This window comes from Paraburkholderia sp. SIMBA_053, assembly GCF_046534895.1.
Taxonomy (GTDB): domain Bacteria; phylum Pseudomonadota; class Gammaproteobacteria; order Burkholderiales; family Burkholderiaceae; genus Paraburkholderia; species Paraburkholderia caledonica.
Genome location: NZ_JAWRXU010000002.1, coordinates 576716 through 1245773 on the forward strand (window position 1 = coordinate 576716; position 669058 = coordinate 1245773).

Sequence of the window (669058 nt, forward strand, 5' to 3'; positions counted from 1 at the left end):
GCTTCCTGCCATGCCCCGCGCATTGCGCGTAAACCCACTCGCCATTTGCGAAGCGCAAGCGCCAGTCCGCCGCGCTCGAATGCCAGCGACAATGCACGCAGGAACCCCGGGTCCGCGCGATCGCCGATTAGCGTCGAATAAGCGACGAACGCCCATCGGCCAGGCGGCGTCAGGTGTTCGCACATGATGAGTCGGAGATTGAACGACGCGTTATAAAAGGCCGCGTCGTTAAATGTGAAGCGCTGATCTTCGTCGCCGCGTTGAGCGGGAAAATGTTCGACGAGCAGCGCCGGGTCGTAGACGAGCTTCCAGCCGCGCCGCCGCACGTCGAGGCTGAAGCCCATTTCGCAATGAACCTGCGCGCCGCTGCCCCGCAAGCGCGCGTCGAAGCGCAGTGTGCCGATCGCCTCGCGGCGAAACGCCATGTTCACGCCTTTGAGCACATGAACTTCGCGCGCCTGGCCGTGGCCGATGTGATGATTGCCGATCGTGCGGCCATACCATCGCACGATGCCCACGCACGGCTTCTGCCCCTGCAGGATGCCGTTGCGTTCATGCACGATGTCTCGCCCGCCGAGACCGCCCAGGCCCGGATCGCCCTGGAATGCGCGGGCGATTCGCGCGACCCAGTCGGAATGCGGAGCGGCGTCGTCGTCGGTAAAGCACAGCACGTCGCCACATGCGCTTTCGATGCCGAGGTTGTAGGCGGCCACCACACCCGGCTTATGCACGAGCACGACATAGCGGCGCGGATCGGGCCGGTTGGCTTCGCGTGTGCGGAGCCAGTCGAGCGTCGCATGGTCGTCGTGACGAGCGATGACGATCACCTCGTCGGGGCGGCGCTCCTGTGCGTCGAGCGCCGCGAGGCACCGCGCCAGATCGGCGGTGCGTCGATACGTCGGCACGATCACGGAGACTTTCACGAGCGGTTCACGTAGCGGCATGATCAGAATGCATTGCGGCCGACAAAGCCCTTGAAGATCGTGATGAAGACGATCTTCATGTCGAACCAGAACGACCAGTTGTGGATATAGAAGAGGTCGAACTTCACGCGCGCTTCCATCTTTTCCACTTTGCGTGTTGCGCCGCGATAGCCGTTCACCTGCGCCCAACCCGTGATGCCGGGCTTGATACGGTAGCGGTACATGTAGCCGTACACCTGGTCCTTGTAGAGATCGTCGTGCTCGATTGCGTGCGGACGCGGGCCGACCACCGACATCTGGCCGAGCAGCACGTTCAGGAACTGCGGCAGCTCGTCGAGGCTCGTGCGGCGCATGAAGCTGCCGAGCTTCGTCACTCGCGCGTCGTTGCGGAAGGCCTGGGTGAGCTCGCCATGCGCCTCCTGATGCACGGTCATCGAACGGAACTTGTAGATCGAGAACGTCTGGCCGTCTGCGCCCTTTCGGGTCTGGCGGAAGAACACCGGTCCTCGCGAAGTGAGCTTGATACCGACGGCAAGCACCAGGAAAACCGGCGCTAGCGCGATCAGCGCGGCCGCCGCGAAGAGGCGGTCGAAAATCAGCTTCGGCCACATCTGCGGCGGCGAGAACGGCGGCGCTCCGAGGTTCAGCGTGGGCAAGCCCACGACGTCGACGAGCGAGTGGTTGAAAAGCGAGAGGCTGCGTACATCGGGAATAAAGCGCAGATTCACGAAGTCGTTCCTGAACATGCGCTGGAAACGATAGATCATGCGTTCTTCTGATAAGGGTAATGCGAGCCACACTTCGTTCACGTTTTCGTCCCGCACTTTCGCGGCAAATGCGTTCAGGTCGGTCAGTACCGGCAGACGGTTCAGACGCGCGCCGTAACCGCCGGACGCTTCGATGCCCGCATGAATGCTGGTGTGAATGCTGCTGTCGAATACACAGACCGGCTTGAAGCCCGCTTGCGGCGCATGTTCCAGATGGGCGAGCAACGTGCGCGCAAACCCGGGGGCGCCGACGATTGCAACCGTGCGGAAATTCATGCCGCGGCGCCGTACACTGCGCAACGCCACGTGCACCCCGCATTTGGTCGCGATGATCAGCACGCCCGAAATCAGCGTCGAATAGGCGAGCCACAAACGCGACACTTCATCCATGCGATGCAGCGTGAACGCAAGCAGCAATGCACCGGCGACGACGGCGAGCCATGCAGCCGCGACTCTTGCGAGCATCGACATCAAAGGCTTGCCGCGCCATGTTTCGTACACGCCGAAGCCGGGAAACATCAGCAGCACCAGCACGCAGTTGAACGCGATCAGCAGGCGTTCTGTATCCGGCAATGCGGCGAGCGTCGAAAACCGCATCCAATGGGCGAGCAGGCCTCCCGCGATCACGAAGATTGCGTCGAGGCATCGCGCAGTATTCCTGAACATTATTGACTCTGCGAGGTAGTCGAACGGTGCGGTGTTTTATTCGACAGTCTCAGCCTGGCGCAGGCGCGGCAGAAGGCGGTCGAACTCGCGCTTGACGAGTCCGTAGCATTCGCACGCACGCGCTTCGAGTCCCTTGCGGTCGAGCACCTTGATATGCCCGCGGCTATGATGGATCAGGCCTTCGTCATGCAGCTTGCCGGCCGCTTCGGTGATGCCCTCGCGGCGCACGCCGAGCATGTCGGCGATCAACTGCTGCGTGACCGTCAGATCGTTCGACGCGACACGGTCTACTTCGATGAGAAGCCACCTGCACAGTTGCTTGTTCAATGCGTGATGACGGTTGCAGGCTGCCGTTTGCGCGACTTGCGTGAGAAGAGCGTGCATGTAGAGCAACATCAGCCGGCGCAGGAAATCGGAGCGTGCGAATTGCTGCTTCAGAGCTTGAGCGCTCATCCGGTATGCGAAGCCCGCGCATTGAACCTGCACGCGATTCGGCATGGTCTCGCCGCCCGTGAGCACCGGCACACCCGTCATGCCTTCGCGGCCGACGGCGGCGATTTCCACCGAGCTGCCGTCTTCCATTGTCGACAGCATCGAAATAATTGCGGTAGTGGGGAAGTACACATGGTGAATACGTTGGCCCGAATCGCAGAGCAGTTGCTCAGTGCGTAGATGAACCAGTTCGAGGTGCGGAGCAAGTGCTTGCCATTCGTGTGACGGCAATGCGCCGAGCAAATGGTTTCCATGCAGATCTGATTGAAGTGTCAACATGATCGGTCCTCGCGTGAAGGCGCGCGTGTTCGCGTCTTCCTGTTTTTGATCCGATTCCCGCATCCTTTTATAAGTCCGCTGCATTGCGCGCAGCGGAGGATGAATGGAACCGGCCCCGTATTTGCCTGATGCGCGACGCCGTTTTCGTTGCTCCCCAGCGGCGTCGCGGTGTCGCGTTCTTCTATTAGCGAGGACTGTGCCAACCATGGGGAAAAGCCTGACTGGTGCGACGCAGCGAGGACGTCAGTGTGGGTTGGCCCACCCAGATGCGGCTTTTTGTTTCAATTCTGTACATCGGTCATCCTGGAAGCCGGCGTCGTGAGCGCTGTTTTAATATGAGCCAAGTGCTTGATCCTATTGGATTCGCGCCCACAGGCAGGGGTATCGCGCAGCAATCGCCGGGGTGAACCGGGCCTTTCCAGGCACCGCTTCACGCGATGTCCGCGATGTGCCGGAATTGATTCAGATGTGTTCAACGCTTTGCGTTCGCTGGCGTACGGTTCGTCATTTGTGGTTTAGGGAGTCGCAAAAAAAACGACAGTGATGGGCCGCAGCAGACAAATGTATTCGCGCAGCGCGAGGTTTTACGCGGCTTGCGAAGGGATGAGCGGTAGAAGATACGTTTACCCGTAGAAGGCGGGGCTCGCCGCATTCAGTGCGAGCACTTCACCGGCGGGTGCCGCATTTGTTGCATCCGCTTTAAAGGCGACGTTCGATGCGCACGCAACCACTGCGCTTTGCGATGCGTTCGGCGCGAGCGGAATGAGCGGCACGATGCGAGGGCGGTTCGGCGCAAGATGAAACCAGTCGTGCGCGGCGCGGTATTTCGCGTCATTGATATGAACGAAGCGCGCGAAACGCTGTGCTTCTATTACCAGCTGCCAGCCGTCGCCTGCGCGCTCGACTTCGACGGTCAAGCCGAGTTCGTGACGCTCGCCAATGCGCCGCTCGGGTAAATGAAACGCTTCGGACAGAATCTTCCCGCTCGCCGCATCACGCAACGTCGCGATCGTGACGTCGTGCGCGCGCGGGCCGAAGCGGTAGGCATGCGTCAGATCAAAGAACTGATCGAGACACGCGGCGGCGGAGATGCCGGCGGTGGAACGCGGCGCGAGTTGCACCGCGCGGCTCGCCTGTGCAACTTTCACGCGGCCGTCGCGCAGACAGACGAGTTCGAGTTGCGCTGACAACGTTTGCGCGCGCTCATTGATCAGGTGGATATCGAGGCCGTTGAGGCCTTCGTCGGTGAGCAGCACCTGTATGGGTTGGAGCGTGTGAGCGAGGCCGTGTAAAGCGCTTTTAGGCCGTCCCGTGGCGTCGATCAGCCCCCAGCCCGCGCCCGGCCGCAAATCCTGAAGCTGCCAGACGAGTCCGCCGCCGCAGTCCGATCCGTTCCTGCGCCACTCGGTGAACACCTCGGCCATCAAGTCGGCCACCACTGCCCGCGACGCGTCCAGATAGCGCTGCGGGTCTTCGTATCTCAGACGCGCCGGCTCGACGCCATAAAGCGTCTGAAGATAGTGGTCGCGGACGTCGTCGAAATCCCATCCTGCGCCGGGATCGCGCGGCACTGCGGCTTTCCAGCGCGGATCGTGCGGATGGATCGTACCGAGCGCTTCATTCAAGGTGGCGTCGTCCGGCACGTTGGCAAAAGCCAGACATTCGGCAGCGAACCGCACGTGTGAGCGGCGCGCATCGTCGAGCGGCCGCTGGTACGCGCCCACGCCATAGTAGTGAGTGATGCCCTCATTAGTACAAAACGGCCACACGCCGATCGACGGCGAGTTGCTCACATAAGGCACGTCCGGCCGCTCACGAGCGGCGATAGCGGGCAATAGCTCGTCGAACACTGGTTGCACGCGCATCGAAGGCGGCAGCCCGAACATCGCGGCCTGCTGATCGGCCTCGCTGCCGCCGCACAACACCGCGAGCGACGCAAAGCGGCGCGTGCGGGCGAGAAACTGCGAGGCCTCGCATTCGATCGACGCGCGGAAAGCCGCGTCGTTCGGGTAGTCAAAATTCGCCAATGCGAAGTCCTGCCAGACGAGCACGCCATATTCGTCGGCGAGGGTATAGAAGAGGTCGGACTCGTAGACCATCGTGCCGCCCACGCGCAGCATATTCATGCCTGCGTCGCGGGCTAGTTCGAACGCGTGCCGGAGTTGCGCTTCGCTGCCGGCTAGCGTCGCAAGGTCGGCGCTCGTCCAGCACGCGCCACGGCAAAACACCGGCACGTCGTTGATATGCAGCGCGAAGCCCGTACCGTCAGCGCCGCGGTCCACGGCGATCTCGCGAAAGCCGATCGAGCCGAGCGGCAGCGGAATGTCCCCGCTGTCATCGAGGTGCAATAGAAGTGGATATAAAGTGGGCGCCCCGTGCGTGTGAGGCCACCAGCGTTCGACGCACGGCACCCGCACGCTGCCGGTCAGTGTGAAGGCGTCGCGCCATTGCAGCGACGAAACGTGGCCGCCGCAGCCGAGCGAAGCGTGGCACGCCGCGCGATCGTGCGGATGAACGAAACGTAGCGTTAGCGAAACAATACCGTCGTCGCCGTCAATCCGGCTCGAGACTTCGAAGCGGTCCACCGCGTTCCGTGCATCGCTCAGCATCTCGACCGGCCGCCACGGTCCAACCGCGTGTACAGAAGGGCACCAGCCCGGCATATGGCCAAGCAGCGTCGTGCGGACGTTGCGCAACGTGGGCGGCGAGACGAGCCGCGGCCGCCATCTTGCGCGCGAGCGTTTTGCCGCCAACGCTGGCGCTAAAGAGCGAAAGCATATGTCGAGTGTCGCGCTGCCGTTCAGTTCGACGTCGAGCTCGTGTGCGACGAACATCGAATCGGAGTCGAGGCGTCTGATGCCGTCGAGCCAGACTTCCGCGATGGTTGCGAGTCCATGCAGACGCAAGCGCCGTTTGCCCGTGCCGTTCAGCGTCACGCGATACCAGTGATCGTCGAAAGCGAGGGGTTCGGGATGCGCCACGTCGAAGAGACCCGCGGCTCGGCGCGCGCTCGCCACCGTGCCGGGAACTTGCGCCGCCAGCCAGCCGTGGTCCGGCAGATCCCCCGGCGACTCGCATGCTCCCGCCGGTGTACTGATGCATTGCCAGCCGGTGTCCAGTCGCTGCGGCCAGATATCGTCGGGCGCGACGGCGGTTAAGCCGCCTGTGTCATCGGATTCGGGCACCGGGTCGGTCGTCAGTGCATCCACGGCGGGTTCCTGATGAGTCCCCGGGGCTCGGGGCACATGCGTCACGACACGAGAGCGGCGAGCGGCGGCAGTGTCTGTTCGTAGGCGCTTTCGAGGACGTCGAAGCAGTCGTCGCACGCGTCGCGGCGTCCGCGCGCGATCGCTCGCACGAGCCGGAACTGCATGACCATCGACTCCGACGCGATACGTTGCGCGGCGGCGGGAATCGTCGCGGGAATCTCGAAGCCTTGCTCCGAGAGCCACAGCAGGTACTTCGAGAGAAACTCGAAGTTTGCACCGAGCTGCCGCATCAGATTGAACGAGTACGGATGAAAGAATGCTTCGCCGCGCGCCATCAGCGTATCGAGGTGGCCCGGGAATGCGGCACGCCATTCGGAGATCGGATTCGTCAAAGGCCGCCGGCTTAGATGCGCGCACAACAGTTCCGCCGACGCTTCCGCGAGCGCCGTGCCCTCCAGCGCGGGCCGCGCCTGCTTCGCGAATTCGACGTAGGGAAACAGCAGGTCGGGCTGCTGTGCGAATTGCGCCAGCTTGCGGAATACGCCGTCGTAGTCCTCGCCATCCAGCATGTGATAGCCGGTGTTGTGGAAATAGCCGAGACGGCGTGCGTCCGGGTCGATGAAGTCGATGCCTACCGTGGTCTTCGGATGCTCACGACGATACGACGTAGCCCGCGTGTTCGGCAGATAAAAGCCGTCTACTTCGACGAGCACGGTGTGGCCGCGCTGAGTCTGCGCGAGCACGCGTGCTTCGAGCGAGTCGTAGATCGCGAGCTCCTGCACCTGGGTGCCGTAGAGTCGCTCCAGGTCTTCGAGAGGAAACTTGAAGAACGTGAACTGATCGCCTTCGAAGTCCTGCGTGACGGTGAAGCCAAACGCCGCGCGCGGATCGAGACCGAAGCCGTGCAGCAATTCGATCCACAGATCCACATAGCAGTTGGTTTCCTGCCAGACGCGCTCGCCCTGATGCCATGCATGCGGCTCGTGCTGGCGCGCACGCGCTGCTTGCGCGTGGAGTGCGGCTGCTTGCGATGAAGCGTGCGCAGCGTCAGCAGTCGATGCGCGTTGCCGAGGCAACTGCGATGTAGAGAATGCGTTTCCCGGCAAGCGCCTCTGCGATGGACTCATGCGCCGTCTCCGGTGGCCGGTGCCGCAGCCAACGCCTGCATCTTTGCCATGCCGTGCGCGACGTGTGTTGCAGTGTCGCCCCATAGCAAAGCGCGCACGTCGTCGGGCCATGCTTTCACGTCCAGCCCGTGATGACGGAACAGCGCGAGCGTGATGCGCTCCATGCCGAAGCCGACGCAGCCGGTATGCGCGAGCGTGCCGTCTTCGCAGGCGATTTTCCAGATCTTGCCGAAGTGGTCCATGTGATAGTTGAACGACAGACACGCGGTTTTGCTGTCCGGGTTCGCTACAGGAATCAGCAGTTCGAACTTGAGCGCCTGGGCACGCTGACTATCGGCGACGATCTTCCCGCCGCGCCCGAAAAACGGGTCGTTGGCGAGGTCCACTTCGACGGGCAATTGCAACAGGGAGACGAGCAGCGAGCCGCGTTCAATCCACATCTGGCGGAATGCCATTACCTCATGCGCGTTGCCGAGCCGCACATATTCGCGCTGACGGAACATCTGCATGCGGCCGGGATCGAGAGAAGGCTCGTGACGGAAGCAATACGAGAGCACGTCGACGGTGCGTCCGCCCGCAGGCAGCGGGCCGCGCCGCGCCAGTACCGGATAGATCGGATAACAGGCGGCCGGCGTGAGCACCACGCGCGTGGGCTTTTGCTGCGCCATCCATTCGTCGCTGCGATTGTCGTCGCTCTCGCTCATTGCGTGATCGAGCGCCTGCAACAGGCGCCGGTGTCCCATGTCGTTGCCGCAAAACGAGTGGATCGTGCCGGCGAGGTCGGGGAAATTCTTCAGATACTCGCTGTCCTCGAAGTCTGTCCGGCGCATGGCGGGTGGAAAGCGCAATACTTCGGCATCCTGATCGGCTCCAAGATGCGTGATAGCCACATTCAGCCGATCGACGACATCCTCGAAAATCTGGCTGCGGCCATACAGTCCATTTTCACCGGTGTCGATCAACAGGCCCGCGGCCAGCAACTCGTCGCGAAAGGTGGGCGCAATGTGTTCGTCGCCATTCGTGGCGGTAGCGAGAGCAGCGGTATCGGTCATCGTATTCATCAGGCTCTCCCCGGCGCGGCAGGGCGCTGCGCGAGCAGCAGGCTCGCGGTGTTCTGCGCGATGCGGTCGTTATTGATCATGAGCGGTGCGGAGTAGAGATCGCGCAAATGGCGTCCCACGCTGTACGGCGTGCCGTTCTTGTATCCGGCCATGCCGCAGATCATCATCACTTCGTGCACGACGTCCAGTGCAATCGTCGAAATGCTGGTCTTCAGCGTGTTCATGTCAGACGCAAAGCCAAGCATCGCCGCGAGCGGCGCATCGGCTTGCGATTCATGAAGACGTGCGGCGTGCGCAGCACGCGCCGCGTCGAGTGCTACGGAAAGACGCGCCTGCATCATCTGCAGCAATCCGACAGCATGCGCGAGGCGCACGCCGGCTGGCGAATTCACGCCCGGCTTCGAACGAGCCTGTGCCCTGTAGAAGGCCTTCGCGCGATTCACTGCGTCGGCGGCCACACCCGTCCATACCGATGCCCACAGCGTGTGCGAGACCGGCAGCATGGTCTGGTCGGCGATCTCGGCGAAGGGCGTCGGCAGGATCTGCGCGGCAAGACCGGTGGCGACCAGTCTGAAGCCTTCGCTGCAGGTGCCGCGCATCCCCATCGAATCCCAGGCGCCGCGTTTTTCGAGCAGCGTTTGTTCGCGTAACGCGACGATCAGCACCTGGTCCGAGGCGGCCGACTCAGCCGTGCGGCGCGCGGTGACCAGAATGGCGTCGGCATGCGCGCCATATGAAATCGTCGGGGCGAGTTTTTCTATCGAAAAGCGCTCGCTGTCTGCCTCGACCGAGCAGGCGCTCGTGCGCATATTGCCGCCGATCGTTTCCTCAGACGTGGCCGATGCGAAAAGCCATTGCTGCTCGCAAAGTTGCGCGAGCAACTGCCGGTGCCATGGCGACTCGCTGCCGTGCTCGTCGATACAGGCGACCTGGATCTGATGCATCGCATAGATCATCGCGGTGGACGCGCAGCCCTGGGCAAGCGTTTCGCAGATTGCGCCGACGTCCGCAAGCGAGAGGCCCGCGCCGCCGTATGCCGCCGGCACCATCGCTGAAAGCAGGCGCTCGCGCTTGAGTGCCGCGAACGCTTCGGTGGGAAAGCGGGCCTCGCTGTCGACGGCGTCGGCGAACTGCGCGGCGACTGCCGCACAGCGTTGCGCCGCAGCGCGCCAGGCGGGTTCGGGCTCGATCGCCGTCAGAGCCGCGGGCGTGGTCGCGGCCGCCGAAGCAGCCGGATCCAGCAGTGGGGTGTTCATGCTGCTTTCGCCTGTTGCAGTTCGGTAACGGCGGCGGCCATCGAATCGATGCTCGAAAACAGCCGGCGCGTGAGCATGCGGTCTGGAATCTCGACGTCGAATTCATCCTCGATTGCGAGCATCAGGTGCACGGTCGCGAGGGAGGAGAGGCCTGCGGCATAGAGATCGGCATCGTCCGCGAGGCTCTCCGGCGATACGTCGAGGCGAGCGGATTCGGAAAGGATGCGTCGCAATGCGGTTTTCATGGTGGTGTACCCCTCAGTTGTGCAGCGGTCTCTTCGCGTTCGCCGACGTAGACGAATGCATGCGGCCGATTGTTTTATTCGCGACGTGAGGCGCGATCCGGTGCCTCGTATTTAAGAATCGCCAACCCGCAGCGTCAGTGCGATGCCGCACGGAAACGCATGTATCGCGGCCTTAACGTGTAGCCATCAGACGGGCTGGCGTGTCGAACGTGGCCCAGGCGGGCGGCGTGCGGCGCCGGTCCGTTAAACATAAAAGAATCCGCTGGGGAACGTGATGAACTGGAAAACGCTGGAATTCGAGCAGCTTTCGGCACGCGAGCTGTACCTGATTCTGCGGGCGCGCAGCGCGGTGTTCGTCGTCGAACAATCGCATGTCTACCTCGATGCCGATGGCCGCGACGAGGAATCGCTGCATGTGTTCGCCGTGGAGGACATGGGTCGCCCCATGCCGATTCTCGCCTACGCTCGCGTGCGGCCCGGCGACGCTGAAGACCCCGAGATCACGATCGACAAGGTTTTGACGAGCCCCCTGCGGCGCGGCGACGGTACCGCCGAAATGCTGGTGGAGCGGGTACTGCAGGCCATTGCCGAGCGTTGGCCGGGACACGCCGCGCGTGTAAGCGCGCCGCTCGGCTTGCGCGAGTTCTACGAGCAATTCGGCTTTCGCAAGACGGAAGGTCCATACCTCGAACATGGCGTGCCTTTCATCGGCCTCACGCGGCACATGCGCGCCTCGCAGCCGCTCGCTGTGTTGCGGCGGCGCGAGCGCGATCGTGCTGCGCTCGTCAACACGTTCGAGATGCTGTAATGGAGCGGTTGCTGATCACGCCGTCGAGCGCGCGGCTCGCGCTGCGCACGCCGGCTGACGACAGGCAAGGCGCAACGACGAGAAGCGAACGAGGAGCGGCGAGAGCCACTCGCACACGCCGCGCGTCGCGGACATTGCGGCACCCGCTGCGTTGGCCGTTGCTGCTGTTCGGCGCGACGCTGGGCCTCATCCTGCTGCATCAGGGCAGAGTCGTTGAGCTGTTCTTTCCAGTTGGTGCCTTTGGCGTTGCGCTGTTGCTGTACCGGCGCTCGCCGGCTCACTACCTCGGCTTCGTCTGCTGGCTTTTCTTTCTCACGCCGGAAGTGAGGCGTCTCGCGGACTTCGTGAGCGGAGCGTTCAATCAGCAAAGCCCGATCATGGTCGCACCGTTGCTGGCGGTGGCGCTCATGGGATTCACGCTCATCAAGCACGTCTCTGCGTTCGGGCAGCGCCGGGCCGCACCGCTTCTGTTGATCGTGATCGCGCTTCTGTACGCGTACGTGGTGGGCTTTGTGCAAGCAGGTCCTGCCGCAGCAACCTTTACGCTGATCAACTGGCTCTATCCAGTGATGGTCGCGTTTTATATGACCGTGACGTGGCGCCATTATCCGGACTACCACCGGGTCCTGCTGAAAACGTTCGTTTTCGGCGGACTCCTGATGAGTCTCTACGGATTGCTTGAATTCATTTCGCCGATGCCGTGGGATGCCTTCTGGCTGATCGCCTCGAAGATGGAATCCGAGGGACAGCCGGTGCCGTTCGGCATGCGCATCAGCAGCACGATGAATTCTTGCGGCCCGTTCGCGGTCACGCTCATGACTATCCTGCTGATGTCGCTCGCAGCGCGCGGAAAAGCGCGCATTGTGCTCGGCTGTGTCGGCATTCCCGCGCTGCTGCTCACCAGCGCGCGCAGTACATGGGGCGGCTTTGCAATCGCGCTCGTCTATTCATTTGCCATGCTCGACGGCAAGAGCCGGATGCGCTTGCTCGCCGGTGTATTCGGCCTTGCCGTGATGGCCGCGCCGCTAATGATGATCGACCAGGTGGCCGAGCCCGTGATGCGGCGCATCAGCACCATCCAGGACATCGGCGAGGACAACAGCTACCAGGCGCGCGCGGAGTTCTACAAAACGTTTCTTTCGTCGGCACTCACCGATATCGCAGGCCAAGGCCTCGGCGCGACGGGGCAGGGCACCAAGCTGTCCGACGACAAGTCAGCCTCCGCGATAGCCGACTTCGACAGCGGCCTGATGGAAGTGCCCTTCGTGATGGGTTGGCCAGGCACGCTGCTGTACGCGACAGGCGTGATCATGTTGCTGTGGCGCGCGTACCGCGCGAGCCGATCGCATCCGACCGATCTTCTCGCTATCTCCGGCGTAGGTGTGGCCGTCGCCATTTTCTCGATGATGATTTTCATCAACACGCTTACCTCCGTATCCGGGATGTTTTTCTTTCTCGGCGTGACCTTGCCGGTGATTTCGTTGCGCTATGCGCGAGAGCGGCACGCCACAAATAACGCGACGGTTTCGCGGACCTGATAATTCAAATGAAGGACAACGGGATGCGAATTCTCATCGTTACCCATGTCGTGCGCAAGAACGATGGACAAGGGCGCGTGAACTACGAGATCGTGCAGGCGGCGCTGGCCGCTGGACATTCCGTAACGCTGCTTGCCGCGGAAGCGGCTGCGGAACTGGTTGCGCATCCGCGCGTGCGTTTTGTGCGCGTTGCGAAGAGCCGCCTGCCGACCCGGCTGGTGCAGTATCAAATGTTCGCTTTGCGCTGCGGTGCATGGATTCGCGCTCACCGCAATGAGTTCGACGTGGTTCATGTCAACGGCTTCATTGCATGGGCCCGCTCCGACGTCAACGCGGCGCACTTCGTGCACGACGGCTGGTATCGCTGCGGCTTCTACCCGTTTCGTCTGCTGCACAGTTTCTATCACGCGTATCAGGTTATCTACACCAGGCTCAACGTCGCATGCGAGAAATGGGCGTTTCGCCATACCGAGGTCATCGTGCCGGTCTCGCAGAAGGTGGCGGGCGAGGTGCGGGCGTTGGGTGTCGGCGCGGCGCGCATGCAGGTGATTCATAACGGCGTGGATGTCGACGAGTTCCGGCCCGGCGCATGCAAACGCGCGCGTTTCGGCTTGCCGCAAGCACCGTTCATGCTGTTGTTCGCGGGCGATCTGCGCATGTCGCGCAAGAACCTCGACACCGTGCTGCATGCACTGATCCATACGTCCGCCGACGTGCATCTCGCGGTCGCGGGCATCCTGCACAACAGCCCGTATCCGGCGCTGGTCGAATCGCTCGGACTGAGCGCACGCGTGCACTTCACCGACATGGTGATGGACATGCCCGCGCTGATGCGCTCGGTCGATGCGTTCGTATTTCCTTCGCGCTACGAACCAATGGGACTGGTATTGCTGGAGGCGTTGTCCGCGGGATTGCCGGTCATCACGGTGCGCACTGCCGGAGGCGCCGAAGTGATCGAGCCGGGCAGCGGCGTCGTGCTCGACGATCCTGACGACGCGGCGGCGCTCGGCGCGGCCATTATGCGTGTGGCGAGCGATACGGACTACGCGCGAAGCCTCGGCACGCGTGCGAGAGAGGTGGCGAAAAGCCTGAGCTGGCAGGCCATGGCCGAGCGCTATCTGACAGTCTACGAGCAGGTGCATGCACGCCGCGCGGCACAACCGTTGCCGCCCGCATGCGCGACTGAGCCGGTGAAACTATGAGCGCGGTTCCGATCGATTCGCTGCAAATCGGCATGCACTGGTTCGACGAACGGCCAGGCGGTCTTGATCGTATGTTTCAGGCGCTGGTGGATACGCTTCCCGCTCAAGGGGTGAACGTGCGCGGCATGGTGGCGGGCAGCGCTGACGTGATCGAGGCTTCCGGTGGCCGCGTTCAATCGTTCGCGGGCGCGCAGGCGCAACTCGGCGCGCGGTTGCTGGGCTCCCGCAAATATTCGCGCGTGTTGCGGGCCGCGCGTATGCCTGACATCGTCGCGACGCATTTCGCTCTTTATGCAGCGCCGACAGCGGGCGTGTTTCGCAACGTGCCCAAGGTCGTTCATTTTCATGGACCGTGGGCGGCGGAGTCATATCCGGGGGGCGGGGGCGGGCTATCGCGCGCGTTGCGTGTCGCGCTTGAACGCTTCGTTTATCGCGGCGCGACACGTCATATCGTGCTGTCGCGGGCATTCGGCCGTCTGCTTCACGAAACTTATGGCGTGAATGAGGACAGCATCCGCATCGTGCCGGGCTGCGTCGACGTCGCGCATTTCGACACTGGCATGACGAAGCTCGAAGCGCGTCGGCAACTCGGCCTCGCAGCGGACCGGCCTCTTATTTTCTGCATGCGTCGTCTGGTGTCGCGCATGGGGCTAGAAGATCTGATCGACGCAATGGCGATTGTGAAGCCGCTGCTACCAGACGTATTGCTGACTATTGCGGGCAAGGGACCGCTTGCGTCGCAGTTGCAGGCTCGGATCGTCGCGCGCGGCCTCGAGGGCAACGTGACGCTTGCCGGCTTCGTTCCCGACGAGACCGTGCCGCTGTGGTATCGCGCGGCAGACCTCTCGGTGGTGCCGACCGTATCGCTGGAAGGCTTCGGCCTGACGACGATCGAATCGCTTGCTGCCGGCACGCCGGTTCTGGTGACGCCGGTAGGCGGCCTGCCTGAAGCCGTGGCGCCGTTGTCGCGCGATCTGGTGCTGCCGTCCGGCGGTTTTAAGGCGATCGGAGAAGGCATGGCCGATGCATTGCTCGGCCGGCTCAAGTTGCCGGACGAAGAGGCGTGCCGCAAGTATGCGCGTGAGAACTTCGACAGGCCGGTGGTAGCCGCGCAGGTCGCGCAAATCTATCGCGAAGCGATCGACGTGTTCTGACGCCGGAAAACATGCGACGCCTCACACGCAAAACATTCGAGCGGCTAGTGTGCGCGGGCGCGCTCGCGCTCCCGCTGGTCGTGCTGCTTGCGGCGGGCGAATCGGAGCACGGCGCGGGCGGTGCCCGGTTGCCGGGCGGTGGGGTCTCTGCGGGCCAACTGGAAGCTCCGCCTGCGACTGCAAAGATGTTGACCGAAGCCACCGATGCTGCGGCCAGCATCCCCCCAGGCAGCGCACAAGCGACCGGTGCGAATCATTCGCCATCCTACATAACATCATGGATCGGCAATACATGGGGCTACGGAGATCAGCGCTGGATGCAGATCGACATCCAGGCGATCGCCGTCACGCCGCAAGGCGACGTCTTCACCAATGCACCATGGGACGAGGCCGGTGGCGAACTCGGTCAGTATCGCAATGGCGAGCTGCTCCGCCACGGTGGCGAGACGCATGGCTGGGGAATGATGGGTGGCGACGCGATTGCTGCGAACGACGAGTATGTGTACGTCGCACAAGCCATGGTCAGCCTCGGCAACGAAACCGCGAAGCACAGACCGTCGCCACGCGAGGGGGAAGTGTGGACCGGTATCTCGCGCCGCAGCCGCGCGGACATTCGCGAGGGCGTACCGTTCGCCGGGCAGGTGAAGTTCCCCGCCGGCAGCCGCCTCGCGTTCCTGCTGATCGCCACTTATTCCGCAAAGGCCGACTACGCGATTCGTGGTTTGGCGGCGGACGACACGCGGCTCTTTGTCTCGAACGCGCTGGAGAATCGGGTGCAGGTGTTCGACGCGCAGACCATGCAGGCAATCGGCGCATTCCCGGTGCGTGAGCCGGGCCGCCTCGCGCTCGCGCCCGACGGTTCGTTATGGGTCTTGGAGAACAGCCGCACAGACGGCGCGCAACGCGTGGTGCACCATGCGCGCAATGGGGCAGTCATCGGCGAATTGCCGTTGCCTGAAGACGTCGTGCCGGCGGATCTGACCGTCGACGCACGCGGACGCCTGTTGATCGCGGACAACGGCGTGCGCCAGCAGATCCTGATCTATACCGGCGACGCGAGCGCACGGACCAGTACGTCGGCGGGCAACATGCAGCAAGGAACGGCCATGAAATTGACGGCCAGCTTCGGGGAAAAAGGCGGTATCTACGCGGGGCGCGCGGGCGCGCCCGGGCCCGGACGCTTCAACGGTCTGACTGGCGTGGGCGTGGATCGCGCGGGCAACATTTATGTGTCGATGAACGGTGCCGGTCCGCGCTCCTACGGCACCGGGCCGAGCACCTACGACGGCGCGTTGCTCGAAAGCTATACGCCCGATGGACAGCAGCGCTTCAGCTTGCAAGGGCTGCTGTTCGTCGACGGCGCGCAGTTCGTCGACGGCAATCCGCCGTCCGTGTACAGCGGCAGCAAGCGCTTCACGCTGGACCTCACGCGCGCGCCTGGCAACGAGTGGTCGTATGCGGGTTATACCGCCGACCGTTTCCGCTACCCATACGATCCGTACTTTCATCTGTACCTCGGCGGCCAGCGGGGTATGCCTATGGTGCGGGACATCGACGGGCACCGGCTGCTGTACACCACTGACATGTATTCGTCGTATCTGCGCATCTATCGTTTCGCCGAAGATCGCGAGACGGCGATTCCGTCGGGGCTGTTCGCGCAATCGCACATAGACGGTCCGTGGCCGCGTAATCAGCCGGCGCGCGGCGAGTGGATCTGGCGCGACATGACAGGCGCGGGTGACTTCTCCCATGCCGCATTCGATCAGAGCAGCAACGGCGCCGATGCGCCCGCGATGCGAGGCTGGTGGGTGGATAGTCGTGGCGACGTCTGGCAGGGCACCGAGGCGGCCGGCATTCGCTGCTTCCCGCTGCAAGGATTCGACCGCGTCGGCAATCCAATTTACCGTTACGCGGCGATGCGGCAATACCCAGTGCCCGCGCCGTTTTACCGCGTTGCTCGGCTTAACTACTTTCCCGAAGACGACACACTGTTTGTCTCCGGCTCGACGCGCGAGCGGCCGTTTATTCAGGACAACTGGAACAGTGCCGGTTCACAGCTTGCCCGCTACGACCACTGGAAAACCGGCAAGCCGGTACTGCGCTATCTGATAGACCTGCCGGACCGCGGTCCGCCCGAATGGCTGTCGATCAACGGCTTTGCGGTGGCGGGCGACTACATCTTCGCCGTCGAAACGCGCAGTGCGACCGTGCGGATTTATGACCGCGCAAGCGGGCGCGAAGCCGGCCGTCTGACACCGGGCAAGGAAGTCGGCACGGCGAGCGGCTGGGCCGACGTGCCGATGCCTGTCACCGCGCATCGTCTCGCGTCGGGCGAATACCTCGTATTCGTCGAAGAAGACGCACACGGCAAGGCATTGATGTACCGGTTCACGCCGTCAACGGCCGCGCTCGCGGCTGCTCATCGCAACTCTATCGACGTTGCAGGAAAATCATGAAAATCATCCATCTCGCCAATCACGCGCTGAATGTGGGCAACGGCATCGTCAATGTGATGGTCGATCTCGCGTGCATGCAGGCGCGCGCCGGACACGACGTGACGGTGGCCTCGGGCGGCGGCGGATTTGAGGAACTGCTCGCGCGGCACGGCGTGCGTCATGTGCTGTTGCCGCAATCGCCGCGACCTTTGCGTGTGCCGGCGATGGTCGCGCGCTTCAACAGGCTGGTATCGCAGATCGACCCTGACGTCGTGCATGCACACATGATGACGGGCGCGCTGATCGCGCGCTTCGGCGTGCCTCGGCGACGCTTCGTGCTGGTAACAACGGTGCACAACGAATTTCAGAAGAGTGCGACGATGATGCGTGTCGGCGACCGCGTTGTCGCTGTCAGCGAAGCGGTGTCCGCCGCGATGGAACGGCGCGGTATTCCGAAGTCGCGCCTGAGCGTCGTGCGTAATGGCGCGCTCGGCACGCCGCGGCTCGCGGACGCGATCGCGCCGCGCTTACCTTTACTGACTCATCCGTGCATCGTGACGCTGGCCGGCATGTATGAACGCAAGGGTATCCGCGACCTGTTGCACGCGTTTGCGGCGGTGCGTGAGCGCGTGCCCGGCGCGATGCTGTATCTGGTGGGCGAAGGCCCCGACCGCGCCGCGATGGAGCAACTGGCCTCGCAACTCGGCGTCGCGCGGCATGCGCGTTTCGAAGGTTTCATTGCCGATCCGCGGGCTTATCTCGCGCAGGCCGATGTGTTCGTGCTTGCCTCGCACAACGAACCGGCGGGCCTCGTGCTATGCGAGGCGCGCGAGCAGGGATGCGCAATCGTCGCGACGCGCGTGGGCGGCATTCCGGAGATGCTCGACGGCGGCGAGGCGGGTGTGCTCGTGCCGCCGCATGATCCCGCTACGCTGGCAAACGCGCTCGAGCGGCTTCTCACCGATCCGGCGAGGCGCGCCGAACTGGCCGCACGCGCGGTGCGGGATCTTGAGAAGTTCAGCGTGCAGTGCGTGAGCGACGGCTATCTGGCGATCTACGAACGCACGCTTGCGAGTTGCCAGCCGCGCCGCTTCGCCACCATTGCCACGCGCGATATCGACGCCGCTCGCGTCGGCATGGCGGAACGTGTGAGCCACTCGGCGCCGCTGTAAGCGCGGCGTTGCGCTCACGGCGGGCATTTTTCACCGGGTCTGCGTGATTTCGTCAGCGCAACGGCCACGAATGATCCGTGGCCAGCGCGATATGTCGTGAAGATGTGATCCGACTTCAGCTTGCCGATAAGGTCAGCCTGGTCCAGAGCTTGTACACGAGGCCGCGCAATTCGCTGGAGCCATGCAGCGACAAAGCCAGATTTGCGCACACCAGCACAAGCGCGGCGGCAATCAGTGAGGACGGCTCGCTGATCGACTCGGCGAGCGCGAGTGCTACGAGCAGAAACGCGAGATGCACCACCATATTCCGCACGATGGAGCCCACGTGCAGCCGGGCGAAGTGAAGCAGCACGCCGTAGTCGAACAGCGCCTTTGACACCACCACGACCGCCGCGCCCATGATGCCGAACCAGTGGATGCCACACCACAGCGCGCCGGCGAACACAGGCAGTTGCGCCCAGCTCACGCCCGCGATAGCGGCGGGACTGGTCTGCGCCTGGATGAGTATGCCGAGAATGCCGGCCTGCCCGCCGAGCCATACGGCGAGTATCAGCACGCACGCGACGGGCGCCGCAGCGGCCACCGTCGGCCCGAGCCACACCACAAGGAAGGGCTTGAGCGCAAACATTGCGACGATCAGGCAAGGCGTGAATGCGCCGTTCAGCAATGCAAGCGCGCTATGCGCGATCGCGTCCGCGTCGGCGCGCGACACGGCGGATAAGCGCGGGAACAGCGTGCGCACCATCGCGACGGGCAGCAGGTTCAGACGCGTGATCAGGTTCTGCGGCGTCGCATAGTAAGTCACGAAGCTCGCGCCGAGCAGCGCGCCGACCAGCACGCGGTCGAGTGTCGACGCGATCATGCCGGCGCCGGAAAAGAGCAGCATCCAACGGCCATAACGGAACAGTTCGGCCATCACGCGCCATTGCGGCATGCGCACGCGTCGAATGCCGATCGCACGAAACGCCGCGGCACCCAGCATCAAACCGGCGAAGAGCCGTGCGAGAACTGCGGCGGGAATGACCACGGCAAGCGAGGGCGAGAAGCAGAAGATCGCCGCGAGCGGCAACAACTGGAAGAGCGCGGTGCCTAGCGTCTGATTAACGTTGAAGCTCGCGAAGCGTTCGACTCCGTTGATCGCGCCCGCGAACACCCATGACACATTGGCAATGGGGACGGCCACCGCAATCCACGGCAAGCTCGCCATCACCTCGCGCTGGAACGTCGGCTCGATCTTCACACCATGCGTGATATAGACGACCGTGCCCACATAAATGATGAGCCCGCCCACGATGCCGGTGCCGAGGTTCATGAACCACGCGCTCCAGAAAATGCGTTCGAGGGAGTCGTCGTTAGCGGCGCGCGCTTTGGAGATCTGATTTTCGGTGGCGAGGCTCGTGCCGAGATCCAGTACGCTGAAGTAGCCGATCAGCGTCCACACCAGATTGATGACGCCATAGCGTTCCACGCCCATCAGATGAATATAGGCGGGCACCGTGACGAGGGAAATGAACGTCGGAGCGATCGCTCCTGCAAAGTTGATGACGATGTTCCTGACGATACTTCTTTCCATGGTGCGCTGTCCGCGGGAATGTCGTGCAATGGTGCGGTTAGTACGGGGCGTTGTCGGTGCGCAGCCGCACCCACGAGCGCGTCCCGCACGAGGGCGTCGGCTTGTCGCTGGGTTAGATACTGCGCTTGTGCGCCGCTTGCGTGTGTGGCTGGGCGTACAGATGAGCGCTCTGCGTCGCGGTTAAATCAGCTTCGACCGCATACGGCCGGTGAACGGGCATCGCGAGGACAGCGTGAAGGAACCGAAAGAATTGAACCCGCGGCTCATCTCGATCTGCATACCGACCTGCAATCGACCGGGTCTGCTCGAAGAAGCCATTGAAAGTTGTGAAGCGCAGACATACGGCGAGTTCGAAATCGTGATCGGCGACGATTCGAGTGACGAGCGCACGGCGCAGATGGTCAAGCGTTGCCGGGCGCGCGCGAGGCATCCGATCCGCTACGAACGCAACCGCCCGAGGCTTGGGCAGGCATCCAATGTGAACCGGCTCTTCGCTCGCGCGCGCGGCGCGCGGCTCGTGTTGCTGCACGACGACGATCTGCTTGAACCGCATGCGCTGAGTATGCTCGATGCGTGCTGGCGCACCGATCCGCAATTGACCGCCGCATTCGGCAAACAGCGCGTAATCGCCGACGACGGCACGCCACGGCCCGAAGCCACCGCGCGGCTCAATCGCGACTACCGCCGCGTTCCTGAGCGTGCGGGGCGGCTCGCCGTGCCCGCGCTTGCCGGCATCGATCAGATGTTCCCGAACAACGGCTATCTGGTGGATACGCTGGCCGCCCGACGTGTCGGTTATCGGCTCGCGGCGCAAGTGGGCGAAGCGTGCGATTTCGATTTCGGTTTGCGCCTGTGCGTGGAGGCGGCAGCCGTTTGCTTCGTCGACGAGTTCGTTTCCATTTCGCGCGAGACGGCCTTGTCGATCTCGACGCATGCGTTGCCCGCGATGCACGCGTTCGCGCAGTTGTGCGCGAGCGATGTGCCCGCCGCCGCACATGCCGCGCGCGACGATGCGCTGCGGCGCGTCGCACCGCGCGCCGCTTCCGCGTATGCGCGCGCCGGTGACGCACGCGCCGCGTGGCGCGTGCTGCTGTCGAAGCATTACGCATTGCGCGACCGGCTGCGCGCGCGCTTTTTGTACCACTTGCTGCTTGCCACACGCTCGACGCTTGGCGCACGCATGCCGCCTGGCGGTTGAGTCGGCAGGCTGGCAACACGACGCGTGTGGGGATGCGAATTGGCGGGGTTAGTGTGGCAGAAGCAATGCAGCCCGAGGCAATGTGGCAGGGCGTACAGAGGCGAGGGGCGGGCTTTGCTGTAATGCCCAAAAGAAGACTTGTGAGGAGCGTAGCGTGAGGCCAGTAGTCTTCGATGGCCAGTTCGGCTGGTTGCATCCCGCAGCCGGGCCGCATGGCGTGGTGCTCTGCTACCCATTCGGCTACGACGCGCTTTGCACCTACCGCGGCATGCGCCGGCTCGCCGAGCGCCTCGCAATGCGCGGCGTCCCGGTGCTGCGCTTCGACTATCCGGGCACGGGCGACTCCGCGGGCGATGCAAGCGAGCCGGGCCTCTGGCGCGCGTGGATCGACAGCATCAGGAAGGCCGTGGCGTTGCTGCGGCAATCGACGGGCATCGAGCACGTGAGCGTATGCGGCTTGCGGCTTGGCGGCACACTCGCCGCGCTTGCCGCTCAGGAACTGGGCGACGTCGACGGTCTCGTGCTGCTCTCGCCCGTGCTGTCCGGCAAAAATTATCAGCGTGAGTTGCGTGCCGGATATCGTCAATGGCTGTCGATGCCCGCGGCAATGGATTGCACACCCGAGCCGGACACCGACGAGTTCGTCGAGGCGTACGGCTTTCGGCTCTATCGCGAAACCATCGAAAGCTTGCGTGCGGTCGATCTGCGGCGCGATGCGCCGTCACCAGCGAGGCGGGTGCTGGTGCTCGATTCGCTGGACGCGACACGCGTCGATGCGCTGGTCAGGCATTATCGGGAGCAGGGAGTCGAGGTCGAGCGTCAGGGCTTCGACGAATACAGCAAGTTCATGATGGAAGCGCTCGACAGCGAGATACCGCACGCGGCGTTCGAGTCGATTGAGAACTGGTTGGTGGGAGACTCCACACGCAGCCCTGCAGCGGTGTCGGGCGTGAGTGCATATGCAGGCGATGTCGAAGGCCACATCGTCGAAGCCGGCGTGACCGAAACGCCGGTGTCGATCGACAACGGCAGACTGTTCGGCATCTACTGTGTGCCTCATTCTCATGCAGCGACGAGCGGCGGCGCAAGCGCCCCCGCGGTGCTGATCGTCAACACGGGCGCAGTGTCCAGAATCGGCAACGCGCGGCTCGGCGTGCGTTTTGCGCGGCGTCTCGCACGGCAAGGTATTGCCTCGCTTCGCGTCGATCTCGGCGGACTCGGCGACAGTCAACCTTCGCTCGATGCGGTCACGCTCGACGCGCTCTACGCGCAGAACGGGGCTGACGATGCCGCCTGCGCCGCGCGCTGGCTCACGGCGCGTGGCCACCGCGGTGCCGTGCTGCTTGGCATCTGCGCGGGCGCCTACGTCGGTCTCCATGCTGCATCGCGCGAGCCCGCGGTGACGGGCGCGATGCTCGTCAATCTGCAGAAATTCACGTGGCGCAACATCTGCGATGAAAACGGCAAGCCGACCGTTCGAGTCGCGGCGATCGGTTCGACGCGCAGCTATTTTCGTTCGATGTGCGAGCCGCGCAAATGGCTGCGCGTCGTTAAAGGGCAGACGGGCGGCTGGCCCGTTGCGCGCGAACTGGCGACCCGTGTTGCGGCGCTTTTACGCGCGACGCTGGCCGATCGGATCGAGCGAATCACCGGACTGCAGCTTGGCGCGAACGAGGAGCGTCGTCCGTTTGCGGCGCTCAATGCGCGCGGCGTCGAGACGCGCCTTCTTTATGGCGTGCTGGACGAAGGCGTTGAAGAACTCGAGAAATACTTCGGAGTGCGTGGCATCAGGTTGCAGCGATTGAACCGCGTTCGCGTGGTTTTTTGCGAGCGCACCGACCACGCCATTCTGTCCGCGAGTGCGCAGGAAAACGTGATGTCGCATTTCGAAGACTTCTATCGCAGCCAGTTCGGTGAGCAGTCTGCTGCCGCCAGGCTCGAAGCCGGCGAAACTGTCGCGAAGCATTGCAGCGGGCCCCGTACGCGCGCGGCGCAATGGCTCGTCAAGCATGCGCGTGCATTTCGCCTAACCGGAGAAGCGTGATGAAACCCGTGGGACAGCGTGCCACGCGCCTCGGCGTTGACGGCGCGCTGTCCCGATCTGCTCGCCAGTGCGCCGTCTGGCAAGCCGACCTTCATCACTTTTTGCGGCGCACTCCGATACGCTGGAGGAGTGCCGTGAATACACAATCCGACCTCGACCGCATCAATCGCGTGGCGTGGAATTCGCGCGACGCGGCGCGCGTTTTCGCCGCGGGCAAAACCTTCTCCGACGCCGGCGAGGAGGCCGCGTTCCAGTGGCTCGCGCCGCGCTGCGCGGCAACGCCGTTGCTCGACATCGGCATTGGCACCGGGCGCACCATTGCGTTGATGCTGGCAATCTCGAACGACTACACCGGCATCGACTACACGCCAAAGCTGCTGGACATTTCGAGGTCGCGCTATCCCGGCCGCGACTTGCGCCATATGGACGCGCGCGACATGTCGGAGCTGCCGTCGAATCATTATGGGCTGGCTGCGTTTAGCTGGAACGGTATCGACTGCGTGGACTACGACGGTCGCGTGAAGATCCTCGAAGAAATGAATCGCGTGGTGCGGCCGGGCGGTTATGTGCTGTTCTCGTCGCACAATCGCGGCGGCCCCGGTTATCGCGAGAACATCTGGCAACTGCTGCCGCAGTTCACCTCCAATCCGCTCAAACTCGGCTGGCGCACGCTGCGTTCACTTCGCCGCTTCCAGCTCGGCACGTTGAACTACGTGCGTAACGGCAAGCTGAACCACGACTACGGCGGTTACTCAGTCAAGACAGCGGCGGCTCACAACTTCGGCATTGTGATTGTCTACACGACGCTTCGCGAACAGCGCCGGCAACTCGCGCAGGTGGGCTTGCAATGCGATGCGGTGTTCGGCAGTTGCGATGGCAGGCGCATTCCGGACGACGTAGAGGACAGCGACGCCTGGTGGTTTCACTTCATCGCGCACAAGCCGCTCGGCGCATATCGCTTCGATCAGGAGAGCGGCCATGCACGCCGACGCACTTCGGCTTGACGAGCCGCGCGCAGCAGACGCGGACTTCGACGAGCGCGGCTTCCGGCATGCGCTCGGGCGCTTCGCGACCGGCGTCGTCGTGATCTCGACCGGCAGTGGCGAACGTCTGCACGCGATGACTGCGAACGCCTTCATGTCGGGTTCGCTCAGGCCGCCTTTGATCGTGGTGTCGGTCGGGCAGAGCGCGCGTATGCACGAGCGCCTGATGGGCTGCGCGGTGTTCGGTGTAAGCGTGTTGTCGGACGCCCAGGAGGCGCACAGCCGGCACTTCGCGGGCGAGCCGCAGAGCCGGCTTGCGCCGTGCTTTACCGGCGTCGACGGACTTGCGGACGTGGTGCTTCTCGAACATGCGGCAGCCCGCTTCGCAGCGCGCGTGGTGGACCGGCATCCGTGCGGCGACCACACGTTGTTCGTCGGCGAGGTGTTGGTGTTTTCGCTTGGCGAAGACGCTCCGCTCGTTTTCTTCGGCGGTCGCTATGGATCGGTTGCCGGTTCGCGCCTTGCGACACCGGCACCGACGCATGCATTGCCCGCATCCGCGCACTGCGAACACGTTGAACCGGGTCCACCGTATGCAAAAAGCCATGACTGATTCGAGACCATTTAGGTTCAGACAATTTATCGTTCAACGTGCGTCGTCGCACGATGCAAAGTCGAGGCCGCAGGCATGCTTGAAACGCAAGCTTGTGGCCCTTTGGCACGTAGCGCGTTACATAGAAGAAACAATTCTTCAGAGGGATAACCCTGTCAGGAAGTGTCCCAACTGGCGTAACCGTTGTGAAGCTAGCAACGTATCGTGGATGAACACCACGTGACGATAAAACACACAAAGAACGTCGGTTTATCAACAGGCTACGCGGGGGCGAACACCGCTTCGGGGAGAGGGTCATGGAACAGGGAAACAAAGATCGATCACTGGTCAGCAAGGTGATGGACGGGCTCGTTACGGGCATCGTCGAGGAGAAGTACGGCGCGATACTGCCGCCGCAAGACGTGCTGTCGAAAGAGTTCGACGTGAGCCGCACGGTCATGCGTGAGGCGCTGTCGATGCTGCTCGCGCGCGACATGCTCGATGTGCGGCCGAAGATCGGCACGCGCATCCGGCCGATGAGCGACTGGCGCATGATCGACGAAGACGTCGTGAACTGGCGTTTTCGCGCGAAGCCCGATCCGCTGTTTCTGCGCGACGTGATCGAGTTTCGCATTCTGATCGAGCCGCGGGCGTCGGCGCAGGCCGCGGCGCGCGGCAGCGCGGCCGACATCGCTGCGGTGCGCGACGCGTTCGAGGCGTTTCGCGTGATCCGTCCGGCCGAACCGGGGTATCAGGAAGCCGACGAACTCTTTCATACGCGCATCGTCGTCGCGAGCGGGAATCAGTTCTTCAAGCAGATGGCGGCGATCATTCGCGGCGCACTGGCGACGGGCAACCCGATCGTGAACGAGAGAGAAGGGATGTGGGAAGGCGCAGTGAATTCGCACCGGCGCGTGGTCGAAGCGATAGAACGGCGTGATCCGAAAGAAGCCGAGCTCGCGTCGATGGCGATGATCGACTTCACGACCGAAGAGATCGCGGGCACCTTCGCCGCAGCGCCGCCGGTCCCGCCCGCGCATGGCGGAAACGCGGGATAACGCCGAGCCGACGTGTGGCTTCTGGCGCTGCTGCGCGCGTTGCCGCAGCGGCGCGCCGATTGGCTGACGGTCAGGCGTGCAGCGTCACCGGCGCGTTGTGTTTCCCTTAGGTCGACTCACTTGCGGGCGGCATGCGCGACAATGGCGCCTTGCTCTTAACCGCAGGGACGCCAGGTGATCGTGACAAACGCTGTAATCAACGCGGGCACACATGCCCCGGCAAACGCCGCCACTGACGCCACTAACGCCACCACGCAAGCCACCACCGACGCAACACAAGCCATTCCATCGGACGGCATGGTCCGTTGGGGAATCGTCGGTACGGGCCGCATTGCGCGCCGGTTCGCTCAAGGGCTCGCTTATGTGCATAACGCGCGTGTCACAGCGTTGTGGTCGCGCCGTGCCGCGCCGGCGCAGGCTTTCGCCGACGAATTCGGCGGCCGGTTCTGCGCGAGCTTCGATGCGCTGCTCGCCAGCGAGATCGACGCGCTCTATATCGCCACCGTTCAGGATAGTCACGCTGATTACGCCATCGCGGCACTGCAAGCGGGCCTGCACGTACTGTGCGAAAAGCCCGCCGCGATCAACAGGCCGCAACTCGAGCGCATTCAGGACGCCGCGCGTCGCGAGAAACGCCTCTTCATGGAAGCGATGAAGCCGCCGTTCTATCCGTTGTACAGAAAGTTGCAGGCGCATCTAAAAGACGATCCGATTGGCGAAGTCGGGCTCGTGCGGGCCGGCTGTTCAGTGCCGGGCGTGCCCGACGATCACCCTTCGCTGTCGTTCGAGCATGCGGGCGGCGCGCTGCTCGATATCGGCATCTACGAGATGTTTCTCGCCGTCGACTGGCTGGGCGCGCCGCTCGACGTGCAAACGCTCGGGCGCCTCGGTTCGACCGGCGTCGATACATTTGCGAGCCTGAACAGCCAGCATGAGCGCGGCATCGCGCAACTCTTCTGCGGCCTCGATCTGCACGGCAAGGGCGACGCGTTGCTGATGGCGAAGAGCGGGCACGTGACGATTCACGAACCGTGGTGGAACCCGTCGCGCGCGACTATCCGCTACGCCGACGGTCGCGTGATCGAGCTCGACGAGCCGTTCGAAGGCGGCGGTCTGAACTACGAGACCGCGCATTTCTGCGAGCTGATCCGGGCGGGACAGATCGAGAGTCCGGTAATGCCGCACAGCAAGTCGTTGCAGATGATCGCAATGGCCGATGCGGCGCGTGCAGCCTTAGGGCTCAGATTTGCGGGCGAATGACGCCGGCTGCGCGCTCAGTGCTCAGTGCCTTGAGGGCAACGCGAGCCGCCGTTCATACCAGCGCTGCAGCAGTTCGAGTATCTGGCATAGCACCCAGTAGACTGCCGCCGCCGCAAGGTAGAGCGGCAATGGCTGATACGTCGATGCGATGATTTCCTGTGCGCTACGCAGCAGTTCGGTCACCGTAATCACGGAGACCAACGAAGTATCCTTGATCAGGCTGATCAAGCTGTTCGACAGGCTCGGCACCGCAATGCGCAGGGCTTGCGGCGCGATCACATAGCGCAGCGTCTGGCGCCGCGAGAGTCCGAGACTGTAGGCGGCGAGCCATTGCCCCTGGTGAATGCCGAGGATTGCGCCGCGCATGCTTTCCGACAGATACGCGGCCACGTTTGCCGACAGCGCGATCACGCCGGCCGGCGTCGGGTCCAGCGAAATGCCGAAGCTCGGCAAGCCATAATAGATCACGAAGATCTGCACGAGGAGCGGCGTGCCGCGCATCACGCTCACGTAAATGCGTGCGATCCAGTTCAATGTGCGGCTGTGGCTCACGCCCATCAACGCAAGCATGGCGCCGGCGATAAGTCCGAAGAACATCGACAGAACTGCGAACTTGACCGTGAGGACAGCGCCCTGCGCGAGCACAGGAAGCGATTGAACGAGCAGGGAAGTGGTGGACATGAGCGGTGCTCGGTTTGGCGCGCGAGACGCACATCGCCCGGGCGGGGCGCGTGCTGCAACAGTGCGAAGGGCGGCATTCCGGAGAAGCCGCCCTTCGTTTCATGCAGAGCCGGTTACTTGATCGGCTTGCTCACGTCGATGCCGAACCACTTGTCCGAGATCTTCGCGAACGTGCCGTCCGCTTCGAGCTGCGTCATTGCGTCGTCGATTGCTTTGGCGAACTTCGGATTGTTCTTTTTGAACGGGATGCCCGACGGGTTGCCCGCGCCGACATTCGCGCCGGTGCGCAGCGGCAACTGCGAATTCTTCAACAGATACGCGAGCATCAGACGGTCGTTGAGCGCCGCGTCGAGACGGCCCGCCGCCAGATCGCGCAGATATTCGGGCGCGCCCGGGTACGTTTTCACGTCGATGCCCGGCACCGACTTCGCCATGTCCATGTAGTTCGTACCAAGGCCGACGCCGAGCTTCTTGCCCTTCAGATCGTCGAGCGACTTGAACTGACGCGTGTCGTCCTTACGCTGGATCAGCTGCGCGGCCGAGTACGTATATGCGGGCGAGAAATCGAGCGCCTGCTTGCGCGCATCCGTAATCCCGACCTGGTTGACGATCACGTCGAACTTGCCGGCCTGAAGACCCGCAATGATGCCGCTCCATTCGGTCGTGACGAATTCCGGCTTCACGCCGAGCTTCGTCGCCACTGCTTTGGCGATGTCGACGTCATAGCCGACCAGTTCGCCCGACGGCGCTTTTGAATTGAACGGAGGGAAGGTGCCTTCGAGGCCGATGCGCAGCGTGCCGCGTTGCTTGACCTGATCCAGCAGGTCGTCGGCATGGGCCGTGACCGCGGTGAACGAAGCGCCGATCAGAGCGGCGACGAAAATTTTCTTCAACAACCCGAGTTGCATTGTGTTCCTTTTTGTTCGTATGTCGTTTTAGCGGACGAAAGCTTAACAAAGCAGACTGTCGAACGCTAAATATCGTTTGTTCATGCCTGTATTACCCGGCCGCCGCACGCGTGGGTTCGCGTGCCTGCGTTCGCGTGCCTTGGGTCAGCGAAGCGCCTGCACGCATTCGGCGACGAGCGCCGGTCCCCGATAGATGAAGCCGGTATAAAGCTGAACGAGCGAGGCGCCGGCGGCGAGTTTCGCGCGCGCATCGTCGCCGGAAAAGATCCCGCCCACGCCGATGATCGGCACTGCCTCACCGACTTCGGCGCGCAGCTTGCGGATCACTTCGTTCGACGCGTCGAACACCGGCTTGCCCGACAGGCCGCCGGCTTCGTCGCCGTATTGCATGCCTGCGACGGCGGTGCGCGAGAGCGTGGTGTTGGTCGCGATCACGCCTTCGAAGCGGTGGCGCAACAACGTGTCCGCGATGGACTTGATCTGCTCGTCGTCGAGATCGGGAGCGATCTTCAACGCGAGCGGCACCAGCTTGCCGTGCATGTCGGCGAGACGCTGCTGCTTGTCCTTGAGCGCCGCGAGCAGCGCGTCGAGTTCGCCCGCGCCTTGCAACTGGCGCAGGTTCTTCGTATTAGGCGACGAAATGTTGACCGTCACGTAGCTCGCGAACGGATAGACGCGTTCGAGGCAATACAGGTAGTCTTCGGCGGCGCGTTCGATCGGTGTGTCGGCGTTCTTGCCGATGTTCAGTCCGAGAATGCCGCGATAGCGCGCGGCCTGCACGTTTTTCACGAACTGGTCGACGCCCGCGTTGTTAAAGCCCATGCGGTTGATCACGGCATTCGCCTCGGGCAGACGGAACATGCGCGGCCGCGGATTGCCGGGCTGCGCGCGCGGCGTGACCGTGCCCACTTCGATGAAGCCGAAGCCGAGCGCGGCGAGCCCGTCGATCGACGCACCGTCCTTGTCGAGCCCTGCTGCAAGCCCCACGGGATTGCGGAACGTCAGCCCCATCACCGTGCGCGGCGCGTCCGGCACGCGCGCGGCGAGCGCGCCGGCGAGGCCGGTGCGGCCCGCGGCGCCGAGCACACGCAAGGTCAGGTGATGAGCGTCTTCCGCGTCCATGCGAAAGAGTTGGGCGCGTATGAGCGGATAGAGGGAACTGAACACAGGACGGAGCCGGGCGGCCAAAAAATGGGAACCCGCTATTTTACCGGCTTTGCGGTGTCAATGAGATAAGGCGGGGCAGGCGTCGCGCTCGTTGCTTGTGTCCGCAGCTAAGCCGCAGCTAAGCCGCAGCTAAGTTGGCACCTAAGTTGGCAGCTAAGTCCGCACCTAAGGCAGCAGCGGCCCGCGTTTGCCCCTCGACGCTGCGTCGGCCTGCGGGAGATCTGCGCCTTCGGGATCGAGCACCCGCCATACGCCGTCAACCAGACCTTCGAGCGGCCGGAAGTTGGCCTTGTAGGCCATCTTCGGACTCTCGCGAATCCAGTACCCAAGGTACACATACGGCAACTTCAGGCTGCGCGCCTGCTCGATCTGCCAGTAGATGTTGTACGTGCCGAAGCTCGTATGCGGCAGTCCCGGCTCGAAGAACGTGTACACGGACGAGAGCCCGTCGCCGAGAATGTCGATCATGCTGATCATGCGCAGAAGACCAGGCGATTCGGGATTGTCCGGCAGCGGTTCCCGGAATTCGACGAGTCGCGAGTTGATCCGGCTTTGCAGCAGAAACTGTTCGTACTGGTCGCGGCTGTCGCGGTCCATGCCGCCGCCCGCATGTCGCGCCGACTGATAGCGCATATAGAGCGCGTAGTGTTCCTCGTCGTAGTGAAGCGGCGCGACGGTGGCGATCATGCCGCCATGCTTTTTCCAGACGCGCCGCTGCGTGCGGTTCGGCTCGAATCTGTCGACCGGCACGCGCACCGGCACGCATGCGCGGCAACCGTCGCAATAGGGCCGATAGGTAAACACGCCCGAACGCCGGAAGCCGGCCTTGACGAGGTCCGTGTAGACGTCCGAGTTGATCAGGTGACTGGGCGTCGCGACTTGCGAGCGCGCGATACGCCCGTCGAGATAACTGCAGGGATAGGGCGCCGTTGCATAAAATTGCAGCGCCGAAAGCGGAGAAAGAGGCAGCTCGTTAGGATGAGTCACGTTGGCAGCTCTCGAAGCATCTCTGATAATGCAAACCCGGCGTGCGTTGCAACTTGTCTTGCAGATCTCTTGCAAAGCGTGTTGCAGTTCAATGCGCAACTCGCGGTGCGGCTCATGGTGCAGCACGTGATCCGCGCGTTTCGTTGAACGGATCCGGATTCGGCCTGATTCTTCCTACGCCGCTCGCGCGAGCACATCGAGCAACACGGTCTTGTCGAAGCGCCAGGGAATGCGCGGTGCGTCGACAGACGCGCGAACATGAGCGATGAATGCCTTGCGCGCTATCTCGCGACCGCCGAGCGACGCCAGATGCGACGTGTTCTGCTGGCAGTCTATCATTTCTATTTCGTGACGGCGCAAGTGCCCGACGAGCGCGGCCAGCGCCATTTTCGAGGCGTCCGTGACGTTGGCGAACATGGATTCGCCGAAGAACATCTTGCCGAACGAGACGCCGTACAAGCCGCCCACGCGCTCGCCTTCGAACCATGTCTCGATGCTGTGCGCGTCGCCCACGCGATGCAGCGACGAATAGGCTTCGACCACGTCCGCAGTTATCCAGGTGCCGCGCTGGCCACGCCGCGGCGCCTCCGCGCAGGCGCGCATCACGGCAGCGAAATCCTGGTCGACGCGGATTTCCCACGCGTCGTCGCGCAGCACGCGCTTGAGCGTTTTACGCAGCGACGGCGATATCTTGAACTCGGCCGGACGCAGGACCATGCGGGGGTCGGGGCTCCACCACAACACGGGCTGGCCGTCCGAATACCACGGGAAGATGCCGTGACGGTACGCGTCGATCAGGCGCGACGGCAGCAGATCGCCGCTTGCGGCAAGCAGGCCCGGAGCGCCGCTTGCCGCGCCGAGCGCGCGCTCGACGGGCGGAAACGGATCGTCGGGTCCGAGCCAGGGAACCATGCGTGACGCTCAGCCTTCGCGCAGCGAGCGGAAGATGTCGCCCGTATGCAGGCCGAAGCTGCCGGCCGCGCGGTCGGCGAAAAAGAAGCGCAGCGTTTGTCCGACGGTGGGAAATGCAATCTCGTCCCACGGAATGTCGCTTTCTTCGAAGAGCTTGACTTCGAGACTCTCCTCGCCCGCGGCAATGTCCAGATCGAGCAGGCGCGCCATGTAGAAAAGATGCACCTGATGCACATGCGGCACGTTCAGCAGCGAGAAGAGGTTCTGTACCTCCACGCGCGCGCCGGCTTCTTCGAGCGTTTCCCGCGAAGCGGCTTCCGCCGTTGTCTCGCCCATTTCCATGAAGCCTGCAGGCAGCGTCCAGTAGCCGTAGCGCGGTTCGATCGCGCGGCGGCATAGCAGCACCTTGTCGTCCCATACCGGAACGGTGCCGACGACGTTGCGCGGATTCTGATAGTGCACCGTGCCGCAACTGCCGCATACGAAGCGCTCGCGGTTGTCGCCCGGCGGAATGCTCAGGCTGACGCCGTGGCCGCAGACAGAACAGAATTTCATAGGAAGGGCACGAGAAAGAGTGCTAGGAGTTTATCACTGGGGCGGCGTTTTACCGTGCGCAGAGATGGTGACGCGTGATGAGGGCGGCGCCGGCGAGCGGGCGGAGTGAGGAGGTGTGCGTGCGCTTATGCGCAGCGTATTCGTGTGCGTGATCATGCAGATCATGGGGCATCCACCGGGCATCGACCCATGCCAGAAATATCGACGCGAAAAAACGGCCGTACAAAACAAAAAAGGCCTGCCGGTTTGGCAAGCCTTCAATGTTGCTTTCGACGTTCCAGCTTTTGGTTGCGGGGGTAGGATTTGAACCTACGACCTTCGGGTTATGAGCCCGACGAGCTGCCAGACTGCTCCACCCCGCGTCCGTCGAAGAAAAGATTATAGACCAGATCACAGGACGATGCAATAGTCGAGGCGCTAGTCGTTTAGCAGGTGCCTTCCCGCTTGCGAATCCCTGCAATCGCTCGCACTCATCGTGAGCCTTCAGCGAAACGTCGCGCGATGCGTGGGCGGCGTCGCTTCGCGCCAGGCCGCTGCAAGACGCTGCGCTAGAATCGGAATTTCCCGGCGCGCCGTCATGTCATTTGCGCGAAACTCACGACGAATGAGACTCACGACGAATCCACACCGAGTCGGTCGCGAATGCACGACGGCGAGCCCGCACTCACACTTGCTCCTGGAACTTCATGGACATCGCTCACGACCTGCAGATCATTGCCGCTCAGGAACACGCGCTCGTGTTCCCCCAATTCGATGCTGACCGCGCATGGCAAATCGGCGCCTATCTGCATGAAGTCGCGAAAGCGCGCGGCATTCCTGCCGCCATCGACGTGCGCACGTTCGGTCAGCCTCTGTTCTTCAGCCTGCTCGACGGCGCGACGCCGGACAACGTCGATTGGGCGCGCCGCAAGGGCAACACGGTCGCGCATTTCCGGCGCAGCTCGTATGCGATCGGCCTGAAAATGCAGCAGGCCGGCAGCACGCTCGCGGACAAGCACGGTCTGCCCGCCACCGAATATGCATCGCACGGCGGCGCGTTTCCGTTGACGGTCGCGGGCGCGGGCGTGATCGGTTCGGTCACGGTGTCCGGCTTGCCCCAGCGTGCCGATCATGAGTTCGTAGTGGAAGCCCTTTGCGCGCACCTCGGTCACGACTACAGCAAGCTCGCGCTTGCAAAGGTCTGAGCCGATGCGGCTGCCGCCTTATGCATTGCTTGGTATCGCGATCGTGGCCGAGGTGATTGCCACTTCCGCCATGCGAGCGTCGGACGGTTTCTCGCGGCTCGTGCCGTCGGCGGTAGTGGTACTCGGCTACGGAGTCGCCTTCTACTGCCTGTCGCTAACGCTCAGGAGCATTCCTGTCGGCATTGTCTACGCCGTGTGGTCGGGCGCGGGCATCGTGCTGATTACGCTCGTCGCGCTGCTGCTGTATGGGCAGGTGCCCGACGTGCCGGCCGTCATCGGGCTCGGGCTGATCATTGCCGGCGTCACCGTGCTGAACATGTTCTCGAAGATGCAGGCACATTGAAGCGCAAGCCCGAGCCACCGCGAAGGCTCTGGCTGGATCCGTTGTACATGCGATCGAGCTTTGCCGGGGCTTGCCGGTGACGTCGGCTCCTGTCGGCGCCTACTTGCAGCGCACGATCATCGAGCGGTTCTTGACGTTGGCCGACACGACGTTCGTCACGCTGCCGCCCGCGGTCCCGCCTTCGTCGTTGTCTTTCGACACGATGTCATAGCCGGTCGCGCCGCACGCCTTGCCCGCCTGTACATAGCACGAGGCCCAGCTCGAACCGGCGTCGGCGCCGCTGCAATTGACCGCGAAGCCGGTCTGGCCGTTCGGCAGATTGATGAGTGACGTCGTGTTCGACGACGCACACCCCGCCAGGCCCGCGCCCAGCGCAACTGCCACTGGGAATGCAAGAAGAAGGGACGTGTGGCGCAGCAGAGCCCCCGCGTTGCCGCGCGGCGAATGACTTCGGCCCGGCCGTTGCGTCATGAAATGCATCGTGATTGTTTCCTTTGATCGGTTGGCTTGCCGCGCGCAGGCGCAAGCTCAGGGCGTTTCGACAGTAATGCCCGCCGCGCTGACGAGACGGCGGCTTTCGGCGCCGCTTTCAGTGGCCGCGTCTTCCCAGATGCTGATGGCTTTTGCGATGTCGATATCATGGCTTTCGGCATACGCAAACCATTTGTTCGCCGCATCCGGCTCGGGCAGTTCGTGATCGTGCAGAAAATATTTTCCCATATTGCGCTCGCTGAACTCGAAATGAAGGCACTGCAACAGCACGGAACGTGCCGTAAAGTCGGTTCGACCAGGACGGGTTCGACAAGTGCAACCGTGAAAACGTGCAGAACTTATTCGATCGCCGCGCGCCTTACCTGATCTATCGCAACGAGGAGAACGAACATGGCTGAACGGGTCAGCGGCCCTTACCGCGGCTACTACATCAGTGCCGCCGCGCGCCTGGTGCCGGCGTCCAGCGACCAGGGCACCGACAGCACCGACGGCACCTACGTGGGCTCGGTCAGCCTGGCCCAGCTTGGTCCGGACGATGCACACCGGATCGAGACACTACTGGATCTCGGCGATCAGCAACGGTTCGGCAGCGAAGAAGAGGCGCTCGCGTACGTTGAACAGGCCGCGCGCAATTACGTCGACCGTCTGCTGGGCGGCCAGTCATGACCGGCGAACGTCTGCTTCGAGGTAGGTCATGAGGGCGCCTGACGAGCAAGCCCGCGCGCGAACTCATGCCGACGCATCTCGCGATTCCGGCGCCTCGGCGGGGTGGACCGCGGTCCGGCCGCGCGAGTACCATATTCAGGTCGTCCGGGGCCGGCCGGTTCTCGCGGGCTCCGGTTGTGTGCCGGATACTTCTGATGAGGCGACCATGGAAATCAGGTTTCCCGAGGGCGCGCCAGCCTACCGCGATTCCAATCTGACCGTTGTCTTTCCCGCGCTGGTGGACGGTGAGCCCGTACCGTGCGCAATCTCTGTCGAGGCGCTCGAAGATCACTTCGGCGCACATTCCGAAGACCTGGAAGGCTGGATGCGCGCATTCGACGCCGGACGCCCGCGCATAGAAGCCGTGGCGCGCGAGCACTTGCAGATCAGTAACGGCACGCCTGTGCTGCTCAAGAGCGGGCACTTTCCGCCTGGGGACGCGGCTCGCTAGGCTGAGCAGAACCGAGCGCGGCGGCCATGCACTGGCGGATGCCTTCTTCGTAAGACGTCTTCGCGATCGGACCGATCAGCTTCGTCAACGCAGAGTCGTCGAGCACGATCGGTTCGGTCATCAGGTAATTCATCTCGACCAGCTCACGCATCAGTGGATTGAAGAGGCCGAGCACGCGCAGCATCGTCTTTCCGGCCACCATCAGCCTCGGCTGGCGGCCTGCCAGTGCATAAGCCTGTCGTGCCACTTCCCGCTGCGTAATGGTGCCCGCGCCGGCAAGGTGCCACCAGCGCCCATACGCTTCGGGCGTGCGCGTAAGCGTCTCGACCACGGCTCCGATATCCGGCAGATAAATGAATTCGTGCGGCACATCTACGGGACCGATCATCTGCGCGCGCTTTCCATTTGCGGCAGCTTCGAATACGCCGTTGAGCAGACTGCGCTCGATGCCCGGGCCGTAGAAATCCGGTAGCCGCAGAACCAGCGTCGACAGTCCGTTCTTTCCGTGCGCCTGCAACACCAGATTTTCCTGGGCGAGCCGCATTTTTCCTTTGAACGTGTGCGGCTCGCGAGGATGGTCCTCAGCGATCGGATTGCTGCCCGCACGACCGTAGGGATAGACGGTGCCGATCAGAATGAAGCGTTCCACGCCCGCTGCCGTGATGCCTGCGAGCGTTTTCTGCATTAGCGGCGGGTGCTCGGCGAAGCGGTCGTAGGGCACGCCGACCAGATACACGACGCTCTGCAGCCCCTCTGCCGCGGCGCTGATAGAAGCCGGATCGTCCGGATTCCACGTGACGATCTCCGCGTGCGGATCGTGGCCGAAAGCGGCGACCAGCGCTTCCCGCGACCTGCCGACGACGCGGTAGTCGCGGCCTGCCGCGCCGAGCGATGCCGCGATGATCCGGCCGGCGGCGCCGGCAGCTCCGAACAGGCCGACCTTTCCTTCGTTGTGCATGACGGTACCTTCCAGGTGACGCGGCGCGCCTCGATGCACGCCAGCTGTTGATTGGTCAATGTTTTGTGAACAGTGTTCAGTGAACGGTGTTCAGTTTAATTTGACTTTTCAGTTTGTCAACTGGAAAATGCCTCGCATGGGAATCGCTGAAAGAAAGAACCGGGAGAAGCAGGCGTTGCGGGAACGCATCCTTGCAGCCGCACGACATATCGTGATGCGTGAAGGCTTTGCCGCGCTCTCAATGCGGAAGATCGCCGAAGCGATCGAGTATTCGCCCGCCGCGCTGTATTTGCACTTCGCGAGCCGCGACGAGATCGCCCGGGCGCTGTGCGAGGAAGGCTATGCGCAGTTGCTGCAGACCTTCGAGCCGCTCGCGGGCATTGCCGACCCGGCTGAACGGCTCAAGGGAATGGGGCGGGCTTATGTTGCCTTTGGCGTCGCTCATCGGGAAACGTACCGGTTGATCTTCATGGAAGATCCGAGCTATACCGGCGCGGCGCTCGGTGCGAAGGCTGCCGCAGCGGTGTCCGGCCCGTCGAAGTCCGACCCGTCAATTGGGAGCGAGGCGCAAACGCGGGCTCAGTCGGAACAGCCCGGCACGGAAGACGATCCGGGCGCCGCGGCCTTGCAATTCATGATTTCCGCACTCGACGAGCTGAAAGCGGCGGGGCGCCTTGCTGCATCGGTGGATCCGAGGGTCTGGGCCGACGCTTTCTGGGCGACGTTGCATGGCATCGTCGCGCTTCATCTGACGTGCCCGGTTTTTCCGTCGGCGCCACTCGACACCGTTGTGGGAATCGCAATGGACACCTGGCTTGGGGCGGGCGGTGTCGCTGCGGATGCAGATCCAGTTGGCATCGCAAGCTCGAACGCTAACGGGGCGGTCTCGCGCAGGAAGAGGGCTGATGCAGCGGGCGCGCAAAGTTCGTCGCAGGACAATGCGCAAGTCAACGGTCAAGGAGAGGCGCAAGCAGAGGCGCAATCCGGGGCGCAAAGCGGCGTGGGCGCAGAACCCGCGGCTACCCGGCGTCGCGCAACGAAGAAGGCGCGTTAGGCAACGAGTCACCGCCTACCTTGGCGGCGTTCCCACCCCAAGTCGCGCAAGGCTGCGCCTTGCACCCCAAATCGACCCCGAGTCGCGGGCCGTGATAACGTTGGGTTTCCACGTCTCTGCGCCGCCGTGCGTCGTCTTTCATGTCTCTTTCCGCCTTGCCCGAAGCTAGCGACGAAGTCGCGACTTACGTAGCCAACTGCATCGGTTTCATCGAGCTTGAAAGGCCGAAGGCGCTGAACGCGCTGTCGCTCGGCATGATCCGAGCGATCCACGCCGCGCTCGACGACTGGCGCGAAAATCCCGATGTGCTTGCGGTCGTCGTGCGCAGCCAGCATCCTCGCGCGTTCTGCGCGGGCGGCGATATCCGCTTCCTCTACGAGTCGGCGAAGCGTGGCGAACACGAAGCGCGCGACGCGTTTTTCATCGAGGAATACCGGCTCAATCACGCAATCTTCACTTACCCGAAGCCGTACATCGCGTTGACGAACGGTGTGGTGATGGGCGGCGGCATGGGCATCTCGCAGGGCGCGCATCGGACCGGCGGCCTGCGCGTCGTTACGCAGTCGACAAAAATGGCGATGCCGGAAACGCGCATCGGCCTTTTCCCCGATGTCGGCGCTAGCTGGTTTCTCGCGCGCACGCCCGGCGCGATCGGCCGCTATCTCGCGGTGACCGGCGAAGCGATAGGCGCTGCCGACGCGTTGTACGCCGGCCTCGCCGATCTCTATATCGACGATGCCGCGCTGCCCGCGCTCATCGACATCTTGCGCAGCGAACTGTTCGAGCGCGGCGCGGACGTCGTTGCGTGCGTCGAGCGGGAAAGCCGCGCTTATCAGGTCGCGCCGCAGCCGGAGCAGTCGCCGCTTGCCCGCGCGCGGCGGTTGATCGACCGGCATTTTGCGCTTCCCGACGTGCCGCGCATTCTCGCCTCGCTTCAGCAGAAGTGCGATCGCGACACCGCCGATTGGGCCGAGCAGACCATTGCCGTGTTGCGGGAGCGCTCACCGCTTTCCATGGCCGTTTCGCTGGAGGTGGTGACGCGCGCGGAAGGCTCGATGGCCGAAGTGCTGCGCGGCGATCTCGATCTCACGCGTTCGAGTTTCCTGCAAGGCGACGCGGTGGAAGGGATTCGCGCGCGCATTATCGACAAGGACAACGCGCCGCACTGGCGCTTCGCGCGCATTGAGGACGTGAGCGCCGCCGATGTCGCGAAAATGTTCGAAAGCCCGTGGCCGGCCAACGAACATCCGTTGCGGGATCTGCACGGTTAAGGCGCGGGCGGACGCGACGAACCGCCCAGACCGACTCAATCCACCTCTTCGCTGGCCATGAAGGCGCGCATGAAGACGAGCGCGCCCCAGCCCCACATTGCGTTCGCGGCGAAGCCCATGGCGAGGCGCGGCAGCATGTTGCCGCTTGGCCAGATGCCGCGCAGCGGATCCACGACGAACACGCTTGCCGCCGTCAATACGATGCCGCCGAACACGAACGCGGGCAGCCACGGCGCGCGTCGCTCGGGAGCCACGCGCAGGAGCCACGCCATGAGTACGGCCCAGAACGCGCTCCAGATTGCGTTAGCAATGAACTCGGGCAGGCCGAGCGGTAGAAACGGGGCAGTCGAAAAACCGCTTTTGTCGATAACACCGGCTGCATTCAGCAGCGCCAGCGTCGATTCATGGAAGAACAGAGAAGCCAGAAAACCGGCGACGAACGGCAGGATGAGTTTTTGCATGCATTGCACCGCCAGGGCACAGGCGCGTGGTTCGCGTTGCCCGCACCGGATTATTGGAAACGTGCGCCATTATAGCCAGCGGTGACGGCTTTTCCGGTTGCGCGAAGCGTCGCGTTCGTATGCTTTAGCGTCGGGCTAATCACGGAAGTGGAAAACCTAAGCTCAAAAAAATCGTTCAAAAGCCGCGCTCCGCTCCATAGACTCTTTCTCCATGTAGACGGCGCTTGCCGCCGTCGCCCTTAGCGTCGATACCGCATCTTCCGTTCTTTAGCGATGCATCGCCCGGCTCATCTCCGATGACCGGCTGTATGCGCGCGGCCCGCGCCTGCGCCGGCGTGTGGTTTCGCCTTGGCGTTTCCCGCGCGGCATGCACAGTCTTTATTCAATCCAGTTTTGAATTCGCAGGGAGCAGTAAATGAATGTGTTCTGGTTCATTCCGACTCATGGCGACAGCCGCTATCTCGGTACGTCGCAAGGCGCGCGTGCAGCCGATTACGACTACTTCCAGCAGATCGCTGTCGCCGCCGATACGCTCGGCTACGAGGGCGTGCTGCTGCCGACCGGCCGTTCGTGCGAGGACGCATGGGTCGTTGCATCGAGCCTCATCGCCGCGACGAAGCGCCTGAAGTTTCTCGTCGCGATCCGGCCGGGCATTTCGTCGCCGGGACTTGCGGCACGCATGGCGGCCACGTTCGACCGTCTGTCGAACGGGCGCCTGCTGATCAATGTGGTGACGGGGGGCGACGCGGCCGAGCTAGAGGGCGATGGTGTGTTCGTCGATCACGACACGCGCTACGAGATCACCGATGAATTCCTGCACATCTGGCGCAAGCTGCTGACGGCGGCGCATACGAACGACGCAATCGATTTCGACGGCAAGCATCTGAAGTCGAAGGGCGGCAAGGCCTTGTATCCGCCGGTGCAGAAGCCGCATCCGCCGCTGTGGTTCGGCGGTTCGTCGCCGGCCGCGCACGACATGGCGGGCGAGCACATCGACACCTATCTGACGTGGGGCGAGCCGCCCGCCGCGGTTGCAAGGAAGATCGCCGATATTCGCGCCCGCGCCGCGGCGCACGGCCGCACGATCCGGTTCGGCATTCGCCTGCACGTGATCGTGCGCGAGACCGAAGAAGAAGCATGGGCCGCCGCCGACAAGCTGATCAGCAAGCTGGACGACGAAACCATCGCGCGTGCGCAAGCATCGTTTTCGAAGATGGATTCCGAAGGCCAGCGCCGCATGGCCGCGCTGCACGGCGGCAAACGGGGCGGGCGCGCCGAACTCGAGGTCTATCCGAATCTGTGGGCCGGCGTGGGTCTCGTGCGAGGCGGCGCGGGCACCGCGCTCGTCGGCAACCCGGAGCAAGTGGCGGCGCGCATGAAGGAGTACGCGGACCTCGGTATCGAGACGTTCATCCTGTCCGGCTATCCGCATCTCGAAGAGTCGTATCGCTTCGCCGAACTCGTGTTCCCGCTGCTGCCGAACCGGCAGAGCAAGACTTCGGACGGGCCGTTGTCGGGACCCTTCGGCGAGATCGTCGGCAACAACTATTTGCCGAAGGCGGCGAGCGCGAGCTGAGCGTCGCCCGCATCGGTACGGCATCTTCGACACGCAATGAGGGAAGTAACCATGGCTCAATCCACTGTAAGTGCGGATCGGGACGAGAGCGCGCGCGGCGGCGCCGGTTTCGGTTCCGCGCTGGCGTCCGTTTTCGGGTCGTTACGGCAAGTCGGCGCGTCGCTCGCGCCGTGGGTCGCCCCGCTTCTGATTCTCCTCGCATGGGAAACCGCCGCGCGCAGCGGCGTGCTGTCGACGCGCGTTCTGCCCGAACCGCTCGCCGTCGTGAAGGCCGCGTGGTCGCTGATCCAGTCGGGCGAGATGTGGGCGGACGTGAAGGTCAGCACGTGGCGCGCGGTGTCTGGATTCGCGATCGGCGGTGGGATCGGTCTCGTGCTCGGACTCGCGACGGGCCTCTTCAAGCCGGTCGAAATCGCACTCGATTCGACCGTGCAGATGATCCGCAATATCCCGGCGCTCGCGATGATCCCGCTTGTGATCCTGTGGTTCGGCATCGAGGAGCAGGCGAAGGTCTTTCTCGTAGCGCTGGGTGTGTTTTTCCCCGTCTACGTGAACACGTTTCACGGCATCCGTTCGGTCGATTCCAATCTCATCGAGATGGCGCGCAGCTACGGCGTGAAGGGTTTCGCGCTTTATCGCCATGTGATCCTGCCCGGCGCCTTGCCGTCGATTCTCGTCGGCGTGCGCTTCGCGTTCGGGCTGATGTGGGTGACGCTGATCGTTGCGGAGACGATTTCCGCGCAGTCGGGCATCGGTTACATGACGATGAATGCGCGCGAATTTTTACAAACCGATGTCGTCGTGGTCGGCATTCTGCTGTACGCGGCGCTCGGCAAGGTCGCCGACGTGCTGGCAAAAAGCCTGGAGCGCGTGTCGCTGCGTTGGCATCCGGCTTATCAACGGGGAGGCAAGGCATGAGCGCAACGACATTTTCATCGTCGTTCGGCGGCATCGCGGGCAGCGATCTCGAAGCGGAACTGGCGCAGGCGCGCATCGCCGATCGCGACGCCGGCCTGGCCGCGGACTCGCAGCAACGCGACACAGCCCACGGCTATGTGCGGGACGCGAGTGCGGCGGGCGAACCAAACGGTCCACGTCGCGAGAACAACGCGGCCGACTATTCGGTCCGGTTGCGCGGCGTCGGCAAGCAGTATGGCGAGCGCAAGGTGCTGACGGACTTCGACCTGTCGATCGAGCGCGGCAGTTTCGTCGCGATTGTCGGCCGTAGCGGTTGTGGGAAATCGACGTTGCTGCGTCTCGTCGCCGGTCTGGAGAAGACCACGGCGGGCGTGCTCGAAAAGCGTGCCGAAGACGGCCGGCCGCTCGACACTCGCATCATGTTTCAGGACGCACGCCTGTTGCCGTGGAAGAGCGTGTTGCAGAACGTGATGCTCGGACTGCCCCGCAGCGCGCGGGAAGACGCGCGTGCGGTGCTGGCCGAAGTTGGATTGCTGGAGCGAGCCGGCGACTGGCCCGCTCAGCTGTCCGGCGGTCAGCGTCAGCGTGTCGCGTTGGCGCGGGCGCTCGTGCATCGTCCGCAACTGCTGCTTCTGGACGAGCCGCTCGGCGCGCTCGATGCACTGACGCGCATCGAAATGCATTCGCTGATCGAGCGCCTGTGGCGCGAGCACAAGTTCACCGCCTTGCTCGTCACGCACGACGTGCACGAGGCCGTCGCGTTAGGCGACCGCATCCTTTTGATCGAAGAAGGGCGCATCGCGCTGGATCAGCCGGTGCCGCTCGCGCGCCCGCGAGCGCGTGCGTCGGCGGGCTTCGCGGCGCTCGAAGAACATGTGCTGCAGCGCGTTCTGAAAAATGCACCAAACGACGACGCATTGTCCGGACAGCCCGAAGACGCACGCGGCACGCGTAGCCAGGGCCGCTTCCGGCGGCCTACAGACGTCCGCTGGGCTGTCTGACATTCCTCGACTGACCGTTTTTAATCGCTTCCCTGGAGTCACTCGCAATGAGCATTTCCGCAATCAACGTACGCAATCAGTTCAGAGGCAAGGTCAAGGAAATCATCCGTGGACCGGTTGTGTCCGAAGTCGATGTCGACACGCCGTTTGGCATCGTGACTTCTGTGATCACCACGCGCTCGATCGACGAACTCGACCTGCAGGTCGGCTCGGAAGTCGTCGCGCTCGTCAAGTCGACGGAGGTCTCGATCGCGCGCCTGTAAGCGCCGCGCTATTTCGCGTTCGCACCGCTCGCGGGCGGCTCGTGCATCATCTTGTCGTTGGTCGGCTTGCGCGGACGCTTGATCGGCATGTTGTCCGGGTTGCTCGATCCGGTCGAGCCGGAGGCCGCCTCGGGCGGCTTCGCCATCGACGACGCGGCGTCGCCCGGCGCCGCCGGCTGCTTTGCCGGCGCAGCGGAGCCTTTGGAAGCCGTTGATCCGGCTTGCGCCGCTTCGGCCGCTTTGGCCGCGTTGGCCGTTGCTGCCCACGGCGCCGTTTCGCCTACACACATCGCTGCCAGTGCGGCGACTGCGGACAGAGCTGTCAGAGTGTTTCGCTTCATCTCCTTCTCCTTGTGCGTGCTTCGCGGCCGGTCGGATTGCGTGAGTTCGGGATAGACCCGGCTTGCCGGCGAAAATTCACGCGCAAAGCCATTCGGCCATGACGATGCACCCAATGCGACTGCATTCGCTCTCGAAACTTGCTAGGATGAATTTAGCCATTTCGACGGAGGCAGCCATGTCGAAGTCATTGAGTCCCGAAGCGATCGAAGCGTTGCGCCGCTTGAACGAGGTCGGCGTGGGTCAGCCGCCGCCGCGATTCCCACAGACCGTAACCGCTGAACTGCTGGCTTGCGGGCTCGTCACCGAGGCAAGCGGGGACGAAGTCGAAATCACCTGTAACGGCAGGCAGTACCTTTCAGGCGATTGCGATTGAGCATGAATGCCGGCGATTACGCGATGCGGCGTCAGCGCATGTGACGGCGTTCGCGCAGCGCAACTATCGCGTTGACGCGGCGCGCACGCGGGCGCTGCGAACGTCGGGAAGCACGGCAGACGTGGAGGTGAAAATGGAGCCGAAGGGGCTCGACATGGGAGATTACCAGGAGCGCTATCAGGACTACGACATCGAAGTCGCGGTCGAACAGGTGCTCACGGGCGTCAAGGCGCATTTCCGGGTGCTGCGGGGAAGCGCAGTGGTGGTCGACTGGCGGCTGGTGCATATCGACAGCCTGTGGCCCACCGAGCACGCCGCGGCCGAAGCAGGTTTTCGGGCCGCGCGCGAAGTCATCGACGCAGGTGTTGCGGGTTGAGGCCGCCTGAGCCCGTAAACGGAAGAGGGCGCCGTCATCGGAACCCGATGCTCGGCGCCCTCTGTGCTTGCCGCTAAGCGCAGCAAGCTCGGCAGCGAATGCTTAGTGGCCGAAGAAAACCGACTGCGGACCCGATGCCGGTTCACGCGTGCCCGATTGCGACGACGCGTTGTTCACGCCACCGTAAGCGTTCGATTCGGCGTTAGCGCGTTCAGCCGCGACGGTCTGCGCGTTCTGGCCTTGTTGCGAAGCCGGTGCGCCGACCGACGGACGATAGAACGGTGCCGGGCCGTAGCCGCTTGCAAAAGCCGGTGCAGCGATCGAGGCGGAAACGGCAACGAGAAGGGCGGCGATAAATTTGGTCTTCATGATGTACCTCCAATGATGTTCGACTTTCGGAATGGCGTCGCAGGAGCCGGGGCTGTGTGCAACGTCGATGGAGGCAGTGTATACCCCTACTATCGAGAATTTGTGCCGATAATTTGAAATTACTGTTCTTGCTGGTGAAATAATCGGGCGATCGTAGAGCGGGCGGGGCTCAGCGACGGTCTGGCCCCGATCGCCAAGCGGTAGATGCGAGTTAAAGACCTGATCGGGAAGGGGTTTTACATGGTGGTCGGCCATGCGGCGGCCGGTCAATCGCCCGCGTTGCGCTAAAATTGCGGTTTCGATTCAAGCCTTTGGCCGCCCCATGTCTTCAGCTAGTACTGCCAGTCCGCGCCGGGTCAGTGTCGCACCCATGATGGATTGGACCGATCGTCACTGCCGGTCGCTTCATCGCATCATCTCGCGTCACACGTGGCTCTACACGGAAATGGTGACGACAGGCGCCCTGCTGCACGGCGATGTGCCGCGCCATCTTGCTTTCACACCCGACGAAGCGCCCGTCGCATTGCAACTCGGCGGGAGCGAACCTGACGATCTCGCGCGCTCGGCGAAGCTCGGCGAGCAATGGGGCTATGACGAAATCAATCTGAATTGCGGCTGCCCATCGGAGCGTGTGCAGCGCGGCGCGTTCGGCGCGTGTCTGATGAACGAGCCGCAACTGGTGGCCGACTGCGTGAAGGCCATGCGCGACGTCGTCTCCGTGCCTGTCACGGTCAAGCATCGAATCGGCGTGGATGCCGTCGAGGATTACGGCTTCGTACGCGACTTCGTCGGCACCATCGCAGATGCCGGCTGCAACGTCTTTATCGTTCATGCGCGCAACGCGATTCTCAAAGGGCTGAGCCCGAAAGAGAACCGCGAGATCCCTCCGCTCAAATATGACTACGCGTATCAATTGAAGCGCGACTTTCCGCAACTGGAGATCATCATCAACGGTGGGATCAAGACGCTCGACGAAGTGCAGACACATCTTGCACACGTCGACGGCGTGATGCTCGGGCGGGAGGCATACCACAATCCGTATATGCTGGCCGATGTGGACGCGCGCTTCTACGGGTCCACCGAAGCGCCGCTCACGCGCGAGCAGGTCGAGGCGAAACTCATCGAATATTGCGCAGCCGAGATGGCCCGCGGCACTTACCTTGGTGCGATCACTCGTCACGCACTCGGTCTCTATCGAGGCGAATCAGGTGCGCGCGGCTGGCGCCGCGTGCTCTCTGATAGCAAGCGCCTCGCTGCGCGCGACCTCGCTATCTTCAACGAGGCGAGACAGCATCTGCGTGAGCCAGCCGAAATTTTTGAATAAAGGACTAGGCAAACGCGGAACGTGTTCGTATAATCTCGTTTCTTCGTTGGCGAGTCAGGTTTTCCGGCAAGTCAAAGCAGATCTCAGTGGTGGCTGTAGCTCAGTTGGTAGAGTCCAGGATTGTGATTCCTGTTGTCGTGGGTTCGAGCCCCATCAGCCACCCCAAAGAATTTCGGCAGTAAAGATTGAAGTTGATTGCAAACGGCGTTGTGAGAAATCACACGCCGTTTTTGTTTTGGGTTCGCGCTTTTCTCGTCAATGGCTGCGTCCGCCATGCCCGCCGCCGCTCCACGAACTGCCGCCGTGGGATCCGCCATAGCCCCCATATCCGCCGCCGTGGCCGCCATGCCAGCCGCCGTGACCGCCGTGCCAACCGCTGCCCCAGTGTCCGCCGCCGCCGTGGTAGTAGCAGCACGGTCCGCCCCAGCCGCCCCAGATGCCGACCGTGCCGTACACCGGCGCGTAGGGTGTGCCATATCCGTAGCCATAAGCGGGGTAATAGGGTTGGGCGTAGGCGTAGTCATAGCCGGGCGCGACTGCGCATCCGCTGACGCCCGCGACCACGGCCAGCAATGCCATCGATGCAAAGAGTCTGCTCACAATCGCCTCCCGTCCTCACATAAAGGATCAGAAAGGTCGCGAGCCTGAGAGTTCAGCCGCATTTGTGTCTGCGCATTACGCTCGCACCGAGTGCCTGCGCAACGCGCATCCCTGTGCCGCACCGGTACTCCAAGGCGCGTGCTGCATGCCGCGATCGAAAGCGCGTCGGCGCATCCATTGCGCGGTAACACCTGGTTAATCTTCTGCAACAGAACAGGCCGCCGCTGCTCTTATCATGCGATGCAGTTGATCGGAAGAACGCTTCAGCGCTTGCGCAATGGTTCGATCAGCGACGACAAACCGTTGTGATCGATCTCGTGCATCAGCGCGAGCAGCCGTCCAATCTCGCCCGGCGGAAAGCCCTGGCTCGCGAACCAGTTGAGGTAATGGCCGGGCAGGTCGGCTATCAGACGGCCCTTGTACTTGCCGTAGGGCATCACACGCGTGACCAGCAGTTCGAGGTGTTCGGGATTCATCGTGATGCACCGGCGCAAGGAATGTTGGGCGACGCGTGCTTGCACTGCACGCCTGCACGGCATTCTAGCCGTGCTGCAGGCATCGCGCGGGCATGGTAACTTGAGCGGTTTATGTTCATATAACTAACAAGGAAAGCTTCCATGGAATACCGCAGACTCGGCGATTCGGATGTACAGGTCAGCCTGATCGGACTCGGCACCATGACGTGGGGCGAGCAGAACACAGAGCAGGACGCGCACGCTCAGATCGACTACGCGCTCGATCATGGCGTCAACCTGATCGATACCGCAGAGATGTATCCGGTGCCGCCGCGCGCCGAGACACAAGGCTCGACCGAGCGATTTATCGGCACGTGGCTCGCGAAGCATCGCAGCGCGCGCGAGAAAATTGTGCTCGCTACGAAGATCGCGGGCCCCGCGCGCCAGCCGCATAACCCGCGACATATCCGCGGCGAGACCAACCAGTTCGACCGTAAAAACCTCACTGAGGCGCTGAACGACAGCCTGAAGCGCCTGCAAACGGACTACGTCGATCTGTACCAGCTGCACTGGCCAGATCGCAATACGATGACGTTTGGCCGTCCGGCCTATCCGTGGGTCGACGACGAATACACCGTGCCTATCGACGAAACGCTTTCCGTGCTCGCCGACTTCGTCAAGGCGGGCAAGGTGCGCCATGTGGGCGTATCGAACGAAACGCCGTGGGGCGTCGCGCAGTTCCTGCGCGCGTCGGAAAAGCTCGGCTTGCCGCGTATCGTCAGCATCCAGAACCCGTACAGTCTCCTCAACCGAACTTACGAGGCGGGGCTCTCCGAGTACGCGCACCGCGACAACATCGGCCTGCTCGCGTATTCGCCGCTTGCCTTCGGCTGGCTGTCCGGCAAGTACGAAGGCGGCGCGCGGCCGGCTGGCGCACGCATATCGCTCTTCGAGCGCTTCCAGCGCTACAGCAAGCCCCAGGCGATCCAGGCCACCACGCGTTACGTCGAACTGGCAAAGCGCCATCACATGTCGCCGGCCCAGTTGGCGCTTGCCTTCGTCAATAGCCGGCCGTTCGTCACGAGCAATCTGATTGGCGCGACCTCGCTCGATCAGTTGAAGGAGAACATTGCGAGCGTCGACGTAAAGCTGTCTCAGGACGTGCTCGATGAAATCGACGCACTGCATCAGCTGCAGCCGAATCCGGCGCCTTGAGTTCGCTGGGACATGCAACGAAAGGCAAATGTCCCTCCCTGTCGGCAAATCACGACCTAAACTGTGGTGAGCAGGACGGGCTTCTGCCTTCGTGTCGTGCTTCTGCACGTGGCGCGGCGCGCACGAATGGTAGGATGCAGCCCGGAAAATCGGCAGCGGCGGCGGGTTTTCAGCCGCACTGTTCACACTCGGCGATAGCACTCAGGACATCGAATGGCGCAACAAAAAACAAACCCAAAACTCGAGCAGGCGCTGACGCGCGGGGACCTTGCGATCCGTCAGGCGAATTCGGCGCGGGCCACCGCGCTGCTGCGCGCGCTAGCGAAAATGATCGTTGATGCTTCGGCGACGATCGGCGTCGAAGCATTCACACTGATTCCGGACGGCGACAAGATTTACGATCCGGCCGACGGTCTCTGGCCGCAAGAACTGCAGATTTCGCTCGACGGTCCGGTCGAGGACGCCGATCCGGACGAGATCCGCACCGTGCGGCTGATTGCCGACGATCCGGGCACGATGTTCCGGGTGGAATGGCAGCGTGCAGATGGCAAGATCGGCCGTCACGAAGGCGGCCCGTTTGCAACAGTCGCGTTCATCTCGGACGTCGACATTCCCTGGACCGACGAAGAGGACTGAGCTCGCGTCCGTGCAGCAAATTCATTCGTGGGCGCTGACCTATCGGGTCAGCCGCCCTCGAATTGTCCGCGCCTCTCTGGACGCCGGGCACGAGTTACTTCATCATCCGACGCCGAAACAGCACGGCGGCGACGATAAACCCTCCTACCGCATAACCCGCCAGCACGGCCGCGTGCCACAGGGCGTTGTCGAGCGGGCGCCCAAGCATCGCGGGTCGTATCAGATCGACCGCGTGCGCGAGCGGCAGGACCTCGGCCGCACCACGCGCGGCGGCAGGCAACTGCGAGATCGGGAAGAACACGCCGGAGAGCAACAGCATCGGCGTCAACACCAGCGTTTGATAAAACATGAAAAAGTCGTACGACGGCGCGAGCGCGGTCACGACCATCGCGACACTTGCGAACGCGAGGCCGGTCAGCACGATCACGGGCAACGCGAGCAGCACTGACGGAAAACTGGCGTAGCCGAGCGCGACCGCCACCAGCATGATCGCGGCACCCGACAACACCGACTTGCTGGCCGCCCAGATCACTTCACCAAGCACGATATCGCCGAGCGTCAACGGCGTGTGCATGATTGCTTCCCACGTGCGTTGCACGTGCATGCGCGAGAAGCCCGAATACATCGACTCGAAGCTCGCGGACATCATGACGCTCGACGCAACGGTGCCCGCTGCTAGGAAGGCGATATACGACACGCCGTCGACGCGGCCGACCATCAGCCCGAGACCGAAGCCGAGGCCGAACAGATAGATCATTGGGTCGGCGAGATTGCCGAACATGGAGGCGAGCGCAAGCTTCTTCCACACAAGGTAATTGCGGCGCCAGACCGCAATCCAGTTGACCGCGTTCGCGGGCAACGCGGCGAAAGGGGCCTGCATGGGAGGCGTGGCTTCGTTGCTTCGATAAGTGCGTGCATCCATTGCGTGTCTCGTGCAGTGTCGATGGAATTCAGTCCTGCATCTCGCGGCCGGTGAGACGCAGGAACACATCCTCGAGATTCGCCGGGCGGTGCAGATAGCGCAGGTCCGCTCGCTGCTTCAGTCGCGCATGCACTGGCCCGGCGTCGTTCACATAACAGAAGAGCGTCTCACCGCTGATCTCGGTTCGCTGTGCGAGCGGCGCAAGCTCATCGCGTAATGCGAACGGATCGGGGCCGAAAATCTCGATGACGTCGCAGCCGATTTCCGACTCGATCAGCTCCCTTGGCGCGCCTTCCGCAATCTTGCGTCCTTCTTCGATCACGCACAGCCGGTCGCATAGCCGCTCGGCTTCTTCCATGAAGTGCGTGGTCAATAAAATCGTCTTGCCACGTGCGAGCAGCGAGCGCAGTCGCTCCCAGATGAGATGCCGTGCCTGCGGTCGAGGCCGGTAGTCGGCTCGTCCATGATCAGCACATCGGGATCGTTGACGAGCGCCCGCGCGAGCGTGAGGCGCCGCTTCATGCCGCCCGACAGTTCGCTCACGCGCGCGTCGGCCTTGCTCTCCAGCCGCGCGAATTCCAGCAGCGACGGCACCATCGCGCGGCATTGCGCGGCGCTCAGGCCGAAGTAGCGGCCGAACACCAGCAGGTTCTCGCGGACGGTAAAGTCGGGATCGAGGTTATCGAACTGCGGCACCACGCCCACGCGCGCCCGCGCGATGCGCGCCCTGCCAGGAATCGGCTCGCCGCACAGGCGGATCGAGCCGGCGTCCGGCGTGGCAATGCCGAGCAGCATGCGCAATGTGGTGGTCTTGCCCGCGCCGTTTGGTCCGAGCAGGCCGAAACACTCTCCGACGTCGACATGAAACGACAGTCCGTCGACAACTTTCTTTTCGCCGTAACTTTTTTCAACCTGCTGGAATTCGATAGCGGTGTCGGGCATGGATAGGGATCGAGGCTCAGGCAAAAGAGGCGAATCGACGGGAAGGCTGCTCATTCTAGGTCATCAGCCGGGAAATGGCGGTTTAAGGAGCGCCCCGCGCTGTGGGTTCTTGCACTGCCGCAAAGGCGTCGCCGGCGTTGTCCTCACCGAGTGTGCCTCCTATGCACAAGGCCGGGGCGTGCAGCAATCGCACTTAGCGTTTTCCATCCCTTGCAAGCTGAATTGCGGCGCACCATGATTGATTCAGACCGCGCTTTTGCGGAAAGGGGAAGAACGATGGCGAGCTACCAGAAAATCCTGCTGTGCTACGACGGCTCGCGTGAAGGCCGCAAGGCTTTGCGTTGCGGCGCCGACCTTGCGCTGGATCTGAAGGCGCAAACGCATCTGCTTTCGGTGGTGGACATGCGCTCGAGCATTGCGCAAAGCGCGGGCCTGCTGACGGACGTCGCGTGCGGCAGCTTCGAAAAGACCGCGCGGGACATCCTGCAAGAGGGCGTGGACTGGCTGACCGAGCGCGGCGTCAACGCGCAGGGTCACTTTGCGTTCGGCCATCCGATCGACGAGATCGCCAATCTTGCCAACGAGTTGCACGTCGACCTGGTGGTGGTGGGCCACCGTTGCCGCACGGGCTTGTCCCGATGGTGGATGGGTGCTGGCAATACACCGCTGCTCGACCGGGTGTCATGCAGCATTCTGGTCGCGTGCTCTTCAGCGCATGAGCAGCAGCAGGAAGCGGCCTGACGATGCGGTTCGGGTGCACGGCCACCCGCGCCAGGCGTGCAGCCTTCGTGCGGGTGGGTGCTGGTGAGCTTTGGTCGGGATGAACGCGGAGGACGGAGTAGCGGGCGGCGCGTGCATTACGAGTGCATTGCGTCAAATCGGCCGCGTGCGCGTTCGATCTGACAAGCCGCGCCTGGCGCTCACTCGTTCAGATTGACCGCCGCCAGCTTCCACGTGAAAAGACCCTCGCGCATGAAGATGGCGGAGTAACGCGCGTCCCCCGCACCGTGCTGGTATGTGACGGCGAACTCGTTGATGCCGCGATAGCCGGCTGTGGTTTGCGGCGGTTGCGGCGGGGTGGCCCTACTAACCGCGTTGCCGTTCGGATCACCCGTAGCGCCGCCGGGCGTGCGGCTGTCCGCACCGGACGATCCGGGGGCGGGCGCATTGGCAGCGGGCGGATTGCCGGTGACTGGCGCGGCGTTGGGCCGCTCACCCGGCTCGCCGCGCGGCGGCATGCCGTTCAACAGCGCAGCCACGCCGTCGGGTGTTGCATACGCGTCGACGAGCGGGCCGATCAACGCGACGCCAATCATCGCGCCGATCGCAGCCAACGGATTACCGTTTCCATGTGAGTCAAGCCGCCGCGTCAGCAAGCCGGTGACTTGCTGCTTCAGGCTCTCGCGCAACGCAGGAAAATCGACATACCGATTCACCGTCTGCGCGTCACGCGCGTCGGCGGCGCGTTTGAGGTTATTGAGCGCGATATACGGGGAGGCATAAGCGAAGCCCAACGCCGCGATCAGCGCGATCACGATCAACGTGACGGTAAGCGTGACTGCAAGCGGACGGGCGCTGCGCTTCCTAGGTGTTGAAACTGCCATCGAGCGGAAATCTCCATCAGGTGTGATCTAACGTGGACCGCAACCGCGCTGAAACGATCCGTGCGCTGCCACAAACCATGTGAGCGACGCGCCCCACACCTCACAACTCATCAAGACTCGAACACCGCACCGTGGACGTTGGTTTCCTCGGCGATGCAACGGTCAATCATGCGGCACACCGCGTCTACAGTGCCGACCATGATGAGCCGCGACGGCCCGTGGTACACGCGCACCGGCGCACGGCGCTCCGGCTCGGCAGTATTGAGCCCCGAGTTCAGCGACACGCGGGCGAATGCCGGCAATGACGACGGCAATGAAGACGGCAACGCGGCCTGCCGGTCGCACCCACGAGCGGGAGAGTCGAACAGCGACGCGGTAGCGGCCGTGGACGCTTCGATCAGTGAGCAAGGTACCAGCTTGCGCAGATGGCGCAGACGGCCGAACTGGCGAAACGGCAACAGGCGGGCAAGGCGTTCCATGAGTCTCTCCGGGCGATTCAACATGAGTACTGCTTTGGTCGGTGAGCAGGCGAGCGGTTGGCTAATGACGCACTGAGCTTGTCGCTCATTAAGCCAAACCCGTGCTATCAGAATTCGCCCGGGCGGATCAGCCCGACAGCGATGCCTTCCAGCGCGAAATCCGCGCTGCCTGTCTCAACGAAGATGTTCTCGTAATCGGGGTTCTCGGCAATCAACTCGATACCGTTCGCGCGGCGCTTCAGGCGCTTGACCGTGACGTCGTCGCCAAGCCGCGCAATGATGATCTGGCCGTCTTTGGCCTCGCTTCTTTTCTGCACCGCAAGCAGATCGCCGTCGAAGATACCCGCGTCGCGCATGGACAGCCCGCGCACCTTGAGCAGGTAGTCGGGCTTGCTCGAGAAGAGCGCCGGGTCGCACGCATAGTGTTGGGCGATATGTTCCTGCGCGAGGATCGGGCTACCGGCGGCAACCCGGCCGATAAGCGGCAGCGACAGCTGCATGATGCTGGCGTGCGGCAATGTGAACTGATGCGGCGCCTCGTCCGGGCCAGCAAGCAGGCGAATGCCGCGCGACGCGCCGGCCGCGAGTTCGATCACGCCCTTGCGTGCAAGCGCCCGCAGATGCTCTTCAGCCGAATTGGCCGAGCTGAAGCCCAGTTCGGCGGCAATTTCCGCACGTGTGGGCGGAAAACCGGTGCGTTCTATGGCCCGGCGGATCAGATCGAAAACCTGCTGCTGTCGTGCGGTGAGTTTGGTCATGGCGCCACTGTATGGATGAACAGGTGCCTGTATTTTTATACAGTATCCGGCGCAATTCAAGCTTTACTTTAAGTTTGCGGCTCGACCCCTCGCTGGAGCGTCGTAAATCGACGTCAAGACATCCGTTTTCATGCCGCAACGCCTTATCTGGCTGTCATTACCACTTTTGCGTATTAAAAAATGAATAAACATTATTTTTAATGATGAAAGCCCCTGGATAGACTGGCCTCCAGTCGCTCATGTGCACGTGACCCGACGCAAAACAACACACGCTGTTTCAGCGCACCAACACGCGGAGAACTTGGCATGAACAATCACGAAGCGGGCCGGGCAGGCAGGAGCCGAAAACTTATCGCAGCGCTCGCGTTCGGCGCGGCAGCCGCGCTCGGCGTCCTTGGCGCGGCAGGCCAGGCGCAAGCCGCCGACACGACGCTGCTCAATGTGTCCTACGACCCTACTCGCGAGCTTTACCAGGACGTGAATCAGGCTTTCGCCAAAGAATGGAAGGCGAAGACCGGCGAGACCGTCACCTTCAAGCAGTCGCACGGCGGCTCGGGTGCTCAGGCGCGCTCGGTGCTCGACGGCTTGCAGGCCGACGTCGTGACGCTCGCGCTCGCTTATGACATCGACGCGATCGCGAACAAGGGTTTGATCGATAAAGGCTGGCAGAAGCGCTTGCCCGACAACGCGTCGCCGTACACGTCGACGATTGTGTTTCTGGTGCGCAAGGGCAATCCCAAGCACATCAAGGATTGGGACGATCTGACCAAACCCGGCGTGTCGATCGTGACGCCGAATCCGAAGACCTCGGGCGGCGCGCGCTGGAATTATCTCGCGGCATGGGCGTATGCAGCGCATCAGCCGGGTGGCAATGACCAGAAGGCCAAGGAGTTTGTCGGCAAGCTGTACAAGAATGCCGGCGTGCTCGATTCCGGAGCGCGCGGCGCGACCACCAGCTTCGTGCAACGCGGCATCGGCGACGTGCTGATTGCGTGGGAAAACGAGGCGTTCCTCTCGCTGAAGGAATTCGGTCCGGACAAGTTCGAAATCGTCGTGCCGTCCGTGAGCATTCTGGCCGAGCCGCCGGTGGCGGTGGTGGATAAGGTCGTCGACAAGCATGGCACGCGCAAGCTGGCCGAAGCGTATCTGAACTTCCTGTACAGCGAGCAGGGCCAGGAAATCGCCGCGAAGAACTTCTACCGTCCGCGTTCGAACAAGGTTCCGGCCGAACTGACCTCGAAGTTTCCGAAGCTGAAGCTGTACACGGTCGACGATTCGTTCGGCGGCTGGGCCAACGCGCAGAAGACGCACTTTGCCGACGGGGGCGTATTCGATTCGATCTACCAGCCTCAGTAACACAGCCCAGGTCCGCGCCGCGGCAGGCGCGAACCGAGGCAACGCGACGCGCCACGGCGCGTCACTTTCCGGAGCGCGCCGCTGGCGCGCTTTTGGCCGATCAGGACCAGGCGGCCGGCAACACGAGCATCAACCGAAAGAGTATCGAGCATGACCACGTTGACCTTCCGTAAACCAAGCGCCTTGCCCGGTTTCGGCCTGACACTCGGCATCACGGTGGCTTATCTGAGCCTCGTGGTGCTGATTCCGCTCGCGGCGACTTTTCTGAAGACCGCCACCCTCGACTGGAGTCAGTTCGTGCGCGCCGTCAGCTCGCCGCGCGTGCTGGCCTCGTACCGGCTGACGTTCTTCTCCGCGCTCGGCGGCGCACTGATCAACGCGGTGTTCGGCTTTCTGGTCGCATGGGTGCTCGTGCGGTACAGGTTTCCGTTCAAGCGCATCGTCGACGCCGTGGTCGATCTGCCGTTCGCACTGCCCACGTCGGTGGCCGGCATTTCGCTCGCGGCCGTGTACGCGGGCAACGGCTGGATTGGACAGTTCCTGGAGCCGCTCGGTCTGAAGGTCGCATTTACGCCGGTGGGCGTGCTCGTCGCGCTGACCTTTATCGGTTTGCCGTTCGTCGTGCGCACGGTGCAGCCGGTGCTCGAAGAGTTCGAGCGCGAGCAGGAAGAGGCTGCCGCTTGCCTCGGCGCATCGCGCTGGCTGACGTTTCGCCGCGTGGTGTTGCCGGCCGTGTTGCCGGCACTGCTGACGGGCTTCGCGCTCGCGTTCGCGCGCGCACTGGGCGAATACGGCTCGGTCATTTTCATTGCAGGCAATGTGCCGATGAAGTCGGAAATCACATCGCTGCTGATCATCACGAAGCTCGAGCAGTATGACTACGCCGGCGCGACGGCGCTTGCCGTCGTGATGCTCGTCGTCTCGTTCCTGATGCTGCTTTTCATCAATACGCTGCAGTGGTATCTGCAGCGCCGCACGAGCCGCGGCAACGCGGGGCCTGCACCCGGCGCCGCGAGCGTTGCAAGCATTGGCGGAGGTGCGCAATGAGCCGCCATTCAGCAGGTCACGTCGATAACGCCGACGGCGTCAAGGCGCACGCCGTGGCTCCGCGCGCGCCACTGAACATTGCGCGCCGGCCCGATCCAGTCACGGAACCGCCGCTTGTCCGCTGGATTCTGACCGGCATTGCGCTGCTGTTTCTCGGGCTCTTTCTCGTCGTGCCGCTCGTCGCCGTGTTTTATCAGGCGTTGAACAAGGGGCTTGGCTTTTATCTGGAGTCGCTCGCCGATCCGGATGCGCTGGCGGCCATCAAGCTGACGGCTATCACAGCGGGAATCGCCGTGCCTCTCAATCTGGTGTTCGGCCTCGCGGCTTCGTGGTGCATCGCGAAGTTCGAGTTTCGCGGCAAGGCGCTCCTCACCACGTTGATCGATCTGCCGTTCTCGGTCTCGCCAGTGATCTCGGGTCTTATCTACGTGTTGATGTTCGGCGCGCAAGGATGGTTCGGTCCGTGGCTGCAAGCGCATAACGTGCAGATCATCTTCGCCGTGCCCGGCATTGTGCTCGCGACAATCTTCGTGACGTTCCCGTTCGTCGCGCGCGAACTGATCCCGCTGATGCAGGCGCAAGGCAACGACGAAGAGGAAGCCGCGCATGTGCTCGGCGCGTCCGGCTGGCAGATATTTCGCCGCGTCACGCTGCCCAATGTGAAATGGGGCCTGCTGTATGGCGTGATTCTGTGCAACGCCCGCGCGATGGGCGAGTTCGGCGCGGTGTCGGTCGTATCGGGCCATATTCGCGGCCAGACGGACACCATGCCGCTGCACGTCGAAATTCTCTACAACGAATACAACTTCTCGGCGGCGTTCGCCGTGGCGTCGGTGCTGGCCTTGCTCGCACTCGTGACGCTCGCATTGAAACTGCTCGCCGAGCGTCATATGTCGGCGGAACTGTCGGACGCCCGCGACGTGCCGGCGCACGCCGGACCCGTCACGCTGCCGTCCGCTTTGCCGTCGACCGCGCAGTCGCTGAACATGCAATCTTCGCAGCAACACCCGCTCAAGCAAGGAGAGCTGTAATGGGTATCACCGTACGTAACCTGCAGAAGCGCTTCGGCGATTTCGTCGCGCTCGATAACGTCTCGCTCGATTTTCCGCCGGGCGAACTGGTTGCGCTGCTCGGGCCCTCGGGGTGCGGCAAGACCACGTTGCTGCGCGTGATCGCGGGCCTTGAATACGCGGACGGCGGGCAGGTCGTCCTGCAGGGCCAGGACGTCGCGACTGTCGGCGCGCGTGAGCGCGAAGTGGGTTTCGTGTTCCAGCACTACGCGCTGTTCCGTCATATGACGGTGTTCGAGAACGTGGCGTTCGGGCTGCGAGTGAAGCCGAGGAAGGAGCGTCCGTCGGAAGCGGTGATTCGCGAGAAGGTGCATGAGTTGCTCAAGCTCGTGCAACTCGACTGGCTCGCGCAGCGCTATCCGTCGGAATTGTCGGGCGGGCAGCGACAGCGTATCGCGCTCGCTCGCGCGCTTGCCGTCGAGCCGAAAGTGCTGCTGCTCGACGAACCGTTCGGCGCGCTCGATGCGAAGGTTCGCAAGGAATTGCGCAGCTGGCTGCGGCGTCTGCACGACGATCTGCATATCTCGACGATTTTCGTCACGCACGATCAGGAAGAGGCGCTCGAAGTGGCGGACCGTATCGTCGTGCTCAATCGTGGACACGTGGAGCAGGTCGGCAGTCCGCAGGACGTGTACGACCATCCGCAAACGTCGTTTGTGTATGAGTTTCTCGGCGCGGCGAACCGCCTGCACGGCAACGTCGACGCGAGCGGATTCGTGGTGGACGGCGCGGCGTTGCCGGTCGCCATCAGCACCGACTTCAGCGGTCCGGCTTTCGCTTATGTACGTCCGCACGATTTGCAGTTGTATCCGCAGTCGGCGGGGCACCGCGAGGGTATCGTCGTCGATGTGCGGCGCGTCGTGACACTGGGCGGCTCCGTGCGGGTCGAACTCGCGGGCCGCGAGGGCAATCTGCTCGAAGCCGAACTCGATCGGGAAGCATGGCGCGAGCTGCGTCTCTCGATCGGCGACGGCGTGACGGCGGTGCCGCGCGCGCTGCGGGTCTTCCCGGCGCAATGAGCGCATGACCGATGCGACTCCACGCGAATGAACTGAATAACTCGAACAACTCAACTCTCGCTGAACCGGACACTTCAAGATGAACTTCCAGCAATTGCGCTTCGTGCGCGAGGCCGTGCGTCAGAACATGAACCTGACCGAAGTGGCGAACGTGCTCTACACGTCGCAGTCGGGCGTGTCGAAACAGATCAAGGATCTCGAGGACGAACTCGGCGTCGACATTTTCATTCGACGCGGAAAGCGGCTCACGGGTCTCACGGAGCCGGGCAAGGCGGTGCATCAACTGATCGAGCGGATGCTGCTGGACGCGGAGAATTTGCGCCGCGTCGCGCGTCAGTACGCGGACCAGGACAGTGGCCATCTGGTGGTCGCGACCACGCACACGCAGGCACGCTACGCGCTGCCGAAGGTGATCCGTCAATTCACCGAGGTTTTTCCGAAGGTGCATCTGGCGCTGCGCCAGGGCAGTCCGCAACAGATCGCGCAGATGATCATCAACGGCGAGGCGGACATCGGCATCTCGACGGAAGCGCTCGACCGTTTCCCCGACATCGTCACGTTTCCATGCTATTCGTGGCATCACGTCGTGGTCGTGCCGAAGGATCATCCGCTCGTCGGCCGCCCCAATCTGACGCTGGACGAAATCGCCGAATTCCCGATCGTCACGTATGACCAGGACTTCACGGGCCGCTCGCATATCGACCAGGCGTTCGCGAAAGCGGGGGCGCTGCCCGACGTGGTGCTGACCGCGATCGACGCCGACGTGATCAAGACGTATGTGGAGCTCGGCATGGGTATCGGCGTGGTCGCGGCAATGGCCTACGACCCGAAACGCGACAGCGAACTGGTCGCGCTCGACACGCAGCACCTGTTCGAGGCGAGCACGACGCGGGTCGGCTTGCGCAAGGGCGCGTTTTTGCGTGCATATGCCTACCGGTTGATCGAGATGTTCGCACCGCAACTGACCGAGGCGGAAATCGCCGCGCAGTTGCGCGAGGCAGTGTGAAGCGCTGACGGGGAAAGCGGCCTTGGCCGCTGCAAAGGCGCGCGACGGCGGCGCGTCATCGCTTACAATCGCCGCCATGAACGCACAGACTTCTTCTTCCTCTCCTGGCGCCGCCGCGTTGCTGCCGCGCATCGCCGTGCTCGCCACCGGCGGCACGATTGCCGGCGCGGCCGCGGACGCTACCAATACGTCTGGCTATCAGGCCGGCGTGGTCGGCGTCGAGCAATTGCTGGCCGTGGTGCCGGCGTTGTCGACGGTAGCCCGCATCGCGCCGGAGCAGATTGCGAGCGTCGACAGCAAGGACATGGCCATGCCGCTATGGACCGCGCTCGCGCAACGCATCAACGCGCTGCTTGCTGACGACGACATCGACGGCGTGGTGGTCACGCATGGCACCGATACACTCGAAGAAACCGCGTATCTGCTGCATCTGACGGTCAAGTCCGACAAACCGGTGGTGCTGACAGCGGCAATGCGCCCCGCGTCCGCGCTGTCCGCCGATGGACCGCTCAATCTGCTGAACGCCGTGACCGTCGCGGCAAATGCCGGCGCGCGCGGACAGGGCGTTCTCGTTGCATTCAACAACAAGATTCACAGTGCGCGTGACGTGGTCAAGACGAGCACCTATGCCGTCGATGCATTCCAGTCGCCCGAAGTCGGTGCGCTTGGCTGGGTGCAGGACGGGCGCGTCGAATTTCAGCGCAGCGTCGTACGTCCGCATACGTTGTCCACTGAATTCGTGATCGGTGCGAACTGGCCGCATGTGGAAATCGTCGCGAGCTATGCCGGCGTGTCCCGCATTGCCGTCGATGCGCTCGTGACAGCCGGCGTGCGCGGCATCGTCGTTGCGGGCACGGGCAATGGTTCGATTCACGCGTCGCTGACGCAGGCTCTGGCCGATGCCGCTTCGCAGGGCGTCGCGGTAGTGCGTTCGTCGCGCGTGGGCTCAGGGCATGTAATGCGCAACGGCGCGGCCGCCGACGATGCACTCGGCTTTGTCAGCGCCGGCTCGCTCAATCCGTACAAGGCGCGTGTGCTGCTGATGGTGGCATTGGCCGCTGGCGGCGCCGGACCAGTCGCTTTGCAAAAAGCGTTCGATACGTATTGACGCCTCGCGGCGTTCAACGGAAGTTGTCAAAGAAAAACGCGGCGCTCGAGTAATGACTTCGAGCGCCGCGTTGCGTTTTATCGCAGTGTTTTTGCCCGCCCGAGGCGGGCATTTGCAATCAGCTATTAAGCAGCCGGAATCACCAGCACCTGGCCGGGATAGATCTTGTCCGGACTTTTCAGCATCGGCGTATTGGCCTGGAAGATCAAGTCGTTTTTAGCTCCGCTGCCGTAGTACTTCTCCGCGATCTTCCACAGGTTGTCGCCCGGCACCACCGTGTGGAACTGCGTAGGCGCCGCGGCGGGGGCGGTCACGCTCAACTGGTCGTCGACCTTGTCGACGTTCTGCACATTGCCGGCTGCCACGAGGATCTTGTCCTTGGTCGGCTGGTCGGCGGCTTCCCCCGATACGGTGACCGTATGGCTCGTGCCGTCGTACGTCACCTGCAGATTCGTTGCGTTCAGACCCTGGCTGCGGATGTAAGTGGCGATCGCGTCGCCTGCGGTCTTGTTCAGCGCGGCGAGGTCCGGTGCGGCGGGCGCGGATTCGGCCTTGGCCGTCGTGGACGCGGCGCTGAACAATTTTTCGCCGGCTTCCTTGATGAAACTGAGAATACCCATCGATCACACTCCTCATGTTGGTACGCGAGCATGCTTTGCGTACGAGTTAAGCACTCGTTGCGATGCTGAGCACGCCGCACAACGCGAACGCGTGATCAGGCAGCAGGCGCGCCCGGATGCATGCAACGACTCACGAGTGTAGGAGATAGCGGGTGACGGAGTGTCAAGAAAGGTAAGGAAGTGGCCACGAAGTTGCAAGCAAATGCAAACGTGCGTGCATCACGGCGCCGCATGAGGGCGCGCTACGCCATTGAGTGGCGGAGAAAACCTGAGAATGAATCCGACAGCCGGACACCCGACGACGACGTCTGACCGACCAAGGCTTCCCCGGCGCCGCCGGGTGCCGCTGCGGACCCCACTTTGCCGCTCTCAGCCCAGAGCGGCACGATTTGCCCGTTCCGCCGCGATGCCGCGCGACGAACCGGGCGCCCCACTTGCGATTGCCGTAGCGTTGACGAGGCAACATCCGCGGCAACCGGTATTACCTGGCTATTTACGCATCTCCATGCATCCGGCCACTGCTATTGCTGATTCGCAAGCCGCGAAGAAACGCTGCAAGTTCAAGCTGCTTTCGCTTCGCTATCCGGCGCTTGTGCGACTTCGTAATTCGCCATGATTTCGAGCGCGCGAACCATCGCCGAGTGATCCCATGCCTTGCCGCCGTTCGCCGCGCAGATGCTGAACAGTTGCTGCGCGCTCGCGGTGTGCGGCAGCGCAATGCCGAGCTTGCGCGCGCCGTCGAGTGCGAGGTTTAGATCCTTCTGATGCAGTTCGATCCGGAAGCCCGGATTGAAAGTGCGCTTCGTCATGCGCTCGCCGTGCACTTCGAGAATGCGCGACGAAGCGAAGCCGCCCATCAACGCCTTGCGCACACGTTCCGGATCGGCGCCGGAGCGCGATGCGAACAGCAGTGCTTCGGCCACTGCCTCGATGTTCAGCGCCACGATGATCTGGTTCGCGACCTTGCACGTCTGACCCGCGCCGTTGTCGCCGATCAGCGAGATATTCTTGCCCATCAGTTCGAAGAGCGGCTTTGCCTGCGCAAAGGCTTTCTCCGGGCCGCCGACCATGATCGTGAGCGTTGCCTCGCGTGCACCGACTTCGCCGCCGGACACCGGCGCATCGAGATAATCGACGCCGAGCGCATTGATCTTCTTCGCGAACGCCTGAGTATCGAGCGGCGAGATCGAGCTCATGTCGATCACGAGCTTGCCTGCCGTGAGGCCGGCGGCGACGCCGTCGTCGGCGAAAAGAACGTTGGCCACGTCAGGCGTGTCGGGCACCATGATGATCACGATGTCGGCGGCTTGCGCGACAGCGGTCGAGTCGGACACCACGTTCGTGCTCTTGCCCAGATCTTCGGGCACTGGGTACGCGCCGTTCACGAACAGCGTGTGACCGCCCTTGAGGAGGTTGCGCGCCATATGCGCGCCCATGATGCCGAGCCCGATGAAACCGATCTTTGCCATGTGTCTGAATCTCCAGTGTTTCCAGTGTTGTTAGCGGTCCCTTGGCGGGACTTCTTTCGAGGCGTGACGCGCCCGGTCTGCACGACGCGGTGTTCAGCGCATCGTTCAGGCGGCGACGTGCGCGGCGCCGCGCCTTTGCCCGGCCACGCTCTGCACCCAGCACAAGCCGGCAGTGGTGTTCGTGCGCGGCTTGTATTCGCAACCGACGTAGCCGTCGTAGCCAATCGAGTCGAGCAGGTCGAACAGGAACGGGTAGTTGATTTCGCCAGTGCCGGGTTCGTTGCGCCCCGGATTGTCGGCAAGCTGGATATGCGCGATTTGCGGCAGATTCTTTTTGATCGTTGCCGCGAGTTCGCCTTCCATCCGTTGCATGTGATAGATGTCGTATTGGAGGAACAGGTTGTCCGACCCTACGGCGCGAATCACGTCGAGGCCTTCGCTTGAGCGATTCAACGCGAAGCCCGGAATGTCGTAGGAGTTGCACGGCTCGACTAGCAGTCTGATACCGGCCTTCTTCAATTCACCGGCTGCAAAACGCAGGTTATCGACGATGGTCGCGCGTGCCTTGTCGGCATCGACGCCCGCCGTCGGAATACCGACGAGGCAATTCAGTTGCGGCACCTTCAGCGCGCTCGCGTATTCGATCGCACGGCCCACGCCTTCCTGGAACTCGGTTACGCGATCGGGCAGGCAGGCAATGCCGCGCTCGCCGGCTTCCCAGTTGCCCGCGGGCAGGTTGTGCAACACGAGCTTCAACCGGTTCTGCTGAAGACGCTCGCTCAACTCGGCGATCCGATACGGATACGGAAACAGGAATTCGACGGCGTTAAAGCCCGCGTCGGCTGCGGCCGCGAAGCGGTCGAGGAACGGAACTTCGTTGAAAAGCATCGTGAGATTCGCTGCGAATTTGGGCATGGTGCTCAGGTCTCTCTGGTCGGTCGTTGAAAAACTTCATAGCGCGATTGCAGTGCAGTCGTGCAATCGCGCCCCCGCGATTTCGGCCGTCAGGTTCAGTCGAGAATGCTGATCGCAGTCGGCGCGTCTTCGCGCGTCACGGCGAGTTCCTCGAACTCGTTGATCGCGTCGATCTCCGTGCCCATCGAGATGTTGGTCACGCGTTCGAGAATCACTTCGACGACCACCGGCACGTTGAACTCGGAGAGCATCGACTGCGCTTTTTGCAGCGCCGGTTTGAGTTCCTCCGGCTTGAACACGCGAATCGCCTTGCAGCCGAGGCCTTCGGCCACCGCGACGTGATCCACGCCATAGCCGTTGGTCTCCGGCGAATTGATGTTCTCGAAGCCGAGCTGCACGCAGAAGTCCATGTCGAATGCGCGCTGCGCCTGGCGGATCAGGCCGAGGTACGAGTTGTTCACGACCACATGCACGTACGGCAGCTTGAATTGCGCGCCGGCCGCGAGTTCTTCGATCATGAACTGGAAGTCGTAGTCGCCCGAGAGCGCGACGATCGGCCGTTGCGGGTCTGCTGCGCGCACGCCGAGCGCAGCCGGAATCGTCCAGCCGAGCGGGCCGGCCTGGCCGCAGTTGATCCAGTTGCGTGCCTTGTAGACATGCAGAAACTGTGCGCCGGCGATCTGCGAAAGGCCGATCGTGCTCACGTAGCACGTGTCGCGGCCAAACACCTGGTTCATCTCTTCGTAGACGCGCTGCGGCTTCATCGGCACGTTGTCGAAGTGAGTTTTGCGATGCATGGTCTGCTTGCGCTGCTGGCAATCGGCGACCCATGCGCTGCGATCCTTCAGCTTGCCTGCGGCTTTCCATTCGCTCGCGACTTCGACGAACAGTTCGAGCGCGGCCTTCGCGTCCGACACGATGCCGAGGTCCGGACCGAACACGCGGCCGATTTGCGTCGGCTCGATGTCCACGTGCACGAACTTGCGGCCCTTCGTATAAACGTCGATGCTGCCCGTGTGACGGTTCGCCCAGCGGTTGCCGATGCCGAGCACGAAGTCGGACGCAAGCATCGTCGCGTTGCCGTAACGGTGCGAGGTTTGCAGGCCGACCATGCCGGCCATCAGCGGATGGTCGTCGGGAATCGCGCCCCACGACATCAGCGTCGGGATCACCGGCACGCCGACGGTTTCGGCGAAGCGCACGAGCAGATCTTCAGCGGCTGCGTTCAGCACGCCGCCGCCTGACACGATCAGCGGCTTCTCGGAATCGTTGAGCAAGGTGAGGGCGGCTTCGATCTGCTTGCGCGTTGCCTTTGGCTTGTAGACCGGCAGCGGTTCGTACGTGTCAATGTCGAATTCGATTTCGGCGAGCTGCACGTCAATGGGCAAGTCGACCAGCACAGGTCCCGGACGGCCCGAGCGCATCAGATGGAAAGCCTGCTGGAACACGCGCGGCACGAGCGCCGGCTCGCGCACGGTCACGGCCCACTTGGTGACCGGCTTCGCAATCGATTCGATGTCGACCGCCTGGAAGTCTTCTTTGTACAGGCGCGCGCGGGGCGCTTGTCCGGTGATAGCCAGAATAGGGATCGAGTCGGCCTGAGCGGAGTACAAACCGGTGATCATGTCGGTGCCGGCAGGCCCCGACGTGCCGATGCACACGCCGATATTGCCGGGCTGCGCGCGGGTATAGCCTTCGGCCATGTGCGAAGCGCCCTCTACGTGACGCGCGAGCACGTGGCTGATGTTGCCCGCGCGACGCATGGCCGAGTAAAACGGGTTGATCGCTGCGCCCGGCACGCCGAACGCGGTGTCGATACCTTCTTTTTCGAGCACCAGCACGGCGGCGTCGACGGCTCTCATCTTGGCCATGAATGTCTCCTCAATGTATGGAAATTGGCGAATAAGGCTCTTGAACGCACTTTAGGCTTGACCTAAAGGTTTGATAAGATCAGTCCGCGTCGCTTATTTCGAAACAAAAAGTATGGAATGCGGGCACACGCAGCGTGCGTCCGCAAGGAGACCGCCATGGATCGATTCAAGCAGATTGAAACCTTCGTGCGCGTCGCCGACGCGGGTAGCCTTGCGGCCGCGGCTCTGGAGGAGGGCGTGTCGCCGGTGATCCTCGGGCGGCGCATCGACGCGCTCGAAAAGCGCCTCGGCGTGAAGCTGATGTATCGCTCGACGCGGCGGCTCGTCGTCAGCGAAGACGGCGCGGCCTTTCTCGAACGTTGCCGCGGACTGTTGACCGAATGGGACCAGGCCGAGAACGAACTGAGCGCCGGGCGGCGCGCGGTGAACGGGCATCTGATCGTGTCGGCGCCGGCCGCGTTTGGCCGCAAGCATGTCGCGCCGCTCGCGCCGGCGTTTGTCGTCGACAAGCCGGAATTGCAGGTGTCGTTCAACTTGACCGATCGCGTCGTGGATCTGGTGCGGGAGGGTTATGACCTGTCGATACGCATCGGCGGTGCGGTGGATCCGAACTTCGTGGCGGTGAAACTCGCGTCGAACCGGCGCGTGGTGTGCGGCACGCCGGATTACTTTCGCCAGCACGGCAAGCCCAAAACGCTCGAAGACCTGCCGCGGCACAACTGTCTCGCATTCAATCTGCAGGGCGGCCAGAACCGTGGCTGGTATTTTCGCCGCAACGGCAAGCTCGTCACGGTGCGGGTAGGCGGCACGCTCGATTGCAACGACGGCGAACTATTGCACCGCTGGGTATCCGAAGGGCTCGGACTCGGCTGGCGATCGACGTGGGAAATCCAGCAACAGCTCGCGCGCGGTGAACTGGAAACGGTGCTCGACGAATTCGCGCTGCCCGATTACGACATTCTGGCGGTCTACCCGCAGCAGCGCTATGTGCCGGCCAAGGTCCGCTATTTCATCGATTATCTGAAAGAGATCTACGCAAGCGAGGATTATTGGAACCGGCCGGGGTATTAGCGCGCTTTAGCGCTGACGCTCGACCACGCCACGCCACGCATGCGCGAGCGGTGCGCTCGGGGACGCTGCGGCGCGGTGTCGGGCATGGCCGAGGCTTGGAGCGGCCTCTGTAGGCGCGGGCCGCGAAGCTGCGTGAGGGAGCAGCGCCGGCAGCTGCCCGCAGCGCATGAAGGCTAAATTTGAACGGCGTTGGTTCATGCGCCGCGTTCAGGTCGGGTGCTAAATCGTTGAAAACACGCCTCAATCGAAGCTCGGGACGGTGCAATGTCTTGCAGTCCGTCCCCAATCGGGCTACAATCTTCGGCTTCTCACTTGCCACACCGGTTCGACGCCCGGGTGGCTTCTATCCAAAAGTCAGCACAAGGAGTGTGTATGCGTCATTATGAAATCGTCTTTATCGTGCATCCCGATCAGAGCGAGCAGGTGCCCGCCATGATCGAGCGTTACAAGAGCACGATCACGTCGCACGGTGGCCAGATCCACCGTATCGAAGATTGGGGCCGTCGCCAACTGGCCTACATGATCGAGAAACTCGCGAAGGCTCACTACGTCTGCATGAACATCGAATGCGACCAGACCACGCTCGACGAGCTGGAACACGCGTTCAAGTTCAACGACGCCGTTCTGCGTCACCTCATCGTCAAGATGAAGAAAGCCGAAACCGGCCCTTCGCCGATGATGAAGGAAGTGCAGCGCGAAGAAGCCAAGAAGTCGGCTGCTACGCAACCGTCCGAAGCGCAGGCTTAAGACACACTATTTAAGCTACCAGATCAAGCGTCGCCCTTGCCAAAGGCTTCATGAACCGGCTGCAGCTCACAGCCAGCGTCGTCGAACGCGAACCGGTGCGGTACACCCCCGCCGGCGTTCCGATTGCCAGCTGCACGTTGCACCACCGCACGGAAGTCGTCGAAGCCGGTATTGCCCGGCAAGTCGAACTGACCATGCAGGCGGTAGCCGCAGGCGAGGCGAGCGGTAAGCTGGAAAGCTGTCCGATGGGCGTGGAAACGCTCTTCACAGGCTTCTTGGCAAAAAAGCACCGCAACGCAAGAACTCTGGTATTTCACATCACAGCATTGCAGGACATTGGAAAGGACTGAACATGCCCCGCCCGACTGGTAAGAAATTCGACAAGCGTCGTCAGCAACAAAATCCGCTCTTCAAGCGTAAGAAGTTTTGCCGTTTCACGGCTGCTGGCGTCGAATACATCGACTACAAAGACATCGAAACGCTGAAAGACTTCATCGGCGAAAACGGCAAGATCACGCCGGCGCGTCTCACGGGTACGAAGTCGCACTATCAACGCCAGCTGGACACGGCAATCAAGCGCGCACGTTTCCTCGCGCTCGTGCCGTACACCGACCAGCACAAGGCCTAACCCGACGACGCGATAAGGAGCATCCGAATGCAAATCATTCTTCTGGAAAAAGTCGTCAATCTGGGCAACCTGGGCGATATCGTGAAGGTCAAGGACGGTTACGCACGTAACTTCCTGATCCCGAACAAGCAGGCTCGCCGTGCAACGAAGGAAGCGCTGGCCGAATTCGAAGTCCGCCGCGCTGAACTCGAAAAGACCGCCGCTGAAAAGCTGGCTGCTGCTCAAGCTCAAGGCGAAAAGCTGGCCGGTTCGACGGTTCAGATCGGCCAGAAGGCCGGTGTGGACGGCCGTCTGTTTGGCTCGGTGACGAACGCCGACATCGCCGAAGCACTGGGCAAGCAAGGCTTCGCGGTTGAAAAGGCGCAGGTTCGCCTGCCGGAAGGCCCGCTGAAGACGGTGGGCGACCACCCGATTCAGGTTTCGCTGCACACCGACGTGGTTGTCGACGTGACGGTGTCGGTACTCGGCGAGCACGTTTAAGAGCGCGTCTGAATCTACCGCATCAAGCATCAGATAGTGTTGGCCAGGTTGTTGCTGGCTGAGGGCAGGGGCCGGGCAACCGGCCCCTGCCTTTTTTGTGCCCGTTATTTTTTGCTCGTTCCGCTGGCCGCGGTCGCCTGATTTCCACGATAATTCCTCTCCATGAACGCACCGTCCAAAGATCCCCAACTCGAGTCGCTGAAAGTCCCGCCGCATTCGATCGAGGCCGAGCAATCGGTGCTGGGCGGTTTGCTGTTGGACAACGCCGCATGGGACCGGATTGCCGATTTCCTGTCGCAAAGCGATTTCTATCGCTACGATCACCGCATCATCTACGAGCACATCGGCAAGCTCATCGCGGCGACGCGTCCGGCCGACGTCATTACCGTTTACGAAGCGCTCGGAACATCGGGCAAGGCGGAAGAGGTTGGTGGCCTCGCGTATCTGAACGCACTCGCGCAGAACACGCCGAGCGCGGCGAATATCCGGCGCTATGCGGAAATCGTGCGTGACCGCGCGGTACTGCGTCGGCTGGTTTCCGTCGCCGACGAAATCTCGGCTGACGCTTTCAATCCGCAAGGCAAGGAAGTCCGGCAATTGCTGGACGAGGCGGAATCGAAGGTGTTTTCGATCGCGGAAGACGGCGCGCGTGGCACGCAGGGCTTTCTTGAAATCGGGCCGCTGCTGACTCAGGTCGTCGAGCGGATCGACACCCTGTATCACACGGCGAATCCGAGCGACGTGACGGGCACGCCTACCGGTTTTGTCGACCTCGACCGCATGACTTCGGGCATGCACGGCGGCGAGCTGATCATTGTTGCGGGACGTCCGTCGATGGGTAAAACGGCGTTTTCAATGAACATCGGCGAGTACGTCGCGGTCGAATACGGCTTGCCGGTCGCTGTGTTCTCAATGGAAATGCCGGGCTCTCAGCTCACCATGCGTATGCTCGGCTCGGTCGGCCGCCTCGATCAGCACCGCATGCGGACCGGCCGCTTGACCGACGAGGATTGGCCGAAGCTCACGCACGCCGTGCAAAAAATGAGCGAGGCGCAGATTTTCATCGACGAAACCGGCGGTCTGAATCCGATGGAATTGCGCTCGCGCGCGCGGCGTCTGTCGCGCCAGTGCGGAAAGCTCGGGCTCATTATCATCGACTACCTGCAGTTGATGAGCGGATCGTCGTCGGGTGAAAACCGCGCCACCGAAATCTCGGAAATCTCGCGATCGCTCAAGAGCCTCGCGAAAGAACTGGACGTGCCGGTCATCGCTTTGTCGCAGCTCAATCGCGGTCTGGAGCAACGTCCGAACAAGCGGCCGATCATGTCGGATCTGCGGGAATCGGGCGCTATCGAGCAGGACGCCGACGTGATCCTGTTCATCTACCGCGACGAAGTGTATAACCCCGACAGCCAGGATAAAGGCACGGCCGAAATCATTATCGGCAAGCAGCGGAATGGCCCGATCGGACCGGTTCGGCTCACGTTCCACGGCCAATACACGAAGTTCGACAACTTTGCGGGCGCACAAAATTTCTACGGCGATTAACCGGAAATAGCGGCGGCGCGAACGGAAAATCGCGCAAACGCAATAGGCGCTGTTGTAACCGCGCTTTGCAAAGTGCTACATCGGGCCCGCAACGGTACAATATGGCGGTTTTATGTCAGCCATTAAGTGACCAATTTTCGGGATCCCAATGTTCGGTCGATTCATGCCCACCGAGGGCAAGTTCTTTGATATTTTCAATGCGCACGCACAGTGCATCGTCTCGGCGAGCCGCGAACTCGAGCTCCTGATCGACAACCTGCAAGACGCCGAAACTCATAAGCAAAACGTGCAGAAAGCCGAGAAGGCTGCAGACAAACTCACGCACGAAACCATCGACCTGCTGCACAAGACCTTCATCACGCCGCTCGACCGCGATGAGATCCATAAGCTCATCACCACGATGGACGACATCCTCGATCTGATGGAGGACGTCGCCACCGCTATTTCCCTTTACGACGTCCAGTCGGTCACCTCCGAGGCGAGCCAGCTTGCGCATATCTGCACGGCGACTTCCGAGCGGGTGCAATTCGCCGTCAGCCTGTTGTCCGACATGAAGCAGGCAAGTCAGATTCTGAAAGCGTGCGAGGACATCGACCGGCTGGAGTCCGAGGCCGACCGGGTGTTGCGCTCGGCCATGTCCAAGCTGTTCCGCGAAGAAGACAACGTCAAAACCCTGATCAAGCTCAAAGCCATTTACGAATTGCTTGAAACGATCACGGACAAGTGTGAAGACGTAGCAAACATCATCGAAGGCATCGTGCTGGAAAACGCATAATGCAATCGATACAACTCGCTATCTGGGTCGTGGCCGGCCTGGTCGCTGTCGCGCTCATTTTCGACTTCATGAACGGCTTTCACGACGCGGCCAACTCGATCGCCACCGTCGTCTCGACAGGCGTTCTGAAGCCGCAGCAGGCAGTGGCTTTCGCCGCCGCGTTCAACGTCGTCGCATATTTCGTGTTTCACCTCAAAGTGGCCGCAACTGTCGGCAAAGGCACGATAGACCCCGGCATCGTCGATCATTACGTGATTTTCGGCGCCCTGGTGGGTGCGATCGGCTGGAACGTGATCACGTGGCACTACGGCATTCCGTCGAGTTCCTCGCACGCACTGATCGGCGGCCTCGTCGGCTCGGCGCTTGCCAAGTCTGGCTGGGGTTCGCTCAACTTCGACGGATTGCTCAAGACGGTGGCGTTCATTTTCATTTCGCCGCTGCTCGGGTTTGTGCTCGGTTCGTTTTTTATGCTGGCTGTGTCGTGGATTTATTTCCGTACGCCGCCAAGCAAGGTCGACCGGCGTTTCCGGCGTCTGCAACTCGTGTCGGCGGGTCTGTACAGCCTTGGCCACGGCGGCAACGACGCGCAGAAAACCATCGGCATTATCTGGATGCTGCTGATCGCAACCGGCTACGCGTCGTCGATCGCAGAGGCGCCACCGCTGTGGGTGATCGGCGGCTGCTATCTGTCGATGGGGGTTGGCACGCTGTTCGGCGGCTGGCGAATCGTCCGTACCATGGGTCAGAAAATTACCAAGCTCAAACCCGTAGGCGGTTTTTGTGCCGAATCGGGCGGGGCGATCACGTTGTTCACCGCGTCCTGGCTCGGTATTCCGGTATCCACCACGCACACGATCACCGGTGCGATCGTCGGCGTGGGCGCGACCCAGAAGCTGAGCGCAGTTCGCTGGGGCGTGGCCGGCAACATCGTCTGGGCATGGATTCTGACGATTCCGGCGTCAGCGGCGCTCGCCGCCGCCGCCTGGTGGTTCGGCCACCACTTCCTGTAACTGGCAGGCTGCGGGGCGGACGGCAGGGCCGTTCGCTCCGCAGCCGCAGCGCCGTGGTACAGGCTCGACGCACGGCGCGCGTTGCTCAGATTAGCGGCGCGCTGCCTCCATCCATCGGGACGATCGCGCCCGTCACATAGCTCGCGCGGCGGCTCGCCAGAAACAGCGCGACATCTGCAATCTCCTCCGGTTTTGCGTAGCGCCCGAGCGGCACTCGGGCCTGCCCACGCGCGAGCGCTTCGGCGCTTTGAATGCCTTGTTGCGTTGCTTCGAGCTTGACTGCTTCTTCGACGCGCTCAGTGAGCGTTGCTCCCGGATTGATCGCGTTGATGCGAATGCCGTAGCGCGCGTAGTAGTGGGCGAGGCCGACCGTGGCCAGCATCAGGGCGGCGTTGGCGGCGCCGCCGGCGATATGGATATCGCTCGCAATCTTCCCGCCCATGCCGATGATGTTGACGATCGTGCCCGGTTCTCCGCGATCGCCGCTTTTCGCGCGCTCGGCCATGCGGCGCAGCACTTCCTGCTGCGGGTAGATGTAAGGGAAATACTTCGCTTCCATCGTGGCGCGAAACGCGTCTGCATCGAGCGTTTCGGGGTCGTAGCGACGCGCCGCGCCGGCGCTGTTGACGAGCACGTCGATCGGGCCGACGGCCGTGCTCACTTCCTCGACGATGTCGGCGGCGCTATGCGGCTCATGCAGATCGGCGCGCGTGCGATGCACGTGCAAGCCTTCCTGCTTGAGCTGTTCGTAAGCGCGCGCCAGATTGGCGGGATCACGCGAAACGATTGCCACCTTCGCATCTTCCAGCGCGAAAGCCCGGGCGCACGCAAAGCCGATTCCCTTGCTGCCGCCCGTGATCAGCACCACTTTGTCTTTCAGCCCGAGATCCATTGTCGCCACCCGTTCGGAAGAATACCGATGACGATAGCAGATCGGCGCCCAACGTGTGCTGGCCGAGCCGCGACTGCGGACGGCGCTTGCGCGCGCGGAAATCGCACGAATCTGATTGCCGTGGTGTTGGTGTGAAAACTTCAGACGGCTTTGGCTCGCCATCTTATGTAAGAGAATGTCCGCGCGCCTGGCACACGCGACTTGTTCGCCGATCGCAACTATTAATTCAGGATAACGAATTATGAGAAGCCGATTGGGGCATCATTTGACTAGCTGCGCTGTCCGGGTTGCTGGTCTTTATCACGAGCTACGACAAAGGCTATCTCGGCTTCCCCGAAGGCATTGCCAGATTGCTTTCGAGGGTCGGCGATCGGTCGTATGCGATCTATCTGGCCAATGGGCCAGTCGTTGCATTGGGGCTTCGCTTGTCGCCCTTCAACGGAATGGACCGCACTAACATCGCAGACTCGTTGTTGCGTACGGGCGGTTTTTTAACTTGCACGCTGGTCATGGCCGAACTGACCTACCGCCTGATCGAAGTGCCGGCCCGTCTACATGGTCGCAAGCTTGTACAGGCCTACTGCTCGGCGATGTCTGCCCGTGGTTGCTAAGAACCGGCCCCAGCCGGCAACGCGGCCAGCGAAGCCGGAAGCGGTTGATACGCCATCTGCACACCGCGTTTTAAAACGTCGTCAACAACATCTCAAAGGAATCCTGAAGTGAGTTTAGACTGCTCATCGGCTTCCGTCATCGTCGCGGGTGACGTCATGCTGGATCGCTACTGGTTTGGAGACAGCACGCGTATTTCGCCGGAAGCACCCGTGCCGGTAGTTCACATTCAGCGCACGCGAGACGTGGCGGGCGGCGCGGCGAACGTCGCCGTCAACGCGGTGAACCTCGGTGTTCAGACAACGCTGTTGTCGGTCGTGGGCGACGATCACGATGGGCGTGCCTTGCAGTCTTTGCTGGAATCTCGCAACGTTCACTGCGCGTTCGTCCGCGATCCGGCGCTGCAAACCACCGTGAAGCTTCGCGTCATTTCACGCAACCAGCAAATCGTGCGCGCTGACTTCGAACAGCGCCCGGACCACGAGTTGTTGTTTCCGCTAGTGGCCCAGTTCCGGGAGAAGCTGAAGACCTGCAAGACCGTCGTGTTCTCGGATTACGGCAAAGGCGGCCTCGCGCACCTACGCATGATGATGGGCGACGCGCGGGCGGCGAACGCGTGCATTCTGGTCGATCCAAAGGGACCGGACTACTCGATATACCGCGGCGCGAGCGTCGTTACGCCGAACCGAGATGAATTCGCGCAGGCCGCGGGAAAGTGGAATGGCGAGTCGGACTTCGAGCGGCGCGCCTTCAAACTGCGCGACGATCTGGAACTGGGCGCGTTGCTCGTTACGCGATCCGAGGAGGGCATGAGCCTCGTTGTCGGCAGCCGGCATGTTCGCATTCCCGCACAGGCGCGCGAGGTCTACGACGTATCCGGCGCGGGTGACACAGTAATTGCCACCATGGCCGCCGCGCTGGCTGCCGGCCAAGACATGGAAAGTGCAGCGCGCCTCGCTAACGCGGCCGCCGGTGTCGTCGTCGGGAAAATCGGCACCGCGCCCATCACACTCGAAGAGCTCAATCGGCATGTCTGAGCACATTGTCGTGACCGGTGCTGCTGGCGGTGAAGAGAATGCGGCCACTTTGTGACCCCTCGTAACGCCAAGGGCCCAACGCCATTTCAGCCGTGCGCATGCGTGACGGCGCACGGTCAGATAGGTCGGCTAGCTAGAAATTTCCGTTGGCAAACCGGGCGATCGGATCGTCGTTCGTTTGCGATGGGGCCGCGACGCCTCGTGAGGCCGTCGAGGCTCGCATGATCTGTACGCTGCCGTTATCGCCCGGTGTGCGTTCTGCCGCGTCTGCCTGCCGCGCCTGGCGTGCCTGACGAGCTGCGACTGAAGAGGGCGGTGGCGGCTCGAACGCATCGGCGGCTGCGTCGATCGCATCGGCTCCTCGCGCGGTGGCCGTTTGGGAAACGGGCGGGGAACCTGCAGCGGCTGGCCGTTGAGCCTGTGCGCTCGCGCCGCCGTCATACCCACTGGCCTGAGCAGACATAGCAGGCGTCGGCGACTTTGCGCCCGCTGCGCGCGCCTGAACCTGCGCCGCGCTCATAGCAGGCGGTGGTGGTTCGAAGGGATCGGCTTGCGGCGAACGCGTTGCCGCCGTTGCCGCAAGGGCCGGCTCGGCCGCCGCGGTCGATGGCGATGTCGATGGCGCGCGCGGCTCGGCGCCAGCGCGAGCCGTTACCTGGGAGGCCGACGAACCGGTCGCATAGACGGGAACTGCTCGAGTCGCAGCCAACGGTGCGTTCGCCGCCGGCGCTTCGCCGCTGCGATCTGCCGTGCTCGCCGCCTGTGTTACCGCACGCTCCGTCTGCGGCGCCGCCGCCTGGTAGCTAGGCGCGTCGAACGGCACCGGCTTCGCGGCCGGTCCGGCCACCCGGCGAATGCCGTCGAAGCGCTTTGCCCAATAAGGATTGGTCAGATAATCGAGCCGCACAGTGCCGCCCGTCGACGGCGCGTTGACAAAGCGCAGCTTGCCCACATAAATGCCCACGTGCGAGTGCGCGCGACCGGTCGTGTTGAAAAAAATCAGATCGCCGGGCGCGATCTCGTCCGGTTCGACCGATTCGCCGCGTCCGCTCATATCGGCGGTCGTGCGGGGCAAATTCACCGACGCCGCGCGCGACACCACATAGCGAACCAGGCCGCTGCAATCAAAGCCGCTATCCGGCGTGTTGCCGCCCCAACGGTAGGGCACGCCGACAAGGCTCATTGCCTGAATAGAAATTTCCTCGCGGCCAATGCTGTGGTCGACGAAGTTGGGGAAACCCGGTGGCGGCGCGCGGTACGCCCCGTTTGTGACGTTAACGGCGCCTGACGAACCGCGCGACGACGTCTTCTGCGGCGCGCCGGCACAGGCGGCGAGCAACAACACGGTCAGCAGCGAGAACGCAAGTCGGCGCATGAAAGAGTAAAGCGGTAAACGCTCGTTTAATGACGGACGATGTCCGGATGGTAGCCGGTGAAATGCGGAAGCGGCAAGAAGTCTTGACAAATTACTTGAAGTTCGTGCGCTAAGTGTTGCTGACCAAAGACGCCGCGGCAATAAAAAAGCCGCGTCCGGAATGTTCCGGGCGCGGCTCCGAGGTACAGCCAGCTAATTGATTCTTAAAGGATTTCGGACGCGTAATCGGCGAGGCGCGAGCGTTCGCCGCGGGCGAGCGTCACATGACCGCTGTGCGCCCAACCCTTGAAACGGTCGACCACATACGTCAACCCCGAACTGCCTTCCGTCAGATAAGGCGTGTCGATCTGCGCGATATTGCCGAGGCAGATGATCTTTGTGCCGGGACCCGCGCGGGTGACTAGCGTTTTCATCTGCTTGGGGGTCAGGTTCTGCGCCTCGTCGATGATCAAGTACTTGTCGACGAACGTCCGTCCGCGCATGAAGTTCATGCTCTTGATCTTCAGGCGCGAGCGGATCAGTTCCTGAGTCGCGGCGCGGCCCCATTCGCCGGCTGCGTCGTCGGTTTTCTGCAGCACTTCGAGGTTGTCGTCGAAGGCGCCCATCCACGGCTGCATTTTTTCCTCTTCCGTGCCGGGTAGAAAGCCGATGTCTTCGCCGACCGGCACCGTGGCGCGCGTCACGATGATCTCGTTATAGCGCTTGTCGTCCAGCACCTGTGCGAGACCCGCCGCGAGCGCAACGAGTGTCTTGCCGGTGCCGGCCTGGCCGAGCAGCGTCACGAAGTCGATCTCGGGGTTCATCAACAGATTTAGCGCGAAGTTCTGCTCGCGGTTGCGCGCCGTAATGCCCCACACGTTGTTTTTGTGATGGCCATAGTCGCGCAGCGTTTGCAGCAACGCTGTTTTGCCGTTCAACTCGCGCACCAGCGCGTGGAACGCCGGCTCGCCGTTCTGCGGCTCGAGATAAACGAATTCGTTGACGAGCATCGACGGGCACAGCGGACCGGTCACACGGTAATACGTGGTGCCCGTCTTGGTGTCCTGCCAGCTTTCCATGCCCTTCGCGTGCTTGGTCCAGAAATCCTGCGGCAGCGCGCGGATGCCCGAATACAGCAGGTCGCTGTCTTCGAGCACCTGGTCATTGAAGTAATCTTCGGCGGGCAGGCCGAGCGCATGCGCCTTGATGCGCATGTTGATGTCTTTCGACACCAGCACGACCTGGCGATCCATCCGGTCGCGCTGCAACGCACGCACGACACCGAGAATCTGGTTATCGGCTTTGCCTTCCGGCAGACCTTCAACCGGTTCGATCGCGGTCAGCTTGGTCTGGAAATACAGACGCCCGGACGCCTCGCGGCTGCCCAGACGCGCGAGCGAAATGCCGTCAGACATGTTGCCCGCGTTAGCGACCAGTGCGTCCAGCGTGCGGCTCACCTGACGAGCGTTGCGCGCGACTTCCGACATGCCTTTCTTATGGTTGTCGAGTTCTTCCAACGTCATCATCGGCAGATAGACGTCGTGTTCCTCGAAACGGAACAGGCAGCTGGGGTCGTGCATCAGCACGTTCGTGTCCAGCACGAAAAGCTTCTGGACTTCGACCGGCTCGGCGGCGGTGCCGCGTTTTTTACTCGTGCCGCGCGCGGTAGGCGCGGCGGCCGGCGTGCTCGCCGTGGGCTGCTTCGCGCTCGGCGTGCGTGCGACGGCCGGCTGCGGCTCGGCGGCGGGTTCGGCTTGCGGACGGGCAGCGGGAACCGGTTGCAGCAGCGCGGCGGTTTGCCTCGTCTTGCGCCCGGAGCCCGACGCGCCGCGTGCCTGGACGGCCTCGTCGGCTGCGGTCCCCGTTACGGCCGCCGACGATGCCGGCACCGGTCGCAACGTGGTCGCGGCATTGGCAGCGTGCGCCATGGGTGTGGCGACGTTCGCGCGGCCGTAATCGGCCGGCTCCGCGGATTCGCCTTCGGCCTGTTTCTTCGAAGCGGAGCGCGCCGGTGCGGCGGCTTTGGCTTTGTATTCGTCAGGCGGCAGGAGATTGCCGAGCTTGCTGGGGGGGGTAGGCAAAGGCATGGTTTCCCTCGAAATAATCGGGTCACATATCGTGCGCCGCCTGTCGCATTCTGCCCGTGCCGATGTTGCGCACGCAGTTTGCGCCCGGAGGCGCGCATTCGGTCTAGAGATGCCGGTTCGCCTGGTCTTCGATCGGCTCCTTAACGATGAGCGCGCGGCCGAGTGAACGAACGGCTGCGCGCAATAAAAAAGCCGCCGCCCCGGCGTACGGGGCAAGCGGCTCGCCTACGGTGTTCGCATTGCGCCTGACGACTCCGACGGACCCGATGAATCCGGCAAAGCAGCCGTCGAATGTGGCGCAGCGACGAAAATTTTGGGGTGGACACGCACTCATTGCAACCCAATATAACGCGCCTCAAAGCGCTTGTACAGCCTCCAGAATCTCGTCGACATGCCCGGGCACTTTCACGCCGCGCCACTCCGTGCGCAGCACGCCGTCACTATCGATGAGAAACGTGGAGCGCTCGATTCCCCGTACTTCTTTGCCATACATTTTCTTCATTTTGATGACGTTGAAGAGCGCGCACAGCTTTTCTTCCGGGTCCGAGATCAGCGGGAAGGGCAATTCGAGCTTTGCCTTGAAGTTGTCATGCGAGCGCAGGCTGTCGCGCGACACGCCGATGATTTCCGCGCCGGCCTTCTTGAACTTCGGATAGAGATCGCGGAACTGCAGACCTTCGGTCGTGCAGCCGGGTGTGTTGTCCTTCGGATAGAAATACAGCACCACCTTCTTGCCCCGCAGTTTGGACAGCGTGATCTCGCCTCCGGTGGCGGGAGCGGTGAAGTCGGGGATGGGTTGGTCGACTGCGATGGACACGAGGTTCTCCGGTTGTTATAGGCGGCGGCGCGGTGTGAATCCGACAAGGCGGCGTCGGCCTGGCATCGAGTTGGGGGAAGGGGCTACCGGTGCGCGCATGTTCTGGCGTGGCGGTTGTCGTCAGGACGGGCTGCCGGACAGCAACTCAACGGCTGCGTGAAGTCAGCATGCCGGGCGGCCAGTCACGGCTGGACGATCAGCTCGCCGGAGCGCCCTGGAATTTCGCCCCACGTAACAGGGTACGATGGCAGCGCGCCGCGGTCCAGCGTGGCGTAGTAATCGCCCATGGTCGCAAAGGTGTGGCCTTGTGCACGCCAGCCTTCCAGCAACTGTTCGAAGATCGGCGCGAGCTTCTGGCCCTCGAGTTCCGCGTGCAGCGTGAACACCTGATCGTGCGGATTATTTTCTGTGTGCTTCAGCATGAAGGCCGCGACGTTGTGTTCGTCCACGCCGTCCACGCCGAGTACTTCGTCCAGCGTTGGCAGCGTGGTCGGCATCTGCACATGCGCGAGCGTTCTTCCGTCGACCACAGGGAAATACGGCGAATGGCCTCGGCCGTCGGACGCGTAGTGCATGCCCCACGCGTCGATCTGCTCGAACGCATGGCCGTTCATCTGCCATCCGGCCGCGCCGTGCGTGACGGGCGGCGCACCGAAGATTTCGATGAAACGGTCGCGGCTTTTCTGCATTTGCGCCGACGTCCACGCGCGATCTTTCGAGCGCACGTTGTCCTGCCAGTACACGTGATCCCAGGTATGAATGCCGCACTCGAAACCGGCTTCGTGGATCGCCCGCATTTCCGCCGACGCCTTGGCTCCAATGTCCGGCCCCGGCAGCAGCACGCCGTACATCAACTGCTTGAGCCCGTAGTGCTCGACCACCGACGTGCGCGACACCTTCTGCAAAAAGCCCGGCCGCAGCACACGGCGCATCGCCCAACCCGTGTGATCGGGGCCGAGGCTGAAGAGGAAAGTAGCGCGCGCCTTGAAGCGGTCGAAAATACGCGCGAGATTCGGCACGCCTTCGCGTGTGCCGCGCAGCGTGTCGACGTCGATCTTCAGGACGATTCGGGCCAAGGATCAGCCCTTACTGCTGTTCGACGAGCGCGCGTGCTTCGCCGACGTGGCCGCGATACGCTTCGAAAATCTTGCGCAGCGCTTCGTCGAAGGTGGACTTCGGCGCCCAGCCGAGTTCCTGCATCGTATTGTCGATCTTCGGCACGCGATTCTGTACGTCCTGATAGCCGGCGCCGTAATACGCGCCCGACGACGTTTCGACCAGCTGGACTTTTTTCGCGGTGTCTGCGTATTCCGGGAATTCCGCGGCGAGCGTCAGCATCTTGTGCGCGAGTTCACGCACCGAGAAGTTATTGGTCGGGTTGCCGATGTTGTAGATCTTGCCCGTTGCGACGCCGTCCTTGTTCTCGATGATCTTCATCAGCGCGCCGATGCCGTCGTCGATATCCGTGAACGCGCGCTTTTGTGCGCCGCCGTCGACGAGGCTGATGTTCTCGCCCCGCACGATGTGGCCGAGGAACTGCGTGACCACGCGCGAGCTGCCTTCCTTCGGCGTGTAGATCGAGTCGAGGCCCGGGCCGATCCAGTTGAACGGACGGAACAGCGTGAAGTTCAAACCCTCCATGCCGTAGCCCCAGATCACGCGGTCCATCAACTGCTTCGAGCACGCGTAGATCCAGCGCGGCTTGTTGATCGGACCGTACGACAGTTGCGATTCTTCCGGATCGAATTGCTCGTCCGTGCACATGCCGTAGACCTCGGAGGTCGACGGAAATACCAGATGCTTGCCGTACTTGACCGCCGAACGCACGATCGGCAGGTTCGCTTCGAAGTCGAGTTCGAACACGCGCAGCGGCTGCTTCACGTAGGTAGCCGGCGTGGCGATCGCGACCAGCGGCAGAATCACATCACACTTCTTGACGTGATATTCGACCCACTCCTTGTTGATCGTGATGTCGCCTTCGAAGAAGTGCATCCGCTCATGATTGATGAGATCGCCCAGACGTTCGGTCTGCATGTCCATTCCGAAGACTTCCCAATCGGTCGTTTCGAGAATGCGTTTGGACAGGTGATGGCCGATGAAGCCGTTCACACCCAGGATCAGGACTTTCTTCATAAATGTCGGGGAGTTTGAATGAGCTGGGCGAATGTGGCCGGGGTGACGACGGTTTCAGTGCCGTCGTGCTGATGCCGCAATTCGTGGATGGCGATTGCGCGACCGTCGCCGCATATCGCGAAAACGCCATTATCGCCTACGTGCAGGCCCGGCGGCAAATCCGGGCGAAGCGCGCCCGGCGCCGCAAGCCGCGCGCGCGCGACGACGAAACGCCGGCCGTCGATGTCGGTGAACGCGCCGGGATAGGGCGGCGCGACTGCGCGGATCAGGTTGTAGACCTGCTGAGCCGGCTGTGTCCAGTCGATGCGGCCGTCCTCCGGCTTGCGCCCGCCGTAGTAGCTGCCGTGCGAAAGATCGTTCGGCAGATGCGGCGCTTCGCCGGCGAGCAACGCGGGCAGGACGCGCCACAGCGTCTGTTCCGCGGCCACCGTGACTTTGTCGAACACTTGCGCCGCGGTGTCGTCGGGCAGAATCGGCACCGGCGTTTGCGCGATGATCGCGCCCGCGTCAGGCTTCGCGGCCATTTCGTGCAGCGTCGCGCCGGTTTCGGTTTCACCGTGCAGCACCGCCCAGTTGGTGGGCACGCGGCCGCGGTACTTCGGCAATAGCGAGCCATGCATGTTGTAGGCCCCGCGCGCGGCGAGCGCGAGCAGATCGACCGGCAGCATGTGGCGGTAGTAGAACGAGAAGATGAAGTCGGGATGTGCCGCGCTGACGGCCGCTCGCAATTCGGGACTCTTCGGGTCTGCCGGCGTGACCACAGGAATGCCGTGCTCGGCCGCGACCGTCGCCACGCTGCCGAACCAGATGTTTTCGGTAGGGCTGTCTTCGTGTGTGACGACGAGCGCCACGTCCACGCCGCGCGCGAGCAGTACTTGCAGGCAGCGCACGCCCACGTTGTGATACGCGAATACGACGGCGCGCGGTTTCATCGGTTCGGGCCCTCGCCTTGATGGTCGGCGAGCGGCGCCGGTTGAATCGCCTGCACGACGGTTTGACGCGGCATTTCAACCACGGCCGCGCCGTCGCGCTGTTCGAGAATGGTCTGCACCAGATAGCGCGGACGCGCGCGCACCTGTTGATAGATCCGGCCGATATATTCGCCGAGCAGCCCGAGCGCGAAGATGATCACGCCGAGCAGGAAGAACGTAATGGCGAAGAGCGTGAACACACCCTGAACTTCCGCCCCGATGATGAAGCGCCGTATCAGCAGCAGCACGAACAATGCCGCGGAGCCGAGCGACAGGATCACGCCGATGAACGACAGCCACTGCAGCGGCACGACCGAGAAGCCGGTCACGAGGTCGAAATTCAGGCGGATCAGCGAATAGAGCGAGTACTTCGATTCGCCGGCAAAGCGCTCCTCGTGCGCGACTTCGATCTCGACGGGATTCTGCGCGAAGGTGTACGCGAGCGCCGGAATGAACGTGTTGATTTCGCCGCAGCGATTGATCGTGTCGATGATGTGGCGGCTGTACGCGCGCAGCATGCAGCCCTGATCGGTCATCTTGATGCGCGTGATGCGCTCGCGCAGCCGGTTCATCACGCGCGAAGCCTTGCGGCGCCACAAGCTGTCCTGACGTTGCAGACGAATCGTGCCGACGTAGTCGAAGCCTTCGCGCATCTTGTTGACCAGCTTGCCGATTTCTTCCGGCGGGTTTTGCAGGTCGGCGTCGAGCGTAATGACGATCTCGCCGCGCGACTGTTCGAAGCCCGCGAGAATCGCCATGTGCTGCCCGTAGTTGCCGTTCAGCAGGATGACGCGGGTCGTGTCGGGGCGCGCGCGGAACTGCTCGGCGAGCAGCGCGGCGGATTTGTCGCGGCTGCCGTCGTTGATGAAGATCACTTCATAAGACGTGCCGAGCGCGTCGAGCGCCGGATAGAGCCGCGCGAATAGCGCCGCAAGTCCGGCTTCCTCGTTGTACACCGGAATGATGATCGACACTTCCGGTGCGACGGCGCGTTGTTCCGTATAAATCATTTCCGCTTATTTTCCGTATTGTTCGCAAATTTCGTTGACCGCGCGGCACACGCGCTCTACGTCGCCTTCGTTCATCAGTGTGAAGAGCGGCAACGTGACGTTCGTCGCGCCGAAACGCTCGGCGTTCGGGAACATGCCTTCCTTGAAGCCGCGGGCGCGGTACAGCGAGAACAGATGAATGGCCGGATAGTGCACGCCCGAACCGATACCGCGTTCCTTCAACTGGCCCATGAAACCGGCGCGGTCGATCGACAGCTTCTCCAGCGGCAATGTGATCTGGAACATGTGCCAGTTACTGTTCTCGAAGTCGGCGAACGGCAGTCCAACGCCCAGCTTCAGTGCCGCGCCGCCCTCGAAGCCGGCGAAATATGCGCGCGCCAGTTTCCTGCGTTGCGCGAGAAAGCGTTCGAGGTGCGGCAACTGACCGAGGCCCACGCGCGCGGCGACGTCCGTCAGATTGTATTTGCCGCCGAGCACGTCGCAGTCCATGCCGTCGAAGCCCGTGCGCGTGATGCCCTGCAGCCGGTATTTCTGTGCGAGGACGGCTTCGTCCTCGTCGTTCAGTACCAGTGCGCCGCCTTCGATCGACGTGAGATTCTTGTTCGCGTGGAAGCTGAACGAGACCATGTCGCCGATCGCGCCGATGCGCTTGCCGTTCCAAGTCGAGCCGAACGCCTGCGCGGCGTCTTCCACCACACGCAGTTTGTGCTCGCGCGCAATCGCGTACAGGCGGTCCATGTCGACGGGCAGCCCTGACAGATAAACCGGAATCAACGCCTTGGTGCGCGGCGTGATCGCCTTCTCGAGTTTGTCGAGGTCGATGTTGCGCGTGACCGGGTCGATGTCGGCGAACACCGGCGTCGCGCCGACTTCGTAGATGACGTTGCTGGTCGACACCCACGAGGCGGGCGTCGTGATCACTTCGTCGCCTTCGCCCACACCGGCAATGCGCAGTCCGATCTCGAGCGTCGCCGTACCGGAGTTGAACGTGCGCACGGGACGGCCGCCGCAGAATTCAGAGAGCGCCGCTTCGAACTTCTGGTTCTGCGGGCCGGTGGTGATCCAGCCCGAGCGCAGAACGTCGGCCACACCGCGGATCGTTTCTTCATCGATCTCCGGCTTGACGAACGGCAGGAACGGCAGAGGCGGAACGGTTGACTGGGTCATGAATACTTCGCTCGATCGAAAGGGCCGCGGCCTGAAGGGGCGCGGTGAACACACACTACGCGCAAATCCGGGCCAAGGCTAAAAAGGGTGCAAACCGCGGAGCATACCGCGATCAACCTTACGTTTTGCTTAGCCGGTGCGGATGCCGGCTTACGCTATCTTTGCGGCAGCTTTGCTGCGCCTGGTTCGTGGCCGCGCTAGCTGCGCGCGACTATCACCACGCCCACCAGAATGACGCCGATGCCGACCAGTTTCTGCACCGACAGCACCTCGCCGAACAGATACCACGCGGCGAAAGCGTTCACGACATAGCCGAGCGACAGCATCGGATAGGCAATCGACACATCCACGCGCGACAGCCCGACGATCCAGACGGCCAGGCTAATCACATAGCAGGCCACACCGCCGATGATCGGCGGCTGCGTCGCAATGCGAAAGGCGATCGGCACGATGTTCGCACGGGTGAATTCGAAGTGTCCAACCGCATTCGTTCCGGCTTTGAGCAGCAACTGCGCACCGGCGTTCAACGCGACGCCGGCGAGAATGCAAAAGAGGGAAATGGGGTTCATCGATCGTTCAGGTCCTGATATGGGGTCACTGCTGGGTTTTTTCCACGGGCGCGGCCACCGCGCCCGCAGCGAGCGGCTTCATTACGACGACGCGGCGCGAGTCCTGCGCAACGACCTGCATCGGCAGGCCTTCTTTCAGGAGCCGCTCGTAAGTGGAGGGCGGAATCAGTGCCAGTGCGTAGCGGTCGGCCTTCCAGCGCTCGACCCACGCCTCGACCGACGGCAGCCATTTCTGCGGTTCCACCGACACGCCGAACGCGAGTTCGTCGGGATGCTCGACCATCGTCATCGTATGGCCGATGTAGAACGGCAGCGTGTGGTCGAGCACGCCGACCGAGTAGAACGGCGTGTCCGCCGGCAACTTCGCCATCTGCGCCTTGATCGCGGGCGCGAGCGGCGCACCGGAACTGAGGCGGCCGAACACGTCGTGACCGATGCCGGCGATCGTGCCGAGCAACAGCCACGCCGCGCCAAAACTCGCGATCGTGCCGAGGCTACCGGCGCGGCTGCGGCGATTGAACCACAGTGCGGCGAGCGTCAGCACGAACGCAACGGCAAGCGCGGCCAGTACCCACGTGCGGTACTGCGCGTACAGTTCGGGAGGATTGCGCTGGCTGCCGAAGCGCGGCAGAAAGAGCGCGGCGAACGCGGCCACTACGAGAAATAGTGCATAGCCGGTGAGATGGCGGCGCCACTGGTCCCGCGTGACGAGCGGCAGGTACATTCCGATCAGCAGCGCGATGGGCGGCGCGATCGGCAGCGTGTACGAGAGCAGCTTGGAATGCGACGCGCTGAAGAAGAGGAAGATGAAGCCGGTCCAGACCAGCATCATCGTGACCGGCGCAAAGCCATTCGGCTGGCGCGGCAGGCGCCACGCGTGACGCACACTCTGCGGCACCACCGAGAGCCAGGGCAGGAAGCCGACGATCAGCACCGGCACGAAATAGTAGAACGGCCCCGGACGGTTCTGTTCGGGCGTCAGGTACCGCTTGAACTGCTGAACGATGAAAAAGAAGTTGAGGAACTCGGGATTGCGCTGCTGCACCAGCACGAACCACGGCGTGACGATCGCGAAGAAGACGATGAGGCCGCCGATCAGATGCAGGCGCTTCCACACCGCCCAGTCGCGCGCGACCAGCGTGTAGATCACCAGCACGGCGCCCGGCAGAATGACGCCGACCAGGCCCTTCGACAATACGGCGAGCGCCATCGAACCCCAGCACAGCCACATCCAGCCGCGCACACGGGCGGTCTCGAGATTCGGGCGCTGAGCGAGCAGCAATGCGCACAGCGTGAGTTCCATCCAGAACGACAGGCCCATGTCGAGCGTGTTGAAGTGGCCCATCAGGTTCCAGTAGGGCGACGTCGCTAGCACCAGCGCTGCGAACACGCCGGTCGCCGCATTGAACACGCGCGCGCCCGTGAAGCCGATCAGCAGCACGCCGGCAAATCCAGTGAGCGCCGTGTAGAGCCGCGCCTGCCATTCGCCGATGCCGAACCACGCGAACGTGAGCGCGTTCGCCCACGTTTGCAGCGGCGGCTTCTCGAAGTACTTGTAGCCGTTGTAACGCGGCGTGATCCAGTCGCCGGTCACGAACATTTCCCGCGCCATTTCGGCGTAGCGGCCTTCATCGCTCGGCAGCAGATGGCGCCACCCGAGCGGCACGAACCAGATCACGGCAAGGGCAAGCACCAGCAGCAGAATCGCGGTGCGGTTGAGCGGTAGCCTCGACGGCGTATCGTTCATCGATTTAAACCTTTCTGGCGACGCCGCATGGGCGGCGCTGCGTTGTTATTCGGAATGGGCGGCAGGCCCGGACTTCGCGGCCTGCTGCTGTGCTGCTGTGCCTTGGCTCGCGCCAGGTCTTATGGCCGCTCCGTGCCGGCGCATTTCGCGCGCCGCTGCGTGCGCCGTACGGCACCGGTGCCCTACGAACAGGCGTTGGCCGCTGCCTCGGTGAGCTGAGCGGCTCGCGCAGCGGCGGCAGCGGGGCCAAAATCGCTGATGTCCAGACCGCCGGCTTCGCGTAGATGGCGCGCAGTGTACGTGATCGTCCGTGACCCGGCGAGGGCGGGGGTGCTGCAATTCGCGTGAAATGCTCTCCCAGCGCGGTTGGAGCAGCGCTGTCGCCAGCAATGCCGCCGGCACTCCGGGCCACGACAGCAACGCTAGCTCAACGCATCCGCCCAAGTCGCGCCGCTGCGGTCGACCCAGAGCCGCCGACGCAGCAGATACGGCGTCGGCGCACCAATTGCCAGGCCCGCTAGCCTTCGATTAGCAGCGCGGCCGCGACCTTGCGGCCCTCGGCCATCAAGATGTTGTACGTGCGGCAGGCGGCCTTGAAGTCCATCGTTTCGACGCCGATGCGTTTGGCGGTAAGCGCGGCAGTCAGGCGCGGGTGCGGAAACCGCAGCCGCTCGCCGCTGCCGAAGATCACCACTTCGGGCGCCGGTTCGACCAGCATCGAGAAAAGCTCGGGGCTCAGTTCCTCGAAGGACGAGACAGGCCAGGGGATGACAGGCGCTTCCGGAAGCACGAGGATGCTGCCGGAATGACGCACCAGATTGATTTCGACATAGCCGTCGCCGTAACCGGTCACGGTATTGAGGGCGCCGCTGGAATCCTGATGTAATTTCAAATTCGTTTTCCGAAGTCGTCGCGAGACATCATGCGTGTTGGCGGCCTGGTCGCGGCAAGCACGAGCAGGGCGGTCAGACGCGGTGGGACACGAAAGGGCCGAAAAAGCTCCCGTTGCGGTTCCGTCACGGTTCGTTGTGGTCCCGTTACGGTTGGTGCATTGCGGAAGTCGGCCAAAATCCGCTAAATTATAACTTTTTGTGCGACGCGAGTCGCATCGACTGGACGGCGAAAGCCGTCCCATTGGTGGCACCTTGTGGCCACCCCTTGTGTAGCAAGCGAAACCGGGTGCTTGTCTGGCTTGGAATCGTAGCCTTAGACGCGTTGGAGTCTTCGGACTCTTGTGCGCAATTGCATTGACCTGATTACCGTCAGGTTCCGCCCAGTTAGCGGCTTCAACTCCGCTAACAAAGCGGATTGGAGTATGTGATTTCAGGGTAGGTCGAGCGCAAGCTCGGTTTGTCATTGTTCAACCACACAGGGTAACCCCCTGTGCGGTAGGGAACCTGCTGTGCGACCAGCAGTAGCCTAGGAGGACATGCGTCACTGGTAACGGTGGGGTGTGAAGCTTCTCTGACAATGTAGCCCCCGGCGGTTTCGGGCGGATGAATGCCGTGAGGTGGTCATCCGGAGACTCCTAGCAGCAATGGGGTCAAGGAGCTAGGCTGGCTGATAAGGTTAATGTAAGTGAACTGCTGATAAACCTCGTTAATAATGCAGTGCCAAAGCTGCTGGTAGGCACTAACCAAAAGGTGCGCGGTCGGTCAATCCGCTAGAAGGTCGGATTGCGTCGTCGTTGGACCGTCGGGGAATAGGCAGAACCTACGTCAGTCGTGTGACATACCGGGAACGCGGTAAGCCCGTATCGTTGCCAGCGCGGTTTGGCTGGCAGGTGGACCGCAAGGAACGCTGTTGACGGTGCGGGTATGGGAGGACGGAAAAAGCGAATGCCGGGCTGTAATGGCCCGGATAGGGGTTGAGACATCATCCCACGCGAAAGCGGGCAGACTTCCGTCTGGTCTACCGTCGCAAGATGGCTGACAGACCTTGGTACTTTGGTAGACACGGACGCTCGCGTCCGTGCGTAGTACATGGATGACGTATGGGCGCATGCGCCCATACTTGTTCAACTGTTGTTCCCCAGCGGGGTGTATCTACCCCGCTGGGGAAGATGCGCCTTCTGCTGTGGGAATGATCAACCCAAGGTAGGAGAGCAGCATGAAAGTATCCGTCCGGAAGGATGGATCTGCGCTTTCCCACGTGCCTGACCACTGGTACGCCGTAGATTGGCGTCGGGTCGAACGGAACGTGAGAGGGATGCAGATACGAATTGCGAAGGCGACGCGGGAAAGTGACTGGCGCAGGGTGAAAGCCCTGCAACGGATGCTGACCCGCACGTTGTCCGCAAAGCTGTACGCGGTACGACGTGTTACGCAGAACCAGGGTGCGCGAACGGCCGGAGTCGATCGCGAGCTATGGGACTCGCCTGAGAGCCGATGGGCAGCTGTCGGCAGGTTGAAGCGGCGTGGGTACAAGCCTCTGCCATTACGGAGGGTCTTTATCCCCAAGGCCAATGGAAAGGAGCGCCCTCTGGGCATTCCGACCATGCGGGACAGGGCGATGCAGGCCCTGTATCTGCTGGCACTGGAGCCGGTGTCGGAATCGACGAGCGATCCGAACTCATATGGGTTCAGACTCAACCGTTCGACGGCCGATGCCATGTCGCAGATCTTCGTCGCCACGTCCCAGAAGGGCTCTGCCCGATGGGTGCTGGAAGCCGATATCAAAGGCTGCTTTGACTGGATCAATCACGACTGGCTGGCTGCCAATGTCCCAATGGACAGAGGCATTCTGCTGAAGTGGTTGAAGGCTGGCCTGATTTATAAAGGTCAGTTGCAGGCGACGGAGGCCGGTACGCCGCAGGGGGGCATCATTTCCCCGACGCTGGCCAACGTGACGCTGAATGGGTTGGAACGTGAACTGGTTGCGCATCTCGGTGCGAAATTCGGGATCGCGAAGGCCAAGAAGCTGAAAGTGAATGTGGTGCGGTACGCGGATGATTTTGTGATCACCGGCGACTCGAAAGAGATGCTGGAGAGCGAGGTCAAGCCTTGGGTGGAAGCATTCCTTGCTGTTCGGGGACTGCGACTGTCGGAGGAGAAAACGCGGATCACCCACATTGATGACGGCTTCGATTTCCTTGGGTGGAATTTCCGGAAGTACTCGGGAAAACTGCTCATCAAGCCGAGCAAGAAAAACGCGCAAGCGTTCTATCGCAAGGTGTCGGAAACGATCAGCGGCAACAAGACGGTGAGGCAGGAGGATCTGATCCGGCTGCTGAACCCGATGCTACGGGGCTGGGCGCAGTATCACAGTCCCGTCGTGGCCAAGCAGGCGTACAACCGCATGGAGTATCTGGTTTTCCGGAGACTCTGGTGGTGGTCGAAGAGGCGACACCCGCAGAAGAACGCCAGATGGGTGGGACAGAAGTACTTCCACTCCGTTGGTGAACGACAGTGGGTCTTTGCCGCTCCCGTGGTTTGGAAAGACGGTAGCAAGGGACTGTTTGAGCTGCACCAGATCAACGGTACGGTTATCAAACGGCACAAGAAGGTCAAAGGGGACTACCATCCCTTTGATCCGACGTGGGAGCAGTATGGCGAGCAGTTGCGTCAGGAACGCATGTGGGAATCGGTGCGTTACCGGAAGCAATGGGCGACGCTATATATGTCGCAGAGCGGGTTGTGTGCGCACTGTGGCTGTGCCCTGACGGAGGACACCGGCTGGCATGACCATCATCTTGAATATCGGATGCATGGCGGGTCGGACGCGCTGTCTAACCGGGTATTGCTTCACCCGCACTGCCACCAGCAAGTGCACGCTGGTAAACTTGTAGTAACGAAGCCGGTCCCGTCGTAGACGGAGCATTGTTTGTAGGCTCGAGCTGTATGCGGTGAAAGCCGCACGTACAGTTCCAAGGGGGCCCTTTTTCCGAGAGGAAAGGGGGCTACCCTACAGCCGCCCAGCGGCGCCTCTCGCCAAGCGCCGCCACAAGCCGCGCTGACGATCCGGGGCGGGTCTATCGGCCACGCGCCCTGGTTTTGCCCGCTTTTCGTCCGCTTTTGTTCCGCTTTTGTTCCGCTTTAGCTTGCGCTTTGGCCTGCTCTAGCCCGCTTTAGCCGGTCTCGCTGGTGCATCGGCGCAATCCGCCGCAAAGAGCTCCGAGCAGACTCTGCACCAAACCTCGGGAAGTGGCCGCGCAGGGCGGCCCGACCCGCGCCGGCCGTGCCCGTTCGCCCGAAGCTGCAGATCCAAGGCTCCAAGCCAATTAACCAGGATGAAGTGCCCGCCGTGAAACCGATTCTCAAATCCAACAAGTTGTTGAATGTCTGCTACGACATTCGCGGGCCCGTCCTCGAACACGCGAAGCGGCTCGAAGAAGAAGGCCACCGCATCATCAAGCTGAACATCGGCAATCTGGCGCCGTTCGGTTTTGAGGCGCCCGACGAAATCATTCAGGACATGATCCTGAATCTGCCGGGCTCGTCTGGTTACTCCGACTCCAAAGGTGTGTTCGCCGCGCGCAAGGCGATCATGCATTACACGCAGCAAAAGGGCGTACACGGCGTCGAGCTGGATGACATCTACATTGGCAACGGCGCCTCCGAACTCATCGTGATGGCGTTGCAGGGGCTCCTGAACGACGGCGACGAGGTGCTGCTGCCCGCGCCCGACTATCCGCTGTGGACGGCCGGCGTGAGCCTCGCGGGCGGCACGCCGGTGCACTACATCTGCGACGAAGGCAACCGCTGGATGCCCGACCTCGACGACATCCGCGCGAAAATCACGCCGAACACGCGCGCGCTCGTCGTCATCAACCCGAACAATCCGACCGGTGCGCTGTACTCCGACGAACTGCTGCTCGGCCTGATCGAGATAGCGCGTCAGCACGGCCTCGTGATCTTCGCCGACGAGGTGTACGACAAGATCGTCTACGACGGCAAGACGCATACGTCGATGGCGGCGCTCTCGGAAGACGTGCTGACGGTCACGTTCAACAGCCTGTCGAAGAGCTACCGCTCCTGCGGCTACCGCGCGGGCTGGATGTTCATTTCTGGCCTGACCGGCGAGAACCGCCGCAGCGCTAAAGACTATTTCGAAGGACTCGGCATTCTCGCGTCCATGCGCCTGTGCCCGAACGTGCCCGGCCAGTACGCGATCCAGACCGCACTCGGCGGCTATCAGAGCATCAACGACCTGATCGTGCCGAGCGGGCGCCTCTACAAACAGCGCGAGCTCGCGTACGACATGCTCACGTCGATCCCGGGCGTGAGCTGCGTGAAGCCGGAAGCGGCGCTCTACATGTTCCCGCGCCTCGACCCCAAGGTTTATCCGATCCAGAACGACCAGCAGTTCATCCTCGACCTGTTGCTGGAAGAGCGCGTGCTGCTGGTGCAGGGCACAGGTTTCAACTGGAAAACGCCGGATCATTTCCGCGTCGTGTTCCTGCCGAATGTCGACGACCTCGCGGATTCCATCAACCGGATCGCGCGTTTTCTGGACGGTTATCGCAAACGTCACACGGCCTAGCGCACAATAGGCGACTCGCGCTTCGGCGGCGCATTGCATCCGGCACCCGTTTCCTCGTGAGAAAACGCCGGGCCGCCCGGGCTTTCTCACCCCCTCGGGGCCTGGCGCGAAGCGCCGGGGCTGGGGCCACTTTTTAAACATTTACTCGAAAACACGCTGCATGGAACCGATCAAAGTTGGACTGCTGGGCTTCGGCACGGTAGGCAGCGGCACCTTCACGGTACTGCGCCGCAATCAGGAAGAAATCAAACGCCGGGCCGGCCGGGGCATCGAGGTGGCGCGCATTGCAGTGCGCAATCCGGCGAAGGCGACCGCGGCGCTGGGCGCTGACGCGGCGAGCGTGGCGCTCACCGACGACTTCAACGCGGTGGTCGACGATCCTTCGATCGACATCGTCGCGGAAATGATCGGCGGCACGGGCGTGGCGCGCGACCTGGTTTTGCGCGCAATCAAGAATCGCAAGCACGTGGTCACGGCCAACAAGGCGTTGCTGGCGGTGCACGGCACGGAAATCTTCGAAGCGGCGCGCGCCAATGGCGTGATGGTCGCGTTCGAGGCGGCGGTGGCGGGCGGCATCCCGATCATCAAGGCGCTGCGCGAAGGGCTCACGGCCAATCGCATCCAGTACATCGCGGGCATCATCAACGGCACGACGAACTACATTCTTTCGGAAATGCGCGACCGCGGGCTCGACTTCGCGACCGCGCTGAAGGCCGCGCAGGAACTGGGTTACGCCGAAGCCGATCCGACCTTCGACATCGAAGGCGTGGACGCCGCGCACAAGGCCACGATCATGAGCGCGATCGCGTTCGGCGTGCCGGTGCAGTTCGACCGCGCGTATGTGGAGGGCATCAGCAAGCTCGCCGCAATCGACATCAAATATGCCGAGGAACTCGGCTATCGCATCAAGCTGCTCGGCATCGCGCGGCGCACCGACAAGGGCATCGAATTGCGCGTGCACCCCACGCTGATTCCGGAAAAGCGCCTGCTCGCCAATGTGGAAGGCGCGATGAACGCGGTCGTCGTGCACGGCGACGCAGTCGGCACCACGCTTTACTACGGCAAGGGCGCAGGTGCGGAGCCGACGGCGTCCGCCGTGGTCGCGGATCTGGTCGACGTGACGCGCCTGCATACGGCCGACCCGGAGCATCGCGTGCCGCATCTGGCTTTCCAGCCGGATCGCCTGTCGAGCACGCCGATTCTGCCAATCGACGAAGTGACGAGCGGCTACTACCTGCGTTTGCGGGTCGCGGACGTGACGGGCGTGCTGGCCGACATCACGCGCATTCTGGCCGACACCGGCATTTCGATCGACGCGCTGCTGCAAAAGGAATCGGAGCACGTCGATGCAAACGGCAAGGGCGAGACCGACATCATTTTGATCACGCACGAAACGGTTGAAAAAAATGTCAATGCGGCGATCAGCTCGATCGAAGCGTTGCAGACCGTTGTCTCGCAAGTCACGAAGCTGCGCATGGAAGCGCTGAACTAGGCCGAACTATGAACTACCTCTCCACGCGCGGCGCCGGAGCCGGCGAGCGCCACACTTTTTCCGACATTTTGCTCGGCGGTCTCGCAAAAGACGGCGGGCTGTATCTGCCGGCCGAATACCCGCGCGTCAGCGCCGACGAACTCGCGCGTTGGCGCACGCTGCCGTATGCGGACCTCGCCTTCGAAATATTGTCGAAGTTCAGCGACGACATTCCGGCTGAAGACCTGCGCGCGTTGACCCGGAAGACGTACACGGCGCAAACGTACTGCAACGTGCGCGACGACGAAGGCGCGGAACAGATCACGCCGCTCAAAACACTCGGCGTCGAGAACGGCGCGCCGCTGTCGCTGCTGGAGCTGTCGAACGGTCCCACGCTTGCGTTCAAAGACATGGCGATGCAGTTGATCGGCAACCTGTTCGAATATGCGCTCGCGAAACACGGCGAAACGCTGAACATTCTCGGCGCGACTTCGGGCGACACAGGCAGCGCCGCCGAATACGCGATGCGCGGCAAGCAGGGCATTCGCGTGTTCATGCTGTCGCCGCACAAGAAGATGAGCGCGTTCCAGACCGCGCAGATGTACAGCCTGCAAGACCCGAACATTTTCAACCTCGCGGTCGAAGGTGTGTTCGACGATTGCCAGGACATCGTCAAAGCCGTTTCGAACGACCACGCGTTCAAGGCGAAGTACAAGATCGGCACGGTCAATTCGATCAACTGGGCGCGCGTCGTTGCGCAAGTCGTTTATTACTTCAAGGGCTATTTCGCCGCGACCAAGAGCAACGACGAGCGCGTGTCGTTCACGGTGCCGTCGGGCAATTTCGGCAACGTGTGCGCAGGCCACATCGCGCGGATGATGGGTCTGCCGATCGAAAAACTCGTGGTCGCCACGAACGAGAACGACGTGCTCGACGAATTTTTCCGCACCGGCATCTACCGCGTGCGCAAGGCCGCGGAGACGTATCACACGAGCAGCCCGAGCATGGACATTTCGAAGGCGTCGAACTTCGAGCGTTTCGTGTTCGATCTGCTCGGCCGCGATCCGGCGCGAGTGCTGCAATTGTTCCGCGATGTCGAGGAAAAGGGCGGTTTCGACCTCGCGGCGAGCGGCGACTTCGCTCGTGTGAAGGAGTTCGGCTTCGTATCGGGCCGCAGCAGCCACGACGACCGCGTTGAAGCGATTCGCGACGTCTTCCAGCGCTATGACACGATGATCGACACGCATACGGCAGACGGCCTGAAGGTGGCGCGCGAACATCTGCAACCCGGCGTGCCGATGATCGTGCTGGAGACGGCGCAGCCGATCAAGTTTGGCGAAACGATTCGCGAAGCGTTGTTGCGCGAGCCCGAGCGTCCGGCCGCGTTCACGGGGCTGGAGTCGCTGCCGCAGCGTTTTGAAGTGCTGCCCGCCGACGCACAGCGCGTGAAGGACTTCATCGTGGCGAACACCGGCGCGTAATTGCGACTGGCGCGCGGGCCAGCGGCCCGCGTGACATGCCGCGCCGATAGTGCGGAAGTCGAGCCGGCGGTCGGGTCGCGTTGGACGCGGCGCGCTTGCCGCACCCGCTGCGGCGAGCGCCTCAGAACTCTGCGGCGCGCTGCGAAACCCTCCGATAAGAGCGGGCGTGACAAGGCTCAGCCTTCGGCCGCTACAATGTTCTTTTAACCCGCGGCTTCGAACCCAGATGTCCACACCCACGCCCCGCGCTCCGATGCTCGCCACCGCCGACGCATTGGCGACCCTGCTCAGCGCTGCGAGCCCGGTCATCGGCAGCGAATTCATTCCGACGCTCGAAGCATCAGGCCGCGTGCTCGCGGCGGATGTCGTCTCGCCGCTCGACGTGCCGCCAATGAACACCAGTTCAATGGATGGCTACGCGATCCACGCCGCCGACGTGACGACGCACGGCAATCGCCGTCTGCCGGTGTCGCAACGCATCCCGGCCGGCCATGCGCCCGAGCCGCTGAGGCCCGGTACGGCAGCCCGCATTTTCACCGGCGCGACCGTGCCGCCGGGTGCCGACGCCGTCGTGATGCAGGAGCAAGCGGAAGCCGACGGCGACGAGGTCACCATTTTGCACAGCCCCCGGCCCGGCGAATGGATCACCGCGCAAGGCGCCGACATTCAAAGCGGTTCGGTCATCCTGCCGGCCGGCACGCGGCTCACGCCGCAGGCGTTGGGGCTTGCCGCGTCGGTCGGTTGTGCTGAACTGGAAGTTCGCCGCCGGGTGCGGGTTGCCGTTTTCTTCACCGGAGACGAGTTGACCATGCCCGGAGAGCCGCTGAAGCCCGGCGCGATTTACAACTCGAATCGCTTTACGCTGCGTGGACTGCTCGAGAAGCTCGGCTGCGAGGTGAGCGACTTTGGCATCGTCGCCGACCGTCTCGATGCGACGCGCGACCTGCTGCGTAAAGCCGCGTACGCGCACGATCTCATCCTGACGTGCGGGGGCGTGTCCGTCGGCGAGGAAGATCACGTGAAGCCGGCCGTCGAGGCGGAAGGACGCCTCGCGATGTGGCAGATCGCGATGAAACCCGGCAAGCCGCTCGCGTTCGGCGCCGTGCGTCGCGGTGAGACCAGCGGCGGGGCCAGCGCTAATCACGCATCTGATGCGGGGCATGCCGCTGCGTCGGCCGAAACGTTTTTCATTGGTCTGCCCGGCAACCCTGTGTCGAGCTTCGTGACCTTTCTGTTGTTCGTGCGTCCGTTCATTTTGCGGCTCGCGGGCGTGCAGGCCGTCGCACCGCGCGCGCTGTCGCTGCGCGCGGACTTCACGCAGAACAAGGCCGATCGCCGCAACGAATTTCTGCGTGCGCGCATCAACAACGCCGGCGGGCTCGATCTGTTTCCGAACCAGAGCTCGGCCGTGCTGACGTCGACGGTATGGGGCGACGGTCTGATCGACAATCCGCCCAATCATGCGATCAGCGCCGGCGAAACCGTGCGTTTCATTCCTTTTTCCGAATTGCTGAATTGAGGCCGGCAACGCCGGCGGCATCCCATGAAGATTCAACTGCGATATTTTGCGAGCGTGCGTGAAGCGCTCGATCTGGCTGACGAAACCGTTGACGTGCCCGAAAGCGTCGCGACCGTCGGCGACGTGCGCGCCTGGCTGCGTGTGCGTGGCGGCATCTGGGCCGACACGCTCGCCGAAGGCCGCGCGCTGCGCATGGCCTGCAATCACGTCATGACGAACGCCGGCACGCGAATCACCGAGGGTTGCGAGGTCGCGTTTTTTCCACCCGTCACTGGCGGTTGAACCGCGAGGAGCCCGCCATGCCCGTACGTGTCCAGACCGAAGATTTCGACCTCAGCGCCGAAGTTGCCGCGCTGCGCGCTCGCAATCCGAAGATAGGCGCCGTGGCATGCTTTGTTGGCACCGTGCGCGATCTGAACGAGGGCAGCGCCGTCGAGGCAATGGAGCTCGAGCACTATCCGGGCATGACTGAGAAGTCGCTCGAGGCAATCGTGGAAAGCGCACGCCTGCGCTGGCCCGGCATCGAGGTGCTGATCGTGCATCGCGTGGGCAAACTTTATCCGCTCGACCAGATCGTGCTGGTGGCGACCACGGCCGCGCATCGCGGGGATGCATTTGCGTCGTGTGAGTTCGTGATGGACTATCTGAAAACTCAGGCGCCGTTCTGGAAGAAGGAGAAGACAGAAGCGGGCGAGCGCTGGGTCGACGCCCGCGTGACCGACGATACAGCGCTCGCGCGATGGGGCATCGAATCCGGGAACGGCTCTCTGGAGTAGGCGTTTGCTGCGCTCGTCGCATCAGCGGCGGGTTGCGAGACAGCCTGATGAGGCGTGCCGCTCGCGCCCGTCAATCACCGTCACGCGTCGCCAGTCGTCACTCGTCGCGCGTCCGCCCGATAATGCGCGTCGGAAACGGCTCCCCAGCGGGCCGCTCGGGGAGCTGCGGCTCAACGTCGCGGGGAGAGCGCTTTGGCGCCACGCGTTCGAGCAACGCCTGTTGTTCCGCCGGAATCTTGTAGTCCCAACCGAAACGGCTCAATTGCAAACTCTGCGCGATGCGCAGCGCCGGTTCCATGAAGCGGACGGCGGCGGCCGGCTCATAACGCGACTCGACAGTATCGAGGAACAGATACAGCCAGCGGCTGAAATGCTGCGGCTCGATCCCTTCGAGCGGCTGATGTGCCTGCTGCACATTGCCGCGGTACTGCTTTGCGCCCAGCACGAGACTCGCCCAGAACGTGCACATTTTCGGTAGATGATCGTCCCAGCGGTCGGCCAGCTTCGCATCGAAAACCGGCCCGAGCAGCGGATCTGCGCGTACCCGATCGTAGAAACCGTACACAAGCTCGCGGATATTGGCTTCGTCAGGCTCGGCGGCGCGCTCGACAACCGGCGCGGCGGGAAAAGAAGGCTTCATGCAAGTTCCGGAAGTGTGCGACGATTGGCTCGTCGCTTGCCCCAGCGCGCCGCGCACCGGCACGAACCGCCGGAAATAGGGCGCGTTCCGCCGAAGTGGACTGAAAAAAGCGCGCTTTTCCTGCGAATGGGCGCGGCGGGAAACGTTACCATGGGCGCGAACGCCCAACTTTTACTCAAGCAGCATAATAAATATCAGCCATGTGCATCTTATGGCGAAGCTGCGGCCTCCGGCAACCCTTGCATCGACGCGGTTATCCCACGGATCGCGGCTTGCGCTCATTGTGATACTGCACCTATGAGACTGACCGACTACACCGACTATTCGCTGCGCGTCCTGTTATACCTCGCGGTTCGAGGCGAGGGCTTATCGACCATTCAGGACATATCGCAGGCGTACGGCATCTCCAAGAATCACCTGATGAAAGTGGTGCAGCAGCTGAGCGAACTCGGCTGGGTGGAAACCGTGCGGGGCCGCAACGGCGGCTTGCGGCTTGCCGGGCGAACCCGTTCGCTGACGGTCGGCGAGGTCGTGCGCGCAACGGAAAGCGACTTCGCGCTGGTGGCCTGCCTGCCGGATCAGAACGGCGAACGCCGACCGTGCGTCATTACGCCCCAGTGCCGGCTGCGCGGCGCGCTCGAAGCGGCGCGTCATGCTTTTCTCGCAGAACTCGATCGCCATACGATCGACGAAGTGGCGGGTCCCCAAGGTCCGCTTGCGGCGCTGCTCGGCATACGCACCGTCATTCCGGTCCTACCGTTAACGCCTGTTACGACGGCGAGCGACAAGCCGGTGTCCATTTCCTGAGCGCGGCGGTGACATACAGCCGCGCATTTTCTTCGCGGGAGATGTTAAAAACTCCGTCGCGACGTTAAAAAAGCGCTTGAAACCTGAATAAAACGCCTCATTTTGGTGGTAATCGAAATTGGAGGTCTCGCATGAGAATCGACAAACTCACCACTAAATTCCAGGAAGCGCTGGCTGACGCGCAGAGTCTCGCGGTCGGCCATGACAATCAATACATCGAACCCGTTCATGTTCTCGCGGCGTTGGTCGCGCAGCAGGACGGCTCTGCGCGCTCGCTGCTTTCACGCGCCGGCGTGCATGTTCAGGCGTTGCAAACCGCGCTCGACGACGCCATCACGCGTTTGCCGCAGGTGCAAGGCACGGACGGCAACGTGCAGATCGGCCGCGAACTCACGGGTCTGCTGAATCAGGCCGACAAGGAAGCGCAAAAGCTCAACGACACGTTCATCGCAAGTGAAATGTTCCTGCTTGCGATCGCGGACGACAAGGGCGAAGCCGGCCGCCTCGCGCGCCAGCATGGCTTGTCGCGCAAGTCGCTCGAAAGCGCGATTGCCGCGGTGCGTGGCGGCTCGCAAGTGCATAGCCAGGATGCCGAAAGCCAGCGCGAGGCGCTGAAGAAGTACACGGTCGACCTGACCGAGCGCGCGCGTGCCGGCAAGCTCGACCCCGTGATCGGCCGTGACGACGAAATCCGCCGTTCCATTCAGATTCTGCAACGCCGCACGAAGAACAATCCGGTGCTGATCGGCGAGCCGGGCGTGGGTAAGACGGCGATCGTCGAAGGGCTCGCGCAGCGGATCGTCAACGGCGAAGTGCCCGAAACGCTCAAGGGCAAGCGCGTGCTGTCGCTCGACATGGCTGCGTTGCTGGCGGGCGCGAAATATCGCGGCGAATTCGAAGAGCGCCTGAAGGCGGTGCTGAACGACATCGCGAAAGACGAAGGGCAAACCATCGTATTTATCGACGAAATTCACACGATGGTCGGCGCGGGCAAGGCCGAAGGCGCGATGGACGCGGGCAACATGCTGAAGCCGGCGCTCTCGCGCGGCGAACTGCATTGCGTCGGCGCGACCACGCTCGACGAATATCGCAAGTACATCGAAAAGGATGCTGCGCTCGAACGCCGCTTCCAGAAGGTGCTGGTCGACGAGCCGACGGTCGAAGCCACGATCGCAATTCTGCGCGGCTTGCAGGAGAAGTACGAACTGCACCACGGCGTGGACATCACCGACCCGGCGATTGTCGCGGCGGCGGAACTGTCGCATCGCTACATCACCGATCGTTTCCTGCCGGACAAGGCAATCGACCTGATCGACGAAGCGGCGTCGAAGATCAAGATGGAAATCGACTCGAAGCCCGAAGAGATGGACCGGCTCGACCGTCGCTTGATCCAGCTGAAGATCGAACGCGAAGCCGTCAAGAAAGAGAAGGACGAAGCGTCGCAAAAGCGTCTGCAACTGATCGAGGAAGAAATCGAACGGCTCGACCGCGAATATTCGGACCTCGAAGAAATCTGGACTGCGGAGAAGGCAGCAGTGCAGGGCAGCGCACAACTGAAGGAAGAGATCGACAAGACGCGTGCGGAAATCACGCGCTTGCAGCGCGAAGGCAAGCTGGAAAAGGTCGCGGAATTGCAATACGGCAAACTGCCGGGCCTCGAGGCGCAGTTGAAGGAAGTCACGCAGGCGGAAGCGAAGGAGCAGAACAATCCGACGCGTCCGCGTCTGTTGCGCACGCAGGTCGGTGCAGAGGAAATCGCGGAAGTCGTGTCGCGCTCTACCGGCATTCCGGTTTCGCGGATGATGCAAGGCGAGCGTGAAAAGCTGCTGCAGATCGAAGACAAGCTGCATGAGCGCGTAATCGGTCAGGACGAGGCGATCAGCGCGGTGGCCGATGCGATCCGCCGCTCGCGCGCGGGTCTGTCGGATCCGAACCGTCCGTACGGTTCGTTCCTGTTCCTCGGACCGACCGGCGTAGGTAAGACCGAGTTGTGCAAGGCGCTGGCGGCGTTCCTGTTCGATTCGGAAGATCACTTGATCCGCATCGACATGAGCGAATTCATGGAGAAGCACAGCGTCGCGCGTTTGATCGGCGCGCCGCCCGGATATGTGGGCTACGAAGAGGGCGGTTATCTGACGGAAGCCGTGCGCCGCAAGCCGTATAGCGTGATTCTGCTCGACGAAATCGAGAAAGCGCATCCGGATGTGTTCAACGTGCTGCTGCAGGTGCTCGACGACGGCCGCATGACCGATGGCCAGGGCCGTACCGTGGACTTCAAGAACACGGTGATCGTGATGACGTCGAACCTCGGTTCGCAGGTGATTCAGGCAATGGTCGGCGAACCGCAGGAAGCCGTGAAGGACGCGGTGTGGGAAGAGGTGAAGCTGCACTTCCGCCCCGAGTTCCTGAACCGTATCGACGACGTCGTGGTGTTCCATGCGCTCGATCGCTCGAACGTGCAGTCCATCGCGCGAATCCAGTTGCAGCGTCTGCACGAGCGGCTCGCCAAGCTCGACATGCAACTTGTGGTGTCGGACGAGGCGTTGGAGCATGTCGGCAAGGTCGGCTACGATCCGCTGTTCGGCGCGCGGCCGTTGAAGCGCGCAATCCAGCAGGAGATCGAGAACCCGGTCGCCAAGCTGATTCTGGCCGGCAAGTTCGGTCCGAAGGACGTCATTCCGGTTGAACTGGAAGACGGCAACCTGGTGTTCGAGCGAGTCGTGCACTAATCGATGTCGTGTGCTGACGCGTCGTATCAATGCGGCGCGTTGGCCCACGCATTGATCACGCATTGATTTGATTTGACGCCCTACGCAGGGCGACGTGTCACGCACTAGCTTCGCACATGACAAAGCGGCAACGAAGTCACCTTCGTTGCCGCTTTTTTTTGCCTGCTCAATGGGCAGGCAAGGCAGTGCTTGCGTCGATCAGCGCGCTTATGCAGTGCCTTTCGCAATGCCCTGTACGCAGTCCCTTTACGCGTTGCCCTTGCCGAACAGCGCGGACAGGCCGCCGAGCGCGCCAAGCACGGTGGTCGCGTTCAGCTTGCCTTCGGCCGGCACTTCGCCGTCTGGCGTTGCCGCGTTGACGACGTGGGGCAGAATCTGCGAAAGCAGACCGGTGACCTGATCCGGTTGCACGCCGGCTTTGGCGGCAAGTCCGGTGACGGCTTCGGATCCGAGCACGCTGTGCAAAGCGTCGGCTGCAATCGGCTGGTTCTCGCCGTTGCTGACCCACGACGATACGACGTCGCCGAGGCCCTTCTCCTGGAAGCGCTGGATCAGGCCGTTCAGGCCGCCCGGCTGGCTATTGACGAATTCGAGTGCGGCGGCGATCAGCGCTTGCTGGCCGCCGCCTTCGGGCGTTTTGCCAACCAGGGAACCGAGGGTGTCGAGTAGGCTCATGACGGTCTCTCTTGAATGCCGACACGTCGATGACGGGTCGGCGGGTGACGCGCCGCGCGGCTGCGCGGCGTCGGGGGAAGGCAGGCGCATTGCCGGCAGCGCGGCATGCTCGTCACACGCGGATCGCGCGGATTGCGCCGAAACTTCGCTGCTGGCGCTCTGCCTTGCTGGCTTAGTCAGTCTCTGATCAGATTTTTGCGCGCAGGTTCTTTAAGCGCCGCCCGAAGCCGCCGCTGCCGACGCGGCTTTGCTCTTCTTCGCTTTCTTCTTCGACGCCTTTGCGCCAGATGCGTCGGCAGGCGCGCTGGCTGCAGCAGCGGGGGCTGCGGGTGCAGTGGCAGTGGGCGGCGGCGCGGATGCCGCGGCCGCGTCCGAGGCTGCGGCCTTGGCCTTTTTCTTCGACGACTTCGAAGCTTTTGCGCCTGAAGCGTCGGCCGGGGCAGCCGGAGTTGCGGTCGTTGCAGTAGTGGCTGCGGTTGCCGCGGTGTTGGCCGCAGGCGCGGTCTTCGTCGCCGTGGACTTTGCCGCGGGTTTCGCGCCCGTTGGCGGCGTAGAGGAGCCGTTGATCGTCAGGCCCGCCGCTTCCAGATTCACCACCGATTTGCTGCCAATGCCTTTGACGCGCGTGGCCAGATCGTCGGCGTCCTTGAACGGCCCGTTCTTCGTGCGTTCTTCGATGATCGCTTTCGCATGCACGGGCCCAATGCCCTTGACCGATTCGAGTGCGGCCTGATCGGCGGAATTCACTTCGACAGCGGACGCGAATCCCGCCGACAGCGACAACATCAAGGCAACGCACAGCATCACGAGCTTTTTCAGCATGGCAAGCACTCCATTGAGGGCAAAAGTTAGCCGGGAACGGACGACGCAATGTGTCAGCAGGCGCTGCGCTTAAGCATAGGACAAACGCGCACGCTTATTGGCGACCGCCGACGATTTATACCGGCCGATCAACGGCAAGTAAATCGTCGTGAACAATCTTTAAACCTTTTGCCTCGCAAGAAGGCGGTTGTGAGCCGGATTGCTCGCATCGAACCGCGATTGAACCGCGATTGAACCGCATTGCATCGCCGGCTGAGTTCCGAGGTTACGTGAGAATGACAGCGCGACGCACTTGACTTAGAGTGCACTCGAAGTCCTAACCTGAGTCCTGTCATGTCAAACACGTCGAACGCACTCACCATCGGGCAGGTCGCCGACACCATCGGCGTCTCCACGCATACGCTGCGCTATTACGAGCAGGCCGGGCTGATTCGCGCGGTTGGCCGCACGCAGGCGGGGCATCGCCTGTATTCGCCGGCCGATCTCGACTGGCTGCGGTTTTTAATGCGCCTCAAAGCCACCGGCATGCCGATCGCCGGCATGCAGGCCTTCGCGGCGCTGCGTGCCGAGGGTCAGCAGACGTTCGGTGCGCGCCGCGACCTTTTGGTGGCGCATCGCGATGCGGTTCTGACGCGGATTGCCGACTTGCAGGCCAACCTTGGCGCAATCGTCGACAAGATCGCGTATTACGAAGGCGAAGCGGCTGGCCAGACGTCCGCAGCGGAGAGTCAGGCACGACGGATCGACGACACGTCATCGTTCCCACACTCGGAAAAGGAAAAGGACTCACCATGGACTACGCGCAAAACGAGCGTTACACGCAAGGCTGGAACAAACTGAGGGAAATCGACGGTTCTGCCGGCGAGCAGGTGATCGCCGCGCTTGCGCCGATTGCGCCGGACTTCGGGCGTCTGTTGATCGAATTTGGTTTCGGCGATATCTACAGCCGTCCGCAACTCGATCTGCGCGCGCGGGAGATTGCCACCATCGCGTCGCTTGCGACGCTCGGCTGTGCGCAACCGCAGCTGAAGGTGCATATCGAGGCGGCGCTGAACGTCGGCTGCACGCGCGAGGAAATCGTCGAGGTGTTCATGCAGATGGCCTTGTATGCCGGGTTCCCGGCGGCATTGAACGCGCTGTTCGCCGCGCGCGAGGTTTTCGAGCGCCACGATCAGGGATTGCAAGAGGTGCGGCCGGAGCGGGCAGAGAACCTGACGCATGCGGGGTGAGCATGCGGAGCTGGGCAGAGGAGCGACGCGTGCCGCTAAAGCGCGCGGTTAGCGCAGACAGGAATTGATCGGGTTGATTGCGGGTGGCTGTGGGGAGCAAGTGGCGATGCCGCCAACGTCGCCCTCAATCAGCCGCTTCGGATCGCAGCACCGCGCCCGCGCGCACATGCCGTTTGCTGACCACGCGCCAGTAAAGCAGCAAGCCGATGCCCGCGATCGCGAGACTCGCCGTATTCGCGACCCAGAAGCCGCGCGCCCCCGTCAGCCAGGGCGGGATCGCGCCGGTCACATTGAAGCCCAGCAGATAACCGCCGCCGAGACCCACGCCCCACAGCGCGACCGCGTAGATTGCGGTCGGCACGACGGCGACCTTGTACGCGCGCAGCACGAACGCGGTGGTGATCTGCAGCGCGTCGAACAGGTGATAGCAGACGACGATCAGCACGAGCGGCAGCGCCGCCGCCACGACTTGCGCGTTCGGCGTATAGCCTTTGATCACGTAGGGTCTCAGCACGAGCAGCACTGCGCCGTAACAGCAGGCGAGGGCGACCGCCATCATGATTCCGTGGCGCGACAACGTGCGCGCGGCCTCCGGGCGGTGCGCGCCGAGCGCCTGAGCCACCAGCGTCGACGAAGCAATGCCGATCGACAGCGGCGTCATATACAACACCGCGCCGATGTTGCCGGCAATCTGGTGCCCGGCGAGCGTCGTCGTGCCGAAGCGCGCAATGAAGAGCGCCATGAAGGTGTACGACGTGACTTCGATCAGATACGACAGTCCCATCGGAATGCCCAGCCGCAGCTGCGCGGCCTGGCGCCGCCAGACGGGCCAGCAGAAGCGCTTGAAGATCGCGAACGGCGTGAAGACGTCGACACGGGTGAGCAGCACCATGCCGACGAGCGCGAGCCCCCAGTTGATCAAGGTGCTGGCAAGCGCGCAACCGGGGCCGCCGAGTGCCGGCACGCCGAGGCCACCGAAAATGAACCACGTATTGAGCGGCACCTTGAGCAACAGCGCGCCGATCTGCAGGATCATCACGAGTCGCGGCTTGCCCACTGCATTGCTGATCGAACCGTAGACGCGAAACACGAGGCCGGCAGGCAGGCCAAATGCGAGTATCCGCAGATACGACACCGTGCGCTCGTGCAGCGCATCGGGCACGCGCGCGAGATGCAGCAGATGGCCGGGGAAGAACAAAATCAGGAAGCCGATGACCGTGAGCGCCAGTGCGAGCCACAGCGATTGCCGGACTTCCTCGCCGATCTCCTGGTAGCGGCGTGCGCCGAACAGTTGCGCGGTGATCGGTTGCAGCGCGGTGAGAATACCGGTCAAGCCGATGTAGACGGAGATGTAAATCGACGAGCCGAGGCCTAGCGCCGCGAGATCGACAGCCGAGTAACGGCCGACCATGGCCGTGTCGATCACGCCGAAAGCGATGATGGCCAGTTGACCGATCAGCACCGGCCACGCGAGCCCGGCGATTTTCCGTACGTCGGCAAGCATGGTCAGCCAGGCTTCTTGTGCCAGTTGCGCCGTTTCACGACCGGCGGCTTCGGACGGTCGATACGCACATACAAGCGGAAGCGTTCGTCGCGGTCGGCCACGCGGCGGCCTTCCCACACCAGCTTCCACATGAAGTCGGACATCGCGCTAGGCTCGCCGAAGTCTTGCGTGTCCTGGCGCAGAATGACGTCGCAATCCTGATTGAACGAGAAGTGCATGTCGCCGAAATACGCGAACGTCGCAATTTGCGCATTGCCGAGGCGCACCGGCGATATGCAGGTGTAGTCCTCAGGCAAGTGACTCGCAATCTGTTCGGCGACGTCCTTGTAAGTCCGGCTGTAGTTGACGACCGGCAACCACAAGGTCATCAGCAGCACCCACATGAGCGTCGTGCCGGCGCTCGAGAGCACGACGCTGCGCCATAGCACCTTCGGATGGCGCGCGAGACGCCATTGCACGAGCACGAACCAGCAAATCGTCACCGCGACCGCGCAGACGAACGACAGTATTTTGAACTGCGGCGCAAAGCCCGGCGCGAGACGCGCGAGGTTGCGCGCGAGCGGATGCGGGAAGCCGGTCAGCCCGGCCACGTACACGAGCCAGACGAAGCTGCCGAGGATCGTGAAACTGAGCAATGCAAACCAGTCGATTGCGTTGATGGCGCCGCGTTTGAGCGTGGGCAGCGCGAAGGTGGCCAGCACTGCGAGCGCGGGCAGCAGCAACATATAAAGCCGGTTCGACTGATGGCTTTGCAACACGACGAGCACGAGCAGCGGTCCGATCACCGAAAGCGGAATCGCGACGTGCGGCGCGCGGCGCAAGCCCGACCAGCTGAACCATGCCCAGAGCGCGAGAGGCCATGCGGGCCAAGTGAAGAGCGGCAGGTTTTTCAGCGCGTAAGCCGCGACCGAGCCGGGCGGGCCGGCGAACGAACTCAGGCTGACGTGCACCCACTGGTTCAGATACCAGACGGCGTCGACGGGAAAAGCCCAGAGCGCGGCGATCGGCCACGCGACCGAGAGCGCCAGCGCGATCGGCAGACCTGCGAGCAGCAGCCAGCGCGAGCGCGTCTCGCGGACGATCAACGTCATGGCGAGCGTGCCCAGCAGAAGCGCGCCGACCAGCACGGGGCTGCTCGCGAGCGTGACGAAGCCGATCGCCAGGCCCCAGATCGCCGCGCCCTGAATCGGCTTGTCGATCATTCGCACGAGCCCGTAGACGAGCATTGCGATACACACGAACTGCACCAACTGCGGCGTCGTTTCGTGGCCGCGCTCGGCGAGGCCGAAGCAGGCGAGCAGGATCAGCAGGGCGCCGTCGGCGAGCGTGCGACCGTAGTCGCGGGGTTCCGGCTCACCGCCAAACGCGTACTTGAACGGCTGGACTTCGGCGCGCCGGCCGAGCAGGTAGGCGGCGTACCAGACAAAAGCGCAGCCCGCGCAAAAGAGCAAGCCGGTAACGACACGGGACGCATTGCTCGCGTCCACCCACGGCGCGAACACGCGGATCGCACTGGCGCCGAGCCAGTAGCCAAGCGGGCCGTCTTCGGTCAGGTACTTGCCGACCAGATTCGGCAGGAGCCAGTCATGCGCACTGCCGTTCGCCATGGTCCACATCACGCCGAAGCCGGCTGCGTCCTCGTTCTTCCACGGATCGCGGCCGAACAGGCCGAACGACGCGTAGACGATACAGATGGTCAACAGCAGCCAGCGCGGGAGCGCACTGGTCGCGGAAGCAGTGAGGCGAACGACAGGTCTCATGCGGTTTGGGATATTTAATAAGCGAAAGCCGCCACTGGACGGCCGGTCCGGCTGGCATGGCCTTATTGGAGCATCCGGCATTGTAGTCGGGAGCCAGTGTGCGCGTCACGGCCGGTAATGGGCTGCAACCGGGGGGCTGCAACCGGGGGGCTGCAACGGCGGGGCTGCAACGGCGTCGAGCGTGCCGTTACACCGAGCCGGCTGTCCACGTGTACGGCGGCTCGAACGTTGGCCACGTCGGCACCGGTTTTCCAGTTGCGCGCAGGCGACAAAAAAGGGCAGCTCGCGCTGCCCTTCTTTTGCTGCTTCGCTGCCGGACGAAAGTGGCCGAAGCGGCCTGATTTGCCCAGCCAGCCAAAGCGGCGGGTATTACTTCGCTGCTGCCTTGCCGGTAGCGCGCGAACCGAACTTCTTGTTGAACTTCTCGACGCGGCCTGCCGTGTCCATGATCTTTTGCTGACCGGTGTAGAACGGATGCGATTCCGACGACACTTCGATCTTGGCGAGCGGGTAGGTCTGGCCGTTGAATTCGGCGGTTTCACGCGTCTGGATGGTCGAGCGCGTCACAAACTTGAAGTCGTTCGACATGTCGATGAACAGGACTTCGCGGTAATTCGGGTGAATGCCTTCTTTCATGATCTTTCCTTTAATCTGGCGGTAGCCAACCCGCGTGCGGCCGCTTATGCGCGGACTGCATCTAGGCGCGAGCCACTTGCCTGTGGTCGAAAAACGGCGATTATGCCAGAAAATCAGTCGCTTGACGAATTCCGTCAGGTGTTTTGCCCGTATTTCGCCTATTGCGGCGACGCGAACGTCAGGCCGACTCGCGCCGGGTCCTGACGATAATATCGGGCGAGAAGCCGATACAGCTCCGGATACTCCGCTTCGAAAGCTTGGGGCTTGACGAACAGCGCCTCGCTGCACACCGCGAAAAATTCCGACGGATGATCCGCGGCGTAAGGATCGATCAGTGATTCCCGCTCGAAGCGCGTCCAGCGGCGTTGCGGCACGGCGTCGACGCGGGCGCAGAACTGATCGTAGGCGGCGTCGAACACGTCCGCCCAGGCTTGCGAGTCGAGTGGCGCGTGCCAGCGGCGCACGAGCGGCGGATGGCCGTCCGCTTCGCCGTTCAGCATGTCGATCTTGTGCGCGAACTCGTGAATCACCACGTTATATGCGTCCGTGCCGTCCGTCATCTGCGCATCTTCCCACGACAGGACGACGGGGCCGCCTTCCCACGCTTCGCCGCTCGCGTCGTGCTCGACCTCGTGAACGACGCCGTCTTCGTCCTCGACCGTCTTGCGGATCACGAATTCGCCCGGATACACGATCACGCCGACCCATCCGCGATAAAGATCGAGGCTCAGATTCAGCACCGGCAGGCACGCCTGGGCCGCAATGGCGACGGTCATTGCGTCGGTCAACTCGAGCTCATGCGCGGTCGAGAACTCCTTTTGTGCGATGAAAAGGCTGCTCATCTCGCGCAGGCGCGCGCGATCCGGGGCATCCAGATGCGCGAGGAACGGCAAACCGTCGAGCGTGGCCTGCCACAGGGCATCGCCGATTGCGTAGTCGCGCAGCGCGCGCTCGCGCCGGCGGGCGCCGAGCCATTGAGTGAGTTTCGAAAGCATGGGCCGATGAAACCGTTAGTCGATCTGTTTTTGCCACGCGGCAAAAATACCGCCGCAAATCGCGATGCCGATCAGAAAGTAAAAACCGTCGAGCGAGGTCAGAAAGCTGGCCTGCCGCACCACCGACCGGCTGATCTCCACGAGCGCAAGCGAATGCGCGTCCGACGGCGAACGGCCCGCGGCGGACAACGTGCGCGTGAGCGTGGCAAGCGAGTCCTGAAACAATGGATTGTACGGATTCACGAACTCCGCGAGTCGCGCCTGATGTATCGCCTGCCGATGCTGCTCGACGATGATCACCGACGCGGTGGCGAAGGAGATCGTGAGTTGCCGCACGATGTTCTTCAACCGGTAACCGTGCGTGAATTCCTCTATCGCGAAGATCCTGAAGGTCAGATTCGCGACCGGCAGCACGATGAACAGCAACAGCAGGCCGCGCAACAGGAGCGGTCCCAACAGCGCCGGTTCGCCGACGGACGGCGACATGCGGGTCATCCACGCGGCCGTGAGCGCCGCGATGCCGAAGCCCGGCACGATGATCCACTTCTTGCGCGTCAGAAGTTTTGCGAAGCGCAGGTAGATGAAGAGCGCGCTCGCTGAAATCAGCGACGTGACGCCGACGAGTTGCCCGGCGTTCTCGATAGGGTAGCCGAGACCGCTCTCCAGCAAACGCGAAATCAGATAGCTAAACGCCGTCGACAGATAGTAATAGAACATGTACAGCACGAGACCGACCTGGAACACCTTCTCGCGCAACGCGTGCAGGCGCATGAGTGGCGCAGGGTGATGCCATTGGTGATACGCGAACCAGCCAAGCGCGACGATGCCGGCGAGTGTGAGCAGGACCAGACCGGGCGACGCGCTGAACAACTGGAAGCGCACCTGCTGCATGACGATTTGCAGTGCGCCTTGCGCAAAGGCAAACACGATGTACGGCCAGAAGTGTGCTGAACCGCGCTCCTCGGGCAGACGGTTGCCCGCGTCGGGCAGTGCTAGCACGGCGAGAACCATGAAGAGCATGCCGACGGGCGCGGTGCAGGCGAAGAGTGCACGCCAGCCGAAGTACGAAACCAGCTGGCCGCCGATCAACGACGCGAGCGCGCTGCTCAGGACGATCAGGATCAGGAACGCCCGGGTTGCAGCGGGGCGTTGTTGGGGCGTGAAACTCATCTGGATCAGAATGCGGCATGTGCCCATCATCGGGCCGATGAAGTAGCCCTGAAAGCCGCGCGCGAACGCAAGTTCAACCGACGATTCGCACAGCGCGGCCGCTACGGAACCCACCGCGTAGAAGAGCATGCAACCGGCGACATAGCGGCGGTATCCGAAGCGCTCGACCCACCATTCCTGCTGAAGGATGCCCAGCACTGCAGCCACCGCGTAAGCGCTCGAAGCCCACACGAGTTCGTCCGGCGACGCGTTCACGCCGCCGGCGATATAACTCGCGAAAAACGAAAAAATCGAGTTGTCGAAATAGTCGAGACCCGTGACGACCGCCAGCACCCAGGGGAATACATCGCCACGCAGTTTCTCCACGCCGGGCCACCAGGTGCGAGGCCACGCTGTGCTCATGACCGCTTGCGCGCTGTCGAGGCGCGCGGTTTGTTCCCGGGCTTCGCAGCGGGTCTTGCGCCGGCTTCCTTGCGTTTGACGGTCTTAGGCGCTTGAGGGTCTTCACGGCCTTTGGCAGTCTTCGAAGCTTTCGCGCCTTTCGCCAGCGCGTTGCGGCGCTGTTCGAGCAGGGCGTCCGCATTCTCGCCCGCTAGACGGCGCTTCAGATAATCGAGGTCCGGACTCAATTCGTCGCGCAGCTTCTGCGCTTCCTTGAGCTCCCGGCGCATGGCTTGAATGCGTGCGTCGAGTGCGTCCACCTGTCCAGCGATCGCGTCGTGAATCTGCTGCAGCGATTCGGTTGAAAAACGGTGTCCGCCCGCGACCGGTTCGAGCGGCCGCTTGAGCATTTCAGTAATGCCGTGCAGCGAGAAGCCCAAGGAACGCAAACGCAGAATGCGCCCGAACCGCTGTAAGTCGTTGTCGTCGTAAAGACGGTAGCGGCCTTCGCTGCGAGCGGGCGATACAAGCCCCCGCTCTTCGTAATATTTCAACGTGCGAGGCGTGACGCCGAGGCGCTCGGCCGCGTCACGGACGGTAAGCAGGGCGGGTGAGTCGTTCGACATGAGCATGGCCTGACAGAAAAGCGTCGTCAGATTTTACTCCAACGTGTACGTTCACGTACAGGTTGGAATGTGGGACTGAATTGCTGGAGTCGAAGCCGCGCTATTGCAGATCTGCTGGGCGAAAAAAAACCGCTCGTCGGTGACGAGCGGTTTTCTCATACAGTGTACGTGCGCAGCTTTTCTTAGCTGCCGCCGCCACGGCGCATCATGTCGAAGAACTCGGAGTTGCTCTTCGTCTGGCGAATCTTGTCGAGCAGGAATTCCATGGACTCGACTTCGTCCATGTCGTGAATGAACTTGCGCAACACCCAGATTTTTTGCAGCACTTCGGGCTTGATCAGCAATTCTTCGCGACGCGTGCCGGACTTGTTCAGATTGATCGACGGATACACGCGCTTTTCTGCAAGACGGCGCTCAAGGTGCACTTCCATGTTGCCGGTGCCCTTGAATTCTTCGTAAATCACATCGTCCATGCGGCTGCCGGTTTCGATCAGCGCCGTGCCGATGATGGTGAGCGAGCCGCCTTCCTCGATATTTCGCGCCGCGCCGAAGAAGCGCTTCGGGCGTTGCAATGCGTTGGCATCGACACCGCCCGTCAGCACCTTGCCCGAAGCCGGCACGACCGTGTTGTACGCACGCGCAAGACGCGTGATCGAGTCGAGCAGAATGACCACGTCGTTCTTCATTTCGACGAGGCGCTTGGCTTTTTCGATCACCATTTCGGCGACCTGCACGTGACGCGCCGCGGGTTCGTCGAACGTGGAGGCGATCACTTCGCCGGCCACCGAACGCTGCATTTCCGTCACTTCTTCAGGACGCTCGTCGATCAGCAGCACGAACAGTACGACGTCGGGATGGTTCTGCTTGATGGCGTGCGCGATGTGCTGAAGCATCACGGTCTTGCCGGACTTGGGCGACGCAACCAGCAAGCCGCGCTGGCCTTTGCCGATCGGCGCGATCATGTCGATGATGCGGCCGGTGACGTTCTCTTCACCGCGCATTTCACGTTCGAGCAGCAGCACCTTGTTCGGGTGCAGCGGCGTCAGATTTTCGAACATGATCTTGTGCTTCGAGGCTTCCGGCGGTTGGCCGTTGACCTTGTCGACCTTCACCAGCGCGAAATAGCGCTCGCCGTCTTTCGGCGTACGCACTTCGCCTTCGATCGTGTCGCCCGTATGCAGGTTGAAGCGGCGAATTTGCGACGGGCTGATGTAAATGTCATCCGTGCTGGCGAGATAGGACGTTTCCGGCGACCGCAGGAAGCCGAAGCCGTCCGGCAGCACTTCAAGCGTGCCGTCGCCGAAGATCGTGTCGCCCGTTTTGGCTCGTTTTTTTAGAATGGCGAACATCAATTCCTGCTTGCGCAGGCGGTTCGCACTTTCGATCTCGAGGCCATTGGCCATCTCGATCAATTCGGACACGTGCAGAGTCTTAAGCTCGGATAAATGCATACGGAGAACCCGCAGGAGAAGGTGCGACGAAATGGAATCTGGGAGGAGAAGTGAGCGGAACCGCTCAAGGACCTACACGTCTTTTCGACGTTTTGCGGATTCTAGCATAGCACACGCCAGTTTCCGCCAGTGGGGCGCTGCGGCATCTTTCTTGTAGGAAACGTTGCCGCCCCACAACAGGGTAGACGAGGCGCGCGCGGGTCCGGTAGACCTCGCGGCGCGCCTGCGCGACCGTTTTACAGGTTGCCGTCGAGGAACGCGGTGAGCTGCGACTTCGACAATGCGCCGACTTTCTGTGCGGCGACAGCGCCGTTCTTGAACAGGATCAGCGTGGGGATGCCGCGCACGCCGAACTTGACCGGCGTCGACTGATGTTCGTCGACGTTGATCTTCGCGATTTGCAGGCGATCGGCGTAATCCTTGGCGACTTCGTCGAGGATCGGCGCGATCATCTTGCACGGACCGCACCATTCAGCCCAGAAGTCGAGCAGCACGGGTTTATCGGATTTCACGACGTCCTGTTCGAACGATGCGTCGCTAATATGCTTGATTTGTTCGCTCATTGTATGAATACCTCTATCGGTTCGAGGCCCGCCTGAATTGCTCGCCACGATACGTCAAAACCTAGGGAAACTTCCGTTCGCTTAGCCGCACTCCGAACCTCACCACCTGCGCGCGAAAAGTCGGAGACCGGTCGGCGTGGGCGGAAGGCTCGCGCTTGCGGGTCATCCGTACGGCAGTTTAGCTTAATTCGCTATGCGTTGCCGGGGGCGATAGTACTCATCAGGGGCAGTGGGGCCGAGAGCTGCCGATGAAGTGCCACCGTGTTTCATCAACTACGACGTAGCCTATGTGGAGGTCCGGCGATCAAACTCAAGTACGCGGCGCAAACGCGGCACAAGCCGTGTGGCGAGACGGGAACGGCGGCGATCCGGTGCGCGCTTTGCGCTTCGATCGTCGCTTTGATCGCCGCTTTGATCGTATTAACAGTCGCGCGAAGAGCCAGGCAGTGATAGAATGTTTCGTGACGGGCCTCCTCGCATGGAGGGATGGTCAACCTGGTCAGGTCGGGAACGAAGCAGCCACAGCCGTTTTCCACCAGTGCCGAGGGTCAGGCTCGTCACCTTCCTCTTTCTGTTCGTTCTGTTTTTCTCCCCTTGCGCTCGCTTTGATCGCATCTGTTCCAGATGCCGGTTGCCTATGTGCTGTTGTTCGCGCTGCACGGGTGCCCATTCGCTCTGCGGCTTCAGCCATACGGCTGTGCACGTTGCCCGAACGATGTGCAACGGCGCTCCGCGATGCCGCCAATATATTTTTCTATCGCTCCATTAGCCGCTTTCAATCGCGCGGTTCAATCTTGCGGCCGCGCGCGTTGGCGCCGGGTCGCGAATCGGTTTTGCACGGCATTGTTACTGATACAATTTCCCGATGACCTATCAAGTTCTCGCACGCAAATGGCGGCCGAAAGATTTCGCGTCGCTCGTCGGACAGGAGCACGTGGTGCGCGCGCTCACGCACGCGCTCGACGGCGGCCGTCTGCATCACGCGTATCTTTTTACCGGCACGCGTGGCGTCGGCAAGACGACGCTGTCGCGCATCTTCGCCAAAGCGCTGAACTGCGAAACGGGCGTGACTTCCACGCCGTGCGGAGTCTGCCGGGCCTGCCGTGAAATCGACGAAGGGCGCTTTGTCGATTATGTCGAGATGGACGCGGCAAGTAATCGCGGCGTCGACGAAATGGCGGCCTTGCTGGAGCGCGCGGTGTACGCGCCGGTCGATGCGCGTTTCAAGGTCTATATGATCGACGAAGTGCACATGCTCACGAACCACGCCTTCAACGCAATGTTGAAGACGCTGGAAGAGCCGCCGCCGCACGTCAAGTTCATTCTCGCCACCACCGATCCGCAGAAAATTCCGGTCACGGTGCTGTCGCGTTGTCTGCAATTCAATCTGAAGCAGATGCCCGCCGGCCACATCGTCTCGCACCTCGAACACATTCTGGGCGAAGAAAAAGTGCCGTACGAGGCCCAGGCGTTGCGCCTGCTCGCGCGTGCCGCCGACGGTTCTATGCGCGACGCGCTCTCGCTGACCGACCAGGCTATCGCGTATTCGGCTAATCAGGTGAATGAAGAGGCCGTGCGCGGCATGCTCGGCGCGCTCGATCAAAGCTACCTGATCCGGCTGCTCGATGCGCTCGCCGAAGGCGACGGCGCGGCTGTGCTGTCGGTTGCCGACGAAATGGCGCTGCGCAGTCTGTCGTTCTCGACCGCGTTACAGGATCTCGCGAGCCTGTTGCATCGCATCGCGTGGGCGCAGTTCGCACCGTCGTCGGTACTGGACGAGTGGCCGGAGGCGGGCGACCTGCGCCGCTTTGCCGAGACGCTCAGCGCCGAACAGGTGCAGCTGTTCTATCAGATTGCGACGATCGGCCGGAGCGAGCTCGGTCTCGCGCCCGACGAATACGCCGGTTTCACGATGACTCTGCTGCGCGTGCTTGCGTTCGAACCTGCTCCAACGGGCGGCGGCGGAGCTGCTGGACCTGGCCGGCAGGCTGGTCAGACAGGCGCGAGCGGAGGGAAGCGGACGGGGACGCCTGCGGTAACGGCGGCGGGTTTGTCGGCGGCTGATGCTGCGTCGCCTGTACGGCTGGCGGCGGTCCCGCGCGGCGCGGTTTCCCCGGCTGAGCCGGTTCGTGAGCCGGGACGCGTTGCTGGTGCTGCCGGAGATGCGCCTGCAAGCGCCGGTCAGAGGCAGGACATTACGGCAAGCGCACAAGCTGTAACGGCCTCCAGCGACGTCGCTCAACACGCGGCTCAAGACTCGGCGCCGATCCAGAACAAAGCCAATACTCCTCCGACGCCTGCCCGCGTCGATGTGCCCGCGCCGGTCGCGGGAACGTCCGCCGCTTTGGAAAGTACGACAGCGCGTGCGTTGGCTCCGTGGGACGATGAGCCGGCTTTGTCTGCCGCGAACCAGGCGACGGACCCGGGTGCTGTCGACACAGCGTCCGCATCCGCCTCAGTGCCCGCCGAACCTGCACCGACGCCCGCAGCAGCGAATACGCCTGCTGCGCTCGCATCGGAATCCACGTCGGCGGAAACAGCGTCTTCGGAAAGCACACCGCCCGCCACGCTCAGCGCACCGGCTGCCGCCGCCTTCGCGCGCGCGAGCGAAGCCGCGTCCTCGGCGGATTCGAATGAAGCGGCCCAACTCGCGCCCGCGACGCTGCCCGACGCACCGCCGCGCCGTGCGGGCGGCGCGAGCGCCGCACTCGACGTTCTGCGCAGCGCTGGCCTGAAGGTGTCGTCCGACCGTGGTCGCGCGAATGCCGCGTCGACCCCGAAGCCTGCGGCGTCGGCCAACGCGAGTGCGGCCGCGACGAAGCCAACCGCGCCGCGCGTGGTGGTTCCCGTGCCGACGCCCGGCGCGCCGCGTGGCGTGGCACAGCCGGAGTCCGCATCGGGCGCGCGCGCGTCAGCAGTTGCGGCGCCGGCACAACCGGCGGCGCGCAAAGCGTCGCAGCCGAACGGCTCGGCGGTTCCTCCGTGGGACGACATGCCGCCTGACGACTATGTGCCGCTGTCGGCATCGGATGACGGCTACTATGGGCCGCCCGACGACAATTACATGCCCGTGTTCGACAGCGGCCCTGACGACGTCCGCGTGAGCGCGCCGGCGTCCGCGCCGACGCCGGTCGTCGATAAGCGTCCGCTGCCTCCCGCTGTGCCGCTCGATCCGCTGGGGTTCAAAGGCGACTGGCCTGCGCTCGCCGTCGACCTCCCGCTCAAGGGCATCTCGTATCAGCTCGCGTTCAACAGCGAACTGATGGCACTCGAAGGCAATACCCTGAAACTGAACGTGCCCGTGCCGCAGTACGCGGAGGCTTCGCAGGTTGCGAAACTGAAGAGCGCGCTCGTCGAAAAGCTGGGCCAGCATGTCGACGTGCAGGTCGAGGTCGGCCCGGCGCGCCGCACGGCAGCCGCTCACGACGCCGCCATGCGGGCCCAACGTCAGCAGGAAGCGGAGCGCGAAATCGGCGCCGATCCGTTCGTGCAGTCGCTGATCCGCGAGTTCGGCGCGAGCATCGTGCCGGGCTCGATCCGCCCGATTAGTTCGAGTACTTCGATTAGTCCGGACGCCGGCCCGAACGGCGCGTCCTCGGTTCACTGATTCGCTGCGCGATCACGCCGGAAACACACTGGGGCGCGCGCGATTTTAGAATTTCACGCTATCAAGAAGGAGCATTTCCATGATGAAAGGTCAACTCGCCGGGCTGATGAAGCAAGCCCAGCAGATGCAGGAAAACATGAAGAAGATGCAGGAGCAGCTCGCTCAGATCGAAGTCGAGGGGCAGTCGGGCGCCGGTCTCGTGAAGATCACGATGACCTGCAAGAACGACGTGCGCCGCGTGTCGATCGACCCGAGCCTGCTGGCTGACGACAAGGACATGCTGGAAGACCTCGTCGCCGCTGCGTTCAACGACGCCGTGCGCAAGGCCGAAGCCACCGCTCAGGAAAAAATGGGCGGCATGACCTCGGGCCTGCCGCTGCCGCCGGGCTTCAAGCTGCCGTTCTAAAAGCGACGTTGCAAGACGGAGCGGGCTCGAACGGTGAGCTAACGCCGCGTGTGAGAGACGCGCGTCGCGTTTGACGGCTGCGCGCTGCAATCACCGGCTTCGCATCCGATGAGCCGGCCGTTGCGGGCCGCGCGGGCGCGCCCCCTGGGGGCCGCCTGGACTTAGCGCCGGCCATGATACTCAACCCGCTTGCGCGATCCATCCGCAGGCGGGCGCAAAGCCTGACAGCATCTGAAGAACCGCAACACGCCGAACCGCACTACAAACCCATCTGCCCTGGCAAACCCACCTCGACGCCGATTCGCATGAAACAACCTTCCGCCTTGTCGGCGCTCGTCGAAGCGCTGCGCGCGCTGCCCGGAGTCGGGCCAAAGTCCGCGCAACGCATGGCGTATCACCTGATGCAGCACGATCGCGACGGCGCGGAAAAGCTGGGCCGCGCGTTGCTGTTCGCGACCGAGCATCTGCAGCACTGCGAGAAGTGCAACACCTTCACCGAAGCGCAAATCTGCGAAGTATGCCTGGACCCGGAGCGCGATCCAACGCTGCTGTGCGTCGTCGAAACGCCTGCCGACCAGATCATGCTCGAACAGACCATGACGTATCGTGGTCTGTACTTCGTGCTGATGGGCCGTCTGAGTCCGCTCGACGGTATCGGGCCGAAGGAGATACATTTCGACCGACTGGTCAGGCGAGCGTCTGACGGCGTCGTGAAAGAAGTCGTGCTGGCAACCAATTTCACTAACGAAGGCGAGGCGACCGCGCATTACCTCGGGCAGACGCTCAAGGCGCGCGGCCTGTCCGTCACGCGCCTTGCGCGCGGCGTGCCGGTAGGCGGCGAACTGGAATACGTCGACGCCGGCACGATTGCCCGCGCGATGCTCGATCGCCGCTCGATGTAGCGACACCGCGCTGCAATCGCGCGAGCGGCGTCGCCGCCACAAAAACAGAACAGAACGAAGGAGACTATGAGCGCAACTCCCGAATCAGGCGCCAACGAGGCGAAAGAGGCGCCGCAAAGCCAACCCGGACCGCTTGCCGGCGTGAAGGTGCTGGAACTCGGCACGCTGATCGCGGGGCCGTTTGCCGCCCGCTTTCTCGGCGAGTTCGGCGCGGACGTGATCAAGATCGAAGACCCCAAGGGCGGCGATCCGCTGCGCAAATGGCGCAAGCTCTATCCGGAAGTCGGCGGCACGTCGTTGTGGTGGGCCGTGCAGGCGCGCAACAAGAAATCCGTCACGATCAATCTGAAGGCCGAGGAGGGCAAGGAGATCGTGCGGCGTCTCGCGCGCGAAGCGGATATCGTCGTCGAAAATTTTCGGCCTGGCCTGCTCGAGAAACTCGGGCTCGGTTATGACGTGCTGTCGGCGGAAAACCCCGGGCTCGTGATGGTGCGCCTGTCCGGCTACGGTCAGAGCGGACCGTATCGCGACCGGCCCGGCTTCGGCGCGATCGCGGAGTCGATGGGCGGCTTGCGGCACATCACCGGCTATCCGGATTTGCCGCCGCCGCGCATCGGCATCTCGATCGGCGATTCGATCGCGGCGCTGCACGGTGTGATCGGCGCGCTGATGGCGCTGCATCACAAGCAGGTGAACGGCGGCAAGGGGCAGGTCGTCGACGTCGCGCTGTACGAGGCCGTCTTCAACATGATGGAAAGCGTCGTGCCCGAATACGGCGTCTACGGCATGGTGCGCGAGCGCACCGGCGCGTCGCTGCCTGGCATCGTGCCGTCAAATACTTATCCTTGCCGCGACGGCAGCATCGTGATCGGCGGCAATAGCGATCCGATCTTCAGGCGCCTGATGATCGCGATCGAACGCGAAGACCTCGCGAACGATCCCGCTCTCGCGCATAACGACGGCCGCGTGCCGCGCACGCAGGAAATCGACGCTGCAATTGCTGCGTGGCTCGCCACACGCACCATCGACGAAGCGCTCGCGGTGCTCAACGCAGCAGACGTGCCGGTGGGCCGCATCTATAGCGTGGCTGACATGTTCACCGATCCGCAGTACATGGCGCGCCAGATGATCCAGCGCTTCAAGTGGCAGGACGGCCGCGAGATCACGCTGCCGGCGGTCACGCCGAAGCTCTCGGAGACGCCTGGCGAGACGCGCTGGCTCGGCCCCGAACTGGGTGAACATACCGATGAAGTCCTGCAATCGCTAGGTTATGATGCAGACCACATCGCAAGGTTGCACGCGCAACAAATCGTGTGAACCACGCGTGTGAACCACGCGTGTGAGCCACGCCCGCTGCAGCCGAATAAATAAAATCGCAAGACCAGATTTTGCAAGAGCCTTGGAGACAACGAACATGCATCGCAGAAGCTTCCTCGCCGGTACCGCCGCACTTGCCGGCGCCACGCTGACGGCCACGCCGCTCGCTTTCGCACAGAGCAAACTGGAAACCACGAAAGTGGCCATTGCTGTCGGCGGAAAAAACCTCTTCTACTATTTGCCGCTCACGATCGCCGAGCGCCGCAATTACTTCAAGGACGAAGGACTCGACGTCGAGATTTCCGACTTCGCCGGCGGCTCGCAAGCGTTGAAGGCGGCGGTGGGCGGCAGCGCGGATGTCGTCTCCGGCGCGTTCGAACACACGTTGCTGCTGCAGGCGCAGAAGCAGTCGTTTCGCGAGTTCGTATTGCAGGGACGCGCGCCGCAGATCGTGCTCGCGGTGTCGAAGAAGACCATGCCGAACTACAAGTCGATCGCCGATCTGAAGGGCAAGAAAATCGGCGTGACGGCGCCGGGATCGTCAACTTCGATCATGGCGAGCTTCGTGTTGGCCAAGGGCGGGTTGACCGCGAAAGACGTTGCGTTCATCGGCGTCGGCGCAGGCGCCGGCGCAATCGCGGCGCTGCAGTCCGGGCAGATCGACGCGCTCGCCAATCTCGACCCCGTCATGACGAAACTCGAACGTACCGGCGAAATTCGCGTCGTCTCGGATACGCGCACGCTCGCGGACACGCGCAGCGTGTTCGGTGGCGACATGCCGGCAGGGTGCCTGTACGCATCGCAGAGTTTCATCACGAAGAATCCGAACACCACACAGGCGCTGACCAACGCGATGGTGCGCGCGCTCAAGTGGCTGCAGACCGCGACCGGCACCGAACTCATCAACACGGTGCCCGAAGGGTATCTGCTCGGAGATCGCGCGGTCTATCTGGACGCATGGCAGCACGTGAAGGAAGCGATGTCGCCCGATGGCCTGATGCCCGCAGATGGCCCTGCGACGGCGCTCAAGACCTTGCAGGCGTTCGATCCGGCGGTGCAGGGCAAGCCGATCGACGTATCGAAGACGTGGACGAACGACTTCGTCAAGAAAGCGCTGACTACGGTGAAGGCCTAAGGTCGTTCTCCTCGCACTAAGTCACGTCACGTCACGCCACGCCTCGCTCGGCGCGTGACGTCCCATTCCGAACCGATCCACGAACAGAGTCGAACGATGACCGTTGCAGCCCTGGCGCTCGAAAACATCACTTGCACGTTCGCTGCGCGCGACAACCGCGCGCAACGCTACACGGCGGTCAAGGACACCACGTTGAGAATCGCGCCAGGCGAGTTCGTCTCGGTGGTGGGCCCGACCGGCTGCGGTAAATCCACGTTGCTGAACGTCGGCGCCGGTTTGCTTGGGCCGTCGTCGGGCTCGGTCAGCGTATTCGGCGAGCCGTTGAAGGGCATCAACCGGCGCGCGGGTTACATGTTTCAGGCCGATGCATTGATGCCGTGGCGCTCTGCTATCGACAACGTGCTCGCGGGCCTCGCATTTCACGGCGTGCCGCAAGCCGAGGCGCGCGAGAAGGCCGACGAATGGCTCAAGCGCGTGGGCCTCGGCGGCTTCGGCGACCGTTATCCGCACCAGTTGTCGGGCGGCATGCGAAAGCGCGTGGCGATGGCGCAGACGCTGATTCTCGAGCCGGGCATCATCCTGATGGACGAACCGTTTTCGGCGCTCGATATCCAGACGCGTCAGCTGATGGAAAACGAGTTGCTCGAGCTGTGGGCGGCCAAACGCAAGGCAGTGCTCTTCATCACGCACGATCTCGACGAGGCGATCGCGATGTCCGACCGCGTGGTCGTTCTGTCGGCGGGGCCGGGCACGCATCCCATCGGCGAATTCACGATCGACTTGCCGCGTCCGCGCGACGTCGCGGAAATCCGCTCGCATCCGCGCTTCGTCGAATTGCATGCGCAAATCTGGAGCGTGCTGCGCGACGAGGTGCTCAAGGGCTATCAGCAACAACTGAGCGCCGTCTAATGACCGTTGGCGCGCGTCACGTTTTACGTCTATCAATCGTCTAAGGCAAACCGAGTCATGTGGAAGACGTTGCGCCCTAACCGGGCGAATCTGGTGATCTGGCAATGGCTGCTGCTTGTGCTGTGCTTCGTGCTCTGGTACGTGCTGACGAGCCCGACGCTCTTGCCGGCGTTTTATTTCGACGACCCGAACAAGGCAGCGTTCTTCTTCGGCGAACCGCAAAAAGTGCTGCTGCGAATCTGGGAGTGGTTCACGACCGGTGAGATTTATCTGCACCTGTGGATCACGCTGCTCGAGACCGTGCTCGCGTTTGCGTTCGGCACGGCGCTCGGTCTTGGTGTCGGTTTGTGGCTTGCGCTGTCGCCGCTCGCGAGCGCGCTATTCGATCCGTATATCAAGGCCGCGAACTCGATGCCGCGCGTGATTCTCGCGCCGATCTTCGGCGTGTGGTTCGGTCTCGGCATCTGGTCGAAGGTCGCGTTGGGCGTCACGTTGGTGTTCTTTATCGTGTTCTTCAACGTGTATCAAGGCGTGAAGGAAGTGAGCCCGGTCGTGCTCGCCAACGCGCGCATGCTAGGTGCGAACGGCAAGCAGCTGCTGCGTTTCGTCTATTTGCCGAGCGCGATGAGCTGGGTGTTTTCGAGCTTGCATACGTCGGTGGGCCTGGCGTTCGTCGGCTCGGTGGTGGGCGAGTATCTCGGCTCGGCGCGCGGCGTCGGCTACCTGATTCTGCAAGCCGAAGGCACCTTCGACATCAACACGGTGTTTGCCGGCATCCTGGTGTTGACCGCGTTCGCGCTGGTGCTCGACGCGATCGTCGGCGTCGGGGAAAGGCATCTGATGAAGTGGCAGCCGAAAACCGGCGATACCGAAAAGCTCTAGCAATCGCGAGCGCCGCAGAAAAGAAAAACAGCGTGTGAGCCGAAGAGCCACACGCTGTTTTATTTTGCGGAACGCCCAGTGATCTGCTGCGGGGCCGCAGCCCTACCGTAGCCACAGGGCGCCGACAGTCATGGCGTAATCACCACCTTGCCGATCACCCGGCGCTCGGCCATATCGCGCAGCGCGCGCCCTGTTTCTTCGAGCGGGTAGCGCGCCGACACGTAAGGTTTGAGCTTGCCTTCGCCTATCCAGCCGACCATCTGTTCGAACGCGGCATGATTGCGCTCGGGCTCGCGCTTCGCGAAATCTCCCCAGAACACGCCGACCACGCTTGCGCCTTTGAGCAACGTCAGATTGAGCGGCAGCTTTGGAATTTCGCCGTTCGCAAAACCCACCACCAGATAGCGCCCGCGCCAACCGATGCTGCGAAACGCCGGCTCCGTATACACGCCGCCGACCGGGTCGTAGATCACGTCTGGACCGCGGCCGTCGGTGAGTGCTTTGATGCGCTCGCGCAAGTCTTCGGTGCTGTAGTTGATCGTCGCGTCCGCCCCATGCTTTTTGCATATGCTCAGCTTTTCGTCGCTTGAAGCGGCCGCGATCACGCGAGCGCCGAGCGCCTTGCCGATTTCGACAGCCGCGAGGCCGACACCGCCTGCCGCGCCTAGCACGAGCATTGTCTCGCCAGCTTGCAACGCGGCGCGATCCACGACCGCATGGTGCGACGTACCATACGCCAGCGTGAAGGCCGCAGCGAGTTCGAAGTCGACGCCGTCCGCAAGCGGAACGCATGCCGACGCGCTCGCGACGGCATGCTCCGCGAAGCCGCCCGAACCGGTGAACGCGACCACGCGCGAGCCCGGCGTGAACTGCGTGACGCCCGCGCCGACCGCGCGCACGATTCCCGCGACCTCGGAGCCGGGTGTGAAGGGCAGCGGCGGTTTGAACTGATACTTGTTCTCGATGATCAGCACATCGGGAAAGTTGACGGAGGCGGCCTTCACGTCGATCACGACCTGCCCGGCCTCGGGAAAAAGCTCCGGCAGGTTCTCTACGGTGAGGCTTTCGGGCGGCCCATATTGATTGCAGCGAATCGCGCGCATCGTGTCTCCATTCGGTCGGGGTTCACAGTCGCTTCGAGTGTAAAGCATCCGTACGACCGTACGTTTATCCCCGTTGGCGGAGCGCGCAGGTCGCGTTGCTGCAAGCCTCGTGCGCCTTATCGCGAGCCCGGCGTCTGCGCTTTGCGTGGTGCGCGCAACACCCCGGTCTGTCGTTCGCGCGCCTTCTTTCCTCGGTTACAATCGCCGCATGCGAATTCTACTCAGCAACGACGACGGTTATCTGGCGCCCGGCCTTGCCGCGCTTTACGAAGCGCTCAAGCCGCTCGCGGACGTCACCGTGATGGCACCCGAACAGAACTGCAGCGGCGCGTCCAATTCTCTGACGTTGTCGCGGCCGCTTTCGGTGCTGCGCTCGGCCAATGGTTTCTACTACGTGAACGGCACGCCTACCGACTCCGTGCACATCGCGCTGACGGGCATGTTCGACCACACGCCCGATCTCGTCGTGTCGGGTATCAACAACGGTCAGAACATGGGCGAAGACACGCTCTATTCGGGCACCGTCGCGGCCGCTACGGAAGGCATCATGTTCGGGGTGCCGGCCATCGCCTTCTCGCTGGTCGACAAGGACTGGGTGCATCTCGAAGACGCGGTGCGCGTCGCCGCAGAGATCGTCGCGCACTATCTTGCACATCCGCTGCCGGGGCATCCGCTTCTGAACGTCAATATTCCGAACCTGCCGTACGAGCAATTGCGCAGCTGGCATATCACGCGCCTTGGCAAGCGGCACCCGTCCCAGCCGGTGATCCGCCAGACTAATCCGCGCGGCGAGCCGATCTACTGGATCGGACCGTCGGGCAGCGCCCGCGATGCTAGCGAAGGGACCGATTTCCACGCAGTCGCCAACGGTCATGTGTCGATCACGCCGCTGCAACTGGATCTGACCCACACGCAGATGTTGCCGGCGGCGCGCGACTGGGCGCGCGCGGGTAGCGGCGCTTCATGACGAGCGAGCGCGCGAAGCGCTTCCCGCTCGGTCTCGAAGATCTAGTGCGCGAGCCGCGCCGGCCGGAAGGCCGTCCGGGCGAGGTACGCGCCGCAGCACTTGCCGCGAGCGCGGCGCTTAATGCGCGTCAGCAGCCCGCCAGGAATCTGCAGCCCGGTGTAGCGGGCAAACCGCAGTCGAAGCAAGGTCGAGTGCAGGCGCCGGTCCCGGCAAAGTCGCCGGTCGGTGCGCAGGCGAGGCCACAAGTCATGACGCCGCCTAAGCCGCTTGCCGCGCCCGCGCCTGCAGCGAAAACGCCGGCGAGGCCCGTCGTGCAAAGTGCGACCGTGCGGCCGTCGTCATCGGGCAGAAGCGCTGCGCCGGCACCGGCGCCCACGCGAGCGCCAGCCAAACCCACTGCGCAATTGGCGTCGTCGGCAAAATCCGCAAGCCGGCCGGCAGAGCGCAGCGCTGCGCCGAACGTCGCTTTGAACGGGGCCATGGCGTTGACCTCGGAACGGGTTCGCGAACGCATGGTCGAACGCCTGCGTGCGAACGGCGTTACCGATCAGCGCGTGTTGAACGCGATGTCGGTCGTGCCGCGCCACATGTTCGTCGACCCGGGTCTCGCGGTTCAGGCCTACGAAGATGCGGCGCTGCCGATCGGGCATCACCAGACTATCTCGAAGCCGTCGGTGGTCGCGCGAATGATCGAACTCGCGGCGGCGGGCCGCACGCTGACCAACGTGCTCGAAATCGGCACGGGTTGCGGTTATCAGGCGGCGGTGCTGAGCCAGGTCGCGCGCGAGGTGTATTCGATCGAACGGATCAAGCCGTTGTCCGAGCGCGCGAAGACAAACTTGCGTCCGCTGCGAATTCCGAACATCCGGCTGCACTATGGCGACGGGCGTTTGGGTCTGCCGTCGGCGGCGCCGTTCGACGCCATTCTGATCGCCGCCGCGGGCCTCGACGTACCGCAAGCATTACTTGAACAACTCGCGATCGGCGGCCGTCTGATCGCGCCGGTCGGCTCGCAGGAAGGTCAGAGCCAGGTACTGACGCTCGTCGAGCGTCTCGGACCGGCGCAGTGGCGCGAGTCGCGGCTTGATCGCGTTTTCTTTGTACCCTTAAAATCCGGAGTGATTTGACACCGATGAGTATGTTGCGCGCGATGCAAAGAACCAGTCTGAATATCCCTATGTCCGTAACCCAGCGCAGCGTGTGCGTGCTCGCCTTGTCCCTGTTGATGACAGCCTGTGCATCCCGGCTCGATCAGGCGCCGGTCGTCGACCGCTCCGGCGGCAATGTGCTCAGCACGCAGGCTGCGCAGCAGCCGCCGGTGCCGCTCGGGCCGCCGCCGCCGGGCTACTACCGCGTGAAGCCTGGCGACACGCTGTATCGGATCGCACTCGAGAACGGCCAGAACTACCGTGACATTTCCGCGTGGAACAATCTCACGAACCCGAATCAGATCGAGGTGGATCAACTGCTGCGCGTCGTGCCGCCGGGCGCGAATACCGCCGCGTTGACGCCGGGCGTGACGACCGCGCCCATCGGCAGCACCGGCGCAGTGCAGGGCGCGCCGCTGAACGGCACGTCGCCGTCCGCAGGTGGTGCGGCCGGCGTCGCCGCGCCGCCGATCTACGGTACGACTGCGAACAACGCTGCGCTGACGCCGCCGTCCAGTACAGGTGCGGCAGGTGCGGCGAGCGATTCGAGCGCCGGCGCATCCGGCAACGTGAACTTCGCGTGGCCGGTGCGTGGCCCGTTGCTCGGTACATTTAACGATTCGACAAACAAAGGTGTCAACATTGGCGGCGCGGCGGGCGATGCAGTAAAGGCCTCCGCCGACGGCCGCGTGGTTTATGCCGGAAATGGGCTGCGTGGTTACGGCAATCTCATTATCATCAAGCATGATGCAACTTATCTCACCGCATATGCACACAACCGCTCTTTGATGGTAAAAGAGGGGGACGCGGTAACGAAAGGGCAGAAAATCGCCGAGATGGGTAACAGCGATTCAGACCGCGTCATGTTGCATTTCGAAGTTCGCCGACAGGGTAAACCTGTCGACCCACTGAAGTATTTGCCGCCGCAATAAGCGATACGACCATGCCGAAATCGAAGCGCCGCCTGCCGCAAGCCGAATCTGAAACGATCAGCGATGCCACGTCCGCTTCGGTGGACGAAAGCGGCGCTTCCGAAGCGGAAGAAGAGACTGTTGAAGAACGCGAACTCGACGAGCGTCAAAGCGCGGAAGAAGGCGGCGACGCGCGCGAAGGCGCGGCCGAGGTCGTGCCCGACGCCGACGACTTCCGCGCGCTGCTGCAGGCCGAGCTAACGGCCGACACGATCCAGCATTATCTGAACCGCATCAGCGTTAAGCCGCTCCTCACCGTCGAAGAGGAGCAGAAGTACTCCCGTCTTGCGAAGGCGGGCGAGTTCGAAGCACGGCAGGTAATGATCGAGCGCAATCTGCGGCTTGTCGTCAGCATCGCTAAGGGTTATCTGAACCGCGGCGTGCCGCTGCTCGATCTGATCGAAGAGGGCAACCTCGGCCTGATGCATGCGATCGAAAAATTCGATCCCACGCGCGGCTTCCGGTTTTCTACTTACGCGACGTGGTGGATCCGACAGAGCATCGAGCGCGCGATCATGAACCAGGCGCGCACCGTGCGCTTGCCGGTGCACGTGATTCGCGAGCTCAATCAGGTGCTGCGTGCAAAGCGCCATCTGGAAAAAAATTCGATGAATTCGGGCGAAGCAGCCGAGCGCCGCGACGCCAGCATCGACGACATTGCATATCTGACTGGTAAGACCACTGACGAAGTCACTGACATTCTCGCGCTGAACGAGCACACGGCGTCGCTAGACGCACCGCTCGATCTCGATCCCGCCAGCAGCCTGCTCGATCTGTTGTCCGATGACCAGAGCCAGTCGCCGGACGCGGAAGTCCAGCATCGCGAACTGGAAACGCTCACGCGCGCGTGGCTTGCACGCTTGTCGGACAAGCACCGTCATGTGATCGAACGCCGGTTCGGCCTGAACCACATCGAGCCCGCCACGCTCGAAGAACTCGCCGACGAAATGGGCCTCACGCGCGAGCGTGTGCGCCAGATTCAGCAAGAAGCGCTCGTGCGCTTGAAGCGCTTTTTCGCCTCCAACGGCGTTCGGAAAGACGCCGTTCTCTAACCAGATGACACCGATTCTTGTTTTCGACATCGAGACAATTCCCGATGTCGCCGGCATCCGCCGCCTCGAAGATTTGCCCGCCACAATGAGCGACGCCGAAGTCGCCGAGCATGCGTTCGCTGCCCGCCGCGACAAGACGGGCAGCGATTTTCTGCCGCATCATCTGCAACGGATCGCCGCAATTTCCTGCGTGTTCCGCGACAACAACGGTTTTCGCGTGCGCTCGCTCGGCACGCTGGAAGACAGCGAAGCGGCGCTCGTGCAGTCGTTTTATCGCGTGATCGAGAAGTACACGCCGCAGCTCGTGTCGTGGAACGGCGGGGGCTTCGACTTGCCGGTGTTGAACTATCGCGCGCTCGTCAACGGGATACCCGCCTACCGGTTCTGGGATCTCGGCGAGGACGACCGCGAGTTCAAGTGGAACAACTACATCAGCCGTTATCATGCGCGCCACACCGATCTGATGGACGTGCTCGCGATGTACCAGGCGCGCGCCAACGCGCCGCTCGACGCGCTGGCGAAAATGTGCGGCTTTCCCGGCAAGATGGGTATGGACGGCAGCCAGGTGTGGCATGCGTATCAGGAAGGGCGGATTGAGGAAATCCGTAATTACTGCGAGACCGACGTCGTCAATACGTATCTGCTCTATTGCCGCTTTCAGCTCATTCGAGGCGCATTTTCCGCCGCGGAATACGCCGACGAGATCAATCTGGTCAAGAACGCACTGGCGCTCGAAACGGCGCCACAATGGGCGGAGTATCTTGCAGCGTTCGATCAGTAGCGCTGCAGGCGGTGCCGGCGATGCGCGTGGGGTGAGGGCGTCGCCCGGCGCTTCGTCTACAATCTCGCCTTTCCCCAAAGTTTGCCAGGAAGTAGCAGGTGTCCCGAACTGCCCCCCACCGTCGCTCGCCGAAGCGCCCGTCGAAATATCATAAGACGCCCGCTCCGGCGCCAGCGCTCGTCATTACCGGCAATGAACCGGTCATTGAAATCGTTTCGCTCGATATGGAAGCCCGCGGCGTTGGCCGCATTGAGAGCGAGGACGGCACGCCCGGCAAGGTGGTCTTCGTCGAAGGCGCGCTGCCCGGTGAGCGCGTGAGCTACTCGACACATCGCAGCAAGCCTAAATTCGAGCAGGCCGAAGTCGTCCAGGTATTCCGCGAAAGCGTGATGCGGACCAAGCCGAAGTGTGTGTACTTCGACATTTGCGGCGGCTGCTCGATGCAGCATCTGGATATTCGCGCGCAAGTCGCGGTCAAGCAGCGCGTGCTCGAGGACAACCTTCAGCATCTGGCGAAGCTGCGTCCCGAAACGGTGTTCAGGCCGATTCACGGACCGGCTTGGGGCTACCGCTACCGCGCGCGTCTCGCGGTGCGTTTTCTGCCGGAAAAAGGCGGCATGCGCATCGGCTTTCACGAGAAGAAGAGCAGCTACATCGCGGATATGAAAACGTGCGAGGTTCTGCCGCCGCATGTATCGGCCATGCTGATGCCGCTGCGCTTCATGGTGCGCAAGCTGTCCATTTACGATCGCATGCCGCAGCTCGAACTGGCGGTCGGGTCGTCGGTGACGGCGCTCGTCGTGCGCAACCTGGAGCCGTTGACTTCTGCCGACGAGCAGGTGCTGCGCGAATTCGCCGACGAGCACAAGGTCCAGTTCTGGATTCAGCCGGGCGGGCCCGACACCGTCACGCCTCTCTATCCGCTCGATGTGCAGCTCGACTACGCGCTGCCGGAATACGACATCCGGATGCCGTTCAAGCCGACTGACTTCACGCAGGTCAATCACGCGATCAACCGCGTGCTCGTGAGCCGCGCGCTACGCCTGCTGGCGCCGGCGCGCACCGACCGCGTGCTCGACCTGTTCTGCGGGATCGGCAACTTCACGCTGCCACTCGCGCGTGTCGCGAAGGAAGTAGTGGGTATCGAAGGCAGCGAAGTGCTGACCTCGCGCGCGCTCGCCAACGCGGAGCTGAACGGCGTGGCGGCGCACACGTCGTTCGCGTGCCGCAATCTTTTCGAAGTTACCGCCGACGACATTCGTGCGCTCGGCCACTTCGACAAGTTCCTGATCGACCCGCCGCGCGAAGGTGCGCTCGCGGTCGCGAAAGCTTTGGCGGAGATTGCTCAGAGCGGCGAAGGGCCGCTGCCGCAGCGTATTGTCTACGTGTCCTGCAACCCGTCGACGCTTGCGCGCGACTCCGGTCTGCTCGTGCATGAGGCGGGCTACCGGCTGGTGGGTGCGGGCGTCGTCAACATGTTCCCGCACACGTCGCATGTGGAGTCGATTGCGTTGTTCGAGCGCGATTGACGAAGCGCGAACGCATGAACGCATCAGCGAACGCATAGACCGACGCTTGGACCCACCGCACAAAGCAAAACGCCACGACCTGGGTCGTGGCGTTTTTCACTTGCAGCCGATGTTTCAGCGTGCCGCGCGGCTTAGAACTGCCACCACGACTTTTCCTTACCCGGCCTTGCATGGCCCGTGATGTACGGGCTGTCGGGGAAGGTGCCGGCCAGGACGCGCTTCGTGTCGTCGGCCAGTTGCGGCTGGTTCAGCTTCTCGTACGACAGCATCATGATGTGCAGTGCGTCTTCGATAGCCGGTGCGTTCTTGTATTCCTTCAACGCGAGTTGCGCGCGGTTGATCGCAGCCACATAGGCGCCGCGACGGTAGTAGTAGTCTGCCGCGTGGACTTCGTGAGACGCGAGCGCGTTCACGATGTAGCGCATGCGCTGTGCGGCGTCGGGCGCGTATTTGCTGTTCGGATAACGGTCGACAACGACCTTGAACGCGTCGTACGACTCACGCAGCGACTTCGGATCGCGCTCGCTCATGTCCTGACCGGAGAAACGGCCGAAGAGACCGAGGTCGTCGTTGAAGTGGATCATGCCCTTCAGGTAGTACGCATACGCGATGTCCGGGTGATCGGGGTGCAGCTGGATGAAGCGGTCGATAGCCTGGTCGGCGGCCGCGGCTTCATTGTCTTTCCAGTTGCAATACGCGACGTTGATCTGCGCCTGCTGTGCGAAGTGGCCGAACGGGTCGCGGCCTTCGAGCATTTCGAAGTATTTCGCGCACTTGCCGAAATCGCCGCCGCTCAAGGCGTCGTTCGCCTCCGTATATAATTTGTTGTTGTTCCACGTTGCCGTTTCGTCGGTCTTCTCCGGCAGGCCGTGGCAAGCCGCAACAACCGCGACGGCTGCGGCACACGCAATGTATCCGGCCACTTTCCGGGCCGCGTTCTTCATGGCCTTCAAATTGATCGCCGCTTTAGTGATGGTGTTCAAGGCTCGCATTTTCCAGTCTAGCTTTACGTCCAGGTGACCCAGACTCAATGACCCGCTCAAATACTCCAGGCGCTGCAACCGGTGCCGGGAATAGCAACGAAGATTATAACGTAAGCGCCGACCCCTCCGACGCGTTGGGCGCCGATTCGCTCGACGACGATCTCGGCGTCGACGCGCTCGGCGAGGCCCGTGCGGCGAGCACGATACCCACCGTGGCGAACCGTGTCACCGACGAAACCCCGCGCCATGTCGTGGTGCCGGACGAACTGGCGGGCGAGCGCCTCGACAAGGTGCTCGCGCGCGTGTTCCCCGAGTTTTCGCGCAACCGCCTTCAAAGCTGGATCGAGGCGGAGCGCGTGCGCATCGACGGCAAGCCCGCGAAAATCCGCCAGCCGGTTCCGCTCGGCGCGACGATCGAACTCGTGCCGGATCTGCTGCCCGAACAGCTCGCGTTCACGCCCGAACCGGTGCCGCTGGAAATCGTCTACGAAGACGACACGCTCGTGGTCATCAACAAACCGGCCGGCATGGTCGTGCATCCCGCGGCCGGCAACTGGAGCGGCACGATGCTGAACGGTCTGCTGTACCGTTACGGAGACGCGGCGGCGGGCTTGCCGCGCGCGGGCATCGTGCATCGGCTGGACAAGGAAACGTCAGGGCTGATGGTGGTTGCGCGCACGCTCGAAGCGCAGACCGACCTCGTGCGCCAGTTGCAGGCGCGCACGGTGAAGCGCCGCTATCTCGCGCTCGTGTGGGGCAACATGCCCGAAGAAGGCACGATCGACGCGCCGATCGGCCGCGATCCGCGCGAGCGTACCCGCATGGCAGTGGTTACGGGCGCATCGGGCAAACCGGCGCGCACGCATTTCCGGCGCGTCGATACGGCGATCTGGCAGCGTCAGCCGGTCACCGCGATCCATTGCGATCTGGAAACCGGCCGTACGCATCAGATCCGCGTGCACTGCGCGCACATCGGCCACCCGCTGCTCGGCGATCCTGTCTACGGCCGCGCCCGCGGCAAGCGTTCTGTTACGCCGCTGCCGGGCGAGTTCGCGCGTCAGGCGCTGCATGCATGGCGCCTTGGTCTGATTCATCCGAAAACCGGCCGCACGATGCAATGGCGCGCCGACGTGCCCGAGGACATCGCGGCGCTGTCGGCGGCGCTCGGTCTCGGCCGCGACGATGCGGGCGATTTCGACGAGACGTACTATGAGGAAGACGGCTACGAAGCGTCGCTTGGCGAGGAGATGGACGACCTCGATGAGCACGATGAAGACGACGCAGCCGCGGACCATTCAGAGCAAGACGAGGACGATCGCGCATGACGAGCCTGCCGCAACTGAGCTTTGCCGATGTCGTGCAACCCGCCTGGAACGTGGCGCCGCGCGTGCGTGCGCTCGTCACCACGCGCGACGGCGGCGTGAGCGAGCCGCCGTTCGGGCGTTGGCGCGACGGCGCGGACCAGCCCGGCGGCCTCAATCTCGGGATGAAATCCGGTGACGATCCGGCGGCCGTCGCCGCCAATCGCGCGCGGCTCCTGGAACTAGCTGGCTTGAATGAGGCAGCGTGGCTCGATCAGGTTCACGGAGCGCGCATCGTGCGTGCAGAAGACGCGCTTAGCGAAGCGCGCGCGAGCGGTGCGCCGGCGCAGGCTGACGCGAGCGTTACCGATCGTGCGGGCATCGCGTGCGTCGTGATGATCGCCGACTGCATGCCGGTGCTGTTGTGCGACGAAGCGGGGCGCGCAGTCGGCGCGGCGCATGCGGGATGGCGCGGACTCGCGGCAGGCATCGTGGAGCAAACGGCGCAGCGCGTCGCGGACCTCGCCGGCGTGCAAGCGGGCAAGTTGCACGCGTACCTCGGACCGTGCATTGGACCGGAGTCGTTCGAAGTAGGTGCGGACGTGCGTGACGCCTTCATGAACGGCACGGACAAAAGCGGGCGCGAGGCCACGTCGAGTGCTTTCGTCGAACATCCTCGAAACGCCGGCAAATACCTTGCGGACCTTCCTGCGCTGGCGCGCTTGCGTTTGCAGCGGCTCGGCGTGACGCGCATTGCCGGCGGCGATCTGTGCACGGTCACGCAACGTGAACGGTTCTATTCGTATCGTCGCGATCGGGAGACCGGCCGGATGGCCGCCTTGATCTGGCTCGACGATCAGGCACAAACACTCGGTGACTGACGTTCAGCGACTGACCCGCTGTGTGATCCCGGGCCTAACGATATGACGACTAACGTGCGGCCTCGGCACACGGCAACCGTTCGCACGCGTCGCACGCCGCGCTATCCATGAGCATACGTTTGACCGTTTCCCATAGTGGGAACTACGCTTTTTGCTGCGCTGCCGGAACCTGATCGAGTCGATAAACCAGCCGCGATTCAGCGCTGTGCTGCGCTTAATAAATGTGATTAAAGCGCCGTAGAACGCGAGCTTTTTTGCAGATCAGCCATGCGTTTGACATATGGCCGAAAATCACGTCAGGCGATACAGGGAAAACGATAATTAAAAAACTATCGCACTGCGGCAAAATCGGGAACAAGCATTGACATGCCTTGCGATGGGGAGCAAGAATGTTTCTCACAGCTCCTCGTACATGGGACAGGGCGTGACGAGGGCGCGAGCGATCGCCCACGTGCGCATGAACCTGCCTCTCAACCGTCCGCAAGGACTTACCGGTCAAAAGCAGGTATGGCAGCTTCTCATTCCTCAGCTTCCCCCAGCACCGACTCCTCGAAGGAGCAAACGCAGCAGGCCGACACGAGCGGAGCTACACCGGCCGCGGGCATGCAGCAATTTTTCGACGCCTGGTTAAATGCGTGGCGCGCGCTCGGCGCGGCGCCCGGTGGCAACGTCACGCCGTTCGCCATGCCGCAGGTTCCTCCAGCGCAAGGCGCGACACCCTGGAGCTTGCCGCAAATGCCGTCGTTTTCAGGAGCATTTCCTGGAACATTCCCAGCGTCGTTTCCAGGACTCGGGTCTTTCCCCGGCTTCCCAGGCATGCCTGACTTCAGCAAGCTGGCAGCGGGTGCGATGCCAGCCATGCCGTCGCTGGCAGGCTTAAATATGCCAGCCGCGGCGATTCCCCCCGAGCGTCTGCAGAAATTGCAAGCCGACTACACGCGCGAAGCAATGGTCCTGCTTCAGCAGGCGAGCGGCAACGGCGCGGCACCGAAGGCGCCCGAACTCAAGGACCGCCGCTTCAGTTCGGACGCATGGAGTTCCACGCCGGCCTTCGCATTCACCGCTGCCTGGTATCTGCTGAACGCGCGCTATCTGCAGGAAATGGTCGACGCGCTGGAAGCCGAACCGAAAGTGCGCGAGCGCATCCGCTTCGCAGTTCAGCAATGGACGGCCGCCGCATCGCCGAGCAACTTCCTCGCGTTGAATCCCGAGGCGCAAAAAACCTTGCTGGAAAGCCATGGCGAGAGCTTGCGTCAAGGCGTGATGAATCTGCTTACGGACATGCAGCGCGGCAAGATTTCGCAAACAGACGAATCGCGCTTCGTGGTCGGCGAAAATCTCGCGACCACCGAAGGCTCGGTCGTTTTCGAAAACGAGCTGATGCAGCTGATTCAGTACAAGCCGCGCACGGCGACCGTACGCGAGCGTCCGTTGCTGATCGTGCCGCCTTGCATCAACAAGTACTACATTCTCGATCTTCAGCCGGAAAACTCGCTGGTCGCGCACGTGCTCGATTCGGGACATCAGGTGTTTCTGATTTCCTGGCGTAACGCGGATGCGTCGATCGCCCATAAAACGTGGGACGACTACGTCGGTGAAGGCGTTCTCACGGCTCTGGAAACGGTGAGCCGGATCAGCGGGCGCGAGCAGATCAACACGCTCGGCTTCTGCGTGGGCGGCACGCTGCTCGCCACGGCGCTCGCGGTGGCCGCGGCGCGCGGCGAACATCCGGCTGCGTCGATGACGCTGCTCACCGCGATGCTCGACTTCTCCGATACGGGCGTTCTCGATATCTTCGTCGACGAAGCGCATGTGCAGATGCGCGAGCAGACCATCGGCGGCAAGAACGGTACGCCGCCGGGACTGATGCGCGGGGTCGAATTCGCCAACGCGTTTTCGTTCCTGCGGCCGAACGACCTCGTGTGGAACTACGTGGTCGACAATTATCTGAAGGGACGCACGCCGGTGCCGTTCGACCTGCTGTACTGGAACAGCGACTCGACAAGCCTGCCGGGCCCCATGTATGTCTGGTATCTGCGCAATACGTACCTCGAAAACCGTCTGCGCGAGCCAGGCGCGCTGACTACTTGCGGCGAGCCGGTGGACCTGTCGAAGGTCGACGTGCCCACCTTCATCTACGGTTCGCGCGAAGACCATATCGTGCCGTGGCAAACGGCTTATGCGTCGGTGCCGCTCCTCACCGGTCCGTTGAAGTTCGTACTCGGCGCGTCGGGTCATATCGCCGGCGTGATCAATCCGCCCGCGAAAAAGAAACGCAGTTACTGGACGCTCGACGGTGAAACCGCGGAATTGCCGGAAACGCCTGACGAATGGCTCGGCGCGGCGAAGGAAGTACCCGGCAGCTGGTGGCCCGAGTGGACCACATGGCTCGATCAGTACGGCGGCAAGAAGGTGAAGCCGCGCGCGGCGGCGGGATCGCAGGAGTTCCCGGTAATCGAGCCGGCACCGGGGCGGTACGTGCGGCAGCGCGAGTGAGGCGCTGCGGCGTGTGGTTCGACCGGACGCAGGCAACGGGACGAGTGAGCGTTTTTGACGAGCAACAAGATTTTTAACGTGACGGGCTGCGGCGTAATCAGCCGATGTGCCCGGAGGATATCGAAATGACTGATGTTGTGATCGTATCGGCCGCCCGTACGGCAGTAGGCAAATTCGGTGGGTCGCTGGCGAAGATCGCGGCGCCCGAACTCGGCGCGACGGTGATCCGCGCGGTGCTGGAACGCGCGGGCATGAAGCCCGAGCAGGTGAGTGAAGTGATCCTGGGTCAGGTGCTGACGGCGGGCTCGGGGCAGAATCCGGCGCGCCAGTCGCTGATCAAGGCCGGTCTGCCTGCGGCAGTGCCGGGCATGACGATCAACAAGGTCTGCGGTTCGGGCCTGAAAGCGGTCATGCTAGCCGCCAACGCGATCATTGCGGGCGACGCGGACATCGTGATCGCCGGCGGTCAGGAAAACATGAGCGCCGCACCGCACGTGCTGCCTGGCTCGCGCGACGGTTTCCGTATGGGCGACGCAAAGCTGATCGACTCGATGATCGTCGACGGCCTGTGGGACGTGTACAACCAGTACCACATGGGCGTAACGGCTGAAAACGTCGCGAAGGAATTCGACATCACGCGCGAACAGCAGGACGCGTTTGCGGCGTTGTCGCAGAACAAGGCCGAAGCCGCGCAGAAGTCGGGCCGTTTCAACGACGAAATCGTGCCGGTCGAAATCCCGCAGCGCAAGGGCGACCCGGTGCGTTTCGCCACCGACGAGTTCGTGCGCCACGGTGTGACGGCTGAATCGCTTGCAGGGCTCAAGCCGGCTTTCTCGAAAGAAGGCACGGTCACGGCGGCCAACGCGTCAGGTCTGAACGACGGCGCGGCGGCGGTGCTCGTGATGTCCGCGAAGAAAGCGGAAGCGCTCGGCCTCACGCCGCTTGCGCGCATCAAGGCGTACGCAAACGCGGGTGTCGATCCGAAGGTCATGGGCATGGGCCCGGTACCGGCTTCGCGCCGCTGCCTCGAGCGGGCAGGCTGGAGCGTGAACGATCTCGACCTGATGGAAATCAACGAAGCGTTCGCCGCTCAGGCGCTCGCGGTACATAAGCAGATGGGCTGGGACACGTCGAAGATCAACGTGAACGGCGGGGCGATTGCGATCGGCCACCCGATCGGTGCGTCCGGCTGCCGGATTCTCGTCACGCTGCTGTATGAAATGCAGAAGCGCGATGCGAAGAAGGGTCTCGCTTCGCTGTGTATCGGCGGCGGCATGGGCGTCGCACTGGCGCTCGAGCGGGTTTGAACGAGCGCGCGCCCCGCCTGCGCGCGAGGCGCCAGGAGGTGCCGGATCAGGTGTTCAGGCGCGCCGCACGCGGCGCGCGAGCGCAGTAGCGGCCTCACAGCCGTTCGCGAGAGGGCGGCGCGATCAAGCATCAGGCGAGGGCAGAGGTAGCCGGTCGGAACAGCCGGTCGGCGCCTCGAAAACGATAATGGAGTCAAGGTCATGACACAGCGAATTGCGTATGTAACGGGCGGCATGGGCGGCATCGGCACGAGCATCTGCCAGCGGCTGCACAAGGAAGGCTACAAGGTCATCGCGGGCTGCGGTCCGAATTCGCCGCGCCGCGTGAAGTGGCTCGAAGAGCAGAAGGCGCTGGGCTTCGATTTCGTCGCGTCCGAAGGGAACGTCGGCGATTGGGAGTCGACCAAAGCCGCGTTCGACAAGGTCAAGGCCGAAGTCGGCGAGATCGACGTGCTGGTGAACAATGCGGGCATCACCCGCGACGTGGTGTTTCGCAAGATGACCCACGAAGACTGGACCGCGGTGATCGATACCAACCTGACGAGTCTCTTCAATGTCACCAAGCAGGTAATCGACGGTATGGTGGAGCGCGGCTGGGGCCGCATCATCAACATTTCGTCGGTGAATGGGCAGAAGGGGCAGTTCGGCCAGACCAACTACTCGACCGCGAAGGCCGGCATTCACGGCTTCACGATGTCGCTCGCGCAGGAAGTGGCCACCAAGGGCGTGACGGTCAACACCGTGTCGCCGGGCTACATCGGCACGGACATGGTCAAGTCGATCCGCCCCGACGTGCTGGAAAAGATCGTTGCGACGATTCCGGTGCGCCGCCTCGGACAGCCGGACGAAATCGGCTCGATCGTGGCGTGGCTCGCGTCGGAAGAATCGGGTTTTTCGACGGGCGCGGATTTTTCGCTGAACGGCGGTTTGCATATGGGCTGAGTTACAGGCGCGCCGCTCACAAGGCAGCGCGCTCTGGCTCGGATGGTTCCGGCGGCGTCCCGGTTGCGCAAATGCCCGATTGCGCAGCCGGCACGCCGTCCGCGCTCTACTTGCGCTCAAAGGCGTTACATGACTACTACTACAAAGAAAGCAGCCGAACGACTGATCAAGAAATATCCGAATCGTCGGCTGTACGATACCGAGACAAGCACGTACATCACGCTGACGGACGTCAAGCAACTCGTGCTGGACCAGGAGGATTTCAAGGTCATCGATGCCAAGAGCAACGAAGACCTGACGCGTGCGATCCTGCTGCAGATCATCCTCGAGGAGGAGAGCGGCGGCTTGCCGATGTTCTCGTCGTCGATGCTGTCGCAGATCATCCGTTTCTACGGCCACGCGATGCAGGGCATGATGGGCACTTATCTGGAAAAGAACATCCAGGCTTTCATCGACATTCAGGCAAAGCTCGCCGACCAGTCGAAGAACCTGTATGAAGGCAAGGCGATGAACCCCGAGGTGTGGTCGCAGTTCATGAACATGCAGGCGCCGATGATGCAAGGCATGATGACGAGCTACATCGAGCAGTCGAAGAACATGTTCGTGCAGATGCAGGAGCAGATGCAGAACCAGGCGAAGTCCATGTTCGCCACATTCCCGTTCACGCCGGGCGGCGCGGTCAACGTGCCGGGCGGCGCCAATACCGCGGCGCCCGCTAGCCCGCAGGCCAATCCCGAACCGGAAAAGAAGTAGCCGTCCGAGCCCGCCAGGCGCGGCGTCTAGCCGTGCAGCGCGTAGCGGCGCGGACTTGCGGCATGGCTGGTGCGGCGCGCGGCAGGCTGAGCGACGCGAGCGCGGTACAATAGCGGGTTGCGTGCGCGGGACGCTCGTTCTCAGGATCTGGGCGTTGTGAACGACCCGTTCTCCCGTCCTCGCCGCGCTGTCCCGATCGTCCCCATTGTCGCCACGTCACCGCTATACGCCGGATTCACCTATGCCGCAGACCATTTCCTCCACCTCGCCGACGCCTTCCAGTCCGAAGGTCGGCTTCGTCAGCCTCGGCTGCCCGAAAGCTCTCGTCGACTCCGAGCAGATCATCACGCAGCTGCGCGCCGAAGGCTATGAGATTTCGGGCACGTATGACGGTGCGGACCTCGTGGTCGTCAATACCTGCGGCTTCATCGACGAAGCGGTGCAGGAAAGCCTCGACGCGATCGGCGAAGCACTCAATGAAAACGGCAAGGTGATCGTCACCGGCTGCCTTGGCGCGAAGAAGAGCGCGAGCGGCTCGGGGCTCATCGAAGAAGTGCATCCGAAGGTGCTGGCCGTCACCGGTCCGCACGCGTTGGGCGAAGTGATGCAGCATGTGCACACGCATCTGCCGAAGCCGCACGATCCGTTCGTCGATCTCGTGCCGGCCGCTGGCGTGAAGCTCACGCCGCGTCACTACGCGTATCTGAAAATTTCCGAAGGCTGCAATCACCGCTGCACGTTCTGCATCATCCCTTCCATGCGCGGCGATCTCGTATCGCGCCCGGTCGCGGACGTCATGCTCGAAGCGGAAAATCTGTTCAAGTCCGGCGTGAAGGAACTGCTCGTTATTTCGCAGGACACGAGCGCTTACGGCGTCGACGTCAAATATCGCACGGGCTTCTGGAACGGCAAGCCGATCAAGACGCGCATGACCGACCTGGTCGGCGCGCTCGGCGAACTGGCCGCCCAATACGGTGCGTGGGTGCGCCTGCACTACGTGTATCCGTACCCGAGCGTGGACGAGGTCATCCCGATGATGGCGGCAGGTCCGTACAAGGGTCACGTTTTGCCGTATCTCGACGTGCCGTTCCAGCACGCGCATCCTGAAGTGTTGAAGCGCATGAAGCGCCCGGCCAACGCCGAGAAAGTAATGGAGCGCGTGAAGGCGTGGCGCGAAATGTGCCCGGATCTGACGATCCGCAGCACGTTTATCGCCGGCTTTCCGGGCGAGACCGAAGAACAGTTTCAGACGCTGCTCGACTTCATCCGCGAGGCCGAACTGGATCGTGTCGGCTGCTTCGCCTACTCGCCGGTTGAAGGCGCTACGGCGAACGAGCTCGACGGCGCGTTGCCCGATGAAGTGCGCGAGGAGCGCCGTGCGCGTTTCATGGAAGTGGCCGAAGAGGTGTCAGCGAAACGCATCGCCAGGAAGGTCGGCAAGACGCTGAAAGTGCTGGTCGACGAGATCAATGCCGACGGCGGTATTGGCCGCACCGCGGCAGATGCGCCGGAGATCGACGGCGTGGTCTATATCGCGCCTGCCGTGAAGGCGTCGAAGCGTTACAAGGTCGGCGATTTCGTGTCGGTGAAAATCACTGGCGCGGACGGCCACGACCTGTGGGGCGAGGTCTGAACGATGTCGGTGAACACGTCGGCTAAACCGGAAATCCTCGCGCTCGGCGAGGCGATGATCGAGTTCAACCAGTCGGCGAAAGACGAGCCGAACTATCTGCAGGGCTTCGGCGGCGACACGTCGAACTTCTGCGTCGCGGCGGCGCGGCAAGGCGCGCGTACCGGCTTCGTGTCCGCGGTCGGCGCCGATCATTTCGGACGCCTGCTGATCGATCTGTGGGAGCGCGAGCAAGTGGATACCGCGCTCGTACGCGTCGACCCGAATGCGTCCACTGGCGTTTATTTCGTCTCGCACGGCCCGGACGGCCACGCGTTCGACTATCTGCGCGCAGGTTCCGCTGCGAGCCGTTATGCGCCGCGCGACCTGCCGCTCGACGCAATCGCCGCTGCCAAAGTCATTCACCTGTCGGGTATCAGTCTCGCGATCAGCCTGAGCGCGTGCGACGCGGCGCTCGAAGCCATTACGCATGCGCGCGCCAATGGCGTGCAGGTAAGTTTCGACACGAATTTGCGCCTGAAGCTGTGGCCGTTGAACCGGGCCCGGGCGGTGATGCTCGAAGCCATTCGCCAGACCGACATCTGCCTGCCAAGCTGGGACGATGTCACCGAACTCACCGGTTTGACCGGTCGCGACGAGATCGTCGATTTCCTTCTGTCGCACGGCCCGCGCGTGGTTGCGCTGAAGCTGGGCAAGGAAGGTTCATACATCGCGACGCCCGACGAGCGGCGCGTCGTGCCGGGTCACGTTGTCAATGCGGTCGATGCAACCGGCGCGGGCGACTGCTTCGGCGGCGCGTTCATCGCACGGCTGGTAGAAGGCGACGATCCGTTTGAAGCGGCGCGTTATGCGAACGTCGCCGCGGCGCTATCCACGCAAGGCTACGGCGCTGTCGCGCCGATTCCTTCGCGGGCGGCGGTCGAACGGATTCTCGCGGGCTGAGCGTCGCGCGTTACGTGTCACATTACGCGCCAAACTACGCGTCACATTACGAGCCGCATCAAGCGTCGCAATATGCGCCGCAATACGGGACGAGCCAAAGCGAACCATCTTGAGAGACTAAACGAGGAGCGAGCAATGCAACGGGACGTAGTGGTGGTGAGCGGTGTGCGTACGGCAATCGGCGGTTTCGGCGGCAGTCTGAAAGACTTCCCGCCCACCGACCTCGGCGCGCGCGTCGTGCGCGAAGCCCTCGCGCGCGCAAACGTGTCCGGCGACGAAGTCGGCCACGTGGTATTCGGCAACGTCGTGCATACGGAACCGAAAGACATGTATCTGGCCCGCGTGGCCGCCATCAACGGTGGCGTCGCGCAGCACACGCCCGCGCTGACCGTGAACCGTCTGTGCGGCTCGGGCTTGCAGGCGATCGTGTCGGCCGCGCAAAGCGTGCTGCTCGGCGACGCGGACATCGCGATCGGCGGCGGCGCGGAGAACATGAGCCGCGCACCTTACTCGATGCCCGCTGCGCGCTTCGGTCAACGCATGGGTGACGCCCGCCTCGTCGACATGATGGTCGGCGCCCTGAACGATCCGTTCCAGTCCATTCACATGGGCGTGACCGCCGAGAACGTTGCTCGCAAATACGACATTTCGCGCGAAGCGCAGGACGCGCTCGCGCTCGAATCGCATCGCCGCGCAGCCAACGCGATCACGAGCGGTTACTTCAAGGAACAGATCCTGCCGATCACGATTCCGTCGAAGAAAGGCGACACTGTGTTCGATACCGACGAACACGCGCGCATGAACGCATCGGCGGAAGATTTTTCCAAGCTCAAGCCCGTGTTTGCGAAAGAAAACGGCACGGTCACGGCGGGCAACGCTTCGGGCATCAACGACGCGGCCGCTGCGGTCGTTCTGATGGAGCGCAGCGTTGCCGAGCAGCGCGGCATCAAGCCGTTGGCGCGGCTCGTTTCGTACGCGCATGCGGGCGTCGATCCCGCCTATATGGGCATCGGTCCCGTGCCCGCGAGCCGCAAGGCGCTCGAGCGTGCCGGGCTGACGGTTGCGGACCTCGACGTGATCGAGGCCAATGAAGCGTTCGCCGCGCAAGCCTGCGCGGTCAGCAAGGAACTGGGCTTCGATCCGACCAAGGTCAACCCGAATGGTTCGGGTATTTCGCTCGGTCATCCGATTGGCGCCACCGGCGCGTTGATCACCGTGAAGGCGTTGTACGAACTGCAACGCGTTGGCGGCCGCTACGCGCTCGTCACGATGTGCATCGGCGGCGGGCAGGGCATCGCCGCGATCTTCGAACGGATCTGAGTCGCCTGAAGCGCAGCAGGCAGTAGCCAAGGTAATTGAGGAAAGAACGGATGCAGGAATCGAAACCGGTTAAAGGCGCGATGCGTCGGCGCGGCTGGACCGCTATGAGCGTTGCCACATTGCTGTCCGTGAGCGTGGTGGTGTTGTCACCGGAAACGGCGCGAGCGCAAAGCGATGCGGTAAAGGAACTCGCCGCGCCCCCGCCGATCCAGTTGCCGCTCAAGCCGAGCCCTGAGTTCGCCAGATTTCCGCGCTATAGCGGCATGCTCGGCTCCCGCCAGATCGTGCTGCGCCTTGGTCCGAAGACGGACGATCCGTCCGGCGTTCATGGCGAGTATCAGTTCACGGACACCGGTGAAGTGATTCTGATCGCCGGCGACCGCGATGGCGACACGCTCGAAGTCGAGGAATCGAACGACGGCACGCACATTACCGGCAACTGGGTCGGCAAGTTCGCGGCGGACGGTTCCGTGGCGGGCGACCGGATGAACGTGGACGATTCGAACCCCCAGCCGTTCGATCTCAAGCCGCTGGCAGCCGGGCAAGCGGTGCCGGCAGCGGCCGCTGCTCCGAAAGACGGCAAAACCGCTGCGGGCGGCGCGGCTTCCGCGACTCGCTCCGATGCGGCGGCGCCCGCAGCCGCGGCTCCGCCGGCAGCGCCAACGGGTGCGGGCCGGCCGGTAGGCGGCGTCAGCAACCTGCAAACCGGCGAGTGATTCTGCGCCCGGCGCTCTTCGCGGGTTCGCGGCACCCACGCCCGGCGCGGCGAAATTCCGCCGACTCGTCTACTCTTGCGTGAGCGGCGCGGCGTTCGCCGCTTTTCGCATCGTCTTTCTTCATTGAACTCACCATGACCCAATCCAAACTCAAACGGTCTTTGCAGACTCGCATCGTGCATGCAGAGGACAAGCTCACGCCGGGCTTCGAGTCTTTCTCCATGCCGGTCACGCGCGCGTCGACCGTCGTTTTCCCGGACCTCGCGACCATGCGCGCGCTCGACTGGAAAAACGACGCCCAATGGCGCTATGGCCTGCACGCAACGCCCACGTCGCTCGCTCTGGCACAGCGCCTTGCCACGATCGAGGGCGGCAATCACGCGCTGTTGCAGCCTTCGGGACTGTCGTCTATTTCGAACGTGTACTTCGGGCTCGTCAAAGCGGGTGACGACGTGCTGATTCCCGACAACGTCTACTCGCCGAACCGCGATCACGGCGACTGGCTCGCACGCGACTTCGGCGTGACCGTTCGTTATTACGATCCGATGATCGGTGCGGGCATTGCCGAGCTGATCCAGCCGAACACGCGCCTCATCTGGCTGGAAGCACCCGGTTCCGTGACGATGGAAGTGGCCGACGTGCCTGCCATCACCGCGGCCGCCCGCGCCCGCAACGTGGTGACGGCAATCGACAACACCTGGTCCGCCGGGCTCGGTTTCCGTCCGTTCGATCACGGCGTCGACATCTCGGTGCAGGCGCTCACGAAGTATCAGTCGGGTGGCGGCGACGTGCTGATGGGCGCCACCATTACCGTCGATCGCGAACTGCATCTGAAGCTCAAGGCGGCGCGCATGCGCATGGGCATCGGCGTGTCGTCGGATGACTGCTCGTTGATCCTGCGCAGCTTGCCGACGATGCAGGTGCGTTTCCAGCAGCACGACCGCTCGGCGCTCGCGCTCGCACAGTGGCTGAAGACGCGGCCGGAGATCGCCGCGGTGTTGCATCCGGCGATTGAAGACTGTCCGGGGCACGAGTTCTTCAAGCGCGACTTCACGGGAGCTGGCGGACTATTTTCCGTCGTGTTCGACGGGCGGTATAGCGCCGCGCAGATCGACACTTTCTGCGAGTCGCTGGAGCTGTTTGCCATCGGCTGGAGTTGGGGCGGCGCGCATAGCCTCGTGATGCCGTACGACATTGCGTCGATGCGCACCGAAGGCGAGTGGCCGCATCGCGGCACGCTGGTGCGGTTCTACATCGGCCTCGAGGAAGAAGCCGATTTGCGCGCGGATATCGAGCAGTGTCTCGCGGCACTCGCGTGAACTGACGCTGCGTCGGCGCAGTGAGATGAGCCCATCGCGACGCATTCGCGGTGGGTTTTTTTATTGTGCTGCGCTCAGCGAGTCGCAGCCATCGGGCACAACGAAGAGGCAACGAAGACGCAACGAAGGCGCAACCACGCCCGCGTCGCAGCAGACTTCAAAACAACCGCAACAACCCGTCCAGTCCTACATAGTTGAACGCCACGCTGGCGGCTTCACGTACGACCGGCTTCGCGCGGAACGCAACAGAAAGTCCCGCTTCGGCCATCATCTTGAGATCGTTGGAGCCATCGCCCATTGCGATTGCGCGCGACGGCTCGATGCCGAGCTGCGCGCACGTCTCGCGCAGCGTGCGCGCCTTCACATCGGCATTGACGATCTCGCCGATCACTTTGCCCGTCAGCTTGCCGTCCACGATGTCGAGCGTATTGGCGCGCGTGAAGTCGAGGCCGAGCCGTGCCTTCAGCTTCTCGGTGAAGAAATTGAATCCGCCGGAAACGAGGAGCGTTTTCAGTCCGGCTTCTTTTGCGCCTGCCAGCATCTGCTCGGCGCCGGGCGAAAGCTGCAGGCGTTCTTCATAAACGCGTTCGAGCGCGCTTGCGTCGAGTCCCTTGAGAAGCGCGACGCGGCGCGTCAGGCTTTCGTTGAAGTCTTTGATCTCGCCGCGCATCGAGGCCTCGGTGATCGCGGCGACTTCCGCTTTCAGACCGCAGAAGTCCGCGATTTCGTCGATACATTCGATCGTGATCAGCGTCGAATCCATGTCCATCGCGACGAGGCCGAAGTCGCGCAACTGACGGCCCGCTTCGACAAACGCGTAATCTAGCCGATGCGTGCCGCAATACACGTCCAGGTCCGGACGCTGCGCAATATCGGCGTCGGAGATGCGGATAGCGTTTGCGTCGACGACGGTGGCGTGCGAGCCGCGCGAGAGCGCAACGAGCGTTTTGTGATGATCGGTGGAAATCGGCGCGGGGCTTTGAATGACGAGGTTCATGAACGACGCATTGACGAGAAAAAGGCGAGCGCGGGGCTCGCAGGAAATCCGCTTATTGTAACGGCTCGACGGAATGCGCCGTCGTGGATGCCAAAACGCGGGTTAGCGGCAATGCAATCGCCGCGCGCCTCGTTCATACTGACGAGTCAAACGATGCGCCACGCTCACTGCATCCACGCCTTCGAGTCGACGCGAGAGCGCCTTCAACGAGAAAGGCTTTGAGGACCGCTCGCTCGCAAGGCACCGCCAGAACACATTAAAAGCGCGGAGCACGGTCATTGCAATGCAGGAGCAACAACGCACACTATACGGAGACAACGCATGCCCACGGCGACCGCCGGCGACACAGCCATCCTCGCGCGCGACTTCGACTTGCGCCATCTGAGCCCCGAGTTCTACGCGAATCCATATCCGGCCTACAGCGCATTACGCACGCATGAGCCAGTGAAGCGCATGCCGGATGGCTCGCTTTTCCTGACGCGCTTTCGCGACGTGCAGGCCGTATATCGCGACCCGAAGACCTTCAGTTCGGACAAGACCGTCGAATTCAAGCCCAAGTACGGCGACTCGCCGCTCTACACGCATCACACCACGAGCCTCGTGTTCAACGATCCGCCGCGCCATACGCGCGTGCGCAAGCTGATCGCCGGCGCGCTGACCGCGCGCGCGATAGCGGCAATGGAACCCGGTCTGGTGCGTCTCGTCGACGGGCTGCTCGATGCCGCGGCTGAACGCGGGCGCATCGATCTGATCGGCGAATTCGCTTCGGCGATTCCGGTGGAGATCATCGGCAACCTGCTCGACGTGCCGCATGCGGAACGCGAGCCGTTGCGCGACTGGTCGCTCGCTATTCTCGGCGCGCTCGAACCTTCGCTCACCAACGAGCAGTTCGAGCGGGGCAATCGCGCGGTGACCGAGTTCGTCGACTACCTGCGCGATCTGGTCGCGCGGCGCCGGCGCGAACCGGGCGATCCTCAACACGATGTCCTCACGCGCCTCATTCAAGGCGAGCGCGGCGAAAGCGGCGACGGCGAACAATTGTCGGAAGAAGAGTTGCTGCAGAACTGCATCTTCATTCTGAACGCCGGCCATGAAACGACCACGAACCTGATCGGCAACGGGCTTGTCACGCTGACTGAATGGCCCCATCAGCGTGCCGCGCTGCTGGAAGATCCGTCGTTGATCGAATCGGCCGTCGAAGAATGTTTGCGCTTCGAGAGCTCCAACCAGCTCGGCAACCGCATGGCGACCAGCGACACGGAGATCGGCGGCCTGCCGGTAGCTCGCGGCACGCCGATCACGCTGTGCATCGGCGCCGCCAATCGCGATCCGGAGCAGTTTGCGGAGCCCGACCGCTTCGATATCCGCCGCGCGCCCAACCGCCACCTCGCATTCGGCTTCGGCATCCATCAGTGCGCGGGTCTGTCGCTCGCGCGGCTCGAGGCGCGCATTGCCATTGGTCGTTTCGTCCAGCGGTTTCCTGCTTATCGACTGGACGGCGAGCCGACGCGCGGCGGGCGCGTGCGGTTTCGCGGTTTCGCTTCGGTACCGCTGCTTTGCCGATAGAGAGGTGAGGGCGGCAATGCACGGGACTCCGTAGTTTTTGCCGCCAACATGCAAGACTTACAGCGCAGTGTGTGCGCAGGCCAACGGCCTTGCGCCGCGCGTCGTTAAAAAACCGTGGCACGCTTGGTGCTTCTCCATGGGTCTTAGGCCCAGGGGAGCGCACGATGGCACATATGATCTGGAAAGGCGCGATCAGCTTCGGCCTTGTCCACGTACCGGTGCAGTTGTATCCGGCTACGAAGTCGGAGAAGGTCGGCTTCAACCTGCTCGACAAGCGCACGATCGATCCGGTCGGCTATAAGCAGATCAACAAGCGCACCGGCAAGGACGTGACGCGCGATAACATCGTGCGCGGCTTCGAATACGAGAAGGACAAGTACGTGGTGCTGACGGATGACGAGATTCGCGCCGCGAATCCCGAATCCACACAGACGGTGGATATCCTCGCTTTCGTCGACGCACCCGACATCTCGTTTCTCTACCTCGACACACCGTACTTTCTGACGCCCGACCGCAAAGGCGAAAAGGTCTATGCGTTGTTACGCGAGGCGATGAAATCGTCGGGCAAGGTCGGCGTGGCAAGTGTCGTCTTGCATAACAAGCAGCATCTTGCCGCACTGATTCCGGTCGGCCCGGTGCTCGCCCTGAACACGCTGCGCTGGGCAGAGGAAGTCCGCGACTTCGACGAATTCAAACTGCCGGCCGAAGGCACCAAGGCGGCAGGCGTCAGCGCGCGCGAACTCGACATGGCGCAGAAGCTGATCGACGACATGAGCGATACCTGGGACCCGTCGAAGTACCACGACACGTTCCGCGACGACATCATGGCGCTCGTCGACCGGAAGGTCCGCGAGGGCAAGACCGAGGAAATCACCGATATCGAAGCGCCGCGCGAGTCGCGTCAATCGGCCGACATTCTGGACTTGTCCGACCTGCTCAAGCGCAGCCTCGGGCGCGGTAAGAGCAAGCCTGCTTCGGGCACGCGCAAGCGCGCTGCCGCCGACGAGACTGCCGACGAAGACAGCGATTCGCAAGAGGACAGCGGCTCGACGGCATCGCGCAAAAAGCCACGCACGACGCGCTCCACGCGCGCGCCTCGATCGGGTGGAAGCGGCACTAGCAGCGGCAGTGGAGGCGGCCGGGCCACAGCCAAGTCGACTACGACCGCGCGCAAGCGCCGCGCGGCGGCATGATGGAGCGGCGGGCGCAACAGGGCAGAGATAGCGGTGCGAACCGCGGCATGAACCCGCTCGCGCGCCGATCCGACGGCTCGGTTCGCTCGGTTGGCTGCGTTGACTCGGTTCAGGCGCCGCACGCCATCGCCACCTCGACCCCGATGGAGTTCGCGCGATGAACGACCGACTCGACCTCTACAACCGCAAGCGCCGTTTCGACGAAACGCCCGAGCCCGCCGGCGACAAGGCGATCAAAAAGCGCGTCGGGCGCAATGCGGCGCGGCCAGGACCGGACGAAGGCCTGTCGTACGTGATTCAGGAGCACCACGCGCGGCGCCTGCATTACGACTTCCGTCTCGAATTGAACGGCGCACTGCTTTCGTGGGCGGTGCCGAAAGGGCCGAGTCTGGATCCGTCGGTCAAGCGTCTCGCCGTTCATGTCGAAGATCATCCGGTCGAGTACGGTTCGTTCGAAGGCGAAATTCCGCAGGGCAATTACGGCGCAGGCACGGTGATCGTCTGGGATCGCGGCACGTGGGAGCCGGTCGGCGGCGCGGCCGAGGCGGCGCGTGCTTATCGGGCCGGCAAGCTCAAGTTCCATCTGCACGGCGAAAAGCTGCACGGCGGCTGGACGCTCGTGCGCAGCCACATGCGCGGCAACGCCGACAAGGAGCAATGGCTGCTCATCAAGGAACGCGACGACGAGGCGCGTCCCGAGAGCGAATACGATGTTCTCGCAGAACAGCCGGGCAGTGTGCTTGGCGCCGCGCCGGCCTCCAATGGCAAAGGCGGCAAGCAGACGAGCAAGCCAAAAGACAAGCAGGTTGCTGCGAAGCGAACGGCAGCGGCCCCCGTCCGCGGCGATCCGAAGCGTCCGGACATCGTGGCGACGCGCAGCAGCGAGTCGCTGCGCGAACTCGCTGCTGCGCCGGCAATAGAAGGTGCGGTGGCAGCGAAACTGCCCGCGACGCTCAAGCCACAGTTGGCGACGCTCGTCGACGCTACGCCGCCCGGGGACGACTGGTCGTACGAAATCAAGTTCGACGGGTATCGCGTGCTCGCTCGCATCGACGCGAGCGGGAAGGGCCGCGACGTGCAGGTGTTCACACGCGCGGGCAACGACTGGACCGCCAAGTTCGGCAAGCAGGTGAAGGCGTTCGAACGACTCGGGGTGGAAAGCGCGTGGCTCGACGGTGAAGCCGTGGTGCTCGACGAGAACGGCGTGCCCAACTTTCAGGCGTTGCAAAACGCGTTCGATTCGAACCGGCCGCAAGACATCGTCGTCTATCTGTTCGACGTGCCGTTTCTGAACGGCTACGACTTGCGCGGCGTGCCGCTGCAGCAAAGACGCGCGATTCTGCGCGCGCTGCTCGAAACGGTCGACGACAGCGTGCTGCGCTTTTCAAACGACTTCGAGTTTAGCGCCGACGATCTGCTGAAAAGCGCGTGCGATATGGCGCTCGAAGGGATCATCGGTAAGCGGCGCGACAGCGGCTATAGCTCTGGCCGCTCGGCCAACTGGATCAAGCTCAAGTGCCGCCGACGCCAGGAGTTCGTGATCGGCGGCTATTCGGAACCGTCGGGCAGCCGCGCGGCGTTCGGCGCACTGCTTCTCGGCGTGTACGACAGCAAGGGCAAGTTGCAATATGCGGGGCGCGTCGGCACCGGTTTCGACGCCGCGTTGCTGCGCTCGGTGAAGAAAGAACTCGACGCACACGAGACGAAACGCATGCCGTTCGCGAGTCCGCCGCGCGAGCGCAGTCGCACGCCGGTGCATTGGGTCGAGCCCGTGCTCGTCGCCGAATGCAATTTCGCCGAATGGACGAGCGACGGTATCGTGCGCCAGGCGTCGTTCGTCAGTTTGCGCAGCGACAAGCCGGCGCGCCAGATCGTCAAGGAAGCACCACGCAAGGGGGACGACGTGCAACAACAAACGGATATCGAGGCCCAATCCGACACGATGCCAAAGAAACGTTCAGGACGGCGCGCGGCGGCTGAAGCGGATGACGACGTGCCGACTTCAGGCGCGAATAAAAAGCGCTCTGCCGGCAAAGCGGCGGCGGGAGAAGCAACGGACAACGACACGGAAGAGGGCGTAAAAGCCACCGCGAAGGCGTCGGCTAAAACGACCACTAAAATGACCGCTAAAACTGCTGGCGAAGCAACGACAATCACGCCGGCCGCAAAGACAGCGAGCAAAGCAGCTGCCAAAACCGCCACAATGAAAGACGAAGCCGCGGACACTAAACCCGCCGCATCGCGATCCAAAAAATCCGCGTCACCCGCCGAAGTCGCCGGCGTTCGCGTATCGCACCCGGACCGCGTGATCGACAAGAGCACCGGCGCGCGCAAGATCGACCTCGTGCAGTACTACGAATCGGTCGCGCGATGGATGTTGCCGCATCTGGCGGACCGGCCCGTGTCGCTCGTGCGCGCACCCGAAGACATTGGCGGTGAACTGTTTTTCCAGAAGCACAGCCAGAAGCTGTCGATCCCGAACATCACGCAGCACCCCGGGCTCGACCCCGGTCATCCTCCGCTCATCACCGTGGAGAGTGTGAAGGCGCTAGTCGGCGCCGCGCAAATGGGCACCATCGAATTTCACACGTGGAATGGCGTGGCATCGAACATTGAAAAGCCGGACCGCGTCGTGTTCGACCTGGATCCGGATCCGTCGCTGGGATGGGACCGGATGATCGAGGCGGCTCAACTGACGCGCTCGCTACTGGACGAACTCGGCCTCACGTCTTTTTGCAAGACGAGCGGCGGCAAGGGCTTCCATGTCGTGGTGCCGCTGTCGAAACACGCGGGTTGGGACGAGGTGAAAGAGTTTTCGCAGGCGGTCGCTCAGCACATGGCGAGCACGCTGCCCAAATATTTCAGCGCGAAAATGGGCGCGCAGAATCGCAAGCAGAAAATTTTCGTCGACTATTTGCGCAATAACCGCGGCTCGAGCACGGTCGCCGCGTTTTCCGCGCGGGCGCGGCCGGGGCTAGGCGTTTCGGTGCCGCTCGCCTGGGACGAGGTCGCGTCGACCACTGGCGGCGATCAGTGGAATATCGGGAACCTGCATGAGCGTCTTGCAAATCTGAAGAGCGACCCGTGGGCCGACTACTCGAAGACTCGCCAGCGCATCACCGCGGCAATGAGAAAACGCCTGAACGGAACGTAGCCGGCGCGTTCGCGTCGGCTGTAATAGTGAACACATAAGGAGCGGGCTATGAAGAGCACACCGCAATCGTCGGACGGCGGCAAGCAGGCCGATCCGCATGCCGAGAAGCATCCGGAGTCATTGGAAGACGCAGCCGCGCCGTTGCCGCATGAGAACGACCAGAGCGCCGGCTCGCAGCACGACGAAGAGCCACGGCGTGTCGGCAAGCAGGCGCATAGCGACGTCGAACGTGGGCTGCAGGACACGGATCGCCGCGGTGGCGGCGAGTATCAGGAAAAGACCCAGAACGACGCGCAGGCCGACGTGAACACCGATGGGAAATCGTCAGGTAACGCAGCCGGCAAGGCTGGCTCGTGAGGCATTGCAAGCTGACTTCCGGCTGCTGACGGAAGTCGGCTTGGCGCTAGCTGCAGATCTTCTATCTGTGAGTTGTGCCGAACCGAGGCTAACGGACGCATGGTTCACGACGACCTCGCGAACCTGCTGTCCTTGTCACAGTACGCGATGACACCGAGATCGGCGATGCCGCATGTCACCAATCTCACTCCGGCTCGACGTCCCAGAAAGGTGGATCGCCGAAATGCGCGGCAAGAAAGTCGATGAACGCGAGCGTCTTCGGCGGTACGAAAGCGCGGCTCGGATACACAGCCCAGATCGCCACCTTCTCGGCGAGCGGGTAGTTTTCGAGCACGCTCACCAGTTCGCCGGTGCGCAAAAACGGCGCGACGTCCCATGTCGATTTGAGCGCGATGCCGAAACCCGCGAGGAGCGCGTCGCGGATCACTTCGCCGTTATCGGTGACCATGCGCCCGCTCACGCGCACGTCGAGCGTTCCCGCCGGCGTTTCGAATGCCCAGTCGCGTTGATCCGACAGAATCATGCACTCGTGCTGTACGAGATCCGATGGATGATGTGGTGTGCCGCGCTGCGCCAGGTAGGACGGGGCCGCACACAACACACGCCGGTTGACCGCGAGGCGGCGCGCGACCAGCGAAGAATCTTTGAGCACGCCGATACGGATAGCCACGTCGATACCCGCATCGACGAGATCGACAAGCTGATCGGTCAGCCGCAAATCGACGCTCACGCCCGGATAACGCCGCAGAAACTCGGTGATAACGGGCGACACGTGCTGCCGCCCGAACGACGACGGCATCGACACGCGCAGGCGGCCTTGCGGTTCCGCTTGCCCTCGGCCCACCGAAGCGCGTGCTGCGGCGGCCGCGTCGAGCAGCGCTTCGGCGCGCGCCATGAAGACTTCGCCGTCCTGCGTGAGACTGATGCGGCGTGTGGTTCGATGCAGCAGCCGGGCGCCGAGCAGCTTTTCCAGTTGCGCGATCCGCGAGCTTGCCACCGCCGCAGACAGGCCGAACTCGCGTCCCGCCGCCGACACGTTTGCCAGCAGCGCGGCGCGCACGAATAGTGCGACGTCGAGCAAGTCCAGCCGATCGCGTTCGCTGCCAGCCAGCCGCGAATCGCGAAGAGTAGATGCCGGAACGTCCATTATTTGGAAAATCAAAAAGATGTTTCAGCGATTATGCCGCTTTTATCGAAGTAAGAGGCGGCTTACGATCATGTCCATGGATCGGCGGTCTCTGTGAAACGGCGCGGGCAGCATCAAAACCCGCGCGGACCTCACCGGTTCTTCAACCTCATCCGAACACACACGGGAGCACTTATGAAAGCCGTTGGCCTTTACCGCTATTTGCCCATCGACCAGGACGAAGCCTTGATCGACGTGGATATCCCCAAACCCGAAGCGACGGGTCGCGATCTGCTCGTGAAAGTCGAGGCGATCTCGGTCAATCCGGTCGACGCCAAGGTGCGCGCGCCGAAAGATACCGTCGAAAAGGCGCCGCGCGTGCTCGGCTGGGACGCCGCAGGCACGGTCGTCGCAGCGGGGCCGGACGTGACGCTGTTCAAGGTCGGCGATCCGGTGTTCTATGCGGGCAGCATCACGCGACCGGGCGCGAACAGCGAGTTTCATCTCGTTGACGAGCGGATCGTCGGACGCAAGCCCGCGTCGCTCGATTTCACGCATGCGGCCGCGTTGCCGCTGACGGCCATCACCGCATGGGAAGCGCTGTTCGATCGCCTCGGCGTCTCACCGCAAGGCGCGCACGAGGGGCGCACGGTGCTAATTTTCGGCGGCGCGGGCGGCGTCGGCTCAATTGGCATCCAGCTGGCCAAACAGCTTGCAAAGCTGACAGTGATCGCGACCGCGTCGCGTCCCGAGTCGGCGAAGTGGGCGACCGAGCTGGGCGCGGATCATGTGGTCGATCACTTCGGCGACATGCCCGCTCAATTGAAGAAACTCGGCATTGAACAAGTCGACTACGTGCTGATGTTCAACGACACGGACAAGAACTTTCCGATCGCGGCCGAGCTCATCAAGCCGCAGGGCGGCATCTGCACGATCGTCGAAAATAGCAAGCCGGTGCCCGTCGAGTTGCTGAAGGCGAAGAGCGCCGCGTTTCACTGGGAGTTCATGTTCACGCGTTCGATGTTCGGCACGCCCGACATGATCGAACAGCACAAGCTGCTGACCGAAGTGGCGCGTCTCGTCGATGCCGGCACGTTGCGCACGACCGTCGGGCAACACCTCGGCGCGATCAATGCGGCGAACCTTCGGCGCGCGCATGCTCTGCTCGAAGAAGGGCGCGCGATTGGCAAGCTGGTCCTGACCGGCTTCTGATAAAACGCGTCCACGCAAGCGGGGTAACACCCGATGCTCAGGGAGCGCGCGCGGCATCGCTTGGCGGTAGACTGGTGACGCATCATGCTAAAACGGTTGCGTGTCTCGCGTCTGCTGCCGGCTTCCGCGCGCTTTACCTGGACCATGCGGGGGCAGCGCACTGACGGGGGCATGCAGCGGCACAACAACGAGGTGACAGTATGAGCTCCAGCTTCAAACTCTCCGCCGTTCCAGTTGTCGCTTCTCTCGCTTGCGTGCTTTCTTGCGGCGTACTCGCGCCTGCGGCTCGGGCGGCCACGCCGATTACGGTGACGTCGCAATCCGCCCTCGACGGTCCGATTCGCTACACGGTGCGCGTCACCTCCAAACAATTCGGCAACTCGCAGGAAACGCGCGCCATTCGTTCCGGTCAATCGGACGACTTCACGTGGAAGACGGTGCCACCCGGCGGCGCAATTCCTGCGGCGGATGCGTGTCCAAACTACGCGTCGCTACCGCTCGACTCAAATGGCGCGATGATTCGCCAGACGCAGATCCGCCTCGCGCCGGTCGTCGCCGACGACGGCACGGCGACCGTGCAATTGAGTTTCCAGGCGCACAAGCCCGATGGCGTGAAGACCGTCACGGCCAATGGAAAATCGCTCAAGTGTCCGAACGATGTCAGCATGAGCCAGGTGCTCCGTTTCACGATGCCGGTGAACGGCAGCACGAAGACGCTGACGCTCAGCGACGGCACGACTGTCGCGATCAGCGCGAAACGCTGACGGTGGTGGAGCGTTTTATGGCAGAAGCTGGTCCGAACCGTTCAACGCCGTACGCCGGCCCGTTCGACCAGCCGCGCCGACAGAAACCGGTGCTCCGCTGAAAAGAGGCGCCGATAGGTGAGCAGCACCGCGCCTACCGTGCCGAGCGCCGACGATGCCGCGATCAGAAACATGATCACGATCTGATAACGCACTGCCTGCAACGGCGACTGGCCGGCCAGCACCTGGCCGGTCATCATGCCGGGCAGGCTGACTACGCCGACCACGGCCATCTGGTTGAGCGTCGGCATCATACCCGCGCGCACCGCCTGACGAGCAGGCGCTTGCGCCGCTTCCCAGCGCGTCGCACCAAGCGCTAACGCCATTTCGACGCGATCTCGCCGGGCGGTCAGCTCCTCGGTCATTCGTTCGATGCCAAGCGAGACGCCGGTGAGCGTATTGCCGAGGATCATGCCGAGAATCGGAATCGCATATTGCGGTTCGTACCAAGGGTGAATGCGGATCACGACGAAGAGCCCGACCGCTGCCACCAGCCACGAACTGACCCAGATCGACAGCACACTGTCCGCGCGCTGTCCCGCGTAGGTGCGGCTGCCGCGCTGCGCTCCGGCAAAGCCGGCGATGAGCGTCATCACGGTCATCAACGGCAGCACCACGAACCAGTGGTCGTAGCGAAACACCCAACCCAGCACATAGCCGATCGCGAGCAACTGCACGACGGTGCGCACGGCGGCCCACGCGAGCTTGCGTTCGAGATCGAGCTTGAGTGCCACCGACACCGCGCCGTTCACGACGATCAGCAACGCGGCAATCGCGACGTCCCAAAGACTCAGGTTTTGCAATGTCATCGGCTGGACGCTCCTTGCTCGGACGTGACGGCGGGCTCGTCGAGGACGCCCGCATGCATTGTCAGATGACGCTCGCTCATGCGAGCAGCTTGTGCCGGGTCGTGCGAGACCCAGATTGAAGCGTGCGCGCGGCGATCTGCGTCGAACCATGCACGCACGAGCCCTTCGATTGCGTGCGACGACTCAGGGTCCAGTGACGCAGTCGGTTCGTCGAGCAGGAGCACTTCGGGCGCGAGTTGCAGCACGCGAATCAGCGCGGTGATTTGCGCTTCGCCGCCTGACAGTTCGCTTGCGCGTTTGCCGAGAAAATCGCCCGCTCGGCCAGCCTGCGCGGCCAGATCGGCCGCCTTTTCGCGGTCGAAGCGGGTATCGCGATACGTGCGCAGTTCGAACGGGTACCGCAGATTGTCTTCCACTGTGCCGTCGAGCAGCGCGGGCCGCTGCCGGATATAGGCGACGCTGCGCCGGTAACGCGGAATCGCGGCTCGCGCGACGGAGGCGCCATGCCAGACGATCCGTCCGGCGTCGAGCGGATCGAGCAGCGCGAGTGCTCGCAGGAACACGCTCTTGCCTGAGCCCGACGCGCCTGAGATGGCGACGCGGTCGCCGGCATGCAGCGCGAACGTGGTGGACTGGAGCAAGGTCTGGCCGCGCGATGCATCGCGCCGGACGATGCCGTCGGCGAAAACGAAGGGGACATCGGTCATGAAAGCAAGTGGTGCGTAGAGGGCGGGGTGCGCGATGCAGCATCATAAAGTGGACTGAGGCCTGCGGCGAGCCGCCGAGCCTCTGAGCCCCAAGCCGCCAAGCCTCAACGTGCGCACAAAGCGGGCACAAGATCTGCTGCGCGATCGACAACCAACAAGAAACCATGGAGCCTTTTGATGGCACGGTCGAGCACAATGGGAAGACGGATCGGCAAAATCGTCGCATGGATAGTCGCGATCATTGTCATCCTCGTGGTTGCGCTCACCGTTTTTATTCTCACGTTCGACTGGAACCGCGCGCGGCCGTATGTCAATGACAAGGTCACGCAGGCGATCGGTCGGCAGTTCACCATCAATGGGGATCTGAAAGTAGGTTTCCGGCACCCGGCCGGCGAAATCGGCTGGAAAAGCTGGGTGCCTTGGCCGCGCTTCTCGGCGGCCAACATCACGATAGCGAACCCCGACTGGGCGAAGCGCCCGCAGTTCGCGACGCTCGACGAAATCGACTTCCAGGTGAAGGTCCTGCCGCTCATCGCGCACAACATCGTGATTCCGGCGATCAACCTCGTGAATCCTTCGGTCGATCTCGAACGCATGAACGATGGCCGCAACAACTGGACGTTCCAGCTGCCGTCGTCGAAAACGCCGTCGCAGTGGAAGCTGCAGTTGCACGACATCGTGTTCGCGAAAGGCAATATCGCGCTCTCTGACGAGCAGAAGAAGGTCGACGTGCAGATGGTCGTCGATACGCTCGGCCAGCCAATTCCGATCGGCGAGGCGATGAAGCAGCAGGAGGAGGCGTCGCGCAAGGCATCGGCGGAAGCGGTCGGCAAAGAGGGCGCGAAAAAACTGAGCGCCCAGGCTGATGCGCAGGCGGCGTCGGCGGCCTCGGCCGCTTCCGCAGCGGCGGCTTCAGGTGCTTCTGCAACGGACATCCACGCATCCGGCACGACGGCGGCGACAGGCGCCGCGGGCGGGCTCACCGCGGGCGGTTCGAAGGGCGCAAGCGGCGCGGCGTCCACGGCGGTCGCAGCTGGATCCGGCGCGAGCGGTGCACAAGTGCCGGCGGCATCGAACGCAAGCGGCGCAAGCGCTGACAGCACGAACGCCGCGCGGGGCGCGCAGCGCGAGGTGCCGCCGTATGCAATCGGCTGGACCTTGAAAGGCACCTACAACAAGACCCCGGTCTCGGGCAGCGGCAAAGTGGGCGGTGTGCTGGCGCTCCAGGACGCCAACCGGCCGTTCCCCGTTCAGGCCGATGTAAAGGCAGGCGATCTGCATGTCGGCCTCGTGGGTACCATCACGGACCCGGCGCATCTTTCGGCCGTCGATATGCGCCTGTGGGTGCAGGGCAGCAGCATGGCCAAACTGTATTCGCTGACAGGCGTGACGCTGCCCGACACACCACCCTACGCAACGGAAGGGCGCCTCGTCGGTCAGTTCAAGAACACCGGCAACGTCTTCAAGTATGAAAACTTTACAGGCCGCGTAGGCGGCAGCGACCTGAACGGCTCGCTGACCTATACGGCGCGCCGGCCGCGACCGCTGTTGCAGGGCGAACTGGTGTCGCACCTGCTGCAGTTCTCCGATCTCGCGCCGGTGATCGGCGCGGACTCCAACGCGAGCAAGGCCAAGCGCGGGGATGCGGCCAGGCAGCCGTCCGATAAGGTCCTGCCGGTCGAGGAATTCCGCACCGACCGCTGGAAGGCGATCGACGCCGACGTGAAGTTCACCGGCCGGCGCATCGTCAAGAACGCCGATCTGCCGATTACAGATCTCTACACGCACGTCGTGATGACAGACGGCGTGCTGTCGCTCGAGCCGTTGAAGTTTGGCGTAGCCGGCGGCACGCTCGCTTCCAACATTCATCTGGACGGCAGCAGCGCGCCGCTGAAGGGACGCTTCGCGACCTCCGCGCGACATCTCAAGTTAAAGCAGCTGTTCCCGAACTTCAAGACGATGCAAAACGCGCTGGGCGAGATCAATGGCGACGCCGCGCTGACCGCGACGGGCAACTCGCCCGCGGCGCTCGCGGCCACTTCGAACGGCGAAGTGAAGGCGCTCGTCACCGAAGGCACGGTGAGCCGCTTGCTGATGGAAGCCGCGGGCCTGAACGTCGCGAACGTCGTGTATGAAAAGCTGTTCGGCAATCGGGACGTGAAGATCAACTGTGCCGCCGCGGACTTTGTCGCGACCAACGGCGTGCTCGATTCGCGCGTGTTCGCACTCGATACCGACGACGCCGTGATCGACATCGACGGCAACGTCAATCTGCGCGACGAAACCATGGACCTCGGCGTGCATCCGCATACGAAGGGCTTCCGCGTGTTCTCGTTGCGCTCGCCGCTGTATGCGAAGGGCACGTTCAAGGACCCGCACGTCGGTGTGAACGTGGGCGCGCTGGCGTTGCGGGGCGGTGCGGCTGTAGGCCTCGGCCTCATCAATCCATTCGCCGCGCTGCTGCCCTTGCTGGCGCCGAGCAACAACAAGCCGTTGCCGTGCACTCAACTGCTGTCGCAAGTCCGGCAGGCACCGACGGCGCCGCCGCCGGGCACGAAACAGAAGCCCAAGCCCGCGATTTCGCTCGAAGGGGTGCCGGTCAACAAGCGTTCATCGTCCGCGGCGTCGGATGCTTCCGCAGCTTCGGCCCCCGCGCCGACCGGACGCAAGCCCGCGACGGTTTCGCCCGCGAGCGCAGCCGAGTACAAGGGAAGCTGATGCACTTCCTTCTACCTGCGGGCTGGTTCGACTGGACCCTTGGCGGCGGCTTTTCGTTCGTTTTTCTATGGCTGATCAGCGTGCCGTCTACATAGCCCGGCGAGCGCAGGGTCAGCGTAAGCGCAATGATGTAGCACGGGCGTGACGAGTTCGCGGGAGCGAAGCTCGTCGCGCAAACATACTGTGACCACAGCGTGACGGAAGCATGAGCGAAGCATGAGCGCGGCGTGGTCACGGTATGACCACGCCGTGCAAGAGAGGGTGGGAGGTTCCGCCTAGCGCAACGACCGTGGCGTTGCATCGCCCGCCGCATCTTGCCGGCGAACTCCGCGACGCGCACCGACGCGTGTCGCGCCAAACTCGGTCAGGATCTTGCCGCGAGCGCGGCTCGCAAATACCAGGAATCCGAAGCCGTCCGCTTCATACCAGTAACCACCGTTCTCGAGACCGTCGAGCGGCTGTTCCAGTGCATTCGTGATGGATTCGATGCAGCGCCGCCGCAATTCCGCCGCGGCCGGGTAAGGAGGGTGTGCGCCGCGCACGCTGCATAGAAGGACGTCGAGACCGGGCAACACATGTGCATAAAGAACCGGCTCGTCTTGCGCGCGAGCGCGCGCAATTTTGGTGTCGAGTTGACCGAAGGGCTTGAAATGCCGTAGTACCGCGAGGAACGACTCATCGCCGTCCACCTTCGCGCGTCTACGCTTTTTCGGGAAGGACATAAAAATTCGCCTGAAAAAGAATTGCAAGAAACGCAGCGTCCTCATGCGACAACTCCCGGCTTCGCGCGCCGCACGTCGATCTTTTATAGCATACGACAAGGCCGGATTCACGATGATTCGACGACTCCGCCGCCTCACCGACTCCCGCACGAATCATGCCGAACCGCCTCGCCGCGCGCCTTCGCATTCCAGCACATCTGACTCCATCATAGACGCACGACGCGCCGAAAAAACATCTTGCACCAATAAAAAAGTCATTTTTATGTGAGCGCGGGCATCTTGCGCTCACGTTGAAATATTGCCGATTCACGTCGATAATGGCCCGTCTGGCTGGCGGGTTCCCGCAAGCTGCCGTTGCGTGAACGACCTTCGGGCGAACATGAAATTATTCACCAAGGGCCTGCTGCTGATCGCAGTGCCCAGCCTGGTGGAGCTGGCGCTTCTTGGCGTCGTCTTCGATACTCAGGAGCAGACAGCCCAAGCCGCGCAATGGGTCACCAATAGCAAGCAGATTCTTTACCAGTCATCGGCAATTGTTGATCCGCTGCTGCGCGAGGCGGCTCGGGTTCGTACCGGCATTGTGATCGGCGATCCGTCGTTGCTCGAGCGGCATACGGTGTGGATCGACGTGAGCGACCGTCTGTCGAAGCTCGACGCCCTGGTTGCCGATACGCCGCAGCAGGTCGAGCGGGTTCATAAGATGAAGCGCGCAATCGACGCATATCGCGCGCAGACCGTAATGATTTCGCAGGCGTTGCGTGACGGGCGCAATCTGCAATCGCTCGCTGCGCTCGAGAGTGGTGCGTTGCCGCAGCCAGTCGTCGCATTTCGCGACGAACTCGCGGCCTTTGGCGAAGAAGCTTCGCGTCTGGATGCTGAGCGCTCGGCGGCTCTGGTGCGGCGTCGCGAGCATCAGCAATATGCGCTGATCGCCGCAGTGATCGGCTCCATGCTGATCTGGGCCGGTACCGCAGTCGTGTTTGCGCGCAGCATCGGGCGGCGCCTCGAAGTGCTGACCGATAACGCGGAGCGCCTTGGCAACGGGCGGCCGCTTGCCGCGCGCCTGTCCGGTAACGACGAAATCGCGGCGCTCGACGCCGTGCTGCATCAGACCGGCGCGCGACTGCGCGAGGCGGAGGCCGAACAGGCGTCGCTTAAGAAGCGTCTTGAAGCGCGTGCGCAGGAACTGGCTGGCGTCAATGAGGAACTGCGCCAGGAGACGCAAGACAACGAAATGTTTATCTACAGCGTATCGCATGACTTGCGCTCGCCGCTCGTGAACCTGCAAGGTTTTTCGAAGGAGTTGCAGGTCTCGTGCGATGAGCTGGACAGCATCGTCGTCGAAGGGCTGCTGCCGGCAGCGGAACAAAAACGTATGGCGCATATTCTCGACGGCGATGTGCGCGAATCCTTGCAATACTTGCGTAGTGCGGTCACGCGGGCTGCGGCGATCATCGAAGCGCTGTTGCGAATTTCGCGTGCCGGCCGGCTCGAATATCAATGGCAACGGGTCAGCGTCGCGCGCGTGGTGGCGCGCGTCGCCGAGAGCTTGCAACGCGCCATCGAGGAGCGCGGTGCGGTTGTTACCGTGCGCGATCTGCCGCCGGCATGGGGCGACCCGGCCGCGATCGAACAGATCTTCAGCAATCTGATTGGCAACGCGTTGAATTATCTGGACCCCGCGCGCAACGGACGCATTGAGATCGGTGCGCTCGAACCGGAGCCCGTCGACGAAAACGGGCCGCGCGCGATTCGCATGCGCACGTACTATGTGCGCGACAACGGCCTGGGCATTCCGGCCGCTTATATGTCGAAGGTGTTTCGAGCATTTCAACGTCTGCATGGCGATGTAGCGAACGGCGACGGAGTCGGTCTGGCGGTCGTGCGGCGCACCGTGGAGCGGCATGGCGGGCGCGTGTGGGTGGAGTCCGCCCAAGGCGCCGGATCGACGTTTTTCGTGGTGTTGCCGGAGCAGCCCGCGCGGCCATGAACTGCGCCGGGCGCAGTGCGAACAGTTGCACTGACCTGCATGAACCGGCTGGAACCGACAGAATGGAGGGCATATGAGTCACGGGGAGACGGTCAGCATCATTCTGATCGAAGACGACGACGGCCATGCCACGCTCGTCGAGCGCAATCTGCGCCGTGCCGGCATTTCGAACGGCTTCGTGCGCTTTCGCGACGGTCAGCAGGCGCTCGATTATTTTTTCGGCACAGATGCGGCCGACGGCGCCGCTGCAGCGGGCGGTAGCGTCGCAAGCCGTCATGCCAATGCCGAAGATCTGAGGAATTCCGTCGTACTGCTGGACCTGAAGATGCCGCGCGTCGATGGCTTCGAGGTGTTGCGGCGTCTGAAGGAGTCGCCGCACACGGCGCCCGTGCCCGTGATCGTGCTCACCACCACAGACGACCCCCGCGAAATCGCGCGATGCTATGAACTCGGCTGCAATGTCTACATTACGAAACCGGTCGAGTACGATGCGTTTATTGAAGCGGTACGTCGCCTCGGCTTCTTCCTGCAGGTGGTCAAGCTGCCGTCCGGGCATCGCTTCACTGCGTCATCATGACGTGACAGCAATGCCACATACTCTCCAGACCTACTGACCGCGACTCGCGCATGACTGAAGAAGTGTCCCCGCCGCCCGCAGCATGCATTCTCGTCGTCGATGACGACGAGGGCATCTTGCGGCTTGCGCGCAAGTCGCTCGAACGCGCCGGCTGCCGGGTTGCGGTCTGCGCAAGCGTCGAGGCGGCTCGTGAGCGGCTCGCGGACGGCGGACTGGATCTGCTTGTGCTCGACTATCAACTGAGCGGGCCGCAAACCGGCCTCGACTTTTTCCGCCGGTTGCGCGCGGAAGGCGTGCGGATTCCCGCCATCCTCGTGACAGGTTTTACAGACGAGTCGCGCGTAATCGAGGCGTTGCGCGCCGGCGTGTCCGACGTAGTGCCCAAGTCGGGCGATTACCTCGATTACCTGCCCGAAGCAGTGGAGCGCGTTCTGTCGCAAGTGCGCTTGCAGCGTGCGTCGGAAGAAGCATTGCTGCTGCGTGATCGCGAGCAGCATTACCGCAACCTGTCGGAGACGCTGCCGCACCTCGTGCTCACCTGCAATGCGTCCGGCGACTGCGATTTTCTGTCGAAGCAGTGGTACGACTACACCGGCCTTGGCGAGAACAGTTCGCATGGGTTGGCCTGGCTCGACGCCGTGCATCCGGACGATCGCGAAGAAGTTCGCCGCAGCTGGCTAAAAGCGGTGGCGAGCAATGCGGGCACTTATCGGCACGAACTGCGCATACGCCGCCACGACGGCGAGTATCGCTGGTTCGATGCGCGCATGGTCGCGACGCGCAACGCTGAAGGCAACTTCAGCAAATGGTTCGGCAGTTGCACAGATGTTCATTCGGAACGCGAAGCCATGCAGGAGCGTGAACGGCTTCTCGCTTCTGAACAGGCGGCGCGGCAGACCGCCGAAGAAGCGAATCGCGCGAAAGACCGCTTCCTCGCGATGCTCTCGCACGAGTTGCGCACACCGCTCACACCTGTGCTGGCCGGTGCAAGCGTGCTCGAGATGATTCCCGACCTGCCGGATCAGGCGCGCTCGAGCGTGCGCATGATCCGTCGCAATGTCGAACTGGAGGCGCGTCTGATCGACGATCTGCTCGACCTTACGCGCGTGGCCAACGGCAAGCTGCGCCTGTCGCTCGAAACGGTCGACGTGCACGAGGTGATAGACAGCGTGCTGGAGCTTTTCCGCAGCGAGATCCAGGTCAAGCAGCAGGACGTGCATGTGCACAAGGACGCGAAGCATCACTACGTGCTTGCCGATCGCGCGCGCCTGCAGCAGATGCTATGGAACCTGATTCGCAACGCCGCGAAGTTCACGCCTGACGGTGGACACATCTACGTGCGCACGCGCGATGAGCGCATGCATGTGCAGATCTGCGTCGAAGACACGGGCATCGGCATCGAGCCGGAACAGATCGGCAAACTGTTCAACGCGTTCGAGCAGGGCGATCAGAACATGACGCGGCAGTTCGGCGGGCTAGGTCTCGGCCTCGCAATCACGAAGGCGCTAACGGACGTGCATGGCGGCACGGTCACGGCCCAAAGCCCTGGGCCGCACTGCGGCGCGACGTTCACGATTACACTGCCGACCGCGGCGGCGCCCGCGCAAAGGTTGCAGGCGGTATTGCCCGAACATGTGCATCCCGCCGGCGTGCTGAACATTCTGCTCATCGAGGATCACGTGGATACGGCCGAGGTCATGGCGCAACTGATTCGCACACTTGGCCACGACGTCACGACGGTGGGCCGTGTGGACGACGCACTGGCCGCCACGCAGTTGCAGGAATTCGATCTGGTTATCAGCGACGTCGGTTTGCCCGACGGCACTGGCCTCGACTTCATCATGGCGTATCGCGAGCATTGGGATGCGCCCGCGGTTGCGCTGACCGGTTTTGGCACTGACGAAGATGTACGCCGCTGCCTTGCCGCTGGTTTCACCTCGCATTTGACGAAGCCGGTCAATTTCGCGCAGCTTGAAGCGATGATCGAGAGCGCGATCAATCTGAAGGCACGAAAGCAGGCGTAAGGTGCGACGCGAATTGCGAAGTCGCGAAATCGCAGAACAACTGCTGTGAGCGGGTATAAAAGCAAAGGCCTGTTGCGAGTGCATCGCAACAGGCCTTTTTACTGGGTGAATATTGCGAGGGCGCTTCGCCTCACCGCCGTCCTAGCGCGGCGAGTTCTTCAGCGAGTCGCGGATCTCACGCAACAGCAGCACGTCTTCGGGCGGCGGCGGCGGTTCGGACGGCGCGGCATCGGCCGGCTTGCGCAGATTGTTGATGAACTTCACCATCAGGAAAATGATGAACGCGAGAATGACGAAGTTAATGGCCACGGTAATGAACGAGCCGTAACCGAAGACCGCAACGCCCGCCGTCTGCAAGTCTTTATACGACTCGGGACTGCCTTTGAAGCTCGCGGGAATGTCGCCGAGTCGAATGAATTTGTTCGAAAAGTCGAGGCCGCCCGTAGCGACGCCGACCACCGGCATGATCAGGTCTTTCACAACTGAATTGACGATGGTGGAGAACGCGCCGCCGATGATGACACCCACCGCGAGATCCATCACGTTGCCTTTAAGGGCAAATTCCTTGAATTCCTTGATCATGCTCATAGGGTTTCCTCCTGGATATCGATGACCAAATCATACCAATCTCAGACAGATAGGCCAGCCCTTCGGCCTGGAAAACCCAAAAAGGCGAGGGCAGTTTCTTACGTCGGAAACTGTGACATGCCCTGGCGAGCGCGTTCGATATGCGCAGAAAAAGTGACCGGGTCCGTGTTCGTGCCGCACAGCAGGACGCCCACGCGTTTGCCTTGCAGCTTCTCGCGAAGCGGTCCCAGCAACGCTGCCGTCGCAGCGGCGCAGGCGGGTTCGACGGCGAGCTTCAGTTGTCCGAACAACGTGAGCATGGCCGCGCAGAGTTGGTCGTCTGAAACCGTCACGAGTTCGTCGATATGGCGACGGCACAACTCATAGCTGTATTCCTCGGTATGCGGCGCCATCAATGAATCCGCAATGCCGTGCATGTGGCCCATCTTGACCGTGTGATTGGCAGCGAAGCTTTTTCCCATTGCATCGGCGCCTTCGGGCTCGACACCGAACACGTGCACGCCCGGATTCGCGAGCCGCATGGCCGTGGCCACTCCGGCCGCGAGACCGCCGCCGCCGATCGGCACGATCACGGCTTCGAGGTCGGGCGTTTGCGTGCTCCATTCATAGCCGAGCGTGGCGGAGCCGAGCACCGTGCGATAACCGTTGAACGGGTGCACGAAGTAGCGGCCTTCTTCGGCCTCGATGCGGCGCACGAGTTCGAAAGCTTCCGCAAGATCTTCGGCGAACACGATTTCCGCGCGATATTGCCGGCACAGAGCGACGCGCGCCGGATTCGCCGCGCGAAACAGCACCACCTTTGCGCTGATGCCAAGCCGCATGGCCGCATACGCGACGGCCACGGCATGGTTGCCGCCCGACACGCACGTGACGCCCGCGCTGCGTTGTGCTTCGTCGAGGGCAAGCAGGTTCGTGAATGCGCCACGCGCCTTGAAGCTGCCGCCCGCTTGCAGCAGTTCGAACTTGAAGTTCACCACCGTGCCTTCGAGCGACGCGAAGTCGAGCCTGTCGAACACCGGCGTTCGAGCCACCCACGGCGTCAGCGCGAAGTGCTGCGCGGCGATGTCGTCGAGGGTGGGGATCGGCTCGCCGTCGATCGTGTGGTCGGTGTGCTGCGGCGTGGCGGTTGACATGGGCGTGGGCGAGATTGGCTAGAAGCGGGCGATGGTGAAAGTATGGTTTCTCGTTGCTCAGGCGGCGGTTTCAGTGCGCGTGCGCTTCGACGGACATGCTGTGAATGAACTTGTGCAAGAAGCGTTCACACTGCACGAGTTGATCCAGAGCGACGAATTCATTCGCCTTGTGCGCCTGCTGAATGTCGCCGGGCCCGCACACGATGCTCGGAATACCCGCTAGCGAAAAGAGCCCGGCTTCCGTGCCGTAAGCCACCTTGCGCTTGTCCTGGTCCGCTGTCAGCGCACGCACGAGTTGCGTGATGGCTGCCTGCTCCGACGAATCGAGTCCGGGTGCCGCGGCGATCTTCGTAATCTCGATTGCCGCCAATGGATGCTCGCGCAACATTTTCGGCAACAGTGTTTCGCGTGCGTACTGGTCGATACGCGCGAAGATCGGCTCGGGATCGAGCGTGGGCAGATTGCGGAATTCGAACTGGAACTTGCACTCGGCCGGCACTGTATTGATTGCGTTGCCGCCGACAATCGTGCTGGTTTGCGCGGTGGTGAACGGCACGTCGTACAGTTCGTCGAACGGGCCTTGCTCGCGGAACTGATCCGCCATGTCGCGGATATAACAGATGAGTCGCGCCGCGTATTCGATCGCATTCAAGCCCTTCGGCGTAAGCGACGAGTGCGCCGCCTGGCCGCGCACGCAGCACTGGTAGGCGTTGATGCCCTTGTGCGCCACGATGGGCCGCATGCTCGTCGGCTCGCCCACGATACAGCCGTCCGGCTTCACGCCGCGTTTCATCAGGTCGGCGATCAGGAGCGGCGCGCCAGCACAGCCCACTTCTTCGTCGAATGAAAGCGCGAAGTGAATCGGCTTGGCGAGCTTCGTGCGCTGCATGTCGGGCACGAGCGCAAGCGCGGCGCCGATAAAGCCCTTCATGTCGCAAGTGCCGCGGCCATAAAGCTTGTCACCACGAATTTCCGGCTTGAACGGATCGCTGTCCCATTGCTGACCGTCGACGGGCACCACGTCGGTATGGCCCGACAACACCACGCCGCCATTCGTTTCGCCGTCGTGGGCAGGGATCGTGGCGAACAGGTTGGCCCATTTGCCGCTGGCGTCGTGCGTGAGCGTGCCTTCAATGCCCAGCGCGCGCAATTCGTCGCGCACGGTTTCGATCAGACCGAGATTCGGATTGCGGCTTACCGTGTCCATCGACACGAGACGGGTGACCCAGGGAAGCGAGACAGGCGTAGTGCCAGAGGCGGAATCGGACGAAGCAGTTGCGGATGTTTGCGAGGACTGCGCTGAATCAGCGACATGAGACATGACAAGACTCCGGCATTTGAGTCTTTCGATCATACCCAAAAAAAGCCGCCCCGTATGCTGCGGCGCGCGTTTTGCGCGCCGCAGCATTGCGGGAAAACGCTGGACATACCGCGTTTTTCTAATGGGCCGCGGCCGCCGCTGCGGTGCCCCGGCTTGGCGATCCCAACGCCCGCAACGTTTCCTTGACGGTAGCCACCCGCACAGCAAAATCGGGACTTCGTGTTTCGATACGCAGCTTGTCCTGGCCCGCCAGTTTGATGTGCTTGTGCTTCTGCACCATCTCGATGATACGCATCGCGTCGATTGGCGGATTCGGAATGAATTGCAGACCGATCACTGCTTCGCCCGCGTCGATCTTCGAGATGCCCAACGGCTTTGCCGCCAGTCTCAGACGATGCGTCTCCACGAGCGCATGCGCTTGCGGCGGCAACTTGCCGAAGCGATCGATCAGTTCTTCCTGAATGCCGTCGATCGCATCGCTGTGCTCGCAATTCGCGAGGCGCTTGTACAGCGACAGACGCTCCTGCACGTCGCCGCAATAGTCGGCGGGAAGAATCGCCGGCGCGTGCAGGTTGATCTCTGTCGTGGCGGCGAGCGGCGCGGTGAGGTCGGGCTCCTTGCCGTCCTTGAGCGCCTTCACTGCGTCGTTGAGCATGTCGGTGTAAAGCTGAAAGCCGATCTCGTGAATCTCACCCGACTGCTTGTCGCCGAGGACTTCGCCCGTGCCGCGAATCTCCAGATCGTGCATGGCCAGATAGAAGCCCGAGCCGAGTTCTTCCATCTGCTGGATCGCTTCCAGACGGCGTTGCGCCTGCTTGGTCAACCCTTGCGGATCGTGCACGAGCAGATACGCGTACGCCTGGTGATGCGAGCGTCCCACGCGTCCGCGCAGTTGATGCAATTGCGCGAGGCCGAACTTGTCCGAGCGATGAATCAGGATCGTGTTCGCGCTCGGCACGTCGATGCCGGTTTCGATAATCGTCGTGCACAGCAACACGTTCGCGCGTTGCGCGACGAAGTCACGCATCACGCGTTCGAGTTCGCGCTCATGCATCTGCCCGTGTGCGACCGCAATGCGTGCCTCGGGTACGAGCGCTTCGAGCATTTGCCGGCGATTCTCGATCGTCTCGACCTCGTTGTGCAGGAAGTACACCTGGCCGCCGCGTTTCAGTTCGCGCAACATCGCTTCGCGAATCACGCTTTCTTCCTCGCGACGCACGAACGTTTTGATCGCCAGACGCTTTTGCGGCGCGGTCGCGATAACAGAAAAGTCGCGCAGGCCTTCGAGCGCCATGCCGAGCGTACGCGGGATCGGCGTGGCGGTGAGCGTGAGAACATCCACTTCCGCGCGCAATGCCTTGAGCGCCTCTTTCTGCCGCACGCCGAAGCGATGTTCTTCGTCGATGATCACGAGTCCAAGCCGCTTGAACTGCACGTCCGACGACAGCAGCTTGTGTGTGCCGATCACAATGTCGACGCTGCCTTCGTTGATCTGCTGGATCGCCGCGTTGACTTCCTTGGTCGACTTGAAGCGCGACAGTTCGGCGATTCGCACGGGCCAGTCGGAGAAGCGGTCCGAGAAGGTCTGCGTGTGCTGTTCGGCGAGCAGCGTAGTGGGCGAGAGCAGCGCGACCTGCTTGCCGCCCATGACAGCAATGAACGCCGCGCGCAGCGCGACTTCGGTCTTGCCGAAGCCCACGTCGCCACAAACGAGGCGGTCCATTGGCTTGCCGCTCGTCATGTCGCCGATCACGGCTGCGATCGCCGCGGCCTGGTCGGGCGTTTCCTCGAAGCCGAAGCTCTCGGCGAACTTCACGTAGTCTTTCGGTTCGAGCGCGAACGCGTGGCCCGAACGCGCGGCGCGGCGCGCGTACAGATTGAGCAGTTCCGCGGCGGTGTCGCGAATCTGCTGCGCGGCCTTGCGTTTGGCCTTTTCCCATTGACCCGAGCCGAGCGAATGCAACGGCGCGCTTTCGGGATCGGCACCGCTGTAGCGCGAAATCACATGCAACTGCGCGACCGGCACGTAGAGCTTGCTGTCGCCCGCGTATTCAAGATGCAGAAACTCGGTCTCGCCTTCGCCGAGGTCCATGGTGACGAGGCCCATATAACGGCCTATGCCGTGCTGCGAATGCACGACCGGATCGCCGACCTTGAGCTCCGACAGGTCGCGCACCATCGAATCGACGTTGCTCGCCTGTTCCTGGCGGCGGCGACCGGCGCGCCGCGCGAGCGGCCCATAAAGCTCGGTTTCGGTGATGATCGCGATGCCGTCAACGGGGACCGCAAAGCCGTTCGCGAGCGGCGCGACGCCCAGCGAAAAAGGCGCGTCGCCCGTCAGCCAGTCCTGGAAGCTGTCGCTCGACGCGGGCTTCAGATGGTTGTCCGCGAGCAGTTGCAACAGCGTTTCGCGCCGACCCGCCGATTCGGCAGCGAACAGGACGCGGTTCGGCGTGGTGTCGAGGTAGGTGCGCAACGCCGATACGGGATCTTCCGCGTGACGGTCGATGGCGAGATTCGGCAGTGGCGTGGACCAGCCTCCGCCCGCGTTGGCCGGCAGCACGAGCCGCGCGAACGGTTTCGCGAGCGTGAAGAAGTCTTCGTCCGTCAGGAACAGGCGCTGCGGCTCCAGAATGGGCCGGTCGCGGTCGTGCGACAGGAAGTTGTAGCGCTGCTTGGTGTCGTTGCCAAAGCGCCGGATCGCCGCGTCCAGATCGCCGATGAACGCCAGCTGTGCGCCTTGCGGCAAATAGTGGAACAGCGTGGCGGTGTCGTCGAAGAAAAGCGGCAAATAATATTCGATGCCCGCCGACGGCACGCCGTTACCGATGTCCTTATAGATCGACGCGCGGCTCGGATCGCCTTCGAAGGTCTCGCGCCAGCGGCTGCGAAACGCGGTGCGCGCGGCTTCGTCGAACGGAAACTCGCGGCCAGGCAGCAGACGCACGTCTTTCACCGGATACAGGCTGCGCTGCGTGTCGGGGTCGAACGCACGGATCGAGTCGACCTGGTCGTCGAACAGGTCGATCCGGTACGGCAACGGCGAACCCATTGGATAAAGGTCGAGCAGCGAGCCGCGCACGCAGTACTCGCCCGGGCGCACGACCTGGCTCACGTGTTCGTAGCCGGCCAGTGTCAGTTGGGCTTTCAGCTTCGCCTCGTCGAGCCGCTCGCCCTGCGAGAACGAAAACGTGTAGGCCGCGAGAAACGACGCCGGCGGCATCCGGTACAACGCCGTGGTGGCGGGCACGAGCAGGATGTCGCAACGGCCTTCGCCGAGATCGTGCAGCGTGGCAAGGCGCTCGGAAACGAGATCCTGGTGCGGCGAAAAGGTGTCGTAAGGCAGCGTTTCCCAGTCGGGCAACAGACGCACGCGCGCCTGCGGCGCGAAAAAGCCGATTTCCTGCGACAGGCGCTGCGCGTCCACGGCGCTTTCGCACACTACGGCGAGCAGCGGCACCTTCTCACGGTAGGCGAGATGGTAGCGGGCGATCAGCAGCGCGTCGGACGAGCCGTGCGTGCCGTCGAAGGCGAAACGCTGGCCGGCTTTGACGAGCGCGACGGGCGGGGCGTACTGCGATGATGCGGCGATGTCTGGCATAGAAGAGAAAAGGCGGCCTCGGGCTCACACGGACGGCCAAGTTTACGCGTGTCGGGGCGTGGATGCGAAGGACCTATTATAAAATCCGTCCTTTACTTTGACCTCGCGGCATCCGCACTCGTGACTTCCCGTCTATTTGCCCTGATTCCGTGCGCAGGCACCGGCAGCCGTTCCGGCGCCGCGATGCCCAAACAATATCGCACTGTGGCCGGCCGCGACATGTTGCATTATTCGCTCGCCGCGTTCGACGCCTGCAGTGAGTTCGCACAAACGCTCGTCGTGATCGCGCCTGACGACCAGCACTTCGACGCGCGCCGCTTCGGCGGCTTGCGTTTTGCCGTGCGCCGGTGCGGCGGGGCGTCGCGCCAGGCGTCGGTGCTCAACGGCCTGCATGCGCTCACCGAATTCAACGCGCGCGACGACGACTGGGTGCTCGTGCACGACGCGGCGCGGCCGGGCATCACGCCTCACCTGATCCGCACGCTGACGGGCGTGCTCAGGGACGATGCGGTAGGCGGCATCATGGCGTTGCCGGTTGCGGACACGTTAAAGCGCATCGACAAGGCATCGGCGGACGGACGCATTGCGCGCACCGAATCGCGCGACGGCCTGTGGCAGGCGCAAACGCCGCAGATGTTCCGCATCGGCATGTTGCGCGAAGCGATCTTGCGCGCGCAGGCCGACGGCCACGATCTGACCGACGAAGCGAGCGCAATCGAATGGGCCGGGCATGCGCCGAAGCTGGTGCAAGGCAGCTTGCGAAACTTCAAGGTGACGTATCCAGAAGACTTCGATCTCGCCGAGGCTATTTTGCTGCGCACTTCGGCATCGTGATGAGTGATTTCATTTTTAGTGAACGGACTTGAGGACTTGACGCAGATGGATTTCAGAATTGGGCAAGGGTATGACGTGCATGCGCTGGTGCCGGGGCGTCCGTTGATTATTGGCGGCGTGACGATTCCGTACGAGCGCGGCTTGCTCGGCCATTCGGATGCTGATGTGCTGTTGCACGCGATCACCGACGCTCTATTCGGCGCCGCCGCGATGGGCGATATCGGCCGTCACTTCTCCGATACGGATGCGAAGTTCGCCGGCGCCGACAGCCGCGTTTTGCTGCGCGAATGCGTGGCTCGCGTGAAGGCAGCGGGCTTCGCGATTGCGAACGTGGACAGCAGCGTGGTGGCGCAGGCGCCCAAGCTCGCACCGCATATCGAAGGCATGCGCGCGAACATTGCCGCTGACCTCGGCCTGCCGGCGGACAAGGTCAATGTGAAAGCCAAGACCAATGAGAAGCTTGGCTATCTCGGGCGAGGCGAGGGCATAGAAGCACAAGCCGTGGTGTTGCTGATCAAGGGTTGATGCACCCGTTGGCATTGACGCATCAGGTGGCGCGCGCGGCGGCTAAGCGCGCCGCTGCGCCGCTGTGTCGCTGCCCACGGTCAAGGCGAGGCAAACCCGCAAGCCGCTAGCTTATTCAGCGGCAATGCACTGCGCAGCCGCATTGACCACTGCCGCGATGCGACCCACGTCGCGTAACTGCGTCGCGCTCATGCCTTCGGCGATCAACGTATCGAAGTGCGACTTCACGCAGAAGTGACACTTGCCGATGATCGAAGCGGCCAGCGCATACATCTCGAAGCGCCGCTTGTCCACGCCGCCATGCGACGCATAGGCGTTCATGCGTAACTGCGCCGGTTGCGATTTCAGATCCGCGTTCTCCGCCATCTCGACATACGGATACCAGACGTTGTTCATGCCCATCAACGCGGCGGCCGTCAGCGCGCCGTTCGTCTCTTCAGGAGACAGCACGCCCGCGTTGCGAATTGCGTTGACGATTACGTTGCTCTTGGCGGCGAAAGCGGCGGCCAGCGCGACGCCGACCGCGTCGTTGCCTTCGAGCGACGAACGCGCAATCGTGCCGTCCAGGTTCAGGCGGATGTCTTTCGCGTAGTCGGGTATGAGCGCCTTAATGGAAGACAAGAATTCCATTGTCATCTCCTATCGGGTTGTCGATAAAAAAGCCCGCGGCTTTTTCAAGCGTGGCGGGCTCGGGCCGGCACGGCTTACAGCGTTGCGCCGCCGACTGCGCGGTTGCACGGACAGAGTTCGTCCGTCTGCAAGCCGTCGAGAATACGCAGCACTTCTTCGGGATTACGGCCGACGTTCAGGTTGTTGACCGAGACGTGCTGGATCGTGTTGTCCGGATCGACGATGAACGTTGCACGCAGCGCCACGCCCGCTTCCTTGTCGCGCACGCCGAGCTGGTCGATCAACTCGCCCTTCACGTCGCCGAACGAATAATGGTTCAGCTTGCTCAGGTCCTTATGCTCGCGGCGCCACGCGAGCTTCACGAATTCATTGTCGACGCTGCCGCCTAGCAGCACGGCGTCGCGCTCTTCGAAGTCTTTCGCCAGCTTGCCGAACTCGACGATTTCCGTGGGGCACACGAACGTGAAATCCTTCGGGTAGAAGTAGATGATTTTCCACTTGCCCGGGAACGACTGCTCCGTGATTTCTTCGAACGCCGAGGCGCCGTTTTCCTCGTGATTGTTGAAGCCAGGCTTGGCAGCGGTGACGGTGAACGCTTCGAGTTTGTCGCCAACGGTTTTCATGCGAGTGCTCCTTCGTGTGTTGGAAAAAAAGCATGCTGAGGCTACCAGCGCGTCATCACGAGCGCGTGACAGGCTTTTCACTATAGCTCTATTGAACTATCGCCTCAATAGTTTTTTTCTAACGACCCGGATAGTTATTATTCAACGGAGCGGGCATTGAGAGTGCGTGGGTCGAGCGCGGCCGACGCGCGCTGTGACGCGGGCGTCGGCGGCAACACTGTCACGCGCCCTTGGCGAGGGGAAACTCGATGGTGACTTCCAGACCCGGGCCGGGCGTGCGATTACGCAACCGCAGCGCGCCCCGATAACGGCCGACGAGCCGCTGCACGATCGCCATGCCGAGACCCGTGCCGTTCGCCTGAGTGCGCGCCGAATTCACGCGATAGAAGGGACGTGTGACGAGCGCCAGTTGATCTTCCGGAATGCCGGGGCCTTCGTCCACCACCGACAGTTCCACGCGTGAGTGCGACACACGCGTTTCCAGAATCACGTGCGGGATGCCGTCGCCATCGCTCAAACCATACTTGCGCGCGTTCTCCAGCAGATTGCCGACGACGCGCCGCATATCCGTTTCGTCGGCTTCGATCACCGCCGACGGCGCGAGCCGCGTGATCAGCCGCATGCTGTCCTCGCTTTGCATGCGAGCCGCGAGTTCGCTCGCGATCACGGACAGATCGACGGGTTCCGGCACGCGTTGCACCGGGCGCGCGTAGTCGAGAAAGCGGCCGATGATCATGTCCATCTGCTCGATGTCGTCGACCATTGCGTCTTTCGTGCTTTGGTCCGACGGACTCATTTCCGTTTCGAGCCGCAGCCGCGCGAGCGGCGTGCGCAGGTCGTGGGAAATGCCGGCGAGCATCAGCGCGCGGTCGGCTTCGAGCTGTTCGAGATCCTGAACCATCTGGTTAAAACTGCGATTGGTTTCAGCGGCCACGCCCATGCCGCGCTCGGGCAGCGGTTCAGGCGACTGCCCCGAGCCGACCTTGCGCGCGGCCATCGCGAGACGGGCGAACGGGCGATTCACGAGACTCGTGATGAAGGCTGCGCCGAAGAGCGACAGCGCCAGCGCGAACACGCCCCAGCCAGCCCATTGCAGGCCGGTCGCATTGTCGAGCTGATCGCGGTCGAGCGCGACCCAGTAATCGTCGTCGTCGATCTTGAAGCTGATCCAGACGCCGGGAATGTCGTTGACGCTCTGCGCGATCACGGTGTCGTCGCCGAGCCGACCGCGAATGTCGTGTTCGATCAGCCGGTTCAGCGACTCGTCGGGCTGGAGCTTGTACTTGTCGGTTGTTTCGCGCGGGTACACGCGCACCCCTTCATTGCTTTCCAGATCTTGCAGCAATGCGCGCCGCAGATCGGGATCGGAATAGAGGAGTGCGGTGCGCGTGAGCTTCACGATCGCGACGAGCTGTAACGCCACGCGCTGCGCGCGCGGCTCGCGTTCGATCACCCGGAAGCTCTGGAACCACGCGGCGAGACTCACTGCGATCAACAGCGCGATCAACAGAAAGGTCCGCCAGAAAAGGCCGCCGAACGCGAGCGTCAGGAGGCGCCGGTCGATCCGCATGGGCCCTTCTTCTTATCTGAAAACAAAAGCAGGAGGCGTGAACAAACTCAGGCTGCGCCGTCGGGAATGAACACGTAACCCAGACCCCAAACGGTCTGGATGAAGCGCGGGCTGCCCGGGTCGGGTTCAATCAGCTTGCGCAGACGGGAAATCTGCACGTCGAGGCTGCGGTCGAACACTTCATACTCGCGGCCGCGAGCCAGTTCCATCAGCTTTTCGCGCGACAGCGGCTGGCGCGGATGACGCGCGAACACCTTGAGCACGGAGAACTCGCCCGTGGTCAGCGGAATTTCCTGGCCGGCCTTGGTGAGCGTGCGGGTGGCGAGATTCAGCGCGAACTCGCCGAACTCGAAGACTTCGGTGGTTTCCGACGGCGCGCCCGGCAGTTCGGACGGCGACTGACGGCGCAACACCGCGTGGATTCGCGCGACGAGTTCGCGCGGATTGAAGGGCTTCGGCAGATAGTCGTCCGCACCCATTTCAAGGCCGACGATACGGTCGACGTCTTCGCCCTTGGCCGTCAACATGATGATCGGCGTACGGTCGTTGCTGCCGCGCAGGCGCCGGCAGATGGAAAGGCCGTCCTCGCCCGGCAGCATGAGGTCGAGCACCAGCAGATCGAACCGCTCACGCACCCAGAGCTTGTTCATGGATGGCGCGTTCTCGGCTACGTACACGTTGAAGCCTTGCTCGCCGAGGTAACGGCGCAGCAGATCACGCAGTCGCGGATCGTCGTCGACGACGAGGATTTTCGAAGGGTTTTTAGTTTCCATGGTCGGCATCTTAGCGCGATTAGAAAGTGGTGCGCGTTCGCATCATTTATCGAGTTACAGTCAGTTACAAAATTTACCCGCACTGTGGCACGACGTAAAGCGGTGGCAGTTAGACTCCTTTACTGAATGCGGCTGTTCGGTGGATACTTCACTCGACTAAAACCCACGCGCCCGGCTCGTTACCGGGTTTGTCATACGCATTTGAGGTAGCCGGTTGCCGCGCCACGAAGGGAACAACATGAAGGGAGGGGTCTGGCCGAATGTGCGCCTGAGCGTGATTGCACTGGCGGTTGCCGGTTCACTCGCAGGCACATTGGGACCGACGCTCGCCCACGCCCAGCCTTCGGCCGACAGAGCTGCGAGCGAGCGCGCGTCCAGGGCAGGCAACTCAAAGGCAAGCCGTCACAGTTCCATCGTTGAGCGCCCTGCATCAGACGCCATGTTGCGTACCGCAGTTCCCCCCGATCTCGATCAACGTCGGCGTGACGGACATATGACGCCAGACGAACGTCGTTTGTTGAGACAGCATATCGAAGACGCTGTACGCGAGCTTTACAAACGGTAAACGCTTGGCTTGGGTTGAGGGCGCGGGTTGTTCTCGATCTCGCGTTGCCTGATGTGCCGCTTTATGTGAGCTTGGTCGTTGTCGTTGTCGTTGCCGCTGTCCTGATTCTTTTGCGCTTTCGTTCTGCGCTTTCCGCGCGCTTCTCGTTTGTTTCCCGGTTTCTATCAGGCACTTCGCGTTTTGCCCGCTGCGTTCACATGTTATGTGACTAGCAGGCGCAGGCAGCCCTCGTTCATTCTTGTCATTGATCGTGCTCATTGCACGCAAGATGCGTCACGGCAGCAACGGGCGTAGGCTTCGTACACGCATAGATCTCGACCGCAAAGCGCATAGCTTCGCATTGCCGGCCGGCCCAGCTTATCGCCTGAAAAACCGAGCCCGCAACGCAAGAAGTCACCGACGCGAGTACGACATGAAACGACGCAGCTTTCTCTCGATGAGCGCCGCCGCCAGCGCGACTCTCTGGCTGCCTCGTGCGGTTCGCGCGCAGCCCGCCGCGTATAGCGCAAGTGAGCTGCCCGCGCTGCGTCCCGGATACGGCAACCTGCTGATCCTCGTCGAGTTGAAGGGCGGCAACGACGGCCTGAACACCGTCATCCCATTTGCCGATCCTGCGTACTACCGGCTTCGCAAGAAGATCGGGATCAAGCGCGAGCAGGTTATCCAACTGGATGGCCGCACGGCCTTGCATCCGTCACTGGAACCATTGATGCCGCTTTGGCACAGCCGGCAACTGGCGATTGTCCAGGGCGTCGGCTACGCGCAGCCCAATCTCTCGCATTTCCGCTCGGTGGAGATATGGGACACCGCTTCCCACGCCGATGAATATCTGCGCGACGGATGGCTCACTCGCGCATTCAGAAGCGCCCCGTTGCCAGCGGAGTTCGCTGCAGACGGCGTGGTCATTGGCAATGCTGAAATGGGACCGCTCGCGAATGGCGCTCGTGCGCGGGCTCTTCTAACTCCAATCCAAGGTCCTGGCACCGCAAAAGCCATGACATACGATGGCGCGAGGCCGAAGCCAATGCCACGCGCGCCGCAGCTGACGACGGGTTTTCCTTGCAGCGCGTTCGGCGCGTCGATTGAAGTTGCAATGCGCATGCTCCAAGCCGACGACATGCCGCGCGCGGCAGCGGGCAAACCTCGCGGCGTCGCGGCGATTCGCCTGACGCTAAACGGCTTCGACACGCATCGCAACCAGCCGTACAGACACCGCACGTTGTTGAAGCAGCTTGCCGAAGGCCTGACAGCGATGAGATCGGCGCTGATCGAACTGGGCCGTTGGAACGACACGCTTGTCATGACTTATAGCGAGTTCGGGCGGCATCCACGAGAAAATGACAGCAACGGTACCGATCACGGCTCGTCGGCGCCGCATTTCATGATGGGCGGACGTGTGCTCGGGGGCTTGCACGGTGCACCGCCGGAGCTTGGACGGCTCGATGGCCATGGCAACTTGCCGGTCGTCGTCGACTTCCGCCGGCTCTACGCCACCGTGCTTGCGAAATGGTGGGGGCTCGACGCCGCGGCGATTCTGCGGCAGCAGTTTGCGCCGCTGCCTTTGCTGCGCGTTTGACGGCCGGCGCGCTCCGCGCCGAACCGGACGCAGGACGACGCTCCGCGTAAATGGCGCGCGGCGGCGCTTACTTTGCGCGCCAGGCGATCCACAGCTTGCGGATCGGCGTCAGCGCGATCCGTTGATGCAACACGTGGTAGCCGTCGCGCTCGATCTCATCGAGCAGCGCGGACGCGAGCGCGCCCTGCGCGAGCAACGTGCGCTGCGAACGGCGGTCGTTGGCCGGGACGGCGGCGAGCGCCGTTCGCACGGCATCGCGAGCGCGCTTCGTCTGAAAGCGCATGAGCTCGGTGAATGCGTCGCTATATTTTCGATTGATCAGGTCCGCGGCTGTCACATTGAAGCGCTGCATTTCGTCAATAGGGATGTAGATGCGGCCGTGACGCGCATCGTTGCCCGTTTCGACCACGAACTGTGCGAGCAGCAGCGCTTCGCCTAACGGCGCGGACCAATCCGGCGCTTGTGAACCGTCGGCAGACGCCTTGGTCCTCGCGCTGCGCGCCACTAACGAGGCAAAGGTCCCGCCGACCGCCTGCACATAGCGCCGCAAATTCGGATAGTCGAGATAGCGCGCCTGGTCGAGATCCATCTCAAAGCCGCTCAGCAGCGCCTGCAGCGCCGGGTATTCGGTCTTCACGTCGGGCAGCGAGGCCGCGAGCGCCTTCGAAACAGGGTGCGTGGGCGTGCCCGCAGCAAGCGCGGCCAGTTCGTTCTGCCACCAGGCAAGCTTGGTGCGGCCAATGGCCGGATCGCTGACTTCCTTGACCGTTTCCTCGAACTCGCGGCGCAGTGCGAACAGGGCGGTCAAGCGCGGCTGACTGGCCGCGGGAGCTTGCCGAAGCGCGTAGTAAGTGCTCGATCCTGGCGGCGCCGCTTTTTGCTGGCAATATTCGTCGAAATTCACGGATTGGAATGTGGGGAAGGGCAGGCGAAGAGGGCACGGCAAGCGCGCACGAAGCCGAAAATTGTAGCATCGGCAGCGTAAGGACAGATGCGCGGCAGTTGCAGACAAGCGCGAATCAATGCGTTAGAATCTCGCGCTTACGCTTTTGGGCGTGCACCTTTGGGTGGCGCGCAAAGCATGCAGGACATCGGGCAAGACGCACAACGCTTGTCCGGCTGCGAGGGTGGCGAAATTGGTAGACGCACCAGGTTTAGGTCCTGACGCCCGCAAGGGTGTAGGGGTTCGAGTCCCCTCCCTCGCACCACTTTTCTGTAGCGCAAAACCCCGTCAAGTCGTTGGACTGGCGGGGTTTTTCGTTTTCAGGCCGCTTGTTCGCGTGCGCTCAGGCGACCGGCGTTTCCGGCGGCGCCTGGGTGCCCGGCAGGTCGGCTTGCGCGGCGCCTTCGAGAAAGCGTCGAGTCGATTCGAACGCCTGCAGCATCTGATCGGGCCAAGGCGTTTGCAGCATCACCGCCTGATGGTTTTCAAATGCCGACGACAACAGCTTCGCCAGTTCCGGCGAGCGCAGATGACGCAGCAACACACTGACTGCGATGGCCGTCGCCTGGCTCGCGCCGGCCGTCTGGAGTTCCGACGCGGTGAGCGCCGCGATCTGTTTGTTGAGATCCACTAAAACTTTCCTGATTAGATTGAACGATCGACTTGCACGCTGTGCGGGTCGTTGAGCGAATGCCTCTATAACCGGCGCGGCGTCAGATCCCGAATTTTGACACGATTGGTACATTGCGGCGAAGACCGCGTCGCTCGATAGGCGTTGCTGCCGACTTTGATTGCCGGGTAACTACGTCGATTTATCTGAGCTTTTGAATCCGATGATGGCCGCTGAAAGGGGCAAACGTCGGACGCAACGTGTACTCGCATTCGTCGCCTGTGCAATATCGTTGCGCCGGCTACTCGTACTGGGCGCGGTGGAATCCTCGTGTTTCGACTGCCCGGTGTTCGCGACATTGTTCCTATGGTTCAATGCCTTGCTGCTGCGTACATTGCGTCATTATTTCGACGCGGCGTACGATAATGCCGCGGTGTTCGCGTCGATTGCGTCGCAGCAGGTGTTTCTGGTCGGCCGGAGCGCGTTCGTCTTCGCGGGTTTGCGGCTCACGAGGCGTGACAGCATCCTGCAGTTGCGTGCGATTGTTTCTACGCCGCTAGTGCTCGTGCCGTTGCTTTGAACGTTTTACGCAAATCTGACGCAGGACGGCGGGTCGTGGGCGAGTTCGCCGTTGCTCGATGCTCGCTCGAATCTTGTGCAGGCGCTCGTCTTCGCGCTGGCCGCGCTGTGGCTCGTACGGATTCGTCGTCCCGGCGTGCCGCCTTGCGACTGTCGGTTGCTTTGCAAGTGTTGACCCGGGCAACCGGCTTGGCTGCTTGAACGCGACGCCGTTGCGCACGCTGCATCATTTGACGGTGGTGCTATACGAGCTCGTCGGCATGTCGCAGTCGATACTCGTGCGGGCGTCTGTTTCGGTATTCTGGGCGCTATGCGAACTTGCGGCGATGACTTGGGCCACCGGCGCACAAGCCGTGTCGTCTGGTTCATTGGCGGCGCATTGCTCGCCGCAACCGTCGTCAAACTGTTCCTGTTCGACCTGTCGCACGTGACCGGTGTCGGGCGGATCGTATCGTGTTCGTATCGTTTATCGGCGTCGGCGTGATGTTGCTGCTGATCGGCTACTTCTCGTCGTTGCCGCCCACGCGAGTGGTCGGGGAAACTGAACAATGAAGCATTTTCTGAAGGTGACGGCCTGGTGTGTCGCGATCGGATCCGCGTGGGCCGCGGCGCCCGCCTGCGCTGAAGATTTCGCGCGGCACTTTGCGCTGCAGCTCGAAGAGGGCGCCGCCTATTACAGCGTCACGCTGCCGGCCGCCGTCTATAGCGCCAGTCAGCGCAACGATCTCGGTGACGTGCGCGTATTCAACGGCGAGGGCGAGCTCGTGCCGTATTCGCTCGAGGGACCGCGCGAGCCGGCACGCACGCCGCCGACTTTGCGCCCGGCACGATGGTTTCCGTTGCGTCCGGTGCCGGCGGGCCACACCGGTGCGCCGCTCGGTGTGACGATCGCGGCCGACGGTTCGCTGCACGCCACCGCAGCGCCGCCGGGTCGCGCTCAGCACGACACGGATCTGATCGACGCGGGAGAGGCCTCGCGCGAGGGCCGCGTGAGCGCGCTGGTGATTCGTCTTCGTAACGATAACTATCAGGGGCGGGTGTCGGTTGAATCGAGCGACGACTTGCGGAACTGGCAGCCCGCCGGCGACGCGCAATTGCTCAAGGTCAGCTACAACGGCAGCACGCTAAGCCAGGACCGCGTAGAGCTGAGCGGTGCGCGCGCGCGTTATCTGCGCTTGCATTGGCTCGACGGCGCGCCGTATCTCGAATCGATGAATGTGGAAGTGCAGGCGACCGGCTCGGGTGGCGCGCAACTCGCGGACAAGCAGCGCGAATGGCGCGAGAACATCGTGGCGCAGGCGGGACCCAAGGCCGGCGAATATTTTTTCTCGACTGGCGGACCGTATCCCATCGACCGTTTGCGCCTTCATTTGCCGCAGCCGAATACGGTGGCGCCTGCCGTCGTCTATTCACGCAGCGCACTCGGCGCGGCGTGGCACGAGGTGTCGAGTGCGACGCTCTTCCGTTTGCATAACGGCGATGTCGAACAGAACAGTCCTTCGCTGCAACTCGCGCCCGACACGGACCGTCACTGGCGTGTGGTCGTCGATACGCGCAACGGCGGGCTTGGAAACGGAGCGTTGAGCATCGCAGCGGGTTGGCGCCCCGCGACGCTGACTTTTGCCGCGCATGGCGCGGCGCCTTTTACGCTCGGTGTGGGCAATGCCGCGGCCGTATCGACGGCCGTTGGGCGCGACGAGCTGTTAAATGGAGCTTCGTCGGCGGTGGCCACGGCGCGCGTCGGCGAACCTCTGGTGCTCGAGCAGAATGCGAATGCCCCGTCGTCGGCGAGTGCCGATGCACGCCGCCGCTACATGCTGTGGGCCGCTCTGGTTCTTGCCGTCGGAGCACTTGCGGCCATAGCCTGGCGCCTTGCTCGTAGCGTATCGTCCAGGATGCCGGCGGGTGATGCCTCGGCGGCCGTGCCGGGAGCTGCGGCGAGTGGTTTCGCGAGTACACCAGCCGCTTCGACGGACACTGCACAAGCGGCCAGCGCTCCTGCTCAGAATGCGGCCAATTCAATGACAGGCGGTGTGACGGGCACGACGCAAGGCGAGCATCAACGTGATGGCGGCGCCTGAATCGCACGCTTCCCAATAGTCTGCGACGCGCGGGTCACGGCTGGGTTGGAAGGGCGGGACGTCCACGCACTCATGGTGTGGTTGGCAAACACGAGCGTGTCGAAGTCATGGTTCGTTATGCACCAAGGAGTGCGTGCAACTCATTGGTCAGTTCGAAGCGCGAAGCGTAGGCAACTCATGCGTCGCTTTGAATAGCGCAGTGTGCGCAAACGACTCACGGCTCATTCCATGCGCGCGGGGTAACGGCGTTTAAAGCCGCCGCGTGCGATACGTCTGCGCGGCGCAAATCGCGCAGTGCTGGCCGCCGCTTTTTATTCGTGGCTCACGTGTCAGGCGCAGTCATCGTTTCGATGACTTTATCGAGCGCTTCGCCAAGAGCGAGCTTCTGTTTCTCGTCAAGGCAGTTGAACAGATCGCCGTTCCATTTGCGCGCGATCGGCATGACCCTGCGATACAACGCGCGGCCCTCGGGCGTGAGCGACACGAGCACGACGCGGCCGTCTTCCACACTCGCTTCGCGTTTGACGATCCCCTGTCTGATCAAAGCCTCGGCGGCGCGACTTGCCTGACTCTTGTCGAGATTGGCATGCCTCGCGAGTTCCATGATCGAGAACGGTCCAAACGATCCCACCGACGCGATCACGCGAGCCTCCGGTAGCGTCACGCCGAGCTTGTCCTGGTAACGCTCGCTGATACCACGCTCCGCGAGCTTGTTGAGTACATGCAGACGATATGTGAGGAGCTGTTCCAAGCCGGCTTTGGCGGAGTCCTTCATGGTCTTCCCGTGATGAGTGACGCGGTTGTGGCGCTGTGATTGTTGCCGCAACCATGCCGCCGGGTCAACGCGCGCCGTACTTCAAACGCGTCAGTTGTTCGGCCTCATCCGCCAGGAGACGTGCAGCGTCGCGAATCGCGAATTCAAGCGTGATTGGTCCAGGGGCCGGCGAGAAGCAACCACTGAAATATTCGGCTAGACGCGGCAGTGCTGCAGAGTCCACGGCGCCTGATAGCAGCGTGGCCGGCACACCAGCAGCCTGCGCATGACGGCATGCGATGAAGGGCGCCTTGCCGTGCAGCGTTTGCACGTCGGAGCGTCCTTCGCCGGTGATCAACCAGTTCGCACCTTGCAGTGCCGCGTCGAGGCCGATCTGCCGCGCGACGGTTTCCGCGCCTGGCTCGAACTGCGCGCCGAGCATGTGCAACGCAAAGCCGAGTCCACCTGCGGCGCCCGCGCCGGGAAGGTCGCGAGCCGTGCGCCCGAGCGCAGCTTCCAGCAGATCGGCGAAGCGGGCGAGGGCCGCGTCGATCGTGGCGACCTGCTCCGGGGCGACGCCTTTTTGCGGGCCGAAGACTGCAGTCGCCCCGTGCTCACCTGTCAATGGATTGTCCACATCGGACATGCCGATGAACTGTGTCTGCTCAAGCCGCGCGTCGAGTTGTGAAACGTCGACCCGTGCAACGCGCGCCAGTTGCTCAGGCGTCGGCTCCAGCTCCCGATCTTGAGCGTCGAATAGTTTCAGGCCGAGGCCTGCCAGCAGACCCGCGCCGCCGTCATTGGTGCTGCTGCCGCCAAGTGCGACGAAAAACCGCCGCACTCCTGCGTCGAGCAGCGCGCTGATTGCTTCGCCCATCCCACGCGTATTGCGCGCCTGAACCGGTACGCCCATACCAACCGAGTCCGTGATGCCGACGATCTCCGCCGTTTCCACGATTGCGCTGCCGTCGGCGAGGACGCCTGTCAGTGCTTCGCGCACCGGGCCCGCCGCGCCGCGCACGGTCAGCTTGCGGCGCTCGCCGCCGCTTGTCAGCATTGCGTCGAGCGTGCCTTCGCCGCCGTCTGCCATCGGACAAATGCGTACCTCGGCGTCCGGGCGCGCGCGCTGCACGCCCGACGCGATCGCCTGCGCGACCTGTTCGGCACCAAGCGAGCCTTTGAACGAATCCGGGGCAATGACGACGACAGGCGAGGACGGCGAATTGGGCATGGTGTCTCTGAATGGTTGGAGTAGTACCGTGGTATCGGGCGGGAAAGCCGCTGGCGACGCGGGCTCTTCAGCGCATGCAGCGCAGCCCCGCAGCGCGTTCGCTAGCTTAGCAGCATGGTCGCTTCGACTGAATATGCCGAACGGCATAGCCGGCATCGTCATGCGTCGTGAGGTGTGTTGCAGCAGTGCGGGCTCGTCGGGCGGGCAGCTTCTTGAGAGAAGCGCAAAACCGCTAAAAAAAGCGCCCGAAACGGCTCTGGATGCCGATAAAAATAGGCGCAACCGTCGAATCCCGGTTAGCCGCGCAAATAGTTTGCTAAAATATTCGGCTCTTTGGACTCAACCGTGCTGCCGGTGGCCTGCAAGCCCGCGGCGCAGGCGCGCAAATGCGGCACGGAGAAGATAACTGAATTCGCTCGAATAATTTTAGGACGATTGAAGCCATGGCTAACGTTGTTGAAAACCTCGGCAAGCTCGAACGCCGCGTAACGATTTCCCTGCCGAAGGACGCCGTGCAGAAGGAAGTGGATTCGCGTATCCGTCAACTCGCGAAGAACGTGCGCATGCCGGGTTTCCGCCCGGGCAAGGTGCCGCTCAAGATGGTGACGCAACAGTATTCGGGCCAGGTGGAAGCTGAAGTGCTGAGCGACAAGGTCGGCAAGGAATTCTTCGACATCAGCCGCGCCGAAAACCTGCGCGTAGCAGGCCAGCCGAGCTTCGCGCCGAAGGCCGACGCTACCGAAGGCGATTACGCCTTCGACGCGACCTTCGAGGTCTATCCGGAAGTGAAGTTGGGCGACGTCGCCACGGCTGAAATCGAGCGCACCACGACGACGATCAGCGAAGCGGAAATCGACCGGACGCTCGAAATCCTGCGCAAGCAGCGCGTGCATTTCCACGCTCGCGGCGAAGCCGGCGAGCATGGCGACGGCGGCGGTGACACGGCGGCCAAGGAAGGCGATCGCGTGTCGGTCGACTTCGTCGGCAAGATCGATGGTGAAGTATTCCAGGGCGGCAGCGCCGAAGACTTCGCATTCGTGCTGGGCGAAGGCCGCATGTTGCCTGAATTCGAAAAGGCAGCTACGGGCCTGAAGGTCGGCGAAACGAAGGAATTCGATCTGGCGTTCCCGGCCGATTATCACGGCAAGGACGTAGCCGGCAAGACGGCGCAATTCACGATCACCATGAAGAAGATCGAGTGGCCGCACCTGCCGGAAATCGACGCGGAATTCGCGAAGTCGCTCGGCATTGAAGACGGCGACCTGACCAAGATGCGCGCCGAGATCAAAGACAATCTGGAGCGTGAAGCGAAGCGCCGCACGCAAGCCATCGTCAAGAATCAGGTCATGGACGCGCTGCTGAAGATTTCGGAACTCGACGTGCCGAACGCACTGATCGAGCAGGACCAGGAGCGTCTCGTCGCAATGGCGCGTCAGGATCTGGAGCAGCGCGGCGTGCCGAACGCTAAAGATGCGCCGATTCCTGCCGCTATGTTTAAGGAACAGGCCGAGCGCCGCGTCAAGCTGGGTCTCGTGCTGGCAGAGCTGGTGAAGGCTAACGACCTGCAGGCAAAGCCGGAGCAGATCCGCGCGGAAGTCGACGAATTCGCGAAAAGCTACGAAGACCCGAAGGAAGTCGTCCGCTGGTATTATTCGAACCAGCAACGTCTTGCTGAAATGGAAGCGTACGTCGTTGAAGCGAACGTCGTCGAATTCGTGCTGAGCAAGGCCAAGGTGACGGACAAGGAAGTGAGCTTCGAAGAACTGGCAAGCGCAACGGCGCAAGCGTAAGCGTCGCTGCAACGGCGTGCCGGCTGTCGGAGCGACGGCCCGCACGCCGTTTTTTTGTGCTGTTTTTGTGCGGTTTGTGTGCACTTGAATACGAGCTGGTCGACCACACCTGTCTAGCATCAAATATTTAGAATATTTCCAGACAAGGATCCATTGCATGACCTTTCGCGCCCAAATGCTGGACACGTTGACCTCCCAGTCGTCCCGGGATCTCGAAGCGCAGGCGCTCGGACTGGTGCCGATCGTCGTGGAAACGAGCGGCCGGGGCGAGCGCTCGTATGACATCTACTCGCGTCTGCTGAAGGAACGCATTGTGTTCCTGGTGGGCGAGGTGAACGACCAGACGGCCAACCTTGTGGTCGCGCAAATGCTGTTTCTGGAAAGCGAGAATCCCGACAAGGACATCTATTTCTATATCAACAGCCCGGGCGGCTCGGTGTCGGCCGGCATGGCGATTTACGATACGATGCAATTCATCAAGCCGGACGTTTCCACGCTGTGCATGGGACTGGCGGCGAGCATGGGCGCGTTCCTGCTTGCAGCAGGCGCAAAGGGCAAGCGCTTCGCGCTGCCGAATTCGCGCGTGATGATCCACCAGCCGCTGGGCGGCGCCCGCGGTCAGGCGTCGGACATCGAAATTCAGGCGCGCGAAATTCTGTACCTGAAGGAGCGACTCAATCATCTGCTGGCGCACCACACTGGCCAACCCGTCGAGCGCATTGCACGCGACACCGACCGTGACAATTTCATGTCCGGCGACGACGCGCAAGCCTACGGTCTGGTCGATCAGGTAGCCCATAAACGTCCTTGATCGTGTGGCATTTGCGCTAAATCGGGGCAAATCCCGCGTCCGATCGGTTGTGAAATAATTAAGACTCGTCCGAGCGCCTGCGGCAAACGCCGTCACATTGCTCAACCCGGCCGCGCCCAACTGCGAGGCTGGGGCAAACGGCGTATCATGTAATCGAGTGTCCGGAGGCTCACACATCTATGGCGGACAAGAAAGGTTCTAACAGCGAAAAGCTGTTGTATTGCTCGTTTTGCGGCAAGAGCCAGCATGAGGTTAAAAAACTGATTGCCGGCCCGTCGGTGTTCATCTGTGATGAATGTATCGACCTGTGCAACGAAATCATTCGCGATGAAGCAGCAGGCGCGGGCATCGAGGCGGGCTTGTCCAAGTCCGATCTGCCGAGTCCGCAGGAAATCCGTGAAATCCTTGACCAATATGTGATTGGTCAGGAACGCGCGAAGAAAATCCTCGCGGTTGCTGTGTACAACCACTACAAGCGCCTGAAGCATCTCGACAAGAAAGACGAGATCGAGCTGTCCAAGAGCAACATCCTGCTGATCGGCCCGACCGGTTCGGGCAAGACCTTGCTCGCGCAAACGCTCGCGCGGCTTCTGAACGTTCCCTTTGTCATTGCAGACGCAACTACGCTGACTGAGGCGGGTTACGTGGGCGAAGATGTCGAGAACATCATTCAGAAACTGCTGCAGAACTGCAACTACGAAGTCGACAAGGCCCAGCGCGGCATTGTCTATATCGACGAAATCGACAAGATCAGCCGGAAGTCGGACAACCCGTCCATCACCCGCGACGTGTCGGGCGAGGGCGTGCAGCAGGCGCTGCTCAAGCTGGTTGAAGGCACGATGGCGTCGGTGCCCCCGCAAGGAGGCCGCAAGCATCCGAATCAGGACTTCATTCAGGTCGACACCACGAACATTCTGTTCATCTGCGGTGGCGCGTTCGACGGCCTCGAAAAAGTCATCGTCGATCGTACTGAAAAGACCGGCATCGGCTTTGGCGCAAGCGTGAAGAGCAAGCAGGACCGCGACGCCGGCGAAGTGCTGCGTGAAGTGGAACCGGAAGATCTGATCAAGTTCGGTCTGATCCCGGAACTGATCGGCCGTCTGCCTGTGGTGGCCACGCTCGGCAAGCTCGACGAAGCCGCGCTGATGAAAATTCTCGTCGAACCGAAGAACGCGCTCGTGAAGCAGTACCACAAGCTGTTCAACATGGAACGCGTCGAGCTCGAAATTCGCCCGGCTGCGCTGCAGGCCGTGGCGCGTAAGGCGATTCGTCGCAAGACGGGTGCGCGCGGGCTGCGCTCCATCCTGGAACAGGCGTTGCTTGACGTGATGTACGACCTGCCGCAAATGAAAGGCGTGAGCAAGGTCATCATCGACGACAATGTGATTGACGGCGACGGCAAACCCTTACTGATCTACGAAGACGCGCCTAAAGTCGCGGGTTCGAACTGATCGGCTTCGGGTACTGCAAAAAGCCGTTCATGGCGACGTGAACGGCTTTTTCGTTTATCGTGTGGTCAGAATGGTTGTTTTTCACAATGGAGTCACTGAACCTTCGGAGTCACTGAACTTTTCCCACACGCGGAGGCCTTGCAATAGTTTCTGCTGGCCTCACCTATCGAACGAACTGATTCCACTCATGGGGAAATGAAATGTCAGGAACCCAACTCCTCCCGCAGGAACGCATTACGCTCCCGCTGCTCCCGCTGCGCGACGTAGTCGTTTTCCCGCACATGGTGATTCCGCTCTTCGTAGGCCGCCCGAAGTCGATCAAGGCTCTCGAAGCAGCGATGGAAGGCGGCAAGCACATCATGCTCGTCGCCCAGAAAACGGCTGCTAAAGATGAGCCGACCGAAAAGGACATGTACGAAGTAGGGTGTATCGCCAACATCCTCCAAATGCTGAAGCTGCCGGATGGCACCGTCAAGGTGCTCGTCGAGGGCTTGCAGCGCGCGAAAACGCTTTCCATCGAAGAACAGGAAACGCAGTTCTCGTGCGAAGTCATGCCGCTCGAACCCGACCACGCCGACAGCGCTGAAACCGAAGCGCTGCGCCGCGCGATCGTGTCGCAGTTCGATCAGTATGTGAAGCTGAACAAGAAGATCCCGCCTGAGATCCTGACGTCGCTGTCGGGGATCGACGAAGCAGGTCGTCTGGCCGACACGATCGCGGCGCATCTGCCGCTCAAGCTCGACCAGAAGCAGCACATCCTGGAAATGTTCCCGGTTATCGAGCGACTCGAGCATCTGCTCGCGCAACTCGAAGCCGAGATCGACATCCTGCAGGTTGAAAAGCGTATCCGTGGGCGTGTGAAACGCCAGATGGAGAAGAGCCAGCGCGAGTACTACCTGAACGAGCAGGTCAAGGCGATCCAGAAGGAACTCGGCGAAGGCGAAGAAGGTGCGGATCTCGAAGAACTCGAGAAGCGCATCACGGCTGCCCGCATGCCGAAGGAAGCCAAGAAGAAGGCCGACGCCGAGCTGAAGAAGCTCAAGCTGATGTCGCCGATGTCGGCCGAAGCGACGGTCGTGCGCAACTATATCGATACGCTGATCGGCTTGCCGTGGCGCAAGAAGAGCAAGGTCAACAACGACCTCTCGAATGCGGAACGCGTGCTCGACGAAGACCACTTCGGTCTCGAGAAAGTGAAGGAACGCATTCTCGAGTATCTCGCGGTCCAGCAACGTGTCGACAAGGTGAAAGCGCCGATTCTGTGCCTCGTTGGGCCTCCGGGTGTCGGTAAGACGTCGCTGGGCCAGTCGATCGCTCGCGCAACGAACCGCAAGTTCGTGCGTATGGCGCTCGGTGGCGTACGTGACGAGGCCGAGATTCGCGGTCACCGTCGTACGTATATCGGTTCCATGCCGGGCAAGATTCTGCAAAGCCTGACCAAGGTCGGCGTGCGCAATCCGCTCTTCCTGCTCGACGAAGTCGACAAGATGGGTCAGGATTTCCGCGGCGATCCGTCGTCGGCGCTGCTCGAAGTGCTCGATCCGGAACAGAACCATACGTTCGCCGATCACTACGTCGAAGTGGACTTCGATCTGTCGGACGTGATGTTCGTGGCGACGTCGAACTCGCTGAACATTCCGCCGCCGCTGCTCGACCGGATGGAAGTGATCCGTCTGTCGGGTTACACCGAAGACGAAAAGGTCAGCATCGCGCAACGTTATCTTTTGCCGAAGCAGAAGAAGAACAACGGCCTCAAGGATAGCGAGGTCGATGTGACGGAAACCGCGATCCGCGACATCATTCGTTACTACACGCGTGAAGCGGGCGTACGTTCGCTCGAGCGTGAAGTGTCGAAGATCTGCCGCAAGGTCGTGAAGATGCTTCTGCTGAAGAAGGCGGAAGGCGCGGTGAAGGTCGACGGCAGCAACCTAGATACGTTCCTCGGCGTGCGCAAGTACGACTTCGGTCTGGCCGCCAAGGAAAATCAGGTGGGCCAGGTCACGGGCCTCGCGTGGACGGAAGTGGGCGGCGATCTGCTGACCATCGAAGCCGCCGTGATGCCGGGTAAGGGCAATGTGATCCGCACCGGTTCGCTGGGCGACGTGATGAAGGAATCCGTCGAAGCAGCGCGCTCGGTGGTCCGCTCGCGGTCGCGTCGTCTTGGCGTCAAGGACGAAGCGTTCGAGAAGCAGGACATTCACATCCACGTGCCTGAAGGCGCAACGCCGAAAGACGGTCCTTCGGCTGGTATCGCGATGACGACTGCGCTGGTGTCGGTGCTGACCGGTATTCCGGTGCGGGCTGACGTCGCGATGACAGGCGAAATCACGTTGCGTGGCGAAGTGCTGCCGATCGGCGGTCTGAAAGAGAAGCTGCTGGCGGCGCATCGCGGCGGCATCAAGCTGGTGCTGATCCCGGAAGAAAACGTCAAGGACTTGACGGAGATTCCGGACAACGTGAAGAACGCGATCGAAATCGTGCCGGTCCGCTGGATCGACAAGGTGCTCGAACTTGCGCTCGAACGTGTGCCGTCGCCGTTGCCGGAAGAAGAGCCGAAGCCTGCCTCGCCCGTCGCGGCTGAGCCGGGCAAAGACTCCGGCGCTACGGATGTCGTGAAGCACTAAGCTTTCAGCAAGATACTTGCTGTGCAAGAAAGAACCCGCGGCCTGAACGGCCGCGGGTTTTTTATTGCCGCACGCTTCGGAAGACACCTGCAACAACGCGCCTCGTGACCGCGGAAAAATCTATGTGAACAGCGGACGCAGTACTCGTTGCGTGCGCATCTAATACACCCGTGATCGACATTTACGTCGCGTGACAAAGAGATCATCGGAATACGCCAAAATCAGGCTCAATCCCGGTTGACACGTGGGTTTCGGCCAATTCTAATGACTCGGCCCGGCATTACCGCCGGCTAGACGATGTCAGGCGCTGCAGAGCGCCGTTTCGGTTCTAAAAACATTCTCGGGGGTAGGGATGAACAAGACGGAATTGATCGATCACATTGCGCAGCAAGCGGAGATTTCGAAGGCTGCGGCCGGACGCGCGCTCGACGCAGTGATCGGTGGTGTGAAAGGTACGTTGAAGAAAGGCGGTTCGGTGACGCTGGTTGGTTTCGGCACGTTTGCCGTCGGCAAGCGCACGGCGCGCACAGGGCGCAATCCGCGCACCGGCGATGCCATCAAAATCAAGGCTGCCAAGGTGCCGAAATTTAGGCCTGGCAAAGCGCTAAAGGATGCGCTAAACTAATGGGCTTGCTGCTTGAGGAATTGCAGGTTCGTCAGAAAGAAGGGCGGCGAATCTGAATTAACGGTTGCTCGGTTCGATGGTTGTTCAATCGGGCGCGGGACTGACCATTCAGGCAGTAATAGCGGAAGCACAAGAATCATGAAGCCGGGTGCTTAGCTCAGTTGGTAGAGCGGCGCCCTTACAAGGCGTAGGTCGGGAGTTCGAGCCTCTCAGCACCCACCAGTTTCTGATTCTCTTAAAGTGTTTCTGAGTAGTGACGCAGTGAAAGCGCAGTATAAGGAGTGGTAGTTCAGTCGGTTAGAATACCGGCCTGTCACGCCGGGGGTCGCGGGTTCGAGTCCCGTCCACTCCGCCAGTATCCTCGAAAGGCGAACTCCGGTTCGCCTTTTTTATTGCCCGCTGTTGTAAGATCGGGCGTTCTGTTTTTGGCACTCACGCATGCTCGATTTTTTCCGCAATCACAAACGCCTGATGATGTTTATGCTCATCCTCGTCATTGTGCCGGGGCTGGGTTTTGTGGGTATTCAGGGCTTTCGCGGCTTCTTTGACGAAAGTGCAAACGTCGCAAGCGTCAACGGTCACAAGATCACGCGCGCAGAATACGATAATGCGATGCGTCAACAGCTTGACCGCGCCCGTCAGATGCTCGGGGCGCAATTCGACATGAAGGCGTTCGATACGCCACAACGCCGCAGCGAGATGCTCGACGGCCTGATTGAACAACGCGTGCTCGCCGATGAAACCCAGCGCCTGCACCTGACCGCATCCGACGACGCCGTGCGCCGCACGCTGCTCAACGATCCGGTGATCTCGTCGCTGAAGAACCCAGACGGCTCGATCGACGTCGACCGGTATAAGCAACTGCTTGCCATGCAGGGCATGACGCCCGACCAGTACGACGAGCGCGTACGTTACAGCATCGCTACTCAACAGTTGCCCGCCAGCATTCAGGGCAGCGCGTTCACGTCTAAAACGCTCGCTCAGCATCTGACCGAACTCGCCGAGCAGCAGCGTGAAGTGCAGGGCATTGCCTTCCACCCGCGCGACTATGCGGCGAAGGTGCAGCCCACCGACGCGCAATTGCAGGCCTACTACGACGCACATCATAACGAATTCGCCACGCCGGCCACGGCGACCATTCAGTATCTGGTGATGTCGCCGGCCACGCTTGCCGCGTCGGTGCAGCCGAGCGACGCCGACCTGAAGAAGTATTACGACGACAACATCGCGCACTACCGCACCGAAGGTCAGGTACGCGCCAGCCACATTCTGATCACCGCGCCGAAAGACGCGAGCGCGGCCGACAAGGCCAAGGCGAAGCAGAAGGCTGAAGAGTTGCTCGCACAGATCAAGGCGCATCCTGAACAATTCGCTCAGATCGCGCAACAGAACTCGCAGGATCCCGGCTCGGCGTCAAAGGGCGGCGATCTCGGTTACTTCGGGCGCGGCATGATCGCAGGCGGTCAGGCGTTCGACGACGCCGTCTTCGCTCTGAAGAAGGACGAGGTCAGCGGCATCGTGCAAACGGACTTCGGCTATCACATTGTCAAGGTCACCGACGTGAAGCCGGCAGTGACCAAGCCTTTTGACGAAGTGAAAGACCAGATCTCAAGAGACCTGAAAACGCAGCTGGCGAGCAAGGCATTCAGTGACGACTCCGAAGGTTTCACGTCGATCGTCTATGAGAAGGCGAAGAGCCTGCAGCCTGCCGCCGACAAGTACAAGCTGCAGTTGCAGACGGCCACGGTCACTCCGCAGCCCGATCCGAAGCTGCCGCCCGACAGTCCGCTGAACAACGCGAAGTTCCTCGCCGCCGTTTTCGCGAACGACGCAGCCGTGGCGCGCAACAACACGCAGGCAATCGACGTGGGCTCAAACACGCTGATCGCGGCACGCGTTACCGACTATAAGGCTGCAGCTGTGCCGGCGCTCGACGCGATCAAGGACCTGGTGCGTCAGAAGGTCATTGCGGCTCAGTCGAACGAAGCCGCGCACAAAGACGGCATCGCGAAGCTTGCGGAGTTCGAGAAGTCGAAGGCGACCACGGGTTTCTCGTCGCCGTTGAAAGTGTCGCGCAACGACGCGCAAGGCGTGCCTCCCGCTGCGCTCAGCGCAATCTACAAGGCCGATGCGCAAAAACTGCCGGCATACGTGGGCGTTGATCTCGGTGACGACGGTTATGCCATCTATCGTGTGAACTCCGTCGTCGCTGGCACGCCGGTGGAACCGCAGCGTCTGGCCGCGGCGCAGCAGCAGATCGCGCAGGTAGAGTCGCAGTCCGAAGTAGAGGCCTACGTTCAGGCGTTGCGTGCCCGGTCGAAAGTAAAACTGTACGGCTCGCTCGAGAGCAGCAACGCGCAGGCAAGCGACGAGTAAGCTTTCCAGCAAACGCTCGTTTGCGCGTCGGTGTTCGCGGCGCGCCTTGCGTGCACCTCTCGGCTCGCAGCGAATCCACACAAGCCGCGCTGAACGCGCGAACACAAAAAAGCCCCGCAAATGCGGGGCTTTTTCATTTTTGAATCTGATTCGATCTGTCATTCGGCGAATTCGAAGTTCACCGAACGATTGCGTCGATCAGAGGGTGATCATGGTCAGAGGCATGAACTGATGGCGCTGGTGGCGTCGCTGCCCGCTGCTCCGTTCGCGCGGAAGCCGACCCACGAGCCCTTGCCGGAGTACGAAGGACGCACCACAGCGGCCGCGCCGTTGGGCGGCTGCTGGCCCGGCACATACACGTCTACAGCCTGATCGTTGGCCAAGGTGTCTTGCGACACGACTTGTTGCTGGGAGCCGTCTGCCCATTTTTGCGCGATGCAGGTCGCAACGGCCTTCGGCGGTTGCTGGCTTTGTCCGACGGACTGGACGCCAGCCGGCGGTTGAGCAGCGCAGGCGGAAATTGCCACGGTCAAAGCGATTAACGGTAAGTATTTCACGTTATCTCCTCATAAGTCGCTCGGTATCGAGCCGGGTCCACGGGATTGCGCAAGCATGAGATCAAGCTCGCGGATCCGTGTTCCGCGTAGTTCCGGAAACAAGCCGACAGCAGCCTTTCAGTGCGACGAACTTGTACGAAGGAGTGGCTTGACAGCGGGCCACACGTTGTTGAGTAGCACTGGCTGTGCCTGCTGCGTCGGATGAATCTGATCTGCCTGGAACATATCGGGCTTATCGGCAATGCCGGCGAGCAGGAAAGGCACTAGCGGCACATTCAGTTGCTTGGCGAGCTGGCCGTATAGGCCATGGAACTTTTGCGTATAGTCCGGGCCGTAGTTAGGCGGTACGTACATGCCCACGAGCACGACCTTCGCGTGAGCCTGCTGAGCCTGCTCGATGATCGTGCGCAGGTTATCTTCAGTTGTTGAAAGCGGCACGCCACGCAGCGCATCGTTGGCACCCAGTTCGACAATCACGATACTGGGCTTCAGACGTTGCATCAGCGCAGGCAAGCGGGCTCGCCCGCCGCTCGTCGTGTCGCCGCTAATGCTTGCATTGGCGACGCTATAATCGATTCGCTCCTGGGTGAGTCGCTGGCGCATCAACGCGACCCAGCCAGTGTCGCGGGGCAGGCCGTATTCGGCGGAGATGCTATCGCCAAGTACGACGATCACCGGTTTAGCCGCTTCGGGCGCATTGGCTGCGCGAACCGCGAAGGTCGTCGAAAAAAGGGCGGCCGCCACTATGACCGAGCCCCTGGCCACCGAGCTCGTTGCCGAAGTCAGTGCATTCGCGCGAAGCTTCATGGCGCGCACTTTCAACCTACGCTTCACTATGCTAAACAAAACTGATCCAGTCATTGAAGTGCGGGGTTTGTGCAAGAAGGTTAAGGATGCGACGGGCGAACTGACCATTCTCGACAACATCGATCTGGCTATCGAAGCAGGCAGCAGTGTCGCGATAGTCGGCGCGTCCGGGTCGGGCAAGTCTACGCTGCTTGGACTGCTCGCAGGATTGGACAGCGCAAGTTCGGGCTCGGTTCGGCTACTCGGCCGCGAGCTCACCACATTGAACGAAGACGAGCGCGCAGCATTGCGCAGCGGCTCCGTCGGGTTCGTGTTCCAGTCGTTCCAGTTAATGCCGCATCTGACGGCGCTCGAAAACGTCACGTTGCCGCTCGAATTGCAAGGCGGCATCGGTACACGTGAAGCCGCACTGCGCGCACGCGGGCTGCTCGAACAGGTTGGGCTCGGCCAGCGCACCAGTCATTATCCGAAGCTGCTGTCGGGCGGCGAGCAGCAACGCGTCGCACTGGCGCGCGCGTTCGTGACGCATCCGGCCATTCTCTTCGCCGATGAACCGACGGGCAGTCTCGACGCTGCGACCGGCCACGCAGTGATCGATCTGATGTTCCAGATGAACCGCGCGAACGGTGCAACGCTGATTCTCGTCACGCACGACGTGGAACTCGCGCGCCGCTGCGATACGACGGTAACGATAGAAGCGGGGCGTCTCGCCTGACGCACAGGCTCGGTCAGGATTAGACATACACCGACGCAAAAAAGCGGGCCACAAGTGGCCCGCCCCTGCACTTCGCCCTGTCCTTCGCCCTGTACTTCACTCAGCGCCAAACGCTGCACGCCGCCGGTTATACCGCCAACCGGCGTTCAAGTGTCAACGCTTCAAAGCGGCGCGCGCCCTTGCGATCAACGCGGAGGTCGACGAATCGTGCTTCTTTTCGTCGACGCTTGCGGCCGTCAGATCGGCCTCGACCACCTTGCCGAGAATCTTGCCTAGCTCGACGCCCCATTGATCGAACGGATTGATGTTCCATACCGACGCCTGTACGAGAACCTTGTGCTCGTACAGCGCGATGAGCGCGCCGAGTGAACGCGCAGTGAGTGCTTCGACCAGCAGCGTGGTGGTCGGCCGGTTGCCCGGAAACACGAGGTGCGGCGCCAGTTCCGGCTTGTCGGGACCGGCGACCTTTTTCGCTTCTTCGAGCGTGCGGCCGAGCATCAATGCTTCGCTTTGCGCGAAGCAGTTGGCGAGCAGCTTCGGATGATGGCTCACGAGCGGATGCTCTGGCGTCAGCACCGCAATGAAGTCGATCGGGACGATGGTCGGACCTTGATGCAGCATCTGGAAAAACGCATGCTGACCGTTCGTACCCGGCTCGCCCCACGTTACCGCGGAGGTCGGATAGTCGACCATTGCGCCGTCGAGACGCGCCGATTTGCCGTTGCTTTCCATTTCCAGCTGTTGCAGATACGACGGCAGGAAGTGCAGCGCCTCCGAGTACGGCGCGACGAGATAGCTCTGCGAGCCGAAGAAGTTGCGATACCAGATGCCGATCATGCCCAGCAGCACCGGCAGATTTTTTTCGAGCGGCGCGGTGCGGAAATGCTCGTCCATTTCGTTTGCGCCCGCCAGCAGCTCGCCGAACTGCTGCGGCCCGACCGCGATCATGATCGACAGACCGACCGCCGACCACAGCGAATATCGGCCGCCTACCCAGTCCCACATCTCGAACACGTTCTCTTTCGCGATGCCGAACTTGACGACTTCCGAAGGATTCGCCGACACACCGACGAAGTGCTTCGCCAGCGCATTTTCCGGGCAGCCCTTTTCCGTGAACCAGTCACGCAGCGAACGCGCGTTGGTCATGGTTTCGAGCGTCGTGAACGTCTTCGAAACGATGATGGCGAGCGTCTCTTCGGGGTCGATCTGCTGCATCACGTTATAGAGATCGGCACCGTCGACATTCGACACGAAGTGCGTGGTGATTTCCGGCGTGGCCAGATGATGCAGCGCGTGCACGACCATCTTCGGCCCGAGGTCCGAGCCGCCGATGCCGATGTTCACCACGTGGCGAATGCGCTTGCCCGTGTAGCCGGTCCAGGCGCCGCTCCGCACCTGATCGGCGAATGCGGCCATTTTCGCGCGTTCGGCCTGCACCTGCTGATGGAACGGCGCGTTGGGGTTGCTCGCTCGCAGCGCGGTGTGCAACGCGGCACGGCCTTCAGTGGGATTGACGACTTCGCCCGCGAACATCGCGTCGCGACGTTTTTCGACGCCGGCTTCGCGCGCGAGTTGCACGAGCAGCTTCAGGGTTTCGTCGGTGATGCGGTTCTTCGAGAAGTCGGCGGCGATGCCGCCGCCCGCGAACGCAAAGCGCTCGGCACGGGTCGGCGCGGGATCGTTCCCGGGAGCGAACCAGTCGCGCAGATGTGCATCGCGGATCTGCTCGTAGTGCGTTTGCAGAGAGGACCAGGAGGGGAGCGAATTCTGGGTCATAGCGTCCGTCTAACCAAGGGGCACAAAGAAAGGCGCGCGCGAGGCGCCGCCGAGGATGATGCAACGATGCTGTTAGAGCGAGGCAGCACGAAGGCAGCACGACCGCGTTCGCGGTGAGTCTTGAGCGCCCGCGCAGTCATGAACGCCGGTTGATTCCGCCGCGTTTTGCGAGTGGCTCGCTACGAACCGCCACGCCGTCAGGCAGTATGCGCGCAGCAAGCGCGCTCAGTTCGCGTGCGGTCCGAACGCGGCCGCGGGTTCGACCGGTCAGCGCAGTTGCTCACGCACTCCTCACTCGATTACTCAGTATAACGGCGTTGCGTGACAGGCGGCAGCGCTTTGACACAAGCCGCGCCGGAAGCCAGCGACCCGATTCACCCACGATTCACCCACGATTCGCCCAATATCGCGCCATATCGCTCGATACCCTACATCACGATTGCGCCGATGGATAAAACATGCGGTTCAACAAGGTGCGCACCATCGGCGCAAGTTCGCCAGCCGTGAGGCCGGCGGGACCGTGGCCTTGCGCGCTCAGCGTGTCGGCGGCGAGGCCGTGCAGGTAGACGCCGGCTAACGCCGCCTCGTAGCCCGGCAAGTGCTGCGCGAGCAAAGCGCCGATCATGCCGCCGAGAACGTCGCCGGTGCCGCCTGTCGCGAGCGCGGCATTTCCGGTCGGGTTGATCGTGAGACGGCCGTCGGGGGCCGCGATGACCGTGCCGGTGCCCTTGAGCACCACCACACTGGCAAAGCGCGCGGCGAGAGCGCGCGCCGCGGCGAGGCGGTCGCGCTGCACGCGGACCACCTCGGTGCCAAGAAGGCGCGCGGCTTCGAGCGGGTGCGGCGTGAGCACGCAGGGATCGCCCTGCACGCCTCGCGCGGTAACGGCCACGGCCAACGTGGAGTCTTTCGAAATCAGATTGAGCGCGTCAGCGTCCAGGAGCTTCGGCACATCGAGTTGCAGCACATCGTGCAACACCCGCGTGGCGCGCTCGCCGTGGCCCATGCCGCAGCCGAGCGCCAGCGCATCCATCTTGTCGAGCGGCAAATCGTCGACGGCATGCAACATCAGTTCGGGATGCGGCGGGTCGTAGGGCGGGGCGCCGGCGCCGAGCAGCGCGACGTGGACCTTGCCCGCGCCGGTGTAGAGCGCCGCGCGCGACGCGAGAATCGGTGCGCCGCACATGCCCGTGTCGCCGCCAACCACGGCGAGGCTGCCGAACGTGCCCTTGTTGGTCGCGAAATCGCGCGGCGGCAGGAACGAGCCAAAGAGTTCGGGCGCGTTCAGTTGCACCGCCGTGCGCGCGCTGCAATCGACGCCGATCGGCGCGACCGTCACCGAGCCGGCGAGATCGCGGCCTTGCGCCGTGAAAAGTCCCGGCTTGCCGGCGATGAAGGTAACTGTGTGGGTTGCGCGCACGGCTGCGTTGCCGTCGCCGTCATCGACGATCGTGCCGGTGTCGCTGTTGAGGCCGCTCGGCACGTCGAGCGCCAGCACGCCGCCTGTGTGCGGCCGGCTTTGGGCGCGTTGCGACAGGTGCCGCGCGGTCGCGGCGAACACGCCTTCCAGTGGCCGCGCGAGGCCAATGCCGAACATGCCGTCGACGAGCCACGTGTAGCCGTCGAGCGAGGCGGGCGGCATGGTGGCAATTGCGACGCCGGATGCGCGTGCCGTCGCGAGCGCCCAGCGGGCGTCGTCCGGTTTCACTTCCACCGGCATGCACAATTCGACGGCGATACCGGCCTTGTGCAGCTCCGCCGCCAGAATCAGCGCGTCGCCGCCATTGTTGCCGGGGCCGGCTATCAGCCAAACGCGCTGCCTGGATTTTTCGACCGACGTGTCGCGTGTAATCTGTTCGAGCAGGAAGCTGGCTGCCGCCTTGCCGGCGCGGTCCATCAGCGTGTGCTGCGGCAGCGAAGCGGCGGCTTGCGATTCCGCGATCCGCAGGTCGGTCAGCGTCAGCAGCGGGAGGGCGCGGTTATGCGGGCGAATCAGCGTCGGCGGCGTGAGGTCGGCTTCTGTCATGGCGAGGCGGGCGGTCACCCTTGTGCAGGGTGCGAAAGCGTCTGGAATCGCTATGGTAGTGCCTATGTGCGCGCGATGCGTCGATTCCGGCGCACCCGCGGTTACCTGAACCGGTCCGCCCGCAGCGCGGCGAGCGTTTCGTCGGGCAGATCCGACGCCTGGCCCGCGACCAGATCGGCGATCAGCTTGCCCGCTCCGCACGCGAGGCCCCACCCCGCGGGCCCGTGGCCCACATTGACGAAAAGCCGTGGATGCAGCGCATTGCCGACCACCGGCAAGCCGTCGGGCGACAGCAGCTTGATGCCTTCCCACGGCAAGGCCGCGGAGATACGCGCCGCGCCGGGAATCCAGTCGTGTGTCGCCTGGCCCAGCAGTGCCAGCGCTTCTTTCGTCAGTGCTTCGCCGAGCGGCTTGTCGATCAGATTGGCGCCTTGCAGGACCGCACCGCCCGCGATGCGCAAGCGGTGATTCATCCGGCTGATCCCGATGCGCTTGATCGCGTCGACGATAGCGACATGCGGCGCACATTCCTCATGCGCGATGGGCGCGACGAGTGTATGCACGCGCAGCGGATGCAGGGGCAAGGCGAGGCCGAGGCGCTCCAGCAGCGCGAGGCTGCCGTAACCGCCGGCGACCACGATCGTGTCCGCGTGGATCACATCGACTTCGCGTGACCCGGACGCCGCGCCCGGCCGAGGCGCGAGCTCGACTGCGGCGCGCTGGCCGTCGAGGCGGATCGCCGACACCTCGCAGCCGAGCATGAATTGCACGCCGCCCTGGGTGTCGAGTGTCTGCTTGATGAGCTTGGTGAAAAGCGGGCAATTGGCGGTTCGCTCGTGCTCGAACAGAACGCCGCCCGCGAATTCCGGTTCGGTGCGCACCGAATGCTCGTATGCCGCACATTCCGCAGGGCTCAGCACGTGATGCGGCACTTCGTAGAGCGCCAGCAGCCCGAGCGCGGGCTGCAATTGCTGCCACTCCTGAGCGGAACGGACCAGATGCAGCAGACCGCTCGCCTGTTCGAATTCGAAGCCGAAGCGCGCTTCCATGTCGGCCATCGCCTCGCGCGACAGTTCGACAAGCGGACGCAACAGCCGGTACTGGCGGCCGAACTCGTCCGGCTCCTGCAATTCGGCAAGCTTCTTCACGAACTGGCGCGCCGGCCCGTTGAATCCGGGCTTGCTGATCACGCCGTTTTTCGCATTCTGCCGGTTCGCCATGAAAGTCGGGCCGAACCAGACGTCGAGCGGCGTTGGCAGGACCGTGCCGCCATGCCCATAGGTCGCGCCCTGCGCGACGGTGGCGTGGCGTTCGACGACGCATACCCGGTGGCCCGCGGCGCGTAGCTGATAAGCGGTGGCGACGCCCGCGATCCCGCCGCCAATGACGATGACATCCATTGTTCTGATTCGATTTGCCGGGCGGGGGCCGTTGTGCGGGCCCCGCTAGGCGTGACATGCGGCGCGGCCGGACAAGACGCGAAGACTATGACTCCGGATCCGATCCGGGCAGGACTCGCGACATACTGCCGGCGGCAAGGCCAGAACCTTGCTCGCACCGATCTGATGAAAGGGCGAATGATAGCAGTCAACGCCCGCGCATGGTCATGCGCGCTGCTGCGCAGGCGTCGGCCGAGACACCCGCGCAGCGTATTCCGGGGCCATGGCGCGGCCCGCTGGATGGCCGTTCCCGGGGTATAATCCCGGACTTCCTTTCCGCCTCATGTCGCCATCACGCGCGACTCTTCGGCATCATTGAGCGACGCAACGTCAAGTCCATGGCCCACTTCTCGTGTTTCCCCGGCGCTTCGGCCCTTTCCGATTTCCGTCAAACCCGCCTGCTCGAAACGCTTACGCGCATCGACCCGAATATCACGGGCGTGCGCGGGCAATATCTGCACTTCGTCAACGCACAGACCCCGCTTTCCGCTGAAGACAACGCGAAGATCGAGGCGCTGATGCACTACGGTCATCCGCTCGAAGAAACCAGAGAGCGCGGCGCGGCCGAAACGTTTCTGGTGGTGCCGCGCTTCGGTACGGTGTCGCCGTGGGCCAGCAAGGCAACGGATATCGCGCACCTGTGCGGGCTCACGCAGGTGCGCCGGATCGAGCGCGGCGTCGAGTACACGGTCACGCTGAAAAGCGGCCTGCTGGGCGGCAAGAAGGCGCTTTCCGACGAAGCGCGCGAAGCCGTCGCCGCCGCGTTGCACGACCGCATGACCGAGAGCGTCGCGCCGTCGCGCGACCATGCGCTGCATCTGTTCGACGAACTGCCGGCCAAGCCGCTGCAAACCGTCGACGTGCTGGGCCAAAGCCGGCGCGCGCTGGAAGCAGCGAACACGGAACTGGGCCTCGCGCTCGCCGACGACGAGATCGACTACCTCGTCGACGCATTCACGAAACTCGGCCGCAATCCGACAGACGTCGAACTGATGATGTTCGCGCAGGCCAACAGCGAGCACTGCCGTCACAAGATTTTCAACGCGGAATGGACCATCGACGGCGAGAAGCAGGACATCTCGCTCTTCAACATGATCCGCAATACCGAGAAGCTCAATCCGCAAGGCACGATCGTCGCTTATTCGGACAACTCGGCGATCATGGCGGGCGGCATGGCGGAGCGCTGGTTTCCGCGCACGCCTGAGGAGCTTGGTGAGAACGAACTGCCCGAGCACTATCGCCGCAGCGTCGAGCTCACGCACACGTTGATGAAGGTCGAGACGCACAATCACCCAACCGCGATCTCGCCGTTCCCTGGCGCCGCGACGGGCGCGGGCGGTGAAATTCGCGACGAAGGCGCGACCGGCCGCGGCGCGCGGCCGAAGGCCGGTCTCGCGGGCTTCACGGTGTCGAACCTCGAATTGCCCGACGGCGTCGAAGCCTGGGAAAATGCACGCGATGTCGCCGTGCCGCTCGCGCATCGCAATCCGGCCGACAAGCTTGAGGCGTACGGCCGCCCGGACCGCATCGCTTCGCCGCTGCAAATCATGATCGACGGCCCGCTCGGCGGCGCCGCATTCAACAACGAATTTGGCCGGCCGAATCTCGGCGGCTATTTCCGCGCCTACGAGCAGAACGTGGCGGGTCTCGTGCGCGGGTATCACAAGCCGATCATGATCGCGGGCGGCATCGGCAATATTTCGGATCAGCACACGCACAAGCACGACCTGCCGGAAGGGTCGCTCCTGATTCAGATCGGCGGCCCGGGCATGCGCATCGGCATGGGCGGCGGCGCAGCAAGCTCGATGGCGACTGGCACGAATACCGCCGAACTCGATTTCGACTCCGTGCAGCGCGGCAACCCGGAGATCGAGCGGCGCGCGCAGGAAGTCATCAATGCGTGCTGGCAACTGGGCGACAAAAACCCGATCCTGAGCATTCACGACGTGGGCGCGGGCGGCCTGTCGAACGCGTTTCCGGAAGTGGTCGACGGCGCAGGCAAGGGCGCGATTTTCAATCTGCGCAAAATTCAACTCGAGGAAAGCGGCCTGTCGCCGCGCGAGATCTGGTCGAACGAAGCGCAGGAGCGCTACGTGCTCGCCATTGCGCCCGCCGATCTGCCGGCTTTCCAGGCCATGTGCGAGCGCGAACGCTGTCCGTTCGCCGTGATCGGCACGGCAACGGCCGAACGTCAGCTGAAGCTGATCGATCCCGAACTGAAGGACGAGAACGCGCATCAACCGGTCGACATGCCAATGGAAGTGCTGCTCGGCAAGGCGCCGCGCATGCATCGCGACGTTACGCGCGTCGAGCCGAAGGTCCAGCCGGTGGATGTGACCGGCCTCGCGCTCCCAGAAGTCGCGGTAAGCGTTCTGCGCCATCCCACGGTCGCGAGCAAGTCGTTCCTCATCACGATCGGCGACCGCTCGGTGGGCGGCACCACGGCGCGCGACCAGATGGTCGGCCCGTGGCAGGTTCCGGTCGCGGACGTCGCGATCACGACCATGGACTACGCGGGCTTTCGCGGCGAAGCGATGACAATGGCCGAGCGCACGCCGCTCGCCGTCATCAACGCGCCCGCGTCGGGCCGCATGGCGGTCGGCGAGGCGATCACGAACATCGCAGCGGCGCCTATTGCGTCGCTCGACAAGCTCAAGCTGTCGGCGAACTGGATGGCTGCATGCGGCGCGCCGGGCGAAGACGCGGCGCTCTACGAGACGGTCAAGGCGATCGGTATGGAACTGTGCCCGGCACTCGGCATCAGCATTCCGGTCGGCAAGGATTCGCTGTCCATGCGCACCAAGTGGGAAGACCGCGGCGTCGCTAAAGAAGTCGTCGCACCGGTTTCGCTCATCATCTCGGCATTCGCGCCGGTCGAAGACGTGCGCCGTCATCTCACGCCGCAACTGCGTCGCGCAAGCGGTTCGGACGGCGTAGGCGACTCCGTGCTGATCGCAATCGACCTCGGCCGCGGCAAGCATCGTCTGGGCGGCAGTATTCTCGCGCAGGTCACGCAGCAGATCGGCGATACAGTGCCTGACGTGGACGATCCGGAAGACCTGAAGCGCTTCTTCAACGCAATCCAGTCGCTGAACCAGAACGGCAAGCTGCTCGCTTACCACGACCGCTCCGACGGCGGCCTGTGGGCGACCGTCTGTGAAATGGCGTTCGCGGGTCACGTCGGCGTGTCGTTGAATGTAGACATGCTCGTGCTCGATCCGCATCACGAGTCGGATTACGGCGACGCGAAAGACTGGGCAAAGCAGACGAGCGGCCGCCGCGAAGACCGCACGATCCGCGCGCTCTTCACCGAAGAACTCGGCGCCGTGATTCAGGTGCGCGCGGCCGACCGCGACGCGGTGCTGGCAGCGTTGCGCGAGCATGGCCTGTCAGCGTGCTCGCATGTGATCGGCAAGATCAACGATCGCGATACCATCGAAATCTATCGCGACGCGAAGAAGGTCTATGAAGCGGCGCGTGTCGAGCTGCATCGCACGTGGAGCGAAGTGAGTTGGCGCATTTCGCGTTTGCGCGACAACCCTGCTTGCGCCGACGCGGAATACGACGCGCTGCTCGACGCCGCTGATCCGGGCATCACCCCTGTGCTGACGTTCGACCCTACAGACGACGTGGCCGCGCCGTACGTCGGCAAGAGCGCGCGTCCGCGCGTGGCGATTCTGCGCGAGCAGGGCGTGAACTCACACCTTGAAACGGCCTATGCGTTCGACCGCGCCGGTTTCGACGCGCACGACGTGCACATGAGCGACCTGCTTGCGGGCCGCGCCGATCTGGCGGACTTCGCCGGCGCGGTGGCGTGCGGCGGGTTCTCGTACGGCGACACGCTCGGCGCCGGCGAAGGCTGGGCGAAGGCGATCCGCTTCAACTCGCAACTGGCCGATATGTTCGCGGCGTTTTTTGGCCGGACCGACACGTTTGCGCTTGGCATCTGCAACGGCTGCCAGATGATGAGCAGTCTCGCGTCGATGATTCCCGGTGCCGAAGCATGGCCGAAGTTCACGCGCAACAAGTCAGAGAAATTCGAGGCGCGTTTTTCGCTCGTGCAGGTCGAGGCGTCGCCGTCGATCTTCTTCGCCGGTATGGAAGGTTCGCGCATTCCGGTCGCGGTTGCGCACGGCGAGGGCTATGCGGACTTCTCGCAGCAAGGCGATGCGTCGAAGGTCGCCGTGGCAATGCGTTACGTCGATCACCGTGGTCAGGCGACCGAGCAGTATCCGTTCAATCCGAACGGTTCGCCGAACGGCATCACGTCCGTTACTACGCCCGACGGCCGCTTCACCGTTGTGATGCCGCACACGGAGCGCGTGCATCGCGCGGTGCAAATGAGCTGGCATCCGGAAAGCTGGGGCGAGGGCGCCACGGACGCAAGCCCGTGGATGCGCGTCTTTCAGAACGCACGTCGCTGGCTGGGATAATGAGGTAGCGAGGTAGTGAGTGCGCGTACTCGCGGCGCGCACTCAGCGAAATCGCACAGTCGAGTGGCGGCTAAGCCCGCCGAAGCGCGGCACAAAAAAGCCCCGTTCAGTCATCAACTGAACGGGGCTTTTTCAAACCAGATCGAAGATTGCGAACTAACGCTTACTGAATCTTCGCGTTCTTACGCAGACCTTCTTCGAATGCCTGCAGTTTTTCTTGCTGGATCTGCTGCACGATCTGCGGGCGCACCTGCTCGAGCGGCGGCGGCGTGATGCTGCGCACGTCGTCAACGCGAATGATGTGCCAGCCGAATTGCGTATGCACCGGCGTGTCCGACATCTGGCCCTTCTGCAAATGCGTGGCCGCTTCCGCGAATTCCGGCACGTAAGCCTTCGGGTCAGACCAGTCCAGGTCGCCGCCGTTCTTGCCCGATCCCGGGTCCTTCGAGAACTGCTTGGCCAGATCCTCGAAGCTCGCGCCACCCTTGATTTTCGCGATCAGGTCCTTCGCCTGCTGCTCGTTGTCCACGAGAATGTGATGCAGGTGATATTCCTTGCCGCCTGCGTCTTTGATCAGTGCGTTGTAGCGAGCGGTGACTTCCGCGTCGCTCGGCGTGTTCTTCTTCACGAAGTCTTCGATCAGTGCGCGCAGCACGACGGTTTGCTGAGCGACAGCAATTTGCGCCTTGATGTCCGGACGATTCGGCAGGCCGCGGCGCAGCGCTTCCTGCATCAGGATTTCGCGGTTCACGAGTTCTTCACGCACGGCCATTTGGAGTTGCGGCGTGTTTTGCTGGCCTTGATGAACCAGTTGGTCGATCAGTGCGTCGGCGCGTGCTTTCGGAATCGGCGTGCCGTTCACCACGGCGATGTTCTGTGCGAATGCAGGTGCGGCCGCAAACGCAGCCAGCAATACCCAAAGACGGGTTTTCTTCAAGGTCATCGGAAGTTTCCTAGCGGGGCAACAAAGCGAATTCTTCGGGCGTGTAAGCCGTGATTGCAAGGGCATGAATGCCGCGCTGCATGGCATCGGCCAGCGCATCATACACCATGCGATGCCGCGCCACGCGGGGCTTGCCGGCGAATGCGGCAGCCACGATCGTGACACTGAAATGACCGCCGGCGGCAGCGCCGGCGTGGCCGGCGTGCTGCGCGCTGTCGTCGGTGATCTGGATCGATGCGATGGGCGCGAGCGCGGCGGTAAGGCGCGCTTCGATCAGCGCGGCACGCTCGGCAGTGGTGGCGTGCATGAACATATCGCTCATGTCATTCCTCCTTCATGTATTTGGACAGCCACAAGCTCTGTCCGACGATAAACACCACCAGACAGCCTGTCGCGCCGAACAGTTTGAAATTGACCCACTGGTCGGTCGTGTAGTTGTACGCGACGAACAGGTTGAGCAGTCCGAGCAGCACGAAGAAGATCGCCCAGATCACGCTCAGCTTGCCCCAGATTGCATGCGGCAGCGTGATCTGCTTACCCATCATCGCTTCGATCAGGTTCTTGTTGAACGCGAGTTGCGACACGATCAGCACGACGGAGAAGGCCCAGTACAGCACAGTCGGCTTCCACTTGATGAAGGTGTCGTTGTGCAGAACGAGCGTCGCGCCGCCGAACACGGTGACGACGCCGAGGCTCACCCACAGCATCGGGTCCACCTTGCGGTGCCGGAAGGCCACCCACGCGATCTGCACCAGCGTGGCAACGATCGCCACTGCGGTCGCCGTGAAGATGCCCCACACCTTGAAGGCGACGAAGAACAGGATGATCGGGAACAGATCGAACAGGAATTTCATTTATCTGACGGGAACTCGGAGAGTGGGTCGGAGGAGCGAGTGCGCGGCGTCATGCACGAGGCACCCCGCGGCATGCAGCACACAACCAGGCGCGGCGCCGGAGGAGGCGAACTGATTTCCGTCGCGGCCCACGCGAAACCGGGCTGCCAGCGTGACGCGATGCCCCGCGCCAGGCGCCCGGTTCGCATTCCGATGCCGCAGGTAGCTGCCGGTTGCGTCTACCTGCGGTTCGGGGCGGACTGTGCCATCCATGCCTGCTTGTGGCCCAGGCCTGGCGGCTCACAGTTGCTTCGGCACATTACCGCGTCGGCGTACGCCAGAGCACTCGTCGACAGCAACCGCAATTCGCCAGCACAGGCACAGAGAGCGCCAAACCCGGACGCTGCGTTACTTGGGGTCGAATTGTAACGCAGCCGAATTGATGCAGTAGCGCAGACCCGTTGGCGCCGGTCCGTCTTCGAACACGTGGCCGAGATGCGCGCCGCAATTCTTGCATTGAACCTCGATGCGCAGCATGCCGTGCGACCGGTCGGTTTTTTCGGCAATCACTTCACCGTTGATCGGTTTGAAGTAGCTCGGCCAGCCGCAGCCGGCGTCGAACTTCGTATCCGATTCGAACAGCGGTGTGCCGCAACAGACGCAGTCATAAATGCCGCGTTCCCAATGATCGTGATAACGGCCGGTGAACGGGCGCTCGGTGGCCGCGTGGCGCGTCACCTGATATTCGATGTCGGAAAGCTGCTTGCGCCACTCGGTGTCGTCTTTCTGCACCGCCGGGGTGTCGTGCTTGAGGTCGTCGGGATTGTTCATATCGGTTCCTGTCTCGGGCTTGTAATGAGAGCGGCTTGCAGCTTGCGGGTCATGACGAGCAACTGACTTCCAGCGAGCTTGCCCAGTCGGGCGGCAACCCCGCATACGCTTCGTGCTCGGGCTGTTCGTCGAACGGACGACGCAGCACCGCGGCCAGACGCTCAAGTTCGGAAAAATCCTTCTCTTTCGCGTGGCGGATCGCCGTTTCCGCCAGATGATTGCGAAGAATGAATTTGGGGTTCACACGGTTCATTGCAATGGCGCGCGCGGCGTCGTCGCGTGTTTCATGGGACAGGCGCGCGCGATACTCGTTCGCCCAGGCATCGAACGCAGCGCGGTCGAGGAACAGATCGCGCACCGGCGCATCGCCGCTCGCGTCGTGTTTCGACATACGGGCGAGGTTGCGGAAAGTCAGCGTGAAATCCGCCCGGTTCGCATGCATCACGTCGAACAGGCGGTTGACCAGTTGCGCGTCGCCGTCGTGCACGGTTTCGAGCCCGAGCTTTGACGCCATGCGCCGCTCGAGCGCCGGGCCGAAACGCTCCTTGAAACCGCCGAGCACGCGTTGTGCGTCTTCGATGGCTTTGTCGTTGCGCGCGCTTTGCTCGTAGCGTTCGCCGAGCAGCGGCAGCAGTCCTTGCGCAAGGCAAAAGAGATTCCAGTACGCGATCTGCGGTTGCATCCGGTACGCATAACGACCTTGCGAGTCGGAGTGATTGCAGATGTAGCCCGCGTCGAAGCCGTCCATGAAGCCGAACGGACCATAGTCGATGGTCAGGCCCAGGATCGACATGTTGTCCGTGTTCATCACGCCGTGGCAGAAGCCGACGGCCTGCCATTCGACCATCAGATCCGCCGTGGACAACACGGCCTCGTTCAGCAACGCGAGATACGGATCGTCGGCTTCGCGGCAATGCGGATAGAAGCGCTCGATCACATGATCCGCGAGCGCGCGCAGCGCGTCGGTGCGATCGTTCGAGTAGAAGTGCTCGAAGTGGCCGAAGCGCACGAAGCTCGGCGCAACGCGCGTGACAACGGCGGCGGTTTCGATCTCCTCGCGCCGCACCGGCTGGTCTGAGCCGATCACGCACAGCGCGCGCGTGGTCGGAATGCCAAGGTGATGCATGGCTTCTGAGCAGAGAAATTCGCGAATCGACGAGCGCAGCACCGCGCGACCGTCGCCCATGCGCGAATACGGCGTGCGCCCGGCGCCTTTTAATTGCAGCTCGAACCGCTGACCCGCATGTTCGACTTCGCCCAGTCCGAGCGCGCGGCCGTCGCCGAGCTGTCCCGCCCACACGCCGAACTGATGCCCCGAGTACACCGACGCATACGGGAGCGCCTCGGCCGGCCATTCGCGGGTGCTATTGCCGGAAAACAGCTCGGCGAACGCAGGATCTTTTTCGAGGCCCGGCTCTAACCCGAGCAGCGCGGCGGTGTCGGCGGAAAAACCGACCAGGTACGGCGCGCTCAGCGGCGTGGCTGGCAAGCGCGTGAGAAACGTGCTGCCAAGCCGCGCAAACGCGCTTTCGGTGGGGTTGGTAAGAAGTTCGGAAAGTGCCGCCAGAGGCCCGGACAGGCCTGCAATGCTTGGGGAAAACGACATGTTGAGCGCCTCACTATTAACCGATATTGTAAGTCCGCACCCGCGGCGCTGCTGGCGGCCCGGCATTTGGCCCGTGTATGGCTTCGCGTATGGCCCACGTATGCCCGATACGAACATTCCAGTGGTGGCGGATGCGTGACTCGCCTGTCGCTTGCTTCAGCAATTTCACTGCCGCGCCGGTTTCTCCCGAACGGCGCTTCAATGTCCAAACCCTGAAAAGAAAAAGGCCAGGAGACGACCCTTTATGACGATGCCGCTACTTGGCCAGATGATGGATGTGCCCCTCACCGTGCCCTCGCTGCTCGCTCACGCGGCGCGGCATTTCGGCAGTACCGAGATCGTGTCGCGGCGTATTGAAGGCGACATTCATCGCTACACCTATCGTGATTGCGAACGGCGCGCAAAGCAGCTCGCGCAGGCCTTGATCGCGCTCGGGGTTCATTCCGGTGAGCGGGTCGCGACACTGGCATGGAACGGCTACCGGCATCTCGAAACCTATTACGGCACGACCGGATTCGGCGCCGTGTGCCACACGATCAACCCGCGCCTTTTTCCCGATCAGATTGCGTACATCATCAATCATGCCGGCGATGCCTGCGTGCTGTTCGACACGACCTTTGCGCCGCTAGTCGACGGCCTCGCGCCGCAATGCCCGAAAGTACGAGGCTGGATCGCTCTCGCCGACGAAGCACATTTGCCTGCGATGGAAACGCCCGTGCTGAGTTACGAAACGCTCGTGAACGCACAGGACGGCAATTTCGAATGGCCGCCAATCGACGAGCGTCAGGCGTCGTATCTCTGCTATACGTCAGGTACCACGGGCAACCCGAAAGGCGCCCTGTACTCGCATCGATCGACGGTGCTGCATGCGTTCGGCGCATCGCTGCCCGACGCAATGAGCCTGTCTGCGCGCGATTCTGTGCTGCCCGTCGTCCCTATGTTCCATGTCAACGCCTGGGGCATCCCGCACGCCGCGCCGCTCACCGGCGCAAAGCTCGTGTTTCCAGGCAAGGACCTAGACGGCAAGTCGCTGTTCGAACTGATGGAGCGCGAGCGCGTCACTTATTCGGCTGGCGTGCCGACCGTCTGGCTCGGCCTGTTGAACTATCTGCGCGAAGCCGGCGTGCGCTTTTCGTCGCTCGAGCGCACGGTGATCGGCGGCTCCGCGTGTCCGCCCGCAATGCTGCGCACTTTCGAGGACGACTACGGCATACAGGTCATTCACGCATGGGGCATGACTGAGATGTCGCCGCTCGGCACGTTGGCGAAGCTCACGTGGGAGCAATCGCAGCGGCCCCTGGCTGAGCAGCGCAAACTGCTTGAGAAGCAGGGGCATGCGCTTTACGGCGTCGATATGAAGATCGTCGGCGAGGACGGTACGGAGTTGCCGTGGGACGGCGTCGCGTTTGGCGATCTGTATGTGCGTGGGCCTTGGGTGATCGACCGGTATTTCCGCAAGGACGACTCGCCGCTCGTGGACGGCTGGTTTCCGACCGGCGACGTCGCGACTATCGACCGTGACGGCTTTTTGCAGATCACGGACCGCTCGAAGGACGTCATCAAGTCGGGCGGCGAGTGGATCAGTTCGATCGACGTCGAGAACGTCGCGATTGCGCATCCGGCGGTCGCGGAGGCGGCGTGCATCGCATGCGCTCATCCGAAATGGACGGAGCGTCCGCTGCTGGCCGTGGTCAAACGCGCGGGTTTCGACGTGACCCGCGAAGAACTGCTCGCGTTCTACAACGGCAAGGTCGCCAAATGGTGGATCCCAGACGACGTGGTGTTCGTCGACGAACTGCCGCACACGGCCACCGGCAAATTGCAAAAGCTGAAGCTGCGCGAAATCTTCCGCGATCACGTGCTGCCGTCGGCGCTGGAAGCCCAGATGTTCGAGGGAGACTGCCCGCTCGCCAGGGGAAACCCCGGCTGACGATAAATTGAACGAGCGTGCTTTTTTGTGTATTCTGCCTGCTGACACCGGAACGGCCGACCTGAACGTGAGACGAAGGTTGGAGCACTGAAGCCAGACACCAGTCGTCTGGTGGACCCGGACGGGCGGCGCGCGCTGCGCCGCCTCATCTCAAGGATGCGATGCATCGCACGGAGGCAGGCAGATGGCAGTGGACTACACAACCCATGACGGCGTGGCCGTCATCACGCTGAACAATCCTCCCGTCAACGGCCTCGGCCTGTCGACCCGGGCGGGGATCGTCGAGGGCATCGAGCGCACGCAGAACGATGCGACCATCAAGGCCATTGTGCTGACGGGCGCGGGCAAAGCCTTCTCGGGCGGCGCCGACATCACCGAATTCAATACGCCGAAAGCCACCCAGGAGCCGACGCTCGCCACCGTCATCAAGACCGTTGAAGGCAGCGCAAAACCGGTTGTGGCGGCGATTCACAGCGTCGCGATGGGCGGCGGGCTCGAACTCGCGCTAGGCGCGCACTACCGGATCGCCGCGCCCGGCGCGCAGATCGCGTTGCCCGAAGTCAAGCTCGGCATCTTGCCGGGCGCGGGAGGCACTCAGCGTCTGCCGCGTGCGATCGGCCTCGAAACTGCGCTCAACATGATCGTTTCCGGCGCGCCTGTCATGTCGCAGGACCTCGCCCGATCGGGTCTATTCGACGAACTCGTGGACGGCGATCTCGCCGAAGCGGCGCTCGCGTTCGCGCGCAAGGTCGGCGCAAAAGAAGGCCCGCATCCGAAAGTGCGCGAGCGCAAGATCGAGCATCCGAATGCCGAAGGCTTTATCCAGTTCGCGCGCAATAGTGTCGCAACCGTCGCGAAGAATTTCCCCGCGCCGCTCAAATGTATCGACGCCGTTGAAGCCGGCGTGAAAAACGGCTTCGACAAAGGCCTCGCGGTCGAGCGCGAATGCTTCGTCGCGCTCGTGCAAACGCCCGAGAGCCGTGCGCTGCGTCACGCGTTCTTCGGCGAGCGCGCCGCGAGCAAGATTCCCGACGTGCCTGCCGATACGCCAGTGCGCGAGATCCGCCAGGTCGCGGTGATCGGCGCGGGCACGATGGGCGGCGGCATCGCGATGAACTTCATCAGCGCCGGCATTCCCGTCACGCTGCTCGAAACGAAACAGGAGGCGCTTGACCGCGGCCTCGCCACAATCCGCAAGAACTACGAAGCAACGGTGAAGAAGGGCAAGCTCAAGCCCGAAGCGCTCGAAGAGCGGATGGCGCTGATCACGCCCACGCTTTCGTACGACGACCTGAAGAGCGCGGACCTGATCGTCGAAGCGGTGTTCGAAGAACTCGGCGTCAAGGAGCAGGTGTTCAAGCGTCTCGACGAAGTGGCGAAGTCCGGCGCGATCCTGGCGTCGAACACGTCGACGCTCGACGTGGACAAGATCGCCGCGTTAACGAGGCGGCCGCAAGACGTGGTCGGCATGCACTTCTTCAGCCCGGCCAACGTCATGAAGCTGCTCGAGGTGGTGCGCGGCAAGCAAACCGCGAAAGACGTGCTCGCCACCGTCATGAAGCTTGCGAAGAAGATCAAGAAGACGGCGGTGGTGTCGGGCGTGTGCGACGGCTTCATCGGCAACCGGATGATCGAGCAGTACATCCGCCAGGCGCTGTTCATGCTCGAAGAGGGCGCGCTGCCCGCGCAAGTCGATCGCGCCATTGAAAAGTTCGGCTTCGCAATGGGACCGTTCCGCATGAGCGATCTGGCCGGCAATGACATCGGCTGGGCGATCCGCAAGCGCCGCTATGAAGAACATCCGGAGATGCATTATTCGAAGATCGCCGACCGTCTGTGCGAGACGGGGCGCTTCGGCCAGAAAACCGGCGGTGGCTGGTACGACTACAAGGCGGGCGACCGCACCGCGCATCCGTCGAAACTGGTCGACGACATGATCGTTGCTTACTCGAACGAAACGAACACGCAGCGCCGCAAGATCGGCGACGACGAGATCGTCGAGCGTCTCGTATTCGCGCTCGTGAATGAAGGCGCGAAGATTCTCGAAGAAGGGATTGCATCGAAGCCGTCGGACATCGACATGGTGTATCTGACCGGCTATGGCTTCCCGCTGTATCGCGGCGGCCCGATGCTGTACGCGGACACCGTCGGCCTCTACAACGTCGAGCGCGCAATTCGCCGCTACGCATCGCAGCCGAATGGCGACGCGTGGCAACTGGCGCCCAGCATCGCCGAACTTGCGGCTCAAGGCCGGGGCTTTAACGGCTGACGCCGCACACGGCACACGCCGCTCATATCGAACGACAGCGGTGGCGCGCGTTATTGCGGCGCGGCGGCGATATCGCCCGCACGGAAAGCACGCGCCACCCTCGCCATCTATACGCAGGAGACTCGCATGACTGACGCCGTAATCGTATCGACCGCCCGCACGGGGCTCGCCAAATCATGGCGCGGCGGTTTCAACATGACGCATGGCGCGACGCTCGGCGGGCACGTAACGCACGCCGCCGTCGAACGGGCGAAGCTGGACCCGGCGCGTGTGGAGGACGTGATCATGGGTTGCGCCAATCCTGAAGGCGCGACGGGCATGAACATCGCGCGGCAGATCGCGCTGCGCGCCGGCTTGCCGGTCAGCGTGCCGGGCATGACGGTGAACCGTTTCTGTTCGTCGGGATTGCAAACCATCGCGCTGGCCGCGCAACGCGTTATAGCCGGCGAGGGCGACGTGTTCGTCGCGGGCGGCGTCGAATCGATCTCGTGCGTGCAAAACGAGATGAACCAGCACATGTTGACCGACGGTTGGCTCAGCAAGAACAAGCCGGAAATCTACTGGTCGATGTTGCAGACCGCCGAGAATGTCGCGAAACGCTATTCGATTTCGAAAGAGCGTCAGGACGAGTACGGCGTGCGCTCGCAGCAGCGCGCCGCAACGGCGCTGGAAGCCGGCAAGTTCAAGGACGAGATCGTGCCGTTGACGGTGCTCGCGGGCGTCGCCGACAAAGCGACCGGCCGGTTGTACACGAAAGAAGTGACGGTCAGCGGCGACGAGGGCATTCGCGCGGACACGACGCTCGAAGGCGTATCGAAGATCCGCACCGCGCTGCCGGGCGGCGTCATCACGGCGGGCAACGCGAGCCAGTTCTCAGACGGTGCGTCCGCTTGCGTGGTGATGAACGCGAAAGTCGCGGAGCGCGAAGGGTTGCAACCGCTCGGCATTTTCCGGGGTTTCGCGGTGGCAGGCTGCGAACCGGACGAGATGGGCATCGGCCCTGTTTTCGCCGTGCCGAAGCTGCTCAAGCAAGCGGGGCTGAAAGTCGAGGACATCGACCTGTGGGAATTGAACGAAGCGTTTGCGGTGCAGGTGCTGTATTGCGCCGACAAGCTCGGCATTCCGCATGACCGTCTGAATGTCAACGGTGGCGCGATTGCGGTCGGCCATCCGTACGGCGTGTCGGGCGCGCGGCTCACCGGGCATGCGCTGATCGAAGGCAAGCGGCGCGGCGCGAAGCTCGTCGTGGTGACGATGTGTATCGGCGGCGGGCAGGGCGCGGCGGGGCTGTTCGAAGTCGCTTGACGGCGTGGTCAGCAGAGCGCGTGGTCAGGGCAGAGCCATGCCCGTCGAGGGCAGGCTCAACGCGCCCTGATCGACGAAGCGCGTCGTGCCGGTCAGGCCGCCGGCGAGCTTGCCTCGCATGATGTACGGAATCTGGCCCGACGGCGCGGTGCTGCCCTGCATCACCCCGGCGAACGCGAACGCCTGGCGAACGGCGGAAAACGCGGGCACCGTCAACGGCACATTGACAATGGTTTCGCCGAAGCGCGGCACGGTGCCGCTCTGGTCGCTGACGCCGCTCGCGAACGGCTTGCCGTTCAGTTCCAGATCGAGCGACACGCCATTGAAGCTGATCGCCGAATCGTTCGGATTTTGCACGCGCAGTTTGACGTTGAAACGCATCTCGAAGCCTTGGCTGTCCATCGGTTCGATGCCGGCGACGCTCACGCGCAACGGATCGCCGAAGAATCCGGCGCAGCCGCTCATCGTAAGCGCGAAGACAGCGCATAACGCGGTCATGCGGCACAAACGCGCGCTGAACAGCATGCGGACGAAGGACATGGCCGGGACCTCGAAGAGCGGATGGGGTCATGCATTGTAGCTGGCGAACTCCGGCGCGCGGGCGCTTCTGATGCGGCTTCTCGAGAGGGTCAATCAGGTACCGCTCGTGTTTAGTCTTATCTTCGTCTCATGCTTCGTCTTAAGCAGCGCGCCGCAGCGTCGCTTTCAGGAATGCGGCTAACCAGAGCAGGGTTCGACCTGTCGAGCTGCTGCCTCTGTTTTCAGCAAGCGACGGTTGCACCACGAAGGCAGCGGCCCGCGCATCCGCGGCACTAATCGATATCATGCCGTGTTGCTGCACGACGAAGCACTGGCCCTCGTGCAAGGTGACGGACGTCATTGAAACGGCATCGCCGAGCCACGCAAGCGAATGATCGCGAAACGCCAGTTGCAGATCGCCCTCAACGGCAACGACGCTGCTTCTTGCGCGCACGTCCTGCAGAGCGACTTGACCGACAGTGAGGCGGGACAGATCGGCGTTGGGGCGAGTTGACATGACCGTTTCCTTAAGACCGTTTGCATGCCATCCAGCATATCGAGCGGGTGCCCTTGAAAACAGCCGCAGTTATCGGCAATCTGAACCGCTACAAGACGGCGGTTTGGCGCGCTGTATCGGTCGAAATGCAAGGAACGTGTATCTGTCGCGGCGCCGCCGCAGTGCGCACCATCGGTTGATGAGCCGATCCACCTACATGCAAACGGACACCCCCATGGATACCGTCATGCAGTCCGAGCAGTCCGAGCGCGCGGACCTCGCGCTTAAGGACGTTTTGCCGGCGAGCGAGCCGCTTTATCGTCAACTGGCCGGCCACTACCGTCGCGCAATCCGCAACGGCGTGCTGCGTCCCGGCGAGCGCATGCCGTCGATGCGCGCATTCATGCAGCGCCACGGCGTAAGTCTCGCGACGGCGACCGAGAGCTACCGCGTGCTCGAACGCGAAGCGCTAATCGAGGCGCGGCCGCGCGCCGGCTACTTCGTGCGCGCTTCGCAACGCGCTGCGTTGCCGGCGGCGTCGGAGCCCGATCTCGCGGCCCTGCCGCAGGCCGCTCAGTTCGTCGGTATTCACTCGGCGATCTCGGCGATCGTTTCGCAATATCAGCGCTATCCGGACGCATTCAATCTCGGCGGCGCAACCGCTTCGGCTGACCTTTATCCGACTGACGCGTTGCAAAAAGCCGCGCTGCGCGCGTTGCGCCGACGGCCCACATTGCTGACCGCGGTCGGACCGGACCAGGGCGACCCGGCGTTACGCGCGATCATTGCGCGCCGCGCGCTCGAAGCGGGCATTCAGATCGGCGCGGACGACATCATCATGACGCACGGCGGCATCGAGGCCGTCAATCTCGCGTTGCGAGCGGTCACGCAACCGGGCGACACCGTTGCCGTCGAGTCGCCCTGTTTCTTCGGCTTGCTCCAGGCGCTGGAAAGCCTCGGGCTGCGCGCACTCGAAATTCCAGCGAGCCCGACGAGCGGGCTTGCCATCGAGGCGCTCGAATTTGCGTTGCAAACGCATCCCGACATCAAGGCCGTGGTCGTCGTGCCGAATTTGCAGAATCCGCTTGGTAGCGTGATGCCCGATCCGCACAAGGCAAGGCTGGTCGAACTGTGCGCGCGAGCCCGCGTCGCGCTGATCGAAGACGACCCGTATCGCGAGCTTGTCGATAGCGCGCAGCCGCTGCGCTCGCTGAAGGCGTGGGACACCGACGGCACCGTGATCCACTGCACGTCGTTCAACAAGACCCTCGCGCCCGGCATGCGGATCGGCTGGATCAACGGCGGGCGCTGGCATCCGCGTATCGGCATGCTGAAGTTTGCGCAGTCGCGTCACAACGAACAACTGTCGCAAGTCGTGCTTGCCGAGTTTCTCGAAACGAACGCGTATGAACGGCATTTGCGGCGTTTGCGCGATCGCTTGAGGCTGCAGCGGGAGCGGATGTCGGCGGCAATCGGCGCCTCCTTTCCCGATGGAACGCGTTTTACGCCACCCGCTGGCGGTATGTTCTTCTGGATCGAGTTGCCGCACGCCGTGTCGTCGGCCGCGTTGTTCGATGCCGCTTTGAAGCAACGCATCCGCGTGATGCCGGGCACTGTGTTTTCGAACGCGGGCCGCTTCGATCGGTTCATCAGGCTCAGTTGTCCGAGCACGGACCTCGAACTCGCGGATGAAGCCGTGCTCAAGCTCGGCCGGCTTGCGACAGCGATGGCCGCTCGGGCGGCGACACAAGCGGCGTGAGCGCACCGCGCCCGTTGAATACGGTGAGGCCGCTTAGCCTGCTTAACCCGCTTAGCCCGCTTAGCCCGTCGAGCCGAAGTGTCGCTCGACACCGCGCTGTGCCATAGCGGGTATCATTTCCTCTCCTTTGGCGCGGTGCTCCGTCGCGTGCATGCTGCTGTTTGCACATCATTGCGAGTTGCACCGCCCTCATGTCAAGACAAGTCAACTGAAGCCGCAATGTCCGAATCATCTTCATCCACCGCGACGGGCGCGTCGCTGCCTGAGAGTCCCTTTGTCGACCGGCTCGGCGCTGAGTTGGTGTCGGCGGCGGACGGCGTCAGTGAAGTGACGCTGCCTTTGCTGCCCGAGCATATGAACACGTGGGACGTCGCGCACGGCGGCGTAACCATGACGCTCGCCGACGTTGCGCTCGCGATGGCCGCGCGCAGCCTCGCGGGCGACGGTGTCGGCGTGGTCACGGTCGAAATGAAGGTCAACTTCATGCAGCCCGGCCGCGGTGAGTTGCGCGCGACAGGCCGCGTGCTGCACCGCTCCACGACGATGGCCTATTGCGAAGGCGAGATCCGCGATAGCGAAGGGCACTTCGTCGCCAAGGCGCTCGGCACGTTCAAATACATGCGCCGCCTTGCCGTGGGCCGCGACGTGACGCGTCAACGCTTGCGCAGCGACCCATCGGCGAAACCCGGTCCTAGCGACGGCTGAGCACATGCGGCGTTTCGCTCCGCATTGTCCACGCGCAGGCCGGGTGCACGGCTCGCTGCAACCGTAGCGATATGCACCCGGCAACCTGTAGCCGATCTTCATAATCAGCAGAAGCAGCAAATCAAGGAGACGATGTCATGCCACAGATCAACCGTCAGCTCGTGCTGGCTTCGCGGCCGCAAGGCGCAGTGACGCCCGAGAACTTCCGCCTCGTCGAAACGCCCCTTGCACCGCTCGCCGATGGCGAAGTGCGCGTGCGTAATCACTATCTGTCGCTCGACCCGTACATGCGCGGTCGCATGAACGACAGCAAGTCGTATGCGCCGCCTCAACCGCTCGACGAAGTGATGATCGGCGGCACGGTCGGCGAGGTGGTCGAATCGAAGAATGAGAAGTTCGCGGTCGGCGACAAGGTCGTCGCAATGTTTGGATGGCAGGAGTACGGCACGTCGAACGGGGCGGGCATTCAGAAAGTCGACGACACGCATGTGCCGCTGTCCGCTTATCTCGGACCGGTCGGCATGCCGGGTGTAACGGCGTGGTACGGACTGAACCGGATCATCGCGCCGAAGGCCGGCGAGACGGTCGTGGTCAGCGCGGCGAGCGGAGCAGTGGGCAGCGTGGTCGGACAGCTGGCGAAAGAAGCCGGCGCGCGCGCAGTGGGTATCGCGGGCGGTCCGCAGAAGTGCCGCTACGTGGTGGAGACGCTCGGCTTCGACGCGTGCATCGACTACAAGGCGGGCAACCTCTATCAGGACCTGAAGGCGGCGACGCCGGACGGCGTCGATGGTTGCTTCGAGAACGTCGGCGGCGAAGTGCTCGACGCGACGCTCGCACGCATGAACCCGTTCGGCCAGATCGCCCTCTGCGGATACATTGCGGGCTACGACGGTCAGCCGGTGCCGCTCAAGCACCCGTCGCTGATATTGACGCAGCGTCTGCTCGTGCAGGGCTTTATTGTCAGCGAGCATATGGACGTCTGGCCCGAAGCGCTCAAGCAGCTTGGCACGCTGGTCGCGCAGAAAAAGCTGCACTATCGCGAGAGCATCGCGCAAGGGCTCGATGCGGCGCCCGAAGCGTTCATCGGCTTGCTGAAAGGCAAGAATTTCGGCAAGCAACTTGTGCGGTTGATCTGATGTGAGGGCATGGCGGCGGCCGGCGGTTGGAAGCGTATGGAGCCGCACTTGCACCCGCACTTGCAGCCGCGTTTGCAGCACACAAGGGAGTCCACGGATGTTCGAATTTGCAGGCAAGGTCGCGGTCATCACCGGCGCGGCCAGCGGCTTCGGCCTCGCGTTTGCGCAGAAAGGCGCGGCGCTCGGCATGAAGCTCGTGCTGGCCGACCTGAATCCCGACGCGCTCGCGCAGGCCGTCGATACATTGCGCGCGGCGGGGGCCGACGCGATCGGCGTGCCGACCGACGTGTCGAGCGCAACGCAGGTCGAGGCGCTCGCGCAAGCCGCGCTCGATGCGTTCGGCAAGGCGCATCTGTTGTTCAACAACGCCGGCGTGGGCTCGGGCGGCTTGCTGTGGGAGAGTTCCGCCAACGACTGGTCGTGGGTATTCGGAGTCAACGTAATGGGCGTCGCGCACGGCGTGCGTGCGTTTGCGCCGATCATGCTGGCGCAGAACGAGCCAGCGCATATCGTCAACACCGCATCCGTCGCGGGGCTGCTGTCGCCGCCCGCGATGGGCGTCTACAACGCGTCCAAACACGCGGTCGTGTCGCTCACCGAGACGCTGTATCACGACCTGCAGATTGCGCAGTCCGGGCGTGAGGCGAGCCGCCGCGTCGGCTGTTCGCTGCTGTGCCCTGCGTTCGTGCCCACGGGCATCGCCGATGCCGAACGCTCGCGGCCCGCCGAACTTCGCAACGAGAGCCGCCCGACGCGCTCGCAGATCGCCGCGGGCAAGCAACTGCAGCGCGCGGTGCAATCGGGCAAGCTCAGTGCCGCCGATGTCGCCGGCATCACGTTCGAGGCTATCGCCGAGCGCCGTTTCTATATCATCACGCACCCGGCCATCATGGCGACGGTGAGACTGCGTCACGAGGACATCGAGCAGTTGCGCGATCCCACCGACCCGATGTCGCTGAAGCCCGAAGTCAGGCAGGCGGATTCCGACTAGCGCCGTTCCGCCGTTCGGTGGGCGCAGTGTCGCGTGCGCCTTTTCAACCTGCGGCGCGTATGCGCCATCTAACGTTACCTGCGTCACATGCCGCTGAACCCGAAGATCGAGCAGGTGCTCGACATGATCGCGCGCGCAAAGCGTCCGAAGCTCCATGAGATGACCGCGCAAGCGGCGCGCGCGTCGTATGAGAAGAGTGCGCCGATTCTCGAGATTGCGAGCGCGCCGATGTTTGCCGTCGAAGACCTGCGCGTACCGACGCGCGACGGCGCAACGATTCGCGCGCGTCTTTATCAGGCCGTCGAGCCGAGCTGGGCCGAGCCGGCTCCTGCGTTGATCTACTATCACGGCGGCGGCTTCACGGTCGGCAGCGTCGATACGCACGATGCGCTGTGCCGCATGTTTGCGCGCGACGGAAAATGCACGGTGCTGTCGGTCGATTACCGGCTCGCGCCCGAACACAAGTTTCCGACCGCCGTCAACGACGCTTTCGACGCGCTCGTCTGGCTGCATGCGCACGCCGCGGAATTCGGCATCGACGCCGGGCGGCTTGCGGTAGGCGGCGACAGCGCGGGCGGCACGCTCGCCACGGTTTGCGCGGTGCTCGCGCGCGACGCCGGCATCGCGCTTTCACTGCAGTTGCTGATCTATCCCGGCACGACCGGCTATCAGGAGACCGATTCGCACTCGCGACTTGCCGACGGCTTCCTGCTGTCGGGCGAGACGATCCAATGGTTTTTCGATCAGTACGTACGCGAGGCGAGCGATCGCGACGACTGGCGTTTTGCGCCGCTCGACGGCACACGCGGCGCACCCGAGTTCGGCGGACTCGCGCCCGCCTGGATCGCGACTGCCGAATACGATCCGTTGAGTGACGAAGGCGATGCCTACGCGAAGAAGCTGCGCGACCATGGCAACGAAGTCACGCTCAGGCGCTATCCGGGCATGATCCACGAGTTCTTCAAGATGGGCGGCTTCGTGCCCGATGTTGCGCATGCGCACGCGGAGGCCGCGGCGGCATTGCGCAGGGCATTCGGCGAGTAATGATTACGCGAGATTACGCGATTTGCGGCTCGACGTTGAATGCGAAGCTGCGCTCGAAGTCACCCGGGCGCACGATCCGGTGTGAGCCGTTGTCGTCGCTTCGCTCGGCCACCGCAACGCTGATCATCTCCGCGTTCGCAACTACCCGTAACGCCGTCGTGCCGCGCGTGCCGTACTCCGGCGTTTCGATGAATGCCGCCGACAGCGCCCGCTCGCGTTCGAGCGGAATGCCGGTGGCAGGCAGCTCATCGTCGGGGGCGACGCGCGGGTCGCGCATCAGGTCGATCAGGCGCTCGAGCGGCGGCATCGAGTTGCGCGTGAGGAGCGCGCTCAATTCGGCCCGCTTTCTGACGAGCTTCGGCCACGGGGTGTCGAGCACCGCGTTCGAGATGCCGTGTGTGCCGGGCGTAAGCAGCGCGGGGGCAGCGTTGGAGCGATTGCAATACCAGGCGAGTTCGCGACGCGTCCAGTCGCCGACCAGCAGGTTGAAGCCGTTGTACATGTCGCCGGTCTTCGCCACGCGTTGCAGATAGGCCAGCGGCGTTTCGTGCAGGCCGCCGTTCTCACCGCCGTTCTCCATGCCGTTCCCACCGGCGCTGCCCGAAGCCAGCCAGTCGCTGACGAGCGTTCCGCGGGTCGGCGCATCGGCGCGCATCTCGTGCGGCGCGCGGTAGTTGGTCAGCGCAGCAAAACGGCCGTCGCGCGACATGCCGAGCCACGTTCCGCCGCCGAGCAAGTCGCGGCCGGCCAGCACGCCAGGCGCGTCGCTCCACCAGGCGATCGGCTCGGCTGTGCGCCGGAAGAACTCGTCGCGATTCGCGGCAAGCGTGAAGATCGGGCCGTCGACCGCATCGGGTCGCCAGTCGAAGACAATCAGGCACATCGGGGGCGTCTCCCAATTGGGGACTTCTGGAATGGCATGGCAGGCAGAAGTTCAGACGAGGGCGCAGCGAGAAAGCGGCGCGTTTTCGTCGAACAGCGCCGCGTCGCATCTTCAAGCGCGGTTAAACCTCGGTGGGCAGGCCGTACGGAAGCGCGAGGAACTGCAGCGCCGGGCCTTGCGCCTCGCCTAGATGCACCGAGCCGCTTTCGAGCGCCGCCAGCTTGATCTCGACCAGCAGATCGACGCCGCCGTCGTGCGCCGATGCCGCGTTCACCACCATGCCGCACGGCTGGCCTGGATCGTCGGAGTGAAAGAGTTCGGCGCCGGCCTTCGCGATTTCGAGGTCGCTCGCCACGTTGGCGAGCGACGTGCGCCGCTTGATCGTGCCGCGATACTGGCTGCGCGCCACCACTTCCTGACCGGGATAACAGCCCTTGCGGAAATTGACCGCGCCGAGCACGTCGAAATTGACCATTTGAGGCACGAATTGCTCGACCACAGGCTGCGTGATGCGCGGCTCGCCTGCGCGAATGTCGAGCCAGTCCCAGACTGCGGGCGAAACCTGCTTCAACTTCTCGCGAAGCGGCGGCAAGTGCGCTTCGACTTGCGCCTTCGGGCCGATCCACAGATAGCGCAAACGCTCGAACGCATCGGGCACGCGAATCAGTGAGCCGGCCGCGCCGTCCACCTTCACATGAACGCCGTCGGGCAGCGCGTCGAACACGCCGGACAGCGCCTTGCGGACATCGCCCGCGAGGCCGATCACGGCAAGTTCGTTGCTTGCATCCACGAGCTTCGCCTTGGCGCGCAAAACGAACATGGACAGCCGCTTTTGCACCGCCGCCTGCACGTCTTTCGAGACGAGCAGACGGATCGTGTCGCCGCTACGCCACGTCAGAAACGACGCCAGCAACCGTCCCTTCGCCGAGCAATAACCCGCGAGACGCGCGTTCGCGGCGTCCAGGTGCTGCGTGTCGTTGGTCAACTGCCCGTGCAGGAAGCTCGCGGCGTCGTCGCCGGTGGCGTCGATCACGCCGAACTGCGTGAGCGCCATGTACGCGCCATGTTCGAGCACTGCGGCGAACTCATCGGCGGACGGACGCGGCAGCACCGGCAGCGCCGTGGTGGAATGCCCCGAGGGCGCGCCGCCGGCGGTGCCAGCAACAGCGCCGGGAGCAGCGCCTGAAGCAGTAGCTGAAGGTGTGCCTGAAGGTGTGCCTGAAGCGGTAGCGAGCGGTGTGTTCATGGATTCCTGGAACAGTCAATTCTGACTTTAGCTAAGGCAAACAAGTATTATATGCAGTCCAACCCAGTCACGTTTTCATGTCCCTCTTCAAGAAATGTTTCGTCGCCGGCTCGATTATCGTCGTGCTGGCCGCAGCCGCGATTGCTGGCGGATACCACTGGGCCAATAGCCCGCTTGAGCTGAACCCCGCGCAACTCGACGTCACCGTCAAACCGCACAGCAGTCTGCGCAGCGTCACGCTGCAGCTGAACCGCTGCGGCGTGCCCGTCGAGCCTGAACTGTTCATCGTCATGACGCGGCTGCTCGGTCTTCAGAGCGAACTCAAGTCGGGCAACTATGAGTTCAAGACCGGCATCACGCCATACGAAGTGCTGCAAAAGATCGCTCGCGGCGACGTCAACGAATACGTTGCGACCGTCATCGAAGGGTGGACGTTCAGGCGCATGCGCCAGGAACTGGACGCCAATCCGGCGCTCAAGCACGACAGCGCCGGAATGAACGACGCGCAGCTGATGAGCGCGATCGGCGCGCCGGAGGCGTCGATCGGCAACGGCGAAGGGCTGTTTTTCCCGGACACCTACCTGTTCGACAAGAACACGAGCGATCTCGACGTGTACCGCCGCGCCTACCGGCTGATGCGCGCGCGCCTCGACGAAGCGTGGGTCGCGCGCTCGCCGGATCTGCCGTACAAGACACCGTATGATGCGCTGATCATGGCGTCCATCATCGAGAAGGAAACCGGCAAGAAATCCGACCGGGCAATGGTCGCCGCCGTCTTCGCGAACCGTCTGCGCGTGGGCATGCCGTTGCAAACCGATCCGACCGTGATTTACGGTATGGGCGAGAGCTATAACGGCCACATCCGCAAAAAGGACCTGCAGACTGACACTCCCTACAATACCTATACGCGGATGGGCCTGCCGCCGACACCTATCTCGCTGCCGGGCGTGGCCTCGCTGCAGGCGGCGATGAACCCTGCGCAAACCAGCGCGTTGTACTTCGTCTCGCGCGGCGACGGCAGCAGCATCTTTTCCGACACCCTCGGCGATCACAACAAGGCCGTGGACAAATACATTCGAGGGCAATAATGGCGCGCGGCAAATTCATTACGTTCGAGGGCATAGATGGCGCCGGCAAAACGACGCATCTGGCCTGGTTCCGCGAGCGGCTGGAACAGAAGGTGGCGGCCAGCGGCCGCGCAGTCGTCATGACCCGCGAGCCGGGCGGCACGCCGCTTGGCGAGCAGATCCGCGAGATCGTGCTGCATCAGAAGATGGACCTTGAAACCGAGGCGCTGCTGATGTTCGCGCTGCGCCGCCAGCATCTGGCCGAAGTGATCGAACCGGCGCTCGCGCGTGGCGACTGGGTGCTCTCCGACCGCTTCACCGACGCCACCTTTGCCTATCAGGGCGGCGGCCGCGGGTTGCCGCGCGACAAGCTCGAAACGCTGGAGCGCTGGGTTCAAGGCGGCTTCCAGCCCGATCTCACGGTGCTGTTCGACCTCGCGCCCGAAATCGCGAACGAGAGGCGCAGCGCGGCGCGCGATCCGGATCGTTTCGAGAGCGAATCGACCGCATTCTTCGACCGCACCCGAGCCGAATATCTGCGGCGCGCGGAAGAAGCGCCTTATCGATTCGCTATCATTGACTCTTCGCAAAGCATTGCGCGGATCCAGAAACAGCTTGATGAACTTCTGGCAAGTCTTTGATCCTAAAAGAATATAAGCAATTTTTATTATTAACGAAGACCTCATGCAATACATCACAATTCGCGTCCAACTGACTGATTAGAAAGAGAAAAGATGATTTATCCGTGGCAAGCCGATGACTGGAACCGCCTGCAGCAATTGCGCGACCACTGGCCGCACGCCTTGCTGCTGCACGGACAGGCGGGCATCGGCAAGCTGCGCTTCGCGCAGCATCTCGCGCAAGGTCTGCTGTGCGAGGACCAGCGGGACAACGGCGAACCGTGCGGCGCATGCGTCGCGTGCAACTGGTTCACGCAAGGCAACCATCCCGATTACCGTATCGTCGTGCCCGAGGCGCTGGCCGCCGAAGCCGGCATCGGCAACGGCGCGGACGAGAAAGCCGAAAAAGCCGATGGTGACGAAGGCAAGAAAACGCGCGCACCGAGCAAGGAAATCAAGATCGAGCAGATTCGCGGCTTGCTCGACTTCGTCGGCGTGGGTTCGCACCGCGGCGGCGCCCGCGTGGTCGTGCTGGCTCCGGCGGAGGCGCTCAACATCGCGGCGGCCAATGCGCTGCTGAAAACACTCGAAGAGCCGCCTGCGGGGGTCGTCTTCCTGATGGTGTCCGCGCGGATCGACCGGCTTTTGCCCACCATCATCAGCCGTTGCCGCCAATGGCCGATGAGTCTGCCCGCGCCCCAGGCCGCGACCCAGTGGCTCGCCGCGCAAGGCGTGGCGGAGGCGCCGGCGCTGCTCGCCGAAGCGGGCGGCGCGCCGCTGACAGCACTCGCGCTCGCTAGCGACGAAAACCGCACGTTGCGCGACTGGACGCTCAAGCAACTGGCCGCCGGCCCGGAGTGCGACGCCTTCGCATGCGGCGAGGCGCTGCAAAAGCTGCCTGTGCCGCTCGTGCTCGGCTGGCTGCAGCGCTGGATGTACGATCTGCTCGCGCAGCGCACTGCGGGCGCGCCGCGCTATTTTCCGCAGGCGTCGGCGGCGTTGACGCGCTGTGCGTCGCAAGCCGACGCGAGCGCGTTCTCCCGCTTCATGCGCGCCGTAACGCGCCAGCGCGCGGTCGAAAATCATCCGCTGAACGCGCGGCTCGTGTTTGAGGAACTGTTTCTCGGTTACCGCGAGCTTTTTGCATGACGCGAGTCGGCGTTCCCCACGCGCGGCGAGCGTCGTTTCCACCCGATAGCGCTTTACCCGTTAGCCGGTTCTTCAATTCAATCTGAAAGCACCATGAACCTGTCTTACCGCGATGCCACGCTCGACGATCTGCCTGCCATCGTCGCCATTTACAACTCGACGGTGGCCTCGCGTCAGGTGACCGCCGATCTCGAACCGGTCAGCGTAGAAAGCCGCGTTGCATGGTTTCACGCGCATGGGCCGCAGAAACGCCCGCTATGGGTTGTAGAAGACGCCGAACAGCCGCACCGTGTGATCGCCTGGCTGAGCTTTTCGGATTTTTATGGCCGTCCCGCCTATCAGCGTACCGCCGAAGTCAGCATCTACCTCGACGAGCGCGCGCGCGGCAAGGGCCTCGGCAAGCAGTTGCTGGCAGCCTCGCTGGCGGCGGCGCCGGCGCTCGGCATCGACACCGTGCTGGGATTCATCTTCGGTCACAATGAGGCGAGCCTGCGTCTGTTCCGCGGCTTCGGTTTCGACACATGGGGCTCGCTGCCGCGCGTGGCCGTGCTGGACGGCGTGGAGCGCGATCTGGTGATCCTCGGCAAGCGCCTCGACGCGCAAGGCGCGGCAGCCTGACGGAGTTGGGCCACGCTTTGGGCCACGCTTAGGGCCATTCCTCGGGCCATTCATTTGCAGGACATGATCATGTTTGTCGATTCGCACTGTCACATCAATTTCGAAGGACTCGCCGACCGCCTGCCGCAGGTGCTCGAGAATATGCGAAGCCACTCGGTCACGCACGCACTGTGCGTGTCGGTGGACCTGGAAACGCTGCCGTCCGTGCTGGATATCGCGAGCCGGCATGAGAACGTGTACGCGTCGGTGGGCGTGCATCCGGATCACGAGGACATGCGCGAGCCGAGCGTCGCGGAACTGGTGGAGCTGGCCGGGCATCCGAAAGTGATCGCAATTGGCGAGACGGGGCTCGACTACTACCGCCTGGAAGGCCGCTCGATCGCCGATATGGAATGGCAGCGCGAGCGTTTTCGCACGCATATCCGCGCCGCGCATGCCACGGGCAAGCCGCTCATCATCCATACGCGGTCTTCGTCGGAAGACACGTTACGCATCATGGCCGAGGAGCGCGCGAGCGAGCCGGGCGGCGTGATGCATTGCTTCACGGAGCCGTGGGCCGTGGCCGAACAGGCGCTGGCGCAGAACTTCTACATCTCGCTGTCGGGCATCGTCACGTTCAAGAGCGCGACGGATGTGCAGGACGTCGCGCGCCGCGTGCCTCTGGAGCGCCTGCTGATCGAAACGGATTCGCCTTACCTCGCGCCGGTGCCGTATCGCGGCAAGCCTAATGAACCTGCGTACGTCAGCTATGTCGGACGTTTCATCGCGCAGCAGCGCGGCATGACGGACGAGGCGCTCGCGGCCGCAACCACGCAGAATTTCTTCCGTCTATTCAAGCTTTCCGCGCCGATCGGTGCACTGTGAAAGTGGATAAATATCAAGAGGATAGGGGCCAACCCTAAAGTAAAATATGATCAACAGTTCCCGTTTCTCCGACGCACGGCAAGCCGCCCAAACGGCCCGCGCCGCATACACGTCGGCGCGCCGCAGCTTCTCGCGCGCCGCGCTGGCCGCCACGGTGGCGTGCGCCGCGCTGAGTTCGCTGATCGCGGCACCGGCCCAGGCCGCGCCGATCGATTCGCTGATCAAATCAGTCAAATTCGACGACGTCGACGGCGTCAAGAAACTGCTCGGCAAGGGCATGGATCCGAACAGCGTCGATAACCAGGGCATGCCGCTCCTGGTGCTGGCCGCGCGCGAGAAGTCCGACAAAGTCGGCGCCGCGCTGCTCGCAAATCCCAAAACCAACGTCGAGATCGAAGACAAAGCCGGTGAAAACGCCATGATGATGGCCGCGCTGAACGGCGACATCGACTTCGTCAAACAGTTGATCGCGAAGGACGCCGAAGTGAACAAGAAGGGCTGGGCGCCGCTGCACTACGCGGCGGCAAACGGCCACGACGACATCGTGAAGCTGCTGCTCGACCATTCCGCCTACGTGGACGCAGGGTCCCCGAACGGCACCACGCCGCTCATGATGGCGGCGCGCGGCGGCCATGTGTCGACGGTGAAACTGCTGCTCGACAACGGCGCGGACCTGACGGTCAAGAACCAGATCGGACTCACCGCACTGGATTTCGCGAAGACCTATAAGGAGCCGGACGTGGTCGAAGGTCTGACCGCGCGTTTGCAGCAGATGCAGCAAAAATAGAGCGCGCGGCGCGCCGGCATGCGCCGGTGCGCACCGCCCATTGCCTGGAGATCGCGGCTGCCGGCCTGCTGCCGCATCGCAAAACAGTGCAGAATGACGACTTTGTTGCGGCGCGTTCGCGCGCCGTCCGGATGCGGCAACAGACCGCCTGATAAACGACCCTGGAAAGGAACACCATGCTGCGGGCTTTGATTTTCGCCAGCGCGTTTGCCGTACCGTTATCGGCAGCCGCGTTTACGGGGGGCGACCTCAACAAACTGTGCACGAAGACCGACGTCGCGTCGCGCAGTGCGTGCGCCGCATACATCGAAGGCGCCGCCGACGGCATCTTCAACACCATCGACGCGATTGGCGGCACGACGGGACCGCGTGTCGGGCAATATTTCTGCTTGCCTCAGGACGCGCGCTCGGCGCAGTTGACAGACGCCGTACGCAAGTACATCGCGGAAAATCCGATTGTCGCGGGCTACAACGCGAGCACGGCAATCTCGCTGGGACTCGGCAAGGCATTTCCTTGCAAAAGCGGAAGTTAGTGTGAGTTCAAAGGACGCGTAGCGTACGACGCACACGTTCTCTCACGAGTCGGACGCCACGCTGCACATGCGCGGCCGGCTCGACAAGCGGAGCGCATTTTTCGATTAGCGCGTCCGCCTCGAAGGCGCTTTACGGTGTTTTTCAGTGCTTTTCACGAGCGCGTCCGGCGGGTTCGTCCCGCGGCGCGTGTCACATTGTGCCGTCGCCGCGTTTCATGGCCGCCGGCCTGTCCCCATCCAATCGAAAAGGAGGTTGTCCTTCATGCCTTTTCTAGACGAACTCAACCACCTTGACCGTATCGCCGAAGCGCCGCTGCATACGTGGCTGGGCGCGTTCATGATCTCGGTGGTCGTCGTGCTGATCGGCATCGGCATGCACCGCGTGGGCGCACGTATCGTGACCCGAATCGCGCGGCCTTATCCGCTCACCAGTGTCGTGCTTCGCTATATCGACAAGCCTTCGCTGTTCGCGCTCACCATTCTCGCGCTGGAAGCCGTATGGTGGGAGGCGCCCGACACGCTCACGTTCATATCGCCGTTGCGCGACGCCGCCGCGATCGCGCTGATCGGCGCGTTGACCTGGCTGTCGGTGCGCTCGGCGGCGGCCATCGGCGAGGCAATCATTCAGGCCCATCCGCTCGATACCGCCGACAATCTGCAAGCGCGGCGCATCCACACGCAGGCGAGAGTGCTGGCCCGCTCCGTGATGCTCGTGATCGTGATCGTCGGCGTGGGCGGCGCCTTGATGACGTTCCCGAATGTCCGGCAGATCGGCGCGAGCCTTCTTGCATCGGCGGGCGTGGCAGGTCTGGTTGCCGGTATTGCCGCGCGGCCGGTGCTCGGCAATCTGATCGCCGGCTTGCAGATTGCGCTGTCACAACCCATCCGGCTCGACGACGTCGTCGTCATTCAGGGCGAATGGGGGCGCATCGAGGAAATTACCGGCACATACGTGTCGGTGCGCCTGTGGGACCAGCGGCGGCTCATCGTGCCGCTGCAATGGTTCATCGAAAATCCGTTTTCGAACTGGACACGCAGCAGTTCGCAAATCATCGGCACGGTGTTTCTCTACGTCGATTACCGGATGCCGCTCGCGCCGCTGCGCGAGGAGCTTGCGCGCATTGTCGCGGCGGCGCCTGAGTGGGACGGGCGCGTCCAGGTTCTGCAAGTCACCGAGGGCACCGAACGCTCGATGCAATTGCGTGCGCTCGTCAGTTCGCTCGATTCGGGCCTCAACTGGGACTTGCGCTGCCGCGTGCGCGAGGGGCTCCTCGACTTCATCCAGAAGCACTATCCGCAGTATCTGCCGCGCGCGCGTGCGGAAGTGTCGGCGGAACTCGAAAACGGCAAGGGCGAGCCGCTCGACTGGGTGCCGCGCGGCGCTCGCACGCCTGCCGGCAGCACGGCGGCGCATACTGAGGCGGACCCGGTGGCGAGCCGGCCCGCTCAGGCGACCGGCGCCGCAACGCCGTCGCACAAGGTCAAAGAGATGGCCTAGGGGCCACCGCTGTCCGCGTGAGGCTTCTTCGCGCGGACCAACGCCCACGGCGATGCAACCGATCGATCGCTAAAGGGTCGAACCGTCCACTTACACATAAACTCGGCGCGGCATGGCGTGCACCATGCGAAAGTTTGTCGAGGCGCTCGCTGCGTGACGAGCGCCGGCTGCACCCTGGCAGATGCCGCGCGCAACAAGGAGGACTAGCAACATGGGCCGACTGATCGTCGTGTCGAATCGCGTCGCAACGCCGACGGAAACCAAAGGATCGGCTGGCGGCCTCGCCGTCGGCGTGTTCGGCGCGCTGAAGGACGCCGGAGGCGTGTGGTTCGGCTGGAGCGGCGACGTGGTCAGCGAGACCGTCGCCAACGCCGGGCCGACGCTCGAACAGGACGGCGCGGTCACCTTCGCAACGGTGGGTCTTACGCGCAAGGACTACGACCAGTACTACCGCGGCTTCTCGAATGCGACGCTGTGGCCGGTGTTCCACTACCGCAACGATCTCGCGCGCTACGAGCGCGAGGAGTATGCCGGTTACCGGCGCGTCAACGCGTGGCTCGCGCACAAGCTGATCAAGCTGCTCGAGCCAGACGACGTGATCTGGATTCACGACTATCACCTGATTCCGTTCGCCGAAGCGCTGCGCAGCGAAGGCATCACGAACCGCATTGGCTTCTTCCTGCACATTCCGTTTCCCGCGCCGCAGATTCTGCTCAACATTCCGCCGCACGAGGAGCTGGTCAAATCGCTGTCGTGCTACGACTTGCTGGGCTTCCAGACGGCGACCGACCAGGAAGCGTTCCACGATTACGTCACTCGCCACGCGCGCGGCTCGGTGTCGAGCGACGGTCTCGTCGAAGCGTTCGGCCGCAAACTGCGTACGGGCGTCTACCGCATCGGCGTGTTTCCAGACGAGATTGCCGAGCAGGCAAAGCGCTACGAGAGCCGTCAACACGTGCTCGATCTGAAGCAGAGTCTCGAAGGCCGCAAGCTGATCATGAGCGTCGACCGGCTCGATTATTCGAAGGGGCTCGTCGAGCGCTTTCGCGCATTCGAGCATCTGCTGGAGCGTTCGCCCGAATGGCGCGGTAACGTCACGCTCGTGCAGATTGCGCCGCCCACGCGTTCGGACGTCGCTACGTACCAGAAGATCCGTCAGGATCTGGAGTACGAAGCAGGGCGCATCAACGGGCGCTATTCTGGTCTCGACTACACGCCGATCCGCTATCTGAACCAGCAATACGACCGCTGGAAACTCATGTCGCTGTTCCGCGAGTCGCAGATCGGTTTCGTCACGCCGTTGCACGACGGCATGAATCTCGTCGCGAAGGAATATGTCGCCGCGCAGAACCCCGACGATCCGGGCGTACTCGTGCTGTCCATTTTCGCGGGCGCCGCGGCCGAACTGACAGGCGCGCTGCTCGTGAATCCGCACGATGCCATAGGCATGTGCGAGGCGTTGCAGCGCGCGCTGCAAATGCCGCTCGACGCGCGTCAGCGGCGTCACGAGATCAACATGGCGGCGCTGCGCAAGAACGATCTTGGCGTGTGGCGCGACAGTTTCCTGCGCGACCTGCGCAGCGTGCCGCTGCAGAAGCCCGCCATGGGCGGCGGGCATAAGTAGTGAGCGGTCCGAAACGGCATGTCGTGCGCGCATGCGGGCGCGGCACGCCAGGGCGCTTGGCGCCTGCAGCCTGCAGGGGGTCTTATGCACGGATGGCCGCGTGCTGAGCGCGCTCGCCATCGCCGGTTACCGGTCGCTGCGCGAGTTGATCGTGCCGCTTGGGCGGCTCAACGTCATCACAGGTGCCAACGGCAGCGGTAAGTCGAGCGTCTATCGTTCGCTGCGCCTGCTTGCCGAAACGGCGCGCGGCGGCGTGATCACGTCGCTCGCGCGCGAAGGCGGTTTGCCGTCCACCTTATGGGCCGGCCCGGAGCGTTTTTCCCGGGGCATGCTGAGCGGCGAATTCGAGGTTCAAGGCACGACCCGCAACGCACCGGTCAGTCTGCGTCTCGGCTTCGCGGGCGACACGTTCAGCTATGCGATCGACCTCGGCTTGCCGCAGCCGGGTATCAGCAGGTTCGTGCTCGATCCCGTCATCAAGCGCGAGTGCATCTGGAGCGGGCCGGTGCTTCGGCCCTCGGCGTTGCTGGTGGATCGACAAGGAGCGGCGCTGCGCACGCGCGATGAAAACGGCGACTGGCAAACGGTCCCGCAACCCGTCGCGAGCTTTGACAGCATGATGACGGAGTTCGCCGACCCACGATGCGCGCCGGAGATGATCGCGGTGCGCGAACAGATCCGCTCGTGGCGCTTCTATGACCATTTCCGCACGGATGTCGACGCGCCCGCGCGCATGCCGCAAATCGGCACGCACACGCCGGTGCTCTCCGACGACGGCGCGGATCTCGCCGCGGCTTTGCAGACCATTCGCGAGATCGGCGACCCCGCTGCACTCGACGCCGCCATCGACGATGCGTTTCCCGGCTCACGGCTCGACGTCGCCACACAGGACGGCCGCTTCGAAGTGCTGATGCAGCAGCATGGTTTGCTGCGTCCGCTAAAAGGTGCGGAACTGTCTGACGGGACCCTGCGTTATCTATTGCTGGTCGCCGCCCTGTTGACGCCGCGTCCGCCCGCGCTACTGGTATTGAACGAGCCCGAAACGAGTTTGCATCCGGACCTGTTGCCGGCGCTTGCACGGCTGATCACGCGGGTGGCCGCGCACTCACAGGTGCTTGTCGTGTCGCACGCGGCGCGGCTTATCGCGTCACTCGAACGCGAAGACGCGAGCGAGTCGATCGTGCTGGAGAAGCATTTCGGTGCAACGCGTCTCGCCGACGCCGAAGAGCGCGACATACCGGCGTGGAAATGGCCGTCGCGCTGACACCGACGCGTGCGTGCGGCTCCAATATTTCGATGGTCCTTGCGATGTAAGCTGAATGTAACAGCGCCCAAAAAATGCAATACCGGGCGCTTTTTAGCGCCTGCCAGGGAATAATGCTTCGATGCCTGTGGCGCGCGCGCCGGCCTCAGCGCCATTAATCGAAAGACGGAAGACCTGCCTGCCACCCCGGCGCCTATCGACGCCGGATAAACCTGGCCGGGCCGGGCCGGGCAGCGCCAGGCCGTGCCAGGCTGTGCACAAGCCAGCGCCGCAAGCCGTCAGTTCACGGAGACAACTATGAAGATTGCGCAGATCGCCCCCTTGACCGAATCGGTGCCGCCGAAGCTGTACGGCGGCACGGAGCGCGTCGTGTCGTACATCACCGAGGCGCTCGTGGAGCTCGGCCATGACGTGACGCTGTTCGCAAGTGGCGACTCGGTGACGAGCGCGAAGCTGGAGGCCGTGTGGCCGCGCGCGCTGCGCCTCGATCCCGGCATCCGCGATCGCGTGGCGCCGCACATGCTGCTAATGGAACTGGTGCGCCGCCAGGCCGAAGAGTTCGATGTCCTGCATTTTCACCTCGACTATTACTCGTTCTCGGTGTTCAAGCGGCAGGAGACGCCGTTTGTGACGACCATGCACGGCCGGCTCGATCTGCCCGAACAACAGCCGGTGTTCGATACGTTCAACACTGCACCGGTCATTTCGATTTCCAATGCGCAGCGCCATCCGCTGCCGCAAGCGCGCTGGCTGACCACGGTGTATCACGGCTTGCCGGAGAAGCTATATACGCCGCAGCCGGTCGAGCAGAAGTACCTCGCGTTCCTCGGCCGTATCTCGCCCGAAAAGCGCGTCGACACGGCGATTCGCATTGCGGGGCGCTGTGGCATGCAGATCCGCATCGCGGCAAAAGTCGACACCGCGGATCGCGAATATTTCGAGCGCGATATCCGGCCGCTACTGGACTTGCCGCACGTCGAGTTCATCGGTGAGATCGCAGATCATCAGAAGGCCGAATTCCTGTCCGGCGCACATGCACTGCTGTTTCCGATCGATTGGCCGGAGCCGTTCGGCCTCGTCATGATCGAGGCCATGGCTTGCGGTACGCCGGTCGTCGCGTTCAATCGCGGCTCGGTGCCGGAGGTGCTCGAAGACGGCTTGACCGGCTTTATCGTGGAAGATGAGATCGGCGCGGTGGCGGCGGTCAACCGGCTGCACAAGATGCCGCGTGCCGGCGTGCGTCAACGCTTCGAGGAGCGCTTCACGTCGCACCGGATGGCGCAGCAATATGTGGACGCGTATCAGTCGGTGATTCGCGCGCAAAAGCGCTCGCGCTTCAAGGTTGTGGATAGCTCGGGGCGTTGATTTCCGCGAGCGGTTCATGCGGGCGGTTCTGGAGGTCTGGCCACCGGATTGACATGTGCACTTGCTCGTTGCCAAAGCTCATGCCGACTGCTCCGCGCACCGTTTCCAGAACCTTAAGTTGAACGGATAAAAGTTGGACAGGCCGGCCTCCGCGAACGGAGCCGGCCTGTCGTCAAGTTTCCGCGCACTGCGACACATCGCGCGGCTCACACTGTGCAATCCCCGTGTCCATCCCGGACACCGTTGCGGGAATCAGGCGGACAGCACGCGCAACCCGCATACGTCCGGGCGGTTATCGCGATGCGACGACGTGATGCGAGGCCGCTGGTCCGCCGTCATATTCCTTAGATCTTCAGGCGCGAAACCTTCGTGCCCTGCAGCGACAGATCGCCCATCAAGCCAGTGTTGGTCAGCACGAATACTTGCACCGGCGCCGTTGCAGTGGTGGTGTCGATTACGCCGTTGGCGCCCATCTTGATGAGCGCGACCGAAGCGTCGCCGCCCACCGACCAGCCGTCGGCATTGCGGAATTTGTCGAGCGCGTCCTGCGTCATGAACAGGAAGATGATGGCCTTCGACTGTGCGCCGGCCTGCAAGCCGAACGAGCCGGAAACCGTGCTGTAGTAGCCCACCGTGCTGCCGCCCACGCGCAGCGAGCCTTCGCCGTACTGCCCGCCGACGATGAAGCCAGCCTGTAGCACCGACGGGAACACGAGCACGCCGCGCGCCTTCGAGACGAGTTCGTGTGAACCCTTCACGGTCGTGTACAGGCGCGACAAGGTGCCGTCGACGCTGGCGTCGATCGACTGACGTTTGGACGCGTCGGTGGACGGTGTGTCGTGGCCGCCGGTGTTGGTGGTACAACCGGCAAGTGCAAGGCCTCCGAAAGCGAGCGCAGCGGTAGTCTTCAACATGAAGTGTCGTCTTTGCATCGTTTTTCTCCGTATGGTTCCTTGGCGCAGCCGCGGAAGTTACGCGGCTGTCTTCTGAGTTATATCACACGGCAAGCTAAAAGGCGCCCTCGCACGCGTAGGCGAAAAGCCTTATGTGACGGGGCTTTGCGGGAGATTGCAAGAGACACGCTGTAAATCTGACCGGCTCGTGCGACGAGGCTCGCCACGCGCAGAAAGCGTGATCGAACGGGGTCACGGCGTCGCGGATTCGCTCGTGGGTTGACGACCGGCGGCCGCATAGAACCCTAAGCAGATGCCCATTTTTACCGATTCGGATGCGCTGCAATTTGCGCCGTCATCGAACGAAAAGTGTTGTCCCGGCGCCGCACACTCGCGGCTTCGGCGCACGCTATCCGCCGTGGTTCGCCTGGCTCTTGACCGTGGGCGGCCGCCTGAGTGCGCGCCGCACCCCGCCGATCAGCACACCCACGGCAAGCAGCGTGAGCGCAGGCACGATCCAGTAACCGACGAATGCATGCCAGAGGTAAGCCATCAAGGTAGAGCGGCGCACGCTGTATTCGTTGCGGGCGTCCTGCTGGCGCGGCGCGTTGGCGGCCAGCACGTCGGCCGGGCAACCGGCGGCTTGCGCCTCGTCGGGCTTGCCGTGGCAGCGGGCGGGGGCGCCGGCGGCGCGCTGTGCGTCGGTGAAATTCCAGGTGGTCAGCGCGCGATCGAGATCGACGGCGTTATAGGCCATCTCCTCGCGAATTTCGCTGACTGCAACGATCGCCACGGGCACGGCCCAAAACACGATGACGACCAGCCACCGCCTCAACCAGCGGTTTTTATGCTTCGATACCATCCTTGCCTCCAATCGATGCTTTTCGGCATCAACGACAAGATGGCGGCCCGTATGGATATTGTGTGGGGTGGGCCGTCTCCGCAGCCATCATAGAAGAAAAACGGCGCGTTCGGGCGGCGGCACGGAGAAGGGCGGGGAAAGCGGGTGACGGAAAAACGCAGACAGCATAATGCGACGATCGAGCGCCGCGAGGTACGCGGCGCACGCGGCGCTTTCCGGCGATGTCCGGACTCAGTTGGCCGGCGCGGAAGACAGGCAGCTCTTCATGAACGCTTTGCGTTCGTCGCCCTTCTTGCCGGTGGCTTGCACGTTGCACGCCTTCATCTTGTCCTGCTGGCTCATCGGTGCGGCGGCCGGCTTCGCGGAAAGGCAGGTTTTCATGAACGCCTTGCGCTCGTCGCCTTTCTTGTCGGCGGCCTGCTTGTTACAGTCCGCCATCTTGGTTTGCTGGCTGTTCTCTGCAAACGCGGGCGAAGCGAGGACGGCGCCGAGTACCAATGCAGCGATTGTGGATTGGAATTTCATGTGACACTCCCATCGGTGTAGAAACGTTTTTGGTCTTCATGCACGCGGGCGTCTACGCATCCGGCCCTCGGCAGGTCCATTATGGCAAATGCTGTCTGCATCAACGGCCAAAACCGCGTTTGCGTTGACAGGCGCACCCGCGTGTTTTCCCTGATGTAGCGGCGCTTGCGGCATTCGCGGCATTCAAAAGGCCCAATTGCGGACAGGCCATTATGTTATGCATTGCAGATTAATTGACGAATGCAGCCGGGCCGTAAATCGCCATGTTGCCGCTGCGAGTGGCGGAATAAAAAAATTCGCGCTGAATTGTTCTTTTTGCTGCGCCCGCACACGAATAGCAATTGGTAAGGAAATCCGGACCGAAATTCCGAAATCTATCTGCCGCGGCGGTGTGCATGGGGCGCCGATGCTGTCGCGTCAGACAAACCAGAGGAGCATGCCATGCACTATCTGCTGACCTATGACCTTGTGCCCGACTATCTCGAACAGCGCGGCGCGCACCGCGAGCGGCATCTGAAACTTGCTTGGGCTGCTGCGGAGCGCGGCGAACTGCTGCTTGCCGGCGCATTGAACGACCCCGTGGACACCGCCGTGCTGCTTTTCACCGGCGAGTCGCCCGCAGCCGCCGAGGCCTTTGCCAAGGCGGATCCGTACGTGCAAGCGGGCCTTGTGAAACGCTGGCGCGTGCGCGAGTGGACGACCGTGGTCGGCGAGGGCGCAGCCACTCCAGTCCGCTAATTGAACGCGCCGACGAACCCGCGGGCGAGGTGCCTCGCCCGCGCTGTTGCCACGAGGCGCGAAGGCCTTTCTTGCCACATCGATGTCATCAAGCGTCGGCACCTTGAGCTCGATGCGCCCGCAACCAACTGACGCAGCCAGCCACGTCAAAATTTCGAAAAATCTGGAGTGCCGTCGTGACTGCGAAATCGCATAAGTTTATTCGCGGCTTTTTCGAATTCTCAGGCTCGCTACAGAAAAACCGGTGCTATCGCAGCAAGCATTTCCGTTACGACTTGACGTGAAAAGACGGAATGCGCAAGAGAAGTTTGTTTCTATCCGTAACACTTGTCGCAACGATATTCACGCAAACCCTGGTGGTGGTATGCTTCGTGCACAATTCTCCCATGCACGAGTGAGACCACGTTCTGTGCTTCGCAATAGGGACAAACCGCACTAACACAGGGCGGTATTGATCACCAGACAGAACGTACAAAACATATTTGTGCAACCGAGGGCTACACACGGATCGTGAAAGTTGAATCCGTGGTCAGCCCAAAGCCGCGGCCCGGCCAGGCTGCGTGGAGAAAATCCATGTTTTTCGATGAGCTAAGCAATGACGAATGGGCGCTGCTCTCAGCGCTTGTCTCAGATGAGCCGGCCGTCCGTCTGAACCGACGCGGGCGGCCTCGTGCCGATCCACGTGTCGTGGCGAATGCAGTGTTGTGGATCCTCACCACCGGTGAGCCGTGGTCGAAGCTGCCGGGACGGTATCCGTCGGGTCCTACTTGCCGGCGCCGTTTTGAAGAATGGCAGTTGAACGGCACGCTGCTCGAGATGGTTCGGCTCCTGTCCAGGACCGGACGCACGTTCGCGTACGTGCCTCAACCTGCGCCGCTGGTTGCCGCAAAGCCTGCGGGCAAGCCGGCCGCGCAGGTCGCGGAAACCTCGAGATCGCGCGACGACGCTCCGCGCGGTGTGACGTGGAAGAGCCCCGAGTCCTGGCAGGCGCCCGGCACGAGCGGCAACGGCGCGAATGCGCTGCACGCGGCGCTTCCGTCTCACGCGCGCGACTGGCGTTGCGCCGATCCGTTTGCGGACATCACACGTCAGCTGGCGGGTATTGACAATGTCGCGCCAACCGAACAGTCCGCACCGCATACGCCGTACGCACCGCCGGCAGTAACACGCGCACCGGCCTTTCCGACGCCTTCGGTCGCCTATGCGCCGCGCCCTGCGCTGCGCGTGGACCTCGGCGCGATAGGCGAAGCCGGTGCAGTCGGCGCCGCCATGCAGGGTCTGGATTCGGCAATCGCGTCGGCGCGAAAAATGCCCGCAGCGGCGTTGCAGCGCAGCCCGCTGCCGGCAAGTCTCGCACCGCGGGGCCGGCAAGTTGCCGAGCGGCATGGCTATCTGATCTACGTTGCCGCCGAGCGTGTGCCTAACGATATGTATCGCGCATGGGCGGAGATCATGATGGACGGCAGGCGCGTCGAGCGTTCCGGTCTCGTCGGTCCGCGTTTCGCCAACCCCCAGGCCGCCGAGCAGTATGCGTTCGAGTGGGCGGCGCAGTGGGTCGATCGCGAGTGCCGCACGCTGGCCGCAGCGCAAGCCGCGCCCCAGGCCCGCGCGCCGCAACAGCATGCAACGCCAATGCAAACGCACAAGCCAGGTTATGCGCCGAATGGACCGGCCACTCATGCGCCGTATGCCGGGACGCCGGCGCGTCCGTTGCCCGGGCTGCGTCATGTGCCGGAGCCGGTCGCCGCGCATCATGGCGCGCCGTTGCATGGTCCTCTGAATGCATTTCGCGGACCGCTGCGGCGTTATGCGAGCGAACCGTCCGCCGTGACCGCGTCAGGCACGGCGAACATCGCAAGTGCGGTGAATGCCGCCGATACGGCAGCACATGTGGTCAACGAACGCGAAGCAGCAGAGCGTTATCCGTCATACACAGAACTCATCTCCCACGCGGGATGAGCACGCAGTACCCCGCGGCTGTCGGAGCAACCGCCGCAGGTTTCCGCTTCATTCGCTGTGATTCAAGGCAGTGCCTGCAAGTGACTTCGCGTACGTGATTCAGTACTTTACTGGCGTCCGTATGTGTCGTCGAAGCGCACGATATCGTCTTCGCCGAGATACGAACCGGATTGCACCTCGATCATTTCGAGCGGCATCTTGCCGGGATTCTCAAGACGGTGCGTGACACCTAGCGGGATATAAGCCGATTCGTTTTCGGAGACGATAAAGCGCTCTTCACCTCGCGTGACGAGCGCGGTGCCGCGCACGACAATCCAATGTTCGGCGCGGTGATGATGCATTTGCAGCGAGAGGCGAGCGCCCGGCTTCACGACGATACGCTTGACCTGGAAGCGCTCGCCGGAGTCGACGGAATCGTAGTTGCCCCACGGGCGATGCACCTTGCGATGGTTGGCCGCTTCCAGGCCGCCCTCGCTGCGAATACGCGCCACGATCTTCTTGACGTCCTGCACACGCGATTTATCCGCGACGAGAATGGCGTCGGCCGTTTCGACTACGACCAGATCCTGCGTGCCCACGCAGGCAATCAGGCGTCCTTCCGAATGGGCAAACGTGGAAGATGAGCCTTCGAACATCACGCGCCCGCGGCCGACATTCTGCTCGGCGTCTTTCTCGGAGATCTCCCAGATCGCGTCCCATGAGCCCACGTCCGACCAGCCCGCATTCAAAGGCATGACAACGCCCGCGGCTGCGGTCTGATCGTTGCCGAGTTGCTCCATCACTGCATAGTCGATCGAGTTGGACGGCGACGCGCTGAACGCATCGCGCTGCAGCCGGAAGAAATCGCCATCTGATTTGCCGCCCGCATAAGCCGCGTCGCATGCTTCGTAAATGGCGGGCTGAAAGTGGCGGATCGCCTTCAGCCAGGTCGACGCTCGCATGATGAAAATGCCGCTGTTCCACCAGTATTCACGCGATTCGACGTAGCGCTGCGCAAGTTCGAGATGCGGCTTTTCGACAAAGCGGTCGAGCTTGTGCGCCGCGATCGGAGCGTTTGCGTCGGCGGCATCCCGCGCGGCATCTTGAGCGGCATTGTCTGCCCTCGTTTCATCAGGATTGCCAGGCGTAGCGACAGGCGCGCCTATGCGGATATAGCCATAGCCCGTTTCCGCGCGGGTCGGCACGATGCCCATCGTGACGATGTTGCCCGCAGCCGCGTGCTGCACACCGGCGGCGACCGCTGCATGAAATCCGTCGAGGTCGGTGACCGCATGATCCGCGGGCATCACGACCATGATGCCGTCCTCGTCCTGCGCGGCGATTGAAAGCGCGGCCACGGTCAATGCAGGTGCCGTATCGCGGCCCACGGGTTCGAGTATCAGCCTGCTTGGTTTGCCGCTCGTGCGCAGTTGCTCGGCGGTCGTGAAGCGCTGTTCCTCGTTGGCCACCACGACGAGTTGGCCGGTCAGCGGATAACCGGCCTCGAGGCCGTCGAGACGGCGCGTGGTGGATTGCAGCAGCGAATCATCGCCGAGCAGGCCGATCAACTGTTTCGGGTGCTGTTCGCGCGACATCGGCCACAACCTCGTGCCGGAGCCGCCCGCCAGAATCACGGGATGGACCTTCAGTTTGACGTGCGTGGACGTCGCTTGCGTGGACCGGGTGTCGGCGGACGTGGCCGTAACCGGAGCTGTCATGATGGACTCCTCGGGGGCTGGGTGAATGCATCGAGTTTTATCACGAAGGACGAAATCAATAAAAGCGCGTTAAATGAAAACTATATAAACGAGGCTATAAATTCGACGTCTCGTGAACAAAGAATGTCACCGCCGCGGTTCCAAAAATAAAAATTAAGCGCAAAAAACTGACGACGTATTTTTTTAACGCTGATGGATGAGCAGGACCATCTATCGTGCCGGCAGGGGCACGAAGAAAAACTCCCGCTGAAGAACGCCTGAAAAGGCGCATGGGCGCCTCAAAACACCGTGATAACGCATCTTTTCCGGTAAAAAGTGCCGAATAAATTGCACCAAAAATGCAGGGAATTTCGACCGATACATTTTGAGATTTTTGCAGCCTTGCGAAGCGAATTTTAATAACGCTTTATCTATACCTACAGAAGGACATTCACTCATTCCGAGACACGTTTTTCGCTGCGGCCGCGTATCCGGTTTAGCTATGCGGGAAACGGAATTGCAATTGGCACCGCTTCAACTGGTTTCGCGTCGGGCAATTTTCCGCCAACGCGATGACCGGCGTTGGGCGTGCTCTTGCCGAAATGACCAGACCGCGTATTTCGAACCCTTTCGAACCCACCAGCCGACTAACCGACGGGATGGCACTTGACTGACGAACTGAGGGGCAGCACATGCTGAGCGTTCTATCGAGAATCATCGACATCGCGATGGTTGCGCTCGGCGCCGCGATCGCGGCGGCCGTGCACAACGGGAAAGTGGTGTGGCTGGACGATATGCAAAGCGTGTCGCTCGCTTTCGATGTCCTGCTCGTCGTGGTGTTCTTTCCGGCGCTCGGCATCTATCAGTCATGGCGCGGCAAGCCGCTGTACGACCTGCTGTGCCGCGTCGCGGGCGGCTGGGCGATGGTGGAAGTCACCGGCGTGCTCATCAGTTTCACGCTGCATCGCGCGGACAGTCTGTCGCGGCTGTGGCTCGTGTATTGGGCGGTCGCCACCATCGTGCTGCTGATCGTCACGAAGGTAATCGTCTATTCGATTCTGCGCGGACTGCGCCGCGAAGGTTTCAACCAGCGCGCGGTGGCGATCGTGGGCGGCGCGCCGTATGGGCGCTTCCTGATCCAGCAGATGCGCAGCCGTCCGGACGCGGGCTTTAGCCCCGTCGTCGTGTTCGACGAAGACGTCACCGTGAACCCGTACGAAGACCCGGATACGTCCGACGCGATCGAAGGCGTGCCCGTCGAGCGGGACTATCAGCGCATGATCGAGCTCGTCCGGCAGCGCGCGATTCGCGAGTTGTGGCTCGCACTGCCGATCTCGAAGGAGAAGGAGATCCATCGCTTCGTGATGGATCTGCGCAACGACTTCGTGAATATCCGCTTCATTCCCGATGTGCGCAGCCTGACTCTATTCAATCAGCCGATGGTCGAGTTGCTCGGCGTGCCGGCGATCAACCTGGCGGCGTCGCCGATCACCGATTTGCGCGTGCTGCCCAAGCGCGTCTTCGACCGGCTCTTTGCGCTCGCCGCCTTGACCGCGCTCGCTCCGGTGATGCTCGTGATCGCGGCGATGGTCAAGCTCAGTTCGCCGGGCCCCGTGTTCTTCCGCCAGAAGCGTAAGGGCATCGACGGACACGAGTTCGAGATTTACAAATTCCGTTCGATGAAAGTGCACAAGGAAGAGGCCGGCAGGATCACTCAGGCGACGCGACGCGATCCGCGTATCACCGCGGTGGGTGCGTTCCTGCGCCGCACGAGCCTCGACGAACTGCCGCAGTTCATTAACGTGCTGCGCGGCGAGATGTCGGTGGTCGGGCCGCGTCCGCACGCGCTCGAACACGACGACATCTACAAGGATCTGGTGAAGGGTTACATGCACCGCTACCGGATCAAGCCGGGCATCACCGGCTGGGCACAGATCAACGGCTATCGCGGCGAAACCGACCGCATCGAAAAGATGATGGGCCGCGTCAAGCTCGATCTCTACTACATGCAGCACTGGACCTTCTGGCTCGACATCAAGATCGTCGTGCTGACGCTGTGGAAGGGCTTTGTCGGCAACAACGCATATTGAACCAACTCCAATTTCCTGCGAGGTAATACATGAACCTGACGATCATCGGTAGTGGCTACGTAGGCCTCGTAACGGGCGCATGTCTGGCCGACATCGGCCACGACGTCTTCTGTCTCGACGTCGATCAGCGCAAGATCGACGTGCTCAACAACGGCGGCGTGCCGATCCATGAACCGGGTCTGCAGGAGATCATCGCGCGTAATCGCAAGGCGGGCCGCCTCACGTTCTCGACCGATGTCGAAGCGGCGGTCGCGCACGGCGACATCCAGTTCATCGCGGTCGGCACGCCGTCCGACGAAGACGGCTCCGCCGATCTGCAATACGTACTCGCCGCCGCGCGCAATATCGGCCGCCATATGACCGGCTTCAAGGTGATCGTCGACAAGTCGACGGTGCCGGTCGGCACGGCGTCGCGCGTGCGCGAAGCGATCGCGCAAGAGCTCGAGACGCGTGGACTGAGCCACATGTTCTCGGTCGTATCGAACCCCGAGTTTCTGAAGGAAGGCGCGGCGGTCGAAGACTTCACGCGGCCCGACCGCATCGTGCTGGGTTGCGATGAGGACGTGCCCGGCGAGAAGGCGCGCGAACTGATGAAGCGCCTCTATGCGCCGTTCAACCGTAACCGCGAACGCACGCTCTACATGGACGTGCGCTCGGCGGAATTCACCAAATACGCGGCGAATGCAATGCTCGCCACGCGGATCTCGTACATGAACGAACTCGCGAATCTGGCCGATCGTGTGGGCGCCGATATCGAGGCCGTGCGTCGCGGCATCGGCTCCGACCCGCGCATCGGTTACGACTTCCTGTATGCCGGCTGCGGCTACGGCGGCTCCTGCTTTCCGAAAGACGTGCAGGCGTTGATCCGCACGGCCGCCGACCACGACGCCAACCTGCGCATTCTCGAAGCGGTGGAAGCCGTCAACGATACGCAGAAGAAGGTGCTTGCGCAGAAGATCGTCGCGCGCCTCGGCGAGGACCTGTCGGACCGCACGTTCGCCGTGTGGGGTCTCGCGTTCAAGCCCAATACCGACGACATGCGCGAAGCGCCCAGCCGTCCGCTGATCGCCGAGCTGCTGCGCCGCGGCGCGCGCGTGAAAGCGTATGACCCGGTCGCAATCGACGAATCGAAGCGCGTATTCGCGCTCGATCTGAAGGACGTGCCGCAGCAGCACGCACGCCTTCATTTCGCCAACGAAGAGATGGAAGCTGCCGACGGCGCCGACGCGCTCGTGATTCTCACCGAGTGGAAGGTCTTCAAGAGCCCGGACTTCGACGCGCTGAAAACGATCCTGAAGACGCCGCTCATTTTCGACGGCCGCAACCTGTATGAACCGGACACGCTACTCGAACTCGGCATCGAGTATCACGCAATTGGCCGTCAGCATGCGTTGCGCAATGCGCCTGCGAGAGTCGGCGCAAACGGCCTGCCGCTCACGCCGGCGGACGCGCTCGCGGCAGCGGAGGCGGGCCACTAGGCCGGCTTGCATCCCGCTCGCTGCTGCATCGCCGCGCATCTTCACGGAGCCCCGACATGTTCGCCAACGTTCTGATCGTCTGTCACGCCAACGTGTGCCGTTCGCCCGCCGCCGAAATGCTGTTCAAGGCACGGCAGGCCGCGCGCTCGCATGCGTCGGCTCGGGCGATCGCGTTTCATTCGGCGGGCGTGCGGGCGATGAACGGTCACGGCATGGACCCGGTCATGCGGCGGCTGCTCGCCGAGCGCGGCGTTGCGTCCGACGCGCACTATTCGCGTCGTCTTGACCGGCAGCTCGTGCGGTCCGCCGACCTCGTGCTCGTGAGCGAGCGCGCGCAGGCAAGCGAAGTCGAAGCCCTCGATCCGGCTTCGCGCGGCAAGGTCTTCCCGCTCGGCAAGTGGGAAGACATGCCCGACGTCGCCGATCCGCACGGCGGCGAGGAATCCGCTTACAGGGAGAGTCTCGTGCTCATCGAACACCTGGTCATGGGATGGCTGAAAAAAATATGCTGATGAAAACACACGCTACACAAGCTGCACACGCTACACGCGCATTCGCGAACCGCAACGCTAACTTTAAAGCTAACTTTAAAGCGAACTTCAAAGCCAGGTTCGCCGCCACGCTTCTGCTGACGTCCTTTTTGTCGGCCTGCGCCACCGCACCGGGCAATTATCTCGACACGTCGCGTCTGAAAGACGACGGCCAGCACGAGAGCCAGCCCGCGGAAACCTATCCGGTCCATGTGATCGACGCTACCGTCGTCGCCGCGCAAGCGCAGGCCGAAGCCAGCATGCCGCCGCGCCCGCTGCCCACGTCGACCTTCAGCGATCCGTCGCAATACGTCTACCGGCTTTCGCCGCAGGACATTCTCGGCATCACCGTGTGGGATCACCCTGAACTGACCACGCCGCAGGGCAGCACGCTGTCGGCGGGCGGCACCAGCACGCAGACCATCGCCGGCGCGTTGCAGCAGCCGTACACGGCCGCGCTGCCGGGCCAGGCCGATCCGTACGGCCAGACCATCGCCGCCGACGGCACCATCTATTTCCCGTTCGTCGGCCGCATCCGGGCTGCGGGCAAAACCGTCGGCGAACTGCGCGATCAGCTCGCGACCGGACTCGTGCGCTATATCCGCAATCCACAGGTCGACGTGCGCGTGCTGTCGTACCGCGGCCAGAAAGTGCAGGTCACGGGCGAGGTGAAGACGCCGGGCCCGCTCGCGGTGAGCGACGTGCCGCTCACGCTGGTCGATGCGCTGACGCGCTCGGGCGGCACGACTGCCGACGCCGATATCCAGCGCGTGCGCCTCACGCGTAACAGCAAGCTTTATGTACTCGACGCGAACCGCATGCTGGATGCGGGCGACACCACGCAGAACGTGATGCTGCAAAACGGCGACGTGATCAACGTGCCGGACCGCAGCAACAGCCGCATCTTCGTGATGGGCGAGGTGAAGACGCCGATCCAGTTGCCGATGCTCAAGGGCCGTCTGACGATTGCCGACGCGCTCACGCAAGCGGGCGGCATTCTCGACACGGACGCCAATCCGCGCCAGATCTTCGTGATGCGCGGCATGCGCGAGCATCCGACCACACCGGACGTGTACCGCCTCGATATGACGCAGCCCGACGCGATCATGCTGTCCGCGCAGTTCCAGTTGCAGCCGATGGACGTCGTATATGTGGGCACCGCCGCATCGACCACGTTCAACCGTGTGTTGCAGCAGGTGTTGCCGAGCGTGCAGACGCTGTTCTACCTGAAGCAGCTCACACGCTAGGCGCGTGAGTCGCCAGGGGTCCCGCGCCGCGCCATCGTCCGGTGGCTGCGGCGCGGGACTGGGGCAAAGGCGGCTAGCACCCGCGATACAACAGATAAGCCAACGCCGAAGCAGATGCACGCAAGCAACCGCGACAGCAACCGCAGAAGCAACCGATACGGGATCGAATCGTGAGCAATCAAATCTCTCCACACATGACCGGGCCGCTCAGGACCGAAGAAGAGGACGTCGTTCTCGGGCAACTGGTGCAAGTGATCCTCGACGACATCTGGTGGCTGATCGCAATCGCCGCGGCGGTCGTCGCGATTGCCGGTGCGTACTGTGTGCTCGCCAAGCCGATTTATTCGGCCGATGCGCACGTACGCGTCGAGCAGGCCGACAACACGTCGCAGGCGCTCACGCAGACGCAGACCGGGGCCGCGATCACGAGCGGCTCGACCTCGCTGCCGACGGACGCCGAGATCGAAATCATCAAGAGCCGCGGCGTCGTCGGTCCTGTGGTCGAGCAGATGAAGCTGAACTTCAGCGTCACGCCGAAGACGCTGCCGCTTCTCGGCAGCATTGCCGCGCGCATGGCGACGCCAGGGCAGCCGGCGCGGCCATGGCTCGGCCTGTCGTCGTATGCGTGGGGCGGTGAAGTGGCCGACATCGATTCGATCGACGTGCTGCCCGCACTCGAAGGTCAGAAGCTCACCATGAAGGCGCTCGGCGGTGACCGTTATGAACTGCATGCGGAAAACGGCGCGCTCTTGCTGCGCGGACAAGTCGGGCAGCAGGCGCAGGGCGGCGGCGTGACCATGCTGGTGAACAAGCTGGTCGCGCGTCCGGGTGAGGAATTCACCGTGGTCCGCGCGAACGATCTCGACGCGATCAGCGCGTTCCAGTCCGCAATCAGCGTGCAGGAGCAGGGCAAGCAAACCGGCGTGATCCAGATTTCGCTGGAGGACAAGAACCCCGAGCATGCCGCGCTCGTCGCCAATGCGCTCGCGCAGTCATATGTGCGCCAGCATGTTTCCAACAAGCAGGCCGACGCGAGCAAGATGCTCGACTTCCTGAAGAGCGAGGAGCCGCGCCTGAAGTCGGACCTGGAGCGCGCCGAAGCCGCGTTGACCGCGTATCAGCGCCAGTCCGGCTCGATCAATGCGAGCGAAGAAGCGAAGGTGTATCTCGAAGGCAGCGTGCAGTACGAGCAGCAGATCGCCGGCTTGCGTCTGCAGATGGCGCAGCTCATCGAGCGTTACGGCGACGACCATCCGATGCTCAAGGCGGCGCGCGAGCAAATGGCCGAGTTGCAGGCGCAGCGCGCGAAATACGCTGACCGCTTTCGCGATCTGCCGGCTACCGAAGTGAAAGCCGTGCAGTTGCAACGCGACGCGAAGGTGGCGGAAGACATCTACGTGCTGCTGCTCAATCGCGTGCAGGAGCTGTCGGTGCAGAAGGCCGGCACGGGCGGCAACGTGCATATCGTCGACGCCGCGCTGCGCCCCGGCGCGCCGGTCAAGCCGAAGAAGGCGCTGATCCTGTCGGCGGCGACGATCCTCGGGCTGATCGCGGGCACCGGCTTCGTGTTCCTGCGCCGCAATATGTTCAAGGGCATCGACGACCCGGAGCACATCGAGCGCGCGTTCCATCTGCCGGTGTTCGGGCTCGTGCCGATGAGCGCCGAGCAGACGCTGCTCGAAAACGGCTTTCAGCGCGGCGGCGAACGCCTGCGCTCGGTGCTCGCCAATGCGCGGCCGAAGGACGTCACAGTCGAGAGCTTGCGCAGCCTGCGCACGTCGATGCAGTTCACGATGATGGACGCGAAGAACCGCATCGTCATGCTCACGGGCCCGATGGCCGGCGTCGGCAAGAGCTTCCTCACGGTCAACCTGGCGGTGCTGCTCGCGCATTCGGGCAAGCGCGTGCTGATGATCGACGGCGACATGCGCCGCGGCGTCCTCGAACGATTCCTGGGCGGCACGCAGGACAACGGGCTGTCGGAGCTGCTGAGCGGCCAGATCTCGCTGGAGGAAGCGATCCGCGCGTCGGAGATCGAGAACCTGAGCTTCATTTCGTGCGGGCGCCGTCCGCCCAATCCGTCCGAGCTGCTGATGTCGCCGCGTCTGCCGCAATACCTCGACGGTCTTGCGAAACGCTACGACGTGATCCTGGTCGACACGCCGCCGGTGCTCGCGGTGACCGACGCGTCGATCATTGGCGCGTATGCCGGTTCGACCTTCTTCGTGATGCGTTCGGGCATGCACAGCGAGGGCGAGATCACCGACGCGTTGAAGCGTCTGCGGGCAGCGGGCGTGCACGTGCAGGGCGGCATCTTCAACGGCATGCCGGCGCGGGCTCGCGGCGGCTACGACCGCAGCTATGCGGCCGTCCAGGAATATCTGAGCACCTGATCGGGCAGGAGTACACCGACGATGAATCACACAGGACATCGCAACAAGGACATCGCAATGAAAGTGACGGTACTGGTTCCGACTTACCGCCGCCCGGCCGACCTCGCGCGCTGCCTCGCGGCGCTGCAACGGCAGTCGCGCGCGCCCGATGAAGTCGTGGTGGTGGCGCGCGCCGACGACGAGGCGACCCATATGTGTCTGCGCGATCCGGCGGTCACCGGCATGCTGCCGGTCTCAGTCGCGCTCGTCGAAGCACCCGGCCAGGTCGCGGCGCTCAATCGCGGACTCGACGCGGCCAACGGCGACGTAATCGCGATTACCGACGACGACGCCGCGCCTCATCCCGACTGGGTGCAGCGCATTGCAGCCGCATTCGAAAGCGACGCCCGGCTCGGCGCGCTCGGCGGGCGCGACTGGGTGCACGAAAAAGGCCGCGTGCTGGACGGCGAGCGGCCACTGGTCGGCAAGGTCACGGTGCACGGCAAGATCATCGGCAACCATCACCTCGGCGTGGGCAGCGCGCGCGAAGTGGACATTCTGAAGGGCGCCAACATGAGCTACCGGCGCGACGCGGTGCGCAACATCCGCTTCGACGCACGGCTGCGCGGCGCGGGCGCGCAGGTTCACAACGACATGGCGTTCAGCCTCGCGGTAAAGAACGCCGGCTGGAAGCTGATGTACGACCCGCGCGTCGCGGTCGATCATTTCCCCGCCGAACGTTTCGACGACGACCGCCGCGACGCGCAAACCATGGCCGCGTTGCGCAATGCCGCGTTCAATTTCCATCTGATCCTGCGCGACCAGTTGCCGCCGTTGCGCCGCGAAACCGCGTGGTGGTGGTGGACGCTCGTCGGCACACGCGTCTATCCGGGTCTCACGCATGCGGCGCTCGCGCTCGTGTCGAAACAGGCGCGCCTGAAGCTGTCGCGCTGGCGCGCGGTGCGTACCGGCGCGCACGAAGCCCGGCGCGCTCTGTCGCGCACCGCCTGAGCGGGGCGGCCAATGCAACGGGCGCGAGCAGCACGCAGCGCCTCACACGCTGCAGCATCGGCAAAGGGAGTGTCTGCATGAGTACGAAGGTCCACGTTCATCTGTTTTACGGCGCCGATCCGCGTTTCTATCGACCGGGCGACAACATCGGTTGCCTGTACGGCTATCACCACGCCGAATCGGACGCGTTCGCGCTGACCTATTCACAGGACGCTCGCGAAGGAAAGCCGATGCGGCTCATTCGACGCGCGCTGAAGGCAGTGCTTGGTTTCGACTTCATCCATACGTGGCGCAATCGCGCGGAAATGTTGCGCTCCGATGTGATCTGGACGCACACCGAACAGGAATGGCTGTCAGCCGCGTTGATGCTCCTTCTGAGCGGCCGCAAGGCCGGCGCGGACTCATCGCCGCTTCTGCTCGCGCAAAGCGTGTGGCTGCTGGACAAATGGCCTTCGTACGGAATCGTGCGTAAGTGGCTGTATCGCAAGCTGATGACGCGCGCCGATCAGCTGACCACGCTCGCGAGTGAAAACGCGGCGTTGTGCAAGCGCTATTTCAATCGCGACGCGAAGCCGCTTCTCTACGGTCTGAACACGCGCGACTTTCCGGTTAAAGCGCCGACCGAATGGAAGCCGCATTCGCCGATCCGCATTGCCGCGATCGGCAACGACCGCGACCGCGACTGGGACACGCTCATCGGGGCATTCGGCAACGACGCGCGCTACACGGTGAAGCTCGCCACGCGCCGCCGCATTCCCGCGTCGCTGCGCGCGCCGAACGTGGAAATCGCGCTGTTCTCGGGCATCCGGAAACAGCACGAACTGTATGACTGGGCCGATGTGATCGTCGTGCCGTTGCGGCCGAACACGCACGCGTCGGGTATTACCGTGATGCTGGAGGCGGCGGCGGTCGGCAAGCCGATGGTCGTGACCGACGTCGGCGCCTTGCAGGATTATTTCCCGGCCGGCGAGGCCGCGTACATTCCGCCATTCAATCCGTCTGCGTTGCGCGATGCGGTTGACCGGCTCGCCGCCGCGCCCGTGGAAGCATTGCGCCAGGCGCAGGCAGCGGCTGCCGGCCTGCTGTCGCGGGATCTGACCACGCAGCACTACGCGATGCAGCATGTGCGGATCACGCAGGAAATGCTGCGCGCTCGCGGCGCCGCGGCACGCGGCCGCGCGGCGCCTTCTGCCGACGCGGACAAGGCGGTGGGTGCTCATGGTCAACGCAGCACGGCGCAAGAATCGCGCGGGGGCCTCTAAGCGATGTCGACGCTTCCGCGAGCCGACCTTTCGCCCACACCCGGCATGCCAGGCAGCGTAGGTGCGTCGCGCACCGCGTCGCGCAAACGTCGCGAGTGGCTGCCCGCAGCCATGCTGTGGCTCGTCACGGCCGTACTGATCGTCGCGCGGCAGGGGACGGTGCTCACGCTCGCGTTTCCCGTCCTCGCAATCGCGACGGGCCTGTGGCTCTACTTCAAGAGCCCGGCGCGCTATATCGGCTTCATGTGGTGGTTATGGTTCCTGAGCCCTGAAGTGCGCCGCCTCGCCGACTGGTCCAAAGGCTCGTTCACGCCGACGAGCCTGATCCAGGTCGCGCCGCTCGCCGTCACGATGATCAGCGCGTTGTCGCTCGTACGCTACTACAGGCTGCTTGGACAACGGCGCGGACTTCCGGTGCTGCTGATTCTGCTCGGACTCGTCTACGCCTATCTTGTCGGCGTAGTGTCGAGCGGCCCGCTCGCGGCCACCTACGACCTCGCGAACTGGCTGTATCCGATTCTGATCGGCTTTCACATCATGGCGAACACGCGCCAGTATCCGCAGTACCGCGACACCATCGTGAACACGTTCATCTGGGGCATGCTCGTGATGGGCGGCTACGGGCTGATCCAGTTTTTCATCATGCCGCAGTGGGACGCCCTGTGGATGCTCGGCTCGCAGATGAACTCGCAAGGCGACCCTGTGCCGATGGGCGTGCGCGTCTTCAGCACGATGAATTCGTCAGGGCCGTTCGCGTTCGCAATGATGGGCGCGATGGTGTACGTGATGGCGGCCACGCATCGCGTGCGCTGGGTCGCCGCGGCGCTCGGTTTCTTTTCGTTCGCGTTGAGCCTCGTGCGGTCCACATGGGGCGGCTGGATCATCGCGCTGCTGATCCAGCTGATCAAGTCCAACAACAAGGTGCGGGTGCGCATCGTCGCGAGCGCGGTGTTGCTAGCGGGACTGTGCGTGCCGCTCCTCGCCGTCGGTCCGGTGGCCGAGCGGATGCAGGCGCGCTTGTCCACCATCGTCAATCTGAACGACGACCAGAGCTACGCGGCCCGCAACGAGTTCTATGCGACCTTTGCGAAAACCGCCTTTACCGATGTCTCCGGCGAAGGCATGGGCGCGACCGGCACCTCGACCAAGCTCTCGAACGACGGCGGCCAGCTCGGTCAGTACGGCAACTTCGACAGCGGCGTGATGAACATCCCGTTCGTGCTCGGCTGGCCCGGCACGCTGCTTTACATGTCCGGCATCGTGTGGCTATTGACGCGCGCCGTGCTTGCGTCGTTCAGGCTGCGCAACGACAAGTACGTGTCCGCATGTCTGAGCCTGTGCCTCGCGACTTTCGCGATGCTGGTGTTCACCAATTCGCTGGTCGGCACTGGCGGGCTGCTGCTTTTCATGAGCGTTTTTTCGATTCTTTCCGCGGTGCATTACGAAAAAATCAACCGCGCCGGTACGTTATTCCGCACGCAACTTTTCCACGGAGGCACTGATTGAGAGTCGCCATTGTCACGCACGTTGTGCGCCATAACGACGGCCAGGGGCGCGTCAACCACGAGATCGCGCGCGCGGCGCTCGACGAGAATATCGGCGTCACGCTGATTGCCTCGCACGTCGCGCCCGATCTGCTCGTTCATCCGAATGTCCGCTGGGTGCCGATGAAAATCGGCCGCTGGTGGCCGACCAATCTGCTGCGCCAGCAGGTGTTCGCGTTCAAGAGTGCGATGTGGCTGCGCTCCCATCGCCGCGAATACGACGTGCTCCATGTGAACGGCTTCATCACGTGGATGCCCGCCGACGTCAACACGTCGCACTTCGTGCATAGCGGGTGGCTCGGCAGCAAGTACTACCCGTTCGGTCTGACGAAGGGCGCGTGGTCCGCGTATCAGTCGGTATATACGCGCTGCAATGCGTTGCTCGAGCGCTGGGCCTACCGGCGCTCGAAGGTCATTACGGCGGTCTCGCAAAAGGTCGCCGATGAAATCCGCGCGATCGGCCTCACGCCGGATAACCGTGTGGACGTGATCTACAACGGCGTCGATACGCAAGGCTTCGCTGCGGCCACCGGCGATCGCGCGAAATTCGGCTTGCCGCAAGACGCATTCTTGCTGCTGTTCGTCGGCGATCTGCGTACGCCGCGCAAGAACCTCGGCACGGTGCTGGCTGCGCTCAAGCATTTGCCCGAACACGTGCATATCGCAGTCGCCGGTTTTCTGCCGGGCAGTCCGTATCCGGACGAGGCAAAGGCGCTCGGCATCGCGCATCGCGTGCACTTTCTCGGGCTCGTCAAAGAGATGCCGGTGTTGATGCATTCGGTCGATGCGTTCGTGTTTCCGTCGCGTTACGAAGCCATGAGCCTGTCGCTGCTCGAGGCGATGGCGGCCGGGTTGCCGGTCGTGACCGCGCGCACCGCGGGCGGCGCTGAAATCATCACGCCGGAATGCGGGATCGTGCTCGACGATCCGGACGATCCGAAGGCGCTCGCAGGGGCGGTCGCACGCCTCGCCGTCGATGACGACGCGCGTCGCAAGATGGGCGTCGCCGCCAACGAACTCGCGACCGGTTTCGGCTGGGCGCGCATGGCCGCGCAATATATCGCGCTGTATCGGCAGATCGAGGGGCAGCAGAAGAATCGCCGGCGCAAGGAGGCCGAGGCGGCGGTGGTCGCGAAGACCGACGCGCTCACGCTGAACACGCTGGCCGGACCCAAGCGCGTCGAATGACGCTACGCGCTAGCGTTCAACACTACTCACCGGATACAAAAAAGCTCAAAAGGCAACGACAATGACGACAAGCTCAATCAAATCGCTGCAGATCGGCATGCACTGGTTCCCGGAGCGCGCGGGCGGCCTCGACCGCATGTATTACTCGCTGGTCGGCGCGCTGCCGGGCGCGGGCGTCGCGGTGCGCGGCGTCGTAGCAGGCTCGCCGAAGGTTGCCGCCGACACCGGCGGTGCGATCAACGGTTTCGGCTCCGCCGGCCAGTCGCTGCCTTTGCGGCTGATGGCCGCGCGTCGCGCGCTGCGCCAGGAAATCAGTACCTCGCGTCCCGACGTGATCTCGTCGCACTTCGCGCTTTATACGTTTCCGGGCCTCGACGTGACGCGCGGCATTCCGCAGGTCTCGCATTTTCAGGGACCGTGGGCCGACGAAAGCCATGTTGAAGGCGCGGATTCGCTCGGTCAGCGCGCGAAGCGTTATCTCGAACAATCGGTCTATACGCGCTCGTCGCGCCTCATCGTGTTGTCCGAGGCGTTCGGCAAGATTCTGACTTCGCGTTATCGCATCTCGCCGGAGCGTGTGCGCGTGGTGCCGGGTTGCGTCGACGTCGAACAGTTCAATCTGCCCATCACACCTGCAGAGGCGCGTCTGAAACTGCAATTGCCGCAGGACAGACCGATCGTGCTCGCGGTGCGGCGTCTCGTGCGGCGCATGGGTCTCGAAGATCTGATCGATGCGATCAGGCTGCTCAAGCCGAGCCACCCCGATGTGCTGCTTCTGATTGCAGGCAAGGGGCGTCTCGCGGACGAATTGCAAGCGCGCATCGACGAGGCCGGCTTGCAGGACAACGTGAAGCTTCTCGGCTTCGTGCCGGATCAGCATCTGGCGGCGCTTTATCGCGCGGCGAATATCAGCGTGGTGCCGACAGTCGCGCTCGAAGGCTTCGGCCTCATCACGGTCGAATCGCTCGCGTCGGGCACGCCGGTGCTGGTTACGCCGGTTGGCGGCTTGCCCGAGGCGGTTGCGGGGCTGTCGCCCGATCTGGTGCTGCCGGAGACCGGCGCAAAGGCGATTGCGGCGGGACTTGCCGGCGCGCTAAGCGGCTCGCTGAAGTTGCCCGATGCCGATGCGTGCCGGCGCTATGCGCGTGAAAACTTCGATAACTCGGTGATCGCGAAACGGGTGGCGTCGGTGTACAGCGAGGCTATTGCTTCGGGTGGAGTGCATTGATCGGGCATTGAATTTTGCGGGACGAAATAAAGAAGGCGCCCGCTCCTGTAGAAGAGAGCCGGCGCCTTTTTCATATGCATGCTTTTGTGCTGCCGCCACTGCATCACCCCAATGCGGGCGTGCGGGGCGGTTGCTGAGGGTCGCTGATTAAAACGTCTCGTGTTGCTGATTGCGCCCAATGTCCGCATGAACCATCATGTGGCACAGTTGTTCGAGCGTGGTCTGCGCCTGCCAGCCGAGTTTCTCGCGCGCCTTGTCCGCGCAGCCGATCAGCAGATCGACTTCAGCCGGCCGGTAGAACTTCGGATTCACGCGCACGAGCGTCTTGCCAGTCGCCACGTCGATGCCCGTTTCGCGCTCTTCCTTGCCTGACCACTCGATCTGATAATCCGCTGCGGCGAACGCCATGCGCACGAAGTCGCGAACCGTTTCGGTGCGGCCGGTAGCGAGCACGAAGGTGTCCGGCTCGTCGGCTTGCAGCATGCGCCACATGCCTTCCACGTATTCGAGCGCGAAACCCCAGTCGCGTTTCGCGCCGAGGTTGCCGAGTTCCAGCACATCCTGTTTGCCGAGCTTGATCTTTGCGACCGTGTCGGTGATCTTGCGCGTCACGAATTCGCGGCCACGCAGCGGCGATTCGTGATTGAACAGAATGCCGCTGCTCGCAAAAAGACCATACGACTCGCGATAGTTGATCGTCGACCAATGCGCGAACAGTTTCGCGACGCCATAGGGGCTGCGCGGATAGAAGGGCGTGTCCTCGCGTTGCGGCACCGCCTGCACGAGCCCGAACATTTCCGATGTCGATGCCTGGTAGTAGCGCATCTTCGGGTTGAGAATGCGGATGCCTTCGAGCAGATTCAGCGCGCCGATGCCGGTTACCTCGGCGGTCGTCACCGGCTGGTCGAACGATACGCCCACGAAACTCTGCGCGGCGAGGTTATACAACTCGTCGGCCTGCGCGCCTTCGAGCAGACGCAACGTCGAGCCGAGGTCGGTCAGATCGTGTTCGACGAGACGCAGATTCGGATGGTCGAGCACGCCCAACTCGCGCATGCGCCAGAAATTCACGGAACTCGTGCGCCGATAGGTGCCGGTGACCTGATAGCCCTTGTCGAGCAACAATCGGGTCAGGTAGGCGCCGTCTTGTCCCGACACACCGGTGATGATCGCTTTGCGTGGTTGGCTCATAGCTTGCCTTCAATATTGGTAAAAGAAAAAAGAGCACCTCAGAGCGTGCCATTGAGAAGCCGCCGCACCAGCGGTTCGACGACCTGAAAATCCTGCTCGGCCTTGAGCCTGTACAAGCCCGGCTTCGGATGCGCGCCGTCGGACATCAACGTCTTCCAGTCCGGCAGACTGCTGATGTACGCGAACTGATCGACGAGCGGCACATGCTGTTCGTCGGCTACGCGGCGCGTCATCGCGACCATCGAGGCGAGCCGCGCGTTGAGCCGGTTATCGGGCATCGGATTCGATGTCTCCAGCACCGGCTCCTTGCCGAGCGCGCGAGCGGTTTTGACGAGCGCGGTTTGCGCCGTGTAGAACTGCTCGGGCGTCTGGTTCTGCATCACTTCGTTGATGCCGTAGTTGATCAACACGATTCGCGCGGGTGACGCCGCGAGCCGCTCGCGCCATGGCAAACCGGCGGTCGGCCCGGCGCGCCGATTACCCGTGCCGTCGAGCAATTGCATGGCCATCGTGCCGCCCACGCCGTAGTTGGCTACGCGCACGCGGTCGCCGTGATGCGTCTGCAATTCGTCCTGCAGATAAGCCACGGCGTTCTGCGCTTGCGGCGCGCAATGGCCTTCGCTGCATGAAATACCGAGCGTCGTGGAATCGCCGTATGCGTCGATCACGACCTGCGTGTGCGCTTGCATCCGCTCCACTTGAGTGGCTTGAGCACTCGCGCCTGGCGAACACAGAGACAGTGCCGCAAGCGACGCGCATATCGCGGCGGCCCGAAGCCATGGCGGGCATCTCATGCGCGGCTTTGCGGTACTTGCGGCGCAGCGCTCGCCACGCCCGCACTGGTGCCCGCCGTCGCATGCACGTTGCCCCGGGAACCAAAGATCAGGCGCTTCTCAAATCCGAACCAGGTGAGACTTGCATATGCAATTGTGATAACGAGCGCGAGCGCGGCGGTCACATAGCGGTTCATCTGCAGCGGCCAGAGCGCATACAGCACGCTCAGATGAATCAGATAGATCGTGTAGCTGATCGTGCCGATATACACGAGCACCGGATTGCACAGCAGCCGTTTGACGATGCCCTTGCTTTGCAGGGCGATGACCACGACGGATGTGCAAAGCACCAACGAAATGCTGTAGAGCCCCGCATTGGACAGCGGTGTATTCGCCGCGCGAAAACGCGGAAAGTGCAGATGCAGCCAGGCGAGCGCGGCGAGGGCAGCGATCACGCCCAGCACCGCAACGCCCTTGAACGGCTCGAGTGCATGACGATCGCGCCGCACGGCGACGGCGAGCAGCGCGCCGGCCGCGAGCAGATCCATGCGAAAGGGCGTCAGGTAATAGATTGGCCAGAACGAATCGAACCATGGCGTGGCCACTGCGCGAAGCACTGGCACGAGCAGGACCAGCGCGGCGGCCACCCACGCGAGCGCACGCTCGGGGACGAACAGAATCACGAACGGCCAGACGATATAAAACTGCTCTTCGACGGCAAGCGACCACAACACATTCAGGCTGTCGTGTCCGCTCTGATTCAGCGCATCGCCAATGTTCGTTGCGAAGAATGCGTACCACTGCCAGTGCTGCGCCCAGCCGAAGCCGAACAGGATCGAGGAGACCGCCATCAGCAGCAGATACGGCGGCAGAATGCGCCGCGCACGGCGTGCGTAGAAGTAGCCGAAGTACGACTGCTCACGTGCCTTGCGTTCGAGCAGGATGCCGGTAATCAGAAAGCCGCTCAGTACAAAGAACAGATCGACGCCCATCCACAGCGGCGCTTTCAACGCGTGCTGCGCGAACACCGCGAGCACGGCGATCGCGCGCAAGCCGTCGAGCTGCACGATGCGGCGTGAATGGGAAGGCGCTGTGGGCAGTGCGCTAACAGTCATGAACCGTCCATGGTGTGGAAGCCGAAGAGCCGCAAGGATCCGCGAGGAGCCGCGAGCCGGGGCAGATATCCAGTCGCGCCCGCTGCGGCCGCGACGTCAGTGCATTTGATTCTAGGCAAAAGAAAATCGTGAAAAAACGCGAATGAAATGGATAAATGAACCAGATTGAAACAGGTTGTTTCGTTATGCATTTGCGCGACGTTTCCATGCTTGTGTCGCGCTCATGACGTCGGGTGAAAATCGCGTGATGAAGTGACCGTCCGCACTGCCCTGTTAGGCGAAAAGAGGAACAAAAGACGAACAGCAGCGGTGCGCGCATGCCTCATTCGCACGCTGCACGGACATATTTTCTCTTAATCCATTTTTAAAATGATTTCTTTCGCATCGTTTTAAAGTGTCGAATATTTTTGAATTATTTTCGATTTTCGTCGCGGAGTTTTTTACGCGTAATGTGAGCCTTGCGCATTGGGCGTCCTGGGACTGCGCGTGCGCCGCGCACCGCGTTAGTTCGATGTGGCGTACTGCAGCGTGGCGCGGCCTGCATCTTCGAAGCGGAAGAGCGCGTGCGTGTGCTGACGCCGCTCGCGACAGCAAGCTTCGCGCTGCGCCTTCATCTTTCACTGAGTCGTCTATGTGCCGATAGCCGCGCGCGTTCATGAATGGCGCTTGCCATCACTCCTGCAACGCTGTTGCCAATGGCGCTCGCGTTAGCACGCTCGCATGGTCGCGTACCCGGATCACAGTTCTGTCAAAGCATCGGTTTGCATCGACTGGAGGACATACCTTGCCCCGTTTCACGTTCAAAAGCTGGCTCGCGGTATTTGCGTGCGCTGTCGGACTGGCTGCTGCATCGGCCACTTCGACGGTTCGCGCGGAAACTGCGTTGAACGCGAAGACGTCATGGATCGGCAACACGTTTGGTTTCGGTGACGGCACGTGGGCACAGATCAACATCACGGCGATCGCGGTCGCGCCCAACGGCAAGGTCTATACGAATGCGCCATGGGACGAAAGCGGCGCAGAAGCGAGCGTCTACCAGAACGGCAAAATGCTCGGCTTCGCGGGCGGAACGCATGGGTGGGGTAACAGCGGCGGCAACGCGATCGCGATCAACCGCAAGTACGCCTTTGTTGCTATTGCGGTCGGCAACGAAAAAGGCCGGCTGGTCGAACAGGGCGTGTGGCCGGTAAAAGGCAAGCAGTGGTTCGGCATCTCGCGCCGGCTGATTGCCGATCCAAAGCGTGTCGCGCCGTTTCAGCCCGCGGCGAAAGCCGCTGATCCGCATGCACAACTCGCGGCCGGCTTTCTGATGATGAACGAAGTGCCGACGGGCACGAGCGCCGAGATCGGCGGACTCGCGGCTAGCGACACTACGCTCTATGCGGCCAACACGGCGCGAGACCGCATCGAGGTGTACGACGCCGAGTCGATGCAGCAGAAGGCCACGTGGAGCGTGCACGAACCCGGCCGGATCGCGCTCGCGCCGGACGGCACGCTATGGGCGCTGAGCGGTACGCGCAACGATCGTGCGCCGCATGTCGAGCATTACACGCCGGGCGGCAAGCGAATCGACGAGACGTTCGAACTGCCCGCCGATACGCTCGCCGTCGATATCGCCGTCGATGCGAAAGGCCGCATTCTGATCGCCGACAACGGTCCGCGACAGCAGGTGCTGTTCTTCAGCAAGAGCAATGGCCAATACGCGCAGTCGGGCTCCCTGGGCGAGCGCGGCGGAATTTTTAGTGGCGTCGCGGGAAGACCGGGTCCCCGACGTTTCAACGGACTAACAGGCGTAGGCGTGGATGCAAGCGGAAACGTCTATGTATCGACCAACGGCATCGGCCCGCGTTATGAGCCGATCGGCGCGGGCCTCGGCGCGACCCTCGAAAGCTACGCGTCTGACGGCAAGCAGAACTGGCTCGTGCAGGGACTGCTTTTCGTCGATGGCGCATGGGTCGATCCGTCGCGACCAGACAGCGTGTACACGGGCAACAAGCGTTTCGAACTCGATTTGTCGAAGCCTGCGGGGCAAGACTGGAAATATGTCGGATTCCTGTCTAACCGCTTCAGATACCCGGACGATCCGGTCTTTCACACCGATCAATATCCGGGCCTGCCGATTGCCCGCAAGCTGAAGGGCCACACCTTTCTATACCTGACCGACATGTATGCGGACCATCTGAAGATCTATCGCTTCGATCCGCAACGCGATGGCGAAACGGCGATTCCGTCCGGCTTTGTCGCGGGCCGCGAGCGCGCGGTCGCCAAGGTACCGAACGCGCCGCCGGGCGGCGACTGGATCTGGCGCGACGCGAACGGCGACGGCAAATTCAATAGCGACGAATTCGCCCCGAACACGAGCGGCACGAAGCTCGCGGGCGGTTGGGGCTGGTGGGTGGATAGCGCGGGCGACATCTGGCGAACGCGTGACACCAAGGGCATTTATCGCTTTCGCTTCGGCGGCCTGGATGCGAAGGGCAACCCCGTCTATTCGTATTCGGACCTCACGCAGTACCCGGTGCCGCAACCGTTCACGGAATTGCATCGCGCGATTTACGAGCCCGACACCGACACGATGTACGTGAGCGGCTATACGCCCGACACGCCGGTCGATCGCGGCTTCTGGAAGGAAGTGGGCCGCGTGCTGGTGCGCTACGACAAATGGTCGAGCGGCAAGCCGGTGCAGCGCTATTCCATCGCGCTGCCGTGGCAGACACAGAGCAAGCCCATCGCGACGATCATCGGCCTCACGGTCGAGGGGCAATACATCTTCGGCGTGGAACCGGTGGGCGCGGTGCATGTGTGGGACAAGGACAGCGGCCGTGAACTCGGCGTAATCCGGCCCGGCCCCGAAGTGGGCCGGGCGTCCGGCTGGGTCGACGTACCCAACGGCATCAGCGCGGCGAAGCGAGCCGACGGCGAGTACCTCGTATTCGTCGAGGAAGACGCACGCGGCAAGGTGCTGATGTACCGCTGGAAACCTTGACGACGCGTCGGCAACACCACGCATGACGAAAAAAACAGGCAATCGTAGTCGAACCCAGGGCATCCGATGGACAAAGGCATTCTCAAGAACGTAGCGATCAATTTCTTCGGACTCGTGCTGCCGACTTTCGTCTCGCTCGTCACCGTGCCGTCGTATATCAGGCTGCTCGGCGTCGAGCGCTACGGCGTAATCAGCCTCGTGTGGACGCTGATCGGCTACTTCGGGATTCTCGATCTGGGCATGAGCATGGCCGCGCAGAATCACATTTCGAAGGCGCGCGCGTCGGGCAACAAGGACGAAAGCGCGCGCGTGTTCTGGAGTGCGACGTGGCTCAATCTCGCGACGGGCGTGATCGGCGGGTTGATCATCTATTTCGGTGCGTTCCTCTACACCGCGTATTTCACGAAGGTGTCGCCGGAACTGCAGCACGAGGTGTATATGGCGCTACCGTGGCTCGCGGTGGCGATTCCGATTGCGAACGTGTCGTGGGTGTTCGCCGGTGCGATCAACGGCGCCGAACGCTTCGGCATCTACAACACGAATCAGACCATTGGCACGTTCCTGTTTCAGTTGCTGCCGCTCGGCGCGGCGCTCTGGCTCGGTGCGAGCTTGCAGAACGTACTGGCCGCCGCCGTGTTTGCACGCATTCTCGCCGCGATTCTGCTCGGCCGGTCTGCGCTAAAAGTGCTTGAAATACGCAGTATTCTGCCGCCGCAGCTTGGTGTGGCAAAGGGGCTTTTCAACTTCGGCGGCTGGATGCTGATTGCGAGCGTCACCAACATGATCGCCGAATCGCTCGACCGCGTGATGCTCGGCACGAGCCTCGGTGCGCGCTTCGTCACGTATTACACGGTGCCGCAAAACCTCGTGACGCGCTTGAACATCGTGCCCACCGCCATGGTGCGCACGCTCTTTCCACGGCTTTCCGCGGTGGGCCGCGCGGACGCCGACACCATCACGCAGCAGTCGCTCGAGTTTCTCAACGGCGTGTTCACGCCGGTCGCATTGATCGCGATGCTCGTGCTCGAACCGTTCCTGCACCTTTGGGTCGGCAATGAAATTGCAAGCGTTGCGGCGCCCGTGGGACGCATCATGATCGTTGCGGTGTGGCTCGTGGGCCAGGCGAACGTGACGCGCATCCTGATCCAGTCGCAGGTTAATCCGGCCACGGCCGCGCGCGTCGGTCTGTTCGAATTGCCCTTGTTTGCAGGGGCTTTGTGGTTCGGCATCACGCATTTCGGATTGACCGGCGCGGCGATCGCGGTGGCGGGCCGCGCGCTGTTCGATTACGCGGTGCTGTTGCGGCTTTCGGCGATCCGTGCGCGGCAAATCGCGCTCGACATGCTTGCTCATCTCGCTTTCCTGCTGGCCAGCCTCTGGCTTTCCAGCTTCCTGCCGGGCCTCGCCATGGCGATCGTCGCCGGCCTGTCGATGGTGGGCGCGAACATCGCCTGGTCCATCACGATGACCCCCGCCTTGCGCGATCTAGCGCGTTCACTGCTGTTGCGACTGAATCCGAGGAAAAGCGCATGAACCACGAAGTCCTTGAAGAAGCCGTGCTGCAAGCTCCGACGCGCAGTGCGCTGGCCGAACTGACCACCGTTCCTGCGGCTGACGCGCCGCCGCGGCGTGCCGCATTGCGCGGCGACAAAGCCGTGCGGGTGGCGATCGTGCACGACTGGCTCGTTACGTATGCGGGTGCGGAGAAGGTGCTCGAGCAGATCGTGGCGTGCTTTCCGGACGCGGACCTGTTCAGCCTCGTCGACTTTCTCGACGACCGCAGCTTTTTGCGCGGCAAGCCGGTGACCACATCGTTCATTCAGAAGCTCCCGCTCGCGCGCAGCAAGTACCGCACGTATCTGCCGTTGATGCCGCTCGCGATCGAGCAACTCGATGTATCCGCCTACGACGTGGTGATATCGAGCAGCCACGCGGTGGCCAAGGGCATTCTCACCGGTCCGGATCAGGTGCATATCAGCTACGTGCATTCGCCGATCCGCTATGCGTGGGACTTGCAGCACCAGTACCTGCAGCAGTCGAAATTGACGAGCGGGCCGAAGTCGGCAATGGCGCGCCTCATTTTGCATTACATCCGCAACTGGGACATCCGCACGTCGAACTCGGTGGACGGCTTTATTGCGAACTCCGATTTCATCGCGCGGCGCATTAAAAAGGTTTATCAGCGCGATGCGCAGGTGATCTTTCCGCCTGTCGACGTCGAAGCGTTCACGCTGTGCACGCAGAAGGAAGACTTCTATCTGACTGCCTCGCGGATGGTGCCGTACAAGAAAATCGACCTGATTGTCGAGGCGTTTGCGCGCATGCCCGAGAGAAAACTCGTCGTCATCGGCGACGGTCCCGACATGCAGAAGATCCGCGCGAAGGCGGGGCCCAATGTCGAGATCATGGGTTACCAGCCGTTCAAAGTGCTGAAGGACCGGATGAGCCGCGCCAAGGCTTTCGTCTTTGCTGCCGAGGAAGACTTCGGCATTTCGGTGGTCGAGGCGCAGGCGTGCGGGACGCCTGTCATCGCGTATGGCAAGGGCGGTGCGCTCGAAACGGTGCGTGATCTGTCGGAGCCGCGCCCGACCGGCATGTTCTTCGACGAGCAGAGCGCGGAGTCGATCATCGCCGCGGTCGAGCGTTTCGATGGGCACGTGAAGCGTTTTTCGCCAACCGATTGCCGCGCGAATGCCGAGCGTTTTTCCGCAGCCAACTTCCGCGAACGCTTTTTCGCCCACGTGCGGGCTTCCGTGCCCGCGCTGCGCAACGCGACGCTGCCACCGTACGTGCCGTACAACGCGGAGCCGGCCGCGAACGCGCCGCATATTCTCGCTGTGGATCAAAGCGGCGTGCTAGGCGGCGCCGAGTTGTCGCTGCTCGAAATCGTCAAGGCGCTGCGCTCGCGCATGCAAGTGGTGCTGTTCGACGACGGCCCATTCCGTACCGCGCTCGATAAAGTGGGCGCCAGTGTCGAGGTGCTCGATGCGGGCGCGCTGCGCAACGTGCGCAAGCAGGGCGGCTCGTTGCCGAAGGGGCAGGCACTGATGGGCCTGATGTCGCTCGTTCGCGCGACGGCCAAACGCGCGCGCAGCGCGCAGGTGATCTATGCGAACACGCAGCGCGCGATGGTGATCGGCGCGGTCGCCGGCAAGCTCGCGAGGCGGCCGGTGGTCTGGCATCTGCGCGACATCGTAAGTCCGGAGCATTTCGGGTCCAAACAGCTCGCGATCATCAAATGGTGCGCACGCCTCGGCCTCACGCATGTGATCGCCAATTCGGCGGCGTCGGCGCGCGCATTCGCCGACCTCACGCATTTCGACGACAAACGCATCGACGTGGTGTTCAACGGCATTTCGGCGGGACCCTTCGACGCATTGCGCAACGTGCCGCAAGCCACGCTGCGCGAGAAGCTGAACCTGCCGAAAGATGCCTTCCTGGTGGGTTCGTTCAGCCGCCTTGCACGCTGGAAAGGGCAGCATGTACTGCTCCAGGCGCTGGTGCTCAATCCGCACATGCACGCGGTGCTGGTTGGTGCGGCGCTATTCGGCGAAGATCAGTACGAGATCGAATTGCGCGCGTTCGTCGCTGCGCACGATCTTGGCGGTCGCGTGCATTTTCTCGGCTTTCAGCACGATATTCCTGCCTGCATGTGCGCGGTGGATGCGGTGGTGCACACGTCCATCACGCCCGAGCCGTTCGGCCGGGTGATCGTAGAGGGCATGCTCGCGCAACGGCCGGTCGTGGCCGCGCGTGCGGGCGGGGTACTTGAAATTATCGACGACTACGAGAACGGCGTGCTGTGCACACCGGGCGATGCTCATGCATTGGCCGACGTGCTGGCAGAACTGCGCTCGAACGACGAACTGCGCGACAAGCTCGTCAAAAACGGCTACATGACGGCGCTGAACCGCTTTGGTACGTCCAGCTATGTCGAAAGTGTGGAGCGGATCCTGAGGCGTGTGGCACAGCCGGGCAAGGCTGCCGGCGCATGATCTGCACGAGCAGCACGATCTGCATGAAGCACGAAGGCGGTAAAGGGCGTGGCTTGATGAATCGCGCCCGAGACCGCCGCCGTGCGACAGACATCCAGGCCAGAGGCACTGTCGGGAACATCTGCTGAAGGAACGATTGACGCGGGGTAGGCAGGGACTTGGCCGGTTCCTGTCATTTGGCGCAACGGGGCGAACGTCACTGACATTCGCCCCGCTTTTTTTACGACTTCACGAACGCGCCTTTAGCGGACTTCGGCTTGAAACTGGCGGACCAGTTCATCGCCGGTAATTCGACGAGCCGGTAGAACACGTATGCGGCCGGCACGGCGACCAGCATATAGCCGAACGACGGCCAGATCGACGTCTGCAACGAAGAGCGGAAGAGGACCGACGAAAGCAGCACGAAGATCGGCAGATGAATCAGATACAACGAAAAGCTGAAGTCGCCAAAGCGCGACAGAAGCCGCAAGCCCCAACCGTCGCGCTGGTTGGCGTTGCCGCGCTCCAGAGCCTTGTAAAGATAGAACGCGAAGCCGATTGCCCAGAGCTGGAACGCGCCGAATTGACCGTAGTGAAATGCGGCGCAACCAAGCGCTATGAATGCAGCGGCGAGCGCATAGAGCCACCGCGGCGAACCAGTCTGCGCGGAGGTGCGGGCTTTCGCGTCGGCAATCCATGCGCCGAGGGTCCACGAAAACCAGTACGACGTGAAGAACTGGATGTCATGCCGTTCCAGCACATACGCAGAAACGACGTTGACTAGGGCGACGATCGCGAGCACGGAGGTCATGCCGATGCGTCGACGCAGCGCGAACAGCAACGGATAGATCGCGTAGAACTGCACTTCCAGCGAAAGAGTCCACAGCGCGCCGTTCGATCCATACGTCTTGCCGGCCACGCCTTGCAACGAGAACAGATTGACGAGAAACGCCTGTACGCCGATCTCGCGAATCTTGTGACTAACAGGCGGCAATTGAAGACTGAACCAGTCGAGCGCGAGCGTCAGCAGCAACGCGGCGAGCAGCACCGGATAGATGCGCGTAAAGCGGCGCACCCAGAAATTGCCTGCGTCGAGCCGGTAAGCCGGGTTGTTGGCAAGGCGTAAGGCGCCGCTGCGGTGAATGCAGTAGCCGCTGATTACGAAAAAGATCGGCACGCCTGCCGATCCCCATGCAATAGGGAAAGTCAGATAAGCCGCAATTGTTTTCAAACTCAACGAATGCCCGGCATTCTGATGAAATGCCTGCATGCCGACCCATTCGATCTGACGGCAATGGAAATACGCGACGAGCAGCGCGGCAAAGCCTCGCATTGCGTCGATCACATGTTCTTTGCCGGCACTGTCGGCACGTGCGTCGCTTTGCACGCGCGGTGCGGCAGCCTTCACAGGTGGAGAGAGGGGCAGGGATGAGCCGGCGGCATCCAGTGCTGGGTCGCTCATGCGCGGTCCTTTTATTTGAAGTCATGCAATGCGGATCCGCGCGCGACTTCCGCACGCGGTGCATCACATGCTAGTTCACCGCGTCTATAAAAAAATGAATAAAAAATGACAGACAATTTCTATTTGAGCGGCCTTTGTGACTAAATGTAATTGCGCATAAGCAGACACGGACGATCAATTATTTATCGATTTTGTCGTGCTAATTTACAGCACGGATTCTCCTGATGAGAGGTGAAGTCATGAACCTGCATTTGCTTGCCGGCATTGCCGTGCTACTGATCCTCGTCGCCGCTTCAGCTTATCGCGAGGCGCTGCGCAATGAGCCGATCCGCCGTTTCCGCATCAGTCCGGGCAAGCTGCCGCAACTCGACGAAAACGAGGAAGCACGCCGGTAAATGCCAGCGCGCCTGCTAACGGAGTCCGCGCAGGGTCCTCTGGCGTGAGTAATTTTTTCGGAATCGTCCGCAGATAATTCGGTTTCCGAAAGTAAATGTTTCCTGTGCCCGTGACAAATGGCGCAAATAGTTGTGAGTCGGGCGCATTAAGCATTATTTGTGAAATTCACGCGTGATCTAGCGCAGATTTTTTGTTAGCCTTTCTGGCGACGTCGAGGGCCCAAGCGGCCCGCGAACACCAATTTCTAACCGATCTGGGAATGCCTACCATGCTGAAAGTCACTAAAGCCGTGTTTCCCGTAGCGGGCCTCGGGACACGATTCCTGCCGGCTACCAAGGCAAGTCCAAAGGAAATGCTGCCTATCGTCGACAAGCCGCTGATTCAGTACGCGGTTGAAGAAGCGATTGCCGCCGGTATCACCGAAATGATCTTCGTGACGGGGCGCAGCAAGCGCGCGATTGAAGATCATTTCGACAAGTCGTATGAGATCGAAGCCGAACTCGAGGCACGCAACAAGCAGAAGCTGCTCGACCTCGTGCGCAGCATCAAACCCGCCAACGTCGACTGCTTTTATGTGCGCCAGGCCGAAGCACTCGGCCTGGGCCACGCGGTCTTGTGCGCCGAAAAGCTGGTGGGCGAAAGCCCGTTCGCGGTCATTCTCGCCGACGACCTGCTGCACAGCTCGAAGCCCGTCATGAGCCAGCTTGTCGATACGTTCAATCACTATCACAGTTCGGTGATCGGCGTCGAAACCATCGCGCGCGAAGACAGCCGCTCGTACGGTGTCGTGGACGGCCGCGAGTGGGAAGACAACGTGATCAAGCTCTCGGGTATCGTGGAAAAGCCGGCGCCGGACAATGCGCCGTCGAACCTCGGCGTGGTGGGCCGCTACGTGCTGATGCCGACCATCTTCAAGCATATTCGCGCGCTCAAGCCGGGTGCCGGCGGTGAACTGCAATTGACCGATGCAGTGCAGTCGCTGCTCACCGAGGAGCAGGTGCTCGCATACCGCTACTTCGGCACGCGTTTCGATTGCGGCAGCAAGCTCGGCTATCTGAAGGCGACGGTGGAGTTCGCGCTGCGCCATCCGGAGGTGAAAGAGGAATTCGAAGCGTATCTGCACGCATACATGCGCGCAAATGGACAGGCGAACCCGGAAAGCCTGGAGCCTCAGTACACGGCCGAAGCGGCTTGATCCAGGCCGGGACATCCTGATCGCGCGATTCGTGTAATTCGCGTGATCGGTGTCATCGGCGCATTAGCGCGAGGTTGCATCAGGTATCACGTCGAAGCATCACGCAGAAGCGCGCGAAACATCGCGCGCATTGAAAACGGGCGCCCCGAATCACGCGGGCGCCCGTCCTTTTTGCCGCGCTCGAATCTGAAACCTCTTCGAGCCGCGGCACGATATCAAGCTCAGCCGTTCTTCACTTGCAGACGGAACTTGTGCAGCAACGGTTCCGTGTAGCCGCTCGGCTGCTGGCGTCCTTCGAATACCAGTGCTTGCGCGGCCTTGAACGCGATGGTGTCGAACGAGGGCGCCATGGGCCTGTAATTCGGATCGCCGGCGTTCTGCTGATCGACCACTTGCGCCATGCGTTTAAACGTCTCCTCGATCTGTTCGCGCGTCACCACGCCGTGATACAGCCAGTTCGCAATGTGCTGGCTCGAGATACGCAGCGTCGCGCGGTCTTCCATCAGGCCGATGTTGTGAATATCGGGCACCTTCGAACAGCCCACGCCCTGATCGATCCAGCGCACCACGTAGCCCAGAATGCCTTGCGCGTTGTTGTCGAGCTCAGCGCGGATTTCGTCGGCGCTCCAGCTGGCCGTTTCGACGACGGGAATCGTCAGCAGGCCGTCCAGCAGTTCGTCGCGGACGCTCGCATAGTCGGTGCGCTCCAGCTGCTGCTGGACCGCCTGCACGTCGATCTGATGATAGTGCAGCGCATGCAGCGTTGCCGCGGTCGGCGAGGGCACCCATGCGGTGTTCGCGCCGGCCTTGGGATGCGCGATCTTCTGTTCGAGCATCGCGTGCATCAGATCGGGCATGGCCCACATGCCCTTGCCGATCTGCGAGCGGCCGCGCAGGCCCGCGTGCAAACCGACGAGCACGTTGCTACGTTCGTATGCGGCGATCCATGCGCTCGACTTCATGTCGCCCTTGCGCATCATCGGGCCGGCTTCCATTGCGCTGTGCATTTCGTCGCCGGTACGGTCGAGAAAGCCCGTGTTGATGAACGCCACGCGTTCCGACGCCTGGGCGATACACGCGAGCAGATTCACGCTCGTGCGGCGCTCCTCGTCCATGATCCCCATCTTGATCGTGTTACGCGGCAGCTTCAGCAAATCTTCGACGCGCGCGAACAGTTCGCTCGCAAACGCGACTTCGGCGGGGCCGTGCATTTTCGGCTTCACGATATAGATCGATCCGGTGCGCGAATTCAACTTGTGTTTGCGGTCGTGCAGCGCGCACAGCGTCGTCATCACGGCGTCGAGTATGCCTTCGGGAATCTCGGCGCCGTCCTTCGTCAACACAGCCGGATTGGTCATCAAATGACCGACGTTGCGGATGAACAGCAGCGAGCGGCCATGCAGTACGACGGGCGCCGTGCCGTTCGCGGCGACGTACACGCGGTCGTCATTCAGCCGGCGTGTGAACGTCTTGCCGTTCTTCGTGACCTCTTCGGTCAGATCGCCGTTCATCAGGCCGAGCCAGTTGCGATAGAGCTGAACCTTGTCATCTGCATCGACGGCCGCAACGGAGTCTTCGCAGTCGATGATCGTGCTCACCGCCGCTTCGACCACCACGTCCTTCACATGCGCGGCGTCGGTCTTGCCGATCGAGTCGTTCGCGTCGATCTGAATCTCGAAGTGCAGCCCGTTATGTTTGAGCAGCACTGCCGACGGCGCGCTTGCGTCGCCCTGATAGCCGACGAATTGCGCGGGCGTTTTGAGTTCGCTCGTTCCGTTCTTCAGCGCGATGACCAGCTTGCCGCCTTCCACGCTGTAGCGAGTCGCCTCGGCATGCGAGCCGTTCGCGAGCGGCGCGGCTTCGTCGAGAAACTTGCGGGCATAGGCGATCACCGCAGCGCCGCGCACCGGGTTGAAGGTTTTCTGTCTGTCGGCGCCGTTGGTCTCGGGAATCGCGTCAGTGCCGTAGAGTGCGTCGTAGAGGCTGCCCCAGCGCGCGTTCGCCGCATTCAGCGCATAGCGCTGATTCGACAGAGGCACCACGAGTTGCGGGCCCGCCTGTTCGGCGATTTCGGTGTCGACCTGGTCGGTCGTCGCTTTCACGCTCGCAGGCGCCGGCACGATATAGCCGATGCCTTCGAGAAACGCACGATAGGCTCGTAAGTCGCGCACCGGCCCGGGATTGGCGCGATGCCAGTTGTCCAGTTCCGTTTGCAGGCGGTCGCGCTCGGCGAGCAGCGCATGGTTTTTAGGCGCCAACTCGTGCACGAGTGCGTCGAAACCTGACCAGAATGCGGCGCTGTCAATTCCGGTGCCGGGCAGGGCTTCGGTTTCGACGAACTGGTCGAGATTGGCGGCGACCTGCAATCCGCCGCGCGGGTTCATCTGAGTCATCGACTGCTCCATCTGTCTGAGTGGGGCCGACGTGGGGACATCGGCCCGCGTTGGGGCTACTGCTGGGACGATCCTGCTTTCGGATTGTTGCGCTTCAGAGGAAAGGCCATCACGGCGGCATTCGTGACGGCGCTGGCGTGAACGATGGGCGAAGCCATCGCCGTGCCTGACTCAGACGCCAAGCGCCTGAATGCCGGCCTTGGCGATCTGCGCATCCTGGTCGGACTTCACGCCCGATACGCCGACCGCGCCGACCACCTGGCCTTCGACGATCACCGGCACGCCGCCTTCGAGTGTGCCGAGCAGCGGCGCGCTGAGAAACGCGGTGCGGCCATTGTTGATCATGTCCTCGTACACCTTGGTTTCGCGCCGTCCAATCGCCGCAGTGCGGGCTTTTTCAGTCGCGATATACGAGCTCGAGGGTGCACTGCCGTCGAGGCGCAGCATGCCGAGCGGGTGGCCGCCGTCGTCGACCACGACGATTGCGACGGCCCACTTGTTTTTCTCGGCTTCCGCGCGTGCGGCTTCGAGGATCCGGGTCGTTTCGGCTACGGTCAACACGGGTTTGCTCAGCATAATCAATTTCCTCTCTCGTTCATTGTAGGGTGCGACGTGCAGGGACCGTGAAAGGCGATCGTTTGCGGCGGGTCCCTCGCGAATCAGCTTGATTGGGGATTCTACGTCCAAGCGCGATGCGAAGAAACGCCATCGTTCAGCGGCGCCATTGGCGGCGTCTTCGGGGATCGTCTGTCATTACCGGCGTCGAGCGGCGCATCGGCAGAGCGCCATGCGGGATTACCCGACGCAAAACGGCCCAATTCCGACGCACGGCAGCGCCGTTGCAACACGGTCACAGTGCCGAACCGATCTACAATCGTGCGTTGATTCAGGAGTTGCCATAAAAAACGAGCGAGTGCGTGATCCGGCGCTCGCGAATCCAACGTCCACGCCCCACATCATGCCGACCATTAGCGAGCTCTTTGTCTATCCGATCAAATCCTGCGCGGGCATCGCGCTAAACGAAGCGCGGGTGTTGTCCACAGGTCTCGAATACGATCGCGGCTGGATGGCCGTCGATTCGAATGGCGCAATGCTCACGCAGCGCGCGTATCCACGCATGGCGCTGATCAGGGTCGAGATCGCCGCGCAGGACCTGGTGATTCGCGCGCCCGGCATGAGCGAATTGCGTACGCCGCTCGACGCCGCGCGACTCGGTACGGCGGCCAGCGTCGAGACCACCGTATGGCGCGACGCAGCCTATGGACTCGACACTGGCGACGAATGCGCAAAGTGGTTCTCCGAATTTCTCGGCATGCCGGTGCGGCTGTTGCGCTCCGATCCCGAGCGCGAGCGCATTGTCGATCCGGCTTATACGGAGAGTGTGGGTCGCGCTACCACGCATTTCGCCGACGGCTTCCCGGTTCTCGTGATCGGCCAGGCGTCGCTCGACGACCTGAACACGCGCCTCAATGCGAAGGGCGCGCCGTCCATTCCGATCGATCGATTTCGTCCAAACGTGGTGTTAAGCGGGCTCGATGCTTACGAGGAAGACTATCTGGAAACGCTGAGGGTGGACGACGCGAATTCGGATAGCGCGGAAGGCGTCGAACTGCGCCTCGTCAAACTGTGTGCACGCTGCCCGATGCCGACCATCGATCAGGCAAAGGGTGAGCGCGATCCCAACTGGCCGAACGAACCGACCGACACGATGAGCGTTTATCGTGCAAACCCGCAGCGAAACGGCGCGGTCACGTTCGGCAACAACGCGTTAGTGACGAGCGGGGCGGGCGCGTGGCTGCGCGTCGGCCAGGCAGTCGAAGCAGAGTTGAGCTTTGGCGACTAGTGAGTCGTGCGACCGCTTGCATCACATTCACGCGGCGCGAGCATGCGCCGCGTCACCGTGCGATGACGCATGTTGCGCCCACTCCGTCTCCATACTTTCACCGATCGCGTTGCCGATCAGAATCACTGCAGGGCTGCCGAAGCCCGCGTCTGTGGCGTCGGCCGCGAGGCGATCGAGGCGCGTCAGCAAGCGCCGCTCATTAGCGCCGCCAGCCCATTGAACGACCGCAGCCGGCGTCTCGGCAGGCAGGCTCGCGAGCAACGCGCTGGCGAGGCTGCCAATACGCCGCATCCCCATATAGATCGCGAGCGTCGTTCGCGTTGCCGCCAGCGCGGCCCAATCCGGTTCGCCGTGATCTTCCGTGTGCGCGGTAACGAACGTGACGCCGTGACAATGACGGCGATGCGTGAGCGAAATGCCGAGCCCCGCCGCGGCAGCGAATCCCGACGAGATGCCATTGACGATCTCAACGGGAATCCCCGCGTCGCGCAAGGTCGCGAGCTCTTCACCGGCGCGGCCGAATAGCAGCGCTTCGCCGCCTTTCACGCGGACCACGTGCAGCCCCTTTTGCGCGTAGCGCCGCATCAGGCGCTCGATAAATGCTTGTGGTGTCGAACGGCAGCCACCGCGCTTGCCGACCCGGATCACGCGCGCTTGCGGAGCGAGCGTGACGATCTCGGGATTCGCCAGGTCGTCGAGCAGGACGACGTCTGCAGCGGCGAGGGCTTTCGCGGCTCGCATGGTGAGCAGATCCAGTTCTCCCGGACCCGCGCTCAATAACGTGACCTTGCCGGAGTTCGTGTTCATCGTGATGTCCTTAGCTTCTCTCTGTGGCCGGCGGGTAGGGTTCCGCCGGCGCCAAACAAAAAACGGCGTCCGCCCGTGATGATCACGAGGGGACGCCGTTGTCCGATGCTGCTGATTTGCCGCTCTTCGATTCGCAATCTGGCGAGGCACTGCGTTGTGTCTGCCAGGTGATGCCGTAAATGTGCGCCGGCTGCGTCGCCGGAGCGGCATTCATACGCCCAATGCCGATGCAAGGAGCAGGCCAACATGCGAAGGCGCGACGCTGGCGGCAAGCATTCGGTCGAGTCGAAGCTTCGGCGATGCGCGTTAAAACACGTCGCAGACGGCCTGCCACCCGCTGACTCTAAGAGCGCGACGCCGTCACGGCGCTCCTCGTGCGGCGCTCTTCCGCACCCCCCACGCGCCCGCTTTTGGCACGCCCAAAGTGCTGCGTCGCACCATCGCTGTGCTGGCCTGCATCGAAATGCGTCGCGGGCGCGGTTCGCCGACGACCCGCGCAATGCTGCGCGAAGCCCCGTGCGGCGGAGCGCACGCGCACATCGCATGCGATTGGCACAGCCCTTGCATTTAGTCCCGCCATCGGATCAACGTGGATCCGCCGCGAGCGCCACACGAGGCACTTGCCGCAGTACCAGGTCAGGACAACGGCGTCCCCCGAATTCAGTCATCGACTGGGTTCGCGGGACGCCGTTTTTATTTCCGGCGCCGCATTGCCGATGACGGCATGGCGGCGACCGATGCCCAGCACATTGAGGAAGCCGCGGTCATGAAAATCATCGTTATCGGTCACGGGATGGTCGGTCACAAACTGGTCGAGTGTCTGGCGCAAGACGCCGCGCACGGCCTCGACATCACGGTGCTGTGCGAAGAATCGCGTCCGGCGTATGACCGCGTGCACCTCTCCGAATTCTTCTCCGGCAAGACTGCGGACGATCTTTCGCTCGTGGAACCGGGCTTCTTCGAACGCCAGAACGTGTTGCTCAAGCTCAACGCGAAGGCTGTCTCGATCGACCGCGCCGCGCGCACCGTGACTGTTTCCACTGGCGAGACGTTGCCGTACGACAAGCTCGTGTTCGCGACCGGCTCCTATCCGTTCGTGCCGCCGGTGCAGGGACGCGAGCGCAGCGATTGCTTCGTCTATCGAACCATCGACGATCTGGAGGCGATGCAGGAATGCGGCGCGCGCTCGAAGACCGGCACGGTGGTCGGCGGCGGACTGCTGGGCCTCGAATGCGCAAAGGCGCTGCGCGACATGGGCCTGCAGACACATGTGGTCGAATTCGCGCCGCGCCTGATGGCGGTTCAGGTCGATGAAGGCGGCGGCCGCGTGCTGCGCACGAAGATCGAAGAACTCGGCGTGACGGTGCACACGCAGAAGAACACTACGGCGATCGTCGACGGCGAAGCGGGCACGCACCGCATGCAATTCGCGGACGGCACGTATCTCGACACTGACATGATCGTGTTCTCCGCAGGCATTCGTCCGCGCGACGACCTTGCGCGCGACAGCGGCCTGACGCTCGGTGCGCGCGGCGGCATCGTGATCGACGACGCATGCCGCACGAGCGATCCGCACATCTATGCAATCGGCGAGTGCGCGCTGTGGAACGGCCAGTTGTTCGGCCTCGTCGCGCCCGGCTACGACATGGCGCGCACGGTCGCGAGGCAACTGCTGGGCGAGCCCGCCGAATTCGTGGGCGCCGACATGAGCACCAAACTCAAACTGATGGGCGTGGACGTCGCGAGCATCGGCGATGCGCATGGCAATACGCCGGGCAGCCGCGCGTATCAGTTCAGCGACGAACGCAAGCAGATCTACAAGAAGCTCGTGGTCTCGGAATGCGGCAAGTATCTGCTGGGCGGCGTAATGGTCGGCGATGCAACCGAGTACGGCACGCTGCTGCAGATGATGCTCAACCGCATCGAGCTACCCGAGTCGCCCGAATTTCTGATCCTGCCGCAAAGCGACGGCAAGGCGAAGCCGGGACTCGGCGTCGACGCGCTGCCGGACGCCGCGCAGATCTGCTCGTGCAACAACGTGTCGAAAGGCGACCTGTGCGCCGCCGTTTGCGCGGGCGCGACCGACATCGGCGCGCTCAAATGCGCGACTAGTGCGGGCACTTCCTGCGGCGGTTGCGTGCCGCTCGTCACGCAGGTGATGAAGGCCGAGATGAAGAAGCAGGGCCTCGCGGTGAACAACCATGTGTGCGAGCACTTCGCGTATTCGCGCCAGGAGCTGTATCACATCGTGCGCGTGGAAGGCGTTCGCAGCTTCGGCGAACTGCTCGCGAAACATGGCCATGGTCTCGGCTGCGATATCTGCAAGCCGGTGGTCGCCAGCATTCTTGCGTCGTGCTGGAACGAATTCGTGTTGAAGAAAGAGCACGCGTCGTTGCAGGACACGAACGACTACTACCTCGCCAACATTCAGCGCGACGGCACATATTCGGTCGTGCCGCGCATGGCGGGCGGCGAAGTCACGCCCGACGGTCTGATCGCCGTTGCGCAGGTTGCGAAGAAATACGGCCTCTATACGAAGATCACCGGCGGCCAGCGCGTCGACCTGTTCGGTGCGCGCGTCGAGCAACTGCCGTTCATCTGGGAAGAGCTTATCGCGGCGGGCTTCGAGTCGGGCCATGCGTACGGCAAATCGCTGCGCACCGTGAAGTCGTGCGTCGGCTCGACATGGTGCCGCTATGGCGTGGGCGATTCGGTGGGCCTCGCAGTCGAACTCGAGAACCGCTATAAGGGCCTGCGCACGCCGCACAAGATCAAGTTCGGCGTCTCGGGCTGCACACGCGAGTGCGCGGAAGCGCAGGGCAAGGACGTCGGCATCATCGCGACGGACAAGGGCTGGAACCTGTACGTGTGCGGCAACGGCGGCATGAAGCCGCGTCACGCGGAACTGCTTGCCTCCGACCTCGACCGCGAAACGCTCGTGCGCTACATCGACCGCTTTCTGATGTTCTACGTGCGCACCGCCGACCGTCTGCAACGCACCAGCGTGTGGCGCGAGAACCTCGAAGGCGGCCTCCAGTATCTGATCAACGTGGTTGTCGACGACCACCTGGGCGTGGCCGAAGAACTCGAAGCGGACATGCAGCACGTGATCGACACCTACGAATGCGAGTGGAAGAAGGCGGTGACCGATCCCGAAACGCGCAAGCGCTTCCGTCATTTCGTCAATAGCGACGAGTCCGACAGCACAGTGCGCTTCGTCGAGGAACGCGGGCAGATCCGCCCGGCGACACACGATGAACGTCAATCGAAGCTTGCCGCCATTCCGGTCGTAGTGGAAACCGTTTGATTCATTGGCGACATGGCTCGCGTACTCGCTGGCGCGTATCAGATTCAAGCTTCAAGGAGCACGTAGTTCTGCATCGAAAAGCAGGCCCGCATGGCATGGACGTTGCATGAATAGTGCGGGTTTCAACATAGTGATCATTCCGGTGCGTGGCGAAGCATGCAGTGAGCCGGATGGTCGAAAATCAGTTTAGTGAGGATGTCTGATGAAAAACGTGATGAGCTCCCTTAAGAGTGGAGACTGGCGCGCGCTGGTAGCGTGTTTCCTCTATTTCGATACCGGCTTCACGGTCTGGGTTCTGTATGGCCCGCTCGCGCCGTTCATCAGCAAGAGCATTGCGATGACTCCGGCGCAGCAAGGCTTGCTCGTCGCGGTGCCTGTGCTGTCGGCGGCGATCTTGCGCGTGACGCTCGGCAACCTCTATCAGTCGGCGCATGGCAAGCGCATTGCGTTGCTCGGCGTGCTGCTGTCGGCGGTGCCGACCATCGTGTTGCCGTTGCTGCCGTCCGTTCCGTCGTACACGCTGCTGCTGGTGCTGGGCGTGTTCCTCGGCGTCGGCGGTGCGAGCTTCGCTGTTGCATTGCCGATGGCAGGCAGCAACTATCCGCCGAAGGTACAGGGTCTCGTGCTGGGACTCGCCGCCGCGGGCAACATCGGCGCGGTGCTCGACGGTTTCCTGTTCCCGCAACTCGCGACTCACTACGGCTGGCAGACTGCAACGGGCGGTGCGTTGCCTCTGCTCGCTATCGCAGGCATCACGCTGTATTTCTGGGCAAACGACTCCGGTGTGAAAACGGGCAGCGTGCTGCGCGCATTCGGCAGCTTCGTGGTGACGCTTGTCGGCCTGATCGTGCTCGTGCTGCTGGTCGAAGCGGGCATCTTCGGTTCGGGCAAAACGGGTGTGCTGCTGTTGCCGGTGATCGGCGCGCTGCTTGCCATTGCGGTGCTGCCCAAGCGCTATCGTGCGGTGCTGGCGGAGCGCGACACGTGGGTCATCATGCTCGTCTATAGCATCACGTTCGGGGGTTTCGTGGGCATGTCCTCGTATGTGTCGCTGCTGCTCACCAATCTCTATCAACTGTCGAAGATCGACGCGGGTCTTTTCATGGCGCTTCTCGCCGCGACCGGTGCGCTCGTGCGTCCGCTTGGCGGCCTGATCGCCGACAAGGTCTCCGGCGTGCGCGCACTGACCGTGCTGCTCGCCATCATCTCGGTGTGCGACTTCGTGTTTGCCGCGGTCATGCCGACGCTCGCGGGCGGCATTGCGCTGCTGCTGTGCCTGTATCTGGCCTTTGGCCTCGGCAATGGCGCGACGTTCCAGCTCGTGCCGCATCGCTGGGCCGGCCGCACCGGCCTGATGTCGGGCATCGTCGGCGCGGCGGGCGGCATCGGCGGTTTCTATCTGCCGGTCGTGATGGGCATGGCGAAGGAAAGCACCGGCTCGTATCAGATGGGCTTTGCCACTTTCGGCGCGCTGGCCGCGTGTGCGTTTGTCGCAATCGTCGCGCTGCGCCGGCCGTGGATGGCGTGGTCGATGCAATCGGGTGTGATGCACGCTCATGCAACCGAGTAACGCAACTGGCTGACGGAAAGCAGTCACTCAGCGCATCAACGGGCGCATCAACGGGGCGTCGGCGTGCAAGCTACAGCGCGCCGACGCGACCCGCCGATCTGGATCTTCCGAAGTAGATATGCTCACAACGATAGAACGGCTCCCGCCGCAAGTGGACGTGTCCAGCGAAGTGTTGAGTTCGTTGATCAACATGGCAGGACGTCAACGGATGCTTTCGCAGCGCATCGTCTTCAAGGCGATGCTCGCGCTGCGTCGTAGCGACGGCGCGCTCGCCATCGCACAGGAGACGTTGCGCACCTTCGCGGACAGTCATGCCCCACTGGTGCAAGGCCGCGATGGTCTGCCGGGACTCTTTTCGCCCGCTCTGCGCGAGGCTTTTCATGGGAGCGGCAACGGTAGCAGCAGCGGACACGTGGAGAAGAGGATCACGAACTTCATCGCCCTGGCGCACGCGGCGCTCGACGCCATAGCGCGCGAGGCTTCGAACGCCGAAAGTGCTCTAGAAGTCCTGATCGCGTCGGCGGACCCATTGCTCGGCGACTTACATGGCGTCACGGCGGTCTACGAACAGGAAAGCCGCCGTATTGCGCGTGCCCAGAAGAATGAGCAACAGCAGTTGATCGATCGCATCAAGTCGATCGCGAAAGAAGCGCATATCGTGTCCTTCAACGGTCAGATCGTGGCCAGCCGCACGAACGTGACCGGTCGCGAGTTCGCGGTCGTGGCCGGTGTCATGACTTCGATCACGAAGGAACTCGAGGCAGTGGTCAGCGCATTCGTGAAGAAAGTCTCGGGCGCCTGATACGTCATGCGTGCTACGTAGTTCGCGCAACGCGCAGCGCTTCAACACTGATCGCTGATCTCGGCCCACCTGCCCACGCGTGCTCATCCCGGCTATGCTTGGCGTTTTCTCAAACGTCGGGGCAATTACATGAACAGTGGATGGCAGGCCGTGTGGGCAACGGCCAAGGCAGAATTCTCAGATCTCGGGGATCCAGCCGATGTAACGCAGGTGCTGATGCGTCTCGGGCTCGCGTTGATACTGGGCGGCGTGCTCGGTTTCGAGCGGGAAATGTCGCAGCGCGACGCCGGTATGCGAACGCACATGATGGTGGCGGTGGGCGCGGCCCTGTTCGTCGTCGTGCCGCTGCAAGCCGGCTTCTCACAAGACAACATGAGCCGCGTGCTGCAGGGACTCGTGTCCGGCATCGGCTTTCTCGGCGCGGGCGCCATCATGAAGCTCAGTGCGCAGCGCGAGGTGCGCGGCCTGACGACGGCGGCAAGCCTTTGGCTCAGCGCCGGTGTCGGTGTGGCCGCGGGCCTCGGACGCGAGGCCACGGCGATCCTCAGCGTGGTGATTGCGTTGCTGATCCTGTCGAGCGCACGCCTTGTGAAAGGCAACATGCCCGACAGCAAATAGCGAGACCGTGCGTTAGAACTTGTGCCTCAGCGCAACGCGCACGGCGACCTGCGTGCCCGTCGACGAAGGCGCCTGCACACCGGGAATAAACGCATTGTCGAGAATCGAATGGGTCGAGTTTCCCGTGACCTTCTGGTACTCGCCCTGCACATAGACGTCTGTGCGTTTGGACACGTTGTAGTCCGCCATCAGTCCGACCGAGTGGATTTTCGGCTTCACGCTGCCTGACGATGCATCGTAGTTCTCGATCGTGTACACGTACTGAGCACCGACGAAAAATGCGGGCGTGAACTGATATTTGCCGTTCACTTCGAAGTTCTGATACTTGAGCGTGTTCAATTCGACGCCCGGCGCGGCGAGCGGAATGCCGATATAGCCGTTGCCGGTCGGGCTCTTGTACGTGGAGTTCGTATAAGCGAAGCCGACGGTAGCCGGGCCGAACGTGTAGTTAATGCCGCCGCCGAAAACGCGCATGCGTGCGGCGATGAAGCTCGCGTCGTTCGCGGTGATCGCGCCAGTTGCTCCCATGCCGGGATTGTTCGCCTGCAAATAGGCCGCCGCGATCAGCAGACCGCCGGTTGCATACTGGGCGCCAAAGCTGTACGCGCGGTTATTGGCGAAGTTGGTGTCGTTGCTGAAGCTGTAGACGCCCCCGAACTGCAGGCCCTCTATTTCGGGGCTCGTGTACTTCACGCTGTTGCCGAGCCGGAACGAGTTGTCGGTGTTGTCGTTGTCGTACGGATGCGCGAACAGGTAGCCGGCCCAGTTTCCGTTAGCCGTGGTCTGCGCGAGGTAGTCCACCACCGAATCGTACTGGCGGCCGAACGTGAGCGTGCCGAAGCGGCTGTCGCTCAATCCCACGTATGCCTGCCGGCCGAACATGCGGCCACCCTGGCCGAGCCGCCCGGAGTTCACGTCGAAGCCGTTTTCCAGCTGAAACACGGCTTTCATGCCGCCGCCCAGATCCTCGGAACCCTTCAGGCCCCAACGGCTGCCCTGCGCGTAGCCGCTTGCCATTTCCCACACTGCGCCATGTCCGGCGTTGTTCGTGTAGTCGAGGCCTTCGTCGAGCACGCCATAGAGCGTCACGCTGCTTTGTGCGAACGCGCACGGAGCGGCCAGTGACGCAAGGGCTGCGAGCGCACTGAGGGTAGCGGTGGCGGACAAGGTCTTTTTTATCATCGAGAGCTCCAGACGTTGGTAATGAGCGGCGTGTGGCCGAGGCTCGGCGCGGCCGCTGCTTTTTGGCGAAGCCCGGATTCTGTAATTCGTGAACCGGTTCTCGAATGAGGCACATCCCTGGATAAACGTGATTTTTTCGAATGTTTGTCCCGCGAATTATTCGCTTGTGGCCGGTCCTGACCCAGACAAAAATTCCGTCCATGCACTTTCGCATGTAGCCGGATACGACTGGCCATGCGCTTCCAGCACAGCAAGAAGAAGGAGACAAACATGCGACTCGACCGGAACTTTGCCAATGGCCGTTTCCTCGAACCCGCCGCCGGTTCTGCCGATCACGAATTGATCGCCGTCTACAACCCCGCCACCGAAGCGCTGATTGCGCACGTCACGGCCGCGAGCCACGCCGACGTCATTGCAGCAGTCGACGCCGCGGCGGTCGCCCAGAAGGCGTGGCGCAAGCTGCCTTCCGCGGAGCGGGGCGCGTATCTGCATAAGCTCGCCGACGCGTTGACCGAATGCGCGCCGGACATTGGCGCCGCGCTTGCGCTGGAGTCGGGCAAGAGCGTCGCCGACGCAACCAGCGAAGCCGTCTACGCCGGCCAGATCACGCGTTACCACGCAGAGTGGGCGCGCCGCATCGAAGGCGAGGTGATTCCAAGCGATTCGCCCGATGAAAACCTCGTGCTGCATCGGGAGCCCATCGGCGTGGTCGCGTGCCTGATTCCGTTCAACTATCCGGTCTATACGTTCATGCGTAAGGTGGCGCCTGCGCTGATCGCCGGCAACACGGTGGTTGTTCGCCCGAGCAACAACACGCCGACCTCCGCATTCGAAATCGCGAAGGCAGTCGAGAAGGCCGGCCTGCCCGCGGGCGTCGTCAATATCCTGGCCATGAACCATGCGACTGCCGAGGCGCTTTGCACGCATCCCAGGATCGGCATGATCACGCTGACGGGCAGCGTCGGCGCGGGTCGCAAGGTGCTCGAGTACTGCAAGGAGAACATCGCCAAGCCATCGCTCGAACTGGGCGGCAAGACGCCCGCCATCATCGAGGCCGATGCCGATCTCGAAAGAGCCGCGCGTGAACTGGTCGCCTCGAAGACCACGCATTGCGGACAGCTTTGCACGGCGATCGAACGTGTCTACGTGCACGAAAGCGTGCACGACCGCTTCGTCGCGCTGCTCAAGCGCCACATGAGCGCGGTCGAATTCGGCGACCGCAGCGAGCAGCCTTCGCTGATGGGTCCGCTCGTCAATGAAGCGTCGCGTCAGTCGATCCACGCGATGGTCGAGCGGGCGATTGCAGCGGGCGCCACGCTGGAAACGGGCGGCAAGCTGCCTGCGTCGGCCGAGGGCAAAGGCTTTTTCTATCCGGCCACGCTGCTGTCGAACTGCCGTCAGGACATGGAGATCGTGCAGGAAGAGACGTTCGGTCCGGTCATGCCGGTCGTCAAATACCGGACGCTCGACGAAGCGCTCGACATGGCCAACGATCACCAGTTCGGCTTGTCGTCAGTGCTCTATACGGAGAACTACCGCAACGCGATGAAAGTCGCCAACGGTATCGAGGCCGGCGAACTCTATGTGAACCGCACGCCGGCCGATCCGTATCAGGGCTTCCATGCGGGCTGGAAACGCTCGGGGCTCGGCGGCGACGACGGCAAGCACGGCATGCTCGAATTTACGCAGACCCGTCTCGTCGTCATGAAGTACTAAGGCCGAACCGGCGCGCGCCGCGCCGTGCATAGCAGTCCGCAAGGCACGGCGTGCGTTTGCCTTGCTTCGTCCAGAGACAGCGAAGCGCTGCCTCTCATAACAAAACATATTGGAGACGCACAGGCCGTTCAGTCGGCGCTGTGCCTGTCAGGAGGCTCACGTGTCATCTCAACCCGTTCAATCGTCTTCGACCCCGGCTGCGCTCGCATTAGGCGAGATGGAAGCCGGCATGAAAGCCGACGCGCAAGCCGCGCTGCAACAAACAAAGGGGCGCCGCTATACGCAGCTGATGTTGCTGGTGCTCGCCGCCGGCGCGATCTATCCGATTCTGTATCTGCGGCAGGTCTATCAGCCGACCATGCTGGAAGTGTTCCATATCACCGATAGCCAGCTCGGCTATCTGTACTCGTCGCTCGGTACCATCTTCTTGCTGAGCTATCTGCCGAGCGGCTGGCTCGCGGATCGCATCGCGCCACGCATGCTGATCTGTTTCTCGCTGATCGCAACGGGTGCGCTAGGGCTGTGGTATTCGAGCGCGCCGTCGTTCCCCATGCTGATGTTGATCTTCGGCGGCTGGGGCCTGTCGACCGGCCTCACGTTCTGGGCGGCAGTCATCAAGCGCGTCACGATGATTGCCGGTACGAACGAGCAAGGCCGCTTCTTCGGTCTGCTCGACGGCGGGCGCGGTCTCATCGAAGCGATGCTCGCCACGATCGCGATCACGCTGTTCGCGTGGGCGACGCAGACGAAAGGAGAGACGGCTGCAGCCGGCTTCCGGATGGTCGTCTACCTGTACGCGTTCCTGTGCATCGCGCTCGGCGTCGTGCTCGTGCTCGTGAAGGATCCGCAAGGCGAGCAGGGCGCCCGCGCCGACGCCGCGAATCGCGCAGCGCGTCAGCGCAGCAACGTGCTCGCCGATCTCGCAACGCTCGCGAAAATTCCCGAACTGTGGCTCGTCGCAGCCATTGTGTTCTGCGGCTACCAGGTGTTCTGGGCAACCTACAGCTTTTCTGCCTATCTGCACGAAGGCGATATCGGACTCACGGTCGTAATGGCCGGCACGATCACCACCCTGAAATTGTGGATGCGGCCCATCGGCGGCATTGGCGGCGGCTTTCTCGGCGACCGTTACTCGAAGGTGTCCGTGCTGGTTATCGCGCTCTTCCTCGCTGCGCTGTCGCTCGTCGGACTGATGGCCGCACCGCGTATTTCGAGCCATGTGCTGCTCGTCTTTCTCGTGCTGTTCATCGGCATTCTGACCTACGCGATTCGCGGGCTTTACTGGTCGCTGCTGGATCGCTGCAACATTCCGGTTTCCACGATGGGCCTTGCAATCGGCCTCATCTCCGTACTTGGCTATTCGCCCGATGTGTTTCTGCCGCTCATCAACGGTTATCTGACGCAGACGTTCCCGGGCGTATTCGGCTATCAGCTGTACTTCGGTTATGTGGCCGCGATGGCGGCGCTCGGCGGTTTCGCCGGACTCGCGCTAAGAAACATGCTCAACAGGAAAGAGGTTGCGTAAATGAAAGTTGTCTCGCTCGAAACGCATGTCGTTGCCGTACCGCCGCCGCACGTCGGCGGCATGTACTGGATCTTTGTCAAACTGAAGACCGATTGCGGCATTGAAGGCGTCGGAGAAATCTATTCGGCCACGTTCCATCCGAAAGCAATGACGCATATCGTGGACGATGTCTTTTCCCGCTACCTGCTCGATCACGATCCGCATCATGTCGAGCGGTTCTGGCGCGAAGCGTATTCGAGCGGTTTCACGCAACGTCCCGACCTGACGATGATGGGCGTGGTGAGCGGCCTCGAAATGGCGTGCTGGGACATCATCGGCAAGGCTGCCGGCAAGCCGGTGTACGAGTTGCTCGGCGGCATGGTCAATCCGCGCCTGCGTTCGTACACATACCTGTACCCGAAGAACAGCCGCGGCGAATACGATTACGACGATCCCGACCTCGCCGCCGAATGCGCCGCCGAGAACGTGAAGCGCGGCTTCACGGCGGTGAAGTTCGATCCGGCGGGGCCGTACACGGCTTACTCGGGGCATCAACTGTCCATGGAAGTGCTCGACCGTTGCGAGACGTTCTGCCGCCGCGTGCGTGAAGCGGTGGGCAGCAAGGCCGATCTGCTATTCGGCACGCATGGGCAGATGGTGCCTTCGTCGGCGATCCGGCTTGCGAAGCGCCTCGAAAAATACGATCCGCTCTGGTTCGAAGAGCCGGTGCCGCCGGGTCAGGAAGACGCGATGGCGCAAGTCGCGCGGCACACGAGCATTCCAGTCGCAGCGGGCGAGCGCCTTACTACGAAATACGAGTTCTTCAAGCTGCTGCAAGCGGGTGCTGCGTCTATTCTGCAATTGAACGTGGCGCGCGTGGGCGGCCTGCTCGAAGCGAAAAAGGTTGCTGCACTGGCCGAGGTGTACTACGCGCAGATCGCGCCGCATTTGTACAACGGTCCGATTGGCGCGGCGGCGAGCATTCAGCTGGCCGCATGCACGCCGAACTTCCTGATTCAGGAAAGCATCGGCACATGGGACGGTTTTCACGCGGCCGTGCTGAAGAAGCCGCTTCGGTGGGAAGACGGCTACATCATTCCGTCGCGCGAGCCTGGCCTCGGCGTCGAACTGAACATGGAAGTGGTCGCGCAGCACACGCCATATACGGGCGAGCGTCTGCACCTGCAAATGGCCGCGCAACCCGTCGACGTGAAAGATCTCGCGCCGGCCAAGGGCTGAACGCCGCGCGGCCTTCTACAAGCATTCAATGGATTGAGCGCCACTCTGGCGATATAGCATGAACTACGACTACATCATCGTCGGCGCCGGGTCGGCGGGCTGCATTCTCGCCAATCGCCTGTCGGCGTCGGGCGAATACTCGGTGCTGCTGCTGGAGGCGGGCGGCAAGGACAGCTCGTTCTGGTTCAAGGTTCCGGTGGGTTTCACGAAGACGTATTACAACGAAACCTACAACTGGATGTACTACAGCGAGCCGGAAAAGGAACTCGACAATCGGCCTATCTATTGTCCGCGCGGCAAGGTGCAGGGCGGCTCCGGTTCGATCAACGCGATGATCTACGTGCGCGGCCAGTCGCACGATTTCGACGATTGGGCGGCAGCCGGAAATCCAGGCTGGGCATTTCGCGATGTCCTGCCGTATTTTCGCAAGCTCGAATCGCATCCGCTCGGCGACACGGAATATCACGGCGCTGACGGCCCGATCCGCATTTCGCCGATGAAAGACGCCGTGCATCCGATCTGTCATGTGTTCCTGAAGGGCTGCGATCAGGCAGGCTACCGGCGCAGCGGCGACTTCAACGGCGCACAGTTTGAAGGTGCCGGTATTTACGATGTCAACACACGCAACGGCCAACGCTCGTCGAGCAGTTTCGAGTATCTGCATCCGGCGCTCGCGCGCAAGAATCTCACGGTCGAACACAACGTGTTGGCCAATCGCGTTCTGTTCGAGGGTAAGCACCGCGCTATTGGCGTGAGCGTCACGCAGAACGGCGTCGCCCGGCGTTTCATGGCGAAGCGCGAGGTGATTCTCGCTGCCGGCGCTGTCGATTCGCCAAAGCTGCTGCAACTGTCCGGCCTCGGCGATAGCGCACTGCTCGCGAAACACGGCATTACGACGATCAAGGAATTGCCCGCGGTTGGCCAGAATCTGCAGGACCACCTGTGCGTTAGCTTCTATTACCGCGCGAACGTGAAGACGCTGAACGACGAACTGCGGCCGCTGATCGGCAAGCTGAAGCTCGGGTTGCAGTATCTGCTCACGCGCAAGGGACCGCTTGCGATGAGCGTGAATCAGTCGGGCGGTTTCTTCAGAGGCAGCGAGCGCGAGGCCCAGCCTAACCTGCAGCTTTACTTCAATCCGCTGTCGTACCGCATTCCGAAGAGCAACAAGGCGAATCTGGAACCGGAACCGTATTCGGGTTTCCTGCTTGCATTCAATCCTTGCCGGCCGACGAGCCGCGGCTCGATCGAAATCGCGTCGAACCGTCCGGAAGACGCCGCGAAAATCCGCCTGAACGCGCTGACTACGCAAAAGGATATCGACGAGGTGATTCAGGGCTGCGAGCTCGTGCGCAAGGTGATGGCATCGCCCGCGTTAAAGGAAATTACGGTCGAGGAAATCTCGCCTGGGCCGCAGGTGGCGAGCCGCGAAAGCTTCCTGCAGTACTTTCGCGAGCAGTCCGGCTCGATCTATCATTTGTGCGGCTCTTGCGCGATGGGCAATGATCCGCGCACGTCCGTGGTGGATGCGCGTTTGCGCGTGCATGGCGTTGCCGGATTGCGCGTGGTCGACGCGTCGGTCTTTCCGAACATCACTTCCGGCAACATCAATGCGCCCACAATGATGGTCGCGGAGAAGGGCGCCGACATGATTCTCGAGGACGCGGCCGCGCGCGCCGCGCACGAGCCTCATGTGGCGGAGTTCGCCACCGCCGCATGATGCTCGTTGGCACCTTCAGAAGGTGCTGCAAACGCCGCGCCGGTCAGTCGATCGGCGCGGCTTTTTCATATCCGCAATGTCGACGCCGTCGCCACCATCCACGGCGCGGCTGTCACGATACGTCGCCCAACGGCACCGCCTCGGACGATTCGAAAGCCCGTTCACCCAGCCAGATCTCCTGCTGCAGCCAGTTGCGAAACAGTGTGACGTGCGGCAGTTCGTCCTGCCCGGCACGGGTGACGAGCCAGTACGACTGGTGGCCGTCGACGTGCACGTTCAACACTTGCACCAGCCGGCCTTCGGCGAGTTCGCGCGCGATCATGTTGCGGTCTGCAATCGTCACGCCGAGCCCGTCGATGGCCGCCCGAATCGCGTGGTCGAGCAGATCGAATTCATAACCGCCGCGCGTATCCACGTTCTCGATTCCGGCGGCCTTCAGCCAGTGTTGCCAGGTCAGGTAACGCTGATCCGCGCTGGCGAGCACATGCAGCAGCGTGAACTCGTTGAGGTCGATAGCGGCGCGGCCGGCCTGCCGCGCGAGCAGTGCCGGCGCGCAGACAGCGACATGCCGTTCGTTCATCAACAGACGATTGTCGAAACCTTCCCACTCGCCGTTGCCGAAGCGGATTGCGCAGTCGAGCACGCCTGACTCCGCGAGTTTGTCGTCGAGGCGCGTGGACAGGCTCAATTCGAGGTGCGGGTGCGCGTCGCGCAGACGGCCGAGGCGCGGCATCAGCCAGCGGCTCGTGAAGGTGGGCGGCGCGTTGATGCGCAGGCGGTTGCGATGCGTTTTCTCCTGCAGGCTGCGTACGGTGAGTTCGATACGATCGAACGACTGCTGCAGCGCTTGCAACAGCACGCGGCCGGCGGCCGAAAGCTCGAGATGGTGATGATGGCGTTGCAGCAACGTCTCGCCGATCTGCGCCTCCAGTTGGCGCACTTGCCGGCTCACCGCGCTTTGCGTGACGTTCAACAATTCTGCGGCGCGTGTGAAGCTGCCCGTGCGGCCAGCCACTTCAAAGGCTTTGAGCGCATTCAGCGCGGGCATTTTGCGTTTCAAGGTGTTCGACCGGAGAAGAAGGCGCGCGAGTGCGCGCTATGCCCGGCATTCTAGCGTTTGGGTGCGCGAAGCGATGCACGCCGCATGAGGGTTTTGAGCCGGTTTCCGTTTTCTCTGCTTCCCGGCTGAGCGCGGAGCCCGGCCGGTGCGCGGAGGATTCGTCCAACCGTTGTGGTCGAATCGTTAAGCGGTCACGTCAACCCGGGTTTTACTGGAAAAGTTAATCCGCCGTCCGCCGGTCCGCCAGCGCCTTCTCGCAGTCCGCGAGAACCTGCCGTACGAGCCGGGCTTGCGGGTCGAGTTCGTCGGTGTCCAGGATTTCTTCGACGGCGTCGCGCGCCCAGTCGGTGTCGACAAAGCGCGCGTGGCGTCGCGCAATCTCCAGCGCGGTCGCCGACAACTTCGCAATGGAAAGCCAGTCGGCCTCGCGCGCGCGCCGGTCGAGCCATTTGTGGGCGGCCTGTACGTGGAACGCCGCGTCGGGCCAGTCCTCGTTGAGGTAATAAGCGCCGAGGCTGCCGCATGTGAGCCAGCACAACAGCTCCAGGCGGTCTCGCGGACTCAGATGGTGGCGTACATCACTCATGGCGACGCTCGCTGCGGTAAAGTGCTTTCCGGGGGAGGCGGCGTGCGGCCGTCCTCCGCATTTATTAACAATATCACGCAGAATTCACCAGCGGCAATTCCCGGGCGTACCCTGGCGCACGCTGCACGGCGCCGCCGGCGCTGCACGAGCAGCGGAAAATCCCGCGACGCGCTAACGTAGCCTTTTTTCCCGACTACCGCATCCGACGTCCTATGCTGCAAATCCTCGGCAAGACTTCATCCATCAACGTGCGCAAGGTGCTGTGGACCTGCGCCGAACTCGACCTCGCGTTCGAGCAGGAAGACTGGGGCGCGGGATTTCGCCCGACCAGCGACCCGCAGTTTCTCGCGCTCAATCCGAACGCAATGGTTCCCGTCATCAAGGACGGCGACTTCGTACTGTGGGAATCCAACTCGATCATCCGCTACCTCGCCGGCCGCTACCGGGATCGCGGCGAGTCGCTCTATCCGGCCGACCCGTGCGAGCGCGCGCGATGCGACCAGTGGATCGACTGGCAGGCGAGCGAACTGAACCGCTCGTGGAGTTACGCGTTCCTCGCGCTCGTGCGGCAGTCGCCCGCGCATCGCGACGCGCAGCAGATCGAGTCGTCGCGGGCGAACTGGGCGAAGCACATGGCGATCGTCGAAGGCAGTTGCAGCGAACCGGCGCATTCATCGCGGGCAATGCGTTCTCGCTCGCGGACATTCCGATCGCGCTGTCGATCAACCGTTGGCTCGAAACGCCGATTCAGCACGACGACCTACCCGCCGTCGCCGCTTATATGACGCGCCTCGCGGAACGAGACGGTTATCGCGAATACTGCCGCAACGGCACGCCGTAGACGCGCTCGCGAGCAGAGAAGAGGAACAGAAGAAGAAAAGAGGAAGAAGACCAACCGGACAAACGACGCGGGGCCACAACGGCCCCGCAACACAAACACAGACGCAGACACGGTCGCTACCGCGACCGCTCAAACCTGCACGAGTCGCGGAATCTGCACGTCCGGATTGACGTCGGCCTCGTAGTCGACACCTGCGATCTCGAATCCGAAAAGACGCAGAAAATCCGTCTTGTAGCCGCTGAAATCGGTAAGTTCGTAGATGTTGTCGTTCGTGACCTTGTCCCACAGCGCCTGAACCTCGTTTTGCACGTCGGAGGCCAGTTCCTTGTAGTCCGCGCGCAAGCGTCCTTCGTCGTCGATGTGCGGCGCCGAACCGTACAGACTCTCCTTGTAGAGGCCGTAGACCTGCTCGATGCAGCCCTCGTGCGTGCCTTTTGCCTTCATCACCTTGAAGAGCAGCGACAGGTAGAGCGGCATCATTGGAATCGCGGAACTCGCTTGCGTGACGACCGCCTTCAGCACCGAGACGCGCGCGTCGCCGCCTTTGGCCGAGAGCTTCTCGCGAATGCCGAGCACTTTCTGGTCGAGGTCTTTCTTGGCCGCGCCAATCGAGCCGTTCCAGTAGATGTCGTGCGTGATTTTTTCGCCGAGGTAGGTGAACGCGGTCGTCTTCGCGCCGTCTGCGAGCACGCCGGCTTCCAGCAGCGCGTCGATCCACATTTGCCAGTCTTCGCCGCCCATGACCGCGACCGTGTGGTCGATTTCGGTTTGCGTGGCGGGTTCGAGCACGGTTTCCTTGATGACTTCCTTGTCCGTGTCGATGCCGCGCAGCTTGACCGCCTTGCCGACCGGCTTCAACGTCGAGTTGAACACTTCGCCTGTTTTCGGATGCGTGCGCTTGGGCGCGGCGAGGCTGTACACGACGAGATCGACCTGGCCGAGATCGCGCTTGATCACCTCGATCGTGCGTGCCTTTACTTCGTCCGAAAATGCGTCGCCGTTGATGCTCGTTGCGTACAGGCCTTCTGCGGTCGCGAATTTCTCGAATGCCGCGCTGTTGTACCAGCCGGCTGTGCCCGCCTTGGTTTCGCTGCCGCCGCGCTCGAAGAACACGCCGAGCGTGTCCGCGCCGCTGCCGAACGCCGCGGTGATGCGCGCGGCAAGTCCGTAGCCGGTCGATGCGCCGATCACGAGGACCTTTTTGGGACCGTTGGCGATGGGACCGCGTGCCTTGACGTATTCGATCTGTTCCTTGACGTTGGCCTCGCAGCCCGTCGGATGGGTGGTGACGCAGATGAATCCACGCACGCGCGGTTTGATGATCATGAAGCACCTCTTGTCGGAATTGGCGACATTATAGTGGCCCGCGCGGCTCCTGGCGTGGCGCGCGGGATCGGTCACGGGGGGCGCCGGGCGGGCCGCCATGCAAGCCGGAAATCGGACGGCTTCGCACATCTTGGTAGGATTCAGCCTTTTCGAGCAGACGGTAACCGGTGTGAAGCGTTTTATTTCCCTGATTCTGGAGACCCTCGAACGAGGTCTGACCCGCGCGAACCCGCTCGTGACCGGGGCGTTGCGGCACCTGCGCCATCCGACCCGCCGCGGCGTGCTGAGGGCCTGCGCGGCGCTTCCGCTGTTGTTCGTGCTGTATGTGCTGCTGCTGATTCCGTTCACGCCGGGCATCGGCGATATTCGCAAGGCCAAGATCGAGCAGCCCGCGCGCATTCTCTCGGCCGACGGCAAGCTGCTCGCCGAGTTCAAGCCGTCCAACCGCGAGTGGGTCAAGCTCAAGGACATCTCGCCGAATGTGGTCAATGCGCTGATCGCCACCGAAGATCATCGCTTCTATGAGCATTTCGGGCTGGACTGGCGGCGCACCGCATCGGCTGCGCTGCATACGTTTTCCGGCGACCGGCAGGGCGGCTCGACGATCACGCAGCAACTCGCGCGCAATCTTTATCCGGACGAAATCGGCCGTGCGCCGACGCTAAACCGCAAGCTGAAGGAGGCGATCACCGCCTTCAAGATCGAGGCGCTCTACACGAAGGACGAGATCCTCGAAACGTACCTCAACACGGTGCCGTTTCTCTACAACGCGTACGGCATCGAGATGGCGGCGCGCACGTATTTCGACAAGTCGGCGTCGGACCTGAACGTGCTCGAAAGCTCGACGCTCGCGGGCATGCTGAAGGGCAACAGCTACTACAACCCGGTGCTCAACCCGGAGCGCGCATTGCAGCGGCGCAATACCGTGCTCGCGCAGATGGTGAAGTTCGGCAAGCTCACGCCCGCCGCGTTCGAGACGCTCAGAAAACGCCCGCTGCGCATCGACTTCGAGCGGCAGACCGAGCCGCCGGGACCCGCGCCGCACTTTGCGCAGCAACTGCGCAAGTGGCTCGCGGCGTGGGCGGACCGCAACGACTACAACATTTATTCTGACGGCCTCGTGGTGCGCACCACGATCGATTCGCGCCTGCAGACCATGGCCACCCAGGCGGTGATCCTGCAGGGCAACCAGTTGCAAGGCATCGCCAATGCGGCGTGGGGCAGCCGCGCCGGTTGTTCGAACGGCAAGGAACTGCTCGCAACCTTCCTGCGCGAAACGCCGGACTTTCGGGCCGCGAAAGACATGGGCCTGACCGACGACGATGCGCTCAAGCGCGTGTCGTCCGACCGCAACCTTGTGCAATCGCTCTGCGAATCCAAGACCCGCGTGCAGGCGGATTTTCTCGCGATGGACCCGCGCAACGGCCAGATCAGGGCGTGGGTCGGCAGCCGCGACTTCAGTCAGGATCCGTTCGACCACGTGCAGCAGGCGCGCCGTCAGCCTGGCTCGACGTTCAAGCCGTTTGTCTACGCGGCCGCCTTCGAGGCGGGTGCGAAGCCGACCGACACGCTCGTCGATCAGCCGGTCGAAATACAGCTCGCGGGCGGAGAAGTCTGGCGTCCGAGCGACGAAGACGAGCCGAGCGAGCGGGCAATCACGCTGCGCGACGGGCTCGCCTATTCGCGCAACCGCATCACCGCGCAACTGATGCAAACGGTCGGCCCGAACAAGGTCGCGCGGCTCGCCCGCGCCATGGGCGTGCGCGACAGCCCGCTCGACGCCGTGCCGTCGCTCGCGCTCGGCACGAGCCCCGTCACGCTGAAGGAGATGGTGTCGGCGTACGGAACGATTGCCAACCTCGGCGGATACGTGGAGCCGGTGATGGTCACGCGCATCGAGGACCGCAACGGCGAAGTGCTCGCCGACTTCGCGCCGGTGCAGCCGCAACAGGAACTGCCTGCGGACGCCGCCCGCACGCTCGTCGACGTGATGCGCGACGTCGTGAACCGCGGCACGGGGTCGGCGATACGCGGACGCTTCGGCGTGCGCGGCGACGTAGCCGGCAAGACCGGCACGACGCAGGGCAACGCAGACGGCTGGTTCATCCTGATTCATCCGCAACTCGTGGCCGGCGCGTGGGTCGGTTTCAACGACAGCCGCGTGACGTTGCGCAGCGACTACTGGGGACAGGGCGCGCATAGCGCGTTGCCGATCGTCGGCGACTTCTTCCAGCGCGCGCAGCGCTCGAAGCTGGTCGACACACGCGTGAGGTTCGCCACCGAGCAGCAGCCGGGCTGGTTCGCCGAGCGTTCCGAGCGGCTGCGGGAATGGTTCCAGCATCTCTTTCCGTCGTCGACGGTGAAGTCTCAGACGGCGGTGACCGCTCGCAACACGACGCGACGTGCGCCTGTGGCGACGGCTTCGCCGGGGGCGGCGACTGAAGGTGTGAGCGCCGAGGCTGCCGCCAGTGCAGCAGCGGGCGCCAGCGCGGAATCGCGGGCGTTACCGCCGCTTCTTTCCACGCCCGGCGACGCCACGGCTTCCGGTTCATCAGCGACTTCGGTGTTCGGCAGCGAGCCCGTCCACGGCGACGCGCAGGGCGCCGGCGCCGCGGCGTTGGCGCCTACGCCCACGCCGGACGACGTCGTGCCGCCCGACGCGGTGGGCGCCGGAAGTCAATCTGGCGCGGCGAACGGCTCGCCTTGAGCGCGACCAGGCTAGGGACGACCCGGCGCCGTGTCGCCGCGTCCCGTTAGCTAGTATTCCGCGACTGGGGGCCCCGCGGACGCGTCGCGTCGCGCGGTGCCCGCCGACGCTTCCAGCGCCGGGTCGTGATGCAGCAGCAAAGCGGCCGCCGCCCCGACGAGGCCCGCGCCTGCGAGGCAGAGCAGTCCCGCTCCGAAACCGCCGGTGCTGTCCTTGATCCAGCCCATCGCGTAAGGTCCGAAGAATCCGGCTAGGTTGCCGAGCGAATTGATCGCCGCGATGCCGCCGGCAGCCGCGGCGCCCGACAGGAACGCAGCCGGTAAAGTCCAGATAACCGGCAGACAGCCGAAGATACCGAAGCCCGCAATCGACAGCGCAATCATTTTCTGCACGGGATTGTCGAGCCCGGCCGACGCCGCGATGCCGAGCGCCGCGACCGTCAGCGCGATCGCCACATGGCGTTTGCGTTCCAGCTTGCGGTCCGAATGACGTCCCCAGTAAACCATGCTGATGACGCCGACGATATACGGCAGCGACGTCACAAAGCCCGTCTGCAAGTTAGTCAGACCGAAGGCCTTGACGATCTGCGGCAGAAAAAAGCTCAAGCCGTAATTCGTTGCATTGGCGCCGAAATAGATGAGCGCGATGGCGAGTACGCGCCGGTTCAGAAGCGCTTCTTTCACACTAAACGCATGCACGGCTTCGCGATGCTCGCGTTCCTGCTTCTGACGTGCGACCAGCCAGTCGCGCTCATCGGCGGCTAGCCAGGTTGCGTCGGCCGGTTTGTCGGTCAGGTAGAACCACACCGCGAACGCCAGAATCAAAGCGGGCAGGGCTTCGATCAGATAAACCCATTGCCAGCCGGCGAGACCGGCGAAGCCATCCATGGTAAGCAGGGCGCCCGAGATCGGTCCGCCGATCACCGTCGACAGCGGAATCGCCGCCATGAAATAGCCGACCACGCGGCCTCGATACGCGGCGGGAAACCACAATGTGAGCAGGAAGATGACGCCTGGGAAGAATCCCGCTTCGGCCACGCCGAGCAGAATGCGCAAGCCGTAGAACACATGAGCCGCGGACAACCCGGTGTATTGCGCGATATGTGGGATATACGCCATCGCACCGGCAAGCAAACCCCACGTGAACATGATTCTCGCGATCCAGCGGCGCGCGCCGAATTTTTCGAGCAGAAGATTGGACGGCACTTCGAAGAAGAAGTACGCAATAAAGAAAATCCCCGCGCCGAAGCCGAATGCACTTGCGGAAAGACCGAGCGCCTTGTTCATCTGGAGCGCGGCGAAGCCGACATTGACGCGGTCCAGATAGGCGATGAAATAGCAGACGATCAGGAACGGCACGAGCCGAACCGTCACACGTTTCATGGTACGTGCTTCGAGTTCCATCGATGTCTCCTCCAGTTCATTGTCCGGATGGTTTGAAGATTTCGTTAAAGACTAATCGCTCGGCCGCGATTCGGGAAGCGCTTTAAACAGTTCCAGCGCGCCAATGCGTCGATGCTGCGCCTGCACAGATTGTTCAGGTGAGGGCAACAGTGTTTTCGAGCCGTGAGGCTGATCTCGCACGCGTATTTCCGGATAATTGCGGCTGCGATACAACCCACCGACCGCGCCGTAACGACTCCATGCGCGGTCATGAAACGATCAGACAATCCAGGTGCATCATGTTGAACAAGCTTCGCGATTGGTCTCGCGTCGCCATTGCGGCGCTCGCGACAGGAGGCGCGCTTGCCGGCTGCGCGTCCTCGACGCACGTCGTCGCAACCGATAAACCCGGCACCTACACAGTCGCGGCAAGCGCGACGGGCGGACGCATGGCATGGGCGCGCGCGCACGGCGAGGCACTGAACGAGGCGCGCGAGTATTGCGAGCGGCGCGGCATGCAGAGCAGCATCAATGTGGAAACGGTGAGCGGGGTGGAGATGCTGACGACGCATGGGTCGTCGGTCAACTTCGAATGTCATCCGAAGTTCTAGTACAGAGACCACGCGTTATTCGCCACAGCTACAGCGCCTGTGCCGTTATTTTGTGTCGAAGGTCGCGAGCGTAGTGTCTGTGATGTGCGCCACGACGATTGCGAGGCGCCGGGCGGGTTCTGCGTCGCGCATGTTTGCATTGCCGCGCAATACGGCTTGCAGTGCAGACGAGTAGCAGAAAGTGTTCGCTAGCGCACAGACCGGCCCCGTAGTGCTTGTTCAACTTGGCTTGTTTTGTCCGATACGGTCTGCCTGAACTGGCGACGGTGCGTCCTTCTGCGGACGCAGCATTAGATCGGTCACAGGTTATCTCCGCGTCGCCCTCGGACTTGCCGGGAAGAGTCAGCGCGCACGCAACTTCTTCCTGCTCCTGAAGGAAGAGGTGCCGCCATGAGGTCGCTCACTGGTGCTGTCCTCGCGCTGACGCTGACGCTCGCCGGATGCGCCTCCGATCACACATCCTCGAATAATGCGTCGTCGGCGCAGCCCGGCAGTTGCAAGGTCGCGACGGAGGCCGAGATCGCGTCGTTATTCGACCGATGGAATCAATCTCTGCAGACCGGCGATCCGCACAAGGTGGTCGCCAACTACGCGCCGCGGTCCATTCTTCTTGCAACGGTATCCAGCAAGCCGCGCCTGACGGTTGCGGACAAGGAGGACTATTTCCAGCACTTCCTCCAGGATCGTCCCTCCGGAAAAATCGACATGCGTTTCGTCGACTCAGGCTGCAATTCGGCTGTCGACGCGGGGCTTTACACGTTCACGTTCGCGAGAACCGGTGTCGTTGTGAAGGCGCGTTATACGTACACCTATCGTTGGGACGGCACCCAATGGCTGATTACCAGTCATCACTCGTCGGCGATGCCGGACAAGGAGTGAGATGGGTGTGGCTCGTGCCTCCAGCCGCCAATAGACGTTGCCAGCAGCGCCCAGCTTACTGGCCAATCGTTTCGCGTCTACGACACCGGCAATCTTCGCTGCCCGCTTGCTTTCCATCTCTGATGGCGTGAGCGCGGCGTCCTGCGGGAAATCCCGACGTTTCGGCGCCACCATCATTGCATACAATGTGTCAACGCAAGCCGATCCAAGGAACAAAATGGCTCACCACGAAGCATCATTGCATACAATTCCGCCTGAGCCGCCTCGTTCTGCGGACGACGTCTACACCGCAATCAAGGACGCAGTGACCAGCGGCCAATACGGCCCGGGTCAATATCTGCGTGAGGAACAGCTTGCGAAGAGCCTCGGCGTGAGTCGCACGCCGGTACGCGAGGCCTTGCGGCGTCTCGACGCGGATGGGTGGGTGGAAACGCGTCCGAATTACGGCGTTCGCGTGAAGATGTGGACGCTGCACGACGCCCGCGAGATCTTCGAGGCGCGTCTTCTGGTCGAGCCCTATCTCGCGGGGCGCGCGTCCTTATCCATCGGTGCTTCCGACATAGAGCGCCTCCGAACGCTAGCGGATGCGATGCTCGCAATTACGCAGCAGCCATCGACGCCCGAATCCAGCGAAGCCTGGTTCACGGCGAACAGCGAGTTCCACGCAATCATCACAGCCGCCGGGAACAACGCGCGCCTCGACCGCTCGCTCAGGTCGATGAAGGAAACGCCGCTCATCAAGTGGACGTTTGGCACCTATAGCGACGAAGATCGCGTCCGCAGCGCACGCCAGCATTTCGAAATCGTTCGCGCGCTCGAGCAGCGCAACGCCGCGTGGACGGAAGCCGCCATGCGCTGCCACATTCTCGCCGCTGAAAGTGCGGTGCTCGACCGTCGCGAGGGGGAGCGCCCCACGTCCTGAACCCGCGCGCCAGGAGCAGCAAGGCACCAGCATCACGAGCAGTCATTCAATAGTCGCGACGACGACAATACTGGAGACGAGACATGCCGAGCACCCATAGATATACCTTGAGCACCGCAAGCGCTGGTGCACGCCTCGATCGGCTGCCGATCTCGCGCTTCCACACGCGCGTGCTGTGGCTGATCGGCGCGGGCATGTTCCTGGATTCGTTCGACATTTATCTTGCCGGCGGCGTGCTCGGCGCGCTCGCCAAAACCGGCTGGTCGACGATGCATCTGAACGCGGCGTTCCTGTCTTCGACGTTCATCGGCATGCTGATCGGCGCGTTCACCGCCGGTGTGCTCGGAGACGCGAAAGGCCGCAAATTCACGTACCAGTTCAATCTCGCAGTGTTCGGCCTCGCGTCGCTCGCGGGCGCGTTTGCGCCGAATATGACGTGGCTGATCGTGTGCCGCTTCTTCATGGGACTGGGCCTCGGCGCGGAGATCGTCGTCGGTTATGGATCGGTCGGCGAATTCATGCCGCCTGCCGTGCGTGGCAAGTGGTCCGCGTATCTGTCGCTCATCACGAACTCCGCACTGTTCTTTTCAACGTTTCTCGGGTATCTGATCATCCCGTCGATCGGCTGGCGCGCAATGTTCGCAATCGTCGGGGTCGGCGCGATGATCGTGTGGGTGCTTCGCAAGAAGATGCCCGAGTCACCGCGCTGGCTCGAATCGAAAGGCCGTTACGCCGAAGCCGAAGCGATCCTGCGCGAAGCAGAAGAGGAGTCGGCGCGCAATGGGACGCTGCCGCCCGTCGTCGATGCGCCGCGCACCGTCACGAGGAAAACCACGCTGCTCGAACTCTTTGGGCCGGCGCAAATTCGCCGCACGTTCCTTTCCATCGTGGTGCAGGTTGCCGTCAACATGGTGATCTACGGCTTTATCGTGTGGGTGCCGACGTTTCTGATGAAACAGGGGCTCGGCATGGCATCGTCGCTCGGCTATACCGCACTGATGGCGCTCGGCGGACCGGCAGGGGCGCTGCTGGGCGTACTGCTCGCCGACAGGATCGGACGCAGGAAAGGGCTCATCGCGGTGTCGGTGCTCACGGCAGTTATCGGCTGGTTATACGGGCATTCGACCGGCATCGAAATGGCGACGCTGCTCGGCTTTCTGCTCTTCACGCTCACGTACCTGATGGTCGCGCTCGGTATTGCGACATACATCCCGGAACTCTTCGCCACGGAGAATCGCATGCGCGCAAACGGCATCGCGGGTTGCGCCGGGCGCATCACGGGCATCTGCGCGCCGCAACTCGTCGTCATGATGTATGCGGCGGGCGGCGTGAAGGACGTGCTGACGATGATCATCGGCACGCTGGTCGTGTTGGCGGTCGTCCTTGCAGCGTTCGGTATCGAGACGAATCGACGCTCGCTCGAGGACATTGCGCCTTCGATCGACACGAACGATCCGCTGCCGGCCTCATCGCTTTCACAATGAATCGCAACGTTCAAATTTCCACTTCCTTCGTTAAACAGGACACGTATGAGCGTCACACAGCAAAGCAGGCGTCAAGCGTTGAAAGCGCGGTTTGCACGCAAGGAGATTGTCACTGCGCCTGGCATCTTCGACATGATCTCCGCGAAGATGGCCGACTCGATGGGCTTCGACTGCCTCTATATGACGGGCTTCGGCACAGTAGCGTCGTACCTCGGTCTGCCGGATGCGGGGCTCGCCACGTACACGGACATGGTCAATCGCGTCGCGGCGTTCTGCGGCGGCACGAACACGCCGATGATCTGCGACGGCGACACCGGTTATGGCGGATTGCTAAACGTCGCGCATACCGTGCGGGGTTATGAGCACGCGGGGGCGGCAGGCATACAGCTGGAGGATCAGGAATTCCCGAAGAAGTGCGGCCATACGCCGGGACGGCGGGTGATCCCGGTCGAGGACATGGTGCGCAAGATTCAGGTCGCCGTGGAGAGCCGCAGCGATAGCAATTTCCAGATCGTCGCGCGCACTGATGCGCGGACGTCGCTCGGTCTCGATGAAGCGCTGCGTCGTGGCGAGGCGTATGCGAAGGCCGGTGCAGATGTGCTGTTCATCGAATCGCCGGAGAGTATTGAGGAACTCGAAACGATCGGGCGCACGTTCGATATGCCGTTGCTCGCGAATGTGGTTGAAGGTGGGCGGACGCCGCAGCTTGCGCCCTCTGAGTTGCAAAAGCTCGGCTTTTCTCTGGCCATCTATCCAGCTTCGGGTTTCTTATCCGTTGCGAAGGCGCTCAGAGATGTCTATGGGCAGATTCTTGCGCACCGGAGCACGGAAGCCGCCACTGACTCGATGTATCCGTTTTCCGATATGTGCGAGTTGATGGGGTTCCCCGAGGTGTGGGCGTTCGATCGCGCGCACGCGGACTAGAAGAGCGACGCGGCTTAACGTTTGGTTGCGCTTTTCTGGGTCTAAGCTGCGAGAGCTACCTCAGCGGTTACCTTAACATCGCATGTTCCGATCTGAACGGACCGAAACTGCAAGTCGCGGTGCAGCAGGTTCTGCCATAAGGCCAAAGACCTATTGGCCCGATACATTCTGTGGGCTAACTTTTAGGAAGCGATCGACCAACGACCTGGCAGTTGTGCAACAGGAGCAAGCTCATGGAATTTGTCCTGTTACTCGCAATCTTTTTGACGTCGAGTGGATTTCTGATTGCCGCTCCCCGTACATCGGATCCTCCCGCGGCTGCCTTAGCCGTCCCGCCGTCTGCTCAAGGGGCCTGCGAAGGCTGCGGCCTCACATTCCAAGCACCTTCCCAATCCGCCGGGACGGTAGTTCTATCTACCGCGCGCGCTTCTGAGGCAGTGCGGTCGCAGTGACACGAGAATGACGCCCGCAGTCGCGCCGCCACCGTGAAGCCGTGGCGGCAAAATGCCAGCGGCGCAGGGTGGCATCGTCAGCGCGCAGAAAGTTGCCGCTCTGAAAAACCCGTCCAGGCTTTCTGCTCGCAGCCATTCGTGCACATGCGCGGGGTCAGCCCTCCCAGCCACCGCCCAACACCTTGTATAACGTCACGAGATTGGACTGCCGCGAGAGAATATCGGTGGCGAGTTGCTGCTGCGCAGTGTAGAGCGTGCGCTGCGCGTCGAGGAAGGTGAGGAAGCTGTCCGTGCCCGTCTTGTAGCGTGCCTCTGCAAGCGTGTAGTAGTTCTGCGCCGAAGCGACGTACTCGCGGTCCGCCTTGATTTGATCCACATAAGTGGCCCGCGCCGTCAGCGCATTCGACACCTCTTTGAACGCCGTCTGGATCGCGCTTTCGTAGTCCGCGACCTCGATCTGCTTTTCGATTCTGGCGACATCGAGCGATGCCTTGTTGCTGCCGTAATCGAAGATTGGCACCGATACGCTCGGCGCGAACGCCCACGCGCCGGTGCCCGCCTTGAACAGATTCGACAGCGTCGAACTCGACGTACCTGCGGTCGCCGTCAGTTCGATCTTCGGGAAAAACGCTGCGCGCGCCGCACCGATGTTTGCGTTCGCCGCCTTCAACGCATGCTCTGCCTGCACGATGTCCGGCCGACGGGTGAGCAGCAGCGACGGAACGCCTGCACCGATGTCTGCGAACATGGACTCGTCGTCGAACTTGCGCGCGGGAGGCAGGTTGTCGGGAATCGGCGCGCCGAGCACGGCCGAGAGGTTGTTGCGGTCTTGCGCGACAGCGCGCCGGTACGACGCGAGATTCGCCTTTGCGCTCGCCAGCGAGTTCTGCGCCTGCTGCACGTCGAGCAGCGATGCATTGCCGAGTTCCTGCACGCGCCTCGTGACATCGTAGGTGGCCTGATCCGACTTCACGGTGTCTTCTGTCAATTGCAGCAGGCGCTCGTCAGCGAGCAATGTCAGATAGTCGGTCGCCACCGTCGCGATCAAGCTGATTTGCGTGCTTTGCCGCGATGCATCTGTTGCGAGATAGTTTTCCAGCGCCTGGCGCTTCAGGCTGCGCAGGCGCCCAAAGAAGTCGATTTCCCACGACGTCGTGCCGACGCTGACATCGCTCGAACTTGCAATGGCGCCTTGCGTGCGCTCGCGAGTCATGTTGCCGCTTGCCGTAATGGACGGCGCAAGGGCAGCGCGCGTGATCCGGTATTGGGCTTCGTACTCCGCCACGTTCAGCGCCGCGACGCGCAGATCGCGATTGTTGGCGAGCGCGATTTCGATCAATCGTTGCAGACGCTCGTCGCGAAAGAAGCTGCGCCATGCGGTGTCGACGGCGAGCGGTGCCGTGCTCGGCGTCGCTGCAGAGGCTGCCAGGGACCCGCTCGCGCCCGCATCGGCTGCGGCTTTCGCTGCGGTCGTGCTCTCATATGCGTCGCCTTCCGGATAGGCTGCCGGAATAGGCGCGGCGGGCCGAACATAGTGCGGATCGAGCGTGCAGCCCGTCAGCAGCGCGACCACGCATGCAACCGCGCACGCACCGACTTTGAGTTTAATCATTCAACACCTTCCTGTTGCTGGGCGTCGCCGTGTTCGCCGAACAGGCGGCGCACGACCACAAAGAACACCGGCACGAAAAAGATCGCGAGAACCGTGGCGGCGATCATGCCGCCCATCACACCGGTGCCGATCGCATGCCGGCTCGCCGACCCGGCGCCCGTGCTGATGACAAGCGGCAACACGCCGAACACGAAGGCGAGCGACGTCATCAGAATCGGACGCAGACGCAAACGCGCGGCTTCGATGGTCGCCTCGATCAGGCTGCGACCTTGCGCTTGCAGGTCTTTCGCGAATTCGACGATCAGGATCGCGTTTTTCGTGGAGAGCCCGATCGTCGCGAGAAGACCGACCTTGAAATAGATGTCGTCCGACAGGCCGCGAATATGCGCGCCGAGCACCGCGCCCAGCACGCCGAGCGGCACCACGAGAATCACCGCAATCGGAATGGACCAGCTCTCATATAAGCCCGCAAGACAGAGGAACACGACGATCAACGAAATCGCATACAGGTAGATGGCCTGCGAACCGGCCATGCGCTCCTGATATGACTGACCCGTCCAGTCAATGCCATAGCCCGCCGGCAGTTTTTTCACGAGCGCATCCACGGCCGTCATCGCCTCCCCGGTGCTGGCATTCGCGCCGGTCTGAGCCGTCATTTCCATTGCAAGCGTGCGGTTGAAGCGTTCGATCTGCGGCGGCCCGAACGTCCACTTGCCCGTCGCAAATGCGGAGAACGGCACCATCTGGCCGTCGTAGCCGCTGGTCGTGCTGGTGCTTGTGGTGCTGCTTGCGGAACTGCTGCTGGATGTGCTGCTCGTACCCGATTTCACATACCAGCGTCCCACGTCGGACGGCATCATCCTGTACGGCGCATCGGCCTGCACATACACCTTCTGGATGCGCCCGGTATCGACATAGTTGTTCACGTACGACGAGCCGAACGCCGTCTGCAGCGTGTCGTTGACATCGGCGATGGAAAGCCCGAGCGCGCTCGCCTTTTCACGGTCGATGTCGACATGGAACTGCGGGGTGTCTTCCAGACCGCCTGGCCGCATCCCGGACAACGCGCTGTCTTTGGCCGCGAGTGCCATCAATTGCTGGCGCGCGGCCATCAGCTTGTCGTGGCCCTGGCCCGCACGGTCCTCCAGTTCGAAGTCGAGGCCGCTCTGCGTGCCGAGCTCCTGAATAGCCGGCGGATTGACCGCAAAAACCTGCGCTTCGTGCGACGCTGCGAAGTGCATGTTCGCGCGCTGGATCACCGCAGCCGCCGACCCGTTGCTGCCGCGCCGCGCGCTCCAGTCCTTCAACTTGACGAAGGCGAGCGCATTGTTCTGTCCCGAGCCGTTGAAACTGAAGCCCGTCAGCGTGATGAGCTGGTCCACTTCCGGCTGGCTGCGATAGTAAGCCTCGACCTTCTTCACCACTTCGAGCGTCTGCGAGGCGGGCGTGCCGACCGGTGCGGAGACCGACGTGATGATGGTTCCCTGGTCTTCGTCAGGCAGATACGACGACGGCAGCTTCATGAACAGCAGCGCGACCACCCCCGCGATCAACGCGTAGATCACCATGTAGCGCATCGGCTTGCCGATTACGTGCGCGACCGCCGAATCGTAGCGGTCCGTGCCGCGCGAGAGCACGCGGTTGAACCACCCGAGCAAGCCGCGCTTCGCGTGATGCTCGACGTCGGAGCGCTTGAGCAGCGTCGCGCACAGTGCGGGCGTGAGTGTCAACGCAAGAAACACGGAGAGCAGCATCGCCGCAACGATCGTGATCGAGAACTGCCGGTAAATCGCGCCCGTCGTTCCGGAGAAGAACGCCATTGGAATGAACACGGCGATCAGCACGGTCGTGATGCCGATCAGCGCGCCGGTGATCTGCTCCATTGCACGGCGCGTGGCCTCGATCGGCGAGAGGCCTTCTTCCGCGATCAGACGCTCGACGTTTTCCACCACCACGATCGCGTCGTCCACCAGCAAACCGATTGCCAGCACCATTCCGAACATGGACAACACGTTGATCGAGAAGCCCACCGCCGACATGACGCCGAATGTGCCGAGCAACGCGACGGGCACCACGATCGTCGGTATCAGTGTGGCGCGCAGATTCTGCAGGAACACGTACATCACGACGAAGACAAGCAGCACCGCTTCGATCAGCGTCTTGACCACTTCTTCAATCGAGATGCGCACGAACGGCGTGGTGTCGTACGGGTAGTCGACGACGACATTGCGCGGCAGTTGCGGACTCAGTTCGTTGAGCTTCGCGCGCACGGCCTTGGCCACGCTCATGGCGTTCGCGCCGCTTGCTAGCTTGACCGCGAGCGATGCGGCAGGCTTGCCGTTCAGACGCGAGTCGGTGCTGTAGTCGTCGGCCCCGACCTCGATCCGCGCGACGTCCTTCAACATTACTTTCGAACCGTCGCTATTCACGCGCAGAAGGATCGCGCCGAATTGCTCAGGCGTGGTCAGCAGGCTCGACGCGGAAATCGTCGCGTTCAATGCCTGCGTTTTAGTCGACGGCGAGCCGCCGATCTGGCCGACGGAAAGCTGCACGTTCTGATTCGTGATTGCGGTGGTGACGTCGCTGGTGGCGAGGCCGACTGCCTGCAGTTTCACCGGATCGAGCCAGATGCGCATGGCGTGTTGCGCGCCGAAGAGCGTGACGTCGCCGACGCCGTCGATCTGCGTGAGCGGGTCTTCGATCTGCGTCGCGATGACGTTGCCGAGGTCGATGGAGCTCATGCTGTTGTCGCTCGACGAGAGCGACACGATCATCAGGAACGAGTTGGCCGCCTTCGCGACCTGAACGCCTTGCTCCTGGACGGTCTCGGGCAGCGACGAGGTCGCTTGCTCGACCTTGTTCTGCACCTGGACCTGCGCGATGTCCGCGTTGGTGCCTTGCTGGAACGTCAACGTGATGCGCGCCTGGCCGACCGAACTGCTCGTCGACGACATATAGAGCAGATGGTCGATGCCGCTCAGTTTCTGCTCGATCACCTGCGTTACGGTCGTCGCGACGGTCTCGGCGGACGCACCCGGATACGTCGCCGTGATCTGCACGGAAGCCGGCGCAACGCTCGGATATTGCTCGACCGGTAGGGTCTCGATGGAAGCGCCGCCAATCATCATGATGACAATGGCGATGACCCACGCGAGGATCGGTCGGTTGATAAAGAAACCTGCCATGAGATTCTCGCTTTAGCTGTGGGCGGCGGACGCGGCGGCTGCGTTGCCCGCGGTGGCGGGCGCGCCGGGCGTCGCCGGCATCTCGACCGGCGTCTCGACCGGCATCTCGACCGGCTTCACGACCGCGCCGGTGCGCGCCTGCTGCGAGCCGCTCACGATTACGCGGTCGCCTGCCTTCAGGCCGTTCGTGACGATCCAGTCCGAGCCCGACGCGGTATCCGCGGTAACGGGCGTTTGCGCGACCTTGTTGTCCGCGCCGACCGTGAGCACGCTCGCCGAGCCGTCGGACGCACGCGAGACCGCGATTTGCGGGACTGTGATCGCCTGGTGGTTCACGCCTTCCTCGAGCCGCGCACGCACGAACATGCCGGGCAGCAGCACGCCGTCCGGGTTCGGAAACACGCAGCGCAGCGTGACGGAGCCGGTCGTAGCGTCGACGGTGATGTCGGAGAACAGAAGCTTGCCCGCGCGCGCATAGGTGCTGCCGTCTTCCATCACGAGATGGACCACGGCGCCGTCGGCGCCCGACGGCTGCAACTGGCCGCTCGCGAATTCCTTCTGCAAGCGCAGCCAGTCGGCGGAAGAACGCGTGACGTCGAGATACATCTCGCTCGTCGCCTGCACGGTGGCGAGCGCGGTGGTTTGTTCCGCGGTGACGAGCGCGCCTTCGGTCACATTCGATTTGCCGATGCGCCCCGAGATGGGCGCGACGACCTTGGTGTAGCCAAGGTTGATCGCGGCGGTTTTCAATGCGGCGCGGTCTGCAAGCACGTCGGCCCTGGCCTCTTCGAGCGCGGCCACGGCGTCGTCGTAGTCCTGACGGCTCACGCCCTGGATCTTCGATAGCTCGGCGTAGCGCGTGGCTTTGGTTTGCGCGGCGTTGGCGGTCGCGACGGCTTTTGCCAGCGTGCCGATCGCCTGATCGTAGGTGGCCTGATAGCTGGTTGCGTCGATCTGATAAAGCACTGCTCCGGCCGCGACCTGCGAACCCTCGGTGAACAGGCGCTTTCTGATGATGCCTTCGACCTGCGGCCTCACTTCGGCGACACGAATGGCCGAGAGCCGGCCCGACAGTTCGGTGTTCGAGACAACGGTATGCGGCTTGATGGTTTCGACACCGACCTCGGGTGTCGTTTGCGGCGGACCGTGCGGCGCGTTGTCGCCGCAAGCCGCCAGCATCAGCGTCGCGGCGGCAACCGTCGCGGCAAGAAGCGCGAAGCGGGGTGCGCGCACCGCCGATGCATACGGGTGGAACAATGTTGGCATGCTCTGGGCATCCTTCGGCTGAATTCGACAAAGGACCGTCTGGCATGCGTCGCCGGTTCGATAGGAGCCACGCAACGCCGCACCAGCGGCAAGGGATGGCCCAGAGAGTAATGAGAGGCGTCTTACGGTGGCTTAGGCATGCATTACGAGCTGTAACGCAACGCGCACAAACGCTCGCTTGATTGGGGATGGCCGCCAAATGGCGAGCAGCGCAGTAATAGACTGTAAGCTTGCAGAAGAATCCGAAACCGCCGGCGTTGCGCGATTCGCTATATTTCGCTACGACGGGCGAGCGCGCTGCGCTGTCCGCCAACGTAATCATCGATCAGGGCCCAGCCATGTCAGACACGCCCATCCAGGTGTTACTGGTCGACGACGACGCCGACCTTCGCGACCTGCTGCGAACCTTCTTTCAGCAACGCGGCATTGAAATCTCGGTATTGCACGACGCCAATCAACTGGCGCGGCGGCTGGAGCGCGAACGGCCGTCCATCGTCGTGCTCGATCTGATGATGCCGGGCGTGGACGGTCTCAGCGCGTTGCGGCAGCTACGCGCGAGCGGCGACACGATCCCCGTGATCATGCTGACGGCGCGCGCGGAGGGCGTAGACCGGGTGATCGGTCTCGAGCTTGGCGCCGACGATTATCTCGGCAAGCCCTTCATGCCGCAGGAATTGCTCGCGCGCATTCATGCGGTGCTGCGGCGGCACGCACAACCGGCAGCGCCGGCCACCACGCCGGTGGAGAAGCGCGAAGCGCTGCGCTTCGGCAGCTTTCGCCTCGACTTTGCGAGCCGTACGCTGTTTCGCAAGGACGAGCCGCTCAAGCTGACCGGCAGCGAATATGCGTTGCTTGAAGTGCTCGCACAGCATCCAATGGAAACGCTGTCGCGATCGAAACTCGTCGACCTGTTGCATGGCCCGCACTCGGCAGTGACCGAGCGCGGTATCGACGTGCCGGTGTGGCGGCTGCGCCGCCTGCTCGAAGACGACCCCGCCAACCCAAGACGCATCCAGACCGTACGTGGCATCGGCTATATGTTCGTGCCCGGCAGCAGCGACGATGAAAAATCCCTTTAATACGCTGTTCGGCCAGCTCGCGTTGATGACGGTCGGTCTGATCGTCATTGTCCATCTCACCTCGCTCGTGCTCGTGGACCGTGATCGCGGCCAGATCGATACGGGGCACGCGCAGCGCGCGCTGCTGCTCGCCGTTCAGTCGCAGCGCGACGGCGCGGTTACCGCTTCGCAGGTCTCGGCGGCGCTCGGCGTGTCGGTCATCAACGCAGACGATGCGATTCAGTATGGCTGCCCCGCACCTTGCCAGGACACGACAGGCCCGTTCCAGAACGCGTTGCGCGCGAAGCTGCCGCCAGGCAGCGCAGTGGTCGCGGACCCGGAAAGCGGCAATGTCTGGGTGCGCTATGCCGGCAACGCAGGCTGGCTCAAACTCGAGAGCTCGATGCTGCCCGCGCGCCGTTTTATCAGCGCGTCCGCGATGATGCTGGTGTTCGCTGTGATCCTTGCGCTGATCGGTGCATGGTATTTGCAACGGCCGTTGCATCGCCTCGCGATTGCGGCGCGTGAGTTTCGGCTTGGGCATCGCGCGCCGGTGGTGCCGGCGAGCGGTCCGCGCGAAGTGAAGGGACTCATCGACGATTTCAACCAGATGGTGCATGAGCTTGCACGGGCCGAACAGGAGAGGGCGGTGATGCTGGCGGGCGTCGCGCATGATTTGCGTGCGCCCATCACGCGGATGCAGGTGCGCGCGGATCTGCTGCCGGACGAAGCAAACCGCAGCGGCTTTCTGCGCGACGCGGAGTCGTTGTCGCGCATCGTCACGCAGTTTCTCGATTTCGCGCGCGAGAGCGCGGACAGGTCACCGCCCACGAGCGTGGACGCGCATTGCCGCCGCCATTACGGCGACAGTCTCGAAGACGACGCCCTGGTGCGTCTCGACCTGCAGGCGGGCGACGGCTTTGGCTTGCCGCTCGTCGATCTCGACCGGATACTCACTAATCTGATCGAGAACGCGCTGACGTATGGCGAACCACCGGTCGAGATCTCGACGTCGCGGCACAATGGACACTACACGCTGACGGTTCGCGATCACGGCGGCGGCATTCCGGGCGGGCAACTGGAGCGCGCATTGCAACCGTTCGTACGACTGGACGAAGCCCGCAGCGGCGACGCACATTGCGGCCTCGGTCTCGCGATCGTGCGGCGACTCGTGCGATACAACGGCGGCGTTTTTCATGCGGACAATGCAGCCGACGGCGGGTTCGTCGTGTCGATGACTTTCCCCGCCTGACGCAAAAAGGGCGGTCATGCTTCTGACCGTCCTTCTTCGACTCACACTGTGCGCCGGTTCGCGTCAGCCCTGTGCGACATGTCCCGGGACCACGATTGCGCCATGCGGACCGTCGCCATGGCCGCCGCCGGGGCCACCGCCACCGGGACCGCCGCCGCCACCCGGAGGCGGCCCCCACCAGCATCCGCTCAGGGTTGCGCTCAGGGCGGCCAGCGCCGCGATTGCCAACAGCTTCTTCATACTTCCTCCTTCAATGGATCTACGGTCACGCGGCGCTGCGGCCTGCAAGCGGAACTGCGACGCCGCGTGTCAGTGGGGAAGTTACCAATCCACGAAAGATCATGTTTTACGGAGCCGTTACAACCCGCGCCTGAAAGACGCCGCTTCGTATGGCGCGCGTGGAGGTCAAAATGCACGTTGCATGGGGCATGCATGGCGTTTTCAGTGCAGCGGAGAAGGGCGTTCGCGCGTTCACGTTTTGTTTGGATATGGAAGCTGGTGTAAGGAGATTTTTGGCGCAAGCCAGCAGACCGCCGTAAGGGCCACCGACCGTCCTACTTGACGCCAATATCGCTAACCTCTACGGTTTGCCCCAATACACGTAATGGCAAACGCGGCCGCGTTAGATCGTCTGCCAGCGCGATATCGCCGCGCCGGACGTCTGCGTTTGAGCGTCTGGCGGGTGAAGCTCGAAATCGCGATGCATTGCGTCGGATGGTCTGCTTTCTGGGGTAGAGGGTTAGAAGCACGCGGCCCGTGGTCGACACGGCCGCGGCGTCACAACAACGGAGTGGATATGACAGGACATGCTTGGGATCGGGTGCCAATCGACGCCCAGAGTATCGAGGCACCGCTTTCGCAGGCCGCGATCTTTCTTGTGGTCGGCGTGAACGAGGGGGCCGACGCCCTCGCCAAGGTTCGCGATTTGCTCGGTGGGATCGACGACCTCGTGAAATCCGTGGGATTTCGCGACCTCTCCGCCCGGCTGTCCTGCATCGTCGGGATCGGTAGCGAGCTGTGGGATCGCATGGGTGCGCCCATGAAGCCTCGCGAACTGAAGCCGTTCGCCGCGATTGAAGGCACGCGGCACAAGGCGCCGGCTACGCCGGGCGATCTCCTCTTTCACATTCGTGCCGAACGGCCAGATTTCTGCTTTGAGTTCGAGCGAATCCTGCTCCGAACCCTCGGGTCGGCGGTGACGATGATCGACGAGGTTTCGGGTTTCAGATACTTCGATGCTCGTGACCTGCTTGGCTTCGTGGACGGCACTGCCAACCCGGTCGGACACGAGATCGGTCAGTCCGCGCTTGTCGGCGACGAAGATTCCGACTTTGTTGGTGGCAGCTATGTCGTGGTGCAGAAATATCTGCACGATCTTGCGGCTTGGGGCGAAACCTCGACCGACTTGCAGGAGAAAATCCTCGGCCGAACCAAGATCGACAATATCGAACTCGATGACGACGATGCCCCGCGCAAGTCGCACAAGACGCTGGCTACCATCGTCGATGAGGATGGCAACGAGCACGATATCTTGCGCGACAACATGCCTTTCGGTCGCGCCGGCCACGGCGAGTTTTGCACCTACTTCATCGGATACACCCGGCATTTGTGGGTGATCGAGAAGATGCTGCAGCGGATGTTCGTTGGCGAACCGGCGGGCGCATATGACAGGCTTCTGGACTTCTCCACGGCACATACCGGTACGACCTTCTTTGCTCCCTCCCGATCGAGGTTGGCCACGCTGGCAGGCGGAAGTTCATCTTAGCCGCCTGCCTCGAACGAAGCGTCTCTCGAGTAGCAGGATCTGGGGTTGCGGTGAACGGGCACCGAGCAGGTGCGGCCCTGTACCGCAATTTTTGTGCTCCACAAGGATGCGCGTGGCTCGCTCACGAAGCGCCAACTTCTGATCGAGCCCGGACATTATTGCGGAGGGGGGCGGGCGGATCGACTTCAGAAAGGGCGCGGGGTCCGTGGAATTTGTGTGACGGAAGAGCGTTGGCGCACGTTTGTGATTCAAGTGCCGCGATACAGTCCGGTGACTCGCGATGATTCGAGCCGCCGCGAAGCAACGGCGCGAAGTCCACTTGTCCAACTCATACCGTCGATCACAATGGCCTTTGTCCAAGTCTGCAGAGGGGACGTCCAGCTGGGTGCACCCATCAGATTTCCGATTTACACGGCTAACGGCAGATTGCTCCTGAACCGGGGCTGCTGCATCAGTTCCGAGGCGCAGCTCGAGCGCCTTTTCGATGTCGGCGCATATCGCGACGACAGCGGGCCGGGGGCACGAAACGGGAGCGGGTCCGCGCGCAGCATACTGATTTCGAGCGCGAACCATCGTCCAGCGCCGAGCGCCGCTACTGCAATCACCGTGGACTTTCCCGCGCTGACCCAGGCACTCGATTGCTTGCAGCTCACAGTGGAGGGCGCGGACAAACGTTCGGTGCAAACTGCGTATGTCGGCACCGTCAAGGGGAGTGCGCTGATCGTCACAGCGCCAAAGGATGATGAGCTGCTGCAACCTGGGGTCGTCGTCCAGGCAAAAATGATATTCGGGCGAGACGTGTACACGTTCGGCACACGGGTGACCGCACGGCACGCGGCTCCCTCCGATCTCGTCGTGCTCGCGCATCCGGAGAAGGTGGTCAAACACAGGGTGAGGCGCCATCGACGCGTCGAGACCAGGGTGGCCGCCCGCGTCATTCGCAACGATGCCGTCGCCGCGGGATACGATGCGACTGTCGTCAACGTCAGCATCGATGGTCTTCAATTGTCATTGCGCGATACCGCACTGATGCCCGGGGAGCACTTCAAGCTCGCATTGCGTTTACCGACAGATGGCAAGACGCACGCTGTGCTATGGAATTGCGTCGCCAGAAACGTCAGGCGCAAAAAGGACGGCGTGCTGGTCGGTGCAGAGTTCGGCGCGCGCACCGACGAAGCCAAGGTCCTGCTCAAGGACTTCATCTTCGAGATGGCCACGGGAACCGCATTCTAAGCGCGGCGTTCGTCGATAGACAGGCTCGGACCGTGGCGGCGCAACAGGATGATCGAGATTCTCGGGCTCTGTCGCAATAGCGCGGTCCGCCATGATGTGCGGTGTGTCCGGTGGTACGTAGCTTATCCGTTGAGTCTGCGCCATCTTGAACAGATGCAGGGTCCTCGCGGACCGCATCGGTCGGACGCTGATCAATTCTACGACCTCGCAATATAAGACCTACAGCACGCAGCCGAGGCGCCCCCTGTCGACGTGGGGCCGCGCCAGATCCTCAGGAGCGTAGGCGAGCCTACGCGTTTCATCGCGAGAAGTCTCAGCAAGCACTGACGGTAGCTACTAGCGCTAGCGACTGCGTTGGAGCGGCTCGCGCGCGGTGTCCGCAACGTCGCTGCGCGTTCCGAACAACATGTCGCAGATGGGAAACGTGAGATTGAAGTTTTGCGTCGCCATCAGTTCCGGATCGTGATACGTCACGTGAAGCCGGCGCACGGTGTTGACGAACGGCATACGGTCGAGCAAGGGGCTATCGGTGACATGCGAAAGCGTGTGCAGGCCTTCGTACATTAGATAATACGAAGCCATGGTAAGCAGCGCGATGTACCCAGCATTGCGCGAGAACACATAGCCGATTAGAAGCGCAAACGGCACGGCGGCAAGCACGAACGCCACAGGTGCGAACGGCGGAAAGAGCAGCGCGCGCCAGTGCCTCTGCCCCTTGTACTCGAGCGTGACGTGCGTGAAGAACCGATGATGAACGGCACAGTGCCGCTTGTAGATCATGCTGAAATATTTGGTGGGCCGATGCAGTACGTAACGATGTGCAGCCCACTCGGCCCAGTTGCCGAACAGGAAAAGCGGAACGACGGCGAGCCATTCAGAAAACGTCGGCGCATGCAATTGCGCGATACAGTACGCAATCACGCCGCCCGTGAACAACAGCGTGAAGCCCAGGTGCATCTCACCCCTGTACCACGCCGGTGTAGCCGCGACATATTCGTCGCGAAACCGGTATGAGCGCGTGCGAACGTCTTCGTCGTATTTCATCCATGTCTCCTTCCAGGTGTGGCTGCTGATCCGACCTCGGGCGCAGCCTGGTGTGTGAACACAAACATAGCGAGATCGACCTATAACATCTAATACTGTTTTTTGATGCCTTGGATCATCGACGCTGATATCCGTGTTATCCCGGCTGACAGCGTTTAGTTAGCACGATGGAACGCCTGCAGCAATGGGGAGGGATTTCGTGATTTGAGTGGGATTCCTCATCAATCGAGTGTTTTTGGCGTCAACAACCGAAGTATCGTGCTGCGCCTTCTTAGTCGTTCCGCGCGGAGCGTTCGTGTTCCGGTGGAAAAGCCGCGCTAGCAAAATTGACGGACGCCATTAGCGCTCCAACGGACACCATTAGCGGAAATTACGAACTTCAACAAATGGCGCCGGAACAGGGTAGGGGTGCGGGTTGCCACGGATGGTCAGGCATAACGCCGCGCAGCGCCGCAGCGCGACGAAAGGAATCGAATGCTCGACGGACGATGTCGCGCAAGACGCTTGTCGACTGTCATCGGCCATCCGGCCCGATGCGAGCGCTACGGCACGTTGGTTGCAAACTGGAACGGCCATTCGCGCACCCGCCTCGACCGGTTGAAACCCGCCTCGGACCATTTTTTAATTCGGCTATTCGCGCGTTCACCATTGAAAGTGCAATTTTGCAATTATCGTTACCAGGTTCAAAATCAAGTCGCCTCACGAGGAACAGGCGACTCCCATGACAGACGATCCCAATCTCGATCCTGATTCCGATCCTGACAAGCTGAAAGGCCCCGGCGGCATGACGTTGCGGCAGATCCACGAGCAGGTGCAGAAGAGCGTTGAGCGCGACCGCGAAGCGCAGGCTGCGCACCGCTCATCCGCTCCGCCGCAGGGCCGGTGGCAGCGGTGGGTGCGCTATGTATGGGGCCGCAGCGGACGTCGCTAGCCACGGTTTAATAAGGGATGCGCCGATCGCCGGCAGGCTTCTCAGGAATGGAGCCGTGTCGCCAAGCAGCGCCATTGAGCTCCTGCCAACCCGAAATTTGAACGTCCGTAGCTTGGCAATGTTGCAGCCCCCTGGTCGTCAACCCATGCGGTTGGCCGCGATTGCCCGTTCGGGAGCAAGCGTAATAGCGGGCCTGGCCAGCCGCTGCGGGTGGGTGACCGACTCTTCACGAGCCGTTGCGGTCAGCCGATGCATCCGATAGCGGACATTCAAAAGGATGATTACTTCAGCGCGCAATGCCAGTTGCCCGCGTAGTCTCGCTCTACAGTTTCCTGTGACTGGAAAGTGAATGTGAGACCCTGGACGATTTCATCGGGACACTCGCGTTCCTGGAAAACCGCCTTGAATTCCTTCAGGAGCGCATCGTTTCCGTTAAGCAAGTCGCGCTCCGCATCTGTTCTTGTTTTGACCAGGAACCACGGCCGGGGTAGCTCAGGGACGAGCACCGTAACGGCGCAATCTGCTACGTATCGCCGAGCAAGCGAGCACATTTCAGCTTCGGCATATATCGCTATAAGGCGAAAACTGGCTGTCATTTGATATTTGGCTTTGTCGGTAAGCGATGGCTGCTCGGCGTATTCCACATCGATGCTCCAAAGTCGCCGTTCCCGCGGCGATTTGACCACCTCCGCCGATCGACAGAAACTGGCCAACTGGCGCCCGATGCGATCAACTGAAGCCGTTTGGGGAGCGTGCCTCTCGTCACCGAAGCACTCAGCCATTTGCGCTCGATTCGAGCAGCGGATTGACTATCTTCAGGACGTCTGCAACGCCTACAACTCTTGAACCCTCTGCTACTTCAACGCGTCGACCCGGCCAAAACGTGGGTGGGTATGCCTCGGGCGATAAAAGCCAAACCTCCGCCTCACATTGCTGCCCCGTGCAGACGCCCGTGGCGCCACGAATTCGTGATGTGCAGATGACCAGTGGTCAGTGCGCACCTTGTAGACCGGACGATAGCCTGAAATGACCTCCTTCAACGAACCGTCTGATTGGTGTTCTGTTAGGGAGAAGTTCACAATCAAGTCGGGCGGACGAGGCGGTCGGGACATTAACTGATTCGCGGTAGCGGGCGTGTTGAAACGGCGATTGTCATCGATTTAGCTCCCCGCGTCGAATGTCCCCTCCTGGCCGCTCCAGGCCTTCAGTGACATCCTTCAGCAGTTCTCCGTCGAACCAGACATCCTCATAGTCCGGCGCAAGCAATACACGCCACCCGGGTGGTAGTGCCAAGTAAGGGACGATGTTCGGACACCGCTCGACCAGGTGGGCGACATGAAGCGACTGATAGAAGTCAGCGTCGGTTGAGTACTCGCCACCGTAAACATACCAACCGCTGGTACCGTTTTCCGGCGACAGTCGAACTGCGTGAAGCGGCAAATTTTCAAGGGAACCAAGCGAAATCCCTACCTTCTGGCTCGCCTCGGGCGGCATGTATTCTGCGCCGAATCGCTGGCATATGTTTTTTTGGTAGTCAGACATGGTCGGCGTAGGTCAACTTTGACGGGCCGTCAAACCACGAATTGTCGTCAATCTACGCCCTCGTGTCGAACGACCGCTGTTGGCCGATTGGGTGAGGTCATCAACGTCCGCTTTGCGGTGCTCCAGTCCGGGATACCCTGATTCGGCGGACTGACCGGTTTCGATAGGATCGTATGACCGGAGTGGGTCTGTTAGAGCCGTAACACCTGTCAGGCAATACCGCCGTCGCGTCAGCGGTTAGCCGCAGGCATGGCATAAATTAGGAGTTTTGCAACACTGTGCGGGTCGATGAAAGCCAGAGCCGGAAATCAGCGGTCCATCAAGTTCCAGCAGCTGCGGCCGTAAGCACGTTTACGAAATAAACCTTTGCGAGGGGAAAGTGAGCGTCTCTATTATTTCGACAAATGCGACAGCGGCGACCGCGACCAGCACCGATCCAAATTCGATTGCACTGAACCAGAAACAGGCCACGTCAAGCGATGGAACAGCGGCAGCACCGCTAACGGTGACTGCCCTTGACTCCTCGGTTATTTCAGCTCGCCTGGCGAAATATATGGATGCGATCGGCGCACCGTTGAAGATGGGTAGTGACGCGCGAGACATCGCAAACGCCCTGGTTTCCACGATGCAATCAGTGTTGTCACAGCGCCCGGACCTCGCTAATGCACATTTCGACTTCCAGTCGAGTAACGGTTCGATCCAGGTCGTATCGAAGAGCCTTAGCGCAGATGATAAAAGCTGGGTTCAGGGGAAACTGAACAGCAACGCGGACCTTGTCCAAGCCGTTAGGGCATTCCACGATGATGCTGTCGCCGGCTATGCATCTTGGGCAGACGCGGATGGTTCGCCCCTTACGCAGGCACAGTTAGACGACGTAAGCAAAGAGGCAGACGGCCTGGTTGGCTTCCTGGACCTTTTTAAGAGTTTGGGCAGCGACGCTCAACAGTATCAAATGAAGGACGGTATCTACACAACATCTGACGGCTCACCGATCAATCTGGCCCAGGACCCGACTACCGCTGCAGGATTTCTTGCGTTTAATAAAAGTGCTCAGGCTTCGGCGAACGGGACCTTTAGCTTCACCTCAAACTCCGGCCACGTCCTGTACGGCGCGCAGTTAAATATTTTTGCGATGAACAGCCCCGCTATACCGCATTTTTTCCCGCCGTCCGAAACGAAGACCCTTGGTTTCAACGAGACGGCCTAGCGTTGGCGACCTCACCTTATCGGCCACTTTTAGTCATTCGCGAGGACAGCGTCAACGGCGGCTGTCAGAGTCACAGCGGACGCTTGCTCATCGCCGTGCAGACGTCAGACCTGGCGCGAGGCAAACGCTCTACCCGCAGCTGCACGATACGGCTGTTCACGATACCGTCCGCGTGTCGTGGGTTGCAAGACTTCCCCGACGTTCACCCGCGTGACAGCGTAGGGCGCTTCATACGGATCAGCTCGGTCACCTCATGCCGATCGTCCGCGGATGAAATCGGAACAGTCAGCCATTTCCCGTCAGGGTAGGCGCGGGCTTCATCGTAGAGCTTCACCAACCGTGGGCTCCACGAATAACGCCGCGCCTCGAATTTCTCCCGTTCAGCTCGTCCCAGGACAACCAGAACCGACAACAGCCCGTATGCCGGCAACAGAGTGCAGAGCGCCTTGGTCTTTCTGTATCGCAGTGACCAACCGCGTTTCTTGCCACCATACAACCAGTCTGGCGCAAAAACACCGGGATAGGAGGCCTCGATCCAGGTCCGCAGTTCGACCCAATGCTCGAACGCCTCTGGCCCCATCCAGTCGCGGATAGTGCGCTCGTCGGGCTGTGAAGATTTGTCGGCGATTCTTTCGCCGATCTCAGCGGACTCTTTCACGTTTGCTTTCCTCTTCATCTTCATGGGTGGGATGCTTCTCGCGGTGTCGGCAATCGCGTTATTGAAAGTTCATCCACGTCACGACTTGTGAGCGTTAGCCCGCGAGGCCTGGATGGACGCCACAAGGAGAGAAAGCGATGCAGCCAGTAGAACGACATCTTTAAGAAGGAACTGCCCAGGCAAGGCTGAAATGGCCGGAAACCCACCCGCTGTCGCTTCTGCCACGCCTGGCGTGCTCAGGAAGAAGGTGAGCGTGATGAAATAGGTCGCGGCCGACATGGCTGCACCCAACGCCGAGAAAATGGGCAGGAAGGCCCCGATAGTCAGCGCTGCTGCAGTCGACAGTTCGAGTACGCCGATAACGTCGCTTGCCCCTCGAACTCCGAATACGGAGTGCAACCAGCTCATGATCGGGCTGTGGGTGATGAATGGAGCGATGCCGTTGGCTTCGTAGGCGGTGAATTTCATTGCACCGAACCAAAGAAAGACGATGACAAGCGCCCATCTGAGCAGAGCCAGACTGGAGAGCGATCCTGCGCTTCTCTCGGCGATTTGAAAACGGAGCTGATCTGTGCGAATAGACATTTTGGGTTTCCAATTCAGGTTGTGGGTCGGTCATTAACAGCATTCACTTTAGGCTTGCCCGATGCCGGTTTCGAGACTGCGATCGCTCTATAAAATGCTCAAAACGATCAAATAAACGCGCGGCTGCTTGATGTGTCGCAGGAGTCCTGAGAACCTCTCCGCATGGAAATTTTCAGGTGAACAGTTTTCGGTACTGAACGAAACCCGAGCGATCGCCGACGCTTTCGTAAAGCCGCATGGCGGCAGCGTTGGTCTGGTGTGTCAGCCAGTGCACACGCGCTGCCCCGCGGCGTTTCGCGTCCGCATAAACATGCTCGATCAGTGCGCGGCCGATGCCGCCGCCACGCGCATCGGCCGCCACAAACAGGTCTTGCAGATAACAGTAGCTGGCTGTTGTCCAGGTGGATCGATGGTAGATCGAATGCGCCAGTCCGAACGCGTGTTCGCCCATCATGGCGAGCGCCGCATGCATCGGCTCCATCGGGTCCACGAAACGCGCCCATGTTTCGAGTGTCACCGACTCGGGGATATCCACTTCGTAAAATCGCTGATAGGCTTTCCACAGAGGAAGCCAAATATCAAAGTCGTTCTTTTCAATGGCTTTGATCTGAACCGATAGCATAGATTTCTCCTGGCTTGGGACGAGTACTTCTGCCTATTCGCCGATGCGTTCCACACCATACTTTTGATAGTAAGTGTTCCTGATTTCATCCTGACTTCGAGCAGGCTCGGCGAATACATGCGCCGGTGACAGCAGCGGAGTGATCGAAATGGTTTCGATCCTGACGACGTGATCAACGGGATACTCGAGGCCGTTGGTCGCGCGGACCCAGTCCGCGATCATCGAGTGCCCGTCATCGCCTGGCGGCAGGATCGACGCATGACCTTTGAATCGATAACCGCGCCTCTCAAAGATGTCGATTACGTTGATCTCCACGGCGGGATTGCGCTTCAGGTTTCGTATCGTCGAAGGGGAGGCGATATCGGCGAAGTACAGAACACCGTTCCTGACCGTCAACGATGCCTTCGGCGAAAGATTCGGCGTTCCGTCCTCGTTGACTGTCGCGACGAATGACAATATCGCCCGCTTGATGATCGCCTCTGCGTCGGCGTTGATTTCGATCACGGATATCCTCGCTTGAAAAGAATTTGAGCGGCTTTATGCTTGCGCTACGCAAAACGTTTCAACGGCCTTGCTTCAGGCCGCAGTCACTGCCAACCCGCGCTGCACCGCCGGACGCGCAAGACCGCGCTCGAACCAGCGCCCGACATGCGAGAAGCGGTCGAAGCCGACAAGCTCACGCGCTTCATAAAAGCCGATCAGGTTGCGCACCCAGCCGAGCAATGAAATATCGGCGATGCTGTAGTCAGCGCCCATTACCCAGTCGCGACCCGCGAGCCGTTCGTCGAGAACAGTCAGCAGCCGCGCTGATTCGGCGACATAGCGGTCGCGCGGGCGCTTGTCCTCATACGCTTTGCCGGCGAATTTGTTGAAGAAGCCAACCTGGCCGAACATTGGCCCGACACCGCTCATCTGCCACATCAGCCACTGGATGGTCTCGAAGCGAGTAACGGGATCGGTGGAGAGGAGTTGTCCGGTCTTCTCGGCGAGATAGATCAGGATCGCTCCCGATTCGAACAATGCGAGCGGCCGTCCACCGGGACCGTCCGGGTCGAAGATCGCCGGAATCTTCCCATTCGGATTGAGGGCGAGAAAGGCCGGATCATGGTGCTCGTTTGCCATGATGTCGATGCGGTGCGCCTCATACGCAAGACCCGCTTCCTCCAGCATGATGCCGACCTTCACGCCATTGGGCGTCGGTAACGAAAAGAGCTGGAGCCGATCAGGGTGCCGCGCCGGCCAGCGCGCGAAAATCGGATGATCGAGTGTCATGCCTGTTCTCCTGAGTAAGCGAGCGGGGCGGAGCCGGGGTATGACCGGCTCTTCCGCCTCGTTTCCCTATTCCCTCGCAGATGAGGGAACAAAGTTCAGATCGAGCCGGCCGGCGTGACCGGGGGAAAGTCCTTCTCGGGATCGAACACGTTATTGAAAAAGTTCGTCAGCGAGTACATGGCCACCAGCGCGACAATCTCCATCACGTTTGCATCCGTGTAGCCGGCATCGCGGACCGCTTTCAGATCGGCGTCGCTGACTTGCCCGCGGGTCTCGATGACCTTGCGCGCAAACACAACCGCGGCGTCGCGCTTCGGGTCGGCAGCATGTCCCTTGCGGGCGAGAATGATTTCATCGGCCGGCAGCTTCGCCATATGCTCGGCGGTAAAGCTGTGCACCGTCAGGCAGTAGTTGCAGCCGTTCACTTCCGAGACAATGAGGCCGATGCTGTCACGGGTCTTCACGTCGAGTGCTTTGCTCAGCGAACCGAGCAGCGTGGCCCATGCGTTGAAGGCGATCGGGCTTTGCGCGAAGCTCGCCATCATGTTCGGCGTGAAGCCGATATTTTTGGTGAACGCATCGAGCGTCGGCTTCGAATCGGCCGGCACCTGACTCGGCGTTAGAGTAGTAGTCCTTGCCATCGTAGTCATCCTTAATTTACTGGTCTTACAGATTGAGAACGGTCATTGGGAGACCATCCGTTGGTTTGCTTCGCTCCCAGGCTATGGGTCGAAGCGGGTTTGCCCTTTAAGCAGCAGACGCCTTGTGCTTGTCCTTCACTTCACACCAGGTCCAGCACCTCGGCCACGGGACGGCGCGGCTTCTGCGCCCAGTTTCCGGCTCGCTCCACGCCTACGGACAACAGAAGAACCGGTACTTCGTCCGCGGCCAGTCCGAACTCGCGGTGTACGGCTTCGTCATCGAAACCGATCATCGGCGTTGAACCCAGGCCCATCGAGCGGGCCGCATAGATCATTGCCGCCGCGCCGAAAGTTGCGGTGCGCACGGCCTCGTCACGACGGCGCTGCGGGTGCGCCATATACAGATTGCGTGCGGGGATTTCCCACTCTGGCACCATGGTTGCGGGCATGACGCCCGCTTCGACCAACGGTGCGAGACGCTCCGGTATCACACTCGTTTCGACCAGTTGGCCGCAAACGATGAAAGTGACGGCTGCATCTCTGACCGCGGGCTGGTTCCACGCAATCGGGCTTAGTCGCGCCTTGGCTTCGGGCGTGCGTACCGCGATAAAGCGCCAGTTCTGCAAGTGGAACGATGTCGGCGCACTCGTGCCGATTCGCACGAGCTCGCGGATCTGTTCGTCGCTCAAGGTCGCGGCTGGATCGTAGTACTTGGCCGCGCTGCGGCTCAGAATGCATTCGATAACGGGGTTGGTCATGGTGATTTCGCTTTTCATAAGGATTCCTGTGTGTAGAGGGGTGGATTCAGGCGTACGATTGCTTCGGCTCCTTGCGGAGCACATGTCACTCAAATTGGGAAATCAGATACCGGCTGGCCCAAGTCGAGATCATTGCGGCCGCATAATCCGCGTCGGCCCGGCGCGTCAGCAGGTGGTCGGCGTCGTCCAGCGAAATAAAGCTCTTCGGGTGCTTCGCAGCCGCAAAAATGCGCGCGGCGTTCTCGATGCCCACCGTTGAATCCAGTGGCGAATGCAGCACCAGCAATGGAGTGCGCAACCCGGCGATCCGCGACTCGAGGTTGTGACACGCGAGGTCATCGACGAAACTTTTGCGCACGACGAACGGCCTGCCAGCCAGCAATACTTCCGCTTCGCCGTGCGTCTCGATCAGGACGGCTGCGCCGCCGAGGCTATGGCCGACCAGAATCGATGGCGGCTTGCCGTCTCTGGTCATCGCGTTGCCGGCCGCTACCAGATCGTCTACGTCCGCGGCGAAAGTCGTGTCGGCAAAGTTTCCGCCGCTGTTGCCCAATCCGGCAAAGTCGAAGCGCAACACGCCAATGCCGTGAGCGGCGAGTGCCCGTGCGACGCGACTGGCGGCGAGGCTGTCCTTGCCGCACGTAAAGCAGTGGGCGAGGATCGCCCAGCCACGCGACTGGCCGTCCGGCAATTCCAGTCTGCCGGCGAGCCGGTAGCCGTGCGGTCCGTCGAATTCAAAGGCTTGTGCGCTCATAAGTCGGTCTCTCTCGTATCAGCGTGCGTTGCGTCGATGAGGTGTCAGGCGGTTAGGAGCCTCCACTTTAGGCCTCGTCGACGCGGCTTTCGAGATTGGATTTGCTCAATAAAGTATCCAAAAGGATCAAGTCGACGAGACGACCCGAACCTCTGGTGCCTCCTTCGACCCGCACACCGAAAGCGAAGCGATGTTTCGCGGCCGGCACTGGGACCGCTATTGGCCGTTGCGCGCGAGACGCCGCCATTGCCCCGGCGTCATGCCCATCCTCTCGGTGAACACGCGCCGGAACGACGACACCGATTGATATCCGACCGACTCGGCCACGGCCTCGGTGGTCATCATTGGTTTCTTCAACTCGTTGGCAGCGAGGCTCATCCGGATATCGGTCAACAGATCCACGGCCGAGCATCCGAGCGTGTCCTGGAAGTGCCGCATGAAGGTGGCGCGCGACATGCTGCATAAGTCGGCTAGCTCAGGCAGGTTCCAGGGCCGCGCGGGATCGGCGAACATGGCTGAGATGGCGGGCGCGAGTCGTGGATTGCCGGCCAGTGCCAACAGGCCTGCCGGGGCTTCCTCGGATTCGCTCGCCTCGCGCAACACCAGCGTGAAGAGCGCCGAGGAGAGGGCATTGACGATCGCGTATCCACCGACCTTGTCGCCCGTGGACTCCTCGCGCATCATCCCCACGAAACTGGCCAGGTGGTTTGGAGCAGTCCCCGCATCCTTTTCACCCCGACCTTTCATAGTCCGGACTACTACATTCGTAGGCAGGTAATTGCGAATCAGCCGATCATGAGGCGGTCCGATGAGAAATCGCCCGCATAGCATGTCCAGGCGCTCGCCCTGGCCGTCGTTCTCGCTGAACGTCAATCCGGCGGAATCACGGCGTTCGCATGTAGGCCCGGGTGCATGTCCGCTGCCGTCGTGCAGCACGTGCGCCGACCCGTGAGGCAGCAGCACGACATCGCCGGCTACCAGTTCCCGCGCCGTGTCTGTCTCGGGGTCCTCGATGATGGCCCGGCCCTTGAGCACGACGTGATAGGGAACTTCATGCGCACTGGACCGCGGCCAGGCCACGCGCCACGGCGCGCCATACGCGCAACGGACTTCCAGCCGACCGGTGATGGTGATCATTTGCAGCAGGTGGCTCAGCCAATCGACTTGGGACATAGGGCTCCGTTAGGCCTCGGCATGGAAAAGGGCGGTTCAGTGGCCAGCGCTTTGCCCGCCGTCGACGTGCAGGATCTCTCCAGTAATGAACGGTGCCGAATCGAGAAAGACCACGGCGTCGGCGATATCGCGTGTTTCACCCAGGCGTCCGATGGGATTGAACGCTCGCAGCGCTTCATGGATTTCAGGCGCGTGCATCGGCGTGTCCATGTTTCCAGGCGCGACGGCATTCACGCGGATTCCCTTCTTCGCGTATTCGATCGCCAGCGACTTCGTGGCCGCGTTGATGCCGCCCTTCGTCAGCGCCGCGAGGACCGAGTAGACCCCGCTGATTGCGACCTGATCGATGCTGGCCGTGATACTCACCACATGACCACTCGAATGCTTTTCCATCTCGGCGATCGCAAGCTGCGTGATGTGATAGAAGCCCGCCATGTTCACGTTCATCACGGCCGCATAGTCTTCCGCGGTGTGTTCGGTAAAAGGCTTGCCGATGTAGATGCCGGCGTTGTTCACCAGCGTGTCGATCCTGCCAAATCGTGCGACGCCCTCGGCGATGAGACGTCGCGCGGTTGCGGGGTCGCCGATGTCGCCGGCTACTGTAAGCAGGTTCGCGTCGTCCGACGGCCCGATCGAGCGTGAGGTAGCAACGACCGCACAATCGAGTTCGCGAAATGCCCGAACGATAGCGGCACCCATCCCGCGCGAGGCGCCGGTAACGACAACAACCTTTCTCGATGTGCTCATACGTGTGCTCATACTTTAGTACTTTTAAAAGGATGGTTTCTCGGGGAATCCCGCTACCGCTGAAGCGAGGATCATGCGATGGCGATTGAGTGGCACTTGTGATCGATAGACACGCGGACGAAAGATCGAATCGCCGCGGCGTATCGGCTTACCGGACAGCACGCAAACGGCGTCCCCACGCGCGACGCAGATGCCCCAGACCTGAGCCGCGCAATGACCCGAACAAGGATCGCTCCAGCATACGCTGATCGTTGTCGACGACAGCTTTTCCACGATTGAGACGCGCAAGGACGAACGTTCCTGATAAGTTACCGGCTCGACGCTTGTTCAGGCGAGGCTCTGCACGAGGCTGACCATCGCCGGTTCGATCGTCGCGACGAGCGAGCGGCGAAGCTCCTTTGCGCGAGCCTCATCGATAAAGGCCGTGCCTTGCAAAGGCAGGTAATGGACTGTATTTAGACCGATGCAGCCGAGTACGGCGGTGAGGTAGGGTGTGAGGAAATCCGGCTGATTAGCTCGCTCACCAGCAAACACGCCACCCGAAGCGATCGCGACGAATACGGGACGGTCCTGAAGCATTCCGACCTTACCAGCTGGTATCGACTTCATCGTGCGGCCGACACGGAGTATCTGATCGATCCACGCCTTCAGAACGGACGGCACCGTGAAGTTGTTCATCGGCGTGCCGATGACAACGACATCGGAATGCTCCACTTCCTGAATGAGCTGCTCGGCGAAAAGTAGCACGTCGGCGGAACGCCCTGCTGCAGCCAGCGACGCGGGCGTCGCGAGCGCGGCGGCATAGTCGGCGCCGGCGTGAGGTATCGGTTCATGTCCCAGATCGCGGCGGCTAATACGGACGTCGGGGAGTATCGCGAGGAGCTTGTCGACGACTGCCGACGATAGCTGTCGACTGTGCGACTCGCGTCGCGGACTGCAATCGATGTGCAGAATATTCATGCGGGTTTCTCCGGCAGCTTCGGAAAGGCAATAGCGGAATCGAGCGTGTGTGCCGCCGCGTGCGCCCCACACATCACCGGCGGTCCTACTAATCACTAGACGAGCGTCAGCACATCGGCCACGGGACGGCGCGGCTTCTGGGCCCAGTTTCCCGGACGTTCCGCGCCTATCGACAACAACATGACCGGCACTTCGTCCTCGGTGAGTCCGAACTCGCGGTGCACGGCTTCGGCATCGAAACCGATCATCGGCGTGGAACCCAGGCCCAGTGAGCGACCCGCATAGATCATCGCGGACGCGCCGAACGTGGCCGTGCGCACGGCCTCGTCGCGCCGGCGCTGCGGGTGCGCCATGTACAGGTCGCGTGCCGGGTTTTCCCATTCCGGCACCATCGCAGCGGGCATGACACCCGCTTCCACTAGCGGAGCCAGGCGCTCGGGTATGACGCTAGTATCAACAAGTTGGCCGCATACGATGAACGTAACCGCCGCATCCCTGATCGGGGGCTGGTTCCAGGCGATAGGGCTTAGCCGGGCCTTGGCCTCGGGCGTGCGTACAGCGATGAAGCGCCAATTCTGCAAGTGGAACGATGTCGGCGCGGAGGTGCCGATTCGCACCAGTTTGCGGATCTGGTCGTCGCTCAACGTCGCGGCAGTGTCGTAGTACTTTGAGGCGCTGCGGCTCAGGATACATTCGATGACTGCGTTGGTCATGGTTAATCCTATGAGTGAAGGAATAGTTCGAAGTACGAATGGTTGACCATTCGAATTGGTCGGTCGATCATGGCGTGGTATCTCCCTGTTGGGCTCACATTTCTACCTGCTATGGTGGGAACATTCTGTACCATCGACGGTACGAATAGAAGAACCAAGACTTACCAATTTCGTGTGTACCAAGAACATGCATCCAGACCTTCAGATTCAGCTCGACCGGACAGCGAAGCTGTCCCTGGCAGAACAGATTCGTGCGAGCATTGGCAGGACCATAGAGGCCGGGCTGCTCCCACCCGGCACGCGGCTGCCCTCTTGGCAGGACCTGGCGGCGCAGCTTGGGGTGGCTCGCGGTACGGTTCAAGCGGCATATGAACGGTTATGCGACGCCCAGATGATCGAAACATTCGGGGCGGGCGGCAGCCGCGTCGCTCCACGGCCCCGCGCGGTGACGGCCCGGGCGCAAGCGCCGCAGCTCGGCGCCTTTATGAGGGCCTACGAGGAGATGAATGCCGGGCCGGCGATCTTCCAGCTCGGCATTCCCGCCTTTGAGGGTTTGCCGGAACAGCTTTTTGCACGCGCGCGTTCTTCCAATCTGCTGAAGACCGGATGCTTGTCGTCACTGCTTTATCCCGATCCGAGGGGGGAATTCGAACTGCGCAGGGAGATCGCGGGCTATCTCTCCATCGCCAGAAACGTCCACTGCCATCCGGAGCAGATCTTTATCACTTCCGGATACAGTTCCGGCTTAGGCCTTGCACTGCGGGTGTTAGGTTTGGAAGGCAGGAAGGTCTGGATGGAAGAGCCCGGTTTCATGGTCACCCGCAAAGGCCTGGAGCTCGCGCGCTTGAATATGGTGCCGGTACCGGTGGACGCAGAAGGCCTCAACGTAGGCTATGGCATCGAGAACGCTGCGGACGCCGCGTTAGCTGTTGTGACGCCTGGTCAACAAGCACCACTGGGCTCGACGCTGTCGCTGAGGCGACGGCTTCAGTTGCTCGAATGGGCAGCCTCGCGCCACGCCTGGATCATCGAGGACGACTACCTCAGCGAGCTGCAACTGCAAGGGAGGCCGGCACCTGCGCTGGCGTCGCTGGATGAGGGCAAACGGGTCGTTCACATCGGTTCGTTCAGCAAGACGATTAGCCCGGGGCTGCGGCTTGGATTTGTCGTCGCGCCAAACGAATTGGCCAACGCATTCGCCGAAGTTGCCGCAACGCTCGCCCCGGCACCATCGCCGGTCGTTCAACTCGCCACAGCTCAATTCATGCGTGACGGCCACTATGTCCGACGCGTGCGCCGGCTTAAGCGTCTATATTCCGCCCAGCGCGACGCGCTATGTGAGCAGTTGCGAATGCGCGACGCGCAGTGGGTCAATGCCGGCCTGGCAGTACTTCTCCGACTCCCCGACGGCGCACCCGACGTGCGGATCGTTCGGGAAGCGATGGCCGTTGGCATGGCGCCATCGCCGCTGTCCGTGTGGTTCGCGACTCCGTCGTGGACCTTACCCGGCCTTTTGCTCGGGGTTGCGACGGCGCCTCAGCAGCATCTCGCCACGTCCTGTCAGCGACTCTTCGAGATCATTGACCGATATCGCTCGTGAGACGTGCACCTCGGCGCGCCAGGCTAGCTCGCTGGCATCGACCACAAAGTCTTTCTTACAATGTCGCTTCTCGGGAATATCGTCCATCTCCAGGGCGGGGTCCGCTATCCGGTGGAGTCAGGACGTTCCACTGTGGCGTTGAATGACCGCTTCGGGTCGATCAGAGCCGTCGTCTTCGGGCTCAGTTGGGTCGAGTGGGGAAGGGGTGACGACGATTTCGCGTACTGATCCAGTCCCGCAGCAACGTGTTCCGCTCAATGTTCCACCTGCCAGCGCAGCACCGGATGCGTGGCGCCAGCCGGCATCACCCACGCGCCATCGCTGCCGAAGTTCCAGCCCACGAAGCTCTTGGGGTCACTCATCTGCGCAGTGGTCAGCCCGTTCGACGTGGGTAGATTGCCACCATTTTCCGTCTGCGGTGTCGATTCGGTGTTCCAGTACACGTCGCTGCCAAGTCCAGTGCAAGATACGCAGACGGTGCCTCGCCGGGTTGCATAGACTGCGCCTGTTGCGAACGCTTCCGATATCGTTCCACTGTTGTTATGTACAAGCCCTCCGGAACTGCCGCGCGACGCAACCGCGTACACGGTGCCGGTAGCATACGACTGCAATATCGTCCCCTGATTGTCATAGACCAGACCGCCACCGCCGCTGCCGTGCTCGACCCTTGCACTGCTGCCGGAACGGCCGATCATTCCATAGTTGGTGCCAACGAGGCCGCCCATATCCGTCGTCGAAAAATTAGACTGCGGGCCGATGTAGCCCGACGTGAACGTATTCATGATTGTGCCGTGATTGCCCATCGCAAGAATGCCGGCGAACCCTCCGGAGCGCAGTGCAAAACCCGCTGACGCATTGAGGAGATTGACGTCCCTAACGACCGCGTTCGCGGCAATATCGCTCATGAACGAGATGTCAGGTTTCAGATACGACACGCTATGCCACATGCCGTCAAACTGTCCTGTGAAAGAAGTGTTGCTCGCGTAGCCGAGCGTCTTGAACGCATAACCCGTCGCGTCGATGTCGTGGCCGAGCGCGTAGTTGCCGCTCATATCGCTCTCGATGTTCTGCAGATCCTGCACCGTATTGACCAGCTTGTAGCCTGTGATTTGCGTAACGAGCCCACTGTAATCAGGCGCGACCCACGCGCAATTTGCGAGTAACGTGCCGGGCGTGTAACTGCCGTTCATGTCATACAGCGCGCTAACCGTGCCGGTGCTCTGCGACCAGTCAATGGTGCCGTTGTTCGTGATGCTGCCGCCGTTGTTCACGCTCGCTGCGTCCGCGCGCAGTGTCAGCGCGCCGCTGCCCTGGTTGCTCAACGTGACGCCCGGGCTCACCGTCAGGCTATGTGCCGCGTTCAGCGAGAGCGATGTGCCGCCCGTCCATTGAATGCTTTGATCTGCGATGAGGTCGCCGCTCTGGCCGTTGGCGCCGGTCGTCGTCAGTGAAATGGATGTGCCGTCGTTGAGGCTTCGCGTGAAAGAACGCGACGCGCCGTTGTCGAACGTGTACGCGGGCAGGGTGACGTTCCACTGACCCGCGACCACTTTCGCAAAGTCGCCCCAGAACGTGAAGAGACCCGTGTCCATATCGACGGTGCCCCCTTTGCCGTCGGCGTTTTTCGCGGCGATGTTGCCCGCGAGAATCACCTGTCCTTTCGGACCCGCGACGAGCCACACGTGACCGTCACGCACCGCGGTGCCGGTCGCGCGTAGCACGTCGGCGTTGCCGGCCAACGCATAGATATTGCCGTCGACGGCCTGCAAGTTCACCTGCGCCGCTTCAATCGCGCCCGTGTTGACGATCGCGCCACCGCTCGCGGTCTGCACGAACATCTGCTGCGAGCTGGACGAGTCCTGCAACAGTACCTTGTTGCCCACCGCGATCTCGGCGGTGCCGTTCGGCGCGCTGATGTTGCCGTAGTTGTCGACTTCGCTCGCGGCGATCAGCAGTACGTCGCCGTTCGTCGAGCCGATGTTGCCGAGGTTCACCACGCGTTGCGTCGACTGGCCGGAAAACGTCAGCGGGCCGCCGGCCATGAACGACGCGTTGTCGGTGTCGAGTGTGGAGGCAACGAAGCGACCGCCCGTCGTGACCACGCCTTGCGGTCCGACCACTATGCCTTGCGGATTGATCAGGTAGACGCTGCCGGTTGCGTTCAGCTTGCCGAGGATCATCGACGGCGTGCCGCCTGTCACGCGATTGAGCGTCGCGCCGTTGCCGTTGTTGATGTTGAGGGTGTTGTTCCGGCCAATCGAAAAGCGGTTCCAGTCGATCACTCCGCGCGTTGAGCCCGGCTGGGTGACAGTGAGCGTATCGCCGGACGTGGCAATGGAGCCGTTGCCGCTCACATAGGCGCCGCCTTGCGGCAGGATGCCAGCCGCGACCACCGGCGCGGCGCACGAGAGACCCAGAAGGGAGGCGATGACAGACACAGCATGTAGCCTGCGCGCACAGTGGGGCGCACGCATTGACAATGTATTGGGCGACATCGCTTCCTTTCCTTTAGAAGGATTGGCATGCCACTCGGCCCGGCGGTCTGTTCAGGGCGTGGCCTCAAAAGCATAGACATAAGTGGACCACTTAACTAACAACAAACTTTCAGCATTTCGCGACGGCATTCACTTCTTTTGCGCCGTCGCGGTGGGCTTCAGGGATCGGTGAGGTTGACCGATGCACGGTGCATCGCGGCGTAGCCAACAGCGTGTCGTAACGTCTGGCGCTGGTCGGCCCTGCAACAGACGGAAGCCGATCAATGCATCAGCCGACCACGCCAGGCCGCACAGCAGCGAACTGAGGGTGAACGAAATTGTTGTGACGCAGCAATTTTGCGCCTATGCTCAAGCGGAAAACGGTAAGACATTTTTCGTCGATCCGGTTTCCGTCGGCGGACGCGCACATGACGGAATCAAGGGATGCGCACGGCTTAACGCTTCACGTATTTGAACAAGGCGGCGGTTGGCACTGGGCGCTCACCGTAGAGCGAACGCTGGGAGCGGGGAAAAGGGCAATCGCTTTTTGCGGGCCAGCGTTCCACTCGGAGGCAGAAGGCGTCGAGTGGTGTCGATCCAGTGCTGTCAGTGATGTCCAAAAAGGGACAGCCGGGGTAGCTACATAAATGGCAGTTTGAATACTGGATAACATCAACGACGAGATGAGGAGGCACTTTGGAAGTCTGCGATATATGCGCCAACATTGACGGCCGCCCCGTCGATGTTCAACGGCAAGACAGCCTCACATTGATAGGCATTGCTGAGTGTAACGGTACGCTCGCTCTCGAGCACTATCGGTGCACCAAGTGCCATGCTGTCATCGCCAGACGATTCACGGGCGACTCCAATGAACGAATCTGGAGCGTCATCGAAGCCGCACATTAAGTAATTGATGCAGCCATCGGAACTCGACGGACTGCCTCTCGCTGACGGCAAAGTGCATGCACCCCACGTCGGTCGTCGCTGAGCGACATTCGTCAACTGGTTCGGGTCGCCGCATAGACATGACTGGAGAGGCTCGTCAGCGCGGATCAGCGCAATCGGCGCTCCAGTCGAAAGTGTTAGCGATGGTGTGGTGGGTCTTTTCAGACGTCGGGAGCTCCACGGGGTAGTCGAACGGTGAAAATCGTTTCCGATTCGTCAGACCGTGCGGCCACATCGCCGCCGTGAGCCTGGGCGATTTCTCTTGCAATGTAGAGGCCCAGACCGAGGCTGTCCTCTGAGTCCGGCCGCGTTTCAGCGCCCGGACCGCGCTCAAGAGGTTCGAACACGCGACATAGGAAGGTCGGCGGTATGGCCGGTCCGCGGCATCAGCAGCGAAACACGACATCTCATATTGCCGCTACATCCATTCCGTTGATAATTTATATTATGTCAAATCTCACGGAGCTTCTGTGTGTATGTAAAGGTGGCGAAGGCGTCCGCTGACGCCTTCGCGGTTCGCCGCAGGAACGGTCGGCGCGCGACGCGACCTTCAGAACCCTGCGGCCAGCCCATCGCGACGGCTGTCGCTTGCAGCGACATAGCCGCGCTCAGGCTCGTTGCGATCGAGCTTCCAGATGAACTGGCCCGAACCGAAATCCATATACGGATCATCGATCGACTTGATCGTGTGGCCCAGGCCTTCAAGCGCGCGTGAGGTCTGCGGATCGAGCGTCGATTCGATATCTATGGAGAAATCGCGGTTGACCTTCCAGCGCGGCGCATCGCATGCCGCCTGCGGCTGCTGGCTGTAATCGAGCATGCGCACCACGGTTTGCAGGTGCCCTTGCGGCTGCATGTCGCCGCCCATCACGCCGAAGCTCATGACCGCTTCCTGCTTGCCGTCCACCTGCTGCGTGAGGAACGCCGGGATGATCGTGTGGAACGGCCGCTTGCCGCCCTCGACCACATTCGGCGACTTCGGGTCCATCGAGAAACCGCAGCCACGGTTTTGCAGCGAAATGCCCATCTCAGGCACGACGCAGCCCGAGCCGAAGCCCATATAGTTCGACTGGATGAAGCTGACCATCATGCCGCGCTCGTCGGCCGTCGACAGGTAAATCGTGCCGCCCGCCTTCGGCATGCCGAAGCCGAAGTGCGTCGCGCGCTTCGGATCGATCAGCTTCGCACGCGATTTCAGATAGGCGTCGTCGAGCATTTGCGCAGGCGTCACTTCCATCGAGCGCGGATCGGCGACGTAGCGGTACACATCCGCGAACGCGAGCTTCATCGCTTCGATCTGCAGATGCTGCGATTCGATGCCGTCGAGCTTCAGCGCGGCCACGTCGAACTGTTCGAGAATGCCGAGCGCGATCAGCGCGGCGATGCCCTGCCCGTTCGGCGGAATCTCGTGCACCGTGTAGCCGCGATAGTTCTTGCCGATCGGATCGACCCAATCGGGCTGGTAGTTGCGCAGATCGTCGAGCGTCATTGCCGCGCCGCATTCGCGGGAAAACGCCGCGATGCGTTCGGCAATTTCACCTTCGTAGAAGGCGCGCGGCCCGTGTTCGGCCAGCATGCGCAAGGTCTTGGCGTGGCCCGGCATCTTCACCAGTTCGCTGACTTCGGGCGCGCGGCCCCGCGGCATGAACGTATCGGCGTAGCCCGGCTGGTTCTTCAGTTCGGGCACGGCGGCCGCCCACTTGCGCGCGACGACGTTTGCCACGGCATGGCCGCGCTCGGCGATCTCGATGGCGGGCTCCATCAGATCGGCGAACGGCAGCGAGCCAAACTTCCGATGCAGCGCTTCCCAGCCCGCGATCGCGCCCGGCACCGTCACCGTGTCCCAGCCCCGCACGGGCTGCGCGGCGACGCCGTTGTTTTCGCCGTATTTGCGCCTGAAATAGTCGACGTTCCACGCAGCGGGCGCGACGCCCGACGCGTTCAACCCGTGCAGCTTGCTGCCGTCCCACACGAGCGCGAACGCGTCGCTGCCGAGTCCATTCGACACCGGCTCGACGACGGTGATCGCCGCTGCTGCCGCGATGGCCGCGTCGACGGCATTGCCGCCTTTCCACAGCATGCGCAGCCCGGCCTGCGCGGCGAGTGGCTGCGACGTCGACACGATGTTGCGCGCGAACACGGGCATGCGCAGCGTCGGATAAGGGTTCTGCCAGTTGAAGCTTGTCATGTTGTCACTCTGGTGGTTTTGCTGGTTCGACCGCGCGCCATCGAAAGCCGTAGCGCGCGAAAAACATCACGATTCGCGCGGATCGAGCGCGTCGCGCAGGCCGTCGCCGAGCAGGTTGAAGCCAAGCACGGCCAGGAAAATCGCGACGCCGGGAAAGATCGACATCCACGGCGCCTGGCTCACGAAGTCTTTTGCCGTGTTAAGCATCGAGCCCCACGACGGCGCGGGAGGCAATTGTCCGAGCCCGAGAAACGACAGGCTCGCTTCGGCGATGATCGCGCTCGCCACCGTCAGGCTCGCCTGCACGATGATGGGCGGCAGCACGTTCGGCAGAATGTAACGCAGCATGATCCGCGCGTGATCGAGGCCGATCGCGCGCGCGCCTTCCACGTATTCTTCGGCCTTCACGCTGATGGCCTGGCCGCGCGTGAGGCGAATGAAGCGCGGCATCGCCGAAATGCCGATCGCGGCCATCGCGTTCGTCAGGCTCGGGCCGAGAAACGCGCTCAACGCGATCGCGAGAATCAGGAACGGGATCGACAGCAGCGCATCGGCGATGCGTGAGATCACGCCGTCGACGAACCTGCCGAAGTAACCGGCGATCAACCCCAGCGGCACGCCGAGCACGACGGCAATGCCGACCGACACGACGCCCGCCAGCAACGACGCACGCGCGCCGTACAGCAGGCGGCTCAGCACGTCACGGCCGAGTTCGTCAGTGCCGAACCAGTGCGCTGCCGACGGCGCCTGGCGCACGGTCATGAAGCTCGCCTGCACGGGGTCGTAGTGCGTGAGCCACGGCGCGAACAGCGCCATGATCACGATCAGCGCCACCAGAAACGCACCGAACACGGCCGCGCGATTGCGCATGAAGCGCGTGAGCCCCCGGCGTTTGCGACGCGGCAACGCGGCGGCCGCCGGCGCGGATCGGGCATCGATTGAAGTAGCCATCAACTGCGCCTCAGTCGGGGATTGAGCAGGATATAGAGCACATCCGCGCACAGGTTCACGACGATGAACGCGACCGCCGTGACGAGCACGACGCCTTGCACGACGGGGTAATCGCGATTGAACACCGCATCGACGACGAGCTTGCCGAAGCCGGGAATCGTGAACACCTGCTCCGTCAGCACGGCGCCCGCGAGCAGTTCGCCGAACAGCAGCGCGAGCACGGTGACGATGGGAATCAGCGCATTGCGGAACGCGTGCTTGACGACCACGGCGCCGCGCAGCAAGCCTTTCGCGCGCGCCGTGCGAATGTAGTCGGTGCGCAAGACGCCGAGCATTGCGCTGCGCGTATGGCGCATCAGTTGCGCGCCGAGCGCGGCGCCCAGCACGAACGCGGGCATCAGCATCGTCTTGATGCTGAGCCAGAAGTCCTCGCCCGGTGACACATAACCCGACGACGGCAAAAGATGCCAGCGCACCGACACGATGAATATCAGCATGATGCCGAGCCAGAAATTCGGTATCGACATGCCCGACAGCGCGAAGATGTTTGCCGCGTAGTCGAGCGGCCCTCCCCTGCTCGCCGCCGAAATCACGCCCGCCGGAATGCCGATGCCAATGGCGAGAATCATCGCCATCACCGCGAGCTGGATCGTGACGGGCAGCTTTTGCGCGATCAACGCGCGCACGGGCACGTCAGTGCGCAAAGACGAACCGAGATCGCCGTGCGCGACATCGCGCATCCATAGCGCGTACTGCGTCGGCACGGACTGATCGAGGTGATACTTGACCCGCAGCGTCGCGATCAGCTGCGGGTCCTGATCCTCGCCCGCCATCGCGCGGACCGGGTCACCCGGCAGCAGCTTCTGCAAGCCGAAAATCAGCATCGACACCAGGATCAGGGTCGGCACGGCCACGAGCAGGCGATTCGCAATGATCGGCAGCATGACGATCAGCCCTTGATCGACACGCCGCGCAGGCGCACCAGACCGTCGGCGTAAGGCGTGAAGCCCTGCACTTTCTTCGACAGCACGAACGGCCAGGGCTGCGCGTAGATGTAGACGATGGGATCGTCGTCGGCGAGGATCTTACCCGCGGCGTCGTAGTCGGACTTGCGCTCTGCCTGGGTCTGCCTGGTGCGCGCCGAATCGAGCAGCGAATCGACCTGCTGGTTGCAGTAGTGCGCGTAGTTCAGGTTGCCCGCGCAGGTGTTGAACTGATGCAGGTTGCCGTCGGGATCGAGGCGCCCCGACCAGCCCGTGTACATCGCTTCGAAGTCGCCGGTGTGGCCTGCGTTCAGTTCCGTCGCGTAGTCGCTCGGACGCAGCTTCAGCGTGATGCCCGTTTCGCTGAGCATGGCCTGCAGCATCTGCGTGATCTGGCTCGCGACCGTGTTGTTCGGATACGCGAATTCAATGGTCGGATGCTCCTGGCCCGCCGCTTTCAGCAGCGCCTTCGCCTTCGCGACGTCGCGCTTCGAGGTCGGCAGCGACGCGTTGTAGTACGGGCTCGATTTCGGAATGCCCTGGTTCGCGGGCGTGAAGATGCCCGCACCGATCACCTGGTCGATCGCATCGCGGTCGATCGACAGCTCGAACGCCTGCCGCACGCGCTTGTCCTTCAGCGGACCGTTGCCGCGCGGGCCGTTGTTGATGTTGAACGTCACGTAGTAGAAGCCGAGACCCGTCACCGGCTTGAACTGCAGGTTCGCATCGCTCTTGACGGCGGCGACGTCGGACGGCGCGAGACGCTCCAGCATATCCAGCGAGCCCGAGCGCAGATTCGCGAGACGCACGGTGCTGTCGGGAATCGGCTGGAACACCACGCGCTGGACGGGATACTTGTCCGCGTCCCAGTAACCGGCGAACTTCTCGAGCACCACGCGATCGTTCTGCACGCGCTGCACGAACTTGTACGGCCCCGAGCACACGGGATGCGACGCGACGCCTGCCGCGTCGCTCAGCGTTTTCGGCGCGAGCATCATGCCCGCGCGGTCCGACAGCGTGGCGAGCAGCGCGGCGTCCGGCTGCTTCAGCACGATTTTCACGGTGCTGTCGTCGATCACATCCACATGATCGACCGACGACAATTCGCTCTTGCGGTTGCTGGTCGGCAGCGTGCGGTAGCGGTCGAGGTTCGCCTTCACGGCGGCGGCGTTGAACGGCTCGTCGTCCTGGAACTTGACCCCCTGGCGCAGCTTGAACGTCAGCGATTTTCCGTCGTCGCCCGTGGTCCACGACGTGGCGAGCATCGGCACGATCTTCAGATCGGGCGCGACATCGACGAGCGAATTGCACAGCGACGCGAACACGATCCGGTCGACAAACTGCACGCTGCGCGCCGGGTCGAGCGAGCCGATATCGTCCTGCAGGCCGATGCGGATGGTGGTCTGCGCCATCGCGGCGGAAGCGCTCAATGCGAGCGCGGCGGCAATCAACATTCTTCGCATGCGTCGTGTCCTTGTTGCGGTTCGGGTTGCCATAGGTGATCGTTAGCGGTTCGCTTCGGCGCTCGGTGCGGCCTGCGTCTGATTCTGCTTCTCGCGATAGATCGCCAGGCGCTCGTTGAGCTTCGCGCTGACGCTCGCGAGGAGCGGCGTGCCGCCGCCCGCGTTCTGCACGTCGCGCCAGAAATGACACGCGACCTGCCGTCCGCCCGGCAGCGTTTCGGACAGCGGGCGCTCCTGCACGCAGCGCGGTTTCGCGTGCGGGCAACGCGTATGAAAGCGGCAGCCGGGCGGCGGCGCCGTCGGGCTGGGCAGATCGCCTTGCAGCGCGGGCTTCGTGCGGCGCTCGTGTGGACTGCTGGCGGGAATCGCGCGCAGCAGCGCCTGCGTGTACGGATGCAGCGGCGCGTCGAACAGTTCGTCGACCTGCGCCAGTTCGACGATTTCACCCAGATACATCACCGCGACGCGGTCGCTCATGTGACGGATCACGGCGAGATCGTGCGCGACCATGAGCAGCGTGAGCCCGAGTTCGGCCTTCAGCGATTCGAGAAGGTTGATCACCTGCGCCTGCACGGAGACATCGAGCGCCGACACGGGCTCGTCGCCGACGATCAATTTCGGCTCGCCCGCCAGTGCCCGCGCGATACCGATGCGCTGCCGCTGGCCGCCGGAGAACTCATGCGGATAGCGCTGCGCATACGCCGGCTGCAGGCCGACTTTGGTCAGCAGTTGCGCGACGCGTTCGCGGCGCTCGCTGCCGCTGCTCGCGAGACCATGAAACGCAACCGGCTCGCCGATGATCTGCCCGACCGTCATGCCCGGATTCAGCGACGCGAACGGGTCCTGAAAGATGATCTGCATGTCGCGGCGCAAGCGGCGCAGCTTCGCGCCCTGCCAATGCGTGATGTCCTCGCCCTGATACAGCACGCGTCCTTGCGTCGCGTCGATCAAACGCAGCAGCATGCGCCCGAGCGTCGACTTGCCGCAGCCCGATTCGCCGACGATCGCGAACGTCTCGCCCGTGTGCACGGCGAACGAGACTTCGTTGACGGCATGAACCGTGGGCGTGCGCGTGAACATCTGCCGCTCGCCGCCGAAGCGTTTGGTGAGCGCGCTGGCTTCGATGATGGGCGTCGCGATGTGTGACGCGGGGTGCGACGCGGGGTGTGACGCGGGGTGTGACAGATTCGCGGGCCTCATGTCAGCTCCGTTTGCTGCGCGGGCTTCACGAGCTGCTCGACAGGCGCGAGCCAGCAGGCGACGCGATGCTCGCCTTCGAGCGTTCGCTCGGGCGGTGCGGCGTCGATGCAACGCTGTTCGGCAAACGGACAGCGCGGCGCAAAGCGGCAGCCGCGCGGCATCTGCTCGGGCGTCGGCACGGAGCCGCGTATCGTGACGAGCGACCCTTCTCGCTTGCCGACGGACGGAATCGCGCCCATCAGCCCGATCGTGTATGGATGCTGCGGATCGTCGAACAGATCGGACACCGTGCCGTACTCGATGATCTTGCCCGCATACATCACCGCCACGTGATCCGCCACTTCGGCGACCACGCCGAGATCGTGCGTAATCAGCAGCATCGCCGTGCCCGTCTCTTTCTGCAGATTGCGCACGAGCGCCAGAACCTGCGCCTGAATGGTCACGTCGAGCGCGGTAGTGGGTTCGTCGGCGATCAACAGGCGCGGGCTGTTCGCGAGCGCCATCGCAATCATCACGCGCTGGCGCATGCCGCCCGACAGCTGATGCGCGAACGCATCGAGCCGCGTTTCGGGCGCGGGAATATGAACGAGCCGCAGCATCTTGAGCGCCTCTTCGCGCGCCGCTGCGCGGCTGACGCCGCGATGCCGCCGGATGCTCTCGCCGATCTGCTCGCCGACCGTGTAGGCGGGATTCAGCGAGGTCATGGGCTCCTGAAAGATCATCGACATGCGGTTGCCGCGAATGTCGGCGAGTTCGCGCTCAGACAGCCCGAACAGATCCACGCCCTCGAAATGCGCCGTGCCCGCGACGCGACGTGCGGGCGGGCTGGCGAGCAGCCCCATCAGCGCGAGCGACGTCACGCTCTTGCCGCAGCCGGACTCGCCGACCACGCACAGCGTCTCGCCCGCGTGGACGAGAAAGGACACCCGGTCGACGACGTTCGGCGCGTCGGGCAAATTCGAAAAATTCAGCGAGAAGCCTTGTACATCGAGAACCGGCCGGCGTTCTGCTGCGGTCATGCCTGTTTACTCCGCATTGCGTGGCTCGTCCTTCCAGATCGCTATGAAATCGATTATCTGGCTGCCAACGTACAAAAAATATTAAACTTTCTTTTCGACACTTAAGTTTTTCTCATGGATCGAACGAATGCCGACGCTACGCATGCTGAAGACTTTCAGGGCCGTTGCCCGCACCGGCTCGTTCTCGACGGCTGCCGAAAAGGTCGCGCTGACGCAGGCGGCCGTTAGCCTGCAGATGCGCGGGCTGGAGGAAGCGCTGGGCCGCCAGTTGTTCGACCGCCGCGGGCGACAGATCACGCTGACACAGCACGGGATGACTATCTGGCCGAAGGTCGAGCAGATCCTCGACCTGCTCGCCGACCTCGAAGCGAAGCCCACCGACGCGATGGAAGGCCCCGTCACGATCGGCGCGGTGGTGTCGGTGATCGGCGCGCTGTCGCTCGCCGTCGCGCGGCTGAAGGCGACGCACCCGCGGCTCGACGTGCGGTTGCTGTCGGCGCGCTCGGACGAACTGGCGGGCATGGTCGAAGCGGGCGACGTGGACGTCGCGGCCGTGGTCGCGCGCGCGGACGAGACGCTGCCCGACACGCTCAAATGGACCACGCTCTACACCGAACCGATGGTGCTGGTAGTGAACCGCGACATCGCCGATAACGACCCGCAGCGCATCTTGCGCGCGCACGGCTTTCTGCGCTTCGACCGGCGCGTGCGCACGGGGCAGGTGGTCGAGCAGGCGCTGGAGAAAGCGGGCTTGATGGTCAACGAGTATCTCGAACTGAATTCGATCGAGACGATTGCCGCGCTGGTGCGCGAGAAAGTAGGCGTCGCGGTGCTGCCGCTGCTGATACGCGGCAACTGGCTGAACGACCCGCTGCTGCGCGTGATCCCGATTTCGAGCCCGCCGACGCTGCGCACGGTCGGCATGGTGCAGCGAGCTTCGGATGACAGAAAAGCGCTGATGCGCGAAATCGTCGATACGTTGCAGGCGATGCCGCGCGATCGTTCGTGATGCGGTTGTTGTCGGGCCGTTGTTTCGATGCCATCAGCTGACGCGGGGGCGTTGTCACGTTCGCGGGCTGGTCAGATCCCGTAGGCTGAGCTTGTAGCGCAGGTACCAGCGAACGTCTCGAGACTCTTCAGCCTGGTCATCGCGGGTCATCCGTCCGTTTTGCTCCGACAACTTTGACCGATTCGCCGACCCTATTTGCACCGGAGCCTCGCTCAGCTGGGTCTGTCACCCTTGATCGCGTCCCATCTGCCGGCTCAATAACCGCGGGTACGATCGACGATATTCGCGAGCGGTTCCCCGCGCAGGAAGCGCGCGAAATTGTCAAACCAGAGTTCGAGCACCCGCAGGTTGTAATCGGGCGCGTCGCACGAAATGTGCGGCGTGACGATGAGTCCCGGCACGTCCCACGCCACATGGTCAGCCGGTAACGGTTCGGGATCGAATACGTCGAGCAGCGCGCCGCCGCACCCTCCGGAACGCAATCGCTCGAACAACGCCGCATGGTCGATCAGCGCCGCGCGCGAAAGGTTGACGACGCCCGCACCGGGCCGCATGCGCGCGAGGCGCGCGGCGGAAAGCAACTCGCGTGTCTCCGGCGTGAGCGGCGCCGTCATAACGACGAAGTCGGCCTGAGGCAGCCAGTCGTCGAGTGCGGAGATCGTTGCGAGTACATCGACTGCTTCCACCGCCTGCGCCGGTGCCGCGCCACTCCGGTTCAGTGCAATGACTCGCAAGCCGAGCGCGCGCGCCGCGCGGCTCGCTGCCCTGCCCAGATCGCCGAAGCCGATTATCAGCGCCGTCTTGCCTCGAATGGATGAGGTCAGCCGGGCGTCCCAGCGATGCTCCCGCTGCGCCTGCAACACGGCCGGCATTTGCGCATTCAGCATCAGCAACGCCATTTGCGTGTATTCGGCCGCCTTGTCGCTATGAATGCCGCTACTGTTCGTCAGGACCAGGTCGCGGCGCAGACGATCGAGCGGCATCAACTGATCGACGCCGGCACCTGTCGTGTGAATCCAGCGCAGACGTGGCGCGTCGTTCACCACCTCATGCGGGAATCTCGACGCCAGCAGGAAGTCGACTCCGTCGAGCGGACGCGCGAACCGCTCGCCGTCCCAGCCGAACGTCACGTCGATTTGCTGTGCGAGATCGGGATGCCGCGCGCAGGCGACCTGCCACACGGCTTCGTGAAGATGAAAGGCTGACGACTGACGCCGCTGGCTTTCGAGGTGCAGCCGGTAACGGCGGGCAGGTTCGGTCATCCGGGCAGCATCCTTACAGAGGGAGCGCAACGAGCGTGTCGTAGCGGCACGAATCCGTGACGACCGTGCGCTCACGCAGCAACGCGCGGCCGCCCTCGACAACGATCTGATCGATATAACGTCCGACGCTGAACACAACCATGCCGCCTTCATAGCCGGTTCGCACGACCATGTAGCTGGTTTCGCAACCGATCAGCCCTTCTTCGACGCTGACGACTTCGGTCGGTCCAAGTACATGACGGTAGACATGTGGCTCGAACACATTAACCGACTGGATCGAACTGACGCGATCCAGCAGCATGCCGCGCGTGTTGCAGAACCAGATGCCGAAATCGCGGCCCGCTTCGAAATCGGTGCGCGTGAGAATGCGGTAAGTACAATCTTCGGTGAAGAACTCCGGCCAGCGGTCGAGATCGCCATTGTCGATCGAACTGCAATAGTGGGCCATCAGGCGCGCGATACTCGCGCCCGTCTGGGTGCCGACCTCCAGGTCAGGGTAGCGCGTCGTGCTAGACATCCATCAGTTCTCTATAGAATTTCCAGAAACCGCGTACCGAGGTTTCGGTCGCCCGGGTCGCCATCGGGCCTGTGCCCTTGCCGCCCATCTCGATCACGGCAGCGTCGTCAAGATCGCCGCGAATACCCTTTTCGACGAACGCGCCAATCGTGCCGTCTTCCATCGACACAAAACCCGCGGGCCCGACGAGATTGCTCTGCTTGCGCCGGATGAGCGTCCGCTCCGGCGTGTCTTCCTCGAAGCCGAGCACGGTCCAGATCAGTTCGCATCGATCGACGCCGAGCGGAACCACCTGCCGCACGCCGATGGAATTCATGATCTGATGCAGCACGAAGCCCGGAAAAATGCTCTGGATCGCATTGGTGATCTGATCGGGATACTCCATCCACTGATCGATCAACGAAGGATCCTTCAGGCCGAAATCGTCGCGCATTGCACGAATCACGCCGGAGTCGTATGCCTGATCGCCAATGTCGGTATAGCGCTTCGTAAAGGTGATGTGATGCCGGCTATCTTCATCCTGCAACGTACCGCCTTCCGCGGACAGCCGGTTGATTTTGAAGGTCGAGAAAAACGCATGCAGCAGGCTCGGGTGATAGTTGTCGCGGCTATTCTCGACGTAGAGCTTCCAGTTGTTGTGCATCACCTGACTATAGCGGCCAAGTATCTTTACCCGCCCATATAGCGTGCGCTCCATGTGCCGCACCATTGTCGGTCCGAGATAGTCCTTCAATGCAGGGGCTTTTTCGGAAAACGAACCGAACACGAGACCGCGGATGCTCTCCACGCGCAGCTTCGTCAGACGGAACTTCGACTTGTCGAAATCCTCGGGCATACCGCCTTTGCCTTGCACGCCCTTCTCGAATGCGACGCTCGTCAGTTCGCCGTCGAAGTTGTAAACCCAGTTGTGATAAGGGCAAACGAAGTTCGGACGCTTGCGGTGCCCTTGCGCTTCGTAGCAAAGCACCGAGCCCTTGTGCACGCACTTGTTCACGAGCGCACCAATGATGCCGTCCTGCTGGCGCACGACAATTACCGACGTATGGCCGACCTTGGTCGTGATGTAATCACCCGCGTCTGGAATCTCGATGTCGAGGCAGAGGAAACTCCATGTGGGCCCGCGAAACACGGCCTCCTGTTCGCGCTCGTAGGTTGCCGCGTCGGAGAACACACGTAGCGGCACACGTGTAATGCCCTCTTCCGGCCAGCGGATCCGGCTAGTGGGAAATCCAATGGTCGCGACCGCACCGTCGCACTTTTCCGTCATATTGCTGCTCCGTTGATGAAGGCCCGTACACCACGGCGGCGGCTGCGGCCATTGGCCGACTCCCGATATCCGCTCATTTGACTGCTTCCGAGTCGAGATAGGGCTTCTGATAGAAGAGATCCGCGGGAAGCTCGCCCTTCAGCGTGCCGGCGGCCCTGAAAACTTCGAATGTGCGTTTCAGTGTGTCGATGTCGCCCGATTTGAACGAGACCGTATTCATCGTCGTCCAGTGGTCGCCGTAAAAACGCGCGCCCTCGTCGCTCATGTTGCCGGCCTTCTTGAGTATCGCCACGACAGCGTCGGGATTGGTCGCGCCGAAGGCCAGCGCCTCGCGCATCGCCGCGAGCACCTTCGCAGCATCAGCCGGGTTGTCCTTGAGCCACTCGCTGCGCATCACGGCGACACCGATATAGGGCGGTGTGCTCGCTTTCGTCATCTGTTTCCATTGATCGGACAAAGTCGTGATGACGCGGACTTTCTGCGCACTGTCCGGCACCTGCGCCACCGTGGTGGGACGCATGACGGCGGCGTCGACGTTCTTCTGAACGAGGAACTGCGCAAGACGCGGCTCGTCGCCCGCAACCAGGCGATAGTCGGCAAGCTTGAGCCCGTAATTGCCGTCGAGCACGGCGGTGCCGACGCCAGTGGTCGCACTGCCGATGGGCGACATGCCGACTTTCTTGCCGCGCAGTTCACCCGCGGAGCGGATCGGCGAATCCGCGAGCACGACGATTTCCGCATCGACAATCTGCGTAGCGGCCACCATCCTGACCGGCACACCCTGCTGGCTCAGGCTGAATGCTCCCGCGAGGCTGGTGCCGAATGCCAGGTCGATCGCGTTCGAAGCCAGCGCGGTAGTCGGTCCGTTCACGTCCGGAAAATGGAGGAACTGCACCTGCAGTCCCTGTTTCTCGAAGAACTTTTGCGCTTCGAGCACGGCACCGAAACCAAGACTGGTGCCGCTGGTCCAGTAGCCCACGCGCAGCGGCGCCGCATACGCACTGGTAAGGCACGCGCCGGCTATTACGAGTGCGCATGCTGCCTTTAGAACGGAACGAAATGATTTCATGGTGCTTTGCCTGAAGTAGCAACGCAGCCGGTATCCCCAGCGTCGTCTTTGAAGGATTACTAAATGTCCTTATCAAAACATAAAGTACGGTGCAACCATTCATCGAGAGATTCCGCCTGAAGCAAAGGCGGAATCCTCCGTATTACTTGCCGATCGCTACCAGCGGCGCGTGCTCGAAGTCCTGCTTCATGCTGCGTAGCACACGCTCCATCGTCATGTCGCGAAACTTTTCGATGTGCCGGCGCGTAATGCGCGCGCCCGCCTTGCCGTCGCCTGCCGACAGTACCTCGACCAGTTGGCGGTGATCGTCGGCGATTTCCGGGCTGTCGTCTTCGTCGCTGAAACCGAGCGCCACCAGCCGCGCCATTTCGTCGAACAGCACCGAGATGCTGCGCACCAGACGGTCGTTGCCCGATGCCATTGCGATCACCAGATGAAACTCCCGGTTCGCATCGAGGAAAAACCCGATCCGATTACCGTGATTCTTCGACGCCGTATTGCCGCGCGCGGCGCGATCGATCCGCATCAACGCCTTTGCGTCCACCTTGCCGGCCGCGAGCCGCGCCGCCTCGGGTTCGAGAATGAGCCGCAGCGCGAACACCTCCTCGACATCCTTCAGCGTGACCGGCACGACGACGTAGCCGTGTCGCGGCACCGAACGCACCAGCCCTTCGTGCGTGAGACGCGCAAGTGCCAGCCGGCACGTCGACTTGCCGACGCCATATTGCTCCATCAGCGCAGCCTCGGTCAGCATGCTGCCAGGTTTCAGCGAGCAGGACAGTATCGCCTGCCGCATGGCCAGATAAGTCGACTCTCCCAGCAACTTGCCCTCGGCCGCGGCGTTGCCCCCAGAAACTAATTTCCCTACCATGTTGCCCCCGTGCGCTCTATCCAGGAATGGCTGCGTATTATGCTTACGTCATTCTGTAGGCACCTCACCAACCTCAAATCATTCTAGGAGATGCATATAGGGAAGTAAACTGAACACAAAAAAAGCACACCCTGTCGCACCATCTATCAGCCAGCAGTGCCGCTCCACCGGCGTACGGTTCGTGATTCGATATCGAACAGGTCAAGCACGCGCCCGAGCGTATGATCGACCATCTGCTCGAGCGTTTCCGGCCGCGCGTAGAACGCCGGCACTGGCGGATAGACAATCGCGCCGGCGTCCGTGACGGCAGCGAGACTGCGAATATGACCCGCATGCAACGGCGTTTCGCGCACCATCAGCACAAGACGGCGACGTTCCTTGAGCATCACGTCCGCCGCTCGCGAAAGCAGCGAACTGGTGCATCCAGTGGCAACTTCCGAGAGCGTCTTGATCGAACAGGGCGCAACGACCATGCCGTCGACGCGAAACGAGCCGCTCGAAATCGCCGCGCCGATGTCAGTGTTCGGGTAGTTGACGTCCGCGAGCGCCTGAAGATCGGCAAGCCGCATCTGCGTCTCCTGCGCCAGCGTCACCTGCGCCGAACGGCTGACCACCAGGTGCGACTCCACCTCCAGGTCGCGTAACAGCCGAAGCAGCCGCACACCGTAAATGACGCCCGACGCGCCGCTGATACCGACCACGAGGCGTCGCCGCGCTGCGGATGTGGATTTCATGCGATCCCTCCTCTATCGAGCGCAAACGAGCATGGCCGGCGTGCATGCGTCATCATGGCTTCTGACCCGTGATGATCTTCTTTGCCGCCTCGTACGGTCCGGTAACGAATACGTCGCTGGGAAGCGTTCCTTTAATCGCACCGCTAGCCGCGAAAATCTGCTGCTCGCGCTTGAGCGTGTCGATATCAATCGGTTCGAAGGAAATGCTATTCAGTTCGGCCCAATGCGCCGCATAAATTCGCGCATCGTCTGCGGGCAGATTCGCGACTTTTTGCAGGATCGCCGCGACCTGGTTCGGATGCGCGTTGCCCCACACGATTGCATTGTGAATCGCGACGATCAGCCTGGCGACGGATTGCGGGTCGCGCTGGATCAACTCCGTGCGTGCCGCGGCCACGCCCAGATACGGCATCGCATTGGATTTCGTCAGTTTGTGCCATTCGTCCACCAGCGTGCCGAGACGCCGGGTCTTCACTTCCGTCAACTGCGCGACCGTAACGGAGCGCAGCGCTGCGGCGTCGACCTGGTGCTGCATGAGAAACTGCGCAAGGCGTGCCTCGTTGCCGGGCACCAGCGAATATTCGCTGGCATTGAAGCCATAATTTGCTTTCAACACCGCGGCCGTCATCAACGAAACCGAACTACCCGACGGCGACATGCCGATTTTCTTCCCACGCAATTGCGCGATCGACTCGATCCGCGAGTCGGCGGGCGTGACGAATGTGACATCGGCAGGCGCTGTCGCACCGAAAATCCTGATCGGCACGCCGCTTGCCGCGATGCTGAACGCGCTAGCGCCGGGCACGCTGAAGCTTATGTCGATCACATTGGCGGCGAGCCCGCTCGCAGGTGCGTTGACCTCGGCGAAGTGCACGAAATGCGCGTCGTCGATACCGGCCTTCTTCAGGAAATCGCCCGTTTCCAGTACGGCGCCGAGGCCGAGGCTCACGCCGCTCGTCCAGTAACCGATGCGCAGCGGCGCGGCCTGCGCAGAAAGTGCGAGCAGGAACATCACGGCGGCAAACAGCACACGCTTTGCAAGCAGGTAGGGTTGCATCAGATCAGCTCATTAATGGAGTGAAGGGAACGCTTGCGGCTCATGCAGCGCACCGAACGACATCGCGGCAATCAGCGCCGCGTCGGCTGCACGGCGTCGAAGCGCGAACCGCGCACGCAAAGCTTCCCTTCCGCCGTTTTCCACAACTGCTTGCGTTCATGCAGTTCGCCGAGCGCGCGGGCCAGCGTGCGGAAGTCGTATTTCGACAGCCGTTCGGCGAGTTCGGTGTAGTAAAGCGGCGCGGCGCCGAGGAGTGCGAGGGCTTCGGTTGCGGCGTCTTCCAGTTGTTCCGGCTCCGACACATGCACGGAGTCGGCCTTCCCGTCCACGTAGTCCGCGATCTTCGCCGTATCCGCATAAGCATATGAAATACGTTCGTAGCGTTCGTGCGGAATGCCTTCCGAGATCGTTGCATCCACGCCGACCTTGGCACCTGTCGGCACCATGCCCGGCGGCATGACCGGCAAGCTCGGGTCCAGCGGCTTTGCGCGCGCGCCAGGGATGACGATCAGATCGCGGTCGCCCTGCACGCGCGTCGCGATGGCCCATTCGACCTCCTCGCCGTTGAACACGTCGATGTCGTCGTCAACGACCACCACGTGCTTCAGATCCATCACCGAAAGCGCCGCCAGCAGCGCGTTCTTGCCCTCACCCGCCTGCTTCCTGATCGAAATGACGGCGTGCCAGAACGCGCGGCCGCCCAACGTCACGTTGATGTCCTTTACCTGCACGCCGGCCGTGCGCAGCGCGCTACGAATGGCCTGATAGCGCGTCGGCGCCGCGAGCCACGTGTTCTCCCAAGGCATGTGCAACGAGTAATACATTGCATCGCGCCGATGCATGATCGCCTTGATGCGTACGTCAGGGTTCCAGTGCAGGCCGCCCATCAATGCGGTGAACTCCCCGAAGCGGCCTTCCGGCTGGGTCCATCCCGTCGGCAGAATTTCCGCTTCGATGACGATCTCCGAATCGGCGATGTACGGCAAGTCGACCGTTTCACACGGGGCCAATTCGACCGCTGCGCCGCGGATGCCGCCGGCGATCGCCATTTCGTCGACGCCGATCGGTGCGCGATAGCCGGCGCCCATGATTTCCATCGGGTGGTTGCCGATCGAAATGGAGATCGGGCACGGACGTCCCTGTTCATAGGCACGCTGTGCGAACATCCGCATATTGTTCGGCGTCACGATGTCGATACCGCTCAGTGCCTTTTCCTTGACCATGAAGCGGTAAATGCCGCTGTTCAGGCCGTACTCCGGATCGCGCGAGATCACGATACCCGCGGTAATCATCGGCCCGCCGTCGAAGATCGACGACATGGGCACAGGCAGGCGGAACAGATCGACATCGTCGCCCTTGTAGATCACTTCTTTCGTGGCCGAGGTGGCGACATATTTGGGCGCAATCGGGTTCTGGATGCCATGCGCCAGCATCTTCTCGATGTCGGAGTAGTTGTCGCAACCCATCGCCATCATCGCGCGTTCCTGCGTGCGGATAATGCCCGACAGCAGAGGCATATCGTAGCCGATCACGTTATGAAACAGCAGCGCCTTGTCGCTCTGGTCGACCAGCGTTCCCACATGGCGGATATCAACAGGCTGCCGGATATCTACCAGTTGCTGTGCCGCGCGCAGCCGTTCCAGGAACTCGCGAAAATTCTCGTTCATACTGAACTCCATGATGTTGAATGTCGTGTCGCTTTCACTTACGCGGTTTCGCTATCCTGTAGCGACGCAAGCGCTGTGGCTTTCAATACTGCGCGATCGATCTTGTTTGTGGACGCAAGCGGCAACGTGTCCACGAACCATACGCGCCGTGGGTGCTGATAAGCGGGGGCGTGCGTCAACGCGAACTGTTTGGCTTCCTCTTCGGTAAGCGACGCGCCTGCGCGCCGCACCACGAATGCCACCGGCTTGGTTCCCTTGATGTCGTCAGCGACCGGCACCACGCATGCCTGGACGATATCCGGGTGCGTCTCGAGCATCTGCTCGACTTCACCGGGAAAAATGTTCTCGCCGCCGGACACGAACATGTCGTCCGCACGGCCGACGAACGCATAAAAACCCTGGTCGTCGCGGTGAAATATGTCGCCCGTTATATAAAAGCCATCTGCTGTCACCGGCAGAGGCAGGTCCGGCCGGTTGTGGTAACCGAGCATGACGGCGGGGCTTTTGACGGCCAGCACGCCGGTTGCCACACCTGTCGGCGATGCGTCGAGCAACTTGACGCTGACTTCCGAACGCGGATATCCGACCGACAGCAACGGCGGTTCGATCCCTTGCGGATGTGGTCCGAACACGATCGGCCCGCCCTCGGTCGTGCCATAGACGTTAGTGAGCTTCGCATTCGGCAGTACCTCGCCGATCTGCGCAAGCAGACTTTCGCTGACGGGCGCCGAGCCCATCCGGATGAAGCGCACCGATGAGAGATCCGTGCGCGCGAGCAACTCCTTTTCGCGCAGCATCATCGCAATCATCGGCGGCACTGAGGTGAGCCACGTGACTCGATAGCGCTCGATCGCCGTGATGTACATGCGCGCGGTGAATTGCGGAAGCAGTATGACCGTGCCGTGCCCGTACAACGACATCAGCACGAGCGTCAGCGCGTTCATGTGATACATCGGCGCCGCCACCAGAAAGCGATGCGCCGCCGGCGGCTGCGCACGCGCTCGCGTACGCGCCACCCACAGATGGCTGCCGTGCGACAGCATCACGCCCTTCGGCTTGCCGGTCGAGCCGGACGTATAGAGAAACATCGCCGGCATATCGGGCGTGGGCACGAAAGTCTCGAACGGGCCAGGTTCGACGAACGAAGCGAAACTTTCCTCGCCCGTCGAATCGAATACGACTGTTGGCAGATCGTCCGGGCAGTCGGCAAGTCGCGCGGCGTCGCAAAACACCAGACGTGCACCACTATCGCGAATCACAAAAGTGGAGAGCGCGGGTGGAAATCTGAAGTTGACGGGCACAGCGACCATTCCCGCGCGCATGATGCCGAGCAGCGCCGCGACATATTCGGCGCGATTCGCCGCAAGAATGGCAACGCGCTCGCCGACTTTCAGACCGCGCCGTACCAGTGCATGCGCGACGCCGTCAGCCAGCGCGTCCAGTTTCCCGTAGGTCATGCGCGTGTCGTGCCACGCGCAACCTGTTTCGTCCGGCTCCCCAAGCGCGATCACTGCAAGCTTGCACGGATCGCCGTCGGCGTCGATCAGATCGCCGAGATTCTCAGGCGTGGGCATGTTCAACTGCTCCGATAAATTCAATGACAGTATTGAGTTCGCCTAACAGCACGACAACGGACGACGCGCCGCTCTGCGCATGGACCGGCGCCATCAGCCGCAGGACGCTCTCGTCGACGTGGGACGTGAGCGCGTCCAGACGTGCGCGCATCGCCGCAAGGTCGCTTACCTCGACGACGACCACGCCAAAATAGCTGTCGCGCCCTGCTGCGTGACATACGAGGTCGCCATAGCGCGTGCGATATGCCGCGCCATCGATAAAGTCCAGATCGAAATCACGCAACGCAATGCGCGACTGGTGGAAGGACGGCGATGTGAGAACCGACTCGCCGGCAATCAGCGCATAGCGGCGCGCTTCGAGTTGCGGGTCGTCACTCACGATCACGCATTCCTTCAGGCGTTGCGCGCCGTTCGGATGCTTCGTCCATTCGGCACGGAAGACCCATTCCGGCGTGAGGTGCTCGCAGAAATAGACGCGCCCGGCGGACAGTTCTTCGGCTGCGAGCCGGGTTGTCCGGAAACGGGCGATCTGCTCGACGCCTTCTATGTCTACGGGCCGCGTGAACGACTGCGGTTCACTGGCACGCACGCCGGCGTCGATCAATCGCGCATAGGTTTCCTGCGCGTCGTCCGTCTTGAATACGAGACCGTCTATACCCAGACGGCTTTCGAGAATCTCGCGCCGCAACGTGGTGGCGCCGGGCGGCAGGCCGACCAGTTCGAGATAATGTCCATCGAACATCATCAGGTGATTGACCGAGCCAAGCGAGTGATAGCCGCGCGGGGTCAACGCGAAGCCAAGCGCTTCGAAACACGACGCCGCGGCGTCGGTTTCGAACATCGCGTTCACGACGACATGGTCGAGCGTCGATGTCGCCGTGTTCATCATGCCTTCGGCGCGGGTGCGGGCGCGGTCGAATAGACGCCCCGGCCGCTTGCGAGCAGCGCGCCGGACTGGTCATAAATATGCGCCTCCGCAACCGAAATCGCGCTACCGAACTTCACCACCTTACCGCGCGCGATGAGATCGCCGGGCATCGCCGCGCGGTGATAGTCGACGCGCAGATCGATCGTCGGTACGCCGCGGCCCGTTTTCGACACCAGCGCCCAGTCGGCCGTGAGGTCGACCAGCGCGGCAAGAATGCCGCCGTGCGTGTACCGGCGTTCGGGGTTCACGACCCACTCTTCGCGCCACGTCGCGGCGATTTCGATCGAGCCGTCGCCGACTTCGAGCACGCGCAGACCGAGCCACTGGTGGTAAGGACCACGCGTAAGCATTGTCTGAACCTGCTCCGCGGTAAGTTGCTGGTTATCAGCCATTCGAGTCTCCATGCTTTTATGGGGTAACGACGATCTTGCCGAGCACTTCCCGATCGCGAATCATGCGTAGGCCTTCGGCTGCCTGTTCGAGCGGCAACACCTTGTCGATCTGCACGGCAATCTTCTTCGTACGGATCAATTCCATCAGCGCCGCGAGGTTGTCGTCATAGAAACTGTTTGAACCGATCACGCGAATCTCGAAGCTCCAGATGTAGCGAAGGTCTTCCTTGGGATCGTGGCCCGCAGTCGCACCGCAGACGAGCAGGCTGCCGCCGCGTTTGATGCATTTGAGCGACGGCACCCACGTATCGCCGCCGGTGAAATTGATCACGACGTCCGCACCGCCTTCATAGCTGCGGCGTTGCGGCTTGCCGTACTTCTCGATGACCCACTTCGAGAAATCGGTGTCGCGATAGTTGATGACGTGATCGGCGCCCATCGCCTTGAGCCGTTCAGCCTTGTCCGCACTGCCGGCGGCCGCGATCACTTCGGCGCCGAGCATTTTGGCAAGCGTCACGCAGCCGGTTCCAACGCCGCCGCTCGCCCCCAGAATGACTACACGATCACCCGGCTTGATGGTCTTGTGCGTAACGAGCATCCGGTGCGCCGTACCATAGGCGACCGGCAGCGACGCCGCTTCTTCGAACGTCACGCCTTCGGGCATTGCGATCAGCTGGTCTGCGCTGACGAGACAGTATTGCGCCATGCCGCCGTCGAGCATTTCGCCCATCAGGCCTTTCTTCTTGTTGAGCGGATTGACGAGTACCCGCGCGCCGACCGACCAGTTTTCGACGTTGCCGCCGACCTCCGTGATCTCCCCCGCCATATCCAGACCGATGACCACAGGCAGCGGCACCTTGATGCCCGGCATACCCTTCACCGTGAAGACGTCGTGATAATTGAAGGAGGACGCGCGCACACGGATGACCACGTGACCCGGCACCGCCTTCGGTATCGGCATCTCGCCGACATGGAGTTTGTCGACGTCACCGTGTTCAGAGAGAATCAAAGCCTTCATCGTACTGCTCATATGTACTCCTATTTATAGAATGCAAACGCGCTGCTTCTTCGTAAATGTTCGACTATTTCAGCCACTTCGGCTCGCGGCGCGGCAGCAGTGCACCGCGAGCCCGTTCCCTATGCCCGCTTCTTCCAGCGGAACAGGTGGTTTTCAAGCGGCTTGAGAACGCCGTACTCGAGCACCACCATCAGCACGACCATAGTGAGTGTCCATGCGAACACCTGATCGGTTTGAACAAGATCCGCCGCCTGACGCAGCCGGTAGCCGACGCCGTTCGAAGACCCAATCGTCTCCGCCACCAGCGACACCCGCCAGCCGAAACCGAACGCGAGGCGCGCACCGGAGAAGAAATACGGCAGCACGGTGGGCAGATAAATCTTGGTCATCACCTTGCTGCGCGACATCTGAAAGCTGCGGGCAAGCTCGACGTATTCGGCGTTGACGCTTTGCGCGCCCTGCCACACGTTCGTGAGAATCAGCGGCATCGCTTCCATGAACACGACGAAGATGGTCGTACCATTCGAGATGCCGAACCAGATCAACGCGAAGATGGCCCAGATCGCGGCGGATACCGTGTTGACGACCGACAGCACCGGCTCGCAGAAACTGCCGAGGCGCCGGTTCGCACCAAGCAGGATGCCGAGCGGCGTGCCCACTAGCGCGGCCAGAAGGAAGCCCGCGACGACGCGGTACAGCGTAATGCCGAGATCTTCGGCAAAGGTACCGGTGGCGATCAGGTCAAGCAGCGCATTCCAGGTTTTCCCCGGACCGGGCAGAATGAAGGCCGGCACGCGTTGCGCCGCCACCCACCACAGGATCAGGAAAATGGCGAGCAGCGAAAGACGCTGACCGGCGACTCTTGCGAAACGCGTCAGTCGGCCGAACCGTGCGGGAAAAACAGAACTGGCGGTCGAAACAGAAGACATCGCAACGTCCTTAAATGAGGGCGCGCACGCGGCGCACCGTTTCCGCGACTTCGGCGGCGAGCGGGTCACGCGGTCGCGGCAGGTCGATCATCAGCGCATCGCGCACGCGTCCCGGCCGTGGACGCAGGACAACCACCTTATCCGCGAGCACGATGGCTTCTTCCACGTCGTGTGTGACGAATACGACGGTCATCTTCAGCTGCTCGCGGATTCGCAGCAGTTCCGCGTGCATCTGCGAGCGCATCTGCGGGTCGAGCTTGGAAAACGGTTCGTCCATCAACAGGATGTACGGCTTCACCACCAGGCTGCGCGCAAGCGCCACCCGGCTGCGCATGCCGCCCGAGAGTTCGTGCGGGTAGGCGTGCTCGAATCCTTCAAGGCCGGTCATCTTCAGCGCAGCCAGCGCGCGTTCGCGCCGCCGTTCCGCGTTGAGCGAACCCGCTTCGAGACCGAATTCCGTGTTCGCCACGATCGTGCGCCAGGGCAGCAGGCGGTCCTCCTGGAACATGTAGCTGACGACGCGGGTATCGTGAGTCGGCTCGTCGGCCACTCCGTCGATCCGCACGTCGCCCTGATCCGCCTGTGCCAATCCTGCGATGATGTTGAGCAACGTGCTCTTGCCGCATCCGGACGCGCCGACGATCGCCAGTACCGAACCCGAAGGCGCGGTCAGACTGATGTCTTCGAGCACCGCCAGCTTGCCGTAGTGCTTCGAAACATGCTCCACTTCCACCGCGTTGCGTACCGTGGTTGCCTTCTCGAACATGGCTTGAGTAGTCACAGCGTTCATCGTGCGCCTCGCAGTGGGACGATCGGTGCACCTGCATGCGTGTCGCGCAGGCTCGCCATTACCTTTTCCATCGTCATGTCGCGGAACGTCGCCACATGCCGGTGCGCGATCTGCTCGGCGCGCTTGCAGTCGCCGCTCGCGAGGGCGCTGATCATCGCGGTGTGGTCATGGCGGATCTCCGGCTTGGTGTTCTGCACGCCGAAGCCGAGCGACACGAGTCGCGCCATATCGTTGAGCAGGCCACCCAGCATGCGAACCAGCCGGCTGTTGCCCGAACATTCGGCGATCGCCATGTGGAAAGCCGCATTCGCGTCCATGAAGATGCCAATCCGGCTGCCGATGCCAAGCGACGTATCGTCGTTGCGGCACGCGCGCTCCAGCCGGTTCAACAGGTCGATATCCGCCTTGCCCGCAGCGAGGCGCGCCGATAGCGGCTCAAGCTCAAGGCGAAGCGCAAACACTTCTTCCACATCCTTCAACGTAATCGGCGTTACCACGTAGCCCTGACGCGGCACGATGCGCACAAAGCCTTCCTGCGCGAGACGCTGCAGCGCCACCCTGCAGGTTGCCTTGCCGATGCCGTAGCGTGCGGTTAGTGCGCTTTCCGTCAGCGTGGCGGCCGGTTCGATTACGCAGGACAGAATGTCCTGACGGATCGCCGAACACGCCCGCTCACTGAGCAGCTTTGCTTCGTTCGAACAGTCGATCAATTCCACCGTCGGAGCTGCAGGATCTTCCACGACACCTCTCCTTCGTCTCGTAGGCTGCTCACAAGGACCCGCGTGGGCAGGTGATGAGTTAACTTAGAACAGCCATTAAAAAAATGCACGTAAAAAAAACGGGACTTCTGAGCTGTTCAGCGATATGTCACGGCGCTCCCGGTCCTCTCCCGCACGACATATCTGCATGGCGTTCGCTGCGCCTTCGTGCCGTCAGAACGAATGCAGTATGCCGAGCTGCGCGCCAGTCACGCCTTCTCCTCGCGTCGGCGTATTCGGCGTGATGGGCCCGTTGGCGATCAGCGCATAGGTCGCGCCGTGGCGGTTCACGAGCCGTTCAAACGTTCCATAGACCAGCGTCCGCTTGCTGAAACTGTAGAACGCGCCAACGCTCACTTCTCCCGCGTTGTTATCCTGGCCTGAACTATCCTTCGCGTAGCCGACGCCGGCCGCGAGCCGTAGCGCCGGTGTGACGTTGTAGGTCGCCGATAGCGAATAGACGCTGTGATATTTGCCTTGGACATTGGTTGAAATATTCGAGCCGAGGTTGTTGCCGCGGTAATAGCCGAAGTAGCCCGTCACACTGCCGAACTGATAACTGCCGCCGGCGAACGTCGTCTTCGTATTCACTGTTCCGTTCGCGCCATTCTGTTCCGCGTGGCTGACGCCGAGATAAAGCGGGCCACGCTGATAATCGATCGATCCCACGTAGGCATTCAACGCGTCATGCGGCGACGTCTGACCACCCAGGCTCGCACCCGCGGAGAACGTGAATCCTGCGATGTTCGGCGACCAGTACGTCATCATGTTGTCGTAGCGAAACACGAACGTCGACGCGTTGTGAAGAAACGAGCCATACGTACCGCCGGAGAATGCGTCGAACTTGCTGTGCATCAGCAGCAGCACCGAGTTCTGACGGCCGAAACGGAATTCACCATATGGCGTGCCGAGACCCACCCACGCACTGCGGCTGAAAGCGAGCGTGGAATCCGTCGCCGCGCCGGAGTTCGTGAGAATGCCGTTCTCGAGATCGAAGGTTGCACGCAGGCCGCCGCCGAGATCTTCGCTTCCTCTGATCCCTACGCGGCTTGCCGACAGACCGCCGCTCTGCATCGCGGTCTGCGCGCCCTTGCCGCCTGCGTTCGTATAACCCAGGTACGTATCGAGAATGCCGTACAGCGTGACCTCGGCCCGGGCCGGCGTCACTGTCACGGTGCCGAGTGCAACGAGTGCTGCAGAACAAGCCAAAGCCATCTTGCGCATTTCAGATTCCCGTTTCGGTGAATGGTTTATGTCGGATTACTAAGAATGTCGGTGTGAACCGCTTTGTCGATTTATTTCCTCAACGAAGTGTGCAACAAATATTTCTGTGAGGTGCTCACGAACAATCAGTAAGCGTTCGACGGTTGACTTTAGATCGACAAAAAAGAGAAGCGCAACAAATATTTCTGGGCATCTCAAGCGGGAGGTGCTTACGCGCGGGTCTCGCATTTGCCTTCGAGAGTCCGCTTTTTTTTGCCCGGTGTCGGGAGCCCAATGCCACCAACGAATTGAACTCGCGACACAAAGTTCGTCGAAGCCTCAGGTGTTCTGGTCTATTTGACAACGTGCAGAACGCAGAAGAAGCGGGACTGGCATGGTCGCGCGCCTGAATTGACAGCCACGAATAGGACGCGCGATCGAAGCCTGTTCAGCCGACGAGCCGACGATAAGCGCTGAGATGCCGGACGAGGCCTTGCTTGTCGCCACGAATCTCGCTCAGCCGTGCGAGGTTGAAATGAGCATCGGCATGCGTCGGGTCGAGTTCTATGCAACGCTGATAAGCCGCTTCGGCAGCATCGTAGCGTTTAAGCTCTTCGAGTACGACCGCGCGATTGAAGTGCAGCAACGCGTCCTCGGGAAAGTGCTCAAGCGCATCTTCAAAAATGGACAATGCTTCATCGCAGCGCGTCTCTGCCTCGCATAGCAATACGCCCAGGTTGGTGTATGCGTCGTAGTGCGGTGATGGCGAGAGCTCAAGCACTTTCCGGTAGGCCTGCTCTGCACCGACAGCGTCGGTCTCGGTCAGCTGTTCGGCCAGTGCGAACCATTCCTCCGCCTGTTCTTCACGGCTTTCCTGGTTTCGTGGCACCGAGTCGAGAAACGCCACGTCCCCCCGGATAGGCGCGACCTCGAAGTCGAGCAGATGCTGGCCCGAATCAGCGTCCCACTGCGCCTGTCCCGACCTCACGGCCACGGTCTCACCGACAGACGTGATTCGAATCCCGGACAAGGGAAGCTCGTCAGGAAGTTCGGCTTTCAGCTTGGCAAGCGCCCTCAGAATTTTTCGTGCGGAGACTTTGGCAGATTGCAGCTGGAACGCAGTGCGCAGCAGCACAACGTCCTGGAAGGAGAATCGAAGCTCGTTGCGTCGGCCACGCGACGGGTGGACAAATCCGGCGTCAATTAGCCCGGAAAGGACCCGACGCGACACGCCCAGCAGCGATTGAAGGCTGCGCAACGAGTAGTCGTTAGACTGGTTCCGTCTTGTCACTTGCGTGCCCGGACCTTTGCTGGTGGCGCCTCTTTGACGTCCGGTTTCGGTGTCGCGCGCTTGACAGGCCGGCGCGGTTTGGCGGCGAGTACCTCGACCTCAGCGGGCGGAGTCTTTTTCGTGGCCGGCGTCTTTGGCGCCGCTGTCTTCACAGGTGCCTCACGCTTATCCTTATTGGCGCTGAGACTGGCGCGAAGCGCTTCCATCAGGTCAATCACCTGACCGCCCGACTCTTCGGCCGGTGCCTCAGGCGAAACAATCTGTTTGCCTGCTATCTTCCGGTCAATGGCTTCCAGTATCCGCTTCTTCTCTTCGTCTTCGTAAGCCGTCGGGTCATAGGCGTCCTCTGACACCTGGTCGATGATTTGCAGCGCAAGTTTGAGCTCGGTATCGCTGACAGTCACCTGTTCGATATGCAGATCGCTCAGCGCGCGCACCTCATCGGCGAACAGCAGCTGCTGGAATACCATGCCGTCTTCGGCAGGCCGTATCTGAACAATTCGGGTCTTGCCCTTGTACGACCATTTTGCCAGCGCGCAGCGTCCGCTTTTTCGCATCGCAAGCTGAAGCAGGCTGTACGGTTTGCCACCGCGTTTGTCAGGCGCGATGAAGTACGCCTTGTCGTAGTACAAGGGGTCCACTGACTTCTCAGGAACGAACGACACAATCTCCACGACGTGACTCGCGCCTTCTTCCAGCGCTTTCAGTTCTTCCGGAGCGAAGACGACGAACTGCCCCTTCTCGAACTCGTATCCCTTCTTCATGTCCGCTCGCGCCACCACGGCGCCCGTGGCCTCAGAGATGTACTGCTGCTTTACGCGGCCGCCCTCCGGCGTCAGAAGATTGAAGCCCACACCCGCGGCGCTATCCGTCGCCGAATACAGTTTCACCGGAATGGACACAAGACCGAAGGACAGTGTCAGCGATGCGATGGAACGAGCCGCCATGTGAGCCTCCTGTGAGCGGACGCGGTAATTTATCGGCGCTGCAATGATTCAAAGTCCGCAGGACCGATTGCACGCGACAGAGCAGGTCTTGTGCCGGTGAGTGACAGGTCCGCATTGGGAGACCGCCTCACGGGCACGTCAGCGCCCTGCCGCGCATGAACGAATCTCTCGCCTGTAGCCCCTATTCCTGCCAGCGCCAGCCGTTTTGCATCCCAGGCAATTCATCGCAGGCGCTTTATCGCCGACGCCAGCGACTGTCTCGCCGACCAGTAAGCTTCCCAAGGGTCTCGCGTCTGAAAGCTAAGATACTCCCTCGCCGTTTGCACCGTCCACTGTGCACCGCTTTTAAGGTCGGACAGTTGTTCCCATGACACGGGCATCGAAACGCCCATTCCTGGCCGCGCCCGCGCGGAGAAGGCAGCGGCAGTGGTTTGCGCCTTGCCATTGCGCAGGTAATCGACAAAGATTTTGCCGATTCGGTTGGCTGCCCCTGATGTTGCTGAGAAGCGGTCAGGAATCGTTTTTGCCAGATGTCTGACGAACGCCTGCGAGAACGACTTGACGGATTTGTAGTCGAGTCTGGGCGCGAGCGGAACGACGACGTGCAGCCCTTTACCGCCGCTCGTCTTCAACCACGCCTGCAGGTCAAGCTCCTCAAGCAACGCCCGCGTAAGAAGCGCGGCCTCCTGAACCTGCTTCCACTTCACTCCCTCACCAGGGTCGAGGTCGAAGATGACCCTGTCCGGTGTATCAATGTGCTGGGTCGTTGAATTCCACGTGTGAAATTCAACGACATTCATCTGCGCTGCCGACAGGAGCGCGTCTGCCGTATCGACCGTGAGCACGGGCGGATGATTCATCCACAGATTGCGGTCGTGCGCCTTTAGTCCGGGCATAGCGGTCTTTTCCGCGTGCTTCTGGAAAAACATCTGACCGGCTATACCCGCCGGCGCGCGAACCATTGCAATCGGCCGGTCTACAAGGTGCGGCAGCATCCACTCGGCGACGCTTTCGTAGTACCTGACGAGTTCGAGTTTGCTGACGCCACTCGCAAGGTCAACGACCCGCTCGGGATGCGTGACCTTTACCTGCGAGACAGGAGCAGGCTTCAGCGGTTCGCCGGTTTCACGCACTACGCGGTGCGCGGGCTTATCGACACGCAAGCCCTTGAAGGAAGCCTGCCGGACAACGCCTTCGCCTGTCCACTCCGCAAACTCGACTTCGGCAACCAGCTCTGGATGTACCCAACGTTCAGCGCCGGCGGCACGCCTGGACCAGCGGCCTGGCTTTGATACGGCGACGTCGAACGGGCTCGTCTCCCGTTCCAGAGGAAGCAGTCGCTGCCAGAGGTCCCGGCCTGTTCGAGCGTTCCAGCCAGTGCCCACGCTACCCGCGTCGTGAAGCTTTTTGCCTGCGTAGTAGCCAAGCAGCAAACTGCCGACTTCGCCCTCCTTACCGCCCCTGGCGGTGAAGCCACACACAACGAACTCCTGCCTCAATCGGCATTTCGCTTTCAGCCAGGTTTCGGTCCGTCCGGACTCATATCGGGCGTCGCGACGCTTCAGCATCAAGCCCTCGAGTCCGAGTCCCGCTGCGGCTTCAAACATCTGCACGATTGGTGCGTCAAAATCCTGGCTGAAGCGGATACGGTCGCTATCCTTCTCAAGAAGCTGTGCCAGTCGCGCGCGCCTCGCCCATAACGGGACGCCCATCAGGTCATTGCCGTCACAGTACGGCAGGTCGAACAGGAAATAGACGATTTCGTCATTCCCTGCGCCATCTATCGCAGTCTGTAAAGCGCCGAAATCCGGCAGCCCGTCCCTGAGTACGACTATCTCCCCGTCCAGCCATCCACTGGAGAGGGGGAGCTTCGCGACTTCAGTCGCCAGCGTCGCGAGTTTCTTCGTCCAGTCGTGGCCGCCGCTTGTGAATAACCGTACCCGCCCCTTGTCGACCCGGGCGAGCATCCGGTAACCATCCAGCTTGGATTCGATTATCCAGTCGCCGGTTGCAGGTAGCGACGAGGCCAGGGTCGCGCGCTGCGGTTCGAGTTTTGCGGGTAGCGGCGCGCGAACTGCGGCCGACAGGTCTATCGCCGGCGGAGTGACCGGCGCGGGCCGGGATACTTTTGGCTCACGCTCTTCGATGAGGCCTAGCGGTTTTGTCGTGACGCTGTCGGGCAGCGCCTTAATGACGTCATACTCAGCTAACGGTTGAGCCCACTCGTCGCGCTTCTTGAACAGCATCCACTGGTCCTGGCTGTCCTCCGGCTTGGATATGCGCACAAGCTCCCATAAGCCGGCCAGCTTTTCGCCATGGAGGCGGAAGACCAGCTTGCCGGCCTTCATTGCCTTTCGAGGGTCCCCGACAGGCTCCCACGTCCCACGGTCCCACACAATCACCGTACCGGCTCCGTACTGCCTGGGCGGGATTGTCCCTTCGAATGTTGCATATTCGACCGGATGGTCCTCCACGTGGACGGCCATTCTCTTCTCTTTCGGGTCGTAGCACGGCCCCTTGGGTACCGCCCAGGATAGCAGCACACCGTCAAGCTCGAGACGGAAGTCATAGTGAAGGCGGCTAGCCCAATGCTTCTGCACGACGAAGCTTGGACGCGCTGGCTGGCGCGTTGCCCGCTTCGCAGGCGCCGGTTCGGGCGTATGCCCGAAGTCTCGCATCTTCCTGTAACGGCTTAGGGCCGGAGATTGCGAACCGCGTGCTGTAGCCATTGAGCAGTGTAATCAGGAGCCGCGTTATGGACGATGCCCGACTACCCTGTCGGGCGCACACTGCATCTCGCGCGGGGATGTACCCGACGCGAAAGCCCGCGACTGACCGCATGTTCGACGTCGGGTTGCCAGGGTGAGCGCAGCAAACTTCGAGCTTCTTAGACGCCTGAGATTTTCACTATTTCGCCCGGCTTGTAGGAATTGTCGCCTGCCATCGTGAATGCTTATGTGATGGTAGAGACACTACGCACAGCAAACGACGTTCCGAGCTCCTTGCCACTGGATGTCGCAACGCATGGCAGACGTCATTGCGCGAAAACCTGTATGGATGTACAGTGTCGGGCGGGTATTTCGTGACGGCGAACCGCCAAGTTTTCCGGAGCAATGAAGCAGTCGTTGGGGTGTGGACCAAGCGGCGAGCCTTTCCATGCTGGAAATTGCGACGTTTGAGGCGAAGGGTTAGTCGGCGCTGGGCGAGCTCGCGTCGTTGGGCCAGTGAGTCCGCTGCCTTCGAATGCTTGGGGCGCGTTAGCGAAACCATTCTGGAGGCCACTAGGCAAGGGGGAAAGCGTGCGAAGACTTGGACTTGCGTTGTTGACGGCGGCGCTCGCGCCGACTGCTTTCGGAGCCGGCACATATTCGGAAGTCTGGAATCCGCCGGAGGCGCGCGGGACTGCGCCACATAGGGCGACTGCCCTGCACAAGCTCGCCGTGCGGCGGCACGTGGCTTTGCATCCGAAGAAGGTGAATTCAAGGACCACATCGGCGCCTGCATCAAAGCTCGTCGCGAAACAGGGCAATGTGCAAAGGACTTTGCCTAAAGACGCACCGGACATGTCTGAAATTCCGCGGCAGGTCACACCGGAAGGCAACGTCCTTCGCGTGAGAGGCCACGCACTATCCGCTCGCGTCGTCCGCTAATGCAGTCGCAGAGCTACCACGGGTATCAAGTGTGGGGACACTCAATCGTCGAGCTCGAGGGCCAGTTGCAGACGGAACGTTATGCGGCGAGCGGAACCATCACCCTTCGCGGCAAGCTTGTCCATGCTTCAGGTGTCCTTGGCCACTTTGACAGTGAGGTGGACGCTGAGCTCGCAGGGTTGGATTGGGCTCGCGCATGGGTCGATGCTCATAGCTAGAGCCATCGACTGTGCAGCAAGACAGCCCGCAATACTGCCATCGCGGGGTTGCCGTTGAATATGTGAACCTCTGGTGGGACAACAACCTGAAGGTAACCTACCTCTTCCAGCACCACATACGACCGCAGCGAGAATCACCGTCTTCGTTGCCCCGCAAAGCCATCGCTCGTTCTTCTAACGTGCGCGAAGTCGACGGCGCGCCTCACGCCGACTTACCCTTCGACGTGCGCGCGCAGGATTGGACCAAGGTTGTCCTCTACCACCAGACTTCGCGCACTGCGCGGCGATCCGGGTGCTGTAACCATCGCTCCCGAACAGCAGTTCGCGACTCGTTAAGCACTCTCGTGTAACGGATGGTCACCTTCGACGCATTTTTCTGCAGACGCTACAGCTATCGCAGCCAATAGCGTTACGATTTTTTTGATCGGCGTGCCCGCCGGAAAGCAGGCCGCCACTCCGGAGCGTCGAAGGACCAGTTGACTCGCCTGGTCGATGATCCCGCCCACCACGATGGGTATCCGCAGACCGCGTACAGTCAGTTGATCACGCAAGGCGGTAATCAGATCGTTTTGTGCGCCCGCGAGAGAGGACACGCCGATAACGTCAACCCGCTCGCCTTCAGCCAATTGGACGGTATCGGAAGGTGATGCGAACATCGATCCCGTGGAAACCGCGAAGCCCGCATCGCTTAATGCCGCTGCGATAATGCGCGCTCCCCGGTCATGTCCGTCTTGTCCCAGCTTTGCAATCAACACACGTGGCGCACGGCCCAGGCGCTTCGTTGCGTCGGCCACCGCGCGGCATGTGTCCTGCCAGTCCTTGTCGCTTTCGAGGTTTGCGCCGTAGTGGTCACGCAGTAGCGGCAAGCCGATTTGATATCTGGGCCATACGGCTTCCAGTGCCTGCGTGCACTCGCCGACGGTGGCACGCGCTCGCATGCATGCCACCGTCAGTTCAAGAAGATTTCCGTCTCTGCCCCGGGCGGCCCGCGTCAGCGCATCCAGCGTGTTGCGTACTCTCGTTGGATCACGCCTCGCCTTGATGTGAGCAAGCCTTTGCGTTTGCAGCACGCGCACCCGCCGGCCATCGACAGTCTGTAGCTCTCCAAGGTCTTCATCGCATCCCGTCATGAAATCGTTGACGCCCACAACCGTGCGTTTTCCCGACTCGATTTCCGCCTGTGTATTCAGAGCCGATCTGTGGATCTGGTCCCGAACCCACCCCGATTCGACGACATCAACCACGCCACCACGGCGTTCGATTTCTGCCATCACCGTTAGCGCCTTTTGACAGATCTCCGCCGTAAGGTTCTCCATCATGTACGAACCGGCCCACGGATCGACGACATCGCATACGCCGGTTTCGTGCTGCAGCACCAGTTGTGTGTCGCGAGCGAGCCTCGACGCTTCTGCACGGGGAAGCGAAAGCGCTTCGTCGTAGCCGTTAGTGTGCAGCGATTGCGTTCCGCCGAACACGGCAGCCAACGCCTCGACTGTCGTGCGCACGACGTTGTTCATCGGTTTATGCGCCGTTAGCGACCATCCCGATGTCTGACAGTGCATCCGCAGTGCACGCGCCCTATCCGACGTTGCGCCGCTTGCCGAGGCAATATCCGCCCACAGAATTCGTGCCGCTCTCAGCTTCGCGATTTCGACGTAGAAGTCCATACCGACGCCGAAGAAGAAGCTCATCCGTTGACAGACATCATCGGCCTGCATCCCGCGACCTGCGAGGGCCGTTATGTACTTGCGCGCATTCGCCATGGTCAGCGCAAGTTCAAGCACAGGGTCCGCACCTGCTTCCTGAAAGTGATATCCCGACACCGAAAGTGCATTGAATCGCGGCACGTTTTTGCCGAGATACTCGACAACGTCGGCGGCGATGCGCAATGAAGGCTCAGGTGCGAAGATGCTCGTGTTCCGCACCATAAACTCTTTCAGGATGTCGTTCTGAGTCGTTCCCCTCAGTTGCGAGGCGCCAACGCCGCTTTCCTCTGCCGCGACGATGAAAGCAGCCAGCACAGGAAGGACCGCCCCGTTCATTGTCATCGATACAGATACGCGGTCGAGTGCAATGTCTTCGAAGAGGCGAGTCATGTCCTCCACTGTATCGATTGCGACACCCGTCATGCCGACGTCCGCGCTCACAGCCGGGTCGTCTGAATCGTAGCCGCGCTGGGTCGGCAGATCAAAGGCGACCGAGAGCCCCTGTGCGCCTTCCGCCAGCGCGGTGCGAAACGCGAGGTTCGTATCGGAGGCCTGCGCGTACCCCGCGTATTGGCGTATCGTCCACGGTTTTTGCGTATACATCGACGCGAATGGACCGCGCACGAACGGCGCCTCGCCGGGCATGCTGTCGATATGCGCGATGCCTTCAATATCCGCGCGCGTATAGACGCGCTTGAGCTTCACGCGATCTGACCGACGGCGCCGTTGCGTGTTCATCGATGCCTCCAGCGTTTTTCCGTCGTGACGTCGGCGATCTTCGCGCCGTCGCTGCTGCGCCGCACGTCCGTCCAGTGCCGGATGCCCTGCCCGTCTTCCGCCTGTCCGACCATATGCACGGTCAACGTATCGCCCACGTCGAGGTTGCCGTAATAGAACAGCGAACGGCTCGAGACGACAGGCGGCTCGCCGAAGCGCCCCCATTGCCACTCGGCGCGATCGATAAAGGCCTGAAAGCTCGCGAAGTACAGGAAGTCAGCGCCGTTGAAATCGCTATTCGGGCACGGGAAGAACTCGATCGGCTCGCGCGTGGCAGGCCCGAGGCCGGGAACTGCGTCACGGTCGTCTGCTCGAAGTCGTTTGCCAATCTGCGTCATGTCCAATGCCTCTTCGGGCATCGGCACGATTTCACCCGCCAGTGAAGCAAGTGCCGCCCGCGCCGCCGAACGATTGGTGCGCGCCTCGCCTCGTGTAACGAACGCAGAGGACATCCCGATCTCCGCGACTGTCAGTTCGTCGCGAACGACATGGTGCGTACTGAAATGGCGCACAGGCCCTGTTCTGCAAAGCGTGCTGCGGATCTCGAACGTATCGTTTTCGGCAATCGAATCGAGACCGCTGGTCTGCAAGCGGATCGCCGTAAAGGCTGCATAAGAGCGGCCGCCGTTGTCGTCGCAGAAGTCGGGCTGCGCGCGGCCCGCGTGAGCGGCGAGCGCTTCCCAATGTCGATGGCCGCACTCCTTAAGCAACCAGTTCTCCGACAGTCCCGTGTAGCTCAGTTGCGGCATGCCCGCCCGGTAAGGTTGGATCATGCTCACGCCGCGAGGCTCGTCGACGCCTGGTCGAGCGCCACCCGGATCGCGCCGACGACATGCCCGGCATCGCGTGCGATGCCGGAGAAGCGCCCCGATCCCCATGTATGCAGCCACGGCAGTCCGATGAAATACAAGCCCGCTTGGGGCGTGATGCCGCGATTGTGTGCAGGATATCCACGTCCATTGAACACGGGCGCATCGATCCAGCTGAAATCGGGCGTAAAGCCAATGCACCAGATGATCGACGTAATGCCGCTCTGCGCGAGATCCAGCGACGTGCGCTCGCCTTCCGGGCGCCATACCGGTTCATAGGGAGCGCCAGGTGGAGCGTCGATACCCTGCTTGTCGATGAACGCGTCGATGCTCGCGTTGATACGATTGTAAGTGTCGTCGGCGCTATCAAGATTGCCCCTCAGGTTCGGTGCGAAATGCAGGCAGCCGTCGCGGAGATCGTCGAGCCTGCCGTACAGTTCCATACCTTCAAGCGCGAAGCGTCGCAGATCGATGTCTCTCCCGCCATCGCGGCCCGTCACATAATGGTTCGTGTTGTCGCGCACGCCTTCACGCAGCGGATGCTGGTCGACGGGCATGTCGTAGTAGCGCATGTCCGCGAGCCAGTCCACCACGTCGCGGCCACGATAGAAACGCGCGCAACGCGGTGCTTCCCCAACCGCGAGAAACACCTTGCGGCCCGCCAGATGCAGGTCTTCGGCGATCTGCGCACCCGATTGCCCCGAACCCACCACGAGCACGGCGCCTTCCGGCAACGCCTGCGGATTGCGGTAATGCGACGACTGCAGTTGCACGATGCCGGCGGGCAGGCGCTCCGCCATGCGCGGCACGATGGGCGTGTGATAGCCACCCGACGCAACGACGACCTGATCGGCCGTGAAGTCGCCGTTCGACGTCGACACGAAGTAGCCGCCCGACGGCAGGCGCCGGACCTTGCGGACTTCCGTGTGTTCGAGCACGGGTGCATCGACCATCGCAATGAAACCGTCCAGATAAGCGATGATCTCGTCCTTCTTCATGAAGCCGTGCGGATCGTCGCCGCGATACGGATGGCCCGGCAGCGCGCATTGCCAGTTCGGCGTGACGAGGCAGAATGCATCCCAGCGCTGCGAGCGCCACGTATGCGTGACCGTATGCTTTTCGATCACAAGATGATCGATGCCGGCCTCTTTGAGGTAGTAGCTGATCGACAAACCAGCTTGCCCGCCGCCCACCACGATCACCGTGTGGTGCGGGACATCGGTAAGCGCATCGGATGCGACAATGTTTGCGTTCGACATGATTCGTTCCTGCGTTCGGGATTCAAATTAGTTCGACGACCTTGACTTCCGCGTGCGGGTCGGTGGCAAAGCGCTGCGCAAGTTCTTCGATCTGCGCGAGCTGATCCATCGCCGCCGAGCATGCGAAGCCGTACTTCTCGCGTACGCGTTCGGAGCCGATATGCAACGCCTCGCGCGCCCGTTCGACAAAATCGCCCAGCGCATAGCGTTGACCGGCGACGAAGAACTCGCCGACCACCGTCGAAGGCGAATAACAGTTGGCCTCGCTGCCGTCCGGCCACTGGACCTTGAAGTGCATGACTGGCATCACATATCCTTTGAGTGAGAGATTCACGCACCGAGCGGCTGCATGATGCGCTGCACGTGATTCGCGTACAGCGCGATATGACGACGCGCGCTTTCGCGCCAGCTAAAGCGCGCGAGAAGTTCGGGCACCGCGCGTTCGAAGTCGACGCCGCCGCGTTCGTGCAACGCGCGGCGCAGCGCGTCGCCGATACTTGTCGCGTCATCGGGTCGCGCCCAGCAGCAGACGCGTTCGTCGAGATAGCCGGTGAACGGTTCGATCTGCGAGACGACGACGGGCGTGCCCGCTGCCAGCGCTTCGAGCACGACCAGCCCGAAACCTTCGCGTAAAGACATCATCGATACGACGTCCGCGCGTTGCAACAGCGCCGGAATCGCTGCGTCTTCGAGCGGGCCTGTGACTACGATTGGCTCATGTTTGCCGATACGAAGCCCTACCTGCGCCGCACGCGCGATAAAGAGCTGCGTGTAGGTATCGTGATCGAGCAGGCTCGCGCCGCCTGCGAGCACAAGCTGCGCTTCGGCATGCGTTTGCCGGAGCAACGCGAACGCTTCCAGCAGTTGCAATGTGTTCTTTCGTTCTTCGATGCCGCCTACCGCTAGCACCATCGGTTTGCCGCTCAGGCCGAACTCAGTGCAAACATCCGTGCTGCCGACGTCACGAAAGCGCGCTACGTCCACGCCGTTATTGACCGTTGATGCCGTCACGCCAAACTCGTCGCGCATCTTGCGCGTCCACGTGTCACTGACGCACAGGACCGTGTCGGCATCCGCATAGGCACGTTGTTGCCACGCACTCAGGCGCGGATTAGCGAATGCGTCGAGGTGATGAACCGTGCGCACGAAGCCGCGAATCGAGCCCGCTTCGCGCAAGTCCGCGAGCGCATTGCCGCCGATGCCGTCCTGTGCATGCAGTACGTCAAAGCCCGATGCGCCCTCTTCGAGCAACGCTGCTTTCAACGCGTCGATCCGCGTCTGTACCATCATCACCGTATCGTTGCCGTGCGCAGCGGCTGGCGCGAGTACCACACGGCAAGGCGATGCGCGGAACATCGGCGCCCCGCCCACGGACGGCGCGAAGATCGTGACGTCCTGCCCGGCTTCATGCAGCGCCCGCCCAAGTTCAAGCGTATGTACCACGCCGCCGCGAGGATTCACGGAATGCGTGAACAGCGCAATGCGCATTGCCGTGCCGTTCATTTCGGCTCTCCCACCGGCGCGCCGATGAATGCGCTCTCCCTGAAGTTCCACAGCAACGCCGAATCACCTTGCTGCGTGAGCACCACTTCACGCGACGCATCCACGCTCCCGATCGTCGCGCATGCAAGGCCGCGTTGCGCAAAGCAAGCGTGCACCTCATCCACATGTTCATCGCGCACAGAGAGCAGAAAGCCGTAGCTCGGAAATGCGCTCAGCCAGCGCTCGAAATCCACGCCGTCTGGACGCGGGATCGCATCGAGATCGATACGCGCGCCAACACCCGAGCATTCCAGCAGCATCAGCGATGTGCCGAGTGCGCCCGCCATGCTGATATCTTTCGCCGCCTCGCAGAGGCCGCGTTCAGCAAGCTGCGGCAGCAGTTCGAGATCATCGCGCAGGCGCTCAGCTGGTGCGCCCACGGAAGCGTTCCAGAACGGATACGGATCTTCGAAACGGCCGCGCAGATCGACGGCCATCACGAGGCTGTCGCCCGGCCGCGCATTGAAGCTCGACAGCAATGCGCGCGCACGGCCGAGTATCGATACCGCCAGCTGCGGCTCCGCACTACGCGTATTGCTATGCCCGCCAACGACAGGCACACCATACGCGCTCGATGCCGCCGCCATGCCCGCCAGAATCTGTTCCGCCGATTCGAGCCCATCGCTCCACAACGCATCGACGACGGCAAGCGGACGGCCGCCCATCGCATACACGTCGCTGATATTGACCATCACGCTGCTGTAGCCCGCGAACCACGGCATCGTCTCGACGAAATCGCTGACAAGGCCTTCGATCGCCAACAGCAGATAGCCATCACCGTCGGCGATGGCCGCGCAATCGTCGCCGACTGCAACGGCTTGCGCGAGATCACGTGTGCCGTTCGGAAGACGCGACGCCAGCGACGCCACTACGCCTGCGATATCCGTCTTATGGCGAAAGCCACGGCTTTCACGCAGACGTTCAACGAGCCCGTGCAAACTCATGAGCGGCCTCGCGATGACGTGACGAAGCCACTTTCCGGCGAAAAACACGGTGGATAGTGCGTGAGGTCCGCTTGCATCAGATGATGCGACCGCCCAAACAACGTTTCTTCCGCAACCGTCTGCCAGTGCAACCGCCTGAACAACGGCACATTCTGGCTCTGCACGTGCGCGAAAAACGTATCGCATCCCAGTGCGTGGGCGCTGCTCACAGCGAGACGAATCAGCGTCGAGCCGAGCTTGCCATGCGAACGGAACGCCGCATGCACCGCGAGACGCGAACCAAGCCACGTGCGCGGCTGCGTTTCGTGAATCCGCACCGTGCCGACCACCTGTTCCGGCACGCCGGCAATGCAGCTCAGCGCAACCAGCAGCTTCGCATCACGGTCGATCTCGTCGCGATCGTCGCCGACGAAAATGCCTTGTTCGACGCAGAACACCGCGCGCCGCAACGCATACGCTTCCTTGCTCTCCCACGGCAGCGTCGCCCATTTCACGCGGTACTCGGCAGGCGTGAAGGCGAGCGGCAGTGCATCGAGTTCGTCGAATGTCTCGCAGAACATGATCAATCCTCGTACGATGCCAGCGACGAACACGCGCCGCATTTACCGCAACCGGCCTTGATATCGGCGGAACGCATCTGCGCGTCGCGCAGCATTGCGCCGAGCGGCGCCAGGATCGACTTCATGAATTCAGGCGAAGGCGCGGGATGATCTTCGAGCGGCGTGCCGCTGATAGGCACGAACGGCACGACGAACGGATACACGCCGATATCGATCAGTTCGCGCGAGATCGACAGGATCGCTTCGGGTGTATCGCCGAGACCCGCGAGAATGTACGTGCTGACCTGCCCCGTACCGAACACGGCAACGGCTGCCTTGAACGCTTCCAGATAGCGCGAGATCGGCACACTGGCTTTCCCCGGCATCACGCGCGCGCGCACTTCCGGCGTCACTAGTTCGAGATGCATGCCGAGCGTGTCGATACCGCTCGCTTTCATACGCTCGAACCATGCGTCATCGTCAGGCGGTTCGCACTGCGCCTGGATCGGCAGATCGACGGCAGCCTTGATCGCGAATGCGCTTTCGCACAGAATCTGTGCGCCGCGGTCGGACGTGGGCGGCGTGCCGGTAGTGAGCACCATATGCTTGACGCCGTCGAGAAGCACCGCAGCGCGCGCCACTTCCGCAAGCTGCTCCGGCGTCTTGCGCGCAATCGTGCGGCCCGCTGCAAGCGACTGGCCGATCGCGCAGAACTTGCAGGTCTTCTTGCGGCTCTCGTAACGGATGCAGGTTTGCAGCACGGTGGTTGCGAGCACATCGGTGCCGTGCAGCGTCGCGATGTGCGAGTACGGCACGCCGTCGAGCGTTTGCAGTTGCGTGAAGCGCGGCGCTTTCGGAAAGCTGATGCTGGCGATCGGAATCGTACCGCGCATCAACGCGCTCGCGCCCGCTTCATCCGGCGCGCCCGCGACGAACGGCGAATTCCACGCGGAACTGGTGTGCACGGGCACCATGATCGTGACACCATCCACGGTCACGGCCTTGTGGTCGGACGGGCCCGCGCCACCACGACGGCTCGCCGCACCCGCATTCGGATCGACGAGGCGCAGCCCCGCCGATTGCAACTCCGTGCGCAGCTCCATCATCTGACGCTGCGTACGCGGCTCAGCCGGCGACAGGTTCATGCTGGCATTCATCCTGACCTCCACTCGTGATTTCAGGCGCGGCGTCCGCGCGTTCGAACGACGTCGCCATCGGCGCGACAGGCATCGCCGGGCGATCGTTGATGGCAAGACTCAGCAGTTCGGGCCGCGCATAATGGCCGACGGAATCCATCATGCGTTTGCGCTTCGTGATCAGCGACATGTCGAGATCCGCGACGACCATGCCCTCGCCTTCGCGCAGCGGCTCGGCGAGATGCTGGCCTTCTGGCGACACGATGGCCGTCATGCAGCCGCCGCGCAGCGCCTTTTGAAGCTTCGGGTCCGTGGTGACGGATTCGACCTGCGCTTCGCTCAGCCAACCCGTCGAATTGACGACGAAGCAGCCCGATTCGAGCGCGTGATGACGGATCGTGACCTCGATCTGCTCGGCGAAAATCGGACCGACCAGCGAGCCCGGGAACTGGCTGCAATGGATCTCTTCGTGCTGCGTCATCAGCGCATAGCGCGCGAGCGGGTTGTAGTGCTCCCAGCACGCAAGCGCGCCGACTCGCGCGATGCCCGTATGCGCGACTTTCAGCCCCGCTGCATCGCCTTGCCCCCAGATCATCCGTTCATGAAACGTCGGCGTGATCTTGCGGCGCTTCAGCACGAGCCTCCCGTCGACGTCGAACACGAGCTGCGTGTTGTACAGGCTGCCGTGATCGCGCTCGTTCACGCCGAGCACGACCACCATCGAATGACGGCGCGCGCGCTCGCTCACGGCTTTCGTGACGGGACCGGGCACGACCACGGCCTGCTCGTAGAGCCGCATATGCTCGGCGCCCGACGCGACAGGCGGACGCACGAACGAAAAGTACGGGTAGTACGGCACAAAAGTCTCGGGAAAGACGATCAGTTGCACGCCTTTCGCCGCGGCTTCGTCGATCGCGGTACAAACCCGCTCGAGCGTGCCGCCGGGACGCTCGAAGTCGGGCGCAATCTGCACCGCCGCTGCACGGATGATTCGCTGCTCGGACATGATCGGCACCCGGCTCGCTCAGACAGTCCACGTATGGATGATCAGCGCGTTCTCCTTGCGATGGAGAAGCTGCAGGTCCAGCACGTCGAGCGGGTTGATCGGGCGAATGCCTTCGATCAGCGAAGCCTCGCCGTGACCGTACAGCGCCTGCAACGCGAAGCGGCATGCGTACACCTTGCCGCCTTCTTCCATGAACTTGACGAGCTGCTTGTTGAAGTTCAGATGACCGGGGAACGCTTCGTCGCCGAGTGTCGGGAAGCCGCGTTGCAGACCGAGCGTGACGCCAGGACCGTACAGCAGCACGGACGTATCGAAGCCCTTACGCTGCAGACGCGTTGCCTGCAGCAGATTCACGAAGCCGATCGAGCCTTCGAATGCGACGGTATGAAAAGTGACGAGCGCTTTCTCGCCGGGTTCGGCCTTGACGTCAGGAAAGACTTTTTCTTCGTAGTCAACGAGGTAGTCGCCCTTCTGATGCAGAGGTTTGTTGACGGCAGGCATATCGCTCTCCAATAAGTCGCGTAATTGATCGGATTGCTCAACCGGAAATATCCCGATTGGCGAAGCACTTAACGCAACGGATATGCCAATTTCCGGCCCGGTTCATGCGATCAACTTCCAATCAATCAAACCGCGACTGTTCGAGCGATCCGAAAAAATCTTTGCTAGCCTTGTCCGGCAGGGGTTTTGGGTATCGGCGACAGATGCGCATGCATCGGTTTCGCACAACGACGCAGCGCCTTTTGCGTGCGGATGGTGCGCGATACCCCGCAAGCGTGCATTCATCCAATCAATGCGATCAAGTTTCTGATTGAATGAAAACCGATATTTTTTTGCGCGATTCACGTGGTACTTTGAATAAGACATTCACGCTCACGCATACGCTTTCGCACCGGGAATACAGCATGGACAGTCTCACGCATCATTGGCTCAAGCGGCTCACTGAAAGCCGCAAACCGGCATATCTCGTGATACCGGATCTGATCGAAGAAGATCTGGCGAGCGGCCGTTTGCGTCCTCGCGACCGTTTGCCCGGTCTACGTGATCTGGCAGGTGCATTGCAGTTGAATTACACGACCGTCGCGCGCGCCTATGCGGAAGCACGCAAGCGCGGCCTGCTCGATGCACGCGCGGGCAGCGGCACGTTCGTGCGCGGACGCACGCAGACTTTGCCGCTCGCGGGCGGCAGCAGCGTCGAGATGTCGATGAACATGCCGCCCGAGCCGCCCGAGCTTGCGGCACGGCTGCGTGAATCGTCCGCGCATCTGCTCGCCCACACCGATCCTTACCGGCTGCTGCGCTATCAGGATTTTGGCGGCACGGCCGACGATCGCGCGGCTGGACGTGCGTGGTTGAAAGAGCGTCTGCCCGAATGCGAAGACGATATGGTGCTGGTGTGCCCCGGCATCCATAGCGCACTCGTGGCGCTGGTATCGCAACTCGCGCGGCCCGGCGAAACGATATGTCTCGACACGCTTGCGTATCCCGGCATCAAGGCGATCGCATCGCAACTCGGCGTACGTTTGCAACCACTGCCGCGCGATGAAGAAGGACCGTTGCCGCATGCATTCGAAGCGCTGTGCAAGACCGGAAAGCCCGGTGCGTTCTACTGCAATCCCACCTTGCAGAATCCGAGCACGCTGACGCTTTCCACGCAGCGGCGTGAAGCGCTCGCCGATGTCGCGTTGCGCTACAGCGTTCCCATCATCGAAGACGACGCATACGGCTGGCTGCCGGCGAACAGGCCGGTTGCGCTGGCATCACTTGCGCCGGAACTGACGTGGTATGTGACGGGGTTTTCGAAGACGTTCGGCGCAGGGCTACGCGTTGCGTATCTGCGCGCGCCGACAGCGAGGCAGACGCAGCGCGTCGCGGGCGCGTTGCGCGCGACGACCGTCATGCCGAGTCCTTTCACGGTGCTGCTGGCGACGCAATGGGTCAACGACGGCACCGCGCACGAGATGCTTGACGCGATCCGCAAGGAAGCGAACGTGCGTCAGACCATTGCCTCACAGGAACTGGCCGACTGGCATTACGAAGCGCAGTCGGATGGCTTTCATTTGTGGTTGCCGATTCCGCCGCAGTGTGACTGGAGTGCGTCGGAGCTTGCGCTGCAATTGCGCAATCAGGGCGTCGGGGCGGTGGCGGGGGCGGCTTTTTCGACGGACGGCAATCCGCCGAATACGATCCGCGTGTGTCTGGGTGGCCCGCAAGATCGCGAGGGTTGTCGACAGGCACTGCAGGTCACGGCAGAGATGCTACATCACCCGCATCGTCTACGCAGTCCTTTGATGTAAGCCGCTGCGCCGCTGCCTCAAGCTGGTTAACCCAGACAAAAGCCCGAAGCAGATAGCGGCCCTGCCCTTGCGTGCCGCGAACGGCCAGTACGCATGCATAAGTCTGCCTCTCTCGAAGGGCGAGCCGCCAAAGAGACTGGTCGGCTTTCAAAAGGTCTCATTGCGGCGGCGCTTCCGGACCGGTCGAATACTTCGGACGACGGACGACAAGCGGGCCACATGTGCGTCCCGTCAGTTATCACGCAGGGATTATCCGCTGCGCTTTCAGGCGGCCAAACAGATCGAAGAACGCCTCATCGGTCGCCTGAAAGTCCAGGAAACCGGCCTTGCGGCTCTTCGACATATCGGTAAGCACTTCCATCGGACGGCCGAGGTCGGCGTCCGAATGCCACCACGATGCAAGCCTGTCGATGTCGGCCTCCACGAGATCGAAGCGCGCGGCAATCTGCCTCCATTGTGTGCCCGCGTCGCGCATGCGGCTTTCTAGAGGGCGCACTTCTCCGTCAAACGCGACCGCCTCGACGCCAAAATAGTCTGCGATACGGGACCACATCCATTTCCAGCGGAAGACATCGCCGTTGACGATATTGAAATCCTGATTGCGACCCGCTTCCGACGTCGAGGCCCATTCGAGATGCCGGGCGAGAAGACGCGCATCGGTCATGTCGGTCAGGCTGTTCCATTGCGTCGCCGAGCCAGGGAAAACAAAAGGCAGTCCCGCTTGCTTGCAAAGCGTCGCATAGACTGCGAGCGTCGTGCCCATGTTCATCGCGTTGCCAACCGCGAATCCGATGATCGTGTGCGGCCGATGAACGCTCCATGTGAAACCCTGACGCTGTGCCGCGGCGAATACGCGGTCTTCCTGCTCGTAGTAAAAGTTGTCGACGTTCTGGCGGCCTTGCTCTTCGCGAAACGGTGTCTGCGGAACGGCGCCCGTCGCATAAGCCTCGAAGGGGCCGAGATAGTGCTTGAGTCCGGTCACCAAGGCAACATGCTCGAGTTTCGACGGCCCGGCTTCGAGCGCATCGAGTACGTTGCTGACCATGGCGCCGTTCACACGGATGTTCTCGAGCTCGGTCGCCTGCCTCGCCCAGGCGGTGAAGAACACGTGAGTTACGTCGAGCGAGTGAAGCGCGGCCCGCACCGACTCCGCCGATGCCAGGTCGGCAATGATCGGCTGAACTGCTGGCGACACTTGCGTGCGGCCGCGAGATAGCCCGTAGACTCCCCAGCCGGCCTCGATCAGCCGATCGGCCAGATTGCTGCCTGCGATGCCGCTGGCCCCGATGATAAGAGCGCGATTTTTCATGAAATGAACGTTATTCGTTGAGATATCTGGGACACGACTGCCCTGCTTCGTGCTTTTGCAGCCGCGTGCGTGAAACGGTGTATCCGTCGGCTATTCAAGCCGGACTTTACGGAGGACCAAACGACGCCATGGTCGGGCGGACGCCTTCGAACGCCATCTGCAATACCTGCCTGATGCCACTTTGGGAAAGTGCGCGGGGATTGAAATACGGCGAGCGCATGGCGATTTCCGCGGCACGGTCGAGATCGCGCTCCTGAATGCCGAGCTCGGCAAGCGAACGGGGCGTTCCCAAGGCCCGGCCGAGATCAAAGAGCGCAGCCACTGGATCGCTCATATCGAGTGCCCGGCGCAGGCGCTGAGCGGCATCGGGCGCCGACGGCAGGTTGAACGCCATGGCGTAGGGCAGGACCACGGCATGCGTCTCCGCGTGCGGCAAATTGAAGGTGCCGCCAAGCGTATGGCACAGCTTGTGATGCAAGGCCATGCCCACATTGCCCAGCACAGTGCCGCAAAGCCATGCACCGTATTGCGTGATTTCTCGAGCAGCCAGATCGTCGGGACGTTCGCATGCCGATACCAGGCCTCGCGCAAGACTGCGCACGCCCTCTTCCGCGAACATCGACATGACCGGATTGATGTCCTGCGCGTACAAGCCCTCAGCCGCATGGGCGATGGCGTTCAGTCCGCTGGTGGCGGTCAGCCCCACCGGCAAGCTCAGCGTGAGCGTGGCGTCATAGATCACCGTGCGCGGCAAAACGCGGTGACTCTTGCCGGTCTTCTTTTCGCTGCTCGCGGTCAGCCCGTAGATGGGAGTGACCTCGGAGCCCGCGTAAGTCGTGGGGATCGCGACGATCGGCAAGCTCGTCTCCAGCGCGATTGCCTTCGCCAAGCCCAGTGTGGAGCCGCCTCCTGCCGCGACCAGTCCATCGGCTCCGGCATCGCGAGCCACCTCGACACCGGCTTCGGCGGTTTCGACCGGCACGTGCATGACTGCCCGATCGAATATCGCATGGCAGCGTCCTCCGCCCAGCTCGCGCACGCGCTCGGCCAGCGCGCATTGCTCCGGCGTCGAAAGCACGAGCGCGCGCCGGATGCCGAGTTCGTCGAGTTCGTCACTGAGCCGCGCGAGCGAGCCCGCGCCGAAAACAATGCGGGTCGCGCGGGTGGAATAGATGAATGGCGTCGCGATGCTCGGTGTCATGATGAACGGTTCAGGACAAAGTCAAAAGCGAGCGTGCTGAACGGCGACTGCATGCGCGTGCCGTCGGGCGCCACGCCCTCTTCATGGTGAATCCAGTCTGCAATTAGCGACGAGCGCACGCCGAACACGGCGTCGGAATCGAGGTAGCGGTCACCATCGCGAAACACATGGGTCACGAGCCGCTCATAGCCGGGCGCGGTGATCATGAAGTGCAGATGAGCGGGCCGCCACGGGTGGCGCCCAAGCGCGGCCAGGAGCTTGCCTACGGGTCCGTCGTGCGGAATCGGATAAGGCTCTGCCACGATCGAGCGAAAGTGATAGGAACCATCGGGCAAGCTGTGCAGCACTGCCCGCGCCCGGTGCGTATCGCCTTCGTACTGAACATCGTAGAAGCCAGCCGAATCTGCCTGCCAGACCTCGATCCGCGCATTCGGCACAGCTTCGCCCTCGAGCCCCATGATGCGGCCTGAGACGAAGCATGGCTCGCCGCCGGCACCGTTGGCAATGTCGTCGCCATTGCGATGCACTGGCGCTCCGCCGACGAAAAACGGCCCAAAGACCGTGGCCTCGGTGCATCCGACGGGCTTCCTGTTCGCCATCGCAGTGACGAGCATCGAGAGTCCGAGCGTGTCGGAAAGCAGAATGAACTCCTGACGATTGCCGTCCGTGATATGACCGACCTCAGTCAGGAAGCGGATACCCGCTTCCCACTCCTCTTCGGTCAGCTGCACCTCGCGTGCGAAATCATGAAGATGCCGGACGAGACTCGTCATAACCGCCCTCAGACGGACATTGGACGCCCCTTCGTGGCGCTTGAGTACCGCATCAGTGATGGTGTTTTCGTCGAGATTACGCATGGCGATTTATCGGTTGTGAAGCATGGATCAGCGGTTGTCGACGCGCTTGAGAAACGGGCGGATGTCGACGCTCTTCCAGATGCCGGCCTCGTTGAACGGATCGTTCGTATTAAAGCGGACAACCTGGCCGATGTCGTCGGCTTCATAGAGGAAGAAGCTGCCGATCATCGTCTCCTCGTCCGCCGCAAGCAGCGGGCCGGACATCACCATTTTGACCGGCGCCGTCGCGAGATAGGCTTTGTGGGCGTCGTAGTGGGACAGGCGGCGTTCGACCATGCCGTCATGGTCAAGGCAATAAACGGTGTAATGCATATGCGACTCCTGATAGTTGTGATGCGAGCGGCGCTCAATTGTGCAAGCCGGAGCTCAATTCAACCGCGCGCACGATCGAGAAGAAATCGAGTTCCGCGCCGTCCGCGTCCACATACTCGGCGAACTGCTTGCGCACCAGGGCGGCGGCCGCCATTGGCACGCCTGCGGCTTCGCCGGCATCCACCACCAGCGACATGTCCTTGAGCATCTGCCGCGCTGAAAACGCCGGCTTGAAATCGCGCTGCTTGAGCGGATCGAGCTTGTACTTGATGAGCGGCGAAGCCGCGACGCTATCGCCGATCACGGTCAGCATCTCGGTCCAGTCGAGGCCACCCTTCTTGCCGAGCGTGAGTGCTTCCGCGAGCAGCACCGCCGTCGACCCCACCAGATGATTGATGGCAAGCTTCAGATAGCGCGCCTGCTGGTCTTCACCAACGTAATACTGGCGTGCCGAGATCGCTTCGAATACACCGCGCGCCGCGTCGAACGCATCCTTGGGGCCCGACGCGAACACGGTGAGCTGGGCCTTCTCCGCGAGGACGGTGCTGCCCGAGACCGGCGCCGCGATATAGCCGATACCCCGCTCTTTCGCAGCGTCGCGAACGGCTGCAGATGCTGCCGGCGACACTGTGCTCATGTCGACATACACGGCGCCCGCCGGCAGGTTCGCGAACACACCTTGCGACCCGAGCGCGACCTTCAACAGAACCGCGTCATCGGGGATGATGGAAAAGACGAGTTGCGCCGATGCCGCGAGCGCCGCGATATCGGGCGCCGGCCTCACGCCGTGCGTAGCGAGTTCGCCGAGGCGTCCCGGATCGACGTCGTACACGACCACGTCGTAACCCGCTTTGAGCAGGTTGAGGACAATGGGTGTGCCCATCTTGCCGAGGCCAATCCAGCCTATCGAAGGCTTTTTCACCTTGTTTTGATCAGTCATTCGTGCGTGCTCGCTTGTCAGGTCGTCTGCGGGTTGATCAGGATCTTCATCTTGTCGCCACCTTTGTCGCTCAGGGCGTCGAAGCCCTTGGCCACGACGTCGTCCGCGTCGATCAGGTCGTGAATGAGTTTCTCCACCGGGAATTTTCCGTTCGCGATCATGCCGATGATGCGCGGCCAGATGGTGACCGGATAACACCACGTGCCCTCTATGTGAATGTCCTTGAGCGACCACTTCATCGGATCGACGGTGGCGGTCCCCACGTGCAAGCCGGCCTGAACGACTGCACCTGCTGATCGCACGGCGTCGACGCATGCGTTCAGTGCATGCTGGTTGCCCGAACATTCGATCGCCACGTCTACTCCCACGCCTTCGGTCAGATCGCGAATCCTCTCCGGCAACTCGCCCTCCGTGGGATCGAAGATCTGCGTGGTCACGCCGAACTCGGACATCTTTGCGGCACGGGCGGGGTTCGGTTCGCTCACGAAGATCTGGCTGGCGCCGGCCGCATGGCACGCGAGCGCCGCCAGCACGCCGATCGGCCCCGCGCCCGTGATCAGGACAGACGAGCCGACCGTCACGCCGCCGCGATCCACTGCATAGAGGGCGACCGCCGCGGGCTCGATCAGGGCGCCCTGCTTGTCGCTGACGTTATCCGGCAGCCTGTTCGCGTGATAGTCATTGAGAACGGTATATTCCGCCATGCCCCCACCGTCCCAGCTCAAGCCGACGCACCCCATCTTCGTGCAAAGGTGACGCATGCCCCGCACGCAGTAATAGCACTGCCCGCAAGATGCCAGCGGCATGACCGATATGCGGTCGCCCGGCCGCACGTTCTTCACGTCCCGCCCCACTTCGAGCACTTCGGCGCTGAACTCGTGGCCGAGCACTTGCGGCGCCTTGGCCCCCGTCAGCGGATGCGGCTCGGTCGGGACGACGATCGGACCCGCCTGGTATTCATGCAGGTCGGTACCGCAGATGCCGCACCACATCGGTTTAACGATCATCTGATCTGCGCCGATGCCGCTCGGGTCCGGCACGTTCTCCACGCGAATGTCGTGTGCACAATGAAACCTGACTGCTCTCATGCCTGCTCCTCCTCTGCTGGACGCTCGCCCGCGCTAGCGTCGTTCCTGAAATCCGGTCTGCTAGCGGCGCCGCCGGGTCACATAGCAGGCCGATGCGCCGATGATGATCACGCCCTTGACGATGGTCTGCGCCTGAACCGGCATGCCGATCAGCAACACGATGTTGAATACGATGATGAGAATCGCGGCGCCCATCAGTCCGCCCGGCAAGGTACCGCGCCCGCCTGACAGCGCGACGCCGCCCATGACCGCCGCAACGATCGAATCGAGTTCAAAGCCTTTGCCGACCCAGTTGTCGACGATGCCGACAAAGCCCGACAGGATGAGCCCCGCCAGTCCAGCCAACAGCGAACTGAGTACATAGCAGACGATGCGCACGAGATCCGGTCGTACGCCCACCAGACGCGCCGATTCCGAATTGCCGCCCACCATGAAGACGCGCCGCCCGAACGTGGACCGATGCAGCAACACGCCGAACAACGTGGCGCACGCGGCCAGGATCAGTATGTTGACCGGCAGTCCCGCGGCAAAGCCGGTACCCATCTCGTGAAAAACGGGCGGGACGTTGCCTGAGGGCGCGCCTTGTGTGTAGGCGAAGCGAAGACCTTCGAGTACGACGGCCGTAGCGAACGTCGCGAGAAACGGCGAGACCTGCCGTTTCGTGACAAGTAGTCCGTTCAAGAGGCCGGAGCACATGCACATGCCGACGGTCGCGCCGAAGATCGCGGGCGCCGATGCGTTCGTGCCGTCGAAGCCCGTAGCTATGACTGCAGCCGTCGCCATCACGGAAGCGACGGAGAGATCGAGCCCGCCTACGAGGATCACGAACACCTGCCCAATGACGACGATGCCAAGCGGCGCGAACTGCATCAGCATGTTCACGACATTGTCGCGCCGCAGGAAGGTAGGCGAAAACACACCGGAGGCAATGACCAGGACCGCGAAGAAGACATAGATGCCGTAGCGGCGCGCTGTATCTATCGAGAGATAGCGTGCAAGCGACGGACGTTTGGAGAGAACAGAACTCATGCTGTCACCCGTTTGCGCTGCGCATTGACCGACACCGCGATGATGACGGCTAACCCCTGGACAATCAGTTGGTACTGCGACGCGATCCCGGCGAAGTTGATCAGGTTGTTGAGAAGGCTCAGCAGGTAGACGGCGATCAGCGTGCCGATCACGCCACCCCGGCCGCCGGTCAGCACGGTGCCGCCCACCACCACGGGCGTGATCGACGCCAGCGTGTAGTTCACGCCGAGATAGGGCTGTCCGGAACCGAATTGCGCAGCCAGATAGATACCAGTCACGCCCGCGCAGATTGCGGAGAAGACGTAGACGAACAGGATTACGCGCGCCTTGGGAACGCCAGTGAGGCTGGCCGCATGTTCGTCGTCGCCGACCATGTAGATGTAGTGTCCGAGGCGGGTGTGGCGCATGAAAAACGACAGCGCAAAGTAAAGCAGTACTACGATCGTCGCCGTCACCGGTATGTTCAGGAAGCGGCCGTAGGCAATCGAATCGAAGCCGTCCGGAACATTGCCTGCCGGCCCGAGCGAGTAGTACAGAATCGCGCCCTGCAAAACGGCGCCCATGCCGAGCGTCACGATCAGCGGATGGACCTTGAGCCGCAGCACGAGGGCGCCATTAATCAGGCCGACTACTGCTGAAAGCAGCAGCACGACAACGATGGCGCTCGTCCATCCGCCATGAGGGTTGTCCGCGAGGCCGGACGTGAGAGTCGCGCTCGCGCTGATGAGCGAACCTACCGAGAGGTCGATGCCGCCGGTCAGGATAGCCAGCGTCTGCCCGAGGGCCACAAGGGCGAGTCCCGTGGCTTGCTGATGAACATTCAGCAGGTTGCCGACGGTCGCGAAGCGGTCGCTGGCATAGGCGCCTGCGATCAGGAGCAAAACCAGCAGACAGAACCCTGCCAACGGAGCGGCGTTATGCGCCACGTGGCGCCGCATGCCGGTTGCCCTGCCGCCGGTTCGATCAATAAGCGTGCTCATGCGCGTCTCCTGTGGTTTGTGACGTTTCGGTCGTGGCAAGGCGCATGATGTCGTGCTCGGTCATCTGTTCGCCGCTCACTTCGCCGTTGATACGGCCTTCCCGCATGACCAGCACGCGATCCGACATGCCGATCACCTCCTGCAACTCCGAACTGATCATCAGGATTCCAAGACCTCTCGAGGTCAATTCGCGCATGACGCGGTAGATCTCGGCTTTCGCACCGACATCGACGCCACGGGTCGGCTCGTCGAGAATGAGCACGCGCTTGCACACGCGCACCCAGCGGCTTATCAGCACCTTCTGCTGGTTCCCTCCGGAGAGCGTGGCGACGCCGCCGGCGGGATGGGCGCCTGCAATCCTGTATTCGTTGATCGCTGCCTGTGCCGCTGCGCGCTCCAGCGCCGGGCGCATCAGGCCAAAGCGCGACACCTGCGCAAGGGTGGTGGCCGTGACGTTCTGCGCGACATCGAGCAGCATGAGCAGCCCCTGGGACTTGCGATCCTCGGTGACAAAACCCAGCCCGAGCCGGATGGCGGTTCGCGGCGTCATGCGGGTGCGCCGGGTACCGCCTATGTCGACGGTGCCGCGATGCGCTCTCAGCGCACCGAAGATTCCTGCGGCGAGTTCCGTGCGGCCCGATCCCACCATGCCCGCGATGCCCACGATCTCGCCGGCACGCACGGTAAGCGACGCGTCGACTACGCGATTGCCCACGCACAGACCGTTCACCTCCAGCACGTTCGGAACGCCGGGCGCGAGGATCGGCTTGTCCGGATAGATGTCCTTCATCTCGCGGCCCACCATCAGACGTACCAGTTGATCGCGCGTGGTGTTCGCGACACTTTGCGTCGCGACCTTGCGGCCGTCCTTCATCACGGTCACCCGATCGCACAGCTCGAATATCTCGTCGAGCCGATGCGAGATATAGACGATCGCGACGCCCTTTGCCCGCAGCGCCCGCACGCGCGCAAACAGCAATTGCACTTCCTTGCCCGCGATGACCGCAGTGGGCTCGTCGAGGATCAACACGCGCGTCTCGCCAGCCATGGCCTTGGCGATCTCGACCATCTGCTGATCGGCGACGGAGAGGTTGCCGACGCGCTCGCGGGAATCGAGCCGCACGCCCAGTTCGCCCAGCAACGCCTGTGCATCCCGATTCATCCGGCCATGATCGAGTAGCCCGATCCGCGTGCGCGGCTCGGCGCCCGCGAAAATGTTCTCCGCGACCGTAGATTGCGGAAACAGCACCAGCTCCTGATGGATGACATGGATGCCATGGCGTTTCGCGTCTGCGGCCGATTTCCATTGCAACGGCTGGCCGGCGAAACGTAGCTCGCCCGAATCCGGCGCATAGACGCCGGCCATGATCTTGGTGAGCGTCGATTTACCCGCGCCGTTCTCGCCCACCAGCGCATGAATCTCACCGGCGCGCACACCGAGCGACACCTGATCGAGGCTTTTCACGCCGGGGAATTCCTTCGTGATCCGAATCACCTCTAGCAGATCCCCGGCGCTGATGTCAGCGTGCCCGTTCATTTCTCACCCGGCAGCTTGACCTTGAAGGTCGCCGGGTTGTAACCCGGGCCCATTCCGCCGTCGATGATTACATCGGGCGGCCCCTTGCTGTCGACGATCTGATCGATGTACTGGTCCGGGTGCGGCACCGACGCCGTCTCGTCCCCGCGCGTCAGCGCAATCTGCGGACTGATCTCGTAGATCTTAGGCACGGTCTGACCGCCGAGGACCTTGAGCGCAACCTCGATGGAAGTGCGGCCCATGGTCGGCGGATAGCCGATCTCCAGCATTGGAATCTTGTACTTCAACGCAAGCTGCAGCGGACCGTTGAGGTCCGCCGTGGTATGAGGCGGGATTTCGCCGGCCTTGAAGCCCGCGGCGATGAACGCGTCGATGGACCCGGCGACGGGCAAGCCATGAGCGCACCAGACCGCGTTGATGGTATGCCCGTACTTGGCGATCATCGCCTGCATCTGCTGCTTGGCCTTGACAGGGCTCCAGTCCGAGTAGACCGTATCGAGCACCTTGATGTCGGGATACTGCGAGAACACCTGCCTGGCCGCGGCCTCGCGGTCGGCACTGACGCTCGAACCCGCCTGTCCTGCAAGCATGACGACGTTGCCCTTGCCGTGCAGCTTCTCGACGATCCATTGGGCCCACACGCGCCCCATCATGGCATCCGAGCCCGTCACGAAGGAGACAAAGTTATCCGAAGAGATCCGGCGGTCGACCATCACGACGGGAATGCCCTGCTTCATCGCGCGCGAGACGACAGGATCGAGCGCCCTCTGGGTGTTCGCGCTGACGATCAGCAAGTCGACGCCGCGCGATATCAGGTCCTGGATGTCGGCGGCCTGCTTCGCGTCGTCCATGTTGCCGTTAGTGACGATGAGCTGCTTGATGACATCGGCGTGCTCCGCCGCCGCCTTCATCAGCGAGTGCTGCATGACTACGCGCCAACTGTCGCCAAGCCCCGCGTTGGCGAAGCCGATCACGTAGGGCGGCTTCTTTTTGAATTTAGCGGTATCGGAGAAAGGGATCTGAACGGCGGGGTTGAAAAGGAAGGTTCGCGCGGCTCCTGCGTAGTCGGCGCGCGCGCTCATGGACGGAATCATCAACGCGGCAGCGAGAGCAAGCCCGGTTGCGCGGATCAGGCGAAACGAAAGATGCATTTATGTCTCCGTGAATGTTTTTGTCGTCCTGCCGGTCGTTCATGCACGGGCCTTTCATCTTCATTCGGATCACGACATATAATCGTTTCACCGAACACCGGATGGTGAACGCCAGCGACGGGCTCAGAGTGACACGGTTCGTTTCGCTAAACTAGCAACTGCTATTACTAGTAATGGCAGTAACAGGAATAGGAAAACTCAAGGAGACGAATCGGTGGAAAAGCAGCAGCGGTTAAATGAACTGGCCGATTTCTTGCGCACTCGCCGAGCTCGTCTGCGTCCGGAAGACATCGATTTCCCATCCGGACCACGCCGGAAGACCCCTGGGCTTCGTCGTGAAGAGGTTGCGGAGAAGGCGGGCATCAGCGTCACGTGGTACGCTTGGCTCGAACAGGGCCGCGAAGTCAACGTGTCGTTTCGAACCGTGGAGAGCATAGCTAATGCATTGAAACTCTCTCCGCACGAACGGACACACCTCTTTGAACTTGCGAACCATTACACGCCGCCCGGGCCTTATCCAATCGCGCAAAACGTGACTGACACCGTGCGCCGGATGCTGAAGCAATTAGGCAACATGCCGGCTTATGTGGTCGACGGCAACTGGAACTATGTCACGTGGAACGAGGCCGCAACTAAAGTGTTCACCGACTTCAGAAACCTGCCGGCAGGCCGTTGCAATCTCCTGTGGTTCACGTTTCATGCGGAAGGTGCCCGAAAGCTGTTCCGAGAGTGGGACGCCTATGCGAAATGCGTTCTCGCACAGTTCCGCGGAGACTACATTCTCCGTCCCTCCGGCGAAGTATTCCTTCGAGATCTCGTTGAGGAACTGAACGACACCGACTCGGAGTTTTGCAAATGGTGGGCGGAGCACGACGTGCTCAAGCGCAGCGACTGGCGAAAGGTGATCGAGCATCCCGTTGCGGGCGTACTCGAGCTGGATGCACTGTCGCTCGAGGTGCCCGATGCTCCGGGTACTCGCATCATGGTGTACACCCCCGCACCCTCCACGGATACCGCGGAACGCATTGAGGCGCTGATGAAGAGCACACGCTCAGCTACGAAATCCTTCGAGGCAGCAACGGTCCTGGAAACCTTCCGCAAGCCGGTCGCGCCGCCGCGGAAAAAAACGTCCTATTGAACGATTGGACGCGGCCAGACATCTCGAAGCCCGTCCTGCACTCATTCAAGGCACGGCTCGAATACCGCACCCCCAGCCCTAGAAGTTGTGCTTTTGCGCAAATATACGTTCGGCGTGATCGCGGTTTCCACGATAAGCGCCGACAGGCCGTCATGCCAAGGACGGACCCGAAACTCTTCGCTCGAGTTGGCACTACCCTTCAAATCTCCACCTGCGCTCCCAGTTCGATGACCCGATTGGGCGGAATCTTGAAGTAATCAGCCGCGTCGCGAGCGTTGCGAGACATCGCGGAATACAAGGCCTCCCGCCATAGCGCCATGCCGGCTTTCGGCGTGGCGAGGACTGTCTGGCGAGCGATAAAGAAGGAGGTTTGCATCGGGTCAATCGAGAGCCCAGCATGCCGACCTTCTTGCAAAGCGCGCGGTATGTCGCGCTCATCCGAGAACCCATAGTAGACGTTCACTTGATAGCAGTTGTGTCCATGCGGGACCACCTTGATGCGTTCCCTATCCGGTACTCTGGGGATGTCGGTGGCGTACACAGTCAGGAATATCGTTCGTTCATGCAGCACCTGGTTATGCAGTAGGTTATGCAACAGCGCATGGGGTACGCCGTCACCTTCTGCACGGAAGAAGACGGCTGTACCAGGTACGCGCAGTGGTGGATTGATGAAGAGCGACTGGAGGAAGTCGTCGAGAGGGATGAGTTGGCGTTGGAGGCTTTGGAATACCAGTTCGCGCCCCCTTCGCCACGTCAGCATGAGCATGACCATCAGCGCACTGATTGTTAGCGTAAACCAGCCGCCGCTAATGATTTTCAAACTCGTGGAAGAGAACAAAGCGACGTCAATCGTCAAGAAGAATCCGGTTGCTGCGACCGACAGCAACAGCGGAAACTTCCAGCCGAAACGAACAACGAAGAATGTCAGCAGCGTCGTCGTCAACATCGTAGCGGTCGCAGCAATGCCATAGGCCGAAGCCAGATTGGAAGACGAGCCGAATCCCACAACGGCCAATATGACAGCCGTGAGCTGAAGCCAATTGACGAGTGGGATGTAGATTTGCCCCTTGTGACTTTCAGAGGTCTGGCGGATGCGCATCCGGGGCAGGAAGCCCAGTGCAATAGCTTGCTGGGTCACTGAAAATGCACCAGAGATTGTCGCCTGCGATGCGATAACGGTCGCCATCGTCGAGAGCACTACGAGCGGATAGACGCTCCAGGGGCCAAGCTGCAGAAAGAAAGGATTCGAAACCGCTGCCGGATTCGATAACAACAAGGCGCCTTGCCCGAGGTAATTGAGTGCCAGCGCGGGAGCGACGATAGAGAACCAGGCCAGGCGAACTGTCTTCTTGCCAAAGTGGCCCATATCGGCATACAGCGCTTCCGCACCAGTGAGCGCCAGGACAACCGCACCGAGGGCGACGAAGGCCAACCACCCGTTGTGGATGAGAAAGCCGAGGGCGTGGAGCGGATTAAAGGCAATCAGAATGAACGGGTTCTTGGCGATATTAGCAACGCCCATCGCAGCAAGCGTAATGAACCAGACCAGCACAATCGGGCCGAACCATTTTCCGATACCGGCTGTGCCCCTGCGCTGCAACAAGTACAGTGCAACCAGAACGGCCAATGTCACAGGGATAACATACGGCTTAAGAGCAGGTGCGGCCACTTCCAACCCTTCAATGGCCGACAGGACTGAAATGGCTGGCGTAATTACACCGTCGCCGAAAAACAGCCCTGCGCCGACCATGCCAAGCAGCATCACCGGGTAGTACCAACGGGATTTCTGAGTGACCGACGATAGCGCTAACGCGGTCATCGCCATAATGCCGCCCTCCCCTCGGTTGTCCGCCCGCAAAACAAGAGTTACGTACTTGAGCGAAATTACGATTATTAGGCCCCACAAAATCAGCGAGACCACCCCCAGCACATTGACGGGGACAGGCGAAAGACCGTGATGTTTCGCGAATACCTCCTTCATTGTGTAGAGCGGACTGGTTCCAATATCGCCGTACACAATTCCGATGGCAGCCAGCGTCAGCGCAGCCATGCTATTTTTATTGGAGTCTGTAGTCACGACGCCGCCTCATTGTTGAGCCTCAAAGCATGTAACTGCGGAGCGAACTGCTGCTCCAGCCCACTACAACTTCTGCAACCGTCGCATCGCATCCGCCCTCCGCTTACGTTCCAGCAGTTTCCCGCTACGGCGCTGCCCACCTTTTGATAGTGATTATAGGCGGGTGCCATTCTTGCCCGCTCCGGCTATTTGGCGGCAGCGCGTTTTTCCAGCACACGCTGTCCGTTGGAGATGCATGCACATCGCGCAACGGTTTTGCGTCGCAATGACAAGTGGCGACGGGCGACACTTCTATCACTGCGGAGCAGTCCCGACCCGCTCAACCGAAGTTGCTCGGGCAGAGACGAATTTCGCGCGGACCGAATCTCCGATTTTCAGACCGTCAATAGAACAATCTGGGGCAACGTCGAATTCCTCAGTTAGGGTCGGGCCGCGCAATGTGACCAACCGTTTCTTCCGGTCGATTTTCAGTACTGTCGCCAGCAACTCCACGCTCTGGGTTGAACTGGCTTCGCCATCCTGTGTTGGCTGCACAACCTCGGTTTCGATTCGCTCGCGGATGCCACTGGATGCGGACTTGGTGAGGTGCATCAGAATTGCGTTTCTATATGCGATTTTCACCGTGTCCCCCACGTCAAATTCTTTTAATTCTGTGACGTCCGGGCTGACTTCTATCACTGCCATTTCGCCGCGCGTGTCGCGCAAGGTCACACTGTTGTGTGACAGGTCTATACCCGTGATGCGTGCCTGAATATGTCGTAGCACTCCCGCACCGGCTGGTTGGTTTGACCTCTGGATGCTCGCGTCCTGGGAAAAGGCCGGCTGGAATAGCATCGGGCCGGCCAGGATAACCGCAGCGACCACGCCGAGGCGGGGAACCCGCGTGCTGTATTGACTCATGTCTCCCTCCTTCCCGGGTTTTCCATGCCGGAGCTTGCACTGCTTGGCTGAGTCGGTTCGCCCTCTCGGCGCGTGGCATTCGCGATGCCGGCCCCGAAAGGCTCGGAAACGAGCCAGCGGTGTCTTCACGCGGCCATACGATACCCGTAGTACGGCCGGTCCCTGTCATCAAGTATCGCGTACATTGCCTCGAGGTCCTTTGGGTCGGGGTTGAGCCATGCATCTATGTTTTCCGGCTTGATAGGGCCAGGAACGGTCGTTCGACACTGGCTCGAAGATATCGTAGACAATTCGTGAAGTCGTCCCCTTGCTAGCAACTGCCCATCACGATGAAGTTTAGACCTCGGCAAGAGCACACATTGAGCACATGCTTCGTGGAGTCTCGAAGTCGTCTGAACGGGCGCCCGGGTTTATCCCACGACGCACGCAATAGGTGAACGTAAGGTAGCCGGAGGCACTCCATGCAGGAAGAGAAAATAATTGAAGCCCTGAATGCGCACTGGCAAGCGTCAGCGGCCGGCGATCTCGACGCAGAACACGATATTTACGATGACGATGCCATCTGTGACTATCCCCAGTCAGGTGAACGAATCCTCGGACGAATGAATTTGCAGGCACTGCGGAGTCATCATCCAGGCAAGCCAGCAGGTTTCGATGTCAGGCGAATTCAAGGAGAAGGTAATCTATGGATCACGGAATACTCCATCACCTATGACGGGCGGCCGGCTTACACGGTAAGCATTATGGAGTTCCGCAAGGGGAAGGTCATTCACGAGACCCAGTACTTTTCCGATCCCTTTGAAGCGCCGGGTTGGCGGAGTCAATGGGTTCAGCAGATCCCGTGACAATGCATTACGGCGAGATAAGCACAATCGCTTAATGGTCGCCTCGCTGGAATTTGGCTTCCTTGAATTCGCAGTTCAGCGAATCATTGCGGAGACGTCGGAGAGCAAGGCGGCGATAAGGCTCTGCAAAACGGTTGGAAAGCGTGTTGAATCAGAACGCGTCAATGATCGACGCTTCAAGGGCCACGAGTGCACCACGACAGTATTGGCCATCTCGCGGAACGAGTGGGGGCCAATCGGGCTCTGCTCAAACCGTACAGGGCGTACTTTGTCGCCAATCTGAGTGGCCGCTGTGGGGGGATTGTGAGTGTCGCCTCCGGGTCGCGTTGCCTTTTGCTCGGCCGTGATGTCGGGTGTCGTCCCGGATGCGCGTACGCGTTACGCGCCCCCGTACAATGAGGCGTATGCAACCGTCGACAGATCGCATTTTGCGCGGTCCCATATCGCCATGAGTCACGACATTGAACACGCTCTCGCCGCCGCCCAAAAGAGCCTCATGGCCGGTCAACTCGACGATGCCGCAAGTCTGCTGCACGGTATTCTCGCAAGCGTCCCCGACCACAGTGAAGCGCTTTCGGGCCTCGGTTACATCGCCGCCGAACAAGGCGATCATGCACGCGCTGCAGAGTTTCTGATACAGGCATCGGCGCACATGTCCGTGTCGTTTGAACAACTGAATTTCGCCGCGCGGGTGTGTCAGTTGGCGCAACGTCACGACGATGCAATAGCGCTGTTCGAGCGCTGCCTGGCCCGGTTTCCAGACCATGCCGCTTCATTGCATGGCGTCGCAATGGAGCTGATACAGCTTGGCGAATTGCAGCGTGCACTCGAAATCCTGGTGCATCTGTGCAAAATCCAGCCGCAGTCAGCCGAAGCGCATTACAACCGGGGCTCGCTGCTCGGTAAGTTGGAGCGCTATGAGGACGAACTGGATGCTTACCGGCAGGCGATCGCGCTCAAGCCGCGTTTCGTGCGCGCATACGTCAATCTCGGTGTCGCATTGCGAGATCTGCGACGCTTCGATGAGGCGTTGCTTCAATTCAAGAAGGCCCTTTCGATCGATCCGAACGACGTCGGTGCCCGCACCAATCGGGCTCAGACGAATTTGCTGCTCGGCGAATTCGAACACGGCTGGCGCGAATACGAATGGCGTTGGCGCGATGGCACCGGTAGCCACGGCTTTCCGCAGAGCACTCTGTGGACCGGCGGCCAACCGATACGTGACAGGACAATACTCGTTCATCACGAGCAGGGGTTTGGCGACACGCTGCAATTTGTGCGCTTCGTGGATCGGCTCAGTGCGGCTGGAGCTCGCGTCGTGTTGCGCGTTCAGGATGCACTGCTGCCGCTTCTGAAGAATTATCGGGGCGCGGCCGAAGTCATCGGCGAGACGGGAGAAGTGCCCCATTTCGATTATCACATTCCGACCCTGAGTCTGCCGTTTGCGCTCAAGGTTCGCGCACCCGATCTCGCGGTGACCGGTCCATATGTTCACGCAGACGACGCGCTTGTCCGTCAATGGGACGATCTGTTTACCGCCTCTGCTCGACGGCGGAAGGTTGGGATCGTATGGTCGGGAAGCCGGACACATGTGAATGACCACAACCGGTCTATATCGCTCGAACAACTGACGCCGTTATTCGATGCCGACGCGGACTTCTTCGCGTTGCAACATGATGTACGTGACAGTGATCGGACGTGCCTCGCGCAGCTTGAGCAGCGCGCGCTGCTGCGCGATGTTTCCGCGCAGCTTACTACGTTCGCTGAGACGGCTGCGCTGATCGCTCGCCTCGACCTCGTGATCAGCGTCGACACGGCCGTAGCGCATCTGGCGGGGGCGCTCGGAAAGCCCGTATGGATTGCTGTGCCGTTCATGCCGGACTGGAGATGGCAACTCGACAGAAGTGATAGTCCATGGTACGCACAGGCGCACTTGTTTCGACAAACGACACGAGGCGACTGGACTGGCGTAGTGGCTGCGCTTCGCGCAGAACTCGACGCTTGGCGGGGCCCGTGAACGGCGCCCTGCGAACAGCGAGCGCCCATTCATGTGCTCGCGGCGAGCCCCATCTGTATTCGATCTCTTTAAAATCGTTTGCGTCTGATTGAAGAGCGTCCGTCAGAAAAAGGGTTGGGTTTTCACCTACCTTTATAAAACCGTACAACGTCTCTCTGTGAGGAATGCGTTCCTTCACAGTGCGTCCATGCCTCATGATTGGGCGCCGTTGCCCCTGTATCGCCCTCTCGGACAGGCTTGCAACAACCCGAGGCACGCCAGTCCCGGCAACGAATCTCTGGCATGGATATCGCTTAAAGCGTTGCAGAGTATAAGCGGCTAGCGTCGGTGTATCTTGACCGGCGTGGGGCATTGCTCTTGGGGCGCATCGCGCGCCTACGTCGACCAGCCTCGACGTTCGAACGGAATCGTCCGGATTCCGTCGACAGGAAGCGTTGCGTGAATCGCCCCGAATCTTCCTCGATCGTCATCCGGCACGCCGAGCGCATTGCGCCCGACACGTTCTTACGTCCGCATGGTCTTCCTACGTTCCAACAGGGGAGCCCTTTTCATGCGTGTATTGAATCGCATCTTGAGCAGCATCGTTCTAGCCGCGAGTATCTGTTCGACGACATCGGCGCGCGCCGACGATCACATCACCATCCTGACAAGCTGGTATGCGCAGGCCGAGCACGGCGGCTTCTATCAGGCGCAGGCCACGGGCCTCTACAAGAAAGCCGGGCTCGACGTCACGATCAGGATGGGCGGCCCGCAGGTCAACGGTATGCAGTTGCTCGTCGGCGGCCAGGCTGATTTCATTCTCGGCTACGACTTCCAGGTGCTGTCGAGCGTCGAGGCGGGGATTCCGGTGACGACGGTCGCCGCCTCGTTCCAGTTCGACCCGCAAGGCATGCTCACGCACGACGACGTGAAGAGCCTCGCGGACCTCAAAGGCAAGACGATCCTCGTCGCGGGCTCGGGCCGCACGTCGTGGTGGCCCTGGCTCAAGGAGAAGTATGGCTATAGCGACGGTCAGACGCGTCCCTATACGTTCAACATCCAGCCGTTCTTCGCCGATGCGAACGTCGCGATGCAGGCGTATCCGTCATCCGAGACGTTCCAGGCCGAACGCGCGAACGTGAAAACGCACTTTTTCCTTTTTGCCGACGCCGGCTATCCGCCCTACAACACCACCATCGTCGGCATGAAGAAGACTCTTGCCGGGAAGCCCGATGTGGTCGCGCGCTTCGTGAAGGCGTCGATGGAAGGCTGGAAAAGCTATCTCGCCGATCCGGCGCCGGGCAACGCGCTCATCAAGAAGGACAATCCCGAGATGACCGATGCGCAGCTCGCGTTCGGCGTGGCGCAACTGAAGAAGCTGAAGCTCGTGACGGGCGGAGACGCCTCGACGCTCGGCATCGGCGCGATGACCGACACGCGCTGGAAGCAGACCTACGACTACATGGTCGGCGCGAAGCTGCTCAAAGCGAGCACCGACTATAAGAGCGCCTATACGCTGCAGTACATCCAGAACGCGAAGGTCATGCCCTGAGCGGCTTCACGGAATCAAGGAGTCCGATCATGCTGGTTACACGTCAGAAAGTTTTGCGCCGCTTCTGGTACGCGGTCATGCCGATCTCGCAACTCGACGCAGGTCCGCAGCCGTTCACGCTGCTTGACGAACCGATCGTCCTGTGGAAAGGCGCGGGCGGCAAGCCGCATGCGCTGCGCGACCGCTGTTGCCATCGCACGGCGAAGCTCTCGAAGGGATTCGTCGATGCCGATGGCAACATCGCCTGCGGCTATCACGGCTGGACCTACGACTGCAGCGGCAAGTGCGTACGCATTCCGCAAAACGCGGGCGGCGAGATTCCGTCGCGCGCGATCGTGCAGTCGTATCGCTGCGAGGAGCGCTACGGTTACGCGTGGGTTGCGCTCGACGATCCGCTGCAGCCTATTCCCGAATTTGCCGAGGAAACCGCACCGGGCTACCGGCGCATCCTGCAGTTCTACGAACAGTGGAATACGAGCCCGCTGCGCATGATGGAGAATTCGTTCGACAATTCGCACTTCAGCTTCGTGCACAAGTCGAACTTCGGTCTCTTCGACAATCCGAAGCCATCGAAGTACGAGTTCCGTCCGAACGAATGGGGCTTTGAGGCCGAGACGCGCGTGCCGATCCGTAACCCGCAAGCGAGCTTCCGCATCACGGGCACCACCGACGACATCACCGAGCGCCATCTGATGAACCGATGGTACTTGCCGTTCGCGCGGCGCTTCGGCTGCATGTATCCGGCAAGCGGTGTGCATCACATCATCTACAACTGCGCAACGCCGATCGACGACCGGACGATGATGCTCGTGCAATGGCTCTATCGCAACGACACCGAAGAGCAATGCTCGACCCAGGAGCTGATCGACTGGGACCGGCCGATCACCGATGAAGACCGCGAGATTCTCGAAGCCACCGACTACGACGCGTGCATCGACGTGCGCCGCCAGCAGGAATGCCACATGGCATCCGATCAGCCCGGACTGCTGATGCGCCGCATGCTGCTCGAGCTGCTCGAAAAGCACGGCGAGCGCGAAGTGTTCCGCATCGATACAGAGGAGGCATGAGGCCATGAGCGATGACAGCAAAGACACGGCCCTCGCCGTCCAGCGTGTCGACAAGGTCTATCCGAACGGCACGATCGCACTGGACGATGTACGCCTCACCATCGGCGCGGGAGAATTCGTCTCGCTGCTCGGACCGTCGGGTTGTGGCAAGAGCACGCTGCTCAAGATGTTCGCGGGCATCGAGACGCCCACGCACGGTCACATGCGGTGGTGGGGCCAGCCGTTCAGCGTCGTCGGATCGGTCGGACGGCGCATGTCGATGGTGTTCCAGGAAGCCACGCTGATGCCCTGGGCGTCGATTGCCGACAACGTGCGCCTGCCGCTCGACCTCGCGCACGTACCGCGACGCGAAGCCGACGCGCGTGTCGCCACGGCGCTCGCGAACGTCGGTCTTGGCGGCTTCGGCACAGCGCGTCCGCGCGAGCTGTCGGGCGGGATGCAGATGCGTGCGTCGCTGGCACGGGCGCTCGTCACGGAACCCGACCTGCTGCTGCTCGACGAGCCATTCGGGGCGCTCGACGAATTCACGCGCAACAAGCTCGATGCCGATCTTCGCGCGCTCTGGAGGAAGCGCGGCATGACCGTGGTGTTCGTCACGCACAGCGTCTACGAGGCGGTGTATCTGTCGGGACGCGTGGTTGTGATGCAGGCGCGTCCAGGGCGCATCATCGCCGACGTGCCGATCGGCGGGCCGGCCGAACGCGACGAAGCGTATCGCGTGTCGGCACCCTTCATACAACATTGCAAGACGCTGTCGGACCTGATCACCGACGCGCATCTGGCATCGAGTGAAGACAGGCAGGTCGATACCGAAGGAGCGCAATCATGAGTAGTCAGACGCTTGCAACGAAGCCTGCGATGCAGCCGACAGCCGCGCGCCGGCGTAGCCCGCCGCTGTTACAGCGGCCCGGCGTAGCGAAGGCGATGGCGCCCTGTGTCGTCGGCATATTGATGCTGCTGGTCTGGGAAGGCTGGTGCGCGCTCTTCAAAGTGCCGGTGTATCTCGTGCCCGCGCCGCATGACATCGCGCTGCAATTGGTCGCCGATGGCCCGATGCTCGTCATGAGTCTTCTCGCGACGCTCAAGATCACGCTGCTCGCCTTCGCACTCGCAACAATCCTGGGCGTGGCGGTCGCATTGCTCTTCGCGCAGAGTCCGCTGATAGAGGCGAGCTTATTCCCTTATGCAATCTTGCTGCAGGTCACGCCAGTCGTCGCGATTGCGCCGCTCATCATCATCTGGGTGAAGGACACGACGTTCGCGCTCGTGATCTGCGCGACGCTCGTCGCGTTGTTCCCCATCATCTCGAACACCGCACTCGGCTTGCGCAGCGTCAACCCGGGCCTTGTCAGCCTGTTTCGCATCAATCGCGCGACACGCTGGCAGACGCTTGTGCGTCTGCGCATCCCGAGCGCGCTGCCGTATTTCTTCGGCGGCTTGCGGATTTCGAGCGGACTTTCGCTGATCGGTGCGGTCGTCGCGGAGTTCGTCGCGGGAACCGGCGGCAGCGGTTCGGGTCTGGCTTATCAGATTCTGCAGGCGGGATTCCAGTTGAACATTCCGCGCCTTTTTGCGGCGCTCTTTCTGATCACGCTCACGGGCGTGGTGCTGTTCGGCATCACCGTGTGGGCCGCGCGCATCGGCTTGCGCGGCTGGCACGAAAGCGAACTCTGAGACCATCGATATGAGCATACTGATTCGCAATGCAGCGGCCATCGTGACCGGCGGCAACGGCAGCGCCGAAGAACCCGCGCGCGCGGACGGACCGGACATCCGCATCGAAGGCGAGGCGATCGCAGCGATTGGCAGGCTCGCGCCGCGCGAGGGCGAGACGATCGTCGATGCCTCCGATTGCGTGGTCTATCCGGCGTGGGTCAACACGCATCATCATCTTTTCCAGTCGCTGCTCAAGGGCGATCCTGCGGGACTCAACGCCTCCCTCACACCGTGGCTCGCCGCGACGCCGTATCGCTTTCGCGTACTCTTCGATGAGAAGCGCTTCCGCCTCGCTGCCCGCATCGGGTTGATCGAACTGATGCGCTCGGGTTGCACGACGGTCGCGGACCACAACTACCTGTACTACCCGGGCATGCCGTTCGACAGTTCGGCGATCCTCTTCGACGAAGCGGACAAGCTCGGCCTGCGCTTCGTGCTGCTGCGCGGCGGCGCGACGCGCACGCGCCAGCTCGAAGCCGAGTTGCCGACCGCGCTTCGGCCCGAGTCGCTCGATGCCTATCTCGCCGATATCGAGCGGCTGGCGTCGACTTATCACGATGCCTCACCGCGCGCGATGCGTCGTGTCGCGATGGCGCCGACCACCGTGTTCTATTCGATTTCGCCGCACGAGATGCGCGAGACGGCCAGCGTCGCGCGCAGGCTCGGCTTGAGGATGCACAGTCACCTATCGGAGACGGTTGGCTATCAGGACAGCGCGAAGGCGATGCATGGCGCGACGCCGGTCGAGTTCTGCGGCGAATACGACTGGCTCGGCGACGACGTCTGGTTCGCGCATCTCGTCAAGCTCGACGCACACGAGATCGCGCTGCTCGCCGAGACTGGGACCGGGGTCGCGCATTGTCCGCAATCGAACGGGCGGCTCGGCAGCGGCATCGCGCCGGTGCGCCAGATGGCGGACGCGGGCGTGCGAGTGTCGATCGGCGTCGATGGCGCGGCGTCCAACGAAGCCGCCGACATGATCTCCGAGGTCCACATGGCGTGGCTCGCGCAGCGCGCGCGGCGCGGCATGGCGGCGCAACCTGTCTATCGGGGCGGCACGTTCGAAGGCGGCGCCGACGCTGCTTCGGTGGAAGAAGTCGTGCACTGGGGGACGGCGGGTGGCGCGCGCGTGCTTGGACTCGAAGGCGTCGGGCGGATCGCGCCGGGCTACTCCGCCGATATCGCCGTGTACCGGCTCGACGATCCCCGCTACTTCGGTCTGCACGATCCAGCGATCGGACCGGTGGTGTCGGGCGGACGGCCGACGGTCGCGGCACTATTCTCGGCGGGGCGCTGCGTGGTGAAGGACGATGCCGTGGCGAATGTCGATCTCGGCGAGCTGCGACGGCAAGCGCTGGCCGAGGTCAGCGGGATACTGGCAGAAGTGGCGTAACGGCGGCTTTGCCCGCTGGTGCATCTCCGGTGGCGCAGTCAGGCCTGCTACGGCGGCCCTCGACTGACATACTGCCTAAAGGAACAATTTTGCGCGCCAACTGCGGTGGGAAAATTGTTCCTGAATGCGCCCGAGCCCACGGCCCCCCCTCAGCGCAAACAATCCCCAACGCCAACACGACACGCGCGCATGCCGCAGAAATATTTCGAAGTTTGGCACCAACTCCGCTCAAGCACCCAGAAACCAGGCCGACAACCATCATAACGGCCCGCTCTGTGGCCGTTGCGCTCAACAAAACATTACGGTTCAGATTCAGATACTGCTCAGAGGTCATTTGTGAAGCTTACGAGTTCGATCGCCTTCAAGTTCAGCGCTGTGGCCGGTGCTGCACTCGCGGTTGCGGTTCTTCTTCTCACCACGGTCGGCGCGCGCAATGTGCGGCAGCAGGCTGTCGACCAGTTCGAGCGATCCAGCCATGAGCGCATTCTTCAGGCCGATGAATCGCTCGACACCAATTTCCGCGAGGTCGAGCAAAACATCAGCTACCTGGTGCAGACAACGCAACTAAGAGCGGCTGACGAGAGCATCACCGATTATCTGAGCCACGGCGGGCAGATGACGCCGGATGCTAACGGCGAAACTGAAAAAACCATTTTCGCCCTGCTCAAGCAGTTCGGCGACAGTCACCCGAACATGCGATACCTCGATATCGGTACGCGCTGGGGCGGCTACGTCCAGTGGCCAATCGAGAGCATGAATGGCGATCACTACGATCCTCGCGTGAGGCCGTGGTATCAGTTAGCGTTGACGGCGCCCGATCGCGTCGTGCGCCCTGCTCCCTATCTGAGCGCAGCGGGTTCGGGCGGTGCGATCATTTCGTTTGCTCGTGTCGTGAAAGACAGCAAGGGAGAAATCCTCGGCGTGCTCGAGGGCGACATCTCGCTTGCTGACTTCGCTCGACTGACCAGCGGTATCAAGTTCGGCAAGACGGGTTACCTGCTCGTCGCGGACAACAACGGAAAGATCCTGATCGACCCCAGGGCCAAGGAACACGAGTTCAAGGATCTGAAAAGCCTTGGCGGCGGCTACGCGCAACTGGCCGCGTCGTCCGATGGGCTGACCACTGTGCAGATGGACGGCGTTTCATACGAATCCTTCGTCTATACGTCGCCGAAGAACGGCTGGAAATACTTCGCCCTGGTGCCAGGGCCGGAAATGATGGCGGCCGCCAACAAGCTGACTTTGACGCTGATCGCGACGGGTCTTCTCGTGCTGGCCGCAGGACTTGGCATGACGATCCTGCTCGGGCGGAAGATGACCGGTCCGATCCGCAGCCTCGCCAGCTCGATGCATGAGATCGCGGCCGGCGACGGTGACCTGACCCGGCGGCTGCCGCTCGATAGCGAAGATGAAGTTGGACTTCTCGCGCGTCAGTTCAATGCGTTTGTCGCGAAGCTCCACGGCGTGATGCAGAAGTTCGTGAGCAGCAGCGGCCATCTCGAACTCGCGGCGGGCGAAGTATCGTCAGGCAATCTGGACCTGTCATCGCGGACTGAGCAGCAGGCGGCTTCGCTGCAGCAGACGGCTGCGAGTATGGAGGAGCTTGCCGGAACGGTACGCGGTACGGCCGAACAGGCGAAGAGCGCCAATAGCGTGGCGAGCGGCGCAGTAGAGACAGCGCATCGCGGGAATGAAGCGGTTTTGAAGGCCGCGAACACGATGAACGCCGCGGTCGAGCAATCCAGCAAGATTGTAGGGATCGTCGGCATGATAGAAGGCATCGCATTCCAGACGAACATCCTCGCTTTGAACGCAGCGGTTGAGTCCGCCCGTGCGGGCGAAAGCGGACGCGGCTTTGCCGTCGTCGCCGCCGAAGTTCGCAACCTTGCCCAACGCTCAACGACCGCAGCCAAAGAGATCAAGGGACTGCTGGAGTCATCGGTCGTGAATGTCGAGGCGGGTGCCGAACAGGTCAACCTCGCCGGAAAGACCATTGCCGAGTTGGCCACCGCTATTTCGCATGTCGCGACGATCACGGGCGAGATTGCCACGTCGGCTCGCGAACAGAGCCGCGCGATCGATGAAGTGAATCAGGCAGTCGCCTTGATGGACCAATCGACCCAGCAGAATGCCGCACTTGTCGAGGAAATAGCCGCGGCTTCGGATTCGCTCAAGTCGCAGGGCCACGAGCTCAATTCCACCGTCCGCTTTTTCAAGCTGTAGGGCTGGCGGCACTGCCTCGACCTATCGGTCCGGGCTTCTATCGTATCGACGAAGGGTGACGTGCAAGCGCTGTCACCTCGATCGACATGTACGGAAATAGCGGTAGGCCAGAAAGAATCTCGTGTAGCTCGTCGTGCGAGTCGACGTCGAAGATACTGTAGTTCGCATACTGTCCGACGACCCGGTGCAATTGCTGCCATTTCCCCTGTCGCTGTAATTCTTGCGAATATTCCTTTTCGCGGGCCTTGATCTCATTGGCCTGAACGACCGGCATATCTTGCGGCAGGTGTACATCCATTCTTGCGAGATACAGCATGTTCTCCTCCTTGCGCGACGCCCTTCTCCATTGCTGGCGATTGCGTCATAAAGAATGTGGAACGGCCCGGTGTGCTCAGGCCTGTTTATCACGGCGGTAAAAAGCGAGCTTTTCTTCATCGATCTGAAGTCCGAGCCCCGGCCCTTCAGGAAGATGCAAGTCGAAGTCGTGATACCGGGGGCGAGCCGTCACCACGTCATCCTTTAGCAGGAGTGGCCCAAAAAGCTCAGTACCCCATGACAATTGCGGAAGTGCACTGAATCCGTGCGCGGAAGCAATCGAGCCGATGCTGCCTTCGAGCATGGTGCCGCCGTATAGCGCCACGCCGGCGGCGTCGGCGACGGCAGCGGTCCGCATCATCGCGTAGATACCGCCGGACTTCGCAATCTTCAGCGCGAAAACGTCAGCGCACGAGCCACGTACAAGATCGAGAGCGTCTTCGGGACCTGTAACGCCCTCGTCCGCCATGATCGGCACGATGAAGCGAGCAGCGAGGCGGGCAAGCGCGCCGCGTTGCTCGCGCGGCGTGGGTTGCTCGATAAGGTCGATGCCGGCCGCTTCCAGCGCGGCAATTCCCAGCGCAGCATCGATTTCGTTCCATGCCTGATTCACGTCCACGGTGATTCTTGCGCGGTCCCCGAGGGCGGCCTTGATTTTGGACACGTGCGCTACGTCGTCGCGAACGCTACGCCGTCCAATCTTCAGCTTGAACGTATCGTGCCGACGTTCGGCAAGAAGCATTTCGGCTTCTTCGATGTCGCGATGGGTATCGCCGCTCGCGAGCGTCCAAAGCACCGGAAGCGTCTTGCGAACAGATCCGCCTAGCAGTGCCGACAGCGGCACACCAAGACGTTTGCCCTGTGCGTCCAGCAGCGCCGTTTCAATGCCGGACTTGGCGAACCGGTTGCCGCGGGCCGCCTTGTTCAGCTTGAGCATGACGCCGTTGATGTTCGTCGCGTCTTGTCCCACCAACACTGGCGCCAGATATGTGTCGATGGTCAGTTTGATGCCTTCGGGACTTTCTTCGCCGTAAGAGAGACCGCCGATAGTGGTCGCCTCCCCTATGCCCTCGATGTCGTCGCTCGCGCGAAGGCGGATGATGACCATGGTTTGTTGCTGCATCGTCGCCATGGAGAGCTGATGCGCGCGAATGGTTGGAAGGTCAACCAGAATCGCTTCGACAGAGGTGATTTGGGGATTCATACCTGGGATGACGAGGTGGATGGGTTGCAGAAGTATTGCGCGCGCAATCTTCCCCTGTCCAAGACCATCGACGTCTAGTGCCATACCCGCGAGGTATGACAGGCTTACCGACCCCCGTCCGTGCGGGCGACGGATGCCACCTGCTCTTCCTCGTACAGCCGATAAATCAGATCGAGCATCTCGCTGATGTCGCGCGACTCGTCCATCGCACGCACACTCATGATGATTGGCGACACCAGAGTCGGGTCGTCCAGTTCCTTGTAGCTCACGTCGTCGCGCTTCAAACCATAGACGCTGCTCGGGACAATGGAAATCCCCTCGCCTGCGGCGACTAGCCCCAACGCAATCTGTATTTCGCGGACTTCATAGATCTTTCGGGGCTTCAATCCGCGATCCTGGAAAGCAGCGAGGACCTGGTCCGCGTAGCTCGGACGGGGCGTTTTCGGGTAGATGATGAGCGTTTCGTTTACGAGGTCGCGCAAGGCCGACACAGGCCTGGAAATCGAAAGCGGGTGGCCGAGAGGGAACGCGACAATCATCTTCTCTTCTCGCAGAACCACTCGCCTTATGTTCGGATCTTCTAGCCGGATGCGGCCAAAGCCGATGTCGATGCGGCCGTCCTTGAGCGCCCTGATCTGGTCGGTAGTCGACATTTCGTGAAGGCTGAGTTCGACGGTCGGGTTTTCGTCGCGAAAGCGACGGATTATTTTTGGCAGCAACCCGTAGAGCGTGGATGCGACAAAGCCGACGGACATGCTGCGCTCGATGTTGCCGACTCTGCGCGTCATCGATTCGAGTTCTGAAGTCTGTGCCAGCAATTGCACCGCGTGGCCGTAAAAGAACTTACCTGTCTCCGTCAGTTTCAGCGGGCGCGAGTTTCTTTCGAAGAGTTGCACGCCCAACGTCTCTTCCAGTTGCTGTATCTGCCGACTGAGCGGGGGCTGGGCGATGTGAAGCCGTTGCGCGGCACGCGTGAAGTTCCGCTCCTCGGCAACCGCCACGAAGTACCGGAGGTGTCGTAGCTCCATTTAATACCTCTCAGATATAGCCCGATACTAAATCGGTGTTGGACCGGTCGGTTTGGCCTCAACTATCCTGCATTCATACCGAGTTTCACAACCCGATTATACCTTCTGAGCATACTTGAACTGCGCAGAAACAAGGGTTAACCCCATCGAAAAATAGAGAGTCAGGAGCAGACAATGAACGCCAAAGTGTTTGAAACGAACGAAGTGCAGAACCTTCTCGCGGCCGCCGCCAACCTTGGTCGCGAGGACGGCAATGCCCGCGCCAAGGAGATCACCCATCGCCTGTTGAGCGACCTGTTCAAGGCTATCGACGACCTCGACATGACCCCCGATGAAATCTGGGCGGGCGTGACCTACTTCAATAAGCTCGGACAAGACGGCGAAGCGGCGCTTCTGGCTGCAGGTCTTGGGCTGGAAAAGTATCTCGACATTCGCATGGATGCGCAGGACCTCGAGGCAGACATCCATGGCGGCACGCCGCGAACCATTGAAGGACCGTTGTATGTCGCCGGCGCGCCGGTTCGCGACGGTGTGTCGAAAATCGATATCAATCCCGACGAAGACGCCGGCCCGCTCATCATTCATGGCACCGTGACCGGACCTGATCGCAAGCCCGTGGCGGGCGCGGTGGTCGAGTGCTGGCATGCCAACTCGAAGGGCTTCTATTCGCACTTCGACCCGACCGGTGCACAAAGCGAGTTCAACCTTCGCGGCGCAGTGCGAACCGGTGCCGACGGTAAATACGAATTCCGCACACTCATGCCGGTTGGCTACGGCTGCCCGCCGCACGGCGCGACCCAGCAACTGCTGAACATGCTTGCTCGACACGGTAATCGTCCGGCGCATGTGCACTTCTTCGTCACCAGCGATAAAACACGCAAGCTGACGACGCAAATCAACATCGAAGGCGACCCGCTGATCTGGGACGACTTCGCCTATGCGACCCGCGAGGAACTCGTACCTCACGTGGTCGAGAAGACCGGCGGCACTGCGTTGGGTCTCAAGGCGGATGCGTACAAAGAGATCCAGTTCGACATTGCGCTGAGCCCATTGATCGAGGGTAAGGACACTCAGTTGGTCAATCGCCCGAGGGCGTCAGCCGCGGTTTAACCGCTCGACACGGCGGCTTTCTGACCGACTCGCCGCCTGATTCTCCACATAAATCACTGAACCGATGCAAGGGCTCCGCCATGGAGCCCGCATAGGGAGAGCAAACATGTCTGCAATTATCGACAAGGCGTTGAAGCTGGAAGACCTGCTGAGTAACGCAGTGCAAGACGACAAAGAAAACGGTGTTTTCCGCTGCCGCCGTGACATCTTCACCAACGCCGATTTGTACGAACTCGAGATGAAGCACATCTTCGAGAGCAACTGGGTTTATCTCGCACACGAAAGCCAGATTCCTGATAACAACGACTACTACACCACGTCGATTGGTCGTCAGCCGATCGTCATTACCCGTGACAAGGCCGGCGAATTGCACGCGGTCATCAATGCTTGCGCGCACAAAGGTGCAATGCTGTGTCGCCGCAAGCACGGCAACAAGAGCAGTTTCACCTGCCCTTTTCACGGTTGGACTTTCTCGAATGCGGGGAAGCTTCTGAAAGTGAAGGATGAGAAGACCACCGAATATCCAGTGCAATTCAACAAGCAAGGTTCTCACGACCTGAAGAAGGTTGCGCGCTTCGAGAGCTATCGCGGCTTTCTGTTCGGCAGTCTTAATTCCGACGTGATGCCGCTTGAGGATTACCTCGGCGAGACGAAGGTCATCATCGATCAGATCGTTGCGCAAGCACCCGACGGCCTGGAGGTGTTGCGCGGAAACTCCTCGTATATCTACGACGGCAACTGGAAGATGCAGATGGAAAACGGTTGCGACGGTTATCACGTCAGCACCGTCCACTGGAACTATGCCGCGACGATGGGCCGGCGCAAAGAAGAAGGCACCAAGGCAGTGGATGCGAACAGTTGGAGCAAGTCGATTGCCGGCGTGTACGGCTTCGAGCATGGTCATATCCTGCTGTGGACGAATACGATGAACCCGGAAGTGAGACCGGTTTATCGGCACCGCGACGAAATCACGGCGCGTGTGGGCGAAGACAAGGGCAAATTCGTCATCAACCAGACTCGCAATCTGTGCCTTTATCCCAATGTCTTTCTGATGGATCAGTTCAGCACGCAGATTCGTGTGGTTCGTCCGATTAGCGTAGACCGGACCGAAGTCAGCATCTTCTGTTTCGCCCCCAAGGGCGAGAGTGCCGAAGACCGCGCGACCCGCATTCGCCAATACGAAGATTTCTTCAACGTATCTGGCATGGGGACCAGCGACGACCTCGAAGAATTTCGCGCGTGCCAATCCGGTTACGCCGGTTCAACGACGATGTGGAACGACCTCTCGCGCGGTGCTCCGCTGTGGATTCACGGACCCGACGAAAACGCCAAAAGCATGGGCTTGAATCCGCTCATCTCCGGAGAGCGGAGCGAAGACGAGGGCCTCTTTGTCGTTCAGCACGAGTACTGGCTGCAGGTCATGCGCGAAGCGTTGCGAAAAGAACGGGCGGAGGCGACGGTATGAGCTTCGACTATCAAAAAGTATGTCGCGCGCTCTATCAGGAAGCCCGTTTCCTGGATGACCGTCAATGGGATGAGTGGCTCGCCTGCTACACCGAGGACGTCACTTACTGGATGCCGGCGTGGGACGACGATGACAGGCTGACAGAAGACCCGCAGACGCAGATTTCGTTGATGTACTACCCGGATCGCGGCGGCCTCGAAGACCGAGTGTTCCGCATCAAGACCGAACGTAGCGGTGCTTCGATGCCGGAACCGCGCACGAGCCATAACGTGACCAATGTGGAAGTGCTGGCTGAACGTGATAACGAGGTGGACCTTCGGTACAACTTCAACACGCTCATTCATCGCTACAGGATTACCGACCAGTTCTTCGGCACGATGTACGTCACCTTGCGCAAGGTCGACGACCGCCTGCTGATTGCCAGCAAGAAGATTGCACTGAAGAACGACTATATCCGACAGGTACTCGACGTCTATCACGTTTGATGCGACCGGTCGAATAGAGACAAGGAAGTAGGAGACAACATGTCCAGCTACAACATTGCACTGAACTTCGAAGACGGAGTAACCCGCTTCGTCGAATGCAAGGCCGGCGAGAAAGTTCTCGACGCCGCCTTTCGCGCCAGAATCAACTTGCCGATGGACTGTTCTGACGGCGTATGCGGTACCTGCAAATGCCGGGCGGAGAGTGGCCGCTACGATATGGGCGACGACTATATAGAAGACGCGTTGACCGACGACGAGAAGCAAAGCGGTCTCGTCCTCACATGTCAGATGGTTCCGGAAAGCGATTGTGTCATTGCCGTCCCCGCGTCGTCGACGGCCTGCAAGACTGAGCAGAGCAAGTTCGCCGCGACGGTCACAAAGGTCGAAAAGCACAACGACGCAGCCGTCGTGCTTGAGATGGATGTTGACGGCGCTCCGCCCGTTTTTCTTGCCGGTCAGTACGTCAACATCGATATACCCGGCAGCGGCCAGCATCGCTCCTACTCGTTCTCCTCGTTGCCCGGCGAATCGAAAATCTGCTTTTTGATCAAGAAGATTTCCGGCGGCGTCATGAGCACATGGCTCGAATCGGCCCAGCCGGGCAACAAGGTTCAGTTGACTGGACCGATGGGCACCTTCTATTTGCGTGTAGTCGAACGGCCCTTGTTGTTCCTCGCCGGAGGTACTGGGCTGGCCCCATTCCTGTCGATGCTGGAAGTGTTGGCCCGCGTGAACTCCCAGCAGAAGGTGCACCTCATCTACGGTGTGACGCGAGACCTCGACCTGGTTCTGGTCGAAGACATTCAGGCATACACGTTGAGGCTTCCGAATTTCACGTTCAGCACCGTTGTGGCCGCAACCGAATCCGTGCACCCGCGCAAGGGCTGGGTGACACAGCACATGCCCGCAGAATGTTTGAACGACGGAGATGTCGACGTGTACCTGTGCGGCCCGCCGCCGATGGTGGACGCCGTACGCCAATACTTCGACGAAAACGGCGTAGAGCCAGCCAGCTTTCACTACGAAAAATTTACCCCCAACGCTGCCCCGGTGGACGCATGAACGCGCAACGGTTCGAAGGCAAGGTAGTGGTGGTCACGGGAGCGGCGCAGGGAATCGGGCGTGGCGTTGCTCTGCGTGCAGCATCGGAGGGTGCGCAAGTACTGCTTGTGGACCGCGCTGAGTTTGTTCACGATGTCGCCGCCGAGGCGATCGGCGCCGAGACAGCCGGCTTCGTCGCCGACCTCGAGACATACGAAGGTGCGGCTTCGGCAATGGCTTTTGCCGCGCAAAAGTTCGGCCGGATCGACATCCTGGTGAATGGTGTCGGCGGCGCCATTCGCATGCGGCCTTTCGCGGAGTTCGAACCGGCCCAGATTGATGCTGAAATCCGCCGTTCCCTGATGCCAACCCTCTACGCGTGCCACGCTGTTCTGCCTCAGATGCTAACGCAAGGCCGTGGAACGATCGTCAACGTCTCATCGAATGCAACGCGAGGCATTCGCCGCGTTCCCTACTCGGCTGCCAAGGGCGGCGTCAATGCCCTCACGCAGTCGCTCGCGATGGAATACGGCGAATGCAACATCCGCGTGGTTGCTGCCGCACCTGGCGGGACAGAGGCCCCTCCGCGACGCGTGCCTCGCAACGAAGCCGGAGATAACGAAGCGGAGAGGACCTGGATGAACGAAGCCGTGAAGCAGGTGGCCGAGTCCACCTTCTTCAAGCGCTATGGAACGCTTGAAGAACAGGTCGCGCCGATTCTCTTTCTTGCATCCGACGAAGCTGGCTACATCACGGGCGCCGTGTTGCCGGTTGCCGGCGGCGACAACGGCTAGCGCCAACTCAGTCTGGAGACGCAGCAATGAAGGAACGCAAAGCCGTTGTGCCCGCCGGAATGGAGGCGGTGTACGAAAGAATCCGCTACGCCCCCGCGGTCAAGGTCGGGAACACCATATACGTGTCCGGACAGGTGGGTCGCGATGAGAAGATGCAACTCGTCGAAGGTCGCGAAGCGCAGACAGTTCAAGCGTTCGAGAACCTGAAGAAAGTACTCGAGGCTGCAGGCGCTTCGCTGAGCGACGTGGTGGATCTCACCACGTTTCACACCGATATGCGCGACTTACCTTTATTCCTGGAGATACGCGACCGCTATCTCACGACGCATCCAATGCCCGCATGGACGGCCGTCGGCGCGCACATGCTCGGGGGCACGGCCGGCTATATCGTCGAAATCAAGGCCGTCGCCGTCCTGCCCGATTAACCGTGGAGAGACCAACTTCAGAGGAGACCGAGGGGCAGGGTCTGGTGAAAGTGGCCGGCGAGCAACGTGCCATGTTGCCGCAATACTGGCTGGTCGAGCGGACGACGCGGCAGGATTGGGGACTGTGTTCGAGCAAAACATCTGCATTCGATGTCGACACCACCGCACCCACGCTTTTCCAATTCCACTTCGCGGCAGCAAAGCGTGAATGATGCGAAATACCCAATACGCAACAGTCCTTCTTTTCAGTGACGAATTTGCGGGCCGCCTCGGGAAAGCACCGAGCGCGTTTTTTCAGAAATGGTTTGACGGCGTTATTGGCTCGTATATCCTGACTTATAGGCGGTCGCCGTTCGCGCGTCGCGAGACACTCGCTTGTGTTTTGCGATGCAGCGAAATCGCTTCACGGTGGTTCTAGGCGATCATCCCAACGTCCTGTTTCTTTAAACGCCCCGTGCGGATGAGCAGGCCGTTCAATACTTTCAACGTTGCCAGTCGAGTGTAATCGTGAGAGTCCGTGGCCCTTTGGTGAAATGGAACCGCAGCCAGGCGAGTTGTCCTCGCGCTGACGGCGCCATCGCCGACGGCAGCAGCGGCAGCCTTGCGTTCCGCCGCTTCGTCTCCGTCTTCACAATCCTTTCGCGTCGTTCAGTTCGACGTCACAACTCTATCTCCGCCCGCGCCTTCATTGCCGTGCGTACGGACGAAGTCGCCTCGCTGTTGCCCTAGCGCCTCCCTCTTTTTCGCCGTTGGATTCGTTCGTCTGCGTGGGCGCGTTTGCTCAAACCGCGCGTTTGCGCATATGCGGTGCTCAATGCCGTCCATGTGTTTTGCACGTGTCGGCCCGGATATGCACCGCACCGGCCCCTATCGAACGGCAAACCTGATCGTCACGCGCGGCGCGTTTCGTTGACGACGACCGACTGCCCTACTCCGGCGGCTTGACGCATAGCGTCCGGCTGAGGACTGGTGCCGCGCCGACATTCACGGTGCGCACGCTGCGTTTCGCATCTGCTGCGTCACGCGGTTGAATACACACGTCAATTCGTTATGCGAAATAAACCGTTGATTGGCATTACCGCCGATAGAACGACGACAGGACATCATCCTTCGCATGTGGTTGGTGAGAAATACATCGCGGCAATCGTCGACGGGTCGCAGGCGCTCGCATTGCTGGTGCCTGCGCTGGGCGAGCGTCAGTCCACGGAAGATGTACTGGCCGCTGTCGACGGTCTGTTTTTCACCGGCAGTTATTCGAATCTTGAGCCGCACCGTTACGGCGGCAAGCCTTGTGCGCCTGACACGCTGCGCGATGCAGCCCGCGATGCGACGACGTTGCCGCTGATGCGCGCCGCGATTGCGACGGACGTGCCAGTGCTCGCCGTATGCCGTGGCTTGCAGGAAATGAACGTGGTGTTCGGCGGGACGTTGCATCAAAGCGTTCATGCGGTCGCGGGCTTTAGCGACCATCGCGAGAACAAGGAGGATCGCCTCGACCTGCAATACGCGCCGTCTCACACGGTCTTGCTGACGCATGGTGGCTTGTTGCAGCGTCTCGCGGACGGTGCAAACGAAGTGCGCGTGAACTCGTTGCATGACCAGGGTATCGAGCAGCTGGGCATGGGTCTCGTGGTCGAAGCCACTGCGCCGGACGGACTGATCGAAGCGGTGAGCGTGAGCGGTGCACGCGCTTTCGCGCTGGGCGTTCAGTGGCACCCGGAGTGGAAGCATGCGAGCGACCTCCTCTCCACTGCGATCTTTCGTGCGTTCGGCAATGCGTGCCGCGAACGCATGCGTGCCAAACGAGAGAACTGGCTATGAAACTCAGCTTGCCGACGCCAGGCAGGCTTGCGCGATAGCGCAACACACAGAGAGAAAATCATGCATGACATCGACGAATTTCTAAAGAAGAATCACGTCACTGAAATCGAAGCGATCATTCCGGATATGGCGGGCATTGCTCGCGGCAAGATCATTCCGCGCAGCAAGTTCGAGTCAGGCGAATCCATGCGCTTGCCGCAGGCCGTGATGATCCAGACCGTCACCGGAGACTATCCGGACGGCGGCACGCTCACGGGCGTCACCGACCCCGACATGGTATGCGTGCCTGACTCCAGCACGATACGAATGATTCCATGGGCCGTCGATCCGACCGCTCAGGTGATTCACGATTGCGTTCACTTCGACGGCACGCCTGTCGCCATCTCGCCCCGCCGCGTGCTGCGCCGTGTGCTCGAACTGTACAAGGCGAAGGGCTGGAAGCCGGTCATTGCACCCGAGCTGGAGTTCTATCTGGTCGATATGAACAAGGACCCCGACCTGCCGCTGCAGCCGCCCATTGGCCGCACCGGGCGCGCCGAGACCGGACGTCAGGCGTACTCGATAGAAGCGGTCAACGAATTCGACCCGCTTTTCGAAGACATCTACGAGTATTGCGACGTTCAGGAACTGGAAGTCGACACGCTGATTCATGAGGTGGGCGCCGCGCAGATGGAGATCAACTTCATGCATGGCGACCCGCTCAAACTCGCGGACAGTGTGTTCCTCTTCAAGCGCACGGTGCGCGAAGCGGCATTGCGGCACAAGATGTACGCCACTTTCATGGCCAAGCCGATGGAAGGCGAACCTGGCTCGGCCATGCATATGCATCAAAGCCTCGTCGACGGGGAAACCGGCCACAATCTTTTTACCGGCGCCGACGGCAAGCCCACGTCGCTTTTCACCAGCTACATAGCGGGCTTGCAAAAATACACGCCCGCGTTGATGCCGATCTTTGCCCCATACATCAATTCATATCGGCGTCTCTCGCGCTTCATGGCCGCGCCGATAAACGTCGCCTGGGGCTACGACAATCGCACGGTGGGCTTTCGCATTCCGCATTCGGGGCCGGCTGCGCGCCGCATTGAAAACCGGATTCCCGGCGTGGACTGCAACCCGTACCTCGCAATAGCGGCGACGCTTGCGGCCGGTTATCTCGGCATGACACAAAAGCTCGACGCTACCGAGCCGCTGCTGAGCGACGGATATGAGTTGCCCTACCAGCTACCGCGCAACCTCGAAGAAGGCCTGACATTAATGGGCGCCTGCGAGCCCATTGCCGAGGTACTCGGCGACAAGTTCGTGCAGGCGTACCTTGCGCTAAAAGAGACCGAATACGAAGCGTTCTTTCGCGTGATCAGTTCATGGGAACGCCGGCATCTGCTATTGCACGTGTGAATCAAACGCGAGCCCGAACCCGAGCCCGAACGCAAACGCAGACGCAAACGCAAACGCAGACGTGAGAAAAACCGGAGGCAGTATGAGCTACAGAACAGAAGAAATCGCCTACGTGCAACCTGCCGAACCTGCCGCAGACGCACGCACCGCGCAGCAACGCACCACCGCGGAGTACCGTGCGCTGGATGCCGCGCACCACATTCATCCGTTCTCCGACATGGGTGCGCTCAATCGCAGCGGCAGCCGCGTGATCGTGAAAGCCCACGGCGTGTACTTGTGGGATTCGGAGGGTAACAAGATCATCGACGGCATGGCGGGCCTGTGGTGCGTTAATGTCGGTTATGGCCGCAAGGAACTGGCCAATGCGGCGTACAGGCAAATGGAAGAACTGCCCTACTACAACACGTTCTTCAAAACCACTCACCCGCCGGTAATCGAGTTGTCGGCGTTGCTCGCGGAACTCGCGCCGGAGCCGTTCAATCACTTCTTCTACTGCAATAGTGGGTCGGAAGCCAACGATACGGTGCTGCGTATCGTTCATCGATATTGGGCGACGCAGGGCAAGCACTCGAAAAAGGTCGTGATTTCGCGCAGGAACGGCTACCACGGCTCGACGATCGCAGGCGGTACGCTTGGCGGCATGGGCTACATGCACGAGCAGATGCCGTCGAAAGTCGAGAACATCGTGCATATCGATCAACCTTATTTTTTCGGCGAAGCAAATAGCAGTCAGACACCGGAAGAGTTCGCGCTTGCCCGGGCGCAACAACTCGAAATGAAGATCCTTGAAATAGGCGCGCACAACGTGGCTGCATTTATCGGCGAGCCTTTCCAGGGGGCGGGCGGCGTCATCTTGCCGGCGTCGACATACTGGCCGGAAATTGAGCGCATCTGCCGCAAGTACGACGTCCTGCTAGTCGCGGACGAAGTGATTGGTGGTTTTGGCCGTACCGGCGAATGGTTCGCTCATCAACATTTCGGTTTCCAGCCCGATCTGATCACAATGGCGAAAGGGCTGACGAGCGGTTATGTACCGATGGGCGCGGTCGGCCTGAACGACCGCATTGCCAAAGCGATTATCGAGAACGGCGAGTTCAATCATGGGCTGACATCCTCGGGCCATCCGGTGGCCGCCGCCGTTGCGGTAGCAAATCTCAAACTGCTGCGCGACGAAAAAATTGTCGAGCGCGTCAAAACCGATACGGGACCCTACTTCCAGAAGAAACTGCGCGACACCTTCGCGCGCCATCCGATTGTCGGTGAGATTGCCGGTGCCGGACTGGTGGCGGGATTGCAGCTTGCGGAAGAGCCCGCATCGCGCAAACGCTTTGCTAATGGCGGTGATGTGGGCGGCGTTTGCCGGGACTTCTGCTTCAACGGCAATCTGATCATGCGCGCGAGTGGGGACCGTATGCTGCTGTCGCCGCCTCTCGTCATCAGCAAACAGGAGATCGACGAGCTTGTTTCGAAGGCGAAGAACGCGATCGACGCGACTGCAACGCAACTCGGCGTCTCTTGACACGAGTCTTACCTGTATGCAACTGGAGGCAACCCGCGCCGCGATTAACAGCAACATGAAGCATCGGTTTTTCCGAACCATAACTTCGCTATTAACAGGTTTATCCGGCTTGAGTATTACTGCAGACTGGGTTCACTTCAACACGACATCGCCTTCAAAGGACCCCATCATGCGAACCTATCCGCGTAACAGCCCCCAGGCAGCAGCACGTATCGTCGCGCTGGCCCTCACTTCGGACGGCCACGTATGCAGTTCGGAAGAACGCGTGCTGGAAAAGCTGGACATCGCGGGCGAACTCGGTCTCGCGCCGGCCCAGTTCGCCCACATCGTGCAGACGCTCTGCGAGGACCGCTCGATTGCGCAGATATCGTCCGCGCCTCCAATGGGCCGCCTGGACGCGGCCATGCTGACAACGCTCATCGACGAAATCGACGATCCCGTCTTGCGCCGTAAGATCATTCGTCTATGTGTTGCGGTAACGGTCGCGGACGACTATCTCGCCGATGGCGAAATTGCGCTGCTCGCTGCGGTCTTCAACGCTTGGGGACACGACCTGAAACCGGCCGTGGGCCGCGCGGGGCTTAAGTGGTCCGCGTCGCGCGCTTATGGACGCGCAGTGGCCACCACCTGAGAAGCCAGCGCATGATGCTGGCCGCGGCGCGAGCGGATGGCGTGGATCTCATCGATCACTCCGTCCGCGCGGCCGAGCCAGCGCAGGCCGCGCAGTAGCGACAAATCTTCCGCACCCAGTTCAGCGAGCGGAAATACGCCTAGGCCGCGCGCGGCGAACACCGCCATCAGCGCGCTGTCCTCGAATTCGCCGACGACGCGCGGCCGGATGCCCTGAGAGTCAAACCAGCGGTCTAGCCGCCCACGCAATGCGCCGTGGTGCGTCGGCAGGAGCACTGGCAAGTCGGCCAGGCACTGCGGAAACCCAGCGCGCGCCGATTTGCGCGCGATATCAGCCGGACCGTACCAGTCCACCGGCGAACCGGCGAGCCGCTGGCTCACCACACGCAGATCAGAATTATGCGGCGCCGGTTGACATGCGAGCACGAGATCGAGCCGGTGCAGTGCGAGTTCGGATAACAACTGCGCGTGCTCCCCTTCATGACACAAGAGCCGGAGCGACGGCGTGCCGAGCACCGGAGCGAGCAGCGCGTGCGCCGCCAGCTTCGAAATACCGTCGGACAGACCGACCGCCAACCGGGCGACGCCCTCGCCGCCCGCCTCGCGCATGTCATCGAGCAACGCCTCACCGAGCTGAAAGATCTGCTCGGCGCGACTAAACGCGCTCTCGCCGGCTTCTGTCATCACGACGCCTCGGCCAGCGGGCTTGAGCAACTGGCGCCCGATGGACTTCTCGAGTTCACGCACCTGCGCGCTGATGGTCTGAACGGCCATATCGAGCCGCTCTGCCGCGCGCGCAAAGCCGCCCTCTTTCACGACGATCCAGAAATAGTACAAGTGACGGTAGTTGAGCATGTAGGTGGTCCGCGACGATGAACTTCTGAAAAACCGATCTATCGCTCAGATTAACACTGGTTTATCCGATCACCGAGTGCGGCGATCATGATCGTTATTCCACCGTCATCCATTCATATGCGGACGTACACCATGGACACCCTGCTCACACTCGCTGCCGACCCTGCCGCGTGGGTTGCGCTCCTCACGCTGGTCGTGATGGAGATCGTGCTCGGCATCGACAACCTCATCTTCATTTCGATCCTCAGCAACAAGCTGCCCGAGGCGCAGCGCGCACGCACGCAGCGCCTTGGCATCATGCTCGCGCTAGGGCTGCGACTCGGGCTACTCGGTACGGTTGCCTGGATCGCGCAGTTGACCGCGCCCGCCATTACCCTGCTCGGCCACGCGTTCTCGTGGCGCGATCTTATTCTGCTCGGCGGCGGTCTCTTTCTCGTGTGGAAGGCAACGCGTGAAATGCACCACCACGTGGTTCACGCGGAAGAGGAACGCAGCAGCGCGGGCAGCACTGTCCAGTTGACCGTCGCTGGCGCAATCGGCCAGATTCTGGTGCTAGATATCGTGTTTTCGGTAGACAGCATCATCACGGCTGTCGGCATGACCGAGCATTTGCCGATCATGTTTCTAGCGGTCATTAGCGCCGTTATGGCGATGCTGTTCGCTGCTCGTCCGCTGTCGCAGTTTATCGAGCGCAATCCGACCATTGTGACGCTCGCATTGAGCTTCCTGCTCGTAATCGGCATGACGCTGATTGCTGAGGGCTTTGGAACGCATGTGCCGAAGGCCTACATCTATGTGGCGATGGCGTTCTCCGCGTTCGTCGAGGCGGTGAACATGCTGGTGCGCCGCGCGAAAACCAGGCGCGCAATCGGTACCGTTGAATAACCGGACCGGCGTTTTCCCGCCCGATCAAGTAGCGTGTCCGATCGGGCACCCGGCGTCTTTGTACTTGTACTATAAGGAGCGACACCATGAAATGCCCTGCTTGCAAGACAACTGATCTGCTCATGACCGAGCGTCGCTCGATCGAGGTCGACTATTGCCCCAACTGCCGCGGCGTGTGGCTGGATCGCGGCGAGCTCGACAAGCTGATCGCGCAAGACACCGCGGAGACCGGCCTGCGCAGTGGGGCGAGCGCAAGCCGCCATGACCACCGGGAGCATGACCGCGCTTACGACAGTGACCGCCGGTACGACGATCATCGCTCGGGTTATCGAACGCAAAAGAAGAAGCGTTCGATTTTCGACGTGTTCGATTTCGACTAAGCGTTCACCAGGTTCTTGCGAGCATGGCTCCGACGTAGTGGCCGCGTAGGCGGCGTGCGGCCACTACCCGCGCTCCTATTTCGCCTTCCCCTCGGCGCCGTCCCCACGCCCCGCGGCAATCGGCTCGATCACGCTGAAGAGCAGCAGCAGGCATAACAGCGCGGTGCCGACCATGTAGAGAAACACGCTCGTCCAGCTGTACTTGTCGAGCAGAATACCGACGACCAGCGGCGCGCATGCGCCGCCAATCTGGCCCACGCAGTTCACGATACCGAAGGCTGCCGGATACGTGGACTTCGTCGCGAGTCCCATCGGATACGCGGAATAGCCTGCGAAGCCGATGCCGAGCATCAGGCCCGCCAGTATCAGCGCGACGCCGAGATACGCGACGCTGTCGGGCGCGTCGATTAGCAGAAGCATCATCAGCATGGTGCCAAGCGCGCCGAGCATCATCATCGGCTTGCGGCGGCCGCCCAGCACACGGTCGGAGATCACGCCGCCCAGCATGTTGCCGGCCACCGCACCAATGAATGGCGCCGATGCGAGGAAGCCCATTTTTACAGACGCAAAACCCTTGACGGTCACGAGATACGTCGGCATCCACGACATGAAGATGTTGCTGATCCCGATCATGCAACCGTAGCCGATCGCGACGCCCAGGATATTCCATGAACCGAACACCTGCCGGATCGTCTCGAGTTGAGCAACACGCCTTGTACGATTGAACGCATCCAGATACGGAATATGCGCGACCTCGTTGCGCCGCGATGCGTGCGCGCCGTGGGCCTGGCGCGGCGTATCGTCGGCGATGTAGCGTTGTTCGGCCTCGGAACAGAAACGGTTCTCGCTCGGCGAGTTCGTCACCGTGAACATCCAGACTATGGCGAGCAGAATGCCAGGCACCGCGAATACATAGAAGATTTCTCGCCATCCCCACAACTGGATCACGACGATGCAAACCGACGGCACGATCAGCGGACCGAGCTTCGACGCCGCAATCCAGAGTCCCGTCGCCGTGCCCTTCTCTTTTGCGGGGAACCAGCGGTTGATCACGTTCGTGCAGCCGATACCCAGCGGGCCTTCCGATAGACCCAGACCCACGCGGTATGCCTGCAACAGGAACACCGACGACGTAGTGCCCATGAGGCCGGTAAACACCGACGTAAGTATCATGAAGATCGAAAACAGAAAGCCGGTGGTCTTTTCGCTGAGCCGTTTATAAAGCAGCCCGACCGGTATCTGCACGAATCCGTACGCAAAAGAAAAGAGACTCACGATCAGTCCGGCCTGCGTATTCGTAATGCCGTATTCCTTCTTCAGGTACGGCAATGCAATGCCGAAATTGGCGCGATCGGCGCAGGCAATGGCCCAGATGCAGAAGATCAGCCCCATCACGATCCAACGGTGGCCGGTACGCTTCTCCCCGACCGGCTGCGCTTTCGCGCCCGCGACGACACCCTCCGCATTGTTCATACCGGTCCCCTCGCGATGTTGCGCGGGAAAGTGGGCGTAAAAGCAATGGGCGCGATACGGCGGCACGTTTTCACGTTTGTCTCCAATGTGCTTGAAACTTATTTCCCTTCCCTGCTGGGAAGTGGGTGAAGGAACGCTCCTTCTGACGGTTTTGATTCTGGCCGCCGTGCCATACGCCGTCCAATCTTTTCTCGCTATTGATTGATGCCGGAATTGAATCGATAGCGCTCGCCCTTCACGTGTCGATCCGTGGATCAACTGATAGCGTTTTGGGATTGGACGCGGCGAATGAAAAAGCCCATCATCCGCCGACATTGCGACTGGATGCGTGCGCCGGATACGGCGTCGCGACGACCGCCAACTACAACAAAGGAGCGCACGGAATGAAACCGAACATTCTGCAACTGAACCCGATTCTGATTCCCGCGATCAACGACACGCTCGCCTCGCTCTACACCGTGCATCGCCTCTTCGAACAGAGCGATAAGGACGCGTATATCCGCGAGCACGGGCAGTCGATTAGAGGCGTGATCACCGGCGGGCATACCGGCATCGCAAACGACATGATTCAACGGTTGCCCGCGTTGGAGGTGATTGCGGTGAACGGCGTGGGCACCGATGCGGTGGACCTCGAATTCGCGCGTTCGCGTGGCATTCCGGTCACGGCAACGTTCGGCGCCTTGACCGAAGATGTCGCCGACCTCGCCATCGGTTTGATGCTCGCGGTGTGCCGCGAGATCTGCGCGGGCAACGAGTTTGTCAAATCGGGCAACTGGCAGAAGAATCCGCATCCGGGCGCATTGCCGTTGTCGCACCGTCTGAGCGGAAAACGAGTAGGCATCGTCGGGATGGGTAAAGTCGGTCGCGCAATTGCACAACGCGCTGCTGCGTTCAATTGCCCCGTCACGTACACCGACTTGCGACGCATGGACGATGTCGCGTATCCGTTCGTTACCGACTTGCTGTCGCTCGCGCGCGGCTGCGATTTTCTGGTGCTGGCGGCCGCCGCCGACAAGGCGCAAGGCATCGTGAATGCTGCGGTACTCGACGCGTTGGGCAAGCACGGTTACCTGATCAACGTGGCGCGCGGCAAGCTGGTGGTCGAAAGCGATCTGGTCGACGCGTTGCGTGGCGGCGTGATCGCGGGCGCGGGTCTCGACGTGTTCGTCGACGAACCGAATGTGCCGTCCGCGCTCTTCGAGATGGACCGCGTCGTGCTGCAGGCGCATCGTGCAAGCGCCACGGTCGAATCGCGCACGGCGATGGGTGAAATGGTGCTCGCAAGTCTCGCGCAGGCACTCGCCGGGCAACGTCCCGAGGGCAGCCTCACGACCTGAAGCGGCGGCTGTTCTGCCATGCCCGGATCGAGTGAGAGCGCGCGCACCTATAATGACCGTCGACTTCCCCATTCATGTCGATACAAGAATGCTCGATCTCGGACAAGTGCGTTGCTTCGTTGCGGCGGCAACAGAACTGAACTTCAGGCGTGCGGCTGCGCTGCTGAACATGACGCAGCCGCCGCTCAGCAGACAGATCCAGTTACTCGAAGACAACCTGGGCGTCATGCTCTTCGAACGCATTGGCCGCACGGTCAAGCTGACGACGGAAGGCCGCGTCTTTCTCGCGGACGCCACGCGTCTGCTCAATCTCGCCGAGCAGGCGGAAAGCACGGTACGGCGCGCGAGCAAGGGCAAAACCGGGCGCGTGCGTCTTGGCTTCACCGGCGCGGCAGGTTATGAACTGATTCCCGAATTGCTGGTAGCGGCAGCTGACGTGCTGCCCGAAATCGACGTGGTATTGCTCGAACTGGTCTCGGCCGCGCAGATCGAAGCCTTTGCCGCGAACACGATCGATCTCGGCTTTCTCCGGCCTTTGCCATCCAGGCAGAAGCTCGAGTTCCTTCTCGTCGACGAAGAGCCGTTGATCGTCGCGCTGCCGAAGCGGCACATGTTGTGTCAATTCGAGCAGATTGCATTGAGGCAACTCGACGAGCAGCCGTTCATCATGCATTCGCCCACGCAAGGGAAGTACTTTCACGACCGCATCATGGGGATGCTCGCGACCGAAGGCGTGAATCTGAACATTGCGCAGTACATCGATCAGACGCCCACCATTCTGTCGCTCGTGCGCGCGGGGCTAGGCGTTGCGATTTTGCCCGCGTCGGCGCAGCGGTTCCATTACGACAATGTGGAATTCCGGTTCATTGCGCAGCATTCGATCCAGGCGGAGATGAGCATGGCCTGGCGAGCGGATCAGGACAATCCGGCCGTCATTGCTTTCCGGCTAATGGCGGCGGAGTACTTTGCGCGGAAGGCGCGAGGCTGATTTTCCGGTCCGGCATCCGCGCCTCCCAACGCATCACACGAAACGCAAAGACATCCGTCAATAAGCAAACTTCCGATAGTGCTCGGCACCCGGTGCGGTGTCCAGTTCCTCGACCCGCGGCATGTATCGCAACAACCGTTTGCCCCGCGCGCTCAACTGGTCGTAGACAGCCGCAGGTACGTCGATATGCACTTCGGGCCGAAAGTACCAGCTTCTGCTGTAGCCGATCACCACCATAGGACGCGGCACGTCGGTTTTGTTCGGTGTGCCGCGATGCAGCGCCCGCACGTCGCGGATCATTACATCGCCCAGCTTCATTGGAATCGCCTGCAATGGCACACGCCCTTCGCGCCATGCCTGCAACGCCTCCTCCGAGCGCATACGATGCGTGCCGAGCGTGGTTTCGAACGGACCGTTTTCCAGCGTGACATCGCATAACGGGAAGTTCACTGCCAGCTGGAACGAAGGCGTTTCGGGCTCGCCGTCGAACAACGCCGGCGTGTCGCGGTGCACGTCCTGATAGGCGGAGCCGTTGAGCGGCGTGTCGGTGGCGAGCTGGCACATGACAGGATCGTCGCCCGCCACGCGCTCGACTATCGCGAGCACGTCCGCATCGCAAAAGATGGTTTCGTCGGCAAACACGCCGGTAAACGGCAGCGTGATGTAGTGCCGGTTTTCGCCGCGCACGGCCGTCGCTTTCGATGCAAGCCGCTCGTCGAGCAACGGTTTGAAAGCCTCGGCCCATGCGCGAAGCTTTTCCGCCGGAAAATGGTTTCTCAATACGACCATTCCGTCGCGTTCGAACGCCGCGGCAAACTCGTCAAGCTGATCCTCTGAATAGCGTCCCACATTTGTCTCCGTGATTTTTTGTACGGACTTCAAATGTACCGCGTCGTCGACGCGCTGTCTTGAGCGTTGGAAAAATCGCACGGGGCGACATGAAACGCAACGACGAGGCCGTCGCGAGCGCAATGAAATCCAGTATGCTGGGCGCTTCAGCCGTCCGGCCCAGATGGATTTCACTCTTCGCCATGAACCTTTCCTTTGAAGTTCTCCAGGTACTCGACGCCGTCGATCGAACCGGCACGTTCGCGAGCGCTGCCGAAACGTTGCATAAGGTGCCTTCGTCGCTAACCTATCTCGTGCAGAAGCTCGAACTGGATCTTGGCGTCAAGCTGTTCGACCGCAGCGGCCGGCGCGCCACCCTCACGCATGCGGGACGCGTGGTCGTCGAGGAAGGCCGCCGGCTTCTCGCGGCGGCGGAAGACCTGGAATCCAAGGCGAAGCGCATTGAGCAAGGCTGGGAGTCCGATGTGTACGTGGCCGTCGACGAAATCATTCCGTTCGCGCTGCTGTGGGATCACGTCGACGAGTTTTACGGGCTGAAGCTCGACACTCGCCTGCATCTGTCCAAAGAAGTACTGGGCGGTTCCTGGGATGCGCTGCTCACACGCCGTGCCGATCTGATTGTCGGCGCCGCGGGCGATCCGCCGGCAATCCCGAATCTCATCGCAAAGCCTATCGGCTCGCTGCGGCACGTGTTCGTGGTGGCGCCGCAGCACCCGCTTGCGTCGTTGCCCGGGCCGCTTACGCTCGATGTTGTCGCACGGCATCGCGCGGTTGCGATCGGCGATACGTCGCGCGATCTCGCACCGCGCACCATTGCGCTTGCAGTCAATCAGGAAGTGCTGACCGTGCCCACGCTCGAAACGAAGCTCGCTGCGCAATTGCGCGGGCTCGCTGCGGGCACGATTCCCGAGTGCCTCGCGATCGACGCGCTCAGGCGCGGTGAACTCGTCCAGAAAGAAGTGCTCGGCATGCGTGACGTCACGCACTTTTATCTGGCGTGGCGCGACGACGAGACGGGTAAGGCACTGCGCTGGTGGGTCGATCGGCTGGACCAGCCGGATCTGATCGACAAAGCCGTGCAACAGCAGATGCAGCAGACGCAAGTGAACGCGTGACATGGCGAAAGCCATGCCACGCAGTGCGATCCAACCGCTCGGCGCAGGCTAGCGGCCTTCGCTGACTTTCTGCCGCGTACGCTTCGGCAGACGCGAGTTCAAATGCGGGCTCAGATGCGGATTGAGATGCGGATTGAGGTGCGGATTGAGATGCGGATCCAGACGCAGGTCCACATCGCCCTGCCTGTCCACGCGCGGCAACACGACCTGGGACGCAACTCTCGCGGCATCGAGCAGTTGTTGCGCGGCCGCGAAGTCCTCGAGATCGCGCCCCTGGCTTAGCCTCGCACACGCGGATTCGACGAGACGCACCGCATCGGCGGCGCGCCCTTGCGCCCACCACAACTGGCCGAGACTCGTCGCGGCGCGCAATTGCAACGAGCGGCAACCTTGCGCGAGCGATTCCTCCATCGCGGCGGTCAGGCACGCCTCGGCATCCGTGACGACATCGCCACCGGGCGGCGAGCCCGCCGCGCCGAGCAAAAGCAGCTCGCCGTACGCGCGCCGCAGTTCGACCACATACCAGTGATCGCCGCTTTCGTCGCACTGCGCCAAGGCTCGCGTCACCGCTGCGATTGCCTCGTCGCGTCGCCCGGCGCGCCCCAATGCAAGACCGTACCGCGCGACGAGCATCGCGCGTTGAGCACCGTACTCGAGTGAGTCGAGTTCGTCCAAGGCGGCGCGAAACGCATTCAGCCGCTCGGGGCTCACGTCGTCGAGCGAGCGCAGATACTCGTCGAAAGCGCGGGCGCATGCCTGCGATACACCGAGACCCGTACGAGCCGACACATCGCGCAGCAATGCAATTGCGTCTGCCGCGCGCTCGCGTTTGCCCGACAGCAGCGCAAGCGGGATCTCCGCTTCGACCAGCACGTAGCAGGTGACGATAGCCTGGTCTTGCGCGCACGCGCTCGCGACACAGGCTTCGGCCAGATCGAGCGCCTCGTCACGCGAGCCCTGAAACCACAGCAGACGCGCAAGCGTGGCGCGTCCCACCACGCCCTGATCGATCGACTGCCCGAGTGGCAAGCCGTGCTGGAGCGTGTCGGTGTGCTGGAGAAACCGTTCGAGTGACGCGCGCGCCTGTTGCTGGTCGCCCGCGTAGTGCGACGCGATGCCGAGGAGGCGCGAAGCAAGAATGTCGTTGCTTGCGTCGCCCGTCTGCGCCGCGAGTGAAGCGAATCGATGCGCGAACGCAAGCGCATTTCGCGCCGCGCCAGAAGACTGGCTCGCGTTCCACATACCCCACAACGCGCGCGCTTCGAATGCGTGGTCACCGAGCGCGATGGCCAGCGCCAGCACCTCGGCCCAGATCGCGAGCGTTTCGCGGTTCGGTCCATTCACGTAGACGAGCGCCGCACCGAGCGCGGCGAGCAGTTGCATGCGAACTCGCAGATGCCGCGTGGAGCCCGATCCGCCATGGGTTCGCGCAACGCTGTCGAGTGCGCGCCGCGCCCACGCGCAGCATTCGTCGACAAGCGACAGTTCGTACAGCAGCGCGACCACTTTGACCGCGAGTTTCTCTGCGAGCGCATCGTCGCCCTTCGATGAAAGCGCCCAGCCGAGCGCCGCGCGCAGATCGTCGAGCCATTCACGCATACGCGAATGCCAGCGGTCGGCGTCGGCCTCCTCGGAGCGTGCTTCGGCCGACATGTAGCGCTCCAGCAAGCCGGTGAAATAGCGCGCGTGATTGAGCGTGACGGCGCGCCGCTCGCCGTTGTCGTCGAGCTTTTGCAGTGCGTACGCGCGAGTGGTTTCGAGCAGCCGGTAGCTCGCCCGGCCGCGTTCCACGTTGGCGACGACCAGCGATTTTTCGACGAGGCCCGACAGCGCCGCAATCACCTCCTGCTCGCGCAAGCCGATGTCCGTCACGACGCTGATGGCCGCGTCCATCGAAAAGCTGTTGACGAAAATGCCGAGCCTGCGCAGCGTTGCGCGTTCCGCGTCGTCGAGCAGCCCGTGGCTCCAGTCGAGCGTGGCCTTCAACGTCTGATGCCGGGGCAGCGCCGTACGATTGCCGCCCGTGAGCATATTGAAGCGATCGTCGAGATGATCCGCGAGCGTTTCTATGCCGAGTATCGCCGCGCGGGCCGCCGCCAGTTCGATTGCGAGCGGTATGCCGTCAAGCCGGCGGCACACTGTGCCGGTCAGCTGGATGCTTCGCTCGTCGGACGACAAGCGCGCGTCCATTGCTCGGGCGCGCGACATGAATAGCTGCACGGCGCTGCACTGAAGCACGTGCTCACCTTGATCGTCGTGCGAAGGAACGTCGAGCGAGGCGACCCAATACAAATGCTCTTCGGTGACGCGCAGCGGCTCACGGCTCGTTGCGAGAACACGCACGCCAGGGCCTGCATTGAGCAGCGCCTCGGCGAGTTCCGCAGCGGGGCCGAGCACATGCTCGCAGTTATCGAGCACGCACAGCACGCGCCGTTCGCCCCATTCGCGGCTGACCCGCGTAAGCGTGAGCGGCCCGCTCGCCTTGCTCACGCCCACGCTCGCAGCGAACATCGCGAGTACGCTGTTTGCGTCCGACGTGGACGCCAGCGAGACCAGATAGACGCCGTCCGGGTATTGGTCGAGCAGAACTCGCGCGACTTCGACCGCGAGGCGTGTCTTGCCGATGCCGCCCGCGCCGAGAAGCGTGACATGCCGCGCCGACGCGAGCGTGCACGCGACGTCGCGCAGCGCCCCGTCGCGGCCGATCAGCGGCGAAAAACTCGCGGGTAGATTGTGTGGCACCTGACCGGCGGAACGAACCTGCCGGTCATCGGCTACTCGGGAATCGGGTTGATTGACGCCGTTGGCGGGCGGCAGCGGCGACTGCCTTGCGACGAGCCTGTAGCCCCTGCCCGACACGGTCTGGATGAGTCCGCGGCTTTCGCCGAGCACCTTGCGCAGCGCGGACATATGAACCTGAAGATTGTTCTCTTCAACGATGGTGTCGGGCCACACCTCTTTCAACATGTCGTTCTTCGACACGAGTTCGCCCTTCGCGGCGATCAGCACGGCCAGCATGTCGAATGCGCGGCTGCCGATGCGCACGGGTTGTCCGTCGAGAAGCAGTTCCCGACTGGCAAGGTCCACTTGAAGAGGTCCGATGCGAATCATGAGGCGGTATCCAGGACGCAACCGGTGGAGAAGCTGCCGGGCAACAGCGGCCCGGCGATGAGTCCCCGAAGTCTAGACCAACCGCAACTTCGCATGCGCGGAAAAAACTGAAGCTATCGTTCAAAATTTTTGTATTGAACCAGCGGATGCTGCAGGTCGACGACCGACGCCAGAATCATCGCGGCCGCGTTGACCGGGACTGCGCTGCGCACCCTCGGTTTGTAGATCAGATCGTTACGGCGGATCGTCGCTCCGCTCACCGCACAGCGTCCCTTTAGTCTCGCGCGGCAACTGATCCATACCTGGTCCGCGTAACGGCATAGCGTGGCGTCCTGCCAGAGGACCGCGATCGACGTCTCGGACAGACGCTCGATCACCTCGACCTGCCGGTGCAGCGACGGTTCATTGGCAGCCTCGCGCGTCAGCGGCGGTGCAAGATAGGCTTCGCCTTCCGCTTCGCCGCAATAGCCGGCAAGGAGCCGCTTGATCACGTGACTCCATACCGGCGCAAGGCTCTCCTCCTGCGTGGCCGCGTGATCGTCGTGCGCCAAGCGGCAAGCGTCATGATGCACGTCCGCTTCGTGCCTCGCTGCAGTCTTGCATTGCCTGGCCGGGGATTCGATGTGCATCGTGATTCTCCTCGAAAGTTGGCGCAGCGCTCATAACAGAAGTGGCTGGCAGCGTCGCCCGGCCACGTTGCGTCACTGAGCCGGCGCCGCTTCGTAATTGACCGGCACCCAGTCGTACGTGTTGCCGTTCTGCCTGATGTGCCCGAGGCCCGGAAAGGCGATATGCGCGGCGCCGATCAGATAGCGCTCGCTCGCAGCGAGTTCGAGCGCGCTGCGTCGCGAACGTTGGGCCGCGGCGGCATCGGTGTCGTATTCGACCGATGCCATCGGGTTCTGCAACTGGATCGCCGCCACATGCACGATGTCGCCCCACACGAGCAGGCGATGCGCGCCGCTTTGCACCAGATAGCCGGTGTGGCCGGGCGTGTGTCCATCGAGCGCGACGGCGCGAATGCCTGGGTCGAGCTCGACATCGCCCTGAAAAGGTTTGAAGCGGCCCGCCGCGATATACGGGGCGACGCTCGCACTGGCCGCGTCGAAGAAAGTGCTGAGAAAGGCCGGGGCTTTGGACTTGCTGGCCGGGTTCAACCAGTAGTCGGCTTCGGTCTGACTCACGCGCACGACGGCATGCGGAAAGGCCATCGCGCCGCTCGTCGCGATGCCTCCCACATGGTCCTTGTGCAGATGCGTCAGCAGCACCTCGTCGATCTGCTCGGGCCGATAGCCGGCCGCCCGCAGATTGGCGAGCAGCTTGCCGCAACAATCGCCATACAGCACGCCCGCGCCGGAGTCGACGAGAATCAGCTTCGAGCCTGTGTTGATCAGGAACGCGTTGATCGAGCCTTGCACCGGCGCCTGCAGGAAATCGCGATCCAGGTCGCGCGCGATCTCCGCCTTCGGAACATCTTGGATCACGGTATCGATTGGAAACGGATGCGTGCCGTCAAGCAGCGCCGTCACTTCGAAGCCGCCGAGCATGATCCGGTAAAAGCCCGGGCCCTGAGTCCTGACCTGAGGCGCGGCGCCATACGCCACGCCGCTCCACAGGCTCGTGACGACGCTCAATAGCAGCACGCAGCAGGCCGCCGCATGCAGGGTTGCGCTACGTTGAATCGACTTCATCGTCTGCTCCGTCAGGGGTTGGCCGCGAGCTTCGTGGACTGGCTCAGGTACGCATGAATCTGGGCGACGACGGCCGCGCCGTCGCCGACCGCGGCGGCGACACGTTTCGCGGAATCCGAGCGCACGTCGCCGACCGCGAACATGCCCGGCACGCTGGTTTCGAGCGGATAGTGCGCACTGGCCGCCGACGCGCCCTGCCCGCTTCTCGCCATGCCGGTCAGGAGAAAGCCGCGATTGTCTAGCTCGACGCCGCTTGCGGCGAGCCAATCTGTTTTGGGCTCCGCGCCGATAAAGAGAAAGAGATGCCGCGAAGCCAGGACTTCCTCTCCGCCGCTCGTTTCGTGACGCACGCGTAGATGCGTGAGCCCTGCTTCATCGCCTTCGAGCCCGCGCAGCGTGCAGCCCGTACACAACGACACATTCGGCAGCGAGCCGATGCGGTCGATCAGATACTTCGACATGCTCGTGTTGAGGTCCTGGCCGCGAATCAGCATGCGAATGCTGCGCGCGAAGTTCGCGAGAAACACCACGGCCTGGCCCGCCGAGTTGCCGCCTCCCATCAGCACGATGTCCTGGCCTTTGACGAGCTTCGCTTCGATGGTCGACGCCCAGTAATACGTGCCGCGCCCCTCGAAACGTTCGAAGCCCGGCACGGTCGGCTTGCGGTATGCGGCACCGCTCGCCACTACGACCGTGCGCGCGCTGATGCGCTGGCCGTCGACGAGCGTCAGCACGAACATCCCGTCTTGCCGCGTTACTTCGGTGACCTTGCCTGGAATCGCGAGGTGCGCGCCGAACTTCAGCGCCTGCTGGAACGCGCGCGCGGCGAGCGCCTGCCCGGAGATGCCGGTCGGAAAGCCCAGATAGTTTTCGATGCGCGAACTCGCGCCGGCCTGGCCGCCTGGCGCGCGCTGATCGAACACGGCCACCGAGAGCCCCTCGGTAGCTGCATAGACCGACGCCGCCAGTCCGGCCGGACCCGCGCCGACGATCGCGACGTCGTACCTGTGCGACTGCTCGAAGGTCGGCACGAGTCCGAGGCACGACGCGAGTTGCGCCTCGTCCGGCGCGCGCAGCACATGCCCGTTCGGGCAGAACACGAGCGGAAAGTCGCCGGGCCCGGTCGTCATGCCGCCGAGCAGGGTCACGGCTTCGGGATCGGAACGCGCGTCGATCACCGTCGCCGGATACGCATTGCGCCGCAGGAAGCCTTGCAATCCCACGAGGCGTGCGTCGTCGCCATTACCGACGATAATCGGCCCGAGCCCCTGCTCGATCAGTCCGAGCCGGCGCAGAATCAGCGCGCGCATGATGTGCTCGCCGAGTTGCGCATCGGCGACGATCAGCGCTCGCAGACGCTCGGGCTCGATCACGAGCGTCTCGACATCGGTCAGCGCGAGGCCGTCGATCAGCGCGGGCTTGCCGGAAAGCTGCGCCATCTCCGCCATGAAATGGCCGTCGTCGTGCTCGGTCACGAGCGTCGAGCGGCCGAAGCTGTCGCGCGAAAAGATCCGCACGCGGCCATGCAGCAACACGAAAAGCCCCAGCGCGACCTGCCCGGTCTCGAAGATCAGATCGCCTGCCTTGAAGTTCATCGGCCGCGCGAAGCGGCGCAGGCTTTGAATTTCCGCAGGCGACAGACGCGGGAACATCTGATGTTGCCGGTATTCGAGCGACGAATACGGGAACTCCAGCTCGGACGGTTGCGCCACATCGGGCGATAAACCGGAAGTGCTCATAACGATGACCTTTGTTTTCGTGACGGCCTCAATCGATCCGATATCGGCCGCTACCTACCTACCCGCTACCACCCGAACTTCAGTTCCGCGCCGATGTAGTCGGCGTTGCGCGCGCCGAGTTCGCGCAGCGACGGTCCCACCTGGAAATGCACGGCTTCGAGCGCCGCCGCGAGATTCGCGGTGACTGCCCAGTCGGCGCGCAACTGGGTATAGAAACCGGTCCAGCGCGAGCCGTGTCCCGCCGTGCCCGGCACGACCGCCGAGCCTTGCTGATAGACAGCGTCGGCGGTGGTCTCACGCCATTGCAGACCAACGCCGGCGAGCAGCGAGAGCTTGCTCGTCGGCTTGACGATCAGCGACGGCTTCACGTGAATCAGGTTCGTATAGCCGGTGTAACCCGCAAGCGCGAAGTAGTAGCCGTTCGGAAAGAGCGGATTGAAGGTGCCGACGCGGTCATCGCCAGGATGGGTGTCGCCGGAAGCCGCATCCACCTGAATACCGACGCGCGGTGTCCATGGCGTCGACGCGAACGTATACCCCGCGAGCGAGCCGACTGCCCACGCGCCGATCGTTTTCGCGCCGACATGCCCCGACTGATACATCGTCTCAATGTCCCAGTCGACGTGGTTCAGCGTGCCGGAATAGCGTGCATCGAATACATCGCGGTGTTCGTCGCCGGTCGCGTCGAGAAAACGCGCGTTGCTGCGGTTGTAGCGCGAGTAATACGCGGATACGTCGCCGGGACCGACCGCTTTGCGCTCGACGCGCACACCGCTGAACGTCAGATGCCGGTTCGACACGTCGTCGAAATCGCTGTTGTCGCGGTATTGCACCGGCTGCGTCGCATACGCGATCCAACGCCAGAGACCCGTCTCGTAGTCGGCCCAGATCGCGTCGAAGGCCTGGCGCACATTCGGGCCGTCGCGCACGGAGATGAAGCGCTGCAAGTCGAACGCCATCTCCTGACGGCCGAGCCGGAACTTCACGACGCCCGGGCCGAGCGGCTCGACGATAGCGACAAAAGCCTGGCGCAAGTCGAGCGGATTCTTGTCGACCGTTGTGACATTGTCCTTGCCGTACGGACGGGCGTCCTCGAACTGGGTGAAGATCTGCACGTGAGGACCGAGGTGCACGTCCGCATGCACTTCGAGGCGTTGCAGCAGATATGTATCGTCGTGCCCCGCGCCGAGACCGAAGAGCGGCGCGTCGTTCATTTCGAGCCGCTCGCGCAGCACGACGCCGAGCGACACGTACGCGTCGGGATTGCCGAACAGCGGAATGTACTTGAGCGAGTCGAACGGGCGCTTGGGTACGCAAGGATTTGCGAGCGCCGACCAATTTTCCTGCCAGCGGTTGAACATCACCGTGGGGCGCGCGCACGAGGTGCTTGCCGCCGGAGCGCTCACGGCCGCGGTGTCGTCGGCGCTGCCGAGCGCGGTGTCGGCTGCCATTGCCGGCAGTGACACTGTGAGGCCCGCCGTGAGCCCCACAGTCAGCCCTGCAGCGGTGAGCCGTGCGCTGAGGCTGGCCTTGAGGCTCGCTGCGGGCCGCTTGCCGAGCAGCCAAGCACCCAGCGCAGCGCCCCGCCCAAGCCGCGCTCGCGCGGCTCGCTCTGACGAACGCGGCCGACGCGGCCCCACTGTCAGCAGCGCTCTGATTGCGCGCGCTTTATCGGCCATCGTGCACTTCGGCGATATATCCGCCCGGGAATTCGAGCACTGCCGTCTTGCCCGTTGCGCTGTTATACGGCGCATAAACCACCTTCGCGCCAGCCGCCTGCGCGCGCTGCAGCGTCTGTGCAAGATCGTCGACACCATAGCCGGTCGTCTCGCGGCCAAACGGGAACGGCAGCTTGCCGTCGGTGACGAAGACCACCATGCGGCCAAAGCCCGAGGCGATGCGAATCTCGCGGATCGTTTCGCCGGGGCGGCCGATCACGCCGGCGTCGGCGCGCGGGTTGTCCGAGACGATCTTGCCGTGCGAAAAGTGCAGCCAGCGGCGCACGAAGTTGTTCGCCTCGTAGCGCGACACATACACGCGGTTATCCGGCACGCTCTGCAGCGGCGCATAGTTCGGCGCCTTCGTGTGCCAGTAGAGTTGCATTGTCAGACCGCCCGGCCACTGGATGATCGCGTCCTTGCCGATGGGGTCGTCGAAGCTGTCCACGAGCACATCCGCGCCCGCCGCGCGTGCGGCCTTCACCGCCTGATCGATGTTCGTAACCAGATAACCCGTGCGCTCATTGCCGAACGGATACGGAACCGGCGTTTCGAAGCCGAACACCGACAGCATGCCGACCGGCGTCTGTACATATTGCGACGCGGTCTTGCTGGGCGTCGGCGTGACGGTGAACACCGCGCGTGGCGACGCCTTGCCGCCGAACGTCGCGATAAAGCTGTTGACGAACGCGTCCAGATCCGCTGACGCAACATACACGTGCGTCGTGTCGTATTGCGGACCGACCGACACATCCGGCTGGCGCGCGGTGAGCGCGGTGTTGGCGGTCGCGACTTCGGGCGGGCCGGCATCGGCGTGAGCGGAGGTGAGCGGCGCGAGGCCGATGAGCAACGCGGCGGAAACGGCCGCGAGAGGACGAAAACGCTGAAGCAAATGGATCATGTGATCTACCTGATGATGTTGGAAGAATTCGAGTGCAATCCGGATCCGGCGGATACGGGTTGCACCTGGGAGCGGGCCAGCGGTTGAGCCAAGGCTTTGAGTCATGGCTTCAGATCAGAACCTGCGCCTCGACCTGCAATCAACCGCCCTGTTTCGTGGCGCCGGGTGCGCCCGGCTTTTGCGCGGAACTGTCAGGCATCGGCGCGGCAACCGGCAATGTCGACGAAGGCGATGCTGCCTCTACGGCCGCGCTCTGTGGAAAGAGCTGTGCCTTCACCACAGGTATCGCGTGTTCGCCGAGCACCATGCCGAGCAGGCCGGCGAGCGCGATCAGCGGCGGCGCCGGCGACTGCACCTTGAGCAGCCAGTAGAGAAGTCCGACGCCGAAGCCGACTCCCAGTGAAATGATGTAGCCCATGCCAATCTCCTATCGAGGCCGGGTCAGTTCGGCCATTCCGAACCGAGCACCAGCCCGCAAAAATTCAGACGCCGGTAATTCGGATCCCATCGGTCGAGCACGTCGGCGTTGACCGTGCCGAACGTCGTTTGCGGACGATGTTCCATGCCGCGCGCGTATTCCTCGAGAATCCGCTTCTTGAAACCCACTTCGCGCGGACACGCCTGCACGATTTCGTCACGCTCGTCGACGGCGTATTCGTCGTAGCGCGCACCGCGCACGTCCATCTGCACGCCCGCGGCGAGCAACGCGACGAGCGGCGCGAGATGCTCGGGAATGCCCGGCGTCGTGTGCAATGCAATCGCCATCCATACTTCGTCGATCGCGCTTGCCGCCGCCCGATGCTCGCGCATGAAATCGCGCGCGGCGTTCGCGCTATCCACTTCGTAGCGGCACGACGAACGCCGATGCGCGCTATTCAGGCCCACGTTGTGAAACATCGCGCCCACATAAAGCAGTTCCATGTCGAAAACCATGTTCTCGCGATAGCCAGTCAGCGCACCGAACAGAAACGCCCGCTGCGCGTGATGGAACATCAACGCAGACTCGGTCGCGCGAATCCGTTCGGTTGCCCCACGGGCCATCGCACTGTCGGGCATGTCGATGCCCGCAATGGTTTTCCTCATGTCACCTCCTCCATATGCCGATCGCCGGCGATCTGCGCGGGCCTCGTCGCCAGAGGGCCCTCGTTTGCGCACGATGCAGCGCATGGCGGCTCGGAACGGGCCGCCTTGCGATCCCATTCAGCGTACCGATTGCCGTCGATAAAAGCCTTGGCGCGACCTTAAAAAGCCTTAAGCGAAAGCTGAATTCGAATGGCCGCCGCCTCACAGTGCAAGCTCGTGAAAGCGCCGCACGCCATCGCGGATCCATTGCAGCAGCCCGCCGCTGCCCTCATCAGCGGTGGCCGATGTCGCAAGCAGCATCTTTTCGCTTTCGTGATGGACCGAGAGCAACCGGCACATTTCCCGCGCGACTTCGGGGCGCCGCGCGAGGATCGGAGTAAGCGCGCTTTTGTCGAGCCGGAACACCGTGGCGCGTGTGACCGCGCGCACGACTACCCCGGTTCTCACGCCGGCGAGTATTCCCGACTGGCCAACCGAGTCGCCTGGCGCGAGCCTGCGCAATTCGACCTCGCCGCCGTCTTTCTGCACGACGGCCTTGGCAACGCCGCGCGCGAGAATGTGCAGCTCATGCCCGCCTTCGTCGGCGGCGGTATAGATCGTGTCGTCGACATCGAACTCGTGCAGCGTCAGTTGACCGGCGAGCTCGGCGATCTCCGCGTCGTCGAGCGTCTGGAAGATCAGGACGTTGTGCAACAGCCGCTGCTTTTCGTCCGTGGGCTCACCCATGGGCTCCGCTACCGACAATGGCCGCAACACCACGCCGCGCGACAGCAGATGCCGGTGCGCGAGGTCATACAGGTCGTTGCGCACGCCGATCTTCTTGTTCCATGCGTCGACGTAGCAGACGATCTCGTACTCGATCGCGTCGTTGGTGGCGCGCTTCACGCTCACGAGCGGCTTCGGCTCGGCGAGCACCTCGGGCGAACTGGCGGCGGCGTGCATCAGCGCCTGCAGGACGGTCGCCGGACGAATCGACGGTTTCACCGGCAGCAGCACGCTTACGCCATGCGTATCCATCGGCTGGTTCGCATTGACGATGTTCGTGCGTGCCGCCACGCTGTTCGGGATCACGACGATGTTGCCCTGCCCGTTCAACAGGCTTGTCGCGCGCCAGTTGCTTTCCACCACCTTGCCTTCCACTTCGCCGATGGTGATCCAGTCGCCTATGCGGAACGGCTGCGTCGCGTTGAGCACCACCCCGGAAAACACATCGTTCAGCGTGCTCTGGATCGCGAGACCCAGCACCACCGCAACCGCTCCCGAAGTCGCGAGCAGCCCGCGCACCGGCAACTGCAACACGAACGCGATCGCGCCGACCGTGGCGGCCAGAAACACGAGAGCACCGAGCACGTCCTGAAACAGACGCTCCTTGTGCCAGGTCTCGGGCAGCACCATTCGATCGAGCACGACGGTCACGAGCCGCGCTCCCTGCAGCCACCAGATCACTTCGAGAATCTGCGCGAGCAGATGGCGCACGGGCTCCGCGCCCCACGGCGCCTCGCGCAGCGGATTCATGCCGTGCGTGAAGAGCACATAGCTCGACAGGCCAAACATGATCACGCGCAACGCGAGCCGCGCGTTCGCGTTGCGGCGGCCCATGAAGCGCCAAGCGAGGAAGTCGAGAACCAGAATACCGAGCCCATAGAGCACGCCATCGGTCAGAGTCGGCATAGTGATTCCCGCTTACGGCAAGGCACGATGAAGATCAGGCAAGTAGAGCAGCGCGCCGCGCGTCAGAACGCGAAGCAGCTGCAGCCGAGCGCACCCCAGAAGCCATTCGAATCGCTGACGGGCACGTTCTTGCGCCATGCCCAGCCATGCGCATGTGCATGCACGCCGCACAGATTCACGCAGCCGTCCACGCAGGCGACGGCGGTCGGCTTATAGCGGCTATAGCCGCCGAACTCCGCCACCGGCGACCACGATGGGCTCACTGGCAGATCGGGCGGTGCGAGCGGCGCGAACTCGTCGGCCGCATAGACGACCTTGCCGCCCACCACCGTCATTACCGATTCGAGGTATTTGATGCTGGTTTCCTCGACGCTGAAGTAGTCGTCGCTCAGCACGGCGAAGTCGGCGAAGTGGCCCGGCATGAGCGCGCCCTTGCGGTCGTCTTCATTCGAGAACCAGGCGCTGCCGACCGTATAGCGGCGCAGCGCTTCCATGCGATCGAGCTTGTTCGCGCTCGAATACATTGCCGTGCCGCCAACCGTCTTGCCCGACACCATCCAGTACAGCGAGACGAACGGATTGAAACTGGCGACGCGCGTGGCGTCCGTGCCCGCGCCGACCGGCAGACCCGCGTCGAGCATCTGGCGGATCGGCGGCGTGTGCTTGACTGCCTCTTCGCCGTATTGCTGGATGAAGTACTCGCCCTGATACGCCATCCGGTGCTGGATCGCGATGCCGCCGCCGAGCGCGCGCACCCGCTCGATGTTCTTCTGCGTGATGGTCTCGCAATGGTCGAAGAACCAGCGCAGGCCGTCGAACGGAATGTCCGCGTTCACGCGCTCGAACACGTTGAGAAAGCGCTCGATCGACTCGTTGTAAGTGGCATGCAGACGGAACGGCCAGCGGTTCGCGACGAGCAACCGGACCACGGCCTCGAGTTCGGCTTCGAGCGTGTCGGGCAGATCGGGCCGCGGTTCCAGGAAGTCTTCGAAGTCCGCGGCGGAAAAGACGAGCATCTCGCCCGCGCCGTTCACGCGCAGGAAGTCGTCGCCTTCGCCGGGCTTCGTCATCTTCACCCACTTCGCGAAGTCTTCGATTTCCTTCTTCGCGTTCTGCGTGAAAAGGTTATAGGCGATTCGCACGGTCAACTCATTGTGCTTCGCCATTTCCATGATGACCGCGTAGTCGTCCGGATAAGCCTGGTAGCCGCCGCCCGCGTCGATTGCGCTAGTCACGCCGAGCCGGTTCAACTCGCGCATGAAGTGACGCGTCGAATTGCGCTGGTCTTCCAGCGCGAGCTTCGGGCCTTTGGCGAGCGTCGCGTAAAGCAGACCGGCGTTGGGCCGCGCGATCAGCATGCCGGTCGGATTGCCGCGCTTGTCGCGCTGGATCTCGCCGCCCGGCGGATTGGGCGTGTCTTTCGTATAGCCGACCGCACGCAGCGCCGCCGCATTCAGAAGCGCGCTGTCGTACAGATGCAGGATGAAGACCGGTGTATCCGGCGCGATCGCGTTGATCTCTTCGAGCGTCGGGCCGCGCCGCTCGGCGAACTGGAATTCGTTCCACCCGCCCACCACGCGAACCCACTGCGGCGCGGGCGTGCGGGCCACCTGCTTGCGCAACATGTCGAGCGCGTCCGCGAGCGACGGCACGCCGTCCCAGCGCAACTCCATGTTGAAGTTCAGACCGCCGCGAATGATGTGCAGATGCGAGTCGTTCAGACCCGGAATGACCGTGCGGCCTTTCAGGTCGACATGGCGAGTGGCGTCGTTCACGTGACGCATCACGGCATCGCGCGAGCCAGCGGCGATAACGCGGCCATTCGCGACGGCGAGCGAATCGGCGAACGAGCGCTTCTCGTCCTGCGTCGCGATCTTGCCGTTGAAGAAGACGACCTCGGCCGGGGTGAATCCGGGTGACAGGTCTTTGGACATGGCGGGCTCCGTGAGAGAAAGGACAGGCAGGCTGATGAGACGTGCCGCGCTCGCCTGGATGGCGAGTCGAACTGGGAGGCAGTCTATCGACGGCGCTTTGCCAGGTCCTTGTCGAAGCCCTTAATAGTTCTTAATGCAAGTTCTTAATGCTGGTTGGTGAGCTGGTTCCTGCTGCCGGTTCTCAAAACGGTTCCTGTCGCGTCCGCGAAAACAATCGCGGCGAGTGGCGCATGCGCCTCAGAAGTTTTCATTATTTTTGCAGGACTTTATGCACGTGCTCTTCCTACACTGGCTGTGCGCTCAATGGGCATATGAACGGGCACGCTCGCAGCGCCACTCACCACCCTCGATCAAGGACTCGCCATGAAAGACCTAAAGCAGGCAGCGGCGCATCGCGCGGCATCGCTCAGGACGCCGACCCGCCTTACCGAAGACGCGACTCGTGACATCGCCGCCGCATTGACCACCCTGCTCGCCGATGTATTCGCGCTGTATCTGAAGACAAAGAACTTTCACTGGCATATGTCCGGGCCGTACTTCCGCGACTATCACCTGCTGCTCGACGACCAGGCGAACCAGATCTACGCGACGACCGATCCGATCGCGGAGCGCGCCCGCAAGATCGGCGGCAAAACGCTGCGCTCGGCCGGCCACATCACGAAGCTGCAACGTATCGCCGATAACGACGCCGACTTCGTCACGCCCGGCGACATGCTCGCGGAACTGCGCGAGGACAACCTGGCGCTCGCCGGCTATATGCGCGAAACGCATTCGTTGTGCGATGAATACGGCGACGTCGCGACTGCGAGCCTGCTCGAAAACTGGATCGACGAAGCGGAGCAGCGCGTGTGGTTCCTGTTCGAGTCGGGACGCCACGACTGATAGCGCACTGGCCTCTCCAGCGCGCGCCACTGGCGGCACACGTTCAGTCACCCGCCTTAACAACAATTAAGCAATCTGAAAGTACGGGGAATATTCGCGCCCGTAGGATTCGCAACTCTGCGATGCCGCGTCACGTTGCGCCGGCACGCACATCACAACGTCACAGGCACGGAGAAAAAATTTGGCCAACTCATCCGCAATTCCATCGGCGAACCGCCGCCAGCTGCTCGCAGCAGGCGCAGGTGCGGCCGTTGCCGCTATCGCAGCGCCGGGCGTCGCGCTAGCGGCAACGGCCGGCGGCAGCAGCCATGCGGGCAATTCTTCTCACTCAAAGCACGGAGAGCGACACACCATGAACACGGTCACGACCAGGGACGGCACGCGCATTTTCTTCAAGGACTGGGGTTCGGGTAAGCCGGTCGTCTTTTCGCACGGCTGGCCGCTCGATGCGGACGCATGGGACGCGCAGATGCTGTTCCTCGTGCAGAAAGGCTACCGTGTGATCGCTCATGACCGCCGTGGCCATGGCCGCTCAGACCAGCCGTCGCACGGCAACGACATGGACACCTACGCGGACGATCTGGCCGCCGTGATCGAGGCGCTCGACCTGAAGGAAGCCACGCTCGTCGGCCATTCGACGGGCGGTGGCGAGGTCGCTCACTACATTGGCCGCCACGGCACGTCGCGCGTTGCCAAGGCCGTGCTGATCGGCGCCGTGCCGCCGATCATGGTCAAGACGGAAGCCAATCCGAACGGCTTGCCGATGTCCGTGTTCGACGGCATTCGCGCGAACGTGGCGGCGAACCGCTCGCAGTTCTACAAGGACCTGGCGGTGCCGTTCTACGGCTTCAATCGTCCGAACGCGAAAATTTCGCAAGGCACGATCGACGAATTCTGGCGCGAAGGCATGCTCGGCTCGATCAAAGGCCAGTATGAGTGCATCAAGCAGTTCTCCGAGGTCGACTACACCGCGGACCTGAAGAAGATCGACGTGCCCACGCTGATCCTTCACGGCGACGACGACCAGATCGTGCCAATCGACGACTCGGCCCGTCTGTCGGCCAAGCTCGTGAAGAATGCGACGCTGAAGGTCTATGCCGGCGCACCGCACGGCATGTGCACGACGCAAGCGGACAAGGTCAACGCCGATCTGCTCGAATTCCTGCAGAGCTAAACCTGGCGGGCGCGCCGCGTTCCAGCGGCGCCGCCCCTGCTTTTCCCTTCGCGTCTGCATTCTTTTGACGCAGATTGCCGCCGCGCGAAGCGCCGATGCGATCGGCTCCGAATTGCGAGGCCGATTAATAGAAGCGTCACGAATACATGAATGCCGCGACGCGAAACCTCCGAGCGAAAATCCGTTACGGCAATATGTCGATCACAAAAATAAATCGCGTTGCTTTTTGAGCGTCGATCATTTGTGATAAGCAGCAAAGCTCCGAAGGCCGGGGCTCACGTAATTCTTATGATGTTTGGTGCTTATTATTTGAGCGCACATTATTTTATCGACGTTTCCCAACCTCGGGAAAACCCGGCATAATGACAAATAACTTACAAATGATAAGTTTTGAGTAACGACTAACGGCAGTTGAGGCGCTGCGACGACCCGAGGTGACGAACATGTTCAACGATATTCATGCATCCGCCGCCACGGCCGCACGTCCTAAAGACTCCCTCGGGTGTCTGTCGAGTCAGCTGCGCGAGGACCTCGAACTCGACACCGGCGAGTTCAAGTTTTACCGCAAATGCACGTTGGGCAGCGACACGAGTCCCGTCACAATGGACGGCTCGGGCCGTGGTTTTCTGATTGGCGTATCGCTGCAAACAGGACACCGCCGGCGCATCTATTCGCAACATCGCTGGGTCACGCACGAGTTCGAGCGCGACTGCGTCTACGTCCGCGATTTCGCCGACGACTACCGCGCCGAACTGCTTGGCGGCTTCGACTTCGTACTGATCGAACTGTCGCGCAATTTTGTCAGCGACGCCTGCCACGAGCGCGGCGGCAGCGGCCTTGCGCGCATCGCAACGGTTGCGGGCCGCAAAGACCCGGTGCTCGGACATCTCGCGCAGGTGCTCGCGCTCACGCTCGATGCGCAAAGCGAAGCAAGTCCGCTTTTCATCGAACAACTCGGCGTGACCATCGGCACGCATCTGCTTGATCGCTACGGCGAGGCCTCGCGTCGGTCGAACCGCAACAACCGGGGCCTGTCCGCGTTGCAGGAAGCCCGCGCAAAAGAGATGCTGCTCGCCAGATCTCAGGGCAATGTGTCTATTGAAGAGATCGCGAGTGCGTGCAATCTGTCGCGCAGTTACTTCATTCAAGCATTTCGCGAGACCACGCAGCGCACGCCGCATCAATGGTTGCTGGAGCGGCGTATCGACCAGGCTCGCGAGCTTCTCAAGCACTCGAACCATTCGCTTTCGGAGATCGGCATGGCTTGCGGCTTTTCCGATCAGAGTCATTTCACGCGCACGTTCTCGCAGCTCGTCGGCATGCCGCCAGGACATTGGCGTCGTGAGGCTTGCCGATAGACGGTCAGCGATTTCGACACCACCCATTTTTCACGGTGCGCAGCCCATGCAAATGGACTTTCGTACAAAGCATCGCACTAACCGACAAGACTCGCACGATTTGATACGGTAACTTCCGTCTTGTCGTACTGCAGGTTCTTCTCACCAAGCACGTTGTCCCGGAAGTTGAAAACGACATGATTGAACTAGGCCGCTTTCAAATCGATCTGGAACTGCGCACCTTATGGCGTGACGGCGAACGTGTGCCGCTCGGCTCGCGCGCCTTCGAGATTCTCGCAATGGTCGTCAAGGCCGGCGGACGCCTCGTCACGAAAGACGAGTTGATGGACGCCGTATGGCCGGATACCATCGTCGAAGAAAATAATATTCAGGTGCATTTGTCTGCACTGCGCAAGATTCTCGGCGCGGACCGCGATCTGATTCTGACCGTGCCTGGCCGCGGCTATCAACTCGTGCAACGGCATCGAGCCGCCAGCACCGCGACGCCGCCAATGCCTTTGCCCGCCGGGCGCCCTCTTCCGCCTCCGCGCATGCCACTCGTCGGGCGCGACACGGCCATCGCTCAAATCCGCTCGATGCTCGAACACACGCGCGTGCTGACGCTAGCCGGCGCCGGCGGCATCGGCAAGACGAGCCTCGCTATTGAAGCAGCCCGTCATGCCGCCGCAGATTTCGCGGAGCCCGTGTGGTTCGTTGAACTGGCCACGCTCGGCACGCGCGACGAAGTGCTGGCCGCCACCGCGCAAGGCTGCGGGTTGCCCGTCGAACACGGGACGCCGGGCCTCGCGCAAATCGCCTTGGTGCTGGCAGACCAGCGCCGTCTGCTCGTGCTCGATAACGCCGAACACGTGGTCGAGCACGTCGCTGAAATGGTCGAGGCATTGGTCGCTGCCAACGCGAATTTGCGAGTGCTCGTAACGAGCCGCGAGCCGTTGCGCATCATGGCCGAAGCGATTCTGCGGGTCGAGCCGCTCGACGTCCCGCAGCCTGGCTGCCTTGACGCGCAGATTCTGCAGCAATCCGCTGTCAGCCTGTTTTTGCTGCGCGCCAACTCGCTGCAGCGCGAAGTCGCCGCGGATAGCGCGGAGCTGCGGCTCGTCGGCGAAATATGCCGGCGTCTGGACGGCATTCCGCTTGCGCTCGAACTGGCGGCGGCGCGCGTGGTGACGCTCGGCGTGGTTGGTGTGCATCAACGGCTCGACGACCGCATGGCGATACTCGCGGGCGGCTATCGTACGGCGTTGCCGCGCCACCAGACCTTGCGCGCGACGTTCGACTGGAGCTTTGCGCTGCTCGATTCGGATTCGCAAGCGCTTTTCAGACGAACCGCGGTATTCGGCGGCGTCTTCAGCTTTGAAGCAATGTGCGCGGTCGCATGCGACGCGTCGCTGACGGTGGCCGATGCGATCAGCGCGATCAGCGAACTGCTTGCCAAGTCGCTCGTGAATGTTGAGTTCGACGGCCCCGTGGCGCGCTACCGTCTGCTGGAATCGACGCGTGCGTATGCGCTCGAAAAGCTGCAGGCCGAAGGCGAGCGGCAGGACATGGCCTTGCGCCACGCGCGCTATCTGTCGCAATGTTTCATGGCACACACGGCGCAAACGGTGGGTGGCAACGCGGATAGCGCCGCGGTCCTCAGGCACACGTTCGACGACGCACGCACCGCGGACGACTGGGCGTTTTCCGCCGACGGCGATGTGCACCTGGGCATCGAACTCGCATCGAATCTCACGGGTGCGCTGCTCGACAATGGAATGATCGCGGAATGCTGTGAGCGCGCAAGCCGCGCGGTCGATGCATTGGACACGCTGCCCGCCGGCAGCGTCGATGCGCTCGGCGAGATGCGCGTACGCGCGGCGTTGGCTTCCGCGCTGCCGCACGTGCGCGGCGCTGTGTCGACGTCTGAGCAGTTGTGGCGCAATGTTCTCAAGCTCGCGACCGAACACGGTGACGCAGCATTTCAGGCACGCTCGCTCTGGGGCTTGTGGACCACCATGATTTCGAGCGGCAACATCCACGAGTCGATGCAGTTCGCGAAGCGCTTGCGGCAGCTCGCGCACGCTCGCGCGAACCCGTGGCAGGAAACGCTGGCCGATCAGATTGTCGCGATTTCGCTGCATTGCCTCGGCCGACATGCCGAGGCGAAAGCAGAACTGCTGCGCACGCGCGACCGCTTTGCAGAACTCGAATACAGCGGGCAGCGCGACAACACGATCGCCGTCCATCCGCTTGTCTACTGCAACGGGACGCTCGCGCGCATTGCGTGGCTCGAAGGACATTGTGGCGAGGCGATGAAGCTCGTCGATACGCTCGTCGGCCTCGTGCGCCCCGACATCATGGAGCCGTTGCTCACGCACACGCTCGGCGCCTCGGCTGCGCCGCTCGCGCTGATGTGCGGCGACCTCAAGCGCGGCGCGGTATATCTGGAGATCATGCGCTCGCAGGCGGCGCTGCATGGCCTCGATGTCTGGCGCGACTACTGCAACTGTCTGTGCGCGTATCGCGACATTCTCGGCGGCGACCAGCAGCGCGGCATCGCGCTGCTGGAAACTTCGCTCAATGCGCTCATCGAGCGTGGTTTCCGGCGCCTCATCACGCTCTTCATCAGCGCCTATGCCGAGGCGCTCGTGGCCGCCGGACGTATCGACGAAGCGTCGCGCCGGCTCACCGATACGCTGCAGTTTTGCGAGGCCAACGGCGAGATGGTGTTCGCGCCCGAACTGTGGCGCGTGCTCGGAGTCGCCGCGCACGCGCAGCGCAAGCTCGCCGACGCCGAATCGTGCTTCGTCAAGGCGATCGACATGGCGCGTTCACAGGGCGCAAGAATGTGGGAACTGCGCGCGTCGCTGGCACTGGCCGGCTTACGGCAGGAAGACGGTCGCGCTCCCGAAGCACTGCAGATGCTCGAACGCATGGCGCTGTATTTCGATGCACCGTCGAACGCAACCGACGTGCAGCGACTGTTCGATACGCTCGCAACGATGCGCGGCACGAAACACAAGAATACTGCGCCAGTGGTCGCGGTGAATTCCGCGCCGACCGATTCGCCCAGGCGAGGCGCGCGCAAGACGGGCGGGAGCCTTGCACGCGTGGACTAGCCGATGCGTGGCAGATGCCGGTTTATTACGGTATCCGTAACATCTGCCATTACGCCGCGCCATCCTTTTGAGCCGAGGTTTCGGGCTTCAAATCGTCGGGCGCGGATGCGTCGGCCGCCGCAGCATCGCGCTTCGTGGTCAGCACGGCGGGCATCGACGGATTCTCCGGCTGCGTATAGCGTTCCTGCACTGCAGCCTTGATTCGTGCGAGGCTCCCGGCTGCATCGAGCGAAGTGTCCTGCTCGATCTGCCGCGCCTGCGCCGCGAGATCCGGGTCGCCGATTTCCTTTTCGAACCACCGCGAATAGTCGCCCTGCTCGCGGTGATACTGCCAGGTGGCGGCGTCGACGCCCTCCGCGATCTCCACGAACAGCACCAGGTTATGCGCGCGCAGATTCAATGCACGTTCGGGCCCGCGAAAATAGAAACTGCGCTCGGGAATCAACAGCCCTTCCGCGTATTTTCGCCGATGCCTGAGCCGGTGCTTCGTGCCCGGTTCCAGCCGGATCACACCTTCGGGCGCCGGCTCGGTGAGACGCCATAGCAACGCCTCGCCGGGTTGCAGCTGCGTTTGCCCCAGCATGTCGTCGACGTTCGGCACAGTGCGATCCGTCGCCTTTGCGAGTTCCTGCACGGCCTTGGCCGCGCTCGGACCCATTGCGAGCATCAGATTCACCTGGCGCAGGAACGCGCCGTCGAGTTGCTGCGGAGACACCGTGATCGCAAGCGCGGTCTCAAGCGTCTGCGGAATGGTCTGGCTGGCCCCTGCCCATCCAGCGGGAAACAGATGATGCGCCTCGTCGAACACGAGCCAATGCGGCCGCCCGGTTCGCACGCGCAACTGCTGCACTTCGAGCAGTAACGACGCGCAGAACGCGGGCCGCTCGGGCAGCGGCACGCGCAGCAGATTGACGGCCACCGCAGCGCGCGGAGGACGCAGCAGCAACTGCACGACTTCCTCGATCAGCGGGGCGGTGTGCGCATCGCCGACCACGATCGTGTCTTCGTCGTTCTGGTAGTCGCCTTCCGGATCGATGATGCACAACTGCTGGTGCATGCCCGCCAACCGTTCGAGCAGCCCCGCGCAGGCCGTCGACTTGCCGCACCCCGATTCACCGGCGAGCAGCGCTACCGTGCCATGCGCCGCGCAATACTGGTCGGCCGGCTCGCCGCCGTCGCGCGCATGTCCAACAAGGACGCGACTGCGCGGCGTCATGCTCGCCCGTTCACGCAAGTCGTCCTTTACCAGCGCGTCGACCAGTTCGGCGACACCCGCGCCCGCCGCCTGGCTCGTGACCATATCGGCGCGCTCCTTCAGGGCCGGCAGAGCATTGGCAACCGCCACCGAAAAACCGCACGCGTCGAGCAGCGCATGATCGTTCTCGGCGTCGCCTACTCCCGTCACATTGAACGCCGACAGCGCCAGTTCGCTTAACGCCTCCTGCAAGCCGCTTGCTTTCGATATGTCCGGCGAGACGATCATGACCGCCTCGCCGTTGAAGATGATCTGCAAGCCGAGCCCCAGGTCCCGAATCGCGGCGAGCGCGATCTGCTCGGCGGGCTTCATCGTCGCAATGAGCGTTTCGCTGACGCTGAAATGATGCAGGCCGCGACGCCTCAGTTCATCGACGAAAACGGGCGGCGGTGGCGGCGCCAGGAGCCGCCGTGTACCCGTCGACGGCGTATACAACACACCGCCGTTTTCCGCGACCACCCGCGAGAACATGTCGAGCCGCGGGCAGACGGCGAGCAGGTCGTCCATCTCCCTGCCGCTCACGAGGATCGCCTGGCGGCCCGAGGCGCGCAGGCGCTCGAGCGCGTCCCACGTTGCGTCGGCGACGCGTCCGTCGGGTGCGAGGGTGTTGTCGTAGTCGGTCGCAATGGCAAGAAATCGCATGAAAGACGCTCCGTAGTCCTGTTTCGCTGTTTCGCTGTTTCGTTCCGGCTTGCTTCAGTCGTTCTGCCCGGATTGCGCGCCGCGAGTGCCGCGCAGCATCGCTTCGTAAATGCGCGAGTACTGATCGACCATCCGCTCGACGGTGAAGCGGCGCTCGAATGCCGCCCGGCATGCAGCGCGGTCGATCGTGTCGATCTCCGCGAGCGCGGCCACTGCTTCGTCGACGGAATCGACGAGGAAACCGGTCACGCCGTGTTCGACTATTTCCGGCGCGGCGCCGTTGTTGAACGCGATCACGGGCGTGCCGCAGGCGAGCGCTTCGATCATCACGAGGCCGAATGGCTCGGGCCAGTCGATGGGGAACAGTAACGCGCGTGCCTGCCCGAGAAAGTCGTTTTTGCGCGCGTCGTCGACTTCCCCGCAGTACTCGACGTGCGGCAACTCGAAGAGGCTCGCAATCTCCTGCTCGAAATACTCGCGGTCATCGTGGGCGATTTTGGCGGCGATGCGTAACGGCAGGCCCGCGCGCCGCGCGATTTCTATTGCGCGGTCGGGCCGCTTGGCCGGCGAGATGCGACCGAGAAACGCCACGTAATCGCCTGGCTCTTCATGAAAGCGCAGCAGATCGGCGGGCAAGCCATGATGGACGGTCGCGCGCCAGTCGAGCCATGGAAGCGGCGCGCGCTGGGCCTCGGAAATCGACACCACCGGCATGTCGGCGAACTGGTGGTATAGCGCGCTCAAGCCGGGTACGTCGAGTCGCCAGTGCAAGGTGGTTAGCGACGCGCATCCCAATCGCCGCGCGAATGGAAAGCTCGTGTAGTCGGTGTGAAAATGGACGAGGTCGAAGTCATCCGCGCGCCGTACCACTTCCTCGAGCATCGCGAAGTGAAACGCCTGCGCGTCGGCCGTATCTTCAATCAGGCGAATCGCACAATCGCTGCCCGAGACGAGTCGTGCCCGGGTGCGGGAATCGCCGGTTGCAAACAGCGTGACGTCGTGGCCCAGGGAGACAAGGCCGTCCACTAGCCATGCCACCACCCTTTCCACGCCGCCATAAGCGACGGGCGGCACCCGCTCGTACAACGGTGACACCTGGGCGATGCGCATGCGTTGCTCCGCTCGACGAACCGATGCGTAGCGCGCCGCATCGCGCATGCCCGGCAATGTCGCGTGTGAGCCGCCGCGATTGTCGTCGTTGGAAGATCGTCGTCGTTGGAAAAATGTACCGGTCGACGATGAAATTTAAACGTTGTGGCGGGTTACGGGCAGCTAGGCGATCGGGCCGCTGTAGCCGTCGGCGGGCGACGCGGGCTCCACTCGCTCGACATGCTCGTCGATCCAGTCCGTCGCCCGTTCGCGCGCGAACTCGATCGCCTCATGCTCGTCGACGAAATCGCGATGAAACTCCATATCGTGCGTATCGTCGCTCGAACTCACGGCGCCTTCCGTCACTTCGATCCTCGCCTGCGCGACAATCGCGCCGTCGTCGACGCCTGCCGTGACGTGAACGATGCAGCCTCCATATTCAAAGTCCATGATGTCTTCTCCCGCGTGTAGTGGTTGTGCCGCGCTAGCCGCGCTTCGCGCTGCCGTTGCCGCGCGTCTTCGCGGAGGTGGAGGGCTGCGCGGTGTCCAATGCTTCCGCGCTCTCGTCGTCGATTGCTTCCGCCGCGCGTCGGCCCTTGCCCGACTGTTCCGCCGCAACCGGCGGCTCGGCGTCGCCCGCGTCGCCTTCCGCTTCGATCTGTGCCTGCGCGCGCAGCCAGTAATCGTCGGGCCGTCCTTCGGGCGAGCCGTCGCTCTCCCACAACTCATACGCGCGCTTGCGAATTCGGTCCTCTACTGTCGGTTCGACCGGTAAGCCTGACATTGCAATCTCCATACGGGTTGTGAGTCGCGGTTGTGAGTCGGGGTTGTGAGTCGGGGTTGTGAGTCCACCCACGCGCGCCACGCGGCGGCCGCGCCCGTGACGCAGCAAAGCACGTTCCCATGTGTTAAACGGTGAGGTTCGACGCCGCGAGTCGCAGATGCTCGCAAGCACTTGCCAGGATTCACACCGACTCGCGCGCTTGCGCGCTCGCCGTAGCACCGGCCAGTTGTTATAATTCTTTCAGCAGTTCTGATTCAAATATAACGCCGCTCACACTGCCCACGCGCCAGGATTCCCATGCCGAAACCCGATCGTCTTCGCGCTCTCGCCGATGCCTTGACGAGGCAAAACGTGATGCGTCTGCGCGACGCCGCGGCTTTGCTGGGCGTGTCCGAAATGACGGTGCGCCGCGACATCGCGGCCAACTCGGATCGCTTCACGTATCTCGGCGGCTACATCGTCAGCGCGACCGACGTGCCGAACAACGCCGGCTATTCGCTCGAACAGGAAAAGGACCACTTCGCGCAGGCCAAGGCGGAGGCGTCGTCAATCGCCGCGGGGCTTATCGGCAACAACGAAACGCTTTTTATCGACTGCGGCACGACGCTCACCACGCTCGCGCGGCTCATTCCGCCCGAGCGGCATGTCACAGTGGTGTGCTATTCGTTGAACGTGGCCGAGATTTTGCGGCGCAAACCGAATGTGCGGATGATCCTGCTAGGCGGCGTGTACGTGCCTTCGTCGGATTCGTTTGCGGGCGAGGAAAGCCTGGAGATGCTGCGCCGCATGGGCATCAACAAGGCGTTTATTTCAGCAGGCGGAGTGGACCCCGCGCGCGGCGTGACCTGCTGGAATTTTCACGAAGTCGCGTTGAAGCAGGCCGCAATGGCGAGCGCTGTCGAACGGCACCTGGTGGTGGACATGAGCAAGTTCGGCGTCGTCAAGGCCGTGCGGTTCTCGCAGGTGGACGACTTCGATTCGATCATCACCGAGCGCGGCCAGGAGCACCGCAAGCGCAGATAGCGCACACGTTACGTCTCGTTATGCGTCCGCTGCGTTCTCATTTACAGCGCTGCGCTTCGATACATGAGAAGCGCAGCGCGTGTCCAGCCAAAAAGACGCTCAGCGCTTGCGTTGCAGCGCGAAAAGCGTTCCGGCAAGCAGAATAAACGCGCCGATAATCACCTTTTGCCAGGTGCTCGGTACGCCGACGAGAATCAGCACGCTCTTGATGAGCGTGACCAGCACCACACCTAGCAGCGTTCCCACCACCGTACCCGTGCCGCCCGTAATGCGGGCGCCGCCGAGAATGACTGCGGCGATCACGTCGAGTTCGGAGCCCACCAGATCGAACGGATTCGCGAGGCGGTTGTTCGACACGTGCAGAATGCCCGCGATGCCCGCGAGCATGCCTGTATAACCGAACACGAACAGATGGATCGCGCGCAGGTTGTAGCCGAGCCGCTCAGCAATCGCGAGCGAGCCGCCCATCGCATAGACGGCGCGGCCCATCATCGTGCGATTCAGCAGCCACCATGTGACGACCGCGGCCGCGACCAGCGCGAGGACCGACACGGGCAGCACTGCGCGCAAGCCGTCCGCGGTGTGATAGAAAAATAGCGGAATGCGTCCGAATCGATCCATGCTGTGCGGAATGTTCATGAAGAACGTCGTGCCGATGAACGTCAGCAAAAGCCCGCGATACAGATATTGCGTGCCGATCGTGACGATCAGCGAAGGCGCTTTCAGCCGATGCACGAGCAGTCCGTTCACCATGCCGAGCACGACGCCGCCGAGCGCGCCCGTGACGAGGATCAGTGCGAACGGCGCGTCCGGCCACCAGGCGAACACGGCTTTCGTGATGCCGTACATGGTCAGTGCGGCGATCGCGGTGAACGACACGTCGATGCCGCCAGATGCGAGCACGACGAGCGTGCCGAGCGCGAACAGCGACATCGTGGTCGCCGAATGCAGCAGGTCGAACAGCGTTGCGAACTGGAAAAATCGTGGATTGATTGCGCCGACGATCAGGCACGTCACCACGATCAGCGCAACGGTAAACCACTCGGGGTTGCGCGCGAGCCGCGTGCGCAACCCTGGCGCTTCGACGCTCGGCGCGATTTCGACGACGGTGGGAGTGGTCATGGTCTGCTTCATTGGCGATGCGCTGGGCGGGTCGGTGCGCGGATCGGTGCGCGGATCGATGCGCGACGGGATGCGCGAGTTCATGGCGGTTGACGTCCTCTATGCCGCTTCGGAAAGCAGCGCGTGATACAGATCGGCTTCGCTTAGTTCGTCGGCGCGATATTCTGCGGCCACACGGCCCTTCTTCATCATCAGAATGCGGTCGCAGTTCTGAAGTAGTTCGGGCAAGTCGTCGCTGATCAGAATGATGCCTATACCGCGGTGCGACAGCCGCTGCATGATCCGGTAAATGATGTCCTTGGAGCCCACGTCCACGCCCACAGTCGGTCCATGGAGAATCAGCACGCGCGGGTCGATGGCGAGCCAGCGGCCGATCAGCACGCGTTGCTGGTTGCCGCCCGATAGTGACTGCACCGGTTTGTCGACGCCAGGCGTTGCGATCTGCAACTCCTTCACGGTCTGTTCGGCGAGTGCTTGAGCGCGCGTGCGGTCGATCTGGCCGAAGCGGTCGCGCAGGCTCGAAATCATCGCGGTGATCACGTTGTCGCGAATCGGCTTGTCGAGAAAAAGGCCCTCGTTCAAGCGGTCTTCGGGCACATAGCCGATGCGATGGCGCTTCGCGTCGGAAGGCGTGCGCAGCGCGATCTGCTGCCCGTCGAGCAGCACGTCGCCCGATTGCGCCGGTGCGACGCCCGCCAGCGCGCGCGCAAGCTCGTTGCGCCCGGAATCGAGCAGCCCGGTCACGCCGAGAATCTCGCCGCCGTGCAGCTTGAACGAGACGTCGCTGAACTGCCCCGCGCGCGTGAAGCCGCGCACGTCGAGCACGATGTCCTGCGCATGCGCGCTCTCGCGGTAACGTTCATTCGACAGATGGCGGCCCGTCATCAGTTCGCTGATCTGCGCCTTGGTGAACTCGGCAATGGGCCCTTGCGCCATTTTCTGCCCGTCGCGCAGCACGATCACTTCGCCGCCGATCGCGTAGCACTCGTCGAGCTTGTGACTGACGAACAGCACCGTCACGCCTTGCGCGCGGAGGTTCGCGAGCACTGCAATCAGATTGTCGACTTCTTTTTGCGTGAGCGACGTAGTGGGCTCGTCCATGATGACGAACTTCGCCTCGCTCGCAATCGCGCGGGCAATGGCGACTAGCTGGCGCGTCGCAAGCGGCAATTGCTCGATCAGCGTCGATTGAAACTCGCTGTTGCCGGGCAGGCCCACGGCTTCGAGCGCGCGTGCGGCGGTGGCGGCGAGTACGCGGCGATCGAAGGTACGCGCGAGCCGTCCTTCGTGTGTCGCAAGCTCCGACGTGAGCGCGACGTTTTCGGCGACGCTCATGTTGGGCAGCAGCGAGAGATCCTGATATACGGTTTCGATGCCGGCGGCGAGCGCTTCGAGCGCGGACAGCCGCGCGTGCGGCACGCCTTCGATAACCAGTTGGCCCTCGTCCGGCGGTTGCGCGCCGGAAATGATCTTGATCAGCGTGCTCTTGCCGCAGCCGTTTTCGCCGAGCAGGTGATAGATCTGCCCGCGCTGGAAAGAGAGACTCACGCCACGCAATGCATGTACGCCGGTAAAGCGCTTATGCACGCCGACCACTTCCAGGAAAGGTTGCGACAACGGCGCGGAAGATACGTCTTGTTGATTCATGATGATCGGTCGCGGTGCCGGGGCGCGCCCACCGGACGCGCCCCGAAGTGAACAACGGAATCAGAACGGATACTGCTTGTAGTTCGACTTGTCGACATTCACCCAGCCCTGGCCGCGCACGATGATGCCCTTGCCCGGACCCTTCGCGACCGTCACCTTCGTGTAGCCGGGAATGCCGAGATCCGCGCCGTTCTCCACGGTCTTGCCGTCCACCAGCATCTTCGCGACCTTGTTCATCGCAATGCCGGCGAGCTTCGGATCCCAGAACGCAATGCCGTTGATCGCGCCGCTTTCGAGGAACTTGCCGGCCTCGGTCGGCAGACCCGTACCGTACACGCAGATCTTGCCCTGCATGCCCGCTTCTTCGACCGCACGGCCAATGCCGATCACATCCAGCGACGACGACCCCTGGAAGCCCTTCAGGTCCGGATGCTTGCGCAGTACTTCTTTTGCGACTTCATAGGCGCGCTCGCCGTCGTTGTTCGTTTCGAGTTTCGGCTCGACCAGATTCATCTTCGCGTATTTGGCCTTTGCGTTGCCGATGCCGCCGTCGGCCCATTGGACCTGCGAGCGGCTACCGAGCGAGCCGACCAGCACGGCCCACTTGCCCTCGTTGTGCATGCACGAAGCAAGGCGTTCATTCAGACCGGCGCCATAAGCGGTGTTGTCGAAGGCCTCGATGTCGACCATCGTGTTCTTCGCGTTGTCCGCTTCATGCGTGACCACCTTGATGCCGCGATCCATCGCCTTCTTCAGCGCCGGTTCGAGCGTCGGCGGATCGTAGGGGACGACGGCGATCGCGTTCACTTTCTTCGCGATCAGGTCTTCGATGATCTTCAGTTGCTGTGCCGCGTCCGCCCGGCCTGGGCCCGTCTGATACGCGGTCACGCCGGGGTTGTCCTTCGCGAACTCCTTGACGCCTTCGTCCATCCGGTTGAACCAGTTGATACCCGTCACCTTGACGACCGTGACAATCGTCTCGTTGGTCGCGGCCTGCGCCGCGGCGATCACGCCCACCGTAAGAGCGGCTGCTGCGAGCGCGGCGCCCAGTCGAGTCAATTTCATGCAAAGTCTCCTTTATCGTTCGATGTCGCCCGTGCTGGCCGTGTCAGCCGTCGCGAACAGGCAGGGCAACCTGTCCGCCTTTACCGAAAACCCGCTATGCGCTACCGCCTCTGCGTCGCGCCCGCACTGCCGGAAGCCGGGGTCTTCGCGGGCTGGGTGGAGCCTCCTCCACCGCCCAGACCGAAGATCGCCCGCACGCGTTCACCGCCGGCGAACGCCAGCGACAGCAGCAGCAAGAAGCCCCAGGCGCAGTCGCCGAAAAACTGCGACACGCCCAGCAGATTGAAGAGGCTCGACAGAAACTGCAGCACCGTCGCCGCGAAGAACACGCAGATAATGCGGCCATGGCCGCCTGCCGGATTCACGCCGCCCATCACCGCAATCAGGATGGCGATCAGCAGATACGAGTTGCCGTAATCCCACTTCGCGCTGGACGTATGCGTCGCGCTGATCAGGCCGGCGAGCGAAGCCAGCACGCCGCACATCGCGTAAGTGGTGATCAGCATGCGCGCGCGCGGAATGCCCGCGTAGAACGCGGCCTTCGGATTCGTGCCCATCAGATAGAGTCGCAAGCCGAATGGACTGCGCTTGAGCAGCCACCCGAGAACGATCACTCCGGCAAGAAAGATGCAGAACGCAATCGGCACCTGCAACACTGTGCCGTTGCCGATGTCCGACAAGGGCTCGACATAATCGACATGCACCGACGCGCCGTTGCTGATCACAACCGCAAAGCCGGTGAATAGCAATTGCGTGCCGAGCGTGCAAAGAATCGGCGTGAGTCTGAGGCGCGCGATCACCACGCCGTTGAGCAGGCCGCCCAGCAACCCCATCATGAGCACGATCGCGCAGAAGAGCGACGTGTACAGCACCGGCGAATCGTCACCGTTGACGAGGCGCGGCACGAGCATCGCAGCGACCATGCCCGACAGGTTCGCGAGCCCGACACCGGACAGGTCGATGCCGCCGTTGCCCGACACCATCGAGAGCATGATGCCGAGCGCGAGCAAGCCGAGTTCCGGCAGTTGCCCGCCCATCGACTGAAGGTTGTCGATGTCGACGAACTGGCCGCGCGAGAGCCACGTCGCGACCAGCACGACGAGCACGTTGACGATCAGCAGAAAATTCAGTTGCCGGTCGGCGAACAGTTTTCCCGCAGCAAACGAAGACTTCATGGCGCTGACGATCTCCCTGACACTGCACGAATGATTACGAAGCCTGCGCTGCCTGAGCCGACTCGCTCAATACACGGTTCACTTCGGCGAGCGTCGGCATTGAAGGCGCCGTGCCCGCGCGCGTGACGGATATGCCCGCGAGCGCGCAGCCGAAACGCATGGCGGAAATCGCATCCTCGCCGCGCGCGATAGCGGCCGCAAAGCCGCCTGTGAAGCCGTCGCCCGCGCCGGCGGTTTCGACCACCGCACCGCACCGGAACGCAGGCAACCATATCGATTGGGTTGCATCATGCAGCAACGCGCCGCCCTCGCCGAGCGTCACGATCACGGTGCCGACGCCTTTCGCGAGCAACACGTCGGCTGCACGCCGCGCATCGTCGACGTTCGCGATCGGCACGCCCGTCAGCGCGGCGGCTTCGGTTTCGTTCGGCGTGATGTAGTCGCACAACGGGAAGATGTCGTCGTCGAGCGGCAATGCAGGCGCAGGATTGAAGACGGTCGTGACGCCATGCTTGCGTGCCACTTCCAGGCCGCGCCGCGCGGCCGCCAGCGGCTGTTCGAGTTGCGTGACGAAGACGCGCGAGCCCGCTATATCGGCTTCGATGGCATCGACGTCGGCCGCGCTCAGCGTCCCCGCCGCGCCCGCAGCAACGATAATGGCGTTCATGCCGGTGGTGTCGTCGACGAAAATATGCGCGGCGCCCGTGGAGACGCCTTCGACCACCGAGGCGCGCGCCGTAATGCCTTCGCGCGCCCATGTTGCTTGTGCAATGGAGCCGAATGCGTCGTTGCCGATGCGCGTGCAGAACACGACCTCCGCGCCCGCGCGTGCCGCGGCGACTGCCTGGTTCGAGCCCTTGCCGCCTGGCCCCATCGCAAATGCGGAGCCCGCAATAGTCTCGCCGACGAGCGGCATGCGCGCCGCACGAAACGTCAGATCGGTCACGTAGATGCCGAGAATGACGACACGTCCGCTCTGTTGTGGCTGCGAGCTCATGAACGCAGCCCTCCTTGCAGGGTGTTCATCGCAGCGCGATGCGGCGCGTGCCGCACCATCTCGTTCTTCAACAGCAGGTAATGAGTGTTCAGCACGTTGTCTCCTCCATTTTCTGGTTGGCGTGCATTGGCTGCGCGGTCAGTCTCCGTACGGTATCCAGATGTTCTTCACCTGCACGGCCTGACGCAGAAACGGCAGGCCTTCGCTTGCACGGTCGAACCAGTCGAACTGGCGGCCGTAGTCGGTGAAGGTGCGCTTCAGGTTGCCGACCGACTCACGCTCGATCAGCGTCGCATCCGCCGCGCTGCCGAAGCACCATACCGCGTCCACGTCGTCGTGCCGGGCGAGCGCCGGCAGCAGCGCTTCCCGTTTGCCCGTGACGATGTTCACTACGCCGCCGGGCACGTCGGACGTCTCGACCACCTGATAAAAGTCCGTCACCGCGAGCGGACACGCCTCGCCCGGCAGCACCACCATGCGATTGCCCATTGCCAGCGCCGGCGCCGCGAGCGAAACGAAAGCAAGCAACGGCGCCTCGTCCGGACATGCGATGCCGATCACGCCGAGCGGCTCGTACATGGCCAGCGCAACACCTCGCAGCGGCGGCGTATGCACTGCGCCATCGAACTTGTCGGCCCACGCCGCGTACGTGAACAGACGCGTGACCGAGGCTTCCACCTCCGCGTGCGCCGCGGCATCCGTCGCGCCGTTTCGCACCGTCAGTTGATGCGCGAATTCGTCTGCCCGCACCGCCAGATTCTCCGCAAGATAGAACAGCACCTGCGCACGGTTATGCGTGCTCGCCTGCGACCACTTTTGCGCCGCGCGCGCCGCTTGCACCGCGTTGCGAATGTCCTTGCGGTTGCCCTCGCCCACTTCGCCAACCCGCGTTCCATCGGGCGCATGAACCGGCAACGAATAGCCGCTGTCCGGACGCACCTGCTTGCCGCCAATAAAGAGCTTGGCCGTGCGGTCGATCAACGCAAGGTTCGAAACCTGACGATCGTCGCTCGCATTCGTCGCCGCGCTAACCGGCTGGCGCTTCGGAAGATTGAGCCACGCACGCGGTTTCAGATATTCGTGAATGCCCTCACGTCCGCCCTCGCGGCCATAGCCCGATTCGCGATACCCGCCAAAACCGACGGCCGCGTCGAACAGGTTCGTCGCGTTGACCCAGACGACGCCCGCCGCAAGCCGCGGCGCGACGTCGAGCGCGCGGCCGATCGTTTCGCTCCACACGCTGGCGGCGAGCCCATAGCGTGAATTGTTCGCGAGCGCGATCGCTTCGTCGGGCGTGCGAAAGCTCATCGTGACGAGCACGGGACCGAAGATCTCTTCCTGTGCAAGAGTGGATGCGGGCGCAACGTTAGTGACGAGCGTTGGCGGATAAAAGCAGCCGTTGGCGGGCAACGCGGTATCCGCTGCCTGCCAGATCGCGCAGCCTTCGCGCCGCCCGGTTTCGACGAGCGAGTGAATCCGCTCCAGTTGCACCGGATCGACGATCGCGCCGATGTCGATGCTCTTGTCGAGCGACGGACCCACACGCAGTGTCTCCATGCGGCGCTTGAGCTTTGCGATGAAGCGTGCCTCGATGCCTTCCTGTACCAGCAGCCGCGAGCCCGCGCAGCACACTTGCCCCTGGTTGAACCAGATGGCGTCGACCACGCCTTCGACCGCACCGTCGAGGTCGGCGTCGTCGAATACGATGAATGGCGATTTGCCGCCGAGTTCGAGCGTCAGCGATTTGCCCGAGCCCGCCGTGACCGAGCGGATCAGCTTGCCAACCTCAGTCGAACCGGTGAACGCAATCTTGTCGACTTGCGGATGCTCGACTAACGCTGCGCCCGTCGACCCGTCGCCGGTGACGACGTTCAGCACGCCTGCCGGCAGGCCGGCCTGATGCGCGAGTTCGGCGAACAGGAGCGCGGTCAGCGGCGTGTATTCAGCCGGCTTCAACACGACGCAATTGCCCGTTGCAATAGCGGGTGCGATCTTCCATGCGAGCATCAGCAGCGGAAAATTCCACGGCACGATCTGGCCGATCACGCCAAGCGGCGCATGATCCGCGAACTCGCTGTCCTGCAACTGCGCCCAACCCGCGTGATGCAAAAAGTGACGCGCGACGAGCGGCACGTCGAGGTCGCGCGTCTCGCGTATCGGCTTGCCGTTATCGAGCGCTTCGAGCACCGCAAAGAGCCGGCTATGCCGCTGCACCATGCGAGCGAGCGCATACAGATGCCGGGCTCGCCCCTTGCCGCCGAGCGCCAGCCAGCCCGGCTGCGCCGCGCGCGCGGCGGCTACTGCGGCGTCGATATCGGCCGCGTCGCCTTGCGCAATATCGGCGAGTCGCTCGCCGCTTGCGGGCGCATGAGAGACGAACTGCGCGCCGCTCGCCGGCGCATGCCACGCGCCGCCGATGAAATGCCCGAAACGCGCTTCATGTTGCGCGAGCCATTGGCGCGCGGGCTGATCGTCCTCGGGTGCGGGACCGTAATCCATCGAAGAAAAATACTCCGCTACGCTCATGGTGGTCTGCTTCAGGCTACTGGGTGACGGTTGAAAGCGGAATAACGGCCGCTCACGTGATGTTCGAGCTGCCGCTCGATGTCGGCAAGCAGGCTCGACGCGCCGATGCGAAAGAGCTCCGGCTCGAGCCAGGCGCGGCCGAGTTCTTCCTTCATCAGAATCTGATAGGACAGCACCGACTTCGCGCTCGACACGCCGCCTGCCGGCTTGAAGCCGATCGGCACGCCGGTGCGCTCGTGATATTCGCGGATCATGCGCACCATGACGAGTGACACGTCGAGCGTCGCATTCACGCCTTCCTTGCCAGTGGATGTCTTGATGAAGTCGGCGCCGGCCATCATGCAGACCATCGACGCGCGCGCGATGTTCGACAGCGTGCGAATGTCGCCGGTCGCGAGAATGGCTTTCAGATGCGCGGGACCGCAGGCCGCGCGGAATTCGCGAACTTCGTCGTAAAGCGCCTGCCAGTTGCCGGTGAGAACATATTCACGCGTGACGACGATGTCGATCTCGGCCGCGCCGTCCGCAACCGAGGCCTCGATCTCCTTCAGCTTCAGCGGATGCGGAATCAGTCCGGCCGGAAAGCCGGTCGACACCGCCGCGACAGGAATGCCGCTGCCCTTGAGCGCATCCACGGCCGCGCCGACAAAGCGGTGATAGACGCACACAGCGCCCGTCGTGATGCGCTGCGGCGTCATGCCGAGCGCTTCGAGAAGGTCGGCACGAACGGGCTGGCGTGCTTTCGCACAGAGGCGCCGCACGCGGCCTTCGGTGTCGTCGCCGCTGAGTGTCGTGAGATCGATGCAGGTGACGGCTTTGAGCAGCCAGGCGGCCTGCGCGTCTTTCTTGACGGTGCGGCGAGTCGCGAGTGTCGCCGTGCGGCGCTCGACCGCCGACTGGTTGATGCGCAGACCGTCGAGCCATGACGCGTCGAACGGCATGCCCGGGTTGCGTACCGGATGAACGAGCGGCCCGCCGCGCAATGCGACGACCGAAGACGACGACGAGAAAGAAGGATCAGGCATGAGGCGTCCGGAATTTTGGTGCACGGCACAACGAGGCGCCGGCGAATGACTCGTGTATATGCTACCTCGCATGACAGGATTATCACAAGCGTTACGCGTCGATCATCACATTTTAACGATCTAACGGGGTGTGACGCCGTAAATGTTATTGACGCACCAAATCCATGATGCGAAGATCACAACACACCTAGGGCGCATCGCGGCAGACACAAATAGAATTTCGTTGCGCCGACGAAGGAGACAAGCCAGATGAGTGAACCGGTCGCGCTCGCTTCATCGCCCCGCACGCCATTGATCCGCGTGGCCGGCGTCACCAAGCGGTTTGGCGGCGTACAGGCACTGCGCCGCGTCGATCTCGAAGTCCTGCCCGGAGAAGTCCACGCGCTGCTGGGCGAAAACGGAGCGGGCAAATCCACGCTGATCAAGATACTCAGCGGCGTCCATGCGTACGACGAAGGCGTCATTGAAATTGCCGGGGAGCAGGTCGTGTTCGACTCGCCCGCGCAGTCGCGTGAGGCTGGAGTGGCAGTCGTCTATCAGGACCTGAGCCTCGTTGAATCGCTGTCGGTCGGCGCAAATCTCATGCTCGGGCGCGAACCTCGCACCCGCCTCGGCTTCGTCAAAAATCGCCAGTTGATGGCGACGGTCAGCGCGTTTCTCACGTCACACGGCATTCCGCTCGATCCGCGCACACCGGTCGGCGCCCTGCCCTTTGCGTACCGGCAGATGACCGAAATCTGCAAAGCCCTGATGGGCGACGTGCGCGTGCTGATTCTTGATGAACCCACTTCGGCGCTGAGCGGCGGTGAGGAACAGATTCTCTTCGACGCGATTCGCACGGTCACGGCGCGCGGTGTGGGCGTGATCTATGTCACACATCGGCTGAATGAAGTGTTCCGTATCGCGCAGCGTGTCACGGTGTTTCGCGACGGCGCAAATGCCGGCATGTTCCCGGTCGCGGAAACCGACATGAAACGCCTCGTGGCGGCAATCGTCGGGCCGAAGCATGCCGCTTTGCAGGCAAAGGCAAACGCCGTTGAAGGCACCGGTGGGCCGGCCGGCACGGCAACTTCTCTACCAGCTTCAGCGGCGGCCAGTGCTTCGACTACACCGGCGCTGAACATGTCCTGCGTCTGTAACGACCGTCTGCAAGACGTCGATCTGAACGTCGAACAAGGCGAGATACACGGCCTCGCGGGGCTGATCGGCAGCGGACGCACCGAGATTCTGGAAACGATCTTCGGGCTTCGCGCGATCGGGAGCGGCACCATCGCGATCGACGGTAAAGCGTGTTCCCAACTGAAGCCCGCCGAGGCGATCAGGCTCGGCGTTGCCCTTGTGCCCGAGGACCGCCATCTTGAAGGGCTGGTTCTCGATCATTCGATCGAACGCAATCTCACGTTGCCGCGCCTGCCGCAGTTTTCGCGCTGGGGCTGGTTGCGCAGCCAGGCCGCGGTATCGCAGGCAAAGACCGCGATGCAGGCGTTCTCCGTCAAGGCGCCCGGTGCTTCGACGCCCGTCAGGCTCCTGTCGGGCGGCAATCAGCAGAAAGTGGTCTTCGCCAAATGGAACCATCCGCGGCCGAGGCTCCTTCTGCTGGACGAACCGACGGTCGGTGTCGACGTCGGCGCGAGAGAGGAAATCTACGACGTGATTCATCAGGCGGCGCGCGACGGCACGGGCGTACTCGTCGTGTCCTCGGATCTGGATGAACTACTGCGCTTGTGCGACCGCATTTCGATCGTCGCAGACGGCCGCATCGTCAAGACCGTCGCGCGCGCTTCGCTCGCGAACGCCGAGGCGCTGCATCACCTGCTGCAACTTTCCCGCTCATCCACCGAGTCTCGCGAAGGGACTCCCCACGGGGCTCACGCAACATGAACGACTCCGCTTCGCCGTTGACGGCTGAACGGCAGGCCGCTTCGGCGCCGCGCAGCCGCGCGCGACGCATCGCGCAACTGCTGCTGCAAGGCGATCGGCCGTACGCGCTCTATATCGCATTCGCCGTGCTGCTGGTGGTGTTCAGTTTCGCGTCGCCGTGGTTTCTCTCGATCGACAACTTCCTGAACATCGGCCGGCAGACCGCGCTGGTGTCGATCATCGCCATCGGCATGACGTTCGTGATCATCGCGCGGCAGATCGACTTGTCGGTCGGGTCGTCGCTCGCGTTATCCGGCATGTCCGCCGCGCTCGCGATGGCGTACATCGGCGATCACTGGTTGATCGGTGCGGTGGCCGGCATCGGCACGGGCGCGCTCGTCGGCGCGATCAACGGACTCGTGACCACGCGCCTGAACATTCCGTCCTTTCTCGTGACGCTGGGTTCGTTGAGCGCCGCACGCGGACTTGCACTGCTCGTCACGACCACGAAGCCGGTCATCATCACCAACGACTCGTTCATCGCGATCTTCGGCGAAGGCGATATCGCGGGCGTGCCGGTGCCCATCATCTGGACGGTACTCGCGGTCATCGCAGGCATTCTGCTGCTGCATTACAGCGTGTTTGGCCGCCAGGTCTATGCGGCAGGCGGCAATCCGACGGCCGCGCGCTACTCGGGCATCGACATCCGCCGCGTGACGACCCTCGCGTTCATTCTCACAGGCGTTCTGGCAGGACTCGCGGCGCTGGTGTTGTCCGCGCGCTCGCATGCGGCGCGGCCCGACGTGGTGCAAGGACTCGAGCTCGACGTGATCGCCTCCGTCACGCTCGGCGGATGCAGCCTGTTCGGCGGACGCGGTTTCGTGCTCGGCACGCTGCTCGGCAGTCTCATCATCGGCACGCTGAACAACGGACTCGTGCTGCTGGGCGTGAGTTCGTCGCTACAGCTTGTCATCAAGGGAATCATCATCGTTGCAGCAGTCGCATTTACGAAGAAGTGACGAGGCACGCCGATCACTCGTGAAACGCGGACCCCGGCGCGAACCGCGCGTGAGGTTGCCCGACCGGCAGGAGACTTAACCCCGACTCAATACAGACGTAAAGACCAACGGAGGAGAACATGAAACATTGTCATGGCTCGACAAGCCGGGCGGCACGTGGCGTGAGTTCGTCAGTGGCGGCCGTCGTGACTGTGAGCGCCGCACTGGCCGCCGCACTGGCTTGCGCCAGCGCCGGCGCGCAATGCGTGAGCAGTCTTCAAGCGGGATCGATCGGACCGAAGTCGATTGTCGGCCAGGGACCGAACGGCGAGAAAGCCGCTTCGGTCGACGCCGTCCAGCTCACCGCCGCCGAGGCGGCCAAAGTGAAAGCGGGCAAATTCAAGGTCGGCATTTCGATGCAGACGATGAACCTCGACTGGTCGCAACTGCAGGTGCAAGGCATTACCGACACGCTGAAAAAGTACGACGTCGACGTGATCGGCACTGCGTCGGCCGAGTATCAGGTCGACAAGCAGATTGCGGATATCGAGAACACGATCCAGCGTCATCCCGACGGCATCATCTCGATTCCGGTCGACGGCACCGCGACCGCTGCGACGTACAAGAAGGTCTCCGCAGCCGGCATCAAGCTCGTGTTCATGGACAACGTGCCGACCGGGCTCAAGCATCCTGAGCAATACGCGTCGATGATTTCCGCCGACAGCGAAGGCAACGGCCAGATCGCGGCCAAAGTGCTCGCCTCGTGCGTGCCGCAGGGCGCGACCATCGGGCTCGTCAATTTCGGCGTCGACTACTTCAGCACGAAGGAGCGCACGAAGGCAGTCAACGAGTGGATGAAGAAGAACCGCCCGGACATCAAGATCAAGCAGGTCGACTTCACGGACCCGTCGAAGGTCGGCCAGATTGCGGGCGACTTTTTGACCGGAAATCCGGACGTCAAGGGGCTCTTCGCCGTGTGGGATCAACCGGCGCTCGACACACTGACTTCGATGCGCGCGCAAGGCGTGAACATTCCCGTTACCACCGTCGATCTGGGTCTTCAGTCGGCAATCGAGATCGCCAAGGGCGGACCGCTGAAGGCGACCGGCTCGCAGCGTCCGTACGATCAGGGCGTGGCCGAAGCCATGGCGATGATGAAAGCGCTGATCGGACAGACGCCGCCCGCATGGATCGGCGTGCAGTCTTTGCCGGTGGTTCAATCGACGGTGCTCGAAGCCTACAAGACGGTCTTCAAGAAAGACCCGCCGCCGCAACTCGCGGACGCGTGCAAGAAGGCCAAGCCGGCTTGCGGATGAACTGCGGTCAGCGCGCCACGTGATCGTCCGCAAGGTTGGGCGATCAGGTGACGCAGCATGCGGATCGGGTCGTGCCTGCACCGCTGCAGGCATAGCCTGGCTGATCGATTCCACGGAACATCAATGCCGCCACGACCCATGCGGCAATTCCACATCTCGCCGGGCGGCCGCGAGGCCCGCGACCATGCCCGCCCGGTCGTGCGCGATGCAGTACACCGGTTTGGCGCGCTCGAAGCGCCAGCTGTCCGCGAGCGGGCCTGCATCGACGGGATCGAAGCCGAACTGATCGACCAGTTCGCTCACCACGTGCCGCGCTTGCTGATCGTCGGCGGCTAGCGGCAACGCGCGGCGGTTCGGCGTGCCGGGCGCCGTGCCGGCCGTTTCGAGATCTTTCGCGAGAATCGCATTGAACGCCTTCACGACTCTCGCGCCGGGCAACGCGGCGGCGAGCATCTGGCTCGTCGTCGTCACACCGTTTTGCAGTGCTTCGATCGGACCGTCGCGGTCCGGATAGTGATTGCAGGTGTCGATCACGATCTTGCCGTCGAGTGCCGCAACCGGCAGATGACCGATCTGGCCGAACGGCACGGACACCACGACGACGTCGCCGAACTTCGCCGCCTCCTGTGCGGTGCCCGTCGCGCAGCCGAGCGCCGCGGCCGTGCTGATCAAGGTGTTCGGATCGCGCGAGTTGGCGATCATCACTTCGTGGCCGTGACGCTGTGCGACGGTCGCCAGCGCGCGGCCGAGAAAGCCCGCGCCGAGAATGCCTATCTTCATGTTCCACACTCCATGCATGTCTGAGAATCGCTCCGGTGAACACCCGCTCATCGGTGACAGGCACTATGATTCAAAACTCATGCGTGATAAATGCGCAAATAATGACGAGTGTCGAAATCAACAGTGGGGAGTGTGCATGGATCGGCTCACCAGCATGGCTGTGTTCGTCAAAACCGCCGAGAGCGGCTCGTTCGCGGCAGCCGCGCTCGCGTTCGGCATCTCGTCGCAGATGGCCGGCAAGCATGTCGGCATGCTCGAAGAGCGCGTCGGCGCGCGACTGCTGAATCGCACGACGCGCCGTCAGAGTCTCACCGAGATTGGCCAGATTTTTTACGAACGCTGTAAGGCGCTGCTCGCGGATGCGCAAGCGGCGGAGTCGGTCGCGCAGGAATTGTCGGCCTCGCCGCGCGGACGCCTGCGGATCACCGCGCCTGTCACGTTCGGCGCCTGCTGCCTCGCCCCGATGATCACCCGTTACCTGGAAGCGCATCCCGACGTGCGGGTGGAGTTGACGCTGACCGACCGCTTCGTCGATCTGATCGACGAGGCGTATGAGGCCGCGATCCGGCTCGGCACGCTGTCCGATTCGACGCTGATCGCGCGGCCGTTGATGCCGTACCGGCTGGTCGCGTGCGCATCGCCGGCTTATCTCGCGAAGCGTGGTGAGCCCGTGACGCCCGAGGCGCTCGCCGCGCACGAGTGTCTCGCATTCGCCTTCACGAGCATGCCGGCCGCCACTGAATGGCGTTTTATCGACGATGCCGGGCGTGAGCACGTCGTGCCGGTTGCAGGCCGCTTCGAGGCCAACGACGTGAAAGCGCTGGTCGCGGCCGCGCTCAACGGCGCGGGGATCATGCTCGCGCCCGAAGTTGCCGTGCGGGACGACCTTGCGGCGGGCCGTCTGGTGCGCCTTCTGAACGGCTATGAAGCGCACCCGCGGCCCATGCACGTGGTGTTTCCGGCGAGCCGCGTGACGCCGAAGCTGCGCACGTTCATCGACCAGGTGGTTGCGGAGTTTGGGCCTCCTGCCGCTTGAGAACCCGAAGCGTGCGGAGAACCCACCGAGGCGCAATGGGCTCTAACGGTGGCCTCTCACCGGGCCTCATATCGAATCCCGGGAACCCAAGTCTGCACGTCGCCTTGCAAATACCCGCTAAACGGGCCTTCAGTGCAGGCGCCATGCGGCACCCCAACGCGCCCCGGAAAGCCGCCAATCTCGCTGCATTGCCCGCGAGAATCCCCGGCTTTGCCCGCGTTGGGCGCCGCACAAGGCAAAATACGGGTTTTGCGCGCGCAAAGCGCGGCGAGACGGGAAGCCATTGCGCACCGGCCGCCGCCGCGCGGCGCGCCTTCCAGACATCGCGCGACGACGGCCATGCCGGCACGTCGCGTGTGGCGCACTCGGGACAGCTCGTCCTTTAACAGAGCATCTCAGGAGCATTTATGACCGATTCGAACCCGTCCTTCCTCGGCAGGATTTCACTGGCCGTCAGCGCGTTTTTCCGCATTCTCGGCGACGGCGAATTCGCCGCCGGCGTGCTGCGCGTGCGTGATGGCGACACGGCTGCCCCGACACGGGCGCAGGCGAGCGCGCCCGCTGCGCAGCCGGCGCCGTCGCTGAAGGAAGCCAACCCCGACGCTGCGCTGCAACTGCTCGGCCTGCTGCAACGCGACGCCCGTTTCATCGACTTCGTCGAGGAAGACATCAAGCGTTTCAGCGACGCCGATATCGGCGCCGCCGCACGCCTCGTCCACGAAGGTTGCCGCGCGACGCTGCGCGAGCACTTTACGATCCGCCCGGTGCGCGACGAAGCCGAAGGCAGCCGCGTCACGCTTCAGGAAGGTTTCGACGCAAGCGCGATTCGCCTGACCGGCAACGTCGTCGGCAAGGCGCCGTTTAGCGGCAACATCAGCCATCGCGGCTGGCGCGTCGAAGAAGTGCGTCTGCCGAAGCTCGCGGAAAGCCACAACGCGAAGGTGATCGCGCCGGCCGAGGTGGAGCTATGAGCGGCGCACGCTACTCCATCGGCATCGACCTGGGCACGACGCACTGCGCACTCTCGTATGTGGACACGAGCGCAAGCGACGGCGAGAAGACCGCGCTGACGGTGCTGCCCATTGCCCAGCTGACCGGGCCCGGCGCGATTGCCGACCTCGATCTGTTGCCCTCGTTTCTGTATCTGCCGCACCCGGATGAACTGGCTCCCGGCGACCTGCACCTGCCGTGGACCGGCGAGCGCCAGTTCGCCGTCGGCGAATTCGCGCGCAGCCGCGGCGCGGCCACGCCGATCCGGCTCGTGTCGAGCGCGAAAAGCTGGCTGTGCCACCCAGGCGTCGATCGCCGCGCGGCGATCCTGCCCAACGATGCGCCGCCCGAAGTCGCACGCGTGTCGCCGCTCGAGAGCTCGGTGCGGTATCTGACGCATTTGCGCGAAGCCTGGGACCATCTGCACCCCGACGCGCCGTTTCGCGAGCAGGACATCACGGTCACGATTCCCGCATCGTTCGACCCGGCCGCGCGCGAATTGACCGCCGAAGCCGCCGAGGCCGCCGGCTACGGCCGCATGACGCTGCTCGAGGAACCGCAGGCCGCGCTGTATAGCTGGATTCAGAAGAGCGGCGGCCAGTGGCGCAAGCAGGTCAAGGTCGGCGACATTATTCTGGTGGTCGATGTGGGCGGTGGCACCACCGACCTGTCGCTGATCGCGGTCATCGAGCGCGACGGCAATCTCGAACTGCATCGCGTGGCGGTCGGCGAACACATTCTGCTGGGCGGCGACAACATGGACCTCGCGCTTGCGCACGTGGTCGCCCGCAAACTCGCAACTCAGGGCACTCAGGCCGACGCGTGGCAGTTGCGCGCCCTCACCTATGCATGCCGCTCGGCCAAGGAAACGCTGCTGAGCGATCCGGCTGCGGACACGGTGCCGCTCGTCGTGCCGAGCCGCGGCTCGAAGCTGATCGGCGGATCGATCCGCACCGAGCTCACGCGCGCGGAGTTGACGCAGACCATTCTCGACGGCTTTTTCCCGCAGGTGGACAGCGGCGCCCGGCCGGTGAGCCGCGCCCGAGCCGGTCTCACGCAACTCGGTTTGCCGTATGCGCAGGACGCGGGCATCACGCGGCACCTGGCCGCGTTCCTCGCCCGCCAGGTCGGCGCGCTCGCGGAACTCCAGGGTCTGGGCGAGACGGCATCGCACGACGCCGCGCAAAGCGCGAGCTTCCTGCATCCCACGGCGGTGCTGTTCAACGGCGGCGTGTTCAAGTCGGCGCTGCTCGTCGAACGCATCATGGGCACGCTCAACGGCTGGCTCGCGGCTGAGGGCGCTGCGGCTGCGCGACTCCTCGAAGGCGCCGATCTCGATCTGGCCGTTGCGCGGGGCGCGGCCTACTACGGCTACGTGCGACGCGGTCAGGGCGTGCGGATTCGCGGCGGCACGGCGCGGGCTTACTACATCGCAATCGAGTCGGCGATGCCAGCCGTGCCAGGACTGGAGCCGCCGATCCAGGCGCTGTGCGTCGCCCCCTTCGGCATGGAGGAAGGGACCGACGCCGAACTGCCCGCGCAGGAGTTCGGGCTCGTCGTCGGCGAGCCGGTGCACTTCCGGTTCTTCGGGTCGTCGGTGCGTCGTCAGGATCAGGTTGGAACGCTGCTCGACTTCTGGGGTCCCGACGAGTTGCAGGAACTCGAGGAGATCCAGGCCACGCTGCCCGCCGCGGGCCGCACAGCCGGTGAAGTGGTGCCGGTCAAGCTGCACGCGCGCGTGACGGAAGCCGGCACGCTCGAACTCGAAGCCGTGCCGCGCGGCACCGACGAGCGCTGGAAAGTCGAGTTCGACGTGCGCGGCAACGCGAATGCATGAGTGAGATGAAGCGGTACAGCGTCGGCATCGATCTCGGCACGAGCAACACGGTGCTGGCTTATGCAGAAGCCGGATCCGACGAGATTCGCGTGTTCGAGATCGAACAGCTTGTGAGTCCCGGCGAAGTCGCCGCGCGTCCGCTGCTGCCGTCGGTCCGGTATCACCCCGCGCAAGGCGAGTTGAGCGCGGGCGATCTGCAATTGCCGTGGAGCGACGGCGAATCGGCTTCGTCGCGAGATGCGGATGGGCGCGCGGGTCGAAGCGCAAGTCAACACGCGAACAACACCGGCAAGCTGCCGAGCGATGGCGACCACGCGCAGCGCGTCGTAATCGGCCGGCTCGCGCGGCTGCTCGGCGCTCAGGTTCCGGGGCGGCTCGTCACGAGCGCGAAAAGCTGGCTGTCGCATGCATCGGTCGACCGCGTTGCGCCAATCCTGCCTTGGGGCGCCGCCGACGACGTCCACAAGGTCTCGCCGGTCGAAGCCAGCGCGAGCTATCTGGCGCACGTGCGCGCGGCGTGGAATCAACGCTTTCCCGACGCGCCGCTCGAACGCCAGGACGTGGTGCTCACGGTTCCGGCCTCGTTCGACGAAGGCGCCCGCGCGCTGACCGTAGAGGCGGCGCGCATGGCCGGCCTGCCTTCGCTGCGCCTGCTCGAAGAACCGCAAGCGGCGTTTTACGACTGGCTGTTCCATCATCGTGAACGGCTCGGGGCAGAACTCGCGCATACGCGGCTCGTGTTGATCTGCGACGTGGGCGGCGGCACCACCGATCTCACGCTGATCGAAGTCGGCATGGTGGACGGCGAACCGCAACTCACGCGCATTGGCGTGGGCAACCATCTGATGCTCGGCGGCGACAACATGGACCTCGCGCTCGCGCATCTGGTCGAAGCGCGCCTCGCGGGCGGCGGCGAGCGCACACGTTTGTCGGCAGCGAGTCTCTCGCAACTCGTCGAGCGTTGCCGCGGTGCTAAAGAGCTACTACTGGGACCGCAAGCGCCCGACACGGCGTCCATCACGCTGCTCGGCGCGGGCTCGAAGCTTGTCGGCGGCGCGCGCACGGCTCAGATCACGCGCGATGAAGTGGAGCGCGTGATCGTCGACGGATTCTTTCCGGTGGTTGGGTCGCACGAGCGGCCGGGTCGGCCACGCGGCGCGATCGTCGAGTTCGGTTTGCCCTATGCGACCGATGCGGCCGTCACGCGCCATATCGCCGCTTTTCTGAGCCGCTTCGAGGCTCAGTCGCGCAAGGCTTTGGGGCGGGTTCAGAACGATGCAGGCGCCGGCCCCGCTGCCGCCTCACAGGGTGTCTCGGACGTCGAACCCGCATCCATTGCCAGCGGGCCGCCGCCACTCCCAGTGCCCGACACCCTGCTGCTGAACGGCGGAGTGTTCCGTGCGCACGCATTGACGCAGCGCCTCGCGACCACGCTGGGCACGTGGCGCGGCGAGCCGCTTAACGTGCTGCATAACGACAATCCCGATGTCGCCGTCGCGCGCGGCGCGGTCGCCTATAGCCTTGCGCGGGCGGGCGGCGCGCCCAAAATCGGCGGCGGCTCGCCGCGCAGCTACTTCCTCGTACTCGACGAACCCGCCGGCGCCAAGCCGGATTCGCAGCCTGCGCAACGCGGTATCTGTCTGCTGCCGCGCGGCACCGAAGAAGGCCACGAAATCCTGATCGCCGAGCGAACGTTCGCGCTGCGCCTCGGGCATCCGGTGCGCTTTCACCTCGTGTCGTCGAGTGCGGACACTGTCTATGCGCCCGGCGAGCTGGCCGATCTCTCAGGCGCCGACTTCGTCCGCTTGCCGCCCATCGCGACCATCGTGCCGCCGCGCGGCGCCGGCAGCGCGCGCGAGACCGCCGTGCGGATCGCCACGTCGCTCACCGAGGTCGGCACGCTCGAAGTTCACTGCATCGACCGCGACAATCCCGCCGAGCGCTGGCTGCTCGAATTCCAGCTGCGCCGCGAAGACGCGCAGGTGAATCTCTCCGACGATCCCGCGCAGGCACGGCATCCACGGCTTGACGAAGCTATCGAGCAGATCGACCGCTGCTTCGGTTCACGCTCGCAAAACGTCGACAAAAAGGAAGTGAAGCGCTTGCGCTCGCAACTCGAACAGTTGCTGGGCCCGCGGGAAAGCTGGAACAGCGCGCTGCTGCGTGAACTGTTCGGTGCCCTTTGGGAACGCGCGCGCAGGCGCCGCCGCTCGGCGGATCACGAGCGGCTGTGGCTCAATCTGGCCGGCTACTGCGTACGCCCGGGCTTTGGCTATCCACTCGACGAATGGTGCGTCGAGCAACTGTGGTCGTTATTCGACGACGGCATTCAGTACGTCCAGGAAAGCCAGGTGTGGTCCGAATGGTGGACGCTCTGGCGCCGCGCCGCGGGCGGCCTCGACGAAGGCGCGCAACTGCGCGTGCTGGATGCGATGCACTATCTGCAAACGGCCGCGCAATCGCGTCACAAGCTGCCGTTCGACGTGTCGAAAACAGGCACCGCCGATATGCTTCGCCTGAGCGCGTCGCTCGAACGCATTCCCGTCGCGCGCAAGATCGAACTCGGCGAATCGGTGCTCGCGCGTTTGCAGAAGCCTTCGGAGAATCATCAAGGCTGGTGGGCGGTCGGGCGCATCGGCGCGCGCCGGCCGTTCTATGGCAGCGCGCACAGCGTCGTGCCGGCCGACGTCGCGAGTCAGTGGCTCGATACGATTCTCGCGCTCGACTGGAAAAAGGTGGACCCGGCCGCCTTTGCCGCGGTCCAGATTGCGCGCATGACGGGCGACCGTTCGCGCGATCTGCCGGATGAGATGCGCCACGCCGTGCTGCGCAGACTCGAGGCGGCGAGCGCGCCGCGCGCGTGGATCACAATGGTCAGTGAAAACGTCGAACTGGATAACGCCGACGAAGGCCGCGTGTTCGGCGAGTCGTTGCCGGCGGGACTGAAACTGATCTCGAACTAACGGCGCTCAGGGCCGCTCGCCTCGCGCGAGCCGCGCGTCGATCTCGTGAACGACCGGCATCAGATCCGCGACGCTGTCGATCACATAATGCGCGCCCGCAGCGCGCAATCTTTCGACCGCCGCGTCCCGGCGCCGCGCAAAGTCAGCGGGCGCGAGCGCCTTCACATCGTCTTCGGCCATCCCGAACGCGTTGCCGCTCACGGCCACGCCAACGGCCCACGTGCCGCCGTTGATTCCTTCCTCGATGCCGACCTCGGTATCGTCGACCTTGATCGCCTCTTTCGCGCGCCACACGCCGAGTTCCGGCAGCGTCTTGTAGATCATGTAAGGTGACGGTCGCCCTTCCGGCGTGTCGCCCGTGCAGACGATGCTGTCCGGCGAAAAGCCCTGCGCCGCCGCGCCCGGCACGATTTCCGCCATGATCTCGCGCGTGTAGCCGGTCGTCGTGCCGATGCGGATGTCGTCGCGGCGCAATGCGCTCGCCACTTCGGCAACGCCCGGAATCACCGAGCTATAGCTCGCGGCCACCGCAATGTTTTTCGGCACGAAGACGTTGTAGACCGCGTCGATATCCTCTTCGCGAGGCGCATGCCCATACTTGTCCGCCCATGCCCGCGAGACGCGTGGCAGCGCCATCAGCGCCGCGATGTGCGGCCGCTTGGCCATGCCCATCGGTCCGCGCGCTTCGTCGATCGTGATCGATACGCCGAACTGCTCGAACGTTTCGACGAACGCGCCCATCGGCGCAAGCGAACCATAGTCGACCACCGTGCCGGCCCAGTCGAAGATCACTGCTTTAACGTGTTTCATTGACTTCCGTTTCGTATTGCCGCGTTGGTGGGACTACGTTGCGGCCAGGTTATGGTCAGGTCGCTGCAGGTTGTTCAGGCGGCTTCGGCGAGCACCTTGCGCTCTTCGAGCGCAGCCGCGGGCGGCGCGGCGTGATTGACGCCCATCGTTCGCAGAGAACTTGCGCACGCTCTTACAACGCGGCGCATCACATGCTCGTCGACCTGCCCGATACAGCCGATGCGAAAGCTCTCCACCACCGTCAGCTTGCCCGGATAGATGATGAAACCCTGCTGCTTCATCAATTCATAAAACCGCTCGAAGCTGAACGAAGGATGCGCCGGCGAGAAAAACGTCACGATGATCGGCGAGCGCCAGCGCGCGTTCAGAAGCGGCTCGAAGCCGAGTTCGTGCATGCCCGCGACCAGCACGTCGCGATTGTTCGCATAGCGCGCGAGACGCGCCGGCTGCCCGCCTTCGAGTTCATGTAGACGCAGCGCCTCGATAAACGCGGCCACCGTATGAGTCGGCGGTGTGAAGCGCCACTGGCCCGTGCGGTTCATCACGTCCCACTGATCGTGCACGTCGAGCGCGAGCGAATGACTGCGTCCGCGCGCATCCTCTAGCGCGCTCTTGCGCGCGATCACGAAACCGAAGCCCGGCACGCCCTCGATACACTTGTTCGCCGACGACACAAACGCCTCGCAGGCAATGTTGCGCACGTCGAGCGGCACGGCGCCGAATGCGCTCATCGAGTCGATCAGCAGCTTGCGGCCTTTGGCCGCCGTGACCGCGGCGATTTCCTCGATTGGATTGAGAATGCCCGAGCTCGTTTCGCAGTGCACAGCGACGACATGCGTAATGCTCGCGTCCGCGTCGAGCATGCGTTCGACTTCCGCGGCGCGCGGCGGCAAATAATCGCCCTTGTCGAGCACCGTGTGCGCGCGGCCGAGGTAGCGCAGCGTGGTCGCAATGCGCTTGCCGTACGCGCCGTTGGCCAGCACGAGTGCATGGCCGTCGCGCGGAACCAGGCTGCCCAGCATGGCTTCGACGCAATAACTGCCGCTGCCTTGCAACGGTACGCAATCGTATTCGCCGGCTTCGTCGCCGGCGATGTCGAGCAGCCGGCCGCGCAGGTGAGCGGTCATCGCGCGGAAATCGCCGTCCCACGAGCCCCAGTCGCGCAGCATTGCCTGCTTCGTCGACAAAGCGGTGGTCAACGGGCCTGGCGTCAGCAGATACGGTTCACCCTGTGACGGTTGGTCCATCGCGGGGTTGCCCCGTGACGGCGCGCCTGTGGCGCCTGTTTGCGCTTTCGCCGGGGAACTGCCAGTCGCGCTTTCCATGCCGGAACTCCAGTCTTGCTGGTTTGGATAGCGCCTACAGTACCGAAACGCCATGCATCGGTAAAATCGATATAATCGATGCCCATATCGCAAATACTTATACCTAGCCCATTCCAATGCCACGGAGGCTTACGTGCAATACGCGCAACTGCGGGCGTTTCATGCGGTGGCCGAACACGGCGGATTTTCACGGGCGGCACAGGCGCTGTCGCTTTCGCAACCGGCGGTGTCGGATCACGTGCGCAGACTGGAGCAGGATTACGGCGTGAAACTGTTCGAGCGCGGACCGCGCGGTGTCGAAACCACCGAACTCGGGCTGCGCCTCTTCAGCGTGACGCGGCATATGCTCAGTTGCGAGCGCGACGCGCGACAATTGCTCGAATCGGCCGGCGGGCTGGAGTCAGGTTCGCTGTCGCTTGCGGCAGACGCACCGGATCTCGCAGTCGCGCTAATCAGCGCGTTTCGCAAGCTGCATCCGGGCATTGTGGTGACGCTGTCCATCGCCAACGCGGCGGACTGCATGCAGCGAGTGCTGTCGAGCGCGGTGGACGCGGCCATTACCGCCGCGCCGCAGGTGCACAGCCGGCTCGAATCGCGCGTGCTGCGGCGCGATCCGCTGGTAGCCATGGTGCCGGTGCGCTATTCGGTCGCGAAAAAACGCAAGCTGAGCTATCGCGAACTCGTGCAGCAGCCGATGATCTTTCGCGAGCCGCAATCGGTCACGCAGCAACTGCTGGAGATCGAACTGGTGCGCGAGTCGCTGCAAGTGGAGCCGGTCATGTACGTGGACGGCCGCGAGGCGCTCGAAGAAGCGGTGGCCCAGGGCATGGGCGTCGGCGTGATTGCCCGGGCGGAATTCAACCAGTCGCGGCGTATCCGGATGATCCCGCTCGACGATTGCCAGGTGCGGATGATCGAATCGCTCACGCGGCTCGCGGAGCGGCCGGGGTCGAATCTGCTCGATGCGTTGTTTGCTGTGCAGTTGCCGGGCATCGAAGCAATGACTGTGTGACAGCGGCAAGCGGCGTTTTATTAGCGGCGCTTCATTAGCGACGTTTTCAGCGACCTTCTGCGCCGCTTTCCTTCGTGCTGCTTCTATTCAATCTATACGACGCATTCGAATCGGTGTCCGAATCAACGGCGCGCGCCACGTTAAAGCGCGCGCTGTTTTTCTTAACGTGATCCGCCGCTTGCGATCAGGCTTTCGCCGGTGAGCCAGCGTGCTTCGTCGGAGGCGAGGAACGCGACGACCTCGGCGATGTCGTCCGGCTGACCGATGCGGCCGAGCGGCGTCGTGCTCACCGCCCACGTTTCCAGGTCGGAACCGATGAAGCCCGCGCTATGCGTGCCTTCGGTCGCAACCATGCCCGGATTCACCGAGTTCACGCGAATCTTGCGCGGCCCGAGTTCTTTCGCAAGCACGCCGGTGATGCCGTCCACCGCGCCCTTCGTCGCCGTATAAACAGCGCTTCCCGGCGGCGTGATGCGGCTCACAACCGAACTCACGTTGACGATGCTGCCGCCTTCGCCCAGATGCTTGACCGCTGCCTGCGTGACCAGCAGCAGACCCAGAACGTTCACATTGAAGTGCTTATGGAAATGCTCTTCGGTGATCTCTTCGATCGTCGAGAACCCGTACACGCCGGAGTTGTTGACGAGAATATCGAGGCGGCCATACGTCTCCACCGCTGCGTCGACAATGCCTTTCGCATCCGCGGCTTTCGACACGTCGCCTGCCACCGCTACCGCTTTGCCGCCAGCGGCGGTGATGGCGGCGACCACGTCGTCGGCGCCGGCCTTGCTCGACGCGTAGTTCACCACCACCGACGCGCCGTGCGCGGCCAGACTCTTTGCGATCGCCGCGCCAATACCTTTCGATGCACCCGTTACAACTGCAACCTTGCCTGCGAGCTTGCTCATGATCGTATGTCCTTGAGTTGGAGTAGCGCCTGAGTGCTGCCGCGACGATTCGCGGCATTCACGCTGTTTCAGCAGAACTGCTGCGGCGCTGGCACTGGTCACAATGTAAGCAAGGCGACCATGGGGATAAAGCGGCTCGCGGCGAAAAGATACGTCGGGACAGCCGAACAATCGCCGAACAAACGCCGAGCAATCGCCGAACGAACGCCGAACGAACGGCAAGCGGACTGTAAGGGGATGGTTTGCCGGCCTGACGGCGCGGCTTCAGCGTTTGCGCCCGAGCACGATATGCATGGCGATGCTCAACAGCACCGCTAACGCACCCAGAGTATCCAATGCCGCAGACAACACGATCGTCTCCTTGCTAGCGTAGTCACTGCTTGAGGAACGATTGGCTACCTGACCGATTAAAGGACTTTTGCGGAAATTCGGCAACTGTCGCACCGCGTCGTCAATAGAGCAAACTGCCGACGACAACCCTGCCTGCTGCGGTGGACAATGCCCTATCCCGGCAATCGCACGAAACGCCTATGAAAGCGCAGCGTCCGCATCGTCCTCCGCAGTTCCCTCGCGATGCTCCGCACGCCGAGTGGCGCGACCACACGCTGCCTTATATCGTCGTGGCGGCGGTGATCCTGCTCATGGTTTCGCTGATCGTGTGGATCGTCGACCCCGCTCCGCCGAAGACGATCACGCTGAGCGCCGGCCCGCACGACAGTTCGTTTGTCATCGCCGCCGATCAATATAAAAAGATCCTCGCGCAAAACGGCGTGACGCTGAAGGTGCTCGAGTCCGACGGCTCCGTGCAGAACCTGAAGCGCCTGCTCGACCCGAAGCAGCACGTCGACCTCGCGCTCGTCCAGGGCGGCGTGGCGGACGGGCTCGATACGTCGTCGCTGATGTCGCTTGGCAGTGTCTTCTATGTCCCCGTGGTCGTGTTTTATCGCGGCACGGGCGTGACGCAGCTGTCCCAACTCGAAGGCAAACGCATCGCGGTGGGCCGCGAAGGCAGCGGCACGCGGCTGCTCGCGCTCAAACTGCTCGATGCAAACGGCATCGAACCCGGCGGCGACACAACGCTCATGCCGAGCGACGGTCTGCAAGCGGCCACGCAACTCGTCAAGGGCGAGGTGGACGCGGCTATCCTGAGCGGCGATTCCGCCACGCGCGGGCTGATGCTGCGCCTGCTTCGCGTGCCGGGCATTTCGGTGCTGAATTTCGACGAAGCCAGCGCCTACACGCGGCTCTTTCCGTATCTGGATCAGATCGATCTGCCGCCAGGCGTGCTCGATCTGCGGCACAAAATCCCGCCTGAGACGGTGCATCTGATCAGCCCGACGGTCGAGCTGGTGGCGCGGACCGATCTGCATCCGGCAATCTCCGATCTGCTGATCGAAGCGGCGCAGGAAGTGCACGGCATGCCGGGCCTGTTACAGCGTGCGGGCCAATTCCCAAGCCCGATCGCGCATGAGTATCAGATCAGCGAAGACGCGCAACGCTACTACCGCACGGGCAAGAGCTTTCTGTACCGGACGCTGCCGTTCTGGCTCGCGAGCATCGGCGACCGCACGCTCGTGTTGCTGTTGCCGGTGGCCGTATTGCTGTTTCCCGCGATGCGGCTGATCCCGGCGCTCTATGCGTGGCGAGTGCGTTCGCGCATCTACCGCTATTACGGTTCGCTGATTGCGATCGAGCGCGGCGCGCTCGCGCAGACAACCGACGAGGAGCGCAAGCGGCTCTTCGCTGAACTAGACCAGATCGAGGAATCGCTGAATCGGCTGCGCATGCCGTTAGCGTATGCGGACGCATTCTATGTACTGCGCGAACACGTCGGATTCGTGCGCGCGAGACTTGCGGCTGCGGCGCACTGAGTAAGTGGCCACGGTGATAAGCGGCCACCGTGCGATTTCAGGTGGCCGCTTCTACATCATTCAGGCTTCAGGTCGGCCGGAGTGGTCTCCGACCCGTTGGCGGATTGCGCAGCAACTTTGTCGTCACGCGACGCATCCGGAGAACCGGGTTGCGCATTCTCCTGGTCGCCTGGCTGTGAAGCTTCGAGTGAAGCGTCCTTCGGAGCGTCCTCAGCGGCTTCCTGAACCGGCGCGGCAGCATCGACGGGACCTGCGGCAGGCGTTTCTTTCTGCGAATCGGCCGACGCAGCCGCCGCCTTCGCGCTCTTCGCAGCGCGATGGGCCTGCAAACGTTGCGCGCCCGCTGCTTCCTGCGCCGTGACCTTGCCGGCCTCCGCGCCCGTTAGATCCACGCGGGCCGCGCCTTCGACCAGCGACTTCCAGTAGCGGCTGCCACGGCACCAGGTCTTGATCGCGTCGCGCAGTTCAGCTTCGCTCAGCGACAGGTCCTTCGCGTGCACCACGAGGTCTTCGAAGATGCCGACCTTCAGCGGTAGCTTCGGCGCCGGGTTCTTCGGGAACGCATTGGGGAAACGCTTTTGCAGACGCCCGATGGACTTCACCACCGGATCGACCGGTTTGGCGTCTGCCGCTGGCGCCGCTGCGGGCCTTGCCGCGCCGGCGCCAGCGCCGGGACCGCCGCCACGGCGCTGATGCGACGGCTTGCCGCCAGGCCGCCGGTCCGCCTTCGCGCCCGGCGCTGTGCCGGAGTTCGCGGAGTGCGCCGCATTGGAAGGCTTGGCGGGCTTCGCACCAGGCTTGCCGTCATTCCTGGCATCGCGCCGTGCGTCGGACCTGCCCTCGGCCTTTGCGCCGGACCGGGCCTCGGCCTTTGCGGCAGGCGCAGACTGGGCGCGTGCCGCGGCCAGTTGCTTCTTCAGTTCAGCAAGTTGTTCGAAACCCATAGCGCACAACCAATCGAGAAAGACGAGATTGTAGCAGCGCTCGGTAAGACCTTCGTGACGGCGTTGCAACGCTGTCCGGGCCGCCGCCGCGAGCTTTGCACCGGCTTGCGATTACACTCGACATTTCAGGCATATTTTTCCGGCTGGCACTCGCGCTTCATGGACCTCAGGCAAATCCAGTACTTCATCGCACTTTTCGAGGACGGCTCGGTCACGCGGGCAGCCAAGCGGCTCAATATCGTGCAGCCGGCGCTCAGCATGCAGATTTCGAAGCTGGAAGCCGAGCTGCATCAGAAGCTGTTCGAACGCGGGCCGCACGGCATGACGCCGACCGACGCCGCCCGCCAGATGTATCGCCTCTACACGCCGATCATGCGCGACATCGAGCGCGCGCGTGAGCAGTTGAGCCGGCGCGATGCGATCGTCACTGGCCGCGTCGCGCTCGGCATGGTGTCGTCGGAGGCGGAAAGCGTGCTGCCGGAGTCCCTCGCAAGATTCAACGCGATGTTCCCGCAAGTCGAGGTATCGGTCGCGGACGGCTTCAGCGCGCAACTGATCGACGCGGTCGAAGCGGGTCGGCTCGACGCAGCCGTCATCAACAAGCCGCGCGGACGCCTGACACTCGACGTCGTGCCGCTGCTCGACGAAGAGATGGTGCTCGTGACGAGCGCCGCGCTCGGTCCGCAGCTGCCGCCGACACTCGAGCTTGCCGCGCTCGCCGACGTGGAACTGGTGCTGCCCACACGGCGCAACGGCTTGCGCGGCGTGCTCGACGCCGCGCTCCTCGCAGCCAATGTGGTAATCAAGCCGAAGTTCGAGATCGACCTGCTGAACACGATCGTGCAGTTCGTCGAACAAAGCAGCGTGGCGACGATCCTGCCGCGCGTCGTCGTGCAGCGCAAAGTCGATCAAGGGGTGCTGTGCGTGCGTGCAATCACTTCGCCGCCCATCGTGCGGCACATTATCCTCGTGAGTCATCCGAAGCGCCCGCTCGGCCCGGCCGCGCTGGCGCTCATTGACATCATCACCGAAGAGATCCGCCGGGTGACGACCGGCACGGCGCTCGCCTGAGCGCCGTGGTCTTCGCAGCAAACGAAACGCTAACGTGCTGCCGGTGCTTCATACCGGTTCGCGAACCGCACCCTGATCGAGCTTGCCGAGCGTTTCCGGCACGATGAACGCGCCGATCAGAAAGATCACGCTGATCGCGCCGACAAAGATCGCGAGCGTCAATGGCAACTGGCTCGCATCTTTTGCGACGAGCGAGACCGCCGTCGGCATCATCCCGCCGATAGCGAAGCCGATATTCCACGACAATCCGGTTCCGGTCGCGCGAATCGCGGTGGGAAAGCGCTCGTTCAGGAAGATCAGAATCGGCGCGTAACCGGCACTGCCGAGCGCGCTGAGAATCACCGCATAGACGCCGACCATCGTGATGCTGGATGCGCCCGGCAACAGCAGGAACAGCGCGGGCAACGCGAAGAGACGAATCAGCCCGAGCCACACGAACGCTGTCTTGCGGCCGATAAACGTGCTCAGGTGTCCAGCGGCGACCGATGCGATCACCACCGCTACGCTGCACAGCATCAGGATCGCCGCGGCGGCGCCGTTCGGCGCGTGGGTCACCACTTTCAGGAAAGTCGGCAGATAACCCGACGTGAGGTAATAACCGCTGCCGCCGCCTACCGTCAGCAGCAGATTGACCAAGAGGATCGAGCGGTAGTCGCGCGAAAACAGCGTGCGCACCGGCGAGCGCACCACTTCGACTGGCGCCTTCACCGCCGACGTGGAGGCAGCCGCGGCCTTCGCTGCTTTTTCGGCCGCGAGCTTTTTCCACAGCGGCGATTCTTCGAGGCTGCTGAACACGAACAACCCGAGCACCGAACTGACGATGCCGGTGAAGAACATGCAGCGCCAGCCCCAGACTTCAAAGAGTTGGCCGGGAAACAGCGTGGACATCGCGAGATACGTGAGCGACGCGAGCAACGCGCCGAGCCCTGCTCCGCCACCGCCGATCAGTCCCGATACCGCGCCGCGATATTTCGGTGCGACGGATTCGGTGCCGATCGTATGAGTCGACGCCACCACGCCGCCCACGAACACGCCCTGCACGAGACGCAGCACGAGAAAGATGATCGGCGCAGCGAGACCGACCTGCGCGACGGTCGGCAGTGCGCCGAATGCCGCAGTGGAAAGGCCTACGCCGACCACGGCGATGATCATCGCACCCTTGCGTCCGTGGCGGTCCGCATACGAGCCGAACCAGGCCGAACCGAGCGGGCGCATCAGCAACGTCACCGCAAACGACGCGTAAACCGCGGCGAGCGACAGCATCGCGTGATCGGATGGAAAGAACAGCCGCCCGACCACTGGCGCGACGAACAGCAACACGAACAGGTCGAATAGATCCAGTGCCCAACCGAGGCACGAGGCGAATACTGCACCCATCACTTGCCGCTGATCTATCGCGGGCAAGGCGGCGCTATTTTGCGCTGCTAAGGACATCGTCATCTCCTTGACTGTCTGCGGACGTCTCTCGATCGTCCGCGATTTGGCGCACGTTCTTTCGCGTGCTTGGGTGGTGTTAAGAAACCTTGAGGAATGCGTGGCGATAATCGGCGCGGCTCGCAATGTCCGCATGCCCGGGAAGGCGCCGCGCGAGTATTGCGTCGGCGATCTTCTCAGCCATCATGATGGTCGGGATGTTGGTATTCGCAGACGGCAGTCGCGGCATCAACGACGCGTCCACGACCCGCAAGCCCTGTGCGCCGCGCACGCTGCCCGCCGTATCGGTGACGGCCGCCGGATCGCTGGCGTCGCCCATGCGGCAGGTGCCGCTCGCATGCCAGACACCGAACACGTTCGCGCGAATGAAATCCTCGAGCGCGGCCTGATCGGCGAGCAGATCCCCGAGCCGCTGACCACGCGTGAAGAAGCGTTCGATCAACATGCGCCGCAGCGGCGCGGGGCCGTCGAGCAGACGGCCGAGCAGCGACGTCAGCAGCGCATTGCCCGCGCCGACGCGGCTCAGCGCTTTTACCCGTGCGGAAAACGCAGCGGGAAAGAAGTCGCGGGAGTTCTCTCCGAGCCCCGAGGCCGCGACGATTTTCGCGAGCGTCCGCACGCCACAGGCAAGCCGCGCGATATCGCGCGGGTCGTCGAGCAGATTCAGATCGACGCGCGGCGGCGCTGCGGGATCGGCGCTAACGAGTTGCACGCGGCCACGCGAGTGGGGTCGGTTGCACCAGAGAAAGAAGAGGCCTAGCCGGTTGCCAAGTTCATGCCAGGCGGCGCGGGTCGCACTCGACAGATACAGGTCCGACGCTTCGCCGCCCGCAATGCCCGAACTCAGACGTGCGGCCATCATGCTCGCGCGTCGCCGCGACAACGGCATGCGCAATTGCGGCGCGAGAAAATGGCAGAACGTGAGCGACGGATGATCCTGCAGATTACGTCCCACGCCCGGCAGATCGATGACACAGTCGATGCCGAGTGCATTCAGCTCCTCCTTGGGGCCGATGCCTGCGTGCATCAGCATCGCGGGCGACTGCAGCGCACCCGCGCACAACACGACTTCGTTCGCGTTGAAACGAACGCGCTCGCCGTTGCGTGCGAGCGCGACCACGCCGCGCGCCACGCGCCCTTCCATCACGATGCGCTCCACTCGCAGATCGGCATGGATATGCAGATTGGAGCGCTTGCGCGTGGACTCGTCTAGATACGCGATTGCCGTGGACACACGGCGGTCATCGAAATTCGAGAATGCGGCGGGAAAAAAGCCGTCGCCGAATTCGGTATTCTGATCGTGCAGCGGCGCGACACCGTTCTTGCGCAAGCCGGTGGCGAACGCGTTGCAAAAAGGCGGCCAGTCGGCGGGCATGATGCGCCTGATCGGCACGGGTCCTTCTTTGCCGTGCAACTCGCCGTCCGGGAAATCGACGTCGCGTTCGAGCTTGCGAAAATACGGCAACACGTCTTGCCAGCCCCAGCCGCTCGCGCCGTTCGCCGCCCACGCGTCGTAGTCACGCGGCAAACCGCGATTGGCCGACTGCACATTGATGCTGGAGCCGCCGCCCATGACGCGGCCCTGTTCATAGACTCGCGGCGCCGAATCGCGCGTGGCTCGCGCCGTCAATTCAGGCCAGATGTACGTGTCGCCGCAAAACACCGGCAGTGGATAACTGTCGAGAATCTCCGGGGGCACGCGGCCCGGCGGCGTGTCCGCACCGGCTTCGATCAGCGCGACGCGCAGCGACGGCACCGCGGAGAGGCGCTGCGCGAGCACGCACCCCGCTGATCCGCCACCGACAATCACGTAATCGAAGTATTCCATCTGCGTGTCTCCTGAATCGTTTTATGTGCTACGGCACCGCGGTTGTTCAACTGCCGCGAAACACCGGCTTGCGCTTGCCATGGAACGCCTCGACGCCTTCGCGGAAATCGTCGGACGTGCGCAAGCGGCTATAACAATGTCCTTCGAGTTCGATTGCGATGGACAGCGGCGCGTCCTCGGTATCGTTGAGCAGTTTCTTCGCGGTTCGCTGCGCGAGCGGCGAGAACGCACGCAGTTCGTCGACGAGCGCATCGGTGGCCGCTTCGAGTTGCGCGTCGGCCACGCACTCGACCGCGATGCCCCACTCGTATGCCTGCTTGCCCGGAATGCGGCGCGAACGCATCACGATGTCCTTGGTGCGGCCTATGCCGACCATTTGCTGCAAGCGCGCCGATCCGCCGGAGCCGGGAATCTGTCCGAGCTTCTGTTCAGGCAGCGCATAGAAAGTGGTGTCGGTCGCAATCCGGAAGTCGCAGGCGAGCGACAATTCGAAGCCCACGCCGAAGCAGAAGCCACGATTGGCGGCAATCACCGGCTTCGAGCAGCGCGCCGGCGCCGCGATATTCCAGGCAAGCTTCGACACGTGTTCCGGGGACGCTTCCAGGAAGCCCTTGATATCGCCGCCGCTCGAAAAATGCTCGCCCTTCGCGCGCACCACGATCACGCGAACGCGCTCGTCTTCGTCGAGTGCCTCGAAGGCTGCGCGCAACTGATCCCGCGCATGCATCGAAATCACGTTGAACGGCGGCCGGTGCAGAACGATGTCGGCGCGCTCGCGTTCGGGGTCGATCTCGATCGAAAAGCCGTCGAGGTCTTGCAGCAGGCTCTGGCCGCTGTGGGTAAGCTCGGTCATGAGAATCACTCCTTGTTGATTTCGGTTTGCTTCTGAATGGTTTCGTTGCCGCGCTGGCGATCGCTCTCGCCGTTGCTCTCGTCTGTCAGGTATTCGCCCGCGGACAGCTTGCGGCGCAAAATCTTGCCGACCGGCGACTTCGGTATGTCGTCCACGAACACGTATTCGCGCGGGCGCTTGAAGTTGACGAGGTCCGACGTGCGGCAATACGCATCGAGCGTTTCGGCGTCGACGTATTCACGCCGTTTGATGAAGGCCACCACGCGCTGGCCCCAGCGTTCGTCCTTCACGCCGGCCACCGCAACGTCGTCCACGGCCGGATGCAGCGAGAGCACCGACTCGATATCGACCGGGGAAATGTTCTCGCCGCCGCTGATGATCATGTCGTCGACGCGGCCGGACACATACAGATCGCCGTCGCAGTCGATATAGCCTGTGTCGCCCGTGAAGTACCAGCCGTCGCGCAACGATTTCGCGTTCGCGTCCGGCCGGTTCCAGTAGCCTTCAAACGCTTCGTCGCCCAGCAGGTCGACGATGATCTGGCCTTCTTCGCCGACGTCCGCGAAATCGTCGGGCGTACCGGCCTCGAGCTTCACGACCCGCAGACGTGTGTTGATGCCCGCGCGCCCCGCGCTGCCCGGTTTTTTCGTCGCGTCCTGGTCGATACTGAATGTGTAGACCTCGGACGAGCCATAGTGATTGACGAACAGTTGCGGTTCGAACGCCGCCGAGAGCCGTTTGAGCAAGCCATCGTTCATCGGCGCGCCGGCGAAGCCGAGCTTCGTCACCGTGGACGTATCCGTCGACGCGAACGCAGGGTCGCCAAGCAGATCGTGATACAGCGTCGGCACGAGATAGAGGCACGTGACCTTCTGACGCGCGATAGCCTCGAGCGCGAAACCCGCATTCCAGCGACGCGCGCAAACGAACGTGCCGTCCACGAGTGCCATGGCGAGAAGCGAGCGAACGCCCATCGTGTGATAAAGCGGCATCACGCCGAGCGTGCATTCGCCATGACGGTAGAGGTTTTGCGCCACATGCGCGAGCGCTGCCGCGCGTTCCTGCCGATGACGCCGCGGCACCCCCTTCGCCTTGCCCGTCGTACCCGACGTATAGAGGATCAGCGAATAATCGTCCGCGACGGCATGTGCATCCGCGTCGGAGTTCGCGCGGCCGGCAACCTTTGTGAGCAGGCTGTCGAAGCCCGCGCTGCGCCCGGGCGCAACGTCGAGTCCGATACGCGGCACCTGTTGCGCTGCAGGACTTTGCATCACCGCCTCGGCCGACACCGGCTCGTAGACGATTGCCTTCGCGCCCGCGTCGCTCACGCAGTAATCGAGCTCCTCGGGTTTTGCCCGCCAGTTCAACGGCACGATCACAATGCCCGCAAACTGACACGCCCAGTGCAGCGTCGCCATTTCCCAGCGGTTTTGCAGCACTACAAGCAAGCGGTCGCCGTGCGCGAGGCCAAGTCCGCGCAGACCGTCGGCCACATCGACGATGATGTCGTGCCACTGCGCATACGTGAGCGAAAGCTCGCCGTCCACGAGTGCCAACGCGTTCGGACTGCGCTCGACGCTTTGCAAAAATGTACGCCCGAGATCAAGCATGGCTCGCCTCCAGCGCGTCGCCCGTCACGTTGCGTTGCCGACGGCGCGCGGCCACATCGAGCACGGCCGCGACGATCGGCGTATAGCCGGTACAGCGGCACAAGTGGCCGGACAGCATGTCACGCACCTGCGCTTCGCTCGGATCGGGCACGCGCTGCAGATAGTCGGCGCACGACATCAGGATGCCCGCCGTGCAAAACCCGCATTGCAATGCGTGATGGCGTTGAAACGCTTCCTGCAGATCGCCGAGCACCATGTCTGGCGCAAGACCTTCGACAGTGTCGATGCGCTGCCCTTGCGCCTGCACGGCCAGCATCAGACAGGACCGCGCGGCAACGCCGCCTACGTGAACGGTGCACGCACCGCAGACGCCGTGCTCGCAGCCTACGTGCGTGCCAGTCGCCCCCAGTTCGTGGCGAATGAAGTCGGACAGCAGATCGCGCGGCTCGCAATACGCGCTCCGTTCCCGGCCGTTGAACGTCAGCGTCACGCACTGCCGTTCGTCTCGCCGCACGACTTGCGGCAGGCCGTCTGCCATTTTTCCATTGGATGTGTTGCTCACTTTGCCTCCTCTATCACGCGCCATCCGAGTTGCCGGACCAGATGCCGGCGATAGCTCGCACTGATATGCGCGTTGTCCTGCGCGCCCAGCTTCCAGCTCAAATCGTTCAACGCCCCGCGCAAATCGTCGCCGGACAGACGCGGCCATTGCTCGACCACTGGCCGGTCCGCCACGCCGCCCACGGCGAGACGGATGGCATCGTCGGTGACCACTGCGGCGCACGCGACAATCGCGAAATCGCCATGACGTGCCGAGAATTCCGCGAAGCCATAACGCTCGCCTTCGCGCTTTAGCGGAAACCGCACCGCTTCGACGAGTTCGTCGGGCTCGCGCGCAGTCATCAACATGCCCTGAAAAAACGCGTCCGCCGAAAGCACGCGTGGCTTCTTTTTCGAGCGCAGCATCACGTCGCCGCCGAGCGCGCTCAGCACGAGCGGCAGTTCGGCACTCGGGTCCGCATGCGCGATCGAGCCGCACACGGTGCCGCGATTGCGAATCTGAAAGTGCGAGATGTGCGGAAAGGCCATTGCGAGCAACGGCACTTCATCGCGTAGCGACGCGCGCCATTCGACGCTGCCTTGCGTCGCCGCCGCGCCCACCGTCAAAGAACCGGCCTTGCGGTCGACGCGCACCGAGTCCAGTTCGCCGGTGCGCGAAATGTCGATCAGCATGCGCGGTTGCGCGAGCCGCATGTTCAGCACGGCCATCAGCGATTGGCCGCCCGCGAGCACGCGTGCGTCTTCGCCGTGTTGCGCCAGTGCGTCGAGCGCATGTTGCGCGTTCATTGCGCGCAGGTAATCGAACGGCGCGGGTTTCATCGTTGTCTCCTGAAGCGGGCCAACAAGCGCGACAGCCACGAACCGCCGCCCTCACCAGAACTGTGGGCAGACGCGTCGAGCGGCTTGCCCGCGGCCTGGCGTCCCAGCGATTCGAACAGTTGACGCAACACAACTTTCGCCGCGCCTTCCAGCATGCGCGCGCCGACCGCCGCGACCTTGCCCGAGACCTGCGCCTCGTAGTCGTACGAAAGACGCGTGCCGGTCGCGATAGGCGTCAGTTCGACAAGACCGCTGCCGCGTGCGCTGCCAAGCGACGAAATGCCCGCGCCCGCGAGGCGCAAACGGTGCGGTGCGTCGATCTCCGACAAACCGATCTTTGCCTCGAACCGCGCCTTGATCATGCCGACACCCACCGTCACGTCCGCGCGATACTGGTTCGGACCTTCGGTTTCGAGTGCGTGACAGCCGGGAATCACCTTCGCGAGCGCGTTCGGATCGAGCAGCACGGCAAACACGGCTTCGGGCGTCGCGGGCAGATCCACACTGCCTTGCGCGGTCAGCGCCTTGCCGCTGCCGGACATCGCCGGGTTCTTCGGCGCGGGCGCTTCGCGCAACTCAGGGCGCGAGGGTTCGGGGTCGTCGATGCCGATCAGCGCCATGACTTTCGAAGGCGTAAGCGGCAAACGGATGTCGTCGACGCCGAGCGCATCGGCCACCGCATTCGCGATGCATGGCGGCGTGCTCATGTTGTTTCCCTCGCCGAGTCCCTTCGCTCCGAGCGGCGTGAACGGCGACGGTGTTTCCAGATGCACGATCACCGGATCGGGCACTTCGCACGCGGTCGGCATCAGATAGTCGGCAAGCGTGCCCGACTGGAAGCTGCCGTCCGCGCCATAACGGAACTCTTCCATCAGCGCCGCGCCGAGTCCTTGCGCGAACGCGCCGCGAATCTGGCCGTCGGCGAGCGCGGGATTGAGCAACGTGCCAGCGTCGTGTGCGGTCACATAACGGTCGATGCGCACGCGGCCCGTTGCGCGATCCACTTCGACCCCGCACATGTCGAACGCAAAACCATAGGCTGCCGACGTATTGACGCGATCGTTCTCATCGGGCGCCGCCATGTTCGGCGGATTCCAGAACACCGTCTCGCGCAATCCGGGCTCTTCGCCCTCGGGCAGCAACGCGGGCGCCCAATGCGGCGCATTCGCGGCGACCCGGCCAAACGGCTGTGCACGATCCTCCGCGCCTTGCGCGAAGATGCGGCCGCCCTCGAAGCGGACATCTTGCGGCGCACAGTTCAGTTGCTTCGACACGATGCGCGCGATCTTGTCGCGCACACGCATGGCCGCGAGATGCACAGTGCCCGCGACCGCGCCGGCAAAGCGGCTCGAATAATTGCCCGCGGCGACCGACCACGCGTCCTTGTGCGTATCGAATTCGACGTTGACGGCCACCTCGTGCGGTGCAATGCCGAGCACATTGGCCACCACCTGCGCGCATACCGTCATGTGGCCCTGGCCCGCAGGCGTCGATGCGATTGTCACGACGACGCCCCCGAGGAGATCCACGCTGACCGTCGCGCTGGCAATCGCGCCGCTTTTTGGACCGGCCTTGCGACGCGCTTCAGCGGGCATCACGGTCGTGATGTAGCCCATGTTCGAGATCGACGGCTCGACGATCGCCGAGAAGCCGATGCCGTACAGGCGCCCTTCGCTACGTGCGGCCTCGCGGCGGGCACGCAGTTCGTCGTAGCCGCCTTCGTCGAGTGCACGGCGCAACGCTTCCTGATAGTTGCCGGAATCGAGCAGCGCGCCTGCCGCAGCGCGATAGGGGAACGCATCGGCGCGCACGAAGTTGCGGCGATACACGTCGAGCACATCGAGCCCGAGTTCGACGGCGATCCGCTGCATGAGCCGTTCGAGCGCGAAATACACCTGCGGTCCGCCAAACCCTCGCACGAGTCCGGTGGGCGTCTTGCTGGTCAGCACGACGCGGTTGCGCACGAGCAGATTGTCGATCGCGTAGGCGCCGGTGAGACACCCATGCATGCGATAGAAGGTGGCGGGCTCCGGCGCACGCACATATGCGCCGCAGTCTTCGAGTTGATCGTAGGACAGCGCGATGATGCGCCCGTCGTTTTCGACCGCCGCTTCGAGGGTGGAAAGGCGCGCCGTGGCGGACGTCGCCGCACTCAAATGCTCGAGCCGATCCTCGACCCATTTGACCGGCGCGCCGGCCTTGCGCGACGCGAGGCACATCAGCACCACATACGGAAACACCGCCTGCTTCACGCCGAAGCTTCCGCCCGAATCGCGCGGCGCCTTGTGACGCAGACGATTCGCCGGCACGTTCAAGGCCATCGCCATGACCGCGTGCAGCGAGAACGGGCCCATAAAATTCGACGTGACGTCATAGCCTTCGTCGCCAGCAAGATACTCGGCAATCACCACGCCGCATTCGATCGGCGCACACGTATTGCGCGGATAATGCGCGACCAGTTTCACGCGATGCGGTGCCTTTTCGAACGCCGCCTCCGGCTCGCCGTAGCGGAAATGCCGGTCGCTGATCACGTTGCTGCCCACCTTCTCGTGCAGCACCGCGGAGTTATCCTCGACAGCTTTCTCGATCGACGTAACAGGTTCCAGCGTCGCGTATTCGACCTTGATGAGATCGAGTGCGTCTTCAGCGAGAGCGCGCGTTTCGGCCAGCACGACCGCCACCGGTTCGCCGACATACCGTACGCGGTCCATTGCGAGCGCCCACTGCTCCATTGGCGATTTGACGCCGACCACGAACGGGCGCGACCATGCGCGCAGATCGTCACGCGTGAGAATCGCGCGCACGCCTTGCAGTTGTGCCGCCGCTTGCGTATCGATTGCAAGCAGTTCCGCATGCGCGTGCGGCGAGCGCAAGACCGCCGCGTGCAGCGTGCCGGGACGCACGCCGATGTCGTCGCCATAGCGGCCCCGGCCCGTGAGAATCGCGGGATCTTCGAGACGCTGCATCGGACGCCCTACGTGACGCAGTACGCCTTGCGCGGCGTCGGCCTCGCGGTCCTGTGTGGCCGCATCGGCGGTACTTACCAGATCGCGCTGGTTCATTGCTCGCCTCCCGCTTGCCGTTGCGCGAATTCGTCGGCGAGGCCGCTCCAGCGTTGGGCGATCTCGCCGTGCTCGATACCGAACAGATCGAGAATGCGCCCGACGGTGTGATCGACTACGTCTTCGATTGTTTTTGGATGCGCGTAAAACGCGGGCACCGGCGGCATCACGATCGCGCCCATCTCGGTCGCGTGAGTCATATTGCGAAGATGCGCGAGATTCAACGGCGTTTCGCGCGCGACCATGACGAGGCGGCGACGCTCCTTGAGCATCACGTCGGCGGCGCGCGTCAGCAGGTTGTCGGCGAAACCGTTCGCCACGGCGGCGAGCGTTTTCATCGAGCACGGTGCGATCACCATGCCGGCCGTGATGAACGATCCGCTCGCCACCGCCGCGCCGATATCGCGCACGTTGTAGACCACGTCGGCCAGACTATCGAGGTCGCCACGGGTCATGCCGAGTTCTTGTGCAGCCGTGACCGCGCCCGATGCCGACACGATCAGATGCGTTTCGTGTGTGCCGAGACGGCGCAATGCAGCAAGCAGGCGCGCGCCGATCAGCGCGCCGCTAGCGCCTGAAATGCCGACGACGATGCGCTGCGTCCGAGCCGCGCGCAGATCGTGCCGGTTAGTGTCGAGCGTCGCTTCAGACATGACCGTCACCGAGATAAGCGTCGAACGCGGCGTTATCCGCCGCGACGAGTGCGTTCAGATCCACTGTGTCCTCACCGGGAATCCGCACGCGCGTGAACACGTGCGACGCATAGGCAACAGGACGCGTCGCGTCGAGTCCCATCTTCGCGCTGATGCCCTGCAGATACGCCGGTGCGTCCTCGGGCTGGCCGACGGTAGTCGACGGATCGAGTGGCGAGCCTTGCGCGCCTTCGATCACGACGAGGTCTCGATCCGCCTGGAAGCGCGTGGCGATTGCCCATTCGATTTCGGCGGGATCGTGCACGTCCACGTCTGTATCGACCACGACCACCTGCTTGATGTCGTAATGCGCGCCGAATGCGCACAGAATCACGTTCTTCGCCTCGCCCTCACGCTTCTTCTCGAACTGCACCCACAGGTGATAACGGCACACTCCGCCTACCGACAGGTGCACGTCCTTCACGTTCGGATGGCTGCGTTGCAGATGCGCGAGCAGCGTCGCCTCGCGTGGAATTGCGCCGAGCAGCAAATGCTCCATCTCGGCGGGCACGATCGTATGAAAGATGGGGTCCGTGCGATGCGTAACGGCGGTGACCTCGATCACCTCGCGCGCTTCCTGTGCGCTGTAGTACTTCGGGAACTCGCCGAACGGCCCTTCCATCTCGCGCACGTTCGGCAAGATGCGGCCCTCGATCACGATTTCAGCGAAAGCCGGCACATGTACTCCGTTGCTCACGCATTTTGCGACCGGCAGCGGTGCGCCATGCAACGCGCCTGCGATCTCCAGTTCGTCGGAGTCGATTGGAGAAATAGCTTGCGACGCGAGCATCGTGAGCGGATCGACGCCTATCGCAACCGCCACGTCGAGCGCGTCGCCGGCCGCTTCTGCCGCTTTCTGGAATGCGTGAAGATGACGCGGCAACAGCAGAATCGCCATGCGGTCCGCAGCGTGCACCTGAATCCGGTTGATCGACACGTTCTGCACGCCAGTACGGGGATTGCGCGCAATCACGAGGCCGGCGGTAATGTACGGGCCGTTGTCGTGTTCGCTATGTGTAGGAATCGGCAATAGCGCGTGAAGATCGATATTCTTCGTATGTACGACCTGTTGGCACGGCGCTTCGTCGCGCCGCACGAGTCGCGATGCGAGCGGATGCTCCGCAGCATCGCTAAAGCGCGCGAGCAATTGACTTTCGTCCACCCCGAGCGCTTCCGCGATCCATGCGCGCCGGGACATGAAGCCGCTCACCACCGGCACGCGATGACCGCCTGGTCGCGTGAAAAATGCCGCCTGCGTGCCGTCCAGGCGCTTGGCAATCGCCGCCAGTTCGTGTTTCAGCGCGACGGCCTGGTCGATCGTCGCGAGGCGTCCGCTGCACGCGAGATGCGCGAGCCAGTCGCGCAAAGCAAGGGCTCCGCCTTTGCGGGCCCAGCTCGGGTCTAAGGTTTCGTGCGGGGCGGCATCACGTGTATTCATCTGCGTCTCCATCGATGACTGGCTTCATGCCCCGCTTGAATTCCGCTTCATGCCGGAATGGAGCGCCAGTTGATGATGAAAGCGTAACGAGATCCGCGTATAACTTCTAATATGGAATATTGATGCTTCGAATCATTCCCGATGATATGAGTGTTAGCACCAATGACAGCAGTTTGTAGGCGGGTTATCAATCAACCATCCGTATGCAAGGGCATATGCACGAGTCTGTTCACCCTTGTTGATGGCGTGCCGTCCGGTCCGCTGCGCGTGTTCTGATAAGCCGCGCCCCGCTCATTAGGTTTGCTGATGTTTTACTCATATCAACATGGACCTCCGGCAAATCCAATATTTCATCGCGCTGTTCGAGGACGGCTCCGTCACCCGCGCCGCTAAACGGCTGAATATCGTGCAGCCCGCGCTCAGCATGCAAATCGGCAAACTCGAAGAGGAACTGCATCAACAACTGTTCGAGCGCAACGCGCATGGCATGGCGCCGACCGCGGCCGGGCGGCTGATGTATCGCCTCTTTCTGCCGATCATGCGCGACCTCGCGCATGCACGTCAGCAACTCGTACAGCGCGACGAAGTGGTGACCGGGCATGTGTCGATCGGGCTGATTGCGTCGGTGACCGAGAGCGTGCTCGCCGATGCGTTGTCGCGCTTTCATGCGCGCTATCCGCATGTCGAAGTAACGGTGGCAGACGGCTACAGCGCGACGTTCATCGACTGGGTGGCGGGTGGTCAGCTCGACGCGGCGCTCATCAACAAACCGCGCGCGCGTCTCTCGCTCGACGCACAGCCGCTGCTCGATGAAGAGATGGTGCTCGTGACGAGCGCCGCGAACGGCCCCGAGTTGCCTCACGCGATCGAACTCGCACAGCTTCCCGAACTGGAACTCGTGCTGCCGACGAAGCGCCACGGCCTGCGCGGCGTGCTAGATACGGCCGCCCAGCACGAGGACGTGCTGCTCGCACCGCGCTTCGAAATCGACGTGTTGAGCACGATCGTGAAGCTCGTAGAGAGTACGCGCTTTGCGACTATCCTGCCGCGCATCGCGGTGCAGCGCGCGGTGAGTCAGGGCAGTCTGCGCGCGTATCCGATTCTCGCGCCGCGCATCGTGCGGCACATTGTGTGCGTAACGCATCCGCGGCGGCCCTTGAATGCGGCGGCGGATGCGCTCGTGTCGGTAATCGCCGATGAGTTGCGCAAGGTGTCGAGCGCGTCGGAGATGGAGGCCTCGATCGAATAACCACGCGAGGCGCGAACCTTCAATTATTCGGACACATCGGCGAAGCCGCCAAGCCTTGCGCCAAGGGCCCGAATGGCGCGGGCGACGTCCGGTGAAAGCAGTGCCTGCAGTTCGTCGGCGTGGCGGTAATCGCGCATGCCGTCGGTCAATGCTCGCTCGCCCGCAATGGCAGGATGGCAGTATATTTCTGCGACGCCGCCATTTAACGAAGCGAGCGCCGTGAGCCACGCGGCCTCGTCCATGCGGCCGCTGCCGGCGATGCCGACGACATAGTCGTTGTGAAAGATGCCTGCACGGTCGAGCCGCGCTTTGACCAGCGCGATCCACGGCCTGAGCCACAGCGGCGCATTCGACTCGAACGGCAAACGCATCGCCTTCATGCCGAATTCCCGGCCAATCTCGAGGATCAAGCCAAGCACGGTCGGATGCAAATGAAAATGCTTGTGCGTGTTCACGTGATCGAGCGCGAGTCCGGTCCTGGCAAACGCCTGGAACTGCGCGCGAATTTCGCGCGCCAACTGCTCGCGTACATGCGGCAGAAAGAAGAACCGCACGCCGTCGCGAACCATGTTGTCGCCGAAGCGGCCATGCTTATCGAGCAATGCCCCAATGCAGGTGCGCGGCAATACAGCGTCGCCGTCGGCGAGAACGAGATGAAGGCCCACGCGCAAGTCCGGCATTGCGTGCGCGCGCTCGACTGCATCGTTTGCGGCGGGCGCACCGATCATGAGGCTGGCGGCGGTGAGCACGCCGTGTCGGTGCGCCTGTTCGACGGCCAGATTCACACGAGAATGCAAGCCGAAGTCGTCGGCGGTGACGATCAACGCTCGGGGCCTTTCGGTGCACGGCTCGAATGCTTGCGGTCCGGAAGCATGCGGCTTTAATGCTTGCGGCTTTAATGCTTGCGGCTGTGGTACATCCACCTCAGCGGCCATCGGATGCCTCCATCACGTCCATCGAGCGCAATGGCCTCGTGCGCGCGGTCGAACGGGAGCTTCCGACCCGAACGCGCGTGCCACGCCACGTGACATGTGAACCGAAAGCAGCAGCAAGCCATTGAAACAGCAGCAACGTATCGCGCAACGGCAGAAGCGGAAGATCGCGCCAGAACGCACGCCCGAGCGAGTCCGCTGTTTCACCGGGAAATGGGCACCGCAATGCGATTTCATGGCGCGCGGCGCGCAGATGCAGCATCAAACGCGCGGCCACTCCCGCCATTGTGGCGGCCGCGCCGACGAGCGCGCTCCAGCCAGGCGCGCCACCGTTCGCGCCGATCCCGAACCCAGCGCTCAGACACGCGCCGGCGACGAGCCAGGGAGTCGGAAAAGTGATGAACAGAAAAGCGAAACCGAGCGGATTCACCGAACGTATCGTGCGCAACCAGCGCGTCTCGCGTTGCCATAGTTCTGCAAACGTGGGTTCGGTCACATCGGTGGCCACCATCACGCGCGAGAGCACCGTTTGCAAGCCCAGCGCGCGCACGTGTTCGGCTAGCCAGTAGTCGTCGGCAAGACAGTTCTTAAGGGCCTCGAAACCGCCGATCCGTTCGAGCGTGGCGCGTCGCAACGCAAGCGTGGCGCCGAAACCGAAGCGCCGCGAACCCGCCATGTGCGCAACGCGTACCGATGGCGCAAACCATTCGTTGACGAATAGCGCGCCCACGCGCGGCCAGAAACCGCCTACACCTTGCGCGGCATAAAGACAGGTGAGAACGCCGATGCGTGGGTCAGCAAGCGGCGCTGCCACGCTCTCCAGATAATCGTCCCGCACGGCGATGTCGCTATCGGCAATCACGATCACGTCGTGACGCGCGCGCTCGACCATGTTCATCAGATTGCTGACTTTCAGGTTGCTGCCATGCACGCGCGTGTCGATCGCAAGCTCGATGTCGAGCAACGGATACGCAGCCTGCAAACGACGCGCGACGGCAATCGCGGGGTCGTCGGGAGAACACACGCCAAGAACAAGCTGAAAATTCGTGTAACGCTGCTCGCAAAACGTCCGCAGGTTCTCATAGAGGCGCGGCTCGGCGCCGCACAGCGGCTTGAGCACACTCACGCCCGCATGCGGCAACGGATCGGTTCGGCACGAGGCGCGCGCGCCGAACTTCGCACCGTGCACGAGGCTTCTCGGATCGACTGCGGGAGCGGCCGGCGAAAGGTCGTCGCGGTCCAACGCGGCGCGGCCACGAACGGTAGAGAATGGCATTGCGACCGTCGCAACCAGCGTATACAGCGACGCCGCGATGCAAACGGCGAACAGAATCCATTCGCCTGCAGTGAATGCGTGCGCAACCATTGGCGGATTCCGTCAGTGTCCGCGCAAGACGAACGGTGTCCCGGTAAGGCGAAGATGCAAGATGACGAGCCAAAGCCGCGGACAATCCGGGGCGATGGCGACTGGCCTCGCGTAGAGGCCCGCAACGTTCGCGTAGCGATCTGCAACGGCAAGGTGGAATGCGGCTTGGGCAACCTGGCGGGCCACGATCACGCCGCCCGCGACCATGGCGAGCGCGGCGAACCGGAAAGCCGCGGAGACAAACAGATGTTGCGCGCCCGGCAGCGCCGCTACCGTCACACAGGCGAGCACGTCGGCTGCGAGAGCCGTGAGCGAGGCCACCATGAGATGGGCTCGCAGCATATCGACGGTAGCTGGCTTCATGGCTTCGTATCGTGGCCTGATGAACGCATCGTGCGGCTTCTCGCAAGCCAGCAGCGCCCACTCTTCGACGCAATCGTCCGCAAGAAGAATAACGGTCACCATGGCGAGGCATCTGCCGTGAATTCCGTCGATGTACTTACGATTTCGTTTCGGTATTCCGACAACAGAGGGCAATGCAGCGTGCTCATGTCAGATGTTCATTTGGCGAATTCATGTTGCCAATACAACGGTAAGCCGTTGATGAGCGATGGTATCGATTCAAGCTGAAGGAAACCTTAAGCAAAACGCGGTATAACGCTGCTAGCGGACCGCATGGCTGACGCTGGAAGCTGCAGCCACTGGGTTCATTCGCCGGGTTCATTCGATGCGTACCGTCCCACCATAAAAACATCTACGGAATTTCTGCCCTATGCGTGTACTTCTCGTTGAAGACGACGATCTGATCGGCTGCGGGATCGAAGCAGGTTTGCGTCAAGCAGGTTTCACTGTCGACTGGGCGCGAGACGGCCACAAGGCCAGTCTCGCGCTCGACACCACGAGCTATGCGCTCGTCGTGCTCGATCTCGGCCTGCCGCGCGTGTCTGGCATGGACCTGCTCAGACGGCTGCGTGACGCCGGCAATGACGTGCCGGTGCTCGTGCTGACCGCGCGCGGCACGGTGGTGGACCGCGTGGGCGGTCTCGAAGCAGGCGCGGACGATTATCTCGGCAAGCCCTTCGACCTCACCGAACTCATCGCGCGTTGCCGTGCGCTGCTGCGACGCGCGCAGGGCCGCAGTGTCGAGCTGATCCGCTATCGGGAGCTCACGGTGAACCCCGCGTCGCAAACTGTGGAGGTGGCCGGCAAACGCGTATCGCTTACGTCGCGCGAATGGGCGATCCTGATCCAGTTGCTGACGAATCAGGGCATCCCGCAATCGCGCTCGCGTCTCGAAGAAAGCCTGTATGGATGGCAGGAGGAGATTGAAAGCAATGCGATCGAGGTACACGTGTCGAATCTGCGCAAGAAGCTGGGCGCAAACCTCATACGAACCGTGCGCAATATTGGCTACGTGGTGGAGAAACAGTAGATGAGCGCATCCATTCGCCGGCGGCTCATGCTGCTCGTGCTCGCCAGCATCGGGCTCGTCTGGGCGATCGCTCTCGCGTCCAGCTATCGCCAGGCCACACGCGAAGTCGCAGAGTGGGAGGAAGCCCGGCTCGCGGAAGTCGCACAGATGCTCGCATTGCTCGACCAGTCGAATCTCGCCACGCTCGCCAATGCGCACATCGACGTGCGCGAGGAAGAACGAGGCGGAGAGACAAGTGCGAACGACACCGACGACGACGATTCGCTGCCGCGCGACGCACTGTTCCAGGTGCGCGCGCGCAATGGCGACGTGATTGCCGGCAGCCCGCCCTTGCGCGCGCTCAATGCGTGGGATTTGCCGGTACCGCCTGTCACCGGCGTGCAGGACGTCGTGCTCGGTGGCCAGACATACCACTCGTTCACGCTGCGGGACACGCCGCTCGGGCACACGGTGCGCGTATTCGAACAGGCCAACACCCGCAGCGATCTGGTGAGCGGCGTCGCAAGCCGCATTGCGCGCCCTGCCTTGATCGCGTTGCCGGTGCTCGCACTGCTCGTGTGGTGGAGCATCGGCTGGAGTCTCGCGCCGCTGCGTATGCTCTCCGATGCGATCCGTTCGCGGGACATCAATCGCCTCGAGCCTGTCGATATCGGCCATGTGCCAATCGAGGTGCGGCCGCTCGTCGACGCGATCAATCTGCTGCTCTCGCGCCTGTTGCATTCGCTCGAACGGGAACGCGCGTTCACTGCCGACGCTGCACATGAACTCAAAACGCCGCTCGCCGCGATCAAGGTTCAGGCACAAGTCGCGCTGGCCGAACCGGACCCCGCACGTCAGCGGCTCGCCATGGAGCGCGTCGTGCAAGGCGTGGATCGAAGCGCTCGGCTCGCCGAACAATTGCTGTTGCTCGCGCGCCTAGACATGCAGGAGAAAATGGCAACGGCACCGCTCGCGCCTGGCGCCGTCGCGAAGAGCGCATTGCTGGCGAACGCGGGCAATGCGCAGCAGAAAAACATTCGCGTGACGCTGAACTGCGACATGCGCGCGGAGATCAATGCGGAGCCCGTGCTGATCGGCATTCTCTTCGACAATCTGCTGGATAACGCGATCAAATACGGGAGCGACGGCGGCACGATCGAGATCGCGGTGCGGCGTGAGAAACAGCAGGTTCTGGCGCCACTGAAGGAGCCGCTGAAAGAGCCGCTGCAAGAACCAGCGAAAGAGCCGGCGAGAGAGCCGCTATCCGAACGCATTCTAGTGAGCGTGCGCGACGACGGCCCAGGCGTTGCGCCAGCAGATCTGGCGCGTCTCACGGACCGCTTCTTCCGCGCAACCGGCAACCAGGCGACCGGCAGCGGCCTCGGCCTGTCGATTGTCGCGCGCATCGCGCAACACTTCGGCGCCACCGTGCGATTCGGCACTGGGCTCGACGGCCGCGGGCTTGCCGTCGACGTATCGTTCCCCGCTTACACGGCGGCCTCTGTCAGACCTCTGAAGCCAGCCGGCTAGCGGCGGTTCGTGTCCCCCGCGACGCTGCCTTCGGCGAGGGGTGCCTGCTGCCGGCTGTGAACGGCGCCGCCGCGCTCGCGACGATGCTCTGCCCGGTTCGCCCGCAGCGTCGAAGTGTGCGCGCGATCGCGTTTTGACGTCTCGGCAAACTGCCAGGCGATCAACCCCGGCACGAAGATCAGCAGATCGCGAATCCGGCGTGCGCCCGCAAGCGCCAGACAGGTCGACGGATCGAGACCCAACGCGCCGCCGATCAGGACGAAGCCGCCCTCCTGCACGCCGAGACCGCCCGGCACGAAGAACGCTGCGCTGCTGATTGCCTGGATCAACGACTCGATTACCACGGCTTCGACAAGCGTCACTTGCGCGCCGAGAAAATACAGCGCGAGCCAGATTTCGAGCGACGTCAAAAAGCACTGCAGCGGCTGCCAGAAAAACAGGTAACGCAGCACTACGCCGCGGCGTCGCCAGATCAGCTTGATTGCCCGATCGATCTGCGCCGACTGCCCCACGAGTGCGGCGAGCTTGCCGCTCGTCATGTGATTGAGCGCGCGCGTCATGCGCTCGAACGGACTGGCGTGCTGCACGAGCGCGAACAACACGAGCAGCGGCGTCAGCACGACCACACCCCACGCGAGTTGCCCGGCGAACCGCAGCGTGTCGGAATGGGCATGTACGAAAAGAAAGCCGATGCCGACCATCGTAAAGAGCAACTGGCTGATCACGGTCAGCTGCATGTCGACGATGATGCTCCCCACCGCCGTCGACGGCCGCACGCCCCAACGCCTGAGCATGCGAAAAGACACCACTTCTCCGCCGATGCGCGCGACCGGCAGCATGCTATTGACGGATTCGCGCACCCACACGAGGTGCAACATGTTCGCAATGTGCGGCCGGTTTGCGCCACGAATCAGCGAACGCCAGTCGCAGGCATTGGCGAGCATCGGCAGTACGTGCGCGAGCGCCGCGAGCACGAGACCCGCGCCGGCCGCCCGCAATGCGCCGAGCACCGCACCCGGGTTGTCCTGCCAGACGAGCCACAGCGACGCGATGAGCCCCGCGAGCGCGGCGACGCGGCCTAAATGCTTCATCATGCGACGACCTCGCGCATGCAAGGGACTCGCCGCTCATCGTTCGATTCGGAAGACCTGCGCGTCATTGCTGCCCTAACCTCCTCTACTTCCGCCGTCTGTTCGCGGCTCATTGTGATTCAGCGCGACTCGTCCCGCGCGGGCGACAGCAGGCCGTCACCGTCCACCTCGAAGCTGAAGCCCCGCCAGATCACGCGCGAAGAGCCGAAGCTCGCCACGAAAATCGCAAACAACACGATATCCCATATCGGCAGCAGCCACAGCCCGCCATGCGCCTGCTGCAATGCGCGGTCGGTGCAAAGCTTCAATGCGAAGCGCGCAAACAGCGCGAGCGCCACGATCCCCCAACTCCATGAAGCGCCACCCGAGAACACCACCGCGAGCACTGCGAACGCGAGCGGATGCATCAACGCGGAGCCGAGATGGCCGAGCGGATCGACGCTGCGGATCGTCCGGCTCCAGCGCAACTCGTGCGAGACGAGTTGCGCCGCGCTCGCCTCCACGCAGGCATGCGAGATGGTGAACGGCGGAATCGCCACTTTTTCGCCAATTGCGCGTACCGCTTCGCCAATGGCGTGGTCTTCCGCGAGATGACGTGCAAACGGCAGCATGCCGCCGATGTTGTCGAGCGTGGCGCGCCGCATCGCAATCGTCTGTCCAAAGCAGGGTCGCGCAAGGCCGAGCGCGATGCCGGTGACGACTCCTGGCAAAAACTGGTAGTGCGTCGCGGCGGCCGACAGGCGCGGCCAGAAGCCGGGCTCGGGCTCGCCGCGATACGCGCACGTCACCAGTCCAACGCCGGGTTTCTCCAGTTCACCGACGATGTGACGCAGATAGTCGGGCCCGACGCCGACATCGCTATCGGCAAACACAAGCACGTCGTGCCGCGCGTGCGGCAGCATATTGACGATGTTGCTGATCTTGCGATTCGGGCCGTACAGGCCGCTGTCGGAAATGACCGTGATGTCGGCCTGTGGATACAGGCGTTGCAATTCGTGGACGGCCTGCAATGCCGGGTCCGCCGGGTCGTGCACGCCGAAAACGAACTGCACGGCGCCGCCGTAGTTCTGCTCGCAGAAACTCGACAGATTGCGCAGCAGCGCACCTTCGCTGCCGTGCAGCGGCTTCACGACCGTTATATCCGGGAAGCTGCCGGGTTCGGCCACCGCACGCGCAAAAAACCGCCCGATCAGCACGCTCGCCACGAGCGTGTAGCCGACGCCGGAAACCGCGCACGCGGCGCATGCATAAGCAATCGCGGCCGCGATCCAATGCGCGGCGTTCACGCCTCGTGTGCGCGCAGGAATCGGAAGAACTCGACGCCTTCGCGCAAGCGCCGTTTCATCATGTCCCAACTGGTCAGCATTTCGCGCACGATTTCCCAGATTTTCGACGGACGGAAATAGAAGCGCTTGTAGAAGTTTTCGAGCTGGTGATAAATCTCTTCGCGCGACAGATGCGGATAGCCGATAGCGGCGAGCTGAACGCCTTCTTTGCTGACGAGGTTGATCACCTTGTTCTGTTCGAGCCAGCCGTTTTCAACCGCCTGCTCATAAAGGCGAGTACCTGGATACGGCGCGGCAAGCGACACCTGGATGGTGTGCGGATTGATCTGCTTCGCGTATTCGATCGTCTTCTGGATGGTCTCCTGAGTCTCGCCGGGCAAACCCAGAATGAACGTGCCGTGAATCTTGATGCCGAGCTTGCGGCAGTCGTCGCTGAAGCGCCGCGCGATGTCGGTACGCAGACCCTTCTTGATGTTGAGCAGAATCTGATCGTCGCCGGATTCGTAGCCGACGAGCAGCAGCCGAAGGCCGTTTTCCTTCATGATCTTGAGCGTGGCGTACGGCACGTTCGCTTTCGCGTTACACGACCATGTCACGCCGAGCTTGCCGAGACCACGAGCAATCTCCTCGACGCGCGGCTTGAAGTCGGTGAAGGTGTCGTCGTCGAACATGATCTCTTTTACTTCGGGCATGTTGTCGCGAATCCACTTCACTTCTTCAAGCACGTTCTCGACCGAGCGCGTGCGATAGCGATGCCCGCCCACTGTCTGCGGCCACAGGCAGAACGTGCATTTCGAGCGGCAGCCGCGCCCCGTGTAGATCGACACGTACGGGTGCTTCAGATAGCCGATGAAGTAGTTGTCGATCGTCAGATCGCGTTTGTAGACGGGTGCGACGAACGGCAACTCGTCCATGTTCTCGAGGATCGGGCGCGCTGCATTGTGCTCGATCGAGCCGTCCCGCGCGCGATAGCTGAGGCCGAGAATCTCCGCGAATGGCTTGCCCGCGGCAATGTCCGCGCAGGTGAAGTCGAATTCCTCGCGGCAGACGAAGTCGATCGCCTCGCTCGCCGTGAGCGAGTTGTGCGGATCTACGGCGACCTTTGCGCCCACCATGCCGATCAGCAGCGACGGCTTACGCTTTTTCAGGTCTTCTGCGAAAAGCGCGTCGGTCGGGAAAGACGGCGTGCTGGTGTGAATGATCACCAGATCGTATTGCTGCGCAATGTGAAGCGTGGCGTCGACTGACAACCCATCGGCGGGTGCGTCGAGCACGCGACTGCCGGGAACCAGTGCCGCCGGTTGCGCAAGCCACGTCGGATACCAGAACGAGCGGACTTCACGCTTTGCCTGATAACGCGAACCGGCGCCACCATCGAAGCCGTCATATGACGGCGCCTGCAAGAACAGAGTTTTCATGGATGCTCCAGCAACCTTGAACAGGCGCTTTCTGTTTTCTGTCGAACAACTGTCGGAGGGGCGCTCGCCGCGGGCGAGCAGAGACATGTATTCGCGCAGATGCTACGGAGCAAAGCTGAAGGAAACCTTAAGCAGAATGACGCGAGCGGACGTTGTCGCGCTCGCATGAACAGGAGGTTTCGGCATGCTTACTAATGACCTGCGAACTACCGGAAACGAAAGCCGGGTCAACGCGCGAGGTGTCGTGCCCAATCGAGCCAGCCAAGATTGAGCGCGGCGTTCACGGCGACGCCGAGGGCCGACGCAATGGCCGCGATCATCGTCCAGAATGCGGAGCGCCGTGCGGCCGTTGCGGAGGTATGCGCGGCATTGGCGGCGTCGCGCGACGCGCTGGCCGCCACCTGCGCCACATGGGACGAGGACTCCATTTGCGCGAGCGACTTCAGGGCGAAGCCGCGCTCGTCATTGGCCCGCGCCTGTTCCTTTTCAAACAGATAGCGATGACAAAACGGTGTGAGCGGTGCCTCCGGATTTTGCGCAGCGAAGAACTTCGCATACGCTTCGCCGCCGTTGGCGTCGATTTCCTGATAAGCGGATTGTCTGTCCACACGAACCTCGCCTGCGCGCGGCGCCGATCGACGTGCCGGCCATGCGCCGGGCGCGCAGGCCGGCCGCCGCCGCTTCGCTATCGTCTCGCGTGCTGGGCTTGACTCTAGATGGGCTTGATATCCGCTGCCTGCTTGCCCTTGGGCCCCTGCTTCACTTCGAAGCTGACCTTCTGGTTTTCCTGCAACGACTTGAAGCCCTCCGAGCGAATCTCGGAGAAATGGGCAAACAGGTCTTCACCTCCGTCGTCGGGTGTGATGAAGCCGAAGCCCTTCGCGTCGTTGAACCACTTCACTGTACCGGTAGGCATGTCGATTCCTCATGTGCATCTGGTTGACTAAACTGGCAATTCTCGGGCGGGGACTGCCGCTCGACTGTACGCCTGTTTGCGCGGTGTCGCAGCGGCTGCGCTTGCTCCACGAACCTTCCCCCTTGTCAGGCAGCGAAGTTCCATGGTCCCCGAAACATGCTGAGCAAGAGGCGTGCCTCGCCCGTTCGAATGCGCCCGCCGCCGGTGCGTTTGGAAACAATCAGCTAAGATGTTCATTATCGGCAGTCCATTCTCGGCAGCGCGGGTTCGGCTCATTCTCCGAACGCCGCGCAGCCTGTCGTTTTCCCATTTACAGGAACCAGCATGGCAATTTCGAGCTATACCGATACCCGACTTCTGATCAACGGCGAATGGTGCGATGCCGCCAGCGGCAAGACGATCGACGTCGTGAACCCCGCCACCGGCCAGGTGATCGGCAAGGTGGCGCACGCAGGCATCGCCGACCTCGATCGCGCGCTGGAAGCGGCGCAACGCGGCTTCGAAGCATGGCGCAAGGTGCCTGCTCATGAGCGCGCCGCAGTGATGCGTAAGGCAGCCGCGCTCGTGCGCGAGCGCGCGTCGGACATTGGCCGTCTCATGACGCAGGAACAGGGCAAGCCGTTCGCCGAAGCGAAAATCGAAGTGCTCGCCGCGGCGGACATCATCGAGTGGTTCGCCGACGAAGGCCGCCGCCTTTATGGCCGCGTCGTGCCCTCGCGCAATCTCGCCGCGCAGCAACTCGTATTGAAGGAGCCGATCGGTCCGGTCGCCGCCTTTACGCCGTGGAACTTCCCGGTCAACCAGATCGTGCGCAAGCTGAGCGCGGCGCTCGCGAGCGGCTGTTCGTTCCTCGTGAAGGCGCCGGAGGAAACCCCTGCGTCGCCGGCTGGCCTGCTGCAGGCTTTCGTCGAAGCAGGCGTGCCGGCGGGCACGGTGGGTCTGGTGTTCGGCGATCCCGCCGAAATCTCGAGCTACCTGATTCCGCATCCGGTCATCCGCAAAGTCACGTTCACCGGCTCCACGCCGGTCGGCAAGCAACTGGCCTCGCTGGCCGGCGCGCACATGAAGCGCGCCACGATGGAACTGGGCGGTCACGCGCCGGTGATCGTCGCTGAAGACGCCGATGTGGCGCTTGCCGTCAAGGCAGCGGGCGGCGCGAAGTTCCGCAATGCGGGCCAGGTCTGCATCTCGCCCACCCGCTTTCTCGTGCACAACAGCATTCGCGAAGAGTTCGCCGCGGCGCTCGTCAAGCACGCCGAAAGCCTCAAGCTCGGCGACGGTCTCGCGGAAGGCACGACGCTCGGCCCGCTCGCCAATGCACGCCGTCTGACGGCCATGAGCAAGGTGCTCGACGACGCGCGCAAGACCGGTGCGAAGATCGAGACAGGTGGCGAGCGCGTCGGCTCCGAAGGCAACTTCTTCGCGCCGACCGTGCTGACCAACGTGTCGCTCGAAGCCGATGTGTTCAACAACGAGCCGTTTGGCCCGATCGCGGCCATCCGCGGTTTCGACAAACTCGAAGAAGCGATCGCGGAAGCCAACCGTCTGCCGTTCGGCCTCGCCGGTTACGCGTTCACGAAGTCGTTCAGCAACGTGCATTTGCTGTCGCAGCAGCTCGAAGTCGGCATGCTGTGGATCAACCAGCCCGCCACGCCCACGCCGGAAATGCCGTTTGGCGGCGTCAAGGATTCGGGCTACGGCTCCGAAGGTGGTCCGGAAGCAATGGAAGCGTATTTGGTCACGAAGTCCGTGACGGTGATGTCGTCCTAAGGCATCTGGTCGGGCAAGCTGCGCCCGAGCGTTGCTAGACGTACAGGGTCCGCGAGGTTACGCTCGCGGACTTTTTTATTTCCATTGCTGATCGATGCAGCGGCAGACGCATCGGCTCGACACTCGGCGGCCAATACACAGGCGAAATATCTGCTGCTGCGGCACGCAGTCGAAGCGATGTAAAGCGCGCGCATGCACCGCGCTTTACATCATGCCCGTCAGCGCCCCTCACACATGCATATCGCTCTCCTTCAGCGGCGGCGCAGCCGGCGCCAGCAACTCTTCGCGCAGCGTGTCGCGCGCGTGATGCCTGCGCACCCATAGCGCGGTCAGCATCGGCACCAGAATCGCGGTGACGAGGCATGCGGTCGCAACCATTGCGGTCGCGGCCGGCACGAGCGGCTTGAAACTCGGAATCATCTCGCCGATGATCGCCGGGTTCGCCACTGCCGCGCCCGCCGTCGACGACGCCGCGAGTCCCGCCGCGCCATTGCCGCCCGCGATCCAGCGGTCCGCGAGAATCAGCGGAATGCCCGTCACGACGATCACCGCGAGACCCAGCAACACGCCTGCCATGCCGCTCTTCGCAATCACGTTGAGGTCGATGCCGTTGCCGAGCGCAAAGCCGAAAAACGGAATCAGCGGATGCACGCAGCGGCCGAAGAACTCGCGCAGGTCGCTGTCGATATTGCCGAGCGCAAAGCCGATCAGAAACGGCAGCACCGCGCCGACGAAGAGCCGCGGCTCGAAGAAAGCGACACCCGTCGCGCCCAGAATGATCATGCTCACGAGCGGCCCCGACTCGACCGACATCAGCACGAACGCGCCCGCTTCCTCTTTCGTACCGTATTGCTGCATCACGGCCGCGTAGAGACCGCCGTTGGTCATATCCATCGACGTGGTGATGGCCAGCACGGAAAGCCCGGCAAAGAGCCCTCCTTTGATTCCGTCGATAGGAATGAAATGCGACGCCACGAGCGTCGCGATCCACGCGACCACCATCTTGGTGACGAGCAGCGTGCCCGACTTGCGCAGCACGGTGCCGGTGGCCCGCAAGTCGATCGTCGCACCCATGCAGAAGAACCACACCGCGAGAATCGGCACGGTGCCGGCGATCAATCCGTTGGTGAACGACCCGAAATATTTGCCCGCGCCCGGCGCGAATGTATGAACGCAGGCGCCAAGCAGCAGCGGTACCAGCATCAGCCCGCCAGGAATACGGTCGATGGCTTTCTTGAGCTTCATTGTCTCCTCCGTGGACTTCGCGTCCAGTTTTCGGGTGAATCAGGATAAGAACCGGTCTTGCGCCGACTGCTCCCTTTCGGCGCACTATAGCATCGCGAAAGGAACGTCGTTCCGATTATTTCGATGGCGAAGGTAATCGTTTACCCGCCTCTATGACAGTTAGTCCAGTAGACCAGCCAGCGAGTCACTGAAATTTGTGGACCACTGTTCCGAAATCGCGAATAACGCGCTACAGTCGATGCCACACACGTCGCCCGCGCAGCAATGCGCGAGGTCGAACCAATCATCGGAGACAGATCGTGGAAGCGAGCATGCAAGTGAGGCAGGCCATAAACAGCGAATACGCCAGGACGCTGGATACCGCCGGATTGCGCAAGGAGTTCCTCGTGGACCAGGTGTTCGAGCGCGACGCGCTGCGGCTCACGTATAGCCACATCGACCGGATCATCGTGGGCGGCGCATGGCCAGTCGCGCGAGCGGTCGAAGTGCCCGGTTCGCTCGGCAAGTCGATCGGCGTCAACTATCTGCTGGAGCGGCGCGAGCTCGGCGCGATCAACATTGGCGGCGATGGCTGGGTCGATGTGGACGGCACGCGCTACACCGTGCGCAATGAGGAAGCGATCTACGTCGGGCGCGGCGCGCAGTCGGTTGCATTCGGCAGCAGCGACGCGTCGCTGCCGGCCAGGTTCTACCTGAACTGCGCGCCCGCCCACGAATCGCACCCGACCCGCACAATCTCGCTTGGTGAGGCGTCGCCGCAAACGCTCGGCGACGCAGCCACGAGCAACCGCCGCACGATCTACAAGTTCATCGTGCCGGAGGTGCTGCCCACGTGCCAGCTTTCGATGGGCATGACCAAGCTCGAACCCGGCAGTTTGTGGAATACGATGCCCTGCCATACGCACGAGCGGCGCATGGAGGTGTACTTCTATTTCAATGTCGCCGACGACGCCGCCGTCTTTCACATGATGGGCGAACCGAATGAGACGCGGCACATCGTCGTTCATAACGAACAGGCTGTGATCTCGCCGAGCTGGTCGATTCACTCGGGCGTCGGCACGCAGGCTTACACGTTCATCTGGGGCATGGTCGGCGAGAATCAGGTATTCAGCGACATGGACCACATCGCTGTGCGCGATCTGCGTTGAGCATGTGCTTCGCGCGTACCGGCCACGGCGGCGATCGAAACCTTCGCATATGCAACACACGACATGGGCTCTGACATTGTGACTATCCCGGCAATCAACCGCTCTGCGGCAAATCCGTTCGACCTCGGCGGCAAGGTGGCCATCGTCACCGGAAGCAACACCGGCCTCGGCGCCGGCATGGCGCTCGCGCTTGCCCAGGCGGGCTGCGATATCGTCGGCGTATCGCGGGCCGATGCGGGCGACACGCCGGCGCGTGTCGAAGCGACCGGCCGAAGATTCGCGGACGTGCGCGCCGATCTGTCGTCCACCGCGCCGGTCGAGGACATCGTGCGTGCTGCCATTGAAGCGTTCGGACGCATCGACGTCCTCGTCAACAACGCGGGCATAATTCGCCGCCAGGACGCGCTCGATTTCACCGAGGACGATTGGGACGCGGTTATAGACCTCAACCTGAAAAGCCTCTTCTTTCTCGCCCAGGCCGCCGCCCGGCAGTTCGTCAAACAACAAAGCGGCGGCAAGATCATCAACATCGCGTCGATGCTGTCGTTCCAGGGCGGCATACGCGTCGCGTCCTACACGGCGTCCAAAAGCGGCGTGCTCGGTCTTACGCGTCTTCTCGCAAACGAATGGGCCGCAAAGCGCATCAACGTGAACGCAATCGCGCCGGGCTACATGGCGACGGCGAACACGGCAGCGTTGCGCGAAGACGCGCAGCGCAACGATGAAATCCTGAGCCGCATCCCGGCCGGACGCTGGGGCGCGCCGGACGATCTCGCCGGACCGGTGGTGTTCCTCGCATCGTCCGCGTCGGACTACGTGCACGGGCATACACTGGCAGTAGACGGCGGATGGCTCGCGCGCTGACTCCGCAAAAAGCGCGCGAGACGGTATGCTCCTGGCGTTCGTCAACACGCAGTACAGAAAAGAGTTCGATCAGGGAATCACGGAAATGGCAGCAACCGGCAAACAGCGCAAGGGCGACCCCGCAGCCCTCGCGCACGACGTAGAGAGCGTCGAGTGCGGCAACGACAAAGGCGAATCGGCTTCGTCCATTGGCCGCGTGTTCGCACTTCTCGCCGCGATCGGCGACAGCGGACAGATCGGCATCAGCGAGTTGTCGCAACGTCTCGGCATGTCGAAGACCACCGTGCACCGCGTGGTTCAGACGCTGAAGGCACTCGGCTACGTCACGCAGGAAGTCGAGACCGAGCGCTATCGCCTGACCATCCGGCTATTCGAGCTGGGCGCGAAGGCGCTCGAAAGCGTGGATCTGGTGCGCGAAGCCGATGTGGAAATGCGCCGCATCGGCGCGGTGACTCGCGAGGCGGTGCACCTGGGCGCATTCGACGAAGACGCGATCATCTACATCCACAAGATCGACGCCGACTACGGACTGCGCATGCAGTCGCGCATCGGCAGGCGCAATCCGTTGCATAGCACGGCAATCGGCAAAGTGCTGCTCGCATGGATGGACCCCGCCGACGCGCGTGACGTGCTTTCTCACGTCGAATTCCGTAAGTCGACACAGAAGACGTTGTCGTCGGCCGAGGCCGTGCTGAGCATTCTGCCGCGCGTTCGCGAGCAAGGCTACGGCGAGGACAACGAAGAACAGGAGGAAGGCTTGCAATGTCTCGCGGTGCCTGTCTTCGACCGTTTCGGCCGAGTGATCGCGGGACTGTCCGTTTCGTTTCCGACGATGCGCTGCGGCGCCGATACCAAGTCGCACTACGTCGCGCTGCTGAAGCAATCGGGCCAGGCGATTTCGGCGCGGCTCGGCTATCGTGAGGAGGCCGCGCCCGAGCACGCGGCCGTGCAGCCCGGCTAAGCGGATGCGGATGCGAGTGCAGCGCGCGGCTGCACTCGCAGATGAAATCGAGCACGTTGCGCAACGACGCGGGCTCGAACTTGCATGCTGCGGGAAGTCTGCTGATGGCTGTTCGGCGGGAACCTGTTGCTCATGTGCTTATCAAGCACGAGGCGGCAATCGCCACGCGCGGTCGCGGTCGCGTTGCGCAAAATGGTCGGCATGTCGGCACACCGCGCCACATCAATAACGTTAAGGCTGCGCCGATACGCAGGCGCATGTGTCGCTCAAGGCAGCATTCGCTGCAAAACCAGATCCTTGAGAACGAAGCGATGATAAAGCGCGCCGGCGACATGCAAACCGATCAGGGCCAGCAACGCCCACGCAAGATAACCGTGTATGTCGCCCATTTCATGACCGACGCTCGAGCCCACAGGCGAAATCGACGGATAAGGCAGCAGACCGGCGAGCTTTACCGACCAGCCACGCGACGACGCATTCGCCCATCCCAGCACGGGCACGATGACGAGCGCAAGGTACAGCAGACCATGCGTGACATGCGAAACGGTGCGAAGCAATGGCGACACAGGTGCGGGCCCAGGCCGATGCGTGAGTCGCCAGACGATTCTCAGAACCACGGCCGCGACCAGGGTCGCACCCACTCCCAGGTGCCACGCGATTAGTCCATCGGGCCGGGTGCCCTTGTGAATATCAGGCATGGTCCAGCCGATTATGAATTGCGCCGTAATTAGCACGACCACGAGCCAGTGAAGGAACTTGGCGACGCCATCATAGCCGGTCGCATAAAGGTGCGAACGGGTATCGACAGATTGCATGCGCATGAGAGGGGCCGTTTTGAAAGCGTCGTGGGGAGCCGCGTTTCGCGGCCGCATGGGAGCCAGTATGCTACGGCGCGAATCTTAAGAAAAGCTGATGTCGCGCCGCGCGCCATTTCCGCTCAGGCGTGAACGACGCCAAGGCTCGACACGAAACGCCAGTCTGCAACCGAATGTATCCGCGGGGCATACGCGCGGTTCCACGTCATGATGGCCGCTTGCCGGTGTCGGCGGCAGCGAAGCTTCAACGCGCCGCAACTGGTTGAATCCGCAATCACCCGGCGTTTTCGCAACACGCTCAACGGCTTGCCTGTCGCGCGCACCACATCGCAGTTCATTTCAACGCTCTTGCTCGCCCTCGCCTGCCCACGTGCCGTGCATTGCTTTCGCGCAATGTTATCGACACGTCCTGTTACACACGAACACAACGGTAATTCCGCCTCTCAGTAGAGTTCGGATCAACAGGAAAAGGAGCAACTCTCATGAAACGAATTTTCGCGCTGGCCATTCTGGCGGTAACGCTCGGCACTGCACTGAGCGGTTGCATCGTGGTCCCGGACGGCGGCGGTTATCACGACCATTACCGTTACCACGATCGTTACTGATCGCGGCACACACGGACCGTCCACGCTCAATCATAAAAACGCGGGAACCCCCACATGAATCGAACACAAAACCGTTTGCTGTCCATTGCAATCGTCGCGGGTCTTGGTATCGGCGCGTCTACCGCCGCGCTTGCTCACGTCGACGTCGGCGTGAACATCGGCGTGCCCGGTGTCGCGTATGCGCCCGAGCCGGTCTATGCGCCGCCTCCGCCGCCCGTCTACGCGCCGGCGCCACCGGTCGTGGTCGTGAGCCCGGGCTGGTATGGCGAGCGTTACTACGACGGCCACCGCTACTGGGAGCGACGCGAGTGGGAAGAACGTCATCGCGAACGTGAATGGCGTGACGCGCGCGGTCCGCACGGCGACTGGCGTGGGCACGGCCACGGCCATGGTGAGTGGCACGGCCACGGCGGCGATGATTGACGCTTGCTGCGCGGCGTTATGGTCGATAAACATCGCGCCGCGCGGCATCGTTTTGCGCGTCAGCACTTTGCAGGAGCGACAGCTTGCTACGCACTGATCTACGGCGAGTCACCGCGCAGGTAGACGGCATGCTCGTCTGCGCGGAATACAGCGAGCAGACCGGCCAATTGTGTTTGCGCCAGGACGGCACACTCGTTCGCGAATGGTTCCCACCGCACTCGTGGACCGCGATTGCGTCGGTGGCGGGCGCGCGGCATTGGGGCACGCGTCCCACCGACGACGACCTGCTCGCGTTGCTACGCAACGAGATGACCCTGTTGCGCACACCGCAAGGAAATGCGTCGCAGAAGTAAAAAAGCGCGCAACACTCGATGCGTTGCGCGCTTCCCGACCGGCGTCTCACCGGTCATGTTTCTACCACTTGCGTTGCGGGCCTTGTTTCAAAACCTTTTCCGCAACCGCTTTTCAGCCGCTTACCGCGCGTTGTACACCGGCGGCGAGTACGAACTGAACGTAACGTCACCGCCGCGGCCCGCTTGCCAGGTGCCGTGGCTGCCCGAACCATAGCCGCTGTTATCGGCTCGCGCGAAGCCCTGCTGACCTGCGGCCTCGGTTTGCACAGCCTGCGTGTCCTGCGTCGCAGCTTGCGCAGACGGCTGCGCGAACGTAGCGATCGGTGCGCCAAGCACCGCAGCAATTGCAACAGCCTGAATGAGTGATTTCATTTTGACCACCTCCGGTCATGTCTTCTGCGTATGCTGCAAACGGGATTTGCCTGCAGCGATGAAGGCAGTGTAGGCGCGCGGCGACACAGGATAAATCCGTTAATCCTGAATTCAGTGTTGCGGTTGCGCCGACAATCGGAAGCGGTCGAGTCGAGTTCAGTCCTGCGGCACGGCCACGCCGACGTAATTCTCTGCCATGACGGTAGCCGCCGAGCGAGAAGTCGTCACGTATTCGAGTTCCGCCACCTGAAGCTGGCGCTCGAACGCCGACGCGCCTTCAATACGGTGCATCATGCTCGTCATCCAGTACGAGAAATGCTCCGCACGCCAGATGCGCTTGAGCGCTGTTTCGCTATAGCCGTCGAGCAGGTCGGTGCGGTTCTCGACATAGAACGCGTCCAATGCTTTCGCGAGGAGACGCACATCGGCGACGGCAAGGTTCATCCCTTTCGCGCCGGTTGGCGGCACGATATGCGCGGCGTCGCCCGCGAGAAAGAGCCGGCCATGCTGCATCGTTGCCGACACGAAGCTGCGCATGCCGACAATGTTCTTCTGGAAGATCTTGCCGTCCACCACGTGCTGGCCGTCGTGCGAGTCCACCCGGGCGTGCAGTTCCGCCCAGATGCGATCGTCCGACCAGTTGTCGACGGAGTCCTTCGGGTCGCACTGAAAATACATACGCTGAACGTTGGCCGAGCGCGTGCTGATCAATGCGAAGCCGCGGTCGTGGCGCGCGTAAATGAGTTCGTCCGACGACGGCGGCCCTTCACACAGGATACCGAACCATCCAAACGGGTACACGCGTTCGAAGTCGCGTCGCAATGCCTGCGGAATTGCCGCGCGCGACACGCCCTGCGATCCGTCGCAACCGATCACGAAGTCGCATTGCAACTCGAACGCTTCGCCTTCGTGACGATAGCGGATCGACGGCTTGTCGGTATCGATGCCGTGCAGCGACGTGTCCGTTACGCCGAAGCGCAACGCCCCGCCCGCGGCGACGCGCGCCGCGACGAGATCCTTGATCACCTCGTGCTGAGCGTAGACGGTGATCGAATGACCGGTCAGTCCGGTGAGATCGATCCGCCGACGCTTGCCCTCGAACGCCAGTTCGAAGCCATGGTGCAGCGTGCCTTCCGCCTTCATGCGCTCGCCGACGCCGGCTTGGCTGAGAAGATCCATCGTGCCCTGCTCGAGCACGCCGGCACGAATCGTCGATTCGATTTGCTCTCGCGTGCGCGTCTCGAGCACGACCGATTCGATTCCGCGCAAGTGAAGAAGATGTGAAAGAAGCAGGCCCGCGGGCCCGGCGCCGATGATGCCAACCTGGGTGCGCATGATGTGTCTCCTGAGTGCAAGTTTGATTTGCGCCCAGTTTGACGATCGGCCCTGCTATCGCGCAACGCGATATGCGAGATACCCTCTATCCATTTTTGCGATAAGGCATTTGCGGTTCAACCGCTACTGAATAGCGCAAATACCGCGCGACGCCCTACTGACGCCGCTCGCGGCGCGGTCATTCGCCGTGCGGTCCGAGCCCGCACTGAACGGGCATTCAAGGTAAACCCCGAGCGCTTTCAGTCGCAGAGTTCAGGCAAGAAACAGCCGATACACCGGATTGTGCGTCTCTTCCCAATACGGATAACCGAGCGTGGCGAGGAAGCGCTCGAACTCCGCGTTGTCCGTCTGCGGCACCTGAATGCCGACGAGAATCGAGCTATAGTCCGCGCCCTGATTACGATAGTGGAAAAGGCTGATATTCCAGTCAGGCGCCATCGACGAAAGAAACTTCATCAGCGCGCCCGGCCGTTCGGGAAACTCGAAGCAAAACAGGCGTTCGTCGTGCGCGAGCGGCGAGCGGCCGCCGACCATGTAACGAATGTGCTGCTTCGAGAGTTCATCGAACGTCAGATCGACGGTGGCAAAGTTGTGCGCCTCAAACGCGTCTGCAATCTGCGCCGATTCGCTGCGGTTCCTGATCTGCACGCCCACGAAAATGTGCGCGGACTCCGCCTGCGCAATCCGGTAGTTGAATTCCGTGACGCTGCGCGTGCCCACCAGTTCGCAAAAGCGCCTGAAGCTGCCGCGCTCTTCGGGAATCGTCACCGCGAACACCGCCTCGCGCGCCTCGCCCACTTCCGCGCGCTCGGCCACGAAACGCATGCGGTCAAAGTTCATGTTCGCGCCCGACGTAATCGCGATCAGCGTCTGGTTCTCGATGCCTTCGCGCTCCGCATACTGTTTGGCGCCCGCCACAGCGAGCGAGCCCGCCGGTTCGAGCACGCTGCGGGTGTCCTGAAAGACGTCCTTGATCGCGGCGCACAGCGCGTCGGTGTTCACGAGCAGCACGTCGTCGAGATATTCGCTGCACAGGCGGAACGTTTCTTCGCCGACGAGCTTGACCGCGGTGCCGTCGGAGAACAGGCCGACCTCGTTTAGCGTGACGCGCTCGCCGGCTTTCAGCGATGCGGCCATCGCGCACGAGTCGTCGGTCTGCACGCCGATCACCTTGATCTCGGGACGCACCGATTTGACATACGCCGCGACACCCGCCGCGAGTCCGCCGCCGCCGATCGGCACGAAGATCGCGTGAATCGGGCCCTGATGCTGGCTCAGGATTTCCATGGCAACCGTGCCTTGCCCGGCGATCACATACGGATCGTCGAACGGATGCACGAAGGTCAGCCCGCGCTCTTCCTGCAGTTGCACCGCGTGGCCGTAGGCGTCGCTATACGACTCGCCGAACTGCACGACTTCGACGGTCGGGCCGCCATGCGCGCGCACCGCGTCGACCTTGACCTGCGGCGTGGTGACCGGCACCACGATGATCGCCTTCACGCCCATGCGCGCGGCAGAGAGCGCCACGCCCTGCGCATGATTGCCCGCTGACGCGGTAATCACGCCGCGCGTGAGCGCCTCGGCGGGAATGTGCGCCATCTTGTTGTACGCGCCGCGCACCTTGAACGAGAACACCGGCTGGTTGTCCTCGCGCTTCAGATAGACCCGATTGCGCAGCCGCGCCGACAGTTGCGGCGCGCGTTCGAGTTCGGTCTCGCGCGCCACGTCGTAGACGCGTGCGGTGAGGGTTTTCTTCAGATAGTCGTGTCGAAGCGCGACGCTGTCAGCCCTTTCGGCGACCTGTTCGAGATGGTGTGACGGCAAGGCAAGCTCCTGTGCGGCAAGCGCGTAGCATCGAAAAGCGACCAGGAGGCGGGAGCAGGCGGACATAAAAAAACCCGCCTCGTGGGGCGGGTTATGTGTGACTGCTATCAGACGCGCGCTAACCCACCATTCGATGAATGATGCTAATAATCAGCGCAATACGGATGTCGAGGCAGTTCATGTGGCCGATCATCGTTGACTTGTCGAGGTTTGTCAATGCCGGTGCCGTAAGCTGCGATCTCTCACGGACGCTGCGGTTTCAGGTTCCGTTGCGATTTTGCTCGTCGCTGAGGAACGCGTAATCCGCCTGCAAAAGCCATTGATCCGGCACGCGCGCCGAGTATGCGCTCGCGCAAAAACGCATCCACCTGCGCCATCATCGCTTCGCGCGCGCAGCGTGAAAAGAGCGCGTGATCGACCTTGCTGATCTTCTGCACCGAGAGATTCTTCAGCTTGCGCAACCGGTTTCCGTCAGGGCCAAAGTGGATGTCGAGTTCGTCGAGGCCGTCGTCGAGCATTCCGTATAGCAGCGCGGTTTGCACGCCTTTGCGCTCCAGATCGAGCACGAGTCTGCGGATGGCGCTGCCCGGCGTTCGCTCGCCGACGAGCGTCTCAAGCACCGCACCCACGCGAGCGGCGACGCGCGCCGACCATCTGCGCGCGAGCTCGGCGGTGATCGCGCGAGTATTGGCCTGGCCGCTCAGCAAGCGCAGCCATTTGCGCGGATTGCGCATCGCCCGCCGATACACCTCGCTCGGCGCGACGTACTGCGCACCCGGCCGCACGCGCGCGCCGCCCCACTTGAAAAACGGCAGATTGATGCACGCGCAACCGACCACGGCGGAATGCGCGAGCGCGGTATGCAGGCTCACATAAGCACCACTGCAGACGCCGGCCATGACGACCTTTGGGTAGCCAGCGGCTGTCAACCAGTCGACGCCCGCGCAGGCATCGTCGATCGAGTAGGTCGAATAGAGCGCGTCGAGCGTCAGCGTTGCGTCGCGGCGCAGGCTGTCGCCGAGACCGCTCAGATCCATGCGAAGCGATGCGATGCCCTGCGCCGCGAGCCGCCGAGCCATCAGCACGGTGAAGCGGCTGTCGCCGATCCGGTGCACACCACCCGTGTTGACGAACAGAACAGCGGGCGCTGCGTCGAGCGCGCGCTGCGGTTCGCACAGCACACCGACGTAGCCGCCGAACACGACCGGTGTCTCGCGCCCGTGCGCAAAAGCGATACTCGCCGATGCCGCGGCGTCCAGCACTTCCACCCTCGGAAGCGGCGCTGGCGCAGTGCCGGCGCCGAGCCATTGCAGCACGCTGTCGAACGCACGGCGAGGCGGCTCGCTGTAGCTCGGATCTGCCAGAAACTTACTGTATTCGCCGAAGAGTTGCACGTCCGCTTGCGCGCCGAGCGCCTCGTAACAAGCGGCGAGCCGCTTCAAACGGGGGCTGCCGGCCAGATCCTGCAACAGCACACGGCGCGCGGGAAGCCCGGTGCCAGCCGCGCTGCCGCACGGAGGGCCACACTCCGCAGCCCGTTCGAGATCGACTTTCGCAAGCAGTTCGAGCGTGTCCGGATAGAGCCTGAAGCCGTGCGCGCCGACGGTGTGCGGCAACTCTTCGTCGAGATGCAATCCCAGCGCGGTCTGGGCGGCGAGCCACGTATGCTGCTGAAGCTCCAGTTCGCGTATGTATGCCTTGCCGGAAATCACGGGCATCAACAGTACGAGGTTGTCGACACCGCCCAGCTCTTGCGCAGCGAGTGCGGCGAGTGTGGCGCCTACGCGCAGACCGCACAGCGTGACACGCTCCACGCCGGTTTCCGCACGCAGAAATTCAACCGCGGCCTTGATGCTGTCGATCCATGCACGCCAGCGCAGCGGGTCTTCCTCGTTGCCGCCCGAGTCGCCCGTGCCGGGATAGTCGAAACGCAACGCGACGGCACCGCGTGCGGCCAGCACGTCCGCGAGTTCGCGCCAGCCGCGATACACGGAAAGCGCCTCATAGCCGAACGGATTGCACAGCACCACGCCCATCTCGGGTTGCAAAGCGGCCGGCCCATGCAGCCATCCCGAACAGCCGTTGAATGCAACCGGTCTCATCGTGCTCGTGACCGTTGCGAGAGATTGCCGGAGTACAGCCTCAGCTTCGCGTTGCAATCGACTCCTCCGGCACGAGTTGCGCGATCACGCCGGCCAGCGCGGCGATGCTCGCGAACATGTCGTGGGTGATGAGCGAGCCCGGAATCTCGATCCCGAACGCTTCTTCGACGGCCAGCATCACTCGCACGGTGCCTAGCGACGACAAACCGGCAGCGTATAGATCGTCGTCATCGCCTAGCGTATCGATTTCGACATCGAGGCAGGCGGTCTCCTCGAGAATGCGGCGCACATGATGTTTCATTCATTTCCCCGATTGCGTGAATTTCTCGCGCGGTACTCGAACGTCGCCGTCGCGGATGCTGTGTGTCCGTAAGGTGAACGCATCGCCGCTCGCGCAATGAGCCGCGAGCGCTTTTCTATCGATCTTGCCGTTTGCGTTCAGCGGCATTGCGTCGAGCACGATGACTCGCTGCGGCACCGCGTAGGCCGGCAGGCGCTGACGGCATGCATGCAGAATCTGCGCGACGTCGACCGGCGTGTGCGTCACGAACGTAAGCAAGCCGTGCGCGCGGCCTGCTTCATCGACAGGCCACGCGATCACCGCGCAAAGCGCGGCGCGGCTACTCGCCTGAACCACCTGCTCGACTTCCTCGATCTCGATGCGGTTGCCGCGAATCTTCACTTGCGTATCGAGACGCCCTTGAAAGACGATGCCCTCTTGCGGCACCTCGCGTGCGGCGTCGCCGCTTCTGTACCAGTGCGATGAGCGCAAGCCCGCATAACGCCCTGTAACGAACCGGCAATTGTTGGGTTCGTCCGCGCGCAGGTAGCCTGCCGCGACCTGTGGGCCGCCGATCAGCAATTCACCGCTCTCGCCTTGTGCGACCGGCTGCAAAGCTGCGTCGACGATCAGCAGTTCCATGCCGGGCAAGGCCTGGCCAAGCGGCATGACGGCGTGCGTTGGATCGGCGAGAAATTGCGGCGTGGCTTCGAAAGCGGTGCACGCGACGGTCGTTTCCGTCGGGCCGTAGAGGTTAAAAATGCGGCTCTGCGGCGCCGCCTGCTGCCATGCCTGCACGAGCGAAACGGGCAGCGGTTCGCCGCCAAAGCAGGTCACGCGCAGAGACGCGAATTGGTTCGGCGTGAGCTTGCGCAACTGACGCATGAAGGCAGCTACCGAGGGCACACTGTTCCAATGCGTGATCGCATGTTCGCGGATGAAAGCCGCGTTGTAGATCGGCTCGACCGTTTTCGGCACGTACAGGCAGGCAGCGTTCGCCCAGCACACGAACATGTCGTGCACCGAAGGATCGAAGGACAGTTCGCAAAATTGTGCATAGCGTGCATCAGGCAGCCGGCCGAGCAATTGAAGTTGCGCAGCGACGTAGGCGCAGGCGTTCGCGTGCGAGATCGGCACGCCTTTCGGCGCTCCGGTGGAGCCCGACGTGAAGAGAACGTATGCGTGATCGTGCGGCGCGCGTTCAACGGGGCGGCACGGGTCGATGCACAATGAATTCGGCAAGCGAGGCAGATCCGCCACGCGGCGATCTGCTGGCGGGTCATCTATGCCACTGAGATCTTCCTCATCATCGATGAAAAAGATTTGGGGGCACTCGTCTATCAGCATGAGCACTTCATCGAGCAACGCCGTGCAGCGGCGATCGACCAGCAGCACGGGCGCCTCCGACTGCTCGACGGCCGCCGCGATACGGGCGGCGGGCAGCGTCGGATTGAGCGGCACGTAGGCGAAGCCCGCCTTCATGATGCCGAGCAAACCCGCATAGGCGGCGACGCTGCGGTGTGCGAAAAGCAGACAACGGCGAACGCCGTCGGCGGGCATTGCCGATGTCAGTCCGGCCGCGATACGGCTCGCACGCGAAGCGAGTTCGCCATAGCAATACAGGTGTTCGTCGACCCAGAGCGCGGGCCGCTCGGGCTCGCTTGCGGCAGTGTCGAAGAAAAAGAAATCCAGCATTCACGGCCTCGCGTTGCACATGCACGGCCCCGCCGCGCACGGTCGGCAACCGGGCGAAAGCGGTTCTCCGTCATGTCGGGCACACACTGCCGCACGGACGCAGTGCGCGGTGGCGCACTGAGTTACCGCAGCAGAATGTCGTAACCAGGATGAACGAAAACGGCGCCTTGCAACGTCAGTTGCGCGAGCAAATACTCGTGCCGCCGGCCGCTGAAGGATTTGGAATGATCATAGAATCCGGCCGCGCCGGTATATGTACGATAACGCTCTCACACCGCGATCGAGCGTGCGGGAGAACGCGCGTCGCGCTGTCTGCGGACGCGGACGCGGTGATGATTGGGTGCACGTCGCGCGCGAGCGCTGAGGAGAAAAACGCGCTGATGAACCGCGCGCGTTTTTGAAGAGCCAGCAGCGATGGCTGCGGGGATATGTGAGGCGGACGCCCAGAACGGGACGCTCGAACGACGAGGCAGCGCAACGCTGATGAAACCTCGCTGCAACGTCGACGAAACACCCATGCAACAACGGCGCATGACGCGCCGTTTGAACAATCAGTCTTGCACGCCGCTCTGCTTCCTGAACGCGGCGAGAATGCGTCGTTCGAGCGCGTTGTAGTCGCCGCCGAAGTGGTGATCGCCCGACGTACGGATCACTTCGATGCCCGTCTTCGTCAGCGCGGGGCACAGCGTGTCTTCTTCGTCTGCGCCGTAAATGCACTGCACGATCGCGGGCGGCACGCGAGTCAACTCGGGACGCACCTTCAACGCCTTATCGCTTGCGGGCATGCCGAGCCAGCCGCCTACGCGGATCTGGAAGTCGGCGTCCGGCGCGAAGCCGAGCAGCGAAATCAGCGACACCTTCGCGCGCAACGCGTCGGGCAAGCGGTTGTATGCGAAAGGCATTACGTCCGCGCCGAACGAATAGCCGATAAGCGCGACGTGCTGCGCGTGCCAGCGCGCGCCGTACGTTTGCATCACGCGTGCGAGGTCGCGGCTCGTCTGCGCGGGCGGCTTCTCGCTCCAGAAATAGCGCAGGCTGTCCCAGCCGATCACCGACACGCCGTCTTTCTGCAACGCCTGCGCGATGGTCTTGTCGAGATCGCGCCAGCCGCCGTCGCCGGATATCACGATCGCCATCAAGCCGTTGGGATGCGCCGCCGGCAACTCGATCAACGGCAGATCGGAGACGTCGTCGTCATGGGTCGATACGGTTTGCAGATGCGGCGCAATCAACGTGACGAGCCGCGCGCGATCGGCGTTGCCCGTCGACGCTTTTTCTACAAAGCCAGGAATCTTGTCGCGAATGATGGTTGCATCCGGCGGGCAAGGCCGGAAACGCCGATCGAGCGTGGGTTCGGCATCCACGGAAACAGCACCTGCAATCGTGTTCGAAGGCGCCTGTTCGAGCACCTGCATGGCGAGCGTCGCGCCCTGCCCGGTGCCCGCGACGATCGGCGCGAAATAATGGCTCGACTGCGATTGCCGTTCGAGTTGATGGCTCAACGCTTCGGCGTCGCCCACGAGCTGATTGCAGGTTTCCTTCTTCTGCGCCAGATCCGTCGCGAGGTTCGCCGCATAGCGTGCCGTATCCACGCCCACGGTCAATGCGCCGGCCTTGGCGAGCGCCTCGGCGCTTTGCTGATCGGCCGCGCTCCAGCCGCTTGCCTGCGAGTAAAGCACCACGAAGCCACGCAACGGACCCACCGGCTGCGTGACGGTGACGTTGCCGTAGCGGCCACCGGGAATGGTGGTCGACGCCGCATTGGCGAGCGTGCTGCAACTGACGAGGCCTGCTACGACAGCAAGCCTGAAAAACGAATGCAAGGTCATGAACGCCGGCCTCCTGCCAGCAATGACAGGTCGGCGAGCGTGAAGACCACGCCTACCGAACCCGACGCCGCGAGATAGCGCGGCTCCCAATGCGGCTGGAACTTGCTCTTGAAAGCGCGCAGTCCGCGGAAGTTATAAAAGCGGCCGCCGAAGCGCCACACGATGCCCGCAACCCGATGCCAGCGCGACGCGAGCGGCGTCGGCTGCATACCCGAGAGCGGCGCGATGCCGAGACTCAGCGAGCGGAATCCGGCCTGTTTCAGATGCAACGCCAGCTGCGTGAACAGATATTCCATTGCATACGGCGACGCACTTTCCACGTGACGCATGACGCCGACAGTCGCCTCGGTGTTCAGGTCGGTCGTCATGAACGTGACGAAGGCAACCGGCTCGCCGTTCTGGCGCACCAGCATGACCGACTGCGCGGCGAGGTATTCGTCCGTGAAGGCTGCGACCGAAAAGCTCTTCTCACGCGCGTCGCGGCTGTTGAGCCAGCCGTTGGAAATGCCGCGCAACGTTTCGAGCGACGCCGGTACATTCGCCTGATCGATCACTTCGACGGTGAAGCCGTCGCGCTCGCCGCGTTTGAGCGCGTAGCGCAGATGCGCGCGGTGTGAACCCTTCAGATCGAAATCGTCGAGCACCACATGGGCTTCCTCGCCGAGCTTCATCAGCGAAAGGCCCGCGTCGAGGTACAACGGCAAAGCGTTGGCGCGCACCTGATAGAACGCCGCGCGTCCGCCATGCGCATGCGCGAGCGCGACGAACTTGCTGATGAGGCCCGCCCACTCTTCGCGCGGCCCGACCGGATCGTGCAGTGCGGCCCACGTGCGCCCATATTTGGCGTACATCAGGAAAGCTTCACGCGACTCCGAGAACAGAAAACTCTTGTCGCCCATCAGCGCGAGACCGGCGTCGCTGCGCTCCTGCGCACGCACGATGCGCGCCGCGTCGTGCAAATCTTCGGGCGCCGGCTTCACGAAGTGGCCCGGCGCGGGGCGCAGCAACTGCCAGAACGAGAACGTCGCCGCAAACAGACTCGCGGCCAGCGTCGCGCGCAGCGCACGCGGCGCGCGTTCGTCGAAAGCGAATTGCCACCAGAGGTCGCCCGTATAGGGAACATCGCGAAAAGCGAACAGCATGACCCACGTGGCGAGCATCAGCACCATCGCCACCGACACGAGCCAGCCGGCCGTGAAGCGCTCCGCAAACAGCGACGAGTGACGATTGAAACGCCGGCGCGTTGCGAGCAGCAGCACGATCAGCGTGCACAGCACACCTGCTTCGACGAATGCGAGACCCTTGGTCAAGGACAGCGCGAGACTCACCACGGCGAGAGCCAGGGTCATCCACCAGGCGGCGTCCAGACGCCTTAGCAGACCGCGCGCGACGAACAGCAACAGCACGCCGAGCACACTGCACAGCATCTGCGAGCTTTCCAGAACCCACAGCGGCAGCACGTCGCGCAGAATATGCAGACGCTGCCAGAACGCGGGCGTTGCGCTGGAGATCACCAGCATGCCGCCGACCACGAACGTGACGAGGCTCAGGAAGAGCGGCGCAAGTCTCGACGCACCCGCGGCGTGCCGCAACGGCAGGCGGCCTTTCAACGCGCGGCCTTCGAAACCGGCGAGCAGCGCAGCCGAAACGACAAGCGGCACGCCAAAATAGATCGCACGATAAGCGAGCAACGCAGCGACCATCTGCTGCGTGGCCACACTGCCGTTCAGCGTGAACACCATGGCCGCTTCGAATACGCCGACGCCGCCAGGTGTATGGCCGATCATCCCGAGCAGCATGGCCGCGGCATAGACGGTGATGAACGTGACGAAGCTCACGTCGGCGTGCGGCAGCAGCGCCCACAGCGCGAGGCCGGCGGCGACTACATCGACCACCGCGAGCCCCACCTGTTCGAGCAGATCGCGGCGAGCGGGAATGTCGAACGACAGCCACTGCCAGCGTGTGCGGACCGAGCGTGTTTCGACGCGGCATGCAGCGCACAGCAGACCGAGCGCAACCAGCAGCAACGCACCCACCCAGCGGACGGTGGCCGGCGACAGATGCAGCATCGGGGCAAGCCTGCCGCCTACGCACACCATGCCGAGCGCCGTCATCAGTACAAGTGCGAGCGCGAGCGAAACACTCGTGAAAACGGTCATGCGGCCGATCTGTGCGGGCGTGATATTCGCCACGCCGTACACGCGGGCGCGCACCGCGCCGCCAGTCAATGCGCCGAAGCCGGTGGCATTGCCGAGCGCGGAGCCCGCCGTGGCGCCGATCCAGAGCGCTGCGCGAGGCACAGCCGCGCCCAGATAGCGCAGGCCGACTGCATCGCGACCGACCAGCGCCACATAACTCAGCGCGGTGGCGGCGAGCGCGGCGGTCCACTCGCCGGCCGTCAGCCGGCGCAGCTCGTGCATGACCGAGCGGTAATCGACGGCCTGCGACAGATGCTGGAGCACGACGAGCAGCAGCGCGCAGATTGCAAGCGCGAAAACGGGCGAGAGTAATCCCCTGATGCGAGAGGTCTTCGATGCACGAACGAACATCGCGCCTATGCGGCCGAAATTATTCTTATATCGATGGAACATGGTCAATGCGGGCCTTGCGTGGAGCTGTCGCGGCGACGGGCCGTCTGCCGCAAGGTCGCCAGTTCGGCGATTACAACTGGATAACGGCAGACAGGTTAAAAGGTTGACAGTGCAGGCCTTGGCGCCGGGGTTTAACCTGGGCCGATTGTGTGCAACGGGCGGGCTTCGCGGAGCGTTCTGGCGCCCGGTCGGCGGGTGTTGAATCCAGGGGGCTGAAGTTTAAACGCTTATTCGGCGCCGCGAACGAAGATTCGCAAATTGCCGGAACGGAACGCTGCTGTAGCGGCTTTGCGCGCGCACTAGCGTGGGTTAAACGTGCATATCTGCCGGGTGGATCTCAGTGGGAAAACTTCGTGGGCGCGAATAGCGCCGGTTAAGCTTTTCGCCGCATCTGCCGTAATCGCAAGCATCAGCCTCACGAGATGCGACGTATTAGCCGCAAGAACGAGGCACTTGACTGGAGAACGATGATGGCAGAACAGGATTGGATGATGGCGGGCTTGTATCTGGTCGGTCTGGTGTCGACCGCGCTCGTGATGAGCGCTTTGTCTGCGCGAGCAACGAAAGTGCGTCAAACGCTTGCGCGAGTACCGCGTCGCTCGGGTGAATGAGCGGGACACAAACTACGAATTAGCAGACGCACAAAGCACAAGCGGCGCAAATGCGCCGCTTGTTTCTGCTTGTTTCTGCTCGATTCCGCTTGCTTCTCTCTGATCGCCCTGCGAAGTCTTTTGCTTTACCGAGCCGTATCGGCGGAAAGCGTCAGCGCGGCGCAAGCAAGCTTGCACCCGGCCTTTCGAGGCGCGGGCACGAGCGCGCGAGCCTTACTGCGGGCGGCGATGCGCTTCAGCGATCACAGCGCAGTTTTGCAGATGCAGATTCAGCGCGTGCAGCGCGAGTGCGCGCAGCTTTGCGAGCCAGTTACCGTTGGTGGCGACGGTGTTGCGAGCGGATGCAGTGTTAGAGGCGGTGTTCATGGTCGGGCTCCTGTATAGGGTTTATACCTAGGGAATAACCCGATTATAGTCTTCTTATTGCGCAGCGCAACAAAAAACAAACATGTTGCGCAAGAGTCACGGACGCGAACCTGTCTCGCACAGCCGACCGGGGCAAAAAAAGGGCGCAATGGCAGCGGGCAGTATTAACAAACCGCACCGTACAGGTGCAATAATGACCCTTTTGCCCGCGACATCCCGCCGCGGCCTCCTCCATGACCGTCGCCGAGAAAGCCCTTATTGCGCCTCTGATCGTCGCGTGCGCGATGTTCATGGAAAGCGTCGACGCAAACGTGATCGTCACCGCCCTGCCCGCCATGGCGCGCGACTTTGGGCGCGACCCCGTCACGCTCAAAATCGCGGTGACCAGCTACGTGCTCGGCCTCGGCGTATTCATTCCGGTGTGCGGCTGGCTCGCCGACCGCTTCGGCGCGCGCACGGTATTTCGTACCGCCATCGGCATCTTCGTCACGGGGTCGCTGTTGTGCGCGGCCTCCAACTCGCTTGCCACCTTTACCCTCGCGCGTTTCGTGCAAGGCGTCGGCGGCGCGATGATGGTGCCGGTCGGGCGAATCATCATTTTCCGGGTTGTGCACAAAACCGATTTCATCCGCGCGATGAATTATCTGAGCGTGCCCGCCATGCTCGGCCCCGCGGCCGGCCCACTGCTCGGAGGCTTTATCACGACCTATCTGCACTGGCGTCTGATCTTTTTCATTAACGTGCCGATCGGGATTCTCGGCATCTATCTGACGAACAAACACATTGCGAACACGCGCGAGCCGCACCCGGGCCCGCTCGACTGGATCGGCTTTTTTCTGTCGGCGGCGGGCGCGGTGCTGCTTCTGCTGGGATTGTCGCTGATTGGCGGCGAACTGATTTCCAACCTCGACGCGTTTGGCATGTGCGCGGTGGGCGCTGTCCTGCTTGCACTGTATGTCGCGTATGCGCAGCGCGCACGGTTGCCCCTGCTCGACTTGCGCTTCTTCAAGGTGCCGACGTTTCAGGCAAGCGTGCTCGGCGGGTCGTTGTTCCGCATCGGCCTCGGTGCACTGCCGTTCCTGTTGCCGCTGATGCTGCAGGAAGGTCACGGCATGAGCGCGTTTCAATCGGGGCTGATCACCTGCGCGTCCGCATTCGGCGGAATGTTCATGCGCACCGTTGCGTCGCGCGTGCTGCATCGCTATGGCTTTCGTTCTGTGCTGGTGATCAATGCCGCGCTATCAGGAGTCTCGATCGCGGCCTGCGGACTGTTTTTTCCTGGTACGCCAACGTGGATCATCTGGGTGGTCGTGCTGCTTGGCGGCTTCTTTCCCGCGCTGCAATTCACGAGTCTTAATTCACTGACCTATGCCGAAATCGCGAGCCGCGATGTGGGACGCGCAACGAGCCTGGGCAGCGTCGTGCAGCAGATGTCCCTCGGCCTCGGCGTGACGGTCGGCGGCATCGTGTTGCAGATTTCGCGTTTGCTGCACGGCCATGATGCCATCATGTGGTCGGATTTCTGGCCCGCGTTTCTTGTAGTCGGACTGTGCTCTTTCGCGTCCATTCCCGTTACGCTGCGCCTGCCGCCTCGCGCCGGCGAGGAAATCTCGCGCGGCGGCCGCGGCTGACACCGGAGCATCGGCCCGCCTGCTCACTGGTCCTTATGGATCACGCTCACGTCGCCATTGCGTTCGAGAATGGCGGCCGCCACTTTGTCCATCGACCGCGAGCCGGTTTTCTGGCGCACGCTTTCGCATACATCGTTCCGTGTCATCAGCGCGGCTTTCATTTCCCGTTCGTTGAACGCACCATTGTGGTAGACCTCACGCTCGACGCCGCCGATGAGCCGCTCGATCGCGGAAGATCGCACGCACGCCCATGCAAGGACGCGATGACACACCACGATCATCAACGACGCGAGAACCGTCGCGACGAACGGAGATGCGCCGACGATCGCACGGCCCAACGTCGCGCCGAGCAGAATCACCACGACCGAATCGAACGGCGAGCGTTTTCCGAACGAACGCCGGCCTGAAATCCTGATCAGCACAAGCGTGACGAGAAACACCACGAAGGCGCGCAAGCTCATCTGCAGCGGGTCGAGATCCCTGCCTTGCCCGAATAGCAGATAGATCGCGTCCATCATTGTTTGTCCTCCTTGTAGCGGTCTCGCGCCGCCTGTCTTTTTGAGGTGTTCTGTGAAACGGGTGACGACGCCACGTGAGAGGGTCGAGCGCACGTTGCCTGCTGCGTCAAACCCGTCGATCAGACAGTTGAATGCACGGGAGTAAAGCCAGGCGGCATCGGCAACTTCTCCGCGCATGTCTGCGTTCAGCAAACCGCATGCCGTTCGCAACGTCGCAGTTCGTGAGATGGACGCGTCGCATCGCGATGCCGCGCGACGCATCGCGCCTCTGCCGTGATGTTCACCAATCTTTTGCCCGAAGCTTTCGGACCGCTGTCACTCGTCAGGTCCCGCAATTGCTTGGACCACTTACGATTGGATCAACAACACAAGGAGCTTCCATTGAAACGCGCATCTCTTGCCACGGCTCTCGTAGCCTCACTCGCTTTCATGCACACTGCAGCGCACGCCGAAGGCTGCACCAAGGGCGCGGTTGTCGGCGGCGTCGGTGGCCATGTTGCGGGCGGTCACGGCGTGGCCGGCGCAGCGGCAGGCTGTGCGATAGGCCATCATGAAGCGAAGAAAAAAGACAAGGCCGCAAGCGCCGCGGCTGCCGCAAGTCAGCCTGCGGGAAAATAGCGCGTCGTGATGTAAAAAAGACCCGGTGCGATCCAGCGATCGCAACCGGGTCTTCTGCAAGCGTGTGCGCGACGTTATCCTGCCGCGCTGACCTTCTCCGCAAGTTTTGCGTCGTAACTCGAATGGACATGCACGCGTTTCTTGTCCGGATACGCGTATGAATAGGCCTTTCTCAGCGCGAGCGACGCCTCGTGAAAGCCCGACAAAATGAGTTTCTGCTTGTTCGGATAATTGGCGATGTCGCCGACCGCAAAAATGCCTGGTCGCGAGCTTTCGTAGTTGGATGTATCCACGTCCACACGGCCGCCGTGAATGCTCAAGCCCCACTGACCGATCGGACCGAGATCGGCGACCAGTCCGTACAGCACGACGAGCTGTTCGGTTGGCAGTTCGGTCTCACCCTCGATATGTCGCAATGTGATGGATTTGAGCGCATCGGCTTCCGCATCGCTTGCAACAGTAAGCCCCGAAATCGCGCCGACGATAAAATCCATCTCCCCTGCTTCCACTGCGCGCCGCATTAACTCGACGCTGGAGTCGGCCGCGCTAAAGCCATTACGACGATGCACGAGCGTGACGCGCCGCGCGACCTTGCGCAACGCAAGCGCCCAGTCGAGCGCGGAATCACCGCCGCCTGCCACGACAACGGTCTTGTCGGCGAAATCTGCGAGACGCTGCACGCTGTAATGCACATAGCGCGATTCGAGCGGCGCGGCTTCCGCAAGCGGCAGCTTCTGCGGCACGAAGGCGCCGTTGCCGGCCGCAAGCAGAATTGCAGCGACGTCGAACACGAGACCGCGATCGGTCCGTACGGTCCAACGGCCGTCGCTGCGTTGTTCGACCGATTCGACCCGCTGTTCGAGATGAATGGGAACATCGAACGGCTTGCATTGCGCGAGCAGTCGGTCCACCAGTTCGCGCGCGGTACAGGACGGAATCGCGGGAATATCGTAGATCGGCTTGTCCGGATACAGCTCGGTGCATTGGCCGCCAATCCTGCCGAGCGCATCGACTATCTGGCAGGACAACCCGATCACCCCGGCTTCGAAAGCGGCAAAGAGGCCAACGGGGCCCGCTCCGACGATCAGCACATCGGAACGGATGGATTCAGAGGGCGACTCCGATACCGGCTCGGAGGCAGTCTGTGAAACTGGCTGCGGATTTGACTGCAAAGCTGATTCTGAGCCCTTTAGTGATGGAGGCTCGGCGGCGGACGTCATTCAGTATCTCTTCGATGGGACCAGTGACCCACCATACCGAATCGCCGTAGGCGCGGCAACGATGCCATTACAGTGAGCAAGGACGCTCGGGGAGCCGCCCACCGGTTGTCACAACGCAAAAGTGGTTACCTGAAAATCGCCAAAAATGGCCATTTTGCAAAGCCAGTGCCGCGACTAGTATTCACTCATCGCATCACTGATGCGTTCCACTAAACGCCAAGGAGTGAATCATGCAACAACGTCTCGATTTCTACAAAGTCGGTCCCGCCGCCATTAAGGCCATGCTGGGCCTTGAAGAACGTATCGGAAAATCGTCGATAGAAAAGTCGCTCGCGGACCTGGTTCGCCTGCGCGCATCGCAGATCAACGGGTGTGCTTTCTGCGTCGACATGCACACTGCCGACGCCCGCAAAGCCGGCGAAACGGACCGGCGCCTCGCCACAGTCGTCACCTGGCGCGAAACGCCGTTCTTCACCGATCGCGAGCGCGCCGCGCTGGAATGGACGGAAGCCCTCACGCTCGTCTCGCACGACCATGTGCCCGACGCCGTGTGGGAAGCGGTGCGCCCGCATTTCGGCGACGAAGAACTGGTCGACCTCACGTTGCTTATTTCGGCGATCAACGCGTGGAACCGCTTCGCCATTTCGTTCCGCAAGATGCCTGCATGAGCACCGGTTGCGCGAATGCATTGCACCGCGCTTCGCGTTCTTATCTGGCTCAGTGAAGCAGTGAATAAAGCAGTGAATCGCAACGCGAAGCGTGAGCGGGCAGCCGTGGCATCAATGGCATCAAGCGGTATCAAGCGGTTTGCAATGCGCTCGCTTCGCACCACATCAAGGCAATCAACGCAATTCAAGCGAGCGCGACCTTGAACGCCCCGGTCAGCTCGCTCAACTGCCGCGCCTGATCTGCGAGCGAGTTCGCAGTCGCCGCGCTTTCCTCAACGAGCGCCGCGTTTTGCTGGGTCACCTCGTCCATCTGCGTGACGGCGAGACTCACCTGTTTGATGCCTTCGCTCTGTTCTTTGGAAGCCGCCGCGATTTCTCCGACGATGCGCGCCACGCGCTGGATCGCGGCTTCTATTTCCCGCATGGTGCTGCCCGCGCGATCGACAAGCGCCGCGCCGCTTTCTACGCGCGAATTCGACTCGGCGATCAGCGAGCCGATCTCCTTCGCGGCGGCCGCTGAACGTTGCGCGAGACTGCGCACTTCGCCGGCCACGACAGCGAAGCCGCGTCCTTCTTCGCCGGCACGCGCCGCTTCGACTGCCGCGTTCAATGCCAGAATGTTGGTCTGGAACGCAATCCCTTCGATCGCGGCGATGATGCCCGTCATCTTCGCGGCCCCGGCATGAATCGCGTGCATCGTCTCCACCATGCCTCCCACGGAATCGCGCCCCTGGATGGCCATTTCCGACGCGCTGGTGGCCAGCTCGCTCGCATGGTGCGCATGCTCGGCATTTAGCTGGACGGTCGAGGTCAACTCTTCCATCGCCGCGGCGGTTTGTTCCAGCGACGCCGCCTGCTCCTCCGTGCGCTGCGACAGATCGAGATTGCCCGCCGCGATCTGCTGTGTGGACGACGCAATAGAATGCGATCCGGCACGCACGCTCGTCACCGTCGCTCGAAGCTTGTCCTGCATCGACGCGAGTCCGCGCAGCAGTGTCGCCATTTCGTCGTTCGAACGGATCGCGACGCGCGTCGTCAGCTCGCCTGCGGCAATCGCATCGAACTGGCGAAGCGCGGCGTGCAGCGGGTCCATGATCGCGCGGCGCAACGTGCGCCAACTGAAAAATGCGACTGTGAGACCGATCAGCACGCTGCCGATGCTCGCACTCAACAATCCATGAAAGAGCGCGGCGGAGCGCTCGTTGGCGTCGGCGGCCTGCTGGTTCAGATAGCCCTCCAATGCGCCCTGGCTCGCGTTCATCGCGGTGTACAAAGCGATTAGCCGATTTGCGCGCGTCTCGTCCATCCAGCTCGCGTCGCCGGTGCGGATTGCGTCGATCAACCGGTCGATGCCGTCGCGACGCACGGCGGTACGCTTTGCGTCGAGGTCGTCGGTGAGGCGTTGCAGTTCGGGCGTCTTCGGCAGATCGCGGAAACTGCGCCACCAGGTATCCGATTCGCCGAGCAACATGCGCGCGCGTTCGAGTTGCGCGTTCAGTTGCGGCGAGTGTGGATTGCTCATTGCCCAGTCGAGCCCGAAGCGCGCCCGCGACATGGCCGTGCCCGACTTGCCGAGCGCCACCACCGACGCGAAATGTACGTTGTACGCCTCGCGCTGTGCCTGGTTGCTTTCGGCCATGCCGAAAATGCCAAGCGCGCCAATGACAACAAGCAGCGCGCCGAGGAATGCAATCGTGATTGCGATGCGTAGATTGATGGTGAGCTTTCTGGTCATGACGGTGTGTCTCTTCCCCGGTGATCGTTATTTTCCTAAGCGGCATTTGTTCCGTCTATGAAACAACGTACCGTATATGGAAAATTATAACGATGCGGGTTCACGTCAAAAAACAAAATCGACACGGGTGGCGTGGGCGCGACACTGCCCGCCTTACGCGCCGCGCCGCCGTCAGGAAAACTCGCCGGACTTCCCGCGCCGTCGCGATGGCCATATCATTGAAGCGTTTGCTGACAAAACCTCAGACAAGGGCGCCGTGCGCCGACCATTCGCCATCACATGACCAGGGATTCGTCGCATACCGCGCTACTGTGGATCGTCGCCGCCGGCTTCTTCATGCAGTCGCTCGACACCACGATCGTCAATACGGCGCTGCCGTCCATCGCGCGCAGCCTGCACGTCGCGCCGCTTGCGATGCAGCCGATCGTGGTCGCCTACACGTTGACCATGGCGATGCTCACGCCCGCATCCGGCTGGCTCGCCGACCGCTTCGGCACGCGGCGCGTCTATTTCGCCGCAATCCTGATTTTCGTGATCGGCTCGGTCTGTTGCGCGAGCGCGCATACGCTCGGCCAACTCGTGATCGCGCGCGTGCTGCAAGGCGTGGGCGGCTCGATGCTGCTGCCTATCGGACGCCTTGCCGTGCTGCGCAGCGTCTCCGGCGAACAATACGTCTCCGCGCTCGCGTTCATTTCGGTCGCGGGACAACTGGGCCCGATCGCCGGGCCGACGCTCGGCGGCTGGCTCGTCGAGGCGATCACATGGCACTGGATCTTTCTGATCAACGTGCCGATCGGCGCCGCGGGTCTCTACGCGGTGCAGCGCTTTCTTCCATCGCACGGTGAGAGACAGGCGCCGCCGTTCGATTTCATCGGCTGCGGGTTGCTGTCGCTGTGCATGATCGCCTTTTCGCTGGCCGTCGACGCCCCCGCGCCGACCCATCAGGCTGCGTGGTCGGCGGCATTGTTCGCGCTGGCGGCAGTGAGCGCGCTCGCTTATATCCCGCACGCAAGACGGCGGCGCAACCCGCTCTTCAAGCTCTCGCTCTTCGGCGAGCCGAACTTCAGCGTGGGTCTGATCGGCAATCTCGTATGCCGCATCGGCTCGAGCGCCGTGCCGTTCCTCGTGCCACTGCTGTTGCAACTGGAACTAGGCTATACGCCGCTGCATTCCGGTCTGATGATGCTGCCCGCGGCCCTCGCGGGCACGATCGTGAAACGCTGGATCGCGTCGCTCGTGCGACGCTTTGGCTACGACCTGTTTCTGCTGGTCAATACGCTGGTCGTGGGTTCGTCCATTGTTGCCTTCGCCTTGATCACGCGCGGTACGCCGCTTTTCGTCGAGATAGTGATTCTGGCGGTGTTCGGTGCGGCCAACTCGATGCAGTTCGCCGCGATGAACAGCGTCACGCTCAAGGATCTCTCGCATGAAGACGCCGGCAGCGGCAACAGCCTGTTTTCAATGGTGCAGATGCTGGCAATCGGCCTCGGCGTATCCATCGGCGGCGGCCTCGTGAAACTCTTTTCCGCGCAATGGGGCTCGGCCGCGCTCGGCTTCCGCCTGAGCTTCGTGTGTGTCGGCGCGATCACGCTGATGTCGGCATGGGTGTTCCGTCACCTCGACACCGCGCCCCGCGTGCGTGCGCCGGCCAGCCAGGGCGTCGGGCGTTGAAGCGAGCGTCACTGTCTGCTGGCCGTGTTGCCTGGTGACTTCGTTGTCGCTTGCTGATGCGATACGCATAAGCCGATTCCGCTCTGTTCTCGCTCGGGTTCCGGCACGGCGTTTCGCGTTAGCATGGACGCCGTTCACGAATAAGAAAGGACTTACAGATGCCATTTGACGAGCGCATGCTGAACGGCATGGGCGTGCTGACAGCGATCGTCGACTGCGGAAGTTTCGCGGCGGCAGGCGTGGCGCTCGACATGTCGCAGTCGGGTGTGAGCCGCTCCGTCGCACGGCTCGAGGCGCGCCTGGGTATCCGGCTGTTCGACCGCACCACCCGCTCGGTTACGCTCACCGACGAGGGCCGGCGCTTCTACGAACAGATCGTGCCGCTGCTAAGCGGTCTCGAAGAAGCGGCAGCCTCGGCCGCGCAAGGCGCGACAGCGGTGCGCGGCCGCCTGCGCGTCAACATGGACCCGTTCTTTTCGCGGCTGGTGCTCGGACCCAGACTAGGCGGTTTCGTCGACAAACACCCGGATCTGCAGCTCGAACTGATCACGCGCGACCAGTTGGGCGATATGGTCAGCGACGGTTTCGACGTCGCGATCCGTTTCGGCGAGCCGCCGGTGTCGTCGCTGATCGCGCGCAAGGTGCTCGACACGCGCATTCTCACAGTCGCCGCGCCTTCGTATCTGAAGAAGCACGGACATCCGTCCAACCCCGCGGAACTCGAGAGCGGCGCGCATGCGTGCATCAAATTTCGCGATCCGCTCACCGGTTATCCGTTCACGTGGGAGTTTCATCGCGGCCGCAGGAAAATGGTCGTCACGCCTCAGGGCCGGCTGACCGTGAACGACGTCGGCACGCTGCACAGCGTATGCACCGCGGGCCAGGGGGTCGCGCAGATTCTCTCGCTCGGCGCCGAGTCGCTTGTGACGAGCGGAAAGCTCGTCGAACTCTTTCCCGAGTGGGGCGACGAGGTTTATCCGCTGTATGCGCTGTACCCGTCACGGCACCATCCGCCGGCCAAGGTGCGGGCATTCCTTGACTTCATTATTTCGCTGACGGGCGCCGGACAGACCGACTGAACGCGCGCAGGCCCGGGCTTTGCTCCACATGGTGAGTCTTCACAAGGAGAAAGCCATGGCCGACACCAAGCAGCAAACCGGCGATAAGCCGGACGACATCGCCCATCCGCAGCCGGCAGTGCATAGCGACAACGAGAAAAGCAAGCTGCCGGAGCGCGCCGACGAAGGACGCGATCAGTCGCCAGCCGATCGCCCCGGCCAGAAGCCGGGCGAAGGCGAACCGTCAGTGGGTTGAAATTAAGCGTGGGTCTACAAGCGGCTTTGCTGCATTTGCGCGGCAAAGCTGCATAAATTTTTCCCTTCCACCGCCTTTCATACGCCAGACATTTTTTCCGTTTTTTTACCGAATATTTTTTCGGCGTGATGAACTATTTTTCTGCTTGCAGCGACGTATGCGACCAGGCAGACCGGCTGCCGCCCCTTCAACAGATAACAAAGGCGACGCCCATGTTCATCCCCTCGCCCTCTTTCCAGTCCGCCATTCAGTCCGCCAGAGTGTCGATCTGCCTGCCGACGTGCAACCGGCCGGAGCTGGTTGTCGAGTGCATCGACTCGTGTCTTGCGCAGACCTACGGCAATGTGGAAATCGTGATCGGCGACGACTCGACCGATGCGCGCACCGAACAACTCATCGCGTCGCGTTACAGGAACGAGCGGCGCATCCGCTATACGAGGAACGAGCCGCCGCTCGGTCAGGCGCGCAATGTCGCGAGCCTCTTCCAGCGCGCGCGCGGCGACAGGATTATGCTGATTCACGACGACGACCTGCTTGCCACCGACGGCGTGGAGAAACTGGTGTCGCTCTGGCACCTGCATCCGCGGCTCGATGCCGCGTTCGGCGCGCAGTATGAGGCCGATCATTCCGGCGCGATCGACGTCGAGGTGAGCGCGCGGCTCAACGCGGCGTTCCGCCGTACAAAGGAGGCCGAAGGGTTGCAACCGCTGCCCGGCAGGACCGGCCTCATTCAGATGTTCCCGAACAACGGCTGGATGGCCGACGCGCGGCTCGTCAAACGCATCGGCTACAAGGAACAGTACGGCGTGTGCTGCGATTTCGTGTTCGGCACCGAACTTTGCCTCGCGGCGCGCGAGGTGTTTTATCTGCACGATTACGTGTCGGTGTATCGCAAAACCGCGACGTCCATTTCGCAGAGCACGCGCGGCACGTCGTCGGCGGCCACGCTCAGTGCTTACGCGTTCGTCAAGATGCTGAAGCTGCCGCCGCAACTGGAGCCGTCACGCAAGCTCGCGCTGCGGCGGCTCGCTCCCATCGTGGTGTCGGTACATGCGAGGAACCGTCAGGCGCGGCTCGGCTTCAAGATCGCGCTTGCTCATCTGTTTGCGTACCACTATGGCTTGAGCGCGCGGCTTTACTACCATCTGCTGATGCTGTCGCGAGCCGCGATGAGCGCGCGCGATCGAGCCGTGGCGATCGCCGCCTCTGCTGCGCCTGTCGCGCCTGTGGGTTCGGCCGCTCTTGTCAGTCCGGTCGCTCCTGTCGCGTCGGCGGGCTTGAGCGGCGAAACCGGCGCAGTAATGAGCGATTTCGTCGCCGAATTGGCCGCCGATACGACCGAGCCCGGCTGATCGTCCGCGGCTCGCCGGCATGCGCGGTCAGCGTTTTTTCTGCTAAGCATCCTCTGCTTAGCAAACACGTATTTGTTGCTTGGACTCGCGCACGCCGCTGATTACGATGAGCCGGACACGTCATCAGCTTCGAGGTGATTCGCCATGTCCGACAGTGCCTGTTTCAAGCCGCGCGTGATCGAGCCGGTTGCCGTCAATCAGCCGGAGGGTTTAGGGCTTGCGGTGGAGTTGTGGCTCGCCCAACCCGTTGACGGAATTGCCGGGCGAGCCGTGCGGATCCATTTGCGCAGCGACGCGAAAATGGCGCAGGCCGAAGCGCTGCGCGATCTGCTGCACGTGCTCGGCACCGAAATCGTGGTGTCCTGAGCGGGTGCGCGGCGCGCTTGTGGAAAGCGCGCGCGTGGGTCGGGAGACTTACGGTTCGTGCCGCAGATAGCCTTCTTTCGACGGATCGCGCATGCGCAACGCGACGAGCCCGGCAATGGCGCACAGCAAGGTGACATACCAGTAGAACATCGACTCGCTGCCGACCGACTTGAGCCACAGCGCCACGTATTCGGCCGAGCCGCCGAAAATCGCATTGGCCACCGCATACGAGAGACCGACGCCGAGCGCGCGCACTTCCGGCGGGAACATCTCCGCCTTGATCAGGCCGCTGATCGACGTATAGAAGCTCACGATCGCGAGCGCCAGCACGACGAGCGCGAACGCCGCATAGGGGCTCGTCACGTCTTTGAGCGCGTGCAGAAGCGGCACCGTGCCGATGGTCGCGAACAGGCCGAAGCACAGCATCGAATTGCGGCGGCCAATGCGGTCCGACAACGCGCCGAAGGCCGGCTGGAGCACCATGTAGACGAAGAGCGCCGCGGTCATCACATTGCTTGCCGTCTTGGCGCTCATGCCCGCCGTGTTCACCAGATACTTCTGCATGTACGTGGTGAACGTATAGAAAATCAGCGAGCCGCCCGCGGTGAAACCGAGCACTGTCATAAACGCGACGCGGTGCTTCCACAAGCCGCGCAGCGTGCCCGCTTCCTTGCGCTGACGCGTCGCGGCGGTGGTGGTTTCATCGAGCGATTTACGCAGATACAACGCGATCAACGCGGCTACCGCGCCGATCACGAACGGCACTCGCCAGCCCCATGCCTTGAGCTCCGCGGTGGAGAGCGTTTGTTGCAGCACGACCAGCACGAGCAGCGCGCACAGCTGGCCGCCGATCAGCGTCACGTACTGGAACGACGCGAAGAAGCCGCGCCGTCCCTTGAGTGCGACTTCACTCATATAGGTCGCACTCGTGCCGTATTCGCCGCCCACCGACAGTCCCTGGAACAGACGCGCCACTAGCAGCAGCGCAGGCGCGAGCGCACCGATCTGCGCGTACGTGGGCAACACGGCGATCACGAGCGAGCCGCCGCACATCATGAACACCGACACCATCATCGCCATGCGGCGGCCATGTTTGTCGGCGAGACGGCCGAAAAACCAGCCGCCGATCGGGCGCATCAGGAAGCCCGCCGCGAACACGCCGGCCGTGTTGAGCAATTGTGTCGTAGTGTTGCCGCTCGGAAAGAATGCGGGGGCGAAATAAAGCGCGCAGAACGAATAGACGTAGAAGTCGAACCATTCGACGAGATTGCCCGATGACGCGCCGACAATCGCGAAGATGCGGCGCCGTGTGTCGTGGGCGGAGGCCACGCTGTGGTCTGTGAGGTCGGTCATGTTGTGTCTTCCTTGTCTCTTGAACGGAGGCGGCGGTCATGGCGCCGCCTTCAGCACGCAGTTTTCAGCGTGGGCGAATTTTACAGAATCGCAAGTGGAAGTTGGGGGATTGTTGGCAAGCGCTACGGCAAGCACCGTCGTCAGTCCGGTCCCGCCCGTTCTGAGTTAGTTTTGCGATTTATCCCTCGTGGTTGGATCGCGAGGTATAAATTTGACGCCGATCTATTTATACCTTAATGTTTAATCACAGGGTATAAGGAGACGCCAGCCATGGCCAGCTTTCACAACGACGCACTGCAAACGCTGTATTCGTCCGTGACCGAGCGCGCCAGCGCACAAGGCCACATTCCCTTGCACTCTCCGGGATCGGCCGCCCAGAAGACCGTCGACGGGAAAACGTACACCTACTGGCGCGTCTATCTGGCATCGGGAAAGCACAAGGAAACGTCGCTGGGCCGCGCCGGCGAGCCTGCTACCGAGGCTGCGCTCGAGGCGAAACTACTCGAGAGCGCGGAGATGCGCGCGCTTGCCGCCGAGGTCCAGATACTGCGCAAGGCCAACTTTGCCGCCGCGGACAACTCTTCGGCGCTCACGCTGGCAACGCTCTTCAACGCGGGCATTTTCAGCCACGGCGGAGTGCTGGTCGGCTCCCACGCCTTCGGCGCGCTTCTGAACAGTCTGGGCGTCCGTCTGCCTGCGAATTACAGGACGGAAGACATCGACATTGGCAGCACCGGGAGCATTTCGGTGGCTATCCCCGAAGAGCGCAGCTTTCTCGACATTCTTCGTGATAGCGGTATTCCGTTTCTCGAGGTGCCGGAACTGGACTCGCGAAAGCCGTCCACGTCGTTCAAGGCGCGTGGACAGCCCCTCAAGGTGGACTTACTCGTGCCGGGTACCGAGGCTTACGAGACGAAGGCCTTGCCGCACTTGCGCGCCCACGCGACAGGGCTTCCCTACTTCAGGTACCTGGTATCGAACCCTACGCGCGGCTTTATCCTCGGCAAGGAACACGTGGTGCCGGTGATGCTGCCCGATCCCGCCAGATTCGCGCTTCACAAGCTTATAGTCAGCACGCTTCGCGACCCGTCGCGTGCGCTGAAGGCAGATAAGGACCGGCGGCAAGCCGCCGTGTTGATCGACGCGCTCGCGGAAAAGTTTCCGGACTGGCTGACGACAGCCGCCGACGAACTGGAGGAGAACGCGCGCACTCGGGTCGCAGCGGCGGCCACTCAGGCGTTGAACCTCGCCCCGGGCTTGTCGGAGCGCGCGCGGGATTTTCTGGCTGATCTGGGCGCCCAGGCGTAACCCAACCCGTAACCAGATTCGCGCGCCGATGGTCACGACTCACCCGTCGGGAACGCCAGGCTCGACTTCGGACTTCACAAAGAGACAGGCGCGCCGGCCACAACAGTGGCCGGCGCGCCCAAGAGAACCCTAAGCGCCCCTAAGCGCCCCCAAGCGCCCCGTTACGCCCTCACGGCCGGCGGCACGTAGCGGCACTCGTAACGCTTCCTGACCGTGCCGTTTTCATCGACGCTTTCGAGATACACGTCGAACTGCCACAAACGCGCCATGTGCTTGAGCACTTCGTCGCTATCGGATGAAAGATGGCGGTTGTCACTCATGAAGTGCCGCAGCGTCAGACTGCGGTCGCCACGTGTATTCACCGACCACACCTGGATATTCGGCTCGCGATGATGCATGTCGTACTGCCGCGACAACGCCTGGCGAACATATTGATAGCCGCTGTCGTCGTGAATCGCGGAGACTTCGAGCGCGTCGCGCATGTCGTCGTCGAGCACCGAGAACAGACGCATTTCCCGGATCAGATGCGGCGACAGGTACTGCGCGACAAAACTCTCGTCCTTGAAATTGCGCATCGCGTAGTGCATGGCGGGAAGCCACGGACTGCCGGCCAGTTCCGGGAACCACTTGCGGTCTTCGTCGGTAGGGTTTTCGCAGATGCGGCGAATATCGCTCATCATCGAAAAACCTAGCGCGTACGGATTGATACCGCTGTAGTAAGGCTTCGTGACGGGCGGCTGATAGACCACATTGCTGTGCGAATGGAGAAACTCCATCATGAAGCCGTCTTCCAGCTTGCCCTGGTTGTACATCGTGTTGAGCAGCGTGTAGTGCCAGAACGTGGCCCAGCCTTCGTTCATGACCTGCGTCTGCCGCTGCGGGTAAAAGTACTGTCCCACCTTCCGCACGATGCGGATCACCTCGCGCTCCCAGGGCTCCAGCAACGGCGCGTTTTTCTCCGCGAAATACAGCAGATTTTCCTGCGGCTCCGGCGGATAACGTTCCTCGATTTCCTCGGGCAACGGCGTATGGCGCGTGGGCAGCGTACGCCACAGTTCGTTGACCTGCGACTGCAGGTACGCCTCGCGCTCGCGCCGCGCGGCGAACTCCTTTTCGAGCGACAGTTTCTGTGGACGCTTATAGCGATCGACGCCGTAGTTCATCAGCGCATGACACGAATCGAGCAGTTCTTCGACACGGTCCAACCCGAAGCGCTCCTCGCACTCGGCAATGTAGTTCTTCGCGTAGACGAGGTAATCGATGATGGCATGCGCATCCGTCCACAGCCGGAACAGATAGTTGCCCTTGAAGAACGAGTTATGCCCATACGCCGCATGCGCGATGACGAGCGCCTGCATCGTCATCGTGTTCTCTTCCATCAGATACGCGATGCAGGGGTTTGAATTGATGACGATCTCGTACGCGAGCCCCATCTGCCCGCGACGGTAGCTTTTTTCGGTAGAGAGAAAGTGCTTGCCGAACGACCAGTGCCGGTAATTCACCGGCATGCCGACGGACGCATAAGCGTCCATCATCTGTTCAGCGCTGATGAGTTCCAGCTGGATCGGATACACGTCGAGCTCATATTGCTCTGCAACACGGGCAATATGCGAGTCGTACTCTTCGATCAACTCGAAGGTCCAGTCGGACGGGCACGGCAGAGGCCGTCTATCGGCTACGTTCATACGGACTTCCCTTTGCCCCTCAGTGGGCGTTCCGGTGTGTCCCCGTGCTTCAGCGTTGTCGACTGCTCCGGCTGCGACGGGTCGGACCGCGTCCGCCGCTGCCTCGGCATGCCCCGACTGACGCTGCGGCACGCCTTTCCCACGCTCCGGCTGATAGCCGCGCGCTTCGTTGTGCAAGTGCTTGTCCGTCATGACGACGCCACCTGCTTTTCGAACAACTCGCGAAACACCGGATAGATGTCAGCCGCGGTTTCGACTTTCTTCATCGCCATATGCGGCTGGCTCAACGCCAGTTGCGCATACTCGAGCCACAAATTCTGCTCTTCGGGCGTCACCTGAATATACGCAAAATAGCGCACCTTCTCCAGGATGTCATCCGAGAGTATCTTGCGGCACTTCGGCGAGTCGTCGGTCCAGTTGTCGCCGTCCGACGCCTGCGCGCCGTAAATGTTCCATTCAGTCGGCGAATAGCGCTCGTCCATGACCTTCTGCATCAGTTCGAGCGCGCTCGACACGACCGTGCCGCCGCTTTCCGTCGAATGGAAGAAAGTGTCTTCGTCGACCTCTTCCGCGCGCGTGTGGTGGCGGATGAACACCACCTCGATCTTTTCGTAATTGCGCTTGAGAAACAGGTACAGCAGGATGAAAAAGCGCTTCGCGAGATCTTTGCGCTGCTCATCCATCGAACCCGACACATCCATCAGACAGAACATCACAGCCTGGCTGGACGGTGTGGGCTGCTTCACGCGGTTCACGTAGCGCAAATCGAACGGATCGATAAACGGAATGCGCCAGATGCGCCCGCGCAAGTGGTGGATTTCCTCTTCAAGCAGTTTGATGTCTTCGCGACGGTCGTCGGGGTCCGCTTTCATGACCTCCAGTTGCCGCTCCATCTCGTGCAACTGATTGACGAGCGGCGCGCCGAGTGCGATGCGGCGCCCCAGCGCGCTGCGCAACGAACGGACCACGTCGATATTGTTCGGCGTGCCTTCGGCAGCCCAGCCGGCGCGAATGCTCTTCCACGTGGGCACGGCCATCAGGTGAGTTTTGACGAGCCGCGGCAATTCGAGGTCGTCGAAGAAATACTGCATGAACTCTTCACGGCTCAGTTCGAACACGAAGTCATCCTGCCCTTCGCCTTCGTTACTGGCCTGGCCGCCACCGCCGCCACCGCCACCGCCTTGCGGACGCTGGATCTTGTCGCCGCGGATGTAGTCTGAGTTGCCCGGATGCACCATTTCGCGCCGGCCGCCCGGCCCGTGCCGGAACGACGGCTCTGCGATGTCCTTGCGCGGAATCGTAATGCTCTGCGTGTTCTGTATGTCTTTGATGCTGCGGTCGCGCACCGCTTCCGAAACGGCGCGACGAATATAGTTCTTAACGCGACGCAAAAAACGCTCGCGATTTGCAATGCTTTTGTTCTTGCCTGCTAACCTGCGGTCGATGATTTGATGAAGCACGCCTCGTCTCCCTTGTCGACTCGTCGCGAGACGTACGCTGCATGGTCCAGTGCTATGTCCATGCAGCTTGCGCCTCGCAGGGTGCCCGCGCGGTCGGACCGCGCGGGCGGCACGCAATGCGGATCATGACGACTTGCGCACGCGCAAATACCAGTCACAGAGCAAGCGCACCTGCTTCGGCGTATAGCCCTTCGCCACCATCCGGTTGACGAAGTCTTCGTGCTTGCGTTGTTCTTCCGCCGAGCCTTTGGCGTTGAACGAGATGACAGGCAGCAACTCCTCCGTGTTCGAAAACATCTTCTTTTCGATCACCACGCGCAGCTTCTCGTAGCTGATCCATGCAGGATTCTTCCCTGCATTCGCAGCTCTCGCGCGCAACACGAAGTTCACGATCTCGTTGCGGAAATCCTTCGGGTTGCTGATGCCGGCGGGCTTCTCGATCTTCTCCAGTTCGGCGTTCAATGCCGCGCGGTCGAAGCTCTCGCCAGTGTCGTGATCGCGGAACTCCTGATCCTGAATCCAGAAGTCGGCATACGTCACATAGCGATCGAAAATGTTCTGCCCATACTCAGAGTACGACTCCAGATAAGCGGTCTGAATCTCCTTACCGATGAATTCCGCGTAGCGCGAGGCAAGCACGTCTTTAATGAACGACAGATACTTCTGCTCGGTTTCCGGTGGGAATTGCTCGCGCTCGATCTGTTGTTCGAGCACGTACATCAGGTGCACCGGATTCGCCGCGACTTCGGTCGAATCGAAGTTGAACACGCGCGACAGAATCTTGAACGCGAAGCGGGTCGACACGCCGGTCATCCCTTCATCCACGCCCGCGAAGTCGCGGTACTCCTGGTACGACTTCGCCTTCGGATCGGTGTCCTTCAGATTCTCGCCGTCGTAGACCTGCATCTTCGAGAAGAGGCTCGAATTTTCAGGCTCCTGCAAGCGCGTGAGCACCGACATCTGCGCCATCATTTTCAACGTGCCGGGAGCGCATACCGCATTGGCGAGCGACGAATTGCGCAACAGCTTCTCGTAGATCTTGATCTCTTCCGAGTAGCGCAGGCAATACGGCACCTTCACGACGAAGATCCGGTCGAGCAATGCTTCGTTGTTGCGGTTGTTGCGGAATGCCTTCCACTCCGACTCGTTCGAGTGCGCGAGAATCACGCCGTCGAAAGGGATCGCGCCGAAGCCTTCCGTGCCCTTGAAGTTGCCTTCCTGGGTTGCGGTGAGCAGCGGGTGCAAGACCTTGATCGGCGCCTTGAACATTTCGACGAATTCGAGCAGGCCCTGATTCGCGAGACACAAGCCGCCCGAGTAGCTGTATGCGTCAGCATCGTCTTGCGCATACTGTTCGAGCTTGCGGATGTCCACCTTACCGACGAGCGACGAGATGTCCTGATTGTTCTCGTCGCCAGGCTCCGTTTTGGCGATACCGATTTGCCGCAGGATGGACGGATAGCGCCGCACCACACGGAATTTACGGATGTCGCCGTTGTACTCGTGCAGGCGCTTGACCGCCCACGGGCTCAGAATGCTTTTCAGGTAGCGGCGTGGTATGCCGTATTGCTCTTCGAGGATCGGACCGTCCTCGTCGTAGTCGAACAAACCGAGTGGCGATTCGTTCACGGGCGAGCCCTTGATCGCGTAGAACGGCACGCGCTCCATGAGCTGCTTCAGGCGTTCCGCGATCGACGATTTACCGCCGCCGACCGGGCCTAACAGATACAGAATCTGCTTCTTCTCTTCGAGCCCCTGGGCCGAGTGCCGGAAGTAGGCGACCACCTGCTCGATCACCTCTTCCATTCCGTAGAACTCACGGAATGCGGGGTATACCTTGATGACCTTGTTCGCGAAGATACGCGACAGACGCGGATCGTTGCGAGTATCGATCTGTTCGGGTTCTCCGATTGCCGTCAACATGCGTTCGCCAGCCGTGGCGTACGCGGCGGGATTGTCTTTGCAGAGCGCGAGATACTCCTCGAGCGAGAGTTCGTCCTCTCGTGTTTTCTCGAAGCGGGTCGCGAAACTGCTGTAGATATCCATGCTACCTCCTCGCCGAAGTCTAGACCGATGTCGTGCGCGGCGCGCTATTCGGAAACGACATCGCTCGAATTCATCCTAAACCCTTTTAAATTTTTTTTCACGAACTACGTTGCGAAAATCGCGCCGCATTCGCCTCCCAACATTCATCACTTGGAAAGCTTGTTTCGACGACCTACAATCTTGCGCGTCGAACGATCGAACAGCTCGCTCACCAGGTGCATCCCAACACTTGCATTCACGCGATGGCTGCACACGCACACCGCGTACCTTGAAGCCAGCGCCTTGCAAAATTCGCGCTACGTCCCCGCTCTTTTTGCTATCGCACTTTCCTTCCTAACGCATGGACATGCGTTTGGTCTACATGTCTTCGCATCTGTTACATGTCTGTCGACCGCCGTCGCATGTGCGGCTCGCCGGCGTACTTCCATGCTGTTCGTCCATGTACGCGAGCTTTTGTTCCATCGCGATTCACATCGACTCAGAAATCGTTGTGCCGCTCTCCATGCTTCGCTATCGAGCCACGCTTTCCCTGCTTCGCCGCTTTGACATAACCGCGTCGACGACATGGTTGCCTGCATCGCTCACACTCACTCAGACTCTTGCAGAATGTGCGCCACCGGTATCGCGCATGTATGTTTCTTACCGCTCGCGGCCGCTCAGTGCGCTCTCTCTTCGCTGTCCCTTCGCTGTCCGTTAACTGGATAACGGCGCGGCATTCAAACGGTTCAATAGGGTATACGGCTAAGCAGTAAGCGCAGACGCATCAAATGTAAAACGGCCGCCCATGGCAGCCGTTAAACGTGGTGTTTGTAATGCGCCGTTACAAGAACGACATCGGATAGAAACCGAGCACCGTGTCACATCACACAGTGTCACGGCTTCAGGTCAGTTCGATCTCGACCTCTCCGAGTCCGTCGATATGGCCGCGCACAATGCCGGGTTTGCCCACATTGTGCGCACCGACATAAGAGCCCGTGGTCAACGTCCACTCCGGCTCGATCGTGATGCCCATGGCGGCGCAATGGTTGACGAACCACACTAGCAGTTCGCGCGGGTCGCCCGCGGGATTACCGGTCGCGTCCGGCACGAGCGAATTGCCGTCGAAGCTCAGCTCCAGTTCCGGCGAAACAAAATCGAAGCCGCGCGCGAGTCCCGCGTACGGCACCGGGTGGCCGGTGATCAATGCTCCGTTATTCTGGGCATCCGCGAGTTGTGCAAGAGGCGCGATGTTGGGCCATTCCGCAAAGCGGCTATCGACGATCTCAATGGCCGGCAGCACTTCGCCGACCAGCGCGAGAACCTCGTCGCGCGCGTAGGCACGGCCGCGGGGCTCGATCGCCTCGGAGAAGCGGAACGCGATCTCGAGTTCGAGCAGCACGCGAAAGAAGCCCGCGTGAGCGACTCGCGCGGGCGAAGGCAGCACCAGCGAAGCGGGGATCGGCGCGCCAGAGGCGGCCCCGCCGGGCACCTTCGCGCCGATCTTCCACGCACCGGTGGAGTCGCCGAGACCCTCGATGACCGCCTGCTGGATCGCGTAAGCGGTGGCGGCGTCCGGCGGCATCTGTTCGGGCACGAGCCCGTCGATCGGGCGATGCTGCCGCCGTGCTTCGACGAGGCGGTGCGCGAGGTCGTGTGGCGTCATGTCGGTCCTTTGTGGCTGGCGCATTTAACGGCTACTGCAGCGCGGTGGTTAGCGATGGTTCGCGATGGTTCGCGGCGATCAAGAGTAGTAAAGCGGCGACGAGACGTTGCTGAGCGGCACTTAGCCACGCGGCGGTTTGCGCGGCAGCGCCCCTCGGGCCCGGACAGCTGCAGCGTCGCCGACAGCCGACAGCCGCGATCCGGTCACGAATTACCGTAGCCGCGCCCGTCAATGTACCGGATCGTGAAGCCCGCCAGGGCGTCGGCCGCTCGACAAACGCGACTTAATGCACACGCCATAAAAAAACCGCGCTTACATAAGCAAGCGCGGTCTTTTTTTGCAGGCGGCTCAGTCGCCACGGCTTCCGCAGCCGACGCGTCGGGAACGATCATTGCAGCGCACGTTCCGGCGGCCCGAGCGGCGTACAGGCCACTACCTTGGACGTCCGGTCAGAACGTTTCCCAGTCCTGATCGCTGCCTGCGCTGGCGACGGCCGCAGCCTTGGCAGGCGCACGCGGCGCGGGAGCGGCTTTCGGTGCTGCAGGCGCGGTTGCCGGCGCGGCTGCTGCCGAAGGCGCGGGAGCAGCGCTTACATGCTGAACCGGCGCCGCTGCGCTTGCGCGCGGGGCTGCACGAGGCGCCGACCGCGGCACCGCTGGGGCAACCCGTGCCGGCGTCGGCAGATGCCGGGACAGCGAGCCGCCCGGCATCTGCGCGCCACCGTCTTGCAGTTGGAACACGGCGACCGCGCCGCGCAGCTTGCCGGCCTGGTCTTCCAGAGAAGACGCCGCTGCGGCCGCTTCTTCGACGAGAGCGGCGTTTTGCTGCGTCACTTCGTCCATCTGGGTGACGGCGCGCGCCACCTGGTCGATACCGCTGCTCTGCTCTTCAGAGGCCGCGGCGATTTCGCCCATGATGTCGGTCACGCGCTGCACCGCGCCGATGATCTCGGTCATCGTGCGACCCGCTTCGTCGACGAGCGCCGAGCCCGACTGCACGCGGTCCACCGACGTATCGATCAGCTCCTTGATTTCCTTGGCCGCCGCCGACGAGCGTTGCGCAAGGCTGCGCACTTCCCCTGCGACGACCGCGAAACCGCGCCCGTCTTCGCCGGCACGGGCGGCTTCCACGGCCGCATTCAGCGCGAGGATGTTGGTCTGGAACGCGATTCCTTCGATGATCGAAATGATGTCGGCGATCTTCGCGGAACTCTGGTTGATCTCGCCCATCGTGCCGACCACCTGGCCGACGACCGCACTGCCCTTGTTGGCGATTTCCGATGCATTGGCCGCGAGCGAGCTTGCCTGGCGGGCGTTCTCGGCGTTCTGCTTCACGGTGCCGGTCAATTGTTCCATGCTCGACGCCGTTTCTTGCAACGCGGACGCCTGCTCTTCCGTGCGCGACGACAGGTCAATGTTGCCGGCCGCGATCTCGCGCGTCGCGGTAGCAATCGACTCGCTTCCGCCGCGCACTGCGCGCACCGTTTCGGTGAGACTGCGCTGCATCTTCCCGATACCTTCGAGCACCTGCCCCATTTCGTCACGCGACGTGATGACGACCTGACGGCGCAGATCGCCCGCGGCGATCGCGTCGAAATGACCTAGCGCCTCGGCGAGCGGGCGGGCGATTGCCCGGCTGAGCGCCACATACGACAGCAGCGCCGCGAGGACACCGGCGACGAGCGCGCCGAGGCTGACCATGCGGAACATCTCGAAGCTCGACTGCGCGGATTCGAAACCCTGCCGGGCCTGATCGAACTGATATTTGCTGAGCGCCTCGTCGGCAGTCGCGAGTTCGTTGTAGGCCACCTGCATGCGTTTCGCGCCGTCGATCAACTTGCTCTGATCGCCAGCCGTAACGATGGCTGAGAACGCTTCGGCTTGTTGATGCAGTGCATCGCGCTTGCCGACCACGACTTGCGTGAGGCGTTCTTCCTCCGGCTCACGCGGCAGGTCCATGTACTTTTTCCACCACATGTCGGACGTGGCACGCATGCCGCGCGCGCGCTCCAGCGTCGCCGTGACTTCCGGCGTACCCATCATGAACGCTGCGCGGTCGAGCGCGAGACGCTCGCGCGCCGCGAACAACTCGGCGTTGCCGATGTTGACCGCGCTCGGCATCGAGTTCGTGAAGGTATCCTTGTACGCGTCGTTAGAACGGCCCATGCCGAATAGACCGAACGCGCCGATGCCGACGAGCAGCGCCGCGAGAAAAGCCATCGTCAGGCCGATCCGCGCCTTGATCGAAATTCCTTTGTTCAACATGCTTGTTCCTGTAGTAGACGGATGAGAGCGCGCGCTTAGACGCCTTGCTCTATTAGCCTCGTTTACGGCACGTAAGCGGGATACTTGAAGCGCTTCTAGTATGAAGAAAGGCGGTTGACGGAAGTTAGCAAGAAATGCAAGGAAGATCGCGCGGGGGGCGTGGTGCAGGAGATGAGACGCGGTGCGTGCAGCCGGGTTGACTGAGGCTGGGGTTTAGCGTTGAAGCGGGGAATGATGAAGTGGTGACTGGCTAGCTGCTATTTATTTAATCGGCCGACGGGCTCGGCACTCGGCTTTTGGCCCTCGCTGGTTCAGCCGCTCGGCGGATTAGCAGATCCGCACGAGCAAGAAACCGGGGCGGCGTGAAAGCGTGCCAAGCGCGGGTGCACGGCATACTCAACAAGCGCCGCACGCGCCGAACTTCGCAGCATGGCATGCAAGGATCGACGCCAACCGCCTCGCGCCGCCTTGATCGCAACACTCAGCCTTCCACTTCAGCCCACGTGGGAATCGACGGCTGCGCGCCCGCGCGCGTGACCGACAGCGCCGCCGCGCGCTGCGCGAAGCGGATCGCCGCATCCACGCTCGCACCCTGCGCGAGTTGCGCGGCGAAACCGCCGATGAACGTGTCGCCGGCCGCCGTCGTATCGACGGCTTTGACCTTCGGCGCGTCGTACAAGGCCGGTGCCGCGCCTTCGAGCGCCGCCTGCACACCGCGCGGGCCGAGCGTCACCAGCACGTTGCGCGCGCCGGCCGCGCGCAACACGGCAGCCGCAGTGGCCGCTTCTTCGGGCGAGCCGACGGGCAAGCCGGTCAACGTCGCCGCTTCCAGTTCGTTCGGTATCAGATAGTCGATGAGCGGCAGCCACTCTGCGGGAAGCGGACCTGTGGCCGGCGCCGGATTCAGAATGACCGTCTTGCCGAGCCGCCGCGCCGTGGCCAGCGCCGCTTGCACCGTGTCGAGTGGTGTTTCGAGCTGGCAGATCACCACGTCAGCGGCGGCCAGAACCGCTTCATGACGCGCAATAGTTTCAGGCGTCACTTCCCCATTGCTGCCGGCGACGATCACAATCGCGTTCTGACTCGCATCGTCGACGACGATCAGCGCGACGCCCGTCGCCTCGCGGCCGGTCTCGACCGCCGCGCAGTCGATGCCTTCCGCTTCGAGCCCCGCACGCAACTGGGCGCCGTTCGCGTCCGCGCCGACACAGCCGAGCATCGACACCTGCGCGCCGAGTCTGGCCGCGGCCACCGCCTGGTTGCCGCCCTTGCCGCCCGCGACCTGCGCGAACGTGCGGCCGGCCAGCGTTTCGCCGGGATGCGGCAAACGCGGCGCGCGCGCGACCAGATCCATATTCAGACTGCCGACAACTGCCACGCGTGCGCGCGTTTCGTTACTTGACACTCGTTTCTCCCGAAATCCAGCTTTCTAAACCTGCCGAAGTGCATGGCGGCTCGACACACGTCCAAGCCGGCCACCCGCGCTCAAGCCGCGAGATCGCGTTTTCCCGCGCCGGCCCATGCAGACGTCGATTCGCGCACGATGAGGCGCGGCGAGACCACACGTCGACGACCGGCTGGCCGCGGGCTCGCCGACGACTTGCCCGCGATGCGTTCGATCAGCGTCTGAGCGGCCATGTCGCCGAGCGCGCGCACCGATTGCCCGACGGTCGACAGCGCCGGATACGTGAAGCGTCCGAGTTCGATGTCGTCGAAACCGATGATCGAACAGTCGCGCGGCACGCTGATATTGCGCTCCGCCGCGGCGCGCAACGCGCCGATGCCCATCATGTCGTTGCACGCAAAAATAGCCGACGGCTTGAGCGTGTCGAACAGTTGCGCGGCCGCGCGATGCCCGCCGGTGCCCGAAAAATCGCTTTCGACGATCGCATTGGGCGGAATTTCGATGCCGCGTTCGGTCATTGCGCGGATAAAGCCGTGGACCCGCATTGCGCTCACCGCCGTCTCGACCGGCCCGCTGATGCAGCCGATCTGCACATGTCCAAGTTCGAGCAGATGACGGGTAGCCAGATACGCACCCTTTTCATGGTCGATCTGCACAAGATCGGCGTTGACGCCTTCAATATTGCGGTCGACGATCACGAGCGGCTCGCGCGCGTCGGCGAGAGTCTGCGCGAGTACCGCGTCGTCGCCGGCAGACGCAACGATCAGGCCGTCGATCCGCTTTTCCTGCAGCACGCGCAAATAATTGCGCTGCTTCGCTGGGTCGTCGTCGGAATTGCAGAAGAACACGCAGTAGCCGTTGCGGGCGCAACCGTCCTCGATGCCGCGCGCGAGCTCCGCAAAATACGGGTTCGTACTGTTCGGCACGACGAGTCCGATGGTCGCGGTAGCGCGCGCCTTCAGCGAACGGGCCACCGCCGACGGCACATAGTGAAGCTGGCGAATGGCGTGCTCGACCTTCGCGCGCACGTCTGCCGACACGGGACGCGAGTTGTTCACCACGTGGGACACCGTGGTGAAGGACACGCCCGCCACGGCCGCTACATCCTTGATCGTCGCCATAACCTGTTGCTCTCCCGCCTGTTTTTCCCGCCGGTCATGCTTACTGCCGACCTGCAAGACACCCTTATCGAAGGCACGTCACACTCGTCAATTCTTACGCTTTACTGCAAACAGCCCTGCAACCGCCCGACACGCGCTAATCTTCCGGCGTCAGGCACGCTTGCGGCGGCTGCGGTATGTGTCCAGCACCACTGCCACCACGATCACCGCGCCTGTAATCATGCGTTTGGTCGGCTCGTTCGCGCCGATCTGCGCGAGCCCGGCCGCCAGCACCGAAATGATCAACACGCCAAAAAATGTACTGATAACCGAACCGCGCCCGCCCATCAGACTGGTTCCGCCAATCACGACCGCCGCGATCACCTGGAGTTCCACGCCGACACCCGCGTTCGGATCGGCCGCCTCCAGACGCGAAATCTGGAATAGCGACGCAAGGCCGGCGAGCGCGCCCATCAGGGCGAACACGATCACCTTATAAGGCCGCGGATTGACGCCCGCGAGCCGCACGGCCTCTTCGTTGGTGCCGATGCCGACCAGATAGCGGCCAAACACCGTGCGCGTCAGCACGAGTTGCGCGATCACCATCACCGCCACCGCGATCAGAAACGCCGGCGAGATGCCGACCGCGATCGGGTTCGACAGGAAATCGAACGCGTCGCCGATGTACGCGGTGCGCGAATTCGTCATCTGATAGGCAAGGCCGCGCGCGGCTTCCAGCACGCCGAGCGACACGATGAACGACGGAATCCGCCAGCCGACCGTGACCGCGCCGGTAATCGTGCCGGTCAGCGCCGCGGCGGCGACGCCGAGCAGCGCCGACGGCAACGGGCCCCAGCCCCACTTCAGCGCCGCCACACTCACCACCGACGCGCCAAGTGCGAGCACGGAACCGACCGACAGATCGATGCCCGCAATGATCAGCACAAAGGTCATGCCGACCGACATCACGACCAGATCCGGAATCTGATTGGCGATCGTGCTGAACGTGTCGTACGTCAGAAAGTGCGAACTGAGCAACGAGAACAACACGATCATGCCGAGCAATGCGCCGGCAAGGCCGAGGTAATTCGAAAATCCCAGCCGCGTGCCGGCCGGCTTGCCGCTCGCGAGGGGCGCGGATGGATCGGCCGGGACCGCGTTCACGTTCCCGCTTGCATTGGTGTCGCCGTTTGCAGCCGCTCCGCCCTGCTTTGCGCCCGACGTTTCGCGCAACGATTGATCGGTCATGACAAACTCCCTGCTTCATTGGTATCGAGTGTGTGCAACAGCGCCTCGCGGCTGCGGTAGCCGGCAAAAGCGGCCGCCAGCAACGCGTCCTGCGACCATGTATCGCGTTCGAACACACCCGTCAGGCTTCCTGCGGACATCACGCCGATCCGGTCGCAGATCAGCATCAGCTCACGCAGGTCGCTCGACACCACGACGAGCGCGCGTCCTTCACGAGCCAGCGCACCCATCAAGCCATAAATATCGAACTTCGCGCCGACGTCGATGCCGCGCGTAGGTTCGTCGAATAACAGCACGCGGCAATCGCGCGCGAGCCAGCGGCCGATCACGACCTTCTGCTGATTGCCGCCCGACAGCTCGCCGACAATCTGCCCCGGTCCGGAGCTGCGAATCCTCATTGCGTCGATCTGCTTTTTCGCCAGCGCGTTTTCGCGCTTCGCATCGACGATGCCGTGCCGCGCCACGCTGCCGATATTGCCGAGCGACACATTGGCCGCAATCGGCTGCGGCAACAGCAGGCCCTCGCCCTTGCGGTCTTCGGTGATGAGCGCGATCCCCGCGCGCACCGCGTCCGACGGCGAATCGATCCGCACCGGCGTGGGCGGCGCACCCGGCGTGGCGGCCAGCGCCACCGTGCCGCTGTCTTTCTGATCGGCGCCATAAATCAGCCGCATCAACTCCGTGCGGCCCGCGCCGATCAGACCGCTGACGCCGAAAATCTCGCCCGCGCGGACTTCGAACGACACGTCGCGCACGACCTTGCCGCGCGTGAGCCGATCCACTTTCAGCAGCGGCGCGCCGATATTGCGCACGCCGAGATCGATCTGCTCGCCCAGTTCGCGGCCGACCATCCACGTGACGATTTCGTCGCTCGTCAGATTGGCCATCGCGTCGACGTGCACGAGGCGGCCGTCGCGCAGCACCGCGATCTGCTCGGCGACTCGCGCCAGCTCTTCGAGCCGGTGCGAGATATAGACCAGCGCGACGCCACGCGCCTTGAGCCTGTCGATCTGCTCGAACAGCAGGTCGACTTCGCGCGCGGTCAGCATCGCCGTTGGCTCGTCGAGGATCAGCACGCGGCAATCGTCGATCAGATTGCGGGCGATCTCCACCATCTGCTGATGGCCGATACCCAGCTCGCCCACTAGCGTATCCGGATGGATCGCGTCGAGCCCGACCTGCGCCATCGCGTGCCGCGCGTCCTCACGCAGCTTGCGCCGGTCGATCCAGCCGAAGCTGAACGCGCCCGCGCGCGGCAAGCGGTTCAAAAACAGGTTTTCCGCCACCGACAACGTGGGCAGCAGGTTCAACTCCTGCATCACCATCCGCACGCCGAGCGCTTCGGCTTCGGTCCGGCTGGCCGGCGCGTAAGGCTGGCCGGCGAGACGCATGGTGCCGGCGGTCGGCTCGACGAGACCGCCGATAATCTTGGACAGCGTGCTCTTGCCGGCGCCGTTCTCGCCGGTGAGCGCCAATACCTCGCCGGCGCGCAACGACAATGACACGTCGGCGAGCACGGGTTCGGCGTAAGTCTTGCCAATGCCGCTAACGGACAGAATGGCAGGCAAGGCGTCGTGGTCGGTTGAATCCATCGCGATCCTGTTTCACCGCGTCAGGCGTGCCTCGTACGATTGGCTCGACGAGGGCGCGTCCGGCGCCGTGTGGTCAATGCCGGCCCAGTGCGCGGAATGCGCAGGCGCTAAGGCTGCGCTCCCTCCGCCGCGCAGCCGCCGTCATGACGCTTACCTCTGAATTAACGGCGGCCCGGCAGGTTTCTTGAGCGGCTATTGAGCGTCCATTGAAAAGTAAGCGCGGAGTCGTTGTTTTTGGCGGCGCTGGTGGCGTGGTTTGGCCTGGTTGTGGCTGTGGCCTGGATGTAGCTTCGTGGTGGCGCGGCTGCGGTCTTTGCCTCGGCCTTGCTCTGCCATCGGCTTTGCTTACGCCTCGGCTTTCACTAAGACCTGGCACACCCGCAGCCGAATTCCCTGTCGTCATTCGCAGCCACCACTACAGCCACTACCAGACCCGTTCACGCCGAGATTCCACCTGCGTTCGCGTCGCCTCGTCAGCGCGACTCCGCGCGCCTTGCCAGTCGATCAGGGTCGCGGTCGGCGACGCTTACTTCGTCACCAGATCGCACGGCGTTTCCACCACGCCCGACAACTGCGATTGCTTCTTGTGCTCGCTCAGGGCTTTCAGCGCGGTATCGATACCGAACACAGCCTGCTTCGCGGCGTACTGGTCGGCGGTGGCGAGCACGCGGCCGTCTTTCAGCATCGGCTTGATCGCGTTGATGTTGTCGTAACCGACTACCATCACCTTGCCTTGCTTACCCGCCGCGCGCACCGCGGAGACCGCGCCGATCGCCATGTTGTCGTTGCCCGCGAGCAGCGCCTTCAGGTTCGGGTACTCGTTGAGCATGGCCGACGCAACTGCATTGCCCTTGTCGATTTCCCATTCGCCCGACTGCACCGAGACGACCTTCGCGCCGACGGTCTGCATCGCGTCCTTGAAGCCAGCGGTGCGCTGCTGCGCATTGGTGGTGGTCGAGACGCCCTCGATGATGCCGACCTCGTCGCCCGCCTTCAGCTTCTTCGCGAGGTAGTCGCCGACCTTTTGCGCGCCCTTGCGGTTATCCGGTCCGACGAACGGCACGTTCAGGTCCTTCGACTTCAACACGTCCGGGTCCAGCCGGTTGTCGATATTCACGACGATGATGCCCGCGTCCACGGCCTTCTTGACGACCGGCACGAGCGCCTTCGAATCGGCCGGAGCCAGCACGATCGCGTCCACCTTCGAGACGATCATCTGTTCGACGATGCGAATCTGGTTCGCCGTATCGGTCTCGTCCTTGATGCCGTTCGTGATCAGGTCGAACTGCGACGAGTTGTGCTTCTGGTAGTCCTTCGCGCCGGTTTCCATGGTCAGGAAAAACTCGTTGGCGAGCGACTTCATCACCAGCGCGACTTTCGGCTTATGAGCGGGTGCGTTCTGAGCGTAGGCGGCCGAAAACGGCAAGGCGGTGCTAGCGGTGGCGAGGATTGCGGCCGCGACGATGCGGCGGCGAATGCGGTTGCTCATGCATATCTCCTGGGTTTGTCGGTTCAAGGTCGAACCGTATTTTTAGTTACGCGCAAACGTTTGCGGGACTCATTCTCAGCGCACTGCGACTGAATTGTCAACGAATCGTAGTGTTGCAGTGCACCGGCACGCACAAACTGCAGTGTGCTGCCAGCCAGACGCAGTCGGCCCCTCGCCTCGCGCCGAAGCGTGAGCCGTGCGTCTGTACTGATGGTGTGTAGCAAAAGGGTCCTCGCTCGGTCCGCGCGTGACGGTTTTGCCGCCGGCTGCAACTTCAGCAGTCGGCGGGCCGCCTATGCTGGACTTTTATTGCGCCGCATGCAAGCGGGGACCGCACATTGGCGTGCGTCGGATCAGAGCCAGCCGGCCTTACGGAAACGCAAGTAAAGGATGACGTCGACGGTCAGCATGATCGCAAGGCACAGCGGATAGCCGTAGCGGAAATGCAGCTCCGGAATGTTCTGGAAGTTCATGCCGTAGATACCGGCGATCATGGTCGGCACGGCGAACAGCGCGGCGAACGAACCGAGCCGTTTAGTCACTTCGTTCTCCGCCAGCGAGATCATGCCGAGGTTCACCTGCACGGCGGTCACGACCATTTCCCGCCGTCCGTCGATGATGCGCACGATACGGTCAAGGTGATCGTAAACATCGCGAAAGTAAGCTTGCATGCCTTCACACACGCTCGGAATGCGACCGCCCGTCAGCTTGCTGATCGCCTCCTGCAACGGCGCGATGTGATGCTGAAGAATCACGAGGCGCCGTTTCAACGAATACAGATCCTGGATGATCGCGCGCGAGCCCGCCGAGTCGTTACGCTCGAAGATGCGGTCTTCGATCGCTTCGATTTCGGTGTTCATCGCCTCGACGATCGGAAAATAGCGGTCGACAATGTCGTCGGCGAGCGCATACAGCACGAACGCCGCGCCCGCCTTAAGCAGCTGCGGCTCGCGCTCGCAGCGCGCGCGCACATTCTGAAAGCCCGCGCGGGTGCCGCGTCGCACCGACAGCACGTAGTTAGCTCCGACGAATACGTCTACTTCGCCGATCAGCAGTTCGCAATCCTCGTCCATCTCCAAGGTATGCATCACTGCGAACAGCGACTCGCCGTACTCTTCGATCTTCGGACGCTGATGACCGTTCTGCGCGTCTTCGATCGCGAGGTCGTGCAAGCCGAATTCGTGCTTCATCACCGCGAGTTCGCCGGGGCCCGGGTCTTTCAGCGCGACCCAGACGAAGCATTCGGGGCGGGCCACATAGTCGCTGATGCTATCGATGTCGATGTCTGCCAGCTTCCGGCCGTCCTGATAGGCCGCACAATTGATCAGCATTTTGATTACCCTGAAAGCGAACAGAACGGCCTTGCAACGCGTTGCGTATGCGTAGCCCGATCTGCATGAATGGAGTGCGATAGCCGCCATGTTAAGGGCTGGCGGCGGCTCTCATGTATCGAATTGTTAAGCGCCGCAAATACCGTGCATGGGCGCGCGCATCCGACCTTGCGTGCCGCCGCGTTCTTCTTCATGATCGTTGCGAACAGCGAAACCCAAGGAGACCGCAATGAGCTACATCGGCTGGATTGCCGGCATGGATCCGGCGTTGGGCGTTGGCGTCGCCAATGCAATCTTGCTGCAAGCTAATAGCAAGTTTGCGCGCGAGTCGCAACGCACGGCAATCGAAGCGCAGGGTCAATTTTCGTGAGCCGTCTGATCTTTATTTGCGGTCACGCAGGCACGGGCAAGACCACGCTCGCAAAGAAACTGATCGGCCCGCTGATGAAAGCAACGGGTTCGCCGTTCTGTCTGCTCGACAAAGACACGTTGTACGGCAGCTATAGCGCAGCCGCAATGCACATGCTGACCGGCAACGCGAACGATCGAGACAGCCCGCTGTTCCTCGAGCATCTGCGTGAGCCGGAGTATCGGGGTCTCGTCGAAACCGCACGGGACAATCTGGAACTCGGCGTGAGCGCGCTGGTAGTCGCGCCGCTCTCGCGGGAAGTCCGCGAGCGGCGGCTTTTCGATCGCGCCTGGCTCGGTATCGGCGAAGAAGTCAGCGTTCGAGTCGTATGGGTGCAGGTGCCGGAGGAGACGGCGCATCAGCGGATCATGGCACGCGCCAATCCGAACGACGCATATAAGCTCGCGCATTGGGACGAGTACCGTCAGCGGCGCTTCGTGCCGTCCGGCGACATGTGCCGCGATCTGCTGATGTTCGACAACACTGCGCCGAGCGCTGCGGATTACGACGCCCTGCTCGCGCGCATTCTCGGCGAACCGCATGTGGCGTCGGCAACGGTGCCTCCGCTGCCTGTCTGATGGCCGTGCCGCGGCGCAACGTCAAGCAGGCGCAACGTCAGGCAAGCGCAGCGTGGCGAAGCAAACGAAAAAACGCCCCGCATGCGGGGCGTTCGTTTCTGTCGACAGACGCAGCTTGTTAAACGGTCGCCGCGCTTTGCAGCGATTCCAACGCCTGACCTTCATACAACTGGCCGAAGCGGTTACCAAGGAACTCGCGCAGCGAGACCTGCTCCTGACGCACGAAACCGCGTTGCGGCAGCTTCTTTTCGCGGAACAGATCCAGCACTGCGCACATTGCGCCCGCCGTGGTGATTTGAATCGCGCTCATCGGCACGCCGCAAATCGTCTTTGCGAAGATCTTGCGCGTGAACACTTCCTGAACGAGTTGGCCATCACGCATGCCGCTCACCGTGATGAACACGAGCACCACGTCCTGTGCTGTCGACGGCACCGAGCGGCGCATGATCGTTTTCAGCGTGTCGCGGTCGCTCGAAAGACGCAGGTCCTCGAGCAGAAATTGCATCAGGTTGCGGTGGCCCGGATAGCGTACCGACTTGTAATCGAGCGACTCGACGCGGCCCGACAGCGTCTCGCACAGCGTGCCGAGACCGCCCGACGTGTTGAACGCTTCGTACTCGGTGCCGTCGAGCGAAAAATGTTCGAGACCTTCGAGCGGCTGCACCCACTGCGTGCGGCTGTCGCGGATCGCTTCGCAGGGCTGGCAGTATTCGTTGATGAGGCCGTCCACGCTCCACGTGAGGTTGTACTTCAGCGCATTGGTCGGGAACTGCGGCAGCGCGCCGACGCGCATCTTGACGTCGCGAATTTCGGTGAAGCGGTTCGCGAGTTCGTGCGCGGCGATGCCGATGAAACCCGGCGCGAGACCGCACTGCGGCATGAACGCGTGATCGGCGTCGTCGGCGATTGCGCGGATTGCGTGAGTGGCGCGCACGTCTTCGGTCAGGTCGAAGTAATGGACGCCTGCGCCCTTCGCGGCAGCGGCCACGTTCACAGCGAGGTAATACGGCAGCGCGTTGATGAGCGCGTCGAAGCCATGAACCGCGGCACGCAGCGCGGCTGCATCGGCGGAATCCACGCGGCGGGTCGAAATTCCCTGCGCGGCTAGTTTGTCGAGCGCATGCTGATCGCGGTCGAACGCGACGACGTCATAGTCGCCGGTTTCGCGCAGCATATGGGCGATGGTGTGACCGATCAGACCTGCACCAACGATGGCAACTTTCATATTCTTCTCCATTGTCGATCAGAGTTGGCGCTTTAGCGCTTACTCTGATCCCACGCACAGCGGTCGATCAGAGTTGGCGCTTCAGCACTTACTCTGATCCCACGCACAGCGGTCGATCAGAGTTGGCGCTTCAGCTGTCGACTGGAGTTCGCGCTTTAGCGCGTTACTCCAGTCCCATGCAAAGCACTTACTCTGATCCCATGCACAGCGGTCGACCAGAGCCAGCGCTTCCGCGCCTGTCCGGCCTTTTCTGTGCGCTGTCTCCAGTTTCAGAATGCACCGCCCATGAAGGCGCGGCGCGCGGCGGGCTGAACCCTTGAGCGACAGTTTAGGGAGAAGCAAAAACAGTTCATACACGCAAAATGCTGCGCAATGACTACCAAGTTCGACGTTTTGACGAACCACGCCGACGAAACGTCGAAAACGCATCAAAACGGCGTAAAAACACGGAGCATTTCACACCATCCCGCGGTCGATCTTGCGCGCGAGAATGATCGAGGTCGTAGTCCGCTCCACGCCTTCCAGCCCGCCGATCTGATCGAGCAGATCGTTCAGACGATCCGGCGAATCCGCGCGCAGCCAGGCCACGTAATCGAACTCGCCGCTCACCGCGCATAACAGTTGCACCTCGGGCATCTTGCCGAGGCGCTTCTGCACGGCCGGCCCATGCTTCGGCGCAATGATGATGCCCACGTACGCGTAGATGCTCGAATCGAGCACGTCCTGGCCGAGCCGCACGCTGTAGCCCGCAATCACGTTGCTGCGCTCGAGCCGCGCAATTCTCGCGATCACGGTGGTGCGCGCCACGTCGAGTTGGCGAGCGAGATTGGCGACGCTCTCGCGCGCGTTCGCCTGAAGCAGCGCTACCAGGTTGCGGTCGAGATCGTCGAGTTGGTCGAGGCGCGGAGGTCTCATCGAGGGAGAAGAAAGTGGTCGCAGTGCTGCGGATTATCGCGCGTCTTCAGTGTCTGGCGGCAAGCATCATGCGCCGAAACGCTCGATCACGAACTCGATGAAACTGGTGAGCTTCGGCGTGGCCCGCCGGTCGCGCGGATAGACGAGATGCACCGGCGCGCCTTCAGGCAAATGCTCTTCCAGCACCGACACCAGTTCTCCGCTCGCAATCTCGCGTGCGAGCAGCGCCTCCGGCTGCAACACGAGACCGAAGCCGCGCAACGCGGCCACCTTCAGCGCCTGACCGTTGTTCGCGCGAAAGCGCCCTGCGCGCAGCGAGTTTTCGGCGGCGCTTTCACCGCCCAGGCGCCACGCGCCCTCGCGGCCCCAATGGAGAAAACCGAGGCATTCGTGATCCGCGAGATCGGCCGGTGTACGTGGAATGCCCGCTCGCGCGAGATACGCCGGCGACGCACAGGCGCGCATGCGATAGGGTTTTAGCGGCCGTGCAACGAAGCTCGAATCCTGCAACTGGCCGATGCGCACGGCGGCGTCGAAGCCCTCTTCCACCAAATCGGTCATGCGGTTCGACAGGTCGAGCTCGAGCGTGACCTCGGGCCACTCGCTCAGATAGTCGGTCATCGCGGGAGAAAATATCTCGACGCCATAGGTGAGCGGCACTGTGACCTTGAGCACGCCGCGCGGCGCGGCGGCCATGGACTCCGCGAGCGACTCGGCGTCCTTCACGTCGGCGAGAATGCGCCTGCATTGCTCGTAGTATTGCCGCCCGATCTCCGTGAGGCTTTGACGGCGCGTTGTGCGCGTGAGCAAGCGCGTGCCGAGCCGGGCTTCGAGCGAGCGGATGTGTTTGCCGACCATCGCCGACGAAATCTCGAAGCGCTCTGCCGCCGCTGTCAGGCTCCCCGCCTCGACCACGGCCACGAAAATCTCCATGCTGACGAATTTATCCACCCGCTATTTCCTGTTCGTTTCGGTTGTAAGCGTTTGTCGCATAAGAGCCGCATTGTAGGGATAACGTGTTACTAATAGCGCCCACGGCCAGGTTGAGCGATCCGCACGTAGTGCTGTCGCGCGCAATGTGGCGCATTGCCGGGACCGCTCGCCACACGCCTTGTCCCACTTCCAATTCGAACAGACATCAGGAGTTTCGATGAAAAAAGCACTGGTCATGCTGGCCTCCGCAGTCGCGATGAGCGGCGCATTCGCACAAGCTTCCGCACCGGTTGCGGCGTCTTCGGGCACGGCGGCTTCCGCATCCGTCGCGAAAGGCGGTCATGAGCGCAATGTCGAAGACCGCATCGCCTACCTGCATTCGCAATTGAAGATCACGCCGGAGCAGGAAACGCAGTGGAAGGCGTTTGCCGACGTCATGCGCGGCAACGGCGAGACAATGGGCGAGCTGTTCAAGCAGCGCCGCGCCGCCACGAGCGTGTCTGCACTCGACGACATGAAGCAGTACGCGACCATCGCACAGGCGCACGCAGACGGCATGAAAAAGCTGGTGGACGCATTCGATCCGCTTTACAACAGCTTCTCGCCCGAACAGAAGAAGCTCGCCGATGTAACGTTCCGTCAACATGGCGCAGACGGCCGGCCGCGTCATCATGGCAAGGGTAAGAGCGACAAGTCGTCGCCGGCCGCGGCGAGCGACGCCACGGTCAAGCCGTAACTAAGCGGCCACGCAACTCATCTGGCACACGCGCCTGGCGCAACTTCGGCACGGGGCGCGTTGCGGTTCTTGCCGCACCGTGCCCGACGTGCCAAAAAAGGCCGGCAACTGGATGCGTCTGGCATGATGCAGGTCCGCGATAGCCGACGCGAAGTCGCGACGTCGCCATCAACAACCCTCTGCCTGCATCATGAACGATCTGAAAAACCTCGACCTGCGTGATGATCCCGCCGCCCGACGTGTCGTCAAAGACGAAACGGTGAATGTCGAATTCGCCGCCACGCACGGCGAACTGATGAGCCTGGAAGGCCCCAATCGCTACCTGCCCGGCGACGCCTTGATCACCGGATCGACCGGCGACCGCTGGGTCGTTTCGCGCGAGCGCTTCGACGCCAAATATGTTCCGGCCGACGCAGCGCATACGCATGGCGAGGCCGGCGCATATCGCAATCGCCCCGCTGTCGTGCTCGCAAAACAGATGAACGATGCGTTCTCGCTAGCCCGTTCGGCGACCGGCGGCGACGTGCTGCGCGGCGCGGCCGGCGACTGGATCATGCAGTACGCGCCGGGCGATTACGGCGTCGTGCAGGCCGCGCGCTTCGCGAAGGTCTACCGTTTCGCAGACTGAAACCGTCACGCGAACTCGTCGCCGAGATCCACGGTGACTTCGCGCGGCACCGCTTCCCCGTTCGCATACTGCTCCTCGAGCGAGCCGATGCTCGCCTCCACATACGCGCGCAACACCGCGAAACTGCGGCCTCGCAAGCGCGCGGGCAACGCGCGATAACGCGCGAGCGCCGCCGGCGCGATTTCCACCGTCATCACAATGCGCCGTGCGGCCGCGCCGAAGCGCATCGCCACCCAGTGAATCGCGAGGGTCGGCGTGCCATCTTCGGCCGGCCGCTGGATAAACTGTGTCTGCTCTGGAAAGAGATCGCTGATAACGCGCGCCAGTTCCTCGAACTCGGGATTTGCGCAGTCGTATTGGTAAGCTTCCATGGATGTGCCGAAAGAGAGTGATCAGCCGTAGCAGGCGGCCGATTGTAAAGCAGCGACCGCGAGCACCGGCTGTGAGCACAGGCTATGAAGCACGGCAGCGCTAGCGAGGCAGTTCCGTCATGCGCTCGGCGCCCGGCTTCCTGAACGTGCGGAATAGCAACCCTGCTACGACGAGCGCTCCCAATGCATAGACGGCGTCGACCGCGGCGAGCGGCACGAGTTGCGCCTGGAACAGTGCGGCGGGCACGTCCACGAGCGCATGCAATACGATCGCGAGCGGCAGGATCCCGCGCCAGCCCGCCCGCAGGCCACGCCACATCAGCACCGACAAACCGATCTGAAAAATCAGCGCGGCCACGCGTTCGAGCGCAAAAATACCGGCTGTTTGCGGCGTCAGGCTGGCGAGTATCAGATGGATGCGCATCAACGATTCGGTCGGCAGGTTGCTCAGATAACCGTCGAGTTCACCGCGATTTTCCAGCACCGCAAACAGAATCCATTGAATCTGCACCAGCACGCCGACAAGCCACGCTTCCGCGCCGCCATGACCGAGGCCGTAGGTGAGCGCGGTGCCGTCATCGGTGCGCGTGGCCTGCGGCGTTGAAGCCACCGTGGACGCACTCGCCGCCGCACTGGCCGCCGCACGTTTCATCAGCAGGCGCATGCCGATGAAGCGCCCCACTTCCTCGCAAATGCCTGCCGCGAGCGCGCCGTACACGACGAACGCGAGCGGATTCGACAGGAACGTGGCCGTCGCCTCGTTCCGATGCAGCATGTAGTCGTTCAACGCGCGTTCGATCACCATGGCGAACAATGCGAACACGGCGATGCCGGCGATCGCGTCGCGCGGCTTGAGCGCGAGCCGCCGGCGCAGGCGGCGGTAAAGGACGAAGGGCAAAGCGGCGACCAGCAGCGTCGCGAGGACGAGGCTCGACAGGGTAAGCGGTGCAACAACCATGAGTTTCCTTGCGATGACAGGCGCGCAACCGCTGCGCGCCGCAGCCCGAATCATCGCAGATCGGCGGAAAGTCGGCCTGGAAGCTCGCGCGGACGTCGGCTCAGGCGTAGTCCGTCACGTCAGCCCGACGTCGACGCGCGGACGATCAGTTCGCCCGGCAACAGGCAGTCGCGCGCGCCGGTCTCGACGCCTTCGATGCGCTCATGCAGAAACTCGACCGCCCGGTAGCCAATGTCGTAAGTCGGCTGGCGGATGGTCGTGACGCCCGTCAATTCCGCCCAGTCCGGGTCGTCGATGGAAAGCAGCGCGACGCGTGCCTGCCAGCCCGCGCCGTAACGCGCCTTCAGATGCAGCGCAAGTCGCAACGCGACGGGCGCATTCGCCGCGAATACTGCGACGCGCTCCGCGTTGCCGACGACGCCCGGGTGCTCGCTCGACGCGTCGATTGCGCGGTCCAGCACTGCGAGGCTTTGCTCGCCCTGCTGTGCGTCCGCGAGATCGAGCACGAGCGTATGGCCGCGCGCAGCGTGCGCGCCCGTCGCTTCATGAGCGGCCATGGCTTCGCGGAACGCCGCCTCGCGCAGCCGCCGCGAGCTGACCTGCTCGAACGGTTGCACGACAAACCAGATGTCGCGAAAGCCGGCGTCGAGCAGATGACGTGTGCCGAGTTCCGCCGCCGCCCGATTGTCGAGCCCGACGATATCGGCGACGAGTCCTTCGACGGAGCGGTCCACCAGCACCGCCGGAATTCCGCCGCCGCCCACGGGACGCAGCGTTTCCTCGCGCACGCCGAGCGCATTCACGATCACGCCTTCGACGCGGTACGTGGTAAGCAACTGCAGATAGCGCCGCTCCATTTCCACTTCGTTGGCCGCATGGCAGATGAGCGGCATCAGGCCGAGCGCGTGGCACGCGGCTTCGACGCCTTGCAGCACCTCGACGGTATAGGGATTGGTGAGGTCGGCGAGCAGCATGCCGATCAGCCGGTTGCGGCCACGCTTCAGCCCGCGCGCCATCTGGTTGGGCTGATAGTCGAGCCGTTCGATAGCGGCCTCGATACGCGCGCGCAACTCCGGCGACAACACACTCAACTCACCGTTCAGATAACGCGAAATGCTGGTTTTGCCGGTGCCCGCTTCGCGCGCGACATCGGTGATCGTTGCGCGGCGCGGTGCGGCTTGGCGTGTCGGCGCAGTGCTCATTGGAGCCACGCAGTGCAGCGCGAGACGCATGCGCCGGCAGGCAAACGCTTGTTCACGGCGCTCCTCACTGTTGCAGCACTTCGCGATTGACAATGTTCGTCGCGAGCGTGCCGTTCAGCGCGGCAACGAGATTTTCTGCAGCGTTGCGCGCCATCGCATGGCGCGTCTCGTGCGTCGCCGAACCGATATGCGGCAGCGCCACCACGTTCGCCAGCTTGAGGAGCGGCGAATCGGCCGGCAGCGGCTCGGTCTCGAACACATCGAGACCCGCGCCGTGAATCGTGCCGTTTTGCAGCGCCTCGATCAGCGCCGTTTCGTCGACGGTCGCACCGCGCGACGCATTGATAAGAATCGCGCTCTTCTTCATCGAGTTGAGTTCCTTCGCGCCGATCATGTGCCGCGTTTGCGGCGTGAGCGGCACCTGCAGGCAGACGAAGTCGGCGTTGGCGAGCAGTTCCGGCAACTCGACGCGCCGCGCGCCGTAAGCCCCTTCCGCCTCGCGGTTCGGGCTGCGGTTCGTGTAGAGCACCTTCATGTTGAAGCCGAGCGCCGCGCGCCGCGCGACCGCGCCGCCAATGCGCCCGAGCCCGACGATGCCAAGCGTCTTGCCCTGCACGTCCACGCCGAATTGCGCGGGCCCAATGCTCTGCTGCCACTGCCCTGCCTTCACCCATGCGGCGAGTTCGACCACGCGGCGCGCTGACGCGAGAATCAGCGAAAAGACCGTGTCGGCGGTCGATTCCGTCAACACGTCCGGCGTATGCGCGAGCACGATGCCGCGCCGCGTGAGATCGGCGACGTCGAACTGGTCGAAACCGACGGAGATCGTCGACAGCGCTTTTAAACGCGTCGCGCCTTCCAGCATCGCCGGCGTGATTTTCACGCTCGCGCCGATGCCGCCGTCCGCGTCGCGCAAAGCTGCGACCAACGCGTCATGCTGGGCGGGATCCACCTGCACGACTTCCACGTGCTGTTGCAGGTACGCGAGCACATCTTCAGGCAGTGACTTCCAGGCGACGATCTTCTTCATCGACTTATTTTCCTTGCAACGGTGTGGCGAGCTTGTGCGGCGTTTCAACGGTCTGCTGTTGCGGCTTGACGATCAACGTAAGGATCACCGCGGCGATCAGCGCCACGCTCATGAATGCATACGATGCCGCGGGCGACCCTGTCGCGCCGTTCAGATAGCCGACCACATACGAGCCGACGAACGAACCGAGCGCGCCCATGCTGTTGATCAACGCCATCGCGCCGCCCGCGACGTTCTTCGGCAGCAGCTCCGGCACGATCGCGAAGAACGGACCGTATGGCGCGTACATCGCAGCGCCTGCAATCACGAGCGACGCATACGAAAGCCAGAAATGCGTGGAGCCAAGCGCATACGACGCCGCGAACGCAATCGCGCCGATCAGCAGGAACGGCCAGACGAACACTTTACGGCGGTTGAGTTTATCCGATGCCCACGACGCCGCAAGCATCGCGATGGTCGCGGCGAGATACGGCAGCGCCGACAGCCAGCCGGTTTCGACCATGCCGAGCGTGGATCCATTCTTCAGGATCGACGGCAGCCACAGCACGAAACCATAGACGCCGATGCTCCAGCAGAAGTACTGCGCGCACAGTTTGATCACAGCCGACGAGCGGAACGCCTCGCTGTAATTGCGCACCGGTTTGATCGCGGCCTGCTCGGCGCGCAGCGTTTGCGCAAGGTCGTCCTTCTGCTGCTGCGTGAGCCAGGACACCTGCTGCGGCTTGTCCTGCACGATGAACCACCAGCACACCGCCCACAGGATCGCGGGAATGCCTTCGGCGATGAACATATTGCGCCAGCCGAACGAATGCACGAGATAGCCGGATACCACCGACATCCACAGCACCGTAACCGGATTTCCGAGAATCAGAAACGTGTTGGCGCGCGAGCGCTCGCTCTTCGTGAACCAGTTGCTGATGAAGATCAGCATGGCCGGCATCACCGCGGCTTCGACCACGCCGAGCACGAAGCGGATCACCATGAGCGACGGAATATTGCTGACCATGCCGGTCAGCGCCGCGCAACCGCCCCACAGCACGAGGCTCCAGAACACGAGCTTCTTGACGCTGCGGCGCTCGGCGTAGATCGCGCCCGGAATCTGAAAGAAGAAATAGCCGAGGAAGAACAGCGCGCCGATCAGCGAAGAAAGTCCCTTGCTGATGCCGAGGTCCTGATTGATGCCGGCCGCTGCCGCGAAACCGTAGTTTGCGCGATCGAGGTAAGCGAGGCTGTAGGTGATGAATACGATCGGCATGATCGTCCACCAACGGCGAATGGCGAGAGATGAAGTCATGGGTGTCTCCTTAACGGCTTCCCGAAACAATGATGAGCTGAGCTTGTGCGGCGCTTGCCAAGCGCTCTTGCTGTTATCGATGCAGCCCGGCTTGCGGCTCCGTTCAGAACCGATATGCTGCCGGGCTGCGTAGTGCTTTTTTGCAGTGGGGCCTGCCGATATCTGCAAGCGCCCGTTAGTGCATGTGCCTCAAGCCGCGCGTGTCAGGCTCGCGTTCGACAGATCGGCGCGTTCGAGCGCATCGAGTTCGGCGCGAACCGGCAGCCCTTCTGAATCTCCTATCACCTGGATCGCCAGCGCGCCGATGCGGTTGCCGCGCGCGACGGCCTGCGGCAGCGTCCGGCCTTCGAGCAGCGCGCTGATCACGCCGACCGCGAAGCCGTCGCCCGCGCCGACCGTATCGACGACCTTCGCGACCGGCTGGCCGGCAATCACGCCGGCATCATCGGCGGTGCGAAAGTACGCGCCCTCCGCGCCGAGCTTGACGATCACGCCGCGCGCGCCCTGCTCCAGATAGAACTTTGCGATGTCGTCGGGCTTCGTATAGCCGGTCAGAATCTCACCCTCGCCGATGCCGGGCAGCACCCAGTCGGCGAGCGCGGCGAGCGCGTTCAGACCTTCCACCATCGCAGCGCGCGACGGCCACAGCGTCGGGCGCAAATTCGGATCGAACGAGATGGTTTTGCCGGCCGCGCGCATTTCACGTGCCAGATGAAAAGCGAGTTCACGCGAACTAGCCGAGATCGCGGGCGCGACGCCCGTCAGATGAAGATGACGCGCGGGCAATACGTAGTCGGCCACATAGTCGGCGACCGAAAGATGGCTCGCCGCCGAGCCTCGTCGGAAGTATTCGACGGCGGGATCGTTGCCGTCATCGTTCTTCGACTTCAACTGGAAACCGGTCGGGTAGCGCTCGTCGGTGCTCACGCAACGCTGGTCGATACCTTCTTTCGTCAGCGTGTCGCGCACATACTGGCCGAATGAATCGTTGCCAACGCGGCTCATCCAGCCGACCTTGAAGCCAAGCCGTGCAAGACCGATCGCGACGTTCAGGTCGGCGCCCGCAATGCGCTTCGTGAAATGGCCGACGCTCGCGAGCGGGCCGGTCTCGGTCGCCACGAACATGGCCATTGCTTCGCCGTAGGTGATGATGTCCAGTGCTGCGCTTGTGTTGCTCATGCTTCGCTCCTGCGTGTACGTCGGGCTTGTCGCCGCTGCCGGTTTCTTTCCGCGCTCGTTGCTGCTTCTCTCAGGTTCTACTCGCCGCTCACGCGGCAGCCAGCCACGCGACGCGGCGCGCCGCGTCTTCGTCGATACAGGCGGCGTCGAATGGAAACTCGATTCCGCGCGGTACGTCGCGCGGCAGTCGATGTAGCACCTCGGCAAAGCGGGCGTCGTCGACGGCGGGCGCCGCCGCAAACCGCCGTGCACCCTCGCCCGCCGCGACCTTGCAGTGCACGTACTCGACGTAAGGCGCCAGCGCCGCGGCTGCGTTCAGGGACGACACGCCGCACCACGCCCAGTTGCCGACGTCGAAAGTCATGCCGAGGACATCTGCGCGGCCTTCACGCTCCAGTGCGTCGAACAAGCCCACGAATTGCGACAACGAGCCGCCCTGCGCCAGTTGCCCGTTTTCGACGACGAGCCGCACGTCCGCGCCTTGCAACTGCGCGGCGATTGCATCGCCGTGCGCCTCGTGAGTAAAGCCGCCGAGTTGCAGTTTCACGAGGCGCGCGCCGAGCGCGAGCGCTTCGTCCAGCGCGAGGCGCAACGCGGCGGCGTCGAGCCGGCCGCCTTCCACGTACAGCGACGCCGGCGTCGAATACACGGACCACAAGCCAAGTTCCGCAATCTGCTTGCCCAGTTCCCGAAGGCGCGACAGCGAGGCGTCGGCCTCGTAACCGAACAACTCCCGGCGCACTTCGAAACCGGCCGCGCCCGCGCGCTTGCTCGCCTCCGCCCACTTGCGATGACCCGCCGTGCGCACGGCGTCGACGCCAAAGGCGCTCGCGACAATCGTTATGTCCACTGCATCTGTCATCTGTGGATACCGTCATTTGCCCTGCTTCTGCGTCTTGGAACCGGTTCCAAAAGCAGGTTTAAAAAAAAGCGCCGAAGCGCTTGCGATGCCCGAATATTGCGCCGAGGCTCGCGCTGCGCACCATAGTGGAAATCCCCAGGCGGCGGCGCCTGGAGCCTGCCCACCGGTTCGATAACTCAAGCGCCATCTGCCAGGCAAAGCGCAAGGAACTGCTGGACCACGCGCGACGGCGCGCTCGCGTGCGGCACGACAATAGACAGCCGCCGCGTCAACGGCTCGGGGCTGAGCGAAAACACCCGCAATGCGCCGTCTTCGTGCCGCATCGACATCGCCGAAACGAAGCCGATGCCCATACCGGCTCGCACTGCTTCCTTCACGCCTTCAACACCCGCTATTTCCAGCGCCACGCGCATCGGCACGCCTGCGCGGGCGAACGCACGCTCGACAATCTGGCGCACGCCCGACCCTGCCTCGCGCACGATCAGCGGCTCGGCACCGAGCGCCGCGAGATCGACGCCAGCCCCCGACGCGGACGCTGCAAGCGGATGCGCGCGCGGCATGATCGCGACGATCTCGTCTTCGCGCCACGCGTGGACTGCGGTGTCCGGCGGCAGATCCGCGCCGACCGGACCTTCGATCAACGCAATATCCACCGATCCCAGCGCGCCGACGATGTCGGTCGTATTGCCGTCGGCCGTATGCAGCGCCACTTCCGGATATCGCCGGTGAAAATCAGCGATCAGATACGGCAGCAGGTAGCTCGCAGGCGTCGTGGTCGCGCCGATCCGCAGCGTGCCCTGCTCCAGGCCGCGCAACGCGTCTCTATAAGCATGAGCCTGCCGCCACGTGTCGCGTAGCCGCGCGGCATAGCTCGCCAGTTGCTCGCCGGCCGGGGTCAAGCGCACGCCGCGCCCTTCGCGCTGATAGAGCGGCTCGCCGAACTCATCTTGAAGCTGGCGCAGCTGCCCGGACACCGCGGGCTGCGACAGATGCAAAGCCACCGCCGCGCGGCTGATGTTCAGGTGCTCGGCGACTGCGGCAAACGTTATAAGCTGATCGGGGGTCATCGTACGAAAATATCGGACTGGCTGATACTTGTCATTCTAAATGACGATTTTTCATATCCATATATCTAAATTAGGATTAGACCTATCCGATCCAGTCAGTCCCAGAGGCTGCAACCATGACCACCGCTCGACTCACCGCCGCTACCTCCGAACAGTCGTCAACCCGCGGGCAACTCAACGGCATCCTGTTCGTCGCGCTGTTCGCCGCAGCCGTCACGCGCATTGCCGAAATCCCGGCCGTTGCGGGGCTGGGCCTGAGCCCGCTGATCGTCGGCATCGTTGCGGGAGCAATCTATGGCAACGCGTTGCGCGACGGCATGCCGGCAAGCTGGGCCGCCGGCGTCAATTTCTCTGCGCGCAAGCTGCTGCGCATTGCGGTCGCTTTCTTCGGACTCAGAGTGAGTCTTCAGGAGATCGCCCAGGTTGGCCTGCCCGGTCTTGCGGAATCGGTACTGATCGTCGTCAGCACGCTGCTGATCGGCACCTGGGCCGGCATGAAAATCATGAAGCTGGACCGCGACACGGCGCTCCTTACGGCTGCCGGCAGTGCGATTTGCGGCGCGGCGGCCGTGCTCGCGTTCGAGTCCACGCTGCAGTCCAAGCCGCACAAGAGCGCGATGGCCGTCGGCAGCGTGGTTCTGTTCGGAACGCTTTCCATGTTCCTTTACCCCGTTCTGTTCAAGGCGGGCTGGCTGCACCTCGACACGGTCGGCGCGGGGCTCTTTTTCGGCGGCACGATTCACGAAGTCGCGCAGGTGGTCGGCGCGGCGAGCAACGTGAGCCCGGAAGCCACGCATATTGCCACCATCGTCAAGATGACTCGCGTGATGCTGCTCGTACCGGTGTTGCTTCTGGTAGGCCTGTGGGTGAACCGCGCTGCGCGCCGCGACGCGTCAGCCGCAGGTACGCAGCAAGGCGCTGCCGTTCATCAGGGCAAGCTTGCGATTCCCTGGTTCGCACTCGGCTTCCTGGCTTTCGTCGTGATCAACTCGCTGCATGTGCTGCCGCAAGCCGCCACTACGACGCTGAACACGCTGGATACCTTCGCACTGACCATGGCCATGACCGCGCTCGGCATCGAAACTCGGCTCTCGCAGATTCGTCAAGCGGGCCCTCGCGCGCTGACCACCGGCTTCATCCTTTACGTGTGGCTGATTGCGGGCGGACTCGGAATCACATGGACTGTCCAGCATTTCCTCGGCTAAGCCCCTCGTCTCAGAAGCCAACCCCGCCGCGCGCGGGGTTTTGTGCGTTATGCGCGAGCATGCGGCGCGCTCGCGCGGCATACTGGCTGCCCGAGCGGCGCACGAGCCGTGCGCGCTGCGTTGAACGAGCGTTCATGCAACCGGAATGAGGACCAATCGATGAGCCTGGAACTTTACTACTGGGACGGCCTGCAAGGCCGTGGCGAATTTGTGCGGCTGGCGCTGGAAGAAGCCGGCGCCGACTATGTCGAAGTAGCGCGCGGCGACGCGTCCGAAGGTCTCGGCACCGGCGCGATGATGGCAGTGATGAAGAGCAAGGACGAACCATACCCGCCGTTTGCGCCGCCGTTCCTGAAAGACGGCGACCTTGTGATCTCGCAGACCGCGAACATCCTGTTCTATCTGGGCCCACGCCTGAACCTGGCGCCCTCGGTGGAGAGCCTGCGTTACGTGGCAAACGGCTTGCAATTGACGATCGCCGACGTGGTCACGGAAGCGCACGACACGCATCATCCGCTCGCAAGCAACCTCTATTACGAAGATCAGAAAGACGCGGCGAAGGTGCGTGCGCATGACTTTATCGACAACCGGATTCCCAAGTTCATGAAGTATTTCGAGCGCGTGCTGAAGCAGAATCCCGCCGGCGATACATTCATGGTGGGCGACTCGCTAACCTACGTCGATCTGTCCATGTTCCAGCTGATCGACGGGCTGCTGTATGCGTTCCCGCGCGCGTTGAAGCGCTTCGGCGAGCACTACCCGCGGCTCGCCGCATTGCACGCGGCGGTGAGGGAGCGGCCGAACATCGCCGCGTACCTGCAATCGGAGCGCCGGCTCGCACATAACGAGGCGTGCATCTTCAGGCACTATCCCGAACTCGACAAGGCGGCGGCTTGACCCGCGTCGCGATTCCCCGCTCATGCCCGGCAGCGCGCCCGCTTCGTCCAGCGGGCGCGCTGCTGTTGTCGTGTGCGCTTTTCTAACTTTTCATCACGCCCCGTACCGTCGACGTGCTCTCATTCCTGCTGAAGCTGCGCACCCGCGCCCATGACCTTTTCCGTCTCTCGGACGCCCATACGATGCTGGTCTGGTCCGTGGTCGTCGGCGTCGCGGGCGCCTTTGCGACGATCGCATTCCGTCAGGGCATCGAGTTGCTGCAACTGCTGGTGGCCGGCAAGTCCGGCAGCTTTGTGGAAATGGCGCGCAGCCTGCCGTGGACGGTGCGGATCTGGCTGCCGGCGGCGGGCGGGCTCGTCGCCGGTTTCCTGCTGCTGATCGCGCAGCGTCACGCGGACAAATGCAATCACATCGACTACATGGAGGCGGTGGCGATCGGCGACGGCGTGGTGCCCGTGAAGCTGAGCCTGTGGCGCAGCCTCTCGTCGCTGTTCACGATTTCGAGCGGCGGATCGATCGGCCGCGAAGGGCCGATGGTCCAGCTTGCCGCGCTTGCCGCCTCGCTGATCGGACGCTGGGTCCACTTCGATCCGCCGCGGCTGCGCCTGCTGGTCGCGTGCGGCGCGGCGGCGGGCATTACGTCGGCGTACAACGCGCCGATCGCGGGCGCGTTCTTCGTCACTGAAATCGTGCTCGGCTCGATCGCAATGGAGAGCTTCGGGCCGGTTGTGGTCGCCGCCGTCGTCGCCAACATCACCATGCGCGAGTTCGCTGGTTACAAGCCGCCGTACGAAATGCCGGTGTTTCCGCCGGTGGCGGGCATCGAAGTGCTGCTGTTCGTCGCGCTCGGTCTGCTGTGCGGCGCGGCGGCGCCGCAGTTTTTGCGACTGCTCGACGGCTCCAAGAAATTGTTTCGCAAGCTGCCGTTGCCGCTGCCCGCGCGGCTCGCGCTTGGCGGGCTCGTCGTCGGCATCCTGTCGGTCTGGACGCCGGAGGTCTGGGGCAATGGCTACAGCGTCGTCAACTCGGTGCTGCACTCGCCGTGGACGTGGACCGCGCTCGTCGTCGTGCTGGTGTTCAAGCTGGTGGCAACGGCGGCCACCGCGGGCTCCGGAGCCGTAGGCGGTGTGTTTACGCCGACGCTTTTCGTCGGCGCGGTGGTCGGTTCGCTATTCGGCCTCGCCATGCATGCGCTGTGGCCGCACGGCACCTCGGCGCCGTTCGCGTATGCCATGGTCGGCATGGGCGCCTTCCTCGCCGGCGCGACGCAGGCGCCGCTCATGGCGATCCTGATGATCTTCGAGATGACGCTCAGCTACCAGGTCGTGTTGCCGCTGATGCTGTCGTGCGTGGTTGCTTATTTCGTGTCGCGCGCGATCGGCAAGACCTCGATGTATGAAATCACGCTGCGCCGCAATCAGGAAGAAATGGAGCGCACTCGCCTGCGCGCCACGCAGATGCGCGAGCTGATCCGTCCCGCGCAAACCGTCGTGCCGCCCAATGCGACCGTGCACGACATGACGCGGGTATTCCTCGAATATCCGGTGAAGTATCTGTATGTGGCGAACGAATCGGGCGCGTTTCTCGGCGTAGTCGCATTGAAGGACATCACCTCCGACCTGCTCGACAAGCGCGACACCTCGACACGAACGGCCGCCGACTATCTTCAGCCGCATTTCGACGTGCTCACGCCCGACATGCCGCTTGGCGTGGCACTTCAGCACTTCATGGCTTTCCAGGGCGAGCGGCTGCCGGTTGTGGAAAGCGCCGCGCATCCGCGCCTCGCGGGTGTGGTCTATAAGACGTCGCTGCTCGACGCCTATTTCCGCATGAATCCGACGCGCTGACGCCGGTCGGCGCGGGACCAGGCGCGGGCGCGGCGCGCGGACCGCGCCATGCAAAGCACGACAAATTCTCTACAATGGGAAGACGCTGCGGTCACGCGCCGCAGTGCGGTTACGCGAAGACGGGCGCGCCGGGACGCCCGCCGTTCGATCGGAGCGAAGATGAGCGAACCGTCCCTCGACGCCGTACGCCGCGACCAGGCGGGCTGGATTTTCCTGCATATCGAAGGCGAGCCGTACGATCGCGGCGAACAGCACGGCCAGTTGCTTTCCGCGGAAATTCACAACGCTATCCGAACCGCCCGCTACCTCGCGAAGTGGGACACAGGGGAAGATTTCGACACGTTCGTCGAAGCCGCCGTCTCCCAGTTCGCCAACAAGCTCGACACCGAATTCGCCGATGAAATCCAGGGCATTGCCGACGGCGCGAAGCTGCCGTTCGCCGAAGTGCTCGCCTGGAACGGCTACATGGATCTACTTCAAAGCTGGTGGCCCGCGCACGCGGCCGAGCAGAAACCGAGCCTCGGGCTCAAACCGTGGCGCGGCCGGCGCGGACATCATTGCAGCGCGTTCATCGCAACGGGCAATGCGACTCGCGACGGCCGCATCGTGATGGCGCACAATTCCTGGGACCGCTATGCCGCCGGCGACGCATTCAATGTCGTGTTCGACATCGTGCCGGACCAGGGCAACCGGATTCTGATGCAGGGCGTGCCAGGCTGCATTTCGAGCCTCACCGATTTCTGGGTAACGGAAGCCGGATTGATGGTGACCGAAACCACCATATCGAACTTCGTGGGCTACAACGCGGCGGGTGCGCCCGAGTTCTACCGCTCGCGGCGGGCGTCGCAGTACGCAAACAGCATCGGCGAATGGTGCGAGATGTTCTCGATTGCGAACAATGGCGGCTACGCGAACAGCTGGCTGCTGGGCGACACGAAGACCGGCGAAATCGCGCGCTACGAACTGGGGCTGCACTATTCCGGCTTCGAAAGCACGAAGAACGGTTTTTACAGCGGCTACAACACGGCGACCGATCTGAAGATCCGCAATCAGGAATGCATCGGCGAAGGCGAAGACTATACGGACGTGCGCAAAAACGGCGCGCGACGTTTGCGCTTCATGCAGCTGGAGGAGATGCACCGCGGCAAGATCGACGCGGAACTCGCCAAGGCGATGATCGCCGATCATCACGACGTCTATCTGGATCGCAGCGACAACCCCTGCTCGCGCACGATCTGCGGGCATCTCGAACTGGATGACGCGCGCTTTGGCGGCTCGGATCACGGGCCTTTCAACCCTTGGGGCGCGAACGACGGCAAGGTCGTCGACAGCGAGATGGCGCGCGAAATGGCGTTCGCCGCGCGCTGGGGTCATCCGTGCGGGCGGCCGTTCGACGCCCAGGCGTTCATGAAACGGCATCCGCAGTGGAACTGGCTGAACGGCTATATGCGGGACCGGCCGTCATGGCCGTGGACCCGGTTTGAGATTTTGCGCTAGCTGGGGCGCCAGTTTCGGCGCGGGTTGGAACTTCGGGCGAATCCGCAATCGGGCTGCCATTCCCGCGCCATTATCGGCGATCTACAATGAGTGGTCGCGAAGCGCGCGTTGCAGGATTTGCGCGTCGGGCATGACGAAAGCGCGCGGCCTGCAAGCCCGGGCCATGCGCGGCTTGCGCCATTCTTTGGTGCGTGGACGGCACAGCACTTGCTCAACCGTTAGCGCCGCATGAGCTTAGGAGGTCGGGCATGAAAACCTCGACACTGTTGACCATGGTGACGCTGTCCGCTTCGTGCTTTGCCGCGCCGGTTCATACGGCGCCGGACGGCATGCCCGCGAACGCCCTTGCCGAAACTGCCAACGCCGCACCCGTCGCCCCGCCGGCGCCGGAGGTGGCGGTCACGGACGAGAATCGTCCACAGGAATGGCAGCATATTGTGTTGCCGAAGTCGCGACATCCCGAGCGAGGCTTCGCGGCGCACAGCGAGCGGCTGCAGACCTGAGCGCGGCGTTGGAGCTGTGCGCTGAACCGCGAAGAAGCGTGGCTGGGCGCGGCTAAGCGGGACTGACCGGAACCAGGCGCGCCAAGGTTCAACTAGCGTCCCGCTCGACCGGCTTTGACAACCTCCGAGCGTCCCGAAGAGTTCGAGCGGACTCGTCGATACGACGCGAAAATTTCGGGCCCTCGATTGGCAAGCAGCGGCAGTCGCCCGCCAATCCGGCGACAATACGCAACAACAGACGCCGATCGAACGCCAACCAAACCGGCACCCGACCGCCGCCAATCCCTCCCAACCGTACCAACAGGAGCTTGCATGACGACATCGTCCATCCCCGGGGAATCCATCGACTTGCAGATCTCCGACGTGCTCAGCGACGTCCACTTCCCGGCGAACAAGGACGCTCTGGTCGATGCCGCCCGCGAAGCCGGCGCGAGCAACGAGGTGCTGTCGATGCTCGACGGCCTGCCCGAGCAGGATTACGCCGACGTCGCGTCGGTCACGAAACTGATCGGCGGCAATTACGGGCCGGGTCTGAGCGCGTGAGCGAACCCGCAAAGGCGCCCCGGCGCCTCGCCGCACCGCTGGAACGGCGCGGCGCGGACTGGATCTATCGCTCGCCGCAATCCGGCGGCACCGGCGGGCCGCCCGGCGGCTCGGGGCGCGGCGACAAACATGGCGCAGGCGGCATCGAAAGAATCGAGGCGTTTTTCCACGGCGCCGGCTACGCGATGCACCGTCACGATACCTACGCGATCGGCCGCACGCTGGCCGGCGTGCAAAGCTTCCGCTATCGCGGCAGCCTGCGCCACAGTTTGCCCGGCGGCACCATGGTGCTTCATCCGGACGAACCGCACGACGGCCAGGCCGGCACCGGCGAAGGTTTCCGTTACCGCATGGTCTATGTCGACCCGGCTCTCTTCCAGCAAGCGCTCGGTGGCAAGCCCCTGCCCTTCGTGCATGGCGGCTTGTCGAACGACCCGCGTCTTTTCGCGGCCACGGAAAACCTGCTGCGCAGCATGGATCGCGCGATGGACCCGCTGGAACAGGACGACGGGCTCTACGAACTGGCCACGGCGCTCGACGCGGCAGCGGGCACCCGGCCCGTGCGCCGCCCGGTGGATTACGCCGCTGCCCGTCGTGCCCGCGAGTATTTGCTGGCGTCGCTCGAACACACGGTGACGCTCGATGAACTCGCGGCGGCCGCGGGACGCGACCGATGGAGCCTGTCGCACGATTTCCGCGCGCTGTTCGGCACGAGCCCGCACCGTTACCTCACGATGCGGCGTCTCGATCTCGTGCGCCAACTCGCGCTGGCCGGCATGCCGCTCGCCGACGCCTCCGCCGCGAGCGGCTTCTCAGACCAGAGTCACATGACGCGGCACTTCAAACGCGCATGGGGCGTGGCGCCCGCACAGTGGCTCAACATGCTCGGGGCTACATCGCCAGCCACGCGCTAGGGGCGAAAATGCCGCGCGTCGCGCGCGGCGCTCGCCCACAAACGTTCAAGACTCGCCGGCACTTCGCGCAGTACGCTCGTTCCAGAGACGTCAATCATCTTTGGAGAAGGAGCACAGCATGTCGGACATTCAGGCAACCCAGCAAACCTACCGCGCGATCAATTTCGCTGACAAGCTCGCGCTGTTCAGCGATCAATGGCAAGCGCGGGTCGTCGCGGAAATGAACGACTACCAGTTCAAGGTCGTGCGCATCGAGGGCGATTTCGTGTGGCACCAGCACGCGGACACGGACGAAACATTCATCGTGCTGGACGGCCAGTTGCGCATCGACATGCGCGACGGCTTTGTGATGCTGTCCGCGGGCGAAATGTTCGTCGTGCCGAAAGGCACCGAGCACAAGCCGTTCGCCGAGCGCGAGGTCAAGCTGCTGCTCATCGAGCCGCGCGGCGTCAAAAATACCGGCGACGAAACCAACGAACGCACGGCCGCCAACGACCTGTGGATCTGAGCGCGACTAGCCCTTATGCAGGTAACGGTGCCGATAGCGGCGCGTTTGCAGGCGGGCGCGGCCACGGCTGACAGACCGCGCCGGCAGTTGGGCGCGCGTGCTTCGCGCGTCGAGAATCGCGCGCGGGCGCCGTCGCGTCCGACTGGAAATGCTCGACGAGGTGATCGACGAAAGTGCGCACCTTCGCGGGCAGGTGCAGACGGCTTGGATAGGCGATCGTGATCTCGATCTCCGGCAGACGGTAGTCGCCGAGCAGTTCGACGAGCCGTCCAAACGCGAGGTCGCGCGCGATCAGATAGCTCGGCAGAATAGCCACGCCCATGCCGAGCAGCGCGAATTGCCGCAGCATTTCGCTATTGTTCGCGGCAATCGCGGTCGCGGGCCTCACGCGAACGAGCCCTTCCGGCCCGCTGAAAACACGCTCCTCGCCGCCCTGCTCGGGCGGCCGGCTCAGGCACGGATGATCCAGCAGATCTTCCGGCCGCGTCGGTGCGCCGTGCTGCGTCAGGTAGGCAGGCGTCGCGCAGACGGTCAGCTGACACGTAGTCAGCCGACGCGTGACGATACTCGCGCTGCGCGCCGGGCGCCCGGCCAGAATACCCACGTCGAAGCCTTCTTCGACCAGATCGGCGTGACGGTCGGCGAGCGTCACGTCGGGCACCACCTCGGGATAGCGCGCGGTGTACGACTGGACCGCCGGCGCGAGGCTCTGCAACCCGAAGACGACCGGCGCCACGATGCGCAACGTGCCGACGGGCTCGTGATGACGCGCGACCACCATCTGCTCGACGCCGTCGAGGTCGTCGAGAATGTGGCGCACGCGCTCCAGATAAGTCGTGCCCGATTCGGTCAGCGAAAGACGACGAGTGGTGCGATTCAGCAGGCGGGTGCCAAGACGCGCTTCCAGATCCGCCACATGGCGGGTGACAACGGCGGTGGAAAGATCCAGCGCGCCCGCCGCGCGGACGAAACTGCCGAGGTCCGCCACCTTGACGAACACGCGCATCGACTGCAATTGATTCATGGGACGACTCCTGCCTCGAGATGCCGGACCGGCGCAGCGCTGCCGCCTGTATCACCCCGCGCGGCAAGGCTCGCGCGGATTTGCCCAACGAATCGATTGTATCGGCCCGACCTGTCCCAACCCTGACCTGTACATGACAATCACGTCAGCTTTACCGATGCGCACGCACCATTGTTTCAAGCATTATTGCGGTTTTTGGCTAGGTATAAACCCTTAGCCGCTGGTAAGATGGCGACCGGAAGAAATTCATCGCTATACCGTTCGCCAACTGCCATGCCACATCGTTTCCAACTTTTCGAAAAAATCGCATTTTCTCTGGTCTGCTGGTCCGCCGCGGCCTGCTCGGCTTTCATCGCTTATGAGCGCTGCCCGGATATCCAGGTCGTCCTGCATGCAGGCGAGGAAGTTTTGCGCACCAGCGGGGAATATTCGTTCGTCTGCGCGAGCCCGGTTGCAGATAGCTGCACGCAACTCGCGACTAACTGATTGAGCCATCGTCGCGTGCAAGGCGGCCGCACGGGCCGCCTCGCGGCGTTATGCGCTGCGGCCGAACACCACGCGCGAAAAGAATCCCGCCAGCACCGCTTCTGCCATTTCACTCGGCACATTCTGCGGATCGACGGTATAGAAGAACTGCACACCGTCGCACAAGCCCATCAGGCCCATGGCCAGCATCTCCGGCGGCAATAGCAGCGGCGTGCCGACCCGCGCCGAAAATTCGCGGACGTAGGCGGCCAGTTGTTCGAGCTTCTCGTGCAGGAACGCGTTGAAACGCAGCCTGAAGCGCCCGTCTCGCGCAGCCAGAAGCTTCGCCTCCACCCACAGCAAAAAGCATTTGTTCTCACGATGCAGGTTGCTGTAGTAGCGCATCACGCGCTCTTCCATCACTTCCCGTGTGGCCGCGTTCTCGAAAATGGCCCGCAAACCCGCCTGCATGGTTTCGTGGTCGCGCCGCAGTAGCTCGAGAAACAGCTCGTTCTTGCTGCGGAAATTCGAATAAAACGCGCCGCGCGTATAGCCTGCCGCCCCGGCAATGTCTTCGACACTCGCCGCGACAAAGCCCTTCTTCATAAAAATTGCTTGCGCAGCGTCGAGCAGACGCTGACGTGTCTGGTCTTTGCTTTGCTCGCGTGTCAATCGTTGCCGTTTCATGGGCAAGAGTCTAGCACCTAAAAGAATTCCAATTCGCCTCCACATTCAAATACAGGTGTGTATTAGAATGCGAATCATCATTGGAAGTCAGACACGTATGCCAGATGCATGAACCGGCATGCGCTCTTCGCTGGCGAGCCGCTGCGGCTTGCCGTGTTCGTTCGCTGTCTCCTGTTGGGGTAATTGTGAAGCGTCCCGGTTTTCCCGCATCGTCGGCGATGCGCGAGCAGTCCCATCGTCTCGCGCGGCCAAGGTCTGTGCGCCGCGCCGCGCTCGCTCTCGCTCTTGCAGGCGTCGTCGCGTTGAACGCATGTTCGAAGAAAGAAGCAGGCGCGCCCGAGCCGCGTCCGGTGGTGGCCGTCGCGGTTCATGCAGACGGCAACACGGCGCCCGTCACGTCGCTGCCCGGTGAAGTGCAGGCGCGCTATTCGACGCCGCTGTCGTTTCGGGTCGGCGGCAAGATCGTCGAGCGGCGCGTGCGTCTTGGCGACGTGGTCAGGAACGGCCAGATCGTCGCGCGGCTCGACCCGGCGGATGCACAGAAGAACGCAGCCAGCGCGCAGGCCCAACTCGCCGCCGCCGAGCACAGCTATAAATACGCGAAGCAGCAACTGGACCGCGATCAGGCGCAGGCAAAAGAGAATCTGATCGCACCTGCGCAACTCGAGCAGACCACGAATGCGTATGCATCGGCTGCCGCGCAGCGCGATCAGGCGGCGCAGCAGGCGGCCTTATCGAAAGACCAGTTGCAATACACCACCCTCGTCGCCGATCACGCCGGCGTGATCACCGCTGAGCAGGCCGACACGGGTCAGAATGTGTCGGCAGGCCAGGCGGTGTACAACCTCGCGTGGAGCGGCGAAGTCGACGTAGTCTGCGACGTGCCGGAAAGCGCGCTGGCCGGACTTGCGGTCGGGCAGACGGCAAACGTCACGCTCGGCGCGCTGCCGGGGCGCAAGTTCACGGCGCGTGTGCGCGAGCTCTCGCCCGCCGCCGATCCGCAAAGCCGCACCTATCGCGCGAAACTCACACTCGACAATCCGGGCCCCGACGTGCGCCTCGGCATGACCGCGGACATCGCGTTGTCCGCGCCGGCGCCGTCGTCGGCAAGCGGCGCGCAAGGCGAGCACGGCTTCATCGTGTTGCCGGCCACTGCGCTCTTCCATGACGGCACGCAGCCGGCCGTGTGGGTCGTGCGTGCTGCGGACAGCATGCTCGAACTGCGCCGGGTCACCGTCGCGCGCTATAACGAACGCACAATCGTCATCAGCCAGGGCCTCAAAGACGGCGAACATGTCGTGCTGCAAGGCGTGCACACCGTGAGCGCCGGCGAGAAAGTCCGTGCAATCGCACCGCTGCATCCCGAGGACTTCGCTTCATGAGCACGACGCATGAAGAGGGACGCTTCAACCTGTCCGCGTGGGCGCTGCGTCATCAGGCGCTGGTCGTCTTCCTGATCGCGCTTGCTACCGCATTCGGCATCCTTGCCTACACGCGGCTTGCGCAATCCGAAGATCCGCCCTTCACGTTTCGCGTCATGGTGATCCGCACGTTCTGGCCCGGCGCGACCGCGCGGCAGGTGCAGGAACAGGTCACGGACCGCATCGGCCGCAAGTTGCAGGAAACGCCCGCAATCGACTTCGTGCGCAGTTACTCGCGCCCCGGCGAGTCGCTGATGTTCTTCACGATGAAAGACTCGGCGCCGGTGAAGGACGTGCCCGAAACCTGGTATCAGGTGCGCAAGAAAGTCGGCGACATTGCGGCGACTTTGCCGCAAGGTATCCAGGGGCCGTTTTTCAACGACGAGTTCGGCGACGTCTACACCAACATCTACACGCTCGAAGGCGACGGCTTTTCTCCCGCGCAACTGCACGATTACGCGGATCAGTTGCGCACTGTTCTGCTGCGCGTGCCCGGCGTCGCCAAGGTCGATTATTTCGGCGATCCGGATCAGCACATCTACATCGAAATAACGAATACGCAGTTGACGCGTCTCGGCATTTCGCCGCAGCAACTCGGCCAGGCGATCAACTCGCAGAACGCGGTGTCGCAAGCGGGCACGCTCACCACGACCGACGACCGCGTGTTCGTCCGCCCGAGCGGCCAGTTCAAGGACGTGGCCGCGCTCGCCGACACGCTGGTTCGCATCAACGGCCGTTCGTTCCGTCTCGGCGACATCGCGACGATCAAGCGCGGCTACGACGATCCGGTCGTCACGCAGATGCGGGCGGGCGGCAAGGCGGTGCTCGGCATTGGCGTGACGATGCAGCCGGGCGGCGACGTGATTCGCCTCGGCAAGGCGCTCGACGCAGAAATGGTCCGCCTGCGCAAAGCCATGCCCGTTGGCTTGCAACTGACCGAAGTGTCGAGCATGCCGCACGCGGTCGCCCATTCCGTCGACGACTTTCTGGAAGCCGTGGCCGAAGCCGTCGCCATCGTGCTCGTGGTGAGTCTCGTGTCGCTCGGCGTGCGCACCGGCATGGTGGTGGTGATCTCGATTCCGGTCGTGCTCGCCGTCACCGCGCTGTGCATGTACCTGTTCGACATCGGGCTGCACAAGGTGTCGCTCGGCACGCTCGTGCTCGCGCTCGGGCTGCTCGTCGACGACGCGATCATCGCTGTGGAAATGATGGCGGTGAAACTGGAACAAGGCTGGAGCCGCACGCGTGCCGCGGCGTTTGCCTACACCAGTACCGCGTTTCCGATGCTGACCGGTACGCTCGTCACCGTGTCCGGCTTTCTGCCGATTGCATTGGCCAAGTCGAGCACAGGCGAGTACACGCGCTCGATTTTCGAAGTCTCCGCCATCGCGCTGATTGCGTCGTGGCTGGCAGCGGTCGTGTTAATTCCGCTGCTCGGCTATCACCTGCTGCCCGAGCGCAAGCGTGCGGCGCATGAAGCCGACGACCATGAGCACGACATTTACGACACGCGTTTTTACTCACGTCTGCGTGGCTGGATCGGCTGGTGTATCGAACGGCGTTTTATCGTGCTCGCCATCACCGTCGTATTGTTCGTTCTCGCGATGGCGGGTTTCACGCTCGTGCCGCAACAGTTCTTCCCGAGCTCCGATCGGCCCGAATTGCTGGTTGACGTGCGGCTGCCTGAGGGCGCCTCCTTCAATGCCACGTTGCGCGAGGCGCAGCGGCTCGAAAAAGTCCTGGTGGGCCGGCCCGAAATCGATCACACGGTAGATTTCGTCGGCACCGGTGCGCCGCGTTTTTACCTGCCGCTCGACCAGCAGTTGACCCAGCCCAATTTCGCGCAGTTCGTGATTACGGCGAAATCCGTGAAGGACCGCGAGAAACTCGCGCAATGGCTCGAACCCGAGTTGCGCAACAACTTCCCTGCCATTCGCACGCGCCTGTCGCGCCTCGAAAACGGGCCGCCCGTCGGTTATCCGGTGCAGTTCCGCGTGAGCGGCGACGACATCGCGACGGTCCGCTCGATCGCGGAACGCGTTGCCGCGACGCTGCGCAGCGACCACGGCACGCGCAACGTGCAGTTCGATTGGGACGAGCCGGCCGAGCGCTCGGTGCGCTTTGAAGTCGACCAGAAGAAAGCCCGGGAACTCGGCGTGAGTTCCGACGACATCTCGAGCTTCCTCGCGATGACACTGTCGGGCTACACCGTCACCCAATATCGCGAGCGCGACAAGCTGATCAGCGTCGATCTGCGTGCGCCGAAGGCTGAGCGTGTGGACCCGGCGAAGCTGCTTACGCTCGCCATGCCGACGCCGAACGGCGCGGTGCCGCTCGGTACGCTCGGGCATCTGCGCAACGATCTGGAGTATGGCGTGATCTGGGAACGCGACCGGCAGCCCACTATCACCGTGCAGTCAGATGTGGCGCCGGGCGCGCAAGGCATCGACGTCACGCATGCTGTCGACAAGGCGCTGGGTCCGATCCGGGCGAACTTGCCCGTTGGTTACCGCATCCAGATAGGCGGCTCGGTCGAGGAAAGCGGCAAGGGCCAGACCTCGATCAATGCGCAGATGCCGATCATGATCATCGCCGTGCTGACGCTGCTGATGATCCAGTTGCAGAGCTTCGCGCGTGTGCTGATGGTGGTGCTCACCGCGCCGCTCGGCCTGATCGGCGTCGTGTTCACGCTGCTGCTGTTCGGCCAGCCGTTCGGCTTCGTCGCAATGCTCGGTGTGATCGCGATGTTCGGCATCATCATGCGTAACTCGGTCATTCTGGTGGACCAGATCGAGCAGGACATTGCTTCGGGGCATAAGCGTTTCGATGCGATCGTCGGCGCCACGGTGCGGCGTTTCCGCCCGATCACGTTGACCGCGGCGGCCGCCGTCCTCGCGCTGATTCCGCTGTTGCGCTCCAACTTCTTTGGTCCGATGGCGACCGCGCTGATGGGCGGCATCACGAGCGCGACCGTCCTCACCTTGTTCTATCTGCCGGCTCTTTACGCCATGTCGTTCAGAGTACGCAACGACGAGCGCGAGCCGCAAACGCCGTCCGCGTCCGGCACGGCGCATACGGGGAATTGAGCATGATCCACTTCGCACGTTCCTGCGTCGTTCGATGCTTCGGCGGTTTGAAGGCCGCACACCTGCCGTCGAGCGTTGCGCTCGCGGGCTCCGCTTTTGTATTGGCGGCCTGTTCGTTCGGGCCTAACGGCCAGCCGCCGGCGATGCCGCAGCCAGTCCACTACGGCAGCGAAGCGCAACCGGCGCAGACGGTCCTGGCGCAAGGCGTCGCGCAGCAGTTCGTGGTCGGCGCTAAGCCGGTACCCGAATGGTGGAAGCTGTATCGATCGGACGCGCTGGATGCGCTCGTCGACGAAGGGCTGCGCAACAGCCCGACTCTCGCGGCGACCGAGCAGAGTCTCGCCGCCGCGCGCGAACAGCTGCGCGGCCAGATTGGCAGCTCGATGCTGCCCACCATCGACGCAGGCGGCCAGGCGACGCGCAATCGCGCGCTCGCGATTCCGGAAATTGGTCCAAACACGTTCCTGTACAACATCTTCGTAGGCCAATTGCAGGCGCATTACACGATCGACCTGTTCGGCGCCTCGCGCCTCGCCGACGCCGCGCTGGCCGCACGCGTGAACGTGCAGGCGTATCAGCTGGATGCTGCCCGTCGCGCGCTCGCCGCGAACATCGTGAGCGCCGCGATTACGAGCGCCGCGTTGCGCGCGCAGATCGACACCACCGAACGGCTCGTGACGCTTGCCGACGATCAGGCACGCGACACACAACGACGCTATGCGCTCGGGGCCGTGTCGCACGCCGATCAGTTGAGCGCGCAACAGAGTGCGGCGAGCTTGTCCGCGAGCCTGCCGGGGTTGCGGCAGCAATGGCAAACCACACGTCATGCATTGGCCGTGCTGCTCGGTCGTACCCCGGACGCCGCGCCAGCCGATCTCGAACTCGCGGGCTTGCATCTGCCCGAGCAGGTGCCGGTGGTTGTGCCGAGCGAACTGTTACAGGCTCGGCCCGACATTCAGGCTGCCGACGCCGCGCTAAAAGCTGCGGCCGCCGATGTGGGCGTAGCAACCGCGCAGATGTACCCGAGCCTGTCGCTAAGCGCATCGATGGGACAAGGCGGCTTCAGCTGGCCCGTCGCGCTCTCCGGTGCGGGCGCCATCTGGAGCATCGGCGCCTCTTTATCGCAGCCGTTATTTCACGGCGGCGCGCTGGTCGCACAGCGCCGCGCGGCCATGAACACCTATGAGGCCACGGTGTCGCAATACAAGCAGACGGTGCTTGCCGCGTTCCAGAATGTCGCCGACACGCTGGCCGCGCTCGAACACGACGCGCAGGCGCTGGACGCCGCGAATACAGCGACGCGTTCCGCTCAGGGAATCTTCGATGAAACCTCCGGCCGCTATCGGCTCGGCGCCGTACCTGTATCGTCCACCCGCACGAGCGAGCAGCAATTTCGCAACGCGCAACTCGACGAGATTCGCTATACGAGCGCGCGTCTGACGGACACGGCGGCGCTATTTCAGGCGATGGGCAATCCGCCCGTCGAGGCGGCGGGATCGGGAGCAAGTCCAGGCGCAACTGCGCAGACAACATCAAGGGCAACTGCGCACGCGTCCGGGGCCGAACCAGGCAATCCGAATTGACGCCCCGCACTTATCCCCAGTTGATGTTGAATAGGCTGTTGAAAACTTTCTGACAAGCGGGCTAACTCATTGAGCCGGCTGGTGTTATGGGTGGCGGCGTGGAATGAAGCATGGGTCGACAGGATGGGAAGCGTCCGTCGGATCGGACGTTGGTGGCCCATATGATTTTTCGCCTCATGCCTTGCGGAACCAATCTATCCACAGACTTTGTTCACAGCTTTGTGGATAACCATAGGACACAACACCCAAGTGCTTGAACGCACAAGCGTTTGCCCTCGTGACGCGTTTTGCCGCCACTGCCCGCGCAACGACAGCACGCACATACGGGCGCACGCTGCGTCAATAAACGCCCGCCTCCCCTTCCGGACGATTCTTGAAGCGCTTGTGCACCCAATAATATTGATCAGGAATCCGTCGCACCTGCGTCTCGAGAAACTCGGTGATCCGTCGCGCGTCCACCGTTACGTCGTTCGACGGAAAACCGGCTAGCGGCTCGAAGATACTCAGCTTGTAGCCGCGATAGCCCGGCAGCACCTCCGTCACGAACGGCACGACCCGGGCGTTCGCCGCGCGCGCCATCCGCGAGACCGAAGTGAGCGTGCAGGCCTGGACGCCAAAGAACGGCACGAACACCGAATCGCGCAAACCGAAGTCCATGTCTGCCGCGAGCATTACCGGCGTGCCGTCGCGCAAGGCACGCAACGCGCGCCGCACACTGTCGCTGCGGGGAATCATCTCGGTGCCGAAACGCCCGCGCTGGCGCCTCGCCATCGCGTCGAGCAACAGGTTCGACATCGGCGTGTAAAGGGACGCCACCGGATGCCGCGTCGAATACATCATGCAGCCTGCCTCGATGCCGACAAAGTGGAAGCCGACGAAGATCGTCGGTTGAGACTGGACGTCCGCGAGATCGATTGCGCTTTCCACTTCGACGAGACGGGCCAGCGCCTGCGCATTGCCGAACCATTGCGGCCCACGCTCGACATAACTGCGGATCACGTGGCAGAAATGCGCACGCGCAAGACGTTCGCGCGCCGCGTCGCTCATGTCGGGGAAACACAATTTCAGGTTGGTATGCACCACCCGCCGGCGGGTGCTCGGAATCCGGTACAGCAGAGCGCCGACGCCGTTGCCGAACCGCGCGACGAGCCCATACGGCAATATTGCGAAGGCGCGCAGCAGCCCCGTCATCAGACAGATGAGAATTCGACTTTTCAATGCGGAACCCGGTGGATGCTGGAAGGCAAACACGTCGGCGGCTGCGGCTCTTGTGCCGCCAGCGCTCAACGTGGCATGTGCGCGCATCCGGCCGGGTCCGGGCGCGCTTGAGGGATGGTGACGCCTTGCTCGCCGCAAGACGCAGCCATGCTCGAGATAGAAACAGCTAACGAATCCAGCCTGCTAATGGACCCCGATCGAGCATCGCAGGCGTGATTAAAACACAGCGTGCGTCTCGCAAACAGAATCGGCAGGCTAGCTACCGGCCGAGCGCCGCCGGAAAGCGTGAAGCCTGCACGTGTCACCGCTGCGGGCACCGCGTTGCGCGCGCGGCCGATCGGCCAGCACGCGCATTGTTCATCAAGGTTTGTTCGATTCGAACAGATCCATGATCTGCTTCTTCTCATTGGACGACACGCTTGGCGGCGGCACTGCCGGCGGCGTCAAGCCCGCGGGCCCCACGCCTCCGACCGCGTCGTTCACACCCGCCGTCGGATTCGCCGAATCGAGACCGATGCTGGCGACAAAACCGTTGCCCGGCGTCATGTCCGAGTAGAACAGTTCGCCGTCGACGGAAGTCACCCCTTGGGGCTGCGCCGGCTCGCTCTGCGGCACGCCGCGCAACGCGCGCTGCATGTACTCGACCCAGATCGGCAGCGCGAGCTGTGCGCCGAATTCGCGGCTGCCGAGCGTCTTCGGCTGGTCGTAACCCATCCACGCGACCGCGACGAGCGATTGCTGATAGCCGGCGAACCAGCCGTCCTTCGCGTCGTTGGTCGTTCCGGTCTTGCCCTGCAGGTCCGACCGATGCAGCACGTTGGTGCCCGCGCCAGTGCCTGCGGTCGCGACCGAATGCAGCAGGCTGTTCATGATGTACGCGTTACGCGGCTCAAGCGTGCGCGGCGCGTCGCGACCTGCGGTAAGCGGCTGCGCTTTCGACAGCGGCTCGCCGCGTGCGTCCGTCACTTCGTTGATCAGATACGGGTTGATGCGATAGCCGCCGTTCGCGAAGACCGAATACGCACCCGCCGACTGCAACGGCGTCACGAGCCCCGCGCCGAGTGCCATCGGCAGGTACGGCGGAGTCTTGTCGGCGTCGAAACCGAAGCGTTGCGTAACGAAGTCTTGCGCGTACTTCGTGCCGATATACGACAGGATCCGGATCGAAACCAGGTTCTTCGACTTCTGCAACGCGAGACGCATCGGCATCGGCCCGTCGGGCTGGTCGTCGTCCTTCGGCTCCCACGCATCACCGCCCGGCGTGCTCGACGGGAAGTACAGCGGTGCGTCGTTGATGATCGTGGCCGGTCCGAGCCCCTTGTCGAGCGCCGCCGAATAAATGAAGGGTTTGAAGCTCGAACCGGGCTGACGCCAGGCTTGCGTGATGTGATTGAACTTGTTCTTGTTGAAGTCGAACCCGCCGACGAGCGCGCGAATCGCACCGTCCTGCGGCGTGAGCGACACGAGCGCGCCTTCCACCTGCGGGAGCTGCGTGATCTGCCAGTTGCCCTTGGCGTCGTTCATCACGCGCACAATCGATCCCGGCCTGATCTTCGTTGCCGCCGCGCCGCGTGCGCTCAACGCACTGGCGGCAAAGCGCAAGCCATCACCGGCGATAGTCACCTGCGTGCCGTCCACCAGTTGCGCCTTCACCTGCTTCGGGCTCGCGTCCGTGACGACCGCGGCGATGATCTCGCCGTTATCGGGATGATCGTTGAGTGCGTCGTCGATGGTCTGATCGCGGTCGTCGCCAGGCGCGGGCAATTGCACGAAGCCTTCCGGCCCGCGATAACCGTGGCGCCGCTCGTAATCCATCACGCCCTTGCGCACCGCGCGATACGCGGCGTCCTGGTCGGCGGAATCGATGGTGGTCGTGACATTCAGGCCGCGCGTATACGTTTCGTCCTTGTACTGCGCGTACATCATCTGGCGAACCATTTCGGCAATGTACTCGGCGTGCACGCTGTATTCGTTGCCGGGGTTCCGCGTGTGAATCTCTTCTTTCACCGCCTGGGCGTACTGATCCTGGCTGATGTAGCGCAACTCCAGCATGCGCCTGAGAATGTATTCCTGACGGATTTTTGCGCGCTTCGGATTCACGACCGGGTTATACGCGGACGGCGCTTTCGGCAGACCCGCGAGCATCGCGGCCTGCGCAAGCGTGATGTCTTTCAGATCTTTGCCGAAGTACACGCGCGCTGCCGCGGCAAAGCCGTAAGCGCGCTCGCCCAGATAGATCTGGTTCATGTACAGCTCGAGAATCTGGTCCTTCGTCAACGCGCGCTCGATCTTGTACGCGAGCAGCATTTCGTAGATCTTGCGCGTATAGGTTTTCTCGCTCGACAGAAAGAAGTTGCGCGCGACCTGCATCGTGATCGTGCTCGCGCCCTGCGACGCGCCGCCGTGCGCGAGGTCGGCAAAGCCGGCCCGCAGAATGCCGAGGAAGTCGACCCCGCCGTGCTCGTAGAAGCGATAGTCTTCAATTGCGAGCACCGCTTTCTTCATCTGGTCGGGAATGTCCTGGAAGCGCACGAGACTGCGCCGTTCCTCGCCGAATTCGCCGATCAGCACATGGTCCGCCGTATAGACACGCAGCGGCACTTTCGGACGATAGTCGGTCAGCGCGTCGAGCGAAGGCAGTTGCGGCCCCATCACCACAAGTGCGTAGCCGACGATCAGCGCGCCCACCACGGCGACAATCGCGACGAGGCTCGCGAACCAGATCGCAACCGTCGCGCCGATCGAGCGGCCGCCCTCTTCGGCGTCGCGCGAAGCGGCGTTGCGTCCCTGCGTGCGGTGGTAGGAGTCCCGGTCTTGACCGGCCGGAGATTGCGAGGAATGCGGTCGTTTGATGATTGGCATGACTGGAATAGTGGGCGCGTAGCTCAACGCCTTGTTCTCGCGCGTCAGGCGCGCATGAATCGTGAGCGGCGTAGTCTGGGCGCAGACCGCCGTGCGACTCTGTGCCCCGGCGAGTCGCCACAGCGCACCCGGGACATTGTCCGGCGCAACGTAACAGCGCATTTTAAAGAAATCAAGCGGCGCTCAACGGAGTTTTTTTGTAAGAATTCCCTTCGCTTCCAGTCCCGGCGGCAGAGCGTGGGTAGATTCGGCAGGCTTGCGAGGCGCTTGCGCACGTTCGCAAAGTTATCCCCAGTTTTTGTTGAAAGGCCTGTGGACAAGACCACAAAAAGCGCGACAACTCGTTGATGTCACGGCATTTTCATGAAGCGCCCGTTTGCGATCGGCGCAACTCGTCATATGATGGACTCCGCGCATGCCGATGTGCGCCGATGCGCGCCGTCAGGCGCCATGCCAACAAGTATGCGAGCCGATCATGACAAAGCCCAGCGAACGCATCGTCGTATTCGTCACGCCCGCGCAGAAACGCGCGATCGCCGCCACTGCGGACGAACTCCGCATTAGCGTCAGCGAGCTCATGCGGCGCGCAGTGCTGAGTTTCAGCGCGACCAGCGAGCAGGTGAAAGCAGCGAGTATCGTCGATCGGCTCAATGTGCCCCGCGCGCCTGACGCGCTCGACGCGGCGCTGCAGCGTGTCGCGCACGACGCGAAGGTTGCGCGCGACGCGCTGCCGGCCGCGCTGCAAACGCGCGTAAGCCTCCGGACCGGTTCGGAGGCCAATGGTGCGGGTATTCCGGGCGATTCGACAACGTCGGCCGCTGCAACTCCGGCTGAAAATGTGCCACCCGTGCCTGCACCTGCCCCGCTGCTGCCTGCTGACGTGCTGGCGGCGCTTACCGCCGAAGTCGACGAAGACGCCGTGGCAACCGCCGAGGCTGTCGCGAGAATGGCGGCGGCACGCGCTGCCGCGATCGAGGAACTGCTGCCCGCCGCCGTGACGGTGCAGACTCACGTGAAAAGCGTGCTGAAGCGCCCTCGTCTCGACCCCATGCGCGATGAAGACGATCCGCACAGCGATCTTGGCCCCGAAGGCGGCCGCTTCGCGTAACTATCGCGATAGCGGGCAGCAATGGAACGCGCAACGTCGATGCAAGCGGCTTGCACGGGTTTGTAAGCGGTCGACTGCGCACATTCTCACTCGCTTGCTTGCTAGCGGCTTGCGCCGTTCACGTTCGCGACACTCGCCGCGAGCACACTGAGCAGCTCGCTCATCGCGCCCTTTAAGCCCATTTTAAGAGAGCCCGTGGTGTAATATCCGCGAGCTACTGAGGGACAGGTCGGTGCGCTCATCGCCGAAAACCTTTCGCTTTGTCATGCGATACGTGCACAGGCGAAACCGACAATTTGCTGTTGCGCTATTGCAATCGGCGAGCAAGCCCCGACCTCCGGTCCGAACGCTGCGCAGCTTCTCGCGCGGCGGCGTAAAGTAGTAGTGACAAGCAGTTGAGTGCGCAGGAATATTCAGCGCCGACACCATTCTCTGGAGGTTTTCATGTCGCTTTTTGACAGCATTTCGCGCACGCTAAAAGGTCTCCTCAACGACGCTGCGGACTCGGTGCAAGACCCGTCCCGCGATTCGCGCCAGATCGTACGCGAACTCGACGAGAGCATCGGCCGCGCCGAGAATTCGCTGATCGAGATCCAGGCGCAAGTGGCCACACAGCAAAGCAAGCGCGATGTTGCCGCCGACAAGGCGAAGAAGTACGAAGACGGCGCAAAGCGCGCGCTGCAATCCGGCGACGAAGCGCTGGCTCGCGAAGCGCTCGGCGCGCAAGCCACGGCCGAAGCAGAACGCGATGCGCTGACCAAGGAACTCTCTACGCTGGAGCCGTCGGTCGCGCAGCTCAAGAGCCAGATCGAAGACATGCGCAGCCGTCGCAACGATCTGAATGCGCGTTCGAACATTCTGCAAGCCAAGCAACAGATCGCCGAAGCGAAAGACGTCGCTGCAACGGCGTTGGGCGGCATCGGCGGGAAAAACCTGTCCGAGGATTTTCAGAAGCTCGAAGACAAGGTCGCGTTGTCGAATGCCCGTTCGGACGCACGTCTGAACTCCGCCGATGTCAAAAGCGGCAAGGCGCTCGACGACAAGCTGGCAGACCTGAACCGCGGCCCGTCGGTGGAAGACCGGCTGGAAGCACTGAAAAAGCAGATCAACTCGCCGGCTCAGTAATTGCGTCGCAGTGTGCGGTAAGGCGGCCTCCGGTTGGCCGGCCCCCGGTTAGCCGGCCTCCGCAATCGACTGAAGGAGACGGGCGCTTGGCGTCCGGTCTGCAAATGAAAAAAGTTATTGCAAGTGCGTTCGTCTCGCTGATGCTCGTATCCACGGCAGCGTTTGCCGTGCCCACGGTGCAGCAGATCGAATCGGCAATGTCGCAAGGCAACTGGCAGCAGGCCGATGCCGGCCTGTCCGAAGTGCTGAAGGCGCATCCCAACAACGCACATGCGCACTACCTGTACAGCCAGGTGCTCGACCGTGAAGGTCGTTATGGCGACGCGCTCGCGCAAGTCCAGCAGGCCAAGACGCTCGATCCGCAGATCCGTTTCACCGATCCGACGCGCTTCGCGCAAGTCGAGGCACGCATTCGCCGCGACGCCGAACGCACTGCGAGCACGAGCGGCAACGGCGGTGAAAGCGGGATTGGCACGTTGACGAACCGCACGACCAATCCGTTCGGCCAGCAGAACACGCCGGCCGTGCAGCAAGCGCCTGAGCGCCATGGTCCTGGCATCGGCATGTGGGTCGGCATTCTGATTCTCGTTGGCGTGATTGCGCTGGTGCTGCGTTGGACCTTGCGCCGTGCGCGCTCGCAGGACGATACGCGCGCGGATGACGACCGTCGCGTGCAACTCAAGCGTGCGACCGAGTTGCTCAACTCAGTGCGCTCGCTCAAGCTCGACGTAAAGCTTTCCACCGCGCCGGGGCACGAAGCATTGGAGAAAGAAGTCGAAGCAACGGAGGACCAGTTGCGAACGCTCGTCGAAGCGCTATCGAACAGCAAGAACCCGGTGCCGCCGTATCAACTCGACGAGTTGGAGCAGCGCATCGGCAGCTTGCGCGCGCGAGCCGATGGCCGGCCCGATCCAAATGCAAGCGCCGCGGCTGACAGCGCGCAATCGCCGTATGCACGCGAAGCCGAGCGCTTTGGCAATCCGCAGCAAGGGCCGTATCCGTCGCAGCCGCCTTATCAACAGCAAGGTCCTTATCAACAGCAGCAACCGCCGGTTATCGTGCAGCAAGGCGGCGGTTTCGGCGGCGGCATGGGTGGGCTGCTCACCGGCGTTCTGCTTGGAGAAGCGCTGAACTCCGGACGTGAACGCGTGGTTGAGCGTGACGTGATCGTCGACGATGAAACGCGCCGGCGCGGCAACGATGTCGACAACGGCGGCGGCCTCGACTTCGGCCAGGGCTCGAACGACTGGAACGATAACAGCGGCGGCGGCATCGACATGGGCAGCAGCGACGATTCCGGCGGCTGGAGCGACAACACGTAGCCCTCGCCCGCCGCGCCGGTCAAAGCGCGGTGCACCGTGGTGCACCTGACGTACGATGCAAAACAGGCTCCCTTCATGGAGCCTGTTTTTTTTCACACTCAACGAATCACGCACGCTTCGATACGGCCGCCTGCGCTTCCTCGTGCCGCGCGAGCGACATCGCGCCTGCAAATAGGCGCACGACAAAGCGCTCGGCATAACTCACGAGCGCATCCCGACGGGCGACGTTGGCGTCGACGTTATCGCTGTCTTCTTCGTTCACGTCCGCATCTGCGCCGATGAACTCCGCTGACAGATGGAACAGTTGCAGCACGATCTGCGTGCACACTTCATCGACGACATCGCGCGGCAGTGCCGGCATCAATTGCAATTGCACGACGTCGTCCGCCATTTCCGCAGACACCGCATGAAGCGTCGCGCGCACGGCTTCGCGCAACGCAGGCGACGTGCCGTGATACTCAGCTAAAGCGCTCAGAAACGCCTCGCGGTTTTCCAACGCGAACGCGAAGAACGCCACGCATGCGCGCCGTGGCACGCTGTGCGGTTCGTCGTGCGCGGCGAGCCAGCGCTCGCGGCGCAGCATCGGCCGCAACCGACGGCTTACCGAATCGACGGCTTCGCGCGCGAGATCGTCGAGCGTATCGAAATGACGATAGAACGTGTTCGGGTTCAGCCCCGCCTCTCGCGCGAGTTCGCGCAGACCGAGGCTCGCGAAGCCGCGCCCGCCCGCGGTCAACCGCAGCGCGGCTTCAATCAGCTTGCGTTTGCCGGCCGGCAATTCCTGAGTTGCCGCAGTGTCGCCGGCATTCGGCACGGCTTCGAATACGGATGTCATGGCCTTGGTGATGGGTTTTGAATCACCGCGCAGCACGCGCGTTTAATAGGCGTACTCTAAACGATCTTGACGCGAGGTGCACAGTTGTCTACCCTGCGCGTAACGTTCGAGCGGCCGCCTGTTCGCGGCCACGCCGCGTCTCCTGAATGACGACACGGCCCGAACTTCATTGCCGGAGATTGCTGTGACGCCCGCTTCATCCGCCGCATTCACACAAGCCGCCGCGCCGCGCATTGCAATCGTGGGAAGCGGCTTCGCCGGCATCGGCATGGCCGTGCGTCTGCTAAAAATGGGCATTACGTCGTTCACGCTCTACGAGGCCGCCGGCGACATCGGCGGCACCTGGCGCGACAACACCTATCCGGGCGCCGGGTGCGATGTGCCCTCGCATCTGTATTCGTTTTCTTTCGAACCGAACCCGGCGTGGTCGCGTGAGTTCAGCGGCCAGGCGGAAATTCTCGCCTACCTCAAGCACTGCGCGCGCAAGTACGGCGTGGATCGTTACGTGCGTTGCAATGCACGCGTCGTGGCCGCGCGGTTCGATGAAGCGCGTCACGTGTGGCACATCGAACTGGATGTCGACGGCATGCGCGAGAACGTCGAGGCAGATGTGCTGATCGGAGCGAGCGGTGGACTATCCCGCCCTTCCATGCCGCAAATTGCGGGGCTCGAGAGTTTCAAAGGCAAGCTGTTTCATTCCGCGCGCTGGGACCACACGTATCCGCTCGAAGGAAAACGCGTCGCGGTTATCGGCACCGGCGCGAGCGCGATCCAGTTCGTGCCGGAAATCCAGCCGCGCGTCGCGCAACTCGATCTGTTCCAGCGCACCGCGCCATGGATCATGCCCAAGCCCAACAAGCGCATTAGCGAACGCACGCGCTGGCTCTTCGAGCATCTGCCGTTCACGCAGCGACTTGTACGCAGTGCGATCTACTGGAAGCTCGAATCGCAGGCCATTGCTTTCGTGAGGCATCCGCAACTGATGAAGCGCCCGATGAAGCTGTGTCTCAGCTACCTCGCACGACGCGTGAAAGACCCGGAACTGCGCGCGAAGCTCACGCCGAATTACCGCCTCGGCTGCAAGCGGGTTCTGCTATCGAGCAACTACTATCGCGCGCTCGTCGAACCCAACGTGAACGTGATTACAGCGGACATTCGTGAAGTGGTCGCGGACGGCGTCGTGACACAAGATGGCGCGCATCACGCGGCGGACGCGATCATTTGCGGCACCGGCTTTCAGTTCAACGGCTTCGGCGCGCCGTTCGAGGTGACGGGCATCGGTGGCGCGGATCTCCGTGCGCTATGGCTGCGCGACGGTCCGGAAGCGTATCTCGGCACGAGCATCGCCGACTTTCCCAACTTCTTCATGATCGCTGGTCCGAACACCTTTCTCGGCCACAACTCGATGATCTACATGATCGAGTCGCAAGTGCAGTACATCGGCGATTGCCTGCGCGTGCTACGCGAGCGCAACGTACGCGCGATGGACCTGCGTCCCGACGTGCAACGCGAATACAACGCGCGCCTGCAGAAGAATATGCAGCGCTCCGTGTGGTCGAGCGGCTGCCATAGCTGGTATCAGACAGGAAGCGGCAAGGTGACCGCGCTGTGGCCGGGCTTCACGTTCAGCTTTCGCAAACGGACGCGGCGCGTGCGGCCGCGGGACTATCGCTTCTTGCCTTGATTCAATAGCGGCTGACGTTGGTTCGATGTCCGTTTGCAGTTTCGATTCGAACAAAAAGGGAGACGCACAACATGGCAAGTAGAGAACCTCGGTCTTCGGTCTCGTCATCTACGAGACCATCGAACTCTGCCGCGCTGCCGCCGCGCTCGCTCGCCGCTCGCCTCGGCATTACGAGTGTGCCGCGCGACGAATTGCGGCGGCGCTACACGCAAAGCGGCTCCAGGTTCGTCCGGATCATGGGCGCGGACGTTCATTACGTCGACGAAGGCAGTGGCGACACCATCGTGATGATTCATGGTTTCGCGTCTTCGCTGCACACCTGGAACCGTGTCGCCGATGAACTCAAGCACACCCACCGCGTGATTCGTCTCGACCTGCCGCCGTTTGGCGTGACGGGACCGCTGCGTTCCAGTACCGGCGTCATTGAAACGATGAACCTGCCGACCTACCGGCGTTTCATCGACACGTTCCTGCAGGCGCTCGGCGTCTCACGCGCGGTATTCATCGGCAATTCGCTCGGCGGGCTTATTGCGTGGGACTACGCGGTGCGTCATCGCGACGCGGTCGAGCGCCTGGTATTGATCGACTCGGCCGGCTTCCCGATGAAGCTGCCCATCTACATCGATCTTTTCAATCACGCGCTGGTGCGCGCGAGTTCGCCGCGATGGCTGCCGGAAATCATCATTAGAAGCGCCGTGCGCAACGTGTATGGCGATGCGCGCAAACTCGACGCCGTCACGCTGCGGCGCTACGTCGACTTTTTTCACGGCGAAGGCACGCGCGCCGCGATCGGCAAGATGGTGCCGACACTCGATTTCGAAGAACTCGATACAGACGTGCTGACTACGCTCGCGGTTCCCACGCTCGTCTTGTGGGGCGCGAAGGACCGCTGGATTCCCACTGCGCACGCCGCCGAATTCGCCCGGCGCATTCCGGGCGCGAAGTCGGTCACGTATCCGGGTCTAGGACACATTCCAATGGAAGAAGCGCCCGAGCGCGTGCTTGCCGATTTGCGGGCTTTTCTTGGCGGGAATGCGAGCAACAGTGAAGAGTTGCTGCTCCGGGAAGAAGGCTCGCGACGCGCGTCGGTGTAGGGGCAGCGGGACGGCGCGCTGGGGGGGGGAAACGGGATGGGTTGGACTGGGGCTGATTGCCGAATCAAGGCCTTGCTGACAAATTCGGTCACGCGACTGTGACGCGGGGCTCAGTCAACTGGACTAGCCGGATTTGTGGCGCGAATTCGTTGGATTTGCTGGAGTGTGAGAGCGGCCGCGACTCGTCACTCGCCCGTCGTGTTACCCGGACGCTCAGACGTCGCCTCCACCCGGTAAACGGCAGTTCGATTTGCGATGGTTTCCGCTGCTTCATCGGCCTGTACGGCCCTGTCGGGCGAGAACATTCAAACATATCTCAGCGATGCGGAGCGGTTGGTGACGCGGGTCCGACAATGCGGATTCGGAGCGCGTCGGCGTCAAGGGTGGATCTCCGTCGGTGAGTCATGCCTCTTTCGCGCTGATCGCGGGGAATTTCGATTGCCGAACTGTTGCAACTTCCATGTGGTTTTGAAATCGCTGCCGTGGGCGGCTCGCCCAATTTGGGCTGCCAGACGTAGAATGGCGGTCTCACAAACGACGCCATTTCGCCGCATGTATGCAAATGAATATTCGCAACGAGCTTTGGATGTGTTGATTCAATCCGATGAAGTGTCCACGTTTCCCGTATTGTTGAAGAGGCATAACCGCGACGACTATGTGCGGCGCATCGCGGCAAGCGTGGCTGATAGGACGTTCCGCTTCGCGAGTTTTGAACGGCTACGTGTCGGTAAGTTCCAGGCATATGAGCCAAATAAACTGGGCGACCGATTGGTAATTCGTCGCCTCAATAACGTTCTGCGAAGAACATACCGAATTAAGCAATCGGATCGCAATGATGTCGTTCGGCAATCTGTGAAGCTGCTGACCGAGCCTGCAGAAAAGTATATTGTCAAGCTCGATATTAAAGGATTCTATGAATCCATCGATCGAACAAAGCTGCTAGGGCAACTCGATGACGATCAATTGCTCTCTGACCGAACTAGATGGTTGTTACGAGAGGTTTTCAAAAATCTAATTGCGCAAGTCCCTACAGGATTGCCGCGAGGAATCAGCGTCAGCGCCACTCTATCCGAAATATTGATGAGGCGGATCGACCAGAAGATTCGGCAAATAGACGGAGTCTATTTTGCTGCGAGATACGTCGATGACTTAATAATATTCAGCACAAGCAGGCCTGCGGGGATCGTGGAGAAGGTGCAAGCGTTGCTGCCAGTTGGAATGGCACTCAACGAGGACAAGACAAAAAGCGTCTTCGTCGGATGTTGTTGCTCTCACGAATGCGTTCACATTGCTACCGCTTGCCCATGTGTGCCGAAGTGCACCTGCGTTCCGGATCCACTTAAGCGGCGAGAGTTGAGTTATCTTGGCTACCGCATCAGTTTTAACAACATACCTAGCTCCCCCGAAAAGAAGAAACGTATGAAAGTGGATGTAGGCCTCTCGAAATCTAAGGTTAATCGTTACAAAACTCGAATTGTGCTCGCTTTTTTAAGTCACATTAAGAGTCCAAACTTTGAACTGCTGCGTCAGCGCATTCGATTCCTGTGCGAAAATTCACAATTCAGCGGCCCCGGACTCCGAGGACGGCTCAAGACGGGAGTAAGATTCAACTATCCGTTGATCAACGATTATGCGGAGCTGGTTGAGCTTGACCATTTTTTGAGAGCACAGATATTTTCGAGCATTGGTGCTTATGGCATGAGAATGACGGCATCGCTTAGCACGGGCCAAAAGGCAGTCCTAGCTGCTTACTCCTTTCGATCTGGCCATCAGAGCCATCGGTCTCGACCAGTTCATTCGACCGAGTTCGATGAAATAAGAGCCTGCTGGAAACATGCGTAAAAGAATCGACGTTGACAAAAGCGATCAGCATCGGATCGTGCATACGGAACTTCTTCCCTATGAAGTTCCCCTTTTTTTCAGCAATGATCGGCTATATACGTTCGCGAAGTCGGAGAGAAAAATGGTTGTGCCCGAGATCGTGCGTATATTCATGACGCAAGAACATTACACGGTTCCGTTCGAGTATCAGATTCGTCATGGTGCTGCCGGTAACCGGACCTTGGGCATCATACATCCAGCCACGCAGCTCAGGTTTGCCAACTTCTACAGCGACTATCATCAAATGTTACTGTCGCTGTGTGGTAGAAGCGACTACACGCTCCGGGCTCCATTCCGAGTAGCGACGCACTTCATCGAGCGCAATCTCGCCGCGCACGATAACGCTCTGGATGACGGTGACGTTGACACCGACGTCGGAGGTGAGAGTATTCCGCAGTTTGCCTCGTCCTATTTTTCATACGGCAGGTACTCCCAACTACATCGATTCATCGACTCCACAGAGTTTCTTGCGCTCGAATCAAGGTTCTCGAAACTCATGAAATTCGACGTAAAAAAATGCTTTGCGAGTATTTATACACACTCCATTGCGTGGGCAGTTAAAGGCAGAGAATTCTCCAAAGCGAACCGACAGTTCGATTCCTTCGAGCAAGATTTCGATCGCCTCATGCAAAAATCAAATTACGACGAAACTAACGGAATCGTTGTCGGCCCTGAGATATCTCGGATATTTGCAGAGATCATTCTGCAGCGCATTGATTTGAATATCGCAAGCACGCTATCGGAGCAAGGCCGCGCAAGCGAGTCATTTGCCATCAGGCGCTATATTGACGATTATTTCGTGTTCGCCAATGATGAAAAGTCGTTGCAAGATATTTTCGAGGTTGCGCAGCACGAGTTGCAATTCTACAAGCTGTATATCAACGAAGCTAAAACAACGAACGTTGACAGACCTTTTTCGACTCCCGAGTCGGCAGCGAAATCGGCGGTGCAGCAAGTCCTAACATCCACTCTATTAGGTTGGCTGAAAGAGGTTCGGCATTCTTTAGTAGCAGGTGAATTCGAAACGCTCTTACCCCGTAGCGTTGAGCTTCAACTGAGTGCTCCATTCCGGCTGACAACGCGTATCGCGCGTGACCTCAAGATCGCAGTAAAGCAGGCCAACGCTGATTTTTCTGTTACAACCGGCTATGCGCTCGGCGCATTTGCGAAGGAAATTTGGCGACTGCGGAAGCACTTAAATACCACCCATCTCGGCCCTCGACAGATAGATCTGGTCGCGAATCTGCTATTGGCAACCGTAGAGATTTTGGTGTTCCTTCTATCGATTGATTTCCGGGTTCGCCCTGCAATCCGCGTAGCTCAGTGTATGGTAATGTTGAACGCCATGACCCGTCGCGAAAACGGGCTCAACGCCAACATCACCGAGCGATTTGCGAGGCGAACCCACGATTTACTCGTCGCACGCTCTACAGAAGGCCCCGGCGGAGTGGAAGCGCTCAATCTATTAGCGACGATCAAGGTTATCCGGCCCGATATTCAGCTTTCAAGCAGTGATCTGCTTCAAGTGGTCGGCGGTGCGTCTGCGGTCTCGGCGCATAATCCTTACGTTGGATTTTCCTATTTTGACATCGTCTCTATCCTGTTTTACATGGCGGATGACCCTACTTTCGCGAGGGTCAGGCTTGCAGTCGAGAAGGAGATTGTCCGGCGATTCTGTGATGTAACGCAGTTGTCGAATCAAGCTGATCTGTGCATGCTATTCATGGACGTTGTCGGATGTCCGTGGGTATCCGAGGCTTCAAAGCAGGAGATCATAAAGTTGGCGTTCAGAAAGCTCAAGAATAGGGAGCCGCAGGTAAACGAAATTGGGCACGTGAAGTCGTTCACTTCTAGGCAGCTAGGATTCGTCGATTGGCATGGCATGTTGCACTTCGAGCGTATTTTGAATCGGAAAGAGTTGAAGAGCGTATATGACATGTAGTAGCCTACCGCCGTGAGGTGGTGAAGAACTTACGGATTCAAATACATTAGCCGTCCGGCCCGGTTTCACAGTGTCGTGCAGCATCGTCACTGGTGGTACGCCGGCTACTGACAGCCATACAGTTGGACGCGTCCAGTTGATGCTTGTGACCAGAGCATCGGTTAGAAGAGGAGTAAGGCATGTCGCTATGCGCTTGCTCCTGCGCTCACACGCCAGTAAGGGAGGCGGCACCTCACTCCCATCGATAGAATGCCTCGGGCACTTTGTTCGCGTTCAGCGCTCCCTGCTTGTCGGCGGGCCGGCGAAGAGTGGACCACCACAGACTTTTCTTGAAGGCCTCAAGCGAATCGGCTAAGGAAGTTTGCCAAGGGGCCCGTTCCAGTCACCTTGAGGCGTTTAGCCTGCCCGATAGTGGACCGTTGGGGCACACCGTTGAGGCACCATCCCCGAGCAGCCGAGTCCTCTGATGAGGCGCGTTAGCCAGCGAAGCCACTTGAATGAGCGTTCCACCCTGGAAGCGGCCGCAGTTGTCGCAGGGAGTGACCGCCCGCAACGGGTCGGTTTGAGTCGGTCCAACACCGCAAGACCCGCCTTCGCGAGCACGTCATCAAACTGCCCTGCGGGTCATGTACCAGCAACCAAGCGTCCTTTGATAGCAGCCCTAGCGCCCTGCCGTCGAGTTGCGCAAGACAATCACACGAGTCTCATCAGTCCAGTCTTTCCACTCTCGCGACTCGTTCCCCCGCCCCCTACCCCCCACCCCCAAGAAAACGCAACAAGCTCCAAAGAAACTTGCAGAGCATGACGAGCAGCTCCCACAAATGATAGAGCTGTTGCCAGCCCGAAACGCGCGCTAAGGAGTCGTACATCGTTACCGTCGAAAAAAGGGATGGCCACGGCCGCACGCCTGATTGCGGCTGTCGCGACGTCAAACCGCACATGATAGCGACTGCGGGATACCCCGTATCAAGTCCACCGAAAGCCCGCCGTAAACGCGTTGAGAAGACGCTGTGCGCCATCTGCCAGCGCCGTTAGCGTCAAAGGAGACATCCATGTCGCGTTTCAGCTTTCGCCGGCCGGCCCGCTCCGAGGCGGTGGTCGGCGATATTGCCTCGCAGGCGGGAAAACTCGGTATCGAAATTTGCGATGTGTCCGGCCACGTCGATGAAGTCGCCGCGCGCGTGCAGCATCAGGCTCAAGTCTGCAAGGCGTTGCGCGAGTCCGCCGCGCAGACGCTCGCGGGCAATCATCGGATCGCGACCGCTGCGCGAGGCATGCGCGAAGTCTCCGCGCATGCGGCAACCGGCGTGCAGGAATCGCAGGAAACGCTGGAGGCATCGCTCGCCGACATCCACGGTCTGGTGGAAGGCGTGACGGTAATCGAAAGCCAGATCGGCGCGCTGCGCAGCGCGCTTGCACACGTGAGCCGCGTCTCGGAAGAAATCTCCTTGATCGCGCGGCAGACGCATCTGCTCGCGCTGAACGCCGCGATCGAAGCGGCGCGCGCCGGTGAGTCCGGCCGCAGTTTCGCCGTCGTGGCGGCCGAGGTGAAAAATCTGTCGGCAAAGACCGCGCAGGCAACCGGTCAGATCGAGACGACGCTCGCGCAACTCACGCAGCAGACCGAGCAGTTGATCAACGAAGGCTCGGTGAACACCGAGCGAGCGCACCGGGTGCGTGAGGGCACGCGCAAGATCGGCGATGTCGTGCATGCAACGGGCGACGCCATCGCGCATCTGAACAACGAGGCGGAGCAGATCGCGGCATTGACCGGCGAGATCGAAACGCAGTGCGACGGACTCGAGGCGCAAGTGCTCGAAATGGCGACCGGCGTCGAAGATTCGAGCGAGAACTTCGTGCAGGCGAAGAATCGTCTAGGCAACTTGCTGGGCGTGTCGGAGACGTTGATCGAGTTGACAGCGGCGGCGGGCGTCGAAACCGCTGACACACGCTTCATCGAAGCCGTGCAGGAGGCGGCCGCCAAGGTAAGCAAGGTATTCGAGGCGGCTGTCGCGCACGGCGAGATTTCTCTCGACGATCTTTTCGATCAACACTACGTGCCCGTGCCGGGCACTAATCCGCCACAGTTCATGACGCGTTTCACTGCGTTCACCGATCGCGTTTTGCCGGCGATTCAGGAGCCGTTACTCGATCTCGATCCACGCGTGGCGTTCTCTGCGGCAATCGACGTGCGCGGTTACCTGCCGACACACAATCTGAAGTTCTCCTTGCCGCAACGCGACGATGTCGTTTGGAACATGGCCAATTGCCGCAACCGGCGCATTTTCAATGACCGGACGGGACTTGCTGCCGGATCGCATACAAAGAAGTTTCTGCTTCAGACTTATCGGCGCGATATGGGAGGCGGAGAGTTCGTTTTGATGAAAGATGCGTCGGCGCCGGTTTTCGTCCGCGGACGGCATTGGGGCGGAGTCAGGATCGGGTATAGGGTATAGGTGGTGGTTTGGGTTTTTAGCCTTGTCAGTCGGTGAACGCGGACCATGACCCGCAGACAACTAACTCTGCGGGGCGGGCGCAGACGCTCATGGGGACGACCGCAACCGGGCTCAGCACTGACTCAAAACTGCGCAGTCATTTGGAATACGGCCGTCACGCGCTCGGTCGAGGAAGCCCACGGCTAGGGACCGCGCAGGCGCGCCCGGACGATTGACCGAACACCGTTCGGTCAATCGTCGGACTTGGGCCTGCTAGTCTTCTGACGGCCTTTCTATCGGATGCTGCGTCAAATTCAGGTGCTGTCTAACTTCCGGCCGACCTGCTGCAATCACATTAAGCATTGCAACTCCCAGTTGCCGTGCCAGTTCATCGTCAAACCGGAATTCCTCATCATCGAGAAAAAACGGCACCGCCATCTTTCCCTCAATGAGCGGAGCCACTAGGACCGAGTCCACGGCTTGCATCGTCAATTGCCGCGGTTCGTCGGTATAGGTCAGCACAACGGTGTACGGTGGGTGATTAACCATTAATATCCCCTGCATTGCTGGTATCGCTCAAAAGCGTTCTCCTTGCACAGCGCATAATTGCGCTCGCCGCGAGGTTTAGCCATTAGTCTACAGGCGTCCAAATCCGCCTCATACATATCATGACACTTTGCCTCATGAGCATCCCTGCCCCCGCACTTGACCATCCCGCCGCCGTCACCATCGGCTGCAAACAGCGCGCTATAAAGCATTGACCTTTTTGCCGAACTGGTGAGGTCAGGCACAAGTACAGGATAAGGAACCTGCGACTGGTTACTCAGCATCAGTTCAGTTGTCTCACCCCACGCAGGGATAGCGTCGCTCAGTTCCTCGCCAAACAGCTTTTCCGTAAGCGCACCTTTCCATCGCATATAACATTCAACGCAGATGTCCGGAACACCTCCCCCGGAATCGGACTGCTGCAGTCCTGTTACGTTAGCCGGTGGTGAGACGGGGTCATTGCCCAGTTCCCAGTTGGTGAGCCACACACCAAGTTCGTCATCGCTTATCGGCTGCCACCATGCGCCGTTGGTTGACACCTGTGCCGTGTGTGAGGCGACCGCACCGCCAGGCCCATACTGGTACTTAACCAGCAGAACACGTGCGAGTCCGCCGTTAGCCGCGCTTGCAGGCTCTTTGTACTGAAAGCTCGATACGCGGCCGCGCTCGTCGTATCCGATGTTTGCCTGTCCGCTGTTACCTGCTATTTGAGTGGCCCGGTTCGCAATGTCCCGCTCGAGGGTACGCATCGACCACCCCGATACGGCGTCTTGGACGGTCGCGATATTTCCCCGAGTGTCATATGTGTACCTCCAGTCTTCAGTCGCCGTGCCATTCTTAACAACGGTGGCCGACAGCAGGCGTCCAGCCTGGTCATAGCGCGCTCCCACTGTCGTCTGATCGCCACTCCCGACCGCTCCCATCCCCTGCTCGCCAGTAAGATCGGTCGTTGCGCGCTCTGCGTAACCTGTCACATTGCCGGCCGGGTCATAAACGAATGCGCGGATCTTGCCTGGCGTTGCGACTAGATGCGGGCGCAACGAGACCGCGTCGGCATACTCGACGGTCGTCACCACCTTCTTTCCCGGGACTGTCGCGACTGCTTTCGTTGGCCGGTTGGCACTATCCCAACTGTACTGGACATTTCCGTCGGGAGATTGTCTTTGCTGCAAGTTTCCCGCCGCGTCCCAAGTTCGCGATTCCGTGCCTCTTGGTGTCGTCACTGTGCGAGGACGCAAGCTGTCCGAGACATCAAAGCTAAACGTTGTTGTTCCGGACATGTCGGCGAGCGTCGTATTGCCCCGACCGTATGTGAGCGACGTATTCCGCGTTGTATCCGGATGTGTGACCGAGATCGCCCGTCCGCTTGAATCGTAAGCCCAAGTTGCTGTACGGGAGCCCGATTCGTCTTTTGTTCCAGTCAATCCGTTAGGAAAGCGAGCATCCTCATAAAGATACTGACGGACGTAGCCGATCGGTGCGGTCACCGAAGCCAGGTTCCCATTCGTATCATACGAATAGTGCGTGGCATAGCCAGAGGGAGGCACCACGCTCGTTATACGACCACTGCTATCGTACGTAAGAGTGAAGTAGAGCATCGACGCGCTTTGTCCGATGCGATCGACGGGCCACTGTCCGACAGAATAAATTCTTTGGCCATCGTAAAAGACCTCACGGTATACACCAGTCCGGCTTGTTTCTGACTTCAACAGACCAGTACTGGCCGAATATCTTTCTGTCGTACCAAGCCGGTCGTCTTTTAGATAGAAGTATCCGTCGCCACCGTTCGTCAGGGATATACCTGGAGTCCCGGGAACAGTCCACGCGCCACCGCTCAGCGTGAAGGCAAAGGGCTGCTGATCACCTCGATAAGCAACAATTCGAGGCACGCTCGCATTTACCGCGGCCAAGTCGATCCTTCGCTGCCAGTTGTTAACCCAGTTGCGACCCATCAATGTCTGCGTCGTGTCGTACGGCTTCGAAAGATAAGTACGCCTAAAAACAAGCGGAGAGGCATCGCCACTCGCAAAGTCACTTTCGGTAACTCTGACAATTCCCTTGCCCGAGAGGACCGGGTCGGCTACTGGACACGAGTCATCTGGCTGAGGCGGAACAGGTACACCTCCGCAATAATCTCTGATCCAGTCAGACGCATTTTGACAGTTGTAATAGTTAATAGAGTTATATGGATCATCATCGCCCGTTGTCATGGGCGACGTCCCAGCGACCTGAACTGCGCAGGTCGGAGTGCCGGGGATCCCAAGGGACTTCTGATACGTCTGCATGCATTGCATGTAAGTCGCCGCATCAACACCAACGGCTGACGCCAGCAACACGGATGCGACCGCAAGGCGGGCGGAGCCGCCGCCCCGCCTGCTGAAAAGTTGCCATGCTTTCATGCCTCTCCCTAATTGTTAGGTTTTGCCGATTCGGCTTGCCCACTCTTAGCGAGATTGAAATGCACGTCTATCCGACAACTCCTAAAGTCAAGCACCGCTTGCGCTCGTATGAAATAGTTCTTCTGCGCCGACTGACGTAGTACGTCGGGCTTCGTCTACAGGTCTATCGGTCGCCGCGGTATGAGGCGGTGGAAAGGAAATAGCAATATATTCCGGTGAGCTTCCACCGGAAGTTCCGGTTATCAGCGACACGCATCTCCGTGCAAGTCACAAAAGGTCAGGCATCGTACATCGCTTTCCTTACCGACGATGGACACGCGTACAACATGCAGCGCGGGACCAGCATTCAACGGGGGCGAAAAAGATGCCGCAAGGAGATCCGCCGCCGCGAGTCTATGCTGCAGGATTCTTGCGGAAAGACGGAAAAGGATAATTTTGGCACTCCATGATAAAAATGCCGGATGGACGCCTGCTATCCACGCCGCAGCAGGCGATCACCTTACTCATGAAGGTGTGTGCAAACCGTAACGGTTCTTATAAGCGAATCAATCGTCGCGATGCTTTGCGCGTCAATTTCAGTCATCGACATGTAAACCGTAAGTTGACGACTTGAGTGTCAAATCGCTGGGAGTTTTCACCAGCGCGGAAGCGCTTGCACGACTTTTTTTGCAAGCTATCGGCACATCGACCCACACGACAGATGCATTTATTCGCTAAGCAGCACGCTTAGCTCATCTTCAACTGCCGGGCACAAAATCATAAATCGAGTCGGCGCATCGACAGGTCTGACGAGAGTGGGGGCCTGCACTGTCGATGTTGAAAAAGTTTGCGGATAGTTCTTTAGAAGCTGCCGCATTGGCGGGAAAGGCTGCGTATGGTTCCAGCACCGACGAAAGCACAATCGAAAATCATAAAACCCTAGGCCACCTGCACCCTCCTCCTCTCCGCCCGCTGCATAAAATAATTAACCGCCACCACCCCAACGGTCACGACGGCAATAAACAGCGTCGCCAACGCATTCATCTCCGGATTCAAGCCGAGCCTCACGCGCGAGAAAACCACCAGCGGCAAAGTCGTCGACCCAGGCCCCGACAGGAACGCGGACAAAACCAGATCATCGATTGACAACGTAAACGACAACAGCCACCCCGACACCAGCGCCTGCGAAATCAACGGCAACGTGATCGAGAAAAACACGCGAAGCGGCGTCGCCCCGAGATCGAGCGCCGCTTCCTCCAGCGAAGGATGCAACTCCTTCACGCGCGACTGCACGATGATCGCCACGTACGAAATGCACAGCATCACGTGTCCGATCCAGATCGTGAATATGCCGCGCCCCGCCGGCCATCCGAGCCACTTCGCCATTTCGATAAACAGCAACAGCAACGAAATGCCCTGAATCACCTCGGGAATCACCAGCGGCGCGTTGATCATGCCGGTATAAAGCGTGAAGCCGCGAAAACGCCCCATGCGCGCGAGCACGAAGCCCGCCCATGTGCCGATAATCACCGACGCAAACGCCGTCAGCACCGCCACCCTCAACGAGAGCCACGCCGCAGCGATCAACTCGTCGTCCTGCAATAACGCCGTGTACCAGCGCGTCGAAAAGCGCGTCCATACGGTGACCAGTTGCGATTCATTGAACGAGTAGACGATCAGACTCACAATGGGCACATACAGAAACAGAAAGCCCAACGCCAACGCGGTGAACTGCAAAATCCGGTTCGGCTTCATTAGCGTCTTTCCTCCATTGCCTTCGCCTGCGCATACTGGAAGAACGCCATTGGCACCAACAGCAGCAGCACCATTGCACACGTCACAGCAGAAGCCATCGGCCAGTCCGCATTGTCGAAGAACTCATTCCACATCACACGGCCGATCATCAGCGTATTCGCGCCGCCCAACAATTCTGGAATCACGTACTCGCCGACCGCCGGAATAAACACGAGAAGGCAACCGGCGATAATGCCGTTCTTCGAGAGCGGCAAAGTAATCTGCCAGAACGCTTTCCAGGGCTTCGCGCCGAGGTCGTATGCGGCCTCCAGCAAAGTCATGTCCATTTTCACCAGGTGCGCATACAGAGGCATGACGAGAAACGGCAGATACGAATACACCATGCCGATATAGACGGCGGTATTGGTGTGATACAGCTCGATCGGCGAATGAATCAGACCGATCGACATCAGGAAATTATTGAGCAAGCCGTTGTTCTTCAGAATGCCGATCCACGCATAAACGCGAATCAGAAACGATGTCCAGAACGGCAGCATCACGGCCATCATCAGCAGATTGCGGCGCGCCGGATCCGAACGCGCGATGTAATACGCCATCGGATAGCCGATCAGCAGACACAGCAGCGTCGAGATCGCGGCAACCACCACCGAATTCACGTACGTCGCAAAGTACAGGCTGTCCGTGACGAGAAATGCGTAATGCGACAGGTCGAGCTTGAGGTTGATCGCGCCGTCCACGAAACTCGTCAGTTCGGTGTACGGCGGAATGCCAAGCTGTAGATCGGCAAAGCTGATCTTGACGACCAGTAGAAACGGCACGAGAAAAAACAGCAGCAGCCAGACGAACGGACCGGCCACGACCGCGGTGCGGCCAGTCAGGTTGAAGCGCCGCACCGGCCAGTTGAACAACGAATTGAACTGGCGCTTCATGACGTGAGCACCACACCGGCCGACGCGCTCCAGCGCACGTACACCTCGTCGCCCCAGGTCGGCGGATCGATCTCGGTGAGCGCGAGGCTCGTCACATTGGCGATCACCGTTTTGCCGCTGTCGAGCTTCACGTGGTACAGCGAATAGCCGCCCATGTAAGCAATATTGGTGACGACGCCCTTGCCCCAGTTGTATGCACCCTCAGGCGGCTTGCGCGTCAGCGCAATGCGCTCGGGCCGCACGGAAATCGTCACCGGCATGCCGAGCGGACCGGTAATGCCGTGATTGACATACAGGCGGCAAGTGAGATCGGGCGTTTCGATAAAGACGTGATCGGGCTCGTCTTCGACCGTATGTCCTTCGAACAGATTCGTCGAGCCGATGAACTCGGCCGAAAAGCGGCTATTCGGATACTCGTACACCTCGTGCGGCGTGCCGAGCTGCACGATCTCGCCTTCGCTCATCACGGCGAGACGGCCCGCCATCGTCATGGCTTCTTCCTGATCGTGCGTCACCATGATGCAGGTCACGCCGACCGTGTCGAGAATGTTGACGAGCTCAATCTGCGTGCGTTGGCGGATCTGTTTGTCGAGCGCGGACATCGGCTCGTCGAGCAGCAACAGCTTGGGCCGCTTCACGAGAGAGCGCGCCAGCGCGACACGTTGCTGCTGTCCGCCCGAAAGCTGATGCGGCTTGCGGTTTGCGAAGCGGCCCATCTGCACGAGTTCGAGCGCAGTCTGCACGCGGTCCTTCAATTCCGCCTTGGGCACGCCTTCCTGCTTCAGACCGAACGCGACGTTCGATTCGACCGTCATATGCGGAAAAAGCGCATACGACTGAAACATCATGTTGACCGGCCGGCGATACGGCGGCAATTGCGCAAGGTCCTCGCCGTCGATCAGGATCTTGCCGGAGGTCACGGTTTCGAGTCCCGCCAGCATACGCAGCAACGTGGACTTGCCGCAGCCGGAACTGCCGAGCAGCGCGAACAACTCGCCCTTCTTCACCGACAGATTGACCTGCTTGACCGCCACGGTCTCGCCGAATTTTTTCACGACGTCGACGATCTGCACGAAGTTCTCGGCTGCGTCGTTCATCGCGGCGTTGCCGCCAGCGGACGGCGCGGCCACCCGGTCCAGCGCGCCCGACTGCTCACTACTCATCACAATGCTTTACTCCGGCGTTTGACGAACAAAGCCCCCGGTGGACACCGAGGGCTTCTTGATGATGCTTACCCATTCACCGGCCGGGTTAGCGGCCGGACTTGAACTCGGTCCAGAGCCGCGTCTGCAGCCGCTGGACTTCAGGCGGCAGCGGCTTGAGCAGGAACAACGTCTTGATGACGTCGGGCGGCGGGTACACGGCCGGATCGTTCGCGACGTCCTTGTCCACGTACTTGCGCGCTTCGAGATTCGCGCTCGGATAGTAGACGGCGTTGGTGATCGCGGCATGGACCTGCGGCGTTTCGATGTAGTTGATCCACTCCAGCGCGGCTTCCTTGTGCTTCGCGTCTTTCGGGATCGCCATCACGTCGAACCACACGGGCGCGCCGCCCTTCGGAATGTAGTACTCGATCTTGTACGCTTTCTTCGCCTCGATCGCGCGATGCTTGGCGATCACGACGTCGCCGGACCAGCCGTATGCGAAGCACACGTCGCCGCCGACCAGGTCGTTGATATAACCCGACGAGTTGAACTGCGTGATGTACGGACGGATCTTCTTGAGCATGGCGAGCGCGGCGCGGTAGTCGGCCGGGTTCGTGCTCATCGGATCCTTGCCGATGTAGTGCAGCGCGGCGGCGAACATCTGATCCGGCGCGTCGAGCACGGACACGCCGCAAGCCTTCAGCTTCGAGATGTTTTCAGGCTTGAACAGAATGTCCCAGTTATCCAGCGGCACGTTCTTGCCGAGGATCTGCTGTGCCTTCGTGACGTTGTAGCCAAGTCCGGTCGTGCCGTATGCCCAAGGCACCGTGAACTTGTTGTCCGGATCGGCCCCCGCGACGAGCGACATCAGCGAAGGGTCGAGGTACTTCAGGTTCGGCAGTTTCGATTTGTCGAGCGGCGAGAAGATGCCCGCTGCGATCTGTTTGCCCGCGTAATTGCTCGTCGGCACGACGATGTCGTAACCGGAATTGCCGGTCAGAAGCTTGGCTTGCAGCGTGTCGTCGCTGTCGTAGTTGTCGTATTTGACCTGGACGCCGGTCTGCTTGGTGAAGTTCGGAATGGTGTCCTTGGCGATGTAATCGGACCAGTTATACACGTTGAGCTGCGTATCCTTCGCTGCCGCCGTCAGCCACGGCGCCGCGCACAAGACCAGCGCAGCCACTTGCCCCACTACCCGTCTTTTCATCCCGTTCTCCGATCCTGACCGGTCCGAACCGGCCGTCCTCACGCATGCCGCGGCGCGGTGCGAACGCAGCGCCCCACGGCTCCCCTGAAAAACCCGAAAACTACCACCAATTATTGCGCGGTCCAAAAAAAACGCCGCATTGTCGCGCAAACGGTACAGCGTATGCCGCGCCGCCGGAAAATGGGCGCAATTTTAGCGGGTTATGAGCGCGTGTCTACCCGAAAAAAACCCCGGCGCGCGGCACGCTGCGAAGTTGCCGCCGGAGTAAGGCTGCGGGCCGGCGAGCGCGGGCGCTTTGCGCCGCCTGGCCGGACGCCGCAATGCCGCTGGCTTTACGGCGGCATCGCCCGACGACGCAATGCCGTGCGACGGAGCACAATGGCTGACAGGCGCAGATCGCGGCGGCTGACTCCGGTAGCGTGTGCGGCCGTCCGCGAGACCCGGCAGCGCGCGGCAAGCCTTTCTGCGAGGCGCGCCGCGTTGCAGGCTCGGGGCTCACACAAGCCCCGCGGGCACGGCCCTTGCGGAAACAGGCAGTCTTTGACCTCAGGCATCCATGAACACCAATCCGTTCGCGCTGCGCCCTAACCGCCGTCGACGTCTACCCGAAAAAGGACCCGCGCACTGGTTCTCGTTCGTCGGCGCCGGGGCGCTGATCGCGGTCGGCTATATCGATCCCGGCAATTGGGCCACGGCGCTCGGCGCGGGCGCCGGCTATGGCTATCAGTTGCTGGGCATGGTCGTGCTCGCGAGCATGATGGCAATGCTGCTGCAATGGCTGTCGTCGCGCCTGGGCGTCGTAACCGGGCGCGACCTCGCGCAGGTTTGCCGCGAACATTCGGGGCGGCGCCGCACGATCTTTCTGTGGCTGACGAGCGAGGTCGCGATCATCGCCTGCGACGTCGCCGAGGTCGTTGGCAGCGCCGTCGCGCTGCAATTGCTACTGGGAGTATCGCTGACTGTCGGTGTGCTGATGTCGGCTGTCTGCACATTCGCGCTGCTCGCGCTTCAGCAGAAAGGCGGCCGCAAGCTGGAAGCGGTGATCGCGGCGCTGATCGGTTTTGTCGGCTTGTGCTTCGTGATCGAACTGGCGCTCGCGCGACCCGACTGGCATGCGGCGCTGGCGGGCACGGCGCCGAGCATCGAGCTATTGCGCAACGCGGGGATGGTGTGGCTCGCGGCGGGCATCGTCGGCGCCACGGTGATGCCGCACAACCTCTATTTGCACTCGTCGCTCGTCAAGCATCACGCGCCCGACAGCAGCGACGCGCAGATCAAGGCCGCGTTGCATGTCGTCAACATCGACACCATCGGCTCGCTCCTCTTTGCCTTCGTGATCAATGCAGCGCTGCTGATCGTCGCGGCGGCCGTGTTTCATGCGAGCGGCCATCGCGACGTCACCGATCTCGCGGACGCTCACCGCCTGATTGCGCCGCTGCTGGGCACGCACTGGGCCGGGATTCTGTTCGCGTCGGCGCTGCTGGCGTGCGGCCTGAGCGCGACCGTGACCGGCACGCTGGCGGGCCAAGCGGTCATGGAGGGCTTCCTGCAACTGCGCCTGCCGCGCTGGAAACGCGCGCTGCTCACGCGCGCGCTGGCCATCGGGCCGGCGCTCGTGGCCGTGACGATGTACGGCCAGGAGGGCTCCAACCAGTTGCTGGTCGCGAGCCAGGTCGTGCTAAGCCTGCAATTGCCGCTGGCGGTCGTACCGTTGATCCGTTACGCATCGGATGCACGTCTGATGCGCGGCTGGCGAGTGCACGGCGTAGCGCTGGTGCTGGCGTGGATGTCGGCCACCTTCATCATCATGCTCAACGGAGCGCTGCTCTGGCAGGTCGCGTTCGGCAATTGAGGGCGCCTCGGCGTTAGACCCGCTTGTAATGCAACTTCGCCGGCGGTTGCAGTCAAGTTGTAAATAATCTTTTAGTATTCAACCTGTGCGGCGCCGCCGATTGCCGAGCCGCCGCACCGTGCTGCTGTGAATCACGGTGGCTGCCTGCGGTTCTCGTAGCCGCCCGGCAGCCATTCTTTTGCCACCTCCTCGCCTCTCGCATCGACGCGGCGGCGAAAGCAGGCGCCGCGCATGATCTCATTCGAGACGCGCCGCGTCGTTTCGCTCGCAGCCTCGCTCCTGGACGACAGCCCATGCACCTTGTTGCTTCATTCGACCGTTTTGCTCGCCGCATCTTCGTGACGATTCGCCGCGCTCATCTCTCTCCACGCCGCAGCAGACTCACACTGGCTTTCACCGTCTTCGCATTGTCAGGCGCGTTGCCGGGCGAGGCTGCCGCCACAGTCGCGATGCTGCAGCCCGCGCGCATCGCGGCGGCCCGTGAGCCGTTGCAGCTCACGCTGCTCTATTCCGCCGACGACGGCCACCCATTAACCGTCACCGTGCCGCAAACCTTGCGCGTGAATCTGACCGGCGGCGAACAAGCGCCGCAGCCGCTCGAACTCGCGCGGGAAGCGGGCGTGCCCGACACGCTGCGTCTGCGGCCGGGGCAGTTTCGCAAAGTGCGTTTTTCAGCGCCGTGGCCGGAATCGGCGCGCGGCGAGATGCGTATCGATCCGGTCGGCTTCGATGCATCGCCGGCGCTCGTCGTGATAAATCGCGGTCCGCAGCAGGAGGCGATTGCGCAGGCCGAGCGCAGCGAGACCCAGGCGAGCACGCCCGCGCAGGCTGCGGCGACGGCGGCGGCGCTCGACGGCCCCACGGGCGACGCCATCTCGCCGCCCGGCGACTCTCTGTCGACCACCGGACGCGGCGTGTTCGCGCACGTCTCCTACTACGAGCCGATGTACTTCGCCGTCGGCCACAACGGCGACACCAACGCGCGGCTGCAACTGAGCTTCAAGTATCGATTGCGCATTCCCGACGACCTGCGCTCGAAGGCGTTCATCGACAATCTGTACTTCGCGTACACGCAGACGTCGATATGGGATCTGTCCGCCGAATCCCGGCCGTTCCGCGACACCACCTACTCGCCGCAACTGTTCTACTACGTGCCGGACACAGGCTGGCGCAGTCCGCTCTTTACGCGGATGGGCTTCGCCGCAGGCGTCGCGCATGAATCGAACGGCAAGGGTGGAGCCGATTCGCGCAGCATCAACATGCCGTTCATCCGCCCGACGTGGGAATTCGGCGATCTGACGGCCAACCATCTGACGGTGTCGCCGAAAATCTACTATTACTTCGGCAAGGAAAGTAACCCCGACATTGCGGACTATCGGGGCTATGTCGATCTGCTCGTCAAGTACGGCAGCCCCGACGGCTGGCAGCTTGCGACCACGCTGCGCAAAGGCACCAAGCACTGGTACGGCAGCGTGGATACGCAATTCACCTATCCGCTCGCAAAGTTGCTGAACAGCGCGTGGGGCGGCTACTTGTGGATCGGCTACTTCAACGGCTACGGCGAAGACCTGCTCGACTACAACAACCGTCAGCACTGGATGGCGCGCATCGGTTACAGCATTGCGCGGTGACACTGAGGATCAGGCAGCGGCGCGCTTGGGCCGCTGTGCTTGTCAATGCGCTTGTCGACGTGCAACTGACTGCACTTTTCGATACGCTGCCCGGCTCGGCGGGTCTCATGCTTCGTATCGGTTAACATAGCGGAACTCCGCTTCCCTGCTGCAAGGTTTCCGATGGCTTCCAACCTCCACGCTCTTCCCGACAGCCCGTGCATCGGCGTGTGTTCCACGCTGTTCGACGACATCTGCAAAGGCTGCGGCCGCACCGCCGGCGAAGTGTCGAACTGGGTTTTTCTCAGCGACGAAGAAAAGCGGGCCGTATGGGTACGCATCGAGCAGGAAGGCACGGCCATGCGCTTTCAGAACGACAAGCTTTGAAACTTCGCCGGAATAGTCATGCAGAATGTTCCGGCAAAGCTCGCTCGATGCCGGCACGATGCGACTGGAAGCGCCCAGAAGCGACTAGAAGCGCATACCCACACCTAGCCCCACCACCACCGGATCGATGCTCACGCGGCCAAGCGGCTGACCGTTGAGCGACGCGTCCGTATGCATCCAGATTTTCTTGATGTCCGCGTTCACGAACAGCGACTTCGTCACCTGGACGTCAACGCCCGCCTGCAACGCCGGACCGAAACTGTGATTGCTGATCGACACCGGCTGCGCGCCGACGTGCAGACCGTTGTTGTAGAACAGCGTGTAGTTCAGACCCGCGCCGACATACGGACGCACGCGCCCTGCGTGATTGAAGTGATATTGCAGCAGCAATGTCGGCGGCAATACGTTTACGCCGCCCAGGCCGCCGACGCTCGACGTGAGCTGATGACGCGACGTGCCGAGAATCAATTCGACGCCGAGATAGTCGCGGATCATGTAGGTCAGATCCAGTTCAGGCACGGTTGCGTTGTTGACGCCGACGTTCAGCGCGGACAGCGTGCCGGTCGTGTCTACGTTCGGCACGATGCTGATCGCGCGTAGACGCACGAGCACATCGCCGGCGTGAATGCCGCTCAGTGTGTCGTCGCCGGCAGCATGTGCCTGGGGCGCTACCGCGGCCGCGAATAGCAGGCTCGATGCAACGGCGGCGGTCCTGATCCTGTTGAGCGAGAGTTTCATCTACTTCCCCGATTGTTGGTCATGTGCGGGGATTGTCGAAGCTCTAGCCGCGCGGCAAGTTGACTCCCGTCAACCGGGCGAGAAAGCACAGCGCCCTGCGACAGCCGGTCGCGTCACGCCGGTCAGCAGCAGTTCGAGCAGATCGTGCACGCTGCGAATCGCCGGGCCGAACGGCAGCGCTTCTTTACCGCGGAAAAAGAGACCATTCGCTACGTCACCACGCAAGGCCGCCGCGAGCCGCGTGTCGATGCAAAAATGGCCGAACTTCTCCACGCCGTCGCGCCAGCCACACACGCTCAGACACTCGAGCGCCGTCGGGCACGCGTGTTTGAGCGCGCCGACCTTGTCGCGAATCCTGCTTTCATGCCGCAAATAGCGCGTGAGCCATGGCGTTTTCACCGCGCGGGCGGGCAAGCCGGTCACGCTGACGAATTCGACGATATCTTCCGGCGCCGCATCGGCGAGCACGCGCTTGAAATTCGGATGCGCGTCGCCTTCCTCGGTCACGGCGAACGGCGTGCCGAGTTGCACACCGTTCGCCCCCGCGTTGAGCAGCGCGCGCACGGCCTCATGGCTATTGATGCCGCCCGCGAGGATCAAAGGCACCTGCTTGCGATCGAGCCCGAGAGAGACGAATACGGCGTCGAGCTCCTGCAGAATCCGCATGAAGTCAAAGCGCTGATCGTTCATATCGGCGATGTTCGCGACGCCCAGATGACCGCCCGCGTGCGCCGGATGTTCTATCACGACAGCGTCGGGCAAGCGGCCTTTTTTCATCCACCTTTTCAGCACGAGCGCAACGCCGCGGCTGTCCGACAGGATCGGAATCAGCGCGATATCGCGGCCTTGGGTCATCTCCGGCAGGTCGAGCGGCAGACCCGCGCCCATCACGATTGCATCGGCGCCGCTTTCGCAAGCCACGCGCACGTAATCGGCCTGCGCGCTGACCGCCTTCATCACGTTGACGGCGATCATGCCGCGGCCTTCGCTAAGCTCCTTCGCCGCGTGGATTTCGCGTGCGAGCGCTGTGAGGTTGGCCTGTTCCAGCGTGGCGTGGTCGGCCGACCGGCTGCAACGCTCGACGAGGTCCGGATGGTGATGGCGCAGATCGATGCTGGCAATGGTGCCGAGCGCGCCCTCGCGTGCGACGCTGCCTGCGAGCCGGTGCGCTGAGATACCGACGCCCATGCCGCCCTGCACGATCGGCAGTAGCGAGCGGCCGCGGATAACTAGCGGTGAAAAGGAGTGAGACTGGAGCATGACTGATCCGACGGACGATTAGCGAATCGCCGATCATCGTCCGTCGGCCGCAGCCGGGGTTGCGTCAGGTCAAGCAGTGCGCGAATGAGGTTCGCGCGCGTGCCGGGTGCTTGACGCCGGTCATCCGGATCAAACTTTGAACTGCATCGATTTGAGTTCGAGGTATTCCTCGAGCCCGTAGACGCCGTTTTCGCGTCCAAAGCCCGATTGCTTGAAGCCGCCGAACGGCGCGGCCATATTCCATGCGCCGCCGTTGATGTCGATCTGGCCTGTACGGATGCGGCGCGCAACACCTTGGGCGCGCTCGTCGCTGCCCGCCCACACCGCGCCGCCCAGTCCATACGGCGAATCGTTGGCAATCCGAATCGCCTCTTCTTCGTCCTTGTAGGTCAGAATGGACAAGACCGGGCCGAAGATCTCCTCTTGCGCGATCGTCGCTTTGGGATGCACCCGGCCGAACACAGTAGGCTTGACGAAGAAGCCTTTCGACACGCCGTCGGGCAGCCCCGCGCCGCCGGTCACCAGTTCGGCGCCCTCCTCGATTCCTTTCGCGATGTATTGCTGCACTCGCGCCTGCTGCGCCGCGGATGCCAATGGCCCGAGGCGCGTTTTCTCATCGCGCGGATCGCCGGCTGCATATGTCTCGGCCACCTGTTTCGCGAGCGCTCGCGCTTCGTCGTAGCGAGCCTCGGGGACCAGCATGCGTGTGTGTGCGGAGCACGTTTGCCCCGAGTTCAGGAAGCACGCGCCGACGGTGCCTTTCACCGCGGCGGCGAAGTCGGCGTCGTCGAGAATCACCGAGGCCGACTTGCCGCCCAGTTCGAGCGCGACGCGCTTGATCGTCGCCGACGCCAGTTCCGCCACACGCTTGCCCGCGCGCGTGGAACCGGTGAACGACACCATATCGACCGATGGATGACTCGCGAGAATCTCGCCGACGACCGGCCCGTAACCGCTGACGAGATTGAACACGCCGGCAGGCAGCCCGGCTTCGTGAATCGCCTCGGCGAGCACAAAGGCATTCAAAGGCGCGATTTCCGAAGGCTTGAGCACGACCGTGCAACCGGCGGCCAGCGCCGCCGCCACCTTCAGCGTAATCTGATTGAGCGGGTAATTCCAAGGCGTGATGGCGGCGACCACGCCGACCGGTTCGCGCACGACAAGCGAATTGCCGACGCGCGTCTCGAATTCGAACTCGCCGGCGAGTTTCGCATACGCGTTCCAGTTGTACACGGGGCTGCCCACCTGAATGGCGCGCGAGAGCTTCAGCGGCATGCCTACTTCGCCCGCGATCAGCGCAGCCAGTTCATCGGTGCGCGCTTTCAGGTTTTCCGCAATGCGCCGTAAATACTCGCTGCGCTGCGCAGCGGGCGTCGCGGCCCAGCCGTCGAAGGCCACGCGCGCAGCGGCAATCGCGCTTTCGGCATCGGCTTCGACGCCCTCGGGGATGCGCCCCATGACTTCCTCGGTGCCCGAATCCACCACGTCGATCGTGCCGGTGCCACAGGGCGCAATCCATTTTCCGTCGATATAGAGTTTGTCGTAGGTCTTCATGATGGTCGGCCTCTGTCTGCGGACATTAATGGTCCTATTGTAATCAGCGTCGCGACGAACGCGCCGCCGCCCTGGTCTGGAATCCGGGTAGCCAATAGCGCCGCGCTCGCTTACTATCCGGCTTCAAAAGAAAGCGCCCGCCCCGTGGCGTTAGACGTCGAGACCAACATGAACCCCACACGACATCCGAAACTTTCGCTGATCGCCGCGCTGATGGCTATCGCCGTGACAGCAGGCACCGCGCGCGCGGCGGAATCCGCGCCGGACGCGGCATCTGAAGCTGAACTGGACCTCACGAAAGAGGCCGCGCATCCAGTGGCCGATCTTCCCGCCGGCCTTGGCAACTTCTGCTTCTTTGCACGGCTGCCGCCGGCGAGTCAGAAGTACAAGGTCATCAAGAACGTGAAGATCGGCAAAGGCACCTACGGCGGCGTCGCGGACATCCTTCCGAAAATGGCGGAGTATGCGCAACTGCGCGGAGCCGATGCAATCGTCGAGTACAGCGGTTCGCAGCGCTTCGGCTTCTGGCCGTGGCGGATGGTCCGCCCCGTAGTGCGCGGCGTCGCCGTGCAATGGACGGAACCGAGGCAGGCGGATTGCGAATCGATAGGTGGCACGAAACTAAGCACGATCCTGTCATCGGGCCAGCCGCCGGCCAAATGAAAAACGGCGGCCCGGCATGCACAGGCATGCCGGACCGCCGTTCCTGGAAGCCATGTTTCCGACGGGCACACCCGGCGGTCAATGGCTTCGCCAACCCTGCTTGTCAGACGCTTACTGCACGCCTTGGCTCGCCAGGAAGTCTTCGTAATTCCCGCCGAAGTCGTTCAGCGTGCCGTCGGTCTTCACTTCGATGATCCGGTTGGCCAGCCCGCTCACGAACTCGCGGTCGTGCGACACGAAAATCAATGTGCCTTCGAACTTGTCGAGCGCGATTTGCAGCGACTCGATAGATTCCATGTCCATGTGGTTGGTCGGCTCGTCCATGAGCAGCACGTTATGGCGGCCCAGCATCAGCTTGCCCCAGATCATGCGGCCCTTCTCGCCGCCCGACAGCACCTTGACCGACTTGCGGATGTCGTCGGCATTGAACAGGAGACGGCCCAGCGTGCCGCGCACCATCTGCTCGTCGTCGCCTTCCTTGCGATAGGAGTCGATCCAGTCCATCAACGTGACGTCGTTCGGAAACTCTTCGTACGTGTCCTGCGGCATGTAGCCGACGTTCGCATTCTCGGCCCACTTCACCGTGCCGTGATCGAGTTGCAGATTGCCGAGCAGCGAGCGCAACAGCGTGGTCTTGCCTGCGCCGTTCTCGCCGATGATTGCGATCCGCTCACCAGGCTGCACGCTGATGCTGAAATTATTGAAGATGGTGCGCTCGTACTTCTTCGAAATGCTGTCCGCGACCACCGCGATGTTGTGCAGCTTCTTTTCGAACTCGAAGCGAATAAACGGATTCTGCCGCGACGACGGCTTGAATTCCTCGATCTTGATCTTGTCGATCATCTTCAGACGGCTGGTTGCCTGGCGCGCCTTCGACTTGTTCGCGGAGAAGCGGCGCACGAAGTCCTGCAGGTCGGCGACACGCTCCTTCGCCTTCGCATTCGCGTTCTGCTGACGCTCGCGCGCCTGCGTGCTGGCCAGCATGTAGTCGTCGTAATTGCCCGGATAGACCTTCAGCGTGCCGAAGTCCATGTCGGCCATGTGCGTGCAGACCTGGTTCAGGAAGTGTCGATCGTGCGAGATGATGATCATCGTCGAGTTGTACTGGTTGAGCACGTCTTCCAGCCAGCGGATCGAGTTGATGTCCAGGTTGTTGGTCGGCTCGTCGAGCAGCAGCACGTCCGGCTTCGAGAACAGCGCCTGCGCGAGCAGCACGCGCAGCTTCCAGCCAGGCGCGACGTTGCTCATCGGGCCGTTGTGGTCTTCAATCGCGATACCGATGCCGAGCAGCAGTTCGCCCGCGCGCGCCTCGGCGGTGTAGCCGTCGTATTCGGCGAACTTCGCTTCGAGTTCGGCCGCGTGCATGTAGTCGTCGTCGGTCGCGTCGGGGTTCGCGTAGATCGCGTCGCGCTCGGTCATGGCGGCCCACATTTCTGCGTGGCCCATCATCACGACGTCGAGCACACGCACGTCTTCATACGCGAACTGGTCCTGGCGCAATTTACCGAGGCGCACGTTCGGCTCGAGCATCACGTTGCCCGAGCTCGGCTCCAGATCGCCGCCCAGGATTTTCATGAAGGTGGACTTGCCGCAGCCGTTTGCACCGATCAGGCCATAGCGGTTCCCTCCCCCGAATTTGACCGAGATGTTCTCGAACAGGGGCTTTGGCCCGAATTGCATGGTGATGTTGGCAGTAGACAGCACGGCGCGTCCCTTTGAATGTGATATCGGCGAAAAACCCAGCATTTTAGCAGGTTATCGCGAATCCAGCCCACGCGCGATGCGTGGCCGGCCGGTGACGGCGCGCGGCGTCTGAAAAATGTCGATGAACGCCGAAAACCGGCTCGCGTCGGCCTGTCCGCGCGCCGTTCACACGATCAGCTGGCGCCAGGCACGCGGCAAATAGCGGCATCGGCCCTTCCGGCCTGGTTGAGCGGGCACGCCCCATGCAACATCGGATCGTCACGCGACTGACGTTTTACCCGCGCGCGTTACCTATACTTTCTGAACGCCAACGAAGATCAAAGGAGAGACTTCATGTCAGACCACGTCTACAAGCAGATTGAACTGACCGGCTCATCGCCGAAATCGATTGACGACGCCATCAGCACCGCCATTGCGAAGGCGTCGAAAACGCTGCGCAATCTGCACTGGTTCGAAGTGACGGAAACCCGGGGCCAGATCGAAAACGACAAAGTCGCCTTCTGGCAGGTGACGATCAAAGTGGGCTTGCGCATCGACGATTGATGCGGCTAACGCCGGCGACGTAGAGCCGCCGGACAGCGCCCGACTGAACTGGAAGAGCCGCGTCCGTGGCGGACGCGGCCCCGGCAGTCTTTTCATGCGGCGGCGGCCCGCCGCAATGTAGCGCGTTATTTCGGCAACGAACCGTCCACGCCTTCCACGTACCAGTTCAGACGCTGCAACTCCGGATCGGTCAGGGTCTTGCCGGCCGGCACCTTCACCGTGCCGGACTGGTCCTTGATCGGACCGGCGAACACATCCCACTTGCCGCCCGCCAGTTCGTCGCGCTTCGCGGCGACCTTCTTCTGCGCGTCAGCCGGAATCGCCGACGTGTTCAGGTCTTCCAGATCGACGGCCTTCTGCGGAATGCCCCACCACACCGGGTCGTTCTTCCATTTGCCGTCGAGCACCTGCTGGATCGCCGCGTTGTAGTACACGCCCCAGTGCGCGACCACCGAACCCAGATGCGCGCTCGGGCCGAACTTTTTCATGTCCGAATCCCAGCCGAACGCATGCACATGTTTCTCGGATGCGGTCGCGAGCGTCGCGCTCGAATCCGTGTTTTGCAACAGCACGTCCGCGCCCTGGCCGATCAGCGTTTCGGCGGCCTGCTTCTCCTTGCCCGGATCGAACCAGCTATTGATCCAGATGACCTTGGTGTGCACTTTCGGATTCACCGAGCGCGCGCCGAGGGTGTACGCATTGATGTTGCGAACCACTTCCGGAATCGGCACCGAAGCGACGAAGCCGAGCGTGTTCGTCTTCGTCACGTAACCGGCGGCCACGCCGGCGAGGTATGCGCCCTGGTACATGCGCACGTCGTAAGTCCCGAAATTCGGCGCCTTCTTGTACCCGGTTGCGTGCAGGAAAACGGTGTCCGGAAAGTCCTTCGCGACTTTGAGTTCGAAGTCCTGATAGCCGAAGCTCGAACCGATGATGATCTTGTTGCCCTTGTTCGCGAGATCGCGGAATACGCGCTCGGAGTCGGCCGATTCCGGCACGTTCTCGATACGCGTGATCTTGACCTTGTTGCCGAACTTCGCTTCGGCTTCCTTCGAACCCTGGTCGTGCGCGAACGTCCAGCCTGCATCGCCCGGATTGCCCAGATAGACGAACGCCACGCCCGGCGCGTCCGCGGCTTGCGCGGCCTGCGGCAGCGACGCAACCAGCCCGAGCGACGCCGCGCCCCAGGCAAAAGCGGTCAGCAGATTTCTTCTCTTCATGTTTTCTCCTGTCGTGTTTATCGATTGATTTGAGATTTGGGGAGCACTTGCCGACGATCCTCAGCCTGCCGAGAAAAACGGCTTGCCAAGCGATGCCGGCGCGTTCAGGCGGATCGTGTTCGGGTTGCGCGAGATCAGCACCAGCACGACGACCGTCGCGACGTACGGCAGCATCGCGAGGAATTGCGTCGGCACCGGCACGCCGATCGCCTGCGCGTAGAACTGCAGGCCGGTCACGGCGCCGAACAGCAGCGCGCCGATCAGCAGGCGCCCCGGGCGCCACGTCGCGAACACGACAAGCGCGAGCGCGATCCAGCCTCGGCCCGATGTGAGTTGCTCCTGCCAGAGGTGCAGATTGACGATCGAATAATAGCCGCCGGCCAGTCCCGCCATGCCGCCGCCGAATGCGACCGCGCCATAGCGCACGCCTACCACCGGGAAGCCTACCGAATGCGCGACCTGCGGCGACTCGCCGACCGAGCGCAACACGAGCCCCGCGCGCGTGCGATACAGAAACCAGCCGATTACCGCGAACATCAGAAACGCGAGGTAATCGAGCGGCGTGAGACTGAAAAGCGCGGGACCGAGCACCGGAATCTTCGAGAGACCTGGAATGGTCCACGTGTCGATGGTCGCGCGTACCGCCGCCGACGTGTACGGCTTGCCGACATACGCGGACAGGCCGATGCCGAAGATGGTTAGAGACAGGCCCGTGGCGACCTGGTTGGCGAGCATGGTCAGCGTGAGAAACGCGAACAGCAGCGACATGGCGAGGCCCGCGCCGATCGCGGCGAGCACGCCGAGCCAGGGATTGCCGGTGATCGCGGTGACTGCGTAGCCGGTCACGGCGCCCATCAGCATCATGCCCTCCACGCCGAGATTGAGAACGCCCGACTTCTCGGTGACGAGTTCGCCCGCGCCCGCGAACATCAGCGGAATCGCGGCGGTGACGGCGCTCGAAGTGAGCGCGCTGGCTTGTTGAATATCCATGGATTGCGGCAGCGAAGCGTTAGACGGGTCAGTGGGCTTGCGCGGCAACGGAGCGCCGGCGTACGCGGTAATTTACGAACAGATCGGCGCCGAGCAGGCAGAACAGCAGCAGTCCCTGGAACACGCCTGAGAGCGCCTGCGGCAACTGCATCGAAGTCTGCACTGCTTCGCCGCCGAGATACAGCAACGCCATCAGCAGGCTTGCGAGCACGATGCCGACAGGATGCAGCCGTCCGACGAACACGACGATGATTGCCGTAAAGCCGTAACCCGGCGACCACGTCGCCTGCAACTGGCCGATAGGCCCGGCGATCTCGCCCATGCCCGCGAGGCCCGCGAGTCCGCCGCTGATCAGAAGCGACATCCAGATAGTTTTCTTGTCCGAGAAGCCTGCGTAACGGGCGGCAAGCGGCGCAAGACCGCCGACGTTCATCCGGTAACCGGCAAAGCTTTTGCGCATGAAGAGCCAGACGAGCGGGATCGCAATCAGCGTGACGAACACCGACGCATTCAGACGCGTGCCGCGCAGCCATTTCCAGTGCCAGTCGCCGTAAAACGTCGGATAGAGTGCGTCGCCGCTGAACATTTCCGACAGCGGGAAATTCATGCCCTGCGGATCGCGCCAAGGGCCGCTCACCAGATAGATCAGCAGTTGCGTGGCCACGTACGTGAGCATGAGGCTCACGAGAATCTCGTTGGTGTTGAAACGGCTTTTCAGCAACGCGGGAATCGCCGCCCACAGCATGCCGCCGATCACGCCGGCGATCATCATGAGCGGCAAAATCCACCAGCCGGTCGCCTGATCGAAATAGATCGCGACGCCGCTCGCGGCAATGCCGCCGAGCAGCATCTGCCCTTCCGCGCCGATGTTCCATACATTCGCGCGATATCCGATCGCAAGCCCGAGACCGATCAGGCACAACGGAGAAGCCTTGAGCAGAAGCTCCGACCAGCCGTTCACGCTCGACAGCGGTTCGATGAAGAACGCGTGCATCGCTTGCAGCGGATCACGGCCGACGAGGCCGAAAATCACGAAGCCAATGGCGAGTGTGAGCAATGCCGCGATCAGCGGCACGGCGAGTTGCATGGTGCGCGAGGGCGTCGTGCGCGCTTCGAGTCGATACGGAAGAATCATGGGTAGCGTGTGTTTTTTCGGGTTCTGATAACGGACGCGGAGACAGATGCCGGGAGATACCGCGGCTCAAACATGCGCCGGCTGTTCCGCTGAAGGCGCCGTGCCCTCGCGGCCACCGAAAAGGCCCGCCATCCAGCGGCCGATTTCCTCGGCGTTGGTGGCGCCGGTTGCGCGCACCGGCGAGAGCCTGCCGCCCGCGAGCACCGCAATGCGATCGCAGATGTCGAACAGTTCTTCGAGTTCCTCGGAAATCACGAGGATCGCCACGCCGCTTGCCGACAGATCGAGCAACTGCTGGCGAATGAAGGCCGCCGCGCCCACGTCGACGCCCCATGTGGGTTGCGCGACCACCAGCACCTTCGGCGCCTGCAGTATCTCGCGGCCCATGATGTACTTCTGCAGATTGCCGCCCGACAGGCTTTGCGCGAGCGCCTCGGAGCCGCCACATCGCACATCGAAGGCTTCAATGCAGCGCCGGGCAAATGCTCGCATCGCGCCCGAGTTGATCCAGCCCGAGTTGACCATCTTCTGACGATGCGCGGTGAGCAGCGCGTTTTCGGACAGCGTCATTGCGGGCACGGCACCCCGGCCCAGGCGCTCTTCCGGCACGAAACCGAAGCCAAGCGCGCGCCGGCCGCCTGCGCCAAGCCGCCCCGCTGGCTTGCCGCAAATGGTGACGGCGTCCGCTCGCAGGCCGCGCTTCTCTCCTGAGAGCGCCGACAGCAATTCCGCCTGACCGTTGCCCGAGACGCCCGCAATGCCGAAGATCTCGCCCGCGTGAACGGCGAACGACACGTTCTCGAGCGACGTGCCGAACGGGTCGTCGCTCGTCACCGACAACGCCTTCACATCGAGCAGTACCGCGCCCGGATTATGCGCGCGACGAGTGTAGTCGGGCAGCGAATGGCCGACCATCAACTGCGCGAGCGACGCATGCGTTTGCTCTTTCGGCTTCACGTGGCCGGTGACACGGCCGCCGCGCATCACCGTCGCCGTGTCGCATAGTTCCTGGATTTCATCGAGCTTGTGGCTGATGTAGAGAATGCTGCAGCCTTCGGCCGCGAGCCGCCGCAGCGTCGCGAAGAGTTTGCGCACCGCTTGCGGCGTGAGCACGGACGTGGGTTCGTCCATGATCAGCAAACGCGGGTTCTGCAGCAGGCAACGCACGATTTCGACGCGCTGCCGCTCGCCCACCGTCAGGCTATGCACATGACGCTGCGGGTCGATGTCGAGGCCGTAGTCGGCGGAAACTTCGCGAATGCGTTTGGACAGCGCTTTGAGATCGAAGGGTTCGTCGAGTGCAAGCGCAATGTTTTCGCCGACCGTGAGCGTTTCGAACAGCGAAAAGTGCTGAAACACCATGCCAATGCCGAGCTTGCGCGCGGCCGCCGGGCTCGCGATCTCGACCGCTTCGCCTTCCCATTGAATCTCTCCGGCATCGGGCCGCACCGCGCCGTAGATCACCTTCATCAGCGTGCTCTTGCCCGCGCCGTTTTCGCCAAGCACGGCGTGGATCTCGCCCGGCGCGACGATCAGCGTGACGTCGTCGTTGGCCCGCACGGCGGGGTATTGTTTGGTGATGCCTTTGAGCATCAACCGGGGCGCCGCCTGTTCCGGCCTCGTTGCCGGCTGCGCGGCGGCGCCGTCGCTATAAAAAGAGTCGCTCATGTGATTCCGTAGTGCGTCGGTGACTGCGGTTGCTGCGCGGTCGTCCACCTTGCCGGCGGTCGATCCGTCACCACAACCGGATGACAATACCTAATTCGACCCGCTCAGTCGAGCGGCCAAAATTCCCGCAAACCCGCGCCACAGCAAGCTCTGCGGGTATGTCTCTCTTGACGCCGTTTTTCGTTCATATTAAAACGCATATACCCACGCCCCCACTCGATCAGCCAGAACATATATTTCGGAGAAGTCATGAGTCAGCAACGCGAGGCGATCGATACCTACCTTCTGCGCGTCTTGCACACCTTGTTGATGGAACGCAGCGTCACGCGCGCGGCCGTCAAACTGAACCAGTCGCAACCCGCCATCAGCGCCGCGCTGCGCCGGTTGCGCGACATTACCGGCGACCCGCTGCTCGTGCGCGGCAAATCCGGCATGGTGCCCACCGAATACGGCCTGCGCCTCCTCGAACCGGTGCAAAACGCGCTGCGCGAGATCGAACGCATCAAGTTCCAGCAACACAATTTCGACCCGGCCACTTCGATTCGCTGCTACCGCATCGGTTGCCCGGACTACCTGAACGTGCTGTTCGTGCCGACGGTGGTCGAGCGGTTTCGCCAGGCGGCGCCGAATGCGACGCTCGAGTTTCACTCGCTCGGTCCCGCGTTCGACTACGAACTCGCGCTCGAAGACGGCAAGCTCGACATCGTCGTGGGCAACTGGCCCGAGCCGCCTGAGCAACTGCATCTGTCGAACCTGTTCGTCGATCAGATCGTCTGCCTGATGAGCAACGCGCATCCGTTCGCCAAACGCGGCGGGCTCACGCTCGACCAATACCTGAACGCCCCGCATCTCGCGCCGACTCCGTACTCGGTGGGTCAGCGCGGCGCGATTGACGTGCACCTCGCGCGCGAGCGGCTCAAACGCCACGTGGTCGTCACGCTGCCATACTTCAATCTCGCGCCGTACGTGCTGATCAAGTCCGACCTGATCTTCACGACGACGCGCCTCTTCGCCGATTACTACGCCAAGTTCCTGCCGCTGACCGTGGTGCCCGCGCCGCTCGACTTTCCGCCGATGCAGTACTACCAGCTGTGGCACGAGCGCGTGCATTACTCCGATGAAGTGCGCTGGCTGCGCAGCCTCGTCGCCGAAGCGACCAGGACATTGATCGACAAACCTTGAGACGTTAGACGTTAGACGTTTGACGTTTGACGTTTGACCACTGGCGGCGCTTGCGTGTGTGACTGCGCGCAGGCGCCGCGACGCTTCATGTCATGCCGCCGCTTCGTAAAGCGTCTTTGCCAGCCGGTTATGCCGCTCGATCACCGGACCGAGTTCGAGCGTCGCCAATTGCCCGTCCCTCACGACGACGTTGCCTCCAATCACGCTATGGCTTACCTGCGACGGCGCGCAGAACACCAGCGCCGCGACCGGGTCGTGCAACGCGCCGGCAAAGAGCGGCTGACGCAGGTCGAACGACACGAAGTCCGCCGCCATGCCCGGTGCGAGCGCGCCGATGTCGTCGCGGTTGAGCACCTTCGCGCCGCCGAGCGTGGCGATCTCCAGCGCTTCGCGGGCCGTCATCGCGTCCGGACCAAAGCCGACTCGCTGCAATAGCAGCGCCTGGCGCACCTCGGCGACCATCTGCGCGCCGTCGTTCGACGCCGAGCCGTCCACACCCAAACCCACCGGCACACCCGCAAGCCGCATCCGCTTGACGGGCGCAATACCCGACGCGAGCCGCATATTCGAGCACGGACAATGCGCGACACCCGTGCCGGTACGCGCAAACAGTTCGATGCCCGCGTCGTCGAGTTGCACGCAGTGCGCATGCCACACGTCGCGTCCGACCCAGGCGAGGTCTTCCGCATACTGTGCGGGCGTCATGCCGAACTTCTCCTGGCTATACGCGACGTCGTTCGTGTTCTCGGCGAGGTGCGTATGCAGAGACACGCCGTATTGCCGCGCCATCGCCGCCGACTCGCGCATCAGATCGCGGCTCACTGAAAACGGCGAGCATGGCGCGACGACGACGCGCAGCATCGCGTAACGCCCTTCGTCGTGATACGTCTCGATGAGGCGTTGCGTGTCCTTCAATATGTCCGCTTCACGCTCGACCACCGAATCGGGCGGCAAGCCGCCGTCTTTCTGACCCACGCTCATGCTGCCGCGCGCCGCATGAAAACGCATGCCGATGCGGCGTGCCGCGGCGATGCTGTCGTCGAGCCGGCTGCCATTCGGATAGATATACAGATGGTCGCTCGACGTCGTGCAACCGGACAGCAACAACTCGGCCATTGCCGTCAACGTGGAGACTTCGATCATCTCCGGTGTGAGATTCGCCCACACTTTGTAGAGGCTCGTGAGCCAGCCGAACAACTCGGCGTTCTGCGCGGCCGGAATCGCGCGCGTCAGGCTCTGATACATGTGGTGATGCGTGTTCACGAGACCGGGAATCACCAGATGCCCGCGCATGTCCAGCATCTCGTCGGCGGTTTCCGGCAAATCTGCTGTCGGCCCTACCGCGACGATGCGGTTGTCCTCGATATAGAGACCGCCGTCGCGCAGTTCGCGCCGTGCGCCGTCCATCGTGACGAGCACGTCTGCGTGCTTGACCAGCATTGTTCTGTTCGGCTTGCCAGTTTGTTGTGCTGCGTGTTCCATCGTCATCCGTTTCTCCGCCTGATTGCTTCCGTGCAAAGTCGTCCGAACGCGATGTGACGGCGCGTAAGCCGCGCCGCCGCGTCCCGTCGAACGCCGTTGGCCCGGTTACCCAGCGTATTGCGCCGTCTTCGGGACGTGTGCCGCGCTCAAAGCCTCTCGGGCTTGCCGTTGCTGCGGCGCACAGGCGTAACCTTCGGCCGTCAAAATAACGCTGACAACACGCGCCGTTGCGATAACCATCTTCAGGCTGCCGATATAGTGGGGCATTTTTGACGCCGGTACGATCGAACGGAAGTGCTATGCGCTGCAACGGCTGCGCGGGATTGCTCGCTGCGCCTTTCGGCAGACTGTGCGTCATGCGCCAGCTATTATCTTTCTTATCGCGCCCGCGCTGGACGGAACAACTTTCTACAATGGCTGCAACGGCGCTCGCTTCAATTCGCCGACGGGTATGTAGCCACTGACGTGGAGCCTCGATCCGCCGCAAACGTATCTGGATCGGGCTGCCGCCGAAACCTCGCAAACACACAAGGAAAATTGCGAATGGGAAAGCTCACTACCCATGTGCTCGACACCGCGAACGGTCGTCCCGGCGCGGGCATCAAGGTCGAACTCTTCGCGCTCACGGGCGACACGCGCCGTGCGCTGAAAACCACCATCACCAATGACGACGGCCGCTGCGACGAACCGTTGCTGCAAGGCGACGCGCTCGTTGCAGGCGAGTACGAACTGGTGTTCGCCGCCGGCGACTACTTCGCTTCGATCGGTACCAAGGTACCCGAGCCGCGTTTCGTGGATCGCGTCGTGTTGCGCTTCGGCGTCGCCGACGCCGCTGCGCACTATCACGTGCCGTTGCTCGTGTCGCCGTGGTCTTACAGCACGTATCGCGGCAGTTGACAGGTGTCGCCGAACGGCGCCGCTCAATAACCCCTAACAACAACGACGTCGTGCGAACTGAGCGCACCGCGTCTTTCACCCCGCAGTCCGCGCGGTGACGCTCTGCCCGCCCTCGTCTATCGGCCGGGTGCAAAAAGGCGTCGAACGTCGCCGTGCGTACAACGAATCAGAAGTGGAGGAGTTTCATGGAAGGCTTTATCACCGACTGGTTGAATCTCGCGATTCGCTGGTTCCACGTCGTCGCCGCGATCGCATGGATCGGCGAGTCGTTCTATTTCGTCGCACTCGACAACAGCCTGAAGCCGCCGCACGACCCGAACCAGCGCAAGCGCGGCGTGTTCGGGGAACTGTGGCACGTACACGGCGGCGGCTTTTACAACATGCAGAAGTACACTGTCGCGCCGCCTGAAATGCCCGACGATCTGCACTGGTCGAAGTGGCCGTCTTACACCACGTGGCTGTCGGGCTTCGGTCTCTTCACCGTGCTGTATCTGTTTTCTCCGTCCACGTATCTGATCGACAAGAATGTGCTCGATATGGGACCAGTGGTTGCCGTCGCGTCGGCACTCGGCTTTCTGGCTGCCGGCTGGATCGTGTACGACTCGTTGTGCCGCATTCTCGGCAACAAGGACAAAGTACTCGGCATCTGCGTCGGCGTGTACGTGCTGATCGCGGCCTGGCTCGCGTGTCACATCTTCGCGGGACGCGCGGCGTATCTGATCATGGGCGCGATGCTCGCGACGATCATGTCGGCCAACGTGTTCTTCGTGATCATCCCCGGCCAGCGCAAGATGGTCGACGCAATGCTCAAGGGCGACACGCCGAACCCGATCTACGGCAAGCGCGGCAAACAGCGCTCGGTGCACAACACGTATTTCACGTTGCCGGTGGTGTTCGCGATGCTGTCGAACCACTACGCGATGACCTACACGCATCCGTACAACTGGGCGGTGCTCGTTGTCATCATGCTGGCCGGCGCGCTGATCCGTCAGTTCTTCGTCATGCGTCATCGCGGCCAGGTGCTGTGGTATCTGCCGCTCGCCGGCATTGCGCTGATGTTCGGCGCGCTCTTCTGGACCATGCCGAAGCCGATGGTGCCGCAAGCCCAGGCGGCCAACGCGCCGACGCTGAAAGTGGCCGACATTGCGCCAGTGCTGCAACAGCGCTGCGTGGCATGTCACTCCGCGCATCCGACGATGATGGGCAGCGCCCCCGCCGGCGTGCTGCTCGATACGCCGGATGAAATCTCGCAGAACGCACAGCGGATCTATCAACAGGCAGTGACGCTCAAGGCGATGCCGCTTGGTAACGTAACCCACATGACCGACGACGAACGGATGAAGATCGCTGCCTGGTTCCAGGGTGGCGCGGCGAAATAGTCGAACTCTGGCCTTTGGTGGGCCGGGTGTAGTCGAGCGTCATGAAGCGGGCTTTTCGCGGAAGCGGGAAGCCCGCTTTTTATTGGCGGGTTCTTATCTCTTTGCTGGTTGCCGTTTGCCGGGATCAAGTGCGCATGGATAGCTGGCTCGCCTGCCCCGCTGAGGGTTGCGTCGGGCAGTGCGGCACGAGAACGTCGTTTGTTTCGGCTTGCACTGGTCCCGCGCGTGCAGGCGGGACGTACATGTGAGGACGCACCACGCTAGGGTACGCAAGCACGCAAGCTGGCATTGCAAAAGCAAAAAGCCCACGACATTGCTGCCGTGGGCTTTCCGAAAATCGGCGGATCCTCACGCCGAAGCACGAACCTTAAACCGTCACCGCGCTCAACGCGTCTTCGGTCAGCCAGAGCGACTCCGTCAGATCCTGCTCGTTCAGATTCAGGCCCTCCCCGCCACGATCCACGACAATGAAGTCGCTCACGTCGCCCAACGCAATCAGCGGATGGTGCCACACGCCCTTCGCGTAATTGACGCCTTGCCAGCCGCTCGTGACGAAGGCGCGGATTTTCGATTCGTCGAGCTCGCCGGCCGGCGCGACCACCACAAGATACGGCTTGTCGTTCAGCGGCACGAACGCCTGGCTGCCGAGCGGATGGCGTTCGAGCATCTTCACCTCGAACGGCAGCACGCGCGGCTGTCCACGAAACAGGTTCACGAGCGCGCGGCCGTTCTCGTCGGTCACATCCACTGTGGCCAGATCGTGATAACGGATCGTCGTGCCAAGGTTGATCGGAATCTGCTTCGCGCCTTCGAGTTCGATCACATCGCCGAAGGCGGCAAACGATTCTTTCGTCAGCGGTTCGATTGCAAGCGTCTTCATGATGCGAGCGTGCCCCACAGGCGCAACCGCGACACGCCCCCGTCCGGAATGATGTTGAAGCGCACGTGCGTGACCGGCCCGAGCGCCGCGATCTCGCTTTCGAAATAGTGCTGCTTGTCCATTTGCAGCTTCTGCTCGCCGAGCAGCACAGGCCAGAACATCGCTTGCGTGATCAGCGAACTGTCGGTGCCGCCGGTTACATATGCGGCCTGAATCGAGCAGCGGTCAGGATAATTGCCCTTGAAGTGCGCAGTGTCCACTTCGATCTTCGAAATGACGCCCGGTTGAGCAAGCGCGACGATCGCCCAATCGTTGCCGGGTTCGCGGCGGCGCCGCGTTTCCCAGCCGTCGCCCATGTTGACGCCGCGGCCCGGCATCAGAATGGTCGATGCAGCGCCGAAGTGCTGATTATTCGCCGCCACCAGGTACGCGCCGTTTTCCATCGCGGCGAGGTCGAACTGTTCCGTGCGGCTCGCGCCTGCCCAGTCGACTTGCGGCTGACCGTACACGCGCAGACGCGCGATGCCGCCGTCCGGGTAGATGTTCACGCGCAAGTGCGTATAGGCGTTTGCGTCGCTCACGTCGAGGTAGTGGTGACTGTTGCCTTGCAACGTGGTGGACGGAACGATCTCGGTCCATTGCGTCGACTGGTTGGGCACGCCGTCCACCACGCGCGCCGCTTCCACCGACGCCGCCGGCGGAAAGTTACCCGTGAAATGGCTCGTGTCGAGGTCGAGCCCCTTGATCACGCCGGGGCGCGCCAGCTTGACGATGCACCAGTCGTAGCCGCTCACACGTTTGCGGCGCGTTTCCCAGCCGTCCATCCACTTGCCGTGTTCGTCGTACTTGCCCGGAATGAAGACGGCCGGCTCCGGGTTCAGCATGCGCTCCTTCGGGGCGAAGAAGTCGTCGCTGGCCTCGAGCGCCTGCGCGCCCAGGCGCGGGTCCGCCAGGTTCACGTAGCGGCGCGTGAATTCGGGTGCGTTGGGGTCGAGAATCGGGAGTGCCATCTGTGTCTTCCTTGATGTTTGTTAGTGCCAGAAATTTTCCGGCGAAGCCGCAGCGCAAAGCTGCAACGTAATGCCGAACCTTGAAGCGCGGCGGCGATCGTCAGTTCATCACGCGTTCACTGCGCTTTCATTGCGCGTTCGTCACGCGCCAATCAGGTCTTCCAGCCGGAAACGCGCGATACGGTAGATCTGATCGAGGCTCGCGCGTAGCTCGTCGGCGCGGCTATTGTTCACGCGCGCCTCGAAGTTCGCGATGATGCCGTGACGGTCGTAGCCGCGCACCGCGAGAATGAACGGAAAGCCGAACTTCTCGCGATACGCGGCATTTAGCGCGAGCAGCTTGTCGAACTCTTCCTGCGTGCACTGCGAGAGACCGGCGCCGCTCTGCTCGCGCGTCGATTCCGCCGTGAGTTCGCCGCGAACCGCTGCCTTGCCCGCCAGCTCCGGGTGCGCGTTGATCAGCGCGAGCTGCTTCTCTTCGCCCGCCGTCTCGACGATCTTCGACATCTCGCGATGCAGTTCGTCGATGCTCGCAAATGGCCGCTCATGCGCCGCAATTTCCGCGACCCAGGGCGAGTGCTCGAAGATGCCCGACAGAGCCGCGACGAACGCGTCGGTCGAAATGGTGTTGAGTTGGTCCAGTGTGTATTGCATCGCCTTCATGCCGCAGCCCCGCGGTTATGTTGCTGATAGGGATGATGTTCGCGCCAGTGCCGCGCGATATCGACGCGCCGGGTCACCCACACGCGATCGTGCTGCTCGATATGATCGAGAAAGCGCTGCAGCGCGCGAAAACGCCCGGGGCGTCCGAGCAGCCGGCAGTGCATGCCGATGGACAGCATTTTCGGCGCTTCGTCGCCTTCTTCGTAAAGCACGTCGAACGCGTCGCGCAGATACGTGAAAAAATGGTCTGCCGTGTTGAAGCCCTGCGGGCTCGCGAAGCGCATGTCGTTCGTGTCGAGCGTGTACGGCACGATCAGTTGAGGCACAGTCGTGCCGCCTGTCACTTCAACGTCCATCCAGAACGGCAGGTCGTCGCCGTAGTAGTCGGAGTCGTACAGAAAGCCGCCATATTCGGCGACCAGCCGATGCGTGTTGGGACTGTCGCGGCCCGTGTACCAGCCAAGCGGCCGCACACCCGTGACACGTTCGATGGCTTGCATGCCGAGCCGCATATGCTCGGCTTCCTTTTCCGGCGATACGTCCTGATAGTGAATCCAGCGATAGCCGTGACACGCGATCTCATGACCGAGTTCGACAAACGCGCGCGCGAGTTCGGGATGCCGTTCAATGGCCATGCCGACGCCGAACACCGTAAGCGGCAACCCGCGCTTTTCGAATTCACGAAGAATGCGCCATACGCCTGCACGCGAGCCATATTCGTAGATCGACTCCATGCTCATGTGACGCGCCGGATACGCCGCTGCGCCGACAATCTCCGACAGGAACTGCTCCGAGCCAGGATCGCCGTGCAGCACGCAGTTCTCACCGCCCTCCTCGTAATTGAGGACGAATTGCACTGCGACGCGCGCTCGCCCTGGCCAGTTCGCTTGCACCGGGTGGCGGCCGTAGCCGATCAGATCGCGTGGATAGTTGGGGTCGAGTGCCATGGTTTGACGAATGCGTAGTGACGATACGTTGTGCTGGCAAGGTGCGTTGTGAAAGCTGCCGGAGGCCGTGCTTTGTGTTACAGCGGCAATAGCCGGGCAGCGTCGGAAAACATGTCGGGCAGCCCGCGCCGAGTTGGACCAGTGTAGCGAAAACGCCCGGGTGCGCCCATACACCTGGGCAGATAGTGCGTGTCAGACTGAATGTATGTGCGGCTCGGATTCGCTGGTGTTTACCCGCAGCGAATCTGCATTGACGACACGCGGCGGCGCAGGATTCGGATCCGTCGCGCCAGGACTGAACGATTCGAGCACGCCGTCATAGCGCTTTGGCAAGGGCCGCGCGTAGTCGCCGCGCTTGGCCGTCGAAAGACGCAGCGAGATCAGCGCCTCGGTCCATTTGACGGCCGCCGTCACGCCTTCGATCACCGGCGCGCCGAGCGCGTCTTCGATCTCCGCGCACAGCTCGGCCATGCCCGCGCAACCGAGCACGATCGCGTCGGAGCCGTCCTCGGCAAGCGCACGCCGGCACTCGTCGAGGATGATGCGGCGCGCCGCCGAACCGGGCTTGTCGAGGTCGAGCACCGCGACGTCGGTCGCGCGCACGTTGCGGCAGAAACGCCGCATGCCGTAGCGCTCGGCCAGATGCCACCCCATCCCGCAAGTGCGCGCAAGCGTCGTCACCACCGAGAAACCGGGTGCCAGCACGCTCGCCGCGTGCATGGCCGCCTCCGCGATGCCGATCACTGGTCCGCGCGCCAGCTCGCGTGCGGCGTACAGCCCCGGATCGCCAAAACAGGCGATCACATAGCCGTCGCAATGCTCGCGCTCACCCGCCATCACTTCGGCGAGCAGACCGGGCGTGGCAAGCGCTTCGTCGTAATAGCCTTCGATGGACGGCGGTCCCATTGCCGGACTGACCGCAATCACTTCGGTGCCCGGCGCGGCCACTTCTCGCGCGCAGCGGCCCATTGCGTCGGTCATGCGTTGGGTCGTGTTCGGGTTGATCAGTTTGATGCGCATCTTGTCTCCTTTTCGACTGCAATGACCGCGGCGCTGTCACCGTCGGCCGCCACCTGTCATTGCTGTCACAGCATGGCCCGCGCCTCGATGCTCAGCGAGCGAGGACGCGATAGAACAGTGCCCCGAGGCCCGCGCCAATGAACCACGAAAAATTCGCCATACCGTCGAGCGACGGCACCATCACGCATAGCACCGCGATGACCGCAGCCGGCAGCAGTGCAGCAACCGCGCGGTAGTTGACGCCGTTTCGATACCAGTACGTTCCCGTCGGCGCCACGGTGTACAGATCGTCGAGGACGATCTTCTGGCGCTTCACCAGGTAGTAATCGACGATCAGGATTCCGTACAAAGGTCCGATGAAGCTGCCGAGCACGTCGAGCGTGTAGTGAATCACTGCAGGGTTGTTGAACAGATTCCACGGCGTGATGAAGATCGAAGCGACCGCCGCGAGCATGCCGCCCGCACGCCAGCTGATGAGCTTCGGCGCCACGTTCGAGAAGTCGAAGGCCGGCGACACGAAATTCGCGACGATATTGATGCCGATGGTCGCAATCGTGAACGTCAGCGCGCCGAGAATCACCGCCGTCGGATAGTCGATGCGGCCCACCGTCTCCACCGGGTCCGTAATCAGTTGACCGAACACCGGCAGCGTCGCCGCGGTCGTGATCACGGTCACGAGCGAAAACGCCAGGAAGTTGACCGGCAGCCCCCAGAAATTGCCGCGCTGTACGCTCCGAAAGCTCTTGCCGTAGCGCGAAAAGTCGCCGAAATTCAGCATCGGCCCGGAGAAGTACGACACGACCAGCGAGGTCGCCGTGATCATCACCGGCAATACCTGCATGCCGTGATACTTGACGCCGCCCAGGTTGATGCCGATGTTGCGCCAGCCGGCTCGATACACCATGTAGCCGGCCAGAATGAACATCACGACATAAACGGCCGGACCCGCGAAGTCGATGAACTTCTTGATCGTCTCCATGCCGTGCCAAAAGACCAGTGCCTGCAGCACCCACAGCAACATGAAGCCGCACCAGCCGAGCGTAGACAGGCCCATGAAGCCGTGTCGATGAACGTCCGCATAGGGCAGCAATTGCGGGACGAACTTCAGCACGACGATCACCAGCGCGCTCGAGGCCAGATACGTCTGAATGCCGTACCACGCGACCGCGATCAGACCGCGAATCACCGCGGGAACATTGGCGCCGAGCACACCGAAGGTCGCACGGCACGCAACCGGATACGGCACGCCGTTTGCCTGGCTCGGCTTCGCAATCATGTTGCACAACAGGTTGACGATTCCAATTCCCACCAGCAGCGCAATCAGCACTTGCCAGCTCGTCAACCCGAGGGCGAAGAGACTGCCGGCGAACACGTAACCGCCGACGCTGTGCACGTCCGACATCCAGAACGCAAAGATGTTGTAGGCGCCCCAGGTCTGGTGACGCAGCGGCGCCAGGTCCTTGTTGTATAACCGCTCGCTGTAACCGGCCGGCATGGACACATCGCCGGTTGCGTCACCGTCTGCATAAGGGGGGATTGCGGGACTGCCGGGCGCTGCGCTGAACTGAGCCATGATTCCTCCTTGTGATGGAACCGTCGATTGCGAATCGAAGGGCATTGCATTGGCCATGCCAGTTGCGGCTCTGGCGTCTCGCTCGCGCTTCGCGTCGTTCTGGACGAACGAGGCTCGATCCGCCGCCATGGCCACGCCGCGGTTGTCTCCGTACTGAAGTACTTGTGGTTATCGCATTGCCGCCCTTCCGCGGATGTCCGGCAATGCGTTACTGCATTCGGGGCCCGTCGCGCAGGCGACGGACGTGCGCGCGCAAGCCGGCAGCGCCCGCGCAGGGCCGCCTTGCAACGCTCGATCAATCCGTTCAGTTCAGTGCGGTGCGCACCAGCAACGGGCGCACGCCGGCCGCTTGCCTCAGCTTGGCGCGGACCTGGCTTTGAGTGATGCTTTCGATGATGCTTTCGGTGATGCTTTAGATGAGTCTTTAGTTGACTCTTCAGGCGAGTCTTTAGATGACGCCTTGCCGGCGCCGTTAAGCGCGCCGAATACCTCGTGCAGATCGGCTGCGCCACGCGCGGGCCGCTCCAGCATCTTCAACTCGACGCTTTGCAAATGGCGCGACATGAGCGCCGCCGCCTCTTTTGCATCGCCGGCGTCGAGCGCGGCGAGAATCGCTTCATGGTCTTCGAACGAGCACGGGCTTCGCCCCAATGACTCGTACAACGCTGAAATCAGCGTGGAACGTGCCACGAGTCCGTTCAGGCAGTCGCACAGCACCGTGTTGCCGGTCAGCTGAGCGAGTTCCGTGTGAAACTCGCCGGACAGACGAATCCACGACGAAAAGTCGCGTGTTTCGAATGCCTTGCGTTCGCGGCCGATCATGCTGCCGATGCTCTTCAACCGCCGCATGCCATGCCCGCCGCAGATCTTTTCGACGACTGCCAACTCGATGATGCGGCGCATCTCGAACACCTCATGCACCTCCTGAAGCGACGGGCTTGCCACAAACGCACCGCGATTCGGTTCGAGATCCACCAGATGATCGGTCGCGAGTTGCGCTAGCGCTTGCCGGATCGACCCACGCTTCACACCGAACACTTCGCACAACTGCGCTTCGGTCAGCTTCGCGCCCGGCGCCAGCCGATGCTCGAGAATCGCGGCGCGAATGCGCTCGGCAATTGCTTCGGGCTTCGAACTATTTGCGTTGACTGATTCGGTGTCGGACATGATATGTGTCTCGGTATGAAGGTCATAATAGGATGGACATAAAGATTGTCAACAATTTTTGTTGGCATCATCGACAATCTCCGCGGCACGGCGTGCGGCGGCGACAGGCTGCCTGGCTGGAAGCCCTGCAGTGACTGGGGCAGCTGGATTCGATATGACGATTGACGTCGCTGGCGCGGCGCATTTTGTCGACAAAATAGTCGAGCGCGGTGGTTTTCGGCCTTCACTGAAAAGCCGCTGTTGCCGACCTCGGCTACGCAAAGGAGCGGCGAAAAGGCGGCCTCGCCTGCACCGCTTTGTTAGCGGTCGTTCAACGCAGACAGGGATAATCCGTCAGGGTCAGCTTGAAGCCGTTCGCATCGGCTACCAGGTGCGCGTCGGCGCCCACAGGCAGCGTAAGCATGTCCGGCACGTGGCCGAACTGCAAGCCGGTGACGATCGGAATGCCGATCACCGACCGCATCTGATCGATCATGGCTTGCAGGTCATATCCGTTGTCGTAGTCGTACGACTTGCCGCCCGAAAAATCGCCGAGCACGAGCGCCTGCTGCTCGCCGAGAATACCTGACAGGTGCAGTTGATAAAGCATCCGCTCAATGCGAAACGGCTGCTCGTTGACGTCCTCGACAAACAGCACCCCGCCCTGCACCGACGGAATATAAGGCGTGCCGACGAGCGACGTGAGCACCGCCAGATTGCCGCCCCAGAAGGTGCCCGAGACGTCCACCGCGTGCGCTTGCGGCACGTTTCTCGCAATGGTTAGCGTCGGCTTTGTCAGCGCGGACCAGAAGTGCTGCATGGTGAAGTCGCTGACATGTTCGGCGCCGAAGTCGCTCATGAGCATCGGGCCGCTGAACGTTTTCAAGCCGGCGCGCGCAAGCAGAGCAAGCTGAATAGCCGTGAAGTCGCTGTGGCCCACCAGCGCGACCGGCTCGCCGCTCAGACGACGTTGCAACCCATCGTAATCGAGGCCGTGCAGAATCCGCGCCGCGCCGTACCCGCCGCGCACGGCGAGGACGATGTCCGGCAGCGCGCGGGAAGCATCCGCGAGCCGGTTCAAATCCGCCGCGCGCTCGCCGTCGGTGCCGCCAAAGCGTTGATAACGACGCCGCGTCGCGTCTACTCCTTCCACGCGATGCCCTTGTGCGCGCAGGCGCTGCAACGCGCGGTTGAGCACGTCCGCCTCTTGCGGATAGCCGGAAGGCGCAATCAGGTTGAAGGTACGGTGGACGCTCATCGATAGGCTCTGGTCTAAGTGTTCCGCGCGGTTTGGAGAGCGTTGCGATTCAGGGTGTGCCGGACGGGTCTATTTCCGGGACGACGGCTGCACGTGCCGCTGCGCGTGCTTCGCGGCTCGCACGCCGCCGCTCGGCAAAGAACGACTTCAGCGCCGCGCCGCATTCGCTTTCGAGCACGCCGCCGGTCACCTGAGTGTGATGATTCAACTGCGGGTTCGCGAATGCGTCGACGACGCTGCCGCATGCGCCCGTTTTCGGATCACGAGCGCCGAACACCACGCGGGCAATGCGGGCGTGCATGATGGCACCTGCGCACATCAGGCAAGGTTCGAGGGTCACATACAGTTCGCAGCCCGGCAAGCGATAGTTCTGCGCGATCTTTGCCGCGGCACGCAACGCGACCATTTCCGCGTGCGCCGAAGGATCGTGCGCGCCAATCGGATGGTTGAAACCTTTCGCGATCACTTCGTCGCCACGCACGAGCACTGCGCCGACGGGCACTTCACCAGCCGCCCGCGCTTCTTCGGCGGCAGCTTGCGCCAAGGCCATGAACCGGCGGTCGCGGTCGGAGACGGCGGGGTTGGCGGTTGGGTTGGCGGTCGGGTTGGCAGCGGCTGCGAGCGGCTCGGGGGGATCGGACGAGGCGATGGGCGCCGCGGCAGCGACGCCCGGCTCGCCATTTGCGAAGTCACCGACGATGGTGACAACACCACCGACAGTAACAGGCGGCATTTCCGGCTCCTTTCCTGCCTCGATCCAGTCCGAGTTCGAGCCCAAGTCCAAGCCCAAGGCCCCGCGACCAACGACGGGCTCGCTCACTGTGTCCCCGAGCCGGCGACATTCGCGGGAGAGCCTTCCACCGCGGACATATCGCTGTTGGAAGCGCGCTCGGACAAGCGCTCTGCAATCCGGCGGCAATATTCTCGCGGCAGCACCAACGGGCCTCCACGTAACGATTCCAACGCCATATGGAGCGCCAGCATGCGAGCCTGAAGACGGCACCGCGTAGCCTGATCGCTCACGGCACTCAGTTCGGACTGCAAGTCACGCAACGCGCGCAACTGCTCCATTGCGGGGGGCACAAACCCCGCGTTTTTCAAAATCCGGTTGGCGACGCGCACTTCTTCCGGGACCAGAGCATCGTCGTCCAGGGTGAGCGGCGCGCCTGCGCCCGGCAAATCGTCGAATTCGCCACGTGCGGCGGCGGCGGCAATACGCTGTTCAACTAACGCATCAAGCAATCTCATCTGCAATCCACTACGTTGCGGCCCAAGCATTCTATCAGGGAGCGCACGAGGGTTCCTTCCGCCGGATTCACCCGACCCGCCGGCATTTCGGATTTTGCGTATTGGAGTCCTGGATGGATGCAAGCTAGGCTTAGACACTTTTTGCGAGTCGCGCTCGCGGCGTGCTTTGGCCGCCTGCTCGCTTCGCTTCGTTTGGCTACCTCGCTCACCTACTTCGCTTCTCTGTTTCCTGCTTTTTGTGCCACCGATCATGCAATTGCAAATGACACACTCACGTCCTAACGACGCAGCGCAATTCACCGCTACAAACACTGCACCGTCGCCCGCGATGCGGGCGTGCGAACGTCGCGCATCAGTACTCGCGCGCCGCACCCCGGTTGACAGGCGCTCATTCAAGACAACCCTACGCGGTGTATGTGTCGCCGCAGCGATGTCCGCCTTGCTTTCCGGCTGCACAATATTCTGCGGCGGAGCCGGCGGAAGCGGTGGTGGTTTCGGCGGCGTTTGCGCTACTGGTATGCGCTTCTAGACGCACGCCAGATCCCCACAAAATCTAAAGCCACAGATCACGCGTCGCTGCCCACCCTCCTTTCATGTTCCTCTTCACGACCAACTAATCGTCGCGCCAATGCCACTAGGGCGCGGCCCCTTCAAGCGACCAGCGCGCAAGCACAATATGCCGGGTACGCCCCAATAAACTGTGTATCAACGCGAAACCACGCACATTCCAGCAAACCGGCTCAACCGGACGCGCGGCGGCCCAAGGCAAGCCGTAAGCCAACGTGACATGCGGCGTATAAGTCACTGCCGCGGAACCGGCGCGGCTTTCAATGCCCTTGACGTGCAGCGCTTCCGCCAATGCATCATGAAGCCGATGCAGACCCACCACGCCCTCACTCCCCGTCAACACTAACGGGCCCGGCCGCGGTTTCGACGCGAAACTCTCCGCCGTATTGAATTCGACGCTGAACGGCGCCATGCGAACCGCGGCAGCCGCTTGCATTGCGGCCTCCACATGTGCCGGCGGCAGACCGCCCGCGAAATTGCCGAGATGACGCAGCGTGACGTGCAAACGACCGGCGGCAAGCGGTTTACTGCGGGCGCGCGCCTCCCCGCAAAGCTCTTGCGCTAGCTTTGAAATGCTCGCCGCGGTATTCGCATCCGGGAAGACAGCGAAAAAGAGGCCGTCGGTTGGCGTTGGCGGCGCCTCGAGCCCGGGCAACCACAGTTGTTCAGGCATCTCGCTCCTGCGTGCTGAAATCCGGCATCTACACGAATCCCCCTTCACATGAACTGGCGGACGCCAGCGTAAAACCAGCAACGAACAAGCGACGGACAAGCAACCAACAAGCAACCAGGCAGTAACCGCACCGCAAGCCAGCAAGCAACTAAACCCAACCGCCGGCCCTGCCAAAAAACGCTTGCGCTTACGAATTGCCCACGTACAATACTGTACATCCATACAGTATCGGCGGCAACGTGGAATTGCAGAAAAAGCTCGAAGTATTGGCCGACGCGGCCAAATACGACGCATCGTGCGCCAGTAGTGGCGCGCCTAAGCGCGCCTCGCGCGGCACGGAAGGTTTGGGTGCCAGCACCGGCGCCGGTATCTGCCATAGCTTCACGCCAGACGGGCGCTGTGTGTCGCTGCTGAAAATCCTGCTCACGAATTTCTGTCTGTATGACTGTCAGTACTGCGTCAACCGGCGTTCGAGCAATGTGCCACGGGCGCGCTTCACGCCTGAGGAGGTCGTGGACCTCACGCTCGACTTTTATCGGCGCAACTATATTGACGGGCTGTTTCTGAGTTCCGGCATCATCCGGTCGTCGAATTACACCATGGAGCAACTGGTGCGGGTAGCGCAGTCGCTGCGCGAAGATCACCAGTTCCGCGGCTACCTTCACCTGAAAACCATCCCCGACGCCGACCCCGAACTCATCGCCAAAGCCGGCCGCTATGCCGACCGTCTGAGCGTGAACATCGAACTGCCGACCGAAGGCAGCCTCGCACGCCTTGCACCGGAGAAAAACGTGCGCACGATCAAGCTCGCCATGGGGTCGATCCGGCTCGCGCAGGAAGAGGCGCTGGGCGACGCAAAAGCTCCACGGTTCACGCCGGCCGGCCAAAGCACGCAAATGATCGTCGGCGCGGATCAGACGAACGACAGCACCATCCTGCAGACCGCGGAAACGCTGTACGGATCGTACAAGCTGAAGCGCGTGTATTACTCGGCATTCAGCCCGATCCCTGACAGTCCTTCTGCAGTCCCCGGCGAGGCGCCGCCGCTGCTGCGCGAACATCGTCTGTATCAGGCAGATTTTCTGTTGCGCGGCTACGGTTTCAACGTCGCGGAACTGTTCGAACAGCCAGGCAACCTGCCGCTCGACATGGATCCGAAACTCGCATGGGCGCTCGGGCATCGCGACCAGTTTCCGGTCGACCTGAACCGCGCGCCGCTTCGCATGATCGCGCGGGTGCCGGGCATCGGCATGCGCAATGCCAAGCGGCTGGTCGAATTGCGACGCTCACGGCGGGTGCGCTATGAAGATCTGGTGCGCCTGCGGTGTCCGCTGGAAAAGATCAAGCCGTTCGTCGTCACGCAAGACTATCGGGCAGCCATGCACGACGCGTCGTCGGCTCATCTGCGGCGAATCCTGACGCCGCCAATGCAAACGCAAATGCAGTTGTGGTGACGTGTCGTGCTTCATTGCATCGAGATCGAAAACCATTTTGCCGCCTGGCGTACAGCCACTCTCGTTGCGCTGGCTCAAGGGCTTGCGCCGGAGTCGATCGAATGGCGCATTAAAGAAGGCGCCGGTGGTCATGGTTCGCTGTCTGGTCAAACGGCGCTCGATTACGGCGACGCGTCCGGCAACGCGGCGCTCGGGTCGGACGCCCCGGCAATCCACGTCTCGAAAGAACTGTCAGCGCTGCTGCATGATGCGGCGCTGTATCGCGAGCCGGACCGGTGGGCATTCCTCTACAAGGTGCTGTGGCGCTGGCAATGCGGTGATCGCGCGGTGGCGTCGCCAGCCGACGTCGACGGCGCCCGGCTCTACCGGATGGCTAAAGCGGTGCGCCGTGCGAAGCACGACATGATCGCGTACGTGCGCTTTCGCAAGCAGAAGCCGGACGCCCAAACCCCAGAGTACGTAGCCTGGTACGAACCGGAGCACGACGTTCTCGCATGGGCGGCGGAACATTTCGCGCAACGCATGGGGCGCTCGTCGTGGATTATCGCGACGCCTCACGGCGCCGCGTTCTGGAACGGCGAGCAACTACATATCGAAGCGCGCCCTGCTCTGCGCCACGAGCATCGCTGCGACACTGAAGACGAGGCCGAGGCGTTGTGGCTCGCGTACTACCGCAGCACATTCAATCCTGCGCGTCTGAACGAAGCCGCGCTCGAACAGCACATGCCGGTGCGGTTCTGGAAAGGGCTGCCTGAAGGCCATCTGATTCCCGCCATGATCAGTGAAGCAAAGAGCGGCGCGCGGCGCGTTGCGCAAGCGAGCGGGGTCGCGGCGCTCGGCGGCAAGTCCATTCCTGTCGAAGCCGAATTCGCTCAGCCTGCCCGCGATCAGCCATCGTCGCTGGACGCCTGCCGGCGTTGCGACCTGTGGCGCAATGCGACGCAAGCCGTGGGCAGTTCGGGGCCTCGTGACGCGCGCATCATGCTGATCGGTGAGCAGCCCGGCGATCAGGAGGATCTGAGCGGCGAGCCTTTCATCGGGCCGGCGGGACAGTTGCTAGACCTCGCGATCGTCCGCGCCGACCTGTCGCGTGAGCAGCTTAATTTGACGAACGCGGTCAAGCACTTCAAATGGGAACCTCGCGGCAAGCGCAGGCTGCACAAAACCGCCGCGCAGCGCGAGGTCGAAGCATGCTCGTATTGGCTGGAGCAGGAGTTGCAAACCGTTCGGCCATCGGTCGTCGTCGCGCTGGGCGCAACGGCGCTCAACGCGTTGCTGCGCGAAAAGGCAAGCTTGCGCGACTATATGGGTAAGCCGTTCGAACTCGAAGGCGGTTGGGGAATCGCAACGTATCATCCTTCGTTCGCGTTGCGTCAGCAGGACGACGCCGCGCGCGACAAAGTGCTGAGCGCCATCAGCGAGGCACTCGTCGAAGCGCGGAAACTGGCGGCATCGGTGCAAGCCAAACCGCGCAGCGTGCCTTAACTGCTAGACTGCGCCGCACGTTCCGTCATGCGGTTAAGGGGAATCAATGACCGGGGGCAATGACCGGAACGTCAGTGACCGGAAAGCTAAAAGTCAGCAAGCCCGTCCTGAGTTGGCGAATCGTCATCGCCCAAACACCCGGCGACCCTCGCTAGGAAAAAGATACTTGCGACCGCTCGCAGCCCGCGCTCCAGCACCAGGCGAAAACGAACAGGACCATTTGATGAAAGACGACGTCGCCCGCGTTCCGCTCTCCACTGCATTCTGGTATTGGCTGCGACTCGGCTTCATGAGCTTTGGCGGTCCGGCCGGGCAGATAGCGCTGATGCACCAGGAACTCGTCGAGAGAAAGCGCTGGATTTCGGAAAAGCGCTTTCTGCATGCGTTGAACTACTGCATGGTGCTTCCCGGGCCCGAGGCGCAGCAACTTGCGACCTACATTGGCTGGCTCATGCATCGCACGTGGGGTGGCGTGATCGCGGGCGGGCTTTTCGTGCTGCCGTCGCTATTTATTCTGATGGGCCTGTCGTGGGTCTATCTGGTGTTCGGCAGCGTCCCGGCTGTGGCCGGCGTGCTGTACGGAATCAAGCCGGCTGTGACTGCGATCGTCGTATTCGCCGCGTATCGCATTGGCTCGCGCGCGCTTAAGAACGCCTGGCTGTGGTCTATCGCCGCTGCGGCTTTTATTGCCATCTTCGCCGTGAAGGTGCCGTTCCCGTTGATTGTTCTCGTGGCTGGCGTGATCGGTTACGTCGGCGGGAAATATGCGCCCGGCACTTTCGTGATTGGCGGCAAGCACGGCGCCGCTGCGCAGCTTCACGGCCCGGCGCTGATCGACGACGACACGCCGACGCCTCGTCACGCGCTCTTTACCTGGAAGCGCTTTTTCATCGTCCTGGCAAGCTTTGTCCTCATATGGCTGGTGACGATCGGTACGCTAACCGTCCTTTTCGGATGGAACGGCGCACTCACGCAAATGGCCTGGTTCTTCACGAAGGCAGCGCTGCTTACGTTCGGTGGCGCGTACGCGGTTTTGCCTTATGTCTACCAGGGCGCGGTCGAGCATCAGCATTGGCTCACGGGCCTTCAAATGATCGACGGTCTTGCGCTCGGTGAGACGACGCCCGGCCCGCTGATCATGGTCGTCGCTTTCGTCGGCTTTGTCGGCGGATGGACGCGAGCGATATTCGGTCCGGACGCGCTACTTCTGTCAGCTGTCGTCGCGTCAACGATCGTGACGTTCTTCACGTTTCTGCCTTCGTTCATGTTCATCCTGCTGGGCGGCCCGTTCATCGAGACCACGCACGGCAATCTGAAATTCACCGCGCCGCTCACTGCGATCACGGCCGCGGTCGTCGGCGTGATCGTGAATCTTGCCGTCTTCTTTGCGCTGCACGTTTTATGGCCGCGTGGCCTGCATGGAAGCTTCGACTGGTTGTCGCTCGTCATCGGGCTGGCGGCTGCGATCGCGCTCTTCCGCTTCAAGGTCGGCGTGATACCAGTAGTGCTGGTGTGCGGCGTGGCAGGGCTCGCGATCCGGTTGCTGGTGTGACGCTCAGCAAGTCTTCGGCCTTACCGCAACGCCTGTGAGGGAACGTGGTCAGGTATTCGCTATTACCAATTCCTCGGTATTGTCCGGCGGACGCAAGCCATCGCTTCTGTTGACGAAGTAGCGTTGCGTAAGGTCGGCCGCAGAGACGTGCCGCGCCTGCGCGAAGCCGGCTTCGTGGGCAAGGGCAGCATCTCGGCCGGCGTGAAGAAACTGAGAAAGGGCGTGCCGCTTTCGCGCGCGCCCTTCTCTGCCATTTTCAGCCCAGGGCGCACTTCTGGATCCGCCATGTCTAGCGGCAGCAGAAACGTCGTGGCGAGCGTCGATCCGCGGGCGAAAGCCGCGATCTGGCGCAGCGTGGCCGCATTTGCATCGCGCGTGAGATACATGCTCACGCCCGTTGAGACGACGATTGCGGGCTTCCTGTCGTCGAATCCGTGCGCCATGAGCCGGTCCTGCCATGCTTCGCCAGCCTCGAAATCGACCGGCACGAAGCGCAGCCATGGCGGGATGCCGAAACCAAGCTCGCCGAGCCGCTGACGTTTCCACTCCTGCGGCACCGGCTGATCGACCTCGAATACTGTGAGGCGCGAAGCAATCTCCGGCCTGCGCTGCGCAAAACTGTCGAGCCCCGCCCCAAGAATCACATACTGGCCGATCCCGCGCGCCGCCTCTTCGACCACCAGGTCTTCGATGAAACGAGCGCGTGCCACGATCGACGCGCGAAACGGACGCGTGAACTGCGGGTCCATGTCGCCGCGCTGGCGCCAGTCGTCGCCGGGAGCTAGCAGTTCGAGGCCGATCGAGTCGTCGAAAACATGCGGCGCGGCGTCGACTTCCTTGTGCAGCGCCCGCCAGAGTGCAACACGGGCCGCGGTGCTGTCGGGTGCCAGATCTCGCTGATCGTTCATGAGCGCCGGTCCTTGCCGTTCGTGCTGTTTTCAAGCAATGAGGGAAGCGTCGCTGCCTTCGCAAGCACGGAGCAAACGCAAACCAGGCAACGAAAAGAATATCACCGAGCAGGCAGACACCGTCAACGGCATCCACGCGGAACACCCCCGGACCAGACCGAGCCCGACCACCTGTCCTATGCGATCATCGTATGAACCAGACCAACAACGGAGATCGCCATGAACAGCAAATGGTTTTCGAACTTCGCCAGCTATCTGTCGACAATGACCGGCCGTCCCGGCACTTTCGTCGTGGCTGCGTCGCTCGTGATCGTGTGGGCAATCACGGGGCCGTTCTTTCATTACAGCGACACATGGCAGCTCGTGATCAACACGTCGACCACGATCGTCACGTTCCTGATGGTTTTCCTGATCCAAAACACCCAGAACCGCGACACGGCCGCCATGCAGATCAAGCTCGACGAACTGATCCGCGCAATCGAAGGCGCCCATAACGCACTGCTCGATCTGGAAGAACTGGAGGAGAAAGACCTGACGCGCTTTCGCAAGCAGTATGAAAACCTCGCCAAGGAAGCGCGAACCGCGCTGCGCGAAGGCGGCAGCGATACCGATTCACCGTTCGTCGCCAATCGCGAAGTGGGCGACGAAAAACGGCGTGATACAGACAACAACGATGCCGCCCATAACAAGCCCGCAAAACGTGAGCGCAAAGACTAGCTCGGGCCGGTTATCGCTTACAGAGTTTGCAATGATTGGACGCTGGAGTCAGCCGGCAATCAAAGGTGCCATGGCGCGTTGCCGGCCGCCTGGGCAAGTCCGCCAATTCCCTTTAAGATGGAACGGAACGCTCGACGCACTATCCTCGCATCAGCAAGAGCCTCGAACCGTTTCTCAACGCATACGGCCCGCGCATACCGGGAACACGTTGCGGAACACCATACGGGAACACCATGACCATCGATCAAGCCGTTGTCTCGTCGTTCACGCCTGCCGGCAAAGTGCGGGCATCGATCAATCTGGGCAACCCCATTCTCGCTAACCAGGACCCGAAGACCGGCGAGCCGTTCGGCGTATCGGTCGACCTCGCGCGGGCGTTCGCACAAAAGCTCGGCGTCGAACTCGAACTGGTGGTGTTCGACGCAGCGGGCAAATCGGTGCAGGCCGTGAGCGAGGAGCGTGCCGACTTCGGCTTCTTCGCTGTCGATCCGTTGCGTGGCGAGACGATTGCATTTACCGCGCCGTACGTGCTGATCGAAGGCTTTTATCTGGTGCGCGACGACTCCCCCGTCCGAACGAACGAGGACGTCGATCAGCCGCATAACCGCGTCGCGGTCGGCAAAGGCAGCGCCTATGACCTCTTCCTTACACGCGAACTGAAGGCCGCGCAGATCGTTCGTGCACCTACGTCGCCGACGGTCGTGCAGACGTTCCTCGAACAGGGTCTCGAAGTCGCGGCCGGCGTGAAGCAGCAACTCGAAGCCGATGCGCGCAATACATCCGGCCTGCGGCTTCTTGACGAGCGCTTCATGGTCATTCAACAGGCAATGGGCACGCCGAAAAGCCGCGGTGAAGCGGCGGCTTCCGCGCTACGCAGCTTCGTCGAGGAAATGAAGGCGTCGGGGTTTGTGGCCGAATCGCTCGCGCGCCATCGGATTGCGGGCGCATCGGTCGCGCCCGCGGCCTGATCGCGCATGCTCAGCTATACGGGCGGCCTGGTCCTTTTCGCGGCGTTGCTTCACGCAAGCTGGAACGCGTTGCTGCACGGCAATCGCGACCGCTTCCTTTCCATGACGTGGATGAGCATCGCCATCGCGGCGATCTCCACGCTCATCATTCCATTCACGCCGTTGCCGGCGGCCGCGGCATGGCCATATATCGTCGCGTCGGGCCTCGTGCATATCGGCTATAACGCAAGCCTCGTGCGGGCTTACCGCCGTGGCGATCTGGCGCAAGCGTATCCGATCGCCCGCGGCTCGTCACCGCTTCTGGTTACGCTCGGCGCGGCGCTCTTCGCGCACGAGGCGATCGGCCCGTTGCGTGCTATCGGGATCGTGATGATATCCGGCGGCATCATTGCAATCGCGCTCGAAGCGGGAAGCGTGTCGCGCGCCGGCGTGCTGGCCGCGCTCACCACCGGCGCGACGATCGCGCTGTACACCGTGATCGACGGCATCGGCGTGCGCCTGTCGGGCGGCGAAGCGCTTGCCTACACAGCATGGATGTTCCTGTTCTACTGGCTGATGCCGGTGCTGTTCGTCGCGATGCGCGGTGTGTCCGCGCTATGGACACCGATACGCTCGTCGCCAATGGCGGTCGGCTCCTCGCTAATGGGCGGCGTTGTATCGGTCGCGGCATACGGCATCGTCATATGGGCGATGCAGTCGGGCGCGATGGGAACGGTGTCGGCGTTGCGCGAGACCAGCGTGGTGTTCGCGGTGCTGATCGGGCGCATGTTTCTCGGCGAAGCGGTGAGCGGCAAGCGCTGGCTCGCCTGCGTGGTCGTGGCGGCCGGCGCGATTTGCCTCGGACTGTGAGCCGGCCCTCGCTGATCGGGCGAGCGGCAATGCGCTTGCGTGGGTGATTCGCCGGGTTGTTTCCCGGAAGTTACCTGCGCTGCTTGCTGGAAGGCCGTACCCGTTGGTGAGACACCCGATGGCGTCGGCCCTCCTTACCTGAATGCGCGTTACATCGGCGGTGCAACGCCATCCTTCTCGACAACCACACGTTGAGCGACATACGTGCCCTGCGACGCCGCCGTTGCCACGATGAACACCTTCTTGCCCGGCGTCAGGTCGGTGCGCGCGGCCGTCGTAAAGGTCACGATAGGTACATTCGGCGGCACCGTCACCTCGTTATTGCCGCCCTTGTACGACAGCTTCAGGTTCCGGCCGCTCGTGCCCTGAACGACCGTGTCGACGTTCGCATTGGTCATCGTGCTGTTCGGGCCGAGGTCCCAGTCATAGTGGCCTTCGCCCGTGCCGCGCGCGGCTTCCGGGAATACCACCACCTCGGTTGCCGTCAGCTTGCCGTCGGTGCCGGTCGTGGCGGCCGTGCCGACGAACGAGCCCGGCTTGATGTCAGAAAGCTGCATCGCCTTGACTGCCGACACGGTGACGGCGGGTTTCAGTTCGATCGACACCGTGTCGCCGCTGCGGCGATGCACCTTGAGGACGTCGCCGTCGAGCGCGACGATATCGCCACGGATGCGCGACGGTTTGGCGGCGGGCGTCTGCGCAAGCGCGGCACCGGCAAAAGACAGCGCCGCAAGCGTGACGCCGAGTTTCAGGCGAATAGACATGAATACTCCATGAGAAACGGTTGAGAGGACTGCAAAGCCCTGAACGGGCCAATGAACATCAGGAACCGCCGAACCAGTTGTAGCCCTGGTTCTCCCAGTAACCACCGGGATAATCGTTCGTCACGCTGATCGCGACGATATGCTTCGGGTTCTTGTAGCCCAGTTTGGTCGGCATGCGCAGCTTCATGGGGAAGCCGTATTTCGGCGGCAGCGGGCCGCCGTCGTAGCCAAGCGTGAGTTGCGTTTGCGGATGAAGCGCCGTCGGCATGTCGATGCTCGTCCAGTAGTTGTCCGCGCAATGCAGCGACACATACTTTGCCGTGATGTCGGCACCCGCCTGCTTCAGGAACGAGGCAAAGCGCACGCCGTCCCAACGGCCGATCGCACTCCACCCTTCGATGCAGATATGGCGCGTAATCTGGCTTTCCTGCGGCAACGCGTGCAGTTCGTCGAGCGTCCAAACGCGCTTGCCGTTCGCGAGTCCGCTCACCTCCAGCCGGTAGCCGGCGGCGTCGACCTCGGGCACGTCGTCGATATCGTAGAACGCGTTGAACGGAAACGGCCGCGTGATCATCGACTCCGGATACGTCGGCGCAAGCGTGTTCGGACTGAAGAGCAATGCCTGCACGTCGTCGTTGAAGGACGACATCTTGCGCAGCATCGTATTTACGGATTTGTCGTTGGACAGATCGCAGCCCGACAGCAGCGCAACGCCGCCGAGCGTGAGAATGCGCTGGCCCAGCAGGCGGCGGGCGGGATTCTTGAGTTCGCCGCGCGCATCCTTGATGATGGTCTCTGCATGAGACTGCGCAAACGCGCTGAGCTTTGTGGACTTGTTGCGAAGGGTCATGGTTAGCGTCCCCGAATCATCACGAGCAGCGAGCGCGGCACCAGCGCGACTATCGCAATGTGCACGACGAAGAATGCGACCAGCACACTCATCGCGACGAAATGCACGACTCGTGCGTTGTCGTATCCGCCCATCAGCGTGCGCAGCAGCGGAAACTGCACAGACTTCCAGATCGCGAGCCCCGACAGAATGACGAGCGCAATATCGACGATCACCACGAGGTAGGCGAACTTCTGCACCGCGTTGTAGCGTGAAAGGTCTTCATGCTCCAGCTTGCCGCGCAGCGCCGCCGTGAGATCTTTTGCGATCGACCTGATGCTCACCGGCAGCAGTTTGCGACGCAGGCGCCCCGATACGATGTTGAGCCCGACATAGACGAGAAAATTGACGACCAGCAGCCACATGACCGCGAAATGCCATTGCAAGGCGCCGCCGAGCCAGCCGCCCAAGGTGATAGCGGAAGGAAACTGTAAGCCCGCAAAGATGGGCGATGCGTCATAGATTTGCCAGCCGCTCATCACCATCAGCACGACGGCTAACGCGTTGACCCAGTGTGCGATGCGGACCCAGGCGGGTTGAATCGTGGTGTAACTCAAAGCGGCCTCGTGGTTGGTAGCTGGAAGAAACGTGCGGGGTTACCGACGTAAACATCGCCGGCGGGCACGTATTCCATCGCATGAGAAATTTATTTTTGCGGCGAATGGCTGCCCCGCTCGCCCAAGGCAAGCTCACTGCTTGTGAAGTTCCGTTACGGTGAGCGTGCCGTCGAGTTTTCCATCGAGCCCATTGAGGCGCCCGCGCTGCCCATGACCATGCAGTCCGGTACGAGTTTGTCGTTACGCTTCGCCACGTCTCTTGGTGGCACGCCGGTCAGGTTCGAAAGCCCATGCAGCAGCGCGCATCGGCTGGACGTCAACTACCGCTCGTTCAGCGCCGCAGGTTTTTCACCTGCACTTCAGCCAGCGTCAATTGCACGGACGTCCCGCTTTGCCACACATTCGCACCATTCACCACCGGCCGCTCTGCAATGTCCGCGCGCTTGCGCCGTTGCCCGGCAGTCGATACATCGAACCGCTTGTCGCGATTTTCAACCATCGGCGTATTGATCTGCCCGTCGCGTGTGAAGCCCATCATCAGTTGCGGAATGCCTAGCGGAAAGGTCGCGTCGCGGTCGATCTGCCATGTATGCCACGTCTTGCCGTAGGTCGTCACGAGGTCCTGCATCAGTGCATGTTCAGCGACATCGGGAATACGCGGCGCAATGAGTTCGCCCGACTTCACCTCGTAATTGTGGCTATGCCACAACTTCTTTTCGTCGTCGGGAAGCGAGTTGAAGACGCGTTCGCTGACGATGTATTCAATGCCGATCAGCTTCGCGTTGCTCTCGTTGGAGTCGAAGATCACGCACTGATGGAAGTCCTCGGTCAGATGCGTGCAGAAGTGATGCGCCTCGACCTGTCGGCCCATGTCGTCGGCGTAGAAATGGAAGCCGTTCAGATAGGCGCTCATCGCGTCGATCGGCTTCTTGTTCTGCAAAACGTCAGCACCGGTGTTGAGGATCTTGCTTCTGGTACTTCGTTGCGAGCCGGGCGGCGGTGCGTCGGTTTTGTGTTGCGCTCGCGCTTCGGGCGTGAACAGGCCGGCAAAAGGCAGCAGCAACATGCCCTTGAATATCGACGACGTGAAAGCGCGGCGGCAGCCGCTGGCGAACGGTCGGTTCATGTGCGTTTCCTGTACGGATGGGCGCGTCGCCACACTTGCATGTCGGCTTCGCAGTTTCGGTTCCGATGCGGTGTCCTGCCGGGTCTGCGCATCGCGTTGCTTTCGCCAGAGCCGTCTGCAGGCGCAACCGGCCCGCCCGTAGCCGGCTCACAGCCCGAGCCTTGCAGGCGGCCGCGCGCCGCTTCGACGTCGGCGGGATAGCCGATCTCGCCGGCGACCGGTCGTAGACGGCGCAACGATATGCGGCCAGATCGTTGTCGGCGGTCGCCCGCGTGGGGTCGCCTCCATCGCGCGCAGCCTCGGCAATCCAGCATCGCCTATGCCCGGCAGGGCGCGCTCCAGCCAGCCTGGCGCGGCAGCCGCGGCACGGCCGGCCACCCGCTATTCCCTTCCCGACCGACGATGCGCACGAACACACGGACAAAAACTATTGGTTTTCTCTAGAGTTGATGGATCGTCGGCCAATGCGGGCTGACGAAGCCGCGCTGACTCGCAGCGCGGGTCAACCTAAGGAAAATCAAAGGAAAACCAAATGGGAACGTCTCTTTACAACGAAATATCGACCATTGACGACCGGCGCAGCACAACCAGCCTGCCCTCGTCCGGTGCGCCATTGGCGCTCAAACACACGATCCACCCGGAGCAGATTCGCGACAATCTGCCCACGGGCCAGGGCGGTGTCGGGTTTCTCTTTCACGCTACAGACTGGGATACGCTTTCCTTCTCTTTTCACAACGTAAAAACAAGGAACGAGTCGTTCGAAGAAGAGCTTTGGCGCACCAAGCCGTTCATTGCATCGCCAATCTATTCGGGCTCGCAGATGATCGGCGCGAACATCGCGTGTCCGGTGCCGCTCGAACTCTGGCTCGGCAGCCCTCGCGGCATCAAGCGGTTTCGCGAGACGCAGTTCTTCCCGGCGCTCGAACTGGCGCGTCAGGCAGGCTTGAACATGGTCGCGATGGGAGCGTCGACGCCCTATGCGTGCAACTATGGCGCGCTGCCAAGGCAAACAAAGCCGCCGCATATCACGACCGGCCACGCGGCCACCGCGGCAATGCTCAAAGATTGGGCAATGCACTGCTGCAACGAGCTCGATCTGGAATTCGGCAACACGAAGCTCGCACTCTTCGGCGCGGCCGGACGGCTCGGCACGACGGTTGCCAAGTACCTGCTGTACAAGGAAGCGCCGAAGGAACTCGTGCTGATCGACTTGCCGGACAAGGTCAACCTGCTTGCGGACCAGGCACGCGAGCTGATGGCGGCGGACCTGCTCGGACGCACCAAGGTGTCGGTCCATACGTTCAGCCCCGACACCGCCTTACCGCAGTTCGACGGCGCGATCCTCGCGAGCAGCACCAGCGTGCCGTATCTCACCGCCTCGGACCTCAAGCGGGCGCGCTTCTGGATCGACGACTCGCACCCACGCGCGGCGAGCGTGGAAGCGGAACTCGCGTCTCGCGGACATACGCTATATATTGAATGTTTCGCGCGCGGGCCGGCAGGCCTCGATTCCAGATTCCCGTTCAGGCTGCCGAGCACGCGCGACTGCTATACCTGTTTCGCCGAGGGCTATGCCGCCTGGCAGGAAGGCATCGCTTCCGACTTCATCATCGGCAGCCCGCCTGTGTGGTCGGTCTCCTACACTCACAGCCTGTTGAAAAAGTACGGATTTACGGTCGGACCTTTTCACGGAAAGGACGGCTCGGCGATCAACCTCGATCTCGGTGTGACAGCAACTATGAATTGACGGGCTCGTAAATGTCACTGGAGGCCAGATGCTAATACCGCGCGAAAGCATGCAGGATGTGCTGGAAAGAAGCCGGTTTGCAATTCGATGGGGAGGCGCACTCGGCCTCGTGTGCCACCCCGTCTATTACCTGGTCTGGACTTACATCCTGCCGCAGCCGTACGACAATCTGCCATTGCGTCTGAGCGCGGCGCTCATCTGTGTGCCATTGATCTTTCAGGCGCGCTGGCCGAAGCGGTTCAATCAGTACCTGCTGATCTACTGGCACCTGTGTCTGATCTACGTGCTGCCGTTCGTCTGCACGTTCCTCGCGATCAGGAATTCATTCTCCACCATGTGGATGATGACCGAGGTCATGATGATCTTCATCATGGCGCTGTGCATCGACAATCCATTTCTGCTCATGGGCTGTATCGGGATCGGCATGCTGTCCGGCGGTCTGGCTGCGGTCGCCAGTTCACCGGCTCCAATCGTGCTGAGCACGGCGAATCAATCTGACCTCGCGGTGCTTCCGGTGGTCGTCCTGTGCAGCATGGCCTTCAGTCATGCGATCAGCAAAGGGCGCATCTTCGTCGAGAAGAACCGCGCATTGCAGGCACTGGCCGGATCCATTGCGCATGAAATGCGCAACCCGCTCAGCCAGTTGAAACACGTTCTGGATCGCGTGGAAGAAACGCTGCCCGCCCTTACCGAACATGGCCGCGCACCCGCGCCGTCGGGTGCGGGCGCAGCGCTGCTTTACCGGCATCTCGCGCACGGGCAGTTGTCGATCGAGCGCGGCCTGCGCGTGATTGCAATGACGCTGGACGAAGTCAGTGCCAAACAGATCCGCTCCGACTCCCTCACTTACCTGAGCGCGGGCGCGACCACGCGCAAGGCGCTCGACGAATACGGCTTCGCCGACAGGAAAGAACGCGGCAAGGTCCGCCTTGCGGTGCTCGAAGATTTCACGTTCAAGGTCGACGAAACCGTCTACCTGTTCACCCTTTTCAATCTGATCAAGAACGCGCTGCATCACATCGCACCGCTTCCATCTGCCACGCTGACGCTGACGGTGGACCGGCATTGCGTCAGCGTTCGCGATACCGGCAGCGGCATCGCCCCTGAGATACTGCCGCATCTGTTCGAGCCGTTCCGTACCGCCGGCAACTCGGCGGGCACGGGCCTCGGGCTCGCTTACTGTCAGCGTGCCATGCGCGCGTTTGGCGGCAGCATCGCGTGCAAGTCGGAGCTCGGCAAGTTCACGCAATTCACGCTGCAATTTCCGCCCGTCACCGAGAGCGAGGTAGCGGCGCACGAGCGGGCAATCGTCGAGCGCGCCACGGGCGTGCTCAACGGCAAACGCATCCTTCTCGCCGACGACGACGCCGCTCTGCGCGCCCGCACACGGCGCACGTTGGCAAAAGTGGGCGCCGAGGTGAGCGAAGCCGAAAACGGCGCCGCTGCTCTGGCGATGCTGCGCGAAGCGTCGGCATACGACCTCGTGCTGATGGACGTCAACATGCCGGTGCTCGACGGCTATTCGGCCACCGAGCAACTGCGCGCCGAGCGCGATCATCCGAACTGGAATGTGCTCGTTGCCGCATACACGTCCGAGCCCGGCAACATCGCGCGCGTGCTGGCACGCCGGGCCGGCATGGACGACATGATCAGCAAGTCCTCCAGCGCGATGGAGCTGTTCACGTCGCTGCAGGCGCTTTTCGAGAACGGCAACCGGCGTCATCTGAACCAGCGGTTCGACGACTTTTCCGGCAAGTCGATTCTCGTTGCCGACGACGACAATTACAGCCGGCTCGTTGCCAAGGCCTACTTGGAGCGCTTCGGCGCGAGCGTCGTGGAGGCGGAACATGGTCAGGCCGTGCTGGACCGGCTGGACGAAGAGGTCGTCATCGACGCAATCGTGGTGGACATGAACATGCCGGGAATGGGCGGCCTCGAAACGGCGGCGGCGATTCGCGCCCGCACCGACGGCTACGCGAGCGTGCCGATCATCGCGTTGACGAGCCAGTCGGATATCGGCTCGGTACAGGCGTGCATCAGCGTGGGCATGAACGAAGTCATGATCAAACCGGTGCAGGTCGGTGCGCTCTATGCATGCCTGACGAGGCAGTTCGCGCAGCAGCGCAGCGGTAGTGGCATAGGCACCGGCAGTGGCGGCAGTGCGCCGGCCGAGGCGCCGCGCTCGCCGGTGTCGGCTAAGGTGCTACCGTCGTCCAGCCCGGCAGGCCCGGCGGCGTTGCCTGCGCAAGCTGCGTCGGCAGGCTCGGGCGGTCTCGCCGTGGTGCGCGAGAACGATCTGCTCGACGCCACTCATCTTGAAGAATTGGCGGCACTCGGGCTGATCGACGAATCGTTCGCGAATGGGATTGAGCAGATCCGCGCGCTGACTTCGCAGCTTCGCGTGAACGCCGCGGACCGCGACATCGACGCCGCGCATGGCGCGTTGCATGTGCTGCTCGGCGCGAGCGGCAACGTCGGAGCGAAGGCGTTGCACCAGTTCACGCGGCACATCTATCCACGCATGCTCGAAGGCGAATGGCCCGCGGAATCGGACTGGCTCGAGCGGATCGATGCGTTGAGCGAGCGTTCGGCCGACGCGCTGTATCGCTATCTGGCGTCTGCAAACGCCGCGCGAGACCAGCCCGAAGAACCGGGCGACACTGCACGTAAGAGCATGAGTACGAGCACAAGCACGACCACACCGACGACCACGCCCGCGAACGGACTCGCCGTGCGCGAGAACTAGCGCTTCCTGCTCACGCGGCGTGACTGTCCGACGCCGCTTCGTTCACGCCGTCATGCACCCGGCCTCTGATGCCGGGGAAGCGCATTGTCACGGTGGTGCCCTCACCGACGGTGGATTCGATCCGCAACCCGCCGCCGAACGACTGCATGATGCGGTTGCAAAAGATCATGCCCATGCCGTGGCCGCCACGACCCGCGTGCGTCGTGACAGGATCGAGCAGCAAGCGCGCCTTGATCTCCGGCGCGATACCCGGGCCATTGTCGTGCAGGCGGATTTCGGGCTCGGGCCCGTTCATCACTTCGATCCGCAACGAAGGCGCCGGGCAACCGTCGAGCGCACGCAACGCATTTGACAGCAGTGAAGAGAGTACGAGCGCCACGCAATTCGGCATAGCGTGAACGACAAAATCGCCTCGCATTTCCAGGCCGATCCATTCGCGCTGCGAACCGGCGAACGGATAGGAGTCGAGTAGCGTGGCGACGAGGCGCGTCGCCCTGACCTCGCGCGCGGCGCTGCCGGTCGCCGGTTGCGGGCCGCCGCTTTTGTGCACCGTCGCCCAGAACGACGAGATCAGCGTCAGGCAATACTGCGCGTTATTGAGCATCGAGGTAGCCGCAGTGCCGATTTCCTGTTGACGCTGCGGGTCGTATTCCTGGGCGACATCGTTTTCGACCGAGCGAGCAAAGAGCGATATCGCCGCCAGCGGCGTGTTGAGTTCGTGAGCGAGGAACGCAAGCGTCTCGTCCATTGCAAGCAGCCTTTGCTGGCGCGTTTCGCGCTCGACGTAGCGCGCCACCGCCTGCTTCAGCACCTCGCGCACCGACTCCATGCGAAGCGGTTTTTCGATGATGCGAAACAGGTCGCCGGTATTGAACGTTTGCAGCAGCATGTCCTTATCGGCATAGGCGGTGACGAGGATGCGCACGGTCTGCGGATACGCCTGTGCAACCTCGCGCAGCAGATGGCCGCCATCGCGCCCCGGCATGCGAAAGTCGGTGACGAGCACGGCGACTTCCGAACCGAATTCCTGCAACAGCGCCATGGCTTCGTCGGCGCCCTGCGCGAGGTGCACGCGGTAATCGTCACGCACGGCGCGCGCAAAGTGGGTGCGCGACATCTCGTCGTCGTCGACGAACAGGATGGAAAACGGCGCTTGTATCGTGTCACTCATCGTGTTTCGGGCGGTTCCATTGGCGGACGTCGACAGTCGGGGTTCGCTCGCATTCTACCGTCGCACAAGGCCGGACCGAAACCCGAAAGCCGTCGGCCAGGCGTAAAACGACTAAGTCAATTCGACCGGCATAAAGGCACTCGGCAATCAATCCCGTTACAGATTACCGACGCTCCCGCAGACATTCACAATACAATAATTACACTCAACCGACGATTAGCTTCGACCCTGCATTCAGCACGATAATTGCTCCCAGGATTAACACCGACAAAGCTGCGCTCTTTCCTGCAGCCGCTTAACGGTGAGCGTACACTCGCGCTCGAAGCCCATGCCATAGGGCGTACCGGGCACCTCGACATCGACCGCGGGTTATTGGAGACCAGGAGAACATCAATGAACTGGACACGGGAACAGAGAAACGTCACGATTGCCGCCTATCTCGGCTGGACACTCGACGCATTCGATTTCTTTCTAATGGTGTTTGTATTGAAAGATATCGCGGCGGAATTCAATACGAAAATCCCCGAAGTCGCATTCGGCATAATGCTGACGCTGATGATGCGCCCGGTCGGCGCGCTGATTTTCGGCTGGCTCGCGGACCGCTACGGCCGCCGGCCCACGTTGATGGTCAACATCGCGTGCTTCTCTCTGCTCGAACTGCTGTCGGGCTTTTCGCCGAACCTGGCCACCCTGCTCGTGTTGCGCGCGCTATTCGGCATCGCGATGGGCGGCGAATGGGGCGTGGGCGGCGCATTGACCATGGAAACCGTGCCGCCGAAATCGCGCGGCATCGTCAGCGGTCTGCTGCAAGCCGGCTATCCGAGCGGCTATCTGCTTGCCTCGGTCGTGTTCGGCGTGTTCTATCAGTACATCGGCTGGCGCGGCATGTTCTTTGTCGGGGTGCTGCCCGCGCTGCTCGTGCTGTACATCCGCGCGCACGTACCGGAATCGCCGGCCTTCAAGACGCTCGAGAAGCAGGCGCGTCCTGGCCTTGTCGCAACGCTGAAGCAGAACGGGAAGCTGTCGCTATACGCGATTGTTCTGATGACCGCGTTCAACTTCTTCTCGCACGGATCACAGGACTTGTATCCGACGTTCCTGCGCGTCCAGCATCAGTTCGACGCACATACCGTGTCGTGGATCACGATCACGCTGAACGTCGGCGCGATCTGCGGCGGGCTCTTTTTCGGCATGTTGTCGGAGAAGATCGGGCGCAAGCGCGCGATCTTCATCGCCGCGCTGATTGCATTTCCGGTGCTCCCGCTGTGGGCTTTTTCGAGCACGCCGGTGCTGCTCGCGCTCGGCGCGTTCCTGATGCAAATCTCGGTGCAAGGCGCATGGGGCGTCATTCCGGTTCATCTGAACGAAATCTCTCCCGACGAAATCCGCGCGACCTTCCCCGGTCTCGTGTATCAGTTGGGCAATCTGATCGCTTCGGTCAACGGTCCGCTGCAAGCGAGCGCCGCCGAAGCGCACGGCAACAACTATGCGCTCGTCATGGCGGTCGTGATCGGCATCGTCGCCGCCGTTATTTGCGCGCTGATTCCGTTTAGCCGGGAGCGCCGGGGCATCGACATGACGCAGTCGGCGAGACATGTTGGCGCCCATCCTGCGCAAGGAAGTGCGGTTGGACGGCAGGTTTAAGCACTAGAAGCCGACCGCAGTTCTTCTTTCACATGAAGCCGTTCCGATTCCTCGGAACGGCTTTTTTATTCCCGTCATGCAAACGCATAGCGAACGCATGACAGGCGCCACGCGTGAAGTCTTCTAGAGGAGTTAATCGACATCCGACCCTTGCTCAACTCGCCCTTCCTTCTTATCCTGAAAAAAACGGCTGTTTCAAATGCCTATTTGAATCGCCTGTTCGCAGAGCGGGCGCCGAGAACTGGAGACGCAAATGGCAGGTCGCACAACAGGCCGGCACGCCGGCGATACGAAGTCACGCATCCTGGATGCGGCTGAGGCGCTCTTCATCGATTGCGGTTACGAGGCCATGTCGCTGCGCCAGATCACTTCGCGCGCCGAGGTCAATCTTGCAGCGGTCAACTATCACTTCGGCAGCAAGGAGTCGTTGATTCACGCGATGCTGTCGCGCCGTCTCGACCGTCTCAACCAGGAGCGTGTGAAGCTGCTCGAACGCTTCGACCGGATGCTCGGCGAACGTCTGACCTGTGAGCATGTGCTGGGCGCGATGTTCATTCCGGCGCTGCGGCTCTCGCGCGATCCGCGCGTCGGCGGCAAAGCTTTTCTGCGCTTGCTCGGTCGCGCATATACGGACCCCTCTGCTTTCATTCGCGACTTTCTGAGCGCCCACTATGCGTCGGTGGCCGTGCGCTTTTTCGACGCGTTCCAACGCGCGCTGCCGCATCTGCCGCGCGAGGAACTGGGCTGGCGGCTGCACTTCGCCATCGGCGCGCTGTCGGGCGTGCTCGCGGGCGCCGACACGGACAGCCTGATCGCCGAGTTCTCGCAAGGCAAGTCGATGAACGATCTGCAACTGATCGCACGGCTTGCCTCGCTAATGGTCGCCGCGCTGAAAGCGCCGCTGCCCGACGCATCGCAACTGGCGATGTTCGCCGCCGTGCTGGGCGATGCCGACGATACAGGCGCGGACAGCGCTCTCGACGGCAGCACGCACAGCGCAGGCGATGCGCCGAGTGAAGCACACAGCGGCGGCACGATCGAAGCCTGCTCGTTCCAGCAGGCGTTGCACGGCGCGTCGCAAACGTAGCGCAAAGACGCCGAGCCGCTCGCACAAAATCGACAACAACGTGAACCGTCCACGCAACGTGGATGCGTTTGCACGCATCATGGAAACAGGGAGGAAACGTCATGCTGTGGTTCATCCTGCTGCTGGTTGCCGGCGCTCTTGCGCTTGTCTACGTAGAGGCGCGCGCATTATCGTGGCTTGCCTTCATGATCGTCTGGGTTGCTGCGGTACGAGTGAGCGGAGCGGCGGGCGTTGCTGCAACCACGCTTTGGGCCATCGTGCTGGTCCTCCCTGCCCTCGTGTTCGCCGTCAAGCCGCTGCGCCGCGCATGGCTCACGAAGCCGGTGCTCGACGTGTTTCGCAAGATCCTGCCGGAGATGTCGCCGACCGAGCGCGACGCGATCGAAGCCGGCACGGTCTGGTGGGACGCCGAACTTTTCTCCGGACGGCCTCATTGGGACAAACTGCTCGGCTATGGCCCCGTGACATTGACGGCGGAAGAGCAGGCGTTCCTCGATAACGAATGCGAGCAGTTGTGCGATCTCGCGAACGACTGGGAAACCACCATGGTGTGGCAGGACCTGTCGCCGCAAGCATGGCAGTTCGTCAAGGAGCGCGGCTTTCTCGGCATGATCATTCCGAAGCGATACGGCGGCAAACAGTTCTCCGCATACGCGCATTCGCAGGTCATCATGAAGCTGGCCACGCGCTGCTCCGCGGCAGCCGTTTCGGTGATGGTGCCGAACTCGCTCGGCCCCGCCGAACTGTTAATGCACTACGGCACCGAAGAGCAGAAGAACCACTATCTGCCGCGTCTCGCGCGTGGCGAGGAAATCCCATGCTTTGCGCTGACGAGCCCGTACGCCGGTTCGGACGCCGCCGCGATTCCCGATGTCGGCATCGTTTGCAAGGGCATGTTCGACGGACGCGAGACGCTCGGCTTTCGCGTCACATGGGATAAGCGCTATATCACGCTCGGCCCGATCGCGACCGTGCTCGGCCTTGCGTTCCGAGCGCTCGATCCCGAGCATCTTCTCGGCTCGACCGACGAACCCGGCATTACCTGCGCATTGATTCCAACCGACCATCCGGGCGTGAACATCGGTCGTCGTCATTGGCCGCTGAACGCCGTGTTCCAGAACGGCCCGAACTCCGGCAAGGACGTCTTCATTCCGCTCGACTGGGTGATCGGCGGACGCGCTCAGGTCGGCAACGGTTGGCGCATGCTGATGGAATGCCTCGCGGCGGGCCGCGCGATCTCGCTGCCGTCGTCGAATGTCGGCATGGCGAAGCTCGCCGTGCGCGGCACGGGAGCGTACGCTGCGGTTCGTCGCCAGTTCCGCACGGCGGTCGGCAAATTCGAGGGCGTGCAGGAAGCGCTCGGACGCATGGGCGGCAATCTCTATGTGATGGATGCCGCGCGCCGCCTGTCCGCACATGCGGTCGATCTGGGCGAAAAGCCTTCGGTGATTTCGGCAATCGCCAAGTATCACATCACCGAACGTGCCCGCATGGTGATCAACGACGCGATGGACGTCGCCGCCGGCAAGGGAATCTGCATGGGGCCGTCTAACTTTCTGGCGCGCGCGTATCAGCAGGTGCCGATTGCGATCACTGTGGAAGGCGCGAACATACTCACGCGCTGCCTGATCATTTTCGGCCAGGGCGCGATTCGCTGCCATCCGTATGTGCTGAAGGAGATGAGCGCGACCCGCGAGGCGGACCGCGCCAAAGCGCTGCGCGATTTCGACGACGCGTTCTTCGGCCACGTCGCCTTCACGCTTTCGAACGTGGTACGCAGCTTCGTCTACGGCATCACGGGCGGCGCATTCATTGCGAAGCCGCGCGCCGCGCATGCGCCGCTTCATGCGTATTACCGCGCGGCCACGCGGCTCGCCACCGTTTTCGCGCTGCTCGCGGATGTCTCCATGTTCGTGCTCGGCGGCGACCTGAAGCGCCGCGAACGCATTTCGGCGCGCCTGGGCGACGTGCTCTCGCAGCTCTATCTGATCTCCGCAACGCTCAAGCGTTTCGAGGACGAAGGCCGTCAGGATGACGATCTGCCGCTCGTGCGCTGGGGCGTCGAAGATTCGCTCTATCGCGCGCAACAGGCGCTCGACGGCGTGCTCGCGAACTATCCGAACCGCTTCGCCGCCGGCCTCGTGCGTGCGCTGGCGTTCCCGTTGGGACTGCCGCATCGCGAACCGTCCGACCGCCTTGGCAGCGAGATCGCCGAATTGATGCAGACGCCTGGCGCCGCGCGCAACCGGCTGGTGTCGGACTCCTACGTGCCGCACCCGGACATCGACGCGCTCGGCTACGGCGAACTCGTGTTCGAGCTGAATCCGCGCTTTACGCAAATCGAGCAGAAGTTGCGCGAAGCGGTGAAGGCGCGGCGCCTCGAGCCAATGCCGCAGAGCGTCGTGCAACTCGCCGCGTGGGCCGACGCCGCGCTGCAACAAGGCCTGATCGACGCCGACGAGCGGCGAGTACTCGGCGACTACGCGCGCTATGCCGCACAGGTCGTTAAAGTGGACGATTTCCCCGCCGATTTCGACATCCTCGCCAAACTGCAACAACGCAAGGAGACGCTCGAAAAGGTGGTGGAAGCCGCGCTGTGATTCCAATGGACGCCTGTGCGACCGCATAAAAAAACCTCGCTGCGCGACACGCCGATGCGCCAAACTCAGTGCACACTGACAGACGTGCGGGCGTGTCCAGCGGAGCAACGAACAATATGAACGACTCTTACCTGAACTTCGTCAATTCGCCGTTCGGCGCGCGCGTTGCGCGTTCTCTGGGTCTTCCGAAGCCCGAGGTGCTGCGCCGCTATCGCGCTGACGAGCCCGAGTTCGGCGGCCTGGTCGCGATTGGCGCCGGGCGCGAGCCGCATCTGCTCGATTCGCTTGCGGACCTGGTGGCGAGCATCGGCGTGACGAGCGTCGCGCATGAAAGCGCCGGATTGTGGATGCCCCTCGCACATCGTCACGGTCTGCTGACGGGGCGCTTCGAACCCGCGGAGTCGGGCTCGGCCGCGCGCGTCGGCGCATTGATCTTCGACGCGAGCGGTATCGACGACAGCACTCAGATGGAACCGCTGCACGCGTTCTTTCACGACACGCTGCGCTCGCTTGGGAAATGCGGGCGTATCGTCGTGTTGGGAAGGCCGCCCGAAGCATGCGCGAGTCCGCGTCAATGGACTGCGCAACGTGCGCTGGAAGGACTCACGCGTTCGCTTGGCAAGGAAGCGCGGCGCGGCATCACGGCGAATCTGGTCTATGTCGGCGAAGGCGCCGAGCATGAAATGGAAGCCACGCTGCGCTTCTTTCTGTCACCGCGTTCGGCGTATGTGTCGGGCCAGGTGCTGCGGATCGCCGCAGACGGTCTGCATGGCGTCGTGAATCGCGTTGCCGTAACCGATGCCGGCGGTAACGCCGCATCGCCGTTCGACTGGAACCAGCCGCTCGCGAACCGGCGTGCGGTCGTGACGGGCGCCGCGCGCGGCATCGGCGCGTCGATTGCAAGCGTGCTCGCGGCGCAAGGCGCGCACGTGATCGGGATCGACATTCCGTCCGCGCGCGACGCGCTCGAAGCCACCATGCGCCAGTTGAACGGCACCGCCCTCGCCTTCGACATTGCGGCGCCCGAAGCGCCCGCGCAGATCGCCGCCGCGCTCGACGATCACGGCGTGGATATCGTCGTGCACAACGCCGGCATCACAAAAGACAAAACCATCGCGAAGATGACAGGCGGCGCGTGGCAAAGCGTGATCGACATCAACCTGTGCGCGCAGGAGCGCATCGACGACGCGCTGCTCGCGGCAGGCATTTTGCGCGACGGCGGGCGGATCGTCGGCGTGTCGTCGATCAGCGGGATCGCGGGCAATCCCGGCCAGACTAATTACGCGACGTCGAAAGCCGGCGTGATTGGCCGCGTGCAAAGCATGGCGCCGCTGCTGCGCCCGCGCGGCATCACGATCAACGCAGTCGCGCCGGGTTTCATCGAAACGCAGATGACCGCGAAGATGCCGCTGACCCTTCGCGAGGCAGGCCGCCGGATGAATTCGCTCGGCCAGGGCGGCCTGCCGGTCGACGTCGCCCAGACCATCGCGTGGCTCGCGCATCCAGGATCGGCCGGCATCAGCGGCCAGGTCGTGCGCGTGTGCGGACAAAGCCTGATCGGAGCATAAGCATGGATGAACCCGGGGATCCGTTTGGCGGGAATCATGCATCGAAGCTCGCGCCGCATCATGCGGTGCGACCCAGAACTGTCGTCGTCGAAACCTTGCCGACGCCGGCGAAGCTCTATGCGCGCGCTTTGTCGGGCATCGTCAAACGCGCACGCCCCACGCAGTTGCCCGCATTGCGCCTCGTGCGCCCCGCTGTCGCGCTCGACCCGGGGCCCGCGTGGCGTTACGCACGCGTGTGCGGATTCATCCCGGAACATGGCGTGCCTCTCACGTATCCGCATCTGCTCGCGTTCCCCTTGCATCTGCTGATGCTGACCGACCCGGCGTTCCCGTGGCCCGCGGTCGGCCTGCTGCATCTGGCCAATCATGTGCGTCTGCGCCGGCCGCTCGCGTACAAGGACCTGCTGCGCGTCGAGGTCGAGTTCGGCGCGCTGCTGCGTCACGACAAGGGCCAGGCGTTTTTGCTGCATACCCGCATTTACCGGCGCGGCGAAGCGGTGTGGGACGGCGACAGCGTTTATCTGAAGCGAGGCGTGCCCGCGAGCGGCGCGCAACTCGAACCGCTTCAGGTCGATTCGGCAGCGCTGCAACGCATCGCGCGCTGGCAGCTTGCCTCACAACTCGGCCGCGATTACGCGAGCGTGTCGGGCGACTACAACCCGATCCATCTGAGCGCGCTCTCTGCAAAAGCATTCGGTTTTCCGCGCGCGATCGCCCACGGCATGTGGACGCTCGCGCGCGCGGCATCGTCCTTGCAGCCGCCCAAGCCGCTGGCCGAAGCGACGCTCAGTGCCGAATTCAAACTGCCGATGCTGCTGCCCGGCGAAGCCTCGTTGTGGAGTGCGTCGTCTTCGCTGATCGAACGGGATATCGAGGTGCGCGACATCGCCGGAGAAAAGCCGCATTTGCGCGGGCGCATGCAATGGAGATTGCAATGAAGCGCGCGCCGTTTGCCCGATAACGGCGCACTCGTTCCACCGACCATGAAACATACGCAACCAGAAGGAGCCAGGCATGTCCCACCCGCTGCCACCCGTGCGCCGCGTCGCGATAATCGGCGGTAACCGGATTCCGTTCGCACGCTCGAACACCGCGTATGCGAGCGCGTCGAATCAGGACATGCTGACCTTCACGCTGCAAGGACTGATCGACCGCTATGGCCTGCACGGCGAACGTCTCGGCGAAGTTGCGGCGGGCGCGGTCATCAAGCATTCGCGCGACTTCAATCTGACGCGCGAATCTGTGCTGTCCACCACACTCGCGAAGGAAACGCCCGCGTACGATGTTCAACAGGCTTGCGGTACGGGGCTCGAAGCCGCCATACTCGTCGCCAACAAGATCGCGTTAGGACAGATCGAAGCGGGTATCGCGGGCGGCGTCGATACGACATCGGATGCGCCCATCGGCGTCAACGAAAAGATGCGCAAGATTCTGCTCGAAGCGAATCGCGGCAGGAGTACGGGCGAGCGAGTGGGCGCGCTCGCGAAGCTGCGGCCCGCCATGTTTTTCAAGCCGCTCCTGCCGCGCAACGGCGAACCGCGGACCGGCCTTTCGATGGGCGAGCACTGCGAACTGATGGCCAAGCGCTGGAACATCTCGCGCGAAGCGCAGGACGTGCTGGCTTACGAGAGTCACCGCAAGCTGGCCGAAGCTTACGCGCGCGGTTTCGTCAACGATCTGATGACGCCGTATCGCGGCCTCGCGCGCGACAACAATCTGCGCTCGGACCTGACGCTCGACAAGCTCGCCGCGCTCTCGCCCGCCTTCGATCGCGACGCGGGCACGCTGACCGCGGGCAATTCGACACCGCTCACCGACGGCGCCTCGGCCGTACTGCTTGCAAGCGAGGAATGGGCCGCGCGCCACGGGTTGCCGGTGCTCGCCTATCTGAGCTGGTCGGAAACCGCGGCAGTCGACTTCTTCGACAAGAAAGAAGGCCTTTTGATGGCGCCCGCCTACGCGGTGCCGCGCATGCTCGCGCGAGCCGGACTGACGTTGCAGGACTTCGATTTCTACGAGATCCACGAAGCGTTCGCGGCGCAGGTGCTGTGCACGCTCGCGGCGTGGCAGGATGACGAATACTGCCGCACGCAGCTTGGCCTCGACGGGCCGCTCGGTTCGATCGACAGCGCGAAGCTCAACGTGAACGGCGGCTCGCTCGCAACCGGGCATCCGTTCGCGGCGACGGGCGGGCGCATCGTTGCGGGTCTGGCGAAAATGCTCGCTCAACTCGACAAGCCGGCGGGCACGGCGCGAGGGCTGATTTCGATCTGCGCGGCGGGCGGCCAGGGCGTGGTGGCGATAATCGAGCGCTGAGATTCATGGTGGCCGTAGCAAATGCAGCAACATGCTGGACCGCTTCAACCAGCACACAAACCATTGAAGCCAAGGCTTCAGGAGACGACCGATGACCCAGCCCACTCAAGCCTCGCTCTCGCCCGCCGCTGCGGATCAGGCAACCGGGGCCGCTCACGCAGATGCGGCGGCAACGCCTCATGCAATGCAAGACGCAACGGGGCACACTAACCACGCCCCCAACACCGACGGCATCTGGTACGCGTCGTATCCCGCCGACGTGCCGCATGAGATCGACGTCGGCAAATATGAGTCTGTCGTGCATTTCTTCGACGAATGCATTGCGCAATTCCGTGAGCGCGTTGCGTACGTCAGCGTCGGCGCGAGCATGACCTATGGCGAACTCGGCCGCAAGGCGACCGCCTTCGCCGCGTATCTGCAAAGCATCGGCGTGAAACCGGGCGAGCGCGTCGCGATCATGCTGCCCAATACGTTTCAATACCCGGTGTCGCTGTTCGGCGTACTGAAAGCCGGCGCGGTGGTGGTCAACGTCAATCCGCTTTACACCGTGCGCGAACTCGCGCATCAGTTGAAGGACAGCGGCGCGCAGACCATCATCGTTTTCGAGAACTTTGCGAAGACGGTGCAAGACGCGTTGCCGGGCACCAAAGTGCAGAACGTGATCGTGACAGGACTCGGCGACCTGCTCGCCGACGGCCTGAATCTGAAGGGACGTGTGCTCAATTTCATGCTGCGGCACGTGAAGAAGATGGTGCCCGCGTACAGTCTGCCCAATGCCGTTCCGTTGCTGAAGGCGCTTGCCATTGGTTATACGCGGCCGCTCACGCCTGTTCGGCCGACGCATCACGATATCGCGTTTCTTCAGTACACCGGCGGAACGACCGGCGTCGCGAAGGGCGCGATGCTCACGCACCGGAACATCATCGCCAATCTGCTGCAGGCAAAGGCGTGGGCCGAAGGTCAATTGAGCGGCGAAGTGGAAACGGTACTCACGCCGCTGCCGCTCTATCACATCTATTCGCTGACGGTGAACGCGCTGATTTTCATGGGTCTCGGCGGACGCAACATACTGATCGCTAATCCGCGCGACATGAAGCGCGTAATGATGATCATCCGTCACGAGAAATTCACCGGCATGACCGCGGTCAACACGCTCTACAACGCGTTTCTCGAGAACGAGGAATTCTGCAAGCGCGATTTCTCCGACCTGAAACTGGCAATGGCAGGCGGCATGGCAACGCAGCGCTCGGTAGCCGAGCGCTTCAAGGCCGTCACCGGCAAGCCGATTATCGAAGGCTACGGCTTGACCGAATGCTCGCCCATCGTGTCGATGAATCCCGTCGACATCTCGAACCTGCGCGACTTCGAAGGCTCGATCGGCCTGCCCGCGCCCTCCACGCAGGTCCGCTTCCGGAAAGACGACGGCAGCTGGGCCAACATCGGCGAAGCGGGCGAATTGTGCGTGAAGGGGCCGCAGGTCATGAAAGGCTACTGGAACCGGCCGGAAGAAACGGCGAAGGTGATCGACGACGAAGGTTGGCTTGCGACTGGCGACATCGGCGTGATGGACTCGCGCGGCTTCATCCGGCTGATCGACCGCAAGAAAGACATGATTCTGGTCTCGGGCTTCAACGTCTATCCGAACGAGATCGAAGATGTCATCGCGGCTCACCCGGACGTGCGCGAGGTGGCTGCAATCGGTGTGCCCGACGACGCCCAGGGCGAACGCGTGAAGGTGTTCATCGTGAAGCGCAATCCGTCGCTGACCGCCGAGCAGGTGATCGCACATTGCCGCAAGAATCTGACGGGCTACAAGGTGCCGAAGGTAGTCGAGTTTCGCGACGAGCTGCCGCAAACCAACGTCGGCAAGATTCTGCGCCGTGCACTGCGCGACGAGGAACTCGCGAAGCAAAAGACTGCCTGAGAGGCAAGGCGCTTGCATGATGTCTTGCGCCACCCTTTCGGAGAGTTCGATGACGCACCGCCTGTTCGCACGTCAGCGCATTGCCCGTTTCGTGCGGCCCGACGCTCACGTTATCGCCGGCGGCACCACGCCGGCGCTCGCAGCGTCTCACAGCGCATCGCACCGGTCCGGTTTTAGCAGGCTGCTGCTGGGCGCGTTGATGGCCGGCGCAGCGAGCACCGCGACAGTGCCCGCGTTCGCGCAAAACGACGACAAGCCGCCGCCGCTCGAAGCCGCGAGCGCTGTCAAGGCGCCATCCACGCCTGCGTCGCAGGTCGGCAAGCTGACGCTCGATCAGCAGGTCAAATGGCTGCGCGCCGCGCAACAAAGCGGCGCACTCGAAGCGCTCGGCGACACGCAGCTTGTCGCGCTCTTCAAGTCGCTCGATCCGCTCGCGCTGCCGCGCTATATCAAGGAAGGGCCGAACGGCTACGCGTCGTATGAAATGACCATGTCGCGTTCGGAACGCATTCGCGGCCAGTGGCCCGACAAGCCCGACCATATGCTCGTGCGGGTCGCGCACGACCCGCTTCGCATCTACGCGAAGTGGCTGCCCGACGGTGCGCACGCCGGCCAGGAAATCCTCTACGACGAGTCCAAACGCGCGGACGAAATGTACGGACATCTGGGCGGCATCATGAACGTGATGCCGTTATGGACGTCGTTGAACGGCGCCCTCGCCCGCTCGCAATCGAATCACGACGTGCGCGATCTCGGGACCGAATACATTGCAGAGCAATACCTCGCGGAGGGCAAAAAATTTACCGAAGCCGGCCTGCCCCGCTCGACGCAGATCGAAGTGAAGACGATCGACGGTGTGCGTGTCGTCGCGTTCACGTTCGAGACACCGACCGGCCAGCCGCAGTTCTACGCAAAGCGGGAAACGCTCGGGCTCGATTTGCGGCATCCGTATTTCCGCACTGTCGAGTCTTATGACAACGACGGCCGCATCTTCGAAAAGATCGTGTTCGAAACGATCACGCCGAAAACTTTCGACGATTCCACTTTCGATCCTAAGAACAAGGCATATAAGTTCTAACGCGGCGCAAAGACGAAGCTAACGTGGGCTGACTGCGTGCCTTGCTCGCCGCTCCGTTCGTGGCCGTGCTCGATGCGATGCGTTGCATGCGTGGCGAGTTCTTTGAGCACGAAATAGTCTGATGCGCGCGTTACGCCGATTAGCCACGGCGTCGGCTGCTCGCTAGTCGAGGCCCGAAGCATCGGTGCAAGCGCCGTGTGCCATAACAGGCCGATGTCGTCGCCGGTTTCGAATACCGGCAACTTCATCGCCGCCGCGTAGCGGGCAAACTCAGCGCTGAACGTGAGCGTCGAATCGGCGATCGCCAACGTGTCGCGATGCGCGGCGGCGTGCGTGAGCCATGGCCACGCAGAACCTGCCGTGGTGGAAAGCCATGCGCTCGTCATCATGAAGGTGCGCCGGTCCATGTGCTGGTCCGCCTCCTGGTTTGGTCAGCGAGCGCAATGCTCGCCGGACAGTTGCGCCGCGCCCGTCAGACGTCGCCTGACGCTCATGTATAGCCGCGCCGATCGCGCCACGCCGCAGGCCAGATGCCCTGCTTGCCCGGCGCGAGAACGCCGTTCGGGTCGAGCGCGTCCTTGATCGTTTCCGACAGTCGCAGCAATGCGCCGTTGTTGAAGTTGTACTGAGCGGCTGCGAAATCCATATACGCGAGGTGCGTGCGATATTGGCCGTAACCGGCCGCGCGCGCATCGCTCATCAACGAGCGCAACAAGGCGCCCGCCTGCTCGACCTGGTTCGTATTGTCGCGATCGAAAATCGCCGCGAAGATATGATGCAGATGACGCACGCCCGCTGTAAAGCCGCCGTAGTAGTCGAAACCGTACTCGGCCGCGCGGGCCTTCACCATCGAGTATTGGCGCAGCGCGTCGCGTCCGGTTGCCGGACACACCGGCGCAAAGTCCACATGCGCGCCCGCGCCGCCGCGCCAGTCGAGCATGCGGAACGCGCTCATTGCGGGAATGCCGGCGAGATTACGGTCACCGCCGGCGGTGGGCTGCGCGTCGCCCGCATAACGCTTCGCCAGGAACCGCGCGTGAGGCACGCGCGCGAACGCGCGCTGCACGATTGCGTAGTGTGCATCGACCACCTCGGGCGTGCCGTACAGCGCAAAATGCAGATTCCAGCGGCCGACATCGAGCTTGTCGAGCATCGCGGCGACCGCGCTTTCGGGCATTGCGCCGGGCCCGTCGTACCATTGCGCGCGCGCCGACAATCCTGCCGCGCGCCGCAAGCCGCCCTCGATCACCGCGTGATTGCGGATAGTTTCATCGAGCCGCAACGGCCGCAATATGTCGACGATGGGCTCCAGATCCGCTTCATCGCGGAACTGGATTTCGCCGAGCAGATACGCGGGCGGCGCGGGCATCAGCCAGACGCCGAGCTTGGTCACGATGCCGTAGTTCGACTGCATGAACATAGCGTCGAACGAAGGTCCGTAACCGGGCTGGTAAAGCTGCCATGCGGTGCTGGTGTCGATTGCGCCCATGCCGGTTCGCAACACGTCGCCGTTTGCCAGCACCACCTCCATTCCGCATTGCGTCGCCGCATGATCGCCGTACGGCGTGTAGCCGAAGCCGCGCTCGAGCGTGTTGCCCACCACGCTGCCCCAGCCGGCAGCCGGCGGATCGACCCACAGCCTGTAGCCCTTATCGCGCAGGTGCGCATGAAGATCGAAGTAGCTCACGCCCGGCTCGACGAGCGCATAGGCGAGTGTCTCGTTCACTTCGACGATGCGGTTCATCCGCTGCAGATCGAGCACGACCGAACCGGTAAGACGCGGCGCCGCGCCGCCGTACGCAAAATTGCGCCCGGTCGAGACGGTCCACAACGGAATGCGATATTGATTCGCCACGCGCAGCACCGCGCGAATCTCGTCAACGGATGTCGGCAACAGCGCGGCGCTCGCCGCGAACGCTTCGCGCTCGCCCGGCGCGAAGGGATCGAGATAGGCGGAGAGTGCGGCCGCCGAATCCACGACATGCGGCTCGCCGACAATCGAGCGCCAGGCGGCGAGCGCCCGGTCGAACTGCGCGGCGGAAACTCCCGGCGGCAAGTGGCGGATCAAGGGTTCTCCTTCAGCGGGGAAGGCTTGCGTGGCGTTCGCCCAGCAACAACCGCTCTATTGTCACGCTACTGCCACGCTACTGCCACGCTTCCGGCTTGCCACCGAGCGCACTGCAGACGTCGACCGCGATCGAGCGTAGCTTGCCTTCCGCGATCGGCCCTGACAACGCATAACCCATGCCGTCGCTGATCCAGTAGAACGTGCGCCGGTTGCCGTCGCGTAGCAGGCGGAACGCGGTCTCGTCGCGCGCAGTGCCGGTCACATACAGCGTCAGCCGCGCGCCGGCGCGGTTCTCGTACATGAATTGCGCGGCCGGCCCCGCTTCCCCGGGCAACAGACGGCCGCCTACGAGCGAATAGCCGTATTCCTGCAGCGACGGCACGGAAAGCGACCGGTTCAGACGCTTGGAAAGCCAGCTGATCAAATGCTCTTCTTCGCTCGCCGCGACTTCTACCGGATGACGCCGCTCAGGCGTATAAACCGCATACGCAACGTCGGCGCGTTCGGCGAAGCTAGGCGCCTGCGCACCGAGACCGTTCCACGCGCCGCCGGTCAGACGCGGCGCCAGCGGCCCCAACGCCAGCGTGAGCCCGGCGCCCGCCGCGAGCCAGCACGCGGCGATCCCCGCGCGCCGCCACCACGGCGTGCGCGGACGCAGGACGATGACGGTGGGCTCATCGGCATCGTCGGCTCTGCGCGCCGTCTCGGCAGCCTGGCCGCCCGGCGCGCGACGCGCGTCGTCCTGCGGCGCGCCGCACAACACCTGCAGTGCTGCTTTTTGCGCCCGCCATGCGGCGACGCGCGCAGCGGCTTGCGGATGCGCGGCGAGCAGCGTCGCGATGCGTTCGCGTTCCACATCCGACAATTCACCGTCGACAAACGCCGATAGCGCTTGCAGGTCTACCCCGTCGGGCAAGCTGGAATCGTGGTCGTCATTCATCGCGGGTTTCTCACTACTTTCAGCGGCGGCTTACGCGCCGGCTCCTGAGCGGGTCCTTCCAGCAACCCGCGCAGATGTTCGCGTGCGCGCGACAGTCGCGACATCACCGTGCCGACCGGCACGCCGAGCGCCTTCGACGTCTCCTGATAACTGAGCTCTTCGACGCAGACGAGCAACAGCACCTCGCGCTGCTCGATCGGCAGGCAATACAGCGCGCGCTGCAGATCGCGCAGCACGAGGCCGTCGACCTCGCGTTGCGGCGCTTCGAGGTTGCGCCAGGGCGCGCTTTCTTCGTCGACGGCGATCTCGCGGCGACCGCGCAACTGATCGATATAAAGATGCCGCAGAATGGTGAGCAGCCACGCGCGCAGGTTGCTGTTCGGCCGGAACGCCGCCCAGCGCGCAAGCGCGCGCTCCGCCGTATCCTGAACCAGGTCGTCGGCCCATGCGCGGTCCCCCGTCAGCGCGCGCGCGTAGCGGCGCAGCTGCGGGAGCCACGAAATCACTTCTGCTTCAAAGCTCACGCGGCGTGTGGCTCTCAGTAGCCGCCGCCGCTACTGTTGCCGCCGCTGGAGCTCGACGCGCTGTTGTCGGCGGTGGAGGAGCAGGCGCTGGTCGCGAGCGACGCCACTGCGAGTGCGAATATCATCGCGACGATGCTGAGAGTTGCTTTCATACGAGTCTCCTTTGTCGACCGGAGTTAGCGCTTTAGCGCTTACTCCGGTCCCATGCAAAGCGGTCGACCGGAGTTAGCGCTTCAGCGCTTAGTCCGGTCCCATGCAAAGCGGTCGACCGGAGTTAGCGCTTCAGCGCTTAGTCCGGTCCCATGCAAAGCGGTCGACCGG

The 669058-nt window shown here is 62.5% G+C and carries 577 protein-coding genes, 5 tRNA genes, 1 other RNA gene and 4 pseudogenes (1 of these 587 only partly in view); 283 read left to right on the plus strand and 304 right to left on the minus strand.

What is annotated here, in order from left to right:
• From SB753_RS09090 to SB753_RS09125, 8 genes are all read right to left on the minus strand, one after another.
• Positions 1-944: the 5' portion of a glycosyltransferase family 2 protein gene (locus SB753_RS09090; protein ID WP_020065740.1), read on the minus strand. Its footprint begins 10 nt before the window's first position; only the first 944 of its 954 coding nucleotides appear in the window; it begins with the start codon at positions 942-944; its stop codon lies beyond the left edge, outside the window.
• Between the two features lie 2 nt (positions 945-946).
• Positions 947-2356 carry an undecaprenyl-phosphate glucose phosphotransferase gene (locus SB753_RS09095; RefSeq protein ID WP_410800013.1) on the minus strand — a complete coding sequence of 470 codons (1410 nt, stop codon included), beginning with the start codon at positions 2354-2356 and terminating at the stop codon, positions 947-949.
• Positions 2357-2392: 36 nt separating this feature from the next.
• Positions 2393-3127, minus strand: a complete 735-nt coding sequence (locus SB753_RS09100; RefSeq protein WP_006048767.1) for a Crp/Fnr family transcriptional regulator — start codon at positions 3125-3127, stop codon at positions 2393-2395.
• 623 nt (positions 3128-3750) lie between these two features.
• Positions 3751-6336, minus strand: coding sequence for a glycosyl hydrolase 2 galactose-binding domain-containing protein (locus SB753_RS09105; protein ID WP_410800014.1), 2586 nt, complete (start codon positions 6334-6336; stop codon positions 3751-3753).
• A gap of 41 nt (positions 6337-6377) precedes the next feature.
• Positions 6378-7463 carry a DUF1839 family protein gene (locus SB753_RS09110; RefSeq protein ID WP_410800015.1) on the minus strand — a complete coding sequence of 362 codons (1086 nt, stop codon included), beginning with the start codon at positions 7461-7463 and terminating at the stop codon, positions 6378-6380.
• Positions 7460-8524, minus strand: coding sequence for an amino acid--[acyl-carrier-protein] ligase (locus SB753_RS09115; protein ID WP_410800016.1), 1065 nt, complete (start codon positions 8522-8524; stop codon positions 7460-7462). The genes SB753_RS09110 and SB753_RS09115 overlap by 4 nt, the downstream gene beginning before the upstream one ends.
• Positions 8524-9780, minus strand: coding sequence for an acyl-CoA dehydrogenase family protein (locus tag SB753_RS09120; protein ID WP_410800017.1), 1257 nt, complete (start codon positions 9778-9780; stop codon positions 8524-8526). Before SB753_RS09120 ends, SB753_RS09115 begins: the two co-directional genes overlap by 1 nt.
• Positions 9777-10025, minus strand: coding sequence for an acyl carrier protein (locus tag SB753_RS09125; RefSeq protein WP_020065747.1), 249 nt, complete (start codon positions 10023-10025; stop codon positions 9777-9779). The genes SB753_RS09120 and SB753_RS09125 overlap by 4 nt, the downstream gene beginning before the upstream one ends.
• A gap of 274 nt (positions 10026-10299) precedes the next feature.
• On the opposite strand from SB753_RS09125, the gene SB753_RS09130 reads away from it, so the two are divergent.
• The 6 genes from SB753_RS09130 to SB753_RS09155 are packed head-to-tail and all read left to right on the plus strand — an operon-like array spanning position 10300 to position 18334.
• The gene (locus SB753_RS09130) at positions 10300-10833 is read left to right on the plus strand and encodes a GNAT family N-acetyltransferase (RefSeq protein WP_020065748.1); all 534 of its coding nucleotides are present in this window, start codon (positions 10300-10302) and stop codon (positions 10831-10833) included.
• A complete protein-coding gene (locus SB753_RS09135; protein ID WP_410800018.1) occupies positions 10833-12371 on the plus strand; it encodes an O-antigen ligase family protein in 1539 nt (512 codons plus the stop codon). The genes SB753_RS09130 and SB753_RS09135 overlap by 1 nt, the downstream gene beginning before the upstream one ends.
• Positions 12372-12394: 23 nt before the next feature.
• On the plus strand, positions 12395-13573 hold the full coding sequence (locus tag SB753_RS09140; protein WP_410800019.1) for a glycosyltransferase family 4 protein: 1179 nt from the start codon (positions 12395-12397) through the stop codon (positions 13571-13573).
• Entirely contained in the window at positions 13570-14727 is a 1158-nt protein-coding gene (locus SB753_RS09145; RefSeq protein ID WP_408128573.1) for a glycosyltransferase family 4 protein, read from the plus strand. The genes SB753_RS09140 and SB753_RS09145 overlap by 4 nt, the downstream gene beginning before the upstream one ends.
• A gap of 11 nt (positions 14728-14738) precedes the next feature.
• Positions 14739-17183, plus strand: a complete 2445-nt coding sequence (locus SB753_RS09150) for a hypothetical protein (protein WP_410800020.1) — start codon at positions 14739-14741, stop codon at positions 17181-17183.
• A complete protein-coding gene (locus tag SB753_RS09155) occupies positions 17180-18334 on the plus strand; it encodes a glycosyltransferase family 4 protein (protein WP_410800021.1) in 1155 nt (384 codons plus the stop codon). Before SB753_RS09150 ends, SB753_RS09155 begins: the two co-directional genes overlap by 4 nt.
• A gap of 115 nt (positions 18335-18449) precedes the next feature.
• Here SB753_RS09155 and SB753_RS09160 read toward each other — a convergent pair whose 3' ends face one another.
• The gene (locus SB753_RS09160) at positions 18450-19907 is read right to left on the minus strand and encodes an oligosaccharide flippase family protein (protein ID WP_408171277.1); all 1458 of its coding nucleotides are present in this window, start codon (positions 19905-19907) and stop codon (positions 18450-18452) included.
• A 232-nt stretch (positions 19908-20139) separates the two neighbouring features.
• Between SB753_RS09160 and SB753_RS09165 the strand changes: the two genes are divergently transcribed.
• The 6 genes from SB753_RS09165 (at position 20140) to SB753_RS09190 (ending at position 27042) form a co-directional block, all read left to right on the plus strand.
• Positions 20140-21105, plus strand: coding sequence for a glycosyltransferase family 2 protein (locus SB753_RS09165; RefSeq protein ID WP_410800022.1), 966 nt, complete (start codon positions 20140-20142; stop codon positions 21103-21105).
• Positions 21106-21259: 154 nt separating this feature from the next.
• On the plus strand, positions 21260-23149 hold the full coding sequence (locus SB753_RS09170; protein ID WP_410800023.1) for a serine aminopeptidase domain-containing protein: 1890 nt from the start codon (positions 21260-21262) through the stop codon (positions 23147-23149).
• A 134-nt stretch (positions 23150-23283) separates the two neighbouring features.
• The gene (locus SB753_RS09175) at positions 23284-24153 is read left to right on the plus strand and encodes a class I SAM-dependent methyltransferase (RefSeq protein WP_410800024.1); all 870 of its coding nucleotides are present in this window, start codon (positions 23284-23286) and stop codon (positions 24151-24153) included.
• A complete protein-coding gene (locus SB753_RS09180) occupies positions 24128-24745 on the plus strand; it encodes a flavin reductase family protein (RefSeq protein WP_087750941.1) in 618 nt (205 codons plus the stop codon). Before SB753_RS09175 ends, SB753_RS09180 begins: the two co-directional genes overlap by 26 nt.
• Before the next feature lie 296 nt (positions 24746-25041).
• On the plus strand, positions 25042-25782 hold the full coding sequence (locus SB753_RS09185; protein WP_020065759.1) for a FadR/GntR family transcriptional regulator: 741 nt from the start codon (positions 25042-25044) through the stop codon (positions 25780-25782).
• Positions 25783-26079: 297 nt separating this feature from the next.
• The gene (locus tag SB753_RS09190) at positions 26080-27042 is read left to right on the plus strand and encodes a Gfo/Idh/MocA family protein (protein ID WP_410800289.1); all 963 of its coding nucleotides are present in this window, start codon (positions 26080-26082) and stop codon (positions 27040-27042) included.
• A gap of 21 nt (positions 27043-27063) precedes the next feature.
• On the opposite strand, the gene SB753_RS09195 is transcribed toward SB753_RS09190, so the two are convergent.
• The 7 genes from SB753_RS09195 to SB753_RS09225 form a co-directional block, all read right to left on the minus strand.
• Positions 27064-27723, minus strand: coding sequence for an amino acid ABC transporter permease (locus SB753_RS09195; protein WP_020065761.1), 660 nt, complete (start codon positions 27721-27723; stop codon positions 27064-27066).
• Positions 27724-27836: 113 nt separating this feature from the next.
• Complete coding sequence (locus tag SB753_RS09200; protein WP_087750942.1) at positions 27837-28631, minus strand: cystine ABC transporter substrate-binding protein; 795 nt, start codon at positions 28629-28631, stop codon at positions 27837-27839.
• Positions 28632-28775: 144 nt separating this feature from the next.
• Positions 28776-29798 (minus strand): quinone-dependent dihydroorotate dehydrogenase, encoded by a 1023-nt coding sequence (locus SB753_RS09205; protein ID WP_087750943.1) that lies wholly within the window; start codon positions 29796-29798, stop codon positions 28776-28778.
• Positions 29799-29963: 165 nt separating this feature from the next.
• On the minus strand, positions 29964-30785 hold the full coding sequence (locus SB753_RS09210) for an arginyltransferase (RefSeq protein WP_020065764.1): 822 nt from the start codon (positions 30783-30785) through the stop codon (positions 29964-29966).
• A gap of 174 nt (positions 30786-30959) precedes the next feature.
• Positions 30960-31697 (minus strand): leucyl/phenylalanyl-tRNA--protein transferase, encoded by a 738-nt coding sequence (gene aat, locus SB753_RS09215; protein WP_310354951.1) that lies wholly within the window; start codon positions 31695-31697, stop codon positions 30960-30962.
• A 9-nt stretch (positions 31698-31706) separates the two neighbouring features.
• Positions 31707-32252 carry an NUDIX hydrolase gene (locus SB753_RS09220; protein WP_027804270.1) on the minus strand — a complete coding sequence of 182 codons (546 nt, stop codon included), beginning with the start codon at positions 32250-32252 and terminating at the stop codon, positions 31707-31709.
• Positions 32253-32537: 285 nt separating this feature from the next.
• Positions 32538-32614 (minus strand) — tRNA-Met (locus SB753_RS09225).
• Positions 32615-32938: 324 nt separating this feature from the next.
• Here SB753_RS09225 and SB753_RS09230 point away from each other — a divergent pair.
• On the plus strand, positions 32939-33436 hold the full coding sequence (locus tag SB753_RS09230) for a heme-degrading domain-containing protein (RefSeq protein WP_027775215.1): 498 nt from the start codon (positions 32939-32941) through the stop codon (positions 33434-33436).
• 4 nt (positions 33437-33440) lie between these two features.
• On the plus strand, positions 33441-33779 hold the full coding sequence (locus SB753_RS09235) for a DMT family transporter (RefSeq protein ID WP_087750944.1): 339 nt from the start codon (positions 33441-33443) through the stop codon (positions 33777-33779).
• Between the two features lie 99 nt (positions 33780-33878).
• Here the strand turns inward: SB753_RS09235 and SB753_RS09240 are convergent, their stop codons facing one another.
• A complete protein-coding gene (locus SB753_RS09240) occupies positions 33879-34259 on the minus strand; it encodes a hypothetical protein (RefSeq protein WP_410800025.1) in 381 nt (126 codons plus the stop codon).
• Between the two features lie 48 nt (positions 34260-34307).
• On the minus strand, positions 34308-34499 hold the full coding sequence (locus SB753_RS09245) for a hypothetical protein (protein ID WP_027775212.1): 192 nt from the start codon (positions 34497-34499) through the stop codon (positions 34308-34310).
• Between the two features lie 162 nt (positions 34500-34661).
• Between SB753_RS09245 and SB753_RS09250 the strand changes: the two genes are divergently transcribed.
• Entirely contained in the window at positions 34662-34937 is a 276-nt protein-coding gene (locus SB753_RS09250) for a hypothetical protein (RefSeq protein ID WP_410800026.1), read from the plus strand.
• Between the two features lie 205 nt (positions 34938-35142).
• Positions 35143-35427: a DUF1488 domain-containing protein gene (locus tag SB753_RS09255; protein WP_410800027.1), complete on the plus strand. Its 285-nt coding sequence runs from the start codon at positions 35143-35145 to the stop codon at positions 35425-35427.
• Here the strand turns inward: SB753_RS09255 and SB753_RS09260 are convergent.
• Positions 35387-36385 (minus strand): NAD-dependent epimerase/dehydratase family protein, encoded by a 999-nt coding sequence (locus tag SB753_RS09260; RefSeq protein ID WP_410800028.1) that lies wholly within the window; start codon positions 36383-36385, stop codon positions 35387-35389. The genes SB753_RS09255 and SB753_RS09260 overlap by 41 nt on opposite strands.
• Before the next feature lie 136 nt (positions 36386-36521).
• Between SB753_RS09260 and SB753_RS09265 the strand changes: the two genes are divergently transcribed.
• Complete coding sequence (locus tag SB753_RS09265) at positions 36522-37439, plus strand: TetR/AcrR family transcriptional regulator (protein ID WP_410800029.1); 918 nt, start codon at positions 36522-36524, stop codon at positions 37437-37439.
• 140 nt (positions 37440-37579) lie between these two features.
• On the plus strand, positions 37580-38710 hold the full coding sequence (locus SB753_RS09270) for an enoyl-CoA hydratase/isomerase family protein (protein WP_408163936.1): 1131 nt from the start codon (positions 37580-37582) through the stop codon (positions 38708-38710).
• Positions 38711-38745: 35 nt separating this feature from the next.
• Here the strand turns inward: SB753_RS09270 and SB753_RS09275 are convergent, their stop codons facing one another.
• Positions 38746-39171, minus strand: a complete 426-nt coding sequence (locus SB753_RS09275) for a hypothetical protein (RefSeq protein ID WP_020065778.1) — start codon at positions 39169-39171, stop codon at positions 38746-38748.
• Positions 39172-39586: 415 nt separating this feature from the next.
• Between SB753_RS09275 and ssuD the strand changes: the two genes are divergently transcribed.
• The 4 genes from ssuD to SB753_RS09295 are packed head-to-tail and all read left to right on the plus strand — an operon-like array spanning position 39587 to position 42929.
• Entirely contained in the window at positions 39587-40747 is a 1161-nt protein-coding gene (ssuD, locus tag SB753_RS09280; RefSeq protein ID WP_027775206.1) for an FMNH2-dependent alkanesulfonate monooxygenase, read from the plus strand.
• A 51-nt stretch (positions 40748-40798) separates the two neighbouring features.
• Complete coding sequence (gene ssuC, locus SB753_RS09285; protein ID WP_410800030.1) at positions 40799-41665, plus strand: aliphatic sulfonate ABC transporter permease SsuC; 867 nt, start codon at positions 40799-40801, stop codon at positions 41663-41665.
• Complete coding sequence (locus tag SB753_RS09290; RefSeq protein WP_410800031.1) at positions 41662-42666, plus strand: ATP-binding cassette domain-containing protein; 1005 nt, start codon at positions 41662-41664, stop codon at positions 42664-42666. Before ssuC ends, SB753_RS09290 begins: the two co-directional genes overlap by 4 nt.
• A gap of 47 nt (positions 42667-42713) precedes the next feature.
• The gene (locus SB753_RS09295) at positions 42714-42929 is read left to right on the plus strand and encodes a molybdopterin-binding protein (protein WP_020065782.1); all 216 of its coding nucleotides are present in this window, start codon (positions 42714-42716) and stop codon (positions 42927-42929) included.
• An 8-nt stretch (positions 42930-42937) separates the two neighbouring features.
• Here the strand turns inward: SB753_RS09295 and SB753_RS09300 are convergent, their stop codons facing one another.
• On the minus strand, positions 42938-43270 hold the full coding sequence (locus tag SB753_RS09300; RefSeq protein WP_410800032.1) for a hypothetical protein: 333 nt from the start codon (positions 43268-43270) through the stop codon (positions 42938-42940).
• 176 nt (positions 43271-43446) lie between these two features.
• Here SB753_RS09300 and SB753_RS09305 point away from each other — a divergent pair, with 176 nt between their 5' ends.
• On the plus strand, positions 43447-43644 hold the full coding sequence (locus SB753_RS09305; protein ID WP_020065784.1) for a hypothetical protein: 198 nt from the start codon (positions 43447-43449) through the stop codon (positions 43642-43644).
• 133 nt (positions 43645-43777) lie between these two features.
• The gene (locus tag SB753_RS09310; protein WP_027775201.1) at positions 43778-44020 is read left to right on the plus strand and encodes a DUF6566 family protein; all 243 of its coding nucleotides are present in this window, start codon (positions 43778-43780) and stop codon (positions 44018-44020) included.
• Between the two features lie 102 nt (positions 44021-44122).
• Here the strand turns inward: SB753_RS09310 and SB753_RS09315 are convergent, their stop codons facing one another.
• Positions 44123-44389, minus strand: coding sequence for a hypothetical protein (locus SB753_RS09315; protein ID WP_020065786.1), 267 nt, complete (start codon positions 44387-44389; stop codon positions 44123-44125).
• Positions 44390-44711: 322 nt separating this feature from the next.
• On the opposite strand from SB753_RS09315, the gene dusA reads away from it, so the two are divergent.
• Entirely contained in the window at positions 44712-45713 is a 1002-nt protein-coding gene (gene dusA / locus SB753_RS09320; protein ID WP_410800033.1) for a tRNA dihydrouridine(20/20a) synthase DusA, read from the plus strand.
• An 89-nt stretch (positions 45714-45802) separates the two neighbouring features.
• Positions 45803-45878, plus strand: a tRNA-His gene (locus SB753_RS09325).
• A 90-nt stretch (positions 45879-45968) separates the two neighbouring features.
• Here SB753_RS09325 and SB753_RS09330 read toward each other — a convergent pair.
• A complete protein-coding gene (locus tag SB753_RS09330; RefSeq protein ID WP_410800034.1) occupies positions 45969-46313 on the minus strand; it encodes a hypothetical protein in 345 nt (114 codons plus the stop codon).
• A gap of 263 nt (positions 46314-46576) precedes the next feature.
• On the minus strand, positions 46577-46789 hold the full coding sequence (locus SB753_RS09335) for a DUF3820 family protein (protein ID WP_006048800.1): 213 nt from the start codon (positions 46787-46789) through the stop codon (positions 46577-46579).
• Positions 46790-46930: 141 nt separating this feature from the next.
• On the opposite strand from SB753_RS09335, the gene SB753_RS09340 reads away from it, so the two are divergent.
• A complete protein-coding gene (locus SB753_RS09340) occupies positions 46931-47983 on the plus strand; it encodes an NADP(H)-dependent aldo-keto reductase (protein WP_410800035.1) in 1053 nt (350 codons plus the stop codon).
• A 213-nt stretch (positions 47984-48196) separates the two neighbouring features.
• The gene (locus tag SB753_RS09345; RefSeq protein ID WP_020065791.1) at positions 48197-48619 is read left to right on the plus strand and encodes a hypothetical protein; all 423 of its coding nucleotides are present in this window, start codon (positions 48197-48199) and stop codon (positions 48617-48619) included.
• Between the two features lie 94 nt (positions 48620-48713).
• On the opposite strand, the gene SB753_RS09350 is transcribed toward SB753_RS09345, so the two are convergent.
• Together SB753_RS09350 and nodI are read right to left on the minus strand one after the other, a co-directional pair.
• Positions 48714-49541: an ABC transporter permease gene (locus SB753_RS09350; RefSeq protein ID WP_410800036.1), complete on the minus strand. Its 828-nt coding sequence runs from the start codon at positions 49539-49541 to the stop codon at positions 48714-48716.
• 28 nt (positions 49542-49569) lie between these two features.
• Positions 49570-50483, minus strand: a pseudogene (gene nodI / locus SB753_RS09355) (nodulation factor ABC transporter ATP-binding protein NodI).
• Positions 50484-50759: 276 nt separating this feature from the next.
• On the opposite strand from nodI, the gene SB753_RS09360 reads away from it, so the two are divergent.
• Positions 50760-51224 carry a universal stress protein gene (locus tag SB753_RS09360; protein WP_020065794.1) on the plus strand — a complete coding sequence of 155 codons (465 nt, stop codon included), beginning with the start codon at positions 50760-50762 and terminating at the stop codon, positions 51222-51224.
• Between the two features lie 179 nt (positions 51225-51403).
• Here SB753_RS09360 and SB753_RS09365 read toward each other — a convergent pair whose 3' ends face one another.
• The 3 genes from SB753_RS09365 to lexA form a co-directional block, all read right to left on the minus strand.
• Positions 51404-52087 (minus strand): DUF2939 domain-containing protein, encoded by a 684-nt coding sequence (locus SB753_RS09365; protein WP_410800037.1) that lies wholly within the window; start codon positions 52085-52087, stop codon positions 51404-51406.
• A 110-nt stretch (positions 52088-52197) separates the two neighbouring features.
• The gene (locus SB753_RS09370) at positions 52198-52566 is read right to left on the minus strand and encodes a hypothetical protein (protein WP_408485060.1); all 369 of its coding nucleotides are present in this window, start codon (positions 52564-52566) and stop codon (positions 52198-52200) included.
• A gap of 107 nt (positions 52567-52673) precedes the next feature.
• The gene (gene lexA, locus SB753_RS09375) at positions 52674-53324 is read right to left on the minus strand and encodes a transcriptional repressor LexA (protein WP_027775193.1); all 651 of its coding nucleotides are present in this window, start codon (positions 53322-53324) and stop codon (positions 52674-52676) included.
• Positions 53325-53630: 306 nt separating this feature from the next.
• Here lexA and SB753_RS09380 point away from each other — a divergent pair, with 306 nt between their 5' ends.
• From SB753_RS09380 to SB753_RS09405, 6 genes are all read left to right on the plus strand, one after another.
• A complete protein-coding gene (locus SB753_RS09380) occupies positions 53631-54680 on the plus strand; it encodes a sulfate ABC transporter substrate-binding protein (protein ID WP_087750960.1) in 1050 nt (349 codons plus the stop codon).
• 150 nt (positions 54681-54830) lie between these two features.
• Complete coding sequence (cysT, locus tag SB753_RS09385; protein ID WP_020065798.1) at positions 54831-55727, plus strand: sulfate ABC transporter permease subunit CysT; 897 nt, start codon at positions 54831-54833, stop codon at positions 55725-55727.
• Complete coding sequence (gene cysW, locus SB753_RS09390) at positions 55724-56758, plus strand: sulfate ABC transporter permease subunit CysW (RefSeq protein WP_408189676.1); 1035 nt, start codon at positions 55724-55726, stop codon at positions 56756-56758. The genes cysT and cysW overlap by 4 nt, the downstream gene beginning before the upstream one ends.
• Positions 56758-57816 (plus strand): sulfate/molybdate ABC transporter ATP-binding protein, encoded by a 1059-nt coding sequence (locus tag SB753_RS09395; protein WP_020065800.1) that lies wholly within the window; start codon positions 56758-56760, stop codon positions 57814-57816. Before cysW ends, SB753_RS09395 begins: the two co-directional genes overlap by 1 nt.
• A gap of 79 nt (positions 57817-57895) precedes the next feature.
• Positions 57896-58822 (plus strand): CysB family HTH-type transcriptional regulator, encoded by a 927-nt coding sequence (locus SB753_RS09400; RefSeq protein ID WP_020065801.1) that lies wholly within the window; start codon positions 57896-57898, stop codon positions 58820-58822.
• A gap of 76 nt (positions 58823-58898) precedes the next feature.
• The gene (locus tag SB753_RS09405; RefSeq protein WP_408472271.1) at positions 58899-59930 is read left to right on the plus strand and encodes an asparaginase; all 1032 of its coding nucleotides are present in this window, start codon (positions 58899-58901) and stop codon (positions 59928-59930) included.
• A gap of 125 nt (positions 59931-60055) precedes the next feature.
• Here the strand turns inward: SB753_RS09405 and lysM are convergent, their stop codons facing one another.
• From lysM to gcl, 4 genes are all read right to left on the minus strand, one after another.
• On the minus strand, positions 60056-60550 hold the full coding sequence (gene lysM / locus SB753_RS09410; RefSeq protein ID WP_408189680.1) for a peptidoglycan-binding protein LysM: 495 nt from the start codon (positions 60548-60550) through the stop codon (positions 60056-60058).
• 560 nt (positions 60551-61110) lie between these two features.
• Positions 61111-62019 (minus strand): 2-hydroxy-3-oxopropionate reductase, encoded by a 909-nt coding sequence (locus SB753_RS09415; protein WP_088174592.1) that lies wholly within the window; start codon positions 62017-62019, stop codon positions 61111-61113.
• 105 nt (positions 62020-62124) lie between these two features.
• Positions 62125-62934, minus strand: a complete 810-nt coding sequence (hyi, locus tag SB753_RS09420) for a hydroxypyruvate isomerase (protein WP_131320568.1) — start codon at positions 62932-62934, stop codon at positions 62125-62127.
• A 95-nt stretch (positions 62935-63029) separates the two neighbouring features.
• On the minus strand, positions 63030-64805 hold the full coding sequence (gene gcl / locus SB753_RS09425) for a glyoxylate carboligase (RefSeq protein WP_087750964.1): 1776 nt from the start codon (positions 64803-64805) through the stop codon (positions 63030-63032).
• A 156-nt stretch (positions 64806-64961) separates the two neighbouring features.
• Between gcl and SB753_RS09430 the strand changes: the two genes are divergently transcribed.
• From SB753_RS09430 to SB753_RS09465, 8 genes are all read left to right on the plus strand, one after another.
• The gene (locus tag SB753_RS09430) at positions 64962-65876 is read left to right on the plus strand and encodes a LysR family transcriptional regulator (RefSeq protein WP_410800038.1); all 915 of its coding nucleotides are present in this window, start codon (positions 64962-64964) and stop codon (positions 65874-65876) included.
• A 372-nt stretch (positions 65877-66248) separates the two neighbouring features.
• Positions 66249-66623 (plus strand): 30S ribosomal protein S6, encoded by a 375-nt coding sequence (gene rpsF, locus SB753_RS09435; protein ID WP_006048823.1) that lies wholly within the window; start codon positions 66249-66251, stop codon positions 66621-66623.
• Positions 66624-66673: 50 nt separating this feature from the next.
• The gene (priB, locus tag SB753_RS09440; RefSeq protein WP_020065808.1) at positions 66674-66973 is read left to right on the plus strand and encodes a primosomal replication protein N; all 300 of its coding nucleotides are present in this window, start codon (positions 66674-66676) and stop codon (positions 66971-66973) included.
• A gap of 2 nt (positions 66974-66975) precedes the next feature.
• Positions 66976-67251: a 30S ribosomal protein S18 gene (rpsR, locus tag SB753_RS09445; RefSeq protein ID WP_006048825.1), complete on the plus strand. Its 276-nt coding sequence runs from the start codon at positions 66976-66978 to the stop codon at positions 67249-67251.
• A gap of 27 nt (positions 67252-67278) precedes the next feature.
• A complete protein-coding gene (gene rplI / locus SB753_RS09450) occupies positions 67279-67731 on the plus strand; it encodes a 50S ribosomal protein L9 (protein ID WP_020065809.1) in 453 nt (150 codons plus the stop codon).
• Positions 67732-67893: 162 nt separating this feature from the next.
• Positions 67894-69279 carry a replicative DNA helicase gene (locus SB753_RS09455; RefSeq protein ID WP_020065810.1) on the plus strand — a complete coding sequence of 462 codons (1386 nt, stop codon included), beginning with the start codon at positions 67894-67896 and terminating at the stop codon, positions 69277-69279.
• A 148-nt stretch (positions 69280-69427) separates the two neighbouring features.
• Positions 69428-70054, plus strand: a complete 627-nt coding sequence (locus SB753_RS09460) for a DUF47 domain-containing protein (RefSeq protein ID WP_020065811.1) — start codon at positions 69428-69430, stop codon at positions 70052-70054.
• Positions 70054-71064, plus strand: a complete 1011-nt coding sequence (locus tag SB753_RS09465) for an inorganic phosphate transporter (protein ID WP_020065812.1) — start codon at positions 70054-70056, stop codon at positions 71062-71064. Before SB753_RS09460 ends, SB753_RS09465 begins: the two co-directional genes overlap by 1 nt.
• Before the next feature lie 85 nt (positions 71065-71149).
• Here the strand turns inward: SB753_RS09465 and SB753_RS09470 are convergent, their stop codons facing one another.
• Entirely contained in the window at positions 71150-71956 is an 807-nt protein-coding gene (locus SB753_RS09470) for an SDR family NAD(P)-dependent oxidoreductase (protein WP_410800039.1), read from the minus strand.
• 287 nt (positions 71957-72243) lie between these two features.
• Here SB753_RS09470 and SB753_RS09475 point away from each other — a divergent pair, with 287 nt between their 5' ends.
• Together SB753_RS09475 and rfaE1 are read left to right on the plus strand one after the other, a co-directional pair.
• The gene (locus SB753_RS09475; RefSeq protein ID WP_410800040.1) at positions 72244-72567 is read left to right on the plus strand and encodes a hypothetical protein; all 324 of its coding nucleotides are present in this window, start codon (positions 72244-72246) and stop codon (positions 72565-72567) included.
• A 108-nt stretch (positions 72568-72675) separates the two neighbouring features.
• Positions 72676-73602: a D-glycero-beta-D-manno-heptose-7-phosphate kinase gene (gene rfaE1, locus SB753_RS09480; protein WP_410800041.1), complete on the plus strand. Its 927-nt coding sequence runs from the start codon at positions 72676-72678 to the stop codon at positions 73600-73602.
• Between the two features lie 133 nt (positions 73603-73735).
• Here the strand turns inward: rfaE1 and SB753_RS09485 are convergent, their stop codons facing one another.
• The 11 genes from SB753_RS09485 to SB753_RS09535 all read right to left on the minus strand — a co-directional run bounded on the left by SB753_RS09485 (position 73736) and on the right by SB753_RS09535 (position 86349).
• Positions 73736-74977, minus strand: a complete 1242-nt coding sequence (locus tag SB753_RS09485; protein ID WP_410800042.1) for an NlpC/P60 family protein — start codon at positions 74975-74977, stop codon at positions 73736-73738.
• 203 nt (positions 74978-75180) lie between these two features.
• On the minus strand, positions 75181-77043 hold the full coding sequence (locus SB753_RS09490; protein WP_410800043.1) for a PhoH family protein: 1863 nt from the start codon (positions 77041-77043) through the stop codon (positions 75181-75183).
• Between the two features lie 355 nt (positions 77044-77398).
• On the minus strand, positions 77399-77860 hold the full coding sequence (locus SB753_RS09495; RefSeq protein WP_020065818.1) for a peroxiredoxin: 462 nt from the start codon (positions 77858-77860) through the stop codon (positions 77399-77401).
• Positions 77861-78042: 182 nt separating this feature from the next.
• Entirely contained in the window at positions 78043-78936 is an 894-nt protein-coding gene (locus SB753_RS09500) for a polysaccharide deacetylase family protein (RefSeq protein WP_088174585.1), read from the minus strand.
• A 10-nt stretch (positions 78937-78946) separates the two neighbouring features.
• Positions 78947-79993 carry a bifunctional UDP-4-keto-pentose/UDP-xylose synthase gene (locus tag SB753_RS09505; protein ID WP_020065820.1) on the minus strand — a complete coding sequence of 349 codons (1047 nt, stop codon included), beginning with the start codon at positions 79991-79993 and terminating at the stop codon, positions 78947-78949.
• A complete protein-coding gene (locus SB753_RS09510; protein ID WP_087750970.1) occupies positions 79990-80925 on the minus strand; it encodes a formyltransferase in 936 nt (311 codons plus the stop codon). Before SB753_RS09510 ends, SB753_RS09505 begins: the two co-directional genes overlap by 4 nt.
• On the minus strand, positions 80922-81974 hold the full coding sequence (locus tag SB753_RS09515) for a glycosyltransferase (protein WP_088174583.1): 1053 nt from the start codon (positions 81972-81974) through the stop codon (positions 80922-80924). The genes SB753_RS09510 and SB753_RS09515 overlap by 4 nt, the downstream gene beginning before the upstream one ends.
• A 6-nt stretch (positions 81975-81980) precedes the next feature.
• A complete protein-coding gene (locus tag SB753_RS09520; protein WP_310065296.1) occupies positions 81981-83141 on the minus strand; it encodes a DegT/DnrJ/EryC1/StrS aminotransferase family protein in 1161 nt (386 codons plus the stop codon).
• Positions 83142-83338: 197 nt separating this feature from the next.
• Positions 83339-83710, minus strand: coding sequence for an SMR family transporter (locus SB753_RS09525; RefSeq protein WP_020065824.1), 372 nt, complete (start codon positions 83708-83710; stop codon positions 83339-83341).
• A gap of 25 nt (positions 83711-83735) precedes the next feature.
• Positions 83736-85457, minus strand: a complete 1722-nt coding sequence (locus SB753_RS09530) for a glycosyltransferase family 39 protein (RefSeq protein WP_310065295.1) — start codon at positions 85455-85457, stop codon at positions 83736-83738.
• A gap of 517 nt (positions 85458-85974) precedes the next feature.
• The gene (locus tag SB753_RS09535; RefSeq protein WP_020065827.1) at positions 85975-86349 is read right to left on the minus strand and encodes an Mth938-like domain-containing protein; all 375 of its coding nucleotides are present in this window, start codon (positions 86347-86349) and stop codon (positions 85975-85977) included.
• Positions 86350-87566: 1217 nt separating this feature from the next.
• Between SB753_RS09535 and ltrA the strand changes: the two genes are divergently transcribed.
• From ltrA to moaE, 7 genes are all read left to right on the plus strand, one after another.
• Positions 87567-89267, plus strand: a complete 1701-nt coding sequence (gene ltrA / locus SB753_RS09540) for a group II intron reverse transcriptase/maturase (protein ID WP_410800044.1) — start codon at positions 87567-87569, stop codon at positions 89265-89267.
• A 423-nt stretch (positions 89268-89690) separates the two neighbouring features.
• Positions 89691-90938: a pyridoxal phosphate-dependent aminotransferase gene (locus tag SB753_RS09545; RefSeq protein ID WP_027804278.1), complete on the plus strand. Its 1248-nt coding sequence runs from the start codon at positions 89691-89693 to the stop codon at positions 90936-90938.
• A 160-nt stretch (positions 90939-91098) separates the two neighbouring features.
• Complete coding sequence (locus SB753_RS09550; protein ID WP_204520709.1) at positions 91099-92430, plus strand: homoserine dehydrogenase; 1332 nt, start codon at positions 91099-91101, stop codon at positions 92428-92430.
• Between the two features lie 8 nt (positions 92431-92438).
• A complete protein-coding gene (gene thrC / locus SB753_RS09555; RefSeq protein WP_288823871.1) occupies positions 92439-93890 on the plus strand; it encodes a threonine synthase in 1452 nt (483 codons plus the stop codon).
• A 226-nt stretch (positions 93891-94116) separates the two neighbouring features.
• A complete protein-coding gene (glp, locus tag SB753_RS09560; protein WP_410800045.1) occupies positions 94117-95409 on the plus strand; it encodes a gephyrin-like molybdotransferase Glp in 1293 nt (430 codons plus the stop codon).
• 24 nt (positions 95410-95433) lie between these two features.
• On the plus strand, positions 95434-95691 hold the full coding sequence (gene moaD, locus SB753_RS09565) for a molybdopterin converting factor subunit 1 (protein WP_408163893.1): 258 nt from the start codon (positions 95434-95436) through the stop codon (positions 95689-95691).
• 17 nt (positions 95692-95708) lie between these two features.
• Entirely contained in the window at positions 95709-96185 is a 477-nt protein-coding gene (moaE, locus tag SB753_RS09570; RefSeq protein WP_410800046.1) for a molybdopterin synthase catalytic subunit MoaE, read from the plus strand.
• A 97-nt stretch (positions 96186-96282) separates the two neighbouring features.
• Here the strand turns inward: moaE and SB753_RS09575 are convergent, their stop codons facing one another.
• Entirely contained in the window at positions 96283-96825 is a 543-nt protein-coding gene (locus SB753_RS09575; protein ID WP_410800047.1) for a group III truncated hemoglobin, read from the minus strand.
• A gap of 297 nt (positions 96826-97122) precedes the next feature.
• Between SB753_RS09575 and SB753_RS09580 the strand changes: the two genes are divergently transcribed.
• Entirely contained in the window at positions 97123-97632 is a 510-nt protein-coding gene (locus SB753_RS09580; RefSeq protein ID WP_410800048.1) for an Rrf2 family transcriptional regulator, read from the plus strand.
• A 131-nt stretch (positions 97633-97763) separates the two neighbouring features.
• Positions 97764-100361, plus strand: coding sequence for an ATP-dependent chaperone ClpB (gene clpB / locus SB753_RS09585; protein ID WP_020065836.1), 2598 nt, complete (start codon positions 97764-97766; stop codon positions 100359-100361).
• A 246-nt stretch (positions 100362-100607) separates the two neighbouring features.
• On the opposite strand, the gene SB753_RS09590 is transcribed toward clpB, so the two are convergent.
• Positions 100608-101126, minus strand: a complete 519-nt coding sequence (locus SB753_RS09590; protein ID WP_374726840.1) for a YidB family protein — start codon at positions 101124-101126, stop codon at positions 100608-100610.
• A gap of 120 nt (positions 101127-101246) precedes the next feature.
• Positions 101247-101858 carry a ComEA family DNA-binding protein gene (locus tag SB753_RS09595; protein WP_288823867.1) on the minus strand — a complete coding sequence of 204 codons (612 nt, stop codon included), beginning with the start codon at positions 101856-101858 and terminating at the stop codon, positions 101247-101249.
• Between the two features lie 333 nt (positions 101859-102191).
• Here SB753_RS09595 and SB753_RS09600 point away from each other — a divergent pair, with 333 nt between their 5' ends.
• Positions 102192-102698 carry a MerR family transcriptional regulator gene (locus SB753_RS09600; RefSeq protein WP_087750984.1) on the plus strand — a complete coding sequence of 169 codons (507 nt, stop codon included), beginning with the start codon at positions 102192-102194 and terminating at the stop codon, positions 102696-102698.
• Positions 102650-103087: a carboxymuconolactone decarboxylase family protein gene (locus tag SB753_RS09605; protein ID WP_408472296.1), complete on the plus strand. Its 438-nt coding sequence runs from the start codon at positions 102650-102652 to the stop codon at positions 103085-103087. Before SB753_RS09600 ends, SB753_RS09605 begins: the two co-directional genes overlap by 49 nt.
• 124 nt (positions 103088-103211) lie before the next feature.
• Here SB753_RS09605 and SB753_RS09610 read toward each other — a convergent pair whose 3' ends face one another.
• From SB753_RS09610 to trxA, 8 genes are all read right to left on the minus strand, one after another.
• Positions 103212-104591: an MATE family efflux transporter gene (locus SB753_RS09610; RefSeq protein WP_204520713.1), complete on the minus strand. Its 1380-nt coding sequence runs from the start codon at positions 104589-104591 to the stop codon at positions 103212-103214.
• Between the two features lie 2 nt (positions 104592-104593).
• Positions 104594-106351: an ArnT family glycosyltransferase gene (locus SB753_RS09615; RefSeq protein WP_204520714.1), complete on the minus strand. Its 1758-nt coding sequence runs from the start codon at positions 106349-106351 to the stop codon at positions 104594-104596.
• A gap of 369 nt (positions 106352-106720) precedes the next feature.
• Positions 106721-106987 carry a type B 50S ribosomal protein L31 gene (locus SB753_RS09620; RefSeq protein WP_020065843.1) on the minus strand — a complete coding sequence of 89 codons (267 nt, stop codon included), beginning with the start codon at positions 106985-106987 and terminating at the stop codon, positions 106721-106723.
• Between the two features lie 158 nt (positions 106988-107145).
• Positions 107146-107982 carry a zinc-dependent peptidase gene (locus SB753_RS09625; protein WP_408417935.1) on the minus strand — a complete coding sequence of 279 codons (837 nt, stop codon included), beginning with the start codon at positions 107980-107982 and terminating at the stop codon, positions 107146-107148.
• A gap of 15 nt (positions 107983-107997) precedes the next feature.
• Entirely contained in the window at positions 107998-109554 is a 1557-nt protein-coding gene (locus tag SB753_RS09630; protein ID WP_410800049.1) for an MFS transporter, read from the minus strand.
• Positions 109551-110159 (minus strand): MerR family transcriptional regulator, encoded by a 609-nt coding sequence (locus SB753_RS09635; RefSeq protein ID WP_410800050.1) that lies wholly within the window; start codon positions 110157-110159, stop codon positions 109551-109553. Before SB753_RS09635 ends, SB753_RS09630 begins: the two co-directional genes overlap by 4 nt.
• A 182-nt stretch (positions 110160-110341) precedes the next feature.
• On the minus strand, positions 110342-111610 hold the full coding sequence (rho, locus tag SB753_RS09640; protein WP_006048863.1) for a transcription termination factor Rho: 1269 nt from the start codon (positions 111608-111610) through the stop codon (positions 110342-110344).
• Between the two features lie 236 nt (positions 111611-111846).
• Entirely contained in the window at positions 111847-112173 is a 327-nt protein-coding gene (trxA, locus tag SB753_RS09645; RefSeq protein ID WP_006048864.1) for a thioredoxin TrxA, read from the minus strand.
• 463 nt (positions 112174-112636) lie between these two features.
• Here trxA and ffs point away from each other — a divergent pair.
• The 8 genes from ffs to SB753_RS09685 all read left to right on the plus strand — a co-directional run bounded on the left by ffs (position 112637) and on the right by SB753_RS09685 (position 121331).
• An RNA gene (gene ffs / locus SB753_RS09650) (signal recognition particle sRNA small type) lies at positions 112637-112735 on the plus strand.
• 303 nt (positions 112736-113038) lie between these two features.
• The gene (locus SB753_RS09655; protein ID WP_410800051.1) at positions 113039-115780 is read left to right on the plus strand and encodes a DNA polymerase III subunit gamma/tau; all 2742 of its coding nucleotides are present in this window, start codon (positions 113039-113041) and stop codon (positions 115778-115780) included.
• A 79-nt stretch (positions 115781-115859) separates the two neighbouring features.
• Positions 115860-116186 (plus strand): YbaB/EbfC family nucleoid-associated protein, encoded by a 327-nt coding sequence (locus SB753_RS09660; protein ID WP_013588467.1) that lies wholly within the window; start codon positions 115860-115862, stop codon positions 116184-116186.
• A 305-nt stretch (positions 116187-116491) separates the two neighbouring features.
• Positions 116492-117088 carry a recombination mediator RecR gene (gene recR / locus SB753_RS09665; protein WP_020065848.1) on the plus strand — a complete coding sequence of 199 codons (597 nt, stop codon included), beginning with the start codon at positions 116492-116494 and terminating at the stop codon, positions 117086-117088.
• 66 nt (positions 117089-117154) lie between these two features.
• Complete coding sequence (locus SB753_RS09670; RefSeq protein WP_020065849.1) at positions 117155-118405, plus strand: CaiB/BaiF CoA transferase family protein; 1251 nt, start codon at positions 117155-117157, stop codon at positions 118403-118405.
• Between the two features lie 97 nt (positions 118406-118502).
• Entirely contained in the window at positions 118503-119540 is a 1038-nt protein-coding gene (locus SB753_RS09675) for an ABC transporter substrate-binding protein (RefSeq protein ID WP_204520719.1), read from the plus strand.
• Positions 119541-119636: 96 nt separating this feature from the next.
• Complete coding sequence (locus SB753_RS09680) at positions 119637-120449, plus strand: ABC transporter ATP-binding protein (protein ID WP_410800052.1); 813 nt, start codon at positions 119637-119639, stop codon at positions 120447-120449.
• Between the two features lie 57 nt (positions 120450-120506).
• On the plus strand, positions 120507-121331 hold the full coding sequence (locus tag SB753_RS09685; protein ID WP_020065852.1) for an ABC transporter permease: 825 nt from the start codon (positions 120507-120509) through the stop codon (positions 121329-121331).
• A gap of 128 nt (positions 121332-121459) precedes the next feature.
• Here the strand turns inward: SB753_RS09685 and SB753_RS09690 are convergent, their stop codons facing one another.
• Positions 121460-122434 carry an NADPH:quinone oxidoreductase family protein gene (locus SB753_RS09690; RefSeq protein WP_410800053.1) on the minus strand — a complete coding sequence of 325 codons (975 nt, stop codon included), beginning with the start codon at positions 122432-122434 and terminating at the stop codon, positions 121460-121462.
• A gap of 208 nt (positions 122435-122642) precedes the next feature.
• Here SB753_RS09690 and surE point away from each other — a divergent pair, with 208 nt between their 5' ends.
• The 6 genes from surE to rlmD all read left to right on the plus strand — a co-directional run bounded on the left by surE (position 122643) and on the right by rlmD (position 128882).
• Complete coding sequence (gene surE, locus SB753_RS09695; protein ID WP_020065854.1) at positions 122643-123401, plus strand: 5'/3'-nucleotidase SurE; 759 nt, start codon at positions 122643-122645, stop codon at positions 123399-123401.
• A complete protein-coding gene (locus SB753_RS09700) occupies positions 123398-124528 on the plus strand; it encodes a protein-L-isoaspartate(D-aspartate) O-methyltransferase (RefSeq protein WP_410800054.1) in 1131 nt (376 codons plus the stop codon). The genes surE and SB753_RS09700 overlap by 4 nt, the downstream gene beginning before the upstream one ends.
• A gap of 5 nt (positions 124529-124533) precedes the next feature.
• Positions 124534-125481, plus strand: coding sequence for a peptidoglycan DD-metalloendopeptidase family protein (locus tag SB753_RS09705; protein ID WP_088174561.1), 948 nt, complete (start codon positions 124534-124536; stop codon positions 125479-125481).
• Between the two features lie 11 nt (positions 125482-125492).
• Positions 125493-126572: an RNA polymerase sigma factor RpoS gene (rpoS, locus tag SB753_RS09710; RefSeq protein WP_020065857.1), complete on the plus strand. Its 1080-nt coding sequence runs from the start codon at positions 125493-125495 to the stop codon at positions 126570-126572.
• Positions 126573-126576: 4 nt separating this feature from the next.
• A complete protein-coding gene (locus SB753_RS09715; protein WP_410800055.1) occupies positions 126577-127353 on the plus strand; it encodes a 3'-5' exonuclease in 777 nt (258 codons plus the stop codon).
• Between the two features lie 98 nt (positions 127354-127451).
• On the plus strand, positions 127452-128882 hold the full coding sequence (gene rlmD / locus SB753_RS09720; protein ID WP_410800056.1) for a 23S rRNA (uracil(1939)-C(5))-methyltransferase RlmD: 1431 nt from the start codon (positions 127452-127454) through the stop codon (positions 128880-128882).
• A 131-nt stretch (positions 128883-129013) separates the two neighbouring features.
• On the opposite strand, the gene SB753_RS09725 is transcribed toward rlmD, so the two are convergent.
• Complete coding sequence (locus SB753_RS09725; protein WP_123282643.1) at positions 129014-129826, minus strand: outer membrane protein assembly factor BamD; 813 nt, start codon at positions 129824-129826, stop codon at positions 129014-129016.
• A gap of 86 nt (positions 129827-129912) precedes the next feature.
• Here SB753_RS09725 and SB753_RS09730 point away from each other — a divergent pair, with 86 nt between their 5' ends.
• The 11 genes from SB753_RS09730 to SB753_RS09780 all read left to right on the plus strand — a co-directional run bounded on the left by SB753_RS09730 (position 129913) and on the right by SB753_RS09780 (position 143472).
• A complete protein-coding gene (locus tag SB753_RS09730) occupies positions 129913-131190 on the plus strand; it encodes an RluA family pseudouridine synthase (protein ID WP_410800057.1) in 1278 nt (425 codons plus the stop codon).
• A complete protein-coding gene (pgeF, locus tag SB753_RS09735) occupies positions 131187-132047 on the plus strand; it encodes a peptidoglycan editing factor PgeF (protein WP_410800058.1) in 861 nt (286 codons plus the stop codon). Before SB753_RS09730 ends, pgeF begins: the two co-directional genes overlap by 4 nt.
• Positions 132048-132650: 603 nt before the next feature.
• Positions 132651-134543, plus strand: coding sequence for a class I poly(R)-hydroxyalkanoic acid synthase (gene phaC, locus SB753_RS09740; protein ID WP_410800059.1), 1893 nt, complete (start codon positions 132651-132653; stop codon positions 134541-134543).
• 125 nt (positions 134544-134668) lie between these two features.
• Entirely contained in the window at positions 134669-135850 is a 1182-nt protein-coding gene (locus tag SB753_RS09745; protein ID WP_410800060.1) for an acetyl-CoA C-acetyltransferase, read from the plus strand.
• A gap of 201 nt (positions 135851-136051) precedes the next feature.
• Entirely contained in the window at positions 136052-136792 is a 741-nt protein-coding gene (locus SB753_RS09750; protein ID WP_020065865.1) for a 3-ketoacyl-ACP reductase, read from the plus strand.
• Positions 136793-136921: 129 nt separating this feature from the next.
• Complete coding sequence (gene phaR / locus SB753_RS09755) at positions 136922-137545, plus strand: polyhydroxyalkanoate synthesis repressor PhaR (RefSeq protein ID WP_020065866.1); 624 nt, start codon at positions 136922-136924, stop codon at positions 137543-137545.
• Positions 137546-137786: 241 nt separating this feature from the next.
• The gene (gene rimO / locus SB753_RS09760; protein WP_020065867.1) at positions 137787-139178 is read left to right on the plus strand and encodes a 30S ribosomal protein S12 methylthiotransferase RimO; all 1392 of its coding nucleotides are present in this window, start codon (positions 137787-137789) and stop codon (positions 139176-139178) included.
• Between the two features lie 3 nt (positions 139179-139181).
• On the plus strand, positions 139182-140117 hold the full coding sequence (locus tag SB753_RS09765) for a sugar kinase (RefSeq protein WP_131321198.1): 936 nt from the start codon (positions 139182-139184) through the stop codon (positions 140115-140117).
• A gap of 135 nt (positions 140118-140252) precedes the next feature.
• The gene (gene bktB, locus SB753_RS09770; protein WP_410800061.1) at positions 140253-141437 is read left to right on the plus strand and encodes a beta-ketothiolase BktB; all 1185 of its coding nucleotides are present in this window, start codon (positions 140253-140255) and stop codon (positions 141435-141437) included.
• 50 nt (positions 141438-141487) lie between these two features.
• Positions 141488-142153: a hypothetical protein gene (locus SB753_RS09775; protein ID WP_410800062.1), complete on the plus strand. Its 666-nt coding sequence runs from the start codon at positions 141488-141490 to the stop codon at positions 142151-142153.
• Between the two features lie 134 nt (positions 142154-142287).
• Positions 142288-143472 (plus strand): cystathionine beta-lyase, encoded by a 1185-nt coding sequence (locus tag SB753_RS09780; protein WP_020065871.1) that lies wholly within the window; start codon positions 142288-142290, stop codon positions 143470-143472.
• A gap of 157 nt (positions 143473-143629) precedes the next feature.
• On the opposite strand, the gene serB is transcribed toward SB753_RS09780, so the two are convergent.
• Positions 143630-144469 carry a phosphoserine phosphatase SerB gene (serB, locus tag SB753_RS09785; protein WP_020065872.1) on the minus strand — a complete coding sequence of 280 codons (840 nt, stop codon included), beginning with the start codon at positions 144467-144469 and terminating at the stop codon, positions 143630-143632.
• A gap of 321 nt (positions 144470-144790) precedes the next feature.
• Here serB and SB753_RS09790 point away from each other — a divergent pair, with 321 nt between their 5' ends.
• The 4 genes from SB753_RS09790 (at position 144791) to SB753_RS09805 (ending at position 150739) form a co-directional block, all read left to right on the plus strand.
• A complete protein-coding gene (locus SB753_RS09790) occupies positions 144791-146035 on the plus strand; it encodes a cytochrome P450 (protein ID WP_410800063.1) in 1245 nt (414 codons plus the stop codon).
• A 164-nt stretch (positions 146036-146199) separates the two neighbouring features.
• Entirely contained in the window at positions 146200-147228 is a 1029-nt protein-coding gene (locus SB753_RS09795) for a Ku protein (protein ID WP_410800064.1), read from the plus strand.
• A 157-nt stretch (positions 147229-147385) separates the two neighbouring features.
• Positions 147386-150382: a DNA ligase D gene (ligD, locus tag SB753_RS09800; RefSeq protein WP_410800065.1), complete on the plus strand. Its 2997-nt coding sequence runs from the start codon at positions 147386-147388 to the stop codon at positions 150380-150382.
• 48 nt (positions 150383-150430) lie between these two features.
• Positions 150431-150739 (plus strand): hypothetical protein, encoded by a 309-nt coding sequence (locus SB753_RS09805; protein WP_020065876.1) that lies wholly within the window; start codon positions 150431-150433, stop codon positions 150737-150739.
• 184 nt (positions 150740-150923) lie between these two features.
• Here SB753_RS09805 and SB753_RS09810 read toward each other — a convergent pair whose 3' ends face one another.
• Positions 150924-151886, minus strand: coding sequence for a LysR family transcriptional regulator (locus SB753_RS09810; RefSeq protein ID WP_410800066.1), 963 nt, complete (start codon positions 151884-151886; stop codon positions 150924-150926).
• Positions 151887-152060: 174 nt separating this feature from the next.
• Here SB753_RS09810 and SB753_RS09815 point away from each other — a divergent pair, with 174 nt between their 5' ends.
• Together SB753_RS09815 and SB753_RS09820 are read left to right on the plus strand one after the other, a co-directional pair.
• Positions 152061-153077, plus strand: coding sequence for a zinc-binding alcohol dehydrogenase family protein (locus SB753_RS09815; RefSeq protein WP_410800067.1), 1017 nt, complete (start codon positions 152061-152063; stop codon positions 153075-153077).
• Positions 153078-153277: 200 nt separating this feature from the next.
• On the plus strand, positions 153278-153841 hold the full coding sequence (locus SB753_RS09820) for a DUF6013 family protein (RefSeq protein WP_410800068.1): 564 nt from the start codon (positions 153278-153280) through the stop codon (positions 153839-153841).
• Between the two features lie 41 nt (positions 153842-153882).
• Here the strand turns inward: SB753_RS09820 and SB753_RS09825 are convergent, their stop codons facing one another.
• Both SB753_RS09825 and SB753_RS09830 read right to left on the minus strand, forming a co-directional pair.
• The gene (locus tag SB753_RS09825) at positions 153883-154689 is read right to left on the minus strand and encodes an ABC transporter permease (protein WP_087753289.1); all 807 of its coding nucleotides are present in this window, start codon (positions 154687-154689) and stop codon (positions 153883-153885) included.
• The gene (locus tag SB753_RS09830) at positions 154686-155396 is read right to left on the minus strand and encodes an ATP-binding cassette domain-containing protein (RefSeq protein ID WP_410800069.1); all 711 of its coding nucleotides are present in this window, start codon (positions 155394-155396) and stop codon (positions 154686-154688) included. The genes SB753_RS09825 and SB753_RS09830 overlap by 4 nt, the downstream gene beginning before the upstream one ends.
• 177 nt (positions 155397-155573) lie before the next feature.
• On the opposite strand from SB753_RS09830, the gene SB753_RS09835 reads away from it, so the two are divergent.
• Entirely contained in the window at positions 155574-158114 is a 2541-nt protein-coding gene (locus SB753_RS09835) for an AsmA family protein (protein WP_410800070.1), read from the plus strand.
• Positions 158115-158389: 275 nt separating this feature from the next.
• Here SB753_RS09835 and SB753_RS09840 read toward each other — a convergent pair whose 3' ends face one another.
• Positions 158390-158881, minus strand: a complete 492-nt coding sequence (locus SB753_RS09840) for a hypothetical protein (RefSeq protein ID WP_006048904.1) — start codon at positions 158879-158881, stop codon at positions 158390-158392.
• 334 nt (positions 158882-159215) lie between these two features.
• On the opposite strand from SB753_RS09840, the gene SB753_RS09845 reads away from it, so the two are divergent.
• From SB753_RS09845 to SB753_RS09855, 3 genes are all read left to right on the plus strand, one after another.
• Positions 159216-160826, plus strand: coding sequence for a sensor histidine kinase (locus SB753_RS09845; protein ID WP_410800071.1), 1611 nt, complete (start codon positions 159216-159218; stop codon positions 160824-160826).
• 73 nt (positions 160827-160899) lie between these two features.
• Positions 160900-161403, plus strand: coding sequence for a response regulator (locus SB753_RS09850; RefSeq protein WP_020065885.1), 504 nt, complete (start codon positions 160900-160902; stop codon positions 161401-161403).
• Between the two features lie 50 nt (positions 161404-161453).
• On the plus strand, positions 161454-163427 hold the full coding sequence (locus tag SB753_RS09855; protein ID WP_410800072.1) for a response regulator: 1974 nt from the start codon (positions 161454-161456) through the stop codon (positions 163425-163427).
• Positions 163428-163568: 141 nt separating this feature from the next.
• Here the strand turns inward: SB753_RS09855 and mscL are convergent, their stop codons facing one another.
• From mscL to mfd, 4 genes are all read right to left on the minus strand, one after another.
• Positions 163569-164015, minus strand: a complete 447-nt coding sequence (gene mscL, locus SB753_RS09860; RefSeq protein WP_020065887.1) for a large conductance mechanosensitive channel protein MscL — start codon at positions 164013-164015, stop codon at positions 163569-163571.
• Positions 164016-164113: 98 nt separating this feature from the next.
• A complete protein-coding gene (locus SB753_RS09865; protein ID WP_087753285.1) occupies positions 164114-165148 on the minus strand; it encodes a threonine/serine dehydratase in 1035 nt (344 codons plus the stop codon).
• A 70-nt stretch (positions 165149-165218) separates the two neighbouring features.
• A complete protein-coding gene (gene argE, locus SB753_RS09870) occupies positions 165219-166469 on the minus strand; it encodes an acetylornithine deacetylase (protein WP_087753301.1) in 1251 nt (416 codons plus the stop codon).
• A gap of 118 nt (positions 166470-166587) precedes the next feature.
• The gene (gene mfd / locus SB753_RS09875) at positions 166588-170070 is read right to left on the minus strand and encodes a transcription-repair coupling factor (protein WP_410800073.1); all 3483 of its coding nucleotides are present in this window, start codon (positions 170068-170070) and stop codon (positions 166588-166590) included.
• 120 nt (positions 170071-170190) lie between these two features.
• On the opposite strand from mfd, the gene ispD reads away from it, so the two are divergent.
• Both ispD and ispF read left to right on the plus strand, forming a co-directional pair.
• Positions 170191-170904 (plus strand): 2-C-methyl-D-erythritol 4-phosphate cytidylyltransferase, encoded by a 714-nt coding sequence (gene ispD / locus SB753_RS09880; RefSeq protein WP_088174539.1) that lies wholly within the window; start codon positions 170191-170193, stop codon positions 170902-170904.
• A 45-nt stretch (positions 170905-170949) separates the two neighbouring features.
• Positions 170950-171429, plus strand: a complete 480-nt coding sequence (gene ispF / locus SB753_RS09885; protein ID WP_020065892.1) for a 2-C-methyl-D-erythritol 2,4-cyclodiphosphate synthase — start codon at positions 170950-170952, stop codon at positions 171427-171429.
• A gap of 111 nt (positions 171430-171540) precedes the next feature.
• On the opposite strand, the gene SB753_RS09890 is transcribed toward ispF, so the two are convergent.
• The 4 genes from SB753_RS09890 to ompR all read right to left on the minus strand — a co-directional run bounded on the left by SB753_RS09890 (position 171541) and on the right by ompR (position 175034).
• On the minus strand, positions 171541-172059 hold the full coding sequence (locus SB753_RS09890) for a carboxymuconolactone decarboxylase family protein (RefSeq protein WP_020065893.1): 519 nt from the start codon (positions 172057-172059) through the stop codon (positions 171541-171543).
• A gap of 74 nt (positions 172060-172133) precedes the next feature.
• Positions 172134-172682, minus strand: coding sequence for a peroxiredoxin (locus SB753_RS09895; protein ID WP_020065894.1), 549 nt, complete (start codon positions 172680-172682; stop codon positions 172134-172136).
• A 220-nt stretch (positions 172683-172902) separates the two neighbouring features.
• Positions 172903-174252 carry an ATP-binding protein gene (locus tag SB753_RS09900; RefSeq protein WP_020065895.1) on the minus strand — a complete coding sequence of 450 codons (1350 nt, stop codon included), beginning with the start codon at positions 174250-174252 and terminating at the stop codon, positions 172903-172905.
• Between the two features lie 47 nt (positions 174253-174299).
• Positions 174300-175034 (minus strand): two-component system response regulator OmpR, encoded by a 735-nt coding sequence (ompR, locus tag SB753_RS09905; protein WP_006048917.1) that lies wholly within the window; start codon positions 175032-175034, stop codon positions 174300-174302.
• Between the two features lie 229 nt (positions 175035-175263).
• Here ompR and SB753_RS09910 point away from each other — a divergent pair, with 229 nt between their 5' ends.
• Both SB753_RS09910 and SB753_RS09915 read left to right on the plus strand, forming a co-directional pair.
• Positions 175264-175590 (plus strand): hypothetical protein, encoded by a 327-nt coding sequence (locus tag SB753_RS09910; RefSeq protein WP_027804286.1) that lies wholly within the window; start codon positions 175264-175266, stop codon positions 175588-175590.
• 412 nt (positions 175591-176002) lie between these two features.
• Complete coding sequence (locus SB753_RS09915; protein ID WP_410800074.1) at positions 176003-177166, plus strand: DUF1501 domain-containing protein; 1164 nt, start codon at positions 176003-176005, stop codon at positions 177164-177166.
• Between the two features lie 67 nt (positions 177167-177233).
• On the opposite strand, the gene SB753_RS09920 is transcribed toward SB753_RS09915, so the two are convergent.
• On the minus strand, positions 177234-178070 hold the full coding sequence (locus SB753_RS09920) for a squalene/phytoene synthase family protein (protein ID WP_410800075.1): 837 nt from the start codon (positions 178068-178070) through the stop codon (positions 177234-177236).
• Between the two features lie 217 nt (positions 178071-178287).
• Between SB753_RS09920 and SB753_RS09925 the strand changes: the two genes are divergently transcribed.
• Positions 178288-178374 (plus strand) — tRNA-Leu (locus SB753_RS09925).
• A 78-nt stretch (positions 178375-178452) separates the two neighbouring features.
• Here SB753_RS09925 and SB753_RS09930 read toward each other — a convergent pair.
• The gene (locus tag SB753_RS09930) at positions 178453-178740 is read right to left on the minus strand and encodes a hypothetical protein (protein WP_020065898.1); all 288 of its coding nucleotides are present in this window, start codon (positions 178738-178740) and stop codon (positions 178453-178455) included.
• Between the two features lie 325 nt (positions 178741-179065).
• On the opposite strand from SB753_RS09930, the gene SB753_RS09935 reads away from it, so the two are divergent.
• From SB753_RS09935 to SB753_RS09945, 3 genes and pseudogenes are all read left to right on the plus strand, one after another.
• On the plus strand, positions 179066-179299 hold the full coding sequence (locus SB753_RS09935; RefSeq protein WP_410800076.1) for a hypothetical protein: 234 nt from the start codon (positions 179066-179068) through the stop codon (positions 179297-179299).
• Positions 179300-179850 (plus strand): annotated as a pseudogene (locus SB753_RS09940) (DUF2339 domain-containing protein); the annotation flags it as partial.
• The gene (locus tag SB753_RS09945) at positions 179847-181379 is read left to right on the plus strand and encodes a DUF3999 domain-containing protein (protein WP_410800077.1); all 1533 of its coding nucleotides are present in this window, start codon (positions 179847-179849) and stop codon (positions 181377-181379) included. The pseudogene SB753_RS09940 and the gene SB753_RS09945, both read left to right, overlap by 4 nt.
• Before the next feature lie 322 nt (positions 181380-181701).
• On the opposite strand, the gene SB753_RS09950 is transcribed toward SB753_RS09945, so the two are convergent.
• Positions 181702-182154, minus strand: coding sequence for a MarR family winged helix-turn-helix transcriptional regulator (locus SB753_RS09950; protein ID WP_020065903.1), 453 nt, complete (start codon positions 182152-182154; stop codon positions 181702-181704).
• 64 nt (positions 182155-182218) lie between these two features.
• Positions 182219-183364 (minus strand): glycerate kinase, encoded by a 1146-nt coding sequence (locus SB753_RS09955; protein ID WP_087753278.1) that lies wholly within the window; start codon positions 183362-183364, stop codon positions 182219-182221.
• 443 nt (positions 183365-183807) lie between these two features.
• On the opposite strand from SB753_RS09955, the gene tig reads away from it, so the two are divergent.
• The 8 genes from tig (at position 183808) to SB753_RS09995 (ending at position 193041) form a co-directional block, all read left to right on the plus strand.
• A complete protein-coding gene (tig, locus tag SB753_RS09960) occupies positions 183808-185154 on the plus strand; it encodes a trigger factor (RefSeq protein WP_020065905.1) in 1347 nt (448 codons plus the stop codon).
• Positions 185155-185311: 157 nt separating this feature from the next.
• Positions 185312-185965 (plus strand): ATP-dependent Clp endopeptidase proteolytic subunit ClpP, encoded by a 654-nt coding sequence (clpP, locus tag SB753_RS09965; protein ID WP_006048927.1) that lies wholly within the window; start codon positions 185312-185314, stop codon positions 185963-185965.
• 179 nt (positions 185966-186144) lie between these two features.
• The gene (clpX, locus tag SB753_RS09970; protein WP_006048928.1) at positions 186145-187416 is read left to right on the plus strand and encodes an ATP-dependent Clp protease ATP-binding subunit ClpX; all 1272 of its coding nucleotides are present in this window, start codon (positions 186145-186147) and stop codon (positions 187414-187416) included.
• A 200-nt stretch (positions 187417-187616) separates the two neighbouring features.
• Entirely contained in the window at positions 187617-190040 is a 2424-nt protein-coding gene (gene lon / locus SB753_RS09975; RefSeq protein WP_410800078.1) for an endopeptidase La, read from the plus strand.
• A 352-nt stretch (positions 190041-190392) separates the two neighbouring features.
• Positions 190393-190665, plus strand: coding sequence for an HU family DNA-binding protein (locus SB753_RS09980; protein ID WP_006048930.1), 273 nt, complete (start codon positions 190393-190395; stop codon positions 190663-190665).
• A gap of 146 nt (positions 190666-190811) precedes the next feature.
• Positions 190812-190887, plus strand: a tRNA-Val gene (locus SB753_RS09985).
• A gap of 56 nt (positions 190888-190943) precedes the next feature.
• Positions 190944-191020 (plus strand) — tRNA-Asp (locus SB753_RS09990).
• Positions 191021-191103: 83 nt separating this feature from the next.
• Positions 191104-193041, plus strand: coding sequence for a SurA N-terminal domain-containing protein (locus tag SB753_RS09995; RefSeq protein ID WP_410800079.1), 1938 nt, complete (start codon positions 191104-191106; stop codon positions 193039-193041).
• A 215-nt stretch (positions 193042-193256) separates the two neighbouring features.
• Here SB753_RS09995 and SB753_RS10000 read toward each other — a convergent pair whose 3' ends face one another.
• Together SB753_RS10000 and SB753_RS10005 are read right to left on the minus strand one after the other, a co-directional pair.
• On the minus strand, positions 193257-193598 hold the full coding sequence (locus SB753_RS10000; protein ID WP_027804287.1) for a hypothetical protein: 342 nt from the start codon (positions 193596-193598) through the stop codon (positions 193257-193259).
• 117 nt (positions 193599-193715) lie between these two features.
• Entirely contained in the window at positions 193716-194405 is a 690-nt protein-coding gene (locus SB753_RS10005) for an arylesterase (protein ID WP_020065910.1), read from the minus strand.
• A 28-nt stretch (positions 194406-194433) separates the two neighbouring features.
• Between SB753_RS10005 and SB753_RS10010 the strand changes: the two genes are divergently transcribed.
• On the plus strand, positions 194434-195120 hold the full coding sequence (locus SB753_RS10010; protein ID WP_027804288.1) for an ABC transporter ATP-binding protein: 687 nt from the start codon (positions 194434-194436) through the stop codon (positions 195118-195120).
• A gap of 153 nt (positions 195121-195273) precedes the next feature.
• Here SB753_RS10010 and pgi read toward each other — a convergent pair whose 3' ends face one another.
• The 3 genes from pgi to SB753_RS10025 all read right to left on the minus strand — a co-directional run bounded on the left by pgi (position 195274) and on the right by SB753_RS10025 (position 200322).
• On the minus strand, positions 195274-196896 hold the full coding sequence (gene pgi, locus SB753_RS10015) for a glucose-6-phosphate isomerase (protein WP_020065912.1): 1623 nt from the start codon (positions 196894-196896) through the stop codon (positions 195274-195276).
• A 433-nt stretch (positions 196897-197329) separates the two neighbouring features.
• Positions 197330-198922, minus strand: coding sequence for an NAD(P)H-hydrate dehydratase (locus tag SB753_RS10020; protein WP_410800080.1), 1593 nt, complete (start codon positions 198920-198922; stop codon positions 197330-197332).
• 101 nt (positions 198923-199023) lie between these two features.
• Positions 199024-200322, minus strand: coding sequence for an FAD-dependent oxidoreductase (locus tag SB753_RS10025; protein ID WP_410800081.1), 1299 nt, complete (start codon positions 200320-200322; stop codon positions 199024-199026).
• Positions 200323-200699: 377 nt separating this feature from the next.
• Here SB753_RS10025 and purL point away from each other — a divergent pair, with 377 nt between their 5' ends.
• Complete coding sequence (gene purL / locus SB753_RS10030; RefSeq protein WP_410800082.1) at positions 200700-204794, plus strand: phosphoribosylformylglycinamidine synthase; 4095 nt, start codon at positions 200700-200702, stop codon at positions 204792-204794.
• 163 nt (positions 204795-204957) lie between these two features.
• Here the strand turns inward: purL and SB753_RS10035 are convergent, their stop codons facing one another.
• The 5 genes from SB753_RS10035 to SB753_RS10055 all read right to left on the minus strand — a co-directional run bounded on the left by SB753_RS10035 (position 204958) and on the right by SB753_RS10055 (position 209007).
• Complete coding sequence (locus SB753_RS10035; protein ID WP_020065916.1) at positions 204958-205737, minus strand: peptidylprolyl isomerase; 780 nt, start codon at positions 205735-205737, stop codon at positions 204958-204960.
• 10 nt (positions 205738-205747) lie between these two features.
• Positions 205748-206059 (minus strand): BolA family protein, encoded by a 312-nt coding sequence (locus tag SB753_RS10040; protein ID WP_020065917.1) that lies wholly within the window; start codon positions 206057-206059, stop codon positions 205748-205750.
• A gap of 1 nt (position 206060) precedes the next feature.
• The gene (locus tag SB753_RS10045; RefSeq protein WP_027778365.1) at positions 206061-206591 is read right to left on the minus strand and encodes a septation protein A; all 531 of its coding nucleotides are present in this window, start codon (positions 206589-206591) and stop codon (positions 206061-206063) included.
• A gap of 387 nt (positions 206592-206978) precedes the next feature.
• Entirely contained in the window at positions 206979-207401 is a 423-nt protein-coding gene (gene msrB / locus SB753_RS10050) for a peptide-methionine (R)-S-oxide reductase MsrB (protein ID WP_020065919.1), read from the minus strand.
• Positions 207402-207450: 49 nt separating this feature from the next.
• A complete protein-coding gene (locus SB753_RS10055) occupies positions 207451-209007 on the minus strand; it encodes a protein adenylyltransferase SelO (protein ID WP_310065248.1) in 1557 nt (518 codons plus the stop codon).
• Between the two features lie 244 nt (positions 209008-209251).
• Between SB753_RS10055 and SB753_RS10060 the strand changes: the two genes are divergently transcribed.
• From SB753_RS10060 to SB753_RS10070, 3 genes are all read left to right on the plus strand, one after another.
• A complete protein-coding gene (locus SB753_RS10060) occupies positions 209252-210937 on the plus strand; it encodes a 3-(methylthio)propionyl-CoA ligase (RefSeq protein ID WP_410800083.1) in 1686 nt (561 codons plus the stop codon).
• A 184-nt stretch (positions 210938-211121) separates the two neighbouring features.
• Entirely contained in the window at positions 211122-213206 is a 2085-nt protein-coding gene (locus SB753_RS10065; RefSeq protein ID WP_410800084.1) for a 3-hydroxyacyl-CoA dehydrogenase NAD-binding domain-containing protein, read from the plus strand.
• Between the two features lie 126 nt (positions 213207-213332).
• A complete protein-coding gene (locus SB753_RS10070) occupies positions 213333-214511 on the plus strand; it encodes an acetyl-CoA C-acyltransferase (protein ID WP_410800085.1) in 1179 nt (392 codons plus the stop codon).
• Positions 214512-214535: 24 nt separating this feature from the next.
• On the opposite strand, the gene SB753_RS10075 is transcribed toward SB753_RS10070, so the two are convergent.
• Complete coding sequence (locus tag SB753_RS10075; RefSeq protein ID WP_410800086.1) at positions 214536-215051, minus strand: LEA type 2 family protein; 516 nt, start codon at positions 215049-215051, stop codon at positions 214536-214538.
• A 139-nt stretch (positions 215052-215190) separates the two neighbouring features.
• Positions 215191-215547 carry a hypothetical protein gene (locus tag SB753_RS10080; protein ID WP_020065925.1) on the minus strand — a complete coding sequence of 119 codons (357 nt, stop codon included), beginning with the start codon at positions 215545-215547 and terminating at the stop codon, positions 215191-215193.
• 226 nt (positions 215548-215773) lie between these two features.
• Here SB753_RS10080 and SB753_RS10085 point away from each other — a divergent pair, with 226 nt between their 5' ends.
• The 5 genes from SB753_RS10085 (at position 215774) to SB753_RS10105 (ending at position 221161) form a co-directional block, all read left to right on the plus strand.
• Positions 215774-217285 carry a PLP-dependent aminotransferase family protein gene (locus tag SB753_RS10085; RefSeq protein WP_410800290.1) on the plus strand — a complete coding sequence of 504 codons (1512 nt, stop codon included), beginning with the start codon at positions 215774-215776 and terminating at the stop codon, positions 217283-217285.
• Between the two features lie 219 nt (positions 217286-217504).
• Positions 217505-217990: a PaaI family thioesterase gene (locus SB753_RS10090; RefSeq protein WP_410800087.1), complete on the plus strand. Its 486-nt coding sequence runs from the start codon at positions 217505-217507 to the stop codon at positions 217988-217990.
• 137 nt (positions 217991-218127) lie between these two features.
• Positions 218128-219126, plus strand: a complete 999-nt coding sequence (locus SB753_RS10095) for an NADP-dependent oxidoreductase (protein ID WP_410800088.1) — start codon at positions 218128-218130, stop codon at positions 219124-219126.
• Between the two features lie 97 nt (positions 219127-219223).
• Complete coding sequence (locus SB753_RS10100) at positions 219224-220117, plus strand: SDR family oxidoreductase (RefSeq protein WP_410800089.1); 894 nt, start codon at positions 219224-219226, stop codon at positions 220115-220117.
• Positions 220118-220204: 87 nt separating this feature from the next.
• On the plus strand, positions 220205-221161 hold the full coding sequence (locus SB753_RS10105; RefSeq protein ID WP_410800090.1) for an alpha/beta hydrolase: 957 nt from the start codon (positions 220205-220207) through the stop codon (positions 221159-221161).
• Between the two features lie 13 nt (positions 221162-221174).
• On the opposite strand, the gene SB753_RS10110 is transcribed toward SB753_RS10105, so the two are convergent.
• On the minus strand, positions 221175-222044 hold the full coding sequence (locus tag SB753_RS10110) for an NRDE family protein (RefSeq protein ID WP_410800091.1): 870 nt from the start codon (positions 222042-222044) through the stop codon (positions 221175-221177).
• Positions 222045-222165: 121 nt separating this feature from the next.
• Complete coding sequence (locus SB753_RS10115) at positions 222166-223290, minus strand: YgfZ/GcvT domain-containing protein (protein ID WP_410800092.1); 1125 nt, start codon at positions 223288-223290, stop codon at positions 222166-222168.
• A gap of 77 nt (positions 223291-223367) precedes the next feature.
• Here SB753_RS10115 and mltG point away from each other — a divergent pair, with 77 nt between their 5' ends.
• The 11 genes from mltG (at position 223368) to SB753_RS10170 (ending at position 234679) form a co-directional block, all read left to right on the plus strand.
• Positions 223368-224378: an endolytic transglycosylase MltG gene (gene mltG / locus SB753_RS10120; RefSeq protein WP_410800093.1), complete on the plus strand. Its 1011-nt coding sequence runs from the start codon at positions 223368-223370 to the stop codon at positions 224376-224378.
• The gene (tmk, locus tag SB753_RS10125; protein ID WP_088174516.1) at positions 224378-224998 is read left to right on the plus strand and encodes a dTMP kinase; all 621 of its coding nucleotides are present in this window, start codon (positions 224378-224380) and stop codon (positions 224996-224998) included. Before mltG ends, tmk begins: the two co-directional genes overlap by 1 nt.
• 93 nt (positions 224999-225091) lie before the next feature.
• Positions 225092-226126: a DNA polymerase III subunit delta' gene (locus SB753_RS10130; protein ID WP_410800094.1), complete on the plus strand. Its 1035-nt coding sequence runs from the start codon at positions 225092-225094 to the stop codon at positions 226124-226126.
• A gap of 93 nt (positions 226127-226219) precedes the next feature.
• A complete protein-coding gene (locus SB753_RS10135; RefSeq protein ID WP_204520761.1) occupies positions 226220-226744 on the plus strand; it encodes a GNAT family N-acetyltransferase in 525 nt (174 codons plus the stop codon).
• A gap of 69 nt (positions 226745-226813) precedes the next feature.
• A complete protein-coding gene (locus SB753_RS10140) occupies positions 226814-227608 on the plus strand; it encodes a TatD family hydrolase (protein ID WP_020065938.1) in 795 nt (264 codons plus the stop codon).
• A gap of 46 nt (positions 227609-227654) precedes the next feature.
• Positions 227655-228395 carry an ankyrin repeat domain-containing protein gene (locus tag SB753_RS10145; protein ID WP_410800095.1) on the plus strand — a complete coding sequence of 247 codons (741 nt, stop codon included), beginning with the start codon at positions 227655-227657 and terminating at the stop codon, positions 228393-228395.
• A gap of 176 nt (positions 228396-228571) precedes the next feature.
• Positions 228572-228928, plus strand: coding sequence for a Rap1a/Tai family immunity protein (locus SB753_RS10150; RefSeq protein WP_006048979.1), 357 nt, complete (start codon positions 228572-228574; stop codon positions 228926-228928).
• A 262-nt stretch (positions 228929-229190) separates the two neighbouring features.
• On the plus strand, positions 229191-230426 hold the full coding sequence (locus tag SB753_RS10155) for a mechanosensitive ion channel family protein (protein ID WP_088174512.1): 1236 nt from the start codon (positions 229191-229193) through the stop codon (positions 230424-230426).
• A 211-nt stretch (positions 230427-230637) separates the two neighbouring features.
• Positions 230638-232050 (plus strand): alpha,alpha-trehalose-phosphate synthase (UDP-forming), encoded by a 1413-nt coding sequence (otsA, locus tag SB753_RS10160; protein WP_020065942.1) that lies wholly within the window; start codon positions 230638-230640, stop codon positions 232048-232050.
• 100 nt (positions 232051-232150) lie between these two features.
• Positions 232151-233314 carry an AAA family ATPase gene (locus tag SB753_RS10165; protein ID WP_408163811.1) on the plus strand — a complete coding sequence of 388 codons (1164 nt, stop codon included), beginning with the start codon at positions 232151-232153 and terminating at the stop codon, positions 233312-233314.
• 297 nt (positions 233315-233611) lie between these two features.
• Complete coding sequence (locus tag SB753_RS10170; protein WP_020065944.1) at positions 233612-234679, plus strand: glycosyltransferase family 4 protein; 1068 nt, start codon at positions 233612-233614, stop codon at positions 234677-234679.
• A gap of 344 nt (positions 234680-235023) precedes the next feature.
• On the opposite strand, the gene SB753_RS10175 is transcribed toward SB753_RS10170, so the two are convergent.
• The 3 genes from SB753_RS10175 to SB753_RS10185 all read right to left on the minus strand — a co-directional run bounded on the left by SB753_RS10175 (position 235024) and on the right by SB753_RS10185 (position 236959).
• Positions 235024-235611 carry a YSC84-related protein gene (locus tag SB753_RS10175; RefSeq protein WP_204520765.1) on the minus strand — a complete coding sequence of 196 codons (588 nt, stop codon included), beginning with the start codon at positions 235609-235611 and terminating at the stop codon, positions 235024-235026.
• Positions 235612-235981: 370 nt separating this feature from the next.
• Entirely contained in the window at positions 235982-236434 is a 453-nt protein-coding gene (locus SB753_RS10180; protein WP_410800096.1) for a hypothetical protein, read from the minus strand.
• 231 nt (positions 236435-236665) lie between these two features.
• On the minus strand, positions 236666-236959 hold the full coding sequence (locus tag SB753_RS10185; RefSeq protein WP_020065947.1) for a PsiF family protein: 294 nt from the start codon (positions 236957-236959) through the stop codon (positions 236666-236668).
• A 441-nt stretch (positions 236960-237400) separates the two neighbouring features.
• Between SB753_RS10185 and SB753_RS10190 the strand changes: the two genes are divergently transcribed.
• A complete protein-coding gene (locus tag SB753_RS10190) occupies positions 237401-237697 on the plus strand; it encodes a YciI-like protein (RefSeq protein WP_020065949.1) in 297 nt (98 codons plus the stop codon).
• Between the two features lie 573 nt (positions 237698-238270).
• Positions 238271-239656, plus strand: a complete 1386-nt coding sequence (locus SB753_RS10195; RefSeq protein ID WP_392393165.1) for a transposase — start codon at positions 238271-238273, stop codon at positions 239654-239656.
• 107 nt (positions 239657-239763) lie between these two features.
• Here the strand turns inward: SB753_RS10195 and SB753_RS10200 are convergent, their stop codons facing one another.
• Positions 239764-241353: a mannose-1-phosphate guanylyltransferase/mannose-6-phosphate isomerase gene (locus SB753_RS10200; RefSeq protein ID WP_410800097.1), complete on the minus strand. Its 1590-nt coding sequence runs from the start codon at positions 241351-241353 to the stop codon at positions 239764-239766.
• 671 nt (positions 241354-242024) lie between these two features.
• Between SB753_RS10200 and SB753_RS10205 the strand changes: the two genes are divergently transcribed.
• The 10 genes from SB753_RS10205 to SB753_RS10250 all read left to right on the plus strand — a co-directional run bounded on the left by SB753_RS10205 (position 242025) and on the right by SB753_RS10250 (position 255282).
• On the plus strand, positions 242025-243422 hold the full coding sequence (locus SB753_RS10205; protein ID WP_410800098.1) for an undecaprenyl-phosphate glucose phosphotransferase: 1398 nt from the start codon (positions 242025-242027) through the stop codon (positions 243420-243422).
• Between the two features lie 29 nt (positions 243423-243451).
• Positions 243452-244900 (plus strand): UDP-glucose dehydrogenase family protein, encoded by a 1449-nt coding sequence (locus SB753_RS10210; protein ID WP_410800099.1) that lies wholly within the window; start codon positions 243452-243454, stop codon positions 244898-244900.
• 56 nt (positions 244901-244956) lie between these two features.
• Positions 244957-245412, plus strand: coding sequence for a low molecular weight phosphotyrosine protein phosphatase (locus SB753_RS10215; protein WP_392393168.1), 456 nt, complete (start codon positions 244957-244959; stop codon positions 245410-245412).
• Positions 245406-246677: a polysaccharide biosynthesis/export family protein gene (locus SB753_RS10220; protein WP_410800100.1), complete on the plus strand. Its 1272-nt coding sequence runs from the start codon at positions 245406-245408 to the stop codon at positions 246675-246677. Before SB753_RS10215 ends, SB753_RS10220 begins: the two co-directional genes overlap by 7 nt.
• 194 nt (positions 246678-246871) lie before the next feature.
• Positions 246872-249070 carry a polysaccharide biosynthesis tyrosine autokinase gene (locus tag SB753_RS10225; RefSeq protein ID WP_020065956.1) on the plus strand — a complete coding sequence of 733 codons (2199 nt, stop codon included), beginning with the start codon at positions 246872-246874 and terminating at the stop codon, positions 249068-249070.
• A 57-nt stretch (positions 249071-249127) separates the two neighbouring features.
• Entirely contained in the window at positions 249128-250060 is a 933-nt protein-coding gene (locus SB753_RS10230; protein WP_410800291.1) for a glycosyltransferase family 2 protein, read from the plus strand.
• A 77-nt stretch (positions 250061-250137) separates the two neighbouring features.
• Entirely contained in the window at positions 250138-251322 is a 1185-nt protein-coding gene (locus SB753_RS10235; RefSeq protein ID WP_408163804.1) for a glycosyltransferase, read from the plus strand.
• A 3-nt stretch (positions 251323-251325) separates the two neighbouring features.
• Positions 251326-252828, plus strand: coding sequence for a glucose-6-phosphate isomerase (locus tag SB753_RS10240; RefSeq protein WP_408174114.1), 1503 nt, complete (start codon positions 251326-251328; stop codon positions 252826-252828).
• Positions 252825-254054 (plus strand): glycosyltransferase family 4 protein, encoded by a 1230-nt coding sequence (locus SB753_RS10245; RefSeq protein ID WP_410800101.1) that lies wholly within the window; start codon positions 252825-252827, stop codon positions 254052-254054. The genes SB753_RS10240 and SB753_RS10245 overlap by 4 nt, the downstream gene beginning before the upstream one ends.
• A 61-nt stretch (positions 254055-254115) precedes the next feature.
• Positions 254116-255282: a glycosyltransferase family 4 protein gene (locus SB753_RS10250; protein WP_020065961.1), complete on the plus strand. Its 1167-nt coding sequence runs from the start codon at positions 254116-254118 to the stop codon at positions 255280-255282.
• Positions 255283-255429: 147 nt separating this feature from the next.
• On the opposite strand, the gene gmd is transcribed toward SB753_RS10250, so the two are convergent.
• The 3 genes from gmd to SB753_RS10265 all read right to left on the minus strand — a co-directional run bounded on the left by gmd (position 255430) and on the right by SB753_RS10265 (position 258361).
• Entirely contained in the window at positions 255430-256473 is a 1044-nt protein-coding gene (gene gmd / locus SB753_RS10255; RefSeq protein ID WP_027778326.1) for a GDP-mannose 4,6-dehydratase, read from the minus strand.
• A 38-nt stretch (positions 256474-256511) separates the two neighbouring features.
• Positions 256512-257162 carry an SGNH/GDSL hydrolase family protein gene (locus SB753_RS10260; protein ID WP_410800102.1) on the minus strand — a complete coding sequence of 217 codons (651 nt, stop codon included), beginning with the start codon at positions 257160-257162 and terminating at the stop codon, positions 256512-256514.
• Positions 257163-257263: 101 nt separating this feature from the next.
• Positions 257264-258361: an acyltransferase family protein gene (locus SB753_RS10265; RefSeq protein ID WP_410800103.1), complete on the minus strand. Its 1098-nt coding sequence runs from the start codon at positions 258359-258361 to the stop codon at positions 257264-257266.
• Positions 258362-259145: 784 nt separating this feature from the next.
• Here SB753_RS10265 and SB753_RS10270 point away from each other — a divergent pair.
• The 3 genes from SB753_RS10270 (at position 259146) to SB753_RS10280 (ending at position 265342) form a co-directional block, all read left to right on the plus strand.
• The gene (locus tag SB753_RS10270; RefSeq protein WP_410800104.1) at positions 259146-261347 is read left to right on the plus strand and encodes a hypothetical protein; all 2202 of its coding nucleotides are present in this window, start codon (positions 259146-259148) and stop codon (positions 261345-261347) included.
• A gap of 66 nt (positions 261348-261413) precedes the next feature.
• The gene (locus SB753_RS10275) at positions 261414-262880 is read left to right on the plus strand and encodes a flippase (protein WP_410800105.1); all 1467 of its coding nucleotides are present in this window, start codon (positions 261414-261416) and stop codon (positions 262878-262880) included.
• A complete protein-coding gene (locus SB753_RS10280; RefSeq protein ID WP_410800106.1) occupies positions 262877-265342 on the plus strand; it encodes a glycosyltransferase family 4 protein in 2466 nt (821 codons plus the stop codon). The genes SB753_RS10275 and SB753_RS10280 overlap by 4 nt, the downstream gene beginning before the upstream one ends.
• Positions 265343-265562: 220 nt before the next feature.
• Here the strand turns inward: SB753_RS10280 and SB753_RS10285 are convergent, their stop codons facing one another.
• A complete protein-coding gene (locus SB753_RS10285) occupies positions 265563-266783 on the minus strand; it encodes an acyltransferase family protein (RefSeq protein ID WP_410800107.1) in 1221 nt (406 codons plus the stop codon).
• Positions 266784-267022: 239 nt separating this feature from the next.
• Between SB753_RS10285 and SB753_RS10290 the strand changes: the two genes are divergently transcribed.
• Both SB753_RS10290 and galU read left to right on the plus strand, forming a co-directional pair.
• Positions 267023-267178 carry a hypothetical protein gene (locus tag SB753_RS10290; protein ID WP_179214292.1) on the plus strand — a complete coding sequence of 52 codons (156 nt, stop codon included), beginning with the start codon at positions 267023-267025 and terminating at the stop codon, positions 267176-267178.
• Between the two features lie 269 nt (positions 267179-267447).
• Positions 267448-268374: a UTP--glucose-1-phosphate uridylyltransferase GalU gene (gene galU / locus SB753_RS10295; protein WP_084690031.1), complete on the plus strand. Its 927-nt coding sequence runs from the start codon at positions 267448-267450 to the stop codon at positions 268372-268374.
• A gap of 221 nt (positions 268375-268595) precedes the next feature.
• Here the strand turns inward: galU and SB753_RS10300 are convergent, their stop codons facing one another.
• Entirely contained in the window at positions 268596-270767 is a 2172-nt protein-coding gene (locus SB753_RS10300) for a malate synthase G (protein ID WP_410800108.1), read from the minus strand.
• A 171-nt stretch (positions 270768-270938) separates the two neighbouring features.
• Positions 270939-271343: a heme-binding protein gene (locus tag SB753_RS10305; protein WP_020065974.1), complete on the minus strand. Its 405-nt coding sequence runs from the start codon at positions 271341-271343 to the stop codon at positions 270939-270941.
• Between the two features lie 382 nt (positions 271344-271725).
• Between SB753_RS10305 and SB753_RS10310 the strand changes: the two genes are divergently transcribed.
• The gene (locus tag SB753_RS10310; protein WP_410800109.1) at positions 271726-272610 is read left to right on the plus strand and encodes an MOSC domain-containing protein; all 885 of its coding nucleotides are present in this window, start codon (positions 271726-271728) and stop codon (positions 272608-272610) included.
• Positions 272611-272637: 27 nt separating this feature from the next.
• On the opposite strand, the gene cobA is transcribed toward SB753_RS10310, so the two are convergent.
• Complete coding sequence (cobA, locus tag SB753_RS10315; protein WP_214879480.1) at positions 272638-273417, minus strand: uroporphyrinogen-III C-methyltransferase; 780 nt, start codon at positions 273415-273417, stop codon at positions 272638-272640.
• 664 nt (positions 273418-274081) lie between these two features.
• Positions 274082-274207 (minus strand): hypothetical protein, encoded by a 126-nt coding sequence (locus SB753_RS10320; protein ID WP_256972226.1) that lies wholly within the window; start codon positions 274205-274207, stop codon positions 274082-274084.
• Here SB753_RS10320 and nirB point away from each other — a divergent pair.
• From nirB to SB753_RS10340, 4 genes are all read left to right on the plus strand, one after another.
• Entirely contained in the window at positions 274184-276724 is a 2541-nt protein-coding gene (gene nirB / locus SB753_RS10325) for a nitrite reductase large subunit NirB (protein WP_410800110.1), read from the plus strand. The genes SB753_RS10320 and nirB overlap by 24 nt on opposite strands.
• A gap of 202 nt (positions 276725-276926) precedes the next feature.
• Positions 276927-278294 (plus strand): MFS transporter, encoded by a 1368-nt coding sequence (locus SB753_RS10330; protein WP_020065980.1) that lies wholly within the window; start codon positions 276927-276929, stop codon positions 278292-278294.
• Positions 278295-278412: 118 nt separating this feature from the next.
• Positions 278413-279096, plus strand: a complete 684-nt coding sequence (locus SB753_RS10335) for a type IV pili methyl-accepting chemotaxis transducer N-terminal domain-containing protein (RefSeq protein WP_410800111.1) — start codon at positions 278413-278415, stop codon at positions 279094-279096.
• 129 nt (positions 279097-279225) lie between these two features.
• Positions 279226-279714 (plus strand): MgtC/SapB family protein, encoded by a 489-nt coding sequence (locus tag SB753_RS10340; protein ID WP_020065982.1) that lies wholly within the window; start codon positions 279226-279228, stop codon positions 279712-279714.
• Positions 279715-279726: 12 nt separating this feature from the next.
• Here SB753_RS10340 and SB753_RS10345 read toward each other — a convergent pair whose 3' ends face one another.
• On the minus strand, positions 279727-280896 hold the full coding sequence (locus tag SB753_RS10345) for a porin (protein ID WP_410800112.1): 1170 nt from the start codon (positions 280894-280896) through the stop codon (positions 279727-279729).
• A 270-nt stretch (positions 280897-281166) separates the two neighbouring features.
• On the opposite strand from SB753_RS10345, the gene aldA reads away from it, so the two are divergent.
• The 4 genes from aldA (at position 281167) to SB753_RS10365 (ending at position 287075) form a co-directional block, all read left to right on the plus strand.
• The gene (aldA, locus tag SB753_RS10350) at positions 281167-282612 is read left to right on the plus strand and encodes an aldehyde dehydrogenase (RefSeq protein WP_410800113.1); all 1446 of its coding nucleotides are present in this window, start codon (positions 281167-281169) and stop codon (positions 282610-282612) included.
• Between the two features lie 217 nt (positions 282613-282829).
• Complete coding sequence (locus SB753_RS10355; protein ID WP_408485385.1) at positions 282830-284137, plus strand: MFS transporter; 1308 nt, start codon at positions 282830-282832, stop codon at positions 284135-284137.
• The gene (locus SB753_RS10360; RefSeq protein ID WP_410800114.1) at positions 284138-285355 is read left to right on the plus strand and encodes a mandelate racemase/muconate lactonizing enzyme family protein; all 1218 of its coding nucleotides are present in this window, start codon (positions 284138-284140) and stop codon (positions 285353-285355) included.
• Positions 285356-285413: 58 nt separating this feature from the next.
• Positions 285414-287075, plus strand: coding sequence for a GMC family oxidoreductase (locus SB753_RS10365; protein WP_410800115.1), 1662 nt, complete (start codon positions 285414-285416; stop codon positions 287073-287075).
• A 112-nt stretch (positions 287076-287187) separates the two neighbouring features.
• Here the strand turns inward: SB753_RS10365 and SB753_RS10370 are convergent, their stop codons facing one another.
• A complete protein-coding gene (locus SB753_RS10370) occupies positions 287188-288123 on the minus strand; it encodes a LysR substrate-binding domain-containing protein (protein ID WP_020065988.1) in 936 nt (311 codons plus the stop codon).
• A gap of 232 nt (positions 288124-288355) precedes the next feature.
• Entirely contained in the window at positions 288356-288721 is a 366-nt protein-coding gene (locus SB753_RS10375) for a hypothetical protein (protein ID WP_020065989.1), read from the minus strand.
• Between the two features lie 212 nt (positions 288722-288933).
• Here SB753_RS10375 and SB753_RS10380 point away from each other — a divergent pair.
• Positions 288934-289562 (plus strand): annotated as a pseudogene (locus SB753_RS10380) (glutathione S-transferase family protein).
• A 129-nt stretch (positions 289563-289691) separates the two neighbouring features.
• Here the strand turns inward: SB753_RS10380 and fabV are convergent.
• Positions 289692-290888 carry an enoyl-ACP reductase FabV gene (fabV, locus tag SB753_RS10385; RefSeq protein WP_410800116.1) on the minus strand — a complete coding sequence of 399 codons (1197 nt, stop codon included), beginning with the start codon at positions 290886-290888 and terminating at the stop codon, positions 289692-289694.
• Positions 290889-291057: 169 nt separating this feature from the next.
• Here fabV and SB753_RS10390 point away from each other — a divergent pair, with 169 nt between their 5' ends.
• Positions 291058-293595, plus strand: a complete 2538-nt coding sequence (locus SB753_RS10390) for a penicillin-binding protein 1A (RefSeq protein WP_410800292.1) — start codon at positions 291058-291060, stop codon at positions 293593-293595.
• A 50-nt stretch (positions 293596-293645) separates the two neighbouring features.
• Here the strand turns inward: SB753_RS10390 and SB753_RS10395 are convergent, their stop codons facing one another.
• Positions 293646-294998 (minus strand): MFS transporter, encoded by a 1353-nt coding sequence (locus SB753_RS10395; RefSeq protein WP_410800117.1) that lies wholly within the window; start codon positions 294996-294998, stop codon positions 293646-293648.
• A gap of 278 nt (positions 294999-295276) precedes the next feature.
• On the opposite strand from SB753_RS10395, the gene SB753_RS10400 reads away from it, so the two are divergent.
• From SB753_RS10400 to SB753_RS10420, 5 genes are all read left to right on the plus strand, one after another.
• Positions 295277-295588 carry a hypothetical protein gene (locus tag SB753_RS10400; RefSeq protein ID WP_020065994.1) on the plus strand — a complete coding sequence of 104 codons (312 nt, stop codon included), beginning with the start codon at positions 295277-295279 and terminating at the stop codon, positions 295586-295588.
• A gap of 390 nt (positions 295589-295978) precedes the next feature.
• Positions 295979-296467: a DUF4440 domain-containing protein gene (locus SB753_RS10405; protein WP_214879454.1), complete on the plus strand. Its 489-nt coding sequence runs from the start codon at positions 295979-295981 to the stop codon at positions 296465-296467.
• A gap of 217 nt (positions 296468-296684) precedes the next feature.
• Positions 296685-297389 carry a GntR family transcriptional regulator gene (locus SB753_RS10410; RefSeq protein WP_410800118.1) on the plus strand — a complete coding sequence of 235 codons (705 nt, stop codon included), beginning with the start codon at positions 296685-296687 and terminating at the stop codon, positions 297387-297389.
• An 83-nt stretch (positions 297390-297472) separates the two neighbouring features.
• The gene (locus SB753_RS10415) at positions 297473-298873 is read left to right on the plus strand and encodes an MFS transporter (protein ID WP_408414685.1); all 1401 of its coding nucleotides are present in this window, start codon (positions 297473-297475) and stop codon (positions 298871-298873) included.
• Between the two features lie 45 nt (positions 298874-298918).
• Positions 298919-299797: an oxaloacetate decarboxylase gene (locus tag SB753_RS10420; RefSeq protein WP_410800119.1), complete on the plus strand. Its 879-nt coding sequence runs from the start codon at positions 298919-298921 to the stop codon at positions 299795-299797.
• A gap of 606 nt (positions 299798-300403) precedes the next feature.
• Here SB753_RS10420 and SB753_RS10425 read toward each other — a convergent pair.
• Genes SB753_RS10425 through SB753_RS10435 form a run of 3 tightly spaced genes read right to left on the minus strand, consistent with a single transcriptional unit; the run spans position 300404 to position 306312 of the window.
• The gene (locus SB753_RS10425; RefSeq protein ID WP_410800120.1) at positions 300404-301861 is read right to left on the minus strand and encodes an efflux transporter outer membrane subunit; all 1458 of its coding nucleotides are present in this window, start codon (positions 301859-301861) and stop codon (positions 300404-300406) included.
• Positions 301858-305046, minus strand: a complete 3189-nt coding sequence (locus SB753_RS10430; RefSeq protein ID WP_410800121.1) for an efflux RND transporter permease subunit — start codon at positions 305044-305046, stop codon at positions 301858-301860. Before SB753_RS10430 ends, SB753_RS10425 begins: the two co-directional genes overlap by 4 nt.
• Positions 305047-305058: 12 nt before the next feature.
• Positions 305059-306312, minus strand: coding sequence for an efflux RND transporter periplasmic adaptor subunit (locus SB753_RS10435; protein ID WP_410800122.1), 1254 nt, complete (start codon positions 306310-306312; stop codon positions 305059-305061).
• Between the two features lie 338 nt (positions 306313-306650).
• On the opposite strand from SB753_RS10435, the gene SB753_RS10440 reads away from it, so the two are divergent.
• Both SB753_RS10440 and SB753_RS10445 read left to right on the plus strand, forming a co-directional pair.
• On the plus strand, positions 306651-307391 hold the full coding sequence (locus SB753_RS10440; protein ID WP_410800293.1) for a response regulator: 741 nt from the start codon (positions 306651-306653) through the stop codon (positions 307389-307391).
• A complete protein-coding gene (locus SB753_RS10445; RefSeq protein WP_410800123.1) occupies positions 307375-308622 on the plus strand; it encodes an ATP-binding protein in 1248 nt (415 codons plus the stop codon). The genes SB753_RS10440 and SB753_RS10445 overlap by 17 nt, the downstream gene beginning before the upstream one ends.
• A 63-nt stretch (positions 308623-308685) precedes the next feature.
• On the opposite strand, the gene SB753_RS10450 is transcribed toward SB753_RS10445, so the two are convergent.
• Entirely contained in the window at positions 308686-308862 is a 177-nt protein-coding gene (locus tag SB753_RS10450; protein ID WP_165572661.1) for a hypothetical protein, read from the minus strand.
• A gap of 556 nt (positions 308863-309418) precedes the next feature.
• Here SB753_RS10450 and SB753_RS10455 point away from each other — a divergent pair.
• Complete coding sequence (locus SB753_RS10455; protein ID WP_410800124.1) at positions 309419-310387, plus strand: Dyp-type peroxidase; 969 nt, start codon at positions 309419-309421, stop codon at positions 310385-310387.
• Between the two features lie 606 nt (positions 310388-310993).
• The gene (locus SB753_RS10460; RefSeq protein ID WP_310065200.1) at positions 310994-311620 is read left to right on the plus strand and encodes a PilZ domain-containing protein; all 627 of its coding nucleotides are present in this window, start codon (positions 310994-310996) and stop codon (positions 311618-311620) included.
• A 342-nt stretch (positions 311621-311962) separates the two neighbouring features.
• Here SB753_RS10460 and SB753_RS10465 read toward each other — a convergent pair whose 3' ends face one another.
• The gene (locus SB753_RS10465) at positions 311963-312664 is read right to left on the minus strand and encodes a fatty acid hydroxylase family protein (protein ID WP_410800125.1); all 702 of its coding nucleotides are present in this window, start codon (positions 312662-312664) and stop codon (positions 311963-311965) included.
• Between the two features lie 721 nt (positions 312665-313385).
• Here SB753_RS10465 and SB753_RS10470 point away from each other — a divergent pair.
• Entirely contained in the window at positions 313386-313595 is a 210-nt protein-coding gene (locus tag SB753_RS10470; protein WP_020066020.1) for a hypothetical protein, read from the plus strand.
• A gap of 281 nt (positions 313596-313876) precedes the next feature.
• On the opposite strand, the gene SB753_RS10475 is transcribed toward SB753_RS10470, so the two are convergent.
• Complete coding sequence (locus SB753_RS10475) at positions 313877-314239, minus strand: hypothetical protein (protein WP_392393210.1); 363 nt, start codon at positions 314237-314239, stop codon at positions 313877-313879.
• Between the two features lie 508 nt (positions 314240-314747).
• A complete protein-coding gene (locus SB753_RS10480) occupies positions 314748-315137 on the minus strand; it encodes a hypothetical protein (protein WP_392393211.1) in 390 nt (129 codons plus the stop codon).
• A gap of 379 nt (positions 315138-315516) precedes the next feature.
• On the opposite strand from SB753_RS10480, the gene SB753_RS10485 reads away from it, so the two are divergent.
• Positions 315517-316344 (plus strand): hypothetical protein, encoded by an 828-nt coding sequence (locus tag SB753_RS10485; RefSeq protein WP_410800126.1) that lies wholly within the window; start codon positions 315517-315519, stop codon positions 316342-316344.
• A 202-nt stretch (positions 316345-316546) separates the two neighbouring features.
• Here the strand turns inward: SB753_RS10485 and SB753_RS10490 are convergent, their stop codons facing one another.
• The 13 genes from SB753_RS10490 to SB753_RS10550 all read right to left on the minus strand — a co-directional run bounded on the left by SB753_RS10490 (position 316547) and on the right by SB753_RS10550 (position 325227).
• Entirely contained in the window at positions 316547-317026 is a 480-nt protein-coding gene (locus tag SB753_RS10490) for a DUF3788 domain-containing protein (protein WP_410800127.1), read from the minus strand.
• A gap of 54 nt (positions 317027-317080) precedes the next feature.
• Positions 317081-317587, minus strand: coding sequence for a YkgB family protein (locus SB753_RS10495; RefSeq protein ID WP_410800128.1), 507 nt, complete (start codon positions 317585-317587; stop codon positions 317081-317083).
• 172 nt (positions 317588-317759) lie between these two features.
• On the minus strand, positions 317760-318209 hold the full coding sequence (locus SB753_RS10500; RefSeq protein WP_410800129.1) for a GNAT family N-acetyltransferase: 450 nt from the start codon (positions 318207-318209) through the stop codon (positions 317760-317762).
• A gap of 33 nt (positions 318210-318242) precedes the next feature.
• Positions 318243-318713 carry a pyridoxamine 5'-phosphate oxidase family protein gene (locus tag SB753_RS10505; protein WP_410800130.1) on the minus strand — a complete coding sequence of 157 codons (471 nt, stop codon included), beginning with the start codon at positions 318711-318713 and terminating at the stop codon, positions 318243-318245.
• 72 nt (positions 318714-318785) lie between these two features.
• Positions 318786-319481: a glutathione S-transferase N-terminal domain-containing protein gene (locus tag SB753_RS10510; protein ID WP_408473899.1), complete on the minus strand. Its 696-nt coding sequence runs from the start codon at positions 319479-319481 to the stop codon at positions 318786-318788.
• Between the two features lie 95 nt (positions 319482-319576).
• Complete coding sequence (locus tag SB753_RS10515) at positions 319577-320122, minus strand: carboxymuconolactone decarboxylase family protein (protein ID WP_027804305.1); 546 nt, start codon at positions 320120-320122, stop codon at positions 319577-319579.
• Between the two features lie 140 nt (positions 320123-320262).
• A complete protein-coding gene (locus tag SB753_RS10520) occupies positions 320263-320898 on the minus strand; it encodes a nitroreductase family protein (RefSeq protein WP_410800131.1) in 636 nt (211 codons plus the stop codon).
• 67 nt (positions 320899-320965) lie between these two features.
• Positions 320966-321634 (minus strand): alpha/beta hydrolase, encoded by a 669-nt coding sequence (locus tag SB753_RS10525; protein ID WP_410800132.1) that lies wholly within the window; start codon positions 321632-321634, stop codon positions 320966-320968.
• A gap of 216 nt (positions 321635-321850) precedes the next feature.
• A complete protein-coding gene (locus SB753_RS10530) occupies positions 321851-322807 on the minus strand; it encodes an AraC family transcriptional regulator (RefSeq protein WP_288830927.1) in 957 nt (318 codons plus the stop codon).
• Positions 322808-322843: 36 nt separating this feature from the next.
• On the minus strand, positions 322844-323554 hold the full coding sequence (locus SB753_RS10535) for an SDR family NAD(P)-dependent oxidoreductase (RefSeq protein ID WP_288830928.1): 711 nt from the start codon (positions 323552-323554) through the stop codon (positions 322844-322846).
• 24 nt (positions 323555-323578) lie between these two features.
• The gene (locus tag SB753_RS10540) at positions 323579-323842 is read right to left on the minus strand and encodes a DUF3331 domain-containing protein (protein ID WP_410800133.1); all 264 of its coding nucleotides are present in this window, start codon (positions 323840-323842) and stop codon (positions 323579-323581) included.
• 39 nt (positions 323843-323881) lie between these two features.
• Complete coding sequence (locus SB753_RS10545; protein WP_410800134.1) at positions 323882-324514, minus strand: FMN-dependent NADH-azoreductase; 633 nt, start codon at positions 324512-324514, stop codon at positions 323882-323884.
• 95 nt (positions 324515-324609) lie between these two features.
• Positions 324610-325227 carry a nitroreductase family protein gene (locus tag SB753_RS10550; protein WP_410800135.1) on the minus strand — a complete coding sequence of 206 codons (618 nt, stop codon included), beginning with the start codon at positions 325225-325227 and terminating at the stop codon, positions 324610-324612.
• Positions 325228-325414: 187 nt separating this feature from the next.
• Here SB753_RS10550 and SB753_RS10555 point away from each other — a divergent pair, with 187 nt between their 5' ends.
• The gene (locus tag SB753_RS10555; RefSeq protein WP_410800136.1) at positions 325415-326827 is read left to right on the plus strand and encodes a PLP-dependent aminotransferase family protein; all 1413 of its coding nucleotides are present in this window, start codon (positions 325415-325417) and stop codon (positions 326825-326827) included.
• Positions 326828-327081: 254 nt separating this feature from the next.
• On the opposite strand, the gene SB753_RS10560 is transcribed toward SB753_RS10555, so the two are convergent.
• Positions 327082-329322 (minus strand): filamentous hemagglutinin N-terminal domain-containing protein, encoded by a 2241-nt coding sequence (locus SB753_RS10560; RefSeq protein ID WP_410800137.1) that lies wholly within the window; start codon positions 329320-329322, stop codon positions 327082-327084.
• 307 nt (positions 329323-329629) lie between these two features.
• Between SB753_RS10560 and SB753_RS10565 the strand changes: the two genes are divergently transcribed.
• Entirely contained in the window at positions 329630-329776 is a 147-nt protein-coding gene (locus SB753_RS10565) for a hypothetical protein (protein WP_179214289.1), read from the plus strand.
• A 631-nt stretch (positions 329777-330407) separates the two neighbouring features.
• On the opposite strand, the gene SB753_RS10570 is transcribed toward SB753_RS10565, so the two are convergent.
• The 7 genes from SB753_RS10570 to SB753_RS10600 form a co-directional block, all read right to left on the minus strand.
• Positions 330408-330617 carry an ATP-binding protein gene (locus SB753_RS10570; protein WP_410800294.1) on the minus strand — a complete coding sequence of 70 codons (210 nt, stop codon included), beginning with the start codon at positions 330615-330617 and terminating at the stop codon, positions 330408-330410.
• A 179-nt stretch (positions 330618-330796) separates the two neighbouring features.
• The gene (locus SB753_RS10575) at positions 330797-332434 is read right to left on the minus strand and encodes a gamma-glutamyltransferase family protein (protein ID WP_410800138.1); all 1638 of its coding nucleotides are present in this window, start codon (positions 332432-332434) and stop codon (positions 330797-330799) included.
• A gap of 66 nt (positions 332435-332500) precedes the next feature.
• Positions 332501-333385 (minus strand): ABC transporter permease, encoded by an 885-nt coding sequence (locus SB753_RS10580; protein WP_392393227.1) that lies wholly within the window; start codon positions 333383-333385, stop codon positions 332501-332503.
• Positions 333385-334329 (minus strand): ABC transporter permease, encoded by a 945-nt coding sequence (locus SB753_RS10585; protein WP_027780164.1) that lies wholly within the window; start codon positions 334327-334329, stop codon positions 333385-333387. The genes SB753_RS10580 and SB753_RS10585 overlap by 1 nt, the downstream gene beginning before the upstream one ends.
• Positions 334330-334334: 5 nt before the next feature.
• Complete coding sequence (locus tag SB753_RS10590) at positions 334335-335831, minus strand: ABC transporter substrate-binding protein (RefSeq protein WP_310359173.1); 1497 nt, start codon at positions 335829-335831, stop codon at positions 334335-334337.
• A 42-nt stretch (positions 335832-335873) separates the two neighbouring features.
• Positions 335874-337031 carry an ABC transporter ATP-binding protein gene (locus tag SB753_RS10595; RefSeq protein ID WP_410800139.1) on the minus strand — a complete coding sequence of 386 codons (1158 nt, stop codon included), beginning with the start codon at positions 337029-337031 and terminating at the stop codon, positions 335874-335876.
• Positions 337028-338050, minus strand: coding sequence for an ABC transporter ATP-binding protein (locus tag SB753_RS10600; protein ID WP_410800140.1), 1023 nt, complete (start codon positions 338048-338050; stop codon positions 337028-337030). The genes SB753_RS10595 and SB753_RS10600 overlap by 4 nt, the downstream gene beginning before the upstream one ends.
• A 127-nt stretch (positions 338051-338177) precedes the next feature.
• On the opposite strand from SB753_RS10600, the gene SB753_RS10605 reads away from it, so the two are divergent.
• Positions 338178-339059, plus strand: a complete 882-nt coding sequence (locus SB753_RS10605) for a LysR family transcriptional regulator (RefSeq protein ID WP_020066049.1) — start codon at positions 338178-338180, stop codon at positions 339057-339059.
• A 254-nt stretch (positions 339060-339313) separates the two neighbouring features.
• Here SB753_RS10605 and SB753_RS10610 read toward each other — a convergent pair whose 3' ends face one another.
• The 19 genes from SB753_RS10610 to ligD (SB753_RS10700) form a co-directional block, all read right to left on the minus strand.
• Entirely contained in the window at positions 339314-340321 is a 1008-nt protein-coding gene (locus SB753_RS10610) for a D-2-hydroxyacid dehydrogenase (protein ID WP_410800141.1), read from the minus strand.
• A 13-nt stretch (positions 340322-340334) separates the two neighbouring features.
• Positions 340335-340838: an aromatic-ring-hydroxylating dioxygenase subunit beta gene (locus tag SB753_RS10615; RefSeq protein ID WP_310065193.1), complete on the minus strand. Its 504-nt coding sequence runs from the start codon at positions 340836-340838 to the stop codon at positions 340335-340337.
• Positions 340831-342105 carry an aromatic ring-hydroxylating dioxygenase subunit alpha gene (locus tag SB753_RS10620; RefSeq protein WP_410800142.1) on the minus strand — a complete coding sequence of 425 codons (1275 nt, stop codon included), beginning with the start codon at positions 342103-342105 and terminating at the stop codon, positions 340831-340833. The genes SB753_RS10615 and SB753_RS10620 overlap by 8 nt, the downstream gene beginning before the upstream one ends.
• Before the next feature lie 73 nt (positions 342106-342178).
• A complete protein-coding gene (locus SB753_RS10625; protein ID WP_410800143.1) occupies positions 342179-343174 on the minus strand; it encodes an ABC transporter substrate-binding protein in 996 nt (331 codons plus the stop codon).
• A 142-nt stretch (positions 343175-343316) separates the two neighbouring features.
• Complete coding sequence (locus SB753_RS10630) at positions 343317-344045, minus strand: GntR family transcriptional regulator (protein ID WP_204520836.1); 729 nt, start codon at positions 344043-344045, stop codon at positions 343317-343319.
• A 146-nt stretch (positions 344046-344191) separates the two neighbouring features.
• Entirely contained in the window at positions 344192-344779 is a 588-nt protein-coding gene (locus tag SB753_RS10635) for a UbiX family flavin prenyltransferase (protein ID WP_410800144.1), read from the minus strand.
• 52 nt (positions 344780-344831) lie between these two features.
• Positions 344832-345836, minus strand: coding sequence for an ABC transporter substrate-binding protein (locus SB753_RS10640; protein WP_410800145.1), 1005 nt, complete (start codon positions 345834-345836; stop codon positions 344832-344834).
• Positions 345837-345907: 71 nt separating this feature from the next.
• The gene (locus SB753_RS10645) at positions 345908-347503 is read right to left on the minus strand and encodes a UbiD family decarboxylase (RefSeq protein ID WP_410800146.1); all 1596 of its coding nucleotides are present in this window, start codon (positions 347501-347503) and stop codon (positions 345908-345910) included.
• 38 nt (positions 347504-347541) lie between these two features.
• Entirely contained in the window at positions 347542-349077 is a 1536-nt protein-coding gene (locus SB753_RS10650; protein ID WP_410800147.1) for a class I adenylate-forming enzyme family protein, read from the minus strand.
• The gene (locus SB753_RS10655; protein WP_410800148.1) at positions 349064-349963 is read right to left on the minus strand and encodes a VOC family protein; all 900 of its coding nucleotides are present in this window, start codon (positions 349961-349963) and stop codon (positions 349064-349066) included. The genes SB753_RS10650 and SB753_RS10655 overlap by 14 nt, the downstream gene beginning before the upstream one ends.
• Positions 349963-350397 carry a PaaI family thioesterase gene (locus SB753_RS10660; RefSeq protein WP_088174451.1) on the minus strand — a complete coding sequence of 145 codons (435 nt, stop codon included), beginning with the start codon at positions 350395-350397 and terminating at the stop codon, positions 349963-349965. The genes SB753_RS10655 and SB753_RS10660 overlap by 1 nt, the downstream gene beginning before the upstream one ends.
• 16 nt (positions 350398-350413) lie before the next feature.
• Positions 350414-351427: a zinc-binding dehydrogenase gene (locus SB753_RS10665; RefSeq protein ID WP_087754642.1), complete on the minus strand. Its 1014-nt coding sequence runs from the start codon at positions 351425-351427 to the stop codon at positions 350414-350416.
• A gap of 107 nt (positions 351428-351534) precedes the next feature.
• Positions 351535-352344 carry an ABC transporter permease gene (locus SB753_RS10670; protein WP_087754641.1) on the minus strand — a complete coding sequence of 270 codons (810 nt, stop codon included), beginning with the start codon at positions 352342-352344 and terminating at the stop codon, positions 351535-351537.
• Between the two features lie 10 nt (positions 352345-352354).
• A complete protein-coding gene (locus SB753_RS10675) occupies positions 352355-353134 on the minus strand; it encodes an ABC transporter ATP-binding protein (RefSeq protein ID WP_410800149.1) in 780 nt (259 codons plus the stop codon).
• The gene (locus tag SB753_RS10680) at positions 353131-353874 is read right to left on the minus strand and encodes a GntR family transcriptional regulator (protein WP_087754639.1); all 744 of its coding nucleotides are present in this window, start codon (positions 353872-353874) and stop codon (positions 353131-353133) included. The genes SB753_RS10675 and SB753_RS10680 overlap by 4 nt, the downstream gene beginning before the upstream one ends.
• A gap of 192 nt (positions 353875-354066) precedes the next feature.
• Positions 354067-355116, minus strand: a complete 1050-nt coding sequence (locus tag SB753_RS10685; protein WP_410800150.1) for a porin — start codon at positions 355114-355116, stop codon at positions 354067-354069.
• A gap of 427 nt (positions 355117-355543) precedes the next feature.
• The gene (locus SB753_RS10690) at positions 355544-356386 is read right to left on the minus strand and encodes a tetratricopeptide repeat protein (RefSeq protein ID WP_410800151.1); all 843 of its coding nucleotides are present in this window, start codon (positions 356384-356386) and stop codon (positions 355544-355546) included.
• On the minus strand, positions 356383-357333 hold the full coding sequence (locus SB753_RS10695) for a Ku protein (RefSeq protein ID WP_204520845.1): 951 nt from the start codon (positions 357331-357333) through the stop codon (positions 356383-356385). The genes SB753_RS10690 and SB753_RS10695 overlap by 4 nt, the downstream gene beginning before the upstream one ends.
• A 221-nt stretch (positions 357334-357554) precedes the next feature.
• Positions 357555-360062, minus strand: a complete 2508-nt coding sequence (gene ligD, locus SB753_RS10700; protein ID WP_410800152.1) for a DNA ligase D — start codon at positions 360060-360062, stop codon at positions 357555-357557.
• Positions 360063-360982: 920 nt separating this feature from the next.
• Between ligD (SB753_RS10700) and SB753_RS10705 the strand changes: the two genes are divergently transcribed.
• Positions 360983-361201: a hypothetical protein gene (locus SB753_RS10705; RefSeq protein ID WP_410800153.1), complete on the plus strand. Its 219-nt coding sequence runs from the start codon at positions 360983-360985 to the stop codon at positions 361199-361201.
• A gap of 332 nt (positions 361202-361533) precedes the next feature.
• Here the strand turns inward: SB753_RS10705 and scpA are convergent, their stop codons facing one another.
• The 10 genes from scpA to SB753_RS10755 are packed head-to-tail and all read right to left on the minus strand — an operon-like array spanning position 361534 to position 371420.
• The gene (gene scpA, locus SB753_RS10710) at positions 361534-363645 is read right to left on the minus strand and encodes a methylmalonyl-CoA mutase (protein WP_410800154.1); all 2112 of its coding nucleotides are present in this window, start codon (positions 363643-363645) and stop codon (positions 361534-361536) included.
• On the minus strand, positions 363642-364457 hold the full coding sequence (locus SB753_RS10715) for a Pnap_2097 family protein (RefSeq protein ID WP_410800295.1): 816 nt from the start codon (positions 364455-364457) through the stop codon (positions 363642-363644). Before SB753_RS10715 ends, scpA begins: the two co-directional genes overlap by 4 nt.
• Positions 364458-364459: 2 nt before the next feature.
• Positions 364460-365752, minus strand: coding sequence for an MSMEG_0569 family flavin-dependent oxidoreductase (locus SB753_RS10720; RefSeq protein ID WP_410800155.1), 1293 nt, complete (start codon positions 365750-365752; stop codon positions 364460-364462).
• Positions 365753-365774: 22 nt separating this feature from the next.
• On the minus strand, positions 365775-366059 hold the full coding sequence (locus SB753_RS10725) for an MSMEG_0570 family nitrogen starvation response protein (protein WP_020066059.1): 285 nt from the start codon (positions 366057-366059) through the stop codon (positions 365775-365777).
• 23 nt (positions 366060-366082) lie between these two features.
• Entirely contained in the window at positions 366083-367255 is a 1173-nt protein-coding gene (locus SB753_RS10730; protein WP_410800156.1) for an MSMEG_0565 family glycosyltransferase, read from the minus strand.
• A complete protein-coding gene (locus SB753_RS10735) occupies positions 367252-368238 on the minus strand; it encodes a sll0787 family AIR synthase-like protein (RefSeq protein WP_410800157.1) in 987 nt (328 codons plus the stop codon). Before SB753_RS10735 ends, SB753_RS10730 begins: the two co-directional genes overlap by 4 nt.
• Positions 368235-368798: an MSMEG_0567/Sll0786 family nitrogen starvation N-acetyltransferase gene (locus SB753_RS10740; RefSeq protein ID WP_410800158.1), complete on the minus strand. Its 564-nt coding sequence runs from the start codon at positions 368796-368798 to the stop codon at positions 368235-368237. The genes SB753_RS10735 and SB753_RS10740 overlap by 4 nt, the downstream gene beginning before the upstream one ends.
• A 2-nt stretch (positions 368799-368800) precedes the next feature.
• Entirely contained in the window at positions 368801-369934 is a 1134-nt protein-coding gene (locus tag SB753_RS10745; protein WP_410800159.1) for an MSMEG_0568 family radical SAM protein, read from the minus strand.
• Positions 369903-370919, minus strand: a complete 1017-nt coding sequence (locus tag SB753_RS10750) for a Nit6803 family nitrilase (protein WP_131319448.1) — start codon at positions 370917-370919, stop codon at positions 369903-369905. The genes SB753_RS10745 and SB753_RS10750 overlap by 32 nt, the downstream gene beginning before the upstream one ends.
• Before the next feature lie 18 nt (positions 370920-370937).
• Complete coding sequence (locus SB753_RS10755) at positions 370938-371420, minus strand: MSMEG_0572/Sll0783 family nitrogen starvation response protein (protein WP_012403844.1); 483 nt, start codon at positions 371418-371420, stop codon at positions 370938-370940.
• A gap of 404 nt (positions 371421-371824) precedes the next feature.
• On the opposite strand from SB753_RS10755, the gene SB753_RS10760 reads away from it, so the two are divergent.
• Complete coding sequence (locus tag SB753_RS10760) at positions 371825-373216, plus strand: PLP-dependent aminotransferase family protein (RefSeq protein WP_410800160.1); 1392 nt, start codon at positions 371825-371827, stop codon at positions 373214-373216.
• Positions 373217-373454: 238 nt separating this feature from the next.
• Here SB753_RS10760 and SB753_RS10765 read toward each other — a convergent pair whose 3' ends face one another.
• From SB753_RS10765 to SB753_RS10810, 10 genes are all read right to left on the minus strand, one after another.
• On the minus strand, positions 373455-374525 hold the full coding sequence (locus SB753_RS10765; RefSeq protein ID WP_408423425.1) for an SDR family oxidoreductase: 1071 nt from the start codon (positions 374523-374525) through the stop codon (positions 373455-373457).
• Positions 374526-374631: 106 nt separating this feature from the next.
• A complete protein-coding gene (locus tag SB753_RS10770; RefSeq protein ID WP_410800161.1) occupies positions 374632-375726 on the minus strand; it encodes a maleylacetate reductase in 1095 nt (364 codons plus the stop codon).
• Positions 375723-376583, minus strand: a complete 861-nt coding sequence (locus SB753_RS10775) for an intradiol ring-cleavage dioxygenase (protein WP_088174888.1) — start codon at positions 376581-376583, stop codon at positions 375723-375725. Before SB753_RS10775 ends, SB753_RS10770 begins: the two co-directional genes overlap by 4 nt.
• A gap of 27 nt (positions 376584-376610) precedes the next feature.
• On the minus strand, positions 376611-376895 hold the full coding sequence (locus SB753_RS10780) for a YciI family protein (protein WP_087754623.1): 285 nt from the start codon (positions 376893-376895) through the stop codon (positions 376611-376613).
• 34 nt (positions 376896-376929) lie between these two features.
• Complete coding sequence (locus SB753_RS10785; RefSeq protein WP_020066071.1) at positions 376930-377835, minus strand: NAD(P)-dependent oxidoreductase; 906 nt, start codon at positions 377833-377835, stop codon at positions 376930-376932.
• Between the two features lie 17 nt (positions 377836-377852).
• Positions 377853-378923 carry a 2,3-butanediol dehydrogenase gene (locus tag SB753_RS10790; RefSeq protein ID WP_204520860.1) on the minus strand — a complete coding sequence of 357 codons (1071 nt, stop codon included), beginning with the start codon at positions 378921-378923 and terminating at the stop codon, positions 377853-377855.
• A 60-nt stretch (positions 378924-378983) separates the two neighbouring features.
• Positions 378984-379952: an ABC transporter permease gene (locus SB753_RS10795; protein ID WP_204520861.1), complete on the minus strand. Its 969-nt coding sequence runs from the start codon at positions 379950-379952 to the stop codon at positions 378984-378986.
• Positions 379949-380932, minus strand: a complete 984-nt coding sequence (locus SB753_RS10800) for an ABC transporter permease (RefSeq protein WP_204520862.1) — start codon at positions 380930-380932, stop codon at positions 379949-379951. Before SB753_RS10800 ends, SB753_RS10795 begins: the two co-directional genes overlap by 4 nt.
• Positions 380916-382469, minus strand: a complete 1554-nt coding sequence (locus SB753_RS10805) for a sugar ABC transporter ATP-binding protein (RefSeq protein ID WP_410800162.1) — start codon at positions 382467-382469, stop codon at positions 380916-380918. Before SB753_RS10805 ends, SB753_RS10800 begins: the two co-directional genes overlap by 17 nt.
• The gene (locus SB753_RS10810; RefSeq protein WP_110406041.1) at positions 382466-383620 is read right to left on the minus strand and encodes an ABC transporter substrate-binding protein; all 1155 of its coding nucleotides are present in this window, start codon (positions 383618-383620) and stop codon (positions 382466-382468) included. Before SB753_RS10810 ends, SB753_RS10805 begins: the two co-directional genes overlap by 4 nt.
• A gap of 214 nt (positions 383621-383834) precedes the next feature.
• Here SB753_RS10810 and SB753_RS10815 point away from each other — a divergent pair, with 214 nt between their 5' ends.
• Positions 383835-384758 (plus strand): helix-turn-helix transcriptional regulator, encoded by a 924-nt coding sequence (locus SB753_RS10815; protein ID WP_410800163.1) that lies wholly within the window; start codon positions 383835-383837, stop codon positions 384756-384758.
• A gap of 199 nt (positions 384759-384957) precedes the next feature.
• On the opposite strand, the gene SB753_RS10820 is transcribed toward SB753_RS10815, so the two are convergent.
• Both SB753_RS10820 and SB753_RS10825 read right to left on the minus strand, forming a co-directional pair.
• On the minus strand, positions 384958-386835 hold the full coding sequence (locus SB753_RS10820) for a potassium transporter Kup (protein WP_027804319.1): 1878 nt from the start codon (positions 386833-386835) through the stop codon (positions 384958-384960).
• A 294-nt stretch (positions 386836-387129) separates the two neighbouring features.
• Entirely contained in the window at positions 387130-387735 is a 606-nt protein-coding gene (locus SB753_RS10825; protein ID WP_410800164.1) for a hypothetical protein, read from the minus strand.
• Between the two features lie 461 nt (positions 387736-388196).
• On the opposite strand from SB753_RS10825, the gene SB753_RS10830 reads away from it, so the two are divergent.
• From SB753_RS10830 to SB753_RS10865, 8 genes are all read left to right on the plus strand, one after another.
• Complete coding sequence (locus tag SB753_RS10830; RefSeq protein ID WP_020066080.1) at positions 388197-388580, plus strand: nuclear transport factor 2 family protein; 384 nt, start codon at positions 388197-388199, stop codon at positions 388578-388580.
• 448 nt (positions 388581-389028) lie between these two features.
• Positions 389029-390597 carry a tetratricopeptide repeat protein gene (locus SB753_RS10835; protein WP_410800165.1) on the plus strand — a complete coding sequence of 523 codons (1569 nt, stop codon included), beginning with the start codon at positions 389029-389031 and terminating at the stop codon, positions 390595-390597.
• Positions 390598-391147: 550 nt separating this feature from the next.
• Positions 391148-392128, plus strand: a complete 981-nt coding sequence (locus SB753_RS10840; protein WP_408171473.1) for an ABC transporter substrate-binding protein — start codon at positions 391148-391150, stop codon at positions 392126-392128.
• 29 nt (positions 392129-392157) lie between these two features.
• On the plus strand, positions 392158-393195 hold the full coding sequence (locus tag SB753_RS10845) for an aromatic ring-hydroxylating oxygenase subunit alpha (RefSeq protein ID WP_020066083.1): 1038 nt from the start codon (positions 392158-392160) through the stop codon (positions 393193-393195).
• Positions 393196-393199: 4 nt separating this feature from the next.
• Positions 393200-394024, plus strand: a complete 825-nt coding sequence (locus tag SB753_RS10850; RefSeq protein WP_410800166.1) for an ABC transporter ATP-binding protein — start codon at positions 393200-393202, stop codon at positions 394022-394024.
• Between the two features lie 29 nt (positions 394025-394053).
• On the plus strand, positions 394054-394869 hold the full coding sequence (locus SB753_RS10855) for an ABC transporter permease (protein ID WP_410800296.1): 816 nt from the start codon (positions 394054-394056) through the stop codon (positions 394867-394869).
• Positions 394870-394879: 10 nt separating this feature from the next.
• Positions 394880-396304: an amidohydrolase family protein gene (locus tag SB753_RS10860; protein ID WP_410800167.1), complete on the plus strand. Its 1425-nt coding sequence runs from the start codon at positions 394880-394882 to the stop codon at positions 396302-396304.
• Between the two features lie 336 nt (positions 396305-396640).
• Positions 396641-398527 (plus strand): methyl-accepting chemotaxis protein, encoded by a 1887-nt coding sequence (locus SB753_RS10865; protein ID WP_410800168.1) that lies wholly within the window; start codon positions 396641-396643, stop codon positions 398525-398527.
• A gap of 37 nt (positions 398528-398564) precedes the next feature.
• Here SB753_RS10865 and catC read toward each other — a convergent pair whose 3' ends face one another.
• The 3 genes from catC to SB753_RS10880 all read right to left on the minus strand — a co-directional run bounded on the left by catC (position 398565) and on the right by SB753_RS10880 (position 401074).
• Positions 398565-398843 (minus strand): muconolactone Delta-isomerase, encoded by a 279-nt coding sequence (catC, locus tag SB753_RS10870; RefSeq protein WP_087754610.1) that lies wholly within the window; start codon positions 398841-398843, stop codon positions 398565-398567.
• Between the two features lie 75 nt (positions 398844-398918).
• Positions 398919-400046: a muconate/chloromuconate family cycloisomerase gene (locus tag SB753_RS10875; protein ID WP_410800297.1), complete on the minus strand. Its 1128-nt coding sequence runs from the start codon at positions 400044-400046 to the stop codon at positions 398919-398921.
• 104 nt (positions 400047-400150) lie between these two features.
• Positions 400151-401074, minus strand: a complete 924-nt coding sequence (locus SB753_RS10880) for a LysR family transcriptional regulator (protein ID WP_027804322.1) — start codon at positions 401072-401074, stop codon at positions 400151-400153.
• Positions 401075-401248: 174 nt separating this feature from the next.
• Here SB753_RS10880 and catA point away from each other — a divergent pair, with 174 nt between their 5' ends.
• The 12 genes from catA (at position 401249) to SB753_RS10940 (ending at position 411760) form a co-directional block, all read left to right on the plus strand.
• Complete coding sequence (catA, locus tag SB753_RS10885) at positions 401249-402184, plus strand: catechol 1,2-dioxygenase (RefSeq protein ID WP_410800169.1); 936 nt, start codon at positions 401249-401251, stop codon at positions 402182-402184.
• A 106-nt stretch (positions 402185-402290) separates the two neighbouring features.
• On the plus strand, positions 402291-403649 hold the full coding sequence (locus SB753_RS10890; RefSeq protein WP_410800170.1) for a Rieske 2Fe-2S domain-containing protein: 1359 nt from the start codon (positions 402291-402293) through the stop codon (positions 403647-403649).
• A complete protein-coding gene (gene benB / locus SB753_RS10895; protein ID WP_088174421.1) occupies positions 403646-404134 on the plus strand; it encodes a benzoate 1,2-dioxygenase small subunit in 489 nt (162 codons plus the stop codon). The genes SB753_RS10890 and benB overlap by 4 nt, the downstream gene beginning before the upstream one ends.
• 39 nt (positions 404135-404173) lie before the next feature.
• Positions 404174-405196 carry a benzoate 1,2-dioxygenase electron transfer component BenC gene (benC, locus tag SB753_RS10900; RefSeq protein WP_410800171.1) on the plus strand — a complete coding sequence of 341 codons (1023 nt, stop codon included), beginning with the start codon at positions 404174-404176 and terminating at the stop codon, positions 405194-405196.
• Positions 405193-405969: a benzoate diol dehydrogenase BenD gene (gene benD, locus SB753_RS10905; RefSeq protein ID WP_410800172.1), complete on the plus strand. Its 777-nt coding sequence runs from the start codon at positions 405193-405195 to the stop codon at positions 405967-405969. Before benC ends, benD begins: the two co-directional genes overlap by 4 nt.
• Before the next feature lie 26 nt (positions 405970-405995).
• The gene (locus SB753_RS10910; protein WP_020066097.1) at positions 405996-406394 is read left to right on the plus strand and encodes a RidA family protein; all 399 of its coding nucleotides are present in this window, start codon (positions 405996-405998) and stop codon (positions 406392-406394) included.
• Between the two features lie 2 nt (positions 406395-406396).
• A complete protein-coding gene (locus tag SB753_RS10915; protein WP_392393269.1) occupies positions 406397-406606 on the plus strand; it encodes a hypothetical protein in 210 nt (69 codons plus the stop codon).
• Between the two features lie 295 nt (positions 406607-406901).
• Entirely contained in the window at positions 406902-407123 is a 222-nt protein-coding gene (locus tag SB753_RS10920; RefSeq protein WP_370687565.1) for a hypothetical protein, read from the plus strand.
• 321 nt (positions 407124-407444) lie between these two features.
• Entirely contained in the window at positions 407445-408215 is a 771-nt protein-coding gene (locus SB753_RS10925; RefSeq protein WP_410800173.1) for a gamma-glutamyl-gamma-aminobutyrate hydrolase family protein, read from the plus strand.
• Positions 408216-408275: 60 nt separating this feature from the next.
• Positions 408276-409610, plus strand: coding sequence for a glutamine synthetase family protein (locus tag SB753_RS10930; RefSeq protein ID WP_088174416.1), 1335 nt, complete (start codon positions 408276-408278; stop codon positions 409608-409610).
• A gap of 82 nt (positions 409611-409692) precedes the next feature.
• Positions 409693-411129 (plus strand): aspartate aminotransferase family protein, encoded by a 1437-nt coding sequence (locus tag SB753_RS10935; RefSeq protein ID WP_410800174.1) that lies wholly within the window; start codon positions 409693-409695, stop codon positions 411127-411129.
• A gap of 169 nt (positions 411130-411298) precedes the next feature.
• Positions 411299-411760, plus strand: a complete 462-nt coding sequence (locus SB753_RS10940) for a TerB family tellurite resistance protein (RefSeq protein ID WP_410800175.1) — start codon at positions 411299-411301, stop codon at positions 411758-411760.
• On the opposite strand, the gene SB753_RS10945 is transcribed toward SB753_RS10940, so the two are convergent.
• Complete coding sequence (locus SB753_RS10945) at positions 411733-412614, minus strand: LysR family transcriptional regulator (RefSeq protein WP_410800176.1); 882 nt, start codon at positions 412612-412614, stop codon at positions 411733-411735. The two genes, SB753_RS10940 and SB753_RS10945, sit on opposite strands and share 28 nt — an antisense overlap.
• Before the next feature lie 132 nt (positions 412615-412746).
• On the opposite strand from SB753_RS10945, the gene SB753_RS10950 reads away from it, so the two are divergent.
• Positions 412747-413499, plus strand: coding sequence for a TerC family protein (locus tag SB753_RS10950; protein ID WP_027804323.1), 753 nt, complete (start codon positions 412747-412749; stop codon positions 413497-413499).
• Between the two features lie 86 nt (positions 413500-413585).
• Complete coding sequence (locus tag SB753_RS10955; RefSeq protein ID WP_410800177.1) at positions 413586-413879, plus strand: zf-TFIIB domain-containing protein; 294 nt, start codon at positions 413586-413588, stop codon at positions 413877-413879.
• 75 nt (positions 413880-413954) lie between these two features.
• Here the strand turns inward: SB753_RS10955 and SB753_RS10960 are convergent, their stop codons facing one another.
• On the minus strand, positions 413955-415352 hold the full coding sequence (locus tag SB753_RS10960; protein ID WP_410800178.1) for an MFS transporter: 1398 nt from the start codon (positions 415350-415352) through the stop codon (positions 413955-413957).
• A gap of 383 nt (positions 415353-415735) precedes the next feature.
• Here SB753_RS10960 and SB753_RS10965 point away from each other — a divergent pair, with 383 nt between their 5' ends.
• Together SB753_RS10965 and SB753_RS10970 are read left to right on the plus strand one after the other, a co-directional pair.
• Positions 415736-416689 (plus strand): 2-hydroxyacid dehydrogenase, encoded by a 954-nt coding sequence (locus SB753_RS10965; RefSeq protein ID WP_410800179.1) that lies wholly within the window; start codon positions 415736-415738, stop codon positions 416687-416689.
• 88 nt (positions 416690-416777) lie between these two features.
• A complete protein-coding gene (locus SB753_RS10970) occupies positions 416778-417677 on the plus strand; it encodes a LysR family transcriptional regulator (RefSeq protein WP_408128806.1) in 900 nt (299 codons plus the stop codon).
• A 57-nt stretch (positions 417678-417734) separates the two neighbouring features.
• Here SB753_RS10970 and SB753_RS10975 read toward each other — a convergent pair whose 3' ends face one another.
• Positions 417735-418526 carry a phytanoyl-CoA dioxygenase family protein gene (locus SB753_RS10975; RefSeq protein ID WP_410800180.1) on the minus strand — a complete coding sequence of 264 codons (792 nt, stop codon included), beginning with the start codon at positions 418524-418526 and terminating at the stop codon, positions 417735-417737.
• A 182-nt stretch (positions 418527-418708) separates the two neighbouring features.
• On the opposite strand from SB753_RS10975, the gene SB753_RS10980 reads away from it, so the two are divergent.
• On the plus strand, positions 418709-419641 hold the full coding sequence (locus tag SB753_RS10980) for a LysR family transcriptional regulator (RefSeq protein ID WP_087754727.1): 933 nt from the start codon (positions 418709-418711) through the stop codon (positions 419639-419641).
• 48 nt (positions 419642-419689) lie between these two features.
• Here SB753_RS10980 and SB753_RS10985 read toward each other — a convergent pair whose 3' ends face one another.
• The 10 genes from SB753_RS10985 to SB753_RS11030 all read right to left on the minus strand — a co-directional run bounded on the left by SB753_RS10985 (position 419690) and on the right by SB753_RS11030 (position 433489).
• On the minus strand, positions 419690-422752 hold the full coding sequence (locus SB753_RS10985; RefSeq protein WP_410800181.1) for a winged helix-turn-helix domain-containing protein: 3063 nt from the start codon (positions 422750-422752) through the stop codon (positions 419690-419692).
• Between the two features lie 113 nt (positions 422753-422865).
• Complete coding sequence (locus tag SB753_RS10990) at positions 422866-423381, minus strand: DUF3331 domain-containing protein (RefSeq protein WP_410800182.1); 516 nt, start codon at positions 423379-423381, stop codon at positions 422866-422868.
• 72 nt (positions 423382-423453) lie between these two features.
• A complete protein-coding gene (locus SB753_RS10995) occupies positions 423454-424443 on the minus strand; it encodes an MBL fold metallo-hydrolase (protein ID WP_410800183.1) in 990 nt (329 codons plus the stop codon).
• Positions 424444-424454: 11 nt separating this feature from the next.
• Positions 424455-426182: an FAD-dependent oxidoreductase gene (locus SB753_RS11000; protein WP_410800184.1), complete on the minus strand. Its 1728-nt coding sequence runs from the start codon at positions 426180-426182 to the stop codon at positions 424455-424457.
• Positions 426183-426247: 65 nt separating this feature from the next.
• Complete coding sequence (locus SB753_RS11005; RefSeq protein WP_410800185.1) at positions 426248-427861, minus strand: alginate export family protein; 1614 nt, start codon at positions 427859-427861, stop codon at positions 426248-426250.
• A complete protein-coding gene (locus SB753_RS11010) occupies positions 427851-428801 on the minus strand; it encodes a VOC family protein (RefSeq protein ID WP_410800186.1) in 951 nt (316 codons plus the stop codon). Before SB753_RS11010 ends, SB753_RS11005 begins: the two co-directional genes overlap by 11 nt.
• Positions 428802-428940: 139 nt before the next feature.
• On the minus strand, positions 428941-429219 hold the full coding sequence (locus SB753_RS11015) for a DUF1427 family protein (RefSeq protein ID WP_408194292.1): 279 nt from the start codon (positions 429217-429219) through the stop codon (positions 428941-428943).
• 23 nt (positions 429220-429242) lie between these two features.
• Positions 429243-429884, minus strand: a complete 642-nt coding sequence (locus tag SB753_RS11020; RefSeq protein ID WP_410800187.1) for a phosphohydrolase — start codon at positions 429882-429884, stop codon at positions 429243-429245.
• A 201-nt stretch (positions 429885-430085) separates the two neighbouring features.
• The gene (locus tag SB753_RS11025) at positions 430086-431555 is read right to left on the minus strand and encodes a mechanosensitive ion channel domain-containing protein (protein ID WP_410800188.1); all 1470 of its coding nucleotides are present in this window, start codon (positions 431553-431555) and stop codon (positions 430086-430088) included.
• Positions 431556-431617: 62 nt separating this feature from the next.
• Positions 431618-433489 (minus strand): amidohydrolase, encoded by a 1872-nt coding sequence (locus tag SB753_RS11030; RefSeq protein WP_020066120.1) that lies wholly within the window; start codon positions 433487-433489, stop codon positions 431618-431620.
• A gap of 363 nt (positions 433490-433852) precedes the next feature.
• Between SB753_RS11030 and SB753_RS11035 the strand changes: the two genes are divergently transcribed.
• The 4 genes from SB753_RS11035 (at position 433853) to SB753_RS11050 (ending at position 440001) form a co-directional block, all read left to right on the plus strand.
• Complete coding sequence (locus tag SB753_RS11035; RefSeq protein WP_020066121.1) at positions 433853-434371, plus strand: Dps family protein; 519 nt, start codon at positions 433853-433855, stop codon at positions 434369-434371.
• Positions 434372-434723: 352 nt separating this feature from the next.
• Entirely contained in the window at positions 434724-435545 is an 822-nt protein-coding gene (locus SB753_RS11040; protein WP_310359333.1) for an alpha/beta hydrolase, read from the plus strand.
• A gap of 443 nt (positions 435546-435988) precedes the next feature.
• The gene (locus SB753_RS11045) at positions 435989-436903 is read left to right on the plus strand and encodes a helix-turn-helix domain-containing protein (RefSeq protein ID WP_410800189.1); all 915 of its coding nucleotides are present in this window, start codon (positions 435989-435991) and stop codon (positions 436901-436903) included.
• A gap of 176 nt (positions 436904-437079) precedes the next feature.
• Complete coding sequence (locus tag SB753_RS11050; protein ID WP_410800190.1) at positions 437080-440001, plus strand: ATP-binding protein; 2922 nt, start codon at positions 437080-437082, stop codon at positions 439999-440001.
• 49 nt (positions 440002-440050) lie between these two features.
• On the opposite strand, the gene SB753_RS11055 is transcribed toward SB753_RS11050, so the two are convergent.
• From SB753_RS11055 to SB753_RS11070, 4 genes are all read right to left on the minus strand, one after another.
• Complete coding sequence (locus SB753_RS11055; RefSeq protein WP_410800191.1) at positions 440051-441898, minus strand: HAD hydrolase family protein; 1848 nt, start codon at positions 441896-441898, stop codon at positions 440051-440053.
• 54 nt (positions 441899-441952) lie between these two features.
• Positions 441953-443008, minus strand: coding sequence for a glycosyltransferase family 4 protein (locus tag SB753_RS11060; protein ID WP_410800192.1), 1056 nt, complete (start codon positions 443006-443008; stop codon positions 441953-441955).
• Between the two features lie 162 nt (positions 443009-443170).
• Entirely contained in the window at positions 443171-443437 is a 267-nt protein-coding gene (locus tag SB753_RS11065) for a hypothetical protein (protein ID WP_020066128.1), read from the minus strand.
• A 34-nt stretch (positions 443438-443471) separates the two neighbouring features.
• Positions 443472-443771, minus strand: a complete 300-nt coding sequence (locus SB753_RS11070) for a DUF2934 domain-containing protein (RefSeq protein ID WP_408414906.1) — start codon at positions 443769-443771, stop codon at positions 443472-443474.
• A 297-nt stretch (positions 443772-444068) separates the two neighbouring features.
• Here SB753_RS11070 and SB753_RS11075 point away from each other — a divergent pair, with 297 nt between their 5' ends.
• A complete protein-coding gene (locus tag SB753_RS11075) occupies positions 444069-444794 on the plus strand; it encodes a DeoR/GlpR family DNA-binding transcription regulator (RefSeq protein WP_020066130.1) in 726 nt (241 codons plus the stop codon).
• A 99-nt stretch (positions 444795-444893) separates the two neighbouring features.
• On the opposite strand, the gene SB753_RS11080 is transcribed toward SB753_RS11075, so the two are convergent.
• Positions 444894-445928: an ABC transporter permease gene (locus tag SB753_RS11080; RefSeq protein WP_087754723.1), complete on the minus strand. Its 1035-nt coding sequence runs from the start codon at positions 445926-445928 to the stop codon at positions 444894-444896.
• Here SB753_RS11080 and SB753_RS11085 point away from each other — a divergent pair.
• Complete coding sequence (locus SB753_RS11085; RefSeq protein ID WP_310066135.1) at positions 445915-446043, plus strand: hypothetical protein; 129 nt, start codon at positions 445915-445917, stop codon at positions 446041-446043. The genes SB753_RS11080 and SB753_RS11085 overlap by 14 nt on opposite strands.
• Here SB753_RS11085 and SB753_RS11090 read toward each other — a convergent pair.
• From SB753_RS11090 to deoC, 6 genes are all read right to left on the minus strand, one after another.
• Positions 446016-447563, minus strand: a complete 1548-nt coding sequence (locus tag SB753_RS11090; RefSeq protein ID WP_410800193.1) for a sugar ABC transporter ATP-binding protein — start codon at positions 447561-447563, stop codon at positions 446016-446018. The genes SB753_RS11085 and SB753_RS11090 overlap by 28 nt on opposite strands.
• Positions 447564-447623: 60 nt before the next feature.
• Complete coding sequence (locus SB753_RS11095) at positions 447624-448628, minus strand: autoinducer 2 ABC transporter substrate-binding protein (protein ID WP_020066133.1); 1005 nt, start codon at positions 448626-448628, stop codon at positions 447624-447626.
• Positions 448629-448729: 101 nt separating this feature from the next.
• Complete coding sequence (locus SB753_RS11100) at positions 448730-449803, minus strand: ABC transporter permease (RefSeq protein WP_410800194.1); 1074 nt, start codon at positions 449801-449803, stop codon at positions 448730-448732.
• Positions 449804-449837: 34 nt separating this feature from the next.
• On the minus strand, positions 449838-450800 hold the full coding sequence (rbsK, locus tag SB753_RS11105) for a ribokinase (RefSeq protein WP_410800195.1): 963 nt from the start codon (positions 450798-450800) through the stop codon (positions 449838-449840).
• Between the two features lie 138 nt (positions 450801-450938).
• Positions 450939-453326 (minus strand): aldehyde dehydrogenase family protein, encoded by a 2388-nt coding sequence (locus SB753_RS11110; RefSeq protein ID WP_410800196.1) that lies wholly within the window; start codon positions 453324-453326, stop codon positions 450939-450941.
• A gap of 11 nt (positions 453327-453337) precedes the next feature.
• On the minus strand, positions 453338-454351 hold the full coding sequence (gene deoC, locus SB753_RS11115) for a deoxyribose-phosphate aldolase (protein WP_410800197.1): 1014 nt from the start codon (positions 454349-454351) through the stop codon (positions 453338-453340).
• Between the two features lie 249 nt (positions 454352-454600).
• Here deoC and SB753_RS11120 point away from each other — a divergent pair, with 249 nt between their 5' ends.
• The 3 genes from SB753_RS11120 (at position 454601) to SB753_RS11130 (ending at position 458525) form a co-directional block, all read left to right on the plus strand.
• On the plus strand, positions 454601-456232 hold the full coding sequence (locus SB753_RS11120) for a sugar ABC transporter ATP-binding protein (protein WP_410800198.1): 1632 nt from the start codon (positions 454601-454603) through the stop codon (positions 456230-456232).
• A complete protein-coding gene (locus tag SB753_RS11125; RefSeq protein WP_088174391.1) occupies positions 456229-457230 on the plus strand; it encodes an ABC transporter permease in 1002 nt (333 codons plus the stop codon). The genes SB753_RS11120 and SB753_RS11125 overlap by 4 nt, the downstream gene beginning before the upstream one ends.
• A 119-nt stretch (positions 457231-457349) precedes the next feature.
• Positions 457350-458525, plus strand: coding sequence for a substrate-binding domain-containing protein (locus SB753_RS11130; protein WP_020066141.1), 1176 nt, complete (start codon positions 457350-457352; stop codon positions 458523-458525).
• Positions 458526-458645: 120 nt separating this feature from the next.
• Here SB753_RS11130 and SB753_RS11135 read toward each other — a convergent pair whose 3' ends face one another.
• Positions 458646-459356, minus strand: coding sequence for an NADPH-dependent F420 reductase (locus SB753_RS11135; protein ID WP_410800199.1), 711 nt, complete (start codon positions 459354-459356; stop codon positions 458646-458648).
• 85 nt (positions 459357-459441) lie between these two features.
• Between SB753_RS11135 and SB753_RS11140 the strand changes: the two genes are divergently transcribed.
• The 4 genes from SB753_RS11140 to SB753_RS11155 all read left to right on the plus strand — a co-directional run bounded on the left by SB753_RS11140 (position 459442) and on the right by SB753_RS11155 (position 466131).
• Complete coding sequence (locus tag SB753_RS11140) at positions 459442-460341, plus strand: LysR family transcriptional regulator (protein WP_410800200.1); 900 nt, start codon at positions 459442-459444, stop codon at positions 460339-460341.
• Positions 460342-460748: 407 nt separating this feature from the next.
• Positions 460749-461312 carry a DUF2760 domain-containing protein gene (locus tag SB753_RS11145; protein WP_110405572.1) on the plus strand — a complete coding sequence of 188 codons (564 nt, stop codon included), beginning with the start codon at positions 460749-460751 and terminating at the stop codon, positions 461310-461312.
• On the plus strand, positions 461309-463168 hold the full coding sequence (locus tag SB753_RS11150) for an Hsp70 family protein (protein WP_410800201.1): 1860 nt from the start codon (positions 461309-461311) through the stop codon (positions 463166-463168). Before SB753_RS11145 ends, SB753_RS11150 begins: the two co-directional genes overlap by 4 nt.
• Positions 463165-466131 carry an Hsp70 family protein gene (locus SB753_RS11155; protein ID WP_410800202.1) on the plus strand — a complete coding sequence of 989 codons (2967 nt, stop codon included), beginning with the start codon at positions 463165-463167 and terminating at the stop codon, positions 466129-466131. The genes SB753_RS11150 and SB753_RS11155 overlap by 4 nt, the downstream gene beginning before the upstream one ends.
• Positions 466132-466137: 6 nt before the next feature.
• Here the strand turns inward: SB753_RS11155 and phnX are convergent, their stop codons facing one another.
• Positions 466138-466941: a phosphonoacetaldehyde hydrolase gene (gene phnX / locus SB753_RS11160; protein WP_310065121.1), complete on the minus strand. Its 804-nt coding sequence runs from the start codon at positions 466939-466941 to the stop codon at positions 466138-466140.
• A 74-nt stretch (positions 466942-467015) separates the two neighbouring features.
• Positions 467016-468266 (minus strand): 2-aminoethylphosphonate--pyruvate transaminase, encoded by a 1251-nt coding sequence (locus SB753_RS11165; RefSeq protein WP_410800203.1) that lies wholly within the window; start codon positions 468264-468266, stop codon positions 467016-467018.
• 133 nt (positions 468267-468399) lie between these two features.
• On the opposite strand from SB753_RS11165, the gene SB753_RS11170 reads away from it, so the two are divergent.
• The gene (locus SB753_RS11170) at positions 468400-469278 is read left to right on the plus strand and encodes a LysR substrate-binding domain-containing protein (protein WP_410800204.1); all 879 of its coding nucleotides are present in this window, start codon (positions 468400-468402) and stop codon (positions 469276-469278) included.
• 161 nt (positions 469279-469439) lie between these two features.
• On the opposite strand, the gene SB753_RS11175 is transcribed toward SB753_RS11170, so the two are convergent.
• Entirely contained in the window at positions 469440-470186 is a 747-nt protein-coding gene (locus SB753_RS11175; protein ID WP_087754567.1) for a glucose 1-dehydrogenase, read from the minus strand.
• Positions 470187-470716: 530 nt separating this feature from the next.
• On the opposite strand from SB753_RS11175, the gene SB753_RS11180 reads away from it, so the two are divergent.
• Positions 470717-472057 (plus strand): TAXI family TRAP transporter solute-binding subunit, encoded by a 1341-nt coding sequence (locus SB753_RS11180; protein ID WP_392393297.1) that lies wholly within the window; start codon positions 470717-470719, stop codon positions 472055-472057.
• Positions 472058-472113: 56 nt separating this feature from the next.
• On the opposite strand, the gene SB753_RS11185 is transcribed toward SB753_RS11180, so the two are convergent.
• Positions 472114-473001, minus strand: coding sequence for a ProQ/FinO family protein (locus SB753_RS11185; RefSeq protein ID WP_410800205.1), 888 nt, complete (start codon positions 472999-473001; stop codon positions 472114-472116).
• A 159-nt stretch (positions 473002-473160) separates the two neighbouring features.
• Between SB753_RS11185 and SB753_RS11190 the strand changes: the two genes are divergently transcribed.
• Positions 473161-474072: a LysR family transcriptional regulator gene (locus SB753_RS11190; protein WP_027804331.1), complete on the plus strand. Its 912-nt coding sequence runs from the start codon at positions 473161-473163 to the stop codon at positions 474070-474072.
• Between the two features lie 48 nt (positions 474073-474120).
• On the opposite strand, the gene SB753_RS11195 is transcribed toward SB753_RS11190, so the two are convergent.
• The 9 genes from SB753_RS11195 to SB753_RS11235 all read right to left on the minus strand — a co-directional run bounded on the left by SB753_RS11195 (position 474121) and on the right by SB753_RS11235 (position 486369).
• Positions 474121-475506 (minus strand): MFS transporter, encoded by a 1386-nt coding sequence (locus tag SB753_RS11195; protein ID WP_087754564.1) that lies wholly within the window; start codon positions 475504-475506, stop codon positions 474121-474123.
• Between the two features lie 79 nt (positions 475507-475585).
• Complete coding sequence (locus tag SB753_RS11200; RefSeq protein WP_410800206.1) at positions 475586-477334, minus strand: GMC family oxidoreductase; 1749 nt, start codon at positions 477332-477334, stop codon at positions 475586-475588.
• 46 nt (positions 477335-477380) lie between these two features.
• Positions 477381-478187, minus strand: a complete 807-nt coding sequence (locus SB753_RS11205; RefSeq protein ID WP_410800207.1) for an enoyl-CoA hydratase/isomerase family protein — start codon at positions 478185-478187, stop codon at positions 477381-477383.
• Between the two features lie 5 nt (positions 478188-478192).
• A complete protein-coding gene (locus SB753_RS11210; protein ID WP_410800208.1) occupies positions 478193-479797 on the minus strand; it encodes an AMP-binding protein in 1605 nt (534 codons plus the stop codon).
• Positions 479790-480335, minus strand: coding sequence for a (2Fe-2S)-binding protein (locus SB753_RS11215; RefSeq protein WP_088174380.1), 546 nt, complete (start codon positions 480333-480335; stop codon positions 479790-479792). The genes SB753_RS11210 and SB753_RS11215 overlap by 8 nt, the downstream gene beginning before the upstream one ends.
• Before the next feature lie 20 nt (positions 480336-480355).
• Complete coding sequence (locus tag SB753_RS11220) at positions 480356-481177, minus strand: FAD binding domain-containing protein (RefSeq protein ID WP_020066160.1); 822 nt, start codon at positions 481175-481177, stop codon at positions 480356-480358.
• Positions 481174-484239 (minus strand): xanthine dehydrogenase family protein molybdopterin-binding subunit, encoded by a 3066-nt coding sequence (locus tag SB753_RS11225; RefSeq protein WP_410800209.1) that lies wholly within the window; start codon positions 484237-484239, stop codon positions 481174-481176. Before SB753_RS11225 ends, SB753_RS11220 begins: the two co-directional genes overlap by 4 nt.
• Entirely contained in the window at positions 484236-484892 is a 657-nt protein-coding gene (locus tag SB753_RS11230) for a UbiX family flavin prenyltransferase (protein ID WP_310356908.1), read from the minus strand. The genes SB753_RS11225 and SB753_RS11230 overlap by 4 nt, the downstream gene beginning before the upstream one ends.
• Entirely contained in the window at positions 484885-486369 is a 1485-nt protein-coding gene (locus tag SB753_RS11235; RefSeq protein WP_410800210.1) for a UbiD family decarboxylase, read from the minus strand. Before SB753_RS11235 ends, SB753_RS11230 begins: the two co-directional genes overlap by 8 nt.
• A gap of 325 nt (positions 486370-486694) precedes the next feature.
• Here SB753_RS11235 and SB753_RS11240 point away from each other — a divergent pair, with 325 nt between their 5' ends.
• Positions 486695-487618: a LysR family transcriptional regulator gene (locus SB753_RS11240; RefSeq protein WP_088174376.1), complete on the plus strand. Its 924-nt coding sequence runs from the start codon at positions 486695-486697 to the stop codon at positions 487616-487618.
• Between the two features lie 23 nt (positions 487619-487641).
• Here the strand turns inward: SB753_RS11240 and hpnK are convergent, their stop codons facing one another.
• From hpnK to SB753_RS11255, 3 genes are read right to left on the minus strand one after another with little or no spacing between them, the layout of a single operon-like run.
• Complete coding sequence (hpnK, locus tag SB753_RS11245; protein ID WP_410800211.1) at positions 487642-488553, minus strand: hopanoid biosynthesis-associated protein HpnK; 912 nt, start codon at positions 488551-488553, stop codon at positions 487642-487644.
• Entirely contained in the window at positions 488543-489916 is a 1374-nt protein-coding gene (hpnI, locus tag SB753_RS11250) for a bacteriohopanetetrol glucosamine biosynthesis glycosyltransferase HpnI (RefSeq protein WP_410800212.1), read from the minus strand. The genes hpnK and hpnI (SB753_RS11250) overlap by 11 nt, the downstream gene beginning before the upstream one ends.
• A gap of 12 nt (positions 489917-489928) precedes the next feature.
• On the minus strand, positions 489929-490279 hold the full coding sequence (locus tag SB753_RS11255; protein WP_410800298.1) for a hypothetical protein: 351 nt from the start codon (positions 490277-490279) through the stop codon (positions 489929-489931).
• 409 nt (positions 490280-490688) lie between these two features.
• On the opposite strand from SB753_RS11255, the gene SB753_RS11260 reads away from it, so the two are divergent.
• Positions 490689-491348 carry a response regulator gene (locus SB753_RS11260; protein WP_020066169.1) on the plus strand — a complete coding sequence of 220 codons (660 nt, stop codon included), beginning with the start codon at positions 490689-490691 and terminating at the stop codon, positions 491346-491348.
• On the plus strand, positions 491349-492857 hold the full coding sequence (locus SB753_RS11265) for an ATP-binding protein (protein WP_410800213.1): 1509 nt from the start codon (positions 491349-491351) through the stop codon (positions 492855-492857). It abuts the gene before it with no gap.
• Here SB753_RS11265 and SB753_RS11270 read toward each other — a convergent pair.
• From SB753_RS11270 to SB753_RS11290, 5 genes are all read right to left on the minus strand, one after another.
• Positions 492854-493951 (minus strand): flippase-like domain-containing protein, encoded by a 1098-nt coding sequence (locus tag SB753_RS11270; protein ID WP_410800214.1) that lies wholly within the window; start codon positions 493949-493951, stop codon positions 492854-492856. The genes SB753_RS11265 and SB753_RS11270 overlap by 4 nt on opposite strands.
• A gap of 116 nt (positions 493952-494067) precedes the next feature.
• Complete coding sequence (gene hpnI, locus SB753_RS11275) at positions 494068-495234, minus strand: bacteriohopanetetrol glucosamine biosynthesis glycosyltransferase HpnI (protein ID WP_410800215.1); 1167 nt, start codon at positions 495232-495234, stop codon at positions 494068-494070.
• Entirely contained in the window at positions 495231-496652 is a 1422-nt protein-coding gene (gene hpnJ / locus SB753_RS11280) for a hopanoid biosynthesis associated radical SAM protein HpnJ (protein WP_392393311.1), read from the minus strand. Before hpnJ ends, hpnI (SB753_RS11275) begins: the two co-directional genes overlap by 4 nt.
• Positions 496653-496879: 227 nt before the next feature.
• Positions 496880-497260: a hypothetical protein gene (locus SB753_RS11285; RefSeq protein ID WP_020066174.1), complete on the minus strand. Its 381-nt coding sequence runs from the start codon at positions 497258-497260 to the stop codon at positions 496880-496882.
• A gap of 104 nt (positions 497261-497364) precedes the next feature.
• On the minus strand, positions 497365-497568 hold the full coding sequence (locus tag SB753_RS11290) for a cold-shock protein (RefSeq protein WP_006052818.1): 204 nt from the start codon (positions 497566-497568) through the stop codon (positions 497365-497367).
• Positions 497569-497892: 324 nt separating this feature from the next.
• Here SB753_RS11290 and SB753_RS11295 point away from each other — a divergent pair, with 324 nt between their 5' ends.
• The gene (locus tag SB753_RS11295) at positions 497893-499338 is read left to right on the plus strand and encodes an NAD-dependent succinate-semialdehyde dehydrogenase (protein WP_408128056.1); all 1446 of its coding nucleotides are present in this window, start codon (positions 497893-497895) and stop codon (positions 499336-499338) included.
• A gap of 228 nt (positions 499339-499566) precedes the next feature.
• On the opposite strand, the gene kdgT is transcribed toward SB753_RS11295, so the two are convergent.
• Positions 499567-500583: a 2-keto-3-deoxygluconate transporter gene (gene kdgT, locus SB753_RS11300; RefSeq protein WP_020066177.1), complete on the minus strand. Its 1017-nt coding sequence runs from the start codon at positions 500581-500583 to the stop codon at positions 499567-499569.
• A gap of 311 nt (positions 500584-500894) precedes the next feature.
• Here kdgT and kduI point away from each other — a divergent pair, with 311 nt between their 5' ends.
• The 3 genes from kduI to kdgR all read left to right on the plus strand — a co-directional run bounded on the left by kduI (position 500895) and on the right by kdgR (position 503556).
• Positions 500895-501731 (plus strand): 5-dehydro-4-deoxy-D-glucuronate isomerase, encoded by an 837-nt coding sequence (gene kduI / locus SB753_RS11305; protein WP_204520919.1) that lies wholly within the window; start codon positions 500895-500897, stop codon positions 501729-501731.
• A gap of 63 nt (positions 501732-501794) precedes the next feature.
• Positions 501795-502595, plus strand: coding sequence for a 2-dehydro-3-deoxy-D-gluconate 5-dehydrogenase KduD (kduD, locus tag SB753_RS11310; protein WP_410800216.1), 801 nt, complete (start codon positions 501795-501797; stop codon positions 502593-502595).
• Positions 502596-502680: 85 nt separating this feature from the next.
• Positions 502681-503556 (plus strand): DNA-binding transcriptional regulator KdgR, encoded by an 876-nt coding sequence (gene kdgR, locus SB753_RS11315; protein WP_410800299.1) that lies wholly within the window; start codon positions 502681-502683, stop codon positions 503554-503556.
• A gap of 266 nt (positions 503557-503822) precedes the next feature.
• Here kdgR and SB753_RS11320 read toward each other — a convergent pair whose 3' ends face one another.
• A complete protein-coding gene (locus SB753_RS11320) occupies positions 503823-504377 on the minus strand; it encodes a cytochrome b (protein ID WP_408171584.1) in 555 nt (184 codons plus the stop codon).
• A gap of 476 nt (positions 504378-504853) precedes the next feature.
• Here SB753_RS11320 and SB753_RS11325 point away from each other — a divergent pair, with 476 nt between their 5' ends.
• From SB753_RS11325 to SB753_RS11335, 3 genes are all read left to right on the plus strand, one after another.
• The gene (locus tag SB753_RS11325) at positions 504854-504976 is read left to right on the plus strand and encodes a hypothetical protein (protein WP_020066184.1); all 123 of its coding nucleotides are present in this window, start codon (positions 504854-504856) and stop codon (positions 504974-504976) included.
• 54 nt (positions 504977-505030) lie between these two features.
• Positions 505031-505399, plus strand: a complete 369-nt coding sequence (locus SB753_RS11330; protein ID WP_020066185.1) for a hypothetical protein — start codon at positions 505031-505033, stop codon at positions 505397-505399.
• 83 nt (positions 505400-505482) lie between these two features.
• Positions 505483-505752 (plus strand): hypothetical protein, encoded by a 270-nt coding sequence (locus tag SB753_RS11335; protein WP_088174366.1) that lies wholly within the window; start codon positions 505483-505485, stop codon positions 505750-505752.
• Positions 505753-505872: 120 nt separating this feature from the next.
• On the opposite strand, the gene SB753_RS11340 is transcribed toward SB753_RS11335, so the two are convergent.
• The 8 genes from SB753_RS11340 to mprF form a co-directional block, all read right to left on the minus strand.
• Complete coding sequence (locus SB753_RS11340) at positions 505873-506124, minus strand: hypothetical protein (protein WP_087754546.1); 252 nt, start codon at positions 506122-506124, stop codon at positions 505873-505875.
• 156 nt (positions 506125-506280) lie between these two features.
• Positions 506281-507459 (minus strand): 4-hydroxybenzoate 3-monooxygenase, encoded by a 1179-nt coding sequence (locus tag SB753_RS11345; protein ID WP_410800217.1) that lies wholly within the window; start codon positions 507457-507459, stop codon positions 506281-506283.
• 252 nt (positions 507460-507711) lie between these two features.
• Complete coding sequence (gene ilvA / locus SB753_RS11350; RefSeq protein WP_410800218.1) at positions 507712-509283, minus strand: threonine ammonia-lyase, biosynthetic; 1572 nt, start codon at positions 509281-509283, stop codon at positions 507712-507714.
• Between the two features lie 242 nt (positions 509284-509525).
• On the minus strand, positions 509526-511385 hold the full coding sequence (locus SB753_RS11355; RefSeq protein WP_410800219.1) for an alpha/beta fold hydrolase: 1860 nt from the start codon (positions 511383-511385) through the stop codon (positions 509526-509528).
• Positions 511386-511425: 40 nt separating this feature from the next.
• The gene (locus SB753_RS11360) at positions 511426-511686 is read right to left on the minus strand and encodes an acyl carrier protein (protein ID WP_410800220.1); all 261 of its coding nucleotides are present in this window, start codon (positions 511684-511686) and stop codon (positions 511426-511428) included.
• Positions 511687-513360: an amino acid adenylation domain-containing protein gene (locus SB753_RS11365; RefSeq protein ID WP_410800221.1), complete on the minus strand. Its 1674-nt coding sequence runs from the start codon at positions 513358-513360 to the stop codon at positions 511687-511689.
• Positions 513361-513911: 551 nt separating this feature from the next.
• Positions 513912-515189: a virulence factor family protein gene (locus tag SB753_RS11370; protein WP_410800222.1), complete on the minus strand. Its 1278-nt coding sequence runs from the start codon at positions 515187-515189 to the stop codon at positions 513912-513914.
• Positions 515186-517738: a bifunctional lysylphosphatidylglycerol flippase/synthetase MprF gene (gene mprF / locus SB753_RS11375; RefSeq protein ID WP_410800300.1), complete on the minus strand. Its 2553-nt coding sequence runs from the start codon at positions 517736-517738 to the stop codon at positions 515186-515188. The genes SB753_RS11370 and mprF overlap by 4 nt, the downstream gene beginning before the upstream one ends.
• A gap of 512 nt (positions 517739-518250) precedes the next feature.
• Between mprF and SB753_RS11380 the strand changes: the two genes are divergently transcribed.
• A complete protein-coding gene (locus SB753_RS11380; RefSeq protein WP_020070266.1) occupies positions 518251-518391 on the plus strand; it encodes a hypothetical protein in 141 nt (46 codons plus the stop codon).
• 213 nt (positions 518392-518604) lie between these two features.
• On the opposite strand, the gene SB753_RS11385 is transcribed toward SB753_RS11380, so the two are convergent.
• Complete coding sequence (locus SB753_RS11385; protein WP_164853511.1) at positions 518605-518757, minus strand: hypothetical protein; 153 nt, start codon at positions 518755-518757, stop codon at positions 518605-518607.
• Positions 518758-518990: 233 nt separating this feature from the next.
• Between SB753_RS11385 and SB753_RS11390 the strand changes: the two genes are divergently transcribed.
• On the plus strand, positions 518991-520388 hold the full coding sequence (locus SB753_RS11390) for an MFS transporter (protein WP_410800223.1): 1398 nt from the start codon (positions 518991-518993) through the stop codon (positions 520386-520388).
• A 23-nt stretch (positions 520389-520411) separates the two neighbouring features.
• Here the strand turns inward: SB753_RS11390 and SB753_RS11395 are convergent, their stop codons facing one another.
• Positions 520412-520906 (minus strand): DUF421 domain-containing protein, encoded by a 495-nt coding sequence (locus tag SB753_RS11395; protein ID WP_087752529.1) that lies wholly within the window; start codon positions 520904-520906, stop codon positions 520412-520414.
• A 381-nt stretch (positions 520907-521287) separates the two neighbouring features.
• Between SB753_RS11395 and SB753_RS11400 the strand changes: the two genes are divergently transcribed.
• Complete coding sequence (locus SB753_RS11400) at positions 521288-521524, plus strand: hypothetical protein (protein WP_020070262.1); 237 nt, start codon at positions 521288-521290, stop codon at positions 521522-521524.
• Positions 521525-521598: 74 nt separating this feature from the next.
• On the opposite strand, the gene SB753_RS11405 is transcribed toward SB753_RS11400, so the two are convergent.
• Complete coding sequence (locus SB753_RS11405) at positions 521599-522615, minus strand: NAD(P)/FAD-dependent oxidoreductase (RefSeq protein ID WP_410800224.1); 1017 nt, start codon at positions 522613-522615, stop codon at positions 521599-521601.
• A 359-nt stretch (positions 522616-522974) separates the two neighbouring features.
• Here SB753_RS11405 and SB753_RS11410 point away from each other — a divergent pair, with 359 nt between their 5' ends.
• On the plus strand, positions 522975-523412 hold the full coding sequence (locus tag SB753_RS11410) for a carboxymuconolactone decarboxylase family protein (protein ID WP_410800225.1): 438 nt from the start codon (positions 522975-522977) through the stop codon (positions 523410-523412).
• 184 nt (positions 523413-523596) lie between these two features.
• On the opposite strand, the gene SB753_RS11415 is transcribed toward SB753_RS11410, so the two are convergent.
• The gene (locus SB753_RS11415; protein ID WP_410800226.1) at positions 523597-525147 is read right to left on the minus strand and encodes a methyl-accepting chemotaxis protein; all 1551 of its coding nucleotides are present in this window, start codon (positions 525145-525147) and stop codon (positions 523597-523599) included.
• A 76-nt stretch (positions 525148-525223) separates the two neighbouring features.
• Here SB753_RS11415 and SB753_RS11420 point away from each other — a divergent pair, with 76 nt between their 5' ends.
• The 6 genes from SB753_RS11420 (at position 525224) to SB753_RS11445 (ending at position 529850) form a co-directional block, all read left to right on the plus strand.
• Positions 525224-525430, plus strand: a complete 207-nt coding sequence (locus tag SB753_RS11420; RefSeq protein ID WP_410800227.1) for a hypothetical protein — start codon at positions 525224-525226, stop codon at positions 525428-525430.
• On the plus strand, positions 525427-526818 hold the full coding sequence (mdtD, locus tag SB753_RS11425) for a multidrug transporter subunit MdtD (protein ID WP_410800228.1): 1392 nt from the start codon (positions 525427-525429) through the stop codon (positions 526816-526818). Before SB753_RS11420 ends, mdtD begins: the two co-directional genes overlap by 4 nt.
• 158 nt (positions 526819-526976) lie before the next feature.
• On the plus strand, positions 526977-527897 hold the full coding sequence (locus SB753_RS11430) for a LysR family transcriptional regulator (RefSeq protein WP_087752532.1): 921 nt from the start codon (positions 526977-526979) through the stop codon (positions 527895-527897).
• A gap of 55 nt (positions 527898-527952) precedes the next feature.
• Positions 527953-528132: a hypothetical protein gene (locus SB753_RS11435; protein ID WP_410800229.1), complete on the plus strand. Its 180-nt coding sequence runs from the start codon at positions 527953-527955 to the stop codon at positions 528130-528132.
• 212 nt (positions 528133-528344) lie between these two features.
• Positions 528345-529484 (plus strand): glycosyltransferase family 2 protein, encoded by a 1140-nt coding sequence (locus tag SB753_RS11440; RefSeq protein WP_410800230.1) that lies wholly within the window; start codon positions 528345-528347, stop codon positions 529482-529484.
• A 144-nt stretch (positions 529485-529628) separates the two neighbouring features.
• On the plus strand, positions 529629-529850 hold the full coding sequence (locus SB753_RS11445) for a hypothetical protein (protein ID WP_020070254.1): 222 nt from the start codon (positions 529629-529631) through the stop codon (positions 529848-529850).
• 48 nt (positions 529851-529898) lie between these two features.
• On the opposite strand, the gene SB753_RS11450 is transcribed toward SB753_RS11445, so the two are convergent.
• A complete protein-coding gene (locus SB753_RS11450) occupies positions 529899-531203 on the minus strand; it encodes an MFS family transporter (protein ID WP_020070253.1) in 1305 nt (434 codons plus the stop codon).
• A gap of 270 nt (positions 531204-531473) precedes the next feature.
• Here SB753_RS11450 and SB753_RS11455 point away from each other — a divergent pair, with 270 nt between their 5' ends.
• Entirely contained in the window at positions 531474-532511 is a 1038-nt protein-coding gene (locus tag SB753_RS11455) for a GSU2403 family nucleotidyltransferase fold protein (RefSeq protein WP_410800231.1), read from the plus strand.
• 161 nt (positions 532512-532672) lie between these two features.
• Here SB753_RS11455 and SB753_RS11460 read toward each other — a convergent pair whose 3' ends face one another.
• From SB753_RS11460 to corA, 11 genes are all read right to left on the minus strand, one after another.
• A complete protein-coding gene (locus SB753_RS11460) occupies positions 532673-534388 on the minus strand; it encodes a SpoVR family protein (RefSeq protein WP_020070251.1) in 1716 nt (571 codons plus the stop codon).
• Positions 534385-535656, minus strand: coding sequence for a YeaH/YhbH family protein (locus tag SB753_RS11465; protein ID WP_020070250.1), 1272 nt, complete (start codon positions 535654-535656; stop codon positions 534385-534387). Before SB753_RS11465 ends, SB753_RS11460 begins: the two co-directional genes overlap by 4 nt.
• Before the next feature lie 123 nt (positions 535657-535779).
• On the minus strand, positions 535780-537702 hold the full coding sequence (locus tag SB753_RS11470; protein WP_013339422.1) for a PrkA family serine protein kinase: 1923 nt from the start codon (positions 537700-537702) through the stop codon (positions 535780-535782).
• A gap of 880 nt (positions 537703-538582) precedes the next feature.
• On the minus strand, positions 538583-539344 hold the full coding sequence (locus tag SB753_RS11475; protein ID WP_410800232.1) for a 2-keto-4-pentenoate hydratase: 762 nt from the start codon (positions 539342-539344) through the stop codon (positions 538583-538585).
• Positions 539345-539793: 449 nt separating this feature from the next.
• Entirely contained in the window at positions 539794-541608 is a 1815-nt protein-coding gene (locus SB753_RS11480) for a methyl-accepting chemotaxis protein (protein WP_410800233.1), read from the minus strand.
• Between the two features lie 481 nt (positions 541609-542089).
• Positions 542090-543013 carry a ribokinase gene (rbsK, locus tag SB753_RS11485; protein ID WP_087752538.1) on the minus strand — a complete coding sequence of 308 codons (924 nt, stop codon included), beginning with the start codon at positions 543011-543013 and terminating at the stop codon, positions 542090-542092.
• Positions 543014-543093: 80 nt separating this feature from the next.
• Entirely contained in the window at positions 543094-544134 is a 1041-nt protein-coding gene (locus tag SB753_RS11490; protein WP_410800234.1) for a LacI family DNA-binding transcriptional regulator, read from the minus strand.
• A gap of 150 nt (positions 544135-544284) precedes the next feature.
• Positions 544285-545361, minus strand: coding sequence for an ABC transporter permease (locus SB753_RS11495; protein ID WP_020070245.1), 1077 nt, complete (start codon positions 545359-545361; stop codon positions 544285-544287).
• Positions 545358-546953 (minus strand): sugar ABC transporter ATP-binding protein, encoded by a 1596-nt coding sequence (locus SB753_RS11500; protein WP_408128013.1) that lies wholly within the window; start codon positions 546951-546953, stop codon positions 545358-545360. Before SB753_RS11500 ends, SB753_RS11495 begins: the two co-directional genes overlap by 4 nt.
• Before the next feature lie 526 nt (positions 546954-547479).
• Positions 547480-548442, minus strand: a complete 963-nt coding sequence (locus SB753_RS11505; protein ID WP_020070243.1) for a sugar ABC transporter substrate-binding protein — start codon at positions 548440-548442, stop codon at positions 547480-547482.
• 353 nt (positions 548443-548795) lie between these two features.
• Positions 548796-549773 (minus strand): magnesium/cobalt transporter CorA, encoded by a 978-nt coding sequence (gene corA / locus SB753_RS11510; protein WP_027777171.1) that lies wholly within the window; start codon positions 549771-549773, stop codon positions 548796-548798.
• A gap of 229 nt (positions 549774-550002) precedes the next feature.
• Between corA and SB753_RS11515 the strand changes: the two genes are divergently transcribed.
• Both SB753_RS11515 and SB753_RS11520 read left to right on the plus strand, forming a co-directional pair.
• A complete protein-coding gene (locus tag SB753_RS11515) occupies positions 550003-550143 on the plus strand; it encodes a cytochrome bd-I oxidase subunit CydX (RefSeq protein ID WP_410800235.1) in 141 nt (46 codons plus the stop codon).
• Positions 550140-550760: an AAA family ATPase gene (locus SB753_RS11520; protein WP_410800236.1), complete on the plus strand. Its 621-nt coding sequence runs from the start codon at positions 550140-550142 to the stop codon at positions 550758-550760. The genes SB753_RS11515 and SB753_RS11520 overlap by 4 nt, the downstream gene beginning before the upstream one ends.
• A gap of 118 nt (positions 550761-550878) precedes the next feature.
• On the opposite strand, the gene SB753_RS11525 is transcribed toward SB753_RS11520, so the two are convergent.
• From SB753_RS11525 to SB753_RS11535, 3 genes are all read right to left on the minus strand, one after another.
• Positions 550879-551985: a saccharopine dehydrogenase C-terminal domain-containing protein gene (locus SB753_RS11525; RefSeq protein WP_110405111.1), complete on the minus strand. Its 1107-nt coding sequence runs from the start codon at positions 551983-551985 to the stop codon at positions 550879-550881.
• A gap of 456 nt (positions 551986-552441) precedes the next feature.
• Complete coding sequence (locus tag SB753_RS11530) at positions 552442-552900, minus strand: Lrp/AsnC family transcriptional regulator (RefSeq protein ID WP_020070238.1); 459 nt, start codon at positions 552898-552900, stop codon at positions 552442-552444.
• Between the two features lie 66 nt (positions 552901-552966).
• Complete coding sequence (locus SB753_RS11535; RefSeq protein ID WP_410800237.1) at positions 552967-553851, minus strand: LysR family transcriptional regulator; 885 nt, start codon at positions 553849-553851, stop codon at positions 552967-552969.
• Between the two features lie 199 nt (positions 553852-554050).
• Between SB753_RS11535 and SB753_RS11540 the strand changes: the two genes are divergently transcribed.
• Positions 554051-554569, plus strand: a complete 519-nt coding sequence (locus tag SB753_RS11540; protein ID WP_410800238.1) for a Spy/CpxP family protein refolding chaperone — start codon at positions 554051-554053, stop codon at positions 554567-554569.
• Between the two features lie 190 nt (positions 554570-554759).
• Entirely contained in the window at positions 554760-555197 is a 438-nt protein-coding gene (locus SB753_RS11545; protein WP_408421918.1) for a PGDYG domain-containing protein, read from the plus strand.
• A 5-nt stretch (positions 555198-555202) separates the two neighbouring features.
• Here SB753_RS11545 and SB753_RS11550 read toward each other — a convergent pair whose 3' ends face one another.
• From SB753_RS11550 to SB753_RS11585, 8 genes are all read right to left on the minus strand, one after another.
• Positions 555203-555568 (minus strand): DUF3022 domain-containing protein, encoded by a 366-nt coding sequence (locus SB753_RS11550; protein ID WP_020070234.1) that lies wholly within the window; start codon positions 555566-555568, stop codon positions 555203-555205.
• Between the two features lie 100 nt (positions 555569-555668).
• The gene (locus SB753_RS11555) at positions 555669-556526 is read right to left on the minus strand and encodes a YhfC family intramembrane metalloprotease (protein ID WP_410800239.1); all 858 of its coding nucleotides are present in this window, start codon (positions 556524-556526) and stop codon (positions 555669-555671) included.
• 119 nt (positions 556527-556645) lie between these two features.
• The gene (locus tag SB753_RS11560; RefSeq protein ID WP_410800240.1) at positions 556646-557728 is read right to left on the minus strand and encodes a LacI family DNA-binding transcriptional regulator; all 1083 of its coding nucleotides are present in this window, start codon (positions 557726-557728) and stop codon (positions 556646-556648) included.
• A gap of 64 nt (positions 557729-557792) precedes the next feature.
• Positions 557793-558758, minus strand: coding sequence for a 2-hydroxyacid dehydrogenase (locus SB753_RS11565; RefSeq protein ID WP_410800241.1), 966 nt, complete (start codon positions 558756-558758; stop codon positions 557793-557795).
• A gap of 4 nt (positions 558759-558762) precedes the next feature.
• Positions 558763-560052: an MFS transporter gene (locus tag SB753_RS11570; RefSeq protein ID WP_087752548.1), complete on the minus strand. Its 1290-nt coding sequence runs from the start codon at positions 560050-560052 to the stop codon at positions 558763-558765.
• Positions 560053-560241: 189 nt separating this feature from the next.
• Complete coding sequence (locus SB753_RS11575; RefSeq protein WP_410800242.1) at positions 560242-561231, minus strand: sugar kinase; 990 nt, start codon at positions 561229-561231, stop codon at positions 560242-560244.
• 88 nt (positions 561232-561319) lie between these two features.
• Positions 561320-562093, minus strand: coding sequence for a sugar phosphate isomerase/epimerase (locus SB753_RS11580; protein ID WP_410800243.1), 774 nt, complete (start codon positions 562091-562093; stop codon positions 561320-561322).
• 176 nt (positions 562094-562269) lie between these two features.
• A complete protein-coding gene (locus SB753_RS11585) occupies positions 562270-563160 on the minus strand; it encodes a LysR family transcriptional regulator (protein ID WP_408410625.1) in 891 nt (296 codons plus the stop codon).
• A 116-nt stretch (positions 563161-563276) separates the two neighbouring features.
• Between SB753_RS11585 and SB753_RS11590 the strand changes: the two genes are divergently transcribed.
• From SB753_RS11590 to SB753_RS11625, 8 genes are all read left to right on the plus strand, one after another.
• On the plus strand, positions 563277-564365 hold the full coding sequence (locus SB753_RS11590) for a YeiH family protein (protein ID WP_408171638.1): 1089 nt from the start codon (positions 563277-563279) through the stop codon (positions 564363-564365).
• 159 nt (positions 564366-564524) lie between these two features.
• A complete protein-coding gene (locus tag SB753_RS11595; protein WP_410800244.1) occupies positions 564525-565262 on the plus strand; it encodes a glutathione S-transferase in 738 nt (245 codons plus the stop codon).
• 113 nt (positions 565263-565375) lie between these two features.
• Positions 565376-567109 carry a ClcB-like voltage-gated chloride channel protein gene (locus tag SB753_RS11600; RefSeq protein WP_027804977.1) on the plus strand — a complete coding sequence of 578 codons (1734 nt, stop codon included), beginning with the start codon at positions 565376-565378 and terminating at the stop codon, positions 567107-567109.
• A gap of 159 nt (positions 567110-567268) precedes the next feature.
• Complete coding sequence (locus SB753_RS11605) at positions 567269-568606, plus strand: C45 family autoproteolytic acyltransferase/hydolase (protein WP_087752554.1); 1338 nt, start codon at positions 567269-567271, stop codon at positions 568604-568606.
• Between the two features lie 248 nt (positions 568607-568854).
• Positions 568855-569109, plus strand: coding sequence for a hypothetical protein (locus SB753_RS11610; protein WP_020070220.1), 255 nt, complete (start codon positions 568855-568857; stop codon positions 569107-569109).
• A 312-nt stretch (positions 569110-569421) separates the two neighbouring features.
• A complete protein-coding gene (locus SB753_RS11615; RefSeq protein ID WP_087752555.1) occupies positions 569422-569652 on the plus strand; it encodes a DUF2795 domain-containing protein in 231 nt (76 codons plus the stop codon).
• Complete coding sequence (locus SB753_RS11620) at positions 569649-570566, plus strand: AraC family transcriptional regulator (protein ID WP_410800245.1); 918 nt, start codon at positions 569649-569651, stop codon at positions 570564-570566. The genes SB753_RS11615 and SB753_RS11620 overlap by 4 nt, the downstream gene beginning before the upstream one ends.
• Positions 570567-570684: 118 nt before the next feature.
• A complete protein-coding gene (locus tag SB753_RS11625; RefSeq protein ID WP_020070215.1) occupies positions 570685-571074 on the plus strand; it encodes a cupin domain-containing protein in 390 nt (129 codons plus the stop codon).
• A gap of 13 nt (positions 571075-571087) precedes the next feature.
• Here SB753_RS11625 and SB753_RS11630 read toward each other — a convergent pair whose 3' ends face one another.
• Entirely contained in the window at positions 571088-572098 is a 1011-nt protein-coding gene (locus SB753_RS11630) for a LysR family transcriptional regulator (protein WP_408165282.1), read from the minus strand.
• Positions 572099-572371: 273 nt separating this feature from the next.
• Between SB753_RS11630 and SB753_RS11635 the strand changes: the two genes are divergently transcribed.
• Positions 572372-572584, plus strand: a complete 213-nt coding sequence (locus SB753_RS11635; RefSeq protein WP_020070213.1) for a hypothetical protein — start codon at positions 572372-572374, stop codon at positions 572582-572584.
• Between the two features lie 48 nt (positions 572585-572632).
• On the opposite strand, the gene SB753_RS11640 is transcribed toward SB753_RS11635, so the two are convergent.
• Positions 572633-573250, minus strand: coding sequence for a TetR/AcrR family transcriptional regulator (locus SB753_RS11640; RefSeq protein ID WP_020070212.1), 618 nt, complete (start codon positions 573248-573250; stop codon positions 572633-572635).
• Positions 573251-573468: 218 nt separating this feature from the next.
• On the opposite strand from SB753_RS11640, the gene SB753_RS11645 reads away from it, so the two are divergent.
• From SB753_RS11645 to SB753_RS11655, 3 genes are read left to right on the plus strand one after another with little or no spacing between them, the layout of a single operon-like run.
• Complete coding sequence (locus SB753_RS11645) at positions 573469-574632, plus strand: efflux RND transporter periplasmic adaptor subunit (protein WP_410800301.1); 1164 nt, start codon at positions 573469-573471, stop codon at positions 574630-574632.
• A complete protein-coding gene (locus tag SB753_RS11650) occupies positions 574629-577757 on the plus strand; it encodes an efflux RND transporter permease subunit (RefSeq protein ID WP_410800246.1) in 3129 nt (1042 codons plus the stop codon). Before SB753_RS11645 ends, SB753_RS11650 begins: the two co-directional genes overlap by 4 nt.
• A 2-nt stretch (positions 577758-577759) precedes the next feature.
• Positions 577760-579340 (plus strand): efflux transporter outer membrane subunit, encoded by a 1581-nt coding sequence (locus tag SB753_RS11655; protein ID WP_410800247.1) that lies wholly within the window; start codon positions 577760-577762, stop codon positions 579338-579340.
• 339 nt (positions 579341-579679) lie between these two features.
• Here SB753_RS11655 and SB753_RS11660 read toward each other — a convergent pair whose 3' ends face one another.
• Together SB753_RS11660 and SB753_RS11665 are read right to left on the minus strand one after the other, a co-directional pair.
• Positions 579680-580531, minus strand: a complete 852-nt coding sequence (locus SB753_RS11660) for a lipid A biosynthesis lauroyl acyltransferase (RefSeq protein WP_392393488.1) — start codon at positions 580529-580531, stop codon at positions 579680-579682.
• Positions 580532-580918: 387 nt separating this feature from the next.
• Entirely contained in the window at positions 580919-583420 is a 2502-nt protein-coding gene (locus SB753_RS11665; protein WP_392393344.1) for a penicillin-binding protein 1A, read from the minus strand.
• Between the two features lie 475 nt (positions 583421-583895).
• Here SB753_RS11665 and SB753_RS11670 point away from each other — a divergent pair, with 475 nt between their 5' ends.
• The 3 genes from SB753_RS11670 to SB753_RS11680 all read left to right on the plus strand — a co-directional run bounded on the left by SB753_RS11670 (position 583896) and on the right by SB753_RS11680 (position 586975).
• Positions 583896-584528 (plus strand): hypothetical protein, encoded by a 633-nt coding sequence (locus SB753_RS11670; RefSeq protein ID WP_088176712.1) that lies wholly within the window; start codon positions 583896-583898, stop codon positions 584526-584528.
• A gap of 444 nt (positions 584529-584972) precedes the next feature.
• Positions 584973-585653, plus strand: a complete 681-nt coding sequence (locus tag SB753_RS11675; protein WP_020070205.1) for a PspA/IM30 family protein — start codon at positions 584973-584975, stop codon at positions 585651-585653.
• A gap of 104 nt (positions 585654-585757) precedes the next feature.
• Positions 585758-586975 (plus strand): tetratricopeptide repeat protein, encoded by a 1218-nt coding sequence (locus SB753_RS11680; RefSeq protein ID WP_410800248.1) that lies wholly within the window; start codon positions 585758-585760, stop codon positions 586973-586975.
• 106 nt (positions 586976-587081) lie between these two features.
• On the opposite strand, the gene SB753_RS11685 is transcribed toward SB753_RS11680, so the two are convergent.
• Positions 587082-587810, minus strand: coding sequence for a TetR family transcriptional regulator (locus SB753_RS11685; RefSeq protein ID WP_410800249.1), 729 nt, complete (start codon positions 587808-587810; stop codon positions 587082-587084).
• Between the two features lie 184 nt (positions 587811-587994).
• On the opposite strand from SB753_RS11685, the gene SB753_RS11690 reads away from it, so the two are divergent.
• The 5 genes from SB753_RS11690 to SB753_RS11710 all read left to right on the plus strand — a co-directional run bounded on the left by SB753_RS11690 (position 587995) and on the right by SB753_RS11710 (position 596867).
• Positions 587995-589494: a flavin-containing monooxygenase gene (locus SB753_RS11690; RefSeq protein WP_410800250.1), complete on the plus strand. Its 1500-nt coding sequence runs from the start codon at positions 587995-587997 to the stop codon at positions 589492-589494.
• 71 nt (positions 589495-589565) lie between these two features.
• A complete protein-coding gene (locus tag SB753_RS11695) occupies positions 589566-590588 on the plus strand; it encodes an alpha/beta fold hydrolase (protein ID WP_410800251.1) in 1023 nt (340 codons plus the stop codon).
• Between the two features lie 255 nt (positions 590589-590843).
• Complete coding sequence (drt3a, locus tag SB753_RS11700; RefSeq protein WP_410800252.1) at positions 590844-592430, plus strand: antiviral reverse transcriptase Drt3a; 1587 nt, start codon at positions 590844-590846, stop codon at positions 592428-592430.
• Complete coding sequence (gene drt3b, locus SB753_RS11705) at positions 592423-594411, plus strand: antiviral reverse transcriptase Drt3b (protein ID WP_410800253.1); 1989 nt, start codon at positions 592423-592425, stop codon at positions 594409-594411. The genes drt3a and drt3b overlap by 8 nt, the downstream gene beginning before the upstream one ends.
• 1052 nt (positions 594412-595463) lie before the next feature.
• Entirely contained in the window at positions 595464-596867 is a 1404-nt protein-coding gene (locus SB753_RS11710; RefSeq protein WP_408487944.1) for a methyl-accepting chemotaxis protein, read from the plus strand.
• Between the two features lie 252 nt (positions 596868-597119).
• Here the strand turns inward: SB753_RS11710 and SB753_RS11715 are convergent, their stop codons facing one another.
• From SB753_RS11715 to SB753_RS11740, 6 genes are all read right to left on the minus strand, one after another.
• A complete protein-coding gene (locus SB753_RS11715) occupies positions 597120-597395 on the minus strand; it encodes a hypothetical protein (RefSeq protein ID WP_204520967.1) in 276 nt (91 codons plus the stop codon).
• Positions 597395-599791, minus strand: a complete 2397-nt coding sequence (locus SB753_RS11720) for a DUF6531 domain-containing protein (protein WP_410800254.1) — start codon at positions 599789-599791, stop codon at positions 597395-597397. The genes SB753_RS11715 and SB753_RS11720 overlap by 1 nt, the downstream gene beginning before the upstream one ends.
• Before the next feature lie 918 nt (positions 599792-600709).
• Complete coding sequence (locus SB753_RS11725) at positions 600710-601525, minus strand: ABC transporter permease subunit (protein ID WP_410800255.1); 816 nt, start codon at positions 601523-601525, stop codon at positions 600710-600712.
• Complete coding sequence (locus SB753_RS11730; RefSeq protein WP_310065065.1) at positions 601525-602454, minus strand: ABC transporter permease subunit; 930 nt, start codon at positions 602452-602454, stop codon at positions 601525-601527. Before SB753_RS11730 ends, SB753_RS11725 begins: the two co-directional genes overlap by 1 nt.
• Positions 602451-603551, minus strand: coding sequence for an ABC transporter ATP-binding protein (locus SB753_RS11735; protein WP_087753247.1), 1101 nt, complete (start codon positions 603549-603551; stop codon positions 602451-602453). The genes SB753_RS11730 and SB753_RS11735 overlap by 4 nt, the downstream gene beginning before the upstream one ends.
• 154 nt (positions 603552-603705) lie before the next feature.
• Positions 603706-604806: a polyamine ABC transporter substrate-binding protein gene (locus SB753_RS11740; protein WP_027804970.1), complete on the minus strand. Its 1101-nt coding sequence runs from the start codon at positions 604804-604806 to the stop codon at positions 603706-603708.
• Positions 604807-605362: 556 nt separating this feature from the next.
• Between SB753_RS11740 and SB753_RS11745 the strand changes: the two genes are divergently transcribed.
• The 3 genes from SB753_RS11745 to SB753_RS11755 all read left to right on the plus strand — a co-directional run bounded on the left by SB753_RS11745 (position 605363) and on the right by SB753_RS11755 (position 608655).
• Positions 605363-606658, plus strand: coding sequence for an Nramp family divalent metal transporter (locus SB753_RS11745; RefSeq protein ID WP_020070191.1), 1296 nt, complete (start codon positions 605363-605365; stop codon positions 606656-606658).
• 293 nt (positions 606659-606951) lie between these two features.
• On the plus strand, positions 606952-608289 hold the full coding sequence (locus SB753_RS11750; RefSeq protein ID WP_410800256.1) for a phospholipase A: 1338 nt from the start codon (positions 606952-606954) through the stop codon (positions 608287-608289).
• 162 nt (positions 608290-608451) lie between these two features.
• On the plus strand, positions 608452-608655 hold the full coding sequence (locus tag SB753_RS11755; RefSeq protein WP_020070188.1) for a DUF1289 domain-containing protein: 204 nt from the start codon (positions 608452-608454) through the stop codon (positions 608653-608655).
• 84 nt (positions 608656-608739) lie between these two features.
• Here SB753_RS11755 and SB753_RS11760 read toward each other — a convergent pair whose 3' ends face one another.
• The 3 genes from SB753_RS11760 to SB753_RS11770 form a co-directional block, all read right to left on the minus strand.
• On the minus strand, positions 608740-609393 hold the full coding sequence (locus SB753_RS11760) for an OmpW/AlkL family protein (RefSeq protein ID WP_410800257.1): 654 nt from the start codon (positions 609391-609393) through the stop codon (positions 608740-608742).
• 69 nt (positions 609394-609462) lie between these two features.
• Positions 609463-610653, minus strand: a complete 1191-nt coding sequence (locus SB753_RS11765; RefSeq protein ID WP_410800258.1) for an NAD(P)H-dependent flavin oxidoreductase — start codon at positions 610651-610653, stop codon at positions 609463-609465.
• A 129-nt stretch (positions 610654-610782) separates the two neighbouring features.
• A complete protein-coding gene (locus SB753_RS11770; protein WP_410800259.1) occupies positions 610783-612207 on the minus strand; it encodes an aldehyde dehydrogenase family protein in 1425 nt (474 codons plus the stop codon).
• A 168-nt stretch (positions 612208-612375) separates the two neighbouring features.
• Here SB753_RS11770 and SB753_RS11775 point away from each other — a divergent pair, with 168 nt between their 5' ends.
• Positions 612376-612870, plus strand: coding sequence for a hypothetical protein (locus SB753_RS11775; protein ID WP_087753196.1), 495 nt, complete (start codon positions 612376-612378; stop codon positions 612868-612870).
• A 111-nt stretch (positions 612871-612981) separates the two neighbouring features.
• Here SB753_RS11775 and SB753_RS11780 read toward each other — a convergent pair whose 3' ends face one another.
• A complete protein-coding gene (locus SB753_RS11780) occupies positions 612982-614574 on the minus strand; it encodes an ABC-F family ATPase (RefSeq protein WP_027804968.1) in 1593 nt (530 codons plus the stop codon).
• A gap of 333 nt (positions 614575-614907) precedes the next feature.
• On the opposite strand from SB753_RS11780, the gene SB753_RS11785 reads away from it, so the two are divergent.
• Positions 614908-615117, plus strand: a complete 210-nt coding sequence (locus SB753_RS11785; protein WP_020070181.1) for a dodecin — start codon at positions 614908-614910, stop codon at positions 615115-615117.
• Between the two features lie 125 nt (positions 615118-615242).
• Here the strand turns inward: SB753_RS11785 and SB753_RS11790 are convergent, their stop codons facing one another.
• The 4 genes from SB753_RS11790 to SB753_RS11805 all read right to left on the minus strand — a co-directional run bounded on the left by SB753_RS11790 (position 615243) and on the right by SB753_RS11805 (position 620130).
• Positions 615243-616337, minus strand: coding sequence for a BMP family ABC transporter substrate-binding protein (locus SB753_RS11790; protein ID WP_087753197.1), 1095 nt, complete (start codon positions 616335-616337; stop codon positions 615243-615245).
• A gap of 60 nt (positions 616338-616397) precedes the next feature.
• A complete protein-coding gene (locus tag SB753_RS11795) occupies positions 616398-617327 on the minus strand; it encodes an ABC transporter permease (protein WP_408191922.1) in 930 nt (309 codons plus the stop codon).
• A 28-nt stretch (positions 617328-617355) separates the two neighbouring features.
• Entirely contained in the window at positions 617356-618462 is a 1107-nt protein-coding gene (locus SB753_RS11800; protein WP_087753198.1) for an ABC transporter permease, read from the minus strand.
• Positions 618463-618528: 66 nt separating this feature from the next.
• Complete coding sequence (locus tag SB753_RS11805; RefSeq protein ID WP_410800260.1) at positions 618529-620130, minus strand: ABC transporter ATP-binding protein; 1602 nt, start codon at positions 620128-620130, stop codon at positions 618529-618531.
• A 249-nt stretch (positions 620131-620379) separates the two neighbouring features.
• Here SB753_RS11805 and SB753_RS11810 point away from each other — a divergent pair, with 249 nt between their 5' ends.
• The gene (locus SB753_RS11810) at positions 620380-621312 is read left to right on the plus strand and encodes a LysR substrate-binding domain-containing protein (protein ID WP_007181594.1); all 933 of its coding nucleotides are present in this window, start codon (positions 620380-620382) and stop codon (positions 621310-621312) included.
• Between the two features lie 90 nt (positions 621313-621402).
• On the opposite strand, the gene SB753_RS11815 is transcribed toward SB753_RS11810, so the two are convergent.
• Complete coding sequence (locus tag SB753_RS11815; RefSeq protein ID WP_410800261.1) at positions 621403-622800, minus strand: 8-oxoguanine deaminase; 1398 nt, start codon at positions 622798-622800, stop codon at positions 621403-621405.
• 537 nt (positions 622801-623337) lie between these two features.
• On the opposite strand from SB753_RS11815, the gene uraH reads away from it, so the two are divergent.
• The gene (gene uraH, locus SB753_RS11820; RefSeq protein ID WP_020070174.1) at positions 623338-623691 is read left to right on the plus strand and encodes a hydroxyisourate hydrolase; all 354 of its coding nucleotides are present in this window, start codon (positions 623338-623340) and stop codon (positions 623689-623691) included.
• A gap of 185 nt (positions 623692-623876) precedes the next feature.
• Positions 623877-625070: a urate hydroxylase PuuD gene (locus SB753_RS11825; protein ID WP_087753202.1), complete on the plus strand. Its 1194-nt coding sequence runs from the start codon at positions 623877-623879 to the stop codon at positions 625068-625070.
• A gap of 367 nt (positions 625071-625437) precedes the next feature.
• On the opposite strand, the gene SB753_RS11830 is transcribed toward SB753_RS11825, so the two are convergent.
• The 11 genes from SB753_RS11830 to SB753_RS11880 form a co-directional block, all read right to left on the minus strand.
• Positions 625438-625950, minus strand: coding sequence for an ureidoglycolate lyase (locus tag SB753_RS11830; protein ID WP_410800262.1), 513 nt, complete (start codon positions 625948-625950; stop codon positions 625438-625440).
• Positions 625947-626960 carry an allantoicase gene (alc, locus tag SB753_RS11835; protein ID WP_020070171.1) on the minus strand — a complete coding sequence of 338 codons (1014 nt, stop codon included), beginning with the start codon at positions 626958-626960 and terminating at the stop codon, positions 625947-625949. Before alc ends, SB753_RS11830 begins: the two co-directional genes overlap by 4 nt.
• Positions 626961-627101: 141 nt before the next feature.
• Positions 627102-627623, minus strand: a complete 522-nt coding sequence (gene uraD / locus SB753_RS11840; protein ID WP_408410678.1) for a 2-oxo-4-hydroxy-4-carboxy-5-ureidoimidazoline decarboxylase — start codon at positions 627621-627623, stop codon at positions 627102-627104.
• Positions 627620-628570, minus strand: coding sequence for an allantoinase PuuE (gene puuE, locus SB753_RS11845; RefSeq protein WP_408199450.1), 951 nt, complete (start codon positions 628568-628570; stop codon positions 627620-627622). Before puuE ends, uraD begins: the two co-directional genes overlap by 4 nt.
• A gap of 192 nt (positions 628571-628762) precedes the next feature.
• Positions 628763-629590 (minus strand): aspartate/glutamate racemase family protein, encoded by an 828-nt coding sequence (locus tag SB753_RS11850; protein WP_410800263.1) that lies wholly within the window; start codon positions 629588-629590, stop codon positions 628763-628765.
• A gap of 91 nt (positions 629591-629681) precedes the next feature.
• Positions 629682-631163 (minus strand): NCS1 family nucleobase:cation symporter-1, encoded by a 1482-nt coding sequence (locus SB753_RS11855; RefSeq protein WP_087753206.1) that lies wholly within the window; start codon positions 631161-631163, stop codon positions 629682-629684.
• 354 nt (positions 631164-631517) lie between these two features.
• Positions 631518-632330: a GntR family transcriptional regulator gene (locus tag SB753_RS11860; RefSeq protein ID WP_410800264.1), complete on the minus strand. Its 813-nt coding sequence runs from the start codon at positions 632328-632330 to the stop codon at positions 631518-631520.
• 310 nt (positions 632331-632640) lie between these two features.
• The gene (ldcA, locus tag SB753_RS11865) at positions 632641-633567 is read right to left on the minus strand and encodes a muramoyltetrapeptide carboxypeptidase (RefSeq protein WP_020070165.1); all 927 of its coding nucleotides are present in this window, start codon (positions 633565-633567) and stop codon (positions 632641-632643) included.
• Positions 633568-633616: 49 nt separating this feature from the next.
• Positions 633617-634300, minus strand: coding sequence for a tRNA adenosine(34) deaminase TadA (gene tadA / locus SB753_RS11870; RefSeq protein WP_410800265.1), 684 nt, complete (start codon positions 634298-634300; stop codon positions 633617-633619).
• An 83-nt stretch (positions 634301-634383) separates the two neighbouring features.
• Entirely contained in the window at positions 634384-634815 is a 432-nt protein-coding gene (locus SB753_RS11875) for a DnaJ family domain-containing protein (RefSeq protein WP_087753208.1), read from the minus strand.
• Positions 634816-635449: 634 nt separating this feature from the next.
• On the minus strand, positions 635450-636055 hold the full coding sequence (locus tag SB753_RS11880) for a 2'-5' RNA ligase family protein (RefSeq protein WP_288824898.1): 606 nt from the start codon (positions 636053-636055) through the stop codon (positions 635450-635452).
• Between the two features lie 239 nt (positions 636056-636294).
• On the opposite strand from SB753_RS11880, the gene SB753_RS11885 reads away from it, so the two are divergent.
• From SB753_RS11885 to chrA, 3 genes are all read left to right on the plus strand, one after another.
• Complete coding sequence (locus SB753_RS11885) at positions 636295-637509, plus strand: putative DNA modification/repair radical SAM protein (RefSeq protein WP_410800266.1); 1215 nt, start codon at positions 636295-636297, stop codon at positions 637507-637509.
• A 6-nt stretch (positions 637510-637515) separates the two neighbouring features.
• Positions 637516-638994: a UdgX family uracil-DNA binding protein gene (locus tag SB753_RS11890; RefSeq protein WP_410800267.1), complete on the plus strand. Its 1479-nt coding sequence runs from the start codon at positions 637516-637518 to the stop codon at positions 638992-638994.
• Between the two features lie 223 nt (positions 638995-639217).
• Positions 639218-640546 (plus strand): chromate efflux transporter, encoded by a 1329-nt coding sequence (gene chrA, locus SB753_RS11895; protein WP_410800268.1) that lies wholly within the window; start codon positions 639218-639220, stop codon positions 640544-640546.
• A 48-nt stretch (positions 640547-640594) separates the two neighbouring features.
• Here chrA and SB753_RS11900 read toward each other — a convergent pair.
• A pseudogene (locus SB753_RS11900) lies at positions 640595-641454 on the minus strand (class I SAM-dependent methyltransferase).
• A gap of 219 nt (positions 641455-641673) precedes the next feature.
• Between SB753_RS11900 and SB753_RS11905 the strand changes: the two are divergent.
• The 3 genes from SB753_RS11905 (at position 641674) to SB753_RS11915 (ending at position 643988) form a co-directional block, all read left to right on the plus strand.
• Positions 641674-642171 carry a low affinity iron permease family protein gene (locus SB753_RS11905; RefSeq protein WP_087753214.1) on the plus strand — a complete coding sequence of 166 codons (498 nt, stop codon included), beginning with the start codon at positions 641674-641676 and terminating at the stop codon, positions 642169-642171.
• A gap of 233 nt (positions 642172-642404) precedes the next feature.
• Entirely contained in the window at positions 642405-643139 is a 735-nt protein-coding gene (locus tag SB753_RS11910) for an ABC transporter substrate-binding protein (protein ID WP_310065023.1), read from the plus strand.
• A gap of 6 nt (positions 643140-643145) precedes the next feature.
• Positions 643146-643988 carry a DMT family transporter gene (locus tag SB753_RS11915; RefSeq protein ID WP_087753216.1) on the plus strand — a complete coding sequence of 281 codons (843 nt, stop codon included), beginning with the start codon at positions 643146-643148 and terminating at the stop codon, positions 643986-643988.
• Between the two features lie 149 nt (positions 643989-644137).
• On the opposite strand, the gene SB753_RS11920 is transcribed toward SB753_RS11915, so the two are convergent.
• The 5 genes from SB753_RS11920 to SB753_RS11940 all read right to left on the minus strand — a co-directional run bounded on the left by SB753_RS11920 (position 644138) and on the right by SB753_RS11940 (position 647324).
• Positions 644138-644752: a hypothetical protein gene (locus tag SB753_RS11920; protein WP_020070153.1), complete on the minus strand. Its 615-nt coding sequence runs from the start codon at positions 644750-644752 to the stop codon at positions 644138-644140.
• Positions 644753-644810: 58 nt separating this feature from the next.
• Entirely contained in the window at positions 644811-645602 is a 792-nt protein-coding gene (locus tag SB753_RS11925) for a molybdopterin-dependent oxidoreductase (protein WP_410800269.1), read from the minus strand.
• Between the two features lie 2 nt (positions 645603-645604).
• The gene (locus SB753_RS11930) at positions 645605-646198 is read right to left on the minus strand and encodes a cytochrome b/b6 domain-containing protein (RefSeq protein WP_410800270.1); all 594 of its coding nucleotides are present in this window, start codon (positions 646196-646198) and stop codon (positions 645605-645607) included.
• Between the two features lie 152 nt (positions 646199-646350).
• A complete protein-coding gene (locus SB753_RS11935; RefSeq protein WP_410800271.1) occupies positions 646351-646518 on the minus strand; it encodes a hypothetical protein in 168 nt (55 codons plus the stop codon).
• A gap of 11 nt (positions 646519-646529) precedes the next feature.
• Positions 646530-647324, minus strand: coding sequence for an OBAP family protein (locus SB753_RS11940; RefSeq protein WP_410800272.1), 795 nt, complete (start codon positions 647322-647324; stop codon positions 646530-646532).
• Between the two features lie 532 nt (positions 647325-647856).
• On the opposite strand from SB753_RS11940, the gene SB753_RS11945 reads away from it, so the two are divergent.
• Both SB753_RS11945 and SB753_RS11950 read left to right on the plus strand, forming a co-directional pair.
• Positions 647857-649071 carry a hypothetical protein gene (locus SB753_RS11945; RefSeq protein ID WP_410800273.1) on the plus strand — a complete coding sequence of 405 codons (1215 nt, stop codon included), beginning with the start codon at positions 647857-647859 and terminating at the stop codon, positions 649069-649071.
• Between the two features lie 28 nt (positions 649072-649099).
• Positions 649100-651817: a hybrid sensor histidine kinase/response regulator gene (locus SB753_RS11950; protein ID WP_410800274.1), complete on the plus strand. Its 2718-nt coding sequence runs from the start codon at positions 649100-649102 to the stop codon at positions 651815-651817.
• 10 nt (positions 651818-651827) lie between these two features.
• Here the strand turns inward: SB753_RS11950 and SB753_RS11955 are convergent, their stop codons facing one another.
• Positions 651828-652988, minus strand: a complete 1161-nt coding sequence (locus tag SB753_RS11955; RefSeq protein ID WP_020070147.1) for a hybrid sensor histidine kinase/response regulator — start codon at positions 652986-652988, stop codon at positions 651828-651830.
• 393 nt (positions 652989-653381) lie between these two features.
• Here SB753_RS11955 and SB753_RS11960 point away from each other — a divergent pair, with 393 nt between their 5' ends.
• The 8 genes from SB753_RS11960 to SB753_RS11995 all read left to right on the plus strand — a co-directional run bounded on the left by SB753_RS11960 (position 653382) and on the right by SB753_RS11995 (position 665205).
• Positions 653382-654632, plus strand: a complete 1251-nt coding sequence (locus tag SB753_RS11960) for an MFS transporter (protein WP_410800275.1) — start codon at positions 653382-653384, stop codon at positions 654630-654632.
• A gap of 253 nt (positions 654633-654885) precedes the next feature.
• Positions 654886-655719: a TetR/AcrR family transcriptional regulator gene (locus tag SB753_RS11965; protein WP_020070145.1), complete on the plus strand. Its 834-nt coding sequence runs from the start codon at positions 654886-654888 to the stop codon at positions 655717-655719.
• Positions 655720-655820: 101 nt separating this feature from the next.
• Positions 655821-658319: an acyl-CoA dehydrogenase gene (locus SB753_RS11970; RefSeq protein WP_410800276.1), complete on the plus strand. Its 2499-nt coding sequence runs from the start codon at positions 655821-655823 to the stop codon at positions 658317-658319.
• Between the two features lie 116 nt (positions 658320-658435).
• Complete coding sequence (locus tag SB753_RS11975; protein ID WP_410800277.1) at positions 658436-659887, plus strand: 3-oxoacyl-ACP reductase; 1452 nt, start codon at positions 658436-658438, stop codon at positions 659885-659887.
• Between the two features lie 2 nt (positions 659888-659889).
• Complete coding sequence (locus SB753_RS11980; protein WP_408171717.1) at positions 659890-660825, plus strand: MaoC/PaaZ C-terminal domain-containing protein; 936 nt, start codon at positions 659890-659892, stop codon at positions 660823-660825.
• 76 nt (positions 660826-660901) lie between these two features.
• Positions 660902-662203, plus strand: coding sequence for an acetyl-CoA C-acetyltransferase (locus SB753_RS11985; protein WP_408416860.1), 1302 nt, complete (start codon positions 660902-660904; stop codon positions 662201-662203).
• 91 nt (positions 662204-662294) lie between these two features.
• On the plus strand, positions 662295-664127 hold the full coding sequence (locus SB753_RS11990) for an AMP-binding protein (protein WP_410800278.1): 1833 nt from the start codon (positions 662295-662297) through the stop codon (positions 664125-664127).
• Between the two features lie 49 nt (positions 664128-664176).
• Positions 664177-665205, plus strand: coding sequence for a DUF1571 domain-containing protein (locus SB753_RS11995; RefSeq protein ID WP_410800279.1), 1029 nt, complete (start codon positions 664177-664179; stop codon positions 665203-665205).
• Here the strand turns inward: SB753_RS11995 and SB753_RS12000 are convergent.
• From SB753_RS12000 to SB753_RS12020, 5 genes are all read right to left on the minus strand, one after another.
• Complete coding sequence (locus SB753_RS12000; RefSeq protein ID WP_410800280.1) at positions 665202-665612, minus strand: hypothetical protein; 411 nt, start codon at positions 665610-665612, stop codon at positions 665202-665204. The genes SB753_RS11995 and SB753_RS12000 overlap by 4 nt on opposite strands.
• A gap of 83 nt (positions 665613-665695) precedes the next feature.
• Entirely contained in the window at positions 665696-667273 is a 1578-nt protein-coding gene (locus SB753_RS12005; RefSeq protein ID WP_410800281.1) for an FAD-binding protein, read from the minus strand.
• A 76-nt stretch (positions 667274-667349) separates the two neighbouring features.
• The gene (locus tag SB753_RS12010; protein WP_410800282.1) at positions 667350-668213 is read right to left on the minus strand and encodes an anti-sigma factor; all 864 of its coding nucleotides are present in this window, start codon (positions 668211-668213) and stop codon (positions 667350-667352) included.
• Entirely contained in the window at positions 668210-668737 is a 528-nt protein-coding gene (locus tag SB753_RS12015; RefSeq protein ID WP_020070135.1) for a sigma-70 family RNA polymerase sigma factor, read from the minus strand. Before SB753_RS12015 ends, SB753_RS12010 begins: the two co-directional genes overlap by 4 nt.
• Before the next feature lie 14 nt (positions 668738-668751).
• Positions 668752-668889, minus strand: a complete 138-nt coding sequence (locus SB753_RS12020) for a hypothetical protein (protein WP_179214194.1) — start codon at positions 668887-668889, stop codon at positions 668752-668754.
• Between the last annotated feature and the right edge of the window lie 169 nt (positions 668890-669058).

Bases quoted from the DNA above. Each gene is read 5' to 3' on its own strand.
- recR (WP_020065848.1), top strand. From the start codon at position 116,492: ATGAAACAACCTTCCGCCTTGTCGGCGCTCGTCGAAGCGCTGCGCGCG.
- SB753_RS11140 (WP_410800200.1), top strand. From the start codon at position 459,442: ATGGATCGGCTCACCAGCATGGCTGTGTTCGTCAAAACCGCCGAGAGC.
- SB753_RS09660 (WP_013588467.1), top strand. From the start codon at position 115,860: ATGATGAAAGGTCAACTCGCCGGGCTGATGAAGCAAGCCCAGCAGATG.
- SB753_RS11395 (WP_087752529.1), bottom strand. From the start codon at position 520,906: ATGATGGACGCGATCTATCTGCTATTCGGGCAAGGCAGGGATCTCGAC.
- SB753_RS11060 (WP_410800192.1), bottom strand. From the start codon at position 443,008: ATGCGCATCGCCCAGGTGTCACCGTTGTACGAGCGGGTGCCGCCCGTC.
- serB (WP_020065872.1), bottom strand. From the start codon at position 144,469: ATGAACCTCGTCATTCAAAGCCCCGCGCCGATTTCCACCGATCATCAC.
- SB753_RS11685 (WP_410800249.1), bottom strand. From the start codon at position 587,810: ATGACATCCGTATTCGAAGCCGTGCCGAATGCCGGCGACACTGCGGCA.
- corA (WP_027777171.1), bottom strand. From the start codon at position 549,773: ATGCTGATCAATTGTGCGGCCTATCAGGACGGCCGGAAGCTGGCAGAC.
- SB753_RS11530 (WP_020070238.1), bottom strand. From the start codon at position 552,900: ATGAGACCTCCGCGCCTCGACCAACTCGACGATCTCGACCGCAACCTG.
- SB753_RS10280 (WP_410800106.1), top strand. From the start codon at position 262,877: ATGAACCACGAAGTCCTTGAAGAAGCCGTGCTGCAAGCTCCGACGCGC.
- SB753_RS11595 (WP_410800244.1), top strand. From the start codon at position 564,525: ATGAGCCTGGAACTTTACTACTGGGACGGCCTGCAAGGCCGTGGCGAA.
- benD (WP_410800172.1), top strand. From the start codon at position 405,193: ATGAACGCGCAACGGTTCGAAGGCAAGGTAGTGGTGGTCACGGGAGCG.
- SB753_RS11750 (WP_410800256.1), top strand. From the start codon at position 606,952: ATGCACCTTGTTGCTTCATTCGACCGTTTTGCTCGCCGCATCTTCGTG.
- SB753_RS11580 (WP_410800243.1), bottom strand. From the start codon at position 562,093: ATGACAGATGCAGTGGACATAACGATTGTCGCGAGCGCCTTTGGCGTC.
- SB753_RS11825 (WP_087753202.1), top strand. From the start codon at position 623,877: ATGGAAGGCTTTATCACCGACTGGTTGAATCTCGCGATTCGCTGGTTC.
- SB753_RS09300 (WP_410800032.1), bottom strand. From the start codon at position 43,270: ATGAAGCGAAACACTCTGACAGCTCTGTCCGCAGTCGCCGCACTGGCA.
- SB753_RS10645 (WP_410800146.1), bottom strand. From the start codon at position 347,503: ATGAACGAGAATTTTCGCGAGTTCCTGGAACGGCTGCGCGCGGCACAG.
- SB753_RS10085 (WP_410800290.1), top strand. From the start codon at position 215,774: ATGCAGTCCGAGCAGTCCGAGCGCGCGGACCTCGCGCTTAAGGACGTT.
- SB753_RS09130 (WP_020065748.1), top strand. From the start codon at position 10,300: ATGAACTGGAAAACGCTGGAATTCGAGCAGCTTTCGGCACGCGAGCTG.
- SB753_RS09780 (WP_020065871.1), top strand. From the start codon at position 142,288: ATGACCCAATCCAAACTCAAACGGTCTTTGCAGACTCGCATCGTGCAT.
- SB753_RS11325 (WP_020066184.1), top strand. From the start codon at position 504,854: ATGAAACGAATTTTCGCGCTGGCCATTCTGGCGGTAACGCTCGGCACT.
- SB753_RS09185 (WP_020065759.1), top strand. From the start codon at position 25,042: ATGGAACAGGGAAACAAAGATCGATCACTGGTCAGCAAGGTGATGGAC.
- SB753_RS11045 (WP_410800189.1), top strand. From the start codon at position 435,989: ATGTTCAACGATATTCATGCATCCGCCGCCACGGCCGCACGTCCTAAA.
- SB753_RS10365 (WP_410800115.1), top strand. From the start codon at position 285,414: ATGAACTACGACTACATCATCGTCGGCGCCGGGTCGGCGGGCTGCATT.
- SB753_RS11125 (WP_088174391.1), top strand. From the start codon at position 456,229: ATGAACGACTCCGCTTCGCCGTTGACGGCTGAACGGCAGGCCGCTTCG.
- scpA (WP_410800154.1), bottom strand. From the start codon at position 363,645: ATGAACACGCAACGGCGCCGTCGGTCAGATCGCGTGAAGCTCAAGCGC.
- SB753_RS10635 (WP_410800144.1), bottom strand. From the start codon at position 344,779: ATGAAATCCACATCCGCAGCGCGGCGACGCCTCGTGGTCGGTATCAGC.
- SB753_RS09360 (WP_020065794.1), top strand. From the start codon at position 50,760: ATGGCGAGCTACCAGAAAATCCTGCTGTGCTACGACGGCTCGCGTGAA.
- rpsF (WP_006048823.1), top strand. From the start codon at position 66,249: ATGCGTCATTATGAAATCGTCTTTATCGTGCATCCCGATCAGAGCGAG.
- SB753_RS10785 (WP_020066071.1), bottom strand. From the start codon at position 377,835: ATGACTGATCAAAACAAGGTGAAAAAGCCTTCGATAGGCTGGATTGGC.
- SB753_RS10855 (WP_410800296.1), top strand. From the start codon at position 394,054: ATGCAGCCGACAGCCGCGCGCCGGCGTAGCCCGCCGCTGTTACAGCGG.
- SB753_RS10235 (WP_408163804.1), top strand. From the start codon at position 250,138: ATGAGTACGAAGGTCCACGTTCATCTGTTTTACGGCGCCGATCCGCGT.
- SB753_RS11270 (WP_410800214.1), bottom strand. From the start codon at position 493,951: ATGATGAAGCATTTAGGCCGCGTCGCCGCGCTCGCGGGGCTCATCGCG.
- SB753_RS09100 (WP_006048767.1), bottom strand. From the start codon at position 3,127: ATGTTGACACTTCAATCAGATCTGCATGGAAACCATTTGCTCGGCGCA.
- SB753_RS10715 (WP_410800295.1), bottom strand. From the start codon at position 364,457: ATGATCCAACCTTACCGGGCGGGCATGCCGCAACTGAGCTACACGGGA.
- hpnJ (WP_392393311.1), bottom strand. From the start codon at position 496,652: ATGAAAACTCTGTTCTTGCAGGCGCCGTCATATGACGGCTTCGATGGT.
- SB753_RS10735 (WP_410800157.1), bottom strand. From the start codon at position 368,238: ATGAGTTTGCACGGGCTCGTTGAACGTCTGCGTGAAAGCCGTGGCTTT.
- SB753_RS10260 (WP_410800102.1), bottom strand. From the start codon at position 257,162: ATGCAAGCGCACACGCAGGTCGTGATCGACGCATACGGCGATTCCACG.
- SB753_RS11985 (WP_408416860.1), top strand. From the start codon at position 660,902: ATGTCCCACCCGCTGCCACCCGTGCGCCGCGTCGCGATAATCGGCGGT.
- SB753_RS10430 (WP_410800121.1), bottom strand. From the start codon at position 305,046: ATGGCAGGTTTCTTTATCAACCGACCGATCCTCGCGTGGGTCATCGCC.
- SB753_RS10395 (WP_410800117.1), bottom strand. From the start codon at position 294,998: ATGGAACTCGAAGCACGTACCATGAAACGTGTGACGGTTCGGCTCGTG.
- SB753_RS10755 (WP_012403844.1), bottom strand. From the start codon at position 371,420: ATGCCTGCCGTCAACAAACCTCTGCATCAGAAGGGCGACTACCTCGTT.
- SB753_RS09230 (WP_027775215.1), top strand. From the start codon at position 32,939: ATGGACATCGCTCACGACCTGCAGATCATTGCCGCTCAGGAACACGCG.
- SB753_RS09625 (WP_408417935.1), bottom strand. From the start codon at position 107,982: ATGCTTTCGAAACTCACTCAATGGCTCGGCGCCCGCCGGCGCGAGCGC.
- SB753_RS09160 (WP_408171277.1), bottom strand. From the start codon at position 19,907: ATGGAAAGAAGTATCGTCAGGAACATCGTCATCAACTTTGCAGGAGCG.
- SB753_RS11225 (WP_410800209.1), bottom strand. From the start codon at position 484,239: ATGAACCAGCGCGATCTGGTAAGTACCGCCGATGCGGCCACACAGGAC.
- SB753_RS09345 (WP_020065791.1), top strand. From the start codon at position 48,197: ATGGCGCAACAAAAAACAAACCCAAAACTCGAGCAGGCGCTGACGCGC.
- SB753_RS11850 (WP_410800263.1), bottom strand. From the start codon at position 629,590: ATGCGCATCAAACTGATCAACCCGAACACGACCCAACGCATGACCGAC.
- SB753_RS09595 (WP_288823867.1), bottom strand. From the start codon at position 101,858: ATGCTGAAAAAGCTCGTGATGCTGTGCGTTGCCTTGATGTTGTCGCTG.
- SB753_RS09680 (WP_410800052.1), top strand. From the start codon at position 119,637: ATGACCGTTGCAGCCCTGGCGCTCGAAAACATCACTTGCACGTTCGCT.
- SB753_RS10405 (WP_214879454.1), top strand. From the start codon at position 295,979: ATGAGGTCGCTCACTGGTGCTGTCCTCGCGCTGACGCTGACGCTCGCC.
- SB753_RS09455 (WP_020065810.1), top strand. From the start codon at position 67,894: ATGAACGCACCGTCCAAAGATCCCCAACTCGAGTCGCTGAAAGTCCCG.
- SB753_RS10480 (WP_392393211.1), bottom strand. From the start codon at position 315,137: ATGTCTGACTACCAAAAAAACATATGCCAGCGATTCGGCGCAGAATAC.
- SB753_RS10035 (WP_020065916.1), bottom strand. From the start codon at position 205,737: ATGACCTTGAAGAAAACCCGTCTTTGGGTATTGCTGGCTGCGTTTGCG.
- SB753_RS09655 (WP_410800051.1), top strand. From the start codon at position 113,039: ATGACCTATCAAGTTCTCGCACGCAAATGGCGGCCGAAAGATTTCGCG.
- SB753_RS10215 (WP_392393168.1), top strand. From the start codon at position 244,957: ATGTTCGCCAACGTTCTGATCGTCTGTCACGCCAACGTGTGCCGTTCG.
- SB753_RS10595 (WP_410800139.1), bottom strand. From the start codon at position 337,031: ATGAGGCCCGCGAATCTGTCACACCCCGCGTCACACCCCGCGTCGCAC.
- SB753_RS10730 (WP_410800156.1), bottom strand. From the start codon at position 367,255: ATGAACGGCACGGCAATGCGCATTGCGCTGTTCACGCATTCCGTGAAT.
- SB753_RS11410 (WP_410800225.1), top strand. From the start codon at position 522,975: ATGCAACAACGTCTCGATTTCTACAAAGTCGGTCCCGCCGCCATTAAG.
- SB753_RS10345 (WP_410800112.1), bottom strand. From the start codon at position 280,896: ATGATAAAAAAGACCTTGTCCGCCACCGCTACCCTCAGTGCGCTCGCA.
- SB753_RS10190 (WP_020065949.1), top strand. From the start codon at position 237,401: ATGCACTATCTGCTGACCTATGACCTTGTGCCCGACTATCTCGAACAG.
- SB753_RS10845 (WP_020066083.1), top strand. From the start codon at position 392,158: ATGCTGGTTACACGTCAGAAAGTTTTGCGCCGCTTCTGGTACGCGGTC.
- SB753_RS11460 (WP_020070251.1), bottom strand. From the start codon at position 534,388: ATGACGGACAAGCACTTGCACAACGAAGCGCGCGGCTATCAGCCGGAG.
- SB753_RS11380 (WP_020070266.1), top strand. From the start codon at position 518,251: ATGGCAGAACAGGATTGGATGATGGCGGGCTTGTATCTGGTCGGTCTG.
- SB753_RS11675 (WP_020070205.1), top strand. From the start codon at position 584,973: ATGTCGCTTTTTGACAGCATTTCGCGCACGCTAAAAGGTCTCCTCAAC.
- SB753_RS11875 (WP_087753208.1), bottom strand. From the start codon at position 634,815: ATGAGATTGCTTGATGCGTTAGTTGAACAGCGTATTGCCGCCGCCGCC.
- hpnK (WP_410800211.1), bottom strand. From the start codon at position 488,553: ATGGCCGCTGAGGTGGATGTACCACAGCCGCAAGCATTAAAGCCGCAA.
- SB753_RS11995 (WP_410800279.1), top strand. From the start codon at position 664,177: ATGACGCACCGCCTGTTCGCACGTCAGCGCATTGCCCGTTTCGTGCGG.
- SB753_RS11495 (WP_020070245.1), bottom strand. From the start codon at position 545,361: ATGACCGATCAATCGTTGCGCGAAACGTCGGGCGCAAAGCAGGGCGGA.
- SB753_RS10790 (WP_204520860.1), bottom strand. From the start codon at position 378,923: ATGAGAGCAGTCAGGTTTCATTGTGCACACGACATTCGCGTGGAGAAC.
- SB753_RS10770 (WP_410800161.1), bottom strand. From the start codon at position 375,726: ATGACACCGAGCATCGCGACGCCATTCATCTATTCCACCCGCGCGACC.
- SB753_RS09765 (WP_131321198.1), top strand. From the start codon at position 139,182: ATGTCGGTGAACACGTCGGCTAAACCGGAAATCCTCGCGCTCGGCGAG.
- SB753_RS10070 (WP_410800085.1), top strand. From the start codon at position 213,333: ATGACTGACGCCGTAATCGTATCGACCGCCCGCACGGGGCTCGCCAAA.
- SB753_RS10830 (WP_020066080.1), top strand. From the start codon at position 388,197: ATGCAGGAAGAGAAAATAATTGAAGCCCTGAATGCGCACTGGCAAGCG.
- SB753_RS11920 (WP_020070153.1), bottom strand. From the start codon at position 644,752: ATGTCTATTCGCCTGAAACTCGGCGTCACGCTTGCGGCGCTGTCTTTT.
- SB753_RS09515 (WP_088174583.1), bottom strand. From the start codon at position 81,974: ATGATTTATACGGAACAACGCGCCGTCGCACCGGAAGTGTCGATCATC.
- drt3b (WP_410800253.1), top strand. From the start codon at position 592,423: ATGCGTAAAAGAATCGACGTTGACAAAAGCGATCAGCATCGGATCGTG.
- SB753_RS09995 (WP_410800079.1), top strand. From the start codon at position 191,104: ATGCTCGATTTTTTCCGCAATCACAAACGCCTGATGATGTTTATGCTC.
- SB753_RS09120 (WP_410800017.1), bottom strand. From the start codon at position 9,780: ATGAACACCCCACTGCTGGATCCGGCTGCTTCGGCGGCCGCGACCACG.
- SB753_RS10180 (WP_410800096.1), bottom strand. From the start codon at position 236,434: ATGGTATCGAAGCATAAAAACCGCTGGTTGAGGCGGTGGCTGGTCGTC.
- ldcA (WP_020070165.1), bottom strand. From the start codon at position 633,567: ATGAGCGTCCACCGTACCTTCAACCTGATTGCGCCTTCCGGCTATCCG.
- SB753_RS09605 (WP_408472296.1), top strand. From the start codon at position 102,650: ATGGACTACGCGCAAAACGAGCGTTACACGCAAGGCTGGAACAAACTG.
- SB753_RS10140 (WP_020065938.1), top strand. From the start codon at position 226,814: ATGTTTGTCGATTCGCACTGTCACATCAATTTCGAAGGACTCGCCGAC.
- SB753_RS09350 (WP_410800036.1), bottom strand. From the start codon at position 49,541: ATGGATGCACGCACTTATCGAAGCAACGAAGCCACGCCTCCCATGCAG.
- surE (WP_020065854.1), top strand. From the start codon at position 122,643: ATGCGAATTCTACTCAGCAACGACGACGGTTATCTGGCGCCCGGCCTT.
- SB753_RS11230 (WP_310356908.1), bottom strand. From the start codon at position 484,892: ATGTCTGAAGCGACGCTCGACACTAACCGGCACGATCTGCGCGCGGCT.
- SB753_RS09825 (WP_087753289.1), bottom strand. From the start codon at position 154,689: ATGACATTGCAAAACCTGAGTCTTTGGGACGTCGCGATTGCCGCGTTG.
- mfd (WP_410800073.1), bottom strand. From the start codon at position 170,070: ATGCCAGACATCGCCGCATCATCGCAGTACGCCCCGCCCGTCGCGCTC.
- SB753_RS10410 (WP_410800118.1), top strand. From the start codon at position 296,685: ATGGCTCACCACGAAGCATCATTGCATACAATTCCGCCTGAGCCGCCT.
- SB753_RS09855 (WP_410800072.1), top strand. From the start codon at position 161,454: ATGACTGAAGAAGTGTCCCCGCCGCCCGCAGCATGCATTCTCGTCGTC.
- SB753_RS11175 (WP_087754567.1), bottom strand. From the start codon at position 470,186: ATGAGCAAGCTCGCAGGCAAGGTTGCAGTTGTAACGGGTGCATCGAAA.
- SB753_RS12020 (WP_179214194.1), bottom strand. From the start codon at position 668,889: ATGAAAGCAACTCTCAGCATCGTCGCGATGATATTCGCACTCGCAGTG.
- SB753_RS09715 (WP_410800055.1), top strand. From the start codon at position 126,577: ATGACACCGATTCTTGTTTTCGACATCGAGACAATTCCCGATGTCGCC.
- SB753_RS09340 (WP_410800035.1), top strand. From the start codon at position 46,931: ATGGAATACCGCAGACTCGGCGATTCGGATGTACAGGTCAGCCTGATC.
- SB753_RS09250 (WP_410800026.1), top strand. From the start codon at position 34,662: ATGGCTGAACGGGTCAGCGGCCCTTACCGCGGCTACTACATCAGTGCC.
- SB753_RS11635 (WP_020070213.1), top strand. From the start codon at position 572,372: ATGCCACATCGTTTCCAACTTTTCGAAAAAATCGCATTTTCTCTGGTC.
- catC (WP_087754610.1), bottom strand. From the start codon at position 398,843: ATGCTGTATCTCGCAAGAATGGATGTACACCTGCCGCAAGATATGCCG.
- SB753_RS09805 (WP_020065876.1), top strand. From the start codon at position 150,431: ATGAAGAGCACACCGCAATCGTCGGACGGCGGCAAGCAGGCCGATCCG.
- phaR (WP_020065866.1), top strand. From the start codon at position 136,922: ATGACTACTACTACAAAGAAAGCAGCCGAACGACTGATCAAGAAATAT.
- SB753_RS10515 (WP_027804305.1), bottom strand. From the start codon at position 320,122: ATGGCAAGGACTACTACTCTAACGCCGAGTCAGGTGCCGGCCGATTCG.
- rpoS (WP_020065857.1), top strand. From the start codon at position 125,493: ATGCCGAAATCGAAGCGCCGCCTGCCGCAAGCCGAATCTGAAACGATC.
- SB753_RS09950 (WP_020065903.1), bottom strand. From the start codon at position 182,154: ATGAAGGACTCCGCCAAAGCCGGCTTGGAACAGCTCCTCACATATCGT.
- SB753_RS09430 (WP_410800038.1), top strand. From the start codon at position 64,962: ATGGATCGATTCAAGCAGATTGAAACCTTCGTGCGCGTCGCCGACGCG.
- SB753_RS10240 (WP_408174114.1), top strand. From the start codon at position 251,326: ATGTCGACGCTTCCGCGAGCCGACCTTTCGCCCACACCCGGCATGCCA.
- argE (WP_087753301.1), bottom strand. From the start codon at position 166,469: ATGTCTCATGTCGCTGATTCAGCGCAGTCCTCGCAAACATCCGCAACT.
- SB753_RS11190 (WP_027804331.1), top strand. From the start codon at position 473,161: ATGGACCTCAGGCAAATCCAGTACTTCATCGCACTTTTCGAGGACGGC.
- SB753_RS09635 (WP_410800050.1), bottom strand. From the start codon at position 110,159: ATGTCGAACGACTCACCCGCCCTGCTTACCGTCCGTGACGCGGCCGAG.
- SB753_RS10520 (WP_410800131.1), bottom strand. From the start codon at position 320,898: ATGAAAAGCGAAATCACCATGACCAACCCCGTTATCGAATGCATTCTG.
- SB753_RS11755 (WP_020070188.1), top strand. From the start codon at position 608,452: ATGGCTTCCAACCTCCACGCTCTTCCCGACAGCCCGTGCATCGGCGTG.
- SB753_RS10110 (WP_410800091.1), bottom strand. From the start codon at position 222,044: ATGTGCCTGATTGTCTTCGACTGGCGACCCGATGCGGTCGACGGCCCG.
- SB753_RS11590 (WP_408171638.1), top strand. From the start codon at position 563,277: ATGACCACCGCTCGACTCACCGCCGCTACCTCCGAACAGTCGTCAACC.
- SB753_RS11435 (WP_410800229.1), top strand. From the start codon at position 527,953: ATGGCCGACACCAAGCAGCAAACCGGCGATAAGCCGGACGACATCGCC.
- SB753_RS11390 (WP_410800223.1), top strand. From the start codon at position 518,991: ATGACCGTCGCCGAGAAAGCCCTTATTGCGCCTCTGATCGTCGCGTGC.
- tadA (WP_410800265.1), bottom strand. From the start codon at position 634,300: ATGCCGCCTGTTACTGTCGGTGGTGTTGTCACCATCGTCGGTGACTTC.
- SB753_RS09460 (WP_020065811.1), top strand. From the start codon at position 69,428: ATGTTCGGTCGATTCATGCCCACCGAGGGCAAGTTCTTTGATATTTTC.
- SB753_RS10420 (WP_410800119.1), top strand. From the start codon at position 298,919: ATGAGCGTCACACAGCAAAGCAGGCGTCAAGCGTTGAAAGCGCGGTTT.
- SB753_RS09600 (WP_087750984.1), top strand. From the start codon at position 102,192: ATGTCAAACACGTCGAACGCACTCACCATCGGGCAGGTCGCCGACACC.
- SB753_RS11945 (WP_410800273.1), top strand. From the start codon at position 647,857: ATGGGAACGTCTCTTTACAACGAAATATCGACCATTGACGACCGGCGC.
- SB753_RS09630 (WP_410800049.1), bottom strand. From the start codon at position 109,554: ATGAGCACAGCGTGGCCTCGCACCTGGTGGCCCGGCGTGGAGAAACTG.
- SB753_RS10200 (WP_410800097.1), bottom strand. From the start codon at position 241,353: ATGACAGCTCCGGTTACGGCCACGTCCGCCGACACCCGGTCCACGCAA.
- SB753_RS09370 (WP_408485060.1), bottom strand. From the start codon at position 52,566: ATGGAACGCCTTGCCCGCCTGTTGCCGTTTCGCCAGTTCGGCCGTCTG.
- SB753_RS10995 (WP_410800183.1), bottom strand. From the start codon at position 424,443: ATGAAGTCGATTCAACGTAGCGCAACCCTGCATGCGGCGGCCTGCTGC.
- puuE (WP_408199450.1), bottom strand. From the start codon at position 628,570: ATGGCACTCGACCCCAACTATCCACGCGATCTGATCGGCTACGGCCGC.
- SB753_RS09700 (WP_410800054.1), top strand. From the start codon at position 123,398: ATGACGAGCGAGCGCGCGAAGCGCTTCCCGCTCGGTCTCGAAGATCTA.
- SB753_RS11240 (WP_088174376.1), top strand. From the start codon at position 486,695: ATGGACCTCCGGCAAATCCAATATTTCATCGCGCTGTTCGAGGACGGC.
- SB753_RS09575 (WP_410800047.1), bottom strand. From the start codon at position 96,825: ATGAAGCCTTCTTTTCCCGCCGCGCCGGTTGTCGAGCGCGCCGCCGAG.
- SB753_RS10860 (WP_410800167.1), top strand. From the start codon at position 394,880: ATGAGCATACTGATTCGCAATGCAGCGGCCATCGTGACCGGCGGCAAC.
- SB753_RS09945 (WP_410800077.1), top strand. From the start codon at position 179,847: ATGAAGCATTTTCTGAAGGTGACGGCCTGGTGTGTCGCGATCGGATCC.
- SB753_RS10935 (WP_410800174.1), top strand. From the start codon at position 409,693: ATGAGCTACAGAACAGAAGAAATCGCCTACGTGCAACCTGCCGAACCT.
- SB753_RS09530 (WP_310065295.1), bottom strand. From the start codon at position 85,457: ATGAACGATACGCCGTCGAGGCTACCGCTCAACCGCACCGCGATTCTG.
- SB753_RS10775 (WP_088174888.1), bottom strand. From the start codon at position 376,583: ATGCGTAATCTCGACGAAAACACCATCACTGATGCGGTACTCAAGCGC.
- SB753_RS10145 (WP_410800095.1), top strand. From the start codon at position 227,655: ATGATCAACAGTTCCCGTTTCTCCGACGCACGGCAAGCCGCCCAAACG.
- SB753_RS10290 (WP_179214292.1), top strand. From the start codon at position 267,023: ATGAACCTGCATTTGCTTGCCGGCATTGCCGTGCTACTGATCCTCGTC.
- alc (WP_020070171.1), bottom strand. From the start codon at position 626,960: ATGGCACTCCCGATTCTCGACCCCAACGCACCCGAATTCACGCGCCGC.
- SB753_RS11670 (WP_088176712.1), top strand. From the start codon at position 583,896: ATGACAAAGCCCAGCGAACGCATCGTCGTATTCGTCACGCCCGCGCAG.
- SB753_RS10930 (WP_088174416.1), top strand. From the start codon at position 408,276: ATGCATGACATCGACGAATTTCTAAAGAAGAATCACGTCACTGAAATC.
- SB753_RS11430 (WP_087752532.1), top strand. From the start codon at position 526,977: ATGCCATTTGACGAGCGCATGCTGAACGGCATGGGCGTGCTGACAGCG.
- SB753_RS11205 (WP_410800207.1), bottom strand. From the start codon at position 478,187: ATGACCGAGCTTACCCACAGCGGCCAGAGCCTGCTGCAAGACCTCGAC.
- SB753_RS10470 (WP_020066020.1), top strand. From the start codon at position 313,386: ATGACAGACGATCCCAATCTCGATCCTGATTCCGATCCTGACAAGCTG.
- SB753_RS11950 (WP_410800274.1), top strand. From the start codon at position 649,100: ATGCTAATACCGCGCGAAAGCATGCAGGATGTGCTGGAAAGAAGCCGG.
- SB753_RS10615 (WP_310065193.1), bottom strand. From the start codon at position 340,838: ATGTCTAGCACGACGCGCTACCCTGACCTGGAGGTCGGCACCCAGACG.
- SB753_RS10155 (WP_088174512.1), top strand. From the start codon at position 229,191: ATGCCTTTTCTAGACGAACTCAACCACCTTGACCGTATCGCCGAAGCG.
- SB753_RS09310 (WP_027775201.1), top strand. From the start codon at position 43,778: ATGGAGCCGAAGGGGCTCGACATGGGAGATTACCAGGAGCGCTATCAG.
- SB753_RS10555 (WP_410800136.1), top strand. From the start codon at position 325,415: ATGCATCCAGACCTTCAGATTCAGCTCGACCGGACAGCGAAGCTGTCC.
- SB753_RS11005 (WP_410800185.1), bottom strand. From the start codon at position 427,861: ATGGCCGATAAAGCGCGCGCAATCAGAGCGCTGCTGACAGTGGGGCCG.
- SB753_RS10910 (WP_020066097.1), top strand. From the start codon at position 405,996: ATGAAGGAACGCAAAGCCGTTGTGCCCGCCGGAATGGAGGCGGTGTAC.
- clpP (WP_006048927.1), top strand. From the start codon at position 185,312: ATGACCTTTCGCGCCCAAATGCTGGACACGTTGACCTCCCAGTCGTCC.
- SB753_RS11790 (WP_087753197.1), bottom strand. From the start codon at position 616,337: ATGAAGAGAAGAAATCTGCTGACCGCTTTTGCCTGGGGCGCGGCGTCG.
- SB753_RS11195 (WP_087754564.1), bottom strand. From the start codon at position 475,506: ATGTCCTTAGCAGCGCAAAATAGCGCCGCCTTGCCCGCGATAGATCAG.
- SB753_RS10355 (WP_408485385.1), top strand. From the start codon at position 282,830: ATGGAAGCCGGCATGAAAGCCGACGCGCAAGCCGCGCTGCAACAAACA.
- pgi (WP_020065912.1), bottom strand. From the start codon at position 196,896: ATGACCCAGAATTCGCTCCCCTCCTGGTCCTCTCTGCAAACGCACTAC.
- SB753_RS10330 (WP_020065980.1), top strand. From the start codon at position 276,927: ATGAAAAACGTGATGAGCTCCCTTAAGAGTGGAGACTGGCGCGCGCTG.
- SB753_RS11330 (WP_020066185.1), top strand. From the start codon at position 505,031: ATGAATCGAACACAAAACCGTTTGCTGTCCATTGCAATCGTCGCGGGT.
- SB753_RS10425 (WP_410800120.1), bottom strand. From the start codon at position 301,861: ATGATTAAACTCAAAGTCGGTGCGTGCGCGGTTGCATGCGTGGTCGCG.
- SB753_RS10185 (WP_020065947.1), bottom strand. From the start codon at position 236,959: ATGAAATTCCAATCCACAATCGCTGCATTGGTACTCGGCGCCGTCCTC.
- SB753_RS10625 (WP_410800143.1), bottom strand. From the start codon at position 343,174: ATGAAATCATTTCGTTCCGTTCTAAAGGCAGCATGCGCACTCGTAATA.
- SB753_RS09115 (WP_410800016.1), bottom strand. From the start codon at position 8,524: ATGAATACGATGACCGATACCGCTGCTCTCGCTACCGCCACGAATGGC.
- SB753_RS11540 (WP_410800238.1), top strand. From the start codon at position 554,051: ATGAAAAAAGCACTGGTCATGCTGGCCTCCGCAGTCGCGATGAGCGGC.
- SB753_RS11015 (WP_408194292.1), bottom strand. From the start codon at position 429,219: ATGGGCTACATCATTTCACTGGGAGTCGGCTTCGGCGTCGGACTTCTC.
- pgeF (WP_410800058.1), top strand. From the start codon at position 131,187: ATGACGAGCCTGCCGCAACTGAGCTTTGCCGATGTCGTGCAACCCGCC.
- SB753_RS10655 (WP_410800148.1), bottom strand. From the start codon at position 349,963: ATGAACACGGCGACATCGACGCTCGACCATGTCGTCGTGAACGCGATG.
- SB753_RS09220 (WP_027804270.1), bottom strand. From the start codon at position 32,252: ATGAAATTCTGTTCTGTCTGCGGCCACGGCGTCAGCCTGAGCATTCCG.
- SB753_RS09525 (WP_020065824.1), bottom strand. From the start codon at position 83,710: ATGAACCCCATTTCCCTCTTTTGCATTCTCGCCGGCGTCGCGTTGAAC.
- SB753_RS10360 (WP_410800114.1), top strand. From the start codon at position 284,138: ATGAAAGTTGTCTCGCTCGAAACGCATGTCGTTGCCGTACCGCCGCCG.
- SB753_RS11630 (WP_408165282.1), bottom strand. From the start codon at position 572,098: ATGAATCAATTGCAGTCGATGCGCGTGTTCGTCAAGGTGGCGGACCTC.
- SB753_RS11490 (WP_410800234.1), bottom strand. From the start codon at position 544,134: ATGGCGACGATCAAGGATGTAGCGGCCGTGGCGGGCGTGTCCTTCACC.
- SB753_RS11555 (WP_410800239.1), bottom strand. From the start codon at position 556,526: ATGGTTGTTGCACCGCTTACCCTGTCGAGCCTCGTCCTCGCGACGCTG.
- SB753_RS11340 (WP_087754546.1), bottom strand. From the start codon at position 506,124: ATGAAATCACTCATTCAGGCTGTTGCAATTGCTGCGGTGCTTGGCGCA.
- SB753_RS11575 (WP_410800242.1), bottom strand. From the start codon at position 561,231: ATGAGCAACACAAGCGCAGCACTGGACATCATCACCTACGGCGAAGCA.
- SB753_RS11805 (WP_410800260.1), bottom strand. From the start codon at position 620,130: ATGAGCGACTCTTTTTATAGCGACGGCGCCGCCGCGCAGCCGGCAACG.
- SB753_RS10525 (WP_410800132.1), bottom strand. From the start codon at position 321,634: ATGAGCGCACAAGCCTTTGAATTCGACGGACCGCACGGCTACCGGCTC.
- SB753_RS09135 (WP_410800018.1), top strand. From the start codon at position 10,833: ATGGAGCGGTTGCTGATCACGCCGTCGAGCGCGCGGCTCGCGCTGCGC.
- SB753_RS10605 (WP_020066049.1), top strand. From the start codon at position 338,178: ATGCCGACGCTACGCATGCTGAAGACTTTCAGGGCCGTTGCCCGCACC.
- SB753_RS11815 (WP_410800261.1), bottom strand. From the start codon at position 622,800: ATGACGATGGAACACGCAGCACAACAAACTGGCAAGCCGAACAGAACA.
- SB753_RS09745 (WP_410800060.1), top strand. From the start codon at position 134,669: ATGACTGATGTTGTGATCGTATCGGCCGCCCGTACGGCAGTAGGCAAA.
- SB753_RS10195 (WP_392393165.1), top strand. From the start codon at position 238,271: ATGTTTTTCGATGAGCTAAGCAATGACGAATGGGCGCTGCTCTCAGCG.
- SB753_RS11560 (WP_410800240.1), bottom strand. From the start codon at position 557,728: ATGAGCACTGCGCCGACACGCCAAGCCGCACCGCGCCGCGCAACGATC.
- SB753_RS11810 (WP_007181594.1), top strand. From the start codon at position 620,380: ATGAGTCAGCAACGCGAGGCGATCGATACCTACCTTCTGCGCGTCTTG.
- kdgT (WP_020066177.1), bottom strand. From the start codon at position 500,583: ATGAAGCTCAAGAAAGCCATCGACCGTATTCCTGGCGGGCTGATGCTG.
- SB753_RS11640 (WP_020070212.1), bottom strand. From the start codon at position 573,250: ATGAAACGGCAACGATTGACACGCGAGCAAAGCAAAGACCAGACACGT.
- SB753_RS09955 (WP_087753278.1), bottom strand. From the start codon at position 183,364: ATGCCCAATTCGCCGTCCTCGCCTGTCGTCGTCATTGCCCCGGATTCG.
- SB753_RS11990 (WP_410800278.1), top strand. From the start codon at position 662,295: ATGACCCAGCCCACTCAAGCCTCGCTCTCGCCCGCCGCTGCGGATCAG.
- SB753_RS09290 (WP_410800031.1), top strand. From the start codon at position 41,662: ATGAGCGCAACGACATTTTCATCGTCGTTCGGCGGCATCGCGGGCAGC.
- SB753_RS10250 (WP_020065961.1), top strand. From the start codon at position 254,116: ATGACGACAAGCTCAATCAAATCGCTGCAGATCGGCATGCACTGGTTC.
- SB753_RS09145 (WP_408128573.1), top strand. From the start codon at position 13,570: ATGAGCGCGGTTCCGATCGATTCGCTGCAAATCGGCATGCACTGGTTC.
- SB753_RS09730 (WP_410800057.1), top strand. From the start codon at position 129,913: ATGACCCGCTCAAATACTCCAGGCGCTGCAACCGGTGCCGGGAATAGC.
- galU (WP_084690031.1), top strand. From the start codon at position 267,448: ATGCTGAAAGTCACTAAAGCCGTGTTTCCCGTAGCGGGCCTCGGGACA.
- SB753_RS11915 (WP_087753216.1), top strand. From the start codon at position 643,146: ATGCTCAGCTATACGGGCGGCCTGGTCCTTTTCGCGGCGTTGCTTCAC.
- SB753_RS11440 (WP_410800230.1), top strand. From the start codon at position 528,345: ATGTTCATCCCCTCGCCCTCTTTCCAGTCCGCCATTCAGTCCGCCAGA.
- SB753_RS11420 (WP_410800227.1), top strand. From the start codon at position 525,224: ATGGAAAATTATAACGATGCGGGTTCACGTCAAAAAACAAAATCGACA.
- SB753_RS11760 (WP_410800257.1), bottom strand. From the start codon at position 609,393: ATGAAACTCTCGCTCAACAGGATCAGGACCGCCGCCGTTGCATCGAGC.
- SB753_RS09835 (WP_410800070.1), top strand. From the start codon at position 155,574: ATGGCACGGTCGAGCACAATGGGAAGACGGATCGGCAAAATCGTCGCA.
- SB753_RS11910 (WP_310065023.1), top strand. From the start codon at position 642,405: ATGACCATCGATCAAGCCGTTGTCTCGTCGTTCACGCCTGCCGGCAAA.
- SB753_RS09910 (WP_027804286.1), top strand. From the start codon at position 175,264: ATGAAGGGAGGGGTCTGGCCGAATGTGCGCCTGAGCGTGATTGCACTG.
- SB753_RS10660 (WP_088174451.1), bottom strand. From the start codon at position 350,397: ATGGCTGATAACCAGCAACTTACCGCGGAGCAGGTTCAGACAATGCTT.
- SB753_RS12010 (WP_410800282.1), bottom strand. From the start codon at position 668,213: ATGAATGACGACCACGATTCCAGCTTGCCCGACGGGGTAGACCTGCAA.
- SB753_RS10810 (WP_110406041.1), bottom strand. From the start codon at position 383,620: ATGCATCTTTCGTTTCGCCTGATCCGCGCAACCGGGCTTGCTCTCGCT.
- kduI (WP_204520919.1), top strand. From the start codon at position 500,895: ATGCAAGTGAGGCAGGCCATAAACAGCGAATACGCCAGGACGCTGGAT.
- SB753_RS09275 (WP_020065778.1), bottom strand. From the start codon at position 39,171: ATGCAAAAACTCATCCTGCCGTTCGTCGCCGGTTTTCTGGCTTCTCTG.
- SB753_RS11665 (WP_392393344.1), bottom strand. From the start codon at position 583,420: ATGCCAATCATCAAACGACCGCATTCCTCGCAATCTCCGGCCGGTCAA.
- SB753_RS11020 (WP_410800187.1), bottom strand. From the start codon at position 429,884: ATGAGGAAAACCATTGCGGGCATCGACATGCCCGACAGTGCGATGGCC.
- SB753_RS10220 (WP_410800100.1), top strand. From the start codon at position 245,406: ATGCTGATGAAAACACACGCTACACAAGCTGCACACGCTACACGCGCA.
- SB753_RS10445 (WP_410800123.1), top strand. From the start codon at position 307,375: ATGAAAAATCCCTTTAATACGCTGTTCGGCCAGCTCGCGTTGATGACG.
- SB753_RS11955 (WP_020070147.1), bottom strand. From the start codon at position 652,988: ATGAGTGACACGATACAAGCGCCGTTTTCCATCCTGTTCGTCGACGAC.
- SB753_RS10370 (WP_020065988.1), bottom strand. From the start codon at position 288,123: ATGCCCGCGCTGAATGCGCTCAAAGCCTTTGAAGTGGCTGGCCGCACG.
- mltG (WP_410800093.1), top strand. From the start codon at position 223,368: ATGTCCCTCTTCAAGAAATGTTTCGTCGCCGGCTCGATTATCGTCGTG.
- mprF (WP_410800300.1), bottom strand. From the start codon at position 517,738: ATGTTCGTTCGTGCATCGAAGACCTCTCGCATCAGGGGATTACTCTCG.
- SB753_RS11905 (WP_087753214.1), top strand. From the start codon at position 641,674: ATGAACAGCAAATGGTTTTCGAACTTCGCCAGCTATCTGTCGACAATG.
- gmd (WP_027778326.1), bottom strand. From the start codon at position 256,473: ATGAGCCAACCACGCAAAGCGATCATCACCGGTGTGTCGGGACAAGAC.
- SB753_RS09725 (WP_123282643.1), bottom strand. From the start codon at position 129,826: ATGAAGAACGCGGCCCGGAAAGTGGCCGGATACATTGCGTGTGCCGCA.
- SB753_RS10065 (WP_410800084.1), top strand. From the start codon at position 211,122: ATGGCAGTGGACTACACAACCCATGACGGCGTGGCCGTCATCACGCTG.
- SB753_RS11030 (WP_020066120.1), bottom strand. From the start codon at position 433,489: ATGTCCAAAGACCTGTCACCCGGATTCACCCCGGCCGAGGTCGTCTTC.
- SB753_RS11080 (WP_087754723.1), bottom strand. From the start codon at position 445,928: ATGAAGCAGACCATGACCACTCCCACCGTCGTCGAAATCGCGCCGAGC.
- SB753_RS11650 (WP_410800246.1), top strand. From the start codon at position 574,629: ATGAGCACGACGCATGAAGAGGGACGCTTCAACCTGTCCGCGTGGGCG.
- SB753_RS10835 (WP_410800165.1), top strand. From the start codon at position 389,029: ATGAGTCACGACATTGAACACGCTCTCGCCGCCGCCCAAAAGAGCCTC.
- SB753_RS10780 (WP_087754623.1), bottom strand. From the start codon at position 376,895: ATGCATTACACCGTTTATTGCCTTGACCATGACGGCATGGTCGAACGC.
- SB753_RS10725 (WP_020066059.1), bottom strand. From the start codon at position 366,059: ATGCCAGTCATGCACTTCAAGGTCCAGTGGCCGGACGGCAGCGAGGCC.
- SB753_RS10135 (WP_204520761.1), top strand. From the start codon at position 226,220: ATGAACCTGTCTTACCGCGATGCCACGCTCGACGATCTGCCTGCCATC.
- SB753_RS10695 (WP_204520845.1), bottom strand. From the start codon at position 357,333: ATGGCGGCTCGTTCCATCGCATCGCTGACACTGTCCTTCGGTCTTGTG.
- SB753_RS11455 (WP_410800231.1), top strand. From the start codon at position 531,474: ATGGCCAGCTTTCACAACGACGCACTGCAAACGCTGTATTCGTCCGTG.
- SB753_RS11090 (WP_410800193.1), bottom strand. From the start codon at position 447,563: ATGAATCAACAAGACGTATCTTCCGCGCCGTTGTCGCAACCTTTCCTG.
- SB753_RS09580 (WP_410800048.1), top strand. From the start codon at position 97,123: ATGAGACTGACCGACTACACCGACTATTCGCTGCGCGTCCTGTTATAC.
- gcl (WP_087750964.1), bottom strand. From the start codon at position 64,805: ATGGCCAAGATGAGAGCCGTCGACGCCGCCGTGCTGGTGCTCGAAAAA.
- SB753_RS10510 (WP_408473899.1), bottom strand. From the start codon at position 319,481: ATGACACTCGATCATCCGATTTTCGCGCGCTGGCCGGCGCGGCACCCT.
- SB753_RS10590 (WP_310359173.1), bottom strand. From the start codon at position 335,831: ATGCGAAGAATGTTGATTGCCGCCGCGCTCGCATTGAGCGCTTCCGCC.
- SB753_RS10415 (WP_408414685.1), top strand. From the start codon at position 297,473: ATGCCGAGCACCCATAGATATACCTTGAGCACCGCAAGCGCTGGTGCA.
- SB753_RS10825 (WP_410800164.1), bottom strand. From the start codon at position 387,735: ATGAGTCAATACAGCACGCGGGTTCCCCGCCTCGGCGTGGTCGCTGCG.
- SB753_RS11000 (WP_410800184.1), bottom strand. From the start codon at position 426,182: ATGAGCACTTCCGGTTTATCGCCCGATGTGGCGCAACCGTCCGAGCTG.
- SB753_RS11480 (WP_410800233.1), bottom strand. From the start codon at position 541,608: ATGTTGAACAAAGGAATTTCGATCAAGGCGCGGATCGGCCTGACGATG.
- SB753_RS11500 (WP_408128013.1), bottom strand. From the start codon at position 546,953: ATGGATTCAACCGACCACGACGCCTTGCCTGCCATTCTGTCCGTTAGC.
- SB753_RS09260 (WP_410800028.1), bottom strand. From the start codon at position 36,385: ATGCACAACGAAGGAAAGGTCGGCCTGTTCGGAGCTGCCGGCGCCGCC.
- kdgR (WP_410800299.1), top strand. From the start codon at position 502,681: ATGGCAGCAACCGGCAAACAGCGCAAGGGCGACCCCGCAGCCCTCGCG.
- aldA (WP_410800113.1), top strand. From the start codon at position 281,167: ATGCGACTCGACCGGAACTTTGCCAATGGCCGTTTCCTCGAACCCGCC.
- SB753_RS10340 (WP_020065982.1), top strand. From the start codon at position 279,226: ATGAACAGTGGATGGCAGGCCGTGTGGGCAACGGCCAAGGCAGAATTC.
- SB753_RS11185 (WP_410800205.1), bottom strand. From the start codon at position 473,001: ATGGGTTTCGAACAACTTGCTGAACTGAAGAAGCAACTGGCCGCGGCA.
- hyi (WP_131320568.1), bottom strand. From the start codon at position 62,934: ATGCCCAAATTCGCAGCGAATCTCACGATGCTTTTCAACGAAGTTCCG.
- SB753_RS11745 (WP_020070191.1), top strand. From the start codon at position 605,363: ATGAACACCAATCCGTTCGCGCTGCGCCCTAACCGCCGTCGACGTCTA.
- SB753_RS09200 (WP_087750942.1), bottom strand. From the start codon at position 28,631: ATGCAACTCGGGTTGTTGAAGAAAATTTTCGTCGCCGCTCTGATCGGC.
- SB753_RS11515 (WP_410800235.1), top strand. From the start codon at position 550,003: ATGAGCTACATCGGCTGGATTGCCGGCATGGATCCGGCGTTGGGCGTT.
- SB753_RS09895 (WP_020065894.1), bottom strand. From the start codon at position 172,682: ATGAAAACCGTTGGCGACAAACTCGAAGCGTTCACCGTCACCGCTGCC.
- SB753_RS10795 (WP_204520861.1), bottom strand. From the start codon at position 379,952: ATGAGTTCTGTTCTCTCCAAACGTCCGTCGCTTGCACGCTATCTCTCG.
- SB753_RS10665 (WP_087754642.1), bottom strand. From the start codon at position 351,427: ATGAGCAGTACGATGAAGGCTTTGATTCTCTCTGAACACGGTGACGTC.
- SB753_RS11800 (WP_087753198.1), bottom strand. From the start codon at position 618,462: ATGATTCTTCCGTATCGACTCGAAGCGCGCACGACGCCCTCGCGCACC.
- SB753_RS10600 (WP_410800140.1), bottom strand. From the start codon at position 338,050: ATGACCGCAGCAGAACGCCGGCCGGTTCTCGATGTACAAGGCTTCTCG.
- SB753_RS10130 (WP_410800094.1), top strand. From the start codon at position 225,092: ATGATTTATCCGTGGCAAGCCGATGACTGGAACCGCCTGCAGCAATTG.
- SB753_RS09590 (WP_374726840.1), bottom strand. From the start codon at position 101,126: ATGCGCCTGCCTTCCCCCGACGCCGCGCAGCCGCGCGGCGCGTCACCC.
- SB753_RS09400 (WP_020065801.1), top strand. From the start codon at position 57,896: ATGAACTTCCAGCAATTGCGCTTCGTGCGCGAGGCCGTGCGTCAGAAC.
- SB753_RS09125 (WP_020065747.1), bottom strand. From the start codon at position 10,025: ATGAAAACCGCATTGCGACGCATCCTTTCCGAATCCGCTCGCCTCGAC.
- SB753_RS09470 (WP_410800039.1), bottom strand. From the start codon at position 71,956: ATGGATCTCGGGCTGAAAGACAAAGTGGTGCTGATCACGGGCGGCAGC.
- SB753_RS11235 (WP_410800210.1), bottom strand. From the start codon at position 486,369: ATGAATACACGTGATGCCGCCCCGCACGAAACCTTAGACCCGAGCTGG.
- tig (WP_020065905.1), top strand. From the start codon at position 183,808: ATGGCTAACGTTGTTGAAAACCTCGGCAAGCTCGAACGCCGCGTAACG.
- ssuC (WP_410800030.1), top strand. From the start codon at position 40,799: ATGGCTCAATCCACTGTAAGTGCGGATCGGGACGAGAGCGCGCGCGGC.
- SB753_RS11135 (WP_410800199.1), bottom strand. From the start codon at position 459,356: ATGAGCGGGTGTTCACCGGAGCGATTCTCAGACATGCATGGAGTGTGG.
- SB753_RS10750 (WP_131319448.1), bottom strand. From the start codon at position 370,919: ATGTCCGAGCAGCGAATCATCCGTGCAGCGGCGGTGCAGATTGCGCCC.
- SB753_RS10465 (WP_410800125.1), bottom strand. From the start codon at position 312,664: ATGAAATACGACGAAGACGTTCGCACGCGCTCATACCGGTTTCGCGAC.
- SB753_RS09810 (WP_410800066.1), bottom strand. From the start codon at position 151,886: ATGGACGTTCCGGCATCTACTCTTCGCGATTCGCGGCTGGCTGGCAGC.
- SB753_RS10205 (WP_410800098.1), top strand. From the start codon at position 242,025: ATGCTGAGCGTTCTATCGAGAATCATCGACATCGCGATGGTTGCGCTC.
- SB753_RS09095 (WP_410800013.1), bottom strand. From the start codon at position 2,356: ATGTTCAGGAATACTGCGCGATGCCTCGACGCAATCTTCGTGATCGCG.
- SB753_RS11965 (WP_020070145.1), top strand. From the start codon at position 654,886: ATGGCAGGTCGCACAACAGGCCGGCACGCCGGCGATACGAAGTCACGC.
- SB753_RS10620 (WP_410800142.1), bottom strand. From the start codon at position 342,105: ATGACGGAAAAGTGCGACGGTGCGGTCGCGACCATTGGATTTCCCACT.
- SB753_RS10685 (WP_410800150.1), bottom strand. From the start codon at position 355,116: ATGCGCAAGATGGCTTTGGCTTGTTCTGCAGCACTCGTTGCACTCGGC.
- SB753_RS11610 (WP_020070220.1), top strand. From the start codon at position 568,855: ATGAAAACCTCGACACTGTTGACCATGGTGACGCTGTCCGCTTCGTGC.
- SB753_RS11370 (WP_410800222.1), bottom strand. From the start codon at position 515,189: ATGACCTTGCATTCGTTTTTCAGGCTTGCTGTCGTAGCAGGCCTCGTC.
- SB753_RS11450 (WP_020070253.1), bottom strand. From the start codon at position 531,203: ATGACCGACCTCACAGACCACAGCGTGGCCTCCGCCCACGACACACGG.
- SB753_RS09365 (WP_410800037.1), bottom strand. From the start codon at position 52,087: ATGGCAGTTTCAACACCTAGGAAGCGCAGCGCCCGTCCGCTTGCAGTC.
- SB753_RS11730 (WP_310065065.1), bottom strand. From the start codon at position 602,454: ATGAAGCGCCAGTTCAATTCGTTGTTCAACTGGCCGGTGCGGCGCTTC.
- SB753_RS09830 (WP_410800069.1), bottom strand. From the start codon at position 155,396: ATGACCGATGTCCCCTTCGTTTTCGCCGACGGCATCGTCCGGCGCGAT.
- SB753_RS11795 (WP_408191922.1), bottom strand. From the start codon at position 617,327: ATGGATATTCAACAAGCCAGCGCGCTCACTTCGAGCGCCGTCACCGCC.
- SB753_RS09235 (WP_087750944.1), top strand. From the start codon at position 33,441: ATGCGGCTGCCGCCTTATGCATTGCTTGGTATCGCGATCGTGGCCGAG.
- SB753_RS09610 (WP_204520713.1), bottom strand. From the start codon at position 104,591: ATGCTTGCCGACGTACGGAAAATCGCCGGGCTCGCGTGGCCGGTGCTG.
- uraH (WP_020070174.1), top strand. From the start codon at position 623,338: ATGGGAAAGCTCACTACCCATGTGCTCGACACCGCGAACGGTCGTCCC.
- SB753_RS10210 (WP_410800099.1), top strand. From the start codon at position 243,452: ATGAACCTGACGATCATCGGTAGTGGCTACGTAGGCCTCGTAACGGGC.
- SB753_RS11220 (WP_020066160.1), bottom strand. From the start codon at position 481,177: ATGAAACCCGCGCCGTTCGATTACCTGCGCGCAATGAACGCGCAACAT.
- SB753_RS10170 (WP_020065944.1), top strand. From the start codon at position 233,612: ATGAAGATTGCGCAGATCGCCCCCTTGACCGAATCGGTGCCGCCGAAG.
- SB753_RS11145 (WP_110405572.1), top strand. From the start codon at position 460,749: ATGACCGATTCGAACCCGTCCTTCCTCGGCAGGATTTCACTGGCCGTC.
- SB753_RS09840 (WP_006048904.1), bottom strand. From the start codon at position 158,881: ATGAGGACGCTGCGTTTCTTGCAATTCTTTTTCAGGCGAATTTTTATG.
- ompR (WP_006048917.1), bottom strand. From the start codon at position 175,034: ATGCCGACCATGGAAACTAAAAACCCTTCGAAAATCCTCGTCGTCGAC.
- rpsR (WP_006048825.1), top strand. From the start codon at position 66,976: ATGCCCCGCCCGACTGGTAAGAAATTCGACAAGCGTCGTCAGCAACAA.
- SB753_RS11215 (WP_088174380.1), bottom strand. From the start codon at position 480,335: ATGGCAGACGGCCTGCCGCAAGTCGTGCGGCGAGACGAACGGCAGTGC.
- SB753_RS11855 (WP_087753206.1), bottom strand. From the start codon at position 631,163: ATGGCTCAGTTCAGCGCAGCGCCCGGCAGTCCCGCAATCCCCCCTTAT.
- SB753_RS09265 (WP_410800029.1), top strand. From the start codon at position 36,522: ATGGGAATCGCTGAAAGAAAGAACCGGGAGAAGCAGGCGTTGCGGGAA.
- SB753_RS10375 (WP_020065989.1), bottom strand. From the start codon at position 288,721: ATGAGTGATGTACGCCACCATCTGAGTCCGCGAGACCGCCTGGAGCTG.
- SB753_RS10675 (WP_410800149.1), bottom strand. From the start codon at position 353,134: ATGAACGCTGTGACTACTCAAGCCATGTTCGAGAAGGCAACCACGGTA.
- SB753_RS12000 (WP_410800280.1), bottom strand. From the start codon at position 665,612: ATGGACCGGCGCACCTTCATGATGACGAGCGCATGGCTTTCCACCACG.
- moaE (WP_410800046.1), top strand. From the start codon at position 95,709: ATGCCCGTACGTGTCCAGACCGAAGATTTCGACCTCAGCGCCGAAGTT.
- SB753_RS10080 (WP_020065925.1), bottom strand. From the start codon at position 215,547: ATGTCAACTCGCCCCAACGCCGATCTGTCCCGCCTCACTGTCGGTCAA.
- SB753_RS09395 (WP_020065800.1), top strand. From the start codon at position 56,758: ATGGGTATCACCGTACGTAACCTGCAGAAGCGCTTCGGCGATTTCGTC.
- SB753_RS11645 (WP_410800301.1), top strand. From the start codon at position 573,469: ATGCGCGAGCAGTCCCATCGTCTCGCGCGGCCAAGGTCTGTGCGCCGC.
- SB753_RS09110 (WP_410800015.1), bottom strand. From the start codon at position 7,463: ATGAGTCCATCGCAGAGGCGCTTGCCGGGAAACGCATTCTCTACATCG.
- clpB (WP_020065836.1), top strand. From the start codon at position 97,764: ATGAGAATCGACAAACTCACCACTAAATTCCAGGAAGCGCTGGCTGAC.
- SB753_RS09195 (WP_020065761.1), bottom strand. From the start codon at position 27,723: ATGTCCACCACTTCCCTGCTCGTTCAATCGCTTCCTGTGCTCGCGCAG.
- SB753_RS10005 (WP_020065910.1), bottom strand. From the start codon at position 194,405: ATGAAGCTTCGCGCGAATGCACTGACTTCGGCAACGAGCTCGGTGGCC.
- SB753_RS09790 (WP_410800063.1), top strand. From the start codon at position 144,791: ATGCCCACGGCGACCGCCGGCGACACAGCCATCCTCGCGCGCGACTTC.
- SB753_RS10720 (WP_410800155.1), bottom strand. From the start codon at position 365,752: ATGTCGAACGCAAACATTGTCGCATCCGATGCGCTTACCGATGTCCCG.
- phnX (WP_310065121.1), bottom strand. From the start codon at position 466,941: ATGAAACACGTTAAAGCAGTGATCTTCGACTGGGCCGGCACGGTGGTC.
- priB (WP_020065808.1), top strand. From the start codon at position 66,674: ATGAACCGGCTGCAGCTCACAGCCAGCGTCGTCGAACGCGAACCGGTG.
- SB753_RS11385 (WP_164853511.1), bottom strand. From the start codon at position 518,757: ATGAACACCGCCTCTAACACTGCATCCGCTCGCAACACCGTCGCCACC.
- SB753_RS10640 (WP_410800145.1), bottom strand. From the start codon at position 345,836: ATGCAACCCTACCTGCTTGCAAAGCGTGTGCTGTTTGCCGCCGTGATG.
- SB753_RS11585 (WP_408410625.1), bottom strand. From the start codon at position 563,160: ATGACCCCCGATCAGCTTATAACGTTTGCCGCAGTCGCCGAGCACCTG.
- SB753_RS10435 (WP_410800122.1), bottom strand. From the start codon at position 306,312: ATGCCAACATTGTTCCACCCGTATGCATCGGCGGTGCGCGCACCCCGC.
- SB753_RS11710 (WP_408487944.1), top strand. From the start codon at position 595,464: ATGTCGCGTTTCAGCTTTCGCCGGCCGGCCCGCTCCGAGGCGGTGGTC.
- SB753_RS09505 (WP_020065820.1), bottom strand. From the start codon at position 79,993: ATGAAGAAAGTCCTGATCCTGGGTGTGAACGGCTTCATCGGCCATCAC.
- SB753_RS11605 (WP_087752554.1), top strand. From the start codon at position 567,269: ATGAGCGAACCGTCCCTCGACGCCGTACGCCGCGACCAGGCGGGCTGG.
- SB753_RS10010 (WP_027804288.1), top strand. From the start codon at position 194,434: ATGCTAAACAAAACTGATCCAGTCATTGAAGTGCGGGGTTTGTGCAAG.
- SB753_RS11120 (WP_410800198.1), top strand. From the start codon at position 454,601: ATGAGTGAACCGGTCGCGCTCGCTTCATCGCCCCGCACGCCATTGATC.
- SB753_RS09685 (WP_020065852.1), top strand. From the start codon at position 120,507: ATGTGGAAGACGTTGCGCCCTAACCGGGCGAATCTGGTGATCTGGCAA.
- SB753_RS10760 (WP_410800160.1), top strand. From the start codon at position 371,825: ATGGACAGTCTCACGCATCATTGGCTCAAGCGGCTCACTGAAAGCCGC.
- SB753_RS11615 (WP_087752555.1), top strand. From the start codon at position 569,422: ATGACGACATCGTCCATCCCCGGGGAATCCATCGACTTGCAGATCTCC.
- SB753_RS09795 (WP_410800064.1), top strand. From the start codon at position 146,200: ATGGCACATATGATCTGGAAAGGCGCGATCAGCTTCGGCCTTGTCCAC.
- trxA (WP_006048864.1), bottom strand. From the start codon at position 112,173: ATGAGCGAACAAATCAAGCATATTAGCGACGCATCGTTCGAACAGGAC.
- SB753_RS09520 (WP_310065296.1), bottom strand. From the start codon at position 83,141: ATGACCCAGTCAACCGTTCCGCCTCTGCCGTTCCTGCCGTTCGTCAAG.
- SB753_RS10875 (WP_410800297.1), bottom strand. From the start codon at position 400,046: ATGAATCCCCAAATCACCTCTGTCGAAGCGATTCTGGTTGACCTTCCA.
- ssuD (WP_027775206.1), top strand. From the start codon at position 39,587: ATGAATGTGTTCTGGTTCATTCCGACTCATGGCGACAGCCGCTATCTC.
- SB753_RS11770 (WP_410800259.1), bottom strand. From the start codon at position 612,207: ATGAAGACCTACGACAAACTCTATATCGACGGAAAATGGATTGCGCCC.
- SB753_RS11980 (WP_408171717.1), top strand. From the start codon at position 659,890: ATGGATGAACCCGGGGATCCGTTTGGCGGGAATCATGCATCGAAGCTC.
- SB753_RS10940 (WP_410800175.1), top strand. From the start codon at position 411,299: ATGCGAACCTATCCGCGTAACAGCCCCCAGGCAGCAGCACGTATCGTC.
- SB753_RS11415 (WP_410800226.1), bottom strand. From the start codon at position 525,147: ATGACCAGAAAGCTCACCATCAATCTACGCATCGCAATCACGATTGCA.
- phaC (WP_410800059.1), top strand. From the start codon at position 132,651: ATGCAGCAATTTTTCGACGCCTGGTTAAATGCGTGGCGCGCGCTCGGC.
- SB753_RS09190 (WP_410800289.1), top strand. From the start codon at position 26,080: ATGGTCCGTTGGGGAATCGTCGGTACGGGCCGCATTGCGCGCCGGTTC.
- lysM (WP_408189680.1), bottom strand. From the start codon at position 60,550: ATGGGTATTCTCAGTTTCATCAAGGAAGCCGGCGAAAAATTGTTCAGC.
- SB753_RS09245 (WP_027775212.1), bottom strand. From the start codon at position 34,499: ATGGGAAAATATTTTCTGCACGATCACGAACTGCCCGAGCCGGATGCG.
- SB753_RS09900 (WP_020065895.1), bottom strand. From the start codon at position 174,252: ATGCGGATCGACCGGCGCCTCCTGACGCTCGCGTTCGGCGGCCTTTTC.
- SB753_RS11070 (WP_408414906.1), bottom strand. From the start codon at position 443,771: ATGTCAGGCTTACCGGTCGAACCGACAGTAGAGGACCGAATTCGCAAG.
- SB753_RS11445 (WP_020070254.1), top strand. From the start codon at position 529,629: ATGTCCGACAGTGCCTGTTTCAAGCCGCGCGTGATCGAGCCGGTTGCC.
- SB753_RS09415 (WP_088174592.1), bottom strand. From the start codon at position 62,019: ATGGCAAAGATCGGTTTCATCGGGCTCGGCATCATGGGCGCGCATATG.
- clpX (WP_006048928.1), top strand. From the start codon at position 186,145: ATGGCGGACAAGAAAGGTTCTAACAGCGAAAAGCTGTTGTATTGCTCG.
- SB753_RS10115 (WP_410800092.1), bottom strand. From the start codon at position 223,290: ATGAACACACCGCTCGCTACCGCTTCAGGCACACCTTCAGGCACACCT.
- SB753_RS10310 (WP_410800109.1), top strand. From the start codon at position 271,726: ATGCCGACCATTAGCGAGCTCTTTGTCTATCCGATCAAATCCTGCGCG.
- SB753_RS10925 (WP_410800173.1), top strand. From the start codon at position 407,445: ATGCGAAATAAACCGTTGATTGGCATTACCGCCGATAGAACGACGACA.
- SB753_RS10095 (WP_410800088.1), top strand. From the start codon at position 218,128: ATGCCACAGATCAACCGTCAGCTCGTGCTGGCTTCGCGGCCGCAAGGC.
- SB753_RS10850 (WP_410800166.1), top strand. From the start codon at position 393,200: ATGAGCGATGACAGCAAAGACACGGCCCTCGCCGTCCAGCGTGTCGAC.
- SB753_RS11075 (WP_020066130.1), top strand. From the start codon at position 444,069: ATGCCGAAACCCGATCGTCTTCGCGCTCTCGCCGATGCCTTGACGAGG.
- SB753_RS11050 (WP_410800190.1), top strand. From the start codon at position 437,080: ATGATTGAACTAGGCCGCTTTCAAATCGATCTGGAACTGCGCACCTTA.
- SB753_RS11785 (WP_020070181.1), top strand. From the start codon at position 614,908: ATGTCAGACCACGTCTACAAGCAGATTGAACTGACCGGCTCATCGCCG.
- SB753_RS11970 (WP_410800276.1), top strand. From the start codon at position 655,821: ATGCTGTGGTTCATCCTGCTGCTGGTTGCCGGCGCTCTTGCGCTTGTC.
- SB753_RS09140 (WP_410800019.1), top strand. From the start codon at position 12,395: ATGCGAATTCTCATCGTTACCCATGTCGTGCGCAAGAACGATGGACAA.
- ligD (WP_410800152.1), bottom strand. From the start codon at position 360,062: ATGGCTACAGCACGCGGTTCGCAATCTCCGGCCCTAAGCCGTTACAGG.
- otsA (WP_020065942.1), top strand. From the start codon at position 230,638: ATGGGCCGACTGATCGTCGTGTCGAATCGCGTCGCAACGCCGACGGAA.
- SB753_RS10265 (WP_410800103.1), bottom strand. From the start codon at position 258,361: ATGACTGTTAGCGCACTGCCCACAGCGCCTTCCCATTCACGCCGCATC.
- SB753_RS09510 (WP_087750970.1), bottom strand. From the start codon at position 80,925: ATGAAACCGCGCGCCGTCGTATTCGCGTATCACAACGTGGGCGTGCGC.
- SB753_RS09335 (WP_006048800.1), bottom strand. From the start codon at position 46,789: ATGAATCCCGAACACCTCGAACTGCTGGTCACGCGTGTGATGCCCTAC.
- SB753_RS09850 (WP_020065885.1), top strand. From the start codon at position 160,900: ATGAGTCACGGGGAGACGGTCAGCATCATTCTGATCGAAGACGACGAC.
- SB753_RS09255 (WP_410800027.1), top strand. From the start codon at position 35,143: ATGGAAATCAGGTTTCCCGAGGGCGCGCCAGCCTACCGCGATTCCAAT.
- SB753_RS10090 (WP_410800087.1), top strand. From the start codon at position 217,505: ATGTCCGAATCATCTTCATCCACCGCGACGGGCGCGTCGCTGCCTGAG.
- SB753_RS11040 (WP_310359333.1), top strand. From the start codon at position 434,724: ATGAACACGGTCACGACCAGGGACGGCACGCGCATTTTCTTCAAGGAC.
- SB753_RS09490 (WP_410800043.1), bottom strand. From the start codon at position 77,043: ATGCCTTTGCCTACCCCCCCCAGCAAGCTCGGCAATCTCCTGCCGCCT.
- kduD (WP_410800216.1), top strand. From the start codon at position 501,795: ATGGGCTCTGACATTGTGACTATCCCGGCAATCAACCGCTCTGCGGCA.
- SB753_RS11765 (WP_410800258.1), bottom strand. From the start codon at position 610,653: ATGCTCCAGTCTCACTCCTTTTCACCGCTAGTTATCCGCGGCCGCTCG.
- glp (WP_410800045.1), top strand. From the start codon at position 94,117: ATGTCCACACCCACGCCCCGCGCTCCGATGCTCGCCACCGCCGACGCA.
- dusA (WP_410800033.1), top strand. From the start codon at position 44,712: ATGTCTTCAGCTAGTACTGCCAGTCCGCGCCGGGTCAGTGTCGCACCC.
- SB753_RS09305 (WP_020065784.1), top strand. From the start codon at position 43,447: ATGTCGAAGTCATTGAGTCCCGAAGCGATCGAAGCGTTGCGCCGCTTG.
- cobA (WP_214879480.1), bottom strand. From the start codon at position 273,417: ATGAACACGAACTCCGGCAAGGTCACGTTATTGAGCGCGGGTCCGGGA.
- SB753_RS11725 (WP_410800255.1), bottom strand. From the start codon at position 601,525: ATGAAGCCGAACCGGATTTTGCAGTTCACCGCGTTGGCGTTGGGCTTT.
- SB753_RS11200 (WP_410800206.1), bottom strand. From the start codon at position 477,334: ATGGAATACTTCGATTACGTGATTGTCGGTGGCGGATCAGCGGGGTGC.
- SB753_RS11130 (WP_020066141.1), top strand. From the start codon at position 457,350: ATGAAACATTGTCATGGCTCGACAAGCCGGGCGGCACGTGGCGTGAGT.
- msrB (WP_020065919.1), bottom strand. From the start codon at position 207,401: ATGAACAATCCCGACGACCTCAAGCACGACACCCCGGCGGTGCAGAAA.
- SB753_RS10175 (WP_204520765.1), bottom strand. From the start codon at position 235,611: ATGCAAAGACGACACTTCATGTTGAAGACTACCGCTGCGCTCGCTTTC.
- SB753_RS11210 (WP_410800208.1), bottom strand. From the start codon at position 479,797: ATGCTTGATCTCGGGCGTACATTTTTGCAAAGCGTCGAGCGCAGTCCG.
- rimO (WP_020065867.1), top strand. From the start codon at position 137,787: ATGCCGCAGACCATTTCCTCCACCTCGCCGACGCCTTCCAGTCCGAAG.
- SB753_RS11570 (WP_087752548.1), bottom strand. From the start codon at position 560,052: ATGACTTCATCTCTCGCCATTCGCCGTTGGTGGACGATCATGCCGATC.
- SB753_RS10585 (WP_027780164.1), bottom strand. From the start codon at position 334,329: ATGCTGCCGATCATTGCGAATCGCCTGCTCGTGGCCGTGCCGACCCTG.
- SB753_RS10535 (WP_288830928.1), bottom strand. From the start codon at position 323,554: ATGAGCACATCGAGAAAGGTTGTTGTCGTTACCGGCGCCTCGCGCGGG.
- benC (WP_410800171.1), top strand. From the start codon at position 404,174: ATGTCCAGCTACAACATTGCACTGAACTTCGAAGACGGAGTAACCCGC.
- SB753_RS09155 (WP_410800021.1), top strand. From the start codon at position 17,180: ATGAAAATCATCCATCTCGCCAATCACGCGCTGAATGTGGGCAACGGC.
- SB753_RS11960 (WP_410800275.1), top strand. From the start codon at position 653,382: ATGAACTGGACACGGGAACAGAGAAACGTCACGATTGCCGCCTATCTC.
- SB753_RS10740 (WP_410800158.1), bottom strand. From the start codon at position 368,798: ATGTTCTGCGAGACATTCGACGAACTCGATGCACTGCCGCTCGCCTTC.
- SB753_RS10705 (WP_410800153.1), top strand. From the start codon at position 360,983: ATGCAGTCGCAGAGCTACCACGGGTATCAAGTGTGGGGACACTCAATC.
- SB753_RS10335 (WP_410800111.1), top strand. From the start codon at position 278,413: ATGCTCACAACGATAGAACGGCTCCCGCCGCAAGTGGACGTGTCCAGC.
- nirB (WP_410800110.1), top strand. From the start codon at position 274,184: ATGAAAATCATCGTTATCGGTCACGGGATGGTCGGTCACAAACTGGTC.
- SB753_RS09980 (WP_006048930.1), top strand. From the start codon at position 190,393: ATGAACAAGACGGAATTGATCGATCACATTGCGCAGCAAGCGGAGATT.
- ligD (WP_410800065.1), top strand. From the start codon at position 147,386: ATGAACGACCGACTCGACCTCTACAACCGCAAGCGCCGTTTCGACGAA.
- SB753_RS10150 (WP_006048979.1), top strand. From the start codon at position 228,572: ATGCTGCGGGCTTTGATTTTCGCCAGCGCGTTTGCCGTACCGTTATCG.
- SB753_RS10560 (WP_410800137.1), bottom strand. From the start codon at position 329,322: ATGTCGCCCAATACATTGTCAATGCGTGCGCCCCACTGTGCGCGCAGG.
- SB753_RS11975 (WP_410800277.1), top strand. From the start codon at position 658,436: ATGAACGACTCTTACCTGAACTTCGTCAATTCGCCGTTCGGCGCGCGC.
- SB753_RS11775 (WP_087753196.1), top strand. From the start codon at position 612,376: ATGAACCCCACACGACATCCGAAACTTTCGCTGATCGCCGCGCTGATG.
- benB (WP_088174421.1), top strand. From the start codon at position 403,646: ATGAGCTTCGACTATCAAAAAGTATGTCGCGCGCTCTATCAGGAAGCC.
- SB753_RS10745 (WP_410800159.1), bottom strand. From the start codon at position 369,934: ATGAATGCCAGCATGAACCTGTCGCCGGCTGAGCCGCGTACGCAGCGT.
- SB753_RS09890 (WP_020065893.1), bottom strand. From the start codon at position 172,059: ATGGAATTCTTGTCTTCCATTAAGGCGCTCATACCCGACTACGCGAAA.
- SB753_RS10075 (WP_410800086.1), bottom strand. From the start codon at position 215,051: ATGTCCTTCGTCCGCATGCTGTTCAGCGCGCGTTTGTGCCGCATGACC.
- SB753_RS11095 (WP_020066133.1), bottom strand. From the start codon at position 448,628: ATGAAATTGACTCGACTGGGCGCCGCGCTCGCAGCAGCCGCTCTTACG.
- SB753_RS09915 (WP_410800074.1), top strand. From the start codon at position 176,003: ATGAAACGACGCAGCTTTCTCTCGATGAGCGCCGCCGCCAGCGCGACT.
- SB753_RS11550 (WP_020070234.1), bottom strand. From the start codon at position 555,568: ATGGAAGCTTACCAATACGACTGCGCAAATCCCGAGTTCGAGGAACTG.
- SB753_RS10990 (WP_410800182.1), bottom strand. From the start codon at position 423,381: ATGCACATCGAATCCCCGGCCAGGCAATGCAAGACTGCAGCGAGGCAC.
- SB753_RS11355 (WP_410800219.1), bottom strand. From the start codon at position 511,385: ATGAGACCGGTTGCATTCAACGGCTGTTCGGGATGGCTGCATGGGCCG.
- SB753_RS11055 (WP_410800191.1), bottom strand. From the start codon at position 441,898: ATGCGATTTCTTGCCATTGCGACCGACTACGACAACACCCTCGCACCC.
- chrA (WP_410800268.1), top strand. From the start codon at position 639,218: ATGAAAGACGACGTCGCCCGCGTTCCGCTCTCCACTGCATTCTGGTAT.
- SB753_RS11735 (WP_087753247.1), bottom strand. From the start codon at position 603,551: ATGAACGACGCAGCCGAGAACTTCGTGCAGATCGTCGACGTCGTGAAA.
- SB753_RS11295 (WP_408128056.1), top strand. From the start codon at position 497,893: ATGGCAATTTCGAGCTATACCGATACCCGACTTCTGATCAACGGCGAA.
- ltrA (WP_410800044.1), top strand. From the start codon at position 87,567: ATGAAAGTATCCGTCCGGAAGGATGGATCTGCGCTTTCCCACGTGCCT.
- SB753_RS10100 (WP_410800089.1), top strand. From the start codon at position 219,224: ATGTTCGAATTTGCAGGCAAGGTCGCGGTCATCACCGGCGCGGCCAGC.
- ispF (WP_020065892.1), top strand. From the start codon at position 170,950: ATGGATTTCAGAATTGGGCAAGGGTATGACGTGCATGCGCTGGTGCCG.
- SB753_RS10575 (WP_410800138.1), bottom strand. From the start codon at position 332,434: ATGACAAGCTTCAACTGGCAGAACCCTTATCCGACGCTGCGCATGCCC.
- cysT (WP_020065798.1), top strand. From the start codon at position 54,831: ATGACCACGTTGACCTTCCGTAAACCAAGCGCCTTGCCCGGTTTCGGC.
- SB753_RS11290 (WP_006052818.1), bottom strand. From the start codon at position 497,568: ATGCCTACCGGTACAGTGAAGTGGTTCAACGACGCGAAGGGCTTCGGC.
- SB753_RS09380 (WP_087750960.1), top strand. From the start codon at position 53,631: ATGAACAATCACGAAGCGGGCCGGGCAGGCAGGAGCCGAAAACTTATC.
- SB753_RS09705 (WP_088174561.1), top strand. From the start codon at position 124,534: ATGAGTATGTTGCGCGCGATGCAAAGAACCAGTCTGAATATCCCTATG.
- SB753_RS11365 (WP_410800221.1), bottom strand. From the start codon at position 513,360: ATGCTGGATTTCTTTTTCTTCGACACTGCCGCAAGCGAGCCCGAGCGG.
- SB753_RS11740 (WP_027804970.1), bottom strand. From the start codon at position 604,806: ATGAAAAGACGGGTAGTGGGGCAAGTGGCTGCGCTGGTCTTGTGCGCG.
- SB753_RS11545 (WP_408421918.1), top strand. From the start codon at position 554,760: ATGAACGATCTGAAAAACCTCGACCTGCGTGATGATCCCGCCGCCCGA.
- SB753_RS09815 (WP_410800067.1), top strand. From the start codon at position 152,061: ATGAAAGCCGTTGGCCTTTACCGCTATTTGCCCATCGACCAGGACGAA.
- SB753_RS09550 (WP_204520709.1), top strand. From the start codon at position 91,099: ATGGAACCGATCAAAGTTGGACTGCTGGGCTTCGGCACGGTAGGCAGC.
- drt3a (WP_410800252.1), top strand. From the start codon at position 590,844: ATGGTTTCCGCTGCTTCATCGGCCTGTACGGCCCTGTCGGGCGAGAAC.
- SB753_RS10800 (WP_204520862.1), bottom strand. From the start codon at position 380,932: ATGAGCACGCTTATTGATCGAACCGGCGGCAGGGCAACCGGCATGCGG.
- SB753_RS10550 (WP_410800135.1), bottom strand. From the start codon at position 325,227: ATGACCAACGCAGTCATCGAATGTATCCTGAGCCGCAGCGCCTCAAAG.
- SB753_RS10305 (WP_020065974.1), bottom strand. From the start codon at position 271,343: ATGCTGAGCAAACCCGTGTTGACCGTAGCCGAAACGACCCGGATCCTC.
- SB753_RS11110 (WP_410800196.1), bottom strand. From the start codon at position 453,326: ATGAGCGTAGCGGAGTATTTTTCTTCGATGGATTACGGTCCCGCACCC.
- SB753_RS11695 (WP_410800251.1), top strand. From the start codon at position 589,566: ATGGCAAGTAGAGAACCTCGGTCTTCGGTCTCGTCATCTACGAGACCA.
- SB753_RS11065 (WP_020066128.1), bottom strand. From the start codon at position 443,437: ATGGACTTTGAATATGGAGGCTGCATCGTTCACGTCACGGCAGGCGTC.
- SB753_RS09295 (WP_020065782.1), top strand. From the start codon at position 42,714: ATGAGCATTTCCGCAATCAACGTACGCAATCAGTTCAGAGGCAAGGTC.
- SB753_RS11475 (WP_410800232.1), bottom strand. From the start codon at position 539,344: ATGACGCCACACGACCTCGCGCACCGCCTCGTCGAAGCACGGCGGCAG.
- SB753_RS10805 (WP_410800162.1), bottom strand. From the start codon at position 382,469: ATGAACGGGCACGCTGACATCAGCGCCGGGGATCTGCTAGAGGTGATT.
- SB753_RS11860 (WP_410800264.1), bottom strand. From the start codon at position 632,330: ATGTCCGACACCGAATCAGTCAACGCAAATAGTTCGAAGCCCGAAGCA.
- SB753_RS10275 (WP_410800105.1), top strand. From the start codon at position 261,414: ATGGACAAAGGCATTCTCAAGAACGTAGCGATCAATTTCTTCGGACTC.
- SB753_RS11320 (WP_408171584.1), bottom strand. From the start codon at position 504,377: ATGCGCATGCAATCTGTCGATACCCGTTCGCACCTTTATGCGACCGGC.
- SB753_RS10500 (WP_410800129.1), bottom strand. From the start codon at position 318,209: ATGCTATCGGTTCAGATCAAAGCCATTGAAAAGAACGACTTTGATATT.
- SB753_RS11100 (WP_410800194.1), bottom strand. From the start codon at position 449,803: ATGAAGTCTTCGTTTGCTGCGGGAAAACTGTTCGCCGACCGGCAACTG.
- SB753_RS11360 (WP_410800220.1), bottom strand. From the start codon at position 511,686: ATGAAACATCATGTGCGCCGCATTCTCGAGGAGACCGCCTGCCTCGAT.
- SB753_RS10945 (WP_410800176.1), bottom strand. From the start codon at position 412,614: ATGCTCAACTACCGTCACTTGTACTATTTCTGGATCGTCGTGAAAGAG.
- cysW (WP_408189676.1), top strand. From the start codon at position 55,724: ATGAGCCGCCATTCAGCAGGTCACGTCGATAACGCCGACGGCGTCAAG.
- SB753_RS11880 (WP_288824898.1), bottom strand. From the start codon at position 636,055: ATGCCTGAACAACTGTGGTTGCCCGGGCTCGAGGCGCCGCCAACGCCA.
- SB753_RS09465 (WP_020065812.1), top strand. From the start codon at position 70,054: ATGCAATCGATACAACTCGCTATCTGGGTCGTGGCCGGCCTGGTCGCT.
- SB753_RS09845 (WP_410800071.1), top strand. From the start codon at position 159,216: ATGAAATTATTCACCAAGGGCCTGCTGCTGATCGCAGTGCCCAGCCTG.
- rbsK (WP_410800195.1), bottom strand. From the start codon at position 450,800: ATGAGCTCGCAGCCACAACAGAGCGGACGTGTCGTCATTCTCGGCATC.
- SB753_RS11025 (WP_410800188.1), bottom strand. From the start codon at position 431,555: ATGCCGACTCTGACCGATGGCGTGCTCTATGGGCTCGGTATTCTGGTT.
- SB753_RS09315 (WP_020065786.1), bottom strand. From the start codon at position 44,389: ATGAAGACCAAATTTATCGCCGCCCTTCTCGTTGCCGTTTCCGCCTCG.
- SB753_RS10650 (WP_410800147.1), bottom strand. From the start codon at position 349,077: ATGCCCACGCCTGAGAATCTCGGCGATCTGATCGACGCCGACGGCGAT.
- SB753_RS11345 (WP_410800217.1), bottom strand. From the start codon at position 507,459: ATGCGCACCCAGGTTGGCATCATCGGCGCCGGGCCCGCGGGCCTGCTT.
- SB753_RS09180 (WP_087750941.1), top strand. From the start codon at position 24,128: ATGCACGCCGACGCACTTCGGCTTGACGAGCCGCGCGCAGCAGACGCG.
- SB753_RS10285 (WP_410800107.1), bottom strand. From the start codon at position 266,783: ATGAGCGACCCAGCACTGGATGCCGCCGGCTCATCCCTGCCCCTCTCT.
- moaD (WP_408163893.1), top strand. From the start codon at position 95,434: ATGAAGATTCAACTGCGATATTTTGCGAGCGTGCGTGAAGCGCTCGAT.
- SB753_RS10400 (WP_020065994.1), top strand. From the start codon at position 295,277: ATGTTGAACAAGCTTCGCGATTGGTCTCGCGTCGCCATTGCGGCGCTC.
- SB753_RS10045 (WP_027778365.1), bottom strand. From the start codon at position 206,591: ATGAAATTCCTGTTCGATCTGTTCCCGATCATCCTGTTCTTCGTCGCC.
- SB753_RS10840 (WP_408171473.1), top strand. From the start codon at position 391,148: ATGCGTGTATTGAATCGCATCTTGAGCAGCATCGTTCTAGCCGCGAGT.
- SB753_RS09485 (WP_410800042.1), bottom strand. From the start codon at position 74,977: ATGCGCCGACTTGCGTTCTCGCTGCTGACCGTGTTGTTGCTCGCCGCC.
- SB753_RS11155 (WP_410800202.1), top strand. From the start codon at position 463,165: ATGAGTGAGATGAAGCGGTACAGCGTCGGCATCGATCTCGGCACGAGC.
- SB753_RS10980 (WP_087754727.1), top strand. From the start codon at position 418,709: ATGAACCTTTCCTTTGAAGTTCTCCAGGTACTCGACGCCGTCGATCGA.
- catA (WP_410800169.1), top strand. From the start codon at position 401,249: ATGAACGCCAAAGTGTTTGAAACGAACGAAGTGCAGAACCTTCTCGCG.
- SB753_RS11265 (WP_410800213.1), top strand. From the start codon at position 491,349: ATGAGCGCATCCATTCGCCGGCGGCTCATGCTGCTCGTGCTCGCCAGC.
- SB753_RS10950 (WP_027804323.1), top strand. From the start codon at position 412,747: ATGGACACCCTGCTCACACTCGCTGCCGACCCTGCCGCGTGGGTTGCG.
- SB753_RS10490 (WP_410800127.1), bottom strand. From the start codon at position 317,026: ATGAAGATGAAGAGGAAAGCAAACGTGAAAGAGTCCGCTGAGATCGGC.
- SB753_RS11830 (WP_410800262.1), bottom strand. From the start codon at position 625,950: ATGAAGACGCTTGCAATCGAACCGCTGACGAAAGAATCGTTTGCCGCC.
- SB753_RS10230 (WP_410800291.1), top strand. From the start codon at position 249,128: ATGAAAGTGACGGTACTGGTTCCGACTTACCGCCGCCCGGCCGACCTC.
- SB753_RS09750 (WP_020065865.1), top strand. From the start codon at position 136,052: ATGACACAGCGAATTGCGTATGTAACGGGCGGCATGGGCGGCATCGGC.
- SB753_RS10055 (WP_310065248.1), bottom strand. From the start codon at position 209,007: ATGTCGTTTTCCCCAAGCATTGCAGGCCTGTCCGGGCCTCTGGCGGCA.
- mscL (WP_020065887.1), bottom strand. From the start codon at position 164,015: ATGAGCATGATCAAGGAATTCAAGGAATTTGCCCTTAAAGGCAACGTG.
- SB753_RS09820 (WP_410800068.1), top strand. From the start codon at position 153,278: ATGAGCTCCAGCTTCAAACTCTCCGCCGTTCCAGTTGTCGCTTCTCTC.
- SB753_RS10630 (WP_204520836.1), bottom strand. From the start codon at position 344,045: ATGGTAGGGAAATTAGTTTCTGGGGGCAACGCCGCGGCCGAGGGCAAG.
- SB753_RS09405 (WP_408472271.1), top strand. From the start codon at position 58,899: ATGAACGCACAGACTTCTTCTTCCTCTCCTGGCGCCGCCGCGTTGCTG.
- SB753_RS10580 (WP_392393227.1), bottom strand. From the start codon at position 333,385: ATGGCTACTTCAATCGATGCCCGATCCGCGCCGGCGGCCGCCGCGTTG.
- SB753_RS10225 (WP_020065956.1), top strand. From the start codon at position 246,872: ATGACCGGGCCGCTCAGGACCGAAGAAGAGGACGTCGTTCTCGGGCAA.
- SB753_RS11660 (WP_392393488.1), bottom strand. From the start codon at position 580,531: ATGACGGGGCTGCTGCGCGCCTTCGCAATATTGCCGTATGGGCTCGTC.
- SB753_RS09775 (WP_410800062.1), top strand. From the start codon at position 141,488: ATGCAGGAATCGAAACCGGTTAAAGGCGCGATGCGTCGGCGCGGCTGG.
- SB753_RS10020 (WP_410800080.1), bottom strand. From the start codon at position 198,922: ATGACAGAAGCCGACCTCACGCCGCCGACGCTGATTCGCCCGCATAAC.
- SB753_RS10040 (WP_020065917.1), bottom strand. From the start codon at position 206,059: ATGAGCGATATGTTCATGCACGCCACCACTGCCGAGCGTGCCGCGCTG.
- deoC (WP_410800197.1), bottom strand. From the start codon at position 454,351: ATGCCTGATCCTTCTTTCTCGTCGTCGTCTTCGGTCGTCGCATTGCGC.
- SB753_RS10985 (WP_410800181.1), bottom strand. From the start codon at position 422,752: ATGATTCGCATCGGACCTCTTCAAGTGGACCTTGCCAGTCGGGAACTG.
- SB753_RS11260 (WP_020066169.1), top strand. From the start codon at position 490,689: ATGCGTGTACTTCTCGTTGAAGACGACGATCTGATCGGCTGCGGGATC.
- SB753_RS10610 (WP_410800141.1), bottom strand. From the start codon at position 340,321: ATGACCGAACCTGCCCGCCGTTACCGGCTGCACCTCGAAAGCCAGCGG.
- SB753_RS09615 (WP_204520714.1), bottom strand. From the start codon at position 106,351: ATGAGACCTGTCGTTCGCCTCACTGCTTCCGCGACCAGTGCGCTCCCG.
- purL (WP_410800082.1), top strand. From the start codon at position 200,700: ATGGCCCACTTCTCGTGTTTCCCCGGCGCTTCGGCCCTTTCCGATTTC.
- SB753_RS09690 (WP_410800053.1), bottom strand. From the start codon at position 122,434: ATGCGCGCGATTCGCTGCAATCAATATGGGCCGCCCGAAAGCCTCACC.
- mdtD (WP_410800228.1), top strand. From the start codon at position 525,427: ATGACCAGGGATTCGTCGCATACCGCGCTACTGTGGATCGTCGCCGCC.
- SB753_RS11720 (WP_410800254.1), bottom strand. From the start codon at position 599,791: ATGAAAGCATGGCAACTTTTCAGCAGGCGGGGCGGCGGCTCCGCCCGC.
- SB753_RS11255 (WP_410800298.1), bottom strand. From the start codon at position 490,279: ATGAAGCCAGCTACCGTCGATATGCTGCGAGCCCATCTCATGGTGGCC.
- SB753_RS11525 (WP_110405111.1), bottom strand. From the start codon at position 551,985: ATGAAAGTTGCCATCGTTGGTGCAGGTCTGATCGGTCACACCATCGCC.
- aat (WP_310354951.1), bottom strand. From the start codon at position 31,697: ATGGTTCCCTGGCTCGGACCCGACGATCCGTTTCCGCCCGTCGAGCGC.
- SB753_RS09150 (WP_410800020.1), top strand. From the start codon at position 14,739: ATGCGACGCCTCACACGCAAAACATTCGAGCGGCTAGTGTGCGCGGGC.
- SB753_RS09675 (WP_204520719.1), top strand. From the start codon at position 118,503: ATGCATCGCAGAAGCTTCCTCGCCGGTACCGCCGCACTTGCCGGCGCC.
- SB753_RS09865 (WP_087753285.1), bottom strand. From the start codon at position 165,148: ATGTCAACCGCCACGCCGCAGCACACCGACCACACGATCGACGGCGAG.
- rho (WP_006048863.1), bottom strand. From the start codon at position 111,610: ATGCATTTATCCGAGCTTAAGACTCTGCACGTGTCCGAATTGATCGAG.
- SB753_RS10450 (WP_165572661.1), bottom strand. From the start codon at position 308,862: ATGAAGAAGCTGTTGGCAATCGCGGCGCTGGCCGCCCTGAGCGCAACC.
- SB753_RS10970 (WP_408128806.1), top strand. From the start codon at position 416,778: ATGCTCGATCTCGGACAAGTGCGTTGCTTCGTTGCGGCGGCAACAGAA.
- SB753_RS10670 (WP_087754641.1), bottom strand. From the start codon at position 352,344: ATGTCTTCTGTTTCGACCGCCAGTTCTGTTTTTCCCGCACGGTTCGGC.
- tmk (WP_088174516.1), top strand. From the start codon at position 224,378: ATGGCGCGCGGCAAATTCATTACGTTCGAGGGCATAGATGGCGCCGGC.
- SB753_RS10300 (WP_410800108.1), bottom strand. From the start codon at position 270,767: ATGACTCAGATGAACCCGCGCGGCGGATTGCAGGTCGCCGCCAATCTC.
- SB753_RS11565 (WP_410800241.1), bottom strand. From the start codon at position 558,758: ATGAAGAAGATCGTCGCCTGGAAGTCACTGCCTGAAGATGTGCTCGCG.
- SB753_RS09670 (WP_020065849.1), top strand. From the start codon at position 117,155: ATGAGCGCAACTCCCGAATCAGGCGCCAACGAGGCGAAAGAGGCGCCG.
- SB753_RS11655 (WP_410800247.1), top strand. From the start codon at position 577,760: ATGATCCACTTCGCACGTTCCTGCGTCGTTCGATGCTTCGGCGGTTTG.
- SB753_RS10455 (WP_410800124.1), top strand. From the start codon at position 309,419: ATGACAGGACATGCTTGGGATCGGGTGCCAATCGACGCCCAGAGTATC.
- SB753_RS10060 (WP_410800083.1), top strand. From the start codon at position 209,252: ATGACGATGCCGCTACTTGGCCAGATGATGGATGTGCCCCTCACCGTG.
- SB753_RS11010 (WP_410800186.1), bottom strand. From the start codon at position 428,801: ATGATCCATTTGCTTCAGCGTTTTCGTCCTCTCGCGGCCGTTTCCGCC.
- SB753_RS09240 (WP_410800025.1), bottom strand. From the start codon at position 34,259: ATGCATTTCATGACGCAACGGCCGGGCCGAAGTCATTCGCCGCGCGGC.
- SB753_RS10105 (WP_410800090.1), top strand. From the start codon at position 220,205: ATGCCGCTGAACCCGAAGATCGAGCAGGTGCTCGACATGATCGCGCGC.
- SB753_RS11625 (WP_020070215.1), top strand. From the start codon at position 570,685: ATGTCGGACATTCAGGCAACCCAGCAAACCTACCGCGCGATCAATTTC.
- SB753_RS10955 (WP_410800177.1), top strand. From the start codon at position 413,586: ATGAAATGCCCTGCTTGCAAGACAACTGATCTGCTCATGACCGAGCGT.
- SB753_RS10025 (WP_410800081.1), bottom strand. From the start codon at position 200,322: ATGGATGTCATCGTCATTGGCGGCGGGATCGCGGGCGTCGCCACCGCT.
- thrC (WP_288823871.1), top strand. From the start codon at position 92,439: ATGAACTACCTCTCCACGCGCGGCGCCGGAGCCGGCGAGCGCCACACT.
- SB753_RS10545 (WP_410800134.1), bottom strand. From the start codon at position 324,514: ATGAATATTCTGCACATCGATTGCAGTCCGCGACGCGAGTCGCACAGT.
- uraD (WP_408410678.1), bottom strand. From the start codon at position 627,623: ATGAAGGCGATGCAATACACACTGGACCAACTCAACACCATTTCGACC.
- SB753_RS11940 (WP_410800272.1), bottom strand. From the start codon at position 647,324: ATGAACCGACCGTTCGCCAGCGGCTGCCGCCGCGCTTTCACGTCGTCG.
- SB753_RS10765 (WP_408423425.1), bottom strand. From the start codon at position 374,525: ATGAAAAATCGCGCTCTTATCATCGGGGCCAGCGGCATCGCAGGCAGC.
- SB753_RS10880 (WP_027804322.1), bottom strand. From the start codon at position 401,074: ATGGAGCTACGACACCTCCGGTACTTCGTGGCGGTTGCCGAGGAGCGG.
- SB753_RS11165 (WP_410800203.1), bottom strand. From the start codon at position 468,266: ATGGAAAGCGCGACTGGCAGTTCCCCGGCGAAAGCGCAAACAGGCGCC.
- lon (WP_410800078.1), top strand. From the start codon at position 187,617: ATGTCAGGAACCCAACTCCTCCCGCAGGAACGCATTACGCTCCCGCTG.
- fabV (WP_410800116.1), bottom strand. From the start codon at position 290,888: ATGATCATCAAACCGCGCGTGCGTGGATTCATCTGCGTCACCACCCAT.
- SB753_RS10530 (WP_288830927.1), bottom strand. From the start codon at position 322,807: ATGTCCCAAGTCGATTGGCTGAGCCACCTGCTGCAAATGATCACCATC.
- SB753_RS11180 (WP_392393297.1), top strand. From the start codon at position 470,717: ATGAAAGCGCAGCGTCCGCATCGTCCTCCGCAGTTCCCTCGCGATGCT.
- SB753_RS11035 (WP_020066121.1), top strand. From the start codon at position 433,853: ATGAAAGACCTAAAGCAGGCAGCGGCGCATCGCGCGGCATCGCTCAGG.
- SB753_RS10440 (WP_410800293.1), top strand. From the start codon at position 306,651: ATGTCAGACACGCCCATCCAGGTGTTACTGGTCGACGACGACGCCGAC.
- hpnI (WP_410800212.1), bottom strand. From the start codon at position 489,916: ATGGTTGCGCACGCATTCACTGCAGGCGAATGGATTCTGTTCGCCGTT.
- SB753_RS11505 (WP_020070243.1), bottom strand. From the start codon at position 548,442: ATGAGCAACCGCATTCGCCGCCGCATCGTCGCGGCCGCAATCCTCGCC.
- SB753_RS10890 (WP_410800170.1), top strand. From the start codon at position 402,291: ATGTCTGCAATTATCGACAAGGCGTTGAAGCTGGAAGACCTGCTGAGT.
- SB753_RS09620 (WP_020065843.1), bottom strand. From the start codon at position 106,987: ATGAAAGAAGGCATTCACCCGAATTACCGCGAAGTCCTGTTCATCGAC.
- SB753_RS11150 (WP_410800201.1), top strand. From the start codon at position 461,309: ATGAGCGGCGCACGCTACTCCATCGGCATCGACCTGGGCACGACGCAC.
- SB753_RS11470 (WP_013339422.1), bottom strand. From the start codon at position 537,702: ATGGATATCTACAGCAGTTTCGCGACCCGCTTCGAGAAAACACGAGAG.
- SB753_RS11085 (WP_310066135.1), top strand. From the start codon at position 445,915: ATGGTCTGCTTCATTGGCGATGCGCTGGGCGGGTCGGTGCGCGGATCG.
- SB753_RS10965 (WP_410800179.1), top strand. From the start codon at position 415,736: ATGAAACCGAACATTCTGCAACTGAACCCGATTCTGATTCCCGCGATC.
- SB753_RS11680 (WP_410800248.1), top strand. From the start codon at position 585,758: ATGAAAAAAGTTATTGCAAGTGCGTTCGTCTCGCTGATGCTCGTATCC.
- rplI (WP_020065809.1), top strand. From the start codon at position 67,279: ATGCAAATCATTCTTCTGGAAAAAGTCGTCAATCTGGGCAACCTGGGC.
- bktB (WP_410800061.1), top strand. From the start codon at position 140,253: ATGCAACGGGACGTAGTGGTGGTGAGCGGTGTGCGTACGGCAATCGGC.
- SB753_RS09270 (WP_408163936.1), top strand. From the start codon at position 37,580: ATGTCTCTTTCCGCCTTGCCCGAAGCTAGCGACGAAGTCGCGACTTAC.
- SB753_RS10960 (WP_410800178.1), bottom strand. From the start codon at position 415,352: ATGAACAATGCGGAGGGTGTCGTCGCGGGCGCGAAAGCGCAGCCGGTC.
- lexA (WP_027775193.1), bottom strand. From the start codon at position 53,324: ATGACCAAACTCACCGCACGACAGCAGCAGGTTTTCGATCTGATCCGC.
- SB753_RS11715 (WP_204520967.1), bottom strand. From the start codon at position 597,395: ATGGTTAATCACCCACCGTACACCGTTGTGCTGACCTATACCGACGAA.
- SB753_RS10495 (WP_410800128.1), bottom strand. From the start codon at position 317,587: ATGTCTATTCGCACAGATCAGCTCCGTTTTCAAATCGCCGAGAGAAGC.
- SB753_RS11925 (WP_410800269.1), bottom strand. From the start codon at position 645,602: ATGACCCTTCGCAACAAGTCCACAAAGCTCAGCGCGTTTGCGCAGTCT.